The sequence below is a fragment of the Streptomyces fagopyri genome (genome assembly GCF_009498275.1).
GTDB classification, from domain to species: domain Bacteria; phylum Actinomycetota; class Actinomycetes; order Streptomycetales; family Streptomycetaceae; genus Streptomyces; species Streptomyces fagopyri.
Genome location: NZ_CP045643.1, coordinates 4,076,956 through 4,999,701, shown reverse-complemented (window position 1 = coordinate 4,999,701; position 922,746 = coordinate 4,076,956). Strand labels below are relative to the sequence as shown.

Here is a 922,746-nt window from a genome sequence, read left to right as displayed (position 1 = left end):
GCCATCCTCGGTCACACGCGTGGCTCCGAAGTAGTCGGGGGTGTCGATCGGGTCGAAGCGGATGACGGCGCCCGTCCTCGGCGCGTCGATCATGTATCCGCCGCCCACGTAGATGCCCACGTGCCGGATGGTCCGTGAGTTGGTGAGGTCGTCGGAGAAGAACACCAGGTCCCCCGGCAGGAGTTCCTCGCGCGCGGGGTGCGGCCCTGCGTTGTACTGGTCGTTGGCGACCCGCGGCAGGGTGACCCCGACGCTCTCGTACGCGGCCTTGGTCAGACCCGAGCAGTCGAAGCGTCCACCCTGGTCAGCGGTGCCGTTGCCGCCCCACAGATAGGGCGTGCCGAGCTTCTTCTGCGCGTAGTAGATCGCCGCGGCGGCCTGCCGTGACGGGTCGACCCGGTTCACGGGCCGGGCGAAGCTCTTCTCCAGGGTCGTGATCGTCTTCACATAGTTCCGGGTCTCCCGGTACGGCGGGACGCCCCCGTATTTGATGACGGCGTACGCCCCAGCGTTGTACGCGGCGAGCATGTTCTCCGTGATGTTCCCGGGCGCGTCCTTCACGTACGAGGCGAGCTGGCAGTCGTACGAGGCGGCCGACGGAATCGCGTCATTCGGGTCCCAGACGTCGCGGTCGCCGTCCCCGTCGCCGTCCACTCCGTGCGTGGCCCACGTCCCCGGGATGAACTGCGCTATCCCTTCGGCCTTCGCCGGGCTCTTGGCGTTCGGGTTGAATCCGCTCTCCTGGTACAGCTGCGCGGCCAGCAGCGCGGGGTTGATCGCGCCGCAGAGGTTCCCCCACTTCTGCACGAGCGTCTGGTACGCGGCGGGTACCGCGCCCTTGGCGAGCCCGACCGAGCCGCCCCCGACCCCGCCCGCGAGATTGCCCGCGACGACGTAGACCCCGACGACGAGCAGCATCACGAAGGAGAGTCCCGCCCCGGCGACAGCGGCCGCCACGACCCATGCCTTACGCACCGTCAACCGCCCCTCACCGCCCGGGAGTCCACCGCCGCCAGTGTAGAGGCGGACCCGCGCCGCGGGACGATCACACACAAGGAGAAACCGCATGTGGCGCCGGTGCCGGGGCGTCCGCTGCACCCCCTGGCCAACTCCCCCGCCCCGCAAGGCGATATCAGGCCAGAGCCGACGGCGACACTCCAGCGCGGCCGGAAGCCACGCTGGAGGCGCGGCGCTCCCGCGCTACTGCTCCTGTGTCGAGCGGTACAGGGCCCGGGCCTCGTCCCCGAGGACCACGCTGTACGAGATGTCGTCGGTGTCCCCACCCGCCTCGTGGCCGCCGATGACCCCGACGACCTCCCCGTACCCGTTCACCCAGGGGCTGCCGCTCGTGCCGCCGGCGAAGGCGGGGCAGGCGATGCGCTGCTGGGTGCGACTGTGGGCGGTGGGCCTGTTCGTGCAGGTGATCGGCGCCTCGAGGATGCTGGGGTAGCCGGTGACGGTCACGGCGGTCGCCCCGGTCTCCCGCCCCGTCGCGAACGCGTTGCCGCCGACGACGTCCTCGACACCCTTGCCGCCGCGGTCGGCGACGGTGGCGAAGGCGACGTCGCTGTCCTCGTCCTGGGCGCCGGTCCACGCGTCACCGACGTACGTCCTGCGGATATCCCAGATGCCGTACGGCGCCTTCCCGTCACGGTATCCGGGCACGAAGCGGAGCTTTCCGCCGCCGTCCAGGCAGTGCGCGGCGGTCACCAGCAGATTGCGTCCCTTGCTGTGCACGACGGACGCGGTGCAGAAGTGGCCGCCCTCCAGAGGGCCGCTGCCCCCGAACAGCGCGCCGACACGAGAGGCCGCCACGGTGCCGGAGGCCCGCGCGGTCACGCCGAGGGGCCCGCGGCCGTCGTCGGCGGCCGCCACGGAGGCCGATGTCGCGGCCAGCACCGCGACCGCGACGAACAGGGCGTTCCGCCGGTTACCGGGGGGACGAGTGGTGCGCTTCATCGGTTCATACTCTGGCTCACGGATCTGAGAGAAATCCTGAAACCACCTTGAGAAATTGGCATGAGTCACCGGTGGAATCCACCGTACGGCCCACGTCCGCCGACCGCCCTCTCTCGCGCTCCGATCAATTGACGTCACGCTACGTTACTCCAGTCACGTCCCACGCGCGCGGCGGCGGGATATCCACAGCCTGTGGACACCGTTCTCCGCACCGCACACCACCGGGCCACCCGGGCGTTCCCGGACATCCAGGGTTCCCGGACATCCAGGAGAGGAAGACCTCCATGGCTCAAGTACCCCCGAACCCCGACTGGACGCGGGCGGCCCCCGACGACGCGACCGGACCCGGGCCGTGGATCGAGATCGCCTTCGGCGAGGACGACCTGGTCCACATCAGGGAGACCAGCGACCCCACGAACGTCGTCACCACGACCCGGAGGAAGTGGGACGCGTTCGTACTGGGTGTACGGGCGGGCGAGTTCGACCACTTCGTCGCAGGAGCCGAGATAGAGGTGGAGGCAGAGGCGGGCGAGACAGAGGGGGGAGAACAGGACGGGCGGTCCTCGAAGGCGCCCGGGGCCGCGGCCCCGTCCTGACGAACACGCCGGCCAGGACGCGATGCGCGGATCACCGGCCGTGGGCTCCCCGTCGGCCGCGCCCCCGCAGTACGCCACGGTCTCCCGGGCGGACTCCGCCAAGTACCCCTGCCGCCAATGCCTCCCGGCCCGCACTACCGCCAACGCCCGCTCCCACGGGGGCAGTCGGCGCGGCGCCACGCGGCAACCGGCCACGGCCCGTTTCCGCGCACCACAGGGACGGGGGATAGCCTGCGTGACAGCGATCGCGCGTCCACATCCGGCAGACGCGCGACCCGGAGAACATCGGCTCGACAACCCGTCGGAATCGGGACGCGTCCGTGGCGGAGCTACGAGGCGAGCGGGGCACCCGTCCCGCGCTCTTCGTAGAAGGGGTTAACGACGGAACCACACGACAGGTTCCGCATCGACTTCATTGCCCGGCGTGACCTGCCGTGATACACAGAGTGACCATACGACTCTCCGCATACCGGCGCACGCCTCCCGAATGGGGCCCGCGTGCGCCGGTGGCAAGGGATTCGTACGAAACCCGCCAATCAATGACGCCAAGTCGACATGCGACAGCGTCATTTTCGGCGAGAATGGGCCCGACCTCTGCGCGCAGTGGCAGGGGGTGCAGAACTACCCACTAGGGGCGGTGACTTACATGCTTTTCGCAGCCGACAAGGGCGACATCACCACAATCATCGGCGGGATCGCCCCGGACTGGGGTCCCTTCGGCAGCCTGGGCAACGAAGCCAAGACGATGATCCAGGTCGTGATGGCGGTCGCCATCCTGCTCTGCCTCGGGATCGCGATCTGGGGAGCGGCCAAGCAGCGCATCGGCGCGACGGCGCTGCGCGACACCTTCAGCGCGGAACAGGGCAAGGGCCTGATCATCGCCGGCCTCACCGGGGTCTTCATCATCGGGTCCCTGGGCACGCTGTTCACCATCGTGTACGGCATGGCCGTCTAGCCCCGGCCGGGGCGCCCGGCTCCTGTCTCCACCGTCTGTCCGATCCACCTGTCCGTCGCGCCCACCGGCTGAGGTTGCGTTTCCCTGATGTCGAGTCACCACACCGCGTCCGCGCGGAAACCAGCACGGCTACCGTCGTACTACGCGATTCAGCAGAGGTTGAGGGGGCGTACGCGGCATGAGTCTCGGTGACGAACCCGGATACGGGGACAGCTCTCGCGGTGACGACGGGAGATACGGGGGCACGGGCCAGACCCGGACCCGGCTCCCCGACCGCCCCGGCGACGTCTACGGCGGCGCCCGCCGTGGCCGCTCGTCCTCACGCAGCCTGATCACGGTGGTCGGCGTCGTGGTCCTCCTGATCGCCGCGATCGCCTTCGCGAACCGTGGGGGAGACGATTCCTCTTCCTCGGGCGGCGGAGGCGGAAACGGCGGCGCCAAGTCCGGAACCTCACCCACGGCGGCTTCCGGGGAACGGCCGGTCGATTCGAAGACGAACGGGATTCCGGCGGGGTACAGCCACAACGTGCAGGGCGCACAGAGCGCGGGGGCGAACTACGCGGCCGCCCTGGGCTCAGACGGCATGTTCAACACGGGCAAGCGTCATGCCATCGTGCAGGCCGTCGCCGCTCCCAGCGCGCTGGACGGTCTCCAGTCCGGCTTCGACGCGGACTACTCGGCGAGCCTTCTGAAGAAGATCGGTCTCGAGACCGACGGCAGCGCGCCCACCGGAAGCACATTCGTCAATCGCACCTTGCCGGTGGGCACCAAGGTCACCTCCTCCAGCGACACCGCGGCCACGGTCGAGGTCTGGTGCAACAGCCTCTTCGGCCTCACCGGCGAGAACTCCACCAACCCTGTGACCAGCGGCTGGTTCACCGTGACCATGAAGCTGACCTGGAACGGCGACTGGAAGGTCCTGCAAACCAGCCAGAAGACCGGCCCGACCCCCGTCAACGGAGACAACGCCGTCTCCGGAGCCGACGAGATCGGCAAGGCGGTCGAGGAGTTCGGAGGGTTCACGTATGCCCGGTAGCCCGCGCCGCGCGATCAAGCTCACCGGCGTCGCAGCAGTCGTGCAGACCACAGCTGTGCTGCTGGCCTCCCACGCTTACGCGGCACCCACCCCGAAAGCCACCGACGACTCCTGCTCGCTGATCGCCGGCCCAGCCAGGAAGTACTGCGAGAACCGCGGCGGCCCCAGCCGCACCGGAGGCTCGACCCCCAGCCTCACCTCCCCCCTCGACCCCCTCTCCTCCCTCGCCAAGGGCTGCGCCGACGCCGCGTCCTGGACCATCGACAAGCTCTCCTCCGCGGTCAACGACACCGCGAACGTCGATTTCACGAACCCCAAGTTCCTCCAGCAGTACGCCGTCGTCTTCGCGGCCTCGACGATCCTCACCCTCCTCCTGTGGCTGCTCGCCGTGGCGAAGAGGGCGGTGCGAGGCGTCCCCCTCGGCACCGCGCTCTCCGAGGCGATCGGCTTCCTCTGGCTCACGGTGCTGGCGTCCGCGTTCACCCCGCTGATCCTCTACACCGTCGTCTCGGCCTCCGACGGCGTCACCGACGTCCTCGCCAAGACCACCGGCAACCAGACCGACAGCTTCTTCGGCACCTTCTCCGGCGCACTCGCCAAGGGCGAGAACATCGGCGGCGGCCCGATCATGCTGATCGTCGTGTCCCTGGTCTCGATCCTCGCCGCCGGCGTCCTGTGGCTGGAGCTCGTGATCCGCGCCGCGCTCCTCTACGTCGGCGCCCTCCTCGGCACCGTCGTGTACGCGGGTCTCGTCGACAAGAACCTGTGGGGCCACGTCCGCCGCTGGGCCGGCGTCATGATCGCCGTCATCCTGGTGAAACCGGTCATCGTGATAGTGCTCGGCCTGGCCGGCGCCCTGTCCACCGACAACGGCCCGGACTCCTTCTCCGCCGTCGTCTCCGGCCTCGCCATCATCCTGCTCGCCATCTTCGCCAGCGCCATGATCTACCGCTTCGTCCCCGGCTTCGGCGACGAGATCGCCAACTCCCGCAACAACCGCATCATGCAGGGCGCCGAAGGCAAGGCCGCGGCCGTGATCAGCTCCCCGGCCACCCTCGTCGCCCAGGGCATCAAGACGCACAGCACCCGCGCCGACAACAACGGCGGAGGAGGAGGCGGAGGCAACCAGCCGCCCCGCCCCGCCAACCCCGCCTCCGGCGGCGTTGCGGCACACAGCACGCGCACACCGAACGGAGGCGGCGGATCCGTCCCCTCCGCCGCGCCCCCGCCCCGCACGAGCCCCACCGGAAACACCCGCAACAGCAGTCCCAACCGCACGGGAGGTGAAGGGCGTTGACGACCGAGTCCCACGTGTCCCATCCGGTCACGCCCCGCCGTACATATCTGATCGGCCGCGCCCGGCCGAACGCGATGGTCGGCCGGAATCGCGAGTCCGGCGAGATCGTGCTCATCATCGCGGGCGCGTTCCTCGGCATGATGTGCGGTCTGCTCGTCCCCGTACTGTCCCTGCGGATCGTGCTGCTGATGGGCTTCCCGCTGGTCGCCCTCGCCGCGGTGTACGTCCCGTACAAGCGCCGCACGTTCTACAAGTGGTTCGAGATCAACCGCAGTTACAAGCGCAGCCTGCGCCGCGGCACGGCGTACCGCAGCAACGTCATGGAGGCCGGCACCCACCTCGACGGCCGGGAGATCGAGATCGGACCGCCGCCCGGCATCGGGCGGATCTCCTGGCTCGCGGCGCCCTTCGGGCCCGACGAGATCGCCGTGCTCCTGCACGCCGACCGCCGCACCGTCACCGCCGCGATCGAGATCGAGGGTCCGGGCGTCGGCCTGCGCGACAGCGAGGACCAGGAAGCCCTCGTCGACCGCTTCGGCACCCTCCTCAAGCACGTCGCGAACGGCGACGGCTTCGTCACCCGCCTCCAGATGCTCGCCCGCACGCTCCCCGCCGACCCGGACGCCCACGCCAAGGACGTCTCCGTACGCGGGGACGAGAAGTCCCCCGGCTGGCTGCAGCAGTCCTACGACCAGCTCCAGTCCATGGTGTCCACCAGCAGCGAGCAGCACCGCGCCTATCTCGTCGCCTGCATGCACTGGACCCGCGAACTCGCCGCCGAGGCCCAGGCCATGGCACGGGCCGCCCGGCCGCAGGGCGGGAAGAAGCTGGACCGCGACGCGGGCCTCGCCGTCGTCATGGCGCGCGAGCTGACCGACATCTGCTCACGCCTCCAGGAGGCCGACATCCGGGTACGCCAGCCCCTCGGCCAGGGCCGGCTCGCCTCCCTCGTGCACTCCATGTACGACCCCGACCACCCCATCGACCACATCCAGGCGATGACCAAACGCAACGCCTGGCCCGCCGAGCTCGACGCCATGGAGCCCACCTACCTCCAGGCGAAGACCCGCGAGTCCTCAACCCGCGCGCCCTGGTGCCACGCCACGGCCTGGGTGAAGGAGTGGCCGATGACCCCGGTCGGCGTCAACTTCCTTGCTCCGCTGCTGGTCCACACCCCGGACGTCATCCGCACGGTCGCCGTCACCATGGACCTCGAACCCACCGAGATCGCCATCGAACGCATGCTGACCGAGAAGACCAACGACGAGGCCGAGGCCAGCCGCCAGGCGAAGATGAACCGCACGGTCGACCCCCGCGACATCGCCTCCCACAACCGCCTCGACCAGCGCGGCGAGGACCTCGCCAGCGGCGCGGCCGGAGTGAACCTCGTCGGCTACATCACCGTCTCCTCCCGCTCCCCCGAGGCCCTCGCCCGCGACAAGCGCACCATCCGCGCCTCGGCCGGCAAGTCGTATCTGAAGCTGGAGTGGTGCGACCGCGAGCACCACCGGGCCTTCGTCAACACGCTCCCCTTCGCCACCGGTATTCGGAGGTAAGGCCCTGATGCGGGATCCGCTGTCCGCCGCCACCGACACCTTCACGTCCTTCCTCTTCGGCAAGGTCGAGACGACCCGGCTGCCGGTCCGCACCTCCACGGGCCAGGCCCAAGCCGTCTACCTGCCCACCGCCGCACCCGGCCTCGGCGACTCCGGCGTCATCATCGGACGCGAGGTGTACTCCGGGAAGGGCTACATCTACGACCCCTTCCAGCTGTACGGGCAGCAGCTGCCCGCCCCGCACTGGCTGGTCCTCGGCGAGTCCGGCAACGGCAAGTCGGCCCTGGAGAAGACCTACGTCCTGCGCCAACTGCGCTTCCGCGACCGGCAGGTCGTCGTCCTCGACGCCCAGGGCGAGGACGGGGTCGGCGAATGGAACCTCATCGCGGAGGAGCTGGGAATAACTCCCATCCGCCTCGACCCCACGGCCGCCCTCGACATGGGAATCCGGCTCAACCCGCTCGACCCCGCGATCACCACCACCGGCCAGCTGGCCCTGCTGCGGACCATCATCGAGGTCGCGATGGGACACGGCCTCGACGAGCGGTCCGGCTTCGCCCTGAAGGTCGCGCACGCCTACGTCAACGAGACGATCGTCGAGCGCCAGCCCGTGCTGATGGACATCGTCGAGCAACTGCGCCACCCCGAACCGGAGTCGGCCGAGGCGATGAACGTCGCCATAGACGACGTACGGGCCTGGGGCCTGGACGTGGCCCTGGTGCTCGACCGGCTGGTCGACGGTGACCTCAGGGGCATGTTCGACGGCCCCACGACGGTCGGCATCGACCTGGACGCCCCGCTGATCGTCTTCGACCTCTCCCACATCGACCGCAACTCCATCGCCATGCCCATCCTGATGGCGATCGTGGGCGTGTGGCTGGAGCACACCTGGATCCGGCCCGACCGCAAGAAGCGCATCTTCCTGGTCGAGGAGGCGTGGCACATCATCAACAGTCCGTTCGTCGCCCAGCTCTTCCAGCGGCTGCTGAAGTTCGGCCGACGCCTCGGCCTGTCCTTCGTGGCGGTGGTGCACCACCTGAGCGACGTGGTGGACGGAGCGGCGGCCAAGGAGGCCGCCGCGATCCTGAAGATGGCGTCCACCCGGACGATCTACGCCCAGAAGGCCGACGAGGCACGGGCCACGGGACGGGTGATCGGCCTGCCCAGGTGGGCCGTGGAGATCATCCCGACCCTGACCCCGGGCATCGCGGTCTGGGACGTCAACGGCAACGTACAGGTCGTCAAACACCTGATCACGGAGACCGAACGGCCCCTCGTCTTCACCGACCGCGCCATGACCGAGTCCTCCGCGGACCGTCTCGCCGACGACGCGCTGCGCGCCGCGGAGCTGGAGGCGGAGGAACGCGCGGCGGCCTTCGTCGAACAGCACCTCAGCGACCTCGACGGCACGTCCGAGTCCACGGTGGCATGAGATGAGACCGGACGAACGGCGACAGGAGCGTGCGGGGGGCGTCCCCGACGGTCTGCTGGTGGGCGTACTGGCCTTCCTCCTCGGCCTGACCCTCCTGGTGTGGTCAGCCACCGGCATCGCCGGATGGCTGGCCCGGGGAGCCTGGCCGGCGGCCGTCACCGTCGCCCGTACGCCCCTGGCCCTGCGCCATCTGATCGGGCAGCCGCAGGACGTCGCGGGAGCCTGGCCGGACACCCCCGCCGGCCAGCTGTCGGGCTACGGACTCTTCTGGGGCCTGTTCATCGGGCAGTTGATGGTCCTGATCGTGCTGACGGTGTTCGTGATGGGCACGATGGCGCGGTGGCGGGCGGTACGGGCGCGGCGGAAGGCCGGCGCGTACGCGCCTCAGGGCCAGGCCTCCGCCCGGGTGCCCGAGCCCGCGCGTGAACCGGTCCAGGCGTACGCCGAGACCCCGAAGAGCGCCGAGGAACCAACCCCACACGAGGTCCCGGTCCCCCGGCCCGCGCCCGAGCCCGCCGAACCCCCCGCGCAGGCCCCGCAGCCGACACCGGCCCCCCTGGCGGCCGCGGGCCGGCGAACGGGCGGCTGGGAAGGGACCCCGGCCGCGGGCACCGTCGTCCTCGGCCCCGCGGAGGCCCGCCGCCCCACCGCCACCCAGGCCGTACGGGACGCGGAGGGCCCCGTCCTGGTCATCACCTCGGACCCGACGACCTGGGCGGAGACCAAGGACGCCCGGGCCAAGCTCGGCCCGGTCCTCCTCTACGACCCCACCCACCGCTGCGACACCCCGGCCCGTCTCCACTGGTCCCCCGCCGCCGGCTGCGAGGACAAGGCCACGGCGGCGGCCAGAGCCACCGCGCTGCTGGCCCCCGTGCGCCCCACCGCCAAGGTCGACCGCGCCATGGCCGACGTCGCGGAAACGCTCCTGCGGAGCTATCTGCACGCCGCCGCCGTGGAGGGCAAGGCCTTCCGGCACGTCCACCGCTGGGCCCAGGGCTCCCAGGTCCAGGACGCGGTACGAGCCCTGCGTACGAACCCCAAGGCCGCCTCCGGCGCGGCGGGCGAACTCGAGGCCGCGCTCACCTCCCACCCGGAACGCCGTGACATAGCGCAGGAGTTGACGGCCCGCGCGCTGTCCTCCCTGTTCACGGTCAACATCCGTGAAGCCTGCACCGCGAACCGAAGTGACGCCCTCGCTCTGGATTCCTTCGTCGACGAAGGGGGCACGCTTTATGTGGTCGGTGAACCCATCGAGGACCCCAGGGCGAACCCTGGCGCCATGCCGCTCCTGACGGCCCTCGCCTCTAGCGTGGTCGAGCGCGGCCGGCGCATGGCCGAACGGTCATCCTCCGGTCGCCTCGACCCACCACTCACGCTGGTCCTGGACGACGTGGCCGCCGTCGCCCCGCTCCCGCAGCTCCCCGACCTGCTGACCGCCGGAGCGGGCCAGGGCCTTCCGACCCTGGCCCTGCTCCGCTCCCAGGAGCAGGGCAGGGCCCGCTGGCCGCATGCCGAACTCCCGATCTGACCGTCACCACCGGCCCGCCGGGCTCGGCGGACAGCCCTACGCCCGCGTGATCACGAACTCCAGATCCCGCTCCCCCGTGTCCCCCTGGGCCGCGGAGCTCCCGCCGGTCGGTACGAATCCGGCGCGGCGGTAGAACGCCTCGGCGCGCCCGTTCTTCTCGTGCACGAACAGCCGTACGCGATCGAGGCCGATCTCCCAGGCCCAGGCGAGCGCGGTGTCGAAGAGCGCGTCCGTCACACCGCTTCCCCGGTGCTCGGGCCGTACGAAGACACCCACCAGATGCCCCTGGCTCCGCTCGCTCACGTCCCCGAAGATGTCCGGCTCCCCGGCCCGCTCGACCAGCATGACCACGGAGCCTCCCCACGTCCCGTCCGGACCGACGGCGACGAACTGCCGCCGGTCGCGCACGCCTTCGGCGGCCCCCGCCGCGCGTTCCCGCCAGAACGCGTCGGGCCGTACCACGGACTCCTCGTACGTCTCCATGAAGGCGAGGTGCGCGACGGGGTCCTGCAGCGCGACCAGCCGGAGCTCCTTCACCGCGCGCCACTCGTCGGCCCGTATGGAACGGATCACTTGGTTCATACGGGCCACGGTAGTCCCGGGACACCTCCGCGCTCACCCCGATTTCCGACCCCGGAAATCCACCCTGCCGATCCCCGCCGTCCAGGCCACCGTCATGCTCTTCCCTGTACGACGTGCTGTGCGACGTCCTCGACGGCGTTGCCACGACACGGAATTGGCCCCCATTGTCACCGGCTTGCCAGGGAGAACGACGCATGCCCAAGGTCCCACTCGAAGAACTCCGCCACGTCATCCATCCTCCGGGCAAGCTGGAGAGCAGGGCGGAGCACTGGGCCGGCCGCCTCTACATGCGTTCCGTCTCCCTCCGGGTGACACGGCTGGCCCTCGGAACACGCTTCTCGCCCAACCAGATCACGGCCGTGATGGTCGTGGCCGGCGTGCTCTCCGGGGTCGCGCTGGTCCTGCCGGGTCTGGGCGGCGCCGTGCTCTCCGTCGTCTTCATGCAGCTGTACCTTCTCCTGGACTGCGTGGACGGTGAAGTCGCCCGCTGGCGACGGCAGTACAGCCCGCTGGGCGTCTACCTGGACCGCCTCGGCGCCTATCTCGCCGACGCCGCCGTGATGGTCGGCATGGGTGTCCGGGCTTCCGAACTCGGCCTGGACCCGTATCTGGTGGCCGGCCTCGCGGCGGCCATCGGTGTACTGCTCCTGAAGTCGTCCTCGGACCTCGTCCACGTGGCCCGTTCCGACAGCGGTATGGAGAAGGCGACCGACCAGTCCGTCGTCCCGCGCTCCACGGGTCTCGCCCGGATACGCCGTCTCACCTCCGCGGTCGGCCTCCACCGCCTGGTCAACGGCATCGAGTGCACCCTGCTGCTGCTCGTGACGGCGGTCGTGGACCTCGCGCTCGGCGATCTGACGGCGACGCGTGTCGTGACGGTGGGCGTGACGGCCATCGTGTGGCTGCTGGTCCCCGCCCACGTCGTCTCGATCGTCGCTTCGTCCCGCCTGAAGTAGCGCCACCCAGGACGCTCCTCGACGCGTTCAGCCTCCACTCCCCGGGCGCGGGAGTGGAGGCTGAACGTCCTGTACACACATCGGGGCACCGCCGGCGGACCGGAAACGCGAAAAAGCCCCAACTCGCAGGATCTCTCCTGGAGTTGGGGCTTCTTCCCAAAATTTGTTCGGCGGCGTCCTACTCTCCCACAGGGTCCCCCCTGCAGTACCATCGGCGCTGTGAGGCTTAGCTTCCGGGTTCGGAATGTAACCGGGCGTTTCCCTCACGCTATGACCACCGAAACACTATGAAACTGTCAACCGGAGCCGTGGCAAAGCTACGACGGTTGTTCGTGGTTTCAGAACCAACACAGTGGACGCGAGCAACTGAGGACAAGCCCTCGGCCTATTAGTACCGGTCACCTCCAGCGGTTACCCGCCTTCCAGATCCGGCCTATCAACCCAGTCGTCTACTGGGAGCCTTAACCCCTCAAAGGGGGTGGGAATACTCATCTCGAAGCAGGCTTCCCGCTTAGATGCTTTCAGCGGTTATCCCTCCCGAACGTAGCCAACCAGCCATGCCCTTGGCAGGACAACTGGCACACCAGAGGTTCGTCCGTCCCGGTCCTCTCGTACTAGGGACAGCCCTTCTCAATATTCCTACGCGCACAGCGGATAGGGACCGAACTGTCTCACGACGTTCTAAACCCAGCTCGCGTACCGCTTTAATGGGCGAACAGCCCAACCCTTGGGACCGACTCCAGCCCCAGGATGCGACGAGCCGACATCGAGGTGCCAAACCATCCCGTCGATATGGACTCTTGGGGAAGATCAGCCTGTTATCCCCGGGGTACCTTTTATCCGTTGAGCGACGGCGCTTCCACAAGCCACCGCCGGATCACTAGTCCCGACTTTCGTCCCTGCTCGACCCGTCGGTCTCACAGTCAAGCTCCCTTGTGCACTTACACTCAACACCTGATTACCAACCAGGCTGAGGGAACCTTTGGGCGCCTCCGTTACTCTTTAGGAGGCAACCGCCCCAGTTAAACTACCCATCAGACACTGTCCCTGATCCGGATCACGGACCCAGGTTAGACATCCAGCACGACCAGAGTGGTATTTCAACGACGACTCCCCCTGAGCTGGCGCTCAGAGTTCAAAGTCTCCCACCTATCCTACACAAGCCGAACCGAACACCAATATCAAACTGTAGTAAAGGTCCCGGGGTCTTTCCGTCCTGCTGCGCGAAACGAGCATCTTTACTCGTAGTGCAATTTCACCGGGCCTATGGTTGAGACAGTCGAGAAGTCGTTACGCCATTCGTGCAGGTCGGAACTTACCCGACAAGGAATTTCGCTACCTTAGGATGGTTATAGTTACCACCGCCGTTTACTGGCGCTTAAGTTCTCAGCTTCGCCAAACCGAAGTTTGACTAACCGGTCCCCTTAACGTTCCAGCACCGGGCAGGCGTCAGTCCGTATACATCGCCTTACGGCTTCGCACGGACCTGTGTTTTTAGTAAACAGTCGCTTCTCGCTGGTCTCTGCGGCCACCCCCAGCTCACCGAGTAAATCGGATCACCAAAGATGGCCCCCCTTCTCCCGAAGTTACGGGGGCATTTTGCCGAGTTCCTTAACCATAGTTCACCCGAACGCCTCGGTATTCTCTACCTGACCACCTGAGTCGGTTTAGGGTACGGGCCGCCATGAAACTCGCTAGAGGCTTTTCTCGACAGCATAGGATCATCCACTTCACCACAATCGGCTCGGCATCAGGTCTCAGCCTTCATGTGTGACGGATTTGCCTATCACACGGCCTACACCCTTACCCCGGGACAACCACCGCCCGGGATGGACTACCTTCCTGCGTCACCCCATCACTCACCTACTGCAGGTCTGGTCCGTCGGCTCCACCACTCCCCTTTGCCCGAAGGCTCCAGGGCGGCTTCACGGACTTAGCATCGCCTGGTTCAATGTTTGACGCTTCACAGCGGGTACCGGAATATCAACCGGTTATCCATCGACTACGCCTGTCGGCCTCGCCTTAGGTCCCGACTTACCCTGGGCAGATCAGCTTGACCCAGGAACCCTTAGTCAATCGGCGCACACGTTTCTCACGTGTGTATCGCTACTCATGCCTGCATTCTCACTCGTGAACCGTCCACCACTGCCTTCCGGCGCGGCTTCACCCGGCACACGACGCTCCCCTACCCATCACAGCAGGCGTTGGCCCTATTGCTGCAATGACACGACTTCGGCGGTACGCTTGAGCCCCGCTACATTGTCGGCGCGGAATCACTAGACCAGTGAGCTATTACGCACTCTTTCAAGGGTGGCTGCTTCTAAGCCAACCTCCTGGTTGTCTGTGCGACTCCACATCCTTTCCCACTTAGCGTACGCTTAGGGGCCTTAGTCGATGCTCTGGGCTGTTTCCCTCTCGACCATGGAGCTTATCCCCCACAGTCTCACTGCCGCGCTCTCACTTACCGGCATTCGGAGTTTGGCTAAGGTCAGTAACCCGGTAGGGCCCATCGCCTATCCAGTGCTCTACCTCCGGCAAGAAACACACGACGCTGCACCTAAATGCATTTCGGGGAGAACCAGCTATCACGGAGTTTGATTGGCCTTTCACCCCTAACCACAGGTCATCCCCCAGGTTTTCAACCCTGGTGGGTTCGGTCCTCCACGACCTCTTACAGCCGCTTCAACCTGCCCATGGCTAGATCACTCCGCTTCGGGTCTTGAGCGCGCTACTAAATCGCCCTATTCGGACTCGCTTTCGCTACGGCTTCCCCACACGGGTTAACCTCGCAACACACCGCAAACTCGCAGGCTCATTCTTCAAAAGGCACGCAGTCACGAGGCAAGCACAAGTGCTTGCCCGACGCTCCCACGGCTTGTAGGCACACGGTTTCAGGTACTATTTCACTCCGCTCCCGCGGTACTTTTCACCATTCCCTCACGGTACTATCCGCTATCGGTCACCAGGGAATATTTAGGCTTAGCGGGTGGTCCCGCCAGATTCACACGGGATTTCTCGGGCCCCGTGCTACTTGGGTGTTTCTCAAACGAGCCGTTGATGTTTCGACTACGGGGGTCTTACCCTCTACGCCGGACCTTTCGCATGTCCTTCGCCTACATCAACGGTTTCTGACTCGTCTCACGGCCGGCAGACCGTGAAAGAGAAATCCCACAACCCCACATACGCAACCCCTGCCGGGTCTCACACGCATATGGTTTGGCCTCATCCAGTTTCGCTCGCCACTACTCCCGGAATCACGGTTGTTTTCTCTTCCTGCGGGTACTGAGATGTTTCACTTCCCCGCGTTCCCTCCACTTGCCCTATGTGTTCAGGCAAGGGTGACAGCCCATGACGACTGCCGGGTTTCCCCATTCGGAAACCCCCGGATCAAAGCCTGGTTGACGACTCCCCGGGGACTATCGTGGCCTCCCACGTCCTTCATCGGTTCCTGGTGCCAAGGCATCCACCGTGCGCCCTTAAAAACTTGGCCACAGATGCTCGCGTCCACTGTGCAGTTCTCAAACAACGACCAACCACCCATCACCCCCGGCTAACACCGGAGTTCACTGGGGCCGGCACTGAAGGCAGCCAACGATCGGCCGTACCTTCAGACACCCAACAGCGTGCCCGACACCCTCGCCACTCAGATCAGCTTTCCACGCCCCGAAGGACAGTACTGGCAGCCTGAGATGACTGAAAGTGCCGAATAATCAACGTTCCACCCATGAGCAACCACCGTCGAACATCTGCCGACGTAATGGCCCTGGACCACCAGGCAAGCCTGGCAGCCTAGATGCTCCTTAGAAAGGAGGTGATCCAGCCGCACCTTCCGGTACGGCTACCTTGTTACGACTTCGTCCCAATCGCCAGTCCCACCTTCGACAGCTCCCTCCCACAAGGGGTTGGGCCACCGGCTTCGGGTGTTACCGACTTTCGTGACGTGACGGGCGGTGTGTACAAGGCCCGGGAACGTATTCACCGCAGCAATGCTGATCTGCGATTACTAGCAACTCCGACTTCATGGGGTCGAGTTGCAGACCCCAATCCGAACTGAGACAGGCTTTTTGAGATTCGCTCCGCCTCACGGCTTCGCAGCTCATTGTACCTGCCATTGTAGCACGTGTGCAGCCCAAGACATAAGGGGCATGATGACTTGACGTCGTCCCCACCTTCCTCCGAGTTGACCCCGGCAGTCTCCTGTGAGTCCCCATCACCCCGAAGGGCATGCTGGCAACACAGAACAAGGGTTGCGCTCGTTGCGGGACTTAACCCAACATCTCACGACACGAGCTGACGACAGCCATGCACCACCTGTACACCGACCACAAGGGGGGCACTATCTCTAATGCTTTCCGGTGTATGTCAAGCCTTGGTAAGGTTCTTCGCGTTGCGTCGAATTAAGCCACATGCTCCGCTGCTTGTGCGGGCCCCCGTCAATTCCTTTGAGTTTTAGCCTTGCGGCCGTACTCCCCAGGCGGGGAACTTAATGCGTTAGCTGCGGCACCGACGACGTGGAATGTCGCCAACACCTAGTTCCCACCGTTTACGGCGTGGACTACCAGGGTATCTAATCCTGTTCGCTCCCCACGCTTTCGCTCCTCAGCGTCAGTAATGGCCCAGAGATCCGCCTTCGCCACCGGTGTTCCTCCTGATATCTGCGCATTTCACCGCTACACCAGGAATTCCGATCTCCCCTACCACACTCTAGCCTGCCCGTATCGACTGCAGACCCGGGGTTAAGCCCCGGGCTTTCACAACCGACGTGACAAGCCGCCTACGAGCTCTTTACGCCCAATAATTCCGGACAACGCTTGCGCCCTACGTATTACCGCGGCTGCTGGCACGTAGTTAGCCGGCGCTTCTTCTGCAGGTACCGTCACTTTCGCTTCTTCCCTGCTGAAAGAGGTTTACAACCCGAAGGCCGTCATCCCTCACGCGGCGTCGCTGCATCAGGCTTTCGCCCATTGTGCAATATTCCCCACTGCTGCCTCCCGTAGGAGTCTGGGCCGTGTCTCAGTCCCAGTGTGGCCGGTCGCCCTCTCAGGCCGGCTACCCGTCGTCGCCTTGGTGAGCCACTACCTCACCAACAAGCTGATAGGCCGCGGGCTCATCCTTCACCGCCGGAGCTTTCAACCCACCCAGATGCCCAGGCAGGTATTATCCGGTATTAGACCCCGTTTCCAGGGCTTGTCCCAGAGTGAAGGGCAGATTGCCCACGTGTTACTCACCCGTTCGCCACTAATCCACCCCGAAGGGCTTCATCGTTCGACTTGCATGTGTTAAGCACGCCGCCAGCGTTCGTCCTGAGCCAGGATCAAACTCTCCGTGAATGTTTTCCCGTAATCGGGACGACACACACGAGAGCGGAACCAAGGGGAGGAATAATCCCCCGGTTCACAGCGTCCTCGCTGTGCGCCTGCCCCAAGGGGCAGGACTTTTCAAAGGAACCTCGTCCCAGCCGATCGGCCGGAGACGGGGTATCAACATATCTGGCGTTGATTTTTGGCACGCTGTTGAGTTCTCAAGGAACGGACGCTTCCTTTGTACTCACCCTCTCGGGCTTTCCTCCGGGCGCTTCCCTTCGGTCTTGCGTTTCCGACTCTATCAGACCGTTTCCGTATCCGATTTCCTCGGCACTTTCCAGGTTTCCGCTTTCGCGTTTCCCTTTCCGGCGGTTCCGACTCTATCAGATCCTTTCGGGCCTGATTCCCAGTCAGTGGGGCTTGTCCTCCCGGCCGTTGGGCCGTTCCGACGTCCCAAACTTTAGCGGATCTTCCCGGCAGGTCCTAATCGGTCCGCCGAGCCCATTCGAATTGAATTCGGGCACACCGAATTCGCCCCGGCTGGGAGATCGTGCTGGTGGTTTGGGTGCCGCGTCCGCGGCGGAGGTGCTACCGGAGAACCGTTACGGCTCCGTGGCAGCTCGAAGAACCTTACGGAACCGTCGGGGGCGTGTCAACCGCCCCTGTCAAGATCTTTAATCGAGGTCGGTGAGTCGTCCGCCGGCGTCCGGCTGGGCGTGCTCCACACGGCGGAGGAGACGGGTCAGGACCTCGCCCAGGACACCGCGCTCCTCGGTGGAGAGGTCCTGGAGAAGGTCCTCCTCGAACACCGTGGCCAGGCGCATGGCCTCCAGCCACTTCTCACGGCCCTCACCCGTCAGCTCCACGATGACGCGCACCCGGTTCGATTCGTCGCGCTCCCTGGTGACGAGCCCCTCCGCGACCAGGCGGTCGATCCGGTGGGTCATCGCGGCCGGGGTCAGTCCCAGCCGCTTCGCCAGTTCGCTCGGCCCCATGCGGTAGGGAGCCCCGGAGAGTACGAGGGCCTTGAGGACCTCCCACTCCGCGTTGCTGATGCCGAGGTTGGCGGTCTGCCGGCCGTAGGCCACGTTCATCCGGCGGTTGAGACGGCCGAGCGCCGAGACGATCTTCTCGACCTGGGGGTCGAGGTCCTGGAACTCGCGCTGATAGGCGGCGATCTGCTCTTCGAGTGTCGGCTCGCCGCTGACGCCGGGGGTGTCGGCCATGGCCGAAGTATGGCACGGCTCGCTTGGCGTTGAAGTCCTTCGAGGTGTAGAGTTCAACTTCTAACTTTAGCTTCGAAGTCTTCAGACTTGCACCCTTGCCGGTGCAGGCCTGTTCTTCGCGACCAAGGCAGGTGAAAGTGACCAGGGCGATGGGCGCGGCGATGCGCCGGATCCACGTAGGCAACGCACTCGGAGCGTTCGGGCTCGGTTTTACCGTCCCCTTCCTCTATGTCTATGTGGCGCAGGTGCGGGGACTCGGCTCCATGACGGCGGGCGTCGTGCTCGCCGTCTTCGCCGTGGCCGCGCTCGTGGTGCTGCCGTTCGCCGGTCGCGCCATCGTCCGGCGCGGCCCGCTGCCGGTCCTGCTCACCGCCCTGGTCACCGCCGCCCTCGGAGCGCTGAGTCTGGGGCTCGCGGGCAGTGGCACGACCGTGGTGCTGTCGGCGGCCGCGCTCGGTGCCGGACAGGCCGTGATGCAGCCGGCGCTGGCGACGATGATCGTGGACTGTTCCACCGCGGACACCCGTTCCCGCGCCTTCGCCACGCAGTTCTTCCTGCAGAACCTCGGGCTCGGGGTCGGTGGTCTGATCGGCGGCCACATCGTCGACACGACCCGGGCGGGTTCGTTCACGCTGCTGTTCGCGATCGAGGCGGCGATGTTCCTGGTGCTCGCCGTCGTCATGGCGACGGTGCGGATGCCGCGCGCGCCGCGGTTGCGCGGCGAGGCACCGCAGGCCAGGGGCGGCGGTTGGAAGCAGCTGCTCGGCAACCGGGCCATGGTGCAGCTGTCCGTACTGGGGTTCGTGCTGTTCTTCGCCTGTTACGGGCAGTTCGAGTCGGGGCTGTCCGCGTACGGCGTCGAGGCGGCCGGGATCTCCACCTCCGCGCTCGGTACGGCGATGGCGGCGAACACGGCGATGATCGTCGTGGCGCAGTTCGCCGTGCTGAAGCTCGTCGAGCGCCGGAAACGGTCCCGGGTGATCGCCGCGGTGGGGCTCATCTGGGCCGTCGCCTGGCTCGCGGCCGGTTACGCGGGCCTCGGGCACGGCAGCCGCACCATGGCGACGGCCGCGTTCGTCTCGACGTACGCGCTCTTCGGGCTCGGCGAGGCGATGCTGTCGCCGACCGTCGCGCCGCTGGTCGCGGATCTGGCACCGGCGGGTCTCGCGGGGCAGTACAACTCCGCCTTCGCCCTGGTGAAGCAGCTCGCGCTGGCCATCGGTCCGGCGGTGGGCGGTCCGATGGGGGCCTCGCTGCACGGTCCGTACGTCGTGACGTTCCTGCTGTTCTCGCTGGGCATCACGTTCCTGGCGGTGCGGCTGGGACGGCAGCTCAGTCCGGTGCAGGACCAGCCGTGGCTGGTGAGGAGCCGGGTGGTCGCTCAGGGCGGGGCGCCGGCCGAGCCGGTCACGGCGAACGCCTGACGAGCAGCACATGGACGGATGACCCACGGACGGGCCGTCACCACTTCCTGTGGTGGCGGCCCGTTCCGCTTGCGGAAGAGGGCCCACGGGACCTGAGGGCTGGGGACGCGCGCCCGTGCCCGGTGCCGTAAGGGGTGCGGCTCAGTGCGCGGTGCGGGGCAGGGCGAACTCGCACCACACGGCTTTTCCGCCACCGGGGGTGCGTCTGGAGCCCCAGCCCGAGGCGATCGTGGCGACGATCGCGATGCCCCGGCCGGCCTCGTCGGCGGGTTCGGCGCGGCGGCGGCGCGGGAGGTGGTCGTCGCCGTCGGTGACCTCGATGATCAGCCGGCGGTCGGTGCGGCGCAGCCGCAGCCGCATCGGCGGGGTGCCGTGCTGCAGGGAGTTGGCGACGAGTTCGCTGGTGGCGAGGACGCCCAGGTCGTGTAGGTCCGCGGGAAAGCGCCAGCTCGTGAGGACGCCGGAGGCGAAGGCCCGCGCGCGGGGCGCGGCTTCGACCCCGCCCAGCAGTTCCAGCGCGGCGTTGCGGAAGAGCTCGCCGTCGGGGCCCGTGCGGGCCGGGTGCTGGAGGACCAGGACCGCCACGTCGTCGTCGTGGTCGGCGGTGACGCCCGCCGAGCGGACGAGGCGGTCGCAGACGACCTGGGGTGTGCCGGTGGCGCCGGCGAGGGCGCGCTCCAGGGCGGCGATGCCCTCGTCGAGGTCCTCGTCGCGGCGCTCCACCAGGCCGTCGGTGTAGAGGACGGCCGTCGAGCCGGGTCCCAGCGGGATCGAGCCCGACGTGTGCATCCAGCCACCGGTGCCGAGCGGCGGTCCGGTGGGTTCGTCGGCCCGCAGCACGGTGCCGTTCTCGTCGCGCACGAGGATCGGGAGGTGGCCCGCGGACGCGTAGACGAGCCGGCCCTCGTTGGGGTCGTGGACGGCGTACGCGCAGGTGGCGATCTGGTTGGCGTCGATCTCGGTGGCGAGGCCGTCGAGAAGCTGGAGCACCTCGTGCGGGGGCAGGTCGAGGCGGGCGTACGCGCGCACGGCGGTGCGCAGCTGGCCCATGACGGCGGCGGCCCGTACCCCCCGCCCCATCACGTCGCCGATGACCAGTGCCGTGCGGCCGCCGCCGAGGGTGATCACGTCGTACCAGTCGCCGCCGACCGCGGCCTCGGTGCCGCCGGGCTGGTAGGTGGCGGCGACCCGCAGGTCGTCGGGTTCCTCCAGCTCCTGGGGGAGCAGGGAGCGCTGGAGGGTGACGGCGGTCTCGCGCTGGCGGCGCTCGCTGGCGCGCAGCCGTTCGGCGGCCTCGGCGTGGTCGGTGACGTCGGTGGCGAAGATCAGCACGCCGCCGTCGGGGCCGTCCGGGGTGGCGTCGACGGGCGTGCAGGTGAAGGTGTACGAGCGGCCGCCGGGCGCCTTGCGGGACTTGACCGTGCGCGGCTTGGCGCTGCGCAGGACCTGGTCGAGGAGCGGGAGCAGGCCCGTCTCCACGAGCTCGGGGAGCGCCTCGCCCGCGGGCTCGCCGAGGGGACGGGCACCGAAGGCGGCCGCGTAGGCGTCGTTGACGTAGGCGAGGCGGTGCTGGGGGCCGTGCACGAGGGCGACGAGGGCCGGGACGCGGTCGAGGACCTCGCGCACGGGGAGGTCGTCGACGGCGGGGACGGGCCGCTGGTCGTCGGTCAGCTGCTCGGCGCGGGCTGCGGGAACGGCCCCTTCACCTCGCCGGTCCGGGGAGGCCGTGTGCTCGGTCCGCGCTGCGGCGCGGCGCTGCGTTCCGGGGAGCCGGGCGCTCCAGCGCGTGAAATTCACCGAATCCTTGCCTCGTGATCCTTGCCTGGTGGTGGTCGTCTCCGGTCGGCTCCGGATCCGGTCGGGGTCGGCCCGCGGCGCGGTCGCCGAGGGCTCCGGGTCCCCTGGGGGAGTGCGGCGCTTGGGAAGAAGCCTCGTGGGTGCGGAGAGCGAGCGGTCGGCCCGCCCAAGGTCGTGGACCAGTCTGGCCGACCGGACCGACATCCGTCAGACGCCTGCCTGATCGGTGGAGTTCCTGGGTCCGCTCAGGACGACCCCTTCGGGTCGAGCTTCGGGTCGAGTGGATGTTTTCCACCGGCCGCGAGTTCGAACTCCGCTCGGGGGTGTTCGAGCGATCCGAGGGACACGATCTCCCTCTTGAAGAGTCCCGCCAAGGTCCATTCGGCGAGTACACGGGCCTTGCGGTTGAAGGTCGGGACCCTGCTGAGGTGGTACACGCGGTGCATGAACCAGGCAGGATAGCCCTTCAGCTTGCGGCCGTAGACGTGTGCGACGCCCTTGTGCAGTCCCAGGGACGCGACCGAGCCGACGTACTTGTGGGAGTACGTCTCGAGCGGTTCGCCGCGCAGGAAGTGCGCGATGTTGTCCCCGAGGACGCCGGCCTGGCGCACCGCGTGCTGGGCGTTGGGCGCGGTCTCCTTGCCGGTCTCCGCGGCGGTGACGTCGGGGACGGCGGCCGCGTCTCCGGCTGCCCACGCGTGCGTGGTGCGGTCGACGGTGAGCTGGGGGGTGCACCTGAGGCGGCCGCGTTCGTTGAGCGGCAGGTCGGTCGCGGCGAGCACCGGGTGCGGCTTCACCCCGGCGGTCCACACGACCGTACGGGTGGGGAAGCGGGCACCGTCACTGAGGACGGCGATGCGGTCCGCGCAGGAGTCGAGGCGGGTCCCCAGGCGTACGTCGATGTTGCGGCGGCGCAGCTCGGTGATCGTGTACCTGCCCATCTCCTCGCCGACCTCGGGCAGGATCCGGTCGGAGGCCTCGACGAGGATCCACTTCATGTCCTCGGGCTCGATGTTGTGGTAGTAGCGCGCGGTGTAGCGGGCCATGTCCTCCAGTTCGCCCAGCGCTTCGACGCCCGCGTATCCGCCTCCTACGAAGACGAAGGTCAGGGCGGCGTCGCGGATCGCGGGGTCGCGGGTGGAGGAGGCGATGTCCATCTGCTCGATGACGTGGTTGCGCAGGCCGATGGCCTCCTCGACGGTCTTGAAGCCGATGGCGAAGTCGGCGAGACCGGGGATCGGCAGGGCGCGCGAGATCGAGCCGGGGGCGAGGACGAGTTCGTCGTAGGTGAGCTGTTCCGTGCCCACGCCCTCCTCGCTCGCGAGCGTGCTGAGGGTCACCGTGCGCCGCGCGTGGTCGATGGAGCGGGCTTCGCCGATCACGATCCGGCACCGGTCGAGGACCCGGCGCAGCGGGACGACCACATGACGCGGAGAGATCGAACCGGCGGCCGCTTCCGGAAGGAACGGCTGATACGTCATGTAGGGGTCGGGCGAGACGACGACGAGCTCGACCTCACCCCGCTTAAGTTCCGACTTCAACTTTCGCTGGAGACGGAGGGCGGTGTACATCCCGACGTAGCCGCCGCCGACGATGAGAATGCGCACAGGTTCCTTCACCATCCCATGACGCACCCAGCTCTTGAGTTTGTCCACAGCCTCGACAATTTGTGTGACCGGCCGCCGTGAACGCGGAGGGTTGGCCGATTTGCCGGAGTGCGAGGGAAATTAGCAGGTCAGCACGGGTGAATAGGGGGTGCGGAGGGGGCGCAACCGGGAGGTATCCGACCCGTACTCCGATCGGGGGGCGCTCCGTGCGGAACCTGCCCCTTCTGAATTGACCCCCACTCAACTATGTTCGTGTGTCGACGGGGTGTAGGGGGATGTGCTGGACGAGTCCGCGTGACGGGTTCGGGAATCAGGCCTGTTCCGCTCGCTCCGTCTTCCAATGGCGGGGAGTCTCCGGGGGGAGACGTCATTACCGGGGGAACGCTTATGCACATTCAGGACTCTCATTGGTCTTCCGCGTCTGCCATCGCATCCGGTGGCACGGTCGGCGCGGCAGCGGGCGGCAACGGCCGTGGTCCGGGAGACGGATCACGCACCGCGCCGCTGCGCGTGGACGCACAGCGCAATCTGGAACACGTACTGCGCGCGGCGCGCGAGGTCTTCGGCGAGCTGGGATACGGCGCGCCGATGGAGGACGTCGCGCGGCGCGCCCGGGTCGGTGTCGGCACGGTCTACCGGCGCTTCCCGAGCAAGGACGTCCTGGTGCGCCGGATAGCCGAGGAGGAGACCTCGCGGCTGACCGACCAGGCCCGCACGGCGCTCGGTCAGGAGGACGAACCGTGGTCGGCGCTCTCGCGCTTCCTGCGGACGTCGGTGGCTTCGGGCGCGGGACGGTTGCTGCCGCCGCAGATCCTGCGGGTCGGTGTCGCGGAGGACGGCCCCGCCGCGGGCGAGGCACGGGTGCCGCAGCAGCGCTCCCAACTCGGCGCCGAACTGCGGCTCGTCGAGCAGCGGTCCACGACCGAGGACGTGGTCGACGACGCCGGTGCGGCCGCGCTGCTCGACGTGGTGGGCCGGCTGGTGGACCGGGCGCGGGCGGCGGGCGAGCTGCGCGCGGACGTGACCGTGGCGGACGTACTGCTGGTGATCGCCACGGCGGCGCCCTCGCTGCCGGACGCCGCCCAGCAGGCCGCGGCCTCGGCCCGGTTGCTCGACATCCTGCTGGAGGGACTGCGCTCGCGCCCGGCGTGAGCGGCCACGGACCGTCCGGCGGTCGAACGGCACGGATCGTCCGGCAGCGGTGGACCACCGGGCCCGGGCGCTCCGGCACGCGCGCCGTGGACGCACGCCGTACGCGTACGGCGTGCGCGCACGCCGCGAACCGGTCCCGCCCTGCCCGCAGCATCCGTACGTCCGAACCGTCCGCGTCACCCTCACCGCCCGTGCCGCCCGTCTCGTCGGGTGACACGGGCGGTGAGGTCTCCGTGGCGCGCGACACGGGCTCCGCACGCGCGCGCGGGACGCATCACCACATAACAGGCAGAGCGGCAACTCCCGCGCGGGAAGCAAACATTGACTATTCCCCAAACGGGTGACGGCTAGAGCTGTCGTGCGGCAAAACCCCACGGACGAGTGGTTGGCCCGTGCGACGCGGTCACACCCCTGAAGCGTGTGGCAATCTGTCCCGGTATTCGGGTCCGAGTGTGTGCAGGCGGGGGCTTTCCGCGATGAGCGTTGACGGGCGGGACGAGTCACTCGGTGACGGCGGCGCGGAGGCGGGCGGCCTGCCCTCGCAGCAGGTCCCCAGTCAGGGCGGACCCCCGGGAGACGACCTGGGACCCGCCGGCCCCCCGAGGCCCTCCGGCATCCCGAACCCGTCCGGCGCCCCGGTGCTCCCGGGCCACTCCGGCACCTCCCAGGGCGTCACCGGCGATCCCAGCGTCCCGGCGCAGCGCGACCGGTTCGACCCCCGGGACGTCAGCGGTGTGCTGCCGCCCCCGGTCGAACTGCCCCCGTCCGACGCCGATCTGATCGGGCGCATGCGCTCCGGCGACGACACGGCGTACGAGGCGCTGTACCGCCGTCACGCGGAGGCCGTCCGCCGCTACGCCCGTACCTGCTGCCGGGACGCGCACACCGCGGACGACCTGACCGCCGAGGTGTTCGCCCGCGTGCTCCAGGCGGTGCGCGGCGGTCACGGCCCCGAGCACGCCGTACGCGCGTATCTGCTGACCACGGTCCGCCGGGTCGCCGCGCACTGGACGAAGTCCGCGAAACGGGAGCAACTGGTCGACGACTTCGCGGTGTTCGCGGCGCAGGCCGTACGCGGCGCGGAGGTCTCCGACGGCGACACACTCGAACTCGGCGCGGACGCGCGCGCGATGCACGAGGCCGAGCAGTCGATGGCCATGCAGGCCTTCCGCTCGCTGCCGGAACGGTGGCAGGCGGTGCTGTGGCACACGGAGGTCGAGGACGAGTCGCCGAGCGAGGTCGCCACGCTCTTCGGGCTGGACGCCAACGGCACCCGCGTCCTCGCCAGCCGCGCCCGGGAAGGACTCAAGCAGGCCTACCTCCAGGCGCACGTGAGCGCCACGCTCACCCGGGACGAGGAGTGCGCGCGTTACGCCGACCGGCTCGGCGCCTACGCCCGCGGCGGGCTGCGCACCCGGGCCGAGCGCGGGCTGCGCAAGCACCTGGAGGAGTGCGCCAAGTGCCGGCTGGCCGCCGGCCAGATCAAGGAGGTCGCCGGCGGCATCCCCGCGGTCGTGCCGGTCGCGGTCATCGGCTGGTTCGGCGCCGCCGGGTACGCGAAGGCCGTCGCGCTCATCGCCGGTGGTGCCGGAGCGGGCGCGGCGGGAGCGGCCGCCGCGGCAGGCGGCTCCGGTGGAGCGGGCGCGGGTGGCGGCGCGGCGGTCTCCGAGGGACTCGGGGCGCCGGTCAAGGCCGGGATCGCGGCGGGCGTCGTCGCGGTGGCCGCCGCGGCGGTCGCACTCGCCCTGGTGGGCGACGGGACCGGCGCCAGGAAACCCGAGGCCAGGCCCGCCGCCTCGCCCGCGGTCGAAGCTCCGCCGCGGACACCGGAGCTCCCGCCGTCGAAGCGGCCCGCGCCGCAGCAGCCGGTGGCGGTCGCCGCGCCCGCCCGCACCCCTACCCCTACCCCCACCCCGCCGAAGCCCGCCCCGAAGCCCGCGCCCGAGCCGTCCCCCGCCCCCACGAAGGCGAAGCCGGACCCCACGCCCGGCCCCACATCGCCGCCGGCCCCGCCGCCGGACCCGGCGCCCAGCCCGACGCCGGCGCCCACGCCGGTCGTCTACCGGTGGAACGAGCTGCGCTACGGCATCACCGGCGACCACACCCGGCCCGAGATGAGGCTCGGCGAGAGCAGCTGGGTCTGGCAGCGATGGGGGATGTCGATCTCGGACCAGCGGTACGCGCACGGGGTGACCGTCCACGGCGCGTCCTCCGTCACCATCGACCTCAACCGCGACTGCTCGGCGTACGAGGCCCGGGTCGGCGTCGACGACCTGACGATGGGCCTCGGCCACGTCCGCTTCTCCGTCTACGCCGACGGAGCACGCCTGTGGCGGTCGCCGCCGGTCGGGGGCGGGGACCACGCGATCCCCGTAAGGGTGAATCTCACGGGCCGGAAGACGATCCGGCTCGTCGTCGAACCGCGCACACCGTTCGACTCGGTGGCACTGGCGGACTGGGCGGACTCGGAGTTCGAGTGCCAGTGAGCCCGCCGCACCGGGAGCGGTCCCGCGAACAGTCCCCGAAGCAGTCCGGGAACCCCTTGCGCCGGCAGTCCGCGCCCTTGGCCGACACCGACGTCTAACCGCTGTCGGCGGGGTGCTCCTTCACCGCCTCCGCGAGATCGCGCAGGGCGTCGGCCGCGGTGAAGTCCGCTCCCCTGGCGTGCTCCGACGCGAGACGGCGGGGATCGAGGGCCGCGCGGGCGGCGGCCTCACCCCGCTCGGCGACGGCGCGTTCCAGAGCGGGACGGGGGTGGCCGCCGCGCCACCGCGCGCCCGCGGCGAGCAGGCGGATCGCGCGGGGGTGGTCGCCGAGCTCGGACAGCAGGCCCGCCGCGCTCTCGACGAGGCCTGCCGTCACCACGTCGGCGCAGTGCCCCGCCACGGCCGCCTCCAGGGCGTCGGTCATCTTCCGCAGACCGCGCTCCGGGCCGGACTCGGCGGCCGTGATGAGCGCCTCCACCCAGTTCAGCGCCGCCATGAACTGCGGCGGCGGGGTGCCCCGCAGGCTCATCTCGCAGGCCTTCCGCCACTTGTCCCGCGCGCGGGCGACCTCGCCGTCGTCCAGGGCCAGTTGTGCGCGCAGCATGTGGACGAAGGCGCGGGCGTCCATCACCCCGTACCGCTCGGCCGCCGCGTCCGCCTCGTCCAGTGCGGCCAGCATCTGCGCGCGCTCGCCGGCCCGGTAGGCGAGCTCGGCCAGCCGTGCCAGCAGGAACGGCGTCTCGGCGTACGCGCCGACCTCGAAGGCGAGCCGCAGCGCCTCCTCGTACTCGGCCTTCGCCTCGCCGTACAGACCGCGTGTCATGGCCGCCTCGGCGGCGGCGCTGCACACCTGGGCGCGCATCCAGCGGTCACCCACCCGCCGGCTGAGCACCCGCAGCTCGGCGAGGTCGTCGTCCACGCCGGGCATACCGCCCGGGGCGTCGACGACCATGTGGGTGCGGAACATCAGGGTGACACCGATCTCCCAGTCGCCCCCGTACGCACGGCAGTTGGCGACCGCCTTGTCCATCGCCGGACGCACGTCGTACGAGCCGCTCAGGAAGAAGGCGGCCATCGGCCAGACGATGCCCGGCATGCTCGCGGCGTCCGGGCCGCCCTTCTCGAAGGCGTCCCGGACCCGTTCGGCGTACTCGCGGATGCGGGGATGGTCCTGTTCGTCCAGTGGCTCCGTCTCCACCCGCATGAACAGGTGCAGCATCCGTACCCGCATCCGCAGGGCGTGCAGCGGATGGGACTCCTCGCGGCCGGGGGCGTCGAGGAAGGCGTCCACCGGATCGAAGCGCTCCAGCCCGGCGAGCCCGGCGCACTCCTCGTCGGCGCCGGGCGCCGGGTGCCCGGCGCGCACGGATCCCCTCGCGTCGCGTGCCGCGCCCAGACGCAGGACGCGGTCCGTCCAGTCCGCGCCCTCCCCACGGAAGTTGCGCAGCCACCAGAACCATCCCATGGCGAGGACGAGGGAGCCCGCCTCCTCCTCGGCGCCGGCGACGACCGCGCGGTGGAGGGCCGCCCGGATGTTGTCCAGCTCGGTCTCCAGACGGCGCATCCAGGGCAGTTGGGCGGCGGAGCGCAGCAGGGGCTCGGCCTGCTCGGCGAGCCCTCGCGCCCACGCGCGGTGGCGCCGCTCGGCCCCGGCGCGCAGTTCGGGAACCTCGGCGGCGCGCTCGGCCGCGTACTCGTGAATGGTCTCCAGCATCCGATAGCGCATGCCGCCGCCGCCCGTCTCGCCGCCGCCCGTCCCGTCGGCGCCGCTCGCGTCGGTGTCCGCGTCGTACGGGGTGGCGACGACGAGGGACTTGTCGACCAGCGCGCCGACGAGGTGGGTGGCGGGGCCCGTGCACACGGCCTCGGCGGCGGCGAGGTCCCAGCCGCCCGCGAAGACGGACGCCTCACGCAGCACGGTGCGCTCCCGCTCGTCGAGCAGGTCCCAGGACCAGTCGACGACGGCGCGCAGGGTCTGCTGGCGGGGCAGCACGGTGCGGCTTCCGGAGGTGAGGAGCCGGAAGCGGTCGTCGAGGCGGTCGGCGATCTGGCGTGGCGTCAGCAGTCGCAGGCGCGCGGCGGCCAGCTCGATGGCCAGGGGCAGGCCGTCGAGCCGCCGGCAGATCTCGTCCACCGCTTCGAGGTCGCGCAGGGCGTCGGCGCCGGGCCGTACGGCCGCCGCGCGCTGCGTGAACAGGAGCCGCGCGGGATCGGGCGGCAGGGGCTCGACCGGGCGCACCAGCTCGCCGGGCACGCCGAGGGGTTCGCGGCTGGTGGCGAGGATCGTGAGCCCCGGGCAGTGGGTGAGGAGGGTCTCGGCCAGGTCGGCCGCCGCGCCGATGACGTGTTCACAGTTGTCGAGGATCAGGAGCAGGCCGCGCGCGGCGCAGTACTCGACGAGCAGGGCGAGCGGGCCGTCCTGCCCGATCACCGTTTCGTTGCTGATCAGGGCGGTCTCGCGCAGGCCGAGGGCGCTGACCACGGCCCCCGGGACCGCCTCGGGCCGGTCGAGCGGGGCCAGCTCGGCCAGCCACGCCTGCGGAAGCCCGGCGGCGGCTTCCTCGGCGAGCCGGGTCTTTCCCGAACCGCCCGGTCCGGTCAGCGTGACCAGGCGTGCCCTCCGCAGATCGGAACGGATGGCGCCGAGTTCGGGTTCCCTCCCGACGAAGGAGTTCAGACGGGGACGGATATTGCCGTTCCGCCCGAGTCGGGAGGGTATCGGCGCCGGCCCGGCCTCCCGATCGAGCAACTCGGCTTGCAGGGACCGCAGTTCCGGGCCCGGGTCCGTGCCCAGCCCGTCCAGCAGGACCCTGCGCACCTCCTCGTACGCGGCCAGCGCGTCGGCGCCGCGGCCCGCGTCGCGCAGGGCCCGGAGGAGCAGGGCGCGCAGGGCCTCGTCGTACGGGTGGGCGGTCGTCAGCTCCCTCAGCTCCGGTACGACGTCGGGGGCGCGGCCCAGTCGCAGGTCCGCCTCGATACGGGTGCGCGTCGCCTCCAGGCGGAGTGCGTCCGGGCGGGTCGCGGCGCCGCGGTCGGGGAGGTCCGCGAGGGCCGGACCGCGCCACAGGGCGAGGGCCTCGCGCAGGCCGCGGGCGGCGGTGGGGGCGTCGCCGTGTTCGAGGGCCGCCGTGCCTTCGCGTACCAGGCGCTCGAAGACGAACAGATCCACGTCGTCCCTGGCGGCGCGCAGGCGGTAGCCGCCGGCCTCCGAGACGACCGCGTCCCGGCCGAGGGCGCGGCGCAGGCGGCCGACCAGGGCCTGTAGTGCCGCCGGCGCGTCCACTGGGGGTTCGTCCGCCCACACCTCGTCGATCAGGGTCTCCGGGGACGTGGTGCGGTCGGGGCGGCGGGCGAGGGCGGTGAGCAGCGCGCGGACGCGGGGGCCGCCCACCGTGGTCGGCGTTCCCCGCTCGTCCTCCGCCTGGGTCACGCCCAGGATCCTGTACCGCACGTCCCCATTCTCACCGGCGCCGGTGCGGGGGCCGAGGCTTTCCGCCCGGCCGGGCGGCGCGCCCCCGCGTTCACCCGACAACCCTTCCTCCGCCCCCGCCGCCCCATCCCGTACCGAAGGCTCCGCCCCTGCCCCCCGCATCGCCCGAAGGGCTCGTCCTCAGACACCGGACGGGCTGGAAATGCCGGCCCGCGCCAGAAGGTTCCCGACGGACTCAAGGCGCGAGCCCGCACTGCACCGATGCGGACGGGCTGAGGGTGCCCGCCCGCGCTGAAAGGTCGCGGACACTCTGGAGATGCCGGCCTGCGCTGAAAGACGGGATGCGAGCCCGCGCTGAACAATTCCGGCGCGGGCCCCCGTCGGACATGCACCCGAGGCCGACGACGCACGGAAGGGGCCGTGCCGGTGTGTCGCAAGGCCGTCGCTCACGCCCGGATCGAGCAGCGTCCACCACCCCGGACCCACGTCTGGTCCAACGGCGACGGCCTCGACACACCGGCACGGCCCCGACCCCCCGAGACCCGACCGCGCACCACGCACCGCGGCCTCCGGACCGCGACCCCCAGCCCCGGCCCCGGACCACGTCCTACCCCCGCCCCCCGGCCCCCGCCCCCAACGCCCGCCCCTGCGGCACGATCCCCGCAGGCACCGCCCGCTGCCGCGCGGGCGTCCCCGTCCAGCACGTACCGCGCCGCGCCAGCAACCGTCGCAGCCACAGCTCCAGGGAGACCAGATCCGCGAGCCCGTCCAACGGCAGGGGCTCCCCCGCGGCAGCCGCCCGCAGGGCCTTGCGCACGACCCGCGCCTCCACCAGCCCCGCCTGCGCGAGCAACGGCGTGTCGAACAGCACGATCAGGGAGTCCGCCGCCACCCGCAGTCCCGTCCGCGCGGCCGCCGCCGACGACGCGTGCGAAGGCGCCCCCCATCCGGGCGGCAGCTCGGCCACCCCGGCCCCCTCCAGCACCGCGCGGAGAATCTCCGCCCGCGCCCCGGGCTGGACCCGCAGCGCCTCCGGAAGGACACGGCAGGCCCGTACGACCTGGTTGTCCAGGAACGGCATGTGCAGCCGCTGGAAACGGATCTCGGCGGCCTGTTCCAGGACGCGGAGATCACCGGCATGCCGTGCGAGCGCCGCGCGGGCCCGGAAGTCACCGGGCCGCTGCCCCGGCCCGACCCCCGGCCGGCCCGTGATTCCCTGGAGGCGAACCGATACTTCAGCCAGCGCCTCACCGGTCAGCCAACGCGCCGCAGGGCCGGGTCTGGCCCAGGTGAGCGCGGCGAGCGACGCCCCGACGGCCCCGCCGGGTTCCTCGAACCGCCGGTGCAGCAGCCGGTCGGCCAGGACGTCGACACCGGTCCGGTACGGCGTACGGGCCAGTTTGCGTGCCGCGCCGTACACGCGCGCGGGAACCATCACCGATCCGTCGGCCTTCGCCAACGCGGCGACGGGCCGCACCAGATGACGTCTCTTGCGGTCCATCAGCAGGTCGGCCAGCCGCGCCGGATGGGCGTCGAGCACCTGCCGGGCCCCGTACCCCGTGAAGTGGTCCGCGCTGCCGGAGGCGAGCCGCGCCCGGTGCCGCGCGGCGGTCACCAGCGACGGTCCTGGCTCGTCGGTCAGCGGACCGTCCAGGTCGGCGTACGGAAGGGTCTCCTCGTCCCCGGCGACCACCACGTGGTGCAGCCGGGGATTGGCGGCCAGTGTCCCCGCCCGCGCCAGCTCGGACTCCCGCCCGCGCACCGCGAGGTCGTTGAACGTGACCGCGAGCAGCCGCTCCCCGGCCCCCGTGCCGTGCCCCAGTACGGTCCCGGGCGCCCCTGGAAGCCCCGCGGCGAGCAGGGCCAGCGTGCCGGAGGCCGGACCCCCCGAGAGGTCGGCCCCGATCCCGGGCACGGGCATGCCCCGCGCCGCGCGCCGTTCCGCGGGCCCCATCCCGGGAACGGGCCCGGGGTCGATGTCCGTGCCGGGAACGTGCCGGGGTGCGGCGAGACGGGCGCGCACGGCTTCCACGAGGGCGTCCCGGACGCCGTCCACCGCGCTGTCGGGGTCGGCGGAGGGCGCGGCGACGGCGAGCGAGGCGACGGGGTCGTAGCCGGCGATCTCCCGCGCGCCGGTGCGCAGGATCAGCGCGTGCCCGGGCGGAATGCGGCGCACGCCCTCGTAGGGGGTCGAGTCGTGGACCGCGGCCGGTACGTCGGGGGCGGCGAGCACGGCCGCCAGGTGTCCGAAGTCGAGGTTGGCCTCGATGAGGTCGGCGAGCGGCAGCGCGGCGGTCGCGTACGCGGTGCCGCCGGCCCAGGGGGTGTAGAAGACGGGCCGGATGCCCGCGAGATCACCCGCGACGGTGACGCGGCGGCCGACCTGGACGACGGCGGTGTAACTGCCGGACCACGCGGTGAGATGCCGCAGTGCGCCGCCGCGCGCCGCGAAGAGTCCGACCTTGATCTCCTCGTCGCTCGCGCCGCAGGTTCCGAGGACCGCGATCCGGTTCTGCGCGTCGGCCTTCACGACGCGGACCTCGTCGGGGCGCCAGTCGCCGACCGCCCAGAGCGGATCGGGGTCGCCCCACAGGAGTTGGGATCCCACCGGGTGCACCGTCTCGCCGTCGCTTCCGGTGGCTCCCGCCGAGCCGATCCCGAGCGCCCCGGCGGCGGTACTGCTCCACCCCACCAACCACCGCATCGACGCCTCCACGGACTGTGGACAACCAGTGCACCGTACGAACTCGGCACCATGCTGCCACGAAGAGTGCGCGCGGGAGGGGTCCTGCGACGGCTCGCGCCCCCTGGAATGCGCCCCCGCGAACGCGTGCGCGCCGTTGGGGAGCGACTGCAAAGCCGATCCGGCACAACTGCGAACACCCGCCGGAGGGAAGGCCGTCGGGAGGAGACGGACGAACGGTCCGCCGAGGACGGGGGTGGATCTGCGACGCGAATGCGCCCCCGATACGCTCCCCTCGGACACCCTGCGCGCCCTCAAGTCGCGTGGTAGGAGCGGTAATCACCCGCGAGGGGCACCGTCGATTTTCGGCCAAATCGGCCACGGGCGGACAGCCGTGCACACTCTCCGTAGAGGTCCTGCGCACCGCTCGACCGACGCACGGTCCGGGAGGCGGAGTTCGCCTCCCGGACCGGTCCGCCGCCCGCGGGGATGGTGGCGGCGGTGTCCCCCAGCCCACTGGATCCAGTACAGCGGGCCGACCCACGCATCATCCATGGAAGCGCTCCCCCGATGGCCGGAGAAGAGCGCACGGGCGGGCGCACAGCCACACAACAGGAGCACGCCGCAACCGTCCGTACTTCCGTACGGACCACAATCCCGCCATCCGGAACAACGCCCCTTAACGCATGGGATGCGGCGAACTACGCTGGGTTTACGAATGCCGCATGGTTATGCCAGCGCGGCAGCCGTCTGTGTCGAGGGGTGGCGCATGTCCAGGGAGCAACGCGGGCCGAACGAAAAACTCGGCGCCGTTCTCGCCCTCGCGGGAATCAGCAACGCAGGGCTCGCGCGGCGCGTCAACGATCTTGGCGCTCAACGCGGGTTGACTCTTCGCTACGACAAGACGTCCGTGGCGCGCTGGGTGTCGAAGGGAATGGTGCCTCAAGGAGCGGCGCCGCATCTCATCGCGGCCGCCATCGGACAGAAGCTCGGCCGCCCGGTGCCGCTCCACGAGATCGGCCTGGCGGACGCGGATCCCGCGCCCGAAGTGGGCCTCGCCTTCCCCCGGGACGTCGGGCAGGCGGTGCGGTCGGCGACCGATCTGTACCGCCTCGATCTCGCCGGGCGCCGGGCCGGCAGCGGCGGCATCTGGCAGTCACTGGCCGGTTCCTTCGCCGTGAGCGCCTACGCGACCCCCGCCTCCCGCTGGCTGATAACCCCGGCCGACAGTTCGGTGGCGCGGGACGCGAACCCTGCCGAGGGCTCCGGAGCGCCACTGAAAGTCGGCCACAGCGACGTGCAGAAGCTCCGCGAGGCAGCCGAGGACGCCAGGCGCTGGGACTCCAAGTACGGAGGTGGCGACTGGCGTTCGTCGATGGTGCCGGAGTGTCTGCGCGTCGAGGCGGCTCCGCTGCTGCTCGGCTCGTACTCGGACGAGGTCGGAAGGGCGCTCTTCGGGGCGTCCGCCGAACTCACCCGTCTCGCCGGCTGGATGGCCTTCGACACGGGCCAGCAGGAGGCGGCGCAGCGCTACTACATCCAGGCGCTGCGGTTGGCGCGAGCGGCCGCGGACGTCCCTCTCGGGGGCTACGTGCTCGCCTCCATGTCCCTCCAGGCGACCTACCGGGGCTTCGGCGACGAGGGCGTCGACCTCGCCCAGGCCGCCCTGGAACGCAACCGCGGCCTGGCCACGGCCCGCACGATGAGTTTCTTCCGCCTCGTCGAGGCGCGCGCCCACGCGCGTGCGGGGGACGCCCACGCGGCCGGCGGGGCGCTGCGGGCCGCGGAGGGCTGGCTGGAGCGGGCCCGGGACGGCGACCACGATCCGTCCTGGCTCGGCTTCTACTCCTACGACCGGTTCGCCGCCGACGCGGCGGAGTGCTACCGCGACCTCAAGGCGCCGCGCCAGGTCCGCCGTTTCACCGAGCAGGCGCTGTCGAAGCCGACGGAGGAGTTCGTCCGCTCCCACGGTCTGCGTCTGGTGGTGTCGGCGGTCGCCGAGCTCGAGTCGGGCAATCTGGACGCGGCGTGCGAGCAGGGCGTACGGGCGGTGGAGGTCGCCGGACGCATCTCCTCGGCGCGCACGACCGAGTACGTGAAGGACCTGCTCCACCGGCTGGAGCCGTACGGCGACGAACCGCGCGTGGTGGAACTGCGGGAGCGCGCACGACCGCTGCTGATGGCTCCCGCGTAGACCGGATCCGCTCCGGGGTGCGGGGACGGGGTGAGCCCCCGCGGGACACGGGCTCGCCCCGTCCCCGCACGCACGCGGCGTCCGCTCGTCCTTCTGTGCGATCTTCGCGGCGCTTTCCGGGTTTGAGGGCATTGTCAGTGGCGCAGTGCACTATCGAAGCCGGGAGGTGAAGCAGGTGCGGATCGTGCACGACTGCGATGTGCTGGTGATCGGCGGCGGGATCGTAGGCCTGTCGACGGCGTACGCGATCACGCGCGCCGCGCCGGGCACGCGCGTGACCGTGCTGGAGAAGGAGCCCGACGCCGCCCGGCATCAGACGGGACACAACAGCGGGGTGATCCACAGCGGGATCTACTACCGGCCCGGCTCGCTGAAGGCGCGGTACGCGGTGCGCGGCGGTGCCGAGATGGTCAAGTTCTGCGCGGAGTACGGCATCGCGCACTCCGTCACCGGCAAGCTGATCGTCGCCACGGAGAAGGCCGAGCTGCCCCGCCTGCACGCCCTCGTGCAGCGCGGCCGGGAGAACGGGATCCCGGTGCGCGAGCTGGGCGGCGCCCAGATCGCCGAGTACGAGCCGGAGGTCCGCGGGCTCGCCGCGATCCATGTCGGCACGACGGGGACATGCGACTACGTCGCGGTCGCCAGGCAGCTCGCGGAGGCCTCCGGCGCGGAGATCCGGTACGGGGCCGAGGTCGTCCGCGTCGACCGGCGGGACGCCCTCGGAGTCGCCGTCCTCACCGGCGACGGCACGATCGTCCGGGCCCGGGTGCTGGTCAACTGCGCGGGCCTCCAGTGCGACAGGATCGCGCGGCTCGCCGGGGACGACCCCGGGATGCGGATCGTGCCGTTCCGCGGCGAGTACTACTCGCTGGCGCGGCCCGAGCTGGTGCGGGGGCTCGTGTATCCCGTGCCGGACCCCGCCTTCCCGTTCCTCGGGGTGCATCTCACCCGGGGGATGGACGGAGGCGTCCACGTCGGGCCGAACGCCGTACCGGCGCTCGCCCGGGAGGGGTACGGGTGGGGGGTGATCCGTCCCCGTGAGGTGGGCACGACGCTGGCCTGGCCCGGGTCGTGGCGGATGGCACGGCGGCACTGGTGGTACGGGGCGGGGGAGCTGCGGCGGTCGGTGTCCAGGAAGGCGTTCACCAGGGCCGTGCGGCGGCTGCTGCCGGCGGTGACGATGGACGATCTGCTGCCCGCGGAGGCGGGGGTGCGGGCGCAGGCGGTGCTGCGGGACGGGACGTTGGTGGACGACTTCCTGATCAAGGAGGGGGTGCGGACGGTGCATGTGCTGAACGCGCCGTCGCCCGCCGCGACGGCGGCTCTGCCGATCGGGAGAGAGGTCGCGCGGCGGGCGTTGGCCGCGCTGGCGGCCACCTGAGGGATCTCGCCCCCGCCGCCCCTGCCCGACCCGACCCCGGGGCTCCGCCCTGGACCCCGCCAAGGGGCCGCCGCCCCCTGGACCCCCGCATCGCCCGAAGGGCTCGTCCTCAAGCGCCGGACGGGCTGAGGGTGCGGGCCCGCGCTGCAAGGTGACGGAGGGGCCGGAGATGCGGGCCTGCGCCGGAAGGTGGCGGACGGGCTGGGGAGGCGGGTCCTTGCTGAGGCGTTCCGGACGGGCTGAGGGTGCGGGCCGGCGCCGGAAGGTGGCGGACTTGCTGGAGGGTGGGTCGCCTCCTGGGCCGGCGGGCGGGCGGGCGGACGGGCGGGCGGACGGGCGGGCGGGCGGACGGGCGGACGGGCGGGCGGGCGGGCGGGCGGGCGGGCGGGGCATTTCAGCCCGTCCGGCGTTCGAGGACGAGGCCGTTCGGGCCGATGCGGGGGTCTGGGGGCGGCGGCCCCCAGCACGAGACGGACGGTACGACTCCGGCTCGGTCGTAAAATCGTCGCATTGTGTCTGAGTTCCTGAGCAGCTCCCCCGAAGAGCCCCACCCCGTCGGCGAACCCCCGCGGGAGCACCCCCGTGCCAAGGGCGAGCCCCGCTTCCCCGACGGTCCGAAGGCCGATCCCGCCGGGTCTCACTTCGAGCGGCGGATCCGGAGTTTCCAGCCGCGCCGGAGCCGGGTGACCGCCGGGCAGGCGGATGCTCTGCAGCGGCTGTGGCCCAAGTGGGGTCTCGACATCGACGGGCAGCGGATCATCGACCTGGCCGAACTGTTCGGCGCCGACCTTCCCGTCGTCCTCGAGATCGGGTTCGGAATGGGCGAGGCCACGGCGCGGATGGCCGCGGAGGACCCGGGGACCGGGATCCTGGCCGTCGACGTGCACACCCCCGGCCAGGGCAACCTGCTGAACCTGGCGGACCAGAACGGGCTGTCCAACATCAGGGTCGCCAACGGAGACGCGATCATCCTGCTCCGCGAGATGCTCCCGCCGGACTCGCTGGGCGGCCTGCGCGTGTACTTCCCCGACCCGTGGCCCAAGAAGCGCCACCACAAGCGCCGGCTGATCCAGCCGGAGTTCCTGGACCTCGCCGCGACCCGCCTCGCGCCGGGCGCCCTGGTGCACTGCGCGACCGACTGGGAGCCGTACGCCGAACAGATGCTGGAGGTGCTGACCGCGCATCCGGACTTCGAGAACACCGCGACCGACGGCGGTTTCGCGCCCCGTCCGGGCTTCCGGCCGCTGACCCGTTTCGAGGGCCAGGGGCTGGAGAAGGGTCATGTGGTGAACGACCTCCTCTTCCGGCGCGTACACCACCGGGAGCAGCACACTCCGGGCGACTGACACCCCCGCGGACCGCCTCCGGCACCGTCGTGGGCACCGCCCCTGCCTCGTTAGGGTCAATGCCGTGGCCACCTTTCCCGCGTACCCCACGCACCCCGGCGCCGCGCCTGCCGCCGGTGCGCCGCGGCACCCGCACTGGTGGCAGCGGACCTGGGTGCGTTACGGCGCGCTGAGCACCCTGCTCGCGCTCTCCGGTCTCGTCATCCTGGCCATGGTGCGCCAGCAGACCGGCACCGAGGGCTTCCTGGTGGGCCTCGGCCTCGCCGTGCTGCCCGTCCCGCTCCTGCTCGCCGCGTTCCGCTGGCTGGACCGGGTCGAGCCCGGCCCCTGGCGGAACCTGCTCTTCTCGTTCGCCTGGGGCGCGTGCGCGGCGGCGCTGATAGCGATCGTCGCCAACAGCTTCGCGACCCGGTGGATAGCGACCGCCACCGCCGACCCCTCGCACGCGGACACGCTCGGCGCGACGGTCATAGCCCCGATCGTCGAGGAGACCGCCAAGGCCACGGCCGTCCTGCTGGTCTTCCTGTTCCGCAGACGGGACTTCACCGGGATCGTCGACGGCGTGGTCATCGCCGGGGTCACCGCGACCGGCTTCGCCTTCACCGAGAACATCCTCTACCTCGGCAACGCCTTCGGCACGGACCAGCTCAGCGGCGAGCGCGGACTGGCCTCCGTCACCGCCGCGACCTTCTTCGTCCGGGTCGTGATGGCGCCCTTCGCGCACCCGCTGTTCACCGTGTTCACCGGCATCGGCTTCGGCGTCGCGGCGCTGTCCGCCGAGCGCCGGCGGCTGCGCCGTGTCCTGCTGCCCGTGGTCGGACTGCTGCTCGCGATGGGCATGCACGCGATGTGGAACGGCTCGTCGGGCTTCGGGGAGTACGGGTTCTTCGCGGTGTACGGCACGTTCATGGTGCCGGCGTTCGGGGTGCTCACCTTCCTCGTCATCTGGACGCGGCAGCGCGAGCTGCGGACCGTCCGCGCCGAACTCCCGGCGTACGCCGTCGCCGGGTGGCTGACCCCGCCGGAGCCGTACGCGCTCGGTTCGATGCGGGCGCGCCGGCTCGCCCGTCAGTACGCGACCCATCACTTCGGCAGGTCGGCGGCCCGGTCGGTCGCGCGGTACGAGGCCTGCGCGACCTCGCTCGCGTTCCTGCGGCACCGGGGGCGGAGCGGCCGCGCGGGCGCGGATTTCGTCGTACGGGAGCGGGAGCTGCTCCATGAGCTGTGGCGCCGCCGGGAGGTCGCCCGCCCCTCCCTCGCGTACGCGGCACGGGTGACCGCCCCGGCCGTCGTACCGGTGCGGCCGCCGTGGCCCACGTACGGCTACGGATACGGCCCCGGCGGCCCCTACGGCTACGGCTACGGCTATGTGCCGGTGCAGCCGTCCGGCCGGGACGGCCGGACCCACCCGCACCCGGCCGCGCCCCACCCGGCGTACGACCCCCACCGGTCCTGAGCGGGGCGCCGGCCGCGGCGCGGATCGCTCAGGCCGACGCCTCCGTCAGCCGCGCCAGTTCGTCGTCCTTGAGTGTCAGGTCCGCGACCGCGAGCAGCGCCGGAAGCTGGTCGACCGTCCGGGCGGAGGCGATCGGGGCGGCGACCGTGGGCCGGGCGGCGAGCCAGGCGAGGGCGACGGTGGCGACCGCGACGTCATGGGCCCCGGCGATCTCGGCGAGGGCGTCGAGGACCCGCGGGCCCCGCTCCGTCTCCAGGTGCTTGCCCGCGCCCTCGGCCCGCGCCGAGTCGACGGACGTGCCGGGACGGTACTTGCCGGTGAGGAAGCCGGCGGCGAGGGCGAAGTACGGGACGGCGGCCAGTCCGGTCCGGGAGGCGACCTCCTGGAGCGGGCCCTCGTAGGTGTCGCGCGAGACGAGGTTGTAGTGGGGCTGGAGCACGGTGTAGCGCGCGAGGCCCTCGCGGTCGGAGAACTCCAGGGACTCCGCGAGCCGCTCGGCGGAGAGGTTGGAGGCGCCGATCTCCCGGACCTTGCCGGCCCGGACCAGCTCGTCGAGCGTGCCGATGATCTCCTCGACCGGGACCGAGGTGTCGTCGAAGTGCGTGTAGTAGAGGTCGATGTGGTCCGTGCCGAGCCGGCGCAGTGACGCGTCGGCCGCCGCCCTGATGGTGTCCGGGGCCAGCCCCTTGTACTGCGGATGGGCGCCGACCTTGGTGGCGAGGACGACGTCGGAGCGGTTGCCGCGCGCGGCGAACCACTTGCCGATGATCGTCTCGGACTCACCGCCCTTGTTGCCGGGCACCCACGCCGAGTAGCTGTCCGCGGTGTCGACGAAGTTGCCGCCCCCGGCCGTGTACGCGTCGAGGACGGCGAAGGACTGCGCCTCGTCGGCGGTCCAGCCGAAGACGTTGCCGCCGAGGGCGAGCGGGAAGACCTCGAGGTCTGAGGAACCGAGCTTGCGGAGAGGTGTCATACCCCATTGCAACAGCCGTACCGGACGACTGCATTCCGCACCCGCCGTACTCATGGCGGGTGTTGGCTCAGGGGTTGATGCCCTTGCTGTGCAGCCACGCCATCGGGTCGATCGCGTCACCGCCGCCGGGGTGGACCTCCAGGTGGAGGTGCGGCCCGGTCACGTTGCCGGTCGCGCCCACCCGTCCGATGACGTCGCCCGTGGCCACCTTCTGCCCCACGCTGACGCTGATCGACGACTGGTGGCAGAACCACAGCTCCGTGCCGTCGTCGAGGGTGAGGATCGTCCGGTAGCCGTACGCGCCGGCCCAGCCCGCCTCCGTGACGGTGCCGCTGTGGACCGCCTTGATCAGCGTGCCGGTGGGGGCGGCGAAGTCGAGACCGGTGTGGTAACCGGAGGACCACATGGATCCGGCGTCGCCGAAGCGGGAGGTCAGGGTGTACGAGGAGGTCGGCAGCGAGTAGCTCTTCGCGAGCTCCGCGAGGCGCGCGGTCTCGGCCTTCTGCTTGGCCTCGTCCTCCGCCTTCTTCTTGTCGGCGGCGACCTTGGCCTCGGCCTTGTCCTGCTGCTCGGCGGCCAGCGCGACCGCCTTCTTCGCGGCGGCGGTCTCGGCGGCGCTCTGGGCGGCACGGTCGACCTGGTCCTGCTGGGACTCGGCCTGCTCGATGATCCGGGCACGCAGCGCCTCACCGGCGTCCGCGTTGCCCTGCGCGGCGTCGGCGGTGGTGAGGCCGGCGCCGGTGAGCGGGGTGGAGGAGCCCTTCGGCGTGCTGGAACCGCCGTCGGATATCAGGGCCTTGGCCGACTGGGTGACCGAGGAGAGGTCGGGCAGCGAGATCGACACGGGCGGCTTGCCGGGCGCGGCGGTGGCGATGCCACCCGCGCCGACGGCGGCCAGGACACCGACGCCGAGAACGGTGGAGCTGCGGGCGAGTCCGCCTCCGCGCTGCTTGGAGACGCGGTGCCGGCCGCGGACGGGAGCGACGGAATCCGCGGTGGGATTCCACTCCTCCCAGGGGCCCTCGTCGTCGCCGCGGTCGTACCCGAATGTCTGGATGTCGTTCGGCGCGAACGAAGAGGCCTGGGCAGGCCGGTTGGACGCCACGTGGGCGCGCTCCTTTCCTTCCTTCTCGCCTACCGGGTTAGCTGACGGGTTCGGAGCAGGAAGGTCTCCTACGCGCGTCACCCCACGGTGTCTCCACCGTGAAAGACGCTCGATTCACCCCAAGTTGGTGGTTCCCCGGTTCCCTCGCGGGATTCGGCGCGTGCGCACGGAGCCATCTCTTGTGACGGCTGGGACAACCGCGCTGCGTTATCGAACGTTAATAGACGCGGGTACCGGATTCCAAGCCGTTCGTGCTGATCATTGCGCACTCTTGGCCAGGACTTACGGGGCATGACCGAGGGAAACCGGGCGAGTCGACCGGACCTGTTTCCGCCACTCGTTCTGACGGTGCGTCAGGCGCCGTGCGGAGGGACAGCGTCCGACTACCCCTCGTGACAAGGGCCGAGGAACTCGGCCGTCCGCCCGGGCCGCCGTACGGCGAGCAGTGCCATGTCGTCCGAGAGCGCGCCACCGGTGTGCCGGCGGACCCCCGCAGCGAGCTCGGCCAGCAGGGCGTCCGGGTCACGGAAGGTCCGTCCCGCGAGCCGTTCGGCCGGCTCGTAGAAGTCGCCCCGGCCGTCGCGCGCCTCGGACAGCCCGTCCGTGTGGACCAGCAGCGTGGAGCCGGGCGGGAAGTCCACCGTCTCCGTGCGGTCGGGCCAGGATCCGAGCTCGCCCATGCCGAGCGGCAGCGCGGGATCCGCGGCGGCGAGGGTGACCAGCGTGCCGTCCGCGTGCAGGAGCAGCGGTGAGGGATGGCCGCGGTTGACGATCCGCACCACGTCGCCGTCGTGCGGGACCTCCGCGAGGACGGCCGTGGTGAAGCCCTCGAAGGCGTCCGGGTCCTCGCGCCGGGTGCCCTCGCGGGCCAGGGCCCGTTCCAGCCGCCGCGCGACCGCCTCGACCGTCGCCTCCTGCTCGGCCGCCTCCCGGAACGCCCCGATGACCACCGCCACGGCGGCCACCGCGCCGATGCCCTTCCCGCGGACGTCGCCCACCACCAGCCGTACGCCGTGCGGTGTGTCCTGCACCGCGTACAGGTCGCCGCCGATGGACGCGCCCTCCTGGGCGGCCTCGTAGCGCGCCGCGACCTCCAGGCCGCCGATCCGCCCCTCGGGTTCCGGGAGCACGGCGCGCTGCGCCGCCTCGGCGATCTGGCGGGCCGAGGCGAGCCGTTCGTCCGAGCGGCGGGCGAGGACGTTGATGAGGACGGCGAGGACGACGACGGTCGCCACCGTGACGACCTCGGTGATCGAGCCGATCCCCAGGCGCAGACCGAACCTGAGCCGCATCGCGAGCAGCGCGGCCAGCGTCAGGGCCCCCGTGAGCAAGGTGCCGCGCAGTGAGAAGAGCGGCGCGGCGACGAGCGGGGCGGCCGTGAAGAGCGGGGCCGCGGTGAAGTCGGGGGGCGTCAGGACGTCGTAGACCACCGCGACGACGACGAGCAGCACCGGCAGCGCCCGTACCAGGGTCGAGGCGCCGGAGATCCGGCGCGCTTCCGTCCCGACCGGAACCCGTGGCGGCTCGCCGGCCGGCCCGGGATCGGGCACGGGGGCACCGGGCAGCCGTCCGCCCGGCCGGCCGTAGGGCCGCTCGGCCCGCTGCGCACGTCCTCGTTGCCCCACCCGTCCAGGTTTCCCGCAGCGGGGGGAGGCGGCCAGCGGTGTGGCCCGACCGGGCGACGGCCCCGTTTCCGGTGGCGCGCGCCAAAAAGGCGAGGACGGGAAACACCAGGGAAGGGAAAGGTCCGGAATCGCTGAGAAGGGCCGGAAACACCAAGGGCCGGAACTCGTGAATCCGAGTTCCGGCCCTTGGCCTTCAGTAGCGGGGACAGGATTTGAACCTGCGACCTCTGGGTTATGAGCCCAGCGAGCTACCGAGCTGCTCCACCCCGCGTCGTTGACACCAGTGTACGCCATGTTCGACCCCCCGAGCACACCCGTTCACGCACGCCCCACGGGCAGGCCCCCCGACCCCCGACCGCGACGCCCGCGGCCGGGCGACCCGGCCGCGGGAACCCCTCCGCTAGCCGGCGCCGAGAAGGTGCCGGTTGGGCGCCTCGGCCCGCTCGGCGAACTCCGGGAGCACGACGACGTCCGCCCCCGCGGCCGCCAGCAGCCCGCTTCCGTCCGCGCCCGCGACGAACGTGTCCGGCTCCCGCCAGGCGGTCACCACCCTGCGCACCCCCGCGTCGAGGATCAGCCGGGCGCAGGGCGCGGGCCGCGAGGCCCGCCGGGCGCAGGGCTCCAGGCTGCTGTAGACGGTGGCGGACGCCAGCCGCGCATCCCCGGCGGCGATCTTGGCGAGTGCCGCCTCCTCGGCGTGGGCGACCGGGTCTCCCCCCTCCCGCGAGTGTCCGCGGGCCAGCTCGGTGCCGTCCGCGGCCACCACCACCGCGCCCACGCTGAACGCGGTCCGTGACGGGGGGCACAGCGCGGCCAGCTCGCACGCCACGCCGAGCCACCGCCGGTCCGCGGCGGTGGCGAGCGCACCGGTGCCGGGTGCCGTGGGGACGTAGCGGATGAGGACGACGTCTCCCACCGCCCGGGTCTCCACCAGCCGCATCCGCCCGGGCGGGTATCCCCCGGGTCCGAACAGCCGTGGCGCGTCCGCCTGGCCCACGAAGAGCGGCGCGACGGCGAGCTGCAGCTCGTCGGCCAGGCCCTGGCCCATGAGCTGGGTGTGCACCCGTCCGCCGCCCTCGACCATGAGGCGTCGCACCCCCCGAACGCCGTAAAGGTGTTCGAGCACGGTGCGCCAGTCCAGTTCGGCCCCCGTCGAGACCACGTCGACGGCCGGACCGCGCAGGGCGTCGGCGGCCCGTGCGGCCCCCTTGTCCGTGGTGTAGACGATCTTCTCGCCGCCCGTGTGCCAGAACCGCGCGTCGGGGTCGAGGTCCCCGGACCCGCTGACGGTGACCTTCAACGGGTAGGCGGGGCGGCCCGCGTCGACCCGGGCCGCCCGCCGCTCGGCGGAGTTGACGAGGAGCCGGGGGTTGTCCGAGCGGATCGTGCCCGCGCCGACCAGGATGGCGTCGCTGGACGCCCGCACCTCGTCGACCCGGTCGAAGTCGGCCGGACCCGAGAGCAGCAGCCGTTCGGGGCCGGTGTCGTCCAGGAAGCCGTCGAGAGAGACGGCGGCGGACAACAGGACGTAGGGATGGGGCATGGGACGCTGCCTCCGGCTCCGAGCTCTGCGCTCTGGTGCTGCTGGTGACTCAGATGGGCGTTCAGTAGTGGTTCAAGTTTTAAACAATACCTAGACTGACGGCATGACGACCCGCTGGCTCACCCCCGCCGAGCAACGCGCCTGGCGCTCGTACGTCGCCGCCGCCTCGCTCCTGGAGGACACGATCGACCGGCAGCTCCAGGCGGAGGCCGGCATGCCCCACCTTTACTACTCCATCCTGGCCATGCTGTCCGAGGCCCCGGAGCGGCAGCTGCGGATGACCGACCTCGCCGAGGTCCTGAAGATCACCCGCAGCCGGCTGACGTACGGCGTGACCCGGCTGGCGAACGACGGCCTGGTGCGCCGCGAGGGCTGCCCCACGGACCGGCGCGGTCATGTCGCGGTCCTCACGGACGAGGGCATGGACGTTCTCGAACGGGCGGCGCCCGGACATGTGGAGCAGGTGCGCACGGCGCTCTTCGACCGGCTGACCCCGGAGCAGGTGGGGCAGTTGGAGGAGATCTGCGCGAGCGTCATCCACGGCATCCAGGGGGACGGGCCCGGGATCCAGGGGGAAGATCTGCCATGGCGGCGGCGTTCCTCCTGAGGACGCGCGGACGGGGGAGGCGGCCGGGCCGCGGTCGGCGCGTCTCCCCCGAAAGTGTTGCTTGAACTTTAAAGCATCATGTACGGTCGCTTTCCGAGACTGTGCTTCAAATATGAAACACACCGCCGGGAAACCACTGCCACCGACCCGCTGGACCGGAGAGACAACATGCGCGACTTCCCCACCGCCACGGTGCGCACCCGCGTCGCCGTGCCCCTGCGCTTCGGCGACGGCTACTCGGTCGACGCGGAGCTGGTCACCTTCCACGGTCTGACCGACGGCCGCGAACACCTCGCCGTCGTGATCGGCGACGCGGGCGCGACCCCGCTGGTGCGGCTGCACTCCGAGTGCCTGACCGGCGACGTCTTCGGCTCGGCCCGCTGCGACTGCGGACCCCAGCTGCGCGAGGCGGTGGAGCGGATCGCGGAACGCGGCGGCGTGCTCCTGTACCTGCGTCAGGAGGGCCGCGGCATCGGCCTCTACAACAAGCTCGACGCGTACGCCCTCCAGGACCAGGGCCTCGACACCTACGCCGCCAACGCCGCCCTCGGCCTGCCCGAGGACGACCGCGACTACACCGCGGCGGCCCAGATGCTCCGGGCCCTCGGCATCGGCTCCCTCGACCTGCTCTCCAACAACCCCGACAAGGCCGAGCAGCTCCGCGACCTCGGTATCGAGGTCTCCCACCGCGTGCCCACGGGTGTCTTCACCACGGCCCACAACGTGCGCTACCTCCGCGCCAAGGTCCTCCAGACCCAGCACACGCTCTCGCTGCCGGAGCTCACGGCGGGCTGAGCCCGGCCGCCCCGGACACACCGGAGCCCCGGACCGGAAGCGTTCCGGTCCGGGGCTCGTCGGTAGACCCTGTGGGACTCGAACCCACAACCAATGGATTAAAAGTCCACTGCTCTGCCAATTGAGCTAAGGGTCCACGCACCGGCCCGCATCCATCCCGCGCCGACGCATCCCCGAGCATAGCCGGACGAGGCCGGGACTCCGATCGGGTATCGGTCTCCCGGCCACGCCGAAGGCGCGCACGGCCGGGGACCGATCGCGCCCAAGGCTACGGATCGACCGGTTCGGGCGCACCCTTGCGCGCCGCCTCACGGGCCCGGTTACGGGCGTGGTCGGGGTTGAGGAACCAGTGGCGGGCCGACGCCGTCCACCAGGCCGCCGCCGAACCCAGGACCACGAGGACCGCGACCGGGGCGTAGTTGAACGTCTCCCAGGTGACCGGGGAGACCTGCGGCAGCATGAACAGAACGGTGATGACGGCCACCCAGACGACCGAGACGACACCGATCGCGCGCGACCAGCGGCCCAGGTGCCACGGCCCCCGTTCGAACGCCTCGCCCTTGCGCAGCCGCAGCAACGTCGGGATGACGTACGCGATGTAGAGCCCGATCACGGCGATCGACGTCACGGCCGCGTACGCGGTCACGTTGATGAGGTAGGGCAGCCCCAGCACCAACGCCGCCAGCGCCGCCAGCCACACCGCCGCGACCGGTGTGCGCGTGCGCGGGCTCACGGTGTGCCACACGCGGGAGAAGGGCAGCGCCCCGTCGCGCGAAAAGGCGTAGATCATGCGGCTGTTGGCGGTCACCGACGCCATCCCGCAGAACAGCTGCGCGCCGATCACGACCAGCAGCAGGAGCTTGCCCGCGGTCGCCCCGAGCGCGTCGAGCAGGATCTGCGCCGGCGGCGCGCCGGTCGCCGAGCCCAGCTCCTTGTCGTACGACTGGATGGCGAAGGTGAAGCCGAGCAGGAGGACGAAGCCGGCGATCCACGACGTCCAGATGGACTGCACGATGCCCTTGGGACCGGCCGTCGACGCGTCGTGTGTCTCCTCCGTCATATGGGCGGAGGCGTCGTACCCGGTGAACGTGTACTGCGCCATCAGCAGGCCGACGAGGACGACGTACACACCGCTGCCCCACCCGGTGTTGTTCACGAAGTGCGTGAACACGAAGGAGGCGGACTGGTGGTGGTCCGGCACGAAGGCGAGGGCGCCCACGATCACCGCGACGCCCAGCACGTGCCACCACACGCTGATGTCGTTGAGGAGGGCGACGATCCGTACCCCGAAGGTGTTGAGCAGCCCGTGCAGGACGAGGATGCCCGCGAAGAGCAGGATCGTCCGGCCCGGCGTGACCTCGAAATCGAACTGCAGGTTCAGGTAGGCGCCCAGGAACGACGCCGCGCCGAAGTCGATGCCCGCGGTCACCGCGACCTGCCCGAGGACGTTGAACCACCCCGTGAACCACGCCCAGGCCGCCGCGGACCGCTCGGGGGCGAGCCGGTGCGCCCAGAAGTACAGCCCTGCCGACGTCGGATAGGCCGAACAGATCTCGGCCATCGACAGCCCGACGAACAGCGTCATCAGTCCGACCGCGACCCAACCCCAGGTGATCACGGCGGGGCCGCCGGTGTTCATGCCGAACAGATAAAGCGTCAGACACCCCGAGAGCACCGAGATGATCGTGAAGGAGACCGCGTAGTTGGAGAACGCCGACATGCGGCGGGCGAGAACCTGCGTATAGCCGAGCTGGGCAAGCCGTTCTTCGTCCGACAGCCCACTCGTCCTGGCGTCATCTGTCATGCCCCCAGCGATTCCCTCACCGGGGGCTCGACATGCACCGATCAAGACGCGGGATTGGCTAGAAAAGGCCCTTGTAGCCCTGCCAGCCGCCGGCGATCTTCACCCGCGACCCGAACGACCCGGTCCCCGTGCCGGCGTTGCGGTAGAGGTTCCCCGCGGTGTCGCGTTCGACGAGGTCGCTCTTCCCGTCGCCGGTGATGTCGCCGACCCCGACGACCGCGTTGTAGGACGCCCCCCAGGCGGAGAAGACCTTCACCCGGTCCTTCAACAGCCCCGTACCCGTGCCGCTGTAGCGGTACAGCGTCCCGGCCTTGTCGCGGGCGAGGAGGTCACCGATCCCGTCGCCGTTCAGGTCCCCGGCACCGACGATCTTCGTGTAGCCGGTCCACGCGGAACGGATCTTCTTGCCCGCGGCGAGCGTTCCGTCGCTCTTCGCGGCGAACAGGTACAGGTCGCCGGTCGATGCCTTGCGCGCGAGCAGATCGGCCCGCCGGTCACCGGTCAGGTCACCGGGCGAGGTGAGCACGTCGTACGCGTTCCAGCCGGTGCCGAGCGACTTGTACGACGTCGAGGAAGCCGGCGCCGTCCCGCACGACGGCTTGTAGCCGCGCAGGGACCCGTCGCTCATCCGCACCAGGACGTCGTTGCAGCGGTCGCCGTTCAGATCACCGAACGGCACCGCGACCGTCTTCGCCGACCAGCCGCCGCCGGTGACCTTCCCGGCGAACGCGCCCTTCCCGTCGCCCTGTTGGAAGGTCAGACCGCCCGAGGAGTTGAGGGTGAGCAGGTCACCGACACCGTCCGGCTGCCCGTCGGACCCCACGTGGTCGTGGCGCACCGGGCTGCCGCCCTTCAACCGGACGGTGCCGCGCACCTGGAGCGGCCCGCCGACACCGTCCGCGGGCGTGACGGACACGGTCCAGTCGTAGGAGCCGTCCGGCAGGGAGGTGTCGCCGTTGAGCGCCGGATCGTCACCGGACCAGCCGACGTTCAGCTCACCGCGCGCGGCGCCTCCGTCGCGGCCGTCGTCGTACACCTTGCCGGTGGCGCGGCTGCGCACCGTCAGGTCCCACTTCGCGGCCGGCTTCGACAGCAGCAGGGTCGTCAGGGTGTCCGGCGTGGCGTCGCTGGTGCGCGCGTGCACGGACGACGCGTTCGCGGCCGGCGACAGCAGGCCCAGCGGCTGCTGCGGCACGCCCGACGGCACGAGGTGCACGCGCTCCTGGTCGTCCACGTACGCGGCGTTCGCCCCGGACTCGTCGACCGTCCAGCGCACGTCCCGCTGCGAGACCCCGGTGTCGGGCAGATCGCCGATGACCCTGCTCTCGGCGCCGCCGCCGGCGACCGTCGTGAGCGTCAGCTTCCCGGCCCGCCTGTCGTGCGTGACGACGTACCCGTCGCCGAGCTTCGCCTCGTCCGCCGGCACGGCCACGGACCGCTTCGTGGTCCGGTCGAAGACTCCGGCCCTGCCGTCACAGGTCCAGTAGATCCAGCGGCCGAGTGCCTGGAGTTCGGTGGGCGCGCAGCCCGCGTCGGTGGTGAGGGTCTCGACGGTCCTCTTCGCGCTCAGGTCGTACGCGGTGACGGTGCCGGGCGTCGCGCCGGGCGTCCAGAGCACGTTGCCGGAGAGGGCGGCGGCGCCGGGGGCGCGGGTGACCACGGGGGCGCCGTCGTCGCCGATCGCGTACACGTACTGCTTGTCGGCGGTGGTGTGGAGGACGTACCTGCCCGAGACATCGGTGACCCGGCCGCCCGCGGGCACGCTCCGCTGCCACAGTCCCGCCGCCGTGGGACCGTTCGCCCGAAGCACCTCTTCGGTCGCCGACCCGTGCTCCAGCCAGACGATCCGGCCGTCGGCCGTGCCGTGCAGCGGCGCACAGGCCTCGCCGTCGGTCGCGCAGGAGCCGAACACCACGTTGGACGCGAGGCGCGGGGTGAAGTCGGCACGCTCCCCGAACTCGGGGCTTCCGGTCACGGCGACGGTCCGCGCGTAGTCGTCCCGCGTTCCGTTCCTGCTGGTGTCCGTGACGACGAGACGGCCCTGGTCGAGGGAGATCCCCTGAACCCGGGCGGGCGGCTTGGGCAGCGGCTTGACGGGGGTGACGACGGGCCTGCCGTCGTCACCGGCGTGGATCCGCTGGATGCCCCAGTCCCCGGAGGCCGTACGGCCCATCGCGACTGCGGTGCCGTCCGGGACGGCGGAGATGTACGGGTCCGACACGGGCAGCACGGTCACCGCGGGCCCGCCGGTGACCGGGACGGCGGTCACCGTCGTCCCGCCGCTCGGCCGGTGGACCAGCCAGTCGCCGACCACGGCGAGGTCCTGAGCGGGGTTCACGCCGCTCCCGCCGTCCAGCGTGACCTCGGTGGGCGCGGCCGACAGATCGGACCGCCCGAGCACCAGAACCTTCGCCTCGCCCGCGTTGAACAGGACGACGTGCTCCGGAGTGACCTGCGCGTCCAGGTAGACCTCGGAGCGCGGTGCGGTCATGCCACTCACCTGCCCCGTCCGCCGGTCGACCATGACCGCCCGGTACCGACCGTCCTGGAACGCGTCGAAGAGCAGTCCGTCGGAGTCCCCGCCCCGCGGGGAGAGCAACTGGAGCCCCGCGGGCAGTCCGGTGACCGGCACGTCACGTGTCGTGCCGTCCGGCTCGGGGAACAGCAGGTGCATCTCCTTGCTGGTCCTGCCGTCCTCGGCGGTGACGACGCGGTACCCGATCGCCAGATCGCCGTACGCGGTGAACAGGCCCATGCCCGCGGGCGGCTGGACGGTGCGCGTGGACCCGTCGGTGGCGTCCCACAGGTCGACCCGACGGTTCTCGTAGCGGTAGGCCAGGACGTCACTGCCCGTGCCCCAGGTGCCGAGGACGCCCGCCGGCTGCTTCACCGGTACGGACACCCCGTCCGCGTAGCGCGTCCAGACCAGCCCGGAGTATCCCTCCAGCCGGTGGAAGACCCCCCGCGCGCCCGCACCGTCGTGCCCCCCGTAGGTCGAACCGTTGAAGAGCGCCGCCGACGTGTAGGTGCTCCGCTGCGTGGCCGGAACCACCGTCTCCTGAGCCGCCCCCACCGCGGACGCGGACGCCGGCAGCAGCGGGATCAGACCGCCGGCGAGCGCCGCCGACGCGGCGGTGGCGACGGCGACGCGTCTCACTCGGGCATGTCGGACTGAGGCATGGTGAAGCAAGGGTCCCCTCCCGGAACAGTGCGGAGAGGCAAAGCCGTCCCAGATGTCGGCCCGGCCCCCGGCCGCCGCATCCCCCGCACGCAAGTCGGCCGATCATACAGAGAGTTGACCGTCGAACGTGCGTTTTTTCGCCGCAGGCGGGCCCGGACAGCGATGTGGCCCCCACCCGAACTCGGGTGGGGGCCACATCGGTTGATCAGGTCAGCGACGGTCAGCCGTTGCGCTTCCAGCGCGGCTTCTCGTCACGGCGGAAGGAGCCGGTGCCGGTGCCGGTGCCCGTCGTGCGGTGGTCGTCACGACGGCCCTGCGGGCGGTCGTGGCCGCCGGAGCGGAAGCCGCCGCCCGTGGGGCGGTCGCCCTGACGGTCACGGTTGAAGGGACGGTCGCTGCCCCGGTGGCCACCGCGGTTGTCGTCACGACGCTCGAAAGAACGGCCACCGCGGTCATCGCGGTTGAAACCGCCACCGCGGTTGTCGTCACGACGCTCGAAAGAACGGCCACCGCGGTCGTCGCGGTTGAAACCGCCACCACGGTTGTCGTCACGACGCTCGAAAGAACGGCCACCGCGGTCGTCGCGGTTGAAGCCACCGCCACGGTTGTCGTCACGACGCTCGAAAGAACGGCCGCCACGGTCGTCGCGGTTGAAGCCACCGCCACGGTTGTCACGGTTGAAGCCGCCACCGCGGTTGTCGTCACGACGCTCGAAGGAACGGCCGCCACGGTCGTCCCGACGGTCGTTGTCGCGGCGGAAGCCACCACGGTCGCCGCCACGGTCGTCCCGGCGGGCGCCACGGTCGTCGCGGTTGAAACCGCCACGGTCGTTGTCCCGGCGGAAGCCGCCACGGTCGTTGTCACGACGCTCGTAGTTGCCCCGCTCGTCACGGCGCGGACGCGACTGCTCGTAGGCCGGACGCTCCGCGGGCTGCTCGGACACGGCGGCCGGCACCTCGGCGGGAGCCTCCGCCGCGGCCTGCTCGACCACGGCCTCCGCGGCCGCGGCGACCGCGGTCTCCGGGTCCTCGCCGCGCTCACGCGCGGCACGGGCGACCAGACGGTCGGCCTCACCGCGCAGCTCGGCGGCACGACGCTGCGCGCGCTCCAGCTCCTTGGTGAGCTGCGTGACCTCGCGCTCAGCCTGCTGGGCGGCGTCGCCCGCGGACTGCGCCTGGACCTCGGTCATCGACCGGGCGCCGGTGATCTCGGCGACCTCGGGCTCGAAGGCCGTACCGGAGTTGATGATGTGACGCGCGGCGTCGACGCCCGCGTCCTCCATCAGCCGGAAGATCTGACGGCGCTGGTGCGGCAGCGACAGCGACACGACGGTGCCGGAGCGGCCGGCGCGGGCGGTGCGGCCGGAGCGGTGCAGGTAGTCCTTGTGGTCACCGGCCGGGTCCACGTTCAGGACCAGGTCGATGCCGTCGACGTGGATGCCGCGGGCGGCGACGTCGGTCGCGACGAGCGCGTTGACGTAACCGTCCTTGAAGTCGGCCAGCGTCCGGGTGCGGGCGCCCTGCGTCATGCCGCCGTGCAGCGCGTCGGCCTTCACACCGGCGTCGCGCAGCTGCTCGGCGATGCGGTCGGCGCCCAGCTGGGTGCGGACGAAGATGATCGTGCGGCCCTTGCGGGAGGCGATCGCGGCGGTGACCGGCGCCTTGTCCTTGGGCTTCACGATGAGGATGTGGTGCGACATGGTCGTGACGTTGCCCTGGGCGCTGTCGACCTCGTGCGTGACCGGGTTGGTCAGGTAGCGCTTGACCAGCGTGGAGATCTCGTTCTCCATCGTGGCGGAGAACAGCATGCGCTGGCCGCCGGCCGGGATCTGGTCGAGCAGCTCGGTGACCTCGGGCAGGAAGCCCAGGTCCGACATCTGGTCGGCCTCGTCGAGGACGGCGATCTGGGTGTTCTCCAGCGAGCAGGCGCCGCGGTTGATGATGTCGCGCAGACGGCCCGGGGTGGCGACGAGGACGTCGACGCCGCGCTCCAGGGCGTAGATCTGGTTGCCCATCGACGTACCGCCGCAGACGACCTTCATCTTCAGGCCGAGGACGTCGCCGTAGGGCTGGAGCGCGTCGGCCACCTGCATGGCCAGCTCACGGGTCGGGGTGAGGATGACGGCGCGCGGCTTCTTCTTCTCGGTGTGGCCGCCCGCGAGCCGCGCCAGGGTCGGCAGACCGAAGGAGAGGGTCTTGCCGGAGCCGGTGCGGCCGCGGCCGAGGATGTCCTTGCCGGCCAGGGCGTCCGGGATGGTCGCGGCCTGGATCGGGAACGGGCTGGTCACGCCGTTCTGAGCGAGCTTGCGGACGACGCCCTCGGGCAGACCGAGGGAGGCGAAGGTGATCTCGGGGGCGGCAGCGGCGGACTCGGTGGCCTCGACGGCCTCCACGGTCTCGACAGCGGCCTGGGCGCCCTCGATGTTGTCGCCCTCGTTGTTCTCGGGCACGACGACGTGATCAGTACTGGAAACAGACATGCGAAATGCGAACCTTCCGGAGTTCTTCGGCACGCGCCCAAACTCCGTGAAGTCGCAATCGACCGCCTCTATGCGGTCCGGCCACGGCAAGGGAGAGTACGCGCCACGCGGCGCTCTCTGCGTTGGCGCCGGGCAAATGGGATCAAACGATCTACTACCATACGCACCCCTCACCCCTGAAGGCAAACTGACCGCGAAGAGCCAGGTCAGGCGCGTACAGGGAGAGGAACATCCCCGTCTCCGAACCTATTCCCGGCCCCCTCACCCCACCCTTTTCCCGTCTCTCGCCCGACACTTCCTCCCGCCGCTCCCCGTCCGCCCCGCCGCCTCCTCCTCGTACCGGCCCGCTCGCGTCCTCACCACCACCGGTTGCGCCGGACCGGATCCCCGGCCCGCGGCGCCGGCTCCCGGTTCAGCATCTGGGTGGCCTGCTCGTGCGCGGACGACGACGGCTCCGCCGTGCTCGGCTCGGGGGACGGCGACGAGGGCGGCGGCGGAGGCGGGGGCGGCGGTGTCGGATCGGACGTCGCGCGTGTGGGACTCGGCACACCGCCGGACGGACCGGGCCCGGCCGGCCGGCCCTTCCCGTCCCCGCTCCCGCTCGCTCCGCCGGACGGCTTCGCCGCACCCGACGCCGACGCCGACGCGGACGCCGTCCCGGACCGTGACTCGCCGGGCCGGTCGGGGGCACCCCCCTTCGCCCCCGTCCCCCCGTGGAACCCGCCCCCGCCCCCGCCCCCCGCGGATCCCCCGCCCCGTGCCCCGGCCCCGTGGTGCCCGGCGGAGTGCGCGGGCTCGGGGTGGCCCGCGTCGTCACCCACGCTCATGCAGCCGGCGGCGGCCGCTACGACGATGACCGTGGCGGCCAGACGGACGGGTACGTACAGGGCGCGCACGGGCAGCCACCTCCGGGTGGGGTCTCCCCTGCTCGATCGCTGCCGAGAGCCCGGGGAAGTTCGGCGGGTCCCCCTGCCCAACTCCCGCCGCCCGCAAGAGGACACGCGGCAGGACGCCCGCCCGCCGGACGGCTCACCCGTATCCGAGCGCGTGCAACCGCTCGTCGTCGATCCCGAAGTGGTGGGCGATCTCGTGCACCACGGTCACCTCGGTCTCCGCGATCACGTCCTCCCGGGTCGCGCACATCCGCAGGGTCGGTCCCCGGTAGATCGTGATCCGGTCCGGCAGCACCCCCGCGTACCACTCCCCGCGATCGGTCAGCGGAGTCCCCTCGTAGAGCCCGAGCAGCCCCGGGTCGGACGGGTCGGGCTCGTCCTCGACGAACACCGCCACGTTGTCCATCAGCCGTGTCAGCTCCGGCGGAATCCGGTCCAACGACTCGGCGACCAGTTCCTCGAACTCCTCGCGCGTCATCTCCAGCACACCGCCATTGTCCGGCACGACCGCTCCCCACGAGAGTCGGCGGGACAGACGGTCACCGAGCCGTCCCGGCACCGGAGCCACCGGGCCCCGCCGGGGGGCGGGAGGACCGCCCCCCGGCGCCGCACCGCATACCCGCCCGCGCCCTTGGGCATACGGGACCAATGGTCCGCGTCCCCGCCGCCGTATCCGTCCCCGCGACCGCCCTGGCCCGCCGCTGCAGCGTCCTCGGCAGCCGCGTCCGCCGCACCGCCCGCCGCGCCCCCCGGGTCCGTCCCGTGGCCCAGGAGCTGGTCCAGCAGCCGTCCCCGTACACCAGGGCCCTCGGCCTGACGGCCGTCGTCCTGCTCGGCGCCTGGCTGGGCCTGCTCATCGTGGGCAACGTGCGCGTCCCGGTCGGCCCGATGAACACCACGATGACCCTGCGCCCCTCGCTGACCGGCGGCACGAAGATAAACGTCTCCCCGCTGGGCGCCCTCGAACTCGACAGTCACGTCGCCCCCGTCCGGCTCGACGTCAACGTCGACCAGCTCGACCCCGTCCGCGCCCAGGCCCTGGTCGACCACCCCGAGCGTCTCTCGGGCCTCCAGGACGAGGTGGCGCACGACGTCGAGCACGGCACCCTCGACCTGGCCGTACGGTCCTGCGTCGCGGTCGTCTCCGGGGCCACGGCACTCGGCCTCGCGGTCTACCGGCGGCCACGCCGCGCCCTCGCCGCCGGCGGCCTGGCCCTCACCCTCCTCGCCGCCTCCGGAGCGACGGCCTTCGCCACCTGGAACCCGGACTCGGTGCTGGAACCGAAGTTCTCGGGCCTGCTCTCCTCCGCCCCCTCCCTCGTCGGCAACGCCCGCAGCATCGTCAGCGAATTCGACGTGTACCAGAAGGAACTGGCGCGCCTGGTGACGAACGTGACGAAGCTGTACGACGTCACCTCCACGCTCCCGGCCTACGAACCGGACCCCAGCACGATCCGGGTCCTGCACGTGTCCGACATCCACCTCAACCCGGCGAGCTGGAAGATCGTCGCGTCGCTGGTGAAGCAGTACGACATCAACGTGATCGTCGACTCCGGCGACACCATGGACCACGGCACGGCGGCCGAGAACGGCTTCCTGGACCCGATCGCCGACCTGGGCGCGCCCTACGTCTGGGTCAGGGGCAACCACGACAGCCGCCTCACCCAGCGTCATCTGGAACACCTGAAGAACGCGCACGTCCTGGACGACGGGCGCGCGCTCACGGTCGCGGGCCTGCGTTTCGCGGGCATCGGCGACCCGCAGTTCACCCCCGACCGCTCGACCGCGCCCGGCGGCGGCGCGGCGGAGGAACTGGCCGGCGCGCGCCTCGCCTCGTCCCTGCGCGACCAGCGCGCGGCGGGCACGCCCGTCGACATAGCCGTCGCCCACGAACCCTCGGCGGCCCGGCTGACGGACGGCGAGGTGCCCCTGGTCCTGGCCGGCCACCTGCACCACGAGCAGACCGAGGTCATGAAGTACGGCACCCGGCTGCGCGTCGAGGGCTCGACGGGCGGCAGCGGTCTGCGCGCGATCGAGGGCACCTACCCGGATCCCATCGAGGCCTCGGTCCTCTACGTCGACCGGGACACCCGCCGCCTCCAGGCCTGGGACGAGATCAAACTGGGCGGCCTCGGCCTCACCACGGCCGAGGTCAGCCGCCACCTCCCGAAGGAGAACCACCCCGGCGCCCCCACCTCTCCCCCTCCCACTTCTCCCCCTCCTCCTCTCTCCTCCAGCCCTTCCGGCACCACCCCGTAAACCGTTTTGGCGATACCTCCCGCCATCCCATATGCTTCTCACGTCCCCGACGCGCTGAGGAAGCGCCCAGGCGGGCCGATAGCCCTCATCGTCTAGCGGCCTAGGACGCCGCCCTTTCAAGGCGGTAGCACGGGTTCGAATCCCGTTGGGGGCACGCAACACCGTGTGCGACACTGTTCACGCGTCGCACGCAACAGCTTGGTCCTGTGGAGCAGTTTGGAGTGCTCGCCACCCTGTCAAGGTGGAGGCCGCGGGTTCAAATCCCGTCAGGACCGCTGAGGTTTCCCAGGAAACCTCGTGGCTGGGTAGCTCAGTTGGTACGAGCGATCGCCTGAAAAGCGATAGGTCGCCGGTTCGACCCCGGCCCCAGCCACCACATGAAGGGCCCCGTCCGGTCGGACGGGGCCCTTCATCGTATGGTTCACCCCTGAACTTGGCATGCACCGTGCAGGACGCGGTGTCCGGGGATAGGGAACCCATGGTGTTACTCAAGGGCGAGCCGAAGCCGCAGACCGCGGCCAGGCGGCAGGCGCCGGTGCGCGAACTCGACCTGGAGCGCTACCGAGCCAGATACGGACTGCAGGCGGTCCTCCTGAGCAATCTGGCGATCGCCGGCGTGGCGATCTTCGGCGTCTGGCGCCTGGACGGCGACAAGTCCGTCATCATCGGCGTCCTCACCGCGGCCTTCACCGCCGTCAGCAGCATGACCACGGCGTACCTGGGCATCAAGGCCGTCTCCAACACGGCCCAGGCGATGGCCCAGTCGGACCCCACCCGCCGGGACCCGACCCCTCCCGCACCACCCGCGGCACCCCCCAAAAACCCGTAACCCACCGCCGTACAAAAGGGACCGCACCAACCGCCCGCAGGTCCCTCACTCCGACCCGTCCCAAGCAAAGATCCACCCACCACCTCCACCCAGCCACTCACCCGCGACCGCGACGGGCGACCGATCACCGGCAACCGATGACAGATGACCGACGGCTGACGACCGACAGCTGACAGCTGCCGACCGACGGCTGACGACTGACGACGCACGGAAGGGGCCGTGCCGGTGTGTCGCAAGGCCGTCGCTCACGCCCGGATCGAGCAGCGTCCACCACCCCGGACCCACGTCTGATCCAACGGCGACGGCCTCGACACACCGGCACGGCCCCGACCCACCCACCACAGCCCCGACACCGCCACAGCCCCCACCCACCCAAAACCGTTCGCCAGGAATTTCGGCGAGGTGAGATCCTGGACCGCGTATGTCTACGCACCCTGCCCCCGCCCTCGGCGATCTCGCCCCCCGCCTGGCCGAGCTGTCCCTGCGCGACGCGCACCGGATCGGCCGCAGGCTCGAGGGCGCGCGCCGGATCCGCAAGCCCGAGGCCCGGACCGCCGTGCTCGCCGAGATCGAGGCGGAGGTCACCAAGGCCGAGGCCCGCATGGCCGAGCGCCGCTCCCGCGTGCCCACCGTCACGTACCCCGAGCAGCTCCCGGTCAGCCAGAAGAAGTCGGACATCGCCGACGCCATACGCGACCACCAGGTCGTGATCGTCGCCGGCGAGACCGGCTCCGGCAAGACCACCCAGATCCCCAAGATCTGCCTCGAACTCGGCCGCGGCGTCCGCGGCATGATCGGCCACACCCAGCCCCGCCGCATCGCCGCCCGCACGGTGGCCGAACGCGTCGCCGACGAGCTGGACACCCCCCTGGGCGAGGCCGTCGGCTGGAAGGTCCGCTTCACCGACCAGGTCAACCCGGACGGCACCTTCGTCAAGCTCATGACGGACGGCATCCTGCTCGCCGAGATCCAGACCGACCGCGAGCTGCGCGCCTACGACACGATCATCATCGACGAGGCCCACGAGCGGTCCCTCAACATCGACTTCCTGCTGGGCTACCTCGCCCAGCTGCTCCCCAAGCGCCCGGACCTCAAGGTCGTCATCACCTCGGCGACCATCGACCCCGAACGCTTCTCCCGTCACTTCGGCGACGCCCCGATCGTCGAGGTCAGCGGCCGCACCTACCCCGTGGAGGTCCGCTACCGCCCCCTCCTGGAGGAGGACGGCGACGACGCGGACCGCGACCAGATCACCGCGATCACCGACGCCGTGGAGGAGCTCCAGGCCGAGGGCAAGGGCGACATCCTCGTCTTCCTCTCCGGCGAGCGCGAGATCCGCGACACGGCGGACGCGCTCACCAAGAAGAACTACCGCTTCACCGAGGTCCTCCCCCTCTACGCCCGCCTCTCGCACGCCGAGCAGCACCGCGTCTTCCAGCCCCACACCGGCCGCAGGATCGTGCTCGCGACCAACGTCGCGGAGACGTCCCTCACCGTCCCGGGCATCAAGTACGTCATCGACCCGGGCACCGCCCGCATCTCCCGCTACAGCCACCGCACCAAGGTCCAGCGCCTGCCGATCGAACCCGTGTCGCAGGCCAGCGCCAACCAGCGCAAGGGCCGCTGCGGCCGTACGTCCGACGGCATCTGCATCCGCCTGTACTCCGAGGACGACTTCACCACCCGCCCGGAGTTCACGGACGCGGAGATCCTCCGGACGAACCTGGCGAGCGTCATCCTCCAGATGACCGCGGCCGGCCTCGGCGACATCGAGAAGTTCCCCTTCATCGACCCGCCGGACCACCGCAACATCCGTGACGGCGTGCAGCTCCTCCAGGAGCTGGGCGCGCTGGACCCGTCCCAGAAGGACGTGCGCAAGCGCCTGACCGAGACGGGCCGCAAGCTCGCCCAGCTCCCGGTCGACCCCCGCCTCGCCCGGATGGTGCTGGAGGCCGACAAGAACGGCTGCGCCCGCGAGGTGATGGTGATCGCCGCGGCGCTGTCCATCCAGGACCCGCGCGAGCGCCCCTCCGAGAAGCAGACGCAGGCCGACCAGCAGCACGCCCGCTTCAGGGACGAGACCAGCGACTTCCTCGCGTTCCTGAACCTGTGGCGGTACGTCCGCGAGCAGCAGAAGGAGCGAGGCTCCTCCGCCTTCCGCCGCATGTGCAAGCAGGAATTCCTGAACTTCCTGCGCATCCGCGAGTGGCAGGACATCTACACCCAGCTGCGCACGGTCGCGAAGCAGATGGGCATCCACCCGAACGAGGAGGACGCGGCCGAGCAGAGCGTCCATGTCTCGCTCCTGGCCGGACTGCTCTCCCACGTCGGCATGAAGGACGTGAAGGAGACCGGCGGCGAGAGCGGCCGCGGCACCGGCAAGAACGAGTACCTCGGCGCCCGCAGCGCCAAGTTCGCGATCTTCCCCGGTTCGGCGCTCTTCAAGAAGCCCCCGCGCTTCGTGATGTCGGCCGAGCTGGTGGAGACCTCCCGCCTCTGGGCGCGGGTCAACGCGAGGATCGAGCCGGAGTGGGTGGAGCCGCTTGCCGGGCACCTCCTCAAGCGGACGTACAGCGAACCGCACTGGGAGAAGGACCAGGCGGCGGTGATGGCGTACGAGAAGGTCACCCTCTACGGCGTACCGATCGTCGCCCAGCGGAAGGTGAACTACGGGCGGATCGACCCCGAGACGTCCCGCGAACTCTTCATCCGCAACGCCCTCGTGGAGGGCGACTGGCGCACGCACCACAAGTTCTTCGCCGACAACCGCCGGCTGCTGACCGAGGTGGAGGAGCTGGAGCACCGTGCCCGGCGCCGGGACATCCTGGTCGACGACGAGACGCTCTTCGACTTCTACGACCAGCGGGTGCCGGCGGACGTCGTGTCCGGAGCGCACTTCGACTCCTGGTGGAAGCACAAGCGCCACGACGAGCCCGAGCTTCTCGACTTCGAGCGTTCGATGCTCATCAACGAGAAGGCGGGGACCGTCACCAAGGACGACTACCCCGACTCGTGGCGTCAGGGGCCTCTCAAGTTCCGTGTGACGTACCAGTTCGAGCCGGGCGCGGACGCCGACGGCGTGACCGTCCACATCCCGCTCCAGGTGCTGAACCAGGTGACGGACGAGGGCTTCGACTGGCAGATCCCGGGTCTGCGGGAGGAGGTCGTGACGGAGCTGATCCGTTCCCTCCCCAAGCCCATCCGCCGCAACTACGTGCCCGCCCCGAACGTCGCGCGGGCCTTCCTCGACCGTGCGGTCCCCCTCCAGGAGCCGCTCACGACGACGATGGCCCGCGAGCTGAAGCGCATGGTCGGTGTCACGCTCACCGCCGACGACTTCGACTGGTCCCGGGTCCCCGACCATCTGAAGATCACCTTCCGGATCGTCGACGAGCGGCGCCGCAAGCTCGCCGAGGACAAGGACCTCGAGGCCTTGCAGCTTCAGCTGAAGCCGAAGGCCCGCAAGGCGATCTCACAGGCCGCGGCGGCGACGGCGGAGCGCGAGGGCGGCGAGTCCCTGGAGCGCACGGGCCTGACGGACTGGACGATCGGCTCGCTGGCGCGCGTCTTCGAGACACGCCGGGCGGGCCAGCCGGTCAAGGCCTACCCGGCCCTGGTGGACGACGGCGACACGGTCTCCGTACGCCTCTTCGACACCGAGGCCGAGCAGGCGCAGGCCATGTGGAAGGGCACCCGGCGGCTGATCCTGCGCAACATCCCGGTGAACCCGGGCAAGTTCGCCTCGGACAAGCTGACGAACGCCCAGAAGCTCGCCCTGTCCGCCAATCCGCACGGCACCGTGCAGGCCCTCTTCGACGACTGTGCGACGGCCGCGGCGGACAAGCTGATCGGCGACTTCGGGGGCCCGGCGTGGGACGAGGAGTCGTACCGCAAGCTGTACGACAGGGTGCGCGCCGAGATCGTCGACACGACGGTGCGCACAGTCGGTCAGGTGCAGCAGGTACTGGCCGCCTGGCAGGCCTGTGAGCGCCGTCTGAAGGGCGTCAGGAGCGCCGTGCTGCTGGCGAACCTCGCGGACGTGCGCAAGCAGCTGGACGCCCTCGTGAAGCCCGGCTTCGTCACGGCGACCGGTCTGCGGCGGCTCGCCGACCTCATGCGCTATCTGGTCGCGGCGGACCGCCGGCTCCAGCAGATGCCGACCAACGTCCAGCGGGACACCACCCGCATGGAGAAGGTCCACGAGATGCAGGACGAGTACGCCTGGCTCCTGGAGCAGATGCCGCAGGGCCGGCCGGTCCCGCAACAGGTCCTGGACATCCGCTGGATGGTCGAGGAGCTCCGGGTCAGCTATTTCGCCCACGCGCTCGGCACGGCGTACCCCGTCTCCGACAAGCGCATCGTGAAGGCGATCGACGCCGCGGCACCGTAACGGGGCCCGTACGGTGGGTGAGTTCGACCCCGGGCTCACCCTCCTGTACAGTCTCTTTTCGCAGCACAGCGCACGAACAGTGGCTGCGAAACCTGGTCCTGTGGAGCAGTTTGGAGTGCTCGCCACCCTGTCAAGGTGGAGGCCGCGGGTTCAAATCCCGTCAGGACCGCAGTAGATACGAGAGCCCGGGTCTTCGGACCCGGGCTCTCGTGCGTCCGGCGCCCTCGCGCGCCCCACACCCTGGCGCGTCCGGCGCCCCCGTACGTCCGGCACCCCTCGCGCTCCACACCGCCCCGCACCCCCACCCCGTCCCCGTCCGCGGGGCTCCCGCGTCTTGACGGCGCCACATTCCCCGGGTACCCCAGAAACCAGGGCTCTCGACCCCTTGGAGGTGGCCCATGGCGGCATCGGCCCGGCACGAGACGCGCGCCCTGCTCCGCGCCCATCTGTCGGCCGCCTCCGGATACCGCCATCTGACGCGGCACTGCCCGATCTGCCACCGGCTCCTGAGGCTGGCCATGGAACCGGCCCCGCACGGCGAGGAGGACGAGACGGCGGCCGAGGACGAGAGCCACTCCAGTGCCTGCGCCGGGACGCCGGGAATACATCATCCCCCCAACTCCTTTAGCGCAGAGGAGTCATGAGCGACAAGGACTCTGGCATGTGACGGGTGTCACCGCATAAGTTTTCAGAACAGCGAAACTTACACCCCACCTACAACTAGTCAATTTAATATGTGCAATTGCACCACCTGCCAAGGACTCCCACAGGAGATCCGACAGCCCTCCCCAGACTCGCGCAAGGCCGCTCACAGACCCTCCGCACCTCCGCTCACGCGCCCCGCCGGCGCCCGGACAGGGCGTCAAGGAGGCGCGCCCGGGGCACCACAGGAGCACGGGCGGAGCCGGGCCGGGACCCCGTCGGGGCACAAAAAAATCGCGCTGGACCCGGCGGAGTCCAGCGCGATCGACGACGCACCCTTGTCATGAGTGGAACTGGGTCGGGCGGGAGCCCTGTTGGGGCAGGACCCGCGTCGCTTGAAGCTGTGGTTCGGACCTTTCGGCGGGTTGGGGGAGCTGCCGAATTGCCCGATTATGTAATTGTTCAGGCCTCGCTACGCTGCTGCGGGATGCCCGCGAGCAGTGCACGGACCTCCGCTTCGCGGTAGCGGCGGTGCCCGCCGAGCGTACGGATGGACGTGAGCTTGCCGGCCTTCGCCCACCGTGTGACCGTCTTGGGGTCGACGCGGAACATGGTGGCGACCTCAGCCGGGGTCAGCAGCGGCTCGGCATCAGGGGTGCGAGCGGTCATGAGCGGCCTCCTCGGGAGAACCGAACCTTCTCGGTTCTTTCCTCTAAATTCTGCACCTTGACCCGCGTTGCCCGAAATGGCGGACGCGAGTCGAGTCGGTTATAGGACGAACGGCTTGTCCTCGGCACTACAACTACACCATCCGTCCAGCCGCGTCGGCCAAACCGATGGAATTGCCCTCCCAGGTGTTCATCAGCGACGGAAGCCGATGGACCATGCCATAGCGGACAGTCACGACACTGTGACGATCAGTCACAGGGCGATCAGGAGTCACCAGACCCCCCATAGCGTGCAATGCGGAGATTCCACCCAAACACGGGTAGAAGGAGCCCTCCCCGGACTCCTTGTCCTATTTTGGCACGGGGAGGGGTAAGCGATGCAAGAGCCAGGTAAGTGCCATCCGTCACGCTTGACACGCCCTTGACGCAAAAGACCGGATCGGGACCTACGTCCCGTAGTCAGGAACTACGTCCCACAGTGGCACCTCTTCGGCGTGCGAGGACCATACGTCAGTTCGGTTGCCGTCGGCTGAGATACGCGTCACACGCCCCGGACGGCCTCACACGACGCACCCGTCCCGCCCGTTCTGCGCGACCCACCCACCCCGCACGGCACGCACGTCCCACGCGTCCCACGTGATCCACCCGAATCACCCGAATCACCCGCTGGACCTCAGTTCGAGGACTGCCGGTCCCTGACCGAGCGCCAGCGCTCCACGAGCCGCCCGTACGCCTCGCCCGCGGCGGCCCCGTCCCCGCTGCGCAGCGCCTCGATGCCCTCGGCGACGTCCGCCGCCGAGTGGTCGTCCTCCAGATGCCCGGCCGGCAGGGCGTGCACCAGCCCGCCGTAGTCCAGTTCGACCAGCGAGCGCGGGTGGAACTCCTCCAGCCAGCGCCCCACGTCCACCAGACCGTCGATGAGCGGCCCCTCGTCGAGGGTGTCCCGGAGCGTCTTCAGCGCCCGCGCGGTCCGCCGGCGCGCCTGCACCATCGGTGTCCGGTAGCGCAGCACCGGCGCCGCCCCGTCACCGCCCGCGCCCTTCTCGTACTCCCGCTCCTCGTCGGAGACGAGCACGAACCAGTTCAGCGGCACCTGCCAGGTGGAGGTGCGGATCCACGGGCGGGCGTCGGGGTTGCGGGCCATCCAGCGCTCGTGGTCCAGGGCGGCCTGGCGGCGGACGAGCGGGGGCAGCACCGCGTCCAGGACCGACGCCGGCAGTTCCTCCGCCAGCTCCCCCAACGCCTGCCAGCCCCGCAGCCGGGTGCGCCAGGGACAGACACAGAGCACGCCGTCGACGTCCAGCACGAACGCGTCGGCGCTCTCGTGCACCGGCACGGGGATCGGCGGCGTCGGCAGCAAATCGGCCAGGGAGCGGCGCAGTTCGTCCTGGTACGACGGACGCTCCGCGCGCCGGGCATAGCGCGCCCAGTGGCCGCGCTCCGGCTCCGCAAAGGCGGCCAGCGGTTCGTAGACGCGCAGATAGGACGCGTACGGGACGACCACCGGGGACACCTTGGGCACCTCTGCTCCCTCCCCATCGGGCCGAACACGAAACCCGGACGGGAACGTGTTCAACCGGCACACGAGCGACCGGGAAAACACTGCAAATCGTCCCACGGCCGTGCGGAAACGTACTCCGGGAGAAGGTGATCCTGAACACTGCGCGGATGGTGACCGGGCACAGGCTCTACCCTCGTGCCCACGGGCGCCCGCCATCCGCACGGGCACCGTCCTCAACCGCCGCTACTTACCTGGGAGTCACCACAGTGACCGACGTAACCGACGGCGTCCTGCACACCCTGTTCCACTCGGACCAGGGGGGTCATGAGCAAGTCGTGCTGTGCCAGGACCGGGCCAGCGGCCTCAAGGCCGTCATCGCCATCCACTCCACCGCTCTGGGCCCCGCCCTCGGCGGGACGCGTTTCTACCCCTACGCGAGCGAGGAGGAGGCCGTCGCCGACGCGCTGAACCTCTCCCGCGGGATGTCGTACAAGAACGCCATGGCCGGTCTCGACCACGGCGGCGGCAAGGCCGTCATCATCGGCGACCCGGAACAGATCAAGAGCGAGGCGCTGCTGCTGGCCTACGGCCGGTTCGTGGCCTCGCTCGGCGGGCGTTACGTCACAGCCTGCGACGTCGGCACCTACGTCGCCGACATGGACGTCGTGGCCCGGGAGTGCTCCTGGACGACCGGCCGTTCGCCGGAGAACGGCGGCGCGGGCGACTCGTCGGTGCTCACCGCCTACGGGGTCTTCCAGGGCATGCGGGCGAGCGCCCAGCACCTGTGGGGCGACCCGACGCTGCGGGGCCGCAGGGTGGGCGTCGCGGGCGTCGGCAAGGTGGGCCACCACCTCGTGGACCATCTGCGCCAGGACGGCGCCGAGGTCGTCATCACGGACGTGCGGGCGGACTCCGTGCGGCGGATCCTGGACAAGCACCCGGCCGGCGTCACCGCCGTCGCCGACACCGAGGCGCTGATCCGCGTGGAGGGGCTGGACATCTACGCCCCCTGCGCGCTCGGCGGGGCACTGAACGACGACTCCGTGCCGGTCCTCACGGCGAGGATCGTGTGCGGCGCCGCCAACAACCAGCTCGCGCACCCGGGCGTCGAGAAGGACCTCGCGGACCGCGGGATCCTGTACGCGCCCGACTACGTCGTGAACGCGGGCGGTGTCATCCAGGTCGCCGACGAACTGCACGGTTTCGACTTCGACCGGTGCAAGGCGAAGGCCGGGAAGATCTTCGACACCACGCTGGCCATATTCGCACGTGCGAAGGAGGACGGGATTCCGCCGGCCGCCGCGGCCGACCGGATCGCCGAGCAGCGGATGGCGGAGGCACGCGGGCGCGGCTGACGGAACCGGCCATTCGGAACCCCTCGTTCCGGCCCACTTCCTGGTTGTCAGGGACCCGCCGACGGAAGACTTGGAGAGAACTCTCACCCCCGTCGGCGGGTCGGACGCCAAGAAGAGGTTAAAATCGCGGTTGACCAGCGGGGACAGGGCACCTCGCCGGTTCTGGGCCAAGGCGCGTCCTGCGGGCGACGTACCGTATGGGCGCGGGCTCAGGTACCGTGGAAGCCCTACGGACCGGTCTCTCCACGGAGAGTCCGTTCCAGATCATGAACGCGTGTCAAGACTCTGGGGCCACCGAGCCCCGTATCCGAGGGGGTCGAGCCATGGGGCGCGGCCGGGCAAAGGCCAAGCAGACGAAGGTCGCCCGCCAGCTGAAGTACAGCAGCGGCGGGACTGACCTCTCGCGCCTGGCCAATGAGCTGGGCGCTTCGACTTCGAGCCAGCCGCCGAATGGCGAGCCGTTCGAGGACGACGACGAGGAAGACGACCCGTACGCCCAGTACGCGGATCTCTACAACGACGACGATGAGGACGAGGACGAACAGTCCGGTCCCCAGTCTCAACGTCGCGGCGCTTGACGCAACAGCGTCCCTCGCGGTTTCCGCGATCTCTCGTAGCAGATTCCTGTTGGCGGACTTCTGCCGACAGATCTTCGCCGGCGGTTCTCCGTCGGTGGGTTCTGTCGGCAGAATTCTCGTAGCAACCGCACTTCACCCGGTCCGGGGCGTCAGCGCCGGACCGGGTTCTGTGCTGCCCGAAGGGCGTCAGCTCGCGTAGTCGCCGACCAGGGCCGCGCCCGTCGTGTGCTCGCCGCGCTCGGTGATCTCGCCGGCGATCCAGGCGTCCACACCACGGTCCCCGAGGGTGGCGAGCGCCGCGTCCGCCGATTCCTCGGGGACGATCGCGATCATGCCCACGCCCATGTTCAGCGTCTTCTCCAGCTCCAGCCGCTCGACCTCGCCGGTCCGGCCGACGAGATCGAAGACCGGGGCCGGGGTCCAGGTCTCACGGTCGACGATCGCGTGCAGGCCGTCCGGGATCACCCGGGCGAGGTTCGCCGCGAGGCCGCCGCCGGTGATGTGGCTGAAGGCGTGCACCTCGGTGGTCCGGGTGAGCGCCAGGCAGTCCAGCGAGTAGATCTTGGTGGGCTCCAGCAGCTCCTCGCCGAGCGTGCGGCCGAACTCATCGATGTGCTGGTCGAGGCTGAGGTTCGCCCGCTCGAAGAGGACGTGCCGGACGAGGGAGTACCCGTTCGAGTGAAGCCCGGAGGCCGCCATGGCGATCACCGCGTCACCCGTGCGGATACGATCCGCCCCGAGCAGCAGGTCGGCCTCGACCACGCCCGTACCGGCGCCCGCGACGTCGAAGTCGTCCGGACCCAGCAGACCCGGGTGTTCGGCCGTCTCGCCGCCCACCAGGGCGCAGCCCGCGAGGACGCAGCCCTCGGCGATGCCCTTCACGATGGCCGCGACGCGCTCCGGGTGGACCTTGCCGACGCAGATGTAGTCGGTCATGAAGAGCGGCTCGGCGCCGCACACCACGATGTCGTCCATGACCATCGCGACCAGGTCGTGGCCGATCGAGTCGTACACGCCGAGCTGCCGGGCCAGGTCGACCTTGGTGCCCACGCCGTCCGTGGCGGAGGCGAGCAGCGGACGCTCGTACCGCTTCAGGGCGGAGGCGTCGAAGAGGCCGGCGAAGCCGCCGAGGCCGCCGAGTACCTCGGGGCGCTGCGTCTTCTTCACCCACTCCTTCATCAGCTCCACGGCGCGGTCGCCCGCTTCGATGTCGACGCCGGCGGCCGCGTAGGAAGCGCCGGAGGGACGGCCCGTCGCCGGAGATGACTGATCAGAGACAGAAGACATTGCCTGGGATCTTTCGGGTTGGTGAAACGGGGCTCTGCGGCAGTTACGGGCGACGGATGGCGTCAGCCGCGGCCGTGGCTGCGGGACCCGCGGCCAGCTCGGTCTCCAGGAGCTGCTTGCCGAGCAGCTCGGGGTCGGGAAGCTCCATCGGGTACTCGCCGTCGAAACAGGCGCGGCACAGGTTCGGCTTGTCGATGGTGGTGGCCTCGATCATGCCGTCGAGGGAGATGTACGACAGGGAGTCGGCGCCGAGCGAGGTGCCGATCTCCTCGATGGTCATGCCGTTGGCGATCAGCTCCGCGCGGGTCGCGAAGTCGATGCCGAAGAAGCAGGGCCATTTCACGGGCGGGGAGGAGATCCGGATGTGGACCTCGGCGGCGCCCGCCTCGCGCAGCATCCGCACCAGCGCGCGCTGGGTGTTGCCGCGCACGATCGAGTCGTCGACGACGACCAGCCGCTTCCCCTTGATGACTTCCTTCAGGGGATTCAGTTTCAGGCGGATGCCGAGCTGCCGGATGGTCTGCGAGGGCTGGATGAAGGTCCGCCCGACGTACGCGTTCTTGACCAGACCCGCGCCGAAGGGGATTCCGCTGGCCTCCGCGTAACCGATCGCGGCGGGCGTCCCGGACTCCGGAGTCGCTATCACCAGGTCGGCCTCCGCGGGGGCCTCCGCGGCGAGCTTGCGACCCATCTCGACACGCGACAGATACACGTTCCGGCCGGCGATGTCCGTGTCGGGGCGGGCCAGGTAGACGTACTCGAAGACACAGCCCTTGGGCTTCGCTTCCGCGAATCGCGAGGTGCGCAGGCCGTTCTCGTCGATGGCGACGAACTCGCCCGGCTCGATCTCGCGGACGTACGCGGCACCGCAGATGTCGAGGGCGGCGGACTCGGAGGCGACCACCCAGCCGCGCTCCAGACGGCCGAGGACCAGCGGGCGGATGCCCTGCGGGTCACGGGCGGCGTAGAGCGTGTGCTCGTTCATGAAGACGAGGCTGAAGGCGCCCTGGACCTGCGGGAGGACCTTCGCGGAGGCCTCCTCCACGGTCAGCGGCTTGCCGTCGTCGTCGACCTGGGCCGCGAGCAGCGCGGTGAGCAGGTCGGTGTCGTTGGTGGCGGCCACCCGGGTGGACCGGCCGTTGGTGTCCTTCGGCAGGTCGGCGACCATCTCGGCGAGCTGCGCCGTGTTCACCAGGTTGCCGTTGTGGCCGAGCGCGATGGAGCCGTGCGCGGTGGCACGGAACGTCGGCTGGGCGTTCTCCCACACGGAGGCGCCGGTGGTCGAGTAGCGGGCGTGACCGACCGCGATATGACCCTGGAGCGAACCGAGCGAGGTCTCGTCGAAGACCTGGGACACGAGGCCCATGTCCTTGAAGACGAGGATCTGGGAGCCGTTGCTGACCGCGATACCCGCGGATTCCTGGCCTCGATGCTGGAGGGCGTAGAGCCCGAAGTAAGTGAGCTTGGCGACCTCTTCACCGGGGGCCCAGACTCCGAAGACGCCGCAAGCGTCCTGGGGGCCTTTCTCGCCGGGGAGCAGATCATGATTGAGTCGACCGTCACCACGTGGCACGGCTCCGAGTGTAGGCGAGATCGACCACTGGTCCGAATTGGGGATACGGGGCCGCTGCGGCTCACTTGTCGGCGAGCGCCGTCACACGGGTGCCGTTTGTGCTGGTCAGGGCCAGGGAACGGTGATCCAGTACGTAGCTGACGGTCCCGTCGAAGAGGCGCAGCAGGGCGCGCTCGGTCTCCATGAGTGAGGCGTCGCACACCATCCGGGTGGTCCTCGGGGCGCCGAGGGTGATATGTCCGTCGCGGACGGTGGCCTTCGCCGAGACGTTGTTGCAGCCGAGACGGCCGGAGAGCGCGTCCTGGCGCTCGTCCAGGACGAAGAACGCCACGGCTCCCGCGGGCAGCGACCGGGCCACGTCGCCGGAGCCGACGGACGTGATGGTCCACTTCGTACCCCGGAGCGGGGCGTCCGCCTCCCTGGTGAGACCGATCCGGTCGCCGTCGCCGCTGGTCAGTGTGAGCTTGTCGCCCTTGACCGCGGCGTTGAACGTGTCCCGGGCGACGACGCGGGCCAGGCTCCTCTCGAAGGCCATCGGGGTCTTCCCGCAGGCCATCTCCGTCATCCGGACGTCGCCGAAGCCGACGCGGTCGTCCTTGAGGGTGGCGGTCGATCCGAAGCCGTTGCAGCCGAGGTTGCCGCCGACAGTGCCGTCCCGGCCGATGCGCAGGTAGGCGCCGGCGGGCGTGCGGGTGGTCCTCCCGTCGACGGTCAGGCTGTCGACGTTCCAGTGGACACCGGTGACGCCGGTGCGCGCGGCGGTGACCGACGACGAGCCCGTCCCCGCGGGGCCACCGCCGGCCGTCTCGGTACCGCAGGCGACGGCGAGCGGAAGCAGGGCCAGGACGCCGAGGGTCAGTCGCTGCTTGTCCATGGCGTTGGGACGGGGCGGGTGGGGTGATCGGTTCCCTTCGCCCGGGACGCCGGATCCGCCACCGCCACGGGACGTCGCTCCACGGGTCGCTCCGTGGGTGGCTCAGCGGGTGGCTCCGCGGGTGGCTCCGCGGGTGGGTCCGCGAGGGACACGGGGCCGGGCCGCAAGGCCGCACCGCGAGGGACACGGGGCCGCTACCGCAAGGCCCCACCGCACGCGCTGACGGGCACCGGCAGGGGCCTCGGGTGCGCGAGGGGGCTCGGCACGCGCTGACGGGCACCGGCAGGGGCCTCTCGCGGAGGCCAGGCCGCACCGGGTGACCGGCACGCGAGGCGCGCCCCGCGGTCGTCGCGCGGCGGTGCCCGGACGCTCCGGCGGCGCGGGTGCGGGTCAGCCCATGAGCGGCAGGAGCGAGGCGAGATCCGCCCGGTCCCCACTCGCGCCGACCTTGGCCTCGTCCAGCGCCGTCCGCCAGTCCGCCCGTCCCGTGGCGAGCCGGATCCAGGTCAGCGGGTCGGTCTCGACGACGTTCGGCGGCGTGCCCCGGGTGTGCCGGGGGCCCTCCACGCACTGCACGACGGCGTACGGCGGGATCCGCACCTCCGTCGACGCGCCGGGCGCCTTCACCGCGAGCGCGTCGGCCAGCAGCCGGGTGCAGATGGCCAGCGCCTGACGGTCGAACGGGATGTCCGTCCCCGCGGCACGGTTCAGGTCGTCGGTGTGCACGACAAGTTCCACCGTACGGGTGACGAGATAGTCCGCGAGGGTCATGGCGCCGGTGCGCGCCCCGGTCTCCGGGCCGGAGCCGGGGGCCCGGCGGAGCGTGGCGAGCAGCCGTCCGTCCGGTGCGGCGGCCAGTCGCTCGGTGTACCGCTCCTCGGTGCGGGCGTAGAGCGCGTCCAGGTCGGGGTGGTCCGCGGCCAGCCGGCGCGTGCCGTCGGCGATGGCCTGTGCCCGTCCCGCGGTGGCGAACGGCCAGTCGAGCAGCGCGAGTTCCCGGCTCGCGGGCTCCGGCAGGTCGAGGTTGCGGCTGACGTTCTCGAGGGCCGTCGTCAGGTGCGCTGCCAGGTCCCGCACGCTCCAGTCACCGAGGTCCGAGGCCCGCGCCAACCGCTCCTCGTCGAGGCCGCGTACGCCGTCGCGCACGTGGGCGAACTGCGCGAGCACCGCCGCGCGCGTCTTGACGGGGTCATAGGTGCGGGCGCGTTTCCTGGCCGGAGGCATGATCCCCAGGGTAGGCGGTGGACGGACGCGGGCGCGGGGCGCGGGCGCGCGCGAAGGCCCCGCCCGGGATTCCGTCTCCCCGGGCGGGGCCCTGACACTCGTACGGCCGCCGGTGCTACGCGAGGAGCGCCGGGATCGTCCCCTCGTGCGCCGTGCGCAGCTGGGTCAGCGGGAGCGTGAACTCGCCCTGCACCTCGACCACCGCGGTCGCGTCGGCCTCGGTCCCGTCCACGACACCGATCCGGGTGACGGGCAGGCCCCGCGCGCCGCACATGTCGTTGAAGCGGAGCTCCTCCGAGCGCGGGACGGCGACGACCGCGCGGCCCGCCGACTCCGAGAAGAGGAAGGTGAAGGCGTCGAGACCGTCGGGCACGACCAGCCGCGCGCCCTTGCCGCCGAGCAGCGCCGATTCGACCACGGCCTGGACCAGACCGCCGTCGGACAGGTCGTGCGCGGAGTCGATCATGCCGTCGCGGGAGGCGGAGATGAGGATCTCGCCGAGCAGCCGCTCGCGCTCCAGGTCGACCTTCGGCGGCAGCCCGCCGAGATGGTCGTGGACGACCTGCGACCAGGCCGAGCCGCCGAACTCCTCGCGGGTGTCGCCGAGCAGGTAGAGGAGCTGTCCCTCTTCCTGGAAGGCGACCGGCGTACGGCGGGCGACGTCGTCGATGACACCCAGCACGGCCACGACCGGGGTCGGGTGGATGGCCGCCTCGCCCGTCTGGTTGTAGAGCGAGACGTTGCCGCCGGTCACCGGGGTGCCCAACTGCAGGCAGCCGTCGGCGAGACCGCGGACGGCCTCGGCGAACTGCCACATGACCGCCGGGTCCTCGGGCGAGCCGAAGTTCAGGCAGTCGGAGACGGCGAGCGGCTTGGCACCGGTCGTCGCGACGTTGCGGTAGGCCTCCGCGAGCGCGAGCTGCGCACCCGTGTACGGGTCGAGCTTCGCGTACCGGCCGTTGCCGTCCGTGGCGATGGCGACGCCGAGTCCGGTCTCCTCGTCGACGCGGATCATGCCCGAGTCCTCGGGCTGCGCCAGCACCGTGTTGCCCTGCACGAAGTGGTCGTACTGGGAGGTGATCCAGGACTTGGAGGCCTGGTTCGGGGAGGAGACGAGCTGGAGGACCTGGTCCTTCAGCTCCTCGCCCGTCGCCGGGCGGGGCAGCTTGTTCGCGTCGTCGGCCTGGAGCGCGTCCTGCCACTCGGGGCGGGCGTAGGGGCGCTCGTAGACCGGGCCGTCGTGCGCGACCGTGCGGGGGTCGACGTCGACGATCTTGCCGCCGTGCCAGTAGATCTCCAGCCGGTCGCCGTCGGTGACCTCACCGATGACGGTGGCGATGACGTCCCACTTGTCGCAGATCTCCAGGAACCGGTCGACCTTCGCCGGCTCGACGACCGCGCACATGCGCTCCTGCGACTCGCTCATGAGGATTTCCTCGGGCGAGAGTGTGGAGTCGCGCAGCGGTACGTCGTCCAGGGTGACGCGCATGCCGCCGGAGCCGTTGGACGCCAGCTCGCTGGTGGCGCAGGACAGGCCGGCCGCGCCGAGGTCCTGGATCCCGACGACCAGCTTCTCGGCGAAGGCCTCCAGGGTGCACTCGATGAGGAGCTTCTCCTGGAAGGGGTCGCCGACCTGGACGGCGGGACGCTTCGACGGCTTGGCGTCGTCGAAGGTCTCCGAGGCGAGGATCGACGCGCCGCCGATGCCGTCGCCGCCCGTGCGGGCCCCGTACAGGATGACCTTGTTGCCCGAGCCGGACGCCTTGGCGAGGTGGATGTCCTCGTGCCGCATGACGCCGATGGCACCGGCGTTGACCAGCGGGTTGCCCTGGTAGCAGGCGTCGAAGACGACCTCGCCGCCGATGTTGGGCAGGCCCAGGCAGTTGCCGTAGCCGCCGATGCCCGCGACGACGCCCGGCAGGACGCGCTTGGTGTCGGGGTGGTCGGCCGCGCCGAAGCGCAGCGGGTCGACGACCGCGACGGGGCGGGCGCCCATCGCGATGATGTCGCGCACGATGCCGCCGACGCCGGTGGCCGCGCCCTGGTAGGGCTCGACGTACGACGGGTGGTTGTGCGACTCGACCTTGAAGGTGACGGCGTAGCCCTGGCCGACGTCGACGACGCCGGCGTTCTCGCCGATGCCCACGAGGAGCGCGTCGGACTGCGGGGCCTTCTCGCCGAACTGGCGCAGGTGCACCTTCGACGACTTGTACGAACAGTGCTCGGACCACATCACGGAGTACATGGCGAGCTCGGCGCCGGTCGGGCGGCGGCCGAGGATCTCGACCACGCGCTCGTACTCGTCCTTCTTCAGGCCCAGTTCGGCCCAGGGCAGCTCGACGTCGGGGGTCGCGGCCGCGTTCTCGACCGTGTCCAGAGGCGTGCGGCTCATGCGGTGACCAGCTTCTTGAGGATCGAGGTGAAGAAGGGGAGGCCGTCGGTGCGGCCGGAGCCGACGAGGGGCTCGACGGCGTGCTCCGGGTGCGGCATCAGGCCGACGACGTTGCCCGCCTCGTTCGTGATGCCGGCGATGTCCCGCAGCGAGCCGTTCGGGTTGACGTCCACGTAGCGGAACACGACCCGGCCCTCCGCCTCCAGCATGTCGAGCGTGCGCTCGTCGGCGACGTACCGCCCGTCCATGTTCTTCAGCGGGATGTGGATCTCCTGGCCGGACGCGTAGTCGGCGGTCCAGGAGGTTCCCGCGTTCTCCACCCGCAGCTTCTGGTCGCGGCAGATGAAGTGGAGGTGGTTGTTGCCGAGCATCGCGCCCGGCAGGAGGTGCGCCTCGGTGAGGACCTGGAAGCCGTTGCAGATGCCGAGAACCGGCATTCCGGCCTTCGCCTGCGCGATCACGGTCTCCATCACGGGCGAGAAGCGCGAGATGGCGCCGGCCCGCAGATAGTCGCCGTACGAGAAACCGCCGGGCAGCACCACGGCGTCGACCTGCTTGAGGTCCTTGTCCTTGTGCCAGAGGGCGACGGGTTCGGCGCCCGCGAGCCGGATCGCTCGCTGGGTGTCACGGTCGTCGAGGCTGCCCGGAAAAGTGACGACTCCAATACGAGCGGTCACTTTCCCGCCTCCACCTTCTCGTCCTCCACCTTCACGGTGAAGTCCTCGATCACGGTGTTGGCGAGGAAGGATTCCGCCAGTTCGTGGATGCGGGCGAGCGCGGCGTCGTCGACCGGTCCGTCCACTTCCAGTTCGAATCGCTTTCCCTGACGTACGTCGGAGACGCCTTCGAAACCGAGACGCGGCAGTGCACGCTGCACCGCCTGGCCCTGGGGGTCGAGGATCTCCGGCTTGAGCATGACGTCGACTACGACGCGTGCCACTGGCACTCCCGGTGTGTGGTGCTGAGCAGGTCCCTTCAGACTACCCGTACAAAATTTCTACCCGCGTAGATTCGTAGAATCCTACGTGAGCCCGATCACGATCCCGCATCGACGCGGGGGCCTGCACGGAAAATCCTGGGAAAAACCGCAGAAGAGCGGTGGGACCCCATTGCCTCCTGACACGCGGAAGGATTTAGTCGGGCTTCACAATGCAATGCCCGGCACTGTACAAAGGAATTGGCAATAGCCGATACTTTGCCCAATAACAGCCGGACAGTCGGCATCTCCCCGACAACTCCGTGGCGTCCGCGCACGTCATGGGGTGTGATCGCAGAGGTGCCGCGCGAAGGGACCGATATTCGTGGCGCAGCGTGTCGTGGTCACTCTCTTCGACGACATCGACGGCTCGGAAGCGGCGGAAACGATCGCCTTCGGACTCGACGGCAAGTCGTACGAGATCGACCTCAATCGAACCAATGCCAAGAAACTGCGTAAGGTTCTCGCGCCCTACGTCGAGGCCGGCCGCAAGCAGTCGAAGTCCGGGAAGGCCTACACGCACACCGCGTTGACGCCCGACCCGGCCGCCGTCCGCGCCTGGGCCCGCTCCAACAAGCTGGACGTGCCGCCGCGCGGTCGCATCCCCAAGAAGGTCTACGAGGCGTTCGCCGAGGCTCACTGAGGACCGCGCCGTCCGCCGCGTCGGGGCGCTCCCACCGCCGGGAGTGCCCGCGAGGGCCCGTCAGCGGGCCCTCGCGGCAACCGACTTGCGCAGACCCCCAGGTGATCAGCTACAGTCTGGAACACGCCGAGGGGCAAGGCCGAAAGGCCCGAACCCCGAGGAGTCACGCGGGTGTAGTTCAGTAGCAGAACATCCCCCTTCCAGGGGGAAGGCGCAGTGTGCAATTCCTGTCACCCGCTCTGCAACCCTTACCGATCAGGTAGGGTGGTGCTCGCACCGATCGGTGAAAGCCGGTCGGGGGCAAATGCGGACGTAGCTCAGTTGGTAGAGCGCAACCTTGCCAAGGTTGAGGTCGCCAGTTCGAACCTGGTCGTCCGCTCCAGAAGCAAAGACCCCGGTCAGCAGACCGGGGTCTTTGTCGTATGTCCGCCGCACGGTCGGCACATGTGCCGGGCGCGTGTGTCCAGGTCGTGTGTCGAAGGTCTGTGTCCGAGGCCTGTGCCCACTGCTCGTGTCCAAGGCCCGGGTGAAAGGCGTGTCCCGGTGGAGCCCGGCGAGAAGGAACATCGGGAAGGCGGCATGCGGGCGACTGACATTTGTCATGCGGAGTGATGACACCGCGCACTGCTGACACATCCGGTCCGCGGGGACGCTGATTTCATGAACACGAACGAGCACGATGACGTGATTGAGGTCACCGATCTGCGGCGCGTGTACGGGGGAGATTTCGAGGCCGTGCGCGGTGTCACCTTCTCCGTGGGCCGCGGTGAGGTCTTCGCCCTGCTGGGAACGAACGGCGCGGGCAAGACCTCCACGGTCGAACTGCTGGAAGGCCTCGCCCCGCCGGCCGGCGGACGGGTCCGGGTCCTCGGGCACGATCCGTACGAGGAACGCGCCGCCGTCCGGCCCCGGATCGGCGTGATGCTTCAGGAGGGCGGCTTCCCCTCCGAACTGACGGTCGCGGAGACCGTACGGATGTGGGCGGGCTGCACGAGCGGAGCACGGCCCACGGACCAGGCGCTGGACCTGGTGGGACTCGCGCGGCGGTCCCGGGTACGGGTGAAGCAGCTGTCCGGAGGCGAGAAGCGGCGCCTGGACCTGGCGCTCGCCCTCCTCGGCCGCCCCGAGGTCCTCTTCCTGGACGAGCCGACGACCGGGCTGGACGCCGAAGGGCGCCGGGACACCTGGGAGTTGGTGCGGGAACTGCGCGACACCGGTACGACCGTGCTGCTGACCACGCACTACCTGGAGGAGGCGGAACACCTGGCCGACCGGCTCGCGGTCCTCCACGAAGGGCGCGTCGCGGTCTCCGGCACCCCCGCCGAGGTGACCGCGTCCCAGCCGTCCCGGATCTCCTTCGAACTGCCCGCCGGCTACTTCCCCGGAGACCTGCCGCCGCTCGGCGCGCTCGGCGTGACCGGCCACGAGACGGCGGGCCGCACCGTCAGGCTGCGTACCGACGAACTCCAGCGGACCGCGACCGGACTGCTGCTGTGGGCCCGGGACGAACGGGTCGAACTACGGGGACTCGACGTGCGGTCGGCCTCCCTGGAGGACGCGTTCCTGCGGATCGCGCGGGACGCGGCCGGCACGGACGGAGGCTCCGGTGCCGGTGCCGGTGCCGGGGACAGCGCCGGTGCCGGTGACCGTGGCGGCGGTGACCCTGGCACGGGCGCCGCGGCGGCGAAGGAGGCCGTGGCATGAGCTCGGCGACCACGACCGGCCCCCGTGCGGGGACCACCACGGCGGCGGGGCGGATGGCGGCACTGGCTCGCGCCGAGCTGACCCTGCTGGGCCGCACGAAGGCGACGCTCGCCGCTGCCGTGTTCGTGCCGCTGGCCCTGCCGTTCAGTCTGCGCTCGACCGTCGGCCAGATGGACCTCAAGGGCACCGGCCTCTCGGTCGGCTCGGTCGTCCTGCCGTCCTCCGTCGGGTTCTCCCTCCTCTTCGCGGTCTACAGCTCGCTGGTGAGCGTGTACGCGGCCCGACGCGAGGAGCTCGTCCTCAAGCGGCTGCGCACCGGCGAGCCGCGGGACGCGGAGATCCTCGCGGGCGCGGCCCTGCCTTCGGTCGCGATCGGTCTCGTACAGTGCCTGGCCCTGACCGGCGCGTGTGTCGCCCTGCTGGACGTCGGGGCACCCCGAGCCCCCCATCTCGCCGTCCTGGGACTGCTTCTGGGGCTGGCGATGTGGCCTCCGCTCGCGGCCGTCACCGCGAGCCTCAGCAGGAGTGTGGAAGGCGCGCAGGTGGCCGCCATGCCGCTGATGCTGCTGTCCCTGCTCGGATCGGGCACCTTCGTCCCCCTCCAGGTGATGCCGGACGCGCTGGCCTCGGCCTGCGAACTGCTGCCCCTGACCCCGGTGATCACCCTGCTCCGCGGCGGCTGGACCGGCGGTCTGTCCGCGCACGACACCCTGGGTGCCGTCGGGACGGCGGTGGCCTGGATCGTGTTCGCGGTGTTTGCTGTACGGCGGTGGTTCCGCTGGGAGCCGCGGCGGTGACCACGGACCCTCGGAGGTCGGTATGAGCGGGCCGGGTGGCTGGTGGCGGGGCAAGAGCACTCCGGCGAAGGTCGAGACCTACACACGGTGGTCGTTCCACTTCTTCGCCCTGATCGAGCTCACCTCGATCGGACTGCCCCTGTTCGCGAACGTGCCCAGCACGCTGTCCTGGTGGCTGTTCCCGCTGGTGTGCGGGCACGCCGTGCTCTGCGCGGTGACCGCGTCGAGGGCGCTGGACTGGGTACGCGGCACCCGCGACCGCCCCCGGCGGTTGCTGACCGCGCTGGCGGCGACCACCGCTCTGGTGGCCGTGGCGGCGCTCACCCTCTCGGGCACGGACTGGCGTCCGGCGACCGACGCCGAGGTACGCCTGGGCGCCTCGGTGTTCGTCGGCGTCATCGCCTTCGGCACCGGCACCCTCGCCCTCGGCACGCGCGACCGGCGCCGGATGACGCATGTGGTGCTCGGGGCGACGGTGGGCGCGGGCGCGGCGTCGTTCCCGCTCGGCGTCCCCGGCCCCGCCGCGCTGGTCACCGCCGGCACGGTCCTGCTCACCGCCGGATTCCTCACCTTCACCGCCGCCTTCTCCGTCTGGCTGCTCGACGCCGTGTACGAACTCGACGCGGCCCGCGAGACCCGGGCCCGCCTCGCGGTCGCCGAGGAGCGGCTGCGCTTCGGGCGCGATCTGCACGACGTGATGGGCCGCAACCTCGCGGTGATCGCGCTGAAGAGCGAACTCGCCGTCCAGCTGGCCCGGCGCGGGCGGCCGGAGGCCGTCGACCAGATGACCGAGGTGCAGCGGATGGCCCGGGAGTCCCAGCGCGAGGTGCGCGAGGTCGTACGCGGCTACCGCGAGGCCGACCTCGCCGTCGAACTCGCGGGCGCGCAGGGCGTGCTGAAGGCCGCCGGCATCGCCTGCGAGGTGACCGGTTCGGCGCCGGGGCTTCCCGCGCAGGTCCAGTCGGCGCTCGGCTGGGTCGTACGGGAAGCGACCACGAACGTGCTGCGGCACGGGGACGCTCGGTGGTGCGGGGTCTCGCTGCGGGTGACGGACGGGCGGGTCACCCTCACCGTGGAGAACGACGGGGTGCCGGACGCTGTCCCCGGCGCCCCCGGAGCGGGAGAGGGCACCGGGCCCGGTGGCGGCTCCGGACTCGCGGGCCTGCGGGAGCGGCTGACCGGGCTGGACGGGACCCTCAGGGCGGGCCCTGTCGAGGGCGGCACGTTCCGTCTCACGGCCGAGGTGCCGATGCCCGATCCACCCGGACCGAACCCGCCGGCGCCGGATCCGCCGGCGCCGGATCCGTCAGCGGTGCCCGTGCCGCGTCGAGTGAACGAGGTCAGATCATGACGCACGTACCGCCGCCGGCGGCGCCCTCCGCACCACCCGTCCGTCTGCTGCTCGCCGACGACGAACATCTGATCCGGGGCGCGCTCGCCGCCCTGCTGGCGCTGGAGGACGATCTCGTGGTGGTCGCCGAGGCGGCGACCGGGCCCGAGGCACTGGCGATGGCGCGGGCGCACACTCCCGATGTCGCCGTGCTCGATCTCCAGATGCCAGGGGCGGACGGTGTGAGCGTGGCCACATCCCTGCGGGCCGAACTGCCCGGCTGCCGGGTACTGATCGTGACGAGTCACGGGCGGCCCGGTCACCTGAAGCGGGCGCTTGCGGCGGGTGTACGCGGCTTTGTCCCGAAGACCGTCAGTGCGCGACGGCTCGCCGAGATCATCCGCACCGTGCACGCGGGAAACCGTTACGTGGACCCGGAGTTGGCCGCCGACGCGATCTCCGCCGGGGACTCCCCGCTGACCGCCCGGGAGGCCGAGGTGCTGGAATTCGCCGCCGACGGGGCGCCCGTCGCGGAGATCGCGGAGCGGGCCGCGCTGTCACAGGGGACGGTACGGAACTATCTGTCGTCCGCCGTCTCCAAACTGGGCGCGGAGAACCGGCACGCGGCGGTGCGTCTCGCACGGCAGCGAGGTTGGGTATAGTTGCTCTCGCACCACAGCGCATGCGGACGTAGCTCAGTTGGTAGAGCGCAACCTTGCCAAGGTTGAGGTCGCCAGTTCGAACCTGGTCGTCCGCTCCAGTGCAGAAGCCCCCGGCCTCAGGCCGGGGGCTTCTGCGTGTGCCCTTCGGCGTCCTCAGCTCCAGCTGGTGCCGGTCAGCCGCTCGAACGCCTCGATGTACTTGGCGCTGGTCGCTTCCACGACCTCCGCCGGGAGCGCGGGCGGCGGCTGCTCGCTCCTGCGGTCCCAGCCCGACGCGGAGGACGTCAGCCAGTCGCGGACGAACTGCTTGTCGAAGGACGGCTGGGCGCGGCCCGGCTCCCACGCGTCGGCCGGCCAGAAACGGGACGAGTCCGGGGTCAGCACCTCGTCGGCCAGGACGAGGGTCCCGTCCTCGTAGCCGAACTCGAACTTGGTGTCGGCGAGAACGATCCCGCGTTCGCGCGCGATGTCGCGGGCGCGGCCGTAGACGGCGAGGGTCGTCTGGCGCAGCTCGGCCGCCGTCTCGGCGCCGACCTGGCGGGCGACCTCCTCGTACGAGACGTTCTCGTCGTGCTCGCCCACCTCGGCCTTGGTGGCGGGGGTGAAGATCGGCGCGGGGAGTTCCGAGCCGTCGACGAGGCCTTCGGGCAGCGCGAGACCGCAGACCGTACGGGAGGCGTCGTACTCCACAAGGCCGGAGCCGGTGAGGTAGCCGCGTGCGACGCACTCGACCGGGACCATCCGCAGCGACTTGCAGATCAGGGTGCGGCCGGCCCAGTCGGCGGGGGCACCGGGCGGGAGTTCGGTGCTCAGGACGTGGTGGGGGACCAGGTCGGCGAGCTTGTCGAACCACCACAGGGAGAGCTGGGTGAGGACCCGGCCCTTGTCGGGGATCTCGGTGGGCAGCACCCAGTCGTAGGCGGAAAGACGGTCACTGGCGATCATCACGAGGTCGCCCGCCTCGTTCCGGTACAGGTCGCGCACCTTGCCGGTGTGCAGATGCACCAGACCCGGGACCTGGAGGGGCTCGGGCTTTTCGACGAATCCGGACACGGTTCCTCCCCGTATTTCTGTCCAAGTGGCTCGATTCTCCCGTATGCGGGGAGCGGCTCCGGCCACGGGGTGCCTGGACGGGGACGGGGAGGTGCGGTGCGGGTGGCCGGCGGGTGCGCGCCGCGCCGCCCGTTCAGTCGCGTTTGCAGATGCGGTCGAGAAGGTTGGCCGTGGCCCGCTGGACACGCGTGTCGACGTGGCCCGGCCGGTCCAGGGCCGGGGACCAGGCGAACGTCCCGGACGCGAAGACCAGCGCGCCGGAGGGCGCCCGGTACAGGGAGGTCTCCTGGTGGCGGACGGTGCCCTCGCTGTCCCGGTACGGGGAGTGGGCGAGGAGGATGCGGCCGTCGTGTTCCGGCAGCGGGGCGCGGGGGAAGTAGCGGTCGGCCTCGCCGGCGACCATGCCCTCGAGTTCGTCGCCCTCGTGCGCGCCGGTGGCGTCCCACAGCCAGTGGTCGGAGTTGCGCACGACCAGGGGGTGGGGGTCGGGGACCCGGCCCGCGTACTGGATGCCGATGAGCTGCTGCTCGGACCGGTCGATCTCCCGCCACAGCGCCGGCTTCCCGGGCCCCCTGCGCTTGCGGCAGGTCAGCAGGCGGTCCGCGACACCGGACGGCGAGGGCCCCAGCTCCACCTGCCAGTACATGGTGTTGGCGGAGAGGAAGACCAGCGAGGTGCCGTTCGCGCTGGCGAGCTCCACGGTGCGGCGCATGGCCGACGACCAGTACTCGTCATGACCCGGGAAGACCAGGCCCCGGTAACGGGAGGGGTCGACGCGGCCGGCGTGCAGGTCGCGGGCGTCGGCGTAGGCGAGGTCGTAGCCGTAGCGCTCGGCCCAGCGGATGAAGTCGTAGGCGTGGCCGACGTGGAGGGGGAGGCCCGCGCCGGCGTACGGACGGTCGAAGGAGACCGTCGTCGCCGCGTCCGCCTCGCCGAGGAGCCGGCCGTTCTCGTCCCACGCGTGATAGAGGCTGGCGCCCGTGCGGCCGTCCTCCGGGTAGAGGTTGTAGGCCTGCCAGGTCACGTCCGGGAGCAGGAGCAGCAGGTCCGCGGGGTGGTTGTCGCGGACCGTGAAGGGGACGTGGGAGCGGTAGCCGTCGGCGGTGGTCAGTACGGCCACGTACGCGCCGATGTTCCAGTAGCTCGGGATCTGCAGGCGCCAGGACAGCCACCAGTGATGGCAGGAAACGGTTCTGTCGGCGGTGAGCGGCGGGGGCTGGACGATCCCCGACAGGCGGGGGCTGGTGGTGATCTTGCTGGCGCCGTCGCCCCCGTAGTGCCCGATGCGGTAGATGTCGACGCTGAATTCCTGGGGCGGGTCGACGGTGACGTGGAAGTCGATGGCCTCGCCCGGGGCGGCGGCGCCGTTGGAGGCGAAGCCCTTGATCTGGCGGTGCACGTCGTCCGCGGAGCGGGGTCCGCCGATCCTGGGCTGGGGGATGGCGCCCTTCACCGGCTTCGTGGCATCGCGCAGGAGGGTCGCGCCGGGGGCGTGGTCGATGTACCAGGGGACGACGTGCCCGGTGTCGTCGAAGTACTGCTCGTCGCCGCGGAGCCAGGGAACGGGTCCCTGGCCGAAGGGGTCCGTCACGGCGTGCGCGAGAGCTCCCGACTCCCAGCGGCGGATCTGCTCCGATCCCATGCCTGCTCCCCTCCCTCGGTGCCCCCGTCGGTTCTGTGAGCCTGTGCTCCGCGCGTGAGCCTCTGCCCTGCGCGCGATCGGTCCCAGCACATCACATTACGCACGCACTCCGTCACCGTTCGTCGCGAATTGACGTGAACGGAACGGGGGAATCCGGACCCCGGGCGGGAGAATCCGGACCGGGGTGGGTGGGAAGGGTCCCACTCACCGGGCGCCGGGCCCGGTACTCGGCTCGGCACCGGCGCGTCGCCGCCGTGGTCAGACCAGCCGGACCGGTTTCTCCGGGCGGACGCCGAGGCGGCGGAGCCAGTCGCGGAGGGGTGCCGGGTCCCCGTCCTCGACCAGGGTCAGGACGTGGGGACCCAGATCGGCGGCGCGTTCCCCGCCGACCAGGAGGGACGGGCCGTCGAGCCAGTCCAGACCCGGCGCCGCGCCCGCGGTGTCCATCGCGGCGCAGCAGACCATCGCGGTGACGTGGTCGGCCAGCAGCTCGCGTCCGGTGCGGGGCGGCTGGAGCGGGAAGAGCGGCAGCATGCCGTCCTCCCAGAACGCCAGGTCGGGGCCCGGCTGCTCCGCGCCGCCACTCGGTACGGGGGCCGGCGCCGACGCCTCGTCCCGGGCCAGCTCCGCGCTGAGTCCGGCCGCGAGCGCGGCCGTCCGTTCGCTCCCGAGGCCGAGATCGCCGTCGTCCTCGTCCGCGCTCATCTGCTCGTACGCTCCGCGCCGCCTGGTGACGACGGGGACGGAATCCGGCGCCGGGGCCGTCCCTGAGGCGGCGCTCGTGTCGGCGCCGGTGCCCGCGCCCAGGTCTGTGCCGGTGCCCGTGCCGGTCTCGGATCCGGTCGGCGGCGCGGTCAGGTGGTCCAGGACGCGTGCCAGGGTCGGGCCGCCCCGGTCGGGCACCGTCGGGTCCGAGGAATGGCGTACGCCCAGCGCGTCCAGGACGCGGTGCAGACGGGCCGCGTCGGTCCGCCAGGTCCGGTCGACGACCTCGTCCGGATACTCCTGCCAGTCCACCGGAGCCCAGTCGGGTCCGTTCTCCGCGGGCCCGCCGTGGAAGAGCCGGGCGGCGAGCAGCGAGGCCGCCTCGTCCACCGTGCCGGGCTCTTCGAGCAGGTCGCAGGCGGGGCGCTCACCGAGGCGCGAGGTGAAGCCCTCGGCCAGGCGGTCGCGCCGGGAGAGCTCGGTGAGGGCCGCGACGACACCCACGTCCAGCCGGGACGGCCAGCGGCCCATTCGCCAGGCGGGCAGCGCGACGCGGTTGAGCAGCCGGTCCCAGCCCGCGTAGGCCAGGCCCACCTGTTCCTGGGCGACGATCCGCAGGCCGTAGTCCACGGCCTGCGCGCGCTCGGCCGCCGCGGCGGCCACTCCCCGCTCCATCTCGGCCGCGTGCCCCCGGCAGCTGCGCAGCAGCAGGCGGGTCACCCAGCCGGCACCGGCCAGCACCGCGCGGACCACCGGGCCGTGGGCGGGCGCCGAGGTCACGGCCACGGCCGCGTCCAGCCCCCGTACGAAACGCCGGGCCGCGGCTATGTCGGGGTGGGCGGAGGGGCCCGTACCGGCGACGACCGGGGCGAGGACCGCGCGCAGCTCGCCGACGCGCATCCACCACAGGAAGGGCGAGCCGATGACGAGGACGGGAGCGGCGGGGGTGCGACGGGGGTGCCCCGACGCTCCCCGGACGCCCGCTATCTCGTCCCTGGCCTCGGGCGGCGGCGGCCCGTGCGCCGGGTGGGTGCGGTCCTCCAGCCAGCTGTCGCAGTCTGGGGTGAGCGCTATCGCGGAGGGGGGCGGGACGTCGAGGCGGTCGGCCAGGTCCCGGACCATGCGGTACAGGTCGGGGGCGGACTCCTCGGCGATCGGGACCGTGGGGCTCACGGCGGGCCGGGCGCGGGCGACGACGAGCGCGATGCCCGCGGCCGCCAGGAGGACGAGGCCGGCGAGGACCGACACGACCCAGCGCGTGACGGGCCAGGGGCCGCCGGTGAGGTGGCCGGTCGAGCCGCCGACGAGCAGCACGACGGCGACAGCCGCGGGCAGCAGGGCTACGGCCAGCGCCCGGCTGCGGATCCGCAGCACGGCGAGAGCCCGGGAGCGCGCGGCCTGCGCGCCCACCTCCACACCCATACCGGTCACGACCGGAGGTCACCCCCTACTGTCCGCTCGTACGGGGCTGTTGCACAGCCCGCGCCGGCGGATGCCCTGGCTTTGCTCACTCCCCCACTGTGGCACCCGCCACCGACATCGCAATGCCGGTGGGCCAAGTGCCGGAATGCTTTCGCCGCACCATAGTTGGGGCCCCGGCCCCCGTCAGCCCGTTAGAACATCGCTCACTCGATGGAATGGCTTTGGGGAAAGGTGGATGACGGTGGGCAATGATCAGGCCCCGGATTCCGTACAGAATCCGGGGCCCGAGGGAGGTTCGAAGGGCGGGTTCTACGCCGTCGCCGGGGCCCCCGCCGAGGACTCCGCCGCGGCCTTCGCGGCGATGTCCGTACGGTGCTGGGAACCGTCGAGGCCGATACGGGCGACCGCCGCGTACGCGCGGGCGCGTGCCTCGGTGAGGCCGGTGCCGGTGGCCGTGACGGACAGCACGCGGCCGCCGGCGCTCACGACCGCGTCACCGTCCCGCTTCGTCCCGGCGTGCAGGACGTACGCGTGCGGGGCGTCCTGGGCCGCCACCTCGTCGAGCCCGGTGATGGGATCGCCGGTGCGCGGGGTGTCCGGGTAGTTGTGCGAGGCCACGACCACGGTGACCGCCGCGTCGTCGCTCCAGCGCAGCGGCGGCAGGTCGATGAGCGCGCCCTCGGCCGCGGCGAGCAAGACACCGGCCAGCGGGGTCTTCAGGCGGGCGAGGACCACCTGCGTCTCGGGGTCGCCGAAGCGGGCGTTGAACTCGATCACCCGTACGCCGCGGGTCGTGATCGCCAGGCCCGCGTAGAGGAGCCCGGAGAAGGGGGTGCCGCGGCGGCGCAGCTCGTCGACGGTCGGCTGGAGGACGGTCTCCATGACCTCCTCGACCAGCTTCGGGTCCGCCCACGGGAGGGGCGAGTACGCGCCCATGCCGCCGGTGTTCGGGCCCTCGTCGCCGTCCAGCGCGCGCTTGAAGTCCTGGGCGGGTTGCAGCGGGACGACCGTCTCGCCGTCGGTGATCGCGAAGAGGGAGACCTCGGGACCGTCGAGGAACTCCTCGATGACGACGCGTTCGCAGGCGTTGGCGTGCTCCCGGGCGGCGGCGAGGTCGTCGGTCACCACGACGCCCTTGCCGGCCGCGAGGCCGTCGTCCTTCACGACATAGGGGGCGCCGAACGCGTCCAGCGCCTCGTCGACCTCGTCAGGCGCCGTACAGACGTACGAGCGGGCGGTCGGGACACCTGCCCGCGCCATCACGTCCTTGGCGAAGGCCTTGGAGCCCTCCAGCTGCGCGGCCTCCTCGGAGGGGCCGAAACAGGGGATGCCCGCGGCGCGCACGGCGTCGGCGACACCGGCGACGAGCGGTGCCTCCGGGCCCACGACGACCAGCTCGGCACCGAGCTCCGTGGCCAGCGCGGCCACCGCGGCGCCGTCGAGGGCGTCGACCGCGCGCAGCTCGGCCACGTCCGCGATGCCTGCGTTCCCGGGGGCGCAGTGCAGGGCGGTGACGGCGGGATCGAGGGACAGGGAACGGCACAGGGCGTGTTCGCGGGCGCCGCCGCCGATGACAAGGACCTTCACGGGGTTCAGCCTATCCGCCGGAGGTGACTGCCTTTGTGGGGGCTTCCGAAGCGGGGGGTCCGCGGGGTTGGTGGGATTCTCCAAGGGTGGGGTTGTTCTGCGGTTCGGTGGGCCTGCGGGGTGGGGTGCGGCGAGGTGGTTCTGAGGTTCTGTGGGCCTGCGCCTTGTGGTGCGGTGGGCCCGCGCCTTGTGGCGCGGTGGGCCTTCGGGGTGGGGTCCGGTGGGCACGCGTCTTGGAGCCGCGCCTTGGGGTCCGACGGAGTTGCTTCTTGGTGAGGTCCTCACCTGGGCCTGGGAGTCCGAGCCCGGGCCGAGGTCGGGGTGCAGGCCGGAGGGACCGGGCCGGGGCCGGGACGGATGACGCGGGCGCGGGCCGGGGCCCGGCTACTCGTTCGAGAACTCCTCGACCACCGTCGCACCCAGTTCACGGACGATCAGGTCGTGGCCGGAGAGGGCGGACTCGTCGAGGTCGGGGTCGTCGTCCTCGGGAATGTCGTCCTCGGGGGCGACCGGGGGCGGCTCGGGGGCGGGAGGTCCGCTGGGTCTCGGCGCGGGCGCGGCCTGGCCCGCGGACGGCCCCTGCGGCGCGGCGGGGCGTGAGCCCGGAGCCGGCGACTGCGGGGCCGCGGGACGCGACGCGGCAGGCGCCCCGCCGTATCCGGCACCGCCGCCGTATCCGCCACCGCCACCGAACCCGCCGCCCGCGCCACCGCCACCGCCGCCGAACCCGGGGCCGGGTGCCGTCATCGGGGGTGATGCCGAGCCGCCCGAGGCGTCGACGATCGCCTCGATCTTCCACTGGATGTTGAACTGCTCGGCCAGCGCCTGCTTGAGAACGTCCTCGCTGCCGCTGCTCGCGAAGTTGTCCCGCGCGCCCGCGTTGACGAAGCCGATCTGCAGGGTCGTGCCGTCGTACCCGGTCACCTGGGCGTTCTGGCTGAGCAGGATCCAGGTGAAGCGGCGGCGGTTCTTGACCGCCTCCAGGATGTTCGGCCACAGCACGCGGGGGTCGGGGCCACCGGCCGGCGGCGCCTGCGTCGGAGCGGCGGCGGGCGCGGCCGGGGTGCCGGAGGCGGGGGTACCGGAGGCGGCGGGGGCCGAAGCGGTCCCCGGCGGCGCGGGCGCGGCCGGGGCCTGCCCACCGCCCGCGGAGGCCGGCGTCGGCCAGCCGCCGGGGCGCCTGCCGCTGCCGGCGGCCGTCGCGGCGGGCCACGCACCGGGTGCGGGCCCCGCCGGGGGGGTTGCCGCGGCGGCCGGAGCGTACGCCGGCTCGCTCGTCGGCGCGGGGGTAGCAGGCGCGGGGGCCGGGGGAGCCGGGGGCTGCGCTGCCGGGGGTACGACGGCGGGCGCGGCCGGGGCGGGAGCCCCCGCACCCTGCGCCGGAGCACCGCCGCCGGCACCAGCGGTGTCGTACCCGCCATGCCCCTCGGCGCCCGCGCCACCCGGGCCCTGCGCCCGTACGGCGGCCCGGGCCGCGGCGGGTCCGCCGCCCGGCGGGACACCGGGGCCGCCGGGGGCCGGAGCCGCCGCGGCCACTCCGTGCACCTCGGGACCGGGCACGTACCCCATGGCGGGGGCGCCGCCGCCGGAGAAGTTCACCCCGCGCTCGATACGGTCCAGCCGGGCCATGAGGGCGCGCTCGTCCCCGTAGGCGGCGGGCAGGAGCACGCGCGCGCAGATGAGTTCGAGCTGGAGCCGCGGCGAGGTGGCGCCGCGCATCTCCGTCAGCCCCTCGTTGACGAGATCGGCGGCGCGGCTCAGCTCGGCGGCGCCGAAGACCCCGGCCTGCGCCTGCATGCGCTCCACCACATCGGACGGGGCGTCGATGAGCCCCTTCTCGGCGGCGTCGGGCACGGCCGCCAGGATCACCAGGTCGCGCAGCCGCTCCAGCAGGTCGGCGACGAACCGCCGTGGATCGTTGCCCCCCTCGATCACACGGTCCACGATCTCGAAGGCCGCGGCGCCGTCCCCCGAGGCGAACGCCTCCACGACCGAGTCGAGCAGCGACCCGTCCGTGTACCCCAGCAGCGAGGTGGCCATGGCGTAGGTCACACCGGCGTCCGCCGCTCCCGCGAGGAGCTGGTCCATGACGGACATGGAGTCACGCACGGACCCCGCGCCGGCCCGCACGACCAGCGGCAGCACCCCGTCCTCGACGGGAATGCCCTCGCTGCCGCAGACCTCACCGAGGTACTCGCGCAGGGTCCCCGGGGGCACCAGCCGGAACGGGTAGTGGTGCGTACGGGACCGGATCGTCCCGATGACCTTCTCGGGCTCCGTGGTGGCGAAGATGAACTTGAGATGCTCCGGCGGCTCCTCGACGACCTTCAGCAGCGCGTTGAAACCCGCCGAGGTGACCATGTGGGCCTCGTCGATGATGTAGATCTTGTACCGGCTGCTCGCGGGCCCGAAGAACGCCTTCTCGCGCAGGTCACGGGCGTCGTCGACACCGCCGTGCGAAGCGGCGTCGATCTCGATGACGTCGATGGATCCCCGGCCGTTGCGGGCGAGGTCGCGGCAGGACTGGCACTCCCCGCAGGGCGTCGGCGTGGGCCCCTGCTCGCAGTTGAGACACCTGGCCAGGATGCGCGCGCTGGTGGTCTTGCCGCACCCGCGCGGACCGCTGAACAGGTACGCGTGATTGACCCGGTTGTTCCGCAGCGCCTGCTGCAACGGGTCGGTGACATGCTCCTGCCCGATGACCTCGGCGAACGACTCCGGGCGATAGCGGCGGTACAGCGCGAGAGACGACACACATACGAGGTTATAGGCGCCCACTGACAACAGGGACCGCCCGTGATGACAGCGCTCGGCGGCGGGGACGGCTCTCCCTCACACCCCCGGCAGACGCAAGCGCCCCCCACGCACCCGCCAGAGCCAACCTACCCTTGCTGCCTTCCGGCCCTGGGGGAGTTCAGTCAGATAGCGCCACGTGAGGGGCTGCGCTCACAGTACCCGATCCGAGCGGGGGGAACGAGTTCGCGAGCACTCCTCAACGTCTTGTATTGTTTGCCGCGGAGGATTCGCCTAGTGGCCTAGGGCGCACGCTTGGAAAGCGTGTTGGGGGCAACCCCTCACGAGTTCGAATCTCGTATCCTCCGCCAGTGCCTCACCGGGCACGACTCGAAGGGCCCCACCGTTCGCGGTGGGGCCCTTCGACGTTCCTCAGCCCTCACCGTCCTGTTTTTTGTCCACGAAGGGCGCTTCCCGGGGGCCACCGGATGGCCTCGGCGATCTTCCGGGCCATGTCCTTGAGCGCGGCGTCCCGCACATGCGGGTACCGCGCCCGCGTGCTCGCGGAGGCACCCGGTTCCCACCCCATGGTCCGATCAATGACACGAGCCGGGACACCGGGCGGCACGAGCACGGCGCGGCCGTGTGACGCGCGTCATACAGCCGAGCGGGCAGAACCCCCGCGTCCTCCAGCGGCCGCTTCCGGTCGCGCATGGTCCGTGTTCGGACTCGGCGGGCCACCCAGCGGCTTGGTGAACACGTAGCCCGACCCGCCCCACAGGTCGCCGGCCGCCGTGCGCTCACGCGCCTGCGTCTCGGCGACAGCAGGGCTCTCCGTTGCCCGTGCGGCCCATCGGAACTCGCGCGTGCCAACGGCCACCCCCTCACGAACTGGAGATCGTCGGCGCCACCGTCGTGGCCGGCACGGCCTTGGCCATCTTCACCGCCGGCATCTCCGAGGCCGCGGCCGCTGCGGCGACCGCAAGCGTCGTGGAGATCGCCGCCACCCTGGGCGTGACCGGCCCATGACCCACTAGCGGCAGGCTCACAGGAGTGAAAATGACCAAGCGAGCGGGCTTCTACCAGGAGATCAGCGGCCCGGACGCCGCCGCAGACGGCGCGCCGTCCCTGCGCGATGCCGTACGCAGCAGCGGACCCTGGGACGAGGACCGCATCCTCGCCTACCTGGAATCGGCTCGGGAGATCTACACCACGATGGGCGCTCGGCGTGACGCTCTCACCGACGACGAGTGGATCGCGGGCTCCGAATCCCTGATGACCGACGGCACCTGGATCTGGCCGATCGACCTCATGCACTACGTGCGCCGCCACCACGTCTCCCTCCCTCAGGAGTTCCTGGACCACATGCGGGCCGGCGGCTACACGGTCCCCGCCGTATCCGACGAACGGGCGAGGCAGATCTTTCGGGAGGAGTTCCCGGACAGCGCCCCGACCGCCGTCTCCTCCAAGTCCGCCGCCTTCTTCACCTGGTACGTGCCGAAGCTGACCAGCGCCGCCGCCGATCGGCTCCTCGCGCACCTGGACAGCGCCGGGCTCTTCGCCGTCCCCCCCCTGACGGGGGCTCTCTTCGGGTTCTGCGAGACGCCAACCGGCACCCGCGAGCCCCTGATGGGTGACGGCGCCGTCCTCGCCGCCGCTCTGGCCGAGAGCCGCTGCACACGAGTCGAGTTCACCTGCTGGAAGGGCTACGACCAGTCCCTGACCGGCATCGTGCGACGCACGGACGAGACGACGCAGAGCATCACACTGCGCATTGCCGACATCCCCGAGCCCGACCGCGAAGAGGCCGTGGCGGCGCTGGTGCGCATCCTCGACCAGGACGCGGCGGGGTGCCGTGGATTCGTCATCGACCGGACCGGCGTCTCAGCTGCCCAGGACTGGGACGGCGTCCTCACCGGCACCGGAGCGCGGTTCACCACGTGGCCCGACACCATCGGCATCCTCCGGGAGCGTGTCCCCGAACACCCTGAACTCGCCGGCAGCGAGGCGACGGAGTACGGCGCGCTCCACGTCTTCCACCGCCCGTGATCCGCCGGCTCCGCCACTGTGGACACCGTGCCCACCAGTCCAGAAGCCGCTCGATCGCTGTCGTGATCTGCTCCACGGCACGATCACCCGAGGCGGCCGGTACGCGGGTGATCGAATTCCCCCCGCGTGTGCCGGTCCGCGCCCGAAGGGACCGGACCGGCACTGACGCCGTGACCCGGCCCTCTCCGGTCCCCGCGGGTACGGCGTCCGCGAGACGCGGGCACGACTCGAAGGGCCCCACCGTTCGCGGACGCTGTTGGTAAATCCGCCCCGCTGGATCTCATCCGTGCCGGTTGTCGTGTCGGCCGGTCCGGTTTTTTGTGTCAGTCGGTTCTCTCCTCGGCTCCGGGCGACTCCCCGGGGGACCGTCCTGGCAGGTCGGTACGCAGCCAGCGGGCGAGCGCGGAGAAATCGCGCTCGGTGAGGCCCTCGGCCGGGTCGACGCGGTGAAGCAGTGACGGTGCCGGATGCTGCGCGGCGACCCAGAGCCGATCCACGGCGCTGATCTCGTCGTCGACCCAGATGAAGGGACGGCGGCCGGCCCACTCCACCAGGGGGCGCGTCTTCCAGTGCAGGCCGCGCGGGCCCGCGTCGGCAAAGGCCTCGGGCCACTCCACGACAGGCAGTCTGGGCAGCCCGATCCGCGCGGCGACGTGCTCGTTGGCCTCCTCCATCCATGTCGTGGCCCAGACCAGGTCGCACCCGAGCGCCAACAGACGCGGGCCGACGGCGCGGTCGAGTCGTCCGAGCAGCGGGTTCCCCTCGTCGGGGGGCTCCTCCGGACCGGCAACGGGAGCCTGAAGCCGGCCGGCGGACGGTCCGAACGGGATGAGCGGGCCGTCGACGTCGAGGAAGAGGACGGGGCGCTCCACGGCGTGGGTCACGGCCGCACGATAGCCCCGCGCCGCTTCACGCACTGCCCAGGAGGAGCGCGCGTGAGCTGTGCGCCCTCGTACGGGCTCGCGTACGGGCCCTCGGCGAGAAGATCCTGGCGAGGACCGCGACCGTCCCGGCCGACTGCCTGGACGCACCGTGGTGCCGGGGTCGCCGCCGGCTCCGCGGAGCCCTCTCCCGCCGACCGTCCGGACCAGCGACACGTCCTGCGGGTGTTCTTCCCCGGGGTGCTGACACCGGATCGGGCGCGCGGCTGTCTCACCGAGCGCGTCGAACGGGCCGACGGGAGCGGCACGGGAACCCGCTTCCCCCGGCCGGCACCGGACGCGATACCGGAGAAGGCCGGCCCTTCCGGCGGATCGCGGACGTCCCCGGCGTGTGGCGGCGGCCGCGGCACGTCCCCGGCGTGTGGCTCGCGCGGCCCGGGTCGACTCCGTGTCCCGCGAGCGCATCCACGGCGCCACTCGGCGCCGAATGAGCCCGAGTACGTACGTGCTCGCGTCCGTCCCGACCACGAGAACGGCCCGCTCACTCAGCCATGTACGACGAGAACACCCGCCAACTGTCCGTGAACTGGCCGCCGGGGGCGCCTCGATGAAGGAAACCGTCCGCGGCTACTGGTGCGAGTGCCGGACCGAGGACCTCGCCGCGGGCGGCCCACCGGCGCTGCTCGCGTCGATGCACGCGCACTCGGCCGCGCAGGCCGACCGGTGGATAGCGGTCGCCCTGCGCACCATCACACCGGCGCTCGGCCCCGCCGCGGCGGACGAGGCCTGGGACTGGCTCTACGACGGCCGCATCGAGATGAGACAGGCGCTGCTGCGTTCGGAACCGTGTTCGGTGTCGGTCGACAACGAGACCACCCGGCTCACCTGGACCGCCCGCCCGGTCCTCTTCCTGCCCCTCGCGCGCCGGGCGGACGCCGCCCCTGCGGACTGCGCCGACGGGTCCGCCCCCGGTACGGACCGTCCCGGCCCCCTCTGAGCGGCCCGCGCGGGACCGGTACCGGCGGGTGCGCACAGGGCACGCCGTGACCTTTCCGCCGTGTGCCCTGTTAGCGACTCTGCCCGCCGCCCACCTGTGCCAGGGAAGTCCTCATGACAATGACCAGGCCGCGTCCGGCGGTGCGCCCATGACCACGACGGTTCCCAGCCCCAACGCGGTCGACGGCTGCTTCCTCAGCTACGAGCGGGACGAGCCCCGGTTCCGGCCCTATGTCGGGGCGGTCCTGGAGGTGGCCGGCTCCTGCCCGGGTCCGGACCCGGTGCGCGAGCAGATCGCCGACCGCGTGGACCGCATGCCGAGCCTCGCCTGCAAGGTCGGCCGCCGCGGCCGCCGGACGGTCTGGGAGCTCGATCCCGGTTTCGACCCGCGCCGCCATGTGCACGAGATCCTCGTGGAGGACGGCCGGCCCTCGCTCGGCCGGGCCGTGGACGCCCTGCTCGGTGAACCGATCAGCGCCGGCGCGCCACGCTGGGGGGTCTGGGTCATCCACGGCTACTCCCCGGACACGTACGCGCTGTTCTACCGCGCGCACCACGCCGCCCAGGACGGGCAGGCGGTACTGGACGCGCTCACGGCGCTGTTCGGGGTGGGGCCCGCCGTTCCGCCCCGGCAGGCCGTGGCCGAAGCACCCGGCGTCCGCGGCACCGGCGGGAACCGGGACCCGCTCGCGTGGGTGAGGAACATCCCGGCGCGGGCGATCGCGCAGAACGCGGCCGACACCGTACGCGGCCTGCGGTCCACCCTGACCTGGGCGCCGCACCGCCCCCTCACCGGCCGGACGCGGCTCCTGTCGGCGGCGGTGCCGGTGTCCTGGCCCCGCGATGTCGCGAAGGCCCTCGGGGCCACGCCCAACGACGTCTGCCTGGCCGCGCTGGCGGAGGCGGTACGGGACTGGGTGCCCGAGGAGTGGGGGGCCGGCCCCGGGCCCGGCCGGGAGCTGCACGTGGGACTGCCGGTCAGTCTCCGCAGGCCGGAGGAGCGGTTCGCGGTGGGCAACAGGGTCTCGGCCGTCCGCATTCCGCTGTCCTACTGGGCGAAGTCCCCCGCCGACCGGGTGGTCGCCGTCGCCCGCGCGACCCGCCGGGTCAGGACCGAGGGGATGCGCCGGGTGCTGCGGGCGCAGTTGGAGTGTCTTCCGGAGTGGCTCGTCTACCGCTTCGTCCGGCAGTCCTGCGCCGCGAGCAGCGCGGTGGACACCTCCGGACTGCTGCGCCTTCCCCGCCGGCTGGCGGTCGGCGCGGATCCGGTCGAGGGGGTGGTGCCCACGCTGTTCCTGCACGGCGACCACTTCTTCGCGGTGTCGTTCCTCTCGTACCAGGGGCAGGTCCGGGTGAGCTTCACCCTCGACCGGGCACTGGACGACGTCGGCGATCTCGCCGCCTTGTGGGCCGATGCCGTCGAGCGGCTGTGGCGCGAGGTCACCGTCGCCCCCGGCGCCCCCGACGCCCCCGGCGATCCCGGCGGCCCGGGAAACCCCGGCGCCCCCTTCGTCTCCGCAGATCCCGTCACCCCTGCCAGCCCTGCCAGTCACGCCAGTCACAGAGATCCGCACGCGTCCCGTCCCGGGGAGAACTCATGAGCACGACCGGTCCGGAAGGGTCGACAGCCCTGGTCACGGGCGCCAGTTACGGCATCGGCGCGGACATCGCCCGTGCCCTCGCCGCCCGCGGCCACCACCTCGTCCTGGTGGCCCGGAGCGCCGGACCCCTGGACCGGCTCGCGGGCGCCCTCGAAGCCGAGTACGGGGTCAGCGCCCGCCCGCTGGCCGCCGACCTGAGCACCGAGGCCGGCATGGAACTGACCGCCGCGCTCGCGTGCGACGCCGACATCCTCGTCAACAACGCCGGTGCGGGACTCGGCCTGTCCTTCGAGCGCACGACGTGGGAGGAGGAGCGGCGGATGCTCGCCCTCAACGTCGTCGCTCCCTCCCGGCTCGTCCACGCGGCGCTGCCCGCGATGCTCGCCCGGGGCCGCGGACGCATCCTGAACGTCTCCTCGGTGGCCGCCACCGCGCCGGTCTGGCAGGGCACCTCGTACAGCGCCTCCAAGGCGTACGCGCTGGCGCTGACCGAGTCGCTGGCCCACACGCGCCGCATCCGCACCTCACCGGTGGCGCTGACCGCCCTCCTGCTCGGGCACACCGTCTCGGAGTTCCACGAGCGGGCCGGTATCCCGCCGTCCCCTCCGTCGCTCACGCTCGCCTCGCCGTACGTCGCCGAGCGGGCGGTGCGGGCGATCCTGCGGCGCCGCCCGCCCGTCGTCTGCGTACCCAGCGTCCGCTACAAAGTGCTGGCCGCGCTGCTGCGTCATCTCCCGCGCCGGGTCGCCGCCCTGCCCCACCTGGCCGACGACTTCACCCTCACCTCGTACGAGGCGCGACGGCCGTCGTACGGGATCGGGGAGCAGCGGCCCGGCGGGCGGGAGTCAGTCGGGAGTGACGGCCAGGACGGCGTTCTGTCCGCCGAAGCCCATGGACAGCGAGAGCGCCAGCCCTAGCCCTCCCGGGCGGACCTCGGTCGGGATGTCGAGGTCGATCGCCGGATCGGGTTCCTCCAGGTTGGCGGTGGGCGGAACGAGCCCCTGCTCGACGGCGAGGACGGTGAACGCCGCCTCCACCGCGCCCGCCGCGCCGAGCAGGTGCCCGGTCACCGGCTTGGTGGACGTCACCGGCGGCCGGTGCGGGAAGAGCCCGGCCAGCGCCGCGGCCTCGGCCCGGTCGCCGGCCGGGGTCCCGGTGCCGTGGGCGTTGACGTGGGTCACGTCCCGTTCGCTCGCGCCCGCCTGCGCGAGTGCCTCGCGGACGGCCGTGCCGAGGCCGGTGCCGTCCGGGTGGGGACGCACCACGTGGTGCGCGTCCGAGGAGGCTCCGAAGCCCCGGATCCGGGCGCGGGTCCGCGCGCCGCGGGCGCGCGCGTCGGCGGCGCGCTCCAGGACCAGCATCCCGGCCCCCTCGCCGATGACGAAGCCGTCCCGCCCCCGGTCGAAGGCGCGCGGCGCCCCGGTGGGATCGCCGAAGCGGTGGGAGAGCGCGCCGATCCGGTCGAACCCGGCGACGTAGAACGGTGTGATGGCGGCGTCGGCGCCTCCGGCCAGCGCGATGTCGCACCGGTCCAGGGCCAGCAGGTCCCGTGCCATGCCGAGGGCGGTCGCACCCGACGCGCAGGCGGTGTTGACCGTACAACTGGCGCCGGAGGCACCGAACTCGATGGTCAGCTGCGCGGCCAGGGAGTTGCCCAGCGCGGCGGGCACCGCGTACGGCGACATGTCCCGCGGGCCGGCCGTCAGCAGCGCGCGGTGCTCGGACTCCAGGGTCTGGGCACCGCCGGTGCCGGAGCCCACGATCACGGCGACGCGCGCGCCGTCCCACCGTGCCGGGTCCAGCCCGGCGTCGGCCAGTGCCTCCCGCGCGGCGAGCAGGGCCAGTTGCGCGCAGCGGTCGGGCCTGCGCGCGCGGGCCCCGCCCAGCCGGACCGGGTCGAAGCCGCCCACCCGGCAGGCCAGGTGCGGCGGGACCGTCTCCCGCTCCCCCGCCAGTACGGCGGTCGGCAGCCCCTTGCAGACCCGCTCCCAGCCGGGGGCCCAGCCGTCTCCCGCCGGGGTCACGAGTCCGAGGCCGGTGACGCACACGTCCTGTCGACCGGTCATACGGAGGTCACCTGGCTCCGACGAGGGCGGCCACGTCCGCGACGGTGAGGGTGGCGCCGATCTCCTCCTCCGTCACCGCCACCCCTTTCTCGCGGCGCAGGACCAGGGCCAGTTCGACGACGGCGATGGAATCCAGTCCCGCTTCCTCGCGCGTCGCGTCCGGGCTGATGTCATCCTCGGAAAGCCCAAGAGAAACAAGAACGCTTTTGAGTTCTTCGTATGACACTTTTTCTCCGTCGCATGGATAGCAGGGCAGACACCTCAAAGTACCATCTCCAACGGAACCGAATTCTCCGAGAGAATTAATGCTACAGGCGAGCGATGGGCGAACGCAGGCATGGATATTCTGGAAAAGTGCCGGCCATGGACCGCGGAGCATCTGCGGGTGACGGGACGGGACTGCTACTTCCGGGCGATCGGCGATACGTTCGACGGCACGGAGGCCGATTTCGAGGGCCGCCGAGTGATCGTCGCGGCCTCCCACGACTATCTGGGACTCTCCGCGGAACCCCGGGTGCGCGAGGCCGCCGTCGCCGCGGTACGGCGCTTCGGCACCTCGATGGGAGGGTCCCGGGCGGTGAGCGGCTCGCTGGAACTGCACGAGGAGCTGGAGCACGGCCTGGCGGCGTTCCTGGGCCACGAGGCCGCCGCCGTGCTCCCTTCCGGATATCAGGCGAATTTGATGCTGGCCCCGCTCCTCGGGGACGGGGACATGGTATTCAGCGACTTTTCCAATCATGTTTCACTGGAAGAGGCCGTCCGTCTCGGCAGGGCGAAAGAACGCAAATTCCTGCACGGCGACCTTGATCACCTGGAGGAATTGCTCCGCACCGCCGACGGAATCAGGAACGGAAAAGAAGCGGACGGAAACGAAGGAGACGGAACCGGAAAAGACAGAACAGGAGGAGACGGGAACGGAACCGGCGGAAAGCTGATCCTCACGGACGGGGTCTTCTCGGTGGACGGGGACGTCTGCGATCTTCCGGGCCTCATGGAGCTGGCGGGCGCGCACGGGGCGCGGGTCGTCGTCGACAGCTCCCACGACCTCGGGGTGCTCGGCCCGACCGGAGCGGGCGCCGGTGAGCACTTCGGGCTGCGTCCCGACCTCGTCACCAGTGCCCTGTCCAAGAGCCTGGCCTCGGTGGGCGGGGTGATCGCCGGCCCCGCCGACGTGATCCGCTATCTGCGGTTCCACGCGCGGACGGCGCTGTTCACCGCGGCGGCCTCACCGGCCAACGTCGCCGCCGCGCTGGCCGCGCTGCGGATCCTGCGCGCCGAACCCGAACGCCGCTCGCGGGTCCTGGACCTCGCCGAGCGGCTGCACAACGGACTGCGCGCGCTCGGCTTCGACACCGGGGCGTCGGTCACACCGGTGGTGCCGGTGCTGGTGGCCGGGCGCGAGCGGTGCATGCGGATGTGGCGGGAGCTGTTCGACGCCGGGGTGTTCGCCGCGCCCATGGTCCACCCGGTCGTCAGGGCCGGCCGCGAGGTACTGCGGGTCACCCTCACCGCCGCGCACACCGACGGCCAACTGGAGCGGGTCCTGGCGGCGTTCGCACACGTGGGCCGCGTCGAGGGGGTCATCCCCGGCTCCGCGCCCGCCACGCACACCCCGGTGCGGATCGCCCGACCGCGCGGCCCCCTGACCGTCGCGCACGACGGCAGGTCCACCGGTGCGGGGACGTGGCGGGCCACCCCTTAGCACCCGGTCGGCGCCCGGGACGTACGTTCTGGCGCCCGGGACGTACGCCGGGCCGCTCCCGGCGCCGGATCAGCCGATCCGTACGGTCTTCGAGACCGTGACCTGGTCGATGTCGGAGGTGCGGACCGTCGTTTTCATCGTCCAGGTGCCGGCCACCGGGAGGGTGACGCCGTCGGCCCCCCAGTAGCCGCCCCGGTCGGCCAGTTCCGCGTCGATCGGGCCGATGCGCTGGGACTCCAGGGTGAAGGTGAGGCGCAGTTCGGGGACCGACACGATCCCTCCGTCGGGGCCGAAGGTCACGGCCTGTACGGAGTTCTCGCCCACCCGGCCCGGCGTCAGTTCGATCTGCACCTTGCCGTGACCGCCCGGTGTGCCCACGTCGAACGGGATGACCGTCGGAGCGCCCGCCGGCTCACCGGCGGCCGTGGTCGCCGAGCTCGCGGCGGCCTCGGTGGCGGCCCTGCCCGGCTGCGTCCCGGTGAGCAGCGTGGTGATCACCAGCACGACGATGCCCACGGTGACCTCGGCCAGGACCGAGCCGCGCAGGGCCCGCCGGTAGCGGGCGGTCTCGGCGGAAGGAGACGAGTCCGGGGCCGGGTCCGCGGCGGGGGCCGGGTCCGAACCGTCGCCCGTGATGTCGTCCGCGTCGGCGGCACCGGCGGAATCGGCTCCGCCGGCGGCCGTGTCCCCCGTCGTCGAGGCGCCGGACACGACCCCGGAGACGGTCCCGTCCACGACCGCCGGTGCCCCGACGGTCTCCGGCACGCGCTCGGCCACGGCCACGGCCGCCTCGACGCGCTCCTGCGCCGCCACCATCAGCCGCCCCGCCCAGCGCCGCGAGTACGCCGCCCCCGCCAGCAGGCACAGCACCGCGACCAGCTTGGCGACGAGGATGCGGCCGTACGAGGTCGAGGTGAGGGCGTCCCAGGAGCCGAGGCCGCGCCAGGACTGGTAGACGCCGGTGACGACGAGGACGGCCACGGACCCGAGGGCGAGCCGGGAGAAACGGTTGACGGTCGCCGCGGGGAGCGGCTCGGCCGACCGGTACAGCGCGGTCAGCAACGCGGTGAGTCCGCCCAGCCAGACCGCCATGGACAGCAGGTGCAGGACGGAGGAGACCATGGCCACGGGTACCTGGATCCCGGCGGACGCGTGCTCGGCGGCCGCCCAGGTGACGGCGAGGGAGACGGTCAGCAGCGCGCCGAGCGCGAGGACGGCGCGCTCCCGCCGGTCCGCGCGTACCGGGAGGAAGGCCACCACCGCCAGCAGCACCAGCCGGGCCAGCAGGGTGAGGCCCGGCCTGCTGACCAGTGTCTCGTTCAGGACGGACGGATCGAGGGCGTCCATGGGGCCGGTGCCGCGTTCGTAGGGGCCCCGCAGCAGGAGCAGCGCGAAGGTCGACAGGAACAGCGTCCACCAGCCCGCGAGGAGCAGCCGCCGTACCGGGCCCGGGAATCCGCAGACCAGGACGAAGGCGGCGGCGCCGATGAGCAGGGCGAGACCGCCGTACGCGAAGTAGCGGGCGACGTCGTAGAGCGTGGCGGAGACCCGGTCCCCGGCGGGGTCGACGGGGACCGGCGCGACGGTCGCGGAGGGTTTGCCGATGGAGAAGGTGAAGGCGCCGGAGACCGGGTGGCTGTCCGCCGAGACGACGCGCCAGGCCACGGTGAAGGTGCCGGTGCCGAGGCCCTTGGGCAGGGTCACTCGGGCGGTGTCGGAACGTCCGTCCGCGTGACCCGGCTCGCCGGTGTGGACGCGCCGGTTGCCCGGGTCCAGCACGCGGAAGGAGTCGTCGAGGAGCCCGATCGACTCGGTGAACGTCAGCGTCACCTGGCGGGGAGCCGTCTTCAGCACGCTGCCGTCCTCGGGGTCGGCACCGGTCAGCGCCGCGTGGGCGGACGCGCCGCCCACCCCGCCGAAGAGGACCAGAACCAGCACCGTGCCCAGCAGGGCCAGCCCCCGGGCCACACGCCGTCGCTCCCGCTGTCCTCGTCCGCTCACACGCCGTCACCGTCTCCGTGTTTCCAGAGTCCCCGTGTTTCCGGAGTCACGGATACGTACGGACGAATCCGGCGCCGTGCTCACTCCACCGGCGAAGCGCGCGGTCCGGCCGGGACGCCCGGGGTGGCGGGCGAGCCGGCCCCGAACACCGCTTCCCGGTTCAGGAAGGCGAGCCGGGCGCGCTTCTCGGGCAAGTAGACCCCGGGAAGGTCGATTTCGGGAAGCACGATCTCGGGGCCCGGTTCGAAGCCCTGCCGGACCAGACGGGAGATCGCCTTCGTGTTGCGTGCGTCGGGTTCGACCACGACCCGTCGGCGGTCGAGGCCGATCAGCACATAGGTGGTGAAGGCGGTCAGCAGTTTCGAGGACCAGCCCGGCCGGGCGCCCTCGTCCCCCGCGGGGCCGATCAGCAGGTGGATCCCGATGTCGCCGGGCTCGGCCCGGTAGCACTCGCTGACCCGGTCGGCCTCGGGCTCGTACGTCTGGAAGAGCGCGGCGGGCTCGCCGTCCTTGACCGCGAGGAAGGCGTGGTGGGTGTCGAGCGAGTCGAGGAGGAGGTAGGTCTCCAGGACCTGTTGCCTGGTGAATCCGGTCATGCCCCAGAAGCCGGCGCGCTCCTGTGTCACCCACCGGTGGATGACGTCCAGGTCGGCGCGGGGGTCGACGGGCAGCACGCGGACGGTGCCGAAGCCGTCGACCTCCTCTTCGTGGACGGCCTCGCGGGCGGGGGCGTACGGCTCAGTGATCATGGTTCTCCTGGTCGTCCCGGACGGATTCCGGGGTGGTGTGCGGGGCCGGTCGCCGTTCCCCGGTCAGCCGGTCCCAGTCGGTGCGTACGGGCACCAGTTCTCCCGCCAGCCACAGGGGGAGCTGGTCGCGGTGATGGGCCGAGCCGGGAACCCCCGAGGCGCCGAACGGCACCACCCAGAGGCTGTTGTCGCGGTCGGCGAGGTCCCAGACGTAACGGGCGGCCGGTCCGCGCGCGCTCAGGTCGGTGAGGCCGGGGACGGCCGAGGTGCACAGCACGCAGTCGTGGTCGCCGGCGAGCCCCGGTTCGTCGTACGCGTCGCCGGCCGTCGCCCGCCAGGGGGCGAGGCGGTGGCTGTCGCCCCAGACGCCGAGCGGCCGAGCGGCCGCCTCCTCGACGGCAGCGCGCACCAGACCGGCGCGGTCGATGCCGTACAACTCCTCGGCCCTGAGCAGGTTCTCGAGGGCGAAGCCGATGCGGGGGAGGAGGGCGAGCCAGGGGCGCAGGACCTCGGGGTACTCCGGCGGGTCGGCCAGTACGGCGAAGACCGGGTGGGCGGCGAGCCGTCGTACGACCCCGCTTCGGACCGCCGCGTACGCCGCCGCCCCCGCGCTGTCGGCCTCCATCCTGCGGTCCCAGAGCAGCAGCAGGCCGCGCAGCTCCGCCGCCCGCGGGGTGAGTCCGCCGAGGGCGGCGACATGGCCGATCAGGGGTGCGGCGGAGGCGAGATGGGTGTCCATGTGGACGGCCGCCATGTCCGGGGCCGGCCAGGCCGTCCGGGAGGCGAGCAGGTCGCGGATGCGCGCGGCGCGGTGCGGCGGGGCGAACTCGACGCCGAGCGGGGTCGCGGGGCCACGCTGGTTGGCCATCACGGCGATGCCGTCCTCGACGGTTCCGTACGGCATCTCGTGCCAGCCCCGCCACTCGTGTCCGGGCTCCCAGGCCGCGACGATCCGGGTCCGGTTGTCCTCGGCGCGGACCGGGACGCGGCCCGCGACCCGGTGCAGCACCCCGCCCGCGGTGTCGGCGGCCTGGACGACGTTGACGGGCTCGGCCCACAGGTCGAACGCCCGGTCCACGTCGGCGACTTCGCGGGCGCGCAGGAGCGGCAGCAGGGCGCTGAAGCCGAGGTCCCCGGTGACGCGGGGCGGATAACGGAGGCTGACGGGCCCGACGGCGCCCCGGCCGTCCGCGTCCTGCCCGCTCCCCCCGGCCGTGCCGTGGTCCGTTCCGGTTCCCCCTATGACGACCGGTCCCCGCGCGGTCTCGATCACCTCGACCTCGACCGGTGCGCCGCCCGCGATCTCGACCGTCTCCACGTGCCGGGTCACCGGCCGCCACCGGCCGTCCGGGTCCAGCGCCTCCAGGGCCTCCCCCGCCTCCCCGGTCCGGCGCAGCCGCTCCCGGTACAGATCCTGGTAGTCGGCCATCGCGTTGGTGATGGCCCAGGCCACGGTTTCGGTGTGGGCGAAGTGGGCGATGCCCGGGACGCCGGGGACGGCGAGGCCGACGACGTCGAACTCGGGGCAGGCGAGATGGATCTGCTGGTAGACGCCGGGGTCCTCGATGAAGCGGTGCGGGTCGCCCGCGATGACCGGCTGCCCGGTGACGGTCCGTTCGCCGGTGACGAGCCAGCCGTTGCTGCCGGAGGTGCCGGGCCCGTCGGTGGCGAAGAGCCCGACGGCGTCGGCGCCGAGCCGCCGCACGACCTCCTCGCGCCAGAGCTTGGCGGGGAAACCGGCGAACAGGATGTGGGTGGCCAGCCAGACACCGAGCGGGGTCCAGGGCTCCCAGCGGCCCGGTACGAGTCCGGTCCGGGCGAACTCCGGTGCGCGGCGGGCGCCTTCGGCGAGTCCTTCGTTGACCCCGTCGACGTAGGAGACGACCCACTCGGCGGTCTCCGGGTCCTGTCTCTCCAGGGCGGCGAAGCAGCGTCTCGCGGTGTCGTCGAGCCGGGCCCGGCGGACGAACACGTCCCAGGCGGCTTCTCCGGCGCCGAGGAACGAGGCGGAGGTGCCCCGCGCGCGGTGCCGTTCGACCTCCAGCTGCCACGCGCGGTCGACGGCGGTGGTGCGGCCCTGGGCGTGGGCGAGTTCGAGTGCGCTCCCGGCGCGCAGATGGGGGATTCCCCAGGGGTCACGGTAGAGCTCGGCGGTCACAGTCCATCCCCACTTTTATCAGGTTAGGCTAACCTAACTTTAGTTGGCCGAGATCGTACGCGAGGGGTGGAGACAGGATGGGCCAGGGGCACGGCTGGGAGGGCGCGGTACTCAAACTGCTGCGCGGCAAGGACTTCACGTTCACCGTGACCGGTGCCGAGGACGTCACCCCGCGCTACCGGCGGCTGCGGTTCACCGACGGCGGCATGCTCGCGGCGACCGGGGTGCACCCCACGCTCTGGGTCCGGCTGTGGTTCGACCACGCGGGCAAGCCGCACCAGCGGGCGTACACCCTGGTCGACCCCGATCCGGCGGCCGGCACCTTCGGCCTGGAGTTCGCGCTGCACGAAGGCCGCGCCTCGGACTGGGCGCGGGCGGCCCGCCCCGGGGACACCATCGACGCGACGGTCCACGGCACCGCGTTCACCGATCCGGACCCGGCCCCCTCCCATGTCTTCGCCGTCGCCGACCCGGCCTCGCTCCCCGCCCTCAACTCCCTGCTGGACGCGGTGGGGCAGGCCCCGGCGACGATCTGGTTCGAGACCGACCACGGCGTGGACGGGCTCCCCTTCCGCACCGCTTCCTCCCGTCACACCGTCCGCCCGGTGCCCCGCCGCGACCGGGGCGCCCATCTCGTCGCCGAGGTCAGGGCGGACCTCCCCGGCCTCCTGGAGGGCGAGCCGGACCCGTACGTGTGGATCGCCTGCGACACCGCCACGACCCGTTCCCTCACGGCGTACGTCCGCAAGGAGCTCGCCCTCCCGAAGCAGCGGGTCAACGCGATGGGCTACTGGCGTACGACCTGATCGGCCCCCGGGGCCGGAGCGGTGTCCCGCAGCGGGGAGGCGGCGGGGCCGTCCGCGCCGGATCATCGACGCATGGACATCAGTCTTCACATCGCCCAGGATCCCGACGCCGACGAACTGCTCGGCCGCAGCCCGCTCGCCGCCCTGGTCGGGATGCTGCTCGACCAGCAGGTACCGATGGAATGGGCGTTCAAGGGACCCCGCACGATCGCCGAACGCCTCGGCGCGAACGACCTGGACGCGCACGAGATCGCGGCGTACGACCCGGAGAAGTTCGCCGCGCTGCTCTCCGCGAAACCGGCCGTCCACCGCTACCCGGGCTCGATGGCCAAGCGGATCCAGCAGCTGTGCCAGTACCTCGTGGAGCACTACGCCGGAGACGCCGCCGCCGTCTGGAAGGACGCCGGCACGGGCGCGGAGCTCCTCCGGCGCCTCAACGAGCTGCCCGGGTTCGGCGCCCAGAAGGCCCAGATCTTCCTGGCCCTCCTCGGCAAGCAGCTCGACGTACACCCCAAGGGCTGGCGCGAGGCGGCGGGCGCCTACGGCGAACCGAAGGCGTTCCGCTCGGTCGCCGACATCACCGGCCCCGAGTCCCTGGCCAAGGTCCGGGCCCACAAACAGGAACTGAAGGCCGCCGCGAAGGCCTCCGGCAGGTGACCGGCGCGTTCCGGGCCGGGCCGGAACACCGGCCCGGCCCGGAACGCGAGGGCGAGCCCTTCGGGCGATGACGGGGGTCCGGGGGCGGCAGCGTCCGTGGCGGGGGCCGGAGGCCGGGGTGCCGGGCCGGAGGCCGGGGTGCCCGTCCGGAGGTCGAGGTGCCGGTCCGGAAGCCGGGGTGCCCGGTCCGGAGGTCGAGGTGCCCGTCCGGAAGCCGGGGTACCCGGTCCGGAGGTCGAGGTGCCCGTCCGGAAGCCGGGGTACCCGGTCCGGAGGTCGAGGTGCCCGTCCGGAAGCCGGGGTACCCGGTCCGGAAGCCGGGGTACCCGGTCCGGAGGCCGGGGTACCCGGTCCGGAGGCCGGGGTACCGGTCCGTCGGCCGGCGTACCGGTCCGTCGGTTGGGTGACCCCGCTGGCGGAGCGCGCCACCCGGCCGAAGCATGAAGCATGACCGAGGCACCGAACACCGCCCCCGGCGATCCGCGGTACGACGACCGCCGGGCCCACACCCGGCACGACCGTGAGCCGGGCGCCGTCCCCGAAGGCCCCCTGCACCTCCTCACCCGCAGCGCCTGGCAGGCCGTCCTGGCCGCCGGCGTCGCGACCCTCGCCCTGGGCGTACTGGTCCTGGTCTGGCCGGGCGCCTCGCTCCTCGCCGCGGGGGTGCTCTTCGGGCTCTACCTGCTCGTCAGCGGCGTACTGCAGCTCGTCGCCGCGTTCGGCACCCACGCGGCCACCTCCCTGCGCGTCATGGCCTTCATCAGCGGCGCCCTGTCCATCCTGCTCGGCCTGTTCTGCTTCCGCGGCGCGATGCAGTCGATCCTGCTGCTCGCCCTGTGGATCGGCATCGGCTGGCTGTTCCGCGGGATCACCCAGACCCTGGCCGCCGCCTCCGACCCGAGCGTGCCCGCCCGCGGCTGGCAGATCCTCCTCGGCATCGTCAGCTTCCTCGCCGGCATCGTCCTGATCGTCTCCCCCTTCGCGTCGGTCGCCGTCCTCACCCTGGTGGGCGGCTGCTGGCTCCTCGCGGTCGGCGTCACCGAGATCGTCACCGCGTTCCGGATCCGCGGGCGCGCCCGCCACGTCCCGCGCGCCGCCTGACCCCTCCCGGCGTCAACCGCGCGCCCCGTCCGTACGCCATGAGGGCGGATATCCCCGCCGCCCGATGAACCACCCTCCCGCTGAGGGGACATGACCTGACATGAGGCCCGCTCCGTCGCACCCCCGGCCGCACCCGCCGCGCCGGCACGCGTGGATGCGGGTGTTGGCGCTGCTCGTCGTGGCGTTCCTCGCCGCGGGCGCGCAGGCCGAGGCGCTCTCCGCGGCGGCCCCCGTGACAGTCGCCGACACACCGGGCCACGGCGCCGAACACGACGTGCTCGACACGGCCCTCCGCCCACCCGGCAGGCCCGGACAAGGCCGCCTCGCCCCGTCTCGCCCGGCGCCCCGCACCGTCCCCGGGCACCCGGGCCGCGCGTCCCGGCCCCGCCCCGCGGCGGCTTCGTCCTCCCCCGACCCGCACGCCCCGCGCTCGGTGGTCCTGCGCTGCTGAGAGACCCGGTCGATCAGCGGACCAGGTACCAGCGAACACAAGGACACAGCCATGCCCAACGACCCGTACGCGATCCTGCGCGCCCTGCTGCGCGCGGACGCCGCCCGCCACGCGCCGAAGCCGAACCCTGACACCGTCCGGACGCCCCGACCGGACAAGGTCCGGGACGCAGCGTCCCCGTCGTCCCCGACGCCCCCGGCACCCCTGACACCCCTGACACCCCCGGCGGTCGCGCCGAGGAAGCCCGGCGAGCGCGGCTAGACGCCCACGGAGACCGGAACGGCCGTCCCACGCCGGGGCGGCCGTCCTGGGTCACCTCGGCCCCTCCCCGCCAGGCCTTCCCCGCCGGGCCCTCGCCGTCCGCGCTCCCCGCCGGCCCTTCCCACCCGGACCCTCCCGTCGAGTTCCCTCCGGGGCCCGCCCGCCCACGCTCTCCCGGCCGGGGTCGGCCCCGCCGGATCTCCCCGTCGTGCCCCCTCCCGCCGGGAAACGGCAGACGGCGAGCGGTGGACGGGAACACGCGAGCGCGCCGCCGTGCCCTACCGCCTGCGGCGGGCCGTCCCGAAGAGGGAGCGGGTGATCTCCCGTCCGATCTGCGTCCCCACCGACCGCGCCAGGGACTTGAAGACACCGCTGGCGACGACCTGCTCGACGACGGACGTCTCCTCCTTGGGACGGCCCTTCGTCGCCGGCGCCTTCCCGGGCGGGGGCGACGAAGGCGCGGCCTCCCCGGCAGCCCGCTCGCGCGCCGCCTCCCGGGCGGTGAGCTTCTCGTACGCGGACTCGCGATCGACCGCCTGCGCGTAACGCCCGTACAGCGAGGACTCCCGCACCGCCCGGTCCAGATCGGCCGCGTCGAGCGGACCCATCAGGGACCCCGGGGCCCGCAGCCGGGTCACCGCGACCGGCGTCGGCGCGCCCTTCTCGCTCATCACGGTCACCACGGCCTCGCCGATGCCGAGCGCGGTGAGGACCTCCTCCAGGTCGTACCCGGAGTTCGGGAAGGTCTTCACCGTCGCCTTCAGCGCCTTCTGGTCGTCCGGGGTGAAGGCGCGCAGCGCGTGCTGGACCCGGTTGCCGAGCTGCGCGAGGACGTCGGCGGGCACGTCCTTCGGGGTCTGGGTCACGAAGAAGACGCCGACCCCTTTCGAGCGAATGAGACGGACCGTCTGTGTGACGGACTCCAGGAAGGCCTTCGACGCGCCGGTGAAGAGCAGATGGGCCTCGTCGAAGAAGAAGACCAGCTTCGGCCTGTCGACGTCGCCGACCTCCGGGAGGTCGTGGAAGAGGTCCGCGAGCATCCACATCAGGAAGGTCGAGAAGAGCTGCGGTCTGTCCTGGACCTCGGGGAGTTCGAGGACGGAGACCAGGCCGCGCCCGTCCGGCGCCGTCCGCAGCAGCTCGCCGGTGTCGAACTCCGGTTCCCCGAAGAACGGGCTCATGCCCTGTGCCTCGAACGCGGTGAGGGAGCGCAGGATCACCCCGGCCGTCGCCGTCGACAGTCCGCCGATCCCCTTCAGTTCCTGCTTGCCCTCGTCCGAGCTCAGGAACGCGACGACCGCGCGCAGATCCTTCAGATCGAACAGTTCGAGGCCCTTCTGGTCGGCGTAGTGGAAGATCAGGCCGAGGGACTGCTCCTGGGTCTGGTTGAGCTGGAGCACCTTCGACAGCAGCACCGGGCCGAAGCTGGTGACCGTGGCCCGAACGGGGATGCCGTGACCGAGGCCCCCGAGCGCGAGGAACTCCGCCGGGCAGCCGGCCGGTGTCCACGCCTGGTGGACCTCCTGGGCCCGCGCCCGCACCTTCTCCTGCGGCAGGCCCGATGCCGAGATCCCTGACATGTCGCCCTTGACGTCGGCCAGGAACACCGGCACCCCCTGGGCCGACAGCTGTTCGGCGATCAGCTGCAGCGTCTTGGTCTTGCCGGTGCCGGTGGCACCCGCGACCAGGCCGTGCCGGTTGAGCATGGGCAGCGGGATCCGGATCTGCGCGTCCGGCAGACACCGCCCGTCCCAGAGCAGGGCGCCCAGGTCGAGAGCGGGTCCGGCGAAGGCGTAACCGGCCGCGATCCGCAGGGCTTCGGCGGGCAGCGCGGCTCCCCCGCTCACCGCTTCCGGCCGGACGGCCGTTTCGCCGCTCACCCGTTCGGGTGCAGCTGTCGGAGGCGTCCCCGCCCCGGTGTCACTGTCACTCATGTCAGGCCCCTGTTCCCCGTCACTTCCCGGTCCGGGTGTGCCCGGCGGGTTCCGGGCCGTCAGGGAGAGTTACCGCTTCGCCCGGATTTACCACGTCTTTTCCAGCGTCGCACTCCGTCGCCATGGCTGCGCCCGGAAGGTCTGGGCCGGTAGGCTTTCCGTGTGATCTTCAAGCGCATCGGAAACGGCCGGCCGTACCCCGACCACGGCCGGGAAAGCACCCGGCAGTGGGCGGACGTCGCACCGCGCCCGGTCCGCCTCGATCAGCTCGTGACGACCAAGGGCCAGCTGGATCTGGAGACCCTCCTCGCCGAGGACTCCACCTTCTACGGCGACCTCTTCGCGCACGTCGTGAAGTGGCAGGGCGACCTGTACCTCGAGGACGGCCTGCACCGCGCCGTCCGCGCCGCGCTGCAGCAGCGCCAGGTGCTCCACGCCCGCGTCCTCGAACTGGGCTAGCACCCCCTCGACCGGACCCGGCCCGCCCGAACGGGCGAACGTTGACCCTTTTGGGTTGGACTGCGTGCGGGTCAATGATCATTTAGTAGGCATCACAGCCGCGGGCCACTACGCTGCGCCCATGAGCATGCTCACTCCCCCTGGCATGGGCGGCCAGTACCGGATCACGGGGGACAAGTACCCACGGATGCGCCGGCCCCGAGGGCGCCGCAGGCTCGTGTTCCTGGTCGTCGTCTGCGTCACCGCGCTCGGGCTGGTCGGGTGGGGAACCCTGCAGCTCATCGACGTCTTCACGGGCGGCGGTGACAAGGCCACGGCGGCCGGCACCAAGGCGCACTGCGCGACCGGTCCCGGTCCGTCGGCCAAGGCGTCCACGGCCGCGGTGTCCGACGCCGCCGGCGCTCTGCCCGAGCCCGGCCGGATCACGGTCAACGTCCTGAACGCCACGCCCCGCAGCGGGCTCGCCAAGGACACCGCCGACGAGCTGAAGAAGCGCGGGTTCCGCATCGGTGACGTGGGCAACGCGACGAAGGCGTACGACAAGAAGGTCACGGGACCCGGGCTGCTCCTCGGCTCCGCCGCGGCCGTCAAGGCCGCGCTGCCGGTCCTGGGCACCCAGCTCAGCGGCGCCCAGCTGAAGGCCGACGGCCGGAAGCAGGCGGACCAGGTCGACCTCATCATCGGCACCGGGTTCACGTCGCTCACCAAGAAGCAGGACGCCGACAAGGCGCTGGCCCTTCTGACCGACCCGAAGCCGGACTCCACCAAGCCGAAGAACTGCTGACCGCCGGACGGCGCGACCCGCGCCGCCGACGACTCCGAACACACCGAAGGTCCCGCGTCGGACGCGGGACCTTCGACGACTTCACGGGCCGGCCGGCCGCGCACCGCCGCCGGGCGGAACACGGCTGCGGGCCGGACCCGCACCCGTGCCGACCCGCGGGGGCGGCACGCCGGGCCACCACCACCCCCGCAGGGCGACGGAGGGATCGGCGGTCGGTCCGGCGGACGGCCACGGTCGGGCGGACCGCCACGGACCGCGGCGCCGGCCGGGGCAGCGGCCCCTCCTACTCGGCGGCCCCGTACATCCGGTCGCCGGCGTCACCCAGGCCGGGCACGATGTAGCCGCTCTCGTTCAGGCGTTCGTCGACCGAGGCCGTGACGACGGTGACCGGTGTGCCCGCGAGCTCGCGCTCCATGACCTCGACGCCCTCCGGGGCGGCGAGCAGCACGACGGCGGTGACGTCGTCGGCGCCCCGCTTGATCAGTTCCTGGATCGCCGCGACGAGCGTGCCGCCGGTGGCCAGCATCGGGTCCAGGACGTAGACCTGGCGCCCGGAGAGGTCGTCCGGCATCCGGGTCGCGTACGTGGACGCCTGGAGGGTCTCCTCGTCGCGCACCATGCCCAGGAAGCCCACCTCGGCGGTCGGCAGCAGCCGCACCATGCCGTCGAGCATGCCGAGGCCCGCGCGCAGGATCGGCACGACCAGCGGGCGCGGATGGGACAGCTTGACGCCCGTCGTGGAGGCCACCGGGGTCACGAGGTCGACCTGCTCGGTGCGCACGTCCCTGGTGGCCTCGTAGGCGAGCAGGGTGACCAGCTCGTCGGCGAGCCGCCGGAAGGTCGCGGAGTCGGTGCGCCGGTCGCGCAGGGTGGTGAGCTTATGGGCGACCAGGGGGTGGTCGACGACGTGGAGACGCATGCGGACAACAGTAGCCGGGCCTCCGTGCCGTTCGCGCTGGCATCAAACGGGCCGTCCGGGGGAAGGCGGGAAGGACCAAGCTGGGGTGGTGTGCGTATGCCGGACCGGGAAGAGAAGTCCCCGGAGCAGTCCATACAGCCGAAGCGGCCGAAGGGCTCGGCGCGACCGCGCCGCCCCGAGCGGCCCGACCGGCCGGCGCGACAGCCCGAGCGGCCCGACCAGCCGGCACGGTGGCCGGAGCGGCCGGTCCAGCGGCCCGAGCAGGAGACGGACGCCCAGCGCAGGCGACGCCGGGCCCAGTTCCTCCGTGAACTCACCGAGGCGCGCGAGCTGCGCGACCGCGTCCAGCCACGGCGCGCCAAGGTCGCCCGCCTCCGTCACGCCATGCGCATGCGCACCTTCCGCTGGTAGGGCACGGGGAACCGCCCACGCCGTGAGGGCGTAGACATGCACGCGCGACGCCGAGGGCCGCGTACGATCCGCTGGTAGCGATCAAAAGAGGCAGACACAGCAGGCCGAAGACGTCCCCTGAGCGCTCTGTTTCTGCCACGATTCCGAGTGGGTGGGGTCTTGGAGCAGCACTCCCCGCCCATCAACCTCCGCCGGGGGGACCCCCAACCGGCACGCCTACGACCAGTGGGAGAGTCACGGTGTACTTCGCCGCACTGCTCGCGCGCACCGAAGACGGGTGGGAAGCGAGCGACACAGAGCTCGACGATGTGGAGACCCTGTCGGATCTGACCGACCTGGCCCGTGAAGCCTCGGAGGAGGACACGGTGCTCGTACTCATCGAGCAGGAGGACGCGTGGTTCGGCGTCGTCCGCGTGGACGGCGAGGAGGACCCTCGCATCTACGTCTCGGATGCCGCAGCCGCCGCCCGCAGCTCGTACGGCGAGATCCTGCTCACGGACGAACTACTAGGACGGGATCCGGGCGACGACGACGCCGACCTGGACTCCCTCGACCTGGACGGCACCGAGGACGGTGAACCCGACGACGCGGACGACTCCGAGGACGACGAGGAAGAGAGCGTGTCCAGCGAGGCCGTCTCGCACAGCCCCGTCGGGGACCGCGAGATCCTCGCCGACCTCGGGGTGAGCGAGAAGGAACTGCTCGCCCTGGACGAAGGCGACGCGCTCAGCACGATCGCCGACGCCCTGGGCGCGGCGGAGGTCCTGGAGACCGTCCGCTAGGTCCCCGGGTTAGGTTTCCCGGGTGAGCGGAACAGCGGAGACCCTTCCACGAGATCCGGTACGCGACCGCTGGCGGGCCGCGATGCGGCTCGCCCTGGACGAGGCCGACCGGGCCGTCCGGGGCGGGGACGTCCCCGTCGGCGCCGTCGTGCTGTCCACGGACGGTACGACGGTGCTCGCGGCCGGACACAACGAGCGTGAGGCCACCGGTGACCCGACGGCGCACGCGGAGGTGCTCGCGATCCGCCGGGCCGCCCAGCGGCTCGGCGAGTGGCGGCTGTCCGGCTGCACGCTCGTCGTCACCCTGGAGCCCTGCGCGATGTGCGCGGGCGCGCTGGTGCAGTCCCGGGTGGACCGGGTGGTCTTCGGTGCCCGCGACGAGAAGGCGGGCGCCGTCGGCTCCGTCTGGGACCTCGTACGCGACCGCCGGCTCAACCACCGGCCCGAGGTGATCGGCGGTGTCCTCGACCAGGAGTGCGGCCGTCTGCTCACCGGATTCTTCCGCTCCCGCTGAACTCCCGGGCGGGCGGGAAACGGATTTCGGACCACGGCCCACCTTGGGGTAGGGTCTCTCTCGGTAGCGTGTCCGAGCGGCCGAAGGAGCTCGCCTCGAAAGCGAGTGTGGCGCAAGTCACCGAGGGTTCAAATCCCTCCGCTACCGCTTGAGAAGGGCCCCGTCGAAAGACGGGGCCCTTCGTGCGTGTCCCGCCACTGGGGGCCGGGGGAAGCGGCGTGCGGGACACGCCGCCGCCCCGGCGGGGGCGGGCCTCAAGTCCGCGCCACGGGTTCGGGGGAATCCCGTGGCGTGGACCCCGCAGTAAGGTCCGTCCCCGGCCCTGCGGGCTCCCGACCGCCGGACTCGGCTCCATCCTGCGCCTCCGCGACCGTGCACGGCACCGGCAAAAGGCCCCGGCGGGCAGGCCGTTGGTCCATAAAAAAGGGTGTGAAGGTTACACTCACCGCCGGCAACAGGGGGCCCACCGGGCGCAGCAGTCACAGGGGAGGCCGCGATGGCGGTGAATTCGAAGAAGATCGCCGTCTATGTGCTCGTGGTCTTCGCGCTGTACGTGATCATCACGGATCCGGCGAAGGCGGCCGACTACGTCCAGATAGGGTTCGAGGGCATTTCGACCGCCGCCCGGTCCGTCGGCGACTTCATGACGTGGATCGCCGACGGAGCCAAGAACTGAGCGCCGACCCGCGCCGCGCCACCAGGGAGTGCCCGTGATCCGCCATCTGGTCCTCTTCAAGCTCGACGAGGGCGTCCGGCGCGACGACCCGCGCGTGGTCGAGGGCGTGGCCGCCTTCCGCGCGCTCGGCGACCTGATCCCCGATCTGCGGTTCTGGGAATGCGACTGGAACATCACCGACCGGCCGATCGCGTACGACTTCGCGATCAACTCCGCGGTGGACGACGCGGACGCCCTGCAGCGGTACTTGGAGCATCCCGCGCATCAGGCGGGCGTCGCGCTGTGGCGCGAGTTCGCGACCTGGGTGATCGCCGACTACCCGTTCTGAGCCGCGCTCCACCCAGCCCCTCGCCACGACCGGCGGGGGGCTTCTCCGCGTCCCGGTCCTCCAACTCTCCACAATTCCCGCTCAACACGGCTTTATGCGGTGCTTGCACACAGTGCACATGTCTTGTGATGCTATGACCGCTTTTGACGGATGAGTTGACGGATCTGACGGATGACAGAGGTGGAGTTGACCGTGCCGGCCAGTACTGCGCCTCAAGCACCGCCCCAGGAACCGACGGCGCCCCGGGAGCGGGCCCCGCTCCACGAGCAGGCGCCCCCTCCGGAGCGGGCTCCCCTCCAGGAACAGCCGACACCTCCCCAGGACCGGCCCTCGCTCCTGGAACAGCCGGCCCCTCCCCAGGACCGGACGCCTCCCCAGGACCGGACGCCGGCGCAGGACCGCGCCCCGCAGGGGCCTCCGGCGCCGGAGCAGGAGCGCGCACCGGAGGAGGAGCAGGCCCCGTTCCAGGGAGCCGCCCCCGAGCGACGCCGCGGCGCCGACACCCGGGCCCTCACCCAGGTGCTCTTCGGGCGGCTCAAGACGCTGGAGCCGGGCACCGCGGAGCACGACCACGTACGCGGGGCGCTCATCGAGGCGAACCTGCCGCTCGTCCGCTACGCCGCCGCCCGCTTCCGCAGCCGCAACGAGCCCATGGAGGACGTGGTCCAGGTCGGGACCATCGGGCTCATCAACGCGATCGACCGCTTCGACCCGGAGCGGGGCGTGCAGTTCCCGACCTTCGCGATGCCGACGGTCGTGGGAGAGATCAAGCGGTACTTCCGTGACAACGTCCGCACGGTCCACGTGCCCCGCCGGCTGCACGAGCTGTGGGTGCAGGTGAACAGCGCCACCGAGGACCTGACGACGGCCTTCGGGCGCACGCCCACGACCGCCGAGATCGCCGAGCGGCTGCGCATCACCGAGGAGGAGGTGCTGTCCTGCATCGAGGCCGGACGCTCGTACCACGCGACCTCCCTGGAGGCCGCCCAGGAGGGCGACGGACTGCCGGGACTGCTCGACCGGCTCGGCTACGAGGACCCCGCGCTCGACGGGGTGGAACACCGCGACCTCGTACGCCACCTTCTCGTGCAACTGCCCGAACGCGAACAGCGGATCCTCCTGCTGCGCTACTACAGCAACCTGACGCAGTCACAGATCAGCGCCGAGCTGGGCGTTTCCCAGATGCACGTGTCAAGGCTCCTCGCCCGCAGCTTCGCACGACTTCGATCCGCAAACAGGATCGAGGCGTAGCCGGAAAGAGCGAATCGCTCACAGGTTCTTTTTCCGTCAGTTCAGCCATGAAATGCCGTCAGACCCGCCTTTTCCAGGGCCGATTCACCCTCTCCATGTCGACATGTCACTACAGCGTGTTGCCGACATGTGACATTCTGCCGGAAGCGCGTTTGCCGCGGCCTCCCGACCGGTATTCAGGTGGAGGCTGCGTTCCTCCGACGGGAGCGTCCGCCGCGACCGTCCGCGACCCAAAGGGGGTGGCATGTCCGCAGACCAGGGCAGCTCGAAGGTGCTCACGCTCACGAAGAGCGACTCGGAGCCCGACGCGCTTCACGTAGTCGACATCGTCGACGTGGTCGACGTACCGGCCCTTCCGGCCCCGGACGCCGTCCCGGCCGCTCCGGCCGCCCAGGCCGCTCCGACCTCGGAAGCCATCGACACCCGTACCCTGTCCCGCTCCCTGTTCCTGCGGCTCGCCGCACTCGGCGAGAACAGCCCGGAGCGCGGCTATGTGCGGGACACGCTCATCGAACTGAACCTCCCGCTCGTCCGGTACGCGGCGGCCCGCTTCCGCTCCCGCAACGAGCCGATGGAGGACATCGTCCAGGTCGGCACCATCGGCCTGATCAAGGCGATCGACCGCTTCGACTGCGAACGCGGGGTGGAGTTCCCGACGTTCGCGATGCCCACCGTCGTGGGCGAGATCAAGCGCTTCTTCCGCGACACGTCGTGGTCGGTCCGGGTGCCGCGCCGTCTCCAGGAACTGCGGCTCGCCCTCACCAAGGCCAGCGACGAGCTGTCCCAGAAGCTCGACCGCTCCCCGACGGTCGCCGAACTCGCCTCCGTACTCGGCGTGTCCGAGGAGGACGTGGTCGACGGCCTGGCCGTGGGCAACGCGTACACGGCGTCCTCGCTGGACTCACCGGCCCCCGAGGACGACGGCGGCGAGGGCTCCCTCGCGGACCGCCTCGGCTACGAGGACACGGCCCTGGAGGGCGTCGAGTACCGCGAGTCGCTGAAGCCGCTGCTCGCCAAGCTCCCGCCCCGCGAGCGCCGCATCATCATGCTGCGCTTCTTCGCGAACATGACCCAGTCGCAGATCGGCGAGGAGGTCGGCATCTCCCAGATGCACGTCTCCCGGCTGCTCACCCGGACCCTCGCCCAGCTGCGCGAAGGACTCATCTCCGACTGAGGAGCCGGCTCGGAGGAACGGCCTCCCGAGCCTTCATAATTGACGACCCGTCAGTCACACTGGCGCGATGCGTCCAGCGGGTCGAGCGACTTGTGGTCCCGGCCGTCGAGGCGCCCTGATGGGCGCCTCGACGGCTGTGGTGTGTCTGAGTGCCGTACTGGCCGCCTGCGGGAGCGGCGCCGGGAGCGGCCACGTCGCGGCGGGAGCGCCCGGGGGGTCCGGCAGGGCCGTGGCCCCGACCGGGGACGTCTCCCTGTCCCCGCTGGACGGGGAGAACACTTCGAGACCCGGGAAGACCTCCCGCGGCGGCACCGGCGCGGCCGGCGACGGGACACGGCCCACGGCAGGGAGTCCGGGGGCACCGGACCCCTCCCCGGGCCGCACGGACGCGGGGGCGGCGACGGGCGGTGGCGCCGGACAGGACGGCCCGCGGTCACCCTCCGGCGGCCGGGACGGGTCCGGGCGGGGCGGCTCCGGGCACGCCGACGCGGGCTCCGGCGGGACACCGGGCACGCCCGCGCCCTCGGCGCCGTCCACACCGGCGCCCGCCGCCGTGGAGGCAGCCTCGCCCGAGCGCGAGGCCACCGGTCGGCGCTGGTGCGAGAAGGTGACCCTCTCCTTCCGCAACACCGGTGGCACCGCGGTGCGTTCGGGCACGGTGACCCTGGGGACGCACATCATCGGGGCGCTCGGGATCGACTGGGCCACGATCGCCTCGGCGCGGGACCTGCCCGCGCCGATCGCCCCGGGAGCGGGCGCCAAGAAGTCCTGGACGGTGTGCGTCGACGCGTGGCGCGTGCCGTTGGGCATGCACATCGAGACGCGGGACGTGTCCGTCCAGTGGAAGTGACCCGCCGCTACCGGCGGGGCGTCCTCACGACAGGGCGAGCCATGCCACGGCGGCCACGACCGCCACGGCGACGACGATGCCGATGATGAGGCCGATGCGGGGGCCCGCCGGGGCCGCCACCTGCTGCTGCTGACGGGCCTGGGGGCCCTCGTCGACGAAAGCGCGGAACATCTGGGTGCTACCCGCGGGGTCGTAGTTGCCCTCGGGGCCCTGGGTGTTTGCCATGGCCCAGGACCCTAGCGAATAGCCGGAGTCCGCCCAAGTGCGGGGGCCCCTCCGGTGCGCGACCGGGCCTCACAGCGGACTCTCAGTCTGGCACCGCCCTCACCAGCGGGTTTACGTTCGCCAATGCTTGCCTTTGCCATGTTTTTATCCCCACGGGGCCCATTTAGTTTGCCTGCGGCAACCAACTGTATTTATGGTTGCCCCAAGCAACGAATATGGAGGGGCGATGGCCGAGCGGGCGCAGTACGAGGAGTTGGCCCGTCAGCTCAGTGCCATCGGCGCCGTCAAAAGGGAGCTGTCGCGGATCCTGCCGCACGACTGCCCGGCCGGTTCCGCCGCCGTGCTGACGCTGCTGGGCCGCCACGGCGACATGCGCATGGGCAAGCTCGCCGAGCTGCTCGCCGTGGACATGTCCGTCACCAGCCGCCATGTCGCGCACGTCGCCGACCGGGGCTGGATCGAACGGCTCCCCGACCCGGCCGACAGACGCTCACGCATCCTGCGTCTCACCGACGCCGGGCACGCGCGGCTCGACGAGCTCTCCCGGAGCTCCTCGCAGCTCTTCGCCGACCGGCTCAGCGACTGGACCGACCACGAGGTCGGACTCCTCAGCCACCTGATGGGCCGGCTGCGCGAGAGCTTCGGCGACTGCCGCGCCACCCAGCGGCCTCCCTGTCCCGTCGAGGCCGAAGCGGTCCACGCGACAGAACCGACCACCACCCGTACACCCGCGTAAGCACACGAGACCACCAGAGAAGGAAACCCATGGCAACGACCACACCAGCCGGTGTGCGGGCTCACGCCAAGCACGGAGGTGGGTCCTCTGACGGCGCTCCGATGACGCACCGGCAGATCATGGAGGCGCTCTCCGGGCTGCTGCTCGGCATGTTCGTCGCGATCCTGTCGTCGACGATCGTCTCCAACGCCCTGCCCAAGATCATCGGCGATCTGGGGGGCGGCCAGTCCGCCTACACCTGGGTCGTCACGGCCGCGCTGCTCTCCATGACCGCGACCACACCCCTGTGGGGCAAGCTCTCCGACCTGTACAGCAAGAAGGCGCTCGTACAGATAGCCCTCGTCATCTACGTCCTCGGATCCGCCGCCGCGGGTCTGTCGCAGAACGCCGGCATGCTGATCGCCTGCCGCGTGGTCCAGGGCGTCGGCGTCGGCGGTCTGTCCGCCCTCGCCCAGATCGTCATGGCGGCGATGATCTCCCCGCGCGAGCGCGGCCGCTACTCCGGCTACCTCGGCGCGACCTTCGCCGTCGCAACCGTCGGCGGTCCGCTGCTCGGCGGCGTCATCACCGACACCTCGTGGCTCGGCTGGCGCTGGTGCTTCTACGTCGGTGTGCCGTTCGCGGTCATCGCGCTGATCGTGCTGCAGAAGACCCTGCACCTGCCCGTCGTGAAGCGGGAGGTGAAGGTCGACTGGGGCGGCGCGTTCTTCATCTCCGCCGCGGTCTCGCTGCTGCTGGTCTGGGTCACCTTCGCCGGTGACAAGTACGACTGGATGTCGTGGCAGACCGCCGCGATGGTCGGCGGCGCGATCGTCCTCGGCCTGCTGTTCGCCCTCGTCGAGTCCAGGGCGAGCGAGCCGATCATCCCGCTGAGGCTGTTCCGCAACCGCACCATCACCCTCTCCTCCCTCGCCTCGCTCTTCGTGGGCGTCGCGATGTTCACCGGCACGGTCTTCTTCAGCCAGTACTTCCAGCTGGCCCGTGACAAGTCCCCGACGATGTCGGGCGTCATGACCATCCCGATGATCGGCGGCCTGTTCATCGCCTCCACGGTCTCCGGCCAGGTCATCACCAAGACCGGCCGCTGGAAGTACTGGCTGGTCAGCGGTGGCGCCCTGATCACCGCGGGCCTGGGTCTGCTGGGCACCATCCGCTACGACACGGCCTACTGGCACGTCGCGATCTTCATGGCGCTGCTGGGCCTCGGCATCGGCATGACGATGCAGAACCTGGTGCTGTCCACACAGAACCAGGTGGCGCCGTCCGACCTCGGCTCCGCCAGCTCCACCGTGACGTTCTTCCGTTCCCTCGGCGGCGCGATCGGCGTCTCCGCGCTGGGCGCGATCATGTCCACCCGGATCACCGGCTACGTCAAGGACGGCCTGGCCGACCTCGACCCGAAGTACGCGGCCGCCGCGGCCCGTTCCGGCACCGGCACCATCCCGGACATGGACGCGCTGCCTGCCCCGCTGCGCACGCTCCTGGAGAGCGCCTACGGTCACGGCATCGCGGACGTCTTCCTGATCGCCTCCGCGCTGGCGCTGCTCGCGTTCGTCATCATGCTGTTCATCAAGGAGGTCCCGCTGCGGACCTCGGGCGCCCTCGCGCAGGCCGCCCAGGCCGCGCAGGCCGACGCGGGGGTTCCCACCGTCGCCGCCACCGAGGATGAGGCCCCGGGCCGGGCCGTCCCCACGACGGGCACCGTGACGGGCACCGGCGGCACCGGCGGCACCGGCACGGGCACCGAGGCCGCGCCGGAGGCCGGCCAGCGGCTCGCGGCCGTCGCCACGGCGACACGGGAGAGCGCCCCGGCGCCCTCCGGCGGGATCCCGGTCCGCGGTCACGTCCGCGGCGCCGAGAGCGCCCCGGTTCCGCAGGCCGCGGTCACGCTGATCTCGCTCGCGGGACGCCAGCTGGGCCGGTCGGTCGCGCAGGCCGACGGCTCCTACGCGGTGGACGCGCCCGGCACGGGCTCGTACGTCCTGATCGCCTCCGCCGACGGCTTCCAGCCGCAGGCCTCGACGATCGTCGTGAACGGCGAGCCGGTGGCCTACGACATCCTGCTGAGCGGCACGAGCGGGCTGAGCGGGCTCGTGCGGGCCGCCGGAACCGGGACCCCGGTCAAGGACGCCATGGTCATCGTGACCGACGTGCGCGGCGACGTGCTGGCCACCGGGACCACCGGTGAGCAGGGCGGGTTCGCCTTCGCCGAGCTGGTGCCCGGACCGGTGACCGTCGCGGTGAACGCGGCGGGCCACCGTCCGCAGGCACTGCCCGTCGAGGTCGGCGGCGCCGGGGTCACCCGGGTGGAGGTCGAACTCCGCGCGGGCGCCCGGCTCCAGGGTGTCGTACGGGCGCCCGGCGGCCCGCTGCCGGACGCCCGGGTCACGCTGGTCGACGCGGCCGGCAACGTGATCGGCACGGCGCGCACCGGCACGGACGGCGCGTACGCCTTCACCGACCTGGACGGCGGCGAGTACACGGTCATCGCGACGGGTTACCCGCCGGTGGCCACCGCCCTGGCCGTCGGCGGCCACGGTGTCGACGACCACGACATCGAACTCGCCCACCCCGGCGAGTAACAGGAAACCCCCGGCCCGTGGGACGCGCGCTCCGAGCGGAGGCCGCGCTCCCACGGGCCGGTTCATGTGCAAGACAGGCAGGAGAAACGGGATGGGACTGACCGCACGGATTCGTACGCGGGACGGATGGGCCGTGTCGCACGCGGTCGTCACGGTCACCGACACGACCGGGGCACAGGTGCTGCGGGCCGAGGCGGACGCCGACGGCGCCGTACGGGACGCGAAGGCGCTGACGCCCGGCGCGTACACCGTGATCGTCACCGCGGTCGGGTACGCGCCCGCCGCCTCCAGCGCGATCGTCACGGCCGGCGGACGGGCCGAGATCGGCACCGTCGTCCTCGCCCGGCAGGGCGGCACCGAGCTGCCGCCGCCCGGCCCCTGGACCGTCGACCCCGCCCACTCCTCGGTGGGCGCCGTCGCCCAACACCTGGGCATCTCCAGCGTGCACGGCCGGTTCACCGACTTCTCCGCCACCCTCGAGATCGCCCCGGACGAGGTGGCCAAGTCCCGTGTGGAGGCGGTGATCCAGGCCGCCTCCATCGACACGGGCAACGGAATGCGCGACGGCCACCTCAGGTCTCCCGACTTCCTGGACGTCGAGAGGTACCCGCGGATCACCTACCGTTCCACCGGCCTGACCCCGGCGGGCTCCGACCGCTGGACCGTCCACGGCGAACTCACCCTGCACGGCGTCGTACGCCCGGTGGACCTGGACCTCGCCTACCTGGGCACGGGCGCGGACCCGTGGGGCGGCACCCGCGCGGCCTTCCGGGCGACGGCACAACTCCACCGCGAGGACTTCGCGATGAACTACAACCAGGTCGTCCAGGCGGGCATCTCCGCGATCGGCGCCACGCTGAAGGTGGAGCTGGACATGCAGGCGGTCCAGGGCGGGTCGTTGCCCCAGATGTGAGGGGACACCCCCCGCGGCACCCCGTCGCGGGGCGCCGGCCGGCCCTTAGGCTGCCCCCATGGCACCGAACATCGCGACGAACACGTCCGTATCCCGCGACGAACTGCTCGACTTCGTCCGCCCCCGCCACCGCGCCGTCCTGCTCACCCGCCGGGCCGACGGCAGCCCCCAGGGCTCGCCGTTGACCTGCGGGGTCGACGACGCGGGCCGCGTCGTCGTCTCGACCTACCCCGAGCGCGCCAAGACCCGCAACGCCAAGCGGGACGAGCGCGTCAGCCTCATCGTGCTCAGCGACGACTGGAACGGACCGTGGGTCCAGATCGACGGCACGGCCGAGGTCATCGACCCGCCGGACTCGGTCGAACCGCTCGTCGAGTACTACCGGAACATCGCGGGCGAGCACCCGGACTGGGACGAGTACCGCGAGGCGATGCGCAAGCAGGGGAAGTCGATCATCCGGATCACGCCCGAGAAGTGGGGCCCGGTCGCGACGGGCGGCTTCCCGGCCCGCCTGGCGCCCCAGGAGTAGCCGGGGAGCGCCACGGAGATCGCCGGGGCCCGCGGGCGGGGCCCGCGACCGGGGGAGCCCTGGCGGGCGGCGTCCGCGCTAGGCCGTGTCCGCGCCGCGGGCCACCATCGTCTCGATGCCCGCGATCAGCGTCTCCAGGGCGAACGTGAAGTCGCGTTCGCGCATCTCCTCGACCGTGTCGCCGCCGCGGGCCTCCATCAGGTCCGCGGCGCTCTCGAAGTCGGCCGAGAACTGGGGCTGTTCACTGATCGTGCTCATGGCCTGGCGGAAGTACTCCTCCTGGCTCATGCCGGCCGAGGCGCAGCGCTGCACGAAGTGGCCCTCGATGGTGCCGAAGCCGTACACGAACTGGAAGACCGCCGAGAGTGCGCCCATCTGGCCGTACGGTGGCAGGCCCGTGCTGCGGACCACCTTCTGGACACAGAGCGAGAAGGCCATGGAGTGCGGGCCGATGTTCAGGAACGTGCCGATGAGCGGTGACACCCAGGGGTGCCGGACCAGCAGCGCCCGGTAGCCGCCGGCGACGGAACGCAGCCGGTCGCGCCAGTCCTCGCCCGACTCGGCGTCGGGTAGCTCCAGTTCACCGAAGACCGCGTCGAGGGCGAGTTCGAGCAGGTCGTCCTTCGTGTCCACGTACCAGTACACCGACATCGCGGTGACGTTCAGCTCGGCGGCCAGCCGGCGCATGGAGAACCTCGCCATCCCCTCGGCGTCCAGCAGTCGTACCGTGACCTCGGTGATCCGGTCCCGGTCGAGCCCCGACGGCTGACCACCGCCGCGTCCCGCACCGCCCCGGGGGGCCTTGCCCTCCAGCCAGACACTGGTCCGCGCCGGACGCTTGGCCCGGTCGGCTGCCCTCACCATGGCGTACCTTCCTCGGAACGGGGGACTGCGGTCACTCGCGACGGCGGGCCGGAACGCTCCCGTCCGTCCACCTTGATGCTAAGCGCGCGCTACACGGAAACCGCCATCGCGGAGTCTGCCCTCTCCGCACGCCGTAGCAACGCCGCGGCCAGCAGACCGCCGAGGAGCACGGCCACCGCGCCCACCAGCTGGCTGGTCTCCAGGCCGGACGAGAACGCGTCGGTGATCCGGCCGCGCTCCCCGGCCGTGTCCGCCGATCCCAGGGCCGCCGGCAGCGAGGCCGCGGTGACCGGGATCAGCGCCGCGAAGCGGGAGTTGAGGACCGCGCCGAGCACGGCGACGCCCAGGCCGTTGCCGAACTCGGCGAGCGTGCCGTTGATACCCGCCCCGACACCCGCCTTCTCGGGCGGGATCGCGCTCATGATGGCGTGCGCCATGGCGGGGTTGGCCACCGCGCAGCCGGCGCCGATCAGCAGCAGCCCGAGCAGGGTGCCGCCGTATCCGTGCCCGGCGAGCGTCGCGATCGACACCAGCCCGGCCGACATCAGCACCATGCCGATCGCGATGGAGAGCGGGGTGCCGAGCCGTGCCGTCCACTTCGCCGACAGACCGGAGAAGTTGAGGGCGACGACCGCGAGCGCGAGGGGTGCCGTGCGCAGTCCGGCCTCCAACGGGCCGTATCCCAGGACGAACTGGAGGTGCTGGGTGAGGAGGAAGAGGGCTCCGCCCATGCCGAAGGTGATGAGGACGGCTCCCGCGACCGCCCCGGTGAAGCGCCGGTCGCGGAAGAAGTGCGGGTCGAGCATGGGGTACGGGATCCGGCTCTCCCAGCGCGCGAAGGCTGCCAGGGCCAGCAGGGCGACGACGGCCGTGGCCGTCACCCGGGCCGACGTCCAGCCGTGTTCGGGGCCGGAGATGATCGCGTACACGAGGGCGGTCATGCCGACCGTGGACAGGAGCGCTCCGAGCAGGTCCGGACGGTCCCCGCGCGGGTTCTTCGACTCCGGTACGAGGACCACCACCGCGGCGAGGGCCAGGGCCGCCACGGGCAGGTTGGCCAGGAAGACGGCTCCCCACCGGAAGTGGTTCAGCATGAAGCCGCCGAGGAGCGGGCCGGCCGCGAAGCCCAGCGCGTTCACGGCGCTCCAGACACCGATCGCCCTGGGGATCTCGCCGGGCGGGAAGATCTGCATCGCCACGGCGAGCGTGGTGGTCAGCAGGAGCGCGCCCCCGATCCCCATGCCGGCCCGAGCGGCGATCAACTGGCCCGTGGAGTCGGCGAGTCCGGCTGCCAGTGAACCGATCCCGAAGAGCGCGAGGCCCGATATCAGCATCCTCTTGCGGCCGTAGCGGTCGGCCGCGCTGCCCGCCGTGAGCAACAGCCCGGACTGCACCAGCGAGTAGGCGTTGATCATCCACTGGATGTCGGAGGTGGCCGCGCCCAGCTCCCGGGTGAGGGAGGGGATCGCGACGTTCAGGACGGTGTTGTCGAGCAGCACGGTGAGCTGCGCGAGGCAGATGACACCGAGGATCAGCCAGCGCCTCGGGTGCCCTTCGGGGGCTTGGGGGGACGACATGCCGTACACCGTAGAACAGTGACTGTACGGCGTACAACAAGATTTTTCCGGACCGGACCGGACCGGGACGCGACGGAGCGGGGCGGTACAGGCCGTGCCGTGCCGGGACACGACGGACGGGACACGACGGAACGGACGGTGGCCCGGAGCTCGATCGCTCCGGGCCACCGCGCGGTGAGGTCCTCCGGGTATCCGGACCTCCGGGTCAGCCCGCCGGCTGCGTCAGGTCGTAGAAGGTGGCCGAACCGGCCGTCACCTTCTTGAAGGTGGCCGTGACCCACGAACTGATCCCGGAGGAGGCGGAAGTGGTGCCGCCGCCGCCCATGCCACCGCCCACGCCGCCGCCCGAGATGAAGTAGTGGATCCTTCCGTCGGCCACGTACTTCTTGAACTGGGCCAGGGTCGGGGACGGGTCGGTGCCGTTGAACCCGCCGATCGCCATCACCGGCTTCCCGGTGGCCAGTTGGTAGCTCGCCGAGTTCTGCGAACCGATGGCCGCGGCCGCCCAGGTGTAGTCGCCGGCGTTCTTCGACAGCAGCGTCCTGGCCGCGGAGCTGACGTTCGCGCCGTTCAGCAGACCGCCGGCGCCACCGCCTCCGCCCATACCGCCGTCACCCGTACCGCCGCCGGGCATGCCGCCCTGCCGGTTCTGGCCCTGGGTGTTCCCGTTGCCCTGCTGGTTCTGGCCGGGGAAGCCACCGGTGCCGCCGGTCGGGGGTCCGCCCGTACCGCCGCCCGGCTGCCCGTTCCGCTGGGTGCCGTTGCCGTTGCCGTTGGGCTGGTTCTGGCCGCCGCCGGGGAAGCCGCCCCGCGTACCGCCACCGGGACCGCCGCGGCCGCCCATCATGCTCGCCCCGGACGGACCGGCCGTCACGATGGAACCGGAGTGGCCGGTGTTCACCGTGGAGAGCGTGTACGCCGTCGGGCCCGCGACGGCCGCCACGATGCCCAGCCCGGCGGCCGCGAGCGCCAGACGGCGGCCGAGCCGGGTCACGAAGACCAGGCCGAGCGCGCCCGTCAGACCGCCGACGAGGACCAGCCACCTGAGCCAGGGCAGGTAGTCGGAGGTGCGGTTGAGGAGGACGTACCCCCAGGCCGCGGACGCGGTGACCGCGCCGGCCAGGGTGAGCGACGCCCACACCTTGCCCCGCTCCTCCCACAGCACCGTCGCGCCCATGCCGACCACGGCCGCGAGGTAGGGGGCCAGCGCCACCGTGTAGTACTGGTGGAAGATGCCGGCCATGTAGCTGAAGACGACCATGGTCATCAGCAGCGAGCCGCCCCAGGCCAGGAACGATCCCCGCGTCAGGTCGGTCCGCTTCGCCTTCCGGGTGAGGACGAGCCCCGCCACCAGCAGGATCAGGGCCGCCGGGAGCAGCCAGGAGATCTGGCCGCCGATCTCGGAGTCGAACATCCGGTCCCAGCCGGTCTCGCCCCACTGTCCGGTGCCGCCTCCGCCGCCGCCTCCGCCGACGCTGCCGGTCTCGTCGCCGTTGATCCGGCCGAGCCCGTTGTAGCCGAAGGTCAGCTCCAGGAACGAGTTGTTCTGCGAGCCGCCGATGTACGGCCGGGAGGACGCGGGCCACAGCTCGACGATCGCGACCCACCAGCCGCCGGCGACGGCCATCGCCCCCGCCGAGAGGCCGATCTGCGCGAACCGCTTCCGCAGGCTCACCGGTGCGCACACCGCGTACAGCACGGCCAGCGGCGGCAGGATCAGGAACGCCTGGAGCGTCTTGGCGAGGAACGCGAAGCCGACCGCGACACCCGCCCGCACCAGCCACTTCGTCCGGCCGTCCTCCAGGCCGCGGATCACGCAGTAGACCGTGACGGTCATGAGCAGCGCGAGCATCGCGTCCGGGTTGTTGAACCGGAACATCAGCGCGGCGACGGGAGTGAGCGCGAGCACCGCGCCCGCGATCAGACCGGCCGCCGGGCCGAACCGGCGGCGCAGCGCCGCGTACAGGACACCGACCGTGGCGACGCCCATGAGCGCCTCGGGGACGAGGATCGCCCACGAGCTGAGGCCGAAGACGCGTACCGACAGGGCCATCGGCCACAGCGAGGCCGGGGGCTTGTCGACGGTGATGGCGTTGGCCGAGTCGAGCGAGCCGAAGAAGAAGGCCTTCCAGCTCTGGCTGCCGGCCTGGACGGCCGCGGAGTAGAAGGAGTTGGCGTATCCGGAGGCGCTCAGGTCGTACAGGTAGAGCAGGCCGGTGGCGACGAGCAGCCCCAGGAAGGCGGGGCGCACCCAGCCGGGGTCCTCGGGCCGGCCGCGCCGGACGCGGTGGAGGAAGGGCCGCCGGGGCTCACCGGACCCGGGAAGGACGCCGGGTGCGAAGGGCTCCCGCGGGGCCGGGCCGCCCTGACCGGCGGGCGGACGCCCGGCGGGGGCCGGGTCCGCGGGGGGACGCCCGTCGTGCTGACGGCTCGTGTCGGGCTGAGTGGTCATCGTGCGTCCCTCGGATCGTGATCGTGCGGGCGCACCGGCCGCAGTTGCGCGGTGGCGTCCCCCCGGGTGCGGTCCGCGGCGTCAAGGGCGCGGAACTCGTCGGTGTGGTGGGCGTTGTCGTACGTGCGCTCGTGGGCACCGACGTGGGCGCTGCCGTACGCGCTGACGTACGGGGTGTCGACGGCGCTGTCGTACACGCTGACGACTGCGTTGTCGTACGGGGATCGCGGCGCCGCCCGGCGGTGGAGCCCCGGCGGATGCTGTCCGCCCCGCCGGGCCGGAACCTCGGCGGACGGGGGCGGGGCGTGCGACGCGGCCACCGTGGAGGACGTACCGTCACCCGTGCCGTCGCGCCGGTCCGGGAACACCCAGGCACGGAAGAGCAGGAACCGCAGCACGGTCGCCGCCAGATTGGCGGCGACCAGTACCGCCAGCTCGGTGGAGTGCGCCGGGCTGCTCGTGGCCGCGTTCAGAGCGGCCAGCGATCCGCTGGTGAGCGCGAGGCCGATACCGAAGACGACCAGGCCCTGCGCCTGGTGGCGGACCGCGCCGCCCCGGCCGCGGACCCCGAAGGTCAGCCGTCGGTTGGCCGCCGTGTTGGCGACCGCCGAGACCAGCAGGGCGAGCGCGTTGGCGACCTGTGAGCCGGAGAAGGACCGGAAGCCGCTGTAGAGCAGCAGGTAGAAGAGCGTGGACAGGGCACCCACCACGCAGAAGCCGACCAGCTGGCGGGCGAGGCCCTTGGGCACGTCGGCCAGGTCGCGGTCGCGCGGATCGTCCCCGAAGGGGCGCGCGAGCCGGTCCAGCGGCAGCGATCCGGTGCCGAGGGCGCGCCCCACGCGCCACACACCCTTCAGGTCGTCGGTCGCCGTGCGCACGATGTGCACGGTCGAGTCCGGGTCGTCGACCCAGTCCACCGGGACCTCGTGGATGCGCAGCCCGGCGCGCTCGGCGAGCACCAGCATCTCGGTGTCGAAGAACCAGCCGGTGTCCTCGATCAACGGCAGCAGCACCTGGGCGACGTCACGGCGGATCGCCTTGAAGCCGCACTGCGCGTCCGAGAAGCGGGCCTGCAGCGAGCCGCGCAGGATCAGGTTGTAACCGCGGCTGATGAACTCCCGCTTGGCGCCGCGCACCACCCGCGAACTCCGGGTCAGCCGCGACCCGATGGCGAGGTCGGAGTGGCCCGAGATCAGCGGGGCCACCAGCGGCAGCAGGGCGTTGAGGTCGGTGGACAGGTCCACGTCCATATAGGCGAGGACCGGGGCGTCCGAGGCCGACCACACGGTGCGCAGCGCGCGCCCGCGGCCCTTCTGTTCGAGCCGGCGGGAGTGGACCTCCGGTATCCGCGACTCCAGCAGCGCGGCCACCCGGGGCGTGGTGTCCGTCGACGCGTTGTCCGCGACCGTGATGCGGAACGCGTACGGGAACGTGCGCTTGAGATGTTCGTGGAGTCTCACGACACACCGCTGGAGGTCCTTCTCCTCGTTGTAGACGGGGATCACTACGTCCAGGACAGGCGTACCGGCGGACCCGGCCGGGAGGTGCTGCCGCGCCGGCAGGTTGCCGGGAGAAGAGTCGGTTCGCATGGGAACGACTCTGGTCAGACGCCCTGTTGCACCCATGTGGTGGCGCTGTGCTGTGCCTGTGAGTGCCGTCGCGCCCTTGTTTCCGCGGTGGTCTCCACGATCGGGTCGCCGGGGACCGCGGGCAGGTGCAGGGTGAACACCGTCCGGCCCGGCACGCTGTCGACGGTGACGGCGCCCCCGTGCGCGGAGGCGACGGCCTGCACGATGGCGAGCCCGAGACCGGTCGAACCGGAGGCGCGGGAGCGTGAGGAGTCGCCGCGCGCGAAGCGTTCGAAGACGCGGGGCAGCAGTTCGGGCGGGATGCCGGGCCCGTCGTCCTGGACGTCCACGCACAGCCACGGCCCGTGCCGGTGCACGCGTGCGATGACCGTCGTACCCGGCGGGGTGTGCGTTCTGGCGTTCGCCAACAGGTTGACCATGACTTGTTGCAGACGGGCGGCGTCCGCGAGGACGAGCGCGGGTTCGTCCGGCAGCTCCAGGCGCCAGTCGTGGCCCCGGCCGGCGGCCCGGGCGTCGCTCACCGCGTCGATGACGAGCGGTACGAGGTCGGTGCCGTCGTACTGGAGCGGGCGTCCGGCGTCGAGGCGCGCGAGCAGCAGCAGGTCCTCCACCAGCCCGGTCATCCGGCCGGCCTCGGACTCGATCCGCCCGAGGGCGTGCCGGGTGTCGGGGCCGGTCTCCTCACGTCCGCGTCTGGTCAGCTCGGCGTACCCGCGGATCGACGCCAGCGGTGTGCGCAGCTCATGACTGGCGTCGGCGACGAACTGCCGTACCCGTGTCTCGCTCTGCTGACGGGCGTGCAGCGCGGCGTGGACGTGGTCGAGCATCCGGTTGAGCGCGGCGCCGACCTGGCCGACCTCGGTGTGCGGGTCGGCCTCGGACTCGGGGACGCGTTCGTAGAGGGTGACCTCGCCGGTGTGCAGGGGCAGTTCGGAGACGCGGGTCGCGGTGGAGGCGACCTTGCGCAGGGGGCGCAGGGCCAGTCCGACCAGGACGCTGCCGGCGATGCCCGCCGCGACGAGACCGGCGCCGGTGACACTGACCTCGACGAGGATCAGGGTGTTGATGGTGTTGGTGACGTCCTCGGTGGGGATGGCGACGTAGTAGCTGCCCCTGAGGCCGGTCCGATACGTGACGCGGTACTCACCGAGGCCGGAGATCTCCACGGTGTGCACGCCGGTCTTCGGCACCGAACCGAGCACCGCCCGCTGGGCCGGGGTGAGGTTCTCGGTGAGCATCTGGTACTGGTCGCTGGACGTCTTCTCCTTGGAGAGCACCGCCTCGGTGATCCCGCCGTCGCCGCCCACGAGGGCGCCGATCGTACCCACCGGATTGGGCCCCCGCTGGAGGAAGCCGAAGGTGTCGTCGTCCGGGGCGGAGCCGGCCGTGTTCCTGGCGTTCCCGGTGTTCCTGCCGTTCGCCACGCTCGGAGGGACGCCGTCCGGGTCGCCGCCGCCCGGTTCGAGCGGCCCGGCCGCCCGGCCGGCGGTGTCCTTCAGCTTGCCGTCCAGCTGCTCGTACAGATGCGACCGCAGCGCGAGCGTCGTCACCGTCCCGATCACCGCGCACACCACCGCGATCAGCGTCACCGCGGAGACGACGAGCCGCGTCCGCAGTGTGCGCGGCTGTCGTCCCCGCCCCTGCCTCCGCGGCCGTCGTCGTCCGCTCATGACACCGCGGGCTTGATCAGGTAACCGGCTCCGCGCCGGGTGTGGATCATCGGTTCGCGGCCCGCGTCTATCTTGCGGCGCAGATACGAGATGTAGAGCTCGACGACGTTGGCCTGGCCGCCGAAGTCGTAGGACCACACGCGGTCGAGTATCTGCGCCTTGCTGAGCACACGCCGGGGATTGCGCATGAGGAAACGGAGCAGTTCGAACTCGGTCGCGGTGAGGTGGATGCCGTCCCCGCCGCGGTACACCTCGTGGCTGTCCTCGTCGAGGGTGAGGTCACCGACGACCAGCGTGGAGTCGGAGCGCCGGTCGGCGGCACCGGAGCGGCGGATCAGTCCGCGCAGCCTGGCCACGACCTCCTCCAGGCTGAACGGTTTGGTCACGTAGTCGTCACCGCCGGCCGTCAGACCGGCGATGCGGTCCTCGACGGCGTCCTTGGCGGTGAGGAAGAGGACGGGCACGTCCGGCAGTTCACGGCGCAGCCGCCCCAGGACCGCGAGCCCGTCCATGTCGGGCAGCATCATGTCCAGCACCACGGCGTCGGGCCGGAACTCGCGCGCGCTCTGCACCGCGCCCTGTCCGTCTCCCGCGCTGCGGATCTGCCACCCCTCGTAACGAAGGGCCATGGACAGGAGCTCGGTGATCGACAACTCGTCGTCCACCACCAGGACTCGGACGGGGCTCCCGTCCGGCCTCAGCAGTTCGGTGCGCCCCTGGGGCGAGGTCGTGGTCATAGCGGACACCTTGCTGGGCGCCGCTGAGAGCATCCTTTCGGGGACCTGTGATTTTTCTGAGAAACGCACAGGTGCCTCTCAGGAAACCCCTGGGGAGGTCAGCCGGTTTCCCCGGCGCCTCCGGGCGGGGGCGCGATGCCGAAGAGACGCGCACCGTTCTCGTGGCAGACGGCCCGCAGCCAGTCGTCTCCCAGTCCGAGCCTTTCCAGGGACCGCAGTTGGTGGACGTACGGGTACGGGATGTTCGGGAAGTCGGTGCCGAGGAGCACCCGGTCGCCGAGGTCCGCGAGCCGGGGCAGCAGCCCTGGCGGATACGGCGCGAGCCGCTCGCTGAAGTCCGTGAACGCCATGGTGGTGTCGAGCCGCACCTCGTCGTACCGCTCGGCGAGGCCGAGGAAGTCCTCGTACTCGGGCATCCCCATGTGCGCGAGGACGAGTCGCAGCCGGGGGTGGCGGGCGAGGACGGCCGCGACCGGGCCGGGCCCCGTGTGCTTGCCGGGCGAGGGCCCGGAGCCGCAGTGGATCACCACCGGGATCCCCGCCTCGGCGAGCAACCCCCAGCTCGTGTCGAGCAGTTCGTCACCCGGGTCGTACGCCCCCACCTGGACGTGCGCCTTGAAGACGCGGGCGCCCGCCTCCACCGCCTCGCGTACGTACGTCTCGACGCCCGGCTCCGGGAAGAGGGTGGACGTGTGCAGGCAGTCCGGGGTCCGGCGGGCGAAGTCGACGGCCCAGGAGTTGAGCCACTCGGCCATGCCGGCCTTGTGCGGGTAGAGCATCGCCGTGAAGGCGCGCACCCCGAACCCCCGGATCAGCGCGAGCCGTTCGTCCTCGTCCGCCCGGTAGGTGATGGGCCACTCGACGCCGCCGGTGAGCTCCCCGAGCCCGTCGAAGTAGTCCCACACCTTGCGCAGCACCCGCTCGGGCATGAAGTGCGTGTGGACGTCGACGAGTCCCGGCAGCCCGAGCCGCTCCCAGAACCGTCGCACGTCCTGCGTGTCAGCCGCGTCCACGCCCGGCCTCCTCACCGCGCCGGAACGCGCGACCGCGCTCGACCTCCGCTGCGTGCGGGTCGTACGTCCAGGTCCAGGGCTCGCGACGCCCGTGCTTCCGGGCGGCGGCCGGTGCCGCGGGCCGGCCCGCGGCGGGCGGGACGGCGCGGGCGGCGACAGGTGCGTGGGGTTGATCGCTCATGGCGTCCACGATGGTCGTCGGTGCCCGCACAGGTCCACCCCCTTTCCGAAGAGATCCCCGAGGGACCTCCGGGGACCTCCGGGGGTCCCCGAGGAGTCCCCGAGGGATTCGCGTACGACCAGACGCTGAAGGACCCGGCGCTTCGAAGGTCCCTCGGGGGACCTCCGGGGGGTCCCCCTCTCGCACCGGCGCGTCCGAAGCGGCCGGGCGCCCCTCAGAACAGCCCGTCCTGCACCACCGCGTCCTCTCCTTCGCGGAACTCCCGTACGGGCACGGTGAATCCGTCCGCTCCCGCGGTCAGGTCCCATCCGGTCATGAGCCGGGTGTCGAGCACGACCACTCCCCGCCCGGTCGCCAGATGCAGATCGGGACCGGCGGCGGCGACCAGTTCACCGCTCACCGCGCCGCCTCCGGTCAGCTCGCTCACCGCGCCCACGGCCGCCGCGACCCCGTCCAGCCCGAACACGCCGGCGTGGTCGACGGCACGGAACGGTGTCCGCTCCAAGGAGTCGGGCCAGCCGTCGAGCTCCGCGACCCGCGCGTGCAGCTCCCGGATCTCCTCCAGCCGCCCGGCCGCGTCCGGCAGCGCCGACCGCACCCTTCTCTTGTCGGCGTACCGGATCCGGTCCGGCACCCCGAGCGCGGCGCGCAGCAACTCCTCGGTGCGCCGCGCGGCCATCAGGGGTCCCTCTCCCAGCCAGCTGAAACAGACGGCTCCCTGTTCCAGCAGCCGCGCCGACCCGCGTGCCGACCCGGTGATCCCGACCTTCACCAGACCGGGTCCGAACCAGGCGAGGTACACGCGGTACGGGCGCGGGTCGTCGGCCATCGTGTCGGCGGCCACGGAGTGCGCCCGGTCCAGCCGCGCGCACTCCTCGCAGCGGGCTCCCGTACTCCGCCCCGACACGGCCGCCCGCACGGGGCACACGTTGCCCCGCGCCCCCACACACGTCCGCCCGCCGCCGTCCGCCACGGCGAAGGCGACACGCTTGCCCGAGGACAGCGCGCTCCGCCGTCCGCCGTCCCAGACCAGCACGGGGCCGCCCGCCGACCACCGCAGACCCGAACATCTCCACGTCTGTGCCATCACCCACCAGCGTAGGCGCCGCCACCGACAACGCGCCCGGCCCGCCCGCGGCCCCCGGGCCCTCAGCCGATGAGGGTCTCCTTCGGGCGGACCACGCAGAACTCGTTGCCCTCCGGATCGGCCAGCACGGTCCAGGACTCGTCGCCGCTCTGTCCGACGTCGACTCTGCGGGCGCCCAGTGCGAGGATTCGCTCGATCTCGGCGTCCCGGTCTTCCGCCGCGGACGTCAGATCGAGGTGCAGTCGGTTCTTGACGGCCTTGCGGTCGGTCACCGGCATGAAGCAGATCCCCACCGGGGCCGTCTCGTCCGGCCCGATGACGACCTCACGCTCCCGCTCGGACAGGATCCGCCAGCGCAGCACCCCGGCCCAGAACCGGGCCAGCGCGGGCAGGTCGTGGGCGTCGACGACGATGTGGTGCAGCGAGAGAGGCATGCCGGACAGTGTTCCCCTTCGAGGGCGTGGACGCACCGCAGGCGGTCACCCTCGAACACCGCCGTCGAGGCACAGACCAGAGGCCCCGTGGATTTCACGGGGCCTCTGCTCTGCTGTGCGCTCGGCGGGATTCCGACCTGCAACCTCCCTGTCCGTAGGCGCGGTTCACCCCGGACCGTTAGGGGTCGACCAGGTGAGTTGCCCCGCGGTCGGCATCCGACCGCGGTCCGCCCCGGGCCTGACGACGCCACTCGAACCCCACGACGCGGCAGCACAACCAAAAGGAGAGGTCAGCGGTCTCACGTGGATCCGGCGTTCGCCCGGCGGTTGCCCTGTCAGCGACAGGCGTGGTCGTACGGCTGCCTGTTCACCCTCTCTTCAGGAGCACCATGCGTGTCAAGCAGGTCTCGCTCGCGGCGGCGATATCCGTCGTCGCGGGGCTGACAACCGCCACCGTCGGCCTCACCGGTCCTGTCGCTCGGGCGGACGGCGCCGACGCGGCCGCGCTGCCGCTGTCGCACTACGCCCACATGGTGGTCGACGGCGCTCACCAACACCTCTTCTTCAGCCAGGGCGCCGGCACAACCGGCATCGTGGTGACCGATCTGTCCGGCAACCCCGTCACCACCGTCGACGGTGAGCAGGGCGCCGGCGGCCTCGCGCTGTCCGCCGACGGCAAGACGCTGTACGCGGCCCTGGCCGACGGCGACGCGATCGCCGCCATCGACACGGCGACGCTCACCGAGACCCGCCGCGTCCACACCGGTACCGCCAGCGCCCCGGTCTCTGTCGCCGTCGCCGGGGGCAAAGTCTGGTACGGCTACACGGCCGACGACGGCAAGGGCACCGTCGGCTCGGTGGACCCCTCCGCCGCCGACCCCACGCCGACCCCGCAGCCCGTCATGCCGCACTGGCCGACCGCCCCCCTTCTCAGCACGGGCGGCGGGGTGCTCGCGGTGCAGGACGCCCGGTCCTCCATGACGCACGTCGCCACCTTCGACGTCTCCTCCGGGACCGCCTCCCTCAAGGTCGACATGGGCCTCGGCGGCGCCGCGACGGGCCCCGTCAAGGTCACCGCGGACGGCACGAAACTGCTCGTTCCGCAGTCAGCCTCCGTGTACGTGTACAGCACGGCGGACCTCAGCGCCGCCAAGCCCTACGTCTACTACACCGGCGGCGTCAACTCCTCCCCGGACTCCGTCGCGGTCGACTCCGACGGCACGATCGCCCTCGGCAGCACCGCGGGCTCGGGCGCGGGCGCCTACGTCTACGCGGCCGACCAGATCGCCGAGAACCACGTCGCCTTCCCGGCCGGCACCGTCACCCCCGACGGCCTCGCCTGGGGCGCCGACGGCCGCACGCTCTACGCCGTCACCCAGGACAACGGGTCCTACACCCTCGACGTCCTCGGCGACGCCAAGCTCACGGACACCCAGCTCTCCCTGAACGCCCCGTCGCCGTACGCGATCCCCGCCCAGCAGTTCACGGTGAACGGAACGGTGGGCGGCCACGGCTTCGTGCCGGCCGGCGCCACGCTGAAGGTCACCCGCGACGGCACCGATCTGCCCGACGCCACGGTCGGCGCGGACGGCTCGTTCCGCATCACCGACACCCGCCGGGACGAGGGCACGTACACCTACGAGGTGTCCTACGCCGGCGACGCGACGCACCGGCCCGCGATCACCTCGCTGACGGTGGGCGTGTCCAGGGTCGGAACCTCCATCCCGTACCCGGAGTTCAGCTCGACGGCGCCGCACGAGGTGGCCTTCACCAGCACGGTCGTGACCGACCTGAGCCGCGGCCCCTTCACCCAGGGCGACACCGTCCAGGTGACCCGGACGAACGAGGACACCCACGAGTCGACACAGCTCCCCGCGGCCCCGGTCGACCCGGCCACCGGCCGGTTCACGGTCACCGACGACCCGGGCGCAGCCGGATGGTTCACCTACCGCCTGTCGTTCGGGGGCGACATCACGCACCAGCCGGGCGCGAACGACGTGAGCACCACCGTCTCTCCCTATGCCCCGGCCCTCACGCTGAAGGCCCCCACGACCGCCACGCGCGGCGCCGCGCTGAGCTTCGGCGCCGTGCTGAACGACGGCCCGTACGACAGCGCCGAGACGGTCACCGTGACCCGCACGGACGCGGCGCACACCACGACCCCGGTGACGTGGACGGCCCCCGTGGCCGCCGACGGCACGATCATCGTCAAGGACACCCCGTCCACCGGCGGCGCCAACACCTACACGGTCGGCTACGCGGGCGACACCAGCCACCGGGCAGCCGCCGCCTCCGCGATCGTCCAGGTCTCGCGCGCCACGACGAGCCTGTCCGTGGCCGCCGACGCCTCGACCTACGCGTACGGCGCGACGGCCACCGTCACCACCCACCTGGGCACCACGTACAACGGTCGTACGGTCTCGCTCTACGCCACGCCCGCCGGCGGCAAGAAGGCACTGGTCAAGACGGGCACCGTGGACAGCAAGGGCAACCTGACGGCCACGTACAAGCTCGCCGGCAACACGACGTTCACCGCGTCCTACGCGGGCGACTACCGCTACGCCCCGGCCACGGCCGCCCGATCCGTGAGCGACCAGGTGAAGGTCGCGCAGGCCCTGAGCGGCTCCTACACGACCACCACGTACAGCGGCACCACCTACCGCGTCTACCACCACACGGTGCAGCCGACGGTGACCACGACCGTGTCGCCGAACAAGTCCGGCCAGTGCGTGCACTTCCAGGTTCAGCAGTACTACAGCGGTGCCTGGCACACGCTCAGCACCTCGGGCTGCTTCACGCTCGGCTCCAAGAGCTCCGTGGCGGCGCGGCTGAGCCTCTCCGACGCGGTCAACCAGAAGTTCCGGGTGCGCTCGGAGTACGTCCACAGCTCGAAGGACACCACCAACGTGAGCACGTGGGGCGGCTGGCAGTACCTGACGGTCAGGACATGAGCACCTGAGGCCGCGGGTCCTGAATCGGCCGCATGACAAGTGAGCCGGCCACCAGGAAGGGATCGGCACTTCTGACCGCGCTCATGTCAAAGGCCCCCCGGGATGATCCCGGGGGGCCTTTGATCTGCGTGCACTCGGCAGGATTCGAACCTGCAACCTTCTGATCCGTAGTCAGATGCTCTATCCGTTAAGCTACGAGTGCTTGTTCTGCTGTTGTTCCACTGTCTCGCTTCCGGGCTTTTGACCCGCTCGCGGCGACAGGAAGAACATTACATGACTGCCGCCGCCATGTGAAATCCATTGGCCGCACCGCTTGTGAGCTGGGCAAACGTGCTTCCGCGCGCCGTAACGCCGAAGCCCCGGTCCAGAGGGACCGGGGCTTCGGATCTTGCTGCGGAGGCGGAGGGATTTGAACCCTCGATGGGCTTGAAGGCCCAAACCGCATTAGCAGTGCGGCGCCATAGACCGGACTAGGCGACGCCTCCAGCACTACCGCCCGCGCGAGCGCGAGTGGTGCGTTGCAGATGATGACACAGCCGGGTGGGCTGTCACCAATCGGCTCCTACGGTACTAGGCAGGCGGGCCGCAGAGCAAAGTCCCCCGGGCCCTCGGGGCGTCGCGCAACCGTGCGGGGCGCGGAGCGTTAGTCAGTTCATGTCGCGTCGTTCCGTCCCCGCCCGTCGGCCCTGTCCCGCCGTCCCGATCTCTCCGGCCTCCTCGGCGTCCTCGGCCTCTCCGGCCTCTCCCGCTTCTCCCTCTTCTCTGTCCTCCTGTACCTCTCCCGCCTCTCCCGCCTCTCTGTTCCCTCCCGCCCCTCTCCGCCCTTCCGCCCCTCGGCCTCCCCTCACGTCCCGGCTCGTGCTCGCCGCCGCCGTGTCCGTCTCCGCCGTGCTGTCCGCCGTGCCCGCCGCCGCGCACGCCGACACCGCGGCGGGAGGAGCCCGGCACACGGAGGCCGCGCGCCCGCAGACAGCCCGCACGGGGCCCGCTCCCGCCGTCCTGCTGCCCCCGCCGGTCCGCGCGGAGGACTCGGGGGACCGGCTGAGCGTCACCGTCCGCCACCTGGGAGGCACCGGCGACGGGACGTACGAGCTGCGGTGTCATCCGGCCGGCGGCAGTCACCCCGCCCCGGAGCAGGCGTGCGAGACGCTCGACCGGCGGACGACCTGGGGAAAGGACCCCTTCGCCCCCGTCGCGCCCGGCACGATCTGCACGATGCTCTACGGGGGTCCGGCCACCGCCCATGTGACCGGGACCTGGGCCGGCCGGCCCGTCGACGCCCGCTTCGACCGCGCCGACGGATGCCAGATCGCCCGCTGGGACGCCCTGGTGCCGCTGCTGCCGGACACCGGCGCGTAGGCGCGGGACGGCCACCGCCGGACCTCGCCCGCGTCCGGCGGGGGACATAGCAGGATCATGGTTCGGGGGAGGGCGAAATGCACGGTCACAGGTTCTACGTCTCATCCGCGTCGGTTCTGCGTGCGACCTCCCTCTCATCCGGCACCGCGAGCGGAACCTCTGCCCGTAGACTCCCTCGCGTGACACGCTGCGGGCAGGTTGGCAAGATGGCCCTCGCGGTCGGCAAGGTGCGGTAACAGGGAGGAAGCGTCTCGTGAGCAGCAGGCCATCCCGAGGCGCTGCTCGCCTCGCAGCCATACTGGACGCGCTGCCTGACGCGTTGGTGCTGGTCAACGCCAATGGGACCGTCGTCAACGCCAACACCATCGCCTTGGAGGCCTTCGAGGCCCCGGGCACCGCTCTGGTGGGGCGTGGCCTGCTCGATCTGCTGCCGCAGTTCGACTCGCGGCTGATCCCCGGGTCCATGCGCAGGGCCGACACCATCGACGAGCGCGGGCGGACCAAGCCGACCCGGATGGTCGCGCGGCGGACCGACGGGAGCGAGTTCCCGGTCGAGGTCACCAGCGCGAACCTGGAGAACGGCCAGCAGGCCTACGACAGCCACGGCTACACCGCCGACGAACTGCTCATGCTCGTCGTACGCGATCTGTCCGGCACCGTCGACACGGAGGCCGAACTCGCGCGTTCACAGCGCCAGACCGAGATGATCCTGCGGGCCGCGGCCGAGGGCGTGGTCGGGACGGACACGGACGGGCGGGTCGTCCTGGTCAATCCGGCGGCCGCCCAGATACTCGGATACCGGGCCAGCGACCTCGGCGGACAGGACCTGCACTCGCTCATCCTGCACTCGCGCGCCGACGGTGAGACCTTCGCGTACGAGGAGTCCCCGCTCGCCGACACCCTGCGCTCCGGGCGCAAGCACCGGGTGCGCGGGCAGGTGCTGTGGTCCAAGTCCGGGGACAAGGTGCCGGTCGACCTCACGACCGCTCCGGTCCGCGACGGGGACCAGCTCGTCGGTGCCGTGATGACCTTCACCGACCGCCGGCCGTACGACACCCTGGCCGAGGAGAAGGACACCGAGGCCACCCGGCACACCGAGGAGCTCGCACGGATCGGTGAGGAGCACGCCGGGGAACTCGACGCGCTGCGCGAACGGCACGCGGCCGAGCTGGCCGAGGTGCACGAGCGGCACGAGGAGGAACTCGCCGCGGGCGACGAGCGGTACGCGGCGCTCGGCGAACGCGAGAAGGACCGCTACGAGGCGCTGGCCGCCCGGCACGACCAGCTGCTCGCCGTGCTCGGACAGTCCCTGCGCGGGCCCCTCGACCAGCTGCGCGGCGAGTTGTCGAAGCTCGCCGCCGACGACGCCGGTCAGCTGTGGCCCGAGGCCAACCAGGTCCTGCACCATCTCGCCGCCGGCTATTCGCGGATCACGACGCTGGTCGACAACGTGCTCGGCTACCAGCGGCTGGACTCCGGCGCCGACCGGATCGTCCGTACGAACGTCATGCTCGACGCGGTCGTGGCGGCCGGTGTCGACGGCGCCGTCGAGCTGATCGGGCCCGGGCGCGTGCAGTTCGCCGTGCACGCGCCGCCCATCGAGGCCGAGGTCGACGCCGGGCTGCTGGCGAGGGCCCTCGCGCATCTCGTCGCGGACGTCGCGGGCGTCGACGCGACCGGTAACACGCCCGTGTCCGCGGGCGGCTACATGGACAACACCGTCGTGGTCGCGGCGGCACAGCGCGGCGAGGTCGTACGCATCGAGGTGCGCGGGCCGTACGCCGGGGGAGACCCGGTGCACGAGCCGATCGTGCGCGGGATCGTGCGCGCGCACGGCGGTGTGCTGCAGACCCACGAGGTACCCGGCATGAGCGGCAGCGCGTTCGTGCTGGAGGTGCCGATCGGAACCGGCGCCGGGGCGGTCGTGCCCCCCGTCACGGCCATGCCGCAGATCGAGGCCCCGGCCTCCACCGGCGCCGAGGTCGCGCTGCCCGAGCAGGCCTCGCACCAGGGCGGTGGCAGGCGGCGGGCCCGGCGGTCCTCCGTGGACGCCTTCCTGGAGAGCGAGGTCGCCGCAGCGGAGCCGGTGGCGCCGGAGAACGGCGCGGTCGCTCCCACCGGACGGCGCCGCCGGCGCGCGGCCGGCGAGCAGGACGCCGTCGAGGTGTCCGTGCCCGCGCAGGGATCCGGCGCCGAGCTCTCCGGTGACGACGGTTCCGGTGGTACCGGCCGGCGGCGCGGGCGGCCGAGCGCCGTCGAGGACGCGGGCGACGCCGGAACCGAGTCCGTCTCCGAGGGCGCGGTCGTCCTGGCGGGCGAGCACGGCGCCGGGACCGCGGCCGCGGGTACGGGACTGGGCGGGACGGTGCCCCCGCAGGGAGTGCCCGTACCGGCCGGCTCCTCCGGGCCGTCCGGGCGGCGGGCCGGGCACGACGGCGAACAGCACGCGCTGCCGCCCGCGCTGCCCATGGCCGCCGGCGCCCCGAACATCCCGAACCGTCCGGGCACCCCGAACACTCCGGGCGCGCAGGTCGCGACGAGTGCGCAGGGCGCGCCAGGCGCACAGGGCGACCCTGGCGACCAGGGGCTTCGCGAGGCCGGCGGGTCGGCCGAGGGCTCCGGTACGCCGGCCGGCGGCCGGCGCCGGCGCGCGCTGGCCGCGGCGGCCGAACGCGCCACGGCGGCCCAGGAGACCGGCGCGCGGCCCGTGTTCGCGCTCCCGCCCGCGGACGCGGACCGCTCACCCGAGTACATCCAGGCCCAGCGGGCGCAGCAGGCCCAACTCGCCCAGCAGCGGCTCCTGGAGCAGGGCGGCGACGCGGGGCACGACCACGGCGGCGAAGGCCGTCACGACGTGATGTCCGTCGGCCGGGCCGACGAGCACACCCCGCCGCAGCCGCACCCCGCTGCCGCGCCGTCGGGTCGGCGCCACGCACAGCAGGCACCGGCTCCGGCCCGGCCTGGCACGGTCGCGCCGGGTGCGATCCCGCCGGCCCAGGTGCAGCCGCCCCAGGTCCAGGTGCCCCAGGTCCAGGTGCCCCAGATGCAGCCGCCCCGAGTCCAGCCTCCCCAGGTGCAGTCGGCGCCGGTCCAGCACGGTGCCCTCCCGCCGGGTGCCGTCCCGTCCGGTCCGGCGGGAGTGCCCGCGCAGGGCCGGTCCGCCGGCGCCGCCGCGCCCGCGGCCCCGCAGGCCTGGCCGGCCCCGAACGCCGAGGACACCTCCGGTGCCGGGACGCCCGCCGCCGTACCTCCCCGCCCGCAACCGGAGAGCCCCGCCGCGGGCACCCCCCTCCCGCCGGAGCTGCCCGCGCAGTCCCCGCTGCGGCCCCAGCCACAGGCGCAGGCGCGGATCGCCCAGCCGCTGCCCGCCGAGGCCGCCGCGCCCGTCGACCCCAACTCGACGCAGGGCCGGGCGATCAGCGTGCGGACGCTCGGGCAGGGTGTCCCGTTCGCCCGCCAGGCCGGCGCGAACGGATCCCAGGCGCCGGCGCAGACGCAGTCCGCCACGCCTCCCCCGCACCAGCCGAACGGCTCCGGCCGCCGCCGCAAGCTCGGTACGCCCCCGGAGCCCGTCGTCGAGCGCCCGGAGACCGCGGCCCGCGCCCACCCGACGGCCGGTCGAGCCCCCGGGACCCGGCCGGCCGGTGCCACCGACGGCGCCGGACGTTCGTACGCCATAGGAGCCCCGGACAAGAACGCCGACGAGGGCCCCGAGCCGCTGGACGGCCCCGGCGGCGCGGTCGAGGTCGCCGACCAGCCGCACCCGCGGCCCGTGGACGACGAGCTGCCGCCCGAGCCGCTGGACAACCCGCGTCGGCTGCTCGTGTGGCCCGCTCCGGACGTGACGACCCAGCAGGCGCTGAGCGACCGCGGATACCGTCCCGTCATCGTGCACTCGCGCGAGGAGGTCGACGCACAGATCGCCGCGTTCCCGGCCGCGCTCTTCGTCGACCCGCTGACCGGTCCGATCACCCGCACGGCGCTCCAGTCACTGCGCCAGGCCGCCGTCGCCGCCGAGGTGCCGGTCCTGGTGACGGCGGGACTCGGGCAGGCGACACGCGAGGCGGCGTACGGCGCCGATCCCGCCGTGCTCCTGAAGGCGCTGGCGCCCCGCGACTCCGAGCAGCACCCGCCGCGGGTGCTGCTCATCGAGGAGCACGCGGAGATCGCGCTGGCGCTGACCTCGACCCTGGAGCGGCGTGGCATGCAGGTCGCGCGGGCGTCCACGGACGCGGACGCGGTGACGCTGGCCTCGCAACTGCGGCCGAACCTGGTCGTGATGGATCTGATGCAGGTACGGCGCCGACATGCCGGAATCGTCGACTGGCTGCGGGCGAACGGGCAGTTGAACCGCACTCCGCTCGTCGTCTACACCGCCGCCGTCGACCCGGCCGAACTGCCGCGGCTCGCCGCGGGGGAGACGGTGCTGTTCCTCGCCGAACGTTCGACCAGCGTCGAGGTGCAGGACCGGATCGTCGACCTGCTGGCCCGGATCGGCACCAACTAGGCTCCGCGCGCGGTCTTTTCGGTGGCCTCGGGCTCGGGCTCCACGGGCCGGGGCCCGGGGTCCGAGGTCCAGGGCCCGGGGTCCGGAGTACGTACGGTGACGGCCTGCGCGTGTGCCGGGCGGCCGGTCGTGGGACCGTCCGCCCGGTGTGGGGTGGGTGGGGTGGGTCAGAGTCGGGTGATGTCGAGTTCGCCTTGTGCGTACTGCCTGCGCAGGACTTTCTTGTCGAATTTGCCGACGCTCGTCTTGGGGACCGCGCCGATGATCGTCCAGCGTTCGGGGAGCTGCCACCGGGCGATCCTGGCCTCGGTGGCGAGGAAGGCGCGCAAGGCCGCGAAGTCGGTGGTGGAGCCTTCCTTGAGGACGACGGTGGCCAGGGGGCGTTCGCCCCACTTGTCGTCGGGGACGGCGACGACGGCGGCTTCGGTGACGTCCGGGTGGGACATCAGGGCGTTCTCCAGGTCGACGGAGGAGATCCATTCACCGCCGGACTTGATGACGTCCTTGGCGCGGTCGGTGAGGGTCAGATAGCCGTCGGGGCTGATGGTGCCGACGTCGCCGGTCTTCAGCCAGCCGTCGGGGCTGAACTTGTCGGCGGGCCGCAGGTGTTCACCGTCCTGGCCGCCGTAGTAGGCACCGGCGATCCAGGGTCCGCGGACCTCGAGTTCGCCCGCGGACTCGCCGTCCCAGGGCAGGCGTTCCCCGCCGGGTCCGGTGAGGCGGGCCTCGACACCGGCGGGGAAGCGGCCCTGGGTGAGGCGGTAGGCGAACTCCCGCCCGGTGCCCACCGCGTCGGCCGGCGGGCGGGCGACGGTGCCCAGCGGGGACGTCTCGGTCATGCCCCAGGCGTGGCAGACCCGCATCCCGAGCCGGTCGAAGGCCTCCATGAGCGAGGGCGGGCAGGCCGAGCCGCCGATGGTGACCTGGGTCAGGCTGGAGACGTCCCGGGGCCTGGCGTGCAGTTCGCCCAGCAGGCCCTGCCAGATGGTGGGGACCGCCGCGGCGTGGGTGGGACGCTGCGACTCGATCATCTCGGCGAGCGGGGCCGGCTGCAGGAACCGGTCCGGCATGAGGAGGTTGACGCCGGTCATGAACGTGGCGTGGGGCAGGCCCCAGGCGTTGACGTGGAACTGCGGGACGACGACGAGTGAGGTGTCCTGGTCGGTGAGGCCCATCGACTGGGTCATGTTGACCTGCATGGAGTGCAGGTAGATCGAGCGGTGGGAGTAGACGACGCCCTTGGGGTCGCCGGTGGTGCCGGAGGTGTAGCACATGGCCGCGGCGGTGCGTTCGTCCAGCTCGGGCCAGTCGTAGGTGCTCGGCCGGTCCGCGAGGAGTTCCTCGTACTCGTGGACGCGCACGCCGGCCGCGGCGAGCAGCGTGCGGTCGCCCGGCCCGGACACGACGACGTGCTCCACCGTCGGCAGCTGCGCGAGCAGCGGCGCGAGCAGCGGGAGCAGGGAACCGTTGGCGATGATCACGCGGTCGGCGGCGTGCCGGACGATGAACACCAGCTGCTCGGCGGGCAGCCGCAGGTTGAGGGTGTGCAGGACCGCGCCCATGGACGGGATCGCGAAGTACGCCTCGACATGCTCGGCGTTGTTCCACATCAACGTGGCGACCCGCTCACCGTCCGCGACGCCGAGCTCCTCGCGCAACGCGTGCGCCAGCCGGCCCGCACGGGCACCGATCCCGGCGAAGGAACGACGCTGCGGCTCCCCCTCACCCGTCCAGGTGATCACCTGCGAAGTGCCGTGGACCGCCGACCCGTGAGTCAGGATCCTCGAGATCAGCAGCGGTACGTCCTGCATCGTGCTCAGCACGGCGTCCTCCCGGGGCGACATTGCCTACGCGGTAGTGGGGGTTGCGCTGATTCTGCGCACATACCGCGCGGTATGTCACTAGGTCCGGGTGATCGATCAAGTCACAGGGGCCGGACCGCGGCCGTCGCGCTCCACGGAGCGAACTCCGGAGCGGCTGCCGGAGCGGCTGCCGGGGCGACCGGCTGGACGAACGCCGGCACGAACGCGGAGGGGATCACGGGACCCCGGCCCGCGGTTCGGTCAGCGGACGGGGTCCAGCTCGGGGTCCTCACGCAGCTTGCCCAGCGCCCGCGACACGGCCGACTTCACCGTCCCGATGGAGACGCCGAGCACCTCCGCGGTCTGCGCCTCGCTCAGGTCCTCGTAGTACCGCAGGACGACCATGGCCCGCTGCCGCGCGGGCAGCTTCATGATCGCGCGCCACATCGCGTCGCGCAGCGCCTGCTGCTCCGCGGGGTCCCCGACCGGCACCCCCTCGGGCTCCGGCGGTTCGTCGCACACGAACTCGTCGACCTTGCGCTTGCGCCACTGCGAGGTCCGCGTGTTCAGCAACGCCCGCCGTACGTAACCGTCGAGCGCCCGGTGGTCCTCGATCCGCTCCCACGCGACATACGTCTTGGCCAGCGCGGTCTGCAGCAGATCCTCCGCGTCGCTCGGATTGGCGGTCAGCGACCGGGCGGTACGCAGCAGCACCGGCTGACGCGCCTTCATGTACGACGCGAACGACGGATAGGACGGGTACGACGCGTACGGGACGGTCCGCGTCGCGACGTTCGCACCGCTGGTGCAGACGGGTGTGGTCATGCCTCCACGCTAGGAGTGACCCCTGTTCCTCCAAATCGGCCGCAGGTCCCGAAGCGGTGTCCCCCTCAGGTTGTAGGGAGGGGGCCCGCCCCACCTCCTGAGGGTGGACGAGCGGCGCCCGCCCCCTGAGGGTTCACCCCTGAGAGACCCGTACGACGGTGGTACGGCGGCCTCCACAGCGGCCCCCGGGGTGTCCTCACGAGGCCCCGCGCGCCCGTTCTTCCCCGTCCGTACCCAGGATCAGCCCCGAGGTGGGAACTCCGGTCCCCGCGGTGACCAGGGTGCGGCGGGCGCCCGGTATTTGGTTCACGGACGTGCCGCGCAGCTGCCGTACGGCCTCCGCCACTCCGTTCATCCCGTGCAGATACGCCTCTCCGAGCTGCCCTCCGTGAGTGTTCAGCGGCAGGCTCTCCGCGGCGACGAAGTCCGTGCCCTCCCCCGGTCCGCAGAACCCGAACTCCTCCAGCTGCATCAGCACGAACGGCGTGAAGTGGTCGTACAGGATCGCCACGTCGATGTCCGCGGGGGTCAGCCCCGAGGTCCGCCACAGCTGCCGCGCCACCACCCCCATCTCCGGCAGCCCGGTCAGATCGTCCCGGTAGAAGCTCGTCATCTGCTCCTGCGCCCGGCCGGCACCCTGGGCGGCCGCCGTGATCACCGCGGGCGGGCGTGGCAGATCCCGGGCCCGCTCCACCGAGGTGACGACCAGCGCCTGGCCGCCGTCCGTCTCCTGGCAGCAGTCCAGCAGTCTCAGCGGCTCCACGATCCACCGCGACGCGGCGTGGTCGGCGAGCGTGATCGGTCTGCCGTGGAAGTACGCCGCCGGGTTCGTCGCCGCGTACTTCCGGTCCACCACCGCGACCGGGCCGAAGGCGTCCGGCGTCAGCCCGTACCTGTGCAGATACCGCTGGGCCGCCATCGCCACCCAGGAGGCGGGGGTGAGCAGCCCGAACGGGAGGGCCCAGCCGAGCGCCACCCCCTCCGCCGACGGCTCCCGCCGCTGCACCCCGGTGCCGAACCGCCGTCCCGACCGCTCGTTGAACGCCCGGTAGCAGACGACCACTTCGGCCGCGCCCGCCGCCACCGCGAGCGCCGCCTGCTGGACGGTCGCGCAGGCCGCCCCGCCCCCGTAGTGGACCCGCGAGAAGAAGGACAGTTCGCCGATCCCGGCCGCCTGGGCGACGGTGATCTCCGGGCTGGTGTCCATCGTGAACGTCACCATCCCGTCCACGTCCCCGGGCGTCAGGCCCGCGTCGTCGAGCGCCGCCCGCACCGCCTCCACGGCGAGCCGCAGCTCACTGCGCCCGGAGTCCTTGGAGAACTCCGTGGCTCCTATCCCGACGATCGCGGCCCGTCCGCCGAGGCGGTCCCTGGTCCGTACGCTCATCCGGCACCTCCGGCGGGGAGGGTGACCGTCACCGTCGCCGTCACATGTCTGCCGACGCCGTTCGCCCCGACGACCCGGACCGTCGCCGTGTCGCCCGAGACCTCCTCGACCGTGCCGGTCAACACCATGGTGTCGCCCGGGTGGTTGGGCGCCCCGAGCCGTACGGCGACCTTGCGCAGGACGGCGTGCGGTCCGAAGTGGTCCGTGATGTACCTGCCGACCAGGCCGTTGGTGGTCAGGATGTTCATGAAGATGTCGGGAGATCCCTTCCGCCGCGCCAGCTCCGGATCGTGGTGCACGTCCTGGTAGTCCCGCGAGGCGATGGCGCCGGCCACGATCAGCGTGCGCGTGATGCCGATCTCCAGCGGCGGCAGTCGGTCACCGGCCTTCGCCGGCGCCGGGGAACCACCGGGCTCCGTCCCCGGCGGACGGTCACCGAGCCCCTTCGGCACCGGATCGCCACCGCGTTCGACCGGCGGCGGATCTCCACCGCGTTCCACCGGCACCGGATGGCCGGTGTGTTCCGTCCTCGGCACGTCCTCGTCGGCCGTCATGTCCCTCCCTCGCCGCTCACGAGCAACTCCCCGAGTTCCTGGAGCACTTCGTCCCCGCAGCCCAGGTACGCGTCGAGCTGCCGGCCCCACAGGAAGTGCCGGTGCACGGGGTGCTCCAGATCGGCCCCGGTCCCCCCGTGCAGATGCTGGCCCGTGTGCACGACCCGTCGCCCCGCCTCGGACGCCCACCAGGCCGCGGTCAGGGCGTGCGTCACGTAGGGCAGCCCCTCGTCACGCCGCCAGGCCGCCTCGTACGCCGTCACCCGGATCGCCTCGGTGTCCATGTACGCGTCGGCCGCCCTGAGCTGCACCGCCTGGTTGGTGGCGAGCGGGCGTCCGAACTGCTCGCGTGTGTTGGTGTGCTCCACCGCGCGCGCCAGCGACCCCGCGCAGACACCGGCCTGCAGCCCGGCGAACGCGGTCCGGGCGGTGGCGAGCACGTCCGCGTGGACGCCCTCGGCGTACCCGGCCGACAGCGCCTCGGGCACGGCCGCGGAGGGGCTGGACACGGGGACGCCTGGCACGGGCACGGAGGCACCGGACACGGGTACGTCAGGCACGGCCGGAGACACTCCGTCGTCCCGCTCCCGCACCGTCCCTCCGCCCGCCGCCGCTCCGCCCAGCCGCTCGCCCGGCGTCGCGTCGAGGGTGAGCCGTCCCGCCGACCAGGGTGCCGTCAGCTCGACCGGCTCGCACCGCGCGTCGACGGTCCGCACCAGCCACAGCCGGCGCCGGTCGTCGGCGACGAGCACATGGCTGGCGTCCCGCAGCCACGGCACCGCCGGGACGACACCGCTCAACCGCCCCGCGGCCGTCGCGCGGACCGGCGACGGCGGGGAGACCGCGCCGCACACCACCACCGTCCCGTCCCCGATCCCGGGCAGCAGCCGCTCCCGCTGCTCCGGCGAACCGTGCGTCGCCACCGGCAGCAGCCCGTACACGCAGCTCGCCGCGAACGGCACCTGAGCGGTGGTCCGTCCCTGCTCCTCCAGGAGGAGCACCAGGCCGAGGAGCCCGGTCTCCGCCACGGCCGCGATCAGCCCGGCCGCGCACAGTGCCTTCCACAGCTCGGCGTCACCACCGGTCCCGGCCGCGGAGAGCCGCTCGTGCGTGGCGAGGTCCCCGAAGACGCGGGCGGCCAGGTCGCGGGCCGCCGCCTGCTCCTCGGTCGGCGTGAAGTCCATGTCAGTGCCCACCCCCCTCGGTGCCGTCCCCGGCCCGGAAGACCGGCAGGACCAACTCCTCGTCGTACCGCTCGAACTCCAGCCGCACCGGCATCCCGATCCGCACCTTGTCGTACGGCACCCCCGTCACGTTGCTCACGATCCGCACGCCCTCGGACAGCTCGATCAGGCCGACCGCGTAGGGAGGGTCGAAGGCCGGGAAGGGCGGGTGGTGCATGACGACGTACGAATAGACGGTCCCCTCACCGCTCGCCGCGACCGTGTCCCACTCCAGGCAGCCGCAGGCACCGCATCCCGGCAGCCAGGGAAGGCGCGGCGTCCCGCAGCCGGCGCACCGCTGGATCAGCAGCCGGTGCGCGGCCACGCCTTCCCAGAACCCGGCGTTGTCCCGGTTGACGACCGGCCGCGGCCTGGCGCTTGCCCGTCCGGCCGCCGCGGGGGCGTACTTGAGGATCCGGAAGCGGTGGGTGCCCACCAGTTCGCCGGCCGACCGCACCTCCATCCGGGTCGTGACGAAGTGGCCGCTGCCGAGCCGGGTCGTCTTGCGCTCGGAGACCGATTCGATGACGGTGTCGTAGGTGATCTCGTCCCCGGGACGCAGCGGACGCAGGTACTCCTGTTCGCAGTCGGTGGCGACCACCGAGGTGCACCCGGCTTCGTCGAGCAGCCCGAGCAGATCGTCGAACGGGCCGGCACGCCTCACCTGTCCGGAGAGGCCCCCCATCGTCCACGCCTGGAGCATCGTGGGCGGCGCGATGGCGTCGGGTCCCGTGTACGCGGGACAGGTGTCGCCCATCGCCTCGCACCAGTGCCGGATCATCGGCAGGTTGACCGGGTCCCTGCCGACGGCCGCGACGGTGGCCGTCCGGCCCTCGTACGTCTTCAGCCGTGCCGTCCACCCGGCCGGTCCGGCGCTCACCGCCGCCCCCTCGTCATCCCCAGCCGCATGGTCGCCACGATCTCCCGCTGCACCTCGCTCACCCCGCCCCCGAACGTGTTGATCTGCGCCGCCCTGTTCATCCGCTCCAGCTCGCCGTCCCCGAACGCCCCCGGCGAACCGGAACGCACCAGCGCGTCGAAGCCCACGATGTGCTGACATATGCGATACGTCTCGACGGCCGATTCCGTTCCCGCGACCTTCACGCCGCTGGCGTCGCCGGGTGCCGGGCCACCGGCCCCCACCTCCGCCACCAGACGCCAGTTGAGCAGGCGTGATGCCGCCAGCCGCGCATGCGCCTCGGCCAGCCGGGCACGCACCCAGGGCTCGTCGGCGCGGCGCCTGCCCGTCACCGGATCGGGTGTGCGTGCCGCTTCCAGCGCGGCCGCGCAGAAGTCCTCGGCCTGCATGCCGATCGCGGCGAGGGCGACGCGTTCGTGGTTGAGCTGGTCGGTGATCAGCTTCCAGCCGGCGTTCTCCTCGCCGACGAGACGGGAGACGGGGACGCGGATGCCGTCGTAGTACGTGGCCGTGGTGGTCAGACCGCCGACCGTCCCGATCGGTGTCCAGGAGAACCCGGGGGCGTCGGTGGGGACGAGAAGGATGGAGATGCCCCGGTGCCGGGGGGCATGGGGGTCGGTGCGGCAGGCGAGCCAGATCCAGTCGGCGTGCTGGGCGTTGGAGGTGAAGATCTTCTGCCCGTGGACCAGGAAGTCCGTGCCGTCCCGCTCGGCGCGGGTACGCAGCGCGGCCAGGTCCGTGCCCGCCGAGGGTTCCGAGTAGCCGACCGCGAAAACGGCGTCTCCGCTCAGGATGCGCGGCAGAAAGTACTCCTTCTGCTCCTCGCTGCCGTACTTGATGAGCGTCGGACCGACGGTGTTCAGCGTGACCATCGACACCGGCGCCCCGGCCCGGTACGCCTCGTCGAAGAACACGAACTGCTCGTCCGGGCCGCGCCCTTGTCCCCCGTACGCGGTCGGCCAGCCGATTCCGAGCAGTCCGTCGGCACCGATGCGGCGCAGCAACGCGCGCTGCCGGCCGGGCTCGTGGGCGGGCGGGGGCCCGTCGGGCATGAGGTCCCGGAAGTACGCGCGCAGTTCGGCGCGCAGCCGTCGCTGGCGCTCGGTGGGGGCGAGGTGCACGGCGACGGCCCTCCCGGACCTCGTACGGACAGGGGTTTCTGACTGTCCGTCAGATCGAGAGTGCTGTCAAGGTCGGCGGGAGGGGCGGGAGAACGGCCGGCGGCCGTCGTCCGCGGGCCTGGCGCGGAGCACGCGTGGGAAGGCCGGAACGTCCGCGCGACGGCACCGAAGCGCCGTCGCGCGGACGTGTCCCGCCCCCAGGAAGTACGCCCCCGCGAAGGGAGGCCGGACCGATGAGCCGACCGAGGGCTCATCGGCCGGCGCTCACCAGAGGTTGGTGAAGTGGACGACGGTGGGCGACTGGTTGATGGCTGTGAACGCGGAGCCGTTCACCTGCGCGGTGTTGCTCTGGTTCGAGGCGCCGGAACCCACCGCCTGTTGCTGTGTGGTCGAGGAGTTGCCGCTGTTGTCGCGCCCGACCCCGCTGCCGCTGACGGTCGCCGCACCCGCGTTCGATCCGTTGTCCGAGATCGCGCCGTTGTCCGCCACCGCGACGCCCGTGAACAGGGCGGCGGCGAGGGGCAGCGCCGAGACGGCGGCGAGAACGCGGGCGGTACGGATGCTTGCCATGTGAGTTCCTCCATGAACCGGATGTACGGACCGGCGGTCGGCCGGAATGTACGTGGGATACGGCCTGCTCCGAGGGGGTCGGCCGACCGCCCCGGCGCTGTTCACGACGTCGCGAGTCCAGAGTTGCCCACCGAATCCAGACGAACCACCCCGGAAGCCGCGATTCCCCCTCAAGCGTGAGGACAAGTCGATAAACCCTCTTCGTGACAGCAAAGCCGCAGCTCAACGCGGATCGGACGGCTCGAAACCAGGCACGGCAAGGGCTGAAGCGTTTCGTCATCATTCCGCCCAAGCTCACCCAGGCCCCCCATTCCGCGCTCCCACGTCGGCGCACTCTTCCTTTTTTCGAACACTCGTACGAACATGGAGGCATGGCCACCATCGACCGGCAGGCCACGACCCTGGCCCTGGCCCATGCCCTGTCCGCCGCCGAGCGCGGGCTCGCGGTGATCCCGCTGTCCCGCACGAAGCTCCCGGCCCTGCGCTCACCCCACCGAGCCGACCCCGCCCCCGACCCGACGACCCCGCCCTGCCACGGCGAGTGCGGCCGCTTCGGGCACGGCGTGTACGACGCCTCCACCGACCCCCGGCGCATCCGCGCGCTCTTCGCCGCCGCCCCCTGGTCCACCGGCTACGGCATCGCCTGCGGTCTCGCCCCGCACCACCTCATCGGCATCGACCTCGACACCAAGGCCGGTACGGACTCGTCCACCGCCCTGCGCGAACTGGCCCTGCGCCATCTGTTCACCATCCCCGACACCGTCGTGATAGTGACCCCGAGCGGCGGCCGCCACCTCTGGCTGACCGGGCCACCGGACGTGACCGTCCCGAACTCGGCGAGCCGGCTGGCTCCCGGCATCGACATCCGCGGCGCCGGCGGCTATCTGGTCGGCCCCGGCTCACGCACCGGACACGGCGTGTACGGCACGGCTCCGGGCACCGCCCACCTCGCGCCCGCGCCCTGCCCGAGCGAACTTCTGCGTCTGCTCACGCCCCCACCCCGTACGCGCCACCACACGCCTCCCACAACCGGCCATCAGGGCCAGGGGCTGATCCAGTTCGTCCTCGCCGCCCACGCGGGCCAGCGCAACACCCGCCTGTTCTGGGCCGCTTGCCGCGCCTACGAGAACGGCATCGGCCCCGACCTGACCCCGGCCCTGGTCGAGGCCGCCGTCCGCACCGGCCTCACCCCGCACGAGGCCCGCTCGACGATCGCGTCGGCCTCCCGGATGTCGTTCCCCCGGCCCGGACCACCGCGGGACTGAGGCACACCTCGGGTCACGGTTCCCCGGGGCGCCGTCACGGCGCCGGTCCGCGTCGCCCTCTCCCCGGGCCGTGCGGTCGAGACGCCGGACTCCGGTGCTCCACCGTTCCGCCCTCACCGTGGTCCGGTCCCGGGCCGCCCCGGACTTCCCGTCCGGCGGGAACCCGAGGTCCCGCGCCGCCCACCCTCCCCAGGAAGGGGGCGACGCGGGACCTCGGCCTCACAGGGGCGGGGGCGAGCCGCTCGCCCGGGTCACGCGGGTCCGGGGGGCGGTGTCCATTCACCGGCCAGCAGACCGAGGACCACGACGTCGGTGAAGGCGCCGTACACCCAGGCGGAGCGACGCAGGGTGCCCTCGACACGGAACCCGGCTCCGGTCGCGGCCGCGATCATCGCGGTGTTGTCGGCGAGCGTCTCGACCTGCAGCCGCCGCAGCCCCCGGACGGTGAACGCGTAGGTGCACAGCACCCGGACGACATCGCCCGACAGCCCGCGTCCCCGGAAACCGGGGAGCAGGGAGATCCCCAGGTGGGCCGACCGGTTGTGTGTGTCGATGCCCCACACCAGGGCCTCGCCGGCCAACTCCCGCGACGCGAGTTCCACCACCGAGAAGTACGCCTTGTCGTCCGACGGCACGGCCGCCGCGGCGGGAGACTCCGCGGAGTCCGGCGGAAGCGGCCGCCAGGGGCGGGAGTCGACACGCAGGCGCGTCGCCACGTCGTCGTACAACTCGGCCTGGAAGACGGGCACATCACTGTCACGCCGAGTCCGCAACCCGACCTTGTCACCTTGTATCACCCGTCATTGCTACCCCACGGGCATCAGCCGATCAACCACGCGGGCGAATACTCACGGCTCTGGGCAGTACCGGAGGACAAAGGTCCGCGCGGAAAAGTCCGCAGCCGTGTTTCCACGGAAAACGGTCTGGGTGGATGACGCTCTCATCCACCCAGACCGTCACATCAGTTGTGGTTGACGGTGACGCGACTGCGATTGTTGTTGTTGTTATTATTGTTGTTGTTGTTGGCGTTGGCGCCATTGTTGTTGTTATTGTTGTTGTTGATGTTGACGGTAATCCGCACCCCGTCGTCGAAGAAATCCCACGGGTCGTAGCCGGCGTCGACGTACTCGTCTTCCTTGAAGCCCCTCAGGTCCTCGGCGGCGTCGGCGTCCGCGCCGCCCTTGAAGTCCGCCCGGTCCTCGGCGTCGCCGCCGTCCGCGCCGTCCTTGAAGTTCGCGCGGTAGTCACCACCGTCTACGTCCGGGCCGTCCGCGGCGTCCTTGAAGTCCGCCTGGTACTCGCCGCCGTCGACGTCGGGGAAGGCGAGGATGCTGCTTGAGCGGAAGGTCTTGTGCGAGTCGTGACCCGCGGCATGCGCCATGGGCGCCGACCAGAGACCCATCACACCGCCACCGAGCACGATCAGGGCCGCCGCCCTCGCACCCCGGCGGGGGTGACGCGAGGGAGCACCCTCGTCCTGGCGCCGGTCGCGCATCACCTTGAGCTTCGGGGACATCTTGCGTCCTCTCTCCTCGCACAAGCGAGGGAACTGTCCGATCGGTTCGAGGATGCAGATGTTGAGCCGCATCCAGCCTCATCACGCTTTCCGTGCGAACCGCATGCGATAACGGTTCCACCGGCACTGTTAGGCCAGATGCTGGCATGTCTGCGACATGCGGCTCAGTACCGATGGCGCCTCTGGAGAACAGGCGATAAAGTGATCGGTCCCGCATTCTCATGACGGTCCGTCAGTTCGCCGGACAGGCCGTTTCGGCTTGCCGGTCCGGCCATGGGCGGGCCGACGTTCCGGCTGCCGCGCCGGGCGCGCGCCGCGTTGTCCGGAATCCGAAGAAACCGTTTGCCTCATCAAAAGCCCCCCGTCCGCACCGGGAGAAAGGTCGCGCACGGTGAGCGGAAACGAGCCGGCTTTCCCGCCGCCCGTCCGGCGCGGGAGCGCTCCGAGGGCGGGACCGACGGACGCGGGATCGTCCGAAGCCGGGCCGCGGGCGGGACACGGGCGGGCCGGGGTACGACCGGGCACACGCCGAAGGGGTGAATGTTGCACGATGGCGCGTCCCGCCGCCTTAAGCCCCACCGCGTCGAGGAGTGTGGCACAAGTCTGACCATGACCAAGGAGCGTGCGCCTCAAATGCTGTGGGGCCAGGCGCACGTTCCCATCCGGGCGTGTCGACAGCTTCTTGGCACGTCACAGCCGAAGCGGAGGGGACTATTCGCCGTCAGCTCAGGGCAACGCCATGTCATGACCGCTGGAGATGACGAAGCTGCCACGCAACGAGCCGCAGATGCACGCCTATGGGCACTTGAGATGCATGAAAAGGCCGTCTTCTACCAGGTAGGCAACCTTTTCCTCCTGGCTCAATCCCTCCTGATCGTGGCCTTCACATCGGCCTTGACGAACGCCGAGTCCACACGGGCTGCCCTGATGTTGCATGTCATAGCCGTCTTCGGGCTTGTGACCTCTTTGGCCTGGGCTTACATGGCCCACCGGCAGCTCAAGTTCAACCGACGCTTACAACACCGAGTCAGGCTCCGTTTCCCGGACTATGCGGAGACGCTCGACGATGTGCGCTCCCCGGGTCTGCGCTCCAAAGTGATGGTCGTCTACCTTCTACCTCTTGTGGCCACCTCAACGTGGTGCGTGTTTCTGGCTCTCGCATAAAACCTTCCGGCCAGTTGTCTCCAGGAACGCCACCGCGTCCGGTACCGGCTGAGGCGAGCCTGCTGATCCACCACTGGAGCGGCAGCACGCGTCGGCTCCGTCAGTGGCCACGTTGAAGCTCCTGAGCCTGGCCCACACATGGCCCATACGCACTGGTCACACCCGGGATACGGGCGAGCCAGGGTGAGACAAGGTCATGCAGAAGGGGCACCGCCCTGTCGGGTGGCACCCCTTCTGACCTGCTACGTCTCTGACCTGCGCGGTGGGTGTGGGATTTGAACCCACGGTGACATCGCTGCCACGACGGTTTTCAAGACCGTTCCCTTAGGCCGCTCGGGCAACCCACCCCGCGCCACCCACGATCGTCGGTGGCGCGGGGACAAGACTAACCGGTCAGCTGTCGCCGTCGCGCTGGCCCAGGGTCACCTCGGTGGTGCGGACCTTGCCGTCGCGCGTGTAGGTGAGCTTCACCGTGTCGCCGGGCTTGTGGGTCCAGATCTGGCCGATGAGGGTCGGACCGCTGTCGATCACCTGGTCGTCGAGCTTGGTGATGACGTCGCCGGGCTTGAGGCCGGCCTTGTCGGCGGGGCCGCCGGAGGTGACCGCCGCGGAGCCGCTCGCGCCCTGTTCCGTGATCTTCGCGCCGCTGGTGCCCTCTTCGAGGGAGACGGACGCGCCGATCACCGGGTAGACCGGCTTGCCGGTCCTGATGAGCTGCTGGGCGACGTTCTTCGCCTGGTTGATCGGGATCGCGAAACCGAGACCGATGGAACCGGACTGGCTGCTGCCGCCCAGGCCGCCGCCGCTGGTCGACTGGATCGCGGAGTTGATACCGATGACGGAGCCCTGGGCGTCCAGGAGCGGGCCACCGGAGTTGCCCGGGTTGATCGAGGCGTCCGTCTGCAGGGCGCTCATGTACGAGGCCTTGCTGCTGGAGCTGCCGTCGCTGGAGGCCACCGGGCGGTTCTTGGCACTGATGATGCCCGTGGTCACCGTGTTGGAGAGACCGAAGGGGGCGCCGATCGCGATCGTCGAGTCACCGACGGCCACCTTGTCGGAGTTGCCGAGGGCCAGCGGCTGGAGGTCGGACGGCGCGTTCTTGAGCTTGATGACCGCGACGTCGTAACCCTGCGCGTGGCCGACCACCTCGGCGTCGTACTTCTTGCCGTCGGGGAAGGTCGCGGTGAGTTTGCCGCCGTCGACCGCGTCCGCCACGACGTGGTTGTTGGTGAGGATGTGGCCCTGCTTGTCGAAGACGAAGCCGGTGCCGGTGCCGCCCTCGCCGTTGGTGCTCTCGGCCTCGATGGTGACGGTGCTCGGCAGCGCCCTGGCCGCCACGCCCGCGACCGTGCCCGAGGCACGCTTGACGTCTCCGCTGTTGCTCGGGGCGGAGACCGTCGTCGAGCCGGTGGCGTTGTCGTTGCCCTTGGCCAGCGAGTAGCCGATGCCACCGCCGACTCCGCCCGCGACGAGCGCGGCCACCAGGATGGCGGCGACCAGGCCGCCCCGTCCGTTCTTCGGCTTCGGCGCGGGCTGCCCGTAGCTGGAACCCCAGCCGCCGGCGCCCGAGCCGCCACCGTCCGCGTACGCGGGGGTGGCGGGCGGCGGGGGCGGCCAGCCCGCCTCGGCCGCGGGGACGGCCCCGGGGGTCCCGGCACCGTGGCCCGGCGCTCCGGGAGTTCCCGGGCCGTGCCCGTACGGGTCGGGCGTCCCGGCACCCATCGGGGCGTACGCCGGTGTCTGCTCCGGTGCGCCGGGGGCGCCCGGAGGCACCGACGGGATCTGAGCGGTCGGCGCGCCCCCTTCGGGCGCAGCGTTCTGCGCGGAGGCAGCGGGAGTTTCCACCGGCACGGGAGGTGCGGACGGGGCCGGGGGTACTGCGGTGCCCTCGTTCTCGGTGCTCACAGCTCTTCTCCTCGATCCACGGCTGTTGTTCTCGGTCGCACTCGGTCACGCTCGCTCATGCTCGTCGACGGGTCCGGCGCGATGCAGCTGTGCTGGTGTGCATGTGCTTTTTGTACGCCGTCAGCTTTTCCCACAGGACGTCAGAGCACCATAAGCGGTGGCTGTGGGTCCAGGTCTATTCTTTACATAGGCCTTTTCTGGCGCAATGGGTTCATTTCCGGCGTATCCGACCCGACGGCCGCCCCGCAGCGGTGGCACCATGACGCGGTGACCCACGCACGACAGCACCCGATCCAGGTCGTCGCCCACCGCGGGGCCTCCGAAGAGGCCCCCGAGCACACCCTGGCCGCTTACAAGAAGGCGATCGAGGACGGTGCCGACGCCCTCGAGTGCGATGTACGGCTGACCGCGGACGGACACCTCGTGTGTGTCCACGACCGTCGTGTCAACCGTACGTCCAACGGTCGCGGGGCGGTCTCCGCCCTGGAGCTCGCCGAGCTGGCCGCGCTGGACTTCGGCGCCTGGAGGAACCGCGACGAGGCCCCCGACTGGGAGCACGCCCCCGGGGACCCCGAGGACACGTCCGTCCTCACCCTGGAGCGGCTGCTCGAACTCGTCGCGGACGCCGGCCGCCGCGTGGAGCTGGCCATCGAGACCAAGCACCCCACCCGCTGGGCGGGGCAGGTCGAGGACCGGCTGCTGCTGCTCCTGAAGCGTTTCGGGCTGGACTCCCCGCAGAGCGCCACGACCTCGCCCGTACGCGTCATGAGCTTCTCGGCCCGCTCCCTGCACCGTGTCCGGGCCGCGTCCCCGACCATGCCGACGGTCTATCTGCTGCAGTTCGTCTCGCCCCGGCTGCGGGACGGACGGCTGCCCGCGGGTGTCCGGATCGCAGGCCCCTCGATGCGGATCGTACGCAGCCACCCCGGCTACATCGAACGACTGAAACGAGCCGGGCACCAGGTGCACGTCTGGACGGTGAACGAGCCCGAGGACGTCGACCTCTGCGTTGAGCTGGGCATCGACGCCATCATCACCAACCGTCCGCGCGCGGTCCTGCGCCAGCTCGGCCGCTGACCTCGCGCGCTCCACCCCTCGAAGGCACTGATCGAACCCCGAGAACACCGTCGAAATCCAGCCACACGGTGACAGGGAGTGCACCGGCGCGTTCTTTCCGTATTCGATCGTTACGAGTGCGTCAGCAGACGTGGATTGGCCGGTTTCCGGTCCAGTCCGGTGGGGCATCCACACCGTGGCGTGGGGCAAAGGAGGTCTCGGGGGTGGCGTTGGTGGTGGCACGGGAAGTGCCCACGTCGTCGAGCATGGCCGTTCCCCATGGCCCTGCGGGCGTGGGGAAGGCAAGACGTCGGATGCGGGATCAACTGCGCACGGGCGGAATGACGGAATCGGTCGTCGACGACGCCGTACTGATCCTTTCCGAATTGCTGAGCAACGCGTGCCGGCACGGCAGACCACTCGGCGACGCCCTGTCGGGCGACGGCGACGTGCGGGCCTCGTGGCGCGTGGACGCGTCCGGACGGCTCACCGTGGAGGTGACGGACGGCGGTGGTCCCACCCGCCCGGTCCCCGCCACGCCCTCGGTCACCGCGCGCGGCGGTCGCGGACTGAACATCATCACGGCGCTGGCGAAGGACTGGGGCGTCCGCGACGACGCCCGCGGGGAGGTCACGGTGTGGGTCGTCGTCCAGGAGGACGTCACCGACGCGACCACCGCGCACCGGCGCGACGACTTCGCTACGCGCGTCACGTCACCGGCCGTGTCCGCCATGCCCGAGCTGGACTTCGCGGACGCCTTCGACGACCTCGACTGAAAACCCCGGCCCCGGAAGGACCCGGTGCGTTGTCCACAGGGTCCCTTCGGCCGTCCCACGAACGGCTAGGCTCGCGCCCGTACGAGTCGAGCCGTGATCGGGAGACACCCACGATGGCCAAGAAGCGACCCCAGACGAAGGCCCAGCGGCCTCAGCTGCAAGACGGGGAAATCCCGGTTGTCGGCGCTCGCGAACCCTGCCCCTGCGGCAGCGGCCGCCGCTACAAGGCCTGCCACGGCCGGGCGGCCGCGCACGCGGTGACCGAGCTGGTGCAGCGCCCCTTCGAGGGCCTGGCGAGCGAGGGCGACTGGGTCGCGCTGCGCGAGCTGGTGCCCGCCGCGACCGCCGAGCTGAAGCTCAGGGAGAGCCTCCCCGAGGGCGTCCCCTCGGTGACGCTCGCCACCGTCCTGCCGATGGCCTGGCCCGCGCTGCGCCGCGACGACGGCTCGGTCCTGCTCGGCCTGCAGAACGACACGGCGTCCGGTGACATCAGCCGCGACCTCGCCGACACCCTGCGGCGCGCCCTCACCGCGGAGCCCGGCACGCCGGTCCCGGGCCGCCGCGCCCCGGCCGACGGACCGCGACTGCAGGAACTGCTCGACCCCGAAGGCGCCTTCGAGCCAGTTGTACACACGGGCTTCGAGTTCTGGGTCCCGGACGCGGAGAACTCGACACCGGACGTGGCCGCCTCCCTGGAGCGGGCCAACGCCGCGGCCCTCCCCACCGTGAAGCTCTCCGGCGTCGACGCCGCCTACTGGTGCGAGACCCCCGACAAGAACCACCTGCGCTGGGTCATGCCGCACCCCGAGGAACAGCTTCTGGACGCGCTCGCCCGGCTGCACGCGGCCGGCCGGTCGAGTCTCGGCGAGGGCACCCGGCTGGTCGGCTCCTTCCGCGCGCACGGGCTCACGGTGCCGGTCTGGGATCTGCCGAGCGGTGTCACGGCCGACGACATCGAGAAGCCGGCGGCCGAGTTCGCCGAACGACTGGCCACCGCGCTGGCCTCGGACGCACCGCTCACCGCGGACGAGCGCCGGGCCCGCGGTGGACTCACCAACCGACAGGTCACGCTGAGCTGATCCCCGGTGTCGCGGCACTGACCGACCGGTCAGCTGGTCCAGGCACTTGAGCACAGGTGACTCCTGTCACAACTCCCGGTTGTGACAGCGGAGTCCGTGTCCGAATAGCCGAGATCGAATTTGCGAACCGCCGATCTCTTGTTACCGTTCGAGTAGCCCGGTTGCTGGTGCATCCCCCGTCGCCAGCAACCGGGTCTTTTTCATGCCCGGAATCCCGTACGGCGTCAACGGCCTTGCCACAGAGGCAAGTTGCTACGAACCCGTACTGCTGCCCGAGCGCAGCAGCAGCGGCCCGTCACCGGCGCCGCCCGCGAACTCCGCGACCGCCGTGTAGGCCCCCGTCCCACCCGCCGTGCGCTCCCTCGGCGTCTCGCACGCTCCCGGATCGTCCTCCGCGTCCACCACGCACCTCATCTGCACGGTGCGGCCGGCGGGCCCCATGAGGCTCAGCACGGAGCTCAGCTCGCCGCCGGTCGCGTTGCGGTAGTACGTGCGCGCCCAGGTGTCCGCCCCCTGCGTCAGGACACAGGTCTGCGCCTCGATGCCGTCCGGCGAGGAGAGTTCGGGGCCGCACCGGGCCGCGACGGACAGGCCCGTACCCGGCGGCCGCACGGAGGAGGTGGGGACGCTCCCGAAACCGGGAGCACGCCCCTTCTCGTCGACACGCCCGGAGGCACCGACGACCGCGGGACCCTCGTCCCCGACGGGCCCCGCGGACGCCACGGTCAGCGGCAGAGCGACGATGAACGCCACGGCGCCGGTCAACGCCCCCAGACGAACGCTTCGGGGGCCCGGCCCGCCGCGCAGCGGCAAGGAATCTCTGTGTCGGCCAAGATGACGCTGCATACCGCGGAAGATAACGAGCCCGGGTGGGCGCGCGGCTCACCGCGCGCCGGAGCACCCTACAACTCGGGCGCGCTCACACCCGTACGAGTGAGCGCCTCCACGACGGCGTCCACCACGGCCTCCACACCGGGCACCCAGGGCGCGGCCGAGCCGGGCAGCGGTGCCCGCTCCCAGCTGATGCGACCCTGACCGGTCTCGGACGGCGGCAGCGCGATGTATCCGCCCTCGCCGTGGAAGCGCAGGGAACCCGGCACGAAGTCCTTGGCGTAGAGCAGCTCGCCGAGTTGCTCCATGGAGTACGGCGCGACGAGGATCGCCCACCGTGTGGGGGCCGCGACCACCGGGCCGAGGCGCATGCCCTTGCGGTCGAGCGCGTCGAGCGCGCGGGCCGCCGCCGGGGCGGGCAGGCTCACCGCGCAGGGCGCCGTGCCTCCGGTGGCCAGCACGATGGGTGCCGACGGGCGGTTCGTCCACCACCAGCGCACCATGCGCTCGTCGGCGGTGGCCGCGAGGAGGCCGGGGTCGAAGGGGTGGGCGCCGGGCACCGTGCACTCCGGGTCCGGGCAGCCGCAGCGGGCACGCCCCTGCGGATCCGGTGCCACACCCGGGAGTACGGGCCAGCGCCAATCGGCCGCGAAGGTCAGGGCCGCGCTGAGCATCTCAGGGCTCCCGTTGTTCCGCCTGGACAGGAGCCTGCGTCGCCTTCCGAGGATCTCGCGCATGAGCGCTCGTTCCTTTCCGTTGCACGCCTGGCAACACCGTGGATCACATCACGTCATGTGTCGATCACTTCACTGTGCGTACCTGCTGGCGCATCACACCCCCGCACACGGCAGGGGGAACCCATCTGGGCCGAGCATTGGCTGCGTCCGCGTCCATACTGCGTCTGTCTGAAGCACGGGCATGGCGTGGGGTGGCGGCGCCTGGCGTTTTGCTGTCCCGCGTATTGCTTGCCGCCTCCGCCACGGGAGGATGGGGCACGGTCATCGGTGGTTAAGACGCCCGGGTCCGATTCCAGGTTCCGGGCGGATCCCAACCGCCCCTGGCCTTCACCGAGTACGTACCCACCACGACCGCTGTGACGCTCCGTCGAACGAGGCCAGTCGACCTCAATAACGTGTTACCCGAGTCAGTTTTAGGCCAACTTTGCTTTCCCGCAAGGGTTACCGAGGGTCTCTTGGACACCAGGAATCCCAGCAGGACAATGCTGGACATCCCCTCACGAGTGCGTGTACATGTGGAGACACTGCCAGCGGCGCAGAACGACATGGGGGTTTGCGATGCTATTGAGCAATACGCACAGGTCGGAAAGCCGGACGCCATGAACGCCCCTCACCTTCCGAAAGTGGCCGGAATCGATTCAACGGTTCCCGCTCCCGCACACACTGTCGCGCCTACATCCTCCGCCCCGGGCGCCGCTTCGGCCACTCCGGACACTCCTGTCACCGGCCCCGGACTCGTCCTCCAGGACCGGCTCGCCGGCTGGGTCTCCGACCTCACGACGCTCCACGAACTCACCGAGCGCCTGGCGCGCACCGCGGCACTGAGCGAGGCCCTGCACGAACTGCTGCGCGCCGGAGCCTCCCTCGTGGGCGCGCGGCGCGGTCTGGTCGTCCTGGAGCCCGGCGACGGACTCGGCCCCGACACCACCGTCGGCCTGGGGCTGGGGCGCGCCGACCTCGGCCACATCGAGACCGTTCCGCGCAGCTCCATGTCGTACGGCAGGATCCTGGACGGCCTGCCCGGCGGCGATGCCGGGATCGCCCAGCCCGACCTCCTCTCCGAGGACGGCCTCGACCCCCGCCACCGCGAGGTGGCCGCCAGACTCGGCTACGCCGCGAGCTACACGCTGCCCCTGTCCACCAGGGCGGCCGGCCGGCTGGGCGCCGCCGTATGGCTCTACGACGAGCCCGCCGAACCGGCGGAGCGGCCGCGCCACCTCGTCGGCCTCTACGCCCGCTACGCGACCGAGCACCTGGCACGGCTGGTGGAACTGGAGCGCACGCGTGCGTGCCTGGCGACCGTCTCCGAGGAGCTGCTTCCCCCACGGCTGCCCCGGGTCTCCGGTATCCAGCTGGCCGCCCGGCACCGCACGGGTCCGCGCGGTGGCGGCGACTGGTACGACGCGCTGCCGCTGCCCGACGCCGCGCTCGGCCTCGCGGTCGGCTCCGTCACCGGGTCCGGACCCAGCGCGATCGCAGCGATGGGCCGGCTGCGGGCGTCGCTGCGGGCGTACGCCGTGATGGAGGGCGAGGACCCGGTCGCCGTCCTGTCCGACCTGGAACTCCTGCTGCGGCTGACCGAGCCCGCCCGCTCCGCGACCGCCCTCTTCGCCTACTGCGAGCCCGCGCTGCGCAGGATCACCCTCGCCGGGGCCGGTCACAGCCCGCCGCTGCTCATCGGCGCACGGCGCACCGAGTTCGTGGAGACCTCGCTGTCCGCGCCCCTGGGGATGCTCGCCTGCTGGGAGGCACCGAGTGTCGAACTGACCGTCGAGGCGGGCGAGACCGTGCTGTTCTACACCGACGGCCTGCTGCACCGCACCGGCGACCCCATGGACCGGGCCTTCGCCCGGCTGCACGCGGCGGCGGCGAGCGTGCCGAGGTCGCTGCGCGAGGACCCCGGCGCCATCGCCGACCACGTCCTGCGGACCGTGCTCCCGGACGAGTACGGAGCCGGGGCCGGGGTTCCCGTCGGCCCGACAAGACCCGGGCCGGGAGGCGACAGCGACGAGGACGTGGTGCTGCTGGCCGCCCGCTTCGAGTGACAGGTGGTGGCAGCTCGCGGTGACGGCATCGGGTGACCGTGGCGGGCGCCTCATGACGGGCGCGCACCGCACTCCGGACTCCGCAGTCCGCACTCCGCACTCCGGGCTCCACATTCCGGCTGCCCCGCGGTGAGAGTCCTCCTCGCCTCCCGGCGAGCCCTTCCGGGCACTCTCCGTGAGATCCGGCGCACCTACGGTGCGTTCCGGCGTTCGTACGGTGGGCCGTCCCGCACGCCCGGTGAGCTCCCTCGCACACGCGGTGAGCTCTCGGCGTAAAGGCGTAGCGGCCCCGGGACCGCTCCCGTACGACCGTACGATGGAAGCGGTCCAGAGTCGTATCAAGGAGGCAGACCGTGTCGGAGGCGCTCAACCCGGAGACCCCGGAAGCCGTGCTCGACGATGCCGCTGACGAAGCGGTCGAAGAAGAGCCGATCAAGCAGCGCAAGAACGGCCTGTACCCGGGCGTGTCGGACGAACTCGCCGAGAGCATGAAGTCCGGCTGGGCCGACACCGAGCTGCGCGGCCTGGAGCCGATCGCGCAGGCCGGGCAGACCGCCGCCCGCCGCGCCGCGCTCTCCGCGCGTTTCCCGGGCGACCGGCTGGTGGTGCCCGCGGGCAACCTGAAGACCCGGTCGAACGACACGGAGTACCCCTTCCGTGCCTCGGTCGAGTACGCGTACCTGACCGGCAACCTGACCGAGGACGGCGTCCTGGTCATGGAGCCGACCGCGGACGGCCACAAGGCGACGATCTACCTGCTGCCGCGCTCCGACCGGGAGAACGGCGAGTTCTGGCTCTCCGGCCAGGGCGAACTGTGGGTCGGCCGCCGCCACTCCCTCACCGAGGCCGGGCAGCTGTACGGCATCCCGGCGTCGGACGTCCGCGAACTGACCGCGGCGCTGAAGGAGGCCACCGGTCCCGTCCGTGTCGTACGCGGCCACGACGCCGGCATCGAGGCGGCCCTGACCGACAAGGTCACCGCCGAGCGCGACGAGGAGCTGCGCGTCTTCCTCTCCGAGGCCCGCCTGGTCAAGGACGAGTTCGAGGCCGGCGAGCTGCAGAAGGCCGTCGACTCGACGGTGCGCGGCTTCGAGGACGTCGTGAAGATCCTGGACAAGGCCGAGGCGACCAGCGAGCGCTACATCGAGGGCACCTTCTTCCTGCGCGCCCGCGTCGAGGGCAACGACATCGGCTACGGCTCCATCTGCGCCGCCGGGCCGCACGCCTGCACGCTGCACTGGGTGCGCAACGACGGGCCGGTCCGCTCCGGTGACCTGCTCCTGCTGGACGCGGGCGTCGAGACGCACACCCTCTACACCGCCGACGTCACGCGCACGCTGCCCGTCGACGGCACGTACACCGAGATCCAGAAGAAGATCTACGACGCCGTGTACGAGGCCCAGGAGGCCGGTATCGCGGCCGTGCGGCCGGGCGCCAAGTACCGCGACTTCCACGACGCGGCGCAGCACGTGCTGGCGGAGAAGATCGTCGAGTGGGGTCTGGTCGAGGGCCCGGTCGAGCGCGTCCTGGAACTCGGTCTGCAGCGCCGCTGGACCCTGCACGGCACCGGCCACATGCTCGGCATGGACGTCCACGACTGCGCGGCCGCGCGGACGGAGACGTACGTGGAGGGCACGCTGGAGCCGGGCATGTGCCTGACCGTCGAGCCGGGTCTGTACTTCCAGGCCGACGACCTGACCGTCCCCGAGGAGTACCGCGGCATCGGCGTCCGCATCGAGGACGACATCCTGGTCACCGAGGACGGCAACCGGAATCTGTCGGAGGGGCTGCCGCGCCGCTCCGACGAGGTCGAGGAGTGGATGGCCGCGCTGAAGGGCTGAGCCGCACCAGGACGGCCGGGTACCCGCTGGGTACCCGGCCGTTCTCGGTTCACGGGGGGGGCGGGCCTCCGGCCTGGCAGGGTGCTCCCGGACCTCGCCGGCCGGACTGCGTGCCTCAGCGGCAGGCGGCAGGCGGCAGGCGGCAGGCGGCAGGCGGCAGGCGGCAGACAACGGGCGGTGGTCGTCGGGGGTCGACCGGCGCGCAGTTTCCCGCGCTCCGGTCGGGCGCGGTACTCGGGGGGAGGACCCGGTTTCCGTGGACGACTTCTGGTCCGGGGTCGGTGTGGATCTGCATCTGGAGCCGGACGTGACGGCGGGCCGGCGGGCGGGGCTCGAACGGGCGCTGCGGGACGCGGTGCGCGAGGGACGGCTCGCTCCGGGCACCCGGCTGCCCGCGACCCGGCGGCTGGCGGCCGAACTGGGCATCTCACGCGGCACCGCGAAGGGTGCGTACGACCAACTGGTCGCCGAGGGCTATCTGACGGCACGGCAGGGCTCGGGCACCGAGGTGGCGCTGTTGCCCGCCCCCTCCCTGGAGGTACCCGGGGAAGCGGCACGCGCGCGTACCCCTCGTCTCGATCTGCGGCCGGGCAGCCCGGACGTCGGCTCGTTCCCGGCCGCCGCCTGGCTGCGGGCGCTGCGCCGCGCGATCGCGACGGCGCCCTCCTCGGCGTACGGCTACGGGGATCCGCGCGGCCGGATCGAACTGCGCACGGCGCTCTCCGGTTACCTGGGGCGGGCCCGGGGTGTGATCGCGCCGCCGGAGCGGATCGTGATCACTTCGGGTTACGTGCAGGGGCTCGCGCTCCTCACCCGCGTGCTGGGCGGCGCGGTGGTCGCGATGGAGGACCCCGGACTGCCCTTCCACCGGGACGTGGTGCGGCGGGGCGGCGGAACCGTGGTTCCGTTGCCGGTCGACGAACGGGGCGCCCGCACCGAGGAGTTGGCGGCCGTCGGAGCCGGTGCGGCCGTCGTCACGCCCGCGCACCAGTATCCGACCGGGGTCACGCTGCATCCGCGGCGCCGGCGGGCACTCACCGACTGGGCCCGCGCGCACGGCGCACTGGTCGTCGAGGACGACTACGACGGGGAGTTCCGCTACGACCGGCAACCCGTCGGCGCCCTCCAGGGAATGGCACCGGGACAGGTCGCGTACCTCGGCACGGCCTCCAAGACGCTCGGGCCCGCGCTGCGGCTCGGCTGGATGGTGCTGCCGCCGCATCTGGTCGACGCGGTGACGGACGCGAAACTGCACAGCGACCATCACACCGAGGTCATCGGCCAGTTGGCGCTGGCCGAGATGATCACCGGTCACGCGTACGACCGTCATGTGCGCGCCTGCCGCCTCCGCTACCGGCGGCGCAGGGACCGGCTCCTGGACCGGCTCGGCGCATCGCGGAACGTACGCGGGATCGCGGCCGGGCTGCACGCTCTGGTGGAGGTCACCGACGAGACGGAGACGGTGGCGCGGGCGCGGGCGCTGGGGCTCGTGGTGGGGCGGCTCGGGGACCACTGGCACACGCCCGGGGCGGGTCGGCCGCAGGGTCTTGTCGTGGGGTACGGGACACCACGGGAGCGGGTGTACCCGGAAGCGCTGGAGGTGTTGGGGCGGGTGCTGGAGGGGGCTTGAGCGGCTGCCGGGGGCGGCGGACCGGGCTGTCCCGGAGAAGGCCGGGCTCCGTCCCGTGGAGGGCACGGCTCCGTCCCGTGGAGCCCACGGCTCCGTCCCGTGGAGGGCACGGCTCCGTCCCGTGGAGCCCACGGCGCTGTCCCCACAGGTGTGCGGTCGCCCCACGAGGGTCGGCCCGCCCCGCGGGGGCCGCCAGGGCCGCGAGGGGGGCCCGATTGGGCCACGAACCGGCACCGTGATTGGGCCTGCCCAGGGGTCCACCACGTTTCTAGGGTCGTTGTCATGACGAACCCCCTCGTCCCGCCCGCGGGCCCCCGCCGCGTCCTCGCCCTGGCGCAGTTGGCCAACTCCGTCGGTGACGGCGCCTATTACGTGACCTCGGCGCTCTACTTCACGCACGTCGTCGGTCTCGCCCCCGCGCGCGTGGGACTCGGACTGACCCTCGCCTGGGCGGTCGGCTCCCTGGTGGGAGTGCCGCTGGGACGCCTCGCCGACCGGCGCGGGCCGCGCGGCACGGCGGTGCTGCTGGCGCTCGCGACCGGGCTCACGGTCGCCTCGTTCCTCGTCGTACGCGGCTTCGTACCCTTCGTCGCGGCGGCGTGCGCGTACGCCGCCGCGCAGTCGGGGCTGGCGGCGGCGCGACAGGCGCTGCTCGCCGGCCTCGTCCCCGCCGGGGAGCGGACCGGGCTGCTCGCCCACCTCCAGTCGACGCTCAACGCCGGTCTGGCCGTGGGCGCCGGCCTCGGCGGACTCGCCCTGCACGCCGGGACACGGGCCGCGTACGCAGGGGTGTTCGCGCTGGACGCGGTGAGCTTCCTGCTCTGCGCGGCCCTGCTGCTGCGGCTGCCGTCCCCGCCGGCGGCCGGCGTGCGACGACGGCACGGGACCGGCGTCCTGCGCGACCGCCCCTACGTCCTCGTCACCCTGCTCAACACCGTGCTGCTGCTGCGGATGCCACTGCTCAGTCTGGGCGTCCCGCTGTGGATCACGGAGCGGACCTCGGCACCCGCCTGGCTGGTGTCCGCGCTGTTCGTCCTCAACACCGCTGCGGTGATGCTCTTCCAGGTACGGATGGCCCGCGGTGTCACGGGCCTCGCCCCGGCCACGCGCGCGATCCGCCGCTCGGGGCTCGTCATGCTCGCGTCCTGCGCGGTGTTCGCCCTGTCGTCCGGTACCCCTCCGTGGGTCGCGGCCGGCATCCTCGTGGCGGGCGCGGTGCTCCAGGTCGTCGCCGAGATGCAGCAGTCGGCGGGCTCCTGGCACCTGGGCCTCGGCCTCGCCCCGGCCGACCGCGTGGGCGAGTACCAGGGATTCTTCGGCACCGGCGTCACGGTGGCCCGCACCATGGGCCCGCTGGTCCTGACGGCCCTCCTGGTGGGCTGGGGGACGCCGGGCTGGCTGCTGCTCGGGGTCCTGACGCTGGGCGCGTCGTACGGGACGGGACCCGCGGCGCGGTGGGCCGCCACACGCAGGGCGGCCGGGGACACGGGGCACGGCCGTGCGGAGGACGGGGATTCCGGGAGCGTCGACGTCGCGGGGAACCGCCCGGTCAGACGGCCATCAAAGGCGCGTCTTCCCGCCACTTGAGGACCTTGTCGAAGCTGACCACCGCGCCGCCCCGCTCCGGTTCGTTGTCGAACCGGACATGATCGGCGAGCTCCTGGATCAGGCACAGCCCCCGCCCGTGCTCGGCGTCGGCGCGGGCCGGACGGAACGGCGGGCGGGCGCGCCCCGAGGGGAATCCGGGGCCGGAGTCGGCGACTTCGATGCGGCACTTCTCGCCGTCGAGGTAGGCGGTGACCCGGTACGCCTCGGTGGAGGCGCCGTGCGCGGTGCCGCCGCCGTGCTCGACGGCGTTGGCGCAGGCCTCCGTGAGCGCGACGGAGAGGTCGTACGACACGTCGGGGTCGACGCCCGCCGACTCCATCGTGCCGAGCAGCAGCCGTCTGGCGAGCGGAACGCTCGCGGCCTCACGCCTCAGATGGAGTGACCACCAGATGCTCATGCTCCAGCCTCCAGGCCGCGGCTCGACATACCGTTACGTATTGCCGCGAGCGGCCGTGCGCAATCGCCCGGATGACGTGATGCCGCCCATACGGCGGATGCGTGCGCGTCAGCGAGGGTGTATGTGCGGACGGTTGCGCCCAGATGGCCACCTTCCCGGCCGTACCTCGCGCGACGTCACCTTGCGGACCTGCCGCGGGGCGCGGGCGCGGCCAGTGCGATGATGAGCCCGCCATGACTGCCCCCCACCCACGCAGGGCGCGCTCCGGACAAGAGCTCCGGATTCTGCGGGCCGCGGTGTTCGCCGCGGTCTGCGTCGTGCTGGCCGCGGCCGGTCATGGGATCGCCTCCTGCACGACCGTCCCGCTGTGGACCCTGGGCGCGGGCTTCCTCGCCGTCTTCGCCGTCGCGGCCCCGCTGGCGGGACGCGAACGGGCGCTTCCGGGCATCGCCGCCGTGCTCGCCCTGGGGCAGACCGCGCTGCACACGCTCTTCGGACTCGGTGTGTCCGCTTCCGCCGCGACGGTCTCCGGCTCCACGCCGATGACCGACGCGTCGCTCGTGCAGCGCGCCGCCCGCATCGTGTGCGGCACGACCGCGGCGGCGATCAGCCCCGCGCAGGCCCAGAAGATCCTGGCCGACGCGGGACTCGGCACGGACATGACGCAGACCGTGCCCATGCCGTCGATGCCGTCGATGCCGCAGATGCCGTCGATGCCGATGCATCCCGCGGACGCGATGCCGTCCACGGCGGGCTCCGCGATGGGGTTGCTGCCCTCACTGCCGATGCTGCTCGCCCACGTCCTCGCGGCGGTCGCCGCAGGATGGGTCCTGCGCCGCGGTGACATGGCGCTGCTGCGGCTGATGCGGCTGTCCGCGCACGGGGTCGCGGAGGGCGCGCTCGTACGGTCCCTGCGCGCCGCGCTCAAGCTCGTACGCGCCCTGCGGGCCGGACTCCCGGGGACGCCGAGCGCGGTGCCCCGCCCGGCGCGCCGGGCACCGCGGGCCGCGCCCGAACCGCGCACCACCGCTCTTCAGCACTCCGTCGTCCGGCGCGGACCACCACGCTCCACCGCTCTCGTCCTCGCTGCCTGACACGGCGCACCACTTCACGATCACGAAGGGGCCGCCGCCGTGCGGCACGCGCGCGTGCCCGACGACGCCCCGCACGGGGCTCCGCTCCGCGGCTGTCGGCGCGCACACCCCTTCCTCATCGGACTGAAAGTGGAGTGTCCTCTTCCATGAAGGCTTCCCGTATCGCCGCCGCCGGTGCCGTCGCCGCCTCGGCCGTTCTCGCCCTGTCCGTCCCGGCCTTCGCGCACGTCAGCGTCCAGCCGGAGGGCCCCGCCGCCAAGGGCGGGTACGCCGTCGTCGACTTCAAGGTCCCCAACGAACGTGACGACTCCGCGACCACCAAGGTCGAGGTGAACCTCCCCGCCGATCACCCGCTCGCGTCCGTCATGCCGCAGCCGCTCGAGGGCTGGTCCGTGAAGATCACCAAGAGCAAGCTGGCCAAGCCGCTCACGATCCACGGCGAGAAGATCTCCGAGGCCGTCTCCAAGGTGACCTGGACCGCCACCGGCAAGGGCATCGAGCCGGGCTTCTTCCAGAAGTTCCCGCTCTCCGTGGGCCAGCTGCCCGAGGACGCCGACGCGTTGGTCTTCAAGGCGATCCAGACGTACGACAACAACGAGGTCGTACGCTGGATCGAGCCGCAGAAGGAGGGTGCGGAGGAGCCCGAGAACCCGGCTCCGGTCCTCGCCCTCTCCGCCGCCTCCGAGGACGGCCACCACGGCTCCAGCGCCGCCGAGGACGCCTCCGACACCTCCCGTCCGGCCGCCAAGGACACCGCCTCGGCCTCCTCCTCCTCCTCCTCCTCCTCCGACACGGACACCACGGCCCGCGTGCTGGGCGTCGTGGGCATCGTCGTCGGCGTCGCGGGCGTGGCGTACGGCGTGGTGGCCGGCCGCCGGCGCGTCGGCGCCTGAGGCCCACAGCACCCCGTCCGGTGTGCACCGGCAGGTCGTACGGCTCCGTCGACGGAGCCGTACGACCCCGGTGCACACCGGAGCCCTCACATCTGGGACATTTTTCTATGCGCAAGAAGACGTATGCCGCCGCCGCCCTGTTCGCCGCCGCCGCACTGAGCCTCTCCGCCTGCGGCAGCGGTGACGGCGGCAGCAAGCCGATCGCCGACGTGTCCGCCGAAGCCGGATCCGGCCGGGCCGCGACGGTCCTCGACAATCCGTTCGAGAAACCGGATCTCGTCCTCACCGACACCCACGGCAAGAAGTACGACTTCCTCGCGGAGACCAAGGGTCGCCCGACGTTGATCTACTTCGGTTACACCCACTGCCCCGACGTCTGCCCCACGACGATGAGCAACCTCGCCGTCGCCAGGAAGCAGCTCCCCAAGGCCGAGCAGGACGCGCTCCGCGTCGTGTTCGTCACCACCGACCCGGGACGTGACACCCCCGCCGCGCTCGGCAAATGGCTCAAGGGGATCGACCCCGACTTCACCGGCCTGACCGGCGACTTCGCCACCGTCCAGGCCGGCGCCCGGACCCTCGGCATCACCATCGAGCCGACCACCAAGGACAAGGACGGCAAGCTCGTCTCCGTGCACGGCACCCAGGTCATCGCGTTCTCGCCGAAGACCGACAAGGGCTATGTGCTGTACAGCGAGGCCGCCACCGTCGACGACTACACCAAGGACCTCCCCAAGCTGATCAAGGGGGAGAACCCGTGAGGCGACCCATGGGAGCCGCGGCGCTGACGGCCGCGGCGCTGGCACTGGCACTGGCACTGGCGGGCTGCGGCTCGGACGATTCCGCGTCCTCCGCGTCCTCCGCGTCCTCCAAGCCCGAACTGACGGTCACCGGGGCCTACATGCCCGCCCCCGTGGCGGACACCATGGCGGCCGGGTTCTTCACCGTCACCAACTCGGGTGGCACCGACACGCTCACCTCGGTCACCAGCGACCTCTCCGACGACGTCACGCTGCACTCCACCAAGGGCGGCGCGATGGAGGAGGAGAAGTCGTTCGCGATACCCGCGGACGGCACGCTCGCCTTCGCGAGCGGCGGCAACCACCTCATGTTCGAAAAGCTCACCCACAGACCGAGGGAGGGCGAGAAGGTGTCGCTGACGCTCCACTTCGCCAGGACCGGCACGGTGAAGGTCTCCATGCCGGTCAAGTCCGCGACGTACAACCCGAAGACCGGGCACTGAGGGAGGGATCACCGTGACACAGACCACCGCTCCCCGCCGTGCCGCCGTCCGTGGGCGGGTCCGCGGCGCCACCACCGCCGCTTTCCGGATACGGACGCTGCTGCTGCTGTTCCTCGCCGTCACCGGCGCGGTCCTCGCCGGCGCCGCCCCGGTCTCCGCGCACGCCGCGCTGACCGGGAGCAACCCGCAGCAGGGAGCGGTGGTCACTCAGGCGCCCGACCAGGTCGCGCTCACCTTCTCCGAGAAGGTGGCGATGTCCGACGGCGCCGTGCGCGTGCTCGACCCCAAGGGCAAACGCGTCGACACCGGCAAACCGTTCGAGACGGGCGGCACCACCTACGGGGTGAAGCTGCACGCGGGACTGCCCGACGGGACGTTCACCGTGACCTACCAGGTGGTCTCGGCGGACAGCCACCCCGTGTCGGGCGCGTTCACCTTCTCCATCGGCGCGCCCTCGCAGACCTCCGTGGCACTGTCCGACACGGCGGTCGGCGGCGGAGTCGTCGGAACGCTCTACGGCATCGGGCGCTACGTCTCGTACGCCGGTTTCATCCTGCTGGTCGGCGGCGCGGCCTTCGTGCTCCTCTGCTGGCAGCGGGGTGCCGGGGTCCGCGCGGTCCAGCGGCTCGTGGTCTCCGGGTGGCTCGCGCTGACCGGTGCCACGCTCGCCCTGCTGCTCCTGCGCGGCTCCTACGTCGGCTCCGGCAGGATCGGCGACATCTTCGACCTGTCGCTGCTCGCCGAGGTGCTGCAGACCAAGTCGGGCGCCGCGCTGGTCTCCCGACTGCTGCTGCTCGCCGCGGCGGCACTGTTCATCGCGGTGCTCTTCGGCGCGTACGCACGCCCGGGCGACGCCGAAGCCACCGCCGAGGACGCCGTGGGTGCCACGGCCGACGGCGCCGGGGCCTCCGACGACAGCACCATGACCGACGGCACGGCCACGTCCACGGCCGACACCGACACCGACACCGACACCGACACCGACGATCGCGCCGATGGTGCCGGTCGTTCCCGGGGAGCGGGCCGTTCCGTGCGGGTCGGCCGCACCCAGGGTGCGGAGGGCGTCGCGGGCGCGGAGGTCGTCGCGGATGCCGACAGGAAGGACCTCACCTTCGGGCTCGCGATCGGCGGCGCCGTCGTCGCGGCGGGTCTGGCCGCGAGCTGGGCGATGGCCGAGCACGCCTCGACCGGCATCCAGGCCGACCTCGCGATGCCCGTCGACGTCCTGCACCTGCTGGCGGTGGCCGTCTGGCTGGGCGGGCTGTCGACACTGCTCGTGGTCCTGTTCAGGGCACCCGCCGGGGAACAGATCGAAGCCGCGGCCGTGCGGCGCTTCTCCCGCGTCGCGTTCGGCGGCGTGACCGTGCTGGCCGCGACCGGCCTCTACCAGTCGTGGCGCCAGGTCGGGTCCTGGTCGGCGCTCACCGGCACCTCGTACGGCCGGCTGCTGCTCGTCAAGGTCGCCCTGGTGGCGGTGCTCGTCGGCATCGGCTGGATCTCGCGCCGCTGGACGGCACAGCTGTCCGAGGCACCGGCCGTGGCGCCCCGACTGGTGGAGCAGCGCGCCGCGGAGAAGGAACCCGCGACGGTGGCCGCCGGCTCCGGGGACGCGCGCCGCGCCGCCCAACTGGCCCGGCAGCGGACCGCCGTGGCCACCACGCGGCAGAAGCGCGTCCGCGACGCCGATCCGGTCCGTACGGGTCTGCGCCGTTCGGTGCTCGCCGAGGCGGGCGTCGCGATCGTCCTGCTGGCGGTGACGACCGTGCTGACGTCCACCGAGCCGGGACGTACCGAGGAGGAGGCCAAGGGAGCCACCGCGGCCGCCTCCCAGCGGTCCGGGCCGCTCTCCCTGAAGATCCCGTTCGACACCGGCGGTGAGGACGGCAAGGGCACCGTGGAGGTCACCCTCGACCCGGCCCGCGTCGGCGCCAACGAGATGCACGTCTTCGTCGTACGGCCGAACGGCAAGGCCTTCGACGTCCCCGAGGTCAAGGTCGCCTTCACCCTGGAGGCGAAGAAGATCGGGCCGCTGCCCGTGACCCCCGACCGCATCGCCACCGGCCACTGGTCGGCTGTCGGTGTGCAGATCCCCATGGCGGGCGACTGGAAGATCGCGGTGACCGTGCGCACCTCCGACATCGACCAGGCGACCGTGAACAAGAACGCGAAGATCGGCTGAACCACACCATGGCTGACCAGTCCAAGGCCTCTTCCACGAGGGGCACCGCCGGCCGGCAGGACACCCTTGACCAATCCCCTCCTCAGGGGCCCAAGGGGGCCTTCTCCCGGCGCCGGCTGCTCGGCACCGCCGGTGCCGGCGGGCTCGCGCTGGGCGCGGCCGGCGGCGCCGCCGGATACGCGGTGGCGCCCACGGCCGACCGGTCCGCGCCCCTGACCTCGCTGGGCGCGGACACGGTGATGTTTCACGGGAAACATCAGCCCGGCATCACCACCCCGCTCCAGGCCCGCGGCCATCTCGTCGCCTTCGATCTGACCCCCGGCGCGGGCCGCAAGGAGGCCGCCGCGCTGTTGCGCCGCTGGTCGACGACGGCCCAGCGCCTGATGGCGGGCGAGGCGGCCGCGCACGAGGACACGGACGTCGCCCGCGACGCCGGCCCGTCGTCGCTGACGGTCACCTTCGGCTTCGGCCACAGCTTCTTCGCGCGTACGGGTCTGGAGAAGCAGCGCCCGGTCGCCCTCGACCCGCTGCCCGACTTCTCCTCCGACCACCTCGACAGGACACGCAGCGACGGCGACCTGTGGGTGCAGATCGGCGCGGACGACGCGCTGGTCGCCTTCCACGCCCTGCGCGCGGTCCAGAAGGACGCGGACGGCGCGGCCCGGGTGCGCTGGCAGATGAACGGCTTCAACCGCTCACCCGGTGCCACCTCCCGCCCCATGACGGCCCGCAATCTGATGGGCCAGATCGACGGCACGCGGAATCCGAAACCGTCCGAGCCCGACTTCGACCAGCGCGTCTTCGTACCCGCCTCCGGCGACCCGGCGTGGATGAGGGACGGCTCCTACGCCGTCGTACGCCGGATCCGCATGCTCCTCGACGACTGGGAGAAGCTCTCGGTCGGAGCCCAGGAGGACGTCATCGGGCGGAAGAAGGCGACCGGCGCGCCGTTGTCGGGGGGCTCCGAGACCACCGCGATGGACCTCGACAAGACCGACGCCTCGGGCGACCTGGTCGTCCCCGTCAACGCCCACGCCCGTATCACCCGGCCCGACCAGAACGGTGGCGCCGCCCTGCTGCGCCGCCCGTTCTCCTTCCACGACGGCTTCGGCCCGGACGGGGTGCCCGACGCGGGCCTGCTGTTCGTCTGCTGGCAGGCCGATCCGCTGCGCGGCTTCGTCCCGGTGCAGCGCAAGCTCGACCGGGGCGACGCCCTGTCCGCGTTCATCCGTCACGAGGCGAGCGGACTGTTCGCGGTGCCGGGCGGGGCGGCACCGGGGGAGTACGTGGGGCAGCGGCTGCTGGAGGGCTGAGCGGGCTGAGCGCGTCCTCCTTCGGGTGCTGTTCCCGCGGCCGCGAGCCGGGTCGCACCAGGCCCATTAGGGTGAGGTCATGTCAGCCAGCTATGCGTATCTCGGTCCTGAAGGCACCTTCACCGAAGTCGCCCTGCGCACTCTCCCGGAGACCGCCACCCGCGAGCTCGTCCCCATGGTGTCGGTCCCCGCGGCACTGGACGCGGTACGCAACGGCGAGGTGGAGGCCGCCTTCGTCCCGATCGAGAACTCGGTGGAGGGCGGCATCACCACGACCCTCGACGAGCTGGTCGCGGGCAGGCCGCTGATGATCTACCGCGAGGTGCTGCTGTCGATCACCTTCGCCCTGCTGGTCAGGCCCGGCACCAAGCTGTCGGAGATCAAGACGGTGACCGCGCACCCCGCCGCGCAGCCACAGGTGCGCAACTGGCTGCGGAACAACCTGCCGGACGTCCTGTGGGAGTCCGCGGCCTCGAACGCGGACGGCGCGCGTCTCGTACAGGAGGGCCGTTACGACGCGGCCTTCGCGGGCGAGTTCGCGGCGGCCAGGTACGGACTCGTGGCGCTGGAGACCGAGATCCACGACGCGGAGAACGCGCAGACGCGCTTCGTGCTGGTGGGACGACCCGCCCGGCCCGCGGCACCGACCGGAGCGGACAAGACGTCCGTGGTCGTCTGGCAGCGCGACGACCACCCGGGTGCCCTCCTCGAACTGCTCCAGGAGTTCGCGGTGCGCGGGGTCAACCTGATGCTGCTGCAGTCCCGGCCGACCGGGGAGGGCATCGGCAACTACTGCTTCGCCATCGACGCCGAGGGACACATCTCGGACCGCCGGGTGGGCGAGGCGCTCATGGGACTCAAGCGGGTCTACCCACAGGTGCGTTTCCTCGGTTCGTACCCGCGTGCGGAAGTCGACCCCAAGGAGGTGCGCCCTCCTCGGGCGGGCATGTCGGACAGCGAGTTCTCCGCCGCTTCGGACTGGCTCGCACGCTGCCAGGACGGCCGGTTCTGAGCAGCTCGCCGGGCCGTCGAAACGCCTCTTTCCGGCCGGTCCTACCTGCAGATATTCGTCATCCACAGATGTTATCCACAGGTGCGCTTCTCGACCTGGGGACAAGTCGACAACGAAGCACTACATCGTCGACAAATCGGCCTACAGGCCCCCACTTCGTCCACAGACCCTCACGTCACCCCTCGTCCACCCATTTGCCTTGATCAATCCTTTGGAGCGAAGCATTTCCACTCGAACGTGGGTGTAGAGGTGGTTTGACCCGGGAATTCGCTGCCCGGCATGCGGCTTTCGGAACGATCAACTCCGTGGTCCACAGATCTTCCACACAGCCTGTGGATAACTTTTCGATAGGCGGATGCCTGTGGACAACCCCTTCTCAAATCCCGGTCACCACAAGGGAGTCCAGTCAACCGGAACGCCGCCGTCTGCCCCGTTTCAGGGAGTGGGGTCCCTTTTATTGACGGCAATGGATGATCAAGAGATTCGATCCGGCATTCCACTCATAACGTGACACACGTAACGGAGTGGAATATCGAGTCGATGGCCGGAAGCGCGCACCGGTAGCCTTGTGGGGTGATTGACCTTCGCCTGCTCCGTGAGGACCCCGACCGTGTGCGTGCGTCGCAGCGCGCCCGTGGAGAGGACGTCGCGCTCGTCGACTCCCTCCTCTCCGCCGACGAGCGGCGCAGGTCGTCCGGCGTCCGCTTCGACGAACTCCGTTCCGAGCAGAAAGCGCTCGGCAAGCTGATCCCGAAGGCCTCCGGTGACGAGAAGGCCGGGCTGCTGAAGAAGGCCGGCGAACTCGCCGCCGCCGTCAAGGCCGCCGACGCCGAGCAGCACGAGACGGACGAGGAGACCAAGCGGCTCCTCCTGCAGCTCGGCAACCTGGTCCACCCGGACGTCCCGGTCGGCGGCGAGGAGGACTTCGTCGTCCTCGAGACGCACGGCACGATCCGTGACTTCGGCGCCGAGGGCTTCGAGCCCAAGGACCACCTGGAGCTCGGCGAGGCGCTCGGCGCCATCGACGTCGAGCGGGGCGCCAAGGTGTCCGGCTCGCGCTTCTACTACCTCACCGGCGTCGGCGCCCTCCTGGAGCTCGCCCTCGTCAACGCGGCCATCGCGCAGGCCACCGAAGCAGGCTTCATCCCGATGCTCACCCCCGCGCTGGTCCGCCCGCGCGCCATGGAGGGCACCGGCTTCCTCGGCCAGGCCGCGGAGAACGTGTACCACCTGGAGAAGGACGACTACTACCTGGTCGGCACCTCCGAGGTCCCGCTCGCGGCGTACCACATGGACGAGATCCTCGACGCCGACCAACTGCCCATGCGGTACGCCGGCTTCTCGCCGTGCTTCCGCCGCGAGGCCGGCACCTACGGCAAGGACACCCGCGGCATCTTCCGCGTGCACCAGTTCGACAAGGTCGAGATGTTCTCGTACGTGGCCCCCGAGGACGCGGAGAACGAGCACCAGCGGCTCCTGGAGTGGGAGAAGCAGTGGCTGACCGGCCTCGAACTGCCCTTCCAGGTGATCGACGTGGCCTCGGGCGACCTCGGCTCCTCCGCCTCCCGCAAGTTCGACTGCGAGGCGTGGATCCCGACCCAGGGCAAGTACCGCGAGCTGACCTCGGCCTCGAACTGTGACGGCTTCCAGGCCCGCCGGCTGTCCGTACGCATGCGCGACGGCAAGAAGGTGCAGCCGCTCTCCACGCTGAACGGCACCCTGTGCGCCGTACCGCGCACGATCGTGGCGATCCTGGAGAACCACCAGCTGTCCGACGGCTCCGTGCGGGTGCCCGAGGTGCTGCGCCCCTACCTCGGCGGGCGTGAGGTCCTGGAGCCGATCTCCAAGTGAGCAGCCGCACCACCGGATCGACCGGCCCCGCCGGAGCGTTCCCGTACAAGATCGTCGCGACCGACCTCGACGGGACGCTGCTGCGCTCCGACGACACGGTCTCGGCGCGGACACGTGACGCGCTCGCCGCGGCCACCGCGGCGGGCGCGGCCCACATCGTCGTCACCGGCCGCGCGGTGCCCTGGACCCGGCACATTCTCGACGACCTCGGCTACGAGGGGCTCGCGGTGTGCGGCCAGGGCGGGCAGGTCTACCACGCGGGGGAGCACCGCCTGCTCACCTCGGTGACGCTGGACCGGCAGCTGGCCGGTCTGGCGCTCGCCAAGATCGAGGCGGAGGTCGGTCCGCTGCTGCTCGCGGCGAGCCGTGACGGGCTCGACGGCGAGGTGCTGGTCGGCCCCGGGTACCGGACGCATGACGGTCCGCTCCCGGTCGTGCCGATCAAGGACGCCGCGGATCTCTGGTCGGCGCCGCTGAACAAGGTGTACGTCCAGCACCCGACGCTCTCCGACGACGAGCTCGCCGCGGTGGCCGCGCAGGTCGCCGGTGGCCTGGTCGGCGTCACGATGGCGGGCGCGGGCATCGTGGAACTTCTCCCCCTCGGCCTCTCCAAGGCGACCGGGCTCTCCCTCGCCGCCCGTCGCCTCGGCGTACGGGCCGCGGACACCATCGCCTTCGGCGACATGCCCAACGACATCCCGATGTTCGCCTGGGCGGCGCGTGGCGTGGCGATGGCGGGCGCCCACGAGGAACTCAAGGCGGTCGCGGACGAGGTGACGTCCTCGAACGACGAGGACGGCATCGCGGTGGTGCTGGAACGGTTGCTGGGCTGAGGACTGCCCCGTGATCCCCGGTGGATCGGCGCGCGACGTCGGACGCGGTGCCTCGCGAGGCGGAGGGTCGTCCTCGGACCGGGTGTCTTCGGGCGACCCCGGCAACGCGGCGGGTTCGCATAGCTGTTCGTGCGCCCACCGGGGATCATGGGACCCCTGGCGCGCGGCACCAAGGGCTCCGGGCTGGAAGTGCCGGACCCGGCCCTCGCGGGGCCCGCGGTTCGCGGGTCCGGTCATGGTGTCTCGCGGAGGATGCGCGGATCGAACGCGCGCGGGGTTTCCAGCCCCGACCACGGCTTAGCAAGCCGGTGCCTTTCCACTCGGCCAATCCTCCGGGTGGGCGGCCCGCGCGAGATGCGCGCTCGAAGCGGCCGCCCCGGGCAGCCCCCCGTGCGGAGCGGGTTCGACGGAGAGGTGGCTACTCCGGAACCCGCCGCGGGCTGCCCTGTCGGGAGCTCGACGAACTGCTCCTGATGAACATCGTCGCGCTCCTCTCCCAGAATGCGGCGCCGGCCGGATGCGGCGACGTGGACACAACTACTGTGCCCGTAAGCCGCTTTGGGCGCCACCGATTAAGACCGCGCGAGGGCGGTGCGGGGACGGCGCGAGGACCGCGCGACGGTGACCGCGGGCCGCGTGCGGACGTCGCGGCTACTTGCGGCGCCACCTGCGGCGGCGGGCCTTGCTGAAGAACCACCCCGCGGGCGGCTCGTCGGAGCGCCAGGGCTGCGGATCCGGTCCCCCTTCTCGCCAGCGGGCCGCGAGCATACGGGAGCGGGCGGACGGCTCGGCCGTCCCCGCGGACCGTATGAAGTCCTCGTCGAGAACGACGTCGTCCCAGAGGTCCCCGGCCCCCCGCGGCCCCTCACTCCCCTGCCCCTCGCCCCGCTGTCCCTCGTCCTGCCGCCCCTCGCCCCGCTGTCCCTCACCCTGCGGTTCCGCCATCCCCGTTCCTCCTCGCCGCGCGTCCCCTTTTGTCCAGTGTGCCCGGACAGAGGTGAAGTGGATGTCAAGAAAGCGGGGCTCCACACGTGCGTGGAGCCCCGGCTCACTCCTCGCCGGCCAGCGTCAGCGACCGCAGCCGCTGTCCGGCGTACCAGGTGGCGAGGACGGTCACGGCGACCAGCAGTACCGTCGCCGTGGTCAGTCCCACGTCCGAGGTGACGAGGTCCCCTCCGGTGACCTTGTGGGCCACCGCGAGCGCCCACTGCTGGACGCTGAGCGTGCGCGCCCCGGACACCAGCGACCCGAAGAGGGCCTCCCAGACCAGCGCGTAGACGAGACCGAAGACGACCGCGTGCCGGGTCACCGTCCCCAGCAGCAGGAACAGTGCCGCGTACGCGATCGAGGCGACCAGCGCGGCCACGGTGTAGGCGACGGCGATCTGCTGGCCGTTGCCGTTCAGGATCATGCCCGCGATGAAGGTGGGCACCGCCGAGAACGCCATGGTGACGGCGACCGCGACGATCAGTTTGGTGAAGATGATCGTCGGCCGCTTGAGCGGCTTGGCCAGCAGGTACACCACCGAACCGTCGTCGATCTCGGGCCCGATCGCGCCCGTTCCCGCGATGACGCCGATGATCGGGACCATGGTGGCGAGCGCGAACCCGCCGAGCAGGTCCGAGGCCACCTGATCGTCGGCTCCGGAGAAGCCGCGTACGGCCACGGAGATCACGATGAGCAGGGCGGGCAGCACACAGAGGATGAGGGCCCGGCGGCGGCCGAGCAGGCCCCGGTAGGTGAGTCGGGCGACTGTGGGGTCGTACATGTTCGGCCTCCTACGCCGCGACGAGATACGAGAAGACGGACTCGAGGGACTCGTCGGACGGCGAGACCGTGAGCAGTCGGATGCCGTGTTCGCGTGCGACGCGCGGCAGCAGGGTGGTGAACCGTCCGAAGTCGACCGCCTGGACGCGCAGCGCGCCCTCGGCGAGGTCCACTTCGATGCCCGAGGTCGACGGGTCGGCGATCAGCGCGGCGGCCAGCGTCCGGTCGTCGCTGGAGCGGACGAGGTAGCGGTGCGGGCGGTCGGTCATCAGCCGGCGGATGCGCCGGAAGTCGCCGCTCGCCGCGTGCCGGCCGGCGACGATCACCTCGATGTGGGCGGCGAGCTGCTCGACCTCTTCGAGGATGTGGGACGAGAACAGCACCGTGCGGCCCTCGTCGCCCATCCGGCGCAGCAGGTCCATGAGCTGCATGCGCTGGCGCGGGTCCATGCCGTTGAAGGGCTCGTCGAGCAGCAGCAGGGACGGCTCGTGGACGAGGGCCGAGGCCATCTTCACGCGCTGGCGCATGCCCTTGGAGTACGTGGAGATCTTGCGGTCCTGCGCGTACTCCATCTCGACCGTGGCGAGGGCCCGCCCGGCGGCCTTCGCACCGAGTCCGTGCAGTTCCGCGTTGGCGACGACGAACTCGTGGCCGGTGAGGAAGTCGTACATCGCCTCGCGCTCGGGGACGATGCCGATGTGCCGGTAGATGTCCTCGTTGCGCCAGGTCGGGCGGCCGTCGAGGGTGACGGTGCCCGTGGAGGGGGCGAGGAAGCCGCCCATCATGTTGATGAGGGTGGACTTCCCGGCTCCGTTCGGGCCGAGCAGGCCGGTCACCCCGGGGCCGATCGTCATCGTGATGTCGTTGACCGCCACCACGTTGCCGAACCAGCGGGAGACGTGGTCGATGTTGAGCGTGGTCACAGCCCGACCTTTCGGTAGCGGCGCATCAGGAGGCCGTAGCAGCCGGCGATGAGGCCCAGGACGACGATGAGGTAGACGACACCCTGCCCGGACGAGGGGCCCTCCCCGCCGGGGAAGGCGGAGGTGGCGCCGAGGAAGGCCGTCTGCACACCGTCGATGAGGGTGATCGGCGAGAAGAGACCGAGCCACGGGACCGCTCCCGTGCTGGACTGGTTGAAAGCGATCGCCTGGACGGTGGAGACCGCCCCGTAGGAGATGGTCAGGGCGGCGATGACGGCGGCGATGCCGAAGCCGCGGCGCGGGGTGATCGCCGAGATGACCAGGCCGATGCCGGCGAAGAGCAGCGACAGCAGTGCCACCGAGACGAGTCCCTGTCCGAAGCCCTTGGACTGGTCGGCGAAGTCGAGCTTCGCGAGCAGCGCCCCTACGTAGAGCACGATCAGCGGCGCGGCGGTGAGCACGAACAGCGCCGAGGCGAGCGCCGCGTATTTGGCGCGTACGTAGTCGACGGTCTCGATGGGGCGCGAGAAGTACAGCGGTACGGTCTTGAAACGCAGGTCGCGTGAGACGGACTGCGGTCCCTGGGAGGCGACGTACAGGCCGATGACCGCCTGCATGATGACCGCGTAGCGGGTGTAGTCGACGGGCAGGTCCTTCGCCTTGGTGGCGACCGCGACCGCGACCATGATGAGCGCGGGTACGCACATCACCACGAAGAGCAGCATGGGCAGCACCTTGGACTTGACCGAGCGGCCGAGTCCGTAGGAGCCGCGCAGCGACTGCGAGTACAGGGAGCGGCGGGCGTACGCGCGGCCCAGGCGGGGGCCGTCGTAGTGGCGGTAGCCGATGTTGTGGATCCGGGTCTGCTCGCCGTTCTGGGCGAGGGGCTGCTCAACCGCCATGGCCGACCGCCTCCTTCCGCTGCTCGTCGCGTTCGGTGTCGCTGTCCTTGAAGACCTCGGCGATGTGGTGCCTGCGCTGTTCCATGCGGACCAGGCCGAGGCCGAGGTCGGCGACGACGTCGCGGACGAGGTCGTAGGTGTCCTCCCCGTCGGCGGTCAGCAGCAGGACGTGTCCCGCGCCCGGCAGTCCGCTGCCGTCGTGCGTCTCCACCCCGCGCGCCCGGAGCGCGTCGCGCGCCGCGCGGGTGCCGTCCGGGTGCTCGTCGGTGTCGGTGACCTCGATGGCGAGGGTCGTCGTGCTCTGGGTGAAGTCCGTGGTGGAGCTGGACCGCAGCAGCTTGCCGCCGTCGACGACCACGACGTGGTCGCAGGTCCGCTCCAGTTCGCCCAGCAGGTGGGAGGTGACCAGGACCGAGATCCCGAAGTCGGTGTGGATACGGCGGATCAGGCCGAGCATCTCGTCGCGGCCGACCGGGTCGAGGCCGTTGGTCGGCTCGTCGAGGAAGACCAGCTGGGGGTCGTGGACGAGCGCCTGCGCGAGTTTGACGCGCTGCTTCATGCCCGTCGAGTAGCCGCCGATGGGACGGTAGCGCTCCTCGTAGAGGCCGACGTGGCGCAGGGTGTCCGCGGTGCGTTCGCGGGCGGCGGCGGGCGGGAGTCCGGACATGCGCGCCATGTGCACGACGAACTCGGTGGCCGAGACGTCGGGGGGCAGGCAGTCGTGCTCCGGCATGTACCCGACCCGCTCGCGGATGGCGCCGCCCTCGGTGGCGACGTCCAGGCCGAGCACCCGTGCGCGGCCCTCGGTGGCGGGGGACAGACCCAGCAGGATCTTGATCAGTGTGGACTTGCCGGCTCCGTTGGCTCCGACGAGTCCGGTCACACCGGGTCCGACGTCCACGGAGAGCCGGTCAAGAGCGGTCACCCGTGGGTACCGCTTGCTCAGGCTTTCGGTCGCGATCACAGTCACGTGGTCGAAGGTAGTGGCGCGCACCACAGGGGGTCGTCAACCCGTGGAGCTGTATCCGCGTCCGTCTGGGGTCGTACAGGCCCGTAGGGGTCCCCCTGAGGTCGAACAACCAGGGGGGTGTCATCCACATCGGAGCGGTTGTCCACAGGTGTCCGACGGCCCTATTGACCGAGCCTCTAACAACTGTCACATTCACCAGTGTCAAGTTACGGGCACGTACCGCAGTCGATGGGGACAAGGTGGGGCGGTGGCATGACGACGGCAGTGGCGGGCGGTCCCTCGGCGGAGCTGCGGGGGTTCCGGGAGGTCCAGCGTCTCGCTTACGCCTGCGCGGAAGCGGTCGCCGCGCAGCTGAGGCCGGGCGTGACCGAGCGTGAGGCGGCGCGCATGCAGCGCGACTGGCTGCGCGAGCGCGGGGTGCGTGACTGGTTCCACCTGCCCTTCGCCTGGTTCGGTGACCGCACGGCGTTCGTGAACTTCCGTGTCCCGCCGCAGTTCTTCCCCACCGACCGGCGTCTGGAGCCGGGGATGCCGTTCATCCTCGACCTGGCCCCGGTCCACCGGGGCTTCACCGCGGACGTCGGATACTCCGGCTCGCTGGGTCTCAATCCCCTGCAGGACCGGCTGCTCGACGACCTGGAGGCGCACCGCGAGCTGATCCTGCGCGAGGTCCGCGAACGCAGACCGCTGCGCGAGATCTACGAGGACGTGGACCGGCTCATGGTCCGCCAGGGATACGCGAACCGGCACCGTGCCTACCCCTTCGGGGTGATCGCGCACAAGGTCGACCGGGTGAGGCAGCGCCCCTGGTCGCCCCGCCTGTTCGGATTCGGCGCGCGGTCCCTCCGGGGGCTGGCGTCCGACGCGCTCCGCGGACACCGCGAGGGCTGGTCACCGTTGTGGTCTCCGTACCGGTTCTCCGACCATCCGCCCCGGCCGGGGCTGTGGGCGGTCGAACCGCACCTCGGATTCCGGGGTACGGGCGCGAAGTTCGAGGAGATCCTGGTCGTCACCGACTCCGGGGATCCGCGGCAGAGCGCCTTCTGGCTGGACGACGATCTGCCGCACGTGCGGCGCTGGGCGGAGGAGAAGTGAGTCTCGACGGAGCGCGTGAGCGCCGGGTGCGGACGGGCGGAATCGAGCTGTGCGTCGCCGAGTTGGGTGACCCGGCACAACCCACGGTGGTGCTCGTGCACGGTTATCCGGACTCCAAGGAGGTCTGGTCCGAGGTCGCGTCGCGCCTCGCCGAGCGCTTTCACGTCGTGCTGTACGACGTCCGCGGACACGGAGCGTCCACGGCCCCTCGGCCGCTGCGGGGCGGGTTCACCCTGGAGAAGCTGACGGACGACTTCCTGGCGGTCGTGGACGCGGTCAGCCCGGACCGGCCGGTGCACCTGGTGGGACACGACTGGGGTTCGGTCCAGTCCTGGGAGTTCGTCACGGTCGCGCGCACGGAGGGCCGGATCGCCTCCTTCACCTCGATGTCGGGGCCGTCCCTCGACCACTTCGGGCACTGGATCAAGCAGCGGGTCAGGCGCCCCACCCCGCGCAGGGTGGGTCAGCTCCTCGGCCAGGGCGCGAAGTCCTGGTACGTGTACCTGCTGCACACCCCCGCGCTGCCCGAACTCGCCTGGCGCGGCCCCCTCGGCAAACGGTGGCCGGGGATCCTGCGGCGCATCGAGCGGGTGCCCCCGGGCGACTACCCGACCCCGTCGCTGCCGACGGACGCGGCGCACGGCGCGTGGCTGTACCGCGACAACGTCCGGTCCCGGCTGAGCCGGCCGCGCCCGGACGCCTACGCGCATGTGCCGGTGCAGCTCATCACGCCGCTGGGGGACGCGTTCCTCTCCGAGCGGCTCTACGACGACTTGGCGCGGTGGGCCCCTGAGCTGGTGCGCCGCACGCTTCCCGCCAAGCACTGGATCCCGCGCACCCGGCCCGATCAGGTGGCGGCCTGGATCACGGAGTTCGTGCACACCAACGAGGACGGTGTGCCCGTACGGGACACCGTGGCCACCGGCAGGTACGCGGAGCGCTTCGGCGGACAGCTGGTGCTGGTCACCGGTGCGGGCAGTGGCATCGGCCGGGCCATCGCGTTCGCGTTCGCCGAGGCCGGCGCACGCGTGGTGGCCGTCGACCGGGACGCCGAGGGCGCCGTGCGCACGGCGGAGATGTCCCGGCTGATCGGCTCCCCCGACGCCTGGGCCGAGACGGTCGACGTCTCGGACGAGCAGGCGATGGAGAAGCTCGCCGAGAAGGTCGCCGGCGAGTACGGCGTGGTGGACGTGCTGGTGAACAACGCCGGCATCGGACTGTCGGGGTCCTTCTTCGACACGACCCCGGAGGACTGGAAGAGGGTCCTCGACGCCAACCTGTGGGGCGTCATCCACGGCTGCCGGCTCTTCGGGAGGCAGATGGCCGAGCGCGGGCAGGGCGGTCACATCGTCAACACCGCGTCGGCGGCGGCGTACCAGCCCTCGAAGGCGCTGCCCGCCTACAGCACCTCCAAGGCGGCCGTCCTGATGCTCAGCGAGTGCCTGCGCGCGGAGCTGGCCGGCCAGGGCATCGGGGTCTCGGCGATCTGCCCCGGCTTCGTCAACACGAACATCACCTCGACCGCGCACTTCGCCGGGGTCGACGCCACCGAGGAGAATCGCCGGCGGAAGAGGGCGGCGCGGCTCTACGGGCTGCGCAACTACCCGCCGGAGAAGGTGGCCGACGCGATCCTGCGCGCGGTGGTCCGCAATCAGGCGGTCGTTCCCGTGACCCCGGAGGCGCGCGGCGCCCGCCTGATGGCGCGGTTCGCGCCGAGGGCGCTGCGCGCGGTCGCGCGGATGGAGCCGCCGCTGTGAGCATGGAGCCGCCGCCGTGAGCGAGGAGCACGCGATCGCCCCGCGACGGGTCTCCTCCGACCGGGAGCGGACCCCGCCGCACCGGATACCGGACGAGCCGACCACCACCCACGTCATCGACGTGCCGCACCCGCTGCTGCCGGCAGGGGGGCGGTGCGCCGGCACGGCGCGGAGGAGGTCGAGCACCGTGCGGTCGCCTTCGCCATGTACCAGCACCGCGGTGGCCAGGGCCCGCGCCGGTACGCCCGCCGGGTCGCGGGCACGGCGGTCACCGCGCCGACGATGCTCCGCCTCCGGGCGTGGGGCGCCGTCCGTCTCCTGCGTCACGGCGCGCAGCTCGCCGAGCGGGCCCACTCTTCGCTCGCGGCCCACAACAGTGCTGTGCGCAAGGGCCTGTTGACCACAGGGAAGGAACTCGGCGCGGCTGTACCCCGCTGTCCGCGGCGGTCGTACCATCCCTCGCAGGAGGGCCCGCCGCGCGGGGCCGTCGCCCAGCTGGCGCGGTCGCCCGCGGCACGGACAGGGGCACGGACGGCGGCACGGACGGCGGCGGGGGCGCTGGGACGCACGGCAGTCTCGTAACGGCCCGGGAGGCCGGGAAGGCAGGCAGCGGTGAGCGACGAGCCGGTCGGTGCCGTGTACCGCATCGAGGACCTGGCACACCACAGCGGCGCCACGGTCCGGACGATCCGCGCCTATCAGGACCGCGGGCTGCTCCCCCGCCCCGAGCGGCGAGGCCGCGCCAACGTGTACGCGGACGCGCATCTGGCCCGGCTGCGGCAGATCGCCGACCTTCTGGACCGCGGCTACACCCTGGCCTCCATCAAGGAGCTCCTGGAGGCGTGGGACACGGGCCGGGGCCTGGGCGGGATCCTCGGGCTGGTCGCGGAGGTCGACGGACCGTGGACCGACGAGCGGGCGGTGCGGATCTCCCGGGCCGAACTGGACGAGCGCTTCGGGGGGAATCCGGACGACGCGGCGGTGGCGGACGCCGTGGAGCTGGGAGTGCTGGAGCGGGTGCCCGGCAGCGAGGATTCGTTCCTCGTCCCGAGCCCCCAAGAACTGTCCGTGGCGGTCGAGTTGTACGCGGCGGGAGTTCCGCTGTCCGCGATCTCCGGTCATCTGCGGGAGTTGAGGGTCAAGGTCGAGCACATCGCGTCGTGCTTCCTGGAGTTCACGACCGAGCACGTCTTCGCGCGTTATCTCGGCGGACATCCGCCGACCGACGCCGAGGCGGACGAGGCGGCCTCGCTCGTACGCCGGCTGCGGCCGCTCGCACAGCAGACCGTGGACGCCGAACTGGCCCGGGCCATGCGCCTGTTCGCCAATCGGCATCTGCGTGAGCACCTCGACCGGCAACACCCCCGCGAGCAGCGCGCGGAGACGCGTTCCGTGGAGATCTCGGCCGTGACAACTCTGGCTGTGGAGCGTTTGGTTGGTGAGGAACAGGTCGCGGCCTTCGTGACGGCGGCGGCCGAACGCGAGCTGCAGACAAGAACCTTGGACCGACTCACCGCAAATGGGCACACAGGTAACCTGATTGATGAAAAGCCCTGAATCGTCGTTGAGTTGTCCACAGAATCTCCAATTCCCCTGTGGATAACTGCACTTGGCTGTGGATCAAACCTCCGAACCAAAATCAAATGCGTGATCAGCATCTCGTCGGGCACCCTGGTCCGATGAACGAAGAGATGAAGGTAGGAATGGATGAAAGACGTACCGTGAAGGTGTCGAAGTACCTCTCGAAGCATCTGCGGCACCAGCCCGAACGGATCGGACTCACCCTGGGCGAGGGAGGCTGGGTCGAGATCGACACGTTGATCACGGCGGCCGCGTCGCACGGGTTCCGGTTCACGCGCGCGGAGCTCGACCACGTGGTGGCCACGAACGACAAACGGCGCTTCGCCGTGGAGGGCACACGCATTCGCGCCAGCCAGGGCCACTCCGTCGAGGTCGACCTCGGTCTGCCGCCCGCGACCCCGCCGGCGCACCTCTACCACGGGACCGTGGCACCCCACCTGGACGCGATCCGCGCCGAGGGCCTGCGGCCCATGAACCGGCACGACGTCCATCTGTCCCCGGACCGCGAGACCGCCACCCGTGTCGGCGCCCGCCGCGGGCGCCCGGTGGTGCTCGGCGTGGACGCCGGCGCCATGCACCGCGACGGCCATGTCTTCCGGGTCAGCGCGAACGGGGTGTGGCTCACCGAGGCCGTGCCCCCGGCGTATCTGCGGTTCCCCGGCCCGCACTGAGGGCCCGCGCCCAAGGCCGCGCTGAAGACCCGCGCCCAAGACTCGCGCTGAAGGCCCGCACCGACGGCCCGCACCGACCGGGGCCCCCGCGGAGTGATCACGCGATGGCCGCCACCACTCCGCGGCTCGCTTACGCTCGATGCATGAGTCTGCGTCTGAGCACCGTGATCCTGCCGTACCTCCGCTGGCACGAGGGCGGACGTTCCGCCTGGCAGCGCGCGGAGCAGTTGGGCTTCCACACGGCGTTCACCTACGACCACCTCTCCTGGCGGACCTTCCGGGACGGCCCCTGGTTCGGAGCCGTGCCGACGCTCACCGCCGCGGCCGCCGTCACCGACCGCCTCCGGCTGGGCACACTCGTGACCTCGCCGAACTTCCGGCACCCCGTCACCCTGGCCAAGGAACTGATCTCCCTCGACGACATCTCCGCGGGACGGGTCACCCTGGGCATCGGCGCGGGCGGCACCGGCTTCGACGCCACGGCGCTCGGCCAGGACCCCTGGACCCCGCGCGAGCGCGCCGACCGCCTCGCCGAGTTCGTACCGCTGCTCGACCGCCTCCTCACCGAGGACTCCGTCACGTCCGAGGGCACCTTCTACTCCGCGCACGAGGCCCGCAACATCCCCGGCTGCGCCCAGCGCCCCCGGCTGCCCTTCGCGGTGGCCGCCACCGGTCCGCGCGGGCTGAGGCTCGCCGCCCGGCACGGCCAGGCCTGGGTGACCACCGGGGACCCGAAGCTGTACGAAACGGGGACCCCCGAACAGTCGGTTCAAGCCATTCGTGGACAGGCCGGGAAGCTCGCCGACGCCTGCGCCGAGATCGGCCGTGACGCGGCCGAGCTCGACAAGATCCTGCTCACCGGCTTCACCCCCGACCGCGGCCGTCCGCTGGAGTCCCTCGACGCGTTCGTCGACTTCGCGGGCCGCCACGCCGAGCTGGGCATCACCGACATCGTGATCCACTGGCCCATTCCCGACTCGGACTTCGCGGCCGACGAGAAGGTCTTCGAACGCATCGCCATGGAGGCCCCGGCGCAGCTGCGCTGAGCGCCGCCGCTCCGGAACGTGACGGTACCGGTGGGACCGGTAACCACTCACCTGTGCGGTCCCCCGCACGCCCGTGCGGGCATATGCGCCAGAATGGCGCGGTGACCTCAGCGACTCGACAGCCCGAGCCTCCGGCCCCCCGCGCCTCCCGCACGCTCTCGACCGCGCTCGAACAAGGAGGTGGCCCCATCGCCACGCCCCGCCTGATCGCCACCGACCTCGACGGCACCCTGCTGCGCGACGACAAGTCGGTGTCCGAACGCACGGTCGCGGCCCTCGCCGCCGCCGAGGAGGCCGGCATCGAGGTCTTCTTCGTCACCGGCCGCCCGGCCCGCTGGATGGACGTCGTCAGCGACCACGTGCACGGACACGGCCTGGCGATCTGCGGCAACGGCGCCGCCGTGGTCGACCTGCACGGCGGCCCCGGTGCCCACCGGTTCGTCAAGGTGCGGGAACTCGCACGGGAGAACGCGCTCGACGCCGTACGGCTGGTGCGGGACGCCGCCCCGGGCACGGTGTTCGCCGTGGAGCAGACGTACGGCTTCTACCAGGAGCCCGCGTACCCCAAGATGCACCTGGAACTGCCGGACGCCCTCGGGCCCGCCGAGAAACTGCTGGCACCGGACGCTCCCGGCGCCGGTGAACCGGTGCTCAAGATCCTCGCCTTCCACCACGAGCTCGACCCCGACGCCTTCCTCACCGTGGCGCGCCGTGCCATCGGCGACCGTGCCACCGTCACCCGCTCCAGCCCCAGCGCGCTGCTGGAGATCAGCGGACCCGGCGTCTCCAAGGCCAGCACCCTCGCACTGTGCTGCGCCGAACGCGGTATCGCGCCGGAGGAGGTCGTCGCCTTCGGGGACATGCCGAACGACGTCGAGATGCTCACCTGGGCCGGCACCTCGTACGCGATGGGCAACGCCCACCCCGACGTGATCGCCGCGGCCTCCGGCCGTACGGTCGCCAACAACGAGGACGGCGTGGCGGTCGTCATCGAGCGGATCATCGCCGACCGGCCGTAGCACCGAGTCGCAGAAACGATTCGAGCTGGCATCACGGTCTTCCGGACCGCGACCCCGTGCCGGGCCTGCCACGGCACGGGGTCCGCCGGCCGGACCCGGTCACGGGGGTGGTCCCCCCGAAGCGCGGATGCGGTCCGGTCGAGTCACCGGTCGTGCCCGACCATCCGGTCTCCGCCCGCGGCCCGCCTTCCCGCCCGACGGTGACCTCCCTGAGGCGCGCGTACCGCGTGCGGTGGCCGTCCGCGTGCTCCATACCGCCTGCGGTGGTCGTCCGCGTGCTCCACCACGACCTCGATGCCGCAGGCGCCTCCGCACGACACCCGCACCACCCGCCGGCCGCGCACCCCCGAACGGCCGTCGCTCCTACGGCGAGCCGGTCCGCGGCCCGTGCGGCGCCTGCCACACCACCGTCGTACCGCCGCCGTCCTCGCCGAGCCCCGGCCCGTACCAACTGTCCCCGCCCAGCGCCTCGGCCCGCCGCTTGAGATTCGTCAGACCGCTGCGCCGACCGCTGTCGGGGATGCCGACACCGTCGTCCGCGACACTCAGCCGTACCCCGCCCCGTCCGTCCCGCAGTGTGACGGTCGCGTCGACGGCGACGTCGATGCGGGAGGCCCCGGAATGCCGGAAGGCGTTGGAGAGGGCCTCGCGCAGAGCCGCGATGAGGTTCTTGCCGGTCAGTTCGTCGACGGCCGTGTCGACCGGCCCGACGAAGTGGTGAACGGGCTTGAAACCGAGCGGCACCGCGGCCATGTTGATCTCGCGCAGTACGCGGGTGCGCAGTCCGGACGGCGCCTCGGCGGGCCCCTGCTGGAGCGCGAAGATGGCGGTGCGGATCTCCTGGATGGTGACGTCGAGCTCGTCGACCGCCTTGCCGACGCCCTCCCGCACCTCGGGCACGCCCGAGCACCGCTGGGCGCTCTCCAGCATCATCCCGGTCGCGAACAGCCGTTGGATGACGAGATCGTGCAGGTCGCGGGCGATCCGATCGCGGTCCTCGTAGACCGCGAGCCGCTCCCGGTCGCGCTGCGCCTCGGCCATCATCAGCGCGAGCGCCGCCTGCGAGGCGAAATGCGCGGCCAGGGCGTGCTCGGCCTCGGTGAACGCGCGGGCACCCCTTTCCCGGGGAGTCACGAGGGCCCCCAGCAGGCCGCTTTCGCTCTGCAGGGGGAGCATCATCATCGGACCGTACTCACGGCCGAAATCGGTGAGAACGCGCGGGTCGGTGGCCGCGTCGTCGAGGAACACGGCCTTCCCGCCGAGGAGTTCGGCGACCAGCTCGCTCTCCGGAGGAATGACCACACCCAGCGCCTGGGACGGCCGGTCCTTGGCGACCGCGGTGATCTCCAGGCCGCCCTCGTCCGCGGGCAGCAGCACGATCCCGGCCGCCGCGCGGGAGAGCCGGCGCGCCTGTTCCGCGACGACCTGGAGCGCGTCCTCGGCGTCACCGCCCGCCAGCAGCGCCGTGGTGACGGCCACCGAGCCGTCGATCCAGCGCTCGCGCTGCTGGGCCGCCTCGTAGAGCCGGGCGTTGCCGATCGCGATGCCCGCCTCCGCGGCCAGCACACGGACCATGTCGAGATCGTTGTCGCGGAACGGTCCGCCGTCGCGCTTCTCGGCCAGGTAGAGGTTCCCGAAGATCTCACCCTGCACACAGATCGGAACCCCGAGGAAACTGCGCATCGGCGGATGGTGTTCGGGGAACCCGCACGAGCGCCCGTCCTCGTCCAGGTCCGTGAGCCGTACCGTTCCCGGATCGTGGATGAGCGCCCCGAGCAGCCCTCTGTGCCCGTCGGGCAAGCGCCCGATCCGCCGGGCGGTCTCCTCGTCGATCCCGTGGTACGCGAAGTCCACGAGCCCCTCGCCGTCCTCCTCGACGACCCCGATCGCCGCATAGCGCGCGTCCGTCAGCGCTGCCGAGGTCTCGCAGATCCGGTCCAGCGCCGCGTGCAGTTCCAGTTCCGCCCCGACCGCCCGCATCGCGTCCAGGAGACGCGCTACGTCCGGACCGCCGTCCGGGTCGGGCGAGGCGGAAGCCTCGGAGGCCACTGACATGCCTTGAGCGTAATGAGTACCTTTTGCTACCGAAAGTCGGATACGGTCCCGACGGCTTCACGCACGGCTCCCGGCCCGGAGCCTGCCCCGGACGGGCTCGCCACAGCTCCGGCGAGCAGATCCCCCGCCGCCTCCCGCCCCACCATCTCCCGCAGCGGACCCTCCACCACGGACAACTCGGCGTACGCGCCGCGCTGCGCCACCCCGCCGCGCGCCAGCACGATCACCTCGTCCACCGCTTCCAGTCCGGCCAGGCGGTGGGTGATCAGCAACGTCGTACGGCCCTCCGTCGCGGCCAGCAGGTCCGCGGTGAGCGCGTCGGCCGTCGGCAGGTCCAGATGCTCCGCGGGCTCGTCCAGGACGAGGACGGGGAAGTCCGCTAGCAGCGCCCGGGCCAGCGCGAGCCGCTGACGCTGACCGCCGGACAGCCGCGCCCCGTGTTCGCCGATCAGCGTGTCGAGTCCGTCGGGCAGATCGTCCGTCCACTCCAGGAGCCGGGCTCGGGCGAGTGCGTCCCGCAGCTCGGCCTCCGTGGCGTCCTTCCTGGCCAGCAGCAGGTTCTCCCGCATGCTGCTGTCGAAGAGGTGCGCGTCCTGGGCGCAGAGTCCGACCAGAGAGCGCACGTCGTCCCCGTCCATGCCGTACGCGTCGGTGCCGTCCAGCGTGTACGTCCCCGCGTCCGCGTCCAGGAAGCGCAGCAGCACCTGTGCCAGCGTGGTCTTGCCGGAGCCGGAAGGGCCCACGACGGCGATCCTGCGGCCCTGTTCGAGGGTCAGGTCGAGGCCTGCGAGCGCGTCACGGTTCTGGCCGGGGTGACGGGCGGCGAGCCCGCGCACCCGTAGCGGGAAGGGCGAAACGGGCGCGGGAGACGGCTGCTCCGGTTCGCGTACGGGATCGGGGGCGTCCAGGATCTCGTACACGCGTCCCGCGCTCTCCCGCACCCGCTGCCGGTGCTGGACGGCGAGCGGCAGCCCCATGACGGCCTCGAACGCGGCCAGCGGGGTGAGCACGAGCACGGCCATCGCCACGCCGCTCAGCCTTCCGCTCGCGACCGCCTGGGCTCCCAGGAGGGCGGTCGCGGTGACCGTCAGGCCGGTCGCCAGTGCGGTGAGCCCGTCGCCGAGCGCGGCAGCGGTGGCGGACCGTGAGGCGATGCGGGTCAGTACGGAGTCGGCCCGCCGGGCCTCGGCGGTACGGGTGGCCAGCGCGCCCGCGACCGTCAGTTCGGCCGTGCCCGTGAGGAGATCGGTGACACGGGTCGCCAGGTCGCCGCGGGCGGGGGCCAGCCGCCGCTGCGCGCGACGCGCGACGGCCCCGGTCACGAACGGCACGCCGACCCCGGCCGCCAGCAGCCCGGCGGCGAGGGCGGCCCCGGCCTCGGGCAGCAGCCAGGCGGTGAAGCCGACGGATGCGGTGGACACCAGGGCCGCCGCGCCGGCGGGCAGCAGCCACCGCAGCCAGTAGTCCTGCAGCGTGTCCACGTCGGCGACGAGCCGCGAGAGCAGGTCGCCGCGCCGGGTCGTGCGCAGCCCCGCCGGCGCGAGACGTTCCAGACGCCGGTAGACGGCGACGCGGGTGTCAGCCAGCATCCGCAGCACCGCGTCGTGCGACACGAGCCGCTCGGCGTAGCGGAAGACGGCACGGCCGATCCCGAAGGCCCGCGTGGCCGTCACCGCCAGCATCAGATACATGACCGGCGGATGCTGGGACGCCCGCGAGATGAGCCATCCCGAGGTGGCCATCAAGCCCACTGCGCTGGCGAGGGCGAGACTGCCGAGCAGGAGCGCGAGTGTGAAGCGGCCGCTGCGGGGACCGGCCATGGCGCGGATCCGGGCCAGGACCTCGCCGCGCCCCCGGGCGCCCACCGGGAACTCCTCCGCGTCGACGGCGGGCACCCCCTCCGGCTCGACCGGCCGGCGTCCCGTCGTGGTCTCGTCGTGCACCGGGCGGGACGCCGTTGCGGATCCCCCGGGTTCCAGTCGCACCACGCGGTCCGCCACTCCGAGCAGCGCGGGCCGGTGCACGACCAGCAGGACCGTCCGTCCGACGGCAAGCCTGCGCACCGCCGCCACGACGTCCGCCTCCGTCGTGCCGTCGAGCGAGGCCGTCGGTTCGTCGAGGAGCAGCACCGGCCGGTCCGCGAGGAACGCCCGGGCCAGGGCCAGGCGTTGGCGTTGCCCGGCGGAGAGGCCGCCGCCGTCCTCGCCGAGCACCGTGCGGACTCCGTCGGGCAGGGCGTCCACGAACTCCAGCGCCCCGGCGTCGGCGAGCGCCCGCCGTACCGCCGTGTCGTCGGCGTCGGGCCGTGCCAGCCGTACGTTCTCCGCGATCGAGCCCGCGAAGAGGTGCGGCCGCTGCGGCACCCAGGCCACCCGTGAGCGCCACTCCGCCACGTCGCTTCCGGCGAGATCGGCTCCCCCGACCCGTACCCGGCCCTCGGTGGGTTCCACGAACCCCAGCAGGACGTTCAGCAGGGTCGACTTGCCCACGCCGCTCGGTCCGACGAGTGCCACCGTCTCACCCCGCGCGACCTCGAAGGAGACGTCGGAGACCGCGGCCCCGGAGCGCCCCGGGTAGCGGACCGTCACCGCGTCGAAGCTGATCCCGCCTTCCGGCACGGGAAGTGCACCACCCGCCGGCAACGGGGTCTCCAGCACCGAGAAGATCTCCTCGGCCGCGGCGACCCCCTCGGCGGCGGCGTGGTACTGCGCCCCCACTTGGCGCATCGGCAGGTAGGCCTCGGGCGCGAGGACGAGGATGACGATCCCCACGTACAGATCCATGTCACCGTGGACGAGCCGCATCCCGATGGTCACGGCGACCAGCGCGACCGAGATCGTGGCGAGCAGTTCCAGGGCGAAGGAGGACAGGAAGGCGATCTGGAGGGTCCGCATGGTCGCCTGGCGGTACTCGCCGGTGATCCGCCGGATCGACTCGGCCTGGGCCTTGGCCCTGCCGAAGACCTTGAGGGTGGGCAGTCCGGCGACCACGTCCAGGAAGTGTCCCGAAAGCCGTGACAGCAGACGCCACTGGCGGTCCATCCGGGACCTCGTGGCCCATCCGATGAGGGCCATGAAGAGAGGGATGAGGGGCAGGGTGACGACAATGATCGCCGCCGACACCCAGTCCTCGGTGACGATCCGCGCGAGGACCGCCACGGGCACCACGATCGCCAGACCCAACTGCGGGAGGTAGCGCGAGAAGTAGTCGTCGAGCGCGTCGACTCCCCTCGTGGCGAGAGCCACCAGCGACCCGGTGCGCTGTCCACCCAGCCACCCGGGGCCGAGTGCGGCAGCCCGCTCCAGCAGCCGTCCCCTCAGTTCGGACTTGACCGCCGCGCTTGCCCGGTGCGCCGCGAGTTCGGTCAGCCATGCGACGAGAGCCCGGCCCACGGCGACCGCGACCAGCAGAAACAGGGGGGTACGAAGCTCCGAGGCCGCATGCCCGTGCTGGAAGGCGCCGACCACGACTTCGGCGATGAGCATCGCCTGGGCGATGACCAGCACCGCTCCGACCGCACCCAGGCCGACGACCGTCAGCAGGAAGACGCGGGTGGCACGGGCGTACCGCAGCAGACGCGGATCGATTGGTTTCACGTGAAACACACCCCTGGCTCATCCGGCGCGTTTCACGTGAAACATGCCGGTACGTCGGATTCAGTGCGCGATATCCGCGGCGATGTGATGGGTGCCGATCCGCTTGCGGAACACCCAGTAGGTCCAGCCCTGGTAGAGCAGGACGATCGGCGTGGCGATCCCGGCGCACCAGGTCATGATCCTCAGGGTGTACGGGCTCGACGAGGCGTTCGTGACCGTCAGGCTCCAGTCCTCGTTGAGCGAGGACGGCATGACGTTCGGGAAGAGCGTCAGGAAGAGCATCGCGACGGCCGCCACGATGGTCAGCCCCGACAGAGCGAACGCCCAGCCCTCACGGCCCGCTCTGGCCGCCACCAGGGCGGCCACCAGGGCGGCCACCGCCACGGCCATCGCGACCAGGGACTTCCCGTCACCGTTGTCCACCTGGGTCCACACCAGGAAGACGAGCGCCAGCACCGCGGTGACCAGACCGACCCGGAGCGAGAGCCCGCGCGCCCGTTCCCGGATGTCCCCCACGGTCTTGAGCCCGACGAACACGGTCCCGTGGAAGGTGAACAGGGTCAGGGTGACGAGACCACCGAGGATCGCGTACGGGTTGAGCAGGTCACCGAGATCACCCACGTACTCGAAGCTCTTGTCGATCTTCACTCCGTGCACGATGTTGCCGAAGGCCACGCCCCACAGGAACGCGGGGATCAGCGAGGTCCAGAAGATCGCCGTCTCCCAGTTCCGCTGCCAGCTCTCCTCGGGCCGCTTCGCGCGGTACTCGAAGGCGACACCGCGCACGATCAGACAGACCAGGATGAGCAGCAGCGGCAGATAGAAGCCGGAGAAGAGCGTGGCGTACCACTCCGGGAAGGCGGCGAAGGTCGCGCCGCCCGCCGAGAGCAGCCACACCTCGTTACCGTCCCAGACAGGGCCGATGGTGTTGATGAGGACGCGCTTCTCGGCACGGTCGCGGGCCAGCAGCCCGGTGAGGATGCCGACCCCGAAGTCGAAGCCCTCCAGGAAGAAATAGCCGGTCCAGAGGACCGCGATGAGGACGAACCAGACGTCGTGAAGTTCCATGACTCAGCAGCTCCCTGGGCCTAGTAGGAGAAGGCCATCGGCTTGTCGGCGTCATGGGAGTCGCCGCCGATCCTGGTGGGCGGGTTGAGGTCGGCTTCGGTGAGCTCGGGCGGCCCCTGCCGGACGTACTTGAGCATCAGCTTCACCTCGATGACGGCGAGGACCGCGTAGATGAGGGTGAACACGATCAGGGAGGTCAGCACCTCACCCTGGGAGACGCCCGGCGAGACCGCGTCCCGGGTCCTCAGCAGGCCGTAGACCACCCAGGGCTGGCGCCCCGTCTCGGTGAAGATCCAGCCCCAGGAGATACCGATGAGCGGGAAGATCAGCGTCCACTGGGACAGCCGCCACCACCAGGTGCCCAGCCTCGGTGTCAGCTCCGTGTTCTTGGTGAGCATGAGCTTCGGCACCTCCTCGTCGCCGGTGCGGTGTTCCGGCGCCAGCCAGACCTTCCGCCGGGTCAGCCAGAGGCCGGCCGTACACAGGGCCATCGATACCCCGCCGAAGCCGATCATCCAGCGGTACGCCCAGTAGGCGGTGGGGATGTTGGGGCGGTAGTCGCCGGGACCGAACTTCTCCTGCTCGGCCTTGTTGATGTCGTTGATGCCGGGGATCTTGGCGTTGAGGTCGTTCTTCGCGAGGAAGGAGAGGACCCCTGGTATCTCGATGGCGACCGTGTTGTGGCCCTCGGCGACATCGCCGTACGCGAAGAGCGAGAAGGGCGCGGGCTGCTGGGAGTCCCAGAGCGCCTCGGCGGCGGACATCTTCATCGGCTGCTGCTCGTACATCACCTTGCCGAGGGTGTCGGCGCTGACGACGGTGAGGAGCGTGCCGACGAGGGCGGTGACCAGACCGAGCCGCAGTGACATCCGCATGGTGCGGATGTGCCGCTTCTTGCGGAGGTGGAAGACGGCGATGCCGGTCATGAAGGCGCCGCCGACCAGGATGGAGGCGCTCATCACGTGCCAGAAGTTGACGAGCGCCGTCTCCTGGAAGAGCACCTTGGGAAAGTCCGTGAGCTCGGCCCTCATCGAACCGTCGGCCTTCTTCACGAGCCGGTAGCCGACCGGATGCTGCATGAAGGAGTTGGCGGCCATGATGAAGTACGCCGACAGGACGGTGCCTATGGAGACCATCCAGATGCAGGCGAGGTGGATCTTCTTGGGCAGCTTGTCCCAGCCGAAGATCCACAGCCCGATGAAGGTGGACTCGAAGAAGAAGGCGATCAGTGCCTCGAACGCGAGCGGGGCACCGAAGACGTCACCGACGAAGCGCGAGTAGTCGGACCAGTTCATGCCGAACTGGAACTCCTGCACGATGCCGGTGACGACACCCATGGCGATGTTGATCAGGAACAGCTTGCCCCAGAACTTGGTCGCCCTGAGGTAGTGCTCCTTGCCCGTCCGCACCCAGGCGGTCTCCAGGATCGCCGTGAGAGCGGCGAGCGAGATCGTCAGAGGGACGAAGAGGAAGTGGTAGACGGTGGTGATGCCGAACTGCCATCGCGCCAGGGTCTCCGGCGCCAAAGCCAAATCCACGACGTCAGTCTCCTTACGCCGCCTGCTGAAGCGGCAGTTTGCCCCTTTTTTTCATACGCATCACGGGGCAACCGGGACACGCTTGTGAACGCGTTCACATTCACAAGCAATTATGACGCATAGCTGTTCGAGGCAGGACAGGCGGGGGGTCCCTAAAACAGGAACGACCGGCTCCCCACGGACAGGGGGCCGGTCAGGACCTTGATCGGGACGGACTAGTGCTTCTTGTGGAAGCCCTCGGTCACCTTCAGGAAGATGTCGTTCGCCTCCGTCTCGCCGATCGTCACGCGCACCCCTTCACCCGCGAAGGGCCGAACGACGACTCCGGCCTGCTCACAGACGGCCGCGAAGTCGAGGGTGCGCTCCCCCAGCCTGAGCCAGACGAAGTTGGCCTGGGTCTCGGGCACCGTCCAGCCCTGCTCCCGGAGCGTCTCGACCACCCGGGCGCGCTCGCACACCAGCGAGCCGACCCGGCCGAGCAGCTCGTCCTCGGCACGCAGCGAGGCGACCGCCGCGTCCTGGGCGAGCTGGCTCACACCGAAGGGCACGGCCGTCTTGCGCAGCGCCGCCGCCACCGGCTCATGGGCGATCGCGAAGCCGACCCGGAGGCCCGCCAGCCCGTACGCCTTGGAGAAGGTACGCAGCACACAGACGTTGGGCCGGTCACGGTAGATCGCCACACCGTCCGGCACCTCGACGTCACGGATGAACTCGCGGTAGGCCTCGTCCAGGACCACCAGCACATCACTGGGCACCCGGTCGAGGAACCGCTCCAGCTCGGCCCGGCGCACCACGGTGCCGGTCGGGTTGTTCGGGTTGCAGACGAAGATCAGCCGGGTCCTGTCGGTGATCGCGTCGGCCATGGCGTCCAGGTCGTGGACCTCGTCCGGCCTGAGCGGCACACGCACCGAGGTGGCTCCGCTGACCTGGGTGATGATCGGGTACGCCTCGAAGGACCGCCAGGCGTAGATGACCTCGTCCCCGGGACCGCTGGTGGCCTGCAGCAGTTGCTGGGCGACCCCGACCGATCCGGTGCCGGTGGCCAGGTGCGCGAGCGGCACCGCGAAGCGTTCCGACAACTCGTTCATCAAGCCCGTGCACGCCATGTCGGGGTAGCGGTTGAACGAGGTCGCCGCCGCGGTCACGCTCTCGATGACGCCGGGCAGTGGCGGATAGGGGTTCTCGTTCGAGGACAGCTTGTACGCCACCGCGCCGGCCGCGGCGGGCTTGCCGGGCTTGTAGGTGGGGATACCCTCCAGCTCGGCACGCAGCTTGGGGCTCGTCTCGCTCACCGCAGTCCTCCTCGCGACCACCGCTGGTTCATGATCACCAACGGCTACCAATACTTCTCACCTTATGAGGATTCGGCGCCGCTGCGAATGGGCTGTGGACATCCTCGTAGACCTCACACGGCCGACGGCGGACACGTACACCCCGGAGATCATCTCCGTATGCCCCGATGACCGCTCGGAGATGCCCCGATGTGAGCACCACACGGTTTGCGATGAGCGTCACACACACCCGGTGGTCATCTTCGTACGAAGGCGTACGAATGGGGGGGCGCACCATCCAGAACCGCATGCGCCGGTGGCTCACTCCGTAGCGCGCATCACCCGTGCAGGTGAGTTGAGACCTCTTCGAAACATGGCCCACTTGGCAGGCCCATGCGCGCCGACAAGTCACGTACTGCCATTGTATCGTTTAACTTCCTTTGTTTCCAAGGCACTTGGGCTGTTTTGATCATGCAGAAACGTGCCTGTCAACGCGTGCATATGCGTCCGCACTACCCCACCGCATGAGCCCTACTATCGGCTCGCCATGACAGCAGCAGGGAAGCACCAGGTGAGCCGGGCGGAGACCACCCGCCGAGGCGGTCGACCGGGCCGGGCGGGTATCAGAGACGTGGCCGCGGCCGCGGGGGTCTCCATCACAACCGTGTCCGATGCCCTCAACGGCAAGGGCCGGCTCCCGGACGCCACCCGACGCCACGTCCGCGAAGTCGCCGACCGACTGGGATATCGCCCGTCGGCCGCGGCCCGAACCCTCCGTACCGGAAAGTCAGGGCTCATCGGCCTGACCGTGACGACGTACGGGGATGAACCTTTCACCTTCACGGAGTTCGCGTACTTCGCGGAGATGGCCAGAGCCGCCACCTCGGCCGCACTCGCCCGGGGCTACGCCCTGGTCATCCTCCCGGCGACGTCGCGCCACGACGTGTGGTCGAACGTCGCCCTGGACGGAACCGTGGTCATCGACCCCTCCGACCAGGACCCGGTCGTCAGTGAGCTGGTCCGCCAGGGCTTACCGGTCGTCTCCGACGGCCGCCCGGCGGGCACGCTCCCGGTCACCGCATGGGTGGACAACGACCACGAGGCCGCGGTCCTCGGCATCCTCGACCACCTCGCGGACGCCGGCGCCCGCCGGATCGGCCTCCTGACCGGCACCTCCACGGACACCTACACCCACCTCTCCACCACCGCCTACCTGCGCTGGTGCGAGCGGGTCGGACAGGATCCGGTGTACGAGGCCTACCCCGCCCACGATCCGTGCGCGGGGGCCGTCGCGGCGGACCGCTTACTGGCCCGGCCCGACCGGCCCGACGCCGTCTACGGCCTCTTCGACCCGAACGGCACCGACCTGCTGGCCGCGGCCCGGCGCTACGGCCTGCGGGTACCCGAGGACCTGCTGCTGGTCTGCTGCAGCGAGTCCACCGTCTACGCCAGCACCGAACCCCCCATCACCACGCTCTCGCTCAAACCGCGCCGGATCGGCACCGCCGTGGTCCAGCTCCTCATCGACGCCATCGAAGGGGTCGACTCCGACCAGCCGGTCGAGCAGGTGATACCGACGGAACTGATCGTGCGGACGTCCTCCGAGCGGCGATCGCCCCGCACGACGGTCAGCCCGCCCCGGTCGCCCGAACAGGGATGAGTCCGGCGCCGGCGCGAGAAGTCGAGCCCGGCGTCGGCGCGCGGGGGTAACCCGGCGCGCGCCGGGGTTGACGTCCGGTGCGCGCGCCACGGGGGCCTCCACCTGGGAAAGCCCTGCCCAATTCGGGCGAAAACCGTGGCGAACAGGGCTCCTGCTCCGATTCACCACCCCTGGGTCATCACATGGCGCGATCCGCATTCCTATGATGGGCCCACGACACCGCGGGCAGCTGCGACCAGGCAGTCCGATCCGGTGCAGATGCGGCGCGATGGTGGTGGAGGGGTCGATGACTCAGGGGGCCGGTCAGGGACCCGAGGTGCTGCGGACGGAGACGTTGCGCGACTTTCGGGTACCCGCGTACGTCCACGAAACCGGTCCGTACGTGCCGAGCACGTCTCCGGGCGAGCCTTTCGGCGTGGTCGAGGAACTCGCCGAGGAGCCCGACGGCTACACGCCGACACAGCGCGACCTGCCCGTCATCAACCGGGGTGACACGGTTCAGGTAGCCGTCGACCCCGAGACCGGGCCGGCTCCGCAGCCGGCCGAGGGCCCGGGGCCGCTCTACGTCGTCGGCGATGTCCACGGCTACCTCGACCAGCTGATCGCCGCGCTCCAGGAGCAGGACCTCCTCGACGCCGCGGGCAACTGGTCCGCCGGGACCGCCCGCCTCTGGTTCCTCGGCGACTTCACCGACCGCGGCCCGGACGGCATCGGTGTGATCGACCTCGTGATGCGGCTCTCCGCCGAGGCGGCCGCGGTCGGCGGCTACTGCAAGGCGCTGATGGGCAACCACGAGCTGCTGCTGCTCGGCGCCAGACGGTTCGGCGACACGCCGGTGAACTCCGGCGCGGGCACGGCCACCTTCCAGGCCGCCTGGCTCCTCAACGGCGGCCAGAAGACCGACATGGACCGTCTCCAGGACCACCACCTGCAGTGGATGGCCCGCCTCGACGCCATGGAGGAGGTCGACGGCCACCTCCTGATGCACTCCGACACCACCGCCTATCTCGACTACGGCGACTCCATCGAAGCGGTCAACGACACCATCCGCGAGACCCTCACCCGCAACGACGCCGACGAGTGCTGGGATCTCTTCCGGAAGCTGACCAGGCGCTTCGCCTTCCGCGACGACGGGGGCACCGAGGCCGTGCTCTCCCTGCTGGACACCTACGGCGGCACCCGCGTCGTCCACGGGCACAGCCCCATTCCGTACCTGCTGGGCGAGGTCGGCTCGGAGGAGGGCGAGGACAACCCGAGCCCCGTGGTCGAGGAACCCCATCTTTACGCCGACGGACTGGCCATCGCGATGGACGGTGGCGTGACCATGGCCGGAAAGCTGCTGGTCCGACAGCTGCCCCTGGGTAACTGAGCCCTCACCGGGCAGGCGTCCGCCACGAAGGACCACGCCGGCCAGGGGGCAAATTCTTGAAACCCCCTGTCACGGCGTGCCGTCACCGCTCTACCATCGGCTTATCCGTAGCAGGCTCCCCTCCGTTTCTGCCCAACGGCTCGTCAGCGTGCGAGCCATCAGCCCTACGGAGCATCGGGGGATGCAGATGAACAGCGTTCCGCAGCACCTGCTGAGTGAGGACCGCCAGGAATACGAGCGGATCCTCGATGAGGCGCTGCGCTCCGCCCCGTACCACCCGGAACTCGCCGCTGTCGGCCGGCGGCTCAACCCCGAGCAACTGCGCACCATGGCGCTCAACGCCACCGCGCTCATCACGGCGGCCGCGACGACCGAGTACGCGCACTACGTGAAGGTCCGCGAGGAACTGCGCCACCCGGCGCCGTCCACCCCGGCCGTCAGCGAGAAGATCGGTTCCGCCGAACCGGGCGCCGCCGCGGTGGGGCTCGCCACCACCATGGGAGAGGTCACCGAGACCGCCGGCGCCGGCGCCATCGCGGTCATCGCGGTGCTCGCTCCCGTTCTCGCCGGAACAGCGGCAGTGATCTTCCTGCTCGTCGGCTACCTGCTGAAGGTGCTCGACCCGGAACAGACGTTCGCCCAGACCCTCCTGACCACCGGGTGGGTCTTCGGCGCGGTCACGGCGGCCGCGATATTGGTCGCCGCGGTCGGCCTGCTGCTGACCGCACTGCGCAACGGCTCGTCCTCGCTCCAGGCAGGAGCGCGCGGCGAGCTCGACGAGGAGGTCGACCGGGCCAGGGAAGCCTGGCGGGAGGCTCTGCTGGAGCGCGGCATCATGCCGTTCCTCCGGCACGCCCTCGCCGATCCTGGCGCGGTAGCACTGGACCGTCCGTCACCGGCGCCCACCACCGGCCGCATGCCGCATCTCGGTTACAACCGGCCGGGGTTCAGCAGCCCCGACGGCGGGCCCGCGGCCGGTCCCCGGCCGAGCTTCTCCAGCCCGGATTTCTCGAGCCCGGACTTCGGGGGGCCCGAGCACCAGCCGGAGTAACCCCCTGCGGTCCGACACAGGCAGTGGCAGGAGGAACCGGGCCCGCGCCACCCGAGCGCGGGCCCCGATCGGTGTTCGGCGTGCCCGCGTACGGGCCACCGGTCCGGCAGATCAGCTCAGATCAGATCAGATCAGATCAACCGGATCAGAGGATGCCCTGCCGCCGGGCCGCCGTGATCCAGGCGGGGAACTCGGAGAGCAGCCGGTCGTACAACTCCGGGTCCGGGAGGCCGCCGATGTCGTCCACGGAGAAGAAGCCGACGTTGTCGACGCGTCGGCCCGGCAGGGTGTCGAACCGCTCCAGGACGCCGTAGTTGGACCGGCCCAGGCCCACGAACTGCCAGAAGATCGGCTCCTCCACCGCTTCCCGGAGTTCGCGCTCGATCTCGTTGTTGCGATAGACCCCGCCGTCGGAGAAGAACAGCACCAGGGTGGGATCGGCGGCCGGATGCTCCCTGACATACGTACGCACCTCGGCGATCGCCTTCTGCTCCTCGTTCTGGATGCCGACCGTCCGCATGTCCACCTGCCCCGGCAGCAGCCCCTTGCGCGGCTTCCTGCTCCGCCGGAACAGGCTCAGCTCACCGACCCGGACATGGAGCTTGAGCCACTCGGGCAGCTCCCCGAGGGTCAGATCCGGCAGCCGGGCCGCCTGGGACGCGAACGTCCACGCCTGCATCGCGCCGTCGTCGTCCAACTGCGCTGCCACGGCGGCCATCCGCTCCACCACATCGGCCACGACGCCCTTCGCGTACAGGAAGGACATCGAGCCGGAGGCGTCCAGGATCAGCACCACACGCGCCGTGACGCCCTCCGCGCCGTGCTTCCGCAGGCTGACCGCCACCTGCTCCTTGCGCAGGGATAGTCGCTTGCGCATGTCCACGGGCAGCCGCTCCTCGCCCCTGCTCGGACGCGACGCGGCGGCTGGGGGAGTCAGGGGTGCCGGAGAAGCCGGCGGAGTCGGCGGAGTCGGGGGCGGGGGAGGAATCCGCCGTGCGGGCGGCGGGGGAGCATGAGAGGTCGGAGGCGCCACAGGGGCCTGTACGGCGGTGGGCGGGGGCGGGGCCGCGGGCGGCACCACCGCCGCCGGGGTGGGGAGAGCGGGCTCCTCGTCCACGCTGATGCCGAAGTCGGTGGCGAGCCCCGCGAGTCCGGACGCATACCCCTGTCCGATCGCCCGGAACTTCCACTGCCCGGCGCGCCGGTACAGCTCGCCGCCGAGGAACGCCGTCTCCGTCGTGGCCTCCATCTCGAAGCGTGCGAACTCCCGCTGCGTCCCGGCGTCGAGCAGCCGCAGGGTCAGCCCGGACAGCTGACCGAAGGTGCCGCCGTCCGCCGAGGCGCCCAGCACGACCCGCTCGATCTCCGGTTCCAGCGAGCGCAGCTCCACCTCGACCGAGTCCGTCGTGACACCGGCGTCCCGCCGCTTCCCCAGGTGGCGTACGGCACCGGAGGCGTGCCGAGGCTGGTTGTAGAACACGAAATCCCCGTCGTCCCGCACCCGCCCGTCCGCACCGAGCAACAGGGCCGAGGCGTCCGCGTCCGGCGCGCCGGCCCCTCCCGTCCAGCCGAGCACGGCCCGTACGGACCCCACGGCCACCGGCAGGTTGGCGCCCTTGCTCATGGATGTCGATGTCATGGGCCCAGTCTGCCGAGAGAACCCCGTTCCGGCGCCGTTCGATACGCGGTCGTGCGCATCGAAGGGCGCCGGTCAGAGCGGGTCGGTTCCTCAGTCGGCGAGCGGCAGATAGACCCGGTTGCCCGCGGCCGCGAACTCCTCGGACTTCCGCGCCATGCCCTCCTCGATCTCGGCCTTCGTGCTTCCGTGTTCACGGCGGATGTCCTGCGAGATCTTCATGCTGCAGAACTTCGGGCCGCACATGGAGCAGAAGTGCGCCGTCTTGGCGGGCTCGGCCGGCAGCGTCTCGTCATGGAACTCGCGTGCCGTGTCGGGGTCGAGGGCCAGGTTGAACTGGTCCTCCCAGCGGAATTCGAAGCGGGCGTCGGACAGCGCGTCGTCCCAGTCCTGCGCGCCCGGGTGTCCCTTGGCGAGGTCGGCCGCGTGGGCGGCGATCTTGTAGGTGATGACGCCGGTCTTGACGTCGTCCCGGTCGGGCAGACCCAGGTGCTCCTTGGGCGTGACGTAGCAGAGCATCGCCGTGCCCCACCAGGCGATCATCGCGGCACCGATGCCGGAGGTGATGTGGTCGTACGCCGGGGCGACGTCCGTCGTCAGCGGGCCGAGCGTATAGAACGGGGCTTCATCGCAGATCTCCTGCTGAAGGTCGATGTTCTCCTTGATCTTGTGCATCGGGACGTGTCCCGGGCCCTCGATCATCGTCTGTACGTGAAAACGCTTCGCGATCGTGTTGAGTTCCCCGAGCGTCCTCAACTCGGCGAACTGGGCCGCGTCGTTGGCGTCCGCGATCGAGCCGGGCCGCAGCCCGTCGCCGAGCGAGTACGTGACGTCGTACGCGGCGAGGATCTCGCAGAGTTCCTCGAAGTTCTCGTAGAGGAACGACTCCCTGTGGTGTGCCAGGCACCAGGCCGCCATGATCGAGCCGCCGCGCGAGACGATGCCGGTCTTGCGGATCGCGGTGAGCGGTACGTACGACAGCCGGACGCCCGCGTGGACCGTCATGTAGTCCACACCCTGCTCGGCCTGTTCGATGACCGTGTCCTTGTAGATCTCCCAGGTCAGCTCCTCGGCGCGGCCGTCGACCTTCTCCAGCGCCTGGTAGAGGGGCACCGTGCCGATGGGGACGGGGGAGTTGCGCAGGACCCATTCCCGCGTGGTGTGGATGTTGCGGCCGGTGGACAGGTCCATGACCGTGTCGGCGCCCCATCGGGTCGCCCAGGTCATCTTCTCGACCTCCTCCTCGATGGAGGAGGTGACCGCGGAGTTGCCGATGTTCGCGTTGACCTTCACCAGGAACCTCTTACCGATGATCATCGGCTCGATCTCCGGGTGGTTGACGTTCGCGGGCAGCACCGCCCGGCCCGCGGCGATCTCCTCGCGGACGACCTCGGGACCGACGTTCTCGCGGACCGCCACGAACTCCATCTCGGGTGTGATCTCGCCTCGGCGCGCGTATCCGAGCTGGGTGACCGCCTCTCCGGGACGGCCCCGGCGCGGCTGGCGCGGCCGACCCGGGAAGACCGCGTCGAGGTTGCGGAGGCCGCCGCGCGGCGAGGTGTGCTTGATCCCGTCGTCCTCGGGGCGGACCGGACGGCCCGCGTACTCCTCGGTGTCGCCCCGGGCGACGATCCAGTGCTCGCGCAGCGGAGCGAGTCCCCTGCGCACATCCGTGTCCACGGCCGGATCGGTGTACGGGCCGGAGGTGTCGTACAGCGTGACGGACTGCCCGTTGGTGAGGTGCACCTGACGGACCGGCACCCGCAGGTCGGGGCGCGAACCCCCGACGTATGCCTTGTGCCACCCGATGGACTGCCCGGCCCCCCGGGGCTGTTCGCCCTCCGACCCGACAGACGGCCCGTCCGTCGGGTCGGAGGCAGGCGTGCGTACGTCCTTGTTGGTCATGAGACCTACTCCCTACGCCGGCATTACCCGGTAACAGGTTCAGCGGTCGACGCAGCGGCTTCCATCTGCCGATGTTTCATGTGAAACATCGCAGAGACGGAGGTCAGCGCCCTCTCAGCCCGGTGCTCCGAGCTCCCGCGTGTGCAAAGGTGCTTCCACGCTAGCGTCATGTCTGGCGCGGTGAACAGAGGGCCCTCGCCGTTCTTGCGATGATCGGTCGGTGACCACGATGCAGCAGCCCCCGTTCCCGCCGTCCGAGCCGCGGCGCGGTTCCGGCCCCGGCGACGGCCATGGACATGGCTCCGGAAACGGCTACGGGCACGGGCCGGGCGGTGGCAACGGACCGGGTCGCGGACACGGACCTGACGGCGGGCACAGACCTGACGGCCCCGACGAGTCAGGGGAGGGGCACGGGCACGGGCCGGACGCCCCTGCTGGTCCGGGGCACTCGCACAGCCACAGTCATGGGCCCGCCGCGCCCGTCTCCAAGCATCTGCGCAAGGTCATCGCGGCCGTGCTGATTCCCTTCGCCGCGGCGGTCGTCGTGGGTCTCGTGGTGCTCTGGCCCGGGGGCGCGCCGTCGCACGAACGCACCGGTGTCGGCTTCGACCGGCAGAGCCAGCAGGCCACGGTCACGAAGATCGTCCAGGTGGACTGCAAGTCGGTGAACGCCTCGGGGGGAACCCCGGCCGGCGACACCTCCACGGCCGGGGGTTCCGCCGCCCAGCGGCAGGCGACCGGCGCGTGCAAGAAGGCGACGGTCCGGGTGGACACCGGCAAGGACAAGGGCCGTACGTTCACGGAGATCGTCCAGCCCGACCAGTCACGGCAGTTGCACCAGGGCGAGAAGGTCGTGGTCGCGTACGAGCCCTCGGCACCCAAGGATCTTCAGTACTCGGTCACCGACGTGAACCGGAAGTTCCCGATGGCGCTGCTCGCCGGGATCTTCGCACTGGCCGTCGTGGTGGTGGGCCGGCTGCGTGGCCTCATGGCGCTGATCGCGCTGGCCGTCAGTTTCCTCATCCTGACGCTGTTCATCCTGCCCGCCATCCTGGAGGGGGCGAACCCGCTGGTCGTGGCGGTGGTCGGGGCGAGCGCCATCATGCTGATCGCGCTCTACATGTGTCACGGCCTGTCGGCCCGTACGTCGGTGGCCGTGCTCGGCACCCTGCTCTCGCTGGTGTTGATCGGCGTGCTCGGCTCGGGGTTCATCGGCTGGGCGGCACTGACCGGCAACACCGACGACAACACCGGTCTGATCCACGGTCTGTACCCGTCCATCGACATGAGCGGTCTGCTCCTCGCGGGGGTGATCATCGGGTCGCTCGGCGTGCTCGACGATGTGACGGTGACGCAGACCTCGGCGGTCTGGGAACTGCACGAGGCCAATCCCACCATGGGCTGGCGCGGCCTGTACCGCGCGGGCATCCGGATCGGCCGCGACCACATCGCGTCGGTCGTGAACACGCTCGTCCTGGCGTACGCGGGAGCCGCGCTGCCGCTGCTGCTGCTCTTCTCGATCGCCCAGAGCAGCGTGGGCGCGGTCGCCAACAGTGAACTGGTCGCCGAGGAGATCGTGCGCACCCTGGTCGGGTCGATCGGTCTGGTCGCCTCGGTGCCGGTCACCACAGCGCTGGCGGCCCTGGTGGTCTCGGCGGACCGTCCCGGGTCTCCGGTCGTCCCCATCGCGGCCACAGGGCCCGTGGCGCCCGTACGGGAGCCCGCGGGAGGCCGGGGGACGGTCCGGGGCGGCTCGGGACGCCGCCGCAAGCACTGAAGCCGCCGCGCGCCCGCTCCGGGCGTGCGGAAGCGTTCCTCCACCGTGTGCTGAAGCGTTCCTCCACCGAAGCGCGGGAACGCTTCAGCCCGCGCTCTGCTCCTCCGCCAGGATGCGGTCCAGTGCCTCGTCGAGATGGGCGTCGAAATCCGCGAGGGAGCGCTCCTGCCCCAGCGGTACGAGCTTGTCGGTGCGGTCGAGGAAGGCCACCAGCGGCGCCGCGCCGGACCGGAACAGCGCGTGGTCGCCGCCCACCTGAAGCCGGATCAGTACCTCGCCGAACGCGTCCGGATCGGCGGGCGCGATGTGCACATCGCCGTCGCCGCACGGCCGGCCCACGCCGTCGATCAGCAACTCCCGCCCGAAAGCCCAGGTCACGGGCGCGTCGCCGGGCAAATGGAAGGTCAGCCGCACGGCGTAGGGATCACAGGTCTCGTAGCGCAGCTCCACCGGGATGCGGAAGGACAGCTCCTCCGACACGAGGAAGCTCATCATGACCTCTGCCTGTACCGACTCGCGCATCGCCTACCCCGTCGTTTGCCGTCGACTGGCCAGGAATCGTCCCCCTGACACTGCTGAAATCTTGCTCAACGTACACAAGAGATCACAAGGAGTGAGTTTTCAGATGCTGATAGAGATCGCGAGTGACCCCAGTAGTCTGCCGATCTCACCTTGCAATTGTCGTGCCGCCGGTAGCAGTCGATCAGCCTGGTGAACAGGGAGAGAAATGGCCATTGTCGCGGCGGTTGTTCCCGCGGTGATGGGCAGTGCGGCGCACACCGTTCCCAGCGCGTACTCCTGCCGCTCGGTGACGGGTTCCATCCGCCCGGTCCGCTCCAGACGCCGCAGCAGGCCGGCGTTGTCGCGCACCGTGTAGGGAGTGAGCGACCGCACGGGATAGCGGTCCAGATGATCCCGGCGCGCGCTCTCGTCGAGTTGGGACAGCAGACACTTGCCGATCGCGTGGGCGTGCCCGGTCTCCCTGAAGTCGGCCCACTCCTCCACCGCCGGGTTCCCTGGGGTGTCCGCGACGGACATGACCTCGATCTCGCCGTCACGGTAGACCGCGTAGTACACGGGAGCACCGATCGAGTCGCGCCACCGGGCGAGCGCGTCGCTCACCGTGCTGCGACGTTTCTGCTGGGCTCCGCTGCTGCTCAACCGCTCGGCGGCCTCACCGAGGAAGAACAAGCCCTTCTCCCGGCACAGATAGCCCTCGTGCACCAGGGTGCGCAGCAGGTGGTAGGCCGTGGGCAACGCGAGCCCGGCCTCCCGGGCGAGCTGTTTCGCGGGGGCTCCGTGCTCGCGCGCGGCAACAGCCTCCAGGAGGCGCATCGCGCGTTGCACGGAGCCGATCAGGGTCGTGGGGTGCGGCTCCGGGGGCGCGGACTCCAGCCGGCCGGTGCGCGCGGCCGGCAAGGAGGCACGGATCTCCGCGGGGGAGGAACGCGGCTGGGCCGGCGGGACGTAGGACGCGGCGGAGGCACTGGACCGCTGGATGGGTGCAGTGAGTGATTCTGTGGGTGCGGTGTCAACCGTGGCCAAGGGGCACTCCCGAAGCGCGAGGGGGACCGCCCGTGCGGGGGGACACGGGAGGGGGCTGTGCGCTGCCCGCGGGGAGTCGGCCCCGCGTCGAATTCCGGACTTTAACCGCCTGCCACCGCTCGCAGACGGCCCTGCCGGAAAACTTCCCTCGCGCGAGGGAACCTGGGGTTCCCTTTGCCCATCCGCCCGTTACCCGCGACTCACCCGGTGGTGCGTCACCAGCCGCCGCGGGAGGACGAACTCGACGTGAACTTGCGCACCAGGTAGATCAGTCCGCCGACCAGCGCGACGAAGACCAACGCCTTGAAGAGCAGGCTGATCACCACGGTGAGCACACTGACTATCACCGTGCCGAACACGACCAGAGCGATGACCGGCACCGCGATCCACTTCACCCACCACGGCATACCGTTGAAGATCTCTCGCATTGCCCTTGTCCTTGCCTCTCTTCGCCCGTCGCCCCAAGTCCGGGACTGCGATTCCGGGTTCTCCGACTGTCTGCGTCCGATGCTAGGGCCCAGAAGGGTGCCGGCGGGCCTCTCGCACCCCTTGTCCTCCCCTGACCGTTCCCCTAGGGAACCCTGAGACCGGGGTCAGCTCTCCGGCGGAGAGAACATCACCAGGACTCGCAGGTCCTCGGTGATGTGGTGGAACTTGTGCGCGACGCCCGCGGGGACGTAGACGATGCTGCCGCGCGCCACCTGCGTGGTCTCCAGGCCGACCGTGATCGCGGCCCGGCCGCTCGCCACGAAGTACACCTCGTCCTGCTGGTGGGGCTGCTGGGAGTCGCGCTCACCGGCGTCGAGGGCGTACAGGCCGACCGACATGTTCCGCTCCCACAGGAACTGCAGATAGGCGCCGTCGTTGGCGGCGCGCTCCGCCTCCAGTTCGTCCAGCCGGAATGCCTTCATCGCCCTCGTCCGCTCCTGTGCTCCGCGGGCTGTCCACAGCCCTGCTCACCAGTCGATCTCTTCTGCCACGATCAGACACATGAAGAATTTCGTAGTCAAGACGATCGCCAACGCCGGGGCCCTGGCCGTCGCCGTATGGGTACTCGACAAGATCACCCTGACGGGCGACAGCACCGGCAAGAAGGTCGGCACGCTGTTGCTCGTCGCGCTGGTCTTCGGACTCGTGAACTTCCTGGTCAAGCCGGTGGTGAAGATATTGACCTTCCCGCTGTTCATTCTCACCCTCGGCCTGATCACCCTCGTGGTCAACGCCCTGATGCTGCTGCTGACCTCGTGGCTGGCCGACAAGCTGGACCTGAGTTTCCACGTCCAGGGCTTCTGGACCGCCGTGGTGGGCGGCCTGATCATCTCGGTGGTGTCCTGGGCGCTGAACGTGGTCCTTCCTGACGGCGACGACGACTGAGAGAGCCCGATGTCCTATCGCGTCTGCTTCGTCTGCACCGGCAACATCTGCCGCTCCCCCATGGCCGAGTCCGTCTTCCGTGCTCGCGTGGAGGAGGCCGGACTCGACGGCGTGGTCGAGGTCGACAGCGCGGGCACGGGCGGCTGGCACGAGGGCGACGGTGCGGACTCCCGCACCGTCGCCGTGCTGGAGGCGGGCGGCTACGGGAGCGGCCACACGGCCCGCCGATTCCGTGCCGCGTGGTTCTCCCGACTCGACCTCGTCATCGCCCTCGACTCCGGCCACCTGCGGGACCTGCGCCGTCTCGCGCCCACCCCCGAGGACGCGGACAAGGTCCGCCTGCTGCGGTCGTACGACCCCGCGGTGGGCGACGATCCGGACGTCCCCGATCCGTATTACGGACGTCTGAACGATTTCGAGGCGTGTCTTGAGATGGTGGAGGCGGCGAGCCACGGACTGCTCGCCGCTGTTCAGCGGGAACTGGAGGGACGGGCGGCATGACGTCAGGGGATTTCGTCACAGGAAGCGGCGACGGCACACGAGCGGTACGGGCGGGGCTGCCCGAACCCGTCAAACACGAGCCGACCCTGCCGGGGCCGGTCTTCGCCGCGCACTTCCATCTGCCGGGCGATCCGACCGGCCCGTACACCTACGGCCGGGACGAGAACCCGACCTGGACGCTCCTGGAGCGTGCCATCGGCGAACTGGAGGGGCCCGGGCAGGAGGGCGTGACCACGCTCGCCTTCCCCTCCGGGATGGCCGCCATCTCGGCGGTGCTCTTCTCGCAGCTGCGGGCCGGCGACGTGGTCGTCCTGCCCGACGACGGCTACCAGGTGCTGCCGCTGGTGCGCGAGCAGCTCACCTCGTACGGCATCGAGGTACGGACCGCGCCGACCGCAGGTGACGCGCAGCTCGACGTCCTCGACGGCGCCAAGCTGCTGTGGATCGAGACCCCGTCGAACCCGGGGCTCGACGTGTGCGACGTCCGGCGGCTCGTCGGGGCGGCCCACGCCCAGGGGACCCTCGTCGCCGTCGACAACACCCTGGCCACCCCGCTCGGGCAGCGCCCGCTGGAGCTGGGAGCCGACTTCTCGGTGGCCAGCGGGACGAAGATGCTCACCGGGCACGGCGACATCCTCCTCGGATACGTCAGCGCGCTCGACGCCGGTCTGATGGCGCCCGTGCGGCGCTGGCGGAAGATCGTCGGGGCGATCCCCGGCCCCATGGAGGCATGGCTGGCCCACCGCTCGCTGGCCACGCTCCAGTTGCGCGCCGACCGGCAGAACGCCAACGCCATGGTCATCGCCGAGGCGCTGCGGGGCCGGCCCGAGGTGACGGGACTGCGCTACCCGGGCCTGCCCGAGGACCCCTCGCACAAGATCGCGTCGCAGCAGATGCGTCGCTTCGGGTGCGTGGTCTCCTTCACCCTGTCCACCCGCGCGCGTGCCGACCGGTTCCTCGACGCGCTGCGTCTGGTGGACGACGCGACGAGTTTCGGAGGGGTGCGGTCCACCGCCGAGCGGCGCGGCCGATGGGGCGGCGACGCGGTGCCGGAGGGCTTCATCCGCCTCTCGGCCGGCGCCGAGGACCCGGAGGACCTGGTGGCGGACGTACTCCGCGCACTCGACGAGTCCGCGGACTGACGTCTTGCTGAGCGGCCGGTGAGTAGGCTGCGTCCTGCGCCCGACCGTTCGTTCGACACCTGGCCTCGTACGACGGACGGTCCGAGCCTCCCCCCTCGTGGCTCGGACCGCCCCGGTTCTTTGCGCGAAGAACCGCGCGCACAAGGCTAGTTGACTCTGTGTCAGTGTCCAATCACAGTAGCGACAGAGACCTATCGACTTATTTATAGTTGGGGCCCGGTCGAGGGTGCTGGGAAAGGAGGGGCACCATGGATCTGGCCCTGCTGCGGACGTTCGTGACCGTGCACCGGGCCGGTTCCTTCACTCGCGCCGCCGCACTGCTCGGCCTCTCCCAGCCTGCCGTCACCTCGCAGATCCGCACCCTGGAGCGGCAATTGGGCAGGCCGCTCTTTCTGCGCCAGGCCCGCGGGGTGACGCCCACGACGATCGGGGACGAGCTCGCGCACAAGGCCGCGCCCCATCTCGACGCCCTGGTGGAGATCGCCGAGGTCGGGCTCGACGAGGACTCGTCGCTGCGTACCCTGCACCTCGCCGGGCCTCCGGAGTTCACCGCCGAGCGTGCGCTGCCCGCCCTGACCGGACTGACGGGCGACAACGGACAGGGATTCGCGCTGCGCGCCTCGTTCGGCAACGCCGAGGAGACGTTGGAGGGGCTCGCGGCCGGACACCATGATCTGGCCATCACCACGGCCCGTCCGCGTGGCGCCCTGCTCACCGCGACCCCGCTCTGCGACGAGGAGCACGTCCTGGTGGCAGCTCCGCGCTGGGCCGCCCGCATCAGTCCCGGAAAGCTCCGTCGCAAGGGCTCGCCGGTCCTGGACAACTTCCCCGTGATCGAGGTCCACGAGTCACTCCCGCTCGTCGCCCGCTACTGGGCCTCCGTCTTCGACTCCCGTCCGGCCGCCTCGGGCACGGTGGTCGTCCCCGATCTGCGCGCCGTGCTCGCCTGCGCCGCCACGGGCGCGGGCCTCGCTGTGCTGCCGCGGTATCTGTGTGCCGAGTCCCTGGAACGCGGAGACGTCGTGGCGCTCCTCGACCCCGTGGTGCCTCCCCTGCGCACGTACTTCCTGGTGGTCCGCACCGGCACACTGGCCATGCCGCACATCGCCCGGGCGTACGAATGGCTGCTGCACGCCGCCGCGGACTGGACCTGATGGCTGCGGACCGTGCGGGAAAACTCACCGGGTACTCGTGGAAGCCCTCCTGAGGGCCCTCCCTGAGCCCACGGGGCTCCAGAATGTTTCACGTGGAACCTGCCGGGCCACATTTCTCCCATGACCGTCCGACCCGTGGTCAAGCGCACCGCCCGTGCCATCCTGCTCGATGGCGACGACCTGATTCTGATCAAACGCACCAAGCCGGGTGTCGATCCCTACTGGCTCACACCGGGTGGCGGGGTCGAACCGGAGGACACGACCGTCGTCGACGCACTGCACCGTGAGGTCCACGAGGAACTCGGCGCCAAGGTCACCGATGTGGTGCCCTGCTTCGTCGACACCGTCGAGCACATCGGCGACGACGGCGGCGCCACCGGCGTGAAGGTGCAGCACTTCTTCGTCTGCCACCTGGAGTCCATGGATCCGGCCCTGCGACACGGCCCCGAGATGGACGAGCCCTGCGGCGAGTACGAGATCGTGCGGGTGCCCTTCACCCGGGTCGGTATCGCCTCCGTCCACCTCGTTCCGCTGTCCCTGCGCCACTATCTCGACGGGAACATCGAAGGCGTACGGGCCATGCACGCGCCCGACCTGGGCTGACGTCCTCCGGTCGCACGGCACTCGCGCCCGCCCCCGGCAGTGCGCGTCCGCGGATCAGTCGCCGGCCCCGACGAGTTCCTCGACCGAGTCGTGGCGGATACGGTCCGACGGGATGCCGGCGTCCCTCAGCGCGTCCATCCCGCTGCGGATCATGCCCGGCGGCCCGGAGAGATAGGCGTCGTACTCGTTCCACGGTCCGTACTCGCGCACGGCGTCGGGCAGGTGGAGATGCGCCTGGTGGTCGACGACCGGGCGGACGGCGAGCCACGGATGGCTCTGCTGAAGGCGCAGCATCGTGTCGATGTCGTACAGGTCGTGATCGGTGCGGGCACCGTAGAAGACCTCGACCGGGCGCCGCTCTCCGTGCTCCGCGACATCCTCGACCAGCGCCTTGATGGGCGCGATGCCGGTGCCGCCGCCCAGGCAGAGCAGCCCGTTGTCGCTGCTGTGATCGACGGTCATCGATCCGGCAGGCGGCCCGAGTCTGATGATGTCGCCGGGACGCGCGCGGTGCACCAGGGCGTTGGAGACCCACCCCGCCGGAACCGCCTTCACATGGAAGGACAGCAGTCCGTCGGACCGGGGCGCGGAGGCGAACGAGTAGTGCCTCCAGATCCGGGGCCACCACGGCGTCTCCAGGCTCGTGTACTGCCCGGCGAGGAAAGGATACGGCTGGTCGGGTCGGACGGTGACGACGGCGACGTCAGGGGTCCTGAGATCGTGCGCGACCACCTCGGCGTACCACCAGGCCGGGGCACGCAGTTCGTCGGAGGCCGCCGCGTCGATCATGACCTGGGAGATGGTCGTGTACGCGCGCACCCAGGCCGCCTCGGTCTCGGCGTCCCAGATCGCCGAGGCGAACCGGCTGAGCGAGCCGATGAGGCACTCGCCGACGGCCGGGTAGTGCTCGGGCCGGGTCCCGTACTTGCGGTGACCACGACCGAGGTTCTGCAGATAGTCGACGAGAACCGCGGTGTTGTCGATGTGTTCGGCGGCGGTCAGCAGCGCTTTGAGCAGCCGGTCCCGCTGGGTGTCCATCGCGGCGGGGAACAGCGACCGGAGTTCCGGGTGCCGTACGAAGAGCAGCGCGTAGAAGTACGAGGTGACCTTGTCGGCGACGGAGCCGACCTCGGCCATGGTCCGACGGATGAGCACGGCGTCCGGGGACGGTTCCGCGACGGCGGCGGGCCTCCCCACGGGCACCGACGGACGGATCGGCACCGGTCCCGGTTGCGAGGGGACGGGACTCCGGCCCACGCGGGCCTCTGCGGGAGACGCGGTCCGGGGTTCCGGCGTCACCGAGGCACGGAAGGGCGCGACAGCGTCCTGGACGGCTTCGGAAGCTTTCTGGCTCGCGGCGGTGGGCACCGCGTCCTCAAGAGCGGATATTCGCGTCTGTGCGCCCGTCTCCTCGCCTGTACGTCGCCCGTGCCTCTGGGAGCTGTCCTCTGCCGGCCCGGTCTCCGTGGAGCGGCCCACGGGGCGCAACGCGGCCAGTCGGCTGGCCCCTTCGGTCTCCCGCTCCGTGTCGGCGGGTGTCGGTTCGGGTTCCTTGCGCGGCGTGAACCAGCCGCTCCCGCCATTTCCTCCGGAAGTGCCGTTGTCGGCCGACGTGGTGGTCGGAGCGTCCATACTGTGCCTCGCCTCGAACATCTTTCGGTCGGTCCATGCACTTCCGCGTTCGGAAGATGCCTGCTTTCCCCCGTAGACGGCTGGCTCTCCTGCCCCGTTCAGTCCTCTGACCAATGCGGCCACATTCAACCCAGGTTTCCGCACGGCACGGACAAGTAAGGCGAGAATGTGACAATGACCGCATCACCCTCACCGCAGCATCCCACTCCGCGTCAACGCCCGTCCGCATAACGGAAAATTCGGGTCTCGATCTCTCCGCCCCGTTAGGCTGCATTGGCCTGCGCTCACGCCCGACGCCCCACGCCATGCCCGCACATCCCGGCGACGCGAACCGGAGTCGACCATACCGGCAGTCGCCCCACAGACAAGTCGGCTCTTGCTTCGAAGAGATCGAACGAGGGACAGCTCATCAATTGTTCTGATTACAGGGCCTGTCGGACCAATGCATAGGCATCCCACAGGCTCCGCCCCATGTAGGAGTGCGTGGCGATACCGGCCAGTTGCGGGTGCGCGTTGACGGCGACGGACACCGGCACCGCCTCGAACAGATCCTTGTCCGAGAACGAGTCGCCGTAGGCGACGCAGTCGGCCGGCCTCACCCCGAACTCTTCACAGAGACGGTTCGCGATCTGCACCTTCGCCGCGGCGCTGAGAATGCCGCCGAGATCGACGGGCTCGGTGAAGGGCAGGGCCGGGAAGCGCGAGCCGTATGCCGCATGCGCTCCCCACCTCGTCAGCCGCTCGACGAAGAAGGAGGGCGAGAGCGAGACGACGGCACAGTAGTCGCCGTTTCCTCTGATCTCGGCCCACACCTCTTCGATGCCGGACAGCCAGGGCGCTTGCTCGAAGGCCTCGGCGACATGCGCGTCCGTGAGTTGCGTCCACAAGGCGTGTACCTGCGTGGCGTATTCCGGCGGACCGATGCGTCCTGTCGAGATTGCTTCCTCGATCGCGATCGTCTCGGCCTCCAGGCCGATCTGTCGCGAGATCTCCAGGGACGCGGAACTCCCGTACAGCAGCGTTCCGTCGAGGTCGAAGAGATGAAGGTGTGCCATACACGCCGAGGCTAGCGGTAGGAGCGGTCTTCGCTGTTTCACGTGAAACTTGAGTACGCGTCCGCTCTGTCCAGGAGGCCGTCATGGCCAAAAGAGCATGCGTCCGCGGGCAAACAAGTGGACGTCGGGGGTATGTGTCGGACAGCCTGACCTGCGTGTCGACACCTTCTCTCCCTGCTCTGCCCATCCGTCGCCTGACGCTCCGCGATCTCACCGACTGCGCCGACTTGTCCGAGGACCGGGGGTGGCCCCGCGAAGAACACAAATGGGGTCTGCTTCTGACGGCGGGCAAGGGATACGGCATCGATGCCCCGGACGGTGGCCTCGTCACCGCGTGCGTCGTCACCGAGTACGGAACACCGGGGCGGCCCGATCTGGGAGCGATCGGAATGGTGCTGGTGGCGAAGCGGTATGCCCGTCAGGGCATCGGTCGACGGCTGATGCGGCATGTGGTGGCGGAGATGGGTCTCACTCCGCTGACCCTGCACGCGACCCCGTATGGACGACCGCTCTACGAGGAGCTCGGCTTCAAGGTCACGGGCCGCGCCGAGATGGTCCGAGGGCACTTCGTCCTCCGCGGGCCGGAACCGCAGGTCGCCACCCGGCCGGCCGGCGCCGAGGATCTCGCCGGGATCATCCGGCTCGACACAGAGGTCTTCGGCCTCGACCGCACCCATATGGTCACGCGTCTTCCCGCTTTCTCCGACCAGCTGCGCGTCGTCGAGGAGAACGGTCGGATCACCGGATACGCGGCCGCCTGGCCGAACATGGACACCCATGTCGTGGGTCCCCTGATCGCCCGCGACACGGAGACCGCGAAGGCACTCGTCACCTCGCTGGCCGCCTGTACCGACCGCCGGCTGCGTACGGACATCGACGTACGGCACCAAGAACTGCTGTCCTGGGTGAAGGAGTGCGGTCTGGAATCCGTCGGCTTCAATGACGTGATGACGTACGGGATCTCGGAGGTGCCCGGCGACTGGACGCGGCGCTTCGCTCCGCTGTCGGTGGCGGCGGGCTGAAGAGCCGCCGGACGCGGTGAGGCTTTCCCCGCGCGAAAGTGCCGTCCCCGGCAACTGCTGGGGACGGCACTTGGGTGGAGTCGATCAGACGAGAGCGTCCACGGCGGCCGCGGCGAAGCCGTGGTCCTGCTCGGGCGCCCCGCCGCCGACACCGACGGCGCCGATCAGACGGCCGTCGCGGTGGACCGGGACACCGCCCGCTATGAACAGCAGCGGGCGGTCGAGTGCGGTGGGCAGCGTGTGAAAGAGGCCGCCGGGCTGGACCGCGTCAACGAGATCGGCGGTGGCGGAGTTCAGCTGGAGGGCCGTGTAGGCCTTGCGGGTGCTGGTCTCGCCGGAGATCAGGACGGCCCGGTCGTCGCGCCGGAAGGCGAGCAGATGACCGCCCGCGTCGAGGACGGTGACGCTGACCGTGACTCCGGCGGCCTCGGCGGCCCGGTGGGCCGCGGAGAGGAGAACCTCGGCGTCCTGGATGGTCAGTGGGGCGACAGCGGTGGCAGTGGTGCTCATGAGGGGCTTTCTCCTTGTGGGCTGTACTCGGCCAGGGCCGGCCGGGGGACCGGACTGGTCGTCACAGGTGACCGTCCGTCGGTCGGACCGGTGAGTGGGCGAGCCGATGGGCTCAGGGGTGGACAGCGGTCCGCCGCTCGGCGGACGCGCCTTCGGTGAGGACGGCCCCGGGGACACCCGCCCGGCGCTCCAGAGCGGACGAGACCATCGCGAGGACGAGGGCACCCGCGGCCAGCACGGCGCCGACCCAGTTGGGGGCGGTGTAGCCCAGCCCCCCGGCGATGACGATGCCGCCGAGCCAGGCGGAAAGGGCGTTCCCGAGGTTGAAGGCTCCGATGTTCACGGCCGAGGCCAGGGTGGGGGCACCGTGCGCCTGGTCGAGGACACGCTTCTGGAGCGGTGGCACGGTCGCGAACCCGAGGGCGCCGACCAGGGCGATCGTGATCGCCGCGAGGATCTTGTTGTGCGCCGTCACCGTGAACAGCGCGAGCACGACAGCGAGGCCCCCCAGTGACGTGTAGAGCATCGGCATCAGCGCCCGGTCGGCGAACCTGCCGCCGATGAGGTTCCCGCCGACCATGCCGAGGCCGAAGAGCACCAGCAGCCAGGTGACGGAACTGTCGGCGAAACCGGTCACGTGGGTCATCATCGGCGCGATGTAGGTGATGGCCGCGAAGACACCGCCGAAGCCGAGCACGGTCATCGCCATGGCCAGCAGGACCTGGACGTTCTTGAAGGCGGCCAGTTCATGGCGGAGATGGACGCCTTCGGGCTTCGGCATCTCGGGGACCAGTTTCGCGACGCCCAGCAGGCCGATCACACCGAGCGCGGCCACACCCGCGAAGGTGACGCGCCAGCCCGCGGACTGGCCGACCAGCGTGCCCAGGGGGACACCCACGACATTGGCGATGGTGAGCCCGCTGAACATCATGGCGATCGCCCCGGCCTTCTTCTCCGGCGCGACCAGCTCGGCCGCGACGACCGATCCGATGCCGAAGAACGCGCCGTGGGCGAGAGAGGCCACGACCCGGCCCAGCAGCATCAGTCCGAAGACCGGCGCCACGGCGGAGAGCAGGTTACCGAGGACGAAGAGTCCCATCAGCACCATCAGCATCCGCTTGCGGGACACCTTGGTGCCGAGCGCGGTCATGATCGGGGCGCCGATCACGACGCCGAGCGCGTAGCCGGTCACCAGGAGCCCGGCGGTGGGGATGGAGACACCGAAATCGCCGGCGACCTCAGGCAGCACACCCATGATCACAAACTCGGTGGTTCCGATTCCGAAGGCCCCGATCGCGAGGGCCAGAAGCGCGAGAGGCATGGTGGGGTACACCTTCCCAAAAGATTGCAGGAGCGCTTTGCGTGCGTTCACAATAGTTGCAGACGCGGGTTAAATGCAAGAGCGGACTATTGCGCCCGTGCCCTACCCTGGTGTCAGCCGCTCCGGGACGGAGGAACACGCCATGACAGCCACGGACCCCGCACTCACCGCCCTCGCACAAGGGTGGTGCGCCCTCTCCCTGCTGCACGGGAGGATCGAGGCCCACATCGAGCGCGCCCTACAGGCCGGGCACGACCTGAGCGTGCGGGAGTACTCCTTGCTCGACGTGCTCAGCCGGCAGCACGACGGCGAGGGCGGCCATCTGCAGATGAAGCAGGTCGCGGACGCGGTCGTGCTCAGCCAGAGCGCCACCACCCGGCTCGTCACCCGGCTCGAGGACCGCGGTCTGCTGTCCCGCTACCTCTGCCCGACCGACCGCCGCGGCATCTACACGAACGTCAGCGAGGCGGGGCTCCAACTGCTCGACGAGGCGCGCCCCACCAATGACGCCGCCCTGCGCGAGGCGCTCGACGAAGCGGCCGAGAACCCCGCGCTGGCACCGCTGGTCCGTGTCGTGGAGTCGGTGAGCGTGCCCGCACAGACCCAGCACGGACGGCTTTCTACCCCTGTATAGGCTGCGCCCATGGGAGATCTTGAGATCCGGCCGGCCGCCGCGGATGACGTTCCCGCCATCGTCGCGATGCTCGCCGACGACGCGCTCGGGGCGCAGCGGGAGTCGCCTGACGATCTGGCCCCCTATCTGGCCGCGCTCGAACGGCTCAGCGGGGACCCGAACCAGCATCTGGTCGTCGCCGTTCGCGCGGGACAGGTCGTCGGCACCCTGCAACTCACCGTCATTCCCGGACTGTCCCGCAGGGGGTCGACCCGCGCGCTCATCGAAGGAGTGCGGGTGCGTGCCGACGAGCGCGGAAGTGGCCTCGGCAGCCGGATCATCGGGTGGGCGGTCGATGAATCCCGGCGTCAGGAGTGCCGGTTGGTCGAGCTGACCTCAGACGCCAGTCGCACCGACGCGCACCGGTTCTACGAGCGGCTCGGCTTCACCGCCTCGCACGTGGGTTTCAAACTGGCGCTCTGAACGCACCCCACCGAAACAGCCCGGCGGTCTCACCTACGCCAAGGCGTCCTGTTTCACGTGAAACAGGACGCCCTTCAACGTATCGGCCGCCTACGAAATGCCGCGCCACCCCTCGGGGTCCACCCCACCGGGCACAGGAGCGCTCTGGTCGTACGGCTGACGCGTGAAAACGAACGACCCGAGGTCCAGGTGGCTCAACGACCCGTCCGGGCGCCGTACCGCCCGCAGCGGCTCCCCCGTGTAGTAGCCGTCGAGCCCTGTCCAGGTCCCGTCGTCGTTCGGCCTGAAGCGTGAACTGCGGCCGACACCCGCCAACGGGCCCAGCTCGACCATGCCGTCAGCGGTGAGGCGCAGCGCGTACCCCTGAGTTCCCCAGTACCAGGGGCCCGCCAACTCCAGTACGGAGGGCTCGATCTCGGAGGCGGGACGCCAGGCTTCGGGGATCCTCGGCTCGGCCTCGGCGACGATGTGTACGAGATCGGCGGCCAACGTCAGCGGACGCGGGCCGGAGGTGCAGTTGGTCAGGACCACCGCCGACACGTCGTCCCGTACGCCGATGAGGAGGGCCGCCATGAAGCCGGGCAGCGATCCCGAATGGCCAGCGAGAATCCGGCCCGACCGGTGCAGCACCTGGAGTCCCAGGCCGTAGGCGTCCCCCGGTGCCAGCCCTTCGGCTTCCGGAGGAGCCGCGGGCGTCTGCATCTCCCGGAGGGACTCCGCGCTGAGCACCCGGTCGTCACCTTCGGCCAGGAAGGCCGCGAAGCGCGCCAGATCGCCCGTGGTGGACCACAGTTGTCCGGCGGGGGCCATCCGGCCGAGATCCTCTGCTGGCTCCGGCATCATGACGTCCGCCCACGGATGCACGGCCCAGCCACCCGCGTGAGGTGACTGCGGCAGCCCACTCGTGCGGTGCAGGCCCAGGGGTTCGAGCACCTCGCGGTGCAGGACCTCCTCCCAGGGAGCGCCGCGCACTTCCTCGACCAGAGCACCGAGAAGGGTGTAGCCCGGATTCGAGTAGTGATGAAGCCGCCCGGCCGGATGCAGGAACGGCTGCTCGCCGAGGACGTCGGTCAGCTCGGGCCGAAGGGATCCAGGGGTACGTTCCCACCACGGGCCGGGTGTCTCGGCCGCCAGACCGGCGGTGTGCGCGAGAAGTTCGGCGATGGTCGCCTCCCCCGCGCCCGTTCCCGGCAGATGCTTCTCCAGCGGGTCGCCCAGATCCAGCAGTCCTTCGTCCCGCAGCCGTAGCACCAACACGGCGGTGAACGTCTTGGTGATCGAGCCGATCCGGTACTGCACGTTCTCGTCCGGCCCGTGCCCGTCCACCGAGGTCCGCGATCCGTGCCACACCGTCTGTCCACCCCGGACCACCGCGGCGACCAGCGACGGAGCCCGCCCGTCGGCCTGAGCGACGGCGATACGGTGCGACAGAGCCCGGCGCGTGGCGGGAAGCAGCTCTTCCTGAGGTGTTGTCATACCCCCAGTCCACCCGGACCGGCGCCACTCGTCGAGTTCATTTCCCCGGACACCGGCGGATGCGCTCCCACACCGCCCTGGGCACCGGATCAGGTCTGCGCCATGTCCACGAAGCGGGAGTAGTGGCCCTGGAAGGCCACCGTGATCGTGGCCGTCGGGCCGTTACGGTGCTTGCCGACGATGATGTCCGCCTCGCCCGCCCTCGGCGACTCCTTCTCGTACGCGTCCTCGCGGTGCAGCAGGATCACCATGTCCGCGTCCTGCTCGATCGAGCCGGACTCACGCAGGTCGGAGACCATGGGCTTCTTGTCCGTACGCTGCTCGGGGCCACGGTTGAGCTGGGACAGCGCGATCACGGGCAGCTCCAGCTCCTTGGCCAGCAGCTTCAGGTTTCGCGACATGTCGGAGACCTCCTGCTGCCGGCTCTCGGAACGCTTGCCGCCCGACTGCATCAGCTGCAGATAGTCGATCACGACGAGTTTCAGGTCACTGCGCTGCTTGAGACGGCGGCACTTGGCGCGGATCTCCATCATCGACAGGTTCGGGGAGTCATCGATGTAGAGCGGTGCGGCGGAGACATCCGGCATCCGGCGCGCGAGCCGGGTCCAGTCCTCGTCGGTCATCGTGCCGGACCGCATGTGGTGCAGTGCCACGCGTGCCTCGGCAGACAGCAGACGCATCGCGATCTCGTTGCGCCCCATTTCCAGGGAGAAGATCACGCTGGGCATGTTGTGCTTGATGGAGCAGGTCCGGGCGAAGTCCAGCGCGAGCGTCGACTTACCCATGGCGGGACGGGCCGCGATGATGATCATCTGACCTGGATGCAGTCCGTTGGTGAGCGAGTCGAGGTCGGTGAAGCCGGTCGGCACACCGGTCATCTCCCCCGACCGCGAACCGATCGCCTCGATCTCGTCGAGGGCGCCCTCCATGATGTCGCCGAGCGGCAGATAGTCCTCGGTGGTGCGCTGCTCGGTGACGGCGTAGATCTCGGCCTGGGCACTGTTGACGATCTCGTCGACGTCGCCGTCGGCCGCGTATCCCATCTGGGTGATGCGGGTGCCGGCCTCGACCAGGCGGCGGAGCACCGCGCGCTCGTGGACGATCTCCGCGTAGTACTCGGCGTTGGCCGCGGTAGGGACCGTCTGGACGAGGGTGTGAAGGTAGGACGCGCCACCGACCTTGGTGATCTCACCCCGCTTGGTCAGCTCGGCCGCGACGGTGATCGGGTCGGCCGGCTCGCCCTTGGCGTACAGGTCGAGGATCGCGGTGTAGATCGTCTCGTGTGCGGGCCGGTAGAAGTCGTGGCCCTTGATGACCTCGACGACATCGGCGATCGCGTCCTTGGACAGGAGCATGCCACCGAGGACGGACTGTTCGGCGTCCAGATCCTGGGGCGGCACACGCTCGAAGGACGACCCTCCGCCTTCCCACGGCCCGTTGTCCCGGTCGCGGTCGTGCTGTTCGTCACGCGCCCGCCCCGAATCACGGCGCTGACGGGAAGCGGGCAGACGATCACTGGGACCGCTGTCGGCCCACGGGTCGTCCAAGGGCTCGGAAATGCTCACCGAGCCACCTCCTCCCGTCCGCCGGGCGGACCTAGCCGTGCCCAATATTTCTACGGCACGGCACTGACAAATAAGGGACCCAACTCCGGTTCCGACGCGTCGGTTTTGCGAGGTTTCCGAGGGCGGAGAAGAGAGCGGGTGCCGCACCACGTTAGGCCCGCGGGCACCGTCAGCCAATCTGGTTATCCACAGGCCATGTGGACGACGGCCCGGATGCTGTGGAGAACTCCACAAAACCTGTGCACGACTCGGTGGACAGGCCTGTGAACAAGCCCTCAGCGATCCCTTATCAACACTCCTGACCTGCCGTTTCACCGTCCACCGGCTGTGCAGAAGAAAAACTTTTCCAGCTGGACCAAGATCCCTTCAAACGGTACGCGGCGACACGCCCGACAGGCAGACAAGTAAGGGTCATGACTGCATTGCATCTCTTACCTGTGGAAGATTAGATTGGTGCCCATGACACAGGCTCCCGCGGCGCCCAGGACCGCCCGACGCCGGCACGACCGAGAGATCGTCGCGCTGGCCGTTCCGGCCTTCGGCGCACTCGTCGCCGAGCCGCTTTTCGTGATGGCCGACAGCGCCATCGTCGGCCATCTCGGCACCGCGCAACTGGCCGGTCTCGGTATCGCCTCCGCCCTCCTCGTGACGGCCGTCAGCGTCTTCGTCTTCCTCGCCTACGCCACCACCGCCGCCGTCGCCCGCCGGGTCGGCGCGGGTGATCTTCGAGCCGCGATCCGCCAGGGAATGGACGGCATCTGGCTCGCTCTGCTGCTCGGCACCGTCGTCATCGTCTCCGTCCTGCCCACGGCCCCCGCCCTGGTGGAACTCTTCGGCGCCTCACCGACCGCGGCCCCGTACGCGACGACGTATCTCCGCATCTCCTCACTCGGTATCCCCGCGATGCTCATCGTCCTCGCCTCCACGGGGGTTCTGCGGGGGCTTCAGGACACGAGGACTCCGCTCTATGTCGCCGTCGCGGGCTTCGTCGCCAACGCCGCGCTCAACGCCGGGCTCGTCTACGGCGCCGGGCTGGGCATCGCGGGCTCCGCCTGGGGCACGGTCATCGCCCAGTTCGGCATGGCCGCGGCGTATCTGTTCGTGGTCGTACGCGGAGCCCGGAAGCACGGGGCCTCGCTACGACCGGACGCCGCCGGCATCCGGGCCTGTGCCCAGGCCGGTGCCCCCCTGCTGGTGCGGACGCTGTCACTGCGGGCGATCCTCATGATCGCCACTGCCGTCGCGGCCCGTCTCGGGGACGCGGACATCGCCGCCCACCAGATCATCATGAGCTTGTGGAGCCTGCTCGCCTTCGCTCTCGACGCGATCGCCATCGCCGGGCAGGCCATCATCGGCCGCTACCTCGGAGCGGACGACACTCAGGGTGCCCGCGAGGCCTGCCGCCGCATGGTCCAGTGGGGCATCGCCTCCGGCGTCGTCCTCGGTCTGCTGGTCTTCGCCGCCCGGCCGCTGTTCCTTCCGCTGTTCACCAGTGATCCGGCAGTCCAGCACACCGCGCTCCCCGCGCTGGTTCTGGTGGCCCTCTCCCAACCCATCAGCGGAATCGTCTTCGTCCTGGACGGAGTCCTCATGGGCGCGGGGGACGGACCCTACCTGGCGTGGGCCATGCTGTTGATCCTCGCGGTCTTCGCGCCCGTCGCACTCCTGGTGCCCGCGTTCGGCGGTGGGCTCACGGCGCTGTGGGGAGCGATGACCCTGATGATGGCGCTGAGAATGCTCACGCTGTGGCTGCGCTCCCGTTCGGGACTCTGGATCGTCACGGGCGCCACACGCTGATCGAATACCGATCGACCCAGCGGATGACACGCACGTCGGCGTGTACCCATCCAGCCCGTCGCCCGTTTCACGTGAAACCCGCGGCGCGGGAAACCCCGTTTCACGTGAAACCCCTGACTCCGAGGAAGTCTCTCGTTCCACGTGAAACGAAGAAGGGCCGGACCCCCAGGGGTCCGGCCCTTCTCTCAGCTATGCCGAGCGCTGCACTCAGGCAGCGACAACCTCGATGTTGACCTTGGCGGCAACCTCGGGGTGCAGACGCACGGACGTCGCGTGGGCGCCCAGGGTCTTGATGGGCGAGCCCAGCTCGATGCGGCGCTTGTCGACCTCGGGGCCACCGGAGGCCTTGATCGCCGAAGCGATGTCGGCCGGGGTGACGGAACCGAAGAGACGGCCGGCGTCGCCGGAGCGAACGGCCAGGCGGACCTTGACGCCTTCGAGGCGGGCCTTGATCTCGTTGGCCTGCTCGATGGTCGCGATCTCGTGGATCTTGCGAGCACGACGGATCTGCTCGACGTCCTTCTCGCCACCCTTGGTCCAGCGGATCGCAAAGTTCCGCGGGATCAGGTAGTTGCGAGCGTAGCCGTCCTTGACGTCGACGACGTCGCCGGCGGCACCGAGGCCAGAGACCTCGTGGGTGAGGATGATCTTCATGTTTCGGTCACCCTTCCCTTATCGCGCAGTGGAGGTGTAGGGCAGCAGCGCCATCTCACGGCTGTTCTTCACGGCCGTGGCGACGTCACGCTGGTGCTGCGTGCAGTTGCCGGTCACGCGGCGGGCACGGATCTTGCCGCGGTCGGAAATGAACTTCCGCAGCATGTTCGTGTCCTTGTAGTCCACGTACGTGACCTTGTCCTTGCAGAAAGCGCAGACCTTCTTCTTAGGCTTGCGCACAGGCGGCTTCGCCATGGTGTTTCTCCTGTGTGATCAAGAAGTGTGGGTACGGCCCACCTTCGGCCCGAAGGCCTAGAAGGGGGGCTCGTCCGAGTAGCCGCCGCCGGAACCGCCGGAGCTTCCGCCCCAGCCACCGCCACCGCCGCCACCGCCCTGGTTGCCGCCACCGGCAGGGGTGCCGGTCGCCCAGGGGTCGTCCGCGGGAGCAGCGGCGCCGCCGCCCTGCTGGCCGCCGCCGGAGCCTCCGCCCCAGCCACCGCCCTGCTGGCCGCCGCCACCACCGCCGCCGTAACCGCCCTGACCGCCTCGGCCGGTGGTCTTGGTGACCTTGGCCGTGGCGCTCTTCAGGCTGGCGCCGACTTCCTCCACGTCCAGTTCGTAGACCGTGCGCTTGACGCCCTCACGGTCCTCGTAGGACCGCTGCTTCAGCCGGCCCTGCACGATGACGCGCATGCCTCGCTGGAGCGACTCAGCGACGTTCTCCGCCGCCTGACGCCAGACCGAGCAGGTCAGGAACAGGCTTTCGCCGTCCTTCCACTCGTTGGTCTGGCGGTCGAAGGTGCGGGGGGTGGACGCGACACGGAACTTCGCGACCGCCGCACCGGAAGGGGTGAAGCGCAGCTCGGGGTCGTCTACAAGATTGCCGACGACCGTGATGACGGTCTCGCCTGCCATGGGGGAACCTCTCGGCGGGTTTGCTGCTGGCTGCTGGTGCTGCTACTCGATGCCCGAGATCAGCTGAGCGGGAGAGCTCAGTGGGTCTCGGGACGGAGGACCTTGGTCCGGAGGACCGACTCGTTCAGGTTCATCTGGCGGTCGAGCTCCTTGACGACCGCAGGCTCGGCCTGCAGGTCGATGACCGAGTAGATGCCCTCGGGCTTCTTCTTGATCTCGTACGAGAGACGACGACGGCCCCAGGTGTCGACCTTCTCGACCTTTCCGTTGCCCTCACGGACGACGGAGAGGAAGTTCTCGATCAGGGGGGCGACAGCGCGCTCCTCCAGATCGGGGTCGAGGATGACCATCACTTCGTAGTGACGCATGTGGAACCCACCTCCTTTGGACTCAACGGCCACGGTCGTTCCGTGGCAGGAGGGTTGTGATGCGTACGCAACGGTATCCGCCGCCACTGACAATCGGGCTCCGTTCGATATACCGAGTGATCGGTGGACCGAGTGGGAATCCTTGTCGTGACCTGGCCTAGGCCTGGGCAGACACCGGTGCAGAGGGTACAGAGTACCCGCACACCCGCTTCGGGTTGAAATCCGGCCGGGGTCACCGTCAATCTGTACACATCGGGTGTGTATGGCGCTACGATGCGCCGCCTTCCGCAGGAGGTGCCACATGGCACAGACAGTGCGAACCAACACCGCCGGATCCCTGCTCGCCACCGACCACAAGTCCCATCCGCTTCAGGACGCCCTGCTCGCCGTGACTCTGGTCCTTGGGGTGACGGCGTTCATCACGGCACAGTTCGACAGCCTGCACCTGGTCAGTTCCTGGACGGGGCTGATCGGCATCTTCACCGGCGCGAGCGGACAGTTCATCTCGGAGACGACCCGGCAGCGCTTCGGGCTGATCCTGGGGCTCGGTGCCTCCGCCATCGGCTTCTTCCTCGGCATGGCCCACGGCGGCCTCTTCGGGGGCATCATCGGCTGAGGGGACGGAACGGCCGGGCGGCCCGGACACCACTCCGCGGCCGCCACACGGTCCCCGACAGGCGACACAACACCCCATAACGTCCCGACCGGGCATCGGTCCGGACGCAGGTTCCATACGGCCAGACGGGGCGCTCACAGGGCGCAGTAGGCTTCGGCGCGAGAGCCGGAGCCCCTGTACCCATGGGGACACACCAGCCCGAGGAGCGCCCCGAATGAGCCTGACCCTGAGGACCATCAGCCGAGAGCAGCATCTGGCATACATCCAGAGCCTGCCCTCGGCCAGCCACATGCAGGTCCCGGCCTGGGCCGACGTGAAGGCCGAGTGGCGCTCGGAGAGCCTGGGCTGGTTCGACGGCAGAAGCGGCGCGATGGTCGGCGCCGGGCTGGTGCTGTACCGCCAGTTGCCCAAGATCAAGCGCTACCTCGCCTATCTGCCCGAGGGCCCGGTCATCAACTGGTACGCGCCGAACCTCGACGAGTGGCTGCAGCCGATGCTGGCGCACCTCAAGCACCAGGGCGCCTTCTCCGTGAAGATGGGTCCGCCGGTGATCATCCGGCGCTGGGAGGCCACCTCCATCAAGGGCGGCATCCAGAACCCGGACGTGAAGCGTCTGCGTGACATCGAGGCCGACTTCATCGAGCCGCGCGCCTTCGAGGTGGCCGACAAGCTGCGCCGAATGGGCTGGCAGCAGGGTGAGGACGGCGGCGCCGGCTTCGGCGACGTACAGCCCCGCTACGTCTTCCAGGTGCCGCTGGCCAACCGCTCCCTGGAAGAGGTCCACAAGAACTTCAACCAGCTGTGGCGCCGCAACATCAAGAAGGCCGAGAAGGAGGGCGTCGAGGTCGTCCAGGGCGGCTACCACGACCTCGAGGAGTGGCAGCGGCTGTACGAGATCACGGCGATCCGTGACCACTTCCGGCCTCGACCGCTGTCGTACTTCCAGCGCATGTGGACGGCCCTCAACACCGAGGACCCCAACCGGATGCGGCTCTACTTCGCCCGGCGCGGCGGCGTGAACCTGTCGGCGGCGACGATGCTGGTGGTCGGCGGGCACGTCTGGTACTCCTACGGCGCCTCGGACAACATCGGCCGTGAGTTCCGGCCCTCGAACGCGATGCAGTGGCGGATGCTGCGCGACTCGTACGCCCTGGGTGCGACGGTGTACGACCTGCGTGGCATCTCCGACTCGCTCGACGAGACCGATCACCTCTTCGGTCTGATCCAGTTCAAGGTGGGCACGGGCGGCCAGGCGGCGGAGTACCTCGGCGAGTGGGACTTCCCGCTCAACAAGCTGCTGCACAAGGCGCTCGACATCTACATGTCGCGCCGCTGAGCATCCCGCCGCCGAGCCGGCCGAAACAGCATGCCGAGCCGCTGATCCGGCCCGGTGCCGCTCGCTCGGCCCGGCGCATGAGCCACACTTTCCTTCCATACCTCTGATACACCGCAGCCACGAGAAAGGTTCCGGGACCGGCCATGGCGCTCACGCTCTACGTCGACACCGCGCGCTGGCGGGCACACCACAAGCAGGTGTCCGAGCAGTTCCCGGGGCTCGTCCCCGTCTGCAAGGGCAACGGTTACGGCTTCGGCCACGAACGGCTCGCGGACGAGGCCACCCGCCTCGGCTCCGACATCCTCGCCGTCGGCACCACGTACGAGGCCGCCCGGATCAAGGACTGGTTCGGCGGCGACCTGCTGGTCCTGACGCCGTTCAGGCGCGGCGAGGAGCCCGTACCGCTGCCCGACCGTGTCATCCGCTCGGTGTCGTCCATCGACGGCGTGTACGGCCTCGTGGGCGCCCGTGTCGTCATCGAGGTGATGTCCTCGATGAAGCGCCACGGTGTCAGCGAGCAGGATCTGCCGCATCTGCACTCCGCCATCGAGAACGTGCGGCTGGAGGGCTTCGCCATCCACCTGCCGCTGGACCGTACCGACGGCTCGGACGCCGTCGAGGAGGTCATCGGCTGGATGGACCGCCTGCGTGCGGCCCGTCTGCCGCTGCACACGATGTTCGTCAGCCATCTGAAGGCCCAGGAACTCGCGCGGCTTCAGCAGCAGTTCCCGCAGACCCGCTTCCGCGCCCGTATCGGCACGCGGCTGTGGCTGGGCGACCACGACGCGACCGAGTACCGCGGGGCCGTCCTGGACGTCACGGCCGTCGCCAAGGGCGACCGCTTCGGCTACCGGCAGCAGAAGGCGGCCTCGGACGGCTGGCTCGTCGTCGTGGCGGGCGGTACGTCGCACGGGGTGGGGCTGGAGGCCCCGAAGGCGCTGCACGGCGTCATGCCGCGCGCCAAGGGCGTCGCCCGGGCCGGCCTGGCGACCGTCAACCGAAACCTTTCGCCGTTCGTCTGGGCGGGCAAGCAGCGCTGGTTCGCCGAGCCCCCGCACATGCAGGTCTCGATCCTCTTCGTGCCCTCAGACGCCACGGAGCCGAGGGTCGGCGACGAGTTGGTGGCCCATCTGCGGCACACGACCACACAGTTCGACCGCGTCGTCGAGCGCTGACGCCCGGCAGCCGCTCTCCCTCACCGGAGCGGTGGGCAGCCGAAAGGCCGTACACGGACACCGTGTACGGCCTTTCTCATGACCTGGGGCCACGCTGTTCGCTCAGGGCGAACGCTCCTCCACGGCCGGGCCTCCGCTGCCCCACTGCACCAGCGGGCCGTCGAACTGCGCCGCATGCCTGGGTGGATGGGCCGCGGCCCCGAGGACGAAGGCGTCCTCCGCCCCGTCGAGGACTCCGCCCGAGGGGTCGTCGTCGCCCGTCTTGCGGACCATGTCCCGCTCGGGCATGAAGATGTCGCGCACCACCACGGCGCACAGGTACAGCGTGCCCAGGAGGTGGACGGCGATGGCGACCTGGTAGCCCTGCGAGGAGAGGCCCTTGTGGGCGTCCCCGCTGGTCGTGTACGCGAGGTACATCCAGATCCCCAGGAAGTACGCGACCTCGCACGCCTGCCAGATCAGGAAGTCCCGCCAGCGCGGCCGGGCCAGCGCCGCGAGGGGGACCAGCCACAGTACGTACTGGGGCGAGTAGACCTTGTTGGTGAGGACGAAGGCCGCGACGATCAGGAACGCGAGCTGGGCGAAGCGGGGGCGGCGCGGCGCGGTGAGCGCGAGAGCCGTCATGCCCACGCAGACGAGCACCATCAGGACCAGCGCCCAGGCGTTCGCCGTGTCGGCGGTGATCGTGATCTTGAACCAGGTCGAGAGGAACAGGAAGACCGAACCGAAGTCGACTCCCCGGTCGTGGCTGAAGCTGTAGAACTTCGCCCAGCCCTCCGGGGCGAGGTACATGACCGGAAGGTTCACGACCAGCCAGGCCCCCACGGCGCCCATCAGCGCGATCCCGAACTCGCGCCACTTGCCGGCCCGCCAGCAGAGCACGAGCAGCGGACCCATCACGAGGAACGGGTAGAACTTGGCGGCGGTGGCGAGTCCGATCAGGACGCCGAAGGCGAGAGCGCGGCCCCGCGACCACATGAGCATCGCGGCGGCCAGCAGCGCCACGGCGAGGAGGTCCCAGTTGATGGTGGCCGTGAGCGCGAAGGCGGGTGCGAGGGCGACCAGGAGGCCGTCCCAGGGGCGCCTGCGGTGGGTGCGCGCGGTGCTCACGGCGATGACCGCCGCGCACACCATGAGCATTCCCGCGTTGACCATCCAGTAGATCTGCTCCTGGTCCTGGATGCTGCCGCCGCCCGGGGTGAGCCAGGCGGCGACCTCCATGAACACACCGGTGAGCACGGGGTACTCGAGGTAGTCCATGTCGCCGGGGAGCTTGTCGAAGTACGGCACCAGACCGTCGGCGAAACCGCGCCCCTGGTAGAGGTGCGGGATGTCCGAGTAACACGCGTGCGTGTACTGGGTGCTGGCCCCGAAGAACCAGCCGCCGTCGTAACAGGGCAGCTTCTGGACCATGCCGAGGGCGAACATGGCGATCGCGACGAGCGCGACGACCCGTACGGGGGTCCACCAGGACGTCCCCAGGAGGGCCCTTCGTCCGATGGGGCCGCCGATCAGCTCACTGCCGGCCGCGGCGACCTCGTCCTCCTTGGTCGGCCGCACCGGCTCCGGCTCGCGCACGCTCGCTCGCGTCGTCTCTGCACTGGGCATGGCGCACATCCTGCCGTACGGACCTGGGAGCGCGGTGGTCGGTGACGGACGCCGCCTCCCCTCCCGGACCGCTTGTGATCAACGACACACCGGGGCCGTTCATGCGAAAGGGGGCCGACGGCGTGTGCCGTCGGCCCCCTTTCGTCAGGCTCGCGTCTGTCGCTCGGCCCGGGTGTCCCTCACTCAGCCGTTCTGGCCACGGATGAAGCCGCCGCCGTTGCCGTTGCCGCCGTTGCCGGCGGTATCGGTCGGCGAGGGACTGTCGGTGACTCCTCCGTCCGTCCCGCCGTTGCCACTGCCTCCTGCGTCCGTGCCGCCGTTGCCGTTGCACGTCCAGTCGAACTTCTTGCAGGTCTCACTCGTCGTGGGCGAGGGAGAGTTGCTGAGCGTCGGACTGGGGGTGTCGCTCGGCGTCGGACTCGGCGACGGCGTCGAAGTGGCCGACGGCGTCGGGGAGGGACTCGGGGCGGCGTTGAGGACCTCGCCGATGGGCTGCGGCGTCGGGAAATTCTCCGCCTTCTGCCCCTTGAGCGCGGTCTCCATGTAGTCGTGCCAGATCTGGGCGGGGAACGAGGCGCCGTGGATCTTCTTCTCGCCGCCCGTGCCGTACATCTCCAGGAACGTGCGGTTCTTGCTGCTCGCGTCGTCGTCCAGGCGGTACATGCCGATCGAGGTCGACAGCTGCGGGGTGTAGCCGACGAACCAGGCCGACTTGTTGCCGTCGGTGGTACCGGTCTTGCCGGCCACCTGGCGGCCGGTCAGCTGCGCGGCCGTACCGGTTCCCTTGTCCACCACGGTCTTCAGCACGTCGGTGACGTTGTCGGCGACCTCCGGACTGAAGGCCTCCTTCGACTTGGCGATCTTGTGGTGGTCGAAGACCACGCCGTCCTTGCTGCTGATCTTCTCGACCGAGTAGGGGTCACGCTGCTGTCCGCTGTCCGCGAAGGTGGCGTACGCGCCGGCCATACGGATCGCACTGGGGTCGGAGGTACCGATGGAGAACGACGGGAAGGCCGAGCTCGCCAGGCTGCTCTTGAGGATGCCCGCGTTCAACACGGACTCCTCCACCTTGTCCAGACCGACGTCCATGCCGAGCTGGACGTACGCGGAGTTGACGGACTCCCGCATCGCCTCACGCAGGTCGATCTTGTAGCTCGGCGGGTTGTACGACTCGTTGCCGTCGTTGGTCTGGAGCCACTCCTTGTTGTCCTTGTCGGTCCAGACGCTGCCGTCGTAGGTCTTGATCTTGAGCTTGTTCTTGCCGCTGTACAGGCTCTTCGGAGAGGCGATCTTGCGCTCCGACGACCCCTTGGGATCCTTGACGCCCCACTGCATGGCGGCCGCGAGGACGAACGGCTTGAACGTCGATCCCACCTGGGCACCGGTCTGGTCCGCGTTGTTGGTGAAGTGCTTGGTCGCGTCCTCACCGCCGTAGATGGCCTTGATCGCCCCCGTGGTCGGATCGACCGAGGCCCCGCCGAACTGGACGAACTTGTCCGTTTCCGGCCGCTTCTTGGGGTCGATCTTCTTGCTGCGGACTTTCTTGACGGCGTCTTCGAGGGCCTTGACCTTCGACTTGTCGAAGGTCGTGTAGATCGAGTAGCCGCCCTGCTGGAGCTGATTTTCGGTGATCTTGGTGTTGTGGACGACGTACCCCTTGGCGAGGTCGACGAGGTAGCCGATCTGGCCGCTGAGCCGGGTATTCGAACGGGGGTTCTTGGACGTGGGAAGCTCCTTGAACGTGGCCCGCTTCGCCGCGCTCAGATGCCCGTACTTGACCTCTTTGTCCAGTGTGTCCGACCACTGGGCCGTGGCCCGCTTCCTGTTGTTTTCAGGACTGGCCTCCGTATCGAGCGACTGAGCACCCGCCGGGTCGTAGTACGTCGCACCCTTGAGCATCGCCGCCAGGAAGGCGCACTGACTCTCGTCGAGCTTGATGGCGTCCTTGTCGAAGTACGCGCGTGCGGCCGCCTGGAGTCCGTAGGCTCCGCGACCGTAGTACGCGGAGTTCAGGTAGCCCTCCATGATCTTTTCCTTCTTGACCGTGGCGCCCACCTTGATCGAGACGAAGATCTCCTTGAACTTCCGGGAGATCGTCTGCGACTGGTCGTCCAGCATCGCGTTCTTGACGTACTGCTGGGTGATGGTGGAGCCACCCTGCGTCTGGCCACCCCTGGCCATGTTCAGGAAGGCACGCGCGATGCCCTTCGGGTCGACGCCACTGTCGGTCTCGAAGGTCTTGTTCTCCTGCGAGATGACGGCGTAGCGCATCGCGGCGGGGATCTGCGAGTAGTTGATGATCTGGCGGTTCGCCTCACCACCGGTGGCGACCATCTGGCTGCCGTCCGCCCAGTAGTAGACGTTGTTCTGGGCCTCGGCGGTGTGCGCCACATCAGGGACGCTCACCATGGCGTACCCGATGCCGGCCACGGCCACCAGGCTCCCGACGAAGCCGATGAACAGGCCCGACACCAGCTTCCACGAAGGCACCCAGCGGGCACCCCCCGACCTACCCGCGCGCGGGTAGTCGATGATCCGTTTCTTGACGGGCCCCGCGGGCCGGCCCCGGCCCGGCCCGTTCGGGCCGCCCGGACCACCCCGGCGGCCTCCGGGTCCGGCGGCCTCCGCGCCTCTGCGGCGTCCGCCGCCACTGCTCTTCTGTGCCGCGCGCCTGGCCTCGGCGCGGCCACCGTACGTGCGCTCCTCGTCACCCCCTGACCCACCGGAGCCGGATGGTGACTCATAGGAGTCGGAAGGTGACCCGGTGGCGCCTCGCGGTGTCGCGCGGCGGTCGGCGGACGGGCCGGGCTGGCCGCGCCGGGCCGCGGCACGTCCGCCACCCTGCTGCTGCGGCGGTTTGCGACGGTGCTCGCTCATCGAACGACTACTCCTAGGGCAGGCGCACCCTTGCGCGCCTGGAAACGGCGGCTGGTTTCCGGTCCCCCCGAAGTACGGATGCGGTCGATCACACATTCACCCGTACTGCACCGAGGACGAAGACGTCCTCAGGCGTCACTCGGTTCCCGGTGGTTTTGCATGGCGCACAGACTACGCACCGTCAAAACCCACCTAGCTCCGAAGTTCACCTCAAATCAGGCAACTTGCTTCGTATGAATCGGTGATGTGACGCCGTTCACCGTGGTCCCTCTTGTCGCAGACGCATGACCGATCTATCGTGCTGATGTATCGAGTCGATACATCAGCTCGGCATAAAGAACGTGCCGGGGAGGCCGCGACAGACGGGAGGCGACATGAGCCGGCGCTCCGGGATCCTCGAGTTCGCCGTTCTCGGCCTGCTCCGCGAGTCCCCGATGCACGGCTATGAGCTGCGCAAACGACTCAATACGTCACTCGGTGTGTTCCGGGCGTTCAGCTACGGGACGCTCTACCCCTGCCTCAAGACGCTGGTCACCAACGGCTGGTTGATCGAGGAATCGGGGAACACCCCCGAGGACGCCCTCGCCGCACCACTCGCGGGGCGTCGCGCCAAGATCGTCTACCGGTTGACGGCGGAAGGTAAGGAACACTTCGAGGAGCTGCTCTCGCAGACGGGTCCCGACGCGTACGAGGACGAACACTTCGCCGCTCGTTTCGCTTTCTTCGGGCAGACGTCACGCGACGTACGCATGCGCGTACTCGAGGGCCGCCGCAGCCGGCTCGAGGAGCGCCTGGAGAAGATGCGCGCCTCTCTGGCACGCACCCGGGAGCGCCTCGACGACTACACCCTTGAGCTCCAGCGCCACGGAATGGAGTCCGTGGAGCGCGAAGTGCGCTGGCTGAACGAGCTCATCGAAAGCGAGCGGGCGGGACGGGACGTCAAAGGTCCTGCCACCGAAGGCACCTCCCGGGGTGCCTCCGACGGTCCCGCTCCGCAGCACAGCACATCTGGAGAGACGGGCGGCCTGCCCCGGCACCGGGAAGACTCCCGACCGGATCCGTCCGACGACACCACCACGTGAGGTCCAGTCGGGGCTTCACCTCGTACACACAGGGAGCAACCGGAATGGGTTCGGTTCGCGTAGCCATCGTCGGCGTGGGCAACTGCGCCGCCTCGCTGGTTCAGGGCGTCGAGTACTACAAGGACGCCGACCCGGCGGCCAAGGTCCCCGGCCTGATGCACGTCCAGTTCGGCGAGTACCACGTGGGTGACGTCGAGTTCGTCGCCGCGTTCGACGTCGACGCGAAGAAGGTCGGCCTCGACCTCTCCGACGCCATCGGTGCCAGCGAGAACAACACCATCAAGATCTGCGACGTCCCGAACAAGGGCGTCACGGTCCAGCGTGGCCACACGCTCGACGGCCTCGGCAAGTACTACCGCATGACGATCGAGGAGTCCGCCGAGGCCCCGGTCGACGTCGTCCAGATCCTCAAGGACAAGCACGTCGACGTCCTGATCTGCTACCTGCCCGTCGGCTCCGAGGACGCGGCGAAGTTCTACGCCCAGTGCGCCATCGACGCCAAGGTCGCCTTCGTCAACGCCCTCCCGGTCTTCATCGCCGGCACCAAGGAGTGGGCGGACAAGTTCACCGAGGCCGGTGTCCCGATCGTCGGCGACGACATCAAGTCGCAGGTCGGCGCCACCATCACGCACCGTGTGATGGCGAAGCTGTTCGAGGACCGTGGTGTCCGTCTTGAGCGCACCATGCAGCTCAACGTCGGCGGCAACATGGACTTCAAGAACATGCTGGAGCGCGACCGCCTCGAGTCCAAGAAGATCTCGAAGACGCAGGCCGTCACCTCGCAGATCCCCGACCGCGACCTGGGCGAGAAGAACGTCCACATCGGCCCGTCGGACTACGTCCAGTGGCTCGACGACCGCAAGTGGGCCTACGTCCGCCTCGAGGGCCGTGCCTTCGGTGACGTCCCGCTGAACCTGGAGTACAAGCTCGAGGTCTGGGACTCCCCGAACTCGGCCGGCGTCATCATCGACGCCCTGCGCGCCGCGAAGATCGCCAAGGACCGCGGTATCGGTGGCCCGATCCTGTCCGCGTCGTCGTACTTCATGAAGTCCCCGCCGGTCCAGTACTTCGACGACGAGGCTCTCGCGAACGTCGAGAAGTTCATCAAGGGCGAGGTCGAGCGCTAGAAAGACAGGCGCCGAGCGCCGGCCGACACGGTTCGCAGTGCCCGCAGGACGCGGCACCGCGGACCGGCAAGACGCCGCGCACAGCGCCGAGGGGCTCTTCGCTCCTGCCCGTCGAGGGTCCCCGGGTCACTGATCCGGGGACCTTCCTCGTATGTGAGGCTGTGCCCCATGGCCGTCGTGCGTGACCTGCGCGTCCTCCTGCGCTTCCAGAACTTCAGACGTCTGCTCGGGATCCGCCTGCTGTCCCAGGGCGCCGACGGGGTCTACCAGGTCGCGCTCGCCACCTACGTCGTCTTCTCCCCGGAGAAACAGACCTCGGCCGCCTCCATCGCCTCGGCGATGGCCGTCCTGCTCCTCCCGTACTCCCTCATCGGCCCCTTCGCCGGCGTCCTGCTGGACCGCTGGCGACGCCGCCAGGTCTTCCTGTACGGCAACATGCTGCGGGCTGCGCTGGCGTGCGTGACGGCCGTTCTGATGCTGAGCCACGTTCCCGCCGGACTCTTCTACGCCTCCGCGCTCTGCGTCACCGCGGTCAACCGCTTCGTCCTCGCGGGACTCTCGGCCGCGCTGCCCCGCGTCGTCGACTCCGACCGGCTGGTGATCGCCAACTCGCTCTCGCCCACCGCCGGGACACTCGCCGCGACCGCGGGCGGTGGCCTCGCCTTCGCCGTGCGGCTGGTCGCCTCGGACTCGGACGCGGCGGTCGTGCTCGTCGGGGCCGCCCTCTACTTGTGCGCGGCGCTCGCCTCGCTGCGCATCTCGCCGGAACTGCTCGGCCCTGAGCAGCCCTGGGTACGGCCGAGCCTGCGCGCGGCGCTGGCCGGCACCGCGCGCGGTCTGGTGGCGGGCGTGCGCCATCTCGCCGAGCCGGCGCGACGGGAGGCCGCCTGGGCGCTCCTGGCCATGACGCTGATGCGCTTCTGCTACGGCGCCCTGACGGTCATGATGCTGATGCTCTGCCGGTACGCGTGGTCGTCCGGCTCGGACGACGGGCTCGCCCTCCTGGGGCTGGCCGTGGGTATCTCCGGGGCGGGCTTCTTCGCCGCGGCCGTGGTGACTCCATGGGCGGTGGGGCGGCTGGGCCCCGGAGGCTGGATCGTCGTGTGCGCCGGCACGGCCGCGGTCCTGGAGCCCGCTCTCGGCCTGCCCTTCACCCCGCCTCCCGTGCTGGCCGCCGCCTTCGTGCTGGGCCTGACCACACAGGGCGCGAAGATAGCCACCGACACCGTGGTGCAGTCCTCGGTCGACGACGGCTACCGAGGCCGGATCTTTTCCGTCTACGACGTCCTGTTCAACGTCGCGTTCGTCGGCGCGGCCGCAGTAGCCGCTCTCATACTGCCTTCTGACGGACGTTCAGCCCCCCTCGTGGTCACCGTGGCCCTGCTCTACGCGGCCGTTGCGGCCTCTATGGCCCGCTTTGAGCGCCGGTAAGTGTCACATCAATGACACAGAGCCTCTCCTGACTACTGCGTTGTCACAGGCTCCCGATAACTTACGTGCGTCTTATTTCGCGCCACGCGCCTACGTCCCAGGGGGGACCCTCCATGGCTACTCCGCCGCCCCACGGCCAGAACCCGTACGCCCAGCAGCCCACCGCTCCCATGGGGCAGCAGCCCGGCCAGCCGGGGGTTCCCCCGCAGCAGCCCTACGCGCCGTTTCCCAACCAGGGCGCCCCGGTGCCCCCGCCGGCGCCCGCGCCGGCGAAGCGGGGCGGCAAGAAGGCGCTGCGCATCGTCGCGCTGATACTCGTCGCCCTGGCCGTGTACGGGGTGAAGTGGTACCTCGGCCAGAGCGACGCGGAGACCGCGTCGGTGGGCAACTGCATGCACAACGACGGCACGGACTCCAAGGCCGACCTCAAGACGGTCGACTGCTCCTCGGGCGACGCGCAGTACAAGGTCGTCGAGAAGTTCGACAACACCAGCGACGACACCAAGTGCAAGGATGTCGCCGCCGCGACGATCTCCTACATCCAGTCCGGCGGTGGCCACGACGTGGTGCTCTGCCTGAAGGAGAACAAGTAGCGGCACCGGGCGTATGGGGCGAGGGGTGGTGTTTCACGTGAAACACCACCCCTCGCCACGCTCCAGCTCATGCCTGTGGGGTCATGTTTCACGTGAAACATGACCCCACAGGCATGAGCCTCAGCCCTGCTCGGCCCACCACTCCTTGAGTGCCGTCATCGCCGCATCATGTTCCATCGGGCCGTTCTCCAGTCGCAGCTCCAGCAGGAACTTGTACGCCTGGCCGATCGCCGGACCCGGGCCGATGCCCAGGATCTCCATGATCTGATTGCCGTCGAGGTCGGGCCGGATCGAGTCCAGCTCTTCCTGCTCCTGGAGCTGGGCGATGCGCTCCTCCAGGCCGTCATACGCCCGCGACAGTGCGGTCGCCTTGCGTTTGTTGCGCGTGGTGCAGTCGGAGCGGGTCAGCTTGTGCAGACGGTCGAGAAGTGGACCCCCGTCCCGCACGTAGCGACGCACCGCGGAGTCGGTCCACTCGCCGGTGCCGTACCCGTGGAACCGCAGATGGAGTTCGACCAGCCGGGAAACGTCCTTCACCAGCTCGTTCGAGTACTTGAGCTCCGACATCCGCTTCTTGGTCATCTTCGCGCCCACCATCTCGTGGTGGTGGAAGGAGACACGTCCGTCGCTCTCGAAGCGCCGGGTCCTCGGCTTGCCGATGTCATGCAGAAGCGCGGCCAGCCTCAGGGTCAGGTCGGGGCCGTTCTCCTCCAGCGCCATGGCCTGCTCCAGGACGATCAGGCTGTGATCGTAGACGTCCTTGTGCCGGTGGTGCTCGTCACTCTCCAGCCGCAGGGCGGGGAGTTCGGGCAGCACATGGGCCGAGAGGCCGGTGTCGACGAGCAGCGTCAGGCCCTTGCGCGGGTGCGCGGAGAGAACGAGCTTGTTGAGCTCGTCCCGTACCCGTTCCGCCGAGACGATCTCGATACGTCCTGCCATGTCCGTCATCGCAGCAACGACGTCCGGGGCCACCTCGAAGTCGAGCTGAGCCGCGAACCGTGCGGCCCGCATCATCCGCAGCGGATCGTCGGAGAAGGACTGCTCGGGCGTTCCCGGGGTGCGCAGCACCCTGCCGGCCAGATCGTCCCGGCCCCCGTGCGGATCGATGAACTTCTTCTCCGGCAGTGCGACGGCCATCGCGTTCACCGTGAAGTCGCGGCGGACGAGATCTTCCTCGATCGAGTCGCCGTAGGACACCTCGGGCTTGCGGGACGTCCGGTCGTACGCCTCGGAACGGTACGTCGTGATCTCGATCTGGAAGGACTGCCGTACGTCGCCCACGAGGGCGTCCTTCTGCGCGCCTACGGTGCCGAAGGCGATCCCGACCTCCCAGACCGCGTCCGCCCAGGGGCGCACGATCTTCAGTACGTCCTCGGGGCGGGCATCCGTGGTGAAGTCCAGGTCGTTGCCGAGCCGGCCGAGGAGCGCGTCCCGGACCGAGCCGCCGACGAGGGCGAGGGAGAACCCGGCCTCCTGGAATCGGAGGGCGAGGTCGTCGGCGACAGGGGACACCCGCAGCAGTTCACTCACCGCGCGGTGCTGCACCTGGCTCAGGGCACTGGGGTTGTCTTCGTTGGCGTTCGGCACAACAGAAAAGGGTACGTGGCCGGGGCACTCCGGGGCGCCTCCATAAAACGTGCACAGGCGTCCTCCCTTTTACACGGGTCTCAATACACGCACATTCGGGACAGTCGACCCAGTCTTCCGATCTTGCGGAGCACTCCGCGGCACTTCCCCTCAGCGCGCATCGTTACCATGCGTGGACGCACATTCCGACGACCACTGACGACGACGAGGGACGGGCGAGCGCGTGGCCGAGGCGGCAGACTTCCAGGGGACGAGTCCCTCACCTGCCCACCGGTGGTTGCGGCGCACCGGCGCACTGCTGGCCGGGGCGCCCCTCCTGGCCGGAGTGCTCCAGCTGCCCGCCTCTCCGGCCGCACACGCGGCGGAGACGGCCGCTGTGGCCGCCGCCAGCGGGTCGAGGACGGTCGACGTCTCCCTCGACTCCCTGAGCCCCAGCGCCCCCACGGACGGCGACACGATCACCGTCTCCGGCTCGATCACCAACAAGGGCAAGCAGACGGTCACCGACGCTCATGTGGGGCTGCGGGTGGGCTCCGCCCTCAGCGGCCGGGTCGCCATCGACGACGCCGCCGAGCGCACCGGGTTCCAGCCGGGGCTCGACCCCTTGGAGGTCGGTGGCAAGTACGTCCAGAAGTTCTCCGAGCTCCCCGCCGGCGTCTCGCAGCGGTTCAGTATCTCGGTCCCCGTCAAGGACCTCGATCTCGGCTCCGACGGCGTGTACCAGCTGGGCGTCTCCCTCTCGGGCCAGACCTCCGCGGAACCCTGGGAGCACGTGCTCGGGATCGAGCGGACGTTCCTGCCCTGGCAGCCCGAGGGCGTGGACAAGAGGACGAAGACGACGTACCTCTGGCCGCTGATCTCGACGGTCCACCTCAGGGCGGAGACCGGCTCGGACGCCCAGCAGACCCCCGTCTTCCAGAACGACGACCTGGCCAAGGAGATCGCCCCGGGAGGCCGCCTCGACCAGCTCCTGGCGCTGGGCGGCGATCTCGACGTCACCTGGGTCCTCGATCCGGACCTGCTGGCCTCGGTCGACGCCATGACCCGCAATTACCAGATCAAGGACGGCGACACCACGACGGCCGGCAAGAACCAGGCCGTCGCCAAGGAGTGGCTCGACAAGCTCGAGAAGACCGTCTCCGACAAGGAAGTGGTCGCACTCCCCTTCGCCGACCCGGACCTCGCGTCGCTGGCGCACCACGGCAAGAACGTCGGCGACTCCCTGGGTCATCTCAAGGACGCCACCGCCGTGGCCTCCGACACCGTGGACACGATCATCCACGTGAAGCCGGAGACCGACTTCGCGTGGCCCGTGGACGGCGCCATCGACCCGTCGATCGTCAAGGTCGCCACCTCCGCCGGCGCCGACAAGGTCATCACCCGCAGCGACAGCCTCCGCGAGACCGGCGGACTGACGTACACCCCCAATGCGGCCCGCCCCATCGGCGGCGGCACGACGGCGGTGGTCGCGGACGCCCGACTGTCGACCGAGTTCCAGGGCGACCTGACGAAGCCCGAGAACTCCACGTCGGCCGTTCAGGAGTTCCTGGCGCAGGCTCTCGCGCTCAACCTCCAGGAGCCGAACGACCAGCGCAGCATCGTCGTCGCGCCGCAGCGCATGCCGTCCGTGAGCCAGGCGCAGACGATGGCGACGGCGGTGAAGGCGCTCCAGAACGGAAACTGGTCCGACACCCAGGGCCTGTCCGCGGCCGCCAAGGCCAAACCGGATCCGGACGCCACGACGAGGATCCCCTCGGCGGACTCGTACCCGTCCTCCCTCAAGAAGCAGGAGCTGCAGCGGGAGGACTTCGAGACGATCCAGGAGACGCAGCGCAGCCTCGACAACTTCACGGTCATCCTCACCGACAAGTCCCGCGTCGTGACGCCGTTCGGCCGGGCCATGGACCGGGGCATGTCGACGTCCTGGCGCGGCCGTGCCACCCAGGGGAAGACCTTCCGCGACGGGGTGAAGAACTATCTCGAGGACCTCACCGGTCTCGTCAAGCTGATCAAAAAGTCCGACGCGAAGCTGTCGGGCCGCAGTGCCACGATCCCCGTGACGGTGCAGAACAACCTCGTACAGGGCGTCCACCACCTGGTACTGCGCCTCACGTCGAAGCAGCCCACCCGCCTCAAGATCGGCAACGGCGCCTACGACGAGCAGCCGATCCAGGTCTCGGGCGAGCACAGCCAGTCCGTGAAGTTCACCACCTCCGCCAAGGCCAACGGTCCGGTGACGGTGAGCGCCCAGCTGTTCACCGAGGACGGCCAGGCATACGGCCCCGACGTGCGGTTCGAGGTCAAGGTCACCGAGATCACCCCCACGGTCATGCTGGTCATCGGCGGCGGCGTGCTGCTCCTCGTACTCGCCGGATTCCGGATGTACACGCAGCGCAAGCGCGCCGCGGCCCGGCAGGCCGAGGAGGAGCGGGAGAACGCCCCGGACACCGAGGGCGGAACCGACGCCGAGGTCACGGACGGGAACGGCAAGGCCGGCGAGGACGGCCAGGACGGCGTGAACAGCCTGAACGGGGACGCCGCAGGCACCGTAGACACTGTTGAGGACACCGAGCGCTCCAAGGACGGTCCCGACGGGGAATCCACGGCGGAGCACGGGGCAGACGCCCCGGAGCACCCGAGTGACCCCGCACCGGACACCGCACCGGAAAGCACCGACCCGTCCGGCACGGGTGAGAGAGTGGACCGTTGAGCGATGTCGTGGCCGGTGGGCCCGGGGACGATGAGGTGGGGTAACCATGAACGCGCCGTACGACGGTGACCGCGGTCAGGGCGCGGGCAGCTCGGGGCACCCCGAGGGCCGCCCCGAGCAGGGCGCGGGGAACTCCGGCTACCCCGAGGGCTACCCGGAGGTGCCTCCGGCCGAGCCCGGTCAGGTGCCGCAGGGGCACTACCCGGACATGTACTTCCAGGACGCCTACGACCAGGACCCGTACGGCGGGCAGGATCTCGCCGCCCAGGATCCGGTGACCGAGGCGCTCTACGACCGTGCCGCACACCCCCCGCCGCCCGCGGGGACGTACTACCCGCAGCAGCCGCTCTACGCCCAGCCGCCCACCGCGCAGCACGCCCCCGACCCCCGTGTGTGGGCCCAGACGCCTCCGCCGGAGCCGGCGGGTCCCAGCCGGCACCTGCCGTACGGCGAGGACGCCCGCACCACCCAGTTCGTCGGCGTCGACGACCTCGTCACACAGGCCGCCGAGCAGCAGCCCGAAACCGACGCGTTCGCCCACCTCTTCCGTGACCAGCGGCAAGGCGGCGTCCGATCGTCCATGGAGGGCGCTGCACCCACGGCACCGGCACCGTCGGTGCGCCAGGGCCCGCCGGTGGCACAACCTCCCGGCCCGCTGTCCGAGCAGACGATGCAGCTCACCCCCACCACGGCGCCGCCCGCCCCCACGGCCGCCGCGAAGAAGGGCGGGCGCGCCTCTGGTCTGCTGAAGTCGAGCGCCGTCATGGCGGCCGGCACCCTGGTGTCCCGGCTCACCGGCTTCATCCGCTCCGCGCTGATCGTCTCGGCCCTGGGCCTCGGCGTACTGGGCGACTCCTTCCAGGTCGCCTACCAGCTGCCGACGATGATCTACATCCTGACCGTGGGCGGTGGCCTGAACTCCGTCTTCGTGCCGCAGCTGGTCCGCGCGATGAAGGACGACGACGACGGCGGCGAGGCCTTCGCCAACCGTCTGCTGACCCTCGTGATGGTCGCGCTCGGCCTGCTGACGGCGCTCGCGATGCTCGCCGCGCCGCTCCTGGTCCGCTTGCTGTCGAACTCCGTCGCCACCAACCCCGCGGCCAACGAGGTAGCCGTCACCTTCACCCGCTACTTCCTGCCCTCGATCTTCTTCATGGGCATCCACGTGGTGATGGGGCAGGTCCTCAACGCACGCGGCAAGTTCGGCGCGATGATGTGGACCCCGGTCCTGAACAACATCGTCATCATCGTGACGCTCGGCATGTTCATCTGGGTGTACGGCAGCGCCGCGCACTCCGGGATGACCGTCGACAACATCCCGCTGGAGGGCCAGCGGCTCCTCGGTGTCGGTGTCCTCCTCGGCCTCGTCGTCCAGGCCCTGGCGATGATCCCGTACCTGCGCGAGACCGGCTTCAGGATGCGGTTGCGTTTCGACTGGAAGGGCCACGGCCTCGGCAAGGCCGCGATGCTCGCCAAGTGGACCGTGCTCTTCGTCCTCGCCAACCAGGCGGGCGCGATGGTCGTCACCCAGCTGTCCACCGCGGCGGGCCAGCACTCCGTCAAGGGAACCGGCTTCGCCGCCTACGCCAACGCCCAGCTGATCTGGGGTCTGCCCCAGGCGATCATCACGGTCTCCCTGATGGCCGCCCTGCTGCCGCGGATCTCCCGGTCGGCGCACGAGGGCGACAGCGGCGCGGTGCGCGACGACATCTCCCAGGGGCTGCGGACGACGGCCGTGGCGATCGTGCCGATCGCCTTCGGCTTCCTCTCCCTCGGCATCCCGATGTGCACCCTGATCTTCGGGTCCTCGGGCATCGCGCCGGCCACCAACATGGGCTACATGCTGATGGCCTTCGGCCTCGGTCTCATCCCGTTCTCCGTGCAGTACGTCGTGCTCCGTGCCTTCTACGCGTACGAGGACACCCGGACCCCCTTCTACAACACGGTCATCGTGGCGGTCTTCAACGCCGTGGCCTCGGCCGTGTGCTTCTTCGTGCTCCCCGCCCGCTGGGCCGTCGTCGGCATGGCCGCCTCCTACGGCCTCGCCTACGCGATCGGCGTCGGGGTCGCCTGGAACAGGCTGCGCAAGAGGCTGGGCGGCGACCTGGACGGTGCCCGCGTCCTGCGCACCTACGCCAGGCTCGGTATCGCCTCGGTCCCGGCGGCGCTGCTCAGCGGCGCCGCCTGCTACGGAATCGCACAGACGCTGGGACAGGGGGTCGGCGGCTCCTTCGCCGCCCTGCTCGGCGGCAGCGTCGTCCTGTTCGGCGTCTTCTACGTCGCCGCGCGGAAGATGCGCATCGAAGAACTCAACTCGATGGTCGGAATGGTCCGCGGGCGCCTGGGGCGCTGAGGCGGGGGTAAGCGCACAACCATCGTCCGTCGCCGTGTGTCGTGCATAGCGCCGGACTGTGGGCACAATTGGTTTCTGCGTCGGACAGCGCGCATGGAATGGGGAGGCGGGTACGACGGTGGCGGAACGGAGCACAGCTGCCGTCGACGTGGCAGACAACAGTGGCGATGAGCCGCTGACCGCCAAGGCGGGCCAGTCCACGTCCGACGGGGTGGCCCAGGACCGGGAGCGGGAGACGGAAAGCGAAGAGGCACAGGGGAGCGGCGGGACCGAGAGTCCCGGGAAGGTCTCACCGCCGGAACTGCACAGCGGCCACAAGCTGGCCAGGAGGTACCGCCTCGAGGAGTGCGTCACCCGTCTGGACGGCTTCAGCAGTTGGCGTGCGGTGGACGAGAAGCTGCGCCGCGCCGTCGGCGTGCATCTGCTGCCCGCCGACCATCCGCGGGCCCGCTCGGTACTGGCGGCGGCCCGTTCCTCGGCCCTGCTGGGCGATCCCCGCTTCGTCCAGGTCCTCGACGCGGTCGAGGAGGACGATCTCGTCTATGTCGTCCACGAGTGGCTGCCGGACGCCACGGAGCTGACAGCGCTCCTGGCCGCGGGGCCGCTGGAGGTCCATGAGGCCTACCAGATGGTCACCCAGGTCTCCCAGGCCATGGCCGCCGCACACCGTGAGGGCCTCGCACATCTGCGGCTGACCCCGAGCGCCGTGCTGCGCACGTCCAGTGGCCAGTGGCGCATCCGCGGGCTCGCCGTGAACGCCGCGCTGCGCGGCATCAGCTCCAACACCCCCCAGCGCACGGACACCGAGGCGATCGGCGCGCTCCTGTACGCCACGCTCACCCAGCGCTGGCCCTACGAGAGCGACGCGTACGGCCTGTCCGGGCTTCCCAAGGGAGTCGGCCTGATCGCACCGGACCAGGTGCGAGCGGGCGTCCACCGCGGCCTGTCCGAGCTCGCCATGCGCGCGCTCGCCAACGACGGCGCGACGGCCTCTCGTCACGAGTCCCCCTGCACCACGCCGGAGGAGCTGGTGAAGGCGATCGCCGAGATGCCCCGCATCCGGCCGCCGGAGCCCGCGTTCACCGCACCGCCGGAGTACCAGCGCACGTCGTACCAGCAGGGCAACTACGGGCGCCCCTCGGCGCACGTCACCCAGCCGGTGTCGGCCCCGCCGCCCCCGCTGCAGAGCCGTACCGGCAAGGCCCTCAAGTGGACGGTGTCGGCGCTCCTCATCGCCGCCCTGGGCCTCGGCAGCTGGCAGCTCGCGGACGCGCTGATGGACCGCGGCAAGTCCGACGACACCCAGCCGACACGCACGACGGACGGCAACGACAAGAACAGCGAGAAGACCAAGCCGGTCAAGCCGATCACCATCAAGGCCGCCCAGGAGTACGTCGCCAAGGGCTCCCCCCAGGCGGCCGGAGACGTGGGCAAGACGTACGACGGGGACAGCTCGACGTTCTGGCGGAGCAAGAGCTTCGTGGACGGTCCGAACATGAATCCGGCCTACAAGCCCGGCGTCGGCGTCGCCTACGACCTCGGCTCGCCGCAGACCCTCACGGCGGCTTCCATAGGGCTCCGGTACCCCGGTGACCACACCACGATCGGTCTTTACGCGACCGACTCGACGAGTTCCTCGACCCCGGTGGATTCGATGACGAGGATCGGGACCATCACCACGACCGGCACTACCGCCAAGATCACGGTCACCAAGAAGGTCAAGACGCAGTACGTACTGCTCTGGATCACGGCGATGCCCTACGCGTCCGGAGACCAGTACAGCAACGCCGGCTACAAGCAGGCCATCACCGACGTGAAGTTCACCGGCTGACGCTCACGCAAAGGGGGAGGGGGTCCGATGGCCGATGAAGCCGCGTACGCCGATGCCAGCGACCAGGACCTCCTCACCCGTCACGTCGACGGCGACCCGGAGGCCTTCGGTGAGCTTGTACGGCGTCACCGTGACCGGCTCTGGGCGGTGGCCCTGCGGACGCTGGGAGACCGTGAGGAGGCCGCTGACGCCGTACAGGACGCACTGGTCTCCGCATACCGGGCCGCCCACACCTTCCGTGGCCAGTCGGCCGTCACGACCTGGCTGCACCGCATCACCGTGAACGCCTGTCTGGACCGCGCCCGCAAGGCCGCCTCCAGGAAGACCTCCCCCGTCGACGACGCCGAACGTCTTGAACAACTCCTCGAACCGCACGAGTCCGCCTCCGCTCCGGCCGAGCGCAACGATCTGCACCGTGAACTAGTGACGGCCCTGGGCACCCTGCCGGCCGATCAGCGCGCCGCCCTCGTTCTCGTGGACATGCAGGGCTACCCCGTGGCAGAGGCGGCGACCATCCTCGACGTGCCCGTCGGCACGGTGAAGAGCCGCTGCGCCCGGGGCCGAGCCAGACTGCTCCCCCTGCTCACCCACCTCCGCCCGGAGAACGGGAGAAGCAGGCGCGCAGCGGGCGCCAACAAATCGGAGGACGGAAGGAACCGGACGCAGGGGGCATCCGTCCCACCGGCAGCGGGACCGCACGATGCGGGTCCCCACGACGCAGGGCCAAGCGATTCAGCTGCTGTGAAGGGCGGAGGTGGGCGAGCGTGACATCCACGACGGATACGGCCGGGCACCCGGATGTCGCGGAGATCTCCGACCTCACCGAAGGTCTGCTCCCGCCCTCCCGAACCGCGGACGTTCGACGGCATCTGGACGACTGTGCGCTCTGCGCGGACGTGTACGACTCCCTGGAGGAGATCCGTGGGCTGCTCGGTACCCTTCCGGGACCGACGCGGATGCCCGACGACGTGGCCGGCCGCATCGATGCCGCATTGGCCGCGGAGGCGCTGCTGAGTACCGCAGCCCCCACACACGCATCCGGGGCGGACGAGCGGCTCGCTGTTTCACGTGAAACATCGGTCACCGATGCACGTGAAACATCAGGCACCGGTGTCTCCAGTGCCCAGACCGCCCCCGGTTCGGCCCCCTCCGTGAGCCGACCCTCCGGACACTCCCACGCGGCCACCGGTCCAGGCCGGTCGCGTCGAGGAGGTCCAGGACGCCGCAAGGTGGCCCTCATCGGCACGGCGTTCACGGCCGCCGCTCTGGGGCTGGGCGCGATCTTCTTCCAGACGCTCGGCGATGACGGCTCGAGCAAAAGCCCTCAGACGGCCACGCAGCAGGGACCGAAGGACACCTACTCCGAAGGAACGCTGCAGAACCGGGTCTCCGACCTCCTCGCGAAGAACAAGAAGGGCAGCGACCGCTCCGGCGGTTCGAAGTATCCGTGGGGAGTCCAGTCCAACGGCGTGGAGAGCGGGTCCGGCGGCGTGGACACCTTGATCACGCCTGCGGTGCAGATCCCGGACTGTGTGCAGCAGGGGACCGGAAGCACCGGGGCCGTCCTCGCCGCGGAGAAGGGCACCTACAAGGGAACGAGTGTCTATCTCGTCGTGCTGCCGGACACCTCGGACAGTACGAAGGTGACGGCGTACATCGTCGACGCGGCCTGCGAGAAACCGGGGGGAACATCCCCCGGCAAGCTCCTGCTGACTCACTCGTACACCCGCTCCTGACCGCGTACCCACAGAGTCGCCCCTTCCCCAGGAACCCCGTGGGATCTCTGTGCGGTGTCCTATCTCCGTGTGCCCGGACACAGCGGGAATGCGCGCCCCTTAGGATCCGTTGGATGGGTGAGAGTTCTGAGAGAGGCTCCCACCGGCAGTACGTAGCAGTCTCCAGAGACGAGGAATGAAGCCGTGAGCGACGTCCGTAACGTGATCATCATCGGGTCCGGGCCTGCCGGCTACACGGCAGCGCTCTACACCGCGCGCGCGTCGCTGAAGCCGCTGGTCTTCGAGGGCGCCGTCACCGCCGGTGGCGCACTGATGAACACCACCGAGGTGGAGAACTTCCCCGGCTTCCAGGACGGCATCATGGGCCCCGAGCTCATGGACAACATGCGCGGCCAGGCGGAGCGCTTCGGCGCCGAGCTGGTGCCGGACGACGTCGTCGCCGTCGATCTGTCCGGAGAGATCAAGACCGTCACGGACACCGCCGGCACCGTGCACCGCGCCAAGGCAGTCATCGTCACCACGGGCTCGCAGCACCGCAAGCTGGGCCTGCCCCGCGAGGACGCCCTCTCCGGACGCGGCGTCTCCTGGTGTGCCACCTGTGACGGCTTCTTCTTCAAGGACCAGGACATCGCCGTGATCGGCGGCGGTGACACCGCGATGGAAGAGGCCACCTTCCTCTCCCGCTTCGCCAAGTCCGTGACGATCGTCCACCGTCGCGACAGCCTGCGCGCCTCCAAGGCCATGCAGGAGCGGGCCTTCGCCGACCCGAAGATCAAGTTCGTCTGGGACAGCGAAGTCGCCGAGATCGAGGGTGACCCCAAGCTCGCCGGACTGAAGCTGCGGAACCTGAAGACGGGCGAGATCTCCGATCTGCCGGTGACCGGTCTCTTCATCGCGATCGGCCACGACCCGCGCACCGAGCTCTTCAAGGGCCAGCTCAACCTGGACGACGAGGGCTACCTCAAGGTCGAAGCGCCCTCGACCCGCACGAACCTCACCGGTGTCTTCGGCGCCGGCGACGTTGTCGACCACACGTACCGCCAGGCCATCACCGCGGCCGGCACCGGCTGCTCCGCCGCCCTCGACGCCGAGCGCTACCTCGCTGCCCTCGCGGACAGCGAGACCGCCGCGGCTGCCACCGTCTGACCCCCGTCCGCCCCACCGCACCAACGAGTTAAGGAGCCCGCCGTGGCCGGCACCCTCAAGAACGTGACCGACGATTCCTTCGAGCAGGACGTCCTCAAGAGCGACAAGCCCGTCCTGGTGGACTTCTGGGCCGCCTGGTGCGGTCCGTGCCGCCAGATCGCGCCGTCCCTCGAGGCGATCGCCGCCGAGTACGGCGACAAGATCGAGATCGTCAAGCTCAACATCGACGAGAACCCGGGTACAGCCGCCAAGTACGGCGTCATGTCCATCCCGACGCTGAACGTCTACCAGGGTGGCGAGGTCGCCAAGACCATCGTGGGTGCCAAGCCGAAGGCCGCGATCGTTCGGGACCTTGAGGACTTCATCGCCTAGTAGTCGATGAGCAGCCGCGCACCTGCGGCGTATGTTTCACGTGAAACACGAATGGGCCGGCCCAGAAGGGCTGGCCCATTTGCTGTACCGGCTCAGGCACCGATCCTCCGTACGGAGCCCCGGATCGACGAGCCCAGCCTGCTACAACGGGCGAAGCGCCGGTTCCTTCTGCACCACCCCGAGGAGACGGTCCAGCGCCATCTCCACGTCTTCCTTCCAGGAGAGCGTCGTACGCAGCTCCAGCCTCAGACGCGGGTATGCGGGGTGGGGCCGCACCGTCTTGAAGCCCACCGCCAGAAGATGGTCCGCCGGCAGCACACAGGCCGGTTCTCTCCAGCGCGCGTCCCCGAAAGCCTCGATCGCCTTGAAGCCCCGGCGGATCAGATCCTTGGCGACCGTCTGGACCATCACGCGGCCCAGTCCCTGGCCCTGATAGCCCGGCAGGATGAACGCGGTCATCAGCTGGACGGCGTCCGGTGAGACCGGGCTCGTGGGGAACGCGGTAGCGCGGGGGACATACGCCGGGGGCGCGTACAGCACGAAGCCGACCGGTACATCGTCCACATAGACCACACGGCCGCAAGATCCCCATTCCAGCAACACAGCGGAGATCCACGACTCCTTCTCCAGCTCGGACGTTCCCGCCTTTACCGCGGCTTCCCCAGTGACTGGGTCAAGCTCCCAGAAGACGCACGCCCGACAGCGCTGGGGAAGATCTGGAAGGTTGTCCAGCGTGAGCGGTACGAGCCGACGCCCCATGAAGGATGTTCCTCGCTTCCTTCGCCCGCGGCGCCGCGGGCGGCAGTCAGAGCGCTTCGCTCCCTGAGCAGGCTACCGACGAACCCGCCGACCGCCCCAAGGCCCAGGCCCGCGGTCACCAGTCCGGTACGGCTCACGCCTTGCATGGCCCCCGCCTCCCCGATGAAGGTGCCCAGGTGAATACGCCGTACCTGATCGCATCGTATCCACGATGCGATTCCATCGATACCGTCAGAAAGCAAAGAGCGGGCCGTGTTCCGGTACACACCGGACATGACCCGCTCTTATGGACGGTCGATCAGCGGACTCGCGATCTCCCGGCCCGTAATGCTCAGTCCTCCGTGTCCTCCGCGTCGCCGTCCAGCAGGCTCCTCTGCAGAACAGGCCCCTCACCCGGAGCCAGAGAACCGAGGATCCGCTCGAGGTCGTCCATCGAGGCGAACTCGACGGTGATCTTCCCCTTCTTCTGTCCCAGGTCCACCTTCACTCGCGTCTCGAAGCGGTCCGAGAGACGCGTGGCGAGATCACTGAGCGCCGGGGAGAGCCGGGCACCGGCCCGCGGTCCCTTGGAGCGCGTAGCCGTCTGGGGACGGGATCCCATCAGGGTGACGATCTCCTCGACGGCCCGCACCGACAGCCCTTCGGCCACGATGCGGTGGGCCAGCCGGTCCTGCTCCTCCGAGTCAGCGACGGAGAGCAGGGCCCGCGCGTGCCCGGCCGAGAGAACTCCGGCGGCGACACGGCGCTGGACCGCCGGCGAGAGCTTCAGCAGACGCAGGGTGTTGGAGACCTGCGGACGAGACCGCCCGATACGGTCCGCCAGCTGGTCGTGCGTGCAGTTGAAGTCCTGGAGCAGCTGGTCGTAGGCGGCCGCTTCTTCCAGTGGGTTCAGCTGGGCGCGGTGCAGGTTCTCCAGCAGAGCGTCCAGGAGGAGCTTCTCGTCCTCGGTGGCGCGCACGATCGCCGGAATGGCGTCGAGCCCGGCTTCACGGCAGGCCCGGAAGCGTCGCTCGCCCATGATGAGCTCGTAGCGGGTCGGCCCTACCTGGCGCACGACGACGGGCTGGAGAAGCCCGACCTCCTTGATGGAGGTGACGAGCTCCGACAGAGCGTCCTCGTCGAAGACCTCACGGGGCTGACGCGGGTTGGGAGTGATGTAGTCGAGCGGCAGCTCGGCGAAGTGCGCACCGACCGGCGCGGCGGGCATCTCCGGCGCTCCGCTCGACGAGGGATCATCGCCCTCCTGTGAAACAGGCGGCAGCGTGGCCACCGTCGCCCCCGCCACTCCGCGCTCCGCGGTGAGCAGAGGCGCGCTCGCCGGTGTGGTGGAGAGCCCGCCAATCGCCGGGGACACCACCCTGTCTCCTGTCGGAGCCGCGGGGATCAGTGCGCCGAGGCCCCGCCCCAGCCCTCGTCGTCGCTCGCTCACTGGATCCCCTCCACAAGGTTCTGACTGTTCTGTGCGCCCAGATGGGCGTTCTGCGCGTCGTACGCCACACCGACTCCTCGGAGGGCGATTTCTCGTGCGGCCTCAAGATACGAGAGGGCACCACTTGATCCTGGATCGTAGGTCAGGACCGTCTGCCCGTAGCTGGGGGCCTCGGAGATACGGACCGAACGAGGAATGCTCGTCCGCAGCACCTCCTCACCGAAGTGGCTGCGCACCTCTTCCGCGACCTGGGACGCCAGACGGGTCCGGCCGTCGTACATGGTGAGAAGGATCGTGGAGACATGTAGGTCGGGGTTGAGGTGCCCCCGCACCAGATCGACGTTGCGCAGGAGCTGCCCGAGCCCTTCCAGCGCGTAGTACTCGCACTGGATGGGGATGAGGACCTCAGCACCCGCGACCAACGCGTTGACCGTCAGGAGACCGAGCGACGGCGGGCAGTCGATGAGGATGTAGTCCAGCGGCTGCTCATAGGCCTGGATCGCTCGTTCCAGCCGGCTCTCACGCGCCACCAGGGACACCAGCTCGATCTCTGCGCCGGCGAGATCGATCGTGGCAGGGGCGCAGAAGAGTCCCTCCACGTCGGGGACCGGCTGGACGACCTCGGAGAGTGGTCTGCTGTCGATCAGGACGTCGTAGATGGAAGGAACCTCGGCATGGTGATCGATCCCCAGCGCGGTGGAGGCATTGCCCTGAGGGTCGAGGTCGATCACGAGGACCCGACCGCCGTGCAGGGCCAGCGAGGCGGCAAGGTTGACCGTGGTGGTGGTCTTACCCACCCCGCCCTTCTGGTTGGCGACCACCATGACGCGGGTCTGCTCGGGCCGGGGCAGACCCTCGCCGGCGCGACCTAGCGCCTCCACTGCCAATTGGGCAGCACGACCGATGGGAGTGTCGTCCATCGGAGGCGGTGTTTCACGTGAAACATCCGCCCCCATCGACTCGGTACGGGGACCGGGGACCGGATCGGTCATCGGTCCCGCGATGTTGGCGTCGGACCGCAAGGATTCACTCTCCTCGACTTCAGGCTCGCAATGAACAGAGCCTCCCATGCCTTCGGGGTCGTGAACCAGCGAGGCCCGTGCTTCTGTGGAGAAATCCACCTCTGTGGACACCTCCACCCCCTCTCGGAGTGAACCGAGAGGCTGCCGGTCGCGGGGTTCGGCCGCGGCCCGGCCCCTACTGATGATGCCGTGCAACAGTGAGCGACGTTTCACGTGAAACACGATGCAAGGCCGCCACGGCCACGACCGCGCGACACTCCGAGTGACATGGTGGGGCAGCTGTGTGGAGTACGGCTCGTCGTCAGGACGGGTCAGCCGCAGTGACTAAATGATCCCGGCTCCGTCATGCGGAGCCGGGAGTCGACATCGACCGACCTCGTGGGATCGACCAGCCTCGTGGGGTCAACGTCGGCGGCGTGTTCGCCCGGTGCGGGCCGCCTTGGCCCGCTTGGCCGCGAAGCGCACACCGCCGGGGCTCTCGCCGACCTCGACGCGCACGACGGTGGAGAGTGGATCAACCACTCCCTCACCGACGTGGAGGACGGAGGTCTTCACCGCGCCGAGCTTGCTGAGTGCCGTTGTGGCGCTCTTCAGCTCCTCCTCCGCGGTGTCGCCCTTCAGGGCGAGCATCTCCCCGTACGGACGCAGCAGGGGGATCCCCCAGGTCGCCAGGCGGTCCAGGGGCGCCACCGCACGCGCGGTCACCACGTGGACGGGAGGAAGCTTGCCCATGACCTCCTCGGCCCGGCCACGGACCACGGTCACATGGTCGAGTCCGAGAAGTTCCACGACCTCGGTCAGGAAGTTCGTGCGCCGCAGCAACGGCTCAAGGAGCGTGATCTTGATGTCCTCACGGACCAGCGCCAGCGGAATTCCGGGCAGTCCGGCGCCCGAGCCGACATCGCACACCATCACGCCCTCGGGTACGACCTCAGAGAGCACCGCGCAGTTCAGCAGGTGCCGCTCCCACAGGCGGGGCACTTCACGCGGGCCGATCAGACCCCGCTGCACTCCGGCCTCGGCCAGGAGCTCCGCGTACCGGACCGCGTCCGCGAAGCGATCACCGAATACCTCGCGCGCCTGCTCGGGCGCGGGAGGAAGCTCCGCTGCCTCCGTCACGGGGGACCGTCCTTCCGTACCGCATAAGCGCACTGAGCGCTGAACACCAGGACTATCAGGAACCACAGCTGTCAGGACCACCACAGCTGTCGGGGACTACCAGGCTGACAAAACTCGGCCCCGCCTGCTCAACAGACGGGGCCGGAGAAACGTACGTACCGATCAGGCGGGAAGAACGACGACGAAGCGCTCCGGCTCCTCGCCCTCGGACTCGCTGCGCAGCCCCGCAGCCTTCACCGCATCGTGGACCACCTTGCGCTCGAAAGGCGTCATCGGCTTCATCTTCACCGGCTCGCCGGAGCTCTTGACCTCGGCCGCGGCCTTGGCGCCGAGCTCGGAAAGCTCCTCGCGCTTCTTGGCCCGGTAGCCCGCGATGTCCAGCATCAGCCGGCTGCGGTCCCCCGTCTCACGGTGGACAGCCAGGCGCGTGAGCTCCTGGAGGGCCTCGAGCACCTCGCCGTCACGGCCGACGAGCTTCTGCAGATCGCGGCCGGAGACGTCGCTGATGATCGAGACAGCGGCGCGGTCGGCCTCGACGTCCATGTCGATGTCGCCGTCGAGGTCGGCGATGTCCAGCAGACCCTCGAGGTAGTCCGCCGCGATCTCGCCTTCCTGCTCAAGGCGGGTCAGGGTGTCGCCCTCGCTGGCGGCGGAGATGGTGCCTTCCGTCACGGGATGGACTCCTTCTTACTTCTTGGACGGGGACTTGGGCCGCTGTGGACCCTTGCGCTGTCCGGACTGGGCTTTGCTGCGGGTACCGGTGCCCGGCTTGCTGCCGCCGCCTGCCGGCTTGGGGGCGGCCTTGGCGTCCTGCGGCTCGTCGGACTTGATCAACGAGGTCTTCGGCTCGGACTCGTCCGCCGCCGTCTTCGCAGCAGGGGTGACCGTGCCCGACTGGCGCTGGGACTTGGACTGACGCTTCGGCTGCTGGCGCTTGGGAGCGCCGCCGCCGGTCGTGATCGTGGTGCCGTCCTCGGTCTCGACGACCGTCGAGCTCTCGCCCTTCATCACGAGGCCGTCGGGCTGGGCGACGAGGCCCGCCTTGGTCAGACCGTTGATGAACTTGCGCTCGAACTCGTTGCGGTCGCGGCCCTTGCCGACGATCGTCTTGATGATCGTCTTCTCGCGCCGGTTACGGGTCTTGCCGTGGTGCGTGACGTGCTTCTGCAGGCGCTCCAGGTACGCGGCCTGAGCCTTGGAGCCCGGAGTCGGGTTGTTGCGGATCACGTACATCTGCTGGCCCATGGTCCACACGTTGGTGGTCAGCCAGTAGACGAGGACACCGACCGGGAAGTTGATGCCGAAGACGGCGAACATGACCGGGAAGACGTACATCAGCATCTTCTGCTGCTGCATGAAGGGCGTCTTCACCGTGGTGTCGACGTTCTTCGTCATCAGCTGACGCTGGGTGTAGAACTGCGATCCCGACATCAGCACGATCATGATCGCGGTGACGATACGGACGTCCGTGATCTGGGCGCCGAGCTGGCCGACCTTGTCGGCGCTGTCGGTGAACTTCGCGGCGAGCGGGGCACCGAAGATGTGCGCGTTACGGGCGCTGGCGAGCAGCCGATCGTCGATGACGCCGATCGTCTTGCCCGTCGCGATGCCGTTGAGCACGTGGTACAGGGCGAAGAAGAACGGGGACTGCGCCAGGATGGGAAGGCACGAGGAGAGCGGGTTGGTACCCGACTCCTTGTACAGCTTCATCATCTCTTCGGACTGACGCTGCTTGTCGTTCTTGTAGCGCTCCTGGATCTTCTTCATCTCGGGCTGCAGCGTCTGCATGGCCCGAGTGGCCTTGATCTGCTTCACGAAGAGCGGGATCAGGCAGATACGGATCAGAATCACCAGGGACACGATGGACAGGCCCCAGGCCCAGCCCGTGTCGGGACCGAAGATGGCCCCGTACACGGAGTGGAACTGAACGATGACCCAGGAAACGGGTGTCGTGATGAAGCTGAAAAAACCGGCAATCGTGTCCACTAATCAAGCTCCTTGAGCATGGGACGGAGTCTCGGCGGCCGGGCCCGGGGTAGTGGTCTCCCCGGTGGCCGGTTCGGCGGCGGAGGTTCCGCCCTTGCGTGCGCGCCAGGCATTGCGCACCATCTCGTGCCACCGCGGACGCTTGCGCGGCGGGACATGGTCCACACCGCCCAGCGACCACGGATTGCACCGGAGGATGCGCCAGGCGGTGAGTGCCGTTCCCTTGATCGCACCATGCCGGTCGATGGCCTGGTAGCCGTAGTGGGAGCACGACGGGTAGTACTTGCACACCGGCCCCAGCAGCGGGCTGATCGTCCACTGGTACAGCTTGATGAGAGCCAGCAGCGGGTACTTCATCGCGCGCCCCCTCCCAGCAGCCGCTGAAGAGCGGCATCCAGGTCTTGGGCCAGCTGTTCATGGTCGGCGTCGCCCGCACCGGGCAACGCTCGTACGACTACCAGGCTACCGGGGGCCAGCAGGCCGACCCGGTCGCGCATCAGATGGCGAAGCCTGCGCTTCACCACGTTGCGTACGACGGCCCCGCCCACGGCTTTGCTCACGACGAAACCCGCACGCGCCGGGGGAGCGCTCTCCCCAGGCGCGTGCGGGTCCGTTGCACCGCTACGAAGGTGGACGACGAGGAGCGGGCGTCCGGCCCGGCGTCCTCGGCGTACCGCGGTCGCGAAGTCCTCGCGCCGCCTCAGCCGATGCTCGGTAGGCAGCACGTCATGACCTGTAAATGATCAGGCGGACAGGCTCGCGCGACCCTTGCCACGGCGGTTCGCGAGAATCGCGCGGCCGGCACGGGTGCGCATCCGCAGGCGGAAGCCGTGGGTCTTGGCGCGACGACGGTTGTTCGGCTGGAAGGTGCGCTTGCTCACTCGGGGGCTCCAGAAAGAATCGGTGATGGCGGGGTGCCGTCCTGGCTGTCACCGTGCGCCCACGAGTAGCTCGTATTACGCCCGAGTGCACCGCTTCCCGATCACTTTTCGCGATCTGTGCCCATCGGAGGCAGGCGGCAGCAGCCATCGACAACTCGACCTGGTTACGGTACGCGCGGCTGCGCCATCCGGTCAAACCAGCACCTGGCGAGAGACACTGTCCACAGGCTGGGGACAACAACTTGAACCACAGCGGTCGCCCTGACTACCGTGGCTGAACTCCGATTCGTTCCCTTCCCCCCGCCCCAGCGGTTTTGTTCCCCGTCCCACCCGACTGACTTCCCAACCTGTTCCCAGAACCACACGTTCGTGGGACCCGTGAGAGAGCGTGCCCTGTGGCTGACGTACCTGCCGATCTTGCCGCAGTGTGGCCACGCGTACTGGAACAACTCCTCGGTGAGGGCCGCGGGCAGGGTGTCGAGGTGAAGGACGAGCACTGGATCAAGCGGTGCCAGCCCCTGGCACTGGTCGCGGACACCGCCCTGCTCGCCGTACCGAACGAGTTTGCGAAGGGCGTTCTGGAAGGACGTCTGGCGCCGATCGTCAGCGAGACGCTGAGCCGTGAGTGCGGGCGCCCGATCCGTATCGCGATCACCGTCGACGACTCGGCCGGCGAGCCCCCGCCGCCTCCCGTCCAGCCCCGGTACGACGAGCCCGAGTCCTCCTCGGGCCCGGGCCAGGGCCGCGACGCGTACGACGGCCCCAGCGGCGAGGACCGCAACTCCTACGGCGGCCAGGTCCGCGACGAGCGCACCGGCTACGACAGCCAGGGGCGCGACGACCGCAACGGCTACGACCCGGGGCGTGAGGACCGCAACGGCTACGACGCGCAGCGCCGCGAAGGCTACGAGGGGTACGGCCGCCACCGCGCCGACGACCGGCGTGAGGACCGCCGGGAGGACCGGCGAGAAGATCACCGCGGCGACCACCGGGGCGACCACCGCTCGGGCCGCTCCGACCAGCTGCCCGGCGCTCCCGGCGACCAGCTGCCGCCCGGCCGCTCCGACCAGCTGCCGACCGCGCGCCCCGCGTACCCGGACTACCAGCGTCCGGAGCCCGGCGCCTGGCCCCGGCACGGTCAGGACGACTACGGCTGGCAGCAGCAGCGCCTCGGCTTCCCGGAGCGGGACCCGTACGCCTCGCCGTCGCAGGACTACCGACCGCAGTCGATGGACCGCCCGCCCTACGAGCAGCAGCGCCAGGACTACGACCAGCCGCGCTCCGACTACGACCAGCGTCCCGACCGCCGCGACCTCCAGGACCCGTCCTCGGGCGGTGGCCCCCTGCACCGCGGCGGCCCCTCGCTGCCGAGCTCCGGCGGCGCTCCCGGTCCGCTGGCCGCCAAGCCCGCGCCGGCGTCGGGCCCGGGTGAGCCCACCGCGCGCCTCAATCCGAAGTACCTCTTCGACACCTTCGTCATCGGCGCCTCGAACCGCTTCGCGCACGCCGCCGCGGTCGCCGTCGCGGAGGCGCCGGCGAAGGCGTACAACCCCCTCTTCATCTACGGGGAGTCGGGCCTCGGCAAGACGCACCTGCTGCACGCCATCGGGCACTACGCCCGCAGCCTCTATCCGGGCACCCGTGTGCGGTACGTGAGTTCCGAGGAGTTCACCAACGAGTTCATCAACTCCATCCGCGACGGCAAGGGCGACAGCTTCCGCAAGCGCTACCGCGAGATGGACATCCTGCTGGTCGACGACATCCAGTTCCTCGCGGACAAGGAGTCGACGCAGGAGGAGTTCTTCCACACCTTCAACACGCTCCACAACGCGAACAAGCAGATCGTGCTCTCCAGCGACCGGCCGCCCAAGCAGCTGGTGACGCTGGAGGACCGGCTGCGGAACCGCTTCGAGTGGGGACTGATCACGGACGTCCAGCCCCCCGAGCTGGAGACGCGTATCGCGATCCTCCGCAAGAAGGCGGTCCAGGAGCAGCTCAACGCCCCGCCGGAGGTCCTGGAGTTCATCGCCTCGCGGATCTCGCGCAACATCCGCGAGCTGGAGGGCGCGCTGATCCGGGTGACGGCGTTCGCCTCGCTCAACCGGCAGCCGGTGGACCTCGGTCTGACGGAGATCGTCCTGAAGGACCTCATCCCGGGCGGCGAGGACTCGGCCCCGGAGATCACCGCGACCGCGATCATGGCGGCCACCGCCGACTACTTCGGTCTGACGGTGGACGACCTGTGCGGGTCCTCGCGCAGCCGCGTCCTGGTGACGGCACGCCAGATCGCCATGTACCTGTGCCGTGAGCTGACGGACCTGTCGCTGCCGAAGATCGGTGCCCAGTTCGGCGGCCGCGACCACACGACCGTCATGCACGCCGACCGCAAGATCCGCGCGCTGATGGCCGAGCGCCGCTCGATCTACAACCAGGTCACCGAACTCACCAACCGCATCAAGAACGGCTGACGGACGCGGCGGTACGCCGGCCACGGCGCCCCGGGACACGTTCCCGCGGGCGCCTTCCGTCTCTCCGGGCGGCCCCGGTGGGCTCGGTGGCGTCGCTCTCTCCGCCGTTCCCTCGGGGGTCCCGGGCGTCGCCGCAGGTCCCCACGTCGCCCCCTCCCCACGGGCGTACCTCCGCGCCGGCGTCCCCAGGCACTCGGCTCAGCGCGCCTCCAGGCCGCCTCTCCGCGCCTCCCGGCCCCGCTCCTCGGCCCGGCTCCTCGGCCTCCGTGCCCCGTCGAGGCCCCACGGCTCCTCCGCCACGCGTGTGGGTCCGGCTGCGCCCCACGCGCCCGGGAGCACCGCCCGGCACGCTCGGGAGGGCCGTCCAGGCCCCCTCCGAGGCCCTTCTCCTCCGCGTTCGGGAGCCGTACGACGTCGTTCAGCCGTCATGCCCTCGGCACCATCTGTTCGAATACGCGCAGGGTTACGGCCACTCTCCACAGATTCGGTGACTTTCTGGCGTCCACACCCTGGGGACCGCGAAGTTGTCCCGATCGTGTCCACAGGGCGTCCGCTCGTAGGACCATCAACCCAGGTCAGCCCCCTGTGGATTCGTGGACGAACGCTCTCCACAGCCTGTGGACAAATAAATGGTCCACAGGGCGTGCGGGGAGTTGTCCACCGGCAACCCACAGGCCGACGCCTGTTGTCCCCAGTGAATCCCAGCTTCTCCACACCCCTGTCCACTGTTCGGCAACGAGGCGCACCCTCTCACCGTGTCGAGTGAAAGGCGTCACACCAAGGTGCCAGGTTGGGCTGTGGGGAACGTGGGTAAAGCTGGGGACGGCGCTGGGGAGAAGTGGCCCGAGCCTGTGCATCGTGTGTGCAGAACTTTTCGCCGTCCACAGAGACCCCTGGTTATCCACTGCCTCCACCCACAGGGTCGGTGGACAAAAAATCCAGGCTGACCTGCGAAAACACGGTTATCCACCGTTTCCACAGGGCCTACTACTAAGACCAACTAGAGAGAGCCTGGGAACCGTTTCGAAGTGGGGGCTGTGCACAACTTGCTCCCGGAGCCTCCGCTGCCGCTCGGCACGACTTGACCCCGAGGGGCACCGACTGTCAGTGCGGTGCGTCAGACTGTTCCCCGGTGTCCTTCCCCGACGGGGTCGAAAGACACCGAGTCAGACGACGAAGGCCAGCAGGGCGAGAGCGCCGGCAACAGACGGAGGCGGCAACGGTGAAGATCCGGGTGGAACGCGACGTACTCGCGGAGGCAGTGGCCTGGGCGGCTCGCAGCCTCCCGGCCCGTCCGCCGGCGCCTGTGCTCGCCGGCCTCCTTCTGAAGGCCGAGGAGGGCGCCCTGAGCCTCTCCAGCTTCGACTACGAGGTCTCGGCGCGGGTCTCCGTGGACGCGGAGGTCGAGGAGGAGGGCACGGTCCTGGTCTCCGGCCGCCTGCTCGCGGACATCTGCCGCGCCCTCCCCAACCGGCCGGTGGAGATCTCCACAGACGGTGTACGGGCGACCGTGGTCTGTGGATCCTCCCGGTTCACGCTCCACACCCTGCCGGTGGAGGAGTACCCGGCACTGCCGCAGATGCCGTCGGCGACGGGCACCGTCCCGGGCGAGGTCTTCGCCTCGGCCGCCGCGCAGGTGGCCATCGCCGCCGGGCGCGACGACACGCTTCCCGTCCTCACCGGTGTGCGGATCGAGATCGAGGGCGACACCGTCACCCTGGCCTCCACCGACCGCTACCGCTTCGCGGTCCGCGAGTTCCTGTGGAAGCCGGAGAACCCCGAGGCGTCCGCGGTGGCCCTGGTGCCCGCCAAGACGCTCCTGGACACCGCCAAGGCCCTCACGAGCGGCGACAGCGTGATCCTGGCGCTCTCCGGCTCCGGCGCGGGCGAGGGCCTCATCGGCTTCGAGGGCGCCGGACGGCGTACGACCACCCGGCTGCTCGAGGGCGACCTCCCGAAGTACCGCTCGCTGTTCCCGACGGAGTTCAACTCCATCGCCGTCATCGAGACCGCCCCCTTCGTGGAGGCCGTCAAGCGTGTGGCCCTGGTCGCCGAGCGCAACACCCCGGTGCGGCTGAGCTTCGAGCAGGGCGTGCTGATCCTGGAGGCCGGATCCAGCGACGACGCACAGGCTGTGGAGAGGGTCGACGCGCAGTTGGAGGGCGACGACGTCTCGATCGCCTTCAACCCGACGTTCCTGCTCGACGGCCTGAGCGCCATCGACTCCCCGGTCGCGCAGCTCTCGTTCACGACGTCCACGAAGCCCGCGCTGCTGAGCGGCAAGCCCGCCGTGGACGCCGAGGCGGACGAGGCCTACAAGTACCTGATCATGCCGGTGCGCCTGTCCGGCTGAGGCCCTGAGCCCGCCGGGCCGACCCGGCCGGCGGGCGAATGCGCAGGTGGGACGTACGCCTGAGCGGCTATGCCCACAGGTGTGCGTGAGCGTCCGGGTTTAGGCTCGGACACAGGTACGAAAGTGCCCTCACGCCACGTCGCAAACCTAAGGAACAACTGATGGAGCTCGGTCTCGTCGGCCTCGGCAAGATGGGCGGCAACATGCGCGAGCGGATCCGCCGCGCAGGCCACACCGTCATCGGATACGACCGCAACCCGGAACTCGCCGATGTCCACAGCCTCGAAGAACTCGTCGGCGCGCTCGAAGCCCCCCGTGTGGTGTGGGTGATGGTGCCGGCCGGCGCCGCGACCCAGTCCACCGTCGACCAGCTCGGCGACCTGCTGGAGCCCGGCGACACCGTCGTCGACGGCGGCAACTCCCGCTGGACCGACGACGAGAAGCACGCCGAAGAACTCGCCGCCAAGGGCATCGGCTTCGTCGACGCCGGCGTCTCCGGCGGCGTCTGGGGCCTGCAGAACGGCTACGCCCTCATGGTCGGCGGCGACACCGAGAACGTCGCCAGGGTCCAGCCCGTCTTCGACGCCCTCAAGCCCGAGGGCGACGCCGGCTTCGTCCACGCCGGCAAGGTCGGCGCCGGCCACTTCTCCAAGATGGTCCACAACGGCATCGAGTACGCCATGATGCAGGCCTACGCTGAGGGCTGGGAACTCCTGGAGAAGGTGCACTCCGTCACCGACGTCCGCGAGGTCTTCCGTTCCTGGCAGGAAGGCACCGTCATCCGGTCCTGGCTGCTGGACCTGGCCGTCAACGCCCTCGACGACGACGAGCACCTCGACAAACTCCGCGGCTACGCGGACGACTCCGGCGAAGGCCGCTGGACCGTCGAAGCCGCCATCGACAACGCCGTACCCCTCCCCGCCATCACCGCGTCCCTCTTCGCCCGCTTCGCCTCCCGCCAGGACGACTCACCCCAGATGAAGATGATCGCCGCACTGCGCAACCAGTTCGGCGGCCACGCCGTCGAGCAGAAGTAATCCACAGATCCACATCCGCATCCACAGATCCACCGGCCGAGAGGCCGGGGATCAGCGTCTTTGGGGGAGGTCGGCGAACGACCATGCACGTCACGCATCTGTCGCTGGCCGACTTCCGCTCCTACGCCCGGGTCGAGGTCCCGCTCGACCCGGGCGTCACCGCGTTCGTGGGCCCCAACGGACAGGGCAAGACGAACCTGGTCGAGGCGGTCGGCTATCTCGCGAGCCTCGGCAGCCACCGTGTCTCCTCCGACGCGCCCCTGGTGCGGATGGGCGCGGAGCGGGCGGTCATCCGCGCCAACGTCAGACAGGGCGAGCGCCAGCAGCTCATCGAACTCGAACTGAATCCCGGCCGCGCCAACCGCGCCCGCGTCAACAGGTCCTCGCAGGTCAGGCCCCGTGACGTGCTCGGCATCGTCCGGACGGTGCTGTTCGCGCCCGAGGACCTCGCGCTGGTCAAGGGCGACCCGGGCGAGCGGCGGCGCTTCCTCGACGAACTGATCACCGCCCGTTTCCCGCGGATGGCGGGCGTCCGCTCCGACTACGACCGGGTCCTCAAGCAGCGCAACACCCTCCTGAAGTCGGCCGCGCTGGCCCGCCGCCACGGCGGCCGCACCATGGACCTCTCCACGCTCGACGTGTGGGACGAACACCTCGCGCGGGTGGGCGCCGAACTGCTCGCCCAGCGGCTCGACCTGGTCGCCGCGGTCCAGCCGCTGGCCGACAAGGCGTACGAACAGCTGGCGCCCGGCGGGGGCCCCGTCGCCCTGGAGTACAAGCCCTCCTCGGCCGTCCTCACCGGCCACACCCGCGAGGAGCTGTACGAACAGCTGATGGCGGCCCTCGCGGAGTCCCGCAAGCCGGAGATCGAACGGGGCGTCACCCTGGTGGGCCCGCACCGGGACGAGCTGCTGCTCAAGCTGGGCGAGCTGCCGGCGAAGGGATACGCGTCGCACGGCGAGTCCTGGTCGTACGCGCTGGCGCTGCGACTGGCCTCGTACGACCTTCTGAGGGCCGAGGGCAACGAGCCGGTCCTGGTCCTCGACGACGTCTTCGCCGAGCTGGACAGCCGCAGGAGGGAGCGTCTCGCGGAACTCGTGGCTCCCGGCGAGCAGGTCCTCGTGACGGCGGCGGTCGACGACGACGTGCCGGGCGTCCTGGCGGGGACGCGCTACGCCGTCTCGGAGGGCACGGTGGAGCGGGTATGACGGAGAACACACCACGGATCCCGGGGCCGTCCGCTCCGTCCGGCGAAGCCGCCCGGAAGACCCCCGAGCCGACCGGCGTCGACCTCGCGCGCGTCGCGCTGCGCGCCGCGAAGGAGCAGGCACGCGCGCGTGGGGACGCGGCACAGCAGAAGAAGCAGGCCAGGCGCGGCGGCCTGCGCTCCGGCGCGCGCGCCGACGGGCGCGACCCGATGGCGCTGGGAGCCGCGATCAACCGGCTGCTCACCGAGCGCGGCTGGGAGACGCCGGCCGCGGTGGGCGGGGTGATGGGGCGCTGGCCGCAGATCGTCGGCGACGACCTGGCCAAGCACTGCGTTCCGCTCAGGTACGACGACGATCCGGCCGAGCGGGTGCTGACCGTGCAGTGCGACTCGACCGCCTGGGCCACCCAGCTGCGGCTGCTCGCCCCGCAGCTGGTCGCACGGCTGAACCAGGACCTCGGGCACGGCACGGTGAGGCTGATCAAGGTGCAGGGCCCGGGTGGTCCCGCGCGCCGGTTCGGGCCCCTGCGCGCCCCCGGGAGCACGGGTCCGGGCGACACCTACGGGTGACCGCCGCCCGCGCGAACCGGCCGCCGGACGCGCGCGTTCGCGGTGGGTACGGGCAACCGCACGCGGTTGCGAACACCGACCTGACTCCACAGTAGCGAAGGGTTGACACCCGGAAGCGCTGAGTGCCGCTGTGAGCCTCTTTGGGCCCGGGTCCGTATATGGGGAGTCGGGAGAGACCGGTTCAGGGCGGCACATGCGGACTCAGGTACCGGCAAACCCCCATCACTGTCGGCGCTACCGGTAGACTGGAAGCTAATCCCGCCCCACTTGTGGGGACCGTCCGGGAGAAGCTGAGCAACGCTGATCAAGGCTTACCAACGCAACGTGCCGCAGCCGCTCCGGCAACCCGCCGACGAGCCTGGTTTGTGCTGTGCCAGAAAGGGCGCTTCGTGGCCGATTCCGGCAACCCCAACGAGAACATCCCGTCCACCGACGCAGGCGCCGTCGCCGGGGCCACCGCCTCGAACGGCGAGGTCACGGCCTCGTACGACGCCAGTGCCATCACCGTCCTCGAGGGTCTGGACGCGGTCCGCAAGCGACCCGGCATGTACATCGGCTCGACCGGTGAGCGCGGACTCCACCACCTCGTGTACGAGGTCGTCGACAACTCCGTCGACGAGGCGCTGGCCGGCCACGCGGACACGATCGACGTCACGATCCTCCCCGACGGGGGCGTGCGCGTGATCGACAACGGCCGCGGCATCCCGGTGGACATCGTTCCGTCCGAGAACAAGCCGGCCATCGAGGTCGTGCTGACCGTGCTGCACGCGGGCGGCAAGTTCGGCGGCGGCGGCTACGCCGTCTCCGGCGGGCTGCACGGTGTCGGCGTGTCCGTCGTGAACGCGCTGTCCAGCAAGGTCTCGGTCGAGGTCAGGCGCGACGGCCACCGCTGGACGCAGGACTACAAGCTGGGCGTCCCCACGGCCCCGCTGGCACGCAACGAGGAGACGGACGAGTCCGGCACGACGGTCACCTTCTGGGCCGATCCGGATGTCTTCGAGACCACGGAGTACTCCTTCGAGACGCTCTCGCGGCGCTTCCAGGAGATGGCGTTCCTCAACAAGGGTTTGACGATCAAACTCACTGATGAGCGCGAGTCCGCGAAGGCCACGGCGGGTGCCGACGAGGCCGGGGCGGACGAGAAGGCCGAGGTCAAGACCGTCACGTACCACTACGAAGGCGGCATCGTCGACTTCGTGAAGTACCTGAACTCCCGTAAGGGAGACGTGGTCCACGAGACCGTCATCGACATCGAGGCCGAGGACAAGGAGCGCATGCTCTCCCTCGAGGTCGCGATGCAGTGGAACACCGGTTACAGCGAGGGCGTGTACTCCTTCGCCAACACCATCCACACCCACGAGGGCGGTACGCACGAGGAGGGCTTCCGCGCGGCGCTCACCGGTCTCATCAACCGGTACGCGCGCGACAAGAAGCTGCTGCGCGAGAAGGACGACAACCTCACGGGCGACGACATCCGCGAGGGTCTGACCGCGATCATCTCGGTCAAGCTCGGTGAGCCCCAGTTCGAGGGCCAGACCAAGACCAAGCTGGGCAACACCGAGGCGAAGACCTTCGTGCAGAAGGTCGTGCACGAGCACCTCACGGACTGGCTGGACCGCAATCCGAACGAGGCCGCGGACATCATCCGCAAGTCCATCCAGGCGGCCACCGCGCGCGTGGCGGCCCGCAAGGCCCGTGACCTCACCCGTCGCAAGGGCCTCCTGGAGACGGCGTCCCTGCCGGGCAAGCTCTCCGACTGCCAGTCGAACGACCCCACCAAGTGCGAGATCTTCATCGTCGAGGGCGACTCGGCCGGCGGCTCCGCCAAGTCCGGCCGCAACCCGCAGTACCAGGCGATCCTCCCGATCCGCGGAAAGATCCTCAACGTCGAGAAGGCGCGGATCGACAAGATCCTGCAGAACCAGGAGATCCAGGCGCTGATCTCGGCCTTCGGTACCGGGGTCCACGAGGACTTCGACATCGCGAAGCTCCGCTATCACAAGATCATCCTGATGGCGGACGCCGACGTCGACGGCCAGCACATCAACACGCTGCTGCTGACCTTCCTGTTCCGCTTCCTGCGGCCCCTGGTCGAGGCCGGGCACGTGTTCCTGTCGCGCCCGCCTCTCTACAAGATCAAGTGGGGCCGGGACGACTTCGAGTACGCGTACTCGGACCGTGAGCGCGACGCGCTGACGGAGCTCGGCCGCCAAGCGGGCAAGCGCGTCCGGGAGGACTCGATCCAGCGCTTCAAGGGCCTCGGTGAGATGAACGCCGAGGAGCTGCGCATCACGACCATGGACCAGGAGCACCGCGTCCTCGGCCAGGTCACGCTGGACGACGCCGCCCAGGCCGACGACCTGTTCTCGGTCCTGATGGGCGAGGACGTCGAGGCGCGCCGCGCCTTCATCCAGCGCAACGCCAAGGACGTCCGCTTCCTCGACATCTGAGTCGGTCTCAGCTGACCGCAGCAGAAAGGATCTTCACCAGCAATGGCCGACGAGAACACTTCGAGTACGCCTGAAGAAGGCGCCGAGATGGTCCTCCGTGTAGAGCCCGTCGGGCTCGAGACGGAGATGCAGCGCTCGTACCTCGACTACGCGATGTCCGTCATCGTGTCCCGCGCCCTGCCCGACGTACGGGACGGTCTCAAGCCCGTCCACCGCCGCGTCCTGTACGCCATGTACGACGGCGGCTACCGGCCCGAGAAGGGCTTCTACAAGTGCGCCCGTGTCGTCGGTGACGTCATGGGTACGTACCACCCGCACGGCGACTCCTCGATCTACGACGCGCTGGTCCGTCTCGCGCAGCCGTGGTCGATGCGGATGCCGCTGGTGGACTCCAACGGAAACTTCGGCTCTCCGGGCAACGACCCCGCCGCCGCCATGCGCTACACCGAGTGCAAGATGGCGCCGTTGTCCATGGAGATGGTCCGTGACATCGACGAGGAGACCGTCGACTTCACGGACAACTACGACGGCCGCAACCAGGAGCCGACGGTTCTGCCGGCCCGGTTCCCGAACCTGCTGATCAACGGCTCGGCGGGCATCGCGGTCGGTATGGCCACCAACATCCCGCCGCACAACCTCCGCGAGGTCGCGGCCGGCGCCCAGTGGTACCTCGAGAACCCCGAGGCGAGCCACGAGGAGCTGCTCGACGCCCTGATCGAGCGCATCAAGGGCCCCGATTTCCCGACCGGCGCCCTGGTGGTGGGCCGGAAGGGCATCGAGGAGGCGTACCGCACGGGCCGTGGGTCCATCACGATGCGCGCGGTCGTCGAGGTCGAGGAGATCCAGAACCGCCAGTGCCTGGTGGTCACCGAGCTCCCGTACCAGACCAACCCCGACAACCTCGCGCAGAAGATCGCCGACCTGGTGAAGGACGGCAAGGTCGGCGGCATCGCCGACGTCCGCGACGAGACCAGTTCGCGCACGGGCCAGCGGCTCGTGATCGTGCTCAAGAGGGACGCGGTCGCCAAGGTCGTCCTGAACAACCTCTACAAGCACACCGATCTGCAGTCGAACTTCGGCGCCAACATGCTGGCGCTGGTCGACGGCGTCCCGCGCACGCTGTCGCTCGACGCGTTCATCCGGCACTGGGTGGCGCACCAGATCGAGGTCATCGTCCGCCGGACGAAGTTCCGGCTGCGCAAGGCCGAGGAGCGTGCGCACATCCTGCGCGGCCTCCTGAAGGCCCTGGACGCCATCGACGAGGTCATCGCGCTGATCCGGCGCAGTGACACCGTGGAGATCGCCCGAGAGGGCCTGATGGCCCTCCTGGAGATCGACGAGATCCAGGCGAACGCCATCCTCGAGATGCAGCTGCGCCGACTGGCCGCCCTGGAGCGTCAGAAGATCGTCCAGGAGCACGACGAGCTCCAGGCGAAGATCACCGAGTACAACGCGATCCTGGCTTCGCCGGTGCGTCAGCGCGGCATCATCAGCGAGGAACTCGCGGCGATCGTCGAGAAGTTCGGCGAGGACCGCCGTTCCAAGCTGGTGCCCTTCGACGGGGACATGTCCATCGAGGACCTGATCGCCGAAGAGGACATCGTCGTCACCATCACGCGGGGCGGCTACATCAAGCGCACCAAGACCGAGGACTACCGGTCGCAGAAGCGGGGCGGCAAGGGCGTACGCGGCGCGAAGCTGAAGCAGGACGACATCGTCGACCACTTCTTCGTCTCGACGACGCACCACTGGCTGCTGTTCTTCACGAACAAGGGCCGCGTCTACCGGGCGAAGGCGTACGAGCTCCCGGACGCGGGCCGTGACGCCCGCGGGCAGCACGTCGCGAACCTGCTGGCCTTCCAGCCGGACGAGGCGATCGCCGAGATCCTCGCGATCCGCGACTACGAGGCGGTGCCCTATCTGGTCCTGGCGACCAAGGGCGGCCTGGTGAAGAAGACGCCACTGAAGGATTACGATTCCCCGCGCTCGGGCGGCGTCATCGCCATCAATCTCCGGGAGACGGAGGACGGTTCCGATGACGAACTGATCGGAGCCGAACTCGTCTCGGCCGAGGATGATCTGCTTCTGATCAGCAAGAAGGCCCAGTCGATCAGGTTCACTGCAACGGATGACGCATTGCGACCGATGGGCCGTGCGACCTCGGGCGTCAAGGGCATGAGTTTCCGCGAGGGGGACCAACTGCTCTCGATGAATGTTGTTCGACCCGGTACGTTCGTGTTCACTGCCACAGACGGTGGGTACGCGAAGCGCACCGCCGTCGACGAGTACCGCGTCCAGGGTCGCGGCGGCCTCGGTATCAAGGCCGCCAAGATCGTCGAGGACCGTGGCTCACTCGTCGGCGCGCTGGTGGTCGAGGAGACCGACGAGATCCTCGCCATCACCCTGTCCGGCGGTGTGATTCGTACGCGAGTCAACGAGGTCAGGGAGACGGGCCGTGACACCATGGGCGTCCAACTGATCAACCTGGGCAAGCGCGATGCCGTGGTCGGCATCGCACGTAACGCCGAGGCCGGTCGTGAGGCCGAGGAAGTCGACGGCGAGGGCGCCGATGACGAGACGGCCGAGGACATCGAGGCCGTCGGTACGGACGAGGACGAGCAGTCCTCGTCCGAGTAGCGCGAGGAGTGAGTCATCGTGAGCGGAGCCACGGGCGCCGGACCGACCGGTACGGATACGGACGGCGGCCGTGGCTCCGCCACGGACTCGACTGACTCCCATGACACTCATGGATCCCAGGGGGGAACTGTGACGGACACCCGAGGTTCGCAGGGCCAGCAGTACGCGGCCGGAGCGGGCCCCGCGGCTCCGGGCGGACCGGCCGCGGCCGGTCCTGCCACGACCAAGGCGGCGCCGGGCGCCGCGCCCGCGGCTCCCGCGGCCGCCGGACCGACCGCTCCGGCGGGCGCCTCCGCGCTGCCGGGGGAGCGGCAACCGCAGCAGCCCTCGCAGCCGTATCACCCGCCGCAGGCGTACGCGGCGCAGACACCGTCAGGCTCCGTGCGCCGGCCGCGGACGGGGGCGCGCACCACTCCGCGTACCCGCAAGGCGCGGCTGCGGGTGGCCAAGACCGACCCGTGGTCGGTGATGAAGGTCAGCTTCCTGCTCTCCATCGCGCTCGGCATCTGCACGGTCGTGGCGGCGGCGGTGCTGTGGATGGTCATGGACGCCATGGGCGTCTTCTCGACGGTCGGCGGCACGATCTCCGAGGCGACGGGGTCGAACGAGTCGAACGGTTTCGACCTGCAGTCGTTCCTCTCCCTGCCGAACGTCCTGCTCTTCACGTCGATCATCGCGGTCATCGACGTCGTGCTCGCCACGGCGCTCGCGACGCTCGGATCGTTCATCTACAACCTCTCCGCGGGCTTCGTCGGCGGCATCGAGCTGACCCTCGCCGAGGACGAATAACAGCGGCGTCCGAGCCTCCGCCAGGGGCCCGGGATACCGATTTTGGGACTGGCCGCGTCGTGCGCTAATCTTCAGAGGTCAGCGCGCGGGACACACACCGCAAAGCGCGGCGGGGCTATAGCTCAGTTGGTTAGAGCGCATCCCTGATAAGGATGAGGCCACAGGTTCAAATCCTGTTAGCCCCACAGTACGAAGACCCCCGACCATTCGTGGTCGGGGGTCTTCGGCGTTCGGCGTCCGTCAGGGCGCTTCCGTTGTCTGCCGAAGGATTCCGACCACCGCGTCGTGCGCGGGAGCGGCCGTCGTGCCGGGCTTCCGGACGACCGCCGTGCCGGATACCGGGCCGGGCACGCAGGGCAGGGCGGGGCGGGCAATGACGGGCGCGGGGTGCCGGGGCCGCGCACGGACGGCACGGCACGACAGGGGACGCCGGTCGGCGGATACGGACGGGCGCGTGCCGGGCCGAGCAGCGCGTGCCGGGGCGAGCGGCCCGCGTCGGCCCGTGTCGGCGCCCGTGAGGGCGTGCGGAGCGGTGCGGGACTCCCTGGACCGCACGGATTCCCCACCGGTGTCCGCACAGGAGAAAGCCCGGCAGCTCTTTCGAGGTGCCGGGCCTTTGATTCCGGGTGTGGCGGTGTACGCAAGTTCGCCGCTACGTCGGGCAGGAGGGGCAGGGTCGGTGGGGTGGTGCGGTGCGCGTCAGCGCAGGAGGGGCGCCTCGCCGTGCTGGAGGGACGTATCGAGGTCGGCCGCGACATCGGGGGCGCACTGGGCGGTGAGGCCGCTCGTCTCGGCGTCGAACCGCGGGCGGTGACGGCAACTGGGTGAGGAGCCGTGGGCCTCGGCGCGGATACGTTGCTTCATCGTGGGAGGCAGGGCCCGACTGTAGGACGCTGTCCACGGGGCCGTCGCCGGCACCGTCACGGGGGCCACGCTCTCGTGCGTCGCTCCGGTCTGCGGTACGGCCGCGGCCGCGGTGGTCGTGATGAAACCGAGCGTCGTGCAGAGCGCCAGGAAGGCGGTCACGAGGACGGTCCACAGCTTCATGACCTTGTTCTGGGTCATGGCCCCTCACTTTCGGGTCAGGCGATTTGCGTACTTTCCTCATGATGTGTAAGCAGCCCGCGAAGTGGTGGACCGACGCTCGTGGCGCGTTGATGTTCCGATGAACACCACCCGTATGGGCGCAAGGCGTATCGGAAGCGCTGAAAACGGCACGAAAAGGCAGGGAAGGGTCACCGTGTGTGAGGTGTGATCACCGTGAGATCGGTGCGGTCACGCCCCGTCCTACTGCTCATCGGCAGAGGGGAGTTGGGGGTCGACGCAGGTCACCGATCGATATCGGTCGGTGTGTATAGTCGGGCGCCAGAGGTCCCCTACGTCAAGAAAGACGAGGTCGCGCGGTGAAGAAGCTTCTCCTGGTCGCACTGGCCGCCATCGGCGGACTCCTCGTGTACCGCCAGATCCAGGCGGATCGCGCCGAGCAGGATCTGTGGACGGAGGCGACTGACTCCGTACCCACGGGTTCGTGAGTACCGACACCAGTCTCAGAACAGACCCCGGCCGCCTCGCGGTCGGGGTTTTGTGTTTCCCGGACCCGTCGGCCGACACCCGTCAGTCGTTCGCTTCCGCACATGAACCGATTGCGGGAGTGAAGCCATCCCTTCTACGGACACGTGGTTTCGGCCGCTTGTACGGATAGCAAGGGCGAACCCGCGGCCGGTGCGGCACGATGGCCACGGTCCGGGGTGGCGACGAGGGGTGACGTGTGATGGGGCGGCGAGCGCGGTCACGGTACGGGCGGGCGCTCGGGGCCCTGGCCCTGGGAGCGGCGCTGTGCGCGACGTCCGCGCTCGGGGGGAGGGCCTCGGCGGCCTCTGTCCCGGCGGAGTCCGGTGCACCGAAGCCGTACGCCTACGCCGAGGACGACACGACGGTCGAAGGCACCGCGAGCACCACGAACGCCGCACTGCTGGAGCCCGGGAGGACGTACCGGAGTTCCATCGGCGAGGGCGGCAAGCTCTACTTCCGCCTGGCGCTCGACGCCACGTCCAACGCGTACGTCTCCGCCACCGCCGTTCCCGGGCCGGGCGCGGCGGTCTCCTACGCGGACGGCGTCAAGGTCTCCGTCCAGGACGACAACAGCCGCCGCTGCTCCTCCTCCGCGGCCGCCCATTTCGGCGCCTCCGAGAGCCCGCGTCCCCTCGCCGCCTGGGCGTCCCGTGAGATCGGCCCCACCAAGTACTCCTGCCAGACGGCCGGGACGTACTACGTGGTCGTCGAGCGCGTCGGCCCGTCCGGCTCGTCGGCGTCCTCGTCCCGCTCCCCCGGCGACTGGGATCTCGAACTCGGCTACGTGTCGGAACCCGCTCTGCGGAAGGCCGGTTCGACGAAGGCCCCCGAGGCGTGGAACTCCGCTTCGCCCGGACCCCTTCAGGGAGACGCGCGCACCCGGGCCGGCGGCGCGGGGTTCGCGACCGCCGCCCCCCTCGGCGAAGGGGTCTGGAAGGACGGGATCAGCCCTGGGCAGACGCTCTTCTACAAGGTGCCGGTCGACTGGGGACAGCAGCTCTACGCGGGCGCCGAGCTGGGCAGTTCGACCGGTGGTGACGGTTTCGTGGGCACGGCCCTGGTGGTGTCCCTCTACAACCCCGTGCGGGGGTACGTCGACGACGTGGGCTGCGGATACGACGGCGGCCAGCGAGCCGCGGTCGTGGATCCGCTGCCGCCCGTCGCCTACGGCAACCGCTACGCCCTCAACGACCGGACCAGCGCTGTGCGGTTCGCGGGTTCGTACTACCTCGCCGTGCACCTGGCCGCGCAGGTCGCCGGCAAGTTCGGCGACGGGCCGCTCGGACTGACGCTGCGGGTACGGGTGGAGGGCGCCGCCCACGCGGGCCCGGACTACGCGGGACGGGCGGATCCCCGGGACGTGTTCGACGCCGCGGCCGGTGCCGCCGCGGCGGAGGCCTCCGGCGGGACGGCGGCGGGCGGTGCGGGCGGCGCGGGGGACCGTGCGACGGGCTCGGGCGCCGCCGGGGACCCGCACATGAAGGCGGTCGCCGCGGGCGGCCTCGGCACGGGGACCGCCCTGGTACTGGTGCTCGCGGTGTGGACGGCGGTCGCGCGGCGGCGGGCGCGAGGGTGGGCGGCGGCCGGGGACGCGGCCACGCCGGGTCCGCCGGCGGCTCATCCCGTCCTGCCCCGGGATCACAAGGCGCCGCGAGGCCGGTAGATCCGCCCGGGGTGGCCGACGGGGGTCAGATACGCGTCAGCGCCCAGAAACCCACCGCGAAACAGGCCAGCGCGAGGAGCAGGACCGGGACCACCACCCGGGCCGGCGGTCCGGGGCGGACCGCCCGCCGGGACACGGCCCGGTGGGAGCCGGCCGAACCGTGTGTGTGCTGCTGCACCACGACGGTGGGATCCGCGGGCCGCTGGGGGACGGGCACCGGCGCGGACCGGAGGCCGAAGGGCTGCGTGTACAGGGGAGCCGTGCTCGGCACGTTCACCGCGGTGGGGGGAGTGGGCGGCTGCTCGGGCGGGCGCCACGGGTGACCCGGGACCGGATGACGCTGAGTCTCGTGCCAGGCGTGCTGCGGTTGCGGCTGGGCCTGTTCCCGAGGTGAGCTGTGGGGCTGGGGCTCTGGTTGGGGCTGCGGCTCGGGCTGCGACTGAGGTTGTGGCCGTGGTTGTGCGTGGGGGGCGGCTGCCCGGGGCGGCGGCAGGTGGAAGCTCCCGGTGTCCGACATCGTGGACGGCCCCGGAGGCACGGAGTCCGGGGCGGGGAAGGGTGTCACGTCACCGGGGGCGGCCTCGTGGCGTACGTCGCCGGTGCCGGGCTCCGGGCGTGCGCCCTCGGGTCCGGGCTCCGGATGGACGCCTCGGGAAGTCGTGCGGGGCCATGCGCCTTCGACGGCACCCGAGCCGGACAGGGATCCGGGACCGGAGAGGGGATCGGCGACGGGGTCGGGGGCGGACCCGGGCCGGGAAGCCGTGGGTTCGGCGGTGGGCCGGGATGCCATCCCGGCCGGTCCCGCGGGGCCGAACCCCGGGGGAAGCGGGCCGATTTGGTCGAAGACCTCGACCAGTTCGTCGTCGGGGCCGGTCTCGGGCAGCAGCTCGGCGGCCGAGGCCAGCGCCTTGCGCGCCCCCGTGGCGGTGCGGAACCGGGCCTGGGGGTCCGGTTGCAGCAGCGTGGCCACCACCTGCCACAACGGCTCCGGTATGCCCTGGGGTGCGGGCGGTGTGCCGTTCTCGGCGAAGTACTCGATCAGCGCCTTGGCGTCCGGTTTGGCCCCCTCCAGCAGGTACAGGGCGACCAGACCCACGGCGAACAGATCGGCGGGGAAGTCGGGTTCGGAGCCCATCATCTGCTCGGGCGCGAAGTAACCGGGCGTTCCCACCACGTAGTCGGTCTCGGTCAGCCGCGGCTCACCCAGCCGCATCGCGATGCCGAAGTCGGACAGCCGCAGCCGCGGCCGGGCCGTCCCCGTCGCTTCCAGCAGCACGTTGGCGGGCTTGATGTCACGGTGCACGACCCCCTCGGCGTGCACCGCGGCGAGCCCCGAGAGGAGCTGGTCGAGCAGGACGCGGACGAAGCCCGGGGGCAGCGGGCCGTAGTCGTTGACCAGATGGACCAGGGATCCCCCCGCGACCAGGTCCATCGTGAACAGGACCTTGTCGTCGTCGGCGGCCCAGCTGGCGGGCGCCAGGACATGAGGGTGATCGATCCGCAGCGCCTGCTCCCGTACGAAGCGCAGCAGCGCGTGCGCGTCGCTCTGCTGGAGCACCTTGGCGGCCACGTACCGGCGCCGCCGCCGGTCCCAGGCGCGCCATACGGCACCGACTCCCCCGTGGCCGATCGGGTCGACCAGCTCGTACCGTCCGGCGAAGACCTCACCCATGGTCGTGCGTCGCTCCCCTTCGGCGGTCGGTCCTTACGGCTTCCGCGAGGTGCCCGGCGGCCCGGGACGCGGCGCTGGACGGCGTTGCGAGCCCGCCGGCGCGGGGCGTGCGGCCTGCCGGACCGTCGGCTCGGTTCCGGGCCGTGGCTCAGTTCTGGTGCGACTGGTAGTGCGCGACGGCGTCGGAGGTGCGGCCCGCGCCGTACACCCGGAGGAACTCTGCCAGTTCCGGGTGGGTCGGAGCGAGGGTGTCGGCGGCCTCGATGATGTCTCCCGCGGCCGCGACGGAGCGCAGCAGCGACTGGATCTCGCGGACCACCCGTTTGACCGTGGGCGCACCCGAACTGCTCGTCGACTGCGTGGTGTTGCTGAGCACGGAGCCCCCCTGCGACTTCTTGATCTCGTCCATGCGCTCGGTCGCCTCGGCGGCGCTGACGCTGCCGTCCGCCACCTGCCCCGCCAGGTCCTGCAGCAGCTGGACCCGCTGGACCACCGCGGGATTGCCGATCTTGGCACGCTGACCGCTCATCAGCTGCGACAGCATGGGCGCGGACAGGCCCAGTACTCCGGCAAGACGCGCCTGGTTGAGGCCCAGATCGTCTATGAGCCTGCGGAAGAGCGTCCCCAGCGGCTCCCCGTACCAGTTCCGCTGCAGCTCCTGGGCTCTTGCGGTTGCTTCCTGCTGTGCGGCGTCCATTGCGTCTCCCCATCGCTTCCCCAAAACCGTGGTTCGCCATCGCGAACCACGTCGAGCATCTTACGGAGAGTGGTCGCCCACGGGGACCCCCAATCTTTTTGCGAGATACCGGGGGTGACCCGGTACTCTGGTGCCCGGCGCCAGTCGGTATCCGAATGCACCGGCCGGACGCCTCCCTTCAGGGGCCTTAGCTCAGTTGGTAGAGCGCTGTCTTTGCATGGCAGATGTCAGGGGTTCGACTCCCCTAGGCTCCACACCTCGGACCGGCCGGACGCCTTCACGGCGACCGGCCGGTTTTCGTATGCCCCGCTTTGACCGTTCACAGTGACCTGCGTCACAGGGGGAAATTCGCAAGCTTTGCATTTGTTTGCGCAAATGCCTGGAGTGGGCGAGGGTGCCGGGACCGTCACCCGGGGGGTTGTCGCCCTCCGTGAGGGGTGGGGCTCCGACGGTGGAGCCGTGCGTGAACTGGCGCAAGCAGAGGCGCGTAATCAAGGCAATGCGCACGGTGAAGAGAGTCTGTGTGGATGTTGTGCGTGACGACCGTTGCAAACGTCATCGCGGACGGAATCCGTAAACGGTCGTCTTCTTCCCCGCGGGCCTCCGCGGTGCGACGGGTGACGCGGTTCCGCGCCGTTCCACGTGAAACAACGCTGTGGGGCAGGAGACCCTCAAGTCTCCTGCCCCACAGCGTTGTTGATGTCCTGAGCCAGGACTCAGTGGCGATCGTCCCGCTTCGCCGCCTCGTCCTCCGCCTGCTTGGCCTGGACCTCGGGGTCGAGGTCGGGCCGACCGCTGCCGTCGACCGATGTCAGGCGGCCCGACTCGGGTACCTCGGTCGCGGCGGGCGGCTCGACCAGCCAGTCGGGATTGGCCTGCTTGTCCCACCACCGCCAGGCGGCGTAGGCGCCGCCCGCCAGGAGTCCCAGGACGGCCAGTCCCTTGACGGCACGGCCGGCCTTCGCCCGCCGCCGGTGCTTGCGGACCAGCTTCTCGATCTCCTTGGGGGAGACCTGTCCGCGCAGTGCGGCCAGCGCCGCCGCACCTCTGGCCGCGGCCTCCTCCCGTACCGGCTGGGCCGCCGCCACGGCCTGCTCGATCCTGGGCTTGGTGTAGTCGGCGGCCTGGAGAGCCGCCTGACGGGTGCGGACGGCGGCCGTGTGGGCGGCGTGGTCGACCTTCGGTGGCACATGGGTGCGCGCCTGCTCGAGTCGTGGTGCGAGATGGGCGTCGTAGTGCACGCGGGCCTGCTCTGCGGCCAGCGACATCTTGGGCGCGAGCCGTACGCGTGCCTCGCTCGCGTAGTGCGAGGCCCGGTCCTTGGCCGTGTCGGCGTAAGGCGCCACCACTTCCGCGGCGTGCAGCACGCTGTCCTTCGCCGAGCCGGTCGCGGCGCGCACGCTGTCAATGCGGGTCACGGGTTTTCCTCCTCCTCGGTGGCGTACTTGGGCGTTCGAGTACCCCAAACAGGCACAGTCCACCTTTCCACCCTTTTCGAGATCATGCCCCTCGCGTGACCGCGGGGCATGCGAGATGGGGCATACGGGGCAACAGGGCCTTGTCGCCGACCCTGCCACGGATCGCTGCTCCGGGCGCCGCCCGCGGGAGGACTCGACGCGATTTCCGCAAGAGGGGGGACGGGATGTTCGCCCGGAGGTGGTGGTCGGGCGACGCGAGGCCCGGTCCGTGCGAGGATCGGGGGGTCAAAAAAAGGCAACGGAAGGCAGATCGTGGCCGAGCAGCTTTACGCCACCCTGAAGACCAACCAAGGCGACATCGAAGTCCGGCTCCTGCCGAACCACGCGCCCAAGACGGTCCGGAACTTCGTCGAGCTCGCCACGGGTGAGCGGGAGTGGGTCAACCCGGAGACGGGTGCGAAGTCCACGGACAAGCTCTACGACGGCACGGTCTTCCACCGCGTGATCAGCGGATTCATGATCCAGGGCGGTGACCCGCTCGGCAACGGCACCGGCGGCCCGGGCTACCAGTTCGAGGACGAGTTCCACCCCGACCTCGCCTTCGACAAGCCGTACCTGCTGGCCATGGCCAACGCGGGCCCGGCCACCAACGGCTCGCAGTTCTTCATCACCGTCTCCCCGACGGCGTGGCTGACCCGCAAGCACACCATCTTCGGCGAGGTCGTCGGCCCGGCCAGCCAGAAGGTCGTGGACGCCATCGCGGGCGCCCAGACCAACCCGCGCACCGACCGTCCGGTCAACGACGTCGTCATCGAGTCGGTCGTCGTCGAGACCCGCGAGGGCTGAGCCCGGCGGCCGAGGGGCCCCGGGGACTCCCGCAGGGAACCAAACGCCCCGTTCATCCGTAAGGATGGACGGGGCGGTGCAGTGCGTACGACCGATCGAGGGGATCCCATGGACCAGGCGCCAGGCAGCCCACAGGGCCCGAAGGATCAGGGATCGCAGGACGCCCAGAGCGTGCCCACCTGCTACCGGCACCCGGACCGCGAGACGGGCGTGCGCTGCAGCCGCTGCGAACGCCCGATCTGCCCCGCATGCATGGTCAGCGCCTCCGTCGGCTTCCAGTGCCCCGAATGCGTCCGGGGCGGCTCCGGTACGGGACACCCGCCGGCGGCCTCCCGGCCCCGCACGCTGGCGGGCGGCACCGTCGCCGCGGACCCGCGGCTGTTCACCAAGGTCCTGATCGGGATCAACCTCGCCTTCTTCCTGGTGCAGAAGGCCGTGGGCGACCGCTTCACCGACAGCTTCGACCTCATCGGCCGGGCGTACGTCCCGCTTCTCGGCTCGGTCGAGGGCATCGCGGAAGGCCAGTGGTACCGGCTGCTGACGTCGATGTTCCTGCACGGCAGCTATATCCACATCCTGTTCAACATGCTCAGCCTGTGGTGGATCGGCGGCCCCCTGGAGGCGGCCCTCGGACGGGCCCGCTATCTCGCGCTGTACTTCGTCTCGGGGTTCGCCGGCAGCGCGCTCACGTATCTGCTCGCCGCCCCGAACCAGCCGTCGCTCGGCGCCTCCGGCGCGATCTTCGGCCTCTTCGGCGCGACCGGGGTGCTGATGCGCCGGCTCAACTACGACATGCGCCCGCTGATCGGCCTGTTGGTCGTCAACCTGATCTTCACCTTCACCCCCGCCTTCGGCATCTCCTGGCAGGCACACATCGGGGGCCTCGTGGGCGGCGTCGTCGTCGGCTACGCGATGGTCCACGCGCCCCGCGAGCGGAGGGCCCTGGTCCAGTACGGGGTGTGCGCGGTGGTACTCGCCGCCGTGGTGGTCGCGACGCTGGTCAGGACGGCTCAGCTCACCTGAGCCGCTCCGGTCACCGCTGTTGTCCACAGACGGTGGCGGATCTTGTGCAGGCTGTGTGGGAACAGCTGTGCCCCCTGTCACTGACCCAAGTTTTCCCAGGTCGGACAGGGGGCGAACAGGTTTGCGGATCCCGGTAGGCCAGTCACACCGGCGTCAACCCTGGATGAGTTATCCACAGATCGTCGTTCTTTTTCCACCTGTGGAAAACAGCTGTGGATAACTCAGTGGATAGCCCTGGGGAGAGCTGCCGGGAAACTGCCGGAGCGGCGGTCGCGGAGCGCTACTTCCACTGCGTGGAGACGCCGAATCCCGCCGCGATGAAGCCGAAACCGACCACGATGTTCCAGTTGTCCAACGCGTCCACCGGCAGTGAGCCGTCGGTCACGTAGAAGACGACGATCCAGGCGAGGCCGATCAGGAACATGGCCAGCATGACCGGCGCGACCCAGCCGCGGCTGGTGAGCTTGATGTTGGTCGTCTGCTTCGCCTGGGGTGGCGTGTAGTCGGCCTTCTTGCGGATACGTGACTTCGGCACGAGGGTCTCTCCTGTCGATGCGCTGCGTGGCCGCGCAGGGAACTGGGGCGGGCTCCGGGGCAGCGTACAAGGGGACACTGAGCGCTCCCCCGGGCGTCCGTTAGCGTAGTGCTTCCGCGGCGCCGAAGGAGATAAGGGTACGTTGAGCAATTCTGCCGACTCTCCAGGGACGGGTTCCAGTCCTGCCGATACGCGCCGTTTCCGGCCCGTTCGCGTGCTCACCGTGGCTGTCTTCGCCCTGGCCGGGCTTATTTTCTTCACCAGCTTCAACACGGCCAAAGGCACCAATATCCGCACGGACGCGTCCCTGCTCAAGCTCTCGGACCTGATTCAGGAGCGCAGTCACAAGAACGCGTCGCTCGACGATTCCAACGGCGCGCTCCGCGACCGGGTCGACACCCTCGCCGGACGCGAGAACGGCGGCAGCAAGGCCGAGACCGACGAGGTCGCCGCGCTGGAGAAGAAGGCGGGCACCCAGCCGCTCAAGGGCAAGGCCGTCACGGTCACCCTGAACGACGCCCCGCCGAACGCCACGGCCAAGCTGCCCGGCTACCCCGAGCCGCAGCCCGACTATCTGGTCATCCACCAGCAGGACCTGCAGGCCGTGGTGAACGCCCTGTGGCTGGGCGGGGCCCAGGGCATCAAGGTGATGGACCAGCGGCTGATCTCCACGAGCGCCGTGCGCTGCGTCGGCAACACGCTGATTCTGCAGGGACGCGTCTACTCGCCCCCCTACAAGATCACCGCGGTCGGTGACCCGCAGAAGCTCCAGAAGGCGCTGGCGGACTCCCAGGCGATCCAGAACTACATGGTGTACGTCAACGTCTACGGGCTCGGCTGGAAAGTCGAGGAGAACGGGACGGTGACTCTTCCCGGCTACTCGGGCACAGTGGATCTCCACTACGCGAAGCCTGTGGAGTAGCCGGAGCCGCTGCCGCTGGGGGGGCCTGTGTCGGTGCGAGTGGTCGTCAGGACGTTGAGCGAACTCTGCATCACCGTCGGCACGCTGATCGTGCTCTTCGTGGTCTACGTGCTGTTCTGGACGGGCGTGAAGGCCGACAGCGAGATGGGCCACCAGATCGACCAGCTCCAGCGGCAGTGGTCGAAGGGGGCACTCGCGCGGCAGCCGGGGACGCCGGCCGCCGCCCCGGCCACCGAGAGCCCGAAGGCGCCGCCCTCCTATACGTACGGCAAGCCCTTCGCGGTGATGTATATCCCGCGTCTTGGTTTCACGTGGAACAAGCCCGTGCTCGAAGGCACCGGAACGAGTGTCCTGAAGAAGGGGCTCGGCCACTACCGGGGGACGGCCCAGCTGGGGCAGACGGGGAACTTCGCCGTCGCGGGACACCGCCGGACCTACGGAGACCCGTTCAAGGATTTTCCGAGGCTGCGGCGCGGCGACGCGGTGGTGCTGACCGACGGGACGACCTGGTTCACGTATCGGATCGACAAAGGCCCCTACAAAACCGTGCCCACGGACGTTGAGGTGATCGACGCTGTGCCACGTAAGTCCGGGTATACGGCTCCGGGCCGCTACCTGACGCTGACCACCTGCGACCCGGAGTGGGGGCACAGCCACCGGCTGATCGTCTGGGCACATCTGGATTCCACACAGCCCGTGGAGGCTGGGAAACCGGGGGCGCTCCGCCGTTAGTCTGGTCCCGTACGGCGTGGGTCCGGTGGTGCGGGGCGTGGCTCTGACGCCGTGGTGCGACGGAAGGGACGGCATGTACGGCTTCATCTGGCGGCATCTGCCGGGGAGCGCGTGGGTGAAGGCGCTGATTTCACTCGTGCTGGTCCTCGTGGTGGTCTACGTCCTCTTCCAGTACGTCTTCCCCTGGGCCGAACCGCTGCTCCCCTTCAACGATGTGACGGTGAACAACCAGTGAGCGCGCGGATCCTCGTCGTCGACAACTACGACAGCTTCGTCTTCAACCTGGTCCAGTACCTGTACCAGCTGGGTGCCGAATGCGAGGTGCTGCGCAACGACGAGGTGTCGACCGCGCACGCCCAGGACGGCTTCGACGGGGTGCTCCTGTCGCCCGGACCGGGCGCTCCCGAGCAGGCCGGCGTCTGCGTCGAGATGGTCCGCCACTGCGCGGACACCGGGGTGCCCGTCTTCGGCGTCTGCCTGGGCATGCAGTCGATGCAGGTGGCGTACGGCGGTGTCGTGGACCGTGCGCCGGAGCTGCTGCACGGCAAGACCTCGCTGGTGGAGCACGAGGGCAAGGGCGTCTTCGCCGGCCTGCCGTCGCCCTTCACCGCGACCCGTTACCACTCGCTCGCGGCCGAGCCGGAGACCGTGGCGGCCGCGCTGGAGGTCACCGCCCGTACCCACGACGGGATCATCATGGGACTCAGACACCGCGAACTCCCGGTCGAGGGCGTTCAGTTCCACCCCGAGTCGGTGCTGACCGAACACGGGCACCTGATGCTCGCCAACTGGCTCGTGGAATGCGGCGACCAGGGTGCCGTGGCGAGGTCGACGGGGCTCGCCCCGGTGGTGGGCAGGGCCACGGCGTGACCGCGCTGCGCCCCGAGCGCGAGTCCGGCGCCTACGGCGGCGCCGGAGAGGACGGGTCCTCGTACGGGCAGCAGCCGTACGGGGCGCCCGGCGCGTTCGAGGTCGCGATCGAGCGGCTGGCGGACCCGCTCACCGATCCTCTCCCGGGCACGGAGCCCGCTCCCGGCCGCACGCCTCCCGGTCACGCCGTCCCCGGTCACAGCGTGCCGGCCGCCCCCACCGCCGGACCGCAGTCCGGGCAGGGTCAGCAGTGGCCCGGACACCACCAGTACGCGGGGGACGCATCCGCCGGGTACGCGCAGGACTGGCAGGGGGCGGCCCAGGGCGGCTACGACGCCGCCCGGCAGCGGCAGCCGTACGCGGAACCGGCGACGACGGCCATGCCGGCCGCACCGGCCTTCCAGGAGCCCACGCCCCCCTACGGGGCGCCGGCGGCTCCACCCCCGTACGCGACGCCCGCAGTCCCGTCCGCGCCGGTCTACGGGGCCTCCACGGCCTCGCCCGGTCCGATGCCCGCCCCGATGCCCGGTCCGGGCTACGACGTACCCGCGACGACGGCCCGGCCGCTGGACGACGAGACCGTGGCGCTGCGGGCCTCGGAGGTCTCGCAGGCACGGCTCATGGCCGCGCCCGCGCGGCGCGCGGACGCCGCGGACGATCCGGCGGGCGAGCCCGGGGGCCGTGCGGCCCGGCGCAAGGCCGCACGGCGCCATGGGCGCCACGGAGGGCCCGCGGAGTCCCTGGAGTCCCAGACGTCCCAGGAAGGGCCGCAGGAGGCCGCTGGGGCCCCGCTGAGCCGTGTGGCGGCCCGGCGTGCGGCGCAGGCGCGGAAGCCCGGTGCCGCGGTCGTCGTGAGCCGGATGATCGGCGAGGCCTTCATCACCACCGGCGTCCTGATGCTGCTGTTCGTGACCTACCAGCTGTGGTGGTCGAACGTGCGGGCGCACCAGCAGGCCGGCAGCGCCGCGCACCATCTCCAGGAGGACTGGGCGAGCGGCAAGCGGAGCCCGGGGACGTTCGAGCCGGGACAGGGTTTCGCCATCCTGCACATCCCGAAGCTGGACGTCGTCGCGCCGATCGCGGAGGGCACCAGCAAGACGAAGGTGCTCGACCGCGGCATGGTGGGCCACTACGGCGAGGGCAGCCTCAAGACGGCGATGCCGGACGCCAAGACGGGCAACTTCGGTCTCGCGGGCCACCGCAACACGCACGGCGAACCCTTCCGCTACATCAACCGCCTCAAGCCGGGCGACTCGATCGTCGTCGAGACGCAGGACGACTACTTCGTCTACAAGATGGCGTCGATCCTGCCGGTGACGTCCCCTTCGAACACAAGTGTGCTGGCCCCCGTCCCCAAGGGGTCCGGATTCACGGGGCCCGGCCGCTACATCACCCTGACCACCTGCACGCCGGAATTCACCAGCAAGTACCGGATGATCGTGTGGGGCAAGATGGTCGAGGAACGCCCGCGCAGCAAGGGCAAGCCCGACGCCCTCATCGGGTAGGCGCATCCAGCGGTGCGCGGGCTGTCCCCTCGGGCGACGAGCGCGTGAGACAACCTGAGACAGACCAGACGGGGCAGATGCACAGTGGCAGCGAGGACCGACCACGACGAGCGCGCCGACGCCGACGCCGAGGCGCCCGCACCGAAACGGCGTGGTCCCGGCCCGATCGCGATGGCGGTCAGTGTCTTCGGCGAACTCCTCATCACCGCGGGCCTGGTGCTCGGCCTCTTCGTCGTCTACTCGCTGTGGTGGACGAACGTCGTCGCGGACCGCGCGGCGCACCAGCAGGGCGACAAGGTCCGCGACCACTGGGCGGCGGACAAGGGCCCCGGAGCGCTGGACACCAAGGACGGCATCGGCTTCCTGCACGTCCCGTCCATGAAGAACGGTGAGGTGCTCGTCGAGAAGGGCACCTCCACGGAGGTCCTCAACGACGGCGTCGCCGGCTACTACACGGACCCCGTCAAGTCGTCGCTGCCGATGACCGGCAAGAACGGGAACTTCACGCTCGCCGCCCACCGCGACGGCCACGGCGCCAAGTTCCACAACATCGACAAGGTCGAGAAGGGCGATCCGATCGTCTTCGAGACCAAGGACAAGTGGTACGTGTACAAGGTCTTCGGCATCCTCCCGGAGACCTCGAAGTACAACGTGAAGGTCCTCGGCGCGGTCCCCAAGGAGTCGGGCAGGAAGAAGCCGGGCCACTACATCACCCTGACGACCTGCACGCCGGTCTACACGTCCCGCGACCGGTACGTCGTCTGGGGCGAGCTGGAGCGCGTCGACAAGGTGGACAGCGCGCGGACACCGCCGAAGGAACTGCGCGGCTGACCGGCACGGCTCCTTCGGCGGTGGTACGTGCCGTATGCGGCCGGTGATCACGATCCGGCCCGCGGCGGGTCACGCCGGCTCGGGCTGGTAGTCCGGGCAGGTGTGGAAGCGGTCACCCGGGTTGCTGGTCGCCTGCGTGATGGCGGCCTTCAGGCCGTGCGGCATAGCGCACACGAGATGTTCAAGGGCCCGGTACTCCGACGAGTACCGGGCCCTTGTCGGCAGACTTGCCTGTTCAGCCGCTAGTTGCCGCCGATGAACCCGCCGCCGTTACCGCCGTTGTTCCCGTTGCCGCCGAAGGTGGTCAGGGTGATCTGCGTGTTCGGGTCGGCCTGGCCCTGCTGGGGGTCCTGTCCGATGACACGGGCGTTGTCACTCTGATCGCCGTTGAACTGGATGTTGTTGAAGCCGTTCTGCTGCAGGATCTGCCTGGCCTCCTGAACGGTCTTGCCCATCACGTTCGGGATGTCCTTCTGCTGGTTCTGGGCCTTCTTGCCGATCTGGATGTTCACCGGGGAGTTCTTGTCGACCGAGGTGCCCGCCTGCGGGGAGGTCGCGACGACCTTGCCGTTCTGGGCGTCGTCCGCGGTCTCCACGTCGGTGCAGTTGCCGACCAGGTTCTTCGCGGCCATCTGCGCCTTGGCCGCGTCACAGGTCTGGCCCGTCACGTCCGGCACGGTGGACTTCTCCTGCGCCTTGGCGATGGTCAGGGTGATCGTCGTACCCTTCTGGACCTCCGCGCCGAGCTTCGGATCCTGGTCCAGGACGGTGTTCGGGTCCTCCGCGGAGATCTGGGTCTTCGTCTTGACCTGGAACCGGTAGCCGTCGCCCTCGAGCTTCGCCTTGGCGTCGTCGAGGCTCTGGCCGGTCACACCGGGCACGACCACCTTCGGCGCCCCCGTCGAGACCACCAGGTCGACGGTGTCGCCCTTCTTGACGTCCGTGCCGGCCTTCGGGTCCTGGTCGCACACGCTGCCCTTGGGCTGGGCCTCGCACGGCTTCTTGGTGGTCGTCACCGTCAGTTCGACGTTGGCGGCCATCGCCTTCGCGTCGCCCAGGGGCTGGCCGACGAAGTTCGGGGCCGCGAAGGGCTTGTCGCCGTCGCTGCTGCCGCTGAAGGCCCACTTGCCGATCAGGATCGCGCCGATGAGCACCAGGACTCCCGCCACCACCAGCAGGATCGTCGAGGTGTTCGACTTCTTCTGCTGCTGACGGCGCCGGGGCGGACGGTCGTCGTAGTTGTTGAAGCCGCCGTCGTCAGGGTTCATCGGCGGCAGCATGGAGGTGGCCTGGGCGTCCGTGGAGCGCAGGGCCGTGGTGGCCTGGTCGTCCGGATAGCCGCCGTAACCGACCGAGCCCATGGCGGCGGTGGCCGCGACCGGCTGGCCGTCGAGGCAGGCCTCGATGTCCTGGCGCATCTCGTCGGCGGACTGGTACCGGTAGTTCGGGTCCTTGACGAGCGCCTTCAGCACGATCGCGTCCATCTCGGGCGTGATCTCGGGGTCGAAGACGCTCGGCGGCTGCGGCTCCTCCCGTACGTGCTGGTAGGCGACCGCGACCGGCGAGTCGCCCACGAACGGCGGCCGGACCGTCAGCAGCTCGTAGAGGAGACAGCCGGTCGAGTAGATGTCGCTTCGCGCGTCCACCTGCTCGCCCTTGGCCTGCTCCGGGGAGAGGTACTGGGCGGTGCCGATGACCGCGGCCGTCTGCGTCATCGTCATGCCGGAGTCGCCCATGGCGCGGGCGATGCCGAAGTCCATCACCTTGACCTGGCCGTTGCGCGTCAGCATGACGTTGGCGGGCTTGATGTCGCGGTGGACGATGCCGGCGCGGTGGGAGTACTCCAGGGCCTGGAGGATCCCGATGGTCATCTCCATGGACCGCTCGGGCAGCAGTCTGCGTCCCGAGTGGAGCAGCTCACGCAGCGTGGAACCGTCCACGTACTCCATCACGATGTACGGGATGGAGATGTTCTCGATGTAGTCCTCGCCGGTGTCGTACACGGCGACGATCGCGGGATGGTTGAGCGAGGCGGCCGACTGGGCCTCCCGGCGGAACCGGGCCTGGAACGACGGGTCGCGTGCGAGGTCGGCTCGCAGCGTCTTCACCGCCACGGTGCGACCGAGCCGGGTGTCATGGGCGAGATGGACCTCCGCCATGCCACCACGGCCGAGCACCTGGCCCAGCTCGTACCGGCCGCCGAGGCGACGCGGCTCTTCCATAGCTACCTACCAGCCCTCTCCGTCGATCCCGACCGCACGCATGTGTGGTCCGGCGGTGTGCCGTCCGGGCATACCGTACCCGGATCGACTTGTGTGACCTGGCCTAGCCCGTCACCCGATGCAGGACCGGTATCGCAACGTGCACCGATGTGAAGGGGACGTGACAGGGGTCACTTCTTGCTGTCGATTACTGCCTTCATCACACTCTTGGCGATCGGGGCCGCGAGACCACCACCGGAGATGTCGTCCCGGTTGGCGCCCTCGTCCTCGACCACCACGGCGACGGCGACCGGAGAGCTGCCGTCGGCCAGCTTCGCGTACGAGATGAACCAGGCGTACGGGTTCTCGCTGTTGGCCACACCGTGCTGGGCGGTACCGGTCTTGCCGCCCACCGTGACGCCGTTCTCGTTGATCTGGGCGTTGGTGCCGGTGCCTACCTTGACGACCGTCTCCATCATCGACTGAAGGATCTGGGCGTTGTCCTTGGAGAGCGGTTCGCCGAGCTTCTCCGGCTCGGTCTGCGAGACCACGTCCAGGTTCGGGGCCTGCAGCTTGTCGACCATGTACGGCTTCATCAGCGTGCCGTCGTTGGCGACCGCCGAGGCGACCATGGCCATCTGCAGCGGGGTCGCGGCCGTCTCGAACTGGCCGATGGAGCTGAGCGCCGTCTGCGGCTTGTCCATCGACTTGGGGAAGACGGAGGCGCTGGAGCGCACGGGCGTGAACTGCTGCTCGTTGAAGCCGAACTTCTCGGCCTCCTCCAGCATCTTGTCCTTGCCGAGGTCGGCGCCGATCTTGCCGAAGACCGTGTTGCAGGAGTAGCGCAGCGCGACGCGCATCGTCGCGTTCTTGCAGGGGATGCTGCCCTCGTTCTTCAGCTCGGTCCTGGTGTCGGGCAGCGTGTAGGGCAGCGGCGAGTCCGTCTTCTCGTCGGCGGACGAGTACAGCCCGTTCTGCAGCGCGGCCGCCGCGGTGACCACCTTGAAGGTGGAGCCCGGCGGGTAGGTCTCGCGCAGCGCCCGGTTGAGCAGCGGGTCGTCGGGGTTGTTCTTCTTCAGGAGCTTGGTCCAGGCCTTGCTGTCCGTCGTGGTGGAGTTCCCGGCGAAGGTCGACGGGTCGTACGACGGAGTGGAGGCCAGCGCCAGGATCGCGCCCGTCTTGGGGTCGATCGCCGCGACGGCGCCCTTGCCCTGCTTCAGCAGGCCCTGGTACGCGGCCTTCTGCGCGGCGGCGTTGAGGGTGGTGACGACGTTGCCGCCCTGCTTCTTCTTGCCCGTGAGCATGTCGAGGGTGTTGCGGAAGAAGAGCCGGTCGTCGTTGCCGGTGAGGATGCCGTCGTCGATGCTCTCCAGCTGGGTGGCGCCGAAGGCCTGGGAGGCGTACCCGGTGACGGGCGACCACATCGCGCCGTCCTTGTAGGTGCGCTTGTACTCGAAGTCGTTGATGCCGTCCTTGGCCGACTTGACGGCCCCGGTGATCGGGTTGCCGTCGACGATGATGTCGCCGCGCGGGGTGGCGTACCGCTCGATGGCGACGCGGCGGTTGTGCGTGTCGGTCCGCAGACTGTCCGCCTGGACGTACTGGATGTAGTTGTCGCGGATCAGCAGGGCGAGGACGAGGAGCCCGCAGAAGATCGCGATCCGGCGCAGGGGCTTGTTCACGGGCGGACCACCTGGGTCATCTCGGCGTCGGGGCTGGGTGCGGGCGCGGGCGCGGGGCGGCGGGCGGTGTCGCTGATCCTGATGAGGATGCCCATCAGCGCCCAGTTGGCGATGACGGAGGAGCCTCCGTAGGCCACGAACGGCATCGTCATACCGGTGAGCGGGATCAGGCCCATGACGCCGCCCGCGACGACGAAGACCTGGAGCGCGAAGCCGCCGGAGAGGCCCACGGCGAGGAGCTTGCCGAACGGGTCGCGGGCCGCGAGCGCCGTACGGATGCCGCGCTCCGCGATCAGGCCGTAGATGACCAGGATCGCCATGATCCCCGCCAGGCCCAGTTCCTCGCCGAAGCTGGCGAGGATGAAGTCGGAGTTGGCGGCGAACCGGATGAGCTCGGAGTGGCCCTGCCCCCATCCGGTGCCGAGCGTGCCGCCGGAGCCGAAGGCCCACAGCGCCTGCATGGCCTGCTCGGAGTGGAGGATGCCGTCGTGGGTTCCGGCCTGGCTGAGCTTGTACTCGTGCAGCGGGTTGAGCCAGGCCTGGACACGGGTCTGGATGTGCGGTTCGAAGCTCGCCACGCCCACCGCGCCGACCGCCGACATCAGCAGACCGAAGACGATCCAGCTGGTCCGCTCCGTGGCGACGTACAGCATGATCACGAACATGCCGAAGAACAGCAGCGAGGTACCGAGGTCGGTCTCGAAGACCAGGATCAGGATGGAGACGAACCAGACCACCAGGATCGGGCCGAGGTCGCGTCCGCGCGGCAGGTAGAGGCCCATGAAGCGGCGGCTGGCGAGGGCCAGCGCGTCGCGCTTGACCATCAGGTAGCCGGCGAAGAAGACCGCGAGGATGATCTTCGCGAACTCGCCGGGCTGGAGGGTGCCCAGGCCGGGGATCGAGATCCAGATCTTGGCGCCGTAGATGTTGGCGCCGAGGCCCGGAACCAGCGGCAGCAGCAGCAGGATCAGGGCGCCGAACATGGAGATGTAGGTGTACCGCTGAAGGACGCGGTGGTCCTTGAGGAAGATCAGTACGACGACGAGCAGGCCGATGCCCAGTGCGGTGTACATCAGCTGGCGGGGCGCGGCGGGGGCGAAATTGGGCAGCGACCGGAGCAGCTTGGACTGGTCGAGACGCCAGATCATCACCAGGCCGAGGCCGTTGAGCAGCGTCGCCAGCGGCAGCAGCAGCGGGTCCGCGTACGGGGCGAACTTGCGCACCGCGAGATGGCCCACGCCGGCGAGCAGGCCGAGACCGAGGCCGTAGCTCAGCAGGCCGGGCGGCACCGAGTCGTTGATGGCCAGGCCCACGTTGGCGTAGGCGAAGACCGGGATGACGACGGCGAACACCAGCAGCGCGAGCTCGGTGTTGCGGCGGCTCGGCGTGCCGATGGAGCCGATCGTCGACGTGTGGTGCGTCGGCGTGTTCGTACTACTGCTCATGGTGTGACAGGGCCCCTCACGGCTTCTTACTGCTTACCGCACAGCGAGACCAGCTTCTGCTCCTCGTCGGAGAGGCTGGGGCCGGGTGTGGGAGTGGGTGCGGTCTTGGACGGGTTCGACGACGGTGAACTCGACGAGTTCGGTGTCGGCGTCGGACTGGACGTGGCCTTGGACGTCAGGGAGGTGGTTGTGGTTCCCGTGGTCCCACCCGCCTCGCCCTCACCGGCCTTGGCCTTGTTCTGTGTCTCGGCGGTGCGGCGCTCGGAGTCCTTCCTGCACGCCGACGCCTGCACCGCGAGCTCGTCGATCTTGGACCGGGCGTCGACGAGACCGCCCTCCGTGATGGTCGCCTTGACCTGCTTCTGCTGGTACGGCGGCAGGTACTTGAGTTCGATCTCGGGGTGGTCCTTCTCGACCTTCGAGAGCGAGACCCAGGCCAGGTCCTGGCTGATGCCGCGGTACAGGGCGACGTGCTCGCCCTTGCTGCCGACGTAGTACTGCGTCTGCGTCCACCGGTAGCCGCCGTACGCGCCGCCGCCGATGACGGCGAGCGCGAGCACGGAGTAGAAGGATCTCTTCAGCCACTTGCGTCCGCCGCGCGGCTTGACGAAGTCCTCGTCCGAGTAGTCGGCGAAGCCGCCCGTGGAGCCGTAGCCGTCGTCGTCGCCGCTGCCGGGCGGTCCGAACTCGCCGCCGCCCTGTCCGGGCACCTGACGGCCGAGACCGGAGGCGCGGCCCGCGGGGGTCTGCATGGCGCCGTTGTCGTGCAGCTGGTGCTGGTTCTCGGCGACCGCGCCGACCACGACGGGGGTGTCGGAGAGCTGTGCGGCGAGGGTGTCGCCGGAGTCGATGTCGAGGACGTCGGCGACGATGACGGTGATGTTGTCGGGGCCGCCGCCACGCAGCGCGAGCTCGATCAGGTTCTGGACGGTCTCCTGCGGGCCCTGGTAGCTGGCGAGGGTGTCCTCCATCGTCTGGTGCGAGACGACGCCGGACAGTCCGTCCGAGCAGATCAGGTAGCGGTCGCCGGCGCGGACCTCGCGGATGGAGAGGTCCGGTTCGACGTGGTCGCCACTGCCCAGCGCGCGCATCAGCAGGGAGCGCTGCGGGTGGGTGGTGGCCTCCTCCTCGGTGATGCGGCCCTCGTCGACGAGGCGCTGCACCCAGGTGTGGTCCTGGGTGATCTGCGTGAGGACGCCGTCCCGGAGCAGATAGGCGCGGGAGTCGCCGACGTGGACGAGGCCGAGGCGCTGGCCGGTCCACAGGAGCGCGGTGAGGGTGGTCCCCATGCCCTCCAGCTGGGGGTCCTCCTCGACCATCATCCTGAGCTGGTCGTTGGCACGCTGTACGGCGGTGCCGAGCGAGGTGAGGATGTCGGAGCCGGGCACGTCGTCGTCGAGCGCCACGATGGTGGAGATCACCTCGGAGGAGGCGACCTCACCGGCGGCCTGGCCGCCCATCCCGTCGGCGATCGCGAGCAGCCGTGGACCGGCGTAACCGGAGTCCTCGTTGCCCTCGCGGATCATGCCTTTGTGCGATCCGGCGGCGAAGCGCAGTGACAGACTCATGCGCACCTCGCCCGTCGGCTCCGGGTACATCCGCACGGTGCCCACCCTCCGGTCGGGAGCGCGCCGGCGTCCTTCGTGTGGACCGCCGCTGCGTGCTCGCTCCGCTCGCGCTCATTCATGACGTGGCACTACTTCCGCAGCTCGATGACGGTCTTGCCGATGCGGATGGGCGCACCCAGGGGGATCGGCGTGGGAGTCGTCAGCCGGCTCCGGTCGAGATACGTGCCATTGGTGGAGCCGAGGTCCTCGACGATCCACTGGCCATCCCGGTCCGGGTAGATCCTGGCATGGCGGCTGGACGCGTAGTCGTCGTCCAGCACGATGGTGCTGTCGTGCGCGCGCCCGAGCGTGATGGTCTGCCCCTGGAGCGCGACCGTCGTGCCCGTGAGGGTGCCCTCGGAGACGACGAGTTTGGTAGGGGCGCCGCGGCGCTGGCGTCCGCCACCGCTCGGTGGCGCCTGCTGGCGCTGCGGCGGTGGCGCCGCAGCCTGGCGCGCGGCCTGCTGAGGCCTGGCGGCGTCCCTGCGCGAGCCGCGCTGTGTGACACGCGTTCCGAACAGGTCGCTGCGGATGACCTGCACGGCCACGATCACGAACAGCCACAGTACGGCCAGGAAACCCAGCCGCATGACCGTGAGGGTCAGCTCTGACATTGCCCCCGCTTCACCCTTCGGCTTGCCGGTAAATGATGGTGGTGCTGCCCACGACGATCCGCGAGCCGTCGCGGAGCGTAGCGCGGGTGGTGTGCTGCCCGTCCACCACGATGCCGTTGGTGGACCCGAGATCCTGGATCGTCGAGGGCGTTCCGGTCCGGATCTCACAGTGCCGGCGCGATACGCCGGGATCGTCGATCCGCACGTCGGCTTCGGTGCTGCGGCCCAGCACCAGCGTCGGGCGGGAGATCTGATGGCGGGTGCCGTTGATCTCGATCCAGTGCCGCGTGCGGCCACCGCTCGCCGGGCCGGGAGCCGCGCCGGGGCGCTGGCCCATGGGCGACGGTCCCGGGCGTCCGGGCGGCGGCGCGGACGGCATGGGAGGAGCGGCCGCCGGCGGGTAGCCGTAGCCGCCCTGGTTGTTCTGGCCGCCCTGGCCGCGCGGGGACGCCGGAGGGGGTCCCGCGGGGGCGCGCTCGGGTGCCTGCTGGTCGGTGGAGGAGGCGAGCGTACGGCTGCGTACCCGGTACAGGCCGGTGTCGAGGTCGTCCGCCTTCTCCAGATGGACCTTGATGGGGCCCATGAACGTGTAGCGCTGCTGCTTGGCGTAGTCGCGCACCATGCCGGCGAGCTCGTCGCCGAGCTGGCCCGAGTAGGGGCTGAGGCGCTCGAAGTCCGGTGTGCTCAGCTCCACGATGAAGTCGTTCGGTACGACGGTCCGGTCGCGGTTCCAGATCGTCGCGTTGTTGTCGCACTCGCGCTGCAGCGCTCCGGCGATCTCCACGGGCTGGACCTCGGACTTGAACACCTTGGCGAAGGTGCCGTTGACCAGACCTTCGAGACGCTGCTCGAATTTCTTCAGGACTCCCATGGGGCACCTCCTCCTTCGTAGCCGTCCTGGTACTGCGTGCTGCCTGTGCCGTACTGCGCACGGCCCGCCGCGTCGTACGGTCGGCCGCTGTCGTCCTGGTCGTGCTGGTACTGCTTACTGATCGTATCCACGCGCCGGGAAATCGGCTGGTTCCCCCTGTCGGCCCGGTCGACGGGTTGTCGACGCCTTGCCAAGTCCCCTCCCGGAGTTCCCTGCGAGGCGCCTTTTCGAACTCTTCCCTGCACTACTCCTGCCAAGGATCGTAGAGGCGGCCCAGGACCAGTGTCCCGCACCCGGCTGTGCACCCTGCCCTGCTCCTGGGGAGATGGCCTGGACCGGTACGAGGTTGATACGTGAACCGGTTCTCGTCGATACGTCGGGCGGCGCCGACGTGCTCGGGCCCCCGGCGTACGCGGGGTGGCCGGGGTCCTGGGGCACCGGGGCCGCTCGAAAGCGATGTGAATCCGCCCGTGCCACCGTGCTAATCTTCTGCATGTCGGAAGGCGCTCGCACCACACGGTGGGGCACCGGAGGACACACCCAATGCGCGGGTGGCGGAATAGGCAGACGCGCTGGATTCAGGTTCCAGTGCCCGCAAGGGCGTGGGGGTTCAACTCCCCCCTCGCGCACCAGTGAAGAGGGCCCATCGTGATCACGATGGGCCCTCTTCCGTATGCCCGGGGACCGGCCCGGATCGGGCCGCCCAGGTCCGAGTGTGTTCTGTCTCTCAATTTTTCTCGGGCCACCGGGGACCGGGCGTCACGGGTGCCCGCGCAGGGGCAGATGGATCTCCAGGAGTGTTCCGGTGGGGGTGGCCGGGGTGACGCGGGTGCGGCCGCCCAGGTCGTCGATCCGGTCGGTCAGGGAGTGCGGAGCCTCGGCGGGGCCGGCCGCGGGGCCGTCGTCGGTCACCTTCGCGTAGAGCCAGCGCCTGGTGACGCGTACGACCGTGTCCACCCGCCGCGCGCCCGAGCGGGCCAGACGGTCGCGCAGGGCCTCACGCAGGGCCAGGAAGGTCTCCTCCCGGTACCGCTCGGAGAGGGTCCGCTCGTCTCCGACGACCTCGACGGTGGTCCGGATGCCGAGGCCGGTCCGTGGGCGGGGGCCCGCGAGGAAGGCCTCCAGGGCCTCGCGCAGGGGCGGCAGGTCGGCCCGCCGGCGCAGGCCGCCGATGAGCGCCTGGTTCTGCCGGTCGGCTTCCGCCAACGCCCGCTGCGCGGCCGCGAGATGGGCGGCGAGAGGGGCGGTGGGGGTGTCGAGCGTGGTGGGGGAGCCGGAGGGTGCGGGTGAGTTCTGGGTGGTGTGTGCGTCGAAGGTGTGGGGCGGCGGTGCGGATCCCGGGGTGGCCGCCGTGGTGGCGGCTTCGAGGCTGAGGTGGGCCGCGGACAGGGCGCCGCCCAGTTCGTCGTGGAGCTGCCGGGCCAGCCTGCGGCGCTCACCGCGGCCGTCGTCGCCGGACCACACTCCCTCCCCGGCGTCCCGGACCACCTCGCCGAGGCGCCTGACCACCGCGACCGCACGCGGCAGCGCGCTCTCGCGGTGCGCGATGCCGTGCTCCAGGACGTGCAGCAGGGCGCACTCCAGGAGCAGCGCGACGGCGGCCGCCACCTGGTGGGGGGAGGCCGAGGGCGGGGCGACGGGGGCCGGTGGCGCGGACCGGGCGGGGGCGGCCTCCGCGGCGCGCGCCAGGACCGTGCGGGCGAACTCCGTCAGCGTGCCGCGCAGCGCCGGCACCTCCGCCTCCGCGGGGGCGAGTACGGCGGGCAGCCGGGCGCTGAAGCGGTCGAGGACGGCGTCGGTCTCCCAGATCCCCAGGGAGTCGGCGGCCGGGCCGGTGACGGGACCGCGGCGCGCCGGCATCCGGGACGCCGCACGGACCAGGCCCTCGTGCAGGGCTTCGCCGAATCCGCTGCCGACGACCGGCACGGTGCCGGGAACGGAGGCGGCCGGAGGGACGGGGGCGGGGACGGTCGTGCTGCTCATCGGACTCCTCGACGCTCGGGTACCGGGGGCAACGTGGCCATCGTCAACGTAACAAACAGACTTGTCTGATTGTCAAGGGTCGGCGGGCGTTCCGGACCGGCTGTGTCTACGGGATCTCCTCCCCGTCAAGAGTCCGGACATGGCCAAGAGCAGCAGAATGTATGGGGATTGGATGGAGGTCTGCGTTCACAGGGCTGTCGAGTAAAACAGGCATGGTTGTATGATTCCGGTTGTTGCTGGCGCCCTCGGGCACCCGCGCGCTCCTTCATGCCAAGCGCAGGAATAGGCAGGTGCAGCCTGATGCAGACTCGGTCCGAACAGACCCGTCAGGCTCTCGTCCGTGCCGCGGCGGAACTGATAGCGAACGGCCGGCTCGCCGATGCGGGGCTGGTCAACATCTGCCGCCGGGCCGGAGTGAGCCGGGGGGCTCTCTACCACCACTTCTCCTCCATCGCGGAGTTGAACGCCGCCGTCTACGAGCAGGCGCACGAGCGGGTCGTCGCGCTCATGGACGAGGCTTTCGGAAGCAGCCCCGTGGAGGACGCCCCCGAGCGCCTCCTGATCGCCTTCTGCGAGGCCCTGCGGACGGAGGAACTCGTCCGCGCCGGCATCCAGTTGGCGGTGGACGGATCGGCCGGGCCGCCACGGCTGCGCGACGACGTGCTGACGCTCGTACGCGGGCGCGTCGCCGACACGCACCGGGACGCCGTACCGGCGCCGGAGGATCTCGCCGACCTCGCCGTGGTGGTGGCCGCGGGGCTGGAGACGCTGGGGCACACGGATGCCGAGTGGTGGGACGCCAAGACGTCCAAGAGGCTGTGGGCTCTGCTGCGGCCGTTGTTCTCGGCGGGAGTCGTCGCCGTTCCCCTCTCCGCGGTGAGCGCCGCCGGTGTCGTGGGGTCCGCCGGTCCTGTGGGTGCTGTGGGTGCTGTGGGTGCTGTGGGTGTGGTGGGTACGGAGGGGGTCGGGCGGCGGGGGCGACGGGAAGGGGAGGGCGTCTGAGTCGCTTCGTCGGGCCTCGGCCGCCTCGACTCCCTCGGCTGCCCCGGTTACCCCGGGCGGAGCCCTGGCCAGGCGCGTCTGTTCGGCGCGGTGGTGCGGTGGGGTGCGCCTGTTTCGCGCGGTGATCCCAGGGGGCCTGTTCCGCGCGGCGGTGTGGCAACGCGCCCTGTTCCAGGCGGAGTCGACCGGGATCGCGGAGTCGGACGGGATCGCGGAGTCGACCGGGATCGCGGTGCGCGTGGACGCTGTTCGGGCGGACTTGTGTGGCGCGGCGTCAGGGGCCGGGTTCTCGGCGCGGCCGCCGGGGTGCCCCTCGTGCGGGCGTGGGCGGGCGCGAGGCGCGGCGTCGGGGTGCGGTGCGGGCGGGGTGGGCGCCGGGCCTCGCGGGGCGCGTGGGCGCGTGTGAGCCGGGGCCCGTGCGGTGCGGGAGAGAGCCCGGGGCGGTGACCATGTTTCCGGTGCCCCGGTGCGAGCGAGGTCGGGTTCCGGGGCCGGGCGGCGGCTTGGGGGCGCCTGGCCGCTCGGCGAGGTGCGGCCTGGTGCGGCCTGTTCGGGGAGGCTCGGTCGGGATCGGCCGGGTCGGTCGGGATCGGCCCGTTCGGCGGGGTTCGCGGGGTTCGGCTGTGCTCAGACGTCCTCGGCCGGCACGGTCACCGTGGTGTGGAGGCGGCCGAGCAGGCCGGGAGTGGCCAGGCCGGGCAGCATGAAACGCCAGAACGCGCCGATGCGTTCGGGCAGGTCCGCGCGGTTGCTGTACACCTGCGACATCAACTGCAGCCCGGTGAAGGCCCCGACGATGGTCGACGTGGCTTCCTGGATGTCCACGCCGGGCAGGATCTCGCCCTGCTCCTCGGCCTGCCGCAGCAGCGCCAGGATGGCGGCGCCGGACTGCTCGTACGCGGTCTGCGGCGGGCGGGAGAAGGACGTCTGCTCGACCGCGAGCCGCACGCTCGCGCGCAGCACCGGGTCGTGCTGGAGGCGCTGGGCGAACTCCAGGGTCAGGTCGATGACGGCCTGGAGCTTCACCGCCCGGTCCGGCACCACGAGAGCCTCGCTGTGCGCGGTCACCAGGGCCACGGCGATCGCTTCCTTGGAGGGGAAGTGGTGGTACAGCGCGCCCCGGGTGAGACCCGTCCGGGCCAGGATGTCGTTGGTGCTCGCCGCGTCGTAGCCGCGCTCGTCGAACACCCGGGCCGCGGACTCCAGGATCGAGTGCCTCGACCTCGTTCCGCGCTCTTGTGTGGCCATGCCAGGTCCTTGCTCTCGCCCGCTGGAATTTTACCGACTGGTCTGTATTGTATCGGCAAGGCGGCACGCCGCCAGGGGGCGGGAGTTCTCGCTTCCGGTTCGGCTCGGTTTTCGGTCGGTCCGAACGCGGTCCTCGATCGTTCCTCCAGGGGTTCCCACATGGGCCGTGCGGGGCCCGCGCGATGGTCACGGGGTACCCCCGGGCGGTCGCCGAGACCGCCCGGGACTACGGATGGCCGAGCCGGAAGCCGACCCCTCGGACGGTGATGATCCAGCCGCTCGAACCGAGCTTGCCGCGCAGGCTGCTGACATGGGTGTCGATGGTGCGGCCGCGGTGGGACCAGGTGTCGTCCCAGACCTGTGCCATGAGCTGGCGGCGCGGCATCACGGTGCCGGGCTGCGAGGCCAGCAGGTGCAGCAGGTCGAACTCCTTGCGGGTCAGGTCCACCGGTTCCCCGTCCAGGGTGGCCACCCGGGTGCCGACGTCGATGCGCAGCGGCCCGTGGGTGATGACCTGGGCGGACGCCGGCTGCTGCCGTACCCGGCGCATCACCGCCTCCATCCGTGCCAGCAACTCACGGAAGCCGTACGGCTTGACCAGGTAGTCGTCGGATCCGGCCTGCAGTCCGAGCACCCGGTCGAGCTCCGAGCCGCGCGCGGTGACGGCTATGACCGGGGTGTCGCAGACCGCCCGGATGCCCCGGCACACCTCGAGCCCGTCCAGGTCGGGCAGGTCGAGGTCGAGCAGCAGCAGATCGGCGTCGCGGTGCGCCTGGAGCGCCTTGGTGCCGGTGGCCACGCTCTGCGCGGCGTACCCCTGCCGCAACAGGCCCTGGACGAGGGAGTCGGCGGCCCTGGCGTCGTTCTCCACGACCAGGACGCGCAGGGCTCCGGCCGGCGGGCCGGGGCGGTCGGTGGCAGCGTGGGCGGCGACCGGCCGCCCGGGGTGGGGAATCGTGGGGCGGTGCGGGAGATTGCGCTGCGATCGGACGTCGAGTAGATCCACGGCTTGCCGATTCATCTGCTCCTCCTGAGGCACAGTCTCGTCAGCACGGAACGGACTGCTGAACGCTCACCTTGAGGACGATAGCAAACAGACTTGTCTGATTGTCAACGTGTTCCGTGTCCCCCGCGCGTCGGCCTGGACCGCCCCCAGGAACTCTCCGTTGACCTGCTGGAACGCGCACTTCTTCGCCATTCCGAGGTCATGTCTCCGGGAGGTTCGCCTACGCCCTCGGGCCTGCGCGGGCCGGTCTTCGCGACTCTAACCGTGCAGGTCTGCACGGTTTCGAGGGGTCGGTGGCGCAAGTGGCGCGATCGTGCCGTACCAGTCGGTAATGACGGCCTGAACCTAGAGGGATACTAAAGCTTTACTTGAAGAACCGAACAGACATGTCTGTATCTTGTGCGAGCAAGAGAACGTCGGCCACGGGGGGTGGCTGCCGACAGTACGGATTGCTGCCCCCTGCTCGGAAACAGACAGGAGTGCCGTACATGTCGTACACCACCTCCACCCGTGTGTCCGTCGAGAGCGACCTCGCGACGGTGGCCACGAAGGCGCCGCGAACCACCACGAGGACTCTGCAGCCCCGGCTGACCACGACGGTTCCCCGCGAGTACGTTCATCGCGCCGCCGTCTCCGAGGTACTGCTGACCGGCTGGGAGGCCGCCGCCGAACCCGCCGGGCCCGGCCGCTCCGACGTCTTCGCGGTCAGCGCCCAATGGCCGCGCAGCCACTCGTTCTTCACCCAGTCCGGCGGCTACCAGGACCCGATGCTGCTGATCGAGTCCGTCCGCCAGATCGGCTCCCTGCTGGCGCACGCGGAGTTCGGCGTTCCCTTCGGGCACCAGTTCCTGATGTGGGACATGTCGTTCAGCACCGCCCCCGAACTCCTCGTCGCGGACGCCGTGCCCACCGAGGTCGAACTGCGCACCGTCTGCAGCGACATCGTCCGCCGGGGCCGGGTGCTCGGCGGTATGCGCTACGACGTCACCGTGCTGCGCGACGGAAAGGCGCTGGCCACCGGGGGCGCCGCGTTCAGCTGCACCAGTCCGGCCGTCCACCGGAGGCTGCGCGCCGGCCGCCCCACCACCACCGACCGCGTCGCGCCGCCGGGGATCGACCCCGCCGCCGTGGGCCACTCCGGCGACCGCCATGTGCTGCTCGCCGAGCCCGGGCCGGCCGCCGGCACCGGCGACCGCTGGGAGCTGCGCGTCGACACCGCCCATCCCACCTTCTTCGACCATCCCGTCGACCACATACCGGGCATGGTCCTGCTGGAGGCGGCCCGGCAGGCCGCCCTCGTCTCGACGGGCATGCCCGACGCCCTGCTGCTGGGCCTCAAGAGCAACTTCGCGCGTTACGCCGAGTTCGACGCCCCCTGCTGGATCGAGCCGCGGGTCGAACCGCACGGCACCGACGGCGGCGTACTGGTGCGGGTGCGCGGCACGCAGCACGCTGAGACGGTCTTCACCGCCGAGCTCGTCCTGAGCCCGCGCGGCCGTTGAACCCGCACCCCGTCCGGGCCCCTTGGCGAGCGTCCCCATCCCGAGGAGAGTGTCGCGTGCCCACCCTTCTGATCACCGGCGCGGCCGGTTTCGTCGGCAGCCACGTCACCCGAGAGGCGGGGCGTCGGCGGGTCGAGCTGAGACTGATGTCGCACCGCAGTCCCCTGCCCGGTTCCGGCCCCCGGGTCGTACGGGCCGACCTGAGCGAACCCGCGTCGCTGCGCGGCGTGTGCGAGGGCGTCGACGTCCTGATCCACTGCGCCTCGCGGATCGGTGGGGACGTCGAGGCCAACGAGGCCGTCAACGCGCGTGGTACGGCGGCCCTCGTCGAGGAGGCGCGCCGCGCGGGGGTCGCGCGCGTCGTCCAGCTCAGCACGGCCTCCGTCTACGGCCGCGGTACCTTCCGCGGCGGCCGGCCCGGGGAGCTGACCCGCAATCCGGGCTCGCCCACCTCCCGCACCCGGGCCGCGGCCGAGGACGCGGTGCTCGCGGCCGGCGGCATCGTCCTGCGGCCGCACCTGGTGTACGGGGAGGGCGACAGGTGGGTGGTCCCGGGACTGGCCCGGATGCTGTCCGTACTGCCCGGCACCGTGGACGGCTGGCCCTCCCGGACGTCCGTGATCGCGGTGTCCGAGCTGGCCGGACTGCTGGTCGCGACCGCGCTGGCCCCCGCCGGCGACCTGACGGAGTCCGTCTATCACGCGGCTCACCCCGAGCCCGTCGCCGTGGACGCCCTGCTGCGCGCGGTGGCCGCCTGTGCCGGCGTCGAGCGGCCGGACCGGGATCTGACCGCGGACCAGGCGCGGGCGGTCCTGGAGGAACACGGCGCACCCGCGTCGGGGCTCGACATGTTCACGACCGACCACGTCTTCGACAGCGCCCCGATCTGGTCCGATCTGCGCCGTACTCCCGGCCCGGGGTTCGACGCCGGGTTCGCGCGGGCCGCGCCCTGGTACCGCAAGGTCCTGAACGTCGGCTGAAGGTCCCCGCGCTCCACCTGAGGGTGCCCGCACCCCGGCGCCCGGCCCCTGTTCTCCCACCGCGCGGGCCCCCGCGCTCCGGTCGAAGAGCCCGTACTCCGACCGACTCGACCCCCGTGGCTCCGATCGGCCGATTTCCCGGATCCCGTTACCGCAGAACGTGCCCGTTCATCCGCCCGGCGCCCGGAAAAGCAGTGAGAAGGCCGAAAGCACCTCCACGGAATGCTGCATTCCGACTCTTTCCGGACCCGACGGTTCCGTCCGTCGGGTCCGGCTTTTTGACGGAGGCCTGACCTTTTTCTTTCCTCTTCCGCAAACTGCTGCCCCGGGTCTGCGGATTCTGACCCAGTTCTGCAACGGACCGTATTGAAGGGGGGTGCACGCTCGAACAGTCTTGTGGCTCCGAGCGGAGTCAGGGGAGGTTCATCGTGCGCAAGGTGCTCATCGCCAACCGTGGCGAAATCGCTGTCCGCGTGGCCCGGGCGTGCCGGGATGCCGGGATCGCGAGCGTTGCCGTGTATGCGGAACCGGACCGGGACGCTGTGCATGTCCGAGCGGCGGACGAGGCGTTCGCGTTGGGCGGTGACACCCCGGCCACCAGTTATCTGGACATCGCGAAGGTTCTGAAGGCCGCCGGGGACTCGGGGGCGGACGCGGTCCATCCGGGTTACGGCTTCCTGTCCGAGAACGCGGAGTTCGCGCAGGCGGTCCTGGACGCCGGGCTGATCTGGATCGGCCCGCCGCCGCAGGCCATCCGTGACCTGGGGGACAAGGTCGCCGCCCGGCACATCGCGCAGCGCGCGGGTGCTCCGCTGGTCGCGGGTACTCCCGATCCGGTCTCCGGCGCGGACGAGGTCGTGGCCTTCGCGAAGGAGCACGGTCTGCCGATCGCGATCAAGGCGGCGTTCGGGGGTGGCGGGCGCGGGCTGAAGGTGGCCCGCACCCTGGAGGAGGTCCCGGAGCTGTACGACTCCGCGGTCCGGGAGGCGGTCGCCGCGTTCGGGCGCGGTGAGTGCTTCGTCGAGCGCTATCTCGACAAGCCCCGCCATGTGGAGACCCAGTGCCTGGCCGACACGCACGGCAACGTGGTCGTCGTGTCCACCCGGGACTGCTCGCTGCAGCGCCGCCACCAGAAGCTGGTGGAGGAGGCTCCCGCGCCGTTCCTGTCCGACGCGCAGGTCGCCGAGCTGTACTCGTCGTCCAAGGCCATCCTCAAGGAGGCCGGTTACGTCGGCGCGGGCACCGTGGAGTTCCTCGTCGGCATGGACGGCACGATCTCCTTCCTGGAGGTCAACACCCGGCTGCAGGTCGAGCACCCGGTCACCGAGGAGGTCGCCGGGATCGACCTGGTCCGGGAGATGTTCCGGATCGCGGACGGCGCGGAACTCGGCTACGGCGATCCCGAACTGCGCGGCCACTCCTTCGAGTTCCGTATCAACGGTGAGGACCCCGGCCGGGGCTTCCTGCCCGCCCCGGGCACCGTCACCACCTTCGCCCCGCCCTCCGGCCCCGGCGTCCGACTCGACGCCGGCGTCGAGTCGGGTTCGGTCATCGGCCCCGCCTGGGACTCGCTGCTGGCCAAGCTGATCGTCACCGGCGCCACCCGCGAGCAGGCACTCCAGCGCGCCGCCCGCGCCCTCGACGAGTTCACCGTCGAGGGCATGGCGACCGCGATCCCGTTCCACCGCGCGGTCGTACGGGACCCGGCGTTCGCCCCGGAGCTGACCGGTTCCGCGGACCCGTTCACGGTCCACACCCGGTGGATCGAGACCGAGTTCGTCAACGAGATCCCCGCCTTCACCGCCCCCGCGGACCCGGGCGCCGGGGCGGATGACGAACCGGCCCGCGAGTCCGTCGTCGTCGAGGTCGCCGGGCGCCGCCTGGAGGTGTCGCTGCCGTCCTCGCTCGGCATGTCGCTGGCCCGCACCGGACTCGCCGCGGGCGCCAAGCCGAAGCGCCGCGCCGCCCGCAGGTCCGGGCCGGCTGTCTCCGGTGACACCCTCGCCTCGCCCATGCAGGGCACGATCGTCAAGATCGCGGTCGAGGAGGGCCAAGACGTGCGGGAGGGCGACCTCGTCGTCGTCCTGGAGGCCATGAAGATGGAGCAGCCCCTCAACGCCCACCGCTCCGGCACCGTCAAGGGCCTGAGCGCGGAGGTCGGCGCGTCCGTCACCTCCGGCGCCGCCCTGTGTGACATCACCGACTGACGCATGAGCGGATTCTCGGCGAATTCGCCGGGGAACCGTGGGCTCCGCCGTAATTACCTGCGGAATTCTGACCCGGTCTGACAATTACCTGACACAGGGAATATTGAAACCGCACTTACCGCCCCGGATACTGAATACGAGCTTTCGTCAACCGTCGTGTGGTGGGCCCCGAGGAGAGGGAAACGTATGTACAGCACGCTGATTGTGGCTCGGATGGAACCCGGGTCGAGCGTCGACGTGGCCAGGATTTTCGGTGATTTCGACGACACGGAAATGCCGCACCGCATGGGAACGCGCCGGCGCCAGCTCTTCCAGTACCGGGGTCTGTACTTCCACCTCCAGGACTTCGACGCGGACAACGGCGGCGAGCTGATCCAGCACGCCCGGCACGACGCGCGCTTCGTACAGATCAGTGAGGACCTGAAGCCGTTCATCGAGGCGTACGACCCGGCCACCTGGCGCTCCCCGGCCGACGCGATGGCCACGCGCTTCTACAACTGGGAGGCGTCCGCGTGACCGGCCGACGAGTCGTCATCACCGGCATAGAGGTGCTGGCCCCCGGCGGTGTCGGGGCGAAGAACTTCTGGAACCTGCTGAGCGAGGGCCGTACGGCCACCCGCCGCATCAGCTTCTTCGACCCCAGCCCGTTCCGCTCCCGGGTCGCCGCGGAGATCGACTTCGACCCCGCGGAGCACGGACTGAGCCCGCAGGAGATCCGCCGGATGGACCGCGCCGCGCAGTTCGCGGTGGTCGCGGCCCGCGGTGCGGTCGCCGACAGCGGCATCGACCTCGACGCCCACGACCCGTACCGGGTGGGTGTCACCATCGGCAGCGCGGTCGGCGCCACCATGGGTCTCGACGAGGAGTACAACGTCGTCAGCGACGGCGGCCGGCTGCGTCTGGTGGACCACGCGTACACCGTCCCGCACCTGTACAACTACCTGGTCCCCAGCTCCTTCGCGGCCGAGGTCGCCTGGTCGGTGGGCGCGCAGGGCCCCAGCACGGTGGTCTCCACGGGCTGCACGTCCGGCATCGACTCGGTCGGCCACGCCGTGGAACTGCTCCGCGAGGGCTCGGCCGACGTCATGATCACGGGTTCGTCCGACGCCCCGATCTCGCCGATCACGATGGCGTGCTTCGACGCGATCAAGGCGACGACGCCCAGGGACGACGACCCCGAGCGGGCCTCGCGCCCCTTCGACGGGACCCGCAACGGGTTCGTGCTCGGTGAGGGCGCCGCCGTGTTCGTCCTGGAGGAGCTGGAGAGTGCCCGGCGGCGCGGCGCGCACATCTACGCCGAGATCGCCGGGTACGCGACGCGCTCGAACGCGTACCACATGACGGGTCTGCGGCCGGACGGCGCGGAGATGGCCGAGGCCATCACGACCGCGCTGGACGAGGCGAGGATGAACCCGACCGAGATCGACTACATCAACGCGCACGGCTCCGGCACCAAGCAGAACGACCGCCACGAGACCGAGGCGTTCAAGCGCAGCCTGGGCGACCACGCCTACCGGACCCCGGTCAGCTCGATCAAGTCGATGGTCGGGCACTCGCTCGGCGCGATCGGTTCCATCGAGATCGCCGCGTCCGCGCTGGCGATGGAGAACCACGTCGTGCCGCCCACGGCCAACCTGACCACCCCCGACCCCAAGTGCGACCTCGACTACGTGCCGCTGGTCGCCCGGGAGCAGCTCACCGACGCGGTGCTCACCGTCGGCAGCGGTTTCGGGGGATTCCAGAGCGCCATGGTGCTGGCGCGTCCCGAGAGGAGCGTGGCATGACCACCACGGTGGTAGTGACCGGTCTGGGCATCGCCGCCCCCAACGGCCTGGGCACACAGGACTACTGGGCCGCCACCCGGACCGGCAAGAACGGCATCGGCCGGGTCACCCGCTTCGACCCGTCGTCCTACCCGTCGACGCTGGCGGGCGAGGTGCCGGGCTTCGTCGCCGGGGACCTGCTGCCGAGCCGGCTGCTGCCGCAGACCGACCACATGACGCGGATGGCGCTGGTCGCCGCCGACTGGGCGCTCGCCGACGCGGGGATCGATCCCGCGGAGCTTCCGCAGTACGACATGGGTGTCGTCACGGCGAGTTCCTCGGGCGGTTTCGAGTTCGGCCAGGGCGAGCTGGAGAAGCTGTGGAGCCAGGGCAGCCAGTACGTCTCCGCCTACCAGTCCTTCGCCTGGTTCTACGCCGTCAACAGCGGGCAGATCTCCATCCGCAACGGACTGAAGGGTCCCAGCGGCGTCATCGTCAGCGACGAGGCGGGCGGTCTCGACGCGGTGGCGCACGGCCGGCGGCTCATCCGCAAGGGCACCCCGATGATCGTGTCCGGAGGTGTCGACGCGTCGATCTGCCCCTGGGGCTGGGTGGCGCAGATGGCCGGCGACCGGCTGAGCACCAGCGACGAACCGACCCGCGCCTATCTGCCCTTCGACGCCGACGCGTCCGGTTACGTGCCGGGCGAGGGCGGCGCCATTCTGATCATGGAGTCGGCCGAGTCGGCGTGCGCGCGCGGCGCCCGGATCTACGGCGAGATCGCGGGCTACGGCTCGACGTTCGACCCGCGGCCGGGCAGCGACCGCGAGCCCGGTCTGCGCAAGGCGGTCGAACTCGCCCTCGCCGACGCGGACGTGGCACCCGGGGACGTCGACGTGGTCTTCGCGGACGCGGCCGGAGTGCCGGAGCTGGACCGGATCGAGGCCGAGGCGATCTCGGCGGTCTTCGGTGTCCGGGGGGTCCCGGTCACCGCGCCCAAGACGATGACGGGGCGGCTGTACTCCGGCGCCGCCCCGCTCGACGTCGCCACCGCCCTGCTCGCCATCGAGGAGGGACTGATCCCTCCGACGGTGCACGTCGACCCCGACGAGGAGTACGGCCTCGACCTGGTTCTCACCCAGTCGCGCCCCGCCCAGGTGCGTACCGCGCTGGTCCTGGCGCGCGGCTACGGCGGGTTCAACTCGGCCGTCGTCGTCCGCGCCGTCGACTGACCGGACATCCCGTCGCCCGCCCCATCCGGTCGCCCGCCCCATCCATCGCCCGCTCGACCCGTCGCCCGCTCGATCCACCGCTCGATCCACCGCTCGATCGACCCACCACCCGATCGACCCACCACCCGATCGATCCATCGCCCGTCCGATCCATCTCGACCTGGGAAGGAACCCACGTGTCCACTTCGGAATTCACCCTGGACGACCTGCGCCGCATCCTGCTGGAGGGCGCGGGCGTCGACGAGGGCGTCGACCTCGACGGCGACATCCTCGACGAGCCGTTCGAAGTCCTCGGCTACGAGTCGCTGGCCCTGCTGGAGACCGGCAGCCGCATCGAGCGCGAGTACGGGATCGTCCTCGACGAGGACCTGCTGACCGACGCCGACACCCCGCGCGCCCTCATCGAGGCCGTGAACCAGCAGTTCGGCGCCGACGAGCCCGCCGCCGCCTGACCACGACGGCTCTCCCGGGCCGGGCGAAACCTTTCACCGCATCCGAGCGGTGCGCGTCCCACCGCGGGTCCCACCGCGTGCGGGCGGGGACTCGTCCGGCCCGGGCCCGCCGCAGACCGCACGTCACAGGAGAGGAAGCACATGTCAACGCTGGAGAAGCGCGTCGCTCTCATCACCGGGGCGACCAGCGGCATCGGTCTCGCGTCCGCCCGCGCGCTGGCCGCCGCCGGCCACCGGGTGTTCATCGGCGCGCGCGACGCCGACAACGTCGCCGAGACGGTCAAGACCCTCCAGGACGAGGGCGTCGAGGCGGACGGCAGTGTCCTCGACGTCCGCGACCCGGCCTCGGCCGCGGCCTTCGTACAGGCCGCCGTCGACCGCTTCGGCACCGTCGACGTCCTGGTCAACAACGCGGGCCGGTCCGGCGGCGGTGTCACGGCCGACATCGGGGACGAGCTGTGGACCGATGTCATCGACACCAACCTCAACAGCGTCTTCCGGCTGACGCGGGAGGTGCTCAACACCGGCGGCATGCGGCACAAGAGCCGCGGACGGATCATCAACATCGCCTCCACCGCGGGCAAGCAGGGCGTGGTGCTGGGCGCGCCGTACTCCGCCTCCAAGCACGGCGTGGTCGGTTTCACCAAGGCCCTCGGCAACGAACTGGCCCCCACCGGCATCACCGTGAACGCCGTCTGCCCGGGCTACGTCGAGACGCCGATGGCCCAGCGCGTGCGCGCCGGGTACGCCGCCGCCTACGACACCTCCGAGGACGCCATCCTCGAGAAGTTCCAGGCCAAGATCCCGCTCGGCCGCTACTCCACCCCCGAGGAGGTGGCCGGCATGGTCGCCTACCTCGCCTCGGACACGGCCGCCTCGGTCACCGCGCAGGCCATCAACGTCTGCGGCGGACTCGGCAACTTCTGAGCGGACCCCGCCACCCACCGGCTCCCCCCGGCAGCCCGTACCCAGCCCTGGAGAAGAAAGCGTCATGACGACCCGTGAGGTAGAGCACGAGATCACGATCGCCGCGCCGGCACCGGCCGTGTACCGGCTGCTGGCGGAGGTCACCAACTGGCCGCGGATCTTCCCGCCCACCATCCACGTCGAGCAGGTCGAGCGGAACGGCTCCGAGGAGCGGATACGGATCTGGGCCACCGCCAACGGCGAGGCCAAGAACTGGACCTCGCGCCGCGAACTGGACCCCGAGGGCCTGCGGATCACCTTCCGCCAGGAGATACCCGCCCCGCCGGTCGCGGCGATGGGCGGCACCTGGATCATCGAGCCGCTGGAGGAGAACACCTCCCGGGTGCGGCTGCTGCACGACTACCGCGCGGTCGGCGACGACCCGCACGACCTCCTCTGGATCGACCAGGCGGTCGACAGGAACAGCCGCTCCGAACTGGACGCGCTGAAGAAGAACGTCGAGTTCGCGTACGCGGCGGAGGAGGTGACGTTCTCCTTCGAGGACACCGTCCTGGTCGACGGGTCGGTGAAGGACGTGTACGCCTTCATCAACGAGGCGAACCTGTGGTCCGAACGCCTGCCCCACGTCGCCACCGTCCGCCTGCACGAGGACACCCCCGGCCTGCAGACCCTGGAAATGGACACCCGCGCCAAGGACGGCTCCCTCCACACCACCAAGTCCTACCGCGTGACCTTCCCCCACCAGCACATCGCCTACAAACAGGTCACCCTCCCCGCACTCATGACCCTCCACACCGGCCACTGGACCTTCACCGACACCGACGAAGGCGTCACCGCCACCTCCCAGCACACCGTCACCCTCAACACCGACAACATCACAACCGTCCTCGGACCCGACGCCACCCTCACCGACGCCCGCACCTACGTCCACACCGCCCTCTCCACCAACAGCCGCGCCACCCTCAACCACGCCAAAGCCCACGCGGAGAGCAGGCGTTGACGATGACGACGGACCATCAGGACACCGACACGACCACCCTGGACACCGACGTCCTCGTGGTCGGAGCGGGCCCCGCCGGTCTGATGCTCGCCACCGAGCTGCGGCTGGGCGGCGCCGAGGTGGTCGTCGTCGACCAGCGCCCCGGCCCGACCACCGAGTCGCGGGCCTCCACCCTGCACGCCCGCACCATGGAGATCCTCGACTCGCGCGGACTGCTGGACGAACTCGGCACGCCGCCGTGCGATCCGCGCGGCCACTTCGGCGGTGTACCCCTCGACCTGACGCTGCCCGGTCCGTACCCCGGGCAGTGGAAGGTGGCCCAGACCCGTACCGAGGAGCTGTTGCAGCGCCGGGCGGCCGATCTCGGCGCGGATCTGTGGCGCCGGCACCAACTGCTGTCCCTGACCGTGGACGACGGAGCGGCCGACGGGGCCGGGAGCGTGAAGGCCGAGACCATCGGTCCGTACGGTCCGGTCCGTATCCGGGCCCGCTACCTGGTCGGCTGCGACGGCGAGGACAGCACCGTGCGGCGGCTGGTCCGGGCCCCCTTCCCCGGGCAGGACGCCAGGCGCGAGCTGCTGCGGGCGGACGTCTCCGGCGTCAGCGTCGCCGACCGGCGCTTCGAGCGTCTTCGGCACGGGCTCGCCATCGCCGCCACCCGGGACGGGGTGACCCGGGTGATGGTCCACGAGTTCGGCCGGCCGGTGGCCGAACGCGGCGGCAGGGAACCGGACTTCACCGAGGTCACCGACGTGTGGAAGCGCGTCACGGGCGAGGACATCAGCCAGGGTGTCCCGTTGTGGGTCAACGCCTTCGGTGACGCCAACCGGCAGCTCGCGCGCTACCGGCACGGCCGTGTCCTGTTCGCCGGGGACGCGGCGCACCGGCAGATGCCGAGCGGCGGGCAGGCCCTCAACCTGGGCGTCCAGGACGCGTTCAACCTCGGCTGGAAGCTCGCCGCGGTGGTGCGCGGCAGCGCCCCCGAGGAACTCCTCGACACCTACGACTCCGAGCGCCACACCGTGGGCCGTCAGGTCCTCGCCAACATCCGGGCCCAGGTCGAGCTGCTGCTCGGCGGCCCGGAGGTCGAACCGACCCGTTCCCTGCTCACCGAACTGCTCACCGTGGACGGCGTGCGCGGACACCTGGCCGGAATGATCAGCGGCCTCGGCATCCGGTACGACGTCGGAGGCGACGCGGCCGGCGCGGGCTACGCCGACGAGTCGGACGGCTCGGGTGGCGAGCGTGACGGGGGAACGGCCGGAGGCCACGGGTCCGGGGCCGGCAACGCCCTGGGCGCCGGCGCCGGGATCCGCTCCGATGACGGGGCCGTCGGGCACCCGCTGCTCGGCCGGCGGCTGCCGGACGCGTGGCTGGCGCCCACGGGAGACGGCACGCGGCGCCGTACGACCGAACTCCTGCGTACCGGTCGCGGGCTGCTGCTGTCCCTGGACGGGAACGGCGGCGGCAACCGCGAGGGGGCGCTGCGCGCGGCGGCGGAGCCCTGGTCGGACCGGGTCACCTTCGTGGCCGGCCCTCCCGAGGCCGGGGGTCCGCTCCCCGCGGGGCAGGCGCTTCTCGTACGTCCCGACGGTCACGTGGCCTGGGCCGGGCCGCGCCCGGACGGCCTGCCCGAGGCCCTGACCCGCTGGTTCGGCTTCCCGGCCGACCGCGGCTGAAGGCGACCGCAGGACCGTCCGCGGCCCCGGCGGCCCACGACCGGCCGCACCGCACACGTCCACGCACACGTACGTCCACTCACTCGTCCACGGACGCGAACACACACGTACCGCACGTACACGCATACGCACACGAGGCACCGCGGACACGCCACCCATCGACGCGAAGCGCGCCCACGCGCGCGAGGAAAGGACACCCATGGACGCGCAGAAGGACGCGGACGTCATCGTCGTCGGCGCCGGCCCGGCCGGGCTGATGCTGGCCGGGGAGCTGCGACTGGGCGGGGTGAGCGTCATCGTCGCCGAGCGGCTGGAGCGGCCCACCGGACAGTCGCGGGGGCTCGGGTTCACCGCCCGTGCGATGGAGTCGTTCGACCAGCGGGGCCTGGTCCCGCGCTTCGGCGGCCTGGAGAAGAGCCCGATGGGCCACTTCGGCGGAGTGCAGTTCGACTACACCGTGCTGGAGGACGCCCACTTCGGAGCCCGTGGTGTCCCGCAGTCCCGGACGGAGGCGGTGCTGGAGGAGTGGGCCCGCGAGCTGGGTGCCGACATCCGGCGCGGCTGGGAGTTCCGGGCGCTGGAGCAGCACGGGGACGAGGACGCCGACGGGGGCGGGGTCACCGTCACGCTGGCCACGTCCGCCGGGGAGCGTACGCTGCGCGCCCTCTACCTGGTGGGTGCCGACGGCGGACACAGCCCGGTGCGCAGGGCCGCGGGGTTCGACTTCCCCGGCACCCCCGCCACCAGGGGCATGTACCTCGCCGACGTGGTGGGCTGCCGGATCGAGCCCCGCTTCCTGGGCGAGCGGCTGCCCGGCGGCATGGTGATGGCCGCGCCGTTGAAGGAGGGCGTGGACCGGATCATCGTCTGCGAGCACGGCACCCCGCCGGCGGACCGCAGCGAGACCCCCGAGTTCTCCGAAGTGGCGGCGGCCTGGCTGCGGTTGACGGGTGAGGACATCTCCGGCGGGGGCGCCGACTGGGTCAGCTCCTTCACGGACGCCACCCGGCAGGTCACCGAGTACCGGCGCGGCCGGGTGCTGCTCGTGGGCGACGCCGCGCACATCCATCTCCCGGCCGGCGGCCAGGGCCTGAGCACCGGCGTCCAGGACGCGGTCAACCTCGGCTGGAAACTGGCCGCGACCGTACGGGGCACGGCACCCCGGGGCCTGCTGGACACGTACCACGACGAACGCCACGCGGTCGGCGCACGGCTGCTGATGAACACCCGGGCCCAGGGCACCGTCTTCCTCGGCGGCCCCGAGTCGCAGCCGCTGCGCGACCTGTTCGCCGAGCTCATCGGCCTCGACAGCGTGAAGCGCCATCTCGCCGGTGTGGTCAGCCACCTCGACGTCCACTACGACCTCGGGGACGGCGGACATCCGCCGGCCGGCCGCCGGCTGCCGCCGCGCGCGCTGGACACCGCGGCGGGCGAGGTCGGTACGCCCGAACTGCTGCACCCGGCCCAGGGCCTTCTGCTCGACCTCGCCGACGACTCCGTGCTGCGCGAGTCCGCGGCCCGCTGGAAGGACCGCGTCACCGTCGTCACCGGTACCCCGCGGGACCCGGACGCCTTCGGCGGCGCCGGCGCGCTGCTGGTGCGCCCCGACGGCTATGTCGCCTGGGCGGACACCGGTACGGCGGAGCTGTCCGCCGCGCTGCGCCGCTGGTTCGGTGAGCCGGAGGGCGAGTGAGGCCCTGCGCCCGCACGACGGCGGGCCGTGTCCCGGTGACCGCGGGAGCCCGCACACCCGAGCACGACCACGAGAGGAAGTAACCCAGTGAGCGTTCCCACGGCCGAGATCATCCCCTCGTCCGTATCCGGTCCGTCCGTATCCGGTCCGTCCGTGTCCGGTTCCGCCGTACCGGGTTCGTCCGTACCCGGTTCGGCCATGTCCCCGGGCGTGCGGCCCGTCGCCCTGCAAGCCGGTGACGTCACGCTCTCCGCGCTGATCGCCCAGCCGGCCGGGCCGCCGCGGGCGACCGTCGTCGCGGTGCACGGCGGCGGGATGAGCGCGGCCTATTTCGACGGGCAGGCCCACCCCGACGTCTCACTGCTCGCCCTCGGCGCCCGGCTCGGCTACACCATGGTCGCCGTCGACCGGCCCGGGTACGGGCTGTCCGCCGCGGACGCCCCGGGCGGGCAGACCCTGGCCGAGCAGGCCGGTGCGTTGCACGCGGCGCTGCGACACCTGGCCGCGCGCGCCGAGACGGGCGCCGGGTTGTTCCTGCTCGCGCACTCCTTCGGCGGCAAGCTGGCGCTGACGTACGCGGCCTGTCAGGCAGGCGACCCGGATCCGGCCGTACCGCCGCTGCTCGGGCTCGACATCTCCGGGCTCGGCCGCGACTACGCGGTCGACCCGGGCAACGGGCCCGACCCGCATCAGCACCGGAACTGGAAGCGGAACTGGGGCGCTCTGCGGTTCTATCCGCCGAACACCTTCCGCGAGGCGGAGGCCATGGTCGCGCCCATGCCCCCGCGCGAGCGGGCGGAGGCACTGCAGTGGCCGCGCCGGTTCCCGGTCGCGGCGGCGGCGGTGCAGGTCCCGGTGCGGCTGACCTTCGCCGAGCAGGAGCTGTGGTGGCACCACGACGAGGACACGGTCGCCGACCTGGCCGCGCACTTCGCCTCGGCGCCGTCCGCCTCCGTCGACCGTCAGCCCGGCGCGGGGCACAACATCAGCCTGGGCTGGGCCGCCCGCACGTACCATCTGCGCGCGTTCGCGTTCTTCGAGCAGTGCCTCGCGCGACGGACCGCGGGCCCGTCCGTCACCGCCTGACGCCATGACGACGACACGCGGGGCCGGCACCGGAGCCGGCACACGCCCGGCGCCGTTCCGGTCGCTGGCCGTGCGCAACTTCCGCCTCTTCACGGCCGGCCAGGTCGTGTCCGTCGCGGGCACCTGGATGATGGTCACCGCCCAGGACTGGCTGGTGCTCTCCCTGACGGGGGACTCCGGCACCGCCCTGGGCGCGATGACGGCACTCCAGTTCACCCCGCTGCTGCTGTTCACGCTGTACGGGGGCCGGCTTGCCGACCGTCACGACAAGCGGCTGCTGCTCACCCTCGCCAACGTCGTCTCCGGCGTCCTCGCGCTGGCGCTCTCCGTCCTGGCGCTGGCCGGCTCCGTCCAGCTGTGGCACCTGTACCTCTTCGCGCCGGCCCTGGGCACCGTCAACGCGGTCGAGGTGCCCGCCCGGATGGCGTTCGTCAGCGAGATGGTCGGCCCCGACCTGCTGCCCAACGCCTCCGCCCTGAGCGCCGCGTACTTCAACACCGCCCGCGTGGTGGGCCCCGCACTCGCCGGGCTGCTCATCGGCGCGGTGGGCGCGGGGCCGGCGATGCTGTGCAACGCGGCCAGCTATCTCGCCACCGTGACAGCGCTGCGCCTGATGCGCCCCGGGGAACTGCTGCGCACGTCCCCGGCGGAACGCGGCGCCCGGGTGATCGACGGCCTGCGGTACGTGCGCGGTCGCCCGGATCTGTTCGTACCGCTGGCACTGGTCGCGGTCGTCGGCCTGTTCGGCTTCACCTTCCAGCTCACCCTGCCGCTTCTCGCCAGGTCCGTCTTCCACTCGGGGGCGACCACGTTCGGGCTGCTGACCACGGTGTTCGCCGCGGGTTCGCTGCTCGCCGCGCTCGCCACCACCGCCCGCGGCGGCCGACCCACGGCCCGCACCGTCACCGGCTCCGCGCTCGCCTTCGGACTCCTGGAGACCGCGGCCGGCTGGTCGCCCACCTTCGCGTGGGCGGCCGTCCTGCTGTTCCTGACCGGCTTCGCCACCCTCTACTTCGCCCAGGCCGCCAACCACCGCATCCAGTTGGGCAGCGACGCCGCCTACCGCGGCCGGGTGATGGCGCTCTACACGCTCATCCTGCAAGGACTCACCCCGCTCGGTGCTCTCCTCGTGGGCTGGCTCACCGTCCGGCACGGTGCGCGCTCCGGCCTCTACGTGGGAGGGATCGCCTCGTCGACGGCGGCGCTCGCGGTGCTGCTCGCGGGGCGGACTCGCCGTCTCCTGAACAGCCACCGGCCACGACCGGCACCGTGCCGGGCCCGGCCCCAACCACGAAAGGCAGCCCCATGAGCGAAGAGAACCCGTGCAGTTGGCTCGATCGGCTTCCCGATCCGGTCGCCCTGCGCGCCATGACCCCCGACGAGCGGGCCGGTGCCATCGGCCACTGCCTCCGGCTCGAACTGCACGACCTGCTCGCGGTCCCGCCGGGCCACCGGCTCTCGCCCGCCCTGTCGCTGCGCGGCCAGGGCCTCGACCCGCTCGACGCCCTGCACCTGGGGCGCCGGATCCGGCGCGCCCTCGACGCCGAGGTGCCCGCCGAGGTGCTGCGGGAGAGCACCGTCGGTGAGCTGACCGCGCTGCTCGCCCGCTGACCGACCCGTTGTTCCGTCCTTCCAGACCTCTCAAGACAGGGGAGATCCCCAGATGGAGCCCGCGATACCCATGGAACTCGACGGCCGACTGATGGAGCTGGCCGAACGCAAGGACACCGCCCGGGCCGGACAGGACCCGAAGGCCACCGAACGCCAGCACGCCAAGGGCAAACTGACCGCACACGAGCGCATCGAGCTGCTGCTGGACAAGGGCAGCTTCCAGGAGGTCGAACCGCTGCGCCGGCACCGGGCCACCGGCTTCGGCCTGGAGGCCAAGAAGCCCTACGGCGACGGTGTGATCACCGGCTGGGGCACGGTCGAGGGCCGTACCGTCTTCGTCTACGCGCACGACTTCCGCGTCTTCGGCGGCGCGCTCGGCGAGGCCCACGCCTGCAAGATCCACAAAATCATGGACATGGCCATCGCCGCCGGTGCGCCGCTGGTGTCCCTCAACGACGGCGCGGGCGCCCGGATCCAGGAGGGTGTCTCGGCACTGGCCGGCTACGGCGGCATCTTCCAGCGCAACACGAAGGCCTCCGGTGTCATCCCGCAGATCTCGGTGATGCTCGGCCCGTGCGCGGGCGGCGCGGCGTACTCGCCGGCCCTGACCGACTTCGTCTTCGCCGTCCGCGACATCTCGCAGATGTTCATCACCGGGCCCGACGTGGTCCGCGCGGTCACCGGCGAGGAGATCAGCCAGAACGGGCTCGGCGGCGCCGACGTCCACGGCGAGGTCTCCGGGGTGGCCCACTTCGTGCACGACGACGAGGAGAGCTGCCTCGCCGAGGTGCGCTACCTGCTGTCGCTGCTGCCGTCCAACAACCGTGAGCTGCCGCCCCGCCACGTCAGCGGGGACCCGGGCGACCGGTCCGGTGACGTGCTGCTCGACCTGGTGCCGCACGACGGGAACCGTTCGTACGACATGCGGGCGGTCGTCGAGGAGCTCGTCGACGACGGCGACTTCGTGGAGGTGCACGCGGGCTGGGCGACGAACATCCTCTGCGCGCTGTCCCGCGTCGACGGTCACGCCGTGGGGATCGTCGCCAACCAGCCGGCGGCCATGGCGGGTGTGCTGGACATCAAGGCGAGCGAGAAGGCCGCGCGGTTCGTCCAGTTCTGCGACTCGTTCAACATCCCGCTGGTCACGCTGGTCGACGTGCCCGGATTCCTGCCGGGCGTGGACCAGGAGCACGAGGGCATCATCCGGCGCGGCGCGAAGCTCCTGTACGCGTACTGCAACGCCACCGTGCCGCGGGTCTCCGTGGTGCTGCGCAAGGCCTACGGCGGCGCGTACATCGTGATGGACTCGCGGTCCATCGGCGCCGACATCGCGCTGGCCTGGCCGACGAACGAGATCGCGGTCATGGGCGCGGAGGGCGCCGCCAACGTCGTCTTCCGCCGGGAGATCGCGGCCGCGGACGACTCCGACGCGATGCGTAGAGAGAAAATCGACCAGTACAAGAGGGAGTTGGTCCACCCTTACTACGCCGCCGAGCGTGGGCTGGTCGATGACGTCATCGATCCGCGCGAGACCCGGGCGGTCCTGGCCCGTTCGCTGTCGATGCTCGTCGCCAAACACGCCGAACTGCCCCGCCGTAAGCACGGCAACCCGCCTCAGTGAGCGGCCCCGAAGAGTGAGTGAGGGAGGATCCATGACCGCACAGCAACCCGACACCGACCCCGTGGCCGGTCCGCTTTTCCGGATCGAGCGCGGTTGTCCCTCGCCGGAGGAACTGGCCGCGCTGACCGCCGTGCTCATGGCGGTGACCGCCGGCCCCGGCGTCGTACCGGACGATCTCGCCCGCAGGCACCAGGTCGTCGCCCTGTGGCGGCGCCCCGAGCGGATCACCGGCTTCGACGGTCCGCGCACCTGGCGAGCGGCGGCCTGAGCGGATCGGACGGGGGTGGAGCAGGCCGAAGGGCCGGAGAGTTCCCAGGAACTCTCCGGCCCTTCGGCGGTGCGGGACCGGGACGGTCCGCGGACCGGTGGTGGCCGGTCACGGGGAGGTCCGTGTCCCGCGGGGCGCTGTCTCAGCGTTCGAGGTCCCCGTGCTCGGCGGGATCCCGGAGCATGGAACGCAGCCCCGGTTCCATCTGGACGAGGCGTGCGACCGCGTTCGGCGCGTACAGATACGCGGTCGGCACCGCGCGGACGGCGACGGGCCGGTCCCCGGCACCGGCCAGGGCGACCGCGGCGATATGGGTGGAACAGAGCGGAAGGTTGCCCACCACCCAGCCCGTCGGCCGTTCGGCGAGTCCGGCCTCGCCGAGGTAGTCGAGGTCGGCGCCTCGCGTCAGCCCGGTGCCCAGGCCCTTGAGATACGCCTCCTTCCGTGTCCACAGCCGCCCGAAGGCCATGGTCCGCTCGTGCTCGGGCAGCTTCCCGAGCTCCTCCCGTTCGGAGGGGTGCAGCGCCGGCAGACACACCTCGACGGTCTCGGCCGACGGCAGCCGCTGCACGTCGGCGCCCACCCGTGCCTCGGCCACCACCACGATCGCCAGACCGTGGCTGTGCGAGAGCGAGAACTGGGGGGCGCCGCCGGGCACCCCGAGCACCGCCGGCCGGCCGTGCCGTTCACCGTTGCCCTTGTGCCGTTCGCCGGCGAGGTGGAGCCGGCTCGGTTCGATACCGGTGTATCCGGCCAGGACCCGGCGCAGTCCCACATGCGCCGCGGCGTACATCTGGCGGTCGTCGGGCCGGCGGTAGGAGTCGGCCCTCCCTCGCTCGTACGCGTCGAGCTCGTCGTACGGGACATCACGCGGTGAGTCGGGCGGTGGCAGCAGCCACACGTCCAGCTCCCCCCGCGGCACGGCGAGCCGGCGCACCGCCGGGGTCAACGGCGGCCTTCCGCGTGGGCTTTGGCGTGGTTGAGGGTGGCGCGGCTGTTGGTGGAGAGGGCGGTGTGGACGTAGGTGCGGGCGTCGGTGAGGGTGGCGTCGGGTCCGAGGACGGTTGTGATGTTGTCGGTGTTGAGGGTGACGGTGTGCTGGGAGGTGGCGGTGACGCCTTCGTCGGTGTCGGTGAAGGTCCAGTGGCCGGTGTGGAGGGTCATGAGTGCGGGGAGGGTGACCTGTTTGTAGGCGATGTGCTGGTGGGGGAAGGTCACGCGGTAGGACTTGGTGGTGTGGAGGGAGCCGTCCTTGGCGCGGGTGTCCATTTCCAGGGTCTGCAGGCCGGGGGTGTCCTCGTGCAGGCGGACGGTGGCGACGTGGGGCAGGCGTTCGGACCACAGGTTCGCCTCGTTGATGAAGGCGTACACGTCCTTCACCGACCCGTCGACCAGGACGGTGTCCTCGAAGGAGAACGTCAGCCCCGCGTCGGCGACATCACGTTCGGCGTTCTCCTTCAGCGCCGCGAGCTGCGCGCGGGCGTCGCGGTCGACCTCGGCACCGATCCTGTCCAGTGCGCCGGGGGCGTCGCCCTCGGCCCGGAACTCGTGCAGCAGCCGCACCCGGGAGGCGTTCTCCCCCAGTGGTTCGACAAGCCAGGCGCCGCCGATCCCGGCGACGGGGGCCTCGGTGACCAGGTGCTGGAAGTTGACCCGCAGTGCGGCGGGTTCGACGATCCGGCGCAGGGGCCGGCTGCGCGGCCCGCCGTCCGCGGACGGCCCGCCCTCCGCCGTCGGTCCGCTCTCCGCGGACGGTGCGCTCTCCGCGGTCGGCGCGGCTTCCCAGATCAGCAGTCGCTCCTCGCCCTCGGGGGCTTCTTCGTGCGCGACGTGGATGACCGAGGGGAAGATCCGGGGCCAGTTCTCCACCTCGGCGATCAATCGGTGGACCGTGTCCGCAGGGACCGCGATGTTGATCTCGTGCGCGACTTGGCGCATGCCCGGGTGCTCCATGCTTACTGTCTCCTCGTCCTGGTGTGGTGCGCGCGGACGGGGCGGGCCGGGAACGGTGCCGGACGGAAAAGCCGCTGCCGGGTGGGGGAATTCCCGGCAGCGGCCGGCCAGTGAGGGCGGGAACGCGCCCAGGTGCGCGCGTCCGTGCGCGATCTTGGTGGACGTCCTTCTGCCGTGCGGCACGGAAGGGCGTTGTTTCACGTGAAACCGGCGGTTGGCTCCTGTCGTGCGATGACGTGCTGTCAGGACCCGGTCGCGGGCCGGTCACCGCCCGCCCGGCCCGCGACCGGGCGGCTCACTCGCCCGCGGCGCGGGTGTGCACGACCCGGTAGGTGTTCTCGTCCTGCCAGGTCTGGAGCGCGGCCACGCGGGCGTCGACCTTCTGGCGCTCCGGCGAGCGCTCGCCCTGCGGCACCGAACGGAAGGCGTCGTACGCCTCCTTGCTGTCCCACTGGGAGTAGACGACGACGAACTTGCCGTCGAGACCGCGGGCGCGCAGACCGCGCAGCACCGTGTGGGTGCGGTAGCCAGGGACGTCGACCAGCCACGTCTGGGACTCGCCCAGGGCGTCGATCAGGTCCTCCTGGTCGGCCGGCAGCACACCGAACAGCTCGATGGACGTGTAGTCGTCGCGGTCCGGGGAGATCTCCGTGACGCCGCCCAGTTCCGGCTTCTGCTGGGTGAAGGCGATCTCGTTCTGGAGCAGACGGATCGAGGTGGTGATCTCGCCGAAGAGCGGCAGGGTGCGGTGCTTGAATTCCTCGCCCGCGTAACGGCTCTCCAGGTCCTCGGTGCTGCGCCACTGGATGAAGTTGGCCGTTCCCGGCTTGTCCTGCCCGGCGTGCACCGTGCTGGACATCCAGCCCTCATAGGCCGCCGTGTCGACGATCTGGCGCATCGCGGCGAGCAGCTTGACCTGCTTCTCGGCGGCGTCGGTCGAGAACAGGTTGAGAACGGTCAGGTGCTGACCATCGGCTGCGATCTTCGGCATTCTCTCGTCTCTTCCGTTCGAGGAAAGGTGAGTTGCGAATGGAGGTACGAATGCAGCATGGCAAGCGGATCCGCCCCTGTGAAAGGCTCCGCGGTTCAGGAATGACCGCTCATTTGTCAATTGTTCGAGGGGGGTGTCAGAACTTTCGCAACTTCGTCAGAGCTGTGAAAAACGGCCTTGGTCACCGATTGGCGCGGGCGCCATGCTCGGGTAATGCAGCCAGGCCCGGAAGAATCAGAGATATCCACTCTCCTGGACCGGTACCTCATCGGTCTCGACGACGACGAACTCGACGACGCGTGGGCGCGGGGGCTCTTCACGAAGGACGCCCTGGTCGAGTTCCCCATGAGCCGGCACGAGGGTCTCGAAGGACTCGCCGGTTACCACCGTGACGCGCTGACGGCCTTCGCCGCCACCCAGCACCTGGGTTCACCGGCGCTCGTCGCCCTCGACGACGACGACGGCGAGCGGGCCACGCTGCGCGCGAACCTCGTCTCGACGCATGCCCACCATCCCGGTGCGGCGGACGAGCCCCTGTTCCAGGTCGGCACCCTCGCCACCGGTGAGGCCCGCCGTACCGCCGAGGGCTGGCGGCTCTCCTCGCTGGCCTTCCGCGTGCTGTGGAGCCGCGGCACCCCGCCCCGAGCACAGGAGCCCCGATGACGACGCTCGCGGCGGCAAGCGCCCAGGACATGAAGCTCGCGGTGATGCTCGCCGACATCGGGGTGGTGCTCGTGGCGGGCGCCGCGCTCGGCCGGCTGGCGCAGAAGCTGCGCCAGCCGGTGGTGGTCGGTGAGATCACCGCGGGCATCCTGCTCGGCCCCAGTGTTCTCGGCCTGCTGCCGGGGAACCTGACCGAGCGTCTCTTCCCCGTCGACGTGCGGCCGTTGCTGTCCGCGGTCTCCCAGGTCGGCCTGATCCTGTTCATGTTCGTCGTCGGCTGGGAGTTCGAGAAGCGGCTGATCCGGCCGCACGCCCGGCTTGCCGCGGGTGTCTCGCTGTCGTCGATCGCGATGGCGTTCGGCCTGGGTGTGGCGCTCGCCCCGTTCCTGTACGACGAGCACGCCACCGTGGCCGGGCATCACATCTCCTTCGTCGCCTTCGCCACCTTCATCGGCACCGCGATGTCGGTGACCGCCTTCCCGGTGCTCGCGCGCATCCTCACCGAGAACAAGCTGCTGGACACCCGGGCCGGCTCCCTCTCGCTGGCCAGCGCGGCCATCGACGACCTGCTCGCCTGGTGCCTGCTGGCGTATGTCTCCGCCCTGGTCACGGCGAACGGCAACTACGCGGACCTCGGCCGCATCGGGCTGTGGAGCGCGGCCTACGTCGCGGGGATGCTGCTGGTCGTGCGGCCGCTGGTGGCCCGTCTGGTCTGGCGCTGGGCCGCCACCGAGCGCTGGTCCGCGTTGCTCGCGGTGCTCTGCGCGGGCGCCCTGACCTCGGCCTGGCTGACCACGTGGATCGGCATCCACGCCATCTTCGGGGCCTTCCTGTTCGGGTTCGTGATGCCCCGTGAGCCCGCGATGGTCCTGGCGGAGCATCTGCGCAAGCCCATGGACCACGTCAGCGTCGTACTGCTCCCGGTCTTCTTCATCGTCACCGGGCTCGGCGTGGACCTCGGCGCGCTGACCTCCGGCGACCTCGTCGCGCTCGTCGCGATCATCGTGGTGGCCTGCACCGGCAAGCTGGTCGGCGCGATCCTCCCGGCTCGGCTGGCCGGGTTCTCCTGGCGGGAGGCGAAGGACCTGGGGCTGCTGATGAACACCCGGGGTCTGACCGAACTCATCATCCTCAACGCCGCGGTGAGCCTGGGCGTGCTCGACGGACGCATGTTCACCATGCTCGTGATCATGGCCCTCGTGACGACGGCGATGGCGGGACCGCTGCTGTCCCGGCGCCGTCCGGCGGAGACCGGTGTGTCCGAGGCGTCGAAGGTGCCGGAGGTGTCCGGGGAACCGGACCCGTACGGCCCGGAAGCCGCCGTGGACTTCATACGCCCACGCGGCTGAGGTCCGACCGGCCGCCGCGACTCCGGCCGCCGCGTCTGCGACACGCCGACTGCCGGGTTCCGACCGCCGGCCGCCCGACCTCCGTGCGTCCGCCTCCCCCGCACGCGGCCCGGATGCGCGGACCGCAGAGGTCCCCGTCCGCCCGACCCCGTCCGCCCGACCCCGTCCGACCGACCCCGCCCACACCTGCATCCCGCGCGCCCGGTCCGAACCGTGCGCGTACCCCCGTAACCCGTAACCCGTAACCCGCATCCGAGAACGAGAGGGCTGTCGTGATACCCGTTTCGCAAGCCATCCCCGAGCAGCTCGGTCCGGTCGACGGCCGTGTGCTGCGCACCGTGTGCGGACACTTCGCCACCGGTGTCACGGTCATCACCTCGGGCGGCGGCGAGAACGCCGCGGGCGCCACGGTGAACTCCTTCACCTCGGTCTCCCTGGAGCCGGCGCTGGTGCTCATCTGCCTGCACGACAACTCCCGGCTGCTGCCGGTGGTCCAGGAGTCCGGCGGCTTCGTCGTGAACTTCCTGACGCAGCGGCAGGAGCCGGTGGCCTGGGCGTTCGCCGGCCGGCGGACCGCCCGGATCGAGGAGGTCCCGCACCACCGGTCGGTCCACGATCTGCCGGTGCTCAGTGAGGCGCTGGCCCACCTGGAGTGCCGGCTGGCCGCCGAGTACGACGGCGGCGACCACACCATCCTGCTCGGCGAGGTCGTCTCGCTCGGCGCTCCCGCCGGGGAGGAGGACCCGCTGATCTTCTTCCAGGGCGCCATGCGGGAACTCGGTGACGACCGGGTCCTGCCGGGCCGGTGACCCGGTGAGGGACTCGGGCGGCGCCGCGACGGGCTGGCCGGACTCAGTGGTGACGGGCCGCGGCCTGCTCCTCCGCCGTGTCGAACTCCTGGCGCGCCTGCTCCACCAGCGGCAGGTGGACCGTCGACCAGTCCGTGAGCGAGGCGAACAACGGCGCCAGGGTCCGCCCCAGGTCGCTGATCTGGTACTCCACCCGGGGCGGTACCTCGGGGAAGTACGTGCGGATCACCAGTCCGTCGCGCTCCAGCTGACGCAGCCGCTGTGTCAGCACCTTCGGCGTGATGGTGCCGATGTTGCGCTGAAGCTCCACGAAGCGCTGGGTGCCGAAGGCGTTGAGCGTCCACAGGATCGGCGTGGTCCAGCGGCTGAACACGATGTCGAGGACCGGTTCGATCAGACACGGCTGCCGGGAACCGGCCGCGGCCGCGTGCGCGGCCTCGGGCCCGGCCGGGCCCGAGGCGGCGTCCGCGACGGCGCCGTCGCCCACGGACCTGTCGCCCACGGACCTGTCGCGCACGGTTCGGGCGCCCACGGTCCGGGCGTCCCCGGTCGCCGCGCTGTCGTTCCTGGCCGCGGTGCTCTTCATGCCGATCATCACCTTCCGGGAAGTCGCTTTCCTCTAGGTACCTACTTTACTCAGGATGCTAGCTTCCGAGAAGCCAGCGATAACCGCACCTCCCCGCACGTCCCCGTCCGAGAATCCTCATGCTCCTAGGGAGTGACATGTCCATCCAAGAGTCCACCCACAACCCCGCGGTGGCGGGCGACTCCGGGCCGGTCCGCCGCCCCGGACTCATCCTGGCCTTCCTCTGCCTGGCCGGCTTCATGACCTTCCTCGACGTCTCGATCGTGAACGTCGCCCTGCCGACCATCGAGGACGAGCTCAACATCTCCACGACCGCGCTGCAGTACGTGGTCACCACCTACGGCATGCTCCTCGGCGGCTTCCTGCTGCTGACCGGCCGCCTCGCCGACACCCTCGGCCGCCGCCGGATGCTCCAGACCGGCCTGCTCCTGTTCGCCGGCGCCTCCCTGCTCGCCGGGGTCGCCCAGAACGCCGCGATGCTGATCGGCGCCCGTGGCGCGCAGGGCCTGGGTGCCGCGTTCATCGCCACCGCCGCGCTCAGCCTGCTGACCAACAACTTCGAGGAGGGCCCGGCCCGCAACAAGGCGCTCGGCGCCTGGGGCGCGCTCAGCGGTCTCGCCGCCGTCGCCGGTGTCACCCTCGGCGGTCTGCTCACCGACGGTCCCGGCTGGCGCTGGATCTTCTTCATCAACGTGCCGATCGGCATCATCGGCGCCCTGGTCGCCCCGATGGTCGTCGGCGAGAGCCGCTCCGACGAACGCAGCCGGTCCTTCGACGTGGCCGGTGCCGTCACCCTCACCGGTGGCCTGGTCGCGCTGATCTTCACCCTCGGCCAGACCGTCTCCGACTCCGACGTCCCGACCGGCCGGGTCGTCGGCGGCTTCGTCCTCTCCGCGCTCCTGCTCGTCTCCTTCGTCCTGATCGAACGCCGCGCCAAGGAGCCGCTGATGCCGCTCGGCGTCTTCCGCCGCCCCTCACTGCGCGCCGCGAACGTCATCGCCGTCCTGCTGCTCGGCACCTGCGTGACCCTGTTCTTCTTCGCCAGCCTCTTCATGCAGCAGGTCCTGGACTACTCCGCCGTCAAGACCGGCTTCGCGTACGTGCCGCTCGCGGTGCTCACCGCCGTCGGCGCCGGCATCGCCTCCCAGGTCGTCACCAAGGTCGCGGCCAAGCCCGTCCTGCTGGTCGGTCTCGCGCTCGCCGCGACCGGCATGATGCTCCTGTGGCGCACCCCGTCCGACGCCTCGTACCTGACGGACGTGCTGCCCGCCTTCGTCCTCATGGGCCTCGGGCTCGGCATGTCCTTCGTCCCGCTCCAGGTCTCGGCGTTCGCCGGGATCGAGGAGCGCGAGTCGGGTCTGGCCGCCGGCCTCATCAACACCGCCCAGGAAGTCGGCGGCGCGCTCGGCCTGGCCGTCGCGGCGACCTACGCCTTCCGCCGCGTCGACGAGCTGACGGCCAAGGCCCACGGCGTCCCGGCCCTGGTCCAGGACGCCCGTACGACCGTCTTCCACGACGCGTTCCTCGTCGGTGCCTGCTTCGCCGCGGCCGCCTTCCTGGTGACCCTGGTGCTGCTGCCGCTGACCAAGTCCTCCGAGCAGTCCGCGGCCGTGCCCGCGCACGCCTGACGGAAGAACGGACCCGGCCATGTCCAAGCAACTGCCCCTCTCCGCCGCGGCGGAGGAGTTCCTCGCCGAGAACGCCCTGTGCACCCTGACCACCCTGCGCCCGGACGGCACACCGCACGTGGCGCCCGTACGGTTCACCTGGGACGGCGAGGCGGGCCTGGCCCGGGTGATGACCACCGTGCACCGCCGCAAGTCCCGCAACCTGCTGGCCGCGGCCGGCGGCCGGGCCGCCGTGTGCCAGCTGGTGGGGCCACGCTGGATCACCCTGGAGGGCCCGGCGACCGTCTCCACCGACCCGCCCCGGGTGGTGGAGGGGATGCGCCGCTACGCCAAGCGGTACTGGTCCCAGCCGCCGCAGCCGCCGGGCCTCGCGGTCATCGAGATCGCGGTGGACCGGGTGATGGGCCTGTACTGAACCCGGGGGGTGAACCCGGAAGAAGCGGGCGGACGAGAGGGTGCCGGAGGACACTTCCGGCACCCTCTCGCATGCTCCCCCTGTAGTACGCACCCGGTACCGCGCAGTAGCTGCCGCGCCCCTGACGAACTTGTCAGAACTTGTCAGAGCTCTGTACCGGCGGCCATTCAGCTTCCCGGGAGCCCTCGGAATACTGGAGAAAACGCCAGCGGGAGAGGGAATATGGACGCTTTCAATGCCGATGTGATCGTTGCCGGTGCAGGACCCTCGGGGCTCATGCTCGCGGGGGAACTCCGCCTCTCGGGTCTCTCGGTCATCGTGCTCGACCGGCTGGAACAGCCGATGCAGCAGTCCCGCGCCCTGGGGTTCTCGGCCCGCACGATCGAGGAATTCGGCCAGCGTGGACTGCTCGGGGAATTCGGTCCGCTGGAGACCATACCCGGCGGCCATTTCGGTGGACTTCCGATCGACTACCGCATTGTCGAGGGCGGCAATTTCGGTGTCCGCGGAGTCCCGCAGTCGCGCACCGAGGCGATCATCGACAAATGGGCCGTGGGCCTGGGAGCCGACGTCCGCCGGGGCCACGAGGTCATCGGCATGACGCAGGACGACGACGGCGTCCGGGTCGAGGTCGCGGGGCCCGAGGGAGTGGAGACCCTGCGCGCCGCGTACGTCGTCGGCTGCGACGGCGCCCGCAGCACCGTCCGCCGGCTGGCCGGGATCGACTTCCCCGGGGTCAGCGCCACCATCGAGATGAAGATGGCCGACGTCGCCGGTGTCCAGCTGCGGCTGCGGCCCACCGGCGAGGTCGGCGAGGCCGGCATGGTCGTCGTCCTGCCGCTCGGCCCGGGCGCCACCCGCGTGGTGGTCTTCGAGCGCGGCGCGGGCGTCCGTCCCACCCAGGAGCCGCCCACCTTCGAGGAGGTGGCCGCCGCCTTCCAGCGGGTCACGGGCGAGGACATCAGCGGCGCCCGGCCGCTGTGGACCAGTTACTTCACCGACGCCAGCCGGCACGCCGCCGAGTACCGCAAGGGCCGGGTCTTCCTGGCCGGCGACGCCGCCCACATCCACCTGCCGATCGGCGCCCAGGGCATCAGCGCGGGCGTCGGCGACGTGGTCAACCTGGGCTGGAAGCTCGCCGCGGCCGTCAAGGGCCACGCCCCCGCGGGCCTGCTCGACACGTACCACTCCGAGCGCCACCCGGTCGGCGCCCGCATCGTCCACAACACCCTTGTCCAGCGCACCCTCTACCTCGGCGGCCCCGAGGCCCAGCCGCTGCGCGACCTGTTCGCCGAACTGGTCCGGATCGAGGACGTACGGCGTCACCTCGTCGGTCTGGTCACCGGCCTCGACATCACCTACGGGGCCGTCGAGGGCGGCCACCCGCTGCTCGGCCGCCGGCTGCCCGACCAGGACCTGCTGGTCGGTGACGACAGGACCACCACCTACGAGCAGCTGCACGCGGGCCGTCCGGTCCTGTTCGACCTGCACGACAGCGCCGCGCTGCGCGAGGCCGCGGCCGGCTGGGCCGACCGCGTCGACATCGTCACCGCGACGCGGCCCGACGCCGGAGCCCCGGCTGCGGACCTCCTCGTACGCCCCGACGGCTACGTCGCCTGGGTCGGCGCCGACGGGTCCGCCGAGGGACTGACCGACGCGCTCGCGCGGTGGTTCGGCCGGCCCCGCGCCGCCTGAAGCACTGGATCTCCGCGGCGCCGCCCGAACCACCGGATCCCGGCGAAGCCGCTCGAACCACCCGCCCCCCGACCGGTCGACCCCGACCCCCCGTAGGACGCGCGCCACCCATCCGATCCGTCCGTGAAACGAGAAAGAGGAGTGCGGTCTTGCCCACCAAGGCTGAGGAAGCGAAGAAGGCCGACAAGGCCGCCGAGTGGACCGAATGCGACGTAGCCATCCTGGGGTCGGGCCTCGCGGGCTCGATCATGGGAGCGATCCTGGCCCGCCAGGGCGCCGACGTGGTGCTCATCGACGCCGGGCAGCACCCCCGGTTCGCCGTCGGCGAGTCCCAGAACCCGCAGCTCGTCGAGTGGCTGCACATTCTGGCCGTGCGCTACGACGTTCCCGAGATCAAGCACATGCTGGACGTGAAGGCGGTCACCGAGCACATCGGCCCGACCCACGGCCGCAAGCAGAGCTTCGGCTTCGTCACGCACCGGCCGAACAGCGAGCCCAACCCGGCCGAGGCGACCATGTTCGTCATCCCGAAGATGCTCACCGAGGCGGTGCACCTCTTCCGCCAGGACACCGATTCGTACTACCTGAACGTCGCGGCCAAGTACGGCTGCACGCTCCGCCAGAACTGGTTCGCCACCGACCTGGACGTCGACGACGACGGCGTCACGGTCACCGGGAAGAACGGCGAGGTCTTCCGCGCCAAGTACCTCATCGACGCGAGCGGCTTCCGCTCCCCGCTCGCGCAGAAGTTCGACCTGCGCGAGAACCCGCCCCGGCACAAGCACCACGCCCGCTCGCTCTTCACGCACTACGTGGGGATCAAGCCGTACGACGACGTGTGCAACTACCCGGACGCGCTCCGGCCGCCCGCCGAGTCGCCCTTCCACGGCGGCACCCTGCACCACCTCATCGAGCGCGGCTGGTTCTGGATCATCCCGTTCGACAACTACAAGGACTCCAAGAACCCGGCCTGCAGTGTCGGTCTGACCTTCGACGAGCGGCTGTACCCGAAGCCGAAGGACATGACGCCGGACCAGGAGTTCAACCACTACCTGGACATGTACCCGGCGGTGAAGCGGCAGTTCGACGGCGCCAAGCGGATCCGCGAGTGGGTCTCCACCGACCGGATCCAGTACTCCTCCAAGCGGACCATCGGCGCGCGCTGGTGCCTGATGTCGCACGCGGCCGGCTTCATCGACCCGCTGTACTCGCGCGGCCTGTCCAACACCTTCGAGGTCGTCGACGCGCTCGCCCACCGGGTCCTGGACGCCCTGCGCGAGAACGACTTCACCGAGGAGCGCTTCGAGTACGTCGAGCGACTGGAGCAGGGGCTCCTGGAGTACAACGACAAGATCGTCAACAGCTCCTACATCGCCTTCAGCCACTTCCGGCTGTGGAACGCGGTGTTCCGGGTCTGGGCCTGCTTCACCACCCCGGCCACCATGCGGCAGATCATGGCGCGCCAGAACTTCCAGCTCGACGGTGACGACCGGCACTTCAAGGAGATGGAGAAGGCGCCGTACACCGGACTGTGGTGGCCGGACAGCCACGCCTTCAAGATCCTCTTCGACATCACGGCCGAGACCTGCGAGCGGTACGAGGCCGGCGAGATCGACGGTGACAAGGCCGCGGACATCGTCTTCGAGGCGATCCGCGACTGCGAGTCGGTCAACACCCCGTTCGGCTGGAAGGGCCCCGAGGACCTCCGGTTCTTCCGGGCCACCACGCCCACGATGGTGAAGTTCATGTGGTGGGCGAGCACCTCCGGACCCAAGGAGATGCGCGACCTCGGCCGTTCGATGCTCGCCGGAGTGGTCAAGCAGGGCATGAAGGGCCGCAAGGTCTCCTGACCCCGGCCGGCCCCTCGCCCCGCCGAGCCCCTCCCCCCGGACGCGGCGCCGGGCCCACCCTCCCCCCGTGGGCCCGGCGCCGTCCCTTCCCCGAGCCCGAGGCCTCTCCCGGGTTCCGGCCCCCACGGCCGCGCGGGCCGCTCCGGCCCCTCCCATCCCTCCCATCCCTCCGGCCCCACCCGGGGTTTCCGCCTCTCCGGTTCTTCCTCCCCCCACTGGCAACCACCGTCTCCTAGAACCCTTGGGACATCCGTGATCACTCGTAGAGCACTGATCGGTGCGGGATCCGCCGCCGTCGGCCTGGCCGTCCTGCCCACCAGCCCCGTTCTCGCCGGCTCCGGCACCACCCCCTGGAGCACCCTCGCGGGCAAGCTCCAGGGCCGCCTGGTGCTGCCCACCGACTCCGCTTACGCCGTGGCCAAGCAACTGGAACTCGGCCAGTTCGACGCCGTCAACCCGCGGGCCGTCGCGTACTGCGTCAGCTCCGCCGACGTCTCCGCCGCCCTGTGCTTCGCCCAGACCTACGGCCTGCCGTCCGCCGTCCGCAGCGGCGGCCACAGCTTCGCGGGCTACTCGACGACGCCCGGCCTGATCATCGACGTCTCGCGGCTGAACGCGATCACCGTGGGCAACGGCACGGTCGACATCGGCCCCGGCGCCAAGAACGTCGAGATACTCGACGCCCTCGCCCCGCACGGCCTGGTGGTCAGCGAGGGCGGCTGCCCGACCGTGTCGGCCGGCGGGTTCCTCCAGGGCGGCGGCTTCGGATTCCTGACCCGCCCGCTGGGCATGGCGTGCGACGCGGTCACCTCGGCCGAGGTGGTCCTCGCCGACGGCCGGGTGGTCACCGCGTCGCCGACCAGCCACTCCGACCTGTTCTGGGCGATCCGCGGCGGCGGTGGCGGCAACTTCGGCGTCGTCACGCGCTTCACGGTCACCCCGCACGAGGGCGACCAGATGGCGATCAGCAACCTGATCTTCCCGTACGACCGTGCCGCCGACGTGCTGCACGGCGTCGGGCAGTGGCTGGTCGACGCGCCCCGCACGATCGGCGGCGGCGCCTATCTCGTCCAGGCCGACGCCGCGCCCGGCACCGTACCGGCGCTCAACGTCTTCCTCGCCTCCCGCGGCACCCCGGCCGAACTGGCCTCGGAGTCCGCGCGGCTGCTGTCGCTCACCGGCGCGGTGACGGCCCGCCAGGACGCGGTCATGACGTACCAGCAGGTCATGATGATGATCTTCGGGTGCGGGACGCTGACCGAGGACCAGTGCCAGCGCGCGGGGAAGTCCCCGAACGGTGTGCTGACGCGGCCCGCCTTCGGCCTGGAGCGGACCCGGATGGGCAGCGCACCGTACGCGCAGAGCGGCTGGGCGGACGTGCTGACCGCCTTCGACGCCGACCGCAGGGCCGGCCAGGCCCGCTATCTCGACCTGCACTTCTTCGGCGGGGCGGCCAACGACCCGGCCCGCACCGACACGGCGTACGTGCACCGCGACTCGCTCTTCTCCGTCAACTACCGGGTCCTCGTCAACGACCCGGCGCAGGTGACCGCGGAGGCCAGGAGCGTGGCGACGGGCTGGATCGACAACGGGTTCGCCACGATCGACCCGCTGTCGAACGGCGAGACGTACCAGAACTGGATGGACGCGGAGCTGACGGACTGGCGGCAGTCCTACTACGCCGAGAACTACGCCCGGCTGTCGGTCGTGAAGGCCAAGTACGACCCGCACCGGTACTTCAGGTTCGCCCAGGGAATCGGGGCCTGAGGCGACGGGCGTTCCGCCACCTCCGGGTCCCCGTGCTCCGGGTCCCCGTGCTCCGGGTTCCCGTGGCCCGGGTGGCTCCGCTGACCCGGGTTTTCTCAGTGACACCGCGGACTGTGAGGGGCCGCCGGACGGGTGTCCGGCGGCCCGCCCGCCCGCTGGCCCGTCCGCCCAGCCGCTCGGCGGGCCACCTGCTGGATGGTCCGCCCGCTCGACGGTCCGCCCCGCCCGGTGGTCCGCCCGCTCGACGGACCACCCGCCCGGTGGTCCGCTCCGTCGCCCGTCAGGGACGGCGGCCGTACCAGCCCACCAGCCTGTCGATGTCGGGAGCGTTCTCGTGCACCTCCACCACCGGTCCGAACGGCACCTGGCCGCCGCGGGGTTCCGCGGGCACGGCCCGGTGCATGGACGCCAGCGGCGCGGCGAGCATCTCCGGGTCCCACTCGGGGCTCTGGCCGGAAGCCTTGGCCAGGTCCCAGGCGTGCAGCACGAACTCGTTGGTGTAGATCACCGAGGCGACCGCACCGGGGACCGGGCCCCAGGGCAGACCGATCTGGCGGCCCAGCACGGCGGGGTCCCGCCAGACGGCGTCGAACTCCCGCGTCGCCTCGGCCCAGGCCTTGGCCCAGTCACCGTCGGCGACGTCCTCGGCGAAGTGCGGAACGCTCATGAAGGAGCCGCCGGCGCCCAGGACCGCGACCCGGCGCAGCACCGACACCACGTGGTTGGCCATGTCGCGGACCGTGTAGTCGGGACACGGGGTGACGGTGTCGTACTGCTCGGGTCGGAGCGCGGCGAGCGTGAGCCCGGTCAGTTCGACGGCCTTGAACAGGCCGCCACGAGGGTCGGTGGGCGGGGCCGCGGCGGAGGCGGCGGGCTTCGCGGTCCGGGTCGTGTCGGGAGTCGTGTCGTCAGTCGTGTCGTGAGTCATGCGCTCATCGTCGACGTCAAAGAGGTCATCTTGTGGCCTATTACCGAAGCCGTATTCAATGGTGCCGAAAATGTATGGAGTGGCTCAAAACAGCCTGAATACCAGCAGAGTTCACCGTGCCGGGGGCGGTCGGCCATGGTCGAAAAGGGCCTTTCGGCGGCGAACGGGGCGGGTCGTGAAGGGGGCTCGCTCGGTGGCGGCGAAGGGGGCGGGTCGTGAAGGCCGACCGTCTGGTGGCGACCCTGCTGCTGCTCCAGGCGCGCGGCCGGGTGACCGTGCGCGAGGTGGCCGAGGAGCTGGAGGTGTCCGAGCGCACCGCGCGCCGCGACCTGGAGGCGCTCACCAGCGCCGGCGTGCCCGTCTACTCGCAGCGGGGCAGGGGCGGCGGGTGGAGCCTGGTCGGCGGCGCCCGCACCGATCTGACCGGTTTCACCTCGCGGGAGATCGGGGCGCTGTTCCTGGCCGCGGGGCCTTTGTCGGCCTCTCCCGAACTGCGGGCGGCGCTGCGCAAGTTGATGCGTGCCGTGCCCGCGCCCATGCGACCGCATGCCGAGGCCGCCTCCAAGGCCATTCTCGTCGACGGTCTCGACTGGTCACGTACGGCGGGCGGCAGCGGACCCCACCGGCATGCCCTGGAACGGGCGGTACTGGACGGCCGGCAGGTCCTGTTGGGGTACGCGTACGCCGACCGAGCCACGGCTGAAGGGGACTTGGGGGACGACGGCCCTGGCCGGCGGTGGCCGGTCGAGCGGGCGGCCGGTGAGCGGGTGATCGGTGAGCGGGCGGCCGGTGAGCGGGCGGCCGGTGAGCGGACGGTGGATCCGCTCGGGCTGGTGTCCAAGGCCGGCCGTTGGTATCTGGTGGCGGGGACCGGGGAGGGGCTGCGCACCTTCCGGCTCAGCCGCGTCACCTCCGTGGAGCCGACCGGCGCGCCGGTGCTGCGTCCGGAGGGGTTCGAACTCGCCGCCGCGTGGCGGGAACTGGTGTCCGAGGTGGAGCAACGGCTGTCCGCCGCGAGCGTACGGGCCCATGCCGACCCGGACGCCCTGCCGGTGCTGCGCCAACTGCTCGGCGGCCGGCTCCGCACCGGCGAGGTCCAGCCCGACGGCCGGGTCGCCTTCACCGCCGACGGTCCCTCGGTGGAGGTACTGGCCGCCCAGCTCGCGGGCCTCGGCGCCCGGATCGAGGTGCTCGACCCTCCCGAGGCGCGCGAGTCGCTCGTACGTCTCGGGCGGTCGCTCACCGCCGTGTACGGCGGGCAGGACGACCCGCGAAGGGATAGTCGCTTTCCTCTAGGTACCTACTATGTTCACGATGCTAGCGTTCCGGTCATGGCTGCGAACCGCTGAGAACCGGCCGCTGTCCCGACCGGTCGTCACCCATGACGACCGAGCGACCGCGTGTCCCACCTGCCGCGCGACCGGCCGGGTACGCCGCCCGACCGGCGGCTGTCCGACGACCGCCGGCCGTTCCGGATGACGACCGCGGGCCGTCCTGGATGACGAACACCGGCGGTCCTGGATGGCGAATACCGGCTGATGGCCGGCGCATGACGACGGCCGGTCGGCGACGGCGGGTCGGCGGACTGCCGACCGGCGACGGTCGGTTGCCGACTGCCGACTGCCGATGACGACTGACGACTGCCGGTCGATGACCACCGGCTGACCGACCGCCGGTCGGCTGACCGACCGATGACCGATGACCACGTATCAACGCACTAGGGAGCTGTTTCATGATTGTCGTCACCGGAGCCACCGGAAACGTCGGGCGTCCGCTGATCGAGGCGCTGACCGAGGCGGGGGAGCAGGTCGTGGCGGTCTCGCGCCGCCCGCTGCCCTCCCCGGCCGAGGGTGTCCGGCACGCCCAGGCCGACCTCGGGAACGCGCGGAGCATGCGGCCGGTCCTCGAAGGCGCCGACGCGTTCTTCATCCTGCTGGCGGGCGAACTGCTCGGCCACGGTGAGGCCGCCACCGAGCTGCTGACAGCGGCCAAGGACGCCGGGGTCGAGCGGGTCGTCCTGCTCTCCTCGCAGATCAACGCCACCCGTCCCGGTGTCGCCTCGCACGGCAGGCTGCGCGAGTTCGAGGAGGCCGTGCGCGGTTCCGGCCTGGACTTCACCATTCTGCGCGCGGGCGGTTTCGCCTCCAACGCCTTCGCGTGGGCGGAGTCGGTGCGCGCCGACCGTACGGTCTTCGCCCCCTTCGGTGACGTGGCACTGCCGGTCGTCGACCCGGCGGACATCGCCGCGGCCGCCGCGGTGGTGCTGCGCGAGGACGGGCACGCCGGCCGTACCTATGAACTGACCGGCCCCGAAGCCATCACTCCGCGTCGTCAGGCCGAGGTGATCACGGAGGCGATCGGCGAGGAGGTGACCTTCGTGGAACTGACCCGCGAGGCCGCCCACGCCCACATGGCGCAGTTCATGCCCGAGGAGGTCATCCCCGGCACCCTGGACATCCTCGGCGAGCCGCTCCCCGCCGAACAGCGGGTCAGCCCCGACGTGGAGAAGATCCTGTCCCGGCCCGCCACACCCTTCTCCGGCTGGGTCGCCCGAAGCCTGCCGGCCTTCAAGTAGCCCACCGGGGCCCCGCCGGTCTTCCCGGCCCCCCGGCCCGTCCCTCCCCTCTGTTCTCTCCGATCCTTCTCATCCCCCCGTCCCTCCCGGTCCCTCTGGTTCCTGGTTCCCTTCTTGTCACCCTCCCCCGTCTCCCCCGTACCGCCGCCGGACGCCTGCTGCGACTCATCCCCCGCGGCAGCAGGCGTCCGGCGGTCCATGGCCGACGGCGGATCAGGACCGACGGCGGTCCTGATCCGCCGTCGATCACGAACGCCGTCGATCACGAACGCCGTCGATCACGAACGACCGCGACCCGGAGCGACGGCGACTACGGAGGACGCGACTACGGAGGACGGCGACTACGGAGGACGCGACTACGGAGGACGGCGACTATGCAGGCCGGCGATGGTCACGATCGGCGGCGGTCACGCAGAGGTGGCGGTCACGCAGAGGTGGCGGTCACGCAGAGGTGGCGGTCACCAAGGAGCGCGGTCACGCACGACGGCGGCCCCGCGGGCACAGAGCCCGCGGGGCCACCGCACGTCACCCCGAGGGGTCACGCGGCGAAACGGTCCGCCAGCTCCTTGGCCCTGATGGCGGCGGCGTCGAGCGCCTTGGTGCGGGACGCCTCGAAGAGCGGGACCAGCTCGGACATCGCGGGGTTGTGCGGGGCCATCGTGAGCTCCGGGACGATGAAGTCGAGATCGAGGCCGAGGGTGTCGCGCAGGATGGCCTCCAGGTAGTTCTGCACGTACTCGAAGCCCTCGCGGGGAGTGCCCGGCGCGTACGAACCACCGCGGCTCGCGATGACCGTGACCGGGGTGCCCTTGACCTTCGAGTCCTCGGCCATGGCGGTGCGGCCCACGAGGATCACGTTGTCCAGCCATGCCTTGAGGGTCGACGGGATCGCGTAGTTGTACATCGGCGCGCCGATCAGGATCGCGTCGGCCCGCTCCAGCTCCTCGATGAACTTCACACGCTCGGCGAAGGCGGCGGCCTGCTCCGGGGTGTGCGCGTCCGCCGGGGCGAAGCCGGCGGTGTGGGCGTCGGCCGTGATGTGCGGAGCCGGCGTCGCGGCGAGGTCACGGTAGATCACGGTGCCCTGCGGGTGCTGCTCCTCCCAGGCCTTGCGGAACGCGTCGGTCACGGTGCGCGAGGTGGAGGCGGAGCCCGGGAACACGGACGAGTCGATGTGGAGGAGGGTGGCCATGGGGGATCTCCAAAGGGTGCGGCGGATCGAGCCCGACGGGACGGATCCCCGGGGGCTTCTTTTTTGTACTCGACTAGAGATAACACAGCTACTTACTTTTTTTCATCCCCCAAAAAGAACGCAGTACTCTTGAGTCATGCCAGAGGTGGGAGCACACGACGTAGGGCCTTGCCAGAAGGTCGACGACGGCATGGCCCGGGTCTTCCAGCTGTTCGGCAAGCGCTGGACGGGCCTGATCGTGGCCGTGCTCCTGCCGCACCCCGTCCACTTCGCCGACCTGCGCCGCGCGATCCCCGGCATCAGCGAGCGGATGCTCTCCGACCGCCTCACCGAACTCGGCGCGGCCGGACTCGTCGTGCGTGACGTCGACGAGGGCCCCCCGCTGCGGGTCTCGTACGGCCTGACGGAGGCCGGCTCCGCGCTGGAGCCCGCGCTGCTGGAACTGGGGAGCTGGGCGGAGAAGCATCTGCCGGGAAGCCCGCAGTGCCCCTCCGAGCTCAGGAAGTGAGCCGTCCCGAGCGCGGATAGGGAGCGGTTCTCAGAGGCTTCGGGAAGGGTTCGCGGAGGCTCGGGACGGCATCGGGGGGACCGGCGGACGGTTCCCGCGTGGGGTGGTCGTCCACAGGCGGGGAGTTGTCCACAGGGTCTGACGCGTTTCGGCCACCGGCTGTACGGTCATCACGAGTTGATGTTCGTGTGTGCGGGGGAGGCGGTCGCCATGACCGAGCTGGGTACAAGGGCTGAGGCGCTGCAGGCGCCCAGGGTTTCCGGAGTCTTCGCGGTACCGGGGTTCGCGGGCTGGCCCGTGCAGGGCTCGCCCAAGGAGAAGGGCAAGGCGCTCCGCGCCCGGGTGCCGCGCGCCGCGCACGCCGAGCTGACCCCCGACGCCGACCGGCCGGACGTCGTGAGAGAGGTCGAGGCGTCCAACCGCGGCAGAATCCCCGAGCTCACGCCGATAAGGGTCGGCAGGATGGCCGCCACCCCCTTCGCCTTCCTGCGCGGTTCGGCCGGCCTGATGGCGTACGACCTCGCGCGCACGCCCATGACCGGCATCGACGCCCAGATCTGTGGTGACGCCCACGCGGCGAACTTCGGCCTGTACGGCGACGCGCGCGGCGGCCTGGTCATCGATCTGAACGACTTCGACGAGACGGTGCGCGGCCCCTGGGAGTGGGACCTCAAGCGACTCGCCGCCTCGCTCGTGCTCGCCGGCCGGGAGACGGGTGCGGACGAGGACACCTGCCGCGAGGCCGCCCACGACGCGGTCGGTTCCTACCGGCGCACGATGCGCCTGCTCGCCAAGCTCCCGGTGCTGGACGCGTGGAACGCCATCGCGGACGAGGAGCTCGTCTCCCACACCGACGCCCATGACCTGCTCGGCACCCTGGAGCGGGTCTCGGAGAAGGCGCGGGCCAACACCAGCGGACGCTTCGCCGCCAGATCGACCGCGGCGGTCGAGGGTGGCGGACGGCGCTTCGTCGACGCGGCGCCGGTGCTGCGCCGGGTGCCCGACGCGGAGGCGGCGGCGGTCGCGGCCTCGCTGGAGCAGTACCTGACGACGGTCTCGGAGGACCGCCTCCCCCTCCTCGCCCGGTACGCGGTGCACGACGTCGCCTTCCGCATCGTCGGCACCGGCAGCGTCGGCATGCGTTCGTACGTCGTGCTGCTCCTGGACCATCGCGGCGAACCCCTCGTCCTGCAGATGAAGGAGGCCCGCGCCTCGGCGCTGCTGCCGCACCTGGCGACAGCCGGTCACGCCGTACCCGACGTGTCGCACGAGGGCCGCCGTGTCGTCCTCGGCCAGAAGCGCATGCAGGTCGTCAGCGACATCCTGCTCGGCTGGACCACCGTCGAGGGCCGGGCCTTCCAGGTACGCCAGTTCCGCAACCGCAAGGGCAGCGTCGACCCCGCCGCGCTCGCCGTCGACCAGCTGGACGACTACGCCCGCATGACCGGCGCGCTCCTCGCCCGCGCCCACACACACAGCGCCGACCCCCGCCTCGTCGCCGGCTACTGCGGAAAGAACGAGGAACTCGACGAGGCCGTCGCCGCGTTCGCCGTGGCCTACGCGGACCGCACGGAGGCGGACCACGCGGCCCTGGTGGCGGCCGTCCGGGACGGGCGGATCGCGGCGGAGCAGGGGGTCTGAGAGAGGAAGCGGACCCGGAGGTTCTCACGGTGCCGCGGCGTGGCCGGGGGAGCGGGCGGCCTCAGTCGGTGGTTCCGGGTGAGCCCGGCGAGGCGTGGCCTACGCTGGGCGGGTGACGACCCCGGAAGCCGAGCACAGCCAGTCCGACCGCATCGAGGCCGAGGATGCCCGGTCCCAGGATGCTGGGGATCCCCAGTCCGCCGCCCCGGCCCCGACCACGGCGGCCGAAGACGCGGCGCCCGAGAACGGGCCCACCCAGGACGCGGCCACCGAGAACGCGAGCGCCGCGCACGTGGGGGCCGAGAACGCGGGCACCGAGAACGCGGGCACCGAGAACGTGGGGGCCGAGAACGTGGACACCGCGTACGTGGGTGCCGAGAGCGTGAGCCAGGAGAGCGTGGACGAGCGGAGTGCGGACGAGCGGAGCGAGGGCTCCGAGGCCCCGGGTTCCGGGAGCGACGAGCCTCAGGGCGAGGCGAGGCCCGAGGCGCGGCTCGAACGGGCGGTGCGGGCGGCCGAACAGGCACTGATCGAGTTCGAGATCGCCGTGGAGACCTTCCGCGTCGAGGTCGAGAACTTCTCGCGGCTGCACCACCAGAAGCTCGGACCAATGTACTCGCGGCTCGACGAGCTGGACGCGCAGATCGCCGAGGCGCAGGCCGCGCGTACCGGGGACCCCGAGGACATACGCAAGGCGGACGAGGCGCGGGCGCGGGTCATGCCGATGCCGGGGGTCGAGGAGCTGTTCCACGGCTGGATGGACTCGGAGGGACTGTTCCCCGAGGCGGTGGCGATGCTGACGGACCAGCCCGTGCGGCCCCCGCAGCGGGTCCGCCCCAGCGACGAGGCCCGCAAGCTCTACCGTGAGCTGGCCCGCAAGGCCCACCCGGACCTGGCCCAGGACGAGGACGAGCGCATGCGGCGCGACGAGTTCATCTCCCGGGTCAACGCCGCGTACGCCCGGGGCGACGAGGCGCTGCTGCGGGAGCTCTCCGAGGAGTGGGCGGCGGGCCCGGTCCCCAAGGAGTGGAAGCCGAGCCGCAGCGAGGAGCTGTACGCCCGTCTCGAGTGGCTCTCCGAACGCAAGGAGATGCTCACACTGGTCGCCCACGAGCTGGAGGAGAGCGCCATCGGCGCCATGCTCAAGCTCGCCCCGGACGACCCCGACCGGCTCCTGGAGGAGATCGCCGAGCAACTGCTGGCCCAGGTCGGCGAGCGCGAGGCCGAACTGGCCCGGCTGGCCGGCTAGCGCCAGGGTGCCAAGGCGCCAGGGCACGGTTCCGGGCCCTGGGACCCGGTCCGCTCGCTCGCCCGGTCGGGTAGCGTCGGAGGCATGCAATTTGGATCTGGTGTGCCCACGGTCGAGATCGGGGATCTCGCGGACGGAGACTTCCTGCTGGACGTCCGGGAGGACGACGAGTGGCAGGCGGGCCATGCCGAAGGGGCGCTGCACATCCCCATGAGCGAGTTCGTCGCGCGCTACGGCGAGTTGACGGAGGCGGCGCCGCAGGACGGCAGGGTCAATGTGATCTGCCGCTCCGGTGGCCGTTCCGCGCAGGTCGCGATGTATCTGGTCCAGCAGGGCGTCGACGCCGTGAACGTCGACGGCGGCATGCAGGTCTGGGCCGCCTCCGGCCGCCCGGTCGTGGACGACAAGGGTGCCGCCGGCTTCGTGCTCTAGGCACCGCGAGGAACCGGTCGGCCCCGCATCCGCCTCCGCACTCGCCCCCGCTCACGTTCACCGCGTGGGCTGGGGCGCGGGCCGGGGGCGGACTCGGGTGTGTGGTCGGTCACCCCAGGGGATGGGCGGCGAGCAGATCTCCCAGCGCCTCCTCGTGGGCGGCCGCCGGTCCGAGTGACAGCTCCAGGTGCTTGGCCCAGGCGTGATAGCGGTGCAGCGGATAGTCGGTGTCCGCGCCGAACCCGCCGTGCAGATGCTGCGCGGTCTGCACGACCCGCCGTACCCCCTCCGACGCCCAGATCTTGGCGACGGCCACGTCCCCGGCCACCGGGAGCGCACCGCCCGCTCCAGCGTCGCCCGCTCCAGCACCCTCCACTCCAGGGTCGCCGGCGCCCGTACCGGAAGCGCCCGTACCGGCAGCCCGCGTGCTGATCCGCCACGCGGCCTGCCAGAGTGTCGCCTCCATCGCGCGCAGGTCGATGTAGCGGTCTGCGGCCTGCACGGCGACGGCCTGGAACGTGGCGACCGGAAACCCGAACTGCTCGCGCTCGCCGGTGTACGCGCTCGTCATCCCGAGGACCCGCTCACCGAGCCCGAGCGCCAGCGCACAGGTCCCGGTGGCCAGCAGTTCCCGCAACCGCTCCCACGCGCCCTCCGCGTCGATGACCTGGCGGGCGGGCACCCGCGCGGACTCCAGACGCAGCTCACCGAGGCGTTCCCCGGTGGTGGAGATCTGCTCGCCGAGCACCGTTCCCTCGTGGTCGCGGGGCACCAGCGCGAGGACGGTCCGGCCGTCGTCCGTGTGCGCGGGTACGACGACGACGTCGGCCCCGTGCGCCCACGCGACCGCCGTCTGCAGCCCGTCCAGCACCCATGCGTCGCCGTCCCGCCGGGCGGTCACGGCGCGTTCGGCGGGTTCGTGACCGGTACGGCCGTTCGCCGCGACGGTCAGTACGACCTCGCCCCGGCCCGCCCGCGCGAGCAGCTCGGACCTCGTCTCCTCGCCGCCGTACTCCTGCACGGTGACCGCGGCCGCGGTGCTCTCCAGCAACGGCACTCGCGCGAGTACCTTCGCGGACTCGCGCAGCACCAGGCACAGGGCGATCGCGTCCAGACCCGCTCCGCCGTACGCGGAGTCCAGCAGCAGGCTCAGCAGGTCCGCGTCGGCGAGCTTCGCCCACAGTGCCCGGTCAAAGTCGTCGGCGACCGCGCCCGCGGTGAGCGCGGGGCTCGGCACCGCGTCCGGCGCGACCCCGCCGAACACGGCGCCCGCCGCCTCGGCCGCCGCCTGCTGTTCCTCGGTGAAGGTGAAGTCCACGGTCCTGTCCTTCCACGCGCCGACCCACCGACCGGGCGGCTCACCCGGTACCGGACAGGGCACCCGATCTGACGGAGCGTCAAGATAGAACAGGTTCTACGAGAAGGGAACGGTCACCCCGCTTCCGGCTACCGGTCGAAGTCCAGCTCCACGCTCTCGGTGGCCGGGTGCGACTGACAGGCCAGCACGTATCCCGCCTCCGTCTCCTCCGGCTCCAGGGCGAAGTTGCGGTCCATCCGCACCTCGCCGGAGACCAGGAACGCGCGGCAGGTCCCGCACACCCCGCCCTTGCAGGCGTAGGGAGCGTCCGGCCGGTTGCGCAGCACCGCCTCGAGGAGCGATTCACCGTCCTGGACGGGCCAGGTCCCTCCACGGCCGTCGAGCCGCGCCGTCACCGTGCTGTGCGCGGGAGCAGGTGCGCCGGGAACCTTCGCGTCCCCGCCGTCCACGTGGAAGATCTCCTCGTGGATCCGCGCGCGTCCCACACCCAGCCCGCGCAGGGCGCGCTCGGCCCCCTGCACCAGACCGAACGGCCCGCACAGGAACCACCCCGCCACCCGGTCCACGGGCAGCAGCGCCGGAAGCAGGTGCGCCAGCCGTTCCTCGTCGAGCCGCCCGGACGGCAGTCCCGCCTGCTGTTCCTCCCGGGAGAGCACGGTGACCAGCTGGAACCGCTGGGGGAAACGGTCCTTGAGGTCGGCGACCTCCTCCAGGAACATCGTCGACGCGGACGTCCGGTCGCTGCGGATCAGACAGAACCGCGCCCCGGGCTCCCGCGCCAGCAGTGTCGCTACGATCGACAGCACCGGTGTGATCCCGCTGCCGCCGACCACGGCCGCGTACAGACCGGCCGCCGGCTCCAGCGTGAACCGTCCCGCCGGTGTCATCACCTCCACCTCGTCGCCGAGGGCGATCTCCTTGAGCGCGTACGTCGAGAACGCTCCGCCGTCGACCAGGCGCACCCCGACCCGCAGGGTGAGCGGGCCCTCGTCGCCCGGGGCGGGCGCGGGGGAACAGATGGAGTAGGTGCGCCGTATCTCCGTGCCGTCGACCGTGCGCCGCAGCGCGAGGTGCTGACCGGGGGCGTGCCGGTACTGCGCGCGCAGGGCGGGCGGCACCGCGAAGGTCAGGGCCACCGAGTCGTCGGTGAGCCGGTCGACCGCGGCCACCGGGAGCGGGTGGAAGCGGGCCATCACAACTCCTTGAAGTGGTCGAACGGTTCACGGCAGGACAGGCAGCGCCGCAGTGCCTTGCAGGCGGTGGACGAGAAGCGGCTGAGCAGTTCGGTGTCGCTCGACCCGCAGTGCGGGCAGCACACGGGCTCGCGGGCGTCCTGGTCCGCCGTCCCTGAGAGGGTGCGTGTCGGACCCAGTCCGACGGCCACCGGACCCGGCTCCCGTCCGCCACGCGGCGGCGCTATCCCGAACTCCCGCAGTTTGCGGCGGCCTTCGTCCGAGATGTCGTCGGTCGACCAGGCCGGGCTGAGCACCGTCCGTACGGACACCTCCCGCACCCCGTGCTCGTGCAGTACACGCTCGATGTCCGTGGTCATCGCCTCGACTGCCGGGCAGCCGGTGTACGTCGGGGTCAGCTCCACGTCGACGGCACCTTCGCCACGGACGTGCACGGCGCGCAGTACACCCAGGTCCTCCAGGGTGAGCACGGGCAGCTCCGGGTCGAGAACGGACCCGGCCAGTCTGCGCAGTTCCTCCTCCAGGGCGGTGGTCGTCGTCACCATGACGCCCCCGGGTGGCTGCGGTGCAGATGCTGCATCTCGGCGAGCATCCGTCCGAAGGACTCGGTGTGCAGTCCCTGGCGTCCCGCTCCCGCGGCCCATGCTCCGGACCGCGGGCCCTCGGGGACCTCCAGCGTCGCGCGACGCAGGACGTCGGTGACGGACTCCAGCCACTCGGCCCTCATCGCGTCCGGGTCGACGTCCACGCCCTCGACCGGCTGGAACATCTCTCCCGTGAACCGCCACAGGGCCCCGCAGGCATGTCGCATCCGCTCGTGGCTGACGTCCGTGCCGTCGCCGAGCCGCAGGGTCCACTGCTCGGCGTGGTCCTGGTGGTAGGCGACCTCCTTGACGGCCTTCGCCGCGAGCGGGGCGAACACACTGTCCCCGGCGGCCAGTCGCGCGTACAGCAGGCGCTGGTAGGTGGAGAAGTACAACTGGCGGGCGATGGTGTGCGCGAAGTCGCCATTGGGCTGCTCGACGAGCTGAAGGTTGCGGAAGGCGCGTTCCTCGCGCAGATACGCCAGCTCGTCCTCGTCGCCGGCCATGGACAGCAGCACTCTGGCCTGGCCGAGCAGGTCCAACGCGATGTTGGCCAGGGCCACTTCCTCTTCCAGGACCGGCGCGTGGCCGGCCCACTCCCCCAGGCGGTGCGAGAGCACCAGGGCGTCGTCTCCCAGGGCGAGGGCCGCGGCGGACGCCGTCCCGGACGGGGCGGGTGCCGTGGACGGCTCCGCCTCGGGGGCCTCGGCCACGGGCGGGTGGGTGCCGGGTGCGTTCGTCACAGGTGCTTCACCCCTTCCGGGATCTCGTAGAACGTCGGGTGGCGGTAGGGCTTGTCCGCGGACGGCTCGAAGAACGGGTCCTTCTCGTCCGGTGAGGAGGCCGTGATCGCCGCGGACGGGACGACCCAGATCGAGATGCCCTCGCCGCGACGCGTGTACAGGTCCCGCGCGTTGCGCAGCGCCAGCTCGGCGTCCGGTGCGTGCAGGCTGCCTGCGTGGGTGTGCGAGAGCCCGCGGCGCGAGCGCACGAAGACCTCCCACAGCGGCCAGTCGTCGGTGGTCATGCGCGCGCCTTCCCGTTCTCGTCGGCCGAGCCGCGTATCTCCGCGGCCGGACCGGCGGTGTGCTTGTCCGCGTAGGCCGCGGCCGCCTCCCTCACCCACGCGCCCTCTTCGTGGGCCCGCCTGCGCTGCGTGATGCGCTGGTCGTTGCACGGGCCGTTGCCCTTGAGGACCTCCCAGAACTCCGTCCAGTCGATCGGGCCGAAGTCGTGCTGCCCGCGCTCCTCGTTCCACACCAGGTCCGGGTCCGGCAGGGTCAGGCCGAGTGACTTGGCCTGGGGCACGCAGATGTCCACGAAGCGCTGGCGCAGCTCGTCGTTCGAGTGGCGCTTGATCTTCCAGGCCATGGACTGTGCCGAGTGCGAGGACTCGTCGTCGGGCGGGCCGAACATCATCAGGGAGGGCCACCACCAGCGGTTCACCGCGTCCTGCGCCATCTCGTGCTGCTCGGGGGTGCCGTTGCTGAGGGCCAGCAGCAGCTCGTACCCCTGGCGCTGGTGGAAGGACTCCTCCTTGCAGACGCGGATCATCGCGCGTGCGTAGGGCCCGTACGAGCAGCGGCACAGGGGGACCTGATTGGTGATCGCGGCGCCGTCCACCAGCCAGCCGATCGCGCCGACGTCCGCCCAGGTCAGCGTCGGGTAGTTGAAGATCGACGAGTACTTCTGGCGGCCGGAGTGCAGCTTGTCGAGCAGCTCGTCCCGGCCGGTGCCGAGTGTCTCGGCCGCGCTGTAGAGATAGAGCCCGTGCCCCGCCTCGTCCTGGACCTTGGCCATCAGGATCGCCTTGCGGCGCAGCGAGGGTGCCCGCGTGATCCAGTTCGCCTCCGGCTGCATGCCGATGATCTCGGAGTGGGCGTGCTGGGCGATCTGCCGGACCAGCGTGGAACGGTAGGCGTCGGGCATCCAGTCGCGGGGCTCGATGCGTTCGTCGGCTGCGACGGAGGCGTCGAAAGCGGCCTCGTACGCCGCCGTCGACCCGGCCTCGCCCATGGGTCCTGGCGCCTGCGTACGGGCCGTGCGATGCGCTGCTGCTGTCGCCATGCGGTCCCCCTCGACCTCTCGCTCCCGACCGACCGATCGTTCGGTTCTGTCGATTCAATGGTGGGACGGGCGCCGTAAGGTGTCAACCGCTGTGGATAACCTCGGGGCGACCGTTGTGCCCGGTGTGCCTGACGGGGCTGTGCCGGAAGGCCGGGCCTGAGTACGGTTCCCGTGCGAACGCCGCGGAGTGCCGCGCGCGGGGCCCGGGCGCCGCGCGCCCGCGGCGGGAATCGGACCGGGATCGGAATCGGGGCGGAATGGACGCGTACGACGAGGGCTCGAACGCCCGACACGGCCCGGACGGGCCCGGCGGCCCCCTGAGCGAGGGCCCCGTCGCCACCGGTGGCGTGTCCGGCGAGGAGTCCCCGGCTGCGGCAGCCGCAACCGCAGCCGCACCGGATCCGGCGGGTCATGAGGCTGCCGTTCATGAGCCTGCGCCGGGGAGGCCCGCCGCCGAGACGCCTCACGACCGGACGCCTCACGCCGACGCGGCTCACGACGGGACGCCGCACATCGACGCGTTTTCCCCGGAGACGCCCCACGCGGAGACGCCCCACGCGGAGACGCCCCACGCGGAGACGCCCCACGAAGGGTCGGCTCAAGGCGGTGCGTCCCACGACGGTGCGCCTCACGACGGCACGCCCCACGGCCGTACGCCTGCCGACGCGGCTCACGACGGGACGGCGGTCGCGCGCCCCCTTCCTCCGTCCGAGCCGCCCCCCGCGAACCCGGCATCCGGGCCCGCGCCCGCGCCGGCCCTCACCGGCATCGGCGCCCTCTCCCTGCGTCATCAGATCGCCGCGGCGTTCGCCCTCGCCGTCGTCGCGGTCGTCGCCTGTGTGCATCTCGGCATGGTGTTCCTGCACGTCGCGCCCTCGAACACGGTCACCAAACAGCACGGCAAGGCGATCGACGAGTGGATCTACCCCGAGTTCGAGCAGAACTGGAAGCTCTTCGCCCCCAACCCGCTGCAGCAGAACATCGACGTCCAGGTCCGTGCCCGGGTCCGTACCACGGACGGCGGTGCCACCGAGACCGGCTGGTACGACCTGTCCGCGCTCGACGGCGCTGCCATAGACGGCAACCCGCTCCCGAGCCACACCCAGCAGAACGAACTGCGCCGGGCCTGGGACTTCTACGTCGGCACGCACGACAACGACAACCGCCCGGTGGGCCTGCGCGGCGGCCTCTCCGAAGACTATCTGCGCCGCGTCGTGCTGCTGCGCCTCGAGCGTGAGGGGGCGGGCGACAGGGGTGCCGTCGTCGAACGGGTCCAGGTCCGCTCCCGTACCACCAACGTGCGGCCCCCCGAGTGGAGCGACGAGCAGGTGTCCGACAAGCCAGTCGTGCGCGAGCTGCCCTGGTGGCCGGTGCCCGAGGAGGACCTGACGGACGCGCGGACGACGGAGGCGAGCGCCCGATGAACCGATTCGCCGTGCCCGTCTCGCGTGGCATCACCCGGGTCACCGACGCCGCGATGGGCCCATATCAGGCCGCCGTGATCCGCGTCGGCTTCGCCGGCACCTGGCTGCTGTTCCTGTTGCGGGAGTTCCCTCACCGCCAGGAGATGTACGGGCCCGACGGACCCTGGAGCTGGGACCTCGCCCGGCGGCTCGTCGCGGACAACCACGCCTTCACGGCCCTGATGTGGTCCGACAGCCAGGTGTGGTTCGAGACCGTCTACGCGGTGGCCGTGCTCTCCAGCGTCCTGCTGCTCGTGGGCTGGCGGACCCGCACGATGTCCGTGCTGTTCATGGTCGGCGTGCTCTCGCTGCAGAACCGCAGCATCTTCATGGGGGACGGCGGGGACAACGTCATCCACCTGATGGCGATCTACCTGGTGGGCACGCGCTGCGGTCAGGTGTGGTCGCTGGACGCCCGGCGTGCACGGCTGGCGGGGGAGGCACGCGCGCGGGGGGAGACCTCCCGGGCCGCGGGCCCCGACCGGGTCGGCCCCTTCCTGTGGGCGGGGCTCGGGCTGCTGCTGGCCGCGGTGACTTTCGCGGGTCACCTCGGCGGCGGCTGGCAGGCGGTCTTTTGGGGCCTCTGGGCGGCGCAGGCCCTGTGGTGGGCCGTCGGCCGCCGGGCGCGCACCCCGCAGCCGCGGATCCTGCTCGACGTGATCGCCAACGCGGTGCACAACGCGGCCCTGTTCGTGATCATGGCCGAGGCGTGTCTGATCTACGCGACCGCGGGCTGGTACAAGATCCAGGGCTCGCGCTGGCAGGACGGCACCGCCGTCTACTACCCGCTCCACCTCGACTACTTCTCACCCTGGCCGGCCCTGTCCAACCTGCTGTCCGCACACGGCACGATCGTGATGCTGGTGACCTACGGGACGGTCGTCGCGCAGGTCGCCTTCCCCTTCACCCTGTTCAACCGGCGGGTCAAGAACGTGCTGCTGGCGGTGATGATGACCGAGCACGCGGTGATCGCCGTGGTCCTCGGGCTGCCGTTCTTCTCGCTCGCGATGATCGCCGCCGACTCGGTGTTCCTGCCGACGTCCTTCCTGCGCGGGCTCGGCGGACTGGCGACACGCGTGCGTGGCCGGCTGCTGCCGGGCGGCGCCCCGAAGCTGCCGGGTCAGCGCGCGCGGGGCCCGCGCACCGCGGAGGGCTCCGAGGGCCCGCACGTAGGCTTCACCGCATGAAGGACCTCGCTGACGACCGCGACCGCGGCCGTACCGACGACCGCGACCGCACGGACGACCGCGACCGAGCGAAGGACCCGGTGGACACCTGGCGTCGGCTCGCCGGCGACTCCGTCCTGCTCGACGGCTTCCACGCCCTCAAGCACGCGGTGCGCTTCCGGGCCGAGGTGCTGGTGGCGGTGACCGGCGACCGGCGGGCGGCGCTGGCGCTCGCCGACGAGCTGGCCCCGGACGTGCGCGACACCCTGGACGGCCTGCTGGTGGAGGTCCCGGAGGCCGCCTACCGGTCCCTGGTCCCGCGTCCGCACCCCACCGCGGTCGCCGCGCTGGCCGTACGCCCCTCGCGCGAGGCGAGTCTGCGGGCGCTGACGGCCACGCACCGCACCGCGCCGGTGGTGGTGCTCGACCAGCCGCGCAACCTCGGCAACGCGGGTGCCGTGATCCGGCTCGCGGCGGGTTTCGGCGCGACCGGGGTCGTCACGACGGGCACCCTCGATCCCTGGCACCCGACGGTGGTGCGCGGCGGGGCGGGCCTGCACTTCGCGACCGCCGTGGAGCGGCTGACGGTCGCGGAGCTGCCGTCCGGGCCGGTGTTCGCCCTCGATCCGGAGGGCGAGGACATCCGGGGGACGAAGCTCCCGGACGACGCGGTGCTCGCGTTCGGTTCCGAGCGCAGCGGCCTCTCCCCCGAACTGCGGGCGCGGGCCGACCACCTGGTGTCGCTGCCGATGCGCCCCCAGGTCTCCAGCTACAACCTCGCGACCAGTGTGGCCATGACGCTGTTCCACTGGAGCGCCGCCGGGGGCGCACCGATCGGATAGGTCCTAGCGCCGCACCTCGACCACGCGGAAGCGGTTCGCGACGAACGCTCCGTCACACAGCGCCGCGTTCGCCGCCGGGTTGCCGCCGGAGCCGTGGAAGTCGGAGAAGGCCGCCGTCTGGTTGACGTACACCCCGCCCGTGAGGTTCAGGGAGAGCTGGGCGGACTCCTCCAGGCAGACCTCCTGGACGGACTGCTCGAACTCCTCGTCGGTGGTGTACGCGCCGACGGTCATCGCGCCCTTGTCCCGGACGGTGCGGCGAAGCAGCTCCACGGCGTCCGCCGCCGAGTCGACCGCGACCGCGAAGGAGACGGGGCCGAAGCACTCGCTCATGTACGCGGCTTCGTCGTCCGTGCCCTCCCAGTACTTACGGGCGCCGTCGAGCTTCACGATCACCGGTGTCCGGACGACGGCGTCGGGGAACTCGGGGTTGCTGATCTCCCGGGAGGGGAGGGCGACCTCGCCGAGGCCGGCGGCGGCCTCCAGGCGGGCCTTCACGTCCGGGTTCACGATGGCTCCGAGCAGTCCGTTGGCCCGCGCGTCGTCCCCGAGGAGTCCGCCGACCGACCTGGCGAGGTCGGCGACCACCTCGTCGTACGACTTGGGGCCCTCGTCCGTACGGATGCCGTCCCGCGGGACGAGGAGGTTCTGCGGGGTCGTGCACATCTGGCCGCTGTACAGGGACAGGGAGAAGGCCAGGTTGGACAGCATGCCCTTGTAGTCGGCGGTCGACTCCACGATCACCGTGTTGACGCCGGCCTTCTCGGTGTAGACCTGCGCCTGACGGGCGTGCGTCTCCAGCCAGTCGCCGAACTCCGTCGAACCCGTGTAGTCGATGATCCTGATCTCGGGGCGGACGGCCAGGGTCTTGGCGATGCCCTCCCCGGGACGCTCGGCGGCCAGCGCCACCAGGTTCGGGTCGAAGCCCGCCCCGGCGAGCACCTCGCGCGCGATGCCCACGGTGAGCGCGAGCGGCAGCACCGCGCGCGGGTGGGGCTTCACGAGGACCGCGTTGCCGGTGGCCAGGGAGGCGAACAGGCCCGGGTAGCCGTTCCACGTGGGGAAGGTGTTGCAGCCGATGACGAGCGCGATGCCGCGCGGGACCGGGGTGAACCGCTTGGTCAGCGTGATCGGGTCGCGCTTGCCCTGGGGCTTGGTCCACTCAGCGGTGTCCGGGGTGCGGATCTGCTCCGCGTACGCGTACGCCACCGCTTCCAGTCCGCGGTCCTGCGCGTGCGGGCCGCCCGCCTGGAACGCCATCATGAAGGCCTGGCCGCTGGTGTGCATCACCGCGTGCGCGAATTCGTGGGTCCGGTCGGCGATCCGCTTGAGGATCTCCAGACAGACCACCGCGCGTGTCTCCGCGCCCGCGTCGCGCCAGGCGCGCTGACCGGCCCGCATGGCGGGCAGCAGCACGTCGATGTCCGCGTGCGGGTAGGTGACGTCCAGCGCGATGCCGTACGGCGAGACCTCGCCGCCGACCCAGTCGTCGGTGCCCGGCTGGCCGAGGTCGACACGGGTGCCGAGGACGGCGTCGAAGGCGGCCTTGCCCTCGGCCATGCCCAGGCTGCCGTTCTCGCCGTAGGCCTTGGGGTGTTCGGGATGCGGGGACCAGTACGCGCGTGTACGGATCGCTTCCAGCGCCTGGTCGAGGGTGGGCCGGTGCTGGGCGATCAACTGGTGAGCGGTGAGTTCGGCGGCCATCGGGGACCAACTCCTCGTCTCAGGAGCGCTTCATTGCGCTCGCGAGCTGGGCAGGAACGGACAGTCAGAGTTAGAGTAACCGAACGATCGGTCGGGACAAGGGGGTCCGCCGCATCTGTGGAGAACCCCGTGCGGGAGGATCGCGAGCATGACAGCACTCGACCTCAACAGCCCCGTGGCCGTCGTCGGCACCGGCACCATGGGCCAGGGCATCGCCCAGGTCGCGCTGGTCGCGGGCCACCCGGTGCGGCTCTACGACACCCTCGCGGGCCGTGCCGACGCGGCGGCCGAAGCGATCGGCGCGCGCCTCGACCGGCTGGTCGAGAAGGGCCGGTTCAGCGGCGCCGACCGCGACGCGGCGCGCGAGCGGCTGCGACCCGCGCGGAGCCTCGACGAGCTGGCGGACTGCGTACTCGTCATCGAGGCGGTCCTCGAACAACTCGACGCCAAACAGAAGCTGTTCCGCGATCTCGAGGACATCGTCGAGGACGACTGCCTGCTCGCCACCAACACCTCGTCCCTGTCCGTCACCGCCATCGGTGGCGCCCTGCGCAACCCCGGCCGTCTGGTCGGACTGCACTTCTTCAATCCCGCGCCGCTGCTGCCCCTCGTGGAGGTCGTCTCCGGGCACGCGACCGACTTCTCGTCGGCCACCCGCGCGTACGAGACGGCCCGCGCGTGGGGGAAGACCCCGGTCGCCTGCGCCGACACCCCCGGCTTCATCGTCAACCGCATCGCGCGGCCCTTCTACGCCGAGGCCTTCGCGGTGTACGAGTCGCAGGCCGCCGATCCCGCCACCATCGACGCGGTCCTGCGCGAGTCCGGCGGCTTCAGGATGGGCGCCTTCGAGCTCACCGACCTGATCGGCCAGGACGTCAACGAGTCCGTCACGCACTCCGTGTGGCAGGCCTTCTTCCAGGACCTGCGCTTCACCCCCTCGCTCGCCCAGCGGCGGCTCGTCGAGTCCGGCCGGCACGGCCGCAAGACGGGACACGGCTGGTACGACTACGGGGACGACGCCGAACGGCCCGAGCCGCACACCGCCGAGCAGGCGCAGCCGCCCGCGCACGTCGTCGTGGAGGGTGACCTCGGACCGGCCTCCGAACTGCTCGCCCTGATCCGCGAGGCGGGCATCCAGGTCCGCGAGGACGAGGAGGACCACGGCACCCGCCTGGTGCTGCCCAGCGGCGGCCAGCTGGCCCTCGCCGACGGCCAGACCTCGATCGAGTTCCGCGACGTCGTCTACTTCGACCTGGCGCTGGACTACCGCAGGGCGACCCGCATCGCCCTGTCCGCCTCGCAGGACACCGCGCCCCAGACGGTCGCGGAGGCCATCGGCCTCTTCCAGGCGCTGGGCAAGGACGTCAGTGTCATCGGGGACGCCCCCGGCATGATCGTCGCCCGGACCGTGGCCCGCATCGTGGACCTGGCGCACGACGCCGTCGCGAAGGGAGTGGCCACCGAGGAGGACATCGACACCGCGATGCGCCTGGGCGTCAACTACCCCCTGGGCCCCTTCGAATGGTGCCGCAGGCTCGGCAGGACCTGGGCGCACGACCTCCTGGAGGAGCTGCACCTGCGCGAGCCCTCCGGCCGCTACGCCCCCTCGCTCGCGCTGTACCGCCACGGGCACGCCACCGAGAAGCGGGAGGGCACCTCATGACCACCGCCAAGCGGGACACCTACACCCCGGAGACCCTGCTCTCCGTCGCCGTCCAGGTCTTCAACGAACGCGGCTACGACGGCACCTCCATGGAGCATCTCTCCAAGGCGGCGGGCATCTCCAAGTCGTCGATCTACCACCATGTCGCCGGCAAGGAAGAGCTGCTGCGCCGGGCCGTCAGCCGCGCTCTCGACGGCCTCTTCGAGATCCTCGGCGAGGAGCACGCGTGCGTGGGGCGCGCCGTGGAGCGCCTGGAGTACGTCGTACGGCGGATGGTCGAGGTGCTCACCGCCGAGCTGCCGTACGTGACCCTGCTGCTGCGCGTGCGCGGCAACACGGGCACCGAGCGGTGGGCCCTGGAGCGGCGCCGCGACTTCGACCACCGGGTGGCCGAGCTGCTGAAGGACGCGGCGGCCGACGGGGACGTGCGCGCCGACGTGGAGGTCCGGCTCGCCACCCGGCTCGTCTTCGGGATGATCAACTCGATCGTGGAGTGGTACCGGCCGGACGGGCGGGGCATGGGCGAGCGCGAGGTGGCCGACGCGGTCGTACAGGTGGTCTTCGGGGGGCTCAGGGCCGAGAGCTGATCTCAGCCCTCCGGTTCCAGGTCCTCCTCCTCGAACACCAGCAGTGTCCGCGAGCTGAGGACCTCCGGGATGGCCTGGAGCCGGGTGAGGACCAGCTCGCGCAGCGCCCTGTTGTCGGGCGTGTGGACGAGCAGCAGCACGTCGAAGTCACCGCCCACCAGTGCGATGTGGGATGCCCCGGGGAGCACCCGCAACTGCTCGCGCACCGTGCGCCAGGAGTTCTGCACGATCTTGAGGGTGATGTACGCGGAGGTGCCCTGTCCCGCGCGTTCGTGGTCGACGCGCGCCCCGAAGCCGCGGATCACACCGTCCTCGATGAGGCGGTTGATCCGGGCGTAGGCGTTCGCCCGTGACACATGGACCCGTTCGGCCACGGAACGTATGGAGGCGCGGCCGTCCGCCTGGAGCATCTGCAGGATGTCCTGGTCGATCGCGTCGAGCGGACGGGCGGGCGGCGCGACGGCGCCGGCCCCCGGCGGCTCGGCCATTTGTTCAGGTGCCATGTCCCCCCGCCTCCCTACCATGGACGTACTGCGTCCATCTCAGGCTGTGCAGAACCGTTTGTCCACAGCCTGCTGGTGCCTGTAGCCAAAATGTGCCGACGACCGAACAATCGGTAGGTGAGGCGCATCACACCCGTGGTGCGCCCCGAGCCACTCCCACGAGGAGGTGCCGTCATGACGGTCATGGAGCAGCGAGGTGCTTACCGGCCCACGCCGCCGCCGGCCTGGCAGCCCCGCACCGACCCCGCGCCGCTGCTGCCCGACGCGCTGCCCCATCGCGTCCTCGGCACCGGAACGGCCGCACGGGTCGACCCGGATCTGCTGCGCCGTCTGTACACGGAGCTGGTGCGCGGCCGCCGCTACAACACGCAGGCCACGGCGCTCACCAAGCAGGGCCGCCTCGCGGTCTACCCCTCCAGCACCGGCCAGGAGGCCTGTGAGGTCGCCGCCGCGCTCGTCCTGGAGGAGCGCGACTGGCTCTTCCCCAGCTACCGCGACACCCTCGCCGCAGTCGCCCGCGGCCTCGACCCCGTCCAGGCCCTGACCCTCCTGCGCGGCGACTGGCACACCGGGTACGACCCCCGCGAGCTCCGCATCGCCCCCCTGTGCACCCCGCTGGCCACCCAGCTCCCGCACGCGGTGGGCCTCGCGCACGCCGCCCGCCTCAAGGGCGACGACGTGGTCGCGCTCGCCCTCGTGGGCGACGGCGGCACCAGCGAGGGCGACTTCCACGAGGCGCTGAACTTCGCCGCCGTGTGGCAGGCCCCGGTCGTCTTCCTCGTCCAGAACAACGGCTTCGCCATCTCCGTACCGCTCGACAAGCAGACCGCGGCCCCGTCGCTGGCCCACAAGGCCGTCGGCTACGGAATGCCCGGGCGCCTGGTCGACGGGAACGACGCGGCGGCCGTGCACGAGGTCCTGAGCGACGCCGTGCGCCACGCGCGCGCGGGGGGCGGTCCGACGCTCGTCGAGGCCGTCACGTACCGCATCGAGGCCCATACGAACGCCGACGACGCCACCCGCTACCGCGGTGACTCCGAGGTCGAGACCTGGCGCGCGCACGACCCGATCGTGCTCCTGGAAAAGGAGCTGACCGAGCGGGGTCTCCTCGACGAGGAGGGCATCCTGGCCGCCCGTGAGGCCGCCGAGACGATGGCCGCGGACCTGCGCGCCCGGATGAACCAGGACCCGGTGCTCGACCCCATGGACCTGTTCGCCCATGTGTATGCCGAGCCCACACCACAACTGCGTGAGCAGGAGGCGCGGTTGCGCGCGGAGCTGGCCGCCGAGGCCGATACGGACACCGCCGCCGGATTCGAGCCGGAAGGCGGCGGCCGATGACCACCGTCGCCCTCAAACCCGCCACCATGGCGCAGGCCCTCACCCGCGCGCTGCGCGACGCCATGGCGGCCGACCCGAGCGTCCACGTCATGGGCGAGGACGTCGGCACCCTCGGCGGGGTCTTCCGGGTCACCGACGGGCTCGCCAAGGAGTTCGGCGAGGACCGCTGCACGGACACCCCGCTCGCCGAGGCGGGCATCCTCGGCACGGCCGTCGGCATGGCGATGTACGGACTGCGGCCGGTCGTGGAGATGCAGTTCGACGCGTTCGCCTACCCGGCCTTCGAGCAGCTGATCTCGCATGTGGCGCGGATGCGCAACCGCACCCGCGGCGCCATGCCGCTGCCCCTGACCATCCGGGTCCCCTACGGCGGCGGCATCGGCGGCGTCGAGCACCACAGCGACTCCTCCGAGGCGTACTACATGGCCACCCCGGGGCTGCATGTCGTCACGCCCGCGACGGTCGCCGACGCCTACGGACTGCTGCGCGCCTCCATCGCCTCCGACGACCCGGTCGTCTTCCTGGAGCCCAAGCGGCTCTACTGGTCGAAGGACTCCTGGAACCCCGACGAGCCGCGGTCCGTGGAGCCGATAGGCCGCGCGGTGGTGCGCCGGCCGGGCCGCAGCGCCACGCTCATCACCTACGGGCCGTCCGTGCCCGTCTGCCTGGAGGCCGCAGAGGCGGCGCGGACCGAGGGCTGGGACCTCGAAGTCGTCGATCTGCGCTCCCTCGTCCCCTTCGACGACGAGACGGTGGCGGCGTCGGTGCGGCGGACCGGCCGCGCGGTCGTCGTGCACGAGTCGGGCGGTTACGGCGGCCCCGGCGGCGAGATAGCGGCGCGGGTGAGCGAGCGCTGCTTCCACCACCTGGAGGCGCCGGTGCTGCGGGTGGCCGGGTTCGACATCCCGTATCCGCCGCCGATGCTGGAGCGCCACCACCTGCCCGGTGTGGACCGGATCCTGGACGCCGTGGCGCGTCTCCAGTGGGAGGCGGACAACTGATGGCCCAGGTGCTGGAGTTCAAGCTTCCCGACCTCGGCGAGGGACTCACCGAGGCGGAGATCGTGCGCTGGCTCGTTGAGGTCGGTGACGTCGTCTCCGTCGACCAGCCCGTCGTGGAGGTGGAGACCGCCAAGGCGATGGTCGAGGTCCCGTGTCCCTACGGGGGCGTGGTCACGGCCCGCTTCGGCGAGGAGGGCACGGAACTGCCGGTCGGCTCCCCCCTGCTGACGGTCGCGGTCGGCGGCGACACGCAGACCTCCGACGGCGCGGACGAAGGGTCCGGCAACGTACTCGTCGGGTACGGCACGGGGGCGCCTCCGGCGCGCCGCAGGAGGGTACGGACCAGCCCGGTCGCGCCCGCCCGGCCCGCCGGGAATTCCCCGTCGAACGGCGGCTCCCCGGCCGCCGGTCCGCAAGCGGTCGGCGCGTCCGGACCGCTGGGCGCGTCCGGAGCACCGGGTACGTTTGGAGCACCGGGTACGGAGCGCGGTCCCGGTACCCGGACGGCTGCCTCGGGACGCGCCGCCGTGCCCGGGACGGCGCCCGAGACCGTGTCCGGGCGCATGGACGCGCGGGCGCTGACGGACGCGCGGGCGACCGGTCCCGTCGCGGTCATCTCCCCGCTGGTGCGCAGGATCGCCCGGGAGAACGGGCTGGACCTGAGGGAGCTGACGGGCTCCGGCCACGACGGGCTGATCCTGCGGGCGGACGTGGAGCTCGCGCTGCGCTCGGCCGGCGCGGCCCCCGGACAGCCGGAGACCCTCACCGGCCTCCGCGCACCCGAAGCACCCGCTGCCGCCACCCCCGCGACCCCGGCGGCGGCCGGGACCCGTGTCCCCTTGCGGGGCATCCGGGGCGCCGTCGCGGACAAGCTCTCCCGCAGCCGGCACGAGATTCCCGACGCGACCTGCTGGGTGGACGCCGACGCGACCGAACTCCTCGCCGCCCGCGCGGCGATGAACGCCGCCGGCGGCCCGAAGATCTCCCTGCTCGCGCTGCTGGCCCGGATCTGCACGGCCGCGCTGGCCCGCCACCCCGAGCTCAACTCGACGGTGGACATGGAGGCCCGGGAGATCGTCCGGCTCGGCCACGTCCACCTCGGATTCGCCGCACAGACCGAACGTGGCCTCGTCGTTCCCGTCGTCCGGGACGCGCACACCCGCGACGCGCAGTCGCTGAGCGCCGAGTTCGCCCGGCTGACCGAGGCCGCACGGACGGGGACGCTGACCCCCGGTGACCTCACGGGCGGCACCTTCACGCTGAACAACTACGGGGTGTTCGGCGTCGACGGCTCCACGCCGATCATCAACCACCCCGAGGCGGCCATGCTCGGCGTCGGCCGGATCGTCCCCAAACCCTGGGTGCACCAGGGCGAGCTGGCGGTGCGGCAGGTCGTCCAGCTCTCGCTGACCTTCGACCACCGGGTGTGCGACGGCGGCACGGCGGGCGGCTTCCTGCGGTACGTGGCGGACTGTGTCGAACAGCCGGCGGTGCTGCTGCGTTCCCTGTGATCGCCGCGGCCCGCATACTCGGGGAATGACCGCGTACGAGCCCCCGGGCGCCCCCGGCCCCGCCGCCCCGTACGACGCCGTCGTGCTCGCCGGCGGCGGCGCCCGGCGGCTGGGCGGCGCGGACAAACCCGGTGTGCGGGTGGGCGGGCGCCCGCTGCTCGACCGGGTGCTCGCCGCCTGTGCCGCGGCCACCACCACGGTCGTCGTGGCCGAGCCCAGAACCACCGCGCGACCCGTGCGGTGGGCCCGTGAGGAGCCGCCCGGCGGGGGCCCGCTGGCCGCGCTGGACGCCGGGCTGCGCCGCACGTCGGCGGAGCACGTCGTGGTGCTCTCCGCCGACCTGCCGTTCCTGGACGGGGCGACGGTCCGGCGCCTGCTGGACGCGCTTCGGGGGAGCGACGCCCCGCGCGGCCCGGGACGCCCCGAGGGCGTGCTGCTCAGTGACCCCGAGGGCCGCGACCAGCCGCTCGTTGCCGCGTACCGTGCGGGGGCCCTGCGCCGGGAACTGGCCGCGCTCGCCGCCGCGCACGGCGGACTCACCGGTCTGCCACTGCGACGGCTCACCGCCGCGCTGGATCTGACCCGCATCTCCGACCCCGTCGCGTCCTTCGACTGCGACACCTGGGACGACATCGCCGCCGCCCGGGCACGTATCAGGGAGCATGGGCACGTGTTGGATGAATGGATTTCCGCAGTCAAGGACGAGCTGGGCATCGACCTGGACGTCGACACCGGCGTTCTGCTCGACCTGGCCCGCGACGCCGCGCACTCGGTGGCCCGCCCCGCGGCACCGCTGACCACGTTCCTCGTGGGATACGCCGCCGCGCGCGCCGGAGGGGGCCCGGAGGCCGTGGCGGAGGCCGCTCGCAAGGCCGCGGCGCTGGCGCTGCGCTGGGCCGACGAGGACACGCCCGAGGACACCCCCGCCGCCCACCCCGGCCCCGGCCCCGGCCCCGCCGCCGAACCCGGCTCCCACGCCCCCACGGGTTCCGGCGCCGCACCCGGTTCCGACGCCGCCCCGGACGCCTGATGACCTCGCCGGGCGCCCGCGTCGGCCAGGACGCCGACGAACTCGACGTGGAGGAGGCCCTGGCCTTGGTCAAGGACCACCGACGCTCCGCGGGCCCCGGGCGGGGCCGCGACGACGCCGCGGCCCGCACCCCCGCGCCCGGCACCGGGCTCGCCGCGCACACCGCGCGGAGCGAGCCCGGCGGACCGCACGAGGCCACCCCCTGGCCCGGCGCGCGAGCCACCGCCGAGCGTGCCGCCCGTTCACTGCCGCGCCGCGCTCCCGTCTCCGTCCCCCTGGACGCCGCCCTGGGCCTGGTGACCGCCGCGCCGCTCACCGCGCTCACGGACCTGCCCTCCTTCGACACCTCCGCGATGGACGGCTGGGCGGTCGCGGGCCCCGGCCCCTGGGACGTCCGCGAGGAGGGCGTCCTCGCGGGCCACGCGAAACCGGAGCCCCTCACCGACGGCGAGGCGGTGCGGATCGCCACCGGCGCCCGGGTTCCGCGAGAGGCCACCGCCGTCCTCCGCAGCGAGCACGGACACATCGACGACAAGGGGCGGCTGCACGCGGCCCTCCCCGAGGCCCCCGGTGCCGGGCGGCCCGGAGGAACGCCCACGGTCGTGCACGGGCAGGACATCAGGCCGCGCGGCCAGGAGTGCCGCAGCGGGGACCTGCTGCTGCCCGCCGGCGCGCTGGTCACCCCCGCCGTGCTGGGCCTCGCCGCGGCCGCCGGATACGACACCCTCGCCGTCGTCCCCCGCGCCCGTGTCGAAGTCCTCGTCCTCGGTGACGAGTTGCTCACCAAGGGACTCCCCCAGGAGGGCCTGATCCGGGACGCGCTCGGCCCGATGCTGCCACCCTGGCTGCGCGCGCTCGGCGCCGACGTCGTCGCCGTGCGCAGACTGGGCGACGACGCCAAAGCCCTGCACAAGGCGATCACCGGCTCCGGCGCCGACCTGATCGTCACGACCGGCGGCACCGCCGCGGGCCCCGTCGACCACGTCCACCCCACCCTGAGCCGTATCGGCGCCCGGCTGCTCGTCGACGGGGTAGAGGTGCGTCCGGGGCATCCCATGCTGCTGGCCCGCACCAAGGAGAACCAGCATCTCGTCGGTCTGCCCGGCAACCCCCTGGCGGCCGTCTCGGGGCTGCTCACGCTCGCCGAGCCGCTGTTGCGCGTCCTGGCGGGCCGGGCGGCGCCGGAGCCGTACAGACTGCCCGTCAGGGACGGGGTGCACGGGCACCCGTACGACACACGGCTCATCCCCGTCACCCTCCACGGCGACCAGGCGGTTCCGTTGCGCTACAACGGTCCGGCCATGCTGCGCGGGATCGCCGCCGCCGACGCCCTCGCGGTCGTACCGCCCGGTGGCGCCCACCCGGGTCAGGAGCTGGAACTCCTGGATCTCCCCTGGACGTTCACCGGCGTCGGTACCTGATCGGCCTGATGCGGGGCGACGCCAGGAGTCGGCCCGTACGACGGGTGGTGAGCGGGATCGGGGGGTGTTTCACGTGAAACGTCCGGTCCGTGCTCCGGCCGTCCGGGAGGGGCGGCCGCTGAACCGCGGAACGGTCACCACTCGTCGTCGTTGATCACCCGGAAGCTGCCCACGACGCCGTCGTCGCCGAACATGGCACCGGCGATGAGTGCGTCGGCCCCGAACGGGCCGTCGCCTTGGGTCGGGCCGGTCACGACGCCGTGGGTGGCGCCGTGCGGGCCGACGGTGGCGACCGGGGAGCCGCCGTTGCAGTTGAATCCGCGATAGACCTCCACGGTCCTTCTGCTGTCGTTGTAGATGCTGAAGCTGTTGGCGCCCAGCCCGCTGGCGGCGGCGATGCAGCCCTCGATGGAACCGGAGTACGTCCGCTCGTTGAAGTAGATGTACCCGGGTCCCTCATGGTCCGAGCCGCGGCCGCGGCCCCCGCGGTCACCGCCGTCGCGGTCACCGCCCTCGCCCTTGTCCCTGCTCGCGGTGCCGCCGTCGAGGGGAGGCGTGGCGGGGACGGCCTTCTTGGCGGACGGGGCCGCCTTGTGGGCGGCCGGGAGCGCCCGCTGGACGGCCGGGGCGGCGTGGGTGGATTCGGCGGGCGAGGCGTAGGTGATGCCGGTGGTGGCGAAGGCCGCCGCGCCTACGGCGGCGGCCACGGCGAAAGTACGCGTGGGCATGTGACTTCTCTCTGCCTCGGAGACGTCGGCCGGACAGCCGACCTGCGTTGAACGTACTAATGGCCGCAATAACTGTCATTTCGGGCATGTCCAACGTGTGACGTCGGGGGACCGGACGGGTGCAAAAGCAGAACCCGCCGCATATCGGGGCAGAGAAGGGTGTCTGGTGCGTCGTCAGTGCGCCGCGCCCGGTCAACTGCGCGGAAGACCCTGCCTGATGCTGATCACCCGGTCTCCGAGCTGAAGGGCCGCCGCCTCCGGCGCGGTGTGGTCCAACACCTTCTTGCGCCGTACGACGGCGACGACGAGGTCGGAGCAGTCGCGAGGGGACCGGCCCACCTCGTCCTCGGTCACCGCACGTTCGACGAGATCGAGTCCGCTGCCGTGGGTCATCAGGTCCTCCAGGGTGTCGGCCACGTGCGGGCTGGCCACGGACATGCCGAGGAGACGGCCGGCCGAGCTGGAACTCGTGACGACGGTGTCCGCGCCGCTCTGCCTGATCAGGGGGACGTTCTCGTCCTCCCGGACCGCGACGACGAGAGCCGCCCGCTTGTTGAGCTGGCGCGCGGTGAGCGTGACCAGTGCCGCCGTGTCGTCGCGCTGCGGGGCGACGATGACGCGCGCGGCCGTCTGCAGCTCGGCCTTGCGAAGGGTGTCGGTGCGTGTCGCGTCGCCGAGCACGGCCACGAGCCCGTCGCTGCTGGCGGCCTCGACCGCCTTGCGCAGCGGATCGACGACGACGATGTGGTCCTTCGCCGTGCCCTGGCCCAGCAGCGACTCGACGGCGTGCCTGCCCTTGGTGCCGTATCCGACGACCACGACGTGATCCCGCATGCGCGAACGCCACCGGTGCACGCGCACCTGCTGGCGCGTGCGTTCCGTGAGGACCTCGAGCGTGGTGCCGACCAGGATGATCAGGAACAGCACGCGCAGCGGCGTGATGACGAGGATGTTGGTGAGCCGGGCGGCGTCGCTCACCGGGGTGATGTCGCCGTACCCGGTGGTCGAGAGGGTGACGGTCGCGTAGTACGCGGCGTCCAGGAGGTCGACGGCGCCGTCCGCGTTGTCGTTGTAGCCGTCACGGTCCACCCAGACGAGGAGCGTCGTCAGGGCCAGCACCAACAGAGCCATGGCCAGGCGCCGTAGGACCTGCTGGAGCGGTGGCAGCGTCCGCTCGACGGGCATGGTGATGGAGCGTCCGGCTTCGGCGTCCTCCAGGGCCTCGACCCGCGACCGGGACCAGAGGGACCGGAGGATCGAGAACTTCTCGGGTCGGGGGAGGGGCTGCTTCTCGTGGCTCATGGCTTGCCCCCTGCGGCGGTGATCCAGTCAGTCAGCACGGTGACCATGGTCCCGGACGAATGCCGCCCGGCACGCGGGCTCGCTGTCCTGCCGGCGGTGGCGCCGTACCCGTTGGCAGTAGCGTCGTCACCGTTGCCAGGTTCGTAGGGTGCACGCGGAAGACTGCTGGAGGGGGCGGCCTTGAGGGACCACACGGTTGTTGTCGGCTTCGGGACCAAGGGGCGGTCGGCGGTCCAGACCGTCTGCGCGACGGGACTGGGGAAGGGGCAGGTCGTGGTCGTCGACCCCAGCTCCGAGGCGGTCGCCGCGGCGACCGCCGCCGGCTACGCGGGGATCGTCGGGGACGCGACCCGCAGCGACGTACTGGTGCGGGCCGAGGTCCGCAAGGCGCGGCAGATCATCATCGCGACCCAGCGCGACGACACGGCCGTGCTGGTCACGCTGACCGCCCGGCAGCTCAACCGCCAGGCGAAGATCGTCGCGGCAGTGCGGGAGGAGGAGAACGCGCCGCTGCTGCGGCAGTCGGGCGCCGACGCCGTCATCACCAGCGCCAGCGCGGCGGGGCGCCTCCTCGGACTCTCCGTGCTCAGCCCCAGCGCGGGCCTGGTCATGGAGGACCTCATCCAGCAGGGCAGCGGACTCGACATCGTCGAACGTCCGGTCATAAGGGCCGAGGTGGGCCAGGGCGTCCGCGAGATCGAGGACCTGGTGGTGAGCGTCGTACGGGGGCACCGGGTGCTGGCATACGACGATCCGGCCGTGGGGACGCTCCAGCTGACCGACCGGCTCATCACGATCGTGCGGGCCGCCCCGCGTCCCCCGGTGGCGCCGGGCACCAGGCCCCCCGCGCAGGAGTAGCGTCGCCCTCATGTACGCGATCACGATTCCTGAACCTGGTGGACCAGAGGCGCTGGTGTGGGACGAGGTCCCGGACCCCGTGCCCGGCGAGGGCGAAGTTCTCGTCGAGGTGGTGGCGAGCGCGGTCAACCGTGCCGACCTGATGCAGCGGCAGGGCTTCTACGACCCGCCGCCCGGAGCGTCCCCCTACCCCGGTCTCGAATGCGCGGGACGCATCGTCGGGACCGGGCCCGGTGTCTCGGGGTGGGCCGTCGGCGACGAGGTGTGCGCGCTGCTCGCGGGCGGTGGCTACGCCCAGAAGGTGGTCGTCCCGGCCGGACAGCTGCTGCCCGTGCCCGAGGGCATGGACCTCGAACGGGCGGCGGCGCTGCCCGAGGTGGCCTGCACCGTCTGGTCGAACGTCTTCATGATCTCCCACCTGCGTCCGGGCGAGACCCTGCTCGTGCACGGCGGTTCCAGCGGCATCGGCACGATGGCGATCCAGCTCGCCAAGGCGGTGGGCGCCAAGGTCGCCGTCACGGCGGGCACCAAGGAGAAACTCGACTTCTGCGCCGAACTCGGCGCGGACGTCCTCATCAACTACCGCGAGCAGGACTTCGTCGAGGAGATCGAGCGGGCGACGGACGGCGCCGGCGCCGACGTCATCCTCGACAACATGGGCGCCAAGTACCTCGACCGCAACGTGCGGGCCCTCGCCGTCAACGGACGGCTCGCGATCATCGGCCTGCAGGGCGGCGCCAAGGGCGAGCTGAACATCGGCGCGCTCCTCGTCAAGCGGGCCGCCGTCAGCGCGACCTCACTGCGCGCCCGCCCGCTCGGCGAGAAGGCGGCGATCGTCGCGGCCGTACGTGAGCACGTGTGGCCGTTGATCGACTCCGGTCACGTGCGCCCGGTGGTCGACCGCGAGCTGCCGATGAGCGAGGCAGCGGCGGCACACCGGGTCCTGGAGGAGAGCGGGCACATCGGCAAGGTGCTGCTGCTCGCTCCCTAGTGTGGGCCCGGCCCGCCCGCCCGCCGGTGTTCCCGGGTGTCCTCCTCGGGGCCCGGCCGGGTGGCGCGGCCGGGCGGGTCGCTCAGCCGCGCCGCAGGCGCAGGGCGAGGAAGGCCATTCCCAGGCCCAGGCCGATGAGGATCAGGCCGCCGCCCAGGGGCAGGACCCGGAGCGCCGGCCGCGTCGACGCGGTGCCGGGGCCCACGACGTGCTGCTCGACGGGTACGGCGCCGTTCGGCGGCCCGGTGGCGCCGTCTCCCGTCCCGTCCAGACCGTCCCGCGAGGTACCGGACCCGGCGCTCTCGTCGACGGGGTCGCGGTCCGTGTACGTCGGCGCGGAGTCCTCGTCGTTCTCGCCCGCACCGTCGTTCCTCTCCTCGCGCCCCGGCCGGGCACGTCCCTGTCCCGCGTCGCTTCCCGCGCGGGAGTCCTCCGCGGCCGGGGTGGGTCCGGCGGCCTCGGGAACGGACGGCGCGTCGGCGGCGGCCGGTCCGACGGCCGAAAGGGCGGCCGGGACGGACGGCGAGCGGGCCGGAGGAGCGGACGGCGAGTGGTCCGACACGGCGGACGGCCGGCGAGACGGTGACGCGGACGGCCGGTGCGACGGTGACGTGGACGGCCGGTGCGGCGGCGGGGCGGCGGACGGCGAGTGGTCCGACACGGCGGACGGCCGGCGAGACGGTGACGCGGACGGCCGGCGGGAGGGCGAGGGCGGGGCCGAAGCGGACGGTGAGGCGCGCGGCGAGGTGGCCGGCGGTGCGGACGGCGGGGCGGAGGACGCCGCCGCACAGGTGGCGGCCCACGACGGGGACGCCAGGGCGGTCGCCAGAAGCAGCAGCAATATCGGCCCGCGGGGTGGACTGAGCCGTGGAGTCACGCCGGTGACCCCCTCCCGGTAGAGGAGTCCCATGATCAATGGGGCAAGCCTCACATGACGCCCTCTTCCCGGCATCCCGACGGTGACCGGCGGAGTGGATCACACTGTGCGGGGGGGCGCCACCGTGATGAGGTGGAGGGGTGCGAGACAATGGCGGCATGGAGATGCCGAGGAACGAACGGTCACCGGAGAACCCCCAGATCCTGGTCGTGGGCCAGGACGGAACGGCTCTCGGTGGCACCGGTGACGAGGACTCCCGCGAGGTCCCGGTGACAGAGATGGTCGAACAGCCAGCCAAGGTCATGCGCATCGGGAGCATGATCAAGCAACTTCTCGAAGAGGTGCGCGCCGCGCCCCTGGACGAGGCGAGCCGGGTCCGGCTCAAGGAGATCCACGCCAGCTCCGTGAAGGAGCTGGAGGACGGTCTGGCACCCGAACTGGTCGAGGAACTGGAGCGGCTCTCCCTGCCCTTCACCCACGACGCGACCCCCAGCGACGCCGAACTGCGGATCGCGCAGGCGCAGCTGGTCGGCTGGCTCGAGGGTCTCTTCCACGGAATCCAGACGACCCTGTTCGCGCAGCAGATGGCGGCCAGGGCACAGCTGGAGCAGATGCGCCGCGCCCTTCCGCCGGGCGTCGGCGGCGTGGAGGGCGACGAGGACCCGCGCACGGGCGGCCGCTCGGGCGGCCCGTACCTCTAGGACCGGCGGCACCGGGACCTGGGGGCCGGCGGGATCCACGGGGGACTTGTCCGGCGGGAGCGCGGGACCCGTAGGGCGAAGCCACCGCAGGACCCGTGGAGCGGCGGCACCGCGGGCGGGAAGCGGACGGCATCACGGACACCGAGCGGGCCCGGCACGAACGTGCCGGGCCCGCTCCTTCACGCTTCCGGTCGCCGGGTACCGGTCGTCACCGGCCCGTTCAGGACGGGTCGCCGGTCGAGACCTTCAGCTCGATGTCGGGCATGTCCTTCGGGTCGACGTCCGTTCCGGCGGTGGGGAACTGCTCCATCACCGTGCCCTCGCCGTACGTGTTCTCGTCGACGGAGGTCTGCTTCATCCGCCAGCCCGCGGCCTGGAAGCAGGACTTGACCGACTTGATGTACCGGTAGGTGAAGTCCGGGACCTGGATCTTGTCCGGGTCGTTGTACGACTCCTGCGGATCGGTGCACTTCTCCGTGTCGATCGTCTTCGACGTATCCGGACCCCGGTGGCTCGCCACCACGGACGGCGACGTGCTCGCGCCGCCGCCCTTGTCGTCGTTGCCGCCGCCGTTCATCGAGAGGGTGGCGATCAGACCGCCGATCGCGACGATCGCGACGATGATCGACCCGATGACGACGCCCTTGTTGCTCCTGCGGCCCCCCGGGGCGGGCGTCACGTGCTGGGGCGCGAGGTGGTACGGCGGCGGGGTCGGCACACCGTGCTGCTGCTGGGCGTACGGCGTGGTCTGCGGGGCCGGCTGGTAGCCGCCCTGCTGCGGATAGCCGTAGGCCGGGGAGGACGTGGGCGGCGGGGTCGGGGCGCCGTAGGGGTTCGGCTGGTACGGAGTCTGCACGGGACCCGGTGTCGGCATCGACTGGTCGACCGGCGGGAAGACGGCGGAGGCCACGCCGGCGCCGCTCGACGTCCTGGCGCCCGGCACGATGCTCGGCGGCGCGGCGTGGAGCGACTGGGCCACGCGCAGGCACTCGTCGCGCATCGTCTCGGCGCTCGGGAAACGCTCGTTCGGGTTCTTCTTCAGCGCGCGGGCGACCAGCGCGTCCACGGCCGGCGGCAGCGAGCGGTTGACCGAGGAGGGCGCGACCGGCTCCTCCTGGACGTGCGCGTACGCGATGGCCAGCGGCGAGTCCGCCTCGAACGGCAGCCGCCCGGTGACCAGTTGGAACAGCATGATGCCGACCGAGTACAGGTCCGACCTGGCGTCCACGCCCCGGCCGAGCGCCTGCTCGGGAGAGAGGTACTGCGGGGTGCCGACGACCATGCCGGTCTGTGTCATCGAGGTGACCCCGGACTGCATCGCGCGGGCGATGCCGAAGTCCATGACCTTGACGACGCCCCGCTTCGTCATCATCACGTTGCCCGGCTTGATGTCCCGGTGGACCAGCCCCATCTCGTGGCTGATCTCCAGGGCCGCCAGCACGTCCGCGGTGATCTTCAGGGCCTTGTCGGCGGGCATCGCGCCGTACTGCTGGATGTCCGCGTCGAGGACCGAGCCGAGCGGCTTGCCCTCGATGTACTCCATGACGATGTACGGCGTCGTCATGCCGTTGAGGTCGTCCTCGCCGGTGTCGAAGACCGAGACGATGTTCGTGTGCGTGAGCTTGGCCACCGACTGGGCCTCGCGGCGGAATCGCTCGCGGAAGGCCTGCTCACGGCCGAGCTCCGTGTGCAGCGTCTTGATCGCCACCTGGCGGTCGAGCACCGAGTCGTACGCGAGATGCACCGAGGCCATGCCGCCCTCGCCGAGCAGATCGCGCAGCTGGTAGCGGCCACCGGCGACCGCGCGCCCCGCGTACCGGCCCTGTGCGCCGTCCTGGCTCATTTTCTGCGTCCCCCATCGGCACGGCGGCAGCGTCGGCTGGTTGCTCCCGCGGTCCGTGATCGATTGACTGTGATCGAATCGATCGACTGTGATCGACCTGTGTTCCGGTGATCGATTGGCTGATTCCCGGCCAAGTCTGCCCGAGGGCGGTGACACGTCAAGCTCGGTGCCCGTTCCGTGACCGTACGCGAAAGAAGCGTCGCGGAAGCGTTACAGGTGCCGTACGGGCGGTACACAGGATTTGCGCGCGGGTACCCGGGGCGGGTTGGATGACCGGTCCATCTCGATTCCATCTCGGACCGGCACCCCGCGCCGAGCCTGTAGCGTGGCTCGACGGAGACCGTAACAACCACCGCGCAGACCGCGGGCAGAAACGACGGCGAGGACTGATGGCACAGCAGCAGCGCGCTCAGGGCCCGTCCGACCCCGAGGCGACTGGCGGCGGTATGTCAGATGCGCCGGAGATGTGGGGTAACGGCGGACTTGTGGGGGACGGCCGGTATCGGCTGACCCACAGACTAGGCCGGGGCGGCATGGCCGAGGTGTTCGCGGCCGAGGACGTGCGCCTCGGGCGCACCGTCGCGGTCAAACTGCTCCGCTCGGATCTGGCCGAGGACCCGGTGTCGAAGGCCCGCTTCACGCGTGAGGCGCAGTCGGTGGCCGGACTCAACCACCACGCCGTCGTCGCCGTGTACGACTCCGGCGAGGACGTGGTCGGGCACGGGGTCGTCCCGTACATCGTGATGGAGCTGGTCGAGGGCCGCACCATTCGTGACCTGCTCATCAACGCCGAGGCCCCGGGGCCCGAGCAGGCGCTGATCATCGTCTCGGGTGTGCTGGAGGCGCTGGCCTACTCGCACCAGCACGGCATCGTGCACCGTGACATCAAGCCGGCGAACGTGATCATCACGCAGACCGGTGCCGTGAAGGTGATGGACTTCGGCATCGCGCGCGCCCTGCACGGCGCGCAGTCGACGATGACCCAGACCGGCATGGTCATGGGCACGCCGCAGTACCTCTCCCCGGAGCAGGCGCTCGGCAAGGCCGTCGACCACCGCTCCGACCTGTACGCGACGGGCTGTCTGCTCTACGAACTTCTCGCGCTGCGGCCCCCGTTCACCGGCGAGACGCCGTTGTCGGTGGTCTACCAGCACGTCCAGGACATCCCGGTGCCCCCGTCCGAGGTCGCGGCGGCGGCGCCGCCGGAGCTCGACGGGCTGGTCATGCGCTCGCTCGCGAAGGAGCCGGACGACCGGTTCCAGACGGCCGAGGAGATGCGCGGGCTCGTCCAGTACGGCCTGCAGATGCTCTACGACCAGGGCGGACACACCGGCACCTGGAACACCGGACCGGTCACGGTGCACGAGGGGCTGCACACCCCGGCGGCGGGCTTCGCGGGCACGACCGCGCTGCCGCACCCGGGTGAGTCCGGCACCACGCAGATCCCGGCGCCGATCATCCCGCCGTACGGCGGCGGGGACGACGGCGGCTTCGAGGGGCGTGGCAACGGGGGCAGCGGCCGCGGCAAGCTGTGGATCCTCGCGGTGCTCGCGGTGATCGCGATCGCGGCGGGGGTCGCGCTCGCGCTCAACACCACCAAGGGCGGCGGCACCGGCGGCACCGGTACGACCCGGTCGCCCGCGGTCACGCAGTCCGACAAGGGTGACAAGCCCAGCGAGACCCCGAGCGACGACTCCACGGACACCTCGACGGACAGTTCCACGGACAACGGCACCGGCTCGGACTCCGGTTCGGACTACACGCCGTCGTACACCCCGTCCGAGAGCTACAGCAGCCGGCCTTCGGACGAGCCGTCCGACGAGCCCTCGGACACCCCGACGAAGTCGACGCCCTCGCAGCCGTCGGACGAGCCGAGCACCGATGCGCCGGTGTCCCCGGACCCGACCGGGGACGGCGGTGGCGGAGACTCCGAGGGCAACACCGCGAATCCTTGAGGGGATCCGCCCGAGACGCCCTCCACACGCGCGTGAGGCCCGGAAACGGGCCGCCACGCGCGTGTGGCGTTTCCGGGCCGTCGGAGCGGCCTTACGGGGGGCCTGGGCGCCTCCTGGGCTCTCCGCCCGGCGAACGGGGCCCGGCGGTCCCCTGAGGCTCCCCGCAGGCGCCGCCGGTCGCCGGTCAGCCCGTGAACGCCTCGCAGACCGCGTCGTACTTCCGCGTCCACCACACCGCCAGCGCCGACGCCGCCGGGAACTGGGGGTCGGCACGGGTGTCGCCGCGCTCGTAGTGCCAGCGCAGCATCCAGAAGTCGTTGAGGCGTTCCCACCACACGCGGTGCACGGCGGCCGCCAGCTCGGCGGGCCCCGCGCCCGCCGCACGCCGGTACGCGCGCGCGTAGGCCCGTACCTTCGCCAGGTCGAGCGCGCCGACGGGCCGCACGAAGAAGATCATCGCGGCGCGTACGGCCTCCTCGGCGCGGGGGTGGACGCCCAGCCGGTCCCAGTCGACGATCGCCGCCGGTTCGCCGTCGCGGTAGAGCAGGTTGAACGGGTGGAAGTCGCCGTGCACCCAGCCCACCGAGCCGCCCTGCGGAGGCCGCCGGTCGGCGTGTTTCTCCAGCAGGGCGCGCCGTTCCAGGAGCCGGTGCCGGGCCAGTTCGTCGAAGGCGTCGGGCGGGCGGTGGCTGCGCACCCTGGCGAGCAGGCGGTCGATGAGCGCGAAGGTGTCGGCTGGGTCGGCCCCCCGGGCCGGGTCGGTGCCCTCACCGGTGCGGGCCTCGGTGTCCCCGCCGGGACCGGAGCCCTCCGGGCCGTGGGGCGCCGCCGGGGCGCTGTCCCGCGCCCCCTGACCGCTGTCCGGCGTTCTCCCGTTCGCCTCGGCCGGCTCGTGCGTCCCGGCGGTCCCGCCGGCCTCGTCACCCGTCGCGTGCGGCGTACCCGGCCCCTCCGGTACCCGGCCGGGCCCGGCGGTGGGCGGTTTCGGGGAGGAGCGTCCCTGGGTCGCCATCACCCGCTCCATCACCCGCTCCAGACTCGCGTGGACGACCCCGAGGAGGGCTCCCAGCCGGGCGCACTGCGCGGTGGTGAGCTGACCGCCGTGGCGGTGCCTGCCGTCGATCCAGGGGTGCAGGGCGTACGCGTGGCCCCCGACGACGGCGACCGTGCGCCCGTCGGTGCCGGCCAGCGGCGGGGCGACGGGAACGCCGAGATCCGCGAGACGCTGGGTCGCCCGGTGCTGGCGGGCGATCGCGGCGGGATCGGCCGTCTCGGGGTCGAAATGGTGCTTGAGGAAGTAGCGGCCGTGTGTGGTGCGCAGCCGGTAGCCGCGGTTGAGCAGCCCCTGTTCGACGGGGTCGCAGGTCAGCGCGGACCCGGCTGCGTACTGGCGGAGGAGGGCGCCCAGAGGGGGCGCGTGAATCACAGGAATGGGTACGGATGAGCGCGGCACGCGCCAGATGCTAGGGCACCGTACAGGCCCCTGACCTGCGTTTGTCACACACAGTCATGTTTGATCACGAGATGGTCACAGGATGTGCTGGAACTGCCGTTCCAGGCCATCGTCCGTGGAGTGCACGGTGCAGAACTGGGGCGTGAGGCCCAGATAGACCGGGTCGAAGCGTTCACCGTCCACGAGTCGCGGGGCGGGTCCGAAACGCTCCCGCTCCGCCGCGGTCGGCTCGACCGCCTCGCACCGGCCCACGATCTGCACGGACCACAGACTCTCGCCGGGCCGCGCGGACCCCAGGTTGTCGGTGCCGTACGCGATGACGCCGCCGACGCACGCCTGGTGGCTTCCGCAGCCCCGGTGCATGCGCAGCAGGACCCGCCCCTCCACCACGATGTGGCGGGCCGCCGCGAGCAGCGGCAGGGCGTGCCGGCTGGCGGCCACCCGGCCGTGATCGGTGCGGCGCATCAGGTCCACGGCGAGCTCTTCGTCGGTGGGCATCCTCCCAATCTTCGGCAACCGGTGAGCCCGGACAAGAGCCGCCCGTCCCGGAGGGAAGAGCCGTAGGTCCCGAAGGGGATCGGGGGTCCCTCAGCGGCGTTGCCGCTCCGCCTGGAGGCGCGCCACGTAAGCGGCCGCCTGGGAACGCCGCTCCATGCCCAGCTTGGACAGCAGGCTCGACACGTAGTTCTTGATCGTCTTCTCGGCGAGGTGCAGCCGCTCGCCTATCACGCGATTGGTCAGTCCCTCGCCGATCAGGTCGAGGATCCTGCGCTCCTGTTCGGTGAGGTGGGCCAGCCGGTCGTCACCGCGCGGGCCGCCGTCGCGCAGCCGCTCCAGGACCCGGGCCGTGGCCTCCGGGTCGAGCAGGGACTTCCCGGCCGCGACGTCGCGCACGGCCGCCAGCAGTTCCCCGCCGCGGATCGCCTTCAGCACATAGCCCGACGCACCCGCCATGATCGCTTCGAAAAGCGCCTCGTCGTCGGCGTAGGAGGTCAGCATCAGGCACTTGACGGCCTCGTCGGCGGACCGGATCTCACGGCAGACCTCCACGCCGCTGCCGTCCGGGAGCCGTACGTCGAGCACCGCGACGTCCGGACGCGTGACGGGAATCCGTATCAGCGCGTCGGCCGCCGTCCCGGCCTCGCCGACCACCTCGATGCCGTCCTCGGCGGAGAGCAACTCGTGCACCCCGCGTCGCACCACCTCGTGGTCATCGACGAGAAATACGGTAATTTTTCCGTTTTCGGGCACAAAGTAAGTGTCACACACCACCCTCGGCCCTGTGGAGGTCCACTCTTCCCGTGCCCGGGGTGGCCGGGATAACGTGCCGGTGTTCCGGCCCCCTGCAAGGCTGCGACCAGTGCTGTGACCAGCAACTGTTCCCGACCCGCGCGAACTACTTGGAAATCCGACTAAAAAGTACTTGGAAATCCAAGCAAAAACGCAGGTCAGGAGGGGTTTCACAGAAATGTGGAGCACTGGGTAACGTGACCGATGCAGGGCGCTCGCCGGGGCACCTGTCACGCCTGTTCCGGCCGAGTGGCACCCACCCCGTGCACGGGTACTGGAACGGCGAGCCGCTCCCTCGAGCTCTCGACGAGCAAGAGGGAACCCAGCCACCCGGCAACCCCGGGGGCCGGACCGACGGAGGAGCACACGTGACCGTGGAGAGCACTGCCGCGCGCAAGCCGCGACGCAGCGCCGGTACGACCGCTGCGAAAAGCGGCGCCAGTACGGCCGGTTCAAAGACCGCCGCGAGCAGGACCGCAGCCGGCAAGGGCACCGGCGCGGCCGGCAAGAAGTCACCGGGTACTTCGGGCGCGGACCCCGAACTCGTCCAGCTGCTGACGCCGGAGGGCGAGCGGGTCGCGGACGCCACGTACGACCCGTACGTCGCCGACATCACCCCGGAGGAGCTGCGCGGCCTGTACCGGGACATGGTGCTGAGCCGCCGGTTCGACGCCGAGGCCACTTCTCTGCAGCGTCAGGGCGAGCTGGGCCTGTGGGCCTCGATGCTCGGCCAGGAGGCCGCCCAGATCGGTTCGGGCCGCGCCACCCGTGACGACGACTACGTCTTCCCGACCTACCGCGAGCACGGCGTCGCCTGGTGCCGCGGGGTCGACCCGACCAACCTGCTCGGCATGTTCAGGGGTGTGAACAACGGCGGCTGGGACCCGAACAGCAACAACTTCCACCTCTACACGATCGTCATCGGCTCGCAGACGCTGCACGCCACCGGCTACGCCATGGGCATCGCCAAGGACGGCGCGGACTCGGCCGTGATCGCGTACTTCGGGGACGGCGCCTCCAGCCAGGGCGACGTGGCCGAATCGTTCACCTTCTCCGCGGTCTACAACGCGCCCGTCGTGTTCTTCTGCCAGAACAACCAGTGGGCGATCTCCGAGCCCACCGAGAAGCAGACCCGCGTCCCGCTCTACCAGCGCGCGCAGGGCTACGGCTTCCCGGGCGTCCGGGTCGACGGCAACGACGTCCTGGCCTGCCTGGCCGTGACCAAGTGGGCCCTGGAGCGGGCCCGCCGCGGCGAGGGGCCCACCCTCGTCGAGGCCTACACGTACCGGATGGGCGCGCACACCACCTCCGACGACCCGACGAAGTACCGGGCGGACGAGGAGCGCGAGTCCTGGGAGGCGAAGGACCCGATCCTGCGCCTGCGCGCGTATCTGGAGGCCGCAAACCACGCGGACGAGGGATTCTTCGCGGAACTCGAGGCCGAGAGCGAGACGTTGGGCAAACGAGTACGCGAAGTCGTCCGGGCCATGCCGGACCCCGACCACCTCGCGATCTTCGAGAACGTGTACGCGGACGGGCACGCGCTCGTCGACGAGGAGCGGGCCCAGTTCGCCGCCTACCAGGCGTCGTTCGCGGATGAAGGGGAGGGCAAGTAGCGATGGCTGCGGAAAAGATGGCGCTGGCCAAGGCGATCAACGAGTCGCTGCGCACGGCCCTCGACACCGACCCCAAGGTCCTGATCATGGGCGAGGACGTCGGCAAGCTCGGCGGTGTCTTCCGGGTCACGGACGGCCTGCAGAAGGACTTCGGTGAGGACCGGGTCATCGACACCCCGCTCGCCGAGTCGGGCATCGTCGGCACGGCGATCGGCCTCGCCCTGCGGGGTTACCGCCCGGTCGTGGAGATCCAGTTCGACGGATTCGTCTTCCCGGCGTACGACCAGATCGTCACGCAGCTCGCGAAGATGCACGCGCGGGCGCTCGGCAAGATCAAGCTCCCCGTCGTCATCCGCATCCCCTACGGCGGCGGCATCGGCGCCGTGGAGCACCACTCCGAGTCCCCCGAGGCGCTCTTCGCGCACGTCGCGGGCCTCAAAGTGGTCTCCCCGTCGAACGCGAGCGACGCCTACTGGATGATGCAGCAGGCCATCCAGAGCGACGACCCGGTGATCTTCTTCGAGCCCAAGCGGCGCTACTGGGACAAGAGCGAGGTCAACACCGACGCGATCCCCGGTCCGCTGCACAAGGCGGTCGTGGCCCGCGAGGGCAGCGACCTGACGCTCGCCGCGTACGGCCCGATGGTGAAGGTCTGCCTGGAGGCCGCGGCGGCCGCCCAGGAGGAGGGCAAGTCGATCGAGGTCCTGGACCTGCGCTCGATGTCGCCCATCGACTTCGACTCCGTGCAGGCCTCGGTGGAGAAGACCCGCCACCTGGTCGTGGTGCACGAGGCCCCGGTGTTCCTGGGCACGGGCGCGGAGATCGCCGCCCGCATCACGGAGCGGTGCTTCTACCACCTGGAGGCACCCGTGCTGCGGGTCGGGGGCTACCACGCCCCCTATCCGCCGGCGCGCCTGGAGGACGAGTACCTTCCGGGCCTGGACCGGGTGCTCGACGCCGTCGACCGCTCGCTGGCGTACTGAGGAGAGGGTCGTGACGACGATGACTGAGAACGCGTCGGGGCTCCGCGAGTTCAAGATGCCCGACGTGGGCGAGGGACTCACCGAGGCGGAGATCCTCAAGTGGTACGTCCAGCCCGGTGACACCGTCACCGACGGCCAGGTCGTGTGCGAGGTAGAGACCGCCAAGGCCGCGGTCGAGCTGCCGATCCCGTACGACGGCGTGGTGCGCGAACTCCGTTTCCCCGAGGGGACGACGGTGGACGTGGGCCAGGTGATCATCGCGGTGGACGTGTCCGGAGGAGCGGCTCCCGGCGGGACGGCGCCCGTGGTGGCCCCGGCCGCCGAGCCCGTCCCCGCGAGCCCGCCGCCCCCGGCGGTTCCCGCCGACGGGGAGCCCAAGCCCGAGGGCCGCAAGCCGGTCCTCGTCGGGTACGGGGTGGCCGAGTCCTCCACCAAGCGACGCCCCCGCAAGGGCGCCGAGGTTCCCCCGCAGCAGTCCGGGGTGTTCCACGCGGCCACCGCGATCCAGGGCGAGCTCAACGGACACGGCAGGCCGCGCCCGCTGGCGAAGCCCCCGGTCCGCAAGCTCGCCAAGGACCTCGGGGTCGACCTGACGGCGATCACCCCCTCGGGCCCGGACGGCGTCATCACGCGCGAGGACGTCCACGCGGCGGTCGCGCCCGCACCGGTGCCGGCCCCGCAGGCGTCCGTCGAGGAGACCGCGTCGGTCGCCCGCGTCCAGGCGCCCGCCCCGGTCGCCACGTACGACGCGGCGCGGGAGACCCGTGTCCCGGTGAAGGGCGTCCGCAAGGCCACCGCCACCGCGATGGTCGGCTCGGCGTTCACCGCTCCGCACGTCACCGAGTTCGTGACGGTCGACGTGACGCGCACGATGAGGCTCGTCGAGGAGCTCAAGCAGGACAAGGATCTCGCGGGCCTGCGCGTGAACCCGCTGCTGCTCATCGCCAAGGCGCTGCTGGTGGCGATCAAGCGCAACCCGGACGTCAACGCGTCCTGGGACGAGGCGGCCCAGGAGATCGTCCTCAAGCACTACGTGAACCTGGGCATCGCCGCCGCCACGCCCCGTGGCCTGCTCGTCCCGAACATCAAGGACGCGCACAGCAAGACGCTCCCCCAGCTCGCCGAGTCCCTGGGCGAGCTGGTGGCGACGGCCCGCGAGGGCAAGACCTCGCCGGCCGCGATGCAGGGCGGCACGGTGACGATCACCAACGTCGGCGTCTTCGGCGTCGACACCGGCACGCCGATCCTCAATCCCGGCGAGTCGGCGATCCTCGCGATCGGCGCGATCAAGCTCCAGCCCTGGGTCCACAAGGGCAAGGTGAAACCGCGTCAGGTGACGACGCTCGCCCTCTCCTTCGACCACCGTCTGGTGGACGGGGAGTTGGGGTCCAAGGTGCTGGCGGACGTGGCGGCGATCCTGGAACAGCCGAAGAAACTGATCACCTGGGCGTGAGAACCCCGTCGATCGGATAGATTCGACCCGGAGGGGTCGGCCGCAAATTGTACTTGCGACCGGCCCCTTCGCCTTGGGCCAGGTCAGGGACGGTTGAGCACGTAGACGGGCGCCCCGTCCTCGGTGCCGCCCCGGGAGTGGATGCAGGCGTGCTTGCGCAGCATGCGCAGACAGTCGTTGACACGCTGCACGGAGAGTCCCGTACGGGCCGCGATGGAGTCCAGCGGCTGACGCAGTTCGCCCTCCTCGACCAGGACCGGCACGATCACCACCGCCACCGCCCACACATCGGACGTCACGCTCAGCCGCTGCCGCCAGTCGGCCAGTACGGACTCGGCGGTCGGCTGCGTGGAGAACGCGGCGGTGGGCGCCGGACGGTCGAGCGTCAGGACGTCGAGCCGGTTCGCGATGCGTTCCATGGCCTGGGCGATGGCCTGTTGCGTGACGAGCGTCGCGCGCTGCATCTCGACCATGGTCCGTTGCAGGGTGAGCGACTCCTGCTGGACGAGCGCGTGCTGCTCGTCCGCCCGCAGGTTGAGCTCCTCCAGCCGGACGATGGCCTCGGCGACCTGTTCGGGCATGGCGTAGGCGATGGGGGCGCCCGGCTCGGCGGGCTGCACCTCGGCCTCTTCGAGAGAGTAGGAACCCTCCCGCTGGACGGTCTCGATGACCTCGGCGACCCACTGCTTGAAGGGGGCGCAGGCGGGCTTGGTGCAGGCGTTGACGAGAAGGATCAGACCCTGGAGGTCGATCAGTTGCAAGTCTCGGCGCCAGGTCCTACCTGCGGGAATGCTGAGACCGTGACCTCCAGTCACTGTCTCGAGATTGTCTCGGTGCTCCTCGGGGACGTGATCGAGAAGTGCCTTCCGGGGCGTGATGTACCCCAACTCCGTGCAGACGTCCACGGACGGGAACCAGTGGTTCCCGTCCGGCATGGTCAGCCTTCGGATCCGGTCGCCGGTCGCCGCGAACACGAAGTCGCTGATGTCGATCGCCTCGTGCTGATCGGCCGAACTGGGCCGCTTGCTGGGTTCGTTCATGTGAACCACCTCCGTCGCGGAACGTAGAACGGAGGAAATCGAATATGCCAGCCGGGTACCAGGATGTTCATGATTGCGAGGGAAAGATCATCGAATGGGCCGCGCGGGATGATCGGGACGTGTACGACGGCGGGCGACGAGCGCGGGCCGGGCCGGCGAACGGCGCCGGACGAGCCGGCTGGAGCGGCCGCGCGCCGGCCCCTCGCGCTCGGTGCGACGAGGGGAGCCGGGACGGCGAAGGGGCCTGCCGCGTGTCGCGCGGCAGGCCCCTTTCCCTCAGGCCGGGAACTCATCGCCCCCACATCGGGGAACTACTTGGCGAAGGCGTAGCTCATCAGCTTCTTCGCGTCCGACTCACGGGCCGGGATGGACGTCGAGGCGAGGACCGTGCCGATGACCGTCTTGCCGTTGCGGGTGGCGGCGAAGACGAGGCAGTACTTGGCCTCGGGGCCGGAGCCCGTCTTCACGCCGATGGTGCCGCTGTAGCTGCTCAGCAGACCGTTGGTGTTGGTCCACGCGGCCATGGTGCGGGTGCCGCCGGTCTTCGTCTTGGTCTTCGCCGTGTACGACTTCGTCTTCACGACCGACTTGAACGTGGCGCTCTTCATCGCGCTGCTGGCGATCTTCGTCAGGTCGCGCGGCGTCGAGTAGTTGTTGCCGTTGCCGATGCCGTCGAACGAGTCGAAGTGCGTGTGCGCCAGGTGGAGGCTCTGCGCCGCGGTGTTCATCTTGCCGATGAAGGACTTCACGCGGGCGGCGCGGGTCGTGCCCGAGCCGAACTTGTCGGCGAGCGCGTACGCGGCGTCGCAGCCCGACGGCAGCATCAGCCCGTAGAGGAGCTGGCGGACGGTGACCTTGTCACCGACGATGAGGTGCGCCTGGGAGGCGTTGTTGGCGACCACGTAGTCGCTGTACGCCTTCTGGATGGTGACGGTGGCGTCCAGGTTCAGGTTCGACTGGGCCAGTACGACCTTGGCCGTCATGATCTTGGTGGTGGAGCCGGTGGAAAGCGGAGTGTCCGCGGCCTTGGTGTAGAGGGTCGCGGCCGTGCCGTTGTTCATCACGTAGCCGCCCTTGGCGGCGATCGTGGGCGTGGCCACGGCACCCGCGGGTGCCGCGCCGAAGGCTCCGACGGCCAGAACGGCGCCGGTCGTGACGGTCACAGCGGCGGCCCTGCGGAAACGCGTGCCCTTAATGCCGGTAATCAAAATAAACGCTCCGAATGCGCGAAATGCCCCTGGGAGAACGGCACATGGCAGTGCCGTCTCACGTACGGACTCCCCACGCGCCCAAAGGGATGCACGGAAAAGAGAACTGAATGATGTGACGTGGGTTACGCCGGGAGCCCCAAGGTGAACGCGCGAGAGGCCTTCGAGTCGCGCCGGTCCGCATCCTGGACGAGCCACGGCGATGCGTGCGTGTTGTATCTATGATGTGCGCATGCCTGCCGCCCCACCCGTCCCCGCCCCGCCCGCCGTCCCTCCGGTGAAACAGCCGCCCGCCGCCGACCGCGTCTACGCCCACGTCAAGCAGGGTGTCCTGGAACGCCGTTACGAAGGGGGGACGCTGCTCACCGAGGGCGAACTCGCCGACTCGGTGGGGGTGTCCCGGACACCGGTGCGCGAGGCGCTGCTCCGGCTCGAGGCCGAGGGCCTGATCAGGCTCTACCCGAAGAAGGGCGCGCTCGTCCTGCCCGTCTCCGCGCAGGAGATCGCGGACGTGGTCGAGACCCGCCAGCTCGTCGAGGAGCACGCGGTCCGCAAGGCCGTACCGGCCGCCCCGCGGCTCATCGCGCGGCTGGAGGAACTCCTCGCCCAGCAGAAGGAACAGGCCGCGGCCGGCGATCTGGCGGGCGCCGCCGTCACCGACCGCTGCTTCCACGCGGAGATCGTCCGCAGCGGCGCCAACGAGATCCTCTCCCGCCTCTACGACCAGCTCCGCGACCGTCAGTTGAGGATGGGAGTGGCCGTCATGCACGCGCACCCCGACCGGATCACCAAGACGCTCACCGAGCACGAACAGATCCTCGAAGCCCTGCGCTCCGGCGACGCGGAGGCGGCTGTCGACATCGTCCACCGTCACGTCAGCTGGTTCTCGAACCTGGCGCGGGGAGAGGTGCGATGAGCTCCCACTCGGCCGTGTCGCTGCCGGGTGATCCGCCCGGCGGGCGCCGCGCCGTCGGTGTCTGGGGCGTCGGCGTCGCCGTCTACTTCGTCGCGGTCATCTTCCGTACGTCCCTCGGGGTGGCCGGACTCGACGCCGCGGACCGTTTCCATGTGAACGCCTCAGCCCTCTCCACCTTCTCGATCCTCCAGCTCCTCGTCTACGCGGGCATGCAGATACCGGTCGGGCTGCTCGTCGACCGGCTCGGCACCAAGCGGGTGCTGACCTTCGGCGTCCTGCTGTTCACGGCGGGACAACTCGGCTTCGCGTTCTCGGACTCGTACGGGATGGCGCTGGCCTCGCGGGCGCTGCTCGGCTGCGGGGACGCGATGACGTTCATCAGCGTGCTGCGGCTGGGCACCCGCTGGTTCCCGGCCCGGCGCGGACCGCTCGTCGCCCAGCTCGCGGGGCTCGTCGGCATGGCGGGCAACCTCGTGTCGACCCTCGTGATCGCGCGGCTGCTGCACGGGGTCGGGTGGACGGCGGCGTTCGCGGGCAGCGCGTTCGCGGGCGTGGTCGTCCTCGTCCTGCTGCTCCTCTTCCTGAAGGACCACCCCGAGGGCCACGAACCGGAGCCGTTCCCGCACCGGGGGGCCGCCTTCGTGCGCCGGCAGATCCTGGCGTCCTGGCGCGAGCCCGGCACCCGGCTCGGGATGTGGGTGCACTTCACGACGCAGTTCCCGGCGATGGTCTTCCTCCTGCTGTGGGGCATGCCGTTCCTGGTCGAGGCGCAGGGGCTGTCGCGGGCGACGGCCGGTGAACTGCTCACCCTCGTCGTCCTGTCCAACATGTTCGTCGGGCTCGTGTACGGGCAGATCGTCGCCCGGCACCACGCGGCGCGGCTGCCGTTGGCGCTCGGGACGGTGTCGGCGACCGCCGTGGCATGGGCGAGCGCGGTGGCCTACCCCGGGCAGCACGCGCCGATGTGGCTGCTGCTGACGCTGTGCACCGTGCTGGGGGCCTGCGGTCCGGCTTCCATGATCGGTTTCGACTTCGCACGGCCCGCGAATCCGCCCGAGCGGCAGGGAACCGCGTCCGGGATCACCAACATGGGTGGTTTCGTCGCCTCCATGACGACGCTGTTCGCGATCGGTGTGCTGCTGGACTCGACCGGGGACAACTACCGGATCGCGTTCTCCGCGGTGTTCGTCCTTCAGGCGGTCGGGCTGAGCCAGATCTTCCGGCTGCGCAAGGAGGCGGCGCGCAGGGAGCGGGAGCGGTTGGTCGCGAGCCGGGTGGAGACGGTGCACGTACCGGCGTAGTCACCGCCGGGGGCCTCCTCCGCTGTCCCGGTCTGTCGGGGGCCCCGGTTCCTCCGGGGCCCCGCCCCTCGTTACGGCGTGACCGTGAAGTTGCGGAGGATCGCCGTGGTCAGGTCCGGGTCGCCCTCGGTCTTGATGCGGTCGGAGACGGATTCGGGGGTCACGCGCCCGCAGGCCAGCCGGAAGAAGGTCTCCCAGTCGAGGGTGAGGGTGGCCGCCGGGCCGAGTGAGGGGGCACCGTCTATCGAGCCGCGCCCCTCGGCGTCGACGCGCACCGTGCGCAGGAACTCCATGGGGCCGTGGACATCGAAGACGACCGCCGAATGCGCGGGCGCCCCCGCGTCCTTGGCCACCACCTTCGGCAGCGCCGCGAGCAGCTGGTCGCGGACGATCTGCGCGCCCGGGGAGTCGAGGTTGCCCGGCCGGCCGAGGGTGGTCCGGAGGTCCTGCTCGTGCAACCACACGTCGAACGCCCGGTTCAGCATGGCGTGTTCGAGGGTCACCTCGGTGCCGAGCGGGCCGCGGACCTTGGCGTCCGGCTGCCGCGTCTCGTTGCGCAGCTGACGGTTGCGGCGGATGATCGTGTACTCCAGCTCGGAGGTCATCTCGGGCGCCGTGTGGTGGCGGCGCACATCGACCTGCATCTCCATGTAGCGCTGGTGCTCGTTCGTGACGTGGAACAGGTCCCGGGGAAGCGTGTGGATCGGCCGCGGGTCGCCCAGCATCTCGCAGTCGAGCCCGATCACGTGCGACACCAGATCCCGTACCGACCAGCCGGGGCAGGGCGTGCGCCGGTTCCATTCGCCCTCCACCAGCGGCGACACCAACTCGGATATCGCATCGACGGAGTGGGCCCAGGCGTCGGCGTAGGACTGAAGGCTCGGATGCAGACTCACGGAACGGGACCCCTCGGGCGGTCGGTACGCGGGCAGTGGGTGTCTTGGAACGCTAAGTTACGCTGCTGTGAGGCACCCCGGCAGTGCTTTCGTGTGACGATCGTAGGCCCGTATGGACGGCTCGAATGCCAGGACGGTGGTAGTGTGCGCGCCTCTCTGCTCCAGATCGACGTAAAAGCTGCTGAATCGGTCGATTCGCGTCGGCATCGTGTGGCCGCTCTGGTACGAGAACAAGCCGGAGTGGATCTGGTGGTGCTGCCCGAGCTGTGGACCACGGGCGCGTTCGCCTACGAGTCCTTCGCCAAGGAGGCGGAGACCCTCCAGGGGCCGACCGCCGAGGCCATGGCGAAGGCGGCGAGCGACGCGGGCGTATGGCTGCACGCGGGATCCGTCCCGGAACACGCCCCGGACGGGACGGTCTACAACACCTCCCTCGTCTTCTCGCCCTCCGGCGACCTCGCCGCCGTCTACCGCAAGATCCACCGCTTCGGCTTCGACAAGGGTGAGGCCGTGCTGATGGGCGCGGGGGGCGAGCTGGTGACGGTCCGCCTTCCGGGGACCACCGTCGGCGTAGCCACGTGCTACGACCTCCGCTTCCCCGAGCTCTTCCGCGGGCTCGTCGACGCGGGCGCCGAGACCTTCGTCGTCCCCGCCGGCTGGCCCGAGCGCCGCCGCGCCCACTGGACCCTGCTCGCCCGGGCCCGGGCGGTCGAGAACCAGGCGTTCGTACTCGCCTGTGGAACGGCCGGCACCCACGCGGACGTTCCCCAGGCCGGTCACTCGATCGTGGTCGACCCCTGGGGCGAGGTCCTCGCGGAGGCCGGCCCCGGCGAGGAGGTCCTCACGGTCGAGTTCGACCCGGGGAAGGTGGCGACGACGAGGGAACAGTTCCCGGTACTCAAGGACCGCGCGCTGGGCCGCACACCGCCCCGCGGCTGACACGCGGGACCGGTGCGCGTCGCTGCCGCGCGCGACTGGCGTACGCCGTTGACGCACGCGACCGAGGCGCACGGCCGACCTGCGGAACCGGCACGCTACCGGCACACGCAACCGGCGCGCGCCGCTGACGGATGTGACCGGCGCACACCGCTTGAAGCCATGTGACTGGACCCGCGCCGTCGACGCGTGCGACGGAACCGCACCACCGACCCGTGCGACCGGCCCGGCGAACGCGGCCGACGCGTATCGCGCTGCACGGGGCCGCACTGAACCGGCAAAACCGGCACGGCGCCGCACGGCGCCGCACCGCGCCGGTTCAGTCCGTGCCGTGCTCCTTCTCCGCCAGGTGGATCACGCAGACCGCCACCGCGATGAGCAGCGCGGTGTCCGCGTCGTCCCGGACGACGTCGACGCCGTACGTCTCCCGCACCCGCAGCCACCGGCGCGAGATCTGCGCGAGCAGTTCCCCGTCGTAGTCGACCCCGAACTCCCGGTCCAGGATCTTCCCGCTGACGTCGAGTTCCGTACCGTCCACCAGGGCCACCCGGTAGTGGTTGCGCAGCAGGGACAGCCGCTTGCGCCGGATGGTGGCCAGCGTCTCGCCGTCCCGCTCGATGACCATCGTGTCCCGCAGGGCGAACATCTTCTGGTGGATGTCGATGAGGACGCGCCCGCGCGCGTCCTTCAGCTCGAACGTGTCCCGCAGCCGCATCGCCTTGCCGTCGACGAGGAACACCTTGTTGCCGTGCTCGTCCTCGATCCAGTAGTCGTCACCGAAGCCGAGGAGCCGGTCGCGCACGAGGAATCTCATACCGTCACGGCTTCCCCCGTGGCCGGTCCGAAACGCCGTCTGTAGGCCGATGGGCTGAGTCCGGTCTCCCGCCGCAGCCGTGTCCTGAGGTTGGCGGCGGTGCCGAGGCCGCTGTGCCGCGCGACGACCTCGATCCGGTGTTCGCCCCGCTCGATGAGGCGGCACGCCAGTGCCACCCGCTCCCCGGTCAGCCACGCCAACGGGGTGGTCCCGAGCTGGGCACGGAAGCGCCGGTGCAGGGTGGCCGGGCTGAGCGCCGCGTGCGCCGCGAGCGCGGCCACCGTGAGGGGTTCCCCGAGCCGTTCCCGCGCCCAGGCCAGCAAGGGTGCGAGGGATTCGTCCGGTAGGTCGGGTACGGGGCGCTCGACGAACTGCCGCTGCCCGCCGTCGCGGTGCGCGGCGAAGACCAGCCGCCGGCTGACGGCGTTGGCGATCTCGGCGCCGTGGTCGCGCCGTACGACGTGCAGCCCGAGGTCGAGCGCCGACGCGCTGCCGGACGCGGTGAGGATGTCGCCGTCGTCCACGAACAGCACGTCCGGCTCCAGCCGCACCTCCGGGAACCGTTCCCGGAACGACGGCGCCCACATCCAGTGACAGGCCGCCCGCCGCCCCTCCAGCAGCCCGGCCTCCGCGAGTGTGAATGCGCCGGAGCAGAATCCGATCAGCCGCGCGCCCCGCGCGTGCGCCCGGCGTATGGCGTCCAGGACCTCGGGTGAACGCGGCGCGTCGGTGTCGGGCCGGTTCGGCACGATCAGTGTGTCGGCGTCCTCGGCCGCCTCCAGCCCGGCGACGTCGGCGAGCGTGAAGAACCCGTCCCGCATCCGGGTGCGCTCGGTGGCCGCGCACAGCCGGAAGTCGTACAGCTCCCGCGCCAGCTCGGGCCTGCGCAGCCCGAAGACCTCGATGGCGCAGCTCATCTCGAACGGGTTGGAGTTCTCGTCGACGATCAGGACGACCCGGTGCGCGGCGGTCCCGGGACCGTTCGCGGGACCGGTCCGGGGAGGGGCCTCGGCGGCGGCTGCGGGAACGCCCTCGCCCGCGGCCCCGGGAGCGGTGCCGACCGCGCCTCCGGGACCGTTCCCGGGGGAGCCTTCGAGGACGGGGTGCGAGGATCCTTGCGGCATGTGCGATTTCTAGCACTCGTGGACCCGCGGGACCAGGCCGAGGATGGCGGTATGGCCGACGAACCCGTATCCCTGAGCGCCGCCCTCGCTTCCTTCTCCGACCTGTGGAGCCCCCGTATCGTCACCGCCGTCAACGACTACGACGTGCGCGTGGCCAAGGTCGAGGGCGAGCACGTCTGGCACGTGCACGACCACACGGACGAGTTCTTCCTGGTCCTGGAGGGCGAGCTGACCATCGCCCTGCGGGAGCCGGCGGGCGAGCGGACCGTGGTCCTTCCCAGGGGCTCCGTCTTCACCGTCCCGCGCGGCACCGAACACAGACCGAGCGCTCCGACCGGCGCCGCGATCCTGATGTTCGAGCCCACGGGCACGCTCACCGTCGGCGACCACCACGGCGAGATCCCGGACCACGTGGACGCCACCGCGGGGCATGCCCTGAGCTGAGCGCCGGGCGCGTGTCCGTACCCGGATGGCATGCTTGAAGCATGAACGATGCCGCCCCCGCGCCCCGCCGTGTCCGTGTCCGCGCCCCCGAGCTGATCGGCAAGGGCGGCTGGCTGAACACCGGAGGCAACGAACTCACCCTCGCCGACCTGCGAGGACGCGTGGTCATCCTCGATTTCTGGACCTTCTGCTGCATCAACTGCCTGCACGTCCTCGACGAGCTGCGGGAGCTGGAGGAGAAGCACCGGGACACGGTGGTGATCATCGGCGTGCACTCGCCGAAGTTCGTGCACGAGGCCGAGCACCAGGCGGTCGTCGACGCCGTCGAGCGGTACGGCGTCGAGCACCCGGTGCTGGACGACCCCGAGCTCGCCACCTGGAAGCAGTACGCGGTGCGGGCCTGGCCGACGCTCGTGGTGATCGACCCGGAGGGTTACGTCGTCGCGCAGCACGCCGGGGAGGGGCACGCGCACGCGATCGCCCGGCTGGTGGAGGAGCTGGAGGCCGAGCACGCGGCCAAGGGGACGCTGCGGCGCGGGGACGGGCCGTACGTGGCGCCGGAGCCCGAGCCGACCGCGCTCCGCTTCCCGGGCAAGGCGCTCGCCCTTCCGAACGGGAACTTCCTGGTCAGCGACACGACCCGGCATCAGCTGGTGGAACTGGAGGCCGACGGCGAGACGGTCGTACGGCGTATCGGGTCCGGCGTGCGCGGGTTCGTGGACGGATCGGCCGACGCGGCCGGGTTCAGCGAGCCGCAGGGACTGGCCCTGCTCGGCGCGGACGGCGCGGACGGCGCGGACGGCGCGATCGTGGTGGCCGACACCGTGAACCACGCCCTGCGCCGCGTCGACCTGGCGACCGGCGAGGTCACGACCCTCGCGGGCACCGGCCGACAGTGGTGGCAGGGGTCGCCGACGTCCGGCCCGGCGCGCGAGGTCGACCTGTCCTCGCCGTGGGACGTCGCGCTGTTCGGCGGCAAGGTCTGGATCGCCATGGCCGGGGTGCACCAGCTGTGGGCGTACGACCCGGCGGACGGGACCGTCGGGGTCGCCGCGGGCACGACGAACGAGGGGCTCGTCGACGGACCGCCGGCCGAGGCCTGGTTCGCCCAGCCGTCCGGGCTGGCGGCCGCCGCCGACCGGCTCTGGGTGGCCGACTCCGAGACGTCGGCGCTGCGTTGGATCGACCCCGACGGCAGCGTGCACACCGCCGTCGGTACCGGCCTGTTCGACTTCGGCCACCGTGACGGCGCCGCCGGACAGGCCCTGCTCCAGCACCCGTTGGGCGTCACGGCGCTGCCCGACGGCTCGGTCGCCGTCAGCGACACGTACAACCACGCGCTGCGCCGCTACGACCCGGCGACGGGCGAAGTGACCACGCTGGCCACGGACTTGCGGGAACCGAGCGACGCGGTCCTGGTCGGTGACGACATCGTGGTCGTCGAGTCCGCCCGGCACCGGCTGACCCGGCTGCGGCTGCCCGAGGAGGCCGTGCGGGTGGAGTCGGTGGCCCACCGCACCCAGCGCACCGCGACCGAAGTCGCCCCGGGCGAACTCCGGTTGGACGTGATCTTCCAGGCTCCGGCGGGCCAGAAGCTGGACCTCCGCTACGGTCCGTCCACCCGGCTGCTGGTCTCCTCGACCCCGCCCGAGCTGCTGCTCGGCGGCGAGGGGGCGGGCACGGATCTCTCCCGGGCCCTGGAGCTGAACCCGGCCGTCACGGAGGGTGTCCTGCACGTCTCCGCGATGGCCGCGTCCTGCGACGACGATCCGTCGAACGAGTACCCGGCCTGCCACGTCCACCAGCAGGACTGGGGTGTGCCGGTCCGCCTCACCGCGGACGGTGCGCGGCGGCTGCCGCTGGTGCTGGCGGGGATGGACGACTGACCTGCGGCTACACGCCGTATCCGCCGCGGTGGTGCCGCTCCTCCTCGATCACCGGAGTGGTCGGCGGCACCACCACGCGCCTCCTCCTCGCGATGCTGTTGAACGTCAGTACGCCGATCAGTCCGACGACCATGAAGATGACGCCGACCAGGTCGAGGTTGACCCCCTTCATGTGCCAGTCGGTCGCGAACGTGAGGATGGCCCCCGCGCCGATCAGGATGATGCAGCCGCCCAGGCCCATGGGTGTCGCCTCCTTGGAGTAGCAACTCGCGGTCTTTCCGGGCCCGTTCCGGGTACCCGGGACCCCGCGAGACATGCGGAGGCGCTCACTCGCCGCTCGCCGGCACCGCTCGGCGGCCTCTGGTGAGGGTCATCCCTCCAGGAACGCCACCAGCGCGTTGGCGAGCAGGAACGGGTCGTCGGCGCCGCACAGTTCGCGGACGCTGTGCATCGAGAGGATGGCCACGCCGATGTCGATGGTCTTGATGCCGTGGCGTGCCGCGGTGATCGGGCCGATGGTGGTGCCGCAGGGCATGGAGTTGTTGGAGACGAACGACTGGAAGGGGACGCCGGCCTTCTCGCAGGCGGCGGTGAAGACCGCGCGGCCGGCACCGTCGGTGGCGTAGCGGTTGTTGACGTTCACCTTGAGGATGGGGCCGCCGTTGGCGCGCGGGTGGTGCGTCGGGTCGTGGCGTTCCGCGTAGTTGGGGTGGACGGCGTGGCCGGTGTCGGAGGAGAGGCAGACGGTGCCCGCGAAGGAGCGTGCCCGGTCCTCGTACGTGCCGCCCCGCGCGAACACCGAGCGTTCGAGTACGCCGCCGAGCAGCGGGCCGTCGGCGCCGGTGTCGCTCTGCGAGCCGTTCTCCTCGTGGTCGAAGGCGGCGAGGACGGGGATGTACGGGAGTTCGGAGCCGGCGGTGCCCGCGGCCGTGGCCACCGCGACCAGTGCGGCCGTGCCGGCGTGCACGGACAGCAGGTTGTCCATGCGGGGGCCGGCCAGCAGGTCCTTGTCGCGGCCCAGGTAGGCCGGCGGTTCGACGGAGTGGGTCATCAGGTCCCAGCCGGTGATCTCGCCGGGCTGCAGACCCGCCTCCTCCTCCAGGAACGCGATCAGGTCGCCCTCGTGGGCGTCGCCCAGGCCCCAGACGGGCTGGAGGTGGCGCTGCTTGTCGAGCTTGAGCCCCTCGGTGGAGACGGAGCGGTCGAGGTGGACGGCCAGCTGGGGCACGCGCAGCAGGGGCCGGTCGATGTCGATCAGGCGCGTCGAGCCGTCACGCAGCGCCAGCCGGCCGGCCAGCCCGAGGTCGCGGTCCAGCCAGGAGTTCAGCAGCGGTCCGCCGTAGATCTCCACGGCCACCTGGCGCCAGCCGTGCGCCCCGGTGTCCGGCTGCGGCTTGACGCGCAGGTTGGGGGAGTCGGTGTGCGCGCCCACGATCCGGTACGGGGTGTGCGGTCCGGCGCCCTCGGGCACGTACCAGGCGACGATCGCGCCGCCGCGCAGCACGAACTTCCCTCCGCTCGTGCCGTCCCACGCGTCGGTTTCGGCGACCTGACGGAATCCGGCCTTCTCCAGCCGCTCGGCGGAGTTCGCCACGGCGTGGTACGGCGTGGGGCTCGCCGCCAGGAAGGTCATGAGGTCGTCGGTGTGGCCGCGGTCGAAGCGGGCTGGGTAGCTCATGAGTTCACCTTAACGACGCTCGGGGGCCCCTCCCCGGGATGGTGAGCGGGCTCTCGTAAGGGGGATGTGAAGGGCGGACATCCGGCCGGAGCCGGACGTTCCCGGGTACTGCCCGGCCAGGAGTGACGGTGCGGGACGGTGATGCCACCCATGTTCCGACACGTCTCGGGTGCCCCCGAAAGTTCACGCCCCGGCGCGCGCCCGTGCGGTACGCCTTTTCGTGCGCCTCATCGCGCCCCCGGACCTGGACTTGGGCTTGGACCCGGATCTGGACCCGGCCCCTGGTCCCGGACCTGGCCTCTGGACCCGGCCCCTGGTCCCGGTCCCGGCCCTGGACCCGGACCCGAACTCGGCCCTGGCCCTGGTCCCGGACTCGGTCCCGGCCCTGGACCCGGACACGGATCCGGACCCCGTCCTGGTCCTGGATCCGGACCTGGACCTGGGCTTGGACCCGGATCTGGACCTGGCCCCTGCACCCGGACCTGCACCCGGACCTGGCCCCTGCACCCGGAGCTGCACCCGGACCTGGCCCCTGCACCCGGAGCTGCACCCGGAGCTGCACCCGGACCTGGCCCCTGCACCCGGAGCTGCACCCGGAGCTGCACCCGGACCCGGATCTCCTGTGCCGTACCTGGTGCGGGGGTCACCTTCCGGTGACGGCGCCCGCCCCGGTGCCGCCCCGGAGGTGCCGCCCCGGAGGTGCCGGGGCGGCCGGGGCCGTCCGCCCCGCGCCCCGGTGCACCCCCCGCTCCGCCGTGGCGAACGGCCCGCCCCCGGAGACACATCCGGGAGCGGGCCGTCGACGGGTGCGGGTGGCCGCCGGGCGGTCACCGGGGGACTCGGACTCAGAACGCCGCTTCGTCCAGCTCCATCAGGTCCAGGTCCACGCCCTCGGCCAGCTCGCGCGCGCCGGTGACGCCGGGCAGGACGTTCGCGGCGAAGAACTTCGCGGCGGCGATCTTGCCGGTGTAGAAGGGCCGGTCCTTCGCCGACGCCGTCTCCAGCTTCTCGGCGGCGACCGCGGCACCGCGCAGCAGCAGGTAGCCGACGACCACGTCACCGGAGGCGAGGAGCAGGCGGGTGGTGTTCAGGCCCACCTTGTAGATGTTCTTGACGTCCTGCTCGGTCGCCGCGAGGTCGGTGAGCATGAGGCCGACGATGGCCTCCAGCTCGACGGCCGCCTTGGCGAGCTGCTCGCGGGCCGCGGACAGCTCCTCGCCGCCGGTGGCGAGCGCCAGGAACTTCTTGATGTCCTCGGCGAGCGAGTTCAGTGCCGCGCCCTGGTTGCGGACGATCTTCCGGAAGAAGAAGTCCTGGCCCTGGATCGCGGTGGTGCCCTCGTACAGGGTGTCGATCTTGGCGTCGCGGATGTACTGCTCGATCGGGTACTCCTGCAGGAAGCCGGAGCCGCCGAACGTCTGGAGCGACTGGGCGAGCTGCTCGTAGCCCTTCTCGGAGCCGTAGCCCTTCACGATCGGCAGGAGCAGGTCGTTGAGCGCCTCCAGCGCGGCGGTGTCCTCGCCGGCGGCCTCCTTGACCTGGATGTCGTCCTGGACCGCCGCCGTGTGCAGCACCAGGGCGCGCATGCCCTCGGCGTACGCCTTCTGCGTGATCAGCGAGCGGCGTACGTCGGGGTGGTGCGTGATGGTGACCTTCGGCGCGGTCTTGTCCATGAAGTTCGCGAGGTCGGGGCCCTGGACGCGCTCCTTGGCGTACTCCAGCGCGTTCAGGTAGCCCGTCGACAGGGTCGAGATGGCCTTCGTGCCGACCATCATGCGGGCGAACTCGATGATGCGGAACATCTGGCGGATGCCCTCGTGCTTGTCGCCGATCAGCCAGCCCTTGGCCGGGTGACGGTCGCCGAAGGTCATCTCGCAGGTGTTGGAGGCCTTCAGGCCCATCTTGTGCTCGACGTTCGTCGCGTACGCGCCGTTGCGGGCGCCCAGCTCGCCGGTCTCGAAGTCGAACTCGTACTTCGGGACGAGGAAGAGGGACAGGCCCTTGGTGCCCGGTCCGGCGCCCTCGGGGCGGGCGAGGACGTAGTGGAGGATGTTCTCCGACATGTCGTGCTCGCCGGACGTGATGAAGCGCTTGACGCCCTCGATGTGCCAGGAGCCGTCGTCCTGCTGGACGGCTTTGGTGCGGCCGGCGCCGACGTCCGAGCCCGCGTCGGGCTCGGTGAGGACCATGGTGGAGCCCCACTGCTTGTCGACGGCGATCTTCGCGATGTGCTTCTGGACCTCGGTGCCCTCCTCGAAGAGGATGCCGGCGAAGGCCGGACCGGAGGAGTACATCCATACGGCCGGGTTGGCGCCGAGCACCAGCTCCGCGTAGGCCCAGATGAGGGAGCGGGGCGCGGTGGAGCCGCCGATCTCCTCGGGCAGGCCCAGACGCCAGTACTCGGAGTCCATGAACGCCTGGTACGACTTCTTGAAGGAGGCCGGGACCGGAGCGGTGTTGGTCTCGGGGTCGAAGACCGGCGGGTTGCGGTCGGCGTCGGCGAAGGACGCGGCCAGCTCGTTCTCCGAGAGACGGGTGAGCTCCTCCAGGATGCTCTTGGCGGTGTCCGTGTCCATCTCCGCGAACGGTCCGGTGCCGTACAACTTGTCGCGCCCGAGCACCTCGAAGAGGTTGAACTCGATGTCGCGGAGATTCGACTTGTAGTGCCCCATGGCGACGGCTCCGTAAGGGTTCGGGGAGGCGGAGGTGTTCGCAGCCTCGTTACACGTACCAGCAAGTAGCTACGATGATGCTACCCGTCGGTAATAAGAATCAACCCCTGACGGTCCCTATGTGACGAGGCTCTAACGGGACTTCGGCCGGACGCGGGTGGAACTCGTGCCGGAATCGGGCGGAACGCGGGCCGGACTCCGGCGGAATCCGTCCGTGGCACGCGTCCGGGGCGCCGGCGGAGGAGCGCGGGCGGTGTCCGGGGACGGGGATGGCCGTCCGTGACTCCCCCGGGGGCCGCGCCGACTAGTCTTTGGGCCATGTACGGCTACGACCAGAACGCGGGCGCTCAGCAGCAGCAGTACGCCCAGCCGCAGCAGCAGATGCCCGGCGGCTACGGCCAGCAGCCGCCGCTCTATCCCGAGCCGTCCCCGCCGTCGCTGCCGGACGCGGTCCGCGCCTTCACCACGGGATCGCTGTCCGCCGAGGACTTCCAGCAGGTCTTCGCCACGTCGAAGGTCTACTGCCCGCGCGGCGACAACCCCGGTTTCCTGGCGCTGCACAACACCCAGCAGCCGGTCATCCCCATGTTCAGCTCGCTCAAGGAGCTGCGCCGGTACGCGGGCAAGGAGTCCAAGTTCTTCGTGATCACCGGTGCGGAGGTGATCGATCTGCTGCCCACCGGCTACGGCTTCGTGCTCGACATGGAGGGTGAGCACCGCATGGTCTTCGACGCGAAGGCCGTGGAGCAGATGGTGGACTTCGCGATGCGCCGCATGTACGGCTAGTGCCGCCCGCTCACGGATCACCGCGGACGCCCGGAGGGAATTCCCTCCGGGCGTCCGTCGTTACCGGGTGGCAGAAAGTTCAACAATCAACTAAACTCGAAGCACAAGGAGGTACCGACATGCCTGCAGTGACCGTCGAAAACCCGCTGACCCTTCCCCGTGTGGTGGCGCCGGCCGACGCCGTGGCCCGTCCCGTGCTCACCGTGACGACCGCGCCCAGCGGCTTCGAGGGCGAGGGATTCCCGGTCCGTCGCGCGTTCGCCGGGATCAACTACCGTCACCTCGACCCGTTCATCATGATGGACCAGATGGGTGAGGTGGAGTACGCGCCGGGAGAGCCCAAGGGCACCCCCTGGCACCCGCACCGCGGCTTCGAGACCGTGACCTACATCATCGACGGGATCTTCGACCACCAGGACTCCAACGGTGGTGGCGGCACGATCACCAACGGGGACACCCAGTGGATGACCGCGGGCGCCGGCCTCCTGCACATCGAGGCACCGCCGGAGTCGCTCGTCATGTCCGGCGGCCTCTTCCACGGCCTCCAGCTGTGGGTGAACCTCCCGGCCAAGGACAAGATGATGGCCCCGCGGTACCAGGACATCCGCGGTCGCTCGGTCCAGCTGCTGAGCACCCCCGACGGCGGCGCGCTGCTGCGCGTCATCGCCGGTGAGCTCGACGGCCACGAGGGTCCCGGTGTCACGCACACGCCCATCACCATGGTCCACGCGACCGTGGCGCCCGGCGCCGAGATCACCCTCCCCTGGCGCGAGGACTTCAACGGTCTCGCCTACGTCCTCGCCGGACGCGGCAGCGTCGGCGCGGAGCGCCGTCCGGTCCGCACCGGCCAGACCGCGGTCTTCGGCGCGGGCGGCTCGCTGACCGTCCGCGCGGACGAGAAGCAGGACGCGAACACCCCGGACCTGGAGGTCGTCCTCCTCGGCGGACAGCCGATCCGCGAGCCCATGGCCCACTACGGCCCCTTCGTGATGAACACCCGCGAGGAGCTGCAGCAGGCCTTCGAGGACTTCCAGAAGGGCCGCCTGGGCACCGTCCCGGCGGTGCACGGAATGTCCGAGCGCGGCCTGTAGGGCCGTACGGCCCCGGCGCCGTACGATCCCGACGCCGTACACCCGCGCGACCGCGCGAGTCTGACACCGCGTCACCCGGGCGGGCCGTTCCGAGAGGACGGCCCGCCCTTCGCGTGGTCGGGTGGAGAGGTGCAGCTTCTCTCCGAGGGCGTCCGGCGGCTGGCGGCCTGGTGTGCCGTGATCCTGCTCGTCGCCGGCGTGGCGTGGGTCGGGATCCGGCTGTGCGGGGAACTGCGGACGGCGGTCGTGCCCGTGCTGCTCGCGCTGCTGGGCACCGCGCTGCTGCGGCCGCTGTACCGGCGGCTGGTGCGCATGCGGGTCCACCGGTCGCTGGCCGCGGGGCTCACCTGTGTCGCCGTCGTCGTGGTGGTGGGCGGGGCGGTCTACATCGTCGTCGCCGCGCTCATCGACACCGGGGACCAGATCCTGGCCTCGCTCAAACAGGCCGCGCGGTCCGTCGCCGAGCACTTCGGCGCGCCGGGCACCTCCCTCGACGACCTCACCTCGCACTCCAGGGAGCTGCTGACCAAGTTCGGCGGGACGGCCGCGTCCAACGTCATCAGCGGGGTCGGCCTGGTCGGCGAGAGCATCGCCGTGGCCGTGCTGGCCCTGCTGCTCGTCTTCTTCTTCCTCCGCGACTCCCACCGCGCCGCCGGCCTGCTGCGCTCGCTCGCGCCCCACGGCACCGCCGACACCGTGGAAGCCATGGCGCGCCGCGCCTTCGGAGCCGTCGAGGGCTTCATGCGCGGGACCACGCTCATCGCCCTGATCGACGCGCTGTGCATCACCGTCGGGCTGCTGATCCTGCGTGTCCCGGGCGCGGTCGGGCTCGGCGCGCTCGTCTTCGTGGGCGCGTACATCCCCTATCTGGGCGCGTTCATCTCCGGTGCGGTGGCGGTGCTGGTCGCGCTCGCCGACCGGGGGCTGGTGATCGCGCTGTGGGCGCTCGGGGTCGTTCTCGCCGTGCAGGTGCTGGAAGGGCACGTGCTGCAGCCGGTGATCCAGAGCCGCACCGTGCAGATGCACCCGGCGGTCGTGCTGCTGGCGATCACCGCGGGCGCGTCCGTCGCGGGAATCCTCGGAATGCTGTTCTCCGTACCGCTGACGGCGGCCGCCTTCGGAGTGGTCTCGGAGCTGCGCAAGCGCTACGCGTCGGGCTTGGTCGTGGACGACTCGTAGAACTCGAACCAGATGCTCTTGCCCTCGCCGCGCGGGTCCACGCCCCAGGCCTCCGCGAGGATCTCCACGAGCACCAGGCCGCGCCCGGAGGACGCCAGCTCACCCGGATGGCGGCGGTGCGGCAGGTCGCCGCTCGCGTCCGTGACCTCCACCCGCATCCGGCGGTCACCCGACGCGCCGGTCACCTCGGCGACCAGCAGCGCGTCGCCGTCGGTGTGCACCAGGACGTTGGTCAGGATCTCGGAGACGAGAAGGACCGCCGAGTCGCGCTGGTCCTCGGAACCCCAGTCGTGCAGCAGCTCGCGCACCTGCTGGCGGGCGTCCGCGACCCGCTCGGGCGCGCTCTGCGCCACGGTCAGGGCGGTACGCCGTGTCGCCGGCGCGCCCGGGGCCGGCCCCGCGACCGTGCCGTCCCGGCCCGCGCCCTGGCGGGACAGCAGCACGAGCGCGATGTCGTCCTCGCGGCGGTCGGCCAGCGGTCCCGGGGTGTGGTGCGAGGAGGGCCCGTGCACGCCCTGCACCAGCGCGTCGGCGAGCTCCTCCAGATCACCGTCGTGGGACTCCAGGATCCGCCGGATGCGCCGCCAGCCGGTGTCGAGGTCGTGGCCGCCGGTCTCGATCAGTCCGTCGGTGCAGATCAGCATGGTCTCGCCGGGCTCCAGGCCGAGCCGGGTCGTCGGGTAGTCGGCGTCCGGATCGATACCGAGCGGCAGTCCACCGGCCGTGGGGCGCATCAGCACCGTCCCGTCGGCCATGCGTATCGCCGGGTCGGGATGCCCGGCGCGGGCGAAGTCCAGCAGTCCGGTCGCCGGATCCACTTCTACGTACAGACAGGTCGCGAAGCGGACGTCCGCGCCCCCGCCGCCGTCCTGCCCGCTGGAGCCGTACGTCACCGAGTCCGTGACCCCGTACAGGAACCGTGACGCCCGGGAGAGGACCGCGTCCGGGCGGTGGCCCTCGGAGGCGTACGCGCGCAGGGCGATGCGGAGCTGGCCCATCAGCCCGGCGGCGCGCACGTCGTGGCCCTGGACGTCGCCGATGACGAGCGCGAAGCGGCCGGCCGGCAGCGGAATCACGTCGTACCAGTCGCCGCCGACCTGGAGACCGCCGCCGGTGGGGACGTAGCGCGCGGCGACGCCCATGCCCGGCATCCGCGGGCCCAGCGTGGGCATCATCGAGCGCTGCAGACCGTCCGTGAGTTCGCGTTCCGTCTCGGCGGCGCCCGCCCGGGAGAGGGCCTGCGCGAGCATCCGGGCGACGGTCGTCAGCACCGAGCGTTCGTCGGGCGTGAAGGTGACGGGGTACATGAAGGCCGCCATCCACGCGCCCATCGTGCGTCCCGCGACCGTCAGCGGGAGAAAGGCCCAGGACTCCCGGCCGAAGTGCCGGGCCAGCGGCCAGGAGACGGGATAGCGCTCCTTGTAGTCGTCGGGCGAGGAGAGATAGACGGCCCGGCCCGTGCGGACCACCTCCGCCGCCGGATAGTCCGTGGCCAGCGACATGTGGGTGAAGGGACCCTCGTCCCCGGGCTGCTGTCCGTGGTGTCCGACGACGGTGAGCCGGTCGCCCTCGGCGCCGAAGACGGCCAGCCCGTCCGGCGAGAACCCGGGCATCGACAGGCCGGCCGCGACCCGCAGCACTTCCGCCGTCGACCGGGCCTCGGCCAGGGCGCGCCCCGCGTCCAGCAGGAACGCCTCGCGCGAGCGGCGCCAGTCACCGGTGACCGGGGTGCGCGCGGCGGTGCCGGGGGAGGGTTCGGTGACCTCCTGGAGGGTGCCGAACAGCTGGAACTCCCCGGTCTCCGGGTCGATCGTCGGCTTGGAACGGCTGCGTACGGTCCGCAGCACCCTGCCGTGCCCGTCCATGACCCGCAGCCGGACCTCGGCGAGCGTGTCCTCGGCGACGGCGAGCTGGACGACACCGCCGACCTCGTTCCAGTCGGCCGGGTGGAACCGGGCGCGCACGGCGGCCTCGGTGATCGTCACCGCCTCCGCGGGCAGGCCGAGGAGGCGGGCGGCCTCCGCGTCGAGGGTGACCAGCCCCTGAGCGTTGTCCCAGCGCCACAGGCCGGTCGCGAGGGCGGCCAGGACGTCCCCCACGGCGGGCAGGGGCTCACCAGTGCGCATTGGACCACTGTATGAAGAGGTGATCGGTAGGTGCCACCGAGAGTATTCGGAGTGGTGATCTTTGGGTGGCCGGTACCCTTGGTGGGTCCGGGCCCGTGCCCGGAAGTTTCACGTGAAACAGACCCCGATCCGCGAAGACTGGATGAACGACGATGCATCGGTACAGGTCCCACACCTGCGGCGAGCTCCGCGCCTCTGACGTCGACAGCGACGTCCGGCTGAGCGGCTGGCTGCACAATCGCCGAGACCTGGGCGGCATCCTCTTCATCGATCTGCGTGATCACTACGGCATCACGCAGCTCGTCGCCCGCCCCGGCACCCCCGCGTACGAGGCCCTCGACAAGGTCTCCAAGGAGTCGACGGTCCGTGTGGACGGCAGGGTCGTCTCCCGCGGCGCGGAGAACGTCAACCCCGACCTGCCCACCGGCGAGGTCGAGGTCGAGGTGAACGAGGTCGAGCTGCTCGGCGCGGCCGCCCCGCTCCCGTTCACCATCAACGCCGAGGACGGCGTCAACGAGGAGCGGCGCCTCGAGTACCGCTTCCTCGACCTGCGCCGCGAGCGCATGCACCGCAACATCCTGCTGCGTACGGCCGTGATCTCCGCGATCCGTCACAAGATGACGGCGCTGGGCTTCAACGAGATGGCGACGCCGATCCTCAGCGCCACCTCGCCGGAGGGTGCCCGCGACTTCGTCGTGCCGTCCCGTCTCAACCCGGGCAGGTTCTACGCGCTGCCGCAGGCGCCCCAGCAGTTCAAGCAGCTGCTGATGATCTCCGGCTTCGACCGCTACTTCCAGATCGCGCCCTGCTTCCGCGACGAGGACGCGCGTGCGGACCGCTCGCCGGGCGAGTTCTACCAGCTCGACGTGGAGATGTCCTTCGTCGAGCAGGAGGACGTCTTCCAGCCGATCGAGAAGCTGATGACGGAGCTCTTCGAGGAGTTCGGCGGTGACCGTCACGTCACCTCCCCCTTCCCGCGGATCCCGTTCCGTGAGTCGATGCTGAAGTACGGCTCCGACAAGCCGGACCTGCGGGCCCAGCTGGAGCTCACCGACATCACCGACATCTTCGCGGGCTCGGAGTTCAAGGCCTTCGCCGGCAAGCACGTGCGCGCGCTGCCGGTGCCGGACGTCTCCGGCCAGACGCGGAAGTTCTTCGACGGCCTGGGCGACTACGCGGTCGAGCAGGGCGCGAAGGGCCTGGCCTGGGTGCGGGTGGGCGAGGACGGCACGCTGACGGGCCCGATCGCCAAGTTCCTGACCGAGGAGAACGTGGCCGAGTTGACGAAGCGTCTGTCGCTGGCCCCCGGCCACGCGGTGTTCTTCGGCGCGGGCGAGTTCGACGAGGTCTCGAAGATCATGGGCGCGGTGCGGGTCGAGGCCGCCAAGCGCTCGGGCAACTTCGAGGAGAACGTCTTCCGGTTCTGCTGGATCGTCGACTTCCCGATGTACGAGAAGGACGAGGACACCGGGAAGATCGACTTCTCGCACAACCCGTTCTCGATGCCGCAGGGCGGTCTGGAGGCCCTGGAGACCCAGGACCCGCTGGACATCCTGGGCTGGCAGTACGACATCGTCTGCAACGGCGTCGAGCTGTCCTCCGGCGCGATCCGGAACCACGAGCCCGAGATCATGCTCAAGGCCTTCGAGATCGCGGGCTACGACCGTGAGACCGTCGAGGAGCAGTTCGCCGGCATGCTCCGCGCGTTCCGCTTCGGCGCCCCGCCGCACGGGGGCATCGCCCCGGGCGTCGACCGCATCGTCATGCTCCTCGCGGACGAGCCGAACATCCGCGAGACCATCGCGTTCCCGCTGAACGGCAACGCGCAGGACCTGATGATGGGCGCGCCGACGGAGCTGGACGAGACCCGCCTGCGGGAGCTGCACCTCTCGGTGCGCAAGCCGCAGCCGAAGTAGGCCCTGTCCGCGAAGTGGCCCGGAACCCTGTCGGTTCCGGGCCACTTCCGCGTGCCGGGCGCACGCGGTGGGCGTTCCAGCGTGTGCGCCGGCCGGTGTCAGAGTGTCCCGGCGTCGGGCCAGTGGGACCAGTGGGTGTTGGGCGGGAGCGTCGGCCGGTACCGGCCCGGGTCCGAGGAGTTCAGCACCTCGGCGATCATCCGGAAGGTCTCGTGGGCGCCGGGCAGCGTGTCCCAGAGGTCCTCGGGCTGGTTCCATTCGTCGAGCCGCAGGAGTACGGGCAGGTCGGCGGGGAGATCGGCCCGGAGTTCCGTCTCGTCGGCCAGGAGAAGCCGCTTGTTCTCCGGGGCGAGCAGGCGGAACACGTCCTGCAGCGGGGTGCCGGCGTCGGCGCCGACCGTCAGCGCCGTCCCCCGCACGACCACGGGGGCTCCTCCGGAGTAGACCTCCGTGCCTCCGGGATCGATCTCCGCCATGTTGTCCACCCGGTCCAGGAAGGCGCCGAAGCCGGGTTCACCGCGCGTGAGGCAGTTGCCGAAGCGGTGCATGACGTCGATGAGGTTGCCGCCGCGCGGGTTGTAGCCGAGCAGTTCGGCGATCATGGCCCAGCGCGTACCGTCCCCGAGTACATGGATCCGCGCGTCGACCGGGTGGTAGTAGCCGTTGTCGAGATCGGGGAACGCCGCCCGGTCCGCGCAGAGATCGAACTGTCCGAGGACCGACGAAGTGGTGATCACGGAGCCAGGGTAGGCAGGGCGGTACGGGCTGGTGGGACCGGGCCCGCTCAGGGCGGGCCCGGGTGCCGGGGGACGTGGGCGGGCACTTTCACCGGCCGGGCGGAGGTCCGGCCGGCGCGGGTCTCGTCGGGGACCGGTCCTCACCGCTGAGGGGTGCGGGGCGCCGGTGGCCGCCCGCGGGCTCAGGTGTCGTACGTGCCGTCCCACGGCTCGGCGAAGCCGAGGCGGTCCGGGTAGAGCTCGGCCCAGGTCTCCTCCTCGTCCTCCTTGACCACCAGGCCGAAGAGCACGCCGTCGACGGTGATTTGGAAGGGGCGGACCGCGATGTCCGTGTAGGAGCGCCGGGGCAGACTCCGCAGGAGTTTCGCCAGGTGGGCCCTGGCCCGGGAGAGGACCGAACTCTCGCCGTCCGGGGCCAGTTGCTGCTCGGCCCAGGTGCCCGCGCACCAGATCTCGGAGTCACGGTAGTGGCCCTGGGAGTCGAAGGTGTGCAGCACCGTGTAGAGGCGCTTGTGCTCTTCCCAGCCGTCGTCGGGCCGGTACCCCTCGGGGAATGCGTAGGTGACCGACGCCAGGAACTGGCCGTCCGCGTAGTGACCTATGGTCTCGGTGCGGGACTTCGGCGCGTAGGCGATCGGGATGACCGGAGGGACTGCCATGGCGAAACCATACGGGTGGACGCGGGCATGCCACCAACGGGGTCGGTTTCCGGCCGCCGAACACGGCAGCGGGGCCCGGCGCCGCTCGGCGCCGGGCCCCGCTCCCGCAGTCGGGACTACTCCGGAACGCCGCCGAAGCGCTCCTTGTACGACTCCAGGTCCTCGTCGGTGATCTTGGCGAAGAGCACCGGGGGCACGGTGAACGCGGTGCCCGCCGGCACGGCGTCCAGGGACTTCGCCTCGTCCGCGGACACCCACACCGCCGTGTCGTCCGCCAGCGCGAACGCGGAGCGCATCGCCTTGGCGGAGGCCGGGATGAAGGGCTCGGAGACCACCGAGTACAGGTGGATCAGGTTCATCGCCGTACGCAGGGTCAGGGCCGCGCCGTCGGGGTCGGTCTTGATCTCCAGCCAGGGGGCCTTCTCCTCCAGGTAGGAGTTGCCCGCCGACCACAGGGCGCGCAGCGCGGCCGCCGCCTTGCGGAACTGGAGGGCCTCCATCTGGGTCTCGTACTCGGCCAGCAGACCGGCGATCTCCTCGCCGAGCTTCGCCTCCGTCCCGCCGGCCGCCGCGCCCGCCGGGACCTCGTCGCCGAACCGCTTCCTGGAGAACGACAGGACGCGGTTGACGAAGTTGCCGAGGGTGTCGGCGAGGTCCTTGTTGACCGTGGTGGTGAAGTGCTCCCAGGTGAAGGACGAGTCGTCCGACTCGGGGGCGTTGGCGATGAGGAAGTAACGCCAGTAGTCCGCGGGCAGGATGTCGAGCGCGTGGTCGGTGAAGACGCCGCGCTTCTGCGACGTGGAGAACTTCCCGCCGTAGTACGTCAGCCAGTTGAAGGCCTTGACGTAGTCGACCTTCTTCCACGGCTCGCGGACACCCAGCTCCGTGGCCGGGAACATCACCGTGTGGAACGGGACGTTGTCCTTCGCCATGAACTCCGTGTAGCGGACCGTGTCGTCGGCCTCGTACCACCAGGACTTCCAGTCGCGGACCTCGCCGGCGGGCGCCGCGTCCGCCCACTCCTTCGTCGCGCCGATGTACTCGATCGGGGCGTCGAACCAGACGTAGAAGACCTTGCCCTCGGCGGCCAGTTCCGGCCAGGTGTCGGCGGGCACCGGGACGCCCCAGTCGAGGTCACGGGTGATCGCGCGGTCGTGCAGGCCCTCGGTCAGCCACTTGCGGGCGATGGAGGAGGCCAGCTGCGGCCACTCCTCCTCGTGCAGCGAGACCCAGGCCTCGACCTCGTGCTGCAGCTTCGACTGGAGCAGGAAGAGGTGCTTCGTCTCGCGGACCTCCAGGTCCGTCGAGCCGGAGATCGCCGAACGCGGGTTGATCAGGTCGGTCGGGTCCAGGACGCGCGTGCAGTTCTCGCACTGGTCGCCGCGCGCCTTGTCGTAGCCGCAGTGCGGGCAGGTGCCCTCGACATAGCGGTCCGGGAGGAAGCGGCCGTCCGTCGGCGAGTACACCTGACGGATCGCGCGCTCCTCGATGAAGCCGTTCTCGTTCAGACGGCGGGCGAAGTGCTGGGTGATCCCGCGGTTCTGCTCGCTGGAGCTGCGGCCGAAGTGGTCGAAGGCCAGCTCGAAGCCGTCGTAGACCGCCTTCTGGGCGTCGTGCGCCTGCGCGCAGAACGTGTCGACCGGGACGCCCCGCTCCTTCGCGGCCAGCTCGGCGGGGGTGCCGTGCTCGTCCGTCGCGCAGATGTACAGCACCTCGTGACCGCGCTGACGGAGGTAGCGGGAGTACACGTCCGCCGGGAGCATGGACCCCACCATGTTGCCCAGGTGCTTGATCCCGTTGATGTACGGAAGGGCGCTGGTGATGAGGTGTCGAGCCATCGCGGGCTGCTCCCAAGTCGCTACGTGGGGTGACGGTCGGCGGTTCCGATCAGGGCGCCGGCCGTTGTACGAACCTTGAAATCGTAGCCGACATGGGTAGGCCGCCCGCCTCCCGTTTTACGGGACGGGAGGCGGGCGGCCTGCGGTCGTTCGCGCCGGGCTTCCGGCGGGGTGCCGGTCGCGCCTACGGGCGCCAGTTCGCCAGTACGCCCTCGTAGACCTCGGCGTCCGTCAGTTCGCGGGGGGTGGGGCCCGCGTGGAAGAAGGACGCGTTGGCGGTCTTCAGCTTGCGGAGGTAGTCGAACGCCTTGTTCTCGTGCTCGCCGAAGGCGACGAAGGAGAAGAAGACGGCCGGGTGGGTCTTCGCCGCGTCGGTGAGCGCCTGGGTGGCCGGGGTCTTGGCGTCCGGGGCGCCGTCCGTCTGGAAGATCACCAGCGCGGGGGCCGCGGGGTTCTGCGACTTCTCGTGCTGCGCGAGGACTTCCTGTACGGCGACGTGGTAGCTGGTACGGCCCATGCGGCCGAGGGAGCCGTGGAGTTCGTCGACCTTGTTCTCGTGGTCGGCGAGGGTGAGCTCGCCGGTGCCGTCGAGTTCGGTGGAGAAGAAGACGACCGGGACCGAGGCCTCGGGGTCGAGGTGCGCGGCGAGGGCGACGGCCTGCTCGCCGAGGGCCTGGGCGGAGCCGTCCTTGTAGTACGCGCGCATCGACGCGGAGCGGTCCAGGACGAGGTAGACCTTGGCGCGGGCGCCGGTGAGGTTCTGCTTCTCGAGGGTGGCGGCGGCTTCCCTGTACGCGGTGGCGAGGGTCGCTGCGGTCGACTGGACGTGAGCCAGGGGGACGGCGGGGGTCGAGACGTCGGCGTCGGCGTCGCTCCCGGCTGCGACTTCGGCCGCGAGCGGCTCCTGTGCGGCCTGATCGCCGTCGACGGCCGCGGGCTCGTCGGCCTGTGCGGCGACGGTTTCGGTGGCCGGCTCGGGTTCCGCTGCCGGAGCCTTCTCGGCGGCGGGCTCCTCGGCCTCCGGCCCGGAGACCTCGGGGGCCTCGACCACCGGCTCCGCCTCGGGCGCGACCGCCTCCACGACGGCCTCCGCCTCGGCCACGACCGCGGCGTCGGCGGCGGTGTCGATCCCGGGTTCGGCCACGACCGGGGCGTCGGCCGTGTCCTCGGCCTTCGGTTCGGTCCCGGCGGCGGGCGCGGCGATGACCTCGGCCTGGGGCTCGGCGTCGGCGGCGGCCTCGGCCTTCGGCTCGGTCCCGGCCACGACGGACGGCTCGGCCGCCGGCTCGGCAACGATCTCGGGTCCGGTCTCGGCGTCGGCCTCGGGCGCGGCGATGACCTCGGCCTGGGGCTCGGCGTCAGCGGCGGCCTCGGGCTCCGGCTCGGCCACGACCTCGGGTTCGGCTTCGGCGACGGCCTCGGCCTGCGGCGCGACCTCGGGTTCGGCGACGGCCTCGGTCTTGGGCTCGGCCTCGGCCACGGGTTCCGGTTCGACCACGGGCTCCGGCTCGGTCCCGGTCACGTCGTCGGCGGCAGCGTCCGCCTCGGGCACGGCCACGACCTCGGGTTCGGCCTCGGTGACGGCCTCGGCCTGCGGCGCGACCTCGGGTTCGGCGACGGCCTCGGCGACGGGCTCCGTCTCGGGCTGCGCCTCCGGCGTGGGCTCGGGCGTGGGCGTGGGCGCGAGGTCGGTCACCGTCTCCGGAGACGAGGCCGTCTCCGTTTCCGGCTTGGCCGACTCCGTCGACTCCGTCGGCTTGGGGACCGTGACGTTGTCGAACGCCGCCGACACCAGCTCGTCTACCACCGACGACGTCGGCCCCGGCTTCGGTTCGGACGAAGGTGCGGGGATCTTCGGTTCGGCCTCGGCGGGGGCCCGTTCGGCCGCCTGGGAGGGGATCGCGGCGGAGGCCGGTTCGGCCTCCCGCGAGGTAACGTGTTCGGCCGCCGGGGCCGAAACCGAGGGAGCCGAAGCTTCCCGCGAGGTCTCCGCGTCGGCGTCACGCCCCTGGCGTGAGCGGCCGAACGCGTTCCGCAGGAGAGTGAGAATGCCCATGTGCGCAACCCTTCGCATGAGTTGAAGCCCGTCAATCCCTGGCCAGGACGGACACGTAAGGTTAGCGGCCGCTGTCGGCGATCTTGGGCAGGGTCGGGTACCGGCAGGTAGCGGTGTCAAGAGCGTTATCAAGACCCCTGCGGATCCCACGGGTTCACCAGGTCGCCGAGGCCCCGTACGCGCATCCCCCGACTGTCGGGTACAGGTCAAGGAATCGCATAGGGGAAGCAAAGTGCGCTGACCGCCGCCGTCGCGGACATCCTCACACGGGAAGCCGGTCCGGGACCGGCCGTCGTTCACGGGAGGACGGGGACCGGCGTTCCCGAACCGCCGTGTTCCAGCCACTCCCGGTAAGCGGGCGCCTGCCGTGCCGTCTCCTCGTAGGCCTCCGCCAGTTCCGGATGGACGCCGTCCAGCTCCGCCTCGGTTCGGGCCGCGAGCAGCAGTCGTACGCCGAGCGGGTCGCCGTGCAGGCGGCGTACCGCCGTCTCGGGGCCGGACTGGCGGGTGGGCTGGCAGACCGTGACGACCTCGCCGGTGGCGACCAGGGAGGCCGCTGTGTGGTAGTCGCCGTGCAGGACCCGGGGGTTGAGCCCGGCGGAGCGGAGCATGCGGTGCACGGCGTCCCACTCGCCGTCGACCGTGGGGTCCACCATCCAGCGGTCCTGGGCGAGCTCGGAGAGGTGGACGACGGGACGCGCGGCGGCCGGGTGGTCGTTGGGCAGGGAGACGAACTGGGGCTCGCGCTCGACCAGGACGCGCAGCCGCAGCCCGTCGGGGATGCGCAGGGGGCAGCCCTCCACCTCGTGCACGAAGGCGACGTCGAGCCGTCCCCCGGCGACCATGTTGAGCAGGGCGTTCGCGGAGACGTCCATCTGGAGGAGCGGTTCCTGGCGGTGTTCGCGCAGCCGGCGCAGCCAGCCGGCGAGGGCGCGGCTCGCGGTGGAGCCGATGCGCAGCTGGAGTCCGTCCGTGGCGGCGGCCCGCGCCTCGGCGACCAGGGACCGCATTTCGGCCACCAGGGGGCGGGCCCGCCCGAGGACGATCCGGCCGAGCGGAGTGGGGCGGCAGCCGGTCCGTTCGCGGATGAACAGTTCGCCGCCCAGTTCCTGTTCGATGCGGCGCAGCTGAGTGCTCAGCGAGGGCTGGGCGACGCCGAGCAGACGCGCGGCGCGGTGCAGGCTGCCGGTGTCGGCGATGGCGCACAGCGCGCGGAGGTGCCTGACCTCAAGCTCCATGCCTGCGGAGCCTAAGTCGGAAGCAGGGGTTGCACCAGACGCACGAACCCCGTGCGGAACGGGCGAGTTGGACGGTCGCCCTCGGGCCGATAGTCCTGGCCTATCGCCACTTGCCATCATCACAGCCGCCGCACAGGCACCGAAACTCACGGTGACGACTTCACCCCCCACACAAGGAGTCATCGATGAGACTTCCCCTGCCCACGTCCAAGGCCGTGCTCGCGACCGCGCTCGGTCTGGGCCTCGCGGCCACCGGGTTCGGCACGGTGCCCGCCATGGCGGCTCCCGTCCCCGCGCAGGACGCCGTTCACGCCGGGCACTCGGCCCTCCCCGGCTACTCCGGCTACGCGGGCTCCGCCGAGGAGAGCAAGGCCAACCAGGCCTTCTTCGCGGCGGTCATCAGGTCCGTGGCCGAGAAGCGCGCCGCGAGCCCGAGCAGCGCCGCGGCGGTCACCGTGATCTACAACGCCTCCCGCGCGCCGTCCTTCAGCACCCAGATAGCCCGCAGCACCGCGATATGGAACGGCGCGGTGGCGAACGTGAAACTCCAGTCGGGCTCGGCGTCGAGCGCCGACTTCACCTACCGCGAGGGCAACGACTCGCGCGGCTCGTACGCGTCGACGGACGGCCACGGCAGCGGGTACGTCTTCCTGGACTACGCGCAGAGCGAGCAGTACAACCCGATCCGCATCACCGCGCACGAGACCGGCCACGTCCTCGGGCTGCCCGACCACTACACCGGCCCGTGCAGCGAGCTGATGTCGGGCGGCGGCCCCGGCCCCTCCTGCACCAACGCCAACCCCAACGCGGCCGAGCGCTCGCGTGTCAACCAGCTGTGGGCCAACGGCTTCGCGCAGGCGCTGGACAAGGCCCTGGGCAGGACGAGCGCCCGCTAGTCCTCACCAGCCCCACCCCCCACGGGTGCGGGCCGTCCCCTGCACGGGCGGCCCGCACCGCCGTTCTTTCCGGCCCTGGCGCCCCGGCTCTGGCGCCCCGGCGCAAGGCTGGGCCCCGGCCCAAGGCGGGGCCCCGGGCCTTGCGCCAGGCCCCGGCCCAGGACTTGGCGTCCGGCGTCGGCCCGCGCCCGGCCCAGCCCCGGGTCCGGCACCAGCCCCGTGCCCCGGATCCCGCGCCCCCGGGTTCAGTGGGGTGACGCGATCGCGCGGGCCGCGGCGACCTCCTGCCGGAGGGGTTCGAGCACGCTGCCGGCCGGTCCGGTGAGATCCGTACGGACGGCGACGAGCACGTCCGTCTCGCGCAGTCCCTCGGACAGCTCCCGCAGTTGGAGGGCCACCTGCGCGAACTCGGCGGCCGACGGACGCTGGGCACCGTGCCGGACCCGTACCCCGGCCGCCGTGGTCGCGTCGACGATCCGCTCGACGGCGACGACGAGCGGAAGCCAGGCGGCGGCCCGCCGGCCGTTGGGCGGGGGTTCGCTCAGGGCCCGCTGGAACTCGGTGCGGATGCCGGACAGGTCGCGGTGGAGGCCGCGTCGCATACGGGCGCGTTCGGCGAGGTCGGCGTCCTCGTGGGAGGCGTACTCCACATAGCGGGCGGTGTCCGCGACGGTGTCGGCGAGCCGGTCGCCGACACGGGTGTGCCAGCTCTCCGGCCACAGCAGATAGCCCGCGACGAGCGCGATCGCGCACCCCATCAGGGAGTCCACGAGCCGCGGGACGAGCAGGGCGGTGCCCTGGTGGTTGAGGACGTCGGACAGGAGCAGGATCACCGGGGTGACGGCTGCGGTCTGATGGCCGTACCCGCGGGCGCCGAGGGCCGGGATGAACGGGGCGAGGACGATCATGGCCGGCACGTCCCACCAGCCGAGCGGCACCGCGGCGAGGACGACGGCCGCGACGACGAGCCCCGCCACCGTGCCGAGCGCGCGCATCAGGGCCCGCGAGAAGACCGATCCGAAATCGGGCTTCATCACGAAGGTGATGGTGAGGGCGACCCAGTAGGAGCGGGCCACGGGCACGATGGAGACCAGGGACTGCGCGGTGCCGATGCAGACGGCCAGCCGCAGCCCGTAACGCCACGACCCGGAGGACAGGAGGACGTCGCGGGCGGAGCGCGCCGCGCGGACGCCGAGGCGCGCGGGCCTGCCGAGGGGGTCGTCGGCGGTGCGCGCGTCGGGGGTCCGGCCGGTGACGACGTCGGCGGCGTGGGCCAGCGCGTGGTGGACGGCGCGCGCGGTCTCGTTGGTGGGGACGGGGAGCCCGAGGTCCGCCGGACCGGTGCGGCCGGTCTCGACGGCGTCCGCGAGACGGCGTACGGCGGCGGGCACCTCGGGGGGCAACGGTCCGGCGTGCTGCCGGCCGTACTGGTGGGCGGCCGGGGCGCTCTCCACGACGGGGGTGACGGCGTTCAGCTGGGCCAGCAGCCGGGCGAGGTCCGGGTTGCGGCCGTGGTGGCGGGCGCGCCGGGCGAGGACGAGGTCGTAGGACTGGTTGAGGGACCGGGTGACGTCGTGGCGGCGGTCGTCGTACGCGTCGGTGCCGCTCGCGGCGAGCAGGTCCGCCGCGGCCCGGTACGTCTCGGCGACGGCGACCCGTTCGGGCACGCCCGAGCGCAGCGGCCACGCGAGCAGGGCGAGCGCGAGGACCAGCAGGCCGCCGCCGGACATCAGGGCGGGCGCCAGCCACCACGCGCCGGGCAGCGGCAGTCCGGCGCCGATCACACAGTTGAGGAGGAGCAGCAGTCCGGACACGGAGGCGACCGCGCCGATCGTCGAGAACATCCCGGAGGCCAGCGCGACGGCGGTGACCGCGCCGACGGTGGTCCAGCCGTGGCCGAAGGCGAGCGCGCCGATGGTGACGCCGACCGCGCCGAAGAGCTGGGGGACGGCGATGTTGAGGATGCGCATGCGGTACGCGTCGGCGGTGTCGCCGATGACGCCGGACAGGGCGCCCATGGAGGCGAGCGCCCCGTACGAGGGCCGGCCCACGGCGAGGCCGATCGCCAGCGGCAGGGACAGCGCGACCGCGGCGCGGACGACGGCGGCACGGGAGACGGGGGCGTTCTGCGGGCGGAGGTTCCTGGTCAGCCAGTCGGGAGGGGTGAGCACACTGGGCAACTGGCGGGACATGGGCTCATTATGACCGTCTCACGGAGCCGTCCCCGGACTCATCCGGCCTGGTGGAGGGTGAGATCGACGAGCAGGGCGCGGTGGTCGCTGCCGGTGACGGTGAGGAAGACGGCATCGGTCGCGGAGAAATCCCGGGAGACCAGGACGTGGTCGATCTGGGTGCCGAGCGCGGGGATCGTGCGAGCCGGCCAGCTGGGGGTGCGCGGGGCGCCGGCGAGACGGGAGCCGTCGCGCAGGCCGGTGTCGAGGAGGTGGCGGAAGGCGGCGTGGTCCTGGGAGGCGTTGAAGTCCCCTGCGATCACGGTGGGGGTGGTCGGGTCGGCGGCCGCGTAGGCGCGCAGCTCGCCGAGCTCCTGGTGCCAGAGCCCGACCTGGCCCGGCAGCGGGGGCATGGGATGCGCGAGCTGGAGCCGTACGCGGTGGCCGTCGACGTCGGCCACGGCTCCCGGCATGCCCATCGTGGAGCGGATGCCGTCGGCCCTCGTGAGCGGGAAGCGGCTCATGATGACCGAACCGTCGGAGCCGGCTCCCTCGACGGACTGCCGGTACGGGAAGGGGCCGCCGGTCCGCTGGAAGGCGTCGCGCAGTGTCCGGGAGCAGACGTGCTCGCACTCCTCGACGAACACGAGGGCGGGCCGCTCCCGCCGGACGGCGGCGACGAGGGCGGGGGTTCCCCTCCCGAACTGCACGTTGGAGGTCAGCACCCGCAGCTCGGCGACGGGACTGCCGACGGGCTCGCTGGTCCTGCCGTACGGCTCGGTGAACCAGGTGACGGCCCCCAGCACCACCACGCCCCACACCAGCCCGGTCCGCCAGCGCGCGAACAGGGCGAGCAGCATCGCCAGCGCGAGGGGTGCGAGCAGCCACGGCAGGAAGGCGAGCAGCTGGGGTACGGGGGTGATCCCGTCGGTGTCGGCCGCCCGGCAGCCGACGACGACGCTCAGGCCGGTGAGCAGCGCGCCGGACATCCAGGGTCCGGCCCTCCGTCCGGCCCTCCGTCCGGCCCTCCGTCCGGGGGGCCGCCGGTCGTCCGCCCGCCCCGCTGCCGCAGTGTCCACGCCCCGCCCTCCACTCGCCCGTGTGGGATCCCCGAATCCTCTCTCGGACACCGGCCGGCGCGCTCGCGCGGGGACGGGCGTCACCTGTCCGGGTGGACCGGGGCGGGCATGTCGAGGTGGTCGAGGAAGACGGCGAGCGCCGCGTTGAACTCCTCGGGCCGCTCCAGGTTCGGCAGGTGTGCCGCCGACGCGATCACCCGCAGCGTGGAGTCGGGGAGCGCCGCGTGCATCGCCTCCGCGTCGCGGACGGGGGTGAACTCGTCGTCGGCGCCGACCACGACGAGCGCGGGGACCTGGACCCGGGTCAGCAGGTCGCGGTAGTCGGGGCGCAGTGCCCGGCCGCGCAGGGCCGCCGCGGCGCCCTGGACCGGCGTGCCGGTCATCATGCGGCGCACCTGGGCCGCGACGCGCTCGTCGGCGTACGGGGCGACCATCCTGTACAGCACCTCGTCCGCGTATCCCGCCATGCCCTCGCGCAGCAGCCGGTCCGCCGTCGCGGCCCGCGTCAGCCGGCCCTCCGGGGTCTCGGCCGCCGGGAAGGTGTCGGCCAGCACCAGCGCGCGGATCCGCTCCGGGAACAGCCGGTAGCACTCCATGGCGATCTGGCCGCCCATGGAGAGCCCGGCGAGGGCGCATTCGGCGACGCCGAGTTCGTCGAGGAGCGCCTCGACGTCCTGGGCGAAGGTGGACAGGAGGGTGACGCCGGGGACCACCGGGGAGGAGCCGTAGCCGCGCAGGTCCGGTGCGATCACCCGGCGCCCGGCCGAGAAGGCGGCGATCTGGGGAGCCCACATGGTGCGGTCGAAGGGGTGGCCGTGGATCAGGACGAGGGGCAGCGCCGACGCGGCGGCGCCCCCTTTGTCCTCGTACGCGAGGAAGGGTGCCATGGTCACGACCCTAGGACCGGCCAACTCCTCGGTGCAATAAGATCTTTGCCCTCGGTGCAATGTGAGGAGGTATCTCATGGAGGACTACCGGCGCATCGCCGACCGGCTCGCCGACGACATCACCGCCGGGCGGCTCGGGCCGGGCGAACGACTGCTCCCGCAGCGGGTGTTCGCCCGGCGGCGCGGTATCGCCGGGTCGACCGCCGGGCGGGTCTACGCCGAACTGGTGCGCCGCGGGCTGGTGGTGGGCGAAGTCGGCCGCGGCACGTTCGTCCGGGCCGCCCCGGCCCCCTCGGGCCGCTCCCTCGCCGAACCTCCCCCCGAACTCGGCGTCCCGTCCGCACAGTTCGGCAATCAGTCCGCCGCACCCGTCAATCTGGAGCTCAACTACCCCGTCGTACCGGGCCAGTCGGAACTGCTCGCCCCCGCGCTCACCCCGCTGCTGCGCCCGGACCTGCTCACGGACTCCCTGCGCACGGCGCCCGCCACCGGCACGCCCGCCGCCCGCGAGGCCGCCGCCGCCCTGCTCGCCACCCCGGGCTGGCGGCCCGCCCCGGACCGGCTGGCCTTCGCCGGCAACGCGCGCCAGGCCGTGGCCGCCGCGCTCGCCTCCCTCGTCCGGCCGGGCGGCCGCGTCGGCGTCGAGTCGCTGACGTATCCCCTGGTCAAGGAGATCGCGACCCGGCTGGGCATCACACTGGTCCCGCTCGCCACCGACGACGAGGGCCTGCGGCCGGAGGCGGTCACGGCGGCCCACCGCTCGGCACCGCTGTCCGCCCTGTACGTCCAGCCGACGCTGCACAACCCGACGTCGGCGACCGCGGGTGACGCCCGCCGCCGGGAACTCGCCGCCGTCGCCAGGGACGCGGACCTCCCCGTCGTCGAGGACCGGATCTGGTCCTTCCTCCAGGACGGGCGGCGGGTCCCGGACCCCCTGGCCGCGTACGCCCCCGAGCGCACCCACGTGGTCGACGGCCTCTCCAAGCGCGTCGCGCCCGGACTGACGGTGGGCATCCTCGTGGTCCCGCCGGAGCGGGTCGAGGCCGTCGCGGCGGCCCTGCGTTCCGGAGCGTGGACGGCGGGACGCTTCGCCCTGGAGGCCGCGGTCCGCTGGATCACCGACGGGACGGTGGAGCGGCTGGTCACCGCCAAGCGCGCGGACGCGGCGGCCCGCCAGCGGCTCGTCGCCCGGCACCTCGCCGGGTTCTCCGTACGGGCCGACCCGCGGTCCTACTTCGCCTGGTGGGAGCTGCCCCCGCCCTGGCGGGCCGACACCTTCACGGCGGCGGCCGCGGCGCACGGGATCGCGATCACGCCGGGCGCGGCGTTCGCGGCCGGCGCCGGCGCTCCGGACGCCGTCAGGCTCGGACTCGCGTCGGCTGGTCCGCCTGAGCTTGCGCGGGCGCTGCGGACGCTCGCCGGCGTCGCCCGTACGCGGCCGTGAGCAGCGCGGCCGACGCGACCGTGACACCGAGGGCGAGCAGCAGCCAGGAGACCAGACGGAGGGTGCCGGTGAGGGCGTCGTAGACCGCGCCCGCCGCGCTGGGCGACACGTCGGCCGGCAGGTCGTCGAGCGTGAGCCGGCGGCCGACGGCGATCGCGACACCGAGCAGCGCGGCGCCCAGCGCCGTGCCGAGCCCGGTGGCCAGCACCGCCCGTCTGCGGCACACGGCGACCAGGATGCCCGTCACGGCGAGGACGGCTGCCGCGGCCGGCAGCCAGAAGCCGGCGAATTCAAGCACGTGGAACCCCTTCCGGAGCTGGTTCAGGTCCTCGGACGGCAACACCGTGATCTCGGTGTGCTCGACGGGGATCCGGTTCGCCAACGGCATGTGTTCGAACGTCAGTTGGCTCTTGACTCGCTGGGCGACCGGCGCCAGGTCGATGGTCACGGCCTCCTCGCGGTCGCTGTGCAGCGCCCGCATCACGGCGTCGTGCGCGGCCCGGTTCGCCGCCTGCCACGCCGTGCGGAACGCCGGGGTGTGGGTGAACGAACGCACCGCGTCCCGCACGAAGTGGTTGACCGGCTTCTGGAGCGGCGCGCCCACGTGGACCTCGCGCAGGATGCCGTCCGTGACGGCCGAGGCGATCGCCTCCCGCACGTCCGAGTCGGAGGCGAGGGGCGTCATCGTGGCCTCGTACCGCCCGCTGTCGCCGATCCCGTACATCGCCCAGCCCGACAGCGCGCCGAGCGGCGCGAGCAGACAGGCGAGGACGATCAGAACGGCCGACAGGACGCTCCGGGCACGAGGGGACACCCCCTCAGGCAAAGCCCCGGCGGAGCAGAGCGCGAGCGGTGTGACTGCATATGGGCGCATGCGACAAGCCGAACGGGGCCCGGACCGCTCCCCCTGGAAGCCCGGTCGGCACACGGGCTCCGCACGCTCCGGTGGAGGGCTCACCCGAACGGGTGCTTCCTGGAACCCGGAGGAAGCCGGCGTGGCCGTCACGCCCCGTGGCTCCTGGGGCCGGCGTCCCGGGACGTGGGTGAGTGAGGGAGGCGCACGAGACCCCGGCGGCCGCCGGGGTCTCGTGCATCACGTACGACGCGGGCGGGACGTCAGCCCACGGGATGTCCGGCTCCGTCCTCGTGGGTGTAGAAGCGGTAGAAGTTCACCGCGAACACACCGAACGCGACCGCCAGCGACATCATCGTGGACCGCAGCACGCTGTGGTCGGCCTGGCTGTAGATGAAGCCGAACGCGACGCCCGCGAACACGGCCCACAGCACCGCGTGCAGTTCGCGCCTCATCATCGGGGCCACCCTGAGGACGCCGACGCAGACCGCCGCGAACACGATCGCGCTCACGAACCCGAACAGGACGTTCCAGCCGGTGATCGGTCCGCCGCCGCGGTTGATGGACGCCGCCCAGAGCCCGTAGACGAGTCCGCCGAGCACCGGTACCGCCAGCTGCGCGACGGCGTGGGTGCGCGCGTCGAAGACGTCCGAGGGCCGTGGCGTCCGTGCTGTGTGCCGTGCCCCTGACGCCGATGAGGCAGGTGCCGCGTGAGCCATGGGAGCACTCCTCTCTCCTCGCCCCTGCCTACCAGAGCACACCCCGCCCGGACGCCTGGCAAGTCGGGATGCGGGCGCTCCGGCCCCGTGTTTCGCTGACTCCCATGAAGCTCGTACTCTTCGGCGCCACCGGCATGGTCGGCAGCCGGATCGCCACGGAGGCATCGGAGCGAGGTCACCACGTCCTGGCGGTCAGCAGGTCCGGGCAGTCCCCGGTGCCCGGGGTCACGGCCACCGCCGCGGACGCCGCCGACGTGGCGAAGGTGACCGAGCTGGTGGCGGACGCCGACGCGGTCGCCTCGGCGTGCGTGCCGCCGAGGGACGCGACGGACCTCACGGCCCCCTTCCTCGCCCTCAACCGGGCGCTCGTGGAGGGTGTGCGCGCGGCGGGTGTCGCACGGCTCGTGGTCGTCGGCGGCGCGGGCAGCCTGGAGGTCGCGCCCGGACAGGAACTCTGCGAGCAGCCGGGCTTCCCCGAGGCCGTGCTGGCGGAGGCGCGCGCCCACCGCGACGCCCTCACCTACTACCGCACCGTCGACGACCTCGACTGGACCTACGTCTCGCCCGCCGCGGAGATCGGCCCCGGCCGGCGCACCGGCCGGTTCCGGACGGGCGGCGACCGGATGCTCACCGACGACCACGGCAACAGCCGGATCAGCGCCGAGGACTACGCGGTCGCCTTCGTCGACGAGCTGGAGACGCCCACCCACCCGCGTGCCCGGATGTCGGTGGCGTACTGACATCCGTCACACGCCGACAAGGACAGGCGGTGAGGCGAGGTGGGTGACTGGCAACCCGTGTTCGGCCCGCTGTCGCCCCCGGCCCGGCGGGACGACGCCGTCCAGCGGCAGAAACTCCTGAGACTGCGCGGCCGCAGCGTCGCGTGGGTGCCGCCCGCGCTGCTGCTCGGCGGTATCGCGGCGGCCGACTGGAACACCTCGGGCGAGTTCCGGATGATCTCCTGGATCGTGCTCGTACCGGGCATCGCCGCGGCGATCTGCGGAGTATGGGGCACGGCGGTCTTCGCGTGCCTCTCGATCCTCACCTACTTCGTGATCGACAGGTCCTGGTCGTACCAGTACCGCAACGGACTGCCCGACCTCATCCTCGTCGCCCTGGGCAGCCTCCTCGCGATCCTGGCCTGCGTCGTCCGGGTCCGCAGCGAGCGGCGCATGCTCCACATGCTGGACGTCGCCGAGACGACCCGGCGCACCGTGCTGCGCCCGATGCCGGCCGCCTGGGGAGGCCTCGACCACGCGGCCGTGTACCTCTCCGCGGACAGCGAGGCCCGGGTCGGCGGCGACTTCTACGACATCCAGCCGGGCCCCCGCGGCACCCGGCTGCTGCTCGGCGACGTCCAGGGCAAGGGACTCGGGGCGGTGGAGGCGGCGGCCGCGCTGCTCGGCACGTTCCGGGAGGCGGGGTTCTACGAGCCCGCCCTCGACACGGTCGCCGACCGGCTGGAGGTGCGCATGCTCCGGCACGTGGGCTACCGGGCGGCGCTCGGCAGCGACGACCGCGACCGTTTCGCCACCGGCATCCTCGTCGGCTTCCCCCAGGACGACCGGGACACCGTCGAGTTCGTCAACTTCGGCCACGAACCCCCGCTGGTCGTCGCCCCCGACGGCGTACGCGACCTGCCGCCGGGCCACGGTCTGCCGCTGGGCCTGGCCGCCCTGACCGCCGACCGGCCCCTCGTCCTGACGGCCGTGCTGGCACCCGGCGAAACCCTGCTCCTGGTCACGGACGGCGTGACCGAGGCCCGTGACGCGAACGGTGTGTTCTTCCCGCTCCGCGAACGCGTCGCCGGCGCCCTCTGCGCGGACCCGGCCACCGCCGAACCGGAACGCCTCGTCGAACTCGTCCGCGACGGCACGCTGCGGCACTGCGGGGGACACCTCTCCGACGACACGACGATCTTCGCGGTACGGCGGCGGCCGGGCGAGGCCACCATGGGCAGCGGCAGAAGCCAGCCATAGGAGGGCGTTTGCCCGGCTGTCTTCCTCCCTTTGCAGGCGCAGCGGTTACGGTGCTGGCGTACGTGATCGATGGGGGAGGGAACCATGCCCGGAACCGTGCTGCTCCTCGCGGCCTCGCCAGTGGGCCGGGGGTGTCTGGTGGACGCGGCGTCCGTGCTCCCCGTGCTCGCGGCCGTCTCCCCCGCGGTGCTGTCCGGCACGGACACGGCGAACGTGGTCGAACTGGCCGACCCACTGGAGCCGCAGGCCGTCCTGACCCGGCTGCGGGCCGCGGCGACGGCCCCCGGCCCGCTGACGCTGTTCGTGACCGGCCAGCTCCAACTGGACCGCCGCCAGCGCCTGCCCCACCTCGCGCTGGCCCGCACCACCCCGGCGACCGTCCGCTACACGGCCTTCCCCTGGCACTGGATCACCGAGGAACTCCGGCTGCGCCCGCCGGGCACCACCACGCTCCTGGTCGACCTGCACGCCGACGCGGAGAGCTGGGCGTACCTCGCCGGCGGCACCCTGGCCGTGGGGACGGGGGTGGGCCTGTACGGCAGGGTCGCCCCGCCGCCGCCCCGGCGCACGGTGGCGTCCCCGGCGTACATGAAGGCCGTCGCCACCATCCTGCGCAGCGGCCACCGGCCCGCACCGCGGACGCTGCACGAGCAGGCGCTGGCCCGCACGGACGGTGAGGGCGGGCGGCCGGGGATCGTGCTGGCCGTGGACCCGCGGCTGCCCGCGGCGCCGGACCCGCACGCCGCGATCACCGCCGCAGCGCAGGCGGGCCGGCACGACGAGGCCGCGGCGCTGGCCGGACGCCGGGAACAGGAGGCGGTCCGCGCCTGGGGCGCCGCGTCCGAGCAGGCCCTGCACTGGGCGGAGGTCCGCGCCGACCTGGCGATGCTCGCGGGTGACGCGGCCGGCAGCTGCCGGGTCTGGCTGGCGGTGGCGACCGCCCGCCTGGACGCGGGACAGCCCGCCGACGCCCCGTCCGTGGAGTCGGCCGTGGACCGGGCCCACCACCAGTGGGGCCGTGTCGAGGACCCGCCGCGCGCCCGTGAACTGGGGCTCGCGCTGGCCGGGTTGCGGCTGCGCGTGCCGGGACGCCGGCAGGGCGCCCTGGACCATGTGCGGGGCCGGCTCGGCCTGTTGGAGGCACAGGTGTGACAGCCCGCCCCGGCTCTCACGACGCACGTGCCGCCGGTGCCGCCCGCCCCGGCCCTCTCGACGCCCATGCGGCCCGTGCCGGCCGTGTCGCCCGCGACGCCCATGCCGCCTGTGATGCCCGCGCCGTCCGGGCGTCCCGGTCCTGCGCACGTCCCCCGAGACGCGGTCGACGAGTGGGCGAAGACCCGGGCGTGCCGGCGGCGACGGGGAGCACCCGCTCCCCGCGTGTGCGGTGCCCGTGCCGTGCCGCCCCGGTCGAGAGCCTCCCCGGACGCGTGCTCCGGTGCCATGATGGTGAGTCATGACTGCTGAGGGGGAGGGCGTGGCGGCCCGGGCCGTCCGAGTGCGTCTGGACGGGACGGCGAGCGAGAGCGACGTCGGCGCGCTGAAGAAGTGGCTGGAGCGCGAGAAGCCGCTGGAGGAGCTGGTCAGGAGGGGCGACCTCAGGATCGAGGAGCGCGCGGGGACCGACGCGCGGGGCACGCCGATGGGCGTCGGCATGGACATCGTGCTGGTGCTGATCGGCGCGGGCGCCGAGATCCTCTTCAAGGAGCTGCTCGCCCAGGTGAAGGGCGCCGTGCGGGCCTGGCGGGACAACCGAGGCTCCGTGGAGAACGGCGATCCGCCCGAGGCCCGCGTCGATTCCGTGGACCCCGACGAGAGGTAGTCGGGTGGACCGCTTCGACCCGCGCGGACGAGTGAACCGGGCTCTGCTGGTCGGGGTGTCCGCGTACGAGTTCACGCGGCCGGAGCACCGCGACGGCGTCCCGAGCCCGCTGCCCGCCGTCGTGCACGACCTCACGCTGCTCGCCCGCGCGCTGGAGCGGGGCGGCGTCGTCGCGCCTCACGAGATCACCGTGGAGGACTCCCCGGTGCTGGGGGAGTTCCGCAAGGCGCTGCGCACCGCCGTCGACGCCGCCGAGGGGCTGCTCCTGGTCTACTTCGCCGGACACGCCGCCGTGCCCAGCGCCGGCGACGAGCTGTGGCTGCAGATGCGGGACGCGGAGGTCGTCCGGGGCGGGACGGCCGGGTTCGAGGGGGCCGCCCCGTTCACCAACGTGCTGAGGATCCTCGCCAACAGCGACGCGGAGCGGATCGTGGTCGTCCTCGACTGCTGCAACGCGGGCAACGCGGCCCGCGTGTGGGAGGCGGTGGAGAGACCCGACATCAGACGGCGCGTCTCCGTGCTCATGGGCGTGCAGGCCAACCACCGCGTCGACGCGGGCGACGGCGACACCCCCACGCCGTTCACGGCCCGGCTGGTGCACCTGCTGACGGACGGCGTCGAGGGACAGGGCGACGAGATCCACTTCCTGGCCCTCTCGGAGGCGCTCAGGGTGTACATGTCCGCCCACCACCGCACCGAGCGCGGGGAGCCCTGGGAACCGCAGAGCCGTACGGAGAACCCGGCGGTGGACGTGCTGCTGGCGGTCCGGCCGGGGGCCACCGCGTCCGGCGGGGAGACCGGCGCCGGGGCGGTCCGGACGGTCGGCTCCGGCGCCGTCGGGACGCCGGGATCGACCGGATCGACCGGATCCACTGGTTCCGCAGGATCCGCCGGACTCGTCGGGTCCGGTGGGGCGGTCGCGCACCCGGCCCGTCACGGGCCGGGTGCGCCGGCCCGGCTCCGGATCCGCGGCGCCCTCGCCGCGACAGCCGGCGCCGTCCGGGCCGCGCGGACCCGCGTCCGTGCGCCTCGCGTCCGGTACCGGCCCACGGGACCGGGCGACCCCCGGCCGCCCGGCCGGACCCCACGCCCGCGCGGACCGTGGCGCTCGCCGCGCCGTTGGCCCCGCCGTACCACCGCCGCCGTCACCGGCCTGGCTGTCGCCGTCCTCGGTCTCACGGGCTATCTGGTCCTCGGTCACGGCGGGTCCGGCGCAGCGGCCTGCGCGCCGCCCCTGGAACTGCGCCTGCTCACCGATCCCGACCTGGAGTCCACCGTCCGCAAGGCGGCCGACACCTACCTCACCTCCCGGGCGAACACCACGCACGACGGCTGCCGGCGCAGCGGGATCACGGTGTACGGCGCCGGTTCGGCGGACGTGGTGGCGGGACTGCGCGACCAGTCGGACCCCTGGCAGCGGCCGGTCGGCGACGACGTCGACCCGCAGCGCGACATCGGGCCCCAGCCCGACATCTGGATACCGGCGACGGCGGCGACGGCGGCCCGGGCACGCCCCGCCGGCCTCCAGCGCAGCTATGTGTGGCTGGAGCCGGACGCGGCCCCCTTCGCGTACTCCCCGGTGGTGCTGTCCGTGCCGCAGGAGATCGCCGAGGCCTCGGTCGCCGACCGTACCGGCGACTCGCTCACCGGCCTGCGCCAGAAGCTGACACGGCGGGACGGGAGCGCCGAGGTACGGCGCCCGGACCCGGCGTACACGGACTCCGCGCTGCTGGCGACGATCGGCCTGTACGGCACCGGGACGTCCGACGTGAGCCGGGCCGAGAAGAGCGTGGACCAGACCGGTCCGGTCTCTCCCACCGCCGGTGACCTGCTCTGCACACTGCCCGGCAACGCGGACACCGACCGGGGTACGGCGGCCCTGGTACCGGAGTTCCTGATGGTGAGCGGTGTCGGCTGCGCCGGGACGACGCGCACGCTGCGGATGGCCGAGTACCCCGACGACGTGCCGGCCCTCGCCCCGCTCTTCGTGCGGGTCCGCTGGATGGGCGGCGACGCCGACCGCGCGGCGCGGGACGAGGCGGTCCGGTCGTTCCACGAGTGGCTCACGGACACGGACACGGACACGGACACGGGCGGCGGGAGCGGCGGGGACCGGCACGGCACCGGCGGCGGGCCGGGCGGAGGGCTCGCGGTCTTCGCGAAGGAGGGCTTCCGCTCGCCGTCCGGGGCCCACGCCCTGCTCTCCTCGCGGGTCGCAGGCTCCGGGCTGATCGCCGATCCCGGCCCGTCCCCCGGGGCGGCGGGCGCCGACGCGATGGAGACGGCCCTGAAGCGGTACCGCAACGCCAACGGGCCGGGCCGGGTGCTGTTCCTGCTGGACAGCTCCGGCTCCATGGCCGACCTGTGGCAGGGACCGGGCGGCGCTCCCGGCATCCTGAAACAGTCGCTCGCCGGGCTCGGCGGCCGGGACGAGTACGGGATCTGGTCCGTCGCCTCGCCGGGCGGCCGCCCCTACACCGAGATCCTGGCGTTCGGCCCGCACCGGCGGCAGGACGCCGAGCGCGCCGTCGACCGCGGAGCCGTCGTGCGGGACGCGGAGGCCGATCCGTACGCCGCGCTCGGGGCCGCGCTGGACACCATGGCCCGCAAGGGCAGGGACGACAACCGTCCCGAGCTGATCGTCTACCTCACGGACGACGAGGACAACAACCGTCTGACCGCGCACGATCACCTCGGTGAACTGCTCGGGCCGCTCCACGACCAGGGCGTTCCGGTGGTCATGGCGGCCCTGGAGAGCGGCGGTTGTGCCAAGGGCGGTCCCGACCTGCGGATGTCCGAGGCGAGCGGCGGTCGCTGTCTGGACACCACGGGCGACCTCGTCGCGGAACTGCGGAACGAGGTCGCGCGCACGGGAACGGGGGACGAGTGACGAAGGGGCGGGTGCACACGCGCGCGGCGGGCACGGCGGGGCGGCGGATGTACGGGTGCGGGCTGGCCCTGGCGCTCCTGCTGACCGCCGCCTGCACCGGTGGCGGTCCCACGCCGTCCGGTGTGCCCGTCTCCCCCGCCGGCCCCGGGGACATCATCGTGGCCAGCGGGCGGGACGTGACCGGCAAGGGCGGCATCCGGCAGCAGTTGATAGACGCGTGGAACGCCCGGCAGGACAAGAAGCACACCGGTGTCCACGCCCGTCTGGTCGAACTCCCCGGCTCCGCCGACGAACAGCGCAGCCAGCTCCTCGGCGCGCTGCAGTCCGGCGGGGCGCAGTACGACGTCGTCAACCTCGACGTGACCTGGGTGCCGGAGTTCGCGGCGGCGCACCTGATCAGCCGGCTGCCGGACCGCCTGGTCGGCGGCGACGTCATCAAGTCGGTCGCGAGCACCGCGCGTTGGGACGGACAGGTCTACGCCGTGCCGTTCAACAGCGATGTCGGGCTCCTCTACTACCGCCGCGACTATCTGGAGCAGGCGCACATCCGGGACACCGACCTGAGCCGGGGCGTCAGCTGGCAGCGGCTGCGGGACCTGACCGACACCATCGAGGCGCCGGGCGCGCGGCGGCCGGGCGACTACGAGAAGGGCTGGACGACACAGCTCGGCCCCTACGAGGGCCGCACGGTCAACGCCGTCGAGGCGTTCCTGTCGGCCGACGGCGGTGCCGCCCTCACCGACGACCGGGGCCGCTACACCGCGACCGTGCCGGAACTGACCGCGGGGGTGGCACAACTGCGCGCCCGTGCCCAGGCCGCGTACACGCTCGGCGACGCGGTCCGCTCCGACGAGACCGAGTCGCTCACCGACTTCGCCGACGGCCGTACGGCGTTCCTGCGCCACTGGCCGTACGCGTACCGCACCCTGCACCAGTCGCTCGGCGACGCGCAGGTCGGGGTGGCCCCGCTGCCGGGCCGGGCGGTGCTGGGCGGCCAGAACCTCGCGGTGACCACCCGGTCGCCGGGGCGTGCCGCCGAGGCGAAGGACCTGATCGGCTTCCTGACCAGCGCGGAGAGCGAACGCTGTCTGCTCGACGCGGGGTTCGCGGCCACCCGGGAATCCGCCTACCTGGACGACGGGGTGACCTGCGGTACGGCCAGGCCCCCCGGCGCCTCCCCCTCCTCCCCCGCTGACTCCGCTTCCCCGGGGGCTCCGCCGGCGTCACCGCCCGCGGAGAGCGCCGACCGCATGCCGCGTGACGACCACGGCCGCCCCCGGTACGCCCGTACCATCCTGCTGCCCGCGCTGCGGCGCGCCGTGCAGCGCCCCCGCACCCCGTTCTACGGGGCCTTCACCCAGACCTTCGCCACCGAACTGGGCCGCCTCTTCGGCGAGCACCCGCCGGGCGACGCGGAGCTGGCCGCCGCACTGGACACGGCGCTCAGGCGGATCCTTCCGGACCGGTGAGGCAGGCGAGCGCCCCCGACACCAGCGTCCGCACGCCCGGCGCGAGGGTGCGCGGGTCGGGCGCGAAGCGCGGGCTGTGGTTGCTGGGCACGGCCGCGAACTTCTCCATGAGGTCGTCGCCCGGAGCGGCGTCCCAGACCTCGGCCGGGGTGCTGGTCACGAACCAGTAGGAGTACGGGATGCCTCCCTCCGCGAGCCTCGGGAAGTCCTCGCTGCCCATCGCCGGACCCGGGTCGAGGATCGTCCCGGTGCCGAAGACCTCGCCGTGCACCGTGGCGATCCGCCGGTCGGTGTCCGGGTCGTTGACGGTCACGGGGAAGCTGTTGCCCACCGTGATGTCGGGCTCGCGCGGGCAGCCGGCCGCCAGGCACTCGCCGGCCGCGATCCGCCGGATCGCCGTGATCATGCGTTCGCGTACCTCGTCGGACTGGGTCCGGAGGTTGAGGGCGATCCGGGCCTCGGAGGGGATGATGTTGTGGCGGGTGCCGGCCTCGATCCGTCCCACCGTCAGGACGGCCTGTTCACGCGCCGCGATCTCCCGGCTGACGACGGTCTGCAACCGGGTGACCAGGTACGCGGCGGTGACGACCGGGTCGACGGTCGACTCCGGGCGCGAGCCGTGTCCGCCCCGCCCGTGCACGACGATGTCCACGTCGGTCGAGGCGGACATGATGAGACCGGGCCGGTGCGCGTAGAGCCCCGTGGGACCGGGCGCCGCGTGCTGGGCGAGCAGCACGTCCGGCGGCGGGAACCGCTCGTAGACGTGGTCCTCGATCATCGCCGCCGCGCCCTCGCCGGTCTCCTCGGCGGGCTGTCCGAGGACCAGCAGCGTGCCCGACCAGGTGTCGCGCCCGGCGGAGAGCGCCTGCGCCGCGCCCGCCAGCCAGGTGACGTGCAGATCGTGCCCGCACGCGTGCATCACGCCGGGCGTCCTGGACGCGTACGGCAGCCCGGTCTCCTCCTGGACCGGCAGGGCGTCCATGTCGGCGCGGAGCAGGACGGTGGGTCCCGGTCCGTTCCGCAGGATCCCGACGACCCCGGTGCCGCCGATGCCGGTGACCGTGTCGTACCCGGCCGCGCGGAAACGGTCGGCGAGGGCGGCGGCCGTGCGGTGCTCCCGCATCGACAGTTCCGGGTGCCGGTGCAGGTCCTGGTAGAAGTCCTCCAGGGCGGGGACCGGGAGGTCGGCGGTGAGATCCAGCGCGGTACGTGCGGCAGGGGAGTTCACCGGGTCAGGGTAGAGGCCGCCGGCGGAACGGGGGGAGTTCCGCCGGCGGCCGTTCGCGCCGTCCGCCGCGGGGGAGGACGCGGTGTCCGGACGGTCGGGTCCCGCGGGGGCGTCGGCGAAGGCCGCCGTCGACGACCGGAGGCCGTGTGCGGCCCGTCCGTCCACACCTGTGGACAACGGGAACTGCGGGAGCTGCGGGAACTACGTGAGCCAGGAGGACGACGAGAACAGCCGGGGTCCGGTGAGGGGCGGGTGCGGAGGCCGGCGGACCGGCGGGTCCCCTCGGCCGGCGGCGGGCCGCCGGCCCACGGCCACCGCGGGCATTACGGTCGCGAGGAGACGTCGCCGTACGCCGTCTCCGTGTGTGCGGTGCCCTGCTGGTGGAGGGCCGGGGAGGGATCGGCCGCCCTGGCCGGACCCGCGTTCGCCGCCAGGACCAGCGCGGCCACGGCGATGAGCGCCGCACCGAGCACTCTGGAGTAGCGCGCGGAAATACGTCGGAGCACGGCGACCTCGCAACAACAGCGGCGTATTAAGCAGGCTTAACCCGTCGCTTAACGTAGGGGCTCGGAGCACCAAAGAGCAAGGGGCGCAAGGGGAGTTGGATATTAGTCAAAGTCGTCTCGGGTTAAGTGGACTTAATGGCATGCTTAATCCATGGCGGAGCGTGACGGCCCGGAGGTCATCGGGCGCAGGGTCCAGCAGCTGCGTACTGAACGCGGGCTGACACAGAAACAATTGGCGGAACCGGCGTACACGCCCGCCTACATCTCGACGCTGGAGGCGGGGAGGGTACGCGCCTCCGAGCCCGCGCTGCGGCACATAGCCGAGCGGCTCGGGGTCGCGTACGAGGAGGTGGCGACGGGCCGGCCGGCCCATCTCGCCACCGATCTGCGGCTGCGGCTCACCGACGCGCAGCGCACACTCGCCACCGGCGAGGCCGAGGTCGCGGCGGAGCAGTACACGGTGCTCCTCGCGGAGGCCGACACCCACGGACTCGTCGCCGAGCAGGCCGCGGCGCTGCTCGGGCTCGGCGAATGCGCCCTGGAGAACGGGAACCTGGAGACCGCCAGGGAACGGTTCGAGGCGTCGGAGCAGCGCCTCGGGGACGCTCCGCTGCCCCAGCGGGTGCCCGCCCTGCGCGGCCGTGCCGTCTCCCACTACCTGGCCGGTGAACTCCGTTACGCCTGCTACCTGTTCGAGTCCACGCTGGACGAGCTGAACCGGACCGGGATGCACGACCCGGACGCGCTCCTGCTTCTCTACACCGGCGTCATCGCGCCCTACATGGACATGGGCGCGCACGCCCGCGCCGCCCAGGCCGCCGAGTTCGCGCTCGCGCTCGCCCCGCAGGTGGGGGACCCCGCGCTCGTCGCCCGGATGCACCGCTCGGTGGCCCGCACGATGATCGCCGAAGGCCGGATCGCGGAGGCCGACGCCTCCCTCGCCAAGGCCGCCGAGCTGTACCGCCAGCTCCAGATCCGCACGGAGCTCGCCAACTGCCACTGGATGCGCGGATACCTGTACGCGCAGAACGGCGAACTGGAGCGCGCGGAAGGCGAGTTGCGCGAGGCGCAGGTCATGCTCTCGGCGAAGCGGGCCGCCCTCTACACCAGCCAGGTCAATGTGGAGCTGGCGGACGTGCTGCACCGGCGCGGCAAGTCGGCGGAGGCGTCCGTCCTCCTCCACGAGGTGCTCGGCCACCTCAGCCCCGAGCGCGGCGCCGTGCACTCGGCGGGCGCGCACCGGCTGCTCGGCATCATCGCCGAGGACGCCCGGGACACCGAGACGGCGGAGGAGCACTACGTCCGGGCGCTGAGCCTGCTGGAGCGGGCCGGCGCGGCGGGCGACCTGGCCGATCTCTGCCGCCTGCTCGGAGACCTCCTGCGCCGCACCGGCCGGGTGGAGGCGGCCCTCGACGCGTACCGCACGGGCCTGGGCCACCGCACGGCTCCCGGCACGACCACCCTGGGCCCGGCCCCCGCGCAGCCACCGCTCTGACCGCCGTCGCGTGTACGGGGGTGCGGGGCCGTCCCCGCGCCCCTCGGCGCCCCCGCACCCCTCGCAGGGCCTCCACGGGGCCGCAGGGCGCCCTCAGGGGGCCGTGGAGCGCTGCCACGGGGTCACGACAGGGAACGGACCGACGAGCCGGCGGACCGATGGGCTACGGGGTCACGACGGGGAACGCCCGGTCCGGTTCGGTGGCGTACGACAGGAGGCGGTCCAGGAGAGCGGGGTCGCCGTCCGTCTCGATGCCCGCGAGGCCCCGGCCCTCCAGCACGGCGCGCAGTTCCGGCCGGGTGAGGGTCAGGGTCAGTCCCGCGTGCGGCTTCGGGACGTGGTGGACCGGCATGCCGCGGTGCGTCAGCGCGCCGTGGTGGAGGTTGACGCGGTGGCGCCGCTGCTCGTCGGTGACGACGAGGTCGAGGGTGAGGTGGTCGTGCCAGGCGCGCGGGCCGTCGACACGGACGGCGAGCGAGTCGAGGAGCATGCTCACGGTGAGCGCGGAGGTGAGTTCGGAACCCGCGGTGTCGATGTCAGTGTCGGCCGTTCCCCGGCGCAGTTCCAGGGCGGCCGTCAGATAGTAGTTGCGCCAGGTGCCGTTCTCGGCGCCGTGCCCGAGCCGCTCGTAGACGCCGGAGAGGGTCTCCCGGGCGGCGCTGTCCGACGGGTCGGCGAAGACCAGGTGGTTGAGGAGGGTGGCGGCGAAACGGAGGTCGCCGTTGTCCGCGTACGCCCGCGCCTTCACCAGGGCCTCCGTCGGGCCGCCCGCCAACTCCACGTACCGGGCCGCCAGTTCGGTGGGCGGATGCTCCCAGAGGTGGGCCGGGTTGCCGTCGTACCAGCCCATGTACCGCTGGTAGACGGCCTTGATGTTGTGGCTGAGGGAGCCGTAGTAGCCGCGCGCGTGCCAGGACCGCTCCAGGGCGGGCGGCAGCCGCAGCTCCTCGGCGATCTCGGGGCCGGTCAGGCCGTTGTTGAGGAGGCGCAGGGTCTGGTCGTGCAGGTAGGCGTACAGGTCCCGCTGCTCGCCCAGGAACCGGACGATGTTCTCGCGCCCCCAGGTCGGCCAGTTGTGGGAGGCGAACGCGACGTCGTACGTGTCGGCGAACAGGTCGACGGTCTCGTCGAGGTAGCGGGCCCAGACGCGCGCGTCGCGGACCGGCGCGCCACGCAGGGTGAGCACGTTGTGCAGGGTGTGACTGGCGTTCTCGGCCACGCACAGCGCGCGCTGGTCGCGCAGCAGGAAGTTCATCTCGGCGGGCGCTTCCGTCCCCGGCGTGAGCTGGAAGACGAACCGCACGCCGTCCACCGTCTCCTCCTGCCCGGTCCGGGTGACGTCCACGTTCGGGGCGATGAGCGTGACGGTGCCGGTGGAGGTGGTGGTGCCGAGGCCGGTGCCGATCTGGTCGCGCGGCCCCGCGGGCAGCCGGGCGCCGTGCATGAACACGGCCCGGCGCAGCATCGCGTTTCCGGCGAAGACGTTCTCGCTGACCGCGTGCTCCAGGAAGCCCGTGGGCGCGAGCACCGGCACCCCGCTGTCGCTGTCGTGCGGCAGCACACCGCGGGCGCCGCCGAAGTGGTCGACGTGCGAGTGGGTGTAGACGAGCCCGGTCACACGGCGCGGTCCGCGGTGCTCGCGGTAGAGGGCGAGGGCGGCGGCGGCGCACTCCGCCGAGATCAGCGGGTCGATCACGACCACACCCTCGCGGCCCTCGACGAGCGTCATGTTCGACAGGTCGAGCCCGCGCACCTGGTACACGCCCTCGGTGACCTCGTACAGCCCCTGCCGCGCGCACAGCCGCGCCTGCCGCCACAGACTCGGGTGCGCGGTCGGCGGACAGTCCTCCGCGAGGAACGCGTAGGCGTCCGCGTCATGGACCACCCGCCCCTCGGCGTCCCGGACCACGCCGGGAACCAGGGCCGCGATGAACCCGCGATCCGCGTTCTCGAAGTCGGTCAGATCCTCGAACGGCAGCTCTTCGCCCGCGGCATCCATGCCCCCACCCTCGACGGACCCCCGCCCCGGGACCAGCGGGGTGGGCCGTTCGAGGGGGGCGGGGGCGGTGAGGGGGGCGGGCGGCGCCGGGGAAGTTCTCCCATGTCCGACGTACGGCAGTGACGAATCATCACTCATGTTCCGAACCGGGCGCTAAGGTGCCCTTGATGTGCGGTGTGTGGCGCGCGTCACACATGGCTACGAACGTGACAAGAACAGGCCGCCGGGGGGCACCTGGGCGGCTGTGCATCTGGGGGGCCTCGTGCACGAGATGGTCAAGGGCGGCAACATCGGTCTGAGCTCCTTGAGCGCGGACGTCGGTTCCGTGCTGGTGAGCCTGAGCTGGAGCAGTCCCACGGGAGAGGGCGACGCGGACGTCTCCGTGCTGCTGCTCACCGCCGCCGGCAAAGTACGCAGTGACGCGGACTTCTACTTCTACAACAACCCGGTGGCGCCCGACGGGAGTGTGCAGCTGTTGGGCAAGGCGCCGACGGCCGAGGGTGACGAGGACCGGATCACCTTCGATCTGAACGCCATCCCGCCGGAGGTCGAACAGATCGTCGTGGCCGCGAGCCGCTATACGGGAGCCGGATTCGGGGACCTGCAGGATCTGCGGCTGACCCTCGCGGACGCCTCCGGGGAGAGTCTGCTGGGATTCTCTGTCGAGGGTGCCGGGGCTGTCGGCGCGCTGCTCTTCGGCGAGTTCTACCGCCGTGGCGGGGACTGGAAGTTCCGGGCGATCGGGCAGGGCTACGAGTCGGGCCTCGCCGGACTCGCCACCGACTTCGGCGTCGACATCGACGACGCCCCGGAGTCCGAGCGGCCCGAGGACGAGATGGTGGCCGTCGAGGCCGTCGAGGTGCGCACGGTCTCCGAGCCGGCGCGGGCGGCGGTCGCCGTCGCGGTCAGGGCCGTGCCCCGCCCGCGTACCGCCAAGAAGAGGGTCACGCTGCCCAGGGTCGCCAAGAAGTCACTCGCCGAGAACGATTCCTGGCGGTCGGCCCGGCTCTTTCCGGTGTCCGCTCTCAAGAGCGACCGCGAGCGAGAGACCAGGGCGACTTCCGTGCTGCTGTCGGTGATGGCGCAGGTGCCGGAGTTCGGCCGCCGGCTGACCGCTGCCTTCGGGGCGCCGGCCGGCCGTACGGAGACGTTCACCGAGGTCTCCTTGCCGCACGGGGACTCGCCGCGACGGCCGGACGGTGTGATCCGTGTCGAACGTGCGGGGAAGCTGTGGACCGCGCTCGTGGAGACCAAGACGAACGGGAACGCCCTCAAGCCGGACCAGGTCCAGGCGTACGCAGACATCGCCGCCCGGCGCGGATACGAGGCCGTGATCACCCTGTCCAACGACGTGGAGCTGGAGGGGAGCCCGCTCGTCGCCGTCAAGGCGGACGGCCGGCGCAAGAACAAGGTGGCGCTGTGGCATCTGTCCTGGGCCGAGGTGACCCATCAGGCTCAGATGCTGATCCGCCACGAGGGCGTCGGCAACGCCGCACACGCCTGGCTGCTCCAGGAACTGCTGCACTACCTCCAGCACGAGAACTCCGGCTGCCACGGCTTTCAGAACATGGGTCCGGCCTGGGTGCCCGTGCGCAACGGCATCGACGACGAGACCCTGTGTCAGGGAGATCCGCGGGCGGTGGACGTCGTCGAGAGCTGGGAGCGGCTCGTGCGGCAGGTGTGTCTACGGCTGGGCGGCGAACTGGGGCAGAAGGTGCTCCCCGTCCAGCGGGCCAAACGCGGTACGGACCCCCGGGCGCGGCGCACGGCCCTGGCGGACCGGCTGTGCAGCGACGGGAAACTGGACGCCGAACTGCGTATCGAGGGAACACCCGGCATCCTCGCGCTCTGCGCGGATCTGCGGACGGGGAAACTGAGGACGTCGATCGAGATCCCGGCGCCCGAAGCGGGCTATCCGCTCACCTGGGCGAAGCGGCTCGTTCGGCAACTCGACGAGGCACCGGCGGATCTGCACGTCGAGACACTCGTGGAGGGGCAGACCGGCGGCCCGCGAGGAACCCTGGAACGCCTGCGTCCCGAACCCGCGGACATCGTCCCGGCGAACGGCGCCCGAATCACCGGCTTCCGGCTCTCCCTGTTCCGCGGCATGGGAAACACCCGGGGCAACGCCGAATCGGGGTTCATCCGCAGCGTCGGCGACTCGGTCGACCGCTTTCACACGCAAGTGGTGGTCCACCTGGACCGTCGCACACCGAAAACCCGGCAACCTGCGGATGGGGCAGCCGCGGGGTGAGGTGGCCGGGTCCGGTGGTGTCAGTCGGGTCGGGTACTGCACGCGTCGCGGGCGGCGACGGCGGTGCGGGTACTGCGCAACGTGCAGGTCAGAGCCTGTCCATCCGGGTGTAGGGGCTGAGGATGCGGGCCTGGCGGGAGCCGAAGTCGACGAGCATGGCGATGCCCTCTTCGACGCCGATGATCGTGCCCAGGCCGAACTGGTCGTGGGAGACGCGGTCTCCGAGGCTGAATTCCTTGGCCACGGGGACGACCGGGGCAGCGAAGGGGCTGGTGGGCAGGTGGCGCCGGGGCGCGGAGGGTTTCGTCATCGTGTAGCCAGTATGGGCTTTGTTTGGCCGTTCGGAAGCCCCGGATTTCCTTCTTCGGCCGGAGAGGGGTCGCCGGAGGTGCCGGTGATCTTGGCCCAGACGCCCTCCGAGATGTGGACGCGGAGCGCCTCGGCGGTGCCGGGGAGCGGCGCCGGACGGGCGGCCTTCCGGCCCTTGGCCGGGTGTTCCGCGAAGAGAGCGACGGTGACGGTGAGGTGTTCGTCGTAGGTCGTCCCCCAGAGGGTGCGCGGGCCGGCGGCGCCCGTGAGGACGGCCGGGTGACCGCCGGTCCGGCTCTGCATCAATTTGGTCAACACCCCGGCGCCACCCTCCGCTATCGCCGTACTGGTGTTCGGTTCGGCTCGGTAGAGGGTGCGGCCCGCGCGGGTGATCCTCGCGACCGTGTACGGCTTCGCGTACGTACCGTGCGCCGCGGCGGTCGCGTACGCGGAGGCCAGCCGCAGCGGCGTCGGGGTGGCGGTGCGCGCGAGGCCGGCCAGCGGAGGCAGCAGCTTCGTGCCGGAGAAGGGCTCCAGCGCCGTACCCGCCTCCACCGCGCCGTCCACCGCGTCGTTGAAGGGCTGGCGGGCGTAGTCCGCGCCGCCGTACAGGACCCGGACCGCGCCGTCGCCCGGGGCCAGGGCCACCACGGCCGTGTGCAGCCGGACGCCGCCCTCGGCCGGCGGTGCGTCGCCCGCGAGCTCCGCCGTCGCGTCCTGTGCCGTGAGGTCGAAGGTGGTCCGGACCGTGTAGCCGCCGCGGGCCAGCTGGTCCTCGGTGATGCCGAGCCGGTCGGCGGCCTCGGCCGACGCCACGTCGATCAGGTACTGGCGCTGGCCGTCCGTGTCGCCCGGCGGATAGAAGCGGAAGGCGGGGAAGCGGGCCGCGGCGCGCTGGGCGGCGGTGATGGCACGGCTGTCCGCCATCGCGTCCAGCACCCAGGCCCAGCGGTCCACCAGCTTCGCCGTCACCGCGGGGTCCGAGCCGGCCTTCTCGTAGTACGAGGGGATGTTGATGACGGCCGCGAGCGCCGCGCCCTGGCTCACGGTCAGGTTCCTCGCGTCCACACCGAAGTAGTTCCGGGCGGCGGACTGGATGCCGGCCGCGCCCCGGCCGAAGTAGACCGTGTTGAGGTAACCCGCCAGGATCTCGTCCTTCGAGCGGGTCCGGTCCAGCTTGATCGCGATCAGGGCCTCGCGCGCCTTGCGGGACAGCGACTGCTCCGGGCTGAGCAGGGCGTTCTTCACGTACTGCTGCGTGATCGTGGAACCGCCCTGCCGTCCGCCGCCGCTCACCGTCGCCCAGACCGCGCGGGCGATCGCCTTCGGGGAGATTCCGGTGTCCGAACGGAAGGAGCGGTTCTCCGCCGCGATCACCGCCTCCCGCACGTGCGTCGGCACCTGCGAGAGAGGTACCTCCTGACGGTCGACGGGGCCGCGCCGGCCCAGGTAGTCGCCGTCGTCGTCGACGAAGACGGTGCTCTGCATCGCCGTCTCGGGGTGCGGTTCGGGGATGACCGTGACGTGGTACGCGACGAGGACCGCGGCGACGACGTGGGCGACGACGGTGAGCAGGACGATCAGCGCGCGGCGCACCCGGCGACCACGGGTACGGCGGACCCGGATGCGGCGGTCGGCCATACGGCGCCGCAGACCGCCCCGCAGCCCGCGCCGGCCCCGGGACCCGCGGTTCCTTCCGTTCCGGGCCGGCTTCCCGTCCGTCTCCGCCTCTGTGCCCGTGCCCGCTTCCGCGCCCACTGCCGCGCCCGGGTGCCGGCTCCGGTCGCGAACCCCGTCCCCGCGAGCCCTGCCGTCCGGCCGGAGGCCCACACGCGGCCGCCCGGCCGCGTCCGCGGCCCGGGTCCGCCCGGCCCGCCCGGCCCGCCCGGCCCGTCCGGTCCGTCCGGTCCGCCCGGGACGGCTCGCGACCGTGTTTCCGCCGGTGCCGTCGTTCTCGTCGCTCACGTCGCGTACTCCATGGTCGCGATCACCTTGCCCGCGGAGTCGTACACCGTGACTCTCTTCGTCAGACCGTCGGAGAACCGTCGTTTCGCAAGAGTCCCCCGCATCCCCTGTGCCTCCGGCATCTCCGACACCTTCCACGCCCTCGGTTTCTCCGCCGGCGCCGGTGGCTCCGGCGCATTTGTCGGTCTGATCGGTCTGATCGGTCTGATCGGTTTCATCGGGTCGGTCGGGTCCGTCGGCTTGACCAGCGCGTACCAGACGCCCCAGTGCGGGCTGCCCGCGAGGGTGAGCGCCGTGCCGTCGACATCGCCCGCCGCGGTCTCGATCCGCACACGTGCCGCGTCCCCCCTGCCGTGGTAGACGCCGGACACGAAGTAGCCGTAGTCGCCGGCACGCTCCTCCTGGACGGTGACGCCGGGTGTGCCGAGGTCCGTGCCGGCGGCCCGGACGCCACGGAAGCGCGGTGCCGCGTTCCCGGGCGAGGTCCAGTGCCCGCCGTCCTCGGTGAGCCAGATCTTGACGCCGGACGCGACCCGCACCCGTTCCCCGGGCGCCACCACCCGCACCGAGCCCCGGGGCCCGGCGGACAAGCCCGTCGACCGCGTCGCGTCCGCCCCCGCGCCGACGCCCGCGCGCAGCGCCACCGCGACCGCCGGAACCACCAGCAGCGCGCAGGCGGACCCCAGCACGATGGCCGCGCGGCGCCGCCCGCGCTGCCTTGCGGCCCGCTCGACGGCGGCCAGCGGGACGGGCGAGGCGGCCACGTCGCAGGCGGCATCGGCGAACACCTCGCGCAGCCGTTCGGCCCCGGCCGGCATATCCGCGGACCTGCGGTGACGGCTCATGAGCGGGCTCCGAGGGCGACAGAGCGAGGGGCGAAGGAGGGATCGGCGCACAGGGCCTCCAGGCCGCGCCGCGCGAGCGCCCTGACCGCGCCGGGGGAGCAGCGGAGCAGCTGGGCGGTCTCGGCCTCGCCCAGGCCCTCGTCGAAGCGCAGCACCAGCACGACGCGCTGCCGCGCCGAGAGCGCCGAGAGCGCCGGCAGTGCCGAGCGCGCTGTGGGGGGTCGGCCGGGAAAGCCCCGCTCCGTGGCGGCCTCCATGTCGGCATGCGCGGCTGTCGCCATGTCGGCCCCGGTGACAGCCACTGTGACCGCCTCCGCGCGGTCGGGCGCGGGCCGCCGTGACCGCCCGGGCAGGAAGGACGCCGGCAGCCGCGTGACACGTCTGCGCCGGGCACGGCCGAGGTGGTGGTCGACCAGTGAGCGCCGTACGTAGAAGGCGACGTCGTCGCGCGGGATGCGCCGCCAGCGGACGCGGACCCGGGCCAGCGTGGCCAGGACGAGATCCTCGGCCTCCCGGAGGTCGCCGGTGAGCAGGTGCGCGGTGCGGACCAGGCGGGGCCAGGCCGCGGCGGCGTACGTCGTGAAGTCGCCCTCCCGGCCGGTCACGGCCGGAAGGCCGCCCTCACCGGCGGGTATGTGGGACGAGGCGTCGGATGAGGCGTCGGATGGGATGTGGGGCACGACCGGCGGTCCCTCGGAGTCTCGGGTACGTGGGGAGGTGCGGTGCGGGGGAGCCGAGACCTGAACAACCCGGCTCTCCCGCCCGCGGATTCAGCGCGACCCGGACCGGGCGTGGACCTCGTCCCCGGTGTCGCGGGCGTTCACGAGCAGGCAACTCCCGCTGTGAAGTGTGGCTTTGGCGGATCGAGCCCGGACCGGGACCACTTGGGCGCGCTTCCCGCCCGGCACCGGGCCGGCCACCGAGCCCGGCACCGCACCCGGTCCGCGCAGGCGGTGCCATGACCCGCGGTCCGCGAGTCCGTGAAGACCCCGGCCGCCCTGCCGGGGACGGCCGTCGCCCCGTACGGGCCGGCCGTGCCCGGCGCGCCCGCCGTGACCGGGGCGGTGCGGGTGCGCCCGTCCTCGACGGCCCGCGGCTCGTCGGCGCGGACGACGACCGTGGCCCAACCGGCCATGTGGCGACGGCTCCTGGCTCCGCTCGTCATCCTGTTCCCCCTGCGGTGTGTTTCGATGTGCGGCGTACGGGACCTGTACGCACGGCGCGGATCGCCGGGTTGCACGGGACCGCGGAAATTCCGGAACGTCCGGCGGGGGCACGACCGAGGAAGCTGCTGGAGGCATGACCGAGGAAGAGTTCGACGCGTTCTACGCCGCCGCGTTCCCCCGGCTCACCGGCCAGCTCTTCGCGTTCACCGGGGACCACGGCGAGGCGCAGGACGTCGTCCAGGAGGCGTTCGTGCGCGCCTGGGACCGGCGGCGGGAGTTCCTCGCCGACGGGGCGCCGGAGGCGTGGATCCGGACCGTGGCGATGCGGCTCGCGGTGAGCCGCTGGCGTCGTGCGCGCCGCTGGCTGGAACTCGTACGCCGCACCCTGCCGCCCGAGCACACTCCGGGACCCGATCCGGAGCGCACGGCGCTGGTCGCCGCACTGCGCACACTGCCCGAGGCGCAGCGGATGGCGCTGGTCCTGCACCATCTGTGCGACCTCAGCGTCGAGCAGGTAGCCTCCGAAACCGGGGCCCCCGTGGGGACGGTGAAGGCCCGGCTGTCCCGCGGCCGGGCGGCACTGGCCCGGCAACTCGCGGTGGAGGAGTGGGAGGCCCCCGACGGGGGGAAGAAGGCGCACGGAGGGCGAACGGCGCACACAGGGAAGCGCTCCGCCCGCCCGGCGGTCCCGTCAGCCGCCGCTGTCGCCGCCGTCGCAGATGCCGCCGCCGCGGACGAGGAGAAGAGGGAGGACGACCGTGTCCGATGAACTCGCCTCCGGACTCGCCACCGACATGCGCGAGTTGGCCGCCTCCGGGGAGGCGCTGCCGCTGGTCTCCGGGGCCGAGATCCGATTCCGGGCGGTACGCCGGCGCCGCCGCCGCCGTACGGCCGTCGCCGTGTCCCTCGCCGGGGCCTGCGCCGCCGCGAGCCTGGCGGTGCTGCTGGCCCTGAACCTCGGCGACGGCGGGACGCGGGAGCGCCCGTCCCCGGCCGCGAGCCCGACCGCCCCGCCCAGCAGGCCCGTCGCGGCCGGCGCCACCGTCGATCTCGCCCGCCGGTCGCTCACGGCCTCGGGCCGCCACATGCCGATCTCCTCGGGTATGCCCGGCCACCGCACCCCGACGGGCCGGATGGAGGTCGTGGCGAAGCAGGACGTCCGGGTGGTGCCCGCCGTGGAGGTGGGGCTGAAGGGCGTCTACGGGCTGAAGGTGTCCTGGGTGATCGAACTGCGGGCCGCGGACGGGACGACGAACTTCGTCGGCGCCCTCTCCGCCGACCAGAAGGCTCCCGGCAACTACGACGTCACGGGTGGCTGGATCGGGCTGCGGCCGGCCGACGCGCGGTGGCTGTACGGGCGGTTGGACCCGGGCGCGGTCGTCGAGGTGGGGGACACGGCCTCCGGACGGTCCACGGCGGGGGCGGACACCGTTCCCCCGGCGGCCGAGGGCACGGGCGCGCGCCCCTCGTCGGGGCGTCAGCCCGTCGCGACGGCCGTCCCGGCCAGATAGGCGTCGAGGGCGCCGAACGTCGCCGCGGGCCGCTCGATGTGCGGGAGATGACCGGCCTCGGGCACGGACACGAACCGCGCGTCGGCGAACGCCGCCGCGAACGCCCGTCCGTACGCGGGCGTCACGACGCGGTCGCTCTCGCCCCACAGCACGAGCGCCGGGATCCGGATCCGGCCGAGGCGGTTCAGGAGCTTCGGGTCGTGCATGTACGGGTCGCCGCACAGCGCCCGCAGCGTCGCCATGTCGGCCTTCTGGGCGGTGATCTGTTCCTCGGTGAGGGTGGCGGGGTTCACGGCGAAGCGGGCCGGGTCGTGGAAGGAGTACGCGCCGATCTCGCGCGGGTCGAGGGCGAAGACGTCGCGGATCGGCTCGCCCGGTACGTCCACACCGGCGGAGTTGACGAGCACGAGACGGGTGATGCGGTCGCCGTCGTCGCGCAGGGCCATCTCGGCGGCGGTCCAGCCGCCGAGCGAGGAGCCCACGACGAGGACGTCGCGGTGGTCCTCGTCCCTGAGCCAGTGCAGATAGGCGAGGGCGAGGTCGTCCACGCCGGTGAACCAGCCGGGGCGTTCGGTCCCGTTCCAGCCCGGGTGCGTGGGCACCACGACCCGCATCCGGGCGGCCAGGTGGGCGGCGATGCCCTGGACGGTGGCGGGGCCGCCACCGCCGTGCAGCACGAGGGCGACGGGGCCGTCCTCGGGGCCGCTCTCGGTGAGGGTGAGCGGCAGGTCGGGGCGGGTGCGGACGATACGGGTGCGGGCGGTACGGATCTCGGTGTCGGCCATGCGCCCCACTGTATATACGCATACGTATATACGCAAGCGTATTCGAAGACTTAGGCTGGTGCCATGACTCGTGACATGACTGGCGGAACGACTGAGCAGGCGAAGCGCGTGGACGCTCACCCGGGCGGCGCGGTCGACCTCGAAACACTGGGGCGCGCCGTGAAGGAGGCGCAGTACCGGCACCACCGGGCGCTTGACACCCGCCTCGCGGCGGTCGGCACGACCCTCGCCCAGTGGGACGCGCTGCGCGCCATCGCCCGGTCGCCGGGCGCCTCCGCGCACGAGCTGGCCATGGCGACCTTCCAGGGTGACCAGTCCTTCGGCACGCTGGCCGGCCGGCTCGCCGCCCAGCACCTCGTCGAGCGGCGCCAGGGTCGCGGCCGCCGGATCGAGCACCACCTCACCGAGGCGGGCGAACGGACCCTGGAGGCGGGCCGTGCCGTCGCGGTCGAGGTGCTCGCCGCGTCCTTCGCGCCGCTCGACGAGGAGGAACGGATCACACTCCTGGGCCTGTTGCGCCGTATGGGCGTGGACGCCGGAGCGCATCCCTAGGATCGGGCGCATGGGAATACTCGGGCTCTTCGCCCTCGCCATGGTCGTCTTCGCGAGCTACGCGGGGCTGGAGGGAAGGCTGGGCCGCACCGACCGCAGGATCGCCCGCGTCGAGCGCAAACTCGACCTGATCCTCGGCCACCTGGGCATCCAGGAGAACGAGCCGGAGCTGGAGCAGGTGGCCGCGCTCGCGCGTGACGGCAGGAAGATCCAGGCGATCAAGGCGTACCGGGAGTTCACGGGTGTGGGCCTCAAGGAGGCGAAGGACGCGGTCGAGCGGATGGAGTAGCGCTCGGTACGACCGGTACGTCCTGACCGGCACGGTGCGACTCGATCGGCGCGCCGCACCCGGCCGGACCGGACCGCTACACCTGGGCCGGCCGACTGGACCGGACCGGTACACCTGGGCCTTCCGGGACCGCCGGACCGTGGTCCCTCGGCGTCGTCAGTTCGTCGGGCTGGCGGCCGGTGTCTTTCCTTCGAGCACCTGCCGCAGTCGCGGGGTGCCCTGCTGGACGGCCTGCGCCGTGGAGTCCGACTCGGCGCCGTTCAGGCCGCCGTTGGTGAGGAAGAGGGCGCTGTCGCCGACCCGTACGGCGGCGACGTCGAGCGTCAGGGTCGACGGATCGCCGTCCAGCTGCCCGTTCATGGTCACCCGCAGCCCCTGCCGGGCGTCCCCCTCGTCGGGCAGCTGCGCCGAGACGACCTGGACGTTCTGCCGGCCGCCCTGCCCGTCGACGGCCGTGAACTCGGCGCACGTCTGCGGCAGCGTGGCCAGCCACGCCAGCTGTCCGGTCAGCTCCGACTGCCCGTACTCCGCGACCTGGTAGTGCATCTGCGCCTGGTTGTCGCTGTCGTCGAAACCGGTGACGGCCTTGGTCCCCTTCGGCTTGCCGAGCAGTTCCTCGGCGTAGAGGCCGTCGAGCAGCTTCTGGCAGTCGGCGGCGGCGCTCTTGTCCGAGCCGAAGCCCGACGCGTCGACCTTGCTCTTGAGCAGGCCGTCCCGCCAGGTCGCCGCACCCGACGTCCCCGACCACTGCGACGGCAGGTCCGCGTTGGTGATCAGCGCGGCCTTGGCCTGGGCCACGGTGAGTGTGGCGGACGACGCGCCGGGCGAGACCTCGGCCAGCGGGGAGGCGGGGACCGTACGGTCCGAACCCCCGTCACCGGTCGAGCACGCGGCCGCCGACCACAGCACGCCCACCGTCACGGCACAGACCAGCAGCCGGGGTGCGAGGGACGGCGGGAGGACGGAGGCGGGGCGGTGCGGCGGACGGTTCACGGCGTGGGCCTCCTGACGGCGGGCGCGATGTCTCCTCCCACGCCACCACCGGGTGCGGCGCGCCACCAGCGCACCGGGCCCGTCCGGGTGACCCGCCGTGCCGGACGTCAGCCGGCCGGGTCGTGGGCGGGCCGCCCGCCGTCCGGCGTCGTCACCCGCACCCGGCGGCTCCCGCACCGTGTGCACACCGCGTCGGCCAGCGGCGACCTGATCGCGACACCGTCCTCGTCGACGTACTCCTGCGTGTGCAGCCCGGCGGCGTCGGTCGGATCGGTGAAGAACATGACCTGGAACACCGCCTCCCAGGTGTGCCCGCAGTTCCGGCACGCGAACGCGAAGGTCTCGGACACCGCACCGGGCTCGCTCGTCATGCGCTCTCCTGCGTCGTACGGGCCGCTCTGCGCGGCGTTCACCGCCCCTGTGGCGGGGAGGCCCCGTGCCGACCGGGGTGTCCCGTGCCGTCCGGGGTGTCCCCGGTCGTACGCGGTGCGTCCCGTCTCGTACGGGGCGCATCCCTTCGGCCGGGCGGCCTTCGGCCGGTCTCCAGCGCACACCGCCCGTCGCGGGGCGGCAACTCGAGCCTGCGGCGCGGTGGCGCGGTGGCACCGGGGACGGGGACGGAGCGGCAGGCGGTTCGGCGAGCGGCGCGGCTTCTTCGGACGCCGGCCGCGACACGCCGGACGGGTCCCGTCTCTCGCGCCGGCACGGCGGCGGACGGCCCCGGCGGCGCGTCGCGCCCCGAGGCCAGGCTCCGCGGCCTGTCCGTAAGGGCCACCTGGCCACCGGGCGGGAGATCCGGTGCGGGAGGGCTCGGAATATCTGTCATGGCCGCGATAGAAAATGACTCGGCCGAGGGGGCAGTTCCTTATTCCCCGGAGTGCGGTGAGATAGTGCGCCGCCCTTCCGGAGCCCGGCGTGCTAGTGTCGATATCAGTTGCAGTTGTGGTTCCCAAAGTCTTGGAGCGTACTTCCCGGTCCGTACCGGTCGGTCGCTTCTGAATTTCCGGTTTTATCCGGAGGGGGCAACATCGCGGCGACGCGGACCCGCACAGTGTGGGTCCTCGAGCTTTGCCCCGAAGGAGATTGACATGGCTACTGGCACCGTGAAGTGGTTCAACGCGGAAAAGGGCTTCGGCTTCATCGAGCAGGACGGCGGCGGCGCCGACGTCTTCGCCCACTACTCGAACATCGCCACCCAGGGCTTCCGTGAGCTCCAGGAAGGCCAGAAGGTGACCTTCGACGTCACGCAGGGCCAGAAGGGCCCCCAGGCGGAGAACATCGTCCCCGCCTAGTCCGGGACCCGCTGACGCCTGACTTCTGAGTCGGCCGATGCTACAGGTGGCCGGGACCTGCACCATGAGGTGCGGGTCCCGGCCACCTGCTTTTTCGTTTCATCCCCCGGGCACCGTCCCCCGGCTGGTTTCGTCCCGGATTGAATTTCCGGCGAATTTTCTGTCCGCCGTGCCCACTATCCGGCCCGCCTCGCCCAGTTTCCGGGCCACGGAACTTCATCCCGCGGAGGCACCATGCGTTGTGTGATCGCCCGATTCCCCTTCGACCTCACCAAGAGCGAGGTCGAACACTCGATGGCGGGCGTCGAGCCCGAGTCCGTCACCGCCGGCTCCGTGGTCGTCGGGCCGCACGCCTACCCCGTCAAGCAGGTGGGCGAGGTCATCACCAGGCAGGACCGCCGTGACTTCACCGAGGCCGAGGTGGCCCGTGCGCTCACCCGGCTCGGCTTCGTGTGCCGGCCCGCTGCCGCGCCTGCCCGTACCGCCGTACCCAGTTGGGCCGACCCGGCGTAAGCGCCGTCCCGGTCCCGCCGTTCACCGGCGGGTTCCTCACCTCCTCTCCCAGGGCGTGCCCGGCACCCCCGTGGCCACCCGGGCCGCCACGAAGTCCACCGTCGCGTAATGACCCGGGGTGACCCGTGCGGTCACGCGGCGGAGATCGCCCCCGGCGCCGATCCAGTAGGTGAGGGGAGAGGGGTCGGCGGGCGAAGCGGTGGCGCGGGGACCGGAGAAGACGCCGTACCCGTGGCCGTCCAGGTGCTCCTCGCGCAGCCACAGCGGCCCCGACCGGGCGAGCCGCCGCGCGTCCCCGGGGCGGTCGGCGGCCACGGACACCACCAGGCGCAGGGCGCGGTCCAGCGGGCTGGTGGAGTAGGGGCGGCGGGTCCACCGGCCGGGCTCCAGGGCGCGTGCCCTGCGGACGGCCTGCGCCGCGGTCGTCACGACCTCCCGTGCGGGGTCCCGCGTCGTGCGTCCGGGTGCTCCGCCCGAGGCCGGAGTCCGCGGCCGGGCCTCGGCGACGCCGTCCGGGTCCCAGGAGAGCAGGACCCGTGACGTGCGGGCGCCGTCCACCATCTCGCACGCGCCCACCGCCCGGCGCAGACGGTGATCGACGATCGCGCGCACGGTCACCGTCCCCGTCTCCTCCCCCACCGGGGGCAGCCGCACCGTCACCTCCGCCGGGCCGGCCTCGTAGGCCCGGAACGGAGCCAGTGCCATGCGCCGGGCCTCGTCCGCCGAGAGGGTGCGGGGTGTCGTGTCCTCGCCTCCGGGGACCAGCAGCAGAACGGCCAGGGCGCCCGCCGCGGCCGCCGTCACGCCGACGGCCGCGCGCCGGCCCCTCGACGGTCTTTCGCGGGTGGCGCGAGGGGAGTCCGGGAAGAAGCCCATGACACGTCTCTACATGCGGGCGGTCCCTCCACCGGCCGACTCCTGACGACGGGCCGCCCCGCGTCACTCTCCCGGCGGACGGTACCCCCGGGGACGGACGTGGACGGACGTGGACGGACGCCAGGAGACGGATGCCGGCAGACGGACGTCGAGGGACGGTCGAATGCCGGTCGGTCGAATGCGGGTCGGTCGACTGCGGGTCGGACGCCGGGGGGACGGACGACGCGGGTCCGGGAGTGGCGACGCCGGTCGGGGCCGGGGCTATACGGCCAGGACCGCGCGGACCGTCTTGCCGCCCATGCCCGTGCTGACGACTTCCAGACGGTGGGCGAGGTGCTGCACCATCGCGAGACCGCGGCCGCTCTCCGCGTCGGTGTCCACCAGGCCGACCCGGGGACGGCCCGGACTGTCGTCGTGGACCTCGACGGTCACTTCGCCGCCGTGCCCCACCTGCAGACGCAACCGGCAGCCGGTACGCCCGTGCCGGACGGCGTTGGCGACGAGTTCGGACGCGATGAGCGTGGCGTCGTCGACCTGGTCGGCGGTCGGCGGCACCGTCCGCGGACGCGGCCGGGTCAGGAACGCCGATGTCAACCTACGGGCCCTGCCTGCCGAAACGGCCGTGCGTGGCAGGGTGTACTCCACGCGGGCGGTCTGCCGGACGGCGCGCTGCTGCGCACGCATGACAACCTCACTTCCCCTCCCAGGACACCAGGTACCCGGCGGCCGGACCCCCGCCGGCCGGGCCCCGCGCGACACGGCGCGCGGCGGTCCTGCCCCCGGGTGATGCCCGCCCTCGGCGATCGGCAATCGGCAATCGGGGTCACAAACCCGCAGTCGGTGTACAGGAGACGGTCACTGCCGGTCTCCCCGTGCGAGGAGGTGCGGGTGGGGTGATCGCGGCGCACCGGTGGGCGTGATCGTCATCCACTGTTCGTTCCGGCGAAAGTTGTTCGAGCAACTCCCGTGACCCGCATGATTCTGAAAGGGTGTGGGGATGCCGACCCTTTACAGAAGAATGCTCGGTCTGCTCCCCCGGATAGGTGTGCAGGTTCTCGATCTCGGCTCGGGCGCGGCGGTGGTCTACCGACGCGGCAGCCGCACCCGCGTGCCCGTGGGACGTGCGGCCGACCTGGTCGCCCGCGGCGCGGGACGCTACGAGGTCACTCCCGTCGGCCCGGAGAAGAAGGCCGACATGTGGGTGGTCGCCCGGGAGCCCTCGGCGCAGGGCGACGCCTGGGGAAGCGTGCCCTTCGGTGAGTCCGGCGGGCGGCTGCTGGTCGACGAGACGGCGTCGGCGGCCGACGAGCGCCGCTTCCAGATCGCGGCCGCCGAGTACCTGTGCACCCAGCACGTGACGGCCCTGCTGGAGAAGTACCGGGTGAACTGCGTCTTCGACGTCGGCGCCAACGCGGGCCAGTACGGTCGCCGGCTGCGCAGGCTCGGTTACACCGGCCGCATCGTCTCCTTCGAACCCACCGCGGACGCCTTCGAGAAGCTGGAGCGTGTGGCGAAGAAGGACGACGACTGGCAGGTGTTCAACGTCGGGCTGGGGCGCGAGGACTCCGCGCAGTCCATCCACGTGGGCTGGAACACCATGAACTCCCTTCTGCCGCCCAGTGATTACGGGAAGGACCGCTACCTGCGGTTCGCGAAGACCCGTACCGAGGACATCGAGATCCGCCGGCTCGACGGGATGCTGGAGAAGGCGCTGGACGGGATCACCGATCCGCGCCCCTATCTGAAGATGGACACCCAGGGCTACGACCTGGAGGTGTTCGCCGGCGCGGGCGAGCGGATCGCGGACTTCGTCGGTATGCAGTCGGAGGTCGCCGCGCTGCGGCTGTACGAGGGCAGCCCGCGGATGCGGGAGGCGATCGCCACGTACGAGGAGGCCGGGTTCGAGATCTCCGGCATGTACCCGGTGACGCGTGAGGAGTCGACCGGCCGGGTGGTCGAGTTCGACTGTGTGATGGTGCGTGCCGACGCCGTGCCGCAGACCGCGACCGCGTAACCGTCGCCGGCGCCCTCGCCGTCCTCGCCGTACGTCCCGCGCGGTACGTCCTATGCCGGATAGGCGTGTGTCTGGGCGGCCTTGACGGTCGCCCAGACCGGTGCGCCCGTGTGCAGGCCGAGTTCGGCCGCGGCGACGGTCGTCAGGTCGGCGGTCAAGGGGAGTTCACCGGTGAGGTCCACCCGGATCTGGTCGCCGTGCGTCTCCAGGCCGGCGACCTCGCACCGCCACAGGTTGCGCGCGCTGGAGCCGCTCGGCCGCTCGCGGTACAGGGTGACGCCGGCGGGCGGGAAGGCCACGAAGACGGGGCCGGTCAGCTCCTCGGTGGTGGTGATCGCCGGGCCCGCGTCCAGCCGTACGGTGTGTCCCTCGGCGCTGCCCCGGTAGAGGTTGAGGCCGACCAGCTGGGCGATGTAGTCGGTGCGCGGCCTGCGTGCGATGTCCGAGGGGGTCCCCTCCTGGACGACCCGGCCGTGCTCGACGACGACGAGCCGGTCGGCCAGCACCATCGCGTCGAGCGGGTCGTGGGTGACGAGCACGGCCACGGCCTCGAACTCGGCCAGATGGCGCCGGAGTCCGGCGCGCACGTCGAGACGGGTGCGGGCGTCGAGCGCGGCGAGCGGCTCGTCCAGCAGGAGCAGCCGGGGGCGGATGGCCAGCGCGCGGGCGAGGGCGACGCGCTGTGCCTGCCCGCCGGAGAGCCGGCGCGGTCTGGCGCCGGCGTGGTCGGCCAGGCCCATCCGGTCCAGCCAGGCGGCGGCCAGCGCCCGTGCCTCGGCCTTCGGCACGCCTTGGCAGCGGGGTCCGAACGCGACGTTGTCCAGGGCCGTCAGGTGCGGGAAGAGCAGGTAGTCCTGGAAGACGACGCCGACCGGACGGGACTCCGGCGGCGTGCGGTCCAGGGAGACGCCGTCCAGGCGGAGCCGGCCGCTGCGGGAGAGCGGGGTGAGACCGGCCAGGGCCCGGAGCGCGGTGGTCTTCCCGGCGCCGTTCGGCCCGAGGAGCGCGACCACGTCGCCGGGGGCGACGCTCAGCGTCACGTCCAGGTGGAAGGCGCCGCGGTCGACGACGAGGCGGGCGTCGAGACCCTGGTCCGGTACGGGGTCGGCCACGGGGTCGGCCACGGGGTTCGGTTGCGCCGGCGGGTTCGGTTCCGGTACCTGGTTGGGCTCCGGTACCTGGTTGGGCTCCGGCACCCGGTCCGGCTCCGGTACCTGCTTCGGTTCCGGCACCGGGTTCGGTTCCGGTACCTGCTTGGGCTCCGGCACCGGGTTCGGCTCCGGCACCCGGTCCGGCTCCGGTACCTGCTTCGGTTCCGGCACCCGGTCCGGCTCCGGGCCGTCGCCGGGGGACCGTCCGTCGCCGGGGGTCCGGCCGCCGTGCGCGGCAGGTCCGTTCCCGGGCGCCGTGTTCTTCCCGGTCGCGGGGTTCACGCCCGTCATGACGCCCCCGTCATCCAGCGGTCCCGCAGTCCCGCGAGGACCGCGATCGACACGACGAGCAGTACCAGGCTCAGCGCGATCGCCGCGTCGGGGTCGCTCTGCAGGGCCAGGTAGACGGCCAGCGGCATGGTCTGCGTACGGCCGGGGAAGTTGCCCGCGAAGGTGATGGTCGCCCCGAACTCGCCGAGCGCGCGGGCCCAGGCGAGGACGGCGCCCGCCGCGATGCCCGGCGCGATGAGCGGGAGCGTGACCCGGCGGAACGCGGTGAACCGGGAGGCGCCGAGCGTCGCGGCCGCCTCCTCGTAACGCGGATCGGCGGCGCGGAGCGTGCCCTCCACGCTGATGACCAGGAACGGCATCGCCACGAACGCCTCCGCGACCACCACCCCCGCCGTGGTGAACGGCAGCGTGATGCCGAACCAGGCGTCCAGCCAGTGCCCGACGACACCGTTGCGCCCCAGTGCCAGGAGCAGTGCCACCCCGCCCACCACGGGCGGCAGGACCAGCGGCAGGGTCACCAGCGCGCGGACGAGACCCCGGCCGGGGAAGTCGGTGCGCGCGAGGAGCCAGGCCAGGGGTACGCCCAGGACCAGGCTCACACCGGTGGCAGCGGTCGCGCAGACCAGGGAGAGCTGCAGGGCCTGCCACACCTCGGTACTCGTCAGCAGCCGCGGCAGACCCCGCCAGGGAGCCCGCACGAGCAGGGCGAACAGCGGCAGCAGCAGGAACGTCAGGCCGACGAGGGCCGGCAGCAGCAACGGGAGCGGCACACCGCCCCCGACACCGCCTCGGCCCCCGGCCCGGACGCGCGGCCGGACGCGCGGACGCCGAGGTCCGTCGTCGGGGGCGTCGCCCCGCGAGAGAACCTCGGCGTCCGCCCGGTCCGGCTGGGTCACGGCTGGAGGAACCCGGCCGCGGTCAGCACCTTCTGGCCCTCGGGGGACTGCACGAGCGCGATGAACTCCTTGGCCGCGGCCGCGTTGGGAGCGTCCTTGAGCAGGGCGATCGGGTAGTCGTTGATGGCCTTGGCCGACTCGGGGAACTCCACGCCCTCCACCTTGTCACCCGCCGCGTTCACATCGGTCTTGTAGACGACCGCGGCGTCGGCCTCCTTCAGCTCCACCTTCGTCAGGGCGCTCTTGACGTCCTGTTCGTAGGAGACCGGGGTGAGCTTGAGGCTGCTGGCGTCCAGCGCCTTCTGCGCGGCGGCGCCGCACGGCACCGTCTTGTCGCACAGCACGACCTTCAGACCGGACTTGGTGAGGTCCTTGAGGGAGGCGACCTTGTCCGGGTTGCCGGGCAGGGTCGCGATCTCCAGCTGGTTGCGCACGAAGGTGGCCGGAGTGCCGACGGCGTCGCTCTTGTCCGTCACGATGGCCATCGTCTTGGGGCTCGCGGCGGCGAACACGTCGGCCGGGGCGCCTCCGGTGATGCTGGCCGCGAGGGTGTCACTGCCACCGAAGTTGAAGGTCACCTTCGTGCCCGGGTGGGCCGTCTCGAAGTCCTTGCCCAGGGTCGTGAAGCTCTCCTTGAGGGAGGCGGCGGCGAACACCGTCACCGTGCCCGACAGCTTGTCGGACTTCGCGGAGGTTCCGGAGTTCGTGGGGCTGTCGGACTTCGCGGAGCTGTCGGAGCCGGAGGAGCAGGCGCTCAGGGCCAGCAGCGCGGCGGCGCCGACACCGGCCACCTGCAGCATCCGGCCGGTGCGGCGGGTTCGGCGCGCGGATCGGGTCATCACAGGTGTACTCCCTCGGAGGCCTCAGGCATGCTTACGCTGATCATACTTTCGCAGATGCGAGCCATAAGTCTCCTGTCACATCGCATGAGCCCCGTGATCGGCGACCTGGTGTCCGCATGTGCGTTTGTACGGGACGGCGCTCTGGGTACGGTTTCCGGGAGGTGGTGCCCAGTGAGACCGTCCCTGACACATCCGCCCGTCCGCTCGCTCGCGACGGTCGCCCTGACCGGGGACCTCGCCCGCCCGGCGCGGCTGACCGTGCCCGATCTGCTGGCGTGGCCCCAGCACCGGGCCGAGGTCGGCTTCGAGTGCGCCACCAGCGGCGTGCGGCACCACCGCTTCGAGGGCCCGCTGCTGCACGACGTGCTGCGCGACGCCGGTCCCGGCTTCGATCCCGCGCGCCGCAAGGACCGGCTGCGCTTCCTCATCGCGGTGGGCGGCGCGGACGGGCATCACGCCCTGCTCACCTGGGCCGAGATCGACCCCGACTTCGCCCATGCCCCGGTCCTCCTCGCGGTCGGCATCGACGGCACCCCGCTGGACCGGGCGGGCCCCCAGCTCGTCCTGCCCCAGGACCGCTGCGGTGCCCGGCACATCAGCGGCATCGACACCATCCACGTGGACGGCCGCTACGGTCCCGCACGTCCATGGACGTGACGCGAACCCGTCTGCGACGCTGACCCGCCGGCGGTCGACGGACGGCCGTTCGCGGGAGGTCGCGCATGCTGCTGCGTCAGCTGGAGTACCTGGTCGCGCTGGCCCGGGAGCGGCACTTCGCGCGCGCGGCGGCGGCCTGCTTCGTCTCGCAGCCCTCGCTGTCCGCCGCGATCCGCCGCCTCGAACACGAACTGGGCGTGCCGATCGTGCGCCGGGGACGCAGATACGAGGGGCTGACCCCCGAGGGCGAGGTGGTGCTGGCCTGGGCGCACCGCATCCTCGCCGAGCGTGACGCCCTGCACCAGGAACTGTCGGCGCTGCGCGGCGGCCTGACCGGCACCCTGCGCCTGGGCATCGTGCCCACCGCCCTGCCCGCCGCCTCGCTCCTGACCACTCCGTTCTGCGAGCGTCACCCGGGGGCCCGGGTCAGCCTCGAGTCCCTGTCGTCCGCGGACATCACCCACGGGCTCGCCGAGTTCGAGCTCGACGCGGCGATGACGTACCTCGACGACGACGCGCTGCGGCACGTACGGCGCTTCCCGCTGTACGAGGAGCGGTACGTGCTGCTGACCCCGGTGGACGGCCCGCTGGCCACGGCGTCGACGGCGCGCTGGGCACGGGCCGCGGACCTGCCGCTGTGCCTGCTCAATCCCCGGATGCGCAACCGGCGCATCATCGACGAGTGCTTCGCCGCCGACGGCGCGACGGCCGTGCCCACGATCGAGTCCGACAGCGTGGCAGGGCTGTACGCGCAGCTGCCCAACGGCCGCTGGTCCAGCGTCATCTCGCACGCGTGGCTGCACATGTTCGGGGTGCCGGAGGGCATGCGGGTGGTGCCGCTCGTAGGGCCCGCGCACGGACCGCGGGTGGGGCTCGTGGTGGCCCGGGACGACCCTCCGTCCGTGCTGGCGGAGGCGCTGCTGAAGGTGGCGCGCGAGGCGGGCGTACGGGACGCGCTGGACGCCCTGCTGACCAGCTACCTGGGCGCCGGCCGGAGTTGATAGCCGTCGGCTATCCCCGTATAGCGACGTTCGCTTTGACCTGCGGAATCGACCCCGGGATGGTGAAGGCAACCTTCCGTAACCGGAGCTGAGGAGAGCCGCGCCATGGCCAAGGTGCTCTGTGTGCTGTACGACGACCCGACCGGCGGATACCCGACGACGTACGCCCGCGACGACCTGCCCGCCATCGACCACTACCCCGGCGGCCAGACCACGCCCACCCCCGAGGCGACCGACTTCGTCCCCGGCCGGCTGCTCGGCAGCGTGACGGGCGAACTGGGCCTGCGGCGCTTCCTGGAGGAACGCGGGCACACCCTGGTCGTCACCTCCGACAAGGACGGCGACGGCTCGGTCTTCGACCGTGAACTGCCCGACGCGGACGTGGTGATCTCGCAGCCGTTCTGGCCGGCGTACCTGACCCCCGAGCGGGTCGCCGCCGCGAAGAACCTGAAGCTGGCGATCACGGCGGGGATCGGCTCCGACCACGTCGACCTCGACGCGGCCATCGAGCACGGTGTCACCGTGGCCGAGGTGACGTACTGCAACAGCATCAGCGTCGCCGAGCACGTGGTGATGATGACGCTCTCCCTCGTCCGCAACTACCTGCCCTCGCACCAGGTCGTCCTGGACGGCGGCTGGAACATCGCGGACTGCGTGGCCCGTTCGTACGACGTCGAAGGCATGCACGTCGGCACGGTCGCCGCCGGGCGGATCGGGCTCGCGGTGCTGCGCCGCCTCGCGCCCTTCGACGTGAAACTGCACTACACCGACCGGCACCGGCTGCCGGAGGAGGTCGAGCGGGAGCTCGGACTGACCTTCCACCCGACCACCGCGGACATGGTGCCGCACTGCGACGTCGTCACCGTCAACGCTCCACTGCACCCGGAGACGGAGGGGCTGTTCGGGGACGAGCTGCTCGCCACGATGAAGCGCGGCGCGTATCTGATCAACACGGCGCGGGCCCTGATCGTGGACCGGGACGCGGTGGAAACGGCTCTGCGCAGCGGGCAGTTGGCGGGGTACGCGGGCGACGTCTGGTATCCGCAGCCCGCGCCGGCGGATCACCCCTGGCGCACCATGCCGCACCACGGCATGACCCCGCACATCTCCGGCTCCTCGCTCTCCGCCCAGGCCCGCTACGCGGCGGGCACCCGCGAGATCCTGGAGTCGTGGCTGGACGGCACACCGATCCGGGACGAGTACCTGATCGTCGACGGGGGCGGTCTCGCCGGCACGGGGGCGCACTCCTACTCGACGGCGACGGCGCCGCCGGCCACGTCCTGAGGGCGCGGGGTCACCGCCCGCGGTGTCGTCCTCCTACGTGCGGTCGATGTGCACGTTGGTGGACTTCACACGGGCGGTGGCCTCCATGCCGACCTCCAGGCCGAGTTCCTCGACGGCCTCCCGGGTCAGCAGGGAGACCAGCCGGTGCGGTCCGGCCTGGATCTCCACCTGGGCCGCCACGTCGCCGAGTTTGACGGCGGTGACGATGCCCGGGAACGCGTTGCGCACCGACGTGTACGAGGTCTCGTCCTCCTCGCCGGTCTTCGCCAGGTCGACGGAGAAGGCCGCGAGATCGCGCCCGTCGATGACACGCCGGCCGCCCTCGTCGCGTCGCGTGGTGATGCGCCCGGCGTCCGCCCACCGCCGCGCGGTGTCCGGGCTCACGCCGAGCAGCCGGGCGGCCTGGCCGATGGTGTAGGACTGCATGCGCGCCAACATAGGCACGAGATCCTTGCGTCTGCAAGCAAGGCCGGCCGTGCGTCGGCACAGGTCGCGGGCGTCGTGCCCGGGGGCGTCGTCGGCCGGGCCGGACGGGGAGGTGATCCGGGGTCCGGGCGCGGTCGCTCTCAGGGGCGGTCGTCCGTCAGCTCGCCGGCGTTCAGCGGCAGGCGCAGGCTGACCCGGCGTCGTACCGCGGCGAGTTCACGGTGCAGGGGCGAGCGGGGTACGGCCAGCACCGGACAGGCGGCGTGCGCGAGGCAGTAGCGCGCCACCGAGGGGAACAGCGCGCGGTACATCCTGCCGCGGCGTCCGGCGCCGATCACCAGAAGGTCGCCGGGGCGGTCGGCCGCCCGCACCAGGGCGCGCCCCGGCCGGTCCCACACGGCCAGCACCCGCAGGGGGACTCCCGGCCCGGCGAGACCGAAGGCCGCGTCGAGGGCGCCGCGCAGCCGTTCGTCCGCCATCTGCCGGAACTCGGCCACGGGCGGCGTGAGCATCGAACTCGGGTGCGCGAGCGCCCCCCGCGGCGGTTCCCAGACGCCCACGGCCACGAGCCCGGCACCCCGGCGGTGCGCCTCGAACGCGCCCCGGTGCAGGGCCGCGAGGCTGCCCAGCGAGCCGCTGACCCCGACCACGACGCGTCGCCGTTCTCCCTCGCTCATCGCTGGTCCACCCCTCGGCGTACGTCCACACGGGCATCCGGGTCCCATGGAACGCGCCGACAGGGCGGCGGGGCCACGGTGTTGGCCTGCACCTGACGCGGGGACGACAGTTCCTGACACTCGCGACACGGCTCTGAAGCGGGTGCCGGAGAGGTGCGGGGCGCGCGGCGTGTGCGGCGTGCGCGAGGGGCGCGCATTTATCCGCGCAACCACCCGTATGTCGCGAAACGGCAACAGGACCTTCCGAGGCCGCGCCGTTGTTGAAGCCTGGGGCGGGTAACGAGGGGGAAATGTGAATATCTTGTTCGCGGTCGGACTGATCATCGCGGGCGGGCCGGCCCACCGCCGCGCCGCAGGGAAGAAGCGGCATGCCGACTGAGTCATGGCCCGTCCTGCTGGCGGTGTCCGTCCTGCTGTGCACGGCTCTCGCCGCCCTTCCGACGGGCAGCAGACATAAACGCGCCGCGCCGGGACGCGTGGTGGCGGTCGTCTCCGCGCGCGTCGGCGGGGCTCCTGACGGAGGCGATCGGACGACAGGCGCGACGGGTGCGCCGGGCGCGAGGGGCGCGGGGGGTCCGGGAGACGGCGTCGGGAGTGCCGCCGAGGGTCTGTACGCGACCGTCCGCTCCCTGACCGGCCAGTCCCGCCCGGTCGACGCCGTCCATGTCGTCGACAGCGGATCCGCCGCCCCCGTCGTTCCCCTCGGCCATCCCTCGGTCACCTGGCACCGGCTGCCCGGGGTCGGCAGACGCGCGGCCCGCGCCGCGGTGGTCCGTGAACTGCGCGCCGGAGGGGAGCGGTTCGACTACCTCCTGACCGTGGACGCCGGCTGCGAGGTCCACAAGGACGCGGTGTGGCAGATGCTGCGCGTCCTGAACGACCCCCGCGTCCAGGCCTGCACCGGAACCGTTCTCACCCGGGACCGCCACGCGAGTCTCACGGCCCGTCTGTCGGACCTGAGACTGTTCGTCCTGTGCGTGCTCGGCCGCGGGCTGCGCTCCGCGGTGGGAGCGGCCCGTCCGGCCCCGGGCGGCCTCTCGCTGTACCGGGCGCCGGTGCTGTCCGACCATCTGGAGCACTACGTGGCCTCGGGCGACGGCGGGGGCGACGACGACCGGCAACTGTGCGGCTACGCCCGCGCGCGCGGCCGGGTGATCTCCGTGCCACGCGCCTATGTCACCGCCGACGCGCCCGGCACCCTCGGCGACACCTACCGGCAGCAGGTGCGCCGGGCCAGGGCGGTCCGGCGCCTGGTCCCCTGGGAACTCCTCGCGCTGCCGGCGTCCGCCAGGACGGCCCGGCTGATCGAGCTGGGCGCCGGGGCCCTGCTGCCCCTGCTGTCCCTCGGCCTGCTGGCCGACGTCCGGCGCACCGGCTCCGTGACCCTCCCGCTCCACGCCCTGGCGGGCGTCGGGGTGTTCACGCTGGCCGAAGCGCTGCTGTACGCGGTCCTGCGGCCCGGCCTGAGCCGTACGGAACGGCTGACGGCTCCGCTGCTGGCCCCGCTGCACGCCGCGATGATGTTCTTCGTGGTCCACCCGGCGACGTACCGGTCCCTCATCGGGAGCGTCGGGAGATTCGGGAGCCGTCCCACGGGCCGGCGCACCCGCGAAGCGCCCGCCACCGTACCGGGAAGCCCGGCCCCGGACCTGCCGCACCCCCCGGACATGCCGGACCGGCCGAACCCCCCGGACCGGCCGAACCCACCCAACCCGCACGGGAGTTCCGGCACCCCGAGCACCCCTGGCACTCCGGAAACCCCGGGATCTTCACAGACCCGGCGGCCCCCGGACCCCCCGCGCCCCACGCCGCCCCCGCGCCCCACGCCGCCCCCGGGTCCGGCGAAACTCCTCGACCCCTTGACCGAGAAGACGCTGGAAACGCCGCTGAGAACCCGCACCGCGCGCCCCGGCTGACTCGGGGCCGGGGGAGACATCCTCTTGGCGGACGGACCGGTCGGCGTCCGGCGCCCCGGTGTCAGCGGGTGAGGGAGGCGGCGTCCCCCATGACCACCACGGGATGCTCGGCGGGGTCGAGGGTGAGCAGGAGTTCCTTCATGTGCCCCTGGGCGAGACTGACACAGCCGTGCGTCGGGCCGCCGTGGTCGACGTGCAGCCAGATGCCGCCGCCGCGGCCCGCGCCGAGCGGGCGCGTCCAGTCGCGGGGCGAAGTGCCCGGCTCGCGGTTGTAGTTGATCGCGACGACGTAGTCGAAGGAGCCGGAGAGCGGTTCGCCCTCGAAGCCGGTGCCGGTGACGCTGAAGCCTCCCGAGCGGTCGTAGGGCAGCTTGCTGCCGGGGTCGGCCAGCAGCCCTCCGGCGTCGGTGAGGGCGAACACGCCTGTGGGAGACCGGAGATCGCCGGCGTGGTGGTCGTCCGTCCAGCCCCTGAGCGCGTTGTGGGCCGGCCACGCGGCTCCCGGTTCCCAGCCCGCGTCCGTACGCCGGTACAGGGTCACCTCCGACACCGGGGAGTTCCTGCCGCGGCCGGTGACCAGGACGACCTGCCGCGCCTTCCCGGGTATGGCGGCCAGCGTGCGGGGGCCGAGGCCCGGCAGCCGAGCCGCGTCGGCACCGGCGGGGGCTCCGGCGCCCGCGGACGGCCGCGACGGCCGGGCCTGGGTCGTGCCCGCCGCGCCCGACGTGGCAGCCGGGGCATCCGTGCCGGCGGCCGACGACCCCGCGCCGCCCGTGGATCCGGTCCCGCCCCCGCATCCGGTGAGGGCGACGGACAGGACCAGGACCACCGCGGACAGCGCCGGGCGGACACCGCCCGTGCGGTTGATGGAGAAAGACATGATCAACATCCTGGCCGGGACATGTGAGGAAGTGGTCAGCAGGCCGAAGAAGCTGGTCCCGCCTCCCGCCTCCCGCGTCCGTACGCCGTCGCGAGGGTCTCCGGCCGCCGCGACGTCCGGATGTGACGCCCCGTCCGTCTCCGCCCCGCGCTTTTTCCGGTGAATCCCGTGGCTCCGTCACGGCCCTTTCGCGGTTTTTTCGCGTCCCTTCCATATTTCGTCCGGTGGAGCCTTCGGAGTGTTTTCGCGGCTCTTTATTCGAAGCGGAAGGCGGCGCGGATTGGTCGGGGACGAAAATTCCTCCGATGTGGTGAGTGACCAATCCGCGGCACTGTTCTGCTTCGGATTCCGGCCGTGAGACAAGAACCGAGTACGTCGAGGCGCGGCATCCGGTGGGTGCGGCGGGCGCGGGCCGCGCTGAGCGGGCTGCTGGCCGGCTACGCGGCGCTGGCGTTTGCCGAGCTGGTGTCCGCGTTCGTACGGCCGCAGGCCGGACCGGTCGTGGCCGTCGGGTCGGCGGCGATCGACCGGACCCCGGCGCCCTTGAAGGACTGGGCGATCCGGCATTTCGGCACGGACGACAAACTCGTTCTCCAACTCGGAATTCTCGCGGCGCTCGCCGTCCTGGCGATCCTGCTCGGTCTTCTCGCTCTCGCCCACCGCAGGACCGGAGCCGCCGGAGTGCTCGTATTCGGTGTCGTGGGCGCGGCGGCCGCGCTCAGCCGCCCGGACTCCACGAGCGCGGCCGACGCCCTGCCGTCCGTGGCGGGCGCGTTGGCCGGCGGGCTGCTGCTGCACTGGCTCGCCGGCCGTTCGGCCGCCACCGGGCCTCTCGACGCCGCGCCGGTCGTCCGGCCGGGCGGGGACCGTCCCGTGGCGGCCGACGACACCGTCGGCCCGGCCGCCACGCCGAGGGAACCCGGCTGGGACCGGCGCGGCTTCCTGGTGGCGGCCACCGCGGCCGCGGCGGCGTCGACCGGCGCCGGAGCACTGGGGCGCTCGCTGAACGGCAGCCGCGGCCGCGACGCGGTGGCCTCCCGCGCCAACGTGGTCCTGCCGGCGCCGGGGTCCCCGGCCACCCCGGCCCCCGGGGGCGCGCGGCTGCGGATCCCCGGGGTCAGCCCGTTCATGACGCCGACCGAGGACTTCTACCGGGTCGACACGGCCCTGGTCGTGCCCAAGGTCGACGCCACCACCTGGCGGCTGCGCATCCACGGCAAGGGAGTGACCCGTCCGGTGTCGCTCTCCTTCGACGACCTGCTGCGCCGTGAACTGGTCGAGCGCGACATCACGCTGACCTGCGTCTCCAACGAGGTCGGCGGCCCCTACGTGGGCAACGCGCGCTGGATCGGGGTGCGGCTCGCCGATCTGCTCGCCGAGTGCGGGGTGACACCCCCTTCCAAGGGCGGTCCGGCCGATCAGCTGGTGGCCCGCTCGGTCGACGGCATGACGATCGGAAGCCCCGTCGACGACGTGATGGACGGCCGCGACGCGCTGCTCGCCGTCGGCATGAACGGCCGGCCGCTCCCCTTCGAACACGGTTTCCCGGTCCGCATGGTGGTGCCCGGCCTCTACGGCTACGTGTCCGCCTGCAAGTGGATCCAGGACATCGAGCTCACCACCTTCGACGCCTACGACCCGTACTGGGTGAAGCGGGACTGGGCGCGCAGGGCACCGGTCAAGACCCAGTCCCGCATCGACACCCCCAAGCCGTTCGCCCGCCCCCGGGCGGGCACGGTGATGGTCGCCGGTGTCGCCTGGGCTCAGCACCGCGGTGTCCGCGAGGTGGAGGTGCGCGTCGACGACGGGCCCTGGCAGCGGGCCCACCTGGCCGCCGAGGACACCGTCGACACCTGGCGGCAGTGGTCCTTCCCCTGGCAGGCGGACAAGGGCGGTCACACGCTGACCGTCCGCGCCACCGACGGCACCGGTCAGGTGCAGACCGCGCGGCGCGCCCGGACCATCCCGGACGGTGCCAGCGGCCGGCACTCGGTGGTGGTGACCGTCGACTGAGCGACCCGAGCGGCACCCGGCGGAGCCCCCCACCGCACCCGCGCGGAAGCACCGGCGCGCTCCACCCGCCCGAACACCTCTCGTTTCCCCTTCCGAAATTTCCCCCCGTGAACGCGGCTTCCCTGTCGCGTCGTCCTAGGAGAACTCCATGAACACCCGTTTCCGCCGTACCGCCCTCACCGTCGCCGCGGCCGCGGTCCTGCCGCTGGCCCTGAGCGCCTGCTCCGACAACGGCAAGGACAGCGCCTCCTCCGACAAGGGGAAGTCCTCGGCCGCCGCGAGCGACACCGCCACCGACAGCGCCACCACCGGCTCCGGGGACATGGCAGGCGCCGACCAGCCCTTCGGCCCGGGTTGTGCCACGGTGCCGAAGAACGGCGCGGGCTCCTTCGACGGCATGGCCAAGGACCCGGTGGCGACCGCCGCGTCCAACAACCCGGCCCTGTCCACGCTGGTCACCGCGGTGAAGAAGGCCGGCCTGGTCGACACCCTCAACACCGCCCAGGACATCACGGTGTTCGCGCCCACCAACGACGCCTTCGCGAAGATCCCGAAGGCCACCCTGGACAAGGTCCTGGCCGACAAGGCGCAGCTGACGAAGATCCTCACGTACCACGTCGTGGGCCAGAAGCTCGCTCCCAAGGACCTGGAGAGCGGCTCCTACGCCACGCTGGAGAAGTCCAAGCTGGCCACCGCGGGTTCGGGCGAGTCCTACACGGTCGACGACGCCTCCAAGGTCGTCTGCGGCAACGTCAAGACCGCCAACGCCAACGTGTACATCGTCGACACCGTGCTGATGCCGAAGAGCTGACGCCGGAGCGCCGGCGCCGGTCCTCCGGCGCCGGCGGGCCGATGCCGGAGAGCTGATGCCAGAGAACCGATGCCGGTGATCCGATGCCGGAGAGCGGCTGACGCCGCGCCACGACTCCCGTGACGGGGAGGAGCAGGAGGGTGGCCGGGCCGGACGCCGGCCCGGCCACCCGTCCGCGTTCCCGCGTGTTCCGAAGGATGGCCAAGTGAAAGAAGCCGTGTACATCGGGAGCGACCCGTCCCGGCGTCCCGATCTGGAAGCGCTGGTGCGGTCCGTGGCCTGCGGCGACGAACAGGCCTTCGCCGGCCTCTACGACGCCGTCGCCGGCCCGGTGCTGGGCGTGGTGCGCGCGGTGCTGCGCGACCTGGCCCAGTCCGAGGAGGTCACCCAGGACGTCCTGATCGAGGTGTGGCGCACCGCGCCCCGCTTCGAGGCGGCGCGCGGCTCCGCCATCAACTGGGTGCTCACGCTGGCCCATCGCCGTGCCGTGGACCGGGTCCGCTCCGCCGAGGCCACGGCCGCCCGGGACCACCGGGCGGCGCTGCTCGACCGGCTGCCCGAGTACGACGAGGTGACCGAACAGGTCGAGATCCGGCTCGAACGCGAGCAGGTCCGCCGCTGTCTGCGCACGCTCACGGAACTGCAACGCCAGTCCGTGACGCTCGCCTATTACCGGGGACTGACCTACCGCGAGGTGGCCGCCCGACTGTCCGTGCCGCTGGGGACGGTCAAGACCCGTCTGCGCGACGGTCTCATCCGACTGCGTGACTGCCTGGGAGTGAGCGCATGACGACCACCGCCGACCTGCACACCCTGACCGGTGCGTACGCCCTCCACGCCCTCCCGGAAGAGGAGCGCGCCGAGTTCGAGGAACACCTCGCCGACTGCGCGGCCTGCTCCGACGAGGTGGGCGAACTGGCGGCCGCCGCGGTCAGGATGGGACTCGCCGTCTCCGCTCCGCCGCATCCCGCGATGAAGGCCCGGATCATGGCCCGTGTCCCGGCCGTCCGGCAGGACGTTCCGCGGGTACGCGTGCCCGCTCCGTCCCGTGCGCTCACCCGGCGGCTCGGACGGTGGACGCTGGCCGCCTGCGTCGCCGCCGCGGCGGGGCTCGCCGGCACCACGGTCTGGCAGCACACCCGGGCCGACGACGCGGGGCGGCGGGCGAGCGTGTCCCGGCAGCGGGCGGACGATCTCGCGGCGGTCCTCTCGGCGCCCGACGTGAAATCCCGCCACGTGCGCCTCCCGGACGGGGCGGCCGGCACGCTCCTCGTCTCCAGGAGCCGTGACCAGGCGGCCTTCGTGGCCTCCGGGATGGCGGTGCCGCCCCGCGGCAAGGTGTACCAACTCTGGTTCGACGAGTCCGGGACCATGCGGCCGGCCGGGCTGATGGACTCCGAACGGACCACGCAGGCCGTGCTGTTGGACGGCTCACCCGGCGGTGCCTCCGCCGTGGGGATCACGGTGGAACCGGACGGCGGCTCGGCCGGCCCGACGTCGACGCCGGTCGCCCTCATGGAGTTGCCCGTCTGAGTACGGGTGTGGGTGTGGGCGCGGGGTGCGGGCGCGGGATGTGGGTACGGGCTCGGGCTTGGGTACGGGCTTGGACTTGGGTACGGGCTCGGGCCGCCGCAGCGGCCGGGGTGCCGTCCTGTGCGGCTCGCGGCATCGACCCCGCGGTTCGTGGCACGGCTCCCGCGGTCCGGAGCATCACCCCAGCGATTTGGGTCAGTTCACCGTAAAGAACCTTGACAGTCGATTGGTCTAGTCCAACGATGGTCGCTGTTCGCCCCTGGTCCAGCGGGAGCCCTCCGGCGCGCACCGGCCCGGCAGGCCTCCCGCGGTGATGCCCTTCCGCTGTTCCCGCCCGCCTCTTTCCACCATGGGAGCGTCAATGAGACGACCTGGTCCGCTTCGCACCTTGCTGTCCTGCATGACCGTGACCGCCCTGTCGGCCGGACTGGTCGCTCTCGGCGGCGGCGGCGCGCTGGCCGCGGCACCGGCCCACCCGCACGCGCCGAAGCCGCTCCCCGCGCATGTGGCGGCACCCTACTTCGAGGCGTGGACCGGCGAGAGCCCGGCCGCGCTCGCCGCCGCGTCGGGCAACAAGTACCTCACGATGGCCTTCCTCCAGACGGACGCGCCGGGCTCGTGCACCGCGTACTGGAACGGCGCCACCGCCCAGCCGATCGACAAGGCGACCTTCGGCGCGGACATCGCGCGGATACAGGCCCGCGGCGGCAACGTCATCCCGTCCTTCGGCGGCTACAGCGCCGACACCACCAGCACCGAACTCGCCGACAGCTGCACCAGCGTCGACGCCATCGCCAAGGTGTACGAGAGCCTGGTCACGACGTACGGCATCACGCGGATCGACCTCGACATCGAGGCCGACTCGATCAACAACACCGCCGGCGTCGACCGCCGCAACAAGGCCATCGCCAAGGTCCAGCGCTGGGCCGAACGCACGCGCCACCACGTGCAGTTCTCCTACACGCTGCCCACCTTCGCCAACGGTCTCGCGCCCAGCGGGGTGGCCCTGCTGCGCAACGCCGTCGACAACGGCGCCCGCGTGGACGTCGTCAACATCATGACCTTCGACTACTGGGACGGTGCCACCCACGACATGGCGGCCGACACCAGGACCGCCGCGACCGGGCTGCACGACCAACTGGCCGCGCTGCACCCGGAGAAGTCCCCGGCGAAGCTGTGGAACACCATCGGTGTCACCGTGATGCCCGGCATCGACGACTTCGGCCCCGAGGAGACCTTCACCGCCCAGGACGCCGTCACGGTCGAGAAGTGGGCCGCGGCCAGGGGCATCAACACCCTCTCCTTCTGGGCCCTCCAGCGCGACAACGGCGGCTGCGTGGGCACCGCGGGCGCCAACTCCTGCTCCGGGATCGCCCAGGACACCTGGGACTTCAGCCACACCTTCGAACGGTTCACGCACGGCGCCCACTGACGCTTCGGGGCACGGCGTGCGCCGCCGACGACCGGCGGCGCACGGAGGACGCCGACGAGTCGCGGACGGCGTTCGCCGTGCGGCTCGGGGAGGCGGCCGCGGTGCCGTCGGGGCCCGCCCGGAATCCGGACGGGCCCCGACGGCGTGCTGCCCCGTTCCACCCCTGTGCTGCCCCGCTCCACTCCTGTGCGGCCCGGCCCCGCCGTCACTCCCCGCGAAGCTTCGCCGTGGCGAACTCCCGCATCCCCTCCTCGAACCCGATCTCGGCCTTCCAGCCCAGTTCGGCGCGGAGACGGGAGGAGTCCGCCGTGATGTGGCGTACGTCGCCCAGGCGGTACTCGCCGGTCACCACGGGCTCGGGCCCGCCGTACGCGTCGGCCAGCGCCCGTGCCATCGCGCCGACCGTGTGGGGCTCCCCGCTGCCGGTGTTGTACGCCGTCAGCGCGCCGCCCCGGAGCTCGGCCGTGAGCGCGGCCACGTTGGCCGCCGCCACGTCCCGTACGTGCACGAAGTCCCGCCGCTGTCCCCCGTCCTCGAAGACGCTCGGCGCCCGCCCGTGGGCGAGGGCGGACCGGAAGAAGGAGGCGACGCCCGCGTACGGGGTGTCGCGCGGCATACCGGGTCCGTACACGTTGTGGTAGCGCAGCGACACCGCCGAGCCGCCCGTGGCCCGGGCCCAGGCCGCCGCCAGGTGCTCCTGGGCCAGTTTGGTCGTCGCGTACACGTTGCGGGGGTCGGCCGGCGCGTCCTCGCCGACCAGTCCCGGCGTCAGCTCCTCGCCGCACCGCGGGCACCGGGGCTCGAACCGTCCCGCGTCCAGATCGGCCACCGCCCGGGGGCCCGGCCGCACCACCCCGTGCCCCTCGCACGCGTAGCGTCCCTCCCCGTACACCACCATCGACCCGGCGAGCACGAGCCGCCGCACTCCCGCCTCCACCATGGCGGCCAGCAGCACCGCCGTACCGAGGTCGTTGCGCGACACGTACTCCACGGCGTCACCGAACCCCGTGCCCAGCCCGACCATCGCCGCCTGGTGGCACACGGCGTCCACATCCGTCAGCGCGGACGCCACCGCCGTGGCGTCGCGCACGTCCAGGCCGTCGCGCAGGTCGAACACGACAGGCTCGTGCCCGTGTTCCGCCAGCGCCTCCACGACATGGGACCCGATGAACCCGGCACCGCCGGTGACCAGTACACGCATGCCGGGCACGCTAGGCCCCGGACCCGCGCCGTCACAGCGCCACGCCGGTCATGTCACCGCACCGTAAGACCTCACCCGGGCCCGGCGGACGAGGTGTGGCGGCGGGCTCAGGGCCGCACGGGCGGGCTCCGGCGGCTGGACGTGTCCGGCCTGCCGGACGGCAGCACAGCCGGTCGGTCGGCCGGCCCGGAGACGGCGTCGCCCCGGCCGGTGAGCGGCGGGACGAACTGGTCGAGCGGGGCGCCGGCGGCGTTCACCGGTCGGACGGCCCCGGTGACGGTCCGGCGGGATGGCCTCGGCGAGGGTCCGATGGCGGGCGACCACGTCCGCTCGGGACGTCGGCCTGCTCGCCTGGTGCGGACACCGGCAGCCGTCGTGCGGTGACTCGGTGGTTCAGCGCACGGGGAAGCCGAAGGAGTAGCCCTGGTCCTTGAGCCAGGGCAGGACGCGGCGCAGGGCCGCGACGGTCTGGGAACGGTCGCCGCCCGCGTCGTGGAAGAGGAGCGTCGGCCCGTTGGGGAGTTCCTGCTGGACGGTGGCGACGATGGTGTCCGTGCCCGGCCGCTCGAAGTCCTTGGTGTCCACGTTCCAGCCCAGCGGGCGCATCCCCCGCGAAGCGGCGAGTTTGCGGCTGTCGGGGGTGAACGCGCCGCCGGGGGCCCGGTAGTACATCGGCCGTACACCACCGGACGCCTTGGTGATCATGCGTTCGGCGTCGAGGATCTGCTGCGAGCGGTAGGCCGGGGACTTCTTGTCCATGGAGGTGTCGTGCGACACCGTGTGGTCGCACAGCCGGTGTCCGTCCGCGACCACCTTCTTCACGAGGTCCGGGTGGGCCTGCGCCTGCGTCCCCACCATGCAGAACGTGGCCTTCACCCCGTACTCCCGCAGCACGTCCAGCACTTGGGGCGTCCACTCGGGGTCGGGGCCGTCGTCGACGGTGATGTTGACGCCGCGCGCCCCCTTGTCCGAGGCGTGCGCGATGGTGATCGCGACCGGTTTGACGGCACTGCCCGGCTTGGCCGGCGCGGTCGCCTTCGGCGAGGCGTTCACGGCGTCGGCCTGCGCGGTCCACAGCGAGGCGCCGACGGCGAGCACCGTCACTCCGAGCGCCGCCCCGACCACTTTGCCGTACCAGCCCCGCCCACCGCTGTGCCGTGCCATGTCCGCCCCGCTTCCACGCAGTTCGCCGTCGGTCCCCGGTCACCTCGCGACCACATGGCAGGACGACGAACGGAGGCCACGGGATGCGTCCGTTACTGATCACGGACAAATCCGGGGGAGTTCACGGACAACTCGGCGGCCAGGGACCGGAACCGGGGGACCGGAACCGGCCGGAACCACCCGGGCGACCTGGGGCGAGGTGTCCTCCACCGGAAACGCCGTCCCCCGGGCGTCCGCGCGGCCGTTCCTAGCCCGGGGGCGGCTGGGCGACGACGATCCGCCAGATCACCGAACCGGCCGCTGAGAACTTCCACGCCAGTTCGCGCATGTGGGCGTGCGGTATCTCGGCGGTGAACACGCCGCTCCCGTCACCGCACTGGGAGCCGGCGAGAGACTTTCCGGCGGCGGTGATGTCGAATCCGGAGGTGCCGGCGCATGTCCACATCACGGTGACGGACGAGGCTTTCCCCGCCGACGCGGGAAGCGTGACACCGCCCGCACCGTGACCCGATCCCGTGTACAGCGTCTTCGACCCCACGGGGAGCGGAGACCGGACCGGATCGGGAAGGCGGTCCGGACGCGTCGGGATCCGCACCACAGAGGTGGTCGCGCCGTGGGGCGCGGTCGCCCGGGGGTGAGCGCCACCGGAACAGGCCGACACGAGCACGAGGGCCGACAGGCCTGCTGCCGTAAGGGAAAGCTTCATCGATCGTCCTCGACTCACGAGTGGGCGACGGCATGGGGCGAAGGACACCGGGCGTCCGCCGGCCCCGTGACGCGAGACGCGGCTGACCGAGTCGTGGCGGTCGCCCCGGCCGGTCAGGTGGATCCGTCCGGGCTCCGGGAGAAGGCCGTGTCGCCGGCCAGCGCCACGATCGCGTCCTTGACGATCAGCACGCGTGGCGGACAGCTCTGCGCCTTGTCCCCGGGGTCGTCCAGCGCGGAGGTGCGCCAGGCCTCCGCGCCGGTGCGGCTGTCGAGTGCCAGCAGACGGCCGAAGCGGTTGGAGAAATAGACCCGCTTGTACGTCGCCGACACCGCGGGCGCGGACAGGCTCTCCACGTCCGTCACCTTCTGCCAGAGTTGCCTGCCGCTGTCCGCCGACACCGCGGTGACCGAGCCGTCGGACCGGACGAAGTAGACGACGCCGTCCACCAGGGTGGCCGCGCCGGTCAGCGGATGTGCCAGGGGTGTCCGTCGAACCTGCCCGGTTTCCGGGTCCACCCGCAACAGCGCGTTGTACGGCCGCTCGTACCCGGATTCGTACACGTCCTTGGCGGTCTGGGGGGCGAGGAACAGGGGCTGACCGCCGACGGTGCCGAGCGCCTGCGCCTTCTTGGGCAGTGTGGCGGTCTCCGCAAGGCTGCCGGGTCCGAGGCTCATCAGCTTGATCGGGGCCTGGCCGGGCTCGGTGCCCTTCGAGCACAGGGCGTGGGGGACGCCTCCCAGCACCGACGGAGTGCAGTACTCGCGCCGCGAGGGCGCCTGCCACAGTTCCCTGCCGGAAGGGCCGTAGGCCACGAACGACGAGTAGTCGGGAGACAGGGTCAGCAACCCGCCGTCGTACAGGACCGCGTCCTCGGACTTGCTGATGTCGCGTTGCCAGCGCCGGTGTCCGGTGGCGGCGTCGAGGGCCAGCACGCGCCTGGTGCTGTCGTCCGGATCCTCGTACACGTAGACCAGCCCGTCGCGAACGCCGATCGGCTGCACCCCCTGAGGGCGGGTGCCGGTCCGCCACAGGGCTCGGCCCGAGGCCGCGTCGATCCTGGCGGCCGTGAAGCCCGTACCGCCGCAGAACAGGGCGCTTCCCTCCGCCACACATCCGGGGCTGCCGTAGTCGAGGGGAACGCCCTTCACGTCGTACCGCAGCTGCTTCCGCCACGGCCGCCAGCCGGCGGGCAGCGACGCGGCACGGGCGGTGGCGTCGGAGACGGCGGCCGGGGAGGCGCTGGGGGTGTCCCGGACGGAGGCGAAGACACTCACCCCGACACCCAGCCCCGCGACGGCCAGCGCCACGCCGAGACCGATGAACAGCGTCCGGGCTCGACGTCGCTTGCCTGTGCCTGTGTCCGTGCCTGTGCCTGTGTCCGTGCCTGTGCCCGGGCCTGCGCTCGTGCCCGGGCCTGTGCCCGTGGCAGGGTCGCTGCCGGTGCTGCCGGTGCTGCCGGTGCCGGTCGCGGCGCTCGCCGAGCTGGTGGTGGCGGCCGCGCTCCGAGGGCGGGGGCGGTCCTGGGATCTCGCGGACGGGGTCTTCGGCGACCCGGTGGCGTCGGATTCCGGCAGCGCCCGGAGCATGCGGTGGATGTCGGTCAGTTCCGGCCGCGCGGCCGGTTCCTTGTCGAGGCAGCCCTCGACGATGCCCAGGAGCGCTTCGGGCACCCCGTCGAGGTCCGGGGTCCCGAACACCACCTGATAGCCGGTTATGTACGGGCTGCCGGTGTCGAACGGTCCCGTGCCGACGGCCGCGAACACCAGCAGTGACCCCAGCGAGAACACGTCCGAGGCCGGGGTGACGTCCCGGGGGGAGGCCAGCTGTTCCGGCGACATGAAGGGCGGGGTGCCGATCATCCGCCCGGTCGTGGTGAGGTGCTGGTTGTCCGAGGCGCGCGATATGCCGAAGTCGATGACCCGCGGCCCGTCCTCGGTCATCAGGACGTTGCCCGGTTTGAGGTCCCGGTGCACGAGACCGACCCGGTGGATGTCGCGCAGCGCCTCGGTGAGCCCCAGCCCCAGCGAGCGCAGTTCCCGCTGGCTCAACGGGCCGTCCTTCAGCACGACTTCGGCGAGATTGAGCGCCGGCACGTAGAGCGTCGCCATCCACGGCCGGTCGGCGTCCGGGTCGGCGTCCACGACGGGAGCGGTGAAGGCTCCGCTGACCCGGCGCGCTGCCCTGATCTCCTGCCGGAAGCGTGTCCGGAACTCCTCTTCCTGGGCGTACGGCCCGTGTACGAGCTTGACCGCGACCCGCCGTCCCGAGGCGGAGACTCCCAGATAGACGACTCCCATGCCGCCCGTCCCGAGCCGGCCGAGGAGGGTGTAGCCGCCTATGGACTCCGGGTCCCCGGTACTCAGGGGCGTCATCGCCGATCACCCTTCCCAACGCCTGCCTGGCTCACGGGGATCAGCGTAGGGCCTGCCGTCCCGGAAGCGGAGCCGCACATGTCCCGCGTCGGCGCGTCCGGCGCCGGGGCGTGCGCCGGCCGTCCGTCCGGAGAGGCTCAACTCCGCGCCTCCCACACCGAATGCGCGGCCGGTGTCGCGGCCGATGCCGACGCAGGAGTCGATGCCGGAGCCGAGCCGATGCCGGAGCCGAGCCGAGCCGATGACGGAGCCGAGCCGAGCCGATGACGATGCCGGACTCGCAGAGCAGGACTGGTGCCCTTCTTGTTCCGGCTCATTCCGGTTCAGCCCGGCTGCTTCCGGCTATCCAGGCGTCGGCCGATCCCCCGCCGGAGGCATTGTCCTGACGGGATCCGCTCCATCCGGGCGATCGCCTCATCGCCGTCGACCGCATCCCCCCGTAGGTGCGCGACGGCAGGAACGAAGGGGCCCATGTGCTGCGGTTTTCCGGTTCCGGTTTCCCGTGGCATCACCTAGTCTTCGCTCACTTGCCACACGCGGTACACGGTTTTCACACACCGGACGTACGGATGGCACCCACTCTCACTCACCTTCATTCCGGGGGTTCGACACTGTGCGTCTGCGCACTCTTCCGGTCGCCGCAGCTCTTGCGGCCCTGTTCGGCTCGGCGGTGCTCGCCGTACCGGCCTCCGCCGACTCCAGCCGGCCCATAGCGCTGTTCGGAGCGAAGGACACCGTGGTGGACGATGCCCACCGGCAGGTCTTCATCAGCGACGCGTACAACAACCAGATCGTCGTCACCGACCTCACCGGGAAGGTCGTCAAGACACTCGCCGGCCTGCCCCAGGTCGCCGACCTGGAGCTGAGCCCGGACTCCGGCACGCTGTACGCCGCGCTCCAGGGCGCCGACAAGATCGTCGCCATCGACACCGGGCGGCTCGCGCGGACCGCCGAGTACCCGACGGGCGACGGAACGACCCCCTCCAGCGTCGTCTACGCCGACGGCAGGCTGTGGTTCGGCTACGGCGACCAGTGGGACTCCGGGCTCGGCGAGGTCGACCTGACCGCCGAGACGCCCACGGTGACCCTCGACCTGGCGGCCGGCCACGACTTCGCGAGCCCCCCGGTGCTCTACGCCGACGCCGACAACCCGGGCACGCTGCTCGCCCTCGACGCGGGGATCAGCTCGGGACCGATCATCGTCTACGACATCTCCTCGGGCACCCCGGCGATCCGCGTCTCCGCCGAGAAGGGCGGCACGTACGACGACGCGGCCCTGACCCCGGACGGCCGGAACGTCGTCGTCGCGGGCCCCGGGAACCGGGCGCTCACCGAGTACCGCCTCTCCGACCTGTCCGAGGTACGCACGTTCCCGACCGTCTCGGAACCGGAGACGGTCACCATCGCCCCGGACGGTACGGTCGCGGCCACCGTCCTCGACACCGACAATGTCGGCGACACCCTTGTCTTCAGCAACGACCCCGCCCGGCCGACCAGCGTCCGCAACCTGTCGCGCGACTGGATGCCCTGGGGCGGACACTCCACCAGCTGGTCGGCCGACGGCTCGACGCTGTACGTGCTGACCGGGAACAACGACGCCATGCAGTTCCAGACCGTCGACGCGCCCCGCGAGTACGCCTCGACCCTGACGGTCGACGCCCCGACGAAGGCCACCCGCGCCGCTTCCCTCACCGTGAAGGGCAAGCTGACCGCGAACCTGGCGCTGCCCGCGGGCACCCCGCTCCACGTCACCCGCACCGACCTGGAGTCGCCGAGCGGCAAGTCCCTCGGCACCAAGTACCTGGGCGCCGGCGGCGCGTACTCCTTCACGGACACCCCGCCGGCCGGCGGCACGGTGAAGTACACGGTGACGTACGCCGGTGACACCACGCACACCGCGGCGACGGCCACGGACACCGTCGACGTCTCGCGCACCACGCCCACGCTGACGCTGAACAACAACGGCAAGGCGTACGACTACGCGCAGTCCGTCACCTTCACGGCGCACCTCGGTACGACGTACAAGAACCGCACGGTCGAGATCTGGGCCAACCCGTACGGCGCCGACAAGCCCAACACCCGGGTGAAGTCCGGCACGGTCAACGCGAGCGGCAACCTGTCCGTCACCCTCACCCTGACGCGCAAGACCGAGCTCACGGCGAAGTTCGCGGGCGACGCGCGCTACGCGCCGAAGACGACGACCGGTACGGTCGGCGCCGGGGTGAAGGTGTCCACGGCGCTCGGCGGCTCCTACAAGACGCTGTACACGTGGAACCACACGTACTACTACTTCCACCAGTCCAAGGACCCGGTCGTCACGACCACGATGACGGCGTACCAGGGCCGCAAGCAGCTGCTGCAGATCCAGGTGTACTCCGGCGGCGTCTGGCAGACGACGGTGAAGAAGTACTTCGCGCTCGACTCCGCGGGCAAGTCCGTGGTCACGCTCACGGGCACCCCGCCCACCGGCCAGCGCTTCCGAGTCCGCGACTCGTACGTCAGCGGCTCGGGCGACAGCGTGAACACGACGACGTACGGCGCCTGGAAGTACTTCACCTTCACCCACTGAGGCCCCCGCACCGGCAGCCGGACCGGCACCCCCGAGAACCAGCCTGATCACCACGGTCGGCGTCAGGCTGTTTCCGGGCTGCCTGGCGACCGGCCACGGAGAACACGGCTCCGGCAAGAACCCCCGGGTCATCGACCCGGGGGTTTCGCGTGGAGCGGGGGACGAGAACCGAACTCGCGGTCCCCGCTCGGGAAGCTTCGGCGCTTGGGTGGGTCCCAATGCCTTGGCCTGCGTGGATGACTTCTCTCTAAGGCGTTTGTGGGGGTCGTATGGGACAACTGTTGACCGAGAACGTCCGCTCTGGAGGGCACGCTGCGGGCGCGGCGTTGTACAGCACAGCGCATGACGTGCGTAGTGGAGCACGCTTGTGCGCCGGTCTCGGGCAACACCTCTTCGAGGGCCTGCCCGACTCGTGGCGCCGTCGGCTACATCGGGTGAAGTGTTCCGGTAGTAGGGCGCTGTCGACGCCTGAGCCCGCAGTTTCGAGGGACTCGGCAGCGAATAGGACCGCGTGGCCCGAGTAGGCGACGGCACCTGTCGTGGTTGGTCGTGGACGCGGTCGGGGAGCAACGCGTCGTAGGCCGGCGGCGTGGCCGGCCTACGACGCCGGCCCGGGCCGATGATCCCGTATCTGTTCTTCGCCAACGCACGGAACCCGTCTCGCAAGGAGCGGGACGGCTTTGTGTCTCGGGCGTCGGGCCAACCCTTGCACTAGTCGTTCCCCACAGCGCCGTTCCCACCGCTGGGAAGCCACCTCGGAGTGCGGTGCCATCGGTCGTACACAACGATTCCTGAGGACAGCTCCACTCCGACGCGCACTCGGGGTCCTCCAGTTTCGAGGACGGTCAGGTCCGTGTCGTTCAGCGCAACGTGCCATTGCGCTCCATCGAAGGCGTCGGCCTTCTTGGTGGCCTCGGAAGAGAGCGCGGGGTGCCACATGTGTCCGTACACCCGCGGCCGTCCGGACAGTGCGCCGCGGAGCCGTTTCCAGCGGCTGTCCCGGAACTGCACCTCTGCCTTGGAGAGTTGGACTGGCGTCTGTCCGTGGTTGCGGATTCGGATGACAAGGTGACAGCTGCGGTCGCCCGTCCTGACGACGGTCACGACTCCGAAGGACGCTTTCACCCTCAGCCGCGGCCTGCCCCTCCGGTACGTTGCGAACGAGATGCCCATGCTGACGGCGGTGAAGGCCGCGCTCGCCCCCGCGATGGTCCGGGCGACGTTGTCTGCCATGCGCCAAGCCTGCCGTACCCGGCGGGTGTTGGCGTGCCGATTCTCCTCATCTGCATGTTCACCGACGGAGGCGGTGGTATTTTCCCTGTCCCGGTATCTCTTGGGGGTAATCGGTGGAAAGCATCAGAACCAGGGCCGAGGTCAGGATCGAGGCCGCCAGCCAGCAGTACGCCCGCACGGACCCCGCCTTCCTTGAGCAGGTCCTGGAGCTCCGTACGGATCTGTCACGTGCCGGGGTCGAAGTGCTCGACGGTGACGGAGCGGGGAAGAAGGGCATCGGCGAGATCGAGCCCGTTGTCCAGGCAGTGGTATTCGGCGGACCGGGGCTGGTCGCTCTGTGCGGCGTGGCGAAAGTCTGGCTGCGACAACGCGGCCACCGGGTGCTGCGCATCACGGTCCGCGACAGCGTTGGGGATGAGCATGTCGTCCTCGCCGAGGGGAAGAACGTCTCCGATGAGATGTTGTTGGCCTTCTCCAGAGACGTAGGCAAGCGACTGGGGTGATCGGTGGTCGGGGAGTACCGCGCGCTGCTGATCGGCGTGCACCAATACTGTGAGGACAGCGATTTCGGGCTGCTCAAAGGTCCGCCGAACGATCTGCGCGAAATGGACCGTGTGCTACGGGACCCGGTGAGCGGGCTCTTCACCGTCAAGGGCCGGCTGCTGAACCCGAAGACCGGAGACCTGCGCATCGGGGTGCAGAAGTTCCTCGACGGCGCGAGTCGCGATGACCACCTGCTCCTTTACTACAGCGGCCATGGAGAGACGAGCTCCAGGAAGAGGCAGTTGTGCCTCACCTCCGCTGAGAGCAGCAGGGCGACGCTGGACTCCTCGGGCCTGTCGTTCGACGAGTGCTACGAGTGGATCACCGACTCGCCAGCCAGGTCCGTCACGGTGATTCTGGACTGCTGCCGGTCCGGCGTCGCCGTCAAGAGCGGCGGACCTGACTTTGGCGAGGTCGAAGCACTGTTCTCCGGCGAGGAGGAGCCGCAGTCCAAGACGGTGAAGGTCCTCGCGGCCGGAACGGGCTATCAGACCACCGCCGATGCGGACAGCGACGACGGGACGAGCCCGTTCACAGCGCGGTTGATCGCGGCACTAACAGACTCCGCCCAGGCCGACGAACTGGGTTTGGTCTCCTTCGACAGTGTCGTTGCTGCGATGAAAGCCACCCAGAACGACTCGACTCCCCGCTTGCAGGCCTGGGGTACGCATCAGGATGGCGGCGGACCGTACTTGGCCCAGAGGGCCGGACACGCACGTCACGCCATGGAGCAGGCGGGGCTCAAGGAAATGGCCTTCTCCCGGCGGGGCGGCGCCGAGTATGACGGTCGTACCGTGCACGTAAGGGTCGCTCAAGTCGAGCGGATCGCGATGCAGCTCGCGGACCGTAGCCCGACGACCATGTTCGTCAGCGGCCCCCTGGGAACCGGGAAGACCTGGATTCTTTGTGACGTCATTGACCGGCTCACCGACGAGGATTGGGAGATCCGGACCTTCCTGCCGTCACGCGAGCCCGAGGACGCCCACAAGCTGCTCACCGCTCTCCGGACGTATGCCGCACAACTGCGCGCATCCACGGACAAGTTGTGCCTCGTGGTCATCGACGGCATCGAGTGGAGCGACATTTGGGCCGAGTTCGTTATTGGCCTGCAGGACCTGACGGAGCGCGACGACCTCGGCGTCGGAGTGCTGGCTTCGCTCGAGATCCAGCGCGGTCAAATTCAGCCCGATCACGAGCACAAGTCATGGCAGGTCAGCGGTGACAGGCTAGTCCAACCGGTCGTGGCGCGCAGCGCCACCGAGTTCATCGCCGAGGTTCTGTCGGCCGCTTGGAACCCGCACGTCGCCGATTGGAGCGCCGACCGGCTGAACCGAGCCCGGAACTCTCTCCAGGAGCTGATCGGTACGGACCTGTGGGCCGCCACCAGGCTGGGCCCGCTGTGGCATGCCTCCGATGCAGAGGAGCAGGTGATCCGGGCGGTGTGGGAAGAGCGCCTGGGACCCGTAAGTCCGGCGCAGAGCGCGGCGTTGCGCAAGGTGGCGGCGTTGGGCAGGTTCAACCTCTGGTGCCCGCTGGCGGACGCGCTGAACGCCGGCGACGCGCTGGTCCGGCTTGGCCCCGAGTTCAGTGAGAGAAACGAAGCGGTGCGGCTGAACAGCGGTTTCCTCTGCCGCGCGATCCTCGCCCGGCGCGAGAGCGGTGGCCGGGTGTCGTACTCCTACGAGCGGCGAGCCGCCGACCCGGTGGCTCGGCAGGTCATCACTCAGCACCTGAGTGCCATGCTCCTCGCCTCTCACCGACAGAAGGACGTGATCACCACCCTGAGCCGGCTGCGCTACGACCGGCGAGTGTTTACCGACGTGGTGCGGAAGCTCAGCCAGGGGTCGGCGAGACGGCCGAGTGCCTGGGACACGTGGGCGGAGGGCTGGGAGGACCTGGCACCCGTCGTGCACATCCTCTCGTACCTGCGCACGGCTCTGCCGCCGGCCCAGGCCGGCGAGTTGGGCGACCGGCTCTGCCAGCACGTCGTGGACCAGGCGCACGACGACCTCCCACTACCCGTAGTGGTCGCGGCGCTGGAACTGCTGCGAGATATCAACCGAGGCCGACGTCGGCCCGCGGCATTCACCGAGGCCCGGGACCGCCTGACGGACATCGCGGAGCGGCAGCTCGCCGAACACCGATGGCCAGCGGCCCTCCGGCGAAGGCTCTTGCGCCTTCTCCGGCAGATGAAGTGGTTGACCGAAGAGAACATTGAGCGCGTTGGACCGCTGTTGCTGCGCCCCGCCAGCCCGTCCGTGCCGGAGGACCTCAAGATTGTTTTCGACTTCGTCAGGACGGTCTCACGGGGACGGACCACCGACGCCCTGCGAGCCGCTCTGGCCACTTGGGACGTGGTGACCGAAGACCTTGTACGCGCACCGGAGGAGGGCAACAAGCCGAGCGGACCGGAGCGGCTGGCGGTACGAGGGATCCTTGCGCGCTACGTCTACGACGACGAGTTCGCCGACGACCTCCTTCGGCAACTCATGGTTGCACTGCGCAAGGCGACCGCGTGGCAACTCAACGAGACACTCGTGGCCAGCGCCCGGTTGGACAAGCGCTTCGCCGCGGACATCGTTGGACGACTCGACGTCGACACGTGGTCTACGGGCGTCTACAGGAACGCTCCGCCCATCGCGGTGGCCAAGTTGCTGAGTACTCTCGGCAATATCAGAGCCGACATCGCGGTACGGACGCTGTACCGGGCGGACGGCACCGCAGACACGGCGCTGGCGGACGAGCTGGCCGCCCCCATGCGTGACGACGGCGACGCGGTGAGCGCGAGCATGCTGTTGAAAGCGGCAGTCAGGTGCGAGGAGCAGCGCGGACTTCTCGAGGGCGGGTTCGCCCAATACCTCAGCCACGCGCTCGGCGCGGACTTCCTGGCCGATACCTTGGCGCACAACACCCGGCTGACGATCGTCAATCATCTGGTAGAAGGCTACGCAAAAGCCCGAACGCCCCTTATTGAGTCAGTTCGAGACGAGGCCCTCTGCGTTGTAGAGGACCAGATCGAGCACTCTGGTTCGGAGGTCGGTCCGCGGCTTGCCCTGATCCTGTCGGATGAGGACGCGCTCGGGCAGTCGTTCGTCACGGAACTGATCACCCGTGGGGTGATCCGCCGCTCGACGATTCTGGCCAGAATGCTTCACATCCACAATCCCGGCGCGCTCGCCGCGTTCCATGAACTCGGCGTGGCGCTGTTCCCCGGGATCGAGACGGACTTTGTCAACGGAGTCGAGGCATCCGGACATTCCTGGACCCAGACGCGGATGTTCGACAACCTCGCGGACGAGGGCAACGTCATCCTCGCGCTTCGCGCCGCACGGTCGGTCGCTGCGACGCTCGTGCTGAGTGGCCGTCATGACGCGGGCGGTGTCATCCTCGACGCCTATCAGCGCGCCTATCAGACCGGGCACCCCGGGCAAGAGTGGTCACGCCGCGTGCTCGAAGCCGACGACATCGAACTCGCCGAAGGGATCCGCCTCCTACGCTCGCTGCGTGCTGCCGACGCTCGGCGGGTCACCGAGGAGAACTTGTTCCGCCTGTCGCAGGCCGTGCGACGCAGCTCCCCGAGAGTTCTCGCCGATCTGCTTGCCGCCGTCGCCGAAGTGTCGTCAGAGGCGGGTGAACGGCTTCTCGCGATGTGTCAGGAGGCGGAGCTGCTCAACGACGCGTTCGATGATCTCATCGTGGATGGTGACCTGTTCTCCCAGGCAGCGTCGCTGTACGGTCTGACAACCGTCGAGGACCGTCTGTACACGCGGGTGGTGCCAACCGAGATGGCCGAGCGGTTCCACCAGGACTGGACGCTCCAGATCCAGGTGATCAACAATCCCGGGCTCGTCCAGACTCTGATGCGGGTTGCCGGTAACTCCGGACCTGGTGCCGCGCTGTCTGTGGTGCGTGTTGTCAACATCGGTTCCCTCCGGCGACGCCTGGAGCGACGCAACAGGGGGGACGCTGGAGGTTTCACACAACTCATATGCATTTTGGCAGAACTGGCCCCGCACCTGCTCTCCGATCTCGTCGACCTCGACGACGCACGGTGGCTGATGTGGGAGGCGCCGATGAATCTCCTGGGAGGGTTGGCGGAGTCTCTAGCCGCTGCGGGAGTGGCGACCGAGGCTGACATTTCGGGCATGTTGGCATTGCGGCTGAACGTCGCCTCGGAGAAGGTTCCGAGGCGACAACTCAGTGGGTACTTGCTCGGGGCCGGCTGGGCGGCGTGGACCGTGGCCAGACTCGGCGGGCGACTGCGGCTGGACCATATGTTCAGTATGTGGACGGCGAACTCGGTGGTTCCGCAGCACCTGCTGTGGGCGCTGGCGTGGTTCGAACAGGATGCGTGGATGCAGCCGTTGATGAACGAGGCCTTCGAGGCATTGTCTCGGCGGGACGGGCCGCCGGAGTCGCCTGGGGCGGCGGCCGCGATCCTCACGGTGTGCGAGGCGCTGGACCGGGAACCTCCGCGGTACGACAGCGCGGACTCGCTGGCGTCCTGGGGGCACGCCCTGCGTGCCGAGCCTGCCTGGATCCGTGCTCTCCTCGCTTCCGCCCGGCAAGGCGGGCCAGTGCACACTGCCTTGCGGCAGGAATGGGCGCCATGGGGAACGCAACGGCTCCAGGCGAGTCTCCGGTGGCGGGCGCACGACTGGCGCAGCGTGCCGGGGGAGGCGCTGTCCGATCTGCTGCGGCTCACTCGCGATGCGTAGGGACGCAGGATTCCGCGCTGTTCCCCGCTCGGTCTGGTGCGGTTGTGGTGCGGTCCTCGTGTGGCGGTCGCGCTCGACGATCCCCCCGGCGCCCGGAGCCGCGGCCCGAGGATATGACCTGGGTTCATGGCCCGCCCGTGGCCAGGAGCGGCCTTCTGGTCTCGGCTGAACGTCGGCGAACGGTGATGAATGAGACGGAAACCGAGACGGGGTGGCCGAGCCTCGAACCTCGAGGCGGTGTCTGACCCTCATGCCATCACTCTCACGTGCTGGAGATCCCCGGTTGCGAAGGTGGCCCTCTGGTGCAGAGCACTGCGTACCTGGACGATCCGTTGTTCTGGCCCGTGTACCCCGGCTCCTGCTTGTGCGATGAGGATGCACAGCGAGCTGCGTTCGGTGCGGACTGGGACGCAGCAATGGAGCTGTCGCCGGAGCTGCTGTCCCCTGAGCAGGGGAGGGAAACCCCCGCGTGGGCCGATCTTGGCTGATATACGCTGCGCCTGACTTGATCGAACAGATCGGCGAATCCGTGCCACCGGATACGCCTTGCCCGGGGGGGCATTCCCATGACTTCGCAGTTCCGCGCGGTGCTCGGCATCGCGCTCACTCCCGTCCTCGCCCTGGCCGCCGCGGCCCCGGCCGCCGCCCACACCACCGCCGCGGTCGCGGCCACCGGCACCACCGCCACGGCCACCGGCACTGCCTCGGCCGCCGTCGAGACGGGTGCGCCGGGCCCGTGGGGCACCCGCACCACGCACGCCCCGAACCCCGACCCCGTCTCCGCCTCGGGCGGGGTGAGCACCTTGGAGTCGGCCGGGAACGGCGCCCTCGTCTCCCTCACCGGCGACGGGCCCTCCCGTTCCACCCGGATCCGGCCCGCCGGCAGCACCCGCTGGCTCGCCCCGCAGACCTGGCCGGGCGCCGGCGGGTACAACACCGAGCTCGTCTCGCTCGGCGACGGCTCAGTGCGCCTGGTCTGGCGGGCCGAGCGTGCCGACGACCACAACAACTACTGGCTGAAGGTGGCCACCCTCACGCCCGGCGCGACCGCCTTCTCCGAGCCCGAGTACGTCGCCGCGGTCCCCGAGAAGGGCTACCACCACCTGGCGGCGGCCCCCGACGGCCGGCTGGTCGCCGTGTGGTCGGTCTCCGGTGTCGTGAAGGCCGCCGAGAAGGCCGGCCCGCGGGCCGCGTGGACCGCTCCGGCCGACCTCAACGCGCAGCCGCCGTCCGGCAGTCGGAACATTTCCGCCATGGACCTGGCGGTCGCCAAGGACGGCACCGCCCTGCTGGTGTGGCAGTGGCAGGCAAGCAAGGCCGTCGTCGCCCTGGAGAAGGCTCCCGGCGCGTCCGCCTGGACCGCGGTCCAGGGCTTCCCGGTCCCGGGCGTGGACCTGGCGCGCCCGAAGGTGTTCGCCGATCCACAGGGCGGCTTCGACGTGTTCTACGACGACACCGCGCACCTCATGCACACGCGCCGCCCCGTCGGCGCCACGCAGTGGAGCCCCCCGCGGTCGGCTGCCAACTATGGGAGCACGTACGGGATGACGGCGCCCGTCTACCTGCCCGACGGCGACCTCTTCGTCGCCGGCGGGCCCGGCTACTCGACCGGCCCCTGGTACGCGGTGCGCTCGGCGGCCACTGGCGCCTGGCAGCCGTACACGCAGCCCTTCTCCACGCACAAGAAGGTGCGCGCGGTCGACGCGGCCGCCACCTCGGGCGGCACGGTCACGGTGACGTGGCGGGAGGGCTACTCGAGCGAGGAGTACACGATGGCCGCCGTCTTCAAGGGCGGCACCTGGTCCGCCCCGCGGCGGCTGAGCGCGACGAGTGCCCAGTTCACCGGGGTGCCCCTGGTGGCCGCCGACGAGCTCGGCCGGCCCGTCGTGCTGTGGGACGAGTACAAGCGGACCGAGACGAACAGCTTCGTCCTGGACGGCGTCTACCAGGCCACCACCACCAGCCGCGCGCTGCCCAAGTGGCGTGACTACACGGACGACGGCAAGGCCGACCTGTTCGGCCGCAACAGCACCGGGCTGAAGGTGTACGCGGGCGACGCGACGAAGCTGTCCGCGGGGCAGCGCGCGAGCGGCTGGCCGACGGGCACGCTCGTGCTGCCGTTCGGCGACCTCGACGGCGACCGCTGCGACGACGTGTTCGTCCGCTACCCGAACGGCGAGGCCCGCGTCTACCCGACGATCTGCGGCGGACTGCCCGACCAGCAGTCGTTCCACGTCAAGGTCTCCTCGGACTGGAGCGGGTACGACGCGGTCGTCTCGCCCGGCGACATGACGGGCGACGGCCGGGCCGACCTGCTGACCCGGTCCGCCTCGACCGGGAAGCTGTACTTGTACGCGAACAACGGCGCGGGCGGCTTCAAGGCCCGCTCGCTCGCCGGGTCCGGCTTCGGCGGCTACAAGAGGCTGATCGCCGCCGGGGACCTCGACGGCGACGGCAAGAACGACCTGCTGGCCATCGACGCGTCGAACGAGCTGTGGCGGTTCAGGGGGACCGGCGCCGGCACGTTCACGCCCCGGTCGCTGGTCTTCAAGGACTGGGGCACCTCCTACAAGGACGTGGTCGGCGGGCTCGATCTGTCCGGGGACGGCCGGGCCGACCTGATCTCGCTGGACAAGGACGGCCGGGCCTGGCTGAACCGGGGCAACGGCCACGGCGGCTTCGACAACCGGTCGCAGGTCGGCAAGGCCACGAACTGGTCGGACATCCGCATCTCCTGACGGCGCGGATCCGCAGGCCACTCGGGACCACGGGGGTCCCGGGGGTCGGCTTCGTCGCGATGATTTCGGCGCGGGCGCCGGGGATGACACGCGGTCACTGGGCCGATGGTGCGGAACTCATCGACGAGGTGGCACACGACGAGGAGGAGCCGTTCTCCACAGTCGTGGTCACGCCGACACATGGCGGTGAAAGGCCCGCCCCGTGTCGGAGGCGTGGCGGCGCTCGTGGAGCACCTGGCGTCCCGGCGCGGCACCCAGGTCCGCGCTTCGAGCCGGTCGTCGGCCTACAGCGTCCTCGGTGAGGACCTCGGGGAGGCGGTTCAGTTCGCGGTCGAACCTGCCCCGCAGGCGGAGGCCCGGCGGTTCGCCGAGAGGCGAATCGCCGGGCCCAGGCCGAGAAACGTGGGCCCGGCAGTGGGTGCCACGCGGTCGATGTCCCTTATACGACGGCCTTGTACCCCTGCCAGCCCGTCGCGATCTTGGTTCGGCCGCCGAACGACCCCTTGCCGTCACCGTTGTTGCGGTACAGGTTGCCGCTGGTGTCGCGCGAGACGAGGTCTGCCCTGCCGTCACCGGTGATGTCTCCGACTCCGACGACCGCGTTGTAGGACGCGCCCCAGTTCGAGAACACCTTCACACGGGCCTTGAAAGTGCCCCTGCCGGTGCCTTCGTACCGGTACAGGATGTTCGACTTGTCCTGGGCCAGGAGGTCGTCGATGCCGTCGCCGTTCAGGTCACCGGCACCCACGACCTTCTTGTAGGTCTTCCAGTTGTCGTACAGCTTCACGCGGGCCGACAGCTTGCCCGTGCTGGTGCCCTTGTACAGGTAGACCGTGCCGGTCGAGGCGTTGCGGGCGATCAGGTCCGGGCGGCCGTCACCGCTCACATCCCCCGGCGAGGTCAGCACGTCGTACTGGCCCCAGTCCGAGGGTTCGAGTGAGGTGTACGGCGTCGAGGGCGTCGCCGCCTTGCCGCAAGCGGGGCGGTAGGCGCGGAGGGCGCCGCTGCTCAACCGGACCAGGACGTCGTTGCACCGGTCGCCGCTCAGGTCGCCGAACGGCACGAACCTCGCGGTGGTCGGCCAGCCTGCACCGGAGACCTTGCTGCCCAGCGTGCCCGTGCCGGTGCCGCGCTGGATGGTGAGGGTGCCGGAGGAGTTGAGGGTGAGGACGTCGCCGACACCGTCGTTGCCCGCGTAGTCGCGCCGTGCCGCCGCTCCGGCCGTCACCGCGATGGTGCCGGAGATGGTGAGGGCGGCGCCCTGGCCGTCGGCGGGCTGGGCGGTGAGCGTCCAGGTGTAGGCGCCGTTGGTGACGAGGCGGCCCGCGGAGTCCTTTCCGTCCCAGGCGGCCTTGAGCAGACCGCGGGCGGCGGAGCCGGACACGGTACGCACGGTGGCGCCGGACGCCTTGTGCCGGACGGTCGCCTTCCAGGAGGCGGCAGGCTTCGACAGCCACCAGGTGCCGGACCAGCTCGCGGGCCCGGACGTGACCGTGGAGTCGATGGCCGACAGTGCGGATGCCGGAACGCCTGTCGGCACGAGGTGGACGCGCTGCTCGTCGTCGGCATAGGCGACACCGCCGCCGAAGCGGTCCACGGTCCAGCTGGTGCGTATCCCGCTGACCCCGGTTCCGTACCGGCCGAGTTCGGTCCAGTTGACGAGCTTGCGGCTCGGCAGATCGGTGGATGAGCCGCTGGACGGCAGACCGCCGTGCAGGTCGAAGAGCGTCAGCCCGCTGTCCGAGTTGGTGCCGCCGATGTGTTGGACGAGGTAGCCGTCTCCGAGGAGAACCCTGCCGGCCGGGGCGGTGGCGGTGCGCTTGGCGGCACGGTCGTAGACGCCCGAGCCCTGGACGTCGCCCCAGGAGTCCACACAGGTCCAGTACACCCAGCGGCCCACGGCCTGGAGGCTGGACGGAGTGCAGCCGTTGCGGGTGGTGAAGGACTCAACGACAGTGCCGGACGGGAGCCGGGTGGCCGTGACCTTGCCTCCCGTGGCCGCGCCGCTCCACAGGGTGTTGCCCCAGACGGCCGCGGCGACGCCGTCGCGCTCCTGCAGGACCTTGCCCGCCGAACCGTCGGGGAACTCGCTGATGTACTGATCGCCGGAGGAGGCGCCGTCGATGACCGCGTACCGCCCGGAGAGATCGTTGAGTTCCGGGCTGTCGTCGCCCGTGTCGAGGGTGGGACCCCAGGCGGTGGCGCCGTTGGTGCGCAGCATGGTCAGGCCGGACTCGGTGGCGTCGCGGCGGCCGTGGCGGCCGGTGCCGTCGGCGAACATCGGGATGCAGCGGGTGGCGTCGGCGGCGCAGTCGCCGTCCCGCCCGCTGACCAGTCCGTCCACGGTGGTCCTGGCGACGCCCGGGGTGCCGCTCGTGGTGAGCCAGGTGCTGCGATAGGCGCCGATGATCGTGCCGGGCTCGTACAGCGTGCTGTTGTCGGCAGTGGTGAGGATGCCGCTGCCGAGCGAGAGGCCGTTGATCCGCGCGGGCATCGGCCGCACGGCGGACAGGCGGCTGCGGGTGAGCGAGCCGTCGGTGGCCAGGGCGATCCGGTGGACGCCCCAGTCGAGATCGCCCTGCTCGACGTACTGCTCGGCGCCCGCCACGAGGACAGAGCCGTCCGGTGCCTGGACGATCTGGTGGGCGGCCGGATCCATGACCTTGATCAGGTCGGTGTCCGTGCCGTCGGACGTGAGGGCCCACAGCGGCTGGCCCCGGTACTTGTTGTCGCCGGGCGACACCGGTTCGACGCCGAGCAGCTTGTCGCCGACGATCCCGTACGCGGCCTCGTAGCTCAGTGCGCCCGTATCGAAGGTACGGGCTGGGGCGGACAGGTCGTCGCGGTCGTACACGTCCGCCTTGCCGCGCCCGCTTCGCAGCCGCAGCACAGAGTCGGCGCCCAGCCGGAAGCCGGTCACCTCCCAGCCGTCCTCCGGGTCGACCCGGTCGGGCAGCGTGCTGAACGCGCCGGTGGCGAGGTCGACGATGCCCCAGTGGCCCCAGCTGTCCTCGTCGGTGTCGTAGCGGAGGATGACCGACCGGGCGTCACCGTCGTCCACGACGATGTTGCCCGCACCGTCCGGCAGCCCGGTCACGGGCGTCTGCCCGACCCCGCCCCCGTCCTCGACGCGCCACAACTGGTAGGCGTTCGGGTTCCCGTTGACGCCGCTGGTGCTGGTGACGACGGTGCTGCCGAAGGTCCCCTGGTAGGTGTGGTACTCGGGCACCGGCACCACGGTGGTGCCGCCCGAGGCGCCCGCGCCTTGAAGGAGGGTGACCTGCGAGTCCTCCTCCGAGTAGAGGGCTACGGTGTCGGAACCATCCCCGTAGTAGCCGGGTCGGGACGACGCGGCCTCACGGAAGTAGCCGCTGTCGATGTCGTACTGCACCGGGACGTCCAGCCGCTGCTCCAGTGCGGTCGCGGCGCCGGTGGCGTAGTCCGTCCACAGGAGCCGGTCGTCACCCTCCTGGGCCCAAAGGAAGCCGCTGGTCCCCGCGTTGAGGATCTGAGTGGCCCTGGGGACGGCACGCGGGGCGGCGGGCAGCACGAACTCTCCTGCCGCGGGGGCCGGCTGCGGCGCGGCTGCCGCCGAGGACGGGACGGCGACGAGCGGGAGGCTGAGAGCCAGCGCCGTCGCCAGGACGGCCGCGGTACGCACCGTCGGCGGGCCGAGGCGTGCTGAACGTGAACCAAGAGTCGGTCTGTGTCTGGGTCGGCCGAGTCGGGCCACCGTTCCTCCTGAAAGGCAAGAAGAAGGCATGGCGGGACGTACGGCAACGCCTTGGCACTTCCCCCGGCCCCCCGGCCGCTCCCCCCACGCGCGTGGGGGGAGCGTAACAGCATGTTCATGACTGGCTGCCATGCATTACCGGCTGCCGGAATGCGGCTCCGCGCGACGGTGGCTCAGCACAGGGCGGAAGTCCCGCTACGGCGCATCGGACCCTGACAGAGTCCGAAGGGGCCTGCCTCTGTGACGGGAGCTCCCCGGTGCCCAAGCTCTTTCTGCCCGCGGCGACTTGGGTTGCCGTCGCCTTCGAGGCGCACGAATACGCCATTCAGCCTCGCTGTGGAATGGCAGGCTGAGGGCTCTCCTACGGGAAGGCCGCGCCCGACGCCACGAATTCGCAGGGCAGCGTCATATTCCGGCAACGGGAGCGCGCGCACCGCGCATGCCAGGCGCTCATACCCGGTGCGTGCCCGATCTTCCTTCGCCAGGCGGACCGAATGAGATGGAGAATCCCCACCAACACACAAGCCCCAGGTCGGCGACCTGGGGCTTCAAGAAGAGCGGGTGACGAGAATCGAACTCGCGCTCTCAGCTTGGGAAGCTGATGTTCTACCATTAAACTACACCCGCGTAAGACGCCGGTTCATCCGGTGTCGAATGCCCGCTCACTCTACCTCATGCCTGGCCCCCGGCGCTGAAGCCGCGGGGCCGCCGTGCGTTTCGGGGGGTGGACACGGCTGCGGGGGAACGGAGTTGGGGCGTACGGTGGCGCCGAGGGAGAGTGTCCTGGCGGGGTCGGAGTGCCGCTTGGGGAGCCGTCCCGTTCATCCCGTAATGTGGCTTTCGTCGTCAGCCACGCCGGTGCCTGACGAAGGCTCTTGGGGAAGGGACTCCGTGGACTTGATGGAGCGCACCGTCGTCCGATGTGCCGAGGGGCACGTGTTCAGCACCGCTTCGTTCCCGATGCAGAAGGCCGAGCGGCTCGGCCCCGGTCGATTGATCCGGTGCCCGCGGTGCACGCGGCTGCGGAACGTCGTTCCGGTGGCGTTGGAGAAGCAGTAGCGGCAGACGCCGAGCGGTCTCAGCGGTACGTAGGAGTGGGGCTGTCCACAATTGTGGGCAGCCCCACGCGTATCCTCGGGGCGTGCTTCTCTCAGACAAGGACATCCGGGCCGAGATCGACGCCGGACGGGTGCGGATCGATCCGTACGACGAATCCATGGTGCAGCCGTCGAGCGTCGACGTGCGGCTCGACCGCTACTTCCGGGTGTTCGAGAATCACCGCTACCCCCACATCGACCCCGCCATCGAGCAGGCGGATCTGACACGGCTGGTCGAGCCCGAGGGCGACGAGCCGTTCATCCTGCACCCCGGCGAGTTCGTCCTCGCCAGTACGTACGAGGTCATCACGCTGCCCGACGACCTCGCCTCGCGGCTCGAGGGCAAGAGCTCCCTCGGGCGGCTCGGCCTCGTCACGCACTCCACCGCGGGGTTCATCGATCCCGGCTTCTCCGGACACGTGACCCTGGAGCTGTCCAACCTCGCGACGCTGCCCATCAAGCTCTGGCCGGGCATGAAGATCGGGCAGCTGTGCATGTTCCAGCTCAGCTCGCCGGCCGAGTTCCCGTACGGCAGCGACCGGTACGGCTCCCGCTACCAGGGGCAGCGCGGACCGACCGCCTCCCGGTCCTTCCTCAACTTCCACCGGACCCAGGTGTGAGGGCGCGAGCATGACCGCGGCACGCGAGAACCTCACCTACGAGCGGTTCGGCACCGCCGTCCGCGAACTCGCCCAGACCATCGTCGACGACGGGTACGAGCCGGACATAGTGCTCTCCATCGCGCGCGGCGGTGTGTTCGTCGCGGGCGGTCTCGCGTACGCCCTCGACTGCAAGAACATCCACCTGGTGAACGTCGAGTTCTACACGGGCGTCGGAACCACCCTCGAGATGCCCGTCATGCTCGCCCCCGTCCCCAACGTGATCGACTTCTCCGACAAGAAGGTCCTGATCACGGACGACGTCGCCGATACCGGCAAGACGCTCAAGCTCGTGCACGACTTCTGCGTCGACACGGTCGCGGAGGTCCGCAGCGCCGTGATCTACGAGAAGCCCCACTCGCTCGTGAAGTGCGAGTACGTGTGGAAGCGGACCGATGAGTGGATCAACTTCCCGTGGAGCGTTCTGCCGGTGGTACGTAAGTCGGGCGAGCCGATCACTCCATCGAAGGAAGCTCTCTGACCTGCGTCTGGGCGAGCCGGCACTCTTGTGTGCCCTCGCCCGTGGCCGCGGGGGGCCGACCCCGACCACCTGCCGGTTGCGTCCTCGTGAGGCTGCCCCAGCTACTGGCATCTTGACCCAGGGCTGAGTCGAGCCGTGCCATTGCCTCCCCTGCGATTACTTGCCGATCCTCTCCAGCGGCTTCCCGGCGCTCGGCATTTCCTGTGATGCGTTGTAGTTCCGCAAGGACGGGGTCGCGTGGTCACGCGGTGCCCCGGCGTCGGTCGTCCGAGGGTGGGCGGCCGGCGCCGGGGCGTTCGTCATGCCGGTGTGCAGTTACCGGAGGCCGGGACGGTGGCCGTGGTCGACCGGTCGTGGCCTGGCTTTCCGTGACCCGGCTTGCCGTGGTCGGGCTTCCCGTGACCCGGCTTGCCGTGGCCTGGGCAGGGCACGACCCCGATCGCCACCCCGAACGGGAGGTCCCCGACGGGGATGGTGGCCCCGACGGTGTTGGTGGCGGTTTTGATCACGGACACGGTGTCGGCGTTGGCGTTGGTGACGTAGGCGCGGGTGCCGTTCGGTGACACCGCCACCTCTCGAGGCGCAGCGCCGACGGGGATGGTGGCGACGACCGTGTTCGTCTTCGTTTTGATCACGGACACCGTGCCGGCGTCGGCGTTGACGACGTACGCGCGGGTGCCGTTCGGCGACACCGCCACCCCCTGGGGCGCATCGCCGACGGGGATGGTGGCCACGACGGTGTTGGTCTTCGTTTTGATCACGGACGCCGTGTCGTCGTTCAAATTGGTGACGTAGGCGCGGGTGCCGTTCGGCGACACAGCCACCCCGAACGGGAAGGCGCCGACGGGGATGGTGGCGACGACCGTGTTGGTCTTCGTTTTGATCACGGACACTGTGTCGGCGTCGGAATTGGTGACGTAGGCGCGGGTGCCGTTCGGCGACACCGCCACCCCGATGGGAGCAGCGCCGACGGGGATGGTGGCGACGACCGTGTTCGTCTTCGTTTTGATCACGGACACCGTGTTGGCGCTGAAGTTGGTGACGTAGGCGCGGGTGCCGTCCGGCGACACCGCCACCCCCAGGGGCTCAAGGCCGACGGGGACGGTGGCGACGACCGTGTCGGTCGCGGTGTTGATCACGGACACCGTGTCATCGGCCCGGTTGGTGACGTAGGTGCGGGTGCCGTTCGGCGACACCGCCACTTCCCACGGCGCATTGCCTACGGGAACCATGACCGCCACCGTGTTCGTCCGTGTGTTGATCACCGACACCGTGTTGGCGTTGAAGTTGGTGACGTAGGCGTAGGTGCCGGGCGGCACGGCCTGGGCGGGCTGCGGGGCCACCATGGGCAGGGTCAGGCCGGCCGCTACGACGAGACCTGCCACCAGCGTCCGCAGCAACCCGTCCCACCACGAGCGACGCACTCGAAGATCAGGCGGTGCCGACGACGGGAGGGTCTCCCGCGCGCCCACCCCCCTCACGGTTTGACAGATGGTCACAGCAATCCTCTCGACCGGGTTGACGGAAGTGGACACATTATGACACTTCGTCATATTCGGTACGGAGGAGACGCGCGACCGCCCAGGCCATGGGCCGGGGCGATCGCCCGGACGTTCGTGTGCCCCACCGAGACGCACCCGGTCGGGTGCCGCGACCGAACCGGAGGATCCGGGGCACGGAAGCGGGCGACTGGACCCAGGCGCGGTGAGCACGACGGGCCGGGAGGGGCACCCTCCGACGACAACCATTCGGCAGAAGGATCGCTCAGGAATTCATTGATCCGGCGCCCGGCGGCGCACCCACAACGCTTACGCACACGCCGTACGCGTGTGGCGCTGAGACACCACCCTGGACGCGAGGCCGTGAACCTGCCTGCCTCGGGTCCGTCATTTCCGGGCCAAGTAAAAGTCGTGCTGACCTGCGCTTATGGCGTGCTGGCAACTACCCTCGTACAGGCGCTGATGCCTGGAGCGTTCTGCCGGTGGTACGCAAGTCGGGCGAGTCGATCACGCCGTCCGAGGAAGCGCTCCAGCGGCTCGGACGGACCCTCCCGTCGATGCGGGGGTTAGCGGATATCGGTCATCTGGGTAACACACGTCAGTGGACTGGATATCCCCGGTGAGCACCCTGGCAGGAGCCGTGGTCGGTGTGAGCTCCGCACTGATTGCCGAGCGCATCCGTTGGCGTCGTGACCAGCAGAGGGACGGATCTCAGACACGCAGGGTCGTGTACTCCGAATTCCTCATGGCGCTGAGCCGTGGGCACTCCGACATGCGGACGGTCGTCCTCCAGGTCGATCGCTCGACCGGCGATCGGCTCTACGGTGACCTTCATCAGGCGCTCGACGGGTCGGGCGTCTGGCGGTTTCGGCAGAGTCTGTCCCTCACCGCTTCGGCAGAGATCATTCAGCTGGCGGTGAAGGCGTGTGACGCACTGACTCGCATGAGGGACGGGCTCATCGAGGACCCTGACGTCAGAGGCGACGCGTACTTTCGGATTCGGGCCGACCTCTGGCGGGAGAACGCTCGTCTTCGGGAGGCCATGCGCAAGGACCTGGGAATGGACGGGCCGCCGGATCCCGAGGTCGGTCAGTACCGGTACCCGACCACGTAGCCACGAATCGTGGCGTATCGCTCGGAGCGCGGTGGAAGTCGCGTACCCCCGGGCCGGCTGACCTCATGCCGGCAGCGCCGAATCCGTGCTCAGCCGGGGCTCGTGGTGCTCGGGTGAATGTCGTTCAGGCTGTCGACGGTCGTCACGGATGGTGGATTCGCCGGAGCGGGTACCTGAATGAGGATGGGGACATAGACCACCTCGCCGTGCCGGAATTCTGCCTTCCATGAATTTCGGTAGCACACGATGTCATTCGGACTGCCGTGCGTCGCGTAGCACTGAAGTGCCGATTTTGTGAATGCGGCCTGCGATTTCTGGGAAAGAGCGTCTGCTTCACCCGCTGACGTGCTCCACGCCCCCAGCGCCATGCAGCAGCAGGCCGCGGTCAGACCGACACTCCGCAGGAATGCTTTCTTCATTTTCATCACCCTGAAAGCTGAAGCAAGCTGCGAGTGCGAGGATTCGTTCCATTGTCGCACGGCGGGGAGATGTGCGTCGGATGATCTCCGCGTCCCCGGCGTCGACCAGCGGGCGCAAATCTGATGGACTCCGGGTGGACCCGCCGCGTGCGAGCGTTCCCTATCGGCGGTCGGAATGATGGAGTTTACGGGCGGCTTCGTGGCGGGTGTGGACACCGAGTTTGTTCAGTACCGCGCCGACATGATGCCCGGCGGTCTTGGGTGTGATGTAGAGGCGGGCCGCGATCTCGGCGTCCGACAGGTCCTCGTTGAGCAGCTTCAGGACGTCCAGCTCACGGTTGGTGAGCCCGTACGGATTGGCGCGGGTGGCAGCGCGTGGGCCTCTCCGGATCGGGCGGACGCCGCGGGAACGCATCACGGCGCGGGTACGTGCCACGGCCGACCGGGCGCCGAGGGACTCGAAGACGGCCAGGGCCTGGTGCAGCGCCGGTGCGTCGCCGGACAGGCGGGCCAGCGCGGCGTCGTACGGACAGCCGAGGGTGTCCCACAGTGCCGCGGCGCCGGACCAGTCGCCGGCCAGCTCCAGCGCATGGGGTCCGGCCGCCGGCACCCGCGGGGGCGTTCCCCCGGCGCGGCGGATCCAGCAGGCCAGCGGCCCGGACAGCCAGGGATGACTGCGATCCTGCGACGCGTCCAGCCCACGTCGTGCCTCCGCCCGGACCCGCTCGTCGTCGCCGGCCAGCCAGGCCGCCTCGACGCGGGCCTCCCACCCCAGGCCCGTGGCCGTCAGGCAGTTCGCGTCGACGAGGCTCGCGGCCTGGTCGAGCAGCGGCCACACCTGCACCTCGCCCTGGCGCGCCCGCACCAGGCCCAGGACGGTCAGGGTCAGGGCCCGGACGACCGGTGGCGAGTGGGGATGGGACAGGACCTCCTGTGCGGCATCGGCCGCCTGGGTCCACGAGCCCCGGTTCAGCAGCCCCCAGCTGCCCCAGGCCCTGGAGGACAGCAGGTGGAACAGCAGATCGTGATCGAGGCAGTGGGCTTCCGCCCGGCTCACGGCCGCGGCGGTCCGGTCGACGTCACGCTGCAACGCCGCGAACCAGCACATGACGAGTGCCAGGGAGCCCGCGTCCGCCGGCGGATCCTGCGCCATCGCGCTGTCCACCGCCCGTTCGCAGTCCTCCCAGCCGTGTCCTTCGCTCAGCATCCGTGCCGCCGCGGCGTGGAAGCGCGCCTGGACGACCACCTCCGTGTCGCCGAAGCGCTCACCGAGAGCGATCGCCTTCTCGGCGTGCGAGTCGGTCTCCGCCACCGCCTCATGCTCGTAGCAGGCCAGCTGACAGAGGTTCAGGTGCGCCCAGGCCAGTTCCCGGCTCGGTCCCAGCCCGTCGAGCATGCGCATCGCGTCCAGAGCGGTCTGCCTCGACTCGGCGGTCCGGCCGGCCGCCCACAGCCAGTACGACAGCCGGCGCAGGTTGTCCCCCTCACGCGGCCGGTCTCCCGCCGCACGGTGCAGCCGCACCGCCGTACGACAGGATTCGACCCCCTCGTCGAGCCGGCCGGACAGGAGACAGGCCTGCGCGTGTCCTTCCAGCAGGGAGGTCTGCCGGTCGGACGGCAGGCTGTCGGCGTACCGCAGCGCGCGGGCGTACTGGGCGGCCGCTTCCCGGTGCGCGTCCGTCGCGGCGGCATGGTCGGCCGCCGCGGGCGCGTACTCCAACACGGCGGCGGGATCCCCGGCGGCCTCGGAATGATCGGCGAGGAGGGCCAGATCATCCGCGGTGACCGGGCCGGACCGCATCGCCGTCAGGGCCTGCCGGTGTATCCGCAGACGGGAGGCGGCGGGTACGGCCTCCAGCACCGCCAGCCGGGTCAGTTCATGGCGGAATTCGGTCGCCTGTCCGACAGTACGTACGATTCCGCAGGCCACGGCCTCTTCGAGCGCTTCCTCCGGGGCCGGCAGGACGCCGGCCAGCAGCGGCGGCGAGACGCGGTGCCCCAGGACAGCCAGTACGTCGACGACCGTTCGCGCCGCGGCCGAGAGGCCGGCCAGGCGGCCGGCGACGGCCTCGCGCACCGTGGCCGGGATGGTCTCGGCCGGGGCGGCCAGGATCTCGGTGACGATGAACGGGTTGCCGGCGGAGAGGTGATGGAGCTGCTCGGCGTCGACGGCGTGTCCGGTGGCCAGCCGGGCCACGGCCGAGCGGCTCAAGGGTGCCAGGTCGTGGCGGTACACCCACGGATAGCCCGCCAGAGTGCCGAGGAGAGCGGTCAGGTGGTGGGTGCGGCCGACCTCGTCGTCTCGGTAGGTGGCCACCACCAGCGACGGAACACTCGTCAGGCGCCGTGCCAGGTACCGGAGCAGGTCCATCGTGGCCTCATCGGCCCAGTGGACGTCTTCCACGACCAGCAGGCTGGGACTGGCGGTCAGGTCGGCGAGCAGGCAGTCGAACACCTCGTCGGAACGGCAGGTGCCGGCCAGCGCCCCGGTCAGTCCGGTGCGCACGGCCGGACCCAGGCGCGGGGCCAGGTCCATCAGGGGGCCGAGGGGGCGGGGTGTGGCCAATGGGTCACAAGCGCCCACCAGCACCCTGATGCTGGGATCGGCCTGTCGGGCCAGGTGGTGGACGACGGTGGTCTTGCCGATGCCGGCCTCGCCGCGCACAAGTGCGAGGCGTCCAGGACCGCTCACGGCCGCCTGCAGGTGACCGGCGAGGTCCTGGAGTACGGCCTCTCGCTCTAGTAGGTCCATCACCAGCCATTTTCCCTCCACGGCGAGGGCCGCGCAAAAGATCCAGTCCGAGCGGGACAGGTCTGCTGGTGGGGCGCTGTCGCGGAATGCCTGGGGTGGGAGTGGGTGTGCCGGGAGGGGATGTGGGGTGGGCCCGAGTGGAACTTGGGGTGTTCACCCGATGTGCCCCCGGTTACGGCAGCGCATGCTGGCCAAGGAGTTCCAGAAATCGGGTTTCCCGGTTCACGGCTCAAACCGCCCCGCGTCGAGAACATCGCGCAACCGCGTCTCCGAAATGCCTCTGACGACGAATCCACGGCCACAACGTCGATGACGAATGTTGCGGTCTTCCGTCGAGTCACGAGCTTCCGGGGACCGGAGTGGTGGGAGTGCCAGGGTCGGCTCATCGGCCCGTCGGCACATTTTGCGGAGAATTACGTCCGTAATCCAGTTGAGCTGCGAATCGAGAGGGCCCACACATCGGAAAGGAATCATCATGCTCAACAAGATCGCAAAGCGCGCGGCAATGCTGACCGCATCGGTTGCTCTGGCTGCCGGAGGCGCGATGGTGCCCTCTGTCGCCTTCGCCGCTCCGACACCCACAGGAACTCACGCGACGGCGCCGAGCGACAACAACAACAATAACAACAACAACAACCGAGGTAGGCGCGCGAACAACAACAATAACAACAACAACAATAACAACCGCGGAGGTCGCGCGAACAACAACAACAACAATAACAACAACAACAACGGAGGCCGGGGCGCGAACAACAACAACAATAACAACAACAACGGCGGGGGCGGGAACAACAACAATAACAACAACAACAACGGAGGCCGGGGCGCGAACAACAACAACAATAACAACAACAACGGCGGGGGCGGGAACAACAACAACAATAACAACAACGGAGGCCGGGGCGCGAACAACAACAACAATAACAACAACAACGGCGGAGGCGGGAACAACAACAATAACAACAACAACAACGGAGGCCGGGGCGCGAACAACAACAACAATAACAACAACAACGGCGGAGGCGGGAACAACAACAACAATAACAACAACGGAGGCCGGGGCGCGAACAACAACAACAATAACAACAACAACGGCGGAGGCGGGAACAACAACAATAACAACAACAACAACGGAGGCCGGGGCGCGAACAACAACAACAACAACAACAACAACGGCGGAGGCGGGAACAACAACAATAACAACAACAACGGAGGTGGGGGTAACAACAACAACAATAACAACAACAACGGCGGAGGCGGGAACAACAACAACAATAACAACAACGGCTGAATGTCAGAGTCCGGCGGTCGGGTGGACCGAAGTCACCCGACCGCCGGACTTTCACGTGCGCGCCCTGCTGTGGAGGGCGAGGTTGTCACGGGGTGCGTCAGCGGCCCGGCATCCAGCGGGCTCAGGCTGTGGCCCGCCTGATGCGGCCGCGATGGACTGCCGTCCCGGCTCTGATTGCAGTTGATGTGCTGTGTGCCGGCGGTGTTGCCATCCGACGTGTCCCGCCGGATGGCAGACCGGGACCTGGAAGTTGAAGAGCCGTATGACGCCCAGAAATGAGAGGAGCCCCCGAGGTTATTATTGCCGCTGTTCTTTCCCCCGCCATCGTTCCTGTTGTTGAAGTCCAATTCTTGGATCCTGACTCTTGGATTCCGAGCCTCGAATCCTGAGTCTCGATCCTGAGTTTCGGTTGACGGGATGGCGGCGTCAGGCATTGAACGATTCCCAGGCACGCGTACGGGGCCTCCCATTTCCCCCGTACCAGCCCCGCGCGGCCACAGAGCACGCGGCCTATCGGGTCACGGCGACGGCCGTCACGATTTCGGCGTTCCGAAGGCGGGGAAGTGGAAAAGGGGCTTCTCCCGTGCCGAGTGGCGGGGGAGAAGCCCCTTTCCGGTGCGTAGAGCGGCGCGCCCGCCGTATGCGGTCCGTCAGAACGTGCCCAGTTTGATGATGGACAGGATCGCGATCAGCTGGATCGCCGACGCGGCCAGGGCCTTCGGCCAAGGGAGGTCGTGGGACCGGCTGACCATGAGGGTGAGCAGAGCGCCCGCCGCCACCCACGTCACCCAGCCGAGGAGCTGGACGAAGGACGCGTCGCCGCCGAAGAACATGGCGACGATCAGGCGCGGGGTGTCCGTGATGGACATGATCAGCATGGAGAGGCCGACCGTCGGCTGCCAGGCGCCGTCGCCGCCCAGCTGGCGGGCCAGGGTGTGGGTGACCACGCCCAGGATGAACGTGCTGATGACGATCGCCACGGCCGTCGTCAGGACGATCGGGACGGCGTTGGAGAGCGTGGCGCTGATGGCGTCCTCGCGGGCACCGTCGAAGCCGAAGACCGCCAGCAGGCCGTAGAGGAACGTCACGATCAGGGCCGGGGCCCACATCGTGTAGTCCCGCATCTGCAGGAAGGTCTGCTTGGGGCTGGTGACGATGCCCTTCAGCAGGTCCTTCCAGTGCAGGCGGGGACCCACGGGCGGGGCCGCGGCCTGGCCCGCGCGGTAGGTCTCGCCCTGGCTGTACGGGTCCTCGCCGACCGAGAAGGCCTGGGTGTGGCCGGGGCTGTTCGCCGCGTACGGGTCCGGGCCCTGCTGCGGGTGCCCGTCGCCGAAGTACTCCGGCTCACCGCCGCCGGGGCCGCCGGCCTGGGGCCAGCCGCCCTGCTGTCCACCGCCCTGCTGTCCACGGCCGTAGGGCTGCTGCCCGCCGCCGTAGGGCTGCCCCCCGTACGGCTGCTGCCGTGAGGGCGCGGGCGGGTAGCCGTACGGCTCCCGGCCTCCCTGCGGGGCCTGCTGCCCGTACGACGGTTGGTGTTGTTGCGGTCGCGCTTGCGGGGCCCGGTTGTCCCGGCCGCGCCCGATCCTGAATCCAGCCACGTAATCGAACGTACCTGGTCTCGCACAGTGACGTGCGGGACCTGGGCCCGCAGAGCGGGCTTTGGGGCCGAGCTGTGACATCCCTTAAGGGGCCGCACAAGGGCTGAATGGGGGTTTTCTGGGGGATGCGCCAGGGGCTTTTCCGGGATATTTCGACGCGACCGGAGAGGGCGGCGCTCAGGCCGGGTCCGCACATGCGGGCCCGGCCTGGGTCGAGTGAAGGTGTGTTCGATGTGTTCGGTTCGTTCGGTGTTCTCGGCGTAGGCCGTACGAGTCACGCGGGCCGGGCGTGGGTCACGCCCGGCCCGCGTGGCCTACGGTCCGTGACCCGCGAGCCGTACGAGCCGCAACGGGCAGGCCGTACGGAGGTCCCGCGCGCCTCCGCCTGAACGGACCCTCCGCCGGAACACGCCCTCCGCTCCCCTTGCCGAAGGCCGGCTCAGTCCGCGAAATTGGCGCCGAAGGCCGGGCTGCCCGTGGTGGAGACGCCCGCGTCGGCCGGCCAGACGGAGCGGGAGCCGGTCGTGGTGATCTTCGTGCCGTTGGAGGGCAGGTAGGTGATCGTGCCGTCGCCGGCGTTCTCGTACGAGCCCACCAGGAGGTCGGCCCTGCCGTCGCCGGTCACGTCGTCGAGCTTGACGTCCACGCCGAAGAGGTCGCCCTTCTCGTCGTTGCCCGGGACACCCGGCGTGCTCTGGGCGAAGGCCTGCGCGCCGGAGGAGGTGTTGACGCCCTGCGCGGAGCCGTACAGGACGGTGACCATGCCGGCGTCCGCGTGGCCGTCGAGGTCCTCGTACGCGGTGCTGACGACGAGGTCCTGGTAGCCGTCGTGGTTGATGTCGCCGAGGTCCAGCTCGTACCCGAAGCTGTCGTTCTTCTCCGCGGTGCCGGGCACGCTGCCGGTGCTCTGGCTGATCCCGGCGGTCGAGGCCGGGCCGGACGCGGAGCCGTAGGTGATGTTCACCTTGCCGCCGTACGCGGAGTCCGGAGGGGTCGTGCCGTCGCTGAGCTTGGTGTTGTCCCAGGGCGCGCCGCTGACGATGTCGCCGAAGCCGTCGCCGTTGATGTCGCCGACGGCCGTGATGATGCCGGTCTTCAGGGTCTTCGCGGCGGAGACGCTCAGGCCGTTCGCCGTGCCGGGCACGTAGTAGTTCGTGTTCCAGCCGTAGTCGGTCTTGGTCTCGAAGCCGTCGACGACCAGGTCGGTGCGGCCGTCGCCGTTGATGTCACCGGCGGTGAGGTTCAGCGGACCGCGGGCGGTGCCGCCGGACTGGATCGGGGGCTTGATCGTGGTCCGGGCGAGGCCGGCAGCGCCACCGGAGGTGATGCCGCCCTTGTAGACGTAGATCGTGCTCGACGTGCTTCCTACGGCCAGGTCCGCCTTGCCGTCGCCGTCGAAGTCGCCCGCGGCCAGGTTCTTGCCCCACAGGTCGTGGGAGGAGGTCGCCGGGTCGGAGATCGTCACGGCCTTGCCGGTGAGGCCGCTCGGGGAGCCCCAGAGGACGGCGAGGCCGCCGCCGTCGGTGTCGGTGCCGACCTTCTCGTGCGGCGAGGACACGGCGAGGTCGTCGTATCCGTCGCCGTTGAAGTCGGCGTAGGCCGTCTCCGCGCCGAAGGCGTCCCCGGCCTCGGCGGTGCCGGGAACCCCGGCGGTGTTCTGGCTGATCGTGGAGCGCTTGGCGGCCGACACGCCGGTGGCGGTGCCGTAGAGGGCGACGACCTGGCCGGCGTACTTGTGGCCGCTCACGTAGGCGCCCGAGGCGGAGAACGCGACATCGCCGATGCCGTCGCCGTTGAAGTCGGCCGCCGGGACGGTCGTGGAGTCGGCGGCCGATGCCGTCGCCGCCGAGAACGTGAGCAGTCCGCCCGTCAGGGCGGCCGCGGTGGCCGTCGCGAGGGCGAGCTGCAGGGCGCGGGGGCGGTGGTACGGGTGCTGCTTGTGCATGCGGGATTCTCCTGCGGCATGCGGGAATGCCTGGCGGGCACTCCCAGTCAATGGGGTGCGGACGGCCCACGTTCGCCGGGAGTTGTCCTGACGTTCATGGCCGGTCGGCGAACAGGAGACCCACAGGCAGGCAGGAGGGTTGTACGTGAGTTCGGATTTCTTGCGGGACGTGTGAGGTCCCCGGGCCGGGTGCTCGTCCCCGGGAACCCGCAGGTGGAGGAGCCGGGGGAGAACGCGAGACGCCGGAGGCGCTGTCACCAGCTCCTCCGGCGTCCGTGGGGCGTCCCCGGTCTACTTCACCGGTTCGGGCTCCGGCTCGCTCTCCGCCTCAGCGGCCCCCGCCGGATCGACCGGCGTCCTGACGGAGTCGAGCAGCAGCTGGGCGACGTCGACGACCTGGACGGACTCCTTGGCCTTGCCGTCGTTCTTCTTGCCGTTGACCGAGTCGGTCAGCATGACGAGGCAGAACGGGCAGGCGGTGGAGACGATGTCCGGGTTGAGGGAGAGCGCCTCGTCGACACGCTCGTTGTTGATGCGCTTGCCGATCCGCTCCTCCATCCACATCCGCGCACCGCCGGCGCCGCAGCAGAAGCCGCGTTCCTTGTGGCGGTGCATCTCCTGCTGGCGCAGACCCGGGACGGCGGACATGATCTCGCGCGGCGGCGTGTAGATCTTGTTGTGGCGGCCCAGGTAGCAGGGGTCGTGGTACGTGATCAGACCCTCGACCGGGGTGACGGGGAGCAGCTTGCCCTCGTCGATGAGGTGCTGGAGCAGCTGGGTGTGGTGGATGACCTCGTAGTCGCCGCCGAGCTGCGGGTACTCGTTGCCGATCGTGTTGAGGCAGTGCGGGCAGGTGGCGACGATCTTCTTCGCCGACTTCGGCTTCCTCGACTCGGGCGTGGTGTTGCCCTCGTCGTCCGTCTCCTCGCCGAACGCCATGTTCAGTGCGGCGACGTTCTCCATGCCGAGCTCCTGGAAGAGGGGCTCGTTGCCGAGGCGGCGGGCGGAGTCACCGGTGCACTTCTCGTCGCCGCCCATGATCGCGAACTTGACGCCCGCCATGTGGAGCAGCTCCGCGAAGGCCTTCGTCGTCTTCTTGGCGCGGTCCTCCAGGGCACCGGCGCAGCCGACCCAGTAGAGGTACTCGACCTCGGTGAGGTCCTCGATGTCGCGGCCGACGACGGGGATCTCGAAGTCGACCTCCTTGGTCCACTCCAGGCGCTGCTTCTTGGCCAGGCCCCAGGGGTTGCCCTTCTTCTCCAGGTTCTTGAGCATCGTGCCCGCCTCGGACGGGAACGCGCTCTCGATCATCACCTGGTAGCGGCGCATGTCGACGATGTGGTCGACGTGCTCGATGTCGACGGGGCACTGCTCGACGCAGGCGCCGCAGGTGGTGCAGGACCACAGGACGTCGGGGTCGATGACGCCGTTCTCCTCGGCGGTGCCGATGAGGGGCCGTTCGGCTTCCGCGAGCGCCGCGGCGGGCACGTCCGCGAGGGCTTCGGCGGAGGCCTTCTCGTTGCCCTCCATGTCCTTGCCGCCGCCGGCGAGCAGGTAGGGGGCCTTGGCGTGCGCGTGATCCCGGAGGGACATGATCAGCAGCTTGGGGGAGAGCGGCTTGCCGGTGTTCCAGGCGGGGCACTGGGACTGGCAGCGGCCGCACTCGGTGCAGGTGGAGAAGTCCAGCAGGCCCTTCCAGGAGAACTGCTCGACCTGGGAGACACCGAAGACGTCGTCGTCGCCGGGATCGGTGAAGTCGATGTCCTTGCCGCCGGAGGTCATCGGGAGCAGGCCGCCGAGCGCGGTCGCGCCGTCCGCGTTCCTCTTGAACCAGATGTTCGGGAAGGCGAGGAAACGGTGCCAGGCGACACCCATGTTGGTGTTGAGGCCGACCGTGATCGCCCAGCCCATGGTGACGCCGAGCTTGATCATGGCGGTCAGGTAGACCAGCGTCTGCAGGGTGCCGAGGCTCAGGCCCTTGAAGGCGGCGACCAGCGGGTACGACGCCCAGTACGCGGCCTCGTAGTGGTGGACGCCGTGGATCGCGCCCTCCAGACCGCGCAAGGTCATGATGGCGAGGCCGATGACGAGGATGACGGCCTCGACGAAGTAGGCCTGGCCGGTCTTGGAGCCCGCGAAGCGCGATTTGCGGCCCGGCTTCGACGGCCGGTTCAGCTGTCGGATCGCGATCAGTACGAGGATGCCGAGCGTCGTGAACAGCGCGATGAACTCGGTGTACAGCTCGTAGGGCAGCCAGTCGCCGAGGACGGGCAGCGTCCAGTCGGCCTTGAACAGCTGTCCGTAGGCCGTGACGATCGTCAGGCCGAGGGTCAGGAAGCCGACGGCGACGAACCAGTGGGCGACGCCGACGATCCCCCACCGGTTCATCCGGGTGTGGCCGACGAACTCCTTGGCCAGCGTGATGCTGCGGGCCTTCCAGGCGTCGGTCCGGGAACCGGCCGGGAGGGGCTGGCCGAGCTTGATGAACCGGTAGATCTGCGCGACGGCTCGGGCGATGAGCGCAACGCCGACCACGGTCAGGGTCAGCGACACAATGATCGCGGCGAGTTGCATTGGGGGCTCCTCGGGCCTGCGAGGTGGGACTTTGTGTGATTACTAAGCGGTAACTTATGCAGTCCGTCTGAGACTACCCACTTCTTGCGCCGCACTGTAGCCAGCGGTGCGGTGATCTGTGTCGCTGAGGGTCGCCTGACGGGGGTGTCCCTTCCCGGGGTCGTGGGGTCGACACGTAAACCTGATCGTGTTATCTGCTGCACATTTCAGACATTCAACCCTAAGTTGGCGCTGTGTTGTACGGAATCGCCGCCGCCACCGCCGCCCTGTTCCTCGCCGCCGTGCTCGCCGCGCTGCTGCGGAGCCTCGCTCTGCGCCTCGGCGCGGTCGAGCGGCGCCAGGGGCGCGTGGTGGCGCTGCTCGGCGGGCCCGCGGTGATCGTGGCGACGGCGTTCGTCGCCGGTGTCGGGGACTGGACGGGCGTCGCCCCGCTGGGCCCCGCGGCCGGGCGGCTGCTGGTCGCCGGCGTCGGGGTCGGTGCCCTCGGGCTCGTCGCCGACCTGAGGCCCGTACCGCTCCCGGTGCGGGCGGCCGTCGTGACCGCCGCCGCCGCGCTGACCGTGCCGTTCGAGGTGCTCGGGCTGCCCGTGGGGGTCGTGGCGGTCGGGTGGATCGTCCTCGTCGCGCATGCCTTCACCTGCCTCGATCACGCCGATGGGGTGATGGGGACGGTCGCCGTGGTCACCGCCTTCGCCCTGAGCGGGTGCGCGGCCGCCGAGGTCATGGACGGGCCGGCGACGCTGCTGAGCGTGCTGGCCGCCGCGCTGACCGGGCTCCTGATGCACGGCCGGCTGCCCGCCCGGATCGTCCCGGGGCGGTGCGGCGGCCTGTTCGCCGGGTTCGTGCTGGCCTCGGCGGCCGTGCTGGTGCACGCGGGCCGGGAGGCCGGGCCGGGCGTGGGGGCCGTGTTCGCGCTGACGGTGGTGGCGACCGCCGACGCGGCCCTGGTGCTGGTGTCGCGGCGGCGCGCCGGGCGTCCGCTGTCGCGCGGCGCTCAGGACCATCTTGTCCACCGCCTGCGCCACCTCGGTCTCACGGCGCGGGGCGCCGCCGTTCTCGTCGGCGCCACCGGCTTCGCGGGTGCACTGGTCGGCATGCTGATCGACCTGCGGTGGGTGGGGGCGACAGCGGCCCTGTGGGTGGCGGGTGGGGCTGTCGTGGCGGTCCTGATACTCCTTCGTGTTCCCGCCGACGGCGCGAACGTCCCGGGAAAACCGCAGGTAGGCGGCCACCTGCGTGTAAGGAACAGATAAGACTTGAGCCCCCTCGACTCAGCTCTGTTGACCGGGAGCTGGACGTCGTGCACACTTGAGTCCGTTCCACTCAAGTCATTGCTGGAGGAATTGAAATGGCACGTGCGGTCGGCATCGACCTGGGCACGACTAACTCCGTCGTCAGCGTTCTGGAGGGCGGCGAGCCCACCGTCATCACCAACGCCGAGGGTGCCAGGACCACGCCGTCCGTCGTCGCCTTCGCCAAGAACGGTGAGGTGCTCGTCGGCGAGGTCGCCAAGCGCCAGGCGGTCACGAACGTGGACCGGACCATCCGCTCGGTGAAGCGTCACATGGGTACGGACTGGAAGATCGAGCTCGACGGGAAGCACTTCAACCCGCAGCAGATGAGCGCCTTCATCCTGCAGAAGCTGAAGCGTGACGCCGAGGCCTACCTGGGTGAGAAGGTCACGGACGCGGTCATCACCGTTCCGGCGTACTTCAACGACTCCGAGCGTCAGGCGACGAAGGAGGCCGGCGAGATCGCGGGCCTGAACGTCCTGCGTATCGTCAACGAGCCCACGGCCGCCGCGCTCGCGTACGGCCTGGACAAGGACGACCAGACGATCCTCGTCTTCGACCTCGGTGGCGGCACCTTCGACGTGTCCCTCCTGGAGATCGGCGACGGCGTCGTCGAGGTGAAGGCCACGAACGGCGACAACCACCTCGGTGGTGACGACTGGGACCAGCGGGTCGTCGACTACCTGGTGCAGCAGTTCAGGTCCGGTCACGGCGTGGACCTCGCCAAGGACAAGATGGCTCTCCAGCGCCTGCGTGAGGCCGCGGAGAAGGCCAAGATCGAGCTGTCCTCGTCCACCGAGACCTCGATCAACCTGCCCTACATCACGGCCTCCGCCGAGGGCCCGCTGCACCTGGACGAGAAGCTCACGCGCGCCCAGTTCCAGCAGCTCACCGCCGACCTTCTGGAGCGCTGCAAGACGCCGTTCCACAACGTCATCAAGGACGCGGGCATCAACCTGTCCGAGATCGACCACGTCGTTCTCGTCGGTGGCTCCACCCGTATGCCGGCCGTCGCCGAGCTCGTCAAGGAGCTGACCGGCGGCAACGAGGCCAACAAGGGTGTCAACCCGGACGAGGTCGTCGCCATCGGCGCCGCCCTGCAGGCCGGTGTCCTCAAGGGTGAGGTCAAGGACGTCCTGCTCCTCGACGTCACCCCGCTGTCCCTCGGCATCGAGACCAAGGGCGGCATCATGACGAAGCTCATCGAGCGGAACACGACGATCCCGACCAAGCGGTCCGAGATCTTCACCACCGCCGAGGACAACCAGCCGTCCGTGCAGATCCAGGTCTACCAGGGCGAGCGCGAGATCGCGGCGTACAACAAGAAGCTCGGGATGTTCGAGCTGACCGGTCTGCCGCCGGCGCCCCGCGGCGTCCCGCAGATCGAGGTCGCCTTCGACATCGACGCCAACGGCATCATGCACGTGACCGCGAAGGACCTGGGCACGGGCAAGGAGCAGAAGATGACCGTCACCGGTGGCTCCTCGCTGCCGAAGGACGAGGTCAACCGGATGCGCGAAGAGGCCGAGAAGTACGCCGAGGAGGACCACGCCCGCCGCGAGGCCGCCGAGTCCCGCAACCAGGGCGAGCAGCTCGTCTACCAGACGGAGAAGTTCCTCAAGGACAACGAGGACAAGGTCCCCGGTGACGTCAAGACCGAGGTCGAGGCGTCGGTCGAGGAGCTGAAGGCCGCGCTCAAGGGCGAGGACACCGCCGAGATCCGTACGGCCACCGAGAAGGTCGCCGCCGTCTCGCAGAAGCTGGGCCAGGCCATGTACGCCGACGCCCAGGCGGGTGGCGCCGAGGGTGCCGCCGGCGCCGACCAGGCCAGGGCCGAGGACGACGTCGTGGACGCCGAGATCGTCGACGAGGACCGCAAGGACGGTGCCGCGTGACGGAGGAGACCCCGGGTTTCGAAGAGAAGCCTGACGTCCCCTCCGGCGCCACCCCTGACGACGCCGAGCCGAAGGACGCCCCCTCCGCGGAGGGGGCGTCCCCGGCCGGGGACGCATCGGCCGCAGCACAGACCGCCGGCCTGACGGCCCAGCTGGACCAGGTACGCACGGCGCTCGGTGAGCGCACCGCGGACCTCCAGCGGCTCCAGGCCGAGTACCAGAACTACCGCCGCCGGGTCGAGCGCGACCGGATCGCGGTCAAGGAGCTCGCCATCGCGAGCCTCCTGACCGAGCTCCTGCCCGTCCTCGACGACATCGGCCGCGCGCGGGAACACGGTGAACTGGTCGGCGGGTTCAAGTCGGTGGCCGAGTCGCTGGAGACCGTCGCGGCGAAGATGGGGCTTCAGCAGTTCGGCAAGGAGGGCGAGCCCTTCGACCCGATGATCCACGAAGCCCTGATGCACTCGTACGCGCCGGACGTCACGGAGACGACGTGCGTGGCGATTCTGCAGCCCGGGTATCGCTTCGGCGAGCGCACCATCCGCCCCGCGCGGGTGGCGGTCGCCGAGCCCCAGCCGGGCGCCCAGTCCGTCAAGTCCGACGACACGACGGCTGAGGCGGCCGACGACAAGGAGAGCGGTGGCCCGGACGAGGGCTGACGTTGACACGACGAGGAAGGAGGGACGTCGGGGATGAGCACCAAGGACTTCATCGAGAAGGACTACTACAAGGTCCTCGGCGTCCCCAAGGACGCCACCGAGGCCGAGATCAAGAAGGCGTACCGGAAACTCGCCCGCGAGTTCCACCCGGACGCCAACAAGGGCAACGCCAAGGCCGAGGAGCGCTTCAAGGAGATCTCCGAGGCGAACGACATCCTCGGGGACGCCAAGAAGCGCAAGGAGTACGACGAGGCACGCGCCCTCTTCGGCAACGGCGGCTTCCGTCCGGGGCCCGGAGCGGGCGGCGGCAACTTCAACTTCGACCTGGGTGACCTCTTCGGAGGCGGCGCCCAGGGCGGAGCGGGCGGCGGGGCCGGCGGCTTCGGCGGTGGCATAGGTGACGTCTTCGGCGGCCTGTTCAACCGCGGTGGCGCGGGTACCGGCACCCGGACCCAGCCCCGGCGGGGCCAGGACATCGACACCGAGGTGACGCTGAGCTTCACCGAGGCGGTGGACGGCGCGACGGTCCCGCTGCGGATGACGTCCCAGTCACCCTGCAAGGCCTGCTCCGGCACCGGCGACAAGAACGGCACACCGCGTGTGTGCCCGACCTGTGTCGGCACCGGCCAGGTGGCGCGGGGCTCCGGCGGCGGGTTCTCGCTGACGGACCCCTGCCCGGACTGCAAGGGCCGCGGTCTGATCGCCGAGCACCCCTGCCTGGAGTGCTCGGGCAGCGGGCGCGCCAAGTCGTCCCGCACGATGCAGGTCCGCATCCCGGCGGGCGTCACCGACTCGCAGCGGATCCGGCTGCGCGGCAAGGGCGGGCCCGGCGAACGGGGCGGCCCGGCCGGCGACCTGTACGTCACGGTCCATGTCGACGCCCACCCGGTCTTCGGGCGCAAGGGGGACAACCTCACCGTCACCGTGCCCGTCACCTTCGCGGAGGCGGCACTCGGCGGCGAGGTACGGGTACCCACCCTGGGCGGCCCGCCGGTCACCCTGAAACTGCCCCCGGGCACACCCAACGGCCGTACGATGCGGGCCCGCGGCAAGGGCGCGGTCCGCAAGGACGGCACCCGCGGCGACCTCCTCGTCACCGTCGAGGTCTCGGTTCCCACGGACGTGTCGGGCAAGGCGCGTGACGCCCTGGAGGCGTACCGCGAGGCCACCGCGGACGAGGACCCGCGAGCGGAGCTGTTCCAGGCCGCGAAGGGAGCATGAGCAGATGGACGGCCGTCGTCGAAACCCCTATGAACTGACCGAGGAGACCCCGGTCTACGTCATCTCGGTGGCGGCCCAGCTCTCCGGCCTGCACCCGCAGACCCTGCGCCAGTACGACCGCCTCGGGCTGGTCTCCCCGGACCGCACCCCCGGGCGCGGTCGGCGCTACTCGGCCCGCGACATCGAACTGCTGCGCACCGTGCAGCAGTTGTCGCAGGACGAGGGCATCAACCTGGCCGGCATCAAACGCATCATCGAGCTGGAGAACCAGGTCGCCGCGCTCCAGTCCCGTGTCGTGGAGCTGGAGTCGGCCCTGGACGGCGCGGCGGCGACCATGCGGCAGCGTGAGGCGGCCGTGCACGCCTCCTACCGGCGGGACCTCGTCCCGTACCAGGAGGTCCAGCAGACGAGCGCGCTGGTGGTGTGGCGGCCGAAGCGGTCGCCGGAGTAGTTCCCGAGTGTGCCGAAGGGGCCGGGAGGCGGATCGCCTCCCGGCCCCTTCGCGTGCCGCCGTACGGTGCCGTGCCCGTCCCGCGAGGGTCTTCGCCGGGCGGACGAGACATAATCGGTCATTGCGGCCGGAGTTGTGCGATGCGCCCCACGAGCGCCCCGACGCGTGACGCAGATCACCACGGCCCTGGTGTGTGCCGTCCCGTCCTGTCCGGCCGCGCTCAATCCCGCCCTTCCGGAGCTGCGGTGATACTCGGCCGTCTTCAAGTCTCCAGGTCGGGGGCGGGGGTTGCCCTCCCCTGGCGGGGTGTGTGGGAACCAAGTGCGCCGCAGGTGTTACGTGGAAGTGGAGGTACACCCTCTTCCCATCGTGTTCACTTGGGGAACACAGAATGCTGTTGCCATCTCGTTAAGTGGTTACTCCTTGACGCTGAGGTGATCGCCGCGTTGGCTTTCAGCCACCTGGGTCGCAAAGCAGCTACCTCGCCCGGAAGGCACCTGATGTGAACACTCGTAACACCCGGCTTCGTCGTACGGCCATAGCCCTGGCCTCGTCCGCGATGGCCGTCTCACTCGCCGGCTGCGGGGTCGTCGACGGGATCGGCGGCAGCGACTCCAAGGCGAGCCCGACCAAGGGCGACGACATCAAGGTGGGTCTCCTTCTCCCCGAGAAGGCGAACACGCGTTACGAGAAGTTCGACCACCCGATCATCGAGCAGCAGGTCAAGAAGCTCACCAACGGCAAGGGCAGGGTGCTCTCCGCCAACGCGGAGCAGAGCGCGAGCAAGCAGAACATCCAGCTCCAGCAGATGGTGGACGACAAGGTCGACGTCCTCCTCGTGGACGCGGTCGACTCCAAGGCGATCGCGAGCGGTGTGCGCAAGGCCAAGGCGGCGGGTATCCCCGTCATCGCCTACGACCGCCTGGCTGAGGGCCCGATCGACGCGTACATCTCCTTCGACAACGAACTCGTCGGCGAGGTGCAGGCCAAGGAACTGCTGAAGGCGATGGGCAGCAACGCCGCCACGAAGCAGATCGTGATGATGAACGGCGCGGTCACCGACCCGAACGCGGCGCAGTTCAAGGCGGGCGCCATGTCCGTGCTCGACGGCAAGGTGCAGATCGCCCGCAAGTACGACACCAAGGACTGGGACCCGGCCAACGCCAAGTCCAACATGCTGGAGGCCATTTCGGCCATGGGTGCCAGCAACATCGCCGGTGTCTACGCCGCCAACGACGGCATCGCCGGCGCGGTCATCGACGCGATGAAGACCGTGGGTGTCAGCAACCTGCCGCCGGTCACCGGCCAGGACGCCGAACTGGACGCGGTGCAGCGGATCCTCGCGGGCGACCAGTACATGAGCGTCTACAAGTCGTACCCGCAGGAGGCCACCGCCGCAGCCGAGATGGCCGTGGCCAAGGTCCAGGGCCGCGGGATCGAGTTCGACGCGCTGACCCGCGACAAGGTCGACAGCCCCACGACCCAGAAGATCCCGGCCCAGCTCGTGCCCGTGGTCGCCCTCTCCAAGGACAACATCCAGGAGACGGTCCTCCAGGACAACATCTACAAGGTCTCGGAGATCTGCACGGCCAAGTACAAGGCGGCCTGCGCGGCGGCCCACATCAAGTAGCCGTTCCCGTCCTGTCACGTGTGCGCGGGGCCCGGCCGGGCCCCCGCGCACACGTCTCTCACGGCCCGGGTGAACGGTTTTGGGCCGGCCGGGGTCTCACCGGGAGACCGTGCTCGATACCTGCGTACTGGAGACGCCCGTGGCCATGATCGGCCTGTTCTGGATCACCGAGGAGAGCGTGTACGTGGGTGCCGAACCCGCGGGGAACGGGCGCGGGGTGCGGCTCACCCCCGAGGGCCTGGAGGCCGTGGGCACCGGCCAGAAGGGCTTCTGGGCGTGGCGGGACGTGCGCGCGGTGACCGTGCACGACGCGCAGGTGCGCTCCAGTACCCGATGGCTGGTGAACAGCGTGATGGACACGATGCTCGACGTGGCGACGGGTGGCGGCGAGGCGCCGCCCGCGTTCGAACTCCACGTGCGCACGGACGCCGAGAAAACCGGACTGACGGTGTACACGGCGGCCGTCGGGGGCTATGTGCAGTCCGAGTACGAACTGTCCCTGGACCTGTTGGACCGGTTCGTCGAGGGCACGGCGGACGTGGCCCGGCTGTTGGAGTGGGGGAGCGCCGAGGGCGGCGGCGTCACACCCTGGCGGGCCGCCCGCGAGGCACTGCTCAGGAGCTGGGCCGCGGCCACCTGAGGAGGGGGCCGTGAAGGGCTCCGTGCCGACCCGTGGGGCTCCGTGCCGACCCGTGGGGCTCCGTGCCGACCCGTGGGGTCCCGTGCCGACCCGTGGGGTCCCGTGCCGACCCGTGGGGTCCCGTGCCGACCCGTGGGCGGCCGCGGTGGTGAGGTCGCCGTCCTGGAAGGTCATCTGGAAGGTCATGCCGAGGGGGCCTGACCGGGGGGCGGGCGCCGGGCCCAGGCGCCGCTGTGCGCGCCCCCGCACTCCCCGCCTGCCGGGAGCCCCGCAGTCGGGTCCGGGGCCGTCCAGGCCGCCCCTCACCGCCTCTCCGGCGAACGCCACCGTCACCTTGGGCGGCCCGGCGCGGACGACACCGGCCGGACACCTCACCGCGGGGGCATGTCGTCGTGTCGCGGCCTCGGCCGGCCCGGCGTGGGACCCGGCGGCGCGGGGCGGAGCAGTGCCACCGTCATGTTGTTGCAAGGCGCCGCGCGGAGGTGCGGAAATGTCTGGACGTATGCGGGCGAGAGGGGGCGCGCGAGGGGCGCGCCCGTGTTGCGATGGCGGTCGGGGCCGCGCATAGTTGCGCTGCGAAGACGCGGGCCACGGGCCCCGCGGTGCGGAAGTGCTCCGCCGTGGACGGTGTGCAGCGTCGCGTCACGGAGGTTGCCGGAGCCGGAGGTTGGAGCCAGGGGTGGGAGATGGCCGGGCACGGGACGGACAGGCATCCGCACGGCGCTGACCGACTGTGCGACGCCGGGGACCGGGTGTACTCCCGGGCCGTGCGGCGCGGGCGGGTGCCGCGCGAGGACGCGGAGGCGGTGCCCTGCCTGGTCGAGTTGGCGCTGCTGCACCCGGACCCCGACGACATGGGGTGGCTGGTGCCGACCTCGCCGCAGGAGGTCATGACGCGGCTGATCCGGGGTGTGTACGAGGAGGTCAGCGCGAGCCGGGCGCGGCTGGGCGACGCGGTGGCGGCGTTCGAGTGGTACGCCGGGCTGGGCGGTCGTGTGCAGGCGCAGGCCGAGGGCGCGGCGATCCGTGTCCTCGACGGGCTGCCCAGGATCCGGGCCGCGATGGACGAGGCGACCGAGGCGTGCACCAGCGAGGTGCTGACGGTGCAGCCGGGCGGCATCCGACGCGAGGACGAGCTGTCGGAGGGTCTGCACCGGGCGCTGGAGATGCGCCGGCGGGGCGTACGGATGCGGGACCTGTACACGCACGTGGCACGGCACGGCCAGGGCCTGCACAACTACATGGAGATGATGGGGGGTTCGGCGGAGGCCCGGACGCTCGACGAGGTGGTGGAGCGGCTCATCCTCTTCGACCGCAAGGTGGCGTTCATCCCGGCCAACGACGACCGCACGATCGCGCTGGAGCTGCGGCACCCGGCGCTGGTCGACTACCTGGTGACGGTCTTCGAGCGGCTGTGGCGGCTGGCGATCCCGCTCGCCGCCCCGCTCCCGGAGACCGGCATCGACGGCATCACCCATCGCGAGCGTTCGATCGCGGCGCTGCTCGCCGAGGGGCACCAGGACGCGGTGGTCGCGGAGCGGCTGGGGATCAGCGTGCGGACGTGCCGGGCACACATCGCGCGCCTCTCGGAGACCCTGGGCGCGGCGAGCCGTACGCAGTTGGGCGTCCGGATCGCACAGGCGGGTCTCGACGGGCCACCGCGCTCCCCGGAGCTGCTGCCGTTCAGTGCTCCTGGTCCAGAATCCCCGACTGGGCGATGAGATAGCCGAGTTGAGCCCGGCTGCCGCTGCCGAGCGCGGTGGCCAGCTTGGCGACGTGGGCGCGGCAGGTGCGGACGTTCATGCCGAGGCGGCGGGCGATGGCCTCGTCGACGTGACCCTCCACCAGGAGTTTGGCGATGGAGTGCTGGATGTTGGTGATGCCGCCCGGGGCGGTCTCGTAGGGTGCGCCGGCCGTGAGCGGGACGGCGCGGCCCCAGATGAACTCGAAGACCTTGATCAGGTAGCGGACGAGTCCCGGATGGCGCAGTTCCAGGGCGACCTGCTGGTCGTCGCGGGTGGGGATGAAGGCGACGCTCTCGTCGCAGACGATGAGGCGCTCCACCAGTTCGTCGATGGTGCGGTACTCGACCTTGCCGTCGGACAGCTGGGCCACGTACGCGAGTTTGTCGGGACTGTGGCGGGCGGTGTGCTGATACAGCGTCCGGATCTTCACACCACGTTCGATCAGTGGCCGGTCGCGTTCCAGCCCCTGGAGGAGGCTGCGTTCGGAGCCGCGGTCGCTCGGCTGGATCGTGAGCATCTCGTGCTGGCACTGGGCGGTCGCCATGTTGAGCGCCGCGTTGATACGGTCGCCGCCCTCCAGCACGGTGATGGAGTGGGTGAGCGTCGCTCCCTGGACGCTGAGGGCCATGAACGGCTCAAAAGCGTCACTCAGCTGGACGGAGAGGCGCCTGCGTTCGGTGATCTCGCGCTCTATGGGGTTGAGTCGCTGGGCCAGGGCCACCGAAGGGGGCACCGGGCGGAGCCAGTTCGCGTCATCGGGATCGGGGTGGAGGAGCGCGAGTTCCACCAAGCAGGGGGCGGGCTCCACGTCCTCGCGCGCGATTCGTCCTGTGCGCAGCGCGTTCGCGTAGAGACGGCCTCCGTCCTCGCACAACTGGGCCACACCGTGGGGATGTGTCGCATTGGTCTGATTCGTTGTCAAAACTCCACCCCCCAGGGTCCTGAACGTGCAGGAACATGATGCATCGATTATGTGGCCACGACGTGCCCGAATGAGCCATCGTCTTATTCGACGGGGGAAGACGGGACTTTCAAGTGAGGACGAAGCCGACTATGCGTAACAAAATGCTTCGCTCGGTGCTTGTCGCCGCCTTCTCCGCCATGGTGGCATTCGGAGCTCTGGGCGGCCTCTCCGAGACGAAGGCCGACGTACTTGCGGACAGTCACTGGCCGGCGGTGGCCACGGACAACGTACTGGCGGACAGTCACTGGCCGGCGCCGGCCGCGAACGACGTGGTTGTGACTCCGGCGGCGGATGACGGCTCCGGGAGTTGACGTGACGACGCCCCCCGACGACCGCTCCTTCCGTCGCGAGATGGCAACCGCCTACCGCTCCGGCTGGCACTTCATCGACCTGGCGACCGCGATCCCGCACACCGGTGACTCGCTGATGGTGACCGTGTTCGGAGAGCCGGTCGTGGTCACCCGGGACGAGGAAGAGGACGTACGGGCGTACCGGTGTCTGCGACGGCCGCGCGGCGCGCCGCAGCCCGTGCGATGTGCCATCAGGTACGGAATGATCTTTGTGAACCTCGATCAGCGTGACCATCAGCTGGCCGAGCCGGAAGCCCCGGACGTACGGACCATCTCAGCCACCCCCCGCAGTGCCTGACGCGATTCCCCCGTCGTAGTAGATCGCGCAGGTACTTCCCCCCGCAGCGGCGTCACCGTGACCTGAACACGGTGACGCCGCTGCAGTTTTGGGCGGAACATCCTGGTATGCGGGACTCGTCCCGCGGGTGCGGCCCTCGCCGTGGAGGCCGGAACCGACCGGGCGGCGGAATCAGCCGCGCCCCAGCGCCGAGGTCAGTCTGATCTCGATCACCACGCGGGCCGGGTTGGGCGAGGGTGTCCTCCCGTACCGCTCCGCGTATCGCCGCTCCGCCTCCGCGACGCGCGCCGGTTCGGCGGAGACGGTCGCGCGCCCCTCCAGCGTCGCCCACCGCCGGCCGTCCACCTGGCAGACCGCGACCCGGGCGCCGTCGGCCCCCGCGGCGGTCACGTGCCCCACCTTCGCGCTGGAGTCGCCGGCGATGACCCGAGCCAGACCGGCCCGCGGATCGTAGGTGACCCCGACGGGAACGACATGCGGACTGCCGTCCGCCCGGAGTGTGGTCAAAGTGCACAGGTGCCGTTCCCGCCAGAAGGCGAGGTAGGCGGGATCGGGGTCGTGCGGGTCCACCGGATATGCGGCCATGGTCCGAAATGTAGCCCGACCGGTCCGGCGTAAGTCGCCCCGGGTTCACCTTGAGTGGAATAGACTCAACTTTGTGTACGTTGGGTGAGTCAGTCCGTGCGGGAGGTCCGCGCGGGAGGTCCGTACGGCCGGTCCGTACCGGAAGTCTGTTCAGGAAGTCCGTGCACAGGAGGAGAACGCGAACGTGGACGCCGAGCTGACCAACAGGAGCCGGGATGCGATCAACGCGGCCACCAGCAGGGCCGTGTCCGAGGGGCACCCGGATCTGACCCCCGCGCACCTGCTGCTCGCGCTGCTCGGGGGGCAGGACAACGAGAACATCATCGATCTGCTCGCCGCCGTCGACGCGGACCAGGCCTCCGTGCGGGCCGGCGCCGAGCGTGTCCTGGCCGCCCTGCCGAGCGTGACCGGGTCCACCGTCGCACCGCCGCAGCCCGACCGCGAGCTGCTCGCCGTCATCGCGGACGCGGCCGACAAGGCCAAGGAGCTCGGCGACGAGTACCTGTCGACCGAGCACCTGCTCATCGGCATTGCCGCGAAGGGCGGCCGGAGCGGGGACGTACTCTCGCAGCAGGGCGCCGGTGCGAAGAAGCTGCTGGAGGCGTTCCAGAAGACCAGGGGAGGGCGCCGGGTGACGACCCCGGATCCCGAGGGCCAGTACAAGGCACTCGAAAAGTTCGGTACGGACTTCACGGCCGCCGCGCGCGACGGCAAGCTCGACCCGGTCATCGGCCGGGACCAGGAGATCCGCCGGGTCGTGCAGGTGCTGTCCCGGCGCACCAAGAACAACCCCGTCCTCATCGGCGAGCCGGGCGTCGGCAAGACCGCCGTCGTGGAGGGTCTCGCCCAGCGGATCGTGAAGGGCGACGTGCCCGAGTCCCTCAAGGACAAGCGGCTGGTCTCGCTCGACCTCGGCGCGATGGTGGCCGGGGCGAAGTACCGGGGCGAGTTCGAGGAGCGGCTCAAGACCGTCCTCGCGGAGATCAAGGACTCCGACGGACAGATCATCACCTTCATCGACGAGCTGCACACGGTGGTGGGCGCGGGCGCGGGCGGCGACTCCTCGATGGACGCCGGCAACATGCTCAAGCCCATGCTCGCCCGCGGTGAACTGCGCATGGTCGGCGCCACGACCCTCGACGAGTACCGCGAGCGGATCGAGAAGGACCCCGCCCTGGAGCGCCGCTTCCAGCAGGTCCTGGTCGCCGAGCCGAGCGTCGAGGACACCATCGCGATCCTGCGCGGACTCAAGGGGCGCTACGAGGCCCACCACAAGGTCGTGATCGCGGACAGCGCGCTGGTGGCCGCCGCGACCCTCTCCGACCGCTACATCACCTCCCGCTTCCTGCCCGACAAGGCCATCGACCTCGTCGACGAGGCCGCGTCCCGGCTGCGCATGGAGATCGACTCCTCCCCCGTCGAGATCGACGAACTCCAGCGCTCCGTGGACCGGTTGAAGATGGAGGAACTCGCGCTCAGCAAGGAGACGGACGCCGCCAGCAAGGACCGTCTGGAGAAGCTGCGCCGCGACCTCGCCGACAGGGAGGAGGAGTTGCGCGGGCTGACCGCCCGCTGGGAGAAGGAGAAGCAGTCCCTCAACCGCGTCGGCGAGCTGAAGGAGAAGCTCGACGAGCTGCGCGGACAGGCCGAACGGGCCCAGCGCGACGGTGACTTCGACACCGCCAGCAAGCTGCTCTACGGCGAGATCCCCACCCTTGAGCGGGACCTGGAGGAGGCCTCCGAGGCGGAGGAGGAAGCCGCCGGCGACACGATGGTGAAGGAAGAGGTCGGCCCGGACGACATCGCGGACGTCGTGGGCTCCTGGACGGGCATCCCCGCCGGGCGGCTCCTGGAGGGCGAGACGCAGAAGCTGCTGCGCATGGAGGAGGAGCTGGGCCGCCGGCTGATCGGCCAGAGCGAGGCCGTGCAGGCCGTGTCGGACGCCGTACGGCGCACCCGCGCCGGCATCGCCGACCCGGACCGGCCCACCGGATCCTTCCTCTTCCTCGGCCCGACCGGCGTGGGCAAGACCGAACTCGCCAAGGCCCTCGCGGACTTCCTCTTCGACGACGAGCGGGCCATGATCCGCATCGACATGAGCGAGTACGGCGAGAAGCACAGCGTCGCCCGGCTGGTCGGCGCCCCGCCCGGCTACGTCGGGTACGAGGAGGGCGGCCAGCTCACGGAGGCGGTGCGACGGCGCCCGTACAGCGTCGTCCTGCTCGACGAGGTCGAGAAGGCGCACCCGGAGGTCTTCGACATCCTCCTCCAGGTGCTGGACGACGGGCGGCTGACGGACGGACAGGGCCGGACGGTCGACTTCCGCAACACCATCCTGATCCTCACCTCGAACCTGGGCAGCCAGTTCCTGGTGGAGCCGCTGACCTCGGCGGAGGAGAAGAAGCAGCAGGTCCTGGAGATCGTCCGGGCCTCTTTCAAGCCGGAGTTCCTCAACCGGCTCGACGACCTGGTGGTCTTCTCGGCCCTCGACCGGCAGGAGCTGGAGCGCATCGCCCGGCTCCAGATCGAGCGCCTCGCGCGGCGGCTGGCACAGCGCCGGATCACCCTGGAGGTCACCGACCCGGCCCTGGCCTGGCTGGCGACCGAGGGCAACGACCCGGCGTACGGCGCCCGGCCGCTGCGCCGCCTCGTCCAGACAGCGATCGGCGACCGGCTCGCCAAGGAGATCCTGGCGGGCGAGGTCAAGGACGGGGACACGGTCCGGGTGGACGCCTTCGGGGACGGCCTGATCGTGGGACCCGCGACCGGCAAGACGCTGTGACACCGATGGGCACGGGCGCTCCGCGCGGGTGAGGCGCCGGGGGTGGTCCGCCCGGGGTGGGGTGCCGGAGGTGAGGCGCCGGGGGTGACGAGGGCGGGCGTCCCCGCCCTCGTACCGGACCCACGTCCGGACCGGCCTTCCGGCCGCCGGCACCGTTGCCGCCCCCGCCCCCGCCCCCGCCGCCGGGGTCGGCATCGACACCGGGATCGGTACGGGCACCGGGAGGGGCGTCCACACCGGCACCGCTGCCGATCCCGGTGTGGGGGAGAGCAGTGGTTCCCGGGCCGGCCCCGCACCGCCCGCGTGGTCACGTTTGTGAACGGATCGGTGTCCGGCAGGGGGCGGGACGACACCGCGCCCGCGCCCCGCCGGGTCTTCCCCACCCGGGCCGGGAGGCCGCCGTACGGGGCCCCGCGACCCCTGCGACGACGGGTTCCGCCCCCGTCGCCGGTGACGAGATCATGCCGCCCCGGCCGACAGGCCCCGTCAGGGGTTGCCACTCCCCGCCCCGGATGGGGGAGGATGGCGGTATCCGTACGAAGGGAAATACACGGTGAGCATCGACCCGTCCTCGATTCCGAATTTCGGGGGCCAGCCCGAGCCGCAGCCCGGCGGACCGGCGGGCCCCGTCGTCCCGGATCAGGACCTCGTGAAGCAGCTCCTCGATCAGATGGAGCTGAAGTACGTCGTCGACGACGAGGGTGACCTCGCGGCGCCGTGGGAGGAGTTCCGTACGTACTTCATGTTCCGCGGCGAGGGAGACCAGCAGGTCTTCTCGGTGCGGACGTTCTACGACCGGCCGCACCAGATCGACGAGAAGCCGACGCTGCTGGAGTCGATCGACGACTGGAACCGCCGCACGCTGTGGCCGAAGGTCTACACCCACACGCACGACGACGGCACCGTCCGCCTGATCGGCGAGGCGCAGATGCTGATCGGCACCGGCGTCGCCCTCGAACACTTCGTGTCGTCGACGGTCAGCTGGGTGCGGGCCGCCATCGAGTTCGACAAGTGGCTCGTGGAGCAGCTCGGCCTGGAGCAGGAAGTGAACGAGGCGGACAAGCCCGAGGACGACGACGAGTAGTCCTCCCGCTGGTTTTCCGCCAGGTTCTACAGCGGCGTGTGCGCGATGACGACGAGATACGCGCCGTAGGCGAACGAGAGCCCGGCCAGGGCGCCGACCACCAGGACGGCGTGCCAGGGCCGGGCTCTTGCCGTCCGCACCAGTGCCCGGGCCAATGGCAGCAGCAGCGGGAACGCGGGCAGCAGGAAACGCGGCTTGCACTCGAAGAACCCGGCGCCGCCGAGCGCGACCAGCAGCAGGACGCCGCTGTGGACGAGCAGCGGCAGCGGGGCCCGGTCCGCGATCAGCAGCGCGTACAGCAGCACGGCCGCCGCCACGATCACCAGCGACATGGGGAACACGAAGCGGTCCCCGCGCAGCAGCAGGTGCTTGACGAAGCGCAGCGCGCCCACGCCGAAGTCGAAGCGCGAGCCCCACAGCCGCTGCACCTCGAAGTACCCGCCGAGCGGATCTCCCTGGCGGCGGCCCACCCACAGCACATAGCCGCACCAGCCGAGCGGCGCCAGCGCGGCGCCCGTCCACAGGCTGTGGGGAACTTTCCGGCCGCGCCGCCGGCAGACCTCGCAGGCAGCCGCCGCGAGGACCGCCGCGGCGACCGCGAACCCGTTCGGCCGCGACAGGCCCGCGAGCGCCGCCAGCGTGCCGGCCCACAGCCAGCGCCCGGTGAGCACCGCGTACAGGGACCAGGCGGCGAAGGCGGTGAGGACGGGCTCGGTGTACGCGAGGGACAGCACCACCGAGTGCGGGAGCAGGCCCCAGAGCAGGACGAGCGCGGTGCCGACCGCGCGGCCGTGCAGCCGGGCCCCGATCGCGTAGATCCCGCACGCGGCGGTCACGGCCGCCAGCCAGGACACCAGCAGGCCCGCCGCGCCTCCGCCGAGCGGGGTCACCGCCGTGACGGCCCGGACGAGTCCCGGGTACAGCGGGAAGAACGCCAGGTCGCTGTGGACGACGGTGGGTCTGAAGTGCTGGGCGCGTACGTAGCCGTGTGCCGCGATCCCCAGGTACCAGAGGGAGTCCCAGGAGCGTCCGAGCAGGGCGAGGGGGTGCTTGCCGTTGGCCCGGGCGGTCCCGGCGAGCACCAGGACGCCGACGAGCCGGGCCACGACGAACAGCCCCAGCGCGTACACGACGGCGGGCAGGCCTCGCCCGGACGGTGCCGCGGGGGCGCGGTCCTCGTCACCGGGCTCGTGGACGGCGGGTGCCGGAAGGGTACTGGCGTGGGTCACACCCGAACTCTGCGTCCCTCACGGGGTGTTTGCGAGTGTTGCGCGTCCGCGTGGGTGCGGTTCCGCCCGCTCCGGCGCGCCGCCCCCGGGAGCCGCGCCCCGCGTGCTAGCGGGCCGCCCGGAGCCGCCGGGCCGCGGCTTCCAGCACCTCGGTCCGCTTGCAGAAGGTGAAGCGCACGAAGGGCGCGCCCTCCTCCCGGTGGTCGTAGAAGACCGCGTTCGGGATGGCGACCACCCCGGCGCGCTCCGGCAGGGCGCGGCAGAACGCGAAGCCGTCGCTCTCGCCGAGCGGGCGGATGTCCGTGGTGACGAAGTACGTGCCGGCCGGCCGGAAGACCTCGAATCCGGCCGCCGTGAGCCCGGCGGCCAGCAGGTCCCGCTTGGCCCGCAGGTCCGCGCGGAACGCCTCGAAGTACGTGTCCGGCAGCGCGAGCGCCTCGGCCACGGCGTACTGGAACGGTCCCGAGGCCACGTACGTCAGGAACTGCTTCGCCGACCGTACGGCGGTGACGAGGTCCGGCGTGGAGGTGATCCAGCCGACCTTCCAGCCGGTGAAGGAGAAGGTCTTGCCGGCGCTGCCGATGGTGACGGTCCGCTCGCGCATCCCGGGGAAGCCGGCCAGCGGCACGTGCTCGGCGTCGTCGAACACGAGGTGCTCGTACACCTCGTCCGTCACGACGAGCAGGTCCCGCTCGACGGCGAGCTTCGCGATCTCGCCGAGCTCCTCGCGGGAGAGGACGGTGCCGGTCGGGTTGTGCGGGGTGTTGAGGAGCAGCAGCCGGGTGTTGTCCGTGACCGCGTCGCGCAGTTCGTCGAGGTCCAGCCGGAAGCGGCCCTCGTGCGGGCGCAGGGTGACCGGGACACGGGTGCCGCCCGCCATCGCGATCCCGGCCGCGTACGAGTCGTAGTACGGCTCCAGGGCGATGACCTCGTCCCCGGGCTCCACCAGGGCCAGCAGGCTCGCGGCGATGGCCTCGGTGGCGCCCGCGGTGACCAGCACCTCACGGTCGGGGTCGTACGACAGCCCGTAGTGGTGCTTCTGGTGCGCGGCGATCGCCGTCCGCAGTTCGGGCACGCCGGGCCCCGGCGGGTACTGGTTGCCGCGTCCGTCGCGCAGCGCCCTTACGGCCGCCTCGCGGATCTCCTCGGGCCCGTCCGTGTCGGGGAAGCCCTGGCCGAGGTTGATCGAGTCGGTGCTGAGCGCCAGGGCCGACATCTCGGCGAAGATCGTCGTGCCGAACTCGGTGAGTCGGCGGTTGAGCAGCGGACGGCGGCCGTTGGAGGTCATGCCGGTCATCCTGCGCCCAAGCCGTGGAGTTCCTCAACTCACCCGCCGTCCGGCCGCGGCCCGCACCCGGGCGTCGGAGACCGGCCGGGACGCGCCTTCGCGACGGACCGAAGCGCCTTGCCGGGAGGCGGCCGGGAGCAGGCCGCGGATCAGCGCTCCGTCGAGGAATTTCCGGGCGCGACAAAGGCGCGACAAGGCGTACGGCGCGACCCGCGAGCGGCGGCAGCCGCCCGGGAACGGCTCTCGCGGCGGACTCGGAACCGTGTGAGAACCCCGTGCGGCGGGCGGGACGAATTCGCTCCGGAGCCGCACGGTGTGACGGTGTCCCCGGAATGTCCCGTAAGTCCTCGCGTTCGTGCGGCCATTGCCGGTGACGGCGGCGCCGTCGTGTACGCGTGCGATCGCGTTCGAACCGTACCTGCGGGGGGACAGGGAAGGGACCATGGAGTTCCTCGGCCGGGCGGCCCGTGCTCTGGAGGCGGCCCGTCCCGCCCCGGACTCGCCGGACTTCCTGTCGTGGAGCGACCACGCCTTCCCGATGTTCGAGACGCTGTCCAAGACCCTCCTCGGATACGGAGAGGTCCCGCGGGCGCTGGATTCCACCGCGAGGCTCGTCGAGATCAACCCGAACGACCATCGGGCGTGGGCCGTACACGGTCGTGCGCCGGCCCACGCCGGTGATCTCGACGCGGCCGTCCGGGCCTGGGAGCGGATCCTCCCGCTGGGCGCACTCCCCGTCGCGGCCGCCGCGTTCCACCTCGGCTGGGCGCACGGGCAGCTCGGTGACGCCGACCGGGCCCGCGCCTTCCACCGCCTCTCGTACGCGGTCGACCCCACCCCGGAAGCGATCGCCGGAAGGGCGACGGCATCCGGGTGAGACAGGCCGGGGCCGTTCCCGCGTCGTGACCCTCAGAAGTTCCTCAACTCTGCTTTGGCCGACGTGACGTGGGGGCATCCCCCTGTCACGCACGACGCGAGGCGCCCACGGGGGGTCGTCTCGGGGGGAACGAAAGGAGGGTGACGCCATGATCATCGGCATCATCCTGGCGGTCTTCTTCATCGTCCTGGTCGGTGGGCTCAGGGCCAACCGCCGCAGCCGCGGGAAGGCCGGTTCGCCGAAGGCGCGGAGCTCCCGCTCGCGCGGGGGTGTCCTCGGGGGCGGAGCCGGCGGTGGCGGCAGTTGGTGGGCCGGCGGGGGCGACTCGTCCGGCGGCGGCCACCACGGGGGTCACCACGGCGGTCACTCGTGCGGCGGCGGCCATTCGTCGTGCGGAGGCGGCTCGTCCTGCGGTGGAGGCGGCGGATGCGGTGGAGGCAGCTGACACGGGGCAGCCGAGCTCCGCGGCACGCGGAGGTGCCCGCCGGGAACGACTTCCGGCGGGCACCTCCGCGTACGGGCCGGGGCGGGGGTACGGGGCCGGGGCGACGGGACCGGGTGGCGGCGGGACCGGGGCGGCTGCCGGGCGAGGGGCACGGAGCGCCGGCCGGGAGGGGCGCGGGGGGTGTTCGGGAGGGTGGTGCCGGGGTGCGGCCGGAAAAATCACGAGGACGCGCCGGTGCCGCCGCCGGCTTCCCTTCGCGAGCCGTTCGGGGGGCTTTCCGGGGGCCGTGACCGGCGCGTGTTGCCGCGCTCTGGGAGGCCGTTCGGGGCTTCCGCTTCCGCGCGCCCGGCGCGCGGCGTGGTTGAACAGTTGAACTGTGGAGCCCTCGGTGGGATGGAAACCCTACGAAGTTGGGTAAAAACGCTGTGGTGGCACCACAGTTCATGATTCCCTCTAAATCGCCAACGCGGCCCTCGGATCGTCCCTTCCTGACAGGGCTGACAGGGCTGACCGGGCTGACCGGGTCGATCCCCTCATACCGACCGGGTGCGCCGGACCCCCACCTCCCTTTGCGTGCTAGCGGAGCCGACCCATGCTCACGACCCTGAACACCGCCTACACCGACACGCGCGCGGCCGACCTCGCGTGGGCCCTGGGGCGCGAGCCGCTGCCCGCGCTCGCCACCCTCGACCTCGAACTCGAAGGAGCGAGACTGCAGTTGCGGCTCCTCGGCGCGTCCCACCAGGTTCTCCTCGAGGAGGAGCGGGGCAGCTGTTCGGAGACCGTCGCCTGTATCGCCGGCAGCAGCACGCCGCTTCCCCTCGGCGTGGCCAAGCGGGTCGGCGACTGGGAGTACGAGTTCGCGGCGCGCGTCGAGACCCTTTCCCGCGGCTCCTTCGCGGGCCGCGCCCAGGAGTTGCTCGCCCTGGTCTCCGACCACCCCAACGGACTCGTCGGCGTCTTCCCCGGCAGTCCGCACGCCTTCACCGCCCTGCTGGCCCAGCGCCACGAGGGCCAGGTCCACTGGCGGACGTGGCACGCCTACCCGCAGGACGGCCAACTGGTGGCGACGCGGACGAGGGTCGGGGTGCGCGTGACGGCCGACGCCGATCTGCTCAGCGCCTCCGTCGGGTGAGGCGGTGCGACTCCGGTCCGCCGGGATACGGCCGTTGAGACGAACCGGGGGCCGGGGCCGGTGGCGCCGGACGGCGGCCGCACCTGCCCCGGCAACCGTACGGGCGAGCGCCAGATCCACACGTGTGGGTGACGAGACGTAGTGCCGGTGTGACGTAGCGTTCCCAGCGTGATCGAACCGCACGCGCCTGCTCCTCCCGGCGTGCCGTCGCCCCGGGGCGTCCAGGGCCAGGCGCGGCTGCCCGTCCGTCCGGGCACCGGCCGGTTCCTCGTCCTCGCGGGCGTGTTCGTCTGCGCGGCCTGCGGACTCGTGTACGAACTGGAACTCGTCGCGCTCGCCTCCTACCTGGTCGGCGACTCGGTCACGCAGGCCTCGGTCGTGCTGTCCGTCATGGTCTTCGCCATGGGCGTCGGCTCCCTCGCCGCCAAACGGCTGCGTCCCCGTGCGGCGGCCGGTTTCGGCGCGGTCGAGGCCGCGCTCGCGCTGGTCGGCGGGTGCAGCGCGATGGCCCTGTACGCCGTGTTCGCGTGGACGGGTGGCTGGGGCGGCGTCTGGGCGAGCGGGTCGCGGTACCTGCTGGCCGCCTTCTCGCTCGCCATCGGTCTGCTGATCGGCGCCGAGGTCCCCCTCCTCATGGAGTTGATACAGCGCATCCGCCGCCAGGACCCGGGCGGCGCGGTGGCCGACCTCTTCGCCGCGGACTACGTCGGCGCCCTCGTCGGAGGCCTCGCTTTTCCTTTTCTGCTGCTGCCCCGGCTGGGGGAGCTGACCGGCGCGCTGCTGACCGGGGCGGTGAACGCGCTGGTCGGCGGCGCCCTCGTGCTCGGCCTGTTCCGCCGGGACCTGAGCAGGCGCGGGCGGTGGCTCCTGCTGATCGCCAATGTGGTGGTCCTCGGCCTGCTCGCGACGGCCGCCGTACTCGTCGACGACTTCGAGCACGCGGCACGGCAGGCGGTGTACGGCCGGGACGTGCGGGTGGCCCTCCGGACCGGCGTGCAGGAAGTGGTCCTCACCGGCGGCACGCGCGGACGCCCGCTCGGCCTCTTCGTCGACGGAAGCCCGCGGGCCGGCGGCCGCGACGAGCACCGCTACCACGAGGCGCTGGTGCACCCCGCGATGAACGGGCGCCGCGCGCGCGTGCTGGTCCTCGGCGGCGGCGACGGACTCGCGGTCCGCGAGGTGCTGCGCTATCCGGACGTCCGCCGGGTCGACGTCGTCGACCGCGACGCCGGGTTGGTGCGGCTGGCGCGCCGGGACCCGGCCCTGTCGGCGCTCAACGGCCACGCGTTCGACGACCCGCGGGTGCGTGTGGTCACCGCCGACGCCTTCTGCTGGCTGCGCGGGGACCCGCCCCCGTACGACGTGGTGATCTCCGACCTGCCGGACCCCGGCATCACGGCGAGCACCAAGCTGTACTCGCAGGAGTTCTACGGGCTGGCGAGCAGGGCGCTGTCCGACGGCGGGCGACTGGTGGTGCACGCCGGGCCGGTCACCTCCCGCCCCCGTGTCTTCTGGACGGTCGAGGCGACGCTGCGGGCCGCCGGCCTGCGCACGACCCCGTACCGGGTGGGCGGGCGCGACTCCGTCTCCGCGGCCGGACCCGGCGGTGCGCGGGACGCGTCCCGGGCTCCGCGCGACTGGGGGTTCGTCCTCGCGTCCACCGAGGGCACGCCCCTGCGCCTGGACCCCCGCGGGCCCGCTCCGCGCTCGCTCACGCCACGGTCCCTCGCGGCGGACGCACGGGCCGCGTGGCTCACCCGGATCACCGCGGTGGCGCCCTCCACGCTGGTGCATCCGCGCTACTCCGAGTGACACGGGGGGCGGGGGAATGGGCGAATGACACGGGAATCCCTTGATACGCGGGTGCGGTTCGCACCGGCCTGGGTAGGCTCGGCCGACATGGAGCATGAGGTGTTCGTTCCGGTTGCGGCCGAGCGGCTGAGGGAGGCGCTGGCCGATCCCGCGCGGGTGGCCCGGGCGGTACCCGGGCTCCAGCAGGACGCCGGCACCCCGCCCGTCTCCGGGCGACTGCGCGTCCGCGTCGGCGGCCACACCATCACCTATCGCGGGGCGGTGCGGGTCGTCGCGCGGGACGACGGCGCGTACGCCGTCGAGGGGGACGGTACGGAGGCCCGTGGCACCGGAACCGTGAAACTCGCCCTCACCCTCCGGCTGGCGCCGGCCGAGGGCGGCACCACCCTCGTCGTCACGGGCACCGCCACGGCGGACGGGCGCCTGGGTGAACTCCCCCCGGCCACGGTCGCCACGGCGGCGACCCGTCTGCTGAACCGCTTCGCGGAGAACCTGGCGGCCGGTACGGGCGAGTCCCCCGGGGAGGGGGGCGGGTCCGCGGACGGGAGTGGATCCGGGTCCGGGGACGGCGCGCGGTCCGGTGCGAAGACGGAGACCGGGGGCGAGCGGGGTTCGGAGTCCGAGGTCTCCGCTGCCGGGGGCTTTGAGGCGGGTGCCGAGGACGAGGACGCGTCCGGTCCGGAGGATGGGGCCGAGCCCGAGTCCGGGGCCGGGGGCGGCGTGACGGACTCCGTCTTCGACGCCGAGGTCCCGCCGCCGTCCCTCGATCCCCTCGCCGGGGACGACGAGGAACCGGCTCCGACGGCTCCGGGCCCCGTGGACAGGGAGGACTCCATCGCCGAGGCGGCGCACGCGCGGCGGACGATGATCGGGCGCAGCGCGGAGGAGGTCGACCATGCGCCGCCGCGGGGGCGGTACGCGCCGGTGCCGGCGCCCGAGGCGGACGCGGCGCGGGCGACGCTTCGGTGGGCGGCGCCCGCCGCGGCGGTGGCTCTGGCCTCGGCGATCGTGGTCACCCGAGCCCTGCGCAAGCGACGCTGACACCTTGCCGGTGTCTTGCCGCCCGTACCCGGGGCTCCGCCGCCCCCGGACCCCGCCAAGGGGCTGCCGCCCCCGGACCCCGCCAAGGGGCTGCCGCCCCCGGACCCCCGCATCGCCCGAAGGGCTCGTCCTCGAACGCCGGACGGGCTGGAGATGCGGGCCCGCGCTCAAAGGTGCCGGGCCTGCGGCCCTGAGAGGTGCCGAGTCCGCGGCGAAGTGAGCCAGGCCCGCGGCGCGGCAGGCGCCGGACCCGGGCTGAAGAGTGTCCGGCCCATGCGCGAAGGTGGCGAGCCCGCGCTGGAAGCTGCCCGGTCCGCGGCGAAACGTGCCGGGCCCGTGCCGGAAGACGCCGGTCGTGGGCGCGTGTCTTTCAGCCCGTCCGGCGTTTGTCAGCCCGTCCGGCGTTCGAGGACGAGGTCGTTCAGGCCGATGCGGGGGTTCCGGGGCGGCAGCCCCCGGGTGCGGGACGGCCGGTGGAACCGGACCAGTAGGGTCGACTCCGTGAGTAACGAAGACATCACGCTGACCGCGGGCGACGCGGAAGTGACCGTCACGCCGGGCAATGGCGGACGGGTCGGCAGTCTGAAGGTCGGCGGCGTGGAACTGCTGCGCCAGGGTGAGAAGTTCGGGTGCTTCCCGATGACCCCGTGGTGCGGCCGGATCCGCGACGGCCGCTTCCTGGACGGCGCGACCGTCCGGCAGATGCCCCTCAACTCCCCGCCCCACGCCATCCACGGCACCGCCCGCGACGGCGCCTGGCGCACCGCCCGCGCCGACGGGCGGGAGGCCGTCATCACCTACGACCTCGTCGCCCCCTGGCCCCATCCCGGCCGCGTCACCCAGGCCTTCACCCTGACCGAGGACGCCTTCACGCTCACCATGTCCGTGGAGACGCACGATTCGTCCTTCCCGGCCCAGATCGGCTGGCACCCCTGGTTCAACAGGACCCTGGAGGGAGAGGGCGTCCAGGTCGGTTTCACCCCCGCCTGGCAGGAGGAGCGCGGCGCCGACCACCTGCCCACCGGCCGTCGTGTCGACCCCCTCCCCAGCCCCTGGGACGACTGCTTCGGGATGCCCGACGGCGTCGACGTCACCCTCACCTGGCCCGGCCGGCTGGAGCTGAAGGTGGCCAGCCGGGAGGAGTGGGTCGTCGTGTACGACGAGCAGGAGGCGGCGGTGTGCGTGGAGCCGCAGACCGGTCCGCCGAACGGACTGAACACCCACCCGCGCCTGGTCACCCCCATCGAGCCGCTGGAGGCGTCCATGACCTGGAGCTGGCGGCGCCTCTAAGCTGGCGGGCATGAGTGACGTCAACGCAGGCACACGCGGCGCGCTGCTGCAGCAGATCAAGGACAAGGCCGTGGTGCACGGCAAGGTGACCCTCTCCTCGGGTCTGGAAGCCGACTACTACGTGGACCTGCGCAGGGTCACGCTGGACGGCGAGGCCGCGCCGCTGGTCGGGCAGGTGCTCCTCGACCTCACGGACGGGCTGGACTTCGAGGCGGTGGGCGGCCTCACCATGGGCGCCGACCCCGTCGCCGGGGCCATGCTGCACGCCGCCGCGGCCCGGGGCCGGAAGCTGGACGCCTTCGTCGTACGGAAGGCGGCCAAGGCGCACGGCCTGCAGCGCCGTGTGGAGGGCCCGGAGATCAGGGGGCGGCGGGTGCTCGTGGTCGAGGACACCTCGACCACCGGCGGCTCGCCGCTCGCCGCCGTCGAGGCGGTCCGGGAGGCCGGCGCCGAGGTCGTCGGCGTGGCGACGATCGTCGACCGGGCGACCGGCGCGGCCGAGAAGATCGAGGCCGGCGCCGGAGTGCCGTACCTCTTCGCCTTCTCCAAGGACGAGTTGGGCCTGGACTGACGACGGGTCCGTGATCCCGCCGGACCCCGGGGTCCCGCATGCCGGACAGGGTGACCGGAGCACCGGGTCACGTCTGGAAAGATGGGGCCGACGATGACGTCGCCCCCTAGGTCAGGGCCGTAAACAGCAGAACGCCACCCGCACATACAAGGAGCGGACAGATGCCCATCGCAACCCCCGAGGTCTACGCCGAGATGCTCGACCGGGCGAAGGCAGGCAAGTTCGCCTACCCGGCCATCAACGTGACCTCCTCCCAGACCCTGCACGCTGCGCTGCGCGGCTTCGCGGAGGCGGAGAGCGACGGCATCATCCAGATGTCCACCGGTGGCGCGGAGTTCCTCGGCGGCCAGCACAAGAAGGACATGGTGACCGGCGCGGTCGCGCTCGCCGAGTTCGCGTACATCGTCGCCGCCAAGTACGACATCACGGTCGCGCTGCACACGGACCACTGCCCCAAGGACAAGCTGGACACCTACGTCCGGCCGCTGCTCGACATCTCCGCCGAGCGCGTCGCCAGGGGCGAGAACCCGCTGTTCCAGTCGCACATGTGGGACGGCTCCGCCGAGACCCTCGCCGACAACCTGGCCATCGGTCAGGAACTGCTCGCGAAGGCCGCCGCCGCGAAGATCATCCTTGAGGTCGAGATCACCCCGACCGGTGGCGAGGAGGACGGTGTCTCGCACGAGATCAACGACTCCCTGTACACCACGGTCGACGACGCGATCCGCACCGCCGAGGCCCTCGGCCTGGGTGAGAAGGGCCGCTACCTGCTCGCCGCGTCCTTCGGCAACGTGCACGGCGTCTACAAGCCGGGCAACGTCGTCCTGCGCCCCGAGCTCCTGAAGGAGCTGAGCGACGGTGTCGCCGCCAAGTTCGGCACGGCGTCCCCGTTCGACTTCGTCTTCCACGGCGGCTCCGGCTCCTCGGCCGAGGAGATCGCCACCGCGCTGGAGAACGGCGTCGTGAAGATGAACCTCGACACCGACACGCAGTACGCGTTCACGCGTCCGGTCGTCGACCACGTGTTCAGGAACTACGACGGCGTCCTGAAGGTCGACGGAGAGGTCGGCTCCAAGAAGACCTACGACCCGCGGACCTGGGGCAAGCTGGCCGAGGCCGGCATGGCCCAGCGGGTGACCGAGGCCTGCGCCGCGCTGCGTTCGACGGGCACGAGGATCAAGTAACCCCACTCCGGTCAGGGCTCGGCACCTCCAAGGTGCCGGGCCCTTCCGTATGCTCCGGAGTATGGCTGTGCCCTCGCAGGAAACACCGGCCGTACGGATCTCCACGCCCGCGGGCAGATGGATCCTGCTGACCACCGTGCTCGGCTCCAGCATGGCCATGCTGGACTCGACCGTCGTCAACGTCGCGCTGCCGCGGATCGGCCGTGACCTGGACGCGAGCCTGGCCGCCCTGCAGTGGACCGTGAACGCGTACATGCTGACGCTGGCCGGTCTGATCCTGCTGGGCGGCTCGCTCGGGGACCGTTTCGGGCGCCGCAAGATGTTCGTCCTCGGTGTCATGTGGTTCGCCTCCGCTTCGCTGCTGTGCGGGCTCGCGCCGAACGCGGGCGTGCTGATCGCGGCCCGTGCCCTGCAGGGCATCGGAGGCGCGCTGCTGACCCCGGGCTCCCTCGCGCTCATCCAGGCCTCCTTCCACCCGGACGACCGCGCGAAGGCCGTCGGCCTGTGGTCGGGCTTCGGCGGCATCGGCGGGGCGGTCGGCCCGTTCCTCGGGGGCTGGCTGGTGGACGGCCCCGGCTGGCGCTGGGTCTTCCTGCTGAACATCCCGCTGGCGCTGGTGTGCGTTCCCGTGGCCCTGCGGCACGTCCCGGAGTCCGACGCGGGCAGCGCGGTGGCCGGCCGGGACAAGGAGCCGGCGGGCGGGCGGCCGCGTCGCAGCTTCGACGTGCTCGGCGCGTCGCTGGGCGCGGTGGCGCTCGCGCTGGTGACGTACGCCCTGATCGAGGCCAGGAGCGGGTCCGTGCTCGTGTGGGTGACCGCCGTCGCGGGGGTGGCCGCCGGCGTGGGCTTCGTGCACGTCGAGCGGACCCGGTCCGATCCGATGATGCCGCCGGACATCTTCGCGTCACGGCAGTTCACCGCCGTCAACCTCGTCACCCTGTGCGTGTACGCGGCCTTCGGCGGCTTCTTCTTCCTGACCGCGCTCCAGCTCCAGGTCGTGGCCGGCTACTCGCCCCTCCAGGCGGGGACGGCGCTGCTGCCCACCACCGCGCTGATGCTGCTGTTCTCCGCCCGCTCCGGCGAGCTGGCCCAGCGCATCGGGCCCCGCATCCCGCTCACGGTGGGCCCGCTGCTGTGCGCGGTGGCCATGCTGATGATGCTGCGCGTCGGCAAGGACGCCGTGTACGTCAGCGACGTGCTGCCGGCGCTGCTGGTGATGGGCGCGGGCATGGTGACGCTGGTCGCGCCCCTGACCGCGACGGTCCTCGCGTCCGTGGACACCGGACGGGCGGGCCTGGCCAGTGGCATCAACAACGCGGCGGCCCGGGTCGGCGGTCTCCTCGCGGTGGCGGCGCTGCCGGTGCTGGTGGGCATGGGCCCGGAGGCCTACCGCTCGGCGGACGCCTTCGACTCCGCGTTCCGGCGCGCGATGCCGCTGTGCGCGGGCGTGCTCGTCGTGGGGGCGGTACTGGCCTTCGCGACCGTCCGCAGGCCGGCCCCCGACTGCCGCCGCCCCCAGTGCCGTACGCATGGCTGTGTGACGACGCCGCCGCTGGAGCCCCAGCGCGTGGCGGCGCCGGGAAAGCTTCCGTCCTGAGCCGGCGCGGGCGGTCCGGCGGCTCCCGCGGAACCAGTTGCTCCGGAGGGGGCGGGCGGACGTCACCGGGCACCGGCGATGCAGCAGACTGGAACCCATGACGATTCACGAGAACCTCCTCGGGGGACCGCCCCCGACCCACCTGCCCGACGACCCGGAGCCCCGCGAGCTCCTGGCGAACGGCACGCCGTCCGCCGACGTCGCCGCCAAGTACCCGACCTCCTCCCTCGCCTGGGCGCAGCTGGCCGACGAGGCGTACGAGCGGGGCAGCGTCGTCGAGTCGTACGCGTACGCCCGTACGGGTTACCACCGCGGGCTGGACTCCCTGCGGCGCAGCGGCTGGAAGGGCCACGGCCCGGTGCCGTGGGAGCACGAGCCGAACCGCGGCTTCCTGCGCGCCCTGCACGCCCTCGCCCGCGCCGCGCAGGCGATCGGTGAGCAGGAGGAGTACGAGCGCTGCAGCCAGTTCCTGAAGGACTCCTCGCCGGCGGCGGCGAAGACGCTGGGCTAGTGGCGCGGCGGGCGAGGTCCGTCCCGAGGGGGCGGACCCGGCCCGCGCCGCCGAACCCGTGGGGCCCGTCCGGCGGGTGTGACCGGGCGGGTCTTGCGTTTTCGGGGGACGATTGCGCAGGATTCCCGGTGGGGACCGGGGCCCCCGTGTCGATGACGGCAGGGGCGGACCGCTACCCGGAGCACGTATCAGGAGACAGCGATGTCGTCCCATCTGGCCCGGCCCGAGGTGGCCCAGGCGCCCGAGACCCCGCATCTCGACTTCCACGGCACCACGCCGTACGAGGACTACGTCCAGGCGGACGTCCTCACCCACTTGCAGCACATCCGCTCCGACGACCCCGGAGAGATGGTCTTCCTGGTGACCACCCAGGTCATGGAGCTGTGGTTCACGGTCATCGTGCACGAGTGGGAGACCGCGGCGCAGGCGCTGCGCGAGGACCGGCTGCCCGTCGCCGTCGCGGCCCTCAAGCGGTCCCTGCGGGAGCTGGAGGCGCTGAACGCGTCCTGGCGGCCCCTCGCGCAGCTCACGCCGGCGCAGTTCAACTCGTACCGCTCCGCGCTCGGCGAGGGCTCCGGATTCCAGTCCGCGATGTACCGCCGGATGGAGTTCCTGCTCGGCGAGAAGTCCGCGTCCATGCTGGTCCCGCACCGGGGCGCGCCGCGCGTGCACGCCGAGTTGGAGAAGGCGCTGCACGAGCCGAGCCTGTACGACGAGGTGCTGCGGCTGCTCGCGCGGCGCGGGCACGCGGTCCCGGCCGCCGTGCTGGAGCGGGACGTGTCGCTGCGGTACGAGCCCTCGCCGGAGGTGGAGGCGGTGTGGACCGCACTCTATTCCGGGGACGAGGGGAACGACCTGGCCCGACTCGGGGAGGCGCTGACGGACGTCGCCGAGCTGGTGTGGCGATGGCGCAACGACCATCTCGTGGCGACGCGCCGCGCGATGGGCGCGAAGGCGGGCACGGGCGGCTCCGCCGGGGTGGCCTGGCTGGAGAAGCGGGCGCAGAAGAACGTGTTCCCGGAGCTGTGGACGGCGCGCAGCCATGTCTGAGTCGTACGCCGGGAAGGCGGCGGCGCTCGACGCCTTGGACGAACTCGCGAAGCTGCGCGACCGGTTCGTGCTGGACGACGTGGTGTACCTGGACGGGAACTCGCTCGGCGCGCTGTCGGTGAACGTCGCCGGCCGGGTCGACGACGTCGTCCGCAGGCAGTGGGGTGAGCTGCGGATCCGGTCCTGGGAGGAGAGCGGCTGGTGGACGGCGCCGGAGCGGATCGGCGACCGGATCGCGCCCCTGGTCGGCGCGGCTCCCGGTCAGATCGTGGTCGGTGACTCGACGAGCGTGAACGTGTTCAAGGCGCTGGTGGCGGCGGTGCGGCTGGCCGGTGCCGGGCGGGACGAGATCGTCGTCGACGCGACGACGTTCCCGTCGGACGGCTACATCGCCGCGTCGGCGGCCCGTCTGACGGGCTGTGAGCTGCGTCCGGTGGAGCCCTCGGCGGTGCCGGACGCCCTCGGGCCCCGTACGGCGGCGGTGCTGCTGAACCACGTCGACTACCGCACCGGCCGGCTGCACGACCTGCCGGCCCTGACGTCCGCGATCCACGACGCGGGCGCCGTGGCGGTCTGGGACCTCTGCCACAGCGCGGGCGCCCTGCCCGTGGACCTGGACGCCCACGGCGTCGACCTGGCGGTCGGCTGCACCTACAAGTACCTGAACGGGGGGCCGGGTTCGCCCGCGTACCTCTATGTCCGGACCGGCCTGCAGGAGCGTTTCGACTCCCCGCTGCCCGGCTGGAACTCGCACACGGACCCGTTCGACATGAGCGCGGAGTTCATACCGGCGCCGGGTGCCCTGCGGGGCCGGGTCGGTACGCCGGACATCCTCTCCATGCTGGCCCTGGAGACCGCGCTGGAGGTGTGGGACGGGGTGTCGGTCGACGCGGTCCGGGCCAAGTCGCTCGCGCTGGGCGACTTCTTCCTGGACTGCGTCGCGGCGTACGTCCCCGGGGGCCGCGTGGAGTCCGTGACGCCGTCGGCCCACGCCGAACGCGGCAGCCAGGTCTCCCTGCGGTGCGCGGACGCGGGGGATGTGATGAAGCGGCTCATCGCACGCGGTGTGGTCGGTGACTTCCGCACTCCGGACATCCTCCGCTTCGGCCTCACCCCGCTGTACGTGGGGTTCGCGGACGTGGAGCGGGCGGCTCGGGTGCTGGGGGAGACGCTGGGTTAGGGGAGAGGCCGGGCAGGGGGAGGCCCGGCCGGGGGAGAGCCCGTCGGCGGGACGCGGGCCCGGTGCGCCCGGAACTTCCTGCGGGCGCACCGGGCCCGCGTCCCGCCGGGCGCCGGGTCAGTCCCCGACGACGTACACCCCGGACACCGCGGCCGCGAACGCCGCCTCTGCCGCCCGGTCTGCGGCGGCCTCGTCCGGTACCACGCCGGTGGTCAGCACCGTGTAGTAGAGGGGCGCCGACACCGCCCGTACCACCAGCGAGGGATCGGTCCCCGCCGGCAACTCTCCCCGGGCCACGCCCTGTTCGACGCACGGCGCCCACTCGCCCACCCGGACGTCGTAGAACCGCCGCAGCGCCTGCGCCGTACGCGCGTCGGACGTCGCCGCGGCGATCACCGCCCGGAACAGCGGCCCCTGCCGGGCGTCGGCCAGCGTCCGGCGCACCAGCGCGGCGTTGGCGCGCAGGTCACCGAGGACGGACCCGGTGTCGGCGCGCGGCAGCGACTGCTCCGCCATGTCGCCCAGCAGGTCGGCGACCAGGCCGGTCACCGACCCCCACCGCCGGTACACCGTGGTCTTCCCGACCTCCGCGCGCCGTGCCACGTCGGCGAGGTCGAGATGCGCGAACCCCTGCTCGGCGAGCACGTCCCCGGCGGCGCGCAGTACGGCCGCGCGGACACGGGCGGTGCGCCCGCCGGGACGCACGGTGCCGGGCTCGGCGGACATGACGGACTCCTTCACGGTCGGCTGCCTGTACCCGCCCAGCGTAACGAGACAGCAGAACCGTTTGCCCCTCACCGAGCGTGACATCCGGGTGTAGGCGCACGTCACGGGCCTGATACCGTCCCCGCGAGCGGCCGATATCTCTCCCGGTCCGCCAAATCCGTTTCACCGCTGAGAGGTTGGAGCATGTCGGACGACGCCGCAGCACGGGACGCCGCAGCACGGGACGCCGCCGAGGAGGCGTCGGCCTTCTCCCATTCGCCCGTCGACCCCGACGTCACCGCCGTGTACGGCGACCACCCCGACCAGGTGATCGACTTCTACGCCCCGCGCGATCCCGACCCCGCGCTGCCCGTCCCGCTGGTCGTCGTCCTGCACGGCGGTGCCTGGCGCGCCCCGTACGACCGCCGGCACATCACCCCGTTCGCGGACTTCCTGGCCCGTCGCGGCTTCGCGGTGGCCAACGTCGAGTACCGCAGGGGCACGGTGCTTCCCGCGCAGGGCGGCGAGAGTCCGGTGGCCGGCCGCTGGCCGGACACCTTCGACGACGTCGCGGCGGCGCTCGACGCGCTGCCCCGGCTGGTGAGCGCGCATCTGCCGGGGGTGGACCCCCACCGCACGGTCGTCACCGGCCACTCCGCCGGCGGCCATCTCGCCCTGTGGGCCGCCGCCCGGCACGTCCTGCCCGCCGACGCCCCCTGGCGCACGGACCGCCCCGCCCCGCTGCGCGGCGTCGTGGCCCTCGCCCCGATCGCCGACTTCCAGGTCGCCGAGAAACTGGACGTGTGCTCCGGGGCGGCCCGCCAACTCCTGGGCGGTGAGGCGAGGTTCGCGGAACGCCAGCCCTACGCGGACCCCGCCCACCTGCTCCCCACGGGCATCGCCACGACCCTCGTACAGGGCCGCACCGACCTGGTCGTGCCGCAGGCGGTCGCCGAGTCGTACGCGGAGGCCGCGGCACGGGCCGGCGAGGTGGTCGGTCTGACGCTCCTGGAGGACGTCGGCCACTTCCCGCTGATCGATCCGGCGGCGGACGCGTGCGCGGTGGTCGCCGAGGAGATCGCCCAACTGGCCTGGTGACGGGGACGGCCGCGACCGCCCGGCACCCCTCGGCCCCGCCCGTGGTTCGGCCGGCTCTCCGCCGGGTGCGCGCGTGGTCGGCCCGGCACTCCGCCGGGCCCGCCCGTGGTTCGCCCCGCACCTCTACGGGCCGGCCCGTAGTACCTGAGACGGATCCGGCAGGACCCTTCTCACAGGTGACGACGGCGACCCGGCGGGCGGCCTACCGTTTCGAACGTGACCGAGACGACCCAGACGCAGCTGACGCCGCCGGGCGGGGCCAAACCACGCAGGCCGGAGATCCGGCTGGACGTGGACGCCCTGCGCGGACTGCGGCAGGACCTGCTCCACGATGCCTTCGCCTACCGGCCGCTCCCGCGCATGCGGGTGGACGGTCCGCTCACCCGACGTCTCCCCGAGGGCGTCAGGGTGTACGCGGCCTGGGCTCCGCACGCCGTCACCGTCGGGTGCGGACTGTTCGCGATGGCCGTCGCGAGCACCTCGGAGGACGGCGGCCCCGCGACCCGGAGTCTGGTGCCGGGCTTCCTGGTGCTGCTCCCGGTCCTGCTGACGCTCGTCCGGCCGGTGGGTGCCTTCTGGTTCTCGCTCGCGGCGACACCGTTCGCGGCCGTGTTCAGCCACAGCTGGGGCGACTGGCCCTGGCCGCCGGGCGCCTTCCTCTGCCACCTGGTGGTGCTGACGGTGGTGGCGCTGCGGACACGGCCGCGCACCGCGGCCTGGATGTGGGTGCTGACCGCGCTGTACGGGATGGCGGCCGAGACCCTCTTCGGCGCCGGGCACTACGAGACCGACTCGGTGCCCCTGCTGTTCCTCGCCGCCCTGGCCCTCCTCGTCGTCACCGTCCTGCACATCCGCCGCGCGGCGGAGCGGGAGGTGACCGCCCAGCAGTCCGTGACGGCCCACGAGCGTTCCAAGCGCACCCTGCTGGAGGAGCGCACGACGATCGCGCGCGAGCTGCACGACGTGGTGGCCCACCACATGTCGGTGGTCGCCATTCAGGCGGAGGCGGCGCCCTACCGGGTGGAGAATCCGCCGCCCGAGCTGGAGCAGGCCTTCGTCACGATCCGGGAGAACGCGGTGGCGGCGCTGACCGAGCTGCGCCGGGTCCTCGGTGTCGTACGGGCCGAGGACTACGAGGCGCCGGACGCCCCGCAGCCCACCCTCGCCGACCTGGAGGCGCTGCTCGCCAACGTGCGGGACGCGGGCCTGAGCGTGGAGAAGGTGGTCACCGGCGCGGTGCGCGAACTCCCGCAGGGCGTCGAGCTGTCGGCGTACCGCATCGTCCAGGAGGCGCTGAGCAACGCGCTGCGGCACGCGCCCGGTGCCACGGCCCGCGTCGAGATCGGCTACGTCCTGGGCGGGCTCGGCCTGCGGATAGTCAACGGCCCCGCGCCGGCCACGAACCTGGTGAAGTCCACGCACGGCGCGGGCCACGGCATCACCGGCATGCGGGAGCGCGTCACGATGCTGGACGGCGAGATGACGACGGGCGAGACGGACGACGGGGGATACGAGGTGACGGTGTTCCTGCCGGTGCCCGTGGCGGAGGAGTCCGGATGACGGGCGGGACGGGCGGGACACCGGACCGCACGACCGGCGGGGCGGTGCCCGGGACGGCGGGCGGCGCCATCCGTGTGCTGATCGCCGACGACCAGGTGATGGTCCGCGAGGGGTTCTCCGTGCTGCTCGGCGCGATGCCGGACATCGAGGTGGTCGGCGAGGCGGTCAACGGCCGGGACGCGGTCGAGCGGGTGCGTGAACTCGGCCCGGACGTCGTGCTGATGGACATCCGCATGCCGGAGCTGAACGGCATCGAGGCGACCCGGGAGATCGTCGCGGCGGACAGCACCGCGAAGGTACTGGTGCTCACCACCTTCGACCTGGACGAGTACGTGTACCAGGCGCTGCGCGCGGGAGCCTCCGGCTTTCTGCTCAAGGACGCCTCCGCGCGCCAGCTCGCCGACGGGGTGCGGGTGGTCGCGGCGGGCGAGGCGCTGCTCGCGCCCTCGGTCACCAAGCGGCTGATCACCGAGTTCTCCAAGCTCGCCGACGCCCCACGGCTGTCGGCCACGGCGCAGGCGGCCTACGGCGACCTGACCGAGCGCGAGACGGAGGTGCTGGTCCTGATCGCGCAGGGTCTGTCGAACGCGGAGATCGCCTCGCGGCTGTTCGTCGCGGAGTCCACGATCAAGACCCATGTGAGCCGCATCCTGGTGAAGCTGGGGCTGCGGGACCGCACCCAGGCGGCGGTCTTCGCCTACGAGGCGCGGCTGATCACGCCCAGGTGACCCGCCGGGTCCCGGGGCGGGGCGGCCGGGGCGGACGGCACGGGGGACCGTCCGCCGAGACGCCCCTGTTCAGAGGGGGGTGCGGCGGGCTAGCGTCCGGTCATGGCAGCTTTGGAGACTCCCGGGACGTTCGACCCCTGGGACCCGGCGTTCGTGGCGGACCCGTACCCCGCGTACGCGGAACTGCGCGAGCGCGGTCGGGTCCACTACTACGAGCCGACCGACCAGTGGCTGGTCCCGCACCACGCGGACGTGTCGGCGTTGCTGCGGGACCGGCGCCTCGGCCGGACGTACCGGCACCGTTTCACGCACGAGGACTTCGGGCGGACGGCGCCCCCGCCCGAGCACGAGCCGTTCCACGTCCTCAACGACCACGGGATGCTCGACCTGGAGCCGCCGGACCACACCAGGATCCGCCGGCTCGTCTCCAAGGCGTTCACCCCGCGCACGGTCGAGCGGCTGGGACCGTACGTGCGGCGGCTGGCCGGCGAGCTGGTCGCCGGTCTGGTCGCGGCGGGCGGCGGCGATCTGCTCACCGATGTGGCCGAGCCGCTCCCGGTCGCCGTGATCGCCGAGATGCTGGGCATCCCGGAGTCCGACCGGGCGCCGCTGCGGCCGTGGTCGGCGGACATCTGCGGGATGTACGAGCTGAACCCGTCGCGGGAGACGGCGGCCAGGGCGGTGCGGGCGTCGGTCGAGTTCACGGAGTATCTGCGGGAGCTGATCGAGGCCCGCCGCAAGGAGCCGGGCGACGACCTGATCTCGGGCCTCATCGCCGCGTACGACGAGGGCGACCGGCTCACCGAGCAGGAGATGATCTCCACATGCGTGCTGCTGCTGAACGCGGGGCACGAGGCGACGGTCAACGCCACGGTGAACGGCTGGTGGACGCTCTTCCGCCACCCCGACCGGCTGGCCGCCCTGCGCGCGGACCGCTCGCTGGTCCCCACGGCGGTGGAGGAGCTGATGCGCTACGACACCCCGCTCCAGATGTTCGAGCGCTGGGTGCTGGACGACATCGAGATCGACGGTACGACGATCCCGCGCGGCGCGGAGATCGCGCTGCTCTTCGGCTCCGCCAACCACGACCCGGCGGTCTTCACCGACCCCGGGGAACTGGACCTCTCCCGCACCGACAACCCGCACATCTCCTTCAGCGCGGGCATCCACTACTGCATCGGCGCGCCGCTGGCCCGGATCGAACTGGCGGCGTCGCTGGGCGCGTTGCTCGAACTGGCCCCGACACTGCGGCTCGCGGCGGAACCGGAGCGCAAGCCGAACTTCGTGATCCGGGGACTCGAGGGGCTCAGCGTCGCCCTCTGACCCGCCGGCCGAGCGCCCACGGTGACAGGGCCGCGCGCTCCGGACCGCCGGGACCAGCGGGGGCGGTTCCGCGGAGAGCGGACCCCGGTCGGGCCCCCGCTCGAACCGCCCCGACCGGCCGCGGGCCCCGGCGGTCCGGAGCGCGAGGCCCGCGCCCGCGTCGGCGGCCGGACCGCCGCGGGCTCTCAGGCGTTCTCGCCCGAGCGGCAGGGGCGCGGCGGGGCGGCCCGGGGTTCCCGGCGCCGCCTCACCGGCGTCCGCGCCCGTGCCGTCGGGTGACCGCGGGCGTGCGGTGTCAGGCGCTCAGGTCCCGTCGGCGCAGCGCCGTCAGCCCGGCGCCGGTCAGGCCCACCGCGACGGCGGTCAGGACCAGCACCGGTGTCCAGGTCATCTCCCCGCCCGGCAGCTTGGGGAGATGAGCGTACGGCGAGAGGTCCATGAGCACCCGGGGGACGTCCAGGGCGGGCCCGATCCAGCCCAGCAGGAGAACGAGGCCCGCCGCGCCCCAGGCGCCGGGCGCCGCGCGGGCGGAGACCCCGTACAGGAGGACCGCCAGCCCGCCCAGCGTCCAGACCGCGGGGATCTGGAGGAGGCAGGCACCGAGTACGGCCCCCGCCCGGTGGCCGTATCCGAGCCCGAGACCGGCTCCGCCCAGCAGCATGATCAGGGCCGCTCCGCCGAAGGCGACGACCAGGTGTCCGGCCGCCCAGCGCAGCCGCCCCACCGCGTTCGCCAGGATCGGTTCGGCCCGCTGGGAGGTCTCCTCGCCGTGCAGCCGCAGCACGGAGGAGACGATGTACAGCGCGGCGACCATTCCGAGCATGCCCGTCATCGTGGCGAGGAACGCGTCCGTGATCCCGGACCGCCCGCCCATCCGCTCGATGATCTCGCGGGTCCTGGCGTTGTCGCCGACCAGACCGGACGCGCCCCTGGTGATCCCGCCGAACGCGGCCCCGGCGGCGAGGAAGCCGAGGCTCCAGCCGAGCACGCCGCCGCGCTGCAACCGCCAGGCCAGCGCCCAGGCCGTGCCGAGCCGTCCCGAGGCCGGACCCGGCCGTGTCGGCAGGAAACTCATGCCGACGTCACGCCGGCCGGCGAGTGCGTAGGCGAGCGCGCCCTGAAGGGCGACGGCCACGGCGAACAGGAGCGGCACCCACCACCGCTCGTCCGCGAACGGCCGCTCGTTCTCCAGCCAGCCCAGCGGCGACGCCCACGTCAGCGGGGACGAGCCGTCGTCCACCGCGGAGTCACCGGCCGCCCGCAGGACGAACGCCGCGCCCAGCACGCCGCCCGTCAGCCCCTTCGCCAGCCGCGCGCTCTGCGTGAACTGGGCGACGATCGCCGCCGCCGTGGCGAAGACCATGCCGGTGCCCCCGACGCCGAGGCCCAGCGCCAGGGCGCCGGCGGCGCCCTGGCCGGCCAGGGCGCCCGCGATGAGGACGGCGAGCGCGCCGTTCGCGACCAGGGCCGCCAGCAGCGCCGCCGTCAGCGGGGCGCGCCGTCCCACCATCGCGGACGAGAGGAGTTCCTGGCGTCCGCTCTCCTCCTCGTCACGGGTGTGCCGGACGACGACGAGCAGGCTCATGATCCCGGCGAACAGACCGGCGTAGCCGCCCACGCGCCAGGCGGTGAGGCCGCCGAGGGAGTCGCTGAACACCGGCCCGTACGTGGCGCGCAGCGAGCTGTTGGTGAGCATCTGCCGCGCCAGAGCGGCGCGTTCGGGCGCGGTGCCGTACACCGTCTTCAGCGTGTTCGGCACGGAGAGGATCATCAGCGCGGTCACAGCCGTCCAGAGCGGCGTCAGCACGCGGTCGCGGCGCAGTGCGAACCTCAGGAGAGCCCCGGTCCCGGCCAGTTGCCGGGCGCCTCCGGCCCGTACCGCGAAGGCCGCGCCGGGCGCGGGATGCCGGTCGCCCGTGGTGTTCGCCGTGGCCGTGGTGGCCGTGGTGTTCGCGGATTTCGCGGTGTTCGTGGCGGTCATCGGGCCGTCGCCTCCGCGGGCGCGTCCTCCTGGTAGTGCCGCAGGAACAGCGCCTCCAGGGTCGGCGGGGTGGCGGCGAGGGACCGTACGCCGGAGTCGGTGAGCGAGCGCAGTACGGCGTTCAGCTTGTCCGTGTCGACCTGGAGCCGCACCCGGGTGCCCTGTACGTCGACGTCGTGCACCCCGGGCAGCGACGCCAGGGTGCCCGGCGGGCCCGCGAGTTCGGCGGTGACGCTGGTACGGGTGAGGTGGCGCAGTTCGGCGAGTGTGCCGCTCTCGACGGTGCGGCCCCTGCGGATGATGCTGACCCGGTCGCAGAGCTCCTCCACCTCGCTGAGGATGTGACTCGACAACAGGATCGTGCGGCCCCGGTCGCGCTCCTCCTCGACGCACCGCTGGAAGACCTCCTCCATCAGCGGATCGAGCCCGGAGGTGGGCTCGTCGAGGATCAGCAGGTCGACGTCCGAGGCGAAGGCGGCGACGAGGGCGACCTTCTGGCGGTTGCCCTTCGAGTAGGTGCGGCCCTTCTTCGTCGGGTCGAGCTCGAACCGTTCGGTCAGCTCCGCGCGCCGTCCCCGGTCGAGGCCGCCGCGCAGCCGCCCGTACAGGTCGATGACCTCACCGCCGGACAGGTTCCGCCACAGCGTGACGTCGCCGGGGACGTAGGCGACCCGCCGGTGCAGCTCCACCGCGTCCTTCCAGGGGTCCCCGTCCAGCAGGCGCACGGTGCCCGCGTCGGCCCGCAGCAGGCCGAGCAGGACCCGGATGGTGGTGGACTTCCCGGAGCCGTTCGGGCCGAGGAAGCCGTGCACCTCGCCGGCCTCGACGTGCAGGTCGAGACCGTCCAGCGCGTGCGTCTCGCCGAACGACTTGTGCAGTCCGGAGACCTCCAGGGCGAGGTGTGCCGTCGTCATGGTTCAGAACGTACGCGTCTTTCAGAAATTTGTGAAGTTAAGGAAACGTATGAACTCCGGATAGACTCGGTGGTGGTGCGCGAGCAGGGGAGATGATCGGCAGATGGACCGACCGAGTGCGGCGGAGCGGGATCCGGAGGCGGTCTCGCAGTTCGTCGAGGGCTTCGCGGCGCAGCTCGTCGAGGCCGGGATGCAGCGGATGCCCGCCCGGGTCTTCGCGGCGCTGCTCGCCTCCGACTCCGGTGCCATGACCTCCGCCGAACTCGGCGAACGGCTCCAGGTCAGTCCGGCCGCCGTCTCCGGGGCGGTGCGCTATCTCGCGCAGCAGCACATGGTCTCGCGCGAGCGGGACCCCGGCTCCCGGCGCGAGCGCTACCGCGTGCACAGCGACCAGTGGTACGAGGCGCTGACCAGCCGCGACGCCGTGCTCAAGCGCTGGGAGCTGGCCCTGCGCGCGGGCGTCGACAGCCTCGGCCCGCGCACCCCCGCCGGACGCCGGCTCTCCGAGACCCTCGCCTTCTTCGAGTTCATCGACGGCGAGATCGCCGGGATGATGGAACGCTGGCGCACCCACCGGGAGAAGCTGTTCGGCGCTGACGGCGGCTGACGGCGACGGCGGCTGACGGCGACGGCCGGTGGAGGCCGGGCGACGCGGCGAGGAGCGGCGCGGCGAGGAGCGGCGAGGAGCGGCGACGGATGGCGTGGCGAGGAGCGGCGACGGGTGGCGTGGCGAGTCCGTTCAGCCCGGGAGGGTCAGCCCCCACCCGCCCTCCCGCACCGTCCACGTCCGCGTGCGCACCGGCCCCGAGACCACCGAGTCCGCCCGGTACCTGAAGTCCGCCCCGGACACGGTGACCCGCTGCCCCACCATCCGCAGCGGCGCGGCCTGCGCGCCCACGGAGACCGGCCGCACCTCCACCTCCGCGCCCCCGGAGACACCCGGTATCACGGACACCGTCTCCACCGGCTGGTCCAGATCGACCAGCGTGATCCCGTCGACCTCGACCCGCAGCCGCGAGGGTCCCGGCCCCGCGGGCAGGGACACCACCCGTCCCCAGGTCCGCGCCCTCGTCCGCCCCGGCGCCACTCCCGCGGGCCGCGCCGCGAGCGTACGGACCAGCGACTGACAGGTGCGCAGCCACGGATGCGCCCCGGGGACGTCGGCCCCCATCTCCTCCGCACCGTCGGGGACCGGCACCGGTGAACCGGCCGGCGGTATCCGCAGCGCCCCCAGTACGACCCCGTCACTGTCGTCGACCAGGAGATCCAGCCGCCGCTCGACCCCGTCGAGCACGGCCCGTGCCGCGGCCACCGCTCCCGTGGGCACTCCGAGGGCCCGCGCCAGGGAGAGCGATCCGCCGACGGGCACCAGCGCCAACCCGCACACGGCCAGATCCCGTTGTCGGTGCAAAAGGGACACGGCGTGCAGCAGTGTCCGGTCGTCGCCCACGACGACCGGCCTCCGGGCCCCTCTGCGGGCCAGCGCCCGGGCGAATTCCTCCGGTCCTTCCGGGAGGCACACTTTCGTGGCCGCACCCGCGCTGAGCACGTCTTTTGCGATCCGTACCGACTCACCGTCATGGCGACGGGCGACCGGGTCGATGACCACCAGAAGCTGGTCGGAAGCCGCCACCTCGGTCATGCCTCGCTTCCTCGGGTAGCATCTTTGTGCAAGAGCCCCTTGCGCTATTGCGCCAGGGGCTTCGTCTATTCCGGGGCATCCGGTCCGACGGTCGCGGCCAAAGGAGGTCGCCGGCGTACGCAGCCGTGCAATGAATCAGCCGCGTACGTCCCCGACCTTGGACATGCCCCGCCCGGAAGGGGTGTACGCCTGTGCCCGCACTTGTGCTGCTCGGTGCTCAGTGGGGTGACGAAGGCAAGGGAAAGGCCACCGACCTGCTCGGTGGATCCGTGGACTATGTGGTGCGCTACCAGGGCGGCAACAACGCCGGCCATACGGTGGTCGTGGGCGATCAGAAGTACGCCCTCCACCTCCTCCCTTCCGGAATCCTCACGCCGGAGTGCACTCCGGTGATCGGAAACGGAGTCGTCGTCGACCCGTCGGTCCTGTTCTCCGAGCTGAACGGACTGAACGAGCGCGGCGTCGACACCTCCAAGCTTCTGATCAGCGGAAACGCTCACATCATCACGCCGTACAACGTCACCGTCGACAAGGTGACGGAACGCTTCCTCGGGAAGCGGAAGATCGGTACGACGGGACGGGGCATCGGGCCCACCTACGCGGACAAGATCAACCGCGTCGGTATCCGCGTCCAGGACCTCTACGACGAGTCGATCCTGACGCAGAAGGTCGAGGCGGCCCTCGACGGCAAGAACCAGCTCCTGACCAAGGTCTTCAACCGCCGTGCCATCGAGGCGGGCCAGGTCGTCGAGGAACTGCTGACGTACGCGGAGCGGCTGCGCCCGTACGTGGCCGACACGGTCCTGGTGCTCAACAAGGCGCTCGACGAGAACAAGGTGGTCCTCTTCGAGGGCGGCCAGGGCACCCTGCTGGACATCGACCACGGCACCTACCCCTTCGTCACGTCCAGCAACCCGACCGCCGGTGGCGCCTGCACCGGCGCGGGCGTCGGCCCGACGAAGATCAGCCGGGTCATCGGCATCCTGAAGGCGTACACCACCCGCGTCGGCTCGGGCCCGTTCCCGACCGAGCTGTTCGACGCGGACGGCGACGCGCTGCGCCGCATCGGCGGCGAGCGGGGCGTCACGACCGGCCGTGACCGTCGCTGCGGCTGGTTCGACGCGGTCATCGCCCGCTACGCGACCCGGGTCAACGGCCTGACGGACTTCTTCCTCACCAAGCTGGACGTCCTGACCGGCTGGGACGAGATCCCGGTCTGCGTGGCGTACGAGATCGACGGCAAGCGCGTCGAGGAACTCCCGTACTCCCAGACCGACTTCCACCACGCGAAGCCGATCTACGAGACCCTGCCGGGCTGGTCCGAGGACATCACCAAGGCGAAGTCCTTCTCCGACCTGCCGAAGAACGCCCAGGCGTACGTCAGGGCGCTGGAGGACATGTCGGGCGCCCCGATCTCGGCGATCGGTGTCGGCCCCGGCCGCGACGAGACGATCGAGATCAACTCGTTCATCTCGTAGGGCCCTTGACCGCGCCCCCGGTGAGGCTCCGGCCGAGCCGGGGGCGCGGTGTGTCACGGACCGTCGGACGGACTCGGCGAACTCCGACTCCGCGAGGCCGGCGTCGGGTTCGACGACGTCCGGGTGGACGGTGGCCCCGGCCGCGCCGTCGCCGGCCGCCCCGCGCGGGCGACCGGGGACGACCCGGGCCCGGTCGTCGAGGAGGACCGCGGACGCCGGCCGTCCGCTTCCTCGTCCCCGTCGGCAGCACCACCCACCGCTCGGGCCGCCCGGCGCCGTCCCGTCTCACCGCGGGCCCTCACCAGGTCGCGTACGTCCCGGTGCCCGCGCTGGACGGCCCGACCCGGCCGCCGGCGTGGCTGTACCGGCCCACGGCACGCGACCGCCCCGCCCGCACCCCAGCTGCCGCGCGCGGTCGCGGAGGGCCGCTGAAGGACCGGTGCCGCGGACGGGTCCGGGAGCGCCGAGATGCGGATCGCTCCCGGGATGCCCATCCTTGACCTGGACATGGCTTGCTCCTGGTTCCCGCCGGGGCGGGACCCGACCACGATCTACGCGGGTAGTGCCCGCACGGCCCGTTCCTCCGCCCGCGTCCCCGTCCCCAGGAGCCCCGTATGCCCGTCAACCCGCTGAACCGCAGGGAGTTCGTCAAGAAGTCCGCCGTCGCCGGAGCGGCCGTGGCCGTCGCGGGGACGGCCGCGGCGACCCCCGCGACGGCCGCGGACCACGGACCCGGGAAGGGGCCCCGTACCTGGTCGTTCTCCATCCTCGGCACCACCGACCTGCACAGCCACGTCTTCGACTGGGACTACTACACCGACGCCGCGTACACGGACAAGGCCGGCAACTCCGTGGGCGTCGCGCGGATCGCCACCCTGGTCAAGCAGCAGCGGGCCGCGAAGGGTGCCGACCGCGTGCTGCTCGTGGACGCGGGCGACATCATCCAGGGGACCTCGCTCGCGTACTACTACGCCCGCGTCGATCCCATCACCGGCACGGGCGGCGAGCGGGGACCGGTGCACCCGATGGCGGTCGCCATGAACGCCATGAAGTACGACGCCGCCGCGCTCGGCAACCACGAGTTCAACTACGGCATCGAGACCCTGCGCCGGTTCGAGAAGCAGTGCCACTTCCCGCTGCTCGGCGCCAACGCGCTCGACGCCAGGACGCTCCGGCCCGCCTTCCAGCCGTACACCGTCAAGCGCCTCCGGGTCCCCGGCGCCCCGGACATCAAGGTCGGCATCCTGGGACTGACCAACCCCGGGATCGCCCTGTGGGACAAGGACAACGTCTCCGGGAAGATGGCGTTCACGGGTCTCGTGGAACAGGCGAAGAAGTACGTGCCGCGGATGCGGGCCCTCGGCTGCGACGTCGTCTTCCTCACCGACCACTCCGGCCTCGACGGGTCGTCCTCGTACGGCGACGAACTCCCGTACGTCGAGAACGCCTCGAACCTGGTCGCCGCTCAGGTGCCCGGCATCGACGCCATCCTCGTCGGCCACACCCACACCGAGGTCTCCTCGTACACGGTCACCAACACCGGGACCGGCAAGGACGTCGTCCTGTCGGAGCCGTACTGCTACGGCATGCGGCTGACCGTCTTCGACTTCGAGCTCGAACTCGCCCACGGTCAGTGGAAGGTGACGAGCACCAAGGCGCAGACCCTCAACAGCAACGCCGTCGCCGAGGACGCGGAGATCACCAGGCTCCTGGAGGCGGACCACGAACTGGTCGTGAAGTACGTCAACACGCCCGTCGGCACCTGCACCGCGGACCTCTCCGCGGCGGAGGCCTGCTGGAAGGACGTGCCCGTCATGGACTTCATCCACCAGGTCCAGATGTCGGCCGTCGCCACCGGCCTGTCCACGGCCGACGCGGCCCTCCCGCTCATCTCCGTCGCCGCGCCCTTCAGCCGTACGGCGGACATCCCGCGGGGCGACGTCACCATCCGGGACGTGGCCGGGCTCTACATCTACGACAACACCCTCTACGGCAAGAAGCTCACGGGCGCCCAGCTGAAGGACTATCTGGAGTACGCGGCGAAGTACTACCACCGGGTCCCGTCCGGCACGAAGGTGGACACCGCCACCCTCACCAACGCCAACAGCTTCTGGGACTACATGTACGACACCGCCGCGGGCGTCGACTACGACATCGACATCGCCCAGGCCGAGGGTTCCCGGATCAAGAACCTCAGCTACAAGGGGTCGCCGGTGACCGACGACCAGGTCTTCGTGGTGGCCGTCAACAACTACCGTGCCAACGGCGGCAGCGGTTACCCGCACATCGCGGCCGCCGGCATCGCCTACAGCTCCACCGACGAGATCCGCCAGCTGATGATCGACTACGTCACGTCGAAGGGCACCCTCGACCCGGCCGACTTCGCCGACGGGAACTGGAAGCTGACGCAGGACGGCACGCCGGTGTTCTGAGGCACCCGCGTCCCGCCGGTGCCGCACGCCACCGCTCCGCGCGCCGTGGCCGGCGGCCCCCGTCCGGGGGCGTCGGCCGCGGTGGCGGCGTTCAGACGAGGTGGGCGAAGACGACCAGGTTCTCGGTGTAGTCCTTCGCGCCGTGGTCGTAGTCACCGGCGCAGGTGATCAGCCTGACCTGGGCCTGCGGGGTGTCGGCGTACACGCGGTCGTTGGGGAAGTGGTCCTTCTCGAAGGTCTCGGCGTCGTCGACCAGGAAGGACGCCGTGAGACCGTCGGCCCGCTCCACCTTGAAGGTGTCCCCCTTCTTGAGCGAGCTGAGCTTCGCGAACACGGCGGGCGAGGTCTTCGTGTCCACGTGCCCGGCGACGATCGAGGTTCCCGCTTCCCCCGGGGTCACTCCGTCGGCGTACCAGCCGACCATGTTCACGTTGTCCGCGGGCGGAGGGTTGAGGTGGCCCTTCGCGTCGATCGAGAGGGCCGTGAAGGGCGCGTCCACCCCGATCTTCGGGATGACAAGCCGGGTCGGCGCGGACGACGGCAGGTGCTTGCCCGGCACCGGGGTCGACCACGGCATGAGCGCCGCCGTGTCGGGGGGCGTGCGGGAGTCGTCGGACGGTTTGGGGTGGCCGCCGAACAGGCCCAGCGTCAGAAGCAGGATTCCGGCGCACCAGACGCCCATCGGCACGCCGGAACGGGAGCCCTGCCGTTGCGGCACGGACTCGGTCATGACAGGGGAGGGCGGCCGGGCTGCCATCGGGAACCACCTCACTAGGGCGCTGCAGCGGAGCGGGTACGGCACGCGGGGAACCCGGCCGGGCCGTCATGACGGGGGTGACCCGCGGCGGCCTCGGCCGATGGGACGCCGGACACCGGTCAGGACAGGCCGCCCGCCGCACTCCTGCGGCGCACCGCGTAGACGCCCGCGGCGGCGAGCGTCAGGACCGCGAGGCCGGCGGCCGTGACGCCCTTTCCGGCGAGCGCGCCGCCGCCGGTGTGCATGCCGCCGCTCGGCTTGTCACGGTCGGAGCCCACGCCGTTTCCGTTGCCGCCGTTGTCACGGTCGGAGCCCACGCCGTTTCCGTTGCCGCCGTTGTCGCGGCCGGATCCGTTGCCGTTGCCGTTTCCGTTGCCGCCGTTGTCGCGGCCGGATCCGTTGCCGTTCCCGTTCCCGTTGCCGCCGTTGTCACGGCCGGACCCGTTGCCGTTGCCGTTCCCGTTCCCGCCGTTGTCACGGCCCGATCCGTTGCCGTTGCCGTTGCCGTTGCCGTTGCCGGATCCGGTGCCGTAGCCGCCGGTGCTGTCGTTCTTGTAGGTCTCCGGGTTGAACTTCGCGTCGTCCTTGTTCCAGTCGTCGCTCTTCAGCATGCTGAGCGCGCCGCCGCCGGTGTGGACACCGCCCCGGGGCTTGTCGTGGTCGGAACCCTCGTCGTCGCCGCCGGAGTCCCCGCCCCGGTCGGAGCCCTTGCCACCGGAGTCCGAGTCCCCGCCCCAGTCCGAGTCGCTTCCCTCGCCCTGGTCGTCGCCCTTCTTCAACTTGAGCAGCGCGCCGCCGCCGGTGTGCGTGCCGCCGTTCGGCTTGCCGTGGCTGCCGCCGTCGTCCTGTTCGTTGCTGTAGGAGGAGTCGTCGTGGCCACCGTCGCCCGCCGTGGCGGCAAGGGCGCCGGGAGCGGCAATCGCGAGGGCGGCCGTGGCCGTCGCGGTAGCGAGAAGCATGCGGGCAGAACGCATTGTCGAGTCCTTCCGTCGCAGCCGAGCCGCTGACACTTTGTCAGCACGTGGGGAACCCGACCCCGACGTGATCCACCGTCAGCCCCTCCCGGCCCGCTCACCACTCGAGCCGCGCAACCGGCGCGGGTCCCGGCGCCGCCCGCCGGACGCCCCGATACCGCTCCGGACCGGGTCCAACGGCTCTGACCTGCTACTTCATCGTGGGCCATCCGTCACGTCCCACGCCGGTCCCGGTCCAGACACAACCCGATCGGTCGCAACACGACTGCGCGCGGCCGGTGACCCGCCGACCGGTTCCGCCCGGCCCGGGACCGCCTCGTCAGGGGGGAACGGAGCACCGTCAGGACGGCCCGGCGAGGACCCCGCCCGTGCGCGGGAGACACCAGGGGCGCTTGCGGCATCCCGGGCGGTAGGGGTATCCGGGCGGGGCCGAGCCGAGCCCAGCCGGTCCGAGCCGGCCCGCGTAGGGGCCGCACGACACGGTGGGGTGCCCGGGTACCGATGCCGGCCTGTGCCGGGCCGCACGGACACGGCGGGGCGGCCGGGCGAGGGCGCGGTGGATGTGCGCGGGCGCCTGGCCGAGGGGTACGGGGCGCCGGGCCGAGGGGTACGGAGGCGGCCGCCGGGGTGGGGCACGTGGAGCGGGCCCACCCCGGCGGGGGCGCGCCTCAGCTGAAGATGATCATCGAGCCCTGGGCGAGGCTCCGGGTCGCCGCCGCGTGCAGACCCAGCCAGACGTGCCGCTCACGGGCGAACGGGCTCGCGTCGTACGGGGCGGGGGCGGCCGGCTCCTCCAGCTCCGTGGGGGCCGGCGGCGGCTGCGGCGCGGCCGGCGGATTGGCCGGGTCGATGCCGATCGAGGGGGCCACGAACTCGAGCTCGCGCAGCAGTGCCTGGGAGGAACCCAGCGGGCCGCCCCCGGCGAGGAGCTCGTCGTTGGCGAGTGGATGCGGGAAGTCGACGGGCACGTACGCGCCCGCGTGGTCGTAGTGCCAGACGAGGTGCGACTGCTGGGCGTTGGTCTGGAACATCTCCAGCAACTGCTCGTAGTCGCCGCCCAGTTCGTCCACCGGGGTGACCGCGAGACCGCACATCTGGAGCAGATACGCCCGGCGCAGGAAGTGCAGGGCGTCGTAGTCGAAGCCCGCGACCGGGGCGACGTCGCCGGACAGCCCCGGCATGTAGGCGTACACGGGGACCGGCGGGAGCCCGGCCTCGCCCAGCACCTTGTCGTACAGCGCCAGTTCCTCGGCGAACGGGTTGTCGGGGGTGTGGCACAGCACGTCGACGAGCGGGACAAGCCACAGGTCACAGGCCAACAGACGGCTCCTCTAGCTCCTGGGGAAGCACGGTGGTCAGGGAAGCGTAATGCGTGGGGCCCGTCCTCAGTCCCCCTCGTGCAGATCCCATACCCAGACCCCGTGCACCCACGTGCCGGGGTGACCCACCAGCTGGTCCACGGCCTCCCGCAGCTCGTTCTGGTGGTCCTGGGGGACCAGCACCAGCGCGCCCGCCTTCCAGTACGCGAAATCGGCGCGGGCCTGCGCCCGCCAGTTCTCGCCGATCACGGGGACCTTGCCGGAGTACCGCACGTCGCGCAGCATGTTGGACGTGTAGCGGGGCGAGGCGCCGTAGATGCCGATGTGGTCGGGTCCGTAGGGGCCGTTGAAATACCCGCCGGGCAGCGGGAAGCCGAGGCCCGCCGCCGTCTGCCAGTGCAGCGCCTGCGCGTCGCCCGGGTCCGGCAGGGGCACCGGCACCAGGGACTCGCCCCTGGCCGTGTCGACGTACGCCCGCCACGTTCCGTCGGTGAAGAAGGCGGGGGTCGGCGCCCGGTCGACCGTCTTCAGGGGCGCCGGGACGAGGGGGAGCAGCGCGGCGGCGACGGCCAGCGCGCCGAAGTACTGGGTGGCGGGGCGGCGGGCGCTCATCAGCCGCTCGATCGCGATCGCCACCAGCATCCCCAGCGCGGGCGCGCAGATCATCGCGACCCGTCCCTCGATGACGGACTCGAAGAGGGGTTTGCCGGACAGCAGCGCCCAGGGGCCGGGCAGGACCGTGCCGGTCGTCGGGATGCGGAACTTCGGGCCCAGTGAGAGCATCGCCGCGGCCACCGCCGTGAAGGCGAGGGCCTTGACGAGCGCCCGCTCCCAGAGCCGTACGGCGACCGCGAAGGCGAACACGGCCAGCGGCCATCCGTAGAAGGCGTTCTGCTCGGTGGGGTTCAGGGAGAGCGCGCCCGCGCTCTGGGCGTTCCCGGCGAGCAGCGAGCGCTCGGCGAAGGAGAGGAGCGCGAGCGGGCTGTTGCCCGCGTTGTCGCCGTGGAGCACGCTCTTGTAGCTCTGCGGTCCCGCGAACTGCCAGTACAGCGGGAACGCGACGATCGGCAGGCACACGGCCCCCGCCACCGCCAGCCCGTTCAGCAGCGGACGCCACGCCGCTCTGGCGGTATCGCGCCGGACGAGCCCGTAGCCGAGGGCGAAGAGCGCCATGCCCATCGAAGCGAGCAGCAGGGGTTCCTCGCCGAGGAAGATCTGGTACGTCGCCATCAGCCCGAGCACGATCCCGTCCCGGACGACCCGCGTGCCGGCGCACAGACGCAGCGCGCGGTCGATGATCAGCGGGACCATGAACAGGATCACGAAGTTGGGGTGCGCGTTGGCGTGGCTGATCATCGGGGGGGCGAAGGCGGCCAGCGCGGCGCCGACGAACGCCGCGCCCCGGTGGCCCACGACCCGCTTGGCGATCAGCCGGTACCAGGCGGCGCCGGTGGCGGCCAGCCCCAGCGTCATGACGAGGCCGAGCGCGACCGCCGGGCCGAAGAGCAGGGTGATCGGCGCGAAGGGCACGGACAGGCCCAGCATGACCGTGTTGGCCATGAGGTTCACGCCGTCCGGGAAGCCCTGGAGGGTGGTGAAGAGCGGGTTGTGGAGATGGCGGACGTTGTCCGCGGTGACCGCGAGGAACCACTCCCACTGGTTCTGGTCCTGGAGCGAGTCGGGGAGGTAGCGGCCGTTCGGGTCCGCCCAGCGGCCGGAGTAGAGGGCGACCGCCATGAGGAGGAAGAGCGAGACCGCGAGGAGGTCCGCGGGGCGGACGGAGCGGACCTTGAGCAGGGCCAGTTCGGCGAGGACGCGGCCGTAGTCGAGGGGCCGTACCTTCGAGCCGGGCTGGTGGGACCAGCGGACCGGGACCTCCGCCACCGGCCAGCCCGAGCGGCGGAAGTGCTGGAGCACCTCCACGTCGATGCCCCAGCCGTTGAGCCGTGACGCCCCGAACGCCTCCCGTGCCCGCTCCCCGTCGAAGAGCTTGAAGCCGCACTGGGTGTCGCGTATGCCCGGCACCGCGACGCTGCGTATCAGGAAGTTCCCGGCCCGGCCGAGCAGCTCGCGCAGCCGGTGCTGGTGCGTGTCTATCGTGGCGCCGGGCGTGGCCCGCGATCCGATCGCGGCCGAGTGGCCCTCGCCGAGCGCCTTGTCGAGCAGTTCCAGTTCCTCGATCGGCGCGGCCAGGTCGGCGTCCGTGACGAGGACGCGGCGGCCGTTCGAGGCGAGGACGCCCAGGCGCAGGGCGTTGCCCTTGCCGCGGTTGCGGGGGCTGGTGACGAGCTGGACGCGGGGTTCGCGGGCGCGGACGGCGTCGACGACGTCCTTGGTGCCGTCGGTGGAGCCGTCGTCCACGACGATCAGTTCCCACCTGCCGAAACGGCTCTCGCCGTCGCGCAGGTACGTGATGATCGCGTCGAGCGTCGGGGCGAGCCGCCGCTCCTCGTTGTAGGCGGGGACGACGACCGTCAGGTCGATGGCAGGGGCCGGCATGTCCTCTATGACGTCCGTGGTGTGCGGCGCGCTCATTCGGCGGCCAGACGTTCGATGAGGGCCAGGGAGTGCGCGTTGTACTCGGTGACGATCGCGTGCGCCGCGCGCGGGTCGCGCCGCGCGAGCGCGTCCACCAGTTCCGTGTGCCCCGACCAGAGGTAGCCCCTCAGGTCGTCCACCCGGCGGAGGTGCTGCACCGTGCACACCCAGGACTGGACGCGCAGGCGGTGGAGGAAGTCGGCCAGGTAGGCGTTGCCGAAGAGGGCGCTCAGTTCGCGCCAGAAGCGGAGGTCGTAGCCGATGAGGATGTTCAGGTCGCCCGCGACGGCGGCGCGCTGGGCCTCCTCGCCGCGGCGGCGGACGCCCGCGAGGGCGGCGAGGACGCGGGGGTCGTCGGCCCGTTTCATGCCGTCGCCCTCGATGAGGTTGTGGAACATGCCGTCCGTGACGAGGCTGCGGGCTTCGATCATGCCGCGGAAGTCGGCCGGCGAGTACTCGTGCACGCGGAAGCCGCGGTGCTGGTCCGCGTCCAGCAGTCCCTGCGCCGACAGGTCGACGAGGGCCTCGCGGACCGGGGTCGCGGAGACGCCGTACTGCTCGGCGATCTCCTTCACCGTGAACTCCTGCCCCGGCTGGAGGCGGCCTGCGAGCACCTCGTCGCGGAGCGCGTCGGCGATCTGCTGCCGCAGGGTGCTGCGGGTTACGGCGCCAGTGCCGCCGGTGCCGGGCATGGTGTGTCGCTTCCCCCATCGCGTAAGGGTGCACGTGCGTGCGCTCGTGGTTCTCCTATGAGCACGTCACCTTACGCGGTGGGGTTCCAGCAAGGGTTTCCTCGCCCCGGCGGGGGCGAGAGGAGGTTCCGGGTCAGACGGTGTGTTCGTCGGCTATGGACAGGGCCATGTCCAGCACCGCGAGTCCCTCCTTCGCCTCGGCCTCCGTGACGTTGCACGGCGGCACGACATGGGTGCGGTTCATGTTGATGAAGGGCCACAGACCGTGGGCCTTCGCGGTCGCCCCGAACGCGGCCATCGGCGCGTTGTCCGTCCCGGCCGCGTTGTACGGCACCAGCGGCTCCCGGGTCTCCCGGTCCTTGACCAGTTCGAGGGCCCAGAAGACCCCCGTACCGCGCACCTCGCCGACACTGGGATGCCGCTCGGCGAGCTCCCGCAGGCCGGGGCCGAGCACGGTCTCACCGATCCGCGCGGCCTGCTCGACGATGCCCTCCTCCTCCATCACGTTGATCGTGGCGACGGCCGCCGCACAGGCCAGCGGATGCCCGGAGTACGTGAGCCCCCCGGGATAGGGCCGGCGCGCGAAGGTCTCCGCGATCGCCGACGAGATGGCCACCCCGCCCAGCGGCACGTACCCGGAGTTCACGCCCTTCGCGAAGGTCATCAGGTCCGGCGTCACCTCGTAGTGATCGGCGGCGAACCACTTCCCGGTCCGCCCGAACCCGGCCATGACCTCGTCCAGGACGAAGACGATCCCGTACCGGTCGCAGATCTCCCGCACCCCGGTGAGGTAGCCGGGCGGCGGCGTCATGATGCCCGCGGTGCCGGGGATCGTCTCCAGGATGACGGCCGCGATGGTGCCCGGCCCCTCGAAGGCGATCGTGTCCTCCAGGTGCTGGAGCGCCCGCTCGCACTCCTGCCGCTCGTTCTCCGCGTGGAACGGGGAGCGGTAGAGGAACGGCGCCCAGAAGTGGACGACGCCGGCCGCGCCGATGTCGTTCGGCCAGCGCCTCGGGTCACCGGTGAGGTTGATCGCGGTGGAGGTGGCCCCGTGGTACGAGCGGTACGCGGAGAGGATCTTCGGGCGCCCGGTGTGCAGCCGTGCCATCCGCGTCGCGTTCTCGACGGCCTCGGCGCCGCCGTTGGTGAAGAAGATCTTGTCCAGGTCGCCCGGGGTCCGCTCGGCGATCAGCCGGGCGGCCTCCGACCGCGCCTCGACGGCGAAGGCGGGCGCGAACGTCGTCAGCGTGGCGGCCTGCTCCTGGATCGCGGCGACGACCTTCGGGTGCTGGTAGCCGATGTTGGTGAAGACGAGCCCGCTGGTGAAGTCCAGATACCGCTTGCCGTCGTAGTCCCAGAAGTACGACCCCTCCGCGCCGGCGACGGCGAGCGGGTCGATGAGCTCCTGCGCGGACCAGGAGTGGAACACGTGCGCGCGGTCCGCGGCCTTCACTGCGGCGCCGACCTGGGGGTTGGGCTGAGGGGTCATGCGCCGAAGCGTAGGTGGCCGCGGAGCGGACGCGATATCGGCGTCCTGTCTGTGGTCCGGGGCTTTCCGCGACAGTCTGTCGGGCGTGGGGGCCCGGAGGGGGAGGGGGACGGGCGGAGGAGGCCGACGCGGAGGCGGTGGGGTGGGTGGGACGGGTGGTGGAGCGGCTCCCGGCGTGCCCGGCGGCCTCGCGACGGCCGTCACGGAAACGCCAGACGCTGTTACGGAACCGTAGACACCACCCCACCCGCCTCCCCGTACGGCCGCACTATCCTCGGGCTGTTGCACACGTACGGGGGGAAGGCGCGCGACGATGGAGAAGCTGGGGGGCGGGGACCCGCGTCAGATCGGGGTGTACCGGCTGATGGCGCGGCTCGGTGCCGGCGGGATGGGGAACGTCTATCTCGCGCGCTCCGACCGCGGACGGACCGTCGCGGTGAAGCTGGTACGCGAGGAACTGGCCGAGCAGGAGGAGTTCCGGGCCCGCTTCCGGCAGGAGGTGCAGGCCGCGCGCCGGGTCGGCGGGTACTGGACCGCGCCCGTGCTGGACGCGGACACGGAAGCCGAGATCCCGTGGGTCGCGACCGGTTACGTGGCCGGGCCCAGCCTCCAGACCGTCGTCGGCCACGACCACGGCGCGCTTCCGGAGCGTTCCGTGCGCATCCTCGCGGCCGGCCTCGCGCACGCCCTGAAGGACATCCACGCGGCGGGACTCATCCACCGCGACCTCAAGCCCTCCAACGTGCTCGTGACGATCGACGGCCCGCGCGTCATCGACTTCGGGATCGCGCGTGCCCTGGAGACCGTCACCGACGGCGGCCTCACCCGCACCGGCGCGCTCGTCGGCTCCCCCGGCTTCATGGCGCCCGAGCAGGTCCGCGGCGACCGTGTCACGCCCGCGTGCGACATCTTCTGCCTGGGCTCGGTCCTGTCGTACGCGGCCACGGGCGTGCTGCCCTTCGGGGCGACGAGCAGCGGGGTGCACGCGATGATGTTCCGCATCGCGCAGGAGGACCCGGACCTGGAGGGCGTACCGGAGGGGCTCGCCGACCTCGTACGGCGCTGTCTGCGCAAGGATCCCGCGGCGCGGCCCTCGCTCGGCGAGATCCTGGAGCGGACCGGCGCGGAGGACACCGTGTCGGGCGGGCGGTCCCGTGACCCGTGGCTGCCGAGCGCGCTGGTCGCCCAGCTGGGGCGGCACGCGGTGCGGTTGCTGGACACGGAGAACCCGGACTCGGCGCCCGCCGCGCTCCCGCCGGCCCCGGAACCGGCTCAGGACCCGGCCGCCGTCCCGCCCCTGCATCTCTCCAAGCAGGCCGCCGCACCCGGCGCGTCCGCCGCACCTGCCGCCCCCGCCGAACCTGCCCCCGCCGAACCTGCCGCCGCCGCCCCCGGCGCGGCGCCGGTTCCCGAGGTCTCCCCGGAGCACGCCGCCACTCCGCCGCCGGGGCAGCCGGGCTCCTCGGACCACCTCCCCACGATGATCGGGGGCTTCCACGGGACGCCCTCGCCGGCCGCACCGCCGGCGCCGCACCCCGCGTACGGCTATCCGCAGCAGCACCCCAGCCCCTCGGGGCCGCCCGCGTACGGCTATCCCCAGGGCGGCTGGGGCACTCCGCCGGGCTCCTACGGCTCGACGACGCCCTACGGCCCCGGCGGAGGTCCGGTCCCCGGTCTCGTGGAGCCCCCGCGCCGCAGCGGCCGTTCCACCGCCGCGCTGATCGTGGTGGCGCTGGTCGTCGCGCTGGGCGCGGGCGGTTCCGTGTACGCCCTGATGCGGGGCGGCGGCAGCGGCGGCGACGACTCCAAGGGGAGGAACCCGGCCACCACCGCGCCCACGACGCCGGGCCCGACGGCGTCCGGACCGTCCGGCTCCGCCACCACCTCCGCACCCGCCGAGCCGTCCGCCTCGGCGTCGGCACCGGGCGGGACGGTCCCGGAGGCGTTCCTCGGCACCTGGGACGCCTCCATCGACAACGCGACGGGGCACAACACGCGCCGGCTCACCATCCGGCAGGGCGAGGTCGGCGACATGGTCCTCTCGCTCACCGCGGACGGCCCGCTCGGCAGCGGCGCGTACCACTGCGTCTTCCAGGCCGGGCTGACCGCCGCCCCGACGGCCGGCGGTCCGCTGCGGATCGGTCCCTCCCAGGTCCTCTCCGGCGAACCGCTCTCCTCCTGCGCCCCGGGCGCCGCCTCCGAGGTGACCCTGCTGCCCGACGGCGGTCTGCGCCGGGTGAACTCGGACTCGGGCGACGCCCTGACCTACACGAAGAGCGGCTGACGGACGCCCCGGCGAGCGGCTGAACACCGGGACGGCCGGCGTCGGCGGCAACCGGCTGGAAGGCCGCTGAGACTTCATCCGGCGTACGCCGTGCGTTCTCGCTCCAAGCCGTACGGTGACCCCACCGTTGGGCTCGGGGGAGTGGCTCGCGATGGAGTGGCTGAGCGCAGAGAACATAGTGGCCGTCGGGACCGCCGTGATCGGTGTCGTCGCCTCCGCCGTGATGGTCTGGTACGAACGCCGGGTGCCGCGGCGCAAGCGGATCGGGTACCGGGTGCAGATGGACAACCCGGTGGGCGACGACGTGCGTTCGGGGCGGGCCAACGTCCGGCTCGGGCTGTTCGACGAGGCGCCGGGCATGGCGGACGCCACGCTGGTGCTGCTGCGGATCGAGAACGACGGCTCGCAGAGCATCGCGGGGGACGACTACACGAGCCGTGAACGGCACGGTCTGACCGCGGTGTTCACCGACCGGGTCATCCGGGGCGTGTCCGTCACCCAGCCGCCCGGCACCGACCACCTCATGGACCACTTCACCCCGGCCGCGGGGCTCAGCTACGAGGGCGGCACCCTGCGCATCCCGCGCGTCCCGCTCAACCGGGGCGAGCACTTCAAGCTGCTCGTGCTGCTGTCGGGCGGTGACGTGGGGCGGCGGATACGGCTCATCGGCGGCCTGCGGGACGGCGAGGTCAGCCCCAACCGCAGCACGACGCCGGACGATCAGCCGCCGCTGTTCAGCCGCGCGGCCCGGACGATCACCGTGCTGCTGACGGTGTGCGTCGTGACCCTCGCGCTGATCGTCGTGCTGCGGGACGACTCGCCGCCGCCGATCGGCTGCGAGAAGGGCACCCTGACGGTCACCGGCTCGACCGCCTTCGCGCCCGTCATGAGCGAGCTGGCCAAGAAGTACGAGCGGGACTGCGCGGGCTCCGACATCGTGGTCGACGCGCACGGAAGCACGGCCGGGGTGCGCGAGCTCGCGGCCGCGGGGGCCAAGGCCAGGAACGGCTCACCGCCCGTCGTGGCGCTCTCCGACGGGCCGAAGCCGAGCGGGTTCCCGCAGCTGCGGGAGAACCGGGTCGCGGTCTCGGTCTTCGCGCTGGTCGTCAACGACGACATCCCGCTGCGCGGCCTCACGCTGGACGACGTACGCCGTCTCTACCGCGGCGAGATCCGCGACTGGAAGCAGCTGGGCGGCCCCGACCGGCCGGTGCTCCTCGTCAGCCGGGACGCCAACTCCGGCACCCGGCAGGTCTTCCAGCACCGGGTGCTGGGACGCGGCGAGATCGCGAACTCCTCGCTCGACTGTGTGCACAAGGACGACGCGACGGCCCCCGTCGTGCGCTGCGAACTCGACTCCACCGACCAGGTGCTGAGCACCGTGGCGGGGCTCCCCGGCGCGATCGGGTACAGCGAGCTGAACCTCGCGCTGACCCTCGCGAACGGCCACAAGGGCCTGCACCTGCTCACCCTCGGCGGCCACACCGCCTCCGTGGAGGAACTGGAGCGCGGCTCCGGCGACTACCCGTACCGCGAGATCGAGTACGCCTACACCTACGGCCAGCCGCCCGCCGACTCCCTCGCCTCCAGCTTCCTCGCCTACATCAGCCGGGGCAGCGGCCAGGACGTCATCCGCACCCACGGCCACCTGCCGTGCGGCACCCCGGTGGGCCTGAGGATCTGCGGAGCCGACTGACCCCACGGCGCCGCGCTCTTTCAAGGGGCGCGGGGAACTGCGCGCCAAGCCCCCACCGCCCCGCAGCCGACGCACCGCGCCGGGGGCCCTTTCAAGGGGCGGCGGGGAACTGCACGCCCTGCTCCCACAGCCGTGCAGCCGAGACACGGCGCCGCGCCCCTTCAAGGGGCGCGGGGAACTGCGCGCTCAGCCCCCACGGTCGTGCAGCCGACGCACCGCGCCGGGCCCCTTCGAGGGGCGCGGGGAACTGCGCGACAAGCCCCCACCGCCCCGCAGCCGACACAATCCACCGCGAAACCCGGAGCAGCAGCACCCTGAGCTGACCCGATCGACCGAACGAACACCCCCACCTCGCCCCCCGGAGGGCATCGGCCCCGCCCGGAGGGCATCGGCCCCGCCCGGAGGGCTATCGCGGCTCGGGCGGCCGCTGGCGGGGCATGTTCGGCCGGGTGCCCGGGGCCAGCGGGAGGCGCCCGGTCGGACTCCCCTCCGGGCGGGGCGACCCGGCCAGCGACGACTGGATGCCCAACGGTGCCGGTCCCGTCCGGAACTCCACCATCCAGTCCGCGGTTTCGGCCCGGACCAGCTCCGTGACGTCCTCCGAGAACCTGCGCAGGACACCGAGGCACCGCTCCGCCGCCTCACTGGCGGTCCCCTCCGCCGGCCCCAGCACCTCCCGCACGCTCTCGGACGCCCAGTCGAACTGGAGCACCTGGAGGCGTCGCTGCACGGCCTGCGCCGTGGCAACGTCCCTTATCCACCCGGAGGTCACCCCGAAGAACCGGTCACCCGCCACGCACGCCACCCCGAGCAACAGCGCGAGGTACCCCCAGGGAGCCACGCCACCGACCACTCCGGTGAGATCCAGCAGCGGCAACGCGGCTCCGGCCATCGCGCCCACCGCCGCCCCGCCCCGCAGCAGCCGGGCCGCCCACCGCTTCCCGGCCCGGTCCGCGAGGTACCAGGAAGCCGTGTCGAGTGCTCCGCGTTCCACCCACCGGTAGAGCTCGTGGAGCCGATCGGCCGGTTCCCCCCAGTCCCCGAGGGGGAGCGGCCGGCCGGTCAGGTCGCCCGGCCGGGGCCCCGCGGCCCCGTCGCTGCGAGCGTCCTGGGGCGGCCCCTCGGGCTGCATCTCCGGCTGGCTCACCCGGCACTCCCTACTGACGACGGTGATGACGCCGACGACGACGCGGGCCACGACTCCGGCGACGACGGCTCCGACGAAAACTAGTGACGTTGTGTGATGCTGCGTGACGCATGATGCTCAGGCGCCGCCTCTTTCCTACCGCCCAATGGGTGGCGATGGCCCGGTTTTCACCGGTTTTCCGCCCGGAAGAGGGGCTTGGTCAGGTATAGGCGGACGGACGGTGTCACTCGAAAGAGTGCTGGGGCGACCGGCCCGTCGACCACGTAGGCTCGTGCTGAGCGGGAAAACCCCGTCCGGACAGTGGTGCCGATAGCCGTACGACCCAGGAGCTGATCGTGATTCCCGGTGGTGGCCAGCCCAACATGCAGCAGCTGCTCCAGCAGGCCCAGAAGATGCAGCAGGACCTCGCGAACGCGCAGGAGGAACTCGCGCGCACGGAGGTGGAAGGCCGGTCGGGCGGCGGTCTGGTGAAGGCGACGGTGACCGGCTCCGGTGAACTCCGTGCCCTGGTGATCGACCCGAAGGCGGTGGACCCCGAGGACACGGAGACGCTGGCCGACCTGGTCGTCGCGGCGGTCCAGGCGGCGAACGAGAACGCGCAGGCACTCCAGCAGCAGAAGCTCGGCCCTCTCGCCCAGGGCCTCGGCGGTGGCGGCAGCGGCATCCCGGGTCTGCCCTTCTAAGACCGGCGGCGGCCAACTACCGTACGTACTGAACGAATCCAGGAAGGGCGGCAGTCCGTTGTACGAAGGCGTGGTCCAGGACCTCATCGACGAGTTGGGGCGGCTGCCCGGCGTCGGTCCCAAGAGCGCGCAGCGGATCGCCTTCCACATCCTGCAGGCCGAGCCGACGGACGTCCGCCGGCTCGCGCAGTGCCTCATGGAGGTCAAGGCGAAGGTCCGCTTCTGCGCGACCTGCGGCAACGTGGCACAGGAAGAGCTGTGCAACATCTGCCGCGACCCGCGCCGCGACCTCTCGGTGATCTGCGTGGTGGAGGAGCCGAAGGACGTCGTCGCGGTCGAGCGGACGCGTGAGTTCCGCGGGAAGTACCACGTGCTCGGCGGCGCGATCAGCCCGATCGAGGGCGTCGGCCCTGACGACCTGCGGATAAGGGAACTCCTCGCCCGCCTCGCCGACGGCGTGGTCACGGAGCTCATCCTGGCCACCGACCCGAACCTGGAGGGCGAGGCCACGGCCACGTATCTCGCCCGCATGATCAAGCCCATGGGCCTCAGGGTCACCCGCCTGGCCAGCGGCCTCCCGGTGGGTGGCGACCTGGAATACGCGGACGAGGTCACACTCGGCCGCGCCTTCGAGGGGAGACGACTCCTAGATGTCTGACGCCACACTGCACGCCACCAGTCAGGACCCCGACGACTTCGTGGTCCAGATCGCGGACCAGGTGGAGAGCTTCCTGGTCGCCGTCACCGAGGTGGCCAAGGGCGACGAGCCGGACTCGGCGATCCCCTTCCTCCTCCTGGAGATCTCCCAACTCCTCCTGGCCGGCGGTCGCCTGGGCGCGCACGAGGACATCGTCCCCGACGAGCCCTACGAGCCCGACCTCGGCCCGGAACCGGACGTCGACGAGCTGCGTGAGCGGCTGGCCGTGATGCTGGAACCGGTCGACGTCTACTCCGAGGTCTTCGACCCGTACGAGCCCCGCAAGGCCCCGGTGGCCTGCCGGATCTCGGACGACTTCGCCGACGTCATCACGGACCTGCGCCACGGCATGGCCCACTACCGCGCGGGACGCACCAGCGAGGCACTGTGGTGGTGGCAGTTCTCGTACTTCTCGAACTGGGGCTCCACCGCCTCGGCCGCGCTGCGCGCCCTGCAGTCCCTGGTCGCCCACGTCCGGCTGAACCAGCCCCTGGACGACCTGAACGGCCTGGACACCGACCAGGACATCGGCGAGGAGATCCTCGCGGAGGAGGCCGGCCGGGTGATGGCGGAGGAGATCGGGGGCCCGCTGGGCCTGGGGACGCCCACATAGCTCGGGGGCACACCGGCCGCACGGGCGCGCACCGGTCGCAGTGACGCGCACTGGTCGCAGTGACGCGCACTGGTCGCACCGGCCTATCTGGCGTGCACCGTGCGTTCCGGAGCGCAGCGTGCACTCCCGGCGCACCGGGCACTCCGGTGCCGGGGATGCGCCCGGCGTGCGCTTCCCGCTGTCTGTCCCGTCCTCCTGTCTTCCTCGCCGGCGCCCTGGTCACGGCCGTCTCGTGTGACTAGGGGCACTTTCCGGAGTGGCGGAGCCCGGACGCGGGCAGATGCCGCTCGGAGCGGCCGGAGGATCCCTGACGGCCTCGGTCGACCTGACGGTCCGCAGTGATCACGTCGTGAGCGGGACATCTCACGATGTGATACTTCGGAAGGGAAATCCGGCCGCTCGTTAAACTGAGCCGACCGCAAGTGTGCGGTGCAGAGACAGATGGAGCGAGGAGCGCACGTGGGCCTTGTCGTGCAGAAGTACGGAGGCTCCTCCGTAGCCGATGCCGAGGGCATCAAGCGCGTCGCCAAGCGAATCGTGGAAGCGAAGAAGAACGGCCACCAGGTGGTCGTGGTCGTTTCCGCGATGGGCGACACGACGGACGAGCTGATCGATCTCGCCGAGCAGGTGTCTCCGATGCCCAGCGGGCGAGAGTTCGACATGCTGCTGACCGCGGGTGAGCGGATCTCCATGGCCCTGCTGGCGATGGCGATCAAGAACCTGGGCCACAGCGCCCAGTCGTTCACCGGCAGCCAGGCCGGTGTCATCACCGACTCGGTCCACAACAAAGCGCGGATCATCGACGTCACGCCCGGCCGTATCCGGACGGCCCTCGACGAGGGCAACATCGCCATCGTCGCCGGGTTCCAGGGCGTCTCGCAGGACAAGAAGGACATCACCACGCTCGGGCGCGGTGGTTCCGACACGACGGCCGTCGCGCTCGCCGCGGCGCTCGACGCCGAGGTCTGCGAGATCTACACCGACGTGGACGGCGTGTTCACCGCCGACCCGCGCGTGGTGAAGAAGGCGAAGAAGATCGACTGGATCGCCTTCGAGGACATGCTGGAGCTCGCCGCCTCCGGCTCCAAGGTGCTGCTCCACCGCTGTGTGGAGTACGCCCGCCGCTACAACATCCCGATCCACGTGCGCTCGTCCTTCAGCGGGCTCCAGGGCACCTGGGTCAGCAACGCACCGATCCAGCAAGGGGACCAGAAGGTGGAGCAGGCCATCATCTCCGGTGTCGCTCACGACACCTCCGAGGCCAAGGTCACGGTCGTCGGTGTCCCGGACAAGCCGGGCGAGGCCGCCTCGATCTTCCGGGCCATCGCGGACGCCGAGATCAACATCGACATGGTCGTGCAGAACGTGTCCGCCGCCTCCACGGGCCTCACGGACATCTCCTTCACCCTTCCCAAGACCGAGGGCCGCAAGGCCATCGACGCCCTGGAGAAGGCCAGGACCGTGATCGGCTACGACTCGCTGCGCTACGACGACCAGATCGGCAAGATCTCGCTGGTCGGCGCGGGCATGAAGACGAACCCGGGTGTCACGGCCGGCTTCTTCGAGGCGCTCAGCGACGCCGGGGTCAACATCGAACTGATCTCGACCTCCGAGATCCGTATCTCGGTCGTCACCCGCGCGGACGACGTCCCCGAGGCCGTGCGCGCCGTGCACACCGCCTTCGGGCTCGACTCCGACAGCGACGAGGCCGTTGTCTACGGAGGCACTGGCCGCTGATGGCCGAATGGACCGGGCGACCGGCTGAACACTTCTCCGGTCACCCCGGTCACCCCGGACGCCTCGGACGTCCGACGCTCGCGGTCGTGGGCGCGACCGGGGCCGTCGGCGGCGTCATGCTCCAGATCCTGTCCCAGCACGCGGACATCTGGGGCGAGATCCGTCTGCTCGCCTCCCCGCGCTCGGCCGGCCGCAAGCTGGCTGTGCGCGGCGAGGAGGTCGAGGTGGCGGCGCTGAGCGAGGCCGCCTTCGACGGGGTCGACGTCGCGATGTTCGACGTACCCGACGAGGTGGCGGCGCACTGGGCGCCGATCGCCGCCGCCAAGGGTGTGATCGTGGTGGACAACTCGGGCGCCTTCCGGATGGACCCGGACGTGCCCCTGGTCGTCCCCGAGGTCAATCCGCACACCGCCCGGATGCGTCCGCGCGGGATCATCGCCAACCCGAACTGCACCACTCTTTCCATGATCGTGGCGCTCGGCGCGCTGCACGCCGAGTTCGGGCTGCGCGAGCTGGTGGTCTCCAGCTACCAGGCGGTGAGCGGTGCCGGGCGCGCCGGCGTCGAGACCCTGCGCCAGCAGCTGTCCCTGGTCGCCGGTACGGAACTGGGGACCAGCCCCGGTGACGTACGCCGTGCGGTGGGGGACAACACCGGCCCGTTCCCGGAGCCGGTGGCCCTGAACGTCGTACCGTGGGCCGGGTCGCTGCGCGAGGACGGCTGGTCCTCGGAGGAGATGAAGGTGCGGGACGAGTCCCGCAAGATCCTGGGGCTGCCCCGCCTGCCCGTGGCCGTGACCTGCGTCCGCGTCCCGGTCGTCACCACGCACTCCCTCACCGTCCACGCCCGCTTCGAGGACAGGGTCACGGTGGCGAAGGCGCGGGAGATCCTGGCCACCGCGCCCGGGGTCGTCCTGTTCGACGATCCGGCCGCCGGGGAGTTCCCCACTCCCGCCGACGTCGTGGGCACCGACCCGACCTGGGTCGGCCGTGTCCGGCGGGCGCTCGACGATCCGACCGCCCTCGAACTCTTCGTCTGCGGCGACAACCTCCGCAAGGGAGCCGCGCTCAACACGGCGCAGATCGCGGAGCTGGTGGCGGCGGAGTTGGCGGCCCGCCCCCCGGGCAGGGCGTGACCCGCGCGGCGGGTTTCCCGGCCGCGGCCGGGGGCCGCGAAAAATCTCCTGGTCATCCCCGGATTCGTTTGTAGGATCTGTGCGAGTCCTGTGGCCGGAATAATGGTCCGGACCACTTGAACGAGACCCACCCGGCGTTCGAAGATTTCCCTCCCCGTTCTCCGCAACCACGCGGAGGGCGGGGAGCGTCTTTGCGTTAGCCCTGCGCGGGTGGTCCGGGGGCGGCAGGGTAAATGGGGCATAGGGGATGAGCTTTTACGCATGAGGGCTTTCAGTGCACTTTCAGGCGCGCTGCCGGGCGCGTCGTCGGGGGTTCCGGCAGGTGTTCCGGCGGGCGTCGCGATGTGCGTGAGAGTGGGCGTCGCCGTCCGCGCGCGGGTGGGGGTTTCGGCCGAAGTGATGGCTGAAGCGAATGTGATGCCCGTCGCGTACAACCCTGAAGGGGGGACGTGTGTCCAACTGGCGTGGCAGAGGTACTCGAATTCACCGCGGTACAGACGAGGGGCACGGCCCTGCGTCCACCCCGCCGACTCCGCAGCCCCGGCGCGTCCGGCGGCATGCCGGTGATCGCGCCCATGCCCGCAGCGCGGCCCGCCCGCATACCGAGCCAGCGCGACGGCGCTGAGGACAGCAGCACGGCCGCAGGCACGACGGTCGACCATCTGACCGAGACCTACCGCGCCCACTACCGGTCGCTCCTGGGTCTCGCGGCGCTCCTGCTCGACGACACCGCCTCGTGCGAGGACGTCGTCCAGGAGGCCTTCATCCGGGTGCACTCGGCGCGCAAGCGCGTCCGCGACCCGGAGAAGACGCTCGCCTATCTGCGTCAGACCGTCGTCAACCTCTCGCGGTCGGCCCTGCGCCGGCGCATCCTCGGCCTCAAGCTCCTCTCGAAGCCGATGCCCGACATGGCGAGCGCCGAGGAGGGCGCCTACGACCTGTTGGAGCGCGACGCGCTGAAGAAGGCGATGAAGGGCCTGCAGCGCCGCCAGCGCGAGGTTCTCGTACTGCGCTACTTCGCGGACATGACCGAGGCCCAGGTCGCCGAGACCCTCGGCATATCGCTCGGCTCGGTCAAGGCGTACGGCTCGCGCGGCATCGCGGCGCTCCGTGTGGCCATGGAGGCCCCGGCATGAGCGGGCACGAGAACGCGCGGCGCCGTGACGAGGAACGGCGCCCGGAGCACGAGCACAGGCAATCGCACGCTGGGAACGGAACTGTGAACCACGGCCCCGACGGACAGCCCGACGAACTGGGCCCGGACGGCCTGGGTCCCGAAAGCCTCGGCGCGGACGAACTGGCGCTGCGCCGGCTGCTGCACCAGGCGGTCGAGGAGATCGAACCCTCCGACGGCACGCTGGAGCATCTGCGCCGCGCGGTGCCCGCCCGGAGGGCCCGCAAGCGCCAGGCCCTGGTGGGCATGGCCGCCGCCGCGCTGTTCATCGGTACGGCCGTCCCGGCCCTGGTGCACGTCTCGAACGCCTCCGGGTCGAACGCCGACCCGTCCATCGCGGGCAACAGTTCGCAGGCCCAGGGCGGCACCAGCCAGGGCAAGAACCCGGACGGCGGCGAAAGCACCGCGGGCGGCGGCTCCGGCACGTCCAAGAACCACGGCAAGCACGGCCGGACGGGAGCCCCCGACAAGGGCAAGGGGACGAGCACCGGGGCGGCCACCGGAGGCCCCGGTCCGTCGGCCTCGGCACCCGCCGCGCCCGCGTGCACGGCCGCCCAGCTCGGCGGCGCCACCAGCACGGTGGGCGTCCCGGACTCGGCCGGCGCGGTCTACGGCTCCTTCAGCGTCTCGAACGTCTCCGGCACCAGCTGCACGGTCAGCGGCGGGGGCGCGGTCAGCACGCTGGCTCAGGGTGCGGCGGACGCGTCCAAGATCGGCGTGGTGACCCATGTGACGGGCGACGCGGCCACCGGCCTGCCCGACCCCTCCACGGAGGTCGCCTCGCTGGTGCTGCAGCCGAGTGTCTCGTACGTCGTGAAGTTCGCCTGGGTGCCCTCGGAGACCTGCCCGACCACCGGTGGGGGCGAGCCCTCGCCGGACCCCAGTTCCACGGAGGGCGCGGCCACGGGCGGCGGCACCGGCACGGACACCAGCGGCACGGGCACCTCGGCCCAGTTCCTCACGGAGGACGGCGTGGCCGACGGCAGCGTCACCGTCTCCTACGCGGCGGACACGGGTGCGAGCGCCTCGACGACGGTGTCCGGCGCGTGCGCGGGCACGGTGTACCGGACGGGGATACTGGCGGCGTCCTGAACCCGGGCGGGCCCGGGACCGGGGCGGCTACGGGTCCGGGGTCCGGAATCGACGGGTCCGGGATCTACGGGACCGGGGTCCGGGAATCGACGGGTCCGGGATCTACGGGACCGGGGTCCCGGCGGCGTCCCGGGCCGGATTCTCGTCGGGGCTTCCGTCCCGCTCGTGCTCCGGGTCCCGCTCACGGTCCCGTTCGTGGTCCGTTCCCTCGGAGGGGACCAGACCGAGCTCCGCGTCCCGCGCGAACTCGGCCTCGCGGCGCAGCAGCCGGAACCACATGAAGACGACGAAGCCCGCGAAGACGAACCACTCACCGGTGTAGCCGAGGTTCTGGAACGCCTTGAGGTCCAGGCCGGTGCCCTGCGGCGCGGTCGCGGGCACCGCCGTCATCCCGCTGTCGGCCTTCGCGAGGGTGATCCAGGCGTCGTAGACCTTGTACGGCACCAGGTTCACCAGTGACGCCGAGCTGATCGCGCCGGTCTGCCCCTCGGGAAGCCCGCCGGCGGCGCTCACCCCGTTCGCCCCCGGGCTCTCGGAGACCTGCAGCGCGCCCGTCACGGTCACCTCGCCGGCCGGGACGGCCGGTGCCTTCGCGGAATCCGCGGTACCGGGCAGCCAGCCCCGGACGACGGGCAGCGCCTGGCCGCCGTCGGTCCGCAGCAGCGTCAGCACGTAGTACCCGTTCCTGCCGTCCAGTTCGCGGTCCGGCACCAGCAGCTGCTTGCCGTACCGGCCGGTGGCGACCGCCTGCTTGCCGGACGTGTTCTTGTCGACGGGCAGCAGCTCGCGCAGCGGCCGGGCCGGGTCCGTCTTCGCGGCCGCGGCCTGCTCACCGGCGTCGCGCTGGTCCTGGACCCGAGCCTCGAACCGGCTCAACTGCCATGACCCCATGAAGACGCAGAAGGGGATGGCCAACAGCACGAAGACGTTGATCCCCCACCAGCGGGGCGTCAGCAGGAACCGGTACACGACCTCAAAGGTACGGTGCCGCCGCGCGCGGCCGGGCTCCGGGGCCGGTCCCCCGTCCGCTCCCGCCCGTCCGGCACCGGTCGCCGGCCGGGACGGGCGGAGGGTTGCGGACGGAGTTGTCCACAGGCTGGGGACCTCGTCGGCGCGAACGCGGGCGGGCCAGGCACTATGGGGCCATGACTGAGAGCAACGGGTCCGTCGAGCAGCAGCAGGCGGCCATGCCCGACTGGGAGAAGCGCTTCAGGGCACCGAAGGTGTCGCTGCCGGACTGGGCGGAGGACGCCCCGCACCGCTCGCTGTTCGTCTCCAACGCGACGGGAACCTACGAGCTGTACACGTGGGACCGCGAGACGGGCGAGCAGCGCCAGATCACCGACAGGGCGAACGGTACGACGGACGGGGTGCTCTCCCCGGACGGCGAATGGATCTGGTGGTTCGACGACAAGGACGGTGACGAGTTCGGCATCTGGCGCCGCCGCCGTTTCGCCGCGGACGGCTCCGCGGACGGCTCCGCGGACGCCGCTTCCACAGCCGCGACCGCCGGTGCCGCGGGCGTGGACGAGCCCGCGGCACCGGGACTGGAGCCCTCCTACCCCGGGGGACTCGCCATCGGCCGGGACGGGCGGACGGCGGTCGTGGGCCGCTCGACGGACGAGGAGGGGTCGACGATCCACCTGGTCCGGTCCGGCGAGGAACCCGTGGAGATCTACCGCCACCGGGAGTCGGCCGGCGTCGGCGACCTCTCCCACGACGGCTCCCTGATCGCCGTGGAGCACACCGAGCACGGCGACGCGATGCACTCGGCCCTGCGGGTGCTGCGCCCGGACGGTTCGACGGTCGCCGAGCTCGACGACAGCAAGGGCGGCACGGTCGAGCTGGGCCTGGAGGTGCTGGGCTTCGCCCCGGTCGACGGGGACACCCGGCTGCTCATCGGGCATCAGCGGCGCGGCCGTTGGGAGCCGCTGGTGTGGGACGTCGCGACGGGCGAGGAGACGGACCTGTCCCTCGACCTGCCCGGCGACGTGGGCGCCGAGTGGTATCCGGACGGTTCGGCGTTGCTGATCGCGCACGGCTTCGAGGCCCGCAGTGACCTGTGGCGCTACGACCTGGCGTCCGCCGAGCTGGTCCGCGTGCCCACCCCCGCGGGCACGGTGTCCGGAGCGACGGCCCGCCCGGACGGCAGCGTGGAGTACCTGTGGTCGTCGGCGGCCGAACCGTCGTCGGTGCGTTCGACGGCCGGCGGGGTCGTCCTCGATCCCCCCGGCCTGAAGTCCCCGGGTTCGGTCCCGGTGGAGGACGTCTGGGTGGAGGGCCCCGGCGGCAGGGTGCACGCGCTGATCCAGAAGCCGGCGGGGACGACGGGGCCGCTGCCCACCGTCTTCGACATCCACGGCGGCCCGACCTGGCACGACAGCGATTCCTTCGCCGCGGGCCCGGCGGCCTGGGTGGACCACGGGTACGCGGTGGTGCGGGTCAACTACCGGGGTTCCACCGGGTACGGACGGGAGTGGACGGACGCCCTCAAGCACCGGGTCGGCCTCATCGAGCTGGAGGACATCGCGGCGGTCCGCGAGTGGGCGGTGACGTCCGGACTCGCCGACCCGGAGCGGCTGATCCTCACCGGCGGGTCCTGGGGCGGCTACCTCACGCTGCTGGGGCTCGGCACCCAGCCGGACGCCTGGACCCTCGGCATCGCCGCCGTCCCGGTCGCGGACTACGTCACGGCGTACCACGACGAGATGGAGGCGCTGAAGGCCATGGACCGCACCCTGCTGGGCGGCACCCCGGAGGAGGTCCCCGAGCGCTTCGAGGCGTCCTCACCCCTGACGTACGTCGACGCCGTCAAGGCCCCCGTCTACATCTCGGCCGGCGTGAACGACCCCCGCTGCCCCATCCGCCAGGTCGAGAACTACGTCGACCGTCTCGCCTCCCGAGGTGCCGTCCACGAGGTCTACCGCTACGACGCCGGCCACGGCTCCCTGGTCGTCGGCGAACGCATCAAACAGGTCCACCTGGAACTGAACTTCGCCCGGACCCACCTTCCGCACTGACAGGACACTCCCGGACAGCGGACCCACCGGGCTCCAGGGGCGGAGCCCCGGTGGGATCCGGGGCGGAGCCCCAGGGGGACGGGACGGGCAGGGGCGGCGCCCCCTGCACACCGCCTGGGGCCCTCCCGTTCCCCTTGGAGCCCAGCCCCTTGGAGCCGTGCCCTTTGGAGCCCTGCCCCGCCCGGAGGGCTACGGCTCGGACCGCTCCCGGGCCCGCCGCCCCAGCAACTCCGCGAGCCCCCGCCGAGTGGCCGCCAGCACCACCCGATCCTCCGCCCGCAGCACATAGGAGGAGGGAAGATCCCAGACGAGCCCGCTCGGCGCCCGCCGCGTCACCCCGCCGCCCGCCACTCCGCCCGCCGGATCCCCGCGCCGTCCCCCGACCCCCGTCTCCAGCGCGAGCACCCGCCACGACCCCGCCCGGAACGCCTCTCCCACGGTCCGTCCCTCCAACTGCGCGTGCCCGCCCACCTCGATGGCCGCGAACAGCAGCACCCGCCGTTCGACCGGGATCGCCCCGAGGATCTGCCGCCCCATCATCGCCCCGGCGAACGCGGGCGCGGCCAGGTGCGACACACTGCGGCTGCGCGTGAGGGCCTGCGGATGCGCGGCCCGCAGGGTCCGGTACACGGCGGTCGCGAAGTCGTCGTCGTACAGCCGCAGCACCACCCGCAGATCGGGCCGCACCGTACGGGCGTACAGGGCCGCCTCCAGATTCGTGGTGTCCGCGCTGGTCAGCGCGAGCAACGCGTGCGCCCGATGGATCTTCGCGGCCTCCAGCACACCTTCCTGGGTCACATCGCCGAGCACCACCGGCACCCGAAGCCGCCGCGCCATCGCCAGCCCCCGCGCCTCGGGGTCGGCCTCCACGCACACCACGGGAATGTTCAGCTCCCGCAGGCGCGCGAGCACCCGCGTACCGATCTTGCCGACGCCGAGCAGCACCACGTGCCCGGACAGCCCCCGCGGCGGCTTGCGCAACGCGGACCCGCTGCGGAACGTACCCAGCGCCTCCAGCACGGCGGCGAGCAGCACCGGAAGCAGCAGCAGCCCGACGAGCCCGGAGAAGAGCTGGAGGACCTGCCGCCCGGCCGGTTGCCCGATGGCGGGATTGTTGATGGCGAAGAGGTCGAGCAGTGTCAGATAGGTCGCCTGGAGCGGCTGCTCCCTGGTGACGGCCATCGAGGCGATCGCCAGTCCGATCACGCACCCCACCAGCCCGGCGAACGACCAGCGCAGCCGACGCGACAGCAGTGAGGCGAAGGGCAGGACGCTGCGCCCGCCGGACACCGCAGGACCGGTGTAGGACACGGTCTCCAGGACGACGGTCCCGCGCCCGGTCGCGGCGGCCACCGCCCGTTCGTCGGGCAGCAGTCGGGGCCCCTGCGGACCGCTGCTCTCGGAACCGTCGGCCCCGGCCGGGTCGTTGGTCGTGGCGGACAGCAGCGCGAGCGTGCACAGACCGGGGTCGGCGACCTCGCCGGGTCCCGGCGGGGGCCGTTCCACGGCCCGCAGCATCAGCCCGTCCGTCTGGACGACCTTGCTGGTGCCGGCGACGGCGGTGGCGGCGAGGGCGGGCGCGGCGGTGTCGGCGTCGGACAGCACGGTGGTGGACGCGTCGAACCCGCCGCCGCCGGCGCCGCCCGCACCGCCGCCGGCGGTGCCGTCGTCCATCCCGGCGGTGGCCAACGCCGAAGCCTGGTCCAGGAGTTCCTTGATGTGCTCGCCGAGACGCCGGTTGTAGAGCCGGATGACGAGCCGCAGCCGCGGGTTGAGACGGCGCGCGGTGAGCGCTGCCCGGATGTTGGTCTCGTCGTCGTCATGGACGAGCGCGAGGGCGGCGGCCCGTTCGACGCCCGCCTCGGCGAGTACGGCCTCGGTGAGTTCGGTGGCCTCCAACACCCTTTCGGAGCCCGGTGGTTCGGCCGTACGGCCGGGCGGCGTGTCACCGTTCCCGGCGGCCCGGGTCACCGCCGCGGAGACCCGGTCGAACAGGGTCGAGCCCCGGGCCCGTCCGACCACCGGCGGACGTACGCGGCGCTGTGCGGGCGGTACGACGAGGGTCACCCGCTCGCCGTAGACACCGCGCAGTTCCGCGGCGAGCCGGTGCGCCAGGGCGTCGTCCCCGGCCACCACCATGTGCGCGGCGGTCTCGGTCGACGGACTTTGGTACGGAAGGGTCGCCACAAGGGAGAAGAGTGCCGCACGGCGACGCCTGGTTCCATACGGCCGCCCGCCACGAGGAGCCTCAGCCCGAGCGGCTCGATCTCGCCCCCGAGGCGCGGCGACACCCTCCGTCGTGGGCGCGGCCTTCTCGCGGGCGGCATCCCTGCGCCCCGCAGTCCCGCGCGCGGCCTTCCCGCGCCGCGCTGTCCCGCGCCCCGCTTCCCACGTGCGGCGGTCTTGCGTGCCGTCACGGAGGTGCTCTTCGACGGCGTGGTCGCGCAGGGACGGCCGGGCGGCGGACTCAGTGCGCCGCGGGTCTCTTCGCCCAGTCGCGCGTGATGTCGGCGACCGCGGCCGCCGCCCGTTCGGCGGGCCGCCCGCCGGCGCGGGCCGTGGGGGAGAACTCGACGTGCAGGAAAGCCACATGGTCGTCGTCGGCGACCCGGCCCTGCATGTTCGTCAGGCCTTCCAGCGGACAGGACCGTACCCACGCCCGGCAGACCCGGAAGCCGTGCGTGCCCAGGGTGTCCGCCAGGTCCCGGCCATCCTGCCGGCCCGCCGAGCCGGCGCCGGTGGAGGTGACGACGTCGTAGCCGGGTGCGGAGGCGGTGGCGAAGCCGTGCAGCTGGATCCCGGGCATGCCGCGACGGGCCAGCTCGGCGCAGATGGCGTGGAAGACCGTGTCCCGGCGGTGCGCCACATCGGCGGAATTACCGACTCCGGCTTTGCGATGTGCTCCAGCAATCACCAGGACTCCGCCGGGGGAGCCGCGTAGGACCCGTACTCCGAGCTGCTCCGTACCCCGGTCGAAGACCGGGTGCGGGACCTGCACGGACCAGTTCGGACGGTGGTCCAGATCTATGTAGACGCGGCCCCAGCCACGGGGTGTCACGGCGCTGTCGGTGCGGTCGGCCACCTCGGCGTAGCGATGGCCGGAGGTCCGGTCGACGACGGTGCGCACGGTGAAATCACGTTGCTGAAGTTGCTTTTCCGCCTGTTTGCGGTGACCGTCGAGCAACAGGCCGACCCCGGTGACAATGTCCTCGCGGTCGGCCCGGCCGGGTCGCCGATAACCCTGGTCGGGCCCGAACCGGCTGGTGTAGTCCGTGACCGCGCGCATCAGGTCGATCTGCGCGCCGCCCCCCGGAGTCGGCCGGCCCGTGTCGGCCGTGTCGTCGCGGGTGCTGCGGACCAGCGCGGTGAGGCCACCGGCGAGACCGGCGACAACCAGCAGAATTGTTGCGATCGTTATGACCCGGGACCGATTGGCTCTCATGGTTGTATCAAGATATCCCGGTGAACAGACGCCGTAGCCGGACCCTGCTGTCCCTGCTGACCCCGTTCTCCCTCCTCGCCGCCGTGTCCGGCTGTGGTCTCCTCTCGGACGACGCCGGCGCCGAGGGCGGCGGGCGTTCCTTCACCGTCGCGGCCGCGGGGGACATCCTGATGCACCCCGATCTGGTCGATCAGGCGCGCAAGGACGGAAAGGGCAGCGACAAGGCCGTCGACGGCCTCGATTTCGATCCGATGATGGCCGGCATCAAGCCGGTGATCAGCAAGGCGGACCTGGCGATCTGCCACTTCGAGCCGGTGATGGGTACGGCGAAGGGCCCGTTCGAGGGCTTCCCCGACTTCCAGGTGCCGCCGCAGACCGCGAGGACGATCAAGGACATCGGCTACGACACCTGCTCGACCGCGTCCAACCACACCCTCGACCACGGTTACGAGGGCGTGAAACGCACACTGGACGCGCTGGACGCCGCCGGGGTGAAGCACACCGGCTCCGCCCGGACCGAGAAGGAGGCGAACACCCCGCTGATCGTGGACGTCAAGGGTGTGAAGGTGGCGCAGATATCCTTCGCCTACGGGTTCAACGAGCCGCACAAGCTGCCGAAGGACAAGCCGTGGATGGCCAACCAGCAGGACCTGGGCCGGATCAAGGCCGCTGAGAAGCGGGCCCGCGCGGCCGGGGCCGACGTGGTGATCCTCTCCCTGCACTGGGGCCGTGAGCACCACCCCGAGCCGTCCTCCTCACAGCTCTCCTTCGCCCGGGAGATCGCCCGGAACACCGGTATCAACCTGGTCATCGGCCACCACGCGCACGTCGTGGAGCCGATGGAGAAGGTCGACGGCACCTGGGTGGCCTACGGCCTCGGGAACCAGATCGCCCGGCACGACGTGCCGACCGGACTGACCGAGGAGGGCGTGATCGCCTGGTTCACGTTCACCGAGCGCGGCAAGGGCCACTGGGACGTCCAGCCCCGCTACGAGCCGACGCTGCTGACGATCCCGCCGGACGCCGAGAACGTCCGCGACGGCGGCACCGCCACCTACGCCGACGGCGACATCCGTGACTACCGCCTGCTGGACGTGACGGCCGCGCTGCGCGACGACCACGACCTGACGGACGCCCAGCGGGCGCGGCTGCGGCTGGCCTTCGAACGCACCGAGGGCACCCTGCTGAACCGCGGCGCGGCCGCGGACGGCCTGAAGCCGCTGACACGGTTGCCTGAATAACCCCTGAACAGCTCCTGAACAGGGACGGTATTTGTCCGTACTTGTCAGATCGTTGCGCGATGTTGCGTAGATCACGTTCGACTTACTGCAACTTAACCGTTCTCTTGAATGTCTGAGGTTTCCGGGCGCGCTCTTACCTTTCGGCACGCCCGGAAACTTCATTCGTGAGAGGACCGTCCCTTGGCGTCATCGACCCCGGCGCGGCATCACCGGGCCCGCCGTCGTGCCGATATGTCGCTGATCGGTGGCATTCGCCCACCGATCGCGGTCCTGTCGGTGCTCTTGCTGTCGCTCGCCGCCGTCACGGCACTCGTGCTCGGCCGCGTCGACAACGCCGGGGTGCCCAAGGCGGTGCTGACGTCCCAGCAGCACTTCGCCGAGGACGGCGCCATCGCGCTGCGCGCCTCCATCGACGAATCCGTCACCGACGTCACCCGCTCCGCCGCGCTGTTCAGCGCCGGGCAGCCGGTCTCCGGCGACGCCGTCCTCGACAAGCTCGGCAACACCTACCAGAAGTGGATGGGCACCGCCGTCGTCGAGATCCGCACCGGGAAGCTGGTCGCCGCCCGCGGTGAGACGGTGCCGCTGACCGACGTGGACACCTCCTCGCTGGGCGGTGAGAACGGGCTGTCACCGCGCATGGTCCGGCTGAAGAACGGCGAGGTACGGCTGCTGTCCTTCGGACTGCTGACCTGGCCGGACAAGCCGCAGTTGCTGCTCGTGGCGTCCCGGAACATGAAGTTCCCCGGCATCAGCCTCGGCCAGTTCCGCTCGATCGCCGTGGTCGACGCCGGCGGTACGACCCTCAGCAGCGACGGCATCGCCGCACCGGAGTCGGCGCGCAACAGCATCGACCGCAAGGACCTCACGGCCTCCCGCAAACAGCTCGACGCCTTCGCCCGGCAGGCCGCGGTCCAGGCCCGGCGGGATCCGCGCAGCACCAAGGCGCCCGGCACCAGTGGGTACCAGGGCGTCAGCGGCAGCCTGCTCGGCGGAATGCTGCTGAGTGACCGCTCCGTGGCCGGATACGCCACGCTGGCGGTACCCCAGCCCGGCGAGAAGACCACCGCCGCCGGGCTCGGCCTGTCCGTCGTGGCCATGGTCAAGGTCACCGAGGAGTCCAGCCGGGCCCATTCCCCGGTGTTCGGTCTGCTGGCTGCCGCCGCGCTGCTCGTGGTCGGCGCACTGGCCGTGACCGTCCTGCTGGCCACCGTGCAGCGCCCGCTGATCCGGCTGTTCCTGGAGTCCCGCCGGCTCACCCGCGGCGATCTGGCCCGCGCCGTCACCGTGCCCGGCTACGGCGAGGCACATCGCATCGGCAACGCGCTGGAACGGCTGCGCCGACAACTGCTCGGCGAGGCCACCGAGGACTCCGGCCCGGCCCCGCGTCCGCGAGGAGTGCGCCGGGTGGGCACCCGTGCCCTCCTCGCGGTCTGCGCGGTGCTGCTGCTGGCCTGGTCCGCGCCGCTGATGCTGCTGGTCAACCGCGCCGACAGCACGGCCGTCGTCCCCCGGCAACTCGTCGACGACCAGCGCGAACGCACCGACACGCTCAGCGACCGGGTGCGCCGCGCGCTCAACGAGGGTGACGCCGACCTCCAGTCGGTCGCGTCCCTGATCGGCGACCGGACCGAGCCCGAGGACATGGGCAAGGTCCTGGAACGCACGTACGACGAGAACCGGCGCTACCGCTCGCTCTACGTCGTCGACTCCTCCGGCGAGATCCAGGCCCGCGAGGGCCAGAAGCCCAAGGTGATCCAGTCCAAGCGGGTCTCCAGCGTCCCCATCCGGCTGCTGGGCCATGGCGGCAAGGAGCCCGTGGTCGTCGCCGCCGCCGAGATCCCGGGCCGCAAGGGAGCCCGGCTGGTCGGCGAGTTCCGCGTCGAGTTCCTCAACGCGCTGCTGACCCGGCCCGGTCTCGGCGTCGTCCGCCTCGTGGACGACCAGAACAAGATCATCGCCGGCAACACCGGCTTCCTCGCCTTCCAGTCACTGCCCGACCACCACCTGAGCGACCTCGTCGCGGCCAGCGCCCAGACGCTCGGCAAGAAGCCCCGCCCCAACGGCGTGCTCTACCGCGAGAACGGGGTCCGGATCGCCGCCGCCGCGCCGTTCTCCGGGACCGGTTCGGCCGAGACGCTCGGCTGGAGCGTGGTCAGCTGGCAGCGGGTCGACCGCCTCGACATCCCCGAGTACAACGCCCAGAACCGCACGGTCCTCGCCGGACTGCTCGGTGCCGCGGCGGCCGCCGCCTGTCTGGGCTGGCTGCACATCGTGGTCGCGCGGCCGCTGCGCACCCTGGCCGACCGCGCCGAGGCGCTGGCCGGGGGCGACCGCAAGACCGTGCTCTTCCCCCAGCACCACGACGAGGTCGGAGCCGTCACCCGCTCCGTGGAACTCATCCGGCAGCAGGTGCAGGACCAGCGCCGGCAACAGCCCGGCCGCAGCCCGGCCCCGCCGTCCGCCCCGCAGCGGCAGGAGCCGCCGCGGGAAACTCCCCAGTCGTACCCGCCCCAGCAGTACACAAGGAACTGATCACCCGTGCTCTTCCTCTACAGCGTGCTGCTGATCTGCTGCGCGATTCTGCTCATAGCGGGCATCGTGGAGCAGCGGCGGCACTTCACCAACCTGGACCAGATACCCGCCCGGGTCCTGGTCAACGGCATCCGCGGCAAGTCCTCCATCACCCGGCTCTGCGCCGGCGCGCTGCGCGGCGGTGACCTGGTCACCGTCGCCAAGACGACCGGGACCGCGGCCCGGTTCATCCACCCGGACGCCACCGAGGAGCCGGTCTACCGCAAGTTCGGCATCGCCAACGTGGTCGAGCAGATCGGCATCGTGCGGCGCGCGGCCGCGTACAAGCCGGACGCGCTGGTCATCGAGTGCATGGCCGTCATGCCGGCCCTTCAGGAGATCAACCAGTCCAAGCTGATCCGCTCCACCATCGGCGTGCTGTGCAACGTCCGCGAGGACCACCTCGCGGAGATGGGTCCCACCCTGGACGACGTGGCGCGCTCGCTGTGCCGCTCCATGCCGGAGGACGGCATCTGTGTCACCGCCGAGAAGGACCGCTTCGACATCCTCCAGGAGGAGGCGGACTCCCGGAACTGCGAGCTGATCTACGCGGACCCGGAAATGGTCAGCGACGAGGAACTGCGCGGCTTCAGCTGGTTCACCTTCAAGGAGAACGTGGCCATCGCGCTCACCGTCGCCGAACTCCTCGGCGTCGACCGCCAGACGGCCCTCCAGGGCATGTACGAGGCCCCGCCGGACCCCGGTGTCCTTTCCGTCGAGCGCTATCTGACGCCCGAGGGCAAGAAGATGCGCTTCGCCAACGTGTTCGCGGCCAACGACCCCGAGTCGACGCTGATGAACATCAACCAGTTGCTCGACCTCGGCGTCATCCACCGCCCGCTCAACGTGGTCATCAACTGCCGTCCCGACCGCGTCGAGCGCAACGGGCAGATGGGCGAGATCATCCCCGAGCTCGACCCCGAGCGCGTCTTCGTGATCGGCCACCCGGCCAAGTCCGCCATCGACGCCATCCCCGCCGAGTTCCGCTCGCGCGCCGTCGACCTCGGCGGCGACAAGCGCGATCCGGAGGAGTTCATGGCCCTGCTGCTGGAGCAGCTCGGTCCGGACTCCTCGCTGGTCGCGATCGGCAACATCCACGGCCAGGGCGAGATCCTGCTGGAGCATCTCGCCGAACTGCCGCCCGACGAGAGCGCCGACGAGCCGACGCCCACCGCCGCGGCCGGTAAGCCCGAGCCGGCCCCCGCCGTGCGCGAGCACGTCGAGACCGTGCAGCTGTACGCGCCCCGCATCGACCCGTACCAGGGCTACTCGGAGGCGTACGAGTCGCGCTACGCGCAAAGGCCGCAGCCCCAGCAGGCCCCCGGCGCACGGCGTGACCCCGTACACCCGCGGCAGCCGGGCGGGGTGGTCCAGGACCAGCCGGGCCGGACGCCACAGCACCAGCAGGGCCGGGCACCGCAGGACCAGGGTCACGCCAACGGCACGTGGCCGCAGGCCCAGCCCCAGCCCCAGCCGCACCACGGCGACCAGCCCGCCCCCACCGCGCGGGGGACGCGTCCCGACGACCGCCCGCCGGCCGGGCAGGCCCCACCCCGGGGCATGTTCCAACCCCGTATCCCTCCGCAGCCTTCCGCCGACGACAGCCAGCAGTGGCACAGCCCAGGAGAACAGCGTTGATCCCCTCCGTCCTCACCCCCGAGATCGCCGCGATCGGCATCGGTCTGGGGCTGATGTTCTCGTTGATGTGCTACCTGACGACCAACCTGTCCCCGGGCGGCATGATCACACCTGGCTGGCTCGCGCTCACCCTCATCGAGGACCTCCAGCGAGCCGCGCTGGTGGTGGGCGTGACCGTGCTGACCTACCTCGCCACGCTGCTCATGCAGAAGTTCGTGATCCTGTACGGCAAGCGGCTGTTCGCCGCCGTGGTACTCAGCGGCGTGCTCATCCAGGCCACGGTGATCATCGTGCTCCAGATGGAGTTCCCGCTGCTGTACGCCAACCAGACCCTCGGCTTCATCGTCCCGGGCCTGATCGGTTACCAGATGGTCCGTCAGCCCAAGGGCGCGACCCTGCTGTCCGTCGGATCGGTCACCCTCGCCACCTATGTGGTGCTGACCGCCGGCATCCTCCTGGGCGCCATGCCGTCCGCCTGAACCCCCTCACCTCACGTACTCCTGGAGCACCCACCATGCCGAAGCGCAAAGGCCGCCCCGTCGTCCACGCGGTGACGGTCCTCGCGCTGCTCGCGGGCAGCGCCTACTTCACCTACGAACTGCGCAAGGACGAGCAGGCCAAGGTCCCGGCCGCCCAGGCGATCACCGAGAACCTGCAGACCTCGGGCAAGGCGACCGGCAAGCAGACCTGGGAACGGCTGAACAACCCGGCGCGTTCGGTCCTGCGCGACGGCAAGGGCGCGGTCATCGCCACCTTCACGGACGGCGCCCGTACCGCGACCCTCAAGGGCCCGACGCGGACCTTCGCCGAACCGGCCACCACCAACACCAAGGTGGCGACCGACGACTGGGTGCGCCTCATGCCGGAGTCGTGGACCAAGGGCTCCGAGAAGCAGCAGTGGTTCAAGGACTGGTTCAAGCAGTATTACGGCAGCGAGGAGGACGACATCTTCGCGTTCGCCTTCCAGTACATCCAGGGCGCCCCGGTCAAGAAGGACGACCAGGGCATCCAGTACGAGGGCCACGCCTTCTACGGTCCCCTCAAGGCCGACGGCGTCGACCGCTACGAACAGACGGACTTCTACGACTACCTGGGCATCCCGTACACCTTCCGGGACGGCACCACGACCTACCCGCAGAAGGACCGGCTGCGGTCGGTGGACTGCTCCGGCTATCTGCGACTGGTGTACGGCTACCGCGCCCGGTACCCGCTGATGTCCAGCAACGGCAAGGGCGACGGGCTGCCGCGCACCGCCGACGGCATGGCCCGCGGCAAGGAGGGCGTGGACATCATCAAGCTCCAGGGCCCGAGCCCCTGGTACGAGCGGCCGAACAACATCGACGTCCTGCAACCCGGCGACCTGCTCTTCTTCAAGATGGACCACCGCACGAGCAACCACATGGACCACTCGGCGATCTACCTGGGTCCGGACACCGAGGGCCACAAGGTCTTCATCTCCAGCCGCAAGGAGCAGAACGGCCCGACGATCGGCGACGGGGGCGGTGTCTCACGCCTCGACGGCAACGGCTTCTACGCGAAGCTGTTCCGCACCGCGAAGCGGTTGTGAGACCACGGCCCGCCACCGGCGTGGCCGTGGGGAGGCGCACTGAGCGGTGACCCGCCACGCGCGGTGCCCCTGACGACCGTTGGGCGCCCGGCACGGTGTCCCTGGGCGGCCACAAACCCCAGGGGCACATGACCGCCGCTCCTCCCGGGACACCGAAGACCACTCGGGGGAGACACCGACCGAGCCCTTCCCGGCTTTCCCCCAAGCGCCCTCCGAAACCCACTCAGGAACCCGACCCGCGATGCGGACCAGTCCCTGACCTGGTATTTCACTGCGGGGTGGCGGGCGCTCCCCGATGAAGCCACTTCCGAGACGCCTCGCCGCCCTCGCCCGCCCCTTCGCCCTTCAGGCCACGCGCGCGCGGGCCGGTGCCGAGGTCCTCGATCGTCGTCACGGCGTTCACGGCGTCACGGCTTCGGGATCTCCTCGCGTGCCAGAGGAGCGTCCCGGCCGCCCCGGCAAAGCCCTAAAGCCCTGAACCTGGAACAGGTGAAGGCTGTCCTGTCCGCCGTGCGCGGCTCACGGTTCGTGGCCCCGCTCCTCAGCGGCCGGCGCTCGCACGGAGCGGGTACGACCCCTCACGGGGGACCACATCGTCCTGCCACCGCAGGGCGGCGTGCCATCCCACGGCGCGGTGTGGCGCTCAGTGCGCAAGCACGAGGAAACCAAGACCAGGAAGAGCCGCCGCACCATCGCACTGCCGAAGCAAGTGGTCGACGTTCTCGAAGAACGTTGGAGCCGGCAGAAGCAGACGCAGAAGCAGGAGCGGGTCGGTCACGGCAGCCAGGCGACGACGGAAGCGGCCTATCGGAAGCAGCTCCGGCCGGTGATCACGGGGGGCGCCGAAACGGTGGGCGAGATCGTCGCCGGGGGCGACGCAGAGGCGGACACACTCGGGGGTGACCCGAGCCCTTCGGCCCTCAGACATGAAAGAGACCGGTGAGTAAATTTACTCACCGGCCTCTGACCAGCTGTCGGGGTGGCGGGATTTGAACCCACGACCTCTTCGTCCCGAACGAAGCGCGCTGCCAAGCTGCGCTACACCCCGATCGTCGCTGCTTCTCGCGGCGACATCGTTTACTTTAGCCCACCGGTGGCCGGAGACGAAATCCGGTTTTCGGGGCGTCGGCCGCCGTGGCGCAGTGGGTCGGGGCGGAGGTGGTCCAGGGCGACGACCAGGAGGGCCAGGGCGTAGAAGGCGACGCCGAGGATCGCGGTGTTTCCGAGGATGCCGACGTATCCGTGCCGGTCGGCGTCCACGAAGGGGTAGAGGTAGCGCTCCGTGGTGCCCGGCGACAGCATCGCGCCGCGGGTGAGGCAGAAGGCCAGGTAGACGAGGGGGTAGACGAGCCAGGTGGTCGCGTATCGCATCGCCAGCGGGGCCGGGCGGGTCAGCAGGAGCCAGTCGATCACCACGGCGACCGGGGTCACGGTGTACAGGACCAGGTTCGCGAGCGCCTGCCAGCCGTGGAGCGAGGCGGTCTCGCCGGTCATGGAGAAGCCGCCGGGCCGGTTCGCCAGGTGGAGGTGGTAGACCAGGCCAGTGATCAGGACGTACAGAAGCGTGCCGCCCGTGAGGGCCGCGGGCAGCGGGCGGCGGGCCATCCACGCCCGCCGGGCCGAGGCGGCGAGGACCACCGCCGCCAGCAGGTTGCTCTGGGCGGCGAAGTAGCTCAGCACGTGTGCCGGGCTGCCCAGATACAGGTCGATGGCGATGCCCGCCGCTGCCGTCATGGCGGCCAGGAGGCGGAAGGCCGCCGCCAGCGGGCGGTACACGGGGGCCACCACCGCCGTCGACGGGACGTTGTACGGGGCCAGTGCGGCGATACCCGGGATCGGGGGGAGGTCGGGTATGTCCTTGGGGATCGGGGCGATCATGTGCCCACGCTAAGTCGAGCGGGCGAATCGGGCTATTTGGGGCATCTGGTGGAGTTACGCGCCCGGTGTCGCCGCGCAGTCCCCGAGCGACCTCGCAGGCAGCCGTGCGTGATCAGCCGTGGCTGGTCAGCGGTGGCTCAGCGGCGCGAGGTCATGAGTGCGAGCTCAGGAGTGCGAGGTCGGCAGTGCGAGCTCGGCAGTGCGAGCTCGGCGATGTCTGGTCGGCGACGCGTGGTCAGGTGGTCGTGGTGAGGGGACGTGATCCATGGTCCGTGATCAGAGGTCCCGCCCCGATCGGGTCCGTCAGCGGCTCACCAGTGTCAGGAGCGACGCCTCCGGCGGGCACGCGAAACGTACCGGCGTGTAGCGGCTGGTGCCGCAGCCCGCCGAGACGTGCAGGTACGACGTCCGCTCCTCCGCCGTGTGGGTGGACAGACCCTTCACGCGGTCCGTGTCCAGGTCGCAGTTGGTGACGAAGGCGCCGTAGAAGGGGAGGCAGAGCTGGCCGCCGTGGGTGTGGCCGGCGAGGACCAGGGGGTAGCCGTCCGCCGTGAACGCGTCGAGCGCGCGCAGGTAGGGCGCGTGGACCACGCCCAGGGAGAAGTCGGCCGACTCCGACGGGCCGCCGGACACGCGCGCGTAGCGGTCCCGTTTGATGTGCGGGTCGTCGAGACCGGTCAGCTCGATCTCGGAGCCTTCTATCTTCAGCGTGCCCCGGGTGTTCGTGAGGTTGAGCCAGCCCGCCGTGTCGAATCCGTCGCGCAGGTCCTCCCACGGGTTGTGGATGGCGCGGACGGCCGGCTTGTTGCCGTTCAGACCGTGACGGCCCTGGGTCTTCTCGAACAGGTACCGGGCGGGGTTGCGGAGCGTGGGCCCGTAGTAGTCGTTCGAACCGAAGACGTACGCGCCGGGGAACTCCATCAAGGGGCCGAGGGCGTCCAGGACTTCGGGGACGGCCTCCGGGTCGGAGAGGTTGTCCCCGGTGTTGATGACGAAGTCGGGGCGCAGGCCGGCCAGGGAGCGCAGCCAGCGCTGCTTCTTGCGCTGCCCGCCCACCATGTGGATGTCGGAGACCTGGAGCAGGCGCAGTGGCCGCATGCCCGGCGGCAGGACCGGGACCGTCACCCGCCGGAGGCGGAACGAGCGGGCCTCGAAACCCGCCGCGTACAGCAGTCCGGCGGCGCCCACCGCCGTGATTCCCAGGGGTACTCCGTATCGTGCGCGCATACGTCCATCGTGTCAGACCCCGGCGGCTTCGCGTTCCCCCCTGTGGACAACCCCGGCACCGGCACCGGCGGCCCGCCGTCCGCCCTGCGCCGGCGGTCGAGACGAACGGTCGAGACCAACGGTCGACACCCGCACCCGCGCCGAAATCAGCAGGCGGCCGTCTCACCACACCTGCGACAATCGTCGGCATGACCACGCTCAAGTCGAAGCTGCAGGAAGACCTCAACGCCGCCATCAAGGAGCGCGACGAGCTCCGCTCGGCCACGCTCCGGCTGACCCTCTCCGCGATCACCAAGGAGGAGGTCGCCGGCAAGACGAAGCGCGAGCTCTCCGACGACGAAGTACAGAAGGTGATCACCCGCGAGGCGAAGAAGCGCCGTGAGGCCGCCGACGCCTTCGCGCAGGGTGGTCGGCCCGAGTCGGCCGAGCGGGAGAAGGCGGAGGGCGAGATCCTCGCCACCTACCTGCCCAAGCAGCTCTCCGACGAGGAGCTCCGGCAGATCGTCGGGCAGGCCGTCGAGGAGGCGCGGGCCGCGGGCGCCGAGGGGCCGCGGGCCATGGGTCAGGTCATGAAGATCGTCAACCCGAAGGTCGCGGGCCTGGCCGAGGGCGGCCGGGTCGCCGCCGTGGTCAAGGAGCTGCTCGCCGGCTGAGGACTCCACGCCAAGAGGGACGCCACCGTGGTGGCGTCCCTCTTTTCCGTGCGTCCCCTGACGGCTTTTCCGTGCGTCCCCTGACGGGGGGGCGAGCGTCAGGGGTGGTGGCCGCCCCTGACGGAGTGAGCGTCAGCGGTGACGGCCCCCGGTGCCGTTCTGCCCCTGGATGAAGCCCTCAGGGAGCGAGAAGGTGGGGTTCGGCTTTCCGCCGCCGTTCCCGTTGCTGCCGTTGTTGCCGCTGATGGTGTTCCCGCGGTCGTCGCCGCCGCCCGGGCCACCGTCGTCCGGGCCGCCGTCGTCCGGACCACCGTCGTCGTCGTGGTCCCGCACCGGATCGGGGATGTCGATCAGGTTGAAGGAGGGGGAGTCCTTGCCCGCGAGGGCGCCCGTCATGGCGTCCTTCCAGATCGGGCCCGGCACCTCGCCGCCGTAGACGAGGGAGTGGTAGACACCGCCGATGTTGATGTTCGTCATCTTGACGTTCTGCTTGGGGCTGCCGACCCACACCGCGCCCGCCAGGTTCGGGGTGTAGCCGACGAACCACGCGTTGCGGCGCTCGTCCGTCGTACCCGTCTTACCGGCGTTGTCCCGGTCCGTCAGGCCGGCCTGCTGACCCGTACCGGAGTCGATCACACCGCTGAGCAGGGTGTTGACGGTGTCCGCGGTCGTCTCGGACATGGCCCGCGTGCAGGTCGACTTCGGTACTTCCAGCGACTTCTGCTTGCCGTCCACCTGCTGGCTGATCGACTCGATGGCGATCGGCGAGCAGTACATGCCCCGGGACGCGAAGGTGGCGTACGCGCTCGCCATGGTCAGCGGGGAGATCCCCTTGGACCCGAGGGTGATGGCGGGGACCTCGGGCAGCTTGTCGCCGTTGCCCTGTACGACATGCAGCTTGTCGGTCAGCTTCACCACCGGGCAGATACCGATGTCCGAGATCATCTGCACGAAGTAGGTGTTGACCGACTTGGCCATCGCCGTCTTCAGCGGGTACGGGCCCTTCTCCGACTCGCTCTCGTTCGAGAGGGTCTCGCTCTGCTGGTTGGTCCAGGGCTTGCCGCACGTCTGCACGGGGCTGGGGTAGGACATCTTGTACGGCGCGGAGTACTCCTGCGTCGCCGGCAGGCCCTCCTCCAGCGCGGCCGCGGCCACGAACGGCTTGAAGGTCGAACCGGTCGGGAAGCCGAAGTTCGATCCGCCCATGTCACGGTCGACCGAGTAGTTGTACTCCGTCTCGTTCTTCCCGTAGCCGTACGGCCTCGACTGGCCCATGCCGACGATCTTGCCGGTCCCCGGCTGGACCAGCGTGGCCGCCGTGGCGACCGAGTCCGACTTGTTGACGTGGGACTTGATCGAGTCCTGCACCGACTTCTGGGACTGCGGGTCGAGCGTCGTACGGATGGTCAGGCCGCCCTGGTTCCAGACCTTGGCCCGGTCCTCCTTGGTCTTGCCGAAGACCGGGTCGGTGAGGAACACGTTCTCCACGTACCTGCAGAAGAAGCTCGCGCCCTTGACCGCCGTGATGCAGCCGTTCTTCGGCTGGCTGACCTTGAGGTCCAGCTTGGCGTTCTGGGCCGCGTCGGCCTCCTGCGGGGAGATGTCGTGCACCTCGGCCATGCGCTGCAGGACGGTGTTGCGGCGCTTGATGGCCTCGGCCTCGTCGTTGACCGGGTCGTAGCGGCTGGGCGACTGGACGATGCCCGCGAGCAGCGCCGACTGCTGGAGGTTCAGGTCCTTGGCGGGCTTGGAGAAGTAGCGCTGGGCGGCGGCCTCGACGCCGTAGGCCTGCTCGCCGAAGAACGTGATGTTCAGGTAGTTCTCGAGGATCTTCTTCTTGCCGAGCTTCTCTTCCAGCTGGATCGCGTACTTGAGCTCGCGGATCTTGCGGCCGAGGGTCTGCTGGGTGGCCTGGGCGACCTTCGTCGGGTCGTCGCCGGCCTCCTCCACGAAGTAGTTCTTCACCAGCTGCTGGGTGAGCGTGGAGGCGCCCTGGGCCACCCCGCCGTTCTGCGCGTTCTGGTTCACGGCGCGCAGGATGCCCTTGAGGTCGACCGCTCCGTGCTGGTAGAAGCGGGAGTCCTCGATCGCGACGATCGCCTTCTGCATGTACGGCGAGATCTTCTTGAGGTCGACCACCGTACGGTCGCGCGAGTAGACCGTGGCGATCTGACCGCCCTGGTTGTCCAGGATGGTGGTGCGCTGACTCAGCGCGGGACTCTTCAAGTTGTCGGGAATCTCGTCGAACCCCTGGACGGAACCCTTGGCCGCGAGGCCCAGCGCGCCCGCGGCGGGCAACGCGATTCCGGCCATGACTGCTCCGGCGAGCACGCTGACACCGAGGAACTTGGCGGCCTGCTGCGTGGGCGACAGACCACCGCCCGAGAGCTTCTTTGGCATGAGGGCAGCCTACGTTCTCATTCGCCGGACACGCGTATATGCCTTGGCCTAAGCTGCTCTCAACTGTCACAGCAGTGCGGCTACGTATCAATACGTCCGGAGCCCCCGAATCGTTCCGGATGTTCCCCAACTTTTTTGGGGAAGGCGTGTCCGAATCAGCCTCATGCGTCACCAGGCGTCCGTTGTGACTCAACTGGACTGTCCCGCTTCGTCGGGATACTCACGTATGTCCTCAGGTCACTCCCCCGGGTGATCTGCCGCTTACGCATAGTCCGTTCGGGCCATTCAAGATTGGGCCCGAAGGGGGTGTTGCGCTGTGCCCGCCTTCCGTAACGTCCTCAACTGGCGGCGGTGAATATGCCGCTGCCGCCGTGGGGGAGCCTCGATTCGGGAGAGGACGGCGCCGGTATGGGCTGGGTAACCGACTGGAGTGCGCAGGCGGCCTGCCGCACTACCGATCCGGATGAACTGTTCGTTCAAGGAGCAGCGCAGAACAGGGCGAAGGCAGTGTGCACCGGATGTCCGGTACGCACGGAATGTCTCGCCGATGCGCTCGACAACCACGTCGAATTCGGCGTGTGGGGTGGCATGACGGAGCGGGAGCGTCGCGCACTGCTGCGCAGGCGTCCCACCGTCACCTCGTGGCGTCGCCTGCTGGAGACCGCGCGTACGGAGTACGAGCGCGGTGCGGGCCTGCTGCCCCTCGACGAGGAAGAGGTGTACGAGCGTTACGCGGCGGTGGGCTGAGGGGTTTCCCTCGGAACCACAGCCCCGGCCACTCGGGGCGCCCCTGTGCGGCGCCCAGGGCCTGTACGGCGTCCACGGGGTGCGGTTGACCCGTGAGCCGCACGGCAGCTCATGGGCCGGCATGAGTGACAGGTGGGATCAGAAGGTCACGCGGGCCGCCGGGAGGCGGCCCCACGGACCCATCACAGCGGACCCGTAACGGGTGGTCGCGGCGTCGCCTCAGGCGCCGGACCCTGGCAGCTCCGGTCGGTTGGCCGCGAGCCGGTCCCCGATGTTCCGCAACCCCGCGAGGTCGTGCACGTCGCCGGGCAGTGCGGCCACTTCGGCCACGGCCACCTCGGGGTGCAGCGCGGTGAAGCGGTCACGTGTGCGCTGCTCGCGGGAGAGCAGCTGCATGCGCTCGGCATGCAGCCTCAGCAGGTCTGCGGTGAACTGTTCGACGGTCCGGTCGGTGTCCGTGGCGGCGGGGGAGCCTTCGACGGATCCGTCGGGAGCTTCTGGAGCTTCGGGAGCCGATGACGCGGAAGCGGAAGATTCTGAACTACCGTACGTGTCGGGAGAGTTACGAAGTCCAGCTTTCCCGCCCTCCTGATCCACAATGCGGGCCTCGTCAAGATTTTCCGCGGCCCCCGGGTCAAGATCTTCCGCGGGGTCGGGATCGAGCTCCTCGGTGGCCGCGGCGTCGAGGTTCTCCGCGGCCGCGAGTGCCCGTTCGGCGGACAGATGGGCGGCGCCGCTGCCGTGCACCCGGTTGAGGACCAGGCCGGCGAACGGCATGTCCTCGGCGGCCAGCCGCTCGACGAAGTACGCGGCCTCCCGCAGCGCGTCCCGCTCCGGGGCCGCCACCACCAGGAACGCCGTGCCAGGCGCCTGGAGCAGCTTGTACGTGGCGTCCGCGCGCGTACGGAAGCCGCCGAAGGTGGTGTCCATCGCCGCGACGAACGTCTGCATGTCCTTGAGGAGTTGTCCCCCGAGCAGCTTGCCCAGGGTGCCGGTCATCATCGACATCCCGACGTTCAGGAACTTCATCCCCGCGCGGCCGCCCAGCTTCGCCGGAGCGGTGAGGAGCCGGATCAGCCTGCCGTCCAGGAAGGAACCGAGCCGCTTCGGCGCGTCCAGGAAGTCCAGCGCGGAGCGGGACGGCGGGGTGTCGACGACGATCAGGTCCCACTCCTCCCGGGCCCGCAGCTGCCCGAGCTTCTCCATCGCCATGTACTCCTGCGTGCCCGCGAAGCCCGCCGAAAGCGACTGGTAGAAGGGGTTGCCCAGGATCGCGGCGGCCCGCTCGCCGTCCGCGTGCGCCTCGACGATCTCGTCGAAGGTGCGCTTCATGTCGAGCATCATGGCGTGCAGTTCGCCGCCCGCGGAGTCGTCGATGCCCTTCACCCGGCGAGGGACGTTGTCGAGTGAGTCGATGCCCATCGACTGGGCGAGCCGGCGTGCCGGGTCGATCGTGAGGACGACCACCTTGCGGCCCCGCTCGGCCGCGCGCAGCCCCAGGGCGGCCGCCGTGGTCGTCTTGCCGACGCCGCCCGACCCGCAGCACACCACGATGCGGGTCTTGGGGTCGTCGAGCAGCGGATCGACGTCCAGGACGCCGGCGGAACCGATTCCGCGGACCGGGTCCCGGGTCCGGGCCGGGTCCTCGGTCCGGGCCGGATCGTGTGTCCGTGTCCGGGAGGAGTCGCCGGGACGGGCGGGGTCGTGGGCGCGGGCCGGGTCCGGACTCATGAGATCCCTTGCTGACGCAGTTCCTTGGCGAGTTGGTACAGGCCCGCCAGGTCCATTCCCTCGGCGAGCAACGGGAGCTCGTGCAGCGGCAGGCCCTGCTCCGTGAGGACGGCCCGCTGCTCGCGCTCCAGGGTGTGCCGTTCGGCGTACTCCTCCGCCTGCTCCAGGAGGGGGCCCACGAGCCGCTCGGCGTTCCCGCCGCGGCGGGCGCCGCCGAGTCCCGCGGCGGAGAGCGACTTGGCGATGGCACCGCGGGCCACGGCACCCGTGAGCTCCAGGTCGACGTCGTCGAGGAGCGCGGGCCGCACCATGTTCACGATGATCCGCCCGACCGGCAGCTTCGCCGTCCGCAGCTCGGCGATGCCGTCAGCGGTCTCCTGGACGGGCATCTCCTCGAGCAGTGTCACCAAGTGCACGGCCGTCTCAGGAGACTTGAGGACGCGCATCACGGCCTGCGCCTGATTGTGTATCGGGCCGATCTTGGCGAGCCCCGCGACCTCGTTGTTCACGTTCAGGAACCGGGTGATCCGCCCGGTGGGCGGCGCGTCCATGACGACGTAGTCGTAGGCGAACCGGCCGCTCTTGTCCTTCCTGCGCACGGCTTCGCACGCCTTCCCCGTGAGGAGGACGTCCCTGACGCCGGGCGCGATGGTGGTCGCGAAGTCGATGGCGCCGAGCTTCTTCAGGGCCCGTCCGGCGCTCCCCAGTTTGTAGAACATCTGGAGGTAGTCCAGAAGGGCCAGTTCGGGGTCTATGGCGAGGGCGTACACCTCCCCGCCCCCCGGAGCGACGGCGATCTTCCGCTCCTCGTAGGGCAGCGCTTCTGTCTCGAAGAGCTGCGCGATGCCCTGTCTGCCCTCGACCTCGACGAGGAGGGCGCGCTTGCCCTCTGTAGCGAGGGCGAGCGCGAGGGCCGCGGCTACCGTGGTCTTGCCGGTACCGCCCTTGCCGCTGACGACCTGGAGCCTGCTCACGTCTTCGAGCCTAACCAGTCCGCCGCCGGAGTACGCAGGAGGCTGTGGACAACGTGCGCGCGGGGCCCTCCGCGGCAACGGCTACAGTCGGCGACATGACCAAGTGGGAATACGCAACCGTGCCGCTGCTCGTCCATGCCACGAAGCAGATTCTGGACACCTGGGGCGAGGACGGCTGGGAGCTTGTCCAGGTCGTGCCCGGCCCGAACAACCCCGAGCAGCTGGTGGCCTACCTGAAGCGCGAGAGGTCGGCATGAGCGGCGCCGTCGAGTCGAAGCTCGCGGAGCTCGGGCTGACCCTGCCGGACGTCGTCCCGCCGCTGGCCGCGTACCAGCCGGCCGTGCGGTCCGGTGTGTACGTGTACACGTCCGGCCAGCTTCCGATGGTGGACGGCAAGCTTCCGGTCACCGGGAAGGTGGGCGCCGAGGTCACGGCCGAGGAGGCCAAGGACCTGGCCCGCATCTGCGCGCTGAACGCGCTGGCCGCCGTCAAGTCGGTCGCGGGCGACCTGGACCGTGTCGCGCGGGTCGTGAAGGTCGTGGGCTTCGTGGCCTCGGCCGCCGACTTCACCGGTCAGCCCGGTGTGGTGAACGGTGCCAGTGAGCTGCTCGGCGCGGTGCTCGGTGACAAGGGTGTGCACGCCCGGAGCGCCGTCGGGGTGGCGGTGCTGCCGCTGGACGCTCCGGTGGAGGTCGAGATCCAGGTGGAGCTGACGGAGGCGTAGGCCCTCCGGGCGGTCGCGGTGGGTGTGGCCCCGGCCCAGGGGTCCCGCCCCCCGCCGCCCCGGCCGGTACCCGGAGGCTGCCGCCCCCGGACCCCCGCGTCAGCCTGAACGGCCTCGTCGTCGTCGAACGCCGGACGGGCCGAAAGACGTACCGCCCGGCCGGAACCGTCAGCACACGCCGGAGATCTTCGGTGCGGGCTCGGCACCTTTCATCCCGGGCGCGTGCCTCCAGCGGGTCCGCAACCTTTCAGCGCGGGCTTGCCCCCTCAGCACCCCGTATCCGTTCTTTCAGCGCGGGCCTACCACCTCGCACCCCGTCCTCGGTCTTTGAGCGAGGGTGCGCGTCTCCAGCCCGTCCGTGACCATCCTGCGCAAGCAGGCATCCCCAGCCCGTCCGTAACCATCCGGCGCGGGCCCGCACCCTCAGCCTGTCCGGCGTTTGAGGACGAGCCCTTCGGGCGATGGCGAGGGTCCAGGGGGCGCAGCGCCCCCTGGCGGGGGGCTGGGGGCGGAGCACCCAGGGGGAGGACGGGGCCGGTAAGGGCGGCGGGGGCGAGGAAAGGCCCCGGTCAGCCAGATCGACCTGGGCCCCTCGAACATTCGCCCGGCTCGGGATAGCCTCCGGCCATGGCGAATGGGCAGTGGTATCCACCGGAATGGCCCGAGCGGATCCGCGCGCTCGCGGAGGGCACACTGACACCGGTGACCCCCAGACGGGCCGCCACCGTCATGCTGCTCAAGGACACCGGCACCACCCCTGTGGTGCACATGCTGCGCAGACGCACCACCATGGCCTTCGCCGGAGGCGCGTACGCGTATCCGGGCGGCGGCGTCGACCCCCGCGACGACGATCACCGGATCCGCTGGGCGGGCCCCACGCGCGCGTGGTGGGCCGACAGGCTCGGCGTCGACGAGACGTCCGCCCAGGCCGTCGTCTGCGCCGCGGTCCGCGAGACGTACGAGGAGGCCGGCGTCCTCCTGGCCGGCCCCACCCTCGACACGGTGGTCGGCGACACCACCGGCGACGCGTGGGAGGCGGACCGCGCCGCCCTGGTGGCTCGTGATCTCTCCTTCGCCGAATTTCTCGACCGCAGGGGCCTGGTCCTCAGATCCGACCTCCTGGGCGTCTGGACCCGCTGGATCACCCCGGAGTTCGAGACCCGCCGCTACGACACCTGGTTCTTCGTGGCCGCCCTCCCGGAGGGCCAGCGCACCCGCAACGCCTCCACGGAAGCCGACCGCACCGTGTGGATCCGCCCCGCGGAAGCGGCGGCCGGCTACGACAAGGGCGAGCTCCTGATGATGCCGCCCACCGTCGCCACCCTGCGCCAGCTCATCCCGTACGACAGCGCGGCCGACGTCCTCGCCGCCGCGCCCGCCCGCGATCTCACGCCCGTCCTGGCCAGGGCCCGTCTGGAGAACGGCGAAGTGGTCCTCGCCTGGCCCGGTCACGACGAGTTCACCAAGCACGTCCCGACCGGCGGAGCCCCGGCATGACCGACGCCGCCGCCCTTCCCGGCCGGCCGCGGGGCGGGACCCTCTCCGGCCCCGCCACCCCGCGCGCCGTGAACGTACTGGCCCCCAACGCGTCCGCGATGACCCTGGACGGCACCAACACGTGGATCGTCTCGGAGCCGGACTCCGAGCTCGCCGTGGTGATCGACCCGGGACCACTGGACGACGTGCACCTGCGCGCCGTCCTCGACACGGCCGAGAAGGCCGGGAAGCGGGTCGCGCTGACCCTGCTGACGCACGGGCACCCCGATCACGCGGAGGGCGCCGCGTCGTTCGCCGAGCTGACGGGGACGAAGGTGCGGGCCCTGGACCCGGCGCTGCGGCTCGGGGACGAGGGACTGGCGCAGGGCGACGTCGTCACCGTGGGCGGCCTCGAACTGCGCGTGGTCCCGACCCCCGGGCACACCGCCGACTCGCTGTGCTTCCATCTCCCGGCCGATCGGGCCGTGCTGACGGGTGACACCGTCCTGGGCCGCGGTACGACCGTGGTGGCCCATCCTGACGGCCGCCTGGGCGACTATCTCGACTCGCTGCGGCGGCTGCGCTCGCTCGCGGTCGACGACGGCGTGCACACGGTCCTGCCCGGTCACGGGCCCGTGCTCGACGACGCCCAGGGCGCGGTCGAGTTCTACCTCGCCCACCGAGCCCATCGCCTGGCCCAGGTCGAGACGGCGGTCGAGAGCGGTTACGTGTCGCCGCACCAGGTCGTCGCGCACGTCTACGCGGACGTGGACCGCTCGTTGTGGCCCGCCGCCGAACTCTCCGTCCGGGCACAGATGGACTACCTGCGGGAGCACGGTCTGATCTAGGCCCAGCCGCCCAGCCGCCTCGACCGCCGGACTGGTGGCGGCCCGTCGCGCGACCCGCAGCAGCACGGGCCGCCGACGCGGCGGGTACGCGGCCCGGTCCCCGCCCAGGAAGGGCGTACAGAGGCAGGGCCTGGTCCCCGCCCTGGGGCCGCACAGAGGCAGGCGGTGAACCGGCCGGGAACCGGCCCGGGGTGTACCTCTCCGGGTCGCTCAGCGGGCGCCCACGGCTCCCCGGCAGCGTGCCGCCGCCGTCGATCCGCGGGGACTCCTCGGCGGCCGCTCGCGAGGGCGCCGTGACGTCCGTCCGGCGTCCGGAGTCCGTCCGGCCCACCTCCGTGAGCTCCTCGCGCGAGAGCGGGACACGCGTGGGGCCCCGCCGTACGGCGGGGCCCCACGCGCTCACTCAGGTCCGGACGGCGACGCGGTCAGCGTGAACGCTTCGCGAGGCGCTCCACGTCCAGCAGGATCACCGCGCGGGCCTCCAGGCGGAGCCAGCCGCGGCCCGCGAAGTCGGCGAGTGCCTTGTTGACCGTCTCGCGGGACGCGCCGACCAGTTGGGCCAGCTCCTCCTGCGTCAGGTCGTGCACGACGTGGATGCCCTCCTCCGACTGCACGCCGAAGCGGCGGGAGAGGTCCAGGAGCGCGCGGGCCACCCGGCCGGGCACGTCCGAGAACACCAGGTCGGACATCTGGTCGTTGGTCTTGCGCAGGCGCCGGGCGACGGCGCGCAGCAGGGCGGCGGCCACCTCGGGCCGCGCGTTCAGCCAGGGCTGGAGGTCGCCGTGGCCGAGGCCGAGCAGCTTGACCTCGGTCAGCGCGGTGGCGGTCGCCGTGCGCGGGCCCGGGTCGAACAGCGACAGCTCGCCGATCAGCTCACCGGGGCCGAGGACGGCCAGCATGTTCTCCCGGCCGTCGGGGGAGGTGCGATGGAGCTTCACCTTGCCCTCGGTGACCACGTAGAGGCGGTCTCCGGGGTCGCCCTCGTGGAAGAGAGCGTCGCCGCGTGCGAGCGTCACCTCACTCATGGAGGCGCGGAGTTCCGCCGCCTGCTCATCATCGAGCGCCGCGAAGAGCGGGGCGCGCCGCAGAACGTCGTCCACGAGTTCTCTCCTTGTCGACCTGCTCAGGGGATCTTGCTCCCCCGTGGTACCAGGGGAGCGTGTTCCCCATCTTGCTGGACGGTCCAAACAGTGTGATCAGTCACAAGTCTGCCGCACGGGCGTCGCGGGCAGTGCGGCAGGGGGCCAATTGGAGGCTGATCTTCTGGGTCCGGGGCGGATGTCGGTGCTGGGCTCTAGGCTGGCCGGGTGTCCAAATCGCCGGTGAGAGCACAGGCCAAGGGGGCTGGGCGGGTGGCTGTACGTCGCGATTCCGCTGTGGGCGAACAGCGCCCCGATGGAAGCACGAAAACGACAAAGGTGACAGATTCGACGCCGGTGAAACCGACGGCGAAGAAGGCCGCCAAAAAGGCGACAGCCACGACGAAGAAGACGACCGCAACGGCCAGGAAGGTGACGGCAACGGCCAAGAAGGCCACCACCTCGAAGGCCGCGCCCTCGAAGGCCGCCGTGAAGAAGACGGCCGCCGTGAAGAAGACGGCCGCCGCCAAGCCCGTCGCCAAGAAGGCGCCCGTCGCCGAGCCGTCGACCGCCCTCGTCCGCAGAGCCCGCCGTATCAACCGCGAACTCGCCGACGTCTACCCGTACGCCCACCCGGAACTGGATTTCGAGAATCCCTTCCAGCTGGTCGTCGCCACGGTCCTGTCGGCGCAGACCACCGACCTGCGGGTGAACCAGACGACGCCGGCGCTCTTCGCCAAGTACCCCACCCCCGAGGATCTCGCCGCCGCGAATCCGGAGGAGGTCGAGGAGATCCTGCGGCCGACGGGCTTCTTCCGGGCCAAGACCAAGTCGGTGATAGGGCTCTCCAAGGCGTTGGCTGAGGAGTTCGGGGGCGAGGTGCCCGGCCGCCTCGAAGACCTCGTCAGACTCCCCGGCGTGGGCCGCAAGACGGCCTTCGTGGTGCTCGGGAACGCCTTCGGACGCCCCGGCATCACCGTGGACACGCATTTCCAGCGACTCGTGCGCCGCTGGGAGTGGACCGACGAGACGGAGCCCGACAAGATCGAGGCCGCCGTCGGCGCGCTCTTCCCGAAGAGCGAGTGGACGATGCTCTCCCATCACGTGATCTTCCACGGCCGCCGCATCTGTCACGCCCGCAAGCCCGCGTGCGGCGCGTGCCCCATCGCCCCGCTCTGCCCGGCGTACGGGGAGGGCGAGACGGACCCGGAGAAGGCGCGCAAGCTCCTGAAGTACGAGAAGGGCGGCTACCCCGGTCAGCGCCTCAACCCCCCGCAGGCCTACCTCGACGCGGGTGGCATTCCGGCACCTCCGCTGGGCGCCGGATGACGGCGGGCACGGCACCGGCCGGAGTGGGGGAGAACGGAACGGGGGCGGCGAGGACGCACGCCGGCGATACACAGAGCAGGCACATGGAGACGTACGACATCGACAGGTACGACGAGCCAGGCACCGGCGGAACGCACGGCGAGCCCGGCGCACACGCAATGCCCGGCGCGCACACCGCGCGTGGCGCACACGCGACGCGTGGAGCGGCGCCGGGCGGCGCCCCCGTGCTGGTGACCAAGGACGGCCTGCCCGCCTGGCTCGACCCGGTGGTGCACGCCGTCGAGACGGTGGAGCCGCTCCAGTTGAGCCGTTTCCTGCCGCCGGCCGACGGCGCGGGACGGCAGTCCGCCGTCCTCGTCCTCTTCGGCGAGGGTTCCCGCGGCCCCGAGCTGCTCCTGATGGAGCGCGCCGGCTCGCTGCGCTCGCACGCGGGACAGCCCTCCTTCCCCGGCGGCGCCCTGGACCCCGAGGACGGCGACCCGAAGACCGACGGGCCGCTGCGCGCCGCGCTGCGCGAGGCCGAGGAGGAGACCGGGCTCGACCCCGGCGGCGTCCAGCTCTTCGGTGTGCTGCCCCGGCTCTACATCCCGGTGAGCGGCTTCGTGGTCACGCCCGTCCTCGGCTGGTGGCGCGAGCCGACCCCGGTCGGCGTGGTCGATCCGGCCGAGACGGCCCGGGTCTTCACGGTCCCCGTGGCGGATCTCACGGACCCCGCCCACCGGGCTACGACCGTGCACCCCAGCGGCCACCGAGGTCCGGCATTCCTGGTCGAATCGGCCCTGGTGTGGGGCTTCACGGCGGGCATCATCGACCGTCTGCTGCACTTCGCGGGCTGGGAGCTGCCCTGGGACCGCGAGAAGCAGGTCCCGCTCGACTGGCGCGCGTGACAGGGTGTCGTTCGTGAACGTGCTGGACATCTTGCTGCTGGTCGCCGCCGTGTGGTTCGCGATCGTGGGCTACCGCCAGGGCTTCGTCGTCGGCATCCTGTCGGTGATCGGCTTCCTGGGCGGCGGTCTTGTCGCCGTCTACCTTCTTCCCGTCATCTGGGCCGCCCTCACCGACGACGCCACGGTGAGTACGACCGCCGCCGTCGTCGCGGTGGTCGTCGTGATCGTCTGCGCCTCCGTCGGCCAGGCCCTCACCACGCACCTCGGCAACAAGCTGCGCCGGTACATCACCTGGTCCCCGGCCCGCGCCCTGGACGCGACGGGCGGCGCCCTGGTCAACGTCGTCGCGATGCTCCTGGTCGCCTGGCTGATCGGCTCGGCCCTGGCCGGCACGACGCTGCCGACGCTCGGCAAGGAGGTCCGCGGCTCGAAGGTGCTGCTCGGCGTCTCCCGCGCGCTGCCCTCCCGGGCCGACACCTGGTTCGCCGACTTCTCCTCGGTCCTCGCGCAGAACGGTTTCCCCCAGGTCTTCAGCCCGTTCGCGAACGAACCGATCACCGATGTCCAGCCGCCCGACCCGGCGCTCGCGAACAGCCCCGTCGCCGTCCGCGCGCGGAATTCCATCGTCAAGGTGATGGGGACCGCGCAGAGCTGCGGCAAGGTCCTGGAGGGCTCCGGCTTCGTCTTCGGCAACCGTCGCGTGATGACCAACGCGCACGTGGTCGGAGGCGTCGACGAGCCCACCGTCCAGATCGGCGGCGAGGGCAGGAAGTACGACGCGAAGGTCGTCCTGTACGACTGGGAGCGCGACATCGCCGTACTCGACGTACCGAACCTGAACGCGCCCGCCCTGAAGTTCACCACCCGGGACGCGGGCAGCGGCGACAACGCGATCGTCGCCGGTTTCCCGCAGAACGGCGCGTACAACGTCCAGCCGGCACGCGTGCGCGGCCGGATCACGGCCAACGGCCCGGACATCTACCACCGCAAGACCGTGCGCCGAGACGTCTACTCGCTGTACGCGACGGTCCGTCAGGGGAACTCCGGCGGCCCGCTGCTCACGCCCGACGGCAAGGTGTACGGAGTGGTCTTCGCGAAGTCCCTCGACGACGCCAACACCGGGTACGCCCTCACCGCGGACGAGGTCCAGCCGGACGTCACCCAGGGCCGTACGGCCAACCAGCAGGTCGACAGCGACAGCTGCGCGCTCTGACGGCGACCTTCGAATCGGTCCGCCGGCCGGGGTGGTCGGGCCGGCGGAGGTGGCGGCGGATCAGCCGCGCGGATGGCGCAATCGCACCGAGACCCAGCGGGCCCGACGGCGCAGAATGCGCGGGATCCCCACCTGGAGGCCTGTGCCCGGCAGCTGCGGGGTGCCCCTCTGATGGGAGCTCAGGCCCGTGGCCGAGCGGCGGTTGCGTGGTGCGTCACTGTAGTCGTGCGTCCAGCCCATACCCCGACGTCTGCCCCTGCCTCAAGGTCGATAACCGCGTCCCGGGCCCCCAATTGGCCTATGCGCGAGGCATTTGGCCGTTCGTAGGACACGCGTTCCCCTTCGCGTACCGGGCGCCATCGGGCGGTCACCGAAGAGGGCCGTCGACTGGCTGAAAACGACCTACCGGTCGGGCTCGGGATCCTTGAGCCAGTTGACGAGTTCGGTCGAGAAAGCCACCGGGTCCTCCTCGTGGGGGAAGTGCCCGAGACCGTCGAACAGGCGCCAGCGGTACGGCGCTTCGACGTACTCCCCGGAGCCCGCCGCACTGCGCGTGCGCATGACGGGGTCGAGCGAACCGTGCAGATGCAGCGTCGGCACCCGGACGGGCCGTTTCATACGCCGGTTGAACTGGATGCCGTCCGGGCGGGCCATGGACCGCACCATCCACCGGTACGGCTCGATGGAACAGTGCGCGGTGGAGGGGATGCACATGGCGCGGCGGTACGTGTCCACGGCCTCGTCGTCCGGGAGCCGCGGCCCCGACCACTCCCGCAGCAGACGGCCCACCAGGGCACCGTCGTCCGCGACGAGTTGGCGTTCGGGAATCCATGGCCGCTGGAACCCCCAGATGTACGAGCTCGCGGAGGTCTGCCTGACGTCGGAGAGCATCGCGGAGCGCCAGCGCCGGGGGTGCGGCATCGAGGAGACGACGAGCCGGCGCACCAGCTTGGGGCGCATCACGGCCGCCGTCCACGCGAGGTACCCGCCCAGATCGTGCCCCACCAGCGCGGCATCGGGCTCACCGAGGGACCGTACGACCCCGGTGATGTCGAGCGCGAGGTTGGCGGGGTCGTAACCGCGTGGTGTGCGATCGCTGCCGCCGACACCCCGCAGATCCATGGCCACGGCCCGGAACCCGGCGTCGGCGAGCGCCACCAGCTGCCGGCGCCAGGTCCACCAGAACTGGGGGAATCCGTGCAGCAGCAGAACCAGCGGCCCGTCGCCCATCTCGGCGATGTGGAAGCGCGCGCCGTTGGCGGCGACGTCCCGGTGGGTCACCTCTCCGGCGCCGGGGATGTCGAGGCGTACGACCGAGGTGGGTTGCGCCGAAGGTGTGGCGGGGTCCGTCATGAGGATGAGCGTGCCACAGCTTCCAGGGCGTCCTCGACCGGCGCCGGCCGGGGGTGCGGCTTGGCGTTCTGCAGGACGCCCGCCGTCTCCTTCACCGAGGCGGCCACCTTCTGCGGTCCCTTGCCCTTCTTGGCCTTCTTCGCGAAGACCACGCCGATCAGCGCGAGGACGGCGGCGACCAGCACGTTCGCCGCGAACGACAGGACGAAGCAGATCGCGAGGTTCCAGTCGGTCCAGGTCCGGATGCCGTACGCGAGGGCGAAACTCAGCATGGGGAGGGAGAAGATCAGTACCGCTCCGGCCACCGCGAACGCGCCACCGCTGACCGCGCCGCGCTTGACGTCCCGCTTGAGCTGCGCCTTCGCCAGTGCGATCTCGTCGTGCACCAGTGCGGACATCTCGGTCGTCGCCGAGGCGACCAGCCTGCCGATGCTGCGTTCGGCGCCGACCGGGCTGCCGTCGGGTGCGCTCATCGCGGACTCCCTCTTCTGCATGTGTGTACCGTCTGGCTTCTGCGGGTGTTTGTGTCGTCTGGTCAGATCATGCCGGACGGTCGTACTCCTCGCCTGCCCCGCCCGCCACTTCGGCAAGCCGTCGGTGTTCGGCGGCCTTCCGTTCGTGGATCTCGGCCATTCGCAAGTGGTACGCCGGGTTGTCCTGCTCGTAGATGTCGGGGATGCCGTCGCTGTCCTCGTCGCGCTCCTCGGCCTCGCACAGCGCACGGTACTTGGCGTTGCGCATCTTCAGCAGCGCCGTGGCGAGTACGGCCGCGACGAGCGAGCCCACCAGGACGGCGGCCTTGACCTCGTCGGTGAGCACCGGGCCCGCGGTGAAGGCCAGTTCGCCGATGAGCAGGGAGACGGTGAAGCCGATTCCGGCGAGGCTCGCGACGGCGAGGACGTCGGGCCAGGCCAGGTCGTCGCTCAGCGAGGCCCTGGTGAACCGGGCGGTGAGCCAGGTGCCGCCGAACACGCCGACCGACTTGCCGACCACGAGTCCGAGGACGACACCGAGCGTCTCGGGCCGTGTGAACACGTCCCCCAGTGCCCCGCCGGAGACCACGACACCGGCGCTGAACAGTGCGAACAGGGGTACGGCGAGCCCGGCGGAGAGGGGTCGCACGAGATGCTCGACGTGCTCGCCGGGCGAGTGCTCCTCGCCCTCGTGCCGGTGGCAGCGCAGCATCAGGCCCATGGCGACACCGGCGATGGTGGCGTGGACGCCGCTGTTGTACATCAGCCCCCAGATGGCGAGGGCGAGCGGCACGTACACGTACCACCCGCGTACGCCCTTGCGCAGCAGCACCCAGAAGACGCCGAGCCCGGCGACGGCCCCGCCGAGCGCCGCGAAGTCGAGGGTGTCGGTGAAGAAGACCGCGATGATCAGGATCGCGAGCAGGTCGTCGACGACGGCGAGGGTGAGCAGGAAGGCGCGCAGGGCGGACGGCAGGGACGTGCCGATGACCGCGAGTACGGCGAGCGCGAAGGCGATGTCGGTGGCGGTGGGCACGGCCCAGCCGGCCAGGGATCCCCCGCCCGCGGCGTTGGTGAGGGTGTAGACGAGGGCCGGTACGGCCATTCCGCAGACGGCCGCGGCGACCGGCAGCAGCGCGGCTTTCGGGTCGCGCAGGTCTCCCGCCACCAGTTCGCGCTTGAGTTCGATACCGGCGACGAAGAAGAACACGGCGAGCAGTCCGTCGGCCGCCCAGTGCTGTACGGACAGGTTCAGTCCGAGGGCCGCGGGCCCGAAGTGGAAGTCGCCCACGCCGGCGTAGCTGTCCCGCAGGGGGGTGTTGGCCCAGATCAGCGCGGCGATCGCGGCGGCGAGCAGGAGCACCCCGCCGACGGTCTCGGTGCGCAGCGCCTCCGCCACGAAGTTCCGCTCGGGCAGTGACAGCTGTCCGAGGAACCTGCGGTTGTCGGTGGTGTTGCTACGGGGACGGGGCGCGGCCACGGCGGGGACCTCCGGGTCGGTACGACTCGCTGACGACCGTCAGGCGGGATCGCCGACGACGTTGCCGACCAGACTTCCCGGCACACCCTGAGGCCTCAGTTTACCTTGGCATTACAGCCAGATAACGCGCCATACGGACATTAAGAATAAAAGGGTTCCCGGAGGGGGCGTGTGCGCACGGGTGGGTGTACGCGCTCGGGTTTGGGGGGCACGGGTGTGGGGGCACATGTGGTGCCCCCACACCGAAGGCGGCGCGGGAGAGCGGGTGGGCTCTCAGTCCTCGCTGGGTGCCGCCGGCAGCTTCTCCTGGATCAGCTCCATCACCGTGGAGTCCGTGAGCGTGGTGACATCCCCGAGCTCCCGGTTCTCGGCGACGTCACGCAGCAGCCGCCGCATGATCTTCCCGGACCGGGTTTTCGGCAGCTCCGCGACCGGCAGCACCCGCTTGGGCTTGGCGATCGGCCCCAGCGTCGTGCCCACGTGGTTGCGCAGCTCGGCGACGAGCCCCGGGTCGTCCGCGGAGGCCGTACCCCGCAGGATCACGAACGCCACGATCGCCTGCCCGGTCGTCTCGTCCGCAGCGCCGACCACCGCGGCCTCGGCGACCGCCGGATGCGACACGAGCGCCGACTCGACCTCGGTCGTCGAGATGTTGTGCCCGGACACGAGCATCACGTCGTCGACGCGGCCCAGCAGCCAGATGTCGCCGTCCTCGTCCCTCTTGGCGCCGTCCCCGGCGAAGTACTTGCCCTCGAACCGGGACCAGTACGTGTCGAGGAACCGCTGGTCGTCGCGCCAGATCGTCCGCAGCATCGACGGCCACGGCTCGGTCAGCACGAGGTACCCGCCACCCCCGTTGGGGACCTCCTGGGCCTCGTCGTCGACGACCGTCGCCGAGATGCCCGGCAGCGGCCGCTGTGCCGACCCGGGCTTGGTCTCGGTGACCCCCGGCAGCGGCGAGATCATCATCGCGCCGGTCTCGGTCTGCCACCACGTGTCCACGATCGGCGTCCGGTCCGCCCCGATGTGCTTGCGGTACCAGATCCACGCCTCGGGGTTGATGGGCTCACCCACGGACCCGAGGACCCGCAGCGAGGACAGGTCGAACTTCGCGGGGATGTCGTCGCCCCACTTCATGAACGTACGGATCGCGGTGGGCGCGGTGTAGAGAATCGTCACCCCGTACTTCTGCACGATCTCCCAGAACCGCCCCTGGTGCGGGGTGTCCGGCGTCCCCTCGTACATCACCTGCGTCGCACCGTTCGAGAGCGGCCCGTACGTGATGTACGAGTGCCCGGTGACCCAGCCGATGTCGGCCGTGCACCAGTAGACGTCGGTCTCCGGCTTGAGGTCGAAGACGGCGTGGTGGGTGTACGAGGCCTGCGTGAGGTAGCCGCCCGAGGTGTGCAGGATGCCCTTGGGCTTTCCCGTCGTCCCGGACGTGTACAGGATGAACAGCGGCTGCTCGGCGTCGAACGCCTCCGGCGTGTGCTCGGCGGACTGACGGTCGACGATCTCGTGCCACCAGACGTCGCGGCCCTCGGTCCAGTCGACCTCCTGCCCCGTACGGCGCACCACCAGCACCTTGTCGACCCCGTCGACCCGGCTCACCGCGTCGTCCACGGCCGGCTTGAGCGCGGACGGCTTGCCGCGGCGGTAACCACCGTCGGAGGTGATGACCAGCTTGGCGTCGGCGTCCTGGATGCGGGTGGCGATCGCGTCCGCGGAGAACCCGCCGAAGACGACCGAGTGCGCGGCCCCGATCCGGGCACAGGCCAGCATCGCGACGACGGCCTCGGGGATCATCGGCAGATAGACGGCGACCCGGTCGCCCTTGCCCACGCCCAGCTCGGTCAGCGCGTTGGCGGCCTTCGACACCTCGTCCTTCAGCTCGGCGTAGGTGATCGCGCGGCTGTCACCCGGCTCGCCCTCGAAGTGGAGGGCGACCCGGTCACCGTTCCCGGCCTCCACGTGCCGGTCCACGCAGTTGTACGCGACGTTCAGTTTCCCGTCGGCGAACCACTTGGCGAACGGCGGGTTCGACCAGTCCAGCGTCTCGGTCGGCTCGGTGGCCCAGGTCAGGCGGCGGGCCTGCTCGGCCCAGAAGCCGAGCCTGTCAGCCTTGGCCTGCTCATACGCCTCCGCGGTGACGTTGGCGTTCGCCGCCAGGTCGGCGGGGGGCGCGAACCTGCGCTCTTCCTTCAGCAGGTTGGCCAGGCTTTCGTTGCTCACGACATCTCCCTTTCCCAGGGTGTCCGTTGTGTCCCAGGCCACAGCTCATCAGACCGGGGGCCCTGATGACAAGAGTCGATCCAAAATTGGTTTAGACCTGTTAGGGGCCTGGGCATGTTCGGTGGTCCTTCAGTCGTCCTTCAGTGTTCCTCCAGCGGTTCTTCCACGTCGTTCAGGGGTGCGCCTCGGACCGCGACCGCGCGGTCGCGGTCGGCGGTGAGGGCGACTCCGCCCCGGCGCGGTCCCTGCGTGGCAGCGACGCCGTACTCCGAGGCACGGACAGTCCCGCGCCCGGGTTCACCCGACGACGCCGGGAGCGACCCGGCGCGGAGCGGCACACGTTCGGACGGGCACGGGGTCGCGGGCCGTCGTCCCCGCCCTCCCCGCTGTCGGCGGGCCCGTCGCCCGGGCCGGACGGGCCGAGGTGTGCGAAGCCGGGGTGCGTGGAGCCGGGGCGTGCGAAGCCGGGGTGCGTGGAGCCCGGGTGTGCGGAGTGACGGGGCGTGGAGTCGGGGGCGCGAGGACGGTCTGTGGGGGAAGGCCACGGTGGGAAGGTCCTGGCGGGAAGGCCACGGTGCAGAGGTCCGGGCGGGGAAGGCCGGGGCGGGGAGGGGGGAGACCGGGGCAAGCGGCGCCAGGCCGGTGACCCAGGCGGCCGGGGCGACCGGGGCTGGCAGTGCGAGCCTCCGACCGGAGGGTCGGCGCGGAATGCGGCGACGGGGCTGGGCGGGACGGAAGGCGGTGGCAAGGGGGCCTGCGGCGAGGGAACCTGCGGCGACGGAACCGGTGGTGAGGGAACCGGTGGTGGGAGGGTCGGCGCCGCGGAGCCCGTTGGCGTGGCGCGCGGGTGATTGCGTGTGCCGACCGGCGCGCCGCCCCCGACCGAATACACCCGTTCGGCCCGCGCCCGGTAGGGCCGGCGGATGGTGCGCGACCCCGCCGACCAGGGCCGCGCACCACGACGGGGTCACACGGGACGGCGCAGATCCTCCGCCGCTCCGACGTGGTCGAAAAGCTCGTCGCCGTCACGGTCGACCAGCAGATACGCCTGTGCCTCGCCGACGTGGAAGTACATCCCGTGGAGTTCGAGCGTGCCCTCGCGCAGGGCCCGCGTCACGGAGTCGTGGGCCCGGAGATGCTCCAACTGCTGTACCACGTTGGTCAGACACAGCTGTTCCACCGCGTCGGCCGGTTCCCGTCCGGAGAGCTGGGCCCACGGCCTGTCCTTGGCGGCCATCCGGCGCAGGCTCGGCAGTCCGTGCCGCAGCCACCGCTTGAGGGGTGTCTGCGTTCCGCCGGGCTCCGAGTTCAGCAGGGCCTGCATCGCCCCGCACCCCGAGTGCCCGCACACCGTGATGGACCGCACCCGCAGCACGTCGACCGCGTACTCGATCGCCGCCGCGACCGAGTCGTCCCCGCTCTCCTCCCCGGGCTCCGGTACGAGGTTGCCCACGTTGCGTACGACGAAGAGGTCGCCGGGGCCACTGGACGTGATCATCGAGGTGACGAGCCGCGAGTCGGCGCAGGTCAGGAACAGCTGCGACGGCTGCTGCCCTTCCCGCGCCAGCCGCGCCAGCTCGTCCCGTACCAGGGGCGCGGTGTTGCGCTGGAACGCGCTGATGCCGCGGGCGAGTTGGTGGTCGCCGTGTCCGCGGTGACCGCCCGGCCCGCGCTGCCCGGAGGAATCCTCCGCTTCGCGCGGCCCGCCGGAGTCGCCGGAAGGGCCGGCCGCGTACGGCCCGCTCGGCCCGCCCGGTTCGCCCGGTTCGCCAAAGTCGTCCGACCGGGCGTCGGGGGAGACGGACTGCGGGTTGGCGGAGGGCTCGCAGTAGTGGTTGCGCCAGGGAGTCCAGGGCCGGCAACGGCAGTGGGGCGAGTGGGAGGGTTCGGCGATCCGGGCACCGGCCCGTCCGGTCAGCTCGACCGTGCCGCCCTGTGCCGAGTGCCCCTGCTGCCAGTCGTGCAGTGACTCGTACGCCGCGTGGTCCATGAACGAGCCGTCCAACTCGACCACGGCGCGGGCGCCTCGGGGCACCAGATGCAGGGCGCGGCTGAGCCTGGGCACCGCGAGGAAGGTCAACTGGCCGCAGACGTGGATGTGATGGACCCCTCCTCTTTCCTCGTGGGTGATGCGAGTGCGCGCGAGGCGGTGCATGGCGACGACGACGGCCACGGCGACCCCCAGTGCGACGCCCTCCAGGACGCCGGCGAGTACGACGCCGAGCGTGGTGACCACGTACACCAGTACTTCGCGGTGGCGGGTGACCGTGCGGATGTGGTGCAGGGAGACCATCTGGATGCCGACGGCCATCACCAGGGCGGCGAGCGACGCGAGGGGGATCAGCTCCAGGATCGGGACCATCAGCAGCGCGGCGATCACTACGAAAACGCCGTGCAGCATCGTGGAGTTCCGGCTCACGGCACCGGCTTGCACATTCGCCGAACTGCGGACGGCGACCCCGGCGACGGGCAGCCCGCCGAGCGCGCCGGAGACGGCGTTCGCGGCGCCCTGCCCGAGCAGCTCCCGGTCCAGGCGGGAGCGGCCGACCCGGGCCTGCAAGTCGGGCCGTCCGGCAACCAGTTTGTCCACGGCCACGGCACCGAGCAGCGACTGCACACTGCACACCAGCGTGATGGTGAGGACCGAGGCGGCGATCCCGAGCACCGGCCCCTCGGGCAGCCCGGCAAGAGCGTGACTGCTCCAGGACGGCAGGTCGACCTTGGGCAGGACCAGCCCGCAGAGTGAGGCGGTCGCGGTGGCCCCGGCGACGGCGACGAGCGCGGCCGGAACGGTGCGCAGGACGTGTCCGACCCGGCCGGGAATCCGCGGCCAGGCGAACAGGAGCGCCAGTGTCAGCAGGCTCATCGACACCGCCCCGGGATGTACGCGCGCCAACTGGGCGGGCAGTGCGCGGAAGTTCCCGAGGACGGAGCTCTGGGGGGTGCCGCCCAGCACGACGTGCAGCTGGGCCACGGCGATGGTCACGCCGATCCCGGCGAGCATGCCGTGCACGATGGCGGGACTGACGGCGAGCGCCGTGCGGGCCACGCGCAGACAGCCGAGACCCAGTTGGGCGATTCCGGCGAGAACGGTGATGGCGCAGGTCGTGCGCCATCCGTAGCGGTGGATGAGCTCGGCGGTGACGACCGTGAGCCCGGCGGCGGGCCCGCTCACCTGGAGCGGTGAACCGCCGAGCCGGCCGGCGACGATTCCGCCCACGGCGGCGGCGACCAGGCCCGACTGGAGCGGTGCGCCGGTGGCCAGGGCGATACCCAGGGACAGGGGCAGTGCGATCAGGAAGACCGCGATCGAGGCCGACAGATCGGCTCCCGCGATACGGAATCGGCGGGGCGGAAGCGGCGGACGGCTGTGGGGTGGGTGGATGCGCTTCGGCCGAGTCGAGTCGGTGGCGCGGGTGGGGACGCAGGCAGACATTCCCGTCTCCTCCGGGGCGGCGCGGTCGCGGAACAAGTGGTCCCCCAAGCCAGGGAGGCGGGGGCGGATCGCGGCCGTGGGTCACGGCGTGCAGCGGCGGGATCTTCAACGCTCGGTAAATAGATCGTAATGCAGAGTAAAGGCATCGTGTGGACATTGGGCGCAATTGGGGCAACAAGTCACTCTCAAGGGTGAATGGTTCTTTGAGTCGGCTTGTCGTATTTATTCGGTCTCGGCCTCGTGCGACCTTGGCGGCGCTGTCGGTATTCGCTGCAGATCTCCCACGACGCCCTCGACGGCGTTGCCCCGACCCGAGGAAGAAGGTGGGCGGAGATGGCCGTCACCCAGAGGACCGCCGCGGGGGTGGCACTCGCCGCGGTCTGCGCCGTGGCGCTCGCCGGTTGCGCGAGCGGCACCACCGGTTCCAGGGAGGGTGCGCACGGTGCGAAGGCGGCGGCGGGGGCTCCGGCACCCCGGAACGCCATCGGGCTGATCGGTGACGGTTCCACCGAGTACACCGGGGCGCAGCCGCACCTGCCCAGACCCGAGAGGCTGAGGCGCGGGGAGAAGCCCCCGCAGTTCGTGGTGTTCTCCTGGGACGGCGCCGGTGAGGGCAGCCAGAAGCTCTTCTCGCACTTCCGGAAGATCGCCAGGGCCAACCGGGCGACGATGACGTACTTCCTGAGCGGCGTCTACCTGCTGCCGGAGGCCAAGCGCGACCTGTACAGGCCGCCACAGCACTCGCCGGGCACCTCGGAGATCGGCTTCAACGACGACGAGGGCATCAGGAACACGGTCCAGCAGCTGCGCGGCGCGTGGCTGGAGGGCAACGAGATCGGTACGCACTTCAACGGCCACTTCTGCGGTCCCGGGGGCGGCGTCGGCGAGTGGTCGGTCGAGGAGTGGAAGAGCGAGATCGCCCAGGCGAAGTCGTTCGTGAAGTCCTGGAAGACCAACACGGGCATGAAGACAGCCCCCTCACTGCCCTTCGACTACGACAAGGAGCTCATCGGCGCCCGCACGCCCTGCCTGGAGGGTCAGAAGAACTTCGTGAAGGCGGCCCGGCAGCTGGGCCTGCGCTACGACACCAGCGGTGTCGACAACCAGGTCTGGCCCAAGAAGAAGGGCGGCCTGTGGGACCTGTCCATGCAGCTCGTGCCCTTCGCCGGACACTCCGGCGAGCAGCTCACCACGGACTACAACTTCATGGTCGACCAGTCGGGCACCCAGACCGAGGGGGACCCCGCCAAACGGGAGTACTGGGGCAACCAGCTCCGTGACAGCCTGCTCAAGGGGTTCCGGCGCGCCTACGGCGGCAACCGCGCCCCGCTGGTCATCGGCAACCACTTCGAGTCCTGGAACGGCGGCACCTACATGCGCGCCCTCGACCAGGTCATCGAGAACGTGTGCAACAAGGCCGGCGTCCGCTGTGTCTCGTTCCGCGGACTCGCCGACTGGCTCGACGTCCAGGACCCGGCCACGCTCGACAGGCTGCGTGGCCTCAACGTCGGGGAGGCCCCCAAGCAGGGCTGGGCGTCCTTCCTCTCCGGCCGCCCCGCCCCCGCCCCGAAGGGCGTCCCCGGGGCGCCGGCGGTCAGGCCGTAGCCACCAGCCCCTCACCCAGTACGAAACCGGGGTCGATCTGCGCCGCCAGGTCCGCCCCGGTCCTCTCGTTGCCCCAACTGTTCGCGTTCTTCAGGTGGAAGTGCACCATCTGGCGCGTGTAGCGCTCCCAGTCCCGCAGTTCGTACGTGGCGTCCGCGGCGGCCTGCAGGGCGCTCAGGGACCGGCGGTTGGCGTCCTCCAGGTGCTCGAACCGGGGCGGGCGGCCCTTCTCCATGGCGCGCACCCAGTCCGAGTGCCCGACGGTGACCAGCAGGTCGTCACCGACCTCGGCGCGGAGGAAGTCGATGTCGTCCTGGCCCTGCACCTTGTTGCCGACGACCTTCAGGGCGACGTCGAAGTCGCGGGCGTAGTCCTTGTACTGGCGATAGACGGAGACGCCCTTCCGGGTCGGCTCGGCGACGAGGAACGTCATGTCGAAGCGGGTGAACATGCCGGACGCGAAGGAGTCGGAACCGGCGGTCATGTCGACGACGACGTACTCGCTCCGGCCGTCGACGAGATGGTTCAGGCAGAGCTCCACCGCGCCTGTCTTGGAGTGGTAGCAGGACACTCCCAGATCGGCCTCGGTGAACGGGCCGGTGACCATCAAACGGGCGTCGCCGCCGTCGAGTTCCACGGGCCGCGCGCAGGCGTCGTACACGGGATTGTTCTCGCCCACCCGCAGCAGCCGTGAACCCTCGCCGGGCGGGGTCGTCTTGATCATCGTCGCCGCGGACGCGATCCGTTGGTTGGAACCGCGCAGGTAGTCCTTGATCAGGGGCAGTCGCGCGCCCATGGCGGGCAGTCCGACGGCCACCTCCTCGTCGAGCCCGAGCGCCGCCCCGAGGTGCTGGTTGATGTCCGCGTCCACCGCGACGACGGGCGCGCCCGAGGCCGCGAGATGACGGATGAACAGGGCCGACAGCGTGGTCTTGCCGCTGCCGCCCTTCCCCACGAAAGCAATTTTCATGTTCACCAAGGGTAGTCGATTGATAGCGCAGGGTGTTCGGGTGGGGTGAAGAAGACCACTCCTTCGTGGGCCCGGCGGCAGGGGTGCGTAGTGTCGTACTCATGAGTACGACAGGCGCGACCGCCGATCCGCTCGCGACCCTGGCCTCGCTGCCCGGGGTGGCCGAATCCGTGGAGTCCGTCCGCAAGGCGGTGGACCGGGTCTACGGGCACCGGATCATGCGACGTCGCAGCAACGAGATCACCTCCGAGGCCGCGCTGCGTGGCGCACGCGGCTCCGCGGCGCTGTCCGGCGCCGACTGGGCCCTCGAAGAGGTGCGCCGCCGCACCGACTTCAGCGGGGACGACGAGGCCCGCACGGTCGGGGCCGCCCTCCGGCTGACCGCAGAAGCGGGCCAACTCCTCTCCATCTGGCGGCAGTCGCCGCTGCGGGTGCTGGCGCGGCTGCATCTCGTCGCGGCCGCGGACGGGGAGGACGCGGTCGGCAGGCCGCGCCAGGACGGCGAACCCGTCCACGAGCCGCTCGTCGAACTTCCGCTGCCGGGCGCGGCCGAGGTGGCGGGCCGGCTGGAGGGGCTCTCTCGGCTGATCATCGCCGGAGGCTCGGCCCCGGCACTGGTCACGGCGGCCGTCGTGCACGGCGAACTGCTCGCTCTGCGCGCTTTCGGGACCCACAACGGGCTGGTCGCCCGTGCGGCGGAGCGCATCGTGCTGATCGGCAGCGGCCTCGACCCGAAGTCGGTCTGTCCGGCGGAGGTCGGTCACGCCGAACTGGGCCGCGCGGGCTATCTGGCGGCCCTGGAAGGCTATGTCTCCGGTACCCCGCAGGGTATGGCGGCCTGGATCGCGCACTGCGGCAAGGCGGTCGGACTGGGGGCCAGGGAGTCGACGGCCGTCTGCGAGGCGCTTCAGCGCGGGGCCGCGTAGGTCCCGGAACAGGGTTGCGGCGGTACGAGTTCTCGTACCGCCGCTGGCATGCTCACCGGGTTACCAAGCGTCCTCGATGTTCGCCCATCAGGTCGGGAACTGCTGCCCGTCACCTGGTGCGGCTGGCCCGTAATCGACGGGTCGACGTCGCGTGGGTTCTTGGTGTACATGCTCGGTCCGTGGGGCCTTGGTTGAGTTTTAAGGCGATCCTTTCGGATGTCCTTGGTCTCGCGGGCCGTTAAACCCTTTGTACTCCTGGTCCGGGGCAAGCGGAACCCCTGGCCGCACTTCTTTACTTTTAGGTTCAAAGGGCTGCGAATCGGGCGGGAATTGCGCCCTGCGCGCCTGCGGGACGCCCGCCCGCGCGGCAGCCTCACAGTGCGGTGGCGCGCCGCCTGCTCGCGTACCAGACGAGCCCCGCCGTGGCCGCCGCCGCTCCTATCGCCGCCGCCGCGACGAGCGCCGGACGCTGCGGCACCGACAGCGCGGGCAGCCGCTGCTTGAGCCGCACCGGGCGGTGGAAGTCCAGCACGGGCCACCCGCGCGCGGTCGCCTCGCGCCGCAGCGCGCGGTCCGGATTCACCGCGTGGGGGTGCCCGACGGACTCCAGCATCGGGACGTCCGTCGCGGAGTCGCTGTACGCGTAGCACCGCGCGAGGTCGTACCCCTCGGACTCGGCCAGTTCCCTCACGGCCTCGGCCTTCGTCGGCCCGTAGGCGTAGTACTCCACCTCCCCGGTGAAGCAGCCGTCCTCGCCCACGACCATCCGGGTGGCCACCACCCGGTCGGCGCCGAGCAGCTCCCCGATGGGCTCGACCACCTCCGCGCCCGACGTGGACACGATCACGACGTCGCGTCCGGCGGTGTGGTGCTCCTCGATGAGCGAGGCGGCCTCGTCGTAGATGATCGGGTCGATCAGGTCGTGCAGCGTCTCGGCGACCATCTCCTTGACCTGCTGGACGTTCCAGCCGCGGCAGAGCGCGGACAGGTAGGCGCGCATCCGCTCCATCTGGTCGTGGTCCGCACCACCCGCCATGAACACGAACTGGGCGTACGCGGTACGCAGGACGGCCCTGCGGTTGATCAGTCCGCCTTGGTAGAACGACTTGCTGAACGTGAGCGTGCTCGACTTCGCAATGACCGTCTTGTCCAGGTCAAAGAAGGCTGCCGTGCGAGGCAAGGAGTGGTTTTCCACGAGCCCGAGCATAGGCGCCCGCCATTCGGGCTAGTGTGGGGCGTGTGGGTTTGCCTGAGAAGGCTCTCGGGTACACCATGGAAGTCACGGATCGTTCGCGACCGTGCTAACCCGGTCCGACTCCTCCCCCCCCGAGTCGGCCGTGGGGACGACCCCCGCTCTCCCCCCCGGCGGGGGTCGTCGCATGTCCGGATGGGTTTTCACCCCCTCCTGCGCGACCCCGGAACCCTGTTGCCACCGCTGCGGCGGCCTCTTTCGCGTACCCAAGATTCGTCACCGTGTGTAGTCGTGACGCTGCTCTGTGAAAGTCGCGCACGGGCTTCCGGTATGGGTGAAGGCGATATTCACAACCACTGAGTTGTCCACAGTTATCGACCAAGATCCACACGATTTTCCCGATCGCTGCACCGTGATTCCAGCGCGTCCCGCTCGCGGCGAGTTCCTCGCGGCGAGTTCACGGCCGGTTCCGTTTGTGGGACGCGTTCGGCCGGTTCGTATCGGCCGTTCATAGGGAGGCCGCAGGCCGGTTCTCCACACGGGTGGGAATCGCGGGTCCGCAGGGAACCCTGCGACTCCGCGCAAGGAGCAGCGAAGGGGGCTGGAGATCGTGGCGGGAGCCATCACACACGACGTGCCACCCGCCGCCGACGGGCGGCAGGGCGGACCATTGATCGTCACGGAGGACGTCGAACTCCTCGATGACCTGCTGCGCCTGTGCGCGGCGGCAGGAGCGAGGCCGGAGGTGCACCACGGTGTGCCGGAGCGCGTGGGCGGCTGGGAGACGGCACCGCTGGTGCTCGTCGGCGACGACGCCGCCCGGCGGGTGCGCGGTGCCGTGCGCAGGCGCGGAGTGGTGCTGGTCGGGCGCGACCAGGACGACTCGGGCGTCTGGCGGCGGGCCGTCGAGATCGGCGCCGACCATGTCCTGATGCTGCCCGACGGCGAGCAGTGGCTGGTCGACCGCATCGCCGACGTGGCCGAGGGCGTGGGCCGGCCCGCGCTCACGGTGGGGGTGATCGGCGGCCGGGGCGGGGCGGGAGCGTCCACGCTCGCCTGCGCGCTCGCCGTCACCTCGGCGCGCGAGGGACGCCGCACCCTGCTCGTGGACGCCGATCCCCTGGGTGGCGGACTCGACGTACTGCTCGGCGGAGAGGCGGTGGAGGGCCTGCGCTGGCCGGCGTTCGCCGCCTCTCGCGGCCGGGTCGGCGGCGGCGCGCTGGAGGAGTCCCTGCCCGAACTGCACGCGCTGCGCGTCCTCAGCTGGGATCGAGGTGACTCCGTCGTCATTCCGTCGCAAGCGGTCCGCGCCGTTCTGGCCGCGGCCCGGCGGCGGGGCGGCGCGGTGGTCGTGGACCTGCCCCGCCGCATCGACGACGGCGTCGCGGAGGCCCTCGCCCAGCTCGACCTCGGGGTGCTGGTGGTCCCCGCCGACCTCCGCGCGATCGCGGCGGCCGGACGGGTGGCGTCGGCGGTCGGCATGGTCCTGCGCGATCTGCGCGTGGCGGTCCGGGGTCCCTACGCTCCCGGACTCGACGACCGCGAGGTGGCCCGGCTGCTCGGGCTCCCTCTGGTCGGTGAAGTGCCCGCCGAATCCCCGCTGCCGGACGCCGGTGTGCCACCCGGGGGAGCGGTCCGGGGGCCGCTCGCCCGGTTCTGCAGCGCCTTCTGGGAGCGGGTGGCGGGGGAGGGCGGGGCCGCGTGAACCGGGACACCGGTGCGGGGACGCGCCGAGCGGCGGCCCGGAGCGGATCCACGCCACCGGACAGGGCCGGGGATGATCCGACAGGACCGACACGACGGACGGCACCGGCGGGACCGACAGGGGCACCGGCGGGACCGACGGGGCCTGCGGCGTCGCCGTGGATGGCGGTGGTGCAGGCACCGCCAGGAACGCAGGTAGGTCAGGCACCGCGAGGACTGTCACGACCGCAAGCACCGCCCGGGCCACCAGGAATGTCAGGACCAGCAAGAACGTCAGGTCCGGCGGGGCCGCGTGGGCGTACGGGGTCCGTGGCGCCGGACGGGCGGCCCGGACCGTCAGGTGCCGTGGGACACACGGGGCACGCCGAGCACACGGTGCGCGCCGGACGCACGGGGCACGCCGGGCACACGGGTCGTACGGAGTTGTTGGACGGTGTGCGGCAGTGGCTGGCCGAGAGCGGGTCGGAGCCCACTCCGGCACGCGTGGCACAGGCCCTGCGCGCGCAGGGCCGCGTCCTCGGCGACGCGGAAGTACTCGGAGCGGCCCGGCAGTTGCGCTCCGAGCTGGTCGGCAGCGGACCTCTGGAACCGTTGCTCGCCGACCCGTCGGTCACCGACGTCCTGGTGTCGGCGCCCGACCGGGTCTGGGTCGACCGGGGCGGCGGTCTGGAACTGACGGCCGTCTCCTTCCCGGACGCGGCGGCCGTACGACGCCTCGCGCAGCGTCTCGCGGCCGTGGCCGGACGGAGACTCGACGACGCGCGCCCCTGGGTCGACGCCCGGCTGCCGGACGGCACCCGGCTGCACGCGGTGCTGCCACCGGTCGCCGTCGGCTCCACCTGCCTGTCGCTGCGCGTCGTACGACCGCGCGCGTTCACACTCGACGAGCTGGTGGCCGCGGGCACGGTGCCGCCCGGCGGGGACCGTGTCCTACGGGCCCTGCTGGAGGCCCGGCTGTCCTTCCTGATCAGCGGAGGCACCGGTTCGGGCAACCCCAAGTTCTATCTATGACTCCACTAACACTTAGTACCCACAGGACAAACGGAGTTTCTCGGCGGATGTGATGGGGGTTCATCCATTGGGCTCTCATCGGGGCTCCGGGCGAGGCGTTTGCCCTGAGCTTCGACTAGGGTCCTCGACGAACTAGACGCAAGAGCGCCATAGTTCCCCCTCATCCCGGCCCCCGCTGCCTTAGGCGAACCATGCCTTTTTCAGGCGAACGCCCAGGTAGCTGGCCGGAAGTAGCCGAAGGAGCCAACCGCTTGAGTTCGCATACGGGCTGGATCGAAAGGTATTGGGAGACGGTCCGATGGGCCGCCGAGAAGCGCGGTCGTCCAGGCCGAGTTATCGCCATCCTGCTGGCCACTGCAGTGATCATCAGTGCCTTGGTGTGCCTGGTGATCGTTGCGTCGCGTTACTTCGCTTAACCCTGCCAAGAGTTGGTGACCAGCAGGTGGCCATCCCACTTTAGTCCCGACTCGGCTTCTGGCCCCGCATCGTGATCCGGTGCGGGGCCAGAAGCTTTCGAGAAGCGCCTGGCCCCGGCCGGATCGGCGTCCGGCCGGGACCCGATTGATCGCCGAGCGCGGAAGCGTGGCTTCTCTGCAAACCCGCCGTCCCTCGCGTGTCCGCCTGGCAGCCTGGCAGGAGCGACCCATCAAGGAGGCGGCGGTGCCCGAAGACCCCACTGGCGGATACGTCAAGAACCCGCGGCAGACCAAGTTGCTCCTGACGCAGGACATCAGCGACGTAACCCGCTTCATGGAAGGCGCCGAGATGCTCGGCACGGGCATTCAGGTACGGCGCATTGCGCTCCCCAAGAGGAACGAGCCGCACGTCTTTCAGGAGTGGTGGGAGGTCCGAGTGTTCGACGACCCTCACCTTGGCGAGCGGCCGTCCGAGACCGGTGACCAAAGTGAGTAGTGGGGACGACGAGTTGGAGGAGACGCACGACCTCAGCCAGGCAGTCGGGGGAGCCCAGGTCTCCGAGGTCGTCGTCATCGTCAGCGGCCCGCCCCTCCAGCAGCTGGGCGAGCGTCAGCCGGAGCTCGCGGGTCAACTGAGGCAGCGTCCGGTCCTCGGGGCCGGCCACCGCCTCCCCGCAGGTCTGGCACTCGCCGGACGTCGCCGTATCGATCGACCGGGCCAGCGCAATGAATCAGGCGGCGGCGTGCGCCTTCCGACGGTCGTCGATGAAGTCGAGCCCGGTGCCAGTCGCGTAAGCGACAGGGAACCGGAACCCGTTCTTCGTCTCCATCTTCACCTCGAAGTGCCCCGAGTCCTGGTATGCCTTGCGCGGCAGGTTCCGCGCGCCACCACTCCGGGAGACCTGCTTGCGGAACACGCCAATCTCGACGAGCCATGCCGTCAGGGTTCGCACGTCGAGGTGGAACAGGTCCGCGGTCTCCCGCATCCCGATGAGTCCCTCGGCGCTGAGGAACTCATCCCACTTGCCGGCCTTCGGCGCGAGGACCTTGTTCTCGGCCTCCAGTGCCTTGTTCTCGCGGACCTTGTCGAGGAGGTGGACGAGTGCCTGCTCGTAGTCCTGCGGGACGTCGACGGTGGCGTCGTACCGGCCGGTCTCGCGGATCTCCTTGAGGATCGCCTTCACCCGGGTCTTGATCGCTTTCGCCCCGGGAAGGGTGCTGCGGAAGATCAGCTCCCACATGCCGTCCTCGTAGATGACGGCAAGACGCTGGGTGCCGCCAGGGGTTACGGCCTGGGCGTAACCCTTCTCCTCCTCGTCGAGGAGATCAGTGGCACTCTGCGTCCGGGCGTACCCCATGGCCTTCGCGAAGTCAGCGGCAACCGCGTAGGGGGTGCCGTGTTCAGTCTGGCCGAAACGGATGTCCGCTCCGGACACGTCGAACAACTGGAGCGCGCCCCGGGTGTTGTTCTCCGGCTCAGGCGCGTTATGTTGGAACTGAGTCAAGGCTTTCTCCCTTGAGTCCGTGCCCCCGGCGGTGGTACCCGCGCGGGGGCCAACACGTATTGCCGCTCGGACGTTCGTCATCCGAGCGTTACAAGACTACTCCGTGTGAAGTACACCCTCGGCGTGTTGCGGTATGTAATCGCGGATGACAAATCCCCAGTCTCATCCGACTCCTGACGAAGCATCCGCTTCCGCGCGCCACGGCTCCTTGGTCGGTCCGACTCCGCAGTGCCAGATGGTGGAACGTGCGCGAACGGAGCATTCCGAGGCGCTGGCCCCGGACGCACGAAAAGCGGCCTCGCCCTCCCACACGGGGAGGGCGAGGCCGCTGTCATCGGGCAAAGAGGGCGACGGCACCGGTCGCGGCGCCAGCGAGACCGGCGAGGACGCCGATCGTGGGCATGGGCCACCGGGCCCGTTCGAGAGTACGGAGACGGCTCTCGTGGTCGGCAACATCCTTGCCGAGTTCGGTGAGGCCCTGGCCGATGCCGTCGAGTTTGGTCTCGACCCGGGTCACGCCATCGCTCAGGGATCTCAACTCCTGGTACATCTGGCCGCTGCTGATGAAGACGCCCGGGTCCGGGACCGGGGTGCCCATCAGGCGCCCGGGGTCTTGCGGTTCGGGACCGCGTAGGTGATGCCCCACGCGCCGAGGACAGCGAGGACGATGGTGACGCCCTCCCCGGTGGTGAGGACGTTGTCCTGCACGGCGGTGACGGCGGCCGCGGATCCGGCCGCGAGACCGGCGAGCAGCGACTTGGCGATGCTGGCGATCCTCATGAGGTCCTCACTTCGATTCGAGGGCAGCGATGCGCTTGCCCTGCGCGGTGACGGTCGTCTCCAGAGCGGAGAGACGTTCCTCCGTGGTCGGCTTCGGGGCCGGCGGAGGAGTGGTGGTGGTCGGCGGCGACCAGGACGCGGGGTGCTTGAGCCGCTCGGCGACGTCGGCGCGCAGCTGGCCCATGCTGAAGACGAACCGGCCGCGCGTGCCGTAGCCCTCGACGGGGCCCTTCGGGTCGATCTTCCCCTCGACGCTGGTCTCCAGGTGGCCGGCGACCGAGCCCGCACCCCAGGCGTGGTGGCGGCAGATCGCGGCGTTCCACCGGACCCACGCGTCGTACTGGGCGCGGGTGTAGGTGTCGGTGCCGTTGCCGAGGTTCTCGGTCTCGACTCCGTAGAGGCAGTCGTTGCCGTCGACGGTCGAGGACTTGTCCTGCTTGGGCAGGGTCTTCTCGGCGGTGAGCGCGGCGATCACGTTCGCGGCGGCCAGGCCCGCGTGGTTGGCGCGGTGGCAGGACACCAGGACTGCGATGCCCGACTTGGGCAGGAACGTGTGGGCGAGGGGCGCGGGCAGGCTGGGCGCGCCGTCCACGGCGACGGCACGCAGGCTGTTACTCCCGGCCGTGTGGTGGTTGAGGACGCCGTGGACCGGGCCGAAGACCTTGCCCGTGGCGGCGTCGCGGCCGCTGGTTGTCCAGCCGTCGTGCTCGGTGAAGCGGACGCCCTCGGCCTTGAGCGCGGCGCGCCACTGCGCGGGGGTCATGGGATCGGACATCGAGTCCCCTTCCGGGCATGAGAAAAGCCCCGGCCAGAGGGCGCGGGGCGGGAGGTGTGGGGGGTCAGGCTCGGCGGTATCGGCCCTGGATGGTGAGCAGGCCGCCGAGCTTGAAGTCGACGCCGAGAAGGTTGTTCTCGCCGTCGCCGTCGCTGTCGTCGATGCGGATGCGGTCGGAGCGGGCCCCGGATCCGCCGGTGAAGAAGGCGCATTCCCCGCCGCGGATCGTGCCGCCGGTGCTGGCGCCGTTGCCGTTGACGCCGACGGTCTCGCCGTGGACCGTGAGGGCCTGGCGGATGGTGCGGTCGACGGCGGTGGGCATGTCGACCATGACGATGCCGCTGCCGCTACCGGCCGTGCCCACCGACAGGTAGACGATGACGTCGACCCAGATGTCGGTGATCGAGTAGAACCCGGTCTGGATGTTGAAGACGGCCGTGCCGCCGTTGGTGACGATCGGCGTGTAGCTGGCGATGTCGGTCGGGCTGCCCGCCTGCAGCCGCACATCGGTCAGGCGTTGGCCGGGCCGGTAGAGAACCATGAGTGCCTCCTACAGGGCGACGTAGCTGGGCGTGGCCAGGCTGGCCGGTGCGGCCAGAGCCTGTGCCTTGACGATGCCGTTCGCGGAGCGGGCGACGGGGTAGACCTGCGGGTTGATCACGTCGAAGGCGCGGTAGCGGACCTCGACTGTGGCCGCGTTGCTGCTGGTGGCGGACCGGATCGACCTGGTACCGATCTGGTTCGCGGCCGTGATCGCCGAGTCCGTGACGTCGATCTGCCAGGAGCCGGGCTCGATGGTCCCGGCCAGCCAGCCCTTGGCCCGCAGCGCGGTGCCCTGGAGCTGGAAGCGGAAGCTCACCCACTGCCCGGCGGCGTGCGTGAGCCGGGGCAGGGTGAACGTGCCGATCGTCGTCTGCACGTCGGCGACGATCTTGCGGACCGCGAGGATGACGGTGTTGCTGGTCGTGAACTCGACGCGGGCCAGATACATGTTGCCGCTGTCGAGCATCCGCGCGCAGATCGCCCCGTACAGGCTGTCGCCGGTGGCCAGAGCGCTGGTCGTCAGATCGCAGTAGATGTCGGCGTCCGGGTGGATCGCGTCGACCGCGGTCCGCCGGGAGACGTCGAGCGTCGACAGGATCTGCGAGGCGTAGCCGCTGCCCACGTTGAAGTCGCTGGCCGTGCCCCCAAAGCGTTGCCAGGTCTGCCCGGAGTCGGTGTTCCCCCAGCCGCTCGACACGGACCGGGCGGTCTGGTCGTACAGCCAGCTGGCCTTGGTGCGTGTGACCCTCACCCCCCACACGTAGTAGACGGCGGACGCGGCCGGCGTCCCGGCGTGCCGCGCCTTGGCGCTCGCCCGCGACGCGTTCGCCGGCGCGGTCAGCGTCTGCTCGATGTACGTCCACACCCCGGCGGCGACGACCGTGCCGGAGCCGAGGCTCGTGCTGAGGAACGTCCCGGCTGCGTCGTACCAGTCGACGCACGGCCGCAGGTCGGCGTGCCCGCCGGGGGAGTAGACCCACATCGAGGCGACGTAGGACCCGGCCGGGTTGATGGTGCCGACCGCCGTGGCGGTGCAGCTGGCGCCGCCCGCCGCGGTGACCCCGTCCGGCGTGACGAGCAGCGAAGCCACGGCCCGCGGATGCGGCATGACGACGGCGGTGGACCTGCCGATCGCACACCCAGCCGCAGTCCACCCGGACGCGTCGGCATTGAAGAACGGGTTGCTGTTGAGCAGCGACCCGGGCGCGGTCACGGTCATGACCTCGCCGGACACCCGCCAGTCCCAGGGCGTGTCGCTCACGGCGCCCGACCAGACCGGGCCGGACGTCGTCAGCAGCGGCACCGTGGCGGCGCTGTCCGTGAGCGCGGTGGCGAGCTGGCTGAAGTCTCCGTCGATCCACTGGAACTCGCGCGGGTCCCGCACGGTGGTGGCTTCGCCCAGCCAGGCGACGTTCCATGGCGCGGCCGGCGTGCAGTTGAGCGTGAAGTTCCAGTGGTTGGGGTGGCCGATCGTCTCCTGGTAGCCCTGCACGATCAGGTCGATCATGCCTGGCGGAAGCCAGGGCGGCGGATTGGCGATGGTGACCCGGTCGCCGCAGTCGAGCTGCGTGACGGCCTCGGCCAGGCCCGGCGCCGCGGCGAGGTCGAGGTTGACCACCGGGTAGCGGGGCTCGTCGATCGTGCCCAGCCGCAGCCTCCATCCGGCGTGCGCGGTGGGCTGGTCGTCGTTGTACAGGTTGAGGGTGAGGGACTCGTCGTAGACGCCGACCCCGTTCGGCGGGGCCTGGATGGACAGGGCGCCAGTCTCAAGGACGGCGCGCGCGGACGAGCCGGCGGTGCGCGTCACGGTGACGTCGTTGCGTACCTGCTGGTCGTCGTCGATGGGTTCGAGCGGCGGGGCGATGTGCCCCGGCGCGGTGTAGTCCAGGGCCAGGGCGGGCCGCTGGTTGTACATCGAGATCCGGTCCCGGTAGGCCAGGCCCACGAAGTCCCGCCGCTCGTAGAGGATCCCGCCGTCGACGTCGGCGGCCTCCTCGATGAGGTCCATGAACGTCTGCGGCTTCTGCGCGCCGAGCAGCTCCTCGGCGGGCGTCTCGCCGTACACGGCGATGGGCTTGCCCTCTTCCGTCGACAGGCGCAGGAGCCGGTCTCCGGTGGTCTCCCCGGCGAACCCGTCGTCGGCCGCGGTGAACGCTGCGACGTTCGTCGTCGGGAAGACCGCCAGGTGTCCGAGGCGCAGGTTGGTGGGGACGCCCATGACGCGCACGCTGGTGGGGCGTCCCTCGGTACCGGCGTAGGTGTTGGTCACGGACAGGCCGGTGGAGCCCACGCTGATCCATGCGACGTGCATCTCCACGTTGCCGCCGACCTGCTTGGCCCACAGCTGGAAGCGGTTCCACCGGCCGGTGAACACGGGCGCGGTGCTGTTGATGAGGGACAGCACGTTGCCGTCGTCGTCGAGTGCGGCGACCTGCACGTTGTTCGTCTGCAGGCGCACGGTGTACTTCTTGGCGGTGCCCGTGGTGGCCACCTCGAACAGCGTGTTGAGGGAGGCCGGCATGGTGTCGAGGCGCATCACGCATTCGAGGTGCCAGGCCCCCGCCGTCATCGTCGGCAGAGTGCCGCGGCCCTCGGCGCCCGCATCCCAGGCGGGCATGGCGGTCGCTCCGCCAAGGGTGTCGTCGGACGCGAACGTCACGCCGGACACCTTCATCGGGCGCACGCCCGCGATGGGGCTGTATGCCTGGGTGGCGCCCTGGTCCTCCTCGAACGGCCAGTATGCGGCCGGGTTGTAGGAGGGGATGCGGCGGCGCAGCGTGGAGTCGAACGACTTCTGCCCCTGGCCGTAGCGGCGCAGGACACCGGCGGCCTCGATCGGTACGCGGATGTCCCTGCCGGATACGTCCCAGCGGGACGGCCAGCTGGAGATCTCTCCGATGAAGCGGGTGCGCCGGTTGGTCAGGGCCGCGGATCCGCCCAGCGTCCACGTGCGGCCGGCGCTGTCCGCGAACGAGGTTGCCCCGGCGGTCTGCGGCCGGAAGTCCGGGTTGGCGACGACGGTGCCGCCCAGGCCGTTGCGGACCTCGGCCCGGTAGACCTGCCCGGACATCGTGGTGAAGCGGGCGGTGCCGACGGCTCCGATGTCGAGGGACGCCGTCGAGTTGAAGATGGCCGTGGTGCCGCTCACCGTGCTGGTGGCGAGCAGCGTCCAGGGGCCGTCCAGGGTCGGCGCGGTGTAGAAGGCGTTGACCTTGCCGCCCGCTCCGTCGTTGACGTCGAGGGTGCAGCGCAGGGCGAGCCGCCCCGAGGACGGCACGGTCAGCTTCGTACCCGAGCGGCTCTGGTGCTCGGCCGTTCCGTCGACGCTCGTGTACAGCCACAGCTCGCGCTGGAAGACGAACACGACCCACGACCGCTGGTTGGTCGCCTCCCCCCACTTCCCGATCAGTTCCTGGGCTGCGGTCTGCGACTGCCAGTCGTCGAGGCGCACTTCCACCCGGACGTCGATGTCGCCGGTGATGTCGAGCGGGACCGCGTCCGGTGTACTGGCCCGGTCGCTCGCGCCCGCCGGCACGTCGAGGTACGACGTGCCGGTCATGACGTCGATCCGCACCGGGGTGTTACGCCCGATCTGCCCGTAGTACGGCGACAGCGGATTGCCGGGGCTGTACTTCCCCAGCCGGTTGTTGAAGACCAGCGTCGCCTTGCCCGGGTCCGTGCGCTGCGCCTCGTCCGGCCGGCCGCGCTCGATGGTGATGCGGTCGGCGGTGTAGACGTCCGAGGTGATGTCCGTCCACACCCCGCCGACCTGGAGTTTGATACGGGTGTCGAGGGGAGTCTGCGGGAACACCACAGCGGTTCTCCTTCCTAGCCGGTGAGGACTGTGACGTTGCCGCGGCCGTCGACCCGGACGAGCTTGCGGAACAGCTTCTTCATGTCGCCGTCCGCGCCGGTGGTGTCGACGACGACGCGGAGGAGACCGCCCCCGGCCTGTGCGCCCATGAGCGGGGCCATGCCGGTGGCGGTCAGCGGCCGGGTCGGCGCGGCCAGCTCGGGGCGGACCATCGTGCTGATCGCCCGGTCGAGCAGGGGCGTGGTCTGCTTCATGCCGGAGACCACGCCAGGCGGGATCCAGCGCCCCACCTCGTCGGCCATCAGCGTCGAGGGCGACCGGATACCCAGGGCCTTCTTGATCGCCTTGGACATGCCCTTGGCGATCGTGAGCATCTGCCGCTCGATGGCGGACTGCTGGGACTTCAGCCCCTTGACGATGCCCTGGGCGGCCTGGATTCCTGCCCCGTACATCGCCTGTCCGGCCACCGAGCCGGCCTGCCCGGCGGCCGTGGTCAGGCTCGCCTGGGTGGAGTTGATCTGCTTGATCGTCAGCTTGTCCGCGTTGGCGAGCGCGTTCGCTGCGGCGCTGCCCTGCTCGACCCCGGCCTGCGCGATCTGCGTCACGAGGTCGCCGCGAACGCCCTTCTTGCGCAGCGCGGCCAGGTCAGTGGCGAACTTCTGCGCGGCGGCCAGGCGGTCGGTGAGGTTGGTCAGGATCGACGCGGCGGTGGTCTGCCCCTCTCCGCTGTTCGCGGTGATGTTCGCCGCGTCCAGCACGCCCTTGCGGACGTCGGCGGCCAGCTTGTCGCGGGCCGTGATCAGGCCGGCCAGCGACTTGTTCGCGACCTTCAGGCGGGAGGCGAGGCTCGCCTCCCGGTTCGCCAGCTTCACCAGCTGCCCCGTGCCCGACGAGATCGTGCCCAGCGCCTTCGAGCGCTTCCTGCCCGGGGCGAGCGCGTCGCGGACGATGTCCGCCAGCTTCGTCGAGGCGGCCCGCACCTGCTTGGTCGAGCCGGTCATCCCGTCGACCAGACCACGGGCGATCCAGCGGCCTTGCGCGGTGGTCACCTTGGAGGGCGAGTTGATGCCGAGGGCCTTCGCGATCGGCCCCGGGATCATCGACTTCGCCCAGCCGATGAGCTTGGACTTGATCCATCCGCCCATCCCCCGGATGCCCGACCACAGACCCTCGACGATGTTGCGCCCCTTGCCGATGAGCATCGATCCGAGGTTGCCGAGTCCCCTGGTGATCCGGCCCGGCAGGCCCCGCATCCACGTCACCAGGGCGACGGCCCGTGAAACCGCGGCGTCCTTGAGCCGGCCGAAGTACCCGGCCACCTGACCGGGCAGCCGGCCGAGCCACCCGACGGCGGCCATGACCCCGCGCGTCGCCGCCTGGACTTTGCTCCAGACCCAGTTCCAGGCGATGCCCGTGTACTTCTTGATCGTGTCCCAGTTGGCGACGATCAGGATGACCAGGCCGATGATGGCCGCGATCGTCCAGCCGATCGGCCCCATGGCGATCAGCCACTGTGCGGCCATGACGGTGGCCCACGCGATGGCGCGTGCGGCCATCAGCAGGAACTGCCCGGCTGCCACCGCCCCGGCCCGGATGACGGCCAGGATCCAGGTGCCGATCGACACCAGCGCGGACCCGGTCCACGCGGCCGCGGTGGTCAGTGCCGAGGTCACGGCACCGGCGGCGATACGCAGGTAGGCCATGAGGCCGATGCCCATCATCCGCAGCCACGCGCCCGTCACGCCCCACGCCGAACTGGAGATGATCGCGTTGGCGCCGGAGACCACGGCGGAGATCGTCGAGTAGGTGAGCATCGCGCCCTTGACGACCAGCACGGTGCCGGCCAGCCCCATCAGCGTGTAGGCCAGCGGCTCGAACACGGCCTTGTTGTCCATGGCGAACTGGGCGAACTTCCCGCCGACCTGGGTGGCCGCGCTGAGCGCCTTGCGTTTGAACTTCTCGACCTCCACGGAGGCGTTGTCCCGCAGGGCATCGCCGGATCTTTTGGCCGCTCCGCCGAAGCCGTCCATGGCGCCCGAGCCACCCTTGAGGCTGGTGAGGAACGCTGGGATGTCCTTGACGTTCAGGTCCTCCAAGGGCGTACCGAAGAGGGAGATCGCCGCGCTCGCCTGCTTCGAGGGATCCTTGATCCCGAGCAGTCCGTTGATGACCTTCTGGGTTGCGCCCTGCGCAGTGGTGCCGCCAGCCAGGAGCGCGTTGGACATCTTCTTCGCGTCCAGGCCGATGGCCTTGTAGGCGGCCTGCGAGTTGGTCGACATGTCCGTGCCCAGGACGGTGAACTCCTTGACGGCATCGCCCATCTTGTCGATGCCGAACGTGCCCTTCTTGCTCCCGTCGACGAGCAAGGAGAACGCCTGCTCGCCGCTGTAGCCGAGGGTGTTGAAGAACTGCGAGTACTCGTCGGAGGCGTCGAGCACGTCCTCCCGCAGCGACGCCGGTACCCGCTGCGATGCGGCGGTGATCAGGTCGAAGGCCTCGGTCGAGTTCTTCGCCAGGCCCGAGTTCATCAGCGTGCCCGCGGTCTGCACTGCGCGGTCGACCTCGACATCGAAGGTCTTCGCGAAGTTCAGGGCGGACTCGGTGGCGGTCTGCAGGTCGGCGCTGGAGGCGTTGCTCATCCCCTTGATGGAGGACATCACCGAGCCGACTGCGGTGTTGACCTCTTCCATCGACTCGCCGTAGGCGTCCGCATACACGTGGCCCGCGGCCGTGCCGACGCGACCGGATTCGGACTTCGTCAGGCCGAGCTGGGCGGCCAGCTTGGAGTTGGCCTCCTGGAGGTTGATGCCCTCGACGATGCTCGCGCCGAGGGCCGCGCCCGCGCCCACGCCGATTCCCTCGGCGAGCGAGTCGAACTTCTCGCGGACTCCGCTGAGGGTTTCCCCGGTCCGGTCCCGGGCTACCAGGTTGAACACAAGCGAGGTGTCGCTCACTGACGCCCCCCTTCATCGAGGGGGCGTCAGCCCCGTGTCACGACTTCTTCAGTTCTTCCTTGGCCTTGCGCTGCGCTTCTTCGTAGGCGTCCAGCCAGTCGAGGAGCAGATCGGTTTCTTCGACCGTGCAGCCGTCCCAGTCACGGGGCCTCATGTGCAGCAGGTGCGCGGCGTCGCCCAGGCGCTCTAGTCGGCGACGGGCAGCTGGGCTTTTCCCTTGTCGTCCGGGTCCTCGAAGGCCTCGGCGATCTCGCCGTCGAGCTTCTCCAGGACAGCGTCCCGCTGGTCGGCCGGCGCCGTCTCGGAGGCCGTCTTCCGGATCTCGATCAGCTCGCCCTTGCTGTACTCCAGGGTGAGTTCGTCCCAGGCGAAGTCGACGTCGTCCCACTTCACGGTGGGGTGCTCGCGCTTGAGGAAGACGTACAGCAGTGCCCGCCGGCAGAGGCTGCTGCCCTGCACGACGTCCTTCGTGAACTCCGACCAGTTCCGCTCGGTGCGGCGCTCGACCCACTCGCGCTCCGCACTCATGATCTTGCGCGGGTTGTACTTCCAGCGCTTCGGCTCTTCGCTGCCCTCGGGGCTGTAGACCAGGTACATCGACTGCTCCTATCGGGCCCGGTCGGCGATGCGCCGAGCCATGTTCTCCATCGCCTGTTCGACGCCGGACTTGTAGGCGCCCTCGCGCCCCTGGAATGCGCGGTCGAACCAGTCGACCTTTCCGCGCTGCTGTACCCACACCTCGCGGTTGCCGTAGACCGGGTGGCGCCAGCCGCCCGCACGGTTCAGCCGCTTCGGGGCGTTGGGGAAGCCGCGGACGTTTTTGGTTTTGAACGCCTTCACCCTCGCCCCGCTCCAGCGTCCGCCGAGCTTGACCTCCGGCCGGATCTTCCGGGCGACCGCCGAGCGCAGAGCGGGCGAGGTGGGCAGGCCCGCCGAGGACATCGACATGATGCTGCCCTTGGCCTCATTGGCGCCGGGCTTGAGGGCCTCGCGCATACCGGCCGCGAGCTCCTTGCGCAGCTGCTTGCCGTCCTCCTCGGCGCGGATGGCGCGGGTCAGGGCGGCGAGCCCCGCGTGCGTCTCGACACCGAGCGAGAACGGGGGCCCGCCGGCCATCAGCTGATCGCCCTCGTCACGGCCCCCGAGGTGGGGAACGTCAGCCCCACGGTGGCCTCGTCACCGACGCTGCCCTCCAGCGGGTTCCACCCCTTGATCAAGATGTTGCCGGTGTACTTCGGGTTGGTCGCGCTCGCGGCCCCCTGGTCGCCGCGGACCTCGAACGGCACGACCGTGCCGAGCAGCGGCCACATGATCGAGTCGAGCTGAGATGCGGCAAAGTCCTGGAGGAACTCGCAGGCCAGCTCGCCGGACTTGAGTCCGCCGATGACTTCCTTCCAGCCGAGCGAGGCGTAGTTCGTGACGTCCTTGTCCTCGACCTCGACGCTGATCTCGGCCTTCTTGGTGAAGGTGTTCAGGACGTTCGCGTTGATGGACAGGTACTGGGCGAGCAAGACCATCTTGGGCATGACGGGCCCCCTTTCAGGGCGTGGCGACAGGCCCGAGCAGGGCCGGTACGACAGGGGTGGAGGAGCGGCTACAGGACGCCGAGCGCGGACACGAACAGGAACGACGGCGTGGTGCCGGAGATCGTCCAGGCGACGCGCCACCACGTGTCCGTGATGGCGGTCCCGGCGGTGCGCAGGATCTGCCCGCCCGAAGCGGTGGCCGCGGTGAATGTGAGCCTGGTGGTGGGCGAGGCGAACGTGTTGTCCACGCTGGACTCGATGCGGGCCGTCAGGCTCGGCGTGGTGCCCGCTGCGGACAGGACGTGCAGCGAGGCGTACATCCGCTTGCCCAGGGCGACGGCGCCGAGGTTGAGGCCGGTGCCCGTACCGGTCGCGGTCCGGGCGGTGCCGGGCGGGTGGGCGAACTGTCCACGCACCAGCGGCCAGTTGCTCTTGGCCGTCCCGGACCAGGGGGCGATCTCGCCCACCGCGTCGAACAGCTTGTAGTCCGAGCGCAGGGCCCCCATGAAGTACGCCAGGTCACCGACGTTCGCGGCGTTGTTCGCGCTCACCGACCAGGGGCCGACGCCACCGAGCTGGGACCAGGACGCGTCATCGACCTTCGACGGGTCGAAGGCTTCCCACTGCCCCTCGGCGGACAGCTCCGCCGAGGCCAGCCCGCCCATGACTTCCTTCCAGCCCTGGCTGCCGTAGTTCGTGGCGTCCTTGTCCTCGACCTCCGCGGACAGCTCGACCTTGTTCGCATTGCTGGTCAGGTCAGCGCCGACGGCGAACGCGCGGACGTTGGTCAGGATCGTCTTGCCCACGTCACTCCTCCCCGCCCGTCGGCTTGCGGCGAGAGCGACGCGGCTCGGCCGGCGCCTGCTCGGCGTCCTCGGTGTCGGTGATTTCCTCGGCGACACCGGACGCGACCAGGTGTGCAGCGTCGGCGGTGGGCAGGTCGGCGTCCTCGCCCTTGGCCGGCCACGGCTGGCCGTTGCGCGAGGCGCCCTCGGGCATGTCGACCAGCATGCGGATCTTCATCAGGTACTCCCTTCTCCGATGACCTGGATGGTGAGTTCGGCGCCGACGTAGGTGGCGCCCGCGTGCTCGTACCAGCGGTAGCCCTGCACGCGGGTCACGTGCAGGTCGTGGGCGAGTCCGCCGAGCGCGTACTCGCCGGGGCCGCCGCGGGCCACCTCGATGACCTCTTTCAGGGAGGCCGGACCGGAGCCGGACAGCATCCCGTCGAGGACGCGCTGGGCGAACCGGTCGTCGGTGCGGGAGACCAGGACGCGGCTGGTGAAGGTGAGTTCATCCAGGCCGCGGGCCATGGCCTTGTCGTACTCCTGCTCGTACTCGGCGACGAAGAAGTGCGGGGCGTTGATGCTGTCAGGCACGTAGCCGGTGCACGTCAGCTTCGCGATGCCGTCGGGCAGGACGACCGCGCGGGCCGCGTCGGCGATGGCGTCCCGGATGGGAGAGATTTGCATGGTGCCCCCTATCCGAAGCCAGGCAGGATGAACGGCTCGATCAGCGCCCACACGTCCGGGTCACGGCGGGACAGGTTGCGCACGCCCCACTCAGCCGAGCCGATGATGCCCTCCGGGGAGTCCTTGCGCTTGTACAGGCGGGTGGCCTGGATCAGGCTCGCCTCGCCGATCTCGTCGGGCTCGGCCGGCCACCCCCACCGCACGGTGATCCGGACCCGTGCGGTCCCCCAGCCCCCGGGCCTCAGCAGCCCCGTGACGGGGCGCCCGTCGAGCAGCGCGTTGTCCGGCTGCGTCTCCCACCCGGCGAGGACCGACCACGAACCTGGCGCGCCCGTTTCCACCACCAGGTCGTCGACGTCGCCGATGTCGTCGACCAGGAGCAGATCGCCGTCCGGTCCGCACGCCACCCGCCCGGCCGTCCGGAAGACGCGTGCCACCGGTTCGTCGTCCAGCCAGAACCGGCGCCCTGTCGCCCGCTCGATACCACGCGACGCCGCGGCCAGGGCGCTGGTCAGTTCGTCGTCGCGGCTGGTGTCCGAGTCCTCCGCACCGACCCGCTTGCGCAGCGCGGCCAGGCTGCCGTACTCGTGGGCCACCGCGCATCACTCAGTCGTCGGCGACTGCGGCTGGTCCCCGGCCGGGGCGGGCGGCGCCGGCGGGGCGGCCGGGGCAGCCTTCTTTTCGGCAGCCTTCTTGGCCGCGGTCCTCCCCCGGTCGGCCGTCTGTCGCGGTGCCTGCGTGCGCCCCTGCGGCCCGTCGTCCTCGGACGCCTGCGGCTCGTAGCCGTAGTGCGCGAGGGACTCGTCGACCTGCCGGACGCGGTCCTCGTCGCCTGCGGCCACGTAGGTGGCGCGCTCCCTCTTGAGCGCGGCGATCATGTTTTCGTCTCGTGCCATGGTGCGGTTCCTCCTGCTACTCGGGGCGGATCCAGACGGCCGCCCGGTACGTGACGCTCGGCGTGGTGCCTGCGACGGCGGACGTGACGCGGACGTAGTTCTTCGTGACCGCGGCGTAGGCGAGCCGGTTGCCGGCGGCTGTCAGCTGCGTGATGCTGCTGCCGGGGACGGCCGACCAGCTGGTGCCGTCGGCCGACTCCTCCAGCGAAGCGTCGAGCGTCGGCGAGCCGGACACGGCCGTGACGTGCACGGACAGCAGCACGTCGGCGGCGCCGCCCGCCGCGGCCACCGGACCGCTGGTGTAGGTGCCGGCGGTCCGCGCGGTGGAAGGCAGCGCGGTGTCGGCCTGTACGTTCCTGAGTCCCACGACTCATCCCTTCCGGTGCATGACGGCGCTGGGGCCCGGCGGTGGCCGGGCCCCAGCGACAGGGTCAGAACGTGGGCTGCGCCATGCCCGTGCCGCCGACCTTCTGCATGCCGTTGGTGTACCGGCCGAAGGTGTAGGCGAAGTACGAGTAGGCGACCAGCAGCACGCCGAGGCTGGCGGCCTTGGCCTGCTCCGCGCGGATGAACATCGGCGCGTTGGGGTCCTCCCACAGGTGGCACTCCGACTGGGGCACGACGTACAGCTCGTCTTCGTTCGTGCCGCCACCGAGGCCGGTGGGGATGTTGTTGTCGACGATGACCTCCAGGCCGCACGGCAGGACACCGCGAGGACCGGAGTTGTAGGAGCTGGCCGCGTTGGCCTGGCCCGCGGCCTGCACCGGCAGGTTCGACCAGTTGATCATCGGCCACACCGACTGCATCTGGCTCGACAGCCAGTACCAGCGCCGCGAGTGCATGATCGCGTGGGACGGGCGGCCCATGGCCAGGAGGTTCGCCTCGACCCCGGCGGCCGCACCCAGGATCTTCGGGTACAACTCGGCACCTGTCGGCGAGGCGTCGGTGTACGCGTTCGCCTGTGCGATCGCGGACAGGCCGGTCGTCGCCTGGTTGATGAGGGTCGAGTCGACGACGGTGGCGACCCGGTTGAACAGGTCCTGCATCGTGACGTCCTCGATGCCCGTGCCGCGGTCGATCGCCTGGCGGGACACGGTCTGCTGGCCGGCCGCGGTCTGCACCGGCACGGTCAGCAGGGTGTCGTCCATGTCGGTCTCGGAGACGCCCGCGTTCTCGGACGCCTGGAGCGCGGCGCTGGACCCGGTGGTGATGCGGCTGATGTTGACGGACATCCCCGAGTCCGGCAGGTCGTGCCGGTTGCAGGCGTCCGCGAACGGCCGCAGGTTCGCCGTGGCCGGGGCGTACAGGTCGGTGAGGTACTGCGGGACCGTCAGCCCCGCGAACGCCCCCGTGCCGACCGCACGCTTCATGTACTCGGCGCGCTCGACCCTCTCCTCGCGCATGTGCTGCGCGAGCCGGTGGGAGGCCTCGACGTCCTGGTAGAGGAACTGCCGGGAGACGTCCATCAGGAAGCCCTTGCCGTGCGGGTCCTGGTCCTTGCGGTAGGTCCGCTCCTCCTGGCCGACGCGGGCGACCTGGTCGTAGGACGGCTTGCGGGTCTGGGTGTCCCGGACCTGCTTCTGCTGGGCCTCCCGCTCCTGCTCCTCGACCTTGAGCTTGTTCGTGGTCGCCAGCTTGTTCTCGATGCCGGTGATGTCGGAGCGGGCCTGGTCGCGCGCGGCGAACAGCTCGGCCACCCGCTGGTCTTCCTCCGCGCTGAGGTTCGAGCGGCCGTCCTGCTGCGCCTTGTCCAGGATGAGCTGGACCTCCGCGCCGCACTTCTTGAGCCGCTTCTGTGCGGCCTCCAGCTCGACCTCGATGCTTGCGATCAGGTCGTCGATGGTTCCGGGCATGGGTGTGATCCCTCCGTGCAGATGGGGTGTGGTGGGTGCAGCAACAGCGGGGCCACGGCCCACCCGGGTCATCTGCCGGGCGGCACAGGGCGGAGCTTCCGGGCGTCTGCCGGACAGCGCGCTGTGTCTGGTGCTCAGTCCTCGCTGGCGTCGACCAGGAGCTGAGTGCGGAGCATGGAGATCGACCGCCCTGCGGCGGCCGGTGCCGGCGCGCGTACAGGCGCCGGCATCTGCGGCGCGGGTACGGCGGCGGGCACGGTGGTGAGGTCGGAGCGCTGGGCGAGGCGGGCGTAGGCCTCCCGTGCGACCAGCGCGGGCAAGTTGGGGATGAGGTCGAGGAACTCCCCGGAGCGGGCCGCCACGGAGGTGTGGGGGTTCGCGCCGTAGGTGACGGGGCCGACGTCGCCGCGTTCGAGGTCGAACTCGGCGATGCGGTACTCGGTGTAGTCCGGGGACCACTGGCCCGAGGTGATGCGGAACATGAACGACTGCTCGCGCACGTCCTGGTCCTCGATGGCCTGGACGAGCAGCTGCACGTCCGACCGCTTCGGGTTCAGCCACGCGCGCTGTCCGAGACCCTGGTCGTCCGCCCACAGTTCGAGGCGGGTGTTCCTGGTCGAGGCCATCGGGGTCCCGGCGTGGTTGAACCGGAAGACGACCTCAGGGTCCGCGGCCAGGGTCTTGTCCGCGGCGCCCTTGGAGACGATCTCGGTGTAGGGCCCGAACATGTCCCACATCTCGTAGCCCTGCTCGAACGCGCTGGCGTAGCCCTCGACCTGGTACCAGTCCATGCCGTCGTCGCGCTGCACCTTCTTCGCGCGCAGCTGCGAGGTGAACCGGATCTCCGGGGACTCGGGCCGGTCCCGAGGGATGGACATCGAGGTAGAGCCCGCCGCACCGGCGCGGGCCTGGGCAGCCTGCTGCCGCAGGATCGCCATGGTCATGAGGGAACTCCTCCTGCTTGCGGGGTCGCGGTGGTGGGCGTCGGCTGCGTGCCCTTGCCGAACAGCCGGTCGAACTCGGCCTTCTGGTCCTCGGTCAGCGGCGACTGGTCGTAGAAGGCGCGGGCCTCGGACGGCGTCAGCGTCCGGGAGTCGATGCGCGTCTTGAGGACAGCGGCCTGCGTCTGCGGGTCCATGGCCAGCAGCGCGTTGCGGTTCAGCTTCACGAACCGAGGCCGGGAGGACAGGCGGCTCAGCGCGTTCTCTCGGCGGCTCACGGCCGGCCCCAACGACATGACGAGGAACTGCAAGTTCCTCTGCGTCATGTTGGCGTAGGTCACCGAGCTGCCCGACACCGACGCATCGATCAGGTCGGACGGGCAGTCGAAGAACCGGGCGATGTCGCCGATGCCGAAGGACTTCGCGGCGATCCAGTCCGCGCCCGCCTGCTCGGCCTGGATCATCTCGTAGTCCCAGTCGTTCCCGGTGACGAACAGATCGCGGCCCTGGACCGCGGCTTTGAAGCGCTGCTTCGTCGCGTCGGCCACGTCCGGCGTGATCGTCTTCGCCGTGTTCTTCAGGTGCGCCGAGGGGATGGCCCCGTTGCGGAACCAGTCCATGGCGAACTGCTGGATGGACAGGTATTCGCTGATCGACCACGCCGCATACGCCACCGGGGACAGACCGACCGGAAGGCCTGGCACGGTGTACTGCTTCTCGTGCCACACCTCGTTCGGCTCGTAGATGGTGCCCGCGATCCGGTACGTCTTCTTGCCCTTGCGCACCCGCACGGACACGTCGCTGCTGGGCACCAGCTCAATGCGGGCCGGAAGGCCGAGCCCGTCGCGGGCAGTGATCAGGCCCACGCTGTTCCCGGACCGGTCGAGGTCGAACTGGCTGGAGTACATCCACTCCGGCATCTCGACCTCGTCGCCGCCCGGCGTGACGAGGACGGCGGGCTTCGGCACCTCGACCTGGATCCCGTCCACCTTGCGGTACAGGTCCACCGGCATGGTGCTGATCAGGTTGGCGCGCAGCCGCAGGCACGCCCAGACCGCCGAGTGCCGCAGCGCCGTCTCGTTGGTGACGACCGCTGCCCCACCGCCCGTGCCGGGCCGTGCCGGGATCGTCTCGGATGCTGTCTGCCCTGGGGCATCGCGGCGTCGGAAGAGGCTCACGTCTGCCCCTTCCTGTCGGCCAGCCAGGACCCGGCGAGGACCACGGCGCCGCTCACGGCGACTGCCGCCCACCCCAGCCACCGGTACGCGCCCGCGCCCGCGCCGGCCGCCACGAGCAGCAGGCCTGCGGCGTCGAGGACGGTGGTCGTCCGCTCGCGCACTGCGGCCCCCCTTCAGTAGATCGAATCGAGTGGGTCGTAGTCCTCGAGGACGTGCGGCCCCCGGATGACCAGCGCCCAGCGCGCGAACGTCGCCGCGACGAAGGGGCTGGCCTCGGTCAGTGAGCTGGTCCGATCCAGCGTCCAGGCGTCGCCGTTGCGACGCGTCCGTGCACCGTTCACGGCGGCCGTCAGCGGGACTTGGTCGAGGTGCCGGACGGTGCCCTGGTTCATGGCGTCCGCCATCTGCCCGCAGGCCTCGATTACATCGCCGGAGCGCATCACCGCCAGGTCGCCGCGCTCCGGGTGTTCCTTGTCCTCGGGCACGTCGATGCCCGCGGCCACCAGGTCGTCGATGAGCGAACTGGCCGGCGCCCCGGACGCGGCGACCGCCACGGCCACCGGTTTCCACAGGCTGTGGAGACGCGTCATCGCGGGCACCACCCAGTCCGTACCGGGCCTGTACGCCACGACCTCCAGGTGCACCTTGCCGTCCGGCCGGCGGCAGGCTGCGGCGATCGCCGCCCGCTTCCGGTCCTGCGACACGTCGATGGCAAACGCCACGTCCGCGCCTGCCTTGCTGCCCGCATCGACCAGACCGGGCCATGCCGCTTTCGGCACGTTCGGGTCGCTCGGGGGCGTTGGCTTCCGCGTGCGGTTCAGGTAGGCCCGGTCGAACTCGGCCGGATCCATCTTCTCCAGCTCAGCAGCGATGACCTCCTCCGTCACCGTGAAGCCGAGAGCGGGCAGCGTGGCCCGCCACGTCGCAGGGTCCGCCCGGTTCATCTCCTCAGGGGCGAACCACTCGAAGTAGCAGGCACGCGGGCGGACCGCGGCGGCGTCCTCGGCGAGCGCGGCGAACAGGGCCTCGATCAACTCGCGGCCCTTGTCCCGCTTCTTGTTCAGCCACACGCTCTTCGTCGTGCCACCCGCCGACGCCCACCACAGCTGAGCCATCTTCCTGGTCAGCATGGCCGGGGAGAAAGCCTGCTCCAGGCGGTCGTCCTCGTGCGCGAAAGCTTCGTCGATGAACCCGAGATCCAGCGGCGGGCCGTGGCCTGCCTTCTCCGTGTTCGCGGTGATGCCCATCCGCGAGCGCTTGCCCGGGAAGAGGATGGCCTCGTTGCCGTTGCTCTTCCGGATCCGCGCGTACCGGGCCAGGTCCGAGCTGGAGATCTTCTCCCAGAACTCGTCCTCCCACCGCTGCCGCGCCATGCCACGCGTCTGCGCCGCGTACACGATGTTCTGCCGCGGCCAGGCCATTGCCCGGTGGACCTGCGCGCCGAGGGTCAGCTCGGTCTTGCCCTGCTGCCGGGAGACGGACAGGCCGACCTCGCGGTGCGCAAACAGGCCGGTGTCCGGGTCGACCTCCAGGGCCACATCGCTGACGTACTTCTGCCAGGGCATCGGCGGGGCGCCGAGCTTGGCCATGACCTTCCACAACTTCGGTCCGAGCGACAGCCGGTCCGGGTGGCGAGGCGTGCCCCAGCGCGGTGGGCACTCCAGGCCGTACCGCTCCCGCAGGTCCTCGGCGAACTCAGTCGGGGGAGCCCAGGTCTCCGAGGTCGTCGTCATCGTCAGCGGCCCGCCCCTCCAGCAGCTGGGCGAGCGTCAGCCGGAGCTCGCGGGTCAACTGAGGCAGCGTCCGGTCCTCGGGGCCGGCCACCGCCTCCCCGCAGGTCTGGCACTCGCCGGACGTCGCCGTATCGATCGACCGGGCCAGCGCGAACGCCACCTCGGACAGCGACGGTTCGACGCCGGCCAGGTCGCCGAGCTGCTCGACGTCGCTGCGGACGGCCTCCTCGACGGGGCCCATCGCGCCCCCCTCCAAGATCATCCCCGGCTCATCCGCCCGGGGGGAGAAAAATAAAAGCTGGGCGCGGGGTTGAGAAGATGATCTTCCCTAAAAATCTCGGCCGATCTAAGCCGGATCAAGCCTCTGACCTGGGGTTTTGATCGCTCAGGCCAGGGCTGTGACCTGCACGTTTGCAGGTGGCGCCACCTTGAGTACGGCCCACCTCGGCGCTGTGGCCACGTCGTCCGTGCCTGGGGCCACGTAGCGGTGGCCTGTGCCGTTGCACAGCATGGCGTCGTAGTGGATGCGGTCCCGCGTGATGGTGATCGGTCCCTCGATCGGCACGTCGCTTGGGTCGACGCCGTTGGCGCGGAGCCAGGCAGCCACGGCGTCCCTGGGCCCGAAGGGGGTTTCGACCAGCTTGGCCATGTCATCCTCCCCTGGTGTCGCCAACGATGGCGCGGTTGGCCAGCTGGTCGGAGAGGCTGCCGCGCGTGGCTGGCAGCCCGAGGCGGGAGATGGAGCGCCATGTATCGGCGTGCTCGTCCTTGTCACCGCCAAGGTCGAGGGCACACCGTGCCGCCTCGCGCCACTCGGCCAGCTCGGCATCGGTGAGGGTCAGCGTGTGCGTGGTGATCTGCTCGGTGCTGAGCTTCGGCATGGTGTCCTCTCTACGGTCCGGCGAACCAGTCGACCGAGGTGCGCAGTTGGACGACCTCGGACAGCGGCCGGTCGCCCTTCTCGCTGTTGCACTTGCGGAGACAGACGCGGCAGCCGGCCACGCCGTGGATGGGTGCGACGTTGTCGGGGTCGAGGCGCGGGCCGCCTTTGCTGACGGGGATGACGTGGTCGGCGGTGTCGGCGGCGCCGTGGCCGCAGACGATGCAGACGTCGGATGCGGCGAGGGTGCGGGCTCGGAGCTGGCGCCACTCGTAGGAGGTGAGCTCGCTGCGGTCGGTGGCCATGCTCACCCCCAGGCGTGCAGAGGCCCGGCCTCTCGGTGAGGGCCGGGCCTGGGTGCGTGTGGTCAGACGGCGCGGAAGATACAGACCAGCGCGACGCGTTCGCCGGTAAAGGTCTTCCCTTCGGCGGCTGCCATCTGGTCCAGTCTCCAGCCGTGGGCCTCGACGGCCTCGATCTGCTCGGCCATGCCCTGCATGGGGGCGGTGGACTTGCTGCTCTGGTTGGCCTCGATGAACTTGTAGACGAGGACGCGCTGCCCTTTCTCGCGGGCCTTGCGTGCGGCGTCGGCGGCGACGTTCGCCTTGGCGTCGTTCATGAATCCCATGGGCCCCCCTTGGGTGCGGTGTTGAGGGGCTCAGTGTGGCGCCGGGTCTGGGGGTGTGTGGGCGGTGTGTCCGTCCTGTGACACGACGAAGCCCCCGCCGGGGGGACCGGAGCAGGGGCTTCGTCGTGTGTCTGAAGGTGGTCCCGGCCGCTCCCACGACGAGCGTTTGGTGCCGGGTCCAAGGCCTGGTCCAGCGCCCGCGATGTCGTGGTCGGCGGGCTGGGGACCTCTGTTGCTCGGTGCTACCGAGCGGCTTGTGGTGCCGGTTGAGGGCACAGTTGTACACGCAGATCGTCACACGGCGTCTGACCTGCGGTCAAGCGATCGAGCGCTCCTGGCGGTCGGCGAGGAGCGCGGCGACTTCGGAAACGGCGTATTGCGGGTGTCGCTCGGTGCCTCCGACGCGCTTGAGGCGGCCTCGGTAGACGAGGTTCCGGACGGCGCCGGTGCTGGTGCCGAGGGCGCGGGCGACGTCGCGGGTCGTGTACCGGCCGGGCGGGGCGAGCTCGTCTTCCATGTCTCCATGATGCGGCCCCTCAGCTATCGGGGTGATCAACGGCAGCCGGCCGGGGCGCCGGGATCTCGCCGGCGGGGTATCCGACGGAGTTCTTCGACGAGTTCGTCGGTGGGCTCCGGGGCGAGGGCTACGCGGGCCTTGATCGCGGCTACGACCTCGGGGCCGAGGATGGCGAGGCGCTCTGCGCGGTTCATCGGGCTGGCTCCAGGCCAGGGACGTTCTTCACGCGGGCATGATCGTGGGCGCTGCTTGGGCGCCGCTTAAGAGGTGGAAGCGCTCGCGGTCGGCTCCGGTGCAGCTCTGTACGTTGCCGGCCCGATCCTCCGGAGTGCTCGTTTGATCTTCATTGCTCATGTGATGCTCTTGATGCCAGATCCGCCAGGAATGCGGCAACGGTTCCATGTCGGCTCGGGCAGCGCGCGGTTGGCGTTGTCGACCCGGCAGCGAGGACTCGCGGGGCCCGCTGATTGCCTGGCTTCCACCTAGCAATGCTCGGGGGGCACATGGACCGGTATGAGTACGGCTGCCTGTATCTCGTGAGGGTGCAAGCGCAGAAGAGGCGCCGCCAGCCAGCCTTCGACGAGGTCTGGGCTTACGCGCGGACGGGGAGCAACGTGGCAGGGCAGCGATGCGAGTCCGACATCGCCGCCTTGAACTTGCTTGGCCAAGGCGGCTGGATCATCGACAGCGGCAAGCAGATCGCCACTCCGGAGTGGATCTCAAGCGCCGTCCTGAGCGAGGTGGAGGGCGCGGTTATCGGCGGGACCACGTCGGAGCACTTCATGCGACGCCGCTGGCACGGAGAGCCTCAATCCGGCTAGTGAGTGACCATGCGCAGGGTCGGCGAGAGGCCGCTTCCGCGGGCACTTGGGGTCCCTGGGAGCGGCCTCTCTGCCTCACTTGATTGCCGTTTGCGCTGATCAGCGCCAGTGGGGTGATCCAGTGACCTCGGAAGTGGAAAGTCACTGCCCACTGCCGGGTCACTGCGCCTCGGCGAGCTCCTCCGCGCGGCGGCCGAGGGCCCGCTCGACGCTCTCCAGCTTGACGACCGGGTAGCCGTCGAGGGTCCCAGGCTCCTCGCCGTACTCGGCGAGCAGGGCCTTGAGTCGGGCCCCGTTCCAGTGCTCGTACACGGTGTGGTTGCGGGTCTTGAGCCGGTGGATGACCTCCGTGGTGCGCACCCGGTTCTCTCGGCCGACGACGGCAGCGAGGTCGGCGAGATGGTCGACGGGCTGGACGATCTCCAGCTTCGGGACGGTGGCAACGTCCTCGCGGCGAGCCTTGGCCCGGTCGGTGAGGACGACGGCGTCCTCACCGGAGATGAAGTAGGTGCGGATGGTGACGGACGACTGTCCGGCCTCCAGTTGGATGCCCTCGCCCGCGACGACGATGGTGCCGCGGTCCTTGCCCCGGCGGAGCTTGTGTGGGGCGGCGCCGGCATCGACGGGGGCTTCGCCGAGCGCCATCTTGGCCTGGGACTCGGTGCCGAGGACGAGGGAGCCGCGGATGTGGTTGCCCTCGCGGGACCGCTTGGGCAGGTTCTCGTCAGTGGGGTCCTGGGTGCCTTCCCAGATGGTGACGTTCACGGCGCGGCCCTGGTCGTGGATCTTCTTGACGGCCTGGAAGTAGCGGCTGGTGGCCTTGCTGCCGCCGTAGGGCCGGCCGTCGGGGCTCTTGGCGCCGCACCCGTAGGCGACTTGGGCCTCGTCGACGATGAGGACGACGGGCCGGAACCGCGGGTCTGTGCGGGCCATGTCCCTGGTCACGCCGTCGGTGGCGCCGGACTCCTCCAGGAGGGCGATGCGCTTCTGCATCTCGTCGACGCCCCACTCGACCATGTCGGTGGCCTGGGCGACGTGGTCGTCGGTGGGGCCCTGGATGAGGACCTGGGCGAGGCCGTGGAAGGGCCGCCAGTCGCCGACGCCCTTGAGGTCGGCGATGTAGAAGTCCACGGTCAGGTCGAACATGAGCCAGAGCGCGAGGGCGCGCAGCGAGGCGGTCTTGCCCTGGTTGGAGAGACCGGTGAGCAGGATGTGCCGCTGGAAGACGCTGACGCCGGCGGAGTCGCCGCGCAGGTTCTGTCCCCACGGCGCGGACCCGGTGTAGTAGTCCGCGGTGGTCTCCTCGTCGAGCATCAGCGGCGAGGCGCCGATCGGCTCGTCGAGGGCGCCGCTGTCGGCGATCCACAGGCGGACGGTCCGCGGGGCGGGCGGGATGGCGATGAACACCTCGTGCTCGTGCCGGTTGAGGTTCTCGGCGAGCTTGCGCCGCTTGTTCTGGATCTCCTCGGTGGAGACGCCGGAGGGCAGGTGGACGTCGACCTCGACACCGCATCCGGCGATCTTGATGCCGGAGAGCAGGGCCGCGCCCGCGTCTCCCATCGCGTCGATGGCCTTGCGGAGCGGGGAGATGCCCAGGTCGCGGAAGGCGACGACGACGATGGACGGGGTGATGGCGGCGCCGAGGTCGCGGGCGCGGACGGGCAGGGCCCACTGCGGGGCGGTGTGCTGGTGCTGGCCGATGGCCCACACGGCGGCGAGGCCGAGCCAGGGCGCGAGGGCGAGGCCAGGCCCCCAGATGACGCCCGCGATGAGGGCCACCCACCGGACCAGGTCGGCGACGGTCTCGAACGGGGCGGCGACGTCGGCGACGTCCTTGTTGGCCCACGCGAGCAGGATGCCGATGAGGAGCAGCAGGCCGGCACTGCCGAGCGCGGCCGCGCCGAGCGCCTTGGGCGCCTGGAGGGCGAACTGCAGCATCTCGACGCGGCGGCGGTGGCGGGCCGCGCGGAAGTCTTTGCCGCGGGCCTCCCACTCCTTGACCTCGTCGAGGAGCCCGGCGGCTTCGGCGGCTCGGATCATCCGCTCGTACCGGGACGCGGTCCTGCCGTCCCAGATGCGGCGTCCTACGACGCGCGTCCCGCCGAGGACGTAGGACGCGTGGCGGACGGCGAGGCGTCCTGTGGTGCGGATGCGTTCGTCGGCGAGGGCGGCTCGGGCGACCTTGAGGTAACGGGCGCGGCGACGGTCGGGGCGGGTGGAGGACGCTCCGGACGCCGGAGCGTCCCGGACGTCCTCGGGGGCGTCCACTGGCGTCTTGATCAGGGCAAAGGTCATGCTGGGGTGTTCCTGCCTCTCGGTGAGGTGTGGGACGCCCGGGGACGGCGGCAGCTTGGCGGTTGGACGCCGTCCCCGGGGCTGATCTACTTCTTGGCTTTGCGGCGCAGGGCCGTCTTCTCGATGCGTTCGGCGCGGCGCTGCAGGTCGCTCAGGTCGACGTTGCCGGTGCCGTCGTCGGCGATACCGCGCTTGGCCATGCGGCCGAGCAGGACGCCCATGCGGGCCATCTCGACCAGGGTGAAGTCGCTGAGCTTGAGGTCGTCGGGCTTGGCCATGGTCATCGGCCCTTCTGGATGTCGCGGAACAGGGAGCGCAGGACCAGCACGCAGGCGGTGGCGCAGCACGCGCCGATGGCGATGGCGATGGAGGCCAGGGCGAAGGCGAGCGAGCAGACGCACGCCACCCCACCGATGACCAGCCACTTCTTCGCGTCGAACTGGGAGGCGGGCGGGGCCTGGTGCTGGCAGGCCGGCTTCTCCTGCTGGGTCTGCGCCAGCCTGGCGAGCTCGACGGCGGCCAGGGCGACCTGTACGGCGGCGCTGTTCACGGCCGCCTCGGAGGCGGCGGCCTCCGCCTTGGCGAGGGCGTCGCTCATCGCTTCCACCTCTGGATCTGGCGGGCGAGCGCAGGACGCGCCAGGACGCCGATGGTGAAGGCCAGGACGGCGGGCTGTGCCGCGGTGGCCAGGGTCGTGGCGGTGAGTGACAGCGCGGCCGGCCACAGGAGGAGGGCGCCGAGCAGGGCGCCGAAGAGGAGAGCCTTCATGACCGCACCGCCTCGAAGCCGTAGTCGGGCAGCTGGTCGGGGTGGAAGAGGTTGCGGTTCCGGGCGTCCTTGCTGTGGACGGTGAGGCGTCCCAGTGCGACCCAGGAGCGGACGGTGGACATCTCGATGCGGTACAGCTCGGCGACCTGAGCGGACGTCATGAGGGGCGGCTCGGGCAGGGGCCCATCGTCGGCGTCCTCGGCGTCCTGGTCCGTCCCGGGCGGGAGCTCGGGCGTCCCGAGGGCGTCCTGCTGGTCCTCTCGTTCCAGGGTCACGGTGGGCGCCGGGGGTGTGGTGATCGGCAGCAGGCGGGCGCCGACCGGGACGACGTCGGGGACGGTCCGGACGCTCGGGACGGGGGTGAACTCGGGCGCGTCCTCGGCGTCCTGGTGTGCATCCGGCGGGCTGGCCGCGAGGTGCAGGAGGTGCCCGACGACGGCGGGCGGGACGAGGCTGGTGACGGCGATCAGGACGGGCTGGTCGGCGATGACGTGCCCGGTGGTGATGAGGTGCGACACGACCTGGGCGGCCATGGCGAGGCCGAGGGCGAGGCACGCGCCGATGATCGCGGACCAGCGGCCCCGGTCGCCGGGCCGGCGGGTGGAGGCGACGGCGGCCGCGATGCCCGCGTAGGCGGACAGGACGACCGGCATGCCGTAGGTGAAGGGGTCGTTCCATCCGGCGGTCTCGGCGAGGTGGTACTCGCCGGGCGCGCACATGAGGAGGGCGACGCCGAGGACGATGGGCCGGCCGCCTGCGGTCAGGCCGCGGACCCAGAACGGGGCGGCCGGGCGGCGGCCGGTGTGCGGGGCGGTCCGCCGGAACGGGCGGGCCAGCCGGGCGGCGGCGCGGCGGATGCGGCTCATGCCTGGCCCCCGTTCCGCAGGCGCTGGGCTTCGGCGGCCAGGCGCTCGAGGCGGAGGGCGGCGGCGCGCAGGCCGTGGGCGGCGCGGGTGGCGCCGTCGGGGTCGAGGTCGGCGTTCAGGTCGAGGTTGACGGAGACGAGCGGGTACGGCTCGGGCTGCTCCGCGAGGTAGGGGGCGTGGGTGAGGAAGGTGTCGAGGAAGTCGACGTAGCCGCGGTGGCCGATGGAGCCGGCGCGGACGTGGCGCCCGTTGTGGGTGACCTCGTCGAGGGTGCCGATGGTGTCGGCGTCGTGGCCGGTGCACCAGGCGGGCTCGGGCAGGACAACCTCACCGTGGTCGAGGGTCTGCAGGACGACAGTGCCGTCCCGGTAGAGGGGCGTCTGCGGGATCGCAGGGTGGTGGGGCTTGGTGTAGGCCCGGTTGATGGCGGCGTCGAGGTCGGCGGCGTGGTCGGGGGCGAGGACGGCGTCGATGGCCTGGAGCTCGGTGTCCGAGCCGAAGACGGCGGCGCCCGCGAAGTAGCCCTCGATCTCGCGGCGGGTGTCGCGGACGGTGAGGTCGGGGAGCGGGGGTTCGCCGGCGTTCTCGGCCTGGCCGATGGCGAGGGCGGCGCGCAGCTGCTCGCGGGTGACCTCGAACGACAGGGTGACGGCCGCGAACGGCGTGCTGTTCTCGTCGCAGGGGAGCTGATCCCCGGTGGGCCCGAACGCGGGCACGGCGGCGGTCATCGGCCCTCACCCGCCTCGACGGCGGCGGTGAGGGTGCGGAGCCGCATCGACAGGGAGACCGCGGACCGGATCATGGCGTCGTGGTCGTGGATGTTCTCGGGATCCGTCTCGGCGAGAACCTTGCGGGCCATGTCCAGCTCGGTGTCGACGCTCAGCGGGACGCTGTCGACGGCGAACTCCCGCAGCGGGGAGGCGGAGCGGGCGTCGGTCATCGCCGGGCCCCCTCGCGGACGCGGCGCAGGGCCTCGTCCATGTCCGGGTCGCTGTCGCCGGGGCGGGTGGGCGTGGAAAGATCGGGCATAGCCGGATCTCCTCCTGGTCTTGTCAGGAAGTGGGCTTCGGTCAGGCCCTTGGCTGGCGTTGGCGCGCCGGCCTTGGGCCGTCTTCAGTTGTGGGGTGTAGCTACGGGCGCTTGGCCTTCAGGGCGTTGATCGCCCGGTTGATGCCGGCCCGCGTGACGCCAAGCTCTCTGGCTACCGCTGCTTGGCTACCGAGCTCGACTTCACCGTCGATCAGGGCCTGGGCTCGTTCGTCGGTGGCTTCCTGGTACGCCTTCTGTGCGGCGTTCTGCTTCTGGACGGCTGCGTCATGGCGCTCTTTCCACGTAGTCACGTCCCTCCTAGTACCGGAAGCGGTGGCGGTTCCACAACTGTAGCCAGGGGTGGCGACACTCGTCAACACCCATGGCGACGTCATGCCGACCTCTTGGCCCGGCGGAACGCCTCGTGGATGAGGCGCTGCGCCTCCGCCAGATGCCGGGCACAGATCAGCAGTTCGGCGTTCGGGTCGACCGCCTCACCCGTGCACTGGGTACCGCGGCCGGACAGGACGCGGCACGTCACGATCCGCTCAGACATCCGACGGCTCCTTCGGCTGGTAGTGCAGGAGCAGCAGCCAGTCCTGCTCATCCCGGTACACGCAGTGGCACCACTCGCAGACGAGCGTCGCCTCGCCCTCGCGGTGCCGGATTGGCGCCCCGCACGCGGCGCCGGAGGCGTCGGCGTTCACGCACCGGCCGAGGAGCTTCCCGCGGCCCTCGCCCCCGCGGCCGTCGCCGAGGATCGACAGGGCCGCGCTCTTCAGCTCGCGGACCTCCTTGCCGAGGTCGCCGGCCGACGGGTACTCGGCGGCGATCCACTCGAGGTTCATGCCGATCCAGCGGCAGGCGGCGCGTACCCGGTGCTCGACGCTGCCCTCGACGACGGGCTCGCCCCAGCCCTTCCACGACTGGATGTCCGAGCGCCACCGCTCGAGGACGGTGGCCATGCCGCCGTACCAGAGCTCGAGCGCCGAGTCGTTGACCGGCGTCGACGGCCCGTAGCCGCTGGTGGTGACCCGCTCGGTGACGGGACGGGCGGCCGGGGCCAGCGCCCCACTGAGGGCGTCGGCCAGACCGGGTAGCTGCTCGAGCCGCTCCGCCAGGGCGAGGATGTCGCCTGGGCAGAGGTAGCCGAACTCGAGGTCGCGCTCACACACGCCGCAGCTGGCGCTCACACCCGGCTCCGGCTCTTCAGCCGATACAGGCGGAAGCCACTGTAGAACAGGTCCGCGGTCGCCTGCTTGCGGGCGGCCTTGGAGGCGGCGGTGCTGCGGCGGGCGGCCTGCGCGTCCCACCGCATGTGCAGGAAGTTCATCAGCTGCGCGCCGAGGCCCATGCCGATGATGAGCATCTGGATCTCACTGAGGGACATGTCGACCTCCTAGAAGGGGGGCTCGTCGCTGTACCCGGCGCCCTGCGCGGCGGGCTGCTGCTGGGCGGGCGGGGTGGTTGACCACCCGCCGCCCTGCGCCTGGCCGTTGGTGGGCTGGGCTCCAGCCCACGGGTCATCCGTTGCCTTCTGAGCAACGGATCCCTGTCCACCGCCGCTCGGGTTCTTGGTGACCTTGGCGGTGGCGCGCGCGAGGGTCGGGCCGACCTCGTCGACGTCGATCTCGTAGACCGTGCGCTTCACCTGCTCCCTGTCCTCGTAGGACCGCTGCTTCAGCCGGCCCTGGACGATGACGCGCATGCCGCGGCCGAGGGACTCGGCGACGTTCTCCGCCGCCTGGCGCCACACGGAGCAGGTGAGAAACAGGCTCTCGCCGTCCTTCCACTCGCTGGCCTGCTTGTCGAAGAAGCGCGGGGTGGAGGCGATACGGAACTTGGCGACGGCCGCCCCGGACGGGGTGAAGCGCAGCTCGGGATCATCGACCAGGTTGCCGACGATGGTCATCACGGTCTCTCCGGACACGGAGGACTCCTTCTGTGGTGTGCTGGATGGGTGGCCGGCCCGGTTCTCGCGGGCCGGCCGGTTGCGTGCGGGGGTTACGGCTGCCGCAGTTCGATGTGGACGAGCAGCTTCGGCTCGCCGGGCGCAGGCGCCGGGTCGGAGAAGATCCGCCGATACTCCGTCGCATTCCGCAGGGCCGACTCGTCATAGAAGACCGGCTCCACGTGAGTGCTGGTCTCTCCACTCCGGCCCTCCGACTCAACGAGCGCCCAGGTGACGACCGGGTACAGGTGCTCCTCGTCGACGCGCGACTCGGTAGGGGTGACGGTCCGGTGCTCGACGTGCACCTGCCAGCCGGGCTCGGCGGGGGTGATGGACAGGACGCGGTTGTTGAAGCGTTCCCAGGCGGTCACTGGTTCTCCTCGGTGGTGGTGGACCCGTCATCAGTGGTGACGGGTGATCCGTCCGTCGTGCGGGCGGAAAGGTTGCGGAGTTTCTGGGCGTGGCGGGCGGCGAGGCCGCGCTTGCGGGCGGCGGCGAGGGCTGCGCGGCGCCGCTTGTTCGCCTCGGCGCGGGCTGCTGCGGCGGCGATCTTCTCGGCCACGACGTCATCGACGTTCATGCGCGCCCCCGGCTGGGGGCAGGAGGGGCAGCTCCGTGCTGGAACTCTCTCCGGTAGGGAAGGGCGACCCGAACCGTGATCCAAATGGGGACCTATGTCCGTTTCCGCTGAGGCCCCTACAGGGAGACTTTCGGGAATTACCTGCCCCTCCTGCCCCCTGGAACAGAAAGCCCCAGGTCACAGTGGGTTTTGAGTGGGGGCAGATCCGGCCTTTTACCTGCCCCCGAGCTGCCCCCACCTGCCCCCTTGCTACTGCCCCCACCTGCCCCCAAACTGCCCCCTGTGGATAACTCCGACCGTAGCCACAAAGGCGCAGGTCAGTGGCTGTGGAAAAGCGCAGCAGCCAGAGGAACGCGTGGGGCTGGGGGCAGCTGCTGGGGGCAGGTAGTGGCAGGTTGCTGACGGGGGCAGCAGGGGGCAGGTACATCAACGCCCCCACGCTGCAGACGCCAACTGCTTGGGCCCGATGCGGATCCCCTTGAAGCCACGGGTGCCGTTCATCTTGGCCATGGAGAAGGACACTTCGAGGCGGGTATAGAACCTGCTCGGCCGCAACGGCTCACGCATCGCGGACTCCTTGCACCACTGCTTGTACATCTCGTACAGCTCGGTGCGCGGGGACCACTCGCCATCCTGGACGGTGAGGAACTCGTCCTCGGCGAACTCGGCAACGAACGCGGTGACACCGTCGGCCGAGGACCGGAACCGCTCGCCGGCCTGGACGACTTCCGACGGGGGCGCGAGCCCGTCGCGGAGGTACATCTCCAGACCGCGGGCGGCCCAGGCAAAGATGCCTTCCATCTCGGCGTGCAGCTTCTCCTCAAGCCGCTCGTCGCGGTCGGGGTCTCCGGCGAGGAACTGCCGCAGGAACGGGACGACACGGATGCGCGTCCAGATCGCGTCGTCGTCCCCAGTGATCTTCGGGTACTGGTTGGAACACACCCAGATCACGCACTCCGGGGTCCACGTCCGGTTGTTCTCGTACAGGGCACGGGTCGTCTGCTCGTCCCGGCCGGTAAGCCGCTTGATCAGGGCTTCGTCCATCTCCTCGCCCGGCCTGGACTCGGAGGTGGTGACGAACCGCTTGCCCGCCATGCCGTCGACGTCGTTGTTGACGGCGCCTTCACGGCGGGGGCGGAGCGCACCGTCGGATGCGACCTGCCCGTACTCGCCGAACATGCGGGACATGACGCCGGTGAAGATGCTCTTGCCGGTGTCGGACGGGCCGTACAGGTAGACCAGCGTCTTCTCGTTGGACAGCCCGGACAGGGTGTATCCGGCGGCCTTCTGCAGGTACAGCCGGGTCTGCTCGTCGGGGATGTTCATCTTCAGGAACCGCTCCCAGACAGGCGCCTTGGCCTGCGGGTTGAACGGGACGCCGAACATCTTGGAGAGCATCAGGTCGGGGTCGTGCGGGCGCAGCCGCACCTTGTCGGTGTCGAGGATTCCGTTGGGCAGGTTGAGCCATCGCCGCTGCCCGTCGAAGTCCTCGACCTGGGCATGGAGTTCAGGGAAGGACGAGGCCGAGGAGATGGCCCTGCCCATGACGCGGTGGTCGCGGAGCTTGGACACGTAGGCGAGGAAGGCGTCCCGGTCGCTGGGCAGCGGCTTGCCCTTGTCGTCGGCCGGATGGTCGTCGCTGTACGAGAGGGCCTCGCTGCTGGGCAGGTCTTCGATGGTGAGCCGGGTCAGCGTGCGGACGAGGGTGTCGCCACCGCGGAACGCCCAGCGGCGCCCGTCGTACACGGCCCACTCGCCCCCCTTCTTGACGAGCACCCAGCGGACGATCGGCCCGTACCGGTCGATGAGCCGCTGGGCATTGCCGATGTCGTCCCGGGTCCGCATGGTCCGGGCGCTGCGGGGCGGCGGCGGGAACGTGGTGACGGACCGCAGCTTGGGTGCGACTTCGTCCCACGTCTCGCCTCCCCACATGTCGTCGTCCGGCGGGTGGCCGACGTCGGCGGCGGAGGTCACGCTGCCTCCTGCTGCTGGCTGTTGTACGTCAGGTACTGGCCGGGCTTGCCGGGCACGGCGATCGGCGGCCATCCGGCGGTGGCCCGCAGCTGGTGCGGCAGCTTCGGCACGGCGGCTGCGTCGAGTTCGGCGCGGGTCCTGCGCTCGGCCACGGACGGCCGAGAGTGGGACGCCTCGCGCAGCCACTGGATCAGCGCTTCCTCGTCGCCGTATTTCCGCCAGGACTCGGCGGCCTCAAGCGCGCCGGCGAGCCGCTTCGGATCGTCCGGGTGGAGGGCGATCCATGCCGGGGACGCGTACTTGGGGAAGTCTCGCGTTGACCATGCGATCTTCGCGTCGGCCCACAGCTGGGCGATGTCGCCCGGCTCGATGGCCGGAGCCGCAGGGGTCTCCACAGTGTGGATGTCCTGGCCGCACCCGGCCGTGGTGCAGTCGAGGGGGTCGCGGTGTCCGCAGTCGAACGGCTCGCACCGGCTGGCGGCCGCGCGGCGGCTGGCCAGCTGCGCCGAGATGCTGAGGGAGTCGAGCCGCCTCGCGTGGATCGGCTTCGGCTCGGGGGTGCTGTTCACGAACGGGGCTCTTCTCTCCGAGCTGGGTCACTGGTCCGTGTGTGGGCGGGCAGGGTAGTGCCCGCCGGCGGGCTACGCGGTACTCCGTCGCTGCTTGGCCAGCGCCTCGGCCATGGCCGTGATCTCGTTGCACCACCGTCGGGCGGCAGCCTGGATGCTGCGCGGGGAGGGCTGGGCTTCGAGGTCGGCGCGGATCGAGTCGATGGTGAGCTGGCGCTGGGCGCGCTCGGCGGCGTACCGCAGGCGCACGTCGTCGTTCACGACCACCGGCCGGTCGGCCGGGTCTTGGCCATGCCGGGTCACGGCGCCTCCTGGCGGAAGATGGGCCAGCCGGGACCCGGCTGCGGATCGGGCTTCCCGAGCAGGGCGGACGGGGTATGGGCGGGGCATCGGGGACCGGGGATGTACTGGCGGATGCCTTCGCCCGCACGGCAGTGGCGCTGCTCGGCGCCGATCCAGTGGCGGCATTCCGGCCGCTGCGGGTCGTCCTTCACGCCGCCTCCCGTGCCACGGGCTGGTGGAACGCGGCGCGGATGATCGCCCGTTGGGTGTCAGAGAAGGGGGGCGCCTCGTCGACGATGGCGTCGATCCGCGCCCAGTAGGCCGCGTTCCGCTTGGGGTCCTCGAACCGAACCGGACGAGCGGCCCGGCGTTCCTCGTCGGTCACTTCGCCTCCTGCCGGTCCAGGCTGCGGACGACGTCGGCGACGGCGGCGAGGCGCTCGATGGGGCTCTGACCCGTGGGGACGATGACCACCGTGTGGTCGCCTTCCGTCATCCGCCAGCTCCTGAGGTGCTCACGGAGCATGGGGTCGAGCGTTGAGACGTCCCACTCCTCCAGCTCGATGCGGTACTCGCTGATGAATGCCGGGAGGACGACCCTCTCGGCGTACTCGTTGGCGAGGGCTTCGATCTGGTCGGCCTTCGCTCGCAACTGCTGGGCGAGGGCGGCGGCCTGGCCGGCGGTGGCGGCCTGGTAGTCAGAGAGATGCTGGTCGGAGCTGATGCAGAGGGTGGGTTCGCCGCTGTCCGAGTCGGTGATGATCTCGGCGAGGGCGAACGCGGTGATGCTCTGCTCGGCGATGCGAGCGGTGGGGACCTGAACCCCGCCGGTCGACGCGGGCAGGGGCGACGTGAGTACTGTGTCCATGGAGCTGTTCCGTTCTCTTACTTCGCGGTAGGCACGGATTGCTCGACAGGAGAGGCCGGCTGGTACCCGGCCTCTTCGTCGTTTCCGGCGGTCGATCCCGTCTGGTACACGGGACCGCCGCCGCTCTCCTCGGCCATGACCTCGCGGAGCGGGCAGCCGAGCGCATCGGTGATCTTCTTGAGCGTCTCTGGGCGGGGCTGACGTTGGCCGTTCTCGATGCGGCTCAACGCGGCCCCGCTGATGCCGGCGAGGGCGGCGAACCGGTTCATGCCATGACCCAGCTCGATGCGTCGCCGACGGATCAGAAGTCCGTTCGTCTTCACGTCACAGACGCTACCCCCTGTGTGGCGTTGATGCCAAGCGTTGACACCAAACACTCTGGATTCATGGCCATCTACTTCTGGACACGTAGCCCCGTGAGTGTGGACACGATGCCGCGTCGCTGCCAGAGTCTTAGTCTGTAGCCGTTGACAATCGTTGACAGAAGGGTTGTGCCGTGGCGGGCGTACCGCAGGACCCCGAAGCCTGGGCCAGGCTCGGTTCGAAGATTCGCGAGCAGCGCGAGGCGCTTGGGTGGAGCCGTAGGCAGCTCAGCGAGGAGGCCGGCGTCTCCGAAAAAAGCATTCAGGTGGCCGAGGAGGGCCGCACGCCGCGCGCTAGGTTCCCTCAATCCTTGCGCTTGATTGAAAGCGCCCTGAGGTGGGATCAGGGCAGCATGCAGCAAATTCTTGAAGGCGGTGAATCTTTGCCGCTACTCGATCTTTTTTCCCTGACGGAGCCTGACGATTCGGGCCAATCCAAATTCTTTCCGGAGGTCGACTCTCCCTCATTGGGAGAGGGGGGCGAATTCCATAGCAACCATGATCGATCTAGGGCCCTCGCGCGCCTTCCGAAGGCTCTTCGCGAGCTCATGGCCGGGCCCCTCGCCTTTGGATCGAGGGCTCGGACCTTTGACGCGGACCCTGATCTGGTCGAGGAGTACGAGCTTGCGCTGGAGGCCTTGCTCACGGACCTGACCACGCGTCGGCTAACTCATCAAGGTTTTTCGCATGACCCCGGACGCCTCGAGCCCTGGCGTAAGGCCATGAGGATGGATCCGGTCTTGCGCAGGGAGCGCGAGGAGCGGGTCCGCGCGGCTGATCGCGAGGAGCGGGCCCGCGCGGCTGATCGCGAACGCAGGGCGCATCTCTCCCGTCTTGATGAATTGAGAAAGGGTGCCCGAACCCCGGCGGTTGGGGAAACCGAGTCACCTGCCGTATTGCGCGAAGTTCGCGACCTGGCGGCAGAGGTGGCAAGGCTCTCCGGTGTGGTCGCGGAGCTGATGCACAATGACACCAAGGAGGATTGAGGGTTATGCGCGCCCCCGCAGCCACTGGAATTGCACGGCGTTGTAGTCGAAGTACCCGCCGTCGGGCATGCGTCCCGACCGCGGCTTGACGAGCGTCACGACGAGCGCCGCGCGCAGCACGTTGCGCTTCTGCTCCAGGCTCAGCGCGCGCCAGGCCTTTCGCACGTCCGGTGCGCCGACCAGGCCGACGAGCGGGTCCACGGTCGCCGCGCGGGCCAGCTGCTTGGTGACGCCCTCCAACTGCGCGCGCGCCGTGTCGGTGCCCTCCGTGAACTGCACCATGTCGATCTGCCCCGCGCCGAACAGGCCCGCCAGGTCCGTCATCCGCCGGCGGATCTGCTCGCTCTCCGCCTGTAGCCCGGCCACGTCGATGTCCTCGGGGCCGGGCAGGAGCAGGTCCTCTGCGTCGTCCCGTGACAGCCGCGCGACGATCGTGTCCTCGACGTACTGGTCCACGATCTCCGCCCGCCGCCCGCCACCGTGCCCGGTCGCGCACTTGTAGCTCGGGTACTGCCGGCCACCGGACTGCGTCACCGTCATCCCGCGCCCGCACTCGTCGCGGCCGCACAGGTACAGCAGCGACCCCATCCACTTCGGCTGCGCCCCGCGGTTCGTCTGGCGCGAGGGGTCCGACAGGATCGCGACGACGGCCCTGAACTTCTCCTCGGGGACGATCGGCTCCCAGAGTCCGCGCCCGACTTCCTCGCCCCGGTATACGGCGATCCCTGCGTTCCTCGGGCGGACCAGCATGTCCCGCAGGTCCTGGTGGGAGATCGTGTTCCCACGCGGCGTGGTGAGCCCCTTGTCCGCGGCCCACCGCACGCACGAGCGGACCGACCCGCCGGACAGCAGCGTGTCCGTCCAGTGCAGGACGGCCGCGGCCTCCTCGGGCACGGGCTTGGTCATGTCGAGGACGTCGACCTCGACTTCGTCGCCCGTCTTGCGGTCGACCTTCTTGGTCGTCTCGCCGGTGGGCACGCCCCAGCCGAACGGGCGGATCCCGCCGGCCCACTCGCCGGCCATGGCCTTCTGCTGGCGGGCGCGGGCGACACGCGCACCCTTGTGTTCCGACTCGTGCCGGGCAACGGCGCCGAGGATGCGCGCCGTCATCCGGCCGGACGGCGTGGACAGGTCGATCGGCCCGGCCTGGCAGGTGTGGGTGTTCACGCCGCGGCGCTCGGACAGGTCGATGTACTCCTCCAGCTCGGTAGGGGAGCGGTGGAGCCGGTCGGTATGCCAGGCGACGACGACGGTGGCTGTGCCCTGGTCGAGGTCGGCGAGCATCTGCCGGTAGCCGGGGCGCTTCTTGCCGCTGTACGCGGAGAGATCGTTATCGATGTACGTCTCGACGACGTCCCAGCCGTTTCGTTCGGCGAGAGTCTGGCAGTCCTCGCGCTGGCGATCGACGCCGAGGTGGGCGCCGGTGCGGTCCTGACTGATGCGCAGGTACACGACCGCGCGCGTCCGGTTGGCAGCCGTTGGAGTGGGCTTCATCCTCTGAGTCTCGCTCAGCAATGGTGTCATTGTCCCGGGTTCGGGAAGACGACGCTGCTGAGCGCGCTGCTGGGGCTGGTCGGTCCGGGGGAGCGGATCGTGCTGGCCGAGGACTCGGCGGAGCTGCGGCCGGAGCATCCCCATGTGGTCCGTCTGGAGGGACGCCCCGCCAACCAGGAGGGCGCCGGACTCGTGGCGCTGCAGGACCTGGTCCGCCAGGCCCTGCGCATGCGACCGGACCGGCTGGTCGTCGGTGAGGTGCGCGGCCCGGAGGTCGTGTCGCTGCTGGCGGCGCTCAACACGGGGCACGAGGGCGGCTGCGGAACGGTGCACGCGAACGCGGCGGCGCAGGTACCGGCCCGGCTGGAGGCCCTGGGCACCGCCGCCGGGCTGGACAGGGCCGCCCTGCACAGCCAGTTGGCGGCGGCGCTGTCAGTGGTCCTGCACCTCGTGCGGGATCGGACGGGGCGGCGGCGCATCGCCGAGGTGCACGTCCTGGAACGCGACCCCTCGGGGCTGGTGGTGACGGTGCCGGCGCTGCGGTGGGGCGCGAGGGAATTCGCGTACGAGCAGGGCTGGGAGCGGCTGCGGGGGCTGCTCCACGAGGGCGGCGAGGGGAGCGGACCGTGGTGACGGGAGCGGGCGGGATGTCGGTGGGGGCGGCCATGGCGTGTGCCGGGGCGGCGGCCTGGTTGATGAGCGGGTGGGACGCGCGGCCCCGCGCGGCGCGGCTGCTCGGTGCGGGCGGTGCGGGCGGTGCGGGCGGTCCGGCGGTGACCGGACCACCGGCGGGGGAGAGGGCGCGCGCCGGATGGCGGTGGCTGCGCGGGCGGCTGCGGCCCGAAGGGTGGTCGCTGGTCGCCGGGTTGGCGGTCGCGTCGCTGGGGGCCTCTGTCGTGCCGCTGCTCCTCGGCGCGGCCGGGGTGCCGCTGCTGAGACGGGTACGACGGGCCGGGGAGGCGGACCGGGAGCGGGACCGCCGGGGCGATGCGGTGATCGCCCTGTGCGGGGCGCTCGCCGGTGAGGTGCGGGCAGGACGGCAGCCGGGCGAGGCGCTGCTGAACGCCGCGCTCGACTCGGACGGCCTCGGTGAGGCGCGGGCGGTGGTACTGGCGGCGGCACGCTTCGGCGGGGACGTACCGGACGCGCTGACCGACGCCGCACGGCAGCCGGGGGCCGAGGGGCTGGTGGGGCTCGCCGCGTGCTGGCGGGTGGCCGTGGACCGGGGCGCGGGTCTCGCGGCGGGGCTCGACCGGCTGGAAGGTGCGCTGCGCGCGGAGCGCGACCAGCGGGCCGACCTGAGAGCCCAGTTGGCGGGATCGCGGTCGACGGCGGTGATGCTCGCGGGGCTGCCGGTCCTCGGGCTGTTGCTCGGCACGGCACTGGGCGCGGATCCGCTGCACGTGCTTCTGCACAGCGGGCCGGGTCTGGGTTGCCTGCTGGTCGGTGGGGTGCTGGAAGGCGTGGGGCTGTGGTGGGCCCTGCGCGTCGTGAAGGGAGCGGAGACGGCATGAGCGCGGAGATCGTCCACAGGCTGGGGATGCTCGGGTGCGCGGCACTGGTGCTCGGGTGGCTGGTACGGGCGTTCGGCCGGGCGCGGTACGAGCGGCGGGTGCGCGGAAGGACGGCCGGGCTGTTCGACCTGCGGAGGGCGCCGGCGCGACGTCGATTCGACGTCCGGGGCGCGGGATGGCGGTGGCTGCCGCCGGCGGGCGCCGTGTGTGCCGGCTGGGTGCTGGTCGGAGGGTTGGCCGGGATCGTGACGGGGCTGGTGGCCGGGGTCGGGATCGTTCGATGGCGCCGACGGCGCGGGCGGGGGCCGGTGGAGGAGTACGACGTCGCGCGGGCCGCCCGGCAGCTCCCGCTCGCCGCCGATCTGGTGGCGGCCTGTATCGCGGCGGGGGCCGATCCGGTGGCGGCGGCCCGGGCCGTGGGCGAGGCCCTCGGCGGGCCCGTCGGGGAGCGCCTCGCCCGGGGTGCCGCGGAGGTACGGCTCGGAGGCGAACCGGCGCGGGCGTGGCGGAGGTTGGCGTCGATACCGGGAGCCGGCGGGCTGGCGCGGCTGCTGGAGCGGGCGGGCGAGTCGGGGGTACCGGCGGCCGTGCCGGTCGGGCGGCTCGCCGCCGAGGCCCGCGCCGAACGGGGGCGGAGCGCGACGGAGCGGGCACGCAGGGCGGCCGTCATGGTCACCGTGCCCGTGGGGCTGTGCTTCTTGCCCGCGTTCCTCGCGATCGGTGTCCTGCCCGTGGTGATCGGGCTGGCGGACGGGGTGCTGGGAGGTGGTGGCGGCTGACCGGCCGGACGGTCGGCGACAGGTTTCGGGCGACGACACGAGTCAAGTGATCAGCAGGATCGAACCCACGGGGGTTGAGATGCGCAGGACGGTACGAGTACGGGTGTGGGCGTGGACGCGGGCATGGATGCGTGGTCTGGGGGCGCGGAGGGACGCGGGGATGGTCACCTCCGAGTACGCGGTGGGCGTCATCGCGGCGGTGGCCTTCGCGGCCGTGCTCTACAAGGTGGTGACGAGCGGTCAGGTCAGCGCGGAGTTGCAGGACATCGTGGGGCGGGCGCTCAATGTCCCGACGTGAGCCGGGGGCGAGCGGTCCGGTCCCGTGCGGCGACCGTGGCTTCGTGACCGCCGAGGCGGCGGTGGTGCTGCCTTCGCTGGTGCTCGTCGGAATGGCGCTGGTGTGGGCCCTGCTCGCCGCGTCCGCGCAGATCCAGTGCGTGGACGCGGCGCGGGCCGGCGCCCGCTCGGCGGCGCGCCAGGACCCGCCCGACACGGTCCTGGCGACGGCACGCCGCGCGGCACCGCGGGGTGCCAGGGTCACGGTGAGCCGGGCGGGTGATCTGGTCCGAGTGACGGTCACGGCGAGCGCGCCGGGACCCGACGCGCTCTCCCTGGAGCTGAGCGACGAGGCCGTGGCCCTGGCCGAGGAGACCGTGGGGGGTGACGGGGGATGACACCAGGTCGTAGCGCGACTCGCGCCCTCCTCCGGCCTCCGCACCCACTCCTGGGGCCTCCGAACGCCCTCCTCCGGTCTCAGCGTGTCCTCCTCCGGCCTCCACACGCCCTGCTGTGGGCCACGAGGGCTGCCGCGTGGGTCAGGAGGCGGGCGTGTTCCCCGGGTGCCTCGGACAGGGGGTCGGCGACCGTGTGGGCGGTCGGGGTGATCGCCCTGTTGTGTGCCGTTTTCGGGGCGGTCCTGGCGATGGGGCAGGTCGTCGTGGTGCGCCACCGCGCGGCGGGGGCGGCCGATCTGGCCGCGCTCGCCGCCGCGGACCACTGGACGGAGGGCAGTCCGGCGGCCTGCGCCGAGGCGGACCGGGTGGCCCGGGCCCAGCGTGCCCGGCTGGCGCGGTGCGCGGTGGAGGGCGAGGTCTCGGACGTCACGGCCGTGTCGGGTACGGGTCCCTTCGCCACGGAGGTCAGGTCCAGAGCGGGACCGGCGACACCGGAGGACCCGGCGGCTACTCCTGCGGCGCTCCCCGCAGGAGTTCGGTGAGCAGCCGGACAGCGCCCCGTTTGTGCAGCGGCTCGTTGCCGTTGCCGCACTTGGGCGACTGGATGCAGGACGGGCAGCCGGCCTCGCACTCGCAGGAGGAGATGGCCTCGCGGGTGGCGGTGAGCCAGGCACGGGCGGTGTGGAAGGCGCGTTCGGCGAAGCCCGCGCCGCCGGGGTGACCGTCGTAGACGAAGACGGTGGGCAGCAGGGTGTCGGGGTGCAGGGGGACGGACACGCCGCCGATGTCCCAGCGGTCGCAGGTGGCGAACAGCGGGAGCATCCCGATCGACGCGTGTTCGGCGGCGTGCAGGGCGCCGCCGAGGATCTCGGGGTTGATGCGGGCGGCGTCCAGCTGGTCCTCGGTGACCGTCCACCACACGGCACGCGTGCGGAGCGTGCGCGGGGGGAGGTCGAGCTTCGACTCGCCCAGCACTTCCCCGGTGATGACCCGACGGCGCAGGAAGGAGACGACCTGGTTGGTGACTTCGACGGAGCCGTAGCACAACCGGCCCCCACCCCAGGGGATTTCGGTGTCCGTCTCCAGGACGGAGATGGCGGTCGTGTCGCGGGCGACCGTGGAGTAGGGCGGGTTGGCCTCCTCGACCAGTGCGACGGAGTCCTCCAGGTCCAGGCGCCGCACCAGGTACGTACGGCCCTGGTGGAGATGGACCGCGCCCTCGTGCACCGTCGTGTGCGCGGCGCCGGCGTCCACCGTGCCGAGCAGCCGCCCCGTTCCGGCCTCGACGATCTGTACCGGGCTGCCGCCCTCGCCGCGGATGTCGGTCAGGTCGGCGGCCCGCTCCCGGCGTGTCCAGTGCCAGGCCTTCGTCCGGCGGCGCAGCAGCTTCGCGGCCTCCAGCTGCGGCAGCAGATCCGCGGCGGCCGGGCCGAACAGCTCCAGGTCCTCGTCCGTGAGGGGGATCTCGGAGGCCGCGGCGCACAGGTGCGGGGCGAGGACGTACGGGTTGTCGGGGTCGAGGACCGTGGACTCCACCGGTTGGTCGAACAGTGCTTCGGGGTGGTGCACGAGGAACGTGTCCAGCGGGTCGTCGCGGGCGACGAGGATCGCCAGCGCGCCCTGCCCGGAGCGGCCGGCGCGGCCCGCCTGCTGCCACAGGGACGCCCGGGTGCCCGGATAGCCCGCGATGACGACGGCGTCCAGTCCGGAGACGTCGACGCCCAGTTCGAGGGCGGTGGTGGCGGCGAGGCCGAGAAGTTCCCCGGAGTGCAGGGCGCGTTCGAGGGCGCGGCGTTCCTCCGGGAGGTAGCCGCCGCGGTACGCCGCGACGCGCCGGGCGAGCGAGCGGTCGACCTCGGCCAGTCGCTCCTGGGCGATCACGGCGATCAGTTCGGCGCCGCGCCGGGACCGTACGAAGGCGACCGAGCGCACCCCCTGGACGGTCAGGTCGGTCAGGAGGTCGGCGGTCTCGGCGGTGGCGGTGCGCCGGACGGGCGCGCCCTTCTCGCCGTGCAGTTCGGTGAGCGGGGGTTCCCAGAGGGCGAAGACCAGCTCGCCGCGCGGGGAGGCGTCGTCGGCGACCTCGACCACCGGGAGGCCGGTCAGACGGCGGGCGGCGACGGAGGGCTCGGCGGCGGTCGCGGAGGCCAGGAGGAAGACGGGAGAGGAGCCGTAGCGGGCGCAGAGGCGGCGCAGCCGGCGCAGCACCTGGGCGACATGGGAGCCGAAGACGCCTCGGTAGGTGTGGCACTCGTCGACGACGACGTACTTCAGGGCGCGCAGGAAGGAGGACCAGCGGGGGTGGGAGGGCAGTATCCCGCGGTGCAGCATGTCGGGGTTGGTCAGCACGTAGTTGGCGTACTGGCGGACCCACTCGCGTTCTTCGACCGGGGTGTCGCCGTCGTACACGGCGGGGCGGACGGCGTTGCCCAAGGGTTGTGAAAGTTCCTTCACAGCCCGCCGCTGATCGGCTGCGAGGGCCTTTGTGGGCGCCAGGTAGAGCGCGGTGGCCCCACGGCCGTTCGGCGCCTCGGAGCCCTCCAGGAGGGCTGTGAGGACCGGGACGAGGTATGCCAGGGACTTGCCGGAGGCCGTGCCGGTGGCCACGATCACGGAATCGCCGTCCAGGGCGTGTTCGGCGGCGAGCGCCTGGTGGGCCCAGGGGTGCTCGATGCCCGCGGCCTGCACGGCGGCGACGACCTCCGATCGGATCCGGTCGGGCCACACGGCATGGCGACCCGCCCGCGGGGGCAAGTGCTCCGTATGAGTGATGCGCGAAGCCCGGCTCGGTCCCGAGGCGAGCCGGCCGAGGACCGTGCCCGGAGAGGGGCGGGAAGCGGTGTCCGCCGAGGTTCGATCGGATCGTTGATTCGTGGCCATCGGCATCGAGTGTGTCACTGGCGTGACGGACAATGGGCTCAAGGCGTCGTGCACGCCTGCCGGTAAGTGATTGAATGCCATCGCGGCTGGCGAACCGTCCCGGGGGCTCTGCCGAGGTGTCCCTTGGGGCGACCGCTCGATAGCAAGGTGCTGGAGGATCCGTGGACCTGTCCCTGTCGACCCGTACCGTCGGCGATCGTACGGTCGTCGAGGTCGGTGGCGAAATCGATGTATATACCGCGCCCAAGCTGCGTGAGCAGCTGGTCGAGCTGGTGAACGACGGCAGTTTCCATCTTGTCGTCGACATGGAGGGCGTGGACTTCCTCGACTCCACCGGGCTCGGCGTTTTGGTGGGCGGCCTGAAGCGTGTGCGTGCCCATGAGGGCTCGCTGCGACTGGTCTGCAACCAGGAGCGCATTCTGAAGATCTTCCGTATCACCGGTCTCACCAAGGTGTTCCCCATCCACACCTCGGTCGAGGAAGCGGTAGCGGCCACCGACTGACCCCGTCGCGGGGCGCCGCGGGAGCGTGGCGTCCGAGACGGTAGAAGCAATGGAGGGGGACCGGGCCTCGGCGGCCCGGCCCCCTGACAGCACGCCCGTAGGTGAGGGGGATGCATGGCCACCGTTGAACTCCGCTTCAGCGCGCTGCCCGAGCACGTCAGGACCGCCCGACTGGTGGCGGCAGCGGTGGCGCGCAGGGCCGGAGTGGACGAGGCCGTTCTCGACGAGCTCAGACTCGCCGTGGGCGAGGCCTGCAGCCGTGCCGTCGGACTGCACCAGAGCAGCGGCATCTCGGCGCCGGTGCGGGTGACGCTGATCGAGGAGGAGAAGCAGTTCTCCATCGAGGTCGGCGACGAGGCGCCGCGTTCGGTGCCCGGTGCGACGGTGCCCGGAGCCTCTCCCGGCGATGCCGACACGGACACCGAGGAGGACGAGATGGGCCTTGCGGTCATCAGCGGCCTCGTCGACGACGTCGAGGTCAGCGCCGGCGAGCACGGTGGACTGATCAGGATGAGCTGGCCGACCACGCCGCCGGTCACGCTCGTTCCCTGATGTCCCCCTCGTAGCAGGACACGTACAAGACACACTCATCACACGAAGGGCCCTGCCTCGCAGGGCCCTTTTTCTTGCGCCCGGGCAGGTGAGATGACTGCGGGCGCCATTCGTGAATTGGTTCACGATCAATCACGCGATTATTTGATCAAGGGTCAACGCTTTTGGGGCATTACCTCTTTTGGGTTCTGTGGACGCCCGTCGATCATTTGCTGACGGGGATGTGAAGGCGAATTCCGTTTACCGCGTACTGTTTTGATCAGGTTCCGGTACCTACAATCCGTCCACATCTTGAGCTCAGCACAGGCGTCAAGGAGGACGAATGGCGGGGCTTTCTACCCCTCATCAGTTTGACCATCCCACAACCTTCGCAGCCGCAGTTCTGACCGACGACAATCGCCTGATCGTGATGGTCATCGGTGTCGTCGCGCTGGCGGCTCTGGCGGTCGCCGGGGTCCTGGTACGACAGGTGCTCGCGGCCGGCGAGGGCACCGACAGCATGAAGGAGATCGCGGCAGCGGTCCAGGAGGGCGCGAACGCCTACCTGGGGCGGCAGTTGCGCACCCTGGCGGTATTCGCCTCCGTGGTGTTCTTCCTGCTCATGCTGCTGCCCGCGGACGACTGGAATCAGCGTGCCGGAAGGTCGATCTTCTTCCTGATCGGCGCGGTGTTCTCGGCGACCACCGGATATATCGGTATGTGGCTCGCCGTCCGGAGCAATGTCCGCGTGGCCGCCGCGGCACGGGAAGCGACTCCGGCCGCGGGTGAACCCGAAAAGGATCTCACCGCCGTCTCGCACAAAGCCATGAAGATCGCATTCCGCACGGGCGGCGTCGTCGGCATGTTCACGGTGGGGCTCGGTCTGCTGGGCGCCTCCTGTGTGGTGCTGGTGTACGCGGCCGACGCGCCGAAGGTCCTGGAGGGATTCGGGCTCGGCGCCGCGCTGATCGCCATGTTCATGCGTGTCGGCGGCGGCATCTTCACCAAGGCCGCCGACGTCGGCGCCGACCTGGTCGGCAAGGTCGAGCAGGGCATCCCGGAGGACGACCCGCGCAACGCCGCGACCATCGCGGACAACGTGGGCGACAACGTCGGGGACTGCGCCGGCATGGCCGCCGACCTCTTCGAGTCGTATGCCGTCACGCTCGTCGCGGCGCTGATCCTCGGCAAGGCGGCGTTCGGAGACTCCGGGCTCGCCTTCCCGCTGATCGTGCCCGCGATCGGCGTCCTCACGGCCATGGTCGGCATCTTCGCGGTGGCACCACGCCGTTCCGACCGCAGCGGCATGTCCGCGATCAACCGTGGATTCTTCGTCTCCGCGGTGATCTCGCTGGTGCTGGTCGCGGTGGCCGTCTTCGCCTACCTGCCGGGGAAGTACTCCGGGCTGGACGGCGTCACGGACGCGGCGATCGCGGCGAAGAGCGGCGATCCGCGGATCCTCGCGGTGGTGGCCGTCGCGATCGGCATCGTGATGGCCGCGCTCATCCAGCAGTTGACCGGCTACTTCACCGAGACCACCCGCCGTCCCGTACGGGACATCGGCAAGAGCTCGCTCACCGGCGCGGCCACGGTCATCCTGGCCGGTATCTCCATCGGTCTCGAATCGGCCGTGTACACCGCCCTGCTGATCGGTCTCGGCGTGTACGGGGCCTTCCTGCTCGGCGGCACGTCCATCACGCTGGCGCTCTTCGCCGTGGCGCTGGCCGGGACCGGCCTGCTCACCACGGTCGGTGTCATCGTCGCCATGGACACCTTCGGCCCGGTCTCCGACAACGCCCAGGGCATCGCGGAGATGTCGGGCGACGTCACGGGCGCGGGCGCCCAGGTGCTCACCGACCTGGACGCGGTGGGCAACACCACCAAGGCCATCACCAAGGGCATCGCGATCGCCACGGCCGTCCTCGCGGCCTCGGCGCTCTTCGGGTCGTACCGGGACGCGATCCTGTCGGCCGCGAACGACGTGGGCGAGAAGGTCTCCGGGCCCGGCGCGCCGTTGAACCTGATGATGGACATCTCCCAGCCCAACAACCTGGTGGGTCTGATCGCCGGCGCGGCCGTCGTGTTCCTCTTCTCGGGTCTCGCGATCAACGCCGTGTCGCGCTCCGCGGGGGCCGTGGTCTACGAGGTGCGGCGGCAGTTCCGCGAGCACCCCGGGATCATGGACTACACGGAGAAGCCCGAATACGGGCGGGTCGTCGACATCTGCACCAAGGACGCCCTGCGGGAGCTGGCCACCCCGGGTCTGCTCGCCGTCCTGGCGCCCATCGCCATCGGCTTCACACTCGGCGTCGGCGCGCTCGGCTCGTATCTCGCGGGCGCGATCGGCACCGGCACCCTGATGGCCGTCTTCCTCGCCAACTCCGGCGGCGCGTGGGACAACGCGAAGAAACTCGTGGAGGACGGCCATCACGGCGGCAAGGGCAGCGAGGCGCACGCCGCCACGGTGATCGGCGACACCGTCGGTGACCCCTTCAAGGACACCGCGGGACCCGCGATCAACCCGCTCCTGAAGGTGATGAACCTGGTGGCGCTGCTGATCGCCCCGGCGGTCGTCAAGTTCTCGTACGGCGACGACAAGAACCTCGCGCTGCGCATCCTGATCGCGGCGCTCTCGCTGCTCGTGATCGTGGTCGCGGTGTACGTCTCCAAGCGACGCGGGCTCGCGGTGGGCGACGAGGAGGACGCGGAACGGGTCTCCAAGTCGCCGGACGCGGCGGTGGTTTCGTAGCTCCAGGGTTGTCCATCTGGCCAGGTACCGGCCAACGGGCGGGCGGGCGGCGCGTATTGACGCGCCGCCCGCCCGCTCTGTGTGTGTTCACACCCGCGCCGTGAGCCTTCTCTCGCTTGGTGCAAATGGCTTCAATAAGGGGTGAACCGGGCGCACGCCCCGCGGATGTCGCCCGGATGGCGTGTATGTTCCGGGGCCGAGAGCCATGGAAGGGACCAATCCGGTGAACAAGAAGCTCACGGCCGCACTGTCCGGCGGTGCGGTACTGGTACTGGCGCTGTCGGGATGCAGCAGCGACAACGGCAACGACGACAAGCTGAACTCCTGGGCCAAGCAGGTCTGTGACGCGGTACAGCCGCAGGCCAAGAAGATCGAGGCCGCCAACGCCGCGATCCAGAAGGAGACCTCGGACAACAGCGCGCCGGACGCCGTCCGGACGACGGACGCGCAGGCCTTCCAGGACATGTCGGACGCCTACAAGGCGATCGGCGCCGCGGTCGACGGCGCCGGCCCGCCCGACGTCACCGACGGCAAGCAGAAGCAGACGGACGCCGTGAAGGAGCTCAACGGCATCTCCGCGTCCTACGCGGCCCTCAAGAAGCAGGTCGACGGGCTCGACACGAAGGACCAGGCGAAGTTCGCGGACGGTCTCAAGGGCATCGCGACGCAGCTCGCCAAACTGAGCCAGAGCGGCAACGACGCGCTGAAGAAGCTGGAGGAGGGTGACGTGGGCAAGGCGATGGCCAAGCAGGAGAGCTGCAAGTCGGGCGCGTCGCCCTCCGCGGCCCAGGGCTGAGCCGCCGGCGGCCCAGCGGCCGCCCACCTCGACGAGGGACCCGGTACGTATCCGAACCGGGGCCCGGTACGTGTCCGAACCGGGGCCCGGTACGTGTCCCCACGAGGACCCGGTACGTGTCCCAACGCGCCCGGTACGTGTCCCCACCAGGGCCCGGTACGTCTCGCCACCAGGACCCGGTACGCGCTGCGTGCCGGGTCCCCGCCCCGCGTGTCCACAGGAGGACCCGCCGCTGTCCACAGGCGCGCGTGCCGCTGTCCACAGGAGTGCGTGCCGGTCGGCGGGAGCGGACACAATGGGGAGGTGAGTCACACCAGCCTGCCACCGTTGCCCTCGTCCGACCGCGTCGACGTCGCCGCTCGGCTGCGGGACGCCCTGCTCGGCGCCTCGTTCACCGCCGACGGAATGCTCGACCTGCTCGGCGCACCCGCCTACACGGCGCTGGCGCGCAGCGAGACCGTGCCCGCGCTGCGCGCGACCCGCGGCGACACGCCCCTGGAGACGCTCGTCCGGCTGTTCCTGTTGCAGCAGCCCGTGCCGCACGCGCGCGTGGCGGACGTGCTGCCGGTCGAGGACTGCCTGGAGAGCGGCTGGCTGACCCGCGTGGGCGGCGCCGAGGTCACCGCGACGGTGGACGTCCGGCCGTACGGGGGACCCGGTGGCGAGGACTGGTTCATCGTGTCCGACCTCGGGTGCGCCGTCGGTGGCGCGGGCGGCATCGGAAGCCGTGAGGAGGGCGTCGTCCTCGGCGTGGGCGGCGCGTCCACGACCCTGGCCGGCATCACGGTCCGCGAGCCCGTCGCCGCCGCGCTCGATCTCGGCACCGGCTCCGGTATCCAGGCACTGCACGCGGCCCAGCACGCCACACGCGTGACCGCGACCGACCTCAACCCGCGCGCGCTGCACATCACCGCGCTCACCCTGGCGCTCTCCGGCGCCCCGGCGGCCGACCTGCGCGAGGGCTCGCTCTTCGAGCCGGTCGCGGACGACGAGACGTACGACCTGATCGTCTCCAACCCGCCCTTCGTGATCTCGCCCGGCGCCCGGCTCACCTACCGCGACGGCGGGATGGGCGGGGACGATCTGTGCCGCACGCTCGTCCAGCAGTCGGGGGACCGGCTGAACGAAGGGGGATATGCCCAGTTCCTGGCCAACTGGCAGCACGTGGAGGGCGAGGACTGGCAGGACCGGCTGCGCTCCTGGGTGCCGCGCGGCTGTGACGCCTGGATCGTTCAGCGCGAGGTCCAGGACATCACGCAGTACGCCGAGTTGTGGCTGCGCGACGCGGGCGACCACCGCTCCGACCCGGCCGAGTACCAGGCGCGGTACGACGCCTGGCTGGACGAGTTCGAGGCGCGCAAGGTCAAGGCGGTCGGCTTCGGGTGGATCACGCTGCGCAGGACGGCGGCCGCCGAGCCCTCGATCACGGTCGAGGAGTGGCCGCACCCCGTCGAGCAGCCGCTCGGCGACACCGTGCGCGCGCACTTCGCCCGGATCGACTTCCTGCGGGCCAGCGACGACGCGGCGCTGCTCGCCGGGCACTTCAGACTCACGGCCGAGGTGGTCCAGGAGCAGGTCGGGCTGCCCGGCGCCGAGGACCCGGAACATGTGGTGCTGCGCCAGAACCGAGGGATGCGGCGGGCCACCAAGGTGGACACGGTCGGCGCGGGCTTCGCCGGCGTGTGCGACGGCACCCTGAGCGCCGGACGGATCCTCGACGCCATCGCCCAACTGGTCGGAGAGGACCCGGTGTTGCTGCGCGACCGGACGCCCGGCCAGATCCGGCTGCTGGTGGAACAGGGGTTCCTCGAGCCCGCGGAGTGACGAGGGGCACCCTTCCCGGCGGACCGCGACGCGCGCTCCGCCGGGCCACCGGATGCTCTGCCGCGCGATCGGATGCTCTGCCGGCCACCGGATTCTCCGCCGTCCGCCGGACCGGGAGCGTCTTTGGGGTTCACCGGGACCTTCGCCGGGGCCGTTCGGGTCGGAAGGCGACCGGGTTCACGGGATCGTTCGCCGAGGTCCCTCCGCCGGCCGCTGGATCCGATCGGGGCCTGCCCCGTGGCCTCGGCCGGGATGCCCGACCGGGTTCCCCCGTACGGCCACCGGGCGCCCAGCCAGGACGCGTTGCCGGGACCCTTAGCCAGGACGCGTTGCCGAGACCCTTAGCCAGGAGCTTTGCCAAGGTCGGCGGTCAGGACCCGTCACCGAGTCCGCTGTCGGGCCCCGTCACCGACGTCCCCCGCAGGACCCACTGTCCTCGTGTGGACCCGCCGCCGGTGCCGCCCGCAGGGCCCGTCGCCGGGTACGGCCCTCGCCGGGATGCGAATCTGGCCAACATCCGGCCGGTGCCGTATCTCCAGGCCGGCGCCGGACGTACCGGGAGATCCACGCACGCGCCGCCCACCGGCCGGGGAAGCGTGCCCGCTGCCTCAGGGCCCGCGACCGGGAGGGCGGCTCAGGGCCCGCGGCGGGGAGGGCGAGGAGGGTGGCAGGGGTGAGTCGCCGGTGAGACGGGGGCGGAGGGCGACGAATTCGCCACAGTCCCGCGCCCGGCGCGCCGTTCCGGCGACGCGCGGACGCCCCGGAGGGCATCCGCGGCGGCCGCGTTCCGGGCGCTGAGGGCCCGCCGATGGGGTGCCGTCCCCCCGGCGTTCACCGCAGGTTCGCACAGTCGCTTCCGGGGCGTGCCAGCCTCCCGACCCTGGGACCCGGGGTGGAAAGGCAACAGAGATGGAAAGTGGACCGGCGATCTTCGTGGGGACGGTGTTCGCCCTGTTCGGAGGTGCACTGCTGGCGTGGACGGTGGTGCGGCTGCGCCAGGGCGAGCCCATCGCCGCCGGTGTGAACCGCGTCGCATCGGCGACGGTCGCGAGCGTCGCCGGAGCGGGTGCGCTGGCACTTGGGATGTGGTGTTTCACGCGCGTGTGAGAGCCGACCCCCCGGTAACCGGGGGGTCACACTCCGGATGGGGCCGAAAGGGCGGCTGCGTACTCCGGGCGGCAGGAATGGCGGTAGTCGGGTTACCGTTCGAGTGGCCGTTGCGGGCTTTTCCCGTTTGACACGGGGGCGGGATGTACCGTCACACTCCGCAGCGTCAGCATGACCCGACCCCCGGGACCAAGGCCTGGGGAGACCCCCTGCGTCGACCGGAGAGAAGAGCGAAGTTGTCCCCGACCAGCGACACCGCACACGGCGGCCGCCGACTCGTCATCGTCGAGTCGCCTGCCAAGGCGAAGACGATCAAGGGCTATCTCGGCCCCGGCTATGTCGTCGAAGCGAGCGTCGGGCACATCCGCGACCTCCCCAACGGCGCGGCGGAGGTGCCGGAGGAGTACACCGGTGAGGTGCGCCGCCTCGGCGTGGACGTCGAGCACGACTTCCAGCCCATCTATGTCGTCAACGCCGACAAGAAGGCCCAGGTCAAGAAGCTCAAGGACCTGCTGAAGGACTCCGACGAACTCTTCCTCGCCACCGATGAGGACCGCGAGGGCGAGGCCATCGCGTGGCACCTCCTCGAGGTCCTGAAGCCCAAGGTCCCCGTCCACCGGATGGTCTTCCACGAGATCACCAAGGACGCGATCCGCAGCGCCGTCGCCAATCCGCGCGAGCTCAACCAGCGCATGGTCGACGCCCAGGAGACCCGCCGCATCCTGGACCGCCTCTACGGCTACGAGGTCTCGCCGGTCCTGTGGAAGAAGGTCATGCCGCGTCTGTCGGCGGGCCGTGTCCAGTCCGTTGCGACCCGCCTCGTCGTCGAGCGGGAGCGCGAGCGCATCGCCTTCCGGTCCGCCGAGTACTGGGACCTGACCGGCACCTTCGGCACGGGCCGGCGCGGGGACGCGTCCGACCCGTCCACGCTGGTCGCCCGTCTCACCGCGGTCGACGGCAAGCGTGTCGCCCAGGGCCGCGACTTCGACTCGCTCGGCCGGTCGAAGAGCGCCAGCACCCTCCACCTGGACGAGGCGAACGCCCGCGCGCTCGCCGCCGCCCTGGAGAACACGGACTTCTCGGTCCGCTCGGTCGAGTCCAAGCCGTACCGCCGTTCGCCGTACGCGCCGTTCCGCACGACGACCCTCCAGCAGGAGGCCTCGCGCAAGCTCGGCTTCGGCGCGAAGGCCACCATGCAGGTGGCCCAGAAGCTGTACGAGAACGGCTTCATCACGTACATGCGTACGGACTCCACGACCCTCTCGGACACGGCGATCACCGCGGCCCGCACCCAGGTCACGCAGCTGTACGGCGCCGACTACCTGCCGGCCCAGCCGCGCACGTACGCCGGAAAGGTCAAGAACGCGCAGGAGGCGCACGAGGCGATCCGCCCTTCGGGTGATCGTTTCCGCACCCCGGCCGAGACGGGTCTGACCGGCGACCAGTTCAAGCTGTACGAGCTGATCTGGAAGCGGACCGTCGCCTCCCAGATGAAGGACGCGGTCGGCAACTCCGTCACGGTGAAGATCGCCGGCGCGGCCGCCGACGGCCGTGACGCCGAGTTCAGCGCGTCCGGCAAGACGATCACGTTCCACGGCTTCCTGAAGGCCTACGTCGAGGGCGCGGACGACCCGAACGCCGAACTCGACGACCGCGAGCGCCGGCTCCCCCAGGTCGGCGAGGGCGACCCGCTGTCCTCCGAGGAGATCACGGTCGACGGCCACGCCACCAAGCCGCCGGCCCGCTACACCGAGGCCTCGCTGGTCAAGGAGCTCGAAGAGCGCGAGATCGGCCGCCCGTCGACATACGCGTCGATCATCGGCACGATCCTCGACCGCGGCTATGTCTTCAAGAAGGGCACGGCCCTGGTGCCGTCCTTCCTGAGCTTCGCCGTGGTCAACCTCCTGGAGAAGCACTTCGGGCGGCTCGTCGACTACGACTTCACGGCCAAGATGGAGGACGACCTCGACCGCATCGCGCGGGGCGAGGCGCGGGCCGTGCCGTGGCTCAGGCGCTTCTACTTCGGCGAGGGCGAGGCGACGGGCGCCGCCGAGGCCGGGAACGGCGACGGCGACCACCTGGGCGGCCTCAAGGAGCTCGTCACCGACCTGGGCGCCATCGACGCCCGCGAGGTGTCGTCCTTCCCCGTCGGCGAGGGCATCGTGCTCCGCGTGGGCCGCTACGGCCCCTACGTCGAGCGCGGCGAGAAGGACTCCGAGAACCACCAGCGCGCGGACGTGCCGGAGGACCTGGCCCCGGACGAGCTCTCCGTCGAACTGGCGGAGGAACTGCTCGCCAAGCCGAGCGGCGACTTCGAACTCGGCAACGACCCGGAGTCGGGCCACCAGATCATCGCGCGGGACGGCCGCTACGGCCCGTACGTCACCGAGGTGCTCCCCGAGGGCACCCCGAAGACGGGCAAGAACGCCGTCAAGCCGCGTACCGCGTCCCTCTTCAAGTCCATGTCGCTGGACACGGTGACCCTTCAGGACGCCCTCAAACTGATGTCCCTGCCGCGCGTCGTCGGCAAGGACGCCGAGGGTGTGGAGATCACCGCGCAGAACGGGCGCTACGGGCCGTACCTGAAGAAGGGCACGGACTCGCGCTCCCTGCAGACCGAGGACCAGCTCTTCACCATCACGCTCGAAGAGTCGCTGGAGATCTACTCCCAGCCCAAGCAGCGTGGCCGCGCGGCCGCCAAGCCGCCGCTGAAGGAGCTGGGCGAGGACCCGGTCAGCGCGAAGCCCGTCGTCGTCAAGGACGGCCGTTTCGGGCCGTACGTGACCGACGGCGAGACCAACGCGACCCTGCGGTCCGGGGACAGCGTCGAGGACATCACTCCGGAGCGCGGCTTCGAGCTGCTCGCCGAGAAGCGTGCCAAGGCCCCGGCCAAGAAGACCGTGAAGAAGGCCGCCGCCAAGAAGACGGCCACCAAGAAGGCCCCCGCCAAGAAGGCCGCCGCGAAGAAGACGACGACGTCGAAGACGGCCGCCAAGAAGGCGCCCGCCAAGAAGACGGCCGCCAAGAAGACAGCGGCTTCCGAGAGCTGAGACCGGGCCGGAACCGCCCGGCGGATGTGGACGCCCCCGTACCTTCCGGTGTGGGGGCGTCCACATGTTCGGGCACCCCTTCGGACAGTCAGTGGGTCCCGATAGGCTTGCGGAATGACGCGAGCCGAGCAGCCTACGGCCCACACTCCGGACCCCGACGACGCCCTGGTCGCGGATTCGCGCGAGCGCGCCGTGCGCGCGCTGCTGCGCCAGCCGCAGCTGAAACGCCTGTGGGGCGCCCACCTGGTAGGGAGTGTCGCCGACGCCCTGGCCCTGCTCGTCCTGGTCGTGCTCGTCCTCCAGGCGGCGGTCGCCGAGGGCTCCTTCGGCGGTGGCTACCGCGGCGTCGCCCTCGCGGTGTCCGCGGTCTTCGCGGCGCGGGTGCTCGCGACCCTGCTCTTCGGGGCGGTCCTGCTGGGCCCGCTCACCTCGCTGACGTCGAAGGACGGCCCGCTCGACCGGCGCTGGACCATGGTCGGCGCCGACGGCCTGCGGGCCCTGCTGCTGATCGTCGCGCCCCTGTGGATCGACTGGACACCGGACGACGCCCTCGCCGTCCTCCTGGTCGTCGCGTTCGTGACCGGTGTGGCCGAGCGCTTCTGGACGGTGAGCCGGGAGGGCGCGGCCCCCGCGCTGCTGCCCGCGCCGCCCATGGAGGGCGCCACCGTGCGCCCGCTGCCGGACCACATGGACGCGCTGCGGCGCCTGTCCCTGCGTACCGCGTTCGCGGCGGTGCCGATCGCGGCCGCGGCGCTCGTCGTGGTGTCCCTCGTCAACAACCTGCTGGGTGCCGGGATCGCCTGGTTCGACCAGCACCAGGGGGCGCTCGCCTCGTACGTCGCCGCCGGACTGTTCGCCGCCTCGCTCTCCGTGCTCACGTTCCTCGAACTGCCCGATACCCGCACCCCCCGGGCACGCTCGCCTCTGGAGGGCCTGCGCCGCCCCAGGACGGGCACAGGCGTCGACAAGGGCCGTACCGGCGTGATCCCGCTCCTGGTGCTGGCCTGCGCGGCCGTCGCCGCGGCGATCGCGGCCGCCGTCGCCGTCTCCGTGCTGCAGGCCAAGGACCTGGGCGGCGGACCGGTCACGTACGGGCTGCTGGTGCTCGCGCTGACCGGCGGTGTCGTCGTCGGTATCCGTACCGCCGCCAAGGTGCTGCCGTCGCTGTCCAGGCGCCGGCTGCTCTCCCTCGCGATCGCCTTCACCGGTATCGCCCTGCTGGCCGCCGGGCTGGTCCCGGATGTCACCACCGTGCTGCTGATCGTCGCCCTCGCCGGCGTCGGCGCGGGCGTCGCGGCGAACACCGGGCACGCGCTGCTCGACCAGGAGACCGAGGAGTACCGGCGGGCGCGCACCACCGAACACCTGCACGCGGTCGTACGGGTCTCCGTGGCGCTCGGTGCCCTGCTGGCCCCCCTGGTGGCCGCGGCGATCGGACCGCACCGCCTGGAGAACGGCAAGTTCGTGTTCGCGCACGGCGGCGCAGCCTTCACCCTGATGCTGGTGGGCGCCCTGCTGCTGCCCGTCGCCGCGCTGGTGCTCGCCAAGGTCGACGACCGCTCGGGCGTGCCGCTGCGCCACGACCTGCTGGACGCGCTGCGCGGTGGCGACGACCCGCTGCCGACGCTCGCCGGGAACGGGTTCTTCCTCGCCCTGGAGGGCGGTGACGGCGCCGGCAAGTCGACGCAGGCCGAGGCGCTCGCCGAGTGGATCCGGGCCAAGGGCCACGAGGTCGTGGTGACCCGTGAGCCCGGTGCCACACCGGTCGGCAAGCGGCTGCGGTCGATCCTGCTGGACGTGTCGTCGGCGGGTCTGTCGCACCGCGCGGAGGCGCTGCTGTACGCCGCCGACCGCGCGGAGCACGTGGACACGGTGGTGCGGCCCGCGCTGGAGCGCGGCGCCGTCGTCATCTCCGACCGCTACATCGACTCCTCGGTGGCCTACCAGGGCGCGGGCCGCGACCTGTCGCCGACCGAGATCGCCCGCATCAACCGGTGGGCGACCGACGGACTGGTGCCGCACCTGACGGTGCTGCTCGACGTCTCCCCGGAGGCGGCGCGGGAGCGGTTCACGGAGGCGCCGGACCGGCTGGAGTCGGAGCCCGTCGAGTTCCACACGCGCGTGCGGTCCGGTTTCCTGACGCTGGCCGCGGCCGACCCCGGCCGCTACCTGGTCGTCGACGCCGCACAGGAGCCCGAGGCGGTCACCACCGTCGTCCGGCACCGCCTCGACGTGATGCTGCCCCTCTCCGAGGCCGAGGTGAAGGCCCAGGAGGAGGCGCGCAAGGCGGCCGAGGCGGAGGCCCGGCGCAAGGCCGAGGAAGAGGCCGCCCGCAAGGCCGAGGAGGAGCGCCAGGAGCGCGAGCGCCAGGAACAGCTCGCCCGGTTGCGCGCGGAGGAAGAGGAACGCAAGCAGCGCGAGCTGGAGGAGGCCCAGCGTCGCGAGGCGGAGCGGCAGGCGGAGGAGGCCCGGCAGCGCGCCGAGGACGCCCGCCGCCGTGCCGAGGAGGAGCGGGCGCGTCTGCTGGCCGAGGAGAAGGTCAGGGCCGCCGAGCAGGAACGGCTGCGCAAGCAGGCCGAGGAGGAGGCCCGGCTGCGCGCCGAGGCGGAGACCCGGCGTGTGGAGAAGCAGCGCAAGGCCGAGGAGGCGTTGCTGCGCGCGGAGCGGGCCCGGCGTGCCGCGGCGGAGTCGGCCGCCGCCGCTGCCGCGGCGAGCGCTGCCGCGGCCTCGCCGTCCACCGGGACCTCACCGTCCGCAGCCCCATCCGGCTCCGCTCCGGAACCGAGCCCGGCCCCGGCCTCCACTCCGGCCCAGGCCCCCGCCACGACTCGGGGCGGCGCCGGCACCGGGTCCGACAACGAGACGACCGTGCCCACGCCGGTCGTCGCGCCCTCGGACACGTCGGGCGGCGGCGCCGTCGACGACACGGCGGTGCTGTCGCCGGTGCGGGACAGGGGGAACCGCGGCGGTTCCCGGTCCGACTCCGAGGAGACGGCCAAGCTGCCGAAGCCACCCGTGCCGGAGGACCCCGCGGAACGGACGACGGTGCTGCCGCCGGTCGGGGGAGCCGCGGACGAGACGGCGGTCCTGCCGCCGGTGACGCCCCGCGCGGCCGACGAGACGGCGGTGCTGCCTCCCGTACGGGACGACAGGGACTCGGCCGGGGGCAGGGACAGGAACGCCGAGGACCGGAACAGGGACAGGGGAGAGGACGGGGGTTCGGCGGCCGGGGACCCGGCGGACCGGGTGCCCCCGGGCTTCTTCCGTGACGAGCGGTCGCCTGCGCGGCGCTCCGACGACGCGCCCCGGCGCTCCGACGACGCGGTCGACCGCACGCGCGAACTGCCCCAGGTCGACGCGTCGGGCACGCCCCGCCGTCGCCCGCGTCCGGACTGGGCGGAGGAGACACCGCTCGACGACCTCCCGAGCCTCGCGGACGAGCTGCTGGGCCCGCGGGATGACGAGGAGGCCGAAGAAGGGCGCGAGGGGCGCGACGGGCACGGCGGTCGCCGCCGCTGAGTCCGGGGCGGTCGCCGGCGCGGCGGTCGTGATCGCCGTGGGACGCGATGGGACGCGGTGGCCGGCACGGCTGGGCCCCGCGGTTCCGGCCGTACGTCCTCCGGGCCGCGGCCGGGACGGGGGCTGGGGCTGAGCTCTGTGGTCAGTGGCGTCCGCTGTCAGTGGTGACCCGCACAATGGACGCGGCAAGGCAGAGCGCGACGAAAGGGCGGTGCCCGATGCCCGTATGGGACGAGCTGGTGGGCCAGGACAAGGTGAGCGAGCAGCTCGCCGCCGCCGCGCGTGACGCCGACGCCCTGGTCACGGCGGTCGCCGGGGCCACTCCGCCGCCCGAGGCGTCCAGGATGACCCACGCCTGGCTGTTCACCGGGCCACCGGGTTCGGGCCGCTCCACCGCGGCGCGGGCCTTCGCCGCGGCGCTCCAGTGCGTGAGCCCCGACCGCGCGCTGGGCGGAGTCCCCGGCTGCGGCTTCTGCGACGGCTGTCACACCAGCCTGATCGGGACCCACGCCGACGTACAGATCGTCCGCACCGACCTCCTGTCCATCGGTGTGAAGGAGACCCGCGACCTGGTCCGCCGGGCCCAGCTGTCGCCCGCCGTCGGCCGCTGGCAGGTCATCGTCCTGGAGGACGCGGACCGCCTGACGGAGGGTGCGGGCAACGTGCTGCTGAAGGCCGTCGAGGAGCCGGCGCCGCGTACGGTCTGGCTGCTGTGCGCGCCCTCCATCGAGGACGTCCTGCCCACCATCCGCTCCCGCTGCCGCCTGCTGACCCTGCGCACGCCGCCGGTGGGAGCGGTCGCCGACATCCTCGTACGGCGTGACGGCATCGATCCCGATGTCGCCGCGGCCGCCGCGAACGCGACACAGGGGCACATCGGACGGGCCCGGCGCCTCGCCACGGATCCGCGTGCCCGCGAGCGGAGGGCCGCCGTCCTCAGGCTCCCGCTGCGGGTCGACGACGTCGGTGGTTGCCTCAGAGCGGCCCAGGAACTGGTCGACACCGCCTCGGACGACGCGAAGCAGCTCGCCGAGGAGGTCGACGTGAAGGAGACCGAGGAGCTGAAGACCGCCCTCGGCGCGGCCCAGGGAGGCCGCATGCCGCGCGGCACCGCGGGCGTCATGAAGGAGCTGGAGGACCGGCAGAAGCGCCGCAGGACGCGTACCCAGCGCGACAGTCTGGATCTCGCGCTCATCGACCTCACGGGCTTCTACCGCGACGTCCTCGCCCTTCAGTTCGGTTCCCGCCTTGCCATGGCCAACGCGGATGCCGCGGACGTGCTGGAGAGACTGGCCCGCGGCAGTTCGCCGGAGGCGACCCTGCGCCGGATCGACGCCATCGCGGCGTGCCGTGAGGCCCTCGACCGCAACGTGGCACCGCTGCTGGCGGTGGAGGCGATGACGATGGCGCTGCGCGCGGGCTGACGCGATCGCCGGGATGTGACCCCCGCGATGTTGCCGCGGGGATGTGATCGCCGCGACGCGATCGTGGGGACGTGGCCGTGCGCGCGGTGGGCGAGGTCACACGAGGTTGACGCTGTCACTCGTAAGAGGCGCGTCCGCCACTGAAGGTGATCAATCGATCGCGTGAGGTTACGCTCGCGGAATGTACTTCAGGCGCATCCTCAGGCCCCTGCGCAGGGGCGGCATGCTGCTGGCCGCCACGACGCTGCTCGTCTCCGCCTGCTCGGCGGAGAGATTCACCACGACGGCATCGGAGCCGACGAAGTCGGAGGCGGTGCTGGCCCCGCTGCCCCGCTCCACACCGGCGACGCTGACGCCGTACTACGAGCAGAAGCCGGCCTGGCGCTCCTGCGGTGCGCCCGGCTTCGAATGCACCACGATGAAGGTGCCGCTCGACTACGACGACGCGGCTTCGGGCGCCATCAAACTGGCCGTCGCCCGCAAGAAGGCCACGGGTCCCGGGCGGCGGATCGGCTCGCTGCTGGTCAACCCGGGCGGTCCGGGCGGCTCGGCGGTCGGATACCTGCAGGCGTACGCGGGGCTCGGCTACCCGGCGAAGATCCGCGCCCGCTACGACATGGTCGCGGTCGACCCGCGCGGAGTGGCCCGCAGCGAGCCGATCGAATGTCTCAGCGGCCCGGAGATGGACGCGTTCACGAAGACGGACATGACGCCCGACAACGTGCGGGAGACGGACGAACTGGTCGACGCGTACAAGAAGTTCGCCGAAGGGTGCGCCCGGCACTCGCCCAAGGTGCTGCGGCATGTCTCCACGGTCGAGGCGGCCCGTGACATGGACATCCTCCGTGCGGTACTGGGCGACCAGAAGCTGAACTATGTGGGAGCGTCGTACGGGACGTTCCTGGGCGCGACGTACGCGGGCCTGTATCCGCAACGGGTGGGCCGTATGGTCCTGGACGGCGCGCTGGACCCCTCGATCACCGCCCGCAGGCTCAACGAGGAGCAGACGGCGGGCTTCGAGACGGCCTTCAAGTCGTTCGCGAAGGACTGCGTCAGCCGCAGCGGCTGCCCGCTGGGCGGCCGGGGCACGAGCCCGGACCAGGTGGGCAGGAACCTCAGCGCCTTCTTCAAGAAGCTCGACGCGAACCCGATCCCCACGGGCGACGCGGACCGCAAGGAACTCACCGAGTCCCTCGCGACGACGGGCGTGATCGCGGCCATGTACGACGAGGGGGCCTGGCCCCAGCTGCGCGAGGCGCTCGGCGCGGCGATGAAGCACAAGGACGGGGCGGGCCTGCTCGCCCTCTCCGACAGCTACTACGAGCGTGACGCCAAGGGCCACTACACGAACCTGATGTACGCCAACGCGGCCGTGAACTGCCTCGACCTCCCGGCCGCCTTCTCCGGCCCCGACCAGTTGGAGAAGAGTCTCCCTGCCTTCGAGAAGGCGTCCCCCGTCTTCGGCGACGGCCTGGCCTGGGCCTCCCTGAACTGCGCGTACTGGCCGGTGAAAGCGACGGGTGAGCCCCACCGCATCGAGGCGAAGGGGGCGGGCCCGATCCTGGTGGTCGGCACCACGCGGGACCCGGCGACCCCCTACGCGTGGGCCGAGTCCCTCGCCGGTCAGCTCTCGTCCGCCACACTCCTGACGTACGTCGGCGACGGCCACACCGCCTACGGTCGCGGCAGTGTCTGCATCGACTCCGCGATCAACCGCTACCTCCTCGACGGCACCCCTCCGCCCAAGGGAAAGCGCTGCTCATAGGTGCCCCGCACGCCCCGGATCCGGGCCCTCCGGGGCGTGTACGGAGCACTCTCGGAAACTGTGTAGACTTACCGACGTTGCTGATCGCACCATGGTGTGACGGCGCGCCGCCTTAGCTCAGATGGCCAGAGCAACGCACTCGTAATGCGTAGGTCTCGGGTTCGAATCCCGAAGGCGGCTCTGTAGAAGCCCCAGGATTCTCACTCGCCGTGACCTGGGGCTTTTGCTTTGCCCGGCGGCGCTGGAGTGGTGGGCCCTGGGGAGCGGTCGACGCGCGGCCCCGGCCCTCCAGGAACAGGGTCGAGGCGTCCGGCGCTGGCGGAGATGGACCCCCGCGGGTCCGGTCGGGTGACGAGGGTGGACGGGATGGCCGCCCGGGTGGTCAACCGCGCGGCCAGGGGCGCCCGTCGAGTCGCTCGATGTCGCGGTTGAAGCGGCTGAGGTAGGCGGCGAACTCGGCCACGTCCTCGGCCGCCCAGTCGACCATGACCTTCTCCAGACCCTCCAGGTTCTCGGTCCGGTGGATGTCCAGACGGCGCTCGCCCTCGGCGGTGATGGCGAACTTGCGGGCCATGCCCCCCTCGGGGTCGGGCATGCGTTCGACGACCCCGGCCCGCACCATCGCGGCGGTCTGCCGGTTGAGGGTGGAGGCGTCCAGCCCGAAAGCCTCGCTGAACTCGCCGATCGACATCGGCCCCTGCGCCTGGATGCGGCTGAGCAGGACGTACGCACTGCGATCCAGCCGTTCCTCGCCGGCCCCGCGCGCTCGCGGGTTGAGCATGTGCATGTGCCGCCCGAGCAGCATGGTCTCGAACTCCAGCAGATCAAGTGGCTTGTCCACGCGAGGCATCCTTCAGTTTCCGGCTCGCTTCCCCTGTCAGGAGAACTACCTGCGGCTAGATATACCACCCATATGTGCATCATACACGCAGCATGTAGCGTGCACATGTCCGAGTGTCGAGGACCGAGCCTCGCGGCGGTCCGGCGGCGGCGTACGGCCGGCAGGGGGAGGCGTCCGTTGCCGGCGTCCGTCAAGAGTCGGTGGGAGTCGACGGGACACCGGGCGTGCTCCCGGGCCAGGGTTCCGGCGCCGAGTGGGTTCGCCCCTGATCGCGCGGCCGACCGGCCGTGGCGAGTCCCTGACCAGGCCGGTCGGCGAGTACGGCTGCTCGCCGGGGCCGGATCCCGTACGCCGTGGGAAGCCGCGAACGGCGTGAGGAACCGCATACGGGGAAAGGAAAGGCGGGCGTACCTCAGGGATACGCGCGGTGAACAGCTAGCATCGCGGGCAGTGTTGTCGGCCTGGGATGGAGTGGTGTCGTGCCGGAGGGTCCGCGGATCGCCGTTGCCGTCGTGACGATGGGGAATCGGCCCGTCGAGGTCGACGCGCTGCTCACCTCGGTGGCCAAACAGGACGTCGCGCCCGCCCGGATCGTGATCGTGGGGAACGGGTGCCCGCTGCCCGACTTCGCCGAGCGGCTCGGACTGCCCGGCGAGGTGACCACCATCGAGGTCGACGAGAATCTCGGCTGCCCGGGCGGACGGAACGTGGGCCTCGCCAGGCTCGCGGAGTTCGGGGACGTGGACGTCGTGGTCGAACTCGACGACGACGGACTGCTGGTCGACGCGGACGTGCTGCGCAAGGTCCGCGATCTGTACGCGGCCGATCCGCGCCTGGGCATCGTCGGCTTCCGGATCGCCGACGAGAACGGGGAGACCCAGCGCCGGCACGTGCCCCGGGTCGGCGCGAAGGACCCGATGCGGGGTGGTCCGGTCACCGGGTTCCTCGGCGGCGGGCACGCCCTGTCGATGCCGATGGTCGCCGAGATCGGTGACTGGCCCGCCGAGTTCTTCTTCGCCCACGAGGAGACCGACATGGCCTGGCGTGCCATCGACGCCGGGTGGACCGTGCTGTACGAGCCCGAACTGCTGCTCCAGCACCCGAAGACCTCACCCGCCCGGCACGCCATCTACTACCGGGTCACCGCCCGCAACCGGGTCTGGCTCACCCGCCGTCGGCTGCCCCTCGCGCTCATCCCCGTGCACCTGGGGATCTGGGTGCTGCTCACGCTCGCGCGGACGCGGTCCCTCGGCGGACTGCGGGCCTGGTTCGGCGGTTTCGCGGAAGGCCTGCGCGAGTCCGGCGGCCGGCGACAGCCGATGCGATGGCGGACGGTGTGGCGGCTCACGCGCCTCGGACGCCCGCCGGTCATCTGACGACGCCCATCATCTGACGACGCCCATCATCTGACGACGCCGGTCATCTGACGACGCCGGTCATCCGACGGTGTCGGTCATCCGACGACGTGGGTGATCAGACGGTGTTGGTCATCCGACGATGCCGGTCTCATCCGACGGCGCCCGTCATCCGGTCGCCCGGTGGGCGCCGGGAACGACGAAGGCCCCGGTCGTTCACCTCCGACGACCGGGGCCCTCTCTGTCCCCGGATCCGGCCACGGCGGCGACACTCCCCCGAGTTACGCGTAGTACGCGCGCACCGTCGGGCCAGATCCGATGCCCTGATCCCATCAGGCCGCGCCAACGGATCGCTAACATGTGGCCAACGGTTCCTCCGGGAACCGGCCAACGGTTCCGCCGGAACCGGGAGTCGGTCGGTGCGAAGTCGCCAGGGGCACGGCCGGACGGTCGCGTGGGAAGGCAGTGGGCGGGCTATGCGGTACGGGCTGCGGTTCGGGCTGCTGGGTCCACCGGTCCTGTACGACGCCGACGGCGAGGTCGGATCGATCCGCAGCGGCAAGATGCGCGCGCTGCTGGTGGCGCTGCTCCTGGAGCCCGGCCGGGTCGTCTCGGTCGACGTGCTGAAGGACGCGCTGTGGGGCGGGACACCGCCCGCGTCCGCGCAGGCCTCGCTGCAGAACCACGTCACCCGGCTGCGCCGGCTCCTCGACGATCCGGAGCGGCTACGGGCCGTGCCGCCCGGGTATCTCCTGCGCGTCGGCGAGGGCGAGTTGGACGTCCGCGTCTTCGAGTCCCACGTCACGGCCGCGCGTGCCGCGCATGCCGATCGGGACGGCGCACGGGCGCTGCGTGAGGCCTTGGCGGCGCTCGCGCTGTGGCGGGGCACCCCGCTCGGCGGAGTCCGGCCCGAGTTCGGCGGCCACGCCCTCGTCCAGCGGCTCGAGGAGGCGCGGCTGCTGCTCCTGGAATGGCGCTACGAGGCCGAGTTGTGGCTCGCGGGTCCGAACGCAGGCAGCGGCGGCGGAGGAGGAGCGGCGAGGTTTTCGAGGAGTGCGGAGGGTAGCGGGGGGACGCGCGGCTCGGGAGATCCCGCGATCTCCATCGGCACGGACGGCATCGAGAGCTCCACGAGCACGGATTGCTCCGGTGGCTCCGCGGGCGCGGACGGCTCCGGTGGCTCCGCGAGCTCCGCGGGCGCTGACGGCACCAGGAATGACCGGGGCTCCGCGGGCGCGGGTGGCTCCGGCCATGCCCGACTTGCCGCTCTCACACCCGAATTGGCCGCCCTGGTCGTGGAGCACCCCCTGCGCGAGGCCTTCCACCGGCTGCTGATGCTCGTGCTGCACCGCACCGGTCGCCAGGCGGAGGCCCTGGCCGTCCACCGCGATCTGCGGGCCCGCCTGGTGGAGGAGTTGGGGGTCGAGCCGGGGCCCGCGGTACGCGAGGCGCATCTGGAGATCCTGCGGGAGCGGGGGCCCGGCGGATCCGCACGATCAGCCGGAACGGTCGGGGTGGGCACGGCAGGCGCGTCCGGCGGACCCAGGAGAGCTGGCGGTTCGAGCAGGACGGGCGGTTCGAGCAGGGCGGCCGGATCGAGCAGGGCAGGCGGATCGGTCGGAGCGGACGGGGCCGGCGACGTCGGCCAGGACCCCCGTGCCGACGGAGGTGCACCGCCCGTCCCGGCGCAGCCGCCTTCGCCCCGTCCCGCCCAACTTCCCCCGCCCCCCGCCCACTTCACTGGACGAGGTGACGTACGCGACGAACTTGGCCTGGTCCTGGACACGGACCGGCGGCTGCGGCTGCCTTTTCCGGCCGTGGCCGTCATCAGCGGCATGGCCGGGGTGGGCAAGAGCGCGCTGGCGCTGCACGTGGCCCACGGGCTGCGGGAACGTTTCCCTGACGGCCAGTTGTACGTCAACCTGCACGGGGCCACCCCCGGAATGACCCCGCTCACGCCGGGTCAGGCGCTCGCGGCGCTGCTGCGCGACCTCGGGGTCGAGTCACGTCGTATCCCCGAACCCCCCGACGCGGCGGCCGCGTTGCTCCGGTCGACACTCGCCCCGACGCGCACCCTGATGGTGCTGGACGACGCCGCGCACGCCGCTCAGGTGCGGCCCCTGCTGCCGGCGGGCGCCGGGTGCGCGGTGATCGTGACGAGCAGGTCGCCGCTCACCGCGCTGGACGGCGCGCACCGATTCCCGCTCGCCCCGCTCTCGGACGAGGACAGCGCGGCGCTGCTCCGCGCGGTCTCCGGGCGCCGCGACGGTCTCGACGGCGGGCACCCGCTCGTCGAACTCACCGGGCGGCTTCCGCTCGCCCTGCGCGTCGTCGCGGCCCGCCTCGCCGCGCGCCGCGCGCTCACCCCGGACGCGTTGGCCGATCAACTGACGGACACGGAAGGCCGTTTGCGTCATCTGGAGTACGACGACCTGAGCGTCCGCAGGTCCCTGGCGGTGGCGCATGACGCGTTGCGGGCCTCGGACCGTGAGCCCGACCGGGACGCGGCGCGCGCGCTGTGCAGCATCGGGGCGCTCGACCTGCCGGTCTACGGTGCACCCCTGCTGGCCCGGCTCTCCGGCATCACCGAACACCGCGCCGAGGCCGCGCTCGACCGCCTCGTCGACGTCGCCCTCCTGGAGGAGACGGCGTACGCCCGCTACGCACCCCACGACCTCGTCCGCGACTTCGCCCGGGAGATCGCCGGAACGACGGGAACGACGGGCCCAAGAGAGGCAACGGCGGCTGCGGAGGCAACAGCGGCTGCGGGGACGGCGACCGCTCCCGGATCGCCCGGCTGGACCGGCTCGACCGAATCCACGGACGCGCCCGACGCAGCGGCCGGCGCGGACAGGGCCGACGGAGCAGACGGAACGGATGTCCCAGGTGGACCAGTTGGACCAGTTGGACCAGTTGGACCAGTTGGACCAGGTGGAGCAGACAGAGCGGACAGAACGGAGAGGGCGGGCGCCGCAGCCGGGGTGACCACGAACCCGTGTGTCTCCGAGCGTGCCCTGCGCTGGTACGCCGGGGTGGCCGCCCGCTCGCTCGAAGTGATCGTCGAGGCGGGGCTCGACCGTGCGGACCGCAGCCGGCCGACGGCCACGCAGCCGGCCGCGCACGCGGCGGACGCCGCCGCCACACCGCCGTTCCGCTCCGCCAGGGACGCCTTCGCCTGGGGCGATCTGGAGCTGGAGAACGTGATGACGCTGGTGGAGCGGTACGCGGAGGAGTCCGCGTACGTTCCGGTGCTGGTGCGGCTGCTCAACCCCTACCTCCAGCGCAGCGGCCGGGTCCCCGAGTCGGAGGTGCTCCTGCGGACGGCGCTGGGCGCGGCGCGGCGACTCGGGGACGAGGCGGCCCAGGCGTACGCGCTCGGGGACCTCGCGGGGCTGCACTTCATGACGGGCCGGGCGGGCGAGGCGCTCACGCTGAACGACGAGGCGCTGGCGATCTGGCGGCGGCTCGGGGTGCTGTCGTGGGTGCGGCGCGGCCTGAACAACCGCGGCATGCTCCTGGAGGGGCTCGGGCGGTACGAGGAGTCCGGTGAGGCCCTGCTGCTGAGCCTCGAACTCTCCCGGGAACTGGGCGACCCGCACACGGAGGCCATCACCTACAGCCACCTCGGCAACCTGTACGAGCACACCGACGCCCGCGCCGCCATCGACCACCACAAGCGCAGCCTCGCCATCGGCGACGCGATGGACGACGTGATCATCCGGCACTCCGCCCACTGCAACATCGGCTACGCGCACCTCACCCTCGGGGAACCGGCCGCCGCGGTACCGCACTTCGAGGAGAGTCTGCGCATCCTCGGTGGACACGACGACTGGCACGGGGAGTCGCAGACCCGGCTCGGGCTGGTGCGCGCGCTGCGCGGGGTGGGGCACTGTGAGCGCGCCGCGCTGGAGTGCGAGCTGCTGCTGTGCCGCGCCGACCGGCGCGCCGACCAGTTCACCGCCGGGCTGGCCCGGCATCAGCGGGGCCTGCTGCTGCGCACCCGGGGGGACGTCGAGGGGGCGTACGAGCAGTGGAGGACGGCGCTCGCGGCGCTCGACGGGCGGGACACCTCGGTGGTGGGGCAGCTGCGGGAACTTCTGCGGGGAACCTAGCTACTTCGCGTCCGCGTAGCACTCCACCACCGCCGTCGTGAACGGGAAACGGACCGGTGTCTCGCCGAAGGTCAGCCTGCCCGCCAGCTCCGCGGCCTCCCGGACGGCCGCCACGACCACGTCCGCCTCCTCGGCCGGGCAGTGCACGATCACCTCGTCGTGCTGGAAGAAGACCAGCTCGGCGGCGAGATCGGCACAGGTGCGGCGGAGTGCCGCGAGCAGCAGCAGCGCCCAGTCGGCCGCGCTGCCCTGGACGACGAAGTTGCGTGCGAAACGGCCGCGGGCCCGGGAGTTGGAGGAGGCGTACCCGGGCACCCAGCCCTGGTCGCCGGACGCCTCGGCGGGCTCGTCCTGGGGGAGGCCGGCCTCCTCCGACGCCCTGTCGGCGGCACCGGCGGCCGGGGGGCTGGTCCGGCCCAGCCATGTCCGTACGAGCCGGCCCTCCTCGCCCGCGCGGGCGGCGTCGTCCACGTACGCCACGGCCTTGGGGTAGCGGCGGCGCAGTGCGGCCAGGTTCTTCAGGCCGTCCCCCGATGTCTGTCCGTACACCGCGCCGAGGACGGCGAGCTTGGCCTGGGCGCGGTCGCCCGCGAAGGCCCGGTCCGACACCGCCTGGTAGAGGTCGCCCTCGCGGCCGGCGACCTCCATCAGGCCGGGGTCGCGGGAGATCGCGGCCAGTACCCGTGGCTCCATCTGGTCGGCGTCGGCCACCACGAGCCGCCAGCCGGGGTCGGCGACGACGGCGCGGCGGATGACCTTGGGGATCTGGAGCGCGCCCCCGCCGTTGGTCACCCAGCGTCCGGTGACCGTGCCGCCCGGGAGGTACTCGGGCCGGAACCGGCCGTCGCGCACCCAGTCCTGCAGCCAGGACCAGCCGTGGGCGACCCAGATCCGGTACAGCTTCTTGTAGGCGAGCAGGGGTTCCACGGCGGGGTGGTCGATGGATTCGAGCTCCCATCGCCGGGTGGACGCGACCTTGATCCCGGCCTGCGCGAAGGCTTTGACGACGTCGGCGGGCAGATCGGGTCTGACCCGTCTGCCGAAGGCCGCCGAGACCTCCTCCGCGAGCTCGGCGAGACGGCGGGGCTCGCCGCCGCCCGCGTACCGCTCGCCGAGCATGTCGTTCAGCAGCTCTCGGTGGACGTCCGCGCGCCACGGCAGTCCCGTCGCGTTCATCTCGGCCGCCACCAGCATGCCCGCCGACTCGGCGGTGGTGAGCAGGTGCATGCGTTCGGGGTGGGCGGTGGCCGCGTGGCGGCGCCGCTGGTCCGCGTACACCGCGATGACGTCCTCCAGGGGGAGGTGGACCGGGCGCGGCTCGAAGAGGGACGACTGCGAGCCGGGCTCGGCGGAGCGCTGCGGGGGGTCCGCCGGCACGGGCCCGCCGCGCAGCCTGGCCAGCGCGGCGGCGGCCGAGCGGGGTTCGCCGAGCCTGCCCTCGTGGCCGAGCAGCAGGTTCTCGGCGGCCTCGATGTCGTAGCACCGCTCCACACGCACCCCGGCGGCGAGCAGGCGCGGGTGGACGCCGGCCGTGGACCGCCAGACCCACCGGACCACGTCGGGCCGGGCCCGTACGGCCTCGACGAGATCGGCCTCCCTGCGCACGGGCCCGGCGGGCAGCCCGTCGGGTCCGAGGGGGGCAAGCTCCGCGCCGCCGTCCTCGGCCGGTCCGACAGCCCACCGGTCGCTCATGATGCCGAGTGTCGCAGGAGGGTCTGACAACGCCGCCGCGACGACACGGCTGGTCGGGGCGGCGCGGCGGTGTCGGCCGGCGGTCATGGCGTCCCGGCGGTGTCGGCCGGCGGACACGGCGTCCCGGCGGCGCGGCCGGGTACGGCGCCGTGACGCGTCGGCCGGTCACGGCGCTTTGGTGAGGTCCTCCAGCGCGCGGGCGATGTGGGCCTCGGTCGCCTGCTTGGTGATGCCGACGCCGCTCAGCACGCCCTGGCCGTTCTCGTGCTCCAGGAGGGCCAGGAGGATGTGCTCGGTGCCGATGTAGTTGTGGCCGAGGCGGAGGGCCTCGCGGAAGGTGAGCTCCAGCGCCTTCTTGGCGGCGGGGCCGTAGGGGACGAGTTCCGGTACCTCGGCGGCGGCCGGCGGGAGTGCCGCGGTCGCCGCCTCGCGCAGCGCCTCCAGGGTCACCCCCTGCGCGGTGATCGCGAGCGCGGCGAGGCCCTCCGGCTCGGCGAGCAGACCGAGGACCAGGTGTTCGGGCAGGCCCTCGGCGCTCCCCGAGGTCTTGGCCTCGGCGTGCGCGGCCATGACCACGTGCCGGGCACGCGGTGTGTAGCGGCCGAAGCCCTGGCTGGGGTCGAGGTCCGACTCGGCCTTCGGGACGAACCGCTTCTGCGCCGCCTGCCGGGTGACCCCCATGCTCCGGCCGATGTCCGTCCAGGACGCGCCCGAACGCCGGGCCTGGTCCACGAAGTGCCCGATCAGGTGGTCGGCGACGTCGCCGAGGTGGTCCGCGGCGATCACCGCGTCCTGGAGCTGGTCGAGCGCGTCGGTGTGCACCTTCTTGATGGCCTCGATGAGGTCGTCGAGACGTACGGATGGCGTGCCGAGTGGGTTCGTCGTCATGTGTCAACCGTAAGTTGACAGTGAGGAGCTGTCAACTCGAAGTTGACACCTCTCGACACCTGTCCGCTACGGGACCTGCGGCGCGGGTGGCGTGGCCGGGGTGGGTGGCACGGGCGGCGCGGGCGGCACGGGTGGTGCGCGACAAAACGCCGGGAGGGTCCGTGAGGAATCGGCGGCGAAAAACTGTCCACAGGGTGTGGATAGTTTTTCCGTACGGCGGAGGCCTCGGCGGTACCTGCCCTCAAGGCGGCCCCGGAGCGCGTGGCACGATCGGAGGATGAGCAGCAGTACGACGCCCAGCACCGTGGAGCGCGCCTTCGGGGCCGCCCTCTACGCCCACACCGACGCGGCCCTCGACACGGGCGCCTCGCTGCTCGCCGCCGACCCCGCGTCGGACGCCGAACTCGCCCGGCGCGGCGCGGAGTTCGTCGCCGCCGCCTGGCGCCGCGGCTGGCAGCCCGCCGACGTCGTACGGATCGTGCGGCGCGAGCTGGACGACGTACACGTACGCCTGGTGTCGGCCCTGATCCTGCGGGAGGACCGGACATCCCGGGGCCCGCGCTGGGCGGCCCAGCTCGACGAACTGGACGCGGACGCCGAGCCGCCGCGTACCGACCGCTTCACACACGCCGGGACCGTCCTGGAGCTCTACCGGCTGCTGCTGCGGCTGCCCGCCATCGAGCCGCTGGACCCGCCCCGGCAGGACGCGCCGCAGGACTCCCGGATGCTCACCCGTATCCGCGCCCTGCTCGCCAAGGCCGAGGCGACCGGCTTCCCGGAGGAGGCGGAGGCGCTGAGCGCCAAGGCGCAGGAGCTCATGGCGCGGCACAGCATCGACGAGGCGCTGCTCGCGGCCCGTACGCACGCCAAGGACGCACCCGGCGCCTGCCGCATCGGCGTGGAGCCCCCGTACGAGACGGCCAAGGCGGTCCTGCTCGACGCGGTGGCCGGCGCGAACCGCTGCCGCGCCGTGTGGAACGAGCCCCTCGCCTTCTCGACCGTCGTCGGCTTCGAACCCGACCTGGAGGCGGTCGAACTCCTCTACACCTCGCTGCTCGTGCAGGCCACCGCCGCGATGACGAAGGCGGAGGCGGCTCAGCGGGCGGGCGGGCGGAAACGTACGAAGACCTTCCGGCAGTCGTTCCTCGCGGCGTACGCCCATCGCATCGGGGACCGGCTCGCGACGGCCGCCGAAGGGCAGGTGGCGTCGGCGGAGGGGGAGTTGCTGCCTGTCCTGGCGGCCCGCGAGGTGGCGGTCACCGACCATATGGAACAGATGTTCCCGGACACCGTCACCACCCGGCTGCGCGGGGTGGACGACGCGGCCGGGTGGCGGGAAGGGGCCGCCGCGGCCGACCGGGCCCAGGTCAGGACCCGGCCGCCGCTGCGATGAGGCGACGGGCGATGTGCCCGGCGAGCGGCTGATCGGTCAGTCGCCGGCCGCCTGGAAGGTGCTCACGGAGGCGTTCAGGTCGTCCGGGCCGGTCTTGCCCGCGAGCGGGCCGTACGACCACTTGAAGCGCTGGGCGTCCTTGGCGCCGGGCAGCGTGATCTTCAGCGAGGTCGCGTCGAGGCTCTTCGCGTCGCCCGCGGTGCCCCGCACGTAGGTGATCGTGAAGGAGGCGGTGGCGTCCTTCACCAGCGTCAGCTTCTGGGGCTTCGCCGACTTGTCCGCGAAGACCTCCGTGCCCTGGGCGCTGTCGTGCACCTCGATGCCGGGGAAGCCGTCGAGGGTGCACTTGTCGCCGTGGTTGGTGAGCGTGACCGGCACGTTGCCGGTGTCCCCGGCGGCCGGGGCGGTGTTGGCGGGGCCGACCTCGAAGTCGATGTGGTCGATCGCGCAGGCGGTGGAGGAGGCCGAGGTCGCCGGGGAGCCGCCGGAGTCCTTCTTGTCGGCGCTGCCGCTGTCGCAGGCGGTCAGCATGAGGGCCGCGGCGGCGGCGGTGACGGCGATCGGAAGGGCGCGCATGGGTTTCCCCCTGGGTTCGTGACGGTGCACACCGATCATCACGCAGACCGGGGGGTGAGTGTCGCGCGACCCCCCGCTCCGGCGCGTCGTCCGGGCGGCCGCCGGCCGGGGAACCACCTGAACGTCGGGCGGGGCGAGTCGGCGGGCGCCCGGTCCGGGGCCGTGGAACACCGGGCGATCCACGGGCCGTTCGGGGGCAGGTCCCGCGAGTGCGCAGACGGGAGCGGTGGGCGGGGGTTCAGGAGCCGAGGCTCGCCGTCGGCAGCCCCGACGGCAGCTTGCCGCCCTGGGCCCTGGTGTAGGACTCCTTGCCGAGATCGCCCGACCAGGTGACCTTCAGCGTCGTGCCGTTGACGGAGTCGACCATGCCCGTGGTGCGCTGCTTGTTCCCGTCCGTGCAGGTGAGGTGGATCATGCGCATGCCCGCCTCCTCGCCGGCCGTACCGCTGCACACGGTGCCGCCCGTCGCGAACAGTCCGGCCTGCTTCCCGGTGATCACCAACGCCACCGCCTTGCCGTCCGTGGTGGCCAGCCAACTGCCCTCCAGTCCGGTTCCGGCGGTGGGCGAGGTGCTCGCATCCCCGCCCGTGCCGCCGGTCCCGGACCCGCCGGAGGCCGCGGTCCTGTCGGCGGAGCCCGAACTGGAGGCGCCGGAGCCGGAGTCGTCGCTGCTGCAGCCGGTCAGCGCGAGCGCGCCCGCCAGACCCGCGGCCACGAGCAGGGCGGTGGCCGCGGTGCGAACCCGCCGACGCGGGAGGACCGCCGAAGTCGCCGATGTCACAGAAGCCCCCAAGGGTGGTGGTGTCGCCGGGTCGCCGGAACGACCGCAGCAAGCTACCAGGAGCATGCGTGAAGGCCCCGGGCGAGTCGTGCGGAGATCGTACGGATGTCCTGAGGGGCCCGTCGGCACGAGTCGCGCCGACGATCACGACGGCCGGACGGCGTTCGTGATGTCCGTGATGTTCGCGGTCCTCGCGGTCCTCGCGGTCCTCGCGGTGTTCGCGGTGTTCGCGACGGTGGCGCCCGCCGATCCGCCGGGCGCGTCCGCGGACCGGGCGGTCCGATGGCCTGGAAGTGGCTTCGGCGCGGCCGTGATCCGGTCCCGTGGGGCCGGTCCGTGGCCGGCCGCTCCGGGACACGGGGGCCGTGTCCCACCCCACCCCGACGTGCCGGATCGCGCCGGGACCCCGTACGGCGAACGGGGCGGCCCGCCTCGACCGGCAGGGCGCCGACCTGCCGTGGAGGTTCCCCCGCCGGGGCGGGGGGATCCGCGGCGCCGGGGGCGGCCGTGCGACTGTAGGGGCGGCAGGGACTACTGGTGTGTGCGAGCGGGAACGCGGGGGAGAGCGTGCCGCCGCGGTACCGCGACTCCGGCCGCCGACCGGATCATGGGCCGGACGTTGAAAACCGGACGTTGAAGCCGGACGTTGAAACTCGAAAGGCTTGCCGTGCGTCTGTTCCTGGTACACAGGGATTCGACCCGGACGAACCCGTACGGATGCCTGGGCGGACGAGCATGCACGGGGGCTGGGAGTCGCGTGCCGTGCGACTTTCGGGGCAGGCGACGGGCTGTCGGCGGCCCGGTGGGCAGCAGGCCGTAGTGAGGCGGACAGCGGGCTGTAGTCAAAGGCCGGTAAAAGCTGTAACCGTGGGACCACCCCCCGTGCACGTGCATCTGCTCATGCATCTGCACATGAACAGAGCTATGATCCGGGGCAGTTGGCCACTGCATCAATGGCCACATCGGCCACTGCACGACCGGGGAGCGACCTGTGGACCACGACGTGTGCGACGTGGATGACGTGTACAACGGCATGGCTGCGACAGAGCTGACCGGGGTGGCCTGGCAGAAGAGCAGGCACAGCAACTCGCAGGGATCCTGCGTGGAGTTCGCGAGGCTGCCGGGGGGTGACGTGGCCGTGCGGAACTCGCGGTTCCCCGAGGGGCCGGCGCTCGTCTACACCCGCGCCGAGATCGAGGCGATGCTCCTGGGCATCAAGGACGGCGAGTTCGACCACCTGATCGCGGGCTGAGGGCGGGATCCCGGCGGACCCGTGGCCACTCACCGTTCCGTGAACGCGGCGTGTTCGTCACATCGCGTTGCGTAACGCGCGTAGAACCGCGGCGCCGAAAGGCGCCGCGGTTCTTCATTCGGCCGGGCCGGTGGCGGCGGTGTGCGGCGGGAGCCGGAACAGCGCCCATACGACCTTGCCGCTGAGGGTGCCCGCGAGGGGGTGCCAGCCCCAGCTGTCGGCGAACGAGTCGACCAGGAACAGGCCCCGGCCCGACTCCGCCGAGAAGTCGTCCGAGTCGCCGGCCACAGGACTGTCGTGACTGGGATCGCGCACCGCGCACACCAGACGTGAGGTCCACCGCATCAAGTGCAGCCGCACGGGCGCGCCTTGGTCGTCCGCGCGGGGTGTGTCCGAGGGCAGAGCGTGCCGCAGGGCGTTGGTCACCAGTTCGGAGACCACCAGACACGCATCGTCGAAACGGTCGCCGATGTCCCACTGGTCCAGCGTTCTTCGGGTGAACTGCCGTGCGTCGCGCACCGCTTCGTAGCGTGCGGGCAGAGCGCAGGAAGCGGCGTCGGACACGGCCGCGGGATCGAGCGGCGGAAGTCCCTGCCGTAAGGGCTCGAGCATGGTCGATCCATTCGTCCCCATGCGAGGCACTCCCGGGTGTTCGCGGTCGTTGCGATGCAGCGGTGGCGCGGGGACCATGGTTCCGAATGCGTACAGCAGATGCAAGGGCAGATGCACGTGCACGCGCCCGAATTGAGGGATCTTGTGCCTGTTTCCGGCTACTTCTTCTGGCACCTTCTTCCCTCTTATTGACCCTCGCGTGATCCTTCGTTGCGCGACGCCTTCGTAAGCTTTCCGTTTCTGTAATCGAACGAGTACTGCTTGAAGTGTTTTAGTGGCAGACTTCGGCGTCTGAAGACGGTTGGGGAGGCGGACGAACGTGAGCGCTGGTGAGTCGAGCGGCTCTGTGGTGCGGCGCATGCTGCTCGGGTCACATCTGCGGCGCCTGCGGGAGGCGCGCGGAATCACCAGGGAAGCGGCCGGCTACTCGATCCGTGCCTCCGAATCGAAGATCAGCCGCATGGAGTTGGGACGGGTGAGCTTCAAGACGCGCGACGTCGAGGACCTGCTGACGCTGTACGGCATCACGGACGAGGCCGAGCGCACCTCCCTGGTGTCCCTCGCCAAGGAGGCCAACGTCGCGGGCTGGTGGCACAGTTACTCGGACGTGCTGCCCAGCTGGTTCCCGACCTACGTCGGCCTGGAGGGCGCGGCCCATCTGATCCGGTCGTACGAAGTCCAGTTCGTGCACGGCCTGTTGCAGACCGAGTCCTACGCCCACGCCGTCGTCGCGCGCGGCATGAAGGGCGCGAGCGCGGCCGACATCGAACGCCGGGTGGCGCTGCGCCTGGAGCGGCAGAAGTACCTCGTCTCCGAGAAGGCCCCCGAGTTCCACATCGTCCTCGACGAGGCCGCGCTGCGCCGTCCCTACGGTGACCGCGGGGTGATGCGCGAGCAGCTCCAGCACCTGATCGAGGTGTCGGAGCGTCCCAACGTGCGCCTCCAGGTCATGCCGTTCAGCTTCGGCGGCCACTCGGGCGAGAGCGGCTCCTTCACGATCCTGAGCTTCCCCGAGTCCGACCTGTCGGACGTCGTCTACCTGGAGCAGCTCACCAGCGCGCTCTACCTGGACAAACGCGAGGACGTCACCCAGTACGAGAGTGCGCTGAAGCAGTTGCAGCAGGACAGCCCCGGGCCGTCCGAGAGCCGCGATCTGCTCCGTGGGCTGCTCCAGCTCTCCTGACGTCCGTCCCGGGGCCGCCCGGACTCTTCGACTCCGCGCCGGGAAGTCTTCACGTACTGTCCCGAGGGGCACTCCAACTCCCTTTGACCACAAGTACGATGACGTCTGATCAGACGTTGATCGGATGTCTGCTGACTCAGACTCGATATGTCTGCCTCGGCAGCAAGGGGATCGAGGGAGCACATGTCGTCCTACTTCACCGACCTGGCCCGGCAGTACATCGGCGGGGAGTGGCGCCCGGGCACCGGTTCCTGGGACATCATCGACTTCAACCCGTACGACGGGGAGAAGCTGGCGTCCATCACCATAGCCACGGTCGACGAGGTCGACGAGGCCTACCGTGCGGCCGAGCGCGCCCAGAAGGAATGGGCCGCGGTCAACCCGTACGCGCGCCGCGCGGTCTTCGAGAAGGCCCTGCGTCTCGTCGAGGAGCGCGAGGCGGAGATCACCGAGGTGATCATCGCCGAACTGGGCGGCACCCACCTCAAGGCCGGTTTCGAGCTCCACCTCGCCAAGGAGTTCCTGCGCGAGTCGATCCAGCTGGCGCTGCGGCCCGAGGGCAGGATCCTTCCCTCGCCGATCGACGGCAAGGAGAACCGCGTCTACCGCGTACCCGTCGGTGTCGTCGGCGTGATCAGCCCCTTCAACTTCCCCTTCCTGCTCTCCCTGAAGTCCGTCGCGCCGGCCCTGGCCCTGGGCAACGGCGTGGTCCTGAAGCCGCACCAGAACACCCCGATCGTCGGTGGCTCACTGGTCGCCAAGATCTTCGAGGACGCGGGGCTCCCCGGCGGCCTGCTCAACGTCGTGATCACCGACATAGCGGAGATCGGCGACGCCTTCATCGAGCACCCCGTCCCGAAGGTCATCTCCTTCACCGGCTCCGACAAGGTCGGCCGGCACGTCGCCACCGTCTGCGCCTCGCACTTCAAGAGCGCGGTCCTCGAACTCGGCGGCAACAGCGCGCTGGTGGTCCTGGACGACGCCGACATCGACTACGCCGTGGACGCGGCGGTCTTCAGCCGGTACGTCCACCAGGGTCAGGTGTGCATGGCCGCCAACCGCGTACTGGTGGACCGCTCGATCGCGGACGAGTTCACCGAGAAGTTCGTCGCCAAGGTCAGGACGCTCAAGGTGGGCGACCCGAGCGACCCGCGGACGATCATCGGCCCGGTCATCAACTCCTCCCAGGCCGACGCGATCACGGGCGCCGTCGACCAGGCGGTCGCCGAGGGTGCCACCGCGCTCGTGCGCGGCACCACCACCGACAACCTGGTCGGGCCGACCGTCCTGACGGACGTGCCGGCCGACTCCGGCATCCTCCGGCAGGAGATCTTCGGCCCGGTCGCGCTCCTCGTCCTCTTCGACGGCGAGGAGGAGGCCGTACGCATCGCCAACGACACCCCGTACGGACTGAGCGGCGCCGTCCACACCGCCGACGTCGAGCGCGGAGTGGCCTTCGCCAAGCGGATCGACACCGGCATGTTCCACGTCAACGACGGCACCGTGCACGACGAGCCCCCGGTCGCCTTCGGCGGCGAGAAGCACTCCGGCATCGGCCGTCTCAACGGCGAGGCGACGGTCGAGGCGTTCACCACCCAGAAGTGGATCTCGGTGCAGCACGGACGGAGCTTCTTCCCGTTCTAGGGCGTGGGCGAGAGTCCTGTGGCCCGCCCGGAAGGGGGGCGGGGCACTCGCCGCAGGCGCGGTGCCGCGGCGCCGGGAATCGCCGCGTCGTCCCGGGCCCTTGCGGACAGAAGCTGACCGCAAGGGCCCGTAGCTTCGTCGGTGTCAGGCAGGACGACCCGATGAAAGGCGGCGGACCATGGTGACGCACGTTTCGGCCGAGACCCCCGGTGACGAGCGCGGAGCGCTGCTCTCCTTCCTGGAGGGCGAGCGCGGCGGCATCCGCCGCGCGCTGATCGGTCTGACGGCGGAGCAGGCCACGAGCCGTCCGAGCGCGAGTGAGCTGTCCCTGGCGGGGCTGCTCAAGCACGTCTCCGAGGTCGAGCAGAGCTGGATCGCCCGCGCCAGGCAGGAGCCGCCCGCGGTGGAACGGGACGAGTCCAACTGGCACGAGTGCTTCGTGCTCGTCGGCGACGAGACCGTGGAGCAGCAGCTGGAACAGTGGGAGAAGGTCGCGGCGGGCACGGAGGCGTTCATCCGCTCGGTGCCGAGCCTCGACGACACGTTCCCGCTGCCGGACGCGCCCTGGTTCCCGCCGGACGAGCGGGTGTCGATGCGCTGGGTGCTGCTGCGACTGATCTCGGAGACGGCCCGCCACGCCGGGCACGCCGACATCATCCGCGAGTCCCTGGACGGAGCGACCGCGTTCGGTCTGGTGGCGCGGGAACGGGAAGGGCGCGAGGCGCGGGAGCGGGAGGCCCGTTGACCGGTCGCCCGGGGGCACGGCCATAACCTTGGGCCCATGTCAACGATCCGTCTGCTGGTGCTGGGAGCCGTGCGCCGGCACGGGCGGGCCCACGGCTACCAGGTGCGCAACGACCTCGAGTACTGGGGCGCGCACGAGTGGTCGAACGCCAAGCCCGGTTCGATCTACCACGCGCTCAAGCAGATGGCGAAACAGGGACTGCTGCACGCCCACGAGACCGCGCCGTCCACCGCGGGCGGGCCTCCGCGCACCGAGTACGAGGTCACGGACACGGGCACCGAGGAGTATCTGGCGCTGCTGCGCCGGTCGTTGACCACCCAGGACCAGAAGCCCGACGCCCTCTCGGCCGCGCTCGGCCTCATGGTCGACCTCGACCGGGGGGAGGTCCTCGGGCTGCTGAGGGAGCGGGTGCGCGCCATCGAGGAGTGGCGCGCGTCCGTCACCGGGTACTACACCCCCGAGGGCGGTCCCGGGCAGCTCGGGCACATCGGGGAGATCATGAACTTCTGGGTCCACTCCGCGGATTCCGGAGCGGACTGGACCCGGGGGCTCATCGAGCGGATCGAGGGTGGGGCGTACACGTTCGCCGGGGAGGGCCCGCCCTTCGTCGGGGTGCTGGGGGAGGGTGAGGAGAACCCGTACGCGACGGGGGTGGCGCATCCTGCGGACCACACGTAGCGCTGCCGCGTCGTCGTCGCCCTTCCCCCACGCTCTCGGCTTCGCTCGAGCGGGGGCCGCATCATCCCGTCCCTGGGGGCTCCGCCCCCAGACCCCCGCCAAGGGGCTCCGCCCCCTGGACCCCCGCCAAGGGGCTCCGCCCCCTAGACCCCCGCCAAGGGGCTCCGCCCCCTGGACCACCCGTCGCCCGAAGGGCTCGTCCTCAAACGCCGGACGGGCTGGGGGTGCGGGCCCGCGTTGAAAGGCACCGGGCGGGCCGGGACCGTCCGGCGTCGGCTCGCATGTCCCGCTCATCCGGCGCGGGCCCGCGTCTCCTGCCCGTCCGGCGCTTGAGGACGAGGCCGTCCAGGCCGATGCGGGGGTCCGGGGGCGGAGCCCCCAGGGGGCGGGAGGCGGGGCGCGGCCCGTGCCGTCAGTGGTGGAAGCCGGTCGCCCGCTGCTTGTCCCGGGTCCACGGATGCGGCTGTCGGCGCAGCTGGGGCACCAGCCGGTCCAGGTCCTCCAGGAAGAGGTCGGCGAGGTCGGCCGAGAAGCCGTTGCGGCACACCACCCGTAGTACGGACAGGTCCTCCCGGTTGGCCGGGAAGGTGTACGCGGGCACCAGCCAGCCGTTCTCCCGCATGCGCCGGGACACGTCGAACACGTCGTACGCGCTCACGTGGGGCGCGGTCGTGAAGGCGAAGACGGGCAGCTGGTCGCCCCTGGTGAGCAGGCGGAAGTCCTCCAGCGCCTCGATCCGCGAGGCGAGTCCGCGGGCCAGGTCACGGGTCGTCTGCTGGACGGCGCGGTAGCCCTCCCGGCCCAGCCGCAGGAAGGTGTAGTACTGCGCCACGACCTGCGCGCCGGGCCGGGAGAAGTTGAGCGCGAAGGTCGGCATGTCGCCGCCCAGGTAGTTGACGCGGAAGACGAGTTCCTCCGGCAGTTCGGCCGGTGACCGCCACAGTGCCCAGCCGACGCCCGGGTAGACGAGCCCGTACTTGTGCCCCGAGGTGTTGATGGACGACACACGCGGCAGCCGGAAGTCCCAGACCAGGTCGGGGTCCAGGAAGGGGGCGATCATCGCGCCGGACGCCCCGTCGACATGGACGGGGATGTCCAGGCCCGTACGCTCCTGGAGCCGGTCGAGGGCCGCGCAGAGGTCCGCGATCGGCTCGTAGGACCCGTCGAAGGTGGAGCCGAGGATCCCGACGACCCCGATGGTGTTCTCGTCGCACAGCTCGGCCGCCGCCTGCGGGTCGAGGTGGAACCGGTCGCCCTCCATGGGTACTTGGCGGGCCTCGACCTCCCAGAAGTTGCAGAACTTCTCCCAGCAGACCTGGACGTTCACCCCCATGACGAGGTTGGGGCGCGCCCCCGGGTAGCGGTCCGCGTTCCGCTGCGACCAGCGCCGCTTCAGCGCCATCCCGGCGAGCATGCACGCCTCGCTCGAACCGGTCGTGGAACAGCCCACGACGGAACCGGGATCGGGCGCGTTCCACAGGTCCGCGAGCATGGCCACACAGCGTCGCTCCAGCTCGGCGGTGCGTGGGTACTCGTCCTTGTCGATCATGTTCTTGTCGAGGCACTCGCCCATCAGCACCCCGGCCTGCGGCTCCATCCAGGTGGTGACGAAGGTGGCGAGATTCAGCCGTGCGTTGCCGTCCAGCATCAGTTCGTCGTGGACCAGCTGGTAGGCGATCGTGGGGGTCAGCGGCCGGTCCGGGAGTCGGTGCTTGGGCGGGGCCTCGGTCATGTCGCCGAGTGGGTTCGCGTCCCCGAAGAAGGGGTTGACGGACATCGGTCGCTCGTCGGGGTTCTCGGGGCCTTTGTGGAGCGGCATGAGCTCTCCCATCGCGTCGCAGGGTCGGGGCCGCAGGGTCGGGGGTGGAGAGGGGCGGAGTAGGAGGGGCCTGTGGGGTCCTGTGGGGTCAACGAACGGCGGTTCCGTCGTGGTGGAGCTGCATCTGCGGTCTGCCGGTCACCAGCAGCCAGGCCGGCAGGGTCGCGATGCACAGCAGGGCGAGGATCGTGGGAGAGGCGACCAGGACGGCCGCCGTGAACAGACTCAGCCAGCCCTGCCGGGTGATCGCGAGGAGCATGCCCAGCACCCCCGCGGCCACGCCGAGGGCGGCCGGGACCGCGGGGACGAGCGCGTGGGCGAACAGGCCGAAGGCGGCGCCGATGAAGACGGCCGGGAAGATCCGGCCGCCCCGGAACCCGCAGGACGCGGCGACGACCAGGGCGGCGAGCTTCACCACCGTCATCGTGGCGAACTGCCCGGCCGACCAGCCCTCGGGGTTCCCGGCCAGCTCGCCGACCTCGTCCAGCCCCTTGAACAACGTCAGATGCCCGCCCAAGGCGCCCAGCAGGCCGAGGACGAGCCCGCCGAGCGGGAGCGCCAGCATGGGGTGCCCGAGCCGGGAGAAGGCGCCGTGGACGTACGGGAAGGCGTAGACCGCCGCCATGCCGAGCAGCGCCGCCGCGGAGGCGATCACGAGCGCGGCCAGGACGTTGCCGCCGTCGGGCGGTCCGAGCGGGGGCAGATGGAGGTCGAAGGCCGGATGGGCCACCAGGGCGGTCGTCGTGGCACCCGTGGCGGCGGCGGTCAACGGCGCGAACAGGTTGTCCCACAGCTTGCCCTCCAGCCGCTGTCCGGCGAACGCCTCGGAGATGACCAGTGCCGCCGCCACCGGCGTCCCGAACAGCGCACCGAGCGTCGCCGCCTCGGCCAGCACCGCCCACAGACCGCCGGACAGCCCTGGCGCGAACCTGCGACCCAGCCAGAACGCGAGGGCGATGTTGGTGGCGATGATCGGGTTCTCCGGCCCCAGACTCGGACCGCCGGCCAGCATCAGCGCGGTCGCCACCAGCAGGCCCGGCAGCACGGCGGGCGCCACCGGGGGCGCCGAGAGCCCGAGGGTCGCGGGGTCGGGGCCCGCGTGACCCGGGACCTTCCACACCACCAGACCGACCAGTACGCCCGTCGCGGTGAGGACGACGAGCATCCAGACCACGGAGTACCGGCCGACACCCAGCGACTCGGGGAGGCCGTTCCAGAGCACCCCCTGAAGTTTCTCCGCGAGCGCGCTCACGCCCAGGAACAGAAGGCTGGCCGCGACACCGACGACGAGTGCCGGGACGATCAGCGGCAGCAGCGCCCGCGCGGGGGTCGCCGGGGCGGAGGCATGTGCCTGCCGGGCCGCGTCGTGGGTCACGCGGTCACCCTAAGCGGGCAAAACGGACATCACATCCGGAGCGGCGCCGCTCCGGATCCGCGCTTGCACCTCACGTGACGTCAGGGGCCAGGCTGAAGCGCGTACGGAGGAAGGAGCGGAGAGTGAGCCATTCGGTGGGTCAGGTCGCCGGGTTCGCCGGGGTCACGGTGCGCACCCTGCACCACTACGACGAGATCGGCCTGCTCGTGCCGAGCGGGCGCAGTCACGCGGGTCACCGGCGCTACGGCGACACCGACCTCGACCGGCTGCAGCAGATCCTGTTCTACCGGGAGCTCGGCTTTCCCCTCGACGAGGTCGCCGCCCTGCTCGACGACCCGGAGGCGGACCCGCGCGCGCATCTGCGCCGCCAGCACGACCTGCTGACCGCCCGGATCGAGAAACTGCAGAGGATGGCCGCGGCCGTGGAGCACGCCATGGAGGCACGCACGATGGGTATCGATCTCACGCCCGAGGAGAAGTTCGAGGTCTTCGGGGACAAGGATCCCGAGGCACACGCCGAGGAGGCCGAGCGGCGCTGGGGAGGCACGGAGGCGTACGCCGAGTCGCAGCGCCGCGCCGCCCGCTACACCAAGGACGACTGGAAGCGCATGCAGGCCGAGGTGGCTTCCTGGGGCGAGCGTTACGACGCCCTGATGGAGGCCGGTGAGCCCGCGACCGGCGAGCGCGCCATGGACATGGCCGAGGAGCACCGGCTCCACATCACCCGGTGGTTCTACGGCTGCTCGTACGAGACGCACCGGGGTCTCGGCGAGATGTACGTGGCCGACGAGCGGTTCAAGGAGTTCTACGACTCCATGCGGCCGGGGCTCGCCGAACACCTGAGGGAGGCGATCGCGGCGAACGCCACGCGACACGGAGGCTGACGTCGGCCGGTCCGCGGGTCCCCGGCGGCGACCGTATCCTTCGGTGCCCATGGCTCACGGCTTCGTGCCGGTGGGGCCACAGTGCATGCTGGGGACATCCGTGGAACCTGGCGTGGACACAATGCGTTGATAGCTTTGACGCCGTACCAGGACGCCGCCTCTTCTTTCACCCCTCAGGAGCCCGGAACCGTGACGATTGCCCTCGGTCCAAGCTGGCTGGATCCGAACACGCTCCTGGACAACTTCGGCATCTGGGGCCTGCTTCTCATCGTCTTCGCGGAGTCCGGCCTGCTCATCGGCTTCTTCCTGCCGGGCGACTCGCTGCTGTTCACCTGCGGTCTGCTGATCGCGTCGAACAAGCTGGACTTCCCGCTGTGGGGGGCCGTCGCCCTGATCTGCGTCGCCGCGATCCTCGGCGACCAGGCGGGCTACCTCTTCGGCAAGAAGGTCGGCCCCTCGCTCTTCACCCGCCCGGACTCCCGTCTCTTCAAGCAGGAGAACGTGGTCAAGGCGCACGAGTTCTTCGAGAAGTACGGCCCCAAGTCCCTGGTCCTGGCCCGCTTCGTGCCGATCGTGCGGACGTTCACGCCGATCATCGCGGGCGTCAGCGGCATGCGGTACCGCTCCTTCCTCACGTTCAACATCATCGGTGGCGTCCTGTGGGGCGCGGGCGTCACGCTGCTCGGCTCCTGGCTCGGCAACATCGCCTTCGTCAACGACAACATCGAGGCGATCCTGATCCTGATCGTCCTCGTTTCGGTGGTCCCGATCGCCATCGAGTTCCTGCGGGCGCGCTCCAAGGCCAGGAAGAACCCGCCGGAGCCGGAGGCCCCCCAGGGCCCGGCCGGATACCCGCAGCAGTTCACGGCCCCCGTCATGGACGACGCCACGCGCCCGCTGCGCATGCGCGGGCCGCAGCAGGGCCAGGGCCAGGACCCGTACCAGCAGGAGCCCTACCAGCAGGACCCGTACCAGCAGGACTCGTACCGGCAGGACCCCAACCGGCCGGACCCGCGCCGGCAGGACCAGTACGCGCAGGGCCAGGGATACCCGCGGCAGCAGGACCAGTACGCCCAGGGCCAGGGATACCCGCAGCAGCAGCCCCAGCAGCCCCAGCAGCCCCAGCAGCCGTACGGCAACCAGGACCAGGGTTACTACCAGGGCCAGGGCCAGGGCCAGGACTACGGCCGGAGCCAGGGCCAGGACTACGGCCAGGATCACGACCCGAACCACGGACAGGGCCAGGCCTACCCGCCCCAGCAGTACCCGCAGGGCTACCCGCAGCAGCCGTACGACGAGCGGCAGAACCCGTACCACCAGGGCTACCCCCAGAACTGAACGCGGGGGCCGCGCCCCGCAAAGGGCGTGAGCCGCTCAGAAGCCCCTGGTCCGCTTGGCGGCCCGCCGTCCCGCGGCGGACCCGCCGGGCACCCGCAGGAACAGCCGGGAGATCTCCGACCCCAGGTTCACCCCGATCGCGATGGCCATCGCGAGCGCGGCGGCCTTCGTGAGGGACACCAGCCCCTTGTCGACGTTGTTCTGGGCGATGGACAGCAGCCCGAAGTACGTGGCCGAACCGGGCAGCAGGGGCCCGATCGCGGCGGTCGTGTACGGCAGCGCGGAGGCGAAGCGGTAGCGGGACAGGAGCTGCCCGAAGAGGCCCACCAGGCCCGCCGCGACGGCCGTCGAGGCGACCGGTGAGATGCCGCCCGGGTAGTGCATCGCCCCGTACACCGACCAGGCCACCCCGCCGTTGAGGGTCACCGCGAGGACGGTGGACCGTTCCTGCTGGAGCAGGACCGCGAAGGTCAGCGACAGCAGCATGGACGCGGCGATCTGCACCAAGGGGCGCTCGGAGATGCTCAGGGCCTGGTCCGGGTTGAGCTGGGCGTCGAACTTCACGCCGAAATACAGCACCAGCAGGACGCCGACGATGATGCCCACGAAGAGGTACATGACCTCCAGCAGGCGCGCGGACGCGGTGATGTAGAAGCCTGTCAGTCCGTCCTGCACACCGGCGACGAGCGCCCGCCCGGGCAGCAGCGCGAAGAGCCCACCGGTGATCACCGCGGACGCCTTCACGTCGACGTGCGCGAGCTGGAGCGCGACCCCGATCGCGGCCGGCGGCATCGCGGCCACCGTGAACTGGTAGAACTCCGGCAGCCCGCGCCCGGCGCACAGCCACGCGAGCCGGTCGCCGAGCATCGCGCCCAGCGCCGCGGCGACGAACACCACGGCGTCGCCGCCGACGAGCACCGAGGCGGCGCCCGCGAGCAGCCCGCTGGAGCCCGTCAGCACCCAGCCGGGGTACGGGTGCCTGTTGCGCCGCATCTCGGCGAGCCGCCGGTAGGCGTCCTCCAGGGAGATCCCGGTCTCGGTGTCACTCAGGTCGTCGACGAGCCGGTAGACGGCCGCCAGGCGGGTGTAGTCGGTGCCCCGGCGGCGTACCGTCCGTGAGGCCGTCACCGGATCGTCCACCAGGGACGGCTGGTGCGAGATCGACAGCAGGGTGAAGGTGACGTTCGGCTCGCAGCGGTCCAGGCCGTAGGAGCGGCAGACGGCGAACATGGCCGCCTCCACGTCCTCGGCCCCCTCGCCGCCCGCCAGCAGCAGCTCGCCGATACGCAGCGTCAGGTCGAGCACGCGCGGGACGGCGGGCCCCGAATCGTCCTCCTTGTGGACCAGCTCGGGTGCCGGGCGCTCGGTCACGGGCATGCGCAGCATCGTGCGCATCCGGTCCTGCCAGGGCACGTCCTTGGTCAGACTGACGACGGGGACGCCGGTCGCGGGGGTGAAGGCCGGCGGGGCGTGCCGCGCGCTGTAGGTGCGCGGCGTGCTGAACGCCGACCCCTCGGATTCCGCGGCCGCCGGCTCCCGGGGCGCCATTCCCTTGGGGATCGCGAACTCCGACGTCGTCCCCGACTCGTCCTCGACCGCCTGCGCCACACCGTCCGGCTGGACGAAGGCGCTCCTCGCCTCGTCCGACTGCGGTTTGCGGTCCTCCGCTTCCGTCACCCACTGCTCCCGACTGCACAGGTCCAGTACGCCCCAGTATGGGCACTGATACGCGAACGGGCCGCGCCACCCCGGCAGGGGTGGCGCGGCCCGCGGATCTCAGGAGGGATCAGTGACCGCCCTGCTCCTTGAACCGCTTGTAGGAGCGCTCGATCTCGGCCTCGGCCTCCGTGCGGCCCACCCAGTTGGCACCCTCGACGGACTTGCCGGGCTCCAGGTCCTTGTAGACCTCGAAGAAGTGCTGGATCTCCAGGCGGTCGAACTCCGACACGTGGTGGATGTCGCGCAGGTGCTCCACACGCGGGTCGTGCGCCGGGACGCACAGCAGCTTGTCGTCGCCGCCGGCCTCGTCCGTCATACGGAACATGCCGATCGTGCGGCACTGGATGAGGCAGCCCGGGAAGGTCGGCTCGTCCAGGATGACCAGCGCGTCCAGCGGGTCTCCGTCCTCGCCGAGAGTGTTCTCGACGAAGCCGTAGTCGGCCGGGTAGCTGGTCGAGGTGAAGAGTCGACGGTCCAAGCGGATCCGACCGGTCTCGTGGTCCACCTCGTACTTGTTCCGCGAACCCTTCGGAATCTCGATCGTGACGTCGAACTCCACCGGTGGCTCCTCCATGATCAACACATAGTTCTGGTGGTTAAGTGTCCCTCACGCTGGTGGGTGATCGCGAAAGGGGCTGGTGGTCGTGCCAGAGCTGAGGGCCTGGCGGGCCGCGAGACCGCATGTGCTGCGGGTCGCGCGGGCCGTTCAGTCGCGCGTGACGCGGGTCGCGCGGGCCGTTCAGCCGCAGGTGAGACGGGCTGCGCGGTCCGTACGGCCGCAGCTGGTGCGGGTCGCTCAAGCCCTGCGGCCGCGCTCCGGGAGGATCACGACCCCGCAGCTCACGGCCGTGGCCGCCACCGCAGGCCTGGTGCTCGCGGCCGGGGCGGTGGCCGTGGCCGGTCCCTGGGACTCCACCGGTCAGCGTACGGCGGAGCGCGACTGGGCCGCATCGCGGGACCGGCAGGGTGGCGCAGATCACGGGCGGAAAGCCGATACGTCCCCCGCGTCGCCCAAACCCGCGCCCAGCGCCGCGTCCGTGCTCACCGGCCTCGGCCGTGCCACGTCCGTCGCGCCCGCGCCGGACGAGAAGGCCCTCGCGACCACCCTCGACCGGCTCCTGGGGGTTCCCGCGCTCGGCGCCCGGCGCACGGCGGTGGTCGTCGACGTGGCGACCGGCGGACGGCTGTACGGCAAGGGGGCCGGCACGGCGCAGACCCCGGCCTCCACCACCAAGATCGCCACCGCGGTCGCCGTGCTCTCCGCCGCGGGCGCCGACCACCGCCTCGCCACCCGCACGGTGCTGGAGCCCGGCACCAAGGAGGTCGTCCTCGTCGGCGGCGGCGACCCGACCCTGACCGCCCGCAAGGACGCGGGGGAGTGGGCGAGCCTGCGCACCCTCGCCGACGACACGGCGGAAGCGCTGAAGGCCCGTCACCTGGACCGGGTGACGCTCTCGTACGACACCTCGCTCTACGCCGGTCCCGCCGTGCACCCCATCGGCCCCAACCCCAACCTCGCGCCGGTCAGCGCCCTGTCGGCCGACGAGGGCCGTACCGACGCCTCCAGCAGCGGCCCGGCCGACCGCACCGCGGACCCGGCGGCGGGCGCCGCCGCCACGTTCGCGGAGCTGTTGCGGGCCAAGGGCATCGACACCACGTCCCCCGGCCTGTCGAAAGCCACCAGCGGCGCGCAGGCCCTCGCCTCGGTCTCCTCGCCGCCCCTGTCCGCCCTCGTGGAGCGGATGCTGACGAACAGCGACAACGACATCGCGGAGGCCATGGCGCGTCAGGTCGCCGTCGCCACGGGACGCCCGCCGAGCTTCGCCGGCGGTGCCGCGGCGATCGACGCGCAGCTGCGCAAGCTCGGACTCCCGCTGTCCGGGGCGCACTTCACGGACGGCAGCGGCCTCAACCGGGACGACCGGCTGACGGCGGACCTGCTCACCGCGCTCCTGGTGAAGGCCGGTGACCCCGCTCGTCCCGAACTCCGCCCGGTCCTGACCGGCCTCCCGGTCGCGGGTTTCACGGGCACCCTCAGCGACCGCTACACCGACGACGCCTCGGGCCCCGGCGTCGTACGCGCCAAGACCGGCACCCTGACCGGGGTGAACACCCTGGCGGGCACCGTCGTCGACGCGGACGGCCGGCTCCTGGCCTTCGCCTTCCTGGCCTCCGGCACGTCCGACCCCGCGGCGGCCCAGTCGGCCCTGGACGACACGGCCTCGGCACTGGCGGGCTGCGGCTGCCGCTGAGGACGGCCCCGCGAGCCCGCGCGGGTACGCGACGACAGCCACGGCACCGCGCCGCGCCGCCGGATCGACCGGACACGCCCCGTACGAGCACGGCCCTCCGCCGCACGACGCACCGCGTCCGACGCCGCGCGCCGATCCGCCGCGGACCACGGGGCGGCTCCTGGGCGGCCGGCCGGTGGTCGTGAGGGCGCGGACCCCGCCGTGCCGGTCACGGTCGGCGCCCCGCCGGCCGCCGCGCGGAAGCGGGCGGGACATCCGCAACACGCCCTGGGCCGCGCCCGACCGGGCGGGCGCGGCCGGCACGGCGTCCCGCCGCGTCGCCGGTTTCCCCGGATGCGCCCCGCGCACGGGAGATCCGCCGCCGCGCGACGGCACCGCACACCGCCCGCCGCTCGGACGAGGACCGCCGCTCGGACGAGGACCGCCGCTCCGACGAGAACCGCCGATCGCCGACCACCTGACGCAGACCGGCCCCGCCGGACGCGCCGACGAGTCCTGAGTCCCCGCTGCCACACGAGCCCCGCCCGACCCGGGCGGCGGACTCATCCGGCGCCGTACCCCTAACCGCAGCCGGACCCCCTCACGTACGGTTGACGCATGACGAGCATCGGTGGTGCTGCATCTACTGGGATGGTCGACTGGAATCTCGCGGTGGCGACCGCGACCCGGCTTGTGCGGCCCGGCCCCGACGTGAGCCGCGACGAGGCCCGGGAGGTCGTGGCGGAGCTGCGCCGGCACGCGAAGGCGTCGGAGGCGCACGTCCGGGGCTTCACGCGGATGGGCACGGAGGGCACCCACGACACCCCCGTACTCGTGGTCGACCGCCCCGGCTGGGTCCGGGCGAACGTCGCCGGGTTCCGGGAGGTCCTCAAGCCCCTGCTGGACAAGATGCAGGAACGCCGGGGGAGCGGACCGGGCGGAGCCGTCCTCGGAGCCGTCGGCGGCAAGGTGACCGGTGTGGAGCTGGGCATGCTGCTGTCGTTCCTGTCGTCGCGGGTCCTCGGCCAGTACGAGACCTTCGCCCCCGCGACCCGCGAACTGCCCGCCGGCGAGAACGGCGGCGGCAGGCTCCTGCTGGTCGCGCCGAACATCGTCCACGTGGAGCGCGAACTCGACGTGGAGCCCCACGACTTCCGCCTCTGGGTGTGTCTGCACGAGGAGACCCACCGCACCCAGTTCACGGCCGTGCCCTGGCTGCGGGACCACCTGGAGGGCGAAATCCAGTCTTTCTTGGCGGAGACCGAGGTCGACCCCATGACGGTCCTGGAACGCATCAGGGAGGCGGCGCAGTCGCTCGCGGGCGGGCGGCCCGAGGGCGAGGAGGAGGACGAGGGCCGCTCACTGGTCGAGATCGTGCAGACCCCCGCCCAACGGGAGATCCTGGCCCGGCTGACGGCCGTGATGTCGCTCCTGGAGGGGCACGCGGACTTCGTCATGGACGGCGTGGGCCCGGAGGTGGTCGCCTCCGTCGGGGAGATCCGCGAGAAGTTCCAGCAGCGCCGGGCCAAGGGTGCCTCGCGCCTCGACCTCGCCCTGCGCAAACTGCTGGGCCTGGACGCCAAACTGAAGCAGTACAGGGACGGCGAGCGGTTCGTGCGCGCGGTCGTCGAACAGGTGGGCATGGACGGGTTCAACCGTGTGTGGACTTCCCCGAACACGCTCCCGACGAAGACGGAGATCGCCAAACCGGCGGACTGGGTCGCGCGGGTGCACCGCAAGACGGAGTCGTGAACCCTACGGCAAGGTCGTGAGACGAATCCGGCCGACGGCAGGTGAACGCCCCTCCAATCACCCGTCCGAGGGACCGTGGGCCATGCGTAGGCGTGCAATGCTCGGGGAACGGCCTGTTTCTGTCACCATCGACACACTCTGAGTGACCGAAACTCGGGCTCACCCCCCGAAAACTTCATGAAGGGAACCGGACATGGGTCCCCATCCTGCGGTCGCGGCGATACGCCTGGCGGTCCGCCGCGTACTCCACGACATCCTCACCGACCACACCCGCCCCCCGGACGAGTCGTCCCCGCTCGTCCTCGTAGCCTGCTCCGGCGGCGCCGACTCGATGGCGCTCGCCTCCGCCCTCGCCTTCGAGGCCCCCAAACTCGGCGTGCGCGCCGGTGGCATCACCGTGGACCACGGTCTGCAGTCCGGCTCCGATCTGCGCGCCGACGACGTGGTCGGACGCCTCGTCGAGCTGGGCATGGCACCCGTCGAGTCCCTCGCCGTGACCGTGGGCCGTGACGGCGGCCCCGAGGCCGCCGCCCGCGACGCCCGGTACGCCGCCCTGGACGCCGCCGCCGAGCGTCACGGCGCCGCCGCGATCCTCCTCGGACACACGCGCGACGACCAGGCCGAGACGGTTCTGCTGGGCCTCGCCCGCGGCTCCGGCATCCGCTCGCTGTCCGGGATGGCCGAGGTCTCGGGGGCCGGCGGCCGTTACCGGCGCCCCTTCCTGCACCTCGACCGGCAGACCGCGCGCAAGGCCTGCATGGTCCAGTCGCTGTCCGTCTGGGACGACCCGCACAACGCCGACCCGGCCTACACCCGTTCGCGGCTGCGCCACGAGGGTCTGCCCGCCCTGGAGAAGGCGCTGGGCAAAGGAGTGGTCGGGGCTCTCGCCCGTACGGCTCAGCTGTCCCGTGACGACGCCGACGCCCTCGACGCCTGGGCCCGTCAGGCCGAGGCCTCCGTGCGTGACACCGCGGGCCTCCTGGAGTGCGCCAAGCTCTACGCCCTGCCGCCCGCCGTGCGCCGCCGGATCCTGCGCCGGGCCGCCATCGAGGCGGGCGCCCCGGCCGGTTCGCTGTTCGCCCGCCACATCGAGGAAGTCGACCGGCTGATCACCGGCTGGCGCGGTCAGGGAGTCATCAATCTCCCGGGCAAAGTCGTCGCGCAGCGGCAGGGTGGCAGACTGGTGATTCGGCAGAGCTGAACCGCGCCCCCCTCCGGGGAGGGCCGGGACAGTCGGCGGGACGACCGAAAGTGATGCGGGTGGACGCGAAAGACATGGGCACCGACCTCAAGTCGGTGCTCATCACCAAGGAAGAGATCGACGCCAAGCTGGCTGAGCTGGCCGCGAAGGTCGACGCGGAGTACGCGGGCAAGGACCTGCTGATCGTGGGGGTGCTCAAGGGCGCCGTCATGGTCATGGCGGACCTCGCGCGTGCGCTGTCCACCCCCGTCACGATGGACTGGATGGCGGTGTCCTCGTACGGCGCGGGCACCCAGTCCTCCGGTGTGGTGCGGATCCTCAAGGACCTCGACACCGACATCAAGGGCAAGCACGTCCTGATCGTCGAGGACATCATCGACTCCGGGCTGACCCTGTCCTGGCTGATCTCCAACCTCGGCTCCCGCGAGCCGGCCTCCCTCAAGGTGTGCACGCTGCTGCGCAAGCCGGAGGCGGCCAAGGTCGCGATCGACGTGGAGTGGGTCGGCTTCGACATCCCGAACGAGTTCGTGGTCGGGTACGGCCTGGACTACGCCGAGAAGTACCGCAACCTCCCGTTCGTCGGTACGCTCGCGCCCCACGTCTACGGCGGCTGAACCCCCGAGTCCCGGTCTTCGTATGACGATCCGGGAACCCCAGCGGGTTTCGCGCCGTTGGAGCATGCGTGGGCGGGATTGTCAGTCGTCCCCTGCGGCTTCGGGTGACAATGCTGGGGTACCGTCCGAAGAACAGTCTTTCTAAGTCTTTATCAAACTCACTATGGCAGGAGGGACGGGGCGGCTCCGCTCCGTATGGATGGACGTGAAGCGATACTTCCGTGGGCCGGTCATGTGGATCGTGCTGGCCGTCCTTGCCGTGGTCGTGTTGATGCAGGTCGTCGGCTCGTCCGGCGGCTACAAGACAGTGGACACCGGCCAGGTCGTCCAGGCGATCAATGACAACAAGGTCGAGTCGGCCAAGATCACCACTGGCGACGAGCAGGTCATCAAGGTCTCGCTGAAGGACGGCGAGAAGGTCGATGGCAGCTCGAAGATCCAGTCGAGCTACATCGGCGACCAGGGTGTGGCCCTGGCCAACACCCTGCAGGACAAGTACCAGAACAAGCAGATTCCGGACGGCTACACCGTCTCGCCGTCCAAGCAGAACCCGTTCCTGGGCATCCTGCTGTCGCTGCTCCCCTTCGTCCTCATCGTCGTCGTCTTCCTGTTCCTGATGAATCAGATGCAGGGCGGCGGCTCCCGGGTCATGAACTTCGGGAAGTCCAAGGCGAAGCTCATCACCAAGGACACCCCGAAGACGACGTTCTCGGACGTCGCGGGTTCGGACGAGGCGGTGGAGGAGCTCCAGGAGATCAAGGAGTTCCTGCAGGAGCCGGCGAAGTTCCAGGCCGTCGGGGCGAAGATCCCCAAGGGTGTGCTCCTGTACGGGCCTCCCGGTACCGGCAAGACGCTGCTCGCGCGCGCCGTCGCGGGTGAGGCGGGCGTCCCGTTCTACTCGATCTCGGGTTCCGACTTCGTCGAGATGTTCGTCGGTGTCGGCGCCTCCCGTGTCCGTGACCTCTTCGAGCAGGCCAAGGCGAACGCCCCGGCGATCGTCTTCGTCGACGAGATCGACGCGGTCGGCCGCCACCGCGGCGCCGGCCTCGGCGGCGGTCACGACGAGCGCGAGCAGACGCTGAACCAGCTGCTCGTCGAGATGGACGGCTTCGACGTGAAGGGCGGTGTGATTCTCATCGCCGCCACGAACCGGCCCGACATCCTCGACCCGGCCCTCCTGCGCCCCGGCCGCTTCGACCGCCAGATCGCGGTCGACCGCCCGGACATGCAGGGCCGTCTGGAGATCCTCAAGGTTCACCAGAAGGGCAAGCCGGTCGCTCCGGACGTCGATCTGTCGGCCGTCGCGCGCCGCACCCCCGGTTTCACGGGTGCCGATCTCGCCAACGTGCTGAACGAGGCCGCGCTCCTGACGGCGCGCAGCAACCTGAAGCTGATCGACAACAACATGCTGGACGAGGCGATCGACCGTGTGGTCGCGGGCCCGCAGAAGCGGACCCGGATCATGTCGGACAAGGAGAAGAAGATCACCGCGTACCACGAGGGCGGTCACGCCCTGGTCGCGGCGGCGTCTCCGAACTCCGACCCGGTGCACAAGATCACGATCCTGTCGCGGGGCCGGGCCCTCGGTTACACGATGGTCCTGCCGGACGAGGACAAGTACTCCACGACGCGCAACGAGATGCTGGACCAGCTGGCGTACATGCTGGGCGGCCGCGCGGCCGAGGAGCTCGTCTTCCACGACCCCACCACGGGTGCCGCGAACGACATCGAGAAGGCCACCGCGACGGCCCGCGCGATGGTCACGCAGTACGGCATGACCGAGCGCCTCGGCGCGATCAAGTTCGGCGGCGACAACACCGAGCCGTTCCTCGGCCGGGAGATGTCGCACCCGCGCGACTACTCGGAAGAGGTCGCCGCGCTCGTCGACGAAGAGGTCAAGAAGCTCATCGAGAACGCGCACAACGAGGCCTGGGAGATCCTGGTCGAGAACCGCGACGTTCTGGACGCGCTGGTGCTGCAGCTGCTGGAGAAGGAGACGCTGAGCAAGGAGCAGATCGCCGAGGTCTTCGCTCCCATCGTGAAGCGCCCGGCCCGCCCCGCGTGGACCGGCTCCTCCCGCCGCACGCCGTCCACCCGCCCGCCGGTGCTCTCCCCCAAGGAGCTGTCACTGACGAACGGGGCGAACGGCGCGACGCCGTCCATCGCCAAGACGGAGTCCGTCCCGGCGAAGGAAGCCGCTCCCGAGGACCGCACCGAGAGCTGACCCGCTCAGCTCACGACGGCCTCAGCAGGGCCGGAATGACTGCCGCGCCCCCCAGGTTTTAGCCTGGGGGGCGCGGCATTTCGGTATGCCCGCACGTCGGCGCGTCGAACCGCACGCGCCGAGAGGCACAGGAACGAGGACCACATGACCGACCCCGTGACGCTGGACGGCGAGGGCTCGATCGGCGAGTTCGACGAGAAGCGCGCCGAGAACGCCGTACGAGAGCTCCTCATCGCGGTCGGCGAGGACCCGGAGCGTGAGGGCCTGCGGGAGACGCCGGGGCGGGTGGCCAGGGCGTACAAGGAGATATTCGCCGGGCTCTGGCAGCGGCCCGAGGACGTCCTGACGACCACCTTCGACCTCGGGCACGACGAGATGGTGCTGGTGAAGGACATCGAGGTCCTCAGCAGCTGTGAGCACCATCTGGTCCCGTTCGTCGGGGTGGCCCACGTCGGGTACATCCCGTCCGCGGACGGCAAGATCACGGGGCTCTCGAAGCTGGCCCGGCTCGTGGACGTCTACGCCCGGCGGCCGCAGGTCCAGGAGCGGCTCACCACGCAGATCGCCGACTCCCTGATGGAGATCCTGGAGCCGCGTGGCGTGATCGTCGTCGTGGAGTGCGAGCACATGTGCATGTCGATGCGCGGTGTCCGCAAGCCGGGAGCGAAGACCATCACGTCGGCGGTGCGCGGCCAGATGCGCGATCCCGCCACCCGCAACGAGGCGATGAGCCTGATCATGGCCCGCTGAGCCCGCTGAGCCCGCTGAGCCCGCTGAGCCCGCTGAGCCCGCTGAGCCCGCTGAGCCCGCTGAGCCCGCTGAGCCCGCTGAGCCTGCTGAGCCCGCTCTCGGCGCACCGGGCGCGGTCCTGGTGCGGTCGTGCCCTCCGGGCGTGGCCCGGCGCGTGCACAGGGGGCACAGGGGGTCAGTTGGTGGCGCGGTGGCGGTGCCGTACGGGTGTCACGCGGCCGGGGCCGCGCCGCCGTGTTCGTTGTCGTCGTCCTCCGGGAGCTTGCAGACGCGCTCCAGGAAGAAGGCGGCCGCTATGACGGCGATGCCGGCCAGGACCGAGAAGCCGGCGTAGATGGCCTGGTCGCGCAGGGCCGGGACGTCCAGGGACTCGAGCAGGAACGCGCCCGCGCCGCCGTACATGCCCGACACCAGGGCGGCGACCAGGGCGCTCGCCTGGCCGAAGACGACCGCGCGGGCCGCCATCAGCGGATCGACGCCCTTGGCGCCGGGGCGGCGCTCGCGCTGGGCCTTGAGGCGGGCGCGCAGCGAGAGCGCCGTGGACAGCAGCACGACGGCGATCAGGGCCAGCACGATGGGGGCGGCCAGCGGGACGCGCGGAAGCGTCCCCACCGCGTTCCACAGCCGGGCTCCCGCCCAGGACAGCACGCCCGCCACGACGAACACGGCGGCCAGCGTCCTGATCCGCAGCTCTTTCACTTTGCCCCTTCGGTCGCCCACCCCCGGACGGTCGTCCGGCCTCTGGTCGTCTTGACCTTAACGACTACTCGGGCAGCCGGAGTTCCAGGTCGGCGCGGGGCGCGACATCGTCCTGGGCGACACCGGCGAGGAGCTGTGCCACCGGGCCGCGCCCGGGCAGCTGGGCCTCGGGTTCCACGTCGTGCCAGGGGGCGAGGACGAAGGCCCGCTCGTGGGCGTGCGGGTGAGGGAGCGTCAGGACCGGGTCGTCCGAGACGACATCGGCGTACGCCACGATGTCCACGTCGATCGTGCGCGCGCCCCAGCGCTCGTCACGCACGCGGTCGAAGGCCTCCTCGACCGCGTGCGCCCGCTCCAGGAGCGAGGACGGGGGGAGGGTGGTCCTGAGGACCACGACCGCGTTGAGGTACGACGGCTGGCTGCCCGGCTCGACGCCCCACGGCTCCGTCTCGTAGACCGGCGAGACCGCTTTGACGCGGACGCCGGGGGTGTCCTCCAAGGCGTCGACGGCGCCCTGGAGGGTCTCCAGCCGGTTGCCCAGGTTCGAGCCGAGGGAGAGGACCGCCCGCTTCGGGTTCTGCAGTGTCGTGTCGGCCGCGTCCACGCGCTCCACCACGGAGGCGGGCACGGGCTGGACCGTGGGGTCGCTGTGGCCCTCGGCGTAGGACGCAGTCATACTCGGCTCCGGGTGATGGTGACGGTCACGTCGTCGAAGGGGACCGTGATCGGAGCGTCCGGCTTGTGGACGCAGACTTCGACCTCCCTTACCCCGTCGTGCTTGAGGCAGGCCTGGGCGATGCGCTCGGCGAGGGTCTCGATGAGGTCGACGGGCTCGCCCTCGACGATGGCCACGACCTCCTCCGCCACGATGCCGTAGTGCACGGTCTTCGTCAGGTCGTCGTCGGCCGCGGCCGGCCGGGTGTCCAGGCCCAGCGACAGGTCCACGATGAAGGGCTGTCCCTCTTCGCGTTCCTTCTGGAAGACACCGTGGTGTCCGCGAGCCTTGAGGCCGCGCAGCGCGACACGATCCACGCGAATCACTCCTGCAATCGTCGGTAGGGCCCGTCGTGCACCGCGTGCGGTCGGCACACCGGCCTTCGGACGAATCTACCCGCGGGCACTGACAGTGTCGGCCCGCGGGGCCGCGCGCCCACAGGATGGTCACGAGGCTTCACCGGGCGTTTCCCCCGGGAACGCGGCGGCTCACGGGCCGGTGGCCGCCCCTACCCGTCGGTTCGTGATTCCAGCCACTCGTTGGTCCCGCCGGGCGCGCGGCCGCTCAACCGGGCGTCTCCTCGTCGTCGTCCTCGCCGGATTCGGCGAGGACGGGGGAGGCGTGGTGCGACCAGAGTTTCCAGCCGTCGTCCGTACGCCGGAACACGTTCGTGGCGACCACCAGCTGGCCCACCAGGGGACCGAGCTCGTCGCTGTCGTCGGGCGGGGGGCCGCCGCTGAGGATGTTCTCGGTGCAGGTGACCAGCGCGGTGTCGCCGGTCAAGGAGACGTGCACGTCCGTGAGGAAGAACTGGATGTACTCGGTGTTGGCCATGATCAGCGCGTACGAGCGCAGGACCTCGCCGCGGCCGTTGAGGACCGGCCAGCCGGGATGGACGCAGGAGATGTCCGCGGCCGCGTCCTCGCCGTCCTCGCTGTCGCCGCTGTCGCCCACGGTGTCCGCAGGGGCCAGCCAGAGGGACGACAGCTCCTCGAAGTCGCCCCTTTCCAGTGCCTCGTAGAAGGCGGTGTTGGCGAGTTCGACCTGCTCGACATCGGTGCGCGGTGCGCTCACTGGGCTCCCTCGACGGCCCGGGCGACGCGTACGGCGTCTGCGGTGGCCCGTACCTCGTGGACACGGACCGCCCAGGCGCCCTGGTGGGCGGCGAGCGCGGAGACGGCGGCGGTGGCGGCGTCCCGTTCGCGGGCCGGTGGCGGGGCGCCCTCGGGGCCCGCCAGGACGTGACCGAGGAAGCGTTTGCGTGACGCCGCGACCAGGAGCGGACGGCCGAGCCCGCCCAGCCGGTCGAGGTGGGCGAGGAGCGCGAGGTCGTGCTCGGAGTCCTTGGAGAAGCCGAGTCCCGGGTCGACGACGATCCGGTCCGGACTGACACCGCCGGCCAGGACGGCGTCCACGCGTGCGCGCAGTTCGTCGACGACTTCGGAGACGACGTCCGCGTAGGTGCCCCTCACGTTGCCGCCCTCCAGGAAGCCGCGCCAGTGCATGACCACGAAGGGGGCTCCCGCCGCGGCGACTGCGGAGATCATCGCGGGGTCGGCGAGACCACCGCTGACGTCGTTGACCAGGGCGGCTCCCGCGGCGAGCGCCTGCTCGGCGACGCTGGCCCGCATGGTGTCGACGGAGACGGTGACGCCTTCGGAGGCCAGGCCCCGGACGACCGGGATCACCCGCTTGAGCTCTTCCGTCTCGTCGACGCGGGAGGCGCCGGGGCGGGTCGACTCGCCGCCCACGTCCACCAGGTCGGCGCCCTCGGTGACCAGGTGCAGGCCGTGTTTGACGGCGGCCGTCGTGTCGAACCAGCGTCCGCCGTCCGAGAAGGAATCGGGCGTGACGTTCACGACTCCCATGACCGCGCAGCGGTCCCAGGTCGGCAGTCCCGCGACGTGGCCGCGCCGGCGCTCAGTGCTCATACGTCCAGCCTAGGCCTCCGGTGCGGGCCGGATTCCTCCGCGGGTCGTGCGTGACCGGGGTCCCGGGGCTGTCTCGCCGCCGGTCCGGGTGCTGTCCACGGCCCCCTGAGGCATGGGGCCTCATGGTCCGGCCCCTCCCGGACGGAGGCCTGCATGGTCCGGCCCCCTCAGGGATGCGGGCCCCCATGGCCGGGGCGAGGGCCCCCGGGGCCGGGGCCCGGGGCAACGGGCCCCGCCCCGGCCACGGGGGCCGGTCCGGGCGGCTACGCCGGCCTGACCCCGTGTTCCGTCACCCCGTGCGCGCAGGGGCGCGGAGCCCGGACGCGGCGGCGGAGCAGGCCGGGAAGGGCCAGGTTCACGAAGCCCTCAGCCTGCATGGCGGCGAAGCCGATGCGGGGGAGGTCGCTGGAGGAGGCGTAGACGACGAAGCGGGGCTCCCAGCGCGGACGGAACTTGGCGTTGAACTTGTACAGGGACTCGATCTGGAACCAGCGGGAGAGGAAGACCAGCAGTCCCCGCCAGGCGCGCAGCACGGGCCCCGCACCGATCTTCTCGCCGCGTGCCAGCGCCGAGCGGAACATCGCGAAGTTGAGCGAGATCCGCTCGATGCCGAGCCTGGGGGACGCCTCCAGCGCGGCCACGATGAGGAGTTCGTTCATGCCGGGGTCGGCCGCGCGGTCGCGCCGCATGAGGTCCAGGGAGACCCCGTCGGTGCCCCACGGGACGAAGTGGAGGACGGCCTTCAGGTCACCGTAGGGGCTGGCTACCTCGTCGGCCTTGTGGGCGGTGGCGATCAGGCAGTCGCTGTCGGACGGGTCGCCGATGCGGCCGAGCGCCATGGAGAAGCCGCGTTCGGTGTCCGTGCCGCGCCAGGCCTCCGCGGCGCGGCGTATCCGGTCCAGTTCGCCCTCGCTCAGGTCACGGATGCGCCGCACCCGGGTCTCGTAGCCAGCCCGTTCGATGCGTTTCACCATCTGGCGCACGTTGCGCATCGCGCGCCCGGCGAGGGAGAAATCCGCGACGTCCACCACCGCCTCGTCGCCCAGTTCGAGGGCGTCGAGGCCGGTCTCCCGGGTCCACACCTCGCCGCCCGTCTCTGAGCAGCCCATGACGGCCGGGGTCCAGGAGTGGGCCTTGGCCTCGTCCATGAAGCGTTCGATGGCGCCGGGCCAGGCCTCGACGTCACCGATGGGATCGCCGCTGGCCAGCATCACGCCGGAGACGACGCGGTAGGTGACGGCCGCCTTGCCGCTGGGCGAGAACACGACGGCCTTGTCACGGCGGAGCGCGAAGTGACCGAGGGAGTCGCGGCCGCCGTGCTTGTCGAGGAGGGTCCGCAGCCGGGCCTCGTCGTCCTGCGTGAGGCGGGCGGCGGGGTGTTCGGGGCGGAAGGCCAGATAGATCGTCGTGACGGCGGTCAGCCAGCCGAGCGCGCCGAGCGAGAAGGCGACCGTCCAGGAGGTGGGTCCGGCGTAGTCGACGGGTCCCTCGAAGCCGATCAGGCCGTAGAGCACATGCGCGATGCGGTCGGCCACGCTCGGGTCGCCGACCATCCGGTCCTCGTGGACGCTGACGATGACCAGTCCGAGGACGAGGGAGCCGGCGCCCATGAGGACGAAGTTCGCGAGTGCCCGCCAGCGGCTGCGCGGATCGGGCAGGGCGGCGAACTCGCTCCGGTGGCGCAGCAGCGGCGCCAGCAGCGCGAGGGAGATGACGGCGCCGATGATCGAGTGGCGGTACGCGAACTGGGCGACGGCGCCGGCCGGCAGCAGCACCACGGCGGCGCGCCACGCCCGGCGCTTGCGGCGGCGCAGGCCGTGAGCGAGGAGCAGGAGGAGCACGCCCGCGCTGAGCGAGAGCGCCGCGGCGAAGGGGCCGAACGAACCCGGCAGCACCTCGGCCAGGGCGTGCATACGACTGCGCCGGAAGCGCGGGAAGACGCCGGCGGCGATGTCCAGGACCCCTACGAGCGTGCAGGCCCTGGCGACGAGGGCGGGGACGGCCTCAGGGCGGGGACCACGGACTATGCGTCGCGTCCCACCTGTTCGGTCTGGAACCCCACCCGACATTTCCCCATCTATCCTGACAGACATCGCATCCCGTAGTTCTGCGAGAGACCTTGATTCCGGTGCCATTCCGGCATCCGGCGACATTGCGCCCTCTAGGACGGTGTCTTGGGGGGTCAGGTTCACTCCCCATCGGAAAGCCGGTTCAAAAGGCAAGGAAAGTCCGGGGCAAGCTCCTGCGAAGGAGCAGGGCGGGCCCGGGACGGGAAGCGCAGGCGGGAACAGTCCATGGGTCTCACGAGCAACAAGGTGCTGGTGTTGGCGATCTTGTTCGCCGTGCTGCTGTTCGCCGGCACGGTGTGGTGGTGGCCACGGCTGGCGCGGCGCAACTGGCGGGCTGTCGGCGGACGGATCGGCCTGCTCCTGGTCACCCAGGTGGCGGTCTTCGCCTCGATCGGCCTGTTCGCCAATCAGGCGTTCGGTTTCTACGCGAGCTGGGCCGACCTCCTCGGTCAGGAGAGCGGCCAGGGCGTGGTGGTCGACCAATCGGGCCGGGGCGGTGCCGGCGGGCCTCTCCAGGTGGTCGACACCCGGCAGGTGAATGTGGCGGGGGGCGCCCGGCCGCAGGTCGGTGGTCAGATCCAGAAGGTCGACATCGTCGGCCGTACGACACACATCGCCACTCCGGCGTACGTCTATCTGCCCCCCGAGTACTTCCAGTCGCGGTACCGCACCCGCACCTTCCCGGCGACCACGGTCCTGACCGGATACCCGGGCACGGCGGAGGCGCTCATCAAGGGGCTGCACTACCCGCAGACGGCCCACGAGTTGGCCAAGGACGGCAGGATGCAGCCGATGATCCTGGTCATGATGCGGCCCACCGTCGCGCCGCCGCGGGACACCGAGTGCGTGGACATCCCGGGCGGCCCGCAGACCGAGTCCTTCTTCGCCAGGGACCTTCCCGAGGTCGTGTCGGCCCACTACAGGGTGGGCAAGAGGCCCGGGAGCTGGGGCATCGTCGGCGACTCCACGGGCGGTTACTGCGCGCTGAAGCTGGCCATGCACCACCCCGAGACGTACGCCGCCGGGGCGGGCCTGTCGCCCTACTACAGGGCGCCGATCGACCCGACGACGGGCGATCTCTTCCATGGGGACCGGCTGCTGCGCAACGCGGCCGACCTGCGCTGGTACCTGCGGCACAATCCCGCGCCCAAGACGTCGCTGCTGGTCACCAGCAGCAAGGTGGGCGAGCACAACTACAAGGACACGCTGCGGTTCATCGACCAGGTGAAGGGCACCGGGCGCACCGGGATCGCGTCGATCATCCTCGACAGCGGTGGTCACAACTTCAACACGTGGCGAAGGGAGATCCCGGGGACGCTCCAGTGGATCAGCGGGATGCTGAGCGACCGCTGACGGGTCCTCCGGCGAGCGGGGACGGCCCCTCCGGGGAGCGCTGACGGCCCCTCCGGAGAGTGCGATCGACTCGGCGGAGAAGATCCGGAGAATTCCCGCCGACTGTTTCGCGGCGCGTTCCCCCGGCCGTTCCGCCGCCTATTCGGCGAGAAACGCGACCTCGAAGGGCTTTCGGAAAGCCGAAGGGTCCCGGAGGGCGGGTCCGGCCCATGGATCAGGCCCATGGATCAGGCCGAAGGAGCTGATCAACAACCAGGGGCGCTCGCGGGCGTACGGGGCGTGCGGTGGACCTTTGGGGGCGAGTGGTCGCCTTTGGGACTGCCGGGATGCCGCGAAGGTTTCGGGGTGGCTGTGTTTTTACCGGGCGGGGCTCCACGATTCGCCTACGCGCGGTAAGTTTCTGGCCATGCCACGTGGACGTCACCGCCATTCCCCGCCTCTGCACAGGCTGCTGCCTCCCTCGGCGATCGCGGGCGTCTCGCTCGTCTGCGCCGTGGGGCCCTGGCTGTTCACGGAGCCAGGTGTGCTCCGCATGCTGGCGGCGGCCGCCGCGGTGACCGCTGTCGTCGGCGGCGTCGTCATGCGCAGCTGGGACACGGCGGCGGGCAAGCGGGTCGCGGACCTCACGCGCGCGCGTGCGAGCGACGAGTGGCGTCACGAGGAGCGCGTCGCCGAACTGGAGACGGACCTCGACGAGTCGCGCGAGCTGCGCACCAAGCTCGAACACAACCTGCGGGCCAAGCGCGCGGAGCTGGCGGGCCTGCGCAACGAGCACGCCGCGCTGCTGCGCCGGTACGCCACGGCGGAGACCGAGCGGGCGAGCGCGCTGGAGGGCCGGCGACTGCTCGAGATAGAGGCGGCTCCCGTTCGCGAGCTGCCCGCCGCCGGGGAGCCGGGGCTGACGGTGGACGCCGAGGAGCCGGAGACCACCGAAGCGGTCGACCCGGCGCGCACGCCCGGGGACGTGGCCGACGCGGGCGAGGAGACGGACGCCGACGCGGGCGAGGAGACGGACGCGGAAGCGAGCGACGGCACGGACGCGGAAGCGGCGGCGGACAAGGAGGCGGGCGAGGAGCCGGAGGCCGGGGCGGCGGACGCGTCCGAGGCTCCCGAGGCGTTCTCCCCGGCCGGTTCGTCACTCTTCCTGCGGGCCGACGCGGCGCTCAGCCGGATCGCGGGCGGTACCGCGGAGGCCGAGGTCCCGGACACGGCTGCCGACCCCGACACAGACCCCGACACAGACACTGACGCCGGCACGGACACCGCTTCCGCCTCGGACGCCGCCTCCACCGCCGATGGTGACGAGGCCGGCGGCGCCGCTCAGGGCGACGCGGACGGCGGCTCCGCTCACGGTGACGCGGACGCCGACGCCGTACCGACCGCGGACGCCGACCCCGAGCCGGACCCCGACCCCGAGGCCGAGTCCGTGCCGGAGGACGACGACTCCGGGGCCTCCTCGGGTGCCGAGCCCGGCGACGCACCGGCGGACGTGTCCGCGCGAGACACCGCGGCGAACCCCACGACCCCTCCGGGCCCCTCGGACAAGCAGTCCGCGCGAGCCGACGCCACCGAGGCCGCCCCGTCAGCGGACGGAGCCGGGCGGAAGACGGACCGGACACCGACGGCCACCGCGTTCGAGGCGGCGGAGGCGGCCGACGAGCACGAGCGCACGGACACCGCGGCCACGGCCACCCGGATTCCCGCGCCCGCCCGCTCCGCCGCTCACGCGAAGCCGTCGTCGCCGGCCGGGGAGACGGCCCACCCCACGCAGCCGGTGAAGCCCGCCAAGCCGATGCGTCCCGCCGGGCACTTCACCGTGCCGACCGCGGTGGCCGTCGTACCGACCGCGCCCGCGAGGCGTCCGTCCGTCGAGGGCGGGTTCGACTTCTTCGGTACGCAGCAGGGGTCGTCCGAAGCGATGGAGTCCGTGCAGAACGAGGATCTGGCCGACGTGGTCGGCCAGGAGGCGCTCGCCCTGCACAAGGCCGAGGCCGAGGCCGGTTTCAAGCCCGTCGACGAGGGGTCCCGCGGGGTCGGGCAGGTCATCGACCTGACGGCGCACGACGAGACCGAGCACATCGACGTGGGCGTGCTGCGGAGCGCGGTTTCCTGACCGCGCCTCCCGCCGCCCGGGACGTCAGGGGCGGCGCGGGACCGTGTACGAGAGGGCAGTGGCACCGAGCCACTGCCCTCTCGCCGTCTGCCCCGCCCCGCGAGCGCCGTCAGCCCCTCCCCGCGAGCCTGCCCCACCAGGCCTCCCAGGAGCCTGCCCCCGTCAGGCCTCCCCGGCAGGCCTTCGCACCAGCGCGCAGGTCGGGCCCTCCGTATCAGGCCCCCGGGCCAGGGCCCGCGCGTCACGTCGCCCGGCCCAGGGCCCGCGCGTCAGGCATTCCAGGTCAGACCTTCCGGGTCGGGCCTCCCTGTTCAGACCCTCCGCAACGGGCCCTCCACGTCATGCCATCCACCGGTCCGGCCGGGCCTCCCGCCGCCCCGTCCGTGACCGGTCCGCCTGCGCCTGAAGAAGCTCCGCGGCCTCCGGGGCGCCGCGCAGCCGCGCCGTGACCGTCTTGCCGGCCCCGGTGTCCACATGGACGTCGGCGAGGCCGTGGAGGCGTTTCCAGGGCCCCTGCGTCAGCCGTACGCTCTGCACCTTCGCGTGCGGCACCAGGGAGAGACTGCGGCGCAGCAGGCCGTGGCGGGTGGCGAACACGGTGTCGGTGACGGTGAGTCCGTACCCCCGCCACCAGAACGGCACGCACCACCCGGCCCGGCGCGACGGCCGGGACAGGGCCGACGGCACCGTCACTCCCGGCAGCACGCCCGCGATCACCGCCTCGGCGACCTCGCGCGGGGCGACCGGCACGAGGACGGAGTTCGACGACCCCGCCACGTCCAGCTCGACCCGTACCCAGCCGCGCCGCCGCCACAGCAGCGGTTCGATGATCCGTACGGTCTGCACGCGCCCCGGCGGCACCGTCTCGTGCGTGCGGTCGAGCAGGCCGTGGTCGATGCGGAGCCCGTCGGGGGAGGCGCCCACCGTCCAGTCGTACTCGCCGACGAACCGGCCCACGCTGCTCGCGCCCGCGGCGCCGAGCAGCGGCACCCCGGTCGCGAGGACCGACCACACGCTGTGGGTGGCGAACCAGAGCACGGGCGGTACGACGAGCGCCGCGGCCAGGGAGCCCCAGGTGGCGCCGGTGAGGACCAGGGAGACGGCGAGGACGCCCGCCGGGACGTGCAGCAGCCGTCGTACCGGCGCCTCGCCGACCTCGTGCGCCGTCTCGGGGGCGAAACCGGCCGCGCGGGCGAGGAGTTCGGCGCGCAGGGCGCGGGCGTCGTCCTCGCCGAGGAAGGCGAGCTCGTCCTTCTTGTGCGTGCCGACGACATCGAGTTTGAGTTTGGTGACGCCCGCCACCCGGGCCAGCAGCGGCTGGGTGACGTCGACGGCCTGGAGGCGGTCGAGCCGGATGTGCGCGGTGCGCCGGAAGAACAGGCCGGTGCGGATGCGCAGTTCCGTCTCGGTCACCGCGAAGTGCGTGAACCACCAGCTGAGGAACCCGTAGAGGGCTGCCGCCGGGACGATCACGGCGAGCGAGACGAGCAGCGCCGTCGTCGTCAGCCGGGCCAGCTGTTCCTGCGCCTGATCGGGGTCGTGCACGGCCCATCCGGCTGTCACGGCGACGGGCGCCCAGGCCCGCCGGAACGGCGTCACGGGGTGCAGCCGCCGCTCGACCAGCGGTTTCTCCTCCCGTGCGGCGTCCTGGGGGCCGGGCTCCGGCGTCGTCACAGTCCCGCCGATCGGGCCTCGCCCAGCTCGGTCAGCCGGTCGCGCAGCCGCTCGGCCTCGGCCGGGTCCAGACCCGGGATGCGGGCGTCGGTCGCGGCGGCGGCCGTGTGCAGCTGCACGCTCGCGAGCCCGAAGTGCCGCTCCACCGGACCGGAGGTCACCTCGACCAGCTGCATCCGGCCGTAGGGGACCACGGTCTCCTCGCGGAACAGCACCCCCCGGCTGATCAGCAGGTCGTCCGCGCGCTCGGCGTACCGCCAGGAGCGCCAGTTGCGCCCCAGCATCCGCCATCCCCACGCCGTCAGGGCGAGCGGCAGCAGGGCGAACAGCGCCCAGACCGGCCCCGCGAGCAGCCCCGGCAGGAGGGCGACGGCGATCGTCAGCAGCCCCAGCCACACCACCAGCAACAGCCGGCGCATTCGCAGCAGGCCCGGCGGGAGCCCGGTCCAGACCGGCTCCGCGGCGGTGTCGGGCGCGGCTTCCGTGCTCCGCTTTTCCATGCCGCAAGGGTACGTACGCCAGACTGTGTGCATGACTCCCAAGACGGAGACCACCATCGGTATCGGCGGCGCCGCGGAAAGCACCGACATGGTGCTCAACATCGGGCCCCAGCATCCGTCGACGCACGGCGTGCTGCGGCTGCGGCTCGTGCTCGACGGCGAACGGATCCAGCACGCGGAGCCGGTGATCGGCTATATGCACCGCGGCGCGGAGAAACTGTTCGAGGCGCGCGACTACCGCCAGATCGTCATGCTCGCCAACCGCCACGACTGGCTCTCGGCGTTCTCGAACGAGCTGGGCGTGGTGCTCGCCGTGGAGCGGATGCTCGGCATGGAGGTCCCCGAGCGCGCGGTGTGGCTGCGCACGCTGCTGGCGGAGCTCAACCGCGTCCTGAACCATCTGATGTTCCTGGGCTCCTACCCTCTGGAGCTGGGCGGGATCACGCCGATCTTCTACGCGTTCACGGAGCGCGAGGAGCTCCAGCACGTGATGGAGGAGATCTCCGGCGGGCGCATGCACTACATGTTCAACCGGGTCGGGGGCCTCAAGGAGGACCTCCCCGCCGGATGGACCACTCGCGCGCGCGGCGCCGTCACCGCCCTGCGGTCGCGGATGGGCGTGTACGACGACCTGGTGCTCGGCAACGAGATCTTCCGGGGGCGCACGCGCGACGTGGGCGTCCTCACCCCGGAGGCCGTGCACGCGTACGGCGTGAGCGGGCCGATCGCGCGTGCCTCGGGGGTCGACTTCGACCTGCGCCGCGACGAGCCGTATCTGGCGTACGGCGAGCTCCAGGACACCCTGAAGGTCGTCACGCGGCGGGAGGGTGACTGCCTGGCCCGCTTCGAGTGCCTCCTGGAGCAGACGCACAACGCGCTCGACCTCGCGGACGCCTGTCTCGACCGGCTGGCCGGGCTGCCGCCCGGACCGGTCAACCAGCGTCTCCCCAAGGTCCTCAAGGCGCCCGAGGGCCACACGTACGCCTGGACCGAGAACCCCCTGGGGATCAACGGCTACTACCTGGTCAGCAAGGGCGAGAAGACCCCGTACCGGCTGAAGCTGCGCTCGGCCTCGTACAACAACATCCAGGCGCTGACCGAGCTGCTGCCCGGCACGCTGGTCGCGGACATGGTGGCGATCCTGGGATCACTGTTCTTCGTGGTCGGCGACATCGACAAGTAGGCCGTCGAACAGGGTGTGCCTGCCGGGCCGGTCCACTCCCACCGGCTGCAGCAGCCAGCCGAAGCCGCCCAGGCCGTCGGGCGCGGTGAGCTCGGCGGCCTCGCCCGCGCCCGCGAGGGCGCGTACGTACGCGGCAGGATCGCTCGAAGCCAGCGCGAGCGCCGGTCGGGCGCCGTTCACGCCCAGCGCGCGCAGCGCGGCCCGCTGGGTCACCACATGTCCCCCGGGCAGCACGCACGCGTCGAGGGCGACGTGTGCCGTGATGTCGCACGACCCGTCGGGCACCGCCCGCGTCTCCCGGCCCTGCCTGAAGCCGGTGAGCGTTCCGAAGGGCGGCCGGGCGGCGGCGAGGTGGGCGTAGTCGGCGGCGACGGCCAGACCGCGGTCGAGGGTGGCCACGGCCCCGGCCCAGGCCGTGTCCCTGGAGAGCCCGATCTCGGCGCGGGACCCCTCGCCGGACGCCGGCCACCACGCCCGCAGCCACCGCTCCCGGGCCCCGGTGACGGGCTCCCCGAGACGTTCGGCCCCGTCCCCGGCCCGTACGAGGACCAGCCGTCGTACGCCCTCGGCGTCCACCTCCGCCACGTCCACCGGCACGTTGTCCAGCCACTCGTTGGCGAAGAGCAGCCCGGTGATCCCGCGCGGGGGCTCCGGGAGCCACTGGATCCGGGGGTCGAGGCCGGCGGGTCGCCCGGCGTGTTCGACGGCGTACCCGCGCGCGCGGGAGGCCACGCCGGCGGGGAGCGCGTCGAGGACACCCGCCGCCAGTTCGCCGTGACCGGCCGCCATGTCGACGAAGTCGAGCACGGCGGGACGGCCGAGTGCCTCGTCGACCCGGCACAGCAGCCGGGCCACGGCCGCCGCGAAGAGCGGGGACGCGTGCACCGACGTACGGAAGTGGCCCGCGGGTCCCCCGGGCCCCCGGTAGAAGCCCGACGGGCCGTACAGAGCCTCCTGTGTCGCCTCGCGCCAGCCCCGCCACACGCCCGCCGTCTCATGCCTCACCGGGCCAGGCTAAGTGCCGGGAACGGGGAGAGCCTCCACCTTGGGGAGTACGGGGACCGCTCGCGGATCGGCCCTCCGGTTGACCCCTGCACACTGCACGCTTCCCTACTCTGGGCTACGTGCAGCGCCTTTATGACTTTCTCCGCAGACACCCGACGTGGGTCGACGGCTTCTGGGCCGTCGTCCTGCTCGGGATCTCCGCCGTGAGCCTCACCAATGTCAACGGCGCTGCGCACCACCACGGGTCGCTCGCGACGGCCCTCCCGATCGCCCTGGTCCTGAGCGTGGTCGTGGCGCTGCGCCGCCGTATGCCCGAGAAGATGCTGGTCGTGGCGGCCGCGATGGGTCTCGCCCAGCTGATCCTGGACGTCGAGGTGGTGCCCGCCGACTTCGCGATGCTGGTGATCATCTACACCGTCGCGGCGGACGGCGCCCGCTGGGCCTCCCGCTTCGCGCTGATCGGCGGCCTGTGCGCGGCGACCCTCTCGCAGATCCGCTGGCCCCAGACCGACTCCAGCTCGCTGGGCAACGTCCTGATAGCGGCCTTCCAGACGGTGCCGTTCGCGCTCGCCTGGGTGCTCGGCGACTCCATCCGCACCCGCCGTGCCTACCTCGCCCAGCTGGAGGAGCGCGCCGCCCGGCTGGAGAAGGAGCGCGAGGCGCAGGCCAAGGTCGCCGTCGCCGCCGAGCGCGCCCGGATCGCCCGCGAGCTGCACGACGTGGTCGCGCACAACGTCTCGGTGATGGTGGTCCAGGCCGACGGCGCCGCCTACGTCATGGACGCAGCCCCCGAGCAGGCGAGGAAGGCACTGGAGACCATCTCCGGGACCGGTCGCCAGGCGCTCGCCGAGATGCGCCGCCTGCTCGGCGTGCTGCGCACCGGCGAACACCAGGAGGTCGGCGAGTACGTGCCGCAGCCCGACGTGGAGCAGCTCGACGACCTCATCGAGCAGTGCCGCACCTCGGGGCTGCCCGTCGACTTCAAGGTCGAGGGGACACCGCGCCCCCTGCCCAGCGGCGTGGAGCTCACGGCGTACCGCATCGTGCAGGAGGCGCTCACCAACACGCGCAAGCACGGGGGCCCGAACACCGGTGCGAGCGTGCGCCTGGTCTACTTCGACGACGGCCTCGGCCTGCTCGTCGAGGACGACGGCAAGGGCGCGCCCCACGAGCTGTACGAGGAGGGGGGCGCCGACGGGCAGGGGCACGGCCTGATCGGGATGCGCGAGCGCGTCGGCATGGTCGGCGGCACCCTGGACGCGGGACCGCGGCCCGGTGGAGGCTTCCGCATCAGTGCCCTGCTGCCGCTCAAGCCCGCGCACTGACACCTGTACACGTGCGGTCCGTACGCACGTGTGATCCGTAAGCAAGTGAAGGGACCCCGATGGCGATCCGCGTGATGCTCGTCGACGACCAGGTGCTGCTGCGCACCGGTTTCCGGATGGTGCTCGACGCCCAGCCGGACATGGAGGTCGTGGCCGAGGCGGGCGACGGTGTCGAGGCTCTCCAGGTGCTGCGGGCGACGGCCGTCGACGTGGTGCTGATGGACGTCCGGATGCCGAAACTGGACGGGGTGGAGACCACGCGCCGCGTCTGCTCGGAGCCGAACCCCCCGAAGGTGCTGATCCTCACCACCTTCGACCTCGACGAGTACGCCTTCTCCGGGCTGAAGGCGGGCGCCTCCGGCTTCATGCTCAAGGACGTGCCGCCCGGCGAGCTGCTCACCGCGATCCGCTCCGTGCACAGCGGCGACGCGGTGGTCGCCCCGTCCACCACCCGGCGCCTGCTCGACCGCTTCGCGCCGATGCTGCCCAACGCCGGCAAGGACCCCCAGCACAAGGGGCTTGAGCGGCTCACCGACCGCGAGCGCGAGGTGATGATCCTCGTCGCGCAGGGCCTGTCGAACGGGGAGATCGCGGCCCGCCTCGTGCTCTCCGAGGCGACCGTGAAGACCCACGTGGGACGCATCCTGACGAAGCTGGGGCTGCGGGACCGGGTGCAGGTGGTGGTCCTCGCCTACGAGACGGGGATCGTACGGGCGGGCGGGCACCGCTGATCGGAGGCGGGCCGGGCGGGCCCGGCCTCCCGCGGTCCCGCCGGGGCCGCGGGGCGCGGCTCAGCGCAGGATGCCCTCCAGGAAGTCGCTGCCGAGCCGGGCCACGACCGTCACGTCCAGCTGGTGCAGCACGTACCGGCCACGGCGGCGCGTGGTGATCAGGCCCGCCTTCTTGAGCACACCCAGGTGCCGGGATATCTCGGGCGCCGTCATCCCGTTCACCTGGGCCAGCTCGCCCGTGGTGAACGCGCTGCGGGCCAGACTCCGGCAGATCCGCATCCTGACCGGGTGCGACAGGGCGGTCATCCGCAGCGTCAGCTGCTCCAGGGAGGACGGGGCGGACAGCTCGGGGGAGCCGACCGGGTAGTGCAGCACCGGCTGCCAGCCGTACCGGTGCAGCACCATCAGGTGCGGCCAGCCGAGACTCGTCGGCACCAGGAGGAGTCCGCCGTCCCCGGTGGACGTCCGGCCCTGGCCCAGCTTGTCGACGGTGATCGTCCGGGTGCTCTCGTCGAGCGCCATCGCCGGGGAGACCGAGGCCACGGCCTCGGCCAGGCCCTTGTGCCGCAGGAGGTCCGTCTTGTGCCGGGCGTCCGCCGCGAGCTGGTGGCGCAGCCGGGACCAGGTCTCCGCGAAGAACGCCTCGTCGCAGTCCTCCAGGAACTGCCGCAGCCACGCCCGGATCTGCGGGGGATCGTCCAGCAGGCGTCTGCTGAACCGGACCTGCTGGGGTCCGCGCGCGGCGGCCAGCTCCAGGGCGCGGTGCTGGAGCGCCGGGTCGGAGAGCGTGTCGGGTCCCGGCCCCTCGTACGGCAGCGCGCAGGTGAACTCCAGCGCCGCGTCCACGAACTGCTCGTCCGTCAGCTTGTCCAGCTGGTCCAGCTCCTCGGCGAGCGTGGCACCCGGGAGCGCGCTCCGGCCGGGGATGCCCGCGTACGGCAGGAACAGGTCGGAGAAGGTCGTCCGCCACAGGAAGTCGGCCTCGCACATCCGGTCGGCGAGGTGCGGGTCCAGCCGGGGGGTCACGCCGGTCGCCCAGCCCTGGAGCCCTGGGTGGTGCCCCGGCTCGGACAGCGCGTGCAGCGCCATCCCGAGCTCGGCCAGCGGCGAGGGCACGACGGCGATCCGCTCCGGCCGCAGCCCGGTGACATCGATACGCACGCTCATGACCTCATGGTGCACCCCGCCACCGACAACGCCGCCGCCGATTGACGGCGGCCGTCAATCGGGACGACGTACGCCGGGCACGGGCGCAGGCTGGGGACAGAACCGGGGCGGACCGCGCGGGGCCCACGGATCCCCGTCCGTACCCGATCCGTCCCGAGAGGCGATCCGTCATGAGCGTCACCCAGCAGTACCTCCTCGACACCCACCGGGCCCGTCAGCACGGTGAACCCGTTCCTCCGGCGCCCGGACGGAACGACTGGCGGGTCGCCCGCGAGCTGCGCGACCACCGGCGCTTGCGCGCGGTCCTGGCGGGCCGTCCGGCCCGCGGCCGGACACGGGAGGCCCTGGGCCGGTGGCTGCGCGGACGGCCGTGGGCCGGCCGCTGACCCACGGTCCCGGGCGCCCCCGGCGGGCCGGCCAAGACCTCAGCGGGCCCGGCGGGGCCTCAGCGGGCCCGGGGGGCCTCAGCCGGGCAGCCGCGCCACGAAGTCCGCGACGGCCGCCTTCACGTCCCCGGCCGTCCACTCCAGGCCCGGGGCCGCCACGGTCACCTCGGTGAGCGCCAGCCCCGGGCCGCCACGGCTCCAGCGCGCGAAGAGACCGGTCCCCGTCTCCTCGGTCTGGAGCATCGCCGCGTCCGTGAGCACCTCGGCGTCGTACGGCAGCCAGACCTGGAACTGATGGGTGTGCGGCTCCTCGGGGTGGACGCGCGCCCACGCCACCCCGGCCTCGGCGAACCCCTCGCGCAGGGCGGCGGCGACCACGCGCGCGTGGGCCACGTACGCGGGCAGCCGCGGCAGTTCCCGGTCCAGGCCGATCAGGGCCGCCAGAACGGTCGGGAACTGCTGGAAGACCATGCCGCCGTACCGGTGCCGCCAGGCCTTCGCCTCGTCGATCAGCGTCCGCGGGCCCGCGACCGCCGCCCCGCCGAGGCCGTCGAGCGACTTGTAGAACGACACGTAGACGCTGTCCGCGAGGCCCGCGATCTCGTCCAGGGGACGGCCGAGACGCGGGGTGCACTCCCACAGCCGGGCCCCGTCGAAGTGCACGACGGCGTCCCGCTCGCGCGCCGCCTCCGTGACCGCCACGAGCTCCTCCCAGGAGGGCAGTACGAAACCGGCGTCCCTGAGGGGCAGTTCGAGCAGCAGTGACCCGAACGGCTCCTCGAAGTCCCGGATCTCCTCGGCGGTCGGCAGCCGCGGTTCGTCCGTCACCCGGACCGGGCGCAGGCCGCTGACGCTGCTGAACGCATGCCGCTCATGCACCTCCGGGTGGCCGAGCGCGTGCATCGCGACGGTCGCGTCGCCGGTACGGCCCGCCCAGCAGCGCAGGGCGACCTGCTGGGCCATGGTCCCGGTGGGGAAGAAGGCGGCCGCCTCCTTGCCGAGCAGTCCGGCGACCCGCTCCTCCAGGGTCTCCACGAGCCGGTCGCCGTACATGTCCACCGGCCGGTCGAGGTCGTACACGCTTTCGGCCCCGTCGTTCAGCCAGGCCAGCCGCGAACGCACCGTCTGCTGGTGACCGGGCCGCCACAGCACCCGCTCGGCCGCCCGCCACGCGGCACTTCGCCGCTCCCGTTTCCGCTCCGCCGTCTCCTCCGGGCCCGGCCCGGCCGTCCCGTCCGTGTCCCGCTCCGCGGTCTGTTCCCGGCCCCGCTCCGCCGAATCGCTCATCCCCGGATGATGCCGTGCGCCGCCGTGTCCCGGCACCCCGATTTGCCCACCCCTCGTGACCTGCGGAAACCCACAGCCTGTGGACAACCTGAACGGCGCCCGAACCAATCGCGTTAACATGACGAGAAATCGTCCGGTACCCCGAGCGGACTGGAACGGAAGGCCGCCGTCGAGTGAGTGCATCCAGCCAGCCAGAACCCAAGGACCGACCCGCCCGCCTCGGCGTCGGCGTCGTCGGCGCGGGCCGCGTCGGCCCCGCCCTCGCCGCGGCCCTCCAGCTCGCCGGACACCGCCCGGTGGCCGTGTCCGGGGTCTCGGACGCCTCCAGGAGGCGTGCCGCGCTGCTTCTGCCCGATGTGCCGCTGATGTCCCCGGCGCAGGTCCTGGAGCGCTCCGACCTGGTCCTGCTGACCGTCCCGGACGACACCCTGCCCGGTCTCGTCGAAGGACTCGCCGAGACCGGCGCCGTCCGGCCCGGCCAACTGCTCGTGCACACCTCCGGGCGGTACGGCGCGCGGGTGCTCGACCCGGCGCTCAGGGCCGGCGCCCTGCCGCTCGCGCTGCACCCCGCGATGACCTTCACCGGCACCCCCGTGGACGTGCAGCGGCTCGCCGGATGCTCCTTCGGCGTCACCGCGCCCGAGGAGCTGCGCCTGGCCGCCGAGGCCCTCGTGATCGAGATGGGCGGCGAGCCCGAGTGGATCTCCGAGGAGTCCCGGCCGCTGTACCACGCGGCCCTCGCGCTCGGCGCCAACCACCTGGTCACCCTCGTCGCCGAGTCCATGGACCTGCTGCGCGCCGCGGGAGTCGAGGCACCCGACCGGATGCTCGGCCCGCTGCTCGGCGCCGCCCTCGACAACGCCCTCAGATCCGGCGACGCGGCCCTCACCGGGCCCGTCGCGCGCGGGGACGCGGGCACGGTCGCGGCCCACGTCGCCGAGTTGCGCAAACACGCCCCGCAGACCGTCGCCGGCTATCTCGCGATGGCCCGCGCGACCGCCGACCGCGCTCTCGCCCACGGCCTGCTGAAGCCGGAGCTCGCCGAGGACCTCCTCGGGGTACTCGCCGACGGCGCGGCCCTGCCCGACGACGGGAGCGACCGATGACCGACCTGCTGCGCACCTCAGGCGACCTGCACGCGCGCGGGCGCGGCGACCGCCGGGCCGTGGTCATGACCATGGGGGCCCTGCACGAGGGCCACGCCGCGCTGATCCGGACGGCCCGCGAGATCGCGGGTCCGGGGGGCGACGTCGTCGTCACCGTCTTCGTGAACCCGCTCCAGTTCGGCGCGGGCGAGGACCTCGACCGCTACCCGCGCACCCTCGACTCCGACGTCAAGATCGCCGAGCAGGCGGGCGCGGACGCCGTGTTCGCCCCTTCCGTGGACGAGGTCTACCCGGGCGGCGAACCCCAGGTCCGGCTCTCCGCCGGCCCCATGGGCGAGCGACTCGAGGGCGCCGTGCGCCCCGGTCACTTCGACGGCATGCTCACCGTCGTCGCCAAGCTGCTGCACCTCACCCGGCCCGACACGGCACTGTTCGGGCAGAAGGACGCCCAGCAGCTCGCCCTGATCCGCCGCATGGTCCGCGACCTGAACTTCGGCATGGAGATCGTCGGCGTACCCACGGTGCGCGAGGAGGACGGACTCGCCCTCTCCAGCCGCAACCGCTTCCTGGCGCCCGAGGAACGGCGTACCGCCCTCGCCCTCTCCCAGGCGCTGTTCGCCGGCCGCGACCGGCACGCCGCCCAGGAGGCCCTGCGCGCGCGGGCCCGCGAAGTGCCCGCCACGCGCGCGCGAGCCGAGGCGCTCAGCGCGATCGGCGAGTCCCGCGCCGCCGCCGACGCGCACGCCGTGGCCAAGGCGGCCCCCAGCGGCCCCTCCGGTGTCCGCGCGGCGGCCCGCCTGATCCTGGACGAGGCCGCCCGCCTCCGGCCGCCGCTCGCCCTGGACTACCTGGCACTGGTCGACCCCTCCGACTTCACCGAGATCCAGGACGACTTCACCGGCGAGGCGGTCCTCGCCGTCGCCGCCCGGGTCGGCACGACCCGCCTGATCGACAACATCCCCCTCACCTTCGGAGCCGCCTCGTGACCGGCAAAGGCAAAGGCACAGGTACCGGTAAAGGCACAGGTACCGGCATACGACTGCACGCGCCCGCCCCCGGCTGGGCCCTGACCGCCGACGTGGTGGTCGTCGGTTCCGGCGTGGCCGGCCTCACCGCCGCCCTGCGCTGCGAGGCCGCCGGCCTGACGACCGTCGTCGTCACCAAGGCCCGCCTGGACGACGGCTCCACCCGCTGGGCCCAGGGCGGCATCGCCGCGGCCCTCGGCGAGGGCGACACCCCCGAGCAGCACCTCGACGACACCCTGGTGGCGGGCGCGGGACTCTGCGACGAGGACGCGGTACGCATCCTCGTCACCGAGGGCCCCGACGCCGTACGCCGCCTCATCGCGACCGGAGCGCACTTCGACGAGTCCTCCGAGGGCGACCTGGAACTCACCCGCGAGGGCGGCCACCACCGGCGCCGCATCGCGCACGCGGGCGGCGACGCCACGGGCGCCGAGATCTCCCGGGCACTCGTCGAGGCGGTACGCGCGCGTGGCCTGCGCACGGTGGAGAACGCGCTCGTCCTGGACCTCCTGACGGACGCGGACGGCCGTACCGCGGGTGTGACCCTGCACGTCATGGGAGAGGGCCAGCACGACGGCGTGGGAGCCGTGCACGCCCCCGCCGTGGTCCTCGCCACCGGTGGCATGGGCCAGGTCTTCTCCGCGACCACCAATCCCTCGGTCTCCACGGGCGACGGCGTGGCCCTCGCGCTGCGCGCGGGCGCCGAGGTCTCCGACCTCGAATTCGTCCAGTTCCACCCGACCGTGCTGTTCCTCGGCCCGGACGCGGAGGGCCAGCAGCCACTGGTCTCGGAGGCGGTACGCGGCGAGGGCGCCCACCTGGTCGACGCGGACGGCGTGCGCTTCATGCTCGGCCGGCACGAACTGGCCGAGCTGGCGCCCCGGGACATCGTCGCCAAGGGCATCATGCGCCGCATGCAGGAACAGGGCGCCGAGCACATGTACCTCGACGCCCGGCACTTCGGCGCCGACATGTGGGAGCACCGCTTCCCGACCATCCTGGCCGCCTGCCGCGCCCACGGCATCGACCCGGTGACCGAGCCGATCCCGGTCGCACCGGCCGCCCACTACGCCTCCGGCGGCGTCCGCACCGACGCCCGGGGCCGCACCACGGTGCCCGGCCTGTACGCCTGCGGCGAGGTCGCCTGCACCGGCGTGCACGGCGCCAACCGGCTCGCCTCCAACTCCCTCCTGGAGGGCCTGGTCTACGCCGAGCGCATCGCGGCCGACATCGCGCACAGCGGCACCCGGGACGGCCTCCACACGCGCGTGCCCGAGCCGGTCCCGCACCCCGACAAGCCCGCGCACCCGCTGCTCGCGCCGGAGGCCCGGTTCGCCATCCAGCGGATCATGACGGACGGCGCGGGCGTCCTGCGCTCGGCCGAGACCCTGGCCCAGGCGGCCGACCGCATCCAGCGGCTGCACACGGACGCCCGTGACGCCCTCGACGAGAACGGCAAGACCTCCGAGCCCGGCGTCGACACCTGGGAGGCCACCAACCTCCTGTGCGTGGCGAGGGTCCTGGTCGCCGCCGCCCGCCTGCGCGAGGAGACCCGCGGCTGCCACTGGCGCGAGGACCACGCCGACCGCGACGACCAGGGCTGGCGGCGGCACATCGTCGTACGGCTGAATCCCGACCGCACGCTCGCGGTGCACACCACCGACACAGCAGACTTCCCCCCGACCCTCCCCCGAGCCGACGGCCCCGCCCGAGCAGGGGAGACCCCCATGCCCCAGCACAAGCCCCGCGACCAGGAGCAGTGACCGAAGTGAGCACCCCCGACCTTCCCCTCGTCCAGAGCGGCGGCTGCGGCGACGGCTGCGGCTGTGGCGGCACCGACATCGACGGCGACGAGACGTACATGGAGTGCGGCCTCGATCCCGCCCTCGCCCAGCTCCTCGCCGACGCCGGTCTCGACCCGCTGGAGGTCGAGGACATCGCGAACGTCGCCATCCAGGAGGACCTCGACAACGGCGTGGACGTGACGACCGTCGCGACCATTCCCGAGGACGCCGTCTCCACCGCGGACTTCACCGCCCGTGACGCGGGCGTCGTCGCGGGCCTGCGGGTCGCCGAGGCCGTCGTCTCCGTGGTCTGCACCGACGAGTTCGAGGTGGAGCGGCACGTCGAGGACGGCGACCTCGTCGAGGCGGGACAGAAGCTCCTCAGCGTCACCACCCGCACCCGCGACCTCCTCACGGCCGAGCGCAGCGCACTGAACCTGCTGTGCCGTCTGTCCGGCATCGCGACCGCCACGCGCGCGTGGGCCGACGCGCTGGAGGGCACCGGCACGCGGGTGCGCGACACCCGCAAGACGACCCCGGGCCTGCGCTCCCTGGAGAAGTACGCGGTGCGCTGCGGCGGCGGCGTCAACCACCGCATGTCGCTCTCGGACGCCGCGCTGGTCAAGGACAACCACGTGGTCGCCGCGGGCGGCGTGGCCCAGGCCTTCACGGCCGTCCGCGATGCCTTCCCCGAGGTCGCCATCGAGGTCGAGGTGGACACGCTGGGCCAGCTGCGCGCGGTCGTGGACGCGGGCGCCGACCTGATCCTCCTCGACAACTTCACGCCCGCCGAGTGCAAGGAGGCGGTCGCCCTGGTCGCCGGCCGCGCGCTCCTGGAGGCCTCGGGACGGCTCACCCTCGGCAACGCCGAGGAGTACGCCAGGACGGGCGTGGACTTCCTCGCGGTGGGCGCCCTGACCCACTCCTCGCCGATCCTGGACATCGGCCTGGACCTGCGCGACGCGTCGACGGACGAGGTTTCCACGGACGAGGCGGAGTAGGACCCATGCTCCTCACCATCGACGTCGGCAACACCCACACGGTCCTCGGCCTCTTCGACGGCGAGGAGATCGTCGAACACTGGCGCATCTCCACGGACGCCCGCCGCACCGCCGACGAACTCGCCGTGCTCCTCCAGGGACTGATGGGCATGCACCCGCTGCTCGGCGAGGAGCTCGGTGACGGCATCGACGGCATCGCGATCTGCGCCACCGTCCCGTCCGTCCTGCACGAGCTGCGCGAGGTGACCCGCCGCTACTACGGCGACGTGCCGGCCGTCCTGGTCGAGCCCGGCGTGAAGACGGGCGTGCCGATCCTCACCGACAACCCGAAGGAGGTCGGCGCGGACCGCATCATCAACTCGGTCGCGGCCGTCGAGCTCTACGGGGGGCCGGCGATCGTCGTCGACTTCGGCACGGCGACCACGTTCGACGCGGTGAGCGCGCGGGGTGAGTACGTGGGCGGTGTCATCGCGCCCGGCATCGAGATCTCCGTCGACGCGCTCGGGGTCAAGGGGGCCCAGCTGCGCAAGATCGAGGTGGCCCGGCCGCGGGCGGTCATCGGCAAGAACACCGTCGAGGCGATGCAGTCCGGCATCATCTACGGGTTCGCGGGACAGGTGGACGGGGTCGTCAACCGGATGGTGCGGGAGCTCGCGGAGGATCCCGACGATGTCACCGTCATCGCGACCGGGGGGCTGGCGCCGATGGTCCTGGGGGAGTCCTCCGTCATCGACGAGCACGAGCCGTGGCTCACGTTGATCGGACTGCGCCTGGTGTACGAGCGGAACGTGTCCCGTACCTGACGGTTCTCGCCCCCGCCGCCCTTAGCCTCCCCCAAGCTCTCGGCTTGGGGGAGGCTAAGGGCGGCGGGGGCGAGGACACGCGAGACGGATATGCGGATTTTGTCTGATTAGCGCGTATCGTCACGGCATGCCCACGCCCTACGGATCCCGCGGCGGCATGGCGTTCGGTGCCCAGGAGCTGCGTGTGCTCCGTCGCGCTCTCGCCCTCGCCCTCCATCCCGCTCCCGCTTCGGCCGAAGACGTCCAGGACTGCCTCCGGCTCGCCGAATCCGTCGACGAGGCCGCCCGCGAGGGAGCCAGGCTCCGGGCGTTCCTGCTGGCCGACCTCTCCCGCTACCGGGCCGCGCTGCCCGGTACGGCCGCCGGCTACCTCGTACTCCTGGAAGAAACCCTGGCCACCGGCTACCGGCCGAATCCGGACGATCTCGCCGCCCTGCGCGCCCTGCGCGGCAACCCCGCCGCGGCCGCCCTCCTGGAACGCTGCTGTGACCTCGCCGAACGGGACGTCCGCGCCCGGCTGGCGGTCCGTACGGCCACTCCCACGGTCCCGGCGTCCCGCACCCGGCTGACGGCCCTCCCCGGAGGTCTGGCACGCGCCGCGGGCCCCGGCGAACCCGTCCGGAAGCCGGCGGACCGGCCCGGCGCCGATCCGAAGGCGAACCCCCCGGGAAGGAGCCCGCGCCCGGACCGTCCGATCCCCACCCCGGGCGAGGTCTTCCCGCCCCGGCGCAAACCGGTGCCGCCACCGGTGAACCCCCCTCAGCAGCTCGCGGCGGGCTAGCTACTCTGGAGGCATGGACTATCTCTCCGCGCTCGTGCCCCCCGTAGTGATGGCCGTGTTCTTCATCGGGTTGATCGTGACGATCGTCAAGACCCAGGGCGGTGCCAACAAGTCCAAGGAGGACGCGGTCGTCGACGCCGCGCTCGCGCGCGCGGACGGCGCCCGTCAGGTTTCCCGGGACTCCGAGGCCTGAGCGCCCGGCCCCTTCAAGGCGCTCATCGGCGTACGACTCATACGTTTTTCGAGTCGTACGCCCTTTTTGTTGCTGATCTCCCACTATTGTTCTGAGCTGTGCCTCGCCCATTGGGAGAACTCGAAGACTCGGTCATGACACGGGTGTGGAAGTGGAACCGCCCGGTGACCGTTCGAGAAGTCCTGGAAGACCTTCAGCAGGAACGGTCCATCGCGTACACCACGGTGATGACCGTTTTGGACAATCTCCATCAGAAGGGCTGGGTGCGCCGCGAGGCGGAAGGCCGGGCCTATCGATATGAGGCGGTCTCCACGCGTGCCGCCTACTCCGCGGCCCTCATGAACGACGCGTGGTCCCAGAGTGACAACCCCGCCGCCGCTCTCGTCGCCTTCTTCGGCATGATGAGCGAGGAACAGCGCCATGCGCTGCGCGACGCCATGCGTATCGTGCAGCGGCCCGAAGAAGACCCGCCCGATGCCGAAACACCGGCACCTCCGGAAGCTTCGGAGGAGAAGGGCGACGAGAAGCCCGGCGAGAAGTCGGCCGGGAACGCGACCGGGAACGCGGGTGAGAAGCAGGGCGGCGAGGGCCCCGCCTCGGACCGTGACGCCACCGGGCGATAGCGTCCGCTCATGCCAGCAGAGCATCCAGCGCGGCGGCCCGCACCGCATCCCGGGGACACCGCAAAAGCCATCACCGTCCGGCGGGCCAGGACCGGCGATGTCCCGGCCGTTCGCCGCCTCCTCGACGCGAACGTCCGACGGCGCATCCTGCTCGACAAAGCCACGGTCACGCTTTACGAGGACATCCAGGAGTTCTGGGTCGCCGAACGTGACGACAACGCCGAGGTCGTCGGCTGCGGTGCGCTGCACGTGATGTGGGAAGACCTCGCGGAAGTCCGCACTCTCGCGGTGAACCCCACGGTCAAGGGCGCCGGCGTCGGTCATCAGTTGCTGGAGAAGTTGCTGCACACCGCCCGCTGGCTCGGCGTTCGCCGCGTTTTCTGTCTCACCTTCGAAGTGGACTTCTTCGCGAAGCACGGCTTCGTGGAGATCGGTGAGACGCCGGTCGACACCGATGTGTACGCCGAGCTGCTGCGTTCCTATGACGAGGGCGTCGCGGAGTTCCTCGGTCTCGAACGAGTGAAACCGAACACCTTGGGCAACAGCCGGATGCTTCTGCATCTGTGATCGCCGGCCACTATTCCGCCGGACCGCCTTGCCCGCGTTCCCTATGTCCGAAACGCGCACGTTTCCGGTCTTCCAGTGGCCCCCGAGTCTCCCCCAGGGGTTTGTGTTTTTCCAGCAAAAGCGGTTTGCTTTCCGACGTACTGCAGTACTGCATATAACAGGGGACGCGAAACGGCGGCCCACGCCGCAGACCCTCGGCCCTCACGTTATCGATGAAAGGAAATCCGGTGGCACAGAAGGTTCAGGTCCTTCTTGTCGACGACCTCGACGGTGGCGAGGCGGACGAGACGGTGACGTTCGCGTTGGACGGCAAGACCTACGAGATCGACCTCACGACCGCCAATGCGGACAAGCTGCGTGGTCTTCTCGACGCCTACGTGAAGGGTGGGCGTCGTACCGGTGGCCGCGCTTCGGGTGGCCGCGGAAAGGCGCGCGTCGCTTCCGGTGGCAGCCAGGACACCGCGCAGATCCGCGCGTGGGCGAAGGAGAACGGTTACGAGGTCAACGACCGTGGCCGCGTTCCCGCGCAAATTCGCGAGGACTACGAGAAGGCCAACGGCTGAGCGCACGCGCGCCGCAACCGGATGCGGTGGCACTCAGTCGCCATCGTCTCCACGAGTCGTACGAGATCGGGGGCGCCCCCACCGCCCCCCATGGCCGACAGGGTCGGCAGCGAGGGTTCCACCTCGCACCCCGGCTCAGGGGGCCGCAGCCAGACGGCGGCCCCCTGCGGACCGGACCCGCCTGCGTGCAGCGGCCCTTCGGGCACCCCGGGCGGCAGCGGAGCCCCGATGCTCCCGCCCGCCCCGATCGCCGTGAGATCCAGCGCGAGGGCGCCCCACTCCAGCCAGTCGAGCAGCCCCGGCAGTTCCTCCGCGCTCCCCTCGGCCACCAGCAGCCGCATCCGTGCCCCGCGCCGGACGTCCCGGCACCCGCGCCGGGACGGTGAATCCCCTGGGCGGACCCCGGAATCCCGGAAATCCCCGGAATCTCCGTGCGGCGCCGGGAAAGCCGGCTCGCGCGCTCCGGAATCCCCCGGATCACCGAGACCACCCGGATCACCGGGAACACCGGAATCACCCCGCCGTTCCGGCAGGTTTCTGTGCAGTGCCACCGGAGACGCCGGACTTAGGTGCCGCAGCCCCGCGAAACCCGCCTCCGCGGGGACTTCCAGCACGTCGAAGCGCATGCCGGTGGCCAGCCGCACCGGTGAGCCGGGCACGGTCGTCCAGCCCAGTTCGTTCTCGTACCACTGCCGCGTCCGGCCGCTCGGGTCGAGCGGGCGGCGAGGAAGGGGGACAGTGGGAACCATGACAGGAGCAACCGTCGGAAGGGCTCCAGAGTTACGCTGGGTGTTTCATGATGAGCGCAGAGTGTCGAACAAGGGGGCGCGCGGGGACGATCGGCGGCGCAAAGATGTTCGCCCATAGCGGAGGGAACCTGTGCGCGCCGCATGGAGTGTCAGTGCGTACGGGTAAGACATCCCTAGTGGGAGGGGCGACACGCAGAGCCTGGGCACCTCACGTTCGCCATCGGCGTACAGCACATGAGGGTATCTGCCTGGCCTGCGGGAACATCGTCTCGCACCATCAGGTTGGAGCAGATGTCGGCGTTCGGGGTCAGGAGGCCAAGGACGGTGTCGGCAGTTGGAATGAGCGGTCCCCGCTTGCGGGACTAAGCTGCGGAAGGACAGGGAGGGGAGCGTCCCCTTACTGCCTGACCGCTCTGAGGAGCGATTAACGATGTTCGAGAGGTTCACCGACCGCGCGCGGCGGGTTGTCGTCCTGGCTCAGGAAGAAGCCCGGATGCTCAACCACAACTACATCGGCACCGAGCACATCCTCCTGGGCCTGATCCACGAGGGTGAGGGTGTCGCCGCTAAGGCCCTGGAGAGCCTCGGGATTTCGCTCGAGGCGGTCCGCCAGCAGGTGGAGGAGATCATCGGGCAGGGGCAGCAGGCCCCGTCCGGGCACATCCCCTTCACCCCCCGTGCCAAGAAGGTCCTGGAGCTCTCGCTCCGCGAGGCCCTTCAGCTGGGCCACAACTACATCGGCACGGAGCACATCCTGCTCGGCCTGATCCGTGAGGGCGAGGGCGTCGCCGCCCAGGTCCTGGTCAAGCTGGGCGCCGATCTCAACCGGGTGCGGCAGCAGGTCATCCAGCTGCTCTCCGGTTACCAGGGCAAGGAGACCGCCACCGCCGGCGGTCCTGCCGAGGGCACCCCCTCCACGTCCCTGGTCCTCGACCAGTTCGGCCGGAACCTCACCCAGGCCGCTCGTGAGTCCAAGCTCGACCCGGTCATCGGGCGCGAGAAGGAGATCGAGCGGGTCATGCAGGTGCTCTCCCGCAGGACCAAGAACAACCCGGTCCTCATCGGTGAGCCCGGCGTCGGCAAGACCGCCGTCGTCGAGGGCCTGGCGCAGGCCATCGTCAAGGGCGAGGTGCCCGAGACCCTCAAGGACAAGCACCTCTACACCCTGGACCTCGGCGCGCTGGTCGCCGGCTCCCGCTACCGCGGTGACTTCGAGGAGCGCCTGAAGAAGGTCCTCAAGGAGATCCGCACCCGCGGCGACATCATCCTGTTCATCGACGAGCTCCACACGCTGGTCGGTGCGGGTGCCGCCGAGGGCGCCATCGACGCGGCCTCGATCCTGAAGCCGATGCTGGCCCGCGGTGAGCTCCAGACCATCGGTGCGACCACTCTGGACGAGTACCGCAAGCACCTCGAGAAGGACGCGGCCCTCGAGCGCCGCTTCCAGCCGATCCAGGTGGCGGAGCCTTCCCTCCCCCACACGATCGAGATCCTCAAGGGCCTGCGCGACCGTTACGAGGCGCACCACCGCGTCTCCATCACCGACGAGGCACTGGTCCAGGCCGCCACGCTGGCCGACCGGTACATCTCGGACCGCTTCCTGCCGGACAAGGCGATCGACCTCATCGACGAGGCGGGCTCCCGGATGCGCATCCGCCGGATGACCGCGCCGCCGGACCTCCGCGAGTTCGACGAGAAGATCGCGGGCGTCCGCCGCGACAAGGAGTCGGCCATCGACTCCCAGGACTTCGAGAAGGCGGCCTCTCTCCGCGACAAGGAGAAGCAGCTGCTGGCGGCGAAGACCAAGCGGGAGAAGGAGTGGAAGGCCGGCGACATGGACGTCGTGGCCGAGGTCGACGGCGAGCTGATCGCCGAGGTCCTCGCGACCGCCACGGGCATCCCGGTCTTCAAGCTGACCGAGGAGGAGTCGAGCCGCCTGCTGCGCATGGAGGACGAGCTCCACAAGCGGGTCATCGGTCAGAAGGACGCCGTCAAGGCGCTCTCGAAGGCGATCCGTCGTACCCGGGCCGGTCTGAAGGACCCGAAGCGTCCCGGTGGTTCGTTCATCTTCGCGGGCCCGTCCGGCGTCGGTAAGACCGAACTGTCCAAGGCCCTCGCCGAGTTCCTCTTCGGTGACGAGGACGCCCTGATCTCCCTCGACATGTCGGAGTTCAGCGAGAAGCACACGGTGTCGCGTCTCTTCGGTTCGCCCCCCGGTTACGTGGGCTACGAGGAGGGCGGCCAGCTGACGGAGAAGGTGCGCCGCAAGCCGTTCTCGGTCGTCCTCTTCGACGAGGTCGAGAAGGCCCACCCGGACATCTTCAACTCGCTGCTGCAGATCCTGGAGGACGGTCGTCTGACCGACTCCCAGGGCCGGGTCGTGGACTTCAAGAACACGGTCATCATCATGACGACCAACCTCGGCACCAGGGACATCTCGAAGGGCTTCAACCTGGGCTTCGCGGCCACGGGTGACACGAAGTCCAACTACGAGCGCATGAAGAACAAGGTGTCGGACGAGCTCAAGCAGCACTTCCGTCCCGAGTTCCTCAACCGTGTCGACGACGTGGTCGTCTTCCCGCAGCTGACGCAGGACGACATCCTCAAGATCGTCGACCTGATGGTCGGCAAGGTGGACGAGCGACTCAAGGACCGGGACATGGGCATCGAGCTCTCCCAGTCCGCCAAGGAGCTGCTGTCCAAGAAGGGTTACGACCCCGTCCTGGGCGCGCGGCCGCTGCGTCGCACGATCCAGCGCGAGATCGAGGACACGCTCTCGGAGAAGATCCTCTTCGGCGAGCTGCGTCCCGGTCACATCGTGGTCGTCGACACGGAGGGCGAGGGTGACACCGTGACCTTCACCTTCCGGGGCGAGGAGAAGTCGGCGCTGCCCGACGTCCCGCCGATCGAGCAGGCCGCGGGTGGGGCCGGTCCCAACCTGAGCAAGGAGGCGTAGCCCTCCGGGTTCGCCGCAGGACACAAAAGGGGCTGCCCCGGGACTTCGGTCCCGGGGCAGCCCCTTTTCCCGTCGCCCACGGCGGCACACGGGCAGGGCGGACCGGCGCACAGAGCCGTCGCCGGGCTCGGCGGCACCCGGAGGGCGGGGCCACCTGTGGCGCCGGCCTGCGTACGGGCCTCGCACAGCCGCAGACGGAGCCGCGACGAGACCGCCGGCCCCCAGACGAGGTCGCGACCGGAGCCGGAGGCGCGATCAGAGCCGGAGCCGGGGCCGGAGTCGCGGACGGAGCCGGAGCCGAGGCCGAGGCCGGAGCTGCGGAAGGAGTCGACGCCTGAGCCGGAGCCGGAGGCAAGGCCCGTACGACACGGGCCGTACGGCCCTGACCGGGCCGCCACGAGGGTCCGAGGGCCGGCGCGACAGCCGACATCGACGGCAGGCGCGGTACGCAGGGCCCCTGTGGGCCCCGGCGGCACCCAGGGGCCCCTGCGCGGGCCCGTACGTGCGCAGGCCCGCGTACGGGGCCCTTGCCGCAGGCGGGCGCCCGCCTGCCAGGTCCGTAAGCGGGCAGGCCGGCACGCGCGGGCCGGTAGGCGCAGGCCTGTACATGCGCGCCGGTACATGCGGGCCCGTACCCGCAGGCCCGTGCGGGCACAGACTGGTGCGGGCCTGCGGGCCTGCGGGCCTGCGGGCCTGCGGGCCTGCGGGCCCGCAGGTACGGGCGAAGGCAGGCGCCCGCTGCCGGGCCGTACGCGCGCAGCCCGCTGCGCGGGTCCCGAACGCGGCCTTCGCGCGTCGCGGGGCCGTGCGGGGTCTCGTCGTACGCAGGGGCCGCCCGCGGGTCAGGTCCGTCGCTCTCCGTCGCTCTCCGTCCCTCCGCGTCCCCGAGGGGCCCTCGTCCGGAGGGTCGGATTCACCTCGTGGCGGGGTGCGCCGGAGAGGCCTGACGGGGTCCCGCAGGCGTCCCCGCGGTGACATGACGCACAGGCGATTTATCCCGTACTAGGGCTATTAGTAGGGGGACCTAGAGGTGCAAATCGTACTTTTCACGTCACGCCCGCACGGGGGTCCGGAGGGCGGAGGTGGGGGTGTGGCGGCAGGCCGCTCCACCCGTGCTGCGGCGGGCCGGAAGTGGGGTTAAACCCAACTTCTTACAGAAAAAACGGACGAATCGGTGCACGACGTAGCTTCTGTCAAGGAGTCGGTCGTTTCGGGGTCAAGTACGACCTAGCGTCGTAGAAGGGGGCTTTGGGGATTCGCCGGGGTCCGGGTTACCAAGGGATGGCCCCCTCCGGCAGCGACCTCGCTCCGGTCGGGTTCAAGCCCCCCGTCCCCGTCTCCATGAGGTTCAGATGTCGAAGCGTGTCACGTCCCGTCAGTCCCGCACGTCCCTGCTCCGCAGCCGGACGGCCGTCCTCGCCGCCTCGGTGGGCGCCACGGCCGTACTGGGTGCCGGGATCGCGTCCGCCAGCACCCTGGACAGCGCCGCGACCAGCACGACGGCCAGTGTTCTGCAGACCCAGGCCGCCGCCCAGGCCAAGGCCGCGGCGAAGGCTGAGCACGCCACGGTCAAGAAGGCCGCCTCGTGGATCGACCCGGTGAAGAAGTACACCCTGTCCGCCACCTTCAACCAGGCCGGCGGCATGTGGGCCCACAAGCACTCCGGTCAGGACTTCGCGGTTCCGCTGGGCACCGACGTATCCGCCGCGCACGGCGGCACCGTGGTCAAGGCCGGCGGCAACGGCGCCGGTGACGGCCCCGCGTACGGCAACGCCATCGTCATCAAGCACGGCAACGGCACGTACTCCCAGTACGCCCACCTGTCCCGGATCGACGTGCGCATAGGCCAGGTCGTCACCACCGGCCAGCACATAGCGCTCTCGGGCAACACCGGGAACTCCAGCGGGCCGCACCTGCACTTCGAGATCCGTACGACCCCGAACTACGGTTCGGCCATCGACCCGGTCGCCTTCCTGCACTCCAAGGGTGTGAAGGTCTGAGCAGCACCCCGGGTGTGACTTCGAAGGCGTGAGGGTTCACGGAGCGGCGGGACCGCTGTGCGCCTGCGTCACCAGATCGACGGCGACCTCCAGGATGGCCTTGCGCTTCTCCTCGGGGTCGCCTTCGACGTCCTTCAGCATGAACATCCCGGCATGCATCGAGAACAGCGCGCTGATGCAGCGGACCTGGTTCGTCAGGTCCGCGTCCGGCTCCTTGAGCAGGTCGATCATGCGGATCATGCGGTCCTTGAAGTCCTCGCCGGTGCGCAGCTCACGGACGGCGGCCTGGTTCTCCTGCATGAAGCGGAAGAGGGGGGCCGCGTCCGCCAGCGCGTTGCTGTAGCGGTGCAGGATCTCCTGCTTCGTCGCCAGCGTGCGCGGCTGGTGCCGTCCCCACTCGATCAGCTCGTCCATGGGCTTGGACAGGTCCTGGAAGAGGCTCTTGAGGATGTCTTCCTTGGTCTTGAAGTGGTAGTACAGCGCCGCCTTGGTGACATCCAGGTGCTCGGCGATCTCGCGCAGTGAGGTCTTCTCGTAGCCGTGCTCGGAGAAGAGCTCCAGGGCCACGTCCTGGATGCGCTGGCGGGTGTCCCCGCGACGCTGTCGCTTGATGCCGTCCACGGTGTCGCCGCCCATCCTCGTACTCCTCGTGCTCCTCGAACCGTACGTGTCGCCGGGCGACTGGCAAATCCAGGAAAACTTACTTGACGCCCGGCTAGTTACGGGACTACTTTCCCTCAGTGTAGTCAACTTGCCGGTCGGCAAGTAAGCGGAAGAGCAGGGGCAGTCGCCCCGACACCAGTGGGCATCCAGCGGGACCCAGGGGAGTGGGAATGATGGCGGACAACACGGAAGCGGCCGTACAGACCGGGAAACAGCCACGCAGTGTGCGGGTCGTGCTGCTCGCGCTCATGATCGCGATGCTCCTCGCGATGCTCGACAACATGATCGTGGGCACGGCGATGCCGACGATCGTGGGCGATCTCGGCGGCCTGGAGCACCTGTCCTGGGTCGTCACCGCGTACACGCTCGCGACCGCCGCCTCGACCCCGATCTGGGGCAAGCTCGGCGACATGTACGGGCGCAAGGGCGCCTTCATGACCTCGATCGTCATCTTCCTCCTCGGGTCCGCGCTCAGCGGTATGGCGCAGGACATGGGACAGCTGATCGGCTTCCGTGCCATCCAGGGTCTGGGCGCCGGCGGTCTCATGGTCGGCGTCATGGCGATCATCGGGGACCTCATTCCGCCGCGTGAGCGGGGCAAGTACCAGGGCATGATGGCCGGCATCATGGCGCTCGCCATGATCGCGGGACCGCTGGTCGGCGGCTCCATCACGGACCACTGGGGCTGGCGCTGGTCCTTCTACATCAACCTGCCGCTCGGCATCGTCGCGCTGCTGGCCGTCAGCGCCGTGCTGCACCTGCCGAAGAAGCGGGTCGAGGCGAAGATCGACTACCTCGGTGCGGGGCTGCTGACCGTCGGCATCTCGTCCATCGTGCTCGTCACCACCTGGGGTGGCAGCGAGTACGCCTGGGGCTCCGCCCGGATCATGGAGCTGATCGGCATCGGTGTCGCCGCGCTCGTCGGCTTCGTCTTCGTGCAGACCAAGGCCGCCTCGCCGATCCTGCCGCTGCACATCTTCCGCAACCGCAACTTCACGCTGATGTCCGTCATCGGCTTCATCACCGGCTTCGTGATGTTCGGCGCCGTGCTCTTCCTCCCGCTGTACCAGCAGTCCGTACAGGGCGCGTCCGCGACCAACTCCGGCCTGCTGCTCCTGCCGATGCTCGGCGCGATGCTGGTCACCTCGATGGTCGCCGGGCGGGTCACCACCAGCAGCGGCCGCTACAAGGCGTTCCCGGTCGTCGGCAGTGTGCTGATGTCGGTGGGCCTGTTCCTGCTGTCGCAGATGGACACGGGTACCAGCCGGCTGACCTCGGGCCTGTACATGGCCGTGCTCGGCCTGGGCATGGGCTGCCTGATGCAGATCACGATGCTGGTGGCGCAGAACAGCGTCGAGATGAAGGACATGGGCGTCGCGTCCTCGTCCACGACCCTCTTCCGTACGCTCGGCTCGTCCTTCGGTGTCGCGATCATGGGCGCGCTGTTCAACCACCGCGTCCAGGACGTCATGGCCGAGCGGGCCGGGGCGCTGGGTTCCCAGATGACCGAGCGGTCCGCGCAGCTCGACGCGGCCAGCCTCGCCAAGCTGCCGGCCGCGGCGCGCGAGGCCTACCAGTTCGCGGTGTCCTCGGGTACGCACTCCGCGTTCCTGCTGGGATCCGTGGTGGCCGTGGGCGCACTGGTGGCGGCGGTGTTCGTGAAGGAGGTCCCGCTGCGGGGGGCGGGAGCACCCGCCAAGCCCGCCGAGGCCGACGCCGCGGCGAACGACGCGCCGCCGAAGGAAACCCTGGCGGAAACCGTCTGACCCCCCGCTCGATCCGAAGGCCCCCGGCGTGTCCGCCCCGGGGGCCTTCTCCGGTTCGCGGACGTTCACGGATGTTCCCGGGCGCACCGGCGTCCCTGAGCCGACAACGGCGCACCCACGCGTTCCCGGGCGCTCAGCGGTCCGCCTCGCGGTACTGGTGCCGAGACCGGGACAGGGCCCCGCTCCCTCACGCCGGCAGCAGGGGGAAGCTGCCCGTGTTGGTGGGCGCGTGCTCCGGCAGCCACAGCACCGCGACCGCGCCCTCCGCGGGCATGTTCTCCGGGGCCCCCGCGGGACGGATGTTGCGGAAGGTCAGCCGGGCGCCCAGCACCCGGGCCTGACCCGCAGCGATGGTGAGCCCCAGCCCGTGACCGTGGCCCGCCCGGTCGGTGCTGCCGGTGCGGAAGCGGCTGGGGCCGTCGGCGAGGAGTTCCTCGGGGAAGCCCGGACCGTGGTCGCGCACACGGATGACCCGGCCCTCCACCGAGACCTCGATCGGCGGTTTGCCGTGCCGAGCCGCGTTGGCGAGCAGATTGAACAGAACGCGCTCCAGGCGCCGCGGATCCGTGGTGACCTCCGACTCGTGGATCACGCGTACGTCGATGTCGGGGTCCTTGGCGGCCACCCGGCGCGCCACGAACTCGCCGAGCAGGATGTCCTGCAGCTCGGCCCGCTCGGACGCACCGTCCAGCCGGGCCACCTCCAGGACGTCCTCGACCAGCGTGCGCATGGCCTGGGCCCGGTCGCGGACCAGTTCCGTGGGCCGGCCGGGGGGCAGCAGCTCGGCCGCGGTCAGCAGTCCCGTGACCGGTGTGCGCAGCTCGTGCGCGATGTCCGCGGTCACCCGGCGCTCGGCCTCGATGCGCTGCTGGAGCGCGTCCGCCATGGCGTCCACCGCCCGCGCCAGGTCGTCGGTCTCGTCGCGCACGACGCCGCCGATCGCTTCCCGTACGCGGACGTCGGTCTCGCCCTTGGCGACCTGGTTCGCGGCGGCCGCGGCCTTGCGCAGCCGGCGCGACAACTGGCCGCCGATCAGCACGCCGAGGGCGCTGCCCCCGAAGACGACCGCGATCGAACCGATGATCAGCGCCTGGTCGAGGTCCTTCATGACGTCGGTGTTGCGGTCGGTGAACCCGGTGTGGAGCGAGAGGACGCGGCCGTCCTTGAGGGGTACGGCCGCCCAGATGTCCGGCACGCCGTTGGGACGGTCGGCGACGTAGGTGGCTCGCCGTCCCTGTTCGACCTTGGCCAGCAGGTCTCCCGGGATCATCGGGTCGTCGACCTTGACCCCGAAGGACTGCGTGCGGCCGGACTCGTACATGCGCTGGGCGACCTGGATCCGTTCGTCCGCCAGATCCCGCGAGTTGTCGAGCATCGAGACGCGTGCCGCGTTGTGCACGACGAGACTCAGCGCGACCGCGACGAGGGCGCCGACCATGGCGATGGCCGCGCTCAGCTTCCAGCGGATGCCGGTGCGGATGCCGGTGACTCCGACCTCGGCGGGCCGGCCACCGGCGCGGACGCGGCGGCCTCCGCTTCCGTCGTTGCCGCGGTGTCCGGCGCCGCCGCCCGCGCCGCCGCCCGGTCCGCCGCGGACGCTGTCCGGCCCGGTGAGACCGGAGCCCGGTCCGCCACGGACGCTGCCCCGCCCGGGGAGATCGGCGCCCGGTCCGCCACGGTGGCCGCCCGGCCCGGCGTCATCGCCGTTCCGCCCGCCGTGCGCGCCGTACGCGCCATCCGGTCCGCCGGAGCCGGAGCCGGAGCCGGAGCCCGAGCCCGAGCCGCGACCGCCGTGGACGGTCTCCGGTCCGCCGGAGTCGGGACCCGGTGTGCCGAAGCCGGGACCCGGTGTGCCGGAGTCGGCGCCCGGTCTGTCGTCGTCGGCCGGGTTCCGGCGCTGGAACATCCCCCGCATACCCCGCTCAGGCCTTCAACTTGTAGCCGAAACCGCGGACCGTCTCGATCCGGTCCTGGCCGATCTTCGTCCGCAGCCGCTGGACATGGACGTCGACGACGCGGGTGTCACCGCCCCAGCCGTAGTCCCACACACGTTCGAGCAGCTTGTCGCGGCTCAGCACCGTGCCCGGCGCGGACGAGAACTCCAGCAGCAGTCGCATCTCGGTGGGTGTCAGCGCCACGGGCACCCCGCCCTTGAGCACCTCCATGCCCTCGGTGTCGATCTCCAGGTCCCCGTCCCCGAAGGAGAGCAGACCGCCGTCGACCGGCGAGGGCACGTCCGTACCCGCGTTCGGACCGCTCGCGTGCCCGAACCGCCGCAGCACCGCGCGGATGCGGGCGACCAGCACGGCCCCGTCGAAGGGTTTGGTCACATAGTCGTCGGCGCCCGCCTCCAGCCCCAGGACGACGTCGATCGAGTCGGCCCGCGCCGACAGCATGATCACGGGGACGGTGGACTCGTCACGGATACGGCGGCACAGGCTGACGCCGTCCAGGCCGGGGACCATGACGTCCAGGAGGGCGATGTCCGGACGGTCCGCACGGAACGCCTCCAGGCCCGACAGGCCGTCGGGCATGGCCGTGACCGCGAAGCCGTCGCGCTCCAGCGCGAGTTGTGTGGCCTCGCGGATGACATCGTCGTCCTCGACGAACAGGACGTGGGTCTGCTCTGCCATCCGGCTGCTCCGTTGCTCCGTCTGTTCTTCAGTTCGCGGCGGGGGTGGGGGCGTCGGTGGCACCCACCGCGTTGCTGTAGTCGTTGTGCGTCCGGGACTCCTCGGTGAAGCGGGTCGCGGACCAGCCGTAGGTGATCACTTCCTCGCTGGAGGGATACGACACCGGGTCGCCCCTCTTGTACAGCTGCTGTGTGACCACCAGGTCGCCCCGGTCGATCTCCGCGTAGACCGGTGGCTCCTCGGTCTTGAACACGTTCTCGTACCGGCCCTTTTCCTCGCGGTACACGTACGAGCCGATGCCGACGGCGTCTCCGCAGGTCATCACGTTGACGACGACGTCGTCCGAGGGGCCCCCGGTCAGCTCTCCGTACGACACGTCGACCGGGTACTCGTCGGCCACGCACGGTTTGAGGGCGCCCTTGACCGACGGGCTGACCTCGGGGTCGTCCTTGACGAGCTTGACCACGTCCACCCGCTTGGCGGACTTCGTGGCCGAGGGGGAGGTGGTGGGAGTCGTGGGGGCCTTGGCCACCGCCTCGCTGCCCGCCGGGCCCTCGTCACGGGCGCCCGTACCTCCCGTGGCACAGGCGGTCAGGAAAAGGCCGAGGGCGGCGAGCGCGGTCGCCGCCGCACCCCCCGCCTTCAGTACCCGGCCGGTTCTCCTGGCCCGAATCGCTAGGCCGCGCAACGCTCCCGCTCCTCACCCGGTTCGAGCGCGCGGGCGCCGCGCTCCTCCTGGTCCCGGCTCTCCAGCTCCTCGCGGAGCCGGGCCAGCGCCCGGTGCAGCGTGCTCTTGACCGTTCCGGCCGACATGCCGAGCGCGGCGGCCGTCTCCTCCGTGGACATCTGCTCCCAGTGTCGCAGCACCACGACACTGCGCTGCTTCGGAGCGAGCACCTTCATGATGTCCATGAGGAGCGCGCGGTCCGCGTGCTGCTCGGTGGAGTCCTCGACGCGGGCGTCCGGGAGCTGCTCGGTGGGCACCTCGTCGAGCTTCCGCGCCCGCCACCACTCGGTGCGCGTATTGATCATCACGCGGCGCAGGTACGCGTCGGCGAGCCGCTTGTCCGCGATGCCGTCCCAGCGGCCGTACGTGCGGACGAGCGCGGTCTGCAGCAGGTCCTGGGCGTCCACGGGGTCGGGGACCAGGCGGCGGGCGCTGCGCAGCAGCGCGTCCTGCCGAGTGCGGACGTACTCCTCGAATTCGAGCACCTCGCCGTGCGCCATGATCAACCGCCTCCATCCCCGTTTCCGACCTGCCTGCTGACGCCTGCTGTCGGCTGTCCGTCGCTTCCGTACCGCTGTGGTCCCGCTGTGCGTGCGGTACGGAGATGAAGCTACGGAGGCGTTGTCACGGGGTTGTCCGAGACAGCCTGCGACGAGCACTCGGCTGTACGTCGGTTGTGTAACGGAGGGAGTCGGCGGGTAAGGCGAGGTGCCTACATGTCCTGGTTGGGGATGTTTTGGCGATTCGCGGGCGGGGTCGTGGCCGGCGCTAGGTCAACGGCAGCCGATACAAACCGCCCGTGAGGGGTTCGACGAGCCCGTCGGCGACGAGTCCGTCCAGAGCGCGGGCACGCTGCACGGGTTCCTCCCATACGCGGTCCAGGGCGGACTGCGGGACGGGCGTGACGGCCTCCCTGAGTACGGCGAGCAGCTTGCCGCGCACCTGACGGTCGGTACCGGCGTACGTCTGGCCGCGGCGCGGCGGCCCGTCGTGCTCCGGCTTGCCCGCCAGCCGCCATGCGCACTGGGAGGCGATCGGGCAGCGGTGGCAGCTCTCGTTCTTCGCCGTGCAGACCAGCGCGCCGAGTTCCATGGAGGCGGCGGCCCAGCGCGAGGCGGTGCGCTCGCTCTCGGGGAGCAGGGCGCGGGCGAGCTTGCGTTCGGCGGCGGTGGTGGCGTTCGGGGGGTACTGCACGCCGGCCACGGCACGGGCGAAGACCCTGCGGACGTTCGTGTCCAGCACGGCGTGCCGTTGGCCGTACGCGAAGGACGCCACCGCCGCGGCCGTGTACTCGCCGATGCCGGGCAGCGCGAGCAGTTGTGCGTGCTCCGTGGGTACGTCGCCGCCGTGGCGTTCCGTTATGGCGACCGCGGCGCCGTGCAGGCGGAGGGCACGGCGGGGGTAGCCGAGGCGGCCCCAGGCGCGGACGGCCTCGCCGGGGGCCTCCTTGGCGAGGTCGGCGGGGCGGGGCCAGCGGGCCACCCACTGTTCGTACACGGGCAGGACGCGGCTCACCGGGGTCTGCTGCAACATGAACTCACTGACCATCACACCCCAGGGGCCTGCGTCGGGGCGGCGCCAGGGGAGGTCGCGGGCGTGCTCGTCGAACCAGGTGATCACCGGCTCGTGCAGGGTCTCGCCGGGGGCGGTGGGCTGGGGGCTGGGTGTGGGCATGGTGGGTGCAGTCATGACGCTTCCGATCCTGCCATGGGTCGGTGCCGGGGTGTGTTTCTCGCGTATATGGGCGGGTTGCGCGCCGTCCCGTCCTCGCCCTGGGGACTGCGCCCCCAGACCCCCGGCCGGCCTTGAGGGCCTTGTCCTCAAACGCCGGACGGGCTGATGGTGCGGGCCGGCGCGCATCTCCAGCCCGGGGCCGGCCTTGAGGACGAGCCCTTCGGGCGACGAGCGGGGGTCCGGGGGGCGCAGCATTCCTGGCGGAGGTCTGGGGGCGGAGCCCTCGGGGATGGGTCGGGTGGGGGCGGCGGGGGCGAAAACCGGGCGTCCGCGACAGCCGAACCGGGCTGTCGAGATGATGATCCGGAAAAGTTGGGGCTCAGGGCGGCGGGTGGGGCAAGTCCCGGCCCCGATCTCTCGTACAGTTTGCGCCGTGGGATCTCTGCGCAATCCGGTCGGGCCGCTACCCTCCACCATCTACTGGCGTCGGAGGGCCGTTCTGCTGTCTCTGGTAGCGCTGTTGGCGCTCCTGACGGTCTGGATCGTCAGTACCGGAGGCGGCGGCAAGAAGGGCGCGGACGGTTCCAACGGGAAGGGCCCCGTGGAGACGATCACTCCGGGCCCCTCGGGATCCGGCCCGGCGATAAGCCAACACCCGGGCGGACGCGACGAGTCGAGCGGCAGCGCGGACACCGGCGGCGGGAGCGGCGACGGCTCCGGCAACGGGGGCGGTTCCGGCGGCGGTTCGGCCGGAGGCGCCGGCGGCTCGGACGACGGCTCCAACGGCGGAGGCGCGGGATCCGCGGGATCGGCCGGGTCGGCCGGATCCGCCGATCAGGTCCCGGCCGGTTCCACCCTCCCCAACTGCGCTGCGGGCGCGGTCAAGTTGACCCTGCGCAGCGTCCACAACTCGTACGGACCCGGCACCAAGCCCTCGATCCAGCTGATCGCGAAGAACTCCTCCGGCAGTGACTGCAAGGTCGATCTCGGCCCGAAGAAGGCCGTACTGACGATCACTCAGGCCGGGAACGACAAGAGCTTCTGGTCCTCGGCCGACTGCCCCAAGGATGCCTCCAGCCTTTTCTTCCGGGTTCCGGCCGGCGGTCAGGTGACCTACACGGTGGACTGGGACCGCACCGCCAGTGCCCCCGAGTGCGCGACGCCCCCGGCGGGCTCGGCGTCCGCGGGTACCTACCTGGTGGAGGCGAAGGCGCCGGGGCTGGCGAAGGCGCAGACCTCGTTCGTGCTGTCGCAGGACTGAGGCCCGGGACGATCCGCGTCACCCGGCGACAGGCCCGATCCTCCCCGGGTGGTCCGGACCCCCGGGTCGCCCGGGGGCAGAGGCCGGGTATCCGGTGACTGGGGCCGGGCACCCGGTGGGCATACGGCCGGCCCGGGTCCCGGCCCCGGCCGCCGGTCAGACGTAGCGTTCCAGGATCGACGACTCCGCCAGCCGGGAGAGCCCTTCGCGCACACTGCGTGCCCGAGCCTCGCCCACCCCGTCGACGGCCTGGAGATCGTCGACGCTGGCCGCGAGGAGCTTCTGCAGCCCGCCGAAGTGCTCGACGAGACGGTCGATGATCGCGCCGGGCAGGCGCGGGACCTTCGCGAGCAGCCGGAAGCCGCGCGGCGATACCGCGGAGTCGAGCGCCTCCGGGGAACCGGTGTAACCCAGCGCCCTTGCCACGGTGGGCAGTTCGAGCAGCTCGGCATGGGCGAGGGCGTTCAGCTCGGAGAGTGCCTCGTCGACCGTGCGGGAGCGCTTCGCGGTCGGCTCGGGCACGTAGTCGCGGACCACCAGCTCACGCTCGGGCTCCACGCCCGCGATCAACTCGTCGAGCTGAAGGGCGAGCAGACGTCCGTCGGTGCCCAACTCCACCACGTACTCGGCGATCTCGGTGGCGATGCGGCGCACCATCTCCAGACGCTGCGCCACCGCCGACACGTCCCGGACGGTGACCAGGTCCTCGATCTCCAGCGCGGAGAGCGTGCCCGCGACCTCGTCGAGACGGAGCTTGTAGCGCTCCAGGGTCGCGAGGGCCTGGTTGGCACGCGAGAGGATCGCGGCGGAGTCCTCCAGGACACGGCGCTGACCGTCGACGTAGAGGGCGATCAGCCGCATCGACTGCGAGACCGAGACGACGGGGAAACCGACCTGCTTGCTCACCCGGTCCGCGGTGCGGTGCCGCGTACCCGTCTCCTCGGTGGGGATCGTCGGGTCCGGCACCAGCTGCACGCCGGCCCGGAGGATCTTGGTGAGGTCCTTGTCGACCACGATGCCGCCGTCGAGCTTGCACAGCTCGCGCAGCCGGGTCGCGGTGAACTCCACGTCCAGCACGAAACCACCGGTGCACATCGACTCGACGGTCTTGTCCCAGCCGAGCACGATGAGTCCGCCGGTGTTGCCGCGGAGAATTCGTTCGAGCCCGTCGCGGAGGGCCGTGCCGGGTGCCACAGCGCTCAATGAGGCGCGCATCAGGCCATCGGCACCGGAGCTCCCACCGGACTTTCCGGGAGCTGCTGCCCGGTCGTTGGCTGCCACTGCACTCCTCCGGTCGCGGTTTCCGGTCGCCCTGGGTTCGTACGGACGGGCGAGACCAGGGCAAAGTCTACCGGCGCTCCTCGTCCTCCCGTGGGGCCTCTCGACGACGCGACCGCGGAAGCACCCGCAGCGCCTCGCCCATGTCGGCGACTTCCAGGACCTTCATACCGGGTGGGGTCTTGCCCGGATCGCTCGGCACGAGGGCGTGGGTGAAGCCCAGTCGGTGGGCTTCGGCCAGCCGCCGCTGCACTCCCGTGACCCGTCTGACCTCCCCGGCGAGGCCCACCTCGCCGATCGCGACGAGGTTCTTGGGGAGAGGAGTGTCACTCGCCGCGGACGCGAGCGCGAGGGCGATTGCGAGGTCCGCGGCCGGCTCGGAGAGCTTCACACCGCCGACCGTCGCCGAGTAGATGTCACGTTTTCCGAGGGCGCTGATCCGGCCCCGCTGCTCCAGGACGGCCAGCATCATGGAGACACGGGAGGTCTCCAGGCCCGAGGTCGTCCGGCGCGGGGACGGGATCTGCGAGTCCACCGTGAGGGCCTGCACCTCCGCCACCAGGGGCCGGCGGCCCTCCAGGGTCACGGTCAGACAGGTGCCCGGGACCGGCTCGGCACGGCGGGTGAGGAAGAGGCCGGACGGGTCGGTCAGACCCGTGATGCCCTCGTCGTGCAGCTCGAAGCAGCCGACCTCGTCCGTCGTCCCGTAACGGTTCTTGACCCCTCGGACCAGCCTGAGGCGGGCGTGCCGGTCGCCCTCGAAGCTCAGGACGACGTCCACGAGGTGTTCGAGCAGGCGGGGGCCCGCGATCGCGCCGTCCTTGGTGACATGGCCCACGAGCAGGGTCGACATGCCACGCTCCTTGGAGGCGCGGATGAGTGCCCCGGCGACCTCGCGGACCTGGGCCATACCGCCCGGGGCGCCGTCGATCTCCGGAGAGGCGACGGTCTGGACCGAGTCGAGGATCAGGAGCGACGGCTTCACCGCGTCCAGGTGGCCGAGGACGGCCGCGAGGTCGGTCTCCGCGGCCAGATAGAGGTGGTCGTCGATGGCCTTGATGCGGTCGGCCCGCAGCCGGACCTGGCTCGCCGACTCCTCGCCCGTCACATACAGCGTGCGGTGCTCGTCGCTCGCCGCCTTCGCCGCCACGTCCAGGAGGAGGGTGGACTTCCCGACGCCGGGCTCGCCCGCGAGCAGGACGACAGCGCCGGGCACCAGACCACCGCCGAGGACGCGGTCCAGCTCGGGCACGCCGGTGCTGCGCGCGGTGGCCTGACGGGCGTCGACCTGGCCGATGGGCACCGCGGAGGTGGTGACACGGCCGGGCGTCGTGGTCCGCACCGCGGGCGCGCCGTACTCCTCGACCGTCCCCCACGCCTGGCACTCGGGGCAGCGGCCGAGCCATTTGGCCGTCTGCCAGCCGCACTCGGTGCAGCGGTAGGACGGCCGGTCCTTCGCGGTCTTCGTACGGGCAGCCATGACCGAACCGTAGCCGAGGCCACCGACAGCGCCGTCGGCCGTCGTACCCGCCGCCGGCCCGCTCCCCGCGTCCCGCCCTGTCGCGCCGGGGGCTTCCGCCGATCCGAAGCCGCCGCGCGCCCCCCTTCCGTCGCCGCCCGTGGAGGTCCAGGCCACGGAATCGGAGGTTCGTGTCCCCTTATGAGGGATCGTTTCACCCGTACGGATTAAATATGCTCAAGGGGGAAGAAGGGGTCGCCGTCGGGCACCTACGGTCGCACGGGTGATGAGCAGCAGTCCGGAGACCTCGACACACACCACGCACACCACCGGCGCACACCGGGCGCACGGTACAGCGCGCAAGCGGGTGACCCTGCCCAGCGGCGCATCGGCCCGCACGACGGCCCAGCGCCCTCCCGCGCGCTACGAGCCCTATCTGGACGGCCTGTTCACCTACTGCCTGTCCGTGCTGTGCGACCACGACGCGGCCACCGCCGCGCTCGGCGACGTCCTGGCGCTCGCCGACCGCAGGGGCCAGCGCTCCCCGGATTCCCCGGACGACCAGCGGGCCTGGCTGTACGCGCTCGCCCGCTGGTCCTGCCTGCGGGGGCTCACCGAGGCCCGGCGCAGACACCAGGCGACGCACGCCTCCGGCCGCCGTACGAGCACCAAGGGCGACAGGGGCGACACGAGTGACAGGGGCGACAGGGGCGACAAGGGCGACAAGGGCGACAAGGAGGCCGCGGACCGGCGCGCGGCCGAGGCGCTCGCCGCCCCCGTCTCCGAAGAGGACCTGGCCCGGCGGCAGCGCGAACTCGCCCTGCTGGCCTGGCCGGAGGCCGCCGGCACCACCCCCGAGCAGCGGGAGGCGCTCGAACTCGCCGTCCGCCACCAGCTCGCCGCCCACGAGGTCGCCGCCGTCCTCGGCATGGACACGGTCAGGGCGCGCGAACTCCTCGCCTCCGCCGCCTGCGAGGTCGAACGCACCCGCGCCGCCCTCGCCGTCGTCGAGACCGGCACCTGCCCGAGCGTCGCCCACCTCACCGGCGACAGCCGGCTGGTCCTGAGCGCCGGCCTGCGCCGCGAACTCGTCCGGCACGTCGACGACTGCCCGCGCTGCCGCCGCACCGCCGAACGCGCCGCGCCCGGTACCTGGCCCGGCACCAGCGTCACGCCCGCCGCGCTCCCCGTCCTGCAGGCCCCGCGGGCCGCCCTGCACATCGCGCTCGCGCACGTCGCGCGGACGAGGGGCGGCGCACCCCGCTTCGACCGGCGCGGCTTCCCGATGGACCCCAAGGACCGGGCAGCCCGCCGGGACCGGCTGCGGGCCCGCGCCGTCACCACGACCGTCGTCGCCACCGTCGTCGCCGCGCCCGTGCTCGCCCTCTGGGCGGCCTACCGCGGCGCGCCCCTCACCGGGGAGGGCGCCGACGGCCGCCCCGCCACCGCGAGCGAGGCGCACGGCCACGACGGCATCGGCGGCGAGAACGTCGGCGGCTACGAGAACGCGGGCAACGCCAGCACCAGACCCGGCGGCCGCTTCGCCAAGGGCGACGGCACGCCGGACGTCTCCGTGGAGGTCACCAGCGCCGCGGGCGCGGGCGGCGCCGCCGGACAGCTCTCCGTACAGGCCACGGGCAGCGGCGAGACGACCTTCATCACCCTGACCGCCTCCGGGAGTTCGCCGGTCCACTGGTCCGCGCGTTCCGGAGCGCCCTGGCTCTACCTCAGCCGGTCGTCGGGCACGATCGCCCCCGGAGACTCGGTGACGGTCAAGGTGTACGTCGATCAGCTCCGCCAGCCGGTGGGCCGCTGGAGCGCGCGGGTGGCGATCGCACCCGCGGGCGCCGTCGTCACGATCGGCGGGTACGGGAGCGCGGGCCCGTCCGCCCCCGGAGGATCCGGCCCCGGCCAGGCGACCGGCAGTCCCACGCCGTCCGGCCACGGCTCGGCGACGCCCTCGTCCGGTCCCGACCCGTCGCCGACACCTTCCGACCCGTCGCCGACCCCCACGCCCACGGAAGCGACCCCGTCGGCCCCGGAGGGCTCGACCCAGCCGCCCGCCGGCACCGGCGGCCCGGTCCCGTCCTGACGGTCAGGCGACGGGGTCCGCGGGATGCGGTGCCAACAGCGGCAGCTGCGAGGCCAGCCGCTGCTCGCAGAGTTCGACCAGCCGGTCGTACCCGGCCTTGCCCATCAGCTCCACGAGTTCCGGGCGGTACGAGACGTACACCGGGTCGCCCGCTCCGTGCGCCGACGTCGCCGACGTGCACCACCAGTGCAGGTCGTGGCCACCCGGACCCCAGCCCCGGCGGTCGTACTCGCCGATCGAGACCTGGAGCACCCGGGTGTCGTCGGGGCGGTCGATCCACTCGTACGTCCGGCGCACCGGCAGCTGCCAGCACACGTCCGGCTTGGTCTCCAGCGGTTCGCGGCCCTCCTTGACGGCCAGGATGTGCAGCGAGCAGCCCGCGCCACCGGCGAAGCCGGGCCGGTTCTGGAAGATGCACGAGCCCTGGTACGGGCGCGTCTGGCGCTCGCCGTCCTCGTCCTGCGACACCCAGCCCGTCTCCAGGCCGACGTCATGGTGCTGCCAGATGTCCGGAGTGAGCCTCGCCACGTGCCCGGCCACCCGCTTCTCGTCGTCCTCGTCGGAGAAGTGGGCCCCCAGCGTGCAGCAGCCGTCGTCGGCGCGACCGGCCTGGATGCCCTGGCAGCCGCTGCCGAAGATGCAGTTCCAGCGAGAGGTCAGCCATGTCAGATCGCACCGGAAGACCTGCTCTTCGTCGGCGGGATCCGGAAACTCCACCCATGCCCGCGCGAAGTCGAGCCCCTTCTCGTCGGACGCCGAGGCCTTCACCGGCGCCGCCTTCGGGGACTTCTTGGGCTTGGTGGCCTTCGCCTGCGAAGAACTCTTGGTCGAATTGTCAGGCTTCGCCTTTTTCGTCTTTGGCACGCGTCCAGGGTAAGTCGCCGGAGGCCGCTCCGGGGACGGCGGGCGGGCCCGGCCGCAGTAGCGTTCCGTACATGAGACTCGGTGTCCTCGATGTGGGTTCGAACACGGTGCATCTGCTGGTGGTGGATGCACACCCCGGCGCGCGCCCGCTGCCCGCGCACTCGCACAAGGCCGAATTGCGGCTCGCCCAACTGCTCGACGAGAGCGGGGCGATCGGCTCCGACGGCGTCGACAAACTCATCGAGACGGTCCAGGACGCGCTGGAGGCCGCCGAGGACAAGGGTGTCGAGGCGATGCTGCCGTTCGCCACCTCCGCCGTCCGTGAGGCCAGCAACGCGGACGAGGTGCTGGCCCGGGTGCAGAGCGAGACCGGTGTCGAGCTCCAGGTGCTGACCGGTGCGGAGGAAGCCCGGCTGACGTTCCTGGCCGCCCGTCGCTGGTTCGGCTGGTCGGCGGGGAAACTGCTGGTCCTCGACATCGGCGGGGGGTCGCTGGAGATCGCGTACGGCCTTGACGAGGAGCCGGACGCGGCGGTGTCGTTGCCGTTGGGCGCGGGGCGGCTGACCGCGGGCTGGCTGTCGGCCGATCCCGCCGATCCGGCCGACATCAAGGCGCTGCGGCGGCATGTCCGGACGCAGATCGCCCGCACGGTGGGGGAGTTCAGCCGGTTCGGCGCCCCCGACCACGTCGTGGCCACGTCCAAGACCTTCAAGCAGCTCGCCCGGCTGGCCGGGGCGGCCCGTTCCACGGACGGGCTGTACGTGCAGCGTGAGCTGAAGCGGCGCTCTCTGCAGGACTGGGTGCCGAGGCTCGCCTCGATGACGGTGGGGGAGCGGGCGGAGCTTCCCGGGGTCTCCCCCGGGCGGGCGGGGCAGTTGCTCGCGGGGGCGATGGTGGCCGAGGCGGCGATGGATCTCTTCGGCGTGGAGACCCTGGAGATCTGTCCCTGGGCTCTCCGGGAGGGTGTCATCCTGCGGCGCCTGGACCAGATGGAGTCGGTGTAGCCGGCTCGCCCCGACGTCTCCAGGCGCCGGGGCCACGCATGTCGGCCCGACCGGCGTTCGAGGACGAGCCCGTCGGGCGGAGCGGGGTCCGGGGGGCAGCCCCTTGGCCAGGCGCGCGAGCGTGACCTGCACGAACTCCGGGGCCGCACCCGTGCCCGGGTCCGTGGCGGAGCCTTGCGCGAGGGCCTCGCCGGAGTCTTCCGCAGGGCCCTTGCCGGGGCCCTCGCCGGGTCTTCAGCAGAGGGGCCTTCGACGGGCCTCGCCGGGTCCTCAGCAGTGGCCTCCGACGGGCCCTCGGCACGGGGCAGGGACGGGCTCCGGGACAGGGCCCCGGGACAGGGCCCCGGGACAGGGCCCCGGGACAGGGCTCAGGGACAGGGCTCAGGGACAGGGCTCAGGGACAGCCCCAGGGGGCCGCAGGGACGGCCCGCCCAGGGACAGGGCCCAGCGATGGAGGCCCAGGGGCGACCCCCCCTGTCGAGGGCCCGGGGACGGAGGCCCAGGGACACCCTCCTGAGCCCGGCGCGGCCGATTCGTGGGGGTCTGCGGGTCACCGCCTCCCCGCGCTCAGTCCACTCCCCGTACTCTGTCCCTCGTGGCAGAACCAGTGGTGCGCATCCCGGATGCGAAGGTCGCGCTGTCCACGGCGTCCGTGTATCCGGAGTCGACGGCGACGGCCTTCGAGATCGCGGCGCGCCTCGGTTACGACGGCGTCGAGGTCATGGTGTGGACCGACCCCGTCAGCCAGGACATCGACGCCCTGCGGCGGCTCTCCGACCACCACCGGATCCCGATCCTCGCCGTCCACGCCCCCTGCCTGCTCATCACCCAGCGCGTCTGGTCCACCGACCCCTGGACCAAACTCCAGCGCGCCCAGGCGGCCGCAGAGAAGCTCGGCGCGAGCACCGTGGTCGTGCACCCCCCCTTCCGCTGGCAGCGCCAGTACGTGCGCGACTTCATCTCCGGCATGTGGCGCATGGCGAACGAGACGGACGTACGCTTCGCCGTCGAAAACATGTACCCCTGGCGCTATCGCGACCGCGAGATGCTCGCGTACGCCCCCGACTGGGACGTCACGAAGGACGACTACCGTCACTACACGATCGATCTCAGCCACACCGCGACCGCCCGCACGGACGCCCTGGAGATGATCGACCGCATGGGCGACCGCCTCGGCCACGTCCACCTCGCCGACGGCAACGGATCCAACAAGGACGAGCACCTGGTCCCGGGCCGCGGCACCCAGCCCTGCGCCGAGCTGCTGGAGAGCCTCGCGCTCGGCGGCTTCGACGGCCACGTCGTCATCGAGGTCAACACCCGCCGCGCGATGTCCAGTGCCGAACGCGAGGCGGACCTCGCCGAGGCCCTCGCCTTCACCCGCCTGCACCTCGCATCCGCCGTCAAGGTGCCGCGCCGGTGACGGACGCGGCCCCCCGCCGCCGGGGGCGTCCCTCCCGTACGCAGACGGAGGCGGCCCCCGCCACCCGCGACCGCATCCTCGACGCGGCCCGCGAGGAGTTCTCGGAGCGCGGCTACGAGAAGACGTCGGTCCGAGGCATCGCGAAGGCGGCCGGGGTCGACTCCGCCCTCGTGCACCACTACTTCGGCACCAAGGAACAGGTCTTCGAGGCGGCCATCGAGGTCGCCTTCGCCCCCGCCCTGGCGGCTCCCGTGGCGGTCGAGGACGGCCCCCTCGACGGTGTCGGTGAGCGCCTGACCCGCTTCATCTTCGGCATCTGGGAGAACCCGGCCACCCGCGCGCCCCTCCTGGCGATCGTCCGTTCCGCCGTGAACAACGAGACCGCCGCGGCCGTCTTCCGCCGGCTCATCGCCGCCCAGCTGCTGCGCCGCATCGCCCAGCAGCTCGACCTCCCCGACGCCGAGCTGCGCGCCGAGCTGGCCGCCGCCCAGCTGGTGGGGGTGGCGATGCTGCGTTACGTGATCAGGGTCGAGCCGCTGGCCTCGGCGGACCTGGAGCCGATCATCGCCCGGGTCGCCCCGGTGGTACAGGGCCATCTCACCCTTCCGTGACCGGATGAACGCCCCTCCCGGCCCACCTGAGCGCCCTCGGCCCCACCGCCCTCGTACCCCGGCCCGGCGGCCCGGCCGTCCCCCCCCCGTACCAGCAACCCCGGCCCCGGCGGCCCGGAGACCCCCTTCCCCGTACCCGCGCAGCGAGACAGGCGTCCCGCATTTCGGACGCCGCGTCCGAATCCTGGCGCGGCGGCGTAGGCTCGATCCCAGTCATAACTCTCCGAAGGAGCGAGCGACGATGCCCGAACTGAGGTCCCGCACAGTCACCCACGGCCGCAACATGGCGGGCGCACGCGCCCTTATGCGTGCCTCCGGTGTACCGGGCGCGGACATCGGACGGAAGCCGATCATCGCGGTCGCCAACTCCTTCACGGAGTTCGTGCCGGGTCACACCCACCTCCAGCCGGTCGGCCGGATCGTCAGTGAGGCCATCACGGCCGCCGGGGGCATCGCGCGGGAGTTCAACACCATCGCGGTCGACGACGGCATCGCGATGGGACACGGCGGCATGCTGTACTCGCTGCCCTCCCGCGACCTGATCGCCGACTCGGTCGAGTACATGGTGGAGGCCCACTGCGCCGACGCCCTGATCTGCATCTCGAACTGCGACAAGATCACACCCGGCATGCTGATGGCGGCCCTGCGCCTGAACATCCCGACGGTCTTCGTCTCCGGCGGCCCGATGGAGTCCGGCCGCGCCACCCTGGTCGACGGCACGGTCCGCACCCTCGACCTGGTCGACGCGATCTCCGACGCGGTGAACGACAAGATCTCGGACGAGGACATCCTCCGTATCGAGGAGAACGCCTGTCCGACCTGCGGCTCCTGCTCCGGCATGTTCACCGCCAACTCCATGAACTGCCTGACCGAGGCCATCGGCCTCTCCCTCCCCGGCAACGGCTCGGTGCTCGCCACGCACACGGCCCGCAAGGGGCTCTACGAGGACGCGGCCCGCACGGTGGTCGACATCACGCGCCGGTACTACGACCAGGACGACGAGTCGGTCCTGCCGCGCAACATCGCCACGCACGCGGCGTTCGAGAACGCCATGGCCCTCGACATCGCCATGGGCGGCTCCACCAACACGATCCTGCACCTGCTGGCCGCCGCCCAGGAGGCGGGCGTCCCCTTCGGCCTGGACGAGATCAACGACGTCTCGCGCCATGTGCCCTGCCTGGCCAAGGTCGCCCCGAACGTCGCCAAGGACCGCACGTACTACATGGAGGACGTGCACCGCGCCGGCGGCATCCCCGCCCTGCTCGGCGAACTGCACCGCGCCGGTCTGCTCAACGAGGACGTCCACTCCGTCCACAGCCCGTCCCTCTCCGACTGGCTGAAGACGTGGGACGTGCGCGCCGGCTCCCCGTCCCCCGAGGCGATCGAACTGTGGCACGCGGCCCCCGGCGGCGTCCGCTCCTCCGAGGCCTTCTCCCAGTCCGAGCGCTGGCTGGCCCTGGACGAGGACGCCGAGGGCGGCTGCATCCGCTCCGCCGAGCACGCCTACTCCAAGGACGGCGGCCTCGCGGTCCTCAAGGGCAACCTGGCGGTGGACGGCTGTGTCGTGAAGACGGCCGGCGTCGACGAGTCCATCTGGACCTTCGAGGGCCCGGCGGTCGTCTGCGAGTCGCAGGAAGAGGCCGTCGACAAGATCCTCAAGAAGGAGATCACCCACGGCGACGTCGTGGTCATCCGCTACGAGGGTCCCAAGGGCGGCCCCGGTATGCAGGAGATGCTCTACCCGACCTCGTTCCTCAAGGGCCGCGGCCTCGGCAAGACCTGCGCCCTGATCACCGACGGCCGTTTCTCCGGCGGCACCTCGGGCCTGTCGATCGGCCACGCCTCCCCCGAGGCGGCCTCCGGCGGCACCATCGCCCTGGTCCGGGACGGCGACCGCATCCGCATCGACATCCCGGGCCGCTCGATCGAGCTCCTGGTCACCGACGAGGAGCTGGCCGCCCGCCGGGACGCCCTGAACGGCGTCTACGCCCCCGCGAACCGCGAGCGCAAGGTCTCGGCCGCGCTCCGCGCCTACGCCGCGATGGCGACCAGCGCGGACAAGGGCGCGGTCCGCGACGTCTCGAAGCTGGGCTGACCCGCCACCACCCGCCGAAGGGGCCGCTCCTGCCGGGAGCGGCCCCTTCGGCGTCCGTACGGCGCAGCCGTGCTTCACCAGGTGGAGGGACGGCTCCCGTCGACCGCGAAGAGCGATCCGTCGGGAGCGGAGGAGTACACCTTGCCGCCGGCCGCGACCGGCGCCGGAATCGCGGCGATCAGAGCGCCCCGGGAGCCCCCGAGCCGCGCCCTGGTCTGCCCCAGCAGCGTGCCCCGCGTGGCGTCGACGGAGAGCAGCCGCCCGTCCGCCGAGGTGAGGTACAGCCGCTGCCCGGCGACGACCGGCGCCGAGGCCGTGCTCACCGAGGTCTCCGCGCGCCAGAGCTGGGCCGAGGTCCGGGTGTCGACGGCGACGAGCGTGCCGCCGTCGGCCAGCAGATACACGGTGTCGCCGCGCACGACGGCCTGTGGCGACGGCAGCGGGACCGGCAGCGCGGCGCGGCGCACGGAACGGGCCGAGGAGTCGTAGCGCACGACGGCGTCCGTGTACTGGTGGCTGTCGATCGAGCTGAACCAGACCACACCGTCATGGGCGCCCACCACGTTCAGCGTTCCGTCCAGTCGTCGGTGCCAGCGGGTGGAGCCGGTCTGCGGATCCACGGCGTCCACCCGTGTGCCGCCCCCGGTCGTCGTCACCGTGTAGGCGACGCCGTCCCCGTAGGTGACGAACTGCGGCACGGGCTGCCCGGGGACGGTGTGCCGCCACTTCTGCTCGCCGGTCGCCGCGTCCAGCGCGGTGACCTCGCCGTCGGGCCCGGTGAGCAGGACGACACCGCCGGCATGCGTGACACGGCCGCTGTACCGGGCGACGTCATGGCTCCACCGGGTCGCGCCGGTGGCGGGATCCAGCGCCTCCAGGCGCAGGCCGTCCCCGCTGAGGACCTGCAGCAGTCCGCCGGACAGCACCGGTGGCTTCGACGAGCGGTGGTTCCCGCGGTGCGTGTCACCGCGCGACCAGAGCACCCGCCCGTCCGCCGGGTCGACCGAGGCGGCCAGGACGCCCGGACGCACGCAGTACAACTCGTGCGGTGTGTAGGCGCACTGCGGCAGACCGGCGGCCTTGACGCCGTGGGCTCCCAGACGCAGGTCCCACGGCTGGAAGGAGTCCGCTGGCGACCGCCCGCCCGTGTGCTTCGCCGGGCCCCGGACGTCCGAGCCGCCATGAAGGGCGAGGACGCCGATGACCACCGCGGCGAGCACGCTCGCGGCGGCGGCGACGGGCAGCCGCCAACGCCGCCCGGACACCCTCTCGGGCACCTTCTCGTCGCCCGTCGCCCGGGGACGGCCGTCCTCCGGGTCCGGGCCGTCGCCGTGCGGCGCGCGATCCCGTCGATGCGTGGGGTCGGGATCGGGATCAGGGCCGGACTGCGGCGCGGGCACCAGCGGACGGGCGGCCCGCGCGGGCACCGGACCGTCCTGCTGCGCGGCCCTCGCCCCCCGCCCGCTCAGACCGCGCCGGCCGCGCTGGCCGGGTATGAACGCCTGGGTGTCGTACGAGGCCGACACCGACTTCAGCGCCGTCATCAGCTCGTCCGGTGTGGGCCGGTCCTCGGGTTCCTTGGCGAGGCAGCGCGCGACCAGATCGGCCAGCTCGTCCGGAACACCGGTCAAGTCCGGCTCGTCGTGGACGACTTGATAGGCGACGAGATAGGGACTGTCGGAGTCGAAGGGGCCGCTCCCGGTGGCCGCGTGCACGATCAGCGAGCCGAGTGCGAAGACATCGGCGGCCGGTCCGACCTCGCGCGGCCTGCGGAACTGCTCCGGAGCCATGAACGGCGGCGTACCGATCAATTTGCCCGTCTCGGTGCGCAGTTCACTGTCGGAGGGCCGCGAGATGCCGAAGTCGATCACCTTCGGACCGTCGTCGGCCAGCAGCACGTTGCTCGGTTTGAGATCGCGGTGCACGACACCGGCCCGATGGATGTCGCGCAGCCCCTCGGCGAGACCGGCCATCAGCCGGCGCAACGGACCCGGACCCAGTGCGCCGTTCCGCTTCACGTGTTCGGCGAGAGTGGGCCCGGGAATGAAGAGCGTTGCCATCCAGGGGTGTTCGGCCTCGGGATCGGCGTCGACCACGGGCGCGGTGAAGGCACCGCTGACCCGCCGAGCCGCGGCCACCTCCTGCTTGAACCGCCCCCGGAACTCGGGGTCTTGCGAGAACTCCGCGTGTACGACCTTGACGGCGAGCCGCAACCCCGAGGCGGACCGCGCCAGATGTACGACGCCCATGCCGCCGGAGCCGAGCTGTGCCTCCAGCAGGTACTGCCCGGCGTACATCGGATGTTCCGCTTCCGGTTCGGTTCCGGCGCTGCGCTGTGGCGGCATCACTCACCCCCGTGGGTATGTCCGCATGCGCGACGCGCAGAGCCTAGTCGATCCTTCGTGCGAAACATCGGCGGCTTGCTAGCCTCGGCGCGCGGTACCGACATGGCGTGAATCATTCAGCGGGGGAGGCCAGGATGGCCACGGAAGACATAGAGATCACCGGCGCGGCGGAGACGGCGGACGGGGGGTCCGCGCTCACGGCGTCGACCCGGACGTATCCGATCGCCCCGGGCTCCAGCCTGAACGTCCGCAGCGGCCCGGGCACGCACTACTCCGTCGTCCGCACCCTGCCGGCGGGCTCGTCGGTACCGATCTACTGCCAGTGTCCCGGCGAGACGGTCAGCGGCTACTACGGGACGACGAACATCTGGGACAACATCGCCAACGGCCAGTTCGTCTCCGACGCCTATGTGAAGACGGGCAGCGACGGCTACGTCGCGGGGCGCTGCGCCTGACCGGAAGACGCCCCCCGTCCGGGCGAAGCCGGGTCCCGCGGAGACCGGAGCGATAATCGTCGTGTGAGCGATACGACCGAATCCGGTTCCGGTACCCCCGCGGGACCCCAGCCCGAGCCCCTCCGCTTCTTCGGGACGACCTGGGTGGAGCACGACGGTGGCTACCCGGCCCGCCGCGCCGGCGTGGCCGTCGGCTCGCTCGCCGCCGCGGTGGCCGCCTGCTTCGTCCTGCGCTTCGCCTACCAGGGCCTGGCCATCGCGGACGTGGGCAAACCGGTGACGATCCTGGTCGTGGTCATGTTCGCGGTGTGCAGCGCGCTCGCGTTCCGTCACGCCTGGGACGCCTTCTCCAAGCGCCCCGACCCCGATCGCCAGGCCTCCCTGCGGGGCCTGCTGGCGATCGGCTTCGTCGGCACCCTCCTCGCGTACTGCGTCCGCTCCCTCAGCGAGGCCCCGGGCGAGAAGCTGCACCGCGAGGAGTACGAGGCGGCCCGCGCGCGGTACGACCGCCGTTCCACCGGCCGCACCCGCGATCCGTCGAAGAAGCGCCGGGCCTCCGGTTCCTGACGGCACCCGCGTCCGACAGCGGAAGCCCCCGTTCCGGACCAGGGCGGCGGGGACGAAAACCACCTGCGTCCCACCAGCGACACCCGTCACCATGAACGTATGACCCCCTCCTCGCGCCCCGACGCCGACCCCGGAGCCGAAGCGAAACCCCAGGCCGACGCCGACGCCGACACCGATCCCCGCGCCGCCCCCGCCCCTGAAGCCCAGACGACCGCCGCCCGGGCCCCGGGCCCCGAGGCGCAGGCGACCGCGGACGCCGACGCGGACGCGGACGTCGAAGCCGAAGCGGACGCCGGAGCCGGAGCCGGAGCTGAAGCCGAAGCCGGAGTCGAAGCCGACGTCGAAGCCGACCGCCGCGCCGACACCCGGAACCGCACCCGCGCCATCCGCGCCCACTCCTTCAACACCGCCGCGGCCCAGTACGCCGCGAACCGCCCCTCCTATCCCCCCGCCCTCTTCGACACGATCGAAGAGCTCGCCGGCCGTCCCCTCGCCGGCACCCGGGTCGTCGACGTGGGCGCCGGCACCGGCATCGCCACCGCGCTGCTGCGCGCGAGGGGCGCGGACGTCCTGGCCGTGGAGCCCGGCGAGGGCATGACCGCGCAGTTCCGCCGTACCGTCCCCGGCGTCCCGATCGTCCGGGGGGACGGCAACGCCCTCCCGCTGCGCGACGCGAGTGCCGACTTCCTGACGTACGCCCAGTCCTGGCACTGGACCGACCCGGCCCGCTCCCTGCCGGAGGCACTCCGCGTCCTGCGTCCCGGCGGCGCCCTCGCGCTCTGGTGGAACACGGACGCCCCCGACGTCCCCTGGATCGCCGACCAGACCCGCCGTATCGAGCGGTACTTCGGCGACGAGCAGGCCAGCAAGCGAGGCACCGGCGGCAAGGAGGGCGTGGCGGGCACCCGTACCGAACTCGCCTTCGAAGGCGCTCCCGACATCCCTGACCACGCCCACCGAGTCGTCCGCTGGAGCCGCCGGATCCCCGTCGACACCCACCTCGCCAACATCACCAGCCACTCGATCTTCCTGGTCCTCGGCGAGAAGGGCACCGAGGCCTTCCTCGCCGAGGAGCGGGCCCACCTCCTGGAGGTGTTCCCGGACGGGTGGGTCGAGGAGGTCTACGACGTGCTGGTGATCGTGGCGACCCGTTCGTGATCCCGCGCGGCGGCCCACCGCTCCAGGGCCGCCGCACACGCGTGATCCACATGCCGCAGCCCGCCGAGCTCCAGCCGTACGTCACGGTCGTGCGGCAGCGCCTCCAGGGCGTCCAGCAGCTTCGGCAGCCGCAGGAACGTCGCGTTCCCCACCACCCGTACGACCATTCCCGCGTCCCCCCGGTCCTCGGTCTCCACGTGCACATGACTGATGTCCCACGCGGTCTTGGCCACGGCGAGCGCCAGCCCGACCAGCACCCCCTCGAACAGGTTGCCGGCCACGATGGCCACCGCCGTGACGCCCAGCACCACGACCTCGCCCCGGTGCCCGCGCCACAGCACCCGCACCTCGCGCACCGGCACCAGCTTGCAGCCCGCGTGCACGAGCAGTCCCGCCAGCGCCGCCACCGGCACGATCCCGAGGACCCCGGGCACCACCGCCGTGAAGACCAGCAGCCACACCCCGTGCAGCACCCGCGACGCCTTCGTCCGCGCCCCCGCCTGCACGTTCGCCGCGCTCCGTACGATCACCGCGGTCATCGGCAGCGCCCCGAGGACCCCGCACACGGCGTTGCCCGCGCCCTGCGCGATGAGTTCGCGGTCGTAGTCGGTCCGCGGTCCCCTGTGCAGCCGGTCCACCGCCGCCGCGCTGAACAGCGACTCGGCCGACGCGATCAGCGCGAACGCCAGCACCGTCCCGAACACGCCCACTTCCGTGAGCCGCCCGAGCTCCGCCAGGGACGGCGGCTGCACGGAGTCCAGCAGACCGCGCACCGTCACCCGCCGTACGGACAGATCGAGCAGGCCGGTCGCCGCCGACGCGAGCGCCACCGCCAACAGCGGCGCGGGCACCACCCGCGCCCCGCGCCGCCATCGCGGCCACAGCAGGAGTACGGCCACGGTGGCGCCCCCGACCGCGAGGGCCACCGGGTCGGCGGCACCGGGCAGCGAGACCAGTCCGGTGATCTTGCCGGGCCCGCTCGCGGGAGCCGGGGCATCGCCCATCGCGTACACCTGACCCGCGATCAGCACGAGCCCGATCCCGGCGAGCATGCCCTGCACCACGGCCACGGACACGGCCCGGAACCACCGCCCGAGCCGCAGCGCCCCGAGCGCGAGCTGCACCAGACCGGCCCCGAGCACCAGCACCCCGAGCGCCGGCAGCCCGTACGTCCGCACCGCCTCGTACACCAGCACGGTCAGCCCGGCCGCCGGCCCGCTGACCTGCAGACTGCTGCCGGGCAGCGCCCCGGCGACCAGCCCGCCGACGATCCCGGTCACCAGTCCCAGTTCGGCCGGCACACCGGAGGCTATGGCGACCCCCACACACAGGGGGAGCGCGACGAGAAAGACGACGAGGGACGCGGACAGATCGGCTTTGCGGATCACAACAGCACCTCCGGTCGAGAGCGGCAGACGCGTGGGCTGCCGAGCCGGGGGAGGGCGCGGCGGACGTACGGGCGCGGTCCAGCGGCCGGTGGGCATATGACCACGCACTGAAATCCATTGTCGGTAACGAGAGTTGATCGCGCAGTCGATCCGTGTGACCACCACGTGAAGGTGGAAGCGCACCACCCGTACCACGCGCCGGAGCCTCCCCATCCGGTCGCGCCGTCGCGCGCCTGCGCCGCCGAACGCGACCGGGCTTGACGGCCGCGGCCCGCCGGAGCAATATTCATCACGTGATGAATATTTCGAGGCACACGCCGTCCCCGGCCGATCCCCCGGATCCCTCCCCTTCTTCCGCACCCCTCCGCCCCGCCGTGCGCGCCGAGGGCCTCACCGTCGTACGAGGCCCCCGTACCGTCCTGCGCGGCCTCGACTTCGCCGTACCGCGCGGCCAGATCACCGGACTGCTCGGCCCCTCCGGCTGCGGCAAGTCCACCCTCATGCGGTCCACCGTCGGCACCCAGGCGAAGGTGGCCGGCACCCTCGAGGTCCTCGGCCGTCCCGCGGGCGACGCCGCCCTGCGCTCCCGCATCGGATACGTCACCCAGGCCCCCTCCGTCTACGACGACCTGACCGTCCGCCAGAACCTGGACTACTTCGCCGCGGTCCTCGACCCCGGACGCGCGGCCGCCGACCGCCGCCGCCACCACGTCACCCGGGCCATCGCCGACGTCGACCTCACCTCGCACGCCGACTCCCTCGCGGGCAACCTCTCCGGCGGCCAGCGCAACCGCGTCTCGCTCGCGGTCGCCCTCCTCGGCACCCCGGAGCTCCTGGTCCTCGACGAACCCACCGTCGGCCTCGACCCGGTCCTGCGCCGCGACCTGTGGGCCCTCTTCCACGCCATCGCCGCCGACCGGGGCGCCACCCTCCTCGTCTCCTCCCACGTCATGGACGAGGCCGAGCGCTGCCACCGCCTCCTGCTGATGCGCGAGGGCGAGATCCTCGCCGACGACACCCCCGACGCCCTGCGCGAGCGCACCGGCTCCGAGACCGTCGAGGCCGCCTTCCTCCACCTGGTCGACGAGGCGAACGCGACCGCCGACAGGCCCCGCAAGGAGACCGTCCGATGACCACCGGCACCCACACCAGCACCGGTATCAGCACGAACACGAGGGCCTACGCCATCAACCACTCCCGTACGACGGCCACCGCGACGCGCGTGCTGCGTCAGCTCCGCCACGACCCGCGCACCATCGCGCTGATGATCCTCGTCCCGTGTCTGATGCTCGTCCTGCTCCGCTACGTCTTCGACGGCAGCCCGCGCACCTTCGACTCCATCGGTGCCTCGCTCCTCGGTATCTTCCCGCTGATCACGATGTTCCTGGTCACCTCCATCGCCACCCTGCGCGAACGCACCTCCGGCACGCTGGAGCGCCTCCTCGCCATGCCGCTCGGCAAGGGTGACCTGATCGCCGGCTACGCCCTCGCGTTCGGCGGCCTGGCCGTCGTCCAGTCGGCTCTCGCCACCGGCCTCGCGGTCTGGTTCCTGGGTCTCGACGTCACGGGCTCCCCGTGGCTCCTCCTGCTCGTCGCGCTGCTCGACGCGCTCCTCGGGACGGCCCTCGGCCTCTTCGTCTCGGCCTTCGCGGCCTCCGAGTTCCAGGCGGTCCAGTTCATGCCGGCGGTGCTCTTCCCCCAGCTCCTCCTGTGCGGCCTCTTCACCCCGCGTTCGAGCATGCACCCCGCCCTGGAAGCCGTCTCCGACGTCCTGCCCATGTCCTACGCCGTCGACGGGATGAACGAGGTCCTCAAGCACACCGACATGACGGCCACGTTCGTCCGCGACGCCCTGATCGTCGCGGGCTGCGCCCTCCTGGTCCTGTTCCTCGGCGCCGCCACCCTCAGGCGCCGTACGCGGTAGTGCGCGGTGGCCGTCCGCCCAACGGACGGACCACCCCGCCGGACGGCCCGGGTGCGAGGATGACCCCAGGACGACGCACCCCTGGAGGGCACCCGCACCATGAGCCAGAAAGTCGCAGTCCTCGGCACCGGAAAGATCGGCGAAGCCCTGCTGAGCGGAGTGATCCGATCCGGCTGGGACACCGCCGACCTCCTCGTGACGGCCCGCCGCCCCGAGCGCGCCAGGGAACTCCGGGAGCGCCACGGCGTCACGGCCGTCACCAACGCCGAGGCCGCCAAGAACGCCGACACCCTGATCCTCACGGTCAAGCCGCAGGACATGGGCACCCTCCTCGACGAACTCGCCCCGCACCTCCCCGCCGACCGTCTGGTCATCAGTGGCGCGGCCGGCATCCCCACCTCGTTCCTCGAGGAGCGTCTGACCGCGGGCACCCCGGTGGTGCGTGTCATGACGAACACCCCCGCGCTCGTCGACGAGGCCATGTCCGTGATCTCCGCGGGCAGTCACGCCACCGAGGAGCATCTCGCCCACGCCGAGGAGATCTTCGGCGCCGTCGGCAAGACGCTCCGGGTGCCCGAGTCCCAGCAGGACGCCTGCACCGCCCTCTCCGGGTCGGGCCCGGCGTACTTCTTCTACCTGGTCGAGGCCATGACGGACGCGGGCATCCTGCTGGGCCTGCCCCGCGACAAGGCACACGACCTGATCGTCCAGTCCGCGATCGGCGCCGCCGTGATGCTCCGCGACAGCGGTGAGCACCCCGTGCGGCTCCGCGAGAACGTGACGTCCCCCGCGGGCACCACGATCAACGCGATCCGCGAACTGGAGAACCACGGCGTGCGCGCGGCCCTCATCGCCGCGCTGGAGGCCGCCCGCGACCGCAGCCGCGAACTGGCCTCCGGCAACGGCTAGCGCGCCGGCGACGGACACCGCCGCCGGAACGGCGACGAAGGGGGCCGGGCACGCACACCCCGCCCCCTTCGTCTCAGCCCGCCGCCAGCAGCCCGATCGCGCGGTACGCCGAGTCCACCCGGGGTCTGGCCATCTCCCTCGCCCTCGCCGCACCGTCCCGCAGCACGCCCTCCACATAGGAGGGGTCGGCGCACAGCTCCCGGTGCCGTTCCCGCAGGGGCCGCAGCAGTTCGACGACGGCCTCGGCGGTGTCCTTCTTCAGGGCGCCGTACGACTGATAGGAGCCGCTCAGGGTCTGTGGGTCGGTGCCCTCGCAGGCGGCGAGGATCTCCAGCAGGTTGGAGACCCCCGGCCGTTCCTCCCGGTCGTGGACGACGTCCTGCCCGCTGTCCGTCACCGCCCGCATGATCTTCTTCCGCATGACGTCCGGCTCGTCGAGCAGATAGACGACGCCCGGCCCCGCGTCGTCGCTCTTCCCCATCTTCGACGTCGGGTCCTGGAGATTCATGACCCGCGCGGCGACCTCGGGGTGTGTGGCCCGGGGCACCGCGAACGTGTGCCCGTACCGCTGGTTGAACCGCACCGCGAGATCCCGGGTCAGCTCCACATGCTGTGTCTGGTCGTCCCCGACCGGCACCTCGTCCGTCCCGTACGCCAGGATGTCCGCCGCCATCAGCACGGGATAGGTCAGCAACGACAGCCGTACGCTCCCACCCCGCTCCCGTTCCCGCGCGGCCTTCTCCTTGTACTGGATCATCCGCCGCATCTCCCCGTCGGTGGCGACACACTCCAGCAGGTACGACAGCCGGGCGTGCTCGTCGACGTGACTCTGCACGAAGACGGTGCACAGCCGCGGGTCGAGCCCGGAGGCCAGCAACAAGGTCGCCGCCTGCCTGCTGAGCCTGCGCACCCGCCCCGGATCGTGGTCCACGGTCAGCGCGTGCAGATCGACGATGCAGAACAGGGCGTCGGCCCGGTGCTGATCGACGTCGGCCCAGCGGCGCACGGCCCCCAGGTAGTTCCCCAGCGTCAGATGCCCGGTCGGCTTGACCCCGCTGAAGATCCGCTTCATCTCTCCACCTTCTGGTCGAGGCCGCCGCACCCTCCGGCCGGCCCCCCCAGGAGGGAGATGCAGAAACGGCCGCCGGGGCGGCGGCCGTTGTGTACATACGTGAGTACGGCCGCCGTCAGGCGGCCCACCACTGCTGGGTGCACGTATGTGTGGTCATGGCTCCGAGGGTACGCGTCCAGGGGGCATCCGGGGCCGAGTTGACACACTCCTGCCCCGTACGTAGTGTTCTCCGAGTTGTCCGACGTGAGCGCCGACTCCGGTCGGTCCCCGGACAGCCATTCCGCAACAAGCATCCAGCGAACGGCGAATCGTCGTCGACTCGTTTATGTGCGCGTTTGCGGAATGAGGAATCCGCGTTCGAAAGGACGCCCCCGATTAGCTCGGGAGCCAGGAATCCGCTAAAGTCTCACTCGTCGGAACGGCCCAACGGCCGGGAGGACAAGCCCCACTGACTGGGAATCAGGCCCGAAAGGATCTGATAGAGTCGGAACCGCCGGAAAGGGAAACGCGAAAGCGAAAACCTGGAAAGCACCGAGGAAATCGGATACGGAAACGGTCTGATAGAGTCGGAAACGCAAGACCGAAGGGAAGCGCCCGGAGGAAAGCCCGAGAGGGTGAGTACAAAGGAAGCGTCCGTTCCTTGAGAACTCAACAGCGTGCCAAAAATCAACGCCAGATATGTTGATACCCCGTCTCCGGCCGATCGGCTGGGACGAGGTTCCTTTGAAAAAGTCCTGCCCCTTGGGGTAGGCGCACAGCGAGGACGCTGTGAACCGGGGGATTATTCCTCCCCTTGGTTCCGCTCTCGTGTGTGTCGTCCCGATTACGGGAAAACATTCACGGAGAGTTTGATCCTGGCTCAGGACGAACGCTGGCGGCGTGCTTAACACATGCAAGTCGAACGATGAAGCCCTTCGGGGTGGATTAGTGGCGAACGGGTGAGTAACACGTGGGCAATCTGCCCTTCACTCTGGGACAAGCCCTGGAAACGGGGTCTAATACCGGATAATACCTTCCTGGGCATCTGGGTGGGTTGAAAGCTCCGGCGGTGAAGGATGAGCCCGCGGCCTATCAGCTTGTTGGTGAGGTAGTGGCTCACCAAGGCGACGACGGGTAGCCGGCCTGAGAGGGCGACCGGCCACACTGGGACTGAGACACGGCCCAGACTCCTACGGGAGGCAGCAGTGGGGAATATTGCACAATGGGCGAAAGCCTGATGCAGCGACGCCGCGTGAGGGATGACGGCCTTCGGGTTGTAAACCTCTTTCAGCAGGGAAGAAGCGAAAGTGACGGTACCTGCAGAAGAAGCGCCGGCTAACTACGTGCCAGCAGCCGCGGTAATACGTAGGGCGCAAGCGTTGTCCGGAATTATTGGGCGTAAAGAGCTCGTAGGCGGCTTGTCACGTCGGTTGTGAAAGCCCGGGGCTTAACCCCGGGTCTGCAGTCGATACGGGCAGGCTAGAGTGTGGTAGGGGAGATCGGAATTCCTGGTGTAGCGGTGAAATGCGCAGATATCAGGAGGAACACCGGTGGCGAAGGCGGATCTCTGGGCCATTACTGACGCTGAGGAGCGAAAGCGTGGGGAGCGAACAGGATTAGATACCCTGGTAGTCCACGCCGTAAACGGTGGGAACTAGGTGTTGGCGACATTCCACGTCGTCGGTGCCGCAGCTAACGCATTAAGTTCCCCGCCTGGGGAGTACGGCCGCAAGGCTAAAACTCAAAGGAATTGACGGGGGCCCGCACAAGCAGCGGAGCATGTGGCTTAATTCGACGCAACGCGAAGAACCTTACCAAGGCTTGACATACACCGGAAAGCATTAGAGATAGTGCCCCCCTTGTGGTCGGTGTACAGGTGGTGCATGGCTGTCGTCAGCTCGTGTCGTGAGATGTTGGGTTAAGTCCCGCAACGAGCGCAACCCTTGTTCTGTGTTGCCAGCATGCCCTTCGGGGTGATGGGGACTCACAGGAGACTGCCGGGGTCAACTCGGAGGAAGGTGGGGACGACGTCAAGTCATCATGCCCCTTATGTCTTGGGCTGCACACGTGCTACAATGGCAGGTACAATGAGCTGCGAAGCCGTGAGGCGGAGCGAATCTCAAAAAGCCTGTCTCAGTTCGGATTGGGGTCTGCAACTCGACCCCATGAAGTCGGAGTTGCTAGTAATCGCAGATCAGCATTGCTGCGGTGAATACGTTCCCGGGCCTTGTACACACCGCCCGTCACGTCACGAAAGTCGGTAACACCCGAAGCCGGTGGCCCAACCCCTTGTGGGAGGGAGCTGTCGAAGGTGGGACTGGCGATTGGGACGAAGTCGTAACAAGGTAGCCGTACCGGAAGGTGCGGCTGGATCACCTCCTTTCTAAGGAGCATCTAGGCTGCCAGGCTTGCCTGGTGGTCCAGGGCCATTACGTCGGCAGATGTTCGACGGTGGTTGCTCATGGGTGGAACGTTGATTATTCGGCACACTTGATCGTCTTCTCCTTCGAGTACTGTCCTTCGGGGCGTGGAAAGAGTGAGGGAAGCGGGGAGTGTGTCGGGCACGCTGTTGGGTGTCTGAAGGTACGGCCGATTGTTGGCTGCCTTCAGTGCCGGCCCCAGTGAACTCCGGTGTTAGCCGGGGGTGATGGGTGGTTGGTCGTTGTTTGAGAACTGCACAGTGGACGCGAGCATCTGTGGCCAAGTTTTTAAGGGCGCACGGTGGATGCCTTGGCACCAGGAACCGATGAAGGACGTGGGAGGCCACGATAGTCCCCGGGGAGTCGTCAACCAGGCTTTGATCCGGGGGTTTCCGAATGGGGAAACCCGGCAGTCGTCATGGGCTGTCACCCTTGCCTGAACACATAGGGCAAGTGGAGGGAACGCGGGGAAGTGAAACATCTCAGTACCCGCAGGAAGAGAAAACAACCGTGATTCCGGGAGTAGTGGCGAGCGAAACTGGATGAGGCCAAACCATATGCGTGTGAGACCCGGCAGGGGTTGCGTATGTGGGGTTGTGGGATTTCTCTTTCACGGTCTGCCGGCCGTGAGACGAGTCAGAAACCGTTGATGTAGGCGAAGGACATGCGAAAGGTCCGGCGTAGAGGGTAAGACCCCCGTAGTCGAAACATCAACGGCTCGTTTGAGAAACACCCAAGTAGCACGGGGCCCGAGAAATCCCGTGTGAATCTGGCGGGACCACCCGCTAAGCCTAAATATTCCCTGGTGACCGATAGCGGATAGTACCGTGAGGGAATGGTGAAAAGTACCGCGGGAGCGGAGTGAAATAGTACCTGAAACCGTGTGCCTACAAGCCGTGGGAGCGTCGGGCAAGCACTTGTGCTTGCCTCGTGACTGCGTGCCTTTTGAAGAATGAGCCTGCGAGTTTGCGGTGTGTTGCGAGGTTAACCCGTGTGGGGAAGCCGTAGCGAAAGCGAGTCCGAATAGGGCGATTTAGTAGCGCGCTCAAGACCCGAAGCGGAGTGATCTAGCCATGGGCAGGTTGAAGCGGCTGTAAGAGGTCGTGGAGGACCGAACCCACCAGGGTTGAAAACCTGGGGGATGACCTGTGGTTAGGGGTGAAAGGCCAATCAAACTCCGTGATAGCTGGTTCTCCCCGAAATGCATTTAGGTGCAGCGTCGTGTGTTTCTTGCCGGAGGTAGAGCACTGGATAGGCGATGGGCCCTACCGGGTTACTGACCTTAGCCAAACTCCGAATGCCGGTAAGTGAGAGCGCGGCAGTGAGACTGTGGGGGATAAGCTCCATGGTCGAGAGGGAAACAGCCCAGAGCATCGACTAAGGCCCCTAAGCGTACGCTAAGTGGGAAAGGATGTGGAGTCGCACAGACAACCAGGAGGTTGGCTTAGAAGCAGCCACCCTTGAAAGAGTGCGTAATAGCTCACTGGTCTAGTGATTCCGCGCCGACAATGTAGCGGGGCTCAAGCGTACCGCCGAAGTCGTGTCATTGCAGCAATAGGGCCAACGCCTGCTGTGATGGGTAGGGGAGCGTCGTGTGCCGGGTGAAGCCGCGCCGGAAGGCAGTGGTGGACGGTTCACGAGTGAGAATGCAGGCATGAGTAGCGATACACACGTGAGAAACGTGTGCGCCGATTGACTAAGGGTTCCTGGGTCAAGCTGATCTGCCCAGGGTAAGTCGGGACCTAAGGCGAGGCCGACAGGCGTAGTCGATGGATAACCGGTTGATATTCCGGTACCCGCTGTGAAGCGTCAAACATTGAACCAGGCGATGCTAAGTCCGTGAAGCCGCCCTGGAGCCTTCGGGCAAAGGGGAGTGGTGGAGCCGACGGACCAGACCTGCAGTAGGTGAGTGATGGGGTGACGCAGGAAGGTAGTCCATCCCGGGCGGTGGTTGTCCCGGGGTAAGGGTGTAGGCCGTGTGATAGGCAAATCCGTCACACATGAAGGCTGAGACCTGATGCCGAGCCGATTGTGGTGAAGTGGATGATCCTATGCTGTCGAGAAAAGCCTCTAGCGAGTTTCATGGCGGCCCGTACCCTAAACCGACTCAGGTGGTCAGGTAGAGAATACCGAGGCGTTCGGGTGAACTATGGTTAAGGAACTCGGCAAAATGCCCCCGTAACTTCGGGAGAAGGGGGGCCATCTTTGGTGATCCGATTTACTCGGTGAGCTGGGGGTGGCCGCAGAGACCAGCGAGAAGCGACTGTTTACTAAAAACACAGGTCCGTGCGAAGCCGTAAGGCGATGTATACGGACTGACGCCTGCCCGGTGCTGGAACGTTAAGGGGACCGGTTAGTCAAACTTCGGTTTGGCGAAGCTGAGAACTTAAGCGCCAGTAAACGGCGGTGGTAACTATAACCATCCTAAGGTAGCGAAATTCCTTGTCGGGTAAGTTCCGACCTGCACGAATGGCGTAACGACTTCTCGACTGTCTCAACCATAGGCCCGGTGAAATTGCACTACGAGTAAAGATGCTCGTTTCGCGCAGCAGGACGGAAAGACCCCGGGACCTTTACTACAGTTTGATATTGGTGTTCGGTTCGGCTTGTGTAGGATAGGTGGGAGACTTTGAACTCTGAGCGCCAGCTCAGGGGGAGTCGTCGTTGAAATACCACTCTGGTCGTGCTGGATGTCTAACCTGGGTCCGTGATCCGGATCAGGGACAGTGTCTGATGGGTAGTTTAACTGGGGCGGTTGCCTCCTAAAGAGTAACGGAGGCGCCCAAAGGTTCCCTCAGCCTGGTTGGTAATCAGGTGTTGAGTGTAAGTGCACAAGGGAGCTTGACTGTGAGACCGACGGGTCGAGCAGGGACGAAAGTCGGGACTAGTGATCCGGCGGTGGCTTGTGGAAGCGCCGTCGCTCAACGGATAAAAGGTACCCCGGGGATAACAGGCTGATCTTCCCCAAGAGTCCATATCGACGGGATGGTTTGGCACCTCGATGTCGGCTCGTCGCATCCTGGGGCTGGAGTCGGTCCCAAGGGTTGGGCTGTTCGCCCATTAAAGCGGTACGCGAGCTGGGTTTAGAACGTCGTGAGACAGTTCGGTCCCTATCCGCTGTGCGCGTAGGAATATTGAGAAGGGCTGTCCCTAGTACGAGAGGACCGGGACGGACGAACCTCTGGTGTGCCAGTTGTCCTGCCAAGGGCATGGCTGGTTGGCTACGTTCGGGAGGGATAACCGCTGAAAGCATCTAAGCGGGAAGCCTGCTTCGAGATGAGTATTCCCACCCCCTTTGAGGGGTTAAGGCTCCCAGTAGACGACTGGGTTGATAGGCCGGATCTGGAAGGCGGGTAACCGCTGGAGGTGACCGGTACTAATAGGCCGAGGGCTTGTCCTCAGTTGCTCGCGTCCACTGTGTTGGTTCTGAAACCACGAACAACCGTCGTAGCTTTGCCACGGCTCCGGTTGACAGTTTCATAGTGTTTCGGTGGTCATAGCGTGAGGGAAACGCCCGGTTACATTCCGAACCCGGAAGCTAAGCCTCACAGCGCCGATGGTACTGCAGGGGGGACCCTGTGGGAGAGTAGGACGCCGCCGAACAAATTTTGAAGGAGACCCCCGTACCGGGAAATCGGTACGGGGGTTTTCTGCGTTTACGGGACTCTTCGTTCTAGGGTTGCCGTATGCGTTATGACCTGGTCATCTTCGACAACGACGGCGTCCTCGTGGACAGTGAGCCGATCTCGAACGGCATCCTCGCCGCCTATCTCACCGAACTCGGACACCCGACCTCGTACGAGGAGTCCATCCGGGACTACATGGGGTCCGCGATGCACCGTGTCCACGACCTGGTCCACGAGCGCACCGGCCGGCGGCTGCCCGACGACTTCGACGACGTCTTCCACGGACGGGTCTTCGCCGCGTTCGAGCGCGAGCTGCGGCCGGTCGCCGGGGCCGTCCAGGTGCTGGAGAAGCTGACCGCGGACGGGGTGCCGTACTGCGTGGCCTCCTCCGGGAGCCACGAGCGGATCCGGGTGGGGCACCGCGCGACCGGACTCGACCGGTGGTTCGACGAAGAGCGGGTCTTCAGCTCCCAGGACGTCGGGCGCGGCAAGCCGGCACCCGATCTGTTCCTGCACGCCGCCGAGCGGATGGGCGTGCCGCCGCGCCGATGCGTCGTCGTGGAGGACAGCCCGCTCGGCGTACAGGCGGCGAACGCGGCCGGCATGGACGTGTACGGCTTCACCGCCATGACACCCGCGGCCCGGCTCACCGGAGCCACCCGGCTCTTCTCCGGTCTGGAAGACCTGCCCGACCTGCTCGTATGACCCGCGCCATCGCACGGCGCTGACATTTGTCACGGCGAGCTCCGGACGATCGTTTCTGTCGGACCGACAGGTCGGACCGCGAAGCTGAGTACATCGAGAGCGGTACGTACACGGCGACGACGGAAGGACCCGACCATGAGCGTCACGGCCACGGAGACCGGAAGCGCGGCGGCTGCCGCCGGCGACAGGTCGAAGGCCACCACCGGGCAGCACTTCCTGCCGCTGATCGTGGACGTGGCGGTACCGGTCGGCTCCTACTACCTCCTCAAGAACGGCTTCGGGGCCGGCACCATGGCGGCGCTCGGATGGAGCAGCGTGGTGCCCGCCGTACGGACCCTGTGGAGTGTGGTGCGCGACCGGAAGGTCAACGCGCTGGCCGCGCTGATCCTGTTCGTCAACGTGGCCGGTCTGCTGCTGAGCCTGGTCGCCGGTGACCCGCGGCTGATGCTCGCCAAGGACAGCGGGGTCAGCAGTGTGATCGGGATCGGCGTCCTGGTGTCCGTGATGGCGGGCAGGCCGATGATGACGACGGCGATGAAGCCGTTCGTCACCAAGGGGGACCGTGCGCGGACGGCGGCCTGGGAACGGCTGCTCAGCGGGTCCGAGCGGTTCCGGAAGTTCGAGCGGACCTTCTCCCTCGTGTGGGGCGTGGCACTGCTCGGGGAGTGCGTCGTGCGGATCGTGGGTGCCTACACGCTGCCCGTCGACACGATGGTGTGGCTCGGCACGGTCGTCATGATCGGCACGATGGCCCTGACCATGGTGGTCAGCGGTGGCCTCGCCGCCGGCCCGATGGAGGCGATGGTGAGGGCGGAACTCGCACGCGGGACCACCGACCGGTGACGCGTCCGCCGTGAAGTTGAGCGGAATTCATCTTCGGCTGGATCTACCCACGGGTAGGCCGGGGCCCTACGCTCGCCGCCATGACAGATGTGCTGCGGCGCGGCAGGGCCTCGCTGGCGTTCGGCTTCTTCGCCCAGGGCGCCACCTTCGCGCTCCTCGTGACGCGCATCCCGGCCATCCAGGACCGGTACGGGGTCTCGGACGCGCTGCTGCCCGCCTTCCTCGCGGCCGTCCCGATCCTCGCCGGTGTGGGGAGCGTGACGACCGAGCACCTCGTCAAGCGCATACGGCCCAGCCGGCTGCTGCGCTGGTCCCAGCCGGTGGTGCTGCTGGCACTGCTCGGGGTCGGGGCGGGGGACCGGCTCGTGGAGATGGCGGTGGCCCTCGGTGCCTTCGGGCTCGCGGTCGGCGCTCTCGACGCCTCCATGAACATGCTGGGGGTGAGCCTGCAACGGGCGTACGGGCGCAGCATCATGCTCGGTTTCCACGCCACGTACAGCCTGGGCGGGATCGTGGGGGCCTCGCTCGCGTGGGCGGGGGCGCACTGGCATCTGTCGTTGTTCACGTCCTACCTGCCGGTGGTGCTCGTGCTGCTGCCGGCCGCCTTCCTGGGAAGCCGTTGGTACGTCGACGGGGAGGCCGGGGCCGGGCCGGAGAAGGCGGAGGGCGGGCCCGTCGTCTTCAAGCTGCTGCTGCCGCTGTGTCTGGTGATGACGTTCGCGTACATCGGGGACTCGACGGTCTCCAACTGGAGTGCGAAGTATCTGCAGGACGTGCTGGGCGGTTCGGAGCAGCTGGCGACCGTTCCGTACAACGTCTACATGGTGATGACGCTGGTGGGGCGGGCCGTCGGGGACGTCGGGGTGCGGCGGTTCGGGGCGGTGGCGGTCGTGCGGCTGGGGGCCGTGGTGGCGGCGCTGGGGTTCGCGGTGGTGGCGGCGGCGCCCGGGGCGTGGGTCGGGATGCTCGGATTCACCCTGTTGGGGCTCGGGCTGTGCGTGTTGGTTCCGCAGACCTTCGCGGCGGCCGGGCGGCTATTTCCCGGGGCTTCGGACACGGCCATCGCGCGTCTGAACATCTTCAACTACGTGGGGTTCCTGGTCGGTTCGCCGTTGGTGGGGGCGCTGGGCGACGCGTGGAACTACCGGGGCGCCATGCTGGTGCCGATGGTGTTGGTCCTGGTGACCCTGGGGTACGCCCGCTCGTTCGCGCCCGAACGGGACCGATACGGTGATGGGCATGAGCGGGCGCGGACAGCTGATGTGGGACCAGGCAGTAACGGGCTATGACTTCGGTCCGGACCATCCGATGGACCCGGTCCGGCTGGCGCTGACCCGGGGACTGGTCGACGCCTTCGGGCTCGACCGGGACGTGGACGTGGTCGCGGCGAAGGCGGCCGGGGAGTCGACGCTGCGGCTGGTGCACCGGGAGGACTACGTGGAGGCGGTCAGGGCGGCCTCCGCCGATCCGGCGGCCGCGGACGCCTCGTACGGGCTCGGGACCATGGACGATCCCGCCTTCGCGGGGATGCACGAGGTGTCCGCGCTCATCGCGGGGCAGTCGGTCGGCGCGGCGGAGGCGGTGTGGCGCGGGGACGCACTGCACGCGGTGAACTTCGCGGGCGGGCTGCATCACGCGATGCCGGGGGGCGCGTCGGGGTTCTGCATCTACAACGACGCCGCGCTGGCGGTCGCGCGGCTGCTGGAGCTCGGTGCCGAACGGGTCGCCTACGTGGATGTCGACGTGCATCACGGGGACGGGGTGCAGGCCGCGTTCTGGGAGGATCCGCGGGTTCTGACGATCTCGCTGCACGAGCATCCGCGGACCCTGTTCCCGGGGACGGGCTGGCCCGAGGAGACCGGGGCGCCGGGCGCGGAGGGCAGTGCCGTGAACGTGGCGCTGCCGGCCGGGACCGGGGACGCGGGATGGCTGCGGGCCTTTCACGCCGTCGTTCCCGAACTGGTCGCGGATTTCCGGCCGCAGGTGCTCGTCACCCAGCACGGCGCCGACACCCACTTCGAGGATCCGCTCGCGCATCTCGCCGTCTCGCTCGACGCGCAACGGGCCGTGCAGGTCGCCTGTCACGAGTTGGCCCACGAGTACGCCGACGGGCGGTGGATCGCGCTGGGCGGCGGCGGGTACGCGGTCGTGGAGGTCGTACCGCGTTCGTGGACGCACCTGGTGGCCATCGCCGCGGGGCGGCCGATCGAGCCGGAGACGGTGATTCCGGAGAGCTGGCGGCAGGAAGTCTTCGCCCGTACACGGCAGTTGGCGCCGGCGCGGATGACGGACGGGCGGTGGCCGGTGTCCTGGAAGGACTGGGAGTCCGGGTACGACCCGGCGGAGCGCCTCGACCAGGCGATCGTGGCGACACGGCGCGCGGTGTTCCCGCTGCGGGGGCTGCTCGCGTAGGGTCCCTCGGCCCGCTGTCGCCGCGCGGAGATGTCCATTACGCCAACTGTGGGGCGTTTTCGGGATTTTCGGGGTGAACGTCCGGCGCATGCGCCAGCATCGCTGACGTGTTGAGCACCGGAGCATTGCGCGCGCATCTGCTGGCCGCCCGGCTGGCCGGGCCCGTCGCCACCTCGCGCGAGGAGAGTCTGCGGAGTTATCGACTCTTCGCCGCCCGGGATCCTCGTGTGCTGCTCGGACTTGATCCGGAGTGGACCTGGCGGCAGCGGGATCTGATCGAGTTGATGGCGGACAAGTGCGGGGTTTCGGCCGATCCGGCGCACACGAGCGGGCATGATGTGATCGACCCGGAGCGGACCCTGGCCGCGCTCGAAGCCTTCGCGCGGCGGCTCGGGGAAGCGGCCCGCAACCGCGAACCGGTGCTTCTGGGTACCGGTCATCCGCACCGGCTGCTCGGTTTCTACGCCGCTCTGGCGGACGCGCTGTCGTCAGCGGGATGTACCGTCCTCACCCCCGCGCAGGGTAGCTCTGTCGACATAACGACCCGGTTCGGTCTACGTACGTACCACCTCGACTACGTACAGGGCGTCGCGTTGGTGCGCGAACCCGGTGTGCGTGCCCCCCGTGGTGCGACCGGCGCGCACTCCCATTCACCGCTCCCGGTTCGTACCGTTCTGGCGGCCGCGGCGGAGGCCGGAGGGCCCCTCCCGGAGCTGGTGATCGGGGACCACGGATGGGTCTGCGGAGCAGGTCAGCTGGGGTTCGAGGCCATGGGGCTGGCCGATACGGACGATCCCGCGCTCTTCGTCGGGGAGGCGGAGGGGCGGGTGTCCGTCGTCGTTCCGGTTGATGACGCTGTGCGGTCTGATTACTACCGACCGCTTACTCGCTATGTACTCAATCGAGCGTGTCTGTCACAGTAGGCGGCCGATGGCATCCCCTCTTCCCCACTCGCATCACCCGCCCCTACATTGGGGAGTGAGCACGCAACGACGAAGAGTCACCGGAAGGGGAAGCCGGTGGCCGTCGAGTGCGGAAGGTTCGGGTGTGTCATGGCTGCAGCGGGCGAGAGGCCTCTGAACGAGGTTCAGTTCCTTACCGTGGCGGAAGTCGCCTCGGTCATGCGAGTGTCGAAGATGACCGTGTACCGCTTGGTGCACAGCGGTCATCTGCCGGCGATCCGGGTGGGGAGGTCCTTCCGGGTGCCGGAGCAAGCGGTTCACGAGTACCTCCGCGAGAGCTATGTGGGGGTGGAGACGGCCTGACGGCGTCCCGGTGAAGTTCTCGGGAGGCTCTCGTGGCCACCCCGGGAATGCACTCGGATCACCTCGATTACGACCTCGGCGCTCGGACGGGTAGGCTGGCCCCTCATAGGTCGTGTGGGCCCATGCAGCCCAGCACCGAGTAAAGAGAAGTGAGCGAGGGTAGTCGTGGGCTCTGTTATCAAGAAGCGGCGCAAGCGGATGGCGAAGAAGAAGCACCGCAAGCTGCTCAAGCGCACTCGCGTTCAGCGTCGCAACAAGAAGTAGGGTCGTGCCCCGCCTGAGCGGGGCTCGTCCTTACGCTTGCGCGACAGCTGTCGACAGCGCGCTCTGCGGCCCCCCGCCCACCGGTGGGGGGCCGCAGCGTTTTCCAGCCGCGGGCGGCCCCGCATCTGCGCCCCGGGCGGTCTCAGGGAGGATGCTGTGCGTACGCCTGCCGGCCCCGCGATCCGGCCCGGTCGCAGGTCCTGCCCCACCGTCACTTCGTGCGCCGGGTGGTCATCCCGGCGCAACATCGACCCGCTAGGTTGGCGGCACACGGGGAACACGGCAGGGTACGAGCAGAGCTACGTCCAGATACGTCCAGCACGGGAAGAGAGGCGCTGATCTTGGGGAAGGTCGTGCTCGTGACCGGAGTGGCCCGCCAGTTGGGGGGCCGGTACGTACGACGGATCCAGCGTGACCCGCAGGTGGACCGCGTGATCGCCGTGGACGCGGTGTCGCCCGAGCATCATCTGGGCGGTGCCGACTTCATCAGGGCCGACATCCGCCAGCCCACGATCGCCCGGGTGCTCGCCGAGCATTCCGTCGACACGGTCGTGCACATGGACGTGACGGGCACCGCGCTGAGCGGCGGCAGCCGGACCACGGTCAAGGAGACCAACGTCATCGGCACCATGCAGCTCCTGGGCGCCTGTCAGAAGTCCCCGACGGTCAAGCGGCTCGTCGTGAAGTCCAGCACGAACGTCTACGGGTCCGCGCCGCGCGATCCGGCCGTGTTCACCGAGACGACCCCGCCCAAGTCGCTGCCCAGCGGCGGCTTCGCGAAGGACACGGTGGAGGTCGAGGGGTACGTACGCGGCTTCGCGCGCCGCCGGCCCGACGTCGCCGTGTGCGTGCTGCGGTTCGCGAACATCCTGGGCCCGAGCGCGGATTCACCGCTCGCCTCGTACTTCGCGCTGCCGGTGCTGCCGACCGTGTTCGGTTACGACCCGCGCCTGCAGTTCGTGCACGAGGACGATGTCATCGAGGTGCTGCGGATCGCCTCGCACGAACCGGAGCGGGGCACCCTCAACAGCGGCACGTTCAACATCGCCGGGGACGGCGTCCTGTTGCTCTCCCAGTGCGCGCGGCGGCTGGGCCGCCCCACGGTGCCGCTGCTGCTGCCGGCGCTCACCTGGGCGGGCACGGCGGTGCGTACCCTGGGTGTGACGGACTTCTCCCCGGAGCAGTTGCGGCTGCTGACGCACGGCAGGGTCGTGTCGACGAATCAGATGCGCGAGACGCTGGGATACAAACCGAAGTACTCGACCGCCGAGACCTTCGCGGACTTCGCACGCAGCCGGGGACCCGGACTCCTGCCCCCCGAGGCCCTCGCGGGGGCCGTCGACCGGATCGCCGCGCTGTCCTTCCTGGGAGGCGACCAGCCCCCGACACTGAGCGCCAACTGAGGAGCGCATCGACGATGGCGGACGCCAAGGTCATTCCGTTCGACGACGACCGGTCGCGCGGGGGTGCTGCGCAGCGCCCGACGCGGCGGCGGACCACGGGGAGCAGGCGCACGGGCGATCCCGCGGTGGTCCGTGAGGTCCAGCCCCTGCCGGGCCGGACCTTCCCGCAGGATGATGTTCCTGTGACACATGAGGAGAAGCCTGTTCAGCAGCCCCGTGGCGGTGGCGGGCTGGAAAGGCGTGTCGCCGGGGGCCTCGCCTTCCTGCGCAGGCGTCTGACCGGTGACTACGAGGTCGACGACTTCGGGTACGACCAGGAGCTCACCGACCAGGTCCTGATGTCCATGATCCGCCCGCTCTACGAGAAGTACTTCCGGGTCGAGGTCAAGGGCATCGAGAACATCCCGTCCGAGGGCGGGGCGCTGATCGTCGCCAACCACTCCGGGACGCTGCCGCTGGACGGCCTGATGATGCAGGTCGCCGTCCACGACAACCACCCCGCGGGCCGGCACCTCCGGCTGCTCGCCGCCGACCTGGTCTTCATGCTGCCGGTCGTCAACGAACTGGCCCGCAAGGCCGGTCACACCCTTGCCTGCGCCGAGGACGCCGAACGGCTGCTGGAGCGCGGTGAACTGGTCGGGGTGATGCCGGAGGGCTTCAAGGGCATCGGCAAGCCGTTCAGCGAGCGCTACAAGCTCCAGCGTTTCGGGCGCGGTGGATTCGTGTCGACGGCCCTGCGGCAGGGCACTCCGATCATCCCGTGCTCGATCGTCGGCGCGGAGGAGATCTATCCGATGATCGGGAACGCGAAGACCCTCGCGCGGCTCCTGGGGTTCCCGTACTTCCCGATCACGCCGACCTTCCCGTGGCTCGGCCCGCTGGGCGCGGTGCCGCTGCCGACGAAGTGGACGATCCAGTTCGGTGAGCCGATCCCGACGGACGGGTATCCGCCGGAGGCCGCCGAGGACCCGATGCTGATGTTCAACCTGACGGACCAGGTCCGGGAGCAGATCCAGCACACGCTGTACAAGCTGCTGGTGCAGCGCCGGTCGGTCTTCTTCTGACGCGGCCCGCGTCCCGGACACGCGGATACGCCGGTGGGGCACCCTTCCTGCGAAGGGTGCCCCACCGGCGTATGTGCCCGCGGATCTACCTGCTGTCCTCGCTGTCGATGCCCAGGCCCGGAAGGAGACCGGGGAGCAGCGGGGGCAGGGTGACGTCGGGAGCGCCGCCGGCCGGGGTGGACTTGCCCGCCGACGGGGACGAGCTGGTGGTGTCCTTGGGCGGGTCCAGCAGGCCGCCCGTGCTGCCGCCGAGCAGGCCTTCGGCGGTGCTGCCCGAGGCGGACGGCTTCGGTTTGCTGCTGCTGTGGCTGCCGGTGGTGGAGCCGGTGCTGGCGCTGGGTGCCGGACGGTCCGTGCCGGACGAGCCGGGGGCGTCCGAACTGGCGCCGCGGTGTCGGCCCGTGCCTTCCTGCACGGGGGGTTTCGGGAGGAGCGAGCGCAGCGGGTCGACCTCTTGGTCTATGGCGGTGAACACCGACGAGACCTGCTGGCTGACGTCGCCGAGCTGGACGGGCAGTCGGTCGCGCAGCGCGCCCCAGGCCTGGCGGTGCGACTGGGCGAAGGCGGAGAGGGCCTGGATCGGGCCGAGTGAGCCGTCCCGTTCGTATGCCTCGTGCAGCAGGCGGTGGCCTTCTGTCGCGTCGTGCTGCATGCCGGACAGGGCGCGCCTGACCTCGCCCAGGGATTCGTGGTCGAGGCTGCCGGAGCGGCCGCGTTCCATCAGGCGGCGCGCCTCGCTCAGCCTGGTCGAGGCCTGGTCGAGGTAGAGCTCGCCTCGGTCACTGTCGCCGTGGGCCAGACCCAGCTTGATGTCCTCCATGCCTCGCTTGAGCCCGTAGAGCGAGTCTCCGGGCAGTGCGTCGGAACTGGCGGCTGCCACACCGCCGAACGCGCCGGCCGCGACGCCGACGGTGAGCCCGCCCGCGGCGAGGCTCTTGGACAGGCGCGAACGCGGTCGCAGCTTCCCGATCCCGCTCGCCCGGTGCGCGCCTCGCGCCCGGTGCGAGCGCTGCTCGGGCACGGAACGGTCCGGGCCTTCGCCGCCCGCGGCGGTGCCTTCCAGCAGCATGGCCTCCATCGCCGCGACGAGCTGGGCTCGCTGCACGATTTTGACCTCGGGGTCCAGCTCCGGTTTGGGCAGCTCGCCGAGACCGGTGGCGAGGGCCAACAGCAGGCCTCGCTCGGTCTGTTCCGCAGCAGCCGGGGACGGTGCCGATCCATCGGGCTGCTCGGCCGCCGTGCCCTGGTCGGACTGCTCGTCCAGGGCCTGGGCGAAGGCGTTCGCCCGCCGGTGTGCCGATACGTTCGCGATCACTGGCGGCACCTCCTCTCGTCATGACGGTCGACTCCCCAGGGGGTCCTGAGGGTTGCACGCCCCGGGCGTGTCCACACGATCGGGTGACCGGTGGGAGCCGGGGAGTGACCACAGGGAGCCTGTATCCCGCACAACGAGCGTCGCGGCACTTGGGTTACGGACGACGGATGATCGGACCACGAAGTCAACAGACTTTTACAGAAGGTGAGTTGAGCGTCGCGGAGCGTAGGGAGTCGTACGGGAACGGGCGTGGTACGGGCTTCAGCGGGCGTCGTCCGGGAGGAGCCGGGCGAGGGTGCGGACGGCTCGGTACTGGAGCGTCTTGATGGCGCCCTCGTTCTTGCCCATCACCCGGGCGGTCTCGGCCACCGAGAGCCCCTGGAGGAAGCGCAGCGTGACGCACTCCTGCTGCTGGGGGTTGAGGCGTCGTACGGCGTCGAGCAGTGCCGCGTTCGACAGTGACTCCAGGACGGAGTCCTCGGGGCTGCGCTCGACCTCGTTCGCGTCGAGCATCTCGCCCGTGGTCACTTCCAGGCGGAAGCGGCTGGACTTGAAGTGGTCGGCGACCAGGTTGCGGGCGATGGTCACCAGCCAGGCGCCGAAGTCGCGGCCCTGCCAGGTGAAGGTGCCGATCCGGCGCAGGGCGCGCAGGAACGTCTCGCTGGTGAGGTCTTCCGCGGTCGCCTTTCCGCCGACGCGGTAGTAGATGTAGCGGTACACGGTGTCGCTGTACTGGTCGTAGAGCCGCCCGAAGGCGTCGGCCTCGCCGGCCTGGGCGCGCTCGACGAGGTCCATCATCCGGGCGCTGTCGCTGTCTGCGGCCGGGCGGCGTGCGGTGGGCGTGGCGGCCGAGCCGGAGCGGCCCCGCCTGCCTACCGCCGCGCTGCCGTCGGCCAGTGCGTAGCACGGGCCGACGGGCGTGGGGAAGGCGAAGGCGGGGACGGCGTACGCGGTGGGGACGAAGCCGCGCAGGCGGTCGAGGACCGTTGCGCGCAGCGTAGCCAGGCCCGAGGCGTCAACCCCGACGTGTGAGTACACGGGACTCCCAGAGGCAGAGCTTCCATCACGTTCAGTGCGGGACCATTCACCCGTCGTAGCGACGGAGGGGTACCGGATTGCGTCTGAGGAGAATAACGCTTCGTACAGGCAGTGCTACACCCAGTTGCTCAAATCATCGATTACGTCGCTTCTGTAACTGATTGACGCCCGATCAAGTGTCGTTCGGTGACCGATTGTTGATCGGATTGGTTCGTGTTCAGGCTGGGTGCGGGGCGTGTTGTGGCCGGGTGGGGGCGACGGGACTGGCCGGGGCGTTGTGGGGGTAGGACCGGGGGAATGCGCGCGGTTCGCGGCGCTCGTGGAGGGGTGGGGCCGTGTCGCGGCCCGCGAGTGGCCGGGATTCCGGGTGCGGATGGCTGGGGGGTGCGCGCGGTTCCCCGAGCCCCTGGGGGCGTGGGGCCGCGCCCGGGCCTTCGCGGTGGGGGGATTTCGGGTGGGGTGGGATGCGCGCACCCCCGCGCCCCTCAGGACGTGGGGGCGCGCCCCGGGTTTCGCGGTGGGTGGGTCAGCGGCGCCGGCGGTGGAGGGCGATGGCCGCGGCCGTGCCGCCGGCCACCGCGCCGACGCCGGCCGCGGCCGGGATGCCGACCTTCGCGGCCCTGCGCGCCGTGCGGTAGTCGCGCAGCCGCCATTCGAAGGCGCGCGCGTGCTTGCGCAGCTTGGCGTCCGGGTTGATCGCGTAGGGGTGACCGACCAGGGACAGCATGGGGATGTCGTTGTGCGAGTCGCTGTAGGCCGCGCACCGGGAGAGGTCCAGCCCCTCCGCGGTGGCCAGCGCGCGGACCGCCTCCGCCTTCGCGGGGCCGTGCAGGGGCTCGCCGACCAGCTTGCCGGTGTAGACGCCGTCCACCGACTCGGCGACCGTGCCCAGCGCGCCGGTCAGGCCCAGGCGGCGGGCGATCACCGTCGCGATCTCGACCGGGGCCGCCGTCACCAGCCACACCCGCTGGCCCGCGTCCAGGTGCGCCTGGGCGAGGGCACGCGTGCCGGGCCAGATGCGCTCGGCCATGTACTCGTCGTAGATCTCCTCGCCGATGGACATCAGCTCGGCGACCCGGTGACCCTTGACGATCGACAGCGCCGAGTCGCGGGCGTCCTGCATGTGCTCGGGGTCCTCGACGCCGGCCAGCCTGAACCATGCCTGCTGCCAGGCGAATCGGGCGAGATCGCGGGTCTCGAAGAACTTCCGCTTGTACAGGCCCCGTCCGAAGTGGAAGAGCGCGGCGCCCTGCATGACGGTGTTGTCCAGGTCGAAGAAGGCGGCGGCCCTGTCGTCACCGAGCACCGGGAACTCCGGTTCGCGGTCGGGGACGTCCGGCCCGGCGTCGTGGGCCAGTTCCTCCAGTTCCTGCGAGGACTTGCGCGCTGCCTCCGCCGAGGCCTCGCCTGCCAACACGCTCCGCGCGGTGGCGGAGCGCCTACGGGGAGTGAGCCATCCGAGAGCGGCCATGGCGTGAGCATAGCCAGTTTGTTCGGTGGTACCGGAGTCGCCGGGGTTCGACGCTGTGAACTCTCCGCGACCGAGCCGTTAAAGAAGCGGTCCGCGGCGTTCCCGATCGGCGCGTCGGAGCCCGTGTCCCGGGCCGGTTGTCGCCTCGCGCGCCGAAGAGGGGCCACTGGGGCGCCCGCGGCGGGAGAATGGCCGGTATGAGTCCCATGTTCGGGCGCGGTGAGCGCCGTACGGAGAAGGCGGAGCGGGTGGAGAGGTCGGAGAAGGCGGAGACGGTGGCGCCGGGTGAGCGGCTGGTCACGCTCATCAGGAAGCCCGGCTGTCATCTGTGTGATGACGCACAGCAAGTGGTGGAGAAGGTGTGCGGAGACCTCGGCGTGCCGTGGGAGGGGAAGGACATCACGCAGGACGAGGAACTGCACCGCGCGTACTGGGAGCAGATCCCCGTTGTGCTGGTGGACGGCGCCCAGCACACGTTCTGGCGTGTGGACGAGGGGCGCCTGCGCAAGGCCCTGGCCTCCTAGCCGGGCGGAGACCCGGCACGAGCCCGTCCTGACCGAGCAGTCCAGGTGGTCCGGAAAGTCGCCTAGGATCGACGGCGATTGGTCTCGGGGGCGGGGTTCGTTGAGGAGTGTGTACGGCTTTGCCCCCTTCAGGTGCGGAACGAAGCTGTCCGTGCGCAGGTTCCATACCCGCGCGCCGGGCATGCGTGACCCCCGTCACGTTGCCCGGGCAAATCGGACACCATCTTTGTGCACGCGTTCACAAAGACATAGCCTGCATTCGACGGGGCGGTCCAGGAACAGGTGACCGCCTACAGCCCCGCTCTACCCGCAGGAGCACCGTGGCAACTGGCCGAACTCACCGACCGGCGACCCGCAGCCGAGGAATTCCCGAGGCCACCGTCGCCCGTCTTCCGCTGTACCTCCGAGCCCTCACCGCACTGTCGGAGCGCTCGGTCCCCACGGTCTCCTCGGAGGAGCTCGCGGCCGCGGCGGGGGTCAACTCCGCGAAGCTGCGCAAGGACTTCTCCTACCTGGGCTCCTACGGGACGCGCGGTGTGGGGTACGACGTCGAGTATCTCGTGTACCAGATCTCCCGCGAACTGGGCCTCACCCAGGACTGGCCGGTAGTGATCGTCGGCATCGGCAACCTCGGCGCCGCGCTGGCCAACTACGGAGGGTTCGCGTCCCGCGGCTTCCGGGTCGCCGCGCTGATCGACGCCGATCCGGAGATGGCCGGAAAGCAGGTCGCGGGCATCGCCGTGCAGCACAGCGACGGCCTGGAGAAGATCATCGACGAGAACGGCGTCTCCATCGGCGTCATCACCACCCCGCCGGGCGTGGCCCAGCAGGTCTGCGACCGTCTGGTCGCCGCCGGGGTCACCTCCATCCTGAACTTCGCGCCGACCGTCCTGTCCGTCCCGGACGGCGTCGACGTGCGCAAGGTCGACCTCTCGATCGAACTCCAGATCCTCGCCTTCCACGAGCAGCGCAAGGCCGGTGAGGAGGCCGAGGCCCAGGCCGGTGCCGCCGCCCAGGCCGCCCAGGAGAACAACGGCAAAGGACCCGACGGGGACGTTCCCGCCGTGATGCCGGCATGAGTCTCCTCGTCGTCGGGCTGAGCCACCGCAGCGCCCCGGTCAGCGTCCTCGAGCGGGCCACGCTGGCCGCGGACACGCAGTCCAAGCTGCTCCAGGACACCGTCGCCGCCGAGCCGGCCGCGGAAGCCGCGGTGCTCGCCACCTGCAACCGCATCGAGCTGTACGCCGACGTGGACAAGTTCCACGCGGGCGTCGCCGAGCTGTCCACGCTGCTCGCCCAGCACAGCGGGGTCGGGCTCGAGGAGCTCACCCCCCACCTCTACGTGCACTACGAGGACCGGGCCGTCCACCACCTCTTCTCGGTGGCGTGCGGACTGGACTCGATGGTCGTGGGCGAGGGCCAGATCCTCGGCCAGATCAAGGACGCCCTGGCGACCGCGCAGGAGCTGCACACCGCCGGCCGTCTGCTGAACGACCTGTTCCAGCAGGCGCTGCGGGTCGGCAAGCGCGCGCACTCCGAGACCGGCATCGACCGGGCCGGGCAGTCCCTGGTCACCTTCGGTCTGGAACAGCTGTCCGCGGGCGCCCCCGTCGACGTCTGGGCCAAGGGCAAGCGGGCCCTCGTCATCGGGGCCGGCTCCATGTCCTCGCTGGCCGCGGCGACGCTCGCGCGCGCCGGGGTCGCCGAGATCGTCATCGCCAACCGCACGCCGGACCGCGCGCAGCGGCTCGCCCAGATCCTCAACGAGAACGAGGGCGGCGCCTCGGACGTGGCGGCCCGCGCGGTACCGATGGACGCGGTGCCGGTCGAGCTGACACGTGCCGACGTGGCCGTTTCCTGCACCGGCGCGACGGGACTGGTCCTGACGGCGGAGTCCGTCACGGCGGCCGTGACGGGACGCACGGGGCAGGCCGTTCAGGGCGTCGGCTCGGCTCGTACGGCACCGGACGCGGCCTTCGCCCGTACGGCGTCGGACCCGGTCGTGGACGACGCGCCGCTCGCGCCCACGAGCGTCGGCAGCGAGGACGGCTGTCCGCTCGACGTGTCCACCGTGCAGGGCACCGCCGGATTCTCCGTGCTCGGCGAGGCCGCCGTGGCCGGCATGGCCGCCGCCGAGCTGGAGCAGCACGCGGCCTGGGTGGACAAGGGCGACGCGGCGGCCCGCGCCCCGCGCGCGGCCGGTCTCCTCGACCCGGAGGCCGACACGGAGGCCATCGCGGCGCTCGCCGCGGCCGTCGCCGTCGTCGGCCGGGTTCCGGAGCGCCGCAGGCCCGAACCGGTCGCCGAGGCGCCCCGGCGCGCGCCCGTGCTGGCGCTGCTCGACCTCGCCATGCCCCGTGACATCGACGCGGCCGTGCACCGGCTGCTCGGCGTGCGGCTGGTCGACATCGAGTCGCTGGCCGAGGCGTCCGCGGACGCGCCGATGGCCGCCGACGTGGACCAGGTGCGGCGGATCGTCGCCGACGAGGTGGCCGCCTTCAGCGCCGCCCAGCGGGCCGCCCACATCACGCCCACCGTCGTGGCACTGCGGACCATGGCCGCCGACCTCGTCGCGAACGAGATCGCGCGGCTCGACGGACGGCTGCCGGACCTCGACGACAAGCAGCGGGGCGAGATCACGCAGACCGTGCGGCGTGTCGTCGACAAGCTGCTGCACGCGCCGACCGTACGGGTCAAGCAACTGGCCGCCGAACCCGGCGGCGCCGGGTACGCGGACGCGCTGCGGACCCTGTTCGACCTGGACCCGGAGACGGTCGCCTCCGTCTCGCGGGCCGAGAACAACACCGAGAACGCCAAGAACCGAGGGCGAGCATGAGTGAGCCGCGTGAGCCACAGGGGCGCACCGGCGGCGAGAGTCCGAGCGCACACCGGCCCGATGGGCTGAGCACCGCCGGACTCCCGACGCCGGACGCACCGCCCCGAGAGGCTGAGCCGGAACAAGGGGCACTGAGGCTGGGGACCAGGCGCAGCAAACTCGCCATGGCCCAGTCCGCACTGGTCGCGGACGCAGTGAGCAAGGTGACCGGACGGCCCGTCGAGCTCGTGGAGATCACGACGTACGGCGACGTCTCGCGTGAGGACCTCGCGCAGATCGGCGGCACGGGTGTGTTCGTCGCCGCGCTGCGTGAGGCGCTGCTGCGCGGTGAGGTCGACTTCGCCGTGCACTCGCTCAAGGACCTGCCGACCGAGCAGCCCGACGGGCTGGTGCTGGCCGCCGTGCCGGTGCGGGAGGACGCGCGTGACGTACTCGTCGCCCGCGACGGCCTCACCTTCGCGCGGCTGCCCGAGGGCGCGCGGGTCGGTACGGGTTCGCCGCGCCGGATGGCCCAGCTGAACGCGTACGCGCGTGACCACGGGATGACGATCGAGACGGTCGCGATCCGCGGGAACGTCGACACGCGGATCGGATACGTGCGCGGTGGGGAGCTCGACGCCGTCGTGCTCGCCGCCGCCGGCCTCAGCCGCCTGGGGCGGCTCGGGGACGTGACGGACTTCCTGTCCGTCGACACCGTTTTGCCCGCCCCCGGCCAGGGGGCCCTGGCGATCGAGTGCACCGCGGACAACGCGGATCTCGTCGCCGCGCTCGGAGAGCTCGACGACCCGGTCACCCGGGTCGCCGTGACCGCCGAGCGGTCCCTGCTCGCCGCCCTGGAGGCCGGCTGCAGCGCACCCGTGGGTGCGCTCGCCGACTTCCCCCGAGCTCTCGACTCCGGTCGAGCGGGGGGAACCTCCACGGCCGGCGCGCAGATTGTCAAGGAAATGCGCCTGCGCGGCGTCGTCGGCACGACCGACGGCTCGACGCTGGTGCAGTTGTCCACCACCGGTCCCGTGCCCGAGACGCACGACCAAGCAAGGGCGCTCGGCCGCGAACTCGCCGCCGAGATGCTTGCGAAGGGCGCGGCCGGTCTGATGGGGGAGCGAGCACATTGAGCCCCACCAACCTTCCCGCCGGTCCCGAACACGGGCACGTCACCTTCCTCGGTGCCGGACCCGGAGATCCGGGACTACTGACACTGCGCGCCGTGGAGGCGCTGGCGAACGCGGACGTCCTCGTCGCCGGGCACGAGGTGCTCGACGTCGTCCGTGCGCACGCCAGGCAGAACGTCGCCGTGCTGAACACGGATACGGAGACGGCTTTCGGCACGTCCGCCGGTCCGTACCCGGGCACGGGCGCGTCCCAGTCAGCGGTTGTTGACGCCTTGTCAGCAGCCGTTGGTGACCCCGCGTCGAGGGACGCTGCCAATCTTGTCATGGAGGCCGCGCGGGGCGGCAAGCGGGTCGTGCGTGCGGTGTCCGGTGACCCCGGGCTCGACACGTACGCCGCCGAGGAGATGCTGGCCTGCGTCGCCGCGGGCGTGCCGTTCGAGGTCGTGCCCGGGGTCGCGGCGGCCGTGGGCGTGCCCGCGTACGCCGGTGTGCCGCTGCGTGACGCGCAGGGCGCGGACGTGCGGTTCGTCGACGCGCGGACGGCCTCCGACCGGTGCTGGACCGAGGTCGGGGCGTCGGACGGCACGGTCGTCGTGTCGGCGACGCTCGACTCCGTGGCCGCGGCCGCGGGAGAGCTCGTCGCCTCGGGCCGCAAGCCCGATACGCCGATGTCGGTGACGGTCGCGGGTACGACCACGCGTCAGCGGACCTGGTCGGCCACGCTCGGGACCATCGCGCAGACCCTGAAGCAGGCCAAGGTGCTGCCGTCCCCGGACGGCGGCAGGCCGGTGATAGCCGTGGTCGGTGAGCGTTCCGCCGCCGCCCAGCGCGACCAGTTGTCGTGGTTCGAGTCCAAGCCGCTGTTCGGCTGGAAGGTGCTCGTGCCGCGCACGAAGGAGCAGGCGGCCTCGCTCTCCGACCAGCTGCGTTCGTACGGCGCCGTGCCGCACGAGGTGCCCACGATCGCCGTCGAGCCGCCGCGTACGCCGCAGCAGATGGAGCGTGCGGTCAAGGGACTCGTCACCGGACGGTACGAGTGGATCGCCTTCACGTCGGTCAACGCGGTGAAGGCGGTGCGGGAGAAGTTCGAGGAGTACGGGCTCGACGCGCGGGCCTTCGCCGGGATCAAGGTCGCGGCCGTGGGCGAGCAGACGGCGAGGGCGCTGGTCGCCTTCGGCGTGAAGCCGGATCTGGTGCCGAGCGGGGAGCAGTCCGCGGCCGGGCTGCTCGACGACTGGCCGCCGTACGACCCGGTGTTCGACCCGATCGACCGGGTGTTCCTGCCGCGTGCCGACATCGCCACCGAGACGCTGGTCGCGGGGCTCATCGAGCTGGGCTGGGAGGTCGACGACGTCACGGCCTACCGGACCGTGCGGGCGTCGCCGCCGCCGGCGGAGACGCGTGAGGCGATCAAGGGCGGTGGCTTCGACGCGGTGCTGTTCACGTCCTCGTCGACGGTGCGGAACCTGGTGGGTATCGCGGGCAAGCCGCACAACGTGACGGTGATCGCGTGCATCGGTCCCGCCACCGCCAAGACGGCGGAGGAGCACGGGCTGCGGGTCGACGTGATGGCCCCAGAGCCGTCCGTGCACAAGCTGGCGGAGGCGCTCGCGGACTTCGGGATGCGGCGGAGGGCCGCCGCCGCGGAGGCGGGGGACCCGGTGACGCGGCCGAGTGAGCGGCGGCCGGGGGCGCGGAGGCGGCGGGCCACGTAGGTCTTTCCCGGGTGAGTGGGGCGGTCGGGGCGGGGTTTTCCCGCTCCCGCCGCCCTTACCCGTCCCGTCCCCGGGGCTCTGCCCCGGACCCCGCCAGGGGCGCTGCGCCCCCTGGACCCCCGCATCGCCCGAAGGGCTCGTCCTCAAACGCCGGACGGGCTGGAGATGCGCGCCTGCGCTCATCAGGCCCCGGGTCTTCGCCCGAAGGGCTCGTCCTCAAACGCCGGACGGGCTGGAGATGCGCGCCTGCGCTCATCAGGCCCGGCGGGCGCACCGGCACGATGTCGGCAAAAGGGGTGGGGCGGCGGGCGTAGCGTGGGGGGATGACGAAGTACGGATCCTTCCCCGGTACGCGGCCGCGGCGGCTGCGTACGACGCCGGTGATGCGGCGCATGGTCGCCGAGACCCGGCTGCACCCCGCCGACTTCATCCTCCCCGCGTTCGTGCGGGAGGGCGTGAGCGAGCCGGTGCCCGTCTCGGCGATGCCCGGTGTCGTGCAGCACACCCGGGACAGCCTCAAGAAGGCCGCCCTGGAGGCGGTGGAGGCCGGGATCTCGGGGATCATGCTCTTCGGGGTGCCGGAGGACTCGAAGAAGGACGCCGTGGGGACGCCCGGCACCGACCCGGACGGCATCCTTCAGGTCGCCCTGCGTGATGTGCGCGCCGAGGTCGGCGACGAACTCCTCGTCATGTCCGACCTGTGTCTCGACGAGACCACCGACCACGGGCACTGCGGCGTCCTCGACGCGGAAGGGCGCGTCGACAACGACGCGACCCTGGAGCGCTACGCCGAGATGGCCCAGGTCCAGGCCGACGCCGGGGCCCATGTGGTGGGCCCCAGCGGGATGATGGACGGGCAGATCGGTGTCGTCCGTGACGCCCTGGACCAGATCGGCCGTGAGGACGTCGCCGTCCTCGCCTACACCGTCAAGTACTCCTCGGCCTTCTACGGGCCCTTCCGGGAGGCCGTCGGCTCCTCGCTCAAGGGCGACCGCAAGACGTACCAGCAGGATCCCGCGAACGTCCGGGAGTCCCTGCGGGAGCTCGCCCTCGACCTGGAGGAGGGCGCCGACATGGTGATGGTGAAGCCGGCCGGACCCTACCTGGACGTCCTCGCGCGGGTCGCCGACGAGGTGGACGTGCCGGTGGTCGCGTACCAGATCTCCGGCGAGTACTCGATGATCGAGGCGGCGGCGGAGAAGGGCTGGATCGACCGGGACAAGGCGATCCTGGAGTCGCTGACCGGCATCAAGCGGGCCGGGGCGCGGAACATCCTCACCTACTGGGCGACCGAGGTCGCCCGGACGCTGCGCTAGCCGGCCGGCCCGCGGGCGGCCTCGGGGCGCCTCAGTAGGACAGCGCGTCGTCCAGGCTCTGCTGCCAGTACGTCACCGTGAGCCTGTCGTCGACGTGCACGCCCTTCGCGGGGAGGGCGGGGGTCGAGGTGGCGCCCTTGGCGAAGCCGATCACCAGGGTCTTCGCCGTGTAGCCGTTGCCGCCGCTGCCGTCACCGGCCGACAGGAGGACACCCGCGTAGCCGGACTCGCCCGGGGCGAGGGTGACGACCGCCTGCGGGTGGGTCTCCTCGGCGACCGGGGGCACGGACTGGGCCTCGCCGAAGCGGGCGATCGGGTAGCCGGTCAGGTCGCAGTTCTTCGAGCCGGTGTTGGTGACGGTCAGGAGCAGGTGGTTGAGGGGGCGGGAGACCTCGGTCGCGGTGGTCCTGGTGTCGGCGCCGTCGCAGGCGGCGTTGCGGCTGCTGCCCGTGCCCGTGCCGCCTCCCGCGGACTTGCCGTCCCCCGCCTTGCCGGAGGAACCGTTCGTGGAGCCCTTCGTCGGGGTGGCGGCCGTACCTCCCGCGGAGCCTCCCGCCGTGGTGCCGTTGTCGCCCGCCGGCTTCGCCTTGGTCGATCCGCCCGGCTCGGCCGAGGACTCCGACGAGGCCGACGGGCCCTCGTCCCGTACGCCCTTCCCGTTGTCGCACGCCGTGAGGGCGAGCGCGGCGAGCGCGACCGTCGAGGCGGCGAGCAGGCGGGTGCGGACGGTGCGTGCGGACATGGGTGATCCCCCTGTGGGTGTCGGACCGGACGGGCCGCTCGGCCGGTCGAGCCGAGCGGCGTGCTTGGATGACCACAGCTTGTGGGGTGATCCGTCCCGGCCGCCACAGTTGCCGGGGGATACGGGACACCGGAACGGTCATGAGGGGTCTGACCTGGGGAAACGCCTTTCCCCTGGAATGCGGCCCGGGACGTGGGGGAGGACGGAACGGTGGCCGGGGACGAGTTCGCGGGACTGCTTCGGGAGCTGAAGGAGCGGTCCGGGCTCAGCTACGCGGCGCTCGCCAAGCGGCTGCACGTGAGTACGTCCACGCTGCACCGGTACGTCAACGGGGACGCCGTACCGACGGACTACGCGCCGGTGGAGCGGCTCGCGCGGGCGTGCCGGGCGACTCCGGACGAGCTGGTGGAGCTTCACCGGCGGTGGGTCCTCGCGGACGTGCTGCGGGGGCGGCGGGGCGCGGCCGCGGGGGCCCTGCCGGGAGCGGCGGCCGACGCGGACGAGGACGGGGACGAGTACGAGGACGGGGACGAGTACGGGCCTGGGCACGGGGGCGCGGACGGGGCTGGGGACGGGGACGACGGGGACGCGGGCGGCGCCGTGTCCGGCCCGGCCTCCGCCGTGCGGGACGTCGCCGGGGAGGCCGGGCCGGGCGCGCTGCCGGAATCCGGGCGGGGGAAGGGTCGGCGGGCCGGTCCGGAGGCTGTGACCCGGGGGCCGGTGCGGCGGAAGCGACGGGCCGTGGCACTGGCCGCCGCCGGTGCCGTCGTGGTGGCCGCGGTCGCCTCCACCGCGCTCGTCGTGCACCTCGGGTCCGGCGGGAGGGACGACGATGCCAAGGGGCACGCCGCGGCTGTCGGTGTGCCGCCCGGCGCGCGCCCGCGTGCCGACAGCACGCCGACCGGCGCGCGTCGGGGATCGGCGTCGCCGTCCGCCTCGCGTGCGGGCGGACCCGGGGCGTCCGCCTCGTCGGCCGGCGGGGCGGTGGACCGGCACGCGGCCGGCGGGAAGGATGCCGGCGAGGACGGAGCCACCGGGGACGGACCCGCCGGGGACGGTGCCGCCGCACCGGCCGTCGTCGTCGACCCGTACAAGTGGGACGGCCCGTGCGACCAGCACTACCTGGTGAACCGGAGGATCGCGGAGATGCCGCCGCCGCCGAACGAGGCGGACGCCCGGCGGTGGGTCGCCGCGCTCGGCGGGGTCGCCGGTGGGCGGCAGATGCTCGCGCTGACCGTGCAGGGCACCGGGAAGGCCACCGTCGTCGTCGAGGGCCTGCACGTGCGGGTGCTGGAGAAGAACGCGCCGCTCGCCTGGAACGACTACGCGATGGGCGTCGGCTGCGGCGGCGGCGTGGAGACCAGGTCGTTCACCGTGGACCTGGACGCGGGGCGGCCCGTGACCGCGCCCGAGGCCGGGCAGCGGGACTTCCCCTACAAGGTCAGTGAGTCGGACCCCGAGGTGTTCTACGTCTTCGCGGATGCCCAGGCGCACGACGTGACTTGGTACCTGGAACTGGACTGGTCCAGCGGGTCGAAGAGCGGCACGGTGCGGGTCGACGACCGGGGGAAGCCGTTCCGGACGAGCGGGAGCGTGGGACGTCCCGCGTACGACTATCCGCTGGGCGGAAGCGAGTGGCAGCCGGCGGCTCCCCCCGGGTAGGGGCCGGTGCCGCCGGGCCGGGCACGATCAAGTCGCCCCAGGAGTTAGGTTGTTGCTCGTTTGATAACGCGACTCTCCAGGGAGAGGCTTTATGCCCGGTGATGCTCTCAGCCAGGACCCCGCCGAGCTGAGAAGGAGGATCGACACCACCAAGGCGCACCCGGCACGCGTCTACGACGTCTTCCTCGGGGGCAAGGACAACTACCCCGTCGACCGGAACGCCGCCGCCGCGGCGCTCGCGGCCAACCCGCGCGGATACCTCGACGTCCGGCACAACCGGGACTTCCTGCGGCGTGCGGTGACCACGCTGACCCGGGAGGACGGCGTCCACCAGTACCTGGACATAGGTACGGGGCTGCCGACGCAGGAGAACGTGCACCAGATCGCCCAGCGGACCGCCCCCGCGTCCCGGGTGGTGTACGTCGACAACGACCCGGTGGTCCTCGCCCACGCGCGGGCACTGCTCACCAGCGGGCCGGAGGGGGTGACCGACTACATCGACGCGGACCTCAAGCAGCCCGCGCAGATACTCCAGGAGGCCGCGAAGACCCTCGACTTCGATCAGCCGGTCGCGCTCGTGCTGGTGGCGATCCTGCACTTCATCGAGGACGACGAGGCGTATCCGATCGTGCGTGACCTGGTGAAGGCGCTGCCGTCCGGGAGCCGGGTGGTGCTCAGCCATCTCACCGAGGACCTGAACCCCGAGAACGTCCGGGCGGTGCAGCGGACGTACACCGAGCGGGGGTTCACGTTCGTGCTGCGTTCCAAGGCCGAGGTCGAGCGGTTCTTCACGGAGAACGGGCTCGAACTGGACGAGCCGGGTGTCGTTCCCGTGCACCGCTGGCGGCCCGACGGGGCGGCGCCCGCTCCGGAGTCGGCCGACCCCGCGTACCTCGCGACCATCGACGACATCGAGAAGGTCCGCTACCGCGACATCAACGACGTCACGGACGCCGACATCAACGTCTACGGGGCGACCGCCGTCAAGCGGTGAACGCCGGCGGGGCGGCGGGCCGAGTCTCGCCCCGTCGCCCCGTCGCGCCCCTGAGGCTTCGGCCTCAGCCGCGTCCCGTCCCGGGAGGGGCCGGGGCCGAGGGGCGTGCCGAAGGAGGTGCGGGAGGGGGCTCAGTCCCACCAGAAGGACCACATCCGGCGGCCGAGCACCTCATGCTCCGCGTACGCGCGCAGCGCCTCGTGGTGGCCCTGGGTGATGTTGTCCGGGCAGAACGCGAAGTGCTCGGCGGCGACCGCCTCGGCCGCGTCCCGGGTCGTGGGCGGCGCGGCCACCGACAGGATGAGGCGGTCGAAGGCGAGGGCCACGACCCGTATGCCGAAGCGGTCCTCCCAGGAGCGCAGCACCGCGCACAGACGGGCCACGTCGCCCTCGTGGTTGAGCGGACCGGACCAGCCGATCGCCGCCGGGATGTCCGCGCTGCGGCGGGCCGGGACCAGGGCGAGGCGCGGCTCCTTCAGCCACGAGCCGCCGTCCGTCAGGGAACCGGCGATCTCGGCGGCGCACGCCTCGGGGTCGGCGCCGTGTTCCGTGGCGGGCGCGAGACCGGGCCAGGCGGGGCCGAACGGCGCGACCGTCTCCTCGTAGGTCCCCTGCTCGCCGAAGACCTCGACGACGGTCCTCATGCCGGGATGGTCCTCGTCGGCGCCGAGTTCGTCCGCCGCGTACTCGTCCCAGAACTCCGCGAGCACCTCCTCGGCGTCGTGGTCCCCGGGATAGGACACCTCGCCCGGCAGCAACTCCCAGTCCTCCGGGCCGCCCTGACCGCCGCCCACGTCGATCAGGAGGGGGAGCAGTCCGGACGTCCGCCGCGCGGGCTCCAGCGCCGCCCAGCCCCCGGGGGCCGCCGGTCCGTCGGCGTGCCACAGCAACGGCTCGTGCCCCGGGCCGTCGCCGTCGCCCATCGACCCAAGGGCGTGGGAGGTACCCACAGCGTCGATCAGTCTCCCGGCCGGGAGTTCAAGCCCGAGCGTGTGCCCGCTCGGGTCGGCCGCCAGCTTCGGCAGCGGGTTCGGAAGTGTCGCCATGCCGGTGACTGTAGGGGCCGCCACTGACAACGCGGGGCGGGCCCCCGGTCGGCGTCCCACGGCGGTGCACGCCGCCCGTGCGGTGGGCCCGGCCCGCGGTACGGGGCCGCCTTCGGGGTTGTCGTCGTCCAGGACCCGGATCGCGGCCCCTTCGCCGAAGTCGGGTTCCGTGCGGGCGGCTTCGGGGCGACCGCCGCCGGACGTGAGAGCGCCCCGCGCCCCGGGTGGTCCCGGGGCGCGGGGCGATGCCGGCCGGTCCGTGCGCGGACCCCCGCGGTCAGAGGCGCTCGGGCGTCCTGATGCCCAGCAGGGCCATGCCCTGGTGGAGCGTGCGGGCCGTCAGGTCGCAGAGGAACAGGCGGTTCTCCGCGACCTCCTGCGCCGGGGCCGGCTTGATGACCGGGCACTGGTCGTAGAACGTCGTGAAGAGCGAGGCCAGTTGGTACAGGTACGCCGCGAGCTTGTGCGGGGCGTACTCGGCGGCGACCTCGTCCAGAGTCTCGCCGAACCGGTCCAGGTGCAGGCCGAGCGCCCGCTCCGTCGGGGCCAGTTCGAGCTCCGGGTGGGCCAGCGGCGTACGGTCGCCGGCCTTGCCGAAGATCGACCGGATACGGGCGTACGCGTACTGGAGGTACACGGACGTGTCGCCGTTCAGGGAGACCATCTGGTCCAGGTCGAACTTGTAGTCCCGCACGGCGGAGGTGGAGAGGTCCGCGTACTTCACGGCGCCGATGCCGACGTACCGGCCGTTCTCCTCGATCTCGCGCTCGCTCAGGTCCACCTTCTCGGCCTTCTCCCGCACGACGGCCGTCGCCCGGTCGATCGCCTCGTCCAGCAGGTCGACCAGCCGGACCGTCTCGCCCTCACGGGTCTTGAACGGCTTGCCGTCCTTGCCCAGCACCGTGCCGAAGGCCAGCTGGTGGGCCTTCACGTCGTCGCTCAGCCAGCCGGCCCTGCGCGCGGTCTCGAAGACCATCTTGAAGTGCAGGGACTGCCGGGCGTCCACGACGTAGATCAGGCTGTCGGCCTTCAGGTTGAAGACACGGTCGCGGATCGCGGACAGGTCGGTGGCCGCGTAGCCGTATCCGCCGTCCGACTTCTTCACGATCAGCGGGACCGGGTTGCCGTCGGGGCCCTTCACGTCGTCGAAGAACACGCAGAGCGCCCCTTCGGAGCGGACCGCGACGCCCGACTCCTCCAGGAGGCGGCACGTCTCGTCCAGCATCTCGTTGTAGCCGGACTCGCCCACCACGTCGGCGTCGGCGATCTCCATGTCCAGCTTCTCGAAGACCGAGTAGAAGTAGATCTTCGACTCGTCCACGAACTTCTGCCACATGGCCAGCGTCTCGGGCTCGCCCGCCTGGAGGTCCACCACCCGGCGCCGGGCCCGCGTCTTGAACTCCTCGTCGGAGTCGAAGACCGTCCGGGCCGCCTTGTAGAGCCGGTTCAGGTTCGACATGGCCTCCTCGCCGGAGACCTGGCCGCCCTTGTGGTCCAGCTCGTGCGGGTGCTCGATCAGATACTGGATGAGCATGCCGAACTGGGTGCCCCAGTCGCCGATGTGGTGCCGGCGCACGACCGACTCGCCGGTGAACTCGAGGATTTGCGTCACCGCGTCACCGATCACCGCGGACCGCAGATGACCGACGTGCATCTCCTTCGCCACGTTCGGCTGCGCGTAGTCGATCACCGTCGTGCCCGGGTGCTCGGCGAACGGCACGCCGAGGCGGTCGCTGTCCGCGTACCGCGCCGCCAGGTTCTCGGTGATCGCCCGGTCGGTGATCGTGATGTTCAGGAAGCCGGGCCCGGAGACCTCGATGTCCTTGATCACTTCACCCGACTCGACCCGCGCCACGACCTGCGTCGCCAGCTCTCTCGGGTTCGCCTTCGCCTTCTTCGCGAGCGCCAGGATCCCGTTGGCCTGGAAGTCGGCCCGGTCGCTTCGTCGCAGCAGCGGGTCCGCGGAACCGGCCTCCGGCAGGGCTGCCGTGAGGGCGTCCGCGAGGCGCTGGTGGACGGAAGCGGTGAGGGACGTGACCGAGGCCATGGGGTGGATGCCGTTCTCCTCGAGGAATTCAGACGGACCCGGTCAGTATCCCATGGGGGAGCAAGCGGAATTCGCTGCGACGGCCCGGCCGGGCCGGGTGGCGAGAGGGCACTGAAAAGCCGTTTTCGTGGTTGCGGTCGCAGCTGGGAGAATGGTCCGGTCAGCCGTACTGGCGTATTCGGAAAGAAGGACGTGCCGATCGTGGCCCAGAGCACCGAGACCACCGACTGGGTCTCCCGTTTCGCGGACGAGGTCATCGCCGAGTCGGAGCGTCGTGCCCCGGGCAAACCGGTCGTCGTCGCGTCCGGACTCTCCCCCTCGGGCCCCATCCACCTCGGCAACCTGCGCGAGGTGATGACCCCGCACCTGGTCGCCGACGAGATCCGGCGCCGTGGCCTCACCGTGCGTCACCTGATCTCGTGGGACGACTACGACCGTTACCGCAAGGTGCCGGCGGGCATCGCGGGCATCGACGAGTCGTGGGCCGAGCACATCGGCAAGCCGCTGACCTCCGTCCCGGCCCCGAAGGGCTCGGCGTACCCGAACTGGGCCGAGCACTTCAAGGCCGCGATGACCGGGGCGCTGGCCGAGCTCGGCGTCGAGTACGACCCGATCAGCCAGACGGAGCAGTACACCTCCGGCGCCTACCGCGAGCAGGTCCTGTTCGCGATGAGGCACCGCGGGGACATCGACGCGATCCTCGACCAGTACCGCACCAAGAAGGCCCCGGCCAAGAAGCAGCAGGGCCAGAAGCCGGTCGACGAGGCCGAGCTGGAGGCCGCCGAGGGATCGGGTGCCGCCGCCGAGGACGACGGCAGCTCCACCGCGGGGTACTTCCCGTACAAGCCCTACTGCGGCCGGTGCGAGAAGGACCTCACCACCGTCACGGCCTACGACGACGAGACGACCGAGCTGACGTACACGTGCTCGGCCTGCGGCTTCTCCGAGACCGTCCGGCTCAGCGAGTTCAACCGCGGCAAGCTGGTCTGGAAGGTCGACTGGCCGATGCGCTGGGCCCACGAGGGTGTGATCTTCGAGCCGAGCGGTGTCGACCACTCGTCCCCGGGGTCCTCCTTCCAGGTCGGCGGCCAGATCGTCGGGATCTTCGGCGGCGAGCAGCCCATCGGACCGATGTACGCCTTCGTCGGCATCAGCGGGATGGCCAAGATGTCCAGCAGCAAGGGCGGCGTCCCCACCGCGGCGGACGCCCTCCAGATCATGGAGCCGCAGCTGCTGCGCTGGCTGTACGCCCGCCGCCGCCCCAACCAGTCGTTCAAGATCGCCTTCGACCAGGAGATCCAGCGGCTCTACGACGAGTGGGACAAGCTCGCGGGCAAGGTCGCCGAGGAGTCCGTGCTGCCCGCCGACGCCGCCGCGTACGCGCGCGCGGTGGGCACCGCCGCGGGGGAACTGCCCAGGACCCCCCGGCCGATGGCGTACCGCACGCTCGCCTCCGTCGCCGACATCACCGCGGGCGCCGAGGACCAGACCCTGCGCATCCTGAGCGAGCTCGACCCGGAGCACCCGCTCGGTTCGCTCGACGAGGTCCGCCCCCGGCTCGACAAGGCCGAGACCTGGATCAACACCCAGGTCGCGGCGGAGGAGCGCACCGTCGTGCGCGGCGAGCCCGACGCCGAACTGCTCGCGTCCCTCGACGACCAGGGCCGCGAGTCGCTGCGGCTGCTCCTGGACGGCCTGGACAAGAACTGGTCCCTGGACGGTCTGACCCATCTCGTCTACGGCGTCCCCAAGGTCCAGGCCGGCTTCCCGTCCGACGCCACCGCCAAGGAGCTCCCGCCGGAGATCAAGGTCGCCCAGCGCACGTTCTTCGCGCTGCTCTACCACCTGCTCGTCGGGCGTGACACCGGGCCGCGGCTGCCCACGCTGCTGCTCGCGGTCGGCCAGGAGCGGGTGCGCAAGCTGCTCGGCGCGTAACCGCGCACAGCCGCACAGCCGCACAGCCGCACAGCCGCACAGCCGCACAGTCGTACGAGGAGGGGGCGCCCGGTGAACACCGGGCGCCCCCTCCTCACGCACGCCGACGTGTCTACGCGATGTGGTCTTCCTGGAGTTCCGCCGTGTGGCGGTTGGTGAAGCGGTTGACCATGCGGTCGGCCTCGCGCTGCGGGAGCGTGGTGCCGTACGTCGCCTCCACGTCGCCCCTGAACTGGCCCGAGGTCGGATAGCTGCCGTCTATCGACTTCTTGAAGACCAGGTAGTAGTCCTCCTCGGTCGGCTCCGAGCCGCCGCCCGCACCCAGCTCACGGGTACGGCCCGGGCCGGACGGGATCGGAAAGGTGCCGGTGTCCTCCGGAGAGGGTTCCGGGGCGAGGGCGGGCTCCTCCTCGTACAACTGTTCCTCGAACCGCTGCTGCGGGAACGGCTGCTCGTCGAAGCGCTGTTGCGGGAACGGCTGCTGCTCGAACCGCTGCTGTTCCTCGAACTGCTGCCGGGCCCGGAACTGCTGCTGTTCCTCGAACTGCTCGGCCTGCTGCTGCTCCTCGTACCACTGCCGGTACGCGACGTCCGGGTCGTACGTCGGGTCGTAGCCGCCCTGATACGCGACGGACTGGGGGTCCCGCGCCTGAAGCCACTGGCTCTGCGGCTCGGCGTGGTCCTCCGGCTGCCCGGGGGGCTCGTTCGCCTCGGCGGCGGGAAGCTGGTCCCGGACCGGCGCCGCGCCGCTCTGTACGGCGGGTGCCGCCGCTTCCGGCCCGCGGGCCGGTTCCCACTGCGGCGCGGGGGGCAGCAGCGCGGGCTCGATGCCGGCGGCGGCCAGGCCCGAGGGGGCGGTCTCGGCGAGCGGGACACCGTAGCGCGCGAGCCGCAGCGGCATCAGGGATTCCACCGGGGCCTTGCGGCGCCAGCCCCGGCCGAAGCGGGAGTGCAGCCGGGCCTGGTAGACCAGCCGTTCCTGCTCCAGCCTGATGACCTGCTCGTAGGAGCGCAGTTCCCACAGCTTCATCCGCCGCCACAGGAGGAAGGTCGGGATGGGCGAGAGCATCCAGCGGGTGAGGCGGACGCCCTCCATGTGCTTGTCGGCGGTGATGTCGGCGATCCGGCCGATCGCGTGCCGGGCCGCCTCGACGGAGACCACGAACAGGACCGGGATCACGGCGTGCATGCCGACGCCCAGCGGGTCCGGCCAGGCCGCGGCGCCGTTGAACGCGATCGTCGCGACCGTCAGCAGCCACGCCGTCTGGCGCAGCAGCGGGAAGGGGATCCTGATCCAGGTGAGGAGGAGGTCCAGTGCCAGCAGGACGCAGATGCCCGCGTCGATGCCGATCGGGAAGACGTACGCGAAGTTCCCGAAGCCCTTCTTGAGGGCAAGTTCGCGTACGGCCGCGTACGAACCCGCGAAGCCGATTCCCGCGATGACGAGCGCACCGGCGACGACCACGCCGATGAGAATCCGGTGCATCCGGGTGAGCTGAATGGGCGCGGACACCCGTACTCCCCTCCCCTTGCGTGTTGTTCCTTGCGTGTTGTTGCGCGCAACAGGGTGGCACATGTGTACGGCGTACGGGTGGGCGGTAGCCGAGGAGCCCGGTCCGTGTGGGGGCCGGGCTCCGTCAAATGCGCTGGAACGCCTACGAGTTGCGCCGCCGGAGCGGTCGCGATGTCAGCTTTTCGCGGCCGCGGACTTGGAGGGCGAAGCGCTCTTGGAGGCCGGCTTCGAGGGGCTCGGGGATGTCGACGGCTTCGCGGACTTCGAGGCGGAGGCCGACGGGGACGCCGACTTCGAGGGTGCGCCGGACCGGTCCGGGGTGCCGCCCGGCCTGCTGCCGTCCTGGTTCGCGCCGGCGACCGCGGCCACGACCTCCCTGGCCGCGTTCCCGGCGGCCTTCGTCAGGTCGTCAGCGCCGGGCGCCTTGTCGCCGGCCAGGCCGGCGCCGTTGTAGTCGAGCGTGATGACGACGTTCTCGACGCGCGTCACGACCGTCTGCTGCTTGAAGGTGCCTTCCTTCTTCTTCAGGTCGTAGTGCACCGCCGTCGACGCGTCGCCGGCCCCGGACACCGGCGCCGAACCGGAGCCCTTCGCGCCGGTCACCGTCTGCGCGTCCTTGACCTGCTTCTCGTAGTAGGTCTGTGCGAGCTGGTTGCCCTCGCCGCGGGCCGCGTCCGAGTCGAAGCGCAGCAGGGAGACGTTCAGCCAGCGGAACTGGGAACCCTTGACGCCCTTGTTGTCGAGGCTGTTCCAGGAGCAGTTGCCGCGGTTCTTCGCGTCGTTCGACTGGCCCGCCTTGGCCGACTTCAGGCCCTTCGGCACGAGCTCGCCGAGCGTCTTCTTCGAGAGCACGGAGCAGGGGTTGGGCAGCGTCGCGTACGCGGCCTCCTTGACGGCGTTCGCGGTGGCGTCCGGGGACGCCGCCGAGCTCGTGCCGGTGCTCGGCTTCGCGTCGCCGGAACCGGATCCGGAGGCGGAGTCCGAGCCGGAGTCCGAGGAACAGCCGGCGGCGACGAACATCGCCGGCACGGCGGCTGCGCAGACAAGGATGCGGGTGAGTCGCGGGGCTCGGCCTACTCGCTGTGCTGGTCGGTGCATGGTTCCTTCACTCGTGGCGCTCGTGGTGCGGCCGCACATGGAACGTGCGGCCGGTCGGGTCCGAGGGGCCACGGTACGCGGTGAGGCAGCCGGGTGGTTCCGGTTCCAGGGGTTCGCGGGGGAGCCCCGGAAGCCCCCGCGGGGCCCCTAACCGTTGAACCTGTCGACCAGCTTCTGGGCCAGATTCCGTGCCTTGTCCTGCATTTCCTTGCTGTCGGGGGCGCCGGTGGAGGCGGTCGGCTGCTCGGCGTACTCGACCGTCACGATCACGTTGGACGTGCGGAACACCACAGTCACCGTGCGCTGCTGGGTCGTCGAGGAGGCCGAGTTGAGCTTGTCGTCGAGGAACGCCTCGTCGCCCGTGGAGCCGAGCTCGCGGGGCTGGAGGTCGGCCGGTGTCCCGCTCGTCCCCGCGGAGGCGGTCGCGCCGCCGGACACGGGAGTGGACGCGGAGGCGGACGGGGTGGACGACTCGGTGTCGCCGCCGGAGGCGGTGGCGGACGGGGTGGCGGACGCGGTGGCCGAACCGACGGGCTGGGGGAGGTCCGCGGCGGCCTCCTTGGCCGTGTAGATGTCCTGGGCGCGGGCGTCGTCGCTGACCGCGTTGTCGTAGGAGACGACGCGTTCGAAGTCGACATTGAGATGGTCGGTGGCGTCGGTCGACTCCACCTTCCAGCCGCAGCCGACGCGGCGGTCGGTGTCGTAGGTGAGGGTGGCCTCGCCCTCGTAGGCGGTGTCGCGCTGCGCCTGGTCGGTGATCTGCTTGATGCCGGGCAGGAGCGAGTCGAGGCTGTCGTGGCTCACGGCGGCGCAGGCCTCCGGCAGCGTGCGGTACTTGCCCGGCTGGGCGGCCGGGGCGGTCGCGCCGGCGTCGCCCGGTTTGGGGTCCGTCGTGGTGTCCCCGCCTCCCGAACCGCCGGTGCAGCCGGCGAGCAGGGCCGCGAGGAGCACGGCGGTCCCGGGGACGTACGCCTTCCGCTGCACGGTGAGGCTCCTCTCGACGGACTCCGGGGCCCGTGGCCCGGGAGGTCCTGTGGTGCTGTCCTGTGGTTATTCGGTTGCCGCGCGGGGGCGGCCCCTGAAGACAATGTGTATCGCACGCACTGCCGTGGACGCCGGTCCGTTGTCCTGTACGTCGACCTTGGCACCGCTTTTGCGTTCTGTGACTTTTGTTGGTTTCCGGGGGAATGGGGATGTTATGTCGTACGTGGAGATGCCGGGTGCGCAGGTGCCCATCCGTATGTGGGCCGACCCGGCGTCGGTCGAGGACGTCGCGCTGCGCCAGCTGCGGAACGTGGCGACACTGCCGTGGATCAAGGGCCTCGCCGTGATGCCGGACGTGCATTTCGGGAAGGGTGCCACGGTGGGGTCGGTCATCGCGATGCGGGACGCGGTGTGCCCGGCGGCGGTGGGCGTCGACATCGGCTGCGGGATGTCCGCGGTCAAGACCTCGCTGACCGTCAACGACCTGCCGGGGGATCTGTCCAGGCTCCGGTCGAAGGTCGAGCAGGCGATTCCGGTGGGGCGGGGGATGCACGACGCGCCGGTCGAGCCCGGCGACGTGTACGGACTGGCCGCGGCGGGGTGGGACGACTTCTGGGGGCGGTTCGACGGAGTGGCCGAGGCGGTCAAGTTCCGTCAGGAGCGTGCCACGAAGCAGATGGGGACGCTCGGTTCGGGGAATCACTTCGTGGAGATCTGCACGGACACGACGGGTTCCGTCTGGCTGATGCTGCACTCCGGTTCGCGGAACATCGGCAAGGAACTGGCCGAGCACCACATGGGCGTGGCCCAGAAACTCCCGCACAACCAGGGCCTCGTCGACCGTGACCTGGCGGTCTTCGTCGCCGACACCCCGCAGATGGCGGCGTACCGCAACGACCTGTTCTGGGCGCAGGAGTACGCGAAGTACAACCGCACGCTGATGATGGGGCTCCTGAAGAACGTGATCCGCAAGGAGTTCGGCAAGGCGAAGCCGGCCTTCGAGCCGGAGGTCAGCTGCCATCACAACTACGTCAACATCGAGCGCTACGAAGGCATGGACCTCCTCGTCACGCGCAAGGGCGCCATCAGTGCCCGGGCGGGGGAGTTCGGCATCATTCCGGGGTCGATGGGGACGGGCTCGTACATCGTGAAGGGTCTCGGCAACGAGAAGTCCTTCAACTCGGCTTCGCACGGCGCGGGCCGGCGCATGAGCCGCAACGAGGCCAAGCGCCGCTTCTCGACGCGGGACCTGGAGGAGCAGACGCGGGGCGTCGAGTGCCGCAAGGACTCCGGCGTCGTCGACGAGATCCCGGGCGCGTACAAGCCGATCGAGCAGGTCATCGAGCAGCAGCGCGACCTCGTGGAGGTCGTGGCGAAGCTGAAGCAGGTCGTCTGTGTGAAGGGCTGAACCGTGAGCGGGGCCCGGACCGTCGCCACCGGTCCGGGCCCCGCTCACGTACGGGGGGAGCTACTTCGCGTGCATCACGGCGTAGATCATCACGAACGCCACGACGTGGATGCCGAAGAGGAAGTACGCGAGGTAGTACCAGACCATGCGTTCGTTCTTCTTCTCCTCGGCCAGCCGGCGTTGCTCCGGGGAGAGCGCCTCCGGCGTGTCGTCCGGCATCACAGCTCCCGGTGGACCTTCGTGTTGGAGGCCTGGGCGCGGGGGCGCACCACGAGGAGGTCGATGTTGACGTGGCTGGGGCGGGTGACCGCCCAGGTGATGGTGTCCGCCACGTCGTCGGCGGTGAGCGGCTCGGCCACGCCCGCGTACACCTTCGCCGCCTTCTCCGTGTCGCCGCCGAAGCGGGTCAGCGCGAACTCGTCCGTCTTGACCATGCCGGGCGCGACCTCGATGACACGGACCGGGGTGCCGACGATCTCCAGCCGGAGGGTCTCGGCGAGGACGTGCTCGGCGTGCTTGGCCGCGACGTATCCGGCGCCGCCCTCGTAGGTGCCGTGACCGGCGGTGGAGGAGAGCACCACCACCGTTCCGTCGCCGCTGGCGGTGAGGGCGGGCAGCAGGGCCTGGGTGACGTTCAGGGTGCCGATGACGTTCGTCTCGTACATCAGTCGCCACTCGGCCGGGTCGCCGGTGGCCACCGGGTCGGCGCCCAGCGCGCCGCCCGCGTTGTTGACCAGGACGCCGATCGTCCGGAAGGCCGTGGCGAACTCGTCGACCGCCGCGCGGTCCGTCACGTCCAGCGTGTACGCGGCGGCCTGGTGCCCCGCCGCGTTGATCTCCTCGGCCAGTGCCTCGATGCGGTCCTTGCGGCGGGCGGTCAGGACGACGCGGTAACCGGCCGCGGCGAGCTGCCGGGCCGTCGCCGCGCCGATGCCGCTGCTCGCGCCGGTGATGACGGCGATGCGGGAGGAGGCGGAGGGCGCGGCGGACGTCATGGGCTGCTCCTGAGGCGTACGGCGTACGGCCGCGCGCGCGTCGGGGCGCGCGCACGGGTGTACGGCATGCGGTGATCGGTCCGGGCCAGGATAGGCAGGCGGCCGTCGCGCGCGTCGGGTCCGTCCGTTCCCCGGGCGGGCCGTCTCAGCGGCCGCCGCGCGGCGCGTACATGATCACGGCCATCCCGGCGAGGCAGATCAGCGCGCCGGTGACGTCCCAGCGGTCGGGGCGGTAGCCGTCCGCGACCATGCCCCAGACGAGCGAGCCGGCCACGAAGACCCCGCCGTACGCGGCGAGGACGCGGCCGAACTCGGCGTCCGGCTGGAGCGTGGCCACGAAGCCGTAGACACCCAGGGCCATGACGCCGGCGCCGATCCAGAGCCAGCCGCGGTGCTCGCGGACGCCTTGCCAGACCAGCCAGGCGCCGCCGATCTCGAAGAGCGCGGCGACGACGAAGAGGACCACGGAGCGGACGATCACCATGCCGTCACTTTCGCACGGGTGTTCCGCGCGGCCGCCGTCACCTGTTGGAGGGCGCCTGCCGGCGGCCAGGGGTGGCATACATCGGGTGACCTGATGAGCGTTCTGGGTGTTCCGAGCGAAGGAAGTGACGGCATGCGGATTCTCTCTGCGGTGGGTGCGATGGGTGCGGGGGCGGTCGTGGTGGTGGCCGGGGCGTGCCCGGTCCGGGCCCTGTCCCCGGAGGCCGACCTCGCCTACCACGGCTCCGTGGCCATGGCGGCCGGGCTCTTCGACCTGCGGCTCACCCCGCAGAACCACGGCCCGAGCCCGGTCGCCGAAGCGACGGTCCGGCTGCGCTGGTCGGTCCCGCTCGCGGACGAGCAGCGGCTGCCGGGGGGCTGCGCGCGCTCCGGCGGGCGCAGCGTGGTGTGCCGGACGGGGGAGTTGCCGGCGGACGGGCTCGGGGGTCCGATCGAACTGAGGGTACGGCTGAGGGCGGCGCCGACCGAGGTGATGCTGGAGATCGACACGGTGTGGGGCGGTGGCGCGGTGGACCGCAACCACGCCAACGACCGGCAGCGGGTGCTCGCGCTGGACACGGGTGACTCGTACGCCTTCTAGCGCCGGGGCGGGCGACGTCCGCCGGCGGGGGCCGGGCAGTGCGACGGCGCGGACGTCGTCTGCCGTGGCACCGGGGCGTGTGTCGGCGGTGTCCGTCCCGCGGCCGGTCCGCCGGGCGGGGGGACGAGAGGAGCCGGGAGGGGCCGGGAGGGGGACGAGAGGAGCCGGGAGGGGCCGGGAGGGGCCGGGAGGGGGACGAGAGGGGCCGGGAGGGGGACGAGAGGGGCCGGACGGGGGAAGGGAGGGGCCGGGAGGGGGATGAGAGAGGCCGGACGGGGCCGGGAGGAGGCGGACACGCCCTGGCGCGGTCCGTCACGGCCGAGGACGCGGGCGTGTCCTCGGGTGGTCGCGGGGCCCGGATCGCGGGGCCGGAACGGCGCCCTGGGGGGGTGCGGGAATAGGTCGCCTGGGGTCGTCGTTTGCGGGTATAGTTGAATAGTAAACAACCTGGAGGGCGAGCGACCATGCAGTTCGGGATATTCACCGTCGGCGACGTGACACCGGATCCGACCACCGGCCGGTCACCGAGCGAGCACGAGCGCATCAAGGCCATGGTCGCCATCGCGCAGAAGGCGGAAGAGGTCGGCCTGGACGTCTTCGCGACCGGCGAGCACCACAACCCGCCGTTCGTGCCCTCGTCGCCGACCACGATGCTCGGCTACGTCGCTGCGCGCACCGAGAAGCTCATCCTGTCCACCTCCACCACCCTGATCACCACCAACGACCCGGTGAAGATCGCCGAGGACTTCGCGATGCTCCAGCACCTCGCGGAGGGCCGGGTCGACGTGATGATGGGCCGCGGCAACACCGGGCCGGTCTACCCCTGGTTCGGACAGGACATCCGCCAGGGCATCAACCTCGCCGTCGAGAACTACGCGCTGCTGCACCGCCTGTGGCGCGAGGACGTGGTGACGTGGGAGGGCAAGTTCCGCACGCCTCTACAGTCGTTCACGTCGACCCCCCGGCCGCTCGACGGGGTGGCGCCGTTCGTCTGGCACGGCTCGATCCGCTCCCCGGAGATCGCCGAGCAGGCCGCGTACTACGGCGACGGCTTCTTCCACAACAACATCTTCTGGCCCGCCGACCACACCCGCCGGATGGTCGAGCTGTACCGGACCCGGTACGCGCACTACGGGCACGGCACCGCCGAGCAGGCCATCGTCGGCCTGGGCGGTCAGGTCTTCATGCGGCGCAACTCGCAGGACGCCGTGCGCGAGTTCCGGCCCTACTTCGACAACGCGCCGGTGTACGGGCACGGGCCGTCCCTGGAGGACTTCACCGACCAGACACCGCTGACCGTCGGCTCGCCCCAGCAGGTCATCGAGAAGACGCTGACCTTCCGGGAGTACGCCGGTGACTACCAGCGGCAGCTGTTCCTGGTGGACCACGCCGGACTGCCGCTGAAGACCGTGCTGGAGCAGCTCGACATGCTGGGCGAGGAGGTCGTTCCCGTCCTGCGCGCGGAGTTCGCGAAGAACCGTCCGGCCACGGTGCCCGACGCCCCGACCCACCAGGCCCGTGTGGCCGCCGCCCGGGAGGTGACCGCCGTATGAGGCTCGTCGTCGTCTCGGCGGGGCTGAGCGTCCCGTCGTCCACCCGGCTGCTGGCCGACCGGCTGGCGGCGGCGACCGCCGGCGGAACCGCCGCGCGGGTCGAGGTCGTCGAACTGCGCGACCTCGCGGTCGAGATCGCGCACAACCTCACCAACGGGTTCCCCGGACGGGCGCTGGGCTCCGCGCTCGACGCCGTGACGGCGGCGGACGGCCTGATCGTCGTCACGCCGGTGTTCTCGGCGTCGTACAGCGGTCTGTTCAAGTCCTTCTTCGACGTACTGGACAAGGACGCGCTCGCCGGGAAGCCGGTCCTGATCGCCGCGACCGGCGGCTCTTCGCGGCACTCCCTCGTGCTCGAACACGCCATGCGCCCGCTCTTCGCCCACCTGCGCGCCGTCGTCGTACCGACCGCGGTGTACGCCGCCTCGGAGGACTGGGGCGCGGAGGGACTGGCCGAACGGATCGACCGCGCGGCGGGGGAACTGGCGGCACTGATGAGGGGGCTCGCGGCGGCTGCCGGTGCGGCGACGGGTGCGGCCGGCGCGGGAACCGACACGACGGGGACCGTGCCCGCTCCGGCCGGGACCGTGCCCGTCCAGGGCGGCACCACTCCCGTGCACGGCGTACCCGCGCGGGTCGCGTCCGGCGGTGGCTTCGAGGTCGTCCCTTTCGAGCAGCAGCTCGCCGCGCTGCGGCCGTAGGCGAGCGGACCGGAAGGGCGGGGGCCGGCGGCTCGCGGCAGGGACACGGGCAGGGGCAGGGGTGGGCCGCAACCGTCGTGCGCTTCCGGCCCACCCCCTCCGCACCGGAACGACCCGGATCGGGGGGGCTCCCCGGGCCGGCCGGGCGTGCACCGGGTGATCCCGGACGGACACCGGGCGCCACCGGGTGACACCGGACGAGAGCGGGTCACGGCGCGGGGCCGCGGTCCGTTCGTCCGGTGCCGCCGATGGCATAGGCACGGCACGGCGGTGACACGCTCATCGAGCGCTTCGTAGGACACGCCTTCCCCGGTACGTCCCCGGTCCGCCGGTCCGTCCTGGCATACGGGACACAGTGACCCGGCGAGGTAAGGGGCCCGCGCGGGGAGGGGTGAGAGCCGGGTAAGAAGCCCACGCTCACCTGGCTCATCAGGTGGTGCGCGGCCAGGGGCTTGGCAGACTGGTGAGGTGCCCCAGACTGTGCTGCTCGCCGAGGACGACCGTGCCATCCGCCATGCCCTGGAAAGGGCGCTGACGCTGGAGGGCTACGCGGTGACGGCCGTCGCCGACGGCGTCGAGGCGCTGGCGCAGGCCCACCGCACCCCACCGGACATTTTGCTCCTGGACGTCATGATGCCCGGCATCGACGGACTCCAGGTCTGCCGCGTGCTGCGCGCGGAGGGGGACCGCACACCGATCCTGATGCTCACCGCCCTGGTCGAGACGGCCGACCGCATCGCGGGCCTGGACGCCGGGGCCGACGACTACGTGGTCAAGCCCTTCGACGTGGAGGAGGTGTTCGCCCGGCTGCGGGCCCTGCTGCGCCGGACCAGCCCGGTGAACGCCGCCCCCGCCGCAGGACCGGAGGGCGCGTCCGCCCCGGTCCCCGTGTCGGCACCGGTGCCCCGGGAGGCCCCCGGGCAGCTCGCCGCGGCCGGGCTGCACATGGACATCCAGGCGCGTCGCGCCTGGCGGGGGCAGCGCGAGCTGGAGCTCACCCGCACCGAGTTCGAACTGCTCGAACTCCTCGTCCGCAACGCGGGCATCGTCCTCGACCACGCCACGATCTACGACCGCATCTGGGGCTACGACTTCGGACCCGGCTCCAAGAACCTCGCCGTCTACGTGGGATACCTGCGGCGCAAACTCGACGGGCCGGGGGCGCCGGCGCTGATCCACACAGTGCGGGGCGTGGGGTACGTCCTGAGGGAGGACTGAGTGCCCCCGGGATGGCTCACGGGGCTGCGGCCCCGGCGGCTGTCCTCCCTGCGGGCGACCTTCACCCTGTCGTTCGCGGCCGTGGCCGCCGCGGTCACGGTCCTCGTCGGGTTCCTCAGTTACGACGCCGCGGCCCGGCTGGTGCGCGTGGACCAGCAGACCGTCTTCTCCGAGGTGGTGCAAGACCTGCGCGGCCAGGTCCGGGAGACGCCGCTCGACCCGGGCGACTTCTCGTCGTCCGACCCCGACCACGACGGGCCGCTCGACGACATCATCCGGCCCAGCCGTACGGACGTACAGGTGCTCGGGCGCGGCGGGGCGGTCGCCGACCACGGGAGACCGGTGCTGCCCGTCGTCGCCGGCGACCGGCGGATCGCCGCGTCCCCGGCCGCGGGTACGTGGGTGGAGCACCGGGAGGTGGACGTCGGAGGGGACCTCTACCGGGTGGCCACGGTGGCGCTCGGCGGCGGGCGGGGCGCGGTGCAGGTCGCGCAGCAGTTCAGCGACACGGAGGATCTGCTGCGGGAGCTCCAGCAGCGGACCGTGCTGCTCGTCGGAGCGGTGGTGATCGCGGCCGGGCTGTTCGGATGGTGGCTCGCGCGGCGGATCACCCGGCGGCTGGTGCGGCTGGCGGGGGCCGCCGAGGACGTGGCGCGCACCGGGCGGCTCGGCATCCAGGTGCCCGTCGCCGGACACGACGAGGTGGCACGGCTCGGCCGCTCCTTCGACCGGATGCTCGGACGTCTCGCCCGATCGGAGGAGGACCAGCGGCGGCTCGTCCAGGACGCGGGGCACGAACTCCGTACGCCGCTGACCTCCCTGCGCACGAACATCTCGATGCTCCGGCGCATCGACGAACTGCCGCCCGAGGCCCGGGAGGAACTGGTCGCCGACCTCGCCCAGGAGTCACGTGAGCTGACCGACCTCGTCAACGAGCTGGTGGCGCTCGCGGCCGGGCAGTCCGACACCGAGCCCGTCCGGCGGATCGATCTCGCCGACCTGGCCGAGGACGTCGCGATCGTCGCGCGGCGGCGCAGCGGGCGCGACGTCGCCCTGCGGGTGAGCGGGGACACGACGGTGGACGGGCGTCCGACGGCGTTGCAGCGGGCCGTGTCGAACCTGGTGGAGAACGCGGTGAAGTTCGACCGGGACGGGAAGGTGCCGATCGAGATCGCGGTCACGGGGCCGGTGGGTACGGGTTCCGGTGGCGGTACCGGTGGTGGCGTCGGCCGGCCGGGCAGTGTCCGGATCGAGGTGCTCGACCGGGGGCCGGGTATCGCCGAGGGGGATCTCGTGCGTGTCTTCGACCGGTTCTTCCGGGCGGCCGACGCGCGCAGTCTGCCCGGGTCCGGGCTCGGGCTGTCCATCGTGCGGGAGGTCGCCGTGGCGCACGGCGGGGCGTCGTTCGCCTTTCGGCGGGAAGGGGGAGGGGCGGTGTTCGGTTTCACGGTGAGCGTCACGGGCGACCGCCCCCCGACCGACTCTTGACGCGGGGGCGAAGAACCCCGGGGTCAGCCGACGTGGACGCGCGGACGGCGCGTGGGATCCGCTCAGCACCGCGGACACGGGATCCGGACGGATCAAGCTTGCGTCAGGAGTGACCGGTCGCGCATCACGGGAATATCGGGCACGCCGGGCACCGGGTGCGCCGGGCGTCGCGGGCCGAGCGCCGGGGCCGGGCGGCGGACAGGGCAGGGGACGGGCCGGGCGGCGCACCCCGTGGGTGTGGTCCTGCCCCACCCGCCCCAGCGTCGCGGGGCGGGCCGGCCGCCCGTCAAGGCGGTGTCAACTTCCCCCGGAGCGGCGCCAGGGAAGCGTCAAGAGCGCTGCGCTGCGCCGGCGCCGGGGCTTGGCTGGGGGTGATGAACGATGCAAGGCCGACGCGTGAGGTGCGGCCCGGACGGCTGAAGGTCTACCTCGGGGCTGCCCCGGGCGTCGGCAAGACCTACCGCATGCTCGACGAGGGACACCGCCGGGCGGCGCGCGGCGCCGACGTGGTGGTGGGGGTCGCGCGGTGCCACGGACGCCCGCACACCGAGGCGATGCTCGAAGGACTGGAGCCGGTGGCCCCGGTCCGCTGCCGCCACCGGGGTGAGGAGCGCGAGGAGATGGACCTCGCCGCGGTCCTCGCGCGCCGCCCGCAGGTCGTGATCGTCGACGACTTCGCCCACGCCAACGTGCCCGGTGGCGGCCGCAACCCGAACCGCCGCCAGGACATCGAGGAGCTGCTGGCCGCCGGGATCGACGTCATCACGGCGCTGGACATCCAGCACCTGGAGTCGCTCGGCGACGTCGTCGAGCGGATCACGCGGGTACCGCAGCGCGAGACCGTGCCCGACGAGGCGGTCCGCCGCGCCGACCGGATCGAACTGGTGGACATGGACCCGCGGGACCTGCGCCGCCGGATGGCGCACGGCACCATCTACGCGCCCGAACGGATCGACGCGGCCCTCGCCGACCACTTCCGCCCCGCCAACCTGACCGCGCTGCGCCGGCTCGCCCTGCTGTGGATGGCCGACCGCGTCGACGAGGCGCTGCGCTCGTACCGCCCGGAGCGCGCGGGCGACGGCGGACGGGAGCCCCGCGAGCGGGTCGTGGTCGCGCTCACCGGCGGCGGTGAGGGCGACACCCTCATTCGGCGCGCCGCCCGGATCGCGGGCCTCCCGCACGCCCCCGACGCTCTCGGACCGGTAGGCGCGGGGGCGGCCCCGCGGGCCGGCAGCGATCTGCTCGCCGTGCACGTGACACGCAGCGACACCCTCGCCGCGGGTGCCTCGCACGCCTCCCTGGCCCGGCAGCGGCGGCTGGTCGAGAACCTCGGCGGCAGCTACCACTCGGTCGTCGGCGACGACGTCGCCACCGCGCTGGTCGACTTCGCGCGGGCCGAGAACGCCACCCAGCTCGTCCTCGGCACCAGCCGCCGCGGGCGCGTCGAACGCTTCGTCACCGGACGCGGCACCGGAGAGACGGTGGTCGGGCTCTGCGCCGACATCGACGTCCACATGGTCACGCACGAACGGGCGGGCCGGGGCACGCTGCTGCCGTCGAGGCGCCGTACGCTGCCGACCGCGCGGCTGGTCGCCGGGCCGGTCGCCGGACTCGTCCTGCCGGTGCTGCTCACGCTTCTGCTCGCCCAGGTGCGCGGCACGGTCAACCTCACCAGTGAGGCGCTGCTGTTCCTGCTCACGGTGGTGGGGGTGGCCTGCATCGGCGGTGTCGCCTCGGCCGTGATCGCCTCGGTCACGGCGTCGCTGCTGCTCAACTACTGGTTCATCCCGCCGGTCGGCTCGTTCACGCTCGCCGATCCCAACGCCGTGCTCGCGGTGGGCGTCTTCACGGTCGTCGCCGCCACGGTCGCGGCCGTCGTCGACCGTTCGCTGCGGCTGTCCCGGCGCGCCGCCCGCGCCACCGCCGAGGCGGAGACCATGTCGTCGCTCGCGGGCACCATCGTGCGGGGCGGCGAGACGATCCCGGCCCTGCTGGAACGTACCCGGGAGACGTTCGGGACGGACTCCGCGGAACTGGTGGACCGGCCGCCCCCACCGGGCACGGACACCGGGGCGGTCGTGGTCGTGCCCGCGGGGCCGGGCTCCCACCTGGTCCTGCGGGGACGCCCGCTCGCCTCCTCCGAACGGCGGGTGCTGGCCGCCTTCGCCGCGCACGTCGGGTCCGCCGTCGAGCGGGCCAGGCTGGCGGAGGCCGCTGCCGAGGTGGAGCCGGTCCGGGCCGCCGACCGGATGCGTACGGCGCTGCTGCGGGCGGTCGGCCACGACCTGCGCACCCCGCTCGCCGCCGGATGGGCCGCCGTGGCCTCGCTGCGCAGCCGGGACGTCGAGTTCTCCGCCGCCGACCGCGACGAACTCCTCGCCACCGCCGACGAGTCCATGGCCAAGCTGAACCGGCTGGTGGAGAACCTGCTCGACCTCAGCCGTCTGCAGGCCGGCGTGCTCTGTCTGAACCTGCGGGCCACCGCCCTGGAGGAGGTGCTCCCGGCGGCGCTCGCGGATGTTCCCGGGGTCGAGGTCGGCGACCTGGAGAGGCTCCCGGCCGTTCTCGCCGACCCGCCGCTCCTGGAGCGGGTGATCGCCAACCTGGCGGGCAACGCCGCCCGGCACACCTCCGAGGGGCGCCCGGTGCTGCTGACCGCCAGTGCCCACGCGGGCCGGGTCGAGGTACGGATCGTGGACCGCGGCCCCGGTATCCCGCCGTCCGACCGCGACCGGGTCTTCGAGCCCTTCCAGCGGCTGGGCGACACCGACAACTCGACCGGCCTCGGTCTCGGCCTCGCCCTGTCCCGGGGCCTGACCGAGGCGATGAACGGCACGCTCGTCCCGGAGGACACCCCGGGTGGCGGCCTCACGATGGTGCTGTCCCTGCCGTGCGCGCGGGACGCGGAGAACGACGTACCGGCGACGCCGTTGCCGTAGCGGGACGTCGGCGGTGGCGTCGGGGCGGGTGCGGCGAGGGTGGTGGCGTCGGCGCGTGCGCCGAAGGCGGGGGTGGCGTCAGCGGTGGCGTCGCGGCGCCGGGCCGCGCGGCTCGCCCCGGCGCACCGATCCGGGCGCGCGGGCGGCCGGCCGGTCCGCGTGCGCCGCCGAGGTCAGCTGCCACGGCACACTCGTGACCATGACCCCCGGCGTGAACAGCAGCCGGTTCTTCAGCCACAGGGCCGACTGGTTGTGGAGGAGGTTCTCCCACCAGTGGCCGACGACGTACTCGGGCACGATGACGGCGACGATGTCGCGGGGGCTCTCCCGGCGCACCGACCGGACGTACTCCACGACCGGCCGGGTCACCTCGCGGTAGGGCGAGTCGATGACCTTCAGCGGGACCTCGATGCCGTACTCCTCCCAGCGCCCGCGCAGCGCCGCCGCCTCGTCGCGGTCCACGGAGACCGTCAGCGCCTCCAGACGGTCGGGGCGCAGGGCCCGCGCGTAGGCGAGGGCGCGCAGCGTGGGCTTGTGCAGGGTGGACACCAGGACGATGGCCAACACCCTTGACGGAGAGGTGAGTTCGGCCTTGGGGTCGGTGACCGCCAGTTCCGCCGAGGTGACGTCGTAGTGGCGTCGGATCCCGCGCATCATCACCCACAGCACGACGGCCGCGAGGACGGCGAGCCACGCGCCCTGGGTGAATTTGGTGGCCAGCACGATCACCAGGACCAGGCCGGTGACGACCGCGCCGATCGTGTTGATCACCCGGGCGGTGTGGTGGTGGCGGCGCCGTGCCGGGGCGTGTTCGGCGCGCAGTTCGCCGTTCCAGTGCCGGACCATGCCGAGTTGGGAGAGCGTGAAGGAGGTGAACACGCCCAGGATGTACAGGTGGATGAGGCTGGTGACGTTCGCCCGGAAGCCCCACAGCAGCAGGCAGGCGACGATCGCCAGCGCCAGGATGCCGTTGGAGAAGGCCAGCCGGTCCCCGCGGTTGTGCAACTGGTGCGGCAGGAACCGGTGCTGCGCCAGGATCGAGGCGAGCAGCGGGAAGCCGTTGAAGGCGGTGTTCGCCGCGAGGATCAGGACGAGCGCGGTCACGGTCTGGATGAGGTAGAAGCCGAGGCTGTGCTCGCCGCCGAAGACCGCCGCCGCGATCTGGGCGATGACCGTGCGCTGGGTGTAGGCGGAGCAGGAGCCGGTCAGGCCCGTCAGGCGGCACGGGTCGCCCGTGATGCGCACCTTCGTGATCAGCGCGAGCGCGGTGACGCCCACGAACAGGACGACCGCGGTGATGCCCATCACCGCCAGGGTGGCGGCCGCGTTCGCCGACTTGGGCTTGCGGAACGCCGGTACGCCGTTGGAGATGGCCTCCACCCCGGTCAGCGCCGTACAGCCGGAGGAGAACGCGCGCAGGACCAGCATCAGCAGGGCCGGGCCGGCGAGGTCCGCGTCGGCGGGGGCCGCGGTGATGCCGTACCCGGCGCTCTCGGCGACCGGCGCGTCCCCGAGGGCGCAGCGGACCAGACCCGTGATCACCATGATGAGCACGCCGCCGACGAAGAGGTAGGTGGGGGCGGCGAAGGCCCGTCCCGACTCGCGCACGCCCCGCAGGTTCGTCGCGGTCAGGGCCGCGACGAAGCCGATGGCCAGCAGGACGCGGTGGGGGGCCAGTTGGGGGAGGGCCGAGATGATGTTGTCGACGCCGGAGGCGACCGAGACGGCCACCGTCATGACGTAGTCGACGAGCAGGGAGGCGGCCACGACGAGACCGGCGGAGGGGCCGAGGTTGGTCGACACCACCTCGTAGGAGCCGCCGCCGCTCGGGTAGGCGTGCACCACCTGGCGGTAGGACAGCACCACGACCGTCATCAGGGCGACGACCGCGGCCGCGATCCACGGGGCGAAGTGCAGGTACGCCAGTCCGCCGAGCGTGAGGACGAGCAGGATCTCCTGTGTCGCGTACGCCACCGAGGACAACGGGTCCGAGGCGAAGACGGGCAGCGCGAGCCGCTTGGGCAGGAGCGTCTCGTGCAGCTCTTCGCTCCGCATGGCCCGGCCGATCACCAGCCGTTTGAGGATCCCCGTCACGTTGAACACGGCCGGAGACTAAGCCGGGGGAGTGCCCGGGAGGGGGAGGGTGAGCGGCCCGGGGACCTTTAAGGGACCGTTAGGGTCCCGCCGCGCACGTGCAGATGGAGCAAGGAAGGGCAGGGGGCGCGAGGAGGGCGGGGTGGCCGCGGCCCGCCCTTCGAGAGGTGCGGGCCGGTCCCTCAAGAGGTGCGGGCCGGTCCCTCGGGGGGTGCGGCGCACTGCCGCTCCGGGCCCGCCGTCACTCCGGGCCCGCCGTCAGTCCAGTCCCGACATCGTGAAGACCGTCCGCGCCGTCTCCCGGTCGATCCGTTCCGAGACCCGGCGCAGGGCGGTCTCCCCGCAGGTCAGTGAGCCGCGCCGGGCGGAGCGGCGGGCGTCCTCGTCGAGGCGGTGCCACAGCGGGGGGTTGGCGACCAGGACGCGGGGGTCGATCTCGGCCCGGGCGCCGAAGGCGTCCCGCAGGACGAGGCGCTGTCCGACCCCGTCCAGGCAGCGCACCGACACCAGGTGGTCGGTGCGCACCCGGTGTCCGCGCAGCGGTCCGCGCGTGCTCAGCCAGCCCTCGCCGGCGGCGACCCGGGACGGGTACAGCACCAGGAACAGGAGTGCCGCGAGCGCGGTCCACAGTGCGGCGCGCAGGGGGGTGAGGCTGCCGGCCGCCCCGTCGATCAGCAGCAGGAGGACGAGGAGAGCGCCCGCGCAGCGGAGCGAGCTGCGCAGGTCCCTTTCCCAGAGACGGTCGTACGCCACCTCGGCCGGTCCCGTGCGCGGTACCGGTGCGGGGGCGTCGCGGGTGTGGTCGCGGCGGTCCATGGCACCGACGGTAGAGACCCCGAAAGCGGTGGGCATCCCGCCTTGACGGGCCTCTGACGGGCCGGGACGTCAAGGTTCCGACAAGGCCCGGGTGATGGGCGCGAGGAACGCGCAAGAGCCTCCCGCCGACCCCCGTACGGGGGCCCAGTCTGGCACTGGCCGCGCACCGCCTTCCCGCGCCCGCGGCCTCTTCCCGTCCGCCCCGAGAAGGAGCCTGTGCCCGTGGCCGTCCTCGCCGCCGAAGCGACCGACCCCGCCCTCCCCGCCGACGAGCGACCGCCGGACACCGGCGAACGCCATCGGCTCACCGCCGTCACGGGCCTGGCCGCCCTCTCCCTGGACGCGATGGCGTCCGTGGCGTACGGCCCCGAGGCGATCGTCCTCGTGCTGGCCGCCGCGGGCGCGCACGGCCTCGGCTTCACCCTGCCGGTCACCCTGGCCATCGCCGGGCTGCTGGCGGTGCTCGTCGCCTCCTACCGGCAGGTGATCGCCGCGTTCCCGGACGGTGGCGGCTCGTACGCCGTCGCCAGGACGCACCTGGGCGCCCGGACGAGCCTGGTCGCCGCGGCCTCGCTGGTCCTGGACTACGTGCTCAACGTGGCCGTGGCCGTCACCGCCGGGGTCGCCGCCCTGACCTCGGCCTTCCCGGCGCTCTACGCCGACCGGGTCTGGCTGTGCCTGGCCGTGCTGGTGCTGGTGACCGCCGTCAACCTGCGCGGGATCGTGGAGTCGGCGCGCGTCTTCATGGTGCCCACGGCCGTCTTCGTCGTCTCGATCCTCGTCCTGGTCGCCGTCGGTCTCTTCCGGTCGGCGCCCGTCAGCACCGCGGCGGCCGCCGGGCACGCGTCCGTACTCGCCGACAACGCCACCACGGTCGGCACCCTGCTCCTGCTGAAGGCCTTCGCCTCCGGATGCAGCGCCCTGACCGGCGTCGAGGCCCTCGCCAACGCCGTGCCGTCCTTCCGTACCCCGCGGGTACGCCGGGCCCAGCGCGCGGAGGTCGCCCTCGGCGCCGTGCTCGGGGTCATGCTGGTCGGCCTGTCGGTGCTCATCTCGCGTTTCCATCTGCAGCCCGTCGAGGGTGTCACCGTCCTCGCCCAGCTCGCGGACGCCTCACTCGGTCACACCTGGGCCTTCTACGTCGTGCAGTTCGCGACGATGATCCTGCTGGCCCTCTCCGCGAACACCTCCTTCGGCGGTCTGCCCGTCCTGCTGAAGCTGCTGGCCCGCGACAACTATCTCCCGCACGTCTTCGCCCTGAAGGCCGACCGGCAGGTGCACCGCCACGGCGTGCTCGCCCTGGCCCTGGTGTCGGCGGCCCTGCTGGTCCTCTCCGGCGGCGACACGAACACCCTGGTGCCGCTCTTCGCCATCGGTGTCTTCATCGGCTTCACGGTCGCCCAGGTCGGGATGGTCCGGCACTGGCGCGGCCGGCGGGAGCGGGGATGGCGGGGCAAGGCGCTGCTCAACGGCTTCGGAGCGGTGCTCACCGGCGTCTCGGCGGTCGTGGTCACGGCGACCAAGTTCGAGGAGGGCGCCTGGCTGATAGTGATCGCCGTACCGCTGCTGGTGGCGGCCTTCGAGACGGTGCACCGGGCCTACGCGCGGATCGGGGAGCGGCTCGGTCTCGGCCGTGTTCCCGAGCCCCCGCACCGCGACCGCTCCCTGATCGTGGTCCCGGTGTCGCATCTGTCCCGGCTCACCGTCGAGGCGCTCAACGCCGCCACCTCGCTCGGTGACGAGGTGCGCGCCGTCACCGTGTGCCATGCCGATGCCGAGGACCGTGCCCAGAGCGCCGACCTGGCCCGCGACTGGGCGCTGTGGGACCCCGGAGTCCCGCTGGTCCGTCTCACCTCCGAGCGCCGGGCGCTGGGCCGCCCGATCGCCGCGTACGTGCGGGACGTCAGCGCGCCCGGCACCCGCGTCACCGTGCTGATCCCGGAGGTCGAGCCCGACCGGCTGTGGCAGCGGCTGCTCCAGAACCAGCGGGGCGCGCTCGTCGCGCACGCCGTGCGCCGGGACACCGACGCGGTGATCTGCCGGCTGCGCTTCCGGCTCTCCTGACGCCCGCGCCGGCCGTCGCGGAGCCCGGCCCCGAGGCTCGCGTATGGGTCGCGTCAAGGCGGTACGGGCCTCCGTAAGGGAGGTGTCAACGCCGCTCGATTCCGGCCGTGCAGGGGTTTTGCTCTAAGCGTCCGATTCGTTTTCCGAACCTCATCCAGGAGCTCACGATGGCCGATGTGGCCTTCGTCGTCACCACGATCGCGGTGTTCGCGCTGGTGGCCCTCATCGCCAAGGGGGTGACGAAGCTGTGACCGCCGAGAACATTGTCGGCCTGATCGTGGCCGTCGCCCTGCTGGGCTATCTCGTCCTCGCTCTCGTCTTCCCGGAGAGGTTCTGAGTCTCGACATGAGTCCCGTCCTCGCCGGCGTGCTCCAGCTGCTCGCTCTCATCGCGGCGCTGGCTCTCGCCTACATCCCGCTTGGCGACTACATGGCCAAGGTCTACTCCTCCGACAAGCACTGGCGCGTCGAGAAGTGGATCTACAAGGGCATCGGCGCCAATCCGAACACGGAGATGCGCTGGCCCGCCTACCTGCGCGGTGTCCTCGCCTTCTCCGCCGTCGGCGTGCTCTTCCTGTACGTCCTCCAGCGCGTCCAGGGCGTACTGCCCGGCTCGCTGGGCTTCAAGGCCATCGACCCCGACCAGGCGTTCAACACGGCCGCGTCGTTCGTGTCGAACACCAACTGGCAGTCGTACTACGGCGAACAGGCCATGGGTCACGTCGTGCAGACCGCCGGTCTCGCCGTCCAGAACTTCGTCTCCGCGGCCGTCGGTATCGCGGTCGCCGTGGCGCTCGTACGAGGGTTCGCCCGCTCCCGCACCGGCGAGCTGGGCAACTTCTGGTCGGACCTGGTGCGCGGCACCGTACGCATCCTGATCCCGCTCGCGGTGGTCGGCGCGATCATCCTGGTGGCGTGCGGGGCGATCCAGAACTTCGCCGGTATCCACGAGGTCGGCCAGTTCATGGGCGGCTCGCAGCAGTGGAACGGCGGGGCGGTCGCCTCGCAGGAGGTCATCAAGGAGCTGGGCACGAACGGCGGCGGTTACTTCAACGCCAACTCCGCGCACCCCTTCGAGAACCCCACCCCGTTCACCAACCTCTTCGAGATCTTCCTGCTGCTGGTCATCCCGTTCGCGCTGACCCGCACCTTCGGCCGGATGGTCGGCTCCCTCAAGCAGGGCTACGCGATCCTCGCCACCATGGCCACCATCTGGGTCGGCTTCGTCGCCCTGATGATGTGGACCGAGTTCGCCCACCACGGCCCGGCGTTCCAGATCGCCGGCGGGGCGATGGAGGGCAAGGAACAGCGCTTCGGCGTCGGCGCCTCCTCGATCTTCGCGGTGTCCACGACCCTGACCTCGACCGGTGCGGTGGACTCCTTCCACTCGTCGTTCACCGGCCTCGGCGGCGGCATCACGATCCTGGGGATGCAGCTCGGTGAGATCGCGCCCGGTGGTACCGGGTCCGGCCTCTACGGCATGCTGATCATGGCGGTCATCGCGGTGTTCATCGCCGGTCTGATGGTCGGCCGCACCCCGGAGTACCTGGGCAAGAAGATCGGCACCCGCGAGATGAAGTTCGCGGCCTGCTACATCCTCGTCACGCCGGCCCTGGTGCTCGTCTTCACCGCCGCGGCGATGGCGCTGCCCACCCCGGGCCACTCGATGACCAACAGCGGGGCGCACGGATTCTCCGAGATCCTGTACGCCTATTCCTCGGGCGCCAACAACAACGGTTCGGCCTTCGCGGGTCTGAACGCGGACACGCAGTGGTTCAACAGCACGATCGGTCTCGCGATGCTGCTGGGCCGGTTCCTGCCGATGGTGTTCGTGCTGGCGCTGGCCGGTTCGCTCGCCGAACAGCGGCCCGTCCCGGAGACCGCGGGCACCCTGCGCACCCACAAGCCGCTCTTCGTGGGCCTGCTGGTGGGCGCCATCCTGATCATCACCGGTCTGACCTACTTCCCGGCCCTCGCCCTGGGCCCGCTGGCCGAGGGGCTGGCGTCATGACCACCGACGTAACGAACCAAGAGGACGAGATGTCCACAGCCACTCCGACCCGGGCGCCGCACGGCGATGTGCCGACCGGCCACAAGTCCGACAAAGGCCGTGTCGGCGCGGGTCTGTTCGACCCGCAGCAGCTGCTGAGGTCGCTGCCGGACGCCTTCCGCAAACTCGACCCGCGGGTGATGGTCAAGTCGCCCGTCATGTTCGTGGTGCTGGTCGGCTCGGTCCTGACGACGGTCTTCTCCTTCAAGGACCCGGGCGACTGGTTCGGCTGGGCGATCAGCGCCTGGCTGTGGCTGACCGTCATCTTCGCCAACCTGGCGGAGGCGGTGGCCGAGGGCCGCGGCAAGGCTCAGGCGGACACCCTCAGGAAGGCGAAGACGGACACCGTCGCGCGCCGCCTGATCGGCTCCGCCGAGGAGCACGTGCCCGGCACCGAGCTGCGCGTCGGCGATCTGGTGGTCTGCGAGGCGGGCGACATCATCCCCGGCGACGGTGACGTCGTCGAGGGCGTCGCGTCCGTCGACGAGTCGGCCATCACGGGTGAGTCGGCCCCGGTGATCCGCGAGTCCGGCGGCGACCGCTCGGCCGTCACCGGCGGCACGAAGGTCCTCTCCGACCGGATCGTCGTCAAGATCACGACGAAGCCCGGCGAGACCTTCATCGACCGGATGATCGCGCTGGTCGAGGGCGCGGCCCGGCAGAAGACCCCCAACGAGATCGCGCTGAACATCCTTCTCGCGTCCCTCACGATCGTCTTCCTGCTCGCCTGCGCCACACTGCCCCCGTTCGCGGACTACGCGGGCACGCACCTCACCATGGTCGTGCTGGTGGCCCTGCTGGTCTGCCTGATCCCGACGACGATCGGCGCCCTGCTCTCCGCGATCGGCATCGCGGGCATGGACCGGCTGGTGCAGCGCAACGTGCTGGCCATGTCGGGCCGGGCCGTCGAGGCGGCGGGCGACGTGTCGACCCTCCTCCTGGACAAGACCGGCACCATCACCCTCGGCAACCGCCAGGCCGCCGAGTTCGTACCGGTGACCGGCACCACCGAGGCCGAGGTCGCGGACGCCGCCCAGCTCTCCTCGCTGGCCGACGAGACGCCCGAGGGCCGCTCCATCGTCGTCCTGGCGAAGGACAGGTACGGGCTGCGCGAGCGCCACCAGGGCGAACTCGCGGGCGCCGAGTGGATCGCCTTCACCGCCCAGACCCGCATGTCGGGTGTGGACGTCGACGGGCGCAGGATCCGCAAGGGCGCGGCCGGGTCGGTCGTGGCCTGGGTCGAGGAGCGGGGAGGCACCGTGTCCGCGGACGCCGACACGCTCACGAGCCGCATCTCCCAGGCGGGCGGCACCCCGCTGCTGGTGGCCGTCGAGGACTCCGAGGGCGCACGCGTCCTCGGGGTGATCCACCTCAAGGACGTCGTCAAGGAGGGCATGCGCGAGCGGTTCGACGAGCTGCGCCGCATGGGCATCAGGACCGTCATGATCACGGGTGACAACCCGCTGACGGCCAAGGCGATCGCGGACGAGGCCGGCGTCGACGACTTCCTCGCGGAGGCCACTCCCGAGGACAAGATGGCGCTCATCAAGCGCGAGCAGGCCGGCGGCAAGCTGGTCGCGATGACCGGCGACGGCACCAACGACGCGCCCGCGCTGGCCCAGGCGGACGTCGGCGTGGCGATGAACACGGGTACGTCGGCCGCCAAGGAGGCCGGCAACATGGTCGACCTCGACTCGAACCCGACCAAGCTCATCGAGATCGTCGAGATCGGCAAGCAGCTGCTGATCACCCGGGGCGCGCTGACGACGTTCTCCATCGCCAACGACGTCGCGAAGTACTTCGCGATCATCCCGGCGCTGTTCGCGGTGGTCTACCCGGGCCTGGACAAGCTGAACATCATGCGTCTGTCCTCGCCCGACTCCGCGATCCTGTCGGCGGTCATCTTCAACGCGCTGATCATCATCGCGCTGGTGCCGCTGGCTCTGCGGGGTGTGCGGTACCGGCCCATGAGCGCCGACCGGATGCTGCGGCGCAACCTCGGGATCTACGGCATCGGCGGCCTGATCGCCCCCTTCGTCGGCATCAAGATCATTGACCTGCTCATCTCCCTCATCCCCGGAATCGGCTGATCGCCATGAACAACTCGGTTACGAACACGGCCCGGTTGCTCTGGGCCGGCCTGCGGGCCCTGCTGGTCCTCACCGTCGTCTGCGGGGTGATCTACCCGCTCGCCGTCACCGGCGTCGGCCAGGCCCTGTTCCACGACAAGGCCAACGGCTCGGAGATCAGCGCGAACGGCAGGGTCGTCGGCTCCTCGCTGATCGGCCAGTCCTACAACCTGCCGCTGAAGAAGGGCCAGGAGACCCCGGAGCCCGACCTGAAGTGGTTCCAGGGACGCCCCGCCAACGGTCTGGGGACGAACTCGGTCAACACCCGGTACAAGCTGATCCTGTCCGGCGCCACCAACCGGTCGGGCGACAACAAGGACCTGATCGACTGGGTGACCGCCGCCAAGAAGGCCGTCATCAAGGACAACTCGGTGAACGGTTACACGGTCCGGCCCTCCGACGTGCCCGCCGACGCGGTGACGTCCTCCGGCTCCGGCCTGGACCCGGACATCTCCCCCCAGTACGCGGACATCCAGGTCCACCGGATCGCGGAGAAGAACGGTCTGTCCGTCGCCCAGGTGCGGAAGCTGGTCGACGAGCACACCGACAGCCGGACCCTCGGCTTCATCGGCGAGCCCCGCGTCAACGTCCTCGAACTCAACATCGGGCTCAAGGCGCTGGCCGGGAAATGACCGGGAGCCAGTGACTCAGCGATGACCCGGGTGCTGGTCGTGGAAGACGACCCCCAGCTCGTACGAGCGCTCGTGATCAATCTGCAGGTCCGCCAGTACGGAGTGGACGCGGCGCCCGACGGCGCCACGGCCCTCCGGCTGGCGGCCGTACGGCAGCCCGATGCCGTCGTGCTCGACCTCGGGCTGCCCGACATGGACGGCCTGGACGTCATCAGGGCGCTGCGCGGCTGGACCCGCGTACCGATCCTGGTGCTGTCCGCGCGCCGCGCCTCCGGGGAGAAGGTCGCCGCGCTCGACGCGGGCGCCGACGACTACATCACCAAGCCGTTCAGCATGGACGAACTCCTGGCCCGGCTGCGCGCCGCCGTCCGCCGCACGCAGACCCCGGAGCTCCTGCCCGGGGCCGACGTCGTCACCACCGCCGGCTTCACTGTCGACCTGGTGGCCAAGAAGGCGAGGCGCGCGGGCCGGGACGTCCGTCTCACGCCCACGGAGTGGCACCTGCTGGAGATTCTGGTCAGCAATCCCGGCCGCCTCGTCCCGCAACGTCGGCTGCTCCAGGAGGTCTGGGGCGCCTCGCGAAGCAACAAGACCAACTACCTGCGGGTCTACATGGCCCAGCTCCGCCGCAAGCTCGAAGCCGACCCGTCCCATCCCCGCCACTTCATCACGGAGCCGGGGATGGGGTACCGCTTCGAGGCCGGGGACTGAGGCCGGACTCCGGGGCCGGGTGACTCACGGGCCGGAGGGGAGCCCGTGTTTCACGGCGGCGAGGAGGGCGCGCAGGGCGGCGGGAGCCGGGGTGACGACCGTGGCGGGGTGGTCGCTCTCGCGGAGGTGGAGGGTGGCGGGGGAGGAGGCTATCTCCAGGCAGTCCTCGTCGTCATCGCCCGAGGAGAAGGACGACTTCTGCCAGTGGAGTGTGGGGAGCACGGTCTGCCTTTCAGAGGTCCTGGGCGATGGCTCGAACGAGGTCGCGGGACGGGGTGGGTTCGAGGGCGGTGCTGTCGATGCGTGCCAACCGGGCCCGGTAGCGGTGGAGTTTGGCGCTCGCGTCCACGAAGAGACTTCCATTGCCGGTGTCGACCTGGGCTGTGTCCAGTTGGGGCACTTTGCCACCGACGTACAGCATGGACTGTCCGGCACCCGCGAAGTCGTCCGCGGTAAAGGGAATGACCCGGACGGTGACCGACTCCCGCTCGGACTCCCTCAGGATGCGGTCCAGTTGAGTACGGGCCGCCTTGGGCCCGCCGACCCGCATACGCAGGGCCGCCTCGTGAATGACCGCCTGGTACGGGCGTCCGGTGTTGAGCACCTGCTGCCTGCGAAGGCGGAACTCGACGCGGTCCTCCCGGTCCCTCTCCGGCAGCTCCGGACTGGTGAAGAGCGAAGCCGTACGGATGTACTCCTCCGTCTGGAGAAGACCGGGGATGTGCAAGGCCTGGAAGGTGCGCACGTATGTGCTGTAGTGCTCCAGCTCGGCGAGGTCGAGGCCCTTGGGGCGCACCACTCCTCGGTACTTCTCCCACCAGCCCTTGCCACGACTGCCGGCCATCTCGACCAACGCGTCCAGGAGTTGACGGTCGACACAGTCGTAGAGCTCGGCCAGTCGGCGCAGCCGTTCCTCGCTGATTCCGAACCGCCCGGACTCGATGTGGCTGATCTGGGTCTGGTTCGTACTCAGGAACTCGGCGGCGTCGCGTGACTCGATGCCCGCGGACTCGCGCAACTTGCGCAGCTCGGCACCGAGGCGCGCCTGGCGCGTTGTGGGGTTGGGCCTCGGTGGCATGTCGTCCTCCTACTGGCGATCACCGCCGAGTCTGCCGCGTCAGTAGGGCAACTTCCACGGTGTCCAGGGCAATTATCAGGACCGCTTGAGGCGTAGCAGGCTGAGACGCTATGGTCGTCATGCATCACGGAGAGTGTCCAGTCCGTCACTCCACCGCAACTCTCCCCTGCGTACCGCCCCTGGGAAGTGCCACCGCGGACCGTCGACATCCGAGGCGAGGCCACCGACGCGGCAGGGAACCGACCGATCCCCCCAAGCCCTCCTCATCGCGACGGAGTTGATGCCGCATGCCCGAATACACCCTCTTCTGCCCGCCCCTCGACACCTCCCCCCACATCGCCCGCGACTTCGTCGCCTCCGTGCTGCGCGCGCAGAGACTCGACGGCGAACTCGTGGACGCGGCGACACTGTGCACCTCCGAACTCGTCACGAACGCCTGCGTGCACGCGAAGGGCGGCGGCTCCGCGCTGTGGCTGTCGGTCGAGCCGGCCGGTGTGCGGGTCGTGGTGTTCGACGGGGACGAGAACCCGCCGGTGATAAGGGATCTGACGCCCGAGGGATGGGAGAGGGGCGGGCGCGGACTGTATCTGGTGGACGCCTTCACGGACGGGCGCTGGGGCAGCGGCCCGGCCCTCGCGTACGGCGGTCCGGTCCGGCCCGCGGGCAAGGCGGTGTGGTTCGACCTGTCCAGGCCGAGGTGATGAGAGCCGCGCGGGCCCGGCGTCCGGGTCCGCGCGGCCACGCGGGGCGTGCGCCGCCTGGCGCGTCCTTGACGGCTCGCGGCCAGGTGGACCCGCCACACTGACTCCGGACAGGACGAAACAACCGGAACCCCCCCTGTATCGCGAGGTCCTCGATGGCGTACGGACTGGCCCGCCGCGAACTGCGGCCGAGAGTTCCCTTGCGGCACGGGGAGGGCGACAAGTACCGCTTGACCAGCATCGAGGGGCTCGCCGCACTGTCCCTGGACGCGCTCAGCTCGGTGGCGTACGGACCCGAGGCGATCGTGCTCGTCCTGATCGCCGCCGGGACGGGCGCGCTGACCGCCACGCTGCCGGTGACCCTGGTCATCGCCGCGCTGCTCGCGGTGCTCGTCGTGTCGTACGGGCAGGTGATCGCCGTCCATCCGGACGGGGGCGGCGCGTACGCGGTGGCGAAGAAGGACCTGGGGCCGAGCGTCAGTCTGCTCGCCGCGGCCAGCCTCGTCGTCGACTACGTGCTGACCGTGACCGTCAGTCTGGCGGCGGGCGCCGCGAGTCTCGCCTCCGCCTTCCCCTCCCTCGGTCCGCACCTGCTCGCGATCTGCCTGATCGGCCTCGCCCTCCTCACCGCCGTGAACCTGCGGGGCGTGGCCGAGAGCGCCCGGGTGCTGATGCTGCCCACCGCGCTGTTCGTGGTGAGCATCCTCGGCATCGTCGTACTGGGGCTGCTGCGCGGCCACCCCGTGGCCGTCGTGGGCACCGCGCACCCGGTCCACGCCACCGAGGGGCTGGGTGTCCTGCTCCTCCTCAAGGCGTTCTCCTCCGGCTGCTCCGCGCTCACCGGGGTGGAGGCGATCGCCAACGGCGTCCCCTCGTTCCGCGATCCGCGCGTCCGGCGCGCCCAGCGCACCGAACTGATGCTCGGCGCGCTGCTCGGCCTGATGCTGATCGGCATGGCGCTGCTGATCCGCCGCGACGAGGTGGCCCCGCGCGGCGGCGTGACCGTACTGGCGCAGCTCACGGCGGGCGCGTACGGGACGGGATGGCCGTACTACGCCACGAACCTCATCGTCACCCTGGCGCTCGCCCTCGCCGCCAACACGAGTTTCGGCGGACTGCCCGTCCTGATGAGCCTGCTCGCCAGGGACCACCGGCTGCCGCACTTCTTCGGGCTGCGCGCGGAACGACCGGTGTACCGCTGGGGAGTGGTCGCCCTCGCGCTGCTCGCGATGCTGCTGCTGATCGCCGTGGACGCCGACACCCACCGGATGATCCCGCTCTTCGCGATCGGGGTGTTCATCGGATTCAGCGTCAGCCAGATCGGACTGGTGCGGCACTGGGCGGGGGCGCGACCGCCCGGCTGGCTGCGGCGCGCCGCGCTCAACGGGATCGGCGCCGTCCTGACCGTCGTCGCCGGGGTCGTCCTGCTGGCCACCAAGTTCCTGGAGGGGGCCTGGGTCGTCGTCGTCATCATCCCGCTGCTGATGCTGCTGTTCTCGCGCATCCAGCGCTACTACACGGAGGTGGGCAGGGAACTCGGACTCGGCGAGACCCCGCCCCCGCTCAGCGTCGCCGACTCCCTCGTCATCGTCCCGGTCGGCGAGGTCAGCCGGCTCACCCGGCACGGGCTGCAGGCCGCGCTCTCCCTCGGCCACGAGGTCGTCGCCGTCGCCGTGCACGCCGATCCCGCCAAGGTCCGCACGCTCAAAGCGAGCTGGGACCGCTGGGACCCGGGGGTACGGCTGGACGTCATCGACAGCCCGCGGCGCTCACTCGTGGAACCCCTCGTCGAGTACGTCCGGCGGGCGGCGGAGGGAGGCCGGCAGGTCGCCGTCCTCATCCCGGAGGTCGAACCGCTCCACCGCCGCTACCAGCTCCTTCAGAACCAGCGCGGCCTGCTCCTCGCCACGGTGCTGAGGGCCCGTACGGACGTGGTCGTCTGCGTGGTGCCGTACCGGCTGGGCCTCTGAGACCGCGGGCTTGCGGGGTCCGGCGTACGGGCCGCGCGCCCCGGCCGGCCCGGTGGCCGCGGCGGTGCGGGCGGGACCCGGAGGCCCCGCCCGTTCGCGCTCTGCTTCGGAAGTCCCGCCCGCGTCAGCGGAGAACGGGGCTCAGGGCCACACCAGGCAGTACGGCTGGTGCCCCGCCTCGTGCAGACGGTGGCTGAAATCCTGCCATTCGTGGAGAAGCTGGTACACGTTGAACGCGTCCCGGGGTCCGCCCCGGTCCGGCACCGTCGACCAGATGAACGCCGCCGCGCCCACCGCCTCCTCGCCGATGCCGCGGAGAGGGTCGACGACGGTCATGGGGAGCTTCACGACGGCGTAGTCGGGATGGAGGACGACGAGTTCCAGCGGGGGCACCTTGTGCAGGGGGACGCCCTCGATGCCGGTGAGGACCATCGCGGCCATCGTCTCCGGCTTGATCTTGGTGAACATGCCGTTCATGCCGAGCTCGTCGCCGCCGAGTTCCTCCGGGCGCATGGAGATCGGCACCCGGGCCGCGGTCGCGCCGTCCGGTGCGCCGAAGTATTTGTACGTCACCCCCACCCGGCCACCATTCCCGCTTCCTGCCCTGAGCCGGTCTGCCCCGCGGTCCGTGTAGTCCATACCGTCCATACGGGCCGACGAGTCGATCCGCTCAGGATCGCCCTGTGATCCTTGTGACCCTTGCGATCCCGGCGTGCCCTGTGCCTGCCGTGCCTCGGCTTCCTCCGCCTCGCGCCGGTGCTTCCCCCGCCGGGCACGCCGAGGACCGAGGTCATCGGTCCCCTCGCCCAGTCCGCCACCGCGATGCATATCTCCACCCGACTGCTTTTCTAAGGCGCGCGACCCCCGCCACGCAACCCGATCATCGTGACAGTGACCTCCCCCACGGCCGCACGCCGAAACGTACGCTGAAACACCTGTCCGCAGGATCTTCGCAGCCTCTGACACCATGGCCCGTGTGAGCTATCCGTACGAAGCCCCAGTTTCGCAGACTCTTTTCGACCGTGCGGCTGCCGTCACGCCGGGCGGCGTGAACTCTCCGGTGCGCGCGTTCCGCGCCGTGGGCGGTACGCCCCGCTTCATGGTGTCCGGAAACGGTCCATACCTGACCGATGCCGACGGGAGGGAATACGTCGACCTCGTTTGCTCCTGGGGGCCGATGATCCTCGGTCATTCCCGGCCCGAGGTCGTCGCCGCCGTGCAGGAGGCCGTCGCCCGCGGCACCTCCTTCGGCACCCCGGGCGAGGGCGAGGTCGCGCTCGCGGAGGAGATCGTCGCCCGCGTCGAGCCGGTCGAGCAGGTCCGGCTCGTCTCCAGCGGGACCGAGGCGACGATGTCCGCCATCCGCCTCGCGCGCGGGTTCACCGGGCGGCCCAAGGTCATCAAGTTCGCCGGGTGCTACCACGGACACGTGGACGCCCTGCTCGCCGCGGCCGGCAGCGGTCTCGCCACCTTCGCGCTGCCCGACACCCCCGGTGTCACGGGCGCCCAGGCCGGCGACACGATCGTGCTTCCCTACAACGACCTCGAAGCCGTGCACGCCGCTTTCCACGCGCACCCCGGTGAGATCGCCTGCGTGATCACCGAGGCCTCGCCCGGCAACATGGGTGTCGTGCCGCCGCGCCCCGGCTTCAACGAGGGCCTCAAGGACGCCTGCGCGAAGAACGGCGCCCTGTTCATCTCCGACGAGGTCATGACCGGGTTCCGTACCAGCAGGTCAGGCTGGTACGGCATCGACGGGGTCAAGCCCGACCTGATGACCTTCGGTAAGGTCATGGGCGGCGGCTTCCCGGCCGCGGCCTTCGGCGGACGCAAGGACGTCATGGGGCATCTGGCCCCCGTCGGTCCCGTCTACCAGGCCGGCACGCTCTCCGGGAACCCCGTCGCGACCGCCGCGGGACTCGCGCAGCTGCGGCTGCTCGACGACGCCGCGTACGAGACGGTCGACGCCGTCTCCGCGCGGATCCGCGCGCTCGTCACGGAGGCGCTCACCAAGGAGGGCGTGGCGCACCGGCTGCAGAACGCCTCCAACATGTTCTCGGTCTTCTTCACCGGACGTGAGGTGCGCGACTACGAGGACGCGAAGGCGCAGGAGTCCTTCCGCTACACCGCGTTCTTCCACGCGATGCTGGCGCAGGGTGTGTATCTGCCGCCGTCGTCCTTCGAGTCGTGGTTCGTGTCCACGGCCCACGACGAGCGGGCCATCCAGGTGATCGCCGACGCCCTTCCGGCGGCGGCACGGGCAGCGGCGGAGGCCACGGCATGAGCGAGAGTCAGCGTCAGGACATCACCGTCGTCCACCTCATGCGGCACGGCGAGGTCGCCAACCCGGACGGGGTCCTCTACGGCCGGCTGCCGGGGTACCACCTCTCCGAGCTCGGACGGCAGATGGCCGACCGGGTCGCCGAGCACCTGGCGTCGCGTGACGTCACGCAGGTGATCGCCTCCCCGCTGGAGCGGGCGCAGGAGACCGCGACGCCCATCGCCAAGGCGCACGGACTCGACCTCGGCAGCGACGGGCGGCTGATCGAGGCGGAGAACGTCTTCCAGGGCAAGACCTTCGGGGTGGGCGACGGCGCGCTGCGCAGGCCCGAGAACTGGAAGCACCTCGTCAACCCGTTCAAGCCGTCCTGGGGCGAGCCGTACGTGGAGCAGGTCGTCCGCATGATGGGGGCGCTGGACGCCGCCAAGGACGCGGCCCGCGGTCATGAAGCGGTGCTGGTCAGCCACCAGTTGCCGATCTGGATCGTGCGCTCCTTCGTCGAGCGGCGGCGGTTGTGGCACGACCCGCGCAAGCGGCAGTGCACGCTGGCGTCGCTCACGACCTTCACCTACCGCGGTGACAAGATCGTCTCCGTCGGCTACAGCGAGCCCGCCAGGGATCTCGTCCCGTCCCATCTCCTCGCGGGCGCCAAGCCGGTGAAGGGGAAGAGCAAGGCGTTCGGCGCGTAGCCGTCGCGGGCTCGCGTGTGAACTTCCGGTGACTGTGAAGTGTGCCACTCGATCGTTCTTCGTAAAATGCGATCAATATGAGCTAGATACCGGAACCCATCCGCACTTCGTGCCCTCTCATTATGTGTCTGCTGAGAGACAGCTGAGAGGGCACGAAGGAGATGGGGACCGCATGCGGGACATCAGCCGGCGGGGAATGATCGGCCTCGGGGCGGGTGCCGCGGCGGCATTCGGACTCGCGGCGTGCGGCACCGCGGACCACGACGGCCCGAGCGGTGCGAGCGGTTCACAGCCGGGCAAGCCCGGTCGGTCGTCCCGCCCCGGCGCCCCGAAGCCCACCGCCCGTCCGATAGGCGACGGCTCCACCTCCTTCACCGGCAAGCAGCCGAAGCAGCCCAAGGCCCCCGTGCCGCTGGAGCCCGGCGAGACCCCTCCGCAGTTCGTGATCTTCTCCTGGGACGGCGCGGGGGAGGTCGGCACCGGCCTCTTCTCCCGGTTCCTGCGGCTCGCCGAGGAGCACGACGCGCACATGACCTTCTTCCTCTCCGGGCTCTATCTGCTGCCCGAGTCGAAGAAGCGCAAGTACCTGCCGCCGAACAACCCCCGCGGCGCCTCGGACATCGGCTACCTCACCGACGACCACGTCAAGGCGACCCTCGGAGGCGTCCGTCAGGCCTGGCTCGACGGCCACGAGATCGGCACGCACTTCAACGGCCACTTCTGCTCCGGCCACGGCACCGTCGCCAACTGGACGCCGGCCCAGTGGCGCAGCGAGATAGACCAGGCCAAGTCCTTCGTCAAGGAGTGGCGGACCAACACGGGCTGGAGCGATCTGCCCTCGCTGCCGTTCGACTACGACAAGGAACTCATAGGCGGGCGCACCCCCTGTCTGCTCGGCCAGAACAACCTGCTGCCGACCGCCAAGGAACTCGGCTGGCGCTACGACGCCTCCTCGCCCGGTGGACGCCAGCGCTGGCCGCAGAAGAACCAGGGGGTGTGGGACCTCCCGCTGCAGGCCGTCCCGTTCCCGGGCCACAGCTTCGAAGTCCTGTCCATGGACTACAACATGCTCGCCAACCAGTCGGTCAACTCGACGAAGGCGCCGTCGTACAACTACCCGGGCTGGCGGAAGCAGGCGGCCGAGGCCTACATCGCCGGATTCCGGCGGGCGTACGAGTCGAACCGGGCACCCTTCTTCATAGGCAACCACTTCGAGGAGTGGAACGGCGGCATCTACATGGACGCCGTCGAGCAGGCCTTCAAGCACATCGCGCGGGAGAAGGAGAAGGGCGGGGACGTGCGGCTCGTCTCCTTCCGGCAGTTCGTGGACTGGCTGGACGTGCAGTCGCCGCAGACGGTGGCCAAGCTGCAGACCCTGGACGTGGGCCAGCGGCCGGCCGGCGGCTGGAAGACGTTCCTGGGCGACACGGACAAGGGGACCGCCGGCGCCTCGTCCAGCGCGACGGGCAGTGCCACCTGAAATGGTGTTCTCCGCCCGCGAGGGGGGTGCGGAAGATCCCCGAAACGGGCATGCGAAACTTTTCACATGAGTGCCGCCTGTCGCGCCGAACCACGCTCGAACCGCACCCGTAGCCGCGTCGCCCTGCTCACCGCCGGGGCCGCCGCCATGCTCGTCCTGTCCGCGTGCGGGTCCGGAGGGACCTCCGGGGGCTCGGGCGACACCAACTTCGTCGCGGGCAAGGACGGCATCTCCACGGTCGCGAAGGGGTCGCGGGTCGACGCCCCCGACCTCTCCGGCGCGACCGTCGACGGCAGGAAGCTCGACGTCGCGGACTACAAGGGCAAGATCGTCGTCCTGAACGTGTGGGGTTCCTGGTGCCCGCCGTGCCGTGCCGAGGCCCCTAACTTCGTCAAGGTCGCCAAGGACACCGAGGCGAAGGGCGTGCAGTTCGTCGGTATCAACACCCGTGACTCCGAGGTCTCGCTCGCCCGCGCGTTCGAGAAGGAGTTCGGGGTCACGTACCCCAGCCTCTACGACCCGACGGGCAAGCTGATGCTCCGCTTCAAGAAGGGCACGCTCAACCCGCAGACGATTCCCTCCACGCTCGTCATCGACCGGGACGGGAAGGTCGCGGCGCGGACGCTGCAGGCCCTCAGCGAGGACAAGCTGCGCGAGCTGCTCGACCCGATCATCGCGGAGAAGTGACCTGACGTGTCCCTTCATGTCGCTCTTGCCGCCTCCGCCGACGGAATGAACGGCACGGTCTACAGCGGGGCCCTGCTGCTCGCCCTGCCCGTCGCCGTGCTCGGCGGGCTCGTCTCCTTCTTCTCACCGTGCGTGCTGCCGCTCGTACCGGGCTATCTGTCGTACGTCACCGGTGTCACCGGTACCGATCTGGCGGAGGCCAGACGGGGGCGGATGGTCGCGGGCGCGAGCCTGTTCGTGGCGGGGTTCACCGCCGTGTTCGTCTCCGGCGGGGCCCTGTTCGGCTACTTCGGGTCGACGCTCCAGGAGTACCAGGGCACGATCAGCAAGGTCCTCGGCGTGCTGATGATCGGCATGGGCGTCTTCTTCATGGGGATGATGCCTTGGCTGACGCAGCGCGAGTTCCGCTTCCACAAACGGCCGGTGACCGGCCTGGCGGGCGCGCCGCTGCTCGGCGCGCTCTTCGGCATCGGCTGGACGCCGTGCCTGGGGCCGACGCTCACCTCCGTCAACATTCTCTCGATGGACCAGGCGAGCGCCGGGCGCGGGGCCATACTGACCGTCGCGTACTGCCTCGGCCTGGGTGTGCCCTTCGTGCTCGCCGCCGTGGCCTTCCGCAAGGCGCTCGGCGCCTTCGGCTGGGTCAAGCGCCACTACGTGTGGGTGATGCGGATCGGCGGCGGCATGATGATCGCGACCGGCCTGCTGCTGCTCACCGGTGCCTGGGACAGCATCGTGCAGCAGATGCAGACGTGGTCCAACGGCTTCACGGTAGGGATCTGATCGATGAGCACGACCGACACCGACGACGGAACCGGTAGGGCGGCGGCGGAACCGGCGGCCGCCAAGCGGCACATCGGGGTGAGCGCCGACGGCGAACTCGGCGAGGCCGGATCCCAGTTGTCCACGGCTCCCGTCGACACGGCCGTGCCCGGTTCGTTCGGCGGGATGCGGGCGCCCGGCCCCGCCGGGGCACTGGCATGGACCGGCCGTGAGGCCGTCGGCTGGGCGCGCTGGTTCTGGCGGCAGCTGACCTCGATGCGGGTCGCGCTGATCCTGCTCTTCCTGCTGTCGCTCGGCGCGATCCCCGGGTCGCTGATCCCGCAGTCCGGGACCGACGCGCAGAAGGTGGCGGACTTCAAGGACGCGCACTCGATCCTCGGTCCGGTCTACGACCGGCTGGGCCTCTTCCACGTCTACAGCTCGGTGTGGTTCTCGGCCATCTACATCCTGCTCTTCGTCTCGCTCATCGGCTGCATCGTGCCCCGCACCTGGGGGTTCGTGGGACAGCTGCGCGGCCGTCCGCCGGGCGCGCCGAAACGGCTGGACCGGCTGCCCGCGTACGCGACCTGGCGCACCGCCGCCGAGCCGGAGCAGGTCCGCGCGGCCGCGCTCCAGGTGCTCGGGCGGCGCCGCTTCCGGGCGCACGTCGAGAAGGACGCCGTCGCCGCCGAGAAGGGCTACCTCCGCGAGACCGGCAACCTGCTCTTCCACATCGCGCTCGTCGTGATGCTCGTCGCCTTCGCCTGGGGTCAGCTCTTCAAGTCCGAGGGCAACAAGCTGATCGTCGAGGGCGACGGATTCTCCAACACGCTCTCGCAGTACGACGACTTCAAGTCGGGCAACCTCTTCGGCAGCGACGACCTCACGCCGTTCAGCTTCGACCTGAAGAAGTTCACGGGTACCTACGAGCGGACCGGTCCCAACAAGGGCACGCCGCGGACGTACCAGGCGGCCGTCACCTACAGCGTGGGCGCCTACGGCAAGGACCGGAAGACCCTCGTCAAGGTCAACGAACCGCTGAGGATCGGTGACTCGAAGGTCTACCTCACCGCCCACGGCTACGCGCCGGTCGTCACGGTCCGCAACGGCAAGGGCGACGTCGTCTTCCACGACGCCGTGCCGATGCTGCCGCTCGACCCGAACGTCACCTCGCAGGGCGCGATCAAGGTCATGGACGGCTACCGGAACGGGCGGGGGCAGCCCGAGCAGCTCGGCTTCTCCGCCGTCTTCGTGCCGACCTTCGCGGGTGCGGGCAAGGGCACGATGTTCTCGCAGTTCCCCGCGCTCGACTTCCCCGTGCTCGCGCTGACCGGATACCACGGCAGCCTGGGGGTCGACGCGGGCATCCCGCAGAACGTGTACCAGCTCGACAAGTCCAAGATGAAGCAGTTCAAGGACGCGAAGGGCGATATTCTCGCGGCGCGTCTGCTGCCCGGCGAGACCATGAAGCTGCCTGACGGTGCCGGCTCGATCACCTTCGACAAGGGCGTCAAGCAGTGGGCGAACTTCCAGGTCACCCAGCAGCCCGGCAGTGACTGGGCGCTCGCCGGAGCCTTCACGGCGATCTTCGGTCTCGCCGGTTCCCTCTTCATCCAGCGCCGCCGGGTCTGGGTGCGCGCCACCACGGGCGCGGACGGTGTGACCGTCGTGGAGATGGCGGGCCTGGGCCGCAGCGAGTCCGCGAGGCTCCCCGAGGAGCTCGGCGACCTGGCCGCGCTCGTGCACGAACAGGCACCCACCAAGACCGACGAACCCGACGCGGGGACGGACCCCGACGCCGGGACGGACCCCGCAGCCGAGCCGGACGCCGATTCGGACACCACCGACCCCGACCCTCACGCCGTACCTGCCGCCGAAGGGGCTGAGAAGCAGTGACTCTCGCCACCGCAACCAACGAACACCTCGCCAACATCAGCAACACGCTGGTCTACTCCTCGATGGCCGTCTACACCCTGGCCTTCTTCGCGTACATCGCCGAGTGGATCTTCGGCAGCCGCAGCAAGGTCGCCCGCACGGCGGCCGCGCTCACCTCCGGCACCGGGGCGGCGGCTCCCGCGGTCACCGTGAAGGCGGCGGGCGGCACCGCCGTCCTGGAACGGCCGACGGTCGTCACCCGCTCCGCGACCGGTGCCCGTGACGTGCCCGACGGTCCGGGGGCGCACGGCGGGGACGCGCAGGGCGACCTGTACGGCCGTATCGCGGTGTCCCTCACCGTGGTCGCCTGGGCCGTCGCGACGGCCGGCGTGGTGGCCCGCGCCCTGTCGGTGCAGCGTGCGCCGTGGGGCAACATGTACGAGTTCAGCATCACCTTCTCGACCGTCGCCGTCACCGTGTACCTGGCGTTCCTGCTGGCGAAGAAGAACATCCGCTGGCTGGGCCTGCCGCTGGTCGCCACGGTCCTGCTGGACCTCGGGCTCGCCGTCACCGTTCTCTACACCGCCAGCGACCAGCTGGTTCCCGCCCTGCACTCGTACTGGCTGTACATCCACGTCTCGACCGCGATCCTCTGCGGCGCGATCTTCTACGTGGGCGCGGTCGGCACCCTGATGTACCTCTTCAAGGACTCCTACGAGAACAAGCTGGCCACCGGTGGCCGACCGGGACGTTTCGCCACCTCGGTCCTGGAGCGGCTGCCCTCCGCGGCCTCCCTCGACAAGTTCTCCTACCGGGTCAACGCCGCCGTCTTCCCGCTGTGGACCTTCACGATCATCGCGGGCGCGATCTGGGCGGGCGACGCGTGGGGCCGCTACTGGGGCTGGGACCCGAAGGAGACCTGGGCGTTCATCACCTGGGTCGCCTACGCCTGCTACCTGCACGCCCGTGCCACGGCCGGCTGGAAGGGCCGCAAGGCCGCCTACATCGCGCTGATCGCCTTCGCGTGTTTCCTCTTCAACTACTACGGCGTCAACATCTTCGTCTCCGGCAAGCACTCCTACGCCGGCGTCTGACCTCCGTACCGCCGGGACCAGGGGTGCGGAAGCCCGTGCCGCGGGCCACGCTGGTGTCATGACCGGAACCGTCGAAGAGGGAGCCGTCGAGACCCGGGGGGACACGCGCGTTCGGCACTGGCTGCTGTGTCTTCCCCAGCCCGTGGACAGGGTCTGGGCGGCGATGGCCACCCCCGAGGGACTCGTGGGGTGGCTGGCGCGGGCGGAGGTGTTCGAACCGCGGCTCGGCGGGGCGGTCGACCTGCGCGGACTGGGCGCCGGGCGGATCACCGCCTGGGACGTCGAGCGGGTCGCCGAGTACACGATGGAGAGCCGCGGCCGGGTCCGGTTCCACCTGGAGCCCGCGCCGCCGGACGACACCGGCTCCGGCTCCGCCACCACCGTCCGGTTCACCCACGAGTACGAGGGCGACTACGAGCCCGGACCGTGGCGGATCCGCTTCGAACGGCTGCTGACCCTCATGACGGCGTAGGTACCGGGCCGGCCGCGCCGGAAGAGGCGGCTGCCGTCCCGTGCGCCGCCGGGGCCGCCGTACGGGCGCCCCGGCTACGACGGCGGCAGGCACTCCTTCGCCGGGGGCCTCCCCTCCGGCCAGGCGATCTTCACGAAGCGGGCGCGGGACTCGGGGGTCAGCTGCACGATCGGTACGGCCTTGTCGTACGGATTGCCGTGGGCGTCCAGACAGATCCACCCGCTCGCCCCGTTCACCCGCAGCTCCCTGCCCTTCACCTGCGGCCACTGGAGGCCCACGTCCGCCAGGGCCGGGATCCTCCCGGTCGGCGACGCCCCGCGGATGCCCCGCACGGCGAGCCGCATGGCGTCGTAGGCGATGATCAACTGGCCGTCGTCCAGGGCGATCGGGCCGACGGGACCGACCGGCTCCTTCGTGGCGCCGGCCAGCAGGACCCGGAGCGTCGTCGCGTCGGCCGCGGAGCCCCCGGTCCTCGCCGGGTCCTTCGGCCAGGCGTCCGGGTGGGCGAGCGCCGTGTAGCGCACGGTCAGCAGCCGGTCCTTGAGCGCGGACGGGTCGAGGTCCCTGTCACCGGCGAGGTACGAACCCTCGTCGCCGGTGAGCACCGTGAACCGGCGGTCGTGGCAGCCGCGCTGGCCCAGCGTGTTGATGAACTGGCGCAGCTGGGTGTGGCGCCCGGCGAACAGGATGGTGTCGGTACTGGCCGGGGTGTTGCACAGGATGTTGGTGATCTGCGCGAAGACGTTGGAGGTGCTGCCCTCCTTGCTGCGGTCGGCGGGCGGCGTGAAGGGCTGGGCCTCGTAGCGCGAGCCCTTGAGCATCTTCTCGAAGGACCCCTGGAGCGTGCGCGTGTACGGGTCGCCCGTCCGGTCGTAGACCAGGAAGGCGTTGACGGCCGAGACCTTCGCGAAGGAGGCGAGGGCGCGGGCCTCGTCCGTGTTGGTGGGGGAGACCCGGGCGAGGCCGGGGAAGGGGTCCTTGCCGTGCTGCCCGTTGGCGAGGTCGTCGGCGGTGATCGAACTCCCTATCACCGGGATGCCCCGGGCGGTCAGCTCCGCGACCGCCCTTTTGTTGTTGTCGGTGCTCTGACCGACCCCGGTCACCGCGCGCAGCCGGTCGCGTCCCTTCGCCATCCGCTCCAGCCGGTCGACCGTGTACTTCCAGTACGTGCCGGTGGAACCTGGGTTGGCCAGCACCAGGCGGATCTTCGGCTTCAGCCCGGTGGTGTCGTGGTTGGCCTGGTACTGGGCCAGATAGGCGCCCTGGAGTTCGTGCAGCACGTCGGCCAGGTTGTCGGCGTCGGTCGCGGTGAAGGGCTCCAGCAGGGCGACGGTGACGTAACCGCCCGCCTTCAGCCGGGCGTTCTCCCGGTGGATCGCCCGTACGGTGTCGGCGAACTGCGGCCGGCCGAAGGCGTACGTGGACCACGAGACGCCCACGCACTCGTCGCTGCCCTCGGGCTGGACGACGCCCGGGGCGCAGGACCGATTCTCCTTGGCGGCCGTCATACCGCCCCAGATACCCAGGCCCGCGAGGACGGCGGCCAGCGTCAGCGCCACGTACCGGCGGAAACGGATCTCCCAGACGTCCTCGCGCAGCCACCGCCACCAACGCGCCATCATCGGTCCCCGTCCCCTCTCATCACTGGCCTGCGGTCCCGTTCTCGTCGTCGTCGGGGACGCGCAGCGGGCGTCCGGCGAGCGCGTCCGAGGGCCACTCCCGCGAGGCCCGCCACAGCAGCGGGTTGCCCGCGGGGCGCAGGTTCGACAGCTGCTCCAGTTCGAAGCGGAGCCGGTCGCAGACCTTCGGGTCCGGCAGCACCAGCGGATCGGTCAGCTGCCAGACGGCGTGCAGCAGCCTCCGTACCCGCAGATGCAGTACGGCGTCGACGCTGTCCGGCGGTCGCTGGGCCGTGTCGGTGCGGCCGAGCGCGATCGACGCCCGGTCGTCGTGGCCGGCGTGCCCCGCGCGGTCACCGGAGTCCTGGCCGTCCCGGTCGTGCGCGTGGAAGTACGGAGCGGAGGCGATGAGGAGCAGCGTCGCCAGCCAGCTCCCGGTGTCGGTGCGCGGGAAGGTGTCACGCAGGTGCGCGACCGCGAAGTCCGCCTTGCCCAGGGCGAGTTCGTGGTGCAGCCGGTAGCGGTCCCGGTCGGGCAGATCCCCGTCGCCGTAGTGGTCGACGAGGGTGCGGTGCACGGCCCGCCACCGCTCGTGGTCCGGGTCGCCGTGGTGCAGGCGCAGCAGGAGCAGCGCGCGCAGGAACGGATCGCCGACGAACTGCCCGGCGGCCGTGGGCAGTCCCTCGCGCGCGAGCCGCTCCTCCAGGTCGAGGACGCCCGAGGCGCCGAAGTCGTCCGGGAGCTGGACCTCGGCGAGCGCGCACGCCGAGTCGCGGTCGTGGGCGGCGGCGAGCACGGTCAGCTCGTCGAGCCGGCCGCCGGGCACCAGCCGGTCCAGCAGTTCCAGATAGGTGGGGCGCCCGTCGTGGTCCTCGTGGACGACGACGTCCGCGGTGAGCAGCGGGCCCAGCGAGGCGGTCCCGCGGGGCAGGTTCTGCCGGGCGGACTGCGCGAGCAGGGTCACGCCGAGCGGGCTGCCGCCGGTCAGCCGGTGGGTCGCGTGCGGCAGGTGCGGCGGCAGGTCCATGCCCTGGGCGGTGCCGCCCAGCAGGTGCAGGGTGTCGTCGGGGGTCAGCGGCGGCAGCGAGAGGAGCAGCGCCCGCGAGGACGGTGAGGTGCCCGGCTCCCAGCCGGTGTGCCGGACCACCTCGGGCAGGGTGCGCCGGCCCGCGTTGCGCAGTGCCGGGTGGGTGTCCCCGCGCAGGGCGGCGAAGAAGACGACCTGATCGGCGATGCCTTCGGCGCGGTCGCGCAGCACGGGTTCCAGCAGGCCGAGGCCGGCCGGCTCCCGGACGTTGTCGATCAGCACGACCGGGCGGCCCAGCCGGTGCGAGCGCTGCATGACCCCCGCGTACGCGTCGTCGAGATCGGCCAGCAGGGCCCGTACGAGATGGCGTTCGGCGTGGGTGCGGGAGTCGCCGCCGGCGCGGAAGTGCGCGGAGAGCAGGATCAGTCCGAGCTTGGCGTTGCCGCCCGCGTTCGGATAGTCGCGGTACCAGGTGGCGGCCCTGCGCAGTCTGCGGTGGGTGGGGGCGATCCCCTCGGCGAAGGCCTCCAGGGTCGCCTCGATGATCGGCTCCACCACGGGACCCGTACTGCTCATCGAGGCGATGAGCTTGGCGACGACCTTGCTCACCCAGCGGCCCGCGAATCCCGACAGACGTGAGCCGGTCTCGTTCAGGAGCAGGATGCGCTCCGCCTCCTGCCGGATGCGCGGCACGTCGCGGTCGCTCCAGCCGCCCGCGGCCACCGCGAGCAGCCCGGAGGCCAGCCGGGGGAAGCCGATCCGCCCGGCGCCGGTCACCGGCTCGGCGAGCTGCTCGGCGATCGTGGTGAGCGCCTGCCCGACCGGTGACCAGGACTCCGCGGGCCGTTCGGGCGGGGGAGCGGTGAACTGCGGGTCCTCGCCGTCGACGAGCGCGACCGGCGTATGGCCGCGGTAGGCGTCCCGCAGCTCGCGCAGCACCGCGCTCCTGCCCAGGCCCCGGCCGCCCGTGAACACCACGAAGGGCAGTTCCTTCGGGTGTTCGACGACAGCCGGGCGCAGTTGGTACGGGCGCAGCCCGACGAGACGTGGAGCGAGACCGGGCGGGTCGGTGTCGAACAGCGCCCCGCGTCCGTGCAGCCCTCTGTGCACCGCATCTCCCCCTGGCGCGGTCCGGTCCTGCCTGTGCTGCAGTGAGGTGTATCAATACCAGTGTAAAAAGGGGGAGTTGCTTCGGACTAGGGTGCGTGATGTCCGTTTGGTTACGAAATTCTTCCGCATCCTTTCCGGCGGCTAGCTCACAGTGATCGAATTGAGCTTGTCCCGCAGATACGCGTGGGAGTCGACCGGCGGGTACGCGACGCGCCCCACCGGAGCCGGTACGGACTCCACCACCGTGCCCGGCGTGCACTCGCCGAAGTAGACCAGCGACATCAGCTCCTCGGTGGGCGCGTCCGCGGGCGGCGGCAGTACCCGATGCCGCCCCGAACGCCACCGGTCGCCCGTCCAACGGGCCATCAGATCACCGATGTTGACCGTGAACGCCGCGGGATCGAAGGGCGCGTCCTGCCAGCCGTCCTCGTCCGTGAAGACCTGCAGCCCGCCCTTGCCCGTCTGCCGGTCGAGGAGGGTGACGGTGCCGAAGTCCGTGTGCGGGCCGATACGGAACTGGCCCGGCTCGGGCGCGCCCACGACCTCCGTCCCCGGATACCAGTTGATGTTGAAGCCGTACGTCGGGTGGTCCATGTGCCGGGTGAAGAAGTCCGGCTCCACTCCGAGCGCCTCGCCGAGGAGGGCGAGCAGGCGGTTCTCCAGTCCGGCCATCCGGGCCAGGTACTCCACGCACAGTTCCCGAAGCCCGGGGGCTTCCGCCGGCCAGACGTTGGGCGCGTACCACTCCGCGTTGGTCTCCGGGTCCTCGAACGGTTCGTGCGTCGCGAAGGTCAGCGACTCCTTGAGGTCGGGCGGGGTCTCGGTGCCCTCGGAGTACCCGTTGGCCTCCACGCCGGGACCGAGCCAGCCGCGTCCGCCGACCCGGGCGGCGTACCGCTGTTTCGTCTCCGCGGGCAGGACGAAGAAGGCGCGTGCCGCCTCCCGGATCCGGGCGCGCAGGGACGGGTCGACGCCGTGGCCGGTGACGAGGAGGAACCCGGCGCCGCGCAGGGCGTCGTCGACGGTACGGGCGGTCCGCGCCCGGGTGGCCCGGTCGCCCGACAGCCACGGACACAGGTCGACGGTCGGGACACGGGGGCGGGCCGGGGGCTCCTCCCGGCGGGTGGCCCGGGGATCACCCACCTCACTCACCGATGTCCTCGTTCCACAGGGCCGGGTTCTTCTCGACGAAGTCGCGCATCATGGCCGCGCACTCGGCATCGTCCAGCCGGACGATCTCCACCCCGTGCTCGGCCAGCCAGTCGTGTCCGCCGTGGAAGGTACCGGCCTCGCCGATCACGACCCGGGAGATGCCGAACTGCCGGACCAGACCGCTGCAGTACCAGCACGGGGAGAGGGTGGTCACCATGGTCGTACCGCGGTAGGTCCGTCGCCGTCCGGCGGCACGGAAGGCCGAGGTCTCCGCGTGCATGGACGGGTCGCCGTCCTGGACGCGCCGGTTGCGGCCGCGCCCGAGAAGGGCGCCGTCGGCGCCGTACAGCGCGGCGCCGACGGGGATGCCGCCCTCCGCGAGCCCGGCGCGGGCCTCCTCGACGGCGGTGGCGAGCCACCCGCGGGCTCGTGCCGGGTCGACTGCCTGATCGATGCGCTCCATGACCCCACTCTCCTGTGGCCGGAGCACGAGGGCAACGCGCACGGGCCCGCTCGCGGCGAGCCGGACCCGGACGGACCGTCAGCGGCCGTGGCGCGCGTACTGCCGGGCCAGCGCGCGGAAGGACTCCTTCGGCTCCCAGTACCGGCCGGGGGCTTCGGGCCGACGGTCCTCGACCGCCTTGACGAGGGAGTAGCTCGCCGTGTCGAGGTCGTGGCGCGGATCGCGGGGGCGGTGCGGGGCGTCGGGGGTGACGAAGGTGTACGCCATCGCCGCATACAGGCCCATCGACTCGAACACCGACAGCACGTCCGTCAGATACGCGGCCTGCGCCCGCTCGCTGCGGACGATGCCCTCCTTGATCTCCGGCGGCTCCTTGCCGTGATCGACGACGTCCCATCCCATGCCGCCGCGCTCGGGGGCGCCCTCGAAGGTGCAGCAGCCGAACTCCATGACGGCGACGCGCTTCCCGAACCGGGTGTACCGGGCGAGATCGCGGACGTAGGCGTCCCGGTGCCGGAAGAACCCGTAGTAGTCGACGCCGACGAGGTCGAAGAGCCCCCAGTCGACGTCCTCGTCCTGCGCGGCGGCGTACGTCAGCCGCCCGCGGAAGACGGAGCGGCCCACGCCCGCCGCCCGCGCCGTGAAGCGGTGCAGGCGCCGCGCCATCCGTACGGGGTCGAACGTCCCGGCGAGGAGGTTCTCGACACGCTCCTGGACGTTGGCGCCGGGCACGATCCCGGGCACGTACAGCACGAACTCGCACCCCACGCTGAGGTGCACCCCGGCCCCCTGCCGGCGCAGCCGTTCCGCGCACCGGCCCGTCTCCGCGAGGTGGTCGAGGATGTCCCGCTCCGGCACGTCGCCCAGGGTCGGTTCGAGCCAGACGCGCAGGCCCCGCTCCGCCGCCTCGGTGGCCGTGGCGGCGAGCCGTTCGACGCCGTCGCCGGTGACCTTGACGGAGTCGGCGTGCAGGTCGTGCGCCAGGGCGCGCAGGTCGCCGCGCATACGCCGGGCGCTCCACCCCGTACCGGGCGTCTCCCCGTCCGCCACCTCGTAGACCGCACCCCGGTAGGTCAGTCCCCGCCGTCCGTCCGTCGCCCCGGCCCGCCCCGCGGGCAGCACCGCGGCCGCCGCCCCCGCCGCGGCCATCCCCAGGAACCGAGCCCGGCTGATCCCCCGCATCGCGCCTCCCCGTCTCGTCGTCCCGACCCAGTCTGGGAAGCGGACCGCCCCCACGCCGTCCGCCGATGGTCTACGGGCGGCTGCCGAAGGTATGAGCGGGGGCGGGACGCGTGGACCGTCGGCGGGCGACGGCGACGCGGGGACACCCCCGACCACCGCCGTCCGTGCGGTCGTTCGTCGGGGCGGGCGTCGGGGCGGGCGTCGGCTCAGGCGTCGTCGTCGGACTTGCTCTGCTGCTCCCGCCGGCGCAGTTCCTCCTCGCGGCGTTGCAGGTCGGCCTCCCAGTCCTTCAGGAGTGCCTCGTCACGGTCCGGCCGTTCGGGCTTGTCGGCCCCGAGCGACTTGAGGAACTCCGGGTTGTCGTCGGGCGCGACGTACGGCGCGCCCTGGTCGCGGCGCCACCCGGTGGCCGCGGCGCCCACCGGGCCCCCGCGGCGCGTACGGCCCGCGACGAGCCAGGCGACCGGCCCGACCAGCACCTCGCCGAAGAGCAGGATGATGATCACCCACACCACCTTCGGCAGGCCGCGGACCTCCTCCTCGGGGGTGTTCAGACAGTCGATGAAGGCGTAGATCCACAGCGCCAGGACCAGCAGGAAGGGCAGATACCTGAGCATGGCCGAACGGTCCCCCAGTGAGCGACGGCGGGGCGGCACAGGGCCCCGGTGACGCGGCCAGGGTAGCGGGTCGCCCCCACGGCGCGGCCCCCGCCCGACCGGCGACGGTGGGGCGCACGCAGCCGCCGCAGAGGCCTCGGCGATACTGGAACGCATGGCTTACGACGATCTTCGCTCCCTGCTGCGGGCACTGGAGCGAGAGGGTGACCTCAAGCGCATCAAGGCCGAGGTGGACCCCTACCTGGAGGTGGGGGAGATCGTCGACCGCGTGCAGAAGGCGGGCGGCCCCGCGCTGCTCTTCGAGAACGTGCGCGGCTCCGCCATGCCGCTCGCCATGAACGTCTTCGGAACCGACCGGCGCCTGCTCAAGGCCCTCGGGCTGAAGTCGTACGGCGAGATCTCCGAGAAGATCGGCGGACTGCTCAGGCCCGAGCTGCCGCACGGATTCGTGGGGGTGCGCGAGGCCTTCGGGAAGCTCGGCGCGATGGCCCACGTACCGCCGAAGAAGGTCAAGGAAGCGCCGGTGCAGGAGGTCGTCCTGCGCGGTGACGACGTCGATCTCGACGCGCTGCCCGCCCTCTTCACCTGGCCCCAGGACGGCGGCTCCTTCTTCAATCTGGGGCTGACCCACACCAAGGATCCCGAGAGCGGCATCCGCAATCTCGGCCTCTACCGTCTGCAGCGCCACGACAAGCGCACCATCGGGATGCACTGGCAGATCCACAAGGACAGCCGCAACCACTACCAGGTCGCGGCACGCAGGGGGGAGCGGCTGCCCGTCGCGATCGCCTTCGGCTGTCCGCCCGCCGTGACGTACGCCTCCACCGCCCCGCTGCCCGGTGACATCGACGAGTACCTCTTCGCCGGGTTCATCCAGGGCAAGCGGATCGAGATGGTGGACTGCAAGACCGTTCCGCTCCAGGTTCCCGCGCAGGCCGAAGTGGTCCTGGAGGGGTGGCTGGAGCCGGGCGAGACGCTGCCCGAGGGGCCGTTCGGCGACCACACCGGGTTCTACACGCCGCAGGAGCCCTTCCCGGCGCTGACCATCGACTGCGTGACCATGCGGAAGCGGCCGCTGCTCCAGTCCATCGTCGTGGGGCGGCCGCCGACCGAGGACGGCCCGCTGGGCCGGGCCACCGAGCGCTTCTTCCTGCCCCTGCTGAAGATCATCGTCCCGGACATCGTGGACTACCACCTGCCCGAGGCGGGCGGCTTCCACAACTGTGCGATCGTCGCGATCGACAAGAAATACCCCAAACACGCCCAGAAGGTGATGCACGCCGTCTGGGGCGCCCACATGATGTCCCTCACGAAACTCATCGTGGTCGTCGACTCCGACTGCGACGTCCACGATCTGCACGAGGTCGCGTGGCGGGCCCTGGGCAACACCGACTACTCCCGCGACCTCACCGTCGTGGAAGGTCCCGTCGATCACCTCGACCACGCCTCCTACCAGCAGTTCTGGGGCGGCAAGGCGGGTATCGACGCGACGAGGAAATGGCCCGAGGAGGGCTACACCCGGGACGGCGGCTGGCCCGAGATGGTGCTGTCCGACCCGCAGACGGCAGCGACGGTCGACCGCCGCTGGAAGGAGTACGGGCTGTGAGTTCAGCTTCCGCGGCGCTCCCGCAGCCGGGCCGCACCAAGGCGTTCCTGCGCCTCGTCATGATCGAGCACTCGGTGTTCGCGCTGCCCTTCGCGTACATCGCGGCGCTGACCGCGATGTACGAGCTGGACGAGAACATCCACTGGGGACGGCTGTTCCTGGTGACCGTCGCGATGGTCGGGCTGCGTACCTTCGCGATGGCGGCGAACCGGATCATCGACCGCGAGATCGACGCCCGCAACCCCCGCACCGCCCACCGCGAACTCGTCACCGGCGCGATGAGCGTGAAGCACGCCTGGACCGGCGCCCTGGTCGCCCTGGTCTTCTTCCTGGGCGCGGCGGCCCTGCTGAACCCGCTCTGCCTGGCGCTCGCGCCCGTCGCCGTGATCCCGATGGTGGTGTACCCCTACGGCAAGCGGTTCACGAACTTCCCGCAGGCCATCCTGGGGCTGGCCCAGGCGATGGGACCCATCGGCGGCTGGCTGGCGATCACCGGCGAGTGGTCGTGGAACGCGGTGATCCTGGGGCTCGCGGTCGGCGTCTGGATCGGCGGCTTCGACCTGATCTACGCCTGCCAGGACGTCGAGACGGACCGCGAGGTCGGCGTGCTGTCCGTCCCCGCGCGCTTCGGCATTCCCGCCGCCGTCCGCGGGGCGCGCGTCTGTCACGCCGTCACCACGGCGCTCTTCGTCTGGTACGCCCTCGCCACCGACGCGGGTGTCTTCTTCTGGTTCGGCCTGGTGATCGTCGCGGCCGCCTTCCTCTACGAGCACAGCATCGTCAAGCCGCACGACCTGTCCCGGCTGAACCGCGCGTTCTTCAGTGTCAACGGATTCATCGGCATCGCTCTGTTCGTGTGCGCCCTGCTCGATCTGCTGGTCCGCGGCCTCACGGTCTGAATCCCGGCAGTCGCCGGATACCCTCGACACCATGAAGCCAGGACAGACGCAGCGCCGGCCTTGGATCGTGGGGGTGTCCGGCGCGTCCGGTACGCCGTACGCCGCCGCCGTGCTGCGGGCGCTGCTGGCGGCGGGCGAGAGCGTGGACCTGGTCGTGAGCAGGGCCTCGCGGCTCACGCTCCTGGACGAGACCGGGCTCTCCTTCCGCGACGCCCACTGGCGGGACGACCTGCGGGAATGGCTGGCACGGGGCGCGGACGGCAAGCCCGGCACCTTCGACGCCTTCGAGGAGCACCTCGACGCGGTACGGCACTGGAGCGCGGGCGACCTGGCGGCGGGACCGTCCTCGGGTTCGTACCCCGCGCAGGGCATGCTCATCGTGCCCGCCTCGACGGCCTGTGTGGCGGGGGTCGCCCTCGGTCTGTCGAAGGACCTGCTGCAGCGGGCCGCGAGCGTGACCCTCAAGGAGGGGCGCCGGCTGGTCGTCTCGGTACGCGAGACCCCGCTGAGCGGGCAGACGCTGCGCCACCTGGTCTCCCTGGACGACGCGGGCGCGACGGTGCTGCCCGCCTCGCCCGCCTTCTACGCGGGCGCCACGCACATCCAGGACCTGGTGGACTTCGTCGCCGGGCGGGTGCTGGACGCGGCGGGCGTCGAACACCGGTTGTACCGCCGGTGGGAGGGCGAACTCGGCGGTGGCTCGCGCGCGACCTGAGCACCGGCGCAGCCGCCACCCCGCAGCACCATCCGGCAGCACCCGGTACCACCCCGGTACCTCGTCAGCACCACCCCGGCAGGACCGAACGACAGCGCACGACCCAGCGGACCTCACACACTTCAGGACCCACACACTTCAGCGGAAGGCTAGCGATCGCATGGACGCGGTGGACAGGCAGCTCATCCAGGCCCTGAGAGAGAACGGCAGAGCCTCCTACGCCGAGCTGGGGCGCCTCGTCGGTCTGTCGGGGCCCAGCGTCACCGACCGCATCAACCGGCTGGAGGCGGCCGGCGTCATCATCGGGTACCGCGCCACCGTCGACTCCGCCTCGCTCGGTCTCGGCGTCACCGCCCTGATCGGCATCTCGCTGTCCGACGCGGCCGACCACGAGGACGTCGCCCACCGCATGCGGGACCTCGGCGAGATCGAGGACTGCTGGTTCATCGCGGGCGACGACTCGTTCATGCTCAAGGTGCGGGCGAGCGACGTGGACGGCCTGGAGAAGACCATCCGGCGGCTGTCCGGAACGAAGGGCGTCTCCAGGACCCGTACGACGATCGTCCTCTCGACGAAGTGGGAGAACCGGGTGGGGGAGCTGCCCGAGGAGGAGTAGTGCCCCGACGGGGCGAACGCCGCCCGCCGCGGCACCAGGAACTGCTCCCGCGGGCGTCGGCGAGGGGCGGTCCCTCGGGGGCGGGCCCCCTCCCGTACGCGCGCCGGTCCCCTCCGGCGGGGCCGTGAACCGGCGGCGACCTGGCTGGGCGTACGGTTGGGGGGTCTGTCGGAGAAAGGTGTGAGCATGGATGTCGGGCTCAAGCGCGAGCTGGAGGACAAGGTCCGGGCCGGTGAGCGGCTGACCCGCGAGGACGGCATCGCGCTCTACGAGTCGGACGATCTGGCCTGGCTGGGCGGACTCGCCCACGAGGTGCGCACGCGGAAGAACGGCGACGTCGTCCACTTCAACGTCAACCGCCACCTCAACATGACGAACGTGTGCACCGCGTCGTGCGCCTACTGCTCGTTCCAGCGCAAGCCGGGCGAGAAGGACGCGTACACGATGCGCATCGAGGAGGCCGTCCGCCTCGCCAAGGCGATGGAGAACGAGCACCTCACCGAGCTGCACATCGTCAACGGCCTGCACCCGAACCTCCCGTGGCGCTACTACCCGCGCTCCCTCAGCGAGCTGAAGAAGGCGCTGCCGAACGTCTCGCTGAAGGCGTTCACGGCGACGGAGATCCACCACTTCGAGACGATCTCGGGCATGTCGGCCTCCGACATCCTGGACGAGCTGATCGAGGCCGGCCTGGAGTCGCTGACCGGTGGCGGCGCGGAGATCTTCGACTGGGAGGTGCGGCAGCACATCGTCGACCACCGCACCCACTGGGAGGACTGGTCGCGCATCCACCGCCTCGCGCACTCCAAGGGCCTCAAGACCCCCGCGACGATGCTGTACGGGCACATCGAGGAGCCCCGCCACCGCGTCGACCACGTCCTCAGGCTCCGTGAGCTGCAGGACGAGACCGGCGGCTTCCAGGTGTTCATCCCGCTGCGCTACCAGCACGACTTCGTGGACGTGAAGGACGGCAAGGTCCGCAACAAGCTCCAGGCCCGCACCCAGATGGCGACCGGCGCCGAGGCGCTGAAGACCTTCGCGGTCTCCCGGCTGCTGTTCGACAACGTCCCGCACGTCAAGGTGTTCTGGGTCATGCACGGCGTACAGACCGCGCAGCTCGCCCTGCAGCACGGCGCGGACGACATGGACGGCTCGGTCGTCGAGTACAAGATCACGCATGACGCGGACAACTACGGCACCCCGAACAAGCTGACGCGCGAGGACCTGCTCGACCTGATCCGCGACGCCGGCTTCCGCCCCGTGGAGCGCAACACCCGCTACGAGATCATCCGCGAGTACGACGGCGCGGACCCGGCACGCCGGGACGAGCCGCAGCCGATGCGCGTCTGAGGTACGGGGGGCTCGCGCCGGCCGCTGTTCCGGCGTACCGGCGCGCGCCGACCGCTGTTCAGCCCGGCGACCCCCGTGGTTGACGGAGCTCCGACCTCGATGTCCTAGCCTGGGTGACCGTGCCACTGACGTTCACCCTCTTCACCGAGGACACGAAGCCGACCCCGGCCCTGCCCGACCAGTTGCTCGCGCTCTGGACGGATGTCTCCAACGCGGGCGGCGCGGTCGGTTTCGTGCCGCCGGTGACCCCCGCCGACATACGCCCCCGCGCCGAGGCCCACCTCAGCGCCATGGCCGAGGGCCGCACCCGGCTCCTGGCCGCGTTCACCGCCGACGGCCGGCTCGCCGCCACCGCCTTCCTCTCCTTCAACGACCACCCCCTGATGCGTCACTGGGCGTGGCTCTACACGGTCATGGTCGACCCCGCGCTCCAGGGCCGCGGCTACGGCGCCGAGCTGCTGCGGGAGGCCGAGCGGCAGGCCCGCGACCTCGGCCTCGACGCGCTCCGGCTCACCTGCCGGGGCGGGGAGGGACTGGAACGCTTCTACGCCTCCTGCGGCTACAAGGAGGTGGGCCGGGTGCCCGAGGCGATACGTGTCGCGCCGGGCGACGACCGGGACGACATCGTCATGCTGCTGCCTCTGCCGCGCGTCGAGTGAGGACCCCCTGAGCGATCCGCGCGCCCGGCGTGCTTCACTGGACGGTGCCCTTTGGGAACGTTCGAAACGTATGCGGAACGGAAGAGTGGATTGACATGGGCCGCTACACGCTGATGCGCCTCGGTATCTTCGCAGGCTGCCTCGTGGTCGTCTGGGGCCTCGTCTACTCGGGCATCGCTCCGCGCGGTCTGGGCGACTCCAACTACATGTGGGTGGTCCTGCTCGCCCTGGTGATCTCCGCGCCGATCAGTTTCGTCGTGCTGCGCAAGGAGCGCGACCGGGCCTCGGCCCAGGTCGTCGCACGCGTGGACCGCGCCAGGGCCAACCTGGAGGAGAACCGCCGCCAGGAGGACCACGTGGACGACGCGACTCGCGGCGCGCAGAGCCAGACCTCCTGACACCCCCGCACCGTCGGCCGCACGGCTCGCGGCCCCGGCTTCCTCGGTGCCGGTGAGGCCGCGGCCGATCGTACGCTTGCCCGTATGGGTGCTGTGAAGAACAAGCGGATGCCCCGTGCGGTGCGCGAGCAGCAGATGCTGGACGCCGCTGTGCGGACCTTCGGGCAGCGGGGATACCGGTCCGCGTCGATGGACGAGATCGCCGATCTGGCAGGCGTGTCCAAGCCGTTGGTGTACCTGTACCTCAACTCCAAGGAAGACCTGTTCACCGCCTGCATCCGGCGTGAGGCCGTGGCGCTGACCGCCGCGGTGCGCGCGGGCGTCGGACCGGGACTGACCGCCGACCGCCAACTGTGGGAAGGTCTGCGGGCGTTCTTCACCCATACGGCACAGAACCCCGACGGGTGGTCGGTGCTGCACCGTCAGGCGCGCACGCACGGCGAGCCGTTCGCGGCCGAGGTCGCCGCGATGCGCGAGGAACTCGTCGCCTTCGTCACCGAGTTGATCCTGGTCGCCGCGCGCGAGGCGCACCGTGATCCGTCCCTGCCCGAGCACGAGGTCGCCGGGCTCGCCGAGGCCCTCGTGGGCGCCGCGGAATCCCTCGCGGCCTGGGCCAACGCCACACCGGGCGTCTCCGCGAAGCAGGCCGCGGCGACCCTGATGAACTTCGCCTGGGCGGGCCTGGGCGGCCTCATGGAGAACCGCCCCTGGTCGCCACCGCCGCCGCTCGACAGCCACGGGTAGTCCTGGCGCGGAGCCTGTCCGGCGTCCGGGTGCGTCTGGCCCGGACCGGGCCGGAACCCGTCCCGGCGTCCGCGCCCGCGTGCGCCCGGCCCGGACCGGCGTGGGGCCGGCCCTGGCGTGGAGCGTGTCCCGGCGTCCGCGCCCGCGTGTGTTCGACCCGGACCCGGCTCGGCGCCCGGCCTAGACCCGGCCGGGGTCCGCGGGGCGCACCTCCCCGGTGAGGTGCGGGCGGCCCGGGTCGCCCGGGGCTCGGAGCTCGAAGGCGGGGCCGTCGGCCGCGTAGGTGACGGTGCCCGGCAGGAGGACGGGGGCCTTGAAGTCCGCGTGTACGCGCACCGGTCCCTGCGGTCCCTGTTCCGCGAGACAGCGGGCGACGGTCCACATGCCGTGCGCGAGGGGCCGGGGGAAGCCGAAGAGGCGTGCGGTGAACGGGTACAGGTGGAGGGGATTGCGGTCCCCCGACACGGCGCCGTAGCGGCGTCCGACGTCGCCGCCGAGACGCCATTCGGCGCGGGCGGGGAGGGGGCGCGTCACCGCGTCCGCGTTCCCGGCGGGTGCCGGTGCCGGTGGTGGTGCCGGTTCGGTGGCCGCCGAGAGGGCGCCCCCGGGGGACCGGTGCCGTGCCAGATACGTGCTTCTCGACGCCCACACGAGTTCGCCGCCCGCTCGCGCCTCGGTCACGACGCGCGCCTCGGTCCCGCGGCGGTGCGGTGCGAGCCCCTCGACGTGCACGGCGAGTTCGTACGTCCCGGTGGCGGCCGCTGCCCGCCGCTGCCCGATCTCGATCGACGTGTGGACCAGCCCGAGCAGCGGCAGCGGGAACGGGCGGCTCGCCATGAGCCGCATGGCGAGCGGGAAGCCGAGGACATGCGGGTACGTGACCGGGAGCGCGTCCGACCCGGTGGCGAAGCCGCAGATGCGCTCGTAGGCGGCCAGGTGGGCGAGGTCGACGCGGAGGTCCTGGAGGACGAGGCGGTCCGGGGGGACGGGGGCGTCCGCGCGGGGGTGCTTGAAGGGGGAGAGGAGGGCGCCGCGAAGAAGGTGGGGGGTCAGGGCCGGGGGTGCGGTGAGGGTGCGGGTAGCGGTGCCGGGGGAGGGGCGGGCGGTCATGAAGAGCTCATGGCGGTCGGCCATTGTCCAACTCCCAGTGAGGACGTGAATTTACCCTGGAGTAAGTTACCCAGGGTAAGACTACGTCACCGGCCAGGTCCGGGTCCCCTCGACCGCCGGACGGGCGGGTGTGCCGGTCCGCCCTGGCTACCTCGGGTAACTCGCACCTCGCCCGCCCCGGAAGCCCACAAACCCCACACTCCGGCCCCGTACGATCCCGCACGCCGCTGCCTCGCATGAACCCCCCGCCCGCCGGCCCCGTATGAGGCTGCGGCCCCCCACACCGTCCTGGTTCCGGCAGACGAAGGAGTCGCCCCGTGCCCAGCCCGTACCACTCCCCGCCCTCCCTCGTGGAGCCCGAGATCAGGCGGTTGGACGGCATCGTGCGCGAGGTGTCCGTGCCGCCCCTGGCCGCGCCGGTGACCCATGGCTCGCTCGCCGACATCCCGTTCGACAACGCCGGCGAGGCCCCCGGGGAACCGGTCCTCAGCCGCAAGGACGCCGACGGCGGCTGGAAGGACGTGACGGCGGCCGAGTTCGCCGCCGAGGTGCTGGCGGTCGCGAAGGGCCTGATAGCCGAGGGGCTGGCGCCGGGCGACCGTATCGCGATCATGGCCCGGACGACGTACGAGTGGACGCTGCTGGACTTCGCCGCCTGGGCGGCCGGGCTCGTCACCGTGCCCGTCTATCCGACCTCCTCCGCCTTCCAGGTCCGCTGGATCCTCCAGGACTCGGGAGCCGTCGCCCTCGCCACGGAGACCGTGGCCCAGGCGTCCGCGCTCGGCCCGGAGCGCGACCGCATCCCCGACCTGCGGCACATGTGGGTCTTCGAGAAGGGGCATGTGGAGCGGCTGGCCGAGCGGGGCCGGGACGTCCCTGACCAGGAAGTCGCCGTGCGCCGGGGCGTGCTGGGCCCCGACACGCTCGCCACCGTCATCTACACCTCGGGCACGACCGGCCGTCCCAAGGGCTGCGTACTCACCCACGGCAACTTCTTCGCCGAGATCGACAACGCGATCGAGCTGCTCCACCCGATCTTCAGGAGCAGGACGTCGGACGCCGCGTCCATGCTCCTCTTCCTGCCCCTCTCGCACGTCTTCGGACGGATGGTCGCGGTGGCCTGTCTGCGGGCCCGGGTGCGGCTGGGGCACGCGCCGAGCCTGCGTACCGAGGACCTGCTCGCCGACCTGGCGAGCTTCCGGCCCACGTTCCTGCTGGCCATCCCGTACGTCCTGGAGAAGGTGTTCAACACCGGCCGGGCGACGGCCGAGAAGCTGGGCCGCGGCGCGTCCTTCGACCGGGCGGCACGCATCGCCTGCCGTTACGGCGAGGCGGTCGAGGCCCGGCAGCACGGCACCGGCCCGGGTCCCTCCCGCGCCCTGCGAGTGGCCCGCGCCCTCTACGACCCGCTCGTCTACCGGCGTATCCGCAACGCGCTCGGCGGCAAGGTCCGTTACGCGATCTGCGGCGGCTCCCCGCTGGGCCGCCGCCTCGCCGCGTTCTACGCGGGCGCCGGCATCGACATCTACGAGGGGTACGGGCTGACGGAGGCCACCGCGGCCGCCACGGTCACGCCGCCGCTCAAACCCCGGCTGGGAACGGTGGGCTGGCCGATGCCGGGCACCCGGGTACGGATCGCGGGCGACGGTGAGGTCCTGCTGAGCGGCGGACAGATCTTCCGCGGCTACTGGGATCCGCACGCGGGCGGGGTGGTCGGCGCCGCTCCCGACGGCTGGTTCGCCACCGGTGACATCGGCGAGCTGGACGACGGGGGCTATCTGTCCATCACCGGCCGCAAGAAGGAGATCCTGATCACCGCGGGCGGCAAGAGCGTGGCCCCCGCGCCCCTGGAGAACTGGCTCCGCTCGCACCCCCTGATCGCCCAGTGCATCGTGCTCGGGGACCGCCGGCCCTACGTCACCGCTCTCGTGACCCTCGACCTCGACGGCATCACCCACTGGCGGCAGATGATCGGCAAGCATCCCGTGCCGCCGGAACTGCTCGTCGACGATCCCGAACTGAACGTCATCATCCAGCGCGCGATCGACGAGGCCAACAAGCTCGTCTCCCGCCCCGAGTCCATCCGCCGCTTCGCCGTCCTCCCGGTGGACTTCACGGAGGAGGCCGGTCATGTGACCCCCACCCTGAAGCTCAAGAGGGCCGCGATCGAACGGGACTTCGGCAAGGAGATCGAGAGCCTGTACCTGAAGCAGTGAAGCAGTGAAGCAGTGAAGCAGTGAAGCCGTGAAGCCGTGAAGCCGTGAACCGTGGGGCGTGATGCCTGGCGAGCGGTGGGAAAGGCAGGAGCCCCGCGACCGGCTGGCGCGGGGCTCCTTGGGTACTGCTATCCGTTCCGGATCAAAGCATTGGGCTCATGGAGCCGAAGGCTTAGAGCGGGGTGACGTTCTCCGCCTGCGGGCCCTTCGGACCCTGCGTGACGTCGAAGGAAACCGCCTGGTTCTCTTCGAGAGAGCGGAATCCGCTCGCGTTGATCGCGGAGTAGTGGACGAAGACGTCCGGGCCGCCGCCTTCCTGGGCGATGAAACCAAAGCCCTTTTCGGCGTTGAACCACTTCACGGTTCCGGTAGCCATAAGCCCTCCTTGGGCCCAAAGGGTTGCCCTGCTCCAGAACCTGCGATTGTGTAAACAACTGCATACGTCTGAAAACGACAAGAGCCCGCGGTCACATGCTCCGCAGGCTCTGTACTGCAAGGGAAACCAAACTGCAACTTGCGGCGAGCCTAGCACGCAGGCAGCCGAAAGCAATAGGGGGAAAGATCACGTCACCCGGATGTCCGACCCGTCCGGCGCGTACGTTGACATCGTGCTGTCGGCCCACCGTCGCGAGGTGACCGGAGGGGGGTCGCGGCGGCCGCTGAAGCCTCGCGGGGACCCTGAGGACTGCACCGTACCGCATGGGGTCTAGCCTCGCGATGTGGACAATTCTCGCACCCGGCCGCGCGTCGGCCACATCCAGTTCCTGAACTGCCTGCCCCTCTACTGGGGGCTCGCGAGAACGGGCACGCTCCTCGACTTCGAGCTCACCAAGGACACCCCGGAGAAGCTCAGCGAGAAACTGGTGCGGGGCGACCTCGACATCGGGCCCATCACGCTCGTCGAGTTCCTCAAGCACGCCGACGAGCTGGTGGCCTTCCCCGACATCGCGGTCGGCTGCGACGGCCCGGTGATGTCCTGCGTGATCGTCTCGAAGGTCCCGCTGGACCAACTGGACGGCGCCAGGGTCGCCCTCGGCTCGACCTCTCGTACGTCAGTACGCCTGGCGCAGTTGCTGCTGGCCGAGAGCGTGGGGGTCCAGCCGTCCTACTACACGTGCCCGCCCGACCTCAGCCTGATGATGCAGGAGGCCGACGCCGCCGTCCTCATCGGTGACGCGGCGCTGCGGGCCAATCTGCTCGACGGCCCGAAGTTCGGCCTCCAGGTGCACGACCTCGGCACCCTGTGGAAGGAGTGGACGGGACTTCCGTTCGTCTTCGCCGTGTGGGCCGCCCGCCGCGACTACCTGGAACGCGAGCCGCTCGTCACCCGCAAGGTGCACGAGGCCTTCCTCTCCTCCCGGGACCTCTCCCTCGACGAGGTCTCCAAGGTCGCCGAACAGGCCGCGCGCTGGGAGGCCTTCGACGAGCGGGTCCTGGAGCAGTACTTCACCACGCTCGACTTCCGCTTCGGTGCCCCGCAGCTGGCGGCCGTGCGGGAGTTCGCCCGGCGGGTCGGCTCGACCACCGGGTTCCCGGCGGACGTACGGGTGGAGCTGCTGAAGTCCTGAGGCCGTGAAGCCCTGGGGCTCCGGGCGTTCGGAGGCGTACGGAACTACCCTGCTGGGCAGTGCGTCCAGTGCGTACGGGGGAGGGATGAGCTGTGAGTGTCATGCAGCCGCTCGGAGTCGACGAACCCACGGTCGTGGGGCCCTACCGGCTGCTCGGCCGGCTCGGCTCCGGCGGCATGGGGCGCGTGTACCTGGGCCGCAGCGCGGGCGGACGTACGGTCGCGGTCAAGATCGTGCACCCGCACTTCGCGCTGGACGAGGAGTTCCGTGCCCGGTTCCGTCGCGAGGTCGAGGCCGCGCGGCGGGTGGGCGGCGCGTGGACGGCGCCGGTCCTGGACGCGGACCCGGAGGCACCGGTGCCCTGGGTCGCGACCGGATACGCGGCCGGTCCCTCGCTCGCGGCCGCCGTCGCGGACGCCGGCCCGCTGCCCGTTCCGTCCGTACGGGTGCTGGGCGCGGGCCTCGCCGAGGCGCTCGGGGCGGTGCACGTGCTCGGCCTCGTCCACCGCGACGTCAAGCCGTCCAACGTCCTGCTGACCCTCGACGGCCCCCTCCTCATCGACTTCGGCATCGCCCGCGCGACCGACGGCACGGCCTCGCTCACCTCGACGGGCGTCTCCGTCGGCTCGCCCGGCTACATGTCGCCGGAGCAGATCCTCGGCAAGGCGGTCACGGGCGCGGCCGACGTCTTCTCGCTCGGCGCGGTGCTGGTGTACGCGGCGACGGGGGAGTCCCCCTTCCCCGGTGACTCCTCGGCCGCCCTCCTCTACAAGGTGGTGCACGAGGAACCCCGGCTCGGCTCCCTGGAGGGCGAGCTGCGGGACCTGGCGGCGGCCTGTCTGGCGAAGAACCCGGCCGGCCGGCCGGCCCCCGCCGAGGTGGCCGCGCGACTGGCTCCCGGCGGAGCGGCGCGCTCGGTGACGGCGGGATGGCTGCCGGGACCCCTGGTCGAGCAGGTCAGCCGCGGCGCGGTGCAGTTGCTGAACCTGGAGGCGGCGGAGGCCGCGCCGCCGGGACCGGTGGGGTTCGACAGCCCTTCGGCGGGCTCGGACTCCGGCCCCGGGACGCCGGGGAGCGGCACTTCGCGCGCCGGGACACCGCAGGTGGGGACATCGGGAGCCGGCCCGCACGCGACCGGCGGAGTCTTCGGGCCGCCGCCGTCCATGCCCCCGTACCCCGACCGGCCCGCGCACCCCGCGCACCCCACGTACGTACCGGACCAGCGCGAGCCCAGGGACGCGGCCGAGGCCAGGACCGGCCACTCCACCGGCCCCGGCCGCGAGCCCGGCAAGCTCTCCGTCAGTCTGGCCACGACCTCGGTCCCCGGTACGGACGGCCGTGGGCGCAGGGTCAGTTGCACGCTCGCCCTCGCGGTCGCCGGAGCACTCGCGGCGGTGACGGTGGGCTCGGCGTTCCTCTTCGACCTGCTGCCGGGCGGCGATCATTCCTCGGACTCCGGCGGCGCCGACTCGACGGCGAGCCGTCCGGCGGCGTCGCCGGACACCTCCGGCCCGGCGGACACGGAGCCCGGTCCGGTGCCCGCGAAGTACCTCGGCACCTGGGAGGGCGACGGCTACGCGCTGGACGGGAAGCTGCCCGCGGGCACGTTCCGCGTCACCCTGCACCGCGCCGCCGCGGGCGAGGAAGTGGGCACGTTCCGGTCGACCGATCTGATCGGCGGCGTCTGCGAGGACGTACTCGTGCTGAGGAAGGTCACGGACCAGCGGCTCACCGCGACGAGCGTCGCCAGGAAGTCCAACCCCGGCACCTGCACGACCGGCAGCCACGAGGTGCGGCTGACACCGGCCGGGGGCGACCTCAAGTACGACACCGACAACCCGGACGCGGGCGATCCGGTGGCCCGGATGTCGAAACTGCCCAACTAGCCGACCGCGCACCGGCCATGGCTCCCGGGCGGCGGCGACGGACCGTGGGAGGCACGCCCTGCCCGGACCGCGGCCGGCTGCGTAGGGTGGGCGCGTGGACCCCGTTCTCTGGCTGACCGCCGTCGCCGCCGCCTGGGGCGCGGCCGTGGGAGTGCTCGTGCCACGGGCCGCCCACCGCTTCTCCGTCGAGCCGGACGAGGCATGGCGGGACCGGTGTCCCGGCGGACACACCATCACCGGTGTCGCGGGCGGCTGGCTCGGACCCGCCCGCTGCGCCGAGTGCGCCGGCCGTACGGTGCCGGTGGCGTCCGGTGCCGCGGGGCGTCCGCCACGGCTCGCCGCCGCGGCGTCGTACGGGCCGCGCACGCCTCTCGTGGCCCTCACCACCGCGCTGGTCTGCGCCGGCCTGTCGCTCGCCACCGGCACCCGCCCCGAGCTGGGCGCCTGGCTGCTGCTCGCACCGCTCGGCGTGCTGCTCGCGCTCGTGGACTTCGGGGTGCAGCGGCTGCCGGACGTGCTCACCCTGCCGCTCGCGGGTCTCGCGCTCGCGCTGCTGGGCGCGGCCGCCGTCGTCCCCGAGCACACCGGGGACTGGCCGACCGCCCTGTTCGGGGCACTCGCGCTGGGCTGCGCCTTCTTCCTCCTCTTCCTCGTCAACCCGAACGGCATGGGGTTCGGGGACGTGAAGCTCGCGGTGGGCCTCGGGGCGGTGCTCGGCTGGTACGGATGGGGAACCGTCGTCCTCGGGACCTTCGCCGGGTTCCTGTTCGGGGGGCTGTACGGACTGGGGCTCGTCCTCGCGCGCCGCGCCGGGCGCAGGACATCGATCCCGTTCGGGCCGTTCCTGATCGCCGGTGCGTACGTCGGACTGCTGATGGGGGCGTACGCGGCCTGACGTCGGGCGTCCGGCGGGGCTGGCGTAGGCTGGCCAGGTCCGTCCACACCCTTATGAAAGGGACGCTCCCGGTGACCGAGAAGGCCGACCTTCAGTCCGTCCTCGACCGTGCCGCCGAGGGTGGGCGCATCACCCCGGAAGAGGCGCTCGACCTCTACCGTGACGCCCCGCTGCACGCGCTGGGCGCCGCCGCCGACGCCGTACGCCGCCGCAGGTACGCCGGCACCGAGCACATCGCGACGTACATCATCGAGCGGAACATCAACTACACGAACGTGTGCGTCACGGCGTGCAAGTTCTGCGCGTTCTACGCCGCGCCCAAGGACACCGCCAAGGGCTGGACCCGCGACCTCGACGACATCCTGCGCCGCTGCGCGGAGACCGTCGAACTCGGCGGCACCCAGATCATGTTCCAGGGCGGACACCACCCGGACTACGGCGTGGAGTACTACGAGAAGCACTTCTCCGCGATCAAGGAGAACTTCCCCCAGCTGGTCATCCACTCGCTGGGAGCCTCCGAGGTCGAGCACATGGCCAGGATCTCCGAGGTGAGCGTCGAGGAGGCCATCACCCGCATCCACCAGGCGGGCCTGGACTCCTTCGCGGGCGCCGGCGCCGAACTGCTGCCCGCCCGGCCGCGCAAGGCGATCGCCCCGCTCAAGGAGTCCGGCGAACGCTGGCTGGAGATCATGGAGACCGCGCACGGGCTGGGTGTCGAGTCGACCTCGACGATGCTCATGGGCACCGGTGAGACCAACGCCGAACGCATCGAACACCTGCGGATGATCCGCGACGTACAGGACCGGACCGGCGGTTTCCGCGCCTTCATCCCGTACACCTACCAGCCCGAGAACAACCACCTCAAGGGCCGTACGCAGGCCACGCTCTTCGAGTACCTGCGCATGATCGCGATCGCCCGGCTCTTCTTCGACAACGTGGCCCACATCCAGGGTTCCTGGCTGACCACCGGCAAGGAGGTCGGCCAGCTCTCGCTGCACTACGGCGCGGACGACCTCGGCTCGATCATGCTGGAGGAGAACGTCGTCTCCTCGGCGGGCGCCAAGCACCGCTCCAACCGCATGGAGATCATCGACCTGATCCGCAAGGCCGGGCGCGTGCCCGCCCAGCGGGCCACGACCTACGAGCACATCGTGGTCCACGACGACCCGGCGGACGACCCGGTCGACGAGCGGGTCATGTCGCACATCTCGTCCACCGCGATCGCGGGCGGCACCGCCCACCCCGAGCTGAAGCTGCTCGCGTCCAACTGACCCCGTCGTGCTGACCATTCACGCCGCCGACGAGCTGCGCCTTCGCTGGGACACGGAGCCGGTGCGGGACGGCGCGGTCGCCGTGCGGGGGGACCGGGTCGTGGGGGCCGGACCCCTGAGCGAGCTGCGGGAACGCTTTCCGGAGGCGAGGCTGAGGCGCTGGCCCGGCGTGCTCGGGCCCGCGCTGGTCCACGAGGGCCCGCTGCCGCAGGCGCCGTCCCCGCGCGAACGGCTGCACGCGGTCCTGAAGTCGGGCTCCACCGCCGTACTGGAGCGGTACACGGACACCGCCGAACTGAGGGCCGCCGCCGTCCGCAACGAGATCGCCGTGCTTCCCCGGGTCCGTGAGAGCGTGATCGTCGACACCGGACGCGCCGACCTCGCGGTGTTCGACACGGACGGCGCGTGCGTCGCGACCGTGTGCGCCGGCCGGCTGGTGCACCGACGCCGCTGAGCCGCTGCGGCCCGGCGGCCGCCCCCACTGTTCCGCTCGGCCGCCCCCACGGTTCCGCTCGGCCGTCGGCGCCTTTCCGCCGGCCGTCGACCCGGTGCGGTTCGCCCCGCGAAGGCCCGCGCGAACGCCCCCGGACTCTGCCTCACCCCACTGCAGTCGGTGGCCGCGCCGTCGGAGGCCGCGTCGTCGCCGGAGCACTGCCGGTCCCGGAACGTCGACCACATCGACACCCAGGCGATTCCCTTCTCCTCGGCGAAGGCCCGCACCCGGGCCGCGTCCGCGAGTCCGGACGTCTCGCCCGCCACGTCGTTGTCCCCGATCATCGAGGTGAGCGCGAGCCCCTGCCAGGCCGCCGCGCTCGACAGCCCGAAGACGTCCTCCAGCTGGTCATGGGCCGCCAGGGCGGCGGTCTCCGTGTAGTCACCCATGTCACCGGTGTACGAACTCCCGTAGTTCATCGTCATGACGTTCACGGTGGAGACCCGCACGGTGTGGTCGTTCGCGGACTCGAGCAGCGCGATCGCCTCGGAACGCAGGGCGACCGAGGCGGAGTCGGTCAGTACGGCGCCCTCGACGTCGAAGTCGGCCCGGGTCGACCCGACGGCGTCGAGCGCCGCGACACGGGACTTCACGGCCGCGTCGCCGACGGCGTCCGTCCCGTTCCACCGGGGCACGCAGCCACCACCGCCCGAGATCACGAAGGCCAGATTGTAGAGGGCCGGGGACCCCGTCGCGTCCGTCGCGGAGGCCGCGGTGGCGCTCACATAGGGCGCGTACGAGGTGGTGGGTGCCGTCGTCGCCGTACTGGTCGGCGTACCGGTCTTCGCGGCGCCCCCGGGTGCCGCGTCCGTGGTGTCGGCGCCGGAGGAGCACCTCGCGGCGGCCAGGGCCAACAGCCAGACGAGCCCCGCGGCCGGCCTCAGGGAACTCCTCATCGCGTACGCACCCGCTCTCGTGAATTCCGTCCCGGGACGAAAAAAATGCGATTCCGGAACCCAGAGGTGACACATTCGAGGGCTGTTCCCGAATACGGGGGCCCATGGGGGCCATGGGTGACCCTTGAGCGGCCCACGAAAAGGAGGGCGCGAACCGGAAGAGTCGGACATGCCATCGGGGCATAGGGTTCATATCCATCCGCCTCGAACCGTGCCGCCGTTCGGGGATTCCCCCAGAGAACGGACAGTCTGGGCCGCGTTTCATCGGTGCCTCACATGAACCAGAGAATTGGACACATAAAGGCGTCCTGACGTCCGGGGAATGCAATCCGAGTCAGCCGTCGAAAACCGCGCTCAAGGGCGCGGCCGCCGTCGCGAACGCGGCAACGGGCCCGACGAAGGCCCCGTGTTCGTGGACAACTCCGGGCGCAGGGCCCACCTGCTCCGCAGAATCAGCGTGCTGGCCGGTGCGGTCTGCCTCGGCTACGCGCTCGTTCTCGGCATGACCTTCATGGGCTGGGGCACCTCGCTCACCCCGTCCTCGCTGTTCCCGTTCAGCGGCGACCGGGCCGGCTCCGCACCCGGGGGCGCGTTCCCGCCGCGGGGCGGAGCGGCTCCCACCGGGCCCGGGGGCGGAGCGACGCCCACCGGGCCCGGGGGCGGAGCGACGCCCACCGGGCCCCGGGGCGGAGCGACGCCCACCGGCAGGCCTACCGCCACCTCGCCGTCGGGTGCGCCCAGCGGCGCCTCCTCCCCGGCCCCGGCCCCCTCCGAGTCCGCCTCCCCCGGCGCCCACTGACGGGAACGGGCCCCCATGACTTCGACGACGCCCTCACGCGGCCGCCGGCGTGCCCCCTCCAGGATGGAGCGGGCTGCGGGCCGGGCCGCGGCGCTGCAGAAACCGCGCGTGATCAGCTGGCCCTCGCGGGCGCGGCGGGGGTCACCACCGGCAGCGCGACAGGAGACGCGGCAGGGGCGGCAGATTCAGCTGGGGACCGACGGTCACCCGCCCGGTGACCGTGATCGTGCCCGCGTACAACGAGAAGGAGTGCATTGCCAACACCCTTGACTCACTGGCGAGGAGCACGCATCCGATCGAGATCATCGTCGTCGACGACGGTTCGACGGACGGCACGTCCGAGATCGCCGAGTCGTCGGGCATGTCGAACGTCCGTGTCATCCGCCGGCAGAACGCGGGCAAACCGTCCGCTCTCAACAACGGCGTGCGCAACGCGAGTCACGACATCGTCGTGATGATGGACGGCGACACCGTCTTCGAGCCGGACGCGGTGCACCAGCTCGTACAGCCCTTCGCGGACCCGGAGGTCGGTGCCGTCGCGGGCAACGCCAAGGTCGGCAACCGCGACACCCTCATCGGAGCCTGGCAGCACATCGAGTACGTGATGGGCTTCAACCTCGACCGCCGCATGTACGACCCGCCGCGCTGCATGCCGACTGTCCCGGGCGCGATCGGCGCGTTCCGCCGGGACGCGGTGCTGGAGGTCGGCGGCATGAGCGAGGACACCCTCGCCGAGGACACCGACATCACCATCGCTCTGCACCGGGCGGGCCGGCGCGTCGTCTACCAGGAGCACGCCAGGGCCTGGACTGAGGCGCCCGCCTCGCTGAAACAGCTCTGGAGCCAGCGCTCTGGGGGTTCTTCGTCGTCGTCGTCGCGATGCTGGTCCACGACTGGATGCCGGGCTGGCAGATCGTCTTCTGGATCGTGCCGGTCGGCGATCCTCCGGGCGACGCGTGGGGCACCCAGGCCCGGGAGATCCTCTGGTACCTCAGGACGTATCTCTGGTTCGTCCTGCTGTCACCGCTCCTCCTGAAGGTCTTCCGCCGGGCGCCCGTCCCGGCCCTGCTGCTCTCCCTCGTCCCGGTCGTGGTCCTCCGGTGCGGATGGCAGCCGCCGTACGACCGCTTCGGCGGCGGCCTCACGGACTTCGCCACCTTCCTGTTCTGCTGGCTGGCCGGGTTCGCGCACCGCGAGGGCGTGCTCCGGCGTCCCAGGCCCGCCCCGGTGATCGCGGCCTCGCTGGCGCTGCTCGCCCTCGGCGGCTGGTACGCCTTCGCGCACCAGGCGGAGTACGGCACCTACGACCTCGACGAGATCCCGGTCGCGCAGGCCTTCTGGTCGGCCGGCTTCGTCATGCTCCTGATGTACGTCAAGGCCCACTACCGCGTCGACTTCGCCCGGCTCGCCCGCTTCAGGCGGCTCGACCGGACCGTGACGATCTTCAACGGGCGGGCGGTGACGATCTATCTGTGGCACGAGATCGCCCTGGTGGCCGCCGTTCCGCCGATCGACCGGTTCTGGAAGGTGCCCGCCTTCGAGAAGTGGCTGCCGCTGGAGAGCCATTGGTTCATGCTCGGGGTCGGTTGGGTGCTGATCTGGATCGCGATCCCGCTGTTCGGCTGGGTCGAGGACGTCGCGGCCAGGAAGAAGCCGCGACGGTTCCCCTGAGCGGGCGTACGGGAGCCGTGTACGGGCCGGGCGCCGCAGAGCCGTCCGGCCCGTGCTGCCACAATGGCACCGTGACCCGCGCATCCCTGGACAAGCAGCCGCACGAAGTCGCCTCGATGTTCGACGACGTGGCGGAACGGTACGACCTGACGAACGACCTGCTGTCGCTCGGCCAGGACCGGGTGTGGCGCAGAGAGGTCGCGAAGGCGGTCGACGCGCGCCCCGCGCAGAAGATCCTGGACCTGGCGGCCGGTACGGCGACCTCGTCGCTCCCCTTCGCCCGCACCGGCGCGTACGTCGTCCCGTGCGACTTCTCCCTCGGCATGCTCCGGGTCGGCAAGAAGAACCACCCCTGGCTGCCCCTGACCGCCGGTGACGCGACGAAGCTGCCCTTCAAGGACGACACCTTCGACGCGGTGACGATCTCCTTCGGTCTGCGCAACGTCCAGGACACCGACACGGCGCTGAGCGAGCTGTACCGGGTGACCAAGCCGGGCGGCCGGGTCGTGATCTGCGAGTTCTCGCACCCGACCTGGGCACCCTTCCGCACGGTCTACACCGAGTACCTGATGCGGGCGCTGCCGCCGGTCGCCCGCGCGGTGTCGTCCAACCCCGACGCGTACGTCTATCTCGCCGAGTCCATCCGGGAGTGGCCCGACCAGCCCGCCCTGGCGGAGCGGCTGCGCAAGGCCGGCTGGTCGAAGGTGGCGTGGCGGAACCTGACGGGTGGCGTGGTCGCCCTGCACCGGGGCTTCAAGGCCTGACGGTTCTCAGCACCTCGAACGGGTCTTCCGGCTCGTCGAGCTCACGGCGCAGCCCGCCCGACGGCGGGAGCGGCAGCCGGGGTTCACGCACGCCGGTGCCTCCCCCGGCGTCACCGAGCTCGAACCACACGGTGACCACGGCACCGCGGGGGATCTCGGACCCCGGCGGCGGGTACTGGCGTACGACGTGGTCGACGACGGTGAGAGAGAAGTCGGGCCGGTCGGGCGCGGCGAGCAGCACACCACGCGCCTCGGCCCTCTCCCGCGCGTCCACGGCCATCAGGCCGATGAGCCGCGGTACGCGCACTTCGGGTGTCTCGGGTGTCAGGCGCACGGACGTCACCCCCCAGCGGTACCGGCAGGGTAAGCCCCGGCCGGTCCCTGGCGGAAGGCGTCAGCGGCCCTCGCGCGAGCCGTCGGGGTGAGCCGTCAGAGGGTGAGCCGGTAGCAGTGCGCGGCGTCCTCCCGCGTGGGATGGGCGAAGACCTCGGCCAGTTCCATGCCCACGCGCCGGGTCACGGCGATCGACCGCTCGTTGGCGGGTCTGACCATGGCCACGACCCGGGGGACACCCGCCGCCCGCACCCGCTCCAGGGTCGTCAGCGCGGCCGCGGTGACGTACCCCTTGCCCCAGTGCGCCCGCCCGAGCCGCCAGCCGATCTCGATCTCGCCCGTGGGCCCCCACTCGCCCGGCCACGGCTGCGCACCCGTGAAGCCGAGCACCTCGCCCTCGGAGTCGACGATCGTCCACAGACAGAACCCGAGCTCGGCGTCGTGCCGCCGCTGCCGCGCGGTGAGCTCTTCGTACACGGACAACTCGGCCGCCCGGCCGCCGTGGAACGCCATGACCTCGGGGTCGGCGAAGATCCGGTGCCAGGCGAACGCGTCCTCGTCGGTGGGGACGCGGAGCCGGACGTCGGGGAGAGCTCGGTTCACGGGGGCAGCCCTTCAGCCAGGTCATCAGTACCGCTGCATAGACTGCCCATGTCCAGTGCCCGTCAGCACGCAGATTTCGAGTCTTGGGGAGACCCCGCCGTGACCGAGCCCCAACCCCTCTCCGAAAACACCGCAGATGTGATCGTCGTCGGGGCTGGACCAGCCGGTTCCACCACCGCGTACTACCTGGCGAAGGCCGGACTCGACGTCCTGCTCCTGGAGAAGACCGCGTTCCCGCGGGAGAAGGTCTGCGGTGACGGGCTGACCCCGCGCGCGACCAAGCAGCTCGTCTCGATGGGCATCGACATCTCCGAAGAAGCCGGCTGGCTGCGGAACAAGGGACTGCGCATCATCGGCGGCGGTGTCCGCCTCCAGCTCGACTGGCCGGATCTCGCGTCGTACCCGGACTACGGGCTCGTCCGCAAGCGTGACGACTTCGACGAGCAGCTGGCACGACAGGCGCAGAAGGCGGGCGCGCGGCTGTTCGAGCGCTGCAACGTCGGCGCCCCGATCATCGACGACCGCACGGGCCGCATCACGGGCGTGCACGCCAAGCTCGGCGACACGGGGGAGAAGCGGGAGGTCACCTTCCACGCGCCGCTGGTCGTCGCGGCCGACGGCAACTCCACCCGCCTCTCGCTGGCGATGGGCCTGCACCGCCGCGAGGACCGCCCGATGGGCGTCGCGGTCCGTACGTACTTCACCTCCCCGCGCCACGAGGACGACTACCTGGAGTCCTGGCTGGAGCTGTGGGACCGCCGGGGCGCCGAGGACCGTCTGCTGCCCGGCTACGGCTGGATCTTCGGCATGGGCGACGGTACGTCCAACGTCGGCCTCGGTGTGCTCAACACCTCCGACTCCTTCAAGGAGCTGGACTGGCGCGAGGTCCTGAAGGCGTGGTGCGCCTCGATGCCGGAGGACTGGGGATACACGCCCGAGAACATGACCGGCCCGATCCGCGGCGCCGCCCTCCCGATGGCCTTCAACCGCCAGCCGCACTACACGAAGGGGTTGTTGCTGGTCGGCGACGCCGGCGGCCTGGTGAACCCCTTCAACGGCGAGGGCATCGCGTACGCCATGGAGTCCGGTCAGATCGCCGCGGACGTCATCGTCCAGGCGCACGCCCGCTCGACGCCCTCCCAGCGTGAACTGGCCCTCCAGCGCTACCCCCGCGTCCTCAAGGACACCTACGGCGGCTACTACACCCTCGGCCGCGCCTTCGTGAAGCTGATCGGCAACCCGAAGGTCATGAAGATCGCGACGCAGCGGGGCCTGACCCACCCCCTCCTGATGAAGTTCACCCTCAAGATGCTGGCGAACCTGACGGACCCGACCGGCGGCGACGCGATGGACCGGATCATCAACGGGTTGTCGAAGGTGGCACCGAAGGCCTGAGGCCGGGACGTCACGCCCGCGGGAAAGGCCGGTGCTCGCGCCCGGCCTCCCCCGCGGGCGTGACGTGTGAGCCCCCCTCCGCGCCGGTCCACCGACCGCCGCGGCGGCGCGCCCCCGCGGCAGCGAGGGGAGAGCCACGGAAGCCGGGACGGTACGAGAGCCGGGACGGACGGCGCGCACGGACGTGCCCGGGACGTGAACAGAACGCCCCACCGCTCCACCCGCGGCAGTTGACCCGTTATGGCCGACTTCGAGTCGCCCCTTCGGAACCGTCGGCACACCCGGCCACGATGACCGCGACAGGCGACAGGCGACAGGCGACAGGCGACAGGCGACGGCGGACGAGAGTGCGAGGCCGGACGCGGGAACAAGGCGAGCGCCGACGCGGGAACAGGGCGAGCCTCGGCGCGGGGGCTGACGCCGGTCCGGACGCGGCAACGGGACGGGCCCGGACGCGGGGCGGAGACAGACCCGGACGCGGGGCGGAGACAGGCCCGGACGCGGCGGGGGCGGACCCGGATCCGGCAACGAGGCGGACCTGTACGTGGGGAGCGGGGTGGCCCCGCACGCGGGAGCGGAGGCGACGCGCCGCTTCGAGGGCGGCCCGCGTCGGCGGGACCGCGAGCGGCGGCGGTCGGTCCGCCCGTCGGGAGGCGCATCCCGGTGGTCGTCCGCGGGTGGCTCTTCCCGGTGCTGTGAGGGCCCTGTGGGGCCCGAACGGGCCGCGATGGCCCCGGGGATACGACGACGGGGACCGCCGCCTTCAGGCGGCGGCCCTCAAGCCGTGGGACTTCGGACGCGGGTGCGGCTCAGAGAACGCGTACCGCGCCGGTGGCCGGGTAGCCCGAAAGGTTCTGGATCACGACACCCTTGGAGGGGTTGGCCGCGTCCAGGTACTGCCCGTTACCGATGTACACACCCACGTGGTACGCCGAACCGGCCGAACCCCAGTACAGGATGTCGCCGACCTGGATGTTGGACAGCGAGACCGGCGTACCGGACGTCGACTGGTCCTGGGAGACGCGCGGCAGGTCGACACCGACCTGCTTGAACGCCGCCTGCACGAGACCGGAGCAGTCCCAGGCGTTGGGCCCCGTCCCGCCCATCACGTAGGCGTCGCCGACCTGCGCCTTGAGGAAGGCGATGACGGTCGCGACGCTGCCGCTGGCCGGCGCCGAGACGGTCGAGGTCGTGGAGGTGGAGGCCGAGGCGGACAGGGTGGTCCGCGCGGCGGAGCGCGAGGCGGCCTGCTCGGCCGCGGCCTTGCGAGCGGCCTCGGCCTTCTTCTTGGCCTCCGCCTTCTTCTTGGCGTCGGCGAGGTCCGCCTTGGCCTGCTTCGCGGCATTTGCGGCTGCCGCGTCGCGCTCGGCCTGCAACTCGTAGTTGGCCGCGGCCTGCTGGGTGGCGTCCGCGGACTGGGCGACCTGGGTCGCGAGGTCGGCCGTCAGGGTCGGCAGTTCAAGAGTCTGCGTCACGGGCTCGGCCGCGCTCGCAGAGCCGGCCGCACCGGCCACGGCCAGGGTGCTGAGAACGCCACCGGCAACTCCGGCGCGCATCGCGAGCGTCGACGCGTTGCGGCGGGGCTTCCGGTGGCTACGTATGTGAGCGGTGTGGGACATGGGTACAACCGGTATCAGGGGCTCCCTCATACCTTCAAGAAACGTGTGGTGCGCCACAGTTGTTCAATCCGCGGCCGAATCCGGGGCGCGTCACTCTTTATTGACGCCGTAACGGGCATTGCGGGCAGAGGTGATCAAGCCTGTGATCATGCCGTTTCCGTAATACGTCCGAATTGCCCTCCGCCTACCACTGGTTGCGACCAGTGGCCAAGCCCCACTTATCTGGCACATAGACAGATGTGGCACAGGTCACACAGCCGTCTCAGCGATGAATGCCCCGCGCGTAGATGACGGCATGCCCCCGCGCGTAGATCCCGAAGGTCCCCCGCTCGTGAACGCGCGCACGCGCCGACGCCGTCCACATCCGTCCACACCCCTCCCCCGACGTGTGAACGGATCCCTCTATCAAGCCTTCCCGTCCATCACCAATTTGCATGCGGAGGAAGTCTCTTGATATGGAGACGTCGCCCCGGACCTGCGATGACTAGCGGAAATGTCACCTCTGGTGACCGTGCGGACGCTTCGCGTGTGAAGATCACCGCTCATCCGACTTCATGATCCTTCGTCAGGTGGTGGAGATCACAAAGCTAGTGCAATACCCCGTGTCGCAGATCACAGACCGGCGGGCATAGGATGCGAGGCAGTTGGGCTTGTGACCTGCTTCACATGTACGCGATCTTCGTCGGGACGCACGGGGTTCGTGGGACGGGTGAGCGGAAGTGCTTGCCCGACACAACCGCCAGCAGTCAGTGCCGACTGAGAGGAGCGAGGAGCGTGAACGCGTATGCGCCGATCCTCGTACTGGGAGCCCTCGGGGCAGGCTTTGCGATCTTCTCCGTGGTCATGGCCACGCTTATCGGTCCAAAGCGATACAACCGGGCCAAGCTCGAGGCTTACGAGTGCGGTATCGAGCCGACCCCCACGCCGGCCGGCGGCGGGCGCTTCCCGATCAAGTACTACCTGACGGCGATGCTCTTCATCGTCTTCGACATCGAGATCGTCTTCCTCTACCCCTGGGCCGTCACCTTCGACGCCCTGGGTGTTTTCGGGCTCGTGGAGATGCTGCTCTTCGTGCTCACCGTCTTCGTCGCGTACGCGTACGTATGGCGGCGCGGCGGCCTGGAATGGGACTGAGGGGCCTTTAAGACATGGGACTCGAAGAAAAGCTGCCGAGCGGATTCCTGCTGACCACCGTCGAGCAGGCCGCGGGCTGGGTGCGCAAGGCGTCCGTCTTCCCCGCCACGTTCGGACTCGCCTGCTGCGCCATCGAGATGATGACGACCGGCGCGGGCCGCTACGACCTGGCGCGCTTCGGCATGGAGGTCTTCCGCGGGTCACCGCGGCAGGCCGACCTCATGATCGTCGCCGGACGTGTCAGCCAGAAGATGGCGCCCGTACTGCGGCAGGTCTATGACCAGATGCCCAACCCCAAGTGGGTGATCTCCATGGGCGTCTGTGCCTCATCGGGCGGAATGTTCAACAACTACGCCATTGTGCAGGGGGTCGACCACATTGTTCCGGTCGACATCTATTTGCCCGGCTGTCCGCCGCGGCCCGAGATGCTGATGGACGCGATTCTCAAGCTCCATCAGAAGATCCAGTCCTCGAAGCTCGGCGTGAACGCCGAGGAGGCGGCCCGCGAGGCGGAGGAAGCGGCGCTCAAGGCGCTCCCCACCATCGAGATGAAGGGCCTGCTGCGGTGAGCGACGCGAACGGCGCCGGCGACGGCGTGAACCCGGAGAAGGACCTCGGCGCGTCCAACCTCCCCGGCCAGCGTGGCGACGGTGGCGAGGAGATCCGCGTCCAGCGCGGCATGTTCGGCGCCGACAACGGCGGCGACACCTCCGGCTACGGCGGCCTGGTCCGCTCCGTCCGGCTGCCCGGCCCGGCCGGCCGGCCCTACGGCGGCTGGTTCGACGAGGTCGCCGACGAACTGGAGGGCGCGCTGGAGGAACAGGGACTCGTCCCCGAGAACGCGATCGAGAAGACGGTCGTCGACCGCGACGAGATCACCTTCCACATCGAACGCGAGTACCTGGTCCGCGTCGCCCAGACCCTCCGCGACGACCCGGCCCTCCGCTTCGAACTGTGCACGGGCGTGAGCGCAGTGCACTACCCCAGCGACAAGGGCCGCGAGCTGCACGCCGTCTACCACCTGCGCTCGATCACCCACAACCGGCTGATCCGCGTCGAGGTCAGTGCCCCCGACGCCGACCCGCACCTCCCGTCACTCGTTCCCGTCTATCCGACGAACGACTGGCACGAGCGCGAGGCGTACGACTTCTTCGGCCTGGTCTTCGACGGCCACCCGGCGCTGACGCGGATCATGATGCCGGACGACTGGCAGGGCCACCCGCAGCGCAAGGACTATCCCCTCGGTGGCATCCCCATCGAGTACAAGGGCGCCCAGATCCCGGCTCCGGACCAGCGGAGGTCGTACTCATGAGCACGCAGACCCCTTCTTCTGCCGCATCCGCCCGCGAGACGACCGAGGGCACCGTCTACACGGTCACCGGTGGCGACTGGGACGAGATCGCGCAGTCCGCCGCGAGGTCCGACGACGAGCGCATCATCGTCAACATGGGCCCGCAGCATCCGTCCACGCACGGCGTGCTCCGGCTCATCCTGGAGATCGACGGCGAGACGGTCACCGAGGCCCGCTGCGGCATCGGCTACCTCCACACCGGTATCGAGAAGAACCTCGAATACCGCACGTGGACCCAGGGCAGCACGTTCGTGACGCGCATGGACTACCTGACGCCGTTCTTCAACGAGACGGCGTACTGCCTCGGGGTCGAGAAGCTCCTCGGCATCGAGGACCAGATCCCCGACCGCGCCTCGATCATCCGGGTGCTCCTGATGGAGCTGAACCGGATCTCCTCCCACCTGGTGTGCATCGCCACCGGCGGCATGGAGCTCGGCGCCACCACGATCATGATCTACGGCTTCCGCGACCGCGAACTGATCCTCGACATCTACGAGCTGATCACCGGCCTGCGGATGAACCACGCGTACATCCGCCCCGGCGGACTCGCCCAGGACCTGCCGCCCGGCGCGGTGGACCAGATCCGCGAGTTCGTGAAGAAGATGACGAAGAACCTCCCCGAGTACGACAAGCTCGCCACCGGGAACCCCATCTTCAAGGCCCGTATGCAGGACGTCGGCTATCTCGACCTGGCCGGCTGCATGGCCCTGGGCGCCACCGGACCCGTGCTGCGCTCGGCGGGTCTGCCGCACGACCTGCGCAAGTCCCAGCCGTACTGCGGCTACGAGACGTACGACTTCGAGATCCCGACCGCCGACACCTGCGACTCCTACGGGCGCTTCCTGATCCGCCTGGAGGAGATGCGCCAGTCGCTGCACATCGTCGAACAGTGTCTGGACCGGCTCCAGCCGGGGCCGGTCATGGTCGCGGACAAGAAGATCGCCTGGCCCGCACAGCTCGCGCTCGGCCCCGACGGTCTGGGCAACTCCCTCGACCACATCAAGAAGATCATGGGCACCTCCATGGAGGCCCTCATCCACCACTTCAAGCTGGTGACCGAAGGCTTCCGCGTCCCGCCGGGACAGGCGTACGCGGCGGTCGAGTCACCCAAGGGCGAACTCGGGGTGCACGTCGTCTCCGACGGAGGCACCCGCCCCTACCGGGTCCACTTCCGGGACCCGTCCTTCACCAACCTGCAGGCCATGGCGGCGATGTGCGAGGGCGGCCAGGTCGCCGACGTCATCGTCGCCGTCGCGTCCATCGACCCCGTGATGGGAGGCGTCGACCGGTGACCACCACCCCCGAGGGCGTCAGCCTGGGCATGCCCCGACTGCCCGCGCCCGACTACCCGGACGACGTTCGGACCCGACTGGAAGCGGACGCCCGCGAGATCATCGCCCGCTACCCGGACTCCCGCTCGGCGCTCCTTCCGTTGCTGCACCTCGTGCAGGCGGAGGAGGGCCATGTCACGCGCACGGGGATGCAGTTCTGCGCGGACGTGCTGAGCCTGACCACCGCCGAGGTCACCGCGGTCGCGACCTTCTACTCGATGTACCGGCGCAAGCCGAGCGGTGACTACCAGGTGGGTGTGTGCACCAACACCCTGTGCGCGGTCATGGGCGGCGACGCCATCTTCGAGGCCCTCCAGGACCACCTGGGTGTCGGCAACGGCGAGACCACCGGTGACGGCAAGGTCACCCTTGAGCACATCGAGTGCAACGCGGCCTGCGACTTCGCACCCGTCGTGATGGTCAACTGGGAGTTCTTCGACAACCAGACCGTGGCCTCCGCGAAGCGCCTCGTCGACGACCTGCGCGCGGGAGCGGCGGTCGAGCCCACCCGCGGTGCCCCCCTGTGCACCTTCAAGGACACCGCGCGGATCCTGGCGGGCTTCCCCGACGAGCGCGTCGGCGCCGTCGAGGCGAGCGGCAGCGCGGGCCCCGCCTCGCTGATCGGCCTCCGCCTGGCCAAGGGGGAGAGCGGTGCCGCGCGCGTGGTCCATCCGCGCGGTGGCGGCGCCCCGCAGGACCAGCCGCCGGCCGAGCACCTCAGCTCGCACGACGCGCCGCAGGACACGTCGGGCTCCGATCCGTCGCACCCGGCGGGTCCCACAGCCGAGGAGGGGGAGTGATGACCTTGGCACCCGAGAACGGGGGCACCGCCCGCGCGAGCGCGTTCGAGCGCGACGGCGGGACCAGCCCCGAGAAGCTGCTCGCACCCGTGCTGTCGGCCTTCTGGGACGAGGAGAAGTCCTGGAGCCTGGACGTCTACCGAAGGCACGAGGGATACGAGGGGCTGCGCAAGGCGCTGGCCATGTCGCCGGACGACCTGATCGCGTACGTCAAGGACTCCGGTCTGCGCGGCCGGGGCGGCGCGGGATTCCCCACGGGAATGAAGTGGCAGTTCATTCCGCAGGGTGATGGAAAACCCCACTATCTAGTTGTCAACGCCGACGAGTCGGAGCCGGGTACCTGTAAAGACATCCCGCTCCTCTTCGCGAACCCGCACAGCCTCATCGAGGGCATTGTGATCGCGTGTTATGCCATTCGGTCTTCGCATGCCTTCATCTATCTCCGCGGTGAAGTCGTCCCCGTGCTGCGGCGGTTGCACGAGGCCGTCCGTGAGGCCCACGCGGCCGGCTACCTCGGCGAGAACATCCTGGGCAGCGGCCTCGACCTCCAGCTCACCGTGCACGCGGGCGCGGGCGCGTACATCTGCGGTGAGGAGACCGCGCTGCTCGACTCGCTCGAAGGCCGCCGTGGTCAACCGCGGCTTCGTCCCCCTTTCCCAGCCGTCGCAGGGCTCTATGCGTGCCCAACTGTGGTGAACAACGTCGAATCGATCGCGTCAGTTCCCGCAATCCTGCAAAAAGGCAAGGAATGGTTCAGGTCGATGGGGAGCGAGAAGTCCCCGGGCTTCACGCTCTACTCGCTCAGCGGCCACGTCACCGGCCCCGGCCAGTACGAGGCGCCACTGGGCATCACGCTGCGCCAACTCCTCGACATGAGCGGCGGGATGCGCGCGGGACACCGGCTGAAGTTCTGGACGCCGGGCGGCTCCTCGACGCCGATGTTCACCGAGGAACACCTCGACGTCCCCCTCGACTACGAGGGAGTGGGCGCCGCCGGTTCCATGCTCGGCACCAAGGCGCTCCAGTGTTTCGACGAGACGACCTGTGTCGTCCGGGCGGTCACCCGGTGGACCGAGTTCTACGCGCACGAGTCCTGCGGCAAGTGCACCCCGTGCCGCGAAGGGACCTACTGGCTCGTGCAGTTGCTGCGCGACATCGAGGCCGGCAAGGGCGTCATGTCCGACCTCGACAAGCTGAACGACATCGCCGACAACATCAACGGCAAGTCGTTCTGCGCCCTCGGCGACGGTGCCGCCTCGCCGATCTTCTCCTCGCTCAAGTACTTCCGCGAGGAGTACGAGCAGCACATCACGGGCCGCGGCTGCCCCTTCGACCCGGCCAGGTCGACGGCCTGGGCGGACAAGCACACGGAGGTGAACGCATGACGGTGACCACCAGCGCTCCCTCGGGAGGGGGAGAGGCGGCGGTTCCGCCGGAGGATCTCGTCTCGCTGACGATCGACGGAGCCGAGATCAGCGTGGCCAAGGGCACCCTGGTCATCCGCGCCGCGGAACAGCTCGGCATCGAGATCCCCCGCTTCTGCGACCACCCGCTGCTCGACCCGGCCGGCGCCTGTCGTCAGTGCATCGTCGAGGTCGAGGGACAGCGCAAGCCCATGGCGTCCTGCACGATCACGTGCACGGACGGGATGGTGGTGAAGACACAGCTCACCTCGCCCGTCGCCGAGAAGGCCCAGCACGGGGTGATGGAGCTGCTGCTCATCAACCACCCGCTGGACTGCCCGGTCTGCGACAAGGGCGGCGAGTGCCCGCTGCAGAACCAGGCGATGTCGCACGGCGGCTCCGATTCCCGCTTCGAGGGAAAGAAGCGGACGTACGAGAAGCCGGTCCCGATCTCCACACAGGTGCTGCTCGACCGCGAACGGTGCGTGCTCTGCGCCCGCTGCACCCGGTTCAGCAACCAGATCGCGGGCGACCCGATGATCGAGCTGATCGAGCGCGGGGCGCTCCAGCAGGTCGGTACCGGCGAGGGCGATCCCTTCGAGTCGTACTTCTCCGGGAACACGATCCAGATCTGCCCGGTCGGAGCGCTGACCTCGGCGGCCTACCGCTTCCGCTCCCGCCCCTTCGACCTCGTCTCCTCGCACTCGGTGTGCGAGCACTGCGCGGGCGGCTGCGCGACGCGCACCGATCACCGGCGTGGCAAGGTGATGCGACGCCTCGCGGCTCCCGACCCCGAGGTCAACGAGGAGTGGCTGTGCGACAAGGGGCGTTTCGGCTTCCGGTACGCGCAGCAGCGTGACCGGCTGGACACGCCTCTGGTCCGCGGCGCCTCCGGCGAACTGGAGCCCGCGTCGTGGCCGGAAGCCCTGGAGGCCGCGGCCCGGGGGCTGCTGGCGGCCCGGGGCAGGACCGGTGTCCTGACCGGCGGCCGGCTCACCGTCGAGGACGCCTACGCGTACAGCAAGTTCGCGCGCGTGGCCCTCGACACCAACGACATCGACTTCCGCGCGCGCGTGCACAGCGCCGAGGAGGCCGACTTCCTGGCCGCCCGGGTGGCCGGACGGGGCCGTGACCTCGACGGCACGGGCGTCACCTACACGTCCCTGGAGAAGGCGCCCGCGGTTCTGCTCGTCGGCTTCGAGTCCGAGGAGGAGGCGCCCGGAGTCTTCCTGCGGTTGCGCAAGGCCTGGCGCGGACACGGGCAGAGGAGCTTCTCCCTCGCCACGCACGCGACGCGCGGCCTGGCCAAGGCGGGAGGCACACTGCTGCCCGCCGCGCCCGGTACCGAGACCGAGTGGCTGAACGCCCTCGCGAGCGGGGTCGGTCTGGAGGGCGACGGCGCCGAGGCCGCCGAGGCACTGCGCGGTGAGGGCGCGGTGATCGTCGTCGGTGAGCGGCTCGCCGCGGTGGCCGGCGGGCTCACGTCCGCCGTACGAGCCGCGTCCGCGACCGGGGCCACGCTGGCGTGGATCCCGCGGCGGGCAGGGGAGCGCGGCGCCATCGAGGCGGGCGCGCTGCCGTCGCTGCTGCCGGGCGGACGTCCGGCGACCGACCCTCGCGCGCGGGAGGAGGTCGCCGCCGCCTGGGGCGTCTCCCAGCTCCCGCACCGCTACGGTCGCGACACCGGCCAGATGGTCGAGGCCGCCGCGGCCGGCGAACTCCAGGCCCTGGTCGTGGCGGGTGTGGAGGTCGATGACCTGCCCGACCCGGCACGCGCGCGTGCGGCCCTTTCGGAGATCGGCTTCCTGGTGTCGCTCGAACTGCGTCCCGGTGACGTCACCGAACACGCGGACGTCGTCCTCCCGGTGGCCGCGGTCACCGAGAAGCCGGGCACCTTCCTCAACTGGGAGGGCAGGGCCCGCCTCTTCGAGGCCGCGCTCAAGCCCGACCAGATGACCCGCGCCCTGGCACCCACCGACGCGCGGGTGCTGCAGATGCTGGCCGACGCCATGGACGTACACCTCGGTCTGCCCGACCTGCGGAGCACACGCGGCGAGCTGGACCGGCTCGGCGCCTGGGGCGGGCCGCGGGCCGCCGAACCCGTCGAGATCGCGGCGTCGCTGCCGCGTCCCGCCGCCGGGGAGGCCGTGCTCGCGGGTCACCGGCTGCTGCTCGACCGAGGGCGTCTCCAGGAGGGCGACGAGGCGCTCGCCGGGACGCGGCACGCGGCACGCGCGCGCGTGTCGTCCGCCACGGCCGCCGAGGCGGGTGTCAAGGAGGGCGACCTCCTCGCCGTCACCGGCAGCGCCGGGACCGTCGCCCTGCCGCTGCAGATCACCGAGATGCCCGACCGCGTGGTCTGGCTTCCGCTGAACTCCGCCGGCGGGGGCGTCGCCTCCGACACGGGGGCGCTGCCCGGCGCACTCGTCCGCATCGGTCCGGCGACGCTCGCCACCGAGGCCCCCAAGGAGGTGGAGGCATGACGCCGTACACGTCGTACCTCGCCACGGAAGACCTCTCCATGTTCGGCCGCGACCCCTGGTGGCTGGTCGTCGTCAAGGCGGTCTTCTGCTTCGCCTTCCTGATGATCACCGTGCTCTTCTCCATCGTGTGGGAGCGCAAGGTCGTCGCCTGGATGCAGCTGCGCATCGGCCCGAACCGGCACGGCCCCTGGGGGATGCTCCAGTCGCTCGCCGACGGCGTCAAACTGATGCTCAAGGAAGACCTCGTCGTCAAACGCGCGGACAAGGTGGTCTACATCCTCGCGCCGATCGTCGCGGCCATCCCGGCCTTCATGGCGATCGCGGTCATCCCCTTCGGACCCGCGGGCAACGAGATCTCGATCTTCGGGCACCGCACCACGATGCAGCTCACCGACCTGCCGATCGCGATGCTCTACATCCTCGCGGTGGCCTCGGTCGGCATCTACGGGATCGTCCTCGCGGGCTGGTCCTCGGGCTCGACGTACCCGCTCCTCGGCGGACTGCGTTCCTGCGCGCAGATGATCTCCTACGAGATCGCCATGGGCGCCGCGTTCGCCTCGGTGTTCCTTTACTCCGGCTCGATGTCGACCTCGACGATCGTCGAGCAGCAGCACGACCGCTGGTACGTCCTGCTGCTGCCGGTCTCCTTCGTGATCTACATCATCACGATGGTCGGCGAGACCAACCGCGCCCCCTTCGACATGCCGGAGTCCGAGGGCGACCTCGTCGGCGGCTTCAACACCGAGTACTCGTCCATCAAGTTCGCGCTCTTCATGCTCGCCGAGTACGTGAACATGGTGACGGTCTCGGCCGTGTCGACCACGCTCTTCCTCGGCGGCTGGCGGGCCCCGTGGCCGATCAGCACCTTCTGGGAGGGCGCCAACCACGGCTGGTGGCCGATGCTCTGGTTCGTGGTGAAGGTGCAGCTGCTGCTGTTCTTCTTCATCTGGCTGCGCGGCACGCTCCCGCGCGTCCGCTACGACCAGCTGATGAAGCTCGGCTGGAAGGTCCTCATCCCGGTCTCCGTGGTCTGGCTGATGCTCGTCGCGACCGTACGGACCCTGCGCAACCAGAACTACGACTTCGCCGACATCGCGCTGTACGTCGGCGGCGGTGTCCTCGTACTGCTGCTGATCTCGTTCGCCGTGGACATCTTCCGGGAGAAACCGGAGGACCGGGAGGCGCCCGCCGAGGCCGCCGGCTTCGACCCGATGGCCGGCGGATACCCGGTGCCGCCGCTGCCGGGACAGGAGTTGCCGCCGGTGCCGCGGCGCCGCCCGCGCCGTGAGCGGGAGTTGATTGTCAGTGGTGGGTCCGATACTGCGAGTGACGGATCGGACGGCGGATCTCGTGACGGAAAGGAGGGGTCAGATGTCTGAGGAGCCGAAGGAGACCAAACCCGGTTTCCAGAACCCCGTCGCCGGCTTCGGCGTGACCTTCAAGGCCATGTTCAAGAAGCGGCTCACGGAGCAGTACCCGGAGCAGCACAAGACCACGGCCCCGCGGTTCCACGGCCGGCACCAGCTCAACCGCCACCCGGACGGCTTGGAGAAGTGCGTCGGCTGTGAGCTGTGCGCGTGGGCCTGCCCCGCGGACGCCATCTACGTGGAGGGCGCGGACAACACCGAGGAGGAGCGCTACTCGCCCGGTGAGCGCTACGGCCGCGTCTACCAGATCAACTACGCGCGCTGCATCCTGTGCGGTCTGTGCATCGAGGCGTGCCCCACGCGCGCGCTGACGATGACGAACGAGTTCGAGCTCGCGGACAGCAGCCGCGCCAACCTCATCTACACCAAGGAGCAGCTGCTCGCCGGTCTGGAGGAGGGCATGGTGGAGTCGCCGCACTCGATCTTCCCGGGGACGGACGAGCAGGACTACTACCGCGGCCTGGTCACGGAGGCGGCGCCCGGCACCGTGCGCCAGGTGGCCGTCTCCAAGGGCGAGAAGCCCGATGAGGAGGGGGTGGACGCATGAGCGCGCAGCTCGCCGCCTACTCCACCTCGACCGGAGAGGCCTTCCAGTTCTGGGTTCTCGGCACCGTCGCCGTGATCGGCGCCCTGTGCACCGTCTTCATGAAGAAGGCCGTGCACAGCGCGCTCTGTCTCGCCGGGACCATGATCGTCCTGGCGGTGTTCTACCTCGCCAACGGCGCCTATTTCCTGGGCGTCGTACAGATCGTCGTCTACACCGGCGCGATCATGATGCTGTTCCTGTTCGTGGTCATGCTCGTAGGCGTCACCGCGGCCGACTCCCTGAAGGAGACCATCAAGGGGCAGCGCTGGCTGGCCCTGGCCTGTGGTCTCGGCTTCGGCGTCCTGCTGCTCGGGGGCATCGGCAACGCGTCCCTGACGGAGTTCAACGGCCTGGGCAAGGCCAACGCCAACGGGAACGTGGAGGGCCTGGCGGCCCTCATCTTCACGAAGTACGTGTTCGCCTTCGAGATCACCGGCGCGCTGCTCATCACGGCCGCCGTCGGCGCCATGGTGCTCACGCACCGGGAGCGCACCGAGCGTCCCAAGACCCAGCGCGAGCTGTCCGAGCAGCGGGTGCGCGAGGGCAAGCACCTGCCGCCGCTGCCGGCCCCGGGTGTCTACGCCCGGCACAACGCGGTGGACATCGCGGGTCTCCTCCCGGACGGCACCCCCTCGGAGCTGACCGTCAACAAGACGCTGCGGGAGCGCGGCCAGGTCCGTGACGTCTCCACCGAGGCGCTGAGCGATCTGAAGGCCCTGGAGCAGCGCGCCGAAGAACGCCTGGAGCGCACGAAGACGGAGGAGGCGTCCAAGTGAATCCGGTCAACTACCTCTATCTCGCCGCCCTGTTGTTCACGATCGGCGCCACCGGCGTGCTGATCAGGCGCAACGCGATCGTGGTGTTCATGTGTGTCGAGCTGATGCTCAACGCCTGCAACCTCGCGTTCGTCGTCTTCTCCCGCATGCACGGCAATCTCGACGGCCAGATCATCGCCTTCTTCACGATGGTCGTCGCCGCCGCGGAGGTCGTGGTCGGGCTCGCGATCATCGTGTCGCTGTTCCGTTCCCGCCACTCGGCCTCGGTCGACGACGCCAGCCTGATGAAGCTGTAAGGGGTCGCTGAACCGTGACTAGTACAGACAACCTGATTGCGCTGCTGGTAGCGGCGCCTCTGCTCGGAGCGGCGGTACTGCTGTGCGGCGGCCGGCGGCTCGACGCTGTCGGCCACTGGATCGGCACGGCGCTCGCGGCGGCCTCGTTCGTGATCGGCGCGGTCCTCTTCGTCGACATGCTGGGCAAGAACGCCGCCGACCGTTCCTTGGGCCAGCACCTGTTCAGCTGGGTCCCCGTAGCGGGCTTCCGGGCGGACGTCTCCTTCCAGCTCGACCAGCTGTCGATGACGTTCGTCCTGCTCATCACGGGCGTCGGCTCACTGATCCACCTGTACTCCATCGGGTACATGGAGCACGACGAGCGCCGCCGCCGCTTCTTCGGCTATCTGAACCTGTTCCTCGCGGCGATGCTGCTGCTCGTCCTCGCGGACAACTACCTGCTGCTGTACGTCGGCTGGGAGGGCGTGGGCCTCGCCTCGTACCTGCTGATCGGCTTCTGGCAGCACAAGCCCAGCGCCGCCACCGCCGCGAAGAAGGCCTTCCTGGTCAACCGCGTCGGCGACATGGGCCTGTCGATCGCCATCATGCTGATGTTCACCACCTTCGGCAGCTTCGCCTTCGGACCCGTGCTCGGCACCGAGGGACACCCGGGGCTGGTCGGCGGCGCCACCGAGGGCAAGCTCACCGCCGTCGCGCTGATGCTGCTGCTCGCCGCGTGCGGCAAGTCCGCCCAGGTGCCGCTGCAGTCCTGGCTCGGGGACGCGATGGAGGGCCCGACCCCGGTCTCGGCCCTCATCCACGCCGCGACGATGGTGACGGCCGGCGTCTATCTGATCGTCCGTTCCGGCGCGATCTTCAACGCCGCGCCCGACGCGCAGCTGGTCGTCACCGTGGTCGGTGCCGTCACCCTGCTGTTCGGTGCGATCGTCGGTTGCGCGAAGGACGACATCAAGAAGGCGCTCGCCGGCTCGACGATGTCGCAGATCGGCTACATGGTGCTGGCCGCGGGCCTCGGCCCCATCGGCTACGTCTTCGCGATCATGCACCTGGTGACGCACGGCTTCTTCAAGGCGGGGCTCTTCCTCGGCGCCGGTTCGGTGATGCACGGCATGAACGACGAGGTCGACATGCGGAGGTACGGCGGCCTCAGGAAGTACATGCCGGTCACCTTCTTCACCTTCGGCCTCGGCTACCTCGCCATCATCGGATTCCCGGGTCTGTCGGGCTTCTTCTCCAAGGACAAGATCATCGAGGCGGCCTTCGCCAAGGGCGGTACCGAGGGCTGGATCCTGGGCGGCGCCGCCCTCCTCGGCGCGGCGATCACCGCGTACTACATGACGCGCGTGATGCTCATGACCTTCTTCGGTGAGAAGCGCTGGCAGCCGGACGCGGACGGCCACGAGCCGCACCCGCACGAGTCGCCCCGGTCCATGACGATCCCCATGATCGTGCTGGCCTTCGGCTCGGTCTTCGCGGGTGGCCTCTTCAGCTTCGGCGACCGCTTCCTGCACTGGCTGGAGCCGGTCACCGGGCACTCGGAGGGCGACTCGCCCGTCAGCGCCCTCACGGTCACGCTGGCCACGATGGTCCTCCTGGTCGTGGGCGCCGGAATCGCCTACCTCCAGTACGGGCGCAAGCCCGTCCCCGCCGTCGCCCCGCGCGGCTCCCTGCTCACCCGGGCCGCCCGGCGCGACCTGCTCCAGGACGACTTCAACCACGTCGTGCTGGTGCGCGGCGGGGAGCACCTCACGCGCTCCCTGGTGTACGTCGACCACACCCTGGTCGACGGGGTCGTCAACGGTACGGCGGCCTCGATGGGCGGCCTCTCCGGGCGGCTGCGGAAGCTGCAGAACGGCTATGCCCGCAGTTACGCGGTCTCGATGTTCGGGGGTGCGGCGGTCCTCATCGCCGCGACCCTGCTGATGAGGGCGGTCTGATACCGATGTCCTTTCCTCTGCTGACAGCGACGGCGGCGCTCCCGGCCCTCGGAGCGGTCGCCACGGCCGCCGTGCCGGCCGCGCGACGTGTCGCCGCCAAGTGGCTGGCGCTGCTCGTCTCGCTCGCCACTCTCGTCCTGGCCGCGGTCGTGCTCGTACGATTCGACCCCGGCGGCAACCGATACCAGCTCACCGAATCCCACTCCTGGATCAAGGACTTCGGGGTGCGGTACGAGCTGGGTGTGGACGGCATCGGGGTGGCGCTGGTCGCGCTGACCGCGCTGCTGATCCCGTTCGTGATCCTCGCGGGCTGGCACGACGCCGACCCGCAGGAGACCGGGAACACGCGCTGGCGGCCGACGCAGGGCTTCTTCGCCCTGATCCTGGCCGTCGAGGCGATGGTGATCATCTCCTTCGAGGCCACCGACGTCTTCCTCTTCTACATCTTCTTCGAAGCCATGCTGATCCCGATGTACTTCCTCATCGGCGGCTTCGGGGACAAGGCCCACGAGCACGGCGACGAGGTGGCGGCGACACAGCGTTCCTACGCCGCGGTGAAGTTCCTCCTCTACAACCTGGTCGGCGGTCTGATCATGCTGGCCGCGGTCATCGGCCTCTACGTGGTCGCCGGGAACTTCTCGCTCCAGGAGATCGCGCAGGCCCGCGCCAACGGCTCGCTGCACATGGCGACCAGCACGGAGCGGTGGCTGTTCCTGGGCTTCTTCTTCGCGTTCGCGGTGAAGGCGCCGCTGTGGCCGCTGCACACCTGGCTGCCCAACGCCATGGGGGAGGCCACGGCCCCGGTCGCGGTCCTGATCACGGCGGTGGTCGACAAGGTCGGCACCTTCGCGATGCTCCGGTTCTGCCTCCAGCTCTTCCCCGAGGCCAGCAAGTGGGCGACGCCGGTGATCCTCGTCCTCGCCCTGATCAGCATCGTCTACGGGGCGCTGGTCGCGGTCGGCCAGCGGGACATCAAGCGGCTGGTGGCGTACGCGTCGATCTCGCACTTCGGCTTCATCATCCTGGGCATCTTCGCGATGACGAGCCAGGGCCAGTCGGGCGCGACGCTCTACATGGTCAACCACGGGATCTCGACGGCCGCCCTGATGCTGGTGGCGGGCTTCCTGATCTCGCGGCGCGGCTCGCGTCTGATCGCCGACTACGGAGGGGTGCAGAAAGTCGCCCCTGTGCTCGCCGGCACCTTCCTGATCGGCGGACTCGCGACCCTCTCGCTTCCCGGGCTCGCGCCCTTCGTGAGTGAGTTCCTCGTCCTGGTCGGCACGTTCACGCGCTATCCGGCCGTCGGTGTCGTCGCCACCTTCGGCATCGTGCTCGCCGCGATCTACACCCTCGTCCTGTACCAGCGGACGATGACCGGCCCGGTGAAGGCCGAGGTCGCCGAGATGCCCGACCTCAGGGTGCGCGAGCTCCTCGTGGTCGCCCCGCTCATCGCTCTGCTGATCTTCCTGGGCGTCTACCCGAAGCCCGTCACCGACATCGTCAACCCCGCGGTCCAGCAGACCATGTCGGACGTACACAAAAAGGACCCCCAGCCCGAGGTGGAGGCGGCCAAGTGAGCGCAGCAGCCGTCCACAGCCTGTGGACAACCGCGGCGGAGCCGATCGCGAAGATCGGCGCGCCGAAGATCGAATACGGGCAGTTGTCGCCCACCCTGATCGTCATCGGGGCGGCGCTCGTCGGGGTGCTGGTCGAGGCCTTCGTCCCGCGCAAGTCCCGCTACTACACCCAGGTGTTCCTGGCCGTCGTCGCGCTCGCCGCCGCCTTCGCCGCGGTGGTCGCGATGGCGGCGGGCGGATACGGGACGACGAAGGCGCACATCGCGGCGATGGGCGCGATCGCCGTCGACGGGCCCTCCCTGTTCCTGCAGGGCACCATCCTGCTGGCGGGCATCCTCGGCGTCTTCACCTTCGCCGAGCGCCGGCTGGACCCGGAGGCGCACGGCAACCGCGTCGACTCGTTCGCCGCGCAGGCCGCCTCCGTGCCCGGCAGCGACAGCGAAAAGGCCGCGGTGAAAGCCGGGTTCACCACCACCGAGGTGTTCCCGCTGCTGCTCTTCGCGATCGGCGGCATGCTGGTCTTCCCGTCGGCCAACGACCTGCTGACGCTGTTCATCGCGCTGGAGGTCTTCTCGCTGCCCCTGTACCTGTTGTGCGCCGTGGCCCGCCGCAAGCGGCTCATGTCGCAGGAGGCCGCCGTCAAGTACTTCCTGCTCGGTGCCTTCGCCTCCGCGTTCACCCTGTTCGGCATCGCCCTGCTCTACGGCTACGCGGGCTCGGTGTCGTACGCCAGGATCGCGCAGGTCGTCGACGGCACGGTCACCACCGTCGACCCGGCACTCGCCGGGACCATGGGCAACGACGTGCTGCTGCTGATCGGTGCCGCGATGGTCGTCATGGGCCTGCTCTTCAAGGTCGGCGCGGTGCCCTTCCACATGTGGACGCCGGACGTCTACCAGGGTGCGCCGACACCGGTCACCGGCTTCATGGCGGCGGCGACGAAGGTGGCCGCCTTCGGGGCGCTCCTGCGTCTGCTGTACGTCGTCCTGCCGGGCCTGCGCTGGGACTGGCGGCCGGTCATGTGGGCCGTCGCGATCGTCACCATGCTGGGCGGCGCCATCGTCGCGATCACCCAGACCGACATCAAGCGCCTGCTGGCGTACTCGTCGATCGCGCACGCGGGCTTCATCCTGGCCGGTGTCATCGCGGCCTCGCCGGACGGTGTGTCGTCGGTCCTGTTCTACCTGGCTGCCTACTCGTTCGTGACGATCGGGGCCTTCGCGGTCGTGACCCTGGTCCGTGACGCGGGCGGCGAGGCGACACACCTGTCCAAGTGGGCGGGCCTCGGACGGCGCTCCCCGCTGGTGGCGGCCGTCTTCGCGGTCTTCCTGCTGGCCTTCGCGGGCATTCCGCTGACCTCGGGCTTCGCCGGAAAGTTCGCCGTGTTCAAGGCGGCGGCGGAGGGCGGCGCGGGCGCGCTGGTCGTGGTCGGTGTGATCTCGTCGGCGATCGCGGCGTTCTTCTACATCCGGGTGATCGTGCTGATGTTCTTCAGCGAGCCGAAGGCGGAGGGTCCCACGGTCGCGGTGCCCTCGCCGCTGACCATGACGGCGATCGCGTTCGGCGTCGCGGTCACCCTGGTGCTGGGAGTCGCGCCGCAGTACTTCCTCGACCTGGCGAGCCAGGCAGGGGTCTTCGTGCGCTGACCTGGACCTCGCGCGCCCCGGGCCCCGCTCCTTCCCAGGAGCGGGGCCCGAGGCGTTCTCAGTGGGCCGCGTGGGCCGACTGCGCGGGGTGCGCCGGGACGGCCGGACACGTCACCCGGGGGTTCCACCGGTTGAACAGGCCGTCGGGGTTGTGCTTCCAGAGCCAGACGTGCAGGTCGTAGTGGACCGGCATACCGGGATAGTGACCCGGCATCGGGCCCTCGAACTTCTGGCCGAACAGCGAAGGCCGGTCGCCGGAGGTCTTCACGTCCTGGTCCGCGTCCACCACGATCCACTCCACCCCCGCCAGCCTGCGCCTCCCGTCCGGCCCGTCCTCGAAGAGCAGGGCTCCGGGCTTCGCCGGGTCGAGGGAGCCGTAGCGGGACTCGTTGAAGTAGTGGTAACCCATGGCGCCCGGGCCGGTGGGATTCGCCGAGCACGCGTACGGAACGTAGCCGTCGGGGAGGGCGACCGACTCGTCCAGGTACTTCGCGCTGGCCACGTACGCCTTGTTCAGTGCCCGTGCGAGGGACGCGGGGTCCACGGGCCCACCCGCCGCGGTCGGGGCGGGCACGGCGGCCGGGGCGGGCACGGCGGCCAGGGCGAGCGACGCGGCGACGGCTGTCACGAGGGCGAGGGCGGTCCTGAGCGGACGCTGGGACATGCGATGACTCCTAGAGGCGCGAGAGCGGCGTACGGGACGGTGCCGTCCCGTCTGCTGCGGGCCCCTCCTCCGGCCCGAGCAGCATGTCCCGCGGCCGCCGGAGGCCGCCATACGAGAGGGGCCAACGGGGGAACGCGGGCGGACCGTGCCGCCCGCAGGAGTGAGCGGGGCCGGGGCCGGGGCGGGACATCCGGTGCGTAGAGAAGTCGGCCGGTCGCAGCCTGTGGATAACTCCGGGGCTGTCGGCGCGGACCCCTATCGTGGACGCAGTGGTCGAGGCGCGACGTACGGGGGACAGGACGATGGGCGGGACGGGTGTGATGACCGAAGCGGACGCGACGGAGCAGCTGGGGGAGGGCGAGGCACTGGCCACGCTCCACCGGGTCTTCGGGTACGACGCCTTCCGCGGCGAGCAGGAAGCGATCATCGAGCACGTGGTGGCGGGCGGTGACGCCGTCGTCCTGATGCCGACGGGTGGCGGCAAGTCACTCTGCTACCAGATCCCGTCCCTGGTCAGACCGGGTACGGGCGTGGTCGTCTCACCTCTCATCGCCCTGATGCAGGACCAGGTGGACGCGCTGCGCGCGCTGGGCGTGCGCGCCGGGTTCATGAACTCCACGCAGGACTTCGACGAGCGCCGCGTGGTCGAGGCCGAGCTGCTGGCGGGCGAGCTGGACCTGCTGTATCTGGCCCCGGAGCGGCTGCGGCTGGACAGCACCCTGGGCCTGCTCTCGCGGGCGAAGATCTCCGTCTTCGCGATCGACGAGGCGCACTGCGTGGCCCAGTGGGGTCACGACTTCCGCCCCGACTACCTGGCGCTCTCGCTGCTCGGCGAGCGCTGGCCGGATGTCCCGCGCATAGCGCTGACGGCCACGGCCACGCACGCGACGCACAAGGAGATCACCCAGCGCCTGGCCATGCCGCGCGCCCGCCACTTCGAGGCGAGTTTCGACCGGCCCAACATCCAGTACCGGATCGTCCCGAAGGCCGACCCCAAGAAGCAGCTGCTGTCGTTCCTGCGCGAGGAGCACGCGGGTGACGCGGGCATCGTGTACTGCCTCTCCCGCAACTCGGTCGAGAAGACCGCCGAGTTCCTCTCCCGCAACGGCGTCGAGGCGGTGCCCTACCACGCGGGCCTGGACGCGGGCACCCGTGCCGCGCACCAGTCGCGCTTCCTGCGTGAAGAGGGCCTGGTCGTCGTCGCCACCATCGCCTTCGGCATGGGCATCGACAAGCCGGACGTGCGGTTCGTCGCCCACCTCGATCTGCCCAAGTCGGTGGAGGGGTACTACCAGGAGACGGGCCGCGCGGGCCGTGACGGGCAGCCGTCCACGGCATGGATGGCCTACGGCCTGCAGGACGTGGTGCAGCAGCGCAAGCTGATCCAGGGCTCCGAGGGCGACGAGGCGTTCCGCCGGCGGGCGGCCGCCCATCTGGACTCGATGCTGGCATTGTGCGAGACGGCCCGGTGCCGGCGTTCGCAGCTGCTCGCCTACTTCGGCCAGGACCCCCACACCCCGGCGTGCGGCAACTGCGACACGTGTCTGACGCCGCCCGAGACCTGGGACGGCACGGTCGCGGCGCAGAAGCTGCTCTCGACGGTGGTGCGGTTGCAGCGGGAGCGCGGGCAGAAGTTCGGCGCGCTCCAGATCGTCGACATCCTGCTGGGGCGCCGGACCGCCAAGGTGATCCAGTTCGACCACGACCAGCTGTCCGTGTTCGGCATCGGCGAGGATCTGTCCGAGTCCGAATGGCGGGGCGTGGTGCGGCAGTTGCTGGCGCAGGGGCTGCTCGCGGTCGAGGGCGAGTACGGGACGCTGGTGCTGACCGAGGAGAGCGGGACCGTACTGCGGCGTGAGCGTGACGTGCCGTTGCGCAAGGAGCAGCCGAAGCCGGCCGTGTCCCGTTCCTCGTCCTCGTCGTCGCGGGGCGAACGCAAGGCCAAGGCCGTCGCGGAGCTGCCGCAGGAACTCGTCCCCGCTTTCGAGGCTCTGCGCGCGTGGCGTGCCGAGCAGGCCAAGGAGCAGGGCGTCCCGGCGTACGTCATCTTCCACGACGCCACGCTCCGGGAGATCGCGACGGTGTGGCCCGCCTCCGTGGCGGACCTCGGGGGTATCAGTGGGGTGGGCGAGAAGAAGCTCGCGACGTACGGGGAGGGTGTGGTCGGGGTGCTCGCCGGCCTGGGCGGCGCCCCCGGAGGGGCGCCCGCACCCGCGCCCGCGCCCGCACCCGCGGCCGACGAGGCGGCGGAGGCGCCGGACCCGGACTGGCCGGAGATGGACGCGGAGCCGGAGCCGGAGGACTGGATGTAGGGGCCGACGCCCGGCGCCTGATGCCCTACGCCTCACGCCCGAGGTGCCGACGCCGGACGCCTGCCGCCCGAGGTGCCGACGCTCGACGCGCCCGAGACCCGAGGCCTGATGCCCGCGGCGCCGAGGTCCGACGCGCCCAAACCCGAGCGCGGGGGCCCAACGCCCGAGGCGCGGGGCCCCTGGGACAGGGAGCGCCGGGCAGTGGCCGGCGGGCGGTGTCCCCGCGCCGGGGTGGCGCGGGGTGGGCGCGGGGTGAGGGAGTCAGCGGATGCGGCCCGTCACCTCGCCGAGGGCGACTCGGGTGCCGTTCGGGCCGGGAGCCCAGGCCGTCATCGTCACCTCGTCGCCGTCCTCGAGGAAGGTCCGCTTGGCGGTGGGGAGTTCGAGGGGCTCGCGGCCGTTCCAGGTGAGTTCGAGGAGAGACCCGCGTTCCCGCGGGGAGGGTCCGCTGACCGTGCCCGAGCCGTACAGGTCGCCGGTGCGCAGGGAGGCTCCGTTGACCGTCATGTGGGCCAGTTGCTGGGCGGCCGTCCAGTACATGGTGGAGAAGGGCGGCTCCGAGACGACGTGGCCGTTGACGGCGACGGAGATGCGGAGGTCGTAGCCGCCGGGGTCCTCCGAGGAGTCGTCCAGGTAGGGGAGAAGGGGGTGTGTGCGGGCCGGGGGCGCGACCCGGGCGTCGTCCAGGGCGTCGAGCGGGGTGACCCACGCCGACACCGAGGTGGCGAAGGACTTGCCGAGGAAGGGACCGAGCGGGACGTACTCCCAGGCCTGGATGTCGCGTGCCGACCAGTCGTTGAGGAGGCAGAGGCCGAAGACATGGTCGCGGAAGTCGGCGAGGGCCACCGGAGTGCCGAGGGTCGACGGGGCGCCGACCACGAACCCGACCTCCGCCTCGATGTCGAGCCGGACGGACGGACCGAACGCGGGCACGGCGTCCGCGGGCGCCTTGCGCTGACCCGACGGACGCACCACCTCCGTACCCGAGACCACCACCGTGCCCGCGCGGCCGTGGTAGCCGATGGGCAGGTGCTTCCAGTTGGGGGTGAGGGAGTCCGCCGCGTCGGGGCGGAAGATCTGTCCGACGTTACGCGCGTGGTTCTCGGAGGCATAGAAGTCGACATAGTCCGCGACCTCGAACGGGAGGTGCAGGGTCACCTCGGAGAGGGGGTGCAGATGGGGCTCCACGGTCTCCCGGTGGGCCGGGACCGTCACCCAGGCCGTCAGCGCGCGACGCACGTCGGACCAGGCCGTGCGGCCCGCCGCGAGCAGCGGATTGAGGGACGGCCGCGCGAGCAGCTCGGCGTACGGGGAGCCGAGTGCCCGGGCCGCCGCGCCCGCGTCGAGGACGTGGTCGCCGAGCCGGACACCGACGCTCCGTTCGGACGAGCCGGCCCGGGAGAAGACGCCGTAGGGGAGGTTGTGCGGGCCGAAGGGATCGCCCTCGGGGACATCGAAGGGGGGCATCGGTTGGTGCCTCGCTTTCGTGGTCGTACGCGCCGTGATCCATGTGTTCCACACGTTCCGTGTGGTCGCGGCACACGTTACGGGGGAGTGGCCGTGCTGGGGCAGTGTCTAAAGAGTTCGCAATGTCCGGATAGGTCTTGTCGGATGCGGTAATTCCGGCTTAGCGTCCCTTGGGGGACATGGACGGGGTGGGTCCGGTCCGTAGGGGGGACACGTGGGGGGACCCGTGGCCAGGGGCGTCAGTGGAGTGCCGGTCGACGCCGACCGGGATGTTCCGGGGCTGATAGTGAAATTCGGTGACTATCCACTGCATCACGGAGGAGTGGGTGCCATACGGAGCCTGGGGCGGCTGGGCGTACCGATGTACGCGATCACCGAGGACCGTTACACGCCTGCCGCGGCCTCACGCTATCTGCGCCGTGCCTTCGTCTGGCCGACGACGGGGACGGAGGATGCGGAGCGCCTGGTCGAGGGGCTGCTGCGGATCGGCCGTCGCATAGGACGGCCGACGGTGCTCGTCCCGACGGACGAGGAGGCCGCCGTCCTGATAGCGGAGCATCAGGAGGACCTCGCGGAGCGTTTTCTCTTTCCGCGGGTGGACGCCAAGCTGCCCCGCCGTCTCGCCAGCAAGCAGGGCCTGCACGAACTGTGCGTGGAGCACGGCATTCCGAGTCCGGCCGCCGCCTTTCCGCAGTCGTACGAGGAGATCGAGCGGTTCGCCGCCTCGGCCCGCTTTCCTCTCGTGGCCAAGAACCGTGAGGCGTTCGTGCGCCGCAGCCGGCCCGCGGTCAACGGGACGACGAGGATCGCGACCCGTGAGCGGCTGCTGGTGCTCGCCCGGGAGTGGGGCGGGCAGCCGGGTGTGATCCTCCAGGAGTACCTGCCCAGGGAGGAGGCCGAGGACTGGATCGTGCACGCGTACTTCGACGCGGACTCGACACCGCTGGCGATGTTCACGGGGGTGAAGGTGCGCTCGTGGCCGCCGCACGCGGGCATGACCGCGAACGCGTACGTCGTCGACAATCCGGAACTCGCCGACCTCGCCGCACGTTTCATCAAACAGATCGGGTTCAGCGGCGTCATCGACCTCGACCTGCGCTTCGACCGCCGCGACGGGCAGTACAAGCTTCTCGACTTCAACCCCCGTATGGGCGCGCAGTTCCGGCTCTTCGAGAACGAGTCGGGGATCGACGTCGTCCGGGCCATGCATCTCGACCTGACCGGGCGCACCGTTCCCGAGGGGGAACAGCGGGCCGGTCACCGGTACATCGTGGAGAACATCGACCTGCCGGCCCTGCTCGCCTACCGGCGCGGCGGCTACACCACCCCGCATGCGCCGACTCGCGCGAGCGGTACGGAGCTGGCCTGGCTCGCGGGTGACGACCCGCGGCCGTTCTTCACGATGCTCGCGCGCCTCGTGCGGCCGGGCGCGAGGCATCTGTACCAACTGTGGCGGACCAACCGCCTCGGCAGCAGTACCAGTACGACCACGAAGTGACGGAAGAACGTCCTGGGGAGGGACTTCGTGATTCATCCGGTAGCAGTCATCGGTGCGGGCCCGTTCGGCCTGTCCACCGCCGCCCATCTGCGGGCGCGCGGCATCCCGGTGCGCGTCTTCGGCCGGCCCATGGTGAGCTGGCGCGACCACATGCCCGAGGGGATGCTCCTCAAATCGACCCCGGCCGCTTCCAGCATCGACGCCCCGCGGCCGGGCCACACACTCCGCGACTACTGCGACGCGGCCGGGACACCTCGGCTGGTCACGGACGAGGACATCATCCCGGTCGAGACGTTCATCGCGTACGGGGAGTGGTTCCAGCGGCAGCTCGTGCCCGAGCTGGAGCAGGTGCGGGTGGTCTCCGTCGACCGGCGGGGCGGTGAGGGCTTCGAGTTGAAGCTGGACTCGGGGGAGTCGTTCACGGCACGGGCGGTCGTCGTGGCCACCGGACTGGACGGCCTCGCCCATCTGCCGCCCGAACTCGGCGAGGCGGCGGCGGACGGACCGGCGCCCGCCGGGCCCGTCTCGCACAGTTCCCAGCACCACGACCTCACCCGGTTCTCGGGCAAGGAGCTGATCGTCGTCGGCGCGGGCCAGTCCGCCCTGGAGACGGCCGCACTCGCGGCGGAGGCGGGCGCGCGGGTGCGTGTGGTGTCCCGTGGCCGGGGCAGGGTCGCCTTCGGTGCGCCGCCCTGGGGGCAGCCGAAGTTCCGGCCGGAGTCGCCCTTCGGGCGTGCCTGGTCGCTGTGGGCGCTCAGTTACTACCCGCATCCCTACCGCTACCTGCCCGCAGAGACCCGGCACCATCTCGTCCGCCGGGTGCTCGGCCCGCTCGGCGCGTGGTGGCTCCGGGACCGCTTCGAGGGCAAGGTCGAGGTCAGTGAGGTCGCCCGGATCGACCGCGCCTCGGTCTCCGGGGGCCGACCGGTGCTCTCCGTGCGGACCCTGGACGGTTCGGCCGGGGAACTCGCGGCCGACCACGTCATCGCGGCGACGGGCTATCGCGTCGACATCGCCGCGATGGGCTTTTTGGGAGACGCGTTGCGGACGGAGCTGGCGGTGAGCCGGGGCACCCCGAAGCTCGGTGCCGGATACCGCTCCTCGGTCCCCGGGCTGTACTTCACGGGATTGCCGGCGGCGGCCTCGTACGGGCCCGTGATGCGGTTCGTGTGCGGGACGGAGTTCGCTTCGCCGCGACTGGCCAAGCACCTGGCGGCGGCGCACGGTTGAGGTGACGCGCGGCGGTCGGACGCACGGCGGTGACGGCCGGGCGCACGGTCGCGGGACGGCGGCGGGGGGCCACGTCCCGAAGCCATCGGGACGTGCCCGACCGTACGCGTTCCGCAACCGGCCGTTGTGTGGCGGGTGTTGGAGTCGTCGCGGCCGTGTTCCGGGGTGTCCGGCGCGGCGGATCGGAGCGTGTGACACCGTCCGTCGCGCGCGGCCCGTGCGGTGAACGGCGTTGCTGACGGGATACCGGACGTCGTCCGGTTCACGCCGGGCCGCTGAGTCGTTCGATCCGTATTCTTCGGATCATGGCCGCTCCGACTGCATATTCGCTCATCGCCACTGACCTGGACGGAACGCTGCTCCGCGGTGACGACACCCTCTCCGACCGGACCCGGGCCGCGTTGGCGAGGGTGGTGGAGGCGGGCGCCCGGCACCTGGTCGTGACGGGTCGCCCGGCGCCGAGGGTGCGCCCGCTCCTCGGTGAACTCGGCGGCGCGGGGCTGGCGGTGTGCGGACAGGGGGCGCAGCTCTACGACGCGGGCGCGGACCGTCTGCTGTGGTCGGTGACCCTGGACAGGGAACTCGCGGAGACGGCGCTGGGCAAGATCGAGGCGGAGGTCGGGCTGCTCTACGCGGCGGTGGACCAGGACGGCGTGGACGGACTGACGCTCATCGAGCCCGGTTACGTGATGCCGCACCCGACGCTTCCCGCGGTACGGGTCGGGCGCCGCGACGACCTGTGGACGGAGCCGATCAGCAAGGTGCTGTTGCGCCACCCGCTGCTGTCCGACGACGAGTTGGCCGCGGCGGCCAGGGGAGTGGTGGGTTCTCTGGCCACCGTCACGATGTCGGGGCCCGGCACGGTCGAACTCCAGCCATGCGGGGTGACCAAGGCGACGGGGCTGGCTCTCGCCGCCGCCCATCTCGGGCTGGCCCCCGAAGCCACCATCGCCTTCGGCGACATGCCCAACGACATACCCATGTTCGACTGGGCCGCCCACGGGGTCGCCATGGCCGACGCCCATCCGGAGCTGAAGGCGGTGGCCGACGAGGTGACGCTGTCGAACGAGGACGACGGGGTCGCGGTGGTGCTGGAGCGGCTGCTCCCGGTCTCCGCTCGATAGCCCCGGTTTTCCGTGGCTCCGGGTTGCCGTGGCCGCGGTTTCCCGCCGGCACGGTTTCCCATGGCCCTGGTTTCCCGTGGCCCCGTTTCCCCGTCGTCCTGGTTCGGCGGGGGCGCCGGAGCTTTGGTCCGGCGCCCCCGGTCTCGTGGCGACCTGTCAGTAGGCGCCGTTGACGTTGTCGATCGAGCCGTACTTCGCCGCGGCGTAGTTGCAGGCGGCGGTGATGTTCGCGACCGGGTCGTAGGGGTCCATGGACGTGCCGGGCACGTGGTAGGCCTTGAACGTCGGGTCGATGACCTGGAGCAGGCCCTTGGAGGGGATACCGGCCGCGGCGTTGGAGTCCCAGTTGTTGATGGCCTTGGGGTTGCCGGAGGACTCCCGCATGACGTTGCGGTGGATGCCGTCGTAGCTGCCCGGGATTCCGGCCTTGGCCATGATGTCCAGCGACTGCTTGATCCAGCCGTCGAGGTCGTTCGTGTACGTCTTCACGGCGGCGGTGGCCGCGGTGACTGCCGTGGTCTTGGACTTCGTGGTCTTCGCGACCGCGGCCGTGACGTTTGTCGACTTTGTGGCGTTCTGCACGGTTTTCGTGCCGACCGTCAGGGTGAGGCCCGTGCGGAGTGCCGACGGGTCGGAACCGATGACCGCGCTGTTGGCCTCGTACAGCTTCTTCCAGCCGCCGGTGGAGGGGTACTTCTGCGCGATCTTGACCAGGGTGTCGCCCGCGACCACCTTGTAGGTGACCAGCTGGACGTCGGAGGCCCCCGTGGCGGCCTGGGCGCAGGTCGCGCCCAGGATCGGGAGGGCGAGTACCGCCGCGCCCGTGCCCGCAGCCAGGATGCCGCGGACGAGGGTGCTGCGGGACTTCGGGTGGCAGTGTCTGCCTGCTGCGGCCATGACGAGTTCCTCTCCGGCGCCTGCGAGGTGAGCTGTCGGGTTCGGGCGGGAGCTGCCCGGCCGCACGGTGAGTGCGACTTCACCCCTAGCCGTTCCGGACTTCGGTTCGGCGACTTACCTGGGTCCCCCGCTCCTGCCGTGCGTGTGTGGTCGGGTGTGGTTTCCGGTCGGTGGCAGGATTTGGCGGTCCGTCCGGAGTGACGTGAAGGTATGCGAGAGCACATGTCCGAAACAAGCCTTGATGTCGCGGTGTAGATCGTTTTCACCAGGACATAAGGGCGGATGAATTGCCCGATTAATCCGGAATCTTTCACTCAACTTGGCTTATGCAAACGGGTAGTCGCCGAGCGGGGTCGCGGGATGGGTGATCTTCGCGCGTGACCCAACTCACTCGATCGGCCAGGAATAAAGCGGCAATGGCGGCAAGTCGGGCATATAAGGCGCGGGTAAGAGGTCGATGAACCCCTGTTCGGGGGCGGGTGAACCCGCCCCGCGGGCAGCCCGTTGCCCGGGTCGCCGCGGGGGAGCCGGTCCTCGTCGGCCCCGAAGTGGGGTTCACCTGAACCGAGTTCGGGAAGCGCCTGGCATGTCACGGCGGGGCGAGGAGCTGAACTCCCCTCCCCTGAATGACCTGTTGGTCCCGGACACCGGATCCGCCGGTGCGCCGCGAAGCGCGTGACCGTCTCCTGGTCCGTCCGTGAAAGCCGGCGGGCCTCCGTTGCCGGGGTCCGTCAGGGATTCAGCGGTCCGCGTCCTGCTCCGCGGGGTCGCCGAGACCGTCGCCGGGGCTTCGGCCCGCCGTGCGCGGGATCCTGCGCTCCCACGTCCGGTGGAAGACCACCTCGTCGCCGTCCTCGCAGACCAGCTCACTGGAGGTGATGAAGTCGCGTGTGTCGCAGACGACTTCGGAGCGGACCTCGACGCGCGCGTCCCAGGCCGGTTCCGCGCGGCGCAGGCGGATCGACCAGGAGGAGTGGGCGCGGGCGCTCAGGGGGTCGGCCTCACGGACGCGGTACGTCTCCAGCGCCTCCTCCGCGTGTTCGAGGCCGTCCGGATGGACGAGGGTGCCGCCGTCGCGGGGGACGGCTTCGAGGCGCCACTCGTCCTTCGCCACGTCGTGCACGACCCGGCGTTCCGGGCGGGGTTCGTCGAGGGTGGCCGCGGACGCCACCCCGAGCGGTACCGAGTGCTCCGGCTCGGCGAAGGTGATCGTGGGGTCCGACTCGCGTGCCCTTACCGGGAGTTCGAGAGAACTGGCCGACGGATCCAGGGTGAACCCGGCCTCCGAGCCGGGCTCGGGCCAGATCCACGGCCAGTACGCGGAGGAGAGGGAGAGGCGGATGCGATGGCCGGGCGGGACGGCGTATCCGATGGCGTCCAGCTCGAAACGTACGTCCTCCGTGGCGCCCGGTTTCCAGAGGACGGCCCGATCGCGGCCGTAGCGCGCTGAGAGGTTCATGGCACCCCGGGTGACCAGGGTCGAGGCGCCGTCGGGAGCCACGTCGCAGACCCGGGCGATCACCTGGCCCCGGGCCGAGTGGGAGGTCAGACGCAGGCGCACGCTGGGGCACCCCAGAATCCAGGTCTCTCCCGGCACCTCGAACTCGAAGCAGACGGATCTCGCGTCCTCCTCCCGCTGGTCCGGGGGCAGGTCCGCGTCGCCTCCGACCGGGCGGAAGCGCCCCGCGTCCACGCCGGTGTGCTGAGGGGAGCGCACGAGCACCGGCGCACCCCGGAGCGCGTACGCGATGACGGTGACCAGGGGAGAGGGCCAGGCGGTGTCGCCGACCCAGCGGCCGGGCAGCGAGGCGTAGGCCGTCGCCGGAGGGTGCGCGTCCATGACGTAGGAGCGCAGAAGGGGCTCCGCCATCACCGGGCGGCCGTCGGTGCCGGCCGGTGTCCTCGCGCCCGGGGCGGCCGGCGTGCGCCTGCCGTGCGGCTCGAGCCAGTGGTCCCACCAGCGCAGCGTCTCCTGGAGGAAGCCGATCGCCGGGCCCGGCCGGCGGTCCTGGTCGGGGTACCCGTGCGACCAGGGACCGATCAGACCGCGTACGCGATCCGGCGGGAGGCTCCGGACCAGGCGCAGCACCGAGTCGCGGTACGGGTCGTGCCAACCGCCCACCGCCAGGACGGCCGCACGGATCGCGGAGCTGTCCTCGTCGAGGCCCCCGGCGCCCCCGTTCACGTCCCGGGCCGGGTGTGTCGGCCACGTACGGATGCCCGGGTCCACCGTCTCCAGGCGCGCCACCCACATGTCACGCCACATCACCTGACCGACGTGCGCGGGGTCCGGTGGGCGGGCGACATGGGCGAGCGCCGCGGCCGCGCGGGCGTGCGCGCCGGCGGTGAGGACGGAACCTCCCTCGCGGCCGAACCCGCGGTCGGTGCGGTGGGCGAATCGGTGGTCGGCAGTGCCGTCGTCGGCCGAGCAGACCACGACGACCGCCTTCAGCGGTCCGGGTGCGCGGGCCGCGATCCGCAGGGAGATGGTGCCTCCCCGGGAGAGACCGAACATGCCGACCCGGCCGCTGCACCAGGGCTGTGCGGCCAGCCAGTGGATCACCTCCACGCCGTCGGTGGTCTCGGCGGTATCGGAGGGTTCCGCGGTCGCCGGCACGCCCTCCGAGTTGCCGTGACCGCGGGCGTCCACCCGGACGGAGGTGTAGCCGTGGCCCGCGTACCAGGGGTGGCGCTGCGCGTCGCGCGGCGCGGTCGAGTCGCGGAGGCGGTCCGGGAGGTATTCGAGAAGGGCGGGGACGGGCTCCTCGGTCAACGGGCGCCACATGCGTGCGTACAGGCGGGTGCCGTCCGCCAGGGGGATCCAGAGGTCCTCGTGAGTCGTCTCGTAGGGGAAGACCGTACGGATGTGCATGCTCTTCTCGGTGTTCTCGGTGTTCTCGATGAGCGGGGGCGATTCGGTGTATTTGCTGTCATAACGGCCTCTCACGAACATACCGTTCGCGAGGGGCCGTCGCCCGGACGTGGGACCGCCTGCCCCTCCGGAGACATCGGACGCCGGGTGAGAGGGAAGTCGGGAGGAAGTCGACAGTGGGGACGGTGGGCGCTCGTGGTGATCGAAACGTGACCGGATACGCTGACTTGAGTGATGGCAGCGACACATCGACAAACCGTGTCATCGACCGAATGATCGACCGAGTTCGCCATGTGATCGTCAGCAGACAGGAGAACCTCTCGTGACCGTCGTCGGGCCGTTCGGGCTGAGCGTGCGGGACCAGGCTCTCGAAGCCGATGTCCAGGCCGGATTGGCGGCTGTCGAGGAGGGCCTGCTCGAAGTCACCAAGAGCGAGGTCCCCTTCATCACGGAAGCCGCGCAACACCTCCTGCGGGCCGGCGGGAAGCGGTTCCGTCCGCTGCTCGTGATGCTCGCGGCGCAGTTCGGTGACCCCTACGCGCCGGGTGTCGTGCCCTCGGCCGTGGTCGTCGAGCTGACCCATCTCGCCACGCTGTACCACGACGACGTGATGGACGAGGCCGACGCGCGGCGCGGAGTGCCCAGCGCGAACACCCGCTGGGGCAACTCGGTCGCGGTCCTCACCGGTGATTTTCTCTTCGCGCGCGCGTCGCACACCCTGGCCGACCTCGGGCCCGAGGCCGTCCGCGTCCAGGCCGAGGCGTTCGAACGGCTGGTCACCGGGCAGATCCTGGAGACGGCGGGGCCGCGCGACGGGCGGGACCCGGTCGAGCACTACCTCGACGTGCTGAGCGGCAAGACCGGTTCGCTGGTCGCCGTGGCGTGCCGGTTCGGCGCGATGATGTCCGGGGCCGACGAGGCGGTCGTGGACGTGCTGACGCAGTACGGGGAGCGGCTGGGCGTGGCCTTCCAGCTCGCGGACGATGTCCTGGACATCGCGTCCGACTCGCACGAGTCGGGAAAGACGCCCGGGACGGATCTGCGCGAGGGCATTCCCACGCTGCCGGTGCTGCGGTTGCGCGAGCGGGCGGAGCGGCTCGGTCTCGCAGAGGACGTCGCGCTGTGCGAGCTGCTGGACTCCGACCTCACGGACGACGACCGGCACGCCGAGGCACTGGCCCGGCTGCGGGCGCACCCGGCGCTGGAGCAGGCGCGCAGGGACACCGTGCGGTACGCGGAGGAGGCCCGGGCCGCGGTGGCTCCGTTGCCGGAGTGCGACGCGAAGGCGGCGTTGGTGGAGCTCGTGGACGCCGTGGTGCACCGGGCGGGCTGACGCCTTCGTCCACGCCGGTGCCGGGGCGCCCGGCGCGGTGCCCGCGGGGTGTCGTTCCCGGTGACCGGCCGACCGGTGCGTGCTGATGTGACGTGCGTCACATGTTGGGATGTGGTCCAGGATCGGGATCGGTCCATACGGATGTGTGATCGTCGGCGTCCCCCGTGTCCCCCGCCCCCGAGTCCCCCGGCGCCCCCTCCCCAGGCGGACCCCGCGTTCGTACGGCACCGGCCCGGCCCGGTGAGGCTGTGCCTCCGGCGACCCCTACGGGTCGCGGGAGCCACCGCCCCCTCGTGTCATACCGAAGGAGTACGTGGAGTTGCGTCCGGGGTCTGACGCATCTCTCCGCCCGATTTGGTCATATGGAGAGCACCACTCCTCACCGGTTCGGGTGAGAATGGCGGCTATAGGGGTGGGGAAGCGCAGGATGGCAGGCCGCCGCCGACGACGGAGGTAAGGCACACATGGCACCGAACGAATCCGACAGGACCGCCGGGGCGGAAGGGCTGCGCGACGAGGCCGACGAGATGCGCGCCGGCCGCCGCAAGGCCGCGCGGTACGTCGTCCCGGTCGCGGTGGTGGGAGTGGCGGCGGTGACCATCGGGCTCGTCCCGGCGCTCGCCGACTCCGGCGACCCCAGCCTGCCGAAGATCACCGCGCAGCAGCTCGTCGAGAAGATCGCCAAGTCCGACGTCCAGCAGCTCTCCGGCACGGTCAAGATCAGCACCGACCTCGGGCTGCCCGACCTGGGTGGTCTGGAGAACGGCCTGATGTCCGGCGCCGCCCAGGGCGACGGCGGCTCTTCCGCCGACCCGCAGTCCAAACTCATGGAGCTGGCCTCGGGCACGCACACGCTGCGCGTCGCGGCCGACGGCCCGGACAAGGGCAAGGTCTCCCTGCTGGAGAGCGCAGCCGAGTACAGCGTCATCCGCAACGGCGGCGACGTATGGGCGTACGACAGCAAGTCGAACGAGGTCTACCACTCGAAGGCGCCCGCGTCCGACGAGCGGCGCGGGGCGGCGCCCGAGGGCGTCCCGAGCACGCCCAAGGAACTCGCCGACGAGGCCCTGAAGTCCGTGGGCGACACGACCTCCGTGACCGTGGACGGCACGGCGCAGGTCGCGGGCCGGGATGCCTACAAGCTGCTCATCAAGCCCAGGCAGTCCGGCTCCACGGTCGGCGCGATCAGTGTCGCGGTGGACGCGAAGACCGGGGTGCCGCTGAAGTTCACGCTGACGCCGACGAGCGGCGGCGCGGCCGTCGTGGACGCGGGCTTCACCAAGGTCGACTTCTCCAGGCCCGCCGCCTCGACCTTCGACTTCACCCCGCCGAAGGGCGCGAAGGTCACCGAGGGCGACGACCTGGGCAAGGAGCTCGGCAAGCACGCGGACGGGAACGGCAAGGGCGACAAGGGCGCCAACAAGGACGAGGGCAGGCACGGCAAGCTCCCCGAGGCCTCCCCGAAGCCCGGTGAGGACCTCGGCAAGGGACTCGGCGGCCGGAAGGTCATCGGTGAGGGCTGGAGCTCGATCGTCGAGTTCGACACGGGCGGCCAGGGCGTGCCCTCGGGCTCCGCGTCCGGCAACAGCCCCTTCTCCGGGTTCCTGGACTCGCTCGGCGACCACGTCTCCGGCAAGTTCGGCTCGGGCACGGTCTTCTCGACCCGCCTGATCAACGCGCTGATCACGGACGACGGCAAGGTGTACGCGGGCGCCGTCACCAAGTCCGCGCTGGTGAAGGCGGCCGACGCCGCCCAGTAGACACGTCCGCGAAGCTCGAGACGAGGGAGCCCATGGAGGAACTGTCCGCCGCGGAACCGGACATGGCCGAGACGGTGATCGCCACCCGCGCGCTCACCAAGCGCTACCGCGGCGGACAGCTCGCCGTCGACGGCCTCGACCTGGCCGTCCCGGCGGGCAGCGTCTTCGGCTTCCTCGGGCCGAACGGTTCGGGCAAGACCACCACCATCCGCATGCTGATGGGCCTGATCGAGCCGACCTCGGGCACGGCACGGGTACTGGGCAGACCGATGCCCCGCGCCGCCCGCGCCGTGCTCCCGGAGGTGGGCGCCCTCATCGAGGGCCCCGCGCTGTACGGCTTCCTCTCCGGCCGCGACAACCTCCAGCGGTACGACGCCGCCGACCCGACCGCCGACCCGCGCACCCGGCGCGCGCGGGTGGCGTACGCCCTCGACCGGGTCGGACTCACCGCCGCCGCGGGCAAGAAGGCCAAGGCGTACTCCCTCGGCATGAAGCAGCGGCTCGGGCTCGCGGCGGCGCTCCTCCAGCCCCGCCGGCTGCTGGTCCTGGACGAGCCGACCAACGGCCTCGACCCGCAGGGCATGCGGGAGATCCGCTCCCTGGTGAGGGAACTGGCCTCGGACGGCACGACCGTCTTCCTCTCCTCGCACCTGCTCGACGAGATCGAACAGGTGTGCACTCATGCGGCCGTGATGGCGCAGGGGAGACTGATCACGCAGGGCGCGGTGGCCGATCTCGCGGCGGGCGCGCGGGGCCGCCTCGTGGTGACCACGCCCGACCCCGGGGACGCGGCGCGCGTCCTGAAGGAACAGGGGGTGGGGGACGTGGTCGTGACCGAGACGGGGGTGACGGCCGAGCCGCCGGACCGGGACCGCGAACTCGCCGAACTGAACGCCGCGCTGGTCGCGGCGGGTGTCCGGGTGCGCGGCTTCGGGGTGGAACGGGCCTCGCTGGAGGACGCGTTCCTGGCGCTGACGGGGGAGGGATTCGATGTCGCGGGCTGACGTGCCGGGCGGGCGGAACAGGGTGCCTGCCGGGCGGAACGGGGTGCCTGCCGGGCAAGGCGGGGGGTCGGCCCAGCGGGACGGGGCGTCGGGCACGCAGGTCGGGGCGTCGGGCACGCAGGTCGGGCCGTCGGCCGCGCAGAACCCGGCGCGGATCGTGCCGGGCGGGGCGCGGGCCCTGGGGAACGGGACCTCGGGGAACGGGACCCCGGGGAGCGGGAGCCCGGCCGTGCGGACGCCCCGCGCACTGTGGACGTTCGGGCTGCTGCGCAGCGAGCTCGTCACGACCTTCCGGCGCTGGCGGACGATCGCGCTGCTGGGCGTCCTCGCGGCCGTACCGGTCCTCATCGGTGTCGCCATCAAGATCGAGACGCGGGACGGCTCGTCGCCGGGCGGCGGAGGCGGCGGAGGAGGACCGGCGTTCATCGCGCAGGTCACCAACAACGGCCTGTTCCTGGTGTTCACGGCGCTCGCCGCGACGCTGCCCTTCTTCCTGCCGATGGCGATCGGTGTCGTCGCGGGCGACGCCATCGCGGGCGAGGCGAACGCCGGGACCCTGCGCTATCTTCTCGTCGCCCCCGCGGGCCGGACCCGCCTGCTGCTCACCAAGTACGCGACCACGATGACGTTCTGCCTGGTCGCGACGGTGGTGGTGGCGGTCTCGGCGCTCGCGGTGGGCGCGCTGCTCTTCCCGCTGGGCGAGCTGACGACGATCTCCGGAACGCGGATCAGCCTGGCCGAGGGGCTCGGCCGGGCCTTCCTCATCGCGCTGGTCGTCGCCGCGTCACTGATCGGCGTCGCCGCGCTCGGTCTGTTCGTCTCGACACTGACCAACAGCGGCATCGCGGCGATGGCGACGACGGTCGGGCTCCTCATCACCATCCAGATCCTCGACCAGATCCCCCAGCTGCACGCCCTCCAGCCGTACTTCTTCTCGCACTACTGGCTGTCCTTCGCCGACCTCATGCGCGACCCGGTGTACTGGGACGACCTGGTCCGCGACCTCGGCCTCCAGGGCCTGTACGCGGTCGTGTTCGGCTCGGCGGCCTGGGCACGGTTCACGGCCAAGGACATCACCGCCTAGTGGCCGGAGCGGGCCGGAGCGGGGGTCCTCAGGGGCGTACCGCCGACGCGGTCAGCCGGGCCAGCGCGGTGCTCTCGCGCGGCGGCTCGGCACCGAGGTCGCCGATCCGCCAGGCCGGTACCCACGGCACCTGGTGGACGTCGACCACCGAGGCCAGCGCCTTGACCCGCTGGGCGAGCGGGCGGGGCAGCCGGCCGGGCGCGTCCGCCACCAGTACGACGGCTTCGAGGTCCAGCCCCGGCGGCGCCTCGCCCCGGCGGAAGATGTCCAGGGTGTACGAGACGGCTTCCAGTCCCGTCGCGTGCGTACGCCCCACGAGGAGGACCGACCATGACTCGTCGCGCTCGGACCGGGGCCAGTCGCGGCCCGCGTCCTGGCCGCCGAAGACCGTCGCGAGGGTCGAGGTGCCGGCTCCGCCGTGGGTGGCGACCCACGCGAACCGTCGGGTTCCCGCGCGGACCTGTCCGCGCTCCGCCCGCGGCGGCACCGCTCCGCCCACCGGTCCGCGGATCCAGATCTCGGGTCCGTCCGGCCCCTGCCGCGCGATTCCCATCGCCAGTCTCCTCGCCATCGGCGCACCTGTCGGGGCGCCGGGGTTCACGGCGCCCCGACAGGTTAAGCAGTGGGGGCCCAGTTCCTGGAACGAGCCTGTGACGCCACGGTGACGCGGGGACCGGACGCGAACCGGGAGACTGGTGGGCAGGCTGGGCCGGCACCATGCCGGCGGGCCTGCGGCACACCGCCACGCGCCGGCCGGCGGCGCGGGTGCCGGACACCTGGGCACGGCCCGCAGGAGGGAGTCGAGGATGCGTACGAGGGTGTCGCCGCCCGGCGAGTGCCCGGCGAGTGCCCGGCGCGGGGCCGACCGCGTGGACCGGCCGGTCCACTGCTCCGTACTCCCCTGACCACGCTCCCCTGACCACGCTCCCTTGATCACGCACCTCTGATCACCCCCGAGTGAGGGAACCAATGTCTCTACTCAGCCGCGAACAGAAGCGGGAACTCAAGCGGCAGCGCTCGGCGGCCGTCCCGGGAGGACACGCGGGCGGGCCCGCGCAGGCCCTCGAGGTCCATGTGCCGACGTCCGCCATGGGCGCCACCGTGGAGGGCGTGCCGCTGGCCGTCACGCCCGGTGAGACCGTCCAGGGCGCCGTCCTGGACCACCTCCACCGGATCGCCCGTGCCACCGGGCACCCCGTCCTCGCCCGCGTCCACGACGAACGCATCGGCTTCGTCGTCCCGCTCCAGGTGTACGGCGACGGGTCGAGCCGCTACGCGGGGGAGCCGGTGCGGGTGGGGACGCCGCCTCCGCCTCCGCCGCCCGTGCCGTCGGCCCTGTCGGCCTCACCGTCACCGCCTCCCGCGCCGGTCGCGCGGCGGGACACCGGCACGCGGGCGCCGCGGCCGGTGCGGGGTCCGGCGCCCGAGCGGGCGCCCGCCCCGACATTCGACCCACCGTCCGGACCGGATTCCGAGCGGGCGGCGAATCCGCGTCCCGGGTCGGCCGCGTATCCGCCTCCCGAGCCGCTTTCCGAGCCGGCTCCGCAACCCGGCTCCCGGCTGTCTGCCGAGCAGGCCGAGGAACCCGTCGCCCGGCCGGTCCCGGAAGCCTTCCTGGAGCCGGACTCCGAGGCGGTCCCGGACCGGCTCTCGGAGCGGGCCCCGGAGCGGGCCCCGGAGCGGGCCTCGGCGCTGGGCCAGGATCGGGATCCGGAGTCGTTCACGGAGCCGCTCTCGGAGTTGAGCCAGGATCAGGGTCGCGAGCCGGGTCCGGAGCCGGTCGCAGGGCCGGTCGGGGGGCCGGTCGTAGAACCGGTCGGGAAGGCGGCTGCGGAGGCGGTCGTTCCGGTCTGGCCCGAGCCGGTCTCCGACGTGGCGCCGGAGCCGGAGTCCGTGTCCGGACGCCTCCCGGAGCCCACCGTGTGGCCCGAGGCCCCTTCGACGCATCTCCTGCGAGTGGTCCAGCGACCGGTGGCGGACGCCGCGCCCGGTGTCGCGGTCGCCCCGACCGGCGAGTTCGGGCCGGCACCACAGATGCCACCCCTCCCCGAGCCGCTGCCCCCCGCCCCCGCGCGGGCCACCCCGGCGACCGGAGTGGTCTTCGCGCGCAATCCGTCGCTGGCGGCGGAGGCGATGGCCGTGATGGAGCCCGAGCCGGAGCCGAAGCCCACGCCGCCACGGGGCTTCGACGCGGTCGCCGAGTCGGTGCTGACCCCGGTGGTGGAGACGGAGGGCGCCGCGTTCCTCGCGGAGCCCGTGACACGGATCAACGAAGCCGTGAAGGAGGGCCGGATCGAAGAGGCCGCGACGATGGCCGAGCGGACCGTGGCGGAAGCGGCACGGTCGCTCGGGCCCGACCATCCCGAGGTGCTCCGACTGGGCGAACTCTCCGCCTACATCGCCTACTTGGCCGGTGACGCGCTCAGGTCGTTCCATCTCTCGCTCGACCTCGCACGGGCCCGGCGCCGGCAGCGGGACCCGGACGCGGCGTACGGCGATGTGCAGAGCGCGGCCACGGCCTGGCGCGCCGTCCGTGATCCCGCGCAGGGGATGAACCTCGGACGCGTTCTGATCGAGGTGTGGGCCGGGCTCGTGGCCGACGGCGGCCCCGCCGCCGACGACCTCGAACAGCTCGAATCGGCCCGTACGCGCATGAACCGCCTCGCCGAACGCGCCCGCGCCCGTGCCGGTGGGAGCGCGACCTGAGAGCCGCTAGGAGGAGAGTCCCCACACGGCGTACGCCAGCGCGTCCGCGTTCCGGTTCAGCGCCGTGTCGTTGATGTTGGACGAGGTGTCGCAGGAGGCGTGGTAGCAGCGGTCGAAGGCCTGCCCCGAGGTGCCGCCCCACTTCGCCGCCTGCGCCGCCGTCTTGATGTAGTCGGCGCCACTGAAGAGACCACCGACCGGGATGCCCACGTTCTTGAAGGGTGAGTGGTCCGAGCGGCCGTCGCCCTCGGTCTCCGGCTCCGTCGCGATGCCGAGGCCGGCGAAGTAGTCCTTGAAGGTCTTCTCGATGGTGGGATCGTCGTCGTAGACGAAGTAGCCGGGGTTCGGCGAGCCGATCATGTCGAAGTTCAGATAATCGCTGATCTTCGCCCGGTTCGCCGAGGACAGGCTGTTCACGTAGTACTTGGAGCCGACCATGCCCAGCTCCTCCGCGCCCCACCAGGCGAACCGCAGATGCCTGGTGGGCTGGTACTGCGCTCTGGAGACGGCGAGCGCGGTCTCCAGGACCGCGGCGGACCCGGAGCCGTTGTCGTTGATGCCGGGGCCGGCCGTCACGCTGTCGAGATGCGAGCCGGCCATGACGACGTGGCCGGTGTCGCCGCCGGGCCAGTCGGCGATCAGGTTGTACCCCGTGCGGCCGGAGGACGTGAACTGCTGGAGGACCGTGGTGAATCCGGCCGCGTCCAGCTTCGCCTTCACGTAGTCGACGGAGGCCTTGTAGCCGGTGCGGCCGTGCGCGCGGTTGCCGCCGTTGGCGGTGGCGATGGACTGGAGCTGCGCGAGGTGGCCCTTGACGTTGGCCACGGGGATGTCGGGAGCGGCGGCCGCGGCGGTGGGGGCCGCGATGGTGGGGGCGGGCGCCGCGCCGGATATCGCACCGGTCGTGAGGAGCGTGACGGCCGTGATGATCGCGGCCGGGGTGACGCGCCCGGGAACGGAGAGCTTCATGTGGGGGGCTCCGAATTCCATGGGGATTCCAGGGGAATCCCACAGTGAATGGGGTGCCTGATGGTGAAGCTGTGGCTGACGTGACGTCAAGAGCGCGATCCGGTCAGGGGCCTTCGCAGGGTGAACGGTGACCGGTCCGGCCGACCCGGCCGACCCGGCCGCTCCGATCCGGTCGGAGCCCGTACGTCACTGCACGCAGAACTCGTTCCCCTCGGGGTCGGCCATCACCACCCACTCGCCGCCCGGCTCCCTGACGTGCCGCAGGACGCTCGCGCCCAGTTCCTGGAGGCGGACCACCTCCTCCGCGCGGCGTCCGGGGCCCGCGTGCACGTCGAGGTGCAGCCGGTTCTTCGCGGACTTGAGTTCCGGCACCCGCTGGAAGAGCAGGCGTCGGCCCTGCCCGATGCCGGTCTCCTCCTCGTACGGGTCGTCCGGGTGCCGTACGGCGATCAGGTCGCGCCAGGCGCTGCGGCCGTGCGACTCGACGGTGGCCTCCGGAGGTGCGGCGCCGAGGGCCAGCAGGCGTTCGATCAGGGCGCTGTTGTCCTCCAGGCGGTAGCCGAGGGCTGCCGCCCAGAAGTCGGCCTGGGCGTGGGGGTCGGCCGCGTCGATGACGAGTTTCCAGTGCAGGGGTGGGGTGTGCGTCATGGAGTCACTCATAGTGGTTGGGCCCACGGCGGGGCAACGCAACCGCCGGACCCGCCCCGCCTTTTCTTCGCCCTCGCCGCCGCCACCCTCCCCAAGCTCTCGGCTTCGCTCGAGCAGGGGGACCCCCGTCATCCGTTCCTGGGGGCGGAGCCCCGGGGATGGGATGGGATGGGACGGGTAGGGGCGGCGGGGGCGAAAACCCGGGCGGTCAGGTCACGGCTTGGCGTCCGCGGGAGCCGCGTCGGCCGAGGCCACCCGGGGGCCGACGACACCGGCGTCAAGAACACCGGCCTCGACGACACCCGCGTCGACAGCACCGCCCCGCCCCCGAAGCGTACGAGCCCCCCGGCGAGCCGTCCGCAAGGCGTCGAACGTCAGCAGGGACAACGCGAGCCACACCAGCGCGAATCCGGCCCACCGCTCGGCCGGCATGGCCTCATGGAAGTACAGGATCCCGAGAACGAACTGGAAGACGGGGGCCAGGTACTGGAGCAGCCCCAGCGTGGACAGCGGCACCCGGATGGCGGCGGCGCCGAAGCAGACCAGCGGCACCGCGGTCACCACTCCCGTCGCGGCGAGCAGCGTCGCATGTCCCGCCCCGTGTGCGGCGAAGGTCGCGTCCCCCCTGGCCCCGAGCCACAGCAGATACCCGAGCGCGGGCAGGAACTGGATCGCGGTCTCGGCGGCGAGCGACTCGATGCCGCCGAGGTTGACCTTCTTCTTGACCAGCCCGTACGTGGCGAACGAGAAGGCGAGCGTCAGCGAGATCCACGGCGGACGCCCGTACCCGATGGTGAGGACGACCACCGCGCCGAGGCCGACACCGACGGCCGCCCACTGCGCCGGGCGCAGCCGCTCCTTGAGGAGCAGAACGCCCATGGCGATGGTGACGAGCGGGTTGATGAAGTACCCGAGGGACGCCTCCACCACGTGACCGCTGTTCACGGACCATATGTAGACGCCCCAGTTGACGGTGATCACGGCCGCCGCGACGGTGATCAGGCCGAGCTTGCGCGGCTGTCGCAGCAGCTCGCCGAGCCAGGCCCAGCGCCGCATCACGACCAGCGCGACACCGACCACGGCGAGGGACCACACCATGCGGTGGGCGAGGATCTCAAGGGCCCCGGCGGGTTTGAGGAGCGGCCAGAAGAGGGGGACGAGGCCCCACATCCCGTACGCCGCGAAGCCGTTGAGCAGCCCGATGCGCTGCTCGCTCCTGGCGGCCTTGGAGCTTGTGGAGCCGGTTGCGCTCCTCGCCTGGTGCTGCACGGCCACCGGCCCTTCCTCTCGCACAGCTGCGCGCGTGCAGCCTCCAAGAAGGTAGCGCCGCGCACCCTCGCCTGTCATGTCCGTATCGCCATACGGTCATGACAGGCGAGGGTGCGCGGGTGAGAGGCCGGTGTCCGGGCGGGGTCAGTCCTTCAGGGCCGCCGCGATCGACTCGGCGATCGGTGTGGTGGGTCGCCCGGTCAGGCGGGACAGGTCGCCACCGGTCGCGGCGAGCTCGCCCTTCTCGATGGACGCGTCGACGCCGGCGATGATCGCGGCGAGGGGCTCGGGCAGGCCGGCCCCGGCCAGGATGCCGGTGAAGGCCTCGACGGAGACGGCGTTGTAGACGATCTCCTTGCCGGACTGCTTCGCGATCTCGGCGGCGTACTCGGCGAAGCCCCAGGCCGTGTCGCCGTTCAGCTCGTAGGTCTTGTTCTCGTGGCCCTCGCCGGTCAGTACGGCCACGGCGGCGGCCGCGTAGTCGGCGCGGGCGGCGGGAGCGATCCTGCCCTCCCCGGCGGCCTGGGTGACGGCGCCGTACTGGAGGACCGGGGCGAGGTTCTCGGTGTAGTTCTCGTTGTACCAGCCGTTGCGCAGCAGGGCGTAGGTGATGCCGGAGTCGGCGATGGCCTGCTCGGTGCCGCGGTGGTCGTCGGCGAGGGCGGCGGTCAGGCCGCCCGGGGCGCTGGTGTAGACGAAGAGGGCGACCCCGGCGGCCTTGGCGGCGTCGAGGACGACCTGGTGCTGGTTCACGCGGCCCTTGTCGAACTCGTTGCCGGAGATCAGCAGCACCCTGTCGCCGGCCGAGAAGACGGTGCCGAAGGTCTCGGGCTCGTTGTAGTCCGCGACCGCGATCCGTACGCCGCGGGCCGCGAAGTCCGCGGCCTTCTCGGGGTCGCGGACGACGGCGGTGATCCGGTCGGCCGGAATCTTCTCCAGCAGTCCTTCGACGACGTGGCGGCCGAGGTGTCCGGTGGCTCCGGTGACGACGATGCTCATGGGTCAGCTCCTTGTGGGGTGGTCTGTCACTAACCCTAGGAGGTGCGCTAACTCTGGGAAAGTACCCACTTTGAAGTAAGGTACTGGCATGACCGTAAGTACCCGGGCAGTCAGCAGGGCCGCCGCCGGTGAGCCGGCGGCCGGCAAGTACGACACCGGCGAGGCGATGTGCCCCCACCGCCTTGTCCTGGAGCACGTCACCAGCCGCTGGGGCGTGCTCGTACTGATCGAGCTCCTCGACCGCCCCCACCGCTTCAGCGAGCTGCGCCGGGCGATCGGCCGGGTCAGCGAGAAGATGCTCACCCAGACCCTCCAGACACTGGAGCGGGACGGTCTCGTGCACCGTGACGCGAAACCCGTGATCCCGCCGCGCGTCGACTACTCGCTCACCGGGCTCGGCCGCGAGGCCGCCGAGCAGGTGCGCGCGCTGGCCGTGTGGACCAAGGATCGGATGGGCGACGTCGAGAAGGCCCGCCACACGTACGACGAGGCCCGGGCGGCAGCCGCCCGGGCCTCCTGAGCCGTTCGGTCGCGGTCAGCCGACGACCGTCCAGGTGTCTTGGCCGGCGAGCAGCGTGGCCAGGTCGCCCTTGCCGTTCTGCTCGATGGCCGCGTCGAGCTGGTCGGCCATCTGGGTGTCGTAGACCGGCCGGTCCACGGAGCGCAGGACGCCGATCGGGGTGTGGTGCAGGGTGTCCGGATCGGCGAGCCGGGAGAGCGCGAACGCGGTGGTCGGTGACGGGGCGTGGGCGTCGTGGACCAGGATGTGGGACTCGTTCTCCGGGGTGACGGCGACGATCTTCAGGTCGCCGGTCAGCGCGTCCCGGACGACACCCTTGGCGCCGTCCGCGCCGAAGCGGATCCGCTGCCCGTGTTCGAGGCGGATGACCGCTTCCTCGGCCTGCTGCTTGTCCTTGAGCACCTCGAAGGCGCCGTCGTTGAAGATGTTGCAGTTCTGGTAGATCTCCACCAGTGCCGTGCCCGGGTGCGCGGCGGCCTGCCGCAGGACGTCGGTGAGGTGTTTGCGGTCGGAGTCCACGGTCCGGGCGACGAAGGAGGCCTCCGCGCCGATGGCCAGGGACACCGGGTTGAAGGGCGCGTCGAGCGAGCCCATCGGCGTCGACTTGGTGATCTTTCCGACCTCGGAGGTCGGCGAGTACTGGCCCTTGGTGAGGCCGTAGATCCGGTTGTTGAACAGCAGGATCTTCAGGTTCACGTTGCGGCGCAGCGCGTGGATGAGGTGGTTGCCGCCGATCGACAGCGCGTCGCCGTCCCCGGTCACCACCCACACGCTCAGGTCGCGGCGGGAGGAGGCGAGTCCCGTGGCGATGGCGGGCGCGCGGCCGTGGATGGAGTGCATGCCGTACGTGTTCATGTAGTACGGGAAGCGGGACGAGCAGCCGATGCCCGAGACGAAGACGATGTTCTCCTTGGCGAGGCCGAGTTCGGGCATGAAGCCCTGTACGGCGGCCAGGACCGCGTAGTCCCCGCAGCCGGGGCACCAGCGCACTTCCTGGTCGGACTTGAAGTCCTTCATGGACTGCCTGACCCCGGCCTTGGGCACCAGCGTGAGTGCCTCGATCGTGTCCGCGCCTTCCGTGGTCGTCTCAGCCATCGATGGCCTCCTTGAGCACCTTGGCGAGCTGTTCCGCCTTGAACGGCATGCCGTTGACCTGGTTGTAGGAGCGCGCGTCGATCAGGTATCTGGCCCGGACGAGGGTGGAGAGCTGGCCGAGGTTCATCTCGGGGATCACCACCTTGTCGTAATGTCCCAGTACCGCGCCGAGGTTGTGCGGGAAGGGGTTGAGGTGGCGCAGATGGGCCTGCGCGACGGCCTCCCCGGCCGTCCGCAGCCGTCGTACCGCCGCGGTGATGGGGCCGTACGTCGAACCCCAGCCGAGCACCAGCGTGTCGGCCTCGCCCGAGGGGTCGTCGACCTCCACGTCCGGGACGTCGATCCCGTCGATCTTGGCCTGCCGGGTGCGCACCATGAAGTCGTGGTTGGCGGGGTCGTAGGAGATGTTGCCCGTGCCGTCCTGCTTCTCGATGCCGCCGATGCGGTGTTCGAGGCCCGGCGTGCCGGGGACCGCCCAGGGGCGGGCCAGGGTCCTCGGGTCACGCTTGTAGGGCCAGAAGACCTCGGTGCCGTCGTCCAGCGTGTGGTTCGGGCCCTGCGCGAACCGCACCCGCAGGTCGGGGAGTTCGTCGAGGTCCGGGACGCGCCAGGGTTCCGAGCCGTTGGCCAGGTATCCGTCGGACAGGAGCAGGACGGGGGTGCGGTAGGTGAGGGCGATGCGCGCCGCCTCCAGCGCCGCGTCGAAGCAGTCGGCGGGTGTGCGCGGCGCGACGACCGGGACGGGCGCCTCGCCGTTGCGGCCGTACATCGCCTGCATCAGGTCGGCCTGCTCGGTCTTGGTCGGCAGTCCGGTGGAGGGGCCGCCGCGCTGGATGTCGATGACCAGCAGCGGCAGTTCGAGGGAGACGGCGAGCCCGATCGTCTCCGACTTCAGCGCCACCCCCGGCCCCGAGGTCGTCGTGACGGCCAGTGAGCCGCCGAACGCGGCGCCCAACGCGGCGCCGATGCCCGCGATCTCGTCCTCGGCCTGGAAGGTGCGCACGCCGAAGTTCTTGTGCTTGCTGAGTTCGTGCAGGATGTCGGAGGCGGGCGTGATCGGGTACGAACCGAGGTAGAGCGGCAGGTCCGCCTGCTCGGAGGCGGCGATCAGACCGTACGACAGGGCCAGGTTCCCCGAGATGTTGCGGTAGGTACCGGTCGGGAAGGCGCCCCCGGCCGGGGCGACCTCGTAGGAGACCGCGAAGTCCTCGGTCGTCTCGCCGAAGTTCCAGCCCGCCCGGAACGCCGCGAGGTTGGCCGCCGCGATCTCGGGCTTCTTCGCGAACTTGGTCCGCAGGAACTTCTCGGTGCCCTCGGTCGGCCGGTGGTACATCCAGGACAGCAGGCCCAGCGCGAACATGTTCTTGCTGCGCTCGGCCTCCTTGCGGGACAGCTCGAACTCCTTGAGCGCCTCGACCGTCATCGTCGTCAGAGGCACCGGGTGGACGCTGTAGCCGTCCAGGGAGCCGTCCTCCAGCGGGTTCGTCGCGTAACCGACCTTCGCCATCGCCCGTTTGGTGAACTCGTCCGTGTTGACGATGATCTCCGCGCCGCGCGGCACGTCGGCGACGTTCGCCTTCAGGGCGGCCGGGTTCATGGCGACGAGGACGTTCGGCGCGTCGCCCGGGGTGAGGATGTCGTGGTCCGCGAAATGCAGCTGGAACGAAGAAACGCCCGGCAGGGTGCCTGCGGGCGCTCGGATCTCGGCGGGGAAGTTCGGCAGTGTGGAGAGGTCGTTGCCGAAGGTCGCGGTCTCGGAGGTGAAACGGTCACCGGTGAGCTGCATTCCGTCTCCGGAGTCGCCCGCGAACCGGATGATCACCCGATCGAGTCGGCGAACGTCCTTCGCCCCCGCCGGATTGCGCTGTTCTCCTACGACGGCTTCGTCGGCCTGCTCCGCTGGGCTACTGACCTGGCTGGTCACTTAACTGGACCTCCTTCGAGGCGGCTGTCTGGGAGCGGCCTTCCCGAAGGCGTTCCCAGGACCAACCCTACGTCCGTAAGGGTCGCCTTCCCTCGGTGGTTCGCATGATGGACACCATTTTGAGACGATTCGACGCCCTGACTTGTCATGATTTGCTGCCCCCCGATGTTTCTCCCGAAGATGCTCCCCGCTCACCTTCTGATTCTCACGCCGCCCTTGCGCCGGCCTCGTGCGCACCTCGTACCGGCCCCTCGGTCACCGCTTTCCGCATACCTGACACAGTGTCAGGTATTCAGGAGTTGAGGTAGGTGAGAACCGCCAGAACACGCCGGTGATCCCCGTCGCTGGGGGACAGCCCCAGCTTCAGGAAGATGTTGCTGACGTGCTTCTCGACCGCGCCGTCGCTCACCACCAGCTGCCGGGCGATCGCCGAGTTGGTCCGGCCCTCGGCCATCAGCCCCAGCACCTCCCGCTCGCGTGGCGTGAGCCCGGCCAGCACGTCCTGCTTGCGGCTGCGCCCCAGCAGCTGCGCGACCACCTCGGGGTCGAGCGCGGTACCCCCCTGGGCCACCCGCACCACCGCGTCCACGAACTCGCGCACCTCGGCGACCCGGTCCTTGAGCAGATAGCCGACGCCACGGCTGGAACCGGCCAGCAGTTCGGTGGCGTAGCGCTCCTCCACGTACTGTGACAGAACCAGCACTCCGAGTCCCGGATGGTGCTTGCGCAGCTGCACGGCCGCCTTGACGCCCTCGTCGGTGTGCGTCGGCGGCATCCGTACGTCGGCCACCACGACGTCCGGCAGCGCGCCCTCGGCCGCCAGGTCGGTGATGGTCTTGATCAGCGCGTCGCCGTCACCGACACCGGCCACGACGTCATGCCCACGGTCGGTCAGCAACCGGGTCAGGCCCTCCCTGAGCAGCACCGAATCCTCGGCGATGACCACCCGCACCCTGTCCTCCACGATGTTCGGCCCCCCCACAGCCCGTACCGGCCGGCGCCGGTTGCGCCCCGCTCGTACGACAGCCCTCAGCATTCCAGCATTCGGACCGCGGGGCGCCCGGGCAACGAGAATCGCCGGGGCGTGCCCGGGCGAGAGGAATCCCGAGCCGGCACGAGGGGTGTCACCGGGCGGCGCACCGGGCGTCAGGGGGGGGGATGACGCCCGGTGCGGCGGGAGTGCTTGCCGGGCGGCGCGGCGACGTCGCCTACCGCGGTACCGGCCCGTGTGGTGACGCGGCGCGGACCCCGGCTGTCGCGGTACCGGCCGTGCGGGGTGGCGGCTCAGCCCCGCCAGGGGAGTTCGGCCGTGATCCGGGTGGGGCCGCCCGCGGGGGAGTCCACCACCAGGATCCCGTCCACCGCGTCCAGCCGCTCCGCGAGCCCCGCCAGACCCGAGCCCGCGGAGACGTCGGCGCCGCCCACGCCGTTGTCGACCACCTGGAGCATCAGCCGGTTCTCGACGCGCCAGACGTCGACCGTGGCCCGGGTCGCCCGCGCGTGCTTGCTGATGTTCTGCAGCAGCTCGGAGACGGTGAAGTAGGCGATGCCCTCGATCGCGGGCGCGGGACGGGCCGGCAGGTCCACGTCCACCGCCACCGGCACCGTGCAGCGCGTGGCGACCGAGGACAGCGCCGCGTCGAGGCCGCGGTCGGTGAGGACGGCCGGGTGGATGCCGCGCGCCAGATCCCGCAGCTCCTGCAACGCCGTCTTCACCTCACCGTGCGCCTCGTCGACCATCCGCGCCGCCTCCTGCGGGTCCTCGGTGAGCTTCTCCTTGGCCAGGCCGAGTCCCATCGCGAGGTTGACCAGCCGGGCCTGGGCCCCGTCGTGCAGGTCCCGCTCGATGCGCCGCAGGTCCGCCGCCGCCGTGTCGACCACGACCCCCCGGTCCGACTCCAGCTCGACCACCCTGGTCGCCAGCCGCGACGGCCCCAGCAGCCCCAGCACCATCAGCCGGTCCACCGTGGTCAGCGCCCGTACGATCCACGGCGTCGCCATGGTGATCAGCAGCCCGAGCAGCGCGGTCACGGTGATCTCGAAGGGGTTGTCCAGATAGATGCTGTGGGTGCCGTCGCCGTACAACTGAAGGCCGCCCTGGCCGCCGTAGACCGGGAAGAGCCAGAACCACAGCGGATACGTCAGCATCGCCCAGCCGTACGCCCAGAAGGTCAGGGCCACCACGAACGAGAACACCGCCCACGGGAACTGCAGCACCGCGTACAGCAGATGGCGCCACGACGAACCGTTCTTGAGGATCGCCCCCATCCACGCCATCGCCCCCTGCCTGCGTACGGTCACGCGTTCCGGCGAGTCCACCTCGACCCCGAGCAGCCCGCGAGCCCGCGCACGCTCCAGCGCGCCGAACCCGCGGCAGCCCGCCAGCGCTCCGGCGAGCACCGGCACCCCCAGGAAGGTGACCAGCAGGCCGGCGCCCAGCGAGAACATCGTGATCGCGAACGTGAACATGGCGATGCCGAGCGGCAGGCCCAGCATGACGTAGCCGAACTCGCGCCAGCTGCGGGCCTCGATCGGCGCCCGCAGCGCTGCGGGGAGGCGGTGGCGCCGCTCCCCGGCAGCCGCCCCGTGGAATCCGGGACCGCTCCGGTGCCCGTACCCCTGTCCGTACTCCGTGGCCATCGGCGTCGTCCGTTCTACTCGTCCTGCTCGTCGGCTCGTACCTCAACCCTGCTGGCCGCGGAGCGTGGGGAACATGGAGCGGGTCGGCCTCTTGGGGCGGGGGTTTTCCCTACCCCGGCCGGGGTCGTCGGGCCACCATGTCCAGGACCTGGGCATGTCGACGACATACGTGATCGGTACATCCAGTGCGTGGTCGGTACGTCGAGTGTCCGATCGGCACGTCTGGCGCGGGATCGGCACGTCTGGCGTGTGATCGGCACGTCTAGTGCGCCGGGTCGTCCTGCCGGTCCCGCCAGGGCAGTTCCGCCGTGACGGTGGTCGGGCCGCCGGGCGGCGAGTCGATGACGAACAGTCCGTCCACCGCGCCGAGCCGGTCCGCGAGCCCCGCCATCCCCGTACCGCCGTCGAGCCGGGCGCCGCCCCGTCCGTCGTCCTGGACCTGTATGAGCAGCCGCTGGTCCGTGCGCCACACGTCGACGGACGCCGACCTCGCCCCGCTGTGCTTGCTGACGTTCTGCAGCAGCTCGGAGACGGTGAAGTAGGCGATGCCCTCGATGGCCGCGGCCGGCCTCGACGGCAGGTCCGCGGTCACCTTCACCGGCACCGTGCAGCGCGTGGCGACCGAGGACAGCGCCGCGTCGAGGCCGCGGTCGGTGAGGACGGCCGGGTGGATGCCGCGCGCCAGGTCGCGCAGCTCCTGCAGGGCCAGTTTCACCTCGCCGTGCGCCTCGTCGACCATGGCCGCGACGGTCTCGTCGGCCTGGCCCTCCAGGAGTTTCTCCTTGGCCAGGCCGAGTCCCATCGCGAGGTTGACCAGCCGGGCCTGGGCCCCGTCGTGCAGGTCCCGCTCGATGCGCCGCAGGTCCGCCGCCGCCGTGTCGACCACGACGCCCCGGTCCGACTCCAGCTCGGCGATGCGCCGCTCCAGCTCGTCGGAGGGCGACAGCAGCCCGCGCACCATCGCCCGGTCCACGTTGGTCAGCCCGCGCGCGATGAACGGCAGCACCGGCCACAGCACGAAGAGCGACGTCAGCGTGACCGTGAACGTCAGCACCCCCCACGGCAGTCTGATCAGGTCGTACAGCACCGTCCGCCAGCCGACCGGGTCCTTCAGGCTCGACCACAGCCAGCCGAAGAAGCCGGTCCGGCGTACCGGCAGCGGGCTCGGTTCGTCGATCCGCAGACCGAGCAGCGAGCGCGCCCGGGCCCGCTCCAGCTTGCCCAGCTGTCGTGCGCCGAGCAGGCCGCCCGCGAGCAACGGCAGTCCCACCACCGTCACCGCGAGCGCCGAGCCCGTCGACACCATCGTCACGACGTACACGAAGCCGAAGATCGAGACCGGCAGATTGGCGAGCAGGTGCGCGATCTCCTGCCAGGTACGGCTGCCGAAGGCGAGGCGGGGGGAGGGCAGCCGGTCGTCGTCGGACGCATCGCCGGGTGCGCCGGCGGGTGCGCCGCCGGGCGTTTCGCCGGACGGCGCGTCGGGCTTCTCGGCAGTCGTGCCGCCGGTGGTACGGATCGTTCCGCCTGTCTCGCCTGTTCGGTCTGTCCCGCCTGTCCCGCCTGTCCCGGCTGTTGTGCTCGGGATTCTGCCGGTCGTTCTGGCGGGTGTCCCGTCCGGCGGGACCATCGCGGTGATGCGTTCGGTCATATTCGCTAGCCTGCCCGGCGGCGGGCCGCCGCGCCATGAGGAGACCCGCCCCGATCCACTGGGGAAAGCCCTACCTTCGTGACGTTCCGTGCCGTGCCGGGTGCAGGCCTGCGGTCAAATGGGAAGCGATCGCTGGAGACGGACGGGAATCCCGTGGCGCACGAGCCGGACGAGTCCACGACTCGACCATGACGTGTCCACGATAATCAGGGTGTGACGGCCTGCTTACCGTTTCTTTAGCAGGCCCTAGACTCCCGTCCGTACAGATCGTCGAACAGGGCGTATCGCAGTGTGCGCACCCGCGCACGGCGTGCGCCACGAGGTCAGGGAGCGAGGGGCTGACGTGCCGGAACCGACCGTCGTCGCGGCGAGCTACTTCCAGTCCTACTCGGTCGTCGGGCTGCTCGCCGTCGTGGGCGTGCTCTTCGTCGCCGTCGCCTTCGGGGCGGGCCGACTGCTGCGGCCGGTCGTCCCCACACCCGAGAAACTCATGACGTACGAGTGCGGCGTCGACCCCGTCGGCGAGGGCTGGGCCCACACCCAGGTCCGCTACTACGTCTACGCGTTCCTGTACGTCATCTTCGCCGTCGACTCGATCTTCCTCTTCCCCTGGGCGACCGTCTTCGCCGCCCCCGGCTACGGCGCCGCGACGCTCGTGGAGATGTTCATCTTCCTCGGCTTCCTCGCCGTGGGCCTGCTGTACGCATACAAGAAGGGCGTCCTCACATGGACGTGACCCCCAACATCTCGGGCAGCACCTCGGGCGAGACCACAGGGCAGCCGGTTCTCCTGCCGGAGCCGAAGCGGCTGGGCGTGCTCTCGCGCCTCGCCCCCGAGCCCATGAAGGTCGTCCTGAACTGGGGCCGCCGCTACTCGCTCTGGGTCTTCAACTTCGGCCTCGCCTGCTGCGCGATCGAGTTCATCGCCGCGTCGATGGCCCGGCACGACTTCATCCGGCTCGGTGTGATCCCGTTCGCCCCGGGCCCGCGCCAGGCCGACCTGATGGTGGTCTCCGGCACGGTCACGGACAAGATGGCCCCGGTCGTCAAGCGCCTGTACGAGCAGATGCCCGAGCCCAAGTACGTCATCTCCTTCGGCGCGTGCTCCAACTGCGGCGGCCCGTACTGGGACTCGTACTCGGTCACCAAGGGCGTCGACCAGATCATCCCCGTCGATGTGTACGTGCCCGGGTGCCCGCCCCGCCCCGAGGCACTGCTCCAGGGCATCCTCAAGCTCCAGGAGAAGATCGCCCGGGAGTCGCTGGGGGAGCGCTACGGCTCTTCGCGGCGGCCGTCGGTGGCCGCGCTCCAGAGTGGGCTGGTGGCTCCGCCGGTCGCGACGGGCGGCGAGACCCGGGTGCCGGCCGAGACGCCGGTTCCCGGGGAGAACGGGGTTCCCGGGGAGGACGCGGCTTCCGGAGAGGACGCGAATTCCGGCGGGAATCCTGGTCCCGGCGCGGATCCGGCTTCCGGCGCGGATCCGGCTTCCGGGGAGGGTGACAAGTGACCGGCTGGCTCCCCGCACCCGTCGAGGAACTCTTCGGCCCGGAGGCCACGGCCGAGGAGTCGTACGAGGTCCTGACCGTCGACGTACCGCCCGCTTCCTGGATCGCGGCCCTCGACACGGCCCGGACCACCCTCGGGTGCAGCTATTTCGACTGGCTGAGCGCCGTCGACGAACCCGGTACGGGCTTCCGCGTCGCGGCTCACGTGGTGGCCCTGTCCCCGGTACGCCGCCTTCTCGTCCGTACGACCGTCCCGCACTCGGCACCCGTCCTGGCGTCGGCGGTCTCCGTCTACGCGGGCGCCGGCTGGCACGAGCGCGAGACCCACGAGATGTTCGGCGTGACCTTCGAGGGCCACCCCGGCCTCGACCCGCTCCTCCTCCCCGAGGGCTTCGAGGGCCACCCCCTCCGCAAGGACTTCGTCCTCGCCGCCCGCGTGGCCAAGGCCTGGCCCGGCGCCAAGGAGCCGGGGGAGTCCGACCACGGCGGTCCGAAGCGCCGCCAGATGCTTCCGCCCGGAGTTCCCGACCCGAACGAGTGGGGTCCGCTGAAGGGCCAGCTCCCGCCGGCCCCCGCCCGCCCGGCCCGGGGCGCTGCCCGCGCCGCCGCCGGCGACCGCCCGGTACGCCGGGCCCGTACGGCCGGAGACGGCTCCGCCGGCCAGACGGCCACCGCCGACACGGGTGGCGGTGCTTCGCTTGCTGGTGCTGGTGCTGGTGCTGGTGCTGGTGCTGGTGCGGGTGCGGGCACGGGTGCCGCGGCGCCGCCCCGCCGTGCGCGCAGCGCGAGTCAGGGGTCCGCGAGTCAGGGTTCCGCGACCCAGAGCTCTACCGGCGAGAACTCCACGGGCCAGAACCCCACAGGCCTGAACTCCCCGGGTGAGACTCCGCAGGGCCGAGGTTCCGCGGATGAGCGGACCGCGGTCCCGGACACCGGCCGGCCGAGCGCTCCGGCAGCGCCTGCCGGACCCCGTCGCGCGCGCGGTGCCGGCCAGGGCTCGGCCTCCCAGCGGGCCGAGGGCCCTGCCGAGACTCCCGGGGGGACGCCCGCGGGGACGGAAGGGCCGACAGGCCCCGCCGCGCCGTCGAGGCCCGCCGCCCCACGCGGCTCGGACACCCCACGAGGCTCGGACGCCCCGTGGCACCACGCCCGCCCCGCCTTCGACGAACCGGAACCAGAACCGCGGCCGAAACCAGAACCGCAGTCGCAGCCGCAGTCGCAGCCACCGTCGGATCCGCCTTCCGGGGACACGACTGAGGGCACGCCCAAGGGCACACCTGAGGACACGCCTGCGGAAGCGCCCGCAGAGGCGCCCGCGGAAGCGCCCGCTGAAACGCCGAAGAACCCCGCCACGCGTCCCACCGCCGGGACGACCGAGGACGCGCCCGACGACACCTCGAAGGGCACCGCCCGGAGCGCACCGGAGTCCGAGCCGAAGCACCCCGCCGAACGTCAGCCCGACCCCGACGACCCCTCCGGAGGCACGCAGTGAACGACGCCCTCGACGTCGCCCTGCGACTCGTCGTCGTCTTCGTCGTCTTCCTGACGTTCCCCCTGATCGTCGGTCAGACCGAGCACAAGGTGATGGCCCACATGCAGGGCCGCCTCGGCCCGATGTACGCGGGCGGCTTCCACGGCTGGGCCCAGCTCGTCGCCGACGGCGTGAAGTTCGCGCAGAAGGAGGACATCGTCCCGGCGGGCGCGGACCGCCGTATCTTCCAGCTGGCCCCGGCCGTCGCTCTCCTCCCGTACCTCCTCGTCCTGCTCGCCATTCCCATCGGTCCCGGCGAGGGAGCCGTCGGCGAGGTCGTCGACGCGGGCATCTTCTTCGTCCTCGCCGTGATGGGTGTGGGCGTCCTCGGCTCGCTCATGGCGGGCTGGGCCTCGGCCAACAAGTTCTCCCTCCTCGGCGGCCTGCGCACCGCGGCCCAACTGCTCGCGTACGAACTCCCGATGCTGCTGACCGCCGCCTCCGTCGCGATGGCGGCCGGCACGGTCTCCCTCCCCGGCATCGTCGACGCGTTCCAGTGGTGGTGGCTGCCGTGGCAGATCGTCGGCGCGATCGTCTTCTTCGTGGCGGGCCTCGCCGAACTCCAGCGTCCCCCCTTCGACATGCCGGTCGCCGACTCGGAGATCATCTTCGGCGCGTACACCGAGTACACGGGTCTGCGCTTCGCGCTCTTCCTCCTCGCCGAGTACGCCGGGATCGTCGTCCTGTGCGGTCTGACCACCGTCCTCTTCCTGGGCGGCTGGCACGGCCCCTGGGGCGCGGACGGCCTCGGCTGGGTCTGGACCCTGCTGAAGACGGCGATCCTCGCCTTCGTCGTGATCTGGCTGCGTGTCACCTATCCCCGCCTGCGCGAGGACCAGTTGCAGAAACTCTCCTGGACCCTCCTCGTCCCCCTCTCCCTCGCCCAGATCGCCCTCACCGGCATCGTCAAGGTGGTGATCTCGTAACCATGGCCCCCGTTCCCGGCTCAGGTCTGGCCAAGGGCCTGGCCGTCACCCTCCGCACGATGACGAAGAAGACCGTCACCGCGCAGTACCCGGACGTCCAGCCCGAACTGCCGCCCCGCTCCCGCGGCGTCATCGGTCTCTTCGAGGAGAACTGCACGGTCTGCATGCTGTGCGCCCGCGAGTGCCCGGACTGGTGCATCTACATCGACTCCCACAAGGAGACGGTCCCGCCCGCGGCCCCCGGCGGCCGCGAGCGCAGCCGCAACGTCCTGGACCGCTTCGCCATCGACTTCTCCCTGTGCATGTACTGCGGTATCTGCATCGAGGTCTGTCCTTTCGACGCGCTGTTCTGGTCACCGGAGTTCGAGTACGCGGAGACCGACATCCACGAACTCACCCACGAGCGCGACAAGCTGCGCGAGTGGATGTGGACGGTCCCGGCCCCGCCCGCCCTCGACGCCGCCGCCGAGGAGCCGAAGGAACTGGCCGCCGCCCGCAAGACCGCCGACAAGCTCGCCGCCGAGGCCGACAAGCTCGCGCAGGCCGACAAGCTCGCGCAGGCCGACAAGCTCGCGCAGGCCGACAAGCTCGCGGAGGCCGAGAAACTGGCGGAGGCCGAGAGACTCGCGGCCCAGGCGGCCGGGACCGAGCCCCCGGTCCCTGACCCGACCAAGCCCGCCGGGACCGAGCCCCCGGCCTCGGACCCGTCGGACCCCGCCGGACCACAGGACGGTGACGCGTGAGCCTCGCAGCAGCCACGGCCCTCGCGGCGCGCACCACGACCACCGCCGCCGGGAGCCACGGCTTCCTCTCCCCGACCGGCGTCGAGATCGCGTTCCTGCTCGTCGGCCTGGTCACCTTCGGCGCCGCGATCGTCACCGTCACCACCAGGCAACTGGTGCACGCGGCCCTCTGGCTCGTGGTGGCGCTCGGCGGCCTCGCCGTCGAATACCTCCTGCTCACGGCCGAGTTCATCGCCTGGGTGCAGGTCCTCATCTACGTCGGTTCCGTCGTCGTCCTCCTCCTGTTCGGCCTGATGCTCACCCGGGCCCCCATCGGCCGCTCCCCGGACGCCGACTCCGGGAACCGCTGGGCCGCCCTGACCGTGGCCCTCGCCGCGGCCGCCGCCCTGGTCTGGGTCGTCGTCGACGCCTTCCGTACCACCTGGGTCGACCTGGCGGGTCCCGCCGCCGGCTCCACCGAGGTGACCGGAGCGAGCCTCTTCCAGAACTGGGTGCTCCCCTTCGAAGCGCTGTCCGTCCTCCTCCTCGCCGCCCTGGTGGGGGCGATCGTCCTCTCCCGCAAGGCGAAGTCCTCGGAGAAGGAAGAGGCCCGCTGATGCACCTCGCCTATCCCGCCGTGCTCGCCGCCCTCCTCTTCTGCACGGGTCTCTACGGAGTCCTCGCGCGCCGCAACGCGATCCTGGTCCTGATGTCCGTCGAGCTGATGCTCAACGCCGTCAACCTCAACCTCGTCGCCTTCGACGTCTGGCTCTCCAAGGCCGCCCGCGACACGCTCCACTCCGGGCAGGCCCTGACCCTGTTCACCATCGCCATCGCCGCCGCCGAGATCGGCATCGGCCTGGCGATCGTCCTCGCCGTCCACCGCAACCGCGGCACCGCGGACATCGACAGACTCCGCGACACCGCCGAGGGCCCCGAGACGGGCGGCCCCGACGGCGGCGGCCCGGAACGTCACGGCCCGGCCGGTGACGGCGCCGGCGACGGCCCCGAAGGAGCCCCCGTCCCGGCAGACGAGAAGGCTGAGGCCACCGCGTGACCACGACCACCCTCGCCGTCCTCGTCCCCCTCCTGCCGTTCCTCGGCGCCGTGACCGGACTCCTCCTCGGCCGCACCGCCCCCGGATTGGTCCGTCCCCTCGCGGTCCTCCCGCCCCTCGCCTCGCTCGTCATCGCCGTCATCGTCGCCGTGCGCCAGGGCGGCGACCAAGCCGTCAGCGCCGCCACCGAACTGACACCCACCGGCTCGGTCCCCATCGAGCTGGCCCTGTACATCGACGGTTTCGCCGCCCTCGTCGCCGTACTCGTCGGCGTCGTCGCCACCTGCGTGCAGATCTACTCGACGGGCTACCTGCGCGACGACCCGCGCTACCCCTCCTACGCCGCCCTCGTCTCCCTCTTCACCTCCGCGATGCTCCTCGTCGTGTACTCGGGCGACCTGATCGTGCTGCTGGTCGGCTGGGAGGTCATGGGCATCTGCTCGTACTTCCTGGTCGGCCACTACTGGGAGACCCCCGAGGCGCGCGCCGCCTCCATCAAGGCCTTCCTGGTCACCAAGCTCGGCGACGTCCCCTTCCTCATCGGTCTGTTCGCCCTGGCCACCGACGCCGGGTCCTTCCGCGTCACCACGGTCCTCGGCACCGTCGCGAGCGGCGGACTGCACCATCCGACGCTGATCGCCCTGCTGCTCCTCGCCGGCGTCGCGGGCAAGTCCGCGCAGTTCCCGCTGCACACCTGGCTGCCCGACGCGATGGCGGGCCCGACACCCGTCTCCGCGCTCATCCACGCCGCGACGATGGTCGCCGCCGGTGTCTACTTCATCGCCCGGCTCCTCCCCGTCTTCCAGGCCTCGTCGGCCGCGATGACCGTCCTCGCCGTCATGGCCGCCGTCACGATGGCCGGCTCGGCGCTCGCCGCACTCGCCCAGGACGACATCAAACGCGTCCTCGCGTACTCCACGATCGGCCAGCTCGGCTACATGACCGGCGCCCTCGCCGTCGGCGACCGCGGTGCCGCCGTCTTCCACCTCCTCGCGCACGGCGCCTTCAAGGCGCTGCTGTTCCTCGCCGCCGGCGTGATCATCCACGCCTCCGGCACCAACTCGCTGGCCGTCATGTCCCGGATGAAGGACCTGCGGGCCCGCGTCCCGGACGCCTACTGGACGATGACGGTGGCGCTGCTCGCACTCGCCGCGATCCCGCCGTTCAGCGGCTTCTTCTCCAAGGAAGCCGTTCTCGGCGCCGCCGAACACGTCGCCACCGGCCACACCGAGCACGCCCCCGGCGCCGCGGGCTGGATCGTCCTCGTCGCCGGTCTGATCACGGCCGTGCTCACCGCCGCGTACGCCACCCGGCTGTGGCTGCTGGCCTTCCGCGGCCACGGCACCGAGGCTCCCGACCACGGCAGGCAGCCCGTCACCATGACCGCCGTCCTGTGGGTGCTCGCCGTCCCGTCACTCGCCTTCGGCCTGCTGTACGGGCAGCTGCCCGACTGGTTCGACGGCCGCGACCTGACACCGGTACTCACCACCTCCGTCCTCGGCACGGGACTCGCCCTGGTCGGCGGTCTCGTCACCTACGGCGCCTGGCGGCAGACCACCGCGCTCGCGGCCCGCGTGCCGCTGGGCGCGGTGGCGGCCCACCCCGACGCCGACGCCGGAGAGGTCGAGGCCGAGGCGATCGCCGCCCACGCACCCGCCTTCGGAGACGTGGCCTACGCGGCCGACCCCGCGGACCCGGGCCGGCTGCTGCTCGGCCCGCTCCACCGGCACGCGGCCGTCGGCTTCCACCTCGACGCCGTGTACACCGTGCTGTTCGTCCGCCCGGTCCAGGCCGGAGCCTCGCTCGTCCGGTTCCTCGACCGCGAGGTCGTCGACACCTACGTACGCGCAGCGGGCGCCCTACCGCGCTGGCTCGGCGCCGCCGTACGGCGCGCGCAGACCGGAAACGTGCAGACCTATGTGAGCGCGCTGCTCGCCGGCACCGTCGTCCTGGTGGTCGCCGCCCTCCTCGTCGCCACAGGAGCGTGAGCCGGCATGATCGATATCAGTGAATCCGTGATGCAGGTCCTTCTGGCGTTCATCGTCGTCGGCCCGCTCATCGGGGCCGCCGCCGCCCTGCTGCCGGCCCCGCCCGGGCTGAAGGGGAAATCGCCCGAGCAGGCCGTACTGCGGCACGGTGTACTCGTCACCGGCGCGGTGCTCATCGCGGCGATCGTCCTCGCGCTCGGCTTCGACCACGACCACCCGTCGAAGATGCAGGCCACCACGGACATCAGCTGGATCCCCGCACTCGACGTGCGCATCCACCTCGGCACCGACGGCATTTCCCTCCCCCTTCTGGTCCTGACCGCGCTGCTGACCTTCCTCTGCGCGCTCTACAGCTACTTCAAGATGCCCGCGGGCCCCACCCCGAAGGCCTTCGTCGCACTCGTCCTCGTCCTCGAGTCCGGCACCCTCGCCACCTTCGCCGTCCTCGACCTGCTGCTGTTCTTCCTCGCGTTCGAGATGGTGCTCATCCCGATGTACTTCCT

Annotated in this window: 778 protein-coding genes, 21 tRNA genes, 6 rRNA genes, 1 other RNA gene, 6 pseudogenes and 2 riboswitches (2 of these 814 cut by a window edge); of the genes and pseudogenes, 452 read left to right on the top strand and 360 right to left on the bottom strand. The window is 71.1% G+C overall.

The window, feature by feature from the left end:
- Window positions 1–981 carry the 5' portion of a C40 family peptidase gene (locus GFH48_RS21495; protein ID WP_228120783.1) on the bottom strand. The gene continues 27 nt to the left of window position 1, outside the view, so only the first 981 of its 1,008 coding nucleotides appear in the window; its start codon is at window positions 979–981; its stop codon lies beyond the left edge, outside the window.
- A 219-nt stretch (window positions 982–1,200) separates the two neighbouring features.
- Window positions 1,201–1,959 carry a trypsin-like serine peptidase gene (locus GFH48_RS21490; protein WP_153289804.1) on the bottom strand — a complete coding sequence of 253 codons (759 nt, stop codon included), beginning with the start codon at window positions 1,957–1,959 and terminating at the stop codon, window positions 1,201–1,203.
- Window positions 1,960–2,243: 284 nt separating this feature from the next.
- On the opposite strand from GFH48_RS21490, the gene GFH48_RS21485 reads away from it, so the two are divergent.
- The 7 genes from GFH48_RS21485 to GFH48_RS21455 all read left to right on the top strand — a co-directional run bounded on the left by GFH48_RS21485 (window position 2,244) and on the right by GFH48_RS21455 (window position 10,359).
- Window positions 2,244–2,555, top strand: coding sequence for a DUF397 domain-containing protein (locus GFH48_RS21485; RefSeq protein ID WP_153289803.1), 312 nt, complete (start codon window positions 2,244–2,246; stop codon window positions 2,553–2,555).
- A gap of 646 nt (window positions 2,556–3,201) precedes the next feature.
- Window positions 3,202–3,510: a hypothetical protein gene (locus GFH48_RS21480; RefSeq protein WP_054232206.1), complete on the top strand. Its 309-nt coding sequence runs from the start codon at window positions 3,202–3,204 to the stop codon at window positions 3,508–3,510.
- 178 nt (window positions 3,511–3,688) lie between these two features.
- Window positions 3,689–4,546: a hypothetical protein gene (locus tag GFH48_RS21475; protein ID WP_153289802.1), complete on the top strand. Its 858-nt coding sequence runs from the start codon at window positions 3,689–3,691 to the stop codon at window positions 4,544–4,546.
- Window positions 4,536–5,843 (top strand): hypothetical protein, encoded by a 1,308-nt coding sequence (locus tag GFH48_RS21470; RefSeq protein WP_153289801.1) that lies wholly within the window; start codon window positions 4,536–4,538, stop codon window positions 5,841–5,843. Before GFH48_RS21475 ends, GFH48_RS21470 begins: the two co-directional genes overlap by 11 nt.
- A 14-nt stretch (window positions 5,844–5,857) precedes the next feature.
- Window positions 5,858–7,399: an SCO6880 family protein gene (locus tag GFH48_RS21465; protein ID WP_153293040.1), complete on the top strand. Its 1,542-nt coding sequence runs from the start codon at window positions 5,858–5,860 to the stop codon at window positions 7,397–7,399.
- 7 nt (window positions 7,400–7,406) lie between these two features.
- Complete coding sequence (locus GFH48_RS21460; protein WP_153289800.1) at window positions 7,407–8,831, top strand: ATP-binding protein; 1,425 nt, start codon at window positions 7,407–7,409, stop codon at window positions 8,829–8,831.
- A gap of 1 nt (window position 8,832) precedes the next feature.
- Window positions 8,833–10,359, top strand: coding sequence for a type IV secretory system conjugative DNA transfer family protein (locus tag GFH48_RS21455; RefSeq protein ID WP_153289799.1), 1,527 nt, complete (start codon window positions 8,833–8,835; stop codon window positions 10,357–10,359).
- A 36-nt stretch (window positions 10,360–10,395) separates the two neighbouring features.
- On the opposite strand, the gene GFH48_RS21450 is transcribed toward GFH48_RS21455, so the two are convergent.
- On the bottom strand, window positions 10,396–10,941 hold the full coding sequence (locus GFH48_RS21450; protein WP_153289798.1) for a GNAT family N-acetyltransferase: 546 nt from the start codon (window positions 10,939–10,941) through the stop codon (window positions 10,396–10,398).
- A gap of 194 nt (window positions 10,942–11,135) precedes the next feature.
- Here GFH48_RS21450 and GFH48_RS21445 point away from each other — a divergent pair, with 194 nt between their 5' ends.
- On the top strand, window positions 11,136–11,897 hold the full coding sequence (locus GFH48_RS21445; RefSeq protein WP_153289797.1) for a CDP-alcohol phosphatidyltransferase family protein: 762 nt from the start codon (window positions 11,136–11,138) through the stop codon (window positions 11,895–11,897).
- A gap of 165 nt (window positions 11,898–12,062) precedes the next feature.
- Here GFH48_RS21445 and rrf (GFH48_RS21440) read toward each other — a convergent pair.
- The 4 genes from rrf (GFH48_RS21440) to GFH48_RS21425 all read right to left on the bottom strand — a co-directional run bounded on the left by rrf (GFH48_RS21440) (window position 12,063) and on the right by GFH48_RS21425 (window position 18,426).
- Window positions 12,063–12,179 (bottom strand): 5S ribosomal RNA (gene rrf, locus GFH48_RS21440).
- Between the two features lie 86 nt (window positions 12,180–12,265).
- Window positions 12,266–15,387, bottom strand: a 23S ribosomal RNA gene (locus GFH48_RS21435).
- Between the two features lie 314 nt (window positions 15,388–15,701).
- Window positions 15,702–17,227: ribosomal RNA gene (locus GFH48_RS21430) — 16S ribosomal RNA — on the bottom strand.
- Window positions 17,228–17,874: 647 nt separating this feature from the next.
- The gene (locus GFH48_RS21425; protein WP_153289796.1) at window positions 17,875–18,426 is read right to left on the bottom strand and encodes a MarR family winged helix-turn-helix transcriptional regulator; all 552 of its coding nucleotides are present in this window, start codon (window positions 18,424–18,426) and stop codon (window positions 17,875–17,877) included.
- A gap of 149 nt (window positions 18,427–18,575) precedes the next feature.
- Between GFH48_RS21425 and GFH48_RS21420 the strand changes: the two genes are divergently transcribed.
- Window positions 18,576–19,850: an MFS transporter gene (locus GFH48_RS21420; protein ID WP_153293039.1), complete on the top strand. Its 1,275-nt coding sequence runs from the start codon at window positions 18,576–18,578 to the stop codon at window positions 19,848–19,850.
- A 141-nt stretch (window positions 19,851–19,991) separates the two neighbouring features.
- Here the strand turns inward: GFH48_RS21420 and GFH48_RS21415 are convergent, their stop codons facing one another.
- Window positions 19,992–21,647, bottom strand: coding sequence for an ATP-binding SpoIIE family protein phosphatase (locus GFH48_RS21415; protein WP_153289795.1), 1,656 nt, complete (start codon window positions 21,645–21,647; stop codon window positions 19,992–19,994).
- A 245-nt stretch (window positions 21,648–21,892) separates the two neighbouring features.
- A complete protein-coding gene (locus GFH48_RS21410) occupies window positions 21,893–23,269 on the bottom strand; it encodes an NAD(P)/FAD-dependent oxidoreductase (protein ID WP_153289794.1) in 1,377 nt (458 codons plus the stop codon).
- Between the two features lie 372 nt (window positions 23,270–23,641).
- Here GFH48_RS21410 and GFH48_RS21405 point away from each other — a divergent pair, with 372 nt between their 5' ends.
- Complete coding sequence (locus GFH48_RS21405; RefSeq protein WP_153289793.1) at window positions 23,642–24,406, top strand: TetR/AcrR family transcriptional regulator; 765 nt, start codon at window positions 23,642–23,644, stop codon at window positions 24,404–24,406.
- A gap of 476 nt (window positions 24,407–24,882) precedes the next feature.
- The gene (locus GFH48_RS21400; RefSeq protein WP_153289792.1) at window positions 24,883–26,892 is read left to right on the top strand and encodes a sigma-70 family RNA polymerase sigma factor; all 2,010 of its coding nucleotides are present in this window, start codon (window positions 24,883–24,885) and stop codon (window positions 26,890–26,892) included.
- 94 nt (window positions 26,893–26,986) lie between these two features.
- Here the strand turns inward: GFH48_RS21400 and GFH48_RS21395 are convergent, their stop codons facing one another.
- Both GFH48_RS21395 and GFH48_RS21390 read right to left on the bottom strand, forming a co-directional pair.
- Complete coding sequence (locus tag GFH48_RS21395) at window positions 26,987–30,343, bottom strand: BTAD domain-containing putative transcriptional regulator (RefSeq protein ID WP_194280633.1); 3,357 nt, start codon at window positions 30,341–30,343, stop codon at window positions 26,987–26,989.
- Window positions 30,344–30,929: 586 nt separating this feature from the next.
- Entirely contained in the window at window positions 30,930–33,026 is a 2,097-nt protein-coding gene (locus GFH48_RS21390; RefSeq protein WP_153289790.1) for an asparagine synthase-related protein, read from the bottom strand.
- A gap of 748 nt (window positions 33,027–33,774) precedes the next feature.
- On the opposite strand from GFH48_RS21390, the gene GFH48_RS21385 reads away from it, so the two are divergent.
- The 4 genes from GFH48_RS21385 to GFH48_RS21370 all read left to right on the top strand — a co-directional run bounded on the left by GFH48_RS21385 (window position 33,775) and on the right by GFH48_RS21370 (window position 39,382).
- On the top strand, window positions 33,775–35,199 hold the full coding sequence (locus GFH48_RS21385) for an MFS transporter (protein ID WP_153289789.1): 1,425 nt from the start codon (window positions 33,775–33,777) through the stop codon (window positions 35,197–35,199).
- Window positions 35,200–35,344: 145 nt separating this feature from the next.
- Entirely contained in the window at window positions 35,345–36,580 is a 1,236-nt protein-coding gene (lhgO, locus tag GFH48_RS21380; RefSeq protein ID WP_153289788.1) for an L-2-hydroxyglutarate oxidase, read from the top strand.
- A 512-nt stretch (window positions 36,581–37,092) separates the two neighbouring features.
- On the top strand, window positions 37,093–37,926 hold the full coding sequence (trmB, locus tag GFH48_RS21375; protein ID WP_153289787.1) for a tRNA (guanosine(46)-N7)-methyltransferase TrmB: 834 nt from the start codon (window positions 37,093–37,095) through the stop codon (window positions 37,924–37,926).
- Between the two features lie 64 nt (window positions 37,927–37,990).
- A complete protein-coding gene (locus GFH48_RS21370) occupies window positions 37,991–39,382 on the top strand; it encodes a PrsW family intramembrane metalloprotease (protein ID WP_153289786.1) in 1,392 nt (463 codons plus the stop codon).
- A 28-nt stretch (window positions 39,383–39,410) separates the two neighbouring features.
- Here the strand turns inward: GFH48_RS21370 and GFH48_RS21365 are convergent, their stop codons facing one another.
- The 5 genes from GFH48_RS21365 to GFH48_RS21345 form a co-directional block, all read right to left on the bottom strand.
- Window positions 39,411–40,355 (bottom strand): aldo/keto reductase, encoded by a 945-nt coding sequence (locus GFH48_RS21365; RefSeq protein WP_153289785.1) that lies wholly within the window; start codon window positions 40,353–40,355, stop codon window positions 39,411–39,413.
- Window positions 40,356–40,422: 67 nt separating this feature from the next.
- Complete coding sequence (locus GFH48_RS21360; protein ID WP_153289784.1) at window positions 40,423–41,460, bottom strand: M23 family metallopeptidase; 1,038 nt, start codon at window positions 41,458–41,460, stop codon at window positions 40,423–40,425.
- Window positions 41,461–41,471: 11 nt separating this feature from the next.
- Window positions 41,472–41,629, bottom strand: a riboswitch (cyclic di-AMP (ydaO/yuaA leader).
- A 214-nt stretch (window positions 41,630–41,843) separates the two neighbouring features.
- Window positions 41,844–43,085 (bottom strand): PP2C family protein-serine/threonine phosphatase, encoded by a 1,242-nt coding sequence (locus tag GFH48_RS21355; RefSeq protein ID WP_153289783.1) that lies wholly within the window; start codon window positions 43,083–43,085, stop codon window positions 41,844–41,846.
- A 197-nt stretch (window positions 43,086–43,282) separates the two neighbouring features.
- Window positions 43,283–43,356: transfer RNA gene (locus GFH48_RS21350), tRNA-Met, on the bottom strand.
- Between the two features lie 129 nt (window positions 43,357–43,485).
- Entirely contained in the window at window positions 43,486–44,628 is a 1,143-nt protein-coding gene (locus GFH48_RS21345) for a dihydrofolate reductase family protein (RefSeq protein WP_153289782.1), read from the bottom strand.
- Between the two features lie 103 nt (window positions 44,629–44,731).
- Here GFH48_RS21345 and GFH48_RS21340 point away from each other — a divergent pair, with 103 nt between their 5' ends.
- Window positions 44,732–45,235, top strand: coding sequence for a MarR family winged helix-turn-helix transcriptional regulator (locus GFH48_RS21340; RefSeq protein WP_153289781.1), 504 nt, complete (start codon window positions 44,732–44,734; stop codon window positions 45,233–45,235).
- Window positions 45,236–45,403: 168 nt separating this feature from the next.
- Window positions 45,404–46,030, top strand: a complete 627-nt coding sequence (locus GFH48_RS21335) for a GTP cyclohydrolase II (protein ID WP_153289780.1) — start codon at window positions 45,404–45,406, stop codon at window positions 46,028–46,030.
- 63 nt (window positions 46,031–46,093) lie between these two features.
- On the opposite strand, the gene GFH48_RS21330 is transcribed toward GFH48_RS21335, so the two are convergent.
- The 5 genes from GFH48_RS21330 to GFH48_RS21310 form a co-directional block, all read right to left on the bottom strand.
- A tRNA-Lys gene (locus GFH48_RS21330) sits at window positions 46,094–46,166 on the bottom strand.
- Window positions 46,167–46,298: 132 nt separating this feature from the next.
- Complete coding sequence (locus GFH48_RS21325; protein WP_153289779.1) at window positions 46,299–47,834, bottom strand: amino acid permease; 1,536 nt, start codon at window positions 47,832–47,834, stop codon at window positions 46,299–46,301.
- 58 nt (window positions 47,835–47,892) lie between these two features.
- Window positions 47,893–50,991 (bottom strand): FG-GAP repeat domain-containing protein, encoded by a 3,099-nt coding sequence (locus GFH48_RS21320; protein WP_153289778.1) that lies wholly within the window; start codon window positions 50,989–50,991, stop codon window positions 47,893–47,895.
- A 244-nt stretch (window positions 50,992–51,235) separates the two neighbouring features.
- Window positions 51,236–53,494 carry a DEAD/DEAH box helicase gene (locus tag GFH48_RS21315; RefSeq protein WP_194280631.1) on the bottom strand — a complete coding sequence of 753 codons (2,259 nt, stop codon included), beginning with the start codon at window positions 53,492–53,494 and terminating at the stop codon, window positions 51,236–51,238.
- 1,029 nt (window positions 53,495–54,523) lie between these two features.
- Window positions 54,524–54,874 (bottom strand): metallopeptidase family protein, encoded by a 351-nt coding sequence (locus GFH48_RS21310; RefSeq protein ID WP_194280875.1) that lies wholly within the window; start codon window positions 54,872–54,874, stop codon window positions 54,524–54,526.
- A gap of 161 nt (window positions 54,875–55,035) precedes the next feature.
- Between GFH48_RS21310 and GFH48_RS21305 the strand changes: the two genes are divergently transcribed.
- The 8 genes from GFH48_RS21305 (at window position 55,036) to GFH48_RS39255 (ending at window position 62,509) form a co-directional block, all read left to right on the top strand.
- A complete protein-coding gene (locus GFH48_RS21305; RefSeq protein WP_153289776.1) occupies window positions 55,036–56,646 on the top strand; it encodes a metallophosphoesterase family protein in 1,611 nt (536 codons plus the stop codon).
- A gap of 81 nt (window positions 56,647–56,727) precedes the next feature.
- A tRNA-Glu gene (locus GFH48_RS21300) sits at window positions 56,728–56,800 on the top strand.
- Between the two features lie 46 nt (window positions 56,801–56,846).
- A tRNA-Asp gene (locus GFH48_RS21295) sits at window positions 56,847–56,921 on the top strand.
- A 24-nt stretch (window positions 56,922–56,945) separates the two neighbouring features.
- A tRNA-Phe gene (locus GFH48_RS21290) sits at window positions 56,946–57,022 on the top strand.
- A 102-nt stretch (window positions 57,023–57,124) separates the two neighbouring features.
- Complete coding sequence (locus GFH48_RS21285; protein WP_228120776.1) at window positions 57,125–57,475, top strand: hypothetical protein; 351 nt, start codon at window positions 57,125–57,127, stop codon at window positions 57,473–57,475.
- 421 nt (window positions 57,476–57,896) lie between these two features.
- Window positions 57,897–61,865 (top strand): ATP-dependent RNA helicase HrpA, encoded by a 3,969-nt coding sequence (gene hrpA / locus GFH48_RS21280; RefSeq protein WP_153289775.1) that lies wholly within the window; start codon window positions 57,897–57,899, stop codon window positions 61,863–61,865.
- Window positions 61,866–61,959: 94 nt separating this feature from the next.
- Window positions 61,960–62,034, top strand: a tRNA-Asp gene (locus GFH48_RS21275).
- A 229-nt stretch (window positions 62,035–62,263) separates the two neighbouring features.
- Window positions 62,264–62,509 carry a DUF6274 family protein gene (locus tag GFH48_RS39255; protein ID WP_153289774.1) on the top strand — a complete coding sequence of 82 codons (246 nt, stop codon included), beginning with the start codon at window positions 62,264–62,266 and terminating at the stop codon, window positions 62,507–62,509.
- Window positions 62,510–62,969: 460 nt separating this feature from the next.
- Here the strand turns inward: GFH48_RS39255 and bldC are convergent, their stop codons facing one another.
- Together bldC and GFH48_RS21260 are read right to left on the bottom strand one after the other, a co-directional pair.
- Window positions 62,970–63,176 (bottom strand): developmental transcriptional regulator BldC, encoded by a 207-nt coding sequence (gene bldC / locus GFH48_RS21265; RefSeq protein WP_003949541.1) that lies wholly within the window; start codon window positions 63,174–63,176, stop codon window positions 62,970–62,972.
- 672 nt (window positions 63,177–63,848) lie between these two features.
- The gene (locus GFH48_RS21260; protein ID WP_153289773.1) at window positions 63,849–64,697 is read right to left on the bottom strand and encodes a hypothetical protein; all 849 of its coding nucleotides are present in this window, start codon (window positions 64,695–64,697) and stop codon (window positions 63,849–63,851) included.
- Window positions 64,698–64,942: 245 nt separating this feature from the next.
- Here GFH48_RS21260 and GFH48_RS21255 point away from each other — a divergent pair, with 245 nt between their 5' ends.
- Window positions 64,943–66,031, top strand: a complete 1,089-nt coding sequence (locus GFH48_RS21255) for a Leu/Phe/Val dehydrogenase (RefSeq protein WP_153289772.1) — start codon at window positions 64,943–64,945, stop codon at window positions 66,029–66,031.
- Between the two features lie 323 nt (window positions 66,032–66,354).
- The gene (locus GFH48_RS21250; protein WP_153289771.1) at window positions 66,355–66,609 is read left to right on the top strand and encodes a DUF3073 domain-containing protein; all 255 of its coding nucleotides are present in this window, start codon (window positions 66,355–66,357) and stop codon (window positions 66,607–66,609) included.
- A 186-nt stretch (window positions 66,610–66,795) separates the two neighbouring features.
- Here the strand turns inward: GFH48_RS21250 and purM are convergent, their stop codons facing one another.
- The 7 genes from purM to purS form a co-directional block, all read right to left on the bottom strand.
- A complete protein-coding gene (purM, locus tag GFH48_RS21245; RefSeq protein WP_153289770.1) occupies window positions 66,796–67,896 on the bottom strand; it encodes a phosphoribosylformylglycinamidine cyclo-ligase in 1,101 nt (366 codons plus the stop codon).
- Window positions 67,897–67,939: 43 nt separating this feature from the next.
- Window positions 67,940–69,469 carry an amidophosphoribosyltransferase gene (purF, locus tag GFH48_RS21240; RefSeq protein ID WP_153289769.1) on the bottom strand — a complete coding sequence of 510 codons (1,530 nt, stop codon included), beginning with the start codon at window positions 69,467–69,469 and terminating at the stop codon, window positions 67,940–67,942.
- A gap of 61 nt (window positions 69,470–69,530) precedes the next feature.
- A complete protein-coding gene (locus GFH48_RS21235) occupies window positions 69,531–70,343 on the bottom strand; it encodes an META domain-containing protein (RefSeq protein ID WP_153289768.1) in 813 nt (270 codons plus the stop codon).
- 390 nt (window positions 70,344–70,733) lie between these two features.
- Window positions 70,734–71,567, bottom strand: a complete 834-nt coding sequence (locus tag GFH48_RS21230) for a maleylpyruvate isomerase family mycothiol-dependent enzyme (RefSeq protein WP_153289767.1) — start codon at window positions 71,565–71,567, stop codon at window positions 70,734–70,736.
- A 115-nt stretch (window positions 71,568–71,682) separates the two neighbouring features.
- Entirely contained in the window at window positions 71,683–73,959 is a 2,277-nt protein-coding gene (gene purL, locus GFH48_RS21225) for a phosphoribosylformylglycinamidine synthase subunit PurL (protein ID WP_153289766.1), read from the bottom strand.
- On the bottom strand, window positions 73,956–74,636 hold the full coding sequence (purQ, locus tag GFH48_RS21220) for a phosphoribosylformylglycinamidine synthase subunit PurQ (RefSeq protein WP_153289765.1): 681 nt from the start codon (window positions 74,634–74,636) through the stop codon (window positions 73,956–73,958). The genes purL and purQ overlap by 4 nt, the downstream gene beginning before the upstream one ends.
- Window positions 74,633–74,899, bottom strand: a complete 267-nt coding sequence (gene purS / locus GFH48_RS21215) for a phosphoribosylformylglycinamidine synthase subunit PurS (protein ID WP_153289764.1) — start codon at window positions 74,897–74,899, stop codon at window positions 74,633–74,635. Before purS ends, purQ begins: the two co-directional genes overlap by 4 nt.
- 361 nt (window positions 74,900–75,260) lie before the next feature.
- Between purS and GFH48_RS21210 the strand changes: the two genes are divergently transcribed.
- The 8 genes from GFH48_RS21210 (at window position 75,261) to GFH48_RS21175 (ending at window position 80,169) form a co-directional block, all read left to right on the top strand.
- Entirely contained in the window at window positions 75,261–75,578 is a 318-nt protein-coding gene (locus GFH48_RS21210) for a histone-like nucleoid-structuring protein Lsr2 (RefSeq protein ID WP_153289763.1), read from the top strand.
- A gap of 167 nt (window positions 75,579–75,745) precedes the next feature.
- Window positions 75,746–75,817, top strand: a tRNA-Gly gene (locus GFH48_RS21205).
- 67 nt (window positions 75,818–75,884) lie between these two features.
- A tRNA-Gly gene (locus tag GFH48_RS21200) sits at window positions 75,885–75,960 on the top strand.
- 278 nt (window positions 75,961–76,238) lie between these two features.
- Entirely contained in the window at window positions 76,239–77,282 is a 1,044-nt protein-coding gene (locus GFH48_RS21195) for an ABC transporter ATP-binding protein (RefSeq protein WP_153289762.1), read from the top strand.
- On the top strand, window positions 77,279–78,079 hold the full coding sequence (locus GFH48_RS21190; RefSeq protein ID WP_153289761.1) for an ABC transporter permease: 801 nt from the start codon (window positions 77,279–77,281) through the stop codon (window positions 78,077–78,079). The genes GFH48_RS21195 and GFH48_RS21190 overlap by 4 nt, the downstream gene beginning before the upstream one ends.
- Before the next feature lie 22 nt (window positions 78,080–78,101).
- Window positions 78,102–79,430, top strand: a complete 1,329-nt coding sequence (locus tag GFH48_RS21185) for a sensor histidine kinase (RefSeq protein WP_153289760.1) — start codon at window positions 78,102–78,104, stop codon at window positions 79,428–79,430.
- The gene (locus tag GFH48_RS21180) at window positions 79,427–80,071 is read left to right on the top strand and encodes a response regulator transcription factor (RefSeq protein WP_153289759.1); all 645 of its coding nucleotides are present in this window, start codon (window positions 79,427–79,429) and stop codon (window positions 80,069–80,071) included. The genes GFH48_RS21185 and GFH48_RS21180 overlap by 4 nt, the downstream gene beginning before the upstream one ends.
- Before the next feature lie 22 nt (window positions 80,072–80,093).
- Window positions 80,094–80,169, top strand: a tRNA-Gly gene (locus GFH48_RS21175).
- A gap of 55 nt (window positions 80,170–80,224) precedes the next feature.
- Here the strand turns inward: GFH48_RS21175 and GFH48_RS21170 are convergent.
- The 6 genes from GFH48_RS21170 to ffs all read right to left on the bottom strand — a co-directional run bounded on the left by GFH48_RS21170 (window position 80,225) and on the right by ffs (window position 89,425).
- Window positions 80,225–81,124 (bottom strand): phosphoribosylaminoimidazolesuccinocarboxamide synthase, encoded by a 900-nt coding sequence (locus GFH48_RS21170; RefSeq protein ID WP_153289758.1) that lies wholly within the window; start codon window positions 81,122–81,124, stop codon window positions 80,225–80,227.
- A 133-nt stretch (window positions 81,125–81,257) separates the two neighbouring features.
- Window positions 81,258–82,766: a N,N-dimethylformamidase beta subunit family domain-containing protein gene (locus tag GFH48_RS21165; RefSeq protein ID WP_153289757.1), complete on the bottom strand. Its 1,509-nt coding sequence runs from the start codon at window positions 82,764–82,766 to the stop codon at window positions 81,258–81,260.
- A 258-nt stretch (window positions 82,767–83,024) separates the two neighbouring features.
- Complete coding sequence (locus tag GFH48_RS21160) at window positions 83,025–84,902, bottom strand: M48 family metalloprotease (RefSeq protein WP_153289756.1); 1,878 nt, start codon at window positions 84,900–84,902, stop codon at window positions 83,025–83,027.
- Between the two features lie 300 nt (window positions 84,903–85,202).
- On the bottom strand, window positions 85,203–86,480 hold the full coding sequence (gene purD, locus GFH48_RS21155) for a phosphoribosylamine--glycine ligase (protein ID WP_153289755.1): 1,278 nt from the start codon (window positions 86,478–86,480) through the stop codon (window positions 85,203–85,205).
- Window positions 86,481–86,864: 384 nt separating this feature from the next.
- Window positions 86,865–89,234: a DNA polymerase III subunit gamma and tau gene (locus tag GFH48_RS21150; RefSeq protein WP_153289754.1), complete on the bottom strand. Its 2,370-nt coding sequence runs from the start codon at window positions 89,232–89,234 to the stop codon at window positions 86,865–86,867.
- A gap of 92 nt (window positions 89,235–89,326) precedes the next feature.
- Window positions 89,327–89,425, bottom strand: an RNA gene (gene ffs, locus GFH48_RS21145) — signal recognition particle sRNA small type.
- A 71-nt stretch (window positions 89,426–89,496) separates the two neighbouring features.
- On the opposite strand from ffs, the gene GFH48_RS21140 reads away from it, so the two are divergent.
- Window positions 89,497–89,584 (top strand) — tRNA-Ser (locus GFH48_RS21140).
- Window positions 89,585–89,645: 61 nt separating this feature from the next.
- Here GFH48_RS21140 and GFH48_RS40290 read toward each other — a convergent pair.
- Together GFH48_RS40290 and GFH48_RS21135 are read right to left on the bottom strand one after the other, a co-directional pair.
- Window positions 89,646–90,030 (bottom strand): annotated as a pseudogene (locus GFH48_RS40290) (site-specific integrase); the annotation flags it as partial.
- Between the two features lie 67 nt (window positions 90,031–90,097).
- Window positions 90,098–90,262, bottom strand: a complete 165-nt coding sequence (locus tag GFH48_RS21135) for a hypothetical protein (RefSeq protein ID WP_153289753.1) — start codon at window positions 90,260–90,262, stop codon at window positions 90,098–90,100.
- A 10-nt stretch (window positions 90,263–90,272) separates the two neighbouring features.
- On the opposite strand from GFH48_RS21135, the gene GFH48_RS21130 reads away from it, so the two are divergent.
- Window positions 90,273–91,262, top strand: coding sequence for a hypothetical protein (locus tag GFH48_RS21130; RefSeq protein ID WP_153289752.1), 990 nt, complete (start codon window positions 90,273–90,275; stop codon window positions 91,260–91,262).
- 323 nt (window positions 91,263–91,585) lie between these two features.
- Here GFH48_RS21130 and GFH48_RS39250 read toward each other — a convergent pair whose 3' ends face one another.
- Window positions 91,586–92,146 (bottom strand): HAD domain-containing protein, encoded by a 561-nt coding sequence (locus GFH48_RS39250; protein ID WP_153289751.1) that lies wholly within the window; start codon window positions 92,144–92,146, stop codon window positions 91,586–91,588.
- A 604-nt stretch (window positions 92,147–92,750) separates the two neighbouring features.
- On the opposite strand from GFH48_RS39250, the gene GFH48_RS21120 reads away from it, so the two are divergent.
- The 3 genes from GFH48_RS21120 (at window position 92,751) to GFH48_RS21110 (ending at window position 95,657) form a co-directional block, all read left to right on the top strand.
- Entirely contained in the window at window positions 92,751–93,140 is a 390-nt protein-coding gene (locus GFH48_RS21120; protein WP_228120773.1) for a hypothetical protein, read from the top strand.
- Window positions 93,141–93,288: 148 nt separating this feature from the next.
- Window positions 93,289–94,740 carry a wax ester/triacylglycerol synthase domain-containing protein gene (locus GFH48_RS21115; protein ID WP_153289750.1) on the top strand — a complete coding sequence of 484 codons (1,452 nt, stop codon included), beginning with the start codon at window positions 93,289–93,291 and terminating at the stop codon, window positions 94,738–94,740.
- A complete protein-coding gene (locus GFH48_RS21110; RefSeq protein WP_153289749.1) occupies window positions 94,737–95,657 on the top strand; it encodes an SDR family NAD(P)-dependent oxidoreductase in 921 nt (306 codons plus the stop codon). The genes GFH48_RS21115 and GFH48_RS21110 overlap by 4 nt, the downstream gene beginning before the upstream one ends.
- Here GFH48_RS21110 and GFH48_RS21105 read toward each other — a convergent pair.
- Complete coding sequence (locus GFH48_RS21105; protein ID WP_153289748.1) at window positions 95,586–96,806, bottom strand: beta-ketoacyl-[acyl-carrier-protein] synthase family protein; 1,221 nt, start codon at window positions 96,804–96,806, stop codon at window positions 95,586–95,588. The genes GFH48_RS21110 and GFH48_RS21105 overlap by 72 nt on opposite strands.
- A 7-nt stretch (window positions 96,807–96,813) precedes the next feature.
- Entirely contained in the window at window positions 96,814–97,032 is a 219-nt protein-coding gene (locus GFH48_RS21100; protein ID WP_153289747.1) for an acyl carrier protein, read from the bottom strand.
- Between the two features lie 111 nt (window positions 97,033–97,143).
- Between GFH48_RS21100 and GFH48_RS21095 the strand changes: the two genes are divergently transcribed.
- Complete coding sequence (locus GFH48_RS21095) at window positions 97,144–98,508, top strand: aminotransferase class I/II-fold pyridoxal phosphate-dependent enzyme (protein WP_153289746.1); 1,365 nt, start codon at window positions 97,144–97,146, stop codon at window positions 98,506–98,508.
- Between the two features lie 69 nt (window positions 98,509–98,577).
- On the opposite strand, the gene GFH48_RS21090 is transcribed toward GFH48_RS21095, so the two are convergent.
- The 3 genes from GFH48_RS21090 to GFH48_RS21080 all read right to left on the bottom strand — a co-directional run bounded on the left by GFH48_RS21090 (window position 98,578) and on the right by GFH48_RS21080 (window position 103,416).
- Complete coding sequence (locus tag GFH48_RS21090) at window positions 98,578–100,509, bottom strand: copper resistance CopC/CopD family protein (protein ID WP_228120771.1); 1,932 nt, start codon at window positions 100,507–100,509, stop codon at window positions 98,578–98,580.
- A gap of 80 nt (window positions 100,510–100,589) precedes the next feature.
- Complete coding sequence (locus GFH48_RS21085; RefSeq protein WP_153289745.1) at window positions 100,590–101,258, bottom strand: GNAT family N-acetyltransferase; 669 nt, start codon at window positions 101,256–101,258, stop codon at window positions 100,590–100,592.
- Window positions 101,248–103,416 carry a penicillin acylase family protein gene (locus tag GFH48_RS21080; RefSeq protein ID WP_153289744.1) on the bottom strand — a complete coding sequence of 723 codons (2,169 nt, stop codon included), beginning with the start codon at window positions 103,414–103,416 and terminating at the stop codon, window positions 101,248–101,250. Before GFH48_RS21080 ends, GFH48_RS21085 begins: the two co-directional genes overlap by 11 nt.
- 77 nt (window positions 103,417–103,493) lie before the next feature.
- Here GFH48_RS21080 and GFH48_RS21075 point away from each other — a divergent pair, with 77 nt between their 5' ends.
- The 5 genes from GFH48_RS21075 (at window position 103,494) to GFH48_RS21055 (ending at window position 106,692) form a co-directional block, all read left to right on the top strand.
- The gene (locus tag GFH48_RS21075) at window positions 103,494–104,222 is read left to right on the top strand and encodes a siderophore-interacting protein (protein ID WP_153289743.1); all 729 of its coding nucleotides are present in this window, start codon (window positions 103,494–103,496) and stop codon (window positions 104,220–104,222) included.
- Window positions 104,223–104,294: 72 nt separating this feature from the next.
- Window positions 104,295–104,879 (top strand): HhH-GPD-type base excision DNA repair protein, encoded by a 585-nt coding sequence (locus GFH48_RS21070; RefSeq protein ID WP_153289742.1) that lies wholly within the window; start codon window positions 104,295–104,297, stop codon window positions 104,877–104,879.
- A gap of 447 nt (window positions 104,880–105,326) precedes the next feature.
- Window positions 105,327–105,980: an HdeD family acid-resistance protein gene (locus GFH48_RS21065; protein ID WP_153289741.1), complete on the top strand. Its 654-nt coding sequence runs from the start codon at window positions 105,327–105,329 to the stop codon at window positions 105,978–105,980.
- Between the two features lie 100 nt (window positions 105,981–106,080).
- Window positions 106,081–106,431 carry a hypothetical protein gene (locus GFH48_RS21060; RefSeq protein ID WP_153289740.1) on the top strand — a complete coding sequence of 117 codons (351 nt, stop codon included), beginning with the start codon at window positions 106,081–106,083 and terminating at the stop codon, window positions 106,429–106,431.
- A 51-nt stretch (window positions 106,432–106,482) separates the two neighbouring features.
- Window positions 106,483–106,692, top strand: coding sequence for a hypothetical protein (locus GFH48_RS21055; protein ID WP_153289739.1), 210 nt, complete (start codon window positions 106,483–106,485; stop codon window positions 106,690–106,692).
- 278 nt (window positions 106,693–106,970) lie between these two features.
- Here GFH48_RS21055 and GFH48_RS21050 read toward each other — a convergent pair whose 3' ends face one another.
- Window positions 106,971–108,626, bottom strand: coding sequence for a helicase HerA-like domain-containing protein (locus tag GFH48_RS21050; protein ID WP_153289738.1), 1,656 nt, complete (start codon window positions 108,624–108,626; stop codon window positions 106,971–106,973).
- A 162-nt stretch (window positions 108,627–108,788) separates the two neighbouring features.
- On the opposite strand from GFH48_RS21050, the gene GFH48_RS21045 reads away from it, so the two are divergent.
- Window positions 108,789–109,085 carry a type II toxin-antitoxin system VapB family antitoxin gene (locus tag GFH48_RS21045; RefSeq protein WP_003955420.1) on the top strand — a complete coding sequence of 99 codons (297 nt, stop codon included), beginning with the start codon at window positions 108,789–108,791 and terminating at the stop codon, window positions 109,083–109,085.
- Window positions 109,086–109,230: 145 nt separating this feature from the next.
- Complete coding sequence (locus GFH48_RS21040; RefSeq protein ID WP_153293035.1) at window positions 109,231–109,869, top strand: LytR C-terminal domain-containing protein; 639 nt, start codon at window positions 109,231–109,233, stop codon at window positions 109,867–109,869.
- Window positions 109,870–110,152: 283 nt separating this feature from the next.
- Here the strand turns inward: GFH48_RS21040 and upp are convergent, their stop codons facing one another.
- Entirely contained in the window at window positions 110,153–110,788 is a 636-nt protein-coding gene (gene upp / locus GFH48_RS21035; protein ID WP_153289737.1) for a uracil phosphoribosyltransferase, read from the bottom strand.
- A 132-nt stretch (window positions 110,789–110,920) separates the two neighbouring features.
- Here upp and GFH48_RS21030 point away from each other — a divergent pair, with 132 nt between their 5' ends.
- The 9 genes from GFH48_RS21030 (at window position 110,921) to GFH48_RS20990 (ending at window position 116,774) form a co-directional block, all read left to right on the top strand.
- Entirely contained in the window at window positions 110,921–111,199 is a 279-nt protein-coding gene (locus tag GFH48_RS21030; protein ID WP_403244718.1) for a hypothetical protein, read from the top strand.
- 239 nt (window positions 111,200–111,438) lie between these two features.
- Entirely contained in the window at window positions 111,439–111,981 is a 543-nt protein-coding gene (locus GFH48_RS21025; protein ID WP_153289735.1) for a tRNA adenosine deaminase-associated protein, read from the top strand.
- An 82-nt stretch (window positions 111,982–112,063) separates the two neighbouring features.
- Window positions 112,064–112,495 carry a tRNA adenosine(34) deaminase TadA gene (gene tadA, locus GFH48_RS21020; RefSeq protein WP_153293034.1) on the top strand — a complete coding sequence of 144 codons (432 nt, stop codon included), beginning with the start codon at window positions 112,064–112,066 and terminating at the stop codon, window positions 112,493–112,495.
- Between the two features lie 62 nt (window positions 112,496–112,557).
- A tRNA-Ser gene (locus GFH48_RS21015) sits at window positions 112,558–112,642 on the top strand.
- 349 nt (window positions 112,643–112,991) lie between these two features.
- Entirely contained in the window at window positions 112,992–113,171 is a 180-nt protein-coding gene (locus GFH48_RS21010; RefSeq protein ID WP_153289734.1) for a hypothetical protein, read from the top strand.
- A gap of 34 nt (window positions 113,172–113,205) precedes the next feature.
- The gene (locus tag GFH48_RS21005; protein WP_153289733.1) at window positions 113,206–113,499 is read left to right on the top strand and encodes a Dabb family protein; all 294 of its coding nucleotides are present in this window, start codon (window positions 113,206–113,208) and stop codon (window positions 113,497–113,499) included.
- A gap of 336 nt (window positions 113,500–113,835) precedes the next feature.
- A complete protein-coding gene (locus GFH48_RS21000; RefSeq protein ID WP_153293033.1) occupies window positions 113,836–114,750 on the top strand; it encodes an RNA polymerase sigma factor SigF in 915 nt (304 codons plus the stop codon).
- Between the two features lie 244 nt (window positions 114,751–114,994).
- Window positions 114,995–115,924: an RNA polymerase sigma factor SigF gene (locus tag GFH48_RS20995; protein ID WP_153289732.1), complete on the top strand. Its 930-nt coding sequence runs from the start codon at window positions 114,995–114,997 to the stop codon at window positions 115,922–115,924.
- A gap of 118 nt (window positions 115,925–116,042) precedes the next feature.
- Window positions 116,043–116,774 carry a hypothetical protein gene (locus GFH48_RS20990; protein ID WP_228120767.1) on the top strand — a complete coding sequence of 244 codons (732 nt, stop codon included), beginning with the start codon at window positions 116,043–116,045 and terminating at the stop codon, window positions 116,772–116,774.
- 24 nt (window positions 116,775–116,798) lie between these two features.
- Here the strand turns inward: GFH48_RS20990 and GFH48_RS20985 are convergent, their stop codons facing one another.
- Window positions 116,799–116,999: a hypothetical protein gene (locus GFH48_RS20985; RefSeq protein WP_153289730.1), complete on the bottom strand. Its 201-nt coding sequence runs from the start codon at window positions 116,997–116,999 to the stop codon at window positions 116,799–116,801.
- A gap of 226 nt (window positions 117,000–117,225) precedes the next feature.
- Between GFH48_RS20985 and GFH48_RS20980 the strand changes: the two genes are divergently transcribed.
- From GFH48_RS20980 to GFH48_RS20965, 4 genes are all read left to right on the top strand, one after another.
- Complete coding sequence (locus tag GFH48_RS20980; protein ID WP_153289729.1) at window positions 117,226–117,735, top strand: MarR family winged helix-turn-helix transcriptional regulator; 510 nt, start codon at window positions 117,226–117,228, stop codon at window positions 117,733–117,735.
- 29 nt (window positions 117,736–117,764) lie between these two features.
- The gene (locus GFH48_RS20975) at window positions 117,765–120,317 is read left to right on the top strand and encodes an MFS transporter (RefSeq protein ID WP_153289728.1); all 2,553 of its coding nucleotides are present in this window, start codon (window positions 117,765–117,767) and stop codon (window positions 120,315–120,317) included.
- Window positions 120,318–120,408: 91 nt separating this feature from the next.
- A complete protein-coding gene (locus GFH48_RS20970; protein ID WP_153289727.1) occupies window positions 120,409–121,230 on the top strand; it encodes a YceI family protein in 822 nt (273 codons plus the stop codon).
- A gap of 58 nt (window positions 121,231–121,288) precedes the next feature.
- A complete protein-coding gene (locus tag GFH48_RS20965; protein WP_153289726.1) occupies window positions 121,289–121,759 on the top strand; it encodes a PPOX class F420-dependent oxidoreductase in 471 nt (156 codons plus the stop codon).
- Between the two features lie 78 nt (window positions 121,760–121,837).
- Here GFH48_RS20965 and GFH48_RS20960 read toward each other — a convergent pair whose 3' ends face one another.
- The 10 genes from GFH48_RS20960 to GFH48_RS20915 all read right to left on the bottom strand — a co-directional run bounded on the left by GFH48_RS20960 (window position 121,838) and on the right by GFH48_RS20915 (window position 133,363).
- A complete protein-coding gene (locus GFH48_RS20960; RefSeq protein ID WP_153289725.1) occupies window positions 121,838–122,623 on the bottom strand; it encodes a TetR/AcrR family transcriptional regulator in 786 nt (261 codons plus the stop codon).
- Window positions 122,624–122,712: 89 nt separating this feature from the next.
- A complete protein-coding gene (locus tag GFH48_RS20955) occupies window positions 122,713–124,200 on the bottom strand; it encodes an MFS transporter (RefSeq protein ID WP_153289724.1) in 1,488 nt (495 codons plus the stop codon).
- Between the two features lie 205 nt (window positions 124,201–124,405).
- Entirely contained in the window at window positions 124,406–126,652 is a 2,247-nt protein-coding gene (locus GFH48_RS20950) for an ArnT family glycosyltransferase (RefSeq protein ID WP_153289723.1), read from the bottom strand.
- Window positions 126,649–128,241: a bifunctional glycosyltransferase family 2/GtrA family protein gene (locus tag GFH48_RS20945; RefSeq protein ID WP_153289722.1), complete on the bottom strand. Its 1,593-nt coding sequence runs from the start codon at window positions 128,239–128,241 to the stop codon at window positions 126,649–126,651. The genes GFH48_RS20950 and GFH48_RS20945 overlap by 4 nt, the downstream gene beginning before the upstream one ends.
- 14 nt (window positions 128,242–128,255) lie before the next feature.
- Window positions 128,256–129,911: a sensor histidine kinase gene (locus GFH48_RS20940; RefSeq protein ID WP_153289721.1), complete on the bottom strand. Its 1,656-nt coding sequence runs from the start codon at window positions 129,909–129,911 to the stop codon at window positions 128,256–128,258.
- Complete coding sequence (locus GFH48_RS20935) at window positions 129,908–130,648, bottom strand: response regulator transcription factor (protein ID WP_194280629.1); 741 nt, start codon at window positions 130,646–130,648, stop codon at window positions 129,908–129,910. The genes GFH48_RS20940 and GFH48_RS20935 overlap by 4 nt, the downstream gene beginning before the upstream one ends.
- A gap of 98 nt (window positions 130,649–130,746) precedes the next feature.
- Window positions 130,747–131,661 carry an amidohydrolase family protein gene (locus GFH48_RS20930; protein ID WP_228120765.1) on the bottom strand — a complete coding sequence of 305 codons (915 nt, stop codon included), beginning with the start codon at window positions 131,659–131,661 and terminating at the stop codon, window positions 130,747–130,749.
- A complete protein-coding gene (locus tag GFH48_RS20925) occupies window positions 131,648–131,842 on the bottom strand; it encodes a hypothetical protein (protein WP_153289718.1) in 195 nt (64 codons plus the stop codon). Before GFH48_RS20925 ends, GFH48_RS20930 begins: the two co-directional genes overlap by 14 nt.
- A gap of 214 nt (window positions 131,843–132,056) precedes the next feature.
- Window positions 132,057–132,929, bottom strand: coding sequence for a DUF2797 domain-containing protein (locus GFH48_RS20920; RefSeq protein WP_153289717.1), 873 nt, complete (start codon window positions 132,927–132,929; stop codon window positions 132,057–132,059).
- 62 nt (window positions 132,930–132,991) lie between these two features.
- Window positions 132,992–133,363 carry a VOC family protein gene (locus GFH48_RS20915; protein WP_153289716.1) on the bottom strand — a complete coding sequence of 124 codons (372 nt, stop codon included), beginning with the start codon at window positions 133,361–133,363 and terminating at the stop codon, window positions 132,992–132,994.
- A 389-nt stretch (window positions 133,364–133,752) separates the two neighbouring features.
- On the opposite strand from GFH48_RS20915, the gene GFH48_RS20910 reads away from it, so the two are divergent.
- Window positions 133,753–136,314 carry a hypothetical protein gene (locus tag GFH48_RS20910; protein ID WP_153289715.1) on the top strand — a complete coding sequence of 854 codons (2,562 nt, stop codon included), beginning with the start codon at window positions 133,753–133,755 and terminating at the stop codon, window positions 136,312–136,314.
- 129 nt (window positions 136,315–136,443) lie between these two features.
- On the opposite strand, the gene GFH48_RS20905 is transcribed toward GFH48_RS20910, so the two are convergent.
- Window positions 136,444–136,516, bottom strand: a tRNA-Arg gene (locus tag GFH48_RS20905).
- Window positions 136,517–136,708: 192 nt separating this feature from the next.
- A tRNA-Ser gene (locus GFH48_RS20900) sits at window positions 136,709–136,799 on the bottom strand.
- 373 nt (window positions 136,800–137,172) lie between these two features.
- Here GFH48_RS20900 and GFH48_RS20895 point away from each other — a divergent pair.
- Together GFH48_RS20895 and GFH48_RS20890 are read left to right on the top strand one after the other, a co-directional pair.
- Window positions 137,173–137,673 (top strand): SSI family serine proteinase inhibitor, encoded by a 501-nt coding sequence (locus tag GFH48_RS20895; RefSeq protein WP_228120763.1) that lies wholly within the window; start codon window positions 137,173–137,175, stop codon window positions 137,671–137,673.
- Between the two features lie 253 nt (window positions 137,674–137,926).
- Complete coding sequence (locus tag GFH48_RS20890; protein ID WP_153289713.1) at window positions 137,927–142,180, top strand: PAS domain-containing protein; 4,254 nt, start codon at window positions 137,927–137,929, stop codon at window positions 142,178–142,180.
- Between the two features lie 167 nt (window positions 142,181–142,347).
- Here the strand turns inward: GFH48_RS20890 and GFH48_RS20885 are convergent, their stop codons facing one another.
- From GFH48_RS20885 to GFH48_RS20850, 8 genes are all read right to left on the bottom strand, one after another.
- Window positions 142,348–144,024 carry a long-chain fatty acid--CoA ligase gene (locus tag GFH48_RS20885; protein WP_153289712.1) on the bottom strand — a complete coding sequence of 559 codons (1,677 nt, stop codon included), beginning with the start codon at window positions 144,022–144,024 and terminating at the stop codon, window positions 142,348–142,350.
- Window positions 144,025–144,243: 219 nt separating this feature from the next.
- On the bottom strand, window positions 144,244–144,807 hold the full coding sequence (locus GFH48_RS20880) for a SigE family RNA polymerase sigma factor (protein WP_153289711.1): 564 nt from the start codon (window positions 144,805–144,807) through the stop codon (window positions 144,244–144,246).
- Between the two features lie 196 nt (window positions 144,808–145,003).
- The gene (locus GFH48_RS20875) at window positions 145,004–146,194 is read right to left on the bottom strand and encodes a lipid-transfer protein (protein ID WP_153289710.1); all 1,191 of its coding nucleotides are present in this window, start codon (window positions 146,192–146,194) and stop codon (window positions 145,004–145,006) included.
- Window positions 146,191–146,568, bottom strand: a complete 378-nt coding sequence (locus GFH48_RS20870; protein WP_228121370.1) for a MaoC/PaaZ C-terminal domain-containing protein — start codon at window positions 146,566–146,568, stop codon at window positions 146,191–146,193. The genes GFH48_RS20875 and GFH48_RS20870 overlap by 4 nt, the downstream gene beginning before the upstream one ends.
- Before the next feature lie 176 nt (window positions 146,569–146,744).
- Window positions 146,745–147,932, bottom strand: coding sequence for an acyl-CoA dehydrogenase family protein (locus GFH48_RS20865; protein WP_153289708.1), 1,188 nt, complete (start codon window positions 147,930–147,932; stop codon window positions 146,745–146,747).
- 1 nt (window position 147,933) lies between these two features.
- Entirely contained in the window at window positions 147,934–148,851 is a 918-nt protein-coding gene (locus GFH48_RS20860; RefSeq protein WP_194280927.1) for a bifunctional MaoC family dehydratase N-terminal/OB-fold nucleic acid binding domain-containing protein, read from the bottom strand.
- Complete coding sequence (locus GFH48_RS20855) at window positions 148,848–150,011, bottom strand: acyl-CoA dehydrogenase family protein (protein ID WP_153289706.1); 1,164 nt, start codon at window positions 150,009–150,011, stop codon at window positions 148,848–148,850. Before GFH48_RS20855 ends, GFH48_RS20860 begins: the two co-directional genes overlap by 4 nt.
- Before the next feature lie 264 nt (window positions 150,012–150,275).
- The gene (locus GFH48_RS20850; protein WP_153289705.1) at window positions 150,276–150,581 is read right to left on the bottom strand and encodes a hypothetical protein; all 306 of its coding nucleotides are present in this window, start codon (window positions 150,579–150,581) and stop codon (window positions 150,276–150,278) included.
- 371 nt (window positions 150,582–150,952) lie between these two features.
- Here GFH48_RS20850 and GFH48_RS20845 point away from each other — a divergent pair, with 371 nt between their 5' ends.
- Window positions 150,953–151,846: a bifunctional DNA primase/polymerase gene (locus GFH48_RS20845; RefSeq protein WP_153289704.1), complete on the top strand. Its 894-nt coding sequence runs from the start codon at window positions 150,953–150,955 to the stop codon at window positions 151,844–151,846.
- A 251-nt stretch (window positions 151,847–152,097) separates the two neighbouring features.
- Here the strand turns inward: GFH48_RS20845 and GFH48_RS20840 are convergent, their stop codons facing one another.
- Together GFH48_RS20840 and GFH48_RS20835 are read right to left on the bottom strand one after the other, a co-directional pair.
- Window positions 152,098–152,619, bottom strand: a complete 522-nt coding sequence (locus GFH48_RS20840; RefSeq protein ID WP_322746997.1) for a GNAT family N-acetyltransferase — start codon at window positions 152,617–152,619, stop codon at window positions 152,098–152,100.
- A gap of 188 nt (window positions 152,620–152,807) precedes the next feature.
- The gene (locus GFH48_RS20835) at window positions 152,808–153,362 is read right to left on the bottom strand and encodes a hypothetical protein (RefSeq protein WP_153289702.1); all 555 of its coding nucleotides are present in this window, start codon (window positions 153,360–153,362) and stop codon (window positions 152,808–152,810) included.
- A 609-nt stretch (window positions 153,363–153,971) separates the two neighbouring features.
- Here GFH48_RS20835 and GFH48_RS20830 point away from each other — a divergent pair.
- The gene (locus GFH48_RS20830) at window positions 153,972–154,526 is read left to right on the top strand and encodes a hypothetical protein (RefSeq protein WP_153289701.1); all 555 of its coding nucleotides are present in this window, start codon (window positions 153,972–153,974) and stop codon (window positions 154,524–154,526) included.
- Between the two features lie 260 nt (window positions 154,527–154,786).
- Here the strand turns inward: GFH48_RS20830 and GFH48_RS20825 are convergent.
- Together GFH48_RS20825 and GFH48_RS20820 are read right to left on the bottom strand one after the other, a co-directional pair.
- Window positions 154,787–154,873: transfer RNA gene (locus GFH48_RS20825), tRNA-Ser, on the bottom strand.
- A 46-nt stretch (window positions 154,874–154,919) separates the two neighbouring features.
- A complete protein-coding gene (locus GFH48_RS20820) occupies window positions 154,920–156,431 on the bottom strand; it encodes a S1C family serine protease (protein WP_153289700.1) in 1,512 nt (503 codons plus the stop codon).
- A 267-nt stretch (window positions 156,432–156,698) separates the two neighbouring features.
- Between GFH48_RS20820 and GFH48_RS20815 the strand changes: the two genes are divergently transcribed.
- The 3 genes from GFH48_RS20815 to GFH48_RS20805 all read left to right on the top strand — a co-directional run bounded on the left by GFH48_RS20815 (window position 156,699) and on the right by GFH48_RS20805 (window position 159,342).
- Window positions 156,699–157,508 carry a glycerophosphodiester phosphodiesterase gene (locus GFH48_RS20815; protein ID WP_153289699.1) on the top strand — a complete coding sequence of 270 codons (810 nt, stop codon included), beginning with the start codon at window positions 156,699–156,701 and terminating at the stop codon, window positions 157,506–157,508.
- A 116-nt stretch (window positions 157,509–157,624) separates the two neighbouring features.
- Window positions 157,625–158,263, top strand: coding sequence for an ATP-binding protein (locus GFH48_RS20810; protein WP_153289698.1), 639 nt, complete (start codon window positions 157,625–157,627; stop codon window positions 158,261–158,263).
- A gap of 113 nt (window positions 158,264–158,376) precedes the next feature.
- Window positions 158,377–159,342 carry a DUF5926 family protein gene (locus GFH48_RS20805; RefSeq protein ID WP_153289697.1) on the top strand — a complete coding sequence of 322 codons (966 nt, stop codon included), beginning with the start codon at window positions 158,377–158,379 and terminating at the stop codon, window positions 159,340–159,342.
- A 252-nt stretch (window positions 159,343–159,594) separates the two neighbouring features.
- Here the strand turns inward: GFH48_RS20805 and GFH48_RS20800 are convergent, their stop codons facing one another.
- Window positions 159,595–160,188: a hypothetical protein gene (locus GFH48_RS20800; RefSeq protein WP_228120761.1), complete on the bottom strand. Its 594-nt coding sequence runs from the start codon at window positions 160,186–160,188 to the stop codon at window positions 159,595–159,597.
- Between the two features lie 56 nt (window positions 160,189–160,244).
- On the bottom strand, window positions 160,245–160,910 hold the full coding sequence (locus tag GFH48_RS20795; protein WP_153289696.1) for a bifunctional DNA primase/polymerase: 666 nt from the start codon (window positions 160,908–160,910) through the stop codon (window positions 160,245–160,247).
- A gap of 482 nt (window positions 160,911–161,392) precedes the next feature.
- Here GFH48_RS20795 and GFH48_RS20790 point away from each other — a divergent pair, with 482 nt between their 5' ends.
- The 4 genes from GFH48_RS20790 to GFH48_RS20775 all read left to right on the top strand — a co-directional run bounded on the left by GFH48_RS20790 (window position 161,393) and on the right by GFH48_RS20775 (window position 168,013).
- Window positions 161,393–162,955: a PP2C family protein-serine/threonine phosphatase gene (locus GFH48_RS20790; RefSeq protein WP_153293031.1), complete on the top strand. Its 1,563-nt coding sequence runs from the start codon at window positions 161,393–161,395 to the stop codon at window positions 162,953–162,955.
- Window positions 162,956–163,308: 353 nt separating this feature from the next.
- Window positions 163,309–164,796, top strand: a complete 1,488-nt coding sequence (locus tag GFH48_RS20785) for an aminopeptidase P family protein (RefSeq protein ID WP_407698649.1) — start codon at window positions 163,309–163,311, stop codon at window positions 164,794–164,796.
- Window positions 164,797–165,052: 256 nt separating this feature from the next.
- Window positions 165,053–166,426 (top strand): MocR-like pyridoxine biosynthesis transcription factor PdxR, encoded by a 1,374-nt coding sequence (gene pdxR / locus GFH48_RS20780; protein WP_153289695.1) that lies wholly within the window; start codon window positions 165,053–165,055, stop codon window positions 166,424–166,426.
- 282 nt (window positions 166,427–166,708) lie between these two features.
- On the top strand, window positions 166,709–168,013 hold the full coding sequence (locus GFH48_RS20775) for an MFS transporter (RefSeq protein ID WP_153289694.1): 1,305 nt from the start codon (window positions 166,709–166,711) through the stop codon (window positions 168,011–168,013).
- Here the strand turns inward: GFH48_RS20775 and GFH48_RS20770 are convergent.
- Window positions 167,976–168,431, bottom strand: a complete 456-nt coding sequence (locus GFH48_RS20770; protein WP_153289693.1) for an ATP-binding protein — start codon at window positions 168,429–168,431, stop codon at window positions 167,976–167,978. The two genes, GFH48_RS20775 and GFH48_RS20770, sit on opposite strands and share 38 nt — an antisense overlap.
- A 233-nt stretch (window positions 168,432–168,664) precedes the next feature.
- Here GFH48_RS20770 and GFH48_RS20765 point away from each other — a divergent pair, with 233 nt between their 5' ends.
- The 9 genes from GFH48_RS20765 (at window position 168,665) to GFH48_RS20725 (ending at window position 178,849) form a co-directional block, all read left to right on the top strand.
- Window positions 168,665–169,525: a hypothetical protein gene (locus GFH48_RS20765; RefSeq protein ID WP_153289692.1), complete on the top strand. Its 861-nt coding sequence runs from the start codon at window positions 168,665–168,667 to the stop codon at window positions 169,523–169,525.
- A 146-nt stretch (window positions 169,526–169,671) separates the two neighbouring features.
- Complete coding sequence (locus GFH48_RS20760) at window positions 169,672–170,418, top strand: YcnI family copper-binding membrane protein (RefSeq protein ID WP_153289691.1); 747 nt, start codon at window positions 169,672–169,674, stop codon at window positions 170,416–170,418.
- Window positions 170,419–170,525: 107 nt separating this feature from the next.
- Window positions 170,526–171,179: an SCO family protein gene (locus GFH48_RS20755; RefSeq protein WP_153289690.1), complete on the top strand. Its 654-nt coding sequence runs from the start codon at window positions 170,526–170,528 to the stop codon at window positions 171,177–171,179.
- Window positions 171,176–171,661 (top strand): copper chaperone PCu(A)C, encoded by a 486-nt coding sequence (locus GFH48_RS20750; RefSeq protein WP_153289689.1) that lies wholly within the window; start codon window positions 171,176–171,178, stop codon window positions 171,659–171,661. Before GFH48_RS20755 ends, GFH48_RS20750 begins: the two co-directional genes overlap by 4 nt.
- 88 nt (window positions 171,662–171,749) lie before the next feature.
- Window positions 171,750–173,840, top strand: a complete 2,091-nt coding sequence (locus GFH48_RS20745) for a copper resistance CopC/CopD family protein (RefSeq protein WP_153293029.1) — start codon at window positions 171,750–171,752, stop codon at window positions 173,838–173,840.
- 8 nt (window positions 173,841–173,848) lie between these two features.
- Window positions 173,849–175,153, top strand: coding sequence for an iron uptake transporter deferrochelatase/peroxidase subunit (efeB, locus tag GFH48_RS20740; RefSeq protein ID WP_153289688.1), 1,305 nt, complete (start codon window positions 173,849–173,851; stop codon window positions 175,151–175,153).
- A 79-nt stretch (window positions 175,154–175,232) separates the two neighbouring features.
- The gene (gene pheA, locus GFH48_RS20735) at window positions 175,233–176,165 is read left to right on the top strand and encodes a prephenate dehydratase (RefSeq protein ID WP_153289687.1); all 933 of its coding nucleotides are present in this window, start codon (window positions 175,233–175,235) and stop codon (window positions 176,163–176,165) included.
- 573 nt (window positions 176,166–176,738) lie between these two features.
- On the top strand, window positions 176,739–178,016 hold the full coding sequence (gene serS, locus GFH48_RS20730) for a serine--tRNA ligase (protein ID WP_153289686.1): 1,278 nt from the start codon (window positions 176,739–176,741) through the stop codon (window positions 178,014–178,016).
- The gene (locus tag GFH48_RS20725) at window positions 178,013–178,849 is read left to right on the top strand and encodes an HAD family hydrolase (RefSeq protein ID WP_153289685.1); all 837 of its coding nucleotides are present in this window, start codon (window positions 178,013–178,015) and stop codon (window positions 178,847–178,849) included. Before serS ends, GFH48_RS20725 begins: the two co-directional genes overlap by 4 nt.
- A gap of 246 nt (window positions 178,850–179,095) precedes the next feature.
- Here GFH48_RS20725 and GFH48_RS20720 read toward each other — a convergent pair.
- The 6 genes from GFH48_RS20720 to GFH48_RS20695 all read right to left on the bottom strand — a co-directional run bounded on the left by GFH48_RS20720 (window position 179,096) and on the right by GFH48_RS20695 (window position 183,405).
- A tRNA-Ser gene (locus tag GFH48_RS20720) sits at window positions 179,096–179,183 on the bottom strand.
- A 317-nt stretch (window positions 179,184–179,500) separates the two neighbouring features.
- Entirely contained in the window at window positions 179,501–179,794 is a 294-nt protein-coding gene (locus GFH48_RS20715) for an SGM_3592 family protein (RefSeq protein WP_153289684.1), read from the bottom strand.
- A gap of 103 nt (window positions 179,795–179,897) precedes the next feature.
- Window positions 179,898–180,617 (bottom strand): ABC transporter permease, encoded by a 720-nt coding sequence (locus tag GFH48_RS20710; RefSeq protein ID WP_153289683.1) that lies wholly within the window; start codon window positions 180,615–180,617, stop codon window positions 179,898–179,900.
- A 10-nt stretch (window positions 180,618–180,627) separates the two neighbouring features.
- The gene (locus GFH48_RS20705; protein WP_153289682.1) at window positions 180,628–181,539 is read right to left on the bottom strand and encodes an ABC transporter ATP-binding protein; all 912 of its coding nucleotides are present in this window, start codon (window positions 181,537–181,539) and stop codon (window positions 180,628–180,630) included.
- Window positions 181,536–182,441 carry an ABC transporter permease gene (locus GFH48_RS20700; RefSeq protein WP_153289681.1) on the bottom strand — a complete coding sequence of 302 codons (906 nt, stop codon included), beginning with the start codon at window positions 182,439–182,441 and terminating at the stop codon, window positions 181,536–181,538. The genes GFH48_RS20705 and GFH48_RS20700 overlap by 4 nt, the downstream gene beginning before the upstream one ends.
- Complete coding sequence (locus GFH48_RS20695) at window positions 182,431–183,405, bottom strand: ABC transporter ATP-binding protein (protein ID WP_153293028.1); 975 nt, start codon at window positions 183,403–183,405, stop codon at window positions 182,431–182,433. Before GFH48_RS20695 ends, GFH48_RS20700 begins: the two co-directional genes overlap by 11 nt.
- Before the next feature lie 258 nt (window positions 183,406–183,663).
- Here GFH48_RS20695 and GFH48_RS20690 point away from each other — a divergent pair, with 258 nt between their 5' ends.
- The 7 genes from GFH48_RS20690 to GFH48_RS20660 all read left to right on the top strand — a co-directional run bounded on the left by GFH48_RS20690 (window position 183,664) and on the right by GFH48_RS20660 (window position 190,580).
- The gene (locus GFH48_RS20690) at window positions 183,664–184,506 is read left to right on the top strand and encodes a M24 family metallopeptidase (protein ID WP_153289680.1); all 843 of its coding nucleotides are present in this window, start codon (window positions 183,664–183,666) and stop codon (window positions 184,504–184,506) included.
- Window positions 184,503–186,263: an SDR family oxidoreductase gene (locus tag GFH48_RS20685; protein WP_153289679.1), complete on the top strand. Its 1,761-nt coding sequence runs from the start codon at window positions 184,503–184,505 to the stop codon at window positions 186,261–186,263. Before GFH48_RS20690 ends, GFH48_RS20685 begins: the two co-directional genes overlap by 4 nt.
- A gap of 153 nt (window positions 186,264–186,416) precedes the next feature.
- The gene (locus tag GFH48_RS20680) at window positions 186,417–186,845 is read left to right on the top strand and encodes a metal-dependent hydrolase (RefSeq protein WP_153289678.1); all 429 of its coding nucleotides are present in this window, start codon (window positions 186,417–186,419) and stop codon (window positions 186,843–186,845) included.
- 30 nt (window positions 186,846–186,875) lie between these two features.
- On the top strand, window positions 186,876–187,820 hold the full coding sequence (locus GFH48_RS20675; protein WP_153289677.1) for a MerR family transcriptional regulator: 945 nt from the start codon (window positions 186,876–186,878) through the stop codon (window positions 187,818–187,820).
- A 146-nt stretch (window positions 187,821–187,966) separates the two neighbouring features.
- Entirely contained in the window at window positions 187,967–188,515 is a 549-nt protein-coding gene (locus tag GFH48_RS20670; protein ID WP_153289676.1) for an RNA 2'-phosphotransferase, read from the top strand.
- A 143-nt stretch (window positions 188,516–188,658) separates the two neighbouring features.
- Window positions 188,659–189,561, top strand: a complete 903-nt coding sequence (locus GFH48_RS20665) for an LLM class flavin-dependent oxidoreductase (protein ID WP_153289675.1) — start codon at window positions 188,659–188,661, stop codon at window positions 189,559–189,561.
- A 101-nt stretch (window positions 189,562–189,662) separates the two neighbouring features.
- Entirely contained in the window at window positions 189,663–190,580 is a 918-nt protein-coding gene (locus tag GFH48_RS20660; RefSeq protein ID WP_403244410.1) for a Cof-type HAD-IIB family hydrolase, read from the top strand.
- Window positions 190,581–190,943: 363 nt separating this feature from the next.
- Here GFH48_RS20660 and GFH48_RS20655 read toward each other — a convergent pair whose 3' ends face one another.
- From GFH48_RS20655 to hisC, 5 genes are all read right to left on the bottom strand, one after another.
- Window positions 190,944–192,635 carry a sensor histidine kinase gene (locus tag GFH48_RS20655; RefSeq protein ID WP_153289673.1) on the bottom strand — a complete coding sequence of 564 codons (1,692 nt, stop codon included), beginning with the start codon at window positions 192,633–192,635 and terminating at the stop codon, window positions 190,944–190,946.
- A gap of 26 nt (window positions 192,636–192,661) precedes the next feature.
- Complete coding sequence (gene cydD, locus GFH48_RS20650; protein WP_153289672.1) at window positions 192,662–196,231, bottom strand: thiol reductant ABC exporter subunit CydD; 3,570 nt, start codon at window positions 196,229–196,231, stop codon at window positions 192,662–192,664.
- A gap of 60 nt (window positions 196,232–196,291) precedes the next feature.
- Window positions 196,292–197,299: a cytochrome d ubiquinol oxidase subunit II gene (gene cydB / locus GFH48_RS20645; protein WP_153289671.1), complete on the bottom strand. Its 1,008-nt coding sequence runs from the start codon at window positions 197,297–197,299 to the stop codon at window positions 196,292–196,294.
- 20 nt (window positions 197,300–197,319) lie between these two features.
- A complete protein-coding gene (locus GFH48_RS20640; RefSeq protein WP_153289670.1) occupies window positions 197,320–198,837 on the bottom strand; it encodes a cytochrome ubiquinol oxidase subunit I in 1,518 nt (505 codons plus the stop codon).
- Window positions 198,838–199,052: 215 nt separating this feature from the next.
- Entirely contained in the window at window positions 199,053–200,129 is a 1,077-nt protein-coding gene (gene hisC / locus GFH48_RS20635) for a histidinol-phosphate transaminase (RefSeq protein ID WP_153289669.1), read from the bottom strand.
- A gap of 526 nt (window positions 200,130–200,655) precedes the next feature.
- On the opposite strand from hisC, the gene GFH48_RS20630 reads away from it, so the two are divergent.
- The 3 genes from GFH48_RS20630 to GFH48_RS20620 all read left to right on the top strand — a co-directional run bounded on the left by GFH48_RS20630 (window position 200,656) and on the right by GFH48_RS20620 (window position 204,188).
- Window positions 200,656–201,768: a LacI family DNA-binding transcriptional regulator gene (locus tag GFH48_RS20630; RefSeq protein WP_153289668.1), complete on the top strand. Its 1,113-nt coding sequence runs from the start codon at window positions 200,656–200,658 to the stop codon at window positions 201,766–201,768.
- A 286-nt stretch (window positions 201,769–202,054) separates the two neighbouring features.
- A complete protein-coding gene (locus tag GFH48_RS20625) occupies window positions 202,055–203,137 on the top strand; it encodes a metallophosphoesterase (RefSeq protein ID WP_153289667.1) in 1,083 nt (360 codons plus the stop codon).
- Window positions 203,138–203,318: 181 nt separating this feature from the next.
- On the top strand, window positions 203,319–204,188 hold the full coding sequence (locus GFH48_RS20620) for a hypothetical protein (RefSeq protein WP_153289666.1): 870 nt from the start codon (window positions 203,319–203,321) through the stop codon (window positions 204,186–204,188).
- A gap of 145 nt (window positions 204,189–204,333) precedes the next feature.
- Here GFH48_RS20620 and GFH48_RS20615 read toward each other — a convergent pair whose 3' ends face one another.
- Entirely contained in the window at window positions 204,334–205,827 is a 1,494-nt protein-coding gene (locus tag GFH48_RS20615; protein ID WP_153289665.1) for a VWA domain-containing protein, read from the bottom strand.
- A 90-nt stretch (window positions 205,828–205,917) separates the two neighbouring features.
- On the bottom strand, window positions 205,918–207,729 hold the full coding sequence (gene thiC, locus GFH48_RS20610) for a phosphomethylpyrimidine synthase ThiC (protein WP_153289664.1): 1,812 nt from the start codon (window positions 207,727–207,729) through the stop codon (window positions 205,918–205,920).
- A gap of 220 nt (window positions 207,730–207,949) precedes the next feature.
- Here thiC and GFH48_RS20605 point away from each other — a divergent pair, with 220 nt between their 5' ends.
- Complete coding sequence (locus tag GFH48_RS20605; protein WP_228120759.1) at window positions 207,950–209,506, top strand: YibE/F family protein; 1,557 nt, start codon at window positions 207,950–207,952, stop codon at window positions 209,504–209,506.
- Between the two features lie 84 nt (window positions 209,507–209,590).
- Here GFH48_RS20605 and GFH48_RS20600 read toward each other — a convergent pair whose 3' ends face one another.
- The 4 genes from GFH48_RS20600 to GFH48_RS20585 all read right to left on the bottom strand — a co-directional run bounded on the left by GFH48_RS20600 (window position 209,591) and on the right by GFH48_RS20585 (window position 211,962).
- Window positions 209,591–210,028 carry an SsgA family sporulation/cell division regulator gene (locus GFH48_RS20600; protein ID WP_153289663.1) on the bottom strand — a complete coding sequence of 146 codons (438 nt, stop codon included), beginning with the start codon at window positions 210,026–210,028 and terminating at the stop codon, window positions 209,591–209,593.
- A 99-nt stretch (window positions 210,029–210,127) separates the two neighbouring features.
- Window positions 210,128–210,925, bottom strand: coding sequence for an IclR family transcriptional regulator (locus GFH48_RS20595; RefSeq protein ID WP_265590195.1), 798 nt, complete (start codon window positions 210,923–210,925; stop codon window positions 210,128–210,130).
- Window positions 210,926–211,266: 341 nt separating this feature from the next.
- Window positions 211,267–211,479: a DUF5326 family protein gene (locus tag GFH48_RS20590; RefSeq protein ID WP_153289662.1), complete on the bottom strand. Its 213-nt coding sequence runs from the start codon at window positions 211,477–211,479 to the stop codon at window positions 211,267–211,269.
- A 165-nt stretch (window positions 211,480–211,644) separates the two neighbouring features.
- Window positions 211,645–211,962 carry a cupin domain-containing protein gene (locus GFH48_RS20585; protein WP_153289661.1) on the bottom strand — a complete coding sequence of 106 codons (318 nt, stop codon included), beginning with the start codon at window positions 211,960–211,962 and terminating at the stop codon, window positions 211,645–211,647.
- A gap of 79 nt (window positions 211,963–212,041) precedes the next feature.
- Between GFH48_RS20585 and GFH48_RS20580 the strand changes: the two genes are divergently transcribed.
- The 5 genes from GFH48_RS20580 (at window position 212,042) to GFH48_RS20560 (ending at window position 215,825) form a co-directional block, all read left to right on the top strand.
- On the top strand, window positions 212,042–212,425 hold the full coding sequence (locus GFH48_RS20580) for a phage holin family protein (protein WP_153289660.1): 384 nt from the start codon (window positions 212,042–212,044) through the stop codon (window positions 212,423–212,425).
- Window positions 212,426–212,434: 9 nt separating this feature from the next.
- On the top strand, window positions 212,435–212,926 hold the full coding sequence (locus tag GFH48_RS20575; protein ID WP_153289659.1) for a low molecular weight protein-tyrosine-phosphatase: 492 nt from the start codon (window positions 212,435–212,437) through the stop codon (window positions 212,924–212,926).
- On the top strand, window positions 212,923–214,068 hold the full coding sequence (locus GFH48_RS20570; protein ID WP_153289658.1) for a cystathionine gamma-lyase: 1,146 nt from the start codon (window positions 212,923–212,925) through the stop codon (window positions 214,066–214,068). The genes GFH48_RS20575 and GFH48_RS20570 overlap by 4 nt, the downstream gene beginning before the upstream one ends.
- Window positions 214,069–214,316: 248 nt before the next feature.
- The gene (locus GFH48_RS20565) at window positions 214,317–215,222 is read left to right on the top strand and encodes a LysR family transcriptional regulator (protein WP_153289657.1); all 906 of its coding nucleotides are present in this window, start codon (window positions 214,317–214,319) and stop codon (window positions 215,220–215,222) included.
- A gap of 120 nt (window positions 215,223–215,342) precedes the next feature.
- A complete protein-coding gene (locus tag GFH48_RS20560; RefSeq protein ID WP_153289656.1) occupies window positions 215,343–215,825 on the top strand; it encodes an NUDIX domain-containing protein in 483 nt (160 codons plus the stop codon).
- 54 nt (window positions 215,826–215,879) lie between these two features.
- Here the strand turns inward: GFH48_RS20560 and GFH48_RS20555 are convergent, their stop codons facing one another.
- Both GFH48_RS20555 and GFH48_RS20550 read right to left on the bottom strand, forming a co-directional pair.
- On the bottom strand, window positions 215,880–217,478 hold the full coding sequence (locus tag GFH48_RS20555; RefSeq protein WP_153289655.1) for a globin domain-containing protein: 1,599 nt from the start codon (window positions 217,476–217,478) through the stop codon (window positions 215,880–215,882).
- 401 nt (window positions 217,479–217,879) lie between these two features.
- Window positions 217,880–218,512 (bottom strand): HAD family hydrolase, encoded by a 633-nt coding sequence (locus GFH48_RS20550; protein ID WP_153289654.1) that lies wholly within the window; start codon window positions 218,510–218,512, stop codon window positions 217,880–217,882.
- Window positions 218,513–218,667: 155 nt separating this feature from the next.
- Here GFH48_RS20550 and GFH48_RS20545 point away from each other — a divergent pair, with 155 nt between their 5' ends.
- Window positions 218,668–219,534: a GNAT family N-acetyltransferase gene (locus GFH48_RS20545; RefSeq protein ID WP_153289653.1), complete on the top strand. Its 867-nt coding sequence runs from the start codon at window positions 218,668–218,670 to the stop codon at window positions 219,532–219,534.
- Between the two features lie 84 nt (window positions 219,535–219,618).
- On the opposite strand, the gene GFH48_RS20540 is transcribed toward GFH48_RS20545, so the two are convergent.
- Both GFH48_RS20540 and GFH48_RS20535 read right to left on the bottom strand, forming a co-directional pair.
- A complete protein-coding gene (locus tag GFH48_RS20540) occupies window positions 219,619–220,044 on the bottom strand; it encodes a GlcG/HbpS family heme-binding protein (RefSeq protein WP_153289652.1) in 426 nt (141 codons plus the stop codon).
- A gap of 112 nt (window positions 220,045–220,156) precedes the next feature.
- Window positions 220,157–221,365: an MFS transporter gene (locus tag GFH48_RS20535; RefSeq protein WP_153289651.1), complete on the bottom strand. Its 1,209-nt coding sequence runs from the start codon at window positions 221,363–221,365 to the stop codon at window positions 220,157–220,159.
- Between the two features lie 142 nt (window positions 221,366–221,507).
- On the opposite strand from GFH48_RS20535, the gene GFH48_RS20530 reads away from it, so the two are divergent.
- The gene (locus GFH48_RS20530) at window positions 221,508–221,999 is read left to right on the top strand and encodes a MarR family winged helix-turn-helix transcriptional regulator (RefSeq protein WP_153289650.1); all 492 of its coding nucleotides are present in this window, start codon (window positions 221,508–221,510) and stop codon (window positions 221,997–221,999) included.
- Between the two features lie 9 nt (window positions 222,000–222,008).
- The gene (locus GFH48_RS20525; RefSeq protein ID WP_153289649.1) at window positions 222,009–222,461 is read left to right on the top strand and encodes a GNAT family N-acetyltransferase; all 453 of its coding nucleotides are present in this window, start codon (window positions 222,009–222,011) and stop codon (window positions 222,459–222,461) included.
- A 90-nt stretch (window positions 222,462–222,551) separates the two neighbouring features.
- Here the strand turns inward: GFH48_RS20525 and GFH48_RS20520 are convergent, their stop codons facing one another.
- Window positions 222,552–223,937 (bottom strand): serine hydrolase domain-containing protein, encoded by a 1,386-nt coding sequence (locus GFH48_RS20520; protein ID WP_153289648.1) that lies wholly within the window; start codon window positions 223,935–223,937, stop codon window positions 222,552–222,554.
- Between the two features lie 89 nt (window positions 223,938–224,026).
- On the bottom strand, window positions 224,027–225,502 hold the full coding sequence (gene dnaB / locus GFH48_RS20515; RefSeq protein ID WP_153289647.1) for a replicative DNA helicase: 1,476 nt from the start codon (window positions 225,500–225,502) through the stop codon (window positions 224,027–224,029).
- A gap of 459 nt (window positions 225,503–225,961) precedes the next feature.
- On the opposite strand from dnaB, the gene GFH48_RS20510 reads away from it, so the two are divergent.
- On the top strand, window positions 225,962–227,299 hold the full coding sequence (locus GFH48_RS20510; protein ID WP_153289646.1) for an MATE family efflux transporter: 1,338 nt from the start codon (window positions 225,962–225,964) through the stop codon (window positions 227,297–227,299).
- Window positions 227,300–227,506: 207 nt separating this feature from the next.
- Here the strand turns inward: GFH48_RS20510 and rplI are convergent, their stop codons facing one another.
- The 4 genes from rplI to rpsF all read right to left on the bottom strand — a co-directional run bounded on the left by rplI (window position 227,507) and on the right by rpsF (window position 229,236).
- Complete coding sequence (gene rplI, locus GFH48_RS20505; protein WP_153289645.1) at window positions 227,507–227,953, bottom strand: 50S ribosomal protein L9; 447 nt, start codon at window positions 227,951–227,953, stop codon at window positions 227,507–227,509.
- Window positions 227,954–227,971: 18 nt separating this feature from the next.
- Entirely contained in the window at window positions 227,972–228,208 is a 237-nt protein-coding gene (rpsR, locus tag GFH48_RS20500) for a 30S ribosomal protein S18 (RefSeq protein WP_003949403.1), read from the bottom strand.
- A gap of 57 nt (window positions 228,209–228,265) precedes the next feature.
- Entirely contained in the window at window positions 228,266–228,868 is a 603-nt protein-coding gene (locus GFH48_RS20495) for a single-stranded DNA-binding protein (protein WP_153289644.1), read from the bottom strand.
- Window positions 228,869–228,945: 77 nt separating this feature from the next.
- Window positions 228,946–229,236: a 30S ribosomal protein S6 gene (rpsF, locus tag GFH48_RS20490; protein ID WP_005482942.1), complete on the bottom strand. Its 291-nt coding sequence runs from the start codon at window positions 229,234–229,236 to the stop codon at window positions 228,946–228,948.
- A gap of 301 nt (window positions 229,237–229,537) precedes the next feature.
- On the opposite strand from rpsF, the gene GFH48_RS20485 reads away from it, so the two are divergent.
- The 3 genes from GFH48_RS20485 (at window position 229,538) to GFH48_RS20475 (ending at window position 232,363) form a co-directional block, all read left to right on the top strand.
- Window positions 229,538–229,852, top strand: a complete 315-nt coding sequence (locus GFH48_RS20485; RefSeq protein WP_153289643.1) for a hypothetical protein — start codon at window positions 229,538–229,540, stop codon at window positions 229,850–229,852.
- Window positions 229,853–230,066: 214 nt separating this feature from the next.
- Window positions 230,067–231,188 (top strand): lipid II:glycine glycyltransferase FemX, encoded by a 1,122-nt coding sequence (locus GFH48_RS20480; RefSeq protein ID WP_153289642.1) that lies wholly within the window; start codon window positions 230,067–230,069, stop codon window positions 231,186–231,188.
- A 143-nt stretch (window positions 231,189–231,331) separates the two neighbouring features.
- On the top strand, window positions 231,332–232,363 hold the full coding sequence (locus tag GFH48_RS20475) for an alanine racemase (RefSeq protein ID WP_153289641.1): 1,032 nt from the start codon (window positions 231,332–231,334) through the stop codon (window positions 232,361–232,363).
- Window positions 232,364–232,465: 102 nt separating this feature from the next.
- Here the strand turns inward: GFH48_RS20475 and GFH48_RS20470 are convergent, their stop codons facing one another.
- Together GFH48_RS20470 and GFH48_RS20465 are read right to left on the bottom strand one after the other, a co-directional pair.
- Window positions 232,466–233,971, bottom strand: coding sequence for a glycosyltransferase family 87 protein (locus GFH48_RS20470; RefSeq protein ID WP_153289640.1), 1,506 nt, complete (start codon window positions 233,969–233,971; stop codon window positions 232,466–232,468).
- A gap of 183 nt (window positions 233,972–234,154) precedes the next feature.
- Entirely contained in the window at window positions 234,155–236,848 is a 2,694-nt protein-coding gene (locus tag GFH48_RS20465) for a transglycosylase domain-containing protein (RefSeq protein WP_153289639.1), read from the bottom strand.
- Between the two features lie 374 nt (window positions 236,849–237,222).
- Here GFH48_RS20465 and GFH48_RS20460 point away from each other — a divergent pair, with 374 nt between their 5' ends.
- The 4 genes from GFH48_RS20460 to GFH48_RS20445 all read left to right on the top strand — a co-directional run bounded on the left by GFH48_RS20460 (window position 237,223) and on the right by GFH48_RS20445 (window position 241,081).
- Window positions 237,223–237,930, top strand: coding sequence for a PadR family transcriptional regulator (locus GFH48_RS20460; protein ID WP_153289638.1), 708 nt, complete (start codon window positions 237,223–237,225; stop codon window positions 237,928–237,930).
- 44 nt (window positions 237,931–237,974) lie between these two features.
- Window positions 237,975–239,057 (top strand): inositol-3-phosphate synthase, encoded by a 1,083-nt coding sequence (locus GFH48_RS20455; protein WP_153289637.1) that lies wholly within the window; start codon window positions 237,975–237,977, stop codon window positions 239,055–239,057.
- Window positions 239,058–239,225: 168 nt separating this feature from the next.
- Window positions 239,226–240,488, top strand: a complete 1,263-nt coding sequence (locus GFH48_RS20450) for an MFS transporter (RefSeq protein WP_153289636.1) — start codon at window positions 239,226–239,228, stop codon at window positions 240,486–240,488.
- 113 nt (window positions 240,489–240,601) lie between these two features.
- Window positions 240,602–241,081: an LppU/SCO3897 family protein gene (locus GFH48_RS20445; protein WP_153289635.1), complete on the top strand. Its 480-nt coding sequence runs from the start codon at window positions 240,602–240,604 to the stop codon at window positions 241,079–241,081.
- 120 nt (window positions 241,082–241,201) lie between these two features.
- Here GFH48_RS20445 and GFH48_RS20440 read toward each other — a convergent pair whose 3' ends face one another.
- Complete coding sequence (locus GFH48_RS20440) at window positions 241,202–242,668, bottom strand: CCA tRNA nucleotidyltransferase (protein WP_153289634.1); 1,467 nt, start codon at window positions 242,666–242,668, stop codon at window positions 241,202–241,204.
- Window positions 242,669–242,891: 223 nt separating this feature from the next.
- Between GFH48_RS20440 and GFH48_RS20435 the strand changes: the two genes are divergently transcribed.
- From GFH48_RS20435 to trxA, 7 genes are all read left to right on the top strand, one after another.
- Window positions 242,892–245,378, top strand: coding sequence for a DUF6049 family protein (locus GFH48_RS20435; protein ID WP_153289633.1), 2,487 nt, complete (start codon window positions 242,892–242,894; stop codon window positions 245,376–245,378).
- A 46-nt stretch (window positions 245,379–245,424) separates the two neighbouring features.
- Window positions 245,425–247,731, top strand: a complete 2,307-nt coding sequence (gene murJ / locus GFH48_RS20430) for a murein biosynthesis integral membrane protein MurJ (protein ID WP_153289632.1) — start codon at window positions 245,425–245,427, stop codon at window positions 247,729–247,731.
- A gap of 118 nt (window positions 247,732–247,849) precedes the next feature.
- Complete coding sequence (locus GFH48_RS20425) at window positions 247,850–249,562, top strand: protein kinase family protein (protein ID WP_153289631.1); 1,713 nt, start codon at window positions 247,850–247,852, stop codon at window positions 249,560–249,562.
- Window positions 249,563–249,589: 27 nt separating this feature from the next.
- A complete protein-coding gene (gene sigM, locus GFH48_RS20420) occupies window positions 249,590–250,330 on the top strand; it encodes an RNA polymerase sigma factor SigM (RefSeq protein ID WP_153289630.1) in 741 nt (246 codons plus the stop codon).
- A gap of 461 nt (window positions 250,331–250,791) precedes the next feature.
- Window positions 250,792–251,298 carry a hypothetical protein gene (locus GFH48_RS39920; RefSeq protein WP_322746996.1) on the top strand — a complete coding sequence of 169 codons (507 nt, stop codon included), beginning with the start codon at window positions 250,792–250,794 and terminating at the stop codon, window positions 251,296–251,298.
- A 183-nt stretch (window positions 251,299–251,481) separates the two neighbouring features.
- Window positions 251,482–252,444, top strand: a complete 963-nt coding sequence (gene trxB, locus GFH48_RS20410; protein ID WP_153289628.1) for a thioredoxin-disulfide reductase — start codon at window positions 251,482–251,484, stop codon at window positions 252,442–252,444.
- 42 nt (window positions 252,445–252,486) lie between these two features.
- Window positions 252,487–252,816, top strand: a complete 330-nt coding sequence (trxA, locus tag GFH48_RS20405) for a thioredoxin (RefSeq protein WP_153289627.1) — start codon at window positions 252,487–252,489, stop codon at window positions 252,814–252,816.
- Between the two features lie 141 nt (window positions 252,817–252,957).
- Here trxA and GFH48_RS20400 read toward each other — a convergent pair whose 3' ends face one another.
- The 9 genes from GFH48_RS20400 to rpmH all read right to left on the bottom strand — a co-directional run bounded on the left by GFH48_RS20400 (window position 252,958) and on the right by rpmH (window position 260,012).
- Window positions 252,958–253,575, bottom strand: a complete 618-nt coding sequence (locus GFH48_RS20400) for a GNAT family N-acetyltransferase (RefSeq protein ID WP_153289626.1) — start codon at window positions 253,573–253,575, stop codon at window positions 252,958–252,960.
- A gap of 331 nt (window positions 253,576–253,906) precedes the next feature.
- Window positions 253,907–255,004: a ParB/RepB/Spo0J family partition protein gene (locus GFH48_RS20395; RefSeq protein ID WP_153289625.1), complete on the bottom strand. Its 1,098-nt coding sequence runs from the start codon at window positions 255,002–255,004 to the stop codon at window positions 253,907–253,909.
- Window positions 255,001–256,074: a ParA family protein gene (locus GFH48_RS20390; RefSeq protein ID WP_153293026.1), complete on the bottom strand. Its 1,074-nt coding sequence runs from the start codon at window positions 256,072–256,074 to the stop codon at window positions 255,001–255,003. The genes GFH48_RS20395 and GFH48_RS20390 overlap by 4 nt, the downstream gene beginning before the upstream one ends.
- 354 nt (window positions 256,075–256,428) lie before the next feature.
- Entirely contained in the window at window positions 256,429–257,145 is a 717-nt protein-coding gene (gene rsmG / locus GFH48_RS20385; protein ID WP_153289624.1) for a 16S rRNA (guanine(527)-N(7))-methyltransferase RsmG, read from the bottom strand.
- A gap of 162 nt (window positions 257,146–257,307) precedes the next feature.
- Window positions 257,308–257,817, bottom strand: coding sequence for a Jag family protein (locus GFH48_RS20380; RefSeq protein ID WP_153289623.1), 510 nt, complete (start codon window positions 257,815–257,817; stop codon window positions 257,308–257,310).
- A gap of 15 nt (window positions 257,818–257,832) precedes the next feature.
- Window positions 257,833–259,131 (bottom strand): membrane protein insertase YidC, encoded by a 1,299-nt coding sequence (yidC, locus tag GFH48_RS20375; RefSeq protein ID WP_153289622.1) that lies wholly within the window; start codon window positions 259,129–259,131, stop codon window positions 257,833–257,835.
- Between the two features lie 3 nt (window positions 259,132–259,134).
- Window positions 259,135–259,488 (bottom strand): membrane protein insertion efficiency factor YidD, encoded by a 354-nt coding sequence (yidD, locus tag GFH48_RS20370; RefSeq protein WP_153289621.1) that lies wholly within the window; start codon window positions 259,486–259,488, stop codon window positions 259,135–259,137.
- Complete coding sequence (gene rnpA, locus GFH48_RS20365) at window positions 259,485–259,856, bottom strand: ribonuclease P protein component (RefSeq protein ID WP_153289620.1); 372 nt, start codon at window positions 259,854–259,856, stop codon at window positions 259,485–259,487. Before rnpA ends, yidD begins: the two co-directional genes overlap by 4 nt.
- Before the next feature lie 18 nt (window positions 259,857–259,874).
- On the bottom strand, window positions 259,875–260,012 hold the full coding sequence (gene rpmH, locus GFH48_RS20360; protein WP_006381191.1) for a 50S ribosomal protein L34: 138 nt from the start codon (window positions 260,010–260,012) through the stop codon (window positions 259,875–259,877).
- Window positions 260,013–260,407: 395 nt separating this feature from the next.
- Between rpmH and dnaA the strand changes: the two genes are divergently transcribed.
- From dnaA to GFH48_RS20315, 9 genes are all read left to right on the top strand, one after another.
- Entirely contained in the window at window positions 260,408–262,480 is a 2,073-nt protein-coding gene (gene dnaA / locus GFH48_RS20355; protein ID WP_153289619.1) for a chromosomal replication initiator protein DnaA, read from the top strand.
- 1,222 nt (window positions 262,481–263,702) lie between these two features.
- Window positions 263,703–264,833 carry a DNA polymerase III subunit beta gene (gene dnaN / locus GFH48_RS20350; RefSeq protein ID WP_153289618.1) on the top strand — a complete coding sequence of 377 codons (1,131 nt, stop codon included), beginning with the start codon at window positions 263,703–263,705 and terminating at the stop codon, window positions 264,831–264,833.
- Window positions 264,834–264,994: 161 nt separating this feature from the next.
- Window positions 264,995–265,870 (top strand): phosphogluconate dehydrogenase (NAD(+)-dependent, decarboxylating), encoded by an 876-nt coding sequence (gene gnd, locus GFH48_RS20345; RefSeq protein WP_153289617.1) that lies wholly within the window; start codon window positions 264,995–264,997, stop codon window positions 265,868–265,870.
- Window positions 265,871–265,953: 83 nt separating this feature from the next.
- Window positions 265,954–267,078: a DNA replication/repair protein RecF gene (recF, locus tag GFH48_RS20340; RefSeq protein WP_153289616.1), complete on the top strand. Its 1,125-nt coding sequence runs from the start codon at window positions 265,954–265,956 to the stop codon at window positions 267,076–267,078.
- The gene (locus GFH48_RS20335) at window positions 267,075–267,647 is read left to right on the top strand and encodes a DUF721 domain-containing protein (protein WP_194280627.1); all 573 of its coding nucleotides are present in this window, start codon (window positions 267,075–267,077) and stop codon (window positions 267,645–267,647) included. The genes recF and GFH48_RS20335 overlap by 4 nt, the downstream gene beginning before the upstream one ends.
- 365 nt (window positions 267,648–268,012) lie before the next feature.
- A complete protein-coding gene (gene gyrB / locus GFH48_RS20330; protein ID WP_153289615.1) occupies window positions 268,013–270,097 on the top strand; it encodes a DNA topoisomerase (ATP-hydrolyzing) subunit B in 2,085 nt (694 codons plus the stop codon).
- 42 nt (window positions 270,098–270,139) lie between these two features.
- A complete protein-coding gene (gene gyrA, locus GFH48_RS20325) occupies window positions 270,140–272,734 on the top strand; it encodes a DNA gyrase subunit A (protein WP_153289614.1) in 2,595 nt (864 codons plus the stop codon).
- 18 nt (window positions 272,735–272,752) lie between these two features.
- Window positions 272,753–273,523 (top strand): DUF3566 domain-containing protein, encoded by a 771-nt coding sequence (locus GFH48_RS20320; protein WP_153289613.1) that lies wholly within the window; start codon window positions 272,753–272,755, stop codon window positions 273,521–273,523.
- Between the two features lie 111 nt (window positions 273,524–273,634).
- Window positions 273,635–273,708: transfer RNA gene (locus GFH48_RS20315), tRNA-Ile, on the top strand.
- A 514-nt stretch (window positions 273,709–274,222) separates the two neighbouring features.
- On the opposite strand, the gene GFH48_RS20310 is transcribed toward GFH48_RS20315, so the two are convergent.
- Complete coding sequence (locus tag GFH48_RS20310; protein WP_228120750.1) at window positions 274,223–274,588, bottom strand: DUF6344 domain-containing protein; 366 nt, start codon at window positions 274,586–274,588, stop codon at window positions 274,223–274,225.
- Window positions 274,589–274,926: 338 nt separating this feature from the next.
- Here GFH48_RS20310 and GFH48_RS39245 point away from each other — a divergent pair, with 338 nt between their 5' ends.
- Both GFH48_RS39245 and GFH48_RS20300 read left to right on the top strand, forming a co-directional pair.
- On the top strand, window positions 274,927–275,055 hold the full coding sequence (locus GFH48_RS39245; RefSeq protein WP_003999697.1) for a DLW-39 family protein: 129 nt from the start codon (window positions 274,927–274,929) through the stop codon (window positions 275,053–275,055).
- A gap of 239 nt (window positions 275,056–275,294) precedes the next feature.
- The gene (locus tag GFH48_RS20300; protein ID WP_194280626.1) at window positions 275,295–276,758 is read left to right on the top strand and encodes a hypothetical protein; all 1,464 of its coding nucleotides are present in this window, start codon (window positions 275,295–275,297) and stop codon (window positions 276,756–276,758) included.
- Window positions 276,759–276,783: 25 nt separating this feature from the next.
- Here the strand turns inward: GFH48_RS20300 and GFH48_RS20295 are convergent, their stop codons facing one another.
- Both GFH48_RS20295 and GFH48_RS20290 read right to left on the bottom strand, forming a co-directional pair.
- Window positions 276,784–278,430 carry a serine/threonine-protein kinase gene (locus GFH48_RS20295; RefSeq protein WP_153289612.1) on the bottom strand — a complete coding sequence of 549 codons (1,647 nt, stop codon included), beginning with the start codon at window positions 278,428–278,430 and terminating at the stop codon, window positions 276,784–276,786.
- A gap of 148 nt (window positions 278,431–278,578) precedes the next feature.
- Window positions 278,579–279,127 (bottom strand): helix-turn-helix domain-containing protein, encoded by a 549-nt coding sequence (locus GFH48_RS20290; protein WP_148009302.1) that lies wholly within the window; start codon window positions 279,125–279,127, stop codon window positions 278,579–278,581.
- 181 nt (window positions 279,128–279,308) lie between these two features.
- Here GFH48_RS20290 and GFH48_RS20285 point away from each other — a divergent pair.
- Window positions 279,309–279,381: transfer RNA gene (locus GFH48_RS20285), tRNA-Ala, on the top strand.
- A 462-nt stretch (window positions 279,382–279,843) separates the two neighbouring features.
- Here the strand turns inward: GFH48_RS20285 and GFH48_RS20280 are convergent.
- A complete protein-coding gene (locus GFH48_RS20280; protein ID WP_153289611.1) occupies window positions 279,844–280,545 on the bottom strand; it encodes a DUF5324 family protein in 702 nt (233 codons plus the stop codon).
- Window positions 280,546–280,857: 312 nt separating this feature from the next.
- Between GFH48_RS20280 and GFH48_RS20275 the strand changes: the two genes are divergently transcribed.
- Together GFH48_RS20275 and GFH48_RS20270 are read left to right on the top strand one after the other, a co-directional pair.
- The gene (locus GFH48_RS20275; RefSeq protein ID WP_153289610.1) at window positions 280,858–281,391 is read left to right on the top strand and encodes a peptidylprolyl isomerase; all 534 of its coding nucleotides are present in this window, start codon (window positions 280,858–280,860) and stop codon (window positions 281,389–281,391) included.
- Between the two features lie 108 nt (window positions 281,392–281,499).
- The gene (locus GFH48_RS20270; protein ID WP_153289609.1) at window positions 281,500–282,414 is read left to right on the top strand and encodes a rhomboid family intramembrane serine protease; all 915 of its coding nucleotides are present in this window, start codon (window positions 281,500–281,502) and stop codon (window positions 282,412–282,414) included.
- A gap of 280 nt (window positions 282,415–282,694) precedes the next feature.
- Here the strand turns inward: GFH48_RS20270 and crgA are convergent, their stop codons facing one another.
- Window positions 282,695–282,949: a cell division protein CrgA gene (gene crgA, locus GFH48_RS20265; protein ID WP_153289608.1), complete on the bottom strand. Its 255-nt coding sequence runs from the start codon at window positions 282,947–282,949 to the stop codon at window positions 282,695–282,697.
- 142 nt (window positions 282,950–283,091) lie between these two features.
- Here crgA and GFH48_RS20260 point away from each other — a divergent pair, with 142 nt between their 5' ends.
- From GFH48_RS20260 to GFH48_RS20230, 6 genes are all read left to right on the top strand, one after another.
- Window positions 283,092–283,871 (top strand): DUF881 domain-containing protein, encoded by a 780-nt coding sequence (locus GFH48_RS20260; RefSeq protein WP_153289607.1) that lies wholly within the window; start codon window positions 283,092–283,094, stop codon window positions 283,869–283,871.
- A gap of 33 nt (window positions 283,872–283,904) precedes the next feature.
- Window positions 283,905–284,603 carry a class E sortase gene (locus tag GFH48_RS20255; RefSeq protein ID WP_153293024.1) on the top strand — a complete coding sequence of 233 codons (699 nt, stop codon included), beginning with the start codon at window positions 283,905–283,907 and terminating at the stop codon, window positions 284,601–284,603.
- A gap of 37 nt (window positions 284,604–284,640) precedes the next feature.
- Window positions 284,641–284,838, top strand: coding sequence for a hypothetical protein (locus GFH48_RS20250; RefSeq protein WP_194280926.1), 198 nt, complete (start codon window positions 284,641–284,643; stop codon window positions 284,836–284,838).
- Entirely contained in the window at window positions 284,835–285,473 is a 639-nt protein-coding gene (locus GFH48_RS20245; RefSeq protein WP_153289606.1) for an aminodeoxychorismate/anthranilate synthase component II, read from the top strand. Before GFH48_RS20250 ends, GFH48_RS20245 begins: the two co-directional genes overlap by 4 nt.
- On the top strand, window positions 285,470–286,978 hold the full coding sequence (locus GFH48_RS20235; protein WP_194280625.1) for a class E sortase: 1,509 nt from the start codon (window positions 285,470–285,472) through the stop codon (window positions 286,976–286,978). The genes GFH48_RS20245 and GFH48_RS20235 overlap by 4 nt, the downstream gene beginning before the upstream one ends.
- Window positions 286,979–287,062: 84 nt before the next feature.
- On the top strand, window positions 287,063–287,809 hold the full coding sequence (locus GFH48_RS20230) for a class E sortase (protein ID WP_153289605.1): 747 nt from the start codon (window positions 287,063–287,065) through the stop codon (window positions 287,807–287,809).
- A 242-nt stretch (window positions 287,810–288,051) separates the two neighbouring features.
- On the opposite strand, the gene pknB is transcribed toward GFH48_RS20230, so the two are convergent.
- From pknB to GFH48_RS20195, 7 genes are all read right to left on the bottom strand, one after another.
- Window positions 288,052–290,031, bottom strand: coding sequence for a Stk1 family PASTA domain-containing Ser/Thr kinase (pknB, locus tag GFH48_RS20225; protein WP_153289604.1), 1,980 nt, complete (start codon window positions 290,029–290,031; stop codon window positions 288,052–288,054).
- 170 nt (window positions 290,032–290,201) lie between these two features.
- On the bottom strand, window positions 290,202–291,692 hold the full coding sequence (locus GFH48_RS20220; protein ID WP_153289603.1) for a peptidoglycan D,D-transpeptidase FtsI family protein: 1,491 nt from the start codon (window positions 291,690–291,692) through the stop codon (window positions 290,202–290,204).
- Window positions 291,689–293,137, bottom strand: a complete 1,449-nt coding sequence (locus tag GFH48_RS20215) for an FtsW/RodA/SpoVE family cell cycle protein (RefSeq protein ID WP_153289602.1) — start codon at window positions 293,135–293,137, stop codon at window positions 291,689–291,691. Before GFH48_RS20215 ends, GFH48_RS20220 begins: the two co-directional genes overlap by 4 nt.
- A 26-nt stretch (window positions 293,138–293,163) precedes the next feature.
- On the bottom strand, window positions 293,164–294,705 hold the full coding sequence (locus GFH48_RS20210; RefSeq protein WP_228120748.1) for a Stp1/IreP family PP2C-type Ser/Thr phosphatase: 1,542 nt from the start codon (window positions 294,703–294,705) through the stop codon (window positions 293,164–293,166).
- Between the two features lie 128 nt (window positions 294,706–294,833).
- On the bottom strand, window positions 294,834–295,358 hold the full coding sequence (locus GFH48_RS20205) for an FHA domain-containing protein FhaB/FipA (RefSeq protein ID WP_153289600.1): 525 nt from the start codon (window positions 295,356–295,358) through the stop codon (window positions 294,834–294,836).
- A gap of 10 nt (window positions 295,359–295,368) precedes the next feature.
- Complete coding sequence (locus GFH48_RS20200; protein WP_153289599.1) at window positions 295,369–296,229, bottom strand: FhaA domain-containing protein; 861 nt, start codon at window positions 296,227–296,229, stop codon at window positions 295,369–295,371.
- Window positions 296,217–296,360, bottom strand: a complete 144-nt coding sequence (locus tag GFH48_RS20195; protein WP_153289598.1) for a hypothetical protein — start codon at window positions 296,358–296,360, stop codon at window positions 296,217–296,219. Before GFH48_RS20195 ends, GFH48_RS20200 begins: the two co-directional genes overlap by 13 nt.
- 414 nt (window positions 296,361–296,774) lie before the next feature.
- Here GFH48_RS20195 and GFH48_RS20190 point away from each other — a divergent pair.
- Window positions 296,775–296,861: transfer RNA gene (locus GFH48_RS20190), tRNA-Leu, on the top strand.
- Between the two features lie 127 nt (window positions 296,862–296,988).
- Here the strand turns inward: GFH48_RS20190 and GFH48_RS20185 are convergent.
- Window positions 296,989–298,212: a sensor histidine kinase gene (locus GFH48_RS20185; RefSeq protein WP_153289597.1), complete on the bottom strand. Its 1,224-nt coding sequence runs from the start codon at window positions 298,210–298,212 to the stop codon at window positions 296,989–296,991.
- Window positions 298,213–298,512: 300 nt separating this feature from the next.
- Between GFH48_RS20185 and GFH48_RS20180 the strand changes: the two genes are divergently transcribed.
- A complete protein-coding gene (locus GFH48_RS20180) occupies window positions 298,513–299,214 on the top strand; it encodes a TetR/AcrR family transcriptional regulator (RefSeq protein WP_228120745.1) in 702 nt (233 codons plus the stop codon).
- Window positions 299,215–299,841: 627 nt separating this feature from the next.
- Here GFH48_RS20180 and GFH48_RS20175 read toward each other — a convergent pair.
- Complete coding sequence (locus GFH48_RS20175; RefSeq protein WP_153289596.1) at window positions 299,842–300,462, bottom strand: ScbR family autoregulator-binding transcription factor; 621 nt, start codon at window positions 300,460–300,462, stop codon at window positions 299,842–299,844.
- A gap of 226 nt (window positions 300,463–300,688) precedes the next feature.
- Complete coding sequence (locus GFH48_RS20170; RefSeq protein ID WP_153289595.1) at window positions 300,689–301,483, bottom strand: response regulator transcription factor; 795 nt, start codon at window positions 301,481–301,483, stop codon at window positions 300,689–300,691.
- A 473-nt stretch (window positions 301,484–301,956) separates the two neighbouring features.
- On the opposite strand from GFH48_RS20170, the gene GFH48_RS20165 reads away from it, so the two are divergent.
- The 16 genes from GFH48_RS20165 (at window position 301,957) to GFH48_RS20090 (ending at window position 319,489) form a co-directional block, all read left to right on the top strand.
- Window positions 301,957–302,970: a ScbA/BarX family gamma-butyrolactone biosynthesis protein gene (locus tag GFH48_RS20165; RefSeq protein ID WP_153289594.1), complete on the top strand. Its 1,014-nt coding sequence runs from the start codon at window positions 301,957–301,959 to the stop codon at window positions 302,968–302,970.
- 56 nt (window positions 302,971–303,026) lie between these two features.
- Window positions 303,027–303,950 carry an NAD-dependent epimerase/dehydratase family protein gene (locus GFH48_RS20160; RefSeq protein WP_153289593.1) on the top strand — a complete coding sequence of 308 codons (924 nt, stop codon included), beginning with the start codon at window positions 303,027–303,029 and terminating at the stop codon, window positions 303,948–303,950.
- A gap of 428 nt (window positions 303,951–304,378) precedes the next feature.
- Complete coding sequence (locus GFH48_RS20155; protein WP_153289592.1) at window positions 304,379–306,157, top strand: acetyl/propionyl/methylcrotonyl-CoA carboxylase subunit alpha; 1,779 nt, start codon at window positions 304,379–304,381, stop codon at window positions 306,155–306,157.
- A gap of 186 nt (window positions 306,158–306,343) precedes the next feature.
- The gene (locus tag GFH48_RS20150; RefSeq protein WP_153289591.1) at window positions 306,344–306,673 is read left to right on the top strand and encodes a TcmI family type II polyketide cyclase; all 330 of its coding nucleotides are present in this window, start codon (window positions 306,344–306,346) and stop codon (window positions 306,671–306,673) included.
- The gene (locus tag GFH48_RS20145) at window positions 306,670–307,941 is read left to right on the top strand and encodes a beta-ketoacyl-[acyl-carrier-protein] synthase family protein (RefSeq protein WP_153289590.1); all 1,272 of its coding nucleotides are present in this window, start codon (window positions 306,670–306,672) and stop codon (window positions 307,939–307,941) included. Before GFH48_RS20150 ends, GFH48_RS20145 begins: the two co-directional genes overlap by 4 nt.
- Window positions 307,938–309,152: a ketosynthase chain-length factor gene (locus tag GFH48_RS20140; RefSeq protein ID WP_153289589.1), complete on the top strand. Its 1,215-nt coding sequence runs from the start codon at window positions 307,938–307,940 to the stop codon at window positions 309,150–309,152. Before GFH48_RS20145 ends, GFH48_RS20140 begins: the two co-directional genes overlap by 4 nt.
- A gap of 176 nt (window positions 309,153–309,328) precedes the next feature.
- Window positions 309,329–309,604, top strand: a complete 276-nt coding sequence (locus tag GFH48_RS20135; RefSeq protein WP_148010170.1) for an acyl carrier protein — start codon at window positions 309,329–309,331, stop codon at window positions 309,602–309,604.
- 141 nt (window positions 309,605–309,745) lie between these two features.
- Window positions 309,746–310,531: a 3-oxoacyl-ACP reductase FabG gene (gene fabG / locus GFH48_RS20130; protein ID WP_153289588.1), complete on the top strand. Its 786-nt coding sequence runs from the start codon at window positions 309,746–309,748 to the stop codon at window positions 310,529–310,531.
- A gap of 64 nt (window positions 310,532–310,595) precedes the next feature.
- Window positions 310,596–311,531 carry an aromatase/cyclase gene (locus tag GFH48_RS20125; protein ID WP_153289587.1) on the top strand — a complete coding sequence of 312 codons (936 nt, stop codon included), beginning with the start codon at window positions 310,596–310,598 and terminating at the stop codon, window positions 311,529–311,531.
- A gap of 2 nt (window positions 311,532–311,533) precedes the next feature.
- A complete protein-coding gene (locus GFH48_RS20120; protein ID WP_153289586.1) occupies window positions 311,534–313,210 on the top strand; it encodes an FAD-dependent oxidoreductase in 1,677 nt (558 codons plus the stop codon).
- A 199-nt stretch (window positions 313,211–313,409) separates the two neighbouring features.
- Entirely contained in the window at window positions 313,410–314,903 is a 1,494-nt protein-coding gene (locus GFH48_RS20115; protein ID WP_153289585.1) for an FAD-dependent monooxygenase, read from the top strand.
- Between the two features lie 198 nt (window positions 314,904–315,101).
- Window positions 315,102–315,989, top strand: coding sequence for an alpha/beta hydrolase (locus GFH48_RS20110; protein ID WP_194280869.1), 888 nt, complete (start codon window positions 315,102–315,104; stop codon window positions 315,987–315,989).
- Window positions 315,990–315,993: 4 nt separating this feature from the next.
- Window positions 315,994–317,298, top strand: a complete 1,305-nt coding sequence (locus GFH48_RS20105) for an MFS transporter (RefSeq protein WP_153289584.1) — start codon at window positions 315,994–315,996, stop codon at window positions 317,296–317,298.
- Window positions 317,295–317,600 carry an acyl carrier protein gene (locus tag GFH48_RS20100; protein ID WP_148014262.1) on the top strand — a complete coding sequence of 102 codons (306 nt, stop codon included), beginning with the start codon at window positions 317,295–317,297 and terminating at the stop codon, window positions 317,598–317,600. The genes GFH48_RS20105 and GFH48_RS20100 overlap by 4 nt, the downstream gene beginning before the upstream one ends.
- A 52-nt stretch (window positions 317,601–317,652) precedes the next feature.
- A complete protein-coding gene (locus GFH48_RS20095; RefSeq protein ID WP_153289583.1) occupies window positions 317,653–319,221 on the top strand; it encodes an acyl-CoA carboxylase subunit beta in 1,569 nt (522 codons plus the stop codon).
- A gap of 31 nt (window positions 319,222–319,252) precedes the next feature.
- Window positions 319,253–319,489 (top strand): acyl-CoA carboxylase subunit epsilon, encoded by a 237-nt coding sequence (locus tag GFH48_RS20090; RefSeq protein ID WP_153289582.1) that lies wholly within the window; start codon window positions 319,253–319,255, stop codon window positions 319,487–319,489.
- A 142-nt stretch (window positions 319,490–319,631) separates the two neighbouring features.
- Here the strand turns inward: GFH48_RS20090 and GFH48_RS20085 are convergent, their stop codons facing one another.
- The 3 genes from GFH48_RS20085 to GFH48_RS20075 form a co-directional block, all read right to left on the bottom strand.
- Window positions 319,632–320,438, bottom strand: a complete 807-nt coding sequence (locus GFH48_RS20085; RefSeq protein WP_153289581.1) for a 4'-phosphopantetheinyl transferase family protein — start codon at window positions 320,436–320,438, stop codon at window positions 319,632–319,634.
- Window positions 320,435–321,442, bottom strand: a complete 1,008-nt coding sequence (locus GFH48_RS20080; RefSeq protein ID WP_153289580.1) for an aromatase/cyclase — start codon at window positions 321,440–321,442, stop codon at window positions 320,435–320,437. The genes GFH48_RS20085 and GFH48_RS20080 overlap by 4 nt, the downstream gene beginning before the upstream one ends.
- A gap of 295 nt (window positions 321,443–321,737) precedes the next feature.
- Entirely contained in the window at window positions 321,738–322,433 is a 696-nt protein-coding gene (locus GFH48_RS20075; protein WP_153289579.1) for an antibiotic biosynthesis monooxygenase family protein, read from the bottom strand.
- Window positions 322,434–322,646: 213 nt separating this feature from the next.
- Here GFH48_RS20075 and GFH48_RS20070 point away from each other — a divergent pair, with 213 nt between their 5' ends.
- The 3 genes from GFH48_RS20070 to GFH48_RS20060 all read left to right on the top strand — a co-directional run bounded on the left by GFH48_RS20070 (window position 322,647) and on the right by GFH48_RS20060 (window position 325,254).
- Window positions 322,647–323,096, top strand: a complete 450-nt coding sequence (locus GFH48_RS20070; protein ID WP_153289578.1) for a nuclear transport factor 2 family protein — start codon at window positions 322,647–322,649, stop codon at window positions 323,094–323,096.
- The gene (locus GFH48_RS20065; protein WP_153289577.1) at window positions 323,093–324,445 is read left to right on the top strand and encodes a cation:proton antiporter; all 1,353 of its coding nucleotides are present in this window, start codon (window positions 323,093–323,095) and stop codon (window positions 324,443–324,445) included. Before GFH48_RS20070 ends, GFH48_RS20065 begins: the two co-directional genes overlap by 4 nt.
- 272 nt (window positions 324,446–324,717) lie before the next feature.
- Entirely contained in the window at window positions 324,718–325,254 is a 537-nt protein-coding gene (locus GFH48_RS20060) for a flavin reductase family protein (protein WP_228120743.1), read from the top strand.
- Window positions 325,255–325,297: 43 nt separating this feature from the next.
- Here the strand turns inward: GFH48_RS20060 and GFH48_RS20055 are convergent, their stop codons facing one another.
- Window positions 325,298–325,651 carry a winged helix-turn-helix transcriptional regulator gene (locus tag GFH48_RS20055; protein ID WP_153293019.1) on the bottom strand — a complete coding sequence of 118 codons (354 nt, stop codon included), beginning with the start codon at window positions 325,649–325,651 and terminating at the stop codon, window positions 325,298–325,300.
- A 326-nt stretch (window positions 325,652–325,977) separates the two neighbouring features.
- Between GFH48_RS20055 and GFH48_RS20050 the strand changes: the two genes are divergently transcribed.
- The 5 genes from GFH48_RS20050 (at window position 325,978) to GFH48_RS20030 (ending at window position 333,195) form a co-directional block, all read left to right on the top strand.
- Window positions 325,978–327,468: an MFS transporter gene (locus GFH48_RS20050; RefSeq protein ID WP_153289576.1), complete on the top strand. Its 1,491-nt coding sequence runs from the start codon at window positions 325,978–325,980 to the stop codon at window positions 327,466–327,468.
- Between the two features lie 19 nt (window positions 327,469–327,487).
- On the top strand, window positions 327,488–327,883 hold the full coding sequence (locus GFH48_RS20045; RefSeq protein ID WP_153289575.1) for a pyridoxamine 5'-phosphate oxidase family protein: 396 nt from the start codon (window positions 327,488–327,490) through the stop codon (window positions 327,881–327,883).
- Window positions 327,884–328,105: 222 nt separating this feature from the next.
- A complete protein-coding gene (locus GFH48_RS20040) occupies window positions 328,106–329,578 on the top strand; it encodes an FAD-dependent monooxygenase (protein WP_153289574.1) in 1,473 nt (490 codons plus the stop codon).
- A 149-nt stretch (window positions 329,579–329,727) separates the two neighbouring features.
- The gene (locus tag GFH48_RS20035; RefSeq protein WP_153289573.1) at window positions 329,728–331,428 is read left to right on the top strand and encodes an NAD(P)/FAD-dependent oxidoreductase; all 1,701 of its coding nucleotides are present in this window, start codon (window positions 329,728–329,730) and stop codon (window positions 331,426–331,428) included.
- Between the two features lie 252 nt (window positions 331,429–331,680).
- Window positions 331,681–333,195, top strand: a complete 1,515-nt coding sequence (locus GFH48_RS20030) for an FAD-dependent oxidoreductase (protein WP_153289572.1) — start codon at window positions 331,681–331,683, stop codon at window positions 333,193–333,195.
- 280 nt (window positions 333,196–333,475) lie between these two features.
- On the opposite strand, the gene GFH48_RS20025 is transcribed toward GFH48_RS20030, so the two are convergent.
- Window positions 333,476–334,123, bottom strand: a complete 648-nt coding sequence (locus GFH48_RS20025; RefSeq protein ID WP_153289571.1) for a TIGR03086 family metal-binding protein — start codon at window positions 334,121–334,123, stop codon at window positions 333,476–333,478.
- A 215-nt stretch (window positions 334,124–334,338) separates the two neighbouring features.
- Here GFH48_RS20025 and GFH48_RS20020 point away from each other — a divergent pair, with 215 nt between their 5' ends.
- Both GFH48_RS20020 and GFH48_RS20015 read left to right on the top strand, forming a co-directional pair.
- Window positions 334,339–335,472 (top strand): helix-turn-helix transcriptional regulator, encoded by a 1,134-nt coding sequence (locus GFH48_RS20020; protein WP_153289570.1) that lies wholly within the window; start codon window positions 334,339–334,341, stop codon window positions 335,470–335,472.
- Window positions 335,473–335,855: 383 nt separating this feature from the next.
- Window positions 335,856–336,698 carry an NmrA family NAD(P)-binding protein gene (locus GFH48_RS20015; RefSeq protein ID WP_153289569.1) on the top strand — a complete coding sequence of 281 codons (843 nt, stop codon included), beginning with the start codon at window positions 335,856–335,858 and terminating at the stop codon, window positions 336,696–336,698.
- 538 nt (window positions 336,699–337,236) lie between these two features.
- Here GFH48_RS20015 and GFH48_RS20010 read toward each other — a convergent pair.
- Entirely contained in the window at window positions 337,237–337,890 is a 654-nt protein-coding gene (locus GFH48_RS20010) for an FMN-dependent NADH-azoreductase (RefSeq protein WP_153289568.1), read from the bottom strand.
- A gap of 136 nt (window positions 337,891–338,026) precedes the next feature.
- Here GFH48_RS20010 and GFH48_RS20005 point away from each other — a divergent pair, with 136 nt between their 5' ends.
- The 4 genes from GFH48_RS20005 to GFH48_RS19990 all read left to right on the top strand — a co-directional run bounded on the left by GFH48_RS20005 (window position 338,027) and on the right by GFH48_RS19990 (window position 341,720).
- Window positions 338,027–338,398 carry a winged helix-turn-helix transcriptional regulator gene (locus GFH48_RS20005; protein WP_153289567.1) on the top strand — a complete coding sequence of 124 codons (372 nt, stop codon included), beginning with the start codon at window positions 338,027–338,029 and terminating at the stop codon, window positions 338,396–338,398.
- A gap of 210 nt (window positions 338,399–338,608) precedes the next feature.
- Window positions 338,609–340,039, top strand: coding sequence for a DUF2252 domain-containing protein (locus GFH48_RS20000; protein WP_228120741.1), 1,431 nt, complete (start codon window positions 338,609–338,611; stop codon window positions 340,037–340,039).
- Window positions 340,040–340,436: 397 nt separating this feature from the next.
- Complete coding sequence (locus tag GFH48_RS19995) at window positions 340,437–341,288, top strand: J domain-containing protein (protein ID WP_407698717.1); 852 nt, start codon at window positions 340,437–340,439, stop codon at window positions 341,286–341,288.
- A 102-nt stretch (window positions 341,289–341,390) separates the two neighbouring features.
- Window positions 341,391–341,720 carry a rhodanese-like domain-containing protein gene (locus GFH48_RS19990; protein WP_153293017.1) on the top strand — a complete coding sequence of 110 codons (330 nt, stop codon included), beginning with the start codon at window positions 341,391–341,393 and terminating at the stop codon, window positions 341,718–341,720.
- Window positions 341,721–341,829: 109 nt separating this feature from the next.
- On the opposite strand, the gene GFH48_RS19985 is transcribed toward GFH48_RS19990, so the two are convergent.
- The 6 genes from GFH48_RS19985 to paaA all read right to left on the bottom strand — a co-directional run bounded on the left by GFH48_RS19985 (window position 341,830) and on the right by paaA (window position 346,882).
- Entirely contained in the window at window positions 341,830–343,038 is a 1,209-nt protein-coding gene (locus GFH48_RS19985) for an acyl-CoA dehydrogenase family protein (protein ID WP_153289565.1), read from the bottom strand.
- Window positions 343,039–343,166: 128 nt separating this feature from the next.
- Window positions 343,167–344,231 carry a 2Fe-2S iron-sulfur cluster-binding protein gene (locus GFH48_RS19980; protein WP_153289564.1) on the bottom strand — a complete coding sequence of 355 codons (1,065 nt, stop codon included), beginning with the start codon at window positions 344,229–344,231 and terminating at the stop codon, window positions 343,167–343,169.
- Window positions 344,231–344,773, bottom strand: coding sequence for a 1,2-phenylacetyl-CoA epoxidase subunit PaaD (gene paaD / locus GFH48_RS19975; RefSeq protein WP_153293016.1), 543 nt, complete (start codon window positions 344,771–344,773; stop codon window positions 344,231–344,233). The genes GFH48_RS19980 and paaD overlap by 1 nt, the downstream gene beginning before the upstream one ends.
- The gene (paaC, locus tag GFH48_RS19970) at window positions 344,770–345,528 is read right to left on the bottom strand and encodes a 1,2-phenylacetyl-CoA epoxidase subunit PaaC (protein ID WP_153293015.1); all 759 of its coding nucleotides are present in this window, start codon (window positions 345,526–345,528) and stop codon (window positions 344,770–344,772) included. The genes paaD and paaC overlap by 4 nt, the downstream gene beginning before the upstream one ends.
- A gap of 26 nt (window positions 345,529–345,554) precedes the next feature.
- Window positions 345,555–345,842 (bottom strand): 1,2-phenylacetyl-CoA epoxidase subunit PaaB, encoded by a 288-nt coding sequence (paaB, locus tag GFH48_RS19965; RefSeq protein ID WP_153289563.1) that lies wholly within the window; start codon window positions 345,840–345,842, stop codon window positions 345,555–345,557.
- A complete protein-coding gene (gene paaA / locus GFH48_RS19960) occupies window positions 345,839–346,882 on the bottom strand; it encodes a 1,2-phenylacetyl-CoA epoxidase subunit PaaA (RefSeq protein WP_153289562.1) in 1,044 nt (347 codons plus the stop codon). The genes paaB and paaA overlap by 4 nt, the downstream gene beginning before the upstream one ends.
- A gap of 851 nt (window positions 346,883–347,733) precedes the next feature.
- On the opposite strand from paaA, the gene GFH48_RS40135 reads away from it, so the two are divergent.
- The 3 genes from GFH48_RS40135 to GFH48_RS19945 are packed head-to-tail and all read left to right on the top strand — an operon-like array spanning window position 347,734 to window position 350,353.
- Window positions 347,734–348,306, top strand: a complete 573-nt coding sequence (locus tag GFH48_RS40135; RefSeq protein WP_407698648.1) for a DUF5819 family protein — start codon at window positions 347,734–347,736, stop codon at window positions 348,304–348,306.
- The gene (locus tag GFH48_RS19950) at window positions 348,303–349,532 is read left to right on the top strand and encodes an HTTM domain-containing protein (protein ID WP_153289560.1); all 1,230 of its coding nucleotides are present in this window, start codon (window positions 348,303–348,305) and stop codon (window positions 349,530–349,532) included. The genes GFH48_RS40135 and GFH48_RS19950 overlap by 4 nt, the downstream gene beginning before the upstream one ends.
- Window positions 349,529–350,353 (top strand): TrmH family RNA methyltransferase, encoded by an 825-nt coding sequence (locus GFH48_RS19945; protein WP_153289559.1) that lies wholly within the window; start codon window positions 349,529–349,531, stop codon window positions 350,351–350,353. Before GFH48_RS19950 ends, GFH48_RS19945 begins: the two co-directional genes overlap by 4 nt.
- A 3-nt stretch (window positions 350,354–350,356) precedes the next feature.
- Here the strand turns inward: GFH48_RS19945 and paaN are convergent, their stop codons facing one another.
- Window positions 350,357–352,057: a phenylacetic acid degradation protein PaaN gene (gene paaN / locus GFH48_RS19940; protein WP_153289558.1), complete on the bottom strand. Its 1,701-nt coding sequence runs from the start codon at window positions 352,055–352,057 to the stop codon at window positions 350,357–350,359.
- A 148-nt stretch (window positions 352,058–352,205) separates the two neighbouring features.
- On the opposite strand from paaN, the gene GFH48_RS19935 reads away from it, so the two are divergent.
- The gene (locus tag GFH48_RS19935) at window positions 352,206–353,720 is read left to right on the top strand and encodes a 3-hydroxyacyl-CoA dehydrogenase (RefSeq protein ID WP_153289557.1); all 1,515 of its coding nucleotides are present in this window, start codon (window positions 352,206–352,208) and stop codon (window positions 353,718–353,720) included.
- Window positions 353,717–354,307 carry a TetR/AcrR family transcriptional regulator gene (locus tag GFH48_RS19930; RefSeq protein ID WP_153289556.1) on the top strand — a complete coding sequence of 197 codons (591 nt, stop codon included), beginning with the start codon at window positions 353,717–353,719 and terminating at the stop codon, window positions 354,305–354,307. The genes GFH48_RS19935 and GFH48_RS19930 overlap by 4 nt, the downstream gene beginning before the upstream one ends.
- Window positions 354,308–354,309: 2 nt before the next feature.
- Here GFH48_RS19930 and GFH48_RS19925 read toward each other — a convergent pair whose 3' ends face one another.
- On the bottom strand, window positions 354,310–354,810 hold the full coding sequence (locus GFH48_RS19925; RefSeq protein WP_194280624.1) for an Lrp/AsnC family transcriptional regulator: 501 nt from the start codon (window positions 354,808–354,810) through the stop codon (window positions 354,310–354,312).
- 174 nt (window positions 354,811–354,984) lie between these two features.
- Here GFH48_RS19925 and pdhA (GFH48_RS19920) point away from each other — a divergent pair, with 174 nt between their 5' ends.
- From pdhA (GFH48_RS19920) to GFH48_RS19900, 5 genes are read left to right on the top strand one after another with little or no spacing between them, the layout of a single operon-like run.
- Window positions 354,985–356,151, top strand: coding sequence for a pyruvate dehydrogenase (acetyl-transferring) E1 component subunit alpha (gene pdhA / locus GFH48_RS19920; protein ID WP_153289555.1), 1,167 nt, complete (start codon window positions 354,985–354,987; stop codon window positions 356,149–356,151).
- Entirely contained in the window at window positions 356,148–357,152 is a 1,005-nt protein-coding gene (locus tag GFH48_RS19915) for an alpha-ketoacid dehydrogenase subunit beta (protein WP_153289554.1), read from the top strand. Before pdhA (GFH48_RS19920) ends, GFH48_RS19915 begins: the two co-directional genes overlap by 4 nt.
- A complete protein-coding gene (locus tag GFH48_RS19910; protein WP_153289553.1) occupies window positions 357,152–358,663 on the top strand; it encodes a dihydrolipoamide acetyltransferase family protein in 1,512 nt (503 codons plus the stop codon). Before GFH48_RS19915 ends, GFH48_RS19910 begins: the two co-directional genes overlap by 1 nt.
- A gap of 25 nt (window positions 358,664–358,688) precedes the next feature.
- Window positions 358,689–359,693 carry an NTP transferase domain-containing protein gene (locus GFH48_RS19905; protein WP_153289552.1) on the top strand — a complete coding sequence of 335 codons (1,005 nt, stop codon included), beginning with the start codon at window positions 358,689–358,691 and terminating at the stop codon, window positions 359,691–359,693.
- Window positions 359,693–361,114: a molybdopterin molybdotransferase MoeA gene (locus GFH48_RS19900; protein WP_153289551.1), complete on the top strand. Its 1,422-nt coding sequence runs from the start codon at window positions 359,693–359,695 to the stop codon at window positions 361,112–361,114. The genes GFH48_RS19905 and GFH48_RS19900 overlap by 1 nt, the downstream gene beginning before the upstream one ends.
- 134 nt (window positions 361,115–361,248) lie before the next feature.
- Here GFH48_RS19900 and GFH48_RS19895 read toward each other — a convergent pair whose 3' ends face one another.
- A complete protein-coding gene (locus GFH48_RS19895; protein WP_153289550.1) occupies window positions 361,249–361,842 on the bottom strand; it encodes a hypothetical protein in 594 nt (197 codons plus the stop codon).
- Window positions 361,843–362,034: 192 nt separating this feature from the next.
- Complete coding sequence (locus tag GFH48_RS19890) at window positions 362,035–363,144, bottom strand: potassium channel family protein (RefSeq protein WP_153289549.1); 1,110 nt, start codon at window positions 363,142–363,144, stop codon at window positions 362,035–362,037.
- 174 nt (window positions 363,145–363,318) lie between these two features.
- Here GFH48_RS19890 and GFH48_RS19885 point away from each other — a divergent pair.
- Together GFH48_RS19885 and GFH48_RS19880 are read left to right on the top strand one after the other, a co-directional pair.
- A pseudogene (locus GFH48_RS19885) lies at window positions 363,319–364,002 on the top strand (potassium channel family protein); the annotation flags it as partial.
- 10 nt (window positions 364,003–364,012) lie between these two features.
- Window positions 364,013–364,993 carry an NAD(P)H-quinone oxidoreductase gene (locus GFH48_RS19880; RefSeq protein WP_153289548.1) on the top strand — a complete coding sequence of 327 codons (981 nt, stop codon included), beginning with the start codon at window positions 364,013–364,015 and terminating at the stop codon, window positions 364,991–364,993.
- Between the two features lie 82 nt (window positions 364,994–365,075).
- Here the strand turns inward: GFH48_RS19880 and GFH48_RS19875 are convergent, their stop codons facing one another.
- Window positions 365,076–365,555, bottom strand: coding sequence for a hypothetical protein (locus tag GFH48_RS19875; RefSeq protein ID WP_153289547.1), 480 nt, complete (start codon window positions 365,553–365,555; stop codon window positions 365,076–365,078).
- A 49-nt stretch (window positions 365,556–365,604) separates the two neighbouring features.
- On the opposite strand from GFH48_RS19875, the gene GFH48_RS19870 reads away from it, so the two are divergent.
- Window positions 365,605–365,892 carry a BatC protein gene (locus tag GFH48_RS19870; protein ID WP_153289546.1) on the top strand — a complete coding sequence of 96 codons (288 nt, stop codon included), beginning with the start codon at window positions 365,605–365,607 and terminating at the stop codon, window positions 365,890–365,892.
- 136 nt (window positions 365,893–366,028) lie between these two features.
- Complete coding sequence (locus GFH48_RS19865; protein ID WP_153289545.1) at window positions 366,029–366,571, top strand: bacterial proteasome activator family protein; 543 nt, start codon at window positions 366,029–366,031, stop codon at window positions 366,569–366,571.
- A 220-nt stretch (window positions 366,572–366,791) separates the two neighbouring features.
- On the opposite strand, the gene GFH48_RS19860 is transcribed toward GFH48_RS19865, so the two are convergent.
- Window positions 366,792–368,414, bottom strand: coding sequence for a protein kinase domain-containing protein (locus GFH48_RS19860; protein ID WP_153289544.1), 1,623 nt, complete (start codon window positions 368,412–368,414; stop codon window positions 366,792–366,794).
- A gap of 389 nt (window positions 368,415–368,803) precedes the next feature.
- On the opposite strand from GFH48_RS19860, the gene GFH48_RS19855 reads away from it, so the two are divergent.
- Window positions 368,804–370,369, top strand: coding sequence for a protein kinase domain-containing protein (locus tag GFH48_RS19855; RefSeq protein WP_153289543.1), 1,566 nt, complete (start codon window positions 368,804–368,806; stop codon window positions 370,367–370,369).
- A 184-nt stretch (window positions 370,370–370,553) separates the two neighbouring features.
- On the opposite strand, the gene GFH48_RS19850 is transcribed toward GFH48_RS19855, so the two are convergent.
- From GFH48_RS19850 to GFH48_RS19840, 3 genes are all read right to left on the bottom strand, one after another.
- Window positions 370,554–371,822 carry a phosphotransferase gene (locus GFH48_RS19850; RefSeq protein WP_153289542.1) on the bottom strand — a complete coding sequence of 423 codons (1,269 nt, stop codon included), beginning with the start codon at window positions 371,820–371,822 and terminating at the stop codon, window positions 370,554–370,556.
- A 75-nt stretch (window positions 371,823–371,897) separates the two neighbouring features.
- Window positions 371,898–372,320, bottom strand: coding sequence for a pyridoxamine 5'-phosphate oxidase family protein (locus GFH48_RS19845; RefSeq protein ID WP_153289541.1), 423 nt, complete (start codon window positions 372,318–372,320; stop codon window positions 371,898–371,900).
- A 90-nt stretch (window positions 372,321–372,410) separates the two neighbouring features.
- Entirely contained in the window at window positions 372,411–373,073 is a 663-nt protein-coding gene (locus tag GFH48_RS19840; RefSeq protein WP_153289540.1) for a response regulator, read from the bottom strand.
- A 407-nt stretch (window positions 373,074–373,480) separates the two neighbouring features.
- Here GFH48_RS19840 and pdhA (GFH48_RS19835) point away from each other — a divergent pair, with 407 nt between their 5' ends.
- The 3 genes from pdhA (GFH48_RS19835) to GFH48_RS19825 are packed head-to-tail and all read left to right on the top strand — an operon-like array spanning window position 373,481 to window position 377,164.
- Window positions 373,481–374,728 carry a pyruvate dehydrogenase (acetyl-transferring) E1 component subunit alpha gene (pdhA, locus tag GFH48_RS19835; RefSeq protein ID WP_153289539.1) on the top strand — a complete coding sequence of 416 codons (1,248 nt, stop codon included), beginning with the start codon at window positions 373,481–373,483 and terminating at the stop codon, window positions 374,726–374,728.
- Window positions 374,729–374,730: 2 nt separating this feature from the next.
- Complete coding sequence (locus GFH48_RS19830; protein WP_153289538.1) at window positions 374,731–375,711, top strand: alpha-ketoacid dehydrogenase subunit beta; 981 nt, start codon at window positions 374,731–374,733, stop codon at window positions 375,709–375,711.
- Between the two features lie 10 nt (window positions 375,712–375,721).
- Window positions 375,722–377,164, top strand: coding sequence for a dihydrolipoamide acetyltransferase family protein (locus GFH48_RS19825; protein ID WP_153289537.1), 1,443 nt, complete (start codon window positions 375,722–375,724; stop codon window positions 377,162–377,164).
- 83 nt (window positions 377,165–377,247) lie between these two features.
- Here GFH48_RS19825 and GFH48_RS19820 read toward each other — a convergent pair whose 3' ends face one another.
- Complete coding sequence (locus GFH48_RS19820; RefSeq protein WP_153289536.1) at window positions 377,248–378,204, bottom strand: BRO-N domain-containing protein; 957 nt, start codon at window positions 378,202–378,204, stop codon at window positions 377,248–377,250.
- Between the two features lie 311 nt (window positions 378,205–378,515).
- Window positions 378,516–379,412 (bottom strand): D-alanyl-D-alanine carboxypeptidase family protein, encoded by an 897-nt coding sequence (locus tag GFH48_RS19815; protein ID WP_153289535.1) that lies wholly within the window; start codon window positions 379,410–379,412, stop codon window positions 378,516–378,518.
- Between the two features lie 232 nt (window positions 379,413–379,644).
- Here GFH48_RS19815 and GFH48_RS19810 point away from each other — a divergent pair, with 232 nt between their 5' ends.
- Both GFH48_RS19810 and GFH48_RS19805 read left to right on the top strand, forming a co-directional pair.
- The gene (locus GFH48_RS19810; protein ID WP_153289534.1) at window positions 379,645–380,328 is read left to right on the top strand and encodes a GntR family transcriptional regulator; all 684 of its coding nucleotides are present in this window, start codon (window positions 379,645–379,647) and stop codon (window positions 380,326–380,328) included.
- Window positions 380,325–381,629, top strand: a complete 1,305-nt coding sequence (locus GFH48_RS19805) for an MFS transporter (RefSeq protein WP_153289533.1) — start codon at window positions 380,325–380,327, stop codon at window positions 381,627–381,629. The genes GFH48_RS19810 and GFH48_RS19805 overlap by 4 nt, the downstream gene beginning before the upstream one ends.
- Window positions 381,630–381,700: 71 nt before the next feature.
- Here GFH48_RS19805 and GFH48_RS19800 read toward each other — a convergent pair whose 3' ends face one another.
- Complete coding sequence (locus GFH48_RS19800) at window positions 381,701–382,525, bottom strand: maleylpyruvate isomerase family mycothiol-dependent enzyme (RefSeq protein ID WP_153289532.1); 825 nt, start codon at window positions 382,523–382,525, stop codon at window positions 381,701–381,703.
- Window positions 382,526–382,669: 144 nt separating this feature from the next.
- Between GFH48_RS19800 and GFH48_RS19795 the strand changes: the two genes are divergently transcribed.
- The gene (locus tag GFH48_RS19795; protein WP_153289531.1) at window positions 382,670–383,464 is read left to right on the top strand and encodes a carbon-nitrogen family hydrolase; all 795 of its coding nucleotides are present in this window, start codon (window positions 382,670–382,672) and stop codon (window positions 383,462–383,464) included.
- 316 nt (window positions 383,465–383,780) lie between these two features.
- On the opposite strand, the gene GFH48_RS19790 is transcribed toward GFH48_RS19795, so the two are convergent.
- Both GFH48_RS19790 and GFH48_RS19785 read right to left on the bottom strand, forming a co-directional pair.
- Window positions 383,781–384,275 (bottom strand): LURP-one-related/scramblase family protein, encoded by a 495-nt coding sequence (locus GFH48_RS19790; protein ID WP_153289530.1) that lies wholly within the window; start codon window positions 384,273–384,275, stop codon window positions 383,781–383,783.
- Window positions 384,272–385,399, bottom strand: a complete 1,128-nt coding sequence (locus GFH48_RS19785; RefSeq protein ID WP_153289529.1) for a GlxA family transcriptional regulator — start codon at window positions 385,397–385,399, stop codon at window positions 384,272–384,274. Before GFH48_RS19785 ends, GFH48_RS19790 begins: the two co-directional genes overlap by 4 nt.
- Window positions 385,400–385,450: 51 nt before the next feature.
- Here GFH48_RS19785 and GFH48_RS19780 point away from each other — a divergent pair, with 51 nt between their 5' ends.
- Together GFH48_RS19780 and GFH48_RS19775 are read left to right on the top strand one after the other, a co-directional pair.
- On the top strand, window positions 385,451–385,843 hold the full coding sequence (locus GFH48_RS19780; protein ID WP_153289528.1) for a cupin domain-containing protein: 393 nt from the start codon (window positions 385,451–385,453) through the stop codon (window positions 385,841–385,843).
- A gap of 41 nt (window positions 385,844–385,884) precedes the next feature.
- Window positions 385,885–387,729, top strand: coding sequence for a thioredoxin-like domain-containing protein (locus GFH48_RS19775; protein WP_153289527.1), 1,845 nt, complete (start codon window positions 385,885–385,887; stop codon window positions 387,727–387,729).
- A gap of 7 nt (window positions 387,730–387,736) precedes the next feature.
- Here GFH48_RS19775 and GFH48_RS19770 read toward each other — a convergent pair whose 3' ends face one another.
- From GFH48_RS19770 to GFH48_RS19760, 3 genes are all read right to left on the bottom strand, one after another.
- Window positions 387,737–387,970, bottom strand: coding sequence for a DUF6458 family protein (locus tag GFH48_RS19770; protein WP_153289526.1), 234 nt, complete (start codon window positions 387,968–387,970; stop codon window positions 387,737–387,739).
- Window positions 387,971–388,099: 129 nt separating this feature from the next.
- Entirely contained in the window at window positions 388,100–389,407 is a 1,308-nt protein-coding gene (locus tag GFH48_RS19765; RefSeq protein ID WP_153289525.1) for a M18 family aminopeptidase, read from the bottom strand.
- Between the two features lie 845 nt (window positions 389,408–390,252).
- On the bottom strand, window positions 390,253–392,079 hold the full coding sequence (locus GFH48_RS19760; RefSeq protein ID WP_153289524.1) for an acyl-CoA dehydrogenase: 1,827 nt from the start codon (window positions 392,077–392,079) through the stop codon (window positions 390,253–390,255).
- A 318-nt stretch (window positions 392,080–392,397) separates the two neighbouring features.
- Between GFH48_RS19760 and GFH48_RS19755 the strand changes: the two genes are divergently transcribed.
- From GFH48_RS19755 to GFH48_RS19745, 3 genes are all read left to right on the top strand, one after another.
- A complete protein-coding gene (locus GFH48_RS19755) occupies window positions 392,398–392,865 on the top strand; it encodes an SseB family protein (protein ID WP_153289523.1) in 468 nt (155 codons plus the stop codon).
- 119 nt (window positions 392,866–392,984) lie between these two features.
- Window positions 392,985–393,956: a pirin family protein gene (locus GFH48_RS19750; protein ID WP_153289522.1), complete on the top strand. Its 972-nt coding sequence runs from the start codon at window positions 392,985–392,987 to the stop codon at window positions 393,954–393,956.
- Between the two features lie 129 nt (window positions 393,957–394,085).
- Window positions 394,086–395,135 (top strand): AI-2E family transporter, encoded by a 1,050-nt coding sequence (locus GFH48_RS19745; protein WP_153289521.1) that lies wholly within the window; start codon window positions 394,086–394,088, stop codon window positions 395,133–395,135.
- Here the strand turns inward: GFH48_RS19745 and GFH48_RS19740 are convergent.
- Window positions 395,102–397,261, bottom strand: coding sequence for an ATP-binding SpoIIE family protein phosphatase (locus tag GFH48_RS19740; protein ID WP_153289520.1), 2,160 nt, complete (start codon window positions 397,259–397,261; stop codon window positions 395,102–395,104). The two genes, GFH48_RS19745 and GFH48_RS19740, sit on opposite strands and share 34 nt — an antisense overlap.
- Window positions 397,262–397,413: 152 nt before the next feature.
- Here GFH48_RS19740 and aspS point away from each other — a divergent pair, with 152 nt between their 5' ends.
- Window positions 397,414–399,177: an aspartate--tRNA ligase gene (gene aspS / locus GFH48_RS19735; RefSeq protein ID WP_153289519.1), complete on the top strand. Its 1,764-nt coding sequence runs from the start codon at window positions 397,414–397,416 to the stop codon at window positions 399,175–399,177.
- 98 nt (window positions 399,178–399,275) lie between these two features.
- Here the strand turns inward: aspS and GFH48_RS19730 are convergent, their stop codons facing one another.
- The 5 genes from GFH48_RS19730 to GFH48_RS19710 form a co-directional block, all read right to left on the bottom strand.
- Window positions 399,276–399,914 (bottom strand): DUF7003 family protein, encoded by a 639-nt coding sequence (locus GFH48_RS19730; protein ID WP_228120737.1) that lies wholly within the window; start codon window positions 399,912–399,914, stop codon window positions 399,276–399,278.
- 182 nt (window positions 399,915–400,096) lie between these two features.
- Window positions 400,097–400,573 carry a hypothetical protein gene (locus GFH48_RS19725; protein ID WP_153289518.1) on the bottom strand — a complete coding sequence of 159 codons (477 nt, stop codon included), beginning with the start codon at window positions 400,571–400,573 and terminating at the stop codon, window positions 400,097–400,099.
- Between the two features lie 116 nt (window positions 400,574–400,689).
- A complete protein-coding gene (metG, locus tag GFH48_RS19720; protein ID WP_153289517.1) occupies window positions 400,690–402,411 on the bottom strand; it encodes a methionine--tRNA ligase in 1,722 nt (573 codons plus the stop codon).
- 184 nt (window positions 402,412–402,595) lie between these two features.
- Window positions 402,596–404,467 (bottom strand): VWA domain-containing protein, encoded by a 1,872-nt coding sequence (locus GFH48_RS19715; RefSeq protein ID WP_153289516.1) that lies wholly within the window; start codon window positions 404,465–404,467, stop codon window positions 402,596–402,598.
- Window positions 404,468–404,763: 296 nt separating this feature from the next.
- Window positions 404,764–405,705, bottom strand: a complete 942-nt coding sequence (locus tag GFH48_RS19710; RefSeq protein ID WP_153289515.1) for a LysR family transcriptional regulator — start codon at window positions 405,703–405,705, stop codon at window positions 404,764–404,766.
- Window positions 405,706–405,890: 185 nt separating this feature from the next.
- Here GFH48_RS19710 and snpA point away from each other — a divergent pair, with 185 nt between their 5' ends.
- Window positions 405,891–406,601: a snapalysin gene (gene snpA / locus GFH48_RS19705; RefSeq protein WP_153289514.1), complete on the top strand. Its 711-nt coding sequence runs from the start codon at window positions 405,891–405,893 to the stop codon at window positions 406,599–406,601.
- Between the two features lie 245 nt (window positions 406,602–406,846).
- On the opposite strand, the gene GFH48_RS19700 is transcribed toward snpA, so the two are convergent.
- The 3 genes from GFH48_RS19700 to GFH48_RS19690 form a co-directional block, all read right to left on the bottom strand.
- Complete coding sequence (locus tag GFH48_RS19700; RefSeq protein ID WP_153289513.1) at window positions 406,847–408,793, bottom strand: FUSC family protein; 1,947 nt, start codon at window positions 408,791–408,793, stop codon at window positions 406,847–406,849.
- A 38-nt stretch (window positions 408,794–408,831) separates the two neighbouring features.
- Entirely contained in the window at window positions 408,832–409,761 is a 930-nt protein-coding gene (locus GFH48_RS19695; RefSeq protein WP_153289512.1) for an endonuclease/exonuclease/phosphatase family protein, read from the bottom strand.
- A gap of 170 nt (window positions 409,762–409,931) precedes the next feature.
- Window positions 409,932–410,738 carry an alpha/beta fold hydrolase gene (locus tag GFH48_RS19690; protein ID WP_194280623.1) on the bottom strand — a complete coding sequence of 269 codons (807 nt, stop codon included), beginning with the start codon at window positions 410,736–410,738 and terminating at the stop codon, window positions 409,932–409,934.
- Between the two features lie 76 nt (window positions 410,739–410,814).
- On the opposite strand from GFH48_RS19690, the gene GFH48_RS19685 reads away from it, so the two are divergent.
- On the top strand, window positions 410,815–412,182 hold the full coding sequence (locus GFH48_RS19685; RefSeq protein WP_153289510.1) for an aminotransferase-like domain-containing protein: 1,368 nt from the start codon (window positions 410,815–410,817) through the stop codon (window positions 412,180–412,182).
- Here GFH48_RS19685 and GFH48_RS19680 read toward each other — a convergent pair.
- Both GFH48_RS19680 and GFH48_RS19675 read right to left on the bottom strand, forming a co-directional pair.
- Entirely contained in the window at window positions 412,097–412,996 is a 900-nt protein-coding gene (locus tag GFH48_RS19680; RefSeq protein ID WP_153289509.1) for a hypothetical protein, read from the bottom strand. The two genes, GFH48_RS19685 and GFH48_RS19680, sit on opposite strands and share 86 nt — an antisense overlap.
- Before the next feature lie 302 nt (window positions 412,997–413,298).
- Window positions 413,299–413,754 (bottom strand): hypothetical protein, encoded by a 456-nt coding sequence (locus tag GFH48_RS19675; RefSeq protein ID WP_153289508.1) that lies wholly within the window; start codon window positions 413,752–413,754, stop codon window positions 413,299–413,301.
- A 104-nt stretch (window positions 413,755–413,858) separates the two neighbouring features.
- Here GFH48_RS19675 and GFH48_RS19670 point away from each other — a divergent pair, with 104 nt between their 5' ends.
- From GFH48_RS19670 to GFH48_RS19645, 6 genes are all read left to right on the top strand, one after another.
- Window positions 413,859–414,494 (top strand): NAD(P)-dependent oxidoreductase, encoded by a 636-nt coding sequence (locus tag GFH48_RS19670; RefSeq protein ID WP_153289507.1) that lies wholly within the window; start codon window positions 413,859–413,861, stop codon window positions 414,492–414,494.
- 39 nt (window positions 414,495–414,533) lie between these two features.
- A complete protein-coding gene (locus GFH48_RS19665) occupies window positions 414,534–415,733 on the top strand; it encodes a PP2C family protein-serine/threonine phosphatase (protein ID WP_153289506.1) in 1,200 nt (399 codons plus the stop codon).
- A gap of 84 nt (window positions 415,734–415,817) precedes the next feature.
- On the top strand, window positions 415,818–416,885 hold the full coding sequence (locus GFH48_RS19660) for a hypothetical protein (protein WP_153289505.1): 1,068 nt from the start codon (window positions 415,818–415,820) through the stop codon (window positions 416,883–416,885).
- A gap of 301 nt (window positions 416,886–417,186) precedes the next feature.
- Window positions 417,187–417,552, top strand: coding sequence for a hypothetical protein (locus tag GFH48_RS19655; protein ID WP_228120734.1), 366 nt, complete (start codon window positions 417,187–417,189; stop codon window positions 417,550–417,552).
- 4 nt (window positions 417,553–417,556) lie between these two features.
- Entirely contained in the window at window positions 417,557–420,442 is a 2,886-nt protein-coding gene (locus GFH48_RS19650; RefSeq protein WP_153289504.1) for a substrate-binding domain-containing protein, read from the top strand.
- 47 nt (window positions 420,443–420,489) lie between these two features.
- Window positions 420,490–421,911, top strand: coding sequence for an extracellular solute-binding protein (locus GFH48_RS19645; protein WP_153293011.1), 1,422 nt, complete (start codon window positions 420,490–420,492; stop codon window positions 421,909–421,911).
- On the opposite strand, the gene GFH48_RS19640 is transcribed toward GFH48_RS19645, so the two are convergent.
- On the bottom strand, window positions 421,886–423,139 hold the full coding sequence (locus tag GFH48_RS19640) for an amidohydrolase (protein ID WP_153289503.1): 1,254 nt from the start codon (window positions 423,137–423,139) through the stop codon (window positions 421,886–421,888). The genes GFH48_RS19645 and GFH48_RS19640 overlap by 26 nt on opposite strands.
- Before the next feature lie 323 nt (window positions 423,140–423,462).
- Window positions 423,463–423,645 carry a hypothetical protein gene (locus tag GFH48_RS19635; protein WP_153289502.1) on the bottom strand — a complete coding sequence of 61 codons (183 nt, stop codon included), beginning with the start codon at window positions 423,643–423,645 and terminating at the stop codon, window positions 423,463–423,465.
- 151 nt (window positions 423,646–423,796) lie between these two features.
- On the opposite strand from GFH48_RS19635, the gene GFH48_RS19630 reads away from it, so the two are divergent.
- The gene (locus GFH48_RS19630; protein WP_153289501.1) at window positions 423,797–425,140 is read left to right on the top strand and encodes a helix-turn-helix domain-containing protein; all 1,344 of its coding nucleotides are present in this window, start codon (window positions 423,797–423,799) and stop codon (window positions 425,138–425,140) included.
- Between the two features lie 163 nt (window positions 425,141–425,303).
- On the opposite strand, the gene GFH48_RS19625 is transcribed toward GFH48_RS19630, so the two are convergent.
- The gene (locus GFH48_RS19625) at window positions 425,304–427,139 is read right to left on the bottom strand and encodes an alkyl/aryl-sulfatase (RefSeq protein WP_153289500.1); all 1,836 of its coding nucleotides are present in this window, start codon (window positions 427,137–427,139) and stop codon (window positions 425,304–425,306) included.
- A 271-nt stretch (window positions 427,140–427,410) separates the two neighbouring features.
- Between GFH48_RS19625 and GFH48_RS19620 the strand changes: the two genes are divergently transcribed.
- Complete coding sequence (locus GFH48_RS19620) at window positions 427,411–429,393, top strand: TerD family protein (RefSeq protein WP_194280867.1); 1,983 nt, start codon at window positions 427,411–427,413, stop codon at window positions 429,391–429,393.
- 88 nt (window positions 429,394–429,481) lie between these two features.
- On the opposite strand, the gene GFH48_RS19615 is transcribed toward GFH48_RS19620, so the two are convergent.
- The 4 genes from GFH48_RS19615 to GFH48_RS19600 form a co-directional block, all read right to left on the bottom strand.
- Window positions 429,482–429,703, bottom strand: a complete 222-nt coding sequence (locus GFH48_RS19615; RefSeq protein ID WP_101399314.1) for a hypothetical protein — start codon at window positions 429,701–429,703, stop codon at window positions 429,482–429,484.
- Window positions 429,700–431,343, bottom strand: coding sequence for a transglycosylase domain-containing protein (locus GFH48_RS19610; RefSeq protein WP_153289498.1), 1,644 nt, complete (start codon window positions 431,341–431,343; stop codon window positions 429,700–429,702). Before GFH48_RS19610 ends, GFH48_RS19615 begins: the two co-directional genes overlap by 4 nt.
- A 320-nt stretch (window positions 431,344–431,663) precedes the next feature.
- On the bottom strand, window positions 431,664–432,512 hold the full coding sequence (locus GFH48_RS19605; RefSeq protein ID WP_153289497.1) for a hypothetical protein: 849 nt from the start codon (window positions 432,510–432,512) through the stop codon (window positions 431,664–431,666).
- A complete protein-coding gene (locus GFH48_RS19600) occupies window positions 432,509–433,192 on the bottom strand; it encodes a sigma factor-like helix-turn-helix DNA-binding protein (protein ID WP_228120731.1) in 684 nt (227 codons plus the stop codon). Before GFH48_RS19600 ends, GFH48_RS19605 begins: the two co-directional genes overlap by 4 nt.
- A 619-nt stretch (window positions 433,193–433,811) precedes the next feature.
- Between GFH48_RS19600 and GFH48_RS19595 the strand changes: the two genes are divergently transcribed.
- The gene (locus GFH48_RS19595) at window positions 433,812–434,447 is read left to right on the top strand and encodes a SigE family RNA polymerase sigma factor (RefSeq protein ID WP_407698647.1); all 636 of its coding nucleotides are present in this window, start codon (window positions 433,812–433,814) and stop codon (window positions 434,445–434,447) included.
- Complete coding sequence (locus GFH48_RS19590) at window positions 434,437–435,189, top strand: L,D-transpeptidase (RefSeq protein WP_228120728.1); 753 nt, start codon at window positions 434,437–434,439, stop codon at window positions 435,187–435,189. The genes GFH48_RS19595 and GFH48_RS19590 overlap by 11 nt, the downstream gene beginning before the upstream one ends.
- Here GFH48_RS19590 and GFH48_RS19585 read toward each other — a convergent pair.
- Entirely contained in the window at window positions 435,156–435,974 is an 819-nt protein-coding gene (locus tag GFH48_RS19585) for an alpha/beta fold hydrolase (RefSeq protein WP_153289496.1), read from the bottom strand. The genes GFH48_RS19590 and GFH48_RS19585 overlap by 34 nt on opposite strands.
- Window positions 435,975–436,082: 108 nt before the next feature.
- Between GFH48_RS19585 and GFH48_RS19580 the strand changes: the two genes are divergently transcribed.
- Together GFH48_RS19580 and GFH48_RS19575 are read left to right on the top strand one after the other, a co-directional pair.
- Complete coding sequence (locus tag GFH48_RS19580; protein WP_228120726.1) at window positions 436,083–436,526, top strand: MarR family winged helix-turn-helix transcriptional regulator; 444 nt, start codon at window positions 436,083–436,085, stop codon at window positions 436,524–436,526.
- 10 nt (window positions 436,527–436,536) lie between these two features.
- Complete coding sequence (locus GFH48_RS19575) at window positions 436,537–436,815, top strand: ribosomal protein L7/L12 (protein ID WP_153289495.1); 279 nt, start codon at window positions 436,537–436,539, stop codon at window positions 436,813–436,815.
- A gap of 156 nt (window positions 436,816–436,971) precedes the next feature.
- Here the strand turns inward: GFH48_RS19575 and GFH48_RS19570 are convergent, their stop codons facing one another.
- Window positions 436,972–437,808, bottom strand: a complete 837-nt coding sequence (locus GFH48_RS19570) for a hypothetical protein (RefSeq protein ID WP_228120724.1) — start codon at window positions 437,806–437,808, stop codon at window positions 436,972–436,974.
- A gap of 107 nt (window positions 437,809–437,915) precedes the next feature.
- Complete coding sequence (locus GFH48_RS19565; RefSeq protein ID WP_228120721.1) at window positions 437,916–438,179, bottom strand: hypothetical protein; 264 nt, start codon at window positions 438,177–438,179, stop codon at window positions 437,916–437,918.
- A 717-nt stretch (window positions 438,180–438,896) separates the two neighbouring features.
- On the opposite strand from GFH48_RS19565, the gene GFH48_RS19560 reads away from it, so the two are divergent.
- Window positions 438,897–439,100 carry a cold-shock protein gene (locus GFH48_RS19560; protein ID WP_010986199.1) on the top strand — a complete coding sequence of 68 codons (204 nt, stop codon included), beginning with the start codon at window positions 438,897–438,899 and terminating at the stop codon, window positions 439,098–439,100.
- A 234-nt stretch (window positions 439,101–439,334) separates the two neighbouring features.
- On the top strand, window positions 439,335–439,613 hold the full coding sequence (locus GFH48_RS19555; protein WP_153289494.1) for an SCO5918 family protein: 279 nt from the start codon (window positions 439,335–439,337) through the stop codon (window positions 439,611–439,613).
- Between the two features lie 36 nt (window positions 439,614–439,649).
- Here GFH48_RS19555 and GFH48_RS19550 read toward each other — a convergent pair whose 3' ends face one another.
- Window positions 439,650–440,489, bottom strand: a complete 840-nt coding sequence (locus tag GFH48_RS19550; RefSeq protein ID WP_153289493.1) for a hypothetical protein — start codon at window positions 440,487–440,489, stop codon at window positions 439,650–439,652.
- A 261-nt stretch (window positions 440,490–440,750) separates the two neighbouring features.
- Entirely contained in the window at window positions 440,751–441,173 is a 423-nt protein-coding gene (locus GFH48_RS19545) for an ATP-binding protein (RefSeq protein WP_228120718.1), read from the bottom strand.
- Window positions 441,174–441,486: 313 nt separating this feature from the next.
- On the opposite strand from GFH48_RS19545, the gene GFH48_RS19540 reads away from it, so the two are divergent.
- Window positions 441,487–442,503: an FkbM family methyltransferase gene (locus GFH48_RS19540; protein WP_153289492.1), complete on the top strand. Its 1,017-nt coding sequence runs from the start codon at window positions 441,487–441,489 to the stop codon at window positions 442,501–442,503.
- A 50-nt stretch (window positions 442,504–442,553) separates the two neighbouring features.
- Here GFH48_RS19540 and GFH48_RS19535 read toward each other — a convergent pair whose 3' ends face one another.
- The 3 genes from GFH48_RS19535 to modA all read right to left on the bottom strand — a co-directional run bounded on the left by GFH48_RS19535 (window position 442,554) and on the right by modA (window position 445,680).
- The gene (locus tag GFH48_RS19535; RefSeq protein ID WP_153293005.1) at window positions 442,554–443,627 is read right to left on the bottom strand and encodes an ABC transporter ATP-binding protein; all 1,074 of its coding nucleotides are present in this window, start codon (window positions 443,625–443,627) and stop codon (window positions 442,554–442,556) included.
- Between the two features lie 314 nt (window positions 443,628–443,941).
- Entirely contained in the window at window positions 443,942–444,841 is a 900-nt protein-coding gene (gene modB, locus GFH48_RS19530; RefSeq protein ID WP_153289491.1) for a molybdate ABC transporter permease subunit, read from the bottom strand.
- Entirely contained in the window at window positions 444,838–445,680 is an 843-nt protein-coding gene (modA, locus tag GFH48_RS19525) for a molybdate ABC transporter substrate-binding protein (protein WP_153289490.1), read from the bottom strand. The genes modB and modA overlap by 4 nt, the downstream gene beginning before the upstream one ends.
- A 174-nt stretch (window positions 445,681–445,854) precedes the next feature.
- Here modA and GFH48_RS19520 point away from each other — a divergent pair, with 174 nt between their 5' ends.
- The 3 genes from GFH48_RS19520 to GFH48_RS19510 all read left to right on the top strand — a co-directional run bounded on the left by GFH48_RS19520 (window position 445,855) and on the right by GFH48_RS19510 (window position 448,625).
- Complete coding sequence (locus GFH48_RS19520) at window positions 445,855–446,340, top strand: molybdopterin-dependent oxidoreductase (RefSeq protein WP_228120707.1); 486 nt, start codon at window positions 445,855–445,857, stop codon at window positions 446,338–446,340.
- A 65-nt stretch (window positions 446,341–446,405) separates the two neighbouring features.
- Window positions 446,406–447,341 (top strand): LysR family transcriptional regulator, encoded by a 936-nt coding sequence (locus tag GFH48_RS19515; RefSeq protein WP_153289489.1) that lies wholly within the window; start codon window positions 446,406–446,408, stop codon window positions 447,339–447,341.
- Window positions 447,342–447,446: 105 nt separating this feature from the next.
- Window positions 447,447–448,625, top strand: a complete 1,179-nt coding sequence (locus tag GFH48_RS19510; RefSeq protein WP_153289488.1) for an NAD-dependent formate dehydrogenase — start codon at window positions 447,447–447,449, stop codon at window positions 448,623–448,625.
- A 33-nt stretch (window positions 448,626–448,658) separates the two neighbouring features.
- Here the strand turns inward: GFH48_RS19510 and GFH48_RS19505 are convergent, their stop codons facing one another.
- On the bottom strand, window positions 448,659–449,051 hold the full coding sequence (locus GFH48_RS19505) for a TOBE domain-containing protein (RefSeq protein WP_153289487.1): 393 nt from the start codon (window positions 449,049–449,051) through the stop codon (window positions 448,659–448,661).
- Between the two features lie 140 nt (window positions 449,052–449,191).
- Window positions 449,192–449,728 carry a universal stress protein gene (locus GFH48_RS19500; protein WP_194280622.1) on the bottom strand — a complete coding sequence of 179 codons (537 nt, stop codon included), beginning with the start codon at window positions 449,726–449,728 and terminating at the stop codon, window positions 449,192–449,194.
- A 368-nt stretch (window positions 449,729–450,096) separates the two neighbouring features.
- Here GFH48_RS19500 and GFH48_RS19495 point away from each other — a divergent pair, with 368 nt between their 5' ends.
- Window positions 450,097–451,644, top strand: coding sequence for a glycosyltransferase family protein (locus tag GFH48_RS19495; protein ID WP_153289485.1), 1,548 nt, complete (start codon window positions 450,097–450,099; stop codon window positions 451,642–451,644).
- Window positions 451,645–451,705: 61 nt separating this feature from the next.
- On the opposite strand, the gene GFH48_RS19490 is transcribed toward GFH48_RS19495, so the two are convergent.
- The gene (locus GFH48_RS19490; protein ID WP_153289484.1) at window positions 451,706–452,524 is read right to left on the bottom strand and encodes a L,D-transpeptidase family protein; all 819 of its coding nucleotides are present in this window, start codon (window positions 452,522–452,524) and stop codon (window positions 451,706–451,708) included.
- 354 nt (window positions 452,525–452,878) lie between these two features.
- Between GFH48_RS19490 and GFH48_RS19485 the strand changes: the two genes are divergently transcribed.
- From GFH48_RS19485 to GFH48_RS19465, 5 genes are all read left to right on the top strand, one after another.
- Complete coding sequence (locus GFH48_RS19485; protein WP_153289483.1) at window positions 452,879–454,537, top strand: molybdopterin-dependent oxidoreductase; 1,659 nt, start codon at window positions 452,879–452,881, stop codon at window positions 454,535–454,537.
- A gap of 148 nt (window positions 454,538–454,685) precedes the next feature.
- Window positions 454,686–455,348, top strand: coding sequence for a fasciclin domain-containing protein (locus GFH48_RS19480; protein ID WP_153289482.1), 663 nt, complete (start codon window positions 454,686–454,688; stop codon window positions 455,346–455,348).
- A 205-nt stretch (window positions 455,349–455,553) separates the two neighbouring features.
- Window positions 455,554–456,138 carry a sigma-70 family RNA polymerase sigma factor gene (locus tag GFH48_RS19475; RefSeq protein ID WP_153289481.1) on the top strand — a complete coding sequence of 195 codons (585 nt, stop codon included), beginning with the start codon at window positions 455,554–455,556 and terminating at the stop codon, window positions 456,136–456,138.
- On the top strand, window positions 456,135–456,881 hold the full coding sequence (locus GFH48_RS19470; RefSeq protein WP_153289480.1) for an anti-sigma factor: 747 nt from the start codon (window positions 456,135–456,137) through the stop codon (window positions 456,879–456,881). Before GFH48_RS19475 ends, GFH48_RS19470 begins: the two co-directional genes overlap by 4 nt.
- 400 nt (window positions 456,882–457,281) lie before the next feature.
- On the top strand, window positions 457,282–458,313 hold the full coding sequence (locus GFH48_RS19465) for a chitinase (protein WP_322746993.1): 1,032 nt from the start codon (window positions 457,282–457,284) through the stop codon (window positions 458,311–458,313).
- 205 nt (window positions 458,314–458,518) lie between these two features.
- Here the strand turns inward: GFH48_RS19465 and GFH48_RS19460 are convergent, their stop codons facing one another.
- The 4 genes from GFH48_RS19460 to GFH48_RS19445 all read right to left on the bottom strand — a co-directional run bounded on the left by GFH48_RS19460 (window position 458,519) and on the right by GFH48_RS19445 (window position 463,759).
- On the bottom strand, window positions 458,519–459,514 hold the full coding sequence (locus tag GFH48_RS19460; protein ID WP_153289478.1) for an NAD-dependent epimerase/dehydratase family protein: 996 nt from the start codon (window positions 459,512–459,514) through the stop codon (window positions 458,519–458,521).
- A 393-nt stretch (window positions 459,515–459,907) separates the two neighbouring features.
- Window positions 459,908–460,678, bottom strand: a complete 771-nt coding sequence (locus GFH48_RS19455) for a polysaccharide deacetylase family protein (RefSeq protein ID WP_153289477.1) — start codon at window positions 460,676–460,678, stop codon at window positions 459,908–459,910.
- Between the two features lie 247 nt (window positions 460,679–460,925).
- Entirely contained in the window at window positions 460,926–461,384 is a 459-nt protein-coding gene (locus GFH48_RS19450) for a hypothetical protein (protein ID WP_153289476.1), read from the bottom strand.
- A 113-nt stretch (window positions 461,385–461,497) separates the two neighbouring features.
- Complete coding sequence (locus GFH48_RS19445) at window positions 461,498–463,759, bottom strand: protein kinase domain-containing protein (RefSeq protein ID WP_153289475.1); 2,262 nt, start codon at window positions 463,757–463,759, stop codon at window positions 461,498–461,500.
- 613 nt (window positions 463,760–464,372) lie between these two features.
- Between GFH48_RS19445 and GFH48_RS19440 the strand changes: the two genes are divergently transcribed.
- A complete protein-coding gene (locus tag GFH48_RS19440) occupies window positions 464,373–466,328 on the top strand; it encodes a YncE family protein (RefSeq protein WP_153289474.1) in 1,956 nt (651 codons plus the stop codon).
- Window positions 466,329–467,039: 711 nt separating this feature from the next.
- Here the strand turns inward: GFH48_RS19440 and GFH48_RS19435 are convergent.
- A complete protein-coding gene (locus tag GFH48_RS19435) occupies window positions 467,040–467,561 on the bottom strand; it encodes a hypothetical protein (protein WP_153289473.1) in 522 nt (173 codons plus the stop codon).
- Between the two features lie 113 nt (window positions 467,562–467,674).
- On the opposite strand from GFH48_RS19435, the gene GFH48_RS19430 reads away from it, so the two are divergent.
- The 3 genes from GFH48_RS19430 to GFH48_RS19420 all read left to right on the top strand — a co-directional run bounded on the left by GFH48_RS19430 (window position 467,675) and on the right by GFH48_RS19420 (window position 475,560).
- Window positions 467,675–468,064 (top strand): hypothetical protein, encoded by a 390-nt coding sequence (locus GFH48_RS19430; RefSeq protein WP_153289472.1) that lies wholly within the window; start codon window positions 467,675–467,677, stop codon window positions 468,062–468,064.
- A gap of 3 nt (window positions 468,065–468,067) precedes the next feature.
- Window positions 468,068–472,822 (top strand): caspase family protein, encoded by a 4,755-nt coding sequence (locus GFH48_RS19425; RefSeq protein ID WP_153289471.1) that lies wholly within the window; start codon window positions 468,068–468,070, stop codon window positions 472,820–472,822.
- A 566-nt stretch (window positions 472,823–473,388) separates the two neighbouring features.
- A complete protein-coding gene (locus GFH48_RS19420) occupies window positions 473,389–475,560 on the top strand; it encodes an FG-GAP repeat domain-containing protein (protein ID WP_153289470.1) in 2,172 nt (723 codons plus the stop codon).
- 439 nt (window positions 475,561–475,999) lie between these two features.
- Here the strand turns inward: GFH48_RS19420 and GFH48_RS39745 are convergent, their stop codons facing one another.
- Window positions 476,000–479,221, bottom strand: coding sequence for an FG-GAP-like repeat-containing protein (locus GFH48_RS39745; RefSeq protein WP_265590176.1), 3,222 nt, complete (start codon window positions 479,219–479,221; stop codon window positions 476,000–476,002).
- Window positions 479,222–479,849: 628 nt separating this feature from the next.
- Window positions 479,850–479,920 (bottom strand) — tRNA-Gly (locus tag GFH48_RS19410).
- 514 nt (window positions 479,921–480,434) lie between these two features.
- On the opposite strand from GFH48_RS19410, the gene dcd reads away from it, so the two are divergent.
- Together dcd and GFH48_RS19400 are read left to right on the top strand one after the other, a co-directional pair.
- Entirely contained in the window at window positions 480,435–481,010 is a 576-nt protein-coding gene (gene dcd / locus GFH48_RS19405) for a dCTP deaminase (RefSeq protein WP_153289468.1), read from the top strand.
- A 10-nt stretch (window positions 481,011–481,020) separates the two neighbouring features.
- Window positions 481,021–481,530: a phosphoribosyltransferase gene (locus tag GFH48_RS19400; RefSeq protein ID WP_153289467.1), complete on the top strand. Its 510-nt coding sequence runs from the start codon at window positions 481,021–481,023 to the stop codon at window positions 481,528–481,530.
- 299 nt (window positions 481,531–481,829) lie between these two features.
- On the opposite strand, the gene GFH48_RS19395 is transcribed toward GFH48_RS19400, so the two are convergent.
- Entirely contained in the window at window positions 481,830–483,065 is a 1,236-nt protein-coding gene (locus GFH48_RS19395) for a beta-propeller fold lactonase family protein (RefSeq protein ID WP_228120704.1), read from the bottom strand.
- Window positions 483,066–483,648: 583 nt separating this feature from the next.
- Here GFH48_RS19395 and GFH48_RS19390 point away from each other — a divergent pair.
- Window positions 483,649–484,143: a hypothetical protein gene (locus GFH48_RS19390; RefSeq protein ID WP_153289466.1), complete on the top strand. Its 495-nt coding sequence runs from the start codon at window positions 483,649–483,651 to the stop codon at window positions 484,141–484,143.
- 89 nt (window positions 484,144–484,232) lie between these two features.
- Here GFH48_RS19390 and GFH48_RS19385 read toward each other — a convergent pair whose 3' ends face one another.
- Window positions 484,233–484,562 (bottom strand): hypothetical protein, encoded by a 330-nt coding sequence (locus GFH48_RS19385; RefSeq protein ID WP_153289465.1) that lies wholly within the window; start codon window positions 484,560–484,562, stop codon window positions 484,233–484,235.
- Between the two features lie 160 nt (window positions 484,563–484,722).
- Entirely contained in the window at window positions 484,723–487,314 is a 2,592-nt protein-coding gene (locus GFH48_RS39740) for a helix-turn-helix transcriptional regulator (RefSeq protein ID WP_153289464.1), read from the bottom strand.
- A 475-nt stretch (window positions 487,315–487,789) separates the two neighbouring features.
- On the opposite strand from GFH48_RS39740, the gene GFH48_RS19375 reads away from it, so the two are divergent.
- The gene (locus GFH48_RS19375) at window positions 487,790–488,605 is read left to right on the top strand and encodes a hypothetical protein (protein ID WP_153289463.1); all 816 of its coding nucleotides are present in this window, start codon (window positions 487,790–487,792) and stop codon (window positions 488,603–488,605) included.
- A gap of 650 nt (window positions 488,606–489,255) precedes the next feature.
- Here GFH48_RS19375 and GFH48_RS19370 read toward each other — a convergent pair.
- From GFH48_RS19370 to GFH48_RS19360, 3 genes are all read right to left on the bottom strand, one after another.
- Window positions 489,256–490,284, bottom strand: a complete 1,029-nt coding sequence (locus GFH48_RS19370; protein WP_153289462.1) for a Yip1 family protein — start codon at window positions 490,282–490,284, stop codon at window positions 489,256–489,258.
- Between the two features lie 358 nt (window positions 490,285–490,642).
- Window positions 490,643–492,148 carry an FG-GAP and VCBS repeat-containing protein gene (locus GFH48_RS19365; protein ID WP_153289461.1) on the bottom strand — a complete coding sequence of 502 codons (1,506 nt, stop codon included), beginning with the start codon at window positions 492,146–492,148 and terminating at the stop codon, window positions 490,643–490,645.
- Window positions 492,149–492,439: 291 nt separating this feature from the next.
- Entirely contained in the window at window positions 492,440–494,722 is a 2,283-nt protein-coding gene (locus GFH48_RS19360) for a (Fe-S)-binding protein (protein ID WP_153289460.1), read from the bottom strand.
- Between the two features lie 233 nt (window positions 494,723–494,955).
- Here GFH48_RS19360 and GFH48_RS19355 point away from each other — a divergent pair, with 233 nt between their 5' ends.
- From GFH48_RS19355 to GFH48_RS19320, 8 genes are all read left to right on the top strand, one after another.
- Window positions 494,956–495,975 (top strand): MraY family glycosyltransferase, encoded by a 1,020-nt coding sequence (locus GFH48_RS19355; protein WP_153289459.1) that lies wholly within the window; start codon window positions 494,956–494,958, stop codon window positions 495,973–495,975.
- Between the two features lie 95 nt (window positions 495,976–496,070).
- Window positions 496,071–497,909 carry a molecular chaperone DnaK gene (gene dnaK, locus GFH48_RS19350; protein WP_153289458.1) on the top strand — a complete coding sequence of 613 codons (1,839 nt, stop codon included), beginning with the start codon at window positions 496,071–496,073 and terminating at the stop codon, window positions 497,907–497,909.
- Window positions 497,906–498,568: a nucleotide exchange factor GrpE gene (grpE, locus tag GFH48_RS19345; RefSeq protein ID WP_153289457.1), complete on the top strand. Its 663-nt coding sequence runs from the start codon at window positions 497,906–497,908 to the stop codon at window positions 498,566–498,568. Before dnaK ends, grpE begins: the two co-directional genes overlap by 4 nt.
- Window positions 498,569–498,601: 33 nt before the next feature.
- A complete protein-coding gene (gene dnaJ, locus GFH48_RS19340) occupies window positions 498,602–499,789 on the top strand; it encodes a molecular chaperone DnaJ (protein WP_153289456.1) in 1,188 nt (395 codons plus the stop codon).
- A 4-nt stretch (window positions 499,790–499,793) separates the two neighbouring features.
- On the top strand, window positions 499,794–500,240 hold the full coding sequence (locus GFH48_RS19335) for a heat shock protein transcriptional repressor HspR (RefSeq protein WP_148012414.1): 447 nt from the start codon (window positions 499,794–499,796) through the stop codon (window positions 500,238–500,240).
- Between the two features lie 559 nt (window positions 500,241–500,799).
- Window positions 500,800–501,870, top strand: coding sequence for a substrate-binding domain-containing protein (locus GFH48_RS19330; RefSeq protein WP_153293002.1), 1,071 nt, complete (start codon window positions 500,800–500,802; stop codon window positions 501,868–501,870).
- A gap of 109 nt (window positions 501,871–501,979) precedes the next feature.
- On the top strand, window positions 501,980–502,510 hold the full coding sequence (locus tag GFH48_RS19325) for a hypothetical protein (protein WP_228120702.1): 531 nt from the start codon (window positions 501,980–501,982) through the stop codon (window positions 502,508–502,510).
- 686 nt (window positions 502,511–503,196) lie between these two features.
- Window positions 503,197–504,231, top strand: coding sequence for a helix-turn-helix transcriptional regulator (locus GFH48_RS19320; protein WP_153289455.1), 1,035 nt, complete (start codon window positions 503,197–503,199; stop codon window positions 504,229–504,231).
- Here GFH48_RS19320 and GFH48_RS19315 read toward each other — a convergent pair.
- Window positions 504,194–505,177 (bottom strand): helix-turn-helix domain-containing protein, encoded by a 984-nt coding sequence (locus GFH48_RS19315; protein WP_153289454.1) that lies wholly within the window; start codon window positions 505,175–505,177, stop codon window positions 504,194–504,196. The genes GFH48_RS19320 and GFH48_RS19315 overlap by 38 nt on opposite strands.
- A gap of 393 nt (window positions 505,178–505,570) precedes the next feature.
- On the opposite strand from GFH48_RS19315, the gene GFH48_RS19310 reads away from it, so the two are divergent.
- The gene (locus GFH48_RS19310; protein WP_187285880.1) at window positions 505,571–505,867 is read left to right on the top strand and encodes a Rieske (2Fe-2S) protein; all 297 of its coding nucleotides are present in this window, start codon (window positions 505,571–505,573) and stop codon (window positions 505,865–505,867) included.
- A gap of 171 nt (window positions 505,868–506,038) precedes the next feature.
- On the opposite strand, the gene GFH48_RS19305 is transcribed toward GFH48_RS19310, so the two are convergent.
- Window positions 506,039–506,452, bottom strand: coding sequence for a pyridoxamine 5'-phosphate oxidase family protein (locus GFH48_RS19305; RefSeq protein WP_153289453.1), 414 nt, complete (start codon window positions 506,450–506,452; stop codon window positions 506,039–506,041).
- Between the two features lie 184 nt (window positions 506,453–506,636).
- Here GFH48_RS19305 and clpB point away from each other — a divergent pair, with 184 nt between their 5' ends.
- The gene (gene clpB, locus GFH48_RS19300; protein ID WP_153289452.1) at window positions 506,637–509,234 is read left to right on the top strand and encodes an ATP-dependent chaperone ClpB; all 2,598 of its coding nucleotides are present in this window, start codon (window positions 506,637–506,639) and stop codon (window positions 509,232–509,234) included.
- A 553-nt stretch (window positions 509,235–509,787) separates the two neighbouring features.
- Window positions 509,788–510,318 carry a YbjN domain-containing protein gene (locus GFH48_RS19295; protein ID WP_153289451.1) on the top strand — a complete coding sequence of 177 codons (531 nt, stop codon included), beginning with the start codon at window positions 509,788–509,790 and terminating at the stop codon, window positions 510,316–510,318.
- Window positions 510,319–510,344: 26 nt separating this feature from the next.
- Here the strand turns inward: GFH48_RS19295 and GFH48_RS19290 are convergent, their stop codons facing one another.
- Together GFH48_RS19290 and GFH48_RS19285 are read right to left on the bottom strand one after the other, a co-directional pair.
- Entirely contained in the window at window positions 510,345–511,547 is a 1,203-nt protein-coding gene (locus GFH48_RS19290) for a glycosyltransferase family protein (RefSeq protein WP_153289450.1), read from the bottom strand.
- Window positions 511,548–511,653: 106 nt separating this feature from the next.
- Window positions 511,654–512,844, bottom strand: a complete 1,191-nt coding sequence (locus tag GFH48_RS19285; protein ID WP_153289449.1) for a pyridoxal phosphate-dependent aminotransferase — start codon at window positions 512,842–512,844, stop codon at window positions 511,654–511,656.
- Window positions 512,845–513,277: 433 nt separating this feature from the next.
- Here GFH48_RS19285 and GFH48_RS19280 point away from each other — a divergent pair, with 433 nt between their 5' ends.
- From GFH48_RS19280 to kynU, 12 genes are all read left to right on the top strand, one after another.
- Complete coding sequence (locus tag GFH48_RS19280) at window positions 513,278–513,712, top strand: hypothetical protein (protein WP_153289448.1); 435 nt, start codon at window positions 513,278–513,280, stop codon at window positions 513,710–513,712.
- Between the two features lie 148 nt (window positions 513,713–513,860).
- Complete coding sequence (locus tag GFH48_RS19275; RefSeq protein ID WP_153289447.1) at window positions 513,861–514,157, top strand: hypothetical protein; 297 nt, start codon at window positions 513,861–513,863, stop codon at window positions 514,155–514,157.
- A 592-nt stretch (window positions 514,158–514,749) separates the two neighbouring features.
- Entirely contained in the window at window positions 514,750–515,292 is a 543-nt protein-coding gene (locus GFH48_RS19270; RefSeq protein WP_153289446.1) for a DUF2617 family protein, read from the top strand.
- Between the two features lie 168 nt (window positions 515,293–515,460).
- A complete protein-coding gene (locus GFH48_RS19265) occupies window positions 515,461–517,104 on the top strand; it encodes a polyamine aminopropyltransferase (RefSeq protein ID WP_153289445.1) in 1,644 nt (547 codons plus the stop codon).
- Window positions 517,105–517,191: 87 nt separating this feature from the next.
- Complete coding sequence (locus GFH48_RS19260; protein WP_153289444.1) at window positions 517,192–518,145, top strand: SRPBCC family protein; 954 nt, start codon at window positions 517,192–517,194, stop codon at window positions 518,143–518,145.
- Between the two features lie 501 nt (window positions 518,146–518,646).
- A complete protein-coding gene (locus GFH48_RS19255; RefSeq protein WP_153289443.1) occupies window positions 518,647–519,435 on the top strand; it encodes an aldose epimerase family protein in 789 nt (262 codons plus the stop codon).
- A gap of 10 nt (window positions 519,436–519,445) precedes the next feature.
- Window positions 519,446–520,006 carry an orotate phosphoribosyltransferase gene (pyrE, locus tag GFH48_RS19250; RefSeq protein WP_153289442.1) on the top strand — a complete coding sequence of 187 codons (561 nt, stop codon included), beginning with the start codon at window positions 519,446–519,448 and terminating at the stop codon, window positions 520,004–520,006.
- 161 nt (window positions 520,007–520,167) lie between these two features.
- Entirely contained in the window at window positions 520,168–521,190 is a 1,023-nt protein-coding gene (gene fbaA / locus GFH48_RS19245) for a class II fructose-bisphosphate aldolase (RefSeq protein WP_153289441.1), read from the top strand.
- Window positions 521,191–521,251: 61 nt separating this feature from the next.
- Window positions 521,252–522,787 carry an MFS transporter gene (locus GFH48_RS19240; RefSeq protein WP_153289440.1) on the top strand — a complete coding sequence of 512 codons (1,536 nt, stop codon included), beginning with the start codon at window positions 521,252–521,254 and terminating at the stop codon, window positions 522,785–522,787.
- A 97-nt stretch (window positions 522,788–522,884) separates the two neighbouring features.
- Complete coding sequence (locus GFH48_RS19235) at window positions 522,885–523,298, top strand: DUF3151 domain-containing protein (RefSeq protein WP_153289439.1); 414 nt, start codon at window positions 522,885–522,887, stop codon at window positions 523,296–523,298.
- 201 nt (window positions 523,299–523,499) lie between these two features.
- Window positions 523,500–524,348, top strand: coding sequence for a tryptophan 2,3-dioxygenase family protein (locus GFH48_RS19230; RefSeq protein ID WP_153289438.1), 849 nt, complete (start codon window positions 523,500–523,502; stop codon window positions 524,346–524,348).
- Window positions 524,341–525,528 (top strand): kynureninase, encoded by a 1,188-nt coding sequence (gene kynU, locus GFH48_RS19225; protein ID WP_153289437.1) that lies wholly within the window; start codon window positions 524,341–524,343, stop codon window positions 525,526–525,528. The genes GFH48_RS19230 and kynU overlap by 8 nt, the downstream gene beginning before the upstream one ends.
- A 117-nt stretch (window positions 525,529–525,645) precedes the next feature.
- On the opposite strand, the gene GFH48_RS19220 is transcribed toward kynU, so the two are convergent.
- The gene (locus GFH48_RS19220; protein ID WP_153289436.1) at window positions 525,646–526,254 is read right to left on the bottom strand and encodes a TetR/AcrR family transcriptional regulator; all 609 of its coding nucleotides are present in this window, start codon (window positions 526,252–526,254) and stop codon (window positions 525,646–525,648) included.
- A gap of 183 nt (window positions 526,255–526,437) precedes the next feature.
- Here GFH48_RS19220 and GFH48_RS19215 point away from each other — a divergent pair, with 183 nt between their 5' ends.
- From GFH48_RS19215 to GFH48_RS19200, 4 genes are all read left to right on the top strand, one after another.
- Window positions 526,438–527,331: an alpha/beta hydrolase gene (locus tag GFH48_RS19215; RefSeq protein WP_153289435.1), complete on the top strand. Its 894-nt coding sequence runs from the start codon at window positions 526,438–526,440 to the stop codon at window positions 527,329–527,331.
- A gap of 216 nt (window positions 527,332–527,547) precedes the next feature.
- Window positions 527,548–528,891, top strand: a complete 1,344-nt coding sequence (locus tag GFH48_RS19210) for a sensor histidine kinase (protein WP_153289434.1) — start codon at window positions 527,548–527,550, stop codon at window positions 528,889–528,891.
- Window positions 528,888–529,619 carry a response regulator gene (locus GFH48_RS19205; RefSeq protein WP_228120700.1) on the top strand — a complete coding sequence of 244 codons (732 nt, stop codon included), beginning with the start codon at window positions 528,888–528,890 and terminating at the stop codon, window positions 529,617–529,619. Before GFH48_RS19210 ends, GFH48_RS19205 begins: the two co-directional genes overlap by 4 nt.
- A gap of 102 nt (window positions 529,620–529,721) precedes the next feature.
- The gene (locus GFH48_RS19200) at window positions 529,722–530,942 is read left to right on the top strand and encodes a cytochrome P450 (RefSeq protein WP_153289433.1); all 1,221 of its coding nucleotides are present in this window, start codon (window positions 529,722–529,724) and stop codon (window positions 530,940–530,942) included.
- A 295-nt stretch (window positions 530,943–531,237) separates the two neighbouring features.
- On the opposite strand, the gene GFH48_RS19195 is transcribed toward GFH48_RS19200, so the two are convergent.
- Both GFH48_RS19195 and GFH48_RS19190 read right to left on the bottom strand, forming a co-directional pair.
- Complete coding sequence (locus tag GFH48_RS19195) at window positions 531,238–532,923, bottom strand: ABC transporter permease (RefSeq protein WP_228120697.1); 1,686 nt, start codon at window positions 532,921–532,923, stop codon at window positions 531,238–531,240.
- Window positions 532,920–533,837, bottom strand: a complete 918-nt coding sequence (locus GFH48_RS19190; protein WP_153289432.1) for an ABC transporter ATP-binding protein — start codon at window positions 533,835–533,837, stop codon at window positions 532,920–532,922. The genes GFH48_RS19195 and GFH48_RS19190 overlap by 4 nt, the downstream gene beginning before the upstream one ends.
- A gap of 103 nt (window positions 533,838–533,940) precedes the next feature.
- On the opposite strand from GFH48_RS19190, the gene GFH48_RS19185 reads away from it, so the two are divergent.
- Window positions 533,941–534,444, top strand: a complete 504-nt coding sequence (locus tag GFH48_RS19185) for a GbsR/MarR family transcriptional regulator (RefSeq protein ID WP_153289431.1) — start codon at window positions 533,941–533,943, stop codon at window positions 534,442–534,444.
- Window positions 534,445–534,576: 132 nt separating this feature from the next.
- Here the strand turns inward: GFH48_RS19185 and GFH48_RS19180 are convergent, their stop codons facing one another.
- Complete coding sequence (locus tag GFH48_RS19180; protein ID WP_153289430.1) at window positions 534,577–535,479, bottom strand: diacylglycerol kinase family protein; 903 nt, start codon at window positions 535,477–535,479, stop codon at window positions 534,577–534,579.
- Between the two features lie 191 nt (window positions 535,480–535,670).
- Here GFH48_RS19180 and GFH48_RS19175 point away from each other — a divergent pair, with 191 nt between their 5' ends.
- Together GFH48_RS19175 and GFH48_RS19170 are read left to right on the top strand one after the other, a co-directional pair.
- Window positions 535,671–536,957 carry an adenylosuccinate synthase gene (locus tag GFH48_RS19175; RefSeq protein ID WP_153289429.1) on the top strand — a complete coding sequence of 429 codons (1,287 nt, stop codon included), beginning with the start codon at window positions 535,671–535,673 and terminating at the stop codon, window positions 536,955–536,957.
- 614 nt (window positions 536,958–537,571) lie between these two features.
- The gene (locus GFH48_RS19170; RefSeq protein ID WP_153289428.1) at window positions 537,572–539,389 is read left to right on the top strand and encodes a bifunctional metallophosphatase/5'-nucleotidase; all 1,818 of its coding nucleotides are present in this window, start codon (window positions 537,572–537,574) and stop codon (window positions 539,387–539,389) included.
- A 91-nt stretch (window positions 539,390–539,480) separates the two neighbouring features.
- On the opposite strand, the gene GFH48_RS19165 is transcribed toward GFH48_RS19170, so the two are convergent.
- The 6 genes from GFH48_RS19165 to GFH48_RS19140 all read right to left on the bottom strand — a co-directional run bounded on the left by GFH48_RS19165 (window position 539,481) and on the right by GFH48_RS19140 (window position 547,158).
- Complete coding sequence (locus GFH48_RS19165; RefSeq protein WP_228120696.1) at window positions 539,481–540,119, bottom strand: class F sortase; 639 nt, start codon at window positions 540,117–540,119, stop codon at window positions 539,481–539,483.
- Window positions 540,120–540,265: 146 nt separating this feature from the next.
- Window positions 540,266–541,120 carry a hypothetical protein gene (locus GFH48_RS38605; RefSeq protein ID WP_194280620.1) on the bottom strand — a complete coding sequence of 285 codons (855 nt, stop codon included), beginning with the start codon at window positions 541,118–541,120 and terminating at the stop codon, window positions 540,266–540,268.
- 668 nt (window positions 541,121–541,788) lie between these two features.
- Window positions 541,789–542,439, bottom strand: a complete 651-nt coding sequence (locus tag GFH48_RS19155; RefSeq protein WP_153289426.1) for a hypothetical protein — start codon at window positions 542,437–542,439, stop codon at window positions 541,789–541,791.
- 66 nt (window positions 542,440–542,505) lie between these two features.
- Window positions 542,506–544,974, bottom strand: coding sequence for a dolichyl-phosphate beta-glucosyltransferase (locus GFH48_RS19150; RefSeq protein ID WP_153289425.1), 2,469 nt, complete (start codon window positions 544,972–544,974; stop codon window positions 542,506–542,508).
- Complete coding sequence (locus tag GFH48_RS19145) at window positions 544,971–545,669, bottom strand: GntR family transcriptional regulator (protein WP_153289424.1); 699 nt, start codon at window positions 545,667–545,669, stop codon at window positions 544,971–544,973. The genes GFH48_RS19150 and GFH48_RS19145 overlap by 4 nt, the downstream gene beginning before the upstream one ends.
- A gap of 133 nt (window positions 545,670–545,802) precedes the next feature.
- Complete coding sequence (locus GFH48_RS19140; protein WP_153289423.1) at window positions 545,803–547,158, bottom strand: aspartate aminotransferase family protein; 1,356 nt, start codon at window positions 547,156–547,158, stop codon at window positions 545,803–545,805.
- Between the two features lie 313 nt (window positions 547,159–547,471).
- On the opposite strand from GFH48_RS19140, the gene GFH48_RS19135 reads away from it, so the two are divergent.
- Both GFH48_RS19135 and GFH48_RS19130 read left to right on the top strand, forming a co-directional pair.
- Complete coding sequence (locus GFH48_RS19135) at window positions 547,472–549,442, top strand: serine/threonine-protein kinase (RefSeq protein ID WP_153289422.1); 1,971 nt, start codon at window positions 547,472–547,474, stop codon at window positions 549,440–549,442.
- A 151-nt stretch (window positions 549,443–549,593) separates the two neighbouring features.
- On the top strand, window positions 549,594–551,138 hold the full coding sequence (locus tag GFH48_RS19130) for a substrate-binding domain-containing protein (RefSeq protein WP_153292998.1): 1,545 nt from the start codon (window positions 549,594–549,596) through the stop codon (window positions 551,136–551,138).
- Between the two features lie 406 nt (window positions 551,139–551,544).
- On the opposite strand, the gene GFH48_RS19125 is transcribed toward GFH48_RS19130, so the two are convergent.
- On the bottom strand, window positions 551,545–552,285 hold the full coding sequence (locus GFH48_RS19125) for an SLATT domain-containing protein (protein WP_153289421.1): 741 nt from the start codon (window positions 552,283–552,285) through the stop codon (window positions 551,545–551,547).
- Between the two features lie 335 nt (window positions 552,286–552,620).
- Here GFH48_RS19125 and GFH48_RS19120 point away from each other — a divergent pair, with 335 nt between their 5' ends.
- From GFH48_RS19120 to GFH48_RS19090, 7 genes are all read left to right on the top strand, one after another.
- On the top strand, window positions 552,621–552,968 hold the full coding sequence (locus GFH48_RS19120) for a YbaB/EbfC family nucleoid-associated protein (protein ID WP_153289420.1): 348 nt from the start codon (window positions 552,621–552,623) through the stop codon (window positions 552,966–552,968).
- Between the two features lie 58 nt (window positions 552,969–553,026).
- Window positions 553,027–553,626 carry a recombination mediator RecR gene (recR, locus tag GFH48_RS19115; protein WP_055518210.1) on the top strand — a complete coding sequence of 200 codons (600 nt, stop codon included), beginning with the start codon at window positions 553,027–553,029 and terminating at the stop codon, window positions 553,624–553,626.
- Window positions 553,619–554,278 carry a DUF5063 domain-containing protein gene (locus GFH48_RS19110; protein ID WP_153289419.1) on the top strand — a complete coding sequence of 220 codons (660 nt, stop codon included), beginning with the start codon at window positions 553,619–553,621 and terminating at the stop codon, window positions 554,276–554,278. The genes recR and GFH48_RS19110 overlap by 8 nt, the downstream gene beginning before the upstream one ends.
- Before the next feature lie 459 nt (window positions 554,279–554,737).
- Entirely contained in the window at window positions 554,738–556,015 is a 1,278-nt protein-coding gene (locus GFH48_RS19105) for an aspartate kinase (RefSeq protein WP_153289418.1), read from the top strand.
- Window positions 556,015–557,148: an aspartate-semialdehyde dehydrogenase gene (locus tag GFH48_RS19100; RefSeq protein WP_153289417.1), complete on the top strand. Its 1,134-nt coding sequence runs from the start codon at window positions 556,015–556,017 to the stop codon at window positions 557,146–557,148. The genes GFH48_RS19105 and GFH48_RS19100 overlap by 1 nt, the downstream gene beginning before the upstream one ends.
- A gap of 464 nt (window positions 557,149–557,612) precedes the next feature.
- A complete protein-coding gene (locus GFH48_RS19095) occupies window positions 557,613–558,284 on the top strand; it encodes a SigE family RNA polymerase sigma factor (RefSeq protein ID WP_153289416.1) in 672 nt (223 codons plus the stop codon).
- A gap of 83 nt (window positions 558,285–558,367) precedes the next feature.
- On the top strand, window positions 558,368–559,414 hold the full coding sequence (locus tag GFH48_RS19090) for a hypothetical protein (protein ID WP_322746992.1): 1,047 nt from the start codon (window positions 558,368–558,370) through the stop codon (window positions 559,412–559,414).
- A 102-nt stretch (window positions 559,415–559,516) separates the two neighbouring features.
- Here GFH48_RS19090 and GFH48_RS19085 read toward each other — a convergent pair whose 3' ends face one another.
- A complete protein-coding gene (locus GFH48_RS19085; protein WP_153289415.1) occupies window positions 559,517–560,383 on the bottom strand; it encodes an SURF1 family protein in 867 nt (288 codons plus the stop codon).
- Between the two features lie 176 nt (window positions 560,384–560,559).
- Between GFH48_RS19085 and GFH48_RS19080 the strand changes: the two genes are divergently transcribed.
- A complete protein-coding gene (locus GFH48_RS19080) occupies window positions 560,560–562,434 on the top strand; it encodes a S9 family peptidase (RefSeq protein ID WP_153289414.1) in 1,875 nt (624 codons plus the stop codon).
- 189 nt (window positions 562,435–562,623) lie between these two features.
- Here the strand turns inward: GFH48_RS19080 and GFH48_RS19075 are convergent, their stop codons facing one another.
- A complete protein-coding gene (locus GFH48_RS19075) occupies window positions 562,624–564,573 on the bottom strand; it encodes an NAD(P)-binding protein (protein ID WP_153292996.1) in 1,950 nt (649 codons plus the stop codon).
- A 328-nt stretch (window positions 564,574–564,901) separates the two neighbouring features.
- Window positions 564,902–565,876, bottom strand: a complete 975-nt coding sequence (locus tag GFH48_RS19070) for a hypothetical protein (RefSeq protein WP_153289413.1) — start codon at window positions 565,874–565,876, stop codon at window positions 564,902–564,904.
- A gap of 20 nt (window positions 565,877–565,896) precedes the next feature.
- On the opposite strand from GFH48_RS19070, the gene GFH48_RS19065 reads away from it, so the two are divergent.
- The 6 genes from GFH48_RS19065 (at window position 565,897) to GFH48_RS19040 (ending at window position 573,839) form a co-directional block, all read left to right on the top strand.
- Window positions 565,897–567,117, top strand: coding sequence for a CapA family protein (locus tag GFH48_RS19065; protein WP_228120689.1), 1,221 nt, complete (start codon window positions 565,897–565,899; stop codon window positions 567,115–567,117).
- 231 nt (window positions 567,118–567,348) lie between these two features.
- On the top strand, window positions 567,349–569,652 hold the full coding sequence (locus GFH48_RS19060) for a HAMP domain-containing protein (protein WP_153289412.1): 2,304 nt from the start codon (window positions 567,349–567,351) through the stop codon (window positions 569,650–569,652).
- 6 nt (window positions 569,653–569,658) lie between these two features.
- Entirely contained in the window at window positions 569,659–571,329 is a 1,671-nt protein-coding gene (gene pgsB / locus GFH48_RS19055; RefSeq protein WP_153289411.1) for a poly-gamma-glutamate synthase PgsB, read from the top strand.
- Window positions 571,326–571,808 (top strand): poly-gamma-glutamate biosynthesis protein PgsC/CapC, encoded by a 483-nt coding sequence (locus tag GFH48_RS19050; protein WP_053655665.1) that lies wholly within the window; start codon window positions 571,326–571,328, stop codon window positions 571,806–571,808. Before pgsB ends, GFH48_RS19050 begins: the two co-directional genes overlap by 4 nt.
- A gap of 35 nt (window positions 571,809–571,843) precedes the next feature.
- The gene (locus GFH48_RS19045; protein WP_153289410.1) at window positions 571,844–572,896 is read left to right on the top strand and encodes an NlpC/P60 family protein; all 1,053 of its coding nucleotides are present in this window, start codon (window positions 571,844–571,846) and stop codon (window positions 572,894–572,896) included.
- A gap of 646 nt (window positions 572,897–573,542) precedes the next feature.
- Complete coding sequence (locus tag GFH48_RS19040) at window positions 573,543–573,839, top strand: site-specific integrase (protein WP_153289409.1); 297 nt, start codon at window positions 573,543–573,545, stop codon at window positions 573,837–573,839.
- Window positions 573,840–573,870: 31 nt separating this feature from the next.
- Here GFH48_RS19040 and GFH48_RS19035 read toward each other — a convergent pair.
- The 3 genes from GFH48_RS19035 to GFH48_RS19025 form a co-directional block, all read right to left on the bottom strand.
- Window positions 573,871–573,944, bottom strand: a tRNA-Pro gene (locus GFH48_RS19035).
- Window positions 573,945–573,973: 29 nt separating this feature from the next.
- Window positions 573,974–574,774 (bottom strand): Pr6Pr family membrane protein, encoded by an 801-nt coding sequence (locus GFH48_RS19030; RefSeq protein ID WP_153289408.1) that lies wholly within the window; start codon window positions 574,772–574,774, stop codon window positions 573,974–573,976.
- A gap of 303 nt (window positions 574,775–575,077) precedes the next feature.
- Window positions 575,078–576,001, bottom strand: a complete 924-nt coding sequence (locus GFH48_RS19025) for a metallophosphoesterase (protein WP_153289407.1) — start codon at window positions 575,999–576,001, stop codon at window positions 575,078–575,080.
- Between the two features lie 188 nt (window positions 576,002–576,189).
- Between GFH48_RS19025 and GFH48_RS19020 the strand changes: the two genes are divergently transcribed.
- Entirely contained in the window at window positions 576,190–576,654 is a 465-nt protein-coding gene (locus tag GFH48_RS19020) for a GatB/YqeY domain-containing protein (RefSeq protein WP_153289406.1), read from the top strand.
- 132 nt (window positions 576,655–576,786) lie between these two features.
- Here GFH48_RS19020 and GFH48_RS19015 read toward each other — a convergent pair whose 3' ends face one another.
- Window positions 576,787–579,054 (bottom strand): transglycosylase domain-containing protein, encoded by a 2,268-nt coding sequence (locus tag GFH48_RS19015; protein ID WP_153289405.1) that lies wholly within the window; start codon window positions 579,052–579,054, stop codon window positions 576,787–576,789.
- A 408-nt stretch (window positions 579,055–579,462) separates the two neighbouring features.
- Between GFH48_RS19015 and GFH48_RS19005 the strand changes: the two genes are divergently transcribed.
- The gene (locus GFH48_RS19005; RefSeq protein WP_194280865.1) at window positions 579,463–579,801 is read left to right on the top strand and encodes a WhiB family transcriptional regulator; all 339 of its coding nucleotides are present in this window, start codon (window positions 579,463–579,465) and stop codon (window positions 579,799–579,801) included.
- A 219-nt stretch (window positions 579,802–580,020) separates the two neighbouring features.
- Here GFH48_RS19005 and GFH48_RS19000 read toward each other — a convergent pair whose 3' ends face one another.
- Window positions 580,021–581,532, bottom strand: coding sequence for an ArsA family ATPase (locus GFH48_RS19000; protein ID WP_153289404.1), 1,512 nt, complete (start codon window positions 581,530–581,532; stop codon window positions 580,021–580,023).
- Window positions 581,529–582,506 (bottom strand): ArsA family ATPase, encoded by a 978-nt coding sequence (locus tag GFH48_RS18995; RefSeq protein WP_153289403.1) that lies wholly within the window; start codon window positions 582,504–582,506, stop codon window positions 581,529–581,531. Before GFH48_RS18995 ends, GFH48_RS19000 begins: the two co-directional genes overlap by 4 nt.
- Before the next feature lie 95 nt (window positions 582,507–582,601).
- Between GFH48_RS18995 and GFH48_RS18990 the strand changes: the two genes are divergently transcribed.
- From GFH48_RS18990 to GFH48_RS18975, 4 genes are all read left to right on the top strand, one after another.
- Window positions 582,602–582,763 (top strand): DUF4177 domain-containing protein, encoded by a 162-nt coding sequence (locus tag GFH48_RS18990; RefSeq protein ID WP_143608830.1) that lies wholly within the window; start codon window positions 582,602–582,604, stop codon window positions 582,761–582,763.
- Window positions 582,760–583,230: a RidA family protein gene (locus tag GFH48_RS18985; protein ID WP_153289402.1), complete on the top strand. Its 471-nt coding sequence runs from the start codon at window positions 582,760–582,762 to the stop codon at window positions 583,228–583,230. The genes GFH48_RS18990 and GFH48_RS18985 overlap by 4 nt, the downstream gene beginning before the upstream one ends.
- Before the next feature lie 627 nt (window positions 583,231–583,857).
- Window positions 583,858–584,727 carry an NUDIX hydrolase gene (locus GFH48_RS18980; protein WP_153289401.1) on the top strand — a complete coding sequence of 290 codons (870 nt, stop codon included), beginning with the start codon at window positions 583,858–583,860 and terminating at the stop codon, window positions 584,725–584,727.
- Window positions 584,724–585,554: an MBL fold metallo-hydrolase gene (locus GFH48_RS18975; protein WP_153289400.1), complete on the top strand. Its 831-nt coding sequence runs from the start codon at window positions 584,724–584,726 to the stop codon at window positions 585,552–585,554. The genes GFH48_RS18980 and GFH48_RS18975 overlap by 4 nt, the downstream gene beginning before the upstream one ends.
- A gap of 425 nt (window positions 585,555–585,979) precedes the next feature.
- On the opposite strand, the gene GFH48_RS18970 is transcribed toward GFH48_RS18975, so the two are convergent.
- Window positions 585,980–586,654 carry a Crp/Fnr family transcriptional regulator gene (locus tag GFH48_RS18970; protein WP_006382668.1) on the bottom strand — a complete coding sequence of 225 codons (675 nt, stop codon included), beginning with the start codon at window positions 586,652–586,654 and terminating at the stop codon, window positions 585,980–585,982.
- Between the two features lie 318 nt (window positions 586,655–586,972).
- Here GFH48_RS18970 and nth point away from each other — a divergent pair, with 318 nt between their 5' ends.
- The 3 genes from nth (at window position 586,973) to GFH48_RS18955 (ending at window position 590,062) form a co-directional block, all read left to right on the top strand.
- Entirely contained in the window at window positions 586,973–587,962 is a 990-nt protein-coding gene (nth, locus tag GFH48_RS18965; protein ID WP_228120687.1) for an endonuclease III, read from the top strand.
- Window positions 587,963–588,120: 158 nt separating this feature from the next.
- Entirely contained in the window at window positions 588,121–588,849 is a 729-nt protein-coding gene (locus GFH48_RS18960) for an NUDIX hydrolase (RefSeq protein WP_228121360.1), read from the top strand.
- Between the two features lie 13 nt (window positions 588,850–588,862).
- Window positions 588,863–590,062, top strand: coding sequence for a MarP family serine protease (locus tag GFH48_RS18955; protein WP_153289399.1), 1,200 nt, complete (start codon window positions 588,863–588,865; stop codon window positions 590,060–590,062).
- Window positions 590,063–590,122: 60 nt separating this feature from the next.
- Here the strand turns inward: GFH48_RS18955 and GFH48_RS39205 are convergent, their stop codons facing one another.
- The 6 genes from GFH48_RS39205 to GFH48_RS18925 form a co-directional block, all read right to left on the bottom strand.
- A complete protein-coding gene (locus tag GFH48_RS39205; protein WP_153289398.1) occupies window positions 590,123–590,302 on the bottom strand; it encodes a hypothetical protein in 180 nt (59 codons plus the stop codon).
- 162 nt (window positions 590,303–590,464) lie between these two features.
- Window positions 590,465–591,415: an alpha/beta fold hydrolase gene (locus GFH48_RS18945; RefSeq protein WP_153289397.1), complete on the bottom strand. Its 951-nt coding sequence runs from the start codon at window positions 591,413–591,415 to the stop codon at window positions 590,465–590,467.
- Window positions 591,412–591,888, bottom strand: a complete 477-nt coding sequence (locus GFH48_RS18940; RefSeq protein WP_153289396.1) for a phage holin family protein — start codon at window positions 591,886–591,888, stop codon at window positions 591,412–591,414. Before GFH48_RS18940 ends, GFH48_RS18945 begins: the two co-directional genes overlap by 4 nt.
- Before the next feature lie 67 nt (window positions 591,889–591,955).
- Window positions 591,956–593,368 (bottom strand): Na+/H+ antiporter NhaA, encoded by a 1,413-nt coding sequence (gene nhaA, locus GFH48_RS18935; protein WP_153289395.1) that lies wholly within the window; start codon window positions 593,366–593,368, stop codon window positions 591,956–591,958.
- A 273-nt stretch (window positions 593,369–593,641) separates the two neighbouring features.
- Window positions 593,642–595,642: an acetate--CoA ligase gene (acs, locus tag GFH48_RS18930; protein WP_153289394.1), complete on the bottom strand. Its 2,001-nt coding sequence runs from the start codon at window positions 595,640–595,642 to the stop codon at window positions 593,642–593,644.
- A gap of 925 nt (window positions 595,643–596,567) precedes the next feature.
- Window positions 596,568–599,036 carry a bifunctional SulP family inorganic anion transporter/carbonic anhydrase gene (locus tag GFH48_RS18925; protein WP_153289393.1) on the bottom strand — a complete coding sequence of 823 codons (2,469 nt, stop codon included), beginning with the start codon at window positions 599,034–599,036 and terminating at the stop codon, window positions 596,568–596,570.
- Window positions 599,037–599,369: 333 nt separating this feature from the next.
- Between GFH48_RS18925 and GFH48_RS18920 the strand changes: the two genes are divergently transcribed.
- Window positions 599,370–600,641 (top strand): polysaccharide deacetylase family protein, encoded by a 1,272-nt coding sequence (locus tag GFH48_RS18920; protein ID WP_153289392.1) that lies wholly within the window; start codon window positions 599,370–599,372, stop codon window positions 600,639–600,641.
- On the opposite strand, the gene GFH48_RS18915 is transcribed toward GFH48_RS18920, so the two are convergent.
- On the bottom strand, window positions 600,631–601,611 hold the full coding sequence (locus GFH48_RS18915; RefSeq protein WP_153289391.1) for an ATP-binding protein: 981 nt from the start codon (window positions 601,609–601,611) through the stop codon (window positions 600,631–600,633). The two genes, GFH48_RS18920 and GFH48_RS18915, sit on opposite strands and share 11 nt — an antisense overlap.
- 101 nt (window positions 601,612–601,712) lie before the next feature.
- On the opposite strand from GFH48_RS18915, the gene GFH48_RS18910 reads away from it, so the two are divergent.
- Window positions 601,713–602,537 (top strand): Fic family protein, encoded by an 825-nt coding sequence (locus tag GFH48_RS18910; RefSeq protein ID WP_153289390.1) that lies wholly within the window; start codon window positions 601,713–601,715, stop codon window positions 602,535–602,537.
- A 373-nt stretch (window positions 602,538–602,910) separates the two neighbouring features.
- On the opposite strand, the gene GFH48_RS18905 is transcribed toward GFH48_RS18910, so the two are convergent.
- Entirely contained in the window at window positions 602,911–603,744 is an 834-nt protein-coding gene (locus GFH48_RS18905) for an HAD family hydrolase (RefSeq protein WP_153289389.1), read from the bottom strand.
- Window positions 603,745–604,339: 595 nt separating this feature from the next.
- On the opposite strand from GFH48_RS18905, the gene ssd reads away from it, so the two are divergent.
- The 3 genes and pseudogenes from ssd to GFH48_RS18890 all read left to right on the top strand — a co-directional run bounded on the left by ssd (window position 604,340) and on the right by GFH48_RS18890 (window position 607,356).
- Complete coding sequence (gene ssd / locus GFH48_RS18900; RefSeq protein ID WP_153289388.1) at window positions 604,340–605,434, top strand: septum site-determining protein Ssd; 1,095 nt, start codon at window positions 604,340–604,342, stop codon at window positions 605,432–605,434.
- A gap of 251 nt (window positions 605,435–605,685) precedes the next feature.
- Window positions 605,686–606,423 (top strand): annotated as a pseudogene (locus GFH48_RS18895) (ATPase, T2SS/T4P/T4SS family); the annotation flags it as partial.
- 681 nt (window positions 606,424–607,104) lie between these two features.
- Window positions 607,105–607,356 carry a hypothetical protein gene (locus tag GFH48_RS18890; RefSeq protein ID WP_153289387.1) on the top strand — a complete coding sequence of 84 codons (252 nt, stop codon included), beginning with the start codon at window positions 607,105–607,107 and terminating at the stop codon, window positions 607,354–607,356.
- Window positions 607,357–607,591: 235 nt separating this feature from the next.
- Here the strand turns inward: GFH48_RS18890 and GFH48_RS18885 are convergent, their stop codons facing one another.
- The 28 genes from GFH48_RS18885 to GFH48_RS38590 all read right to left on the bottom strand — a co-directional run bounded on the left by GFH48_RS18885 (window position 607,592) and on the right by GFH48_RS38590 (window position 629,049).
- Window positions 607,592–608,365: a phage antirepressor KilAC domain-containing protein gene (locus GFH48_RS18885; RefSeq protein WP_194280619.1), complete on the bottom strand. Its 774-nt coding sequence runs from the start codon at window positions 608,363–608,365 to the stop codon at window positions 607,592–607,594.
- Between the two features lie 331 nt (window positions 608,366–608,696).
- On the bottom strand, window positions 608,697–608,963 hold the full coding sequence (locus GFH48_RS18880; RefSeq protein ID WP_153289385.1) for a hypothetical protein: 267 nt from the start codon (window positions 608,961–608,963) through the stop codon (window positions 608,697–608,699).
- Window positions 608,963–609,145: a hypothetical protein gene (locus tag GFH48_RS18875; protein WP_153289384.1), complete on the bottom strand. Its 183-nt coding sequence runs from the start codon at window positions 609,143–609,145 to the stop codon at window positions 608,963–608,965. Before GFH48_RS18875 ends, GFH48_RS18880 begins: the two co-directional genes overlap by 1 nt.
- Window positions 609,146–609,152: 7 nt before the next feature.
- Window positions 609,153–609,920, bottom strand: a complete 768-nt coding sequence (locus tag GFH48_RS38600) for a peptidoglycan recognition protein family protein (RefSeq protein WP_194280618.1) — start codon at window positions 609,918–609,920, stop codon at window positions 609,153–609,155.
- Window positions 609,921–609,984: 64 nt separating this feature from the next.
- Window positions 609,985–610,461: a hypothetical protein gene (locus GFH48_RS38595; RefSeq protein WP_194280617.1), complete on the bottom strand. Its 477-nt coding sequence runs from the start codon at window positions 610,459–610,461 to the stop codon at window positions 609,985–609,987.
- A gap of 9 nt (window positions 610,462–610,470) precedes the next feature.
- Window positions 610,471–614,277, bottom strand: a complete 3,807-nt coding sequence (locus GFH48_RS18865) for a hypothetical protein (protein WP_153289382.1) — start codon at window positions 614,275–614,277, stop codon at window positions 610,471–610,473.
- A 14-nt stretch (window positions 614,278–614,291) separates the two neighbouring features.
- The gene (locus GFH48_RS18860) at window positions 614,292–617,231 is read right to left on the bottom strand and encodes a phage tail tape measure protein (RefSeq protein WP_153289381.1); all 2,940 of its coding nucleotides are present in this window, start codon (window positions 617,229–617,231) and stop codon (window positions 614,292–614,294) included.
- Between the two features lie 186 nt (window positions 617,232–617,417).
- Window positions 617,418–617,828, bottom strand: a complete 411-nt coding sequence (locus GFH48_RS18855; protein ID WP_153289380.1) for a hypothetical protein — start codon at window positions 617,826–617,828, stop codon at window positions 617,418–617,420.
- Window positions 617,829–617,837: 9 nt separating this feature from the next.
- Window positions 617,838–618,347 (bottom strand): hypothetical protein, encoded by a 510-nt coding sequence (locus GFH48_RS18850; RefSeq protein ID WP_228120683.1) that lies wholly within the window; start codon window positions 618,345–618,347, stop codon window positions 617,838–617,840.
- A complete protein-coding gene (locus GFH48_RS18845; RefSeq protein WP_153289378.1) occupies window positions 618,347–618,757 on the bottom strand; it encodes a phage tail protein in 411 nt (136 codons plus the stop codon). The genes GFH48_RS18850 and GFH48_RS18845 overlap by 1 nt, the downstream gene beginning before the upstream one ends.
- A gap of 68 nt (window positions 618,758–618,825) precedes the next feature.
- Complete coding sequence (locus GFH48_RS18840) at window positions 618,826–619,563, bottom strand: hypothetical protein (RefSeq protein ID WP_153289377.1); 738 nt, start codon at window positions 619,561–619,563, stop codon at window positions 618,826–618,828.
- A 1-nt stretch (window position 619,564) separates the two neighbouring features.
- The gene (locus GFH48_RS18835; protein ID WP_153289376.1) at window positions 619,565–619,780 is read right to left on the bottom strand and encodes a hypothetical protein; all 216 of its coding nucleotides are present in this window, start codon (window positions 619,778–619,780) and stop codon (window positions 619,565–619,567) included.
- On the bottom strand, window positions 619,780–620,229 hold the full coding sequence (locus GFH48_RS18830; RefSeq protein ID WP_153289375.1) for a hypothetical protein: 450 nt from the start codon (window positions 620,227–620,229) through the stop codon (window positions 619,780–619,782). The genes GFH48_RS18835 and GFH48_RS18830 overlap by 1 nt, the downstream gene beginning before the upstream one ends.
- An 8-nt stretch (window positions 620,230–620,237) precedes the next feature.
- A complete protein-coding gene (locus tag GFH48_RS18825) occupies window positions 620,238–620,825 on the bottom strand; it encodes a phage gp6-like head-tail connector protein (RefSeq protein ID WP_153289374.1) in 588 nt (195 codons plus the stop codon).
- A 6-nt stretch (window positions 620,826–620,831) separates the two neighbouring features.
- Window positions 620,832–621,125: a hypothetical protein gene (locus GFH48_RS18820; protein WP_153289373.1), complete on the bottom strand. Its 294-nt coding sequence runs from the start codon at window positions 621,123–621,125 to the stop codon at window positions 620,832–620,834.
- Between the two features lie 16 nt (window positions 621,126–621,141).
- Window positions 621,142–621,492: a hypothetical protein gene (locus tag GFH48_RS18815; RefSeq protein WP_153289372.1), complete on the bottom strand. Its 351-nt coding sequence runs from the start codon at window positions 621,490–621,492 to the stop codon at window positions 621,142–621,144.
- A gap of 64 nt (window positions 621,493–621,556) precedes the next feature.
- Window positions 621,557–622,978, bottom strand: a complete 1,422-nt coding sequence (locus GFH48_RS18810) for a phage major capsid protein (RefSeq protein WP_153289371.1) — start codon at window positions 622,976–622,978, stop codon at window positions 621,557–621,559.
- A 134-nt stretch (window positions 622,979–623,112) separates the two neighbouring features.
- Window positions 623,113–623,922, bottom strand: a complete 810-nt coding sequence (locus GFH48_RS18805) for an HK97 family phage prohead protease (protein WP_153289370.1) — start codon at window positions 623,920–623,922, stop codon at window positions 623,113–623,115.
- Window positions 623,919–625,097 carry a phage portal protein gene (locus GFH48_RS18800; RefSeq protein ID WP_153289369.1) on the bottom strand — a complete coding sequence of 393 codons (1,179 nt, stop codon included), beginning with the start codon at window positions 625,095–625,097 and terminating at the stop codon, window positions 623,919–623,921. Before GFH48_RS18800 ends, GFH48_RS18805 begins: the two co-directional genes overlap by 4 nt.
- On the bottom strand, window positions 625,094–625,258 hold the full coding sequence (locus tag GFH48_RS18795) for a hypothetical protein (RefSeq protein ID WP_153289368.1): 165 nt from the start codon (window positions 625,256–625,258) through the stop codon (window positions 625,094–625,096). Before GFH48_RS18795 ends, GFH48_RS18800 begins: the two co-directional genes overlap by 4 nt.
- A gap of 12 nt (window positions 625,259–625,270) precedes the next feature.
- Window positions 625,271–626,830, bottom strand: a complete 1,560-nt coding sequence (locus GFH48_RS18790; protein WP_153289367.1) for a terminase large subunit domain-containing protein — start codon at window positions 626,828–626,830, stop codon at window positions 625,271–625,273.
- Window positions 626,793–627,092, bottom strand: a complete 300-nt coding sequence (locus tag GFH48_RS18785; RefSeq protein ID WP_228120681.1) for a hypothetical protein — start codon at window positions 627,090–627,092, stop codon at window positions 626,793–626,795. Before GFH48_RS18785 ends, GFH48_RS18790 begins: the two co-directional genes overlap by 38 nt.
- A 123-nt stretch (window positions 627,093–627,215) precedes the next feature.
- Window positions 627,216–627,479, bottom strand: a complete 264-nt coding sequence (locus GFH48_RS18780; RefSeq protein WP_153289366.1) for a hypothetical protein — start codon at window positions 627,477–627,479, stop codon at window positions 627,216–627,218.
- 1 nt (window position 627,480) lies between these two features.
- Window positions 627,481–627,711 carry a hypothetical protein gene (locus GFH48_RS18775; protein WP_153289365.1) on the bottom strand — a complete coding sequence of 77 codons (231 nt, stop codon included), beginning with the start codon at window positions 627,709–627,711 and terminating at the stop codon, window positions 627,481–627,483.
- Between the two features lie 10 nt (window positions 627,712–627,721).
- Complete coding sequence (locus GFH48_RS18770; protein WP_153289364.1) at window positions 627,722–628,015, bottom strand: HNH endonuclease; 294 nt, start codon at window positions 628,013–628,015, stop codon at window positions 627,722–627,724.
- A gap of 62 nt (window positions 628,016–628,077) precedes the next feature.
- Window positions 628,078–628,338: a hypothetical protein gene (locus GFH48_RS18765; RefSeq protein ID WP_153289363.1), complete on the bottom strand. Its 261-nt coding sequence runs from the start codon at window positions 628,336–628,338 to the stop codon at window positions 628,078–628,080.
- A 316-nt stretch (window positions 628,339–628,654) separates the two neighbouring features.
- Window positions 628,655–628,855, bottom strand: a complete 201-nt coding sequence (locus tag GFH48_RS18760) for a helix-turn-helix domain-containing protein (RefSeq protein WP_153289362.1) — start codon at window positions 628,853–628,855, stop codon at window positions 628,655–628,657.
- A 35-nt stretch (window positions 628,856–628,890) separates the two neighbouring features.
- A complete protein-coding gene (locus GFH48_RS38590; protein ID WP_194280925.1) occupies window positions 628,891–629,049 on the bottom strand; it encodes a hypothetical protein in 159 nt (52 codons plus the stop codon).
- Window positions 629,050–629,358: 309 nt separating this feature from the next.
- Between GFH48_RS38590 and GFH48_RS18755 the strand changes: the two genes are divergently transcribed.
- A complete protein-coding gene (locus GFH48_RS18755; RefSeq protein WP_153289361.1) occupies window positions 629,359–629,676 on the top strand; it encodes a hypothetical protein in 318 nt (105 codons plus the stop codon).
- Window positions 629,677–629,835: 159 nt separating this feature from the next.
- Here GFH48_RS18755 and GFH48_RS18750 read toward each other — a convergent pair whose 3' ends face one another.
- The 21 genes from GFH48_RS18750 to GFH48_RS18655 form a co-directional block, all read right to left on the bottom strand.
- A complete protein-coding gene (locus tag GFH48_RS18750; RefSeq protein ID WP_153289360.1) occupies window positions 629,836–631,971 on the bottom strand; it encodes an FtsK/SpoIIIE domain-containing protein in 2,136 nt (711 codons plus the stop codon).
- Window positions 631,972–632,057: 86 nt separating this feature from the next.
- Window positions 632,058–632,255, bottom strand: coding sequence for a DUF6257 family protein (locus tag GFH48_RS18745; protein WP_322746991.1), 198 nt, complete (start codon window positions 632,253–632,255; stop codon window positions 632,058–632,060).
- On the bottom strand, window positions 632,252–632,569 hold the full coding sequence (locus GFH48_RS18740; protein ID WP_153289359.1) for a hypothetical protein: 318 nt from the start codon (window positions 632,567–632,569) through the stop codon (window positions 632,252–632,254). Before GFH48_RS18740 ends, GFH48_RS18745 begins: the two co-directional genes overlap by 4 nt.
- Window positions 632,566–632,739, bottom strand: coding sequence for a hypothetical protein (locus GFH48_RS18735; RefSeq protein WP_153289358.1), 174 nt, complete (start codon window positions 632,737–632,739; stop codon window positions 632,566–632,568). The genes GFH48_RS18740 and GFH48_RS18735 overlap by 4 nt, the downstream gene beginning before the upstream one ends.
- Complete coding sequence (locus GFH48_RS18730; RefSeq protein WP_153289357.1) at window positions 632,736–633,605, bottom strand: helix-turn-helix domain-containing protein; 870 nt, start codon at window positions 633,603–633,605, stop codon at window positions 632,736–632,738. Before GFH48_RS18730 ends, GFH48_RS18735 begins: the two co-directional genes overlap by 4 nt.
- Window positions 633,602–634,333: a DUF6907 domain-containing protein gene (locus GFH48_RS18725; RefSeq protein WP_153289356.1), complete on the bottom strand. Its 732-nt coding sequence runs from the start codon at window positions 634,331–634,333 to the stop codon at window positions 633,602–633,604. The genes GFH48_RS18730 and GFH48_RS18725 overlap by 4 nt, the downstream gene beginning before the upstream one ends.
- Window positions 634,330–634,545, bottom strand: coding sequence for a hypothetical protein (locus GFH48_RS18720; protein WP_153289355.1), 216 nt, complete (start codon window positions 634,543–634,545; stop codon window positions 634,330–634,332). Before GFH48_RS18720 ends, GFH48_RS18725 begins: the two co-directional genes overlap by 4 nt.
- A gap of 190 nt (window positions 634,546–634,735) precedes the next feature.
- On the bottom strand, window positions 634,736–634,945 hold the full coding sequence (locus GFH48_RS18715) for a hypothetical protein (RefSeq protein WP_153289354.1): 210 nt from the start codon (window positions 634,943–634,945) through the stop codon (window positions 634,736–634,738).
- A gap of 80 nt (window positions 634,946–635,025) precedes the next feature.
- Window positions 635,026–635,190, bottom strand: a complete 165-nt coding sequence (locus GFH48_RS18710; protein WP_153289353.1) for a hypothetical protein — start codon at window positions 635,188–635,190, stop codon at window positions 635,026–635,028.
- Complete coding sequence (locus tag GFH48_RS18705) at window positions 635,183–635,827, bottom strand: hypothetical protein (RefSeq protein ID WP_153289352.1); 645 nt, start codon at window positions 635,825–635,827, stop codon at window positions 635,183–635,185. Before GFH48_RS18705 ends, GFH48_RS18710 begins: the two co-directional genes overlap by 8 nt.
- Window positions 635,824–636,024 carry a hypothetical protein gene (locus GFH48_RS18700; RefSeq protein ID WP_153289351.1) on the bottom strand — a complete coding sequence of 67 codons (201 nt, stop codon included), beginning with the start codon at window positions 636,022–636,024 and terminating at the stop codon, window positions 635,824–635,826. Before GFH48_RS18700 ends, GFH48_RS18705 begins: the two co-directional genes overlap by 4 nt.
- 9 nt (window positions 636,025–636,033) lie before the next feature.
- Complete coding sequence (locus GFH48_RS18695; RefSeq protein ID WP_153289350.1) at window positions 636,034–636,564, bottom strand: single-stranded DNA-binding protein; 531 nt, start codon at window positions 636,562–636,564, stop codon at window positions 636,034–636,036.
- Window positions 636,565–636,638: 74 nt separating this feature from the next.
- Window positions 636,639–636,956, bottom strand: coding sequence for a hypothetical protein (locus GFH48_RS18690; protein WP_153289349.1), 318 nt, complete (start codon window positions 636,954–636,956; stop codon window positions 636,639–636,641).
- Window positions 636,953–637,165, bottom strand: coding sequence for a hypothetical protein (locus tag GFH48_RS18685; RefSeq protein ID WP_153289348.1), 213 nt, complete (start codon window positions 637,163–637,165; stop codon window positions 636,953–636,955). The genes GFH48_RS18690 and GFH48_RS18685 overlap by 4 nt, the downstream gene beginning before the upstream one ends.
- 426 nt (window positions 637,166–637,591) lie before the next feature.
- Window positions 637,592–639,139, bottom strand: a complete 1,548-nt coding sequence (locus GFH48_RS18680) for a DNA primase family protein (protein WP_194280616.1) — start codon at window positions 639,137–639,139, stop codon at window positions 637,592–637,594.
- The gene (locus GFH48_RS39200; RefSeq protein WP_228120679.1) at window positions 639,136–639,708 is read right to left on the bottom strand and encodes a type 2 periplasmic-binding domain-containing protein; all 573 of its coding nucleotides are present in this window, start codon (window positions 639,706–639,708) and stop codon (window positions 639,136–639,138) included. The genes GFH48_RS18680 and GFH48_RS39200 overlap by 4 nt, the downstream gene beginning before the upstream one ends.
- A gap of 72 nt (window positions 639,709–639,780) precedes the next feature.
- Complete coding sequence (locus GFH48_RS18670) at window positions 639,781–640,011, bottom strand: hypothetical protein (protein WP_153289346.1); 231 nt, start codon at window positions 640,009–640,011, stop codon at window positions 639,781–639,783.
- Window positions 640,008–640,202, bottom strand: coding sequence for a hypothetical protein (locus GFH48_RS18665; RefSeq protein ID WP_153289345.1), 195 nt, complete (start codon window positions 640,200–640,202; stop codon window positions 640,008–640,010). Before GFH48_RS18665 ends, GFH48_RS18670 begins: the two co-directional genes overlap by 4 nt.
- The gene (locus GFH48_RS38585) at window positions 640,199–640,375 is read right to left on the bottom strand and encodes a hypothetical protein (protein ID WP_194280615.1); all 177 of its coding nucleotides are present in this window, start codon (window positions 640,373–640,375) and stop codon (window positions 640,199–640,201) included. Before GFH48_RS38585 ends, GFH48_RS18665 begins: the two co-directional genes overlap by 4 nt.
- On the bottom strand, window positions 640,372–640,857 hold the full coding sequence (locus GFH48_RS18660; RefSeq protein WP_153289344.1) for a hypothetical protein: 486 nt from the start codon (window positions 640,855–640,857) through the stop codon (window positions 640,372–640,374). The genes GFH48_RS38585 and GFH48_RS18660 overlap by 4 nt, the downstream gene beginning before the upstream one ends.
- A gap of 17 nt (window positions 640,858–640,874) precedes the next feature.
- Window positions 640,875–641,180, bottom strand: coding sequence for a helix-turn-helix domain-containing protein (locus GFH48_RS18655; RefSeq protein WP_153289343.1), 306 nt, complete (start codon window positions 641,178–641,180; stop codon window positions 640,875–640,877).
- A 173-nt stretch (window positions 641,181–641,353) separates the two neighbouring features.
- On the opposite strand from GFH48_RS18655, the gene GFH48_RS18650 reads away from it, so the two are divergent.
- Window positions 641,354–642,205 (top strand): helix-turn-helix domain-containing protein, encoded by an 852-nt coding sequence (locus tag GFH48_RS18650; RefSeq protein WP_153289342.1) that lies wholly within the window; start codon window positions 641,354–641,356, stop codon window positions 642,203–642,205.
- Window positions 642,206–642,208: 3 nt separating this feature from the next.
- Here the strand turns inward: GFH48_RS18650 and GFH48_RS18645 are convergent, their stop codons facing one another.
- Window positions 642,209–643,699 (bottom strand): recombinase family protein, encoded by a 1,491-nt coding sequence (locus tag GFH48_RS18645; RefSeq protein WP_153289341.1) that lies wholly within the window; start codon window positions 643,697–643,699, stop codon window positions 642,209–642,211.
- A gap of 36 nt (window positions 643,700–643,735) precedes the next feature.
- Between GFH48_RS18645 and GFH48_RS18640 the strand changes: the two are divergent.
- The 6 genes and pseudogenes from GFH48_RS18640 to GFH48_RS18615 form a co-directional block, all read left to right on the top strand.
- Window positions 643,736–644,332: pseudogene (locus GFH48_RS18640) on the top strand (ATPase, T2SS/T4P/T4SS family); the annotation flags it as partial.
- Window positions 644,326–645,213 carry a type II secretion system F family protein gene (locus GFH48_RS18635; protein ID WP_153289340.1) on the top strand — a complete coding sequence of 296 codons (888 nt, stop codon included), beginning with the start codon at window positions 644,326–644,328 and terminating at the stop codon, window positions 645,211–645,213. The pseudogene GFH48_RS18640 and the gene GFH48_RS18635, both read left to right, overlap by 7 nt.
- A complete protein-coding gene (locus GFH48_RS18630) occupies window positions 645,210–645,992 on the top strand; it encodes a type II secretion system F family protein (protein ID WP_153289339.1) in 783 nt (260 codons plus the stop codon). Before GFH48_RS18635 ends, GFH48_RS18630 begins: the two co-directional genes overlap by 4 nt.
- Window positions 645,993–646,071: 79 nt before the next feature.
- The gene (locus GFH48_RS18625) at window positions 646,072–646,290 is read left to right on the top strand and encodes a DUF4244 domain-containing protein (protein WP_153289338.1); all 219 of its coding nucleotides are present in this window, start codon (window positions 646,072–646,074) and stop codon (window positions 646,288–646,290) included.
- Window positions 646,277–646,666, top strand: a complete 390-nt coding sequence (locus GFH48_RS18620; protein WP_153289337.1) for a TadE family type IV pilus minor pilin — start codon at window positions 646,277–646,279, stop codon at window positions 646,664–646,666. Before GFH48_RS18625 ends, GFH48_RS18620 begins: the two co-directional genes overlap by 14 nt.
- Before the next feature lie 113 nt (window positions 646,667–646,779).
- On the top strand, window positions 646,780–647,208 hold the full coding sequence (locus tag GFH48_RS18615) for an Rv3654c family TadE-like protein (protein WP_228121356.1): 429 nt from the start codon (window positions 646,780–646,782) through the stop codon (window positions 647,206–647,208).
- On the opposite strand, the gene GFH48_RS18610 is transcribed toward GFH48_RS18615, so the two are convergent.
- Window positions 647,174–649,627: a DEAD/DEAH box helicase gene (locus tag GFH48_RS18610; protein WP_194280614.1), complete on the bottom strand. Its 2,454-nt coding sequence runs from the start codon at window positions 649,625–649,627 to the stop codon at window positions 647,174–647,176. The genes GFH48_RS18615 and GFH48_RS18610 overlap by 35 nt on opposite strands.
- An 80-nt stretch (window positions 649,628–649,707) precedes the next feature.
- Between GFH48_RS18610 and bldG the strand changes: the two genes are divergently transcribed.
- The 11 genes from bldG (at window position 649,708) to GFH48_RS18555 (ending at window position 666,994) form a co-directional block, all read left to right on the top strand.
- Complete coding sequence (bldG, locus tag GFH48_RS18605) at window positions 649,708–650,049, top strand: anti-sigma factor antagonist BldG (RefSeq protein ID WP_003975386.1); 342 nt, start codon at window positions 649,708–649,710, stop codon at window positions 650,047–650,049.
- A 114-nt stretch (window positions 650,050–650,163) separates the two neighbouring features.
- The gene (locus tag GFH48_RS18600; protein ID WP_153289334.1) at window positions 650,164–650,601 is read left to right on the top strand and encodes an ATP-binding protein; all 438 of its coding nucleotides are present in this window, start codon (window positions 650,164–650,166) and stop codon (window positions 650,599–650,601) included.
- A 322-nt stretch (window positions 650,602–650,923) separates the two neighbouring features.
- Complete coding sequence (locus GFH48_RS18595; RefSeq protein WP_153289333.1) at window positions 650,924–653,329, top strand: sodium-translocating pyrophosphatase; 2,406 nt, start codon at window positions 650,924–650,926, stop codon at window positions 653,327–653,329.
- Window positions 653,330–653,534: 205 nt separating this feature from the next.
- Window positions 653,535–654,125, top strand: coding sequence for a small secreted protein (locus GFH48_RS18590; RefSeq protein WP_153289332.1), 591 nt, complete (start codon window positions 653,535–653,537; stop codon window positions 654,123–654,125).
- Between the two features lie 303 nt (window positions 654,126–654,428).
- The gene (locus tag GFH48_RS18585) at window positions 654,429–655,949 is read left to right on the top strand and encodes a DUF7059 domain-containing protein (protein WP_153289331.1); all 1,521 of its coding nucleotides are present in this window, start codon (window positions 654,429–654,431) and stop codon (window positions 655,947–655,949) included.
- A gap of 909 nt (window positions 655,950–656,858) precedes the next feature.
- Complete coding sequence (locus GFH48_RS18580; RefSeq protein WP_153289330.1) at window positions 656,859–657,056, top strand: hypothetical protein; 198 nt, start codon at window positions 656,859–656,861, stop codon at window positions 657,054–657,056.
- Between the two features lie 236 nt (window positions 657,057–657,292).
- A complete protein-coding gene (gene topA, locus GFH48_RS18575) occupies window positions 657,293–660,106 on the top strand; it encodes a type I DNA topoisomerase (RefSeq protein WP_153289329.1) in 2,814 nt (937 codons plus the stop codon).
- 114 nt (window positions 660,107–660,220) lie between these two features.
- Window positions 660,221–663,625 carry a dTMP kinase gene (tmk, locus tag GFH48_RS18570; RefSeq protein WP_153289328.1) on the top strand — a complete coding sequence of 1,135 codons (3,405 nt, stop codon included), beginning with the start codon at window positions 660,221–660,223 and terminating at the stop codon, window positions 663,623–663,625.
- A gap of 218 nt (window positions 663,626–663,843) precedes the next feature.
- A complete protein-coding gene (locus tag GFH48_RS18565) occupies window positions 663,844–665,049 on the top strand; it encodes a DNA polymerase III subunit delta' (RefSeq protein ID WP_153289327.1) in 1,206 nt (401 codons plus the stop codon).
- 181 nt (window positions 665,050–665,230) lie between these two features.
- Window positions 665,231–666,814: an alpha/beta hydrolase gene (locus GFH48_RS18560; protein ID WP_153289326.1), complete on the top strand. Its 1,584-nt coding sequence runs from the start codon at window positions 665,231–665,233 to the stop codon at window positions 666,812–666,814.
- A gap of 106 nt (window positions 666,815–666,920) precedes the next feature.
- Window positions 666,921–666,994, top strand: a tRNA-Thr gene (locus GFH48_RS18555).
- A 202-nt stretch (window positions 666,995–667,196) separates the two neighbouring features.
- Here GFH48_RS18555 and GFH48_RS18550 read toward each other — a convergent pair.
- Window positions 667,197–667,655, bottom strand: a complete 459-nt coding sequence (locus GFH48_RS18550) for a MarR family winged helix-turn-helix transcriptional regulator (RefSeq protein WP_194280613.1) — start codon at window positions 667,653–667,655, stop codon at window positions 667,197–667,199.
- 479 nt (window positions 667,656–668,134) lie between these two features.
- Here GFH48_RS18550 and GFH48_RS18545 point away from each other — a divergent pair, with 479 nt between their 5' ends.
- Together GFH48_RS18545 and GFH48_RS18535 are read left to right on the top strand one after the other, a co-directional pair.
- Entirely contained in the window at window positions 668,135–669,031 is an 897-nt protein-coding gene (locus GFH48_RS18545; protein WP_228120677.1) for a glycosyltransferase family 2 protein, read from the top strand.
- 455 nt (window positions 669,032–669,486) lie between these two features.
- Complete coding sequence (locus GFH48_RS18535) at window positions 669,487–673,122, top strand: AfsR/SARP family transcriptional regulator (RefSeq protein WP_228120675.1); 3,636 nt, start codon at window positions 669,487–669,489, stop codon at window positions 673,120–673,122.
- Here GFH48_RS18535 and GFH48_RS18530 read toward each other — a convergent pair whose 3' ends face one another.
- Window positions 673,123–674,814, bottom strand: a complete 1,692-nt coding sequence (locus tag GFH48_RS18530; protein ID WP_153289324.1) for a bifunctional 3'-5' exonuclease/DNA polymerase — start codon at window positions 674,812–674,814, stop codon at window positions 673,123–673,125. It lies immediately after the preceding gene.
- 165 nt (window positions 674,815–674,979) lie between these two features.
- Entirely contained in the window at window positions 674,980–675,702 is a 723-nt protein-coding gene (locus tag GFH48_RS18525; protein WP_153289323.1) for a Clp protease N-terminal domain-containing protein, read from the bottom strand.
- A 277-nt stretch (window positions 675,703–675,979) separates the two neighbouring features.
- Between GFH48_RS18525 and GFH48_RS18520 the strand changes: the two genes are divergently transcribed.
- Window positions 675,980–677,095: a DUF2786 domain-containing protein gene (locus GFH48_RS18520; RefSeq protein ID WP_153289322.1), complete on the top strand. Its 1,116-nt coding sequence runs from the start codon at window positions 675,980–675,982 to the stop codon at window positions 677,093–677,095.
- 36 nt (window positions 677,096–677,131) lie between these two features.
- Here GFH48_RS18520 and GFH48_RS18515 read toward each other — a convergent pair whose 3' ends face one another.
- Entirely contained in the window at window positions 677,132–677,671 is a 540-nt protein-coding gene (locus GFH48_RS18515; RefSeq protein ID WP_153289321.1) for a DUF4232 domain-containing protein, read from the bottom strand.
- A gap of 238 nt (window positions 677,672–677,909) precedes the next feature.
- On the bottom strand, window positions 677,910–678,452 hold the full coding sequence (locus tag GFH48_RS18510) for a hypothetical protein (RefSeq protein ID WP_228120674.1): 543 nt from the start codon (window positions 678,450–678,452) through the stop codon (window positions 677,910–677,912).
- A gap of 991 nt (window positions 678,453–679,443) precedes the next feature.
- On the opposite strand from GFH48_RS18510, the gene GFH48_RS18505 reads away from it, so the two are divergent.
- Complete coding sequence (locus GFH48_RS18505) at window positions 679,444–679,704, top strand: DUF397 domain-containing protein (RefSeq protein ID WP_153289320.1); 261 nt, start codon at window positions 679,444–679,446, stop codon at window positions 679,702–679,704.
- Window positions 679,705–679,818: 114 nt separating this feature from the next.
- Here GFH48_RS18505 and GFH48_RS18500 read toward each other — a convergent pair whose 3' ends face one another.
- On the bottom strand, window positions 679,819–680,337 hold the full coding sequence (locus GFH48_RS18500; protein ID WP_194280612.1) for an ATP-binding protein: 519 nt from the start codon (window positions 680,335–680,337) through the stop codon (window positions 679,819–679,821).
- 337 nt (window positions 680,338–680,674) lie between these two features.
- Here GFH48_RS18500 and GFH48_RS18495 point away from each other — a divergent pair, with 337 nt between their 5' ends.
- The 4 genes from GFH48_RS18495 (at window position 680,675) to GFH48_RS18480 (ending at window position 684,566) form a co-directional block, all read left to right on the top strand.
- Window positions 680,675–681,499 (top strand): helix-turn-helix domain-containing protein, encoded by an 825-nt coding sequence (locus tag GFH48_RS18495; protein ID WP_153292984.1) that lies wholly within the window; start codon window positions 680,675–680,677, stop codon window positions 681,497–681,499.
- A gap of 183 nt (window positions 681,500–681,682) precedes the next feature.
- Window positions 681,683–683,143 (top strand): aldehyde dehydrogenase family protein, encoded by a 1,461-nt coding sequence (locus GFH48_RS18490; protein WP_153289318.1) that lies wholly within the window; start codon window positions 681,683–681,685, stop codon window positions 683,141–683,143.
- 178 nt (window positions 683,144–683,321) lie between these two features.
- The gene (locus GFH48_RS18485) at window positions 683,322–683,888 is read left to right on the top strand and encodes a DinB family protein (RefSeq protein WP_153289317.1); all 567 of its coding nucleotides are present in this window, start codon (window positions 683,322–683,324) and stop codon (window positions 683,886–683,888) included.
- 36 nt (window positions 683,889–683,924) lie between these two features.
- Window positions 683,925–684,566 (top strand): PadR family transcriptional regulator, encoded by a 642-nt coding sequence (locus tag GFH48_RS18480; protein ID WP_153289316.1) that lies wholly within the window; start codon window positions 683,925–683,927, stop codon window positions 684,564–684,566.
- 412 nt (window positions 684,567–684,978) lie between these two features.
- Here the strand turns inward: GFH48_RS18480 and GFH48_RS18475 are convergent, their stop codons facing one another.
- The gene (locus GFH48_RS18475; RefSeq protein WP_153289315.1) at window positions 684,979–686,385 is read right to left on the bottom strand and encodes a glutamate decarboxylase; all 1,407 of its coding nucleotides are present in this window, start codon (window positions 686,383–686,385) and stop codon (window positions 684,979–684,981) included.
- An 88-nt stretch (window positions 686,386–686,473) separates the two neighbouring features.
- Entirely contained in the window at window positions 686,474–687,760 is a 1,287-nt protein-coding gene (locus tag GFH48_RS18470) for an ion channel protein (RefSeq protein WP_153289314.1), read from the bottom strand.
- 122 nt (window positions 687,761–687,882) lie between these two features.
- Here GFH48_RS18470 and GFH48_RS18465 point away from each other — a divergent pair, with 122 nt between their 5' ends.
- Both GFH48_RS18465 and GFH48_RS18460 read left to right on the top strand, forming a co-directional pair.
- Window positions 687,883–688,644, top strand: a complete 762-nt coding sequence (locus GFH48_RS18465) for a MerR family transcriptional regulator (protein WP_153289313.1) — start codon at window positions 687,883–687,885, stop codon at window positions 688,642–688,644.
- Between the two features lie 189 nt (window positions 688,645–688,833).
- Window positions 688,834–689,982 (top strand): DedA family protein, encoded by a 1,149-nt coding sequence (locus tag GFH48_RS18460; RefSeq protein WP_153289312.1) that lies wholly within the window; start codon window positions 688,834–688,836, stop codon window positions 689,980–689,982.
- Window positions 689,983–690,018: 36 nt separating this feature from the next.
- Here the strand turns inward: GFH48_RS18460 and GFH48_RS18455 are convergent, their stop codons facing one another.
- Window positions 690,019–691,659, bottom strand: coding sequence for a threonine/serine exporter family protein (locus tag GFH48_RS18455; protein ID WP_153289311.1), 1,641 nt, complete (start codon window positions 691,657–691,659; stop codon window positions 690,019–690,021).
- Between the two features lie 109 nt (window positions 691,660–691,768).
- A complete protein-coding gene (locus tag GFH48_RS18450) occupies window positions 691,769–692,260 on the bottom strand; it encodes an inorganic diphosphatase (RefSeq protein ID WP_148012437.1) in 492 nt (163 codons plus the stop codon).
- 79 nt (window positions 692,261–692,339) lie between these two features.
- Between GFH48_RS18450 and dacB the strand changes: the two genes are divergently transcribed.
- The 6 genes from dacB to folE all read left to right on the top strand — a co-directional run bounded on the left by dacB (window position 692,340) and on the right by folE (window position 700,473).
- Entirely contained in the window at window positions 692,340–693,953 is a 1,614-nt protein-coding gene (gene dacB, locus GFH48_RS18445; protein ID WP_153289310.1) for a D-alanyl-D-alanine carboxypeptidase/D-alanyl-D-alanine endopeptidase, read from the top strand.
- Between the two features lie 597 nt (window positions 693,954–694,550).
- Entirely contained in the window at window positions 694,551–695,684 is a 1,134-nt protein-coding gene (locus GFH48_RS18440; RefSeq protein ID WP_153289309.1) for a zinc-dependent metalloprotease, read from the top strand.
- A gap of 193 nt (window positions 695,685–695,877) precedes the next feature.
- Window positions 695,878–696,885 carry a tRNA lysidine(34) synthetase TilS gene (gene tilS / locus GFH48_RS18435; RefSeq protein ID WP_153289308.1) on the top strand — a complete coding sequence of 336 codons (1,008 nt, stop codon included), beginning with the start codon at window positions 695,878–695,880 and terminating at the stop codon, window positions 696,883–696,885.
- 53 nt (window positions 696,886–696,938) lie between these two features.
- Complete coding sequence (hpt, locus tag GFH48_RS18430; RefSeq protein WP_148012436.1) at window positions 696,939–697,499, top strand: hypoxanthine phosphoribosyltransferase; 561 nt, start codon at window positions 696,939–696,941, stop codon at window positions 697,497–697,499.
- Between the two features lie 199 nt (window positions 697,500–697,698).
- Complete coding sequence (gene ftsH / locus GFH48_RS18425; protein ID WP_153289307.1) at window positions 697,699–699,723, top strand: ATP-dependent zinc metalloprotease FtsH; 2,025 nt, start codon at window positions 697,699–697,701, stop codon at window positions 699,721–699,723.
- Window positions 699,724–699,867: 144 nt separating this feature from the next.
- Complete coding sequence (folE, locus tag GFH48_RS18420) at window positions 699,868–700,473, top strand: GTP cyclohydrolase I FolE (RefSeq protein WP_148012311.1); 606 nt, start codon at window positions 699,868–699,870, stop codon at window positions 700,471–700,473.
- Between the two features lie 210 nt (window positions 700,474–700,683).
- Here folE and GFH48_RS18415 read toward each other — a convergent pair whose 3' ends face one another.
- From GFH48_RS18415 to GFH48_RS18390, 6 genes are all read right to left on the bottom strand, one after another.
- On the bottom strand, window positions 700,684–701,172 hold the full coding sequence (locus tag GFH48_RS18415; protein WP_153289306.1) for a DUF3180 domain-containing protein: 489 nt from the start codon (window positions 701,170–701,172) through the stop codon (window positions 700,684–700,686).
- A 64-nt stretch (window positions 701,173–701,236) separates the two neighbouring features.
- Complete coding sequence (gene folK / locus GFH48_RS18410) at window positions 701,237–701,848, bottom strand: 2-amino-4-hydroxy-6-hydroxymethyldihydropteridine diphosphokinase (RefSeq protein WP_153289305.1); 612 nt, start codon at window positions 701,846–701,848, stop codon at window positions 701,237–701,239.
- Entirely contained in the window at window positions 701,845–702,204 is a 360-nt protein-coding gene (gene folB, locus GFH48_RS18405) for a dihydroneopterin aldolase (RefSeq protein ID WP_153289304.1), read from the bottom strand. The genes folK and folB overlap by 4 nt, the downstream gene beginning before the upstream one ends.
- Window positions 702,205–702,451: 247 nt before the next feature.
- Window positions 702,452–702,961 carry a nuclear transport factor 2 family protein gene (locus GFH48_RS18400; RefSeq protein ID WP_153289303.1) on the bottom strand — a complete coding sequence of 170 codons (510 nt, stop codon included), beginning with the start codon at window positions 702,959–702,961 and terminating at the stop codon, window positions 702,452–702,454.
- On the bottom strand, window positions 702,958–703,818 hold the full coding sequence (gene folP / locus GFH48_RS18395; RefSeq protein WP_153289302.1) for a dihydropteroate synthase: 861 nt from the start codon (window positions 703,816–703,818) through the stop codon (window positions 702,958–702,960). Before folP ends, GFH48_RS18400 begins: the two co-directional genes overlap by 4 nt.
- Window positions 703,819–704,081: 263 nt before the next feature.
- Window positions 704,082–705,887 (bottom strand): phosphatidylglycerol lysyltransferase domain-containing protein, encoded by a 1,806-nt coding sequence (locus tag GFH48_RS18390; RefSeq protein ID WP_153289301.1) that lies wholly within the window; start codon window positions 705,885–705,887, stop codon window positions 704,082–704,084.
- Between the two features lie 225 nt (window positions 705,888–706,112).
- Here GFH48_RS18390 and GFH48_RS18385 point away from each other — a divergent pair, with 225 nt between their 5' ends.
- Both GFH48_RS18385 and GFH48_RS18380 read left to right on the top strand, forming a co-directional pair.
- Window positions 706,113–707,240 carry an alpha/beta hydrolase gene (locus GFH48_RS18385; RefSeq protein ID WP_153289300.1) on the top strand — a complete coding sequence of 376 codons (1,128 nt, stop codon included), beginning with the start codon at window positions 706,113–706,115 and terminating at the stop codon, window positions 707,238–707,240.
- 406 nt (window positions 707,241–707,646) lie between these two features.
- Window positions 707,647–709,353, top strand: coding sequence for a coiled-coil domain-containing protein (locus GFH48_RS18380; RefSeq protein ID WP_194280611.1), 1,707 nt, complete (start codon window positions 707,647–707,649; stop codon window positions 709,351–709,353).
- A gap of 339 nt (window positions 709,354–709,692) precedes the next feature.
- Here the strand turns inward: GFH48_RS18380 and GFH48_RS18375 are convergent, their stop codons facing one another.
- Both GFH48_RS18375 and GFH48_RS18370 read right to left on the bottom strand, forming a co-directional pair.
- Window positions 709,693–711,027 (bottom strand): PH domain-containing protein, encoded by a 1,335-nt coding sequence (locus GFH48_RS18375; protein WP_153289299.1) that lies wholly within the window; start codon window positions 711,025–711,027, stop codon window positions 709,693–709,695.
- Window positions 711,024–711,527 (bottom strand): PH domain-containing protein, encoded by a 504-nt coding sequence (locus GFH48_RS18370; protein WP_153289298.1) that lies wholly within the window; start codon window positions 711,525–711,527, stop codon window positions 711,024–711,026. Before GFH48_RS18370 ends, GFH48_RS18375 begins: the two co-directional genes overlap by 4 nt.
- Window positions 711,528–711,558: 31 nt before the next feature.
- On the opposite strand from GFH48_RS18370, the gene GFH48_RS18365 reads away from it, so the two are divergent.
- A complete protein-coding gene (locus GFH48_RS18365) occupies window positions 711,559–712,710 on the top strand; it encodes an NADH-quinone oxidoreductase subunit D (RefSeq protein WP_153289297.1) in 1,152 nt (383 codons plus the stop codon).
- On the opposite strand, the gene GFH48_RS18360 is transcribed toward GFH48_RS18365, so the two are convergent.
- A complete protein-coding gene (locus GFH48_RS18360; protein WP_153289296.1) occupies window positions 712,675–713,715 on the bottom strand; it encodes an SAM-dependent methyltransferase in 1,041 nt (346 codons plus the stop codon). The two genes, GFH48_RS18365 and GFH48_RS18360, sit on opposite strands and share 36 nt — an antisense overlap.
- A 119-nt stretch (window positions 713,716–713,834) precedes the next feature.
- Here GFH48_RS18360 and GFH48_RS18355 point away from each other — a divergent pair, with 119 nt between their 5' ends.
- Both GFH48_RS18355 and GFH48_RS18350 read left to right on the top strand, forming a co-directional pair.
- Window positions 713,835–715,040, top strand: a complete 1,206-nt coding sequence (locus tag GFH48_RS18355; protein WP_153289295.1) for a sensor histidine kinase — start codon at window positions 713,835–713,837, stop codon at window positions 715,038–715,040.
- 59 nt (window positions 715,041–715,099) lie between these two features.
- The gene (locus GFH48_RS18350) at window positions 715,100–715,771 is read left to right on the top strand and encodes a response regulator transcription factor (RefSeq protein ID WP_153289294.1); all 672 of its coding nucleotides are present in this window, start codon (window positions 715,100–715,102) and stop codon (window positions 715,769–715,771) included.
- A gap of 60 nt (window positions 715,772–715,831) precedes the next feature.
- Here the strand turns inward: GFH48_RS18350 and GFH48_RS18345 are convergent, their stop codons facing one another.
- Complete coding sequence (locus GFH48_RS18345) at window positions 715,832–716,938, bottom strand: DUF5937 family protein (RefSeq protein ID WP_153289293.1); 1,107 nt, start codon at window positions 716,936–716,938, stop codon at window positions 715,832–715,834.
- A 170-nt stretch (window positions 716,939–717,108) separates the two neighbouring features.
- On the opposite strand from GFH48_RS18345, the gene GFH48_RS18340 reads away from it, so the two are divergent.
- On the top strand, window positions 717,109–717,324 hold the full coding sequence (locus tag GFH48_RS18340) for a hypothetical protein (RefSeq protein ID WP_153289292.1): 216 nt from the start codon (window positions 717,109–717,111) through the stop codon (window positions 717,322–717,324).
- Window positions 717,325–717,402: 78 nt separating this feature from the next.
- Here the strand turns inward: GFH48_RS18340 and GFH48_RS18335 are convergent, their stop codons facing one another.
- Entirely contained in the window at window positions 717,403–718,611 is a 1,209-nt protein-coding gene (locus GFH48_RS18335; protein WP_153289291.1) for a threonine aldolase family protein, read from the bottom strand.
- A 173-nt stretch (window positions 718,612–718,784) separates the two neighbouring features.
- On the opposite strand from GFH48_RS18335, the gene GFH48_RS18330 reads away from it, so the two are divergent.
- The 10 genes from GFH48_RS18330 (at window position 718,785) to GFH48_RS18285 (ending at window position 727,057) form a co-directional block, all read left to right on the top strand.
- A complete protein-coding gene (locus tag GFH48_RS18330) occupies window positions 718,785–719,717 on the top strand; it encodes a Rossmann-like and DUF2520 domain-containing protein (protein WP_153289290.1) in 933 nt (310 codons plus the stop codon).
- Window positions 719,714–720,703 carry a pantoate--beta-alanine ligase gene (panC, locus tag GFH48_RS18325; protein ID WP_153289289.1) on the top strand — a complete coding sequence of 330 codons (990 nt, stop codon included), beginning with the start codon at window positions 719,714–719,716 and terminating at the stop codon, window positions 720,701–720,703. The genes GFH48_RS18330 and panC overlap by 4 nt, the downstream gene beginning before the upstream one ends.
- Window positions 720,700–722,505 (top strand): L-aspartate oxidase, encoded by a 1,806-nt coding sequence (locus GFH48_RS18320; RefSeq protein WP_153289288.1) that lies wholly within the window; start codon window positions 720,700–720,702, stop codon window positions 722,503–722,505. The genes panC and GFH48_RS18320 overlap by 4 nt, the downstream gene beginning before the upstream one ends.
- Window positions 722,506–722,510: 5 nt before the next feature.
- On the top strand, window positions 722,511–723,527 hold the full coding sequence (nadC, locus tag GFH48_RS18315) for a carboxylating nicotinate-nucleotide diphosphorylase (protein ID WP_153292982.1): 1,017 nt from the start codon (window positions 722,511–722,513) through the stop codon (window positions 723,525–723,527).
- 5 nt (window positions 723,528–723,532) lie between these two features.
- Window positions 723,533–724,330 carry a type III pantothenate kinase gene (locus tag GFH48_RS18310; protein ID WP_054237503.1) on the top strand — a complete coding sequence of 266 codons (798 nt, stop codon included), beginning with the start codon at window positions 723,533–723,535 and terminating at the stop codon, window positions 724,328–724,330.
- Between the two features lie 157 nt (window positions 724,331–724,487).
- The gene (locus GFH48_RS18305) at window positions 724,488–725,111 is read left to right on the top strand and encodes a hypothetical protein (RefSeq protein ID WP_153292981.1); all 624 of its coding nucleotides are present in this window, start codon (window positions 724,488–724,490) and stop codon (window positions 725,109–725,111) included.
- 13 nt (window positions 725,112–725,124) lie between these two features.
- Entirely contained in the window at window positions 725,125–725,304 is a 180-nt protein-coding gene (locus tag GFH48_RS18300) for a hypothetical protein (protein WP_153289287.1), read from the top strand.
- Between the two features lie 98 nt (window positions 725,305–725,402).
- Window positions 725,403–725,927: a BlaI/MecI/CopY family transcriptional regulator gene (locus tag GFH48_RS18295; RefSeq protein WP_153289286.1), complete on the top strand. Its 525-nt coding sequence runs from the start codon at window positions 725,403–725,405 to the stop codon at window positions 725,925–725,927.
- Between the two features lie 9 nt (window positions 725,928–725,936).
- Window positions 725,937–726,494, top strand: a complete 558-nt coding sequence (locus GFH48_RS18290) for an amino-acid N-acetyltransferase (RefSeq protein WP_153289285.1) — start codon at window positions 725,937–725,939, stop codon at window positions 726,492–726,494.
- A 227-nt stretch (window positions 726,495–726,721) separates the two neighbouring features.
- Window positions 726,722–727,057 (top strand): histone-like nucleoid-structuring protein Lsr2, encoded by a 336-nt coding sequence (locus GFH48_RS18285; protein ID WP_153289284.1) that lies wholly within the window; start codon window positions 726,722–726,724, stop codon window positions 727,055–727,057.
- Here GFH48_RS18285 and GFH48_RS40130 read toward each other — a convergent pair.
- Window positions 727,036–727,806, bottom strand: a complete 771-nt coding sequence (locus GFH48_RS40130; RefSeq protein WP_407698646.1) for an SCO3374 family protein — start codon at window positions 727,804–727,806, stop codon at window positions 727,036–727,038. The genes GFH48_RS18285 and GFH48_RS40130 overlap by 22 nt on opposite strands.
- A gap of 430 nt (window positions 727,807–728,236) precedes the next feature.
- Here GFH48_RS40130 and GFH48_RS18265 point away from each other — a divergent pair, with 430 nt between their 5' ends.
- Window positions 728,237–730,762, top strand: a complete 2,526-nt coding sequence (locus tag GFH48_RS18265; RefSeq protein WP_153289283.1) for an ATP-dependent Clp protease ATP-binding subunit — start codon at window positions 728,237–728,239, stop codon at window positions 730,760–730,762.
- A 1,352-nt stretch (window positions 730,763–732,114) separates the two neighbouring features.
- Window positions 732,115–732,762: a M23 family metallopeptidase gene (locus GFH48_RS18260; RefSeq protein ID WP_153289282.1), complete on the top strand. Its 648-nt coding sequence runs from the start codon at window positions 732,115–732,117 to the stop codon at window positions 732,760–732,762.
- A 36-nt stretch (window positions 732,763–732,798) separates the two neighbouring features.
- Here the strand turns inward: GFH48_RS18260 and GFH48_RS18255 are convergent, their stop codons facing one another.
- Complete coding sequence (locus tag GFH48_RS18255) at window positions 732,799–733,398, bottom strand: TetR/AcrR family transcriptional regulator (protein WP_153289281.1); 600 nt, start codon at window positions 733,396–733,398, stop codon at window positions 732,799–732,801.
- A gap of 200 nt (window positions 733,399–733,598) precedes the next feature.
- On the opposite strand from GFH48_RS18255, the gene GFH48_RS18250 reads away from it, so the two are divergent.
- Window positions 733,599–735,191 carry an MDR family MFS transporter gene (locus tag GFH48_RS18250; RefSeq protein WP_153289280.1) on the top strand — a complete coding sequence of 531 codons (1,593 nt, stop codon included), beginning with the start codon at window positions 733,599–733,601 and terminating at the stop codon, window positions 735,189–735,191.
- Window positions 735,192–735,378: 187 nt separating this feature from the next.
- Here GFH48_RS18250 and cseC read toward each other — a convergent pair whose 3' ends face one another.
- From cseC to GFH48_RS18225, 5 genes are all read right to left on the bottom strand, one after another.
- Window positions 735,379–736,671, bottom strand: coding sequence for a two-component system sensor histidine kinase CseC (gene cseC / locus GFH48_RS18245; protein WP_153292980.1), 1,293 nt, complete (start codon window positions 736,669–736,671; stop codon window positions 735,379–735,381).
- A 442-nt stretch (window positions 736,672–737,113) separates the two neighbouring features.
- The gene (gene cseB, locus GFH48_RS18240; protein ID WP_153289279.1) at window positions 737,114–737,824 is read right to left on the bottom strand and encodes a two-component system response regulator CseB; all 711 of its coding nucleotides are present in this window, start codon (window positions 737,822–737,824) and stop codon (window positions 737,114–737,116) included.
- A gap of 28 nt (window positions 737,825–737,852) precedes the next feature.
- Window positions 737,853–738,512: a hypothetical protein gene (locus tag GFH48_RS18235; RefSeq protein WP_407698645.1), complete on the bottom strand. Its 660-nt coding sequence runs from the start codon at window positions 738,510–738,512 to the stop codon at window positions 737,853–737,855.
- Window positions 738,500–739,051 carry a SigE family RNA polymerase sigma factor gene (locus GFH48_RS18230; RefSeq protein ID WP_153289278.1) on the bottom strand — a complete coding sequence of 184 codons (552 nt, stop codon included), beginning with the start codon at window positions 739,049–739,051 and terminating at the stop codon, window positions 738,500–738,502. Before GFH48_RS18230 ends, GFH48_RS18235 begins: the two co-directional genes overlap by 13 nt.
- A 268-nt stretch (window positions 739,052–739,319) precedes the next feature.
- On the bottom strand, window positions 739,320–740,240 hold the full coding sequence (locus GFH48_RS18225; RefSeq protein ID WP_153289277.1) for an HhH-GPD family protein: 921 nt from the start codon (window positions 740,238–740,240) through the stop codon (window positions 739,320–739,322).
- Between the two features lie 418 nt (window positions 740,241–740,658).
- On the opposite strand from GFH48_RS18225, the gene GFH48_RS18220 reads away from it, so the two are divergent.
- Window positions 740,659–741,486 (top strand): hypothetical protein, encoded by an 828-nt coding sequence (locus GFH48_RS18220; protein ID WP_153289276.1) that lies wholly within the window; start codon window positions 740,659–740,661, stop codon window positions 741,484–741,486.
- Window positions 741,487–741,642: 156 nt separating this feature from the next.
- Here the strand turns inward: GFH48_RS18220 and disA are convergent, their stop codons facing one another.
- Window positions 741,643–742,767: a DNA integrity scanning diadenylate cyclase DisA gene (gene disA / locus GFH48_RS18215; protein WP_153289275.1), complete on the bottom strand. Its 1,125-nt coding sequence runs from the start codon at window positions 742,765–742,767 to the stop codon at window positions 741,643–741,645.
- Between the two features lie 67 nt (window positions 742,768–742,834).
- Window positions 742,835–744,244, bottom strand: a complete 1,410-nt coding sequence (radA, locus tag GFH48_RS18210; RefSeq protein WP_153289274.1) for a DNA repair protein RadA — start codon at window positions 744,242–744,244, stop codon at window positions 742,835–742,837.
- Window positions 744,245–744,506: 262 nt separating this feature from the next.
- Between radA and GFH48_RS18205 the strand changes: the two genes are divergently transcribed.
- Entirely contained in the window at window positions 744,507–746,315 is a 1,809-nt protein-coding gene (locus GFH48_RS18205) for a BACON domain-containing protein (protein ID WP_153289273.1), read from the top strand.
- 3 nt (window positions 746,316–746,318) lie between these two features.
- On the opposite strand, the gene GFH48_RS18200 is transcribed toward GFH48_RS18205, so the two are convergent.
- Window positions 746,319–747,179: a hypothetical protein gene (locus GFH48_RS18200; RefSeq protein WP_153289272.1), complete on the bottom strand. Its 861-nt coding sequence runs from the start codon at window positions 747,177–747,179 to the stop codon at window positions 746,319–746,321.
- A 71-nt stretch (window positions 747,180–747,250) separates the two neighbouring features.
- Here GFH48_RS18200 and GFH48_RS18195 point away from each other — a divergent pair, with 71 nt between their 5' ends.
- From GFH48_RS18195 to ilvD, 4 genes are all read left to right on the top strand, one after another.
- Window positions 747,251–748,183 (top strand): Ppx/GppA phosphatase family protein, encoded by a 933-nt coding sequence (locus GFH48_RS18195; RefSeq protein WP_153289271.1) that lies wholly within the window; start codon window positions 747,251–747,253, stop codon window positions 748,181–748,183.
- Window positions 748,184–748,778: 595 nt separating this feature from the next.
- Entirely contained in the window at window positions 748,779–749,603 is an 825-nt protein-coding gene (locus tag GFH48_RS18190; protein ID WP_153289270.1) for a sugar phosphate isomerase/epimerase family protein, read from the top strand.
- Window positions 749,600–750,214 carry a TetR/AcrR family transcriptional regulator gene (locus GFH48_RS18185; protein WP_153289269.1) on the top strand — a complete coding sequence of 205 codons (615 nt, stop codon included), beginning with the start codon at window positions 749,600–749,602 and terminating at the stop codon, window positions 750,212–750,214. Before GFH48_RS18190 ends, GFH48_RS18185 begins: the two co-directional genes overlap by 4 nt.
- A 241-nt stretch (window positions 750,215–750,455) precedes the next feature.
- Window positions 750,456–752,309, top strand: a complete 1,854-nt coding sequence (gene ilvD / locus GFH48_RS18180; protein ID WP_153289268.1) for a dihydroxy-acid dehydratase — start codon at window positions 750,456–750,458, stop codon at window positions 752,307–752,309.
- Between the two features lie 74 nt (window positions 752,310–752,383).
- Here ilvD and GFH48_RS18175 read toward each other — a convergent pair whose 3' ends face one another.
- Window positions 752,384–754,654, bottom strand: coding sequence for a serine/threonine-protein kinase (locus GFH48_RS18175; protein WP_153289267.1), 2,271 nt, complete (start codon window positions 754,652–754,654; stop codon window positions 752,384–752,386).
- A 134-nt stretch (window positions 754,655–754,788) separates the two neighbouring features.
- Between GFH48_RS18175 and GFH48_RS18170 the strand changes: the two genes are divergently transcribed.
- From GFH48_RS18170 to GFH48_RS18160, 3 genes are all read left to right on the top strand, one after another.
- The gene (locus tag GFH48_RS18170) at window positions 754,789–755,109 is read left to right on the top strand and encodes an SH3 domain-containing protein (RefSeq protein WP_153289266.1); all 321 of its coding nucleotides are present in this window, start codon (window positions 754,789–754,791) and stop codon (window positions 755,107–755,109) included.
- 63 nt (window positions 755,110–755,172) lie between these two features.
- Entirely contained in the window at window positions 755,173–755,676 is a 504-nt protein-coding gene (locus GFH48_RS18165; RefSeq protein ID WP_153289265.1) for an EamA/RhaT family transporter, read from the top strand.
- Window positions 755,677–756,060: 384 nt separating this feature from the next.
- Complete coding sequence (locus GFH48_RS18160; RefSeq protein ID WP_228121352.1) at window positions 756,061–756,834, top strand: class I SAM-dependent methyltransferase; 774 nt, start codon at window positions 756,061–756,063, stop codon at window positions 756,832–756,834.
- Here GFH48_RS18160 and GFH48_RS18155 read toward each other — a convergent pair.
- Window positions 756,798–758,318 (bottom strand): SulP family inorganic anion transporter, encoded by a 1,521-nt coding sequence (locus tag GFH48_RS18155; RefSeq protein ID WP_153292978.1) that lies wholly within the window; start codon window positions 758,316–758,318, stop codon window positions 756,798–756,800. The two genes, GFH48_RS18160 and GFH48_RS18155, sit on opposite strands and share 37 nt — an antisense overlap.
- Before the next feature lie 200 nt (window positions 758,319–758,518).
- Between GFH48_RS18155 and GFH48_RS18150 the strand changes: the two genes are divergently transcribed.
- The 3 genes from GFH48_RS18150 (at window position 758,519) to proC (ending at window position 761,055) form a co-directional block, all read left to right on the top strand.
- Complete coding sequence (locus GFH48_RS18150) at window positions 758,519–759,355, top strand: ABC transporter ATP-binding protein (protein ID WP_153289263.1); 837 nt, start codon at window positions 758,519–758,521, stop codon at window positions 759,353–759,355.
- Window positions 759,352–760,146 carry an ABC transporter permease gene (locus GFH48_RS18145; protein WP_153289262.1) on the top strand — a complete coding sequence of 265 codons (795 nt, stop codon included), beginning with the start codon at window positions 759,352–759,354 and terminating at the stop codon, window positions 760,144–760,146. Before GFH48_RS18150 ends, GFH48_RS18145 begins: the two co-directional genes overlap by 4 nt.
- Window positions 760,147–760,245: 99 nt before the next feature.
- Window positions 760,246–761,055: a pyrroline-5-carboxylate reductase gene (gene proC / locus GFH48_RS18140; protein WP_153289261.1), complete on the top strand. Its 810-nt coding sequence runs from the start codon at window positions 760,246–760,248 to the stop codon at window positions 761,053–761,055.
- A gap of 73 nt (window positions 761,056–761,128) precedes the next feature.
- Here proC and trpS read toward each other — a convergent pair whose 3' ends face one another.
- Entirely contained in the window at window positions 761,129–762,127 is a 999-nt protein-coding gene (trpS, locus tag GFH48_RS18135) for a tryptophan--tRNA ligase (protein ID WP_153289260.1), read from the bottom strand.
- Window positions 762,128–762,963: 836 nt separating this feature from the next.
- Between trpS and GFH48_RS18130 the strand changes: the two genes are divergently transcribed.
- The 12 genes from GFH48_RS18130 (at window position 762,964) to GFH48_RS18075 (ending at window position 776,108) form a co-directional block, all read left to right on the top strand.
- A 16S ribosomal RNA gene (locus GFH48_RS18130) occupies window positions 762,964–764,489 on the top strand.
- A gap of 315 nt (window positions 764,490–764,804) precedes the next feature.
- A 23S ribosomal RNA gene (locus GFH48_RS18125) occupies window positions 764,805–767,926 on the top strand.
- Window positions 767,927–768,012: 86 nt separating this feature from the next.
- Window positions 768,013–768,129: ribosomal RNA gene (gene rrf / locus GFH48_RS18120) — 5S ribosomal RNA — on the top strand.
- Between the two features lie 83 nt (window positions 768,130–768,212).
- Entirely contained in the window at window positions 768,213–768,857 is a 645-nt protein-coding gene (locus GFH48_RS18115) for an HAD family hydrolase (RefSeq protein WP_153289259.1), read from the top strand.
- Between the two features lie 135 nt (window positions 768,858–768,992).
- Window positions 768,993–769,700: a VC0807 family protein gene (locus GFH48_RS18110; RefSeq protein ID WP_228120671.1), complete on the top strand. Its 708-nt coding sequence runs from the start codon at window positions 768,993–768,995 to the stop codon at window positions 769,698–769,700.
- Window positions 769,701–769,780: 80 nt separating this feature from the next.
- Window positions 769,781–770,989, top strand: coding sequence for an MFS transporter (locus GFH48_RS18105; RefSeq protein ID WP_153289258.1), 1,209 nt, complete (start codon window positions 769,781–769,783; stop codon window positions 770,987–770,989).
- Entirely contained in the window at window positions 770,940–772,112 is a 1,173-nt protein-coding gene (locus tag GFH48_RS18100; RefSeq protein ID WP_153289257.1) for an acetoin utilization protein AcuC, read from the top strand. The genes GFH48_RS18105 and GFH48_RS18100 overlap by 50 nt, the downstream gene beginning before the upstream one ends.
- A 107-nt stretch (window positions 772,113–772,219) precedes the next feature.
- Window positions 772,220–773,035: a phosphatase gene (locus tag GFH48_RS18095; RefSeq protein ID WP_153289256.1), complete on the top strand. Its 816-nt coding sequence runs from the start codon at window positions 772,220–772,222 to the stop codon at window positions 773,033–773,035.
- 129 nt (window positions 773,036–773,164) lie between these two features.
- Window positions 773,165–773,377: a helix-turn-helix domain-containing protein gene (locus GFH48_RS18090; protein ID WP_004984898.1), complete on the top strand. Its 213-nt coding sequence runs from the start codon at window positions 773,165–773,167 to the stop codon at window positions 773,375–773,377.
- A gap of 165 nt (window positions 773,378–773,542) precedes the next feature.
- On the top strand, window positions 773,543–773,641 hold the full coding sequence (locus tag GFH48_RS18085; RefSeq protein WP_003948845.1) for a 30S ribosomal protein bS22: 99 nt from the start codon (window positions 773,543–773,545) through the stop codon (window positions 773,639–773,641).
- 341 nt (window positions 773,642–773,982) lie between these two features.
- Window positions 773,983–775,044, top strand: a complete 1,062-nt coding sequence (locus GFH48_RS18080; RefSeq protein WP_153289254.1) for an NAD-dependent epimerase/dehydratase family protein — start codon at window positions 773,983–773,985, stop codon at window positions 775,042–775,044.
- A gap of 14 nt (window positions 775,045–775,058) precedes the next feature.
- The gene (locus GFH48_RS18075) at window positions 775,059–776,108 is read left to right on the top strand and encodes a lysophospholipid acyltransferase family protein (RefSeq protein ID WP_153289253.1); all 1,050 of its coding nucleotides are present in this window, start codon (window positions 775,059–775,061) and stop codon (window positions 776,106–776,108) included.
- Between the two features lie 85 nt (window positions 776,109–776,193).
- On the opposite strand, the gene GFH48_RS18070 is transcribed toward GFH48_RS18075, so the two are convergent.
- The 3 genes from GFH48_RS18070 to GFH48_RS18060 all read right to left on the bottom strand — a co-directional run bounded on the left by GFH48_RS18070 (window position 776,194) and on the right by GFH48_RS18060 (window position 779,932).
- Window positions 776,194–777,423 carry a DUF5667 domain-containing protein gene (locus GFH48_RS18070; RefSeq protein WP_153289252.1) on the bottom strand — a complete coding sequence of 410 codons (1,230 nt, stop codon included), beginning with the start codon at window positions 777,421–777,423 and terminating at the stop codon, window positions 776,194–776,196.
- Window positions 777,424–777,684: 261 nt separating this feature from the next.
- Window positions 777,685–778,461: an ECF subfamily RNA polymerase sigma factor, BldN family gene (locus tag GFH48_RS18065; protein WP_153289251.1), complete on the bottom strand. Its 777-nt coding sequence runs from the start codon at window positions 778,459–778,461 to the stop codon at window positions 777,685–777,687.
- A gap of 526 nt (window positions 778,462–778,987) precedes the next feature.
- A complete protein-coding gene (locus GFH48_RS18060) occupies window positions 778,988–779,932 on the bottom strand; it encodes an HAD family hydrolase (protein ID WP_153289250.1) in 945 nt (314 codons plus the stop codon).
- 188 nt (window positions 779,933–780,120) lie between these two features.
- On the opposite strand from GFH48_RS18060, the gene GFH48_RS18055 reads away from it, so the two are divergent.
- From GFH48_RS18055 to hemB, 6 genes are all read left to right on the top strand, one after another.
- Complete coding sequence (locus GFH48_RS18055; protein ID WP_228120669.1) at window positions 780,121–780,456, top strand: glutaredoxin family protein; 336 nt, start codon at window positions 780,121–780,123, stop codon at window positions 780,454–780,456.
- 320 nt (window positions 780,457–780,776) lie between these two features.
- Entirely contained in the window at window positions 780,777–781,535 is a 759-nt protein-coding gene (locus GFH48_RS18050) for a redox-sensing transcriptional repressor Rex (protein WP_148012254.1), read from the top strand.
- Window positions 781,532–783,292 carry a glutamyl-tRNA reductase gene (locus tag GFH48_RS18045; RefSeq protein WP_153289249.1) on the top strand — a complete coding sequence of 587 codons (1,761 nt, stop codon included), beginning with the start codon at window positions 781,532–781,534 and terminating at the stop codon, window positions 783,290–783,292. Before GFH48_RS18050 ends, GFH48_RS18045 begins: the two co-directional genes overlap by 4 nt.
- A 131-nt stretch (window positions 783,293–783,423) precedes the next feature.
- Window positions 783,424–784,407 carry a hydroxymethylbilane synthase gene (gene hemC, locus GFH48_RS18040; protein WP_228121348.1) on the top strand — a complete coding sequence of 328 codons (984 nt, stop codon included), beginning with the start codon at window positions 783,424–783,426 and terminating at the stop codon, window positions 784,405–784,407.
- On the top strand, window positions 784,404–786,119 hold the full coding sequence (locus GFH48_RS18035; RefSeq protein ID WP_153289247.1) for a bifunctional uroporphyrinogen-III C-methyltransferase/uroporphyrinogen-III synthase: 1,716 nt from the start codon (window positions 784,404–784,406) through the stop codon (window positions 786,117–786,119). The genes hemC and GFH48_RS18035 overlap by 4 nt, the downstream gene beginning before the upstream one ends.
- Before the next feature lie 323 nt (window positions 786,120–786,442).
- A complete protein-coding gene (hemB, locus tag GFH48_RS18030) occupies window positions 786,443–787,435 on the top strand; it encodes a porphobilinogen synthase (protein WP_153289246.1) in 993 nt (330 codons plus the stop codon).
- A gap of 31 nt (window positions 787,436–787,466) precedes the next feature.
- Here hemB and GFH48_RS18025 read toward each other — a convergent pair whose 3' ends face one another.
- Window positions 787,467–788,177: a DUF4232 domain-containing protein gene (locus tag GFH48_RS18025; RefSeq protein WP_153289245.1), complete on the bottom strand. Its 711-nt coding sequence runs from the start codon at window positions 788,175–788,177 to the stop codon at window positions 787,467–787,469.
- Between the two features lie 210 nt (window positions 788,178–788,387).
- Between GFH48_RS18025 and GFH48_RS18020 the strand changes: the two genes are divergently transcribed.
- Window positions 788,388–789,839 (top strand): helix-turn-helix domain-containing protein, encoded by a 1,452-nt coding sequence (locus tag GFH48_RS18020; protein WP_153289244.1) that lies wholly within the window; start codon window positions 788,388–788,390, stop codon window positions 789,837–789,839.
- Window positions 789,840–789,930: 91 nt separating this feature from the next.
- Window positions 789,931–790,833 (top strand): SAM-dependent methyltransferase, encoded by a 903-nt coding sequence (locus tag GFH48_RS18015; RefSeq protein ID WP_153289243.1) that lies wholly within the window; start codon window positions 789,931–789,933, stop codon window positions 790,831–790,833.
- A 131-nt stretch (window positions 790,834–790,964) separates the two neighbouring features.
- Here the strand turns inward: GFH48_RS18015 and GFH48_RS18010 are convergent, their stop codons facing one another.
- Both GFH48_RS18010 and argS read right to left on the bottom strand, forming a co-directional pair.
- Complete coding sequence (locus GFH48_RS18010) at window positions 790,965–791,879, bottom strand: DUF4253 domain-containing protein (RefSeq protein ID WP_153289242.1); 915 nt, start codon at window positions 791,877–791,879, stop codon at window positions 790,965–790,967.
- A 277-nt stretch (window positions 791,880–792,156) separates the two neighbouring features.
- Window positions 792,157–793,926 (bottom strand): arginine--tRNA ligase, encoded by a 1,770-nt coding sequence (gene argS, locus GFH48_RS18005; protein ID WP_153289241.1) that lies wholly within the window; start codon window positions 793,924–793,926, stop codon window positions 792,157–792,159.
- A 192-nt stretch (window positions 793,927–794,118) separates the two neighbouring features.
- Here argS and lysS point away from each other — a divergent pair, with 192 nt between their 5' ends.
- On the top strand, window positions 794,119–795,861 hold the full coding sequence (lysS, locus tag GFH48_RS18000) for a lysine--tRNA ligase (protein ID WP_153289240.1): 1,743 nt from the start codon (window positions 794,119–794,121) through the stop codon (window positions 795,859–795,861).
- A gap of 112 nt (window positions 795,862–795,973) precedes the next feature.
- Here lysS and GFH48_RS17995 read toward each other — a convergent pair whose 3' ends face one another.
- The 3 genes from GFH48_RS17995 to GFH48_RS17985 form a co-directional block, all read right to left on the bottom strand.
- Window positions 795,974–797,347, bottom strand: a complete 1,374-nt coding sequence (locus tag GFH48_RS17995) for a DUF2637 domain-containing protein (protein WP_153292975.1) — start codon at window positions 797,345–797,347, stop codon at window positions 795,974–795,976.
- 201 nt (window positions 797,348–797,548) lie between these two features.
- The gene (locus tag GFH48_RS17990) at window positions 797,549–798,472 is read right to left on the bottom strand and encodes a DUF3558 family protein (protein ID WP_153289239.1); all 924 of its coding nucleotides are present in this window, start codon (window positions 798,470–798,472) and stop codon (window positions 797,549–797,551) included.
- A 147-nt stretch (window positions 798,473–798,619) separates the two neighbouring features.
- Window positions 798,620–799,456, bottom strand: coding sequence for a DUF3558 domain-containing protein (locus tag GFH48_RS17985; protein ID WP_153289238.1), 837 nt, complete (start codon window positions 799,454–799,456; stop codon window positions 798,620–798,622).
- Between the two features lie 214 nt (window positions 799,457–799,670).
- Between GFH48_RS17985 and GFH48_RS17980 the strand changes: the two genes are divergently transcribed.
- Entirely contained in the window at window positions 799,671–800,864 is a 1,194-nt protein-coding gene (locus GFH48_RS17980) for an RtcB family protein (RefSeq protein ID WP_153289237.1), read from the top strand.
- A 60-nt stretch (window positions 800,865–800,924) separates the two neighbouring features.
- On the opposite strand, the gene GFH48_RS38580 is transcribed toward GFH48_RS17980, so the two are convergent.
- The 3 genes from GFH48_RS38580 to GFH48_RS17970 form a co-directional block, all read right to left on the bottom strand.
- Window positions 800,925–801,083 carry a hypothetical protein gene (locus tag GFH48_RS38580; RefSeq protein ID WP_194280610.1) on the bottom strand — a complete coding sequence of 53 codons (159 nt, stop codon included), beginning with the start codon at window positions 801,081–801,083 and terminating at the stop codon, window positions 800,925–800,927.
- Window positions 801,083–801,859 (bottom strand): SDR family NAD(P)-dependent oxidoreductase, encoded by a 777-nt coding sequence (locus GFH48_RS17975; RefSeq protein WP_153289236.1) that lies wholly within the window; start codon window positions 801,857–801,859, stop codon window positions 801,083–801,085. The genes GFH48_RS38580 and GFH48_RS17975 overlap by 1 nt, the downstream gene beginning before the upstream one ends.
- 145 nt (window positions 801,860–802,004) lie before the next feature.
- Window positions 802,005–802,343 carry a YnfA family protein gene (locus GFH48_RS17970; protein ID WP_153289235.1) on the bottom strand — a complete coding sequence of 113 codons (339 nt, stop codon included), beginning with the start codon at window positions 802,341–802,343 and terminating at the stop codon, window positions 802,005–802,007.
- Between the two features lie 132 nt (window positions 802,344–802,475).
- Here GFH48_RS17970 and GFH48_RS17965 point away from each other — a divergent pair, with 132 nt between their 5' ends.
- The 6 genes from GFH48_RS17965 (at window position 802,476) to GFH48_RS17940 (ending at window position 810,842) form a co-directional block, all read left to right on the top strand.
- Window positions 802,476–802,943 carry a hypothetical protein gene (locus GFH48_RS17965; protein ID WP_153289234.1) on the top strand — a complete coding sequence of 156 codons (468 nt, stop codon included), beginning with the start codon at window positions 802,476–802,478 and terminating at the stop codon, window positions 802,941–802,943.
- 464 nt (window positions 802,944–803,407) lie between these two features.
- The gene (locus GFH48_RS17960; protein ID WP_153289233.1) at window positions 803,408–804,496 is read left to right on the top strand and encodes an LLM class flavin-dependent oxidoreductase; all 1,089 of its coding nucleotides are present in this window, start codon (window positions 803,408–803,410) and stop codon (window positions 804,494–804,496) included.
- Window positions 804,493–805,197 carry an FMN reductase gene (locus tag GFH48_RS17955; RefSeq protein ID WP_153289232.1) on the top strand — a complete coding sequence of 235 codons (705 nt, stop codon included), beginning with the start codon at window positions 804,493–804,495 and terminating at the stop codon, window positions 805,195–805,197. The genes GFH48_RS17960 and GFH48_RS17955 overlap by 4 nt, the downstream gene beginning before the upstream one ends.
- Window positions 805,198–805,665: 468 nt before the next feature.
- Window positions 805,666–806,415 carry a response regulator transcription factor gene (locus tag GFH48_RS17950; RefSeq protein ID WP_153289231.1) on the top strand — a complete coding sequence of 250 codons (750 nt, stop codon included), beginning with the start codon at window positions 805,666–805,668 and terminating at the stop codon, window positions 806,413–806,415.
- Window positions 806,416–807,903, top strand: a complete 1,488-nt coding sequence (locus GFH48_RS17945) for a sensor histidine kinase (RefSeq protein WP_228120666.1) — start codon at window positions 806,416–806,418, stop codon at window positions 807,901–807,903. It begins immediately after the preceding gene.
- 374 nt (window positions 807,904–808,277) lie between these two features.
- Entirely contained in the window at window positions 808,278–810,842 is a 2,565-nt protein-coding gene (locus GFH48_RS17940; RefSeq protein ID WP_153289230.1) for an ATP-binding protein, read from the top strand.
- Between the two features lie 78 nt (window positions 810,843–810,920).
- Here GFH48_RS17940 and GFH48_RS17935 read toward each other — a convergent pair whose 3' ends face one another.
- Entirely contained in the window at window positions 810,921–812,897 is a 1,977-nt protein-coding gene (locus GFH48_RS17935) for an APC family permease (RefSeq protein ID WP_407698716.1), read from the bottom strand.
- A 297-nt stretch (window positions 812,898–813,194) separates the two neighbouring features.
- Complete coding sequence (locus tag GFH48_RS17930) at window positions 813,195–813,752, bottom strand: hypothetical protein (protein WP_228120663.1); 558 nt, start codon at window positions 813,750–813,752, stop codon at window positions 813,195–813,197.
- Between the two features lie 222 nt (window positions 813,753–813,974).
- Between GFH48_RS17930 and GFH48_RS17925 the strand changes: the two genes are divergently transcribed.
- The 7 genes from GFH48_RS17925 (at window position 813,975) to GFH48_RS17900 (ending at window position 821,337) form a co-directional block, all read left to right on the top strand.
- Window positions 813,975–815,816, top strand: coding sequence for an APC family permease (locus GFH48_RS17925; protein ID WP_153289228.1), 1,842 nt, complete (start codon window positions 813,975–813,977; stop codon window positions 815,814–815,816).
- 107 nt (window positions 815,817–815,923) lie between these two features.
- The gene (locus tag GFH48_RS38575; protein ID WP_194280609.1) at window positions 815,924–816,067 is read left to right on the top strand and encodes a hypothetical protein; all 144 of its coding nucleotides are present in this window, start codon (window positions 815,924–815,926) and stop codon (window positions 816,065–816,067) included.
- Window positions 816,064–816,153: a K(+)-transporting ATPase subunit F gene (kdpF, locus tag GFH48_RS17920; protein ID WP_055544543.1), complete on the top strand. Its 90-nt coding sequence runs from the start codon at window positions 816,064–816,066 to the stop codon at window positions 816,151–816,153. Before GFH48_RS38575 ends, kdpF begins: the two co-directional genes overlap by 4 nt.
- 8 nt (window positions 816,154–816,161) lie before the next feature.
- Complete coding sequence (gene kdpA / locus GFH48_RS17915) at window positions 816,162–817,826, top strand: potassium-transporting ATPase subunit KdpA (RefSeq protein ID WP_153289227.1); 1,665 nt, start codon at window positions 816,162–816,164, stop codon at window positions 817,824–817,826.
- On the top strand, window positions 817,823–819,955 hold the full coding sequence (gene kdpB, locus GFH48_RS17910; protein WP_194280608.1) for a potassium-transporting ATPase subunit KdpB: 2,133 nt from the start codon (window positions 817,823–817,825) through the stop codon (window positions 819,953–819,955). Before kdpA ends, kdpB begins: the two co-directional genes overlap by 4 nt.
- 5 nt (window positions 819,956–819,960) lie before the next feature.
- Complete coding sequence (locus tag GFH48_RS17905; protein WP_153289226.1) at window positions 819,961–820,626, top strand: potassium-transporting ATPase subunit C; 666 nt, start codon at window positions 819,961–819,963, stop codon at window positions 820,624–820,626.
- Window positions 820,627–820,647: 21 nt separating this feature from the next.
- Complete coding sequence (locus GFH48_RS17900) at window positions 820,648–821,337, top strand: response regulator (RefSeq protein ID WP_153289225.1); 690 nt, start codon at window positions 820,648–820,650, stop codon at window positions 821,335–821,337.
- A gap of 24 nt (window positions 821,338–821,361) precedes the next feature.
- Here the strand turns inward: GFH48_RS17900 and GFH48_RS17895 are convergent, their stop codons facing one another.
- Window positions 821,362–821,559: a DUF397 domain-containing protein gene (locus GFH48_RS17895; RefSeq protein ID WP_153289224.1), complete on the bottom strand. Its 198-nt coding sequence runs from the start codon at window positions 821,557–821,559 to the stop codon at window positions 821,362–821,364.
- Window positions 821,560–821,569: 10 nt separating this feature from the next.
- Complete coding sequence (locus GFH48_RS17890; RefSeq protein ID WP_153289223.1) at window positions 821,570–822,415, bottom strand: Scr1 family TA system antitoxin-like transcriptional regulator; 846 nt, start codon at window positions 822,413–822,415, stop codon at window positions 821,570–821,572.
- A 287-nt stretch (window positions 822,416–822,702) separates the two neighbouring features.
- Here GFH48_RS17890 and GFH48_RS17885 point away from each other — a divergent pair, with 287 nt between their 5' ends.
- Window positions 822,703–823,116 (top strand): ATP-binding protein, encoded by a 414-nt coding sequence (locus GFH48_RS17885; protein WP_153289222.1) that lies wholly within the window; start codon window positions 822,703–822,705, stop codon window positions 823,114–823,116.
- A 155-nt stretch (window positions 823,117–823,271) separates the two neighbouring features.
- Entirely contained in the window at window positions 823,272–825,086 is a 1,815-nt protein-coding gene (locus tag GFH48_RS17880; RefSeq protein ID WP_153289221.1) for an APC family permease, read from the top strand.
- Window positions 825,087–825,227: 141 nt separating this feature from the next.
- Here GFH48_RS17880 and GFH48_RS38570 read toward each other — a convergent pair whose 3' ends face one another.
- Entirely contained in the window at window positions 825,228–825,914 is a 687-nt protein-coding gene (locus GFH48_RS38570; RefSeq protein ID WP_194280607.1) for a hypothetical protein, read from the bottom strand.
- A 139-nt stretch (window positions 825,915–826,053) separates the two neighbouring features.
- Between GFH48_RS38570 and hemL the strand changes: the two genes are divergently transcribed.
- From hemL to GFH48_RS17835, 8 genes are all read left to right on the top strand, one after another.
- A complete protein-coding gene (gene hemL, locus GFH48_RS17870; RefSeq protein WP_153289220.1) occupies window positions 826,054–827,370 on the top strand; it encodes a glutamate-1-semialdehyde 2,1-aminomutase in 1,317 nt (438 codons plus the stop codon).
- The gene (locus tag GFH48_RS17865) at window positions 827,367–828,056 is read left to right on the top strand and encodes a histidine phosphatase family protein (protein ID WP_153289219.1); all 690 of its coding nucleotides are present in this window, start codon (window positions 827,367–827,369) and stop codon (window positions 828,054–828,056) included. The genes hemL and GFH48_RS17865 overlap by 4 nt, the downstream gene beginning before the upstream one ends.
- 172 nt (window positions 828,057–828,228) lie before the next feature.
- Window positions 828,229–829,536, top strand: a complete 1,308-nt coding sequence (locus tag GFH48_RS17860; protein WP_153289218.1) for a polysaccharide deacetylase family protein — start codon at window positions 828,229–828,231, stop codon at window positions 829,534–829,536.
- 66 nt (window positions 829,537–829,602) lie between these two features.
- Window positions 829,603–830,223 carry a TlpA family protein disulfide reductase gene (locus tag GFH48_RS17855; RefSeq protein ID WP_153289217.1) on the top strand — a complete coding sequence of 207 codons (621 nt, stop codon included), beginning with the start codon at window positions 829,603–829,605 and terminating at the stop codon, window positions 830,221–830,223.
- Between the two features lie 45 nt (window positions 830,224–830,268).
- Complete coding sequence (locus GFH48_RS17850; RefSeq protein WP_153292971.1) at window positions 830,269–831,006, top strand: cytochrome c biogenesis CcdA family protein; 738 nt, start codon at window positions 830,269–830,271, stop codon at window positions 831,004–831,006.
- A 3-nt stretch (window positions 831,007–831,009) separates the two neighbouring features.
- The gene (resB, locus tag GFH48_RS17845) at window positions 831,010–832,881 is read left to right on the top strand and encodes a cytochrome c biogenesis protein ResB (protein WP_153289216.1); all 1,872 of its coding nucleotides are present in this window, start codon (window positions 831,010–831,012) and stop codon (window positions 832,879–832,881) included.
- Window positions 832,878–833,954 (top strand): c-type cytochrome biogenesis protein CcsB, encoded by a 1,077-nt coding sequence (gene ccsB / locus GFH48_RS17840; protein WP_153289215.1) that lies wholly within the window; start codon window positions 832,878–832,880, stop codon window positions 833,952–833,954. Before resB ends, ccsB begins: the two co-directional genes overlap by 4 nt.
- 58 nt (window positions 833,955–834,012) lie before the next feature.
- Window positions 834,013–834,426: an SRPBCC family protein gene (locus GFH48_RS17835; protein ID WP_153289214.1), complete on the top strand. Its 414-nt coding sequence runs from the start codon at window positions 834,013–834,015 to the stop codon at window positions 834,424–834,426.
- 74 nt (window positions 834,427–834,500) lie between these two features.
- On the opposite strand, the gene GFH48_RS17830 is transcribed toward GFH48_RS17835, so the two are convergent.
- From GFH48_RS17830 to GFH48_RS17805, 6 genes are all read right to left on the bottom strand, one after another.
- Window positions 834,501–836,045 (bottom strand): ABC transporter substrate-binding protein, encoded by a 1,545-nt coding sequence (locus GFH48_RS17830; protein ID WP_153292970.1) that lies wholly within the window; start codon window positions 836,043–836,045, stop codon window positions 834,501–834,503.
- Between the two features lie 22 nt (window positions 836,046–836,067).
- Entirely contained in the window at window positions 836,068–838,182 is a 2,115-nt protein-coding gene (locus GFH48_RS17825; protein WP_153289213.1) for a hypothetical protein, read from the bottom strand.
- Between the two features lie 141 nt (window positions 838,183–838,323).
- Window positions 838,324–839,334 (bottom strand): isopenicillin N synthase family dioxygenase, encoded by a 1,011-nt coding sequence (locus GFH48_RS17820; protein WP_228120660.1) that lies wholly within the window; start codon window positions 839,332–839,334, stop codon window positions 838,324–838,326.
- Entirely contained in the window at window positions 839,327–839,797 is a 471-nt protein-coding gene (locus GFH48_RS17815; RefSeq protein WP_153289212.1) for a nucleoside deaminase, read from the bottom strand. The genes GFH48_RS17820 and GFH48_RS17815 overlap by 8 nt, the downstream gene beginning before the upstream one ends.
- 78 nt (window positions 839,798–839,875) lie before the next feature.
- Complete coding sequence (locus tag GFH48_RS17810; RefSeq protein WP_153289211.1) at window positions 839,876–840,979, bottom strand: abortive phage infection protein; 1,104 nt, start codon at window positions 840,977–840,979, stop codon at window positions 839,876–839,878.
- A 206-nt stretch (window positions 840,980–841,185) separates the two neighbouring features.
- Window positions 841,186–841,596, bottom strand: a complete 411-nt coding sequence (locus GFH48_RS17805; protein WP_153289210.1) for a PLD nuclease N-terminal domain-containing protein — start codon at window positions 841,594–841,596, stop codon at window positions 841,186–841,188.
- A gap of 154 nt (window positions 841,597–841,750) precedes the next feature.
- Here GFH48_RS17805 and GFH48_RS17800 point away from each other — a divergent pair, with 154 nt between their 5' ends.
- The 8 genes from GFH48_RS17800 to GFH48_RS17765 all read left to right on the top strand — a co-directional run bounded on the left by GFH48_RS17800 (window position 841,751) and on the right by GFH48_RS17765 (window position 848,583).
- Complete coding sequence (locus tag GFH48_RS17800) at window positions 841,751–843,202, top strand: menaquinone biosynthesis decarboxylase (protein ID WP_153289209.1); 1,452 nt, start codon at window positions 841,751–841,753, stop codon at window positions 843,200–843,202.
- Window positions 843,199–844,101 (top strand): menaquinone biosynthesis prenyltransferase MqnP, encoded by a 903-nt coding sequence (gene mqnP, locus GFH48_RS17795; RefSeq protein ID WP_153289208.1) that lies wholly within the window; start codon window positions 843,199–843,201, stop codon window positions 844,099–844,101. The genes GFH48_RS17800 and mqnP overlap by 4 nt, the downstream gene beginning before the upstream one ends.
- 31 nt (window positions 844,102–844,132) lie before the next feature.
- On the top strand, window positions 844,133–844,816 hold the full coding sequence (locus GFH48_RS17790) for a UbiX family flavin prenyltransferase (RefSeq protein ID WP_153289207.1): 684 nt from the start codon (window positions 844,133–844,135) through the stop codon (window positions 844,814–844,816).
- 160 nt (window positions 844,817–844,976) lie between these two features.
- Window positions 844,977–845,432, top strand: coding sequence for an Lrp/AsnC family transcriptional regulator (locus tag GFH48_RS17785; protein ID WP_153289206.1), 456 nt, complete (start codon window positions 844,977–844,979; stop codon window positions 845,430–845,432).
- 186 nt (window positions 845,433–845,618) lie between these two features.
- The gene (mqnE, locus tag GFH48_RS17780; RefSeq protein WP_153289205.1) at window positions 845,619–846,782 is read left to right on the top strand and encodes an aminofutalosine synthase MqnE; all 1,164 of its coding nucleotides are present in this window, start codon (window positions 845,619–845,621) and stop codon (window positions 846,780–846,782) included.
- 119 nt (window positions 846,783–846,901) lie between these two features.
- Window positions 846,902–847,441, top strand: coding sequence for a GNAT family N-acetyltransferase (locus GFH48_RS17775; protein ID WP_153289204.1), 540 nt, complete (start codon window positions 846,902–846,904; stop codon window positions 847,439–847,441).
- A 95-nt stretch (window positions 847,442–847,536) separates the two neighbouring features.
- Window positions 847,537–847,839 (top strand): DUF4229 domain-containing protein, encoded by a 303-nt coding sequence (locus GFH48_RS17770; protein ID WP_153289203.1) that lies wholly within the window; start codon window positions 847,537–847,539, stop codon window positions 847,837–847,839.
- 84 nt (window positions 847,840–847,923) lie between these two features.
- Entirely contained in the window at window positions 847,924–848,583 is a 660-nt protein-coding gene (locus GFH48_RS17765) for a TetR/AcrR family transcriptional regulator (RefSeq protein ID WP_153289202.1), read from the top strand.
- 180 nt (window positions 848,584–848,763) lie between these two features.
- Here GFH48_RS17765 and GFH48_RS17760 read toward each other — a convergent pair whose 3' ends face one another.
- Window positions 848,764–849,717: a MaoC family dehydratase gene (locus GFH48_RS17760; protein WP_407698644.1), complete on the bottom strand. Its 954-nt coding sequence runs from the start codon at window positions 849,715–849,717 to the stop codon at window positions 848,764–848,766.
- Window positions 849,718–850,010: 293 nt separating this feature from the next.
- Here GFH48_RS17760 and GFH48_RS17755 point away from each other — a divergent pair, with 293 nt between their 5' ends.
- Complete coding sequence (locus tag GFH48_RS17755) at window positions 850,011–851,909, top strand: AMP-dependent synthetase/ligase (protein WP_153289201.1); 1,899 nt, start codon at window positions 850,011–850,013, stop codon at window positions 851,907–851,909.
- A gap of 172 nt (window positions 851,910–852,081) precedes the next feature.
- Here GFH48_RS17755 and GFH48_RS17750 read toward each other — a convergent pair whose 3' ends face one another.
- Complete coding sequence (locus GFH48_RS17750; protein ID WP_148009945.1) at window positions 852,082–852,285, bottom strand: cold-shock protein; 204 nt, start codon at window positions 852,283–852,285, stop codon at window positions 852,082–852,084.
- A 343-nt stretch (window positions 852,286–852,628) separates the two neighbouring features.
- Here GFH48_RS17750 and GFH48_RS17745 point away from each other — a divergent pair, with 343 nt between their 5' ends.
- From GFH48_RS17745 to GFH48_RS39195, 5 genes are all read left to right on the top strand, one after another.
- Window positions 852,629–853,477 carry a menaquinone biosynthetic enzyme MqnA/MqnD family protein gene (locus GFH48_RS17745; protein ID WP_153289200.1) on the top strand — a complete coding sequence of 283 codons (849 nt, stop codon included), beginning with the start codon at window positions 852,629–852,631 and terminating at the stop codon, window positions 853,475–853,477.
- 101 nt (window positions 853,478–853,578) lie between these two features.
- Window positions 853,579–855,363, top strand: a complete 1,785-nt coding sequence (locus GFH48_RS17740; protein ID WP_153292967.1) for a serine/threonine-protein kinase — start codon at window positions 853,579–853,581, stop codon at window positions 855,361–855,363.
- A gap of 94 nt (window positions 855,364–855,457) precedes the next feature.
- Complete coding sequence (locus GFH48_RS17735; protein WP_153289199.1) at window positions 855,458–856,258, top strand: prepilin peptidase; 801 nt, start codon at window positions 855,458–855,460, stop codon at window positions 856,256–856,258.
- A gap of 71 nt (window positions 856,259–856,329) precedes the next feature.
- Window positions 856,330–857,529: a cyclic dehypoxanthinyl futalosine synthase gene (gene mqnC / locus GFH48_RS17730; protein WP_153289198.1), complete on the top strand. Its 1,200-nt coding sequence runs from the start codon at window positions 856,330–856,332 to the stop codon at window positions 857,527–857,529.
- Between the two features lie 7 nt (window positions 857,530–857,536).
- On the top strand, window positions 857,537–857,983 hold the full coding sequence (locus GFH48_RS39195; RefSeq protein WP_228121347.1) for an imidazolonepropionase-like domain-containing protein: 447 nt from the start codon (window positions 857,537–857,539) through the stop codon (window positions 857,981–857,983).
- A gap of 104 nt (window positions 857,984–858,087) precedes the next feature.
- On the opposite strand, the pseudogene GFH48_RS17725 reads toward GFH48_RS39195, so the two are convergent.
- Window positions 858,088–858,918, bottom strand: a pseudogene (locus tag GFH48_RS17725) (hydrolase); the annotation flags it as partial.
- 322 nt (window positions 858,919–859,240) lie between these two features.
- Between GFH48_RS17725 and GFH48_RS17720 the strand changes: the two are divergent.
- The 4 genes and pseudogenes from GFH48_RS17720 (at window position 859,241) to GFH48_RS17705 (ending at window position 862,152) form a co-directional block, all read left to right on the top strand.
- The gene (locus GFH48_RS17720; protein ID WP_153289197.1) at window positions 859,241–859,717 is read left to right on the top strand and encodes a hypothetical protein; all 477 of its coding nucleotides are present in this window, start codon (window positions 859,241–859,243) and stop codon (window positions 859,715–859,717) included.
- Between the two features lie 142 nt (window positions 859,718–859,859).
- Window positions 859,860–860,567: pseudogene (locus tag GFH48_RS17715) on the top strand (glycosyltransferase family 2 protein); the annotation flags it as partial.
- Between the two features lie 29 nt (window positions 860,568–860,596).
- Complete coding sequence (locus tag GFH48_RS17710) at window positions 860,597–861,388, top strand: acyltransferase family protein (RefSeq protein ID WP_153289196.1); 792 nt, start codon at window positions 860,597–860,599, stop codon at window positions 861,386–861,388.
- A gap of 71 nt (window positions 861,389–861,459) precedes the next feature.
- Complete coding sequence (locus GFH48_RS17705; RefSeq protein WP_153289195.1) at window positions 861,460–862,152, top strand: demethylmenaquinone methyltransferase; 693 nt, start codon at window positions 861,460–861,462, stop codon at window positions 862,150–862,152.
- Here the strand turns inward: GFH48_RS17705 and GFH48_RS17700 are convergent.
- Together GFH48_RS17700 and GFH48_RS17695 are read right to left on the bottom strand one after the other, a co-directional pair.
- Window positions 862,142–862,486 carry a PASTA domain-containing protein gene (locus tag GFH48_RS17700; protein WP_153289194.1) on the bottom strand — a complete coding sequence of 115 codons (345 nt, stop codon included), beginning with the start codon at window positions 862,484–862,486 and terminating at the stop codon, window positions 862,142–862,144. The genes GFH48_RS17705 and GFH48_RS17700 overlap by 11 nt on opposite strands.
- A gap of 95 nt (window positions 862,487–862,581) precedes the next feature.
- Window positions 862,582–863,088: a GNAT family N-acetyltransferase gene (locus GFH48_RS17695; protein WP_153289193.1), complete on the bottom strand. Its 507-nt coding sequence runs from the start codon at window positions 863,086–863,088 to the stop codon at window positions 862,582–862,584.
- A gap of 99 nt (window positions 863,089–863,187) precedes the next feature.
- Between GFH48_RS17695 and GFH48_RS17690 the strand changes: the two genes are divergently transcribed.
- Complete coding sequence (locus GFH48_RS17690) at window positions 863,188–864,483, top strand: geranylgeranyl reductase family protein (RefSeq protein ID WP_153289192.1); 1,296 nt, start codon at window positions 863,188–863,190, stop codon at window positions 864,481–864,483.
- A gap of 809 nt (window positions 864,484–865,292) precedes the next feature.
- Here GFH48_RS17690 and GFH48_RS17685 read toward each other — a convergent pair.
- The gene (locus GFH48_RS17685) at window positions 865,293–866,132 is read right to left on the bottom strand and encodes a C40 family peptidase (RefSeq protein WP_153289191.1); all 840 of its coding nucleotides are present in this window, start codon (window positions 866,130–866,132) and stop codon (window positions 865,293–865,295) included.
- Window positions 866,133–866,876: 744 nt separating this feature from the next.
- Between GFH48_RS17685 and GFH48_RS17680 the strand changes: the two genes are divergently transcribed.
- From GFH48_RS17680 to nuoN, 14 genes are read left to right on the top strand one after another with little or no spacing between them, the layout of a single operon-like run.
- Entirely contained in the window at window positions 866,877–867,236 is a 360-nt protein-coding gene (locus tag GFH48_RS17680) for an NADH-quinone oxidoreductase subunit A (protein WP_007383963.1), read from the top strand.
- A gap of 14 nt (window positions 867,237–867,250) precedes the next feature.
- Entirely contained in the window at window positions 867,251–867,805 is a 555-nt protein-coding gene (locus GFH48_RS17675; protein WP_007383964.1) for a NuoB/complex I 20 kDa subunit family protein, read from the top strand.
- On the top strand, window positions 867,802–868,548 hold the full coding sequence (locus GFH48_RS17670) for an NADH-quinone oxidoreductase subunit C (protein ID WP_153289190.1): 747 nt from the start codon (window positions 867,802–867,804) through the stop codon (window positions 868,546–868,548). Before GFH48_RS17675 ends, GFH48_RS17670 begins: the two co-directional genes overlap by 4 nt.
- Window positions 868,545–869,879, top strand: a complete 1,335-nt coding sequence (locus GFH48_RS17665; RefSeq protein ID WP_153289189.1) for an NADH-quinone oxidoreductase subunit D — start codon at window positions 868,545–868,547, stop codon at window positions 869,877–869,879. The genes GFH48_RS17670 and GFH48_RS17665 overlap by 4 nt, the downstream gene beginning before the upstream one ends.
- Before the next feature lie 29 nt (window positions 869,880–869,908).
- Window positions 869,909–870,718: an NADH-quinone oxidoreductase subunit NuoE gene (nuoE, locus tag GFH48_RS17660; protein ID WP_153292966.1), complete on the top strand. Its 810-nt coding sequence runs from the start codon at window positions 869,909–869,911 to the stop codon at window positions 870,716–870,718.
- Window positions 870,718–872,103, top strand: a complete 1,386-nt coding sequence (gene nuoF, locus GFH48_RS17655; protein WP_153289188.1) for an NADH-quinone oxidoreductase subunit NuoF — start codon at window positions 870,718–870,720, stop codon at window positions 872,101–872,103. The genes nuoE and nuoF overlap by 1 nt, the downstream gene beginning before the upstream one ends.
- Window positions 872,100–874,604, top strand: coding sequence for an NADH-quinone oxidoreductase subunit G (locus GFH48_RS17650; RefSeq protein WP_153289187.1), 2,505 nt, complete (start codon window positions 872,100–872,102; stop codon window positions 874,602–874,604). The genes nuoF and GFH48_RS17650 overlap by 4 nt, the downstream gene beginning before the upstream one ends.
- A complete protein-coding gene (gene nuoH / locus GFH48_RS17645) occupies window positions 874,601–875,983 on the top strand; it encodes an NADH-quinone oxidoreductase subunit NuoH (protein ID WP_153289186.1) in 1,383 nt (460 codons plus the stop codon). Before GFH48_RS17650 ends, nuoH begins: the two co-directional genes overlap by 4 nt.
- The gene (gene nuoI / locus GFH48_RS17640; protein ID WP_153289185.1) at window positions 875,976–876,578 is read left to right on the top strand and encodes an NADH-quinone oxidoreductase subunit NuoI; all 603 of its coding nucleotides are present in this window, start codon (window positions 875,976–875,978) and stop codon (window positions 876,576–876,578) included. The genes nuoH and nuoI overlap by 8 nt, the downstream gene beginning before the upstream one ends.
- On the top strand, window positions 876,575–877,393 hold the full coding sequence (locus GFH48_RS17635) for an NADH-quinone oxidoreductase subunit J (protein ID WP_153289184.1): 819 nt from the start codon (window positions 876,575–876,577) through the stop codon (window positions 877,391–877,393). The genes nuoI and GFH48_RS17635 overlap by 4 nt, the downstream gene beginning before the upstream one ends.
- On the top strand, window positions 877,390–877,689 hold the full coding sequence (gene nuoK, locus GFH48_RS17630; protein ID WP_018568277.1) for an NADH-quinone oxidoreductase subunit NuoK: 300 nt from the start codon (window positions 877,390–877,392) through the stop codon (window positions 877,687–877,689). The genes GFH48_RS17635 and nuoK (GFH48_RS17630) overlap by 4 nt, the downstream gene beginning before the upstream one ends.
- A gap of 14 nt (window positions 877,690–877,703) precedes the next feature.
- A complete protein-coding gene (nuoL, locus tag GFH48_RS17625; protein ID WP_153289183.1) occupies window positions 877,704–879,626 on the top strand; it encodes an NADH-quinone oxidoreductase subunit L in 1,923 nt (640 codons plus the stop codon).
- A gap of 5 nt (window positions 879,627–879,631) precedes the next feature.
- On the top strand, window positions 879,632–881,203 hold the full coding sequence (locus GFH48_RS17620; protein WP_153289182.1) for an NADH-quinone oxidoreductase subunit M: 1,572 nt from the start codon (window positions 879,632–879,634) through the stop codon (window positions 881,201–881,203).
- Window positions 881,200–882,849: an NADH-quinone oxidoreductase subunit NuoN gene (gene nuoN, locus GFH48_RS17615; protein WP_153289181.1), complete on the top strand. Its 1,650-nt coding sequence runs from the start codon at window positions 881,200–881,202 to the stop codon at window positions 882,847–882,849. Before GFH48_RS17620 ends, nuoN begins: the two co-directional genes overlap by 4 nt.
- Window positions 882,850–882,907: 58 nt before the next feature.
- Here the strand turns inward: nuoN and GFH48_RS17610 are convergent, their stop codons facing one another.
- Entirely contained in the window at window positions 882,908–883,513 is a 606-nt protein-coding gene (locus GFH48_RS17610) for a hypothetical protein (protein ID WP_153289180.1), read from the bottom strand.
- A 302-nt stretch (window positions 883,514–883,815) separates the two neighbouring features.
- Here GFH48_RS17610 and recQ point away from each other — a divergent pair, with 302 nt between their 5' ends.
- The gene (gene recQ, locus GFH48_RS17605; RefSeq protein WP_153292965.1) at window positions 883,816–885,825 is read left to right on the top strand and encodes a DNA helicase RecQ; all 2,010 of its coding nucleotides are present in this window, start codon (window positions 883,816–883,818) and stop codon (window positions 885,823–885,825) included.
- A gap of 261 nt (window positions 885,826–886,086) precedes the next feature.
- On the opposite strand, the gene fahA is transcribed toward recQ, so the two are convergent.
- The gene (gene fahA, locus GFH48_RS17600) at window positions 886,087–887,292 is read right to left on the bottom strand and encodes a fumarylacetoacetase (protein ID WP_153289179.1); all 1,206 of its coding nucleotides are present in this window, start codon (window positions 887,290–887,292) and stop codon (window positions 886,087–886,089) included.
- Between the two features lie 247 nt (window positions 887,293–887,539).
- Between fahA and GFH48_RS17595 the strand changes: the two genes are divergently transcribed.
- The 3 genes from GFH48_RS17595 (at window position 887,540) to GFH48_RS17585 (ending at window position 891,144) form a co-directional block, all read left to right on the top strand.
- Window positions 887,540–888,790, top strand: a complete 1,251-nt coding sequence (locus GFH48_RS17595) for a carboxylate--amine ligase (RefSeq protein ID WP_153292964.1) — start codon at window positions 887,540–887,542, stop codon at window positions 888,788–888,790.
- 27 nt (window positions 888,791–888,817) lie between these two features.
- Window positions 888,818–890,020: an FAD-dependent oxidoreductase gene (locus tag GFH48_RS17590; RefSeq protein WP_153289178.1), complete on the top strand. Its 1,203-nt coding sequence runs from the start codon at window positions 888,818–888,820 to the stop codon at window positions 890,018–890,020.
- Window positions 890,021–890,325: 305 nt separating this feature from the next.
- Window positions 890,326–891,144, top strand: coding sequence for an HAD family hydrolase (locus tag GFH48_RS17585; RefSeq protein ID WP_153289177.1), 819 nt, complete (start codon window positions 890,326–890,328; stop codon window positions 891,142–891,144).
- Window positions 891,145–891,300: 156 nt separating this feature from the next.
- Here the strand turns inward: GFH48_RS17585 and GFH48_RS17580 are convergent, their stop codons facing one another.
- Both GFH48_RS17580 and GFH48_RS17575 read right to left on the bottom strand, forming a co-directional pair.
- Complete coding sequence (locus tag GFH48_RS17580) at window positions 891,301–892,041, bottom strand: transglycosylase SLT domain-containing protein (RefSeq protein WP_153289176.1); 741 nt, start codon at window positions 892,039–892,041, stop codon at window positions 891,301–891,303.
- A 4-nt stretch (window positions 892,042–892,045) separates the two neighbouring features.
- Window positions 892,046–892,204, bottom strand: a riboswitch (cyclic di-AMP (ydaO/yuaA leader).
- Window positions 892,205–892,780: 576 nt separating this feature from the next.
- On the bottom strand, window positions 892,781–894,913 hold the full coding sequence (locus GFH48_RS17575; RefSeq protein WP_153292963.1) for a CocE/NonD family hydrolase: 2,133 nt from the start codon (window positions 894,911–894,913) through the stop codon (window positions 892,781–892,783).
- A gap of 322 nt (window positions 894,914–895,235) precedes the next feature.
- Here GFH48_RS17575 and GFH48_RS17570 point away from each other — a divergent pair, with 322 nt between their 5' ends.
- The 4 genes from GFH48_RS17570 to GFH48_RS17555 all read left to right on the top strand — a co-directional run bounded on the left by GFH48_RS17570 (window position 895,236) and on the right by GFH48_RS17555 (window position 900,094).
- A complete protein-coding gene (locus tag GFH48_RS17570; protein WP_153289175.1) occupies window positions 895,236–896,246 on the top strand; it encodes a polyprenyl synthetase family protein in 1,011 nt (336 codons plus the stop codon).
- A 464-nt stretch (window positions 896,247–896,710) separates the two neighbouring features.
- Window positions 896,711–898,006, top strand: coding sequence for a LolA family protein (locus tag GFH48_RS17565; protein WP_153289174.1), 1,296 nt, complete (start codon window positions 896,711–896,713; stop codon window positions 898,004–898,006).
- Between the two features lie 32 nt (window positions 898,007–898,038).
- A complete protein-coding gene (locus tag GFH48_RS17560) occupies window positions 898,039–899,010 on the top strand; it encodes an ABC transporter ATP-binding protein (protein ID WP_153289173.1) in 972 nt (323 codons plus the stop codon).
- A 229-nt stretch (window positions 899,011–899,239) separates the two neighbouring features.
- The gene (locus GFH48_RS17555) at window positions 899,240–900,094 is read left to right on the top strand and encodes an ABC transporter permease (RefSeq protein ID WP_153289172.1); all 855 of its coding nucleotides are present in this window, start codon (window positions 899,240–899,242) and stop codon (window positions 900,092–900,094) included.
- 28 nt (window positions 900,095–900,122) lie between these two features.
- On the opposite strand, the gene GFH48_RS17550 is transcribed toward GFH48_RS17555, so the two are convergent.
- Window positions 900,123–900,647 carry a DUF6668 family protein gene (locus GFH48_RS17550; protein ID WP_194280606.1) on the bottom strand — a complete coding sequence of 175 codons (525 nt, stop codon included), beginning with the start codon at window positions 900,645–900,647 and terminating at the stop codon, window positions 900,123–900,125.
- Window positions 900,648–901,063: 416 nt separating this feature from the next.
- Here GFH48_RS17550 and GFH48_RS17545 point away from each other — a divergent pair, with 416 nt between their 5' ends.
- Window positions 901,064–902,800, top strand: a complete 1,737-nt coding sequence (locus tag GFH48_RS17545) for a tetratricopeptide repeat protein (RefSeq protein WP_153289170.1) — start codon at window positions 901,064–901,066, stop codon at window positions 902,798–902,800.
- A gap of 6 nt (window positions 902,801–902,806) precedes the next feature.
- Here GFH48_RS17545 and GFH48_RS17540 read toward each other — a convergent pair whose 3' ends face one another.
- From GFH48_RS17540 to GFH48_RS17525, 4 genes are all read right to left on the bottom strand, one after another.
- Window positions 902,807–903,769, bottom strand: a complete 963-nt coding sequence (locus tag GFH48_RS17540; RefSeq protein ID WP_153292962.1) for a M28 family metallopeptidase — start codon at window positions 903,767–903,769, stop codon at window positions 902,807–902,809.
- A gap of 186 nt (window positions 903,770–903,955) precedes the next feature.
- A complete protein-coding gene (locus GFH48_RS17535) occupies window positions 903,956–904,417 on the bottom strand; it encodes a VOC family protein (protein WP_153289169.1) in 462 nt (153 codons plus the stop codon).
- A 213-nt stretch (window positions 904,418–904,630) separates the two neighbouring features.
- Window positions 904,631–905,587 carry an EamA family transporter RarD gene (rarD, locus tag GFH48_RS17530; RefSeq protein WP_407698715.1) on the bottom strand — a complete coding sequence of 319 codons (957 nt, stop codon included), beginning with the start codon at window positions 905,585–905,587 and terminating at the stop codon, window positions 904,631–904,633.
- 243 nt (window positions 905,588–905,830) lie between these two features.
- A complete protein-coding gene (locus GFH48_RS17525; protein WP_153289167.1) occupies window positions 905,831–906,685 on the bottom strand; it encodes an SDR family oxidoreductase in 855 nt (284 codons plus the stop codon).
- A gap of 166 nt (window positions 906,686–906,851) precedes the next feature.
- Between GFH48_RS17525 and GFH48_RS17520 the strand changes: the two genes are divergently transcribed.
- Window positions 906,852–907,205, top strand: a complete 354-nt coding sequence (locus GFH48_RS17520) for a winged helix-turn-helix transcriptional regulator (RefSeq protein WP_228121346.1) — start codon at window positions 906,852–906,854, stop codon at window positions 907,203–907,205.
- A gap of 15 nt (window positions 907,206–907,220) precedes the next feature.
- Here GFH48_RS17520 and GFH48_RS17515 read toward each other — a convergent pair whose 3' ends face one another.
- The 5 genes from GFH48_RS17515 to GFH48_RS17495 form a co-directional block, all read right to left on the bottom strand.
- A complete protein-coding gene (locus GFH48_RS17515) occupies window positions 907,221–908,300 on the bottom strand; it encodes a 2-oxoacid:ferredoxin oxidoreductase subunit beta (protein ID WP_153289165.1) in 1,080 nt (359 codons plus the stop codon).
- The gene (locus tag GFH48_RS17510) at window positions 908,293–910,224 is read right to left on the bottom strand and encodes a 2-oxoacid:acceptor oxidoreductase subunit alpha (protein WP_153289164.1); all 1,932 of its coding nucleotides are present in this window, start codon (window positions 910,222–910,224) and stop codon (window positions 908,293–908,295) included. Before GFH48_RS17510 ends, GFH48_RS17515 begins: the two co-directional genes overlap by 8 nt.
- A gap of 292 nt (window positions 910,225–910,516) precedes the next feature.
- Window positions 910,517–911,176: a response regulator transcription factor gene (locus GFH48_RS17505; protein WP_322747029.1), complete on the bottom strand. Its 660-nt coding sequence runs from the start codon at window positions 911,174–911,176 to the stop codon at window positions 910,517–910,519.
- Window positions 911,177–911,508: 332 nt separating this feature from the next.
- Complete coding sequence (locus GFH48_RS17500; protein WP_153289162.1) at window positions 911,509–912,864, bottom strand: sensor histidine kinase; 1,356 nt, start codon at window positions 912,862–912,864, stop codon at window positions 911,509–911,511.
- A gap of 262 nt (window positions 912,865–913,126) precedes the next feature.
- Complete coding sequence (locus GFH48_RS17495) at window positions 913,127–914,515, bottom strand: sensor histidine kinase (RefSeq protein ID WP_228120656.1); 1,389 nt, start codon at window positions 914,513–914,515, stop codon at window positions 913,127–913,129.
- A gap of 310 nt (window positions 914,516–914,825) precedes the next feature.
- Here GFH48_RS17495 and GFH48_RS17490 point away from each other — a divergent pair, with 310 nt between their 5' ends.
- The 9 genes in view from GFH48_RS17490 to GFH48_RS17450 are tightly spaced (at most 6 nt apart) and all read left to right on the top strand, a layout consistent with a single transcriptional unit that may run on beyond the window.
- A complete protein-coding gene (locus GFH48_RS17490; protein ID WP_153292960.1) occupies window positions 914,826–915,251 on the top strand; it encodes an NADH-quinone oxidoreductase subunit A in 426 nt (141 codons plus the stop codon).
- Window positions 915,242–916,021 carry an NADH-quinone oxidoreductase subunit B gene (locus GFH48_RS17485; protein WP_153289161.1) on the top strand — a complete coding sequence of 260 codons (780 nt, stop codon included), beginning with the start codon at window positions 915,242–915,244 and terminating at the stop codon, window positions 916,019–916,021. The genes GFH48_RS17490 and GFH48_RS17485 overlap by 10 nt, the downstream gene beginning before the upstream one ends.
- Window positions 916,018–917,511 carry an NADH-quinone oxidoreductase subunit C gene (locus tag GFH48_RS17480; protein WP_153289160.1) on the top strand — a complete coding sequence of 498 codons (1,494 nt, stop codon included), beginning with the start codon at window positions 916,018–916,020 and terminating at the stop codon, window positions 917,509–917,511. The genes GFH48_RS17485 and GFH48_RS17480 overlap by 4 nt, the downstream gene beginning before the upstream one ends.
- The gene (locus tag GFH48_RS17475) at window positions 917,508–918,476 is read left to right on the top strand and encodes a complex I subunit 1/NuoH family protein (RefSeq protein WP_153289159.1); all 969 of its coding nucleotides are present in this window, start codon (window positions 917,508–917,510) and stop codon (window positions 918,474–918,476) included. The genes GFH48_RS17480 and GFH48_RS17475 overlap by 4 nt, the downstream gene beginning before the upstream one ends.
- 2 nt (window positions 918,477–918,478) lie before the next feature.
- Window positions 918,479–919,219: a NuoI/complex I 23 kDa subunit family protein gene (locus GFH48_RS17470; RefSeq protein ID WP_153289158.1), complete on the top strand. Its 741-nt coding sequence runs from the start codon at window positions 918,479–918,481 to the stop codon at window positions 919,217–919,219.
- Window positions 919,216–919,815 (top strand): NADH-quinone oxidoreductase subunit J family protein, encoded by a 600-nt coding sequence (locus GFH48_RS17465; protein WP_153289157.1) that lies wholly within the window; start codon window positions 919,216–919,218, stop codon window positions 919,813–919,815. Before GFH48_RS17470 ends, GFH48_RS17465 begins: the two co-directional genes overlap by 4 nt.
- Window positions 919,815–920,255 carry an NADH-quinone oxidoreductase subunit NuoK gene (gene nuoK, locus GFH48_RS17460; RefSeq protein ID WP_228120654.1) on the top strand — a complete coding sequence of 147 codons (441 nt, stop codon included), beginning with the start codon at window positions 919,815–919,817 and terminating at the stop codon, window positions 920,253–920,255. The genes GFH48_RS17465 and nuoK (GFH48_RS17460) overlap by 1 nt, the downstream gene beginning before the upstream one ends.
- The gene (locus tag GFH48_RS17455) at window positions 920,252–922,243 is read left to right on the top strand and encodes an NADH-quinone oxidoreductase subunit 5 family protein (protein WP_153289156.1); all 1,992 of its coding nucleotides are present in this window, start codon (window positions 920,252–920,254) and stop codon (window positions 922,241–922,243) included. Before nuoK (GFH48_RS17460) ends, GFH48_RS17455 begins: the two co-directional genes overlap by 4 nt.
- Before the next feature lie 6 nt (window positions 922,244–922,249).
- A protein-coding gene (locus tag GFH48_RS17450; RefSeq protein ID WP_153289155.1) for an NADH-quinone oxidoreductase subunit M crosses the window boundary here: on the top strand, window positions 922,250–922,746 show its 5' portion. 1,081 nt of this gene lie beyond the right edge of the window; the window shows 497 of its 1,578 coding nt (coding positions 1–497); its start codon is at window positions 922,250–922,252; its stop codon lies beyond the right edge, outside the window.

What these genes read in the sequence shown, in the direction of transcription:
- GFH48_RS20555 (WP_153289655.1), bottom strand. Translation starts at nt 217,478, where the DNA reads ATGTTCGAGGCGAGGCACAGTATGGACGCTCCGACCACCACGTCGGCC.
- GFH48_RS17930 (WP_228120663.1), bottom strand. Translation starts at nt 813,752, where the DNA reads ATGGACCGCCGCGACCACACCCGCGACGCCCCCGCACCGGTACCGCGC.
- nuoI (WP_153289185.1), top strand. Translation starts at nt 875,976, where the DNA reads ATGTCTGAGGAGCCGAAGGAGACCAAACCCGGTTTCCAGAACCCCGTC.
- GFH48_RS19230 (WP_153289438.1), top strand. Translation starts at nt 523,500, where the DNA reads ATGTCGTCCCATCTGGCCCGGCCCGAGGTGGCCCAGGCGCCCGAGACC.
- GFH48_RS20175 (WP_153289596.1), bottom strand. Translation starts at nt 300,462, where the DNA reads ATGGCCACACAAGAGCGCGGAACGAGGTCGAGGCACTCGATCCTGGAG.
- GFH48_RS18305 (WP_153292981.1), top strand. Translation starts at nt 724,488, where the DNA reads ATGGCGTTCGGTGCCCAGGAGCTGCGTGTGCTCCGTCGCGCTCTCGCC.
- GFH48_RS20950 (WP_153289723.1), bottom strand. Translation starts at nt 126,652, where the DNA reads ATGACCACTCAGCCCGACACGAGCCGTCAGCACGACGGGCGTCCCCCC.
- GFH48_RS38595 (WP_194280617.1), bottom strand. Translation starts at nt 610,461, where the DNA reads ATGGTTCTCTACCGGCCCGGCCAACGCCTGACCGATGTGCGGCTGCAG.
- GFH48_RS21230 (WP_153289767.1), bottom strand. Translation starts at nt 71,567, where the DNA reads ATGCCTCCGGCCAGGAAACGCGCCCGCACCTATGACCCCGTCAAGACG.
- GFH48_RS20850 (WP_153289705.1), bottom strand. Translation starts at nt 150,581, where the DNA reads ATGGCAAGCATCCGTACCGCCCGCGTTCTCGCCGCCGTCTCGGCGCTG.
- GFH48_RS21095 (WP_153289746.1), top strand. Translation starts at nt 97,144, where the DNA reads ATGGATATTCTGGAAAAGTGCCGGCCATGGACCGCGGAGCATCTGCGG.
- GFH48_RS19375 (WP_153289463.1), top strand. Translation starts at nt 487,790, where the DNA reads ATGCTCAACAAGATCGCAAAGCGCGCGGCAATGCTGACCGCATCGGTT.
- GFH48_RS19130 (WP_153292998.1), top strand. Translation starts at nt 549,594, where the DNA reads ATGGAGTGGCTGAGCGCAGAGAACATAGTGGCCGTCGGGACCGCCGTG.
- GFH48_RS20180 (WP_228120745.1), top strand. Translation starts at nt 298,513, where the DNA reads ATGCAGACTCGGTCCGAACAGACCCGTCAGGCTCTCGTCCGTGCCGCG.
- GFH48_RS20470 (WP_153289640.1), bottom strand. Translation starts at nt 233,971, where the DNA reads ATGCCCAGTGCAGAGACGACGCGAGCGAGCGTGCGCGAGCCGGAGCCG.
- GFH48_RS19930 (WP_153289556.1), top strand. Translation starts at nt 353,717, where the DNA reads ATGACCACCGCCAAGCGGGACACCTACACCCCGGAGACCCTGCTCTCC.
- GFH48_RS18105 (WP_153289258.1), top strand. Translation starts at nt 769,781, where the DNA reads ATGACAGATGTGCTGCGGCGCGGCAGGGCCTCGCTGGCGTTCGGCTTC.
- GFH48_RS18925 (WP_153289393.1), bottom strand. Translation starts at nt 599,036, where the DNA reads ATGTCTGCCTGCGTCCCCACCCGCGCCACCGACTCGACTCGGCCGAAG.
- kdpA (WP_153289227.1), top strand. Translation starts at nt 816,162, where the DNA reads ATGAGTCCCGTCCTCGCCGGCGTGCTCCAGCTGCTCGCTCTCATCGCG.
- GFH48_RS19915 (WP_153289554.1), top strand. Translation starts at nt 356,148, where the DNA reads ATGACCACCGTCGCCCTCAAACCCGCCACCATGGCGCAGGCCCTCACC.
- GFH48_RS17610 (WP_153289180.1), bottom strand. Translation starts at nt 883,513, where the DNA reads ATGTCCCAGCGTCCGCTCAGGACCGCCCTCGCCCTCGTGACAGCCGTC.
- GFH48_RS20550 (WP_153289654.1), bottom strand. Translation starts at nt 218,512, where the DNA reads ATGGCACACCTTCATCTCTTCGACCTCGACGGAACGCTGCTGTACGGG.
- GFH48_RS19715 (WP_153289516.1), bottom strand. Translation starts at nt 404,467, where the DNA reads ATGGGCATTCTCACTCTCCTGCGGAACGCGTTCGGCCGCTCACGCCAG.
- upp (WP_153289737.1), bottom strand. Translation starts at nt 110,788, where the DNA reads ATGCGTCTCCACGTCGTCGACCACCCCCTGGTCGCCCATAAGCTCACC.
- GFH48_RS19305 (WP_153289453.1), bottom strand. Translation starts at nt 506,452, where the DNA reads ATGGCCGCATATCCGGTGGACCCGCACGACCCCGATCCCGCCTACCTC.
- GFH48_RS21085 (WP_153289745.1), bottom strand. Translation starts at nt 101,258, where the DNA reads ATGATCACTGAGCCGTACGCCCCCGCCCGCGAGGCCGTCCACGAAGAG.
- GFH48_RS18845 (WP_153289378.1), bottom strand. Translation starts at nt 618,757, where the DNA reads ATGCCCAAGATGGTCTTGCTCGCCCAGTACCTGTCCATCAACGCGAAC.
- GFH48_RS19935 (WP_153289557.1), top strand. Translation starts at nt 352,206, where the DNA reads ATGACAGCACTCGACCTCAACAGCCCCGTGGCCGTCGTCGGCACCGGC.
- GFH48_RS18350 (WP_153289294.1), top strand. Translation starts at nt 715,100, where the DNA reads ATGGCGATCCGCGTGATGCTCGTCGACGACCAGGTGCTGCTGCGCACC.
- GFH48_RS18770 (WP_153289364.1), bottom strand. Translation starts at nt 628,015, where the DNA reads ATGGCCACCGACCGCAGCGAGCTCACCTCCTACGAGTGGCGCCAGCTC.
- GFH48_RS20575 (WP_153289659.1), top strand. Translation starts at nt 212,435, where the DNA reads ATGTCCTATCGCGTCTGCTTCGTCTGCACCGGCAACATCTGCCGCTCC.
- GFH48_RS17740 (WP_153292967.1), top strand. Translation starts at nt 853,579, where the DNA reads ATGCAGCCGCTCGGAGTCGACGAACCCACGGTCGTGGGGCCCTACCGG.
- GFH48_RS19165 (WP_228120696.1), bottom strand. Translation starts at nt 540,119, where the DNA reads ATGACCGAGTCCGTGCCGCAACGGCAGGGCTCCCGTTCCGGCGTGCCG.
- GFH48_RS17860 (WP_153289218.1), top strand. Translation starts at nt 828,229, where the DNA reads ATGCGGGACATCAGCCGGCGGGGAATGATCGGCCTCGGGGCGGGTGCC.
- GFH48_RS20965 (WP_153289726.1), top strand. Translation starts at nt 121,289, where the DNA reads ATGGCACCGAACATCGCGACGAACACGTCCGTATCCCGCGACGAACTG.
- GFH48_RS18740 (WP_153289359.1), bottom strand. Translation starts at nt 632,569, where the DNA reads ATGAGCGACGCCCTCGCCAAGGCGGAGGCCGCCGCCTCCGAGGCGGCC.
- GFH48_RS18390 (WP_153289301.1), bottom strand. Translation starts at nt 705,887, where the DNA reads ATGTCGGGTGGGGTTCCAGACCGAACAGGTGGGACGCGACGCATAGTC.
- GFH48_RS19070 (WP_153289413.1), bottom strand. Translation starts at nt 565,876, where the DNA reads ATGAGAGCCAATCGGTCCCGGGTCATAACGATCGCAACAATTCTGCTG.
- GFH48_RS20590 (WP_153289662.1), bottom strand. Translation starts at nt 211,479, where the DNA reads ATGCGAGAGATCTTCAACGGTATGCCGTGGTGGGTGAAGTGGATCGCG.
- GFH48_RS20120 (WP_153289586.1), top strand. Translation starts at nt 311,534, where the DNA reads ATGACGACGGACCATCAGGACACCGACACGACCACCCTGGACACCGAC.
- gnd (WP_153289617.1), top strand. Translation starts at nt 264,995, where the DNA reads ATGGAGCTCGGTCTCGTCGGCCTCGGCAAGATGGGCGGCAACATGCGC.
- GFH48_RS18535 (WP_228120675.1), top strand. Translation starts at nt 669,487, where the DNA reads ATGCGGTACGGGCTGCGGTTCGGGCTGCTGGGTCCACCGGTCCTGTAC.
- GFH48_RS20000 (WP_228120741.1), top strand. Translation starts at nt 338,609, where the DNA reads ATGACCGAGCTGGGTACAAGGGCTGAGGCGCTGCAGGCGCCCAGGGTT.
- GFH48_RS17650 (WP_153289187.1), top strand. Translation starts at nt 872,100, where the DNA reads ATGACGGTGACCACCAGCGCTCCCTCGGGAGGGGGAGAGGCGGCGGTT.
- GFH48_RS21105 (WP_153289748.1), bottom strand. Translation starts at nt 96,806, where the DNA reads ATGACCGGTCGACAGGACGTGTGCGTCACCGGCCTCGGACTCGTGACC.
- tmk (WP_153289328.1), top strand. Translation starts at nt 660,221, where the DNA reads ATGACGCGAGCCGAGCAGCCTACGGCCCACACTCCGGACCCCGACGAC.
- rarD (WP_407698715.1), bottom strand. Translation starts at nt 905,587, where the DNA reads ATGTGGGGCCTCGTCCCCCTCTTCTGGCCGCTCCTCAAACCCGCCGGG.
- GFH48_RS19465 (WP_322746993.1), top strand. Translation starts at nt 457,282, where the DNA reads ATGACCGTGACCGCCCTGTCGGCCGGACTGGTCGCTCTCGGCGGCGGC.
- GFH48_RS20540 (WP_153289652.1), bottom strand. Translation starts at nt 220,044, where the DNA reads ATGAGCACCACTGCCACCGCTGTCGCCCCACTGACCATCCAGGACGCC.
- GFH48_RS21420 (WP_153293039.1), top strand. Translation starts at nt 18,576, where the DNA reads ATGGGCGCGGCGATGCGCCGGATCCACGTAGGCAACGCACTCGGAGCG.
- GFH48_RS19765 (WP_153289525.1), bottom strand. Translation starts at nt 389,407, where the DNA reads ATGAGCTACCCAGCCCGCTTCGACCGCGGCCACACCGACGACCTCATG.
- GFH48_RS20980 (WP_153289729.1), top strand. Translation starts at nt 117,226, where the DNA reads ATGGCCGAGCGGGCGCAGTACGAGGAGTTGGCCCGTCAGCTCAGTGCC.
- GFH48_RS38605 (WP_194280620.1), bottom strand. Translation starts at nt 541,120, where the DNA reads ATGCGTTCTGCCCGCATGCTTCTCGCTACCGCGACGGCCACGGCCGCC.
- GFH48_RS20790 (WP_153293031.1), top strand. Translation starts at nt 161,393, where the DNA reads ATGCTGGACATCCCCTCACGAGTGCGTGTACATGTGGAGACACTGCCA.
- pyrE (WP_153289442.1), top strand. Translation starts at nt 519,446, where the DNA reads ATGAGTGACGTCAACGCAGGCACACGCGGCGCGCTGCTGCAGCAGATC.
- GFH48_RS21060 (WP_153289740.1), top strand. Translation starts at nt 106,081, where the DNA reads ATGAGGCCCGCTCCGTCGCACCCCCGGCCGCACCCGCCGCGCCGGCAC.
- GFH48_RS20075 (WP_153289579.1), bottom strand. Translation starts at nt 322,433, where the DNA reads ATGCCGAAGATCGCAGCCGATGGTCAGCACCTGACCGTTCTCAACCTG.
- GFH48_RS19565 (WP_228120721.1), bottom strand. Translation starts at nt 438,179, where the DNA reads ATGACGAGCGAGCCCGGTGCGGTGTCCGAGACCTTCGCGTTCGCGTGC.
- GFH48_RS19550 (WP_153289493.1), bottom strand. Translation starts at nt 440,489, where the DNA reads ATGGGCTTCTTCCCGGACTCCCCTCGCGCCACCCGCGAAAGACCGTCG.
- nuoK (WP_228120654.1), top strand. Translation starts at nt 919,815, where the DNA reads ATGCACCTCGCCTATCCCGCCGTGCTCGCCGCCCTCCTCTTCTGCACG.
- GFH48_RS19270 (WP_153289446.1), top strand. Translation starts at nt 514,750, where the DNA reads ATGCTCACGACCCTGAACACCGCCTACACCGACACGCGCGCGGCCGAC.
- GFH48_RS20620 (WP_153289666.1), top strand. Translation starts at nt 203,319, where the DNA reads ATGCAGATGAACAGCGTTCCGCAGCACCTGCTGAGTGAGGACCGCCAG.
- GFH48_RS18700 (WP_153289351.1), bottom strand. Translation starts at nt 636,024, where the DNA reads ATGTCCCTCAGTGAGATCCAGATGCTCATCATCGGCATGGGCCTCGGC.
- GFH48_RS17575 (WP_153292963.1), bottom strand. Translation starts at nt 894,913, where the DNA reads ATGCACATCCGTACGGTCTTCCCCTACGAGACGACTCACGAGGACCTC.
- GFH48_RS20945 (WP_153289722.1), bottom strand. Translation starts at nt 128,241, where the DNA reads ATGCGAACCGACTCTTCTCCCGGCAACCTGCCGGCGCGGCAGCACCTC.
- purL (WP_153289766.1), bottom strand. Translation starts at nt 73,959, where the DNA reads ATGAGCCGCACGCCTCTGGACACGGTCGAGAACGCGGCCGCGACCCCC.
- pknB (WP_153289604.1), bottom strand. Translation starts at nt 290,031, where the DNA reads ATGGAAGAGCCGCGTCGCCTCGGCGGCCGGTACGAGCTGGGCCAGGTG.
- GFH48_RS20885 (WP_153289712.1), bottom strand. Translation starts at nt 144,024, where the DNA reads ATGTCGCCCCGGGAGGACGCCGTGCTGAGCACGATGCAGGACGTACCG.
- GFH48_RS18060 (WP_153289250.1), bottom strand. Translation starts at nt 779,932, where the DNA reads ATGGCCGCTCTCGGATGGCTCACTCCCCGTAGGCGCTCCGCCACCGCG.
- GFH48_RS18075 (WP_153289253.1), top strand. Translation starts at nt 775,059, where the DNA reads ATGGCGGACGCCAAGGTCATTCCGTTCGACGACGACCGGTCGCGCGGG.
- GFH48_RS18855 (WP_153289380.1), bottom strand. Translation starts at nt 617,828, where the DNA reads ATGTACCTGGTCTACAGCCCCGAGGGCAGCGAAGAGCCGAAGCGCTGG.
- GFH48_RS20915 (WP_153289716.1), bottom strand. Translation starts at nt 133,363, where the DNA reads ATGCCTCTCTCGCTGCACCACATCGTCGTCGACGCCCACGACCTGCCC.
- GFH48_RS19740 (WP_153289520.1), bottom strand. Translation starts at nt 397,261, where the DNA reads ATGCGCACTGGTGAGCCCCTGCCCGCCGTGGGGGACGTCCTGGCCGCC.
- hrpA (WP_153289775.1), top strand. Translation starts at nt 57,897, where the DNA reads ATGTCTACGCACCCTGCCCCCGCCCTCGGCGATCTCGCCCCCCGCCTG.
- GFH48_RS19775 (WP_153289527.1), top strand. Translation starts at nt 385,885, where the DNA reads ATGAACGATGCCGCCCCCGCGCCCCGCCGTGTCCGTGTCCGCGCCCCC.
- GFH48_RS19275 (WP_153289447.1), top strand. Translation starts at nt 513,861, where the DNA reads ATGATCATCGGCATCATCCTGGCGGTCTTCTTCATCGTCCTGGTCGGT.
- ftsH (WP_153289307.1), top strand. Translation starts at nt 697,699, where the DNA reads ATGGACGTGAAGCGATACTTCCGTGGGCCGGTCATGTGGATCGTGCTG.
- GFH48_RS18610 (WP_194280614.1), bottom strand. Translation starts at nt 649,627, where the DNA reads ATGGCATTCAATCACTTACCGGCAGGCGTGCACGACGCCTTGAGCCCA.
- GFH48_RS19185 (WP_153289431.1), top strand. Translation starts at nt 533,941, where the DNA reads ATGGACCGACCGAGTGCGGCGGAGCGGGATCCGGAGGCGGTCTCGCAG.
- GFH48_RS39205 (WP_153289398.1), bottom strand. Translation starts at nt 590,302, where the DNA reads ATGGGCTGGACGCACGACTACAGTGACGCACCACGCAACCGCCGCTCG.
- GFH48_RS21340 (WP_153289781.1), top strand. Translation starts at nt 44,732, where the DNA reads ATGACGACCCGCTGGCTCACCCCCGCCGAGCAACGCGCCTGGCGCTCG.
- paaB (WP_153289563.1), bottom strand. Translation starts at nt 345,842, where the DNA reads ATGACCACCGACGACTGGCCGCTGTGGGAGGTCTTCGTGCGCTCGCGC.
- GFH48_RS18880 (WP_153289385.1), bottom strand. Translation starts at nt 608,963, where the DNA reads ATGGGCACCCCGGTCCCGGACCCGGGCGTCTTCATCAGCAGCGGCCAG.
- GFH48_RS20525 (WP_153289649.1), top strand. Translation starts at nt 222,009, where the DNA reads ATGGGAGATCTTGAGATCCGGCCGGCCGCCGCGGATGACGTTCCCGCC.
- GFH48_RS19400 (WP_153289467.1), top strand. Translation starts at nt 481,021, where the DNA reads ATGACCGCGGCACGCGAGAACCTCACCTACGAGCGGTTCGGCACCGCC.
- GFH48_RS19220 (WP_153289436.1), bottom strand. Translation starts at nt 526,254, where the DNA reads ATGTCCGCCGAGCCCGGCACCGTGCGTCCCGGCGGGCGCACCGCCCGT.
- GFH48_RS17955 (WP_153289232.1), top strand. Translation starts at nt 804,493, where the DNA reads ATGAGGCTCGTCGTCGTCTCGGCGGGGCTGAGCGTCCCGTCGTCCACC.
- GFH48_RS19025 (WP_153289407.1), bottom strand. Translation starts at nt 576,001, where the DNA reads ATGCGCGCACGATACGGAGTACCCCTGGGAATCACGGCGGTGGGCGCC.
- GFH48_RS17720 (WP_153289197.1), top strand. Translation starts at nt 859,241, where the DNA reads ATGCAATCCGAGTCAGCCGTCGAAAACCGCGCTCAAGGGCGCGGCCGC.
- GFH48_RS18265 (WP_153289283.1), top strand. Translation starts at nt 728,237, where the DNA reads ATGTTCGAGAGGTTCACCGACCGCGCGCGGCGGGTTGTCGTCCTGGCT.
- GFH48_RS18830 (WP_153289375.1), bottom strand. Translation starts at nt 620,229, where the DNA reads ATGCAAATCTCTCCCATCCGGGACGCCATCGCCGACGCGGCCCGCGCG.
- GFH48_RS17710 (WP_153289196.1), top strand. Translation starts at nt 860,597, where the DNA reads ATGCTGGTCCACGACTGGATGCCGGGCTGGCAGATCGTCTTCTGGATC.
- GFH48_RS18915 (WP_153289391.1), bottom strand. Translation starts at nt 601,611, where the DNA reads ATGAAAATTGCTTTCGTGGGGAAGGGCGGCAGCGGCAAGACCACGCTG.
- GFH48_RS18580 (WP_153289330.1), top strand. Translation starts at nt 656,859, where the DNA reads ATGGAAAGTGGACCGGCGATCTTCGTGGGGACGGTGTTCGCCCTGTTC.
- pdhA (WP_153289555.1), top strand. Translation starts at nt 354,985, where the DNA reads ATGACGGTCATGGAGCAGCGAGGTGCTTACCGGCCCACGCCGCCGCCG.
- GFH48_RS20210 (WP_228120748.1), bottom strand. Translation starts at nt 294,705, where the DNA reads ATGAGTCTGTCACTGCGCTTCGCCGCCGGATCGCACAAAGGCATGATC.
- GFH48_RS20630 (WP_153289668.1), top strand. Translation starts at nt 200,656, where the DNA reads ATGACAGCAGCAGGGAAGCACCAGGTGAGCCGGGCGGAGACCACCCGC.
- GFH48_RS18730 (WP_153289357.1), bottom strand. Translation starts at nt 633,605, where the DNA reads ATGAGCCGCATCCGCCGCGCCGCCGCCCGGCTGGCCCGCCCGTTCCGG.
- GFH48_RS17905 (WP_153289226.1), top strand. Translation starts at nt 819,961, where the DNA reads ATGAACAACTCGGTTACGAACACGGCCCGGTTGCTCTGGGCCGGCCTG.
- recQ (WP_153292965.1), top strand. Translation starts at nt 883,816, where the DNA reads ATGGGCGGGACGGGTGTGATGACCGAAGCGGACGCGACGGAGCAGCTG.
- GFH48_RS19540 (WP_153289492.1), top strand. Translation starts at nt 441,487, where the DNA reads ATGCCGACCCTTTACAGAAGAATGCTCGGTCTGCTCCCCCGGATAGGT.
- GFH48_RS18115 (WP_153289259.1), top strand. Translation starts at nt 768,213, where the DNA reads ATGCGTTATGACCTGGTCATCTTCGACAACGACGGCGTCCTCGTGGAC.
- GFH48_RS19150 (WP_153289425.1), bottom strand. Translation starts at nt 544,974, where the DNA reads ATGAGCGCGCCGCACACCACGGACGTCATAGAGGACATGCCGGCCCCT.
- GFH48_RS19845 (WP_153289541.1), bottom strand. Translation starts at nt 372,320, where the DNA reads ATGCCCACCGACGAAGAGCTCGCCGTGGACCTGATGCGCCGCACCGAT.
- thiC (WP_153289664.1), bottom strand. Translation starts at nt 207,729, where the DNA reads ATGACCAACAAGGACGTACGCACGCCTGCCTCCGACCCGACGGACGGG.
- GFH48_RS18015 (WP_153289243.1), top strand. Translation starts at nt 789,931, where the DNA reads ATGCCCGGTGATGCTCTCAGCCAGGACCCCGCCGAGCTGAGAAGGAGG.
- GFH48_RS18710 (WP_153289353.1), bottom strand. Translation starts at nt 635,190, where the DNA reads ATGTCTGAGCGGATCGTGACGTGCCGCGTCCTGTCCGGCCGCGGTACC.
- GFH48_RS19555 (WP_153289494.1), top strand. Translation starts at nt 439,335, where the DNA reads ATGCGTTGTGTGATCGCCCGATTCCCCTTCGACCTCACCAAGAGCGAG.
- GFH48_RS19365 (WP_153289461.1), bottom strand. Translation starts at nt 492,148, where the DNA reads ATGCACAAGCAGCACCCGTACCACCGCCCCCGCGCCCTGCAGCTCGCC.
- GFH48_RS18560 (WP_153289326.1), top strand. Translation starts at nt 665,231, where the DNA reads ATGTACTTCAGGCGCATCCTCAGGCCCCTGCGCAGGGGCGGCATGCTG.
- GFH48_RS19750 (WP_153289522.1), top strand. Translation starts at nt 392,985, where the DNA reads ATGCCTGCAGTGACCGTCGAAAACCCGCTGACCCTTCCCCGTGTGGTG.
- GFH48_RS19460 (WP_153289478.1), bottom strand. Translation starts at nt 459,514, where the DNA reads ATGCGTGTACTGGTCACCGGCGGTGCCGGGTTCATCGGGTCCCATGTC.
- GFH48_RS17515 (WP_153289165.1), bottom strand. Translation starts at nt 908,300, where the DNA reads ATGGCTGAGACGACCACGGAAGGCGCGGACACGATCGAGGCACTCACG.
- GFH48_RS21445 (WP_153289797.1), top strand. Translation starts at nt 11,136, where the DNA reads ATGCCCAAGGTCCCACTCGAAGAACTCCGCCACGTCATCCATCCTCCG.
- GFH48_RS17620 (WP_153289182.1), top strand. Translation starts at nt 879,632, where the DNA reads ATGTCCTTTCCTCTGCTGACAGCGACGGCGGCGCTCCCGGCCCTCGGA.
- GFH48_RS18630 (WP_153289339.1), top strand. Translation starts at nt 645,210, where the DNA reads ATGAGCGCGGAGATCGTCCACAGGCTGGGGATGCTCGGGTGCGCGGCA.
- GFH48_RS20485 (WP_153289643.1), top strand. Translation starts at nt 229,538, where the DNA reads ATGGCACAGACAGTGCGAACCAACACCGCCGGATCCCTGCTCGCCACC.
- GFH48_RS19820 (WP_153289536.1), bottom strand. Translation starts at nt 378,204, where the DNA reads ATGAACGAACCCAGCAAGCGGCCCAGTTCGGCCGATCAGCACGAGGCG.
- GFH48_RS18155 (WP_153292978.1), bottom strand. Translation starts at nt 758,318, where the DNA reads ATGCCCACCGGCCGCTGGACCGCGCCCGTACGTCCGCCGCGCCCTCCC.
- GFH48_RS21460 (WP_153289800.1), top strand. Translation starts at nt 7,407, where the DNA reads ATGCGGGATCCGCTGTCCGCCGCCACCGACACCTTCACGTCCTTCCTC.
- GFH48_RS19780 (WP_153289528.1), top strand. Translation starts at nt 385,451, where the DNA reads ATGGCCGACGAACCCGTATCCCTGAGCGCCGCCCTCGCTTCCTTCTCC.
- GFH48_RS18045 (WP_153289249.1), top strand. Translation starts at nt 781,532, where the DNA reads ATGAGTCTCCTCGTCGTCGGGCTGAGCCACCGCAGCGCCCCGGTCAGC.
- GFH48_RS19710 (WP_153289515.1), bottom strand. Translation starts at nt 405,705, where the DNA reads ATGGAGCTTGAGGTCAGGCACCTCCGCGCGCTGTGCGCCATCGCCGAC.
- GFH48_RS20170 (WP_153289595.1), bottom strand. Translation starts at nt 301,483, where the DNA reads ATGAATCGGCAAGCCGTGGATCTACTCGACGTCCGATCGCAGCGCAAT.
- GFH48_RS20560 (WP_153289656.1), top strand. Translation starts at nt 215,343, where the DNA reads ATGACCGTCCGACCCGTGGTCAAGCGCACCGCCCGTGCCATCCTGCTC.
- GFH48_RS20920 (WP_153289717.1), bottom strand. Translation starts at nt 132,929, where the DNA reads ATGGCACAGACGTGGAGATGTTCGGGTCTGCGGTGGTCGGCGGGCGGC.
- GFH48_RS21315 (WP_194280631.1), bottom strand. Translation starts at nt 53,494, where the DNA reads ATGTCTGTTTCCAGTACTGATCACGTCGTCGTGCCCGAGAACAACGAG.
- metG (WP_153289517.1), bottom strand. Translation starts at nt 402,411, where the DNA reads ATGGCTCGACACCTCATCACCAGCGCCCTTCCGTACATCAACGGGATC.
- GFH48_RS20835 (WP_153289702.1), bottom strand. Translation starts at nt 153,362, where the DNA reads ATGTCCCCGAAGCTCAAGGTGATGCGCGACCGGCGCCAGGACGAGGGT.
- GFH48_RS17990 (WP_153289239.1), bottom strand. Translation starts at nt 798,472, where the DNA reads ATGCACCGACCAGCACAGCGAGTAGGCCGAGCCCCGCGACTCACCCGC.
- GFH48_RS20960 (WP_153289725.1), bottom strand. Translation starts at nt 122,623, where the DNA reads ATGGTGAGGGCAGCCGACCGGGCCAAGCGTCCGGCGCGGACCAGTGTC.
- GFH48_RS19205 (WP_228120700.1), top strand. Translation starts at nt 528,888, where the DNA reads ATGACGGGCGGGACGGGCGGGACACCGGACCGCACGACCGGCGGGGCG.
- GFH48_RS20975 (WP_153289728.1), top strand. Translation starts at nt 117,765, where the DNA reads ATGGCAACGACCACACCAGCCGGTGTGCGGGCTCACGCCAAGCACGGA.
- paaA (WP_153289562.1), bottom strand. Translation starts at nt 346,882, where the DNA reads ATGGCGACAGCAGCAGCGCATCGCACGGCCCGTACGCAGGCGCCAGGA.
- GFH48_RS20005 (WP_153289567.1), top strand. Translation starts at nt 338,027, where the DNA reads ATGCCAGAGGTGGGAGCACACGACGTAGGGCCTTGCCAGAAGGTCGAC.
- GFH48_RS18945 (WP_153289397.1), bottom strand. Translation starts at nt 591,415, where the DNA reads ATGACGGACCCCGCCACACCTTCGGCGCAACCCACCTCGGTCGTACGC.
- GFH48_RS21365 (WP_153289785.1), bottom strand. Translation starts at nt 40,355, where the DNA reads ATGACACCTCTCCGCAAGCTCGGTTCCTCAGACCTCGAGGTCTTCCCG.
- GFH48_RS18170 (WP_153289266.1), top strand. Translation starts at nt 754,789, where the DNA reads ATGGCCACGGAAGACATAGAGATCACCGGCGCGGCGGAGACGGCGGAC.
- GFH48_RS20310 (WP_228120750.1), bottom strand. Translation starts at nt 274,588, where the DNA reads ATGACCCAGAACAAGGTCATGAAGCTGTGGACCGTCCTCGTGACCGCC.
- GFH48_RS38580 (WP_194280610.1), bottom strand. Translation starts at nt 801,083, where the DNA reads ATGCCGGACGACACGCCGGAGGCGCTCTCCCCGGAGCAACGCCGGCTG.
- GFH48_RS18500 (WP_194280612.1), bottom strand. Translation starts at nt 680,337, where the DNA reads ATGGGGACGAATGGATCGACCATGCTCGAGCCCTTACGGCAGGGACTT.
- modA (WP_153289490.1), bottom strand. Translation starts at nt 445,680, where the DNA reads ATGACCCGATCCGCGCGCCGAACCCGCCGCACCGGCCGGATGCTGCAG.
- GFH48_RS19670 (WP_153289507.1), top strand. Translation starts at nt 413,859, where the DNA reads ATGAAGCTCGTACTCTTCGGCGCCACCGGCATGGTCGGCAGCCGGATC.
- GFH48_RS20290 (WP_148009302.1), bottom strand. Translation starts at nt 279,127, where the DNA reads ATGGACGCCGCACAGCAGGAAGCAACCGCAAGAGCCCAGGAGCTGCAG.
- GFH48_RS19645 (WP_153293011.1), top strand. Translation starts at nt 420,490, where the DNA reads ATGTACGGGTGCGGGCTGGCCCTGGCGCTCCTGCTGACCGCCGCCTGC.
- GFH48_RS19490 (WP_153289484.1), bottom strand. Translation starts at nt 452,524, where the DNA reads ATGTCTTTCTCCATCAACCGCACGGGCGGTGTCCGCCCGGCGCTGTCC.
- GFH48_RS18480 (WP_153289316.1), top strand. Translation starts at nt 683,925, where the DNA reads ATGTCAACGATCCGTCTGCTGGTGCTGGGAGCCGTGCGCCGGCACGGG.
- GFH48_RS17560 (WP_153289173.1), top strand. Translation starts at nt 898,039, where the DNA reads ATGGAGGAACTGTCCGCCGCGGAACCGGACATGGCCGAGACGGTGATC.
- GFH48_RS18985 (WP_153289402.1), top strand. Translation starts at nt 582,760, where the DNA reads ATGAGCGGCGCCGTCGAGTCGAAGCTCGCGGAGCTCGGGCTGACCCTG.
- GFH48_RS21305 (WP_153289776.1), top strand. Translation starts at nt 55,036, where the DNA reads ATGGTCCGCGTCCCCGCCGCCGTATCCGTCCCCGCGACCGCCCTGGCC.
- GFH48_RS19810 (WP_153289534.1), top strand. Translation starts at nt 379,645, where the DNA reads ATGCCTGCCGCCCCACCCGTCCCCGCCCCGCCCGCCGTCCCTCCGGTG.
- GFH48_RS18805 (WP_153289370.1), bottom strand. Translation starts at nt 623,922, where the DNA reads ATGACCATGGCGATCCTGCGGCAGCAGGCTGCCCAGGCCCGCGCCGGT.
- GFH48_RS20460 (WP_153289638.1), top strand. Translation starts at nt 237,223, where the DNA reads ATGAGCCGGCGCTCCGGGATCCTCGAGTTCGCCGTTCTCGGCCTGCTC.
- GFH48_RS17685 (WP_153289191.1), bottom strand. Translation starts at nt 866,132, where the DNA reads ATGAGGGAGCCCCTGATACCGGTTGTACCCATGTCCCACACCGCTCAC.
- GFH48_RS19755 (WP_153289523.1), top strand. Translation starts at nt 392,398, where the DNA reads ATGTACGGCTACGACCAGAACGCGGGCGCTCAGCAGCAGCAGTACGCC.
- GFH48_RS20755 (WP_153289690.1), top strand. Translation starts at nt 170,526, where the DNA reads ATGCGCAAGAAGACGTATGCCGCCGCCGCCCTGTTCGCCGCCGCCGCA.
- GFH48_RS20655 (WP_153289673.1), bottom strand. Translation starts at nt 192,635, where the DNA reads ATGTCAGTGGCCTCCGAGGCTTCCGCCTCGCCCGACCCGGACGGCGGT.
- GFH48_RS17830 (WP_153292970.1), bottom strand. Translation starts at nt 836,045, where the DNA reads ATGGCGCGTTGGTGGCGGTGGCTGCGCGAGGACGTCTGGGAGATCCGT.
- GFH48_RS18960 (WP_228121360.1), top strand. Translation starts at nt 588,121, where the DNA reads ATGCCCGGCGCGCACACCGCGCGTGGCGCACACGCGACGCGTGGAGCG.
- GFH48_RS21345 (WP_153289782.1), bottom strand. Translation starts at nt 44,628, where the DNA reads ATGCCCCATCCCTACGTCCTGTTGTCCGCCGCCGTCTCTCTCGACGGC.
- GFH48_RS20805 (WP_153289697.1), top strand. Translation starts at nt 158,377, where the DNA reads ATGGCCAAGAAGCGACCCCAGACGAAGGCCCAGCGGCCTCAGCTGCAA.
- GFH48_RS17485 (WP_153289161.1), top strand. Translation starts at nt 915,242, where the DNA reads ATGGACGTGACCCCCAACATCTCGGGCAGCACCTCGGGCGAGACCACA.
- GFH48_RS17520 (WP_228121346.1), top strand. Translation starts at nt 906,852, where the DNA reads ATGTGCCCCCACCGCCTTGTCCTGGAGCACGTCACCAGCCGCTGGGGC.
- GFH48_RS20830 (WP_153289701.1), top strand. Translation starts at nt 153,972, where the DNA reads ATGACCAAGGAGCGTGCGCCTCAAATGCTGTGGGGCCAGGCGCACGTT.
- GFH48_RS18055 (WP_228120669.1), top strand. Translation starts at nt 780,121, where the DNA reads ATGGCCGGTATGAGTCCCATGTTCGGGCGCGGTGAGCGCCGTACGGAG.
- GFH48_RS20565 (WP_153289657.1), top strand. Translation starts at nt 214,317, where the DNA reads ATGGATCTGGCCCTGCTGCGGACGTTCGTGACCGTGCACCGGGCCGGT.
- GFH48_RS17835 (WP_153289214.1), top strand. Translation starts at nt 834,013, where the DNA reads ATGACCGGAACCGTCGAAGAGGGAGCCGTCGAGACCCGGGGGGACACG.
- GFH48_RS18685 (WP_153289348.1), bottom strand. Translation starts at nt 637,165, where the DNA reads ATGAACGTCGATGACGTCGTGGCCGAGAAGATCGCCGCCGCAGCAGCC.
- GFH48_RS17935 (WP_407698716.1), bottom strand. Translation starts at nt 812,897, where the DNA reads ATGCGGAGCGAAGAGCTGCACGAGACGCTCCTGCCCAAGCGGCTCGCG.
- GFH48_RS19005 (WP_194280865.1), top strand. Translation starts at nt 579,463, where the DNA reads ATGGGCTGGGTAACCGACTGGAGTGCGCAGGCGGCCTGCCGCACTACC.
- GFH48_RS19575 (WP_153289495.1), top strand. Translation starts at nt 436,537, where the DNA reads ATGGGAATACTCGGGCTCTTCGCCCTCGCCATGGTCGTCTTCGCGAGC.
- GFH48_RS20165 (WP_153289594.1), top strand. Translation starts at nt 301,957, where the DNA reads ATGTCGTACACCACCTCCACCCGTGTGTCCGTCGAGAGCGACCTCGCG.
- GFH48_RS18260 (WP_153289282.1), top strand. Translation starts at nt 732,115, where the DNA reads ATGTCGAAGCGTGTCACGTCCCGTCAGTCCCGCACGTCCCTGCTCCGC.
- snpA (WP_153289514.1), top strand. Translation starts at nt 405,891, where the DNA reads ATGAGACTTCCCCTGCCCACGTCCAAGGCCGTGCTCGCGACCGCGCTC.
- GFH48_RS20065 (WP_153289577.1), top strand. Translation starts at nt 323,093, where the DNA reads ATGACGACGCTCGCGGCGGCAAGCGCCCAGGACATGAAGCTCGCGGTG.
- GFH48_RS17995 (WP_153292975.1), bottom strand. Translation starts at nt 797,347, where the DNA reads ATGCACCGGATTCTCATCGGCGTGGTCGTCGCCGGTGCGCTCGTCATC.
- GFH48_RS18525 (WP_153289323.1), bottom strand. Translation starts at nt 675,702, where the DNA reads ATGACGACGAACCCACTCGGCACGCCATCCGTACGTCTCGACGACCTC.
- GFH48_RS19435 (WP_153289473.1), bottom strand. Translation starts at nt 467,561, where the DNA reads ATGGCAGACAACGTCGCCCGGACCATCGCGGGGGCGAGCGCGGCCTTC.
- GFH48_RS20700 (WP_153289681.1), bottom strand. Translation starts at nt 182,441, where the DNA reads ATGGCGGTTGAGCAGCCCCTCGCCCAGAACGGCGAGCAGACCCGGATC.
- GFH48_RS20800 (WP_228120761.1), bottom strand. Translation starts at nt 160,188, where the DNA reads ATGCAGCGTCATCTTGGCCGACACAGAGATTCCTTGCCGCTGCGCGGC.
- radA (WP_153289274.1), bottom strand. Translation starts at nt 744,244, where the DNA reads ATGGCTGCCCGTACGAAGACCGCGAAGGACCGGCCGTCCTACCGCTGC.
- GFH48_RS19420 (WP_153289470.1), top strand. Translation starts at nt 473,389, where the DNA reads ATGACTTCGCAGTTCCGCGCGGTGCTCGGCATCGCGCTCACTCCCGTC.
- GFH48_RS20080 (WP_153289580.1), bottom strand. Translation starts at nt 321,442, where the DNA reads ATGGAGCACCCGGGCATGCGCCAAGTCGCGCACGAGATCAACATCGCG.
- GFH48_RS17565 (WP_153289174.1), top strand. Translation starts at nt 896,711, where the DNA reads ATGGCACCGAACGAATCCGACAGGACCGCCGGGGCGGAAGGGCTGCGC.
- GFH48_RS19725 (WP_153289518.1), bottom strand. Translation starts at nt 400,573, where the DNA reads ATGGCAGTCCCTCCGGTCATCCCGATCGCCTACGCGCCGAAGTCCCGC.
- GFH48_RS20040 (WP_153289574.1), top strand. Translation starts at nt 328,106, where the DNA reads ATGGACGCTTTCAATGCCGATGTGATCGTTGCCGGTGCAGGACCCTCG.
- GFH48_RS20025 (WP_153289571.1), bottom strand. Translation starts at nt 334,123, where the DNA reads ATGACTCACGACACGACTGACGACACGACTCCCGACACGACCCGGACC.
- GFH48_RS18090 (WP_004984898.1), top strand. Translation starts at nt 773,165, where the DNA reads ATGGCTGCAGCGGGCGAGAGGCCTCTGAACGAGGTTCAGTTCCTTACC.
- paaN (WP_153289558.1), bottom strand. Translation starts at nt 352,057, where the DNA reads ATGGCCGCCGAACTCACCGCTCACCAGTTGATCGCCCAGCACCGGCCC.
- GFH48_RS20845 (WP_153289704.1), top strand. Translation starts at nt 150,953, where the DNA reads ATGGCCACCATCGACCGGCAGGCCACGACCCTGGCCCTGGCCCATGCC.
- GFH48_RS21250 (WP_153289771.1), top strand. Translation starts at nt 66,355, where the DNA reads ATGGGGCGCGGCCGGGCAAAGGCCAAGCAGACGAAGGTCGCCCGCCAG.
- GFH48_RS21055 (WP_153289739.1), top strand. Translation starts at nt 106,483, where the DNA reads ATGCCCAACGACCCGTACGCGATCCTGCGCGCCCTGCTGCGCGCGGAC.
- GFH48_RS18980 (WP_153289401.1), top strand. Translation starts at nt 583,858, where the DNA reads ATGGCGAATGGGCAGTGGTATCCACCGGAATGGCCCGAGCGGATCCGC.
- GFH48_RS20570 (WP_153289658.1), top strand. Translation starts at nt 212,923, where the DNA reads ATGACGTCAGGGGATTTCGTCACAGGAAGCGGCGACGGCACACGAGCG.
- GFH48_RS19060 (WP_153289412.1), top strand. Translation starts at nt 567,349, where the DNA reads ATGTCGCTGATCGGTGGCATTCGCCCACCGATCGCGGTCCTGTCGGTG.
- GFH48_RS20880 (WP_153289711.1), bottom strand. Translation starts at nt 144,807, where the DNA reads ATGACCACACCCGTCTGCACCAGCGGTGCGAACGTCGCGACGCGGACC.
- GFH48_RS18010 (WP_153289242.1), bottom strand. Translation starts at nt 791,879, where the DNA reads ATGGCGACACTTCCGAACCCGCTGCCGAAGCTGGCGGCCGACCCGAGC.
- GFH48_RS20105 (WP_153289584.1), top strand. Translation starts at nt 315,994, where the DNA reads ATGACGACGACACGCGGGGCCGGCACCGGAGCCGGCACACGCCCGGCG.
- GFH48_RS18750 (WP_153289360.1), bottom strand. Translation starts at nt 631,971, where the DNA reads ATGACCTTTGCCCTGATCAAGACGCCAGTGGACGCCCCCGAGGACGTC.
- GFH48_RS21110 (WP_153289749.1), top strand. Translation starts at nt 94,737, where the DNA reads ATGAGCACGACCGGTCCGGAAGGGTCGACAGCCCTGGTCACGGGCGCC.
- GFH48_RS20615 (WP_153289665.1), bottom strand. Translation starts at nt 205,827, where the DNA reads ATGACATCGACATCCATGAGCAAGGGCGCCAACCTGCCGGTGGCCGTG.
- GFH48_RS17980 (WP_153289237.1), top strand. Translation starts at nt 799,671, where the DNA reads ATGTCGTACGTGGAGATGCCGGGTGCGCAGGTGCCCATCCGTATGTGG.
- GFH48_RS17540 (WP_153292962.1), bottom strand. Translation starts at nt 903,769, where the DNA reads ATGAAGCTCTCCGTTCCCGGGCGCGTCACCCCGGCCGCGATCATCACG.
- GFH48_RS19790 (WP_153289530.1), bottom strand. Translation starts at nt 384,275, where the DNA reads ATGAGATTCCTCGTGCGCGACCGGCTCCTCGGCTTCGGTGACGACTAC.
- GFH48_RS17675 (WP_007383964.1), top strand. Translation starts at nt 867,251, where the DNA reads ATGGGACTCGAAGAAAAGCTGCCGAGCGGATTCCTGCTGACCACCGTC.
- GFH48_RS19170 (WP_153289428.1), top strand. Translation starts at nt 537,572, where the DNA reads ATGCCCGTCAACCCGCTGAACCGCAGGGAGTTCGTCAAGAAGTCCGCC.
- aspS (WP_153289519.1), top strand. Translation starts at nt 397,414, where the DNA reads ATGCATCGGTACAGGTCCCACACCTGCGGCGAGCTCCGCGCCTCTGAC.
- GFH48_RS19760 (WP_153289524.1), bottom strand. Translation starts at nt 392,079, where the DNA reads ATGGGGCACTACAAGTCGAATCTCCGCGACATCGAGTTCAACCTCTTC.
- GFH48_RS20445 (WP_153289635.1), top strand. Translation starts at nt 240,602, where the DNA reads ATGGCTACTCCGCCGCCCCACGGCCAGAACCCGTACGCCCAGCAGCCC.
- GFH48_RS20510 (WP_153289646.1), top strand. Translation starts at nt 225,962, where the DNA reads ATGACACAGGCTCCCGCGGCGCCCAGGACCGCCCGACGCCGGCACGAC.
- GFH48_RS18645 (WP_153289341.1), bottom strand. Translation starts at nt 643,699, where the DNA reads ATGAAGCCCACTCCAACGGCTGCCAACCGGACGCGCGCGGTCGTGTAC.
- GFH48_RS21235 (WP_153289768.1), bottom strand. Translation starts at nt 70,343, where the DNA reads ATGGACAAGCAGCGACTGACCCTCGGCGTCCTGGCCCTGCTTCCGCTC.
- GFH48_RS19140 (WP_153289423.1), bottom strand. Translation starts at nt 547,158, where the DNA reads ATGACCCCTCAGCCCAACCCCCAGGTCGGCGCCGCAGTGAAGGCCGCG.
- GFH48_RS20205 (WP_153289600.1), bottom strand. Translation starts at nt 295,358, where the DNA reads ATGTCAGAGCTGACCCTCACGGTCATGCGGCTGGGTTTCCTGGCCGTA.
- GFH48_RS20935 (WP_194280629.1), bottom strand. Translation starts at nt 130,648, where the DNA reads ATGACCACGACCTCGCCCCAGGGGCGCACCGAACTGCTGAGGCCGGAC.
- GFH48_RS21190 (WP_153289761.1), top strand. Translation starts at nt 77,279, where the DNA reads ATGAGCTCGGCGACCACGACCGGCCCCCGTGCGGGGACCACCACGGCG.
- GFH48_RS19335 (WP_148012414.1), top strand. Translation starts at nt 499,794, where the DNA reads ATGGACGGCCGTCGTCGAAACCCCTATGAACTGACCGAGGAGACCCCG.
- GFH48_RS39740 (WP_153289464.1), bottom strand. Translation starts at nt 487,314, where the DNA reads ATGGACCTACTAGAGCGAGAGGCCGTACTCCAGGACCTCGCCGGTCAC.
- sigM (WP_153289630.1), top strand. Translation starts at nt 249,590, where the DNA reads ATGGCCGATGAAGCCGCGTACGCCGATGCCAGCGACCAGGACCTCCTC.
- efeB (WP_153289688.1), top strand. Translation starts at nt 173,849, where the DNA reads ATGGCTGACCAGTCCAAGGCCTCTTCCACGAGGGGCACCGCCGGCCGG.
- GFH48_RS17855 (WP_153289217.1), top strand. Translation starts at nt 829,603, where the DNA reads ATGAGTGCCGCCTGTCGCGCCGAACCACGCTCGAACCGCACCCGTAGC.
- GFH48_RS21065 (WP_153289741.1), top strand. Translation starts at nt 105,327, where the DNA reads ATGACCGAGGCACCGAACACCGCCCCCGGCGATCCGCGGTACGACGAC.
- GFH48_RS20095 (WP_153289583.1), top strand. Translation starts at nt 317,653, where the DNA reads ATGGAGCCCGCGATACCCATGGAACTCGACGGCCGACTGATGGAGCTG.
- GFH48_RS18755 (WP_153289361.1), top strand. Translation starts at nt 629,359, where the DNA reads ATGGACCGGTATGAGTACGGCTGCCTGTATCTCGTGAGGGTGCAAGCG.
- GFH48_RS21010 (WP_153289734.1), top strand. Translation starts at nt 112,992, where the DNA reads ATGGCGGTGAATTCGAAGAAGATCGCCGTCTATGTGCTCGTGGTCTTC.
- nuoE (WP_153292966.1), top strand. Translation starts at nt 869,909, where the DNA reads ATGCCCCGACTGCCCGCGCCCGACTACCCGGACGACGTTCGGACCCGA.
- mqnE (WP_153289205.1), top strand. Translation starts at nt 845,619, where the DNA reads ATGGATGTCGGGCTCAAGCGCGAGCTGGAGGACAAGGTCCGGGCCGGT.
- GFH48_RS19695 (WP_153289512.1), bottom strand. Translation starts at nt 409,761, where the DNA reads ATGTCCGGCGCGCTGCTCACCGGCCTGAGCGTCGTCGTCGGCTGCCGG.
- GFH48_RS19925 (WP_194280624.1), bottom strand. Translation starts at nt 354,810, where the DNA reads ATGGCACCTGAACAAATGGCCGAGCCGCCGGGGGCCGGCGCCGTCGCG.
- kynU (WP_153289437.1), top strand. Translation starts at nt 524,341, where the DNA reads ATGTCTGAGTCGTACGCCGGGAAGGCGGCGGCGCTCGACGCCTTGGAC.
- GFH48_RS20050 (WP_153289576.1), top strand. Translation starts at nt 325,978, where the DNA reads ATGTCCATCCAAGAGTCCACCCACAACCCCGCGGTGGCGGGCGACTCC.
- GFH48_RS18600 (WP_153289334.1), top strand. Translation starts at nt 650,164, where the DNA reads ATGGCCACCGTTGAACTCCGCTTCAGCGCGCTGCCCGAGCACGTCAGG.
- GFH48_RS17545 (WP_153289170.1), top strand. Translation starts at nt 901,064, where the DNA reads ATGTCTCTACTCAGCCGCGAACAGAAGCGGGAACTCAAGCGGCAGCGC.
- GFH48_RS18660 (WP_153289344.1), bottom strand. Translation starts at nt 640,857, where the DNA reads ATGGACACAGTACTCACGTCGCCCCTGCCCGCGTCGACCGGCGGGGTT.
- argS (WP_153289241.1), bottom strand. Translation starts at nt 793,926, where the DNA reads ATGGCCTCGGTCACGTCCCTCACCGCTTCCGTCCACCAGCGCCTCGCG.
- GFH48_RS18940 (WP_153289396.1), bottom strand. Translation starts at nt 591,888, where the DNA reads ATGAGCGCACCCGACGGCAGCCCGGTCGGCGCCGAACGCAGCATCGGC.
- GFH48_RS21410 (WP_153289794.1), bottom strand. Translation starts at nt 23,269, where the DNA reads ATGGTGAAGGAACCTGTGCGCATTCTCATCGTCGGCGGCGGCTACGTC.
- GFH48_RS20940 (WP_153289721.1), bottom strand. Translation starts at nt 129,911, where the DNA reads ATGAGCGGACGACGACGGCCGCGGAGGCAGGGGCGGGGACGACAGCCG.
- GFH48_RS17810 (WP_153289211.1), bottom strand. Translation starts at nt 840,979, where the DNA reads ATGCGGGGGATCAGCCGGGCTCGGTTCCTGGGGATGGCCGCGGCGGGG.
- GFH48_RS20295 (WP_153289612.1), bottom strand. Translation starts at nt 278,430, where the DNA reads ATGGGTGAGGTCTTCGCCGGACGGTACGAGCTGGTCGACCCGATCGGC.
- GFH48_RS17970 (WP_153289235.1), bottom strand. Translation starts at nt 802,343, where the DNA reads ATGGTGATCGTCCGCTCCGTGGTCCTCTTCGTCGTCGCCGCGCTCTTC.
- GFH48_RS19610 (WP_153289498.1), bottom strand. Translation starts at nt 431,343, where the DNA reads ATGGCCGACCGCCGCATCCGGGTCCGCCGTACCCGTGGTCGCCGGGTG.
- GFH48_RS17525 (WP_153289167.1), bottom strand. Translation starts at nt 906,685, where the DNA reads ATGAGCATCGTCGTCACCGGAGCCACCGGACACCTCGGCCGCCACGTC.
- yidD (WP_153289621.1), bottom strand. Translation starts at nt 259,488, where the DNA reads ATGAAGTACCCGCTGCTGGCTCTCATCAAGCTGTACCAGTGGACGATC.
- GFH48_RS19895 (WP_153289550.1), bottom strand. Translation starts at nt 361,842, where the DNA reads ATGCCCACGCGTACTTTCGCCGTGGCCGCCGCCGTAGGCGCGGCGGCC.
- GFH48_RS18790 (WP_153289367.1), bottom strand. Translation starts at nt 626,830, where the DNA reads ATGACGACGACCTCGGAGACCTGGGCTCCCCCGACTGAGTTCGCCGAG.
- GFH48_RS18340 (WP_153289292.1), top strand. Translation starts at nt 717,109, where the DNA reads ATGAGCGTCACCCAGCAGTACCTCCTCGACACCCACCGGGCCCGTCAG.
- GFH48_RS21470 (WP_153289801.1), top strand. Translation starts at nt 4,536, where the DNA reads ATGCCCGGTAGCCCGCGCCGCGCGATCAAGCTCACCGGCGTCGCAGCA.
- GFH48_RS18735 (WP_153289358.1), bottom strand. Translation starts at nt 632,739, where the DNA reads ATGAAGGCTCTCCTCTTCGGCGCCCTGCTCGGCGCCCTCCTCCTGTGG.
- GFH48_RS19545 (WP_228120718.1), bottom strand. Translation starts at nt 441,173, where the DNA reads ATGCGTGCGCAGCAGCGCGCCGTCCGGCAGACCGCCCGCGTGGAGTAC.
- GFH48_RS38600 (WP_194280618.1), bottom strand. Translation starts at nt 609,920, where the DNA reads ATGTCCGATCCCATGACCCCCGCGCAGTGGCGCGCCGCGCTCAAGGCC.
- GFH48_RS19450 (WP_153289476.1), bottom strand. Translation starts at nt 461,384, where the DNA reads ATGAAGCTTTCCCTTACGGCAGCAGGCCTGTCGGCCCTCGTGCTCGTG.
- GFH48_RS19495 (WP_153289485.1), top strand. Translation starts at nt 450,097, where the DNA reads ATGCCGACTGAGTCATGGCCCGTCCTGCTGGCGGTGTCCGTCCTGCTG.
- GFH48_RS17960 (WP_153289233.1), top strand. Translation starts at nt 803,408, where the DNA reads ATGCAGTTCGGGATATTCACCGTCGGCGACGTGACACCGGATCCGACC.
- GFH48_RS20215 (WP_153289602.1), bottom strand. Translation starts at nt 293,137, where the DNA reads ATGAGCAGTAGTACGAACACGCCGACGCACCACACGTCGACGATCGGC.
- GFH48_RS18310 (WP_054237503.1), top strand. Translation starts at nt 723,533, where the DNA reads ATGCTCCTCACCATCGACGTCGGCAACACCCACACGGTCCTCGGCCTC.
- GFH48_RS18595 (WP_153289333.1), top strand. Translation starts at nt 650,924, where the DNA reads ATGGCGGGGCTTTCTACCCCTCATCAGTTTGACCATCCCACAACCTTC.
- GFH48_RS18175 (WP_153289267.1), bottom strand. Translation starts at nt 754,654, where the DNA reads ATGCCGCCACAGCGCAGCGCCGGAACCGAACCGGAAGCGGAACATCCG.
- cseB (WP_153289279.1), bottom strand. Translation starts at nt 737,824, where the DNA reads ATGGCAGAGCAGACCCACGTCCTGTTCGTCGAGGACGACGATGTCATC.
- GFH48_RS17535 (WP_153289169.1), bottom strand. Translation starts at nt 904,417, where the DNA reads ATGACGCACACCCCACCCCTGCACTGGAAACTCGTCATCGACGCGGCC.
- GFH48_RS20115 (WP_153289585.1), top strand. Translation starts at nt 313,410, where the DNA reads ATGGACGCGCAGAAGGACGCGGACGTCATCGTCGTCGGCGCCGGCCCG.
- GFH48_RS20765 (WP_153289692.1), top strand. Translation starts at nt 168,665, where the DNA reads ATGACTGCCCCCCACCCACGCAGGGCGCGCTCCGGACAAGAGCTCCGG.
- GFH48_RS19505 (WP_153289487.1), bottom strand. Translation starts at nt 449,051, where the DNA reads ATGCAGTCCTACACCATCGGCCAGGCCGCCCGGCTGCTCGGCGTGAGC.
- GFH48_RS20100 (WP_148014262.1), top strand. Translation starts at nt 317,295, where the DNA reads ATGAGCGAAGAGAACCCGTGCAGTTGGCTCGATCGGCTTCCCGATCCG.
- GFH48_RS17750 (WP_148009945.1), bottom strand. Translation starts at nt 852,285, where the DNA reads ATGGCTACCGGAACCGTGAAGTGGTTCAACGCCGAAAAGGGCTTTGGT.
- GFH48_RS19900 (WP_153289551.1), top strand. Translation starts at nt 359,693, where the DNA reads ATGACCTCGCCGGGCGCCCGCGTCGGCCAGGACGCCGACGAACTCGAC.
- GFH48_RS40135 (WP_407698648.1), top strand. Translation starts at nt 347,734, where the DNA reads ATGGTGTTCCTGCACGTCGCGCCCTCGAACACGGTCACCAAACAGCAC.
- GFH48_RS18515 (WP_153289321.1), bottom strand. Translation starts at nt 677,671, where the DNA reads ATGCGCGCCCTTCCGATCGCCGTCACCGCCGCCGCCGCGGCCCTCATG.
- proC (WP_153289261.1), top strand. Translation starts at nt 760,246, where the DNA reads ATGAGCCAGAAAGTCGCAGTCCTCGGCACCGGAAAGATCGGCGAAGCC.
- GFH48_RS19855 (WP_153289543.1), top strand. Translation starts at nt 368,804, where the DNA reads ATGGCACAGCAGCAGCGCGCTCAGGGCCCGTCCGACCCCGAGGCGACT.
- GFH48_RS18250 (WP_153289280.1), top strand. Translation starts at nt 733,599, where the DNA reads ATGGCGGACAACACGGAAGCGGCCGTACAGACCGGGAAACAGCCACGC.
- nuoF (WP_153289188.1), top strand. Translation starts at nt 870,718, where the DNA reads ATGACCTTGGCACCCGAGAACGGGGGCACCGCCCGCGCGAGCGCGTTC.
- GFH48_RS17470 (WP_153289158.1), top strand. Translation starts at nt 918,479, where the DNA reads ATGGCCCCCGTTCCCGGCTCAGGTCTGGCCAAGGGCCTGGCCGTCACC.
- GFH48_RS18230 (WP_153289278.1), bottom strand. Translation starts at nt 739,051, where the DNA reads ATGGCGCACGGCGAGGTGCTCGAATTCGAGGAGTACGTCCGCACTCGG.
- GFH48_RS19560 (WP_010986199.1), top strand. Translation starts at nt 438,897, where the DNA reads ATGGCTACTGGCACCGTGAAGTGGTTCAACGCGGAAAAGGGCTTCGGC.
- GFH48_RS20690 (WP_153289680.1), top strand. Translation starts at nt 183,664, where the DNA reads ATGACGACGGCAGTGGCGGGCGGTCCCTCGGCGGAGCTGCGGGGGTTC.
- kdpB (WP_194280608.1), top strand. Translation starts at nt 817,823, where the DNA reads ATGACCACCGACGTAACGAACCAAGAGGACGAGATGTCCACAGCCACT.
- GFH48_RS19135 (WP_153289422.1), top strand. Translation starts at nt 547,472, where the DNA reads ATGGAGAAGCTGGGGGGCGGGGACCCGCGTCAGATCGGGGTGTACCGG.
- GFH48_RS18975 (WP_153289400.1), top strand. Translation starts at nt 584,724, where the DNA reads ATGACCGACGCCGCCGCCCTTCCCGGCCGGCCGCGGGGCGGGACCCTC.
- GFH48_RS18520 (WP_153289322.1), top strand. Translation starts at nt 675,980, where the DNA reads ATGAGCAGCAGTACGACGCCCAGCACCGTGGAGCGCGCCTTCGGGGCC.
- GFH48_RS19890 (WP_153289549.1), bottom strand. Translation starts at nt 363,144, where the DNA reads ATGAGCCACGAGAAGCAGCCCCTCCCCCGACCCGAGAAGTTCTCGATC.
- dnaJ (WP_153289456.1), top strand. Translation starts at nt 498,602, where the DNA reads ATGAGCACCAAGGACTTCATCGAGAAGGACTACTACAAGGTCCTCGGC.
- GFH48_RS19215 (WP_153289435.1), top strand. Translation starts at nt 526,438, where the DNA reads ATGTCGGACGACGCCGCAGCACGGGACGCCGCAGCACGGGACGCCGCC.
- fbaA (WP_153289441.1), top strand. Translation starts at nt 520,168, where the DNA reads ATGCCCATCGCAACCCCCGAGGTCTACGCCGAGATGCTCGACCGGGCG.
- GFH48_RS20455 (WP_153289637.1), top strand. Translation starts at nt 237,975, where the DNA reads ATGGGTTCGGTTCGCGTAGCCATCGTCGGCGTGGGCAACTGCGCCGCC.
- GFH48_RS19700 (WP_153289513.1), bottom strand. Translation starts at nt 408,793, where the DNA reads ATGTCCCGCCAGTTGCCCAGTGTGCTCACCCCTCCCGACTGGCTGACC.
- folK (WP_153289305.1), bottom strand. Translation starts at nt 701,848, where the DNA reads ATGACTGCGTCCTACGCCGAGGGCCACAGCGACCCCACGGTCCAGCCC.
- GFH48_RS20070 (WP_153289578.1), top strand. Translation starts at nt 322,647, where the DNA reads ATGCAGCCAGGCCCGGAAGAATCAGAGATATCCACTCTCCTGGACCGG.
- GFH48_RS17850 (WP_153292971.1), top strand. Translation starts at nt 830,269, where the DNA reads ATGAACGGCACGGTCTACAGCGGGGCCCTGCTGCTCGCCCTGCCCGTC.
- GFH48_RS20450 (WP_153289636.1), top strand. Translation starts at nt 239,226, where the DNA reads ATGGCCGTCGTGCGTGACCTGCGCGTCCTCCTGCGCTTCCAGAACTTC.
- GFH48_RS17900 (WP_153289225.1), top strand. Translation starts at nt 820,648, where the DNA reads ATGACCCGGGTGCTGGTCGTGGAAGACGACCCCCAGCTCGTACGAGCG.
- GFH48_RS17770 (WP_153289203.1), top strand. Translation starts at nt 847,537, where the DNA reads ATGGGCCGCTACACGCTGATGCGCCTCGGTATCTTCGCAGGCTGCCTC.
- GFH48_RS20010 (WP_153289568.1), bottom strand. Translation starts at nt 337,890, where the DNA reads ATGGCCACCCTCCTCCACATCGACTCGTCCGTGTTCCCGGGCTCCGCC.
- folP (WP_153289302.1), bottom strand. Translation starts at nt 703,818, where the DNA reads ATGAGCACTGAGCGCCGGCGCGGCCACGTCGCGGGACTGCCGACCTGG.
- fabG (WP_153289588.1), top strand. Translation starts at nt 309,746, where the DNA reads ATGTCAACGCTGGAGAAGCGCGTCGCTCTCATCACCGGGGCGACCAGC.
- GFH48_RS21335 (WP_153289780.1), top strand. Translation starts at nt 45,404, where the DNA reads ATGCGCGACTTCCCCACCGCCACGGTGCGCACCCGCGTCGCCGTGCCC.
- GFH48_RS17550 (WP_194280606.1), bottom strand. Translation starts at nt 900,647, where the DNA reads ATGGGAATCGCGCGGCAGGGGCCGGACGGACCCGAGATCTGGATCCGC.
- GFH48_RS20770 (WP_153289693.1), bottom strand. Translation starts at nt 168,431, where the DNA reads ATGAGCATCTGGTGGTCACTCCATCTGAGGCGTGAGGCCGCGAGCGTT.
- GFH48_RS20985 (WP_153289730.1), bottom strand. Translation starts at nt 116,999, where the DNA reads ATGGCAAACACCCAGGGCCCCGAGGGCAACTACGACCCCGCGGGTAGC.
- GFH48_RS18745 (WP_322746991.1), bottom strand. Translation starts at nt 632,255, where the DNA reads ATGACCATGGCCAAGCCCGACGACCTCAAGCTCAGCGACTTCACCCTG.
- GFH48_RS21285 (WP_228120776.1), top strand. Translation starts at nt 57,125, where the DNA reads ATGGTGTTACTCAAGGGCGAGCCGAAGCCGCAGACCGCGGCCAGGCGG.
- GFH48_RS18380 (WP_194280611.1), top strand. Translation starts at nt 707,647, where the DNA reads ATGCCACGTGGACGTCACCGCCATTCCCCGCCTCTGCACAGGCTGCTG.
- dnaK (WP_153289458.1), top strand. Translation starts at nt 496,071, where the DNA reads ATGGCACGTGCGGTCGGCATCGACCTGGGCACGACTAACTCCGTCGTC.
- GFH48_RS17975 (WP_153289236.1), bottom strand. Translation starts at nt 801,859, where the DNA reads ATGACGTCCGCCGCGCCCTCCGCCTCCTCCCGCATCGCCGTCATCACC.
- GFH48_RS20200 (WP_153289599.1), bottom strand. Translation starts at nt 296,229, where the DNA reads ATGGGAGTCCTGAAGAAATTCGAGCAGCGTCTCGAAGGTCTGGTCAAC.
- GFH48_RS19660 (WP_153289505.1), top strand. Translation starts at nt 415,818, where the DNA reads ATGCCCGGAACCGTGCTGCTCCTCGCGGCCTCGCCAGTGGGCCGGGGG.
- GFH48_RS19865 (WP_153289545.1), top strand. Translation starts at nt 366,029, where the DNA reads ATGGAGATGCCGAGGAACGAACGGTCACCGGAGAACCCCCAGATCCTG.
- GFH48_RS19770 (WP_153289526.1), bottom strand. Translation starts at nt 387,970, where the DNA reads ATGGGCCTGGGCGGCTGCATCATCCTGATCGGCGCGGGGGCCATCCTC.
- GFH48_RS18195 (WP_153289271.1), top strand. Translation starts at nt 747,251, where the DNA reads ATGAGACTCGGTGTCCTCGATGTGGGTTCGAACACGGTGCATCTGCTG.
- folE (WP_148012311.1), top strand. Translation starts at nt 699,868, where the DNA reads ATGACCGACCCCGTGACGCTGGACGGCGAGGGCTCGATCGGCGAGTTC.
- GFH48_RS18785 (WP_228120681.1), bottom strand. Translation starts at nt 627,092, where the DNA reads ATGATCTTGGAGGGGGGCGCGATGGGCCCCGTCGAGGAGGCCGTCCGC.
- GFH48_RS20600 (WP_153289663.1), bottom strand. Translation starts at nt 210,028, where the DNA reads ATGCGCGAGTCGGTACAGGCAGAGGTCATGATGAGCTTCCTCGTGTCG.
- GFH48_RS20865 (WP_153289708.1), bottom strand. Translation starts at nt 147,932, where the DNA reads ATGGACTTCACGCCGACCGAGGAGCAGGCGGCGGCCCGCGACCTGGCC.
- GFH48_RS19280 (WP_153289448.1), top strand. Translation starts at nt 513,278, where the DNA reads ATGGAGTTCCTCGGCCGGGCGGCCCGTGCTCTGGAGGCGGCCCGTCCC.
- GFH48_RS18775 (WP_153289365.1), bottom strand. Translation starts at nt 627,711, where the DNA reads ATGCCGAAGCTCAGCACCGAGCAGATCACCACGCACACGCTGACCCTC.
- GFH48_RS19785 (WP_153289529.1), bottom strand. Translation starts at nt 385,399, where the DNA reads ATGCCGCAAGGATCCTCGCACCCCGTCCTCGAAGGCTCCCCCGGGAAC.
- GFH48_RS20015 (WP_153289569.1), top strand. Translation starts at nt 335,856, where the DNA reads ATGATTGTCGTCACCGGAGCCACCGGAAACGTCGGGCGTCCGCTGATC.
- GFH48_RS20970 (WP_153289727.1), top strand. Translation starts at nt 120,409, where the DNA reads ATGGGACTGACCGCACGGATTCGTACGCGGGACGGATGGGCCGTGTCG.
- GFH48_RS21120 (WP_228120773.1), top strand. Translation starts at nt 92,751, where the DNA reads ATGAAGGAAACCGTCCGCGGCTACTGGTGCGAGTGCCGGACCGAGGAC.
- GFH48_RS17885 (WP_153289222.1), top strand. Translation starts at nt 822,703, where the DNA reads ATGCCCGAATACACCCTCTTCTGCCCGCCCCTCGACACCTCCCCCCAC.
- GFH48_RS18345 (WP_153289293.1), bottom strand. Translation starts at nt 716,938, where the DNA reads ATGAGCGTGCGTATCGATGTCACCGGGCTGCGGCCGGAGCGGATCGCC.
- GFH48_RS19100 (WP_153289417.1), top strand. Translation starts at nt 556,015, where the DNA reads ATGGCCGAATGGACCGGGCGACCGGCTGAACACTTCTCCGGTCACCCC.
- GFH48_RS39255 (WP_153289774.1), top strand. Translation starts at nt 62,264, where the DNA reads ATGGCGGCATCGGCCCGGCACGAGACGCGCGCCCTGCTCCGCGCCCAT.
- resB (WP_153289216.1), top strand. Translation starts at nt 831,010, where the DNA reads ATGAGCACGACCGACACCGACGACGGAACCGGTAGGGCGGCGGCGGAA.
- GFH48_RS20530 (WP_153289650.1), top strand. Translation starts at nt 221,508, where the DNA reads ATGACAGCCACGGACCCCGCACTCACCGCCCTCGCACAAGGGTGGTGC.
- GFH48_RS19320 (WP_153289455.1), top strand. Translation starts at nt 503,197, where the DNA reads ATGGCCGGGCACGGGACGGACAGGCATCCGCACGGCGCTGACCGACTG.
- purM (WP_153289770.1), bottom strand. Translation starts at nt 67,896, where the DNA reads ATGTCTTCTGTCTCTGATCAGTCATCTCCGGCGACGGGCCGTCCCTCC.
- fahA (WP_153289179.1), bottom strand. Translation starts at nt 887,292, where the DNA reads ATGCCCCCCTTCGATGTCCCCGAGGGCGATCCCTTCGGCCCGCACAAC.
- GFH48_RS19880 (WP_153289548.1), top strand. Translation starts at nt 364,013, where the DNA reads ATGTACGCGATCACGATTCCTGAACCTGGTGGACCAGAGGCGCTGGTG.
- GFH48_RS19200 (WP_153289433.1), top strand. Translation starts at nt 529,722, where the DNA reads ATGGCAGCTTTGGAGACTCCCGGGACGTTCGACCCCTGGGACCCGGCG.
- GFH48_RS18905 (WP_153289389.1), bottom strand. Translation starts at nt 603,744, where the DNA reads ATGCTCGGGCTCGTGGAAAACCACTCCTTGCCTCGCACGGCAGCCTTC.
- GFH48_RS19370 (WP_153289462.1), bottom strand. Translation starts at nt 490,284, where the DNA reads ATGTCACAGCTCGGCCCCAAAGCCCGCTCTGCGGGCCCAGGTCCCGCA.
- GFH48_RS20150 (WP_153289591.1), top strand. Translation starts at nt 306,344, where the DNA reads ATGTACAGCACGCTGATTGTGGCTCGGATGGAACCCGGGTCGAGCGTC.
- GFH48_RS17760 (WP_407698644.1), bottom strand. Translation starts at nt 849,717, where the DNA reads ATGGCCGACCGCCATGAGCTCTTCATGACCGCCCGCCCCTCCCCCGGC.
- GFH48_RS21040 (WP_153293035.1), top strand. Translation starts at nt 109,231, where the DNA reads ATGGGCGGCCAGTACCGGATCACGGGGGACAAGTACCCACGGATGCGC.
- GFH48_RS18150 (WP_153289263.1), top strand. Translation starts at nt 758,519, where the DNA reads ATGAATATTTCGAGGCACACGCCGTCCCCGGCCGATCCCCCGGATCCC.
- GFH48_RS20585 (WP_153289661.1), bottom strand. Translation starts at nt 211,962, where the DNA reads ATGAAGGCATTCCGGCTGGACGAACTGGAGGCGGAGCGCGCCGCCAAC.
- GFH48_RS21490 (WP_153289804.1), bottom strand. Translation starts at nt 1,959, where the DNA reads ATGAAGCGCACCACTCGTCCCCCCGGTAACCGGCGGAACGCCCTGTTC.
- GFH48_RS20535 (WP_153289651.1), bottom strand. Translation starts at nt 221,365, where the DNA reads ATGCCTCTCGCGCTTCTGGCCCTCGCGATCGGGGCCTTCGGAATCGGA.
- GFH48_RS19950 (WP_153289560.1), top strand. Translation starts at nt 348,303, where the DNA reads ATGAACCGATTCGCCGTGCCCGTCTCGCGTGGCATCACCCGGGTCACC.
- hemB (WP_153289246.1), top strand. Translation starts at nt 786,443, where the DNA reads ATGACGAAGTACGGATCCTTCCCCGGTACGCGGCCGCGGCGGCTGCGT.
- gyrA (WP_153289614.1), top strand. Translation starts at nt 270,140, where the DNA reads ATGGCCGACGAGAACACTTCGAGTACGCCTGAAGAAGGCGCCGAGATG.
- GFH48_RS18290 (WP_153289285.1), top strand. Translation starts at nt 725,937, where the DNA reads ATGCCAGCAGAGCATCCAGCGCGGCGGCCCGCACCGCATCCCGGGGAC.
- GFH48_RS19805 (WP_153289533.1), top strand. Translation starts at nt 380,325, where the DNA reads ATGAGCTCCCACTCGGCCGTGTCGCTGCCGGGTGATCCGCCCGGCGGG.
- GFH48_RS19630 (WP_153289501.1), top strand. Translation starts at nt 423,797, where the DNA reads ATGGCGGAGCGTGACGGCCCGGAGGTCATCGGGCGCAGGGTCCAGCAG.
- tilS (WP_153289308.1), top strand. Translation starts at nt 695,878, where the DNA reads ATGGGTCCCCATCCTGCGGTCGCGGCGATACGCCTGGCGGTCCGCCGC.
- GFH48_RS20090 (WP_153289582.1), top strand. Translation starts at nt 319,253, where the DNA reads ATGACCGCACAGCAACCCGACACCGACCCCGTGGCCGGTCCGCTTTTC.
- GFH48_RS21400 (WP_153289792.1), top strand. Translation starts at nt 24,883, where the DNA reads ATGAGCGTTGACGGGCGGGACGAGTCACTCGGTGACGGCGGCGCGGAG.
- GFH48_RS18530 (WP_153289324.1), bottom strand. Translation starts at nt 674,814, where the DNA reads ATGAGCGACCGGTGGGCTGTCGGACCGGCCGAGGACGGCGGCGCGGAG.
- GFH48_RS19015 (WP_153289405.1), bottom strand. Translation starts at nt 579,054, where the DNA reads ATGCCAAAGAAGCTCTCGGGCGGTGGTCTGTCGCCCACGCAGCAGGCC.
- GFH48_RS20390 (WP_153293026.1), bottom strand. Translation starts at nt 256,074, where the DNA reads ATGGGAGGCTCTGTTCATTGCGAGCCTGAAGTCGAGGAGAGTGAATCC.
- GFH48_RS17880 (WP_153289221.1), top strand. Translation starts at nt 823,272, where the DNA reads ATGGCGTACGGACTGGCCCGCCGCGAACTGCGGCCGAGAGTTCCCTTG.
- GFH48_RS21130 (WP_153289752.1), top strand. Translation starts at nt 90,273, where the DNA reads ATGACCAAGCGAGCGGGCTTCTACCAGGAGATCAGCGGCCCGGACGCC.
- GFH48_RS17790 (WP_153289207.1), top strand. Translation starts at nt 844,133, where the DNA reads ATGAAGCCAGGACAGACGCAGCGCCGGCCTTGGATCGTGGGGGTGTCC.
- nuoH (WP_153289186.1), top strand. Translation starts at nt 874,601, where the DNA reads ATGACGCCGTACACGTCGTACCTCGCCACGGAAGACCTCTCCATGTTC.
- GFH48_RS20045 (WP_153289575.1), top strand. Translation starts at nt 327,488, where the DNA reads ATGTCCAAGCAACTGCCCCTCTCCGCCGCGGCGGAGGAGTTCCTCGCC.
- GFH48_RS21405 (WP_153289793.1), top strand. Translation starts at nt 23,642, where the DNA reads ATGCACATTCAGGACTCTCATTGGTCTTCCGCGTCTGCCATCGCATCC.
- GFH48_RS19860 (WP_153289544.1), bottom strand. Translation starts at nt 368,414, where the DNA reads ATGAGCCAGGACGGCGCACAGGGCCGGTACGCGGGGCGCGCGGTCGCC.
- GFH48_RS21180 (WP_153289759.1), top strand. Translation starts at nt 79,427, where the DNA reads ATGACGCACGTACCGCCGCCGGCGGCGCCCTCCGCACCACCCGTCCGT.
- GFH48_RS19675 (WP_153289508.1), bottom strand. Translation starts at nt 413,754, where the DNA reads ATGGCTCACGCGGCACCTGCCTCATCGGCGTCAGGGGCACGGCACACA.
- GFH48_RS21450 (WP_153289798.1), bottom strand. Translation starts at nt 10,941, where the DNA reads ATGAACCAAGTGATCCGTTCCATACGGGCCGACGAGTGGCGCGCGGTG.
- GFH48_RS19240 (WP_153289440.1), top strand. Translation starts at nt 521,252, where the DNA reads ATGGCTGTGCCCTCGCAGGAAACACCGGCCGTACGGATCTCCACGCCC.
- GFH48_RS18300 (WP_153289287.1), top strand. Translation starts at nt 725,125, where the DNA reads ATGGACTATCTCTCCGCGCTCGTGCCCCCCGTAGTGATGGCCGTGTTC.
- GFH48_RS17585 (WP_153289177.1), top strand. Translation starts at nt 890,326, where the DNA reads ATGGCCGCTCCGACTGCATATTCGCTCATCGCCACTGACCTGGACGGA.
- GFH48_RS20710 (WP_153289683.1), bottom strand. Translation starts at nt 180,617, where the DNA reads ATGTACGACCCCACAGTCGCCCGACTCACCTACCGGGGCCTGCTCGGC.
- trpS (WP_153289260.1), bottom strand. Translation starts at nt 762,127, where the DNA reads ATGAAGCGGATCTTCAGCGGGGTCAAGCCGACCGGGCATCTGACGCTG.
- GFH48_RS17635 (WP_153289184.1), top strand. Translation starts at nt 876,575, where the DNA reads ATGAGCGCGCAGCTCGCCGCCTACTCCACCTCGACCGGAGAGGCCTTC.
- GFH48_RS21165 (WP_153289757.1), bottom strand. Translation starts at nt 82,766, where the DNA reads ATGGGATCGGAGCAGATCCGCCGCTGGGAGTCGGGAGCTCTCGCGCAC.
- GFH48_RS19910 (WP_153289553.1), top strand. Translation starts at nt 357,152, where the DNA reads ATGGCCCAGGTGCTGGAGTTCAAGCTTCCCGACCTCGGCGAGGGACTC.
- GFH48_RS19080 (WP_153289414.1), top strand. Translation starts at nt 560,560, where the DNA reads ATGACTGAGAGCAACGGGTCCGTCGAGCAGCAGCAGGCGGCCATGCCC.
- GFH48_RS20955 (WP_153289724.1), bottom strand. Translation starts at nt 124,200, where the DNA reads ATGTCGTCCCCCCAAGCCCCCGAAGGGCACCCGAGGCGCTGGCTGATC.
- GFH48_RS19625 (WP_153289500.1), bottom strand. Translation starts at nt 427,139, where the DNA reads ATGGATGCCGCGGGCGAAGAGCTGCCGTTCGAGGATCTGACCGACTTC.
- GFH48_RS18100 (WP_153289257.1), top strand. Translation starts at nt 770,940, where the DNA reads ATGAGCGGGCGCGGACAGCTGATGTGGGACCAGGCAGTAACGGGCTAT.
- GFH48_RS18110 (WP_228120671.1), top strand. Translation starts at nt 768,993, where the DNA reads ATGAGCGTCACGGCCACGGAGACCGGAAGCGCGGCGGCTGCCGCCGGC.
- GFH48_RS17665 (WP_153289189.1), top strand. Translation starts at nt 868,545, where the DNA reads ATGAGCACGCAGACCCCTTCTTCTGCCGCATCCGCCCGCGAGACGACC.
- ilvD (WP_153289268.1), top strand. Translation starts at nt 750,456, where the DNA reads ATGCCCGAACTGAGGTCCCGCACAGTCACCCACGGCCGCAACATGGCG.
- GFH48_RS40130 (WP_407698646.1), bottom strand. Translation starts at nt 727,806, where the DNA reads ATGGTTCCCACTGTCCCCCTTCCTCGCCGCCCGCTCGACCCGAGCGGC.
- rplI (WP_153289645.1), bottom strand. Translation starts at nt 227,953, where the DNA reads ATGAAGATCATCCTCACCCACGAGGTCTCTGGCCTCGGTGCCGCCGGC.
- GFH48_RS19455 (WP_153289477.1), bottom strand. Translation starts at nt 460,678, where the DNA reads ATGGCACGGCACAGCGGTGGGCGGGGCTGGTACGGCAAAGTGGTCGGG.
- GFH48_RS20465 (WP_153289639.1), bottom strand. Translation starts at nt 236,848, where the DNA reads ATGAGCGAGCACCGTCGCAAACCGCCGCAGCAGCAGGGTGGCGGACGT.
- GFH48_RS20670 (WP_153289676.1), top strand. Translation starts at nt 187,967, where the DNA reads ATGGATGAAAGACGTACCGTGAAGGTGTCGAAGTACCTCTCGAAGCAT.
- GFH48_RS17580 (WP_153289176.1), bottom strand. Translation starts at nt 892,041, where the DNA reads ATGGCCGCAGCAGGCAGACACTGCCACCCGAAGTCCCGCAGCACCCTC.
- GFH48_RS20925 (WP_153289718.1), bottom strand. Translation starts at nt 131,842, where the DNA reads ATGAGCGATCAACCCCACGCACCTGTCGCCGCCCGCGCCGTCCCGCCC.
- GFH48_RS19685 (WP_153289510.1), top strand. Translation starts at nt 410,815, where the DNA reads ATGGAGGACTACCGGCGCATCGCCGACCGGCTCGCCGACGACATCACC.
- GFH48_RS18365 (WP_153289297.1), top strand. Translation starts at nt 711,559, where the DNA reads ATGACTCCCAAGACGGAGACCACCATCGGTATCGGCGGCGCCGCGGAA.
- GFH48_RS19075 (WP_153292996.1), bottom strand. Translation starts at nt 564,573, where the DNA reads ATGGTGGTGGCCGGGGACGACGCCCTGGCGCACCGGCTCGCCGCGGAA.
- GFH48_RS18255 (WP_153289281.1), bottom strand. Translation starts at nt 733,398, where the DNA reads ATGGGCGGCGACACCGTGGACGGCATCAAGCGACAGCGTCGCGGGGAC.
- GFH48_RS19020 (WP_153289406.1), top strand. Translation starts at nt 576,190, where the DNA reads ATGACCACGCTCAAGTCGAAGCTGCAGGAAGACCTCAACGCCGCCATC.
- GFH48_RS20715 (WP_153289684.1), bottom strand. Translation starts at nt 179,794, where the DNA reads ATGGCGGAACCGCAGGGTGAGGGACAGCGGGGCGAGGGGCGGCAGGAC.
- GFH48_RS17765 (WP_153289202.1), top strand. Translation starts at nt 847,924, where the DNA reads ATGGGTGCTGTGAAGAACAAGCGGATGCCCCGTGCGGTGCGCGAGCAG.
- GFH48_RS21485 (WP_153289803.1), top strand. Translation starts at nt 2,244, where the DNA reads ATGGCTCAAGTACCCCCGAACCCCGACTGGACGCGGGCGGCCCCCGAC.
- GFH48_RS18590 (WP_153289332.1), top strand. Translation starts at nt 653,535, where the DNA reads ATGGAAGGGACCAATCCGGTGAACAAGAAGCTCACGGCCGCACTGTCC.
- GFH48_RS20910 (WP_153289715.1), top strand. Translation starts at nt 133,753, where the DNA reads ATGCGTGTCAAGCAGGTCTCGCTCGCGGCGGCGATATCCGTCGTCGCG.
- GFH48_RS19905 (WP_153289552.1), top strand. Translation starts at nt 358,689, where the DNA reads ATGACCGCGTACGAGCCCCCGGGCGCCCCCGGCCCCGCCGCCCCGTAC.
- GFH48_RS18485 (WP_153289317.1), top strand. Translation starts at nt 683,322, where the DNA reads ATGGTGACGCACGTTTCGGCCGAGACCCCCGGTGACGAGCGCGGAGCG.
- tadA (WP_153293034.1), top strand. Translation starts at nt 112,064, where the DNA reads ATGCGGCTCGCCCTGGACGAGGCCGACCGGGCCGTCCGGGGCGGGGAC.
- GFH48_RS19310 (WP_187285880.1), top strand. Translation starts at nt 505,571, where the DNA reads ATGGCAACCGCCTACCGCTCCGGCTGGCACTTCATCGACCTGGCGACC.
- GFH48_RS18850 (WP_228120683.1), bottom strand. Translation starts at nt 618,347, where the DNA reads ATGGCCGGCGGGCCCCCGTTCTCGCTCGGTGTCGAGACGCACGCGGGG.
- GFH48_RS19145 (WP_153289424.1), bottom strand. Translation starts at nt 545,669, where the DNA reads ATGCCCGGCACCGGCGGCACTGGCGCCGTAACCCGCAGCACCCTGCGG.
- GFH48_RS18490 (WP_153289318.1), top strand. Translation starts at nt 681,683, where the DNA reads ATGTCGTCCTACTTCACCGACCTGGCCCGGCAGTACATCGGCGGGGAG.
- GFH48_RS18910 (WP_153289390.1), top strand. Translation starts at nt 601,713, where the DNA reads ATGAGTACGACAGGCGCGACCGCCGATCCGCTCGCGACCCTGGCCTCG.
- GFH48_RS18025 (WP_153289245.1), bottom strand. Translation starts at nt 788,177, where the DNA reads ATGTCCGCACGCACCGTCCGCACCCGCCTGCTCGCCGCCTCGACGGTC.
- GFH48_RS17785 (WP_153289206.1), top strand. Translation starts at nt 844,977, where the DNA reads ATGGACGCGGTGGACAGGCAGCTCATCCAGGCCCTGAGAGAGAACGGC.
- GFH48_RS18440 (WP_153289309.1), top strand. Translation starts at nt 694,551, where the DNA reads ATGACGAGCATCGGTGGTGCTGCATCTACTGGGATGGTCGACTGGAAT.
- GFH48_RS19190 (WP_153289432.1), bottom strand. Translation starts at nt 533,837, where the DNA reads ATGACGACGGCACACCTCGCCCTGGAGGTCTCCGGACTGCACAAGTCG.
- GFH48_RS19655 (WP_228120734.1), top strand. Translation starts at nt 417,187, where the DNA reads ATGACTGCTGAGGGGGAGGGCGTGGCGGCCCGGGCCGTCCGAGTGCGT.
- GFH48_RS21075 (WP_153289743.1), top strand. Translation starts at nt 103,494, where the DNA reads ATGGGCCAGGGGCACGGCTGGGAGGGCGCGGTACTCAAACTGCTGCGC.
- GFH48_RS19030 (WP_153289408.1), bottom strand. Translation starts at nt 574,774, where the DNA reads ATGATCGCCCCGATCCCCAAGGACATACCCGACCTCCCCCCGATCCCG.
- GFH48_RS18720 (WP_153289355.1), bottom strand. Translation starts at nt 634,545, where the DNA reads ATGACCGACGCCCGCTCCGCCTCCCCGCTGCGGGAGTTCGCCGTCGAC.
- pheA (WP_153289687.1), top strand. Translation starts at nt 175,233, where the DNA reads ATGTCAGCCAGCTATGCGTATCTCGGTCCTGAAGGCACCTTCACCGAA.
- GFH48_RS18835 (WP_153289376.1), bottom strand. Translation starts at nt 619,780, where the DNA reads ATGAAGATCCGCATGCTGGTCGACATGCCCGAGGGCGCCTCGCGCAAC.
- GFH48_RS20125 (WP_153289587.1), top strand. Translation starts at nt 310,596, where the DNA reads ATGACGACCCGTGAGGTAGAGCACGAGATCACGATCGCCGCGCCGGCA.
- GFH48_RS20400 (WP_153289626.1), bottom strand. Translation starts at nt 253,575, where the DNA reads ATGGGGCGTCGGCTCGTACCGCTCACGCTGGACAACCTTCCAGATCTT.
- GFH48_RS20795 (WP_153289696.1), bottom strand. Translation starts at nt 160,910, where the DNA reads ATGCGCGAGATCCTCGGAAGGCGACGCAGGCTCCTGTCCAGGCGGAAC.
- GFH48_RS18475 (WP_153289315.1), bottom strand. Translation starts at nt 686,385, where the DNA reads ATGCCGCTCCACAAAGGCCCCGAGAACCCCGACGAGCGACCGATGTCC.
- GFH48_RS20480 (WP_153289642.1), top strand. Translation starts at nt 230,067, where the DNA reads ATGAGCCTGACCCTGAGGACCATCAGCCGAGAGCAGCATCTGGCATAC.
- GFH48_RS20495 (WP_153289644.1), bottom strand. Translation starts at nt 228,868, where the DNA reads ATGGCAGGCGAGACCGTCATCACGGTCGTCGGCAATCTTGTAGACGAC.
- GFH48_RS17805 (WP_153289210.1), bottom strand. Translation starts at nt 841,596, where the DNA reads ATGCTCAGGTATCTGCCCTTCCTGCTGGTCCTGGCGCTGTGGATCTAC.
- GFH48_RS19235 (WP_153289439.1), top strand. Translation starts at nt 522,885, where the DNA reads ATGACGATTCACGAGAACCTCCTCGGGGGACCGCCCCCGACCCACCTG.
- GFH48_RS18780 (WP_153289366.1), bottom strand. Translation starts at nt 627,479, where the DNA reads ATGGCCAAGCTGGTCGAAACCCCCTTCGGGCCCAGGGACGCCGTGGCT.
- GFH48_RS21185 (WP_153289760.1), top strand. Translation starts at nt 78,102, where the DNA reads ATGAGCGGGCCGGGTGGCTGGTGGCGGGGCAAGAGCACTCCGGCGAAG.
- GFH48_RS18385 (WP_153289300.1), top strand. Translation starts at nt 706,113, where the DNA reads ATGGGTCTCACGAGCAACAAGGTGCTGGTGTTGGCGATCTTGTTCGCC.
- GFH48_RS18370 (WP_153289298.1), bottom strand. Translation starts at nt 711,527, where the DNA reads ATGGAAAAGCGGAGCACGGAAGCCGCGCCCGACACCGCCGCGGAGCCG.
- GFH48_RS38590 (WP_194280925.1), bottom strand. Translation starts at nt 629,049, where the DNA reads ATGAACCGCGCAGAGCGCCTCGCCATCCTCGGCCCCGAGGTCGTAGCC.
- GFH48_RS18335 (WP_153289291.1), bottom strand. Translation starts at nt 718,611, where the DNA reads ATGAGCGATTCGGCGGAGCGGGGCCGGGAACAGACCGCGGAGCGGGAC.
- GFH48_RS19385 (WP_153289465.1), bottom strand. Translation starts at nt 484,562, where the DNA reads ATGAAGAAAGCATTCCTGCGGAGTGTCGGTCTGACCGCGGCCTGCTGC.
- GFH48_RS19000 (WP_153289404.1), bottom strand. Translation starts at nt 581,532, where the DNA reads ATGAGTCCGGACCCGGCCCGCGCCCACGACCCCGCCCGTCCCGGCGAC.
- GFH48_RS21070 (WP_153289742.1), top strand. Translation starts at nt 104,295, where the DNA reads ATGGACATCAGTCTTCACATCGCCCAGGATCCCGACGCCGACGAACTG.
- GFH48_RS19595 (WP_407698647.1), top strand. Translation starts at nt 433,812, where the DNA reads ATGACCGAGGAAGAGTTCGACGCGTTCTACGCCGCCGCGTTCCCCCGG.
- GFH48_RS19045 (WP_153289410.1), top strand. Translation starts at nt 571,844, where the DNA reads ATGCCGAAGCGCAAAGGCCGCCCCGTCGTCCACGCGGTGACGGTCCTC.
- GFH48_RS21425 (WP_153289796.1), bottom strand. Translation starts at nt 18,426, where the DNA reads ATGGCCGACACCCCCGGCGTCAGCGGCGAGCCGACACTCGAAGAGCAG.
- GFH48_RS20300 (WP_194280626.1), top strand. Translation starts at nt 275,295, where the DNA reads ATGGGGCGGCGAGCGCGGTCACGGTACGGGCGGGCGCTCGGGGCCCTG.
- GFH48_RS18625 (WP_153289338.1), top strand. Translation starts at nt 646,072, where the DNA reads ATGCGCAGGACGGTACGAGTACGGGTGTGGGCGTGGACGCGGGCATGG.
- GFH48_RS20625 (WP_153289667.1), top strand. Translation starts at nt 202,055, where the DNA reads ATGACTCAGGGGGCCGGTCAGGGACCCGAGGTGCTGCGGACGGAGACG.
- GFH48_RS20875 (WP_153289710.1), bottom strand. Translation starts at nt 146,194, where the DNA reads ATGAGCGTACGGACCAGGGACCGCCTCGGCGGACGGGCCGCGATCGTC.
- bldC (WP_003949541.1), bottom strand. Translation starts at nt 63,176, where the DNA reads ATGACCGCTCGCACCCCTGATGCCGAGCCGCTGCTGACCCCGGCTGAG.
- GFH48_RS38570 (WP_194280607.1), bottom strand. Translation starts at nt 825,914, where the DNA reads ATGCATCGCGGTGGCGGACTGGGCGAGGGGACCGATGACCTCGGTCCT.
- GFH48_RS17865 (WP_153289219.1), top strand. Translation starts at nt 827,367, where the DNA reads ATGAGCGAGAGTCAGCGTCAGGACATCACCGTCGTCCACCTCATGCGG.
- GFH48_RS21475 (WP_153289802.1), top strand. Translation starts at nt 3,689, where the DNA reads ATGAGTCTCGGTGACGAACCCGGATACGGGGACAGCTCTCGCGGTGAC.
- GFH48_RS21390 (WP_153289790.1), bottom strand. Translation starts at nt 33,026, where the DNA reads ATGCGGTGGTTGGTGGGGTGGAGCAGTACCGCCGCCGGGGCGCTCGGG.
- GFH48_RS17890 (WP_153289223.1), bottom strand. Translation starts at nt 822,415, where the DNA reads ATGCCACCGAGGCCCAACCCCACAACGCGCCAGGCGCGCCTCGGTGCC.
- murJ (WP_153289632.1), top strand. Translation starts at nt 245,425, where the DNA reads ATGAACGCGCCGTACGACGGTGACCGCGGTCAGGGCGCGGGCAGCTCG.
- panC (WP_153289289.1), top strand. Translation starts at nt 719,714, where the DNA reads ATGACCGACCTGCTGCGCACCTCAGGCGACCTGCACGCGCGCGGGCGC.
- GFH48_RS18725 (WP_153289356.1), bottom strand. Translation starts at nt 634,333, where the DNA reads ATGACCGCCGCCGTGCCCGCGTTCGGGCCCACCGGGGATCAGCTCCCC.
- GFH48_RS18875 (WP_153289384.1), bottom strand. Translation starts at nt 609,145, where the DNA reads ATGAGGATCGCCAGCATCGCCAAGTCGCTGCTCGCCGGTCTCGCGGCC.
- GFH48_RS17815 (WP_153289212.1), bottom strand. Translation starts at nt 839,797, where the DNA reads ATGGAGCGCATCGATCAGGCAGTCGACCCGGCACGAGCCCGCGGGTGG.
- GFH48_RS17940 (WP_153289230.1), top strand. Translation starts at nt 808,278, where the DNA reads ATGAACGATGCAAGGCCGACGCGTGAGGTGCGGCCCGGACGGCTGAAG.
- GFH48_RS19180 (WP_153289430.1), bottom strand. Translation starts at nt 535,479, where the DNA reads ATGACCGAGGTGGCGGCTTCCGACCAGCTTCTGGTGGTCATCGACCCG.
- GFH48_RS18495 (WP_153292984.1), top strand. Translation starts at nt 680,675, where the DNA reads ATGCTGCTCGGGTCACATCTGCGGCGCCTGCGGGAGGCGCGCGGAATC.
- GFH48_RS19945 (WP_153289559.1), top strand. Translation starts at nt 349,529, where the DNA reads ATGAAGGACCTCGCTGACGACCGCGACCGCGGCCGTACCGACGACCGC.
- GFH48_RS19445 (WP_153289475.1), bottom strand. Translation starts at nt 463,759, where the DNA reads ATGACGCCCCTGAGTACCGGGGACCCGGAGTCCATAGGCGGCTACACC.
- GFH48_RS18810 (WP_153289371.1), bottom strand. Translation starts at nt 622,978, where the DNA reads ATGCCCGGAACCATCGACGACCTGATCGCAAGCATCGAGGTCGAGCTG.
- GFH48_RS21115 (WP_153289750.1), top strand. Translation starts at nt 93,289, where the DNA reads ATGACCACGACGGTTCCCAGCCCCAACGCGGTCGACGGCTGCTTCCTC.
- GFH48_RS20990 (WP_228120767.1), top strand. Translation starts at nt 116,043, where the DNA reads ATGGGCGCCTCGACGGCTGTGGTGTGTCTGAGTGCCGTACTGGCCGCC.
- GFH48_RS18920 (WP_153289392.1), top strand. Translation starts at nt 599,370, where the DNA reads ATGGCCGTCACCCAGAGGACCGCCGCGGGGGTGGCACTCGCCGCGGTC.
- GFH48_RS20110 (WP_194280869.1), top strand. Translation starts at nt 315,102, where the DNA reads ATGTCCCCGGGCGTGCGGCCCGTCGCCCTGCAAGCCGGTGACGTCACG.
- GFH48_RS19510 (WP_153289488.1), top strand. Translation starts at nt 447,447, where the DNA reads ATGGCCAAGGTGCTCTGTGTGCTGTACGACGACCCGACCGGCGGATAC.
- GFH48_RS20995 (WP_153289732.1), top strand. Translation starts at nt 114,995, where the DNA reads ATGTCCGCAGACCAGGGCAGCTCGAAGGTGCTCACGCTCACGAAGAGC.
- GFH48_RS18820 (WP_153289373.1), bottom strand. Translation starts at nt 621,125, where the DNA reads ATGGCACGAGACGAAAACATGATCGCCGCGCTCAAGAGGGAGCGCGCC.
- GFH48_RS19330 (WP_153293002.1), top strand. Translation starts at nt 500,800, where the DNA reads ATGGCCGTCTCACTCGCCGGCTGCGGGGTCGTCGACGGGATCGGCGGC.
- GFH48_RS20665 (WP_153289675.1), top strand. Translation starts at nt 188,659, where the DNA reads ATGAGTCTGCGTCTGAGCACCGTGATCCTGCCGTACCTCCGCTGGCAC.
- recF (WP_153289616.1), top strand. Translation starts at nt 265,954, where the DNA reads ATGCACGTCACGCATCTGTCGCTGGCCGACTTCCGCTCCTACGCCCGG.
- GFH48_RS19515 (WP_153289489.1), top strand. Translation starts at nt 446,406, where the DNA reads ATGCTGCTGCGTCAGCTGGAGTACCTGGTCGCGCTGGCCCGGGAGCGG.
- GFH48_RS19620 (WP_194280867.1), top strand. Translation starts at nt 427,411, where the DNA reads ATGGTCAAGGGCGGCAACATCGGTCTGAGCTCCTTGAGCGCGGACGTC.
- GFH48_RS20335 (WP_194280627.1), top strand. Translation starts at nt 267,075, where the DNA reads ATGACGGAGAACACACCACGGATCCCGGGGCCGTCCGCTCCGTCCGGC.
- rpsF (WP_005482942.1), bottom strand. Translation starts at nt 229,236, where the DNA reads ATGCGTCACTACGAAGTGATGGTCATCCTCGACCCCGATCTGGAGGAG.
- GFH48_RS17495 (WP_228120656.1), bottom strand. Translation starts at nt 914,515, where the DNA reads ATGACCGAACGCATCACCGCGATGGTCCCGCCGGACGGGACACCCGCC.
- GFH48_RS19500 (WP_194280622.1), bottom strand. Translation starts at nt 449,728, where the DNA reads ATGAGCGAGGGAGAACGGCGACGCGTCGTGGTCGGGGTCAGCGGCTCG.
- GFH48_RS20520 (WP_153289648.1), bottom strand. Translation starts at nt 223,937, where the DNA reads ATGACAACACCTCAGGAAGAGCTGCTTCCCGCCACGCGCCGGGCTCTG.
- GFH48_RS20775 (WP_153289694.1), top strand. Translation starts at nt 166,709, where the DNA reads ATGACGAACCCCCTCGTCCCGCCCGCGGGCCCCCGCCGCGTCCTCGCC.
- GFH48_RS20580 (WP_153289660.1), top strand. Translation starts at nt 212,042, where the DNA reads ATGAAGAATTTCGTAGTCAAGACGATCGCCAACGCCGGGGCCCTGGCC.
- GFH48_RS19480 (WP_153289482.1), top strand. Translation starts at nt 454,686, where the DNA reads ATGAACACCCGTTTCCGCCGTACCGCCCTCACCGTCGCCGCGGCCGCG.
- GFH48_RS18765 (WP_153289363.1), bottom strand. Translation starts at nt 628,338, where the DNA reads ATGGGATTCATGAACGACGCCAAGGCGAACGTCGCCGCCGACGCCGCA.
- GFH48_RS20475 (WP_153289641.1), top strand. Translation starts at nt 231,332, where the DNA reads ATGGCGCTCACGCTCTACGTCGACACCGCGCGCTGGCGGGCACACCAC.
- GFH48_RS21195 (WP_153289762.1), top strand. Translation starts at nt 76,239, where the DNA reads ATGAACACGAACGAGCACGATGACGTGATTGAGGTCACCGATCTGCGG.
- GFH48_RS19605 (WP_153289497.1), bottom strand. Translation starts at nt 432,512, where the DNA reads ATGAGCCGTCACCGCAGGTCCGCGGATATGCCGGCCGGGGCCGAACGG.
- GFH48_RS20270 (WP_153289609.1), top strand. Translation starts at nt 281,500, where the DNA reads ATGGACCAGGCGCCAGGCAGCCCACAGGGCCCGAAGGATCAGGGATCG.
- GFH48_RS20185 (WP_153289597.1), bottom strand. Translation starts at nt 298,212, where the DNA reads ATGAGCAGCACGACCGTCCCCGCCCCCGTCCCTCCGGCCGCCTCCGTT.
- GFH48_RS21325 (WP_153289779.1), bottom strand. Translation starts at nt 47,834, where the DNA reads ATGACAGATGACGCCAGGACGAGTGGGCTGTCGGACGAAGAACGGCTT.
- GFH48_RS18145 (WP_153289262.1), top strand. Translation starts at nt 759,352, where the DNA reads ATGACCACCGGCACCCACACCAGCACCGGTATCAGCACGAACACGAGG.
- GFH48_RS19285 (WP_153289449.1), bottom strand. Translation starts at nt 512,844, where the DNA reads ATGACCGGCATGACCTCCAACGGCCGCCGTCCGCTGCTCAACCGCCGA.
- GFH48_RS18990 (WP_143608830.1), top strand. Translation starts at nt 582,602, where the DNA reads ATGACCAAGTGGGAATACGCAACCGTGCCGCTGCTCGTCCATGCCACG.
- GFH48_RS19360 (WP_153289460.1), bottom strand. Translation starts at nt 494,722, where the DNA reads ATGCAACTCGCCGCGATCATTGTGTCGCTGACCCTGACCGTGGTCGGC.
- GFH48_RS19980 (WP_153289564.1), bottom strand. Translation starts at nt 344,231, where the DNA reads ATGGCCCGCTTCCACCCGCTCCCGGTGGCCGCGGTCGACCGGCTCACC.
- cydB (WP_153289671.1), bottom strand. Translation starts at nt 197,299, where the DNA reads ATGGAACTTCACGACGTCTGGTTCGTCCTCATCGCGGTCCTCTGGACC.
- GFH48_RS19110 (WP_153289419.1), top strand. Translation starts at nt 553,619, where the DNA reads ATGTCTGACGCCACACTGCACGCCACCAGTCAGGACCCCGACGACTTC.
- GFH48_RS19195 (WP_228120697.1), bottom strand. Translation starts at nt 532,923, where the DNA reads ATGACCGCCACGAACACCGCGAAATCCGCGAACACCACGGCCACCACG.
- GFH48_RS19470 (WP_153289480.1), top strand. Translation starts at nt 456,135, where the DNA reads ATGACGACCACCGCCGACCTGCACACCCTGACCGGTGCGTACGCCCTC.
- GFH48_RS18760 (WP_153289362.1), bottom strand. Translation starts at nt 628,855, where the DNA reads ATGGAAGACGAGCTCGCCCCGCCCGGCCGGTACACGACCCGCGACGTC.
- GFH48_RS18225 (WP_153289277.1), bottom strand. Translation starts at nt 740,240, where the DNA reads ATGACTGCACCCACCATGCCCACACCCAGCCCCCAGCCCACCGCCCCC.
- GFH48_RS20140 (WP_153289589.1), top strand. Translation starts at nt 307,938, where the DNA reads ATGACCACCACGGTGGTAGTGACCGGTCTGGGCATCGCCGCCCCCAAC.
- GFH48_RS21385 (WP_153289789.1), top strand. Translation starts at nt 33,775, where the DNA reads ATGTCCAGGGAGCAACGCGGGCCGAACGAAAAACTCGGCGCCGTTCTC.
- rpsR (WP_003949403.1), bottom strand. Translation starts at nt 228,208, where the DNA reads ATGGCGAAGCCGCCTGTGCGCAAGCCTAAGAAGAAGGTCTGCGCTTTC.
- GFH48_RS18620 (WP_153289337.1), top strand. Translation starts at nt 646,277, where the DNA reads ATGTCCCGACGTGAGCCGGGGGCGAGCGGTCCGGTCCCGTGCGGCGAC.
- GFH48_RS19690 (WP_194280623.1), bottom strand. Translation starts at nt 410,738, where the DNA reads ATGGCACCCTTCCTCGCGTACGAGGACAAAGGGGGCGCCGCCGCGTCG.
- GFH48_RS21050 (WP_153289738.1), bottom strand. Translation starts at nt 108,626, where the DNA reads ATGAGTGACAGTGACACCGGGGCGGGGACGCCTCCGACAGCTGCACCC.
- GFH48_RS19615 (WP_101399314.1), bottom strand. Translation starts at nt 429,703, where the DNA reads ATGACGAAACCCTCCGCGCCCCGGCGCCACCTGCCCACCAGCCCCTTC.
- GFH48_RS19260 (WP_153289444.1), top strand. Translation starts at nt 517,192, where the DNA reads ATGGAGCATGAGGTGTTCGTTCCGGTTGCGGCCGAGCGGCTGAGGGAG.
- GFH48_RS19830 (WP_153289538.1), top strand. Translation starts at nt 374,731, where the DNA reads ATGGCTGCGGAAAAGATGGCGCTGGCCAAGGCGATCAACGAGTCGCTG.
- GFH48_RS17965 (WP_153289234.1), top strand. Translation starts at nt 802,476, where the DNA reads ATGCGGATTCTCTCTGCGGTGGGTGCGATGGGTGCGGGGGCGGTCGTG.
- GFH48_RS19585 (WP_153289496.1), bottom strand. Translation starts at nt 435,974, where the DNA reads ATGGCCGACACCGAGATCCGTACCGCCCGCACCCGTATCGTCCGCACC.
- GFH48_RS18565 (WP_153289327.1), top strand. Translation starts at nt 663,844, where the DNA reads ATGCCCGTATGGGACGAGCTGGTGGGCCAGGACAAGGTGAGCGAGCAG.
- GFH48_RS17800 (WP_153289209.1), top strand. Translation starts at nt 841,751, where the DNA reads ATGGCTTACGACGATCTTCGCTCCCTGCTGCGGGCACTGGAGCGAGAG.
- GFH48_RS21455 (WP_153289799.1), top strand. Translation starts at nt 8,833, where the DNA reads ATGAGACCGGACGAACGGCGACAGGAGCGTGCGGGGGGCGTCCCCGAC.
- GFH48_RS20760 (WP_153289691.1), top strand. Translation starts at nt 169,672, where the DNA reads ATGAAGGCTTCCCGTATCGCCGCCGCCGGTGCCGTCGCCGCCTCGGCC.
- GFH48_RS17500 (WP_153289162.1), bottom strand. Translation starts at nt 912,864, where the DNA reads ATGGCCACGGAGTACGGACAGGGGTACGGGCACCGGAGCGGTCCCGGA.
- GFH48_RS21480 (WP_054232206.1), top strand. Translation starts at nt 3,202, where the DNA reads ATGCTTTTCGCAGCCGACAAGGGCGACATCACCACAATCATCGGCGGG.
- hpt (WP_148012436.1), top strand. Translation starts at nt 696,939, where the DNA reads ATGCGGGTGGACGCGAAAGACATGGGCACCGACCTCAAGTCGGTGCTC.
- hemL (WP_153289220.1), top strand. Translation starts at nt 826,054, where the DNA reads ATGGCCCGTGTGAGCTATCCGTACGAAGCCCCAGTTTCGCAGACTCTT.